Origin of the sequence: Sphingobium sp. AntQ-1 (genome assembly GCF_028538045.1) — a bacterium.
Lineage (GTDB): Bacteria > Pseudomonadota > Alphaproteobacteria > Sphingomonadales > Sphingomonadaceae > Sphingobium > Sphingobium cupriresistens.
Window position 1 is genome coordinate 169,556 of sequence record NZ_CP117158.1, and the last position, 908,684, is coordinate 1,078,239.

Annotated in this window: 876 protein-coding genes, 11 tRNA genes, 1 other RNA gene, 17 pseudogenes and 1 riboswitch (2 of these 906 running past the window's edge); of the genes and pseudogenes, 416 read left to right on the forward strand and 489 right to left on the reverse strand. The window is 63.6% G+C overall.

Annotated elements, in window-relative coordinates; genetic code table 11:
* The 4 genes from istB (sphantq_RS00840) to sphantq_RS00855 all read right to left on the reverse strand — a co-directional run.
* On the reverse strand, positions 1–225 hold the start of the coding sequence (istB, locus tag sphantq_RS00840; protein WP_272798407.1) for an IS21-like element helper ATPase IstB. It extends 504 nt beyond the left edge of the window; 225 of the gene's 729 nt are visible here — the first part of the coding sequence; the start codon lies at positions 223–225; the stop codon falls past the left edge of the window.
* On the reverse strand, positions 212–1,726 hold the full coding sequence (gene istA, locus sphantq_RS00845; RefSeq protein WP_125999130.1) for an IS21 family transposase: 1,515 nt from the start codon (positions 1,724–1,726) through the stop codon (positions 212–214). Before istA (sphantq_RS00845) ends, istB (sphantq_RS00840) begins: the two co-directional genes overlap by 14 nt.
* 80 nt (positions 1,727–1,806) lie before the next feature.
* Positions 1,807–2,796: a tyrosine-type recombinase/integrase gene (locus sphantq_RS00850; RefSeq protein ID WP_272799339.1), complete on the reverse strand. Its 990-nt coding sequence runs from the start codon at positions 2,794–2,796 to the stop codon at positions 1,807–1,809.
* A gap of 266 nt (positions 2,797–3,062) precedes the next feature.
* On the reverse strand, positions 3,063–4,055 hold the full coding sequence (locus tag sphantq_RS00855) for a DUF4062 domain-containing protein (RefSeq protein WP_272799340.1): 993 nt from the start codon (positions 4,053–4,055) through the stop codon (positions 3,063–3,065).
* A gap of 321 nt (positions 4,056–4,376) precedes the next feature.
* On the opposite strand from sphantq_RS00855, the gene sphantq_RS00860 reads away from it, so the two are divergent.
* Positions 4,377–4,964 (forward strand): recombinase family protein, encoded by a 588-nt coding sequence (locus sphantq_RS00860; protein ID WP_272799341.1) that lies wholly within the window; start codon positions 4,377–4,379, stop codon positions 4,962–4,964.
* A 486-nt stretch (positions 4,965–5,450) separates the two neighbouring features.
* Here the strand turns inward: sphantq_RS00860 and sphantq_RS00865 are convergent, their stop codons facing one another.
* Positions 5,451–5,846, reverse strand: coding sequence for a hypothetical protein (locus tag sphantq_RS00865; RefSeq protein ID WP_272799343.1), 396 nt, complete (start codon positions 5,844–5,846; stop codon positions 5,451–5,453).
* 97 nt (positions 5,847–5,943) lie between these two features.
* Between sphantq_RS00865 and sphantq_RS00870 the strand changes: the two genes are divergently transcribed.
* Positions 5,944–6,189 carry a helix-turn-helix domain-containing protein gene (locus tag sphantq_RS00870; protein ID WP_272799344.1) on the forward strand — a complete coding sequence of 82 codons (246 nt, stop codon included), beginning with the start codon at positions 5,944–5,946 and terminating at the stop codon, positions 6,187–6,189.
* A gap of 155 nt (positions 6,190–6,344) precedes the next feature.
* On the opposite strand, the gene sphantq_RS00875 is transcribed toward sphantq_RS00870, so the two are convergent.
* Both sphantq_RS00875 and sphantq_RS00880 read right to left on the reverse strand, forming a co-directional pair.
* A complete protein-coding gene (locus sphantq_RS00875) occupies positions 6,345–7,604 on the reverse strand; it encodes a site-specific integrase (protein WP_272799345.1) in 1,260 nt (419 codons plus the stop codon).
* Between the two features lie 44 nt (positions 7,605–7,648).
* On the reverse strand, positions 7,649–7,867 hold the full coding sequence (locus sphantq_RS00880; RefSeq protein WP_272799346.1) for a hypothetical protein: 219 nt from the start codon (positions 7,865–7,867) through the stop codon (positions 7,649–7,651).
* Positions 7,868–7,991: 124 nt separating this feature from the next.
* Between sphantq_RS00880 and sphantq_RS00885 the strand changes: the two genes are divergently transcribed.
* A protein-coding gene (locus sphantq_RS00885; protein ID WP_272799347.1) for an IS5 family transposase occupies positions 7,992–8,773 on the forward strand; the annotation gives its coding sequence in 2 pieces (ribosomal slippage) (positions 7,992–8,316 and positions 8,316–8,773; 783 coding nt in all).
* Between the two features lie 171 nt (positions 8,774–8,944).
* Here sphantq_RS00885 and sphantq_RS24350 read toward each other — a convergent pair.
* The 4 genes and pseudogenes from sphantq_RS24350 to sphantq_RS00900 all read right to left on the reverse strand — a co-directional run.
* Positions 8,945–9,079, reverse strand: a pseudogene (locus sphantq_RS24350) (DUF6538 domain-containing protein); the annotation flags it as partial.
* 81 nt (positions 9,080–9,160) lie between these two features.
* A tRNA-Ile gene (locus sphantq_RS00890) sits at positions 9,161–9,237 on the reverse strand.
* A gap of 24 nt (positions 9,238–9,261) precedes the next feature.
* Positions 9,262–10,299, reverse strand: coding sequence for a polysaccharide deacetylase family protein (locus sphantq_RS00895; protein WP_272799348.1), 1,038 nt, complete (start codon positions 10,297–10,299; stop codon positions 9,262–9,264).
* A 74-nt stretch (positions 10,300–10,373) separates the two neighbouring features.
* The gene (locus sphantq_RS00900; RefSeq protein WP_272800271.1) at positions 10,374–12,080 is read right to left on the reverse strand and encodes a sensor histidine kinase; all 1,707 of its coding nucleotides are present in this window, start codon (positions 12,078–12,080) and stop codon (positions 10,374–10,376) included.
* Between the two features lie 220 nt (positions 12,081–12,300).
* On the opposite strand from sphantq_RS00900, the gene sphantq_RS00905 reads away from it, so the two are divergent.
* Positions 12,301–12,774: an Lrp/AsnC family transcriptional regulator gene (locus tag sphantq_RS00905; protein ID WP_066602894.1), complete on the forward strand. Its 474-nt coding sequence runs from the start codon at positions 12,301–12,303 to the stop codon at positions 12,772–12,774.
* 28 nt (positions 12,775–12,802) lie between these two features.
* Here sphantq_RS00905 and sphantq_RS00910 read toward each other — a convergent pair whose 3' ends face one another.
* Positions 12,803–14,053 carry a hypothetical protein gene (locus sphantq_RS00910; protein WP_272799349.1) on the reverse strand — a complete coding sequence of 417 codons (1,251 nt, stop codon included), beginning with the start codon at positions 14,051–14,053 and terminating at the stop codon, positions 12,803–12,805.
* Positions 14,054–14,130: 77 nt separating this feature from the next.
* On the reverse strand, positions 14,131–15,405 hold the full coding sequence (locus sphantq_RS00915; protein ID WP_066605405.1) for a hypothetical protein: 1,275 nt from the start codon (positions 15,403–15,405) through the stop codon (positions 14,131–14,133).
* Between the two features lie 280 nt (positions 15,406–15,685).
* Between sphantq_RS00915 and gyrA the strand changes: the two genes are divergently transcribed.
* Both gyrA and sphantq_RS00925 read left to right on the forward strand, forming a co-directional pair.
* The gene (gene gyrA / locus sphantq_RS00920; RefSeq protein ID WP_066602901.1) at positions 15,686–18,364 is read left to right on the forward strand and encodes a DNA gyrase subunit A; all 2,679 of its coding nucleotides are present in this window, start codon (positions 15,686–15,688) and stop codon (positions 18,362–18,364) included.
* Positions 18,361–18,708: a DUF952 domain-containing protein gene (locus tag sphantq_RS00925; RefSeq protein WP_066602904.1), complete on the forward strand. Its 348-nt coding sequence runs from the start codon at positions 18,361–18,363 to the stop codon at positions 18,706–18,708. Before gyrA ends, sphantq_RS00925 begins: the two co-directional genes overlap by 4 nt.
* Before the next feature lie 18 nt (positions 18,709–18,726).
* Here sphantq_RS00925 and sphantq_RS00930 read toward each other — a convergent pair whose 3' ends face one another.
* Positions 18,727–19,845 carry a glycosyltransferase gene (locus sphantq_RS00930; RefSeq protein ID WP_443021565.1) on the reverse strand — a complete coding sequence of 373 codons (1,119 nt, stop codon included), beginning with the start codon at positions 19,843–19,845 and terminating at the stop codon, positions 18,727–18,729.
* A gap of 54 nt (positions 19,846–19,899) precedes the next feature.
* Between sphantq_RS00930 and sphantq_RS00935 the strand changes: the two genes are divergently transcribed.
* The 7 genes from sphantq_RS00935 to sphantq_RS00965 all read left to right on the forward strand — a co-directional run bounded on the left by sphantq_RS00935 (position 19,900) and on the right by sphantq_RS00965 (position 26,305).
* Positions 19,900–20,754, forward strand: a complete 855-nt coding sequence (locus sphantq_RS00935; protein ID WP_066602907.1) for a lysophospholipid acyltransferase family protein — start codon at positions 19,900–19,902, stop codon at positions 20,752–20,754.
* 32 nt (positions 20,755–20,786) lie between these two features.
* Entirely contained in the window at positions 20,787–21,431 is a 645-nt protein-coding gene (locus sphantq_RS00940; RefSeq protein WP_066602908.1) for a phosphoribosylanthranilate isomerase, read from the forward strand.
* Positions 21,432–21,530: 99 nt separating this feature from the next.
* Entirely contained in the window at positions 21,531–22,772 is a 1,242-nt protein-coding gene (gene trpB, locus sphantq_RS00945) for a tryptophan synthase subunit beta (RefSeq protein WP_272799350.1), read from the forward strand.
* 2 nt (positions 22,773–22,774) lie between these two features.
* The gene (gene trpA, locus sphantq_RS00950) at positions 22,775–23,584 is read left to right on the forward strand and encodes a tryptophan synthase subunit alpha (RefSeq protein WP_272799351.1); all 810 of its coding nucleotides are present in this window, start codon (positions 22,775–22,777) and stop codon (positions 23,582–23,584) included.
* Positions 23,581–24,429 (forward strand): acetyl-CoA carboxylase, carboxyltransferase subunit beta, encoded by an 849-nt coding sequence (accD, locus tag sphantq_RS00955; RefSeq protein ID WP_066602911.1) that lies wholly within the window; start codon positions 23,581–23,583, stop codon positions 24,427–24,429. The genes trpA and accD overlap by 4 nt, the downstream gene beginning before the upstream one ends.
* 34 nt (positions 24,430–24,463) lie before the next feature.
* Positions 24,464–25,798: a bifunctional folylpolyglutamate synthase/dihydrofolate synthase gene (locus tag sphantq_RS00960; RefSeq protein WP_272799352.1), complete on the forward strand. Its 1,335-nt coding sequence runs from the start codon at positions 24,464–24,466 to the stop codon at positions 25,796–25,798.
* Between the two features lie 66 nt (positions 25,799–25,864).
* Positions 25,865–26,305, forward strand: a complete 441-nt coding sequence (locus tag sphantq_RS00965; RefSeq protein WP_272799353.1) for a DUF6628 family protein — start codon at positions 25,865–25,867, stop codon at positions 26,303–26,305.
* On the opposite strand, the gene sphantq_RS00970 is transcribed toward sphantq_RS00965, so the two are convergent.
* The gene (locus sphantq_RS00970) at positions 26,290–27,618 is read right to left on the reverse strand and encodes an AmpG family muropeptide MFS transporter (RefSeq protein WP_272799354.1); all 1,329 of its coding nucleotides are present in this window, start codon (positions 27,616–27,618) and stop codon (positions 26,290–26,292) included. The genes sphantq_RS00965 and sphantq_RS00970 overlap by 16 nt on opposite strands.
* 81 nt (positions 27,619–27,699) lie before the next feature.
* Complete coding sequence (locus tag sphantq_RS00975) at positions 27,700–28,158, reverse strand: response regulator (protein WP_261934968.1); 459 nt, start codon at positions 28,156–28,158, stop codon at positions 27,700–27,702.
* Between the two features lie 492 nt (positions 28,159–28,650).
* Between sphantq_RS00975 and sphantq_RS00980 the strand changes: the two genes are divergently transcribed.
* Both sphantq_RS00980 and rsmD read left to right on the forward strand, forming a co-directional pair.
* Entirely contained in the window at positions 28,651–29,604 is a 954-nt protein-coding gene (locus sphantq_RS00980) for a pseudouridine synthase (RefSeq protein ID WP_336314456.1), read from the forward strand.
* Positions 29,601–30,140 (forward strand): 16S rRNA (guanine(966)-N(2))-methyltransferase RsmD, encoded by a 540-nt coding sequence (rsmD, locus tag sphantq_RS00985; protein ID WP_066602921.1) that lies wholly within the window; start codon positions 29,601–29,603, stop codon positions 30,138–30,140. The genes sphantq_RS00980 and rsmD overlap by 4 nt, the downstream gene beginning before the upstream one ends.
* A 69-nt stretch (positions 30,141–30,209) precedes the next feature.
* Here rsmD and sphantq_RS00990 read toward each other — a convergent pair whose 3' ends face one another.
* Positions 30,210–30,656 carry a globin domain-containing protein gene (locus sphantq_RS00990; RefSeq protein ID WP_066602923.1) on the reverse strand — a complete coding sequence of 149 codons (447 nt, stop codon included), beginning with the start codon at positions 30,654–30,656 and terminating at the stop codon, positions 30,210–30,212.
* Between the two features lie 108 nt (positions 30,657–30,764).
* Here sphantq_RS00990 and sphantq_RS00995 point away from each other — a divergent pair, with 108 nt between their 5' ends.
* Positions 30,765–31,241, forward strand: coding sequence for an RrF2 family transcriptional regulator (locus sphantq_RS00995; protein WP_272800273.1), 477 nt, complete (start codon positions 30,765–30,767; stop codon positions 31,239–31,241).
* Here sphantq_RS00995 and sphantq_RS01000 read toward each other — a convergent pair.
* Together sphantq_RS01000 and sphantq_RS01005 are read right to left on the reverse strand one after the other, a co-directional pair.
* Positions 31,201–31,722 (reverse strand): Fe-S oxidoreductase, encoded by a 522-nt coding sequence (locus sphantq_RS01000; RefSeq protein ID WP_272799356.1) that lies wholly within the window; start codon positions 31,720–31,722, stop codon positions 31,201–31,203. The genes sphantq_RS00995 and sphantq_RS01000 overlap by 41 nt on opposite strands.
* A 144-nt stretch (positions 31,723–31,866) precedes the next feature.
* Complete coding sequence (locus sphantq_RS01005) at positions 31,867–32,265, reverse strand: GFA family protein (protein ID WP_066602926.1); 399 nt, start codon at positions 32,263–32,265, stop codon at positions 31,867–31,869.
* 105 nt (positions 32,266–32,370) lie between these two features.
* Between sphantq_RS01005 and sphantq_RS01010 the strand changes: the two genes are divergently transcribed.
* Positions 32,371–34,647, forward strand: a complete 2,277-nt coding sequence (locus tag sphantq_RS01010) for an ATP-dependent helicase (protein ID WP_066602930.1) — start codon at positions 32,371–32,373, stop codon at positions 34,645–34,647.
* Here sphantq_RS01010 and sphantq_RS01015 read toward each other — a convergent pair.
* The 4 genes from sphantq_RS01015 to sphantq_RS01030 form a co-directional block, all read right to left on the reverse strand.
* Complete coding sequence (locus sphantq_RS01015; protein WP_129927007.1) at positions 34,635–35,156, reverse strand: GAF domain-containing protein; 522 nt, start codon at positions 35,154–35,156, stop codon at positions 34,635–34,637. The genes sphantq_RS01010 and sphantq_RS01015 overlap by 13 nt on opposite strands.
* Before the next feature lie 150 nt (positions 35,157–35,306).
* Positions 35,307–35,382, reverse strand: a tRNA-Ala gene (locus sphantq_RS01020).
* A 172-nt stretch (positions 35,383–35,554) separates the two neighbouring features.
* Positions 35,555–35,630, reverse strand: a tRNA-Ala gene (locus sphantq_RS01025).
* A gap of 87 nt (positions 35,631–35,717) precedes the next feature.
* Positions 35,718–36,050 (reverse strand): TIGR02300 family protein, encoded by a 333-nt coding sequence (locus sphantq_RS01030; RefSeq protein WP_272799357.1) that lies wholly within the window; start codon positions 36,048–36,050, stop codon positions 35,718–35,720.
* Positions 36,051–36,198: 148 nt separating this feature from the next.
* Between sphantq_RS01030 and aroA the strand changes: the two genes are divergently transcribed.
* From aroA to sphantq_RS01065, 7 genes are all read left to right on the forward strand, one after another.
* Positions 36,199–37,539, forward strand: coding sequence for a 3-phosphoshikimate 1-carboxyvinyltransferase (gene aroA, locus sphantq_RS01035; RefSeq protein WP_422932402.1), 1,341 nt, complete (start codon positions 36,199–36,201; stop codon positions 37,537–37,539).
* The gene (locus sphantq_RS01040; RefSeq protein ID WP_066602941.1) at positions 37,536–37,784 is read left to right on the forward strand and encodes a CBU_0592 family membrane protein; all 249 of its coding nucleotides are present in this window, start codon (positions 37,536–37,538) and stop codon (positions 37,782–37,784) included. The genes aroA and sphantq_RS01040 overlap by 4 nt, the downstream gene beginning before the upstream one ends.
* Entirely contained in the window at positions 37,781–38,416 is a 636-nt protein-coding gene (cmk, locus tag sphantq_RS01045; RefSeq protein WP_066602944.1) for a (d)CMP kinase, read from the forward strand. The genes sphantq_RS01040 and cmk overlap by 4 nt, the downstream gene beginning before the upstream one ends.
* A 169-nt stretch (positions 38,417–38,585) precedes the next feature.
* A complete protein-coding gene (gene rpsA, locus sphantq_RS01050) occupies positions 38,586–40,298 on the forward strand; it encodes a 30S ribosomal protein S1 (protein WP_066602946.1) in 1,713 nt (570 codons plus the stop codon).
* 178 nt (positions 40,299–40,476) lie between these two features.
* A complete protein-coding gene (locus tag sphantq_RS01055; RefSeq protein ID WP_066602948.1) occupies positions 40,477–40,767 on the forward strand; it encodes an integration host factor subunit beta in 291 nt (96 codons plus the stop codon).
* 79 nt (positions 40,768–40,846) lie between these two features.
* Positions 40,847–40,932, forward strand: a tRNA-Leu gene (locus tag sphantq_RS01060).
* Positions 40,933–40,999: 67 nt separating this feature from the next.
* Positions 41,000–42,784, forward strand: coding sequence for a cation:proton antiporter domain-containing protein (locus sphantq_RS01065; RefSeq protein WP_066602949.1), 1,785 nt, complete (start codon positions 41,000–41,002; stop codon positions 42,782–42,784).
* Here the strand turns inward: sphantq_RS01065 and sphantq_RS01070 are convergent.
* From sphantq_RS01070 to sphantq_RS01085, 4 genes are all read right to left on the reverse strand, one after another.
* A complete protein-coding gene (locus sphantq_RS01070) occupies positions 42,781–43,725 on the reverse strand; it encodes a glutaminase (protein WP_422932403.1) in 945 nt (314 codons plus the stop codon). The genes sphantq_RS01065 and sphantq_RS01070 overlap by 4 nt on opposite strands.
* A 63-nt stretch (positions 43,726–43,788) precedes the next feature.
* Complete coding sequence (locus sphantq_RS01075) at positions 43,789–44,643, reverse strand: hypothetical protein (protein ID WP_066602953.1); 855 nt, start codon at positions 44,641–44,643, stop codon at positions 43,789–43,791.
* A 186-nt stretch (positions 44,644–44,829) separates the two neighbouring features.
* Positions 44,830–47,484, reverse strand: a complete 2,655-nt coding sequence (alaS, locus tag sphantq_RS01080; protein ID WP_272799358.1) for an alanine--tRNA ligase — start codon at positions 47,482–47,484, stop codon at positions 44,830–44,832.
* Between the two features lie 139 nt (positions 47,485–47,623).
* Complete coding sequence (locus tag sphantq_RS01085; protein ID WP_066602573.1) at positions 47,624–47,842, reverse strand: hypothetical protein; 219 nt, start codon at positions 47,840–47,842, stop codon at positions 47,624–47,626.
* Positions 47,843–47,966: 124 nt separating this feature from the next.
* Here sphantq_RS01085 and sphantq_RS01090 point away from each other — a divergent pair.
* Positions 47,967–48,748, forward strand: a protein-coding gene (locus tag sphantq_RS01090) for an IS5 family transposase (protein ID WP_272799347.1) whose coding sequence is annotated in 2 segments (ribosomal slippage) — positions 47,967–48,291 and positions 48,291–48,748 — 783 coding nt in all. Because the reading frame shifts where the segments join, the coding sequence is not laid out codon by codon here.
* On the opposite strand, the gene sphantq_RS01095 is transcribed toward sphantq_RS01090, so the two are convergent.
* Positions 48,726–49,811 carry a phytanoyl-CoA dioxygenase family protein gene (locus sphantq_RS01095; RefSeq protein WP_272799359.1) on the reverse strand — a complete coding sequence of 362 codons (1,086 nt, stop codon included), beginning with the start codon at positions 49,809–49,811 and terminating at the stop codon, positions 48,726–48,728. The two genes, sphantq_RS01090 and sphantq_RS01095, sit on opposite strands and share 23 nt — an antisense overlap.
* A gap of 119 nt (positions 49,812–49,930) precedes the next feature.
* Here sphantq_RS01095 and sphantq_RS01100 point away from each other — a divergent pair.
* Positions 49,931–50,177, forward strand: a pseudogene (locus tag sphantq_RS01100) (transposase); the annotation flags it as partial.
* Between the two features lie 4 nt (positions 50,178–50,181).
* Here sphantq_RS01100 and sphantq_RS01105 read toward each other — a convergent pair.
* Positions 50,182–51,453 (reverse strand): M24 family metallopeptidase, encoded by a 1,272-nt coding sequence (locus sphantq_RS01105; protein WP_272799360.1) that lies wholly within the window; start codon positions 51,451–51,453, stop codon positions 50,182–50,184.
* 173 nt (positions 51,454–51,626) lie between these two features.
* Between sphantq_RS01105 and sphantq_RS01110 the strand changes: the two genes are divergently transcribed.
* Positions 51,627–52,673, forward strand: coding sequence for a glycosyltransferase family 61 protein (locus sphantq_RS01110; protein ID WP_066602961.1), 1,047 nt, complete (start codon positions 51,627–51,629; stop codon positions 52,671–52,673).
* A 2-nt stretch (positions 52,674–52,675) separates the two neighbouring features.
* Here the strand turns inward: sphantq_RS01110 and sphantq_RS01115 are convergent, their stop codons facing one another.
* Complete coding sequence (locus tag sphantq_RS01115) at positions 52,676–53,302, reverse strand: glutathione S-transferase family protein (protein WP_066605426.1); 627 nt, start codon at positions 53,300–53,302, stop codon at positions 52,676–52,678.
* 71 nt (positions 53,303–53,373) lie between these two features.
* Complete coding sequence (locus sphantq_RS01120) at positions 53,374–55,485, reverse strand: malate synthase G (protein WP_272800276.1); 2,112 nt, start codon at positions 55,483–55,485, stop codon at positions 53,374–53,376.
* Between the two features lie 133 nt (positions 55,486–55,618).
* Here sphantq_RS01120 and sphantq_RS01125 point away from each other — a divergent pair, with 133 nt between their 5' ends.
* Genes sphantq_RS01125 through sphantq_RS01135 form a run of 3 tightly spaced genes read left to right on the forward strand, consistent with a single transcriptional unit; the run spans position 55,619 to position 59,571 of the window.
* Positions 55,619–56,542, forward strand: coding sequence for a LysR family transcriptional regulator (locus sphantq_RS01125; RefSeq protein WP_272799361.1), 924 nt, complete (start codon positions 55,619–55,621; stop codon positions 56,540–56,542).
* An 11-nt stretch (positions 56,543–56,553) separates the two neighbouring features.
* Positions 56,554–58,821, forward strand: a complete 2,268-nt coding sequence (locus sphantq_RS01130; RefSeq protein ID WP_272799362.1) for an NADP-dependent malic enzyme — start codon at positions 56,554–56,556, stop codon at positions 58,819–58,821.
* Positions 58,822–58,860: 39 nt separating this feature from the next.
* Positions 58,861–59,571, forward strand: a complete 711-nt coding sequence (locus tag sphantq_RS01135; RefSeq protein WP_443021515.1) for a L,D-transpeptidase family protein — start codon at positions 58,861–58,863, stop codon at positions 59,569–59,571.
* Between the two features lie 6 nt (positions 59,572–59,577).
* On the opposite strand, the gene sphantq_RS01140 is transcribed toward sphantq_RS01135, so the two are convergent.
* A complete protein-coding gene (locus tag sphantq_RS01140; RefSeq protein ID WP_272799363.1) occupies positions 59,578–60,468 on the reverse strand; it encodes an EamA family transporter in 891 nt (296 codons plus the stop codon).
* 179 nt (positions 60,469–60,647) lie between these two features.
* Here sphantq_RS01140 and sphantq_RS01145 point away from each other — a divergent pair, with 179 nt between their 5' ends.
* From sphantq_RS01145 to sphantq_RS01155, 3 genes are all read left to right on the forward strand, one after another.
* The gene (locus sphantq_RS01145; protein WP_272799364.1) at positions 60,648–61,856 is read left to right on the forward strand and encodes an MFS transporter; all 1,209 of its coding nucleotides are present in this window, start codon (positions 60,648–60,650) and stop codon (positions 61,854–61,856) included.
* Between the two features lie 40 nt (positions 61,857–61,896).
* Positions 61,897–63,036 (forward strand): aspartyl/asparaginyl beta-hydroxylase domain-containing protein, encoded by a 1,140-nt coding sequence (locus sphantq_RS01150; protein WP_272799365.1) that lies wholly within the window; start codon positions 61,897–61,899, stop codon positions 63,034–63,036.
* A 99-nt stretch (positions 63,037–63,135) separates the two neighbouring features.
* A complete protein-coding gene (locus tag sphantq_RS01155; protein ID WP_272799366.1) occupies positions 63,136–63,750 on the forward strand; it encodes a YitT family protein in 615 nt (204 codons plus the stop codon).
* A 108-nt stretch (positions 63,751–63,858) separates the two neighbouring features.
* Here sphantq_RS01155 and sphantq_RS01160 read toward each other — a convergent pair whose 3' ends face one another.
* From sphantq_RS01160 to sphantq_RS01220, 13 genes are all read right to left on the reverse strand, one after another.
* Positions 63,859–64,392: a hypothetical protein gene (locus tag sphantq_RS01160; protein ID WP_272799367.1), complete on the reverse strand. Its 534-nt coding sequence runs from the start codon at positions 64,390–64,392 to the stop codon at positions 63,859–63,861.
* Complete coding sequence (gene hisI / locus sphantq_RS01165) at positions 64,379–64,774, reverse strand: phosphoribosyl-AMP cyclohydrolase (RefSeq protein ID WP_261934985.1); 396 nt, start codon at positions 64,772–64,774, stop codon at positions 64,379–64,381. The genes sphantq_RS01160 and hisI overlap by 14 nt, the downstream gene beginning before the upstream one ends.
* A 120-nt stretch (positions 64,775–64,894) precedes the next feature.
* Positions 64,895–64,971, reverse strand: a tRNA-His gene (locus sphantq_RS01170).
* A 93-nt stretch (positions 64,972–65,064) separates the two neighbouring features.
* Positions 65,065–65,631 carry a septal ring lytic transglycosylase RlpA family protein gene (locus sphantq_RS01175; RefSeq protein ID WP_272799368.1) on the reverse strand — a complete coding sequence of 189 codons (567 nt, stop codon included), beginning with the start codon at positions 65,629–65,631 and terminating at the stop codon, positions 65,065–65,067.
* A 220-nt stretch (positions 65,632–65,851) separates the two neighbouring features.
* Positions 65,852–66,124 carry an HU family DNA-binding protein gene (locus sphantq_RS01180; protein ID WP_024019962.1) on the reverse strand — a complete coding sequence of 91 codons (273 nt, stop codon included), beginning with the start codon at positions 66,122–66,124 and terminating at the stop codon, positions 65,852–65,854.
* 181 nt (positions 66,125–66,305) lie between these two features.
* Entirely contained in the window at positions 66,306–68,702 is a 2,397-nt protein-coding gene (lon, locus tag sphantq_RS01185; RefSeq protein WP_129926293.1) for an endopeptidase La, read from the reverse strand.
* A 136-nt stretch (positions 68,703–68,838) separates the two neighbouring features.
* Positions 68,839–69,162 (reverse strand): YbaB/EbfC family nucleoid-associated protein, encoded by a 324-nt coding sequence (locus tag sphantq_RS01190; protein ID WP_066602991.1) that lies wholly within the window; start codon positions 69,160–69,162, stop codon positions 68,839–68,841.
* Entirely contained in the window at positions 69,159–70,781 is a 1,623-nt protein-coding gene (locus sphantq_RS01195; protein ID WP_129926294.1) for a DNA polymerase III subunit gamma/tau, read from the reverse strand. Before sphantq_RS01195 ends, sphantq_RS01190 begins: the two co-directional genes overlap by 4 nt.
* Before the next feature lie 50 nt (positions 70,782–70,831).
* An RNA gene (gene ffs, locus sphantq_RS01200) (signal recognition particle sRNA small type) lies at positions 70,832–70,929 on the reverse strand.
* Positions 70,930–71,011: 82 nt separating this feature from the next.
* The gene (gene blaSGM / locus sphantq_RS01205; RefSeq protein WP_272799369.1) at positions 71,012–71,977 is read right to left on the reverse strand and encodes an SGM family class A beta-lactamase; all 966 of its coding nucleotides are present in this window, start codon (positions 71,975–71,977) and stop codon (positions 71,012–71,014) included.
* 2 nt (positions 71,978–71,979) lie between these two features.
* Positions 71,980–72,315 carry a 2Fe-2S iron-sulfur cluster-binding protein gene (locus sphantq_RS01210; protein ID WP_066603001.1) on the reverse strand — a complete coding sequence of 112 codons (336 nt, stop codon included), beginning with the start codon at positions 72,313–72,315 and terminating at the stop codon, positions 71,980–71,982.
* A 20-nt stretch (positions 72,316–72,335) separates the two neighbouring features.
* Positions 72,336–73,424 (reverse strand): cysteine desulfurase family protein, encoded by a 1,089-nt coding sequence (locus tag sphantq_RS01215; protein ID WP_272799370.1) that lies wholly within the window; start codon positions 73,422–73,424, stop codon positions 72,336–72,338.
* The gene (locus tag sphantq_RS01220) at positions 73,421–74,485 is read right to left on the reverse strand and encodes a cysteine desulfurase family protein (protein WP_272799371.1); all 1,065 of its coding nucleotides are present in this window, start codon (positions 74,483–74,485) and stop codon (positions 73,421–73,423) included. The genes sphantq_RS01215 and sphantq_RS01220 overlap by 4 nt, the downstream gene beginning before the upstream one ends.
* Positions 74,486–74,646: 161 nt before the next feature.
* Between sphantq_RS01220 and sphantq_RS01225 the strand changes: the two genes are divergently transcribed.
* Positions 74,647–75,303 carry an alpha/beta hydrolase gene (locus sphantq_RS01225; protein ID WP_066603011.1) on the forward strand — a complete coding sequence of 219 codons (657 nt, stop codon included), beginning with the start codon at positions 74,647–74,649 and terminating at the stop codon, positions 75,301–75,303.
* Positions 75,304–75,450: 147 nt separating this feature from the next.
* A complete protein-coding gene (locus sphantq_RS01230; protein WP_272799372.1) occupies positions 75,451–75,870 on the forward strand; it encodes a hypothetical protein in 420 nt (139 codons plus the stop codon).
* Between the two features lie 94 nt (positions 75,871–75,964).
* Here the strand turns inward: sphantq_RS01230 and sphantq_RS01235 are convergent, their stop codons facing one another.
* Complete coding sequence (locus tag sphantq_RS01235) at positions 75,965–76,411, reverse strand: hypothetical protein (RefSeq protein ID WP_272799373.1); 447 nt, start codon at positions 76,409–76,411, stop codon at positions 75,965–75,967.
* Between the two features lie 150 nt (positions 76,412–76,561).
* Between sphantq_RS01235 and sphantq_RS01240 the strand changes: the two genes are divergently transcribed.
* Positions 76,562–77,692: an HPP family protein gene (locus sphantq_RS01240; RefSeq protein WP_272799374.1), complete on the forward strand. Its 1,131-nt coding sequence runs from the start codon at positions 76,562–76,564 to the stop codon at positions 77,690–77,692.
* On the opposite strand, the gene sphantq_RS01245 is transcribed toward sphantq_RS01240, so the two are convergent.
* Entirely contained in the window at positions 77,652–77,843 is a 192-nt protein-coding gene (locus sphantq_RS01245; RefSeq protein ID WP_066603018.1) for a hypothetical protein, read from the reverse strand. The genes sphantq_RS01240 and sphantq_RS01245 overlap by 41 nt on opposite strands.
* Before the next feature lie 102 nt (positions 77,844–77,945).
* Between sphantq_RS01245 and rpiB the strand changes: the two genes are divergently transcribed.
* The 4 genes from rpiB to sphantq_RS01265 all read left to right on the forward strand — a co-directional run bounded on the left by rpiB (position 77,946) and on the right by sphantq_RS01265 (position 81,466).
* Positions 77,946–78,383, forward strand: a complete 438-nt coding sequence (gene rpiB / locus sphantq_RS01250; RefSeq protein WP_066603021.1) for a ribose 5-phosphate isomerase B — start codon at positions 77,946–77,948, stop codon at positions 78,381–78,383.
* Between the two features lie 12 nt (positions 78,384–78,395).
* Entirely contained in the window at positions 78,396–79,697 is a 1,302-nt protein-coding gene (glyA, locus tag sphantq_RS01255; RefSeq protein WP_272799375.1) for a serine hydroxymethyltransferase, read from the forward strand.
* Between the two features lie 118 nt (positions 79,698–79,815).
* Complete coding sequence (gene nrdR, locus sphantq_RS01260) at positions 79,816–80,277, forward strand: transcriptional regulator NrdR (RefSeq protein ID WP_056681966.1); 462 nt, start codon at positions 79,816–79,818, stop codon at positions 80,275–80,277.
* A gap of 118 nt (positions 80,278–80,395) precedes the next feature.
* The gene (locus sphantq_RS01265) at positions 80,396–81,466 is read left to right on the forward strand and encodes a TrmH family RNA methyltransferase (protein WP_129926301.1); all 1,071 of its coding nucleotides are present in this window, start codon (positions 80,396–80,398) and stop codon (positions 81,464–81,466) included.
* A gap of 20 nt (positions 81,467–81,486) precedes the next feature.
* Here the strand turns inward: sphantq_RS01265 and sphantq_RS01270 are convergent, their stop codons facing one another.
* On the reverse strand, positions 81,487–81,783 hold the full coding sequence (locus tag sphantq_RS01270; protein WP_066603025.1) for a chorismate mutase: 297 nt from the start codon (positions 81,781–81,783) through the stop codon (positions 81,487–81,489).
* Positions 81,784–81,973: 190 nt separating this feature from the next.
* Here sphantq_RS01270 and rpsD point away from each other — a divergent pair, with 190 nt between their 5' ends.
* Complete coding sequence (gene rpsD / locus sphantq_RS01275) at positions 81,974–82,588, forward strand: 30S ribosomal protein S4 (protein WP_066603027.1); 615 nt, start codon at positions 81,974–81,976, stop codon at positions 82,586–82,588.
* Positions 82,589–82,659: 71 nt separating this feature from the next.
* Here the strand turns inward: rpsD and sphantq_RS01280 are convergent, their stop codons facing one another.
* The gene (locus sphantq_RS01280) at positions 82,660–82,824 is read right to left on the reverse strand and encodes a hypothetical protein (protein ID WP_336314435.1); all 165 of its coding nucleotides are present in this window, start codon (positions 82,822–82,824) and stop codon (positions 82,660–82,662) included.
* A gap of 75 nt (positions 82,825–82,899) precedes the next feature.
* On the opposite strand from sphantq_RS01280, the gene sphantq_RS01285 reads away from it, so the two are divergent.
* Positions 82,900–84,588, forward strand: a complete 1,689-nt coding sequence (locus sphantq_RS01285) for a M28 family peptidase (RefSeq protein WP_272799376.1) — start codon at positions 82,900–82,902, stop codon at positions 84,586–84,588.
* Between the two features lie 11 nt (positions 84,589–84,599).
* Here the strand turns inward: sphantq_RS01285 and sphantq_RS01290 are convergent, their stop codons facing one another.
* The gene (locus sphantq_RS01290) at positions 84,600–85,052 is read right to left on the reverse strand and encodes a DUF6265 family protein (protein ID WP_066603033.1); all 453 of its coding nucleotides are present in this window, start codon (positions 85,050–85,052) and stop codon (positions 84,600–84,602) included.
* Positions 85,053–85,150: 98 nt separating this feature from the next.
* Here sphantq_RS01290 and sphantq_RS01295 point away from each other — a divergent pair, with 98 nt between their 5' ends.
* The 6 genes from sphantq_RS01295 (at position 85,151) to sphantq_RS01320 (ending at position 88,467) form a co-directional block, all read left to right on the forward strand.
* A complete protein-coding gene (locus tag sphantq_RS01295) occupies positions 85,151–86,137 on the forward strand; it encodes an agmatine deiminase family protein (protein ID WP_066603036.1) in 987 nt (328 codons plus the stop codon).
* A 17-nt stretch (positions 86,138–86,154) separates the two neighbouring features.
* Positions 86,155–87,003, forward strand: a complete 849-nt coding sequence (gene aguB / locus sphantq_RS01300) for an N-carbamoylputrescine amidase (RefSeq protein WP_272799377.1) — start codon at positions 86,155–86,157, stop codon at positions 87,001–87,003.
* On the forward strand, positions 87,004–87,216 hold the full coding sequence (locus sphantq_RS01305; protein WP_272799378.1) for a hypothetical protein: 213 nt from the start codon (positions 87,004–87,006) through the stop codon (positions 87,214–87,216).
* A gap of 17 nt (positions 87,217–87,233) precedes the next feature.
* Complete coding sequence (folK, locus tag sphantq_RS01310) at positions 87,234–87,704, forward strand: 2-amino-4-hydroxy-6-hydroxymethyldihydropteridine diphosphokinase (protein WP_244884362.1); 471 nt, start codon at positions 87,234–87,236, stop codon at positions 87,702–87,704.
* A 42-nt stretch (positions 87,705–87,746) separates the two neighbouring features.
* Positions 87,747–87,822 (forward strand) — tRNA-Lys (locus sphantq_RS01315).
* Between the two features lie 75 nt (positions 87,823–87,897).
* Entirely contained in the window at positions 87,898–88,467 is a 570-nt protein-coding gene (locus tag sphantq_RS01320) for an NUDIX domain-containing protein (protein ID WP_066603053.1), read from the forward strand.
* On the opposite strand, the gene glgX is transcribed toward sphantq_RS01320, so the two are convergent.
* The 6 genes from glgX to sphantq_RS01350 form a co-directional block, all read right to left on the reverse strand.
* The gene (glgX, locus tag sphantq_RS01325; RefSeq protein ID WP_244884363.1) at positions 88,448–90,319 is read right to left on the reverse strand and encodes a glycogen debranching protein GlgX; all 1,872 of its coding nucleotides are present in this window, start codon (positions 90,317–90,319) and stop codon (positions 88,448–88,450) included. The genes sphantq_RS01320 and glgX overlap by 20 nt on opposite strands.
* Positions 90,316–91,764, reverse strand: coding sequence for a glycogen synthase GlgA (gene glgA, locus sphantq_RS01330; protein WP_272800154.1), 1,449 nt, complete (start codon positions 91,762–91,764; stop codon positions 90,316–90,318). The genes glgX and glgA overlap by 4 nt, the downstream gene beginning before the upstream one ends.
* Positions 91,765–91,772: 8 nt before the next feature.
* On the reverse strand, positions 91,773–93,032 hold the full coding sequence (gene glgC / locus sphantq_RS01335; RefSeq protein WP_066603060.1) for a glucose-1-phosphate adenylyltransferase: 1,260 nt from the start codon (positions 93,030–93,032) through the stop codon (positions 91,773–91,775).
* 63 nt (positions 93,033–93,095) lie between these two features.
* Positions 93,096–95,258: a 1,4-alpha-glucan branching protein GlgB gene (glgB, locus tag sphantq_RS01340; protein ID WP_066603062.1), complete on the reverse strand. Its 2,163-nt coding sequence runs from the start codon at positions 95,256–95,258 to the stop codon at positions 93,096–93,098.
* An 18-nt stretch (positions 95,259–95,276) separates the two neighbouring features.
* Positions 95,277–97,745: a glycogen/starch/alpha-glucan phosphorylase gene (locus sphantq_RS01345; protein ID WP_272799379.1), complete on the reverse strand. Its 2,469-nt coding sequence runs from the start codon at positions 97,743–97,745 to the stop codon at positions 95,277–95,279.
* Between the two features lie 129 nt (positions 97,746–97,874).
* Complete coding sequence (locus sphantq_RS01350; RefSeq protein ID WP_066603064.1) at positions 97,875–99,065, reverse strand: serine hydrolase domain-containing protein; 1,191 nt, start codon at positions 99,063–99,065, stop codon at positions 97,875–97,877.
* A 132-nt stretch (positions 99,066–99,197) separates the two neighbouring features.
* Here sphantq_RS01350 and sphantq_RS01355 point away from each other — a divergent pair, with 132 nt between their 5' ends.
* From sphantq_RS01355 to sphantq_RS01375, 5 genes are all read left to right on the forward strand, one after another.
* Positions 99,198–99,710, forward strand: coding sequence for an RNA polymerase sigma factor (locus sphantq_RS01355; RefSeq protein ID WP_066603067.1), 513 nt, complete (start codon positions 99,198–99,200; stop codon positions 99,708–99,710).
* A 55-nt stretch (positions 99,711–99,765) separates the two neighbouring features.
* Positions 99,766–100,710: a FecR family protein gene (locus tag sphantq_RS01360; protein ID WP_272799380.1), complete on the forward strand. Its 945-nt coding sequence runs from the start codon at positions 99,766–99,768 to the stop codon at positions 100,708–100,710.
* Complete coding sequence (locus tag sphantq_RS01365) at positions 100,694–103,141, forward strand: TonB-dependent receptor domain-containing protein (RefSeq protein ID WP_272799381.1); 2,448 nt, start codon at positions 100,694–100,696, stop codon at positions 103,139–103,141. Before sphantq_RS01360 ends, sphantq_RS01365 begins: the two co-directional genes overlap by 17 nt.
* A 97-nt stretch (positions 103,142–103,238) precedes the next feature.
* The gene (locus tag sphantq_RS01370) at positions 103,239–106,454 is read left to right on the forward strand and encodes an autotransporter outer membrane beta-barrel domain-containing protein (protein ID WP_272799382.1); all 3,216 of its coding nucleotides are present in this window, start codon (positions 103,239–103,241) and stop codon (positions 106,452–106,454) included.
* Between the two features lie 231 nt (positions 106,455–106,685).
* On the forward strand, positions 106,686–107,387 hold the full coding sequence (locus sphantq_RS01375) for a hypothetical protein (RefSeq protein WP_272799383.1): 702 nt from the start codon (positions 106,686–106,688) through the stop codon (positions 107,385–107,387).
* A gap of 22 nt (positions 107,388–107,409) precedes the next feature.
* Here sphantq_RS01375 and gatB read toward each other — a convergent pair whose 3' ends face one another.
* From gatB to gatC, 4 genes are read right to left on the reverse strand one after another with little or no spacing between them, the layout of a single operon-like run.
* Positions 107,410–108,906, reverse strand: a complete 1,497-nt coding sequence (gatB, locus tag sphantq_RS01380; protein WP_272799384.1) for an Asp-tRNA(Asn)/Glu-tRNA(Gln) amidotransferase subunit GatB — start codon at positions 108,904–108,906, stop codon at positions 107,410–107,412.
* The gene (locus sphantq_RS01385) at positions 108,903–109,328 is read right to left on the reverse strand and encodes a hypothetical protein (protein WP_129926317.1); all 426 of its coding nucleotides are present in this window, start codon (positions 109,326–109,328) and stop codon (positions 108,903–108,905) included. The genes gatB and sphantq_RS01385 overlap by 4 nt, the downstream gene beginning before the upstream one ends.
* A gap of 41 nt (positions 109,329–109,369) precedes the next feature.
* Complete coding sequence (gene gatA / locus sphantq_RS01390; protein ID WP_272799385.1) at positions 109,370–110,854, reverse strand: Asp-tRNA(Asn)/Glu-tRNA(Gln) amidotransferase subunit GatA; 1,485 nt, start codon at positions 110,852–110,854, stop codon at positions 109,370–109,372.
* A 1-nt stretch (position 110,855) separates the two neighbouring features.
* On the reverse strand, positions 110,856–111,143 hold the full coding sequence (gatC, locus tag sphantq_RS01395) for an Asp-tRNA(Asn)/Glu-tRNA(Gln) amidotransferase subunit GatC (RefSeq protein WP_066603089.1): 288 nt from the start codon (positions 111,141–111,143) through the stop codon (positions 110,856–110,858).
* A 132-nt stretch (positions 111,144–111,275) separates the two neighbouring features.
* Between gatC and sphantq_RS01400 the strand changes: the two genes are divergently transcribed.
* Genes sphantq_RS01400 through sphantq_RS01410 form a run of 3 tightly spaced genes read left to right on the forward strand, consistent with a single transcriptional unit; the run spans position 111,276 to position 113,312 of the window.
* Positions 111,276–112,394: a DUF3089 domain-containing protein gene (locus sphantq_RS01400; protein WP_272799386.1), complete on the forward strand. Its 1,119-nt coding sequence runs from the start codon at positions 111,276–111,278 to the stop codon at positions 112,392–112,394.
* A gap of 32 nt (positions 112,395–112,426) precedes the next feature.
* Complete coding sequence (gene ruvX / locus sphantq_RS01405) at positions 112,427–112,900, forward strand: Holliday junction resolvase RuvX (RefSeq protein ID WP_066603098.1); 474 nt, start codon at positions 112,427–112,429, stop codon at positions 112,898–112,900.
* Between the two features lies 1 nt (position 112,901).
* Positions 112,902–113,312 carry a Rap1a/Tai family immunity protein gene (locus tag sphantq_RS01410; protein WP_272799387.1) on the forward strand — a complete coding sequence of 137 codons (411 nt, stop codon included), beginning with the start codon at positions 112,902–112,904 and terminating at the stop codon, positions 113,310–113,312.
* A gap of 66 nt (positions 113,313–113,378) precedes the next feature.
* Here the strand turns inward: sphantq_RS01410 and sphantq_RS01415 are convergent, their stop codons facing one another.
* Positions 113,379–113,762 carry a MerR family transcriptional regulator gene (locus sphantq_RS01415; protein ID WP_066603103.1) on the reverse strand — a complete coding sequence of 128 codons (384 nt, stop codon included), beginning with the start codon at positions 113,760–113,762 and terminating at the stop codon, positions 113,379–113,381.
* Positions 113,763–113,830: 68 nt separating this feature from the next.
* Between sphantq_RS01415 and sphantq_RS01420 the strand changes: the two genes are divergently transcribed.
* Positions 113,831–114,595 carry a glutaredoxin family protein gene (locus sphantq_RS01420; RefSeq protein ID WP_272799388.1) on the forward strand — a complete coding sequence of 255 codons (765 nt, stop codon included), beginning with the start codon at positions 113,831–113,833 and terminating at the stop codon, positions 114,593–114,595.
* 97 nt (positions 114,596–114,692) lie between these two features.
* Here sphantq_RS01420 and sphantq_RS01425 read toward each other — a convergent pair whose 3' ends face one another.
* From sphantq_RS01425 to serB, 3 genes are all read right to left on the reverse strand, one after another.
* Positions 114,693–116,183 carry a L,D-transpeptidase family protein gene (locus sphantq_RS01425; protein ID WP_443021546.1) on the reverse strand — a complete coding sequence of 497 codons (1,491 nt, stop codon included), beginning with the start codon at positions 116,181–116,183 and terminating at the stop codon, positions 114,693–114,695.
* 62 nt (positions 116,184–116,245) lie between these two features.
* Positions 116,246–116,497: a hypothetical protein gene (locus tag sphantq_RS01430; protein ID WP_272799389.1), complete on the reverse strand. Its 252-nt coding sequence runs from the start codon at positions 116,495–116,497 to the stop codon at positions 116,246–116,248.
* A gap of 198 nt (positions 116,498–116,695) precedes the next feature.
* On the reverse strand, positions 116,696–117,571 hold the full coding sequence (gene serB, locus sphantq_RS01435; RefSeq protein WP_272799390.1) for a phosphoserine phosphatase SerB: 876 nt from the start codon (positions 117,569–117,571) through the stop codon (positions 116,696–116,698).
* Here serB and miaA point away from each other — a divergent pair.
* The 8 genes from miaA (at position 117,570) to leuA (ending at position 125,839) form a co-directional block, all read left to right on the forward strand.
* Positions 117,570–118,514, forward strand: a complete 945-nt coding sequence (gene miaA, locus sphantq_RS01440; protein ID WP_272799391.1) for a tRNA (adenosine(37)-N6)-dimethylallyltransferase MiaA — start codon at positions 117,570–117,572, stop codon at positions 118,512–118,514. The two genes, serB and miaA, sit on opposite strands and share 2 nt — an antisense overlap.
* A 104-nt stretch (positions 118,515–118,618) precedes the next feature.
* On the forward strand, positions 118,619–120,370 hold the full coding sequence (locus sphantq_RS01445) for an acetolactate synthase 3 large subunit (RefSeq protein ID WP_129926325.1): 1,752 nt from the start codon (positions 118,619–118,621) through the stop codon (positions 120,368–120,370).
* Between the two features lie 10 nt (positions 120,371–120,380).
* Positions 120,381–120,740 carry a hypothetical protein gene (locus sphantq_RS01450; RefSeq protein WP_272799392.1) on the forward strand — a complete coding sequence of 120 codons (360 nt, stop codon included), beginning with the start codon at positions 120,381–120,383 and terminating at the stop codon, positions 120,738–120,740.
* Complete coding sequence (ilvN, locus tag sphantq_RS01455) at positions 120,740–121,255, forward strand: acetolactate synthase small subunit (protein WP_066603127.1); 516 nt, start codon at positions 120,740–120,742, stop codon at positions 121,253–121,255. Before sphantq_RS01450 ends, ilvN begins: the two co-directional genes overlap by 1 nt.
* A 184-nt stretch (positions 121,256–121,439) precedes the next feature.
* Entirely contained in the window at positions 121,440–122,459 is a 1,020-nt protein-coding gene (gene ilvC, locus sphantq_RS01460) for a ketol-acid reductoisomerase (RefSeq protein WP_066603130.1), read from the forward strand.
* 247 nt (positions 122,460–122,706) lie between these two features.
* Positions 122,707–123,330, forward strand: a complete 624-nt coding sequence (locus sphantq_RS01465) for a YceI family protein (protein WP_066603133.1) — start codon at positions 122,707–122,709, stop codon at positions 123,328–123,330.
* Positions 123,331–123,333: 3 nt separating this feature from the next.
* Positions 123,334–123,951 carry a YceI family protein gene (locus tag sphantq_RS01470; protein WP_272799393.1) on the forward strand — a complete coding sequence of 206 codons (618 nt, stop codon included), beginning with the start codon at positions 123,334–123,336 and terminating at the stop codon, positions 123,949–123,951.
* A 214-nt stretch (positions 123,952–124,165) separates the two neighbouring features.
* A complete protein-coding gene (gene leuA, locus sphantq_RS01475) occupies positions 124,166–125,839 on the forward strand; it encodes a 2-isopropylmalate synthase (RefSeq protein ID WP_066603135.1) in 1,674 nt (557 codons plus the stop codon).
* Positions 125,840–125,961: 122 nt separating this feature from the next.
* Here leuA and sphantq_RS01480 read toward each other — a convergent pair whose 3' ends face one another.
* Entirely contained in the window at positions 125,962–127,329 is a 1,368-nt protein-coding gene (locus sphantq_RS01480) for a M20/M25/M40 family metallo-hydrolase (protein WP_272799394.1), read from the reverse strand.
* A 187-nt stretch (positions 127,330–127,516) separates the two neighbouring features.
* On the opposite strand from sphantq_RS01480, the gene sphantq_RS01485 reads away from it, so the two are divergent.
* Positions 127,517–128,818 carry a dicarboxylate/amino acid:cation symporter gene (locus sphantq_RS01485; RefSeq protein WP_272799395.1) on the forward strand — a complete coding sequence of 434 codons (1,302 nt, stop codon included), beginning with the start codon at positions 127,517–127,519 and terminating at the stop codon, positions 128,816–128,818.
* A gap of 59 nt (positions 128,819–128,877) precedes the next feature.
* On the opposite strand, the gene sphantq_RS01490 is transcribed toward sphantq_RS01485, so the two are convergent.
* Positions 128,878–129,237, reverse strand: coding sequence for a hypothetical protein (locus sphantq_RS01490; protein WP_272799396.1), 360 nt, complete (start codon positions 129,235–129,237; stop codon positions 128,878–128,880).
* A gap of 18 nt (positions 129,238–129,255) precedes the next feature.
* Between sphantq_RS01490 and sphantq_RS01495 the strand changes: the two genes are divergently transcribed.
* Complete coding sequence (locus tag sphantq_RS01495) at positions 129,256–129,441, forward strand: helix-turn-helix domain-containing protein (RefSeq protein ID WP_272799397.1); 186 nt, start codon at positions 129,256–129,258, stop codon at positions 129,439–129,441.
* A gap of 272 nt (positions 129,442–129,713) precedes the next feature.
* The gene (gene trmFO, locus sphantq_RS01500; protein WP_272799398.1) at positions 129,714–131,057 is read left to right on the forward strand and encodes a methylenetetrahydrofolate--tRNA-(uracil(54)-C(5))-methyltransferase (FADH(2)-oxidizing) TrmFO; all 1,344 of its coding nucleotides are present in this window, start codon (positions 129,714–129,716) and stop codon (positions 131,055–131,057) included.
* 16 nt (positions 131,058–131,073) lie between these two features.
* On the opposite strand, the gene sphantq_RS01505 is transcribed toward trmFO, so the two are convergent.
* A complete protein-coding gene (locus sphantq_RS01505) occupies positions 131,074–131,538 on the reverse strand; it encodes an EF-hand domain-containing protein (protein WP_066603161.1) in 465 nt (154 codons plus the stop codon).
* A 43-nt stretch (positions 131,539–131,581) separates the two neighbouring features.
* Positions 131,582–132,244, reverse strand: a complete 663-nt coding sequence (locus sphantq_RS01510) for a hypothetical protein (RefSeq protein WP_066603164.1) — start codon at positions 132,242–132,244, stop codon at positions 131,582–131,584.
* 154 nt (positions 132,245–132,398) lie between these two features.
* Here sphantq_RS01510 and sphantq_RS01515 point away from each other — a divergent pair, with 154 nt between their 5' ends.
* Genes sphantq_RS01515 through sphantq_RS01525 form a run of 3 tightly spaced genes read left to right on the forward strand, consistent with a single transcriptional unit; the run spans position 132,399 to position 135,648 of the window.
* Entirely contained in the window at positions 132,399–134,393 is a 1,995-nt protein-coding gene (locus sphantq_RS01515) for a TadE/TadG family type IV pilus assembly protein (protein WP_272799399.1), read from the forward strand.
* Entirely contained in the window at positions 134,390–134,986 is a 597-nt protein-coding gene (locus tag sphantq_RS01520; RefSeq protein ID WP_272799400.1) for a TadE/TadG family type IV pilus assembly protein, read from the forward strand. Before sphantq_RS01515 ends, sphantq_RS01520 begins: the two co-directional genes overlap by 4 nt.
* Positions 134,983–135,648 (forward strand): TadE/TadG family type IV pilus assembly protein, encoded by a 666-nt coding sequence (locus sphantq_RS01525; protein ID WP_272799401.1) that lies wholly within the window; start codon positions 134,983–134,985, stop codon positions 135,646–135,648. The genes sphantq_RS01520 and sphantq_RS01525 overlap by 4 nt, the downstream gene beginning before the upstream one ends.
* A 36-nt stretch (positions 135,649–135,684) precedes the next feature.
* On the opposite strand, the gene sphantq_RS01530 is transcribed toward sphantq_RS01525, so the two are convergent.
* From sphantq_RS01530 to eno, 4 genes are all read right to left on the reverse strand, one after another.
* On the reverse strand, positions 135,685–137,055 hold the full coding sequence (locus sphantq_RS01530) for a pyruvate dehydrogenase complex E1 component subunit beta (protein ID WP_129926338.1): 1,371 nt from the start codon (positions 137,053–137,055) through the stop codon (positions 135,685–135,687).
* Positions 137,055–138,131, reverse strand: a complete 1,077-nt coding sequence (gene pdhA / locus sphantq_RS01535; protein ID WP_272799402.1) for a pyruvate dehydrogenase (acetyl-transferring) E1 component subunit alpha — start codon at positions 138,129–138,131, stop codon at positions 137,055–137,057. Before pdhA ends, sphantq_RS01530 begins: the two co-directional genes overlap by 1 nt.
* Before the next feature lie 234 nt (positions 138,132–138,365).
* On the reverse strand, positions 138,366–138,677 hold the full coding sequence (locus sphantq_RS01540) for an FtsB family cell division protein (RefSeq protein ID WP_066603187.1): 312 nt from the start codon (positions 138,675–138,677) through the stop codon (positions 138,366–138,368).
* Positions 138,678–138,754: 77 nt separating this feature from the next.
* Positions 138,755–140,029, reverse strand: a complete 1,275-nt coding sequence (gene eno, locus sphantq_RS01545) for a phosphopyruvate hydratase (RefSeq protein ID WP_066603191.1) — start codon at positions 140,027–140,029, stop codon at positions 138,755–138,757.
* A 229-nt stretch (positions 140,030–140,258) separates the two neighbouring features.
* Here eno and sphantq_RS01550 point away from each other — a divergent pair, with 229 nt between their 5' ends.
* From sphantq_RS01550 to sphantq_RS01570, 5 genes are all read left to right on the forward strand, one after another.
* Positions 140,259–140,888: a hypothetical protein gene (locus sphantq_RS01550; RefSeq protein WP_272799403.1), complete on the forward strand. Its 630-nt coding sequence runs from the start codon at positions 140,259–140,261 to the stop codon at positions 140,886–140,888.
* 57 nt (positions 140,889–140,945) lie between these two features.
* Positions 140,946–141,335 (forward strand): phage holin family protein, encoded by a 390-nt coding sequence (locus tag sphantq_RS01555; RefSeq protein WP_272799404.1) that lies wholly within the window; start codon positions 140,946–140,948, stop codon positions 141,333–141,335.
* Entirely contained in the window at positions 141,332–141,655 is a 324-nt protein-coding gene (locus sphantq_RS01560) for a hypothetical protein (protein ID WP_272799405.1), read from the forward strand. The genes sphantq_RS01555 and sphantq_RS01560 overlap by 4 nt, the downstream gene beginning before the upstream one ends.
* Complete coding sequence (locus sphantq_RS01565) at positions 141,648–142,223, forward strand: DUF883 family protein (RefSeq protein WP_066603200.1); 576 nt, start codon at positions 141,648–141,650, stop codon at positions 142,221–142,223. The genes sphantq_RS01560 and sphantq_RS01565 overlap by 8 nt, the downstream gene beginning before the upstream one ends.
* A 104-nt stretch (positions 142,224–142,327) precedes the next feature.
* Positions 142,328–142,549 carry a DUF4170 domain-containing protein gene (locus sphantq_RS01570; RefSeq protein ID WP_066603202.1) on the forward strand — a complete coding sequence of 74 codons (222 nt, stop codon included), beginning with the start codon at positions 142,328–142,330 and terminating at the stop codon, positions 142,547–142,549.
* A gap of 101 nt (positions 142,550–142,650) precedes the next feature.
* Here the strand turns inward: sphantq_RS01570 and sphantq_RS01575 are convergent, their stop codons facing one another.
* From sphantq_RS01575 to carA, 6 genes are all read right to left on the reverse strand, one after another.
* Complete coding sequence (locus sphantq_RS01575; protein WP_066603204.1) at positions 142,651–143,310, reverse strand: rhomboid family intramembrane serine protease; 660 nt, start codon at positions 143,308–143,310, stop codon at positions 142,651–142,653.
* 2 nt (positions 143,311–143,312) lie between these two features.
* Positions 143,313–143,789 (reverse strand): transcription elongation factor GreA, encoded by a 477-nt coding sequence (gene greA, locus sphantq_RS01580; protein WP_066603207.1) that lies wholly within the window; start codon positions 143,787–143,789, stop codon positions 143,313–143,315.
* A 78-nt stretch (positions 143,790–143,867) separates the two neighbouring features.
* Positions 143,868–147,203: a carbamoyl-phosphate synthase large subunit gene (carB, locus tag sphantq_RS01585; RefSeq protein WP_272799406.1), complete on the reverse strand. Its 3,336-nt coding sequence runs from the start codon at positions 147,201–147,203 to the stop codon at positions 143,868–143,870.
* A complete protein-coding gene (locus tag sphantq_RS01590; protein ID WP_272799407.1) occupies positions 147,203–147,619 on the reverse strand; it encodes a hypothetical protein in 417 nt (138 codons plus the stop codon). Before sphantq_RS01590 ends, carB begins: the two co-directional genes overlap by 1 nt.
* A gap of 118 nt (positions 147,620–147,737) precedes the next feature.
* A complete protein-coding gene (locus tag sphantq_RS01595) occupies positions 147,738–148,106 on the reverse strand; it encodes a ribonuclease E inhibitor RraB (protein ID WP_129926343.1) in 369 nt (122 codons plus the stop codon).
* Complete coding sequence (carA, locus tag sphantq_RS01600; protein ID WP_272799408.1) at positions 148,103–149,368, reverse strand: glutamine-hydrolyzing carbamoyl-phosphate synthase small subunit; 1,266 nt, start codon at positions 149,366–149,368, stop codon at positions 148,103–148,105. The genes sphantq_RS01595 and carA overlap by 4 nt, the downstream gene beginning before the upstream one ends.
* Before the next feature lie 154 nt (positions 149,369–149,522).
* Between carA and sphantq_RS01605 the strand changes: the two genes are divergently transcribed.
* From sphantq_RS01605 to sphantq_RS01645, 9 genes are all read left to right on the forward strand, one after another.
* The gene (locus sphantq_RS01605; protein ID WP_129926345.1) at positions 149,523–149,975 is read left to right on the forward strand and encodes a GatB/YqeY domain-containing protein; all 453 of its coding nucleotides are present in this window, start codon (positions 149,523–149,525) and stop codon (positions 149,973–149,975) included.
* Positions 149,976–150,038: 63 nt separating this feature from the next.
* Positions 150,039–150,422 (forward strand): endonuclease domain-containing protein, encoded by a 384-nt coding sequence (locus tag sphantq_RS01610; protein WP_272799409.1) that lies wholly within the window; start codon positions 150,039–150,041, stop codon positions 150,420–150,422.
* On the forward strand, positions 150,419–152,317 hold the full coding sequence (gene dnaG / locus sphantq_RS01615) for a DNA primase (protein ID WP_272799410.1): 1,899 nt from the start codon (positions 150,419–150,421) through the stop codon (positions 152,315–152,317). Before sphantq_RS01610 ends, dnaG begins: the two co-directional genes overlap by 4 nt.
* Before the next feature lie 41 nt (positions 152,318–152,358).
* Positions 152,359–154,413: an RNA polymerase sigma factor RpoD gene (gene rpoD / locus sphantq_RS01620; protein ID WP_066603225.1), complete on the forward strand. Its 2,055-nt coding sequence runs from the start codon at positions 152,359–152,361 to the stop codon at positions 154,411–154,413.
* Positions 154,414–154,627: 214 nt separating this feature from the next.
* The gene (locus sphantq_RS01625) at positions 154,628–155,308 is read left to right on the forward strand and encodes a DUF6975 family protein (protein WP_066603227.1); all 681 of its coding nucleotides are present in this window, start codon (positions 154,628–154,630) and stop codon (positions 155,306–155,308) included.
* 76 nt (positions 155,309–155,384) lie between these two features.
* Positions 155,385–156,230, forward strand: coding sequence for an AAA family ATPase (locus sphantq_RS01630; protein WP_066605446.1), 846 nt, complete (start codon positions 155,385–155,387; stop codon positions 156,228–156,230).
* A 41-nt stretch (positions 156,231–156,271) separates the two neighbouring features.
* Positions 156,272–156,685: a GFA family protein gene (locus sphantq_RS01635; protein ID WP_066603229.1), complete on the forward strand. Its 414-nt coding sequence runs from the start codon at positions 156,272–156,274 to the stop codon at positions 156,683–156,685.
* 119 nt (positions 156,686–156,804) lie between these two features.
* Complete coding sequence (locus sphantq_RS01640) at positions 156,805–157,854, forward strand: hypothetical protein (protein ID WP_272800156.1); 1,050 nt, start codon at positions 156,805–156,807, stop codon at positions 157,852–157,854.
* Between the two features lie 43 nt (positions 157,855–157,897).
* The gene (locus tag sphantq_RS01645) at positions 157,898–158,767 is read left to right on the forward strand and encodes a DUF817 domain-containing protein (protein ID WP_272799411.1); all 870 of its coding nucleotides are present in this window, start codon (positions 157,898–157,900) and stop codon (positions 158,765–158,767) included.
* Here the strand turns inward: sphantq_RS01645 and sphantq_RS01650 are convergent.
* On the reverse strand, positions 158,741–160,105 hold the full coding sequence (locus tag sphantq_RS01650; protein WP_201785495.1) for a methyl-accepting chemotaxis protein: 1,365 nt from the start codon (positions 160,103–160,105) through the stop codon (positions 158,741–158,743). The two genes, sphantq_RS01645 and sphantq_RS01650, sit on opposite strands and share 27 nt — an antisense overlap.
* Positions 160,106–160,248: 143 nt before the next feature.
* Between sphantq_RS01650 and sphantq_RS01655 the strand changes: the two genes are divergently transcribed.
* Together sphantq_RS01655 and sphantq_RS01660 are read left to right on the forward strand one after the other, a co-directional pair.
* The gene (locus sphantq_RS01655; RefSeq protein WP_066605447.1) at positions 160,249–161,424 is read left to right on the forward strand and encodes a vWA domain-containing protein; all 1,176 of its coding nucleotides are present in this window, start codon (positions 160,249–160,251) and stop codon (positions 161,422–161,424) included.
* A 125-nt stretch (positions 161,425–161,549) separates the two neighbouring features.
* Positions 161,550–162,518, forward strand: a complete 969-nt coding sequence (locus sphantq_RS01660; RefSeq protein WP_066603242.1) for a hypothetical protein — start codon at positions 161,550–161,552, stop codon at positions 162,516–162,518.
* A gap of 43 nt (positions 162,519–162,561) precedes the next feature.
* On the opposite strand, the gene sphantq_RS01665 is transcribed toward sphantq_RS01660, so the two are convergent.
* Positions 162,562–163,647, reverse strand: a complete 1,086-nt coding sequence (locus sphantq_RS01665) for an anhydro-N-acetylmuramic acid kinase (RefSeq protein WP_066603244.1) — start codon at positions 163,645–163,647, stop codon at positions 162,562–162,564.
* A gap of 55 nt (positions 163,648–163,702) precedes the next feature.
* On the opposite strand from sphantq_RS01665, the gene tyrS reads away from it, so the two are divergent.
* Both tyrS and sphantq_RS01675 read left to right on the forward strand, forming a co-directional pair.
* Positions 163,703–164,920 carry a tyrosine--tRNA ligase gene (gene tyrS / locus sphantq_RS01670; protein WP_272799412.1) on the forward strand — a complete coding sequence of 406 codons (1,218 nt, stop codon included), beginning with the start codon at positions 163,703–163,705 and terminating at the stop codon, positions 164,918–164,920.
* A gap of 124 nt (positions 164,921–165,044) precedes the next feature.
* Entirely contained in the window at positions 165,045–165,401 is a 357-nt protein-coding gene (locus sphantq_RS01675) for a PilZ domain-containing protein (protein ID WP_066603250.1), read from the forward strand.
* Here sphantq_RS01675 and sphantq_RS01680 read toward each other — a convergent pair.
* Positions 165,373–166,482, reverse strand: coding sequence for a mechanosensitive ion channel family protein (locus sphantq_RS01680; protein WP_272799414.1), 1,110 nt, complete (start codon positions 166,480–166,482; stop codon positions 165,373–165,375). The genes sphantq_RS01675 and sphantq_RS01680 overlap by 29 nt on opposite strands.
* A gap of 274 nt (positions 166,483–166,756) precedes the next feature.
* Here sphantq_RS01680 and sphantq_RS01685 point away from each other — a divergent pair, with 274 nt between their 5' ends.
* Positions 166,757–167,332 (forward strand): hypothetical protein, encoded by a 576-nt coding sequence (locus sphantq_RS01685; protein ID WP_272799415.1) that lies wholly within the window; start codon positions 166,757–166,759, stop codon positions 167,330–167,332.
* A 182-nt stretch (positions 167,333–167,514) separates the two neighbouring features.
* Here the strand turns inward: sphantq_RS01685 and recG are convergent, their stop codons facing one another.
* Positions 167,515–169,575: an ATP-dependent DNA helicase RecG gene (gene recG / locus sphantq_RS01690; protein ID WP_272799416.1), complete on the reverse strand. Its 2,061-nt coding sequence runs from the start codon at positions 169,573–169,575 to the stop codon at positions 167,515–167,517.
* 86 nt (positions 169,576–169,661) lie between these two features.
* Between recG and sphantq_RS01695 the strand changes: the two genes are divergently transcribed.
* The 3 genes from sphantq_RS01695 (at position 169,662) to sphantq_RS01705 (ending at position 174,259) form a co-directional block, all read left to right on the forward strand.
* Positions 169,662–169,928 carry an FAD assembly factor SdhE gene (locus tag sphantq_RS01695; RefSeq protein WP_066603273.1) on the forward strand — a complete coding sequence of 89 codons (267 nt, stop codon included), beginning with the start codon at positions 169,662–169,664 and terminating at the stop codon, positions 169,926–169,928.
* A gap of 128 nt (positions 169,929–170,056) precedes the next feature.
* Positions 170,057–173,530 (forward strand): transcription-repair coupling factor, encoded by a 3,474-nt coding sequence (gene mfd / locus sphantq_RS01700; RefSeq protein ID WP_272799417.1) that lies wholly within the window; start codon positions 170,057–170,059, stop codon positions 173,528–173,530.
* 333 nt (positions 173,531–173,863) lie between these two features.
* Complete coding sequence (locus sphantq_RS01705; RefSeq protein WP_129927643.1) at positions 173,864–174,259, forward strand: MAPEG family protein; 396 nt, start codon at positions 173,864–173,866, stop codon at positions 174,257–174,259.
* Here sphantq_RS01705 and sphantq_RS01710 read toward each other — a convergent pair.
* Positions 174,256–176,271, reverse strand: coding sequence for a putative bifunctional diguanylate cyclase/phosphodiesterase (locus tag sphantq_RS01710; RefSeq protein WP_272799418.1), 2,016 nt, complete (start codon positions 176,269–176,271; stop codon positions 174,256–174,258). The two genes, sphantq_RS01705 and sphantq_RS01710, sit on opposite strands and share 4 nt — an antisense overlap.
* A 130-nt stretch (positions 176,272–176,401) precedes the next feature.
* On the opposite strand from sphantq_RS01710, the gene moaA reads away from it, so the two are divergent.
* From moaA to sphantq_RS01730, 4 genes are all read left to right on the forward strand, one after another.
* Entirely contained in the window at positions 176,402–177,412 is a 1,011-nt protein-coding gene (gene moaA / locus sphantq_RS01715) for a GTP 3',8-cyclase MoaA (protein ID WP_272799419.1), read from the forward strand.
* Positions 177,409–178,185, forward strand: a complete 777-nt coding sequence (locus sphantq_RS01720) for an NAD kinase (protein ID WP_129927790.1) — start codon at positions 177,409–177,411, stop codon at positions 178,183–178,185. Before moaA ends, sphantq_RS01720 begins: the two co-directional genes overlap by 4 nt.
* A 76-nt stretch (positions 178,186–178,261) precedes the next feature.
* Positions 178,262–178,336, forward strand: a tRNA-Asn gene (locus tag sphantq_RS01725).
* A 191-nt stretch (positions 178,337–178,527) separates the two neighbouring features.
* Positions 178,528–178,602, forward strand: a tRNA-Asn gene (locus sphantq_RS01730).
* Here sphantq_RS01730 and sphantq_RS01735 read toward each other — a convergent pair.
* From sphantq_RS01735 to sphantq_RS01755, 5 genes are all read right to left on the reverse strand, one after another.
* On the reverse strand, positions 178,588–180,156 hold the full coding sequence (locus tag sphantq_RS01735) for a recombinase family protein (protein ID WP_082166248.1): 1,569 nt from the start codon (positions 180,154–180,156) through the stop codon (positions 178,588–178,590). The genes sphantq_RS01730 and sphantq_RS01735 overlap by 15 nt on opposite strands.
* A gap of 462 nt (positions 180,157–180,618) precedes the next feature.
* Positions 180,619–181,152 (reverse strand): lytic transglycosylase domain-containing protein, encoded by a 534-nt coding sequence (locus sphantq_RS01740; RefSeq protein ID WP_048577633.1) that lies wholly within the window; start codon positions 181,150–181,152, stop codon positions 180,619–180,621.
* Complete coding sequence (gene mobF / locus sphantq_RS01745) at positions 181,142–184,126, reverse strand: MobF family relaxase (RefSeq protein ID WP_272799420.1); 2,985 nt, start codon at positions 184,124–184,126, stop codon at positions 181,142–181,144. The genes sphantq_RS01740 and mobF overlap by 11 nt, the downstream gene beginning before the upstream one ends.
* Positions 184,123–186,168 (reverse strand): type IV secretion system DNA-binding domain-containing protein, encoded by a 2,046-nt coding sequence (locus sphantq_RS01750; RefSeq protein WP_272799421.1) that lies wholly within the window; start codon positions 186,166–186,168, stop codon positions 184,123–184,125. The genes mobF and sphantq_RS01750 overlap by 4 nt, the downstream gene beginning before the upstream one ends.
* Positions 186,165–186,467: a hypothetical protein gene (locus sphantq_RS01755; protein ID WP_272799423.1), complete on the reverse strand. Its 303-nt coding sequence runs from the start codon at positions 186,465–186,467 to the stop codon at positions 186,165–186,167. The genes sphantq_RS01750 and sphantq_RS01755 overlap by 4 nt, the downstream gene beginning before the upstream one ends.
* Before the next feature lie 466 nt (positions 186,468–186,933).
* On the opposite strand from sphantq_RS01755, the gene sphantq_RS01760 reads away from it, so the two are divergent.
* Positions 186,934–187,290: a hypothetical protein gene (locus sphantq_RS01760; RefSeq protein ID WP_272799424.1), complete on the forward strand. Its 357-nt coding sequence runs from the start codon at positions 186,934–186,936 to the stop codon at positions 187,288–187,290.
* Positions 187,291–187,441: 151 nt separating this feature from the next.
* Here the strand turns inward: sphantq_RS01760 and sphantq_RS01765 are convergent, their stop codons facing one another.
* The 7 genes from sphantq_RS01765 to sphantq_RS01795 all read right to left on the reverse strand — a co-directional run bounded on the left by sphantq_RS01765 (position 187,442) and on the right by sphantq_RS01795 (position 196,054).
* Positions 187,442–188,455, reverse strand: a complete 1,014-nt coding sequence (locus sphantq_RS01765) for a DUF2493 domain-containing protein (RefSeq protein ID WP_048577629.1) — start codon at positions 188,453–188,455, stop codon at positions 187,442–187,444.
* 80 nt (positions 188,456–188,535) lie between these two features.
* Entirely contained in the window at positions 188,536–189,027 is a 492-nt protein-coding gene (locus sphantq_RS01770; RefSeq protein ID WP_043149995.1) for a DUF736 domain-containing protein, read from the reverse strand.
* 741 nt (positions 189,028–189,768) lie between these two features.
* Entirely contained in the window at positions 189,769–191,046 is a 1,278-nt protein-coding gene (locus sphantq_RS01775; RefSeq protein WP_272799425.1) for a YiiX/YebB-like N1pC/P60 family cysteine hydrolase, read from the reverse strand.
* 9 nt (positions 191,047–191,055) lie between these two features.
* Entirely contained in the window at positions 191,056–191,856 is an 801-nt protein-coding gene (locus tag sphantq_RS01780) for a hypothetical protein (RefSeq protein WP_272799426.1), read from the reverse strand.
* Between the two features lie 66 nt (positions 191,857–191,922).
* Positions 191,923–194,247, reverse strand: coding sequence for a hypothetical protein (locus sphantq_RS01785; protein ID WP_272799427.1), 2,325 nt, complete (start codon positions 194,245–194,247; stop codon positions 191,923–191,925).
* Positions 194,244–195,758 (reverse strand): hypothetical protein, encoded by a 1,515-nt coding sequence (locus sphantq_RS01790; RefSeq protein ID WP_272799428.1) that lies wholly within the window; start codon positions 195,756–195,758, stop codon positions 194,244–194,246. Before sphantq_RS01790 ends, sphantq_RS01785 begins: the two co-directional genes overlap by 4 nt.
* 86 nt (positions 195,759–195,844) lie before the next feature.
* Positions 195,845–196,054, reverse strand: a complete 210-nt coding sequence (locus tag sphantq_RS01795; protein ID WP_043149874.1) for a DUF5818 domain-containing protein — start codon at positions 196,052–196,054, stop codon at positions 195,845–195,847.
* A gap of 163 nt (positions 196,055–196,217) precedes the next feature.
* Here sphantq_RS01795 and sphantq_RS01800 point away from each other — a divergent pair, with 163 nt between their 5' ends.
* On the forward strand, positions 196,218–196,607 hold the full coding sequence (locus tag sphantq_RS01800) for a hypothetical protein (protein WP_043149992.1): 390 nt from the start codon (positions 196,218–196,220) through the stop codon (positions 196,605–196,607).
* A gap of 248 nt (positions 196,608–196,855) precedes the next feature.
* Here the strand turns inward: sphantq_RS01800 and sphantq_RS01805 are convergent, their stop codons facing one another.
* From sphantq_RS01805 to sphantq_RS01990, 39 genes are all read right to left on the reverse strand, one after another.
* Complete coding sequence (locus sphantq_RS01805) at positions 196,856–197,290, reverse strand: hypothetical protein (protein ID WP_272799429.1); 435 nt, start codon at positions 197,288–197,290, stop codon at positions 196,856–196,858.
* 43 nt (positions 197,291–197,333) lie between these two features.
* Positions 197,334–197,984 (reverse strand): antitoxin of toxin-antitoxin stability system, encoded by a 651-nt coding sequence (locus sphantq_RS01810; protein WP_272799430.1) that lies wholly within the window; start codon positions 197,982–197,984, stop codon positions 197,334–197,336.
* A gap of 146 nt (positions 197,985–198,130) precedes the next feature.
* A complete protein-coding gene (locus sphantq_RS01815; RefSeq protein ID WP_272799431.1) occupies positions 198,131–198,679 on the reverse strand; it encodes a hypothetical protein in 549 nt (182 codons plus the stop codon).
* 343 nt (positions 198,680–199,022) lie between these two features.
* Positions 199,023–199,499 (reverse strand): hypothetical protein, encoded by a 477-nt coding sequence (locus sphantq_RS01820; RefSeq protein WP_272799432.1) that lies wholly within the window; start codon positions 199,497–199,499, stop codon positions 199,023–199,025.
* Positions 199,500–199,604: 105 nt separating this feature from the next.
* Entirely contained in the window at positions 199,605–199,793 is a 189-nt protein-coding gene (locus sphantq_RS01825) for a hypothetical protein (protein ID WP_043149990.1), read from the reverse strand.
* Positions 199,794–199,869: 76 nt separating this feature from the next.
* Positions 199,870–200,064, reverse strand: a complete 195-nt coding sequence (locus sphantq_RS01830) for a hypothetical protein (RefSeq protein ID WP_043149864.1) — start codon at positions 200,062–200,064, stop codon at positions 199,870–199,872.
* Positions 200,061–200,489 carry a hypothetical protein gene (locus sphantq_RS01835; RefSeq protein ID WP_048577618.1) on the reverse strand — a complete coding sequence of 143 codons (429 nt, stop codon included), beginning with the start codon at positions 200,487–200,489 and terminating at the stop codon, positions 200,061–200,063. Before sphantq_RS01835 ends, sphantq_RS01830 begins: the two co-directional genes overlap by 4 nt.
* Before the next feature lie 166 nt (positions 200,490–200,655).
* Positions 200,656–200,895, reverse strand: a complete 240-nt coding sequence (locus tag sphantq_RS01840; protein ID WP_272799433.1) for a hypothetical protein — start codon at positions 200,893–200,895, stop codon at positions 200,656–200,658.
* Between the two features lie 417 nt (positions 200,896–201,312).
* Positions 201,313–201,678, reverse strand: coding sequence for a DUF6283 family protein (locus tag sphantq_RS01845; RefSeq protein ID WP_272799434.1), 366 nt, complete (start codon positions 201,676–201,678; stop codon positions 201,313–201,315).
* Positions 201,675–201,968 carry a hypothetical protein gene (locus sphantq_RS01850; RefSeq protein ID WP_043149860.1) on the reverse strand — a complete coding sequence of 98 codons (294 nt, stop codon included), beginning with the start codon at positions 201,966–201,968 and terminating at the stop codon, positions 201,675–201,677. The genes sphantq_RS01845 and sphantq_RS01850 overlap by 4 nt, the downstream gene beginning before the upstream one ends.
* Before the next feature lie 2 nt (positions 201,969–201,970).
* Positions 201,971–202,507: a hypothetical protein gene (locus sphantq_RS01855; RefSeq protein ID WP_051519863.1), complete on the reverse strand. Its 537-nt coding sequence runs from the start codon at positions 202,505–202,507 to the stop codon at positions 201,971–201,973.
* 184 nt (positions 202,508–202,691) lie between these two features.
* Positions 202,692–204,794 carry an ATP-binding protein gene (locus sphantq_RS01860; RefSeq protein ID WP_272799435.1) on the reverse strand — a complete coding sequence of 701 codons (2,103 nt, stop codon included), beginning with the start codon at positions 204,792–204,794 and terminating at the stop codon, positions 202,692–202,694.
* 29 nt (positions 204,795–204,823) lie between these two features.
* Entirely contained in the window at positions 204,824–205,540 is a 717-nt protein-coding gene (locus tag sphantq_RS01865; RefSeq protein ID WP_272799436.1) for a methyltransferase type 11, read from the reverse strand.
* A complete protein-coding gene (locus sphantq_RS01870; RefSeq protein WP_272799437.1) occupies positions 205,537–207,024 on the reverse strand; it encodes a DUF3560 domain-containing protein in 1,488 nt (495 codons plus the stop codon). The genes sphantq_RS01865 and sphantq_RS01870 overlap by 4 nt, the downstream gene beginning before the upstream one ends.
* Positions 207,025–207,182: 158 nt before the next feature.
* Positions 207,183–207,728, reverse strand: coding sequence for a hypothetical protein (locus sphantq_RS01875; RefSeq protein WP_272799438.1), 546 nt, complete (start codon positions 207,726–207,728; stop codon positions 207,183–207,185).
* Positions 207,709–208,170, reverse strand: coding sequence for a hypothetical protein (locus sphantq_RS01880; protein ID WP_272799439.1), 462 nt, complete (start codon positions 208,168–208,170; stop codon positions 207,709–207,711). The genes sphantq_RS01875 and sphantq_RS01880 overlap by 20 nt, the downstream gene beginning before the upstream one ends.
* Before the next feature lie 12 nt (positions 208,171–208,182).
* Complete coding sequence (locus sphantq_RS01885; protein ID WP_272799440.1) at positions 208,183–208,830, reverse strand: hypothetical protein; 648 nt, start codon at positions 208,828–208,830, stop codon at positions 208,183–208,185.
* A 75-nt stretch (positions 208,831–208,905) separates the two neighbouring features.
* The gene (locus sphantq_RS01890) at positions 208,906–209,601 is read right to left on the reverse strand and encodes a DUF5983 family protein (RefSeq protein ID WP_272799441.1); all 696 of its coding nucleotides are present in this window, start codon (positions 209,599–209,601) and stop codon (positions 208,906–208,908) included.
* A gap of 59 nt (positions 209,602–209,660) precedes the next feature.
* Positions 209,661–214,814: a lactate dehydrogenase gene (locus sphantq_RS01895; RefSeq protein ID WP_272799442.1), complete on the reverse strand. Its 5,154-nt coding sequence runs from the start codon at positions 214,812–214,814 to the stop codon at positions 209,661–209,663.
* A gap of 240 nt (positions 214,815–215,054) precedes the next feature.
* Entirely contained in the window at positions 215,055–215,576 is a 522-nt protein-coding gene (locus tag sphantq_RS01900) for a hypothetical protein (protein ID WP_272799443.1), read from the reverse strand.
* Between the two features lie 19 nt (positions 215,577–215,595).
* Positions 215,596–215,877 (reverse strand): hypothetical protein, encoded by a 282-nt coding sequence (locus sphantq_RS01905; RefSeq protein WP_043152504.1) that lies wholly within the window; start codon positions 215,875–215,877, stop codon positions 215,596–215,598.
* Positions 215,874–216,092 (reverse strand): hypothetical protein, encoded by a 219-nt coding sequence (locus tag sphantq_RS01910; RefSeq protein ID WP_272799444.1) that lies wholly within the window; start codon positions 216,090–216,092, stop codon positions 215,874–215,876. The genes sphantq_RS01905 and sphantq_RS01910 overlap by 4 nt, the downstream gene beginning before the upstream one ends.
* Complete coding sequence (locus tag sphantq_RS01915; protein ID WP_272799445.1) at positions 216,085–216,444, reverse strand: hypothetical protein; 360 nt, start codon at positions 216,442–216,444, stop codon at positions 216,085–216,087. The genes sphantq_RS01910 and sphantq_RS01915 overlap by 8 nt, the downstream gene beginning before the upstream one ends.
* Before the next feature lie 626 nt (positions 216,445–217,070).
* Positions 217,071–218,309 carry a hypothetical protein gene (locus sphantq_RS01920; protein WP_272799446.1) on the reverse strand — a complete coding sequence of 413 codons (1,239 nt, stop codon included), beginning with the start codon at positions 218,307–218,309 and terminating at the stop codon, positions 217,071–217,073.
* Positions 218,310–218,333: 24 nt separating this feature from the next.
* The gene (locus sphantq_RS01925) at positions 218,334–219,206 is read right to left on the reverse strand and encodes a Mom family adenine methylcarbamoylation protein (protein ID WP_272799447.1); all 873 of its coding nucleotides are present in this window, start codon (positions 219,204–219,206) and stop codon (positions 218,334–218,336) included.
* A 61-nt stretch (positions 219,207–219,267) separates the two neighbouring features.
* Positions 219,268–219,660 (reverse strand): type II toxin-antitoxin system VapC family toxin, encoded by a 393-nt coding sequence (locus sphantq_RS01930; RefSeq protein ID WP_272799448.1) that lies wholly within the window; start codon positions 219,658–219,660, stop codon positions 219,268–219,270.
* Positions 219,657–219,899: an AbrB/MazE/SpoVT family DNA-binding domain-containing protein gene (locus sphantq_RS01935; RefSeq protein ID WP_043152496.1), complete on the reverse strand. Its 243-nt coding sequence runs from the start codon at positions 219,897–219,899 to the stop codon at positions 219,657–219,659. The genes sphantq_RS01930 and sphantq_RS01935 overlap by 4 nt, the downstream gene beginning before the upstream one ends.
* 122 nt (positions 219,900–220,021) lie before the next feature.
* On the reverse strand, positions 220,022–220,222 hold the full coding sequence (locus sphantq_RS01940) for a hypothetical protein (RefSeq protein ID WP_272799449.1): 201 nt from the start codon (positions 220,220–220,222) through the stop codon (positions 220,022–220,024).
* On the reverse strand, positions 220,219–220,494 hold the full coding sequence (locus tag sphantq_RS01945; protein WP_272799450.1) for a hypothetical protein: 276 nt from the start codon (positions 220,492–220,494) through the stop codon (positions 220,219–220,221). Before sphantq_RS01945 ends, sphantq_RS01940 begins: the two co-directional genes overlap by 4 nt.
* Before the next feature lie 124 nt (positions 220,495–220,618).
* The gene (locus sphantq_RS01950) at positions 220,619–221,377 is read right to left on the reverse strand and encodes a PRTRC system ThiF family protein (RefSeq protein ID WP_272800157.1); all 759 of its coding nucleotides are present in this window, start codon (positions 221,375–221,377) and stop codon (positions 220,619–220,621) included.
* Complete coding sequence (locus sphantq_RS01955) at positions 221,367–221,822, reverse strand: PRTRC system protein A (RefSeq protein WP_336314447.1); 456 nt, start codon at positions 221,820–221,822, stop codon at positions 221,367–221,369. Before sphantq_RS01955 ends, sphantq_RS01950 begins: the two co-directional genes overlap by 11 nt.
* Entirely contained in the window at positions 221,704–222,036 is a 333-nt protein-coding gene (locus sphantq_RS24355; protein ID WP_443021517.1) for a DUF2016 domain-containing protein, read from the reverse strand. The genes sphantq_RS01955 and sphantq_RS24355 overlap by 119 nt, the downstream gene beginning before the upstream one ends.
* Entirely contained in the window at positions 222,033–222,848 is an 816-nt protein-coding gene (locus sphantq_RS01960) for a PRTRC system protein B (protein WP_048578453.1), read from the reverse strand. Before sphantq_RS01960 ends, sphantq_RS24355 begins: the two co-directional genes overlap by 4 nt.
* Positions 222,849–222,855: 7 nt before the next feature.
* Positions 222,856–223,947: a hypothetical protein gene (locus tag sphantq_RS01965; RefSeq protein ID WP_272799451.1), complete on the reverse strand. Its 1,092-nt coding sequence runs from the start codon at positions 223,945–223,947 to the stop codon at positions 222,856–222,858.
* A 75-nt stretch (positions 223,948–224,022) separates the two neighbouring features.
* Positions 224,023–224,229, reverse strand: a complete 207-nt coding sequence (locus tag sphantq_RS01970; protein WP_272799452.1) for a PRTRC system protein C — start codon at positions 224,227–224,229, stop codon at positions 224,023–224,025.
* Between the two features lie 355 nt (positions 224,230–224,584).
* Positions 224,585–225,616, reverse strand: coding sequence for an IS110 family transposase (locus sphantq_RS01975; RefSeq protein ID WP_272798661.1), 1,032 nt, complete (start codon positions 225,614–225,616; stop codon positions 224,585–224,587).
* Positions 225,617–225,672: 56 nt separating this feature from the next.
* Positions 225,673–226,161, reverse strand: coding sequence for a PRTRC system protein E (locus sphantq_RS01980; protein WP_272799453.1), 489 nt, complete (start codon positions 226,159–226,161; stop codon positions 225,673–225,675).
* A 38-nt stretch (positions 226,162–226,199) separates the two neighbouring features.
* A complete protein-coding gene (locus sphantq_RS01985) occupies positions 226,200–227,837 on the reverse strand; it encodes a PRTRC system ParB family protein (protein ID WP_272799454.1) in 1,638 nt (545 codons plus the stop codon).
* 278 nt (positions 227,838–228,115) lie between these two features.
* Positions 228,116–228,322, reverse strand: coding sequence for a hypothetical protein (locus sphantq_RS01990; protein WP_043152484.1), 207 nt, complete (start codon positions 228,320–228,322; stop codon positions 228,116–228,118).
* 361 nt (positions 228,323–228,683) lie between these two features.
* On the opposite strand from sphantq_RS01990, the gene sphantq_RS01995 reads away from it, so the two are divergent.
* Both sphantq_RS01995 and sphantq_RS02000 read left to right on the forward strand, forming a co-directional pair.
* Complete coding sequence (locus sphantq_RS01995) at positions 228,684–229,439, forward strand: MucR family transcriptional regulator (protein ID WP_048578457.1); 756 nt, start codon at positions 228,684–228,686, stop codon at positions 229,437–229,439.
* Positions 229,440–229,884: 445 nt separating this feature from the next.
* Positions 229,885–232,779 carry an SEC-C metal-binding domain-containing protein gene (locus tag sphantq_RS02000; protein ID WP_272799455.1) on the forward strand — a complete coding sequence of 965 codons (2,895 nt, stop codon included), beginning with the start codon at positions 229,885–229,887 and terminating at the stop codon, positions 232,777–232,779.
* 47 nt (positions 232,780–232,826) lie between these two features.
* Here the strand turns inward: sphantq_RS02000 and sphantq_RS02005 are convergent, their stop codons facing one another.
* The 5 genes and pseudogenes from sphantq_RS02005 to sphantq_RS02020 form a co-directional block, all read right to left on the reverse strand.
* The gene (locus sphantq_RS02005; RefSeq protein ID WP_272799456.1) at positions 232,827–233,027 is read right to left on the reverse strand and encodes an SOS response-associated peptidase family protein; all 201 of its coding nucleotides are present in this window, start codon (positions 233,025–233,027) and stop codon (positions 232,827–232,829) included.
* Positions 233,028–233,143: 116 nt separating this feature from the next.
* On the reverse strand, positions 233,144–234,193 hold the full coding sequence (locus sphantq_RS02010; protein ID WP_272799457.1) for a hypothetical protein: 1,050 nt from the start codon (positions 234,191–234,193) through the stop codon (positions 233,144–233,146).
* A gap of 36 nt (positions 234,194–234,229) precedes the next feature.
* A pseudogene (locus sphantq_RS24360) lies at positions 234,230–234,346 on the reverse strand (hypothetical protein); the annotation flags it as partial.
* 33 nt (positions 234,347–234,379) lie between these two features.
* Positions 234,380–234,817: a hypothetical protein gene (locus sphantq_RS02015; protein WP_272799458.1), complete on the reverse strand. Its 438-nt coding sequence runs from the start codon at positions 234,815–234,817 to the stop codon at positions 234,380–234,382.
* A complete protein-coding gene (locus sphantq_RS02020) occupies positions 234,817–235,080 on the reverse strand; it encodes a type II toxin-antitoxin system Phd/YefM family antitoxin (protein ID WP_272799459.1) in 264 nt (87 codons plus the stop codon). Before sphantq_RS02020 ends, sphantq_RS02015 begins: the two co-directional genes overlap by 1 nt.
* Before the next feature lie 856 nt (positions 235,081–235,936).
* Here sphantq_RS02020 and sphantq_RS02025 point away from each other — a divergent pair.
* Together sphantq_RS02025 and sphantq_RS02030 are read left to right on the forward strand one after the other, a co-directional pair.
* Positions 235,937–236,608 carry a hypothetical protein gene (locus sphantq_RS02025; RefSeq protein WP_272799460.1) on the forward strand — a complete coding sequence of 224 codons (672 nt, stop codon included), beginning with the start codon at positions 235,937–235,939 and terminating at the stop codon, positions 236,606–236,608.
* A gap of 14 nt (positions 236,609–236,622) precedes the next feature.
* On the forward strand, positions 236,623–237,774 hold the full coding sequence (locus sphantq_RS02030; protein ID WP_272799461.1) for an XRE family transcriptional regulator: 1,152 nt from the start codon (positions 236,623–236,625) through the stop codon (positions 237,772–237,774).
* Between the two features lie 239 nt (positions 237,775–238,013).
* On the opposite strand, the gene sphantq_RS02035 is transcribed toward sphantq_RS02030, so the two are convergent.
* From sphantq_RS02035 to tnpA (sphantq_RS02050), 4 genes are all read right to left on the reverse strand, one after another.
* Positions 238,014–238,259: a hypothetical protein gene (locus sphantq_RS02035; RefSeq protein WP_272799462.1), complete on the reverse strand. Its 246-nt coding sequence runs from the start codon at positions 238,257–238,259 to the stop codon at positions 238,014–238,016.
* Positions 238,260–238,276: 17 nt separating this feature from the next.
* The gene (gene tnpC, locus sphantq_RS02040; protein ID WP_272799463.1) at positions 238,277–239,941 is read right to left on the reverse strand and encodes an IS66 family transposase; all 1,665 of its coding nucleotides are present in this window, start codon (positions 239,939–239,941) and stop codon (positions 238,277–238,279) included.
* 71 nt (positions 239,942–240,012) lie between these two features.
* Positions 240,013–240,354, reverse strand: coding sequence for an IS66 family insertion sequence element accessory protein TnpB (gene tnpB / locus sphantq_RS02045; protein WP_031286377.1), 342 nt, complete (start codon positions 240,352–240,354; stop codon positions 240,013–240,015).
* On the reverse strand, positions 240,351–240,698 hold the full coding sequence (tnpA, locus tag sphantq_RS02050) for an IS66-like element accessory protein TnpA (protein ID WP_043151652.1): 348 nt from the start codon (positions 240,696–240,698) through the stop codon (positions 240,351–240,353). Before tnpA (sphantq_RS02050) ends, tnpB (sphantq_RS02045) begins: the two co-directional genes overlap by 4 nt.
* Positions 240,699–240,812: 114 nt before the next feature.
* On the opposite strand from tnpA (sphantq_RS02050), the gene sphantq_RS02055 reads away from it, so the two are divergent.
* Both sphantq_RS02055 and sphantq_RS02060 read left to right on the forward strand, forming a co-directional pair.
* Complete coding sequence (locus sphantq_RS02055; RefSeq protein ID WP_272799464.1) at positions 240,813–241,808, forward strand: tetratricopeptide repeat protein; 996 nt, start codon at positions 240,813–240,815, stop codon at positions 241,806–241,808.
* A 13-nt stretch (positions 241,809–241,821) separates the two neighbouring features.
* Positions 241,822–244,302: an NACHT domain-containing protein gene (locus tag sphantq_RS02060; RefSeq protein ID WP_272799465.1), complete on the forward strand. Its 2,481-nt coding sequence runs from the start codon at positions 241,822–241,824 to the stop codon at positions 244,300–244,302.
* Positions 244,303–244,644: 342 nt separating this feature from the next.
* Here the strand turns inward: sphantq_RS02060 and sphantq_RS02065 are convergent, their stop codons facing one another.
* Both sphantq_RS02065 and sphantq_RS02070 read right to left on the reverse strand, forming a co-directional pair.
* A complete protein-coding gene (locus tag sphantq_RS02065; protein WP_048577929.1) occupies positions 244,645–245,574 on the reverse strand; it encodes a DUF7146 domain-containing protein in 930 nt (309 codons plus the stop codon).
* Positions 245,575–245,763: 189 nt separating this feature from the next.
* Complete coding sequence (locus sphantq_RS02070) at positions 245,764–246,399, reverse strand: hypothetical protein (RefSeq protein WP_082166283.1); 636 nt, start codon at positions 246,397–246,399, stop codon at positions 245,764–245,766.
* A 441-nt stretch (positions 246,400–246,840) separates the two neighbouring features.
* Between sphantq_RS02070 and sphantq_RS02075 the strand changes: the two genes are divergently transcribed.
* The 4 genes from sphantq_RS02075 (at position 246,841) to sphantq_RS02090 (ending at position 250,744) form a co-directional block, all read left to right on the forward strand.
* The gene (locus sphantq_RS02075; RefSeq protein ID WP_235209798.1) at positions 246,841–247,191 is read left to right on the forward strand and encodes a hypothetical protein; all 351 of its coding nucleotides are present in this window, start codon (positions 246,841–246,843) and stop codon (positions 247,189–247,191) included.
* Positions 247,192–247,467: 276 nt separating this feature from the next.
* The gene (locus sphantq_RS02080; protein WP_048577931.1) at positions 247,468–248,016 is read left to right on the forward strand and encodes an RNA polymerase sigma factor; all 549 of its coding nucleotides are present in this window, start codon (positions 247,468–247,470) and stop codon (positions 248,014–248,016) included.
* A complete protein-coding gene (locus sphantq_RS02085) occupies positions 248,009–249,073 on the forward strand; it encodes a FecR family protein (RefSeq protein WP_272799466.1) in 1,065 nt (354 codons plus the stop codon). Before sphantq_RS02080 ends, sphantq_RS02085 begins: the two co-directional genes overlap by 8 nt.
* Positions 249,074–249,217: 144 nt before the next feature.
* Positions 249,218–250,744, forward strand: a complete 1,527-nt coding sequence (locus sphantq_RS02090; RefSeq protein ID WP_272799467.1) for a TonB-dependent receptor — start codon at positions 249,218–249,220, stop codon at positions 250,742–250,744.
* Positions 250,745–250,813: 69 nt separating this feature from the next.
* Here sphantq_RS02090 and istB (sphantq_RS02095) read toward each other — a convergent pair whose 3' ends face one another.
* Complete coding sequence (istB, locus tag sphantq_RS02095) at positions 250,814–251,542, reverse strand: IS21-like element helper ATPase IstB (RefSeq protein WP_272798407.1); 729 nt, start codon at positions 251,540–251,542, stop codon at positions 250,814–250,816.
* Positions 251,529–253,043: an IS21 family transposase gene (gene istA, locus sphantq_RS02100; RefSeq protein ID WP_125999130.1), complete on the reverse strand. Its 1,515-nt coding sequence runs from the start codon at positions 253,041–253,043 to the stop codon at positions 251,529–251,531. Before istA (sphantq_RS02100) ends, istB (sphantq_RS02095) begins: the two co-directional genes overlap by 14 nt.
* A gap of 105 nt (positions 253,044–253,148) precedes the next feature.
* On the opposite strand from istA (sphantq_RS02100), the gene sphantq_RS02105 reads away from it, so the two are divergent.
* Together sphantq_RS02105 and sphantq_RS02110 are read left to right on the forward strand one after the other, a co-directional pair.
* The gene (locus sphantq_RS02105) at positions 253,149–254,306 is read left to right on the forward strand and encodes a TonB-dependent receptor domain-containing protein (RefSeq protein ID WP_272800159.1); all 1,158 of its coding nucleotides are present in this window, start codon (positions 253,149–253,151) and stop codon (positions 254,304–254,306) included.
* 39 nt (positions 254,307–254,345) lie between these two features.
* Entirely contained in the window at positions 254,346–256,445 is a 2,100-nt protein-coding gene (locus sphantq_RS02110) for an Atxe2 family lasso peptide isopeptidase (protein ID WP_272800160.1), read from the forward strand.
* Here sphantq_RS02110 and sphantq_RS02115 read toward each other — a convergent pair.
* The 6 genes from sphantq_RS02115 to sphantq_RS02135 form a co-directional block, all read right to left on the reverse strand.
* The gene (locus sphantq_RS02115) at positions 256,438–258,225 is read right to left on the reverse strand and encodes an asparagine synthase-related protein (protein ID WP_048577935.1); all 1,788 of its coding nucleotides are present in this window, start codon (positions 258,223–258,225) and stop codon (positions 256,438–256,440) included. The two genes, sphantq_RS02110 and sphantq_RS02115, sit on opposite strands and share 8 nt — an antisense overlap.
* Positions 258,225–258,899, reverse strand: a complete 675-nt coding sequence (locus sphantq_RS24365; protein WP_082166282.1) for a lasso peptide biosynthesis B2 protein — start codon at positions 258,897–258,899, stop codon at positions 258,225–258,227. The genes sphantq_RS02115 and sphantq_RS24365 overlap by 1 nt, the downstream gene beginning before the upstream one ends.
* A 51-nt stretch (positions 258,900–258,950) precedes the next feature.
* On the reverse strand, positions 258,951–259,091 hold the full coding sequence (locus tag sphantq_RS02120) for a benenodin family lasso peptide (protein WP_148564814.1): 141 nt from the start codon (positions 259,089–259,091) through the stop codon (positions 258,951–258,953).
* 179 nt (positions 259,092–259,270) lie between these two features.
* A complete protein-coding gene (locus tag sphantq_RS02125; protein WP_272799468.1) occupies positions 259,271–259,906 on the reverse strand; it encodes a GntR family transcriptional regulator in 636 nt (211 codons plus the stop codon).
* Positions 259,903–260,322, reverse strand: a complete 420-nt coding sequence (locus tag sphantq_RS02130) for a helix-turn-helix domain-containing protein (RefSeq protein WP_226870285.1) — start codon at positions 260,320–260,322, stop codon at positions 259,903–259,905. The genes sphantq_RS02125 and sphantq_RS02130 overlap by 4 nt, the downstream gene beginning before the upstream one ends.
* Before the next feature lie 112 nt (positions 260,323–260,434).
* The gene (locus sphantq_RS02135) at positions 260,435–260,884 is read right to left on the reverse strand and encodes a hypothetical protein (RefSeq protein WP_222887020.1); all 450 of its coding nucleotides are present in this window, start codon (positions 260,882–260,884) and stop codon (positions 260,435–260,437) included.
* Positions 260,885–261,252: 368 nt separating this feature from the next.
* Here sphantq_RS02135 and sphantq_RS02140 point away from each other — a divergent pair, with 368 nt between their 5' ends.
* The 17 genes from sphantq_RS02140 (at position 261,253) to sphantq_RS02220 (ending at position 275,969) form a co-directional block, all read left to right on the forward strand.
* The gene (locus sphantq_RS02140) at positions 261,253–261,546 is read left to right on the forward strand and encodes a hypothetical protein (protein ID WP_272799469.1); all 294 of its coding nucleotides are present in this window, start codon (positions 261,253–261,255) and stop codon (positions 261,544–261,546) included.
* On the forward strand, positions 261,530–262,294 hold the full coding sequence (locus sphantq_RS02145) for a DsbC family protein (protein WP_272799470.1): 765 nt from the start codon (positions 261,530–261,532) through the stop codon (positions 262,292–262,294). Before sphantq_RS02140 ends, sphantq_RS02145 begins: the two co-directional genes overlap by 17 nt.
* A gap of 187 nt (positions 262,295–262,481) precedes the next feature.
* Entirely contained in the window at positions 262,482–262,799 is a 318-nt protein-coding gene (locus sphantq_RS02150; RefSeq protein ID WP_048577939.1) for a hypothetical protein, read from the forward strand.
* Between the two features lie 107 nt (positions 262,800–262,906).
* Positions 262,907–263,173 carry a type IV conjugative transfer system protein TraL gene (locus tag sphantq_RS02155; protein ID WP_043152464.1) on the forward strand — a complete coding sequence of 89 codons (267 nt, stop codon included), beginning with the start codon at positions 262,907–262,909 and terminating at the stop codon, positions 263,171–263,173.
* A 41-nt stretch (positions 263,174–263,214) separates the two neighbouring features.
* Entirely contained in the window at positions 263,215–263,814 is a 600-nt protein-coding gene (locus sphantq_RS02160; protein WP_204369905.1) for a TraE/TraK family type IV conjugative transfer system protein, read from the forward strand.
* The gene (locus sphantq_RS02165; protein ID WP_051520068.1) at positions 263,804–264,592 is read left to right on the forward strand and encodes a type-F conjugative transfer system secretin TraK; all 789 of its coding nucleotides are present in this window, start codon (positions 263,804–263,806) and stop codon (positions 264,590–264,592) included. The genes sphantq_RS02160 and sphantq_RS02165 overlap by 11 nt, the downstream gene beginning before the upstream one ends.
* Entirely contained in the window at positions 264,589–265,893 is a 1,305-nt protein-coding gene (locus tag sphantq_RS02170; protein WP_272799471.1) for a TraB/VirB10 family protein, read from the forward strand. The genes sphantq_RS02165 and sphantq_RS02170 overlap by 4 nt, the downstream gene beginning before the upstream one ends.
* 35 nt (positions 265,894–265,928) lie before the next feature.
* Complete coding sequence (locus tag sphantq_RS02175; protein ID WP_272799472.1) at positions 265,929–266,561, forward strand: TraV family lipoprotein; 633 nt, start codon at positions 265,929–265,931, stop codon at positions 266,559–266,561.
* The gene (locus sphantq_RS02180) at positions 266,558–269,056 is read left to right on the forward strand and encodes a TraC family protein (RefSeq protein WP_272799473.1); all 2,499 of its coding nucleotides are present in this window, start codon (positions 266,558–266,560) and stop codon (positions 269,054–269,056) included. Before sphantq_RS02175 ends, sphantq_RS02180 begins: the two co-directional genes overlap by 4 nt.
* A gap of 5 nt (positions 269,057–269,061) precedes the next feature.
* The gene (locus sphantq_RS02185) at positions 269,062–269,388 is read left to right on the forward strand and encodes a hypothetical protein (protein WP_048577945.1); all 327 of its coding nucleotides are present in this window, start codon (positions 269,062–269,064) and stop codon (positions 269,386–269,388) included.
* A complete protein-coding gene (locus sphantq_RS02190) occupies positions 269,385–269,618 on the forward strand; it encodes a hypothetical protein (RefSeq protein WP_043152277.1) in 234 nt (77 codons plus the stop codon). Before sphantq_RS02185 ends, sphantq_RS02190 begins: the two co-directional genes overlap by 4 nt.
* On the forward strand, positions 269,608–270,297 hold the full coding sequence (locus tag sphantq_RS02195; protein WP_272799474.1) for a conjugal transfer protein TraW: 690 nt from the start codon (positions 269,608–269,610) through the stop codon (positions 270,295–270,297). The genes sphantq_RS02190 and sphantq_RS02195 overlap by 11 nt, the downstream gene beginning before the upstream one ends.
* Positions 270,294–271,310, forward strand: a complete 1,017-nt coding sequence (locus tag sphantq_RS02200; RefSeq protein WP_272799475.1) for a TraU family protein — start codon at positions 270,294–270,296, stop codon at positions 271,308–271,310. The genes sphantq_RS02195 and sphantq_RS02200 overlap by 4 nt, the downstream gene beginning before the upstream one ends.
* A gap of 251 nt (positions 271,311–271,561) precedes the next feature.
* Positions 271,562–273,418 (forward strand): hypothetical protein, encoded by a 1,857-nt coding sequence (locus sphantq_RS02205; RefSeq protein ID WP_272799476.1) that lies wholly within the window; start codon positions 271,562–271,564, stop codon positions 273,416–273,418.
* Positions 273,415–274,539, forward strand: coding sequence for a conjugal transfer protein TraN (gene traN, locus sphantq_RS02210; protein ID WP_272799477.1), 1,125 nt, complete (start codon positions 273,415–273,417; stop codon positions 274,537–274,539). The genes sphantq_RS02205 and traN overlap by 4 nt, the downstream gene beginning before the upstream one ends.
* A 115-nt stretch (positions 274,540–274,654) precedes the next feature.
* The gene (locus sphantq_RS02215; protein ID WP_272799478.1) at positions 274,655–275,392 is read left to right on the forward strand and encodes a type-F conjugative transfer system pilin assembly protein TrbC; all 738 of its coding nucleotides are present in this window, start codon (positions 274,655–274,657) and stop codon (positions 275,390–275,392) included.
* Positions 275,364–275,969 (forward strand): S26 family signal peptidase, encoded by a 606-nt coding sequence (locus sphantq_RS02220; protein WP_043152270.1) that lies wholly within the window; start codon positions 275,364–275,366, stop codon positions 275,967–275,969. The genes sphantq_RS02215 and sphantq_RS02220 overlap by 29 nt, the downstream gene beginning before the upstream one ends.
* A 101-nt stretch (positions 275,970–276,070) precedes the next feature.
* Here the strand turns inward: sphantq_RS02220 and sphantq_RS02225 are convergent, their stop codons facing one another.
* Together sphantq_RS02225 and sphantq_RS02230 are read right to left on the reverse strand one after the other, a co-directional pair.
* Positions 276,071–276,553, reverse strand: a complete 483-nt coding sequence (locus sphantq_RS02225; protein ID WP_272799479.1) for a GNAT family N-acetyltransferase — start codon at positions 276,551–276,553, stop codon at positions 276,071–276,073.
* Between the two features lie 54 nt (positions 276,554–276,607).
* The gene (locus sphantq_RS02230) at positions 276,608–276,910 is read right to left on the reverse strand and encodes a type II toxin-antitoxin system TacA family antitoxin (protein WP_272799480.1); all 303 of its coding nucleotides are present in this window, start codon (positions 276,908–276,910) and stop codon (positions 276,608–276,610) included.
* A 42-nt stretch (positions 276,911–276,952) separates the two neighbouring features.
* Between sphantq_RS02230 and sphantq_RS02235 the strand changes: the two genes are divergently transcribed.
* The 4 genes from sphantq_RS02235 to sphantq_RS02250 are packed head-to-tail and all read left to right on the forward strand — an operon-like array spanning position 276,953 to position 283,705.
* On the forward strand, positions 276,953–277,873 hold the full coding sequence (locus sphantq_RS02235; protein ID WP_443021547.1) for a conjugal transfer protein TraF: 921 nt from the start codon (positions 276,953–276,955) through the stop codon (positions 277,871–277,873).
* Positions 277,873–278,448 carry a hypothetical protein gene (locus sphantq_RS02240; protein WP_272799482.1) on the forward strand — a complete coding sequence of 192 codons (576 nt, stop codon included), beginning with the start codon at positions 277,873–277,875 and terminating at the stop codon, positions 278,446–278,448. The genes sphantq_RS02235 and sphantq_RS02240 overlap by 1 nt, the downstream gene beginning before the upstream one ends.
* A 53-nt stretch (positions 278,449–278,501) precedes the next feature.
* Positions 278,502–279,926 (forward strand): conjugal transfer protein TraH, encoded by a 1,425-nt coding sequence (locus sphantq_RS02245; RefSeq protein WP_048577505.1) that lies wholly within the window; start codon positions 278,502–278,504, stop codon positions 279,924–279,926.
* 11 nt (positions 279,927–279,937) lie between these two features.
* Positions 279,938–283,705 (forward strand): conjugal transfer protein TraG N-terminal domain-containing protein, encoded by a 3,768-nt coding sequence (locus tag sphantq_RS02250; protein ID WP_272799483.1) that lies wholly within the window; start codon positions 279,938–279,940, stop codon positions 283,703–283,705.
* Here sphantq_RS02250 and sphantq_RS02255 read toward each other — a convergent pair.
* From sphantq_RS02255 to sphantq_RS02265, 3 genes are all read right to left on the reverse strand, one after another.
* Positions 283,692–284,177 (reverse strand): hypothetical protein, encoded by a 486-nt coding sequence (locus sphantq_RS02255; protein WP_272799484.1) that lies wholly within the window; start codon positions 284,175–284,177, stop codon positions 283,692–283,694. The two genes, sphantq_RS02250 and sphantq_RS02255, sit on opposite strands and share 14 nt — an antisense overlap.
* A gap of 105 nt (positions 284,178–284,282) precedes the next feature.
* Positions 284,283–284,666 (reverse strand): type II toxin-antitoxin system VapC family toxin, encoded by a 384-nt coding sequence (locus tag sphantq_RS02260; protein WP_272799485.1) that lies wholly within the window; start codon positions 284,664–284,666, stop codon positions 284,283–284,285.
* The gene (locus sphantq_RS02265) at positions 284,663–284,920 is read right to left on the reverse strand and encodes a type II toxin-antitoxin system Phd/YefM family antitoxin (protein ID WP_043152258.1); all 258 of its coding nucleotides are present in this window, start codon (positions 284,918–284,920) and stop codon (positions 284,663–284,665) included. The genes sphantq_RS02260 and sphantq_RS02265 overlap by 4 nt, the downstream gene beginning before the upstream one ends.
* 549 nt (positions 284,921–285,469) lie before the next feature.
* Between sphantq_RS02265 and sphantq_RS02270 the strand changes: the two genes are divergently transcribed.
* From sphantq_RS02270 to sphantq_RS02285, 4 genes are all read left to right on the forward strand, one after another.
* A complete protein-coding gene (locus sphantq_RS02270; RefSeq protein ID WP_272799486.1) occupies positions 285,470–285,766 on the forward strand; it encodes a type II toxin-antitoxin system Phd/YefM family antitoxin in 297 nt (98 codons plus the stop codon).
* Entirely contained in the window at positions 285,763–286,215 is a 453-nt protein-coding gene (locus sphantq_RS02275; RefSeq protein WP_272799487.1) for a type II toxin-antitoxin system VapC family toxin, read from the forward strand. The genes sphantq_RS02270 and sphantq_RS02275 overlap by 4 nt, the downstream gene beginning before the upstream one ends.
* Positions 286,216–286,234: 19 nt before the next feature.
* A complete protein-coding gene (locus sphantq_RS02280) occupies positions 286,235–287,149 on the forward strand; it encodes a HEPN domain-containing protein (RefSeq protein ID WP_272799488.1) in 915 nt (304 codons plus the stop codon).
* 66 nt (positions 287,150–287,215) lie between these two features.
* Positions 287,216–287,599: a hypothetical protein gene (locus tag sphantq_RS02285; RefSeq protein WP_272799489.1), complete on the forward strand. Its 384-nt coding sequence runs from the start codon at positions 287,216–287,218 to the stop codon at positions 287,597–287,599.
* Between the two features lie 29 nt (positions 287,600–287,628).
* Here sphantq_RS02285 and sphantq_RS02290 read toward each other — a convergent pair whose 3' ends face one another.
* The 3 genes from sphantq_RS02290 to sphantq_RS02300 form a co-directional block, all read right to left on the reverse strand.
* The gene (locus sphantq_RS02290; protein WP_272799490.1) at positions 287,629–287,961 is read right to left on the reverse strand and encodes a helix-turn-helix domain-containing protein; all 333 of its coding nucleotides are present in this window, start codon (positions 287,959–287,961) and stop codon (positions 287,629–287,631) included.
* A gap of 520 nt (positions 287,962–288,481) precedes the next feature.
* Positions 288,482–288,817: a GFA family protein gene (locus sphantq_RS02295; RefSeq protein WP_272799491.1), complete on the reverse strand. Its 336-nt coding sequence runs from the start codon at positions 288,815–288,817 to the stop codon at positions 288,482–288,484.
* A gap of 174 nt (positions 288,818–288,991) precedes the next feature.
* Positions 288,992–289,573, reverse strand: a complete 582-nt coding sequence (locus sphantq_RS02300; protein WP_043152251.1) for an RNA polymerase sigma factor — start codon at positions 289,571–289,573, stop codon at positions 288,992–288,994.
* A 226-nt stretch (positions 289,574–289,799) separates the two neighbouring features.
* Here sphantq_RS02300 and sphantq_RS02305 point away from each other — a divergent pair, with 226 nt between their 5' ends.
* The 4 genes and pseudogenes from sphantq_RS02305 (at position 289,800) to sphantq_RS02320 (ending at position 293,216) form a co-directional block, all read left to right on the forward strand.
* On the forward strand, positions 289,800–290,180 hold the full coding sequence (locus sphantq_RS02305) for a transposase (protein WP_272799492.1): 381 nt from the start codon (positions 289,800–289,802) through the stop codon (positions 290,178–290,180).
* Positions 290,177–290,524 carry an IS66 family insertion sequence element accessory protein TnpB gene (gene tnpB, locus sphantq_RS02310; protein ID WP_272799493.1) on the forward strand — a complete coding sequence of 116 codons (348 nt, stop codon included), beginning with the start codon at positions 290,177–290,179 and terminating at the stop codon, positions 290,522–290,524. The genes sphantq_RS02305 and tnpB (sphantq_RS02310) overlap by 4 nt, the downstream gene beginning before the upstream one ends.
* A gap of 102 nt (positions 290,525–290,626) precedes the next feature.
* A pseudogene (gene tnpC, locus sphantq_RS02315) lies at positions 290,627–292,093 on the forward strand (IS66 family transposase); the annotation flags it as partial.
* Positions 292,094–292,172: 79 nt separating this feature from the next.
* Positions 292,173–293,216, forward strand: a complete 1,044-nt coding sequence (locus tag sphantq_RS02320) for an IS110-like element ISShsp1 family transposase (RefSeq protein WP_026150064.1) — start codon at positions 292,173–292,175, stop codon at positions 293,214–293,216.
* 420 nt (positions 293,217–293,636) lie between these two features.
* Here sphantq_RS02320 and sphantq_RS02325 read toward each other — a convergent pair whose 3' ends face one another.
* From sphantq_RS02325 to sphantq_RS02370, 10 genes are all read right to left on the reverse strand, one after another.
* The gene (locus sphantq_RS02325; RefSeq protein WP_070934710.1) at positions 293,637–293,978 is read right to left on the reverse strand and encodes a chaperone modulator CbpM; all 342 of its coding nucleotides are present in this window, start codon (positions 293,976–293,978) and stop codon (positions 293,637–293,639) included.
* Positions 293,975–294,874 carry a DnaJ C-terminal domain-containing protein gene (locus sphantq_RS02330; protein ID WP_272799494.1) on the reverse strand — a complete coding sequence of 300 codons (900 nt, stop codon included), beginning with the start codon at positions 294,872–294,874 and terminating at the stop codon, positions 293,975–293,977. The genes sphantq_RS02325 and sphantq_RS02330 overlap by 4 nt, the downstream gene beginning before the upstream one ends.
* Positions 294,875–294,971: 97 nt before the next feature.
* Complete coding sequence (locus tag sphantq_RS02335; RefSeq protein WP_070934712.1) at positions 294,972–295,538, reverse strand: HdeD family acid-resistance protein; 567 nt, start codon at positions 295,536–295,538, stop codon at positions 294,972–294,974.
* Between the two features lie 93 nt (positions 295,539–295,631).
* Positions 295,632–298,211, reverse strand: coding sequence for an ATP-dependent chaperone ClpB (clpB, locus tag sphantq_RS02340; RefSeq protein WP_272799495.1), 2,580 nt, complete (start codon positions 298,209–298,211; stop codon positions 295,632–295,634).
* Between the two features lie 577 nt (positions 298,212–298,788).
* A complete protein-coding gene (gene arsH, locus sphantq_RS02345) occupies positions 298,789–299,529 on the reverse strand; it encodes an arsenical resistance protein ArsH (RefSeq protein ID WP_070934714.1) in 741 nt (246 codons plus the stop codon).
* The gene (gene arsB, locus sphantq_RS02350; RefSeq protein ID WP_272799496.1) at positions 299,529–300,602 is read right to left on the reverse strand and encodes an ACR3 family arsenite efflux transporter; all 1,074 of its coding nucleotides are present in this window, start codon (positions 300,600–300,602) and stop codon (positions 299,529–299,531) included. The genes arsH and arsB overlap by 1 nt, the downstream gene beginning before the upstream one ends.
* The gene (gene arsC / locus sphantq_RS02355; RefSeq protein ID WP_272799497.1) at positions 300,599–301,030 is read right to left on the reverse strand and encodes an arsenate reductase (glutaredoxin); all 432 of its coding nucleotides are present in this window, start codon (positions 301,028–301,030) and stop codon (positions 300,599–300,601) included. Before arsC ends, arsB begins: the two co-directional genes overlap by 4 nt.
* A complete protein-coding gene (locus sphantq_RS02360; protein WP_043152291.1) occupies positions 301,030–301,557 on the reverse strand; it encodes an arsenate reductase ArsC in 528 nt (175 codons plus the stop codon). The genes arsC and sphantq_RS02360 overlap by 1 nt, the downstream gene beginning before the upstream one ends.
* Before the next feature lie 11 nt (positions 301,558–301,568).
* Positions 301,569–301,901 (reverse strand): ArsR/SmtB family transcription factor, encoded by a 333-nt coding sequence (locus tag sphantq_RS02365; RefSeq protein ID WP_272799498.1) that lies wholly within the window; start codon positions 301,899–301,901, stop codon positions 301,569–301,571.
* A gap of 246 nt (positions 301,902–302,147) precedes the next feature.
* Positions 302,148–302,726 (reverse strand): hypothetical protein, encoded by a 579-nt coding sequence (locus sphantq_RS02370; protein ID WP_272799499.1) that lies wholly within the window; start codon positions 302,724–302,726, stop codon positions 302,148–302,150.
* Positions 302,727–303,211: 485 nt separating this feature from the next.
* Here sphantq_RS02370 and sphantq_RS02375 point away from each other — a divergent pair, with 485 nt between their 5' ends.
* Together sphantq_RS02375 and sphantq_RS02380 are read left to right on the forward strand one after the other, a co-directional pair.
* Positions 303,212–303,592, forward strand: a complete 381-nt coding sequence (locus sphantq_RS02375) for a DUF5132 domain-containing protein (RefSeq protein ID WP_084653305.1) — start codon at positions 303,212–303,214, stop codon at positions 303,590–303,592.
* A complete protein-coding gene (locus sphantq_RS02380) occupies positions 303,570–304,070 on the forward strand; it encodes a hypothetical protein (RefSeq protein ID WP_272799500.1) in 501 nt (166 codons plus the stop codon). Before sphantq_RS02375 ends, sphantq_RS02380 begins: the two co-directional genes overlap by 23 nt.
* Here sphantq_RS02380 and sphantq_RS02385 read toward each other — a convergent pair.
* Positions 304,019–306,787: a cation-translocating P-type ATPase gene (locus sphantq_RS02385; protein ID WP_272799501.1), complete on the reverse strand. Its 2,769-nt coding sequence runs from the start codon at positions 306,785–306,787 to the stop codon at positions 304,019–304,021. The genes sphantq_RS02380 and sphantq_RS02385 overlap by 52 nt on opposite strands.
* A gap of 536 nt (positions 306,788–307,323) precedes the next feature.
* Between sphantq_RS02385 and sphantq_RS02390 the strand changes: the two genes are divergently transcribed.
* From sphantq_RS02390 to sphantq_RS02400, 3 genes are all read left to right on the forward strand, one after another.
* On the forward strand, positions 307,324–307,782 hold the full coding sequence (locus sphantq_RS02390) for a response regulator (RefSeq protein ID WP_333972256.1): 459 nt from the start codon (positions 307,324–307,326) through the stop codon (positions 307,780–307,782).
* Positions 307,739–308,497: a Crp/Fnr family transcriptional regulator gene (locus tag sphantq_RS02395; protein ID WP_048577524.1), complete on the forward strand. Its 759-nt coding sequence runs from the start codon at positions 307,739–307,741 to the stop codon at positions 308,495–308,497. Before sphantq_RS02390 ends, sphantq_RS02395 begins: the two co-directional genes overlap by 44 nt.
* Positions 308,498–308,659: 162 nt before the next feature.
* Positions 308,660–308,842, forward strand: a complete 183-nt coding sequence (locus sphantq_RS02400; protein ID WP_048577525.1) for a hypothetical protein — start codon at positions 308,660–308,662, stop codon at positions 308,840–308,842.
* Positions 308,843–309,092: 250 nt separating this feature from the next.
* Here sphantq_RS02400 and sphantq_RS02405 read toward each other — a convergent pair whose 3' ends face one another.
* From sphantq_RS02405 to sphantq_RS02415, 3 genes are all read right to left on the reverse strand, one after another.
* Positions 309,093–309,638 (reverse strand): potassium channel family protein, encoded by a 546-nt coding sequence (locus sphantq_RS02405; protein ID WP_336314436.1) that lies wholly within the window; start codon positions 309,636–309,638, stop codon positions 309,093–309,095.
* Positions 309,639–309,675: 37 nt separating this feature from the next.
* Positions 309,676–311,133, reverse strand: coding sequence for a CYTH and CHAD domain-containing protein (locus sphantq_RS02410; protein WP_272799502.1), 1,458 nt, complete (start codon positions 311,131–311,133; stop codon positions 309,676–309,678).
* 122 nt (positions 311,134–311,255) lie between these two features.
* Positions 311,256–312,398 (reverse strand): L,D-transpeptidase family protein, encoded by a 1,143-nt coding sequence (locus sphantq_RS02415; RefSeq protein WP_272799503.1) that lies wholly within the window; start codon positions 312,396–312,398, stop codon positions 311,256–311,258.
* Between the two features lie 207 nt (positions 312,399–312,605).
* Here sphantq_RS02415 and sphantq_RS02420 point away from each other — a divergent pair, with 207 nt between their 5' ends.
* Together sphantq_RS02420 and sphantq_RS02425 are read left to right on the forward strand one after the other, a co-directional pair.
* Positions 312,606–313,604, forward strand: coding sequence for a 1-phosphofructokinase family hexose kinase (locus tag sphantq_RS02420; protein WP_272799504.1), 999 nt, complete (start codon positions 312,606–312,608; stop codon positions 313,602–313,604).
* A 61-nt stretch (positions 313,605–313,665) separates the two neighbouring features.
* On the forward strand, positions 313,666–314,082 hold the full coding sequence (locus sphantq_RS02425) for a CBS domain-containing protein (RefSeq protein WP_084653313.1): 417 nt from the start codon (positions 313,666–313,668) through the stop codon (positions 314,080–314,082).
* A 155-nt stretch (positions 314,083–314,237) separates the two neighbouring features.
* Here the strand turns inward: sphantq_RS02425 and sphantq_RS02430 are convergent, their stop codons facing one another.
* The 4 genes from sphantq_RS02430 to sphantq_RS02445 form a co-directional block, all read right to left on the reverse strand.
* Entirely contained in the window at positions 314,238–314,471 is a 234-nt protein-coding gene (locus tag sphantq_RS02430) for a hypothetical protein (RefSeq protein WP_084653315.1), read from the reverse strand.
* A complete protein-coding gene (locus sphantq_RS02435) occupies positions 314,471–315,385 on the reverse strand; it encodes a class I fructose-bisphosphate aldolase (protein WP_272800162.1) in 915 nt (304 codons plus the stop codon). Before sphantq_RS02435 ends, sphantq_RS02430 begins: the two co-directional genes overlap by 1 nt.
* 149 nt (positions 315,386–315,534) lie before the next feature.
* Positions 315,535–315,867, reverse strand: a complete 333-nt coding sequence (locus sphantq_RS02440; RefSeq protein ID WP_070934728.1) for a hypothetical protein — start codon at positions 315,865–315,867, stop codon at positions 315,535–315,537.
* A gap of 118 nt (positions 315,868–315,985) precedes the next feature.
* Complete coding sequence (locus tag sphantq_RS02445; RefSeq protein WP_070934729.1) at positions 315,986–316,993, reverse strand: 2-hydroxyacid dehydrogenase; 1,008 nt, start codon at positions 316,991–316,993, stop codon at positions 315,986–315,988.
* A 142-nt stretch (positions 316,994–317,135) separates the two neighbouring features.
* Here sphantq_RS02445 and ppsA point away from each other — a divergent pair, with 142 nt between their 5' ends.
* Complete coding sequence (ppsA, locus tag sphantq_RS02450) at positions 317,136–319,553, forward strand: phosphoenolpyruvate synthase (RefSeq protein ID WP_272799505.1); 2,418 nt, start codon at positions 317,136–317,138, stop codon at positions 319,551–319,553.
* Positions 319,554–319,813: 260 nt separating this feature from the next.
* Positions 319,814–320,539, forward strand: a complete 726-nt coding sequence (locus sphantq_RS02455) for a DUF6629 family protein (protein ID WP_272799506.1) — start codon at positions 319,814–319,816, stop codon at positions 320,537–320,539.
* A gap of 285 nt (positions 320,540–320,824) precedes the next feature.
* On the opposite strand, the gene sphantq_RS02460 is transcribed toward sphantq_RS02455, so the two are convergent.
* Together sphantq_RS02460 and sphantq_RS02465 are read right to left on the reverse strand one after the other, a co-directional pair.
* Positions 320,825–322,216 (reverse strand): ATP-binding protein, encoded by a 1,392-nt coding sequence (locus sphantq_RS02460; protein WP_272799507.1) that lies wholly within the window; start codon positions 322,214–322,216, stop codon positions 320,825–320,827.
* Between the two features lie 4 nt (positions 322,217–322,220).
* Positions 322,221–322,937 carry a response regulator gene (locus sphantq_RS02465; protein WP_070934733.1) on the reverse strand — a complete coding sequence of 239 codons (717 nt, stop codon included), beginning with the start codon at positions 322,935–322,937 and terminating at the stop codon, positions 322,221–322,223.
* Between the two features lie 158 nt (positions 322,938–323,095).
* Between sphantq_RS02465 and sphantq_RS02470 the strand changes: the two genes are divergently transcribed.
* Genes sphantq_RS02470 through sphantq_RS02485 form a run of 4 tightly spaced genes read left to right on the forward strand, consistent with a single transcriptional unit; the run spans position 323,096 to position 325,745 of the window.
* On the forward strand, positions 323,096–323,506 hold the full coding sequence (locus tag sphantq_RS02470) for a hypothetical protein (RefSeq protein WP_272799508.1): 411 nt from the start codon (positions 323,096–323,098) through the stop codon (positions 323,504–323,506).
* A 56-nt stretch (positions 323,507–323,562) separates the two neighbouring features.
* Positions 323,563–324,000 (forward strand): EF-hand domain-containing protein, encoded by a 438-nt coding sequence (locus tag sphantq_RS02475; RefSeq protein ID WP_272799509.1) that lies wholly within the window; start codon positions 323,563–323,565, stop codon positions 323,998–324,000.
* Position 324,001: 1 nt separating this feature from the next.
* A complete protein-coding gene (locus tag sphantq_RS02480) occupies positions 324,002–324,811 on the forward strand; it encodes a sterol desaturase family protein (protein ID WP_272799510.1) in 810 nt (269 codons plus the stop codon).
* 10 nt (positions 324,812–324,821) lie between these two features.
* Positions 324,822–325,745 (forward strand): alpha/beta hydrolase family protein, encoded by a 924-nt coding sequence (locus tag sphantq_RS02485; RefSeq protein WP_272799511.1) that lies wholly within the window; start codon positions 324,822–324,824, stop codon positions 325,743–325,745.
* A 362-nt stretch (positions 325,746–326,107) separates the two neighbouring features.
* Here the strand turns inward: sphantq_RS02485 and trxC are convergent, their stop codons facing one another.
* On the reverse strand, positions 326,108–326,563 hold the full coding sequence (trxC, locus tag sphantq_RS02490) for a thioredoxin TrxC (protein ID WP_272799512.1): 456 nt from the start codon (positions 326,561–326,563) through the stop codon (positions 326,108–326,110).
* Positions 326,564–326,653: 90 nt separating this feature from the next.
* Here trxC and sphantq_RS02495 point away from each other — a divergent pair, with 90 nt between their 5' ends.
* Both sphantq_RS02495 and sphantq_RS02500 read left to right on the forward strand, forming a co-directional pair.
* A complete protein-coding gene (locus sphantq_RS02495) occupies positions 326,654–327,316 on the forward strand; it encodes a peroxiredoxin (protein WP_272799513.1) in 663 nt (220 codons plus the stop codon).
* Positions 327,313–327,684: an ArsR/SmtB family transcription factor gene (locus tag sphantq_RS02500; protein ID WP_254684500.1), complete on the forward strand. Its 372-nt coding sequence runs from the start codon at positions 327,313–327,315 to the stop codon at positions 327,682–327,684. The genes sphantq_RS02495 and sphantq_RS02500 overlap by 4 nt, the downstream gene beginning before the upstream one ends.
* On the opposite strand, the gene sphantq_RS02505 is transcribed toward sphantq_RS02500, so the two are convergent.
* Complete coding sequence (locus tag sphantq_RS02505; RefSeq protein WP_272799514.1) at positions 327,681–329,273, reverse strand: ATP-binding cassette domain-containing protein; 1,593 nt, start codon at positions 329,271–329,273, stop codon at positions 327,681–327,683. The two genes, sphantq_RS02500 and sphantq_RS02505, sit on opposite strands and share 4 nt — an antisense overlap.
* Positions 329,270–330,841 carry a thiol reductant ABC exporter subunit CydD gene (gene cydD, locus sphantq_RS02510; RefSeq protein ID WP_336314437.1) on the reverse strand — a complete coding sequence of 524 codons (1,572 nt, stop codon included), beginning with the start codon at positions 330,839–330,841 and terminating at the stop codon, positions 329,270–329,272. The genes sphantq_RS02505 and cydD overlap by 4 nt, the downstream gene beginning before the upstream one ends.
* 118 nt (positions 330,842–330,959) lie before the next feature.
* On the opposite strand from cydD, the gene sphantq_RS02515 reads away from it, so the two are divergent.
* Genes sphantq_RS02515 through sphantq_RS02530 form a run of 4 tightly spaced genes read left to right on the forward strand, consistent with a single transcriptional unit; the run spans position 330,960 to position 334,348 of the window.
* On the forward strand, positions 330,960–332,534 hold the full coding sequence (locus sphantq_RS02515) for a cytochrome ubiquinol oxidase subunit I (RefSeq protein ID WP_272800163.1): 1,575 nt from the start codon (positions 330,960–330,962) through the stop codon (positions 332,532–332,534).
* Between the two features lie 11 nt (positions 332,535–332,545).
* Positions 332,546–333,694: a cytochrome d ubiquinol oxidase subunit II gene (cydB, locus tag sphantq_RS02520; RefSeq protein WP_272799516.1), complete on the forward strand. Its 1,149-nt coding sequence runs from the start codon at positions 332,546–332,548 to the stop codon at positions 333,692–333,694.
* A 17-nt stretch (positions 333,695–333,711) separates the two neighbouring features.
* Positions 333,712–333,822: a cytochrome bd-I oxidase subunit CydX gene (gene cydX / locus sphantq_RS02525; RefSeq protein WP_043151041.1), complete on the forward strand. Its 111-nt coding sequence runs from the start codon at positions 333,712–333,714 to the stop codon at positions 333,820–333,822.
* 52 nt (positions 333,823–333,874) lie between these two features.
* Entirely contained in the window at positions 333,875–334,348 is a 474-nt protein-coding gene (locus tag sphantq_RS02530; protein WP_070934743.1) for a Dps family protein, read from the forward strand.
* Between the two features lie 307 nt (positions 334,349–334,655).
* On the opposite strand, the gene sphantq_RS02535 is transcribed toward sphantq_RS02530, so the two are convergent.
* From sphantq_RS02535 to sphantq_RS02560, 6 genes are all read right to left on the reverse strand, one after another.
* Positions 334,656–334,973 carry a hypothetical protein gene (locus sphantq_RS02535; RefSeq protein ID WP_272799518.1) on the reverse strand — a complete coding sequence of 106 codons (318 nt, stop codon included), beginning with the start codon at positions 334,971–334,973 and terminating at the stop codon, positions 334,656–334,658.
* Between the two features lie 40 nt (positions 334,974–335,013).
* On the reverse strand, positions 335,014–336,507 hold the full coding sequence (locus sphantq_RS02540) for a catalase (protein WP_272799519.1): 1,494 nt from the start codon (positions 336,505–336,507) through the stop codon (positions 335,014–335,016).
* Between the two features lie 350 nt (positions 336,508–336,857).
* A complete protein-coding gene (locus sphantq_RS02545; protein WP_043151046.1) occupies positions 336,858–337,181 on the reverse strand; it encodes an ArsR/SmtB family transcription factor in 324 nt (107 codons plus the stop codon).
* On the reverse strand, positions 337,178–340,396 hold the full coding sequence (locus sphantq_RS02550) for an efflux RND transporter permease subunit (protein WP_272799520.1): 3,219 nt from the start codon (positions 340,394–340,396) through the stop codon (positions 337,178–337,180). The genes sphantq_RS02545 and sphantq_RS02550 overlap by 4 nt, the downstream gene beginning before the upstream one ends.
* On the reverse strand, positions 340,393–341,415 hold the full coding sequence (locus tag sphantq_RS02555) for an efflux RND transporter periplasmic adaptor subunit (RefSeq protein ID WP_272800164.1): 1,023 nt from the start codon (positions 341,413–341,415) through the stop codon (positions 340,393–340,395). The genes sphantq_RS02550 and sphantq_RS02555 overlap by 4 nt, the downstream gene beginning before the upstream one ends.
* A gap of 26 nt (positions 341,416–341,441) precedes the next feature.
* A complete protein-coding gene (locus sphantq_RS02560; RefSeq protein ID WP_048576679.1) occupies positions 341,442–341,783 on the reverse strand; it encodes a rhodanese-like domain-containing protein in 342 nt (113 codons plus the stop codon).
* Between the two features lie 87 nt (positions 341,784–341,870).
* On the opposite strand from sphantq_RS02560, the gene sphantq_RS02565 reads away from it, so the two are divergent.
* The 11 genes from sphantq_RS02565 to sphantq_RS02615 all read left to right on the forward strand — a co-directional run bounded on the left by sphantq_RS02565 (position 341,871) and on the right by sphantq_RS02615 (position 349,268).
* Positions 341,871–343,151: an NAD(P)/FAD-dependent oxidoreductase gene (locus sphantq_RS02565; protein WP_272799521.1), complete on the forward strand. Its 1,281-nt coding sequence runs from the start codon at positions 341,871–341,873 to the stop codon at positions 343,149–343,151.
* 26 nt (positions 343,152–343,177) lie between these two features.
* A complete protein-coding gene (locus sphantq_RS02570; protein ID WP_169572564.1) occupies positions 343,178–343,381 on the forward strand; it encodes a YgaP family membrane protein in 204 nt (67 codons plus the stop codon).
* The gene (locus sphantq_RS02575) at positions 343,378–344,649 is read left to right on the forward strand and encodes a TolC family outer membrane protein (RefSeq protein ID WP_272799522.1); all 1,272 of its coding nucleotides are present in this window, start codon (positions 343,378–343,380) and stop codon (positions 344,647–344,649) included. Before sphantq_RS02570 ends, sphantq_RS02575 begins: the two co-directional genes overlap by 4 nt.
* A 17-nt stretch (positions 344,650–344,666) precedes the next feature.
* Positions 344,667–345,023 carry a carboxymuconolactone decarboxylase family protein gene (locus sphantq_RS02580; protein ID WP_169572560.1) on the forward strand — a complete coding sequence of 119 codons (357 nt, stop codon included), beginning with the start codon at positions 344,667–344,669 and terminating at the stop codon, positions 345,021–345,023.
* Positions 345,024–345,585: 562 nt separating this feature from the next.
* Positions 345,586–346,005, forward strand: coding sequence for a secondary thiamine-phosphate synthase enzyme YjbQ (locus sphantq_RS02585; protein WP_169572558.1), 420 nt, complete (start codon positions 345,586–345,588; stop codon positions 346,003–346,005).
* A gap of 25 nt (positions 346,006–346,030) precedes the next feature.
* On the forward strand, positions 346,031–346,522 hold the full coding sequence (locus sphantq_RS02590; RefSeq protein ID WP_272799523.1) for an NUDIX domain-containing protein: 492 nt from the start codon (positions 346,031–346,033) through the stop codon (positions 346,520–346,522).
* A gap of 398 nt (positions 346,523–346,920) precedes the next feature.
* Positions 346,921–347,505 carry a glycine zipper 2TM domain-containing protein gene (locus tag sphantq_RS02595; RefSeq protein ID WP_226869672.1) on the forward strand — a complete coding sequence of 195 codons (585 nt, stop codon included), beginning with the start codon at positions 346,921–346,923 and terminating at the stop codon, positions 347,503–347,505.
* 29 nt (positions 347,506–347,534) lie between these two features.
* A complete protein-coding gene (locus tag sphantq_RS02600; protein ID WP_272799524.1) occupies positions 347,535–347,999 on the forward strand; it encodes a hypothetical protein in 465 nt (154 codons plus the stop codon).
* Entirely contained in the window at positions 347,977–348,189 is a 213-nt protein-coding gene (locus sphantq_RS02605; RefSeq protein ID WP_272799525.1) for a hypothetical protein, read from the forward strand. The genes sphantq_RS02600 and sphantq_RS02605 overlap by 23 nt, the downstream gene beginning before the upstream one ends.
* Positions 348,190–348,432: 243 nt before the next feature.
* Positions 348,433–348,930, forward strand: coding sequence for a hypothetical protein (locus tag sphantq_RS02610; RefSeq protein ID WP_272799526.1), 498 nt, complete (start codon positions 348,433–348,435; stop codon positions 348,928–348,930).
* An 80-nt stretch (positions 348,931–349,010) separates the two neighbouring features.
* Positions 349,011–349,268, forward strand: a complete 258-nt coding sequence (locus sphantq_RS02615) for a hypothetical protein (RefSeq protein ID WP_148564732.1) — start codon at positions 349,011–349,013, stop codon at positions 349,266–349,268.
* Positions 349,269–349,284: 16 nt separating this feature from the next.
* Here the strand turns inward: sphantq_RS02615 and sphantq_RS02620 are convergent, their stop codons facing one another.
* Both sphantq_RS02620 and sphantq_RS02625 read right to left on the reverse strand, forming a co-directional pair.
* Positions 349,285–349,878, reverse strand: coding sequence for a sigma-70 family RNA polymerase sigma factor (locus sphantq_RS02620; RefSeq protein WP_048576643.1), 594 nt, complete (start codon positions 349,876–349,878; stop codon positions 349,285–349,287).
* Between the two features lie 81 nt (positions 349,879–349,959).
* Positions 349,960–350,145 (reverse strand): hypothetical protein, encoded by a 186-nt coding sequence (locus sphantq_RS02625; RefSeq protein WP_272799527.1) that lies wholly within the window; start codon positions 350,143–350,145, stop codon positions 349,960–349,962.
* Positions 350,146–350,522: 377 nt separating this feature from the next.
* Here sphantq_RS02625 and sphantq_RS02630 point away from each other — a divergent pair, with 377 nt between their 5' ends.
* Positions 350,523–352,820 carry an FAD-dependent oxidoreductase gene (locus tag sphantq_RS02630; RefSeq protein ID WP_272799528.1) on the forward strand — a complete coding sequence of 766 codons (2,298 nt, stop codon included), beginning with the start codon at positions 350,523–350,525 and terminating at the stop codon, positions 352,818–352,820.
* A 3-nt stretch (positions 352,821–352,823) separates the two neighbouring features.
* Here the strand turns inward: sphantq_RS02630 and sphantq_RS02635 are convergent, their stop codons facing one another.
* The 5 genes from sphantq_RS02635 to sphantq_RS02655 form a co-directional block, all read right to left on the reverse strand.
* A complete protein-coding gene (locus sphantq_RS02635; RefSeq protein WP_272799529.1) occupies positions 352,824–353,981 on the reverse strand; it encodes an MFS transporter in 1,158 nt (385 codons plus the stop codon).
* 143 nt (positions 353,982–354,124) lie between these two features.
* Positions 354,125–355,198, reverse strand: a complete 1,074-nt coding sequence (locus sphantq_RS02640; RefSeq protein ID WP_222885615.1) for a dihydroorotate dehydrogenase-like protein — start codon at positions 355,196–355,198, stop codon at positions 354,125–354,127.
* A gap of 82 nt (positions 355,199–355,280) precedes the next feature.
* Positions 355,281–358,916 carry a pyruvate:ferredoxin (flavodoxin) oxidoreductase gene (nifJ, locus tag sphantq_RS02645; RefSeq protein WP_272799530.1) on the reverse strand — a complete coding sequence of 1,212 codons (3,636 nt, stop codon included), beginning with the start codon at positions 358,914–358,916 and terminating at the stop codon, positions 355,281–355,283.
* An 11-nt stretch (positions 358,917–358,927) separates the two neighbouring features.
* A complete protein-coding gene (locus tag sphantq_RS02650; protein ID WP_272799531.1) occupies positions 358,928–360,556 on the reverse strand; it encodes an NAD(P)-binding protein in 1,629 nt (542 codons plus the stop codon).
* Between the two features lie 180 nt (positions 360,557–360,736).
* A complete protein-coding gene (locus sphantq_RS02655) occupies positions 360,737–361,108 on the reverse strand; it encodes a hypothetical protein (RefSeq protein WP_169572545.1) in 372 nt (123 codons plus the stop codon).
* A gap of 361 nt (positions 361,109–361,469) precedes the next feature.
* Between sphantq_RS02655 and sphantq_RS02660 the strand changes: the two genes are divergently transcribed.
* Positions 361,470–361,652, forward strand: coding sequence for a hypothetical protein (locus tag sphantq_RS02660; RefSeq protein ID WP_272799532.1), 183 nt, complete (start codon positions 361,470–361,472; stop codon positions 361,650–361,652).
* A 158-nt stretch (positions 361,653–361,810) separates the two neighbouring features.
* Here sphantq_RS02660 and sphantq_RS02665 read toward each other — a convergent pair whose 3' ends face one another.
* Positions 361,811–362,572, reverse strand: a complete 762-nt coding sequence (locus sphantq_RS02665; RefSeq protein ID WP_272799533.1) for an NRDE family protein — start codon at positions 362,570–362,572, stop codon at positions 361,811–361,813.
* Between the two features lie 458 nt (positions 362,573–363,030).
* On the opposite strand from sphantq_RS02665, the gene sphantq_RS02670 reads away from it, so the two are divergent.
* The 7 genes from sphantq_RS02670 (at position 363,031) to sphantq_RS02700 (ending at position 371,359) form a co-directional block, all read left to right on the forward strand.
* A complete protein-coding gene (locus tag sphantq_RS02670) occupies positions 363,031–363,762 on the forward strand; it encodes a cytochrome b/b6 domain-containing protein (protein ID WP_272799534.1) in 732 nt (243 codons plus the stop codon).
* A 119-nt stretch (positions 363,763–363,881) separates the two neighbouring features.
* Positions 363,882–364,559: a response regulator transcription factor gene (locus tag sphantq_RS02675; protein ID WP_070934765.1), complete on the forward strand. Its 678-nt coding sequence runs from the start codon at positions 363,882–363,884 to the stop codon at positions 364,557–364,559.
* Positions 364,556–365,572, forward strand: a complete 1,017-nt coding sequence (locus sphantq_RS02680) for a sensor histidine kinase (protein WP_272799535.1) — start codon at positions 364,556–364,558, stop codon at positions 365,570–365,572. Before sphantq_RS02675 ends, sphantq_RS02680 begins: the two co-directional genes overlap by 4 nt.
* Before the next feature lie 50 nt (positions 365,573–365,622).
* On the forward strand, positions 365,623–366,747 hold the full coding sequence (locus tag sphantq_RS02685) for an efflux RND transporter periplasmic adaptor subunit (RefSeq protein WP_272799536.1): 1,125 nt from the start codon (positions 365,623–365,625) through the stop codon (positions 366,745–366,747).
* Positions 366,748–366,754: 7 nt separating this feature from the next.
* Entirely contained in the window at positions 366,755–369,826 is a 3,072-nt protein-coding gene (locus sphantq_RS02690; protein ID WP_272799537.1) for an efflux RND transporter permease subunit, read from the forward strand.
* Entirely contained in the window at positions 369,819–370,118 is a 300-nt protein-coding gene (locus sphantq_RS02695; RefSeq protein ID WP_272799538.1) for a DUF3240 family protein, read from the forward strand. Before sphantq_RS02690 ends, sphantq_RS02695 begins: the two co-directional genes overlap by 8 nt.
* Positions 370,115–371,359 (forward strand): TolC family protein, encoded by a 1,245-nt coding sequence (locus sphantq_RS02700; protein ID WP_272799539.1) that lies wholly within the window; start codon positions 370,115–370,117, stop codon positions 371,357–371,359. Before sphantq_RS02695 ends, sphantq_RS02700 begins: the two co-directional genes overlap by 4 nt.
* A gap of 134 nt (positions 371,360–371,493) precedes the next feature.
* Here the strand turns inward: sphantq_RS02700 and sphantq_RS02705 are convergent, their stop codons facing one another.
* The 3 genes from sphantq_RS02705 to sphantq_RS02715 all read right to left on the reverse strand — a co-directional run bounded on the left by sphantq_RS02705 (position 371,494) and on the right by sphantq_RS02715 (position 375,022).
* On the reverse strand, positions 371,494–372,105 hold the full coding sequence (locus sphantq_RS02705; RefSeq protein WP_272799540.1) for a murein L,D-transpeptidase catalytic domain family protein: 612 nt from the start codon (positions 372,103–372,105) through the stop codon (positions 371,494–371,496).
* A 75-nt stretch (positions 372,106–372,180) separates the two neighbouring features.
* Positions 372,181–373,236, reverse strand: a complete 1,056-nt coding sequence (locus tag sphantq_RS02710; RefSeq protein WP_272799541.1) for a lysylphosphatidylglycerol synthase transmembrane domain-containing protein — start codon at positions 373,234–373,236, stop codon at positions 372,181–372,183.
* Complete coding sequence (locus sphantq_RS02715; RefSeq protein WP_272799542.1) at positions 373,220–375,022, reverse strand: PHA/PHB synthase family protein; 1,803 nt, start codon at positions 375,020–375,022, stop codon at positions 373,220–373,222. Before sphantq_RS02715 ends, sphantq_RS02710 begins: the two co-directional genes overlap by 17 nt.
* A 149-nt stretch (positions 375,023–375,171) precedes the next feature.
* On the opposite strand from sphantq_RS02715, the gene sphantq_RS02720 reads away from it, so the two are divergent.
* The 3 genes from sphantq_RS02720 to sphantq_RS02730 all read left to right on the forward strand — a co-directional run bounded on the left by sphantq_RS02720 (position 375,172) and on the right by sphantq_RS02730 (position 380,132).
* On the forward strand, positions 375,172–375,897 hold the full coding sequence (locus sphantq_RS02720; RefSeq protein ID WP_169572524.1) for a Bax inhibitor-1/YccA family protein: 726 nt from the start codon (positions 375,172–375,174) through the stop codon (positions 375,895–375,897).
* Positions 375,894–378,425, forward strand: coding sequence for a magnesium-translocating P-type ATPase (mgtA, locus tag sphantq_RS02725; protein WP_043151126.1), 2,532 nt, complete (start codon positions 375,894–375,896; stop codon positions 378,423–378,425). Before sphantq_RS02720 ends, mgtA begins: the two co-directional genes overlap by 4 nt.
* A gap of 192 nt (positions 378,426–378,617) precedes the next feature.
* Positions 378,618–380,132, forward strand: coding sequence for an acetyl-CoA hydrolase/transferase family protein (locus sphantq_RS02730; RefSeq protein WP_239659723.1), 1,515 nt, complete (start codon positions 378,618–378,620; stop codon positions 380,130–380,132).
* A 30-nt stretch (positions 380,133–380,162) separates the two neighbouring features.
* Here the strand turns inward: sphantq_RS02730 and sphantq_RS02735 are convergent, their stop codons facing one another.
* From sphantq_RS02735 to sphantq_RS02755, 5 genes are all read right to left on the reverse strand, one after another.
* Positions 380,163–381,764: an MBL fold metallo-hydrolase gene (locus tag sphantq_RS02735; RefSeq protein WP_272799543.1), complete on the reverse strand. Its 1,602-nt coding sequence runs from the start codon at positions 381,762–381,764 to the stop codon at positions 380,163–380,165.
* Between the two features lie 305 nt (positions 381,765–382,069).
* Entirely contained in the window at positions 382,070–382,720 is a 651-nt protein-coding gene (locus sphantq_RS02740) for a BON domain-containing protein (RefSeq protein ID WP_272799544.1), read from the reverse strand.
* Complete coding sequence (locus sphantq_RS02745; protein ID WP_272799545.1) at positions 382,692–383,447, reverse strand: sensor histidine kinase; 756 nt, start codon at positions 383,445–383,447, stop codon at positions 382,692–382,694. Before sphantq_RS02745 ends, sphantq_RS02740 begins: the two co-directional genes overlap by 29 nt.
* Positions 383,448–383,594: 147 nt before the next feature.
* On the reverse strand, positions 383,595–384,719 hold the full coding sequence (locus sphantq_RS02750) for a VIT1/CCC1 transporter family protein (RefSeq protein WP_272799546.1): 1,125 nt from the start codon (positions 384,717–384,719) through the stop codon (positions 383,595–383,597).
* A complete protein-coding gene (locus sphantq_RS02755; RefSeq protein ID WP_272799547.1) occupies positions 384,716–385,753 on the reverse strand; it encodes a zinc-dependent alcohol dehydrogenase family protein in 1,038 nt (345 codons plus the stop codon). The genes sphantq_RS02750 and sphantq_RS02755 overlap by 4 nt, the downstream gene beginning before the upstream one ends.
* 311 nt (positions 385,754–386,064) lie before the next feature.
* On the opposite strand from sphantq_RS02755, the pseudogene sphantq_RS02760 reads away from it, so the two are divergent.
* From sphantq_RS02760 to sphantq_RS02780, 5 genes and pseudogenes are all read left to right on the forward strand, one after another.
* A pseudogene (locus sphantq_RS02760) lies at positions 386,065–386,112 on the forward strand (hypothetical protein); the annotation flags it as partial.
* A gap of 70 nt (positions 386,113–386,182) precedes the next feature.
* A pseudogene (locus sphantq_RS02765) lies at positions 386,183–386,323 on the forward strand (BON domain-containing protein); the annotation flags it as partial.
* A 106-nt stretch (positions 386,324–386,429) separates the two neighbouring features.
* The gene (locus sphantq_RS02770; protein WP_272799548.1) at positions 386,430–386,609 is read left to right on the forward strand and encodes a BON domain-containing protein; all 180 of its coding nucleotides are present in this window, start codon (positions 386,430–386,432) and stop codon (positions 386,607–386,609) included.
* 345 nt (positions 386,610–386,954) lie between these two features.
* Positions 386,955–387,551 (forward strand): HdeD family acid-resistance protein, encoded by a 597-nt coding sequence (locus sphantq_RS02775; protein ID WP_272799549.1) that lies wholly within the window; start codon positions 386,955–386,957, stop codon positions 387,549–387,551.
* 45 nt (positions 387,552–387,596) lie between these two features.
* Complete coding sequence (locus tag sphantq_RS02780) at positions 387,597–389,333, forward strand: SulP family inorganic anion transporter (protein WP_272800165.1); 1,737 nt, start codon at positions 387,597–387,599, stop codon at positions 389,331–389,333.
* 551 nt (positions 389,334–389,884) lie between these two features.
* Here the strand turns inward: sphantq_RS02780 and sphantq_RS02785 are convergent.
* The gene (locus tag sphantq_RS02785; protein WP_272799550.1) at positions 389,885–390,100 is read right to left on the reverse strand and encodes a hypothetical protein; all 216 of its coding nucleotides are present in this window, start codon (positions 390,098–390,100) and stop codon (positions 389,885–389,887) included.
* A 147-nt stretch (positions 390,101–390,247) separates the two neighbouring features.
* Between sphantq_RS02785 and sphantq_RS02790 the strand changes: the two genes are divergently transcribed.
* The gene (locus sphantq_RS02790) at positions 390,248–391,249 is read left to right on the forward strand and encodes a zinc-dependent alcohol dehydrogenase family protein (RefSeq protein ID WP_272799551.1); all 1,002 of its coding nucleotides are present in this window, start codon (positions 390,248–390,250) and stop codon (positions 391,247–391,249) included.
* A 459-nt stretch (positions 391,250–391,708) separates the two neighbouring features.
* A complete protein-coding gene (locus sphantq_RS02795) occupies positions 391,709–392,266 on the forward strand; it encodes a nitroreductase family protein (protein ID WP_272799552.1) in 558 nt (185 codons plus the stop codon).
* A gap of 362 nt (positions 392,267–392,628) precedes the next feature.
* Here sphantq_RS02795 and sphantq_RS02800 read toward each other — a convergent pair whose 3' ends face one another.
* A complete protein-coding gene (locus sphantq_RS02800; RefSeq protein WP_272799553.1) occupies positions 392,629–394,965 on the reverse strand; it encodes a heavy metal translocating P-type ATPase in 2,337 nt (778 codons plus the stop codon).
* Positions 394,966–395,160: 195 nt separating this feature from the next.
* On the opposite strand from sphantq_RS02800, the gene sphantq_RS02805 reads away from it, so the two are divergent.
* Positions 395,161–395,481: a hypothetical protein gene (locus tag sphantq_RS02805; protein WP_272799554.1), complete on the forward strand. Its 321-nt coding sequence runs from the start codon at positions 395,161–395,163 to the stop codon at positions 395,479–395,481.
* 78 nt (positions 395,482–395,559) lie between these two features.
* Positions 395,560–395,754, forward strand: coding sequence for a DUF2933 domain-containing protein (locus sphantq_RS24370; protein WP_443021548.1), 195 nt, complete (start codon positions 395,560–395,562; stop codon positions 395,752–395,754).
* Between the two features lie 507 nt (positions 395,755–396,261).
* On the opposite strand, the gene sphantq_RS02810 is transcribed toward sphantq_RS24370, so the two are convergent.
* The 4 genes from sphantq_RS02810 to sphantq_RS02825 all read right to left on the reverse strand — a co-directional run bounded on the left by sphantq_RS02810 (position 396,262) and on the right by sphantq_RS02825 (position 407,304).
* Positions 396,262–404,577: a GH36-type glycosyl hydrolase domain-containing protein gene (locus sphantq_RS02810; protein WP_272799555.1), complete on the reverse strand. Its 8,316-nt coding sequence runs from the start codon at positions 404,575–404,577 to the stop codon at positions 396,262–396,264.
* Between the two features lie 143 nt (positions 404,578–404,720).
* Positions 404,721–405,734 carry a universal stress protein gene (locus sphantq_RS02815; RefSeq protein ID WP_272799556.1) on the reverse strand — a complete coding sequence of 338 codons (1,014 nt, stop codon included), beginning with the start codon at positions 405,732–405,734 and terminating at the stop codon, positions 404,721–404,723.
* 454 nt (positions 405,735–406,188) lie between these two features.
* A complete protein-coding gene (locus sphantq_RS02820) occupies positions 406,189–407,001 on the reverse strand; it encodes a universal stress protein (protein WP_272799557.1) in 813 nt (270 codons plus the stop codon).
* A gap of 168 nt (positions 407,002–407,169) precedes the next feature.
* Complete coding sequence (locus sphantq_RS02825) at positions 407,170–407,304, reverse strand: hypothetical protein (RefSeq protein ID WP_272481271.1); 135 nt, start codon at positions 407,302–407,304, stop codon at positions 407,170–407,172.
* On the opposite strand from sphantq_RS02825, the gene sphantq_RS02830 reads away from it, so the two are divergent.
* Complete coding sequence (locus tag sphantq_RS02830; protein ID WP_272799558.1) at positions 407,303–408,262, forward strand: L,D-transpeptidase; 960 nt, start codon at positions 407,303–407,305, stop codon at positions 408,260–408,262. The two genes, sphantq_RS02825 and sphantq_RS02830, sit on opposite strands and share 2 nt — an antisense overlap.
* A gap of 57 nt (positions 408,263–408,319) precedes the next feature.
* Here the strand turns inward: sphantq_RS02830 and sphantq_RS02835 are convergent, their stop codons facing one another.
* From sphantq_RS02835 to sphantq_RS02845, 3 genes are read right to left on the reverse strand one after another with little or no spacing between them, the layout of a single operon-like run.
* Positions 408,320–409,873: a bifunctional aminoglycoside phosphotransferase/ATP-binding protein gene (locus sphantq_RS02835; protein ID WP_272799559.1), complete on the reverse strand. Its 1,554-nt coding sequence runs from the start codon at positions 409,871–409,873 to the stop codon at positions 408,320–408,322.
* 4 nt (positions 409,874–409,877) lie between these two features.
* Positions 409,878–410,390 (reverse strand): Hsp20/alpha crystallin family protein, encoded by a 513-nt coding sequence (locus sphantq_RS02840; protein WP_082166107.1) that lies wholly within the window; start codon positions 410,388–410,390, stop codon positions 409,878–409,880.
* 56 nt (positions 410,391–410,446) lie between these two features.
* Entirely contained in the window at positions 410,447–410,686 is a 240-nt protein-coding gene (locus tag sphantq_RS02845) for a hypothetical protein (RefSeq protein ID WP_048576346.1), read from the reverse strand.
* 363 nt (positions 410,687–411,049) lie between these two features.
* On the opposite strand from sphantq_RS02845, the gene sphantq_RS02850 reads away from it, so the two are divergent.
* From sphantq_RS02850 to sphantq_RS02900, 11 genes are all read left to right on the forward strand, one after another.
* A complete protein-coding gene (locus sphantq_RS02850; RefSeq protein ID WP_272799560.1) occupies positions 411,050–411,703 on the forward strand; it encodes a BON domain-containing protein in 654 nt (217 codons plus the stop codon).
* Between the two features lie 295 nt (positions 411,704–411,998).
* Complete coding sequence (locus tag sphantq_RS02855; protein ID WP_272799561.1) at positions 411,999–412,250, forward strand: hypothetical protein; 252 nt, start codon at positions 411,999–412,001, stop codon at positions 412,248–412,250.
* A gap of 344 nt (positions 412,251–412,594) precedes the next feature.
* Positions 412,595–413,398, forward strand: a complete 804-nt coding sequence (locus tag sphantq_RS02860; protein ID WP_272799562.1) for a universal stress protein — start codon at positions 412,595–412,597, stop codon at positions 413,396–413,398.
* Between the two features lie 30 nt (positions 413,399–413,428).
* The gene (locus tag sphantq_RS02865) at positions 413,429–414,766 is read left to right on the forward strand and encodes an erythromycin esterase family protein (RefSeq protein ID WP_272799563.1); all 1,338 of its coding nucleotides are present in this window, start codon (positions 413,429–413,431) and stop codon (positions 414,764–414,766) included.
* Between the two features lie 2 nt (positions 414,767–414,768).
* A complete protein-coding gene (locus sphantq_RS02870) occupies positions 414,769–415,239 on the forward strand; it encodes a dienelactone hydrolase family protein (protein ID WP_272799564.1) in 471 nt (156 codons plus the stop codon).
* Between the two features lie 23 nt (positions 415,240–415,262).
* Complete coding sequence (locus tag sphantq_RS02875; RefSeq protein WP_272799565.1) at positions 415,263–415,421, forward strand: hypothetical protein; 159 nt, start codon at positions 415,263–415,265, stop codon at positions 415,419–415,421.
* Positions 415,422–415,423: 2 nt separating this feature from the next.
* Positions 415,424–415,858: a phosphoribosyltransferase gene (locus tag sphantq_RS02880; RefSeq protein WP_272799566.1), complete on the forward strand. Its 435-nt coding sequence runs from the start codon at positions 415,424–415,426 to the stop codon at positions 415,856–415,858.
* 300 nt (positions 415,859–416,158) lie between these two features.
* Positions 416,159–416,599: a host attachment family protein gene (locus sphantq_RS02885; protein WP_272799567.1), complete on the forward strand. Its 441-nt coding sequence runs from the start codon at positions 416,159–416,161 to the stop codon at positions 416,597–416,599.
* A 752-nt stretch (positions 416,600–417,351) separates the two neighbouring features.
* A complete protein-coding gene (locus sphantq_RS02890; RefSeq protein ID WP_272799568.1) occupies positions 417,352–419,226 on the forward strand; it encodes a PAS domain-containing sensor histidine kinase in 1,875 nt (624 codons plus the stop codon).
* Positions 419,223–419,846, forward strand: coding sequence for a response regulator transcription factor (locus sphantq_RS02895; protein WP_257538435.1), 624 nt, complete (start codon positions 419,223–419,225; stop codon positions 419,844–419,846). The genes sphantq_RS02890 and sphantq_RS02895 overlap by 4 nt, the downstream gene beginning before the upstream one ends.
* A gap of 136 nt (positions 419,847–419,982) precedes the next feature.
* Positions 419,983–420,351, forward strand: coding sequence for a response regulator transcription factor (locus tag sphantq_RS02900; protein ID WP_336314438.1), 369 nt, complete (start codon positions 419,983–419,985; stop codon positions 420,349–420,351).
* Positions 420,352–420,417: 66 nt separating this feature from the next.
* On the opposite strand, the gene sphantq_RS02905 is transcribed toward sphantq_RS02900, so the two are convergent.
* The gene (locus sphantq_RS02905; RefSeq protein ID WP_272799569.1) at positions 420,418–420,738 is read right to left on the reverse strand and encodes a response regulator; all 321 of its coding nucleotides are present in this window, start codon (positions 420,736–420,738) and stop codon (positions 420,418–420,420) included.
* 719 nt (positions 420,739–421,457) lie between these two features.
* On the opposite strand from sphantq_RS02905, the gene sphantq_RS02910 reads away from it, so the two are divergent.
* The 10 genes and pseudogenes from sphantq_RS02910 (at position 421,458) to sphantq_RS02955 (ending at position 430,799) form a co-directional block, all read left to right on the forward strand.
* Positions 421,458–423,218: a PHA/PHB synthase family protein gene (locus sphantq_RS02910; RefSeq protein WP_048576338.1), complete on the forward strand. Its 1,761-nt coding sequence runs from the start codon at positions 421,458–421,460 to the stop codon at positions 423,216–423,218.
* Positions 423,219–423,221: 3 nt separating this feature from the next.
* Complete coding sequence (locus sphantq_RS02915; protein ID WP_272799570.1) at positions 423,222–424,649, forward strand: bifunctional enoyl-CoA hydratase/phosphate acetyltransferase; 1,428 nt, start codon at positions 423,222–423,224, stop codon at positions 424,647–424,649.
* Positions 424,646–425,842: an acetate/propionate family kinase gene (locus sphantq_RS02920; protein WP_272799571.1), complete on the forward strand. Its 1,197-nt coding sequence runs from the start codon at positions 424,646–424,648 to the stop codon at positions 425,840–425,842. The genes sphantq_RS02915 and sphantq_RS02920 overlap by 4 nt, the downstream gene beginning before the upstream one ends.
* Positions 425,839–426,612: an enoyl-ACP reductase FabI gene (gene fabI, locus sphantq_RS02925; protein ID WP_169572476.1), complete on the forward strand. Its 774-nt coding sequence runs from the start codon at positions 425,839–425,841 to the stop codon at positions 426,610–426,612. Before sphantq_RS02920 ends, fabI begins: the two co-directional genes overlap by 4 nt.
* Positions 426,613–426,674: 62 nt before the next feature.
* Positions 426,675–426,797 (forward strand): annotated as a pseudogene (locus sphantq_RS02930) (phospholipase A); the annotation flags it as partial.
* The gene (locus sphantq_RS02935; protein ID WP_048576333.1) at positions 426,794–427,894 is read left to right on the forward strand and encodes an ABC transporter permease; all 1,101 of its coding nucleotides are present in this window, start codon (positions 426,794–426,796) and stop codon (positions 427,892–427,894) included. The pseudogene sphantq_RS02930 and the gene sphantq_RS02935, both read left to right, overlap by 4 nt.
* The gene (locus tag sphantq_RS02940; RefSeq protein ID WP_272799572.1) at positions 427,891–428,679 is read left to right on the forward strand and encodes an ABC transporter ATP-binding protein; all 789 of its coding nucleotides are present in this window, start codon (positions 427,891–427,893) and stop codon (positions 428,677–428,679) included. The genes sphantq_RS02935 and sphantq_RS02940 overlap by 4 nt, the downstream gene beginning before the upstream one ends.
* The gene (locus tag sphantq_RS02945; RefSeq protein ID WP_048576331.1) at positions 428,679–429,614 is read left to right on the forward strand and encodes an MlaD family protein; all 936 of its coding nucleotides are present in this window, start codon (positions 428,679–428,681) and stop codon (positions 429,612–429,614) included. The genes sphantq_RS02940 and sphantq_RS02945 overlap by 1 nt, the downstream gene beginning before the upstream one ends.
* Before the next feature lie 47 nt (positions 429,615–429,661).
* Positions 429,662–430,288 carry an ABC-type transport auxiliary lipoprotein family protein gene (locus sphantq_RS02950; protein WP_169572470.1) on the forward strand — a complete coding sequence of 209 codons (627 nt, stop codon included), beginning with the start codon at positions 429,662–429,664 and terminating at the stop codon, positions 430,286–430,288.
* Complete coding sequence (locus tag sphantq_RS02955) at positions 430,281–430,799, forward strand: GNAT family N-acetyltransferase (RefSeq protein WP_053085634.1); 519 nt, start codon at positions 430,281–430,283, stop codon at positions 430,797–430,799. The genes sphantq_RS02950 and sphantq_RS02955 overlap by 8 nt, the downstream gene beginning before the upstream one ends.
* Before the next feature lie 15 nt (positions 430,800–430,814).
* Here sphantq_RS02955 and sphantq_RS02960 read toward each other — a convergent pair whose 3' ends face one another.
* The 9 genes from sphantq_RS02960 to phbB (sphantq_RS03000) form a co-directional block, all read right to left on the reverse strand.
* The gene (locus sphantq_RS02960) at positions 430,815–431,579 is read right to left on the reverse strand and encodes an SDR family oxidoreductase (RefSeq protein WP_272799573.1); all 765 of its coding nucleotides are present in this window, start codon (positions 431,577–431,579) and stop codon (positions 430,815–430,817) included.
* A gap of 299 nt (positions 431,580–431,878) precedes the next feature.
* The gene (locus sphantq_RS02965; protein WP_272799574.1) at positions 431,879–432,502 is read right to left on the reverse strand and encodes a hypothetical protein; all 624 of its coding nucleotides are present in this window, start codon (positions 432,500–432,502) and stop codon (positions 431,879–431,881) included.
* Positions 432,499–432,699 (reverse strand): hypothetical protein, encoded by a 201-nt coding sequence (locus tag sphantq_RS02970; protein WP_272799575.1) that lies wholly within the window; start codon positions 432,697–432,699, stop codon positions 432,499–432,501. Before sphantq_RS02970 ends, sphantq_RS02965 begins: the two co-directional genes overlap by 4 nt.
* Positions 432,700–432,707: 8 nt before the next feature.
* The gene (locus tag sphantq_RS02975) at positions 432,708–433,832 is read right to left on the reverse strand and encodes an ABC transporter permease (RefSeq protein WP_272799576.1); all 1,125 of its coding nucleotides are present in this window, start codon (positions 433,830–433,832) and stop codon (positions 432,708–432,710) included.
* A 1-nt stretch (position 433,833) separates the two neighbouring features.
* Positions 433,834–436,590, reverse strand: a complete 2,757-nt coding sequence (gene rbbA, locus sphantq_RS02980) for a ribosome-associated ATPase/putative transporter RbbA (protein ID WP_272800167.1) — start codon at positions 436,588–436,590, stop codon at positions 433,834–433,836.
* A gap of 11 nt (positions 436,591–436,601) precedes the next feature.
* Positions 436,602–437,675, reverse strand: a complete 1,074-nt coding sequence (locus sphantq_RS02985; protein ID WP_272799577.1) for an HlyD family secretion protein — start codon at positions 437,673–437,675, stop codon at positions 436,602–436,604.
* Positions 437,672–439,069 (reverse strand): efflux transporter outer membrane subunit, encoded by a 1,398-nt coding sequence (locus sphantq_RS02990; protein ID WP_272799578.1) that lies wholly within the window; start codon positions 439,067–439,069, stop codon positions 437,672–437,674. The genes sphantq_RS02985 and sphantq_RS02990 overlap by 4 nt, the downstream gene beginning before the upstream one ends.
* A 165-nt stretch (positions 439,070–439,234) precedes the next feature.
* Positions 439,235–439,669 (reverse strand): hypothetical protein, encoded by a 435-nt coding sequence (locus sphantq_RS02995; RefSeq protein WP_272799579.1) that lies wholly within the window; start codon positions 439,667–439,669, stop codon positions 439,235–439,237.
* A 103-nt stretch (positions 439,670–439,772) separates the two neighbouring features.
* Positions 439,773–440,501: an acetoacetyl-CoA reductase gene (gene phbB / locus sphantq_RS03000; protein ID WP_272800168.1), complete on the reverse strand. Its 729-nt coding sequence runs from the start codon at positions 440,499–440,501 to the stop codon at positions 439,773–439,775.
* A gap of 130 nt (positions 440,502–440,631) precedes the next feature.
* On the opposite strand from phbB (sphantq_RS03000), the gene sphantq_RS03005 reads away from it, so the two are divergent.
* A complete protein-coding gene (locus sphantq_RS03005) occupies positions 440,632–441,357 on the forward strand; it encodes a TetR/AcrR family transcriptional regulator (protein WP_272799580.1) in 726 nt (241 codons plus the stop codon).
* Positions 441,358–441,507: 150 nt separating this feature from the next.
* Here sphantq_RS03005 and lptB read toward each other — a convergent pair whose 3' ends face one another.
* From lptB to sphantq_RS03025, 4 genes are all read right to left on the reverse strand, one after another.
* Positions 441,508–442,365, reverse strand: a complete 858-nt coding sequence (gene lptB / locus sphantq_RS03010; protein ID WP_272799581.1) for an LPS export ABC transporter ATP-binding protein — start codon at positions 442,363–442,365, stop codon at positions 441,508–441,510.
* Positions 442,366–442,445: 80 nt separating this feature from the next.
* The gene (locus tag sphantq_RS03015) at positions 442,446–443,630 is read right to left on the reverse strand and encodes an acetyl-CoA C-acyltransferase (RefSeq protein WP_048576321.1); all 1,185 of its coding nucleotides are present in this window, start codon (positions 443,628–443,630) and stop codon (positions 442,446–442,448) included.
* 25 nt (positions 443,631–443,655) lie between these two features.
* On the reverse strand, positions 443,656–444,378 hold the full coding sequence (gene phbB / locus sphantq_RS03020; RefSeq protein WP_043153860.1) for an acetoacetyl-CoA reductase: 723 nt from the start codon (positions 444,376–444,378) through the stop codon (positions 443,656–443,658).
* Between the two features lie 49 nt (positions 444,379–444,427).
* On the reverse strand, positions 444,428–445,168 hold the full coding sequence (locus tag sphantq_RS03025; RefSeq protein WP_048576320.1) for an SDR family NAD(P)-dependent oxidoreductase: 741 nt from the start codon (positions 445,166–445,168) through the stop codon (positions 444,428–444,430).
* Between the two features lie 517 nt (positions 445,169–445,685).
* On the opposite strand from sphantq_RS03025, the gene sphantq_RS03030 reads away from it, so the two are divergent.
* Both sphantq_RS03030 and sphantq_RS03035 read left to right on the forward strand, forming a co-directional pair.
* Complete coding sequence (locus tag sphantq_RS03030) at positions 445,686–445,946, forward strand: hypothetical protein (protein WP_048576319.1); 261 nt, start codon at positions 445,686–445,688, stop codon at positions 445,944–445,946.
* Entirely contained in the window at positions 445,943–447,157 is a 1,215-nt protein-coding gene (locus sphantq_RS03035) for a phospholipase A (RefSeq protein ID WP_043153833.1), read from the forward strand. Before sphantq_RS03030 ends, sphantq_RS03035 begins: the two co-directional genes overlap by 4 nt.
* Positions 447,158–447,895: 738 nt before the next feature.
* Here sphantq_RS03035 and sphantq_RS03040 read toward each other — a convergent pair.
* The gene (locus sphantq_RS03040; RefSeq protein WP_185703680.1) at positions 447,896–449,197 is read right to left on the reverse strand and encodes an IS701 family transposase; all 1,302 of its coding nucleotides are present in this window, start codon (positions 449,195–449,197) and stop codon (positions 447,896–447,898) included.
* Positions 449,198–449,287: 90 nt separating this feature from the next.
* Here sphantq_RS03040 and sphantq_RS03045 point away from each other — a divergent pair, with 90 nt between their 5' ends.
* Both sphantq_RS03045 and sphantq_RS03050 read left to right on the forward strand, forming a co-directional pair.
* Complete coding sequence (locus sphantq_RS03045; protein ID WP_048576315.1) at positions 449,288–449,713, forward strand: organic hydroperoxide resistance protein; 426 nt, start codon at positions 449,288–449,290, stop codon at positions 449,711–449,713.
* A complete protein-coding gene (locus tag sphantq_RS03050; protein WP_272481270.1) occupies positions 449,713–450,216 on the forward strand; it encodes a MarR family winged helix-turn-helix transcriptional regulator in 504 nt (167 codons plus the stop codon). The genes sphantq_RS03045 and sphantq_RS03050 overlap by 1 nt, the downstream gene beginning before the upstream one ends.
* A gap of 138 nt (positions 450,217–450,354) precedes the next feature.
* Here sphantq_RS03050 and sphantq_RS03055 read toward each other — a convergent pair whose 3' ends face one another.
* Positions 450,355–450,702 (reverse strand): hypothetical protein, encoded by a 348-nt coding sequence (locus tag sphantq_RS03055; RefSeq protein ID WP_148564709.1) that lies wholly within the window; start codon positions 450,700–450,702, stop codon positions 450,355–450,357.
* Positions 450,699–451,514, reverse strand: coding sequence for a universal stress protein (locus sphantq_RS03060; RefSeq protein WP_272800169.1), 816 nt, complete (start codon positions 451,512–451,514; stop codon positions 450,699–450,701). The genes sphantq_RS03055 and sphantq_RS03060 overlap by 4 nt, the downstream gene beginning before the upstream one ends.
* Before the next feature lie 527 nt (positions 451,515–452,041).
* Between sphantq_RS03060 and sphantq_RS03065 the strand changes: the two genes are divergently transcribed.
* The 6 genes from sphantq_RS03065 to sphantq_RS03090 all read left to right on the forward strand — a co-directional run bounded on the left by sphantq_RS03065 (position 452,042) and on the right by sphantq_RS03090 (position 455,518).
* Positions 452,042–452,404: a hypothetical protein gene (locus tag sphantq_RS03065; RefSeq protein WP_148564708.1), complete on the forward strand. Its 363-nt coding sequence runs from the start codon at positions 452,042–452,044 to the stop codon at positions 452,402–452,404.
* Between the two features lie 387 nt (positions 452,405–452,791).
* Complete coding sequence (locus sphantq_RS03070; RefSeq protein ID WP_152542854.1) at positions 452,792–453,424, forward strand: response regulator transcription factor; 633 nt, start codon at positions 452,792–452,794, stop codon at positions 453,422–453,424.
* A gap of 159 nt (positions 453,425–453,583) precedes the next feature.
* On the forward strand, positions 453,584–453,775 hold the full coding sequence (locus sphantq_RS03075) for a hypothetical protein (RefSeq protein WP_148564707.1): 192 nt from the start codon (positions 453,584–453,586) through the stop codon (positions 453,773–453,775).
* A gap of 87 nt (positions 453,776–453,862) precedes the next feature.
* On the forward strand, positions 453,863–454,111 hold the full coding sequence (locus sphantq_RS03080) for a YdcH family protein (protein WP_043153844.1): 249 nt from the start codon (positions 453,863–453,865) through the stop codon (positions 454,109–454,111).
* Complete coding sequence (locus sphantq_RS03085) at positions 454,111–454,446, forward strand: TraR/DksA family transcriptional regulator (RefSeq protein ID WP_272799582.1); 336 nt, start codon at positions 454,111–454,113, stop codon at positions 454,444–454,446. Before sphantq_RS03080 ends, sphantq_RS03085 begins: the two co-directional genes overlap by 1 nt.
* A gap of 10 nt (positions 454,447–454,456) precedes the next feature.
* Positions 454,457–455,518, forward strand: coding sequence for an AI-2E family transporter (locus sphantq_RS03090; protein ID WP_043153847.1), 1,062 nt, complete (start codon positions 454,457–454,459; stop codon positions 455,516–455,518).
* A 7-nt stretch (positions 455,519–455,525) separates the two neighbouring features.
* Here sphantq_RS03090 and sphantq_RS03095 read toward each other — a convergent pair whose 3' ends face one another.
* Positions 455,526–458,114, reverse strand: coding sequence for a cation-translocating P-type ATPase (locus sphantq_RS03095; protein WP_043153848.1), 2,589 nt, complete (start codon positions 458,112–458,114; stop codon positions 455,526–455,528).
* 277 nt (positions 458,115–458,391) lie between these two features.
* Here sphantq_RS03095 and sphantq_RS03100 point away from each other — a divergent pair, with 277 nt between their 5' ends.
* The gene (locus sphantq_RS03100) at positions 458,392–459,669 is read left to right on the forward strand and encodes an MgtC/SapB family protein (RefSeq protein ID WP_272799583.1); all 1,278 of its coding nucleotides are present in this window, start codon (positions 458,392–458,394) and stop codon (positions 459,667–459,669) included.
* A gap of 35 nt (positions 459,670–459,704) precedes the next feature.
* Here sphantq_RS03100 and sphantq_RS03105 read toward each other — a convergent pair.
* Positions 459,705–460,164 (reverse strand): annotated as a pseudogene (locus tag sphantq_RS03105) (RrF2 family transcriptional regulator).
* 112 nt (positions 460,165–460,276) lie between these two features.
* Here sphantq_RS03105 and sphantq_RS03115 point away from each other — a divergent pair.
* The 7 genes and pseudogenes from sphantq_RS03115 to sphantq_RS03145 all read left to right on the forward strand — a co-directional run.
* A pseudogene (locus tag sphantq_RS03115) lies at positions 460,277–460,625 on the forward strand (group III truncated hemoglobin); the annotation flags it as partial.
* Between the two features lie 184 nt (positions 460,626–460,809).
* Positions 460,810–461,253 (forward strand): globin domain-containing protein, encoded by a 444-nt coding sequence (locus sphantq_RS03120; protein ID WP_048576308.1) that lies wholly within the window; start codon positions 460,810–460,812, stop codon positions 461,251–461,253.
* 4 nt (positions 461,254–461,257) lie between these two features.
* Positions 461,258–461,575, forward strand: coding sequence for a DUF1971 domain-containing protein (locus tag sphantq_RS03125; protein ID WP_048576307.1), 318 nt, complete (start codon positions 461,258–461,260; stop codon positions 461,573–461,575).
* Positions 461,575–462,039 carry a hypothetical protein gene (locus sphantq_RS03130; RefSeq protein ID WP_272800170.1) on the forward strand — a complete coding sequence of 155 codons (465 nt, stop codon included), beginning with the start codon at positions 461,575–461,577 and terminating at the stop codon, positions 462,037–462,039. Before sphantq_RS03125 ends, sphantq_RS03130 begins: the two co-directional genes overlap by 1 nt.
* A 240-nt stretch (positions 462,040–462,279) precedes the next feature.
* Entirely contained in the window at positions 462,280–463,092 is an 813-nt protein-coding gene (locus sphantq_RS03135; protein WP_272799585.1) for a universal stress protein, read from the forward strand.
* Between the two features lie 652 nt (positions 463,093–463,744).
* On the forward strand, positions 463,745–464,404 hold the full coding sequence (locus tag sphantq_RS03140) for an OmpW/AlkL family protein (RefSeq protein ID WP_048576305.1): 660 nt from the start codon (positions 463,745–463,747) through the stop codon (positions 464,402–464,404).
* A gap of 45 nt (positions 464,405–464,449) precedes the next feature.
* Positions 464,450–464,929, forward strand: a complete 480-nt coding sequence (locus sphantq_RS03145; protein ID WP_272799586.1) for a hypothetical protein — start codon at positions 464,450–464,452, stop codon at positions 464,927–464,929.
* Between the two features lie 13 nt (positions 464,930–464,942).
* Here sphantq_RS03145 and sphantq_RS03150 read toward each other — a convergent pair whose 3' ends face one another.
* From sphantq_RS03150 to cydX (sphantq_RS03160), 3 genes are read right to left on the reverse strand one after another with little or no spacing between them, the layout of a single operon-like run.
* Positions 464,943–465,188 (reverse strand): helix-turn-helix domain-containing protein, encoded by a 246-nt coding sequence (locus sphantq_RS03150; RefSeq protein ID WP_336314448.1) that lies wholly within the window; start codon positions 465,186–465,188, stop codon positions 464,943–464,945.
* A 15-nt stretch (positions 465,189–465,203) separates the two neighbouring features.
* Complete coding sequence (locus tag sphantq_RS03155) at positions 465,204–465,698, reverse strand: Crp/Fnr family transcriptional regulator (RefSeq protein ID WP_272799587.1); 495 nt, start codon at positions 465,696–465,698, stop codon at positions 465,204–465,206.
* A 36-nt stretch (positions 465,699–465,734) separates the two neighbouring features.
* Positions 465,735–465,908 (reverse strand): cytochrome bd-I oxidase subunit CydX, encoded by a 174-nt coding sequence (cydX, locus tag sphantq_RS03160; RefSeq protein ID WP_419723216.1) that lies wholly within the window; start codon positions 465,906–465,908, stop codon positions 465,735–465,737.
* Positions 465,909–465,943: 35 nt separating this feature from the next.
* On the opposite strand from cydX (sphantq_RS03160), the gene sphantq_RS03165 reads away from it, so the two are divergent.
* The gene (locus tag sphantq_RS03165; RefSeq protein ID WP_272799588.1) at positions 465,944–466,297 is read left to right on the forward strand and encodes a hypothetical protein; all 354 of its coding nucleotides are present in this window, start codon (positions 465,944–465,946) and stop codon (positions 466,295–466,297) included.
* A gap of 169 nt (positions 466,298–466,466) precedes the next feature.
* Complete coding sequence (locus sphantq_RS03170; RefSeq protein WP_043155225.1) at positions 466,467–467,138, forward strand: NAD(P)H-dependent oxidoreductase; 672 nt, start codon at positions 466,467–466,469, stop codon at positions 467,136–467,138.
* Positions 467,139–467,186: 48 nt separating this feature from the next.
* On the opposite strand, the pseudogene sphantq_RS03175 reads toward sphantq_RS03170, so the two are convergent.
* A pseudogene (locus tag sphantq_RS03175) lies at positions 467,187–467,398 on the reverse strand (copper-binding protein); the annotation flags it as partial.
* 11 nt (positions 467,399–467,409) lie between these two features.
* Positions 467,410–469,011: a phosphoenolpyruvate carboxykinase gene (locus tag sphantq_RS03180; RefSeq protein WP_272799589.1), complete on the reverse strand. Its 1,602-nt coding sequence runs from the start codon at positions 469,009–469,011 to the stop codon at positions 467,410–467,412.
* Between the two features lie 116 nt (positions 469,012–469,127).
* On the opposite strand from sphantq_RS03180, the gene sphantq_RS03185 reads away from it, so the two are divergent.
* From sphantq_RS03185 to sphantq_RS03200, 4 genes are all read left to right on the forward strand, one after another.
* Positions 469,128–469,457 (forward strand): helix-turn-helix domain-containing protein, encoded by a 330-nt coding sequence (locus sphantq_RS03185; RefSeq protein WP_272799590.1) that lies wholly within the window; start codon positions 469,128–469,130, stop codon positions 469,455–469,457.
* 336 nt (positions 469,458–469,793) lie between these two features.
* Positions 469,794–470,102, forward strand: coding sequence for an alkylphosphonate utilization protein (locus sphantq_RS03190; RefSeq protein ID WP_272799591.1), 309 nt, complete (start codon positions 469,794–469,796; stop codon positions 470,100–470,102).
* Between the two features lie 53 nt (positions 470,103–470,155).
* Positions 470,156–471,802, forward strand: coding sequence for a Na+/H+ antiporter (locus tag sphantq_RS03195; protein WP_272799592.1), 1,647 nt, complete (start codon positions 470,156–470,158; stop codon positions 471,800–471,802).
* 78 nt (positions 471,803–471,880) lie between these two features.
* Positions 471,881–472,045, forward strand: a complete 165-nt coding sequence (locus sphantq_RS03200) for a DUF5818 domain-containing protein (protein WP_235955010.1) — start codon at positions 471,881–471,883, stop codon at positions 472,043–472,045.
* Between the two features lie 78 nt (positions 472,046–472,123).
* Here sphantq_RS03200 and sphantq_RS03205 read toward each other — a convergent pair whose 3' ends face one another.
* The 4 genes from sphantq_RS03205 to sphantq_RS03220 all read right to left on the reverse strand — a co-directional run bounded on the left by sphantq_RS03205 (position 472,124) and on the right by sphantq_RS03220 (position 475,853).
* Entirely contained in the window at positions 472,124–472,516 is a 393-nt protein-coding gene (locus sphantq_RS03205; RefSeq protein ID WP_272799593.1) for a transposase, read from the reverse strand.
* Between the two features lie 44 nt (positions 472,517–472,560).
* Positions 472,561–472,992, reverse strand: coding sequence for an IS200/IS605 family transposase (gene tnpA / locus sphantq_RS03210; RefSeq protein WP_272800172.1), 432 nt, complete (start codon positions 472,990–472,992; stop codon positions 472,561–472,563).
* Positions 472,993–473,098: 106 nt separating this feature from the next.
* Positions 473,099–473,434 carry a DUF167 domain-containing protein gene (locus sphantq_RS03215; protein WP_048576294.1) on the reverse strand — a complete coding sequence of 112 codons (336 nt, stop codon included), beginning with the start codon at positions 473,432–473,434 and terminating at the stop codon, positions 473,099–473,101.
* 157 nt (positions 473,435–473,591) lie between these two features.
* Entirely contained in the window at positions 473,592–475,853 is a 2,262-nt protein-coding gene (locus sphantq_RS03220) for an NADP-dependent malic enzyme (protein WP_272799594.1), read from the reverse strand.
* A 352-nt stretch (positions 475,854–476,205) separates the two neighbouring features.
* Between sphantq_RS03220 and sphantq_RS24375 the strand changes: the two genes are divergently transcribed.
* The 6 genes from sphantq_RS24375 (at position 476,206) to sphantq_RS03245 (ending at position 479,089) form a co-directional block, all read left to right on the forward strand.
* Positions 476,206–476,556 (forward strand): GNAT family N-acetyltransferase, encoded by a 351-nt coding sequence (locus tag sphantq_RS24375; RefSeq protein WP_419723171.1) that lies wholly within the window; start codon positions 476,206–476,208, stop codon positions 476,554–476,556.
* A complete protein-coding gene (locus sphantq_RS03225; protein ID WP_272799595.1) occupies positions 476,480–476,647 on the forward strand; it encodes a hypothetical protein in 168 nt (55 codons plus the stop codon). Before sphantq_RS24375 ends, sphantq_RS03225 begins: the two co-directional genes overlap by 77 nt.
* Before the next feature lie 64 nt (positions 476,648–476,711).
* Positions 476,712–477,965 carry an acetyl-CoA C-acetyltransferase gene (locus tag sphantq_RS03230; protein WP_272799596.1) on the forward strand — a complete coding sequence of 418 codons (1,254 nt, stop codon included), beginning with the start codon at positions 476,712–476,714 and terminating at the stop codon, positions 477,963–477,965.
* 38 nt (positions 477,966–478,003) lie between these two features.
* Positions 478,004–478,168, forward strand: coding sequence for a hypothetical protein (locus tag sphantq_RS03235; protein ID WP_158501009.1), 165 nt, complete (start codon positions 478,004–478,006; stop codon positions 478,166–478,168).
* Positions 478,169–478,235: 67 nt separating this feature from the next.
* The gene (locus sphantq_RS03240; protein ID WP_048577796.1) at positions 478,236–478,514 is read left to right on the forward strand and encodes a hypothetical protein; all 279 of its coding nucleotides are present in this window, start codon (positions 478,236–478,238) and stop codon (positions 478,512–478,514) included.
* 278 nt (positions 478,515–478,792) lie between these two features.
* Complete coding sequence (locus sphantq_RS03245) at positions 478,793–479,089, forward strand: hypothetical protein (protein ID WP_048577797.1); 297 nt, start codon at positions 478,793–478,795, stop codon at positions 479,087–479,089.
* A gap of 57 nt (positions 479,090–479,146) precedes the next feature.
* Here sphantq_RS03245 and sphantq_RS03250 read toward each other — a convergent pair whose 3' ends face one another.
* The 7 genes and pseudogenes from sphantq_RS03250 to bktB form a co-directional block, all read right to left on the reverse strand.
* Positions 479,147–480,046, reverse strand: a complete 900-nt coding sequence (locus sphantq_RS03250) for a spermidine synthase (RefSeq protein WP_272799597.1) — start codon at positions 480,044–480,046, stop codon at positions 479,147–479,149.
* A gap of 168 nt (positions 480,047–480,214) precedes the next feature.
* Positions 480,215–481,348, reverse strand: a complete 1,134-nt coding sequence (gene zapE, locus sphantq_RS03255; protein WP_048577798.1) for a cell division protein ZapE — start codon at positions 481,346–481,348, stop codon at positions 480,215–480,217.
* A 91-nt stretch (positions 481,349–481,439) separates the two neighbouring features.
* Positions 481,440–481,697 (reverse strand): hypothetical protein, encoded by a 258-nt coding sequence (locus sphantq_RS03260; RefSeq protein ID WP_048577799.1) that lies wholly within the window; start codon positions 481,695–481,697, stop codon positions 481,440–481,442.
* Positions 481,694–482,635, reverse strand: coding sequence for a spermidine synthase (locus tag sphantq_RS03265; protein ID WP_272799598.1), 942 nt, complete (start codon positions 482,633–482,635; stop codon positions 481,694–481,696). Before sphantq_RS03265 ends, sphantq_RS03260 begins: the two co-directional genes overlap by 4 nt.
* 68 nt (positions 482,636–482,703) lie before the next feature.
* Positions 482,704–482,832: pseudogene (locus tag sphantq_RS03270) on the reverse strand (acetyl-CoA C-acetyltransferase); the annotation flags it as partial.
* Between the two features lie 613 nt (positions 482,833–483,445).
* On the reverse strand, positions 483,446–484,393 hold the full coding sequence (locus sphantq_RS03275; protein WP_272799599.1) for a fused MFS/spermidine synthase: 948 nt from the start codon (positions 484,391–484,393) through the stop codon (positions 483,446–483,448).
* Positions 484,394–484,537: 144 nt separating this feature from the next.
* On the reverse strand, positions 484,538–485,686 hold the full coding sequence (gene bktB, locus sphantq_RS03280; RefSeq protein ID WP_272800173.1) for a beta-ketothiolase BktB: 1,149 nt from the start codon (positions 485,684–485,686) through the stop codon (positions 484,538–484,540).
* On the opposite strand from bktB, the gene sphantq_RS03285 reads away from it, so the two are divergent.
* A complete protein-coding gene (locus tag sphantq_RS03285) occupies positions 485,576–485,842 on the forward strand; it encodes a hypothetical protein (protein WP_272800279.1) in 267 nt (88 codons plus the stop codon). The genes bktB and sphantq_RS03285 overlap by 111 nt on opposite strands.
* A 121-nt stretch (positions 485,843–485,963) precedes the next feature.
* Entirely contained in the window at positions 485,964–486,182 is a 219-nt protein-coding gene (locus sphantq_RS03290; protein WP_048577802.1) for a hypothetical protein, read from the forward strand.
* Between the two features lie 38 nt (positions 486,183–486,220).
* Here sphantq_RS03290 and sphantq_RS03295 read toward each other — a convergent pair whose 3' ends face one another.
* From sphantq_RS03295 to sphantq_RS03335, 9 genes are all read right to left on the reverse strand, one after another.
* Entirely contained in the window at positions 486,221–486,517 is a 297-nt protein-coding gene (locus tag sphantq_RS03295) for a hypothetical protein (protein ID WP_048577803.1), read from the reverse strand.
* A gap of 141 nt (positions 486,518–486,658) precedes the next feature.
* Positions 486,659–487,156 carry a hypothetical protein gene (locus sphantq_RS03300; RefSeq protein WP_148564797.1) on the reverse strand — a complete coding sequence of 166 codons (498 nt, stop codon included), beginning with the start codon at positions 487,154–487,156 and terminating at the stop codon, positions 486,659–486,661.
* The gene (locus sphantq_RS03305) at positions 487,153–487,686 is read right to left on the reverse strand and encodes an NADH-quinone oxidoreductase subunit B family protein (RefSeq protein WP_048577805.1); all 534 of its coding nucleotides are present in this window, start codon (positions 487,684–487,686) and stop codon (positions 487,153–487,155) included. The genes sphantq_RS03300 and sphantq_RS03305 overlap by 4 nt, the downstream gene beginning before the upstream one ends.
* A gap of 9 nt (positions 487,687–487,695) precedes the next feature.
* Positions 487,696–489,210 (reverse strand): hydrogenase large subunit, encoded by a 1,515-nt coding sequence (locus tag sphantq_RS03310; protein WP_048577806.1) that lies wholly within the window; start codon positions 489,208–489,210, stop codon positions 487,696–487,698.
* Positions 489,211–489,223: 13 nt separating this feature from the next.
* Entirely contained in the window at positions 489,224–490,684 is a 1,461-nt protein-coding gene (locus tag sphantq_RS03315) for a hydrogenase 4 subunit F (protein ID WP_272799600.1), read from the reverse strand.
* Positions 490,681–491,343: a hydrogenase-4 component E gene (locus sphantq_RS03320; protein WP_272799601.1), complete on the reverse strand. Its 663-nt coding sequence runs from the start codon at positions 491,341–491,343 to the stop codon at positions 490,681–490,683. The genes sphantq_RS03315 and sphantq_RS03320 overlap by 4 nt, the downstream gene beginning before the upstream one ends.
* On the reverse strand, positions 491,343–492,305 hold the full coding sequence (locus tag sphantq_RS03325; protein WP_272799602.1) for a respiratory chain complex I subunit 1 family protein: 963 nt from the start codon (positions 492,303–492,305) through the stop codon (positions 491,343–491,345). Before sphantq_RS03325 ends, sphantq_RS03320 begins: the two co-directional genes overlap by 1 nt.
* Positions 492,302–494,317 carry a hydrogenase 4 subunit B gene (gene hyfB, locus sphantq_RS03330; RefSeq protein WP_272799603.1) on the reverse strand — a complete coding sequence of 672 codons (2,016 nt, stop codon included), beginning with the start codon at positions 494,315–494,317 and terminating at the stop codon, positions 492,302–492,304. Before hyfB ends, sphantq_RS03325 begins: the two co-directional genes overlap by 4 nt.
* Positions 494,318–494,327: 10 nt before the next feature.
* Positions 494,328–494,627: a helix-turn-helix domain-containing protein gene (locus tag sphantq_RS03335; protein ID WP_272799604.1), complete on the reverse strand. Its 300-nt coding sequence runs from the start codon at positions 494,625–494,627 to the stop codon at positions 494,328–494,330.
* A 134-nt stretch (positions 494,628–494,761) separates the two neighbouring features.
* Here sphantq_RS03335 and sphantq_RS03340 point away from each other — a divergent pair, with 134 nt between their 5' ends.
* The 3 genes from sphantq_RS03340 to sphantq_RS03350 all read left to right on the forward strand — a co-directional run bounded on the left by sphantq_RS03340 (position 494,762) and on the right by sphantq_RS03350 (position 496,373).
* A complete protein-coding gene (locus tag sphantq_RS03340; protein WP_048577809.1) occupies positions 494,762–495,130 on the forward strand; it encodes a DUF983 domain-containing protein in 369 nt (122 codons plus the stop codon).
* A gap of 147 nt (positions 495,131–495,277) precedes the next feature.
* The gene (locus sphantq_RS03345) at positions 495,278–495,889 is read left to right on the forward strand and encodes a YoaK family protein (RefSeq protein ID WP_272799605.1); all 612 of its coding nucleotides are present in this window, start codon (positions 495,278–495,280) and stop codon (positions 495,887–495,889) included.
* A gap of 46 nt (positions 495,890–495,935) precedes the next feature.
* The gene (locus sphantq_RS03350; RefSeq protein ID WP_048577825.1) at positions 495,936–496,373 is read left to right on the forward strand and encodes a DUF983 domain-containing protein; all 438 of its coding nucleotides are present in this window, start codon (positions 495,936–495,938) and stop codon (positions 496,371–496,373) included.
* A 1,461-nt stretch (positions 496,374–497,834) separates the two neighbouring features.
* Here the strand turns inward: sphantq_RS03350 and istB (sphantq_RS03355) are convergent.
* Both istB (sphantq_RS03355) and istA (sphantq_RS03360) read right to left on the reverse strand, forming a co-directional pair.
* The gene (istB, locus tag sphantq_RS03355) at positions 497,835–498,605 is read right to left on the reverse strand and encodes an IS21-like element helper ATPase IstB (protein ID WP_066704332.1); all 771 of its coding nucleotides are present in this window, start codon (positions 498,603–498,605) and stop codon (positions 497,835–497,837) included.
* Positions 498,595–500,121 carry an IS21 family transposase gene (istA, locus tag sphantq_RS03360; protein WP_066704330.1) on the reverse strand — a complete coding sequence of 509 codons (1,527 nt, stop codon included), beginning with the start codon at positions 500,119–500,121 and terminating at the stop codon, positions 498,595–498,597. The genes istB (sphantq_RS03355) and istA (sphantq_RS03360) overlap by 11 nt, the downstream gene beginning before the upstream one ends.
* On the opposite strand from istA (sphantq_RS03360), the gene sphantq_RS03365 reads away from it, so the two are divergent.
* Entirely contained in the window at positions 500,120–501,502 is a 1,383-nt protein-coding gene (locus sphantq_RS03365; RefSeq protein WP_272799606.1) for a DNA methyltransferase, read from the forward strand. The genes istA (sphantq_RS03360) and sphantq_RS03365 overlap by 2 nt on opposite strands.
* Positions 501,402–502,475: a type IIL restriction-modification enzyme MmeI gene (locus sphantq_RS03370; RefSeq protein ID WP_272799607.1), complete on the forward strand. Its 1,074-nt coding sequence runs from the start codon at positions 501,402–501,404 to the stop codon at positions 502,473–502,475. Before sphantq_RS03365 ends, sphantq_RS03370 begins: the two co-directional genes overlap by 101 nt.
* A gap of 65 nt (positions 502,476–502,540) precedes the next feature.
* Here the strand turns inward: sphantq_RS03370 and sphantq_RS03375 are convergent, their stop codons facing one another.
* The gene (locus tag sphantq_RS03375) at positions 502,541–504,112 is read right to left on the reverse strand and encodes a recombinase family protein (RefSeq protein WP_272799608.1); all 1,572 of its coding nucleotides are present in this window, start codon (positions 504,110–504,112) and stop codon (positions 502,541–502,543) included.
* A gap of 176 nt (positions 504,113–504,288) precedes the next feature.
* Between sphantq_RS03375 and sphantq_RS03380 the strand changes: the two genes are divergently transcribed.
* From sphantq_RS03380 to sphantq_RS03395, 4 genes are all read left to right on the forward strand, one after another.
* Entirely contained in the window at positions 504,289–504,930 is a 642-nt protein-coding gene (locus sphantq_RS03380; RefSeq protein WP_272799609.1) for a DUF433 domain-containing protein, read from the forward strand.
* A gap of 75 nt (positions 504,931–505,005) precedes the next feature.
* Entirely contained in the window at positions 505,006–505,821 is an 816-nt protein-coding gene (locus tag sphantq_RS03385; protein ID WP_272799610.1) for a GNAT family N-acetyltransferase, read from the forward strand.
* 130 nt (positions 505,822–505,951) lie between these two features.
* The gene (locus sphantq_RS03390) at positions 505,952–506,287 is read left to right on the forward strand and encodes a helix-turn-helix domain-containing protein (protein WP_272799611.1); all 336 of its coding nucleotides are present in this window, start codon (positions 505,952–505,954) and stop codon (positions 506,285–506,287) included.
* The gene (locus sphantq_RS03395) at positions 506,277–507,521 is read left to right on the forward strand and encodes a type II toxin-antitoxin system HipA family toxin (protein WP_272799612.1); all 1,245 of its coding nucleotides are present in this window, start codon (positions 506,277–506,279) and stop codon (positions 507,519–507,521) included. Before sphantq_RS03390 ends, sphantq_RS03395 begins: the two co-directional genes overlap by 11 nt.
* A 51-nt stretch (positions 507,522–507,572) precedes the next feature.
* On the opposite strand, the gene sphantq_RS03400 is transcribed toward sphantq_RS03395, so the two are convergent.
* The 3 genes from sphantq_RS03400 to sphantq_RS03410 all read right to left on the reverse strand — a co-directional run bounded on the left by sphantq_RS03400 (position 507,573) and on the right by sphantq_RS03410 (position 509,705).
* The gene (locus sphantq_RS03400; protein WP_272799613.1) at positions 507,573–508,103 is read right to left on the reverse strand and encodes a hypothetical protein; all 531 of its coding nucleotides are present in this window, start codon (positions 508,101–508,103) and stop codon (positions 507,573–507,575) included.
* Positions 508,096–508,386: a hypothetical protein gene (locus sphantq_RS03405; protein ID WP_272799614.1), complete on the reverse strand. Its 291-nt coding sequence runs from the start codon at positions 508,384–508,386 to the stop codon at positions 508,096–508,098. The genes sphantq_RS03400 and sphantq_RS03405 overlap by 8 nt, the downstream gene beginning before the upstream one ends.
* Before the next feature lie 737 nt (positions 508,387–509,123).
* Positions 509,124–509,705 carry a type IV toxin-antitoxin system AbiEi family antitoxin domain-containing protein gene (locus tag sphantq_RS03410; RefSeq protein WP_272799615.1) on the reverse strand — a complete coding sequence of 194 codons (582 nt, stop codon included), beginning with the start codon at positions 509,703–509,705 and terminating at the stop codon, positions 509,124–509,126.
* A 186-nt stretch (positions 509,706–509,891) separates the two neighbouring features.
* On the opposite strand from sphantq_RS03410, the gene istA (sphantq_RS03415) reads away from it, so the two are divergent.
* Positions 509,892–511,406 carry an IS21 family transposase gene (gene istA / locus sphantq_RS03415; protein WP_125999130.1) on the forward strand — a complete coding sequence of 505 codons (1,515 nt, stop codon included), beginning with the start codon at positions 509,892–509,894 and terminating at the stop codon, positions 511,404–511,406.
* A complete protein-coding gene (gene istB / locus sphantq_RS03420; protein ID WP_272798407.1) occupies positions 511,393–512,121 on the forward strand; it encodes an IS21-like element helper ATPase IstB in 729 nt (242 codons plus the stop codon). The genes istA (sphantq_RS03415) and istB (sphantq_RS03420) overlap by 14 nt, the downstream gene beginning before the upstream one ends.
* Positions 512,122–512,293: 172 nt before the next feature.
* Here the strand turns inward: istB (sphantq_RS03420) and sphantq_RS03425 are convergent.
* From sphantq_RS03425 to sphantq_RS03435, 3 genes and pseudogenes are all read right to left on the reverse strand, one after another.
* A pseudogene (locus sphantq_RS03425) lies at positions 512,294–512,575 on the reverse strand (IS21 family transposase); the annotation flags it as partial.
* 130 nt (positions 512,576–512,705) lie between these two features.
* Positions 512,706–513,296, reverse strand: a complete 591-nt coding sequence (locus sphantq_RS03430; protein WP_261935061.1) for an alpha-ketoglutarate-dependent dioxygenase AlkB — start codon at positions 513,294–513,296, stop codon at positions 512,706–512,708.
* A 6-nt stretch (positions 513,297–513,302) separates the two neighbouring features.
* Positions 513,303–513,836 carry an SOS response-associated peptidase family protein gene (locus sphantq_RS03435; RefSeq protein ID WP_272799616.1) on the reverse strand — a complete coding sequence of 178 codons (534 nt, stop codon included), beginning with the start codon at positions 513,834–513,836 and terminating at the stop codon, positions 513,303–513,305.
* Between the two features lie 45 nt (positions 513,837–513,881).
* On the opposite strand from sphantq_RS03435, the gene sphantq_RS03440 reads away from it, so the two are divergent.
* From sphantq_RS03440 to sphantq_RS03470, 7 genes are all read left to right on the forward strand, one after another.
* Positions 513,882–514,499, forward strand: a complete 618-nt coding sequence (locus tag sphantq_RS03440; RefSeq protein ID WP_261935063.1) for an SOS response-associated peptidase — start codon at positions 513,882–513,884, stop codon at positions 514,497–514,499.
* Entirely contained in the window at positions 514,496–514,921 is a 426-nt protein-coding gene (locus tag sphantq_RS03445) for a DUF1810 domain-containing protein (protein ID WP_272799617.1), read from the forward strand. Before sphantq_RS03440 ends, sphantq_RS03445 begins: the two co-directional genes overlap by 4 nt.
* 231 nt (positions 514,922–515,152) lie before the next feature.
* Positions 515,153–515,929, forward strand: a complete 777-nt coding sequence (locus sphantq_RS03450) for an ImuA family protein (RefSeq protein WP_272799618.1) — start codon at positions 515,153–515,155, stop codon at positions 515,927–515,929.
* Entirely contained in the window at positions 515,847–517,658 is a 1,812-nt protein-coding gene (locus sphantq_RS03455; RefSeq protein ID WP_336314439.1) for a DUF6504 family protein, read from the forward strand. Before sphantq_RS03450 ends, sphantq_RS03455 begins: the two co-directional genes overlap by 83 nt.
* Positions 517,658–520,930, forward strand: a complete 3,273-nt coding sequence (locus sphantq_RS03460) for an error-prone DNA polymerase (protein ID WP_272799619.1) — start codon at positions 517,658–517,660, stop codon at positions 520,928–520,930. Before sphantq_RS03455 ends, sphantq_RS03460 begins: the two co-directional genes overlap by 1 nt.
* Entirely contained in the window at positions 520,917–521,213 is a 297-nt protein-coding gene (locus sphantq_RS03465) for a hypothetical protein (RefSeq protein WP_261935067.1), read from the forward strand. Before sphantq_RS03460 ends, sphantq_RS03465 begins: the two co-directional genes overlap by 14 nt.
* 59 nt (positions 521,214–521,272) lie before the next feature.
* A complete protein-coding gene (locus sphantq_RS03470; RefSeq protein ID WP_261935068.1) occupies positions 521,273–521,536 on the forward strand; it encodes a DksA/TraR family C4-type zinc finger protein in 264 nt (87 codons plus the stop codon).
* 34 nt (positions 521,537–521,570) lie between these two features.
* Here the strand turns inward: sphantq_RS03470 and sphantq_RS03475 are convergent, their stop codons facing one another.
* Together sphantq_RS03475 and sphantq_RS03480 are read right to left on the reverse strand one after the other, a co-directional pair.
* Positions 521,571–522,032 (reverse strand): pyridoxamine 5'-phosphate oxidase family protein, encoded by a 462-nt coding sequence (locus tag sphantq_RS03475; RefSeq protein ID WP_272799620.1) that lies wholly within the window; start codon positions 522,030–522,032, stop codon positions 521,571–521,573.
* A gap of 77 nt (positions 522,033–522,109) precedes the next feature.
* A complete protein-coding gene (locus sphantq_RS03480; protein WP_261935070.1) occupies positions 522,110–522,316 on the reverse strand; it encodes a hypothetical protein in 207 nt (68 codons plus the stop codon).
* A gap of 149 nt (positions 522,317–522,465) precedes the next feature.
* Here sphantq_RS03480 and sphantq_RS03485 point away from each other — a divergent pair, with 149 nt between their 5' ends.
* Both sphantq_RS03485 and sphantq_RS03490 read left to right on the forward strand, forming a co-directional pair.
* A complete protein-coding gene (locus tag sphantq_RS03485) occupies positions 522,466–523,026 on the forward strand; it encodes a 3'-5' exonuclease (protein WP_261935071.1) in 561 nt (186 codons plus the stop codon).
* Positions 523,019–523,384: a hypothetical protein gene (locus sphantq_RS03490; protein WP_261935072.1), complete on the forward strand. Its 366-nt coding sequence runs from the start codon at positions 523,019–523,021 to the stop codon at positions 523,382–523,384. The genes sphantq_RS03485 and sphantq_RS03490 overlap by 8 nt, the downstream gene beginning before the upstream one ends.
* Positions 523,385–523,450: 66 nt before the next feature.
* On the opposite strand, the gene sphantq_RS03495 is transcribed toward sphantq_RS03490, so the two are convergent.
* Together sphantq_RS03495 and xth are read right to left on the reverse strand one after the other, a co-directional pair.
* Positions 523,451–523,951 carry a cupin gene (locus tag sphantq_RS03495; protein ID WP_272799621.1) on the reverse strand — a complete coding sequence of 167 codons (501 nt, stop codon included), beginning with the start codon at positions 523,949–523,951 and terminating at the stop codon, positions 523,451–523,453.
* Positions 523,951–524,760 (reverse strand): exodeoxyribonuclease III, encoded by an 810-nt coding sequence (xth, locus tag sphantq_RS03500; RefSeq protein WP_272799622.1) that lies wholly within the window; start codon positions 524,758–524,760, stop codon positions 523,951–523,953. The genes sphantq_RS03495 and xth overlap by 1 nt, the downstream gene beginning before the upstream one ends.
* A gap of 344 nt (positions 524,761–525,104) precedes the next feature.
* Here xth and sphantq_RS03505 point away from each other — a divergent pair, with 344 nt between their 5' ends.
* The 4 genes from sphantq_RS03505 to sphantq_RS03520 all read left to right on the forward strand — a co-directional run bounded on the left by sphantq_RS03505 (position 525,105) and on the right by sphantq_RS03520 (position 530,328).
* Entirely contained in the window at positions 525,105–525,830 is a 726-nt protein-coding gene (locus sphantq_RS03505; RefSeq protein WP_261935075.1) for a Crp/Fnr family transcriptional regulator, read from the forward strand.
* Between the two features lie 40 nt (positions 525,831–525,870).
* Complete coding sequence (locus tag sphantq_RS03510) at positions 525,871–526,038, forward strand: hypothetical protein (RefSeq protein ID WP_261935076.1); 168 nt, start codon at positions 525,871–525,873, stop codon at positions 526,036–526,038.
* A gap of 291 nt (positions 526,039–526,329) precedes the next feature.
* Positions 526,330–529,014, forward strand: coding sequence for a hybrid sensor histidine kinase/response regulator (locus sphantq_RS03515; RefSeq protein ID WP_272800175.1), 2,685 nt, complete (start codon positions 526,330–526,332; stop codon positions 529,012–529,014).
* 216 nt (positions 529,015–529,230) lie between these two features.
* The gene (locus tag sphantq_RS03520) at positions 529,231–530,328 is read left to right on the forward strand and encodes a PAS domain-containing protein (protein ID WP_261935077.1); all 1,098 of its coding nucleotides are present in this window, start codon (positions 529,231–529,233) and stop codon (positions 530,326–530,328) included.
* 13 nt (positions 530,329–530,341) lie between these two features.
* On the opposite strand, the gene sphantq_RS03525 is transcribed toward sphantq_RS03520, so the two are convergent.
* Positions 530,342–531,093, reverse strand: a protein-coding gene (locus sphantq_RS03525) for an IS5 family transposase (RefSeq protein WP_272798406.1) whose coding sequence is annotated in 2 segments (ribosomal slippage) — positions 530,342–530,772 and positions 530,772–531,093 — 753 coding nt in all. Because the reading frame shifts where the segments join, the coding sequence is not laid out codon by codon here.
* Positions 531,094–531,245: 152 nt separating this feature from the next.
* On the opposite strand from sphantq_RS03525, the gene sphantq_RS03530 reads away from it, so the two are divergent.
* The 5 genes from sphantq_RS03530 (at position 531,246) to sphantq_RS03550 (ending at position 538,763) form a co-directional block, all read left to right on the forward strand.
* A complete protein-coding gene (locus tag sphantq_RS03530; RefSeq protein WP_261936756.1) occupies positions 531,246–531,623 on the forward strand; it encodes a response regulator in 378 nt (125 codons plus the stop codon).
* A gap of 864 nt (positions 531,624–532,487) precedes the next feature.
* The gene (locus tag sphantq_RS03535; RefSeq protein ID WP_261935078.1) at positions 532,488–533,675 is read left to right on the forward strand and encodes a DUF2252 domain-containing protein; all 1,188 of its coding nucleotides are present in this window, start codon (positions 532,488–532,490) and stop codon (positions 533,673–533,675) included.
* Positions 533,676–533,835: 160 nt separating this feature from the next.
* On the forward strand, positions 533,836–534,432 hold the full coding sequence (locus tag sphantq_RS03540; protein WP_336314440.1) for a PRC-barrel domain-containing protein: 597 nt from the start codon (positions 533,836–533,838) through the stop codon (positions 534,430–534,432).
* Positions 534,429–537,560, forward strand: coding sequence for a DEAD/DEAH box helicase (locus sphantq_RS03545; protein WP_443021549.1), 3,132 nt, complete (start codon positions 534,429–534,431; stop codon positions 537,558–537,560). Before sphantq_RS03540 ends, sphantq_RS03545 begins: the two co-directional genes overlap by 4 nt.
* A gap of 120 nt (positions 537,561–537,680) precedes the next feature.
* Positions 537,681–538,763, forward strand: coding sequence for an extracellular catalytic domain type 1 short-chain-length polyhydroxyalkanoate depolymerase (locus tag sphantq_RS03550; RefSeq protein ID WP_261936758.1), 1,083 nt, complete (start codon positions 537,681–537,683; stop codon positions 538,761–538,763).
* Between the two features lie 49 nt (positions 538,764–538,812).
* On the opposite strand, the gene sphantq_RS03555 is transcribed toward sphantq_RS03550, so the two are convergent.
* The 12 genes from sphantq_RS03555 to sphantq_RS03610 all read right to left on the reverse strand — a co-directional run bounded on the left by sphantq_RS03555 (position 538,813) and on the right by sphantq_RS03610 (position 552,275).
* Positions 538,813–540,789 (reverse strand): hybrid sensor histidine kinase/response regulator, encoded by a 1,977-nt coding sequence (locus tag sphantq_RS03555; RefSeq protein ID WP_272799624.1) that lies wholly within the window; start codon positions 540,787–540,789, stop codon positions 538,813–538,815.
* Positions 540,789–541,427, reverse strand: coding sequence for a chemotaxis protein CheX (locus tag sphantq_RS03560; protein WP_272799625.1), 639 nt, complete (start codon positions 541,425–541,427; stop codon positions 540,789–540,791). Before sphantq_RS03560 ends, sphantq_RS03555 begins: the two co-directional genes overlap by 1 nt.
* On the reverse strand, positions 541,424–541,807 hold the full coding sequence (locus sphantq_RS03565; RefSeq protein ID WP_272799626.1) for a response regulator: 384 nt from the start codon (positions 541,805–541,807) through the stop codon (positions 541,424–541,426). The genes sphantq_RS03560 and sphantq_RS03565 overlap by 4 nt, the downstream gene beginning before the upstream one ends.
* 63 nt (positions 541,808–541,870) lie before the next feature.
* On the reverse strand, positions 541,871–542,131 hold the full coding sequence (locus sphantq_RS03570; protein WP_261935083.1) for a hypothetical protein: 261 nt from the start codon (positions 542,129–542,131) through the stop codon (positions 541,871–541,873).
* Positions 542,128–544,056: a chemotaxis protein CheA gene (locus tag sphantq_RS03575; protein WP_272799627.1), complete on the reverse strand. Its 1,929-nt coding sequence runs from the start codon at positions 544,054–544,056 to the stop codon at positions 542,128–542,130. The genes sphantq_RS03570 and sphantq_RS03575 overlap by 4 nt, the downstream gene beginning before the upstream one ends.
* Positions 544,056–544,910: a CheR family methyltransferase gene (locus sphantq_RS03580; RefSeq protein WP_261935085.1), complete on the reverse strand. Its 855-nt coding sequence runs from the start codon at positions 544,908–544,910 to the stop codon at positions 544,056–544,058. The genes sphantq_RS03575 and sphantq_RS03580 overlap by 1 nt, the downstream gene beginning before the upstream one ends.
* Positions 544,907–546,010 (reverse strand): chemotaxis-specific protein-glutamate methyltransferase CheB, encoded by a 1,104-nt coding sequence (gene cheB, locus sphantq_RS03585; RefSeq protein ID WP_261935086.1) that lies wholly within the window; start codon positions 546,008–546,010, stop codon positions 544,907–544,909. The genes sphantq_RS03580 and cheB overlap by 4 nt, the downstream gene beginning before the upstream one ends.
* Positions 546,007–547,395 (reverse strand): chemotaxis protein CheW, encoded by a 1,389-nt coding sequence (locus sphantq_RS03590; protein WP_261935087.1) that lies wholly within the window; start codon positions 547,393–547,395, stop codon positions 546,007–546,009. The genes cheB and sphantq_RS03590 overlap by 4 nt, the downstream gene beginning before the upstream one ends.
* A gap of 2 nt (positions 547,396–547,397) precedes the next feature.
* Entirely contained in the window at positions 547,398–549,197 is a 1,800-nt protein-coding gene (locus sphantq_RS03595; protein ID WP_272799628.1) for a methyl-accepting chemotaxis protein, read from the reverse strand.
* Positions 549,198–549,408: 211 nt separating this feature from the next.
* A complete protein-coding gene (locus tag sphantq_RS03600; RefSeq protein WP_272799629.1) occupies positions 549,409–550,497 on the reverse strand; it encodes a catalase family protein in 1,089 nt (362 codons plus the stop codon).
* A gap of 48 nt (positions 550,498–550,545) precedes the next feature.
* Positions 550,546–551,844: a PQQ-dependent sugar dehydrogenase gene (locus tag sphantq_RS03605; RefSeq protein WP_272799630.1), complete on the reverse strand. Its 1,299-nt coding sequence runs from the start codon at positions 551,842–551,844 to the stop codon at positions 550,546–550,548.
* Complete coding sequence (locus sphantq_RS03610; RefSeq protein ID WP_261935091.1) at positions 551,844–552,275, reverse strand: DUF2231 domain-containing protein; 432 nt, start codon at positions 552,273–552,275, stop codon at positions 551,844–551,846. Before sphantq_RS03610 ends, sphantq_RS03605 begins: the two co-directional genes overlap by 1 nt.
* A gap of 248 nt (positions 552,276–552,523) precedes the next feature.
* On the opposite strand from sphantq_RS03610, the gene sphantq_RS03615 reads away from it, so the two are divergent.
* Genes sphantq_RS03615 through sphantq_RS03625 form a run of 3 tightly spaced genes read left to right on the forward strand, consistent with a single transcriptional unit; the run spans position 552,524 to position 555,100 of the window.
* Positions 552,524–553,102, forward strand: a complete 579-nt coding sequence (locus sphantq_RS03615) for an SRPBCC family protein (protein ID WP_272799631.1) — start codon at positions 552,524–552,526, stop codon at positions 553,100–553,102.
* Positions 553,102–554,301 (forward strand): zinc-dependent alcohol dehydrogenase, encoded by a 1,200-nt coding sequence (locus sphantq_RS03620; RefSeq protein ID WP_272799632.1) that lies wholly within the window; start codon positions 553,102–553,104, stop codon positions 554,299–554,301. Before sphantq_RS03615 ends, sphantq_RS03620 begins: the two co-directional genes overlap by 1 nt.
* A gap of 10 nt (positions 554,302–554,311) precedes the next feature.
* On the forward strand, positions 554,312–555,100 hold the full coding sequence (locus sphantq_RS03625; RefSeq protein WP_261935094.1) for an SDR family NAD(P)-dependent oxidoreductase: 789 nt from the start codon (positions 554,312–554,314) through the stop codon (positions 555,098–555,100).
* Between the two features lie 436 nt (positions 555,101–555,536).
* On the opposite strand, the gene sphantq_RS03630 is transcribed toward sphantq_RS03625, so the two are convergent.
* The 3 genes from sphantq_RS03630 to sphantq_RS03640 are packed head-to-tail and all read right to left on the reverse strand — an operon-like array spanning position 555,537 to position 556,714.
* Positions 555,537–555,749 carry a hypothetical protein gene (locus sphantq_RS03630; protein WP_261935095.1) on the reverse strand — a complete coding sequence of 71 codons (213 nt, stop codon included), beginning with the start codon at positions 555,747–555,749 and terminating at the stop codon, positions 555,537–555,539.
* Between the two features lie 24 nt (positions 555,750–555,773).
* Positions 555,774–555,971, reverse strand: a complete 198-nt coding sequence (locus tag sphantq_RS03635) for a hypothetical protein (protein ID WP_261935096.1) — start codon at positions 555,969–555,971, stop codon at positions 555,774–555,776.
* Positions 555,968–556,714 (reverse strand): Crp/Fnr family transcriptional regulator, encoded by a 747-nt coding sequence (locus sphantq_RS03640; protein WP_261935097.1) that lies wholly within the window; start codon positions 556,712–556,714, stop codon positions 555,968–555,970. The genes sphantq_RS03635 and sphantq_RS03640 overlap by 4 nt, the downstream gene beginning before the upstream one ends.
* 279 nt (positions 556,715–556,993) lie before the next feature.
* Between sphantq_RS03640 and sphantq_RS03645 the strand changes: the two genes are divergently transcribed.
* The 8 genes from sphantq_RS03645 (at position 556,994) to sphantq_RS03680 (ending at position 565,537) form a co-directional block, all read left to right on the forward strand.
* Entirely contained in the window at positions 556,994–559,180 is a 2,187-nt protein-coding gene (locus sphantq_RS03645) for a catalase (RefSeq protein ID WP_272799633.1), read from the forward strand.
* Positions 559,181–559,256: 76 nt separating this feature from the next.
* Entirely contained in the window at positions 559,257–560,384 is a 1,128-nt protein-coding gene (locus tag sphantq_RS03650) for a glycosyltransferase (RefSeq protein ID WP_272799634.1), read from the forward strand.
* Positions 560,377–561,297: a glycosyltransferase gene (locus sphantq_RS03655; protein ID WP_272799635.1), complete on the forward strand. Its 921-nt coding sequence runs from the start codon at positions 560,377–560,379 to the stop codon at positions 561,295–561,297. Before sphantq_RS03650 ends, sphantq_RS03655 begins: the two co-directional genes overlap by 8 nt.
* On the forward strand, positions 561,294–562,337 hold the full coding sequence (locus sphantq_RS03660; protein ID WP_261935101.1) for a glycosyltransferase: 1,044 nt from the start codon (positions 561,294–561,296) through the stop codon (positions 562,335–562,337). Before sphantq_RS03655 ends, sphantq_RS03660 begins: the two co-directional genes overlap by 4 nt.
* Entirely contained in the window at positions 562,334–563,461 is a 1,128-nt protein-coding gene (locus sphantq_RS03665) for an acyl-CoA dehydrogenase family protein (protein ID WP_261935102.1), read from the forward strand. The genes sphantq_RS03660 and sphantq_RS03665 overlap by 4 nt, the downstream gene beginning before the upstream one ends.
* A complete protein-coding gene (locus tag sphantq_RS03670; protein ID WP_261935103.1) occupies positions 563,455–564,111 on the forward strand; it encodes a PIG-L deacetylase family protein in 657 nt (218 codons plus the stop codon). The genes sphantq_RS03665 and sphantq_RS03670 overlap by 7 nt, the downstream gene beginning before the upstream one ends.
* Positions 564,108–564,698 (forward strand): class I SAM-dependent DNA methyltransferase, encoded by a 591-nt coding sequence (locus sphantq_RS03675; protein WP_261935104.1) that lies wholly within the window; start codon positions 564,108–564,110, stop codon positions 564,696–564,698. The genes sphantq_RS03670 and sphantq_RS03675 overlap by 4 nt, the downstream gene beginning before the upstream one ends.
* Positions 564,695–565,537: a glycosyltransferase family 2 protein gene (locus sphantq_RS03680; RefSeq protein WP_272799636.1), complete on the forward strand. Its 843-nt coding sequence runs from the start codon at positions 564,695–564,697 to the stop codon at positions 565,535–565,537. Before sphantq_RS03675 ends, sphantq_RS03680 begins: the two co-directional genes overlap by 4 nt.
* Before the next feature lie 44 nt (positions 565,538–565,581).
* Here the strand turns inward: sphantq_RS03680 and sphantq_RS03685 are convergent, their stop codons facing one another.
* The gene (locus sphantq_RS03685; RefSeq protein WP_272799637.1) at positions 565,582–566,034 is read right to left on the reverse strand and encodes a PA2169 family four-helix-bundle protein; all 453 of its coding nucleotides are present in this window, start codon (positions 566,032–566,034) and stop codon (positions 565,582–565,584) included.
* Positions 566,035–566,084: 50 nt separating this feature from the next.
* On the opposite strand from sphantq_RS03685, the gene sphantq_RS03690 reads away from it, so the two are divergent.
* The 3 genes and pseudogenes from sphantq_RS03690 to sphantq_RS03700 all read left to right on the forward strand — a co-directional run.
* On the forward strand, positions 566,085–566,411 hold the full coding sequence (locus sphantq_RS03690; protein WP_261935107.1) for a hypothetical protein: 327 nt from the start codon (positions 566,085–566,087) through the stop codon (positions 566,409–566,411).
* Positions 566,412–566,853: 442 nt separating this feature from the next.
* Positions 566,854–566,991 (forward strand): annotated as a pseudogene (locus sphantq_RS03695) (hypothetical protein); the annotation flags it as partial.
* A 58-nt stretch (positions 566,992–567,049) separates the two neighbouring features.
* Positions 567,050–567,546 (forward strand): annotated as a pseudogene (locus tag sphantq_RS03700) (transposase); the annotation flags it as partial.
* A 295-nt stretch (positions 567,547–567,841) separates the two neighbouring features.
* Here sphantq_RS03700 and sphantq_RS03705 read toward each other — a convergent pair.
* Positions 567,842–568,623, reverse strand: a protein-coding gene (locus tag sphantq_RS03705; RefSeq protein WP_272799347.1) for an IS5 family transposase whose coding sequence is annotated in 2 segments (ribosomal slippage) — positions 567,842–568,299 and positions 568,299–568,623 — 783 coding nt in all. Because the reading frame shifts where the segments join, the coding sequence is not laid out codon by codon here.
* A gap of 376 nt (positions 568,624–568,999) precedes the next feature.
* Positions 569,000–570,025 (reverse strand): annotated as a pseudogene (locus sphantq_RS03710) (IS110 family transposase); the annotation flags it as partial.
* 78 nt (positions 570,026–570,103) lie between these two features.
* Here sphantq_RS03710 and sphantq_RS03715 point away from each other — a divergent pair.
* Positions 570,104–570,763: pseudogene (locus sphantq_RS03715) on the forward strand (IS3 family transposase); the annotation flags it as partial.
* A gap of 265 nt (positions 570,764–571,028) precedes the next feature.
* Here sphantq_RS03715 and sphantq_RS03720 read toward each other — a convergent pair.
* From sphantq_RS03720 to sphantq_RS03755, 8 genes are all read right to left on the reverse strand, one after another.
* Positions 571,029–573,119, reverse strand: coding sequence for an EAL domain-containing protein (locus tag sphantq_RS03720; RefSeq protein ID WP_261935115.1), 2,091 nt, complete (start codon positions 573,117–573,119; stop codon positions 571,029–571,031).
* A gap of 57 nt (positions 573,120–573,176) precedes the next feature.
* The gene (locus sphantq_RS03725; RefSeq protein WP_272799639.1) at positions 573,177–573,455 is read right to left on the reverse strand and encodes a hypothetical protein; all 279 of its coding nucleotides are present in this window, start codon (positions 573,453–573,455) and stop codon (positions 573,177–573,179) included.
* 15 nt (positions 573,456–573,470) lie between these two features.
* Positions 573,471–574,121 carry a TadE/TadG family type IV pilus assembly protein gene (locus sphantq_RS03730; RefSeq protein ID WP_272799640.1) on the reverse strand — a complete coding sequence of 217 codons (651 nt, stop codon included), beginning with the start codon at positions 574,119–574,121 and terminating at the stop codon, positions 573,471–573,473.
* Positions 574,118–574,735 carry a TadE/TadG family type IV pilus assembly protein gene (locus sphantq_RS03735; protein WP_272799641.1) on the reverse strand — a complete coding sequence of 206 codons (618 nt, stop codon included), beginning with the start codon at positions 574,733–574,735 and terminating at the stop codon, positions 574,118–574,120. The genes sphantq_RS03730 and sphantq_RS03735 overlap by 4 nt, the downstream gene beginning before the upstream one ends.
* Positions 574,732–576,711 (reverse strand): pilus assembly protein, encoded by a 1,980-nt coding sequence (locus sphantq_RS03740; protein ID WP_261935119.1) that lies wholly within the window; start codon positions 576,709–576,711, stop codon positions 574,732–574,734. Before sphantq_RS03740 ends, sphantq_RS03735 begins: the two co-directional genes overlap by 4 nt.
* 641 nt (positions 576,712–577,352) lie before the next feature.
* A complete protein-coding gene (gene istB / locus sphantq_RS03745; RefSeq protein WP_272798407.1) occupies positions 577,353–578,081 on the reverse strand; it encodes an IS21-like element helper ATPase IstB in 729 nt (242 codons plus the stop codon).
* Entirely contained in the window at positions 578,068–579,582 is a 1,515-nt protein-coding gene (istA, locus tag sphantq_RS03750) for an IS21 family transposase (RefSeq protein WP_125999130.1), read from the reverse strand. Before istA (sphantq_RS03750) ends, istB (sphantq_RS03745) begins: the two co-directional genes overlap by 14 nt.
* Positions 579,583–579,662: 80 nt before the next feature.
* Complete coding sequence (locus tag sphantq_RS03755) at positions 579,663–580,136, reverse strand: nucleotidyl transferase AbiEii/AbiGii toxin family protein (protein WP_272799642.1); 474 nt, start codon at positions 580,134–580,136, stop codon at positions 579,663–579,665.
* A 128-nt stretch (positions 580,137–580,264) separates the two neighbouring features.
* Here sphantq_RS03755 and sphantq_RS03760 point away from each other — a divergent pair, with 128 nt between their 5' ends.
* Positions 580,265–581,296, forward strand: coding sequence for an IS110 family transposase (locus sphantq_RS03760; RefSeq protein ID WP_272798661.1), 1,032 nt, complete (start codon positions 580,265–580,267; stop codon positions 581,294–581,296).
* A gap of 241 nt (positions 581,297–581,537) precedes the next feature.
* Here sphantq_RS03760 and sphantq_RS03765 read toward each other — a convergent pair whose 3' ends face one another.
* The 5 genes from sphantq_RS03765 to sphantq_RS03785 form a co-directional block, all read right to left on the reverse strand.
* The gene (locus tag sphantq_RS03765) at positions 581,538–582,044 is read right to left on the reverse strand and encodes a nucleotidyl transferase AbiEii/AbiGii toxin family protein (protein WP_272799643.1); all 507 of its coding nucleotides are present in this window, start codon (positions 582,042–582,044) and stop codon (positions 581,538–581,540) included.
* 2 nt (positions 582,045–582,046) lie between these two features.
* On the reverse strand, positions 582,047–582,631 hold the full coding sequence (locus tag sphantq_RS03770; protein ID WP_272799644.1) for a hypothetical protein: 585 nt from the start codon (positions 582,629–582,631) through the stop codon (positions 582,047–582,049).
* A 779-nt stretch (positions 582,632–583,410) separates the two neighbouring features.
* Positions 583,411–584,772, reverse strand: a complete 1,362-nt coding sequence (locus sphantq_RS03775) for an SPOR domain-containing protein (protein ID WP_272799645.1) — start codon at positions 584,770–584,772, stop codon at positions 583,411–583,413.
* A 19-nt stretch (positions 584,773–584,791) separates the two neighbouring features.
* A complete protein-coding gene (locus sphantq_RS03780; RefSeq protein WP_066603289.1) occupies positions 584,792–585,310 on the reverse strand; it encodes a hypothetical protein in 519 nt (172 codons plus the stop codon).
* Positions 585,311–585,323: 13 nt separating this feature from the next.
* Positions 585,324–586,043, reverse strand: a complete 720-nt coding sequence (locus tag sphantq_RS03785) for a ParA family protein (protein WP_129927476.1) — start codon at positions 586,041–586,043, stop codon at positions 585,324–585,326.
* Between the two features lie 201 nt (positions 586,044–586,244).
* Between sphantq_RS03785 and sphantq_RS03790 the strand changes: the two genes are divergently transcribed.
* A complete protein-coding gene (locus sphantq_RS03790; RefSeq protein WP_272800177.1) occupies positions 586,245–587,252 on the forward strand; it encodes an SPOR domain-containing protein in 1,008 nt (335 codons plus the stop codon).
* Between the two features lie 4 nt (positions 587,253–587,256).
* Here sphantq_RS03790 and gcvA read toward each other — a convergent pair whose 3' ends face one another.
* Positions 587,257–588,156, reverse strand: a complete 900-nt coding sequence (gene gcvA / locus sphantq_RS03795; protein WP_066603293.1) for a transcriptional regulator GcvA — start codon at positions 588,154–588,156, stop codon at positions 587,257–587,259.
* A gap of 87 nt (positions 588,157–588,243) precedes the next feature.
* On the opposite strand from gcvA, the gene sphantq_RS03800 reads away from it, so the two are divergent.
* Positions 588,244–589,272, forward strand: coding sequence for a DUF1338 domain-containing protein (locus tag sphantq_RS03800; protein WP_272799646.1), 1,029 nt, complete (start codon positions 588,244–588,246; stop codon positions 589,270–589,272).
* Positions 589,273–589,274: 2 nt separating this feature from the next.
* Positions 589,275–590,678, forward strand: a complete 1,404-nt coding sequence (gene astD / locus sphantq_RS03805) for a succinylglutamate-semialdehyde dehydrogenase (protein WP_129927479.1) — start codon at positions 589,275–589,277, stop codon at positions 590,676–590,678.
* 72 nt (positions 590,679–590,750) lie between these two features.
* Here astD (sphantq_RS03805) and sphantq_RS03810 read toward each other — a convergent pair whose 3' ends face one another.
* The 6 genes from sphantq_RS03810 to sphantq_RS03835 form a co-directional block, all read right to left on the reverse strand.
* Positions 590,751–590,903 carry a hypothetical protein gene (locus sphantq_RS03810; protein ID WP_169793934.1) on the reverse strand — a complete coding sequence of 51 codons (153 nt, stop codon included), beginning with the start codon at positions 590,901–590,903 and terminating at the stop codon, positions 590,751–590,753.
* 224 nt (positions 590,904–591,127) lie between these two features.
* Positions 591,128–591,508 (reverse strand): VOC family protein, encoded by a 381-nt coding sequence (locus tag sphantq_RS03815; RefSeq protein ID WP_066605457.1) that lies wholly within the window; start codon positions 591,506–591,508, stop codon positions 591,128–591,130.
* A 425-nt stretch (positions 591,509–591,933) separates the two neighbouring features.
* A complete protein-coding gene (locus sphantq_RS03820; protein ID WP_066603296.1) occupies positions 591,934–592,149 on the reverse strand; it encodes a DUF2093 domain-containing protein in 216 nt (71 codons plus the stop codon).
* An 11-nt stretch (positions 592,150–592,160) separates the two neighbouring features.
* Positions 592,161–593,564: an NAD(P)H-dependent flavin oxidoreductase gene (locus sphantq_RS03825; RefSeq protein WP_066605459.1), complete on the reverse strand. Its 1,404-nt coding sequence runs from the start codon at positions 593,562–593,564 to the stop codon at positions 592,161–592,163.
* Between the two features lie 91 nt (positions 593,565–593,655).
* On the reverse strand, positions 593,656–594,786 hold the full coding sequence (locus sphantq_RS03830; RefSeq protein ID WP_066603298.1) for a glycosyltransferase: 1,131 nt from the start codon (positions 594,784–594,786) through the stop codon (positions 593,656–593,658).
* Positions 594,779–595,648, reverse strand: coding sequence for an alpha/beta fold hydrolase (locus sphantq_RS03835; RefSeq protein WP_066603301.1), 870 nt, complete (start codon positions 595,646–595,648; stop codon positions 594,779–594,781). Before sphantq_RS03835 ends, sphantq_RS03830 begins: the two co-directional genes overlap by 8 nt.
* Positions 595,649–595,685: 37 nt before the next feature.
* On the opposite strand from sphantq_RS03835, the gene sphantq_RS03840 reads away from it, so the two are divergent.
* The 9 genes from sphantq_RS03840 to sphantq_RS03880 all read left to right on the forward strand — a co-directional run bounded on the left by sphantq_RS03840 (position 595,686) and on the right by sphantq_RS03880 (position 605,913).
* Entirely contained in the window at positions 595,686–597,083 is a 1,398-nt protein-coding gene (locus sphantq_RS03840; protein ID WP_272799647.1) for a protein adenylyltransferase SelO family protein, read from the forward strand.
* Between the two features lie 65 nt (positions 597,084–597,148).
* Positions 597,149–598,582 carry a succinylglutamate-semialdehyde dehydrogenase gene (gene astD, locus sphantq_RS03845; protein WP_272799648.1) on the forward strand — a complete coding sequence of 478 codons (1,434 nt, stop codon included), beginning with the start codon at positions 597,149–597,151 and terminating at the stop codon, positions 598,580–598,582.
* An 89-nt stretch (positions 598,583–598,671) separates the two neighbouring features.
* Positions 598,672–599,460 (forward strand): uroporphyrinogen-III C-methyltransferase, encoded by a 789-nt coding sequence (gene cobA / locus sphantq_RS03850; RefSeq protein WP_272799649.1) that lies wholly within the window; start codon positions 598,672–598,674, stop codon positions 599,458–599,460.
* Positions 599,457–599,753 carry a DUF2849 domain-containing protein gene (locus sphantq_RS03855; RefSeq protein ID WP_066603311.1) on the forward strand — a complete coding sequence of 99 codons (297 nt, stop codon included), beginning with the start codon at positions 599,457–599,459 and terminating at the stop codon, positions 599,751–599,753. Before cobA ends, sphantq_RS03855 begins: the two co-directional genes overlap by 4 nt.
* 3 nt (positions 599,754–599,756) lie before the next feature.
* Positions 599,757–601,388: a nitrite/sulfite reductase gene (locus sphantq_RS03860; protein ID WP_272799650.1), complete on the forward strand. Its 1,632-nt coding sequence runs from the start codon at positions 599,757–599,759 to the stop codon at positions 601,386–601,388.
* Positions 601,381–601,821 (forward strand): DUF934 domain-containing protein, encoded by a 441-nt coding sequence (locus sphantq_RS03865; protein ID WP_129927472.1) that lies wholly within the window; start codon positions 601,381–601,383, stop codon positions 601,819–601,821. Before sphantq_RS03860 ends, sphantq_RS03865 begins: the two co-directional genes overlap by 8 nt.
* Positions 601,814–602,599, forward strand: coding sequence for a phosphoadenylyl-sulfate reductase (locus sphantq_RS03870; RefSeq protein WP_066603319.1), 786 nt, complete (start codon positions 601,814–601,816; stop codon positions 602,597–602,599). The genes sphantq_RS03865 and sphantq_RS03870 overlap by 8 nt, the downstream gene beginning before the upstream one ends.
* 124 nt (positions 602,600–602,723) lie before the next feature.
* Entirely contained in the window at positions 602,724–604,022 is a 1,299-nt protein-coding gene (locus sphantq_RS03875) for a chloride channel protein (RefSeq protein ID WP_242496121.1), read from the forward strand.
* 97 nt (positions 604,023–604,119) lie between these two features.
* Positions 604,120–605,913: a DUF885 domain-containing protein gene (locus tag sphantq_RS03880; protein ID WP_272799651.1), complete on the forward strand. Its 1,794-nt coding sequence runs from the start codon at positions 604,120–604,122 to the stop codon at positions 605,911–605,913.
* A 54-nt stretch (positions 605,914–605,967) separates the two neighbouring features.
* Here the strand turns inward: sphantq_RS03880 and sphantq_RS03885 are convergent, their stop codons facing one another.
* A complete protein-coding gene (locus sphantq_RS03885; RefSeq protein WP_066603322.1) occupies positions 605,968–607,452 on the reverse strand; it encodes a replicative DNA helicase in 1,485 nt (494 codons plus the stop codon).
* Positions 607,453–607,566: 114 nt separating this feature from the next.
* Here sphantq_RS03885 and sphantq_RS03890 point away from each other — a divergent pair, with 114 nt between their 5' ends.
* The 7 genes from sphantq_RS03890 (at position 607,567) to sphantq_RS03920 (ending at position 616,669) form a co-directional block, all read left to right on the forward strand.
* Positions 607,567–608,049: a UPF0262 family protein gene (locus tag sphantq_RS03890; RefSeq protein WP_066603330.1), complete on the forward strand. Its 483-nt coding sequence runs from the start codon at positions 607,567–607,569 to the stop codon at positions 608,047–608,049.
* A gap of 28 nt (positions 608,050–608,077) precedes the next feature.
* Positions 608,078–608,746 (forward strand): GH25 family lysozyme, encoded by a 669-nt coding sequence (locus sphantq_RS03895; RefSeq protein ID WP_272800178.1) that lies wholly within the window; start codon positions 608,078–608,080, stop codon positions 608,744–608,746.
* Complete coding sequence (locus sphantq_RS03900; protein ID WP_066605471.1) at positions 608,746–609,204, forward strand: cytidine deaminase; 459 nt, start codon at positions 608,746–608,748, stop codon at positions 609,202–609,204. The genes sphantq_RS03895 and sphantq_RS03900 overlap by 1 nt, the downstream gene beginning before the upstream one ends.
* Positions 609,205–609,210: 6 nt before the next feature.
* Entirely contained in the window at positions 609,211–609,765 is a 555-nt protein-coding gene (dcd, locus tag sphantq_RS03905) for a dCTP deaminase (RefSeq protein WP_066603336.1), read from the forward strand.
* Between the two features lie 16 nt (positions 609,766–609,781).
* A complete protein-coding gene (locus tag sphantq_RS03910) occupies positions 609,782–610,534 on the forward strand; it encodes a metallophosphoesterase family protein (protein ID WP_272799652.1) in 753 nt (250 codons plus the stop codon).
* A 131-nt stretch (positions 610,535–610,665) separates the two neighbouring features.
* A complete protein-coding gene (locus sphantq_RS03915; RefSeq protein ID WP_272799653.1) occupies positions 610,666–613,512 on the forward strand; it encodes a TonB-dependent receptor plug domain-containing protein in 2,847 nt (948 codons plus the stop codon).
* A 1-nt stretch (position 613,513) separates the two neighbouring features.
* Positions 613,514–616,669 carry an amidohydrolase family protein gene (locus sphantq_RS03920; protein WP_272799654.1) on the forward strand — a complete coding sequence of 1,052 codons (3,156 nt, stop codon included), beginning with the start codon at positions 613,514–613,516 and terminating at the stop codon, positions 616,667–616,669.
* A 50-nt stretch (positions 616,670–616,719) separates the two neighbouring features.
* Here the strand turns inward: sphantq_RS03920 and sphantq_RS03925 are convergent, their stop codons facing one another.
* Entirely contained in the window at positions 616,720–617,412 is a 693-nt protein-coding gene (locus sphantq_RS03925) for an anti-sigma factor (protein WP_272799655.1), read from the reverse strand.
* Positions 617,409–617,897 carry an RNA polymerase sigma factor gene (locus sphantq_RS03930; protein WP_272799656.1) on the reverse strand — a complete coding sequence of 163 codons (489 nt, stop codon included), beginning with the start codon at positions 617,895–617,897 and terminating at the stop codon, positions 617,409–617,411. The genes sphantq_RS03925 and sphantq_RS03930 overlap by 4 nt, the downstream gene beginning before the upstream one ends.
* Positions 617,898–617,985: 88 nt before the next feature.
* Between sphantq_RS03930 and sphantq_RS03935 the strand changes: the two genes are divergently transcribed.
* Positions 617,986–619,269, forward strand: a complete 1,284-nt coding sequence (locus tag sphantq_RS03935) for a S8 family serine peptidase (RefSeq protein ID WP_129925979.1) — start codon at positions 617,986–617,988, stop codon at positions 619,267–619,269.
* Positions 619,270–619,373: 104 nt separating this feature from the next.
* Positions 619,374–620,075: a hypothetical protein gene (locus sphantq_RS03940; protein WP_272799657.1), complete on the forward strand. Its 702-nt coding sequence runs from the start codon at positions 619,374–619,376 to the stop codon at positions 620,073–620,075.
* 116 nt (positions 620,076–620,191) lie between these two features.
* Here the strand turns inward: sphantq_RS03940 and sphantq_RS03945 are convergent, their stop codons facing one another.
* The 3 genes from sphantq_RS03945 to sphantq_RS03955 form a co-directional block, all read right to left on the reverse strand.
* A complete protein-coding gene (locus sphantq_RS03945; RefSeq protein ID WP_066603356.1) occupies positions 620,192–620,884 on the reverse strand; it encodes a pentapeptide repeat-containing protein in 693 nt (230 codons plus the stop codon).
* Between the two features lie 153 nt (positions 620,885–621,037).
* A complete protein-coding gene (gene ctrA, locus sphantq_RS03950; protein WP_066603360.1) occupies positions 621,038–621,745 on the reverse strand; it encodes a response regulator transcription factor CtrA in 708 nt (235 codons plus the stop codon).
* Positions 621,746–622,049: 304 nt separating this feature from the next.
* Positions 622,050–622,943: a LysR family transcriptional regulator gene (locus sphantq_RS03955; RefSeq protein WP_066603363.1), complete on the reverse strand. Its 894-nt coding sequence runs from the start codon at positions 622,941–622,943 to the stop codon at positions 622,050–622,052.
* Positions 622,944–623,049: 106 nt separating this feature from the next.
* Here sphantq_RS03955 and sphantq_RS03960 point away from each other — a divergent pair, with 106 nt between their 5' ends.
* From sphantq_RS03960 to sphantq_RS03970, 3 genes are all read left to right on the forward strand, one after another.
* Complete coding sequence (locus sphantq_RS03960) at positions 623,050–623,769, forward strand: pirin family protein (RefSeq protein ID WP_272799658.1); 720 nt, start codon at positions 623,050–623,052, stop codon at positions 623,767–623,769.
* A gap of 105 nt (positions 623,770–623,874) precedes the next feature.
* Positions 623,875–624,474 carry an NAD(P)H:quinone oxidoreductase gene (gene wrbA / locus sphantq_RS03965; protein ID WP_066603370.1) on the forward strand — a complete coding sequence of 200 codons (600 nt, stop codon included), beginning with the start codon at positions 623,875–623,877 and terminating at the stop codon, positions 624,472–624,474.
* Positions 624,475–624,991: 517 nt separating this feature from the next.
* Complete coding sequence (locus sphantq_RS03970; RefSeq protein WP_066603373.1) at positions 624,992–625,228, forward strand: hypothetical protein; 237 nt, start codon at positions 624,992–624,994, stop codon at positions 625,226–625,228.
* Here sphantq_RS03970 and sphantq_RS03975 read toward each other — a convergent pair.
* Positions 625,225–626,184 carry an acyltransferase family protein gene (locus tag sphantq_RS03975; RefSeq protein WP_272799659.1) on the reverse strand — a complete coding sequence of 320 codons (960 nt, stop codon included), beginning with the start codon at positions 626,182–626,184 and terminating at the stop codon, positions 625,225–625,227. The genes sphantq_RS03970 and sphantq_RS03975 overlap by 4 nt on opposite strands.
* 74 nt (positions 626,185–626,258) lie before the next feature.
* Here sphantq_RS03975 and sphantq_RS03980 point away from each other — a divergent pair, with 74 nt between their 5' ends.
* Together sphantq_RS03980 and arfB are read left to right on the forward strand one after the other, a co-directional pair.
* Complete coding sequence (locus sphantq_RS03980) at positions 626,259–626,936, forward strand: RluA family pseudouridine synthase (RefSeq protein WP_066603378.1); 678 nt, start codon at positions 626,259–626,261, stop codon at positions 626,934–626,936.
* On the forward strand, positions 626,923–627,327 hold the full coding sequence (gene arfB, locus sphantq_RS03985) for an alternative ribosome rescue aminoacyl-tRNA hydrolase ArfB (RefSeq protein WP_066603380.1): 405 nt from the start codon (positions 626,923–626,925) through the stop codon (positions 627,325–627,327). The genes sphantq_RS03980 and arfB overlap by 14 nt, the downstream gene beginning before the upstream one ends.
* A gap of 57 nt (positions 627,328–627,384) precedes the next feature.
* Here arfB and sphantq_RS03990 read toward each other — a convergent pair whose 3' ends face one another.
* Positions 627,385–627,936, reverse strand: a complete 552-nt coding sequence (locus sphantq_RS03990) for a phosphatase PAP2 family protein (RefSeq protein WP_272799660.1) — start codon at positions 627,934–627,936, stop codon at positions 627,385–627,387.
* Positions 627,933–628,349: a hypothetical protein gene (locus tag sphantq_RS03995; RefSeq protein ID WP_272799661.1), complete on the reverse strand. Its 417-nt coding sequence runs from the start codon at positions 628,347–628,349 to the stop codon at positions 627,933–627,935. The genes sphantq_RS03990 and sphantq_RS03995 overlap by 4 nt, the downstream gene beginning before the upstream one ends.
* A gap of 173 nt (positions 628,350–628,522) precedes the next feature.
* On the opposite strand from sphantq_RS03995, the gene sphantq_RS04000 reads away from it, so the two are divergent.
* Both sphantq_RS04000 and sphantq_RS04005 read left to right on the forward strand, forming a co-directional pair.
* Positions 628,523–629,005 carry a GAF domain-containing protein gene (locus sphantq_RS04000; protein ID WP_066603389.1) on the forward strand — a complete coding sequence of 161 codons (483 nt, stop codon included), beginning with the start codon at positions 628,523–628,525 and terminating at the stop codon, positions 629,003–629,005.
* Between the two features lie 176 nt (positions 629,006–629,181).
* Complete coding sequence (locus sphantq_RS04005; RefSeq protein WP_272799662.1) at positions 629,182–630,276, forward strand: RcnB family protein; 1,095 nt, start codon at positions 629,182–629,184, stop codon at positions 630,274–630,276.
* Positions 630,277–630,643: 367 nt separating this feature from the next.
* Here sphantq_RS04005 and sphantq_RS04010 read toward each other — a convergent pair whose 3' ends face one another.
* On the reverse strand, positions 630,644–631,462 hold the full coding sequence (locus sphantq_RS04010) for an arginyltransferase (protein ID WP_066603396.1): 819 nt from the start codon (positions 631,460–631,462) through the stop codon (positions 630,644–630,646).
* Positions 631,463–631,574: 112 nt separating this feature from the next.
* The gene (locus sphantq_RS04015) at positions 631,575–632,822 is read right to left on the reverse strand and encodes a threonine ammonia-lyase (protein ID WP_066603399.1); all 1,248 of its coding nucleotides are present in this window, start codon (positions 632,820–632,822) and stop codon (positions 631,575–631,577) included.
* Positions 632,823–632,917: 95 nt separating this feature from the next.
* On the opposite strand from sphantq_RS04015, the gene sphantq_RS04020 reads away from it, so the two are divergent.
* Entirely contained in the window at positions 632,918–633,787 is an 870-nt protein-coding gene (locus tag sphantq_RS04020; protein ID WP_272799663.1) for an NAD(P)-dependent oxidoreductase, read from the forward strand.
* Positions 633,784–635,487: an amidohydrolase gene (locus sphantq_RS04025; protein WP_272799664.1), complete on the forward strand. Its 1,704-nt coding sequence runs from the start codon at positions 633,784–633,786 to the stop codon at positions 635,485–635,487. Before sphantq_RS04020 ends, sphantq_RS04025 begins: the two co-directional genes overlap by 4 nt.
* A 15-nt stretch (positions 635,488–635,502) precedes the next feature.
* On the opposite strand, the gene sphantq_RS04030 is transcribed toward sphantq_RS04025, so the two are convergent.
* From sphantq_RS04030 to sphantq_RS04100, 15 genes and pseudogenes are all read right to left on the reverse strand, one after another.
* Entirely contained in the window at positions 635,503–636,633 is a 1,131-nt protein-coding gene (locus sphantq_RS04030; RefSeq protein ID WP_066603407.1) for a glycosyltransferase, read from the reverse strand.
* 3 nt (positions 636,634–636,636) lie between these two features.
* Positions 636,637–637,986, reverse strand: a complete 1,350-nt coding sequence (locus tag sphantq_RS04035) for a sugar transferase (protein ID WP_066603409.1) — start codon at positions 637,984–637,986, stop codon at positions 636,637–636,639.
* A gap of 160 nt (positions 637,987–638,146) precedes the next feature.
* Entirely contained in the window at positions 638,147–640,042 is a 1,896-nt protein-coding gene (locus sphantq_RS04040; protein ID WP_272799665.1) for an XrtA/PEP-CTERM system amidotransferase, read from the reverse strand.
* A gap of 10 nt (positions 640,043–640,052) precedes the next feature.
* Positions 640,053–641,588, reverse strand: a complete 1,536-nt coding sequence (gene xrtA, locus sphantq_RS04045) for an exosortase A (RefSeq protein WP_129925970.1) — start codon at positions 641,586–641,588, stop codon at positions 640,053–640,055.
* Entirely contained in the window at positions 641,585–642,811 is a 1,227-nt protein-coding gene (locus sphantq_RS04050; RefSeq protein WP_066603420.1) for a TIGR03087 family PEP-CTERM/XrtA system glycosyltransferase, read from the reverse strand. Before sphantq_RS04050 ends, xrtA begins: the two co-directional genes overlap by 4 nt.
* Positions 642,808–643,881 carry a FemAB family XrtA/PEP-CTERM system-associated protein gene (locus sphantq_RS04055; protein ID WP_272799667.1) on the reverse strand — a complete coding sequence of 358 codons (1,074 nt, stop codon included), beginning with the start codon at positions 643,879–643,881 and terminating at the stop codon, positions 642,808–642,810. The genes sphantq_RS04050 and sphantq_RS04055 overlap by 4 nt, the downstream gene beginning before the upstream one ends.
* A 65-nt stretch (positions 643,882–643,946) precedes the next feature.
* Positions 643,947–645,017 carry a FemAB family XrtA/PEP-CTERM system-associated protein gene (locus sphantq_RS04060; protein WP_129925968.1) on the reverse strand — a complete coding sequence of 357 codons (1,071 nt, stop codon included), beginning with the start codon at positions 645,015–645,017 and terminating at the stop codon, positions 643,947–643,949.
* On the reverse strand, positions 645,014–645,859 hold the full coding sequence (locus tag sphantq_RS04065) for an XrtA system polysaccharide deacetylase (protein ID WP_066603433.1): 846 nt from the start codon (positions 645,857–645,859) through the stop codon (positions 645,014–645,016). Before sphantq_RS04065 ends, sphantq_RS04060 begins: the two co-directional genes overlap by 4 nt.
* 899 nt (positions 645,860–646,758) lie before the next feature.
* Positions 646,759–647,626: pseudogene (locus tag sphantq_RS04070) on the reverse strand (XrtA/PEP-CTERM system-associated ATPase); the annotation flags it as partial.
* Positions 647,627–647,649: 23 nt separating this feature from the next.
* Positions 647,650–649,251: a hypothetical protein gene (locus sphantq_RS04075; protein ID WP_272799668.1), complete on the reverse strand. Its 1,602-nt coding sequence runs from the start codon at positions 649,249–649,251 to the stop codon at positions 647,650–647,652.
* On the reverse strand, positions 649,248–650,183 hold the full coding sequence (locus sphantq_RS04080) for an AAA family ATPase (RefSeq protein WP_272799669.1): 936 nt from the start codon (positions 650,181–650,183) through the stop codon (positions 649,248–649,250). Before sphantq_RS04080 ends, sphantq_RS04075 begins: the two co-directional genes overlap by 4 nt.
* Before the next feature lie 14 nt (positions 650,184–650,197).
* A complete protein-coding gene (locus tag sphantq_RS04085; protein ID WP_272799670.1) occupies positions 650,198–651,718 on the reverse strand; it encodes an XrtA system polysaccharide chain length determinant in 1,521 nt (506 codons plus the stop codon).
* A gap of 2 nt (positions 651,719–651,720) precedes the next feature.
* Positions 651,721–652,365, reverse strand: coding sequence for an XrtA/PEP-CTERM system exopolysaccharide export protein (locus sphantq_RS04090; RefSeq protein ID WP_066603463.1), 645 nt, complete (start codon positions 652,363–652,365; stop codon positions 651,721–651,723).
* A gap of 132 nt (positions 652,366–652,497) precedes the next feature.
* On the reverse strand, positions 652,498–653,730 hold the full coding sequence (locus tag sphantq_RS04095) for a pyridoxal-dependent decarboxylase, exosortase A system-associated (protein WP_272799671.1): 1,233 nt from the start codon (positions 653,728–653,730) through the stop codon (positions 652,498–652,500).
* Complete coding sequence (locus sphantq_RS04100) at positions 653,727–655,238, reverse strand: acyl-CoA ligase (AMP-forming), exosortase A system-associated (protein WP_272799672.1); 1,512 nt, start codon at positions 655,236–655,238, stop codon at positions 653,727–653,729. Before sphantq_RS04100 ends, sphantq_RS04095 begins: the two co-directional genes overlap by 4 nt.
* Positions 655,239–655,337: 99 nt before the next feature.
* Between sphantq_RS04100 and sphantq_RS04105 the strand changes: the two genes are divergently transcribed.
* Together sphantq_RS04105 and sphantq_RS04110 are read left to right on the forward strand one after the other, a co-directional pair.
* The gene (locus sphantq_RS04105) at positions 655,338–656,342 is read left to right on the forward strand and encodes a GNAT family N-acetyltransferase (protein WP_129925963.1); all 1,005 of its coding nucleotides are present in this window, start codon (positions 655,338–655,340) and stop codon (positions 656,340–656,342) included.
* Positions 656,343–656,369: 27 nt separating this feature from the next.
* Positions 656,370–656,657: a phosphopantetheine-binding protein gene (locus tag sphantq_RS04110; RefSeq protein ID WP_066603469.1), complete on the forward strand. Its 288-nt coding sequence runs from the start codon at positions 656,370–656,372 to the stop codon at positions 656,655–656,657.
* A gap of 28 nt (positions 656,658–656,685) precedes the next feature.
* Here sphantq_RS04110 and trxB read toward each other — a convergent pair whose 3' ends face one another.
* A complete protein-coding gene (gene trxB / locus sphantq_RS04115) occupies positions 656,686–657,648 on the reverse strand; it encodes a thioredoxin-disulfide reductase (RefSeq protein WP_066603472.1) in 963 nt (320 codons plus the stop codon).
* 704 nt (positions 657,649–658,352) lie between these two features.
* On the opposite strand from trxB, the gene sphantq_RS04120 reads away from it, so the two are divergent.
* Positions 658,353–658,706, forward strand: coding sequence for a YbaN family protein (locus tag sphantq_RS04120; protein WP_066603475.1), 354 nt, complete (start codon positions 658,353–658,355; stop codon positions 658,704–658,706).
* Positions 658,707–658,808: 102 nt separating this feature from the next.
* Here the strand turns inward: sphantq_RS04120 and sphantq_RS04125 are convergent, their stop codons facing one another.
* A complete protein-coding gene (locus sphantq_RS04125; protein WP_066603480.1) occupies positions 658,809–660,032 on the reverse strand; it encodes a polyhydroxyalkanoate depolymerase in 1,224 nt (407 codons plus the stop codon).
* A 127-nt stretch (positions 660,033–660,159) separates the two neighbouring features.
* Between sphantq_RS04125 and sphantq_RS04130 the strand changes: the two genes are divergently transcribed.
* Together sphantq_RS04130 and sphantq_RS04135 are read left to right on the forward strand one after the other, a co-directional pair.
* Positions 660,160–660,816, forward strand: coding sequence for a glutathione S-transferase (locus sphantq_RS04130; RefSeq protein WP_272799673.1), 657 nt, complete (start codon positions 660,160–660,162; stop codon positions 660,814–660,816).
* Between the two features lie 44 nt (positions 660,817–660,860).
* Positions 660,861–662,507, forward strand: a complete 1,647-nt coding sequence (locus sphantq_RS04135; protein ID WP_272800179.1) for a M28 family metallopeptidase — start codon at positions 660,861–660,863, stop codon at positions 662,505–662,507.
* Between the two features lie 18 nt (positions 662,508–662,525).
* On the opposite strand, the gene sphantq_RS04140 is transcribed toward sphantq_RS04135, so the two are convergent.
* The 4 genes from sphantq_RS04140 to acnA form a co-directional block, all read right to left on the reverse strand.
* Entirely contained in the window at positions 662,526–663,875 is a 1,350-nt protein-coding gene (locus sphantq_RS04140) for a glycoside hydrolase family 27 protein (RefSeq protein WP_272799674.1), read from the reverse strand.
* Between the two features lie 52 nt (positions 663,876–663,927).
* Positions 663,928–664,629: a glutamine amidotransferase gene (locus tag sphantq_RS04145; RefSeq protein ID WP_066603482.1), complete on the reverse strand. Its 702-nt coding sequence runs from the start codon at positions 664,627–664,629 to the stop codon at positions 663,928–663,930.
* A gap of 253 nt (positions 664,630–664,882) precedes the next feature.
* A complete protein-coding gene (locus tag sphantq_RS04150; RefSeq protein WP_148648357.1) occupies positions 664,883–665,509 on the reverse strand; it encodes a hypothetical protein in 627 nt (208 codons plus the stop codon).
* A 153-nt stretch (positions 665,510–665,662) separates the two neighbouring features.
* On the reverse strand, positions 665,663–668,332 hold the full coding sequence (gene acnA, locus sphantq_RS04155; protein ID WP_272799675.1) for an aconitate hydratase AcnA: 2,670 nt from the start codon (positions 668,330–668,332) through the stop codon (positions 665,663–665,665).
* Positions 668,333–668,587: 255 nt separating this feature from the next.
* Here acnA and sphantq_RS04160 point away from each other — a divergent pair, with 255 nt between their 5' ends.
* The gene (locus tag sphantq_RS04160; protein ID WP_272799676.1) at positions 668,588–668,788 is read left to right on the forward strand and encodes a hypothetical protein; all 201 of its coding nucleotides are present in this window, start codon (positions 668,588–668,590) and stop codon (positions 668,786–668,788) included.
* A gap of 165 nt (positions 668,789–668,953) precedes the next feature.
* Here sphantq_RS04160 and sphantq_RS04165 read toward each other — a convergent pair whose 3' ends face one another.
* The 4 genes from sphantq_RS04165 to sphantq_RS04180 form a co-directional block, all read right to left on the reverse strand.
* A complete protein-coding gene (locus sphantq_RS04165; RefSeq protein WP_129925960.1) occupies positions 668,954–671,719 on the reverse strand; it encodes a bifunctional aconitate hydratase 2/2-methylisocitrate dehydratase in 2,766 nt (921 codons plus the stop codon).
* A 217-nt stretch (positions 671,720–671,936) separates the two neighbouring features.
* Entirely contained in the window at positions 671,937–673,694 is a 1,758-nt protein-coding gene (locus tag sphantq_RS04170) for a DUF885 domain-containing protein (protein WP_272799678.1), read from the reverse strand.
* A gap of 53 nt (positions 673,695–673,747) precedes the next feature.
* Positions 673,748–673,951, reverse strand: coding sequence for a DUF5818 domain-containing protein (locus sphantq_RS04175; protein WP_066603497.1), 204 nt, complete (start codon positions 673,949–673,951; stop codon positions 673,748–673,750).
* 4 nt (positions 673,952–673,955) lie between these two features.
* Positions 673,956–674,141: a DUF1328 domain-containing protein gene (locus tag sphantq_RS04180; RefSeq protein WP_066603588.1), complete on the reverse strand. Its 186-nt coding sequence runs from the start codon at positions 674,139–674,141 to the stop codon at positions 673,956–673,958.
* A 175-nt stretch (positions 674,142–674,316) separates the two neighbouring features.
* Between sphantq_RS04180 and sphantq_RS04185 the strand changes: the two genes are divergently transcribed.
* Positions 674,317–674,766 carry a ferritin-like domain-containing protein gene (locus sphantq_RS04185; protein WP_165363570.1) on the forward strand — a complete coding sequence of 150 codons (450 nt, stop codon included), beginning with the start codon at positions 674,317–674,319 and terminating at the stop codon, positions 674,764–674,766.
* Between the two features lie 4 nt (positions 674,767–674,770).
* Here sphantq_RS04185 and sphantq_RS04190 read toward each other — a convergent pair whose 3' ends face one another.
* Positions 674,771–675,769, reverse strand: a complete 999-nt coding sequence (locus sphantq_RS04190) for a 2-hydroxyacid dehydrogenase (protein ID WP_272799679.1) — start codon at positions 675,767–675,769, stop codon at positions 674,771–674,773.
* A 101-nt stretch (positions 675,770–675,870) separates the two neighbouring features.
* Between sphantq_RS04190 and sphantq_RS04195 the strand changes: the two genes are divergently transcribed.
* A complete protein-coding gene (locus tag sphantq_RS04195; protein ID WP_272799680.1) occupies positions 675,871–676,368 on the forward strand; it encodes an SH3 domain-containing protein in 498 nt (165 codons plus the stop codon).
* 510 nt (positions 676,369–676,878) lie between these two features.
* On the opposite strand, the gene sphantq_RS04200 is transcribed toward sphantq_RS04195, so the two are convergent.
* From sphantq_RS04200 to sphantq_RS04210, 3 genes are all read right to left on the reverse strand, one after another.
* Entirely contained in the window at positions 676,879–678,156 is a 1,278-nt protein-coding gene (locus sphantq_RS04200) for an amidohydrolase family protein (protein ID WP_272799682.1), read from the reverse strand.
* A gap of 140 nt (positions 678,157–678,296) precedes the next feature.
* On the reverse strand, positions 678,297–679,706 hold the full coding sequence (locus sphantq_RS04205) for an amidohydrolase (protein ID WP_272799683.1): 1,410 nt from the start codon (positions 679,704–679,706) through the stop codon (positions 678,297–678,299).
* Entirely contained in the window at positions 679,703–681,226 is a 1,524-nt protein-coding gene (locus sphantq_RS04210) for a peptide MFS transporter (protein ID WP_272799684.1), read from the reverse strand. Before sphantq_RS04210 ends, sphantq_RS04205 begins: the two co-directional genes overlap by 4 nt.
* Before the next feature lie 141 nt (positions 681,227–681,367).
* On the opposite strand from sphantq_RS04210, the gene sphantq_RS04215 reads away from it, so the two are divergent.
* Together sphantq_RS04215 and sphantq_RS04220 are read left to right on the forward strand one after the other, a co-directional pair.
* Positions 681,368–681,946 carry a nitroreductase family protein gene (locus sphantq_RS04215; RefSeq protein WP_066603598.1) on the forward strand — a complete coding sequence of 193 codons (579 nt, stop codon included), beginning with the start codon at positions 681,368–681,370 and terminating at the stop codon, positions 681,944–681,946.
* 72 nt (positions 681,947–682,018) lie between these two features.
* Positions 682,019–682,363 (forward strand): GntR family transcriptional regulator, encoded by a 345-nt coding sequence (locus sphantq_RS04220; RefSeq protein WP_129925954.1) that lies wholly within the window; start codon positions 682,019–682,021, stop codon positions 682,361–682,363.
* Between the two features lie 143 nt (positions 682,364–682,506).
* On the opposite strand, the gene sphantq_RS04225 is transcribed toward sphantq_RS04220, so the two are convergent.
* From sphantq_RS04225 to sphantq_RS04260, 8 genes are all read right to left on the reverse strand, one after another.
* A complete protein-coding gene (locus sphantq_RS04225) occupies positions 682,507–684,546 on the reverse strand; it encodes a tetratricopeptide repeat protein (RefSeq protein ID WP_272799685.1) in 2,040 nt (679 codons plus the stop codon).
* A 5-nt stretch (positions 684,547–684,551) separates the two neighbouring features.
* Positions 684,552–685,916, reverse strand: coding sequence for a PEP-CTERM-box response regulator transcription factor (gene prsR / locus sphantq_RS04230; protein WP_129925952.1), 1,365 nt, complete (start codon positions 685,914–685,916; stop codon positions 684,552–684,554).
* Complete coding sequence (prsK, locus tag sphantq_RS04235) at positions 685,916–687,988, reverse strand: XrtA/PEP-CTERM system histidine kinase PrsK (protein WP_129925951.1); 2,073 nt, start codon at positions 687,986–687,988, stop codon at positions 685,916–685,918. The genes prsR and prsK overlap by 1 nt, the downstream gene beginning before the upstream one ends.
* Positions 687,989–688,001: 13 nt before the next feature.
* On the reverse strand, positions 688,002–689,390 hold the full coding sequence (locus sphantq_RS04240; protein ID WP_066603619.1) for a TIGR03013 family XrtA/PEP-CTERM system glycosyltransferase: 1,389 nt from the start codon (positions 689,388–689,390) through the stop codon (positions 688,002–688,004).
* A gap of 240 nt (positions 689,391–689,630) precedes the next feature.
* Positions 689,631–689,894 carry a hypothetical protein gene (locus sphantq_RS04245; RefSeq protein ID WP_066603623.1) on the reverse strand — a complete coding sequence of 88 codons (264 nt, stop codon included), beginning with the start codon at positions 689,892–689,894 and terminating at the stop codon, positions 689,631–689,633.
* Positions 689,895–689,946: 52 nt separating this feature from the next.
* Positions 689,947–690,591 carry a sigma-70 family RNA polymerase sigma factor gene (locus sphantq_RS04250; RefSeq protein ID WP_066603625.1) on the reverse strand — a complete coding sequence of 215 codons (645 nt, stop codon included), beginning with the start codon at positions 690,589–690,591 and terminating at the stop codon, positions 689,947–689,949.
* Between the two features lie 117 nt (positions 690,592–690,708).
* Entirely contained in the window at positions 690,709–690,840 is a 132-nt protein-coding gene (locus tag sphantq_RS04255; RefSeq protein ID WP_066603629.1) for a regulator, read from the reverse strand.
* Positions 690,841–690,915: 75 nt separating this feature from the next.
* The gene (locus sphantq_RS04260) at positions 690,916–691,704 is read right to left on the reverse strand and encodes a response regulator (protein ID WP_066603631.1); all 789 of its coding nucleotides are present in this window, start codon (positions 691,702–691,704) and stop codon (positions 690,916–690,918) included.
* A 276-nt stretch (positions 691,705–691,980) separates the two neighbouring features.
* On the opposite strand from sphantq_RS04260, the gene sphantq_RS04265 reads away from it, so the two are divergent.
* Both sphantq_RS04265 and sphantq_RS04270 read left to right on the forward strand, forming a co-directional pair.
* Complete coding sequence (locus sphantq_RS04265; protein ID WP_066603633.1) at positions 691,981–692,235, forward strand: NepR family anti-sigma factor; 255 nt, start codon at positions 691,981–691,983, stop codon at positions 692,233–692,235.
* A 43-nt stretch (positions 692,236–692,278) separates the two neighbouring features.
* Positions 692,279–693,826, forward strand: coding sequence for a sensor histidine kinase (locus tag sphantq_RS04270; protein ID WP_242495960.1), 1,548 nt, complete (start codon positions 692,279–692,281; stop codon positions 693,824–693,826).
* 6 nt (positions 693,827–693,832) lie between these two features.
* Here sphantq_RS04270 and tgt read toward each other — a convergent pair whose 3' ends face one another.
* Entirely contained in the window at positions 693,833–694,963 is a 1,131-nt protein-coding gene (gene tgt, locus sphantq_RS04275) for a tRNA guanosine(34) transglycosylase Tgt (RefSeq protein ID WP_066603640.1), read from the reverse strand.
* Between the two features lie 79 nt (positions 694,964–695,042).
* On the reverse strand, positions 695,043–695,222 hold the full coding sequence (locus sphantq_RS04280) for a hypothetical protein (RefSeq protein WP_066603643.1): 180 nt from the start codon (positions 695,220–695,222) through the stop codon (positions 695,043–695,045).
* A gap of 238 nt (positions 695,223–695,460) precedes the next feature.
* Between sphantq_RS04280 and sphantq_RS04285 the strand changes: the two genes are divergently transcribed.
* Positions 695,461–696,429 (forward strand): crotonase/enoyl-CoA hydratase family protein, encoded by a 969-nt coding sequence (locus sphantq_RS04285; protein ID WP_272799686.1) that lies wholly within the window; start codon positions 695,461–695,463, stop codon positions 696,427–696,429.
* 22 nt (positions 696,430–696,451) lie between these two features.
* Here sphantq_RS04285 and sphantq_RS04290 read toward each other — a convergent pair whose 3' ends face one another.
* Both sphantq_RS04290 and sphantq_RS04295 read right to left on the reverse strand, forming a co-directional pair.
* A complete protein-coding gene (locus sphantq_RS04290) occupies positions 696,452–698,467 on the reverse strand; it encodes a putative bifunctional diguanylate cyclase/phosphodiesterase (RefSeq protein WP_082679070.1) in 2,016 nt (671 codons plus the stop codon).
* Between the two features lie 19 nt (positions 698,468–698,486).
* Positions 698,487–699,458, reverse strand: a complete 972-nt coding sequence (locus tag sphantq_RS04295; RefSeq protein WP_272799687.1) for a bifunctional helix-turn-helix transcriptional regulator/GNAT family N-acetyltransferase — start codon at positions 699,456–699,458, stop codon at positions 698,487–698,489.
* 61 nt (positions 699,459–699,519) lie between these two features.
* On the opposite strand from sphantq_RS04295, the gene sphantq_RS04300 reads away from it, so the two are divergent.
* A complete protein-coding gene (locus tag sphantq_RS04300; RefSeq protein ID WP_244884370.1) occupies positions 699,520–700,209 on the forward strand; it encodes a GNAT family N-acetyltransferase in 690 nt (229 codons plus the stop codon).
* 166 nt (positions 700,210–700,375) lie between these two features.
* On the opposite strand, the gene groL is transcribed toward sphantq_RS04300, so the two are convergent.
* The gene (gene groL, locus sphantq_RS04305) at positions 700,376–702,022 is read right to left on the reverse strand and encodes a chaperonin GroEL (protein ID WP_066603658.1); all 1,647 of its coding nucleotides are present in this window, start codon (positions 702,020–702,022) and stop codon (positions 700,376–700,378) included.
* 101 nt (positions 702,023–702,123) lie between these two features.
* Positions 702,124–702,411, reverse strand: coding sequence for a co-chaperone GroES (gene groES, locus sphantq_RS04310; protein ID WP_007704439.1), 288 nt, complete (start codon positions 702,409–702,411; stop codon positions 702,124–702,126).
* A 386-nt stretch (positions 702,412–702,797) separates the two neighbouring features.
* Here groES and sphantq_RS04315 point away from each other — a divergent pair, with 386 nt between their 5' ends.
* Positions 702,798–703,232 carry a universal stress protein gene (locus sphantq_RS04315; protein WP_066603660.1) on the forward strand — a complete coding sequence of 145 codons (435 nt, stop codon included), beginning with the start codon at positions 702,798–702,800 and terminating at the stop codon, positions 703,230–703,232.
* 86 nt (positions 703,233–703,318) lie between these two features.
* The gene (yghU, locus tag sphantq_RS04320; protein WP_272799688.1) at positions 703,319–704,188 is read left to right on the forward strand and encodes a glutathione-dependent disulfide-bond oxidoreductase; all 870 of its coding nucleotides are present in this window, start codon (positions 703,319–703,321) and stop codon (positions 704,186–704,188) included.
* Between the two features lie 102 nt (positions 704,189–704,290).
* Here yghU and ligA read toward each other — a convergent pair whose 3' ends face one another.
* From ligA to rimP, 17 genes are all read right to left on the reverse strand, one after another.
* The gene (gene ligA, locus sphantq_RS04325) at positions 704,291–706,408 is read right to left on the reverse strand and encodes an NAD-dependent DNA ligase LigA (protein WP_272799689.1); all 2,118 of its coding nucleotides are present in this window, start codon (positions 706,406–706,408) and stop codon (positions 704,291–704,293) included.
* 220 nt (positions 706,409–706,628) lie between these two features.
* Complete coding sequence (locus sphantq_RS04330; protein ID WP_066603669.1) at positions 706,629–707,003, reverse strand: putative quinol monooxygenase; 375 nt, start codon at positions 707,001–707,003, stop codon at positions 706,629–706,631.
* 78 nt (positions 707,004–707,081) lie between these two features.
* Positions 707,082–708,746: a DNA repair protein RecN gene (gene recN, locus sphantq_RS04335; protein ID WP_129925947.1), complete on the reverse strand. Its 1,665-nt coding sequence runs from the start codon at positions 708,744–708,746 to the stop codon at positions 707,082–707,084.
* A gap of 50 nt (positions 708,747–708,796) precedes the next feature.
* Positions 708,797–709,585, reverse strand: a complete 789-nt coding sequence (locus sphantq_RS04340) for an outer membrane protein assembly factor BamD (protein WP_066605512.1) — start codon at positions 709,583–709,585, stop codon at positions 708,797–708,799.
* A gap of 54 nt (positions 709,586–709,639) precedes the next feature.
* Complete coding sequence (locus tag sphantq_RS04345; protein ID WP_272799690.1) at positions 709,640–710,659, reverse strand: sensor histidine kinase; 1,020 nt, start codon at positions 710,657–710,659, stop codon at positions 709,640–709,642.
* Between the two features lie 162 nt (positions 710,660–710,821).
* Positions 710,822–713,158, reverse strand: coding sequence for a polyribonucleotide nucleotidyltransferase (pnp, locus tag sphantq_RS04350; RefSeq protein ID WP_129925945.1), 2,337 nt, complete (start codon positions 713,156–713,158; stop codon positions 710,822–710,824).
* Between the two features lie 176 nt (positions 713,159–713,334).
* Positions 713,335–713,604 carry a 30S ribosomal protein S15 gene (gene rpsO, locus sphantq_RS04355; RefSeq protein WP_056688046.1) on the reverse strand — a complete coding sequence of 90 codons (270 nt, stop codon included), beginning with the start codon at positions 713,602–713,604 and terminating at the stop codon, positions 713,335–713,337.
* Positions 713,605–714,642 (reverse strand): tRNA pseudouridine(55) synthase TruB, encoded by a 1,038-nt coding sequence (truB, locus tag sphantq_RS04360; protein ID WP_129925944.1) that lies wholly within the window; start codon positions 714,640–714,642, stop codon positions 713,605–713,607.
* Positions 714,643–714,673: 31 nt separating this feature from the next.
* Complete coding sequence (locus sphantq_RS04365; protein ID WP_066603681.1) at positions 714,674–715,252, reverse strand: thymidine kinase; 579 nt, start codon at positions 715,250–715,252, stop codon at positions 714,674–714,676.
* Between the two features lie 10 nt (positions 715,253–715,262).
* Positions 715,263–716,165, reverse strand: a complete 903-nt coding sequence (locus sphantq_RS04370) for an alpha/beta hydrolase family protein (protein WP_443021551.1) — start codon at positions 716,163–716,165, stop codon at positions 715,263–715,265.
* Entirely contained in the window at positions 716,165–716,551 is a 387-nt protein-coding gene (locus sphantq_RS04375; RefSeq protein ID WP_129925942.1) for a type II toxin-antitoxin system VapC family toxin, read from the reverse strand. The genes sphantq_RS04370 and sphantq_RS04375 overlap by 1 nt, the downstream gene beginning before the upstream one ends.
* Positions 716,548–716,859, reverse strand: a complete 312-nt coding sequence (locus tag sphantq_RS04380) for an AbrB/MazE/SpoVT family DNA-binding domain-containing protein (protein ID WP_272799692.1) — start codon at positions 716,857–716,859, stop codon at positions 716,548–716,550. Before sphantq_RS04380 ends, sphantq_RS04375 begins: the two co-directional genes overlap by 4 nt.
* A gap of 1 nt (position 716,860) precedes the next feature.
* Positions 716,861–717,259: a 30S ribosome-binding factor RbfA gene (gene rbfA / locus sphantq_RS04385; protein WP_066603693.1), complete on the reverse strand. Its 399-nt coding sequence runs from the start codon at positions 717,257–717,259 to the stop codon at positions 716,861–716,863.
* A 186-nt stretch (positions 717,260–717,445) separates the two neighbouring features.
* Entirely contained in the window at positions 717,446–720,025 is a 2,580-nt protein-coding gene (gene infB, locus sphantq_RS04390) for a translation initiation factor IF-2 (RefSeq protein ID WP_272799693.1), read from the reverse strand.
* 81 nt (positions 720,026–720,106) lie between these two features.
* Entirely contained in the window at positions 720,107–720,769 is a 663-nt protein-coding gene (locus tag sphantq_RS04395; protein WP_066603700.1) for a DUF448 domain-containing protein, read from the reverse strand.
* A gap of 216 nt (positions 720,770–720,985) precedes the next feature.
* Entirely contained in the window at positions 720,986–722,560 is a 1,575-nt protein-coding gene (gene nusA / locus sphantq_RS04400; RefSeq protein WP_066603703.1) for a transcription termination factor NusA, read from the reverse strand.
* A gap of 14 nt (positions 722,561–722,574) precedes the next feature.
* Positions 722,575–723,099: a ribosome maturation protein RimP gene (gene rimP, locus sphantq_RS04405; protein WP_066603706.1), complete on the reverse strand. Its 525-nt coding sequence runs from the start codon at positions 723,097–723,099 to the stop codon at positions 722,575–722,577.
* Between the two features lie 207 nt (positions 723,100–723,306).
* Between rimP and sphantq_RS04410 the strand changes: the two genes are divergently transcribed.
* A complete protein-coding gene (locus sphantq_RS04410) occupies positions 723,307–724,443 on the forward strand; it encodes a PQQ-dependent sugar dehydrogenase (protein WP_066603708.1) in 1,137 nt (378 codons plus the stop codon).
* 91 nt (positions 724,444–724,534) lie between these two features.
* Here the strand turns inward: sphantq_RS04410 and sphantq_RS04415 are convergent, their stop codons facing one another.
* The 3 genes from sphantq_RS04415 to tpiA form a co-directional block, all read right to left on the reverse strand.
* A complete protein-coding gene (locus sphantq_RS04415) occupies positions 724,535–726,166 on the reverse strand; it encodes a CTP synthase (protein WP_066603709.1) in 1,632 nt (543 codons plus the stop codon).
* Between the two features lie 89 nt (positions 726,167–726,255).
* Positions 726,256–726,636 carry a preprotein translocase subunit SecG gene (gene secG / locus sphantq_RS04420; RefSeq protein ID WP_066603713.1) on the reverse strand — a complete coding sequence of 127 codons (381 nt, stop codon included), beginning with the start codon at positions 726,634–726,636 and terminating at the stop codon, positions 726,256–726,258.
* Positions 726,637–726,866: 230 nt separating this feature from the next.
* Positions 726,867–727,628 (reverse strand): triose-phosphate isomerase, encoded by a 762-nt coding sequence (gene tpiA / locus sphantq_RS04425; RefSeq protein ID WP_066603715.1) that lies wholly within the window; start codon positions 727,626–727,628, stop codon positions 726,867–726,869.
* Positions 727,629–727,846: 218 nt separating this feature from the next.
* On the opposite strand from tpiA, the gene sphantq_RS04430 reads away from it, so the two are divergent.
* Positions 727,847–729,796 (forward strand): peptidylprolyl isomerase, encoded by a 1,950-nt coding sequence (locus tag sphantq_RS04430; RefSeq protein WP_272799694.1) that lies wholly within the window; start codon positions 727,847–727,849, stop codon positions 729,794–729,796.
* Between the two features lies 1 nt (position 729,797).
* Complete coding sequence (gene trpE / locus sphantq_RS04435; RefSeq protein WP_272799695.1) at positions 729,798–731,321, forward strand: anthranilate synthase component I; 1,524 nt, start codon at positions 729,798–729,800, stop codon at positions 731,319–731,321.
* Between the two features lie 3 nt (positions 731,322–731,324).
* On the opposite strand, the gene sphantq_RS04440 is transcribed toward trpE, so the two are convergent.
* The 3 genes from sphantq_RS04440 to sphantq_RS04450 form a co-directional block, all read right to left on the reverse strand.
* Positions 731,325–732,050 (reverse strand): extensin-like domain-containing protein, encoded by a 726-nt coding sequence (locus sphantq_RS04440; protein ID WP_272799696.1) that lies wholly within the window; start codon positions 732,048–732,050, stop codon positions 731,325–731,327.
* A gap of 3 nt (positions 732,051–732,053) precedes the next feature.
* Positions 732,054–732,839: an NUDIX hydrolase gene (locus sphantq_RS04445; RefSeq protein WP_066603729.1), complete on the reverse strand. Its 786-nt coding sequence runs from the start codon at positions 732,837–732,839 to the stop codon at positions 732,054–732,056.
* Between the two features lie 66 nt (positions 732,840–732,905).
* Positions 732,906–732,981: transfer RNA gene (locus sphantq_RS04450), tRNA-Ala, on the reverse strand.
* 237 nt (positions 732,982–733,218) lie between these two features.
* On the opposite strand from sphantq_RS04450, the gene sphantq_RS04455 reads away from it, so the two are divergent.
* Together sphantq_RS04455 and sphantq_RS04460 are read left to right on the forward strand one after the other, a co-directional pair.
* On the forward strand, positions 733,219–734,163 hold the full coding sequence (locus sphantq_RS04455; protein WP_272799697.1) for a DUF2171 domain-containing protein: 945 nt from the start codon (positions 733,219–733,221) through the stop codon (positions 734,161–734,163).
* A gap of 130 nt (positions 734,164–734,293) precedes the next feature.
* Positions 734,294–734,476 carry a hypothetical protein gene (locus sphantq_RS04460; protein WP_066603735.1) on the forward strand — a complete coding sequence of 61 codons (183 nt, stop codon included), beginning with the start codon at positions 734,294–734,296 and terminating at the stop codon, positions 734,474–734,476.
* Here the strand turns inward: sphantq_RS04460 and queA are convergent.
* From queA to sphantq_RS04485, 5 genes are all read right to left on the reverse strand, one after another.
* Positions 734,473–735,513 (reverse strand): tRNA preQ1(34) S-adenosylmethionine ribosyltransferase-isomerase QueA, encoded by a 1,041-nt coding sequence (gene queA, locus sphantq_RS04465; protein ID WP_129925931.1) that lies wholly within the window; start codon positions 735,511–735,513, stop codon positions 734,473–734,475. The genes sphantq_RS04460 and queA overlap by 4 nt on opposite strands.
* Positions 735,514–735,538: 25 nt before the next feature.
* The gene (locus sphantq_RS04470; protein ID WP_066603741.1) at positions 735,539–736,267 is read right to left on the reverse strand and encodes a peptidylprolyl isomerase; all 729 of its coding nucleotides are present in this window, start codon (positions 736,265–736,267) and stop codon (positions 735,539–735,541) included.
* Between the two features lie 99 nt (positions 736,268–736,366).
* On the reverse strand, positions 736,367–736,876 hold the full coding sequence (gene coaD / locus sphantq_RS04475; RefSeq protein ID WP_272799698.1) for a pantetheine-phosphate adenylyltransferase: 510 nt from the start codon (positions 736,874–736,876) through the stop codon (positions 736,367–736,369).
* A gap of 3 nt (positions 736,877–736,879) precedes the next feature.
* Positions 736,880–737,794, reverse strand: a complete 915-nt coding sequence (locus sphantq_RS04480; protein ID WP_129925930.1) for a polyprenyl synthetase family protein — start codon at positions 737,792–737,794, stop codon at positions 736,880–736,882.
* Between the two features lie 20 nt (positions 737,795–737,814).
* Positions 737,815–738,069: an exodeoxyribonuclease VII small subunit gene (locus sphantq_RS04485; protein WP_272799699.1), complete on the reverse strand. Its 255-nt coding sequence runs from the start codon at positions 738,067–738,069 to the stop codon at positions 737,815–737,817.
* Between the two features lie 202 nt (positions 738,070–738,271).
* Here sphantq_RS04485 and sphantq_RS04490 point away from each other — a divergent pair, with 202 nt between their 5' ends.
* Both sphantq_RS04490 and purL read left to right on the forward strand, forming a co-directional pair.
* Positions 738,272–738,652 carry a hypothetical protein gene (locus sphantq_RS04490; RefSeq protein WP_129925928.1) on the forward strand — a complete coding sequence of 127 codons (381 nt, stop codon included), beginning with the start codon at positions 738,272–738,274 and terminating at the stop codon, positions 738,650–738,652.
* Between the two features lie 301 nt (positions 738,653–738,953).
* Positions 738,954–741,131, forward strand: coding sequence for a phosphoribosylformylglycinamidine synthase subunit PurL (purL, locus tag sphantq_RS04495; RefSeq protein WP_272799700.1), 2,178 nt, complete (start codon positions 738,954–738,956; stop codon positions 741,129–741,131).
* Positions 741,132–741,270: 139 nt separating this feature from the next.
* Here the strand turns inward: purL and sphantq_RS04500 are convergent, their stop codons facing one another.
* Positions 741,271–742,053 (reverse strand): methyltransferase domain-containing protein, encoded by a 783-nt coding sequence (locus sphantq_RS04500; protein WP_272799701.1) that lies wholly within the window; start codon positions 742,051–742,053, stop codon positions 741,271–741,273.
* A gap of 60 nt (positions 742,054–742,113) precedes the next feature.
* Here sphantq_RS04500 and sphantq_RS04505 point away from each other — a divergent pair, with 60 nt between their 5' ends.
* The 3 genes from sphantq_RS04505 to bfr all read left to right on the forward strand — a co-directional run bounded on the left by sphantq_RS04505 (position 742,114) and on the right by bfr (position 744,214).
* Positions 742,114–743,355 (forward strand): DUF418 domain-containing protein, encoded by a 1,242-nt coding sequence (locus tag sphantq_RS04505; RefSeq protein WP_272799702.1) that lies wholly within the window; start codon positions 742,114–742,116, stop codon positions 743,353–743,355.
* Positions 743,356–743,415: 60 nt separating this feature from the next.
* Positions 743,416–743,586 carry a (2Fe-2S)-binding protein gene (locus tag sphantq_RS04510; protein ID WP_066603762.1) on the forward strand — a complete coding sequence of 57 codons (171 nt, stop codon included), beginning with the start codon at positions 743,416–743,418 and terminating at the stop codon, positions 743,584–743,586.
* A gap of 148 nt (positions 743,587–743,734) precedes the next feature.
* Entirely contained in the window at positions 743,735–744,214 is a 480-nt protein-coding gene (bfr, locus tag sphantq_RS04515; RefSeq protein WP_066603763.1) for a bacterioferritin, read from the forward strand.
* Between the two features lie 58 nt (positions 744,215–744,272).
* On the opposite strand, the gene sphantq_RS04520 is transcribed toward bfr, so the two are convergent.
* The gene (locus sphantq_RS04520) at positions 744,273–744,680 is read right to left on the reverse strand and encodes a (deoxy)nucleoside triphosphate pyrophosphohydrolase (RefSeq protein ID WP_272799703.1); all 408 of its coding nucleotides are present in this window, start codon (positions 744,678–744,680) and stop codon (positions 744,273–744,275) included.
* Between the two features lie 82 nt (positions 744,681–744,762).
* On the opposite strand from sphantq_RS04520, the gene sphantq_RS04525 reads away from it, so the two are divergent.
* Together sphantq_RS04525 and sphantq_RS04530 are read left to right on the forward strand one after the other, a co-directional pair.
* The gene (locus sphantq_RS04525) at positions 744,763–744,948 is read left to right on the forward strand and encodes a Flp family type IVb pilin (protein ID WP_066603770.1); all 186 of its coding nucleotides are present in this window, start codon (positions 744,763–744,765) and stop codon (positions 744,946–744,948) included.
* A gap of 139 nt (positions 744,949–745,087) precedes the next feature.
* On the forward strand, positions 745,088–745,249 hold the full coding sequence (locus tag sphantq_RS04530) for a Flp family type IVb pilin (protein WP_066603774.1): 162 nt from the start codon (positions 745,088–745,090) through the stop codon (positions 745,247–745,249).
* A gap of 91 nt (positions 745,250–745,340) precedes the next feature.
* On the opposite strand, the gene sphantq_RS04535 is transcribed toward sphantq_RS04530, so the two are convergent.
* From sphantq_RS04535 to sphantq_RS04555, 5 genes are all read right to left on the reverse strand, one after another.
* On the reverse strand, positions 745,341–746,822 hold the full coding sequence (locus sphantq_RS04535; protein ID WP_129925926.1) for a M48 family metalloprotease: 1,482 nt from the start codon (positions 746,820–746,822) through the stop codon (positions 745,341–745,343).
* A 106-nt stretch (positions 746,823–746,928) separates the two neighbouring features.
* A complete protein-coding gene (locus sphantq_RS04540; RefSeq protein ID WP_066603780.1) occupies positions 746,929–747,873 on the reverse strand; it encodes an acetyl-CoA carboxylase carboxyltransferase subunit alpha in 945 nt (314 codons plus the stop codon).
* A gap of 10 nt (positions 747,874–747,883) precedes the next feature.
* Complete coding sequence (locus sphantq_RS04545; RefSeq protein WP_408021495.1) at positions 747,884–748,831, reverse strand: tyrosine recombinase; 948 nt, start codon at positions 748,829–748,831, stop codon at positions 747,884–747,886.
* 2 nt (positions 748,832–748,833) lie between these two features.
* On the reverse strand, positions 748,834–750,669 hold the full coding sequence (locus tag sphantq_RS04550) for a hypothetical protein (protein ID WP_272799704.1): 1,836 nt from the start codon (positions 750,667–750,669) through the stop codon (positions 748,834–748,836).
* 5 nt (positions 750,670–750,674) lie between these two features.
* The gene (locus tag sphantq_RS04555; protein ID WP_066603784.1) at positions 750,675–750,863 is read right to left on the reverse strand and encodes a cbb3-type cytochrome oxidase assembly protein; all 189 of its coding nucleotides are present in this window, start codon (positions 750,861–750,863) and stop codon (positions 750,675–750,677) included.
* A 96-nt stretch (positions 750,864–750,959) separates the two neighbouring features.
* On the opposite strand from sphantq_RS04555, the gene sphantq_RS04560 reads away from it, so the two are divergent.
* Positions 750,960–751,508, forward strand: a complete 549-nt coding sequence (locus tag sphantq_RS04560) for a shikimate kinase (protein WP_066603787.1) — start codon at positions 750,960–750,962, stop codon at positions 751,506–751,508.
* Positions 751,499–752,608 (forward strand): 3-dehydroquinate synthase, encoded by a 1,110-nt coding sequence (gene aroB / locus sphantq_RS04565; protein WP_066603789.1) that lies wholly within the window; start codon positions 751,499–751,501, stop codon positions 752,606–752,608. Before sphantq_RS04560 ends, aroB begins: the two co-directional genes overlap by 10 nt.
* A 245-nt stretch (positions 752,609–752,853) precedes the next feature.
* Here the strand turns inward: aroB and rpmE are convergent, their stop codons facing one another.
* The 10 genes from rpmE to pyrH all read right to left on the reverse strand — a co-directional run bounded on the left by rpmE (position 752,854) and on the right by pyrH (position 762,243).
* The gene (rpmE, locus tag sphantq_RS04570) at positions 752,854–753,078 is read right to left on the reverse strand and encodes a 50S ribosomal protein L31 (protein ID WP_007709952.1); all 225 of its coding nucleotides are present in this window, start codon (positions 753,076–753,078) and stop codon (positions 752,854–752,856) included.
* A 132-nt stretch (positions 753,079–753,210) separates the two neighbouring features.
* The gene (gene fabZ / locus sphantq_RS04575; protein ID WP_066603792.1) at positions 753,211–753,687 is read right to left on the reverse strand and encodes a 3-hydroxyacyl-ACP dehydratase FabZ; all 477 of its coding nucleotides are present in this window, start codon (positions 753,685–753,687) and stop codon (positions 753,211–753,213) included.
* A gap of 5 nt (positions 753,688–753,692) precedes the next feature.
* The gene (locus sphantq_RS04580; protein WP_066603795.1) at positions 753,693–754,343 is read right to left on the reverse strand and encodes an OmpH family outer membrane protein; all 651 of its coding nucleotides are present in this window, start codon (positions 754,341–754,343) and stop codon (positions 753,693–753,695) included.
* The gene (gene bamA / locus sphantq_RS04585) at positions 754,343–757,015 is read right to left on the reverse strand and encodes an outer membrane protein assembly factor BamA (protein ID WP_272800180.1); all 2,673 of its coding nucleotides are present in this window, start codon (positions 757,013–757,015) and stop codon (positions 754,343–754,345) included. Before bamA ends, sphantq_RS04580 begins: the two co-directional genes overlap by 1 nt.
* A gap of 88 nt (positions 757,016–757,103) precedes the next feature.
* Positions 757,104–758,237, reverse strand: coding sequence for an RIP metalloprotease RseP (rseP, locus tag sphantq_RS04590; RefSeq protein WP_272799705.1), 1,134 nt, complete (start codon positions 758,235–758,237; stop codon positions 757,104–757,106).
* The gene (locus sphantq_RS04595; RefSeq protein ID WP_272799706.1) at positions 758,234–759,391 is read right to left on the reverse strand and encodes a 1-deoxy-D-xylulose-5-phosphate reductoisomerase; all 1,158 of its coding nucleotides are present in this window, start codon (positions 759,389–759,391) and stop codon (positions 758,234–758,236) included. The genes rseP and sphantq_RS04595 overlap by 4 nt, the downstream gene beginning before the upstream one ends.
* Positions 759,388–760,167, reverse strand: a complete 780-nt coding sequence (locus tag sphantq_RS04600; protein WP_272799707.1) for a phosphatidate cytidylyltransferase — start codon at positions 760,165–760,167, stop codon at positions 759,388–759,390. The genes sphantq_RS04595 and sphantq_RS04600 overlap by 4 nt, the downstream gene beginning before the upstream one ends.
* Before the next feature lie 6 nt (positions 760,168–760,173).
* Positions 760,174–760,914: an isoprenyl transferase gene (locus sphantq_RS04605; protein WP_272799708.1), complete on the reverse strand. Its 741-nt coding sequence runs from the start codon at positions 760,912–760,914 to the stop codon at positions 760,174–760,176.
* A 43-nt stretch (positions 760,915–760,957) separates the two neighbouring features.
* Positions 760,958–761,515 carry a ribosome recycling factor gene (gene frr / locus sphantq_RS04610; protein WP_066603815.1) on the reverse strand — a complete coding sequence of 186 codons (558 nt, stop codon included), beginning with the start codon at positions 761,513–761,515 and terminating at the stop codon, positions 760,958–760,960.
* A 2-nt stretch (positions 761,516–761,517) separates the two neighbouring features.
* On the reverse strand, positions 761,518–762,243 hold the full coding sequence (gene pyrH / locus sphantq_RS04615) for a UMP kinase (protein WP_066605519.1): 726 nt from the start codon (positions 762,241–762,243) through the stop codon (positions 761,518–761,520).
* A 273-nt stretch (positions 762,244–762,516) separates the two neighbouring features.
* Here pyrH and katG point away from each other — a divergent pair, with 273 nt between their 5' ends.
* A complete protein-coding gene (gene katG, locus sphantq_RS04620; protein WP_272799709.1) occupies positions 762,517–764,730 on the forward strand; it encodes a catalase/peroxidase HPI in 2,214 nt (737 codons plus the stop codon).
* Positions 764,731–764,967: 237 nt separating this feature from the next.
* Positions 764,968–765,330, forward strand: coding sequence for a c-type cytochrome (locus sphantq_RS04625; RefSeq protein WP_066603821.1), 363 nt, complete (start codon positions 764,968–764,970; stop codon positions 765,328–765,330).
* 70 nt (positions 765,331–765,400) lie between these two features.
* Here the strand turns inward: sphantq_RS04625 and tsf are convergent, their stop codons facing one another.
* Together tsf and rpsB are read right to left on the reverse strand one after the other, a co-directional pair.
* Complete coding sequence (gene tsf, locus sphantq_RS04630) at positions 765,401–766,333, reverse strand: translation elongation factor Ts (RefSeq protein WP_129927528.1); 933 nt, start codon at positions 766,331–766,333, stop codon at positions 765,401–765,403.
* A 98-nt stretch (positions 766,334–766,431) separates the two neighbouring features.
* On the reverse strand, positions 766,432–767,190 hold the full coding sequence (gene rpsB / locus sphantq_RS04635) for a 30S ribosomal protein S2 (protein ID WP_066603831.1): 759 nt from the start codon (positions 767,188–767,190) through the stop codon (positions 766,432–766,434).
* A gap of 257 nt (positions 767,191–767,447) precedes the next feature.
* Here rpsB and sphantq_RS04640 point away from each other — a divergent pair, with 257 nt between their 5' ends.
* Entirely contained in the window at positions 767,448–767,669 is a 222-nt protein-coding gene (locus sphantq_RS04640; protein WP_066605520.1) for a hypothetical protein, read from the forward strand.
* A 93-nt stretch (positions 767,670–767,762) separates the two neighbouring features.
* Here sphantq_RS04640 and sphantq_RS04645 read toward each other — a convergent pair whose 3' ends face one another.
* Both sphantq_RS04645 and sphantq_RS04650 read right to left on the reverse strand, forming a co-directional pair.
* Positions 767,763–768,500, reverse strand: coding sequence for a CDP-alcohol phosphatidyltransferase family protein (locus tag sphantq_RS04645; protein ID WP_066605522.1), 738 nt, complete (start codon positions 768,498–768,500; stop codon positions 767,763–767,765).
* Between the two features lie 53 nt (positions 768,501–768,553).
* Entirely contained in the window at positions 768,554–769,288 is a 735-nt protein-coding gene (locus tag sphantq_RS04650; RefSeq protein WP_066603833.1) for a phosphatidylserine decarboxylase, read from the reverse strand.
* Positions 769,289–769,448: 160 nt separating this feature from the next.
* Between sphantq_RS04650 and sphantq_RS04655 the strand changes: the two genes are divergently transcribed.
* Both sphantq_RS04655 and sphantq_RS04660 read left to right on the forward strand, forming a co-directional pair.
* Positions 769,449–770,669: an NADP-dependent isocitrate dehydrogenase gene (locus tag sphantq_RS04655; RefSeq protein WP_066603835.1), complete on the forward strand. Its 1,221-nt coding sequence runs from the start codon at positions 769,449–769,451 to the stop codon at positions 770,667–770,669.
* Positions 770,670–770,897: 228 nt separating this feature from the next.
* On the forward strand, positions 770,898–772,511 hold the full coding sequence (locus sphantq_RS04660) for a bifunctional GNAT family N-acetyltransferase/carbon-nitrogen hydrolase family protein (protein ID WP_272799710.1): 1,614 nt from the start codon (positions 770,898–770,900) through the stop codon (positions 772,509–772,511).
* A 12-nt stretch (positions 772,512–772,523) separates the two neighbouring features.
* On the opposite strand, the gene sphantq_RS04665 is transcribed toward sphantq_RS04660, so the two are convergent.
* The 7 genes from sphantq_RS04665 to glmU form a co-directional block, all read right to left on the reverse strand.
* On the reverse strand, positions 772,524–772,874 hold the full coding sequence (locus sphantq_RS04665; protein WP_129927527.1) for a toxin-antitoxin system HicB family antitoxin: 351 nt from the start codon (positions 772,872–772,874) through the stop codon (positions 772,524–772,526).
* Positions 772,867–773,115, reverse strand: coding sequence for a type II toxin-antitoxin system HicA family toxin (locus sphantq_RS04670; RefSeq protein WP_129927526.1), 249 nt, complete (start codon positions 773,113–773,115; stop codon positions 772,867–772,869). Before sphantq_RS04670 ends, sphantq_RS04665 begins: the two co-directional genes overlap by 8 nt.
* Before the next feature lie 45 nt (positions 773,116–773,160).
* A complete protein-coding gene (glmS, locus tag sphantq_RS04675; RefSeq protein ID WP_066603849.1) occupies positions 773,161–774,984 on the reverse strand; it encodes a glutamine--fructose-6-phosphate transaminase (isomerizing) in 1,824 nt (607 codons plus the stop codon).
* A gap of 15 nt (positions 774,985–774,999) precedes the next feature.
* Positions 775,000–775,380: a PIN domain-containing protein gene (locus tag sphantq_RS04680; protein ID WP_272799711.1), complete on the reverse strand. Its 381-nt coding sequence runs from the start codon at positions 775,378–775,380 to the stop codon at positions 775,000–775,002.
* A complete protein-coding gene (locus sphantq_RS04685; RefSeq protein ID WP_082679071.1) occupies positions 775,377–775,751 on the reverse strand; it encodes a ribbon-helix-helix domain-containing protein in 375 nt (124 codons plus the stop codon). Before sphantq_RS04685 ends, sphantq_RS04680 begins: the two co-directional genes overlap by 4 nt.
* Positions 775,752–775,781: 30 nt before the next feature.
* On the reverse strand, positions 775,782–776,672 hold the full coding sequence (locus tag sphantq_RS04690) for a metallophosphoesterase (RefSeq protein WP_272799712.1): 891 nt from the start codon (positions 776,670–776,672) through the stop codon (positions 775,782–775,784).
* A 96-nt stretch (positions 776,673–776,768) separates the two neighbouring features.
* Entirely contained in the window at positions 776,769–778,064 is a 1,296-nt protein-coding gene (gene glmU / locus sphantq_RS04695; protein WP_272800181.1) for a bifunctional UDP-N-acetylglucosamine diphosphorylase/glucosamine-1-phosphate N-acetyltransferase GlmU, read from the reverse strand.
* Between the two features lie 175 nt (positions 778,065–778,239).
* Here glmU and sphantq_RS04700 point away from each other — a divergent pair, with 175 nt between their 5' ends.
* Positions 778,240–778,908, forward strand: a complete 669-nt coding sequence (locus tag sphantq_RS04700) for an HAD family hydrolase (protein ID WP_272800182.1) — start codon at positions 778,240–778,242, stop codon at positions 778,906–778,908.
* A 10-nt stretch (positions 778,909–778,918) separates the two neighbouring features.
* Complete coding sequence (locus sphantq_RS04705) at positions 778,919–779,680, forward strand: enoyl-CoA hydratase/isomerase family protein (protein ID WP_066603877.1); 762 nt, start codon at positions 778,919–778,921, stop codon at positions 779,678–779,680.
* Between the two features lie 71 nt (positions 779,681–779,751).
* Here the strand turns inward: sphantq_RS04705 and sphantq_RS04710 are convergent, their stop codons facing one another.
* The 4 genes from sphantq_RS04710 to sphantq_RS04725 form a co-directional block, all read right to left on the reverse strand.
* A complete protein-coding gene (locus sphantq_RS04710) occupies positions 779,752–780,111 on the reverse strand; it encodes a UrcA family protein (RefSeq protein WP_066603884.1) in 360 nt (119 codons plus the stop codon).
* A 615-nt stretch (positions 780,112–780,726) separates the two neighbouring features.
* Complete coding sequence (locus sphantq_RS04715) at positions 780,727–781,542, reverse strand: phosphotransferase (protein ID WP_272799713.1); 816 nt, start codon at positions 781,540–781,542, stop codon at positions 780,727–780,729.
* An 82-nt stretch (positions 781,543–781,624) separates the two neighbouring features.
* Complete coding sequence (locus sphantq_RS04720; RefSeq protein ID WP_201785496.1) at positions 781,625–782,509, reverse strand: restriction endonuclease; 885 nt, start codon at positions 782,507–782,509, stop codon at positions 781,625–781,627.
* Between the two features lie 44 nt (positions 782,510–782,553).
* On the reverse strand, positions 782,554–782,757 hold the full coding sequence (locus sphantq_RS04725; protein ID WP_066603892.1) for a hypothetical protein: 204 nt from the start codon (positions 782,755–782,757) through the stop codon (positions 782,554–782,556).
* 161 nt (positions 782,758–782,918) lie between these two features.
* On the opposite strand from sphantq_RS04725, the gene uvrA reads away from it, so the two are divergent.
* Entirely contained in the window at positions 782,919–785,840 is a 2,922-nt protein-coding gene (gene uvrA / locus sphantq_RS04730) for an excinuclease ABC subunit UvrA (protein ID WP_272799714.1), read from the forward strand.
* Positions 785,837–786,031 (forward strand): hypothetical protein, encoded by a 195-nt coding sequence (locus sphantq_RS04735; protein WP_272799715.1) that lies wholly within the window; start codon positions 785,837–785,839, stop codon positions 786,029–786,031. The genes uvrA and sphantq_RS04735 overlap by 4 nt, the downstream gene beginning before the upstream one ends.
* Before the next feature lie 144 nt (positions 786,032–786,175).
* Here the strand turns inward: sphantq_RS04735 and sphantq_RS04740 are convergent, their stop codons facing one another.
* The gene (locus tag sphantq_RS04740; protein WP_272799716.1) at positions 786,176–786,784 is read right to left on the reverse strand and encodes a BRCT domain-containing protein; all 609 of its coding nucleotides are present in this window, start codon (positions 786,782–786,784) and stop codon (positions 786,176–786,178) included.
* Positions 786,785–786,923: 139 nt separating this feature from the next.
* On the opposite strand from sphantq_RS04740, the gene relB reads away from it, so the two are divergent.
* The 5 genes from relB (at position 786,924) to sphantq_RS04765 (ending at position 789,332) form a co-directional block, all read left to right on the forward strand.
* Positions 786,924–787,094 carry a type II toxin-antitoxin system RelB family antitoxin gene (gene relB / locus sphantq_RS04745; protein ID WP_272799717.1) on the forward strand — a complete coding sequence of 57 codons (171 nt, stop codon included), beginning with the start codon at positions 786,924–786,926 and terminating at the stop codon, positions 787,092–787,094.
* A complete protein-coding gene (locus sphantq_RS04750; RefSeq protein ID WP_272799718.1) occupies positions 787,091–787,369 on the forward strand; it encodes a type II toxin-antitoxin system RelE/ParE family toxin in 279 nt (92 codons plus the stop codon). The genes relB and sphantq_RS04750 overlap by 4 nt, the downstream gene beginning before the upstream one ends.
* Before the next feature lie 21 nt (positions 787,370–787,390).
* Positions 787,391–787,645: a hypothetical protein gene (locus sphantq_RS04755; protein WP_272799719.1), complete on the forward strand. Its 255-nt coding sequence runs from the start codon at positions 787,391–787,393 to the stop codon at positions 787,643–787,645.
* 88 nt (positions 787,646–787,733) lie between these two features.
* On the forward strand, positions 787,734–788,771 hold the full coding sequence (locus sphantq_RS04760; RefSeq protein ID WP_272799720.1) for a hypothetical protein: 1,038 nt from the start codon (positions 787,734–787,736) through the stop codon (positions 788,769–788,771).
* Positions 788,772–789,119: 348 nt separating this feature from the next.
* On the forward strand, positions 789,120–789,332 hold the full coding sequence (locus sphantq_RS04765) for a cold-shock protein (protein ID WP_066603914.1): 213 nt from the start codon (positions 789,120–789,122) through the stop codon (positions 789,330–789,332).
* Between the two features lie 35 nt (positions 789,333–789,367).
* On the opposite strand, the gene sphantq_RS04770 is transcribed toward sphantq_RS04765, so the two are convergent.
* A complete protein-coding gene (locus sphantq_RS04770; RefSeq protein WP_224548511.1) occupies positions 789,368–789,964 on the reverse strand; it encodes a hypothetical protein in 597 nt (198 codons plus the stop codon).
* Between the two features lie 122 nt (positions 789,965–790,086).
* Between sphantq_RS04770 and sphantq_RS04775 the strand changes: the two genes are divergently transcribed.
* Both sphantq_RS04775 and sphantq_RS04780 read left to right on the forward strand, forming a co-directional pair.
* Positions 790,087–790,299: a hypothetical protein gene (locus tag sphantq_RS04775; RefSeq protein WP_129927194.1), complete on the forward strand. Its 213-nt coding sequence runs from the start codon at positions 790,087–790,089 to the stop codon at positions 790,297–790,299.
* 179 nt (positions 790,300–790,478) lie between these two features.
* Positions 790,479–790,835 (forward strand): glycine zipper 2TM domain-containing protein, encoded by a 357-nt coding sequence (locus sphantq_RS04780; RefSeq protein ID WP_066603921.1) that lies wholly within the window; start codon positions 790,479–790,481, stop codon positions 790,833–790,835.
* A gap of 55 nt (positions 790,836–790,890) precedes the next feature.
* Here the strand turns inward: sphantq_RS04780 and sphantq_RS04785 are convergent, their stop codons facing one another.
* From sphantq_RS04785 to sphantq_RS04800, 4 genes are all read right to left on the reverse strand, one after another.
* Entirely contained in the window at positions 790,891–791,823 is a 933-nt protein-coding gene (locus sphantq_RS04785; RefSeq protein WP_129927195.1) for an electron transfer flavoprotein subunit alpha/FixB family protein, read from the reverse strand.
* Positions 791,820–792,569, reverse strand: a complete 750-nt coding sequence (locus sphantq_RS04790; RefSeq protein WP_066605528.1) for an electron transfer flavoprotein subunit beta/FixA family protein — start codon at positions 792,567–792,569, stop codon at positions 791,820–791,822. The genes sphantq_RS04785 and sphantq_RS04790 overlap by 4 nt, the downstream gene beginning before the upstream one ends.
* A 113-nt stretch (positions 792,570–792,682) precedes the next feature.
* The gene (gene sucC / locus sphantq_RS04795; RefSeq protein ID WP_066603925.1) at positions 792,683–793,882 is read right to left on the reverse strand and encodes an ADP-forming succinate--CoA ligase subunit beta; all 1,200 of its coding nucleotides are present in this window, start codon (positions 793,880–793,882) and stop codon (positions 792,683–792,685) included.
* A gap of 503 nt (positions 793,883–794,385) precedes the next feature.
* On the reverse strand, positions 794,386–794,559 hold the full coding sequence (locus tag sphantq_RS04800; RefSeq protein WP_165363643.1) for a hypothetical protein: 174 nt from the start codon (positions 794,557–794,559) through the stop codon (positions 794,386–794,388).
* Positions 794,560–794,944: 385 nt separating this feature from the next.
* Between sphantq_RS04800 and sphantq_RS04805 the strand changes: the two genes are divergently transcribed.
* The 5 genes from sphantq_RS04805 to sphantq_RS04825 all read left to right on the forward strand — a co-directional run bounded on the left by sphantq_RS04805 (position 794,945) and on the right by sphantq_RS04825 (position 800,555).
* Complete coding sequence (locus tag sphantq_RS04805) at positions 794,945–796,333, forward strand: glycosyl transferase family protein (protein WP_066603929.1); 1,389 nt, start codon at positions 794,945–794,947, stop codon at positions 796,331–796,333.
* Positions 796,334–796,638: 305 nt separating this feature from the next.
* A complete protein-coding gene (locus tag sphantq_RS04810; RefSeq protein WP_272799721.1) occupies positions 796,639–797,403 on the forward strand; it encodes a hypothetical protein in 765 nt (254 codons plus the stop codon).
* Positions 797,404–797,460: 57 nt separating this feature from the next.
* Complete coding sequence (locus sphantq_RS04815; RefSeq protein WP_066603935.1) at positions 797,461–798,375, forward strand: sulfite exporter TauE/SafE family protein; 915 nt, start codon at positions 797,461–797,463, stop codon at positions 798,373–798,375.
* Positions 798,375–799,136: a TIGR02186 family protein gene (locus sphantq_RS04820; RefSeq protein ID WP_244884381.1), complete on the forward strand. Its 762-nt coding sequence runs from the start codon at positions 798,375–798,377 to the stop codon at positions 799,134–799,136. Before sphantq_RS04815 ends, sphantq_RS04820 begins: the two co-directional genes overlap by 1 nt.
* A gap of 93 nt (positions 799,137–799,229) precedes the next feature.
* Positions 799,230–800,555, forward strand: coding sequence for a DUF3422 domain-containing protein (locus sphantq_RS04825; RefSeq protein ID WP_272799722.1), 1,326 nt, complete (start codon positions 799,230–799,232; stop codon positions 800,553–800,555).
* Positions 800,556–800,558: 3 nt separating this feature from the next.
* Here the strand turns inward: sphantq_RS04825 and sphantq_RS04830 are convergent, their stop codons facing one another.
* The 22 genes from sphantq_RS04830 to sphantq_RS04935 form a co-directional block, all read right to left on the reverse strand.
* Positions 800,559–803,885: a glycosyl hydrolase gene (locus tag sphantq_RS04830; protein ID WP_272799723.1), complete on the reverse strand. Its 3,327-nt coding sequence runs from the start codon at positions 803,883–803,885 to the stop codon at positions 800,559–800,561.
* Between the two features lie 18 nt (positions 803,886–803,903).
* Positions 803,904–804,824 carry an alpha/beta hydrolase gene (locus sphantq_RS04835; RefSeq protein WP_207212421.1) on the reverse strand — a complete coding sequence of 307 codons (921 nt, stop codon included), beginning with the start codon at positions 804,822–804,824 and terminating at the stop codon, positions 803,904–803,906.
* Positions 804,824–805,255, reverse strand: coding sequence for a hypothetical protein (locus sphantq_RS04840; RefSeq protein WP_066603941.1), 432 nt, complete (start codon positions 805,253–805,255; stop codon positions 804,824–804,826). Before sphantq_RS04840 ends, sphantq_RS04835 begins: the two co-directional genes overlap by 1 nt.
* Entirely contained in the window at positions 805,252–806,160 is a 909-nt protein-coding gene (locus sphantq_RS04845; RefSeq protein ID WP_272799724.1) for an alpha/beta hydrolase, read from the reverse strand. The genes sphantq_RS04840 and sphantq_RS04845 overlap by 4 nt, the downstream gene beginning before the upstream one ends.
* 12 nt (positions 806,161–806,172) lie before the next feature.
* The gene (locus sphantq_RS04850; protein ID WP_129927201.1) at positions 806,173–807,489 is read right to left on the reverse strand and encodes a family 1 glycosylhydrolase; all 1,317 of its coding nucleotides are present in this window, start codon (positions 807,487–807,489) and stop codon (positions 806,173–806,175) included.
* A 13-nt stretch (positions 807,490–807,502) separates the two neighbouring features.
* Positions 807,503–808,354, reverse strand: coding sequence for an alpha/beta hydrolase (locus tag sphantq_RS04855; protein ID WP_066603950.1), 852 nt, complete (start codon positions 808,352–808,354; stop codon positions 807,503–807,505).
* 68 nt (positions 808,355–808,422) lie between these two features.
* Positions 808,423–810,636, reverse strand: a complete 2,214-nt coding sequence (locus sphantq_RS04860; RefSeq protein WP_272799725.1) for a TonB-dependent receptor — start codon at positions 810,634–810,636, stop codon at positions 808,423–808,425.
* 38 nt (positions 810,637–810,674) lie between these two features.
* Positions 810,675–811,505, reverse strand: a complete 831-nt coding sequence (locus sphantq_RS04865; protein ID WP_066603956.1) for a fumarylacetoacetate hydrolase family protein — start codon at positions 811,503–811,505, stop codon at positions 810,675–810,677.
* On the reverse strand, positions 811,505–812,425 hold the full coding sequence (locus tag sphantq_RS04870) for a VOC family protein (RefSeq protein WP_066603958.1): 921 nt from the start codon (positions 812,423–812,425) through the stop codon (positions 811,505–811,507). Before sphantq_RS04870 ends, sphantq_RS04865 begins: the two co-directional genes overlap by 1 nt.
* The gene (locus sphantq_RS04875) at positions 812,422–812,853 is read right to left on the reverse strand and encodes a GlcG/HbpS family heme-binding protein (RefSeq protein WP_129927205.1); all 432 of its coding nucleotides are present in this window, start codon (positions 812,851–812,853) and stop codon (positions 812,422–812,424) included. Before sphantq_RS04875 ends, sphantq_RS04870 begins: the two co-directional genes overlap by 4 nt.
* Positions 812,850–814,349: a bifunctional 3-(3-hydroxy-phenyl)propionate/3-hydroxycinnamic acid hydroxylase gene (locus sphantq_RS04880; RefSeq protein WP_272799726.1), complete on the reverse strand. Its 1,500-nt coding sequence runs from the start codon at positions 814,347–814,349 to the stop codon at positions 812,850–812,852. The genes sphantq_RS04875 and sphantq_RS04880 overlap by 4 nt, the downstream gene beginning before the upstream one ends.
* 16 nt (positions 814,350–814,365) lie before the next feature.
* A complete protein-coding gene (locus tag sphantq_RS04885) occupies positions 814,366–815,601 on the reverse strand; it encodes an amidohydrolase family protein (RefSeq protein WP_129927207.1) in 1,236 nt (411 codons plus the stop codon).
* Between the two features lie 81 nt (positions 815,602–815,682).
* Complete coding sequence (locus sphantq_RS04890) at positions 815,683–816,579, reverse strand: LysR family transcriptional regulator (RefSeq protein ID WP_272799727.1); 897 nt, start codon at positions 816,577–816,579, stop codon at positions 815,683–815,685.
* A complete protein-coding gene (locus sphantq_RS04895; RefSeq protein WP_272799728.1) occupies positions 816,576–817,568 on the reverse strand; it encodes a threonine ammonia-lyase in 993 nt (330 codons plus the stop codon). The genes sphantq_RS04890 and sphantq_RS04895 overlap by 4 nt, the downstream gene beginning before the upstream one ends.
* A 744-nt stretch (positions 817,569–818,312) precedes the next feature.
* Positions 818,313–819,683: an IS1380 family transposase gene (locus sphantq_RS04900; protein ID WP_019052503.1), complete on the reverse strand. Its 1,371-nt coding sequence runs from the start codon at positions 819,681–819,683 to the stop codon at positions 818,313–818,315.
* 78 nt (positions 819,684–819,761) lie between these two features.
* Positions 819,762–820,028, reverse strand: a complete 267-nt coding sequence (locus sphantq_RS04905) for a hypothetical protein (protein ID WP_272799729.1) — start codon at positions 820,026–820,028, stop codon at positions 819,762–819,764.
* 215 nt (positions 820,029–820,243) lie between these two features.
* The gene (locus tag sphantq_RS04910; RefSeq protein WP_272799730.1) at positions 820,244–820,966 is read right to left on the reverse strand and encodes a MobA/MobL family protein; all 723 of its coding nucleotides are present in this window, start codon (positions 820,964–820,966) and stop codon (positions 820,244–820,246) included.
* A gap of 86 nt (positions 820,967–821,052) precedes the next feature.
* Positions 821,053–821,589, reverse strand: a complete 537-nt coding sequence (locus sphantq_RS04915) for a hypothetical protein (RefSeq protein WP_272799731.1) — start codon at positions 821,587–821,589, stop codon at positions 821,053–821,055.
* 90 nt (positions 821,590–821,679) lie between these two features.
* Positions 821,680–822,312 carry a hypothetical protein gene (locus sphantq_RS04920; protein WP_272799732.1) on the reverse strand — a complete coding sequence of 211 codons (633 nt, stop codon included), beginning with the start codon at positions 822,310–822,312 and terminating at the stop codon, positions 821,680–821,682.
* 89 nt (positions 822,313–822,401) lie between these two features.
* Positions 822,402–823,211, reverse strand: a complete 810-nt coding sequence (locus sphantq_RS04925; RefSeq protein ID WP_272799733.1) for a hypothetical protein — start codon at positions 823,209–823,211, stop codon at positions 822,402–822,404.
* 1,422 nt (positions 823,212–824,633) lie between these two features.
* Positions 824,634–827,630 (reverse strand): restriction endonuclease, encoded by a 2,997-nt coding sequence (locus tag sphantq_RS04930; RefSeq protein WP_272799734.1) that lies wholly within the window; start codon positions 827,628–827,630, stop codon positions 824,634–824,636.
* An 11-nt stretch (positions 827,631–827,641) separates the two neighbouring features.
* Positions 827,642–829,021: a site-specific DNA-methyltransferase gene (locus sphantq_RS04935; protein ID WP_272799735.1), complete on the reverse strand. Its 1,380-nt coding sequence runs from the start codon at positions 829,019–829,021 to the stop codon at positions 827,642–827,644.
* Positions 829,022–829,156: 135 nt separating this feature from the next.
* Here sphantq_RS04935 and sphantq_RS04940 point away from each other — a divergent pair, with 135 nt between their 5' ends.
* Together sphantq_RS04940 and sphantq_RS04945 are read left to right on the forward strand one after the other, a co-directional pair.
* A complete protein-coding gene (locus sphantq_RS04940) occupies positions 829,157–830,527 on the forward strand; it encodes an IS1380 family transposase (protein WP_019052503.1) in 1,371 nt (456 codons plus the stop codon).
* A gap of 247 nt (positions 830,528–830,774) precedes the next feature.
* Positions 830,775–831,599: an IS5 family transposase gene (locus sphantq_RS04945; RefSeq protein WP_272799736.1), complete on the forward strand. Its 825-nt coding sequence runs from the start codon at positions 830,775–830,777 to the stop codon at positions 831,597–831,599.
* Here the strand turns inward: sphantq_RS04945 and sphantq_RS04950 are convergent.
* From sphantq_RS04950 to sphantq_RS04965, 4 genes are read right to left on the reverse strand one after another with little or no spacing between them, the layout of a single operon-like run.
* On the reverse strand, positions 831,590–832,111 hold the full coding sequence (locus sphantq_RS04950) for a hypothetical protein (RefSeq protein ID WP_272799737.1): 522 nt from the start codon (positions 832,109–832,111) through the stop codon (positions 831,590–831,592). The genes sphantq_RS04945 and sphantq_RS04950 overlap by 10 nt on opposite strands.
* Positions 832,104–832,457 (reverse strand): hypothetical protein, encoded by a 354-nt coding sequence (locus sphantq_RS04955; RefSeq protein WP_272799738.1) that lies wholly within the window; start codon positions 832,455–832,457, stop codon positions 832,104–832,106. Before sphantq_RS04955 ends, sphantq_RS04950 begins: the two co-directional genes overlap by 8 nt.
* A 47-nt stretch (positions 832,458–832,504) precedes the next feature.
* Complete coding sequence (locus sphantq_RS04960) at positions 832,505–833,281, reverse strand: DUF4391 domain-containing protein (RefSeq protein WP_272799739.1); 777 nt, start codon at positions 833,279–833,281, stop codon at positions 832,505–832,507.
* A 24-nt stretch (positions 833,282–833,305) separates the two neighbouring features.
* On the reverse strand, positions 833,306–836,341 hold the full coding sequence (locus tag sphantq_RS04965) for a DEAD/DEAH box helicase (RefSeq protein ID WP_272799740.1): 3,036 nt from the start codon (positions 836,339–836,341) through the stop codon (positions 833,306–833,308).
* 440 nt (positions 836,342–836,781) lie between these two features.
* On the opposite strand from sphantq_RS04965, the gene sphantq_RS04970 reads away from it, so the two are divergent.
* Together sphantq_RS04970 and sphantq_RS04975 are read left to right on the forward strand one after the other, a co-directional pair.
* On the forward strand, positions 836,782–837,039 hold the full coding sequence (locus sphantq_RS04970) for a helix-turn-helix domain-containing protein (RefSeq protein ID WP_272799741.1): 258 nt from the start codon (positions 836,782–836,784) through the stop codon (positions 837,037–837,039).
* Positions 837,036–838,277, forward strand: coding sequence for a type II toxin-antitoxin system HipA family toxin (locus sphantq_RS04975; RefSeq protein WP_272799742.1), 1,242 nt, complete (start codon positions 837,036–837,038; stop codon positions 838,275–838,277). Before sphantq_RS04970 ends, sphantq_RS04975 begins: the two co-directional genes overlap by 4 nt.
* Before the next feature lie 97 nt (positions 838,278–838,374).
* Here sphantq_RS04975 and sphantq_RS04980 read toward each other — a convergent pair whose 3' ends face one another.
* Together sphantq_RS04980 and sphantq_RS04985 are read right to left on the reverse strand one after the other, a co-directional pair.
* On the reverse strand, positions 838,375–840,312 hold the full coding sequence (locus sphantq_RS04980; protein ID WP_272799743.1) for a site-specific integrase: 1,938 nt from the start codon (positions 840,310–840,312) through the stop codon (positions 838,375–838,377).
* 121 nt (positions 840,313–840,433) lie between these two features.
* Positions 840,434–840,508, reverse strand: a tRNA-Gln gene (locus sphantq_RS04985).
* A 122-nt stretch (positions 840,509–840,630) separates the two neighbouring features.
* Between sphantq_RS04985 and sphantq_RS04990 the strand changes: the two genes are divergently transcribed.
* Positions 840,631–841,146, forward strand: a complete 516-nt coding sequence (locus tag sphantq_RS04990) for a MarR family winged helix-turn-helix transcriptional regulator (RefSeq protein WP_066603974.1) — start codon at positions 840,631–840,633, stop codon at positions 841,144–841,146.
* Between the two features lie 70 nt (positions 841,147–841,216).
* Positions 841,217–841,531 (forward strand): hypothetical protein, encoded by a 315-nt coding sequence (locus sphantq_RS04995; RefSeq protein WP_066603975.1) that lies wholly within the window; start codon positions 841,217–841,219, stop codon positions 841,529–841,531.
* A gap of 77 nt (positions 841,532–841,608) precedes the next feature.
* Here sphantq_RS04995 and sphantq_RS05000 read toward each other — a convergent pair whose 3' ends face one another.
* Positions 841,609–842,187: a helix-turn-helix domain-containing protein gene (locus sphantq_RS05000; RefSeq protein WP_272799744.1), complete on the reverse strand. Its 579-nt coding sequence runs from the start codon at positions 842,185–842,187 to the stop codon at positions 841,609–841,611.
* A gap of 27 nt (positions 842,188–842,214) precedes the next feature.
* On the opposite strand from sphantq_RS05000, the gene sphantq_RS05005 reads away from it, so the two are divergent.
* Positions 842,215–843,114, forward strand: coding sequence for a DMT family transporter (locus sphantq_RS05005; protein WP_129927210.1), 900 nt, complete (start codon positions 842,215–842,217; stop codon positions 843,112–843,114).
* Here sphantq_RS05005 and sphantq_RS05010 read toward each other — a convergent pair.
* Positions 843,111–843,869: an enoyl-CoA hydratase gene (locus tag sphantq_RS05010; RefSeq protein WP_066603977.1), complete on the reverse strand. Its 759-nt coding sequence runs from the start codon at positions 843,867–843,869 to the stop codon at positions 843,111–843,113. The genes sphantq_RS05005 and sphantq_RS05010 overlap by 4 nt on opposite strands.
* Before the next feature lie 114 nt (positions 843,870–843,983).
* On the opposite strand from sphantq_RS05010, the gene sphantq_RS05015 reads away from it, so the two are divergent.
* From sphantq_RS05015 to sphantq_RS05075, 13 genes are all read left to right on the forward strand, one after another.
* On the forward strand, positions 843,984–844,973 hold the full coding sequence (locus sphantq_RS05015; RefSeq protein WP_272800183.1) for a bile acid:sodium symporter family protein: 990 nt from the start codon (positions 843,984–843,986) through the stop codon (positions 844,971–844,973).
* 79 nt (positions 844,974–845,052) lie between these two features.
* Entirely contained in the window at positions 845,053–846,216 is a 1,164-nt protein-coding gene (locus sphantq_RS05020) for an aromatic ring-hydroxylating oxygenase subunit alpha (protein WP_272799745.1), read from the forward strand.
* Positions 846,213–847,823 (forward strand): phytoene desaturase family protein, encoded by a 1,611-nt coding sequence (locus sphantq_RS05025; protein WP_272799746.1) that lies wholly within the window; start codon positions 846,213–846,215, stop codon positions 847,821–847,823. Before sphantq_RS05020 ends, sphantq_RS05025 begins: the two co-directional genes overlap by 4 nt.
* Before the next feature lie 53 nt (positions 847,824–847,876).
* Positions 847,877–848,872, forward strand: a complete 996-nt coding sequence (locus sphantq_RS05030; protein ID WP_272799747.1) for an aspartate carbamoyltransferase catalytic subunit — start codon at positions 847,877–847,879, stop codon at positions 848,870–848,872.
* A gap of 123 nt (positions 848,873–848,995) precedes the next feature.
* The gene (locus tag sphantq_RS05035) at positions 848,996–850,219 is read left to right on the forward strand and encodes a dihydroorotase (RefSeq protein WP_272799748.1); all 1,224 of its coding nucleotides are present in this window, start codon (positions 848,996–848,998) and stop codon (positions 850,217–850,219) included.
* Between the two features lie 63 nt (positions 850,220–850,282).
* On the forward strand, positions 850,283–851,200 hold the full coding sequence (locus sphantq_RS05040) for a YihY/virulence factor BrkB family protein (RefSeq protein ID WP_066603988.1): 918 nt from the start codon (positions 850,283–850,285) through the stop codon (positions 851,198–851,200).
* Positions 851,201–851,262: 62 nt separating this feature from the next.
* Positions 851,263–851,338: transfer RNA gene (locus sphantq_RS05045), tRNA-Trp, on the forward strand.
* Positions 851,339–851,566: 228 nt separating this feature from the next.
* A complete protein-coding gene (gene secE, locus sphantq_RS05050; protein ID WP_066603991.1) occupies positions 851,567–851,773 on the forward strand; it encodes a preprotein translocase subunit SecE in 207 nt (68 codons plus the stop codon).
* Positions 851,774–851,862: 89 nt separating this feature from the next.
* The gene (gene nusG, locus sphantq_RS05055; protein WP_066603996.1) at positions 851,863–852,399 is read left to right on the forward strand and encodes a transcription termination/antitermination protein NusG; all 537 of its coding nucleotides are present in this window, start codon (positions 851,863–851,865) and stop codon (positions 852,397–852,399) included.
* A 152-nt stretch (positions 852,400–852,551) separates the two neighbouring features.
* Complete coding sequence (rplK, locus tag sphantq_RS05060) at positions 852,552–852,983, forward strand: 50S ribosomal protein L11 (RefSeq protein ID WP_066603999.1); 432 nt, start codon at positions 852,552–852,554, stop codon at positions 852,981–852,983.
* A 4-nt stretch (positions 852,984–852,987) separates the two neighbouring features.
* Positions 852,988–853,686 (forward strand): 50S ribosomal protein L1, encoded by a 699-nt coding sequence (rplA, locus tag sphantq_RS05065; protein ID WP_066604003.1) that lies wholly within the window; start codon positions 852,988–852,990, stop codon positions 853,684–853,686.
* Between the two features lie 233 nt (positions 853,687–853,919).
* Positions 853,920–855,710: a DEAD/DEAH box helicase gene (locus sphantq_RS05070; protein WP_272799749.1), complete on the forward strand. Its 1,791-nt coding sequence runs from the start codon at positions 853,920–853,922 to the stop codon at positions 855,708–855,710.
* A gap of 52 nt (positions 855,711–855,762) precedes the next feature.
* Positions 855,763–857,301: a cryptochrome/photolyase family protein gene (locus sphantq_RS05075; protein WP_272799750.1), complete on the forward strand. Its 1,539-nt coding sequence runs from the start codon at positions 855,763–855,765 to the stop codon at positions 857,299–857,301.
* On the opposite strand, the gene ybaL is transcribed toward sphantq_RS05075, so the two are convergent.
* The 3 genes from ybaL to sphantq_RS05090 all read right to left on the reverse strand — a co-directional run bounded on the left by ybaL (position 857,298) and on the right by sphantq_RS05090 (position 859,579).
* Complete coding sequence (gene ybaL, locus sphantq_RS05080) at positions 857,298–858,935, reverse strand: YbaL family putative K(+) efflux transporter (protein WP_066604006.1); 1,638 nt, start codon at positions 858,933–858,935, stop codon at positions 857,298–857,300. The two genes, sphantq_RS05075 and ybaL, sit on opposite strands and share 4 nt — an antisense overlap.
* A 67-nt stretch (positions 858,936–859,002) precedes the next feature.
* Positions 859,003–859,128: a hypothetical protein gene (locus sphantq_RS05085; protein ID WP_269076436.1), complete on the reverse strand. Its 126-nt coding sequence runs from the start codon at positions 859,126–859,128 to the stop codon at positions 859,003–859,005.
* A 55-nt stretch (positions 859,129–859,183) separates the two neighbouring features.
* Positions 859,184–859,579: a hypothetical protein gene (locus sphantq_RS05090; protein WP_272799751.1), complete on the reverse strand. Its 396-nt coding sequence runs from the start codon at positions 859,577–859,579 to the stop codon at positions 859,184–859,186.
* A 191-nt stretch (positions 859,580–859,770) separates the two neighbouring features.
* Here sphantq_RS05090 and rplU point away from each other — a divergent pair, with 191 nt between their 5' ends.
* From rplU to sphantq_RS05105, 3 genes are all read left to right on the forward strand, one after another.
* Entirely contained in the window at positions 859,771–860,136 is a 366-nt protein-coding gene (rplU, locus tag sphantq_RS05095) for a 50S ribosomal protein L21 (RefSeq protein ID WP_066604011.1), read from the forward strand.
* Positions 860,137–860,170: 34 nt separating this feature from the next.
* Positions 860,171–860,440, forward strand: a complete 270-nt coding sequence (gene rpmA / locus sphantq_RS05100; RefSeq protein ID WP_066604014.1) for a 50S ribosomal protein L27 — start codon at positions 860,171–860,173, stop codon at positions 860,438–860,440.
* Positions 860,441–860,744: 304 nt separating this feature from the next.
* Positions 860,745–861,320: a GNAT family N-acetyltransferase gene (locus sphantq_RS05105; protein WP_129926784.1), complete on the forward strand. Its 576-nt coding sequence runs from the start codon at positions 860,745–860,747 to the stop codon at positions 861,318–861,320.
* A gap of 14 nt (positions 861,321–861,334) precedes the next feature.
* Here sphantq_RS05105 and sphantq_RS05110 read toward each other — a convergent pair whose 3' ends face one another.
* Positions 861,335–861,868: a GNAT family N-acetyltransferase gene (locus tag sphantq_RS05110; protein ID WP_272799752.1), complete on the reverse strand. Its 534-nt coding sequence runs from the start codon at positions 861,866–861,868 to the stop codon at positions 861,335–861,337.
* A gap of 31 nt (positions 861,869–861,899) precedes the next feature.
* On the reverse strand, positions 861,900–862,751 hold the full coding sequence (locus tag sphantq_RS05115) for a metal-dependent hydrolase (protein WP_272799753.1): 852 nt from the start codon (positions 862,749–862,751) through the stop codon (positions 861,900–861,902).
* 54 nt (positions 862,752–862,805) lie between these two features.
* Between sphantq_RS05115 and sphantq_RS05120 the strand changes: the two genes are divergently transcribed.
* The 4 genes from sphantq_RS05120 to sphantq_RS05135 all read left to right on the forward strand — a co-directional run bounded on the left by sphantq_RS05120 (position 862,806) and on the right by sphantq_RS05135 (position 866,702).
* A complete protein-coding gene (locus sphantq_RS05120) occupies positions 862,806–863,423 on the forward strand; it encodes a TetR/AcrR family transcriptional regulator (protein ID WP_066604035.1) in 618 nt (205 codons plus the stop codon).
* Between the two features lie 30 nt (positions 863,424–863,453).
* Positions 863,454–864,551, forward strand: coding sequence for a GTPase ObgE (gene obgE / locus sphantq_RS05125; RefSeq protein WP_066604038.1), 1,098 nt, complete (start codon positions 863,454–863,456; stop codon positions 864,549–864,551).
* Between the two features lie 100 nt (positions 864,552–864,651).
* Positions 864,652–865,779 (forward strand): glutamate 5-kinase, encoded by a 1,128-nt coding sequence (proB, locus tag sphantq_RS05130; protein ID WP_066604040.1) that lies wholly within the window; start codon positions 864,652–864,654, stop codon positions 865,777–865,779.
* A 26-nt stretch (positions 865,780–865,805) separates the two neighbouring features.
* Positions 865,806–866,702, forward strand: coding sequence for an NAD-dependent epimerase/dehydratase family protein (locus sphantq_RS05135; protein WP_129926825.1), 897 nt, complete (start codon positions 865,806–865,808; stop codon positions 866,700–866,702).
* An 11-nt stretch (positions 866,703–866,713) separates the two neighbouring features.
* Here the strand turns inward: sphantq_RS05135 and sphantq_RS05140 are convergent, their stop codons facing one another.
* Positions 866,714–867,232, reverse strand: a complete 519-nt coding sequence (locus tag sphantq_RS05140) for a CvpA family protein (protein WP_129926786.1) — start codon at positions 867,230–867,232, stop codon at positions 866,714–866,716.
* Positions 867,233–867,243: 11 nt separating this feature from the next.
* Positions 867,244–868,611 carry a DNA repair protein RadA gene (radA, locus tag sphantq_RS05145; RefSeq protein ID WP_272799754.1) on the reverse strand — a complete coding sequence of 456 codons (1,368 nt, stop codon included), beginning with the start codon at positions 868,609–868,611 and terminating at the stop codon, positions 867,244–867,246.
* 89 nt (positions 868,612–868,700) lie between these two features.
* Here radA and sphantq_RS05150 point away from each other — a divergent pair, with 89 nt between their 5' ends.
* The 3 genes from sphantq_RS05150 to sphantq_RS05160 all read left to right on the forward strand — a co-directional run bounded on the left by sphantq_RS05150 (position 868,701) and on the right by sphantq_RS05160 (position 872,311).
* Positions 868,701–869,399 (forward strand): endonuclease/exonuclease/phosphatase family protein, encoded by a 699-nt coding sequence (locus tag sphantq_RS05150; RefSeq protein ID WP_066605555.1) that lies wholly within the window; start codon positions 868,701–868,703, stop codon positions 869,397–869,399.
* A 66-nt stretch (positions 869,400–869,465) separates the two neighbouring features.
* A complete protein-coding gene (locus sphantq_RS05155; protein ID WP_272799755.1) occupies positions 869,466–871,802 on the forward strand; it encodes a patatin-like protein in 2,337 nt (778 codons plus the stop codon).
* Between the two features lie 29 nt (positions 871,803–871,831).
* Positions 871,832–872,311 carry a hypothetical protein gene (locus sphantq_RS05160; protein ID WP_272800184.1) on the forward strand — a complete coding sequence of 160 codons (480 nt, stop codon included), beginning with the start codon at positions 871,832–871,834 and terminating at the stop codon, positions 872,309–872,311.
* A gap of 4 nt (positions 872,312–872,315) precedes the next feature.
* Here sphantq_RS05160 and sphantq_RS05165 read toward each other — a convergent pair whose 3' ends face one another.
* Positions 872,316–872,606 (reverse strand): 4a-hydroxytetrahydrobiopterin dehydratase, encoded by a 291-nt coding sequence (locus tag sphantq_RS05165; protein WP_066604045.1) that lies wholly within the window; start codon positions 872,604–872,606, stop codon positions 872,316–872,318.
* A 57-nt stretch (positions 872,607–872,663) separates the two neighbouring features.
* Here sphantq_RS05165 and sphantq_RS05170 point away from each other — a divergent pair, with 57 nt between their 5' ends.
* From sphantq_RS05170 to sphantq_RS05200, 7 genes are all read left to right on the forward strand, one after another.
* On the forward strand, positions 872,664–873,071 hold the full coding sequence (locus tag sphantq_RS05170) for a metallopeptidase family protein (protein WP_066604047.1): 408 nt from the start codon (positions 872,664–872,666) through the stop codon (positions 873,069–873,071).
* Positions 873,068–873,667, forward strand: a complete 600-nt coding sequence (gene ccmA / locus sphantq_RS05175; RefSeq protein WP_066604050.1) for a heme ABC exporter ATP-binding protein CcmA — start codon at positions 873,068–873,070, stop codon at positions 873,665–873,667. The genes sphantq_RS05170 and ccmA overlap by 4 nt, the downstream gene beginning before the upstream one ends.
* On the forward strand, positions 873,664–874,311 hold the full coding sequence (locus sphantq_RS05180) for a heme exporter protein CcmB (protein ID WP_129926790.1): 648 nt from the start codon (positions 873,664–873,666) through the stop codon (positions 874,309–874,311). Before ccmA ends, sphantq_RS05180 begins: the two co-directional genes overlap by 4 nt.
* 100 nt (positions 874,312–874,411) lie before the next feature.
* Positions 874,412–874,636: a hypothetical protein gene (locus sphantq_RS05185; protein ID WP_066604055.1), complete on the forward strand. Its 225-nt coding sequence runs from the start codon at positions 874,412–874,414 to the stop codon at positions 874,634–874,636.
* A gap of 140 nt (positions 874,637–874,776) precedes the next feature.
* On the forward strand, positions 874,777–875,667 hold the full coding sequence (locus sphantq_RS05190; protein ID WP_272799756.1) for a DMT family transporter: 891 nt from the start codon (positions 874,777–874,779) through the stop codon (positions 875,665–875,667).
* Between the two features lie 81 nt (positions 875,668–875,748).
* Complete coding sequence (locus sphantq_RS05195) at positions 875,749–876,699, forward strand: cupin-like domain-containing protein (RefSeq protein ID WP_272799757.1); 951 nt, start codon at positions 875,749–875,751, stop codon at positions 876,697–876,699.
* 107 nt (positions 876,700–876,806) lie between these two features.
* Positions 876,807–877,346, forward strand: coding sequence for a hypothetical protein (locus tag sphantq_RS05200; protein ID WP_129926793.1), 540 nt, complete (start codon positions 876,807–876,809; stop codon positions 877,344–877,346).
* Positions 877,347–877,360: 14 nt separating this feature from the next.
* On the opposite strand, the gene sphantq_RS05205 is transcribed toward sphantq_RS05200, so the two are convergent.
* Positions 877,361–877,639, reverse strand: a complete 279-nt coding sequence (locus tag sphantq_RS05205; protein ID WP_066604061.1) for a chorismate mutase — start codon at positions 877,637–877,639, stop codon at positions 877,361–877,363.
* Between the two features lie 105 nt (positions 877,640–877,744).
* Here sphantq_RS05205 and sphantq_RS05210 point away from each other — a divergent pair, with 105 nt between their 5' ends.
* A complete protein-coding gene (locus tag sphantq_RS05210) occupies positions 877,745–878,773 on the forward strand; it encodes a polyprenyl synthetase family protein (RefSeq protein ID WP_066605565.1) in 1,029 nt (342 codons plus the stop codon).
* Between the two features lie 191 nt (positions 878,774–878,964).
* Positions 878,965–879,744: a TSUP family transporter gene (locus sphantq_RS05215; RefSeq protein ID WP_066604064.1), complete on the forward strand. Its 780-nt coding sequence runs from the start codon at positions 878,965–878,967 to the stop codon at positions 879,742–879,744.
* 21 nt (positions 879,745–879,765) lie between these two features.
* Here the strand turns inward: sphantq_RS05215 and sphantq_RS05220 are convergent, their stop codons facing one another.
* Positions 879,766–881,376, reverse strand: coding sequence for an ATP-binding protein (locus sphantq_RS05220; protein ID WP_129926795.1), 1,611 nt, complete (start codon positions 881,374–881,376; stop codon positions 879,766–879,768).
* Between the two features lie 161 nt (positions 881,377–881,537).
* Between sphantq_RS05220 and hrpB the strand changes: the two genes are divergently transcribed.
* The 5 genes from hrpB (at position 881,538) to sphantq_RS05245 (ending at position 888,191) form a co-directional block, all read left to right on the forward strand.
* Entirely contained in the window at positions 881,538–883,991 is a 2,454-nt protein-coding gene (hrpB, locus tag sphantq_RS05225; protein ID WP_272799758.1) for an ATP-dependent helicase HrpB, read from the forward strand.
* Between the two features lie 55 nt (positions 883,992–884,046).
* The gene (locus sphantq_RS05230) at positions 884,047–884,325 is read left to right on the forward strand and encodes an ETC complex I subunit (protein WP_066604070.1); all 279 of its coding nucleotides are present in this window, start codon (positions 884,047–884,049) and stop codon (positions 884,323–884,325) included.
* 120 nt (positions 884,326–884,445) lie between these two features.
* Entirely contained in the window at positions 884,446–884,688 is a 243-nt protein-coding gene (locus tag sphantq_RS05235; protein WP_066605577.1) for an acyl carrier protein, read from the forward strand.
* A 104-nt stretch (positions 884,689–884,792) separates the two neighbouring features.
* On the forward strand, positions 884,793–886,055 hold the full coding sequence (spt, locus tag sphantq_RS05240; protein ID WP_066604072.1) for a serine palmitoyltransferase: 1,263 nt from the start codon (positions 884,793–884,795) through the stop codon (positions 886,053–886,055).
* 117 nt (positions 886,056–886,172) lie between these two features.
* On the forward strand, positions 886,173–888,191 hold the full coding sequence (locus sphantq_RS05245; RefSeq protein ID WP_272799759.1) for an ATP-binding protein: 2,019 nt from the start codon (positions 886,173–886,175) through the stop codon (positions 888,189–888,191).
* Here sphantq_RS05245 and sphantq_RS05250 read toward each other — a convergent pair.
* The 18 genes from sphantq_RS05250 to murD all read right to left on the reverse strand — a co-directional run.
* On the reverse strand, positions 888,148–889,026 hold the full coding sequence (locus sphantq_RS05250; protein ID WP_066604078.1) for a hypothetical protein: 879 nt from the start codon (positions 889,024–889,026) through the stop codon (positions 888,148–888,150). The two genes, sphantq_RS05245 and sphantq_RS05250, sit on opposite strands and share 44 nt — an antisense overlap.
* 111 nt (positions 889,027–889,137) lie before the next feature.
* Positions 889,138–889,785 (reverse strand): DUF938 domain-containing protein, encoded by a 648-nt coding sequence (locus tag sphantq_RS05255; protein ID WP_066604081.1) that lies wholly within the window; start codon positions 889,783–889,785, stop codon positions 889,138–889,140.
* Positions 889,782–891,356, reverse strand: a complete 1,575-nt coding sequence (gene gcvPB, locus sphantq_RS05260) for an aminomethyl-transferring glycine dehydrogenase subunit GcvPB (RefSeq protein WP_272799760.1) — start codon at positions 891,354–891,356, stop codon at positions 889,782–889,784. Before gcvPB ends, sphantq_RS05255 begins: the two co-directional genes overlap by 4 nt.
* Positions 891,353–892,711: an aminomethyl-transferring glycine dehydrogenase subunit GcvPA gene (gene gcvPA / locus sphantq_RS05265; RefSeq protein ID WP_272799761.1), complete on the reverse strand. Its 1,359-nt coding sequence runs from the start codon at positions 892,709–892,711 to the stop codon at positions 891,353–891,355. Before gcvPA ends, gcvPB begins: the two co-directional genes overlap by 4 nt.
* 132 nt (positions 892,712–892,843) lie before the next feature.
* Positions 892,844–893,215: a glycine cleavage system protein GcvH gene (gcvH, locus tag sphantq_RS05270; protein WP_066604088.1), complete on the reverse strand. Its 372-nt coding sequence runs from the start codon at positions 893,213–893,215 to the stop codon at positions 892,844–892,846.
* A 24-nt stretch (positions 893,216–893,239) separates the two neighbouring features.
* Positions 893,240–894,391: a glycine cleavage system aminomethyltransferase GcvT gene (gcvT, locus tag sphantq_RS05275; protein ID WP_272799762.1), complete on the reverse strand. Its 1,152-nt coding sequence runs from the start codon at positions 894,389–894,391 to the stop codon at positions 893,240–893,242.
* A 178-nt stretch (positions 894,392–894,569) separates the two neighbouring features.
* Positions 894,570–894,669, reverse strand: a riboswitch (glycine riboswitch).
* Between the two features lie 53 nt (positions 894,670–894,722).
* The gene (locus sphantq_RS05280; protein WP_066604094.1) at positions 894,723–895,883 is read right to left on the reverse strand and encodes a deoxyguanosinetriphosphate triphosphohydrolase; all 1,161 of its coding nucleotides are present in this window, start codon (positions 895,881–895,883) and stop codon (positions 894,723–894,725) included.
* Positions 895,884–895,937: 54 nt separating this feature from the next.
* Positions 895,938–897,827 (reverse strand): tetratricopeptide repeat protein, encoded by a 1,890-nt coding sequence (locus tag sphantq_RS05285; RefSeq protein ID WP_129926804.1) that lies wholly within the window; start codon positions 897,825–897,827, stop codon positions 895,938–895,940.
* A 128-nt stretch (positions 897,828–897,955) separates the two neighbouring features.
* Positions 897,956–899,401, reverse strand: coding sequence for a cell division protein FtsZ (gene ftsZ, locus sphantq_RS05290; RefSeq protein WP_066604101.1), 1,446 nt, complete (start codon positions 899,399–899,401; stop codon positions 897,956–897,958).
* Positions 899,402–899,508: 107 nt separating this feature from the next.
* A complete protein-coding gene (gene ftsA, locus sphantq_RS05295) occupies positions 899,509–900,792 on the reverse strand; it encodes a cell division protein FtsA (protein ID WP_066604104.1) in 1,284 nt (427 codons plus the stop codon).
* Positions 900,793–900,797: 5 nt separating this feature from the next.
* Entirely contained in the window at positions 900,798–901,757 is a 960-nt protein-coding gene (locus tag sphantq_RS05300; protein WP_272799763.1) for a cell division protein FtsQ/DivIB, read from the reverse strand.
* A complete protein-coding gene (locus sphantq_RS05305; RefSeq protein ID WP_066604109.1) occupies positions 901,750–902,700 on the reverse strand; it encodes a D-alanine--D-alanine ligase in 951 nt (316 codons plus the stop codon). The genes sphantq_RS05300 and sphantq_RS05305 overlap by 8 nt, the downstream gene beginning before the upstream one ends.
* Complete coding sequence (gene murB, locus sphantq_RS05310; protein WP_272799764.1) at positions 902,697–903,611, reverse strand: UDP-N-acetylmuramate dehydrogenase; 915 nt, start codon at positions 903,609–903,611, stop codon at positions 902,697–902,699. The genes sphantq_RS05305 and murB overlap by 4 nt, the downstream gene beginning before the upstream one ends.
* Positions 903,593–903,790, reverse strand: coding sequence for a hypothetical protein (locus sphantq_RS05315; protein WP_129926806.1), 198 nt, complete (start codon positions 903,788–903,790; stop codon positions 903,593–903,595). Before sphantq_RS05315 ends, murB begins: the two co-directional genes overlap by 19 nt.
* On the reverse strand, positions 903,790–905,217 hold the full coding sequence (murC, locus tag sphantq_RS05320) for a UDP-N-acetylmuramate--L-alanine ligase (protein WP_129926807.1): 1,428 nt from the start codon (positions 905,215–905,217) through the stop codon (positions 903,790–903,792). Before murC ends, sphantq_RS05315 begins: the two co-directional genes overlap by 1 nt.
* 124 nt (positions 905,218–905,341) lie before the next feature.
* On the reverse strand, positions 905,342–906,523 hold the full coding sequence (murG, locus tag sphantq_RS05325) for an undecaprenyldiphospho-muramoylpentapeptide beta-N-acetylglucosaminyltransferase (RefSeq protein ID WP_272799765.1): 1,182 nt from the start codon (positions 906,521–906,523) through the stop codon (positions 905,342–905,344).
* Positions 906,520–907,722 (reverse strand): FtsW/RodA/SpoVE family cell cycle protein, encoded by a 1,203-nt coding sequence (locus tag sphantq_RS05330; RefSeq protein ID WP_272799766.1) that lies wholly within the window; start codon positions 907,720–907,722, stop codon positions 906,520–906,522. Before sphantq_RS05330 ends, murG begins: the two co-directional genes overlap by 4 nt.
* A gap of 47 nt (positions 907,723–907,769) precedes the next feature.
* Positions 907,770–908,684: the 3' portion of a UDP-N-acetylmuramoyl-L-alanine--D-glutamate ligase gene (gene murD / locus sphantq_RS05335; protein WP_272799767.1), read on the reverse strand. 417 nt of this gene lie beyond the right edge of the window; 915 of the gene's 1,332 nt are visible here — the last part of the coding sequence; its start codon lies beyond the right edge, outside the window; it ends in the stop codon at positions 907,770–907,772.

A 908,684-nucleotide genomic window follows, 5' to 3' on the forward strand; every position in this document is an offset into this window, starting at 1 on the left:
CCGGAAGGCATCGATGTCCTTTACGACTGGCAGCCTGGCAGCGGCCATCCGGTATCGGATCGACGCGGCATGACGATGCGTCGCCTCCGCTCGCAGGAGATCGGTCAGTATCTCCATGGTGGTGCGCTGGCGCTGAAGGCCGGTGGTGACGGCATCGTCGAACGCGCCCGCCATGCCCTTGAGTCCAAGCCCGCGCATGGCCTCGATCATATCATGCCGCTGCATCGAAGGTCCTCAGCTGGTCGTAACGGGCACAGTCGGCGATCGGGGGATGGCGCAGAGCGCTATCCTCGGAGGTGATGATCGTCAGAGGACGCGGCGGTTCCCGGCGTCGTGCCAGGATGTTGAGGATCAGGTCGTCGCTTGCCGTGCCCGTCGCCAGTGCCTCACGCACAGCGGCTTCGACAGGCTCCAGGCCATCGGTCAGTACGGCCGACAACACACGGACGAACCGGCGATCGGCATCGTCGCCATTACCCAGCTTGCGGCGCAGGCGGGCAAGCGCCGGTGGCAGATCCCAGTCCTGGAAGGGGGCACCGTTCCGCAGCGCGCCAGGCTTGCGGGCCAGCACTGGCAGATAATGCCAGGGGTCATAGATCGTGCGGTTGCGCCCAAAGTAGCGAGGATGTTCAGCGACAACCTCTTCGCCGCAGCGAACGACGATGCGATCGGCATAGGCGCGGACCTGCACCGTGCGTCGTGCCACCGTCGATAGCACCGAGTAGCGATTGCGGTCGAAGCTGATCAGGCAGGTGCCGGTCACAGCATGCTCGCTCTCATTGAAGCCGTCGAACGGTCCCAGCATCGGCTGCAGCGCAGATCGTTCGATCTCCAGCATCTGCGCCACGGTCAGCTCTCCCTGTTCGGGATGGGGCTGCCGTTCCGCCCAGCGCCGACACTCGGCCTCCAGCCAGCCATTGAGCTCTTCGAGACTGGCGAACCGCAACCGGGGCTGGAAGAAGCGACCCCGGATCGTCTGCACCTGGTTCTCGACCTGACCCTTCTCCCATCCCGCCGCAGGCGAGCAGGCCGTGGGCTCGACCATATAATGGTCGGTCATGATCAGGAACCGCCGGTTGAAGACGCGTTCCTTGCCGGTGAACACGCTCGTCACAGCCGTCTTCATATTATCGTAGATGCCGCGCCCTGGCACGCCGCCGAAGAAAGCAAAGCCGCGCGCATGCGCGTCGAACAGCATCTCCTGGCTCTCACGAGGATAAGCCCGGACATAGACCGCGCGTGAGGCACACAGTCGCATATGCGCGACCTTCACCCGCATCGGTGCCCCGGCGATCTCAACATCTTCATGGCTCCAGTCGAACTGGTAGGCCTCGCCTGGCCTGAACATCAGCGGGATGAAGGCCGTGACACCATCGCCGGCATCTTTGCGCCGCTCGATCTTCCAGCGCGTCGTATAGCGCCGCACCGCATCGTAAGAACCCTCAAAGCCTTCGCGCACCAGCAGGTCATGGATCCGCGTCATCCGCAGCCGGTCACGCCTGCCGCGCAGCTCGTTCTCTTCCAGCAGCGTGTTCAGGCGCTCCTGAAACGGACCGATCCTGGGCAGCGGCTGAACCTTGCGCTGATAATCAAAGGCGCCCTCCGGCGCTCGGACCGCTTTGCGGATGACCTTCCGCGACACATGCAGATCCCGTGCGATCGCCTTGATCGCCTTGCCTCCGGCATACTCGCGCCGGATCCGTAAAACTGTCTCCAAAACCAACATCCCGATCTCGCCGCCTGAAAATCCAGCCGGCTGCTTAAACCATCGAAATGAGGGGTCCCTTTTAGACGCCGATCACCCCGCTAACGGGGTCCTTTTTGCACGCCGATCCACATCGGAAGGCTTCCTGTGATCATTCGAATAATTCTGAGCACTTCGACGGCCTGATGACAGAGAGGGACGTCGTGCCCGAAGGCAGGATTGTCCTTGTCCTCGACGACAAGCTTCATCCGGCTCGCCGGGATACGCCAGATCGGTTGGTCTGGCGGTGTATCAGGATCGTCCCAATCTATTCCCTGAAACTCCGACCATGGTGCTGCCCTCAGGACGCCAACGCGAACCAAGGTCAGGCCCAAAAGCCGGGATGCCAGTTTCGTGAGAAGATTGGAGGTCGATCGATCGACACAGCGCTGGAACTCGATGATATCAGCGATTTCGGTCAGCGCGGGCTGACGTCGCCCCCGCCGCGCGGGCTTCAATGCGCTTTTGATCTCATCGATTTCCATGAGGATGGGAAGATCGACGAGCCTCTCCCCCTTTGCCCGTTTGAAGATGCTATGGACATAGCCGCGCACCCGCTTGGCGGTCTCGATCGATCCTCTTGCCTCGATCCTTCGCAGCGCGCGCAGGATCGCCTCGCTTTCTATGTCGCCGATTGGAATGCTTCCAAATTGCGGAAAGAGATCGCGTTCCAGCCGATTCTTGACACGCGTGTAATTCGAAAGCGACCAGGTCGGTTTCATGTCTGCGAGCCATTCGTTGCCGAGCTTGCGGAACGTCGCCTCCGATGCCGCCCGGCGCTGCATCTTCACCTTCTTCTTCTCGATGGCAGGGTTTTTGCCCTGCGCAAGAAGTTCAGCGGCCTTTGTCCGAGCCTCCCGCGCCGCGACCAAACCGAGGTCGGGAAACTTACCCAAGGTCAAAAGTCGCTCGCGCTCGCCGAAGCGATATTTAAAGCGCCACGACTTTCCTCCCGCCGGCGAGACGATCAGGAACAAGCCTTTCGAATCAAACAATTTATAATCCCGCGATGCGGGCTTGGCGTTTGCAATCTTATTATGTGTGAGTGCCATCGGAAAAATACCCCAAAAACGGAGCTCCGATACCCCCAAATCTACCCCTCGATTCGTGAACAGTTTCAAACTGCTACGAACTATTCTGAACGCTCATGGCTAGATAATCCTTTGTTTTACAAGGGATTATTGATAGCATGGAATAGTGCTGGATGGTAGTTTTGGTGGACCCGGCAGGAGAGGATTGCCACTCGCCAAACCCACTGAAATATAAGACTTTTACGAGTCGTCTGTAGCAGTTGAAATAGCCGAATGTTACAGTTAACTCAATCCTTTGATGCCGAAGTCGGTTCGGCTGCGAGGTTTTTTCTGTCAAGCCAAGCAGCGAAATCCAATCCCTTCTCTGTCATAGTATAAAATCTTGACCCGTTAGAACGGTGCTCAACCTGAACTAATCTATGAGTAACGAGTGGACCGTATACATGCTTCTCAAAAAACTTTGCACGATCTTTAGAGTATGAATATAATGTTGCGCCAGATATTAACATAGACGTATTCAATTTAAAAAGCTTCAATACGGTAGTTAAAAATTCTTTACCATTATTTGAAATCTCTGCTGGGAAATTTACTGGACAGTTAGCAAGAATTGACTGCACTTCCACGAAATCCGACGCGGATTTTCCAGGAATACCAGCATCATCCTCAATCATTCTGACTTCCAACAAATCGGATTTTAGCCGCTCATTCTCAGCGGTCAGGTCAGCTATGCGGTCTTGAAGTGAGGATGCTTCTGCAACTTTATCGCCTCTAACCCACCCGACCAAATCATTTCGATCCAGATAATCCAAAAGACTTTCATAAACATATGATTTTATATCATTTATATTCGTATATATAGAGCACATTTTCCCAAGGACTTTAGCTCTAAACGCCTTAAGCTTTTCTGGATTGTCTTTTTCTACAAACTGATACCCCGTATCCTTTAGCTTATTATCTATCGCTGCATCACTCATTACCAGTGCAAAGAACGGCTTTCCTGTAGACACCGCATAGTCATACTCCATTTCTGTGTAGCCAATTGAACTATCAGGCTCTAAAGAACCATACCTTGTCCCCAGTATAAGCATATAAACATCAGATTGATCTATCCATTTCTTGATAACATCAAGCTGACTTTTATCTCCAGCAGAAAACAATTCCATACCAGCGGGAATATGCCCAGCCTTTAGTATTGATGAGACAGCTATCTGCCGCTCTTCAAGCAAATCAGTAAACGTACTTGAAACGAATACTTGAAGCTTACGCCTATCCAATGCCATTAGAAAGCCATCCCTCTACACTCAAACGATACAACCCTTAATCCCTTCGACCCAAATTTTGCTAGAGATTTGCGAGAGGGCAACTCAGACAAGCGCGTGACCGATTTCCCCCATCGCGGGCATGGCCCCAGCCAACGCAGAGGGACGGCCTGCCCTACCCGGATCAAACGTGATGCAGCCCAGCCGATGCCCAGCCGCCACATCGTATCGCAATCGACCGTTTATGATACGCATTGATGGGCTGTATCATAAACTAGCTTGACCGGTCTTATGATACAGGTTTATTACTGATGCACCTATTCGATACGCGCGGAGGGCATCATGGCTAGGACGTTTGCATATTGCCGCGTCAGTACGGCGGACCAGACTACCAACAATCAGGTTGGAGAGATTGAGGGCGCGGGCTTCACGGTCGAGCCTAAGCGGATCATCACAGAGACGGTTTCGGGCTCCCTGCCTGCCATGGAGCGGAAGGGCTTTGCCAAACTACTGGACCGGCTAGAGGCTGGGGACATCCTTATAGTGACCAAGCTGGATCGGCTGGGCCGCAATGCCATGGATGTTCGGGCAACGGTCGAGAAGCTGGCCGCTGAGAGCATCAGGGTTCATTGCCTTGCCTTGGGCGGAGCGGACCTAACCAGCCCAGCCGGGAAGATGACCATGGGCGTTATCGCCGCCGTCGCTGAGTTTGAGCGGGACTTGCTGATAGAGCGGACGCAGGCAGGATTGAGCCGCGCCAAGGCTGAGGGCAAAGCACTGGGCAGGCCCATGGCACTAACCCCTACTCAACAAGCTGAGATTGCCGACAAGCGCAAGGCAGGCATCAGCATCCGGGCATTGGCTAAGGAATACGGCACCAGCATTGCGTCGATCCAACGGGCTGAGGCTCGATGTTTAGCAGGCGATTAATCACGCTCTCACTCCATAGTAATGTAGCCGCTTCAGATCAGTCTGCACGCCAATCTCATTGCAAACCGCAACTCCGAGCAACCAATCGAAGATTTCAAAATAAACCATTGAAATATGGCATTTTAAAATTCGGTACACTAGTGAGTACAGAAGCATTCCGCGTAAGCAGAAATACGGATGTACCAACAATGCCTTGGCCGCAATGCTGAAGCACGTCTGACAGTACGGATAACTGTGTGATGCCGCAGCCAGTGATGGTTAGCCGAAAGGCGGAGGGTGCTATGCTTCCAAGCATATGCAGGCATCAAGCGAGAGGTACCAAGTTACGCCCGATTCAAACTCAGGATCATGCAAGCTGGATGCCCTCCCCAATGCTCAGGAGCAGAAATAATCTATTTCTGTATCTATATGAGCGAGGGGAGCGAGGGAAACCAGTTACAACCCATTTAAATCTAGGATCATATATTATACATAATTATAATATAATTAGTTAATATTCATAAAATCTTCAATACTAATTGCAACGCCACCATCTACCAAGTTTCCAATTAAATTATTGATTGCGACATAGCGAATTGGCCTATCCAATTTATCTGCAACGATAGCATTTTTGATAAGAGCCTTAGTAACTTCATGCTTAGGAAATTTTCTTAAAAACGAAACACCGCTATCAAATATCTTATTCGCTTCATATTGTTCAGGCACGGATAAACTGTCCACACCGCCGCCCATGCCCACTGGCAGAGTGTAACGGCTAAGCTCAATTTTCTCCATCACGCTTGTCATTTTTGTGAGATGCATACCCAGCCGTATCTGTCTGATGGGGCCGCGAAGCAATACAGTCCCAATAACAATCATTCCGGTAAACATCAGCCAATTCATTTGCCCTAACTCCATACCAATCGCGCAAGGTATGAAGGAATTAAAATGGGTCGTAAATACCGTGGAGATAAATTAGCTCAGTCTCGATGGCTCTGCTGTGGTACGGATTGCAGCACATCAGGACACAGACGGACGACTGATCCGGCTAGGCGTTGCAATTCGAAATAAGCGCAAAGCGGCTGGCCTTTCGCAAGAGGCGTTGGCTGACGCTGCTGGCATTGATCGATCCCACATGGGCAAAATCGAGCGGGGCGAGCGCAATCTTACCCTACTGAACCTATGCCGAATAGCATCCGCCACCGGATTACGCCCTTCGGAGCTATTGAAGGACGCAGACCTGTAAAAAATTCGTGACGGCAAAGGAAAGAGTTGGACCGCGAGATATATCCGCCATTTTACGGCCCCAGCATAGGCCACAGGGGCGGGACAGCAATTCCTGATGGGGGGTTCGAGCAGCAAATCTTGATCGCCCTTGTACGGGGCTCCAGCGGCCCCAGATCACGCATGGCGACCAGTCCGCATGGGAGAAGGTATCCCAAGGCCCGGCACTTTGTAACGCAGGACTGCCTGCACCAGATTATGCAAACCGTACCCCAGTCCATAGCTTGCCGCGACACCTTGCGTTTTGTGCCCCATTAAGCGGTTTGCAAGCGGCTCCTCTATACTGGCCAGACGGCAGTAATCCTTGAATGTGTGCCGGAACGAATGGAACGTAATCCGCTTGTCGGTGATGCCGGTATCGCTATCCACATAGCGACCGTACCACTCGCCCCACTTGGCTGTTTGACGGCCATAAGCTCCAGCCCTCAATTCGGGGAACACGCGCCCTTTCTTGTCGCTTAGGCCCTCCACATATTTGAGGAAGCCTAGGCGTTCCAACTCTGGATGCAAGGGCACGAAGCGTTCGCTTTCAGCATTTTTAAGCCGGGTCACTTGTCCATTGTCGTCAGTATCGGCCACGAAATGCAGCCCCCAACATGACCGCATCTCGTTGTCAGCATCGGGATAGCTGACCTCCTTTATGTCTCCTACCCGGAGTTGCCCCAACTCCTCCATCCTCGCGCCGGTGAACAACGCCAGCACAGGAAGCCAATAAGCCGCCTCTCCCCGGCCCTGCTTTGGCCTAGCGCCGTCGGTAAAAACCGGGCTGCTAAAGAGCGACTGTAGATCGGCAAGGCCATAAGTCATGCGCTTATTAGCAGGCGCTTTTAGAACGATGCCCATTGCCGGATTGCTTTCGGCATAATCGTTCTCGACCGCCCATTGCAGCAAGGTCCGCAAATTGCCCAGTTTGACGTTTACATTCTGGGGCGTTTGCCCATCTGCCAACAAGCGATCCTTGAAAGCCAGAATGTCTTTTCGCGTAAATTGCTCGACAGACTTGCGGCCTATTCGCTCATGCAACCATTCCGCCACCCGCCTGTAGCTGTCTTTGGTTTTCGCTGCGGGAGAACGCTCAGCCGCCCATAGCTCGACTATGTCTTTGTCGAGATAGACCCCTCTACCGTCCGCAACCACCTTGTCGCCGCCGCAGTCAACGGCCTGACTCTCCTTCTTTGATCCACGTCCAGCGTTAGCCATCTGCGCATGAAGGCGACTAACAACCTGCTGATGATTGATTTCAGCCATTTCCCGGCGATGAGCGACCAACAACTGTACGGCTCTTGCAACATCAGCCTGCGACGCATCGACGGGCTTGCCAGCAGCTAGGGCATCCATGATCGGCTCTAATGCTTCAATCTCGCAATCTTGATCCAAGAGCGCTTGCCCTAGGCGGCGTGGACAAATTGGCGGGCGTGAGCTTATCGCGGCTGACGGGCGATCTCGACTGCGGCCTCGATCAGGTTTGCGGCAACTTCCTTGCCGAAGGTGTTGACGGTGATGTGACCGTCATCCAGTATGCTGATGTCGAAGAGTGTAGTTCCGTCGCTTGAGAGCACCTCCAGACGTATGCCGTCGAAGTTTACGTCGGTTGCCCACTGGTATTCCGCAGTGCGATCTTCGAGTTTCAGCGTTCCCATATAAATAGCTTATCGCCTACCGGTCCGGTTTGCTATCGATCCCGCGCTGTAGGTGTCGGCCATCAGCGAAGACGATTGACGTAGCGCAGGCGGATTGATTCAAGGCTGCTTTTTGGAGGCAGGCTTGAGCAGGGGCGATCTCACTGAATCAGAATGGCGCGTTCTGAAGGCCTTGTTGCCCATCGAGCCTGAAAACCGTGGTCGAGGCAGGCCGCCCGAACAGAACCGCTCCATCATCAATGGCATCCTCTGGCGACTTCGTTGCGGCGCTCCGTGGCGTGACGTGCCGCCTAAATATGGCAGTTGGAACACCATCTATCGACGATTCCGGCGGTGGAGCGAGGCCGGGGTCTGGGAGGCGGTCGCCGTGACGCTGGCCGAGATCATGGCGGACAGCGGCCACTACAGCATCGACAGCACCACCGTTCGCGCCCACGTCTCGGCAGCGGGCGGAAAAGGGGGACTCATCGACGCGCTCTTGGCCGCTCGCGGGGCGGGTTCACAAGTAAGCTTCACTGCTTGGCTGATGCCCTCGGACGACCACTCGCCTTCATCCTGACGGGCGGTGAAGTGGCGGATTGCAAGGCATATGATGCCTTGATCGGCCTGCCAGAACGCGCACCTGATGCACTGTTGGCCGACAAGGGCTACGATGCCGACGCAATCCGTGCCGACCTCGCCAAACGGCAGATAGAGCCCGTAATTCCGGGCCGCTCAAACCGCAGGGTGAAGATCGAGCATGACCGAACGCTCTACAAGCAGCGCAACCGCATCGAGCGTATGTTCGGGCACCTCAAAATCAACCGTGCCATCGCAACCCGCTACGACCAACTGGCCAATAGCTTCCTCGGCATGGTCCATCTCGCCACCGCCAGATACTGGCTCAAATTTGTCCACGCCGCCTAGCAAATCATTCTGTTCCTGCTCAGCTTCCCAGACGAGTCGCTCCCGCTCTAGCTGGGCTGGACTCTTAGCTACTAGCTGTAGGCCCGCCCCCCGATGCCGCGCAGGCATTTTCCGCGCACTGGAAAACAGAGCATCAGATTTAATGATTTCTGCCGGAATACGTCGCTTAGCTTCCTCCCGATCCTTAGTCCGTAGGGACAGCATGATTTCACGCTTGCCAAGGGCAGGACGCAAATGATCGGGTACAATACGCCGAAAATAATAAACGGAGCCACGCTTAGCGAGATAGGACATGGGCGTTTCCATAACTGTTACAGATGTAACAGACGCCTGTAAAAAGTCCTTATCTTTCAACGTTTTCCAAGCCTTTCAAGAGCTTAGGAACGATGGTGGGCCCGGCAGGACTTGAACCCGCAACCTATCCGTTATGAGCGGACAGCTCTAACCAATTGAGCTACAGGCCCCACCTGCGCTGCCGATAGGCAGCATCACGCCGCTTGGCAAGCCCGTCCGCGCATAGGGACTGCGGCAATGAATTGATCCAGGCTGGCGGCGGTAACGCCGCGGCGCTCCAGATGGGTCAGCACGCCGTCCCACCAGCGGTAAAAGGTCGTCCGATCGCCTTCAGTACGGACATAAGGCGTATGTCCAGGCTCCAGCGTGGGCGAATGGAAGCTGAAATTCAGCACGCGCACGCCTTCATCGATCAGCGCGTCGATCGCCGATATCGCCTCATGCAGCGGCACACCTTCAGGCGTCAGCGGGATGCGGCTGAGCATCCGGGCGCGCGACAGGGCTCCCGCCAGCGGCCCCATCGCCTGCGCCGCGCGATACAGGCGCTCGCCGCCGCCGCGCAGCAGCCCGGCAAAGGCCGTGGACAGCGGCAATTCGATCAGCGACCGGGTCGGTCCCGCCCAATAAGGATGTTGTGGCAGGCCATGGAAATCGGGGCCATGCTGGTGGCTATAGTCGAACCGGCTGCGGACCGAACTGTCGAGGCGAAAGCCCGCCTCCTCCAGCAAGCGTGCGCTGCTGGCGCCAACGCCATAGCGCCCGGCGCGATAGGCGATGGGGCGACGGCCGAACCGTTCCTCGATGCGCTGGCAGAGCGCCTCCAGCTTGGCGCGCTCGATCGCTTCGGGGAGGAAGCCGACATAGCTGTTGGCCGCGTTCACATCCTCCACATGGGGCGGATTGACCCAGGGGTGAAGGTGCGCGCCGATATCGGCCGCGCCATCATTAACCCATTGTCCCATCATTGCGGCCGCCGCATCGCTGTCGATCACTGGATAATCGGTGACATAGATAGGCTTGACCCCAGCGGCGGCGAAATAGGCCTGGCCGCGCGCCATGCCCGGCAGGGCCGTGACGCGATTGCTGGCGCGGCTGAACGGCGCATCCCAGTCAAACTCTTCCTCGGTATCGACGAACAGCATGAAACGGGCGCCGAAGGCGGGATCGAGGGCGATCATGTCCTGCGCCAGCGGCGGCCGGAGCAGATTGCCATCATGAAGTTGAGCAGTCATGTCGCATTTCTATCGCTCAATGGTTGCGATAGGGTTTCCCTGCCCCCTTCAGACTTGGCCTCATGCCTAGCCCTTCAGGCGTGATCGGCCAGACCGCTGGCGACCGCGACCGCGGGGATGGTCAGCAGCAGCCGTCCCGGCTCAATCGTCAGTCCGCCGCCGCACGTGGCGGCCAGGCCGCGGATCAGCCGCAGCGAAAAGCCCAGGCCCAGCAACGGACCATCGACCCAATCGCCGCTGGCGTCATAGCCCGGATCTAGCAGTTGCGCCTCGTCCATGCCGACCAGGGTGGAGGGGCGGTCGATCGCGAAGACAACCCGCCCGGCCGCGCCGTCCGGCTGAAACCAGCAGGCGCCAGTCACCGGTTCGGCGACCGGCGCGACCGAAATGGCGGTGCGCAGCAGATGCTGCACCATCCGTTCGCCCTGCACCGGATCGATCCGCACCTGCGGCAGGCCTGGTGCGATGGCGATGTCGATGCCGACGGCGCCCTGATCGGCAAAGCGCGTCGAGATCTGCGTCACCAACAGCGCCGGGTCGATAAGCTGGGGCATGGTCGCGCCGTCGCCGCGCGACACCTTGGCCGCCAGATCCAGATCGTCGAACGCCGCGAGCAGGTGGCGCGCATCAACCGCGATCTTGCCCGCCATGTCGCGATATTGGATGCCGGCCGCGCCGAACAATTCCTGTTCGATGATCTCGGCAAAGCCCAATATGGCGTTCAGGGGCGTGCGCAATTCATGGACCAATTGCCGCAACGAGTCGGCCGACAGTCCGGCAATGGCCATGGCTGCGGGCTTGGGTTCGCTGGCGACTTCATGCAGGAAAGGACGGCGCGCCTGTCCGCGATAGCCCTGGAAACGGCCTGAGCGGGTGTCGAAAAAGGGCGTTGCGGACAGACGCCACTCGCCCGCCATGGCCCCGCCGACGATAGTATAGCGCCCATTCTGGAAGCCGCTGCGGCGCGCGAAAGCGCCGGCGACATGGGCGTCGGGTCCGCTGCCGCCTTCGAGCGCGACATCGCCCAGCATCAGCCCGATCAACGCCGCGCGCGGTCCCTGATCGATCCACAGGATGATGCCCTCTGCATCGGTTTCGAACGTGAAGTCGCGGGGCGCGGCCTCTCTGTCGGGAAAAGCGTCGCCATTGGCGGCTTCGGGCGGCTTGCGCGCGCTTGTGAAGCGCGCAATCCGATCGACCAGGTTGCGGATCTGACCTTCGTCGCCCGGTTGCGGGCGAAGCGGCGTCACCTTCGCGGATGCCCTTGGCTCGACGGGCGAGGGATCAGGTTTCGCCAGCATCTCCGGCGTCAGGATCATGTCGCTGTCGCCGATCATGTCCTGACGCGCGGTGGACAGGACCAGATCATGCGCGCCGAAGGCTTCGAGCGCCTGCCGCGTTGCCGGACCGATATCGCGCCGACCGCGCAGCACGCCGCGCGCCGTGGGCGTCAGATGCGGCAGCAGGTCGATCCAGGCCGTTTCCAGCAACTGTGCTCGCGCCGTGGCGGCAGCGGCGATCGAGGGCCGATCATTGGCGAAGAAGGCGACCAGGCTGGGCGAGCGCAGGCGACCGCCCAATTCCACGACCGTCGCGATTCGTTGCGTTTCAGTCAGTTGCGGCCGTAGCGCGGACAGCCGGTCGAGCAGCGCGCCACGCGCCGACGCGGCCATGGCGGGCCGATCCGACCTATCGCGCTGGGCAAGGAGGTCGACACATTGGCGCCACAACGTCACCGCGCCCAGCCCGCTACGGTCCTGCGCCGCCAGCACTGTCTGCATGAGATCGTCGAAACGCACCAAAATCCCCAAATCATGCGGGTTATCAGCCTGTGCCCCGCAGCGCACGGATACGGCCCCGATCATCGATAGGCGCTCCACGCGGAAAGGAAAAGGCCCCGATGCCGCGAACGAAAGCGATCGTCGCATAGTGGGACAATTGCATTGCCCTGAAACATTATTATGATGGGTCGCATAAACAGGACAGGAAATAAGCGAAATAATGGCCGGCCCCAATATCGACGACATCGACATGCAGATTCTGGGCGAACTGCAACAGGACGGCAGGATGACCAATGTGGAATTGGCACGCAAAGTCGGCCTGACGGCGCCCCCCTGCCTGCGTCGCGTGCGCGCGCTGGAGGAAGCCGGCGCGATCAAATCCTACCATGCCGTCGTCGATCCGGCGATGCTTGGCTACACCATCACCGTGTTCGCCATGGTCAGCCTGAAAAGCCAGGCGGAGGCCGATCTGAAAGCGTTTCAGGACCATGTCGCATCGCTGCCCGAAGTGCGCGAATGTCACATGCTGAACGGCGAAATCGACTTCATCCTGAAAGTGGTGGCGCGCGACTTGCAAAGCTTCCAGCAGTTCCTGACGTCGAAATTGACGCCAGCGCCCAATGTGGTCAGCGTCAAGACGTCGCTCACCATCCGCACATCAAAGAACCAGCCCGGCGTCCCCCTGCCCGTCTGAACCCGGACGGCGCAGGGGGTCCGGCGCGTCAGCCGACCTTGCGATCCTGATGCTGCGCCCAGGCGGTCCAGAAACCCGCGATTGCGGTCCAGGGACCACTGACCCGCGCCAGGGTCGCCTGGGCGCTGGGCAGGTCGCCGGACCGGGCCAGCGCCACGCCCAGCCGCGCATTGGCGCGCCCTTCGTCGATCCCGCCCTTGCTCAGCGCCAGCCGATATTGTTCGACCGCCTGCGGGAATTGGCCTAGCGAGAAATAGCTGTCCGCGACGGCCAGCGCATCCTTGCCATTGCCTGCCACCGCCGCTTTTTTCGCAATTGCGGGCAGAGCGACGATTTCCTTCGTCGCCTTGGGTGTAACGCTCTTGAGCAACTGGCTGGTCACGCTCTGGGTCGGAGTCAACTTGCCCGCCTTGCGGCCGGATTCGATGATCGCCTTGGCTTCGGAATAATAGCCTGATTTCTCCGCCGCCTGCGCATAGGCCTGATAGTCGCGCTCGCTCGCCATCGCGCCATTGGCCGCCTGCAGACGGTAAAGATCGAGCTGCAGTTGCGGCTCCAGTTCAGCGGCCGATTGGTAATTAACCAGCGCGGATCGCCATTCTTCCTTGCCATCCCGCTGGTTCAGCCGGTCGCGATAGAGTTGCCCGACTTCAGTCCAGTCACCGGCCTGATAGGCCATGGAGATCGCCCGATCGATCCAAGCCAGCGGCACCGGCTGACCCGACGCTTTGTGGCGGGCTATGGCTTCCTGCACGAAGGGGCGGGCGTCCTTGGGCTTGTTGCGGCGCAAAGCGATATCGGCGCGCAACATGGTTGCGTCGATGCCGTCATACCCCAGCGTCTTGGCGTAATCGAGCTGCGCGGTGGCGTCCGTATAATTGCCGACCATGTAGGACAGATAGGCCGCTACATAGCGCAACCGCGGCGCTTCGCTGCGCGGCAGGGCCGCGGTCTTGAACAGGTCGGTCAGGGCGATACGTTCGGCCTGCACGTCGCGGCGTTGCGCAGCGAGTTGGAAGCGCATGCCTGCCGCCACATAAGATTCAAAATCATTGGTGGGGATGAGCGATGCGATGCGGGCGCTCGCCGTCGCCACATCACGCGCCTTGAGCGCCGCTTCGGCCGCTTGCGCGCCAGCGCGAAAACCGTCGGACATTTCGATCGGCGGGCCGACCACGGCCGGCGCTTTCTTCTTTGCTGCCACAGGCGTTGCGACGACCGCAATGGCGGCCGCCAGCGCCGCCAGCGGCAGGCGGGAAATCTTGATATCGATGCGCATGGGCCGCCCCGGCTCCCCCAAAAATATAGTCTTCAAAGCCCATGGGCGCGCGGCCAGCACGCGCCCATGGATAATCATCAGGCCCCCTTGGTGCCCAGATAGGCAAGCCACAGGCCAGCGACCTGCTTGCGCGAACCGGCCTGCACCGCTTCAAACGCGGCCTTGGCGCCAGCCGTGTCGCCGCCCAGCGTCTTGGCGATGCCAAGTCGCGAATTAATCTCGTCCGCTTCCACGCCGCCCTTCTGCTTGGCGAGTTCGAACATGGCCGCAGCCTTGGCGTAATCGCCATAGCCAAGATAAGCGTCGCCGGTGGCGGCTGCGATCTTGCCGTTGGCAGCCTTCTGCGCGTCGGCTTCGGCCGCACCCAGCGTGCTCTTGTCGCCTGCGATCTTCGGCACGGCGGTCTGATAGACGTCAGCGCCCTGGGTCGCGTTCAGCACGCCCTTGGACCGGCCAGCGTCAATGGCGGTCTTGACCTCGCCATAAATGCCGGTCTTCGAGGCCATTTCGGCATATTCGGTATAGTCGGCCGCAATGACCAGGCCGCCCGAAACCGACAGAAGACGCAGAACGTCAAGATTTTCGCGGTTCGAAATATTGGGGTTGGCGCGCTGGAACAGGCGCACCAGTGTCCGCAGATTCTGACCGCTCGGTTCAGCCTGATAGGCCATCTTCGCCCATTCGGTCACGTCCGGCAGCTTGGCCGCCTCGGCCCGGCTGACGCCGATCTGATACCATTGGGCCGGAACCTGCTGGCCCGCCGCCTTCATCGCATCAGCCGCGGCCTTCAGCGCCGTCAGACCCTGCTGATTGAAGCCGCGCGCCGGCTCGACCGAACCATTGCCGGTGCCCGCCTTGCCGAAATAGGCCTGGGCGATGGTGGGCTGCACCGATTCCGCTTTGTATCCGGCGGCAAGCGCCGCCTGGCCGCGCTGGATCGCCACGTCGTAATTCTTCGCGGCCATCGCCTGATCGGCGGCGATCGCATTGAACTGGCCTGCCTGTTCAGGCGGGGTCAGGCCGCTATCGAGCATCTGGTTGAGCGCTTCGCTCTGCAAGGCCGTGTCCTTGGCGGCGATCGAGGTGTTCAGCTTGATCGCGCCGATCTGATATTTGTCGTCATTCGACGTGGCCTTGCTGTCCGCTTCGGCCAGCGCGGCTTTGGCGCCCGCAAAATCCTGCGCTTCGGAAGCCTTTTGCGCGGTTTGCAGCGCCTTGATGACGTCAGGCGACACGTTGAGCTTCGGGCCGGCCTTCTTCTCTTCCTTCTTCGCGGCGAAGGCAGGCGCGCTGATCGCGCCACCGGTCATCGCCAAAGCCAGCGCGAGCGCCACCGGGGTAACAAAACGCATGATCATCATCTCCTCTTGCGCGCCTGATGGGGGAACAGCAGGCGACCTTTCGCGGTTGAGCGCCGATTAGGGGACGGCGCGTGAACGGCCATTGAACAAGCCGATATCGTCGGATTTTGCAACCGTTATACAGCCGCTTCGTTCCACTTGCGAACATATCGCCTCCCCATAACGCCTCGGCTACACATACCGGCGCGCAGGCTTGGCCAAGGGGTGACAGATTTGTTTCGCTCGGCTAGGGGTTGGGCAACAGAATCCATCCTGAAAAAAGAGAATCGCATTGACCGACGAGACTGTCCTCGCCGACCCTTCGGACATCAGCCCCATCTCCATCGTGGACGAGATGAAGGCCAGCTATCTCGACTATGCCATGTCCGTCATCGTGGCGCGCGCCCTGCCGGACGTGCGCGACGGTTTGAAGCCGGTCCATCGCCGCATTCTGTTCTCCGCCCAGGAATCGGGCTTCGTCTACAACCGCCCCTATCGCAAGTCTGCGCGCCTGGTCGGCGAGGTGATGGGTAAATATCACCCGCATGGCGACAGTTCGATCTACGACGCCTTGGCGCGCATGACTCAGGACTGGTCGATGCGGGTTCCGCTGATCGACGGTCAGGGGAATTTCGGTTCCATGGACCCCGATCCGCCAGCGGCCATGCGCTACACCGAAGCGCGCCTGGCGAAGGTCGCGACGGCGCTGCTGGACGATCTCGACAAGGACACGGTCGACTTCACGCCCAACTATGATGCATCGGAAAGCGAGCCGCAGGTTCTGCCCGCGCGCTTCCCCAACCTGCTGGTCAATGGCGCGGGTGGCATCGCGGTCGGCATGGCGACCAACATCCCGCCGCATAATCTGGGCGAAGTGCTGCGCGCCTGCCTCGCCTATATCGACAATCCCGGCATCACGACCGACGAACTGATCGCCATCGTCCCCGGTCCCGATTTCCCCACCGCGCCGCTGATCCTGGGCCAGTCGGGCGCGCGCAGCGCCTATCATACCGGCCGCGGCTCCATCATGATGCGCTCGCGCCATGTGGTCGAGGAAGGGCGCGGCGACCGCCAGTCGATCGTCCTGACCGCCATCCCCTATCAGGTCGGCAAGAACGGCCTGGTTGAAAAGATCGCCGAAGCCGCCAAGGACAAGCGGATCGAAGGCATCAGCGACATTCGCGACGAGTCCAGCCGTGAAGGCGTGCGGATCGTCATGGACCTGAAGCGCGACGCGACCCCCGAAGTCGTGCTGAACCAGTTGTGGCGCAACACGCCGGCCCAGTCGAGTTTCCCGGCCAACATGCTGGCGATCCGCGGCGGTCGCCCCGAATTGCTGGGCCTGCGTGAGATCATCGAAGCCTTCGTCAAGTTCCGCGAAGAGGTCATCACCCGCCGCACCAAGTTCGAACTGAACAAGGCGCGCGACCGGGCGCATATCTTGCTGGGCCTGGTCGTCGCGGTCAGCAATCTTGACGAAATGGTCAAGATCATCCGCGGATCGTCCAGCCCGGCCGAAGCCCGCGAAAGGCTACTGGCGCGCGAATGGCCGATCGGCGAGATCGCCCCCTATCTGCGCCTGGTCGAAGCGATCGAGACGGATGTCCATGGCGACATCTACAAGTTGAGCGACATTCAGGTCCGCGCGATCCTGGACCTGCGCCTGCATCGCCTGACCGCTCTGGGCCGCGACGAAATCGGCAAGGAACTGGCCGAACTGGCCGAGGCGATCGCCGAATATCTCGCCATATTGGGCGACCGGGTGAAACTCTATGCGGTGATGCGCGAAGAGTTGGAGGCGATCGAAAAGGAATTTGCGACCCCGCGCCTGTCGGAGATCACCGCCGCCGCCGACGGCATCGAGGACGAGGATCTGATCGAGCGCGAGGAGATGGTCGTCACCGTCACCGTGCAGGGCTATATCAAGCGCACCCCGCTCGAAAGCTTCCGCGCTCAGGCGCGCGGCGGCAAAGGCCGGTCCGGCATGGCGACCAAAGATGAGGACGCCGTCACCGAAATGTTCGTGACGTCGACCCATACGCCGGTGCTTTTCTTCTCAACCGCCGGCAAGGTCTATCGCATGAAGGTGTGGCGCTTGCCCGAAGGCGGCCCGGCGACGCGCGGTCGGCCGATGGTCAACCTGCTGCCGCTCGGCCCCGGCGAAACCATCCGCACCGTGCTGCCGCTGCCCGAAGACGAGGATAGCTGGAAGGATCTGCACGTCATGTTCGCGACAGCGAACGGGACAGTTCGACGCAACAGCATGGACGCCTTCGCCAATGTGCCAAGCAACGGCAAGCTGGCGATGCGCTTCGATGAGGGTAGCGAAGATCGCCTGATCGGCGTGGCGCTGCTGACCGAAGAGGATGACGTTCTGCTCGCTACCCGCCAGGGCAAGGCGATCCGCTTCGCCGCGACCGACGTGCGCGAATTCCAGAGCCGCACTTCCACCGGCGTGCGTGGCATGACGCTCAAAAATGATGACGAGGTGATCTCGTTGTCGATCCTGCATCGGTCCGGCGCGGAGCAGGAACAGCGCGAGGATTATCTGCGTTTCGCCCCGTGGAAGCCGGAAAAGGAGGGCGAAATGGCCGATCAGGCCATGTTCGTCCATATGCGGGAAAATGAGCAGTTCATTCTGACCGTCTGCGCCAATGGCTATGGCAAGCTGTCGTCCGCCTATGACTATCGCCGCACCGGGCGCGGTGGTCAGGGCATCACCAATATCGACAATATCGGCCGCAACGGCCCCGTGGTCGCCAGCTTCGCCGCTACCCAGGCCGATCAATTGATGCTGGTCACCGACCAGGCGAAGTTGATCCGTATGGGCCTCGACAGCCTGCGCGTCATCGGCCGCAATTCGGCGGGCGTCCGCCTGTTCGATGTGGCCAAGGACGAACATGTCGTGAGCGCCGCCAAGATCGAGGAAAGCGAGGAGGCCGAACCGACCGAGGCTACGCCGGTAGCATGAGCGACCTGTTCGCCTACAAGGTGCTGACGGCGGAGCAATATGAACAGTTCAAGGCCGACGGCGTGTTCAAAGGCGCGCCGATCGACCTGACGGACGGTTATATCCATATGTCGACCCGCGACCAGGCGGCCGAGACGGTGGCCAAGCATTTTGCCGGGCAGGACCGGCTGGTCATGCTGATGATCGATCTGGCGCCGTTCGGCGATACGATCAAATGGGAGGAATCGCGCGGCGGCGCGCTATTCCCCCATCTCTATGCCGACCTGCCGATCAGCGCGGTTGCGGGCAAGGTCGTGCTGCGCATCGGCGACGATGGGCGGCACCAGTTTCCGGCAGGATTTTGATCCGCCGGCATGTGTTGATCAGGGGACGCGCTGCATCCCCGTTACGCGGCCGCGACTGACCCGATAGTCCCAGCCGCCCCAGCGGATATGGTTGGACATGACGGCCATCGCCTGCACCGCCAGATGCGCCCATGTCACAGCGAAGGGCGCCACCATATCCCATAGCAGCGATCGCCGCGCCTTCACCGCCTGTTTCGGCTCCAGCACCGCGCCGATGATCGATCGCCGCACCAGCGCCCGGCTCCACGCAGCGCCATAGCCGATCGCGACCGCGATCCAGCCGCCCCAGCCCAGCGCCCAGGCCCAAGCGGCCGCCTGCACCGCGACCACGCCGGTTGCCAGGCCCCACATGCCGATGCTGTTGGTGGCGATATGACGGTACTGGCGAACGCCGAAATCCAGCAGGTCGGCGATGCGCCCTTCCAGCGGACTCGCCACCAGCAGGTCGCGCACCGGCCGCAGCCGCAATTGCGCGCGCCAGCCCGCCAGCCCGATCGTCATGTCGTCGGACAGGCGACCGGCCAGCGCCGCGCCCAGGTCCAGCCGATCCGCCACCGCCCGCGTCAAGGCCATGGCCCCGCCCCAGGGCATGGTCGCGCTGGCGAACCGCGGCAGCGTCGCCAACTGCAACTCGACCGCGCCGACCAAGGTCGCCACCGCTCCGCTTTCCGGCAGCAGCAGGCGATAGCCAGTGACGATGTCGGCTTTTCCCCGCACCAGCGGGAAAAGCAGCCGCGCGACCAGCCGCGTCGGCGGCTCGATATCGGCGTCGATGAAGACCAGGTAGCGATCGTCGGCACGCAACGCTCGCAGGGCCGCGCGCAACTTGTGGACCTTGCGTCCTTCATCCTGCGCCATCCCCGCTGCGACGAGTTGCACCCAGTCGCCCTCCCGCGCTCGCAATGCCTCGGCCGCCGGGCAGGCGCCCGACGTCGCCAGCAACAGGCGGAACGGCGCGCTTTGCGCCTTCAACCGCGCGATCAATTCATCGCCGCCATCCCAATCGTCACGGACGCTGAGGATCAGCACGACGCCATCGGGCGCTTCCTCTTTCCGGTCCTTGGGCAGGTTGCGCCCATAATTGACGACGCCCAACACAGTCAGCGCCTGTAACAAGAACCAGACCCACAACATCATCACAACGCCCACGCCTCTTTACCGTCATGCACGCTGCTGTATGACTCTTGGGCGATGCTCTCCAACCCCTTTCTCTTCATCGTGATGCGGTTGCTGCCCGCCCGCCTGGCCTCCTGGTTCGGGGGCTGGCTGTCGGCCCATGTCGCACGCCGCAATATGAAATTGCGCGACGCGCGCGCGCGCGCCAACCTCGCCCTTTTGCGCCCCGACCTACCCGATGCCGATCGGGAAGCCATATTGACACGCCGCTGGACGAATATCGGACGCACCATGGCCGAACTCGCCAATATCGATCGGCTGGTGAACGACGCTCATGTCACCGTAATCGACCGGGTCGGGTACCAGGCGGTTTTGGAAGGTCCCGGTCCCATGGTCGCCTTCACCTGCCATCTGGGCAATTGGGATCTGCTGGCCGCCTATATCAAATGGTCGACCGACCGACCCGGCCTTGGCGTCTATGAAGACCCCGAAGACCCCAGGATCGCCGCCCAACTCAAAAGGGCGCGCTCCAGCTATATGGGCGAAGCGATCGGCGGCGGCGGCGCGGCACGCGGCGTCCTTAAGCACCTGACCCAAAAGGACCGGGCGACCCTCTATATATTGGCCGACGAACGACGCGAGCGTCAGGTCTGGTTCCCCACCTTCGGCCGGTCGATCGAGCCGTCGGGCAACCTGTCGATCGCGCTGCGCCTGGCGCGCAAGGTCGGCGCGCGCTTCCTGCCCTTTTATCTGGTGCGCACAAAAGGCCCGCATTTTGCGCTGCATTGGCATCCGCCGCTCGATCCTCGCGACATGAGCGACGCGGATATCGTCGCGACGCTCGACCGTTTCCTGGGCGCAGCCTGCATCGCCCATGCCGACCAATGGCTGGCGCTGCATGATATGGACCTGACCGCGACCGCCATGTGACTTGCGCGCGCTTCCCCGCTAAAGCCCGCAGCATGTCCCGACTCGCGATCAAGATTTGTGGTCTGTCCACGCCCGAAACGGTGGGCGCGGCGGTCAGCGCCGGGGCGAGCCATATCGGGTTCGTCCATTTCGCCAAAAGCCCGCGCCATGTGGAGGCCGACCAGATTCGCGGCCTGGCCGCCCATGCCCCGGCCCATATCGAAAAGGTCGCGGTCGTCGTCGATCCGACCGACGAGATGCTGGGCGAATTGGTCGGCGCCGGCGCCCTCACCGCTCTGCAATTGCATGGCAAGGAAAGCCCGCAGCGCGTCGCCGCCATCCGCGCGCGGTTCGGCCTGCCGGTGTGGAAGGCGATCGCGGTAAAGACCCGCGCCGACATCGATAGCGCCAGCGCTTATGTGGGCGCGGCCGACCTGTTGCTGTTCGATGCCAAGACGCCCGACGGCGCGGCGCTGCCCGGTGGCATGGGGCTTCGCTTCGACTGGACGCTGCTGCGCGGGTTGGCCATCCCGGCGCCATGGGGGCTTTCAGGGGGGCTTTCGAGCGACAATGTCGTCGAGGCGATCTGCATCAGCGGCGCGCGCCTGATCGATATTTCGTCCGGCGTCGAGAGCGCGCCGGGCATCAAGAGTGTGGACAAGATCATGGCCTTCTGCAAAGCGGTGTCCGCATGTTGACGCAGACATCCCTCGTGATGCGCATTGGACAACGATGGCGCTGATCGCTTCCCTTTCATCGAAGCGAACGCCCTATTTTGTCCCGGAAAGACTGACACCATGACCGACACACTGAGCTTGCCCAACAGCCTGCGATCGCAGCCCGACGCCAGCGGCCATTTCGGCGCGTTCGGCGGCCGCTATGTCGCCGAAACGCTGATGCCGCTGATCCTGGAACTGGAGAAGGTCTATAAGGAGGCCAAGGCCGATCCCGCCTTCGACGCCGAGTTCGCCGAACTGATGCGATCCTATGTCGGCCGCCCCAACCCGCTTTATTATGCCGGGCGGCTGACCGAAGCGCTGCGCGCCAAGACTCCCGCAGGCAAGGGCGCGAAAATCTACCTGAAGCGCGAAGAGTTGAACCATACCGGCGCCCACAAGATCAACAATTGCATCGGCCAGGCGCTGCTCGCCCGCCGCATGGGCAAGAAGAAAGTCATCGCCGAAACCGGCGCAGGCCAGCATGGCGTCGCGACCGCGACCGTCGCCGCCCTGTTCGGCATGGAATGCAAGATCTTCATGGGCGCGAAGGATGTGGAGCGGCAGAAGCCCAACGTCTTCCGCATGAAGCTGCTGGGCGCGGAAGTCATCCCGGTTCATTCGGGGTCGTCCACGCTCAAGGATTCGATGAACGACGCCCTGCGCTACTGGGTGTCGAACGTGCATGATACTTTCTACATCATCGGCACGGCGGCCGGCCCGCACCCCTATCCCGAACTGGTCCGCGATTTCCAGTCGATCATCGGCAAGGAAACCCGTGCGCAGATCATGGAGGCTGAAGGTCGCCTGCCCGACATGCTCATCGCGCCGGTCGGTGGCGGCTCCAACGCCATCGGCCTGTTCCACCCCTTTCTGGACGACCCAGAAGTTGCGATGATCGGCGTGGAAGCGGCCGGCGAAGGGCTGGACGGGAAACACGCCGCCTCGCTGGCCGGCGGCGTGTCGGGCATCTTGCACGGCAACCGCACCTATCTGCTCCAGGACGAAGACGGCCAGATCACGGAAGCGCACAGCATTTCTGCTGGCCTAGACTATCCCGGCATCGGGCCGGAACATAGCTGGCTGCACGAGATCGGCCGGGTCCAATATATGCCGATCAAAGATGAAGAGGCGCTGACGAGCTTCCAGACGCTCAGCAAGCTGGAAGGAATCATCCCCGCGCTCGAATCCGCCCATGCGGTTGCCGCCGCCGAACAGATCGCACCGACGCTAAATGCCGACAAGATCATCGTCATCAACCTGTCGGGCCGGGGGGACAAGGATATCTTCACCGTCGCCGACGCGCTGGGAGTGGAGATGTGAATATGGACCGTCTGGCTTCCCGCTTCGCCGCTTGCAAGGCGCAGGGCCGCGCCGCGCTCATCACCTTCGTCACCGCTGGCGACCCTGATGTCGCATCGACCCCCGCCATCCTCGATGCGCTGGTCGCGGGCGGCGCAGACATCATCGAACTGGGGATGCCCTTCACCGATCCGATGGCTGATGGTCCGGCGATCGAACTGGCGAACCTGCGCAGCCTGGGGTCGGGCACGAAGACCAAGCATATCTTCGCCCTCACCGCCGATTTCCGCGCGCGTCATGCCGACACGCCGATCGTCCTGATGGGCTATGCCAATCCGATGCTGATCCGCGGCGCCGACTGGTTCGCCGATCAGTGCAAGGCGGCTGGCGTCGATGGCGTGATCTGCGTCGATATCCCGCCGGAGGAAGATGCCGAGATCGGCCCTGCCCTGCGCGCAGCCGGCGTTCACCTCATCCGCTTGGCTACCCCCACGACCGACGCGGCGCGTCTGCCCGCGGTGCTCGATGGCGCCAGCGGCTTCCTCTACCATGTCTCGGTCGCGGGCATCACCGGCAAGCAGTCGGCGGCGCAGGCCAATATCGAAATCGCCGTCGATAAGCTGAAGGCCGCCACCGACCTGCCGATCGCGGTCGGCTTTGGCGTACGCGGGCCGGAACAGGCTGCCGCCATCGGCCGGATCGCCGACGGCGTGGTCGTCGGCTCCGCCATCGTCGATATCATCGGGTCGCATGGCGACGCCGCCGCGCCCTTCGTCCAGGACTTCGTCGCTACGCTGCGCGACGCCCTTCATATTCGGGAGACCGCCGCATGAGCTGGATCAACCGCGTTCGCAACGCCCTGCCCTTCACCAAGAAGGAAACCACCGCCGAAACGCTGTGGCACAAATGCCCGTCCTGCAACGAGATGATCTTCATCAAGGAATGGGAAGAAAATCTGTCCGTATGCCCCCGCTGCGATCATCATGGCCGCATCGGCCCGTCGGAACGGTTCGAACATATATTGGACGCCGGCTTCATCCTGCTGCCGACGCCGCATGTGCAGGAAGACCCGCTTAAATTCCGGGATTCCAAACGCTATCCCGACCGGATCAAGGCTGCGCGCGCGGCGACCGGGGACCAGGACGCGCTCATCAACGCGCGCGGCGCGATCGACGATGTGCCGCTGGTGATGGGCGTGCAGAATTTCGCCTTCATGGGCGGCTCCATGGGCATGGGCGTGGGCGCGGCCTTCATCCAGGGCGTCAACGATGCGATCGCCCATAAATGCCCCTATGTCATCTTTACCGCCGCCGGCGGCGCGCGGATGCAGGAGGGTATTCTCTCCCTGATGCAGATGCCGCGCGCGACCGTGGCGATCCAGAAGCTGCACGCGGCTGGCCTGCCCTATATCGTCGTGCTGACCGATCCGACCACCGGCGGCGTGACGGCCAGCTACGCCATGCTGGGCGATATCCAGATTTCCGAACCCAATGCCCTGATCGGCTTCGCGGGCCAGCGCGTGATCGAAAGCACGATCCGCGAAAAGCTGCCCGAAGGCTTCCAGCGCGCCGAATATCTGCTGGACCACGGCATGATCGACATGGTCGTCCATCGCGGCGAACTGCGCGACACGCTGGCGCGGGTGATCGGCTATCTGACTCCTCGCGCGGCGGATTGAAGCAGCGCTCGCGCTAAAGGGGGACGGGCGCGCCATGGCCGACCATGCGGTTTCGGACGATGCACAAGTGCAAGCGCAACTCGACCGGCTCTGGTCGCTCTCGCCCGGCGCGGACATATTGGGGCTGGAACGCATCACCCGACTGCTGGAGCGGCTGGGCGATCCGCACCGCGCCCTGCCACCGATCTTCCATGTCGCGGGCACCAACGGCAAGGGATCGACCTGCGCCTTCCTGCGCGCGGCGATGGAAGCGGACGGCAAGACGGTCCATGTCTTCACCTCCCCGCATCTCGTGCGCTTCAACGAACGCATCCGCGTGTCGGGCCAGCTCATTTCCGACGCGCTGCTCGCGCGTTATCTTGAACGGGTTCTTGATATCGCGGAAGGCGTCAACGCCAGCTTCTTCGAGGTAACGACGGCCGCCGCCTTCCTGGCTTTCGCCGAACATCCTGCGGACGCCTGCATCATCGAAGTGGGCCTGGGCGGCCGGCTCGACGCGACCAATGTCATCGTCGACCCGGCGGTATGCGGCATCGCCCAGCTCGGCATCGACCATCAAGCGTTTCTGGGCGACACGCTGACGCAGATTGCCGCGGAAAAGGCCGGCATCGCCAAGGCCGGCGCAGCGCTGGTGACGCAGCGCTATGCCGAATCGCTCTTCCCGGTGATGATGGACGCCGCCGCCCGCGCGTCCACCCGCTGGATCGGACAGGGCGATGGCTGGGACGCGGCCATCTATCGCGACCGGATGCATTATCGCGACGAGCAGGGTCGGCTGGAAACGCCTATACCACGGCTGGCCGGCGCGCATCAGGTGCAGAATGCCGCGCTCGCCTTCGCCATGCTGCGCCATCAGGATGCTGTGCCCCTGTCCGAAGCGGCGCTGAAGGCCGCGCCGCTGTGGGCGCACTGGCCCGCGCGGTTGCAGCGGCTGGATCGGGGGCCGTTGCTGGACGCCCTGCCGCAGGATGCCACCGCCTGGCTCGATGGCGGGCATAATGCCGGCGCGGGCGAGGCGATCGGCGCCTTCTTCACCGCAGATCGGCTGGAGGGACACAAGCTCCAGCTCGTCATCGGCATGTTGGCGAACAAGGAAGTGGACGCCTTCCTCGCGCCCTTCGCAGGTAAGATCGCCCATATCCATGCCCTGCCGGTGCCGGGCCACGACCATCACCCGCCCGCCCGCTTCGCGGCCATCGCCGCCCAATGGGGCGTCGGTTGCACCGCCCATGACGATGCGCGCCAGGCGATCGACAGCATCGCCGCGACGTGCGGGGCCTCCGGCGATACCGCGCCCAAGCTGCTGATCGGCGGTTCGCTCTATCTGGCCGGGGAAATTTTGCGACTGAACGAGCAACTACCCGACTGATTATACTTGCGACTGACTCGCAATAGCGTAGAATGAGCCTCTGACCTATGCAGAAGGCGCGATTCTATGGCTTATGGAGAGACTTCCCCCCTCGACCTGCCCCGGCCCATTCCGGGCGGTTATGGCAATCGCCTCTTCCTGTTCGTGATGCGCCGGATGGCCACCGCTGGGGTCAATGACGCCCACGCCGCCAATGCGATGCTAGGCGCGTTCGGCCGGAGCTATCGCCGACCGCTGGTGCTGATGCGCGCGATGATGCTGGAACTGGCGCGGGCGTCGAGCCGCAAGATATTGGTCGCGCCCTGCTGCTGCGCGCGCATGACCGCCGACGAAGCGCTGATGATGCAGGCGACGGGCGACGCGCTGCGCGATCCCAACGCCGCCTATGAGCAGGTGAGCACCTTGCTGGGCAATGATCATGCGCTGGGCGCGCTGACCTGCCTGCAGGCGGTGGCGCAGGCGCATTGCGACCTGGGCCGGCCGCTGGACCTTTACGCGGCAGGCTGATCGCCGGGTTCGGTCGTAGCCGCGGTGCCCACGCTGGCGTCGATCAGGCCCGCGCGCATCATCAGCCAGAAGAGCAGGATGCCCGGCACGGCGAGCGCGGTCGTGAGCAGATAGAAATCGACATAGCCGAAGCGCTCGATCAAGCCGCCCGCCGTCGTGCCGGTCAGGAAACGCCCGACGATGCTGGCCGCCGCCGAGATCAGCGCATATTGCGCGGCGGTGAAGCGCAGGTCGCACAAGGCAGAGAAATAGGCGACGACCGTGACGCCGCCGATGCCGCTGGCGATATTTTCGAACCCGATCGCCCCGGCCATGCCCCAATTGCTCTTCCCCAACGCGGCCAGCGCGGCGAAGCTGAAATTGGACACGCCCATCAGGATAAGGCTGAACAGCACGGATCGCTTCATGCCCATGCGGGCATAGAGGATGCCGCCGATGAAGATGCCGATCAGATAGGCCCAGAAGCCGATGCCGACATCGTAGATGACGATCTCGTCATTGGTGTAGCCCATATCGTCGAACAAAAGCCGAAAGGTCAGGTTCGCCAGCGTGTCGCCGATCTTGTGCAGCAGGATGAAGAGCAGGACTAGGAGCGCGCCCTTGCGCCGGAAAAATTCGAGCAGCGGCCCGGTGATCGACGCCATCACCTCCCCCATGCCGCGCCGGACGACAGGATCGCGATGCCGTTCCGGTTCGCCGAAAATGAGGCCAGTCAGCATCGCTGGCAACGCAAAGGCGGCGCAGGCGAGATAGGCGCCTTGCCAGCCGACCCGAGCCGCGAGAATCAGCGCTAGAGAACCGGCCGCCACCGATCCGATGCGCCAGCCATATTGCGACATGCCCGATCCGACGCCCAGTTGTTCGGGCTTCAATGTTTCGATGCGGTAGGCGTCGATCACGATGTCATAGGTCGCGCCGGCCGCCCCGACCAGAATGGCGGCATAGGCGGTCTGCAACAGGCTGGATGTCGGATCGACCAGCGCCAGATTGGCGACCGCCGCCATGACCAGAGCGCCCGCCAGCAGCAGCCAGGACACGCGCTGCCCCAGCCGCCCGATGATCGGCAGCCGCACGCCATCGACCACCCAGGCCCATAGCCATTTGAGATTATAGACGAGGAACGCCAGGGTGAAGGCGGTAACGGCCTTCTTGTCGATGCCGTCCTGCGCCAGACGCGTGGTCAGCGTCGCGCCGATCATCGCATAAGGAAAGCCTGACGAGACGCCCAGGAAAAAGGCCGCCAGCGGCGCCTTTTCGACATAGGGTTTCACGGCGTCGAGCCAGCTGCTGCGGCCCTCTATGGCGTCGGTCATTTTGGCGTGCGTCCCCGGTGGCGTCGAATTGTGCGCCACCATATGGCCTGATCGCCGCCAGGCAAGCGTCCTGTGCGCCGATCAGCCCGCGGGCGCGAACAGGCTGAGCCCCGGCGGCAGCTTGGGCCGCCTTGCGCCGCGCAACTGCGCATCGACGACGCCGATCGCCGCGACCAGATCGCGCGGCGCATAGGGCTTGGCGAGGCAGCCCACCGCCAGAGCGCGCGCCTCCATCGGGCAGCGGGCGGTGACGAACAGGACCGGCAGGCCCAGCGCTCCAGCGTGACGGGCGACGTCGATGCCGGTCTTCTCGCCATGCAGGGCGACGTCTGCGATCACCAGGTCCACGCCGCCGCCGTCCATGACCCGCACCGCATGGTCATGATCGTCCACCGTCGCCGCTATCCGGTAGCCCGCCTGCTCCAGCGCATGTTCGTTATCGAAGGCGACCAGCGCCTCATCCTCCACCACCAGCACGGTGCGGATCGCCTTACGGCGCGACAGGTGCGCGCCTCCCTCTTTCACCAGCCCGAAAAACATTTGCCGATCCGCCCTGATTCCGCCATGCACCCGATGAAACGCCGCGCCCCCGCACCGGGTTGCCTGCTGGGAGGCATAGCCCCCTCGCCCAAGCGCCGGAGCGGCACATTTCAGCCTGTTGCTGGCTTTGCACCCATATGGGAAGTGCCAGTGCCCATGAAAAGGAACCCGCCCTTGGAACCGCCGAAAAAATCAGGACCGCCCCGCAGGGCAGGACCAGGCGGCCCGAAACGTCCCGCCGGCCCCGGCCGGAGCGGATCGGGCGGGCGTCCCGGCGCGCCCACTGGACGTGGCGCTGCGCCGCGTCAGGGGGATGGGCGACAGGATGACGGGCGGCGGAGCGAGAGCCGCCGGGGCGACGCCAAGCCGCGTTTTGAGAAGAAGGACGATAGCCGGACGGATCGGCCGAGCGGCGGCAGGACTCGCCCCGATCGGGCCAAGGCCGACGGCGCACCATCGCGCCCTGCACGCAGCGCGGGGCCACGCGACACCATCGACAAGCCGCGCTCCCCCCGCAACGAAGGCGAACGGACTGATCGTCCCCGGACGGATCGGGGTCGGCCTGATCGCGCCCGACCCGATCGCGCAGGGGGCGATGCGCCTCGCTTCGGCGCCGCCAAATCCTATCCGCCGCGCAAGCCGCGGGTCAAGGGCGCTGCGCCGGTCCATGCCGCCAATCCGCACCCGGCCCGCGCCGCTGCGGCGAGCGGCGGCAAGGGCGAGCCGCAGCGTATCGCCAAGCTGCTGGCCCGCGCCGGGGTCGCTTCCCGCCGGGAGATCGAGCGGATGATCGAGGAAGGGCGCGTTTCCAAGGACGGCGTGGTGATCGATACGCCCGCGACGCTGCTGACATCGCTGCATGGCGTGACCGTCGATGAGGTGGCGATCGCGGCGCCCGCGCCGATGCGCCTGTTCCTGTTCCACAAGCCGACCGGCTTCCTGACCACCGAGCGCGATCCGGCGGGGCGGCCGACCATCTATGACCGGCTGCCGCCGGACCTGCCACGGCTGATGCCGATCGGCCGGCTGGACATGAATACCGAAGGCCTGCTGCTGATGACCACCGATGGCGGTTTCAAGCGCGAGATGGAACTGCCCGCGACCGGCGTGCCGCGCACCTATCGCGCCCGCGCCTTTGGCGAGGTGAGCCAGCAGCAGTTGGAGGATCTGTTCGATGGGCTGGAGATTGACGGCATCCGCTATGGCGCGATCGAGGCCAATCTGGAGCGGCGCACCGGGCGCAACCAGTGGATCGAGATGACCCTGACCGAAGGCAAGAACCGGGAAGTGCGCCGCGTGCTCGAACATCTGGACCTGAAGGTCAACCGGCTGATCCGCACCAGCTATGGCCCTTTCTATCTGGGCGACCTGCCGGTCGGCGCGGTGGAGGAGGTGCGGCAGCATGATCTGGAACTGTTCCGCAAGAGCCTGAAGGACCTGAAATGAGGATCATTTCGGGCCAATGGCGCGGACGACCGCTGACCGCGCCCAAGGGCGACGCCACCCGGCCTACGGCGGACCGAACGCGCGAGGCGCTGTTTTCGATGCTGACCAGCCGGCTGGGATCGTTCGAGGGGCTGGCCGTGGGCGATTTCTTCGCCGGATCGGGTGCGCTGGGTTTTGAGGCGCTGTCGCGCGGCGCGGCCTCCTGCCTGTTCGTCGAGCAGGACAAGCCGGCGCTGGACGCGATCCGCGCCAATGGCGACCGGCTGGGCATCCGTCCCGACATCCGGCCGTCCAGCGTGTTGTCGCTGGGGTCGGCGGCCAAGCCGCTCGACCTCATCTTCATGGACCCGCCCTATGGCACCGGCGCAGGCCAGGTTGCGCTCGACAAGCTGGGACGGCTGGGCTGGACCAATGCCGCGAGCTGGATCAGCATCGAAACCGACAGGCGCGAGGATGTGGTCGTGAAGGGTTTTACCATCGACACGGTCCGCGATTGCGGCAAGGCGCGGATCACGCTGCTGCGGATGGACGACTGACGCGATCGTCCGACCGGTCAGGCTGTGAGCAGGCCTGACCACCCTTCTTTCGTTTCGAACGAAATGGGATCAGGCCGCCGCTGCATAGGCTTCGGCCTCCTGCGCGATCAATATGTCGGCCAGAAACTGATAGGCTTCGCCCCATGCCGCCAGCACCGCGTCGGTGGCGACCTGCTCGCCCAGCACGTCGCGGATGGCGGGAAGTAGCGCGGCCGCGACCTTGGGATAATGTTCGGGCTTCACGCCGGTATCGACATGACGCGCCACCATGCGCGCCACCGCGCCGCCCAGCACCTCCAGCCGGTCGATATTCTCCGCATAGCCCAGGATCGCCGCAGCCAGCCGCCTGGGCTGCTCGCCGCTATCCTGCGCCGCCTGATCGAACATCGCCTTCACTTCGGCATCCTGGAACAGGCGGGCATACATGGCGGTGGTGATCGCCACGCCGTGCTGGCGCAGCGCCGGGCCGGTGGATTTCACGATGGCGATGGTGTGCGGAGACAGCGAGTTGGACATCTGATTGACCTTTTCCTGAGTCGATAAGATGCATTTAATTTACGCCTTTAAAGGAGTAAATAGAATATATGTTTGAAGCGCGACCCCGCGCCGGTATCGGATGACGCCATGCAATTGACCCGTCACACCGACTATGCGCTGCGCGTGCTGATCCACCTCGCCGTCGCGCCGACGGGACGGGCGACGATTCCGGAGATCGCCGACGCCTATGGATTGTCGCGCAACCATCTGATGAAGGTGGTGCATCACCTGGCGCAGGGCGGTTTCATCGCCACCCAGCGCGGACGGGGCGGCGGCTTCGCCCTGGCGGACGCACCGGAAGCCATGAGCATCGGTGCGGTGGTCCGGCATAGCGAGCCGGACATGAAAATGGCGGACTGCGCAAACTGCGCGATCCGCCGGGCTTGTGGCCTGACCGCCATATTGGCGGAGGCCACCGGCGCGTTCATGGCCGTGCTCGATCGCTATAGCCTGGCCGATGCGGCGCGCGATCGGGGCGGGCTGGCGGAGTTGATCGCCGCCCTGCCCGCGCCGACGCCGGCGGTCAGCGACGCTTGCGCATCTTCCCGGCCTCGCCCGGATTGACGCAACTGTCCTGGACCGTGCGAGAGCAGCGCGGATAGTCCTTCGCCTCTGTCGGCGGCGGCGTCATGTTGCCGCCGACCGTCACCGGATTGGCGGAGGAGCCGACTGGGGCGGCCGGGTTATTGGGCACGCCCGCGGGCGCGGGGACCATGCCGGGGTCCGCCGGGACCGCGCCTGTCGGCTGGCCGGCATTGGGATCGCTTTGAGGCGGGGTCGCAGGCATGGCGGGGCTGGCCGGCGCGGCAGGCGCGGGCGGGGTCGACATGCCCGGATCGCCGGGCGTCGCGGGGGCTGCGGGCTCGGCGGGGGCGGACGGCGGCGTGGCCGTCGGATCGGCGGGTGCGGGCGCATCGGCGGGCGCTGGCGTCATGGCGTCACCGGGCGGTTGGCTGCTTGGCGCTGGCGTGTCCTGCGCGACGGCTATGCCGCCCAAAGTGGTGAAGCTCAGCATCGCGACGCCGGCCAGCATGATGGATTTCATCGGGATCATCCTTTCCTATATTCTTCGACCCGCAGGTCGCCCGCTTCTGAGACGGACAGCCGAAGAACCGGCTTTGGGACATCCCCGTTCCGCAGCCGCGACCAAATGTGGCCCAGGCGCGGCCAGATGAACCGAACGGGGGGGTTAGGGACCGTCGGGATAGCGATCATATTTCGGCAGTTCGTGCGCCGTCGCCATCCATGGCACGGCGTCGGCCATCTGGACATGCCCCTCCGGCGGCAGCGCCGCGGCATCGTCCAGCGTAGCACTCTGGATGTCGATCGCGCCGGGGAAGATGACCGGATTGGTATAGAACAGACCAGTGCCGCATGTGCCGCAGAAATGCCGGGTCGCATTGTCGGACGACTGGTAGCGGACGGGATCGCCGATGATCGTCACGGCGTCTTGCGGGAACAGCGCCCAGCCCACCATCGGCGCGCCGGCACTGGCGCGGCAGTCGCTGCAATGGCAGATGGCGCTATAGGCCGGTTCGCCGGTCGCTTCATAGCGTATCGCCCCACATTGGCATCGTCCCGTCACCATCCGCTTGCTCCCTTGCATGATTCGCCTTTTGTTCTCATAGAAGCCCAGTCACCGCAAGAGGCGCGCCCCTTGCCCCCGATCCACCCCATGCCTAGTTGTCCAGCCATGACAGTCCCTGCCCCCTCCCCCAATGATCCGCCCTATCTCGACGGGCTCAATCCGCCCCAGCGGGAGGCTGTGCTGACGACCGAGGGGCCGGTGCTGGTGCTGGCGGGTGCGGGCACCGGCAAGACGGCGGCGCTGACCGCCCGGCTGGCGCATCTGATCGGCACGCGGCGGGCCTGGCCGTCCGAGATCCTGGCCGTGACCTTCACCAACAAGGCCGCGCGCGAGATGCGGGCGCGCGTCGGGCGGATGATCGGCGATGCGGTGGAGGGGATGCCCTGGCTAGGCACTTTCCATGCGATCGCGGCGAAAATGCTGCGCCGTCATGCCGAACTGGTCGGGCTGCAATCCAATTTCACCATCCTCGATACCGACGATCAGTTGCGGCTGCTCAAGCAACTCATCCAGGCCGAGGGCGTCGATGAAAAGCGCTGGCCGGCGCGGCAACTGGCCGGGCTGATCGACCAGTGGAAGAATAAGGGCTGGACCCCGGAGGATGTCGGCGCGGGCGAGGCGGAAAGCTATGCCCATGGCAAGGGGCAGAAGCTCTATGCCGATTATCAGGCGCGCTTACGTCAAGTGAATGCCTGTGATTTCGGTGACTTGCTGCTGCATGTTCTGACGATATTGAAGAAGCATCGCGACGTGCTGGCGCAATATCAGGAGCGGTTCCGCTATATCATGGTGGACGAATATCAGGACACCAATAGCAGCCAGTATCTGTGGCTGCGGCTGCTGGCGCAGACGCGCAAAAATCTGTGCTGCGTGGGCGACGACGACCAGTCCATCTATTCATGGCGCGGCGCGGAAGTCGCCAATATCCTGCGGTTCGAAAAGGATTTTCCGGGCGCGACGATCATCCGGCTGGAGCAGAATTATCGCTCCACGCCGCACATATTGGGCGCGGCGTCCGGGGTGATCGCCGAAAATGGCAATCGCCTCGGCAAGACGCTGTGGACCGACATCGACGTGGGCGAAAAGGTGCAGGTCATCGGCGTGTGGGACGGGCCGGAGGAAGCGCGGCGGGTCGGCGACGAGATCGAAGCGGTCCAGCGGAGCGGCGGATCGCTGGACGAGGTCGCGATCCTGGTCCGCGCCCAGCACCAGACTCGCGAGTTCGAAGATCGCTTCATCCAGATCGGCCTGCCCTATCGCATTGTCGGCGGCTTCCGTTTCTACGAGCGGGCCGAAATCCGCGATGCGCTGGCCTATTTGCGGCTGGTCAACCAGCCCGCCGACGACCTGGCGTTCGAGCGGATCGTCAATGTGCCCAAGCGCGGGCTGGGCGACAAGGCGGTGGAGAAATTGCACCGACTGGCGCGGGCGGAGGGCATACCACTGGCGCTGGCGGCCGCGCGCATCCTCGACACCGACGAACTGACCCCGCAGGCGCGGCGATCGCTGGGCAGTTTCATCGGCGATCTGGCGCGCTGGCGCGACCGGGCGACGCAATTGCCCCATGCCGAACTGGCGCGGCAGATATTGGACGAGAGCGGCTACACCGCGATGCTACAGGCCGAACGTACGACCGAGAGCGCCGGGCGGCTGGAAAATCTGTCCGAACTGGCCCGTGCGATGGAGGAATATGAGACGCTGGGCGCGTTTCTGGAGCATGTCAGCCTCGTCATGGACAATGAGGCGCAGGCGGAGTCCGCCAAGATCACGATCATGACCATCCATGCCGCCAAGGGGCTGGAATATGACACCACATTCCTGGTGGGGTGGGAGGAAGGCGTCTTCCCGTCGCAGCGGGCGCTGGACGAAGGCGGGCTCAACAGTCTGGAGGAGGAACGGCGGCTCGCCTATGTCGCGATCACGCGCGCACGCAAGCGCTGCACCATCATCCATGCCGCCAATCGCCGCATCTATGGCCAGTGGACCAGCAGCATCCCGTCGCGCTTCGTGGGCGAATTGCCGCCCGAACATGTCGAATCGGAAAGCAGCATGAGCGGCGGCGCGTCGCTATGGCGCGCCAACTGGTCGGAACGCGACGACCCCTTCGCCAATGTCGCGCGGGGCAGCGGTCGGGGTCCGGGCTGGCAGCGCGCGCAGACGAGCGGCCAATTCAGCCGGGAGCCGGTGCGGATCGTGGAGGCGCGGTCATCCGCCGTATCTCTGGGCAACAAGGGTCGCGACGACATGCGCGTGGGCCTGCGCATATTTCACCAGAAATTCGGTTACGGCACCGTCGCGGAGATCGAGGGCAACAAGTTGGAGATCGATTTCGAGACGGCCGGGCGCAAGCGCGTGATGGACAGCTTCGTTCAGCCCGCCTGAGGGCGATGGACGTCTGTCGTGGCGGACCTCGTCGGGTGCGCCAGGATGCTGGCGGACAGGAGGGCGCTGACGTCGCGCGCGAAGCCTTCGATGACCGCGACCGTCGCGGGATCGCTGATCAGGCGCGGCATGGGATCGATCGCGCAGAGCGTGCCGTAGAAGCTGCCGTCCGCCAGGATGACCGGGAAGGACACATAGCTTTTGAAGCCGTAGAAGATCGGGACGGGATGCTTCTGCCACGCGATATCGGCATCGACATGGTCGATGACCACATAATTTTCGGTCTGGCGGATTTCCTTGCAGATCGTCATCTGCATATCCAGTTCCGCGCCAGGCTCCAGACCGAAGGCGATCTTGTCGAGCACCTGGCAGGCGATCCAGCGATCCTCGGTCACGCGCGCCACCGCCGCAAAGCCCATATGCGTCACATCGCATAGCTGCGTCAGGATGGCGCGAATCGCGTCGTCGTCGCCCTGTTCGGCGGCCTGGATGGCCAATTCGTCCTTCATGTCGCAGCGATGGCAGGAAAAATCCGCCTTGACGAGTCTCGCGCGCAATGAACGAGCAACATCGGGATATAGGAATGAGGGGACGCCCCTCGCTTGCGCTCAGGCATTTTTCGGGAAAATGTCCCCGGACATTGTCATGTTCCGAAAAATTGGTGGAGCCTAGCGGGATCGAACCGCTGACCTCCTGCATGCCATGCAGGCGCTCTCCCAGCTGAGCTAAGGCCCCATCATGCGCGGCCGGGCCGCAATCATATGGTCAGACCATGTCCGGCAATGCCGTCGGCCGTCTATATTTCCTGGCAAGTCGGCTGCGCCTCCCGGAGGATGGACGCCCCTCACTTGCGCTCAGGCATTTTTCGGGAAAATGTCCCCATGGGCATTTTCCTGTTCCGAAAAATTGGTGGAGCCTAGCGGGATCGAACCGCTGACCTCCTGCATGCCATGCAGGCGCTCTCCCAGCTGAGCTAAGGCCCCGTCACCAATGAAGCGCCGTTGGGTCCGGCACCTTGGAGGTCGCTGCCATTAGGTGGCGGCAATCCCATTGGCAAGAACAAATTTCAGTTAATTGTCGTCGCTATCGTCATCGGTCGCGGCATCGACGCCCAGATCATCGTCGCCGCCCAGATCGACATCATTGTCCGGCGAATCGCCGTCGTCATCGACGTCGATGTCCAGATCGTCGTCGGCCGTTTCCAGCTCGCCGTCGGCGGTCTCGATCACCTTCTTGGGCGCCGCTTCCTCATAAGGCAGCGGCTGCTTCGACTTCAGCACAGGCTCAGGTTCCCAGGCGCTGCCGCAATTGATGCAGGTTACCGGATCATCCTTGCCCAGGTCGTAGAAGCGAGTCGCGCATTTCGGGCAAGTCCGCTTCGTGCCCCATTCAGCCTTCACCATGTCCGGCCTGTTCCTTTATTCGATGCTCTAACAGATACTCACACGGCACAACGCTTGTTGCCCGCGAAACGTGGCGCGCCTTGCCATAGCAGGATCGCGCTGTCAAAAGCCGGGCGCATTTTTTCGGTTCCAGGATAATGGATACCCCGTGACCCATATAGACGACCAGCCCACCCCGATGACCTTCGCCGCCGCGCCGCCGCTGGCGGGCAGCGTGACCGTGCCGGGCGACAAGAGCATTTCCCACCGATCGCTGATGCTGTCGGCGCTGGCGATCGGGCATAGCCGGGTCGAAGGGCTGCTGGAAGGCGAAGATGTGCTGGCCACCGCCGCCGCGATGCGGGCGATGGGCGCGACCATCGAGCGTGATGCCGATGGCGTCTGGCATATCCATGGCGTGGGCGTTGGCGGGTTGCTCCAGCCGGAGACGGCGCTGGACATGGGCAATAGCGGCACCTCCACGCGCCTGTTGATGGGGCTACTGGCCAGCCATGACCTGACCGCGACCTTCGTGGGCGACGCATCGCTCAGCAAGCGCCCTATGGCGCGCGTGACCGGGCCATTGTCGCGCATGGGGGCGAGCTTCACGTCCGGCCCCGGCGACCGCCTGCCGCTGACGATGAAGGGGGCCTGCCCTGCCGTCCCTCTGGACTATCGGCTGCCCGTAGCTTCGGCGCAGGTCAAGTCGGCGATCCTGCTGGCCGGCCTCAACACGCCGGGCATCACCCGCGTCGTCGAGCCGATCCCGACCCGCGACCATAGCGAACGGATGCTCAAGGGTTTCGGCGCGGACCTGAACGTCGAGGTAGAAGCGGACGGCACGCGGATCATCACCCTGGTCGGCGAGGCGGAATTGCAGCCGCAGCAGATCGTCGTGCCGGGCGACCCCTCCTCCGCCGCCTTCCCGATGGTCGCCGCTTTGCTGGCGCCGGGATCGCGGGTGACGATCGCCAATGTGGGCCTCAATGCGACGCGCGCCGGCCTTATCGACCTGCTGCGCGAAATGGGCGGATCGATCGAGATCATCAATGCGCGCGAAGTCGGCGGCGAGCCGGTCGGCGACCTGATCGTCACCGCATCGACGCTCAAAGGCGTGGAGCCGGACCCGGCGCGCGCGCCCAGCATGATCGACGAATATCCGGTCGCTTTCATCGCCGCCGCCCTGGCGGAAGGGCGCAGCGTCTTCCGCGGGCTGGAGGAACTGCGAGTCAAGGAATCGGACCGCATCGCCACGATGGCGCAGGGGCTGCGCGCGATCGGCGTGCGCGTCGAGGAACTTGAGGACGGCATCGTCATCGAAGGCAGCGGCGGCGCGATGCTGACCGGCGGCGGACCGATCGCGACCCGGCTGGACCATCGCATCGCGATGAGCTTCGCGGTCGCGGGCCTCGTGTCGAAGGATGGCGTCACCATCGACGACATGCGGCCGGTGGCGACCAGCTTCCCGACCTTCGTGCCGCTGCTCAGGCAATTGGGAGTAATCGCATGACATTCGATCTGGCTAACGTCGTCGGGCTGATCGGCAGCGCGCTGATGGTCGTCGCCTATGCCTATAGCAATATGGCGCGCACCCTGAATTTCGTCATTTTCAACCTGATGAACCTGGCAGGCGCGCTGCTGCTTATCTGGTCGTTGACGGTGCATTTCAATCTGGCGTCGATGGCGCTCGAAGTGGTCTGGGCGGCGATCGCGCTGCTCGGACTGGGCAACGCGCTGAGGAAGAAACAGCCATGATCATCGCCGTCGACGGACCCGCTGCATCGGGCAAGGGCACCATCGCCAAAGCGCTGGGCCGCCATTATGGGTTGCCGGTGCTGGACACCGGCCTGCTGTATCGCGCGGTCGGCCTGTCGGTGCTGAAAGCCGGCGGCGATCCCGATCAGGAGACGGATGCGCTGGCTGCGGCCGGATTCGATGATGCGATTCTGGCCGATCCTGCGTTGCGGAGCGAAGCGGTCGGCTCCCTCGCCTCGCGCGTGTCCGTGCATCAGAGCGTGCGCGACGCGCTGGTCCAGCGGCAGCGCGATTTCGCCACCCAACCGGGCGGCGCCATCCTGGACGGGCGCGATATCGGCACGGTGATCGCGCCCGACGCCGACGCCAAGATCTTCGTGACGGCCAGCGTCCATGTGCGTGCAGAACGCCGGTTCAAGGACGCGCTCAGCCAGGGCGGGCACCCGGACATGGATAGCCTGATCGCCGACATCCAGGCCCGCGACACGCGCGACATGAGCCGCGACCATGCCCCACTTAAAGTCGCACAAGGCGCAGACTTGCTAGATACGAGCGATTTGACTATAGACGCGGCCGTCCAGCGGGCGATTGCGCTTGTGGACGCCCAGCTTGAAGGTCGCTCCAGAAGTTGACCCGTCAAGGCGCGCGGTTGTTCCGGGCGCCCTTTTCGCTTTTCAAGGCAGCGCGTTCACAATCCTCTAACGCGCGGGATATGTTCAGAATATTCGGTTCTGAACATGTTTTGGCCAAAGACCATCGGATACAACCGGTTGGCCAGCAATGACGAGTGAAGGACTAACCATGGCCTCTACGGCATTTCCCACGCGCGACGATTTCGCCGCGCTTCTCAATGATTCTCTCGGTGGTGAAGACGGCGGCTTTGAAGGCCGCGTCGTCAAGGGCACCGTTACCGCCATCGAAAACGACCTGGCCGTCATCGACGTAGGTCTGAAGTCCGAAGGCCGCGTGCCGCTGCGCGAATTCGCAGCGCCAGGCCAGAAGGCTGACCTGAAGGTCGGCGACGAAGTCGAAGTCTATGTCGACCGCGTCGAAAACGCCCATGGCGAAGCCATGCTGTCGCGTGACCGCGCCCGCCGCGAAGCCGCCTGGGACAAGCTGGAAGCCGAGTTCACCGAAAGCGCGCGCGTCGAAGGCGTCATCTTCGGCCGCGTCAAGGGCGGCTTCACCGTCGACCTGGACGGCGCCGTGGCGTTCCTGCCCGGTTCGCAGGTCGACATCCGCCCGGTGCGCGACGTCACCCCGCTGATGGACATTCCGCAGCCTTTCCAGATCCTCAAGATGGATCGCCGCCGCGGCAACATCGTCGTGTCGCGTCGCGCCATCCTGGAAGAAACCCGCGCTGAACAGCGCAGCGGCCTGATCCAGACCCTGGCCGAAGGCCAGATCATCGAAGGCGTCGTCAAGAACATCACCGACTATGGTGCGTTCGTTGACCTGGGCGGCATCGACGGCCTGCTGCACGTCACCGACCTGTCGTACAAGCGCATCAACCACCCCAATGAGATGATCAACATCGGCGACACCGTTCGCGTGCAGATCATCCGCATCAACCGCGACACGCAGCGCATCTCGCTCGGCATGAAGCAGTTGGAGAGTGATCCGTGGGAAGGCGCCGCCGCCAAATATCCGATCGGCGCCAAGCTGTCGGGCCGGGTCACGAACATCACCGAATATGGCGCGTTCGTCGAACTGGAGCCGGGCATCGAAGGCCTGGTCCATGTCAGCGAAATGTCCTGGACCAAGAAGAACGTCCACCCCGGCAAGATCGTGTCGACCAGCCAGGAAGTCGAAGTTCTGGTTCTGGAAGTCGATCCCGAAAAGCGCCGCATCAGCCTTGGCCTCAAGCAGGCCCAGAGCAATCCGTGGGACAGCTTCGCCGAACGTCACCCGATCGGTTCGACCGTCGAGGGCGAAGTCAAGAATGCGACCGAGTTCGGCCTGTTCATCGGCCTGGACGGCGACGTCGACGGCATGGTCCACATGTCCGACATCGCCTGGGGCATTTCGGGCGAAGACGCGCTGGCGCTGCACCGCAAGGGTGAGGCCGTTTCGGCCGTCGTTCTCGACATCGACGTCGAGAAGGAGCGCATCAGCCTGGGCATGAAGCAGCTTGAGCGTGGCGGCCCGGCCGCTGGCGGCACCGCTGCTGCGGCTGCCGGCCTCAACAAGAACGCGATCGTCACCGTGACCGTTCTGGAAGTCCGCGACGGCGGCCTGGAAGTCCAGGCTGGCGAAGACGGCGCAGCCGGCTTCATCAAGCGCAGCGACCTGGGTCGCGACCGCGACGAGCAGCGTTCGGAACGCTTCCAGATCGGCCAGAAGTTCGACGCCATGGTGACCGGTTTCGACCGCGCCAAGAAGCCGACCTTCTCGGTCAAGGCGATGCAGATCGCCGAAGAGAAGCAGGCAGTCGCACAATATGGTTCGTCCGACAGCGGCGCGTCGCTGGGCGACATCCTGGGCGAAGCGCTCAAGGCGAAGAGCGAAGGCTAAGCCTTCCTGTCCTTCGACAAATGAAAAGCCCGCCGGACCCATGTCCGGCGGGCTTTTTCATGTCCATGGTGCCATCGTCCTTTTGGAAACGTAACGATCTTGATGTTGCCCGATTGTCAACGCCTTGCGGAACCTCTATGCAGGACATGGGGCACGGCAGAGGGGCGCTGGAGAACCAATGATCCGTTCGGAACTGATCCAGAAGCTGGCCGAGGAAAATCCGGGGCTCAGCCTGCCGGAAGTGGAAAAGATCGTCGATCTCTTCTTCAGGGAAATTGTCGACCGGCTTTCCACCGGCGGCCGCGTGGAATTGCGCGGATTCGGTGCTTTCACCACGCGCGCACGCGACGCGCGCACCGGGCGCAACCCGCGCACCGGGGAACAGGTGCCGGTATCCGCCAAGCGGGTGCCCTATTTCAAGCCGGGCAAGGAAATGCGCGAACGGTTGAACGGCAAGGACGACGTCTGAGTCCATCCATCGTGTCGATCCATGGCTTGACCTGCCGCGCGCCAGCCGTCAGGGGAGACGCTGTCCAACGGCATTATGGGCGGACGTGGCGAAATCGGTAGACGCAGCGGACTTAAAATCCGCCTTCCCCTGGAAATGCGGGTTCAAGTCCCGCCGTCCGCACCATCCTCGATAATCGGTTTTTTCAACCAAAAGACTGGATATTGCGGCCCGCACCCGTAAGGATGGCGGCATGGCCGGTGCGATCAATCCCAATAGTTTCAGCGACTCTCTCGTCATCCTGGGGGCGGCGGGGCTCGTCATCCCCGGCTTCGCGCGATTGCGCATCAGCCCTGTCATCGGGTTCATCCTGGTCGGCCTGGCGGTCGGTCCGGCGGGGCTGGGATCGCTGGTCAGCCAATATCCCTGGCTCTACCATGTCACCATCTCGGACGGCGAGGCGATCGAGCCTTTCGCCGAACTGGGCGTCATATTATTGCTTTTCTCGATCGGCCTGGAACTGAGTTTCCGGCGATTATGGACGATGCGCGCGCAAGTGTTCGGCGTAGGCGCGACCGAACTGATCGGCGGGGCGCTTTTGATCGCGACCGGCCTCTATCTGCTGGGACAGCCGACCGCCGGCGCGATCGGCCTGGGCCTGGCGCTGGCGCTGTCGTCCACGGCGGTCGTGCTGCCGATGGTCGGTACGCAGAGCGCGGTCGGTCGCGCGGCCTTCTCCATGCTGCTGTTTGAAGATCTGGCGTTGGTCCCGATCATCTTCATGCTGGGCGCGCTCGCCCCATCCGTGGCCGCCAGCCCCGACGGCGCATGGAGCGAGATGGCCAATACGCTGATGAAGGGCGGCATCACCATCGCAGTGATGTTGGTGCTGGGCCGGTTGGTCCTGCCCCATATCTTCAGCCAGGCGGCGCGGACGAAAAGCCCGGAGGTGTTCCTGGCGGCCAGTCTGCTGGTCGTGATCGTCTCCAGCCTCGCCACCTCGATAGCGGGCCTCTCCCCGATCGTCGGCGCGCTGCTCGCCGGCATATTGATCGCCGAAACCGACTATCATAGCGAAGTCGAGGTGATGACCGCCCCCTTCAAGGGCCTGGCGCTGGGCGTGTTCCTGATTACCGTGGGCATGAGCCTGGACATCCGCGTCATCCTGGCCAACTGGCCCAGCCTGCTGCTCGCCGTGATGGGCGTGGTGCTGGCCAAGACGGTGGTGACATCGGCGCTGCTCTATCTGTCCGGCGTGCGCAAGGGCGTGGCGCTGGAGGTCGGGGTGCTGATGTCCAGCCCGTCGGAAACCACGCTGATCGTGTTGTCGACGGCCGCGGCGGCGCAATTGATCCTGCCGTCCACCGCCGCCTTCTGGCAGATCGTGACCGCCATCGGCCTGACCATCACGCCGCTGCTGGCGCGCATCGGTCATGACGTCGCCCGGCGGCTGGAAATGGCGATCGGCGAGGAGCGGATCGAGGCGACCGAGGATCATGTCGAGGCGGCGGCGGTCGTCATCGGCTTCGGCCGTGTGGGCCGCATGGTGTGCGACTTGCTCAAGGCGCACAAGCAGCGTTTCGTCGTGGTCGAATCCGACCCCGATGTGGTCGCGGAGGCGCGGCGGCTGGGCTATCCGATCCTGTTCGGCGACGTGGCGCGGGTGGAGATGCTCGACAGGCTGCGGCTGGGCCATGCCCGCGCGCTGATCCTGACGATGGACGATCCGGTCCTGTCGGTCCGCGTCACCAAGCGAGTGCGCGGATGGGTGCCCGACCTGCCGATCATCGCGCGCGCGCGCGACACCGATCATGCCGCACAACTCTACAAGGCCGGGGCGAGCGACGCGGTGCCCGAAACGCTGGAGAGTTCGCTGCAACTGGCCGAGACGGCGCTGGTTGACCTGGGCGTCGCCATGGGGCCGGTGATCGCATCGATCCACCAGACGCGCGAGGATCTGCGCGTCGGCATCAAGGAAGCGGCGCAGATGGAAACCGCGCCCAAGCTGCGGCGGCTGCGACCGGACGAGGTGGGCTAATCCCCCTCCTCCGGCGGGCTGAAGACCGACCAGCCGGTGCGCCGCGCCAAGAGTTCCAGCGCCTGGGTGCCAAGGCAGCTATTGCCGTTTTCGTTCAGGCCCGGCGACCAGACCGCGATCGATGCGCGGCCCGGCACGATGGCCAGAATACCGCCGCCCACGCCCGATTTTCCTGGGATGCCGACGCGGAAGGCGAAGTCGCCTGATGCGTCATAGTGGCCGCAGGTCAGCATCAGCGCGTTGATGCGCCGCGCGCGGCTGGGCGAAACCACCCTGCCCCCGTCCGGGTGTCGGCCGTCGAGCATCAGATAACGGCCCGCCAGCGCCAGTTGACGACAGCTCATCTCGATCGCGCATTGGTGGACATAGCTGCCGAGCACCAGATCGACAGGATGGCGGACATTGGAGAAGGCGCGCATATAATTGGCGAGCGCCATGTTGCGATAGCCGGTGGCGGTTTCGGACGCCGCGACATCCTCATTGATGGCGACGCTGTCGTCGCCGCTGAGATAACGCACGAAGCGCAGCATCTCGCCGATGGCGACGCGCGGCTGGTGCCCGCCCAGATTGACGTCGGACACGACGATGGCGCCGGCGTTGATGAAGGGATTGCGCGGGATGCCCTGCTCCCGTTCCAACTGGACGATGGAGTTGAAGGCGTTGCCAGACGGTTCCCGCCCGACCCGTTCCCAGAGCTGGTCGCCGACCTTGCCCAGCGCCAGGGTCAGGGCGAACACCTTAGACACCGACTGGATCGAAAAGCCGGTGTCGGCGTCGCCGCCCGTCAGCAAATCGCCATCCGCAGTGGCGATGGCGATCGCAAATCGGGCGGGATCGACCTTGGCCAGTTCGGGAATATAGTCAGCGACCTTGCCACGATCGGTCGCTTCACCCATCTGTGCGACGATATCTGCGATGATGGTCGAAAGCGCCGGCTTCATGCTTGTCCCCAGTCCAGCCGCAGCGCCTGCGGGCGTTGCGCGCCGGTCAGCCCTTAGCGATCGTCATTCGATCCAGATATCATCATTGCTGACATAAAGGATATTCTTGCCGCAAAAATTGATCGGCCGCGTCGTGCGGCCACCGCCGGCGAAGGTGACGCGAACGGTGTGGGTGCAGGTCGTGCCAGTGGAGAAATTCATCTGGCGGAACAGATTGGCGGCGAGCGGCCCGCTGGTGCGGAACCAGTTGGCGCTGGGCGTGCCCGAAGCGCCCATCATGGCGAATTCGACGATCGATTCGCTGCTGGCGTTGAACAGGCGGAAGGCGAGGTCAGCCTTGACCGCCGCGCTGCGCGCCGCATCGCGGCTCCCGGCCCGCTCTGCCGCGGCGCGGGCGCTGGCGCGGGCATCCCCGCCGGCGGGCATGGGGGCACTACCGGCCACCCGCGCCGACGCAGCGCGGGGCACCCGCGCCATGGACTGGCCGGTATAAGGCGTGCAACTGCCGGAGAAATTCGCCAGCGAGCCGGTGATGCGCAGGGTGCCGGTTTCACGGTTGAGCGACATGACCGGACTGAACAACCAACCGAAATAGACTTTGCCGGCGATCATCGACGGCGTCACTTCCAGCTTCTTGATTTCGTGCCAGCCGCGCTGGTCATCGTCACCCAACATCGCGTCGGGGATCAGCGCTTCGCCGCTATCGCCCGCGACCTTGATCCGAATGGCGTCGTCAAAGGGCACGCGACGGCTGTTGGACTGATTCTTCATCGTGCCGTCGGACTGTCGCACCTTAATCTGGGTGGTGACGAAGCGATCGCCCCGCCCACGGCAGAACAGATCGACGGTCGATACGGACGGCGCGGCTTGCAGCCCGATCGCGGCGACGATCGATGCGCTCAAGATGATGGCAACCACAATAATTCCCCCCCCAGACACAAACCCAGGCAGGGTTCATGCGACAGGTCAGGACAATGACAGAAAAAAGCGGACCGGCAAATAATTCAAGAGCATGAGGCCATGATATTCGGCGGCCTCACCCTTCATTTGATGTACGACGTCATTGGGATGACGAATTGGGATAAAGTCGCCACCGGCCCCGGATCAGGCCGGAACTTTGGCCAGCGCCGCCTTGACCGCATCGATCGCCGCCGCCGCCTTGTCCCCATCCGGGCCGCCGCCCTGTGCCATATCGGGACGGCCGCCGCCGCCCTTGCCGCCCAGCGCTTCGACGCCGACGCGGACGAGATCGACCGCGCTGATGCTGGCGGTCAGATCGTCGGTCACGCCGACCGCGATGGTGGCGCGGCCTTCGACGACTGCGACGATTGCGGATACGCCGCTACCCAAAGCCTTCTTGTTGCCGTCCACGATGCCGCGCAGTTCCTTGGGATCGAGGCCGTCGATGACCTGGCCCAGGAAGCTGACAGCACCGACCTGTTCGGGACCGGCCGGGGCTGCGCCCGATCCGCCGCCAAGGGCCAACGCCTTCTTCGCTTCGGCGAGGTCGCGTTCCAGCTTTCGGCTCTGTTCGACCAGCGCGGTGATGCGGGCCAGCACATCTTCGGGCGACGTCTTGAGCGCGGCGGCCGACTGGCGCAGCTTGTCGTCGCGATCGACCAGCCACAGGCGCGCGGCCTCGCCGGTCAGCGCCTCTATCCGGCGGACGCCGCTGGACACGGCGCTTTCCGACACGATCTTGAACAGGGCGATGTCGCCGGTCGCGCGGACATGGGTGCCGCCGCACAGTTCGACCGAATAATGATGCTCGTCCCCCTTGCCCATGGAAAGGACGCGGACTTCATCGCCATATTTTTCGCCGAACAGCGCCATCGCGCCCGCGCCGATCGCGTCGTCGGGCGTCATGAGGCGGGTCGTGACCTCCTCATTATGACGGATCTGCGCGTTCACATCCGCTTCGACCTTCGCAATCTGCGCATGGGTCAGGGCTTCGGGATGCGAGAAATCGAAGCGCAGGCGCTCGGCCGCGACCATGCTGCCCTTCTGCGTCACATGGCCGCCCAGTTCCTTGCGCAGGGCTGCGTGCAGCAAATGGGTGGCGCTATGGTTGGCACGGATGCGGTCGCGGCGTTCGACATCGACGGTCAACTGGACGGTGTCGCCCACCTTGACGCTGCCCGCGTTGATCGTCGCCTGATGGGCGTGGAGGCGGCCCAAGGGCTTGGACGTGTCGGCCACTTCGGCGGACAGACCGCCAAGCGAGGCGATCGTGCCCGCGTCGCCATTCTGGCCTCCGCTTTCGCCATAGAAGGGCGTCTGGTTGGTGATGATCGCGACAGTGTCGCCGACGGTGGCGCTATCCACGCGCACGCCGTCCTTGACGATGGCCTGCACTTCGCCTTCGCCCTGGGTGGAGGCGTAGCCGACGAACTCGGACGTGCCGAAAGTTTCGGCGATGTCGTACCAGATTTCGTCCGACGCCTTTTCCCCGGAGCCCTTCCAGGCGGCGCGGGCGGCGGCCTTCTGCTCCGCCATCGCGGCGTCGAAGCCGGCGCGATCGACCAAAAGCCCCTGAGTGCGGAGGGCATCCTCGGTCAGGTCATAGGGGAAGCCGTAGGTGTCGTAGAGCTTGAACGCGGTTTCGCCCGGCAACGTCGCGCCTTCGGCAAGGCCGGTGGTCGCTTCATCGAGCAGGCGCAGGCCGTTTTCCAGCGTCTTGCGGAAACGGGTTTCCTCGCGCAGCAGGGTTTCCTCGATCAGCGGCTGGGCGCGGACCAGTTCGGGATAGGCGCCGCCCATTTCCGACACGAGGCTGGAGACGAGGCGATACATGAGCGGGTCTTTCGCGCCGATGATGTGCGCATGGCGCATGGCGCGGCGCATGATGCGGCGCAGGACATAGCCGCGGCCTTCATTGGCGGGCAGCACGCCGTCCGCGATCAGGAAGCTGGTCGAGCGGAGATGATCGGCGATGACGCGGTGGCTGGCCTGAAATTCGCCATCCGTCGCGGTGCGGGTGATCGCGCCGGACTCCGCGATCAGCGCCTTGAACGTGTCCGTATCGTAATTGTTGTGCACGCCCTGCATGACGGCGGCGATGCGCTCCAGACCCATGCCGGTGTCGATCGACGGCTTGGGCAGTTCGCTGACGATCTCGTTGGCTTCCTGCTCATATTGCATGAAGACGAGGTTCCATATCTCGACGAAGCGGTCGCCATCTTCCTCCGGCGAACCGGGAGGGCCGCCCCAGATATGGTCGCCATGGTCGTAGAAGATTTCCGAGCAGGGACCACAGGGGCCGCTGTCACCCATCGCCCAGAAATTATCCTTTGTCGGGATGCGGATGATGCGATGGTCGGGCAGGCCGGCGATCTTCTTCCACAGGTCGAACGCCTCGTCGTCCGTGTGATAGACGGTCGCGGTCAGTCTGTCCGCGGGCAGGCCCCATTCCTTGGTCAGCAGGGTCCAGGCGTGGGTGATCGCCTGTTCCTTGAAATAGTCGCCGAAGCTGAAATTGCCCAGCATTTCGAAGAAGGTGTGATGGCGCGCGGTGTAGCCGACATTGTCGAGGTCGTTATGCTTGCCGCCTGCGCGGACCGACTTCTGGCTGGACGTCGCGGTCTTGTAGGGGCGGGTTTCAAGGCCCGTGAAGACATTTTTGAACGGCACCATGCCCGCATTGACAAACATCAAGGTCGGGTCGTTGTGCGGCACCAGCGGCGCGGACGGAACGATGGTGTGGCCGTTGGCCCCGAAATAGTCGAGGAAAGAGCGGCGAATGTCGTTGGTCGAGGTCATGGGGGCGATTTAGTGGGAAGCGGCCCGCCGCACAAGCGGGGGATTTCATCGCCCCGCCAACAGTTTTGCGACCTAGCCTCCTCTTGCCCTTCCACCCACCAACTGCCTAGGCGGCGTGGACAAATTGGCGGGCGTGAGCTTATCGCGGCTGACGGGCGATCTCGACTGCGGCCTCGATCAGGTTTGCGGCAACTTCCTTGCCGAAGGTGTTGACGGTGATGTGACCGTCATCCGGTATGCTGATGTCGAAGAGTGTAGTTCCGTCGCTTGAGAGCACCTCCAGACGTATGCCGTCGAAGTTTACGTCGGTTGCCCACTGGTATTCCGCAGTGCGATCTTCGAGTTTCAGCGTTCCCATATAAATAGCTTATCGCCTACCGGTCCGGTTTGCTATCGATCCCGCGCTGTAGGTGTCGGCCATCAGCGAAGACGATTGACGTAGCGCAGGCGGATTGATTCAAGGCTGCTTTTTGGAGGCAGGCTTGAGCAGGGGCGATCTCACTGAATCAGAATGGCGCGTTCTGAAGGCCTTGTTGCCCATCGAGCCTGAAAACCGTGGTCGAGGCAGGCCGCCCGAACAGAACCGCTCCATCATCAATGGCATCCTCTGGCGACTTCGTTGCGGCGCTCCGTGGCGTGACGTGCCGCCTAAATATGGCAGTTGGAACACCATCTATCGACGATTCCGGCGGTGGAGCGAGGCCGGGGTCTGGGAGGCGGTCGCCGTGACGCTGGCCGAGATCATGGCGGACAGCGGCCACTACAGCATCGACAGCACCACCGTTCGCGCCCACGTCTCGGCAGCGGGCGGAAAAGGGGGACTCATCGACGCGCTCTTGGCCGCTCGCGGGGCGGGTTCACAAGTAAGCTTCACTGCTTGGCTGATGCCCTCGGACGACCACTCGCCTTCATCCTGACGGGCGGTGAAGTGGCGGATTGCAAGGCATATGATGCCTTGATCGGCCTGCCAGAACGCGCACCTGATGCACTGTTGGCCGACAAGGGCTACGATGCCGACGCAATCCGTGCCGACCTCGCCAAACGGCAGATAGAGCCCGTAATTCCGGGCCGCTCAAACCGCAGGGTGAAGATCGAGCATGACCGAACGCTCTACAAGCAGCGCAACCGCATCGAGCGTATGTTCGGGCACCTCAAAATCAACCGTGCCATCGCAACCCGCTACGACCAACTGGCCAATAGCTTCCTCGGCATGGTCCATCTCGCCACCGCCAGATACTGGCTCAAATTTGTCCACGCCGCCTAAAGCCCCTGGCAAGACGACGCTTCCAGCTCAAAGCATCGGCCGGGACAGGAGCTGGCGGTTCCCGATTAACCGAACCGGCGACATCTCCCGACATGGTCGACGGGTCATCACCCTCTACACTTTCATTGTCGCCGCCAACATTTGCGGCGTCCATTTCGGCAAAATTATAGTGCTGGCTGCAATAACCCAGCCCTTTATGGAAGCGCACCTTCGCCAGATGCGGGTGAGTAGAGAAGAAATAGGGTTCGGTCGTCTGCGGACAAAAATGTCCGACCAAGCTTTGCCGCGTCAATTGCGGGTTGGTGATCGCCGAACCACCATGTGCAAGATCCGCATGCCAGACCAGAATATCGCCTTTTTTGGCCAGAAAACATTCAACGCCCTTGGCACTTTTCTGCGCGTTCTCTACCAGATGCGCGCCCCAAAGATTGTGCGTTTCCTGGCCATCTTCAGCCATGCTCCAATGTTTTCGATCGCCGCCGAAATTCCAGTCTGGCAAGCGATGCGAACCAGGCGCATAGAATAGTTCACCCGACCCCGGTTGAACGTCTTCCAGCGCGATCCAGCAGGCAGCCAGTTGCAGAGGCTGCTGCACGACGACATAGGCTGTGTCCTGATGCAGACCCTGCTGCGAACCCTGATCGAAACTCAGGCTCTGGAACAACAGCGGATCAGCGTCGAATATCAAACGAAGAAAATCGAACAATGCGGGAACATGAAATAAATCAAGCGCCTGCGGCAGCGCAACAAATGCATCCAGGACGCGTCCGCCCATGCGATCGGCGGGATGATCCAGACGCTTGGTGATATAATCCCGGTGACTTTGATAAATGATATCAGAGTTGCCATCGCGAAAGGACGTCTCGATGCGTTGCTGAAAAGCATCGACGAGTTCGTGCGAAGCCGCACCCTCCAAAATAATATAGCCGTCGGACGCGAATTTCTCGACCTGCGCCTTTTGTTGCAGGTTCAACCCTCGCGCCTGTATCTCTTGCTGCCAGTCCGATCGATCAATCCATAGACCGCCATATTTTGAATGAAACGACGGGACTTCTTCCTGCATAATCCACCATCCTAATCAAAGGCTAACAGCCCGATCCGAAAATTTCTGAATAATATTAGTATGTTGTGATTGGCTACGTTGACATTCGGCTCACGCCTCGTTGCGAAGAGATGGAGTGAATGGTGGCATGGACTGGTATTGCCCGGCGAGAGCATAGCCGGGCGGGATTGCGATATCCATCGGATACGAGAGATGCGGGGTGGGGGCTGGCAGCGCCATTTGCGCCTCCGGCAAGGCGTGGAGGTCGACCTCGATCGGCAGACATGCGCGAGGTTTTTGAACGCGATGCTCTACATCGCCGCAAACGGGTGCGCGTGGCGACTTTTGCCCAAATGCTTCCCACCAGTATCGACGGTTCGGCGCTACGTCCCTATCCAATCGGCTGCTCGATCGACACAGGCGGCCTCGAAAACCACGCCGGTCCCTGGGCCGTCATGTGGAAGCAATCCTCCATCCGCACGCCCATCACCCCCGGCAGATACAGGCCCGGCTCGTTGGAGAAGCACATGCCGATGTCCAGCTTCGTGGTTTCGCCGTGGACGAGGTTGACCGGCTCATGCCCTTCCATGCCGATGCCATGGCCGGTGCGGTGGGACAAGCCGGGGAGCGCGTAGTCGGGGCCGTAGCCCTGTGTCTCATACCAACCGCGCACTGCGTCATCGACCGATCCCGCCGGAACGCCGAGCTTCGCCGCCGCGAAGGCCATCGTCTGCCCCTCCGACACGTCGTTCCAGACCTTGCGCTGCTGGGCACTGGGGGCCGCGCCATAGACGAAAGTGCGGCTGATGTCGGACTGATAATCCTCGACCGTGCAGCCGCAATCCATCAGCACCACCTCCCCTGAGCGGACCGTCTGCGGCTTGCCCGATCCATGCGGATAGGCGGCCGCTTCACCGAGCAGGACGAGGTTGAATTCCACCTGCCCGCCCAGTTGCTTCGTCGCGGCGCTCATCAGCGCGCCGATGTCGGCGGGGGTCATGCCGGCCTTCACCTGCGGCCAGGTCCAGCGATAGGCGGCCATGGTGACGTCAGCGGCGGTCTGCATCAGTGCGACCTCGGCCTCCGTCTTGCGCATACGGATGGCGCGGGTGACAGGGTCTTTCACCAACGTCGCGGCGGGCAGCGCAGCCTTGACACCATCGACCGCGAAATAGCGGACCGTTTCCTCGATGCCAATGCGCCCCTTGGCCAGTCCCTTCACGGTCAGGTAATCGGCGATCGGCGCATAGGGGCTTTCGTGCTCCTGCCAGACGCGAACCTCCGCGCGGACGGAGAGCGATTCGTCGATAGAGGGTTTCTCGAAAAAGGGACAGACGACCAAAGGCGTACCGCTGGCCGGGATGACCAGCGCAGTCAGACGTTCCGACCGGCGCCAACGGATGCCGCTATAATAGATGAGGCTGGCGCCCGGCTCGACCAGCAGGGCGTCGATGCCGGCCGCCTGCATCATCTTCTGCGCGCGAGCAAGACGGTCCGCGCGCTCGGCCTTGCCGATCGGCGCAACACCGCCGGTCAGGGATTTGAGCGCTTCGCCCGCCTTATCCTGCGCAAAGAGGCGCGGGCTTATCAGCGATGTGGCGAGGCCGACGGCGGCGGTGCGCAGCAGGGTGCGGCGGTCTGGATGATAGGCGTTTCTGCTCATATTGTTTCCACGGCTACGTCGGCCAGATGGCTAACGCAGCCGGCGTGCGATCACAACAGCCGTCTCCCCTATCGGTGCGCAATCCACCGGGTCTGCACGCTGTCAAGCCTTGCCATCCTCCACTGGCCCTGCGAGGGCGTGTCTCAAACGGTAATATTCGGAGTCACGGCCGCATGGCAGAGCAGCTTTTTCTCAATTGGCCCAGCAACCGGCAAATTCCGCCCATGCCGATGCTGTGGAATGACGGACTGACTCATGCGATCGACCAAAATCATGCAGTGAAGCTGGACGCGCCGTCGGCAAGCATCTGGGCGTTCGAGGATGCGCAACTGATCGGCCCATGTATCCCGCCGGTCCTGCAAAGCCTGTCGGATGCCATGAAAAATGCGCTGTTTCCCGGCTATATCACCCGCAAATATGCCGACCAAAGCTATACGGGCCAGTTTCTGCAAGGCGGCGGAGAGCATAGGACGATCGACACCGCCTGGACGGTCTGGAACTATAATTGCGTCATTTACGGCCATTTCCTGCTGGAGGTGATGCCCCGCCTGCTGGTCATGCGCGCGGCGCACCGTGACAATCCATCGCTGGCCGCCATCCCGATCATCCTGCCCTCCAACGCGCCTTCCTATGCGCTCAAATGGATCAGCCTGCTGCTGCCCGACTTCCACGTCGAAACGAAGGCGCTACAGGATGTGCTGACCGTGCGCCGGCTGCTGATCCCCGGCTGGGGCAGTCGCTTCGTCTATTCCGATGTCGTCCAAGACGAACTGGAATTGCTGACGACGCCCTATCGCCAGGAAGGGATCCCTCGAAAGCGCATCTTCGTGGACCGGCGCGTCCAGTCCTATCGTATTCTGGCCAATAGCCAGGCGCTACAGGATATCGCGGCCAGTTACGGCTTTGAAAGTATCAGCCCGGAAAATCTGACGCTGGAACAGCAGATCGCGCTCTTCGCGTCGGCCGACGATGTGATCGGCGAATTTTCCAGTGCGCTGCACAACAGCATCTTTTCGCCCGCCGGATGCCGGGTGATGGCGATGAATTACATCACCGAATGCCAGTCGCGCATCGGCAATTTCCGCAAGCAGCGGGTCGGCTATATATTGCCGCGCGAAGGCCCGATCAGCTTCGATCCCAGCATAAAGGGCGAGCGCCATTTCGAAATAGATCCCGCCACCTTCGAGCGGAAACTGAATATCATGCTGAAGAGACAATAGGGTCAGGCATAGGCATAGGGGCCGCCGGCTGCCAGCGCGGCCGTGTAGGCAGGCCGCGCCTGCATGTCTTCCAGCCAGCGGATCAGATGCGGACGGCTGCTGTCAAGGCCGCCGCGTGCACGCGACGCTTCCAGCGGAAAGCTCATCATCATGTCGGCGGCGGTGAAGGCGTCGCCAGCGAAATAGGGACGGCTCGCCAGTTCCGTTTCGAGCCAGTCGAGATGATCGTCCAGCATCCTTTGCACCGTCGGTCGCGCAGGGCGGCCGAACAGGCCGAGCTTGCCGATGATGAGCAACGCCAGCAGCGGCGGCATCATCGATCCTTCGGCATAGTGCATATATTGGCGATAGCGGATCGCGCCGTCCGCATCGGCGGGCGGGCCGAAGCGGTTGCCGGCGCGGGCGACAAGATGCTCCATGATCGCGCCGGTTTCGATCAGGCGATGGCCGTCCACCTCCACTACCGGCGAACGGCCGAGCGGGTGGATGGCGCGCAGGCTTTCGGGCGCGCGCATCGTCTTGCGGTCGCGCTCGTAGCGGCGGACTTGATAGGGTTCGCCCAGCTCCTCCAGCAGCCAGAGGATGCGCTGCGATCGGCTGTTATTGAGGTGGTGGACGAGGATCGTCATGATGGCTCCCATGCTGCCCGCCGGTGAGGGCGTAACGCAGCATGGGAACCGCCACAACAGGTTTGGAAATGTTATGCGTCCTCCAGCGCCTCCGCCTTCTGTTCCGCGCGGAAGGCGTGGAGCAAAGGTTCGGTATAGCCGCTGGGCTGTTCGACACCCTCGAACACCAGCGCGCGGGCGGCCTGATAGGCCAGGCTTTCGGCTTCGCGGCCGCTCATCGGCTGATAGAGCGGATCGCCGGCGTTCTGGGCGTCGACCTTGGCGGCCATGCGTTGGAGCGCGGCATCGACCTGCTCCGCCGTGCAGACGCCGTGCAACAGCCAGTTGGCCATATGCTGCGAGGAAATGCGCAGCGTCGCGCGGTCCTCCATCAGGCCGATATCGTGGATATCGGGCACCTTGGAACAGCCGACGCCCTGATCGACCCAGCGGACGACATAGCCCAATATACCCTGCGCATTATTATCCAGTTCCTGCGCGATCTCCTCGTCCGAGAAGTTGCGGCCCACCGCGACGGGGATGGTCAGCAACTTGTCCAGCGGCGCGATCGCCTCCGCCTTGCGCTCCGCCTGGCGGGCGAAGACGTCGATGCGGTGATAATGGGTCGCGTGCAGCGTCGCTGCGGTCGGCGAGGGAACCCAGGCTGTGTTCGCGCCGCTCTTTGGGTGCGACGCCTTCTGCTCCAGCATGTCGGCCATGCGATCGGGCGCGGCCCACATGCCCTTGCCGATCTGCGCCCGGCCCGACAGACCACAGGCCAGGCCGATCTGGACGTTGCGATCTTCATAGGCGGCGATCCAGTCGCTCGTCTTCATCTCGCCCTTGCGGATCATCGGACCGGCCCGCATCGACGTGTGCATCTCGTCCCCCGTGCGATCGAGGAAGCCGGTGTTGATGAAGACGATGCGGCCGCGGACAGCCTCGATACAGGCGGCGAGATTGGCCGAGGTGCGGCGCTCCTCGTCCATGACGCCGACCTTGATGGTGTAGCGGGCCATGCCCAGCATATCCTCGATTCCGTCGAACAGGCGGTTGGTGAAAGCCGCTTCCTCCGGCCCGTGCATCTTGGGCTTGACGATATAGACGCTGCCGGCGCGGCTGTTGCCGCCGTCGCGCTTCAAATCGTGGAGCGCGATCAGGCTGGTGACGATGCCGTCCAATATGCCTTCGGGCGCTTCGTCGCCATCGGGCAGGCGGATCGCCGGGCTAGTCATCAGATGGCCGACATTGCGGACGAACAACAGGCTGCGCCCCGGCAGGGTGAAGCGGCCGCCGTCGGGCGCGGTATAGGCGCGGTCGGGGTTGAGCGCGCGGGTCATGGTCGCGCCGCCCTTCTCGAACGTCTCGGTCAGGTCGCCGCGCATCAGGCCCAGCCAGTTGGCATAGGCCGCGACCTTGTCCTGCGCATCGACGGCGGCGACGGAGTCTTCAAGGTCGCAGATCGCGGTCAGGGCGGATTCGAGGATGACGTCGGCTATGCCGGCCGGATCGGTCGCGCCGATCGGATGCGTGGCATCGAAGACGATTTCGATGTGCAGACCATTGTGGCGGAACAGGCGGCCCTTCTCGCTGGCGCCGACATATTGGGTCGGATCGCGCAGGATGATGGCGTCGCTGGACAGGTCGGCCCAGCTACCACTCGCCAGCGGGATCGCATCGTCCAGGAACGCCTTGGCCCAGGCGATGACCTGTGCGCCGCGCGCGGCGTCATAGCCCTTTCCTGCCGCCGCGCCCGGTATCGCATCGGTGCCGTAGAGCGCGTCATAGAGGCTGCCCCAGCGCGCATTGGCGGCGTTGAGCAGGAAGCGGGCATTGAGGATCGGGACGACCAGTTGCGGCCCCGCCAAACGCGCGACCTCGTCATCGACATGGTCGCTGCCGATCCGGAACGGTGCGGGTTCGGGGACCAGATAGCCGATCTCGCGCAGAAAGGCCTGATAGGCGCTGGCGTCATGCGGCTGGCCCCGGCGCTGGTCGTGCCAGTCGTCTATCTGCGCCTGCATCGTGTTGCGCTTGCGCAGCAGGGCGGCGTTGTCCGGCGCGAAACGGGCGAACAGGTCCGCCGTGCCCGCCCAGAAGGCGTCCGGCGCGATGCCGGCGCAGGGCAGCGCGCGGCTGTCAATGAAATCGGCCAATGGCTCGGCGACCTGAAGGCCGGCCTTGTCGATCATGCGGTCGGTCATCGTCTTCTCCTGCTCCATCCTTCGTCCTTCCCGCGCAGGCGGAAAGGACAACTGTTGCGATAGCGATAGCCGATTCCCATTATGCCGTGTATACGCTATTATACGAATACAGTCATTCCTGTGGTGAACGAATATGATGGATCCCGATCATGAACTGTTCGTATGCGTGGTGGACGAGGGCGGACTGGCGGCGGCTGGACGGCGGCTGCATGTCTCGCCCGCGATGATGTCCAAGCGGCTGGCGCGGCTGGAGGAGCGGCTGGGCGCCAAGCTGGTGCATCGCACTACGCGGCGGCTGGCGCTGACCCCGGCGGGCGAGCGGCTCCATGCCGACCTGCGCGGCATATTGGCGGCGCTGGACGAGGCGGAGCGGCGCGTGTCGGGCGCGTCGGCGGTGGCGAGCGGGCCGCTGCGCATCACCGCGCCGACATCCTTCGGGCGGATGCACCTGGCGCCCTATCTTCAGCGCTTCATCGACGCGCATCCCAGGGTGGAACTCAGCATCGACCTGTCGGATGATTTCAGCGACCTGATCGAAAGCCGCGCGGACCTGGCCATCCGCATCACGGCCGATCCGGGGGCCGCCCTGACCGCGCGCCAACTGGCGACCAATCGCCGCATCTTGTGCGCCGCGCCCGCCTATCTGGACCGGTTCGGCGTGCCGGAGACGATTGCGGATCTGAAAGGCCATCGCCTGCTGGCCGCAGACGGACAAATGCCTTGGCGGCTGGTCGGACCGAAGGGGCCAGTGGTGGTCGAGGAACACAGCCATGTGCGCACCAACAGCAGCGAACTGGTGCGCGAACTGGCGCTGGCGGGCGGCGGCATCGCGCTGCGATCGCTCTGGGATATCAGCGCGGCGCTGGCGCAGGGCGAACTGCGCCAGATCGTGCCGACGCATGAAGGGTCGAACGAGGTCGCACTGTTCGCGGTGCAATTACCGCAAGCCAATCCGCCGCGCGCCATCACTGCCTTCGTCGATTTTCTTGTCGGACTATACGCCCCCATCCCCCCTTGGGAGCTATCGGCGGTTGCCCTAGCGAAACGCAGTCACTAAGGCGCATTTCCATGGACGATAACACCCGCCGCGCCGCTCTCGACTATCATCGCTATCCCCAGCCCGGTAAGCTCCGCATAGAGCCGACCAAGCGCATGGTGAACCAGCGCGATCTGGCGCTGGCCTATTCGCCCGGCGTCGCCGCGCCCTGTGTGGAGATCGCCGCCGATCCCGACAAGGCGATGGACTATACCGCGCGCGGCAATCTGGTCGCCGTCATCTCCAACGGCACCGCCGTATTGGGTCTGGGCGCGATCGGCGCGCTGGCATCCAAGCCGGTGATGGAGGGCAAGGCCGTCCTGTTCAAGAAATTCGCCGATATCGACGTGTTCGACATCGAACTGGATACGACCGACCCGGACAAGTTCGTGGAGGCCGTGGCGCTGATGGAGCCGACCTTCGGCGGCATCAACCTGGAAGACATCAAGGCGCCCGAATGTTTCGCGATCGAAGCGCGGCTGAAGGAACGGATGAACATTCCGGTCTTTCATGACGATCAGCATGGCACCGCCATCGTCGTCGCCGCCGCCGTGCGCAACGCTCTGGTGCTGCAGGGCAAAACGCTGGCCGACGCAAAGCTGGTGACGTCGGGCGCGGGCGCGGCGGCTTTGGCCTGTGTCGACCTGCTGGTGTCGATGGGCCTGCCGATCGAAAACGTCACCATGACCGACAAGGATGGCGTGATCCATGCGGGGCGCGAAGGCATGTTGCCCAACATGGCGCGCTATGCCCGCACCACCAATGCGCGCACCCTGCCCGATGTGCTGCCGGGCGCGAACCTGTTCCTGGGGTTGTCGGCACCGGGGGTTTTGAAGCCCGAATGGTTGCCGCTGATGGCGCCCAATCCGCTGATCTTCGCGCTCGCCAATCCGGAGCCGGAAATCCGCCCGGAAGCCGCGCGCGAAGTGCGGCCGGACGCGATCATCGCCACCGGCCGGTCGGACTATCCCAACCAGGTCAACAACGTCCTGTGCTTCCCCTATATCTTCCGCGGCGCGCTGGATTGCGGCGCGACGCAGATCAACGAGGCGATGAAGGTCGCCGCGGCCGACGCCATCGCAAACCTCGCCCGGATGCCCGCCCATGACAGCGTCGCGCAAGCCTATGGCGGGCGCAGGCTGGTGTTCGGCGCCGACTATATCATCCCCACCCCCTTCGACCCGCGCCTGATCGGCGAGATAGCGGTCGCGGTGGCCCGCGCGGCGATGGAGAGCGGCGTCGCGAAGAAGACGCTGGACCTAGAGGATTACAAGCGCAGCCTGTCGCGCCAGAGCGCGCGGTCGGGCCAGTTGATGCTGCCGGTGTTCGAAGCCGCGCGCGGCACCGGATGCCGCATCGCCTATGGCGAGGGCGAGGACGATCGCGTGCTGCGCGCCATTCGCGACGCGCTGGACGAAGGCATCGTCCGCCCGACCATCGTCGCGCGCCGCCGCATCCTGGCGCAGAAGCTGCCCGAACTGGGGCTGAGCTTCGACCTGGACCGCGATGTCGAGGTGATCGATCCGGAAACCGACCATCTGGTGATGGGCGAACTGGTCGAGGCCTATCGCACGGTCGCGTCGCGCCGCGGCGTGCCGGCCGACGAAATATTGCGCCATGTCTATCGCCGCCCCACCATCACCGCCGCGATGCTGTTGCAGACCGGGCGGGTCGACGCCGCGCTGGTCGGCGGGCGGTCCGAATATTGGGGGCAGGTCGAACATGTGCTGCGCATCATCGACCGCACGCCCGGCCACAGCCGCGTCTATGCGTTGTCGGGCCTGATCCTGGACGCGGGCGCGCTGTTCATCACCGACACCCATATGGTGCCGGACCCGACGCCGGAACAGATCGCCGAAATGACGTTGCTGGCGGCGACGGAAATCCAGCATTTCGGGCTGACGCCGCGGGCGGCCCTGCTGTCCCACTCCAATTTCGGCGCGTCGCACACCGACAGCGCGCGCAAGATGCGCAAGGCGTTCAAGATCGTGCGCGACGCCGCGCCCGAACTGGCGGTGGATGGGGAAATGCATGCCGACGCGGCGCTCAGCCAGGCGTTGCGCGAACGGCTGATCCCCGATTCGCGGTTCGAGGGGCCGGCCAATTTGCTGGTCATGCCGAACCTCGACGCGGCGAACATCACGCTGACCGCGCTGTCGGCCTCCTCCAGTTCGCCCACGGTCGGGCCGATGCTGATGGGCCTGAGCAAGCCGATCCATGTGCTGACGCCCGGCGTCACCTCGCGCGGCATCCTGAACCTGACCGCGATCGCAGCGGCGGAAGTGGCGCGGGAAGGCTAGGATTAACCTTTGGCGCCTATGCTGGCCGGGCATGGAGGCATGAGGATAGAGATGGCGGGTTTCCTGAAACAGGTCGGGCCGAAGCTGGCGATCGGCGGGATAGTGGCGTTGACCGGCCTGGTTGTGTTCGCGTCGATCGATCGGCCGGCGCTGGAAGGCCATGCGTCGTCCGAAACGGCGGCCGCACCCGCCGCTACACCCTCCCCTCCCTCCGTCCCCGCCCCTGCCCCCGCCAAGCCGATCGAGCGGCGCAGCGACCAGGGCATGGCGGTCGATCCGGGCGCGTTGCGGGTCAAGCGCGTGCTCAAGATCGACGGGCCGTTCCGCCATGGCGACTATGCCTGGGACGAACAGGGCGCGCCGGCGACCGGCCCCGTCATCATCACCGTCGACCTGCGCGCGCAGACCCTGTCGGTGTTCCGCGCCGGCTATGAGATCGGCGCGGCGGTGATCCTCTACGGCGCGACCGACAAGCCCAGCCCCAAGGGCGCTTTCCCGATCATGGCGAAACATGCCGATTATTTTTCGCGCACCTATGACAATGCGCCCATGCCCTTCGCGCAGCGGCTGACCAGCGACGGCGTCTTCATCCACGGCAGCGACGTGCAATGGGGCCGCGGCACCCATGGCTGCATCGGCGTGCCCAAAGAGTTCGCCGAAAAGCTGTTCGGCGTAACGAAGCTGGGCGACATGGTGGTGATTACCGATGGCAAGATGCTGGACGTCAGCCAGGCGCAGGTGAGCGGTTAAACCCGCTTATTGCGGCGCGTCTTCGATGGCGGGCTTGTGTCCGACCGTCAGGGCGCTCCCGGCTGACGCCGCCATGATGCAGAGGATCGCGATCCACTGGAGCGGGGTCAACCGCTCGTCCAATATGATGAAGCCGGCCAGCGCCCCGACGGCCGGCGACGCGCTGACCAGCAGCCCGAAGACATGGGCGGGCAGGCGCCGCATAGCCTCCATCTCCAGCGAATAGGGCAAGGCGCTCGACAGGATGGCGATGACCAGCCCGACGAGCAGGACGCCGGGCGACAGCAGCGCCGCGCCTGCATGGGCGACGCCCAGCGGCAGGACGAGGATCGCCGCGGCCAGCATCCCCCAGGCGACGGCATCCCCGCCAACGACGCCCGACACCCGCTTGCCCGCCACGATATAGAGTGCCCAGCACAGGCCGGCCGCGCAGGCGAAGGCGACGCCGACCGGATCGAGCGGGGCGTCGCTGCGCAGCGGCAGCAACAGCAGCAGGCCGGCCACCGCCGCCGCCAGCCAGCAGAAATCGCGCGGCCGCCGCGCCCCGAACAGCACGACCGCCAGCGGCCCCACCACCTCGATCGCGATGGCCACACCCAGCGGTATGCGCTCGAACGCCAGATAGATGCACAGGTTCATCAGACCCAGCGTCGCGCCATAGCCGGCCAGCCACCAACCTGCGCCCACAGGCACGGACCACCGCCACGGCCTGCGCAACAGCCACAGCAAGACCGCCGCCAGACTGATGCGAAGCGCCGCGACGCCGGCCGCGCCGAGCAGCGGAAATATCGTCTTGGCGAAGGCCGCGCCGAAATTGACCGAGATGAGCGACGCGAGCACCGCCCCCGCCCCCAGCAGCGCCGCCCTGTCGCCGTCCTGTCCGTCATGTCTGTCCATGTACGGAGCCTATAGACGATCCATCGCGCCAGGCGAGCGGCTTGCGCACCGCCGCACCAATTGCGCCAACCGGCGACGCAGATGCAGAAAACTCATACGAATGCAGGGTTGACCAGCGCTGTCACTAGGCCCATTTGCGACGCTTCCGTACATTTTTGCATTGCAGCATGGAGCTTGCCATGGGCGCTTCCCAGACCGCGCTTCCCCATCAGACGCATCCCGCGCTTGTCCTGTTCGCCCTGGCGGTCGGCGCGTTCGCCATCGGCACCACCGAATTCGCGTCGATGAGCCTGCTGCCCTTCTTCGCCCGCGATCTGGGCATCGACCTGCCGACCGCCGGCCATGCGATCAGCGCCTATGCCCTGGGCGTGGTCGCGGGCGCGCCGGTGATCGCCGCCTTGGGCGCACGCCTGCCGCGGCGGACGCTGCTGATCGGCCTGATGGCGATGTTCGCGCTCGCCAACGGCTTGTCCGCCCTTTCGCCCAGCTATCATTGGATGCTGCTGTTCCGGTTCCTGAGCGGCGTGCCGCATGGCGCCTATTTCGGCGTCGCGGCGCTGGTCGCCGCCAATCTGGTGCCGATCGAACAGCGCACGCTGGCGATCGCCAAGGTCATGTCGGGCCTGACCGTGGCCACGGTGATCGGCGTGCCCGTCGCCAACTGGATGGGGCAAGTGCTGGGCTGGCGCTCCGGCTTTTTCGTCGTGGCGGCGCTGGCCGTGGCGACGGTGACTCTCGTGGCGCTCTACGCCCCGCGGGACGCTGGCGACACAAAAGCCAGCCCGATGCGCGAGTTGACGGCGCTGGCCAAGGGGCAGGTCTGGCTGACCCTGCTGACCGGCGCGATCGGCTTTGGCGGTCTGTTCGCCGTCTATACCTATGTCGCCTCGACCATGATGGAGGTCACCCATGTGTCGGAAAGCTACGTGCCGCTGATCCTGGCGATCTTCGGCATAGGCATGACATTGGGCAATCTGGTCGTCGCCTGGCTGGCGGACAAGGCGCGCAACCGCACCGTCATCGGCGTGTTGCTGTGGAGCGCCGCGTCACTGGCGCTGTTCCCGCTAATGGCCGGCAATATCTGGACGCTCAGCCTCAACATCTTCCTGATCGGCATCGGCGGGGGGCTGGGCACGCCGTTGCAGGCGCGGCTGATGGACGTGGCGGGCGAAGCGCAGACGCTGGCGGCGGCGTTGCACCATAGCGCCTTCAATATGGCCAATGCATTGGGACCGTGGCTGGGCGGCCTGTCGATCGCGGCAGGCTATGGCCTCGTTTCGACGGGCTGGATCGGCGCCGCGCTGGCGCTGGGCGGCCTCGCCGTCTTCCTGCTGGCGATCATGCTGGAACGGCGCGCACCGGGCCTGATCCCCGCCGCCGCCGAATAAGCCGCTTTCGCGCCGCATCGCCGCCGGATATGGCGGTGGCATGAATGATCCGGCGAGAGAGATAAGACTGCAGGAGGCGGCGGTGGCCGCCCTGCGCCGCGGCGATGCCGATGGCGCATTGGCGACGCTGCGCGAGATGGGCGATCCGCCCGCGATGCTGCTGGCGCAGGCGCATAGTCGCGCCGGAGATCTGGACGGCGAAGCGGCGGCGCTGCGGCGCATATTGGACGGCGATATGCGCAACCTGCCGGCGCTGCTCGCCATGGGGCGGAATGCGCTGCGGCGCGACGACGAGCGCGGATCGATAAGCTGGTTCCGCGCGGCGCTGGCGCAGGCGGCCGCAACCGGCGCGCCGCCGCAGCTCCAACCGCTGTTGCAACAGGCGCAGGCCAACGTCGCCCGGTCGAGCCAGCGGTTCGAGGATCATCTGACCGCCGCGATTGCCGACCTGCCGCCCCTGCCCCGCATCGCCCACGCCACCGACCTGCTGCTGGGCAAGCGCGACGTCTATCTACAACAACCCAGCATGTTCTATTTCCCCGGCCTGCCCCAGCGCGCCTTCTACGAACGGAAGGAGTTCGACTGGGTCGCGCCGATGGAGGCGATGACCGATGCGATCGTCGCGGAACTGCACGCCGTGCGCGCGCAAGAGGCGGATTTCGCCCCCTATGTGCAGACCGCCACCAACAGGCCTGCGCCCAACAATCCGCTGCGCGACGATCCCAGTTGGGGCGCGCTCTATTTCTGGCAGGGCGGCGCGCCGGTCGCGGAAAATGCGCCGCGCTGCCCCGCGGTGATGGAGGCACTGGCGCTGGCGCCCATGCCGGTGATCGCAGGCCGATCGCCGATGGCATTATGGTCGCTGCTCAAGCCCGGCACCCATATCCGGCCGCATCATGGCCTGCTCAACACCCGGCTGATCTGCCACCTGCCGCTGCTGACGCCACCCGATTGCACGCTGCGCGTCGGCGCGGAGACGCGCAACTGGCGCCAGGGCGAGATGCTGATCTTCGACGACAGCGTCGAGCATGAGGCGTGGAACCGCAGCGCCGACACCCGCGTCGTGTTGCTGTTCGAAGTGTGGCGGCCGGAGATCGACGCGGAAGAGCGCGAGGCGCTGACTCGGCTGTTCCAGGCGATCGACGCCTTTGGGCCGGCGCAGGTCGATACCGGCGGTTGAACGGGACGCGCCGTCCCGCTATCAGCGGCGCATAAGCACATATGACGCCGGAAAATGGGCAAGAGGATGGCCGGGCATGATCCCAGGAACCTTGCCCGCATGACCATCACTGCCCCTTCTCCCCGCCCCCACAGCCTGGCCGAGGACGGCTATGCCATCGCCATCGGCTGCGCCTTCATCGCGCTGGGGCTGATGATGCTGAAGGCCGCCAATCTGGTGACCGGCGGGATGGCGGGGATCGCGCTGCTGCTATCCTATCTGCTCCACCGGTCGCCCGCGCTCCTGTTCTTGCTCATCAACATTCCCTTCTTTCTCTTCGCGGGCCGGGCGATGGGGGTGGCGTTCGGGTTGAAGACGCTGTTCGCCAATGTCGCGATCATGGGCGTGGGGCTGGCCATGCCGGCGGCGCTGCACATCGCGCGAATCAGCCCCTTCTTCGCCGCCCTGTTCGGCGGGTCGATCATCGGCTTCGGCATATTGGCGATCGCCCGCCATGGCGCGGGCGTGGGCGGCGTCGGGGTCGTCGCGCTGATCCTGCAACGGTCGCGCGGCTGGAATGCGGGGCGGACGCAAATGCTGTGCGACATCGCGATCCTGCTGGCGTCCTTGCCGATCCTGAGCGTCGAGCGGTTCGGCCTGTCGATCCTGTCCGCCGCCGCCATCAATGCGGTGCTGATCGTCAACCACCGGCCGGGGCGTTATATCGGCCACTAGAGCGGTTCGCGGTCCGATTGCATCGGACCAGCCACTCCAGATTATTGGATTTACGCGATGTCCGAGTCATCAGATGATTCCATCGGATTAGAAATCGCTCCAAGGCCGCTAGCCCTCGCAGAGCGCCTTGCCGTCGCTGTCGCGGGCGCGCAGCGCGCTGGCGGCGTCATTGGCGATGCGGGGGAAGCTGACTCCCTCCAGCGTGCCGCGGCCCTCGCACAGGTCCGCACAGGCCATGTCGACCACGCCCGGTAGCGCCACCTGGTCGCCATCATATTGGGCGACCACGATGCAGCGGTCGCCGCCCTTGAAGCTGAGGATCAGCTTGTCGCCCGCGCGGCGTGCCGTACCCTGCCCGCGACAGCTCTGGTCCTCGCCGAAATTGGCCTGCAAGCCGAAGCGGAAGGCCGCATCCTTGGCCGGCATGACGCAGAGCAGATCGCGCCCGGCTTCATGGCTGCGCTGGTAGAGGCCGACGGGCGACGTCTTGCCCGTATCGGTGATCGCCCCGCTTTCGATAGCGGCCCGTTCCAGCCCGGACGCCGGCGCACCACCAGCATCCGATGCGGCGGCGTCGGCGGCCGTCGGCGCGCGCTGGCACGCCGCCAGCAGGAGAAGAAGCGCGAGGCTAGCCCGCGGCATCGATGGACGGATCAGCCGCAAGATCGACGGGCGTCAGGCCATCCGGCCCGACCCGACGGAAAAAGCAGGACCGCGCGCCGGTGTGGCAGGTCGGGCCGGCCGGGACCGCTTTCACCCAGACCGCGTCCTGATCGCAATCGATGCGGATGTCGCGCACCTCCAGCATATGGCCGGACGTCTCGCCCTTCTTCCACAGCGCCTGGCGGCTGCGCGACCAGAAATGGGCGAGGCCGGTTTCGACCGTCAGCGCCAGCGCCTGCGCATTCATATGCGCGACCATCAGCACTTCACCGTCGGCCGCGTCGGTCACGACAGCGGTGATCAGGGCATGATCGTCATATTTGGGATTAAGGGTCAACCCCTTGTCGCGCGCATCGGTCATGGGGGCGCTATAGAGCATCGCGCGGACAAGTGGGAACCGCTTTTGCGTATCCGATGATAGGAAAGGCATGACCGTCCCGGCGCGAGACGATCCCCTCGGATCAGGGGGAAAATCAGAAAATGGGGCGATCGACGGGATCCGAACCCGCGACCTCCGGTACCACAAACCGGCGCTCTAACCAACTGAGCTACGATCGCCACAGGGCCTTCCGGCCCGCGAGAGTTGGCCACATATGCGGCCCATTACCGGCCGTCAAGCGAACAAATGCCGCAGGCAATTTTTACCTGCCGTCAAAGGCCGACAGCGCGCAACTGCGCTCTCAAATTGACCAGCGTCCTCTCCGCAACCCTTGGCCGATCCGACGCGGGCTTCCCCTTGCGCAGCCGTTCCCTATCCTTTTCGGGTGGATCGACGAAGCGGACGCGCACAGCGGCATGGCCCTGGGCGCGGATGCCCAGTTGTTCGGCCGCGCCGCGCGACAGGTCGATCACCCGCCCGCGCCCGGCGAAGGGGCCGCGATCGTTGACGCGAACCAGGATGGTCCGGCCGGTATCGAGCGCGGTCACCTCGACATAGCTGGGCAGCGGCAGGCTGGTGTGCGCGGCGGTGATCCATTTGGCGCGGAATCGTTCGCCATTGGCGGTGCGATTGCCCGATTCCGAACCATACCAACTGGCGTAGCCCAGCATGTCATAGGTCGGTTCCGCCGCCGGGACATAGGTCGTGCCGCGCACCTTGTAGGGCGGGTCGATCCTGACCGGCGTATCGCGCACCGGCCGATAGTCGCCGCCGGCGCAGGCGGAGAGCATCGCAAGCCCGCAAATGATCCAGATATATCTGCCCGCGCGTCCCGTCATGCGGCCTTCCTATCGTCGGCAGACGAGCGGGTCGAGGCCGGGTGGGCAAAAAGAAAGGGACAAAAAGGCATGGCGCCTCTTCGTCCCTTCACCTTACGGCATCTTGCGTCGCGGAAGATCGCTTCCTGTCGCCGCATCACTCTCCTGAAAAACTTTCCGGCCGCGATGCCGGTAGGTCGTCAAACGGTGGGCGCCCGCCAGATGACAGGCGCCACGTCCGTTAGTTGACCGAATCCTTCAGGCCCTTGCCGGCCTTGAACTTCGGCTGCGCCGAAGCCTTGATGGTCATCGTCTCGCCGGTGCGCGGATTGCGGCCGGTCGAAGCCTTGCGCTGCGAAACCGAGAAAGTGCCGAAACCGACGAGGCGCACTTCGTCGCCCTTCTTCAGAGCGCCGGTGATGGCGTCGAACACGCCTTCCACAGCCTTCGTCGCGTCATTCTTGCTGAGGCCGCTGCTTTCAGCGACTGCGCTGATCAAATCCTGCTTGTTCATGCCTTGGGAACCCCCTTGTGCTGTTGGTTGATTAGGAATCGCGGCGTAGGCGGCGCAATAAGGCGCGGATTTCTGCGCCTGTCAAAGGGAAAGCGACAAAGCCCTCCGCTTCGATAGAAATTTGCGCCCACCTGCGCGAAATATGCCGAAACCGACGGCAAACCGCCGGTTTCGGATTGGCTTAGTGACGGAGCGCGGGATCGCTGTCGCGGCCGGGCGCATTGCTCGGCTGGGCGGCGAGGTCGTCCTCCTCGGTCCAGGCGATCGCTTCGGGAACCGATGCCAGCGCACGCGCCAGCACCTCATCCACATGGCTGACCGGCACGATTTCCAGCCCGTCGCGGATGTTGGCGGGAATTTCCGCTAGGTCTTTCTCGTTTTCCTGCGGGATCAGCACCGTCTTGATGCCGCCGCGCAGCGCGGCCAGCAGCTTCTCCTTGAGGCCACCGATCGGCAGCACGCGCCCGCGCAACGTCACCTCGCCGGTCATTGCTACGTCCTTGTGGACGGGAATCCCGGTCAGGGTAGATACGATGCAGGTCACCATGCCGATGCCGGCCGACGGACCATCTTTGGGCACTGCGCCTTCGGGCAGATGGATATGGATGTCCTTGCGGTTGAAAACGCTGGGCTTGATCCCATAGCCGGGTGAACGCGCCCGGACATAGGAAAAGGCCGCCTGGATCGATTCGTTCATGACCTCGCCCAGCTTGCCGGTGGTCTTGATCATGCCCTTGCCGGGCACTGTCACCGCCTCGATCGTCAGCAATTCGCCGCCCACCTCGGTCCAGGCCAAGCCCGTCACCGCGCCGATCTGATCCTCGTCCTCGCCCATGCCATGACGGAATTTCCGCACGCCGGCATAATCGGCCAGATTGTCGGGCGTGATGACGACCTTGTCATAAGCGCCCTCCAATATCTTGCGCAGCGCCTTGCGGGCGAGACGCGCAATTTCGCGCTCCAGCGTGCGGACGCCGGCTTCGCGGGTATAATAGCGGATGAGGTCGCGCACGGCGTCCTCCGTCACCACGAACTCGTCGCCCTTGAGGCCATGGGCGTCGATCTGCTTGGCGATCAGGTGACGCTGGGCGATCTCGACCTTTTCGTCCTCGGTATAGCCTTCCAGCCGGATGATCTCCATGCGGTCGAGCAGAGGCTGCGGCAAATTCAGCGAGTTGGCGGTCGTCACGAACATGATGTCCGAAAGATCGACGTCGATTTCCAGATAATGGTCCTGGAACTTGCTATTCTGTTCGGGGTCCAGCACTTCGAGCAGGGCAGAAGCCGGATCGCCGCGGAAATCCTGGCCCAGCTTGTCGATCTCGTCCAGCAGGAAGAGCGGGTTCATCGTCCCCGCTTTCTTGAGGTTGGTGACGATCTTGCCCGGCAGCGAGCCGATATAGGTGCGGCGGTGGCCGCGAATTTCGGCCTCGTCGCGCACGCCCCCCAGCGACTGGCGCACGAACTCGCGCCCCGTCGCCTTGGCGATCGAACGGCCGAGCGAGGTCTTGCCGACGCCCGGCGGACCGACGAGGCACAGGATCGGGCCTTTCAATTTATTGGTGCGCGCCTGCACGGCGAGATATTCGATGATCCGGTCCTTGACCTTCTCCAGCGCGAAATGATCCTCGTCGAGGATGTCCTGCGCCTTCTTAAGGTCGTTCTTGACCTTGCCCTTCTTGCCCCAGGGCAGCCCCAGCAGCACGTCGAGATAGTTGCGCACAACGGTCGCTTCGGCCGACATGGGCTGCATACCCTTGAGCTTCTTCAGTTCCGCCGTGGCCTTTGACCGCGCTTCCTTGCTCAGCTTGGTCTTGGCGATCTTCTCGGTCAGTTCAGCGAGTTCGTCGCCCTCCTCACCCTCGCCATTGCCCAGTTCGCGCTGGATCGCCTTTAGCTGCTCGTTGAGATAATATTCGCGCTGGGTCTTTTCCATCTGGCGCTTCACGCGGCCACGAATCTTCTTTTCGACCTGCAACACGCCCAGTTCGCCTTCCATGAAAGCGAAGACCATTTCGAGGCGCTTGACCGGATCCGCCTCGACCAGCAGCGACTGCTTGTCGGACACCTTGACGTTGATGTTCGCCGACACGGCGTCGGCCAGGCGACCGGCATCCTCGATCTCGCGCAGCTGCACCGGCGTCTCGGCCGGCAGCTTCTTGTTGAGCTTGGCGTAATTTTCAAACTGTTCGGCGACCGACCGCATCAGCGCGGAGGCTTCCGGCCCTTCCGCGACGATCTCTTCCACATCATCGACATTGGCGACGAGGTAGGTTTCGTGCGCCTCCATCGAATCCAGCTGGGCGCGGTGCTTGCCTTCCACCAGCACGCGGACCGTGCCGTCGGGCAGCTTGAGCAACTGGAGTACGACCGCGACGACGCCGGTGTCGTAGAGCGAATCACGACCCGGATCGTCCTCCGCCGGATCGAGCTGCGACACGAGGAAGATTTCCTTCGAACCTTCCATCGCCGCTTCGAGCGCAGCGACGCTCTTGTCACGACCGACGAAGAGCGGAACGATCATCTGCGGGAAGACGACGATGTCGCGCAGCGGCAGAAGGGGATATTGCACAGTCATTCAATCTCCGGGGCCGAAGGAAGCGGCCTCTCTACGGTTCATCGCCTTTATGGGGACGCCCGTCGCAGCAATCAATTGCGAGCTGTCATAATGACGAAGCGATGAACCGCAGGTGATCGATCCATCGCGTCCGGCATCAGAACGGCAGCTTGAAGCCGGGGGGCAGCGGCAGGCCGGCGGTCATTTTGCCCATTTCGGCATTGCTGATCTCGTCCGCCTTCTTGCGCGCATCATTGAACGCAGCGGTGACAAGGTCTTCCAATATCGGCTTTTCGGATGGAGCCATCAACGTGTCGTCGATCGACACGCCCAGGATGCGGCCCTTGGCCGACGCCCGCACCTTGACCAAGCCGCCACCGGCCGCGCCCTCGACCTCCAGCTTGTCGAGATTGTCCTGCGCACGCTGCAATTCCTCCTGAACACGGCTCGCCATGCCCAGTATTTCGTTCAAGTCCTTCATTGTCCTGCACTCCATTGTTCGGGCCGGTCGGTTTCGACCAACTCCGCTTCGGGGAAGGCGGCGATCGCCGCCTTGACCACCGGGGTTTCCAATATCTCGGCGCGCGCCGCAGCCTTGCCCGCCTGCTCCTGCTCCAACAGCGTCTGATCGCCGCCGCTCTCCGCCAGCGTCACGACCCATCGCGTTCCGGATGTCGCGGCGTTCAGCGCCTGCTCCAGGTCACGCTTGAAGTCGCCATGCGTCCAGGCATGGGTCAGGCGAAGGGCGATATCAGGCGGGCTAAGGGAGACGAGCGCGGCGCAATCATTGAGATGATTGGCCAGCAACGGCTTCTGCCGGTCGATCAGCGCGACGATTTCCTGCATCGTAGCGGGCAGCCGCGCGGCGGGCGCGGAGGACGGCGCGGCAGGCGTTCCACCGGAAGCAGGCGCAACCATGGCGGGCGCCCCCTCCCGCAGCATCCGCGCCAGTTCGCCCGGATCGGGCATGGTCGCGGCGTGCATGACGCGCAGCAGCGCCATTTCGCAGCTTTCGATCGGCAGGACGGCGCTGGCCACCTCGTCATGCCCCTTGAGCAGCAATTGCCACAGGCGATGCAGCGGCGCGAAGCCCAGTTGCGCAGCCCAATCGGCCAGCGCCTCCCGCTCTTCGGCCGACTGGCCGGGGCTGGCGATGTCGCGACCGGCCTTCGCCAGGGTCACGGCATGGACCAGCTCCATCAGGCCGCGCATCAGCGCGAGCGGCTCGACGCCCAGCGCATATTGGTCGCGCACCGCGCCCAGCAACGCGCCCGTATCGCCTTCCAGCAGCAGGCCCAGCAGCCGGCGCACCGATCCGCGGTCCGAAAGGCCCAGCATGTCGCGCACCTGCGCGGCGCTGACCATGGGATCGCCGTCCCCCATTTCCGCATGGGCGATCGCCTGGTCGAGGATCGACAGGCCGTCGCGCGCGGACCCTTCGGCCGCCTGCGCGATCAGCGCCAGCGCATCGGGTTCCGCCGCGACGCTTTCCGCCTCGACCACATGCGCGAAATGGCCCGCGAGCAATTCCGCCGGGATGCGGCGCAGGTCGAAGCGCTGGCAGCGCGACAGCACCGTCACCGGCACCTTGTTCACCTCGGTCGTGGCGAACAGGAATTTCACATGGGCGGGCGGCTCCTCCAGCGTCTTCAACAGCGCGTTGAAGGCGTTTTTGGAGAGCATATGGACTTCGTCGATGATGTAGATTTTGTAGCGCGCCGACACGGCGGCATAGCGCACCGCCTCGATAATCTCGCGCACATCGTCCACGCCGGTGTGGCTGGCGGCGTCCATTTCGACCACGTCGATATGCCGACCCTCGGCAATGGCGACGCAAGGTTCGCACACACCGCAGGGGTCGATGGTCGGCCCGCCCTGCCCGTCCGGGCCGATGCAATTCAACGCCTTGGCGATCAGCCGCGCGGTGGAGGTCTTCCCCACCCCGCGCACGCCGGTCATCAGGAAGGCGTGGGCCAGCCGGCCGCGCCTGATCGCATTGCCCAGCGTCTGGACCATCGCATCCTGCCCGATCAGTTCACGGAAACTGCGCGGTCGATATTTGCGCGCCAGGACGCGATAGGGCTGCGGGGAATCGGACATAGTCATCGTCTAGCCGTTCGGGTGGCTATTGTCGAAGCTGGATGAAGGTGGAGGGTGGGAGCCGGAACGACCCGTGACGAAATCACTGTGGCTGCTTCCGTCAGGACCTGACCAGGTTCGCGACGATCACGTCCGCCCGACTCCCGGCGCGGCATATGGCGAAAGGGGACCGGGATGGCAAGGGGGCTTAGGCTATACATGTTCCCGCCTTCGCGGGAACATGCCACATATTATTCCAGCCCGCTCTTCTGCGCCTTGCCCACGAAATCGAGCGCGGCGCGCGCGGTTTCGGCGATCGCGGCCTCGGCCTTCTTCGCGTCCACCGTTGGCCGGTCGAGATAGATGGCCAGGACATATTCGTCGCCATTGGGCGCCTTCACCAGCGCCACGTCATTATAGGCGGTGCCGCATGTCCCGGTCTTGCTGCCCGACGTCCAGCCTGCGGGCAGCCCCGCCTTGATCCGCTTGTCGCCGGTGCTGCTGGCGTTGAACCAGCTGCGCAGCTTGTCGACGCTGGTCGGCTTCATGTCGCGGAAGAACAGCCGGCCCATCAGTCCGGCCATGGCGGCCGGCGTGGTGGTGTCGCGCGGATCGCCCTCCGCATTTTCATTCAGCGTCGGTTCGGTGCGGTCGAGCCGGGTCACGGCGTCGCCATGGGCGCGCATGAAGGACGTCAGCCCCTCCGGCCCGCCCAGCATCGGCAGCAGCAGGTTGGCGGCGCTGTTGTCGCTCACCTCAACCGCGGCCTGGGCCAGTTCACCCATGCTCATGCGGCCGCGCTTCTTGTTCTTCTTCACCACCGGAGCGTAATCGAGGATGTCGTCGCCGCTGAAGGGGATTTCGCCTTCCAGCCCGAACTTGCCGCCTTCCGCGCCGATCAGCACGGCGGCGGCCAGCGGCGCCTTGAAGGTCGAGCACATGGCGAACCGCTCGTCGCGGTTGAAGCCCAGCAGCAGCGCGCCACTCCGATCGACCAGCGCGACGCCCAGCCGACCGCCCGTCTCCTTCTCGATCTCCGCCGGGTTGCGCACCGACGTCAGCGCCGATTGCGGCACCAGATAGCGCGGCGCAGGCGGCAACAGAGAATCGAGCCGTCCGGTCGGTTCGGGCGGCTTGGCGGACGTCGTCTTCTTATCAGCGGCGATCGAAGGCGCCGCCAGCAAGGCCAGCGTCGCCAGAGCAGTCAAATTCTTCACGGTCACATGCCCTGCATATTGTTGAATTCACCGGGAATACGGACCGTCAGCCGGTCCATCTTGTCGTCAATGATGATCTGGCAGGACAGGCGGCTGGTCCGGGTGGCGGCGGCGGCGAGGTCGAGCATATCCTCTTCATCCTCGCTGGCGCGCGGCAGGCGCGCGAAATCCTCTGCATCGACGACGACATGGCAGGTTGAACAGGCCATCTGCCCTTCGCATGTGCCCTCCAGCGGCTGACCTGCGGCCTGGGCGATATCGAGCAGCACCGATCCGGCGGGCGCGTCAACCTCCTGTCGTCTCTCGCCATCGGCGCTGATGAAGGTGACCCTGGTCATGCTAATGCGTGCGCTCCCTTTTACGGCGCCGCTTGTGCGGCTGCCGCCTCATTCAATGCTTCTGCCGCCCTCTCCAACTCTTCCCGGCTTGTGTAGCGGCCAAAGCCGATCCGCACCGATCCGCGCGCCTGGGCATCGGTCAGCCCCAGCGCGCGCAGGACATGGCTAGGCCGCCCGGACCCGCTTGCGCAAGCGCTACCGAGCGAAAAAGCAACATTGCGGCAATCCGACAACAGCCGCGCGCCATCTATGCCGTCGCGGCGCAGGTTCAGATTTCCGCGATAACGCGCCGTTTGCGACCCGTTGAGCGTCCAGTCCGCAAACAATGTGGCGGCCAGTGCGGCGAGGCTTTCCACATGGGCGCGGTCGCTGTCCGCCCGCTCGCGCATCAACCGCGCCGCAACGCCGAATCCGGCGCAGAGCGCAGGCGATAGCGTGCCGGACCGCAGCCCGCCTTCCTGTCCGCCGCCATGGATCAAGGACGTGGGCCGCACACCGTCGCGCAGCCAGAGCGCGCCCACGCCCTTGGGACCATGGATCTTGTGCGCGCTGATTGCGACCATATCGCAGACGGACGGGATCGGGATGCGGCCATAGCCCTGCACCGCATCGCACAGGAACAGCGCACCCGCGCGGTGCGCGAGGTCGGCGAGCGCGGCGACCGGCTGGATCACGCCGATCTCGTTATTGACCAGCATGGCGACAACGAGTGCGACACCTGGAACGATGACGCGGGCGGCGGCCTCCAGATCGACGATGCCGTCCGGCCCGACCGGCAGGACGGTCACATCCCGCCCGGTCCGGCGCATCGCCTCTGCCGTATCCAGCACCGCGGCATGTTCGGTCGCGATGGTGACCATGCCGCCCGGCGGCGCGCCCTGGATCGCGATGTTGAGCGCCTCGGTCGCGCCGGAGGTGAAGATCAATTGGCCGCCGGGCGGCAGCAGCCCGGCGATTGCGTTGCGGGCCGCCTCCACCTGCGCGGCAGCGGCGCGGCCCAATCGATGGGTGCTGTGCGGGTTGGCGAACTGGTCGCGCAGCAACGGCGCCATCGCGTCAAAGGCTTCGGGCGCGAGTGGGGTAGTCGCCTGATAATCCAGGTAAATCATTGACTTGCCCGTTCCGCCATACTTTTCCAGACTGCGATAAACCTGTCCATGTCGCTGTCGCATGTTTGCGGGCCGAAGCTGACGCGCACGACCTCCGCCGCGGCCGCCTCGTCCCAGCCCATCGCACCCAGCACATGGCTGGTCTTGAGCGAGCCGGACGAACAGGCGCTGCCTGCTGAGACGGAAATGCCGGCCAGGTCGAACTGGATCAACTGCGCACGGGCCGACAGGCCGGACATACGGTAGCTGGCAATGACGGGCAGGCGCGGCGCATCGGGCGCCACGATGATGCCGCCCGCCGCCTCTATCCCTGCGTCCAGCCGGGCGCGCAGGGCGGCTGCGCGGGGCAGCCAGTCCTCCCGCGCCTCCAGCGCCGCCGCCATGGCAAGGATGGCGGGCAGATTTTCGGTCCCGGCGCGATAGCCCTGTTCCTGCCCGCCGCTCGGCTCGATCAGCGCCAGGTCGCGGATCAGCAGCGCGCCGATGCCGGGCGGACCGCCGAATTTATGCGCGCTGATCGCGATCATGTCCGCGTCGGGCAGCGGCAGTTTGCCCGCGCTCTGGGCGCAATCGGCGAACAGGATCGCGCCGTCGCGATCAATCCGGTCGAGCGGCTGGATGACGCCGGTTTCATTGTTGACGTGCTGGATGGCGAGGAGTGTTCCTACCCTTGCTTGATCGTCATGCCCGCGAAGGCGGGAATGACGAAGAGAAAGGGCGAGACCAGTTGAAGTGACCGCCAGCCGATCCGCGCCCTTCGTCACGCGCAGCACCGCGTCATGTTCGACCGGCGATGTGACGACCCGCCCGGCCTTCGCGCGCAGCAGGCCGATGGCGATCGCCTCGCTCGCGCCGGAGGTGAAGATCACATGGCCATTCCAGCCCAGCGCCGCGGCGATGCGCGCACGCGCATCCTCCAGCTTGGCGCGGGCGGCGCGGCCGTCGGCATGGGGGCTGGACGGGTTGGCCCAGTTCGCCATCGCTTCCATCATCACGTCGCGCGCGGCGGGCAGCATCGGCGTGGTCGCGGCATGATCGAGATAAAGGCGGTCGGCGGCCAAGCGGCGTTACTCATTGATTGCGGAAATGGCGGCGGCTTCTATATAGGCGGTCTGCCGCGCAGCGCCAGCAATAGCATTTGCCTATGCGACTGTCTGTGCGATCCGCATCCATTCGCCGCCAGCCTATCCGGGCATGGTGGCCCAGAACGATAACAGGTGCCATGCCCGACGTCATTTTCCCCGGACCCGAAGGCCGCCTCGAAGGCCGCTTCAGCCCCCCGCCCCGCCCGCGCGCGCCGGTCGCCATGATCCTGCACCCCCATCCGCAGGCCGGCGGCACGATGAACGACCGCATCACCCAGGCGCTCTACAAGACCTTCGTGAAGCGCGGCTTCGCCGTGTTGCGCTTCAACTTCCGCGGCGTCGGCCGCAGCCAGGGCACATTCGACAATGGCATCGGCGAATTGTCCGACGCGGCGGCCGCGCTCGATTGGGTGCAGAGTTTTCATCCCGAAGCCCAGACCACCTGGATCGCGGGCATGTCATTCGGCGCATGGATCGGTATGCAATTGCTGATGCGCCGCCCGGAAATCCGCGGCTTCATCTCGGTCGCGCCGCCCGCCAACATGTACGATTTCTCCTTCCTCGCGCCCTGCCCCTCGTCGGGCATCATCGTGCAGGGCACGTCGGACGAAGTGGTGACCGCCAGCGCGGTGCAGAAGCTGGTCGACAAGCTGCGCACGCAAAAGGGCATCACCATCCATCATGACGAAATTCGCGGCGCGAACCATTTCTTCGAGCATGAGTTGGACCAGTTGATGAAGTCGGTCGACAATTATCTCGACATGCGCCTGTCCCCGGATTCCCCGATCCGCTGAGCGATCGGGAAGTCTACGAACGAGAAAGGCCGCCCGCGAGGCGGCCTTTTTTTGTGGAATGTGAGGCTGGGAGGGGTGGGAAGCGGAATGGCGGCTGATAGACGAATATCCAAAAATAGCGGACATGGCTTGTCCTCAGAGAGCATCTTGATATTTAATATCCAGATGGCGAGAGGGCTAAAAACTTTACTTCCGTTATTTGCAATATGTGCTTCGGCGTGCGTTCATACGGATTCATCTGTTCCAATCTATCGCTGTAATGCGATGAAAATCCGATCGGGTGATGAAATTGTTAGCGCTATAAAGGTAACTTCTACGGTGCATGGGGACATTGGCTCGTTTGAGCATTGCAATGGATTTTTTGGCATCGGGTTTGGTAATTATCTTCTTTCTCCAAAATTCGAAGAATTGCGCCTTTTTCTCGCTCGACAAGCCAACGGCGAGGCAATTGAAATCACTGTAACCGGCTTAATGAAATTTGAACTCCGCGATGACGCTAAATACCCAGGATCAGCTAATTTTATTTCTGTCGATAATTGGCAATTAAAAAAAATCGAAAATCCATAGTAGACAATTGAATTTATAGATTCAGCTCACATGGCATTGACAGATGAGCGTCCTAAATTGGTCGATTCCCGACCAACCGCTTTTACGCCCTCGCCTATATCTGGCGCTTGGCATCGAAGGACGCGACGATCTTGCAGCGGTAGGCGCGCACTTCGTCGATCAGGCCGGTGTGCAGTTCGGTGGAAAGGACCAGGGTCGACCGGTCCAGCCGTTCCAGCCGCCGCATGTCGCTGAGCAGGCCGCTGAACATCCCGCCGCCTTGCTGGACCAGGGTGATCGTCGCATCGTCCTGCGCCGCGATCTTGTTCCAGCCCTGGCCGCCTTCGCGCCACCGGCCAGCGGTGAAATCGATCACGATTTCCCGCACGGATCGGTCGTCGGCGGTACAGGACAGGCCGCGGATCTGCGCCGGAGCAGGCGGCACGGGCGAAACGGCCGGCGGCGGCGCTGGCGGCGCAGCATGGCCTGGGGCGGCAAGACTGGGGGTCGCAATCAGGCAGCCAAGCGCTGCCAGGATGGTCGAGGCCGATCGGTTGAGCATGACGTCGATCCTACCAGACATGCGGGGCGCAGGATACCGGCTAGCGCAAGCCGCGCCTGACGGCCGGGCGCGACCGTGCAAAGCCCCCTTTACCCCGCCCCATAATTTCCCGCTTGGCGCACCGTCCGGCCGGCGATAGCGATCCGCGCCATGTCCGACGCCCCGAAAAACGACGTTCGCCTGATCTGGAGCCGCTATTACAGCGCCTTCATCCCCGCCGGTCCGCCGGGACCGGGCTTCCTTGAGCGGCTAAAGGCGGCGAGTGGGGCGATCGGGGGGATCGCGGTGACCGGGCTGCTGTGCGGGCTGATGCTGGGCAATGGTCTGGCCCATCCGCTGCTGGTCGCACCGATGGGCGCGTCGGCGGTGCTGCTGTTCGCGGTTCCCGCCAGTCCGCTGGCCCAGCCCTGGCCGGTGCTGGGCGGCAACGTCATTTCCGCGCTGGTCGGTATCTTCGTGGCGAAGGCCGTTCCCGATCCCACCTTCGCCGCCGCGCTGGCGGTGGGCGCGGCGATCGCCATCATGTCGCTGCTCCGCTGCCTCCACCCGCCCGGCGGCGCGGTGGCGCTGTCCGCCGCGCTGGGCGTAAAGGGGGTGGCGAGCAGCTATCTGTTCGCGCTGGTGCCGGTGGGGGTGAACACCCTGCTGCTGCTGGTCGTGGCGGTCCTGTTCCATCGCATCGCCGGTCACAATTATCCCCATGTGCCGCCCAAAGCGCCCGCCCCGCACGGCACCGCCGATCCCGCGCCGCTGCTGCGCGCCGGTCCGAGCGCGCAGGACGTGGCCGACGCGGTGCAGGGCTATGGCGATGCGCTGGACGTGGACCAGGCGGACCTGCGCCAGTTGCTGGCGGACGCCGAACTGCGCGCGGCCGAACGGCTGCATGGCGCGGTGCCCTGCGCGCAGATCATGGCGCGCGACGTGATCCATGTGCCCGCCAGCCAGCCGCTGCGCCAGGTGCGTGCGCTGATGCTTATGCGTGGCCTGTTGTCGCTGCCGGTGCTGGACGATGCAGGGCGGGTGCAGGGAATCATCGGCGCGCTGGACCTGAGCCGAGAGGGTGAGCGCGCCGGCGACATCGCCCGCCGCGCGCTGCTGGTCCATGCCGACACGCCGGTCGCGCGGCTCATCGGCCCCCTGAGCAGCGGCGCGCGCCATGCCGCCATCGTCGTGGATGCCGACCAGAGATTACAAGGACTGGTGACGCAGACCGACCTGCTGGCGTCGCTGGCGCAGCGCTCTATTTCTGCTCCAGCGCCGACAGGTCCGGCCCCGGAATAGCGCTGATCGCGACGTTGCCGAACATGACAATCCCCGCAAGAATCATCAGGCCGCCGCGCTTGCGGTCGCCTTTCTTCACGATCGCGTAAACGCCGCCGCCCGTCAGCAACATGCCCGCGAGCATCAATATGGATAAAATCGTGCCAGCCATGGGCGTTGCCTTAAGCGCCAAGCTCGACGGTGGCAATTGCCGTCCTGTCCCCCTATGAGGCGCGCAGAACGAATCACCCCAGGAACGCAGGGGCCGCGCCTTATGAAAATCGCCATCGCTTCCGATCATGCCGCCACCGACCTGAAGGCGGAGCTTGCCCAATGGCTGCGCGACGAGGGCCATGCGGTCGCCGACCTTGGCCCCGCGACCGCCGATCGCGTCGATTATCCCGATTATGGTTACAAGCTCGCGACAGCGGTCGCGTCCGGCGCGGCGGAGCGCGGCATCGCGCTGTGCGGATCGGGCATCGGCATATCGATCGCGGTCAACCGCAACCCGGCCTGCCGCTGCGCGCTGGTGGGCGAGCCGCTGTCGGCCGCCCTGTCGCGCGAACATAATGACGCCAATGTCCTCGCCATGGGCGCCCGCCTGACCGGCGTGGACATGGCGAAAGCCTGCGTCACCGCCTTCCTCACCACTGATTTCGGCGGTGGCCGCCATGCCGGCCGCGTCGAAAAACTGTCCCAGCCCGCGCTCTGAAAGGAAGTTTCGATGAGCACAGACACCCTCGCCCCCGCCATCCGCCAGGACGGCTTCTTCAGCGAAGCCCTCGCCAGCGCGGACCCGGAAATCTTCGGCGCTTGTCGCAATGAGCTGAAGCGCCAGCAGGACAAGATCGAACTGATCGCGTCCGAGAACATCGTGTCGAAGGCGGTGCTGGAAGCGGCCGGTTCCATCTTCACCAACAAATATGCCGAAGGCTATCCGGGCAAGCGCTATTATGGCGGCTGCGAATATGCCGATGTGGTCGAGACGCTGGCGATCGAACGCGCGAAAGAGCTGTTCGGCGCCAACTTCGCCAACGTCCAGCCCAATAGCGGCAGCCAGATGAACCAGGCGGTGTTCCTGGCGCTGCTCCAGCCGGGCGACACCTTCATGGGCCTCGACCTGTCGTCGGGCGGCCATTTGACGCACGGGTCGCCGGTCAACATGTCGGGCAAGTGGTTCAAGCCGGTCGCCTATGGCGTGCGCGCGGACGATCATCTGATCGATATGAACGAGGTCGCCCGCATAGCGCGCGAATGCAAGCCAAAGCTCATCATCTGCGGCGGCACGGCCTATTCGCGCGTGTGGGACTTCAAGCGCTTCCGCGAAATCGCCGACGAGGTTGGCGCCTATCTGCTGGCCGACATGTCGCACTTCTCCGGCCTGGTCGCGGGCGGCGCGCATCCCTCGCCCGTCCCTTACGCCCATGTCACCACCACCACGACGCACAAGTCGCTGCGTGGCCCGCGTTCAGGCATCGTCCTGACCAATGACGAAGCGATCGCCAAGAAGATCAACAGCGCCATCTTCCCCGGTATGCAGGGCGGCCCGCTGATGCACATCATCGCGGCCAAGGCGGTGGCGTTCAAGGAAGCGCTGACGCCCGAATTCAAAGCCTATGCCCATCAGATCGTCGCCAACGCCCGCGCGCTGAGCGAGACGCTGGCCGATGCCGGCCTGTCGATCGTGTCGGGCGGCACCGACAATCATCTGATGCTGGTCGACCTGCGCGCCAAGAACACCACCGGCAAGGCCGCGGAAAAGGCGCTCGATCGCGCCTATATCACCTGCAACAAGAATAACGTCCCGTTCGACACGGCCAGCCCGTTCGTCACGTCGGGTGTCCGTTTGGGTACGCCAGCGGGCACGACGCGCGGCTTCCGCGAGGAAGAATTCCGCGAAATCGGCCGCCTGATCGCCGAGGTCGTGGAAGGCCTCAAGCGCAATGGCGACGAAGGCGATGGCCAGGTCGAGCAGCATGTGCGGGAAAAGGTGCTGGGCCTGACCGCGCGCTTCCCGATTTATTGACCCACACACCGTTCGCCCTGAGCGAAGTCGAAGGGCTTCACTGAACGAAGTGAAGTACCTTCGCTTCGCTCAGGCGACGGCTTCGACAGGCTCAGCCCGAACGGAGTGATATAACCCCATGCGCTGCCCTTTCTGCGCCCATGAAGACAGCCAGGTGAAGGACAGCCGGCCGACGGAAGATGGCAACGCCATCCGCCGCCGCCGCCAGTGCGAAGCCTGCGGCGCGCGCTTCACCACCTTCGAGCGCATCCAGTTGCGCGACATCTGGGTGGTGAAGAGCGAGGGGCGCAAGGAAGCGTTCGAGCGCGACAAGCTGGCCCGCTCCATCGGCATCGCCTGCCGCAAGCGGCCGATCGACCCTAGCCGCCTGGAAAAGCTGATCTCCGGCATCCAGCGCCAGTTGGAAACCAGCGGCGACAGCGAAGTCCCCGCCCGCGCGATCGGCGAAATGGTGATGGAAGGGCTCAAACGCCTCGACAGCGTCGCCTATATCCGCTTCGCCAGCGTCTATAAGGACTTCACCGACGCCAAGGATTTCGAGGAATTTGCAGGAACGGTGAAGGAAGTCGGGCGGGAGTGAGTTCTTACCTAATTCCTCTCCGTTCGGTTCGAACGAAGTCGAAGGCTTCTCTTCCCTCCGCCGTTCGTCCTGAGTAGCCATTGAGCGAAGTCGAAATGGCGTATCGAAGGACCATAGAATGACGTTCCATGCCTATATGTTGCGATGCGCAGACGGCAGCTATTATCTGGGGCATACAGATAATCTGGAGCAACGTGTCGCACAGCACCATTCAGGGGACATTCCTGGATATACGCAGAGCCGTCGCCCGGTCGCTCTGGTCTGGAGCCAGGATTTCGGCACACGAGACGAAGCGCTTTCCGCCGAACAACAAATTAAGGGCTGGTCGCGAAAAAAGAAGGAAGCGTTGATCGTCGGGGATTGGGACGCAATCCGACAGGCGGCGCGCAAATCCTTCGATACGGGGCTTCGACAAGCTCAGCCCCTACTCAGGATGAACGGAAATATGAACGAAGTTGCCCCCCTCCCCCCCGTCATCGTCCCCCCCGTCATCGTTCTGGTCCGCCCGCAACTGGGCGAGAATATCGGGAAGGCCGCGCGCGCGATGCTGAATTTCGGGCTGACCGACATGCGGCTGGTGACCCCGCGCGACGGCTGGCCCAATCCCGATGCCGGCCCGGCGGCGGCCGGCGCGGACTTCATCCTCGATAAGGCGCAGGTGTTCGAAACGCTGGCCGATGCGGTCGCGGACTGCGCGCATGTCTATGCCACCACGGTCCGCAAGCGCGGCGTGACCAAGCCGGTCGTGACACCGGAGGAGGCCGCGCGCGAAATCCATACAGCGCAGGGCCGCGCCGCCTATGTCTTCGGGCCGGAGCGGTCGGGACTGGAGACGGAGGATGTCGCGGTCGCGCGCAAGATCCTGACCGTGCCGATCAACCCGGAATTCGGGTCGCTCAATCTGGCGCAGGCGGTGATCCTGTGCGCCTATGAATGGTCGAAACAAGCCGATCTGGCACAGCCCACCATCACCGATCTGGGCGAACCTGCGCCACAGGCGGAACTGGAGGGCATGATCGAGCAGCTCGATGCGCTGCTGGTGAAGGTCGGCTATTTCTTCCCGCCCGACCGCGCCGGCGCGACCCGACTGACGCTGCGCAACCTGCTGACCAAGCCGGGCTGGAACCATCTGGAAGTGCGCACGCTGCGCGGTGTGCTATCGCATCTGAACCGGCCACGCGAACGCTGAATGCCCCCCTTCCGGGCAGTTTACCCCCGCGTCCGGTCAAACTCCGCCATTTCATAAGCGATAGACGCTTCGACCAGCTCTTCCCACATCCCCGCGATCAGGTCGCAGGGCACGCCCAAAGCCTCAGCCTCGGCGCAGGCATTGGCGATCACCTCCGCCTTGCGCGCTTCGTCGCGCACGGCGCTGCGGTTCGGCTTTATCCGGGCGGCGGCGCGCATATGGGCGAAGCGCTGGGCCAGCAGGGCGACGATCTGGCGATCGAGATTGTCGACGCCGGCGCGCACCTGCGCCATGGTGGAATAATGTTCGGGAGTCATGCCTGCGGAATTAAGCTGCCGCCGCCATCGTGTCGAGACTTGACTCGCCGGCCTCTTCTGGTCATAGGCGCGCCTTCGCAATTGGCTCCGCATCCCGGTGAAGCGGTGGCCCTGCCCCTGAGCGATCAAACGCAAAACGGACGTAGGCGATACCGGGAATCACGTTGTTAGCAATTACTAGGAATTATCTATGACGAAGCGCACCAGCGCCAAGTACAAGCTCGACCGTCGCATGGGCGAGAATATCTGGGGCCGCCCCAAGTCGCCTGTCAACAAGCGCGAATATGGTCCCGGTCAGCACGGCCAGCGCCGCAAGGGCAAGATGTCCGACTACGGCATCCAGCTGCGCGCCAAGCAGAAGCTCAAGGGCTATTATGGCGACATCACCGAGAAGCAGTTCAAGAAGAACTATTTCGAAGCCAGCCGCATGAAGGGCGACACCGGCCAGAACCTGATCGGCCTGCTGGAGCGTCGCCTGGACGCCGTCGTGTACCGCGCCAAGTTCGCGCCGACCATTTTCTCGGCCCGTCAGATCGTGTCCCACGGCCACATCTATGTGAACGGCGTGAAGTGCAACATCGCGTCGCGTCTGGTGAAGCCGGGCGATGAAATCACCCTGGGCAAGAAGGCGCAGGAAATGGCGCTGGTTCTGGAAGCGCAGAACCTGCCTGAGCGTGACATCCCCGACTATGTCGCCCCCGACGGCGCCGCCAAGGTCAGCTATGTCCGCGTGCCCACGCTGGACGAAGTGCCTTACCCGGTGAAGATGGAACCGAACCTAGTCGTCGAATTCTATTCGCGTTAATCGGTTTTCCGAGCATAGCTACAAAGAAGGGCGGCCCTGCAAAGGAGCCGCCCTTCTTCTTTGCCCTAACGCTACAAGGGAAAGGGTCGCCCCCGTTGCCCGTCATTTCCGGCCGCCAGCAGGGAGTCGGCGCTCTTCTGCAGCATGTCCGCGCGTGCGTCGCTGTCGACCAGGCTATGCTCCAATCCGTCATAGATGACGAGTTGGCTGCGCTTGCCGCGCCCTCCAGCTTGCATTGGCAACCACCTTGCTTGCCCTTCTTCCCGCGCGGTGGCATCACTTGATCATTCGTACAATAAAGGGTGACTTCCATGCGTAGCTCCATCGCGGCGATCGCCGCCGTTCTTGCCCTGTCGGCCTGCGCGACCGACGGCGCCGACACGCCGCCCACCGCGGCATCCGCCACGCCGCCTGCCGCAGCTACCGCAGAACCGTCGATCGATACGATGAAGCGACTGGTGCAAGAGCTGTCCTCCGACGCCTATGAGGGCCGCGCGCCAGGTTCGCCCGGCGAGGAGAAAACGCTGGCGCTGCTGGCCGCGGAATTCGGCAAGCTGGGCCTCAAGCCCGGCAACAAGGGCAGCTGGTTTCAGGACGTGCCGCTGGTCGAGATCAATGCGAAGAATGTCTCGCCGCTCAGCTTCACCGGGGGCAAGAGCGCCGTCACCGCCGCCTATGGCCCGGAAATGGTGATCGGCACCTATCGCACCACCCAGCCGAAGATCGCGATCAAGGACAGCCCGGTGGTGTTCGTGGGCTATGGCATCAACGCGCCCGAAAAGGGGTGGAACGACTATGCCGGGCAGGATGTGAAGGGCAAGACGGTCATCATCCTGGTCAATGATCCCGATTATGAGACGCCGGGGTTGTCCGGCCCGTTCAATGGCCGGGCGATGACCTATTATGGCCGCTGGACCTATAAATATGAGGAAGCCGCGCGGCAGGGCGCGGCCGCCGCGATCATCGTGCATGACACTGTGCCGGCCGCCTATGGCTGGAATGTCGTGCAATCGAGCTGGACCGGAGCGCAGCATGTCGCCGACAGCGCCAACGGCAATGCCGGACAGAGCCAGGCGATCGGCTGGATTCAGAAGGAAAAGGCCGCCGCCCTGTTCGCCAGCGCGGGCCTGAACCTGGACGCGCAGATGGCTGCGGCGAAAAAGCCGGGCTTCAAGGCGGTGGCGCTGACGGGCGTGAAGGCCAATGTGTCCTTCGACAACGACCTGCGCAAACATATGTCGAAAAATGTCGTGGCGTTGCTGCCGGGCAAGACGCGGCCGGACGAATATGTCCTCTACAGCGCGCATTGGGATCACCTCGGCCATTGCCAGGCGGCGCCCGACGGCGACGACATCTGCAATGGCGCGGTGGACAATGCCACCGGCACGGCGGCACTGGTGGCGCTGGCGCAGGCCAATGTGCAGGCCGGGCCGACCGACCGCAGCCAGGTGTTCCTGGCGGTGACGGCCGAGGAATCGGGGCTGCTGGGATCGGCATATTATGGCAACAATCCGGTCTTCCCCTTCGCCAAGACGGTGGGCGGCGTGAACATGGACGCCTTGAGCGTCGCGGGCCTCGCCAGGAATGTCGTGGTGATCGGCAAGGGCAAGTCGCAGCTTGACGCCTATCTGGACCGGGCGTTGAGCGCGCAAGGCCGGGTATCGACGCTGGAGCCTACCCCGGAAAAGGGCTTCTACTATCGTTCCGACCATTTCAGCTTCGCCAAGCACGGCTTGCCGATGCTCTATTTCGAGGGCGGCGAGGATCTGGTGAAGGGCGGCGCCGCTGCGGGATTGGCCGCGGCGGAGGATTATACCAAGAACCGCTATCATGGCCCCAAGGACGAATATGATCCCAATTGGGACTGGACCGGGGTGCTGGCGGACCTGAAGCTCTATTACAGCGTAGGTCGCGACCTGGCGACCACGACCGACTGGCCCAACTGGCTGGACGGCGACGAATTCCGCGCCATTCGCGACAAGGATCGCGCGGGTAAGTAGAGGGAAGCGACCTATTCCCCGGCCGGGGAATAGGTCCAATTCTGCGCCTGGCTGCCATCCATCCTGGCGGTTTCCGCCATCAGCAGCCGCCCCTCGCGCCAGTAGCGGATGCGCTGGGGATAATCATGGTTCGGGTTGGCGAAGCTTATATCCCGCACCCCTTCCGCGACGACCGGGAAGATCGTTGCTGGCCCGCCTTCGGGCGCACCGTGGAAAGCCAGCGATCCGTCGGCCGCGCGCACGATGCGCATGACCTCCCAAGAGCGCAGCGTTTCCCCGCGTCCTGTTCGCCCGACGCCGATCATCGTGCCGCCACGCGGCAGGGTCCACACCTCCTCGGTCCAGCGATCGTCTCTCTGTTGCAGCCATTCGCCGGTCAGCCAGTCGGGCAACTCACCCGAATTGCTAATGGTTGGCAGCACCAGCAGCAGCGCCGCGGCAAGGATCGAAACTTGTCTCTTCATGATCTTCGCCCTCTGTCCACACGCTATCTGGCACGCTATGGAGCGCGCGCAACCCCCGCTATCACGGATCGGCGCCCTGCCGAGCAAGGATAAACGCCATGACTTTCCGTATGCCCGCCGAATGGGCGCCGCATGACTGGACCTGGATCGGCTTTCCGACCAACCCCGCCGAATGGCCCGGCGCGTTCGAGGAGGCGCGCGAACAGATCGCCGCCTTCGCCAGCGCCCTCCATGCCGACGGCAAGGGCGAGGAGGTGCGCCTGGTCGTCGCCAATGAAGCCGACGCGATCGCCGCTCGCGCGTTGGTGGCGCCGGGCGTATCGGTCATCGTCCACAGGCTGGGCGACGTATGGCTGCGCGACACCGCGCCGATCGCGGTGCTGAACGGCGCAGGGAGTCGCGCACTGGTCGATTTCGGCTTCAACGGCTGGGGCGGCAAGTACCGGATGCCGGGCGACGAGGATATCGGCGCGCGGCTGGCTGCGACCACCGATATGCCCGTTTCCACCCAGCATTGGGTGTTCGAAGGCGGCGCGATCGACACTGACGGCACCGGCCTGTTCGTGACGACCGAACAATGCCTGCTGAACCCCAATCGCAACCCGGACCTGGACCGCGGCAAGATCGAGACGCTGCTTGCCGGCGCGCTGGGCCTGTCGGACATGCTGTGGCTGGGCGACGGTTTGCTGAACGATCATACCGACGGCCATGTCGACAATCTTGCCCGCTTCGTCGCGCCGGGCAAGCTGGCGCTGCCGATCGCGACGACCGACGACGATCCCAATGCGGCCCTCTATGCCGACGCCCGCGGCCGCGCGAAGGCGCATGGCGTCGACGTGGTGGACGTCCCCTCCCCCGGCCTGGTGCTGGTGGATGGGGAGGCGATCCCGGCCAGCTACATGAATTTCTATGTCGGCAACGCCGCCGTCATCGTGCCGATCTATGGCCAGCCCAATGATCAGGCTGCGCTCGATGCCTTCCGCCCTTTCTTTCCGGGCCGGGATATTGTCGGGCTGCGCAGTGACGCCATATTGTCCGGCGGCGGCAGCTTCCATTGTTGCAGCCAGCAAATGCCATCCGTCTGATAGATTCAGGGACAGACATGACCAAAGTGACCGTAGCCGCGCTGCAACTCAGCTTTTCCGACGATATGGGCGAGAATATCGCCAAGGTTGCGGACCATGTGCGCAAGGCCGCCAGCCGCGGCGCGAAGATCATCCTGCCGCCCGAACTGTTCGAAGGGCCGTATTTCTGCCGGGTTGAAGACGAAGCGCTGTTCGCCAGCGCCCAGCCGACCGACACCCATCCCGCGGTGCAGGAAATGCGCAAGCTGGCGAAGGAACTGGGCGTCTATATCCCCACCAGCTTTTTCGAGCGCGACGGCCATCATCATTACAACTCGCTCGCGATGATCGATGACGCGGGCGAGATTATGGGCGTCTATCGCAAGAGCCATATTCCCGACGGTCCGGGCTATGAGGAAAAATATTATTTCCGCCCCGGCAATACGGGGTTCAAGGTGTGGTCGACCAAATATGGCACCATCGGCGTCGGCATCTGCTGGGACCAATGGTATCCCGAAACCGCGCGCTGCATGGCGCTGATGGGGGCGGAGATGCTCTTCTACCCCACCGCGATCGGCTCCGAACCCTATGACACGGAATTGGACACCAGCCGCATGTGGCGGCGGGCGATGATCGGCCATGCGGTCAGCAACTGTATGCCGGTGATCGCCGCCAACCGGATCGGCGACGAGGACGGCCAGCTCTTCTACGGCCACAGCTTCATCACCGACGAATGGGGCGATTTCGCCGCCGAAGCCGATGCGAAGGACCAGGGCGCGCTGGTGGCGACGCTGGACCTGGCCAAGGCGCGCACCCACCGCGCCGGCATGGGCTTCTTCCGCGATCGGCGGCCCGACCTTTACGGTCGGATCGCGCAGGATATCTGAATGGATGCGATCGATCAGCCTGACGATCTCAGCCGGCCGCAAAAGCGGCTGCTGAAGCGCTTATATAATGGGCGGACCGTCCCGGTCATGGCGGACGATCGCCCCTTCCTCCGCTATAAGGATGCGGCGCTCTATCTGCTGTCCCTACCCATCGACGCGCGCGAGACCGCCTATACCCAGATGAAGGCGCAGGCCAGGGATGGCGTTCGATAGACGCGCGCCAACTCTATGTGCTGGCGCTGGGATCGAACCGGCCGCTGTCCGCCCGCCGCGCGCCCGCGCGGCTGCTGGCGGAGGCGATAGCGCTGATCGGCGAACAGGCGCGGGTGCTGCGCATCGCGCCCACGCTCTCCACCCCGCCGCTCGGCCCATCGGCCCGCCGCTTCGCCAATAGTGCGATTCTGGTCGAAAGCGCGCTGTCCCCGCCCGCGATGCTGGCAATGCTTCAGCGCATAGAAAACAGGCTGGGCCGCCGCCGCTATCGCCGCTGGGGCGCGCGCAGCCTCGATATCGACATCATCCTCTGGTCGGGCGGCCGATGGCGCAGCCGGACGCTGACCATACCCCATGCCGCCTATCGCACCCGCAGCTTCGTCCTGACCCCGCTGCTGGCGGTGGCACCGGACTGGCGCGACCCGCATCTGGCGATCACCGTCCGCCATCTTCATGCGCGACTGCAAAAAGCCGCGCCAAAGTGTTGACCATCCGCCCCGCCGCCTTTAGGGCAGCCTCCACCGCTTCGGGGGTCCATAGCTCAGTCGGTAGAGCAACTGACTTTTAATCAGTAGGTCGCTGGTTCGAACCCAGCTGGACTCACCATTTCCCGTGATGGGCGCATCTTCATTGGCGCCCTGCCGCCGCTGTATTAAGGCGAGGCGGAACCGGAGCGCGCCGATGACCATCATCCTTTCGACAACACCGATCTATCAGGGCTGGCTCAACCTGCTGCTGGTGGCGATGCGAGCACCCGATGGCGCGGCGTTCGATCGGCATGTCGTGGAGATGCGCCGCGCCGTCGCCATATTGCCCTATGATCCCGATCGCCGGGTCGCGCTGGTCGTGTCGATGCCGCGCACCCCGGTCATGCTGGCGGGATTGCCCGACATGCTGGAGCCGATCGCCGGCATATTGGAGGATGAACCCGCCAATTGCGCCCGGCGCGAGGCGCTGGAGGAAGCGGGCGTCCGGCTGGGCGATCTCTTTCATCTCGGACAAATCTGGAGCATTCCCAGCGTCGTGACCGAGAAGATCGACTATTATCTGGCCGAATATCGCGCGGAGGACCGTATCGCCGCGGGCGGCGGGCTGGCCGAGGAGCAGGAACATATCACCGTCCACGAACTGCCGCTGGACGATCTTTGGACGCGGTTCGCCGACAAGCGGATCGGCGACGGCAAACTGGCGATCACGCTGATGGCGTTGCGGCTGCGGCGACCGGACCTGTTCAGCGTGCCGGTCGCCTGATCGCCACCGCGCGCGCCGCCACTTCGACCGCATCATCGGGCAAATGGAAGCGGCAGGGTTGCGCGGCGCCATTGACGCAGATCGCGACCCCGCTCGCGCGATAGCGCAGCGTCAGGCGGCGGCGTGAGGGGTCTTCCCACTGGCCGACGGTCAGCGCCCGCCCATCTTCGTCCAGCCATTCGACGTCAGCGTCGGACAATAGCACCACGCCGCGCAGATCGGGCAGCTGCGCTCGCAGCGCCGCCAGCGCGAAGCTATGCGCCTCCAGATCGCGATTGCGCCCGTCCCAATCGATCCATCCGATCGCATTATCCTGCGCATAGGCGTTGTTGTTGCCGTGCTGGCTGCGGCCAAACTCGTCACCTGCGGTCAGCATGATCATACCGCGTGATGCGAACAAAGTGGACAGCAGCGCCTTGCCGTCGCGGATCCGCGCGGCCTGCACCGCCGGGTCGTCGCTCGGTCCCTCCACGCCATTATTCCAGCTGAAATTCTCGCCATGGCCATCGCGATTCTGCTCGCCATTGGCGTCGTTGCGCCGCTGTTCATAGGCGGTCAGGTCGGCCAGGGTGAAGCCGTCATGGGCCGCCAGGAAATTGACGCTGCGGGTCGCGCCATCGCTGAAAATGTCTGATGACCCAGCCAACCGCGTCGCGAATGCCCCCAGCGTTCCCCCATCGCCGCGCCAGAAACGACGCATGTCGTCGCGATAACGGTCATTCCATTCCAGCCACCCCTCGCCGAAATTACCCAGTTGATAGCCGCCCGGCCCGATGTCCCAGGGTTCGGCGATCATTATGCGGTCCGCCAGCAATGGATCTGCGCGCATCTCATCTAGCAGCGGAGCGTGGGGATCGAAGCCGTCCGCCATCCGCCCCAGCGCAGGGCCAAGGTCGAAACGGAAACCGTCGATCCCGGCCTGCGCCACGAAGTAGCGCAGCGAATCGAGGATCAGGCGGCGCGCAACCGGCGCGTTGCAGGCGATACTGTTACCCGTGCCGGTGTCGTTGACCAGCCGCCCATCGGCTTCATGGCGGAAATAACCGCGCGCATCCAGCCCGCGCAGCGACAGGGTCGGCCCTTGGCAGTCGCTTTCGCCGTCATGATTATAGACCATGTCGAGGATCACGCCGATCCCGGCCTGATGCAGCGCCGCCACGGCTCCACGCAACTCCGCCATGCCGCCCGGCGCCAACCGCGGATCGATCGCGAAATAGCTGACCGGATTATAGCCCCAGGCGTTGGTGAGGCCGAGCGGCCCCAGATGCCGCTCGTCGATCCAGGCATTGATCGGCATCAGCTCGATCGCCGACACATGCAGGCTTTGGAGATGCGCGATCACCGCCGGATGGGCGAGCGCGGCGATGGTGCCGCGCTGCGCTTCCGGCACATCGGGATGCAGCATGGTGAAGCCGCGCACCTGCACTTCGTAGATCAGCCCGCCTGACGCGAAGCGGGGCGGTTCCGGAGGCGGCGGCTCGACGGCCGCCGCCACGACGCCCTTGGGCACCAGCGGCGCGGTGTCGCCCCCCTGCCCACGCCGCGCGCCCAGCGCCGGATCATAATGGAACGCCCGGTCGATCGCCGGCGCATAGGGATCGAGCAGCAGCTTGTCGGGATCGAACCACAGGCCCGCGCCGGGATCATAGGGGCCATCGGCGCGCAAGCCATAGCGCGCGCCCGCGCCGACGCCTGCGGCCTCGCCATGCCAGCAGCCGTCCGCATCGCGCAGCATCGGCAGGCGGACCTCGCGATCGTCGCTATCGAACAGGCAAAGCCACAATTGGGCCGCGTCGGGGGACCAGACGCAAAAACGGGTGCCGCTTGGCCCCACCAACACGCCCGGCTTCACGCCGCCTCCGCCATCAGCGCACGATAAAGGTCGGCATATTTCGCCGCGCTATGGCACCAGGAGAAGTCGGCGCGCATTCCGGCGCGCTGCATCGCCTGCCACGCCAGCTTGTCGCCGTGCAGCTCGATCAGCCGGTTGATCGCGCCATGCAGCGCCAGCGGATCGGACGGCATGAAGACGATGCCCGTCGCCGCGCCTGCGCCCACCGCGGCCTCATTGGCGTCGATCACCGTGTCCGCCAGCCCACCGACCCGCGCCACCACCGGCACGCAGCCATAGCGTAGCGCATACAACTGGGTCAGGCCGCACGGTTCGAAGCGCGAGGGGATCAATATAGCGTCGCCACCCGCCTGCATCAGGTGCGACAGCGGCTCGTCATAGCCGATCTGCACGCCGATCCGCCCCCGATGCCGGTCCGCCGCGCCCAGCAGCGCGCCTTCCAGCGGATGATCGCCCGATCCCAGCACGGCCAGCTTGCCGCCCATCGCGACCAGATGTTCGGCCGCGTCGATCATCATGTCCATGCCCTTCTGCCATGTCAGGCGACTGACGATGATGCAGATCGGCGCGCCGTCATGGTCCAGCCCAAAGCGCCGTTCGAGCGCGCGGCGGTTCGCCGCCCGGCCGCCCAGTGCGCGCGCGCTGTACGGCTTGGCGATCAGGCCGTCGGTCGCCGGGTTCCAGATGTCGGTATCGACGCCATTCAATATGCCGTGCAGCCGGTCGACCCGGCCGTTGATCAGGCCATCCAGCCCCATGCCATGGACCGCGGACCGGATTTCCTGTGCATAGGTTGGGCTGACCGTGGTGATCGCGTCGGCCGAAACAAGGCCCGCTTTCAGATAGCCGGTGCCGCCATAATATTCGACGCCGTCCACGCCCCAGGCTTCGGGCGGCAGACCAAGGTCGGGGAAGATGCCCGCGCTATATCGCCCCTGAAAGGCCAAATTGTGGATCGTCACGACCTTGGGCACCTGCGCCGCCGGGCCGAAACGCATATAGGCGGCGGTCATCGCCGCCTGCCAGTCATGGACATGGACGATGTCGGGCCGCCAGCCCTTCACCCCGTCCGCCGCGATGTCCGCCCCTGCGCGCGACAGCGCGGCGAAGCGCCGCCAATTGTCGTTCCAGTCATTGCCGCCATGATCGCCATAGGGGCCACCTTCGCGCGCGAAAAAGTCCGGCGCGTCCAGCACCAGCAAATCCAAGCCATCGACCGTCGCGGCCAGCACGCTGGCGCGCGCGCCGAACAGGGCGTCGTAGCGGCGCACCGCCTTCGCCTTGCCCAGTCGCGCGATGACGGCGGGATAGCCGGGCACCAGCGTGCGCACCTGCACCCCCTGCCCCGCCAGCGCGCCGGGCAGCGCGCCCGCGACATCGGCCAGCCCCCCGGTCTTGATCAGCGGATAGATTTCGGATGCGACCGACAGCAGCTTGATCGTCATGGCGCGGGTCAGGCGACCAGCCGGTCGATCATCGGCTGCGTCACCAGGCATATGCCGCTGTCGGTGCGGCGGAAACGCTGCGCATCCTCTTCGGGATGTTCGCCGATGATGAGCCCCGGCGGGATGATGATCCCGGAGTCGAGCACGCATTTATGCAGCCGCGCCCCGCGCCCGATCTCGCAATCGGGCATGATGACGCTTTCCGTCACCGACGAGAAGCTGTGGGTGCGCACCCCCGAAAACAGCAGGCTGCGATGCAGCGAGGAGCCGGACACGATACACCCGCCCGCCACTAGCGAGGATGTGGCCGAACCCCGGCGACCATCTTCGTTATGGACGAACTTGGCCGGCGGCGTGACTTCCGAATAGGTCCAGAGCGGCCAGCTGCGATCATAGAGGTCCAGGCTGGGCACTACGTCGGTCAGGTCGACGCTCGCCTGCCAATAGGCGTCGATCGTGCCGACATCGCGCCAGTAAGGCTCCAGCTCGCTTTCGGCGCGGACGCAGCTGCTGGAGAAGCGATGCGCCACCGCTTTACCATGCTTGACGATATAGGGGATGATGTCGCCGCCGAAATCGCGCTTACTCTTTGGATCATCGGCGTCGCGGCGAAGCTGTTCGATCAGGAATTTGGTCTGGAAGACGTAGATGCCCATCGACGCCAGCGCCATGTCCGGCTGGCCGGGAATGCCCGGCGGGTTTTTGGGCTTTTCGATGAAGTCGGTGATGACGTCCTTCTCATCGACATGCATGACGCCAAAGCCGACCGCCTCCATCCGTGGCACCTCCAGGCATCCGACGGTGACGTCCGCGCCACTGTCGACATGCTGTTGCAGCATCAGCTCATAGTCCATCTTGTAGACATGGTCGCCGGCCAGCAGCACCATATATTCGGGCGCATAGCTTTCGATGATATCGATATTCTGGAACACCGCATCGGCGGTGCCTTCATACCACTGGCTTTCCGACACGCGCTGGCTGGCGGGCAAGATGTCGAAGCTTTCATTGCGTTCAGGGCGCAGGAAGTTCCAGCCGCGTTGCAGATGCCGGATCAGCGAATGGGCCTTATATTGGGTCGCAACGCCGATGCGGCGGATGCCGCTGTTGAGCGCATTGGACAAAGCGAAATCGATGATCCGCGCCTTGCCGCCGAAATGGACGGCGGGTTTCGCGCGCTTGTCGGTCAGTTCCGCCAACCGGCTGCCACGTCCACCGGCCAGCACATAGGCCATGGCGTCACGCGCGATCGGCTGATGTCTCGTCTGCATTAAGCCTCTCCTTGCGTTGCCCGCTATCGCCTGCACATGACTGCCTGCACGCGCCGTCCGTGTTCAATAATCCAATTCCAGCATCAAGGTTGCAAAGGGCGGGATGGTGATGTTCGCCCATCCTTCCTCGTCCGCCTGCACCTGTCCCATATTGCCCGCGCCGCCGCCGCCATAATCGGCCGCGTCGCTGTTCACTATTTCCCGCCAGCGCCCGCCCGACGGCAGGCGTATGCGATAGCCATGGCGGAGCATCGGGGTGAAATGGCTGATGATGACGATCGGCCGGACGCCGGGCGCGCGCCGTTGCCAGGCGAAGATCGAATCCGCCGCGCCATCCACCAGCACCCATTCGAACCCTTCCGGCTCACAATCGCGCTCATGCAGCGCCGGGCGGGAGCGGTAGAGATGGTTGAGATCGCTCACCAGCCGCTGCACGCCCAGATGCGGGCCATGGTCGAGCAGATCCCAGTCGAGCGGGCGCTCCTCGCTCCATTCGTCGCGCTGGGCGAATTCCTGCCCCATGAACAGCAGCTTCTTGCCGGGATAGCCCCACATAAAGCCATAATAGGCCCGCAGCGTCGCAAATTTCTGGGCATCGTCGCCCGGCATCTTGTGCAACAGCGAGGCCTTGCCATGCACCACCTCGTCATGGCTCAGCGCGAGCACGAAATTTTCGGTAAAGGCGTAGAGCAGACCGAAGGTGATATCGTCATGATGATGGGCGCGATGCACCGGGTCGCGCTGCAGATAGCGCAGCGTGTCATGCATGAAGCCCATATTCCATTTGAAGCCGAAGCCCAGCCCGCCGGTGTGGACAGGTTTCGACACGCCGGGCCAGCTGGTCGATTCCTCCGCAATGGTCACGATGCCGGGCTGCGCGCCATACAGCGCCTTGTTCATCTGCTGAAGGAAGGCCACCGCCTCCACATTTTCCCGGCCGCCATGGTCGTTGGGCACCCATTCGCCGGGCTTGCGCGAATAATCGAGGTAGAGCATCGAGGCGACCGCGTCGACGCGCAGGCCATCGACATGATAGCGTTCGGCCCAGAACAGCGCATTGTTGACCAGATATTGCGATACTTCGCGCCTGCCGAAATTATAGATGGCGGTGTTCCAGTCGGGGTGGAACCCCTTGCGCGGGTCGGCATGTTCGTAGAGCGCTGTCCCGTCGAAATGCGCCAGCCCATGTTCGTCGGTCGGGAAATGCGCCGGCACCCAGTCGAGAATGACGCCGACCCCCGCCCGATGCGCCCCGTCCACAAAGCGCGCGAACCCCGCCGGATCGCCGAACCGCGCAGTCGGCGCATACAGGCCCAGCGTCTGATATCCCCAACTGGGATCATAGGGATATTCGCTGATCGGCAGAAATTCGATATGGGTGAAGCCCATGCCGACGACATAGGGGATCAGGCGGTTGGCCAGTTCGTCCCAACTGAGAAAATCGCCCGCGTCGTCGCGCTGCCATGACCCGGCATGGACTTCGTAGATCGACACGGGCTGACGACGCGCGTCGGTGGTGCGCCAATGTTGGCGATGCCGGTCGTCGCCCCATTTGTGATCCAGCGGCGGCGCGACGATCGATGCGGTGGAGGGCCGCAATTCGCTCTGGAAGGCATAGGGATCGGCCTTGAGCGGCAGGCGCACGCCGTCCGCGCCGATGATTTCGAACTTGTACGCGCTGCCAGGCCCAACTTCGGGCAGGAAAATCTCCCACAGGCCCGCATCGACGCGACGACGCATCAGACCGCGCCGCCCATCCCAGCGGTTGAAGTCGCCCACCACCGACACGCGCCGCGCATTGGGCGCCCAGACCGCGAAATGCGTGCCCTCGACCCCCTCATGAGTCATGAAATGGGCGCCCAACTTGTCGAACAGGCGGCCGTGCGATCCTTGCGCCAGATAATGATCGTCCATCGGCCCCAGCACCGGCCCGAAGCCATAAGGATCGACCAACGCATAGCTGCCGCCATCCCCAAAGGTGGCGACATAGCGCAGCGGCTGGCGCTTGCGGATCGCGACCTTGCCGAAGAACAGCCCGTCGCCATGGACCTGCGCCAGATCGCCGACCGGTTTGCGGTCCAGCGTCTGCGCCGTCACGCTGACCGCTTCGGGCATCAAGACGCAGGCGGTGAAATCCTTGTTCGCCGGATGCACGCCAAGCGTGGCGAAGGGATCGTCGTCAAGGCCCGTGACCAGCCGGTCGATCTGTTCCGGCGTCAACGCCACCCTATCCCTCGCTTACGCTCATGACGTGATCTTCCAGATGTCGGCCGCATATTCGCGGATCGTGCGGTCGGACGAGAACCATCCCATGCGCGCGACATTGTGAATGGCCTTCTTCGCCCAGAGCGACTGGTCCATCCAGAGCGCATCGACCTGCCGCTGGGCCGCGGAATAGCTGTCGAAATCGGCCGCGACCATGAACCAGTCATGATCATATAATCCCTGCACCAACCCCTTGTAGCGGTCCGGGTCGTCGGGCGAAAAGACGCCGCTGGCGATCGCATCGAGCGCCTGCCCCAGTTCGCGGCTCTGACCGATCACATCGCGCGGGACATAGCCGCTGGCGCGCTGGTCGTTCACCTCCTGCGCCGTCAGGCCGAAGATGATGATATTATCCGCGCCCACATGATCGCGCATTTCGACATTGGCGCCGTCCAGCGTGCCGATGGTCAGCGCGCCATTGACCGCGAACTTCATGTTGCCGGTGCCGGACGCTTCCATGCCCGCAGTCGAAATCTGTTCGGAAAGGTCGGCGGCTGGGATCATCACCTCCGCCATGGACACATTATAATTGGGCACGAATTGCAGCTTGAGCAGCCCCTGGACCGCCGGGTCGTGATTAACCGCGCGGGCGACGTCACCCGCCAGTTTGATGATGAGCTTCGCATTATGATAGCTGGACGCCGCCTTGCCGCCAAACAGCTTGACCCGCGGCACCCAGTCCTTTTCCGGGTGCGACCGGATCTGGTCGTAGAGCGACACGGCTTCCACGATGTTGAGCAACTGCCGCTTATATTCGTGGATGCGCTTGATCTGGATGTCGAACAGGGCCGCAGGGTCGATCCGGGCGTTGAACCGCTTGCGCAGCAGGTCCGACAGGGCGGCCTTGTTGGCGCGCTTCACCGCCAGGAACTTCTCCTGGAACCCGCGGTCGTCGGCAAATCCGTCCAGATCGCGCAGCGCTTGCGCGTCGTCCAGGAAACGGTCGCCGATCGCCTCGCGGATGAGGCCGGTCAGACCTGGATTGCACTGCATCAGCCAGCGGCGGAAAGTGACGCCGTTGGTCTTGTTGTTGATCCGCGTGGGATAGAGTGTGTGCAGGTCGGCAAAGACCGTGACCTTCATCAGATCGGTATGCAGCGCCGACACGCCATTGACGCTGTGCGACCCGGCGAAGGCGAGGTTGCCCATGCGCACGCGCCGGTCGCCGCCTTCGTCGATCAGCGATATCGTGCCGATCGCATCGTCGGTGAACTGCCCGGATCGCCGGGCCTCCCCCAGCAGGCGGCTGTTGATCGCATAGACGATCTGCATGTGGCGGGGCAGTAATCGCTCGAACAGCGGCACCGGCCAGCTTTCCAGCGCTTCAGGCAGCAACGTATGGTTGGTGTAGCTGAAGGTGCGCCGGGTGATGTCCCACGCCTCGGCGAAATCGACGCCATGATCGTCCAGCAGGATGCGCATCAGCTCCGCCACCGCCACCGCGGGATGGGTGTCGTTGAGCTGAATCGCCGCCTTGTCCGGCAGGGTCAGGATGGTGCCGAAATATTGGATGTGCCGCCGGACGATGTCCTGCAACGACGCGGAGGAGAAGAAATATTCCTGCCGCAGCCGCAATTCCTGTCCTGCCGCGGAACTGTCGGCGGGATAAAGGACGCGGGTCAGCGATTCCGCCCGGTTGCTCTCGGCCAGAGCGCCCATATGGTCGCCGGCATTGAACTTGTCGAGCAGGATAGGATCGATAGGCTGCGCTTCCCAGAGGCGCAGCGTATTGATGCGCTTGCCGCGCCAGCCCGCGATCGGCGTGTCATAGGGGGTGGCGATGACGCGCTCGGCCGGCCGCCAGCGCATCTGGTGCGGCCCGGCATCCTCGCCCTCGGCCGGATCGACCCGTCCGCCAAAGCCGATCTCGTAACTCGCCTCGCGCCGCTCAAACTCCCACGGATTGCCGTGCGCCAGCCAGTTTTCTGGCAGTTCGACCTGCCAGCCGTCGCTGATCTCCTGCCGGAACATGCCGTTCACATAGCGGATGCCATAGCCATAGGCCGGCACGTCGACTGTCGCCATGCTTTCCATGAAGCAGGCCGCCAGCCGCCCCAGCCCGCCATTGCCCAGCGCCGCGTCCGGTTCCAGCGCGGCGATGATGTCGATATCGACCCCCAGAGAGGCAAGCGCCGCCTGCATGTCATCCAGCATTTCCATGTTGGACGCCGCATCGCGCATCAGCCGGCCGATCAGAAATTCCAGGGACAGATAATAAACCCGCCGTCCTTCTTCCTCATAGGTTTTCTGGGTCGAGGTGATCCAGGCGTCGATCACCCGATCACGGATCGCCAGGATGACGGCGTGGAGCCAGTCATGCGGCTTGGCCGCGGCAGCATTCTTGCCGATGCGATAGGTCAGGCGCTCGACAATTTCATGGGCCAGGACTTCCGGGTCCACCTGCCGCGGTGCGGGTATGGGAAGCTTGGTCTGGCCCTTGAGATTCACAGGCGCGGTCCCCCTTCGCTGAGTCGGACCCGATGATGACACAGCCCCCCGCGCCGCGCCATGCACATTTTTGCAGCGCAGCAAGAAATATCGGCTGTTTTCAGCCGTTTTCGCTGGAACCTTGCGCCGTTATCGCCGTAGAACCGCCCCTGCCACGCCGACGCGCAGTTCGGCGCGCACCGGATAGGTGCTGGATGGCAGATGCTGGGTCATGAAAATGCCGATCAGCCGTGCGAGGGGATCGATCCAGAAATAGGTCGAAAAGACGCCGCCCCAATAATATTCCTGGCTTTCCATGCCCATGGCGAAGCCCAGGCCAAAGCCGACGTCCTGATAATCCGCTTCGCTGAACATCGCGCTGGACATGGTGGACAGGTCGCCGCCGCCCGGCAACTGGTTGCTGCGCATCTGCTCCACCGTCTCCGCCGCCAGCAGCCGCACGCCGTCCAACTCGCCGCCGCGCAGCAACATGCGGGCGAAGCGATGATAGTCCGCCGCCGATGAGACCAGCCCGCCGCCGCCCGACAGGAAACGCCCCGTCCGCCGCCAGCCGCTGCGCGCGCCGATGTCCGCGATGGCAAGGCCGCCCGCCTCGTCCAGCCGCCAGGCGTCCGTCATACGGTCCGCCTTGTCATCGGGCAGGACGAAAGTCGTATCGACCATGGCCAGCGGATCGAAGATGCGGGTGCGGAACACCGTCTCCAGATCCATGCCCGACAGTCGCTCCACCACCACGCCCAGCACGTCGGTCGACACCGAATAATTCCAACGGTCGCCCGGCGAAAATTCCAGCGGCAGGGTGGAAAGGTCCGCGACGAACTGGTCGGAGGTCCGCTTCTGCTGGAACTCGTCCAGGCCCAGCTTGCGATAGCGCGCGTCGATCGGGGTCTGGCGTTGCAGGCCATAGGTGAGGCCCGACGTATGCCGCAGCAGGTCGATCATCAGCATCGCCCGTTTGGGCCTGGCGCGATTGGCCTGCCCCACGCGCAGGTCGGCAAATTCGGGGATGACGTCGGTGACGGGCGTATCGAGCGCGACCCTCCCGGACTCCACCAGCATCATGAAGGCCACGGACGTGACCGGCTTGGTCATCGACGCGATGCGGAACAGCGCGTCGTCGCGCAGCGGTTCGCCGGTCGCCCGCGCCGCGCCGCGCGTCACCGCCACCAGCGGCCGTTCGTCGCGCGACAACAGCAATTGCATGTGCGGCAGCTTGCCGGTCGCCAGATAGGTGCGGTCCAGAAAGCCGACCAGCGCCTCCAGCCTGTTGGCGTCCATCCCCGCGGCCTGACACGCCGCCCTGTCTACACCATCCGTCATGCCGATCCTCTTGTCGTGCCGGTCCGCGCTAACCCAGCGACGCCGACAGGTAAACAGCTTGGCCGTTGCCAAGACCCCACCCGCCCCTCTATGGCAACGCGCCAGAACCGCTTACACTGGACCACCACAGGCATGGCCACCGGCCTCTCCGCAATCTTCATGGCCAACCGCGCCGCCCTGCTCCGCTTTCTGCGCGCGCGTGGGGCGGGCGAAGATGCCGAGGATCTGTTGCAGGATATGTGGATGAAGCTGGAGGCCAAGGATCTTGGCCCGGTGTCCGATCCGCTGCCCTATCTCTATCGCATGGCCAATAATCTGATGCTGGACCGTTATCGCTCCGCCACCCGGCGCGAGCGGCGCGAACAGGATTGGGCGGAGGGCGCGGGCGGCGTGATGGCCGACCCGACCGAAGATATCGCCGTCGACGACCGCATGGTCCTCAACGAACAACTCGACCAGGCTCGCGCGGTGCTGCGCGACCTGGGGCCGCGGGTCGAAATGGTGTTCCGCCGCTTCCGGATCGAGGGAGTCGGCCAGCGCCTGATCGCCGACGAACTGGGGGTCAGCCTGACCACGGTGGAGAAGGACTTGCAAAAGGCCTATCGGGCGATGCTGACGCTCAAGCAGACACTGGATACGGAATGAGCAGGCTGGCGGCGTCTGCCCTAGTACGGGGCGCAAAAGAAACGGGGCTGGAGCCATGATGAACGAGGAAGCGCTGGGCTGGGTCGTCCGCACGCGCGATCCCGACTTTGCCGATTGGGACGGCTTCACCGCATGGCTGGAGGCTGATCCTGCCCATGCGTCGGCCTATGACGCGATGATGCTGGCCGACAGCGAGTTGGACAGCATCCTGCCGCCCGAACCCGTCGTAATGCCGGTCGCGGCCAACGATCCGGGCGTGCGCACGCGCCGCCCGCTGCGCTGGATCGGCGGCGGCGCGATTGCCGCCGCACTGGTTGCGACTGTCTCGATCGCGGTCCTCAATCGCAGCGATATCTACAGCGTCACCACCCGCCCCGGCGAAACCCGCGTGATCGCACTGGACGACGGCACCACCGTCGAACTGAATGGCGGCACGACGATGCGCTTTGACCGGAAGGACGCGCGCTTCGCCGCGCTCGATATGGGCGAGGCCGCCTTCACCGTGCGCCATGACGCCGCCAACCCGTTCCGCGTGACCGTGGGCGATACGGTGTTCGAAGATGCCGGCACGATATTCAACATCGTCCATACCGACGCCGCGACCCGCATCGGCGTGTCCGAAGGCAAAGTGATCTACAATCCGCAGGCCGAAGCGATCGCCCTGCCCGCCGGCCGCGCGCTGGCGGAAGATGCGCAGGGCCTGCGCGTCATGGACATCGCCCCCGCCGCGGTCGCCAGTTGGCGCCAGGGCCGGCTGGTCTATGCCAATGCCGCCGTGGGCGACATCAGCCAGGATATCGGCCGATCGCTGGGCGTCACGCTGACCGTGACGCCGGGCGCGCGGGCGATGCGCTTTACCGGCACGATCCGGCTGGACCGCGATCCGGCGCTGTTCTTTGCGCAGGCCGCGCCGCTGATGGGGCTGACCGCCGTGCGGCGGGGCGATGGCTGGCTCTTGCAGGAAGGGCCGACTAAGGAAGGGAATGGGCCGCAGAGCTGACCTCCTTATCGTCACCGCCCCCGCAATCGCGATCGTCTTAGCGACGGCAACGCCCGCATCCGGGGCGGAAAGACAGGCTATCAGCATCGCCCCCGGCAGGTTGGGCGAGGCGGCGATAGCGCTCGGCCGTCAAACCGGCGCCAGCATCGGCATGTCGGACCAGTCGCTGGCCGGCATCCGCACCCCCGCCGTGCAGGGCCGGATGAGCGCGGAAGCCGCGCTGAAACAGCTACTAAAGGGCAGCGGCGCGAAGGCGCAGCGGATTGGCGACAATGGCTGGCGCATCGTGCGCGCCCGCGTCGTGCGCCCCTCGCCATCCGCCGCGCCCGCCCCGATCCAGGCCGCCCCGGTCGCCGAACAGCCCGCCGCAGAAATCATCGTCACCGCCTCCAAGCGCGACACGCCCCTGCCCCGCTATGCCGGCATGGTGGAGGCGCTGGATGGCGGCCTGTTCAGCGCGGCGGAGGCGGCGGGCGGCACCGCCACTTTGCTGGCGCGCGTCGCGAGCCTGAGTTCCACCCATGCGGGCGCGGGCCGCAACAAGCTGTTCATCCGCGCCATCGCGGATTCGGGGGTCGCCGGACCGACCCAGGCGACCACCGGCCAGTATCTGGGCGACATGCGCCTGAACTATGCCGCGCCCGACCCGGACCTGAAGCTCTATGATGTCGGCCGGGTCGAGGTGCTGGAGGGGCCGCAGGGTACGCTCTATGGCGCGGGATCGTTGGGCGGCATCATCCGCGTCATGCCCAATGCGCCGAATCTCGCCGAATATGGCGGACAGATGTCGGCCGGCCTGTCCGCCACCCAGCATGGCGATCCGGGCGGCGACATCAGTGCGACGCTCAACCTGCCGATCGTGGCGGAGAAGCTGGCGCTGCGCGTCGTGGGCTATGGGGTGCAGGATGGCGGCTATATCGACGACGTCAATCGCGGCAAGGATGACGTCAACCGCACCCGGACCTATGGCGGCCGCGCCGCGTTGCGCTTTGCGCCCGACGCCGACTGGACCATCGACCTGAATGGCGTCTACCAGCATATAGACGGCGACGACGCCCAATATGCGACCCGGTCGGTCGGGCGTCTGCAACGCGCCTCCGCCGTCGCCCAGCCATATCAATCGGACTATCTGCTCGGCAACCTGCGGATCGAGAAACAGTGGGACAATCTCCGCTTCGTGTCGTCCACCGGCTATGTCCGCCATGTCCTGGCCGAAAGCTATGACGCGACCCAGCCGGGCGGGCCACCCGCCCTGTTCCGCCAGCGCAACAAGGTCGCCATCTTCACGACCGAAAACCGGCTGGTGCGTGACCTGGACAATGGGCTGGGCTGGATATTGGGCGCCTCCTATCTGCAAAGCATGTCCGACCTCAATCGATCGCTCACCTCCTTCGGCACCGCCGAGATGCAGCCCGTCATCATCCCCGGCGTCGCGATGTTCGGCCGCGGCATGGCCGCACCGGCGACCGGCGTGCGCAACATGGTCAAGGAAGCGACCCTGTTCGGCGAAGCCTCCTTCGAGCCGGTCAAGGGGCTGATCGCGACCTTTGGCGGGCGCCTGACCAACAGCCGCCTGTCGGGCGAGGCGCTCGATCCGGTCGCCGCGCTTTCCGACAGCGAACTGGCGCGGGCGGAGGCGCAGGCCGACCGCAGCGAAACGATCTTCCTGCCCTCGGCCTCGATTCTGACCGACGCCATCCCCGACGTGACGCTCTACGCCCGCTTTCAGCAGGGCTTTCGCCCCGGCGGCCTGGCCGTCGACGACCAGCGGGTGCGCCGATTCCAGAACGACCGCGTGTCCACCGTGGAGATCGGCGCGCGCAAGGGCGTGCCGGGCCGCGACCTCTTCGCCGCGAGCGCCAACATCGCCTATACCGACTGGCGCAACATCCAGGCCGACGTCACCGACCGCATCGGCCTGCCCACCACGGCCAATATCGGCGACGGGCGCATCTATACGGTCGAAGGGCGCATCGTCGTGCGGCCGACCCCGGCGATCACGCTCGACGGCAGCATCATCTATAATGACAGTCGCCTGACCCAGCCCAACGACTATATTCGCGCGCTATCCTATGACGGCCGGTCGCTGACCCTGCCCAATGTCGCCAATCTGGGCGGCCGGATCGCTGTCGATTATAATGCGCAAGTGGGCGACGCCATGCGCTTCCATCTGTCCGGTTCGGCCCGCTATGTCGGCAAGTCGCGGCTGGGTGTCGGCCCGATATTGGGTCAGACCCAGGGCGATTATGTGGACACCAGCCTGTCCGCCAGCCTGACGCGCGGTCCCGTGCAATATTCCCTGTCGCTGACCAACCTGCTCGATAGCAATGGCAATCGCTTTTCATTGGGCACGCCGTTCGACCTGCGCACTGACTATTATACGCCGCTGCGCCCGCGCACCATCCGTGTCGGGGTCGATTTCGCTTTCTGAACAACCATTCATCGCATCGCCTGACGGAAGCCACGGTCCGGCGTCGTCCCATGCGCACGCGCGCACTTGATACAGCGCGACACGCAGAGGAGACATCATGCGACATCTATTGGCCTGCACGGCGATCGCGCCCGTGCTCGTGGCCCTTACCGTGGCCGACGCGGCAGCAGAGACCACCATCAGCACCGCCACCACGACCGCCGTCAAGACCTCCACCATAGCCAGCGGCGCGGCCGACGACATCACCATCGGTTCGGCCGGCTCCATCACGCTCACCAGCGGCGCCGCCGTCACGGTCGACAGCGACAATGACGTGTCGAACACCGGCGCCATCACCATCAACGACGCCGATAATGTGACCGGCATCCTGATCGCGCCGGGAACGACCGGCAATATCACCAACAGCGGCACCATCACGCTGACGGAAGACTATAGCGCAGAGGATGAAGACGACGATGGCGATATCGACGGCGCGTTCGCCGAAGGCGCCAACAAGAAGGGCATCTGGATCCAGTCCGGCGCAGGCCATATCGGCGACATCGCCCATAGCGGGACAATCACGATCGAGGGCAACCAGTCGGCGGGCATCCGCCTGGACGGCGCACTGACGGGCGACCTGTCCACCAGCGGCGCCATTTCGGTCGTTGGCGACAACAGCCATGGCGTATTGGCCAATGACGTCACCGGCGACGTGACGTTGCGTGGATCGACGTCGGTGTTGGGCGCCAACAGCATCGGCGCGGCGCTGCTGGGCGATATCGACGGCGCGCTCAAGATCCAGGGCACGATCGTCAGCACCGGCTATCGCAGCACCACCCGGCCGACCGATACGGACGATCTGGACGCCGACGACCTGCTCCAGGGCGGATCGGCCGTGGTCATTGCCGGCAATGTCACCGGCGGCGTCATTTTCGACGTGCCGCCGACCGCCAGCGACGATGATGACGAGGACGATACCGACATCGATGATGACGGCCTGACCGACAGCACCGAAGGCGCCGCGTCCGTCGTCACCTATGGATCGGCCGCAGCGGTGCAGGTCGGCGCGGCCGACAGCCCCACGACGATCGGCGCGGTGGCGGCCGACAGTTCAGGCTATGGCCTGATCGTCAATGGCGCGATCGCCGGCTATGGCATCTATGACGGCGTAGACGCCAACGGCCTGGTCGTGGGCGGCCTGGGCGGCGACGTGACCATCGCCAAGGGCATTTTGGTCGATGGCACGGTCGCGGCGATATCCTATGACAGCAACGCCACCGCGCTGCGGCTCGGATCGGGCGCCAGCACCGGCACGATCGAGGTGAGCGGCGCGGTGGGCGCCACCGGATCGGCGCTGGAAAACACCAGCGCGCGCGGCATCGTGATCGACGCCGGCGCTTCGGTGGATGCGATCAAGGTCAGCGGTACGGTCGGCGCGAGCGCGTCGAGCGACGAGGATGGTACAGCCATCGCCATTCTCGATTCGTCCGGCACCCTATCCAGCCTCAGCAATACAGGCGCGATATCCGCCGACGGCGGCGCGACCAATATCGCGATCGATCTGAGCGCCAATGGCAGCGGCGTCACCGTGACTCAGGCGCTGGCCTCCTCCACCGCCACCGCCCCCAGCATCATCGGCGACATCCGCATGGGATCGGGTAACGACGTGCTGACCGTATCGGCCGGCGCGATCACCGGCGACCTCAGCCTGGGCGCGGGGAATGACAGCGTCTCGCTGTCGGGCACGTCCAGCCTGACCGGCGACATCGCCTTTGGCGCGGGCAATGCCAATCTGACGCTGGCGGACGCCGCCGCCGTCACCGGGGGCATCGATTTCGGCGGCGGCGCGGGCACGCTGACGCTGGGCGGCGCCTCGTCGCTGACGGGCGCGATCAGCAATGGGGGCAATATGGCGGCAGTGCTGAACGGCGGCACGCTGAACGCCACCAATAGCGGCGCCGTGGCGCTCGCTTCGCTCGCCGCCAGCGGCACCTCCACGATCGGCGTCACCATCGACGCCGCCACCGGCGTCAACACCGTCTATGACGTCGCCGGCGCGGCCAGCTTCGCCACCGGCTCGCAGGTGAAGGTCAACCTGACCCAGGTGGGCGGATCGGAAGGCGATTATGTCATCGTGCGCGCCGGATCGCTTACCGGATCGCCGACGCTCGGCGCCACCACGCTGCTGCCCTATATGTTCAAGGGCAGCGTCGCGGGCGACAGCACGGCTGGCACCGTCACATTGTCGATCGCGGCCAAGACAGTATCGGAACTGGGCCTGAGCGGATCGACCGCCAGCGCCTATTCGGCGATCTTCAACGCGCTGGACAATGACGCCGACGTGGCCGGCGCCTATCTGGCGGTGACCGACGGATCGACGCTGACCGCCAATCTGCGCCAGATGCTGCCCGACCATGCCGGCGGCACCTTCGAAGCCGTTACGTCGGGATCGCGCGCGACCGCCCGCATCCTGTCCGACCCCAATGGCATCTACCGCACCAAGGACGGCCGTCTGGGCTTCTGGCTGCAACAGGTCGCCTTTGGCAGCGCCAAAAGCGTGGGCAGCACCGCCTCCTACGACATCAACGGCTGGGGCGCGGGCGGCGGCCTGGAATATCTGAGCGACATTGGCGCGTTCGGCGGCTCGTTCGCCTATATCCATGGCAGCGACAGCAGCGGCAGTTCCAACAATGCGGTCGATTCCGACCAGTTCGAACTGGCGGCGCACTGGCGCGGCCAATGGGGTCCGCTGCTCAGCTTCGCCCGCCTGTCGGCCGCGCGCATCAAGTTCGACGGCAGCCGCCATTTCGAAAGCGGCGATGTCGTGCGCACGGCGAACGGCAACTGGAACGGCACGCTGCTGTCCGGCACGGCCGGGGCTTCCTATCAGTGGCAGATGGGCCGTTTCGGCCTGCGTCCCGCGGTCGGCATCGACTATTACCGGCTCAAGGAGAATGGCTATAGCGAAAGCGGCGGCGGCGATGCGTTCAACCTGACCGTGCTGGGCCGCACCAGCGACGAACTGACCGCCAACGGCACAGTGACCGCAGGCTACGACTTCGGCAGCCTCAACAAGGCGGATGGCTGGGTCCGGCTGGAACTGGAAGGCGGGCGTCGACAGATCGTGGGCGGGTCGCTGGGCGACACCAGCGCGTCCTTCAAGGATGGCGACCAGTTCACCCTGGTCGCCGAAGACCGCACCAATGGCTGGACCGGCCGCGCGCGCCTCTATGGCGGCACCGACACGTTCCGCGTGGGCGGTGAATTCGGCGCGGAAGAACAACAAAATCACGTCGCCATCTCATTTCGGGCGACGGTTAACTTCGTCCTGTGACGTCTTGAACAGGAAAGGACGGGCCACACCCCACAGACCCTCCCGGTCCGTCCCTTCCGCTCCGGCAATATCCCTCCCCAAGGGCGCCGGACATAAAAGAGGGGCGTCGCCGGTCCCCCCGGCGGCGCCCCTTTCTTATTGTTGTGTTTGGATGATTCAGTAGCTTTCACATCCGTCGCGCTGAACTATAAACCAACGGACTACCGAATTTTCCAAACAAGGGGGGCCAACATGCGTGCTTATTTTCTGGTCGCAACAACTATACTCTTGTCGGCTTGTGCTTCAACGCCAGCCCCCAACTATACGCCCATACGGACGCCAATCAGTTTTCCAAAACTTGGCGAAGAAACGCAAGTTTCGCTCGGTGAGGATATGCTCCGCCAAGGCTTCTACACTGAGGAAGATGGGATCGATTTTTCAACAGAAAATAATATCAAAGGCTATCGCCTGAGCAAAGGATTTTACCCGCAGATCGCCGAAGATAAGGACAATACCTATCATTCCTATCGCATGACCCAGAACCGGGAGGGTGCAGGATATCTGCCGCAGGCGCGCGATTTGCTGGGCCTGCCGTTGCCCTTTCCTCAGTCGATACGCGCTTCAAAGACCAAACAGGAAACCTGCATAATTACAGGTGGTCTCAATGGCCCGATGTGCGATACGGAACATGCTTTTCAAAGGACGCGACAGCCTGTCCTTTCCGATCGTGATTTGCAGCAAACCCTACTTTATAGCGGTCGTGTCGGTGATCGCATCAAGATTGGCTATCGGGAAAGTAGCGGTAGCATCGCACGGCCCGCTTTTTCCAACGAAGCCGAATATGATTTGTCAGCATCAACAGAGATTGCCTATCGCGGTGCACGCATAAAAGTCTTGGCGGCCGATAACCAAAAAATTCGATATGTGGTGCTGTCTAACTTCAACACGAATTAAAATGGCGGAAGAAGGTGCTGGCTTACGCCAGCGCCTTCTTCACCAGTTCGTTGACGACCTGCGGGTTCGCCTTGCCCTGCATTGCCTTCATCGTCTGGCCCACGAAGAAGCCGAACAAAGCCTCCTTGCCGCCGCGATACTGGTCGACCTTGTCGCCATTGTCGGCCAACACCTTGGCCACCGCCGCCTCGATCGCGCCAGTGTCGGACGTCTGCTTCAGCCGCTTTTCCTCGACGATCTTGCCGGGCTTATCGCCGGTTTCGAGCATGATCTCGAACACCTGTTTGGCGATCGTGCCGCTGATCGTGCCGTCCGCGACCAGCGCCAGCAGTTCCGCGCCGTCGGTCGGGCCGACCGGGCTGGTGTCCAACGTCTTGCCCAGGCGATTGAGCGCGCCATAGAGTTCTGACAATAGCCAGTTGGCCGACGCCTTGGCTACGTCGCTCTCGCCCTTGCCCTGGATGCGCGCGGCCTCGCTCACCAGCGTCTCGAACCAGCGCGCCGTGTCGGCGTCGGCGGTCAGCGTCGCGGCGTTATAGGCGGACAGGCCAAGCGCCTGCTCGTACCGCTTGCGCTTGACGTCGGGCAGTTCGGGCAGCGAGGCGCGGCACGCCTCCAGAAACGCATCGTCCAGTTCCAGCGGCAGCAGGTCAGGATCGGGGAAGTAGCGATAATCATGCGCATCCTCCTTCGACCGCATCGACCGCGTCTCGTTACGGTCCGGGTCGTAAAGCCGCGTTTCCTGCACGATCTTGCCGCCCGCTTCCAGCACGTCCACCTGGCGGTTCGCCTCATGCTCGACCACGGCCATCACGAAGCGCACCGAGTTGACGTTCTTCGTCTCCGTGCGGGTGCCAAATTCCTCGCCGGGCTTGCGCACGGACACGTTCACGTCGGCGCGCATCGACCCCTGGTCCATATTGCCGTCGCAGCTACCCACATAGCGCAGGATCGTCCGCAGCTTCGCCAGATACGCCCCGGCTTCGGCGGGTGAACGCATGTCGGGCTTCGACACGATTTCCATCAGCGCCACGCCCGACCGGTTGAGGTCGACATAGCTACTGGTGGGATGCTGGTCATGCATCAGCTTGCCGGCATCCTGCTCGACATGGATGCGCTCGACACCGATGACCTTGGTGCTGGTGTCGGGGTTCTTTTCGTCCAGCACGATCTCGACCTGCCCTTCGCCCACGATCGGGTGATAGAGCTGGCTGATCTGATAGCCCTGCGGCAGATCGGCGTAGAAATAATTCTTGCGGTCGAAGCGCGACCATTTGTTGATCTGCGCGTCGATCGCCATGCCGGTGCGCACCGCCTGGCGGATGCACTCCTGGTTGGGCACGGGCAACATGCCGGGCATGGCCGCATCGACCAGGCTGACCTGCGTGTTCGGTTCCGCTCCGAAGGCCGTGGCGGCGCCGGAGAAGAGCTTGGCGTTCGACGTCACCTGCGCATGGACTTCCAGGCCGATCACGACCTCCCACTCGCCGGTTGCGCCCTGGATGCGATAGCTGCTCATTTTTTCCGTCTGCTTCTGTTCCGGTGATTAATATAGTTGATGATCGTCAATACGGTGTTGCTCATCAGCAAAGCGCCGATCCAGCATTCGCTGAGAACCCGCAGGACGACCACCTCGAAACCCAATTCCCCGCCCGCACGGAAAGCGTAAAGGCCTGCGATCAGGGCGACAAGGGCGAACATCGCGCCCATGGTGAAATCGCCCCGCAGCATGACCGTGTTGCCGACGCACAATCCCAGGATGGAAATGGCGATCAAGATGAAGAAGCGGGCTAGGGTGGCATGATTGTAGGAATGATGGTCGATATTGGCCAGGGAATTGCCGACATAAGCGCTCAATATGGCACCGAACGCAAGATTGAGCGCATTATGCGCTTCCATGAGGACGATCGCGTTGCGTTCATAGAAACCGCCTGACTTCATCGTCTCGCCCCCATGCCATCATGTCTTGCGTCGCTCAGACCTTACCACCACTTGTCCGCCCGCGCGGTAAAGCCCGCCCGTTCCTCGATCGCCAGACCCGCGTTCAGAACCGTCTGCTCGTCCAGCGCCTTGCCGATGATCTGGAGGCCGATGGGCAAACCCTGGCTGTCCAGCCCGCCCGGCACCGCCATCGCCGGCAGTCCGGCCAGCGACGCCGGCACGGTGAAGACGTCGTTCAGATACATGGCCAGCGGATCGGCCTGCTTTTCGCCCAGCGCGAACGACGCGCTTGGCGCGGTCGGGGTCAGCAGCAGGTCGCATTGTTCGAACGCCAGCTCGAAATCGCGCGCGATCAGCGCCCGGACCTTCTGCGCTTGGGTATAATAGGCGTCGTAGAAGCCCGCCGACAGGACATAGGTGCCGATCATGATGCGGCGCTTGACCTCCGGCCCGAAACCGGCGGCGCGGGTGGCGGCATACATATCCTGCAAGCCTGCGCCATCGGGCAGGTCGCGCTGGCCATAGCGCACGCCATCATAGCGGGCGAGGTTGGACGAGGCTTCGGCAGGCGCGATGATATAATAGGTCGGCAGCGCATATTTGGTATGCGGCAGCGACACGTCGACCACCTTCGCGCCCGCATCCTTCAGCCAGGCGATGCCGCGATCCCACAGGGCGGAAATTTCCGCGTTCAGGCCATCAGGGCGATATTCCTTAGGAATACCGACCGTCTTGCCACGCAGGTCGCTCGACAATCCCGCTTCCCACTGGGGCACGGCCAGGTCGAGGCTGGTCGAATCCTTGGGATCGAAGCCTGCCATCGTCTCCAGCAGGATCGCATTGTCGCGCACCGTGCGCGCCATCGGCCCGGCCTGATCGAGCGAGGAGGCGAAGGCCACGATGCCCCAGCGCGAGCAGCGGCCATAGGTCGGCTTGATGCCCGAAATGCCGGTGAAGGCGGCGGGCTGACGGATCGATCCGCCGGTGTCGGTGCCGGTCGCCGCCGGACACAGCCGCGCGGCAATCGCCGAAGACGAACCGCCCGAAGACCCACCGGGCGCGAGGGCGGCATTGCCGCCGTCATTGCGTCGCCAGGGCGAGATCACATTGCCATAATAGCTCGTCTCGTTGGACGATCCCATCGCGAACTGGTCGAGGTTCAGCTTGCCCAGCATCCCCGCGCCCGCCGCCCACAGCTTGCCCGACACGGTCGATTCATAGGTCGGCACGAAGCCTTCCAGCATGTGGCTCGCGGCGGTGGTCTGCGTCCCTTCGGTGCAGAACAGATCCTTCATGCCGATCGGCACGCCGGCCAGCGCACCCAGCGTTTCGCCCGCGGCCTTCGCCTTGTCCGCGGCATCGGCGGCTTCCAGCGCCTTGTCCGGCGTTTCCACGATGAAGGCGTTCAGCGCCTTGGCGGCGGCGACATTGGCGTTGAAGCCTTCCGCCACTTCGCGGGCCGAAAAATCGCCCGCGCGGAAGCCGTCGCGAATTTCCGCGACCGTCAGATCAGTCAGATTGCTCATATTATTCGATCACCTTGGGCACCGCGAAAAAGCCATGTTCGGCCTGCGGCGCATTGGCCAGCACCTTGTCGCGCACATTGCCGTCGGTGACGACGTCCTGGCGCAGCCTTTGGTGGTTGGGGATGACGGCGGTCATCGGCTCTACGCCGGTGACGTCCACCTCGCCCAATTGCTCCACCCAGCCAAGGATGTTGTTGAGTTCGGGCACCATGGCTTCGGCTTCGGCGTCGGTCACCGAAATGCGCGAGAGGCTGGCGATCTTTTTCACGGTTTGAAGGTCTATCGACATGGGCCGCCGCTACCACCCGCGCCGGTCCGCTTCAAGCGCGTTTCGCAGGCTCCGCCCGCATGGCCGCTTTAGCGCCTCTTGCGCGCGCGTGCCCCATGCGCCAGACAAGGGCGACAATTTCGGAGAGCATGGGTGGCCCGCAAATTCCTCTATGTCATCGCGACCCTGGTCGTGCTGGTGATCGCCGCGCTGCTTGTTTACCGCATATGGGGGATGCAGATCATCCGCCTGGTGATGGTGCCGCGCGAAGCCTTTACCCAGCTCCAGCCGCTGCCCGCCAACGCCTATGACGGCGCCGATATGTGGCTGGCGCGGCCCGACATCGTGAAGGATAATGTCGCGCTCTGGACTCCCGCCGGGGTCACCACGCCCAAGACGAGCCAGAAGGCCACCATTTTCTTCATCCACCCGACCAGCTACATCACCACCTTTGGCGACGCGCACTGGAACGCCCGGATCGGCGACAAGGAAGCGGACGCCACCGCCCGCCGTTTCGTGATGGGGCAGGCCAGCGCCTTCAACGCCGCGGGCGCGGTCTGGGCGCCGCGCTATCGCCAGGCCAATTATGGCGCCTTCCTGACCGACAAGCCGGCCGGCGACCAGGCATTGGCCGCCGCCTATCGCGACGTGGCCCAGGCCTTCGCCGCCTTCCTGAAGGCCAATCCCACCGGCCCGCTGATCCTGGCCGGCCATAGCCAGGGGTCGCGCCACCTGCTGCAACTGCTGCGCGAACAGGTGGCGGGCAAGCCGGTCGCCGACCGCATCGCCGCCGTCTATGCCGTGGGTTGGCCAGTATCGGTGGAGGCGGATCTGCCCGCGCTCGGCCTGCCCGCCTGCGGCCGGCAGGACCAGGCGCATTGCATCGTCAGCTGGCAAAGCTATGCCGAACCGGCCGATCCCTCCGCCGTGGTCGAAAGCTTCGAACGCAAGACCGGCTATACCGGCAAGCCCCGCAAGGGCACGCACATGCTTTGCACCAACCCGATCACCGGCGCGTTCAACGGCGCGGCCCCGGCCAGCGCCAACAAGGGCACGCTCGACGCGCGCGAACAGGGCCAGCCGCCCAAGCTGCTCACCGGCATCGTCCCCGCGCGCTGCGACACCAGCGGCGTGCTGATGATCGGCGAGCCGGTCGACATGGGTCCGTTCACCCTGCCGGGCAACAATTACCACGTCTATGACTACAGCCTCTTCTGGGGCAATGTGCGCGAGGATGCGCAGAAACGACTGGCGGCTTTCACCGGCAAGTGACTCTTGTCTGAAGACGTGGCAGGGCGAACGCCATGACACTGGTTACAACGGATCGCGCGGCCTTCCGCGCGGCGCTGCCGCAGGGCGGACGGCTGATCGGCATGGATGTCGGCACGAAAACGATCGGGCTGGCGCTGTGTGACGCCGAATGGTCGATCGCCAGCCCCGCCTACACCGTCACGCGCGGCAAGTTCAGCAAGGACAAGATCGGCCTGGCCGCCTTCATGACGCAGCAGAATGTGAAGGGCATCGTCATCGGCCTGCCGCTGAACCTCGACGGCACCAATAGCCCGCGCAGCCAGTCGAGCCGCGCTTTTGCCCATAATGTCGCGGACCTGGGCTGCCCGGTGCTGCTGTGGGACGAACGCTGGTCGACCCAGGCCGTCACCCGCACCCTGCTGGAAGCCGACGCCAGCCGCGCCCGCCGCGACGAACTGGTCGACAAGCTCGCCGCCAGCTACATATTGCAGGGCGCGATCGACGGGCTGGTCGCGGGGATGGAGTGAGATGACCATGCAGCCCCAACATTGGCTCTACGCCGCTCTCTTGGCCACTGGCGCGGGCCTGCCGATCGCGGCGCAGGCCGGATTCTACAGCGGCGACGCCCTCTACGCCGTCTGCACCGCCGACAAGGAAGGCAAGGATTATTTCGAGAAAAGCTATGAATGCGTCGGCTATATCAGCGGCGCGGTCGATGCGTTCAACACGACGCGGGAGGCCAACAAACTGAAAAGCTGCATCCCCGGCGACGTGACGATCAACCAGTTGCGCGTAGCCACGGTCGATTATCTGGGCAAGAACCCGATCGACCGCCAGCAATCCGCCTCCTCCCAGGTCTTCGCCGCGATCCGCAAGGCCTGGCCCTGCGCAAGTGCGGCCAAGGCGCCGGCGAAGAAGAAGAGCCGCAAGAAGCGCTGAGGGCGGTTGGCAGAAGGGCGCGGCGCTTTTGGGTAGGTAGACTCTACTCCGCCTGTTATTCCACTCTCACCCCTCGAACGCCGCGATGATCGGGCACGGCCCTTCCTCGCTCGCATGACATTCCCGCGCCAACCGCTCCAGAGCGCTCCGCGCCGCCTGCAATTCGGCGATCTTAGCGTCCAGCGCCGCGATCCGATCCGCCGCCAGCGCCCGCGCCCGCGCCCGGTCCTGTCCGGCGTCCAGTTGCAGCAACTCGCCGATCTGCTCCAATGTGAAGCCTGCCCCCTGCGCCGAGCGGATGAAGCCCAGCCGCCGCGCATCACTGTCACCATAGCGGCGCACGCCCTCGCCCCGCTCTGGCGTGTCGAGCAGGCCGCGCCGCTGGTAATAGCGCACCGTCTCCACATGTACCCCGGCCGATCGGGCCAGTGTGGAAATCGTCATGCTCATCTCTTGACTCCGTACCATGGTACGGCCCCTATATGGGGCGCATCCGTCCCATGACCAAGGATGCCAAGATGACCAGCCCCGACCCCAAAACCGGCGAACGCAGCGCCAGCATTTATCGCATGGTGATGCCCGGCCACATCTGCCCCTATGGCGTCAAGGCGCGCTGGCTGCTTAAACGCCACGGCTATGATGTGGACGATCACTGGCTGAAGACCCGCGCGGAAACCGACGCATTCAAGGCGCAGTATGACGTCAAGACCACGCCGCAAATCGTCATCGACGGTCAGCGGATCGGCGGCTATGACAATCTGCGCCGCTATCTCGGCCTCAAGGTCAAAGACCCCAACGCGACCAGCTATGTGCCGGTGCTGGCGGTGTTCGCCGTGGCGGCGCTGCTTGCGCTGGCGGTCGACTGGCTGACGTTCCTGCCGCTCGTTTCCTTCATGACGCTGGAGCGGTTCGTCGCGATCGCGATGATCCTGCTCGCCATGCTGAAATTGCAGGATGTGGACCGGTTCGCGACCATGTTCCTGAACTACGACCTGCTCGCCCGCCGCCTGCCGCCCTATGGCCTCGTCTATCCCTTCCTGGAACTGGGCGCGGGCGTGCTGATGCTGACGCGGACGCTCGACTGGCTCTCGATCCCTGTCGCCCTGTTCATCGGCGGCATCGGCGCGGTATCGGTGTTCAAGGCGGTCTATGTCGAAAAGCGCGAGCTCAAATGCGCCTGCGTCGGCGGCGGCAGCAATGTCCCGCTGGGTTTTGTGTCCCTGACCGAGAATGTGATGATGGTCGCGATGGCCCTGTGGATGGTGGCGGGGATCGGACATTAAACCCGACGTCCGTTCGGGCTGAGCGAAGCGAAGTGACTTCGCTCCGCTCAGCCAAACCCTTCTACTTCGCTCAGGGCGAACGGTTTGAGTGATAGCCTCACTCCCCGTCCCGCCCATAAACATCCAGCAGGAACTGCACCCCCTGCGCGGTCGGCACCGCGGTCAGATAGGTCAGGAACACCGGCACCGGCTGGGGCAGCGGTTCATGCTGTTCGGGCGCATCGCTGTCGGTCGTCGGCGTCTTGCCAAAGAACCAGCGGCCCAATCGCTGCGCATCCTCCAGCCGGACGCAGCCATTGCTATAATGGCGATCCTTCTTGGCAAACAGGTCGCGCTGGGGCGTGTCGTGCAGATATATGCCCAGATCGTTGGGGAACATGAACTTGATCCGCCCCATGGCGTTGGTGCCGCCGGGCAACTGCCGCACGCGCACTTCGCTCTGTCCGGCCGCCACCGCCTCCCAGTCGATCGCGCTCTGCGCCAGCGGCGCAGGATTGGCGCTCCAGTCGGACAGCGCTTCATAACGCAGGCTTTTCAGCGACGCGCCGCTCAGGATCTTGGGCGCAACCTTGCGCTCCACCAGGTCGGACGGAATGTTCCAATAGGGGTTGAGCGTCGCATAACGGATCATCCCCGCCATCATCGGCGTCTGCGTTTCCTTCGTCCCGGCGACGACCTTCATCGTGCCGTCCAGCGCGCCCTTGCTATAATACCATAGCCGCGCCGATGCGGCGTCCACCACGACATGGCGGGTCCATGGGCCGGGCAGGACGCGCGCCCGTTCCAGATTGAGCGCCAGCAGCCGGTCGTAGCGGTCCGGCCCGTCGTTCAGCGCCGCAATCGTCATCGCGCCGGCGACGCCGTCGGGCTTGAGGCCATGGTCGGTCTGGAACGCCTTCACCTTCGCCGCCAGCGCCTTGTCATAGGCGACGCCGTCCGACAGGCCGATCCGATGGCGCAGCAGCGTGATTTCTGGCGCCTTGCCGCCGGGGCGCAGCTTGACGCCTTCGGGGATCTGCACCGCGGGCAGTCCGCCCCATGTGTCGAGATAATGCGCCCGCGCGCTGCGCAACCGCATATAGAGCGGACTCATCCACCCGGCGGTCTGGATATAGTCGGTGAGCGATGGGGCCAGCGATGCGGCGCGCACAATATCGGCCGGGCTGGGCGGTTTGGGTTCCGCCTCCTGATCGATATAGCGCATCTTCACGCCCCTGGCCGGGCGGCGCATGTCGGCGACCAGCGCGGCGAAGGCGCGCGACAGAGCGAGGTCGGCGCGGGCCAGCGCCTTGGTATTGCCCTCGGTGTCGGCCACGTCGATCAGGCGCTTGAGGTCGCGCGCGTCATAGTCGCGCGGGCTCAGGCCATCGGCCTCGCTATCCGCGATCAACGCCAGAAGCGCGTCGGCCTGCGGCCCGATGCGATCCTGTTCAACCCAGAGCGGCCAGAAACCGCGCGGGCTGTAGAAATCCCTGAGCTTGCCGCTGACGCCCGCGCGAATTTCGGCGGCGACGCTCGATTGGGCGGCCTTGTCGGCCGCGGCGCCCTGCGCCTGCACCCCGTGGGGAATTACGGCGGCGGCCAGCAGACAGGCAAGCAGCGAAAGCGAAGGGGCGCGACGAACTCGCCGCGCCCGAAAAGCCGCGTGGATCAGCCGCGTTCTCCCCGGCGGGTCGGCGGCGGCGGCGGCGGCGGGCAAGGCGGACCCTGGACGGCGTGGTAGATGCCATCGGCGGTATAATAGCCATCGACATAGCCGTCGCCATCGCGATCGGCCGCGACGGTGCCGGCGATGGCGCCGGGTCCGACCGGCGGCGCGGCCGTGACCGGCGCCTCATTCTTGGCGCAAGCGCTGAGCGCCAATAGCCCGCCAGCGGCCAAAGCCAGATATTTATAGTGCATAGAAACTCCCTGAACGCCTGGGCGGCAGGCCGCCTTGCGCCGTTAGACTCCTCGCCGCGACCCATGCGGCTCGATCCCAACGTGCGGGCACGGAATAAAATCCATTACTCGAACGAAATGACGATGAAGCGTGGCCGATCAGCGGCGAGCCGCCATAAGCAGACGAAGGTGTTCCCGCGTAGGCGGGAACACGCTGCCCTACTCAGCCCATTCCGCCGAGGGGATGCCCTGCGCATAGAGCAGCACCGACAGGTCGCCATGCACGATTTCGGCGGCGGCGGCGGCACGCGTCACCGGCTTGGCGCGATAGGCGACGCCCAGCCCCGCCCCCTGGATCATCGGAATGTCGTTGGCGCCATCCCCCACCGCCAGCGTCAGCGCCCGGTCGATCCCGCCCGCGATCGCCGCCTCCAGTTCCGTCCGCTTGCGCGCGGCGTCCACGATGGGCGTGGTCACGGTGCCCAGCAAGGCGCCGTCGGCGATCTCCAGCACATTGGCGACGTTCGCGTCGAAACCGATCTCGTCCGCCACCGGCCCGGTGAAGCGGGTGAAGCCGCCCGACACCAGCAAGGTCTTCGCGCCCCGCGCCTTCATCGTGCGGACCAGCGCCTTGGCCCCGCCCATGACGACCACGCGCTCTTCCCTGCACTGGTCGATGGCGCTGTCGGGCAGGCCCTTGAGCAGCGCGACCCGGCCATGCAACGCGCCCTCGAAATCCAGTTCGCCGCGCATCGCCCGCTCGGTGATTTCGGCGATCTGCGGCTTGATGCCCGCATAGTCGGCCAGTTCGTCGATGCACTCGACGGTGATCATGGTCGAATCCATGTCCGCGATCAGCAGCATCTTTGCGCGGCCCTCTACCGGCTGGACGATCACGTCCACCTTGTCGCCCACGCCGGTCAGCGCCGCGCGGGCCGCGACCGGATCGATCGTGAAGAAGAGATCGGCGGCCTTGCCCTCGTCCAGCCATGCGACATCGCCCGGTTCGCAGCCTGCATTGCGCAACCGATCAGCGGCGGCGGCAATATCCCCCTGCCCGATTCGATCACTTGCCACTAAGGTCGCGACGAACATGCACACTCCTGAACCATCTTCGAGCGAATCCCGCCCGCGCGTCGCGCTTATTGCCGGACCCACCGCCAGCGGCAAGAGCGCGCTGGCCATCGCGCTCGCCAAAGCCACCGGCGGCATCGTCATCAATGCCGACGCCAGCCAGGTCTATGCCGACCTCGCCATCCTGTCCGCCCGGCCGAGCGCGGCGGAAATGGGCGACGTCCCCCATCGCCTCTTCGGCCATATCGATGGCGTGGAGGCTTGCACCGCCCCGCGCTGGGCGGCCGAGGCGAAGGCGCAGATCGATGCGGCCCATGAGGCTGGCAAGCTGCCGGTGCTGGTCGGCGGCACCGGCCTCTATATCCGCACCCTGCTGGACGGGATCGCCCCGGTGCCGGAGATCGACCTCGACATCCGCGCCGCCGTGCGCGCCCTGCCGGTCGCCGACGCCCATGCCGCGCTAACCCGCGAAGACCCCGAAGCCGCCGCCCGCCTGGCCCCGGCCGATGCCACCCGCATCGCGCGCGCGCTGGAGGTGGTGCGCTCGACGGGCCGCCCGCTCAAGATATGGCAGCAGCATAAGGCAGGCGGCATCGCGGGCCGCATCACCCTGGCCCCCATGATCCTGCGCCCGCCGCGCGACTGGCTGGTCGACCGCTGCGACCGCCGTTTCGCGCAGATGGTCGAGGCTGGCGCGATCGCCGAAGTGGAGGCGCTGCTGACCCGCAACCTCCACCCCGACCTGCCGGTGATGCGCGCGATCGGCGTGCCGGAGATCGCCGCCTATCTGCGCGGAGACAGCGATCTGGACAGCTGTATCGCGAAGGCGACCCTGGCCACCCGCCAATATGCCAAGCGCCAATATACCTGGTTCACGAACCAGCCCCCGCCGACTTGGCCGCGCGAGGAACGAGAAATAGATGCCAAAATTACCGACGAATTAGTAATTAAATTACAACTATAGGGGTTGACCCGTCATTTTATGTCCACTAGAGGCAGCCTCCTTGCCATCGCAGGCGTGCTGTCGCAAAGGACGTCGCCCTGCACCTAGAACAGAAGGATTTTATCGTGGCCGAAAAGAGCGGCGCGGACATATTGGTTGAATGCCTGATCGATCTCGGTGTCGAGGTCGTGTTCGGCTATCCCGGCGGCGCGGTGCTGCCGATTTATGACGCGCTCTACAATCATCCCACGATCAAGCATGTGCTGGTCCGCCACGAACAGGGCGCGACCCACATGGCGGAGGGCTATGCCCGATCGACCGGCAAGCCCGGCGTCGTGCTGGTCACGTCCGGTCCCGGCGCGACCAATGCCGTCACCGGCATCACCGACGCGCTGATGGATTCGATCCCGATGGTCGTCATCACCGGCCAGGTGCCGACGCAACTGATTGGCACCGACGCCTTCCAGGAAGCCGACACGATCGGCATCACGCGCCACTGTTCCAAGCACAACTATCTGGTCAAGACGCCCGGCAAGCTGGCAGAAGTGATTCATGAGGCGTTCCATATCGCCACCACCGGCCGCCCCGGCCCGGTCGTCGTCGATATCCCCAAGAACGTCCAGATCGCGACCGCGCCTTATGCGAAGCCGCAACTGAAGGTCCATGCCAGCTACCGTCCGCAGACGAAGGCGGACGCGGCGGGAATCGACGCGGCGGTCGAAATGCTCGCCGCGGCCGAACGCCCGGTCTTCTACACCGGCGGCGGCGTCATCAACTCCGGCCCGCAGGCGAGCGCCTTGCTGCGCGAACTCGCCGCGCTGACCGGCGCGCCCGTCACATCGACGCTGATGGGCCTGGGCGCCTTTCCCGCGTCGTCCGAGCAATGGCTGGGGATGCTGGGGATGCACGGCACGTTCGAAGCCAATTGGGCGATGAACCAGGCCGACCTGATCCTGTGCATCGGCGCCCGGTTTGACGATCGCGTCACCGGCCGTCTGGACGCCTTTGCGCCGGGCAGCCGCAAGGTCCATATCGATATCGACCGCAGCTCGATCAACAAGATCGTCGATGTCGATGTTCCCATCGTCGCCGACATCGCCAGCGCGCTGGAAGACATGATCGCCCTGTGGAAGCAGCGCAATCACAGACAAGTCGATCTGACGCAATGGTGGTCGCGGATCGATGGCTGGCGTGCGAAGCGCAGCCTGGACTATGCCGAAAACGGCGTCGAGATCATGCCCCAGCGCGCGATCGCGAACCTCTATGCCGCGACGCAGGCGACCGGCAAGGACGTCATCATCACCACCGAAGTCGGCCAGCACCAAATGTGGGCGGCGCAGCATTTCGGCTTCGACGCGCCGAACAAGTGGCTGACGTCCGGCGGCCTTGGCACCATGGGCTATGGCTTCCCGGCCGCCATCGGCGCGCAGATGGGCAATCCCGACAGTATCACCATTTGCATCGCGGGCGACGCCTCGATTCAAATGAACATCCAGGAACTGGGCACGGCCAGCCAGTATCGCCTCCCGGTGAAAATCTTCATCCTGAACAATGAATATATGGGCATGGTTCGCCAGTGGCAGGAACTGACCTATGAAAGCCGTTACTCCAACAGCTATTCGGACAGCCTGCCCGATTTCGTGAAGCTGGGCGAAGCCTATGGCTGGACCGGCATCCGGATCGAGGGGCCGCAGGAGCTGGAGGCCGGCATCCGCCAGATGCTGGAAACCGACGGTCCGGTGATCGTCGATTGCCGCGTCGCGAAAATGTCCAACTGCTTCCCGATGATTCCGTCGGGCGCATCCCATACCGACATGCTGCTTGATCCCAACCAGATTGCCGGCGTGATGTCGGACGAGGCGAAGGCGCTGGTATGATGGCCGTCCTGTGACGCAGCATCTGAAGCTCCGCATCCATGTGACGGAGCCTTGGGATTTCGAACGGATCGCGGGCACGGCCGACATCGCCGGCTGGACCACCGATCATGCCGTCCCGGACAATGAGGAATGGGAAGTGCATCTGGACGAGGGGTTCGACTTTAACGGGCGGCATATCGGCACGCTGCTGGCCGGTCCCCGCTATGTGGGCGAACATCTGGTCCGCATGTTCGACGCGGTGACGGGCTTTCCCGTTCGCCTCGCCCATCGACAGGACGGCGGCTGGCACTATGCCTTCATCGCGATGATTTCGCAGCGCCATGACGATCATGATGGCGCGGCAGTTACGGATAACGGGACAAGCATCTGATGCATATCCAGGAAGAACTCAGCCAGCGGCACGTCCTGTCGCTGACCGTTTCGAACGAAGCGGGCATATTGGCGCGCATTGCGGGCCTGTTCACCGCGCGCGGCTATAATATCGACAGCCTGACCGTGGCGGACATCACGCAGGACCATGGCGTCAGCCGCATCACCATCGTCACCAACGGCCCGCCCAAGGTGATCGACCAGATCATCGCCCAGCTTGACCGGCTGGTGCCGGTGCACAAGGTCACCGACCTGACCGAAGCCGGTCCCTTCGTGGAGCGCGAACTGGCGTTGGTGAAGGTCGCGGGCGTGGGCGAGGACCGGATCGAGGCGCTGCGCCTGGCCGACGTGTTCCGCGCCAAGGTGGTCGATACGACGATCGAAAGCTTCATCTTCGAAATCACCGGCACGACCGAGAAGATCGATAATTTCGTCGGCCTGATGCGCCAGATCGGTTTGGTCGAAGTCGGCCGCACCGGCGTCGTCGGCCTGATCCGCGGCAAGGAAGCGAACTGAGGATTTGACCCCTCTCCCACGGGGGAGAGGGAGGGGCCCGCCGCGCAACGGTGGGAGGGTGAGGGCGACGCAAGCGCCAACACCCGGTGGTTCCCCCTCACCAACTTCGACTAGGGCCTGTCGGCCCAAGTCTTCGTATCCTCTCCCTCAAGGGAGAGGGTCAGGATATGAAAAGGGAAGAGACATGAAGGTTTATTACGATCACGACGCGGACATCGGCCTGATCAAGGGCAAGAAGGTCGCCATCCTGGGTTACGGTTCGCAGGGTCACGCCCATGCGCAGAATCTGCGCGACAGCGGCGTCGCCGAAGTCGCCATTGCGCTCCGCGCCGGTTCGCCGTCCGCCAAGAAGGCCGAAGGCGCAGGCTTCAAGGTTCTGCCCAACGCCGAAGCCGCCGCCTGGGCCGACGTGCTCATGATCCTGGCCCCCGACGAGCATCAGGCCGCCATCTATGCCGACGACATCCACGCCAACCTGCGCCCCGGCGCGGCGCTTGCCTTCGCCCATGGCCTCAACGTCCATTTCGGCCTGATCGAAACCCGCAAGGACGTGGACGTCATCATGATCGCGCCCAAGGGTCCGGGCCACACCGTGCGCTCCGAATATCAGCGCGGCGGCGGCGTTCCCTGCCTGATCGCCGTCCATCAGGACGCGACCGGCAATGCGCATGACATCGCCCTGTCCTACGCCAGCGGCGTCGGCGGCGGTCGCAGCGGCATCATCGAAACCAACTTCCGCGAAGAATGCGAAACCGACCTGTTCGGCGAACAGGCTGTCCTCTGCGGCGGCGCGACCGCGCTGGTCCAGGCCGGTTTCGAAACGCTGGTCGAAGCCGGCTACGCGCCGGAAATGGCCTATTTCGAGTGCCTGCACGAACTCAAGCTGATCGTCGACCTGATGTATGAGGGCGGCATCGCCAACATGCGCTATTCGATCTCGAACACCGCCGAATATGGCGATATCAAGACCGGCCCGCGCATCATCACCGAAGAAACGAAGAAGGAAATGAAGCGCGTGCTGGCCGACATCCAGTCGGGCCGCTTCGTCAAGGACTTCGTCCTCGATAACCGCGCTGGCCAGCCGGAACTCAAGGCCAGCCGCATCGCGGCCCAGCGCCACCCGATCGAGGAAACCGGCGCCAAGCTGCGCGCCATGATGCCCTGGATCGGCGCCAACAAGCTGGTGGACCAGGAAAAGAACTGACGGTCACAAAAACCGTTCGTCCTGAATAGCCATTGAGCGAAGTCGAAATGGCGTATCGAAGGATGCTTCGATACGAGGCTTCGACAAGCTCAGCCTCTACTCAGCACGAACGGCGTTGTGCTCAATTCTCCTGCTTCCATCTTGCGGCCGAAAAGGGAACGATCCGTTTCCGGTTACGGCTCTGGAACAATCGAGGGGCGTGGCTTATTCAAGCTGCGCCCCTTGATCGTTTTGGAGAGTCTGTCTCATGAAGAAGTTCCTCATCCCCGCCGCCGCCCTGATCGCTATTGCCGGCGGCACCGCACTCGTCGCCCAGATGCCAACCGCTGCGCCCGGCACCAAGGACGTCGCCAAGGTCACCGGCGGCGCCTATAAGGTCGATGGCGGCCATACGCAGGTCGTTTTCGCCTGGGACCATATGGGTTTCACCAATAATGCCGGCACGATCGCCGAACCGACCGGCACGCTGACGCTGGACAAGGCCAACCCGGCCGCATCCAAGGTATCGGTTGAATTCGCCGTCGCCAATCTGCGCACCGGCGTCGCGAAGCTGGACGAGCATCTGATGAAGGCCGATTTCTTCGATGCCGCCAAATTCCCCACCGCGACCTTCGTGTCCACCAGCGTCAAGCCCGAAGGCGCGAGCGGCGCCGAGATCACCGGCAACCTGACCATCAAGGGCGTGACCAAGCCCGTCACCCTCGACGCCGAATTTTACGGCGCTGGCGTGCAGCCGATGAGCAAGAAGGAAAATGTCGGCTTCGTCGCCACCGGTACGATCAAGCGCAGCGAATTCGGCATGGGCTATGGCGTGCCGGTCGTCGGCGACGCGATCGAGTTGAAGATCATCGCCGGCTTCGAAAAGCAATAAGCCGTGCGCCGTCCGGCACAAGCCGCGCTGCTCCTAAGCATCGTCGCGCTTGTGCCGGCGGCCGCCGCGCCGCCAGCCCTTTATGCACCCGGCCGCTATCAGGTCGATAGTGTGGCGACCAGGGTACATTTTCATGTGAAGGCGCTGGTCGGCGGCTATGAAGGCGACTTCGTCGCGCCCGAAGGCGCGGTGGTGATCGACCCTGCCCAGCCCGACCGCGCGACCGTCGACATCAGCTTCCCGGTCGAAAGGCTGACCACCGGCGACGCCTCCACCGACGCGATGCTGAAGGGCGACAGCTTCTTCGACATGGCGAAATTTCCCACCATCCGCTTTATCGCGCAAAATGCCCCGCTGGCGCGCAGCGATGCGCCCACGCCCATTGCCGGCGAACTGACAATGCACGGGCAGACCCGTCCCGTCACTCTCTCCGTCCGGCTGGTCGGCACGACCCTGAAAGAGGCGTCCGGCCCGGACGAAGCGCCGGGCCTGTCCACCATGCATTTCTCCGGCGCCATGACGGTCGAACGCAGCCAGTTCGGCATGGGCTTCGGCCGCCCCTTCGTATCCGACAAGGTAGACCTCAGCATCGACGCCATTTTCAGCCGCGCCCAATTATGAGCTTTACCCCTCCCCCACAAAAGGGGTAAGGGGACGCATCATGCAGAGCGTCAGCCTTCTTACCCTGCTACGACTTACACGCCCTTAGGCGTGGTTTTTATGCTGCCTTTCGACTATGGGCAGCACCGATCCGCCTAAGGGCCTTCATCGCAGTCAAGTCGTATACCGGAAAGCGCCGACCCGCGCGCCGCTGGCAAAGAAGTAGTTTGATCCCATGATGCTGACCGATCCCTCGCAGAAATACCGCGCCTTCCCGCAGGTGGACCTGCCCAATCGCCAATGGCCTGCGCAGGTCATCACCGCCCCGCCCCGCTGGCTGTCGACCGACATGCGCGACGGCAACCAGTCGCTGATCGACCCGATGAATGCGGAAAAGAAGCGCCGCTTCTTCGACCTGCTGCTCAAGGTCGGCGTCAAGGAGATCGAGATCGGCTTCCCCGCTGCGGGCGCGACCGAATTCGACTTTATTTCCGGGCTGGTCCGCGACGGCGCAATCCCCGACGACGTGATCGTGCAGGTGCTGACCCAGGCGCGCGCCGACCTGATCGCCACCACCTTCGAATCGCTGCGCGGCGCGCCCAAGGCGATCGTCCATGTCTACAACGCCGTGTCGCCCGCCTGGCGCAACATCGTGTTCCAGATGAGCCGGCCGGAGATCAAGGAGATCGCCGTCAACGCCGCCAAGCTGCTGCGCGACAATGCCGCCAAGCAGCCGGACACCGACTGGCATTTCGAATATTCGCCCGAAACCTTCTCCACCGCGGAGCTGGATTTCAGCCTGGAATGTTGCGAGGCGGTGATGGACATTCTTGCACCCACGCCCGATCGTCCGCTGATCCTGAACCTGCCCGCGACGGTCGAATGCGCGACGCCCAACATCTATGCCGACCAGATCGAATGGATGTGCCGCAACATCTCCAGGCGCGACAGCGTCGTCATCTCGCTGCATCCGCATAACGACCGCGGCACCGGCGTCGCGGCGGCGGAACTGGGCCTGATGGCCGGCGCGGATCGTGTCGAAGGCTGCCTGTTCGGCAATGGCGAGCGCACCGGCAATTGCGACATCGTGACCGTGGCGCTCAACATGTACACGCAGGGCATCAACCCGCTGCTGGACTTCAGCGACATTGACGAGGTCATCCAGACCGTCGAATATTGCAACCAGTTGCCCGTCCACCCGCGCCACCCCTATGCCGGCGAACTGGTGTTCACCGCCTTTTCCGGCAGCCATCAGGATGCGATCAAGAAGGGCTTCGCCGCGCAGGAAGCGCGCAACGACCTGATCTGGGACGTGCCCTATCTGCCAATCGACCCCAAGGATCTGGGCCGCGATTATGAAGCGGTGATCCGCGTCAATTCGCAATCGGGCAAGGGCGGCGTCGCCTGGGTGCTGCAACAGGACAAGGGCTATAAGATGCCCAAGCGGATGCAGGCCGAATTTTCCAAGGTCGTTCAGGCGATGGCCGACGAAAGCAGCCGCGAACTCAACGCCGCCGACATCTGGAGCGCGTTCCAGACCCATTACCGCCTGTCGGGGGATCAGGCCTATAGCCTGATCGACTATCATGAGAGCGGCGTGGCGGGCGACCGCATCTTCACCGGCAAGATCGTGCATGAAGGCGTGGAACGCTCCATTTCCGGGCGGGGCAACGGCCTGCTCTCTTCGGTGCTGGCCGCGCTGCGCGACGAGTTCGGCGTGCAGCTCGAAATCGCCGACTATAGCGAACATGCGATCGGCGCAGGCAGCGACGTGAACGCCGCCGCCTATGTCGAATGCCGCGCCCCCGACGGCCGCACCGTGTTCGGCGTCGGCACCGATGCGGATGTCGCGACGGCGTCGGTGCAGGCGGTGCTGTCGGCCGCCAACGGGATTGCGGTGCGGGGTTAAGCGCCTACCCGACACCTACCCCCGTTCGGTTCGAGCTTGTCGAGAACTGTTCTCGACGGACGCTTCTCGACTTCGCTCGAAGCTGCTCGAACCGAACGGGATAGAGAGGGTAAGCCCGTCCCCTACTTCGCCAGCCCGCGCACCACCGCGTCCCACTGCTCCAGCGATTCCCTAATCCCCGCCACCGGCACCCGTTCGTTCAACCCGTGGGCGAAGCCATCCTCCGCCTTCATGAACAGGCTGGACACGCCATAGCTCGGCACACCCAGCGCGCGAAAATAAAGGCTGTCGGTCGCCCCCGCCGACATGCCCGGCATCACCGCAATGTCGGGCGCCCGCGCCATCACCGCGTCGCGCACCACCTTCATCACGTCGGCGCGCAGGGGTGACGCATCGCTGGCCAGCGGATCGCCCAGCGTCTTCACACGCGCGCTCGGATCGGCCACCACCTTGACCAGTTGCGCCTTCACATCGTCGATCGCGACACCGGGGAAGATGCGGCAATTCACAACGACCTTCGCGCTCTGCGGCAGCGCATTGGGCGCATGACCCGCGCTCGCCATCGTCGCGACGCAGGTGGTGCGCACCTGCCCGACAAATTCCGGCCGGGTCGACAGCAGCTCCGCCGCCGCCGCATCGCCCGTATCGGCATAGCGCTTCATCGCCTGTCCCACGTCGCCGCCGATCCGGTCGGCGGACAGCGCCAGCGACGCCCTGGTCAGTGCGTTCCGCATCGGCGGGAACTGATAGGCCGCGATCGCGTCGATCGCCTTCGCCATCCGATAAATGGGATTGCCCGGCGTCGGGGCGCTCGAATGACCGCCCGCATCGGTGAAGGCGAATTCGAAATCCGCATAGCTCTTCTCGCCCGCCTGCAACTGGTACAGCACCGGCCTGCCCTCGTCGTTCAGCAGCCCGCCGCCGCCATCGCCGTTCAGCAGCAGTTCGATGTCCTTATATTGCCCCGCCAGCGCCTTGGTCGTCACCATGTCGGTTTCCTCGTCCCCCGACAAAAGCAGGATGACGGTGCGGCGCGGTTTCCAGCCTTCCTTCTTCAACTGCGCCATGGTCGCGACCATCATCGCGACGTCATATTTATTATCCTCCGCCCCGCGCCCGAAAATGTAGCCATTCTCCTCCACCGGCACGAACGGATCGCGGGTCCAGTCCGCCCGGTCCGCCGCGACCACATCCATATGGCCGATCAGCGCCATGGGCTTCAGCGTCGGGTCGCTCCCCTTTATCGTCGCGGCGAGGGTCGCCGTCTCGCCCATCGGCGTGATGACGATGTCCGTATCGGCAAAGCCCGCGGCCTTCAGCACCCCCGCATAATAGGCCGCCAGTTTGGGCACCTGCCCCTCGCCCTGCACCGTCTTGATCGCGACCGATCGCATCAAAATGGCCTTGGCCGCCCCGGCATCCGCCGCCGCCATCGCGCCCTGCGGCAGCGCCAGCAGCGCCAAAGCCGAACATGCGCCGCGCATCATCATAGTTTGCAACTCCCCGATGGATCGATATCGCCTGTCTGGCATAGCGGATCGGTCGCGCCAATGCGTTGATCCACCACAGCGGAAAGAGGGCCACCTTATCCCTGTTATACACACGTCAAGAATTGCTTGCGCGCAATCGGCCGACCGCCAACCGATATAGGCGGCCGGTCGCCCAGAGGAAACAGACATGGCCCTTCCTTATCGCAGTTTCGGATTTCAGGTTCTGGCCGGCATGGTCGTTGGCCTCTTGCTGGGCCTCGTCGCCCGCCAGATCGGCGCGGGGCCGGATGGCGACCTCAACTGGCTGGCCACCGCGCTCAAGACGGTCGGGTCGATCTTCGTCTCGCTCTTGAAGGCGATCGTGCCGCCTCTGGTCTTCGCCGCCATCGTCGCGTCGATCGCCAATCTGCGCGCGCTGGACAACGCCGCGCGGCTGGCCGGGCAGACCCTGCTCTGGTTCGCCATCACCGCGTTGATCGCCGTCGCGATCGGCATCGCCATCGGCGTCATCGTCCAGCCGGGCGCAGGCCTGCACGGCACGGCGCTCGCCATGGGCAAGAACGAGAATATGGGCGGCTGGCTCGATTTCCTCAAAGGGCTGGTTCCGGCCAACAGCCTGGCACTGTCGGGCAGCACCAAGATCACCGACGGCAGCGCCTCCACCAGCATCAGCTTCAACATCCTGCAACTGCTGGTCATTTCGATCGCGGTCGGCCTCGCCACCCTGAAGGTCGGGGAAAAGGCCGACCCCTTCCTCGGCTTCGTCCGTTCAGCTCTCGCGGTGGTGCGCGCGCTGCTCGGCTGGGTGATCCGCCTGACCCCGATCGGCTCGGCCGCGCTGATCGGCGCCGCCATCGCCACCTATGGCTGGAGCGCGCTGGCGCAACTCGGCGCCTTCACCGCCGCCATTTATCTGGGCCTCGCGCTGGTGCTGCTGCTCGTCTATCCGCTGCTGCTGGTCGCCAATGGCCTGAAGCCCGGCCCCTATTTCGCCAAGGCCTGGCCCGCGATCCAACTGGGTTTCGTGTCGCGCTCCTCGGTCGGCACCCTGCCCGTCACCGAAGCCGTGACCGAGCGCCTCGGCGTCGACAAGGGCTATGCCGCCTTCGCCATTCCGCTGGCCTCCACCACCAAGATGGACGGCTGCGCGTCGATCTATCCCGCGCTGGCGGCGATCTTCGTCGCGGGCTTTTACGGCATCCCGCTGCATTTCGTGGATTATGCGCTGATCGTGTTCGTGTCCGTCATCGGATCGGCCGCGACCGCCGGGCTGACCGGCGCGATCGTGATGCTGACGCTGACCCTCTCGACGCTGGGCCTGCCACTGGAGGGCGTGGGGCTATTGCTGGCGATCGACCCGATTCTGGATATGGGCCGCACCGCGGTCAACGTCGCGGGCCAGGTGCTGGTCGGCGTGATCGTGGCCAAGCGCGAGGGGATTTTGGACGAGGCGGCTTATTATGGGGATGGGGCGTTGGTGGGGGTTTGAAGACACCTGTCGCTATTTAGGCTCCGGGCGAGCGATCGCTCAAACGATCTCTCATTCATTTAACGATTTTCCGGCCGCATTGCCTCCAGCCACTCTTTTGGAGGCGAGTCGGTCGATGCTTGGCGATCTTCTTTTTCTTGGCCAAATGCAGTCATAACGAAGAAGTCACTTAGGCCGAAGTTCTTCCGGTCGGCGTATGGAAGGTTGTGCAGCAGAGCATATTTCTCAACCAAGGGTCGAAACTTACCGTACCACAAGAGCGCGGACGCTACGTTGACCGACGCACAGGAAAAGGCGTTTAAGCGGATGACGGCCGCATTGAAGGAGGCGTTACGATGAAGACTGAAGATTTCGACGGCATTATGGCGGGCCTCACCGATGCCATCGCCTAAGCCAAGGGCGATGGCGCGCGCGGGCATATTGTCGCTGGGCCGGATGTGAAGGCGATCCGTCAGGCTGCCAAGCTGACGCAAGGCGCCTTCGCCAAGGCCTATCGCATTCCGGTGGGCACTGTGCGGGATTGGGAGCAGAATCGCCTCCATCCGGACGCGCCCGCCCGCGTTCTTCTGTCGCTGATCGAGGCCGATCCGGTGGCGATCCAGTCCTTGCTGGACAAGGCATAAGGCCATCCCGCCGCAACCCAAAAGAACACCACTTCGCAAAACCCCTCCTATTGCGAAGTCCGCTCTGCCAACCCACACCCTCGCAAAAGCGAACCCTGCGACGGTGTGAACTTCGCAGTCTTCGCCAATCGCCCGCCGCGCCCAAAGCCCCTCACCGCGCCCTGTCCTACTCGCCCGCCATCGGCTATAGAACTTGCCCAAAGCGGCGATATGTCCCACGGACGCCCGCACCATCCGCATCCCCCAACACATGCCATAAAGTCATACGCATCATGTCCAATCATCAGGTCCATATCATCGGCGGCGGCCTCGCCGGAACGGAGGCTGCGTGGCAACTGGCGCAGGCCGGCATTCGCGTGCGCCTGTCGGAAATGCGCGGGAGCGGCGACATGACCCCCGCGCACCAGACCGAGGGGCTGGCCGAACTGGTCTGTTCCAACAGCTTTCGCTCCGACGATGCGGACAAAAATGCCGTGGGCCTGCTGCATCAGGAAATGCGGCGGCTGGACTCGCTCATCATGGCCAGCGCCGAACCGGCCAAGGTGCCCGCCGGCTCCGCGCTGGCGGTCGATCGCCATGTGTTTTCGGGCGCCGTCACCCGCGCGCTCGCCGATCATCCCAATGTGGAGATCGTGCGCGAACGGATCGACACGGTGCCGACCGAAGGCATGACCATCATCGCCACCGGCCCGCTGACCGCCCCCGCGCTCGCCACCAGCATCGGCCAGGCGGCGGGGATGGAGCATCTCGCCTTCTTCGACGCGATCGCGCCGGTGATCCATCATGACAGCATCGACATGGACCAGTGCTGGATGGCGAACCGCTGGGACAAGATCGGCCCCGGCGGCGGCGAGGGGAAGGACTATATCAACTGCCCGATGGACAAGGACCAGTATCAGGCCTTTGTCCAGGGGCTGCTCGACGGCGAAAAGACCGAGTTCAAGGAGTGGGAGGCCAGAACCCCCTATTTCGAGGGCTGTATGCCGATCGAGGTGATGGCTTCGCGCGGGCCGGAAACGCTGCGCCACGGCCCGATGAAGCCGATGGGGCTGGACAATCCGCGCACCGGTCGCTGGCCCTATGCGGTGGTGCAGTTGCGGCAGGACAATGCGTCCGGCACGCTCTGGAACATGGTCGGCTTCCAGACCAAGCTGAAACATGGCGCGCAGGTCGAGTTGTTCCGCACCATTCCCGGCCTTCAGAACGCCGAGTTCGCGCGGCTGGGCGGGTTGCATCGCAACACCTTCATCCAGAGCCCCAAGCTGCTCGACCCGACTTTGCGGCTGAAGAGCGCGCCGCATATCCGCTTTGCAGGCCAAATGACGGGCTGCGAAGGCTATGTGGAAAGCGCCGCGATCGGCCTGATCGCCGGGCGCTTCGCCGCGGCTGAACTGCTGGGCCGCGACCTGACCCCGCCGCCGGCCGACACGGCGCTGGGCGCGCTGCTCGGCCATGTGACCGGCAATGTGGTGAGCGCCGACTATCAGCCGATGAACGTCAATTTCGGCCTGTTCCCGCCCCTGGAAGAGATCAAGAAGAAGCAGCGCAAGGAAGCCTATACCGCCCGCGCCCGCGCCTCCTTCGGCGTGTGGATGGGGGAGATGGAGTTGGCCTGACCCCTTACGGATCGGCTCAGCACTTGCACTTTGCCTTCGCCGCCCGCTTGGGCGCGGTGGCGGCGAACTCCGCGGGGGTCAGCTTGCCGTCCTTGTCGGCATCCGCCGCGCCGAACCGGTCCGCCGTCGCCACCGCCCACTCCTCGAAGGACAACAGGTTGTCGCCATCCTTGTCCAGCGCCTTGAACGCCCTGGTCCGACTGCCCAGCATCTCGACCCGCGTGATGACGCCATCGCGGTTCCGGTCGTAGCGGGCGAAGCGCTTCTGCTCGCGGCTTTGCGGACTGGCCTCGCCGGGCATTGGCGGCGCATCGCCGACGGCATCGGGGTCGCCCTCCGGCAACGCTTCTATCTGCGGCGGTGGTGGCGGAGCGGAGGCAAGCTGGGGCACCGGCGCCGTATCCGCCCGTCCCTGCCACCAGAACAGGCCGCCCGCGACCAGCAGCAGCGCCGCCATGCCACCCGCCAGCAATCGCCCCATGCCGCCCTCCTCCGTCCGTGGAGGGCCAGCCTATCCCGACACGCTAGCGTCCGACAAGCGCGATCCGCAGCAACCGCCCTGCCAGCGCCCGCGGCATCCCCAGCGGCGCGCCCCGCCCCGCCAACACATCCTGCCGCGCCATAGTAAACGCGATCCGCAACGGCTTCCATCCCCGCGGCCAGCGCACGCCCTCAACCGACGGCAGTATTTCGACCGCCAAAGCCAGCGCCGCTTGCCCCAGCGCCTTGTCCCCGACATGCCCGGCCAGATCCCACAGCGCCCAAACCTGCCCCGCCGCCGCCAGCCAGTCCGGCGCATCGGCGGCATCAGCCAGCGCCCGGAACAATCCGCCGCCCCGCCCCAATGCATAATCGCGCAGGCCCTTCATATCGATGTCCGGTTCGACCAACAATATTTCCCAGCCGTCGATCACCCCCACCAGTCCCGGCGCTCCACAAGCCCCCGTCGCCCGCATCGCGTCCACCACAGGCTCGCCCTGCCCCTTAATGCCTGTGGAATCCTCGATGACGTCATTCCACCAGGCCAACCGCATCTGACCGATCATCGGCTCGCTGGTGGTGCGCGCGACCTTCGCCAGCCGCGCATCGAACGCCCAGAGCGCGCGATGCCGCGACGCTTGTGCGCCACCGGCATGGGCGGCGAGCAACAGGCCCAACGGCGGCACGGCGTCTTCGTCCAGGCTCATCGCGCGACTCCTGTCCTGACAGGGGATACGCAGGTTATCGGTCCTTTAACCATCTTCCTCATACACATTCTAACGAGTGCGCCTGCATAGGCGGAAAGGCTGCCCAACCCGGATGTGGGGGGTTCTTGGGCGCGACATGGGTGATTGCAGGCAAATGGGCAAGGTAAACCAGTATCGACACGGCTTCCTGAAGCGACTGGCGGGCAACCAGGCGGGCAACGTCATGGCGATGGTCGCCGCGGCGATCATCCCGCTCGCCGCGCTGATCGGCGGCGGGCTGGACATGAGCCGCGCCTATATGGCGCGCGCCCGGATGCAGCAGGCCTGCGATTCCGCCGCGCTGGCGGGCCGCCGCGCGATGACCGGGGCGACCATGTCCACGACCGATATCGCCGAAGCGCGCAAGTTTTTCGACTTCAACTTCCCGCAAAATACGTTCCAGGCCGCAACCTTCACCCCGGTCATCCGCAGCAAGCCGGGCGAAACCACCACGGTGCAGGTGACGGCGGAAACGACCATGCCGACCACGATCATGAAGATTTTCGGCTATCAGACCCTGCCGCTCGCCGTGACGTGCGAAAGCCGGTTCGACATCGGCAATACCGACGTCATGCTGGTGCTCGACACCACCGGCTCCATGTCCAGCAACATGACCGACACGGACGGCACCGTCATGACGCGGTTGGCCGCGCTCAAGCTGGCGGTGAAGGATTTCTACGACACGCTGGGCGCGGGGTCGGACACGACCGGACGTATCCGTTACGGCTTCATGCCGTACAGTTCGACCGTGAATGTGGGCTATTCGCTGCCGTCGAGCGCGCTTGTCGGCGGAACGACCGGCGAAACCTGGAACTACCAGACGCGGCGAGCCATTTATTATTATGAGACATCATCGACGCCGTCGACCTGCTACCGGCGATATGGCCTCAATAATTGTTATACGTCGTCCAGCAACGCTAACAATGCATCGACATCATCGACCTTGTCTGCTTCCGGGTGCACGAGTTGGAGCGGCAACTACGGATCTAGCCCTGCCACCACAGGCAGCGCGCCATCCAACACGACCACCACCACATACAGCTACGATAGCTTCAACGGTTCCACCAACACTCCTTCAGGCAACAACAACCGCAAATGTGTCCGGCGCGAAAACATCGTCGCCAAAACTTATGCGACGACATACACGGCCGGCTCAGACCGGACATTCTACCAATGGGAGTATGGCCAATATCCGCTGGACGTGTCGAACTATGTCACCGGGAATGCGACGACCAACCCAACTTCCGTGACTGGTGCCACCACCGACGGCAACAATACGACCGTGTCGGCGACCAACACATGGGCGGGCTGCATCGAGGAACGCGATACGGACAGCAGTATCACCGCGACGACATCAACGTCCTACATACCATCGGGCGCCTATGATCTGCAAATTGACACCGCGCCGACCAATAAGGCGACCAAATGGCGTCCGCATTGGCCTGACGTGGAATTCACCCGCGCCGGCCGCTGGCTGAATGATAATCGGGATTATGATTATCGATCTGGCTCTGGCGGCTGGAACGCGTGCCCCAGCAAGGCGCGCAAGCTGGCGAGCTATACCAGTCGTACGGCGACCCCGACGGGCATGACCAGCAGTTTCAATAGCTATGTCGATGGCCTGATCGCGGTCGGCGGCACCTATCATGACATCGGCATGATGTGGGGCGCGCGCTTCCTGTCTCCCAGCGGTATCTTCGCCAGCGAAAATGCCAACGCGCCCAACGGCTTCAACATTTCGCGTCATATCATCTTCATGACCGATGGCGACCTGACGGCTTATCAGTCCGTCTATGGCGCCTATGGCTATCAGGCGCTGGACGGGCGGGTCGCGGCCACGAGCACGGACGATACCGGGCTTAAGGCCATCCACAAGCGGCGGCTGGAAATGATGTGCAATGCCATCAAGGGCAAGGGCATCACCATCTGGGTCGTCGGGTTCAAGGACAAGCCACCAGCGGGCACGCTCGATTCGGCCATGCTCGATACCGAGTTACAGACATGCGCCAACAGCGGCAACCACTGGTTCATGGCCTATAATCCGTCCACGCTGCGCCAGAAGTTCAAGGATATCGCCAAGAATATCGGCGGATTGAGGCTTTCCCAATGATCGGCCGGGTCGCCCATGTCCTCGCCCGGCTGCGCGATCATGTGCGCGGCGCCACTTTGCTGGAATTCGGTCTTGTCGCGGGACCGCTGATCCTGTCAATCATGGCGATCGGCGATTTGGGCTATCAATCCTATCTGCGCGCGGTGACGCGCGGCGTACTGGAGAAGGCGGCCCGCGCCGCATCGGTTGGCACGCTCAACAGCACGCAGATCGAAACCTATATCGATGCCCAGATGGCGGCGATCAATTCGAAGAACGGCACAACCTCCACGATCAAGAAAAGCTATTATAATTTTTCACGCGTGGGAAAGCCGGAAAAGATCACCACCGATACCGCGCCGCTGGGCAGCTATAATGTGGGCGACTGCTATGAGGACGCCAATGGCAATGGCGCCTATGACGCGGCGGGCGGATCGACCGGCCTCGGCAGCGCCGACGACATCGTCTATTATGAAGTGACCGTGTCGATGCCGCGCCTGTTCCCGATGGCCAAGATGCTGGGCTGGAGCGCGACCCAGTCCGCCACCGCGACCACCATTGTCCGCAATCAGCCCTGGGCGAACCAGAGTAAACCGACGATCAAATGCACATGATGACCATGCCCCCGCGCCTTTCGGCGCTCACGCGCCGCCTGCGCCGCGACGATCGCGGCCTGGCGCTGATCGAATTCGCCTTCTCGCTGCCGGTGCTGGTCGTGCTGTGCATGTCGGGACTGGAATGCGCGAACCTGGCGCTGGCGCATATGCGCGTCAGCCAGGTGGCGATGCTGGTCGCAGACAACGCCGCCCGCGTGCGCACGTCTATCGACGAAGCGGACGTCAACGAAATCATGACCGGCGCCGAACTATCGACCAATAGCCTGGCGTTAAAGGCCAATGGCCGGATATTCCTGTCGGACCTGGAGCCGAACGGTCTCAGCGGATCGAACGAGGGACAATATATACGCTGGCAGCGCTGCTGGGGCAGCGGCAGCTTCACATCCAGCTATGGCGTCGCCAACAATGGCAAGACCGACGCCAGCATGAAATTTGGCATGGGACCGGGCACGACCGCCGACAAAAAGGTGAAGGCGGCCAGCAGCACCGCCGTCATGTTCGTGGAAGTGGCCTATAATTATCAGCCGCTGATCACCAACTCGATCTTCGGCGCGAAGGTGATCCGCTACACCAGCGCCTTCAATGTGCGCGAACGAACCGACCAGCAAATCAAGAATGCCGGCGGCCTGGCGACATCGGCCACCGCCGCCTGTAGCTGATAGAAAAAGGGCGGCCGTTAGAGCCGCCCTTCCGTCTTATTTGTAGCAGACCTTCTTGGCCGCCGCGACGACGCGGCTCGCATCGATCAGCGCGGCCTTTTCCAGGTTCGCCGCATAAGGCAGCGGCACATCTTCGTTGGTGACGCGCAGCACCGGGGCGTCGAGATCATCGAAGCCCTGCTCCATGACGACGGCGGCGATTTCCGACGCGATCGAGCAGGTCGGCCAGCCTTCTTCCACCACAACGAGGCGGTTGGTCTTCTTCAGGCTTTCCAGCACCGTCGCGGTGTCGAGCGGGCGCAGCGTGCGCAGGTCGATCACTTCGGCGTCGATGCCTTCGCCCGCCAGCGTCTCGGCGGCTTCGAGGGCCAGGCCTACTCCGATCGAATAGCTGACCAACGTCACGTCCTTGCCGGCGCGCATGATCCGCGCCTTGCCGATCGGCAGGACATAATCGTCCAGCTTGGGCACGTCGAAGCTGCGGCCGTAGAGAAGTTCATTCTCCAGGAAGACGACCGGGTCGGTCGATCGGATCGCGGCTTTCAGCAGGCCCTTGGCGTCGGCCGCGTCATAGGGAGCGATGACGATCAGGCCGGGAACGGCGGCATACCAAGGGCCGTAATTCTGGCTGTGCTGCGCGCCGACGCGGCTCGCCGCGCCATTGGGACCGCGGAACACGATCGGGCAGCGCATCTGGCCGCCGGACATGTAATTGGTCTTGGCGGCCGAGTTGATGATGTGGTCGATCGCCTGCATGGCAAAGTTGAACGTCATGAACTCCACGATCGGGCGCAGGCCGCCCATCGCCGCGCCCGTGCCGATGCCGGCAAAGCCATATTCGGTGATCGGCGTGTCGATCACGCGCTTGTCGCCGAACTCGTCCAGCAGACCCTGGGTCACCTTATAGGCGCCCTGATATTCCGCGACTTCCTCGCCCATCACGAAAACGCGCTCATCCTTCCGCATTTCCTCGGCCATGGCGTCGCGCAGCGCTTCGCGCACGGTCGTCTTGACGAACTCGGTGCCTTCCGGGATCGCGGGATCCTGGACCGAGGCCTTGACGTCACTCGCCAGCTTGGACGTGCCGCTTTCAGCCTTCTTGGGCGCTGACGCGGCTTCCGCCTTGGGCGCTTCGGCCTTGGGCGCCGGCGCAGCTTCTTCGCCGCCCTCGCCCGCCATCTCGGCGATGACGGTGCCCACCTTCACGCCTTCGGTGCCTTCGGCGATCATGATCTTGCCGATCTTGCCTTCATCCACGGCTTCGAATTCCATCGTCGCCTTGTCGGTCTCGATCTCGGCGAGGATGTCGCCGGACTTGACCTCATCGCCTTCCTTCACCAGCCACTTGGCCAGCGTGCCCTCTTCCATCGTCGGCGAGAGCGCCGGCATCTTGATTACGATACCCATTAATATTGCTCCACCAGCACGTCGGTATAGAGTTCGGACAGTTCAGGCTCTGGCGAAGTTTCCGCGAAGTCGGCCGCCTCGGCGACGGTCTTGCGGATATCCTGGTCGATGCCCTTGATGTCTTCCTCGCTGACGCCGGCCTCGATCAGATATTTCTTCACGCCTTCGATCGGATCGGACTTGTCGCGCATCGCCTGCACTTCCTCGCGCGACCGGTATTTGGCCGGGTCGGACATGGAGTGGCCGCGATAGCGGTAGGTCTTCATTTCCAGCAGGATCGGGCCATTGCCCTCCTGCACCCACTTGAGCGCTTCCTCGGTCGCGCCGCGCACGGCCAGCACGTCCATGCCGTTGACCTGAAGACCCGGAATGCGGAAGCTTTCGCCGCGACGATAGAGCTGGTCTTCGGCCGACGATCGATTGACGCTGGTGCCCATGGCATATTGGTTATTCTCGATCACGAAGATGATCGGGAGCTTCCACAGTTCGGCCATGTTGAAGGATTCATAGACCTGGCCCTGGTTGGCCGCGCCGTCGCCGAAATAGGCGACGCACACGCCGCCATCGCCATTATATTTATGCGCAAAGCCCAGGCCCGCGCCCAGCGACACCTGCGCGCCGACGATGCCATGGCCGCCGAAAAATTTATGTTCGACGCTGAACATGTGCATCGAACCGCCCTTGCCGCGCGAAATGCCGGCTTCGCGGCCGGTCAGTTCGGCCATGATGACATTGGGGTCGATACCATAGGCGAGCATGTGGCCATGGTCGCGATAGCCGGTGATGACACTGTCCTTGCCGGGCTTGAGCGCGGACTGAATGCCAACCGCGACCGCTTCCTGGCCGATATAGAGATGGCAGAAGCCGCCAATCAGGCCCAGGCCGTAAAGCTGGCCGGCCTTTTCCTCAAAGCGGCGGATGAGGACCATCTGCCGATAAAATTCCAGCAACTCTTCCTTGCTGGCCTTGTAATCGGTCGGGGTTTGCGGGCGAGGCCGATTGTGGTCCGCGCCGGCAGCGGGTGCAGCCGCTTTCGCCTTTGCAGTCGAAGCACGCGGCGTCGTTGGTTTCGCCAAGGCTCTTATCCTTTTGCGTGGGGGTAGGATGGAAGGAAGGCCGATATAGCGGCAGAGTTGCATATATTGCAACGGCGGACCCCGCGGAATCCGGGCATAACCAATAGCCGCGTCCGAAAATTGATGGCGGAAGGGAATAGGTGCGCGGGCGCTCTGGAAGGGCTTGCAGCAAAATTACCGAGACGGCATTTTTAGCGCAAAATCATTTCATAAGCCTGCGCATGATGTCTCAGCTCAATTTAGCGGCACGACCACTTCGTCATGATGGATCACGCCCAGTTGACGGCGGATCAGTTCGTCCGACAGGTCGGGATCGACCCGGCGCGGATTGAGCAGATCGACCCGGTTGCGCAGTTCGGCGCGCGCCTCCTGCACATGCTTCAATTCAGCCTTCGCCTCATGCAATTGACGCGAATAATCGCCCCAGGCGAGCACGCCATTGGAGCCCAGCACGACATAGCCCGCGAAGAACAGCAGCAGAAGCAGCGCGATCGCGGGGCCGATGGCCGACCAGAGGAGGAGACGAAGTTTAGCGATATGCGCCATGGACCAGAAGAATCACAGGAAAAGGCTGGCCGCAAGCAAAAAATGCGTCGTTTGCGGCCAGCCGAGTCTCCTGATGCTTAGCGGAAGATCGAACGCCCGGCATAAACGGCGATGTCGCCCAGTTCTTCCTCGATGCGGATGAGCTGGTTATATTTGGCGAGCCGGTCGGAACGCGCCAGCGAACCCGTCTTGATCTGCCCGCAATTGGTCGCGACGGCGAGGTCGGCGATGGTCGCGTCCTCGGTTTCGCCAGACCGGTGCGACATGACCGCGGTGTAGCGGGCGCGGTGCGCCATGTCGACGGCGGCCAATGTCTCGGTCAGCGTACCGATCTGGTTGACCTTGACCAGCAGTGAGTTGGCCAGCCCCTTGCCGATGCCCATCGACAGACGCGCCGGATTGGTGACGAACAGGTCGTCGCCGACGAGTTGCACCTTGTCCCCGATCAGGTCGGTCAGCGCCTTCCAACCTTCGAAATCATCTTCGCTCATGCCGTCCTCGATCGACTTGATCGGATAGTCGGCGCACAGCGCGGCGAGATAATCGGCCATTTCGACCGGTGAGAGCGACAGGCCTTCGCCCGAAATCTCATATTTGCCGCTCTTGAAGAATTCGGTCGCGGCGCAATCAAGCGCCAGCACGACGTCGTCGCCCGGCTTGTAACCCGCCTTTTCGACCGACAGCATGATGAAGTCGAGCGCGTCGCGGGTCGATGCGATGTTGGGGGCAAAGCCGCCCTCGTCGCCGACCGACGTCGCCAGCCCCTTGTCGTGCAGGCCCTTCTTGAGCGTATGGAAAATTTCGGATCCGATCCGCACGGCGTCGGCGATGCTTTCCGCGCCGACCGGCATGATCATGAATTCCTGAAAATCGATCGGGTTATCGGCATGTTCGCCGCCATTGATGATATTCATCATCGGCACCGGCAGCACATGTGAGGACACGCCACCGACATAGCGATAGAGCGGCAGACCGCGCGCATCGGCCGCAGCCTTCGCGGCGGCGAGCGACACGCCCAGGATCGCGTTGGCGCCGAGGCGCGACTTGTTTTCCGTGCCGTCCAGGGCGATCATCGCGGCATCGACTTCGCCCTGGTCTTCGGCGTCCAGGCCGATCAGTTCGCCGGCGATTTCGTCATTGACGGCGGCGACAGCCTGAAGGACGCCCTTGCCCAGATATTGGCTCATGTCGCCGTCGCGCTTTTCTACCGCTTCATAAGCGCCGGTGGAAGCGCCCGAAGGCACGGCGGCGCGGCCGAAGCTGCCGTCTTCCAGCATGACATCGACTTCGACGGTGGGATTGCCCCGGCTGTCGAAAATCTGGCGGGCGTGAATATCGAGAATGGCGGTCATGATCGCTCCTGCACTTAGCGTCGTAACGGGCGGCCGTTGGCCGGGAATGTGCGATCCGCTTAGCCAGCGCCTCCGCCAATGGCAATGCAGGGGCTTGCGCAGGCGCAAAAAATGCCGATGGTCGAAAATGTAACGGCAACGGAACTGTAGGCCGCCGCGATGCATTTGTTCGGTGACCCCACGGCCTTTCTGGGCCGCGATGCCGATTTGAAAGGGAGACTAGAGGACCATGGCCGACACACCGGGAACCCCGCCCATCAGGCGCGTGAAGAAGACGGCAGCCGTCAAGCCCGTCAAGGCGAAGCCCGCCAAGTCCGCTATCGCGACTCCCTCTGCCCCCGCGGTGAAGGCCGCGCCGGTCAAGAAGGCCGCCACGCGCAAGGCGCCTGCCGCCAAGACGCCGGGCAATGGCGCCGCCACCCATGGCTGGACCGCGCAGATCGCCCCGATCAAGGCTCAGGCTGAAAAAGCCGCCAAGGCTGCAGCGGACACGCTGAACGCAGTTGATTGGAAAGCCCATATCGACCCGATCAAGGAACAGGCGGGCAAAACCGCCAAGTCGGCTGCCGGCGTCGCCAAAGGGAAGACCGGCACCGCCATGCAAAGCCTGGCCAAGCTGATCGCTGACACGGCCGGCACCGTCGATTCCAAGCTCGGCCCGCAATATGGCGATTACGCCCGCCAGGCTGCGGAATCGGTCGCCGGCGCAGCCGACACGCTCGATGCCAAGGATGTCGACCAGTTGCTGGGCGAAGCGCGCGATTTCGTGCGCAAAAGCCCGGCGGTCGCGATCGGCGCGGCGGCGGTCGTCGGCTTCGTGCTGATGCGCCTGGCCAAGGGGTCGGACGACAAGGCCTGACACAGCCGCGTATTTCCTGACCGACGCACGATCCTGCACGGCGGGATGGAGGCCCAATTGATTGACGAGCCAGCGGATACGGCGGTGACGCCGCACACCGATGGGCAGCCCGACGGCGCGCCCGAAGAAAGCGTACGCGAAACCATCGCGCGCCTTTATGTCGACGCCCGCGCCTATGCCGCGGCTGAAGCAGACAAGCAGAAATTGCGGGCGGGCATCATTGGTACTGGCGTGCGCAACGCCGCCATCTTCGGCTTCGTGGGGCTCATGCTCGCCTTCGCCAGCATCGTCGCCCTGCTGGTGGGCCTGACCATTGGTCTGGCGCAGGTTATCGCGCCGATCTGGGCCACGCTGATCGTCGTGGGCTGCGCATTGATCCTGGTCGCGCTGCTGCTGCTCGCGGCCAAAAACTGTATCACGCGGATGAAGAAGGCGATCGCGCCATGAACCTGGAAGCCCGCTATCGCCAGGCCTGCCAGCGTGCGAACGCCGCGCGCGGCCGCCTGTCCATCACCGCGGAAGAAGCCAAGGCGCGTGTCGCGCCCGCCCGGCTCAAACAGGATGTGAAGGACAGGGCCAGCAATGCCGTGTTGAACGGCGTGGCCAATGCCGCCGCTCAGGCGCAACAGCGGCCCGTCGCGATCGCCGCAGCGGCCACCGCCTTCGGACTCTTTCTGGCGCGGCGTCCGCTGGCGGCACTTTTCCAGCGGCTGTACGTTCGCTTCCAAGACACCCAGGTAGACAATTCGGAGACTGACGATGGCTGATATCCGCGCTCAACTGACCCGCGTTCGCGAAGCAGCGAACGACGCCGCCACAACCGCCACCGACCGGATCAAGGACACCGGCGAAAAGGCGCGCGAAAGCGCGGGCGAACTGATCCAGACCAGCCGCGATAAAGCGAGCGAAGCCTATGGCGAAGCGCGCGACAAGACCCAGCGCGTCGCCACCCGCGCCAATGAGATCGTGCAGGAACATCCGATCGTCGCCGTGGCCGGCGCCGTCGCGGTCGGCGCGGTCGTCGCCTGGATGTTCCCCAAAAGCCGCGCCGCCATGAAGGCGCTGCCGGGCTTGGCCATGACCGCCGGCTCGCGCTTCCTGGAGGCCGCAGCCGTCGCACGCGCCGCCGCTGCCGAGGGCGCCGAAACGGTGAAGCAGGGCGCGACCCACGCGCTCCACGCCGCCGGCGATGTCGCCGCCGATGCGCGCGACAGCGTCGCGTCTGCCGACCTGTCGGCGAAAGCCTCAAGGCTGGCAGATGAGGTGACTACGCTGGTCGCGGCGAAAGTCGATGCATTGAGTGACGCGATCAAGGCGCGATTGCCCAAAAGCTAATCACGATTGCGGCGAACGCAATCGATCCGGCCTCTGCTCTTCTTGGCGTATCGCGGTGACGATGCTAAGGCATCGCGATACGCATAAGGAGAATAGATAACGCCATGAGCAAAATGCATCTGGTGATGGGGGGTCGCGTGACGAATCCGCAGACCCTTGAATTTCAGGACCTCAGCAAGGTCGATCTCGTCGGTGTGTTCCCTGACTATGCGTCCGCAGAAAAGGCTTGGCGCAGCGCGGCGCAGCGCACGGTCGATGATGCGGAAATGCGCTATGTCATCGTGCATCTGCACCGCCTGTTGGAACCGGAACTTCCGGCCGCCTGATCGCCCTCCGTTCGCTCTGAGCTTGTCGAAGGGCTTTTCTTTTCAGAAGGAAGAGCAGGGACTTCGACAGGCTCAGCCCAAACGGACAGATTTTTTTAACCTTAATGGAGCGCGCGCGGCTTCTTTCTGAAGCGCCAGCGCAGGAGGGGCCGGGTCAGCGCCAGCCCCACCAGAAAGCCGCCGATATGCGCGGCGATCGCGATCTGGCCAAGTTCGCTCATCCCCGCGCCGCTCGCCAGCCCAATCATCAACTGCACCGCGATCCACGCGCCCGCCAGCCACAGCACACGCACCAGATTGGACGATATCGGTCCGATGGCGCGCACCTGCTGCTGGCTGTAGAGCAACGCATAAGGCGCGATGATGGCGGAAATGGCGCCGCTGGCCCCGACCATCGGGTTCGTGGAACCCGGATCGATCGCCCATTGCGCCAGGCAGGCGCCATAGGCACCGACGACATAAAGGGCGAGCGTCCCGGCCCACCCTAGCACATGCTCCACCTGCCGCCCGCAGAAGAGCAGCATCAGCATGTTGAAGCCGATATGCAGCCAGCCGGCATGGATGAAGGTGCAACTGAGCGGCGTAAGCCAGGCGGGCGCCGCGGCCATGCCGTCAAGCAGCGCAGGATCGCCCAGGCGCGCAGGAATGAAGCCGCCGACGATCGCGGCGTTATCGACCTGCCCCGTCAGATAGAGCAGCAGGAAGGCGGCGACCGTAATCGCCCCAATCCCATTGGTCAGTCGGCCAGCCGGCAGCTTCACGGTCAGATGAAATCGATCTTGTCGACTTGGTAGAATTTGTCCCCGGACGGCACGGACACTTCCACGTCCTCGCCCACCGTGCGGCCGATCAGCGCGCGGCCCAGCGGGCTGTTATAACTGATCATGCCCTGCTTGGCGTCCGCTTCGGCCTGGCCGACAATCTGGTATTTCACCGGCTTGTCGTCTTCATCCAGCAACGTCACGGTCGCGCCGAACACGATCTTGTCGCCCGACAGGGTCGTCGGGTCAATCACCTGGGCGCGGGACAGCTTGTCCTCCAGATCGTTGATCGTCGCCTCGACCTGGCCCTGCCGCTCCTTGGCGGCGTGATATTCGGCGTTTTCGGACAGATCACCGTGCGCGCGCGCTTCTTCGATGGCGTCCACGATCAAAGGCCGCTCGGCCTTCAACTCGCGGAGCTGCGCGGTGAGCTTGTTATAGCCCATCTGCAGCATCGGCATCTTCTCGACGGTCGCCATTTGCAAATCCTTCGTCAAAACTTCCCTTTGGCGACCCGAACGTCGGGTCGCCCGCAGCATGCTTCCTTGTGCAGGGGATCAGGCTTGCGACAGGGGATAATAGGACTGGAGCGAGCGCACTTCAAGGGCATGACCCCGTAAAGCCTCGATCGCATCGGCCGCAGCGACGCTGGCGGCGGCCGTAGTGAAGCTGGCCACCTTGTGGCGCAGCGCGCTGATGCGGATTGCCTTGCTGTCTTTGAGCGACTGCCAGCCTTCGGTCGTGTTGAAAATGAGCTGCACGTCGCCATCGCTGATCTTGTCCACGATATGCGGGCGGCCTTCGGCGACCTTGTTGACCCGCTGAACGGCGATGCCCTGCTCTCCCAGATATTGGGCGGTGCCGCCGGTCGCGATCAGCCTGAACCCCATGTCCACCAGCTTGCGCGCGGCGGGCAGTATGACCGGCTTGTCGCTATCCTTGAGCGAGATGAACACCGTGCCCTCGGTCGGCAGCATGGTGCCCGCCCCAATTTGCGCCTTGGCAAAAGCGGTAGCAAAATTGCTATCAATTCCCATGACTTCGCCGGTGCTTTTCATTTCCGGTGAGAGAACCGGATCGACGCCGGGGAAGCGGCCGAAGGGGAATACCGCCTCCTTGACCGCCACATGGCTGATCGCGTTGCGGTCGATCTTCGGCAGATCCTTGATCTTCTCGCCGGCCATCACGCGCGAGGCGATCTTAGCGATGGGGGTACCGATCGCCTTGGCGACGAAGGGCACGGTCCGGCTGGCGCGCGGATTGACCTCGATCAGATAGACAATGCCGTCCTTCACCGCGAACTGGATGTTCATCAGGCCGCGCACCGACAGGGCATGGGCCAGCACTTCGGTCTGGCGCTCGATCTCTGCGATGATCCCGTCCGACAGGCTGTATGGCGGCAGCGAGCAGGCGCTGTCGCCCGAATGGACGCCCGCCTCCTCGATATGCTGCAACACGCCGGCCACGACCACATCGTCCCCATCACACAGCGCATCGACATCGACCTCGATCGCGTCGCGGAGATATTGGTCGATCAGCACCGGCGAGTCGCCCGACACCTTGACCGCGGTGGTGATATATTCCTCCAACTGCGCCTGTCCGTCGACAATCTCCATCGCCCGGCCGCCCAGCACATAGGACGGGCGCATCAGGACGGGATAGCCGATGCGGTTGGCGACCGCGATCGCTTCCTCGCGGCTGCGCGCGATGCCGTTGGCGGGCTGGCGCAGCTTGAGCTTGTCGATCAGCGCCGCGAAACGCTCGCGATCCTCGGCAAGGTCGATCGCGTCGGGGCTGGTGCCCAGGATCGGGATGCCCGCATCCTCCAGCGCCTGCGCCAGCTTGAGCGGCGTCTGGCCGCCAAACTGCACGATCACGCCTTTCAGTGTCCCGTTCGACATTTCGACGTTCAGGATTTCCAGCACATCCTCGGCCGTCAGCGGCTCGAAATAGAGGCGGTCAGACGTATCATAGTCCGTCGAAACCGTCTCAGGATTGCAGTTTATCATGATGGTTTCATAGCCGACTTCGCTCAGCGCGAAGCAGGCATGGACGCAGCAATAGTCGAACTCTATCCCTTGCCCGATCCGGTTCGGCCCGCCGCCCAGGATCACCACCTTCTCCCGGTCGGTAGGCGCGGATTCATTCTCGGCCTCGCCGAAGATCGGCGCTTCATAGGTCGAATACATATAGGGCGTCTTCGCCTCGAACTCGGCGGCGCAGGTGTCGATGCGCTTGAACACCGGGCGCACGCCCAGTTTGTGGCGCAGTTTGCGCACTTCATCCTCGGTCACACCGCCGGTCATCGCCTTGACCGCTTCATGGATCAGGCCCGAACCGCGCGCGATGCCATGCTCGTTACCTGCCAGATTGGCCGACTTGAGCGCCAGATAGGCCAGCCGCTTATCGGAAAAGCCCATGGCTTTGAGGCGCCGCATCCCGTCCGCATCGCGCGGCAGGCCGTTTTCCAGCACTTCGGCTTCGGCATCCACGATTTCCTTGATCCGTTCCAGGAACCAGGGATCGAACTTGGCGATATTGTGGATTTCCGCGACACTCAGCCCTTCGCGCAGCGCCTGCGCCGCGACCAGCAACCGGTCCGGCGTCGGCTGGGCGAGCGCGGCGACGATGTCGTCCTTGGGCGCGCCGACCAGATGATCGACGGTGTTGAAGCCGCTGAGGCCCGTTTCCAGCCCGCGCAATGCCTTCTGCATCGATTCATGGATGTTACGGCCGATCGCCATGACTTCGCCGACGGACTTCATCGCCGTGCCCAGCAGCGGCTCGGCGCCCTTGAACTTCTCGAACGCGAAGCGGGGGATCTTCGTCACGACATAGTCGATCGTCGGTTCGAACGACGCCGGGGTCGCGCCGGTGATGTCGTTGGTGATCTCGTCCAGCGTGTATCCCACCGCCAGCTTCGCCGCGACCTTGGCGATCGGGAAGCCCGTCGCCTTGGAGGCCAGCGCGGACGAGCGCGACACGCGCGGGTTCATCTCGATCACGACCAGACGGCCGTCCTTCGGATTGACCGCGAACTGTACGTTGGAACCACCTGTTTCGACGCCGATTTCCCGGAGTACCGAGATCGATGCATTGCGCATGATCTGATATTCCTTGTCGGTCAGCGTCAGCGCCGGGGCGACGGTGATAGAGTCGCCGGTATGGACGCCCATCGGATCGACATTCTCGATCGAACAGATGATGATGCAATTGTCGTTGCGATCCCGCACGACCTCCATCTCATATTCCTTCCAACCGAGAAGGGACTCCTCGATCAGCACCTCGGTCGTGGGCGACGCATCCAGTCCGCCGCGCACGATCGTCATGAACTCGTCGCGATTATAGGCGATGCCGCCGCCGGTGCCACCCATGGTGAAGCTGGGCCGGATGATCGACGGCAGGCCGGTGAATTCCAGCCCCTCCAGCGCCTCTTCCATCGTATGCGCGATCCGCGAGCGGGCCGATTCCAGGCCGATCTTGTCCATCGCGTCGCGGAACTTGATCCGGTCCTCCGCCTTGTCGATCGCTTCGGCATCCGCGCCGATCATCTGCACGCCGTACTTCTCCAGCGTGCCATCGTTGAACAGCGCCAGCGCCGTGTTCAGCGCCGTCTGCCCGCCCATCGTCGGCAGCACCGCGTCCGGCCGCTCCTTCTCGATGATCTTCGCCACAATGTCGGGCGTGATCGGCTCGACATAGGTAGCGTCGGCAAATTCCGGGTCGGTCATGATCGTGGCCGGGTTGGAATTGACCAGGATGATGCGATAGCCCTCTTCCTTGAGCGCCTTCACCGCCTGCGTGCCCGAATAATCGAACTCGCACGCCTGGCCGATGATGATCGGGCCAGCGCCGATGATGAGGATGGAGGAGATGTCGGTTCTTTTGGGCATTATTGGCTCGCCAAACTAAGATATGAAAAGTACGCAGCAATACAGGCCGCCACGGCAGCGATCAGAGCTGCTACCGCATTGACTGCATTCCAATTTAAGTCGGCAATTCGTTTCTTAAAACTGCGCTTTAACAAGCGCTTATTCGTTTGCCGCGCCGCCTCTTGCCCAGCTTTGCTGAAAGAAAAATACGCGCTTCCTTCATTTCGAAGGTGTCCCCATCCCTTTCTCTCCCATTCGATCGCGATTAAAATGATGTCACGACTGTGGTAGGAAGCACTATTGAGACCGAAAGACGAAGGAGCCGGAACATTCAGTAGATCAATTTCACGTCTTGATTCATTATAAGCAAATGAAACCGCTTCTACCAAAAAATGGTCCGCTTGACGCTGTAGTCTAGGTCTTAACAACTGGCTCACGTTGCTTCCCCCGATGCATCGATACGTTGAAAAGCAAAATAAATGCCACTAATTGTTAACGCGGCCCAACGATTGTTGCTGCAAAACGCTAACATGCGATTAGCCAAGGCATGTCCCATCAATGCACCGCCCCCGTCTGCGCCTCGCACCCCCAGCCGTCATATTCGACGCCGCAGAGGATTTCGATCTGGAGGCATTTGCGAGTCAGCGCGCGGATCGACTGCTCGTCGACGGGCTGCACGCATTCCAGGAACAGGTACAGGTCGCCCTCCTCATCCTCTTCCCGGTCGAGTTCGACAAAGCCGAACTGGCTGGCGATGGTGAGCAGCCGTTCGAAATCCTTTTCGCTGCCGCGGAAGGACACATCCACCGGCCGCGCGATCCGCGCTACGTCGCCATTGGCGGCGAGGTTGGCGAGCACGTCCTTGTCCGCCTCCCACTCGGCGGCGAGGCGGGCTTCATCGACGGGGGGGAGGTTGAGGCTCATGCCGCGACCGGACCTTTGAGGCCCGCCACGAACCGCTTGAACAGGTAGAAGCTGTCCTGCGGCCCCGGCGAGGCTTCGGGATGGTACTGCACCGAAAAAGCGTTCCTGTCGGTCAGTTCGATCCCGCAATTGCTGCCGTCGAACAGCGACACATGGGTCGCGCGGACATTGGCGGGCAGCGTGTCGGCATCGACCGCAAAGCCATGATTCATGGACGTGATCTCGACCAGCCCGTCGTCCAGCCGCTTGACCGGATGGTTCGCACCGCGATGACCCTGATGCATCTTGATCGTCTTGGCGCCCACGGCCAGACCCAGCAACTGATGGCCCAGGCAAATACCGAAGATCGGCACATTCTCGGTCAGCAGCGCGGCGATCACCGGCACGGCATAGGCGCCGGTCGCGGCCGGATCGCCAGGGCCGTTGGAGAGGAACACGCCATCGGGCTGCAAGTCCATCACCTGCTCGAACGTCGCGGTCGCGGGCAGCACGGTGACGCGGGCGCCGGCTTTCACCAGATTGCGGAAGATATTGTTCTTCGCGCCGTAATCGATCGCCACGACATGCGGGCGCGGCGCGGGCGTCGGCAGATCCTGTTCCGCGAACAGCAGCGGCTCGCCATCCTCGCCCACCGCGGGATAGCCCGCCGCGACCGTCTCCAGCGCATCGGTGGCGTCGACATCATAGCCCTTGCCCAGCGTCCAGCCGCCATCCTTCCACAGGCGCGTCTCCTTGCCCGTGACTTCGATGGCCAGATCCATGCCCTCCAGCCCCGGCCAGCCCGCCGCCTTGGCGGCCAGCGCGGCGATATCGAACTGGCCGTCGGGATCATGGGCGATCACGACATTGGGCGCGCCTTTGACGCGGATCAGGCGGGTCAGCGCGCGGGTATCGACACCGGCGAGGCCAATACGGCCATTGTCCGCCATCCACTGGTCAAAGGCCATGACATTGCGGAAATTGCTCGGCGCGGTCACGTCCTCGCGCACGATGCAGCCCAACGCGTAAGGATTGTCCGCCTCGACATCGTCCAGGTTGGTGCCGACGTTACCGATATGGGGAAAGGTGAAATTGATGATCTGCCCGGCATAGGACGGATCGGTCATGATCTCCTGATAGCCGGTGATCGACGTGTTGAAGCACAGTTCGCCCACAGCCTCGCCGATCGCGCCGAAGCCGCGCCCGAACACCGCGGACCCATCGGCGAAAACCACGACCCCTGTCGCTCCTTTAGGCACGGTAAGGGTTTTGGCGTCAGCCATGGCGGTCGGTCCTTTATGCTTTTGCGGGAACCCGTCTGATGCGGGTTAAACGGCCGGTCACCTATGCCCCCACGCCCGCAAGGTCAACGTCTGTTAAAAATCTCTTTTGGCGCTATATCTGCTCCTTTCCGCAAGCAACAGGATTAATGCGTCGATGATTCGCGATACCATCAAGAGCGCCCAGGTCACCGCCATGAAGGCCGGCGACAAGGACAGGCTGGCGGCCGTGCGCCTGATTCTGGCGAAGCTGAAGGACCGCGACATCGAACTGCGCACCGCCTCCACCATGCCGGACGACGACGCCATCGTGGTCGAAGTGCTGCAAAAGATGGTCAAGCAGCGCCGCGAATCGATCGAGATGTTCAGGAACGGCGGCCGCGACGAACTGGCGGCCAAAGAACAGGCGGAGCTGGAGGTGATCGAAGGCTTCCTGCCTGCGCAACTGAGCGAGGACGAGACGAAGGCGACGATCGAGAGGATCAAGACCGAGGTCGGCGCGGCAAGCGTGAAGGACATGGGCAAGGTGATGGCGGTGCTGAAGGAACGCCATGGCAGTGTGATCGACATGAGCAAGGCGAGTGGAATGGTAAAGGCGGCGCTGGGCTAAGCTATCATTGATAGTTCCCCTCCCGCTTGCGGGAGGGGTTAGGGGAGGGCATGTTCCACATCAATGGACAAAGGCTACGCCCGCCCCACCGCGAAAGCGCGCGCACTGCGTAATAATGCCACGGACGTCGAACGCGCCCTATGGCACGTCATCAGTGCCCGAAAAATCTCCGGCATCCGTTTCAACCGTCAGATTCCCATCGGCCAATTCATCTGCGATTTCGTGGCGCGATCCATCGGCCTGGTGATCGAAGTCGACGGCGGACAGCATAATGATGAGGTTGATGCGGAACGGACGCGCTACATCGAAGCACAGGGCTTTCGCATGATCCGTTTCTGGAACAATGATGTTCTGGGCAATATCGAAGGCGTGATTGAGGAAATCGAACGGGTGATTGCAAACATGCCCTCCCCCGACCCCTGCCGCAAGCGGGAGGGGAGAGATTGAGCCTTTCCCCCGCTTTCCTCGACGAACTGCGGATGCGCACGTCGCTGTCCACCCTGATCGGCCGCACGATCAAGGTCACCAAAGCGGGCCGCGAATACAAGGCTTGCTGCCCCTTCCATAATGAGAAGACGCCCAGCTTCACGATCAACGACGAGAAGGGCTTCTATCATTGCTTCGGCTGCGGCGCGCATGGCGATGCGATCCGCTGGATGACCGACCAGCGCGGCCTGCCCTTCATGGAGGCGGTCAAGGAACTGGCGCAGGCCGCCGGCATGGACGTCCCCGCCCCCGATCCGCGCGCCGCCAAGCGCGCCGAACAGGCCAAGGGCCTGCATGACGCCATGGCCGCCGCGCAGGGCTTTTTCGAGGAGCAACTGGGCGGCATCGACGGCGGTGAAGCCCGCGCCTATCTGCAAAAGCGCGGCATCAGCGATGCGACACGCCGGGCCTTCGGCTTCGGCTTCTCCCCTGACGGGCGCGGCCGTCTGAAGAGCGCGCTCAAGGATTTCGGCGAGCCGATGCTGGTTGAGGCCGGACTGCTGATCGATCCTGAAGCACTGGAGCAGGGCAACGCCAGGAAACGCGAAAGCTATGATCGCTTCCGCGGGCGCCTGATGCTACCCATCCGGGACATTCGTGGCCGCGTCATCGCCTTTGGCGGCCGCATATTGAGCGCGGGCGAGCCGAAATATCTGAATTCCCCCGACACGCCGCTGTTCGACAAGGGCCGCACCCTCTACAATATCGACCGCGCCTCCCCCGCCAGCCGCCAGACCGAACGGGTGATCGTGGTCGAAGGCTATATGGACGTGATCGCGCTTGCGCAGGCCGGCTTCGGTGATGCCGTCGCCCCGCTTGGCACCGCGCTGACCGAACATCAGATCGAGCGGCTGTGGAAAATGGTCGAAGTGCCGATCCTCTGCTTCGACGGCGATTCGGCGGGACAAAAGGCCGCGATCCGCGCCGCCACCCGCGCCCTGCCGCTGCTGCGCCCCGGCCATAGCCTCTGCTTTGCCACCCTGCCGCCGGGCAAAGACCCCGACGATCTGCTGCGCGAGAGCGGCCCGCAGGCTATGGAAGCGGTGCTCAAGGCGGCCGAACCGCTGATCGAACGGCTATGGAGCCATGAACTGAGCGCCATGCCGCTCGACACGCCCGAACAGAAGGCCGCGCTCAAGCAGCGGCTACGCGCCATAACGGATGCGATCGCCCATCCCGACGTCCGCGCCCATTATGCCCATGAATTTCGCGAACGCTATGACGCGCGCTTCTTCGCCCGGCGCGATAACACCCCGGCGCAAAGGCAGGCGCGCGGCGGCGGGGATGGCGGCCGCTGGCAACGTGACAAGCGCGGCAACTGGAAAGCGCCGATTCCCGCGGCCGGTTTTGAAGTCCGCGCGATCGGCGCCAATGGCCTGGAACAGCGACTGCTACGCGCCGTCCTGGCCAGTCTGCTGCGCCATCCCGAACAGATTCTGCCCCATCGCGAGATGCTGTCGGCGCTGCAAATCGCTGATTCGCTGCTGGCGCAATTGCTGGACGTGATGATCAGCACGTCCTTCCGCAAAGAAACAGTTGAAACACAGGCCCTCCTTACCATATTGGGGCAAGGTGAGTTGTATAATATGGCTAAGGGGATGCTCCGGGCCGATGCGTTCAAACTCACTCCCGACAGGACGACCACCGATCCTGATCGCGTCGCACGCGATCTTGAGGAGGCCGTTCGGGTAATGACGCAGGGACCAGAGCTTGAGCGGAATTTGGCCGTAGCGACCGAGCGGGTGAAGGCGGATGTGAGCGAAGAGAATTTGCTGGCGCAAAATCATGCGCTGGTTGCTCATCGCAACCATCTTCTCCGCTTGGCGGAACTCGGCCAGTCCGAAGACATTATTTGATGAGATCGTTCTTGCGAGAGCGGCGGAGTTAAGGCGAATAAATGGCGACCAAGGCGAACAGCAAGAGTGCGGCGGGTGCAGGCGATGGCGGGGATGAAGGCGGCGACGCCCCCCTGCTCGACCTCAACGAAGCCTCGGTCAAGAAGCTGATCGCGCGCGCGAAAAAGCGCGGCTACATCACCTATGACGAGTTGAACAACGCCTTGCCGCAGGACCAGATGTCCTCCGAGCAAATCGAGGACGTGATGTCCGCGCTGAACGACATGGGCGTCAACATTGTCGAAAATGAGGAAGCGAGCGAAGACGGCGACGAGCAGCGCGAGCGTGAGGATGCCGACGACGCCGAAGATGATTCGGGCGATGATGATGGCGGCCCGAAGCTCATCACCGAAAAGAAGAAGGAAACGGTCGATCGCACCGACGATCCCGTTCGCATGTATCTGCGCGAAATGGGCGCGGTGGAACTGCTCAGCCGTGAGGGCGAAATCGCCATCGCCAAGCGGATCGAGGCGGGCCGCGACACGATGATTCTGGGTCTGTGCGAAAGCCCGACGACCTTCAACGCGATCATCGAATGGTCGACCGCGCTCAACAATGGCGAAATGCAGCTGCGCGAGATTCTCGATCTCGACGCCATGCTGTCCAAGGACCCTGCCCCGGAAAGCCTGGAGGAAGGCGCCGAGGATGATGATGGCGAGATCAGCGAGAAGACCGCTGGCCCTAGCTTCAAGGAAGAAGAAGAGCCGGAGGAGGAATCCGCCGACGCCGACGAGGATGAGGACGGCGCCCCCCGCGCCCGCCGCGTCGAGGAAGAAGAGGAAGAGGACAACACCCTCTCCCTCGCCCAGATGGAAGAGACGCTCAAGCCGATGGCGCTTGAAAAGTTCGCGACCATCACCGAAATCTTCCGCGCCTTTTCCGCCGCTCAAGAAGCCCGCATGGTCGCGATGGCGGTTGGCGAAGTGCTGAGTCAGAAGGCCGAGGATGATTATCATGATTTGCGCGAGCAACTCACCGCGCAGGTCGAAAGCGTCCAGTTCCACCAGCAGAAGATCGAATATCTGGTCGATCAGCTCTATGCCTATAACCGGCGCCTGACCGCGCTGGGCGGGCAGATGCTGCGCTTGGCCGAACGCCATAAAGTCAGCCGCAAGGATTTCCTCGACCGCTATGTGAATCATGAGCTCGACGACGCCTGGCTCGACAAGGTGCAGGGCCTCGACAAGAAATGGGCCGCCTTCGCCGCCGCCGAAGGGCGGGCGGTCGATCGCATCCGCAATGAGGTGAGCGAAATCGCCCAGGCGACCGGCATGTCGCTCAGCGAGTTTCGCCGCATCGTCAACATGGTGCAAAAGGGCGAGCGCGAAGCGCGCATCGCCAAGAAGGAAATGGTCGAGGCGAACCTGCGCCTGGTCATCTCTATCGCTAAAAAATATACAAACCGCGGCCTGCAATTTCTTGATCTTATTCAGGAAGGCAATATCGGCCTGATGAAGGCGGTGGATAAGTTCGAATATCGCCGCGGCTACAAGTTCAGCACTTATGCCACCTGGTGGATCAGGCAGGCGATCACCCGTTCGATCGCGGATCAGGCGCGGACCATCCGTATCCCGGTCCATATGATCGAAACGATCAATAAGCTGGTCCGCACCAGCCGACAGTTCCTGCACGAGCAAGGCCGCGAACCTACCCCGGAAGAGATGGCCGAGCGCCTCTCCATGCCGCTCGAAAAGGTCCGCAAGGTGATGAAGATCGCCAAGGAGCCGATCTCCCTCGAAACGCCAATCGGCGACGAGGAGGACAGCCATCTGGGCGACTTCATCGAGGACAAGAATGCGATCATACCGGTGGACGCCGCGATCCAGGCGAATCTGAAGGAAACTGTCACCCGCGTCCTGGCGTCTCTCACCCCGCGTGAGGAGCGCGTGCTCCGGATGCGCTTTGGCATCGGCATGAACACCGACCACACGCTGGAGGAAGTCGGCCAGCAGTTCAGCGTCACCCGCGAACGTATTCGTCAGATCGAAGCGAAGGCGCTGCGCAAGCTCAAGCATCCGTCGCGCTCGCGCAAGATGCGGTCTTTCCTCGATCAGTAACGAAAGCATCGTTCGGAAAAGTGGAAACTGGTTTTCCGTAAAAACGATTCGGCGACAAAAACTAAATTGATCGGTAAATAGTAATTAACCATCGTTGACGAAAAAGGGCGGCTTTCACAGTCGCCCTTTCTGATTCCGTAAACCGGACGTTTACTCCGGCCTACTATGCCTTGGGATCGCAGCCTGCCGATGCGGGCGTAATAGGGATTTGGGCATGAGCGAAGCGGCACCGCGCTATCAATTTGGCGACATAGCGCGAATTTTGGAGGCGCTGGTCGCCGCCGATGGAACGGCCGCTCATGCCTATGCCAATCGCGCCGGCACCGGTGTAGCGCGCGACGCGCTGCTCTCGCTGTCCGACCTGGCCGACGCGACCTATTATCTCTGCATGCTCCACGGCCGTCATCCCGGCGTGATCGATCATGCCGCGACCCGTTCGGCCGACAATGCCGCACGCCAATGGCTGATCGAGACGGCAGACGCCTTCGCTCGCGAGCGCGCCTATCTCACCCAGGTCACGGTCGCCACCGGTCCCGCGCCCAGCACGGCAGGTCAGGCCGATTGTGAAACCGCCGTCAGCCAGCAGCGCCATGCGCTCGACATGCTGGCCCAGTCCGACCGCCGCGGTTGCGCCATGGGCGCTGCAATGGCTTTGGTGCTCGATTGGCGCGCGGTGCGCCAGGTCCTTGACATGGCGGCCCTGCGCGCAGGCCTGGAGCCCCATCCCTATGCCATGCCCGATCGTAACGCGACGCTGGATGTCGCCCGCGCGATCGGCGGCGACGATGGCATCGACCGCGCGATCCAGTTCGGCGCGCGCCAGTTGCTGAACCAGCATCGCGGTCTGTGGGATCTGCTTGCCGCCCGCGCCGACGTGCGCGCCCGACAGGCCTAATTTCCCCTTTTACGATTGCGCCTGCCCATCGCTTTGCCTAGTCCGGTTGTCATCGGCAACCGAATGGAATAGCAATATGCGCTTTGAAGGCACGCAGGATTATGTCGCCACCGACGACCTGAAGGTCGCGGTCAACGCCGCCGTGTTGCTACGTCGCCCCTTGTTGGTCAAAGGGGAGCCAGGCACCGGCAAGACCGTCCTGGCCCAGGAGATCGCCAAGGCGCTGGACGCGCCGTTGATCGAATGGAACGTCAAGTCCACGACCAAGGCGCATCAGGGCCTCTATGAATATGACGCCGTCGCCCGCCTGCGCGACGGCCAGTTGGGCGACGCGCGCGTCCACGACATCGCCAACTACATCCGAAAGGGCAAATTGTGGGAGGCCTTCACCTCGCCCAAGCTGCCCGTGCTGCTGATCGACGAGATCGACAAGGCCGACATCGAATTTCCCAACGATCTGTTGCAGGAACTCGATCGCATGGCCTTCCACGTCTATGAGACGGGCGAGACGATCGCCGCGGCCGATCGCCCGGTCGTCATCATTACGTCGAACAACGAGAAGGAGCTGCCCGACGCTTTCCTGCGCCGTTGTTTTTTCCATTATATCAAATTTCCGGACCGCGACACGCTGGCGCAAATCGTCGACGTCCATTTCCCCGGCATCCAGAAGATATTGGTCAGCAAGGCGATGGATATCTTCTACGATATCCGCGAGGTGCCGGGCCTCAAGAAGAAGCCCTCGACCTCCGAACTGCTCGACTGGCTCAAGCTGCTGCTGAACGAGGATATGCCGCTAGACGTTCTCCAGAACAGCGATCCGACCAAAGCGATCCCGCCGCTCCACGGCGCGCTGCTCAAAAATGAGCAGGACGTCATGATGTTCGAACGCCTCGCCTTCATGGCGCGCCGACAGGGGCGGTAACGCAGGATCACCGCCAACCTCCGTTGTGCTAAGGAATATCTATGTCCCACACCGCCGGATGCCTCTGCGGCGCCGTCCGCATCATCATCGACGCCGAACCAATCGCCGCGCGCATGTGCTGGTGCCGCCTGTGCCAATATCTGGGCGGCGGATCGGCGACCGTGAACGTCGGCTTCCCATCGGACAAGATGACGACCAGTGGCGACGTCCGCTGGCATGACAGCGTCGCCGACAGCGGCAACGCGATGAAGCGCGGCTTCTGTCCCACCTGCGGTACGCCACTGTTCAGCCTGGCCGAATCGCGCCCGCATCTTACCTTCATCCGCGCCGGCGCGCTCGACGATCCTTCGCTGATCGGGCCGCAGGCGGTGATCTGGACCGATGCCGCCCCTGGCTGGGCGCATCATGATCCCGACCTGCCCCATTATCCTGCGCAAATCCCGCCTGTGCCCTGAAACAGGCCCAGAGCGCCACGCGCGCAAAATAGACGCTTGCGCCCCCCGGTTTAGTCTGTAGCCTCTCCTTCATAGTTCAATGCCGCGCAAAGACGGTATCGACCTGGAGAGTGATGACAATGCCGAAGCGCACCAAAGGACTCATAGCCGCTATAGTCTCCGCGACAGCGTTGTGCCTTTCCATTCCGACTATCGCCCATGCCGCCGACGCCGAAGCCTGGACCCCGACCGAAAGCGCCATCCGCGCCGCCTCCGCCGGCATCGCCCTGCCCCATACCGTCGCCGGCCTCTCGCTCAGCAAGAGCGGCGAAGCGTCCAATGGCGGCCGCGCGGTCGACAATTATGCGCAATATCTGTCGGAGGATGGCGCCATCCAGGCGACCCTTTACGTCTATCTGCCAACCTATGCCGACGCCTCGCTGGCCGCTTATATGACTGACAAGGCGGTGATGGAGCGGTTCGGCGCGAAGACCCGCCGCACCGCCTATGCCAGCGCGCCCGTCGCCGGCCGGGCGGACGGCGCGATCCGCGCGGTCTATGACGATGCAGCCGACGGCGCGCTGACCACGGCCGCCGGGTTCGTCCATGCCGGGCGCTGGATCGTCAAGATCCGCGTGACTGGCCCGACCGAGCGTCGCGGCGAAGTGCTGGCCGGTCTAGACGGCATGCTGGCCAACCTGACGGTCGATGACCCGGCCAGCTTGCACGCCACCGCCCCCGCCAGCTTCTCCGCCTGTCCCGCCGCGCCGACCGCCGACGCCCGGCTGACTCCGGCCAAGCCAACCGAGGAAGCCGCGCCGCAGGATGTCCGCATCCCGCGCGATGGCAAGGATGCGCTCTGCATCCGCGGCACGGCCGCCACTGCCGACGGCCGCTACGACATGCTCCAGCAGGCCGGGCGCAGCGATAGCGCGATCATCGTGCCCGTCGATGATAGCGGCACCGTGCTGGCCTTCGATCCCGCCGCCAACGGCGCAGGCTACAAGCTATCGATTCACATGGTGGGCCAGACCGATATTTATGGCGTCTATGACAGGGTGCCCAGCCCGCATCAGATCGCCGCCATCATCGACGGCAAGGACACCCAGACCGCCGAGGCGCAAGCCGTCGCCACCTACGCCGCCAATGGCGAGGTGACGGTCAGCCGCCTGGCGCAGAAGGGGCGCTGAAGGCGCTTTCGATCTTGTCAAAATGCGGCTTTAACATGCCGGGATGAATCAGCCGACAGACGCGACCCGCTTCGCCCGTATCCGCGGCCGTCTGGAGGCGATCAGCATATCGGCCGGTCCAGCGGCATGGGCGTTCGAATTCCTTCTTTTCGGCTTCAAGCAGGGCTGGGCGTGCCTGTTCGGCGGCTTGATGCTGGCGCTCCTGCTGGCTACGCACCTTTTCTACCCGTCCGGCGCATTCCTCCATCGCTATGATTTCCTGACGTTGGCGGCGCTCTCCATTCAGGCCGCGATGCTGGGCTTCCGGCTCGAAAGCTGGGACGAGGCAAAGGTCATCTTCGCCTTCCACCTGATTGGCACGATCATGGAATTGTTCAAGACTCATGCCGGTTCGTGGATCTATCCGGAGGCCAGCCTGCTTCATGTCGGCCCGGTACCGCTCTTTTCAGGATTCATGTACGCGGCGGTGGGCAGCTATATCGCCCGTATCTGGCGCATTTTCGATTTCCGCTTCCTCCATTATCCCCCGGTCTGGGCAACGATGTTGTTGGCTGGCGCCATCTACGTCAATTTCTTCGCCCATCATTGGCTGCCCGATATCCGGCTCGCCCTGTTTGCAGCCGCCGTCCTGCTATTTGGCCGCACCTGGATCATCTTTACGCCCTGGCGCGCGCCGCGGCGGATGCCGCTACTTTTTGGCTTCTTCCTCGTCGCCCTGTTCATCTGGTTTGCGGAAAATATCGGCACTTTCGCCAACGCCTGGACCTATCCCGACCAGCGCCATGGCTGGCAGATGGTCAGCGTGGCCAAGCTGGGCAGTTGGTATATGCTCATCATCATCTCCTTCGTGCTGGTGTCGCGCATCCACAACGGCGGCGCGAAATCCTCAGATCAGATAGCCCACCTCATATAGTCCCCAGCGCCGCCCGCTGAACATCAGCGGCACGAACACGCTGCGCAGCGCGCGGTAGCGGCCTTCGCCCAGATCCTGCCGATAGGTGTAGAGGAAGAAGTCGCCCTCCTCCTGCAAGGCGCGACGGGTCTGGCTATCCATGAAAATCTGCCGGTTGCGGGCATTTTCCATGTTCCAGTCAGGGGCGCCTGGCCGCTGCGGCTGGCAGCGCGCGCTAATATGGGTAGGCAGATAGCCGTTCATGTCGAGCAGGCAGCAGCCCACGATCGCGTTGTCCTCGCTGGTGCGGCGATCCAGCACCGGCCGCAACATCCCGTCCGCGAAATTGGTGAAGCCGTTGAGATATTGGGTGGGCGCCGATCCTTCGATCGCGCGGTAATCAGTGTCGAACAGTTGCGACGGGCTGATCTCCCCCTTTTGCAACGCCTGTTCGATCAAGGCGCCGACCTCTTCCGCGCCATCCTCCGCCAAAGCGATATAGCGGCTGTTGCGTGTCTTCTGCGGCCCATGCGCGGCCGTGTTGAGCATGGCGTTGGCCATACCCTCCAGCCCTTCGAGTTGCTCGCGCGCGCTGTCGACCCGCGCCGCGCTGTCGCTGGCCGACCGGCTGAACGCCGCCAGCCCATGGCGTAGCGCATTGACGTCGCCATCGGCCGCGTCGGTGCAGGCGACGATAGCGCCCGACCGCTCGCCAAACTGGGTGACCAGCGAAGCGATCTCCGCCATGCCCAGGCGCAGTCGGTCGATATGCGCGCCCGCCCCCCGGCCGCGCACGATATTGGCCTCAACCCCGCCGATCAAGTGGCGCGCATCCCGGTCCAACTGGGTCAGTTTGTCGCCGGCCGACGCCGCTGACTCGCCCGCCTGCCCCGCCAGCCGCCTGATCTCGTCCGCGACCACGGCGAAGCCCTGAGTCGCCGCGCCTCCGCGCGCCGCCTCGATCGCGGCGTTAACCCCCAGCATCCGGGTCTGGCGCGCGATCGCGCCCAGTTCTTCCGAAATATCGCCCGCCGCCTCGATCACGGTAAGGAATTGGCGCAAATGCCCCTCCAGCCCGGTGACATGCTCCACCAACGCCGCCACCTCGCCCAGTGACAGGCCGATCACGTCATGCCCATCGGCGATGATCCGGCCGGCGCGTCGGGCGGTCAGGCTCAATTCCTGCGCCGCGGCGACGCTCTCATTCTGGCTCGCGGCCAGCGTTTCCATATTGGCCTGCAATTTCGCCAGATGCGCCGAATCGCCCTGGATACGGCGGTTCAACTCGCTCAAATATCCGGCCGTCTCGCTGCACTGCAATGCGATGTCGCCCGACCTTTCTCCAAGATCAGCCAACAAGTCCCTGTTTTCCAAGCGCGCCCCTGCTCATCTTTGTGCCGTGGATAGTGACGGATTAACCATGCGCTGCAACACTTAATATTCGAACAACTTTGCAGCGACGGCGGCTTGCATCGCTGCGCGCGGTGGACGACAAGCGATCCATGCTGCTCAATTTTCTAGACGCGCTCCGCGCCGCCGGCATCCAAGCCAGCATCAAGGAGCATCTGCTGCTGCTCGAAGCGCTCGAACGCGACGTCATCGCGCGGCGGCCGGAGGATTTCTATTATCTCGCCCGCGCCACTTATGTGAAGGACGAAGGGCTGCTCGACCGGTTCGACCAGGTGTTCGCCAAGGTCTTCAAGGGCGTGCTGGGCCAGGACGGGGTCGAGGCGGATATACCCGAAGATTGGCTACGCCTGGTCGCCGAGAAATTCCTCAGTCCTGAGGAAATGGAAAAGATCAAATCCCTGGGCGACTGGGACGAGATCATGAAGACGTTGAAAGAGCGGCTGGACGAACAGCAGGGCCGGCACCAGGGCGGCAGCAAGTGGATCGGCACTGGCGGCACCTCCCCCTTCGGCAATGGCGGCTACAACCCGGAAGGCGTGCGGATCGGCGGCGAATCCCGGCACAAGCGCGCGATCAAGGTGTGGGAAAAGCGGGACTTCGCCAATCTCGACAACGCCAAGCAATTGGGCACCCGCAATATCAAGGTCGCGCTACGCCGCTTGCGCCGCTTCGCGCGGGAAGGCGCGGCGGACGAACTGGATTTGGATGAAACCATCCGCGGCACCGCGCGGCAGGGCTGGCTCGACATTCGGATGCGGCCCGAACGGCATAATGCGGTCAAGCTGCTGCTCTTTCTGGACGTCGGCGGATCGATGGACCCGTTTGTGACGCTGTGCGAGGAGCTTTTCTCCGCCGCCACGGGTGAATTCAAGAATATGGAATTTTTCTATTTCCATAACTGCCTCTACGAAGGCGTGTGGAAAGATAATCGCCGCCGCTTTGCCGAGCGGATTTCGACTTGGGATATCCTCCACAAATATGGCCATGATTATAAGGTCATCTTCGTCGGCGACGCGGCGATGAGCCCTTATGAGATCGCCCAGCCCGGCGGATCTGTCGAACATATGAACCCGGAAGCCGGCGCGGTATGGCTTCATCGCGTCACCCACACCTATCCCGCCTGCGTGTGGCTCAACCCGGCGGCCGAAGCCCATTGGGGCTATAGCCAGTCGACGAAGATGATCCGTGAGTTGATGAACGATCGCATGTATCCGCTGACGATTCAGGGTATCGACGCGGCGATGCGCGAACTGACGCGCAAAAGATAGATTGATCCATTCTGGAATATGAAGATCAATAGCTGGTGGATCCGATGAAATCGGTTCAAACTCCCATTGTTAGTATATAAATAAAGGATCAGCCTTTTTCTGCCATAATAGGTGGGAGAAGACTCATGCGAGTACTACACATCATTTCTTCACTTGCACTTTCACTTCCAGTCCCGACATGGGCGCAGGCCAACGCCTGCAAGGCTCAGGAAGATGCCGTCAATGACGTCGCCCAGATATTTGCCAAGGATCAAAGCGACCTTAATGATCGATCGAACAGCATTCAGGGGGATGCGGGCAAGGCCGAACTGTCCGGCACCGTCGATATCAAGATGGTGGAGCAACGGTGGGTGTTCGACATTCCAACGGTTATAATGAAAACCAAAGCAATGGCGTTGGACATTCCGCAGGTCACCATGAACCTGCGAACGCTTTCGTGGGACAATCCAACTGTCGTCATGCGCGCGAAAAAGGTCGGCCAATATCCGGAATTCAAATGCAGCGGTGGCCTGATCCCCAAATGCACCGTCAAATGGAAGGACATCATCACCCATGTCCCCGTCACCGAAATGCGGCGACAGGAAATCAAGATGCACATCCCGGAAACCCGCATGGAGCGTACAGATTTCACGATGGACATTCCCGAAATTCATCCAGATCGCAAGGAATGGTTCGTGAAGATTCCCGAAGTCACGCTCCGTAACATCATAGTAGAAGCGGAAAAGCTGAAGGAGCGCGGAGACGCCTTGGGCGCTGACGCCATGGCGCTCGCCAATCGGCAAAAAGAGGTTGCGGCGGAACGCACGGCTGCCCTATTCCAATGTCATGTCGATAGCCTTCAGACCAAACGCTTGGAGGTCGCCAGTCAGTTCGACACAGTCCTGAACAGCATCGACAGCGCGATCGATACGATACGCAAAAATGGCGGCAATCCGAGCAAGATCGTGACCGACGCTGGAGGCCCTCCCTTCGACATGCTGGCCCAACGGCTGGACCTGATTGCAAAGCGCGACGCCGCGCTGGCCCAAATCGACAATGCGCTTGCGGCGATGCAGAAGGACGAAGTTCTCCAGATCGACAAAACGATCGCCTGATTTTCAATGACGACCTTGCCCGCCGTTCGGGCAAGGTCGCTTTTCATGCCGAAAACAACACTCCGCCCGTCATCGCCTCCGGCGCGCCGGTCGTCCCCGGAAAGCTGATCGGCAGCCCCTTCAGGCGCCGCACCGCCATATAGGCGAAACCCTGCGCCTCCAGCGCGTCGCCGTCCCATCCCAGCCCGTCGACCGATAGTATCGCCGCCCCGGTCCGCTCCGCCAGCATCGCCATCAGCGTCGCATTATGCCGTCCGCCACCCGCGACATGGATCGCCGCCGGCCGCTGTGGCAGATGATCGACCGCGCGCGCCACCGCCGCCGCGGTGAAGGCCGTCAGCGTCGCCGCGCCATCCTCCAATGATAATCCCCGCACCACATCAATGCTGAACTGCTCGCGATCGATGCTCTTGGGCGGCGGCGCGTCGAACCAGGGGTCGGCCATCATCGCCGCCAGCCGCGCGTCATCCGGCCGCCCCCGCGCGGCGCAGGCCCCGCCCGCATCATAAGCGGCATCGCCATGCGTCTGCATCCAATTGTCGATCAGCCCGCTCGCCATGCCGGTGTCGAATGCGATCAACGTCCCGTCCGACCCGATGAAGGTGATGTTCGCCACCCCGCCCAGGTTCAGCACCGCCGCTGGCTTGTCCAGCCCCGCCGCCAGCGCCCGGTGATAGACCGGCATCAGCGGCGCGCCCTGTCCGCCCGCGGCCACATCGGCGCTGCGCAGATCGGCGACCACCGCTATGCCGAACGCCCCCGCCAGCCCAGCGCCGTCGCCAATCTGCCACGTCCAGCCCCGGTCGGGCCGATGCGCGACGGTATGGCCGTGAAAGCCGATCACCGTCACATCCTCCGCTATATGCCCGCTGCGCCCCAGCAGGTCGGCGACCACCTGCACATGCCGCTCGGTCAGTTCCGCCTCGACCGACGCCAGCAGCGGTTCGAACCCCGGCTTCTCCATCGCCATCGCACGTCGACACGCTTCGGCTAGGCGCACGCGGAAGCCGTCATCATAAGCCATGGCGTGAAATTCGACCGCGTGGGCTTGCCCTTCGCCGTCCGTTTCGATCAGCGCCGCGTCGATTCCGTCGCGCGATGTGCCGGACATCAGGCCGATTGCTAGCATGATCGAAGACTCCGCCTCTTTAACAGTCGCAACCGCAATGCTACAGGCGCGCGCCATGAGCAACTATCAGTCCGATCTCCTGCGCCTGCTCGACACGCGCGGCTACATCCACCAGTTCACCGATGCGGGGGGGCTGGACGCCCTTGCTAAAAGCCAGGTGGTGCCCGGTTATATCGGCTTCGATCCGACTGCCCCGTCGCTCCATGTCGGCAGCCTGGTCCAGATCATGATGTTGCGCCGGATGCAGCAGGCCGGTCACAAGCCGATCGTTCTGATGGGCGGCGGCACAGGCAAGATCGGCGACCCCAGCTTCAAGGACGAAGCCCGCAAGCTGATGACCGGCGACACGATCTCGTCCAACATCGCCAGCATCAAGCGGGTGTTCGAACGCTTCCTGACCTTTGGTGACGGCCCGACAGACGCTGTGATGGTCGATAATGCCGACTGGCTCGACGCCCTGGAATATATCCCGTTCCTGCGCGACATCGGCCAGCATTTTTCGGTCAACCGGATGCTCAGCTTCGATTCGGTCAAGACACGGCTGGACCGCGAACAGTCGCTGTCCTTCCTCGAATTCAACTATATGATCCTGCAGGCCTACGACTTTCTGGAACTGTCGCGCCGCTCGGCCTGCCGTCTGCAGATGGGCGGCTCCGACCAGTGGGGCAATATCGTCAACGGCATCGAATTGTCGCGCCGGGTCGATGGCACGCAGGTCTTCGGCCTGACCAGTCCGCTCATCACCACGGCGGATGGCGGAAAGATGGGCAAGACCATGAACGGCGCGGTGTGGCTGAACGCCGACGCGCTGGCGCCCTATGATTATTGGCAATTCTGGCGCAACACGCAGGATGCCGATGTCGGCCGTTTCCTGGCGCTGTTCACCGACCTGCCGCTGGACGAGATCGCCCGGCTGGAGGCGCTGGAAGGAGCAGAAATCAACGAGGCGAAGAAGATCCTCGCCCATGCCGCGACCGCCATGGCCCACGGTGAGGAAGCTGCGACCGCGGCCGCCGAAACGGCGCGCAAAACTTTCGAGGAAGGCGCGTCGGACGCCAACCTGCCGACGGTCAGCCTCGGCGCGGAGAGCCTGACCATCGTGCAGGCGATAACCGGCCTGGGATTCGCCACCTCCAACAAGGAAGTGCGCCGCAAGCTGACCGAAGGCGCGATCCGGGTGAATGGCGATGTCGTCACCGACCCCGCTCTTACGCTCACGCCCGGTGACAGGCTGAGTTTCGGCGCGAAGAAACACGGGTTGGTCGTCGCGTAACAACAATGTGTTCCCGCGCAGGCGGGAGCACACATGATTTGGCCGAAGGTCAAAACAGCGTTAGCCCATCATTAACACTCCTTCCTATCAAATCGTCCATTTTCAACTGCTTAGGCTGCGGACCATGTCGTCTTCCGTCTTTGCCAATCTCGGCCATGTGCTGCGCTCGCGCGACCCTGCGGTCGATCAACGCCGTGCGCAGCGCGAACTGGTCGATATGGTCAGCCATGTGACGGCGCAGGGGCGCAGCCATGGCGTGCGGATCATCAACATCTCCGCGCTCGGCCTGATGTGCCGCAGCGACAGCCCCTTGTCGCAGGGCGAGCGGGTCAGCATCTGGTTGCCGATCCTCAAAGACTATCCTGCTGAGATACGCTGGGTCGAGGATGGTCGGGTCGGCATGGAATTTTACGAGCCGATTTCCCCCAAAATCTATGATGCGATGCTCTCGATCATCCCGCCGCGCCGGACGGCCTGGTAGCGGCTGCATCGAGGCTGGGGAAATCGGGCCGGGCAAAGCCCTCGCCCGCTTCCACCCGCTGACGCCCGCGCACCAGCGCTTCGGGCATGTCGGTGCGCAGGAATGTCAGCATCGCTTCCCGCACCTCGCAGCGCAGGTCGAACGCGATGCCCGCATTGCGCGCGCTCAGCAGCCCGCGCAGTTCCAGCGCGTCGGCGCGATGATCCGTCACCTGCAAGATTGCGACCCGCCCGTCCCAGCGCGCGTTCGCCTGCACCGCCTCCACGAACCGGGTGCGGATACGCTCGATATCGGCGGTCGGATCGACGTAGAGGAACACCGTGCCCAACAGGTCGGACGTCCTGGTGGTCCAGTTCTGGAACGGCTTTTCCAGGAAATAGGACACCGGCACCACCATCCGCCGGTCATCCCATATGCGCACCACGACATAGGTCAGCGTGATATCCTCGATCCGCCCCCATTCACCCTCAACGATCACCACATCGTCCAGCCGGATCGGCTCGGAAAAGGCCATCTGGATGCCCGCGATCAGATTTTTGAGCGCCGGTTGCGCCGCCGCACCCACCGCCAGGCCGACCAGCCCCGCCGACGCCGCCAGCGTCACGCCGATCGTCCGCACGCCGGGAATCGCCATCAGCATCATCGCGATCACCAGCACCGCGACGATACTCTGCGCGATACGATAGAGGATACGCACCCGCGTATGTCGCTTGCGCGCTTTGAGATTATCCTCAGCATTGATATCCGCGCCGCGCTCGATCATCACCCGCGTCGCACGCATCAGCCGCAGCAGCAGCCAGCCGACCAGCAGCGCAAACACCATCTTCGACCCGATCGACCAAAGCCCCTCGACCCGCCGCCCCATGTCGAGCGGCTGCAACCCCGCCCCCAGCGCCAGCAACACCACCAGCCACCGCGTCGGCTGGAAAATCGCGGGCAACAACACCGGATCCATCCGCCGCCGCACGACCCGCAGCGCGACCGCATAGAGCGCCCAGTGGATCAGGAACGCGGACACCACTGCGGCCAAAATCGAAAAAACGGCGGTCGATGTGATATGGGTCAAGCTGATGTCGGTCATGCGGGGCCAACGCGACGGCGTGAGGATTTGTTTCGCAGGTGCGGCATGCCCCATCCACCGTCATCCCCGCGCAGGCGGGGATCCATCTCCCCAGCTTGGTACTTGGCGCGAGATCAGGAGATGGATTCCCGCCTTCGCGGTAATGACGAGAAAGGGTGGGAAGCGGAAGGTCTGCTTTTAGCAAGATAATTGTCGATGGCTGACGTCGCACGCTGAAAATTATCCCGCAGATTATCAGGTTGCAGACGTTTTTTTCGCGTTGTAGGCACGCCGTATGAAGCAAGTAACGATGCTACTGGCTGCGGCTATTTCCTGCATTCTGGGAAGTTGTGACAATCCACAATATAGCCTTGTCGGCGATTGGGAGATCGCACCAGATAGCAAACTGGCAGAAGAACATATCATCCTATTTTTCAGGAAGGAGAATGGCACCTACTATCCCGCTACACTCTCCTATTCTCTTTCGCCAAGCGGGTTACTGAGCATCGAAAAAGGTCGAGATCATGCCGTTTGTTGTTTCGGAGGCATTGATAAACACTTTGCCGACCTTCGTCAGAAGACGCAACTTTCGAAGGAGAAGCAATTCCTTATCAGAAGGATGCTCGCGCGCCTTCGGCCACGAGTGCTGTCGTCAGATGTGCCGTTTGCGCTTCCGCAAGGTTGCAGCTTCACCTTCGATTCCCGATCATGGAATTCGGTTGGCTTCTCACGAGGAAAAGCTGCTGGGGCGTTCATATTCCAGCCAGATTGTGAAGGGTTGGGCGCAGACAAAGCTAAACACCTCCTTCGTTCTGTCGTTGCCGCATTGCCACCCGTTGAAGGTTCAATGGCCTTCCTCGAAGGACATTGAAGCCTCCAATCAAATGACATTAAAGCGTCAATTCCGTCCAGATTCGGTGTCCAGCATTCAGCTTGCCCCCTGAATAAGCGGCGGTTCATAGCCTGCCGTTGACAATGTCGGCTGGTGGGCAAAGAGCTTTACAATCTGAACGGCAAAAAGTGGTCGTTTCTCGACACCCACCCCGCTTCCAACTACCCCCCCCTGAGCAACCCCACAGCCGCATCCTTCTCGAACAGATAGAGGCACGTCCGCGCCGCCTGCCCCCGCGCGCTGTCCAGTCCGCCGTCCCGCTCGATCAGCAGATGCGCGTCGTCCCGCGCGCTATCCACCAGCGCCGCGACATGCTCCGGGGTCGCGACCTTCAACGCCGCTTCGCCCGACTGCCGCGTGCCCAGCACTTCGCCCGCGCCACGCAGTTCCAGGTCCGCCTCCGCGATCCGGAACCCGTCATTCGTCTCGCGCATCAGCGCCAGCCGAGCGCGCGACGTCTCGCCCAGCGCATTGCCGCGCAGCAGCAGGCAGGTCGACGGCTTGTCGCCGCGCCCCACGCGCCCGCGCAACTGGTGCAACTGGGCAAGGCCGAACCGATCCGCCCCCTCGATGATGATCAGGCTGCTATTGGGCACGTCCACGCCCACTTCGATCACCGTCGTCGCTACCAATATCTGCGTCCGATTGGCGGCGAAGGCCTCCATCGCCGCATCCTTGTCCGGCCCCTTCATCCGGCCATGGACCAGCCCCACCCGCGCGCCGAACCGCTCGCGCAGCGATTCCGCCCGCATTTCCGCCGCCGCCTGATCGCTCGTCTCGCTCTCCTCGACCAGTGGACACACCCAATAGGCCTGCCCCCCGCCCTCGACATGGCGAGCCAGCGCCTCCACCACCTCGTCCAGCCGCGTGGCGGCCATCACCAAAGTCTGAATCGGCTGGCGCCCCGGCGGCATCTCGTCCAGTCGGGAGACTTCCATCTCGCCATAATAGGTCAGCGTGAGCGTGCGCGGGATCGGCGTCGCCGTCATCACCAGCAGATGCGGCGATCGTTCCGCCTTGCTCGCCAGCATCATCCGCTGCGCCACGCCAAAGCGATGCTGCTCATCGATCACGGCGAGGCCAAGCGCCTTATACTGCACCGCCTCCTGAAAGATCGCGTGGGTGCCGACCAATATGTCGATGCTCCCGTCCGCCAGCCCCATCAACGTGGCTTCGCGCGCCTTGCCCTTGTCGCGCCCGGTCAGGATCGCGATTGCGATCGGCAGGCCCGACGCCATTTTCCGCAGCGTCTCATAATGTTGCCGCGCCAATATCTCGGTCGGCGCCAGCATCGCGCCCTGCATCCCGGCCTCGACTGCATTGAGCAGCGCCATCAGCGCCACCAAGGTCTTGCCCGATCCGACATCGCCCTGAAGCAGCCGCAGCATCGGCGTCGCCTGCGCCATGTCGCCCTCGATCTCGGCGGTTGCGCGCCGCTGCGCCCCGGTAGGCGCAAAGGGCAACTTCAACATATCCCGCAGCCGCCCATCCCCTTGGATTGGCACGCCCCGCCGCCGCCGCGACGATTGCCGCACCAGCATCAGCGCCAGTTGCCCGGCAAAAATCTCGTCATAGGCCAGCCGCGCGCGGGCCATGGCGTCCGCCGGATCGGCATGGACCCGCGCCAGCGCCTCGCGCCACGCCGGCCAATCCTTGCGCGCCAGCAGGCTCGGCTCGATCCATTCCGGCAACTCCGGCGCCCGCGTCAGCGCCTGCCCCACCAGATCGCGCATCCGGTTGTTGGTCAGCCCTTCGGACAGCCCATAGACCGGTTCGCGCGCCGAGAGCATATGCGCATCCTCAGGCGCCAGCACATCGGGATGAACGATCTGGAGCGTATCGCCATAGGCCTCCAGCTTGCCGGAGATATATTTCGGCTCGCCCAGCGGCAACAGCTTGCGCGGCCATCCGCTATTCTTCCCGAAATAGACCAGCGCGACATGATTGCCATAGCGATCGACCGCATCGACCCGGAACGGCGCACGTGCGCTGCCGCTGGCGCGATAATCGACCGGCGTCAGTTCGATCCCGACCACCCGCCCGGCGTCCGCCATGTCGAGCCGGTCGGTCAGGTGCCGATCGACCCAGCTGACCGGCAAGTGAAAGGCCACATCGACCGCGCGCGCCAGCCCCAGCCGCTCCAGCGGCCGGGCCAGAGCGGGGCCGATCCCCTTGAACAGGGATATTTCGGCAAAGAGCGGATTGAGAATATCGGGTCGCATGTCTATCTGGCTGCCTGTAGCTGAGCGGGGGCGGTCATACAAATCCCCGATCGGCCATTTTGCCATGCCCGCAAAAGGAACAAATTGTGAACGACGATCCCCTGATGCGCCGCCTGAAATTCCGCGCTTGGCACCGCGGCACACGCGAATCGGATTATGCGGTCGGCGGCTTCTTCGAACGCTATCACGCCGAATGGAACGCCGAGGAGATTGCCTGGTTCGAACGCTTCATGGACGAGCAGGATGCCGACATCATCGGATGGGCGCTGGGCACCATCCCGGTGCCGGACGAATGGAAAGGGCCGATGATGGACAAGTTCCTGAAGCTCGATTTCGTGAAAATCGAGAACTGACAAGTCCCCCTCCCGCTTGCGGGAGGGGTTAGGGGAGGGTCTGTCTCTTCCCATCCTTTACAAGCCCTCCCCCGACCCCTCCCGCAAGCGGGAGGGGAGCAATCGAGGAGAGGACCGGACAGCCAGATATGACCGATCTCCAGACCATCCTGAAGGCCACGGCGCCCCTCACCCTGTCGGGCGTTCCCGCGGGGTTCCAGCCCTGGCTGCTCGCCGACATCGCCCGCGCCGCGGGGGCTGCGGGCAATCGCGCGGTCTTCATCGCCTCCGACGAGCAGTTGATGCGCGCGGTCGCGGACACGGCGCATTATTTCGCGCCAGAGATCGAGATCATCGAAATTCCCGCCTGGGACTGCCTGCCCTACGACCGCGCCAGCCCCTCGCTGCGCGCCGCCTCCGCCCGCCTCGCCGGTCTCCATGCCCTGCAAGCCAGGCCCAAAGGCCCGCAACTGGTCCTCACCACGCTGGCCGCCATGACCCAGCGCACGCTCACCCCGTTCCGCGTTCGGCAGTTGGTCGCCAAACTTGCGCCCAAGGAACGGATTGCTATCCAGACGCTGGCGCAGATGCTCCAAGCGAACGGCTATGTCCGCACCGACACGGTCCACGACCGGGGCGAATTCGCCATTCGCGGCGGCATCGTCGATCTCTTCCCCGGTGGCGAGGACATGCCGCTGCGCCTCGATTTCTTCGGCGACGAGATCGAAACCGTCCGCCGTTTCGATCCCGCAGACCAGCGCACGATCGAAAATGTCGACGGCTTCACCCTTCTCCCCGCCTCCGAAGCGCTGCTGGACGAAGACACGATCAAGCGTTTCCGGAGCCGCTATCGCGAAACCTTCGGCGCGACTGCGACCGGCGACCCGCTCTATCAGGCGGTCAGCGACGGCCGCCGGCTCGCGGGCATGGAACATTGGCTGCCGCTGTTCGAGGAAAAGCTCGTCCCGCTCGCCGATCATCTGGGCGAGGACGCCGTTCTGATCCGCGACCCAGGCGTGGCCGGCGCAGCGGAAAACCGGTTCGAGGCGATCCGCGACTATCATGCCAACCGCGTCCAGGCGAAGTCCGCCGATCCCGGTTCCTACCGCCCGCTCAAACCTGAATTGCTTTACCTGAGCGCCGCCGAATGGGACGCGGCCGTCGCGACCAAGCCGATGCACGGCACCACGCCCTTCCGTGAACCGGAAAGCGCGACCGTACTCGATTTCGCCGTCGACGGCCCGCGTGATTTCGCCCCCGAACGCGCGCAGAACACGAACATCTACGAAGCCGTCGGCAAACATATCGCCGCCCTGCGCAAGACCAGGAAAAAGGTCATCATCGCCAGCTACTCGGTCGGCGCGCGCGAGCGTCTTTCGGGCCTGCTCGCCGACCATGACGTCACCCGCCTCGCCGCCGCCGACGGCTGGCAGGAGGCGCTGGGCACCGCCGCCAGTGGCAGCGTCACGCTCACCGTCCTGCCGCTTGACCACGGCTTCACCGCGCCCGACGTCGCCGTCCTCACCGAACAGGATATGCTCGGCGACCGCCTCGTCCGCCGCGCCAAGCGCAAGAAGAGCGCCGACGCCTTCCTTCAAGAACTGGCCACCCTCTCGCCCGGCGATCTCGTCGTCCACATGGACCACGGCATCGGCCGCTATGAAGGGCTGACCCAGATTCCGGTCAGCAAGGCGGCGCATGACTGCGTGGCGCTGACCTATGCAGGCGGCGACAAACTCTACGTCCCCGTCGAAAATCTCGAAGTCCTCTCCCGCTACGGCTCCGAAAACGAAGGCGTCAGCCTCGACAGACTGGGCGGCGAAGCGTGGCAGCGGCGCAAGGCCAAGATGAAGGAGCGCATCCGCGAAATCGCGGGTGAATTGCTCAAGACCGCGGCCGAACGCGCCCTGCGCGCCGCCACCGTGGCGGAACCGGATCAGGCGGGATACCCCGCCTTCGTCGATCGCTTCCCCTATCAGGAAACCGAAGATCAGGATCGCGCCATCAGCGACGTGGTGGAGGATCTGGGGTCGGGCAAGCCGATGGATCGCCTCGTCTGCGGCGACGTCGGCTTCGGCAAGACCGAGGTCGCGCTCCGCGCCGCCTTCGTCGCCGCGATGGCGGGGATGCAGGTCGTGGTCATCTGCCCCACCACGCTCCTTGCGCGCCAGCATCATATGCAGTTCGAGGAGCGTTTTCGCGGCTTCCCCGTCAATATCGGCCGCCTCTCCCGCCTCGTGCCGGACAAGGAGGCGAAGGCGACCAAGGCGGGCCTGGCCGACGGCACGGTCGACATCGTCGTGGGCACCCATGCGCTGCTGGCCAAGGGGCTGGAATTCAAGCGCCTCGGCCTCGTCATCGTGGATGAGGAACAGCGGTTCGGCGTCACCCACAAAGAACGGCTGAAGTCGCTCAAGACCGACGTCCATGTCCTGACCCTGACCGCCACGCCGATCCCGCGCACGCTGCAAATGGCCATGTCGGGCCTGCGCGAACTGTCCGTCATCCAGACCCCGCCGGTAGATCGCCTGGCGGTCCGCACCTACATCATGCCCTGGGACGGCGTCGTCATCCGCGAAGCGCTGCTGCGCGAACATTATCGCGGCGGCCAAAGCTTCTTCGTCGTGCCGCGCATCGCCGACCTGACCGAGATCGAGGAGTATCTCCGCAACGACGTGCCGGAGATCAAGGCCATCGTCGCCCATGGCCAGATGAGCGCCACCGAAGTGGAAGAGCGCATGTCCGCCTTCTACGACAAGCGCTACGACGTGCTGCTTTCCACGACGATCGTGGAATCCGGCCTCGATATCCCCAGCGCCAACACGCTCATTATCCACCGCGCCGACCGTTTCGGCCTGGCCCAGCTCTACCAGCTACGCGGCCGCGTGGGTCGCTCCAAGACACGCGCCTATGCCTATATGACGACCCCCGCCAACCGCATCATCACCGAAACGGCGGAAAAGCGATTGAAGGTCTTGTCGGACCTCGACACGCTGGGCGCCGGTTTCCAGCTCGCCTCCCACGATCTCGACATTCGCGGTGCGGGCAATCTGGTCGGTGACGAACAGTCGGGCCATATCAAGGAAGTCGGCTTCGAACTCTACCAGTCGATGCTGGAAGACGCGATCATGGACGCCAAGGCGGGCGGGGTCGGTATCGAAAAGCGCAGCGACAGCTTCTCCCCCCAGATCAGCGTCGACGCGCCCATCCTCATCCCCGACGATTATGTGCCTGACCTTGACCTCCGCATGGGCCTCTATCGCCGCATCAACGAGATCGAGGATCGCCAGGGCCTTGAATCCTTCGCGGCCGAACTGATCGACCGTTTCGGCAAGCTGCCGCTGCCCACGCAAAACCTGCTCAAGATCATCGAAATCAAGCAGAATTGCATGACCGCGAACATCTCGAAGATCGACATGGGCGCAAAGGGCGCGCTGGTCAGCTTCTTTGAGGACCGCTTCCCGAACCCCGCCGGGCTGGTCGCCTATGTCCAGCGCCTCGACGGCGTCGCCCGCCTGCGTCCCGACAGCAAGGTCGTGGTCAACCGCGCCTGGCCCGACCCGCAGGCCCGCCTGAACGGCGCGCTGCAATTGTCGAAGGGATTGGCCAAGGCGGCGGGGTAGAAGCGGGAGGGGAAAATCCCATCCCGCTTTCCTACGTCGCGCTTTTCTGGTCTATCCGCCGGATGGAACAGCCTCACGGAAGATCATCCGCAACCGTCACCGGTGACCCGGATGGCGCGCAACTGGCGCGTCGCTGTGACCCTGGTGGCGCGTCAAAGATACGTCGCTGTAACCTAAGGCGCACTTGGCCCACGCAAAAGCGCCAAATCCGGCCTGTAATTTTTGCGACGACGGTGTGAACTTCGCCGTGGCGCATCGCTGTGACCCAAGCGCGCTCTGTCCTACCTGATCCAGATGCGCTAAAATGATCTGACAAAAGGGGACAATATCATCATGCCCGTCGAAATCACGATCCTCGCCTGGTCCATGGTCCTGCTGCTGGTCCACATCTTCGCCGCGGCGCATGTGAAGACGAAGCAATATGGTCCCAAATGGAATATGGGCGCGCGCGACGAAAAACTGCCGCCGCTCCATCCCCTCGCCGGACGTCTCGTCCGCGCTGAGGCCAATTTCAAGGAAACCCTGCCCATCGCCATCGTCGCGCTGATCGGCGTGGTGGTGGCGGGCAAAACCAGCGAATGGACCGCCATGGGCGGCTGGATCTGGCTGGGCGCACGGGTCGTTTATCTGCCGCTATATGCGGCGGGCGTCCCGGTGGTCCGCACCATCATCTTCCTGGCCAGTCTGGCGGGCATCCTGATTACCCTCTGGCCGCTGTTACGCTTCTAACCCTTCAGCACCAGATTGATGAGGTCGGCGGACGACACCCCCGCCGACCGCAGGAAGCCCTGATAATAGTCGCACCCTTCACGGGCGAGCAGATCCAGTTGCTCCTCCGTCTCCACCCCTTCGGCGATGACCTTCAACCCCAGCGATTTGGCCATGTGGATGACCCCGCGCACGATGATCCGGTCCCGCGCCGTCCCGGCGATATCCTGCGCCAGCCCGCTGTCGATCTTCAGGAAATCGAGCGGCAGGCTCTTGAGATAGGCAAGACTGGAATAGCCCGTGCCGAAATCGTCGATCGCGACCGCCAACCCTTCGGTCCGCAGCGCGGTCAACAGCGCGGCGGCGGCGTCCACATCCTCGATCAACCCGCTCTCGGTGATCTCCACCGTCAGCCGGGACCGTGGAAAGCCGCTGCGATCGACCAGCCCCAGCAGGCCGGGCATGAAGCCGGGCTGGGCGATGTCCGCAGCCGTCACGTTGATGGACAGGCGCAGGTCGGACAAGGCCCGCGGCCAAGCCGCCGCCTGCCGCAGCGCCTCCGCCTGGATATGCGCCGACAGCGGCAACATATAGTCGGATCGTTCGGCGGTAGCGAACAATATGCCCGCCCCCAGCGGCCCATAATGGGGATGGTTCCACCGCGCCAGCGCCTCCACGCCGCTGATCTTGTCGCTATCGACCGGATATTGCGGTTGGAATACGATGCCGATCTCGCCCCGGTCCAGCGCCAGGCGCAGGTCCGTCTCCAGCCGGTCGGCGTCCACCTGACGGCTGTGCTTTTCCGCCGACAGAATGCGAATGCCCTCGCCGCCCGCCTGCCGCGCATCGGCCAGCGCCGTGCCCGCGCGGCGCAGCAACTGGGTCACGTCATCCTCGGCGCGCGCCTGCGCGATCCCGCACCGGGCGGTAAGGCGGATCAGATGATCGCCCGCGCTAAATGGCCGTCCGACCGCGCCAATCAACTGCCGCGCCAGGAAGGTCGCCCGGTCGCTGCCGGCCGCCTCACCGGTCAGCCCGATCAGAAATTCGGTGCCCGCGATGCGCGCGACCATTGCGCCGGGCGCGACATCGTCCACCATCCGCTCGATCCGTCGGGCGATCCGCCCCAGCAGCGCGTCGCCGACCACCTGGCCATAGGCGGCGTTCATGCGGTCGAATTGACTGATGGAGAGCAGCAATATGGTGGTGGCGAGGCCCGCCCGCCGGTCCAGCCAATCGAGCGCCGCCTGCCGCGATCGCAGCCCGGTCAGATGGTCGCGCGTCTCGCTTTCCCTGTCATGCCCGTCCGACAGCCATTCGACATCGGCAGCCAAGCCTCCGTCCGACAGCCGCAAATGATGCACCAGCCGCTGGCCGGGGCGGCCAGGCACACCATGCGCCAGCGCAGCGGGACGACCGGCGCGGATCATCGCCTTCAGTGCGACCAGCACCGCTCGCCGTTCCGACCGTGGCAATCGCCGCAGCAAGGCCGACGGGGCGATATGCGAATCGGCCAGGTCCAGATGCCGCGCCAGACTGTCGCTGAGCCGCAGCAGCGATCCGGCCCGCGCCAATTCCCAATAAAGCGCGTCGCCCCGCCTGATCCGCTGGGCGCGCTGGTTGTGGGCCACGCCGCCGCCCACACGCTCAACCAGCCGGTGCGCCGACGCCAGAGCGGCGTTGAGCGCCGCATCCGTCACCGGCCCCACCAGATAATGAGTCGCCCCCGCAGCCATCAACGCGGGCAATTGCCCCTGGTCCTGCGGATCGACCAGCACCAGCAATGCGCCGCCGCCCGCCTCCATCGGCGGCACCAGCGGCGACAGCAATCGCTGCGCCTGCCCGCCCGATCGCAGGTCGACCAGCGCGACCTGCGCCTCGCTATGCAAATAACGCTGTGGCGCGTCCTTGGCCCGCCGCGCGCCGATCGCGCGCCAGCCGATCCGTTGCGCGGCGTGGCACAGCCCGTCGCGATCGCCCGGCGACAGGATGAAAAGGCTGCGATGGCTGTCTGCGGTATGATCCCCGCTCACTTATATCTGTCCCCCGGCGCAGCGCATCGCTCCACCTTGTTGTCAGGCCTTAGCATCAAGCCGTTACCGACCTCTTGCGCCCCCCGCAACTTCGCTTGCGCAGGCCATGTCCATCGCCTAGCTAGTCGGCATGGCCATGGCCGATCCCTCACGCCCCCTAATGACCGACGGCCTAGGCCGCCGGATCAGCTATCTGCGCATTTCTGTGACCGATCGCTGCGACTTGCGCTGCCGCTATTGCATGGCGGAAAAGATGCAGTTCCTGCCCAAGAATCAGGTATTGACGCTGGAGGAGATCGCGCTGCTGGCCGATCTCTTCATCGCGCGCGGCATCCGCAAGATTCGCCTGACGGGTGGCGAGCCATTGGTCCGGCGCGATATCGGCGATCTGGTGCGCCGGATCGGACGGCGTATCGGCACGGGCCTGGATGAGTTGACCCTTACCACCAACGGCACGCGGCTGGTAGATCATGCGGAGATGCTGGCGGATGCGGGCGTGCGGCGGATCAATGTCAGCCTGGACAGCCGCGATCCCGAACGCTTCGCCCATGTCACCCGCGGCGGGAAGATTGATCAGGTCTTGGTCGGGCTGGACGCCGCGCGTGCCGCGGGGCTTGCGGTCAAGATCAACATGGTCGCGCTCAAGGGCGTCAATGACGATGAAATTCTGCCGATGCTGCGCTGGTGCGGCGAGCAGGGTTTCGACCTGACCCTGATCGAAACCATGCCGCTCGGCGATACCGGCGAGGATCGCACCGACCATTATCTGCCCCTGACACTGGTCGCCGAACGCATTCGCGCCGAACATGCGCTCACGCCCCTCTCCCACCGGACTGGCGGCCCTGCCCGCTATCATGCGGTCGAGGGGATGAGCATCAAACTGGGCGTCATCACCCCGCTCACCCAGAATTTCTGCGCCGACTGCAACCGTATCCGCATGACGTGCGAGGGCAAAATCTTCATGTGCCTGGGCCATGAAGACCATGTCGACTTCAAGGAGGCCCTGCGCGAAGGCGGCCTGCCCGCCGTTGAGCCGCTGATCGACCGGGCGTTGCGGTTGAAGCCGGCCGCCCACGATTTCCGCATCGGCGCAGGCGAAGGCGCCGCCACGCGGCGGCATATGAGCGTTACCGGCGGATGAGCAGCGAGCCGCGGCGCGCCCTGGTCGCGTCCCCCACCCAGGCCGCGCGGGCCGCGGAGGAGCGGCTGCGCGCCGCCTATGACTTCGTGGCCGTCGAGCAGGCCGACATGATCATCGCGTTGGGCGGCGACGGCTTCATGCTCCAGACGCTCCATTCGATGCTGGAAGGGCGGCGAATCGTACCGATCTTTGGCATGAACCTGGGCACTGTCGGTTTCCTGATGAACGAATGGCGACTGGAACGGCTCGACCAGCGGCTGGAGAAGGCCAAGAGCTTCAAGGTCAATCCGCTGCGCATGACCGTGGATACGATCGATGGCGAGCGTTTCTCCATCCCCGCCATCAACGAAGTCTCCCTGCTGCGCGAAACCCGCCAGACCGCCAAGCTGGAGGTGCAGGTGAACGGCCGCACCGTGTTGCCCGAACTGGTGTGCGATGGCGTGCTGGTAGCGACCCCGGCCGGCTCCACCGCCTATAATCTATCCGCCCACGGTCCCATCCTGCCGCTGGGGTCCGCGCTCGTAGCCCTGACCCCTATCAGTCCGTTCCGTCCCCGACGGTGGCGCGGGGCCATCCTGCCCGAAAACACGGTCATTCGTTTCATCGTGCTCGATCCCGTCAAACGCCCGGTCAGCGCCGTGGCCGACCAACGCGAAGTGCGCGACATCGCGCAGGTGGAGATCGGCATCGACCGCGCGACCCCGCTGACATTGTTGTTCGACCCCGAACATACGCTGGACGACCGCATCGCGGCTGAGCAATTCATCGCATAAATTTCCATCATTTGGCGCTTGCCATGGCGGGAAAGCCGCTGCTATAGGCGCGGCCTGCCCAGCGAAAGCGGGTTGCTCCCCGATAGCTCAGCGGTAGAGCATTCGACTGTTAATCGAATGGCCGTAGGTTCGAATCCTACTCGGGGAGCCACATTTGCCGGCCGACAGGACGGGCATTTTTTTTCAAAAGATAGCGTCGTTGCGCCAACCCGCAGGCTACCTGCCCTGTCGTAAATCTCTGACATGAATTGACCTGATTTTTCGGTTGTCAGCCGCGCGATGCTCTTGCCATTTCCATTTCGCCGATGCATAGGCGCGGCCTGCCCGGCGAAATCCGGTCGTTCCCCGATAGCTCAGCGGTAGAGCATTCGACTGTTAATCGAATGGCCGTAGGTTCGAATCCTACTCGGGGAGCCAACTTGAAACTCCAGAGCCACCCGACCCGGTCGGGGGCTCGGCGGGCGGGGCTCCAGACACAATTTTCTCAAGCATATCAAATGGTTCGCGGAAGGTGACCGTCAGCTGGCCGTTTGCCCACGTGCTGTTCAAAACCAACAGATTCAAAGCGATGTTTTTGCCGTTTTGTGACTGTAGGTTGAAGGTTGAGTGAGCCTTCCGAGCAAGATTCAGCAGCGCGATACCATCGTCGACGAAAGCGTCTTCCGCATTGTGGAGGGCATCTAGTCGCCGTAGACAGACCGCCCGCTCTTCGCGCCACGTCGCTGCCATTCGATCATGCATGTCGCTCGATATCCGACCGTCAAGATTATCGACATAAAGAGTGTCCAGGCGGTGCTGTAGCCGATCGGCGTCTGCCCGCAGTCGGGCAATCGCCTCAACCCGCTCCCGGCTCTTATCTGTATGAGATTCGCGAATAGCCCGCTCGATGAGCGAGAAGACCTCGTCATCCATGTGCAAACGGGCGAGTTGCTCCGAAAATGCCTTTGCTAAGGCTTCCTCTCGGACGTACTTCTCAGGGCATTTCTGCTTGAATCCGGAACAGTGGTAATAAATGTAGCGGCCACGCTGCATCTGAGCCACGACCGCACACCCACAGTGTCCGCACGTGATAAGGCCCGTGAACGCAAATCGTAATGGCTCGGCACGAACATTGCTCGCGCTGCGACCGTCCAGAACCTCCTGGACGTTCTCCCATGTCTCACGGGTTACGATCGGCTCATGGGTTCCCTGAAAAAGGCGTCCTGCCCACTCGAAAGCCCCTGCGTAGAGCCGGTTCCGAAGCATGTAGTGGATTGTGCTGATTCCAACCGGCCGTTGGCTGCGACGATAGCGGAGGCCGGCAGCTCTCGCTTTTTGTGTAACGTCCTTCAGAGCATAATCGCCAGTCTCGAACCATTCGAAGACGCGGGTTACGATGGGTGCGAGGTCGGGGTCAGGAACGATAATTTTCTTCCCAAGAGGCCCGACGACGTTGAGATACCCCAAAGGCGCCTGAGAGGGCCAGATGCCCTGCTTCGCCTTCTCCAGCATGCCCTTGCGGGCCTCTTCGGACAGATTGTCCACATAGTTCTTGGCCATGAGAACCTTGATCCCATGCATGAACTTTTCCGAAGAGCGCGAATCGCGAGAGAGGACCGTTCCTTCCTTGACCAGATGGAGCTCGATGTCGAACCCATCAAGCGTTACCCAGTCTTTGATGTTGCGATAGAGCCTGTCCGTCTTTTCCACCAGCAGATGTCGGACGCCTGGATGCCCGCGAAGATACTTGAGCATCGCCTCAAACTGAGTTCGACCCGTTTTTTTGGCGGTTTCAACGTCTACGTACTGCTCGACGATGAGGAGACCCATGCGCTCGGCGTATTCACGCACTAGAGCCACCTGGGCGTCGATCGAGAAGCCTTCCTTTTCCTGCTCAGCGGTAGATACGCGAGCATAGAGGACAGCCTTCTCGGTTCCGGCGGGGCGTCCCCGACCAGTTTGCTGCGCTTTGGGTTTACGTGGGCGTGCCATTTTCTCTGTCCTGAATCCTAACAAACGCCGTCCCATCCCCCCCCTTCCCTCCACTAAACGGCGAAGGACATAATTATGTGGGTGGCGATCGACGTGACTGTCTTCGCTTTTCATAATCGGATTTCCGAGACCGTCCACGGGGTTTGCCCCGAGGGTTCTTTTCCCGGATCGCTGCGGTCGGATCAACGGCGGACACCTCCCACTCGACGAGCATCCAGACATAATCGGCGAGATTGCCTAGCATGTTTCTGGCCCCGTTTTCGGAGACTTGCCGTTGCATTCTCTGCTCGAAGAGCGCCTGAGCATCGAGAACTAACTGCCGCGACAGCGCGCCTCTCCTGACCGTCCAACGGTCCTCTCTGCCGGACGGTTCATCCACGAAAGGCACGCGCGCCGTCTCGTCTACCTCATCGGAGACAGGTTTCGCCTCTCCATAGGTGGTGGAATCGAGCCTGGTCCGCCTCATTGCTTCACCGACGAGCGATCAGAGCCAAAGACGCGGCTACCGAAGCGATTCGCCAGATGGCGCGATACGGCGGCGGCATACCTTCGCTGTCGCCAAGCCGTTGGACTATGATAGACGCCGACCGCTTTCCAATAGTCGCGTGTTACGGACAGGCCTTTGAGGAATATCCATCTCGCCGCCTGCACGTTGAAGCATGGATCGCGAATCAGCCAAGCGCGCACGTCGGCGGGCGGGCGACCCACAGCATTAGCGAGCTTCGGCACCCAGAAGCTGTTGACCTGAAGTGGACCGAGGTCATGCGTGCCGTTGGTGTTGGCGATTTCGGCACCGATCCAGCCTGCCTCTTGGTCGCGCAGACCCCATAAGGTTTTTTCAAGCCAAGCACGGCCGCCTGATGCCTGCCGAATGCAGTCACCTATGCGAGCCTCGTGAATAGCCGCCGCCACAGGCCGCGCATTCGCGCCCGCTGGAGCAACAATCAGGATGAGCAGCGTCAGAAGCCGGCGGGTATGTCTGGCGTTAGCGATCATGGCCGGCGTCGTGATCCTGGGAGGGCGCGTGGGCAGATTCAGGAGCCGGTCGCGGCGCGGTCGTAGCGGACCGCCCGTCTTCGTGATCCTCTGCTTGGGCGGGACTTCGGTCGAGCAGCGAGACAATCCATCGATCCAGAATGGTCGCTGCGGACTGAGCACGGCTGGCGATGCGTTCGGCTATCCCCCTCGGACGAGAGATTTCCGAGGGTTCTCGTTGCGCCGCGGACCGATCCTCGCGGGCCTCGCGGGCCTCGCGATCGGTACGCTGCTCGGCTCGGAGCCGATCCCAGCGTTCCCCGTGGCGGGCCGTCCGGCCCCTGACGCTGTCCCGTTCGATCCGTCCCAGACCCTGGAGCGAAGAGGTCTTCTCGCCCGAGCGCTGTTTCAGCTTTTCGACCAGCCGCTTCCGGTCCTCTGTCCAAAGCTTCGCGCCGAACCTCGCGCGGGTGATGGCGGTGTAATAGTTCTGGCCAGTGACGAGCGGCGAATTCACCGGCGCAAGGACGTAGACCCGATCGTAGGTCTTGGACTGCGCGGAATAAACGGTTTCGCCGTAACCATGGTCCCAGTTCTTGTGCTGAGACAGATCGATCTCCTGGTTCCTGCCGTCTCGATCCCAGCGGATTGTCGCGAGGGTACCGTCGAGTCGCTCGACGGTGCCGCGCTCGGCATTTTTGAGATCCAGATGCTTGTTGACCAGACGCCACTGGATCCGATCGCCGGCGGCAAGAACGCGCGCTTCTTCCCTGAACACATTGATCTGGGAGGCCCGCCCTAGCCGGGGGTCCCAATGGATGCTTCGGCCATGCTCATCGACCAGATTGACTGTCTGGCGTCCGCGAGCATCCCGCCCGACCCCAATCACCTTGTATTCGGCATCCCGGGCGATCCCGAGCCCAACATTGTCGCGGGAGAACACCACGACCTGTCCTCGGGAATAGAAGCGCGCGAAATGCTTCTCCTGGTCGGACATGCCGGAGGGTGACAGGATTGAAAGCCGAGTCTCTTCGGCCGCGATGGCGTCCTCGGTTTTTAGAGCTTCGCGGACCTTGGTGTTGACGATCAGGCGGGTGGCATTCTCCAGCACCAGGATGTTGGTCTTCGCCCGTCCCTCGGGCGTCAGGCGCGTCCAATCAGCGACCAGAGACTCCGCAAGCTTCTCGCTGGTTTCGCCGCTAATGACCTTGTCCAGGGCCCCGATCGAACCGTCATAATTCTGGAGACGGGCCAGCCGGACGGCCTGCATGATCTTGTCGTCTTGCTGGCGGATTGGATCCTTCAGCTCCGCCCTGGGCATACCCAATCGCATCATCAGCCAGAAGGGTTTGCCCTGCTCGATTGCTCCTGTCTGACGGGTGTCACCGAGCAGGATGATACGCGCGCCGGTGGTCCGGCTGATCTCGAGTAGACGGATCGCCTGGCGGTTACCGAGCTGCCCGGCTTCGTCGATCAAGAGGACATGGCTGTCGTCGAGCCTCGCCCCGCCGGTGGCGAGCAGACTCGCCACCGTGCGCGATTCGATATTGGCTTTTTGACCCAATTCACCGGCAGCCGATGAGGTGGGAGCCAATGCTATCAGGGTGGCACTCTCCCCTACGGCTTCGCGTAATGCGCCGATGATGGTCGACTTTCCGGAGCCGGCCACACCGTGCACGGCAACAACCCGATGGTCGGTCGTGCCGATATGGAGAAGCGCCGTTCTCTGCTCTGACAAGAGATTGTGGGCAATCCCGGCGTCGCGGAGCGCCTCGACGGATGCGAGTGGCCGCGCGTCGTTTAGGGCGAGCGCCAGATGGTCCGACAATGCCATTTCCAGGCGGGCCGTCTTCCGTGTGGTTCGGCCGCGCGTGTGGATTTCGTCACCAGTGCGATGCCGGGTTTCCAGGAGCTTGGCCCGCGCCTGATGTTCCTCGACGACGGGTCGGATGTCCGAGAGGCGAACCTCCCCGACATGCGAGGCCAATGCGGTCTGCAACAGTCGCCCGAGATTGTTGACCGCTTCCTTGCCTTCAGACTGGCGAAGGCCGAAGAGCATTGCGCGTGCAGCGGTCGCGAGCTCGACTTCGATCTTCCGCTGGCCGGCTCGGTCGGCGCTCGCGCGAGTCTCATTCACCGCCTCGGCATGTTGGCCAAGTCGACCATCCCATCGCAGGTGCAGGTCTTCGAGCGACACCTTCTGCTTTGGACCGCGGGTAACGTAGAAGGCCTGCTGCCGCGCCGCCTGCCCGGTCAGACCATGTTCCTTCGCATGAGCTTCGATCTGCTCGGCGCGCTGGGACATCTCGGTGATCAGATCCCTGGGAACGCCCTTGATTTCGAAGAGGCCGCGCCGGGGATCGAACTCGACCTCATAACCAAGCTCCTTGAGAAGGTGCGCCAGTTCGTTCCGATAGACCTGTCCCGCTGCCATCTGCTCGGCGAACATGGCGCGCGTCTCGAGGCTGACCTTCTTTGCGCCATCACGTTCATCGGTGATGTTCATGACGACGACATGGGTGTGAAGATGAGGATCGAGCTCGCGCGACGCATGTTCCGTGAAACGAGCGTAGATCAGGCGCCCGGTCGTCTTCTCGACAACCTCTCTATCGACGCGATGCCGCATTGTGGCATGCTCTTCGAGGTAGGAGAGCGCGACCCCGACCGCCCGCTCATGCGCCTGTACGATACGATCATCGCCTGCCACGAGCGCCATGATCGAGACCGATTTCGGAGCGTTGACCGCGAAATCCCAGCCCGGATGATGCTGGATGTTGCCATCCTTGCGGCGACGGCCAAGCTGTTGATCACCAACCTTGCCGGCAAGAAGCTCCTTGAAAACGCCGGGATCGACCTTCCCTTCAAGGCCGAGTTCGGCGGCGATCTTGCCACCCCATTCGGAGTGCTCGTCGGCACCTTTGGTGTAATAGTCGCCGACGGTATAGTAGCGGGCGATGTTCGCGGGTTTCCCCTTCAGGCGGATGGGATTGATCATGCCGGCCTCGCTGTGTTGCGGGCGCCGTCATGGCGGCCGTGCTGGCTGAGGCGAAATCCCGCGGGCTTGCCGAACAGCTCAAGCGGGGGTGAAGTGGGTGCCGGTTCGTTGTCCCCGTTCGGATGGGACGGCGACATCGGACCAGCACTTGGGGCGCCATCCGATGTTCCTGTCTCTTCTGGTGGCGGAGGAAGTGGCAGCTCGGCCTCGTGCGCCTTTGGATCGGGCCGGCGTCGCTTCTGGGTGCCCGCCCTCGGCTTAGCCGGAGGCGGCGGCGTAACCGAAATAGGCGGCGCCGGTGGGACCGCGACCGCCAGCCGAATGGGCGGTGCTCCGCGCTCCTCGAACGCATCGGCGACAGAAGCGACCTTATGGTAGCTGTCCTCGAACCGGACCACCGGCAGGCTGCGTCCGAAGCGCAGATAGCCCACCAGATTGGGCAGGTTGGTGACCTCGGTGTGCATGACCAGGGGCCGCGTCACCTGCATGCGCGAGAGGTTCACACCGTCGCGCATGTCGTTCACGCCATAGGACATGCCTTCGTTTGCCTCGACCTGCTCGACCTGGCCGAGGTTCTCGCTGACATGCTTTGCGGTCGGGGTGTCGTTGGCTCTGAGCGCCACCCACGTCGAGCAGTAGCCGGTGATCGCTGCGGCGTCCTGGATGCCGTAAGTCGCCTCGAGCTGAGGGTAGCTCTGAAAACCGAGGATGCCGCAGCCGCCGTATTTCCGGGCGCGGGCAAGGAAGTCGCCGAGCGAGGGCAGACGCTGGAGCGTCGGCAACTCGTCGATGACGCAATAGAGGCGGCGGCTGCGATCGGCTGTCATACTCATGATCGCGCTGATCGCGATGTCGAGCCACACCGTGATCAGGGGGCGGAGCGAGGGAAGCTGGTCCGCCTTCACGGTGATGAAGAGCCAGCTGTCGTCCCTTTCGTTGGCAACCCAGTCGCGGATCGAGAAGCCGTCGGCGGTATCGTCGAGATAGGAGAAGCTGCGCATGACGGAGGCGAGCTCGGCCTGGATGCCGGCGCTGGTACGCTCGCCTTCGGTCGAGATGAACGCCGCCGCATCGGTGCCGGCGGCGAAAGCAGCGAGGTCCTTCAGCTTGGAGCGCAGCAGCGTGTCGAGCAGGATCGAGACGAGAGTCCGTTCCTGGCGCGCCAACTTCCGCAGGACGGCGACCAGAGTCCCGCGCGCGGCCTTTGCCCAGAAGGGATCGCCAGTCTTGTCCGGGATCGTGGACTCGGCGATCTGGTCGTAGTGATAGTCGCGAGGAACATCGACCCAGGGCGACCAGCAATCCGCCCGGGCGTCGAGCGGGTTCAACAGCACGTCGATACCGGGCCGGTAGAATTTCTCGACGAAGGTTCCGGCAGTGTCATAGACGATGGCGCGGCGCTTCCGCTTGCGGATGCCGTCGAGCATCTTGACGATGATGTTGGTCTTGCCGGTGCCCGGAGCGCCGCAGATGAGAATGTGCTCCGGTTCGAAGGCGTCGGGCACGTTGACGCCGCCGATTTCGAAGCTGCCCCTGGCGTAGCGCCAGAGCGCGCGGCGAACCTGCCGAACGGTTCCAAAGCGCGCGCCGCGCAGGAACTGGTTGGAGCCAAGCCCTCTCCCCGTTCGGGTGAAATAGAACCAGGCCCAGAAGAGCATGGCGAGGGCGAAAAGCCCGGAGAGCGCTGCACCGTGTAGCAGGTAGGTCTCGAAGGCAGCGAGCGTCTTGTGGGCAACACCGGAGTCGAGCAAGCCCTTCGGCGTCGTCCAATACTGCTTGCCCGCCGGAGTCTTGAAGAGGATCGGGGTCGCGTTGCCGGGAACAGTGTCCCCCATGAAGGCCGCCTGGCCGAGCTTCACCAGAACGAAGCGCTCATACTCTGAGGATTTCTCAAGCGCGTACCAGATGATCCCACCGATCCAGATGACCAGTCCTGCAAGGAAGGTCTGGTAGAAGACCTGGGTGGTCATCCGGACGTTGTGGACGATGGCTTGCCCGCCGCGGGTCCAGGAGCCCAGCGTGTCGTGGCGGAAGATGCTCATGGCCGGTCCTGCTCGGGATCGAGCAGCCCCCTTTCGCGGAGGAGCCGGCGCGCCTCGCCCAGTCCCTTCTGGAGGATGTCGGGCGACCGCTCGCCGACAGACGTGGCGAGGATGGCGAAGGCCTGGATGACCGTCGCATGGAGCTCATCGAAGCGGGCATGGTAGCCCGAAGGATCTGTGCCTTCGAAGCGTTCGAGGATGTCGCGACAATAGGTCGCGGCGCCGAGACCGGCATTGCGCGCCTGGATAGAAAGGCGCGCATAGAGGTCATCGTCGATGCGAATAGTGATGCGTGCCAAGCGGCGGACTCCTTGTCCGGCACGCCAGCAACGTGGTGAAGCGTCACCCTTATAGCCGATTTACGCCGTGATCTCAACAATTTATCGAAACTGCCGGTGGCAGCCAGTGAGTGCCAAGCGAGATCAATCGCTTAGGCCCGCATCATTCCGGGCCTGGCTGCCGGCGGCAGCCGATCAGTGCCCGATCGACAGCCGCTCTGTGCCCTCGGAAAATGGCGGAATTCCTGGCGATTCGCGCCCGCAGCACCCGTGCGTGGGGTGCATTACACCCGCCTCCGGCGTGCGTCCCTCGCCCGCAGCGCGCTTGCCCGCTGCGCCCGTCGATCCCGATCGGCGCGGGTCCTCCCGGCAGGGGAGCCGCGCTTGATCGACTGCGCTCTGTTGGCGGGAAGGCGTTGCAAGCGAAAGCTCCTTGATGAATAGTCGGGACTGGCGAGCAGACCTCCTTCCTAGAAGGAGTCCAAACATGCCCAAGATGACGGAACGGGAACGGCTCGCGAAGATCGAGGCCGACCAGCGCAACCTCGCGCAAGAAGCCGAGACGGTGCGGCGCGGATTGCGGGCGCATTATGGGAGGCTCGCGACCGAGCTTGCGGTTGAACGCTTGAGCGAGCGCGAGTTTCGCGATGTCCTCGGCCAAGCGATCAGGGTCGGCGGTGGTGCCGCGCTGGCAGCCTTGAAGGCGCTTCCCGCTGCGTCCGATGATCCGCCCGCACGGGGTTTGCCGGTCAAGACTGGTGCCGCCGCGCGGGGGAAGTCCGGCGCCACGCCGCCGCCCGGATCGGAGGCCGGAGGAGCGAGCCAGGCGACGGTGCAGCCTTAGCGGAAAGGGGAGCGACGTTGGCGGGCGGAACGCCCGGCAAAAGGAGCGACGCGGGGGAAACCGTTCGGGTTTCCCCCGCTCGTGCGACAAGCACGACAAGGGACCGGCTGCGGTGTGCCGCGCCGGTCCCTCTCGTTCGGTGTTCGTCCGATCAGGCCGCTATGACGCGGCGCTTGCGCTTGATCGGCACATCGGGTTCCTGATCGGTCCTCATGAAAACATGCGTGGGCACGCGGTGGCCCTTCTCCGGGTTGAGCAGGTCATAGAGGCTCGACTGGATGCCGGAACCTTCGCACAGCAGCGCCTCGACCGGCATAAGCTCGGCAATGTCGCGGTTGCGCTTGAAGCCCTTGCCCTTGCCGCGTCCATAGAGGCCGAACGCGATACAGACGGCACCGCGCTGCGCTGCCCATGCGGCGGCGGCGGCGTCCACACCGGCGCGCTGCCCGGTGGTGACAAGCACCATGTGCGGGATGCGCGCCCTGATCTGGTCGAGCCTGTTCCAGATGACGCGCCAGTCGTGCCAGTCCTGCGGGCCGGAAACGACGACGACGGGGCCTTGCGGGTCGTAGCGATCGCGCCGCCGCTCGGATCGTGCGCGCAGGAAGTCGAGCGCGGAAATCTGGCTGGCGGTGGTGACATGGGATGCGCGCGAGCCTTTGGCCGGAGACCAAGGGCGACCGGCATAGGCGCGAAACATGGCGGCGGCATAGTCGCGCATGGCTTCCATTGCCGCGCGCTGTTCGGCGACCGACTGGCATTCAAGCTGGGTGTCTTCCAATTCCTTGTTGAACACCTCGCCCGGTTCCAGACGGCGGGCCATGTCGCGGATCGTATCGGCCAGCCTGTCCTCCCGGCTTTCCAGCTTGTTCGCGACGAAGTGAAAGCTGTTGACGAAGCCCCATGCGAGTTCCGGCGCAAGCGGGTCCAATCGCGTATCGTCCAGCAGGTCGAAAATGGCGGCGATGATCCCGCCGCATTCCGCCTGCGCCGCGAGCGGGTTGGGCATGGTGTGTTCGGCGGGTTCCTCGCCCGCGTCGATAATGGTAAGAGGCAAGGGATCGCCGAACGACGCCACGAAATCGGGGGTTGCGGTGAGTTCGGCATAGAGTTCCGGCAGGTCGGCAAAGTTGCTAACGCTGCGCAAGGCCGTTGGCTTGCTCATGGGATGGACTCCTTTGGTCGGGTGACGGTTCAGGACCGGGGAAGCGTTCCAGCGCTCCCCCGGCCCGCCTTTAGTGCCGCTTAGAAGGGCACCTCATCGTCAAGGCCGCGTCCGCCTCCGGTATATTCGCCGCCTGCCCCTGCGGTGCTGCCGCCGGAGAAACCGCCACCTGACCGGCCTCCGAAACCGCCCTGTCGTTGTCCGCCATTGGAGCGCCCGCCGAAGCCGCCGCCCTGCGCCTCGCGCTCGCGTTCGCGCCGCCACTGGACATCGAAGCCGTTCGTTTCGTCCCCGAACAAGGCGATGGGGAGCGGCTCGCGGAAACTCGGATCGTCGACCATGCCGGACAGGAACACCTCGTCATTGGAGCGCATCTTGCGTTCCCAGACGACACCGATCTGGATTTCGTCGCCCGCGCGGTTCGTCTCGTAGATTTCATAGACGGGGGCGCTGTCGCTCTGTCGATCCTCGACACGGCGCATGATGAGGTAGGGAAAGCGCATCTCGCGAGTGGCGATCTTGCCGATAATGTCGCTGGCGCGCTCGTCGAATTTGAAGCTACCGATCTTCATGACTTCATCCTTTCTCTTGGGTGCGGTCCGTTTTTCTTTCCCGGCCGCATCCAAACCCTACTCCCTCCCCTCCATTACTTCCATGTTATTGATTTATTGACAGATTTTCATCGTGCCTGGTGAGCCCGAGCACAGACGGCCGCGTCAGCGGCCCACAAATGACGAAGACGCACCGGCCGCGCAGCAGTCGGTTCCGCTTGAATGGAAAGGGAGCGTGGGCCGGCTCGATCGTCATCGCACCCGGAGCCGCCCTCGCAGGTCCGAAGGCGCAGGGCGGGGCTCTTGTCCGCAAGAAGCACGGGAGGGGCTCTAGCGAAGCTTGGCGAAAAGGGGCCGGCGCTTCTGTTGAAAACAGACAAACATCGCCGGCCCCTTTTCGCCTAGCGTAGCTTTGTCCCGACGCAATTCTTGCGGACGAAACCCGTCCTGCAACGCACGGATCCTGCGAGGGCGGCGAAGGGGGCGATGCGGTCGGGCTGGCTCCACGATCCGCATCGCGCGACTAGCGCGATTCCTTAGGCGAAGCCTGCATTGCGGTCGTCGTGCGGCCGGACCCTTCGGTCGAGAGGGAAGCGCCTCACATGCCGCGCGCACCCGCGGAAGGGATCGTTACCGCGAAGCGGACAAGACCCCGCAAGGGGGCTTGGTCGGAGCGTAGCGGAGATAGAGCCCGGTGCCCGCCTCGGGCGGGCATCCGCCCACCCCGGCCACGACTGTCGGCCATTGCGAACCTCGCTGCGGTCATGTGATCGGTTCAAGGATTTCGCCACCGCCGCGTCGAATGCGCACACAATCGCTGCAAAGCCTGAGCGACGGCACCCCGGGCATTGCCTCGGCTGCGTTCACGAGGCGATAGTCGTCGGCCGGATCGCCGCATGCCGAACAGACATCCGGTGACCCCATACGCTGGATGGAGATGCGCGCGATGGCGCCAAGCCGGGGCTCCACGCGGTCCACGATCGAGAACCACAGATCCGAGTGCGGCGGAATGCGCTGCAAATGGCGAGCGGCTTCCTCGGGGTGGTGCCGCTTCAGCCAGGCGAGAGCAACGTCGCGCCGTGTCTGGTCGTTTACCACGAGCTGTTGGTAGAGCATTACGAGTTGCGCAGTGGTCTTCCGGCGGTTCGCCTCCAGAGCACGCTGGTAGTGAAGGAGATTGACGGCGAAGCGCAGGCCACCGGTGTGGAATTCCCGAACGGTGCTGATGCAATATTCGAGGAGGCCCTGATCGGGGTGAGGTCCGGCGCTCTCCTCCATATGGTCGAGATCGTAATGCCACGGGTTGATCGCGAAGTCGGCTCGCCAAAGGTCGAGATAGCCGCTCTCCCGATAGACACGGGCGATCTCCTCGTCCCATTCCGGATGGTCTTGCACAAGCTGGTCGAGGTCGCTGAAGTTCTCGACCGATGGATCGAGCCGCCGCGCGACGGTCAATATGCGGTTCTGGACCTCCTGCATGTCGGCGATCGGGTTCGGGCGCTTGGCCCACGCCGCCAGCTCGGCTGATGACACCACCTCGGTCATGACCGGAAGCTCGGCGAGAAGCGGACTGCGCCGGATCTGCTCGGGCGTGCAATAGTCGGCGTCGGCCACGAGGTGGATGCCCGCGCCGGCGAACGCCCGGACGACAAGGCGCGAGCAGAAGAGTTGCCGTGTCCTTGGCTTGGGACCGCTCAGGACCGATCGCACCGCTTCGCTCTTGGAGTAGCGTGTGCCGATTTCGGAGCGCGCGAAATCGATGATGATGCCAAGCTGAAGGTCGCTCGGGGGCAAGCGAAGGCGGAGTACGGTGACATGATCGTCCGGCCCGTAAAGCTCGCGCTGGATATTGTGCGCCTGCACGCCGTCATCGGTTGAGTCGACGATCGAGCCGTGCTGGACGCAGATCATGGCGTGAGATACCTGCCCCTTGGTGGCGAGGCGGATGGCCTTGCTCACCTTGCCGCGGGACGCGGTGAGGATGATGTCGCCCGGCATGAGCAGTTCGACCTTGATGCGGCGGGTCTGTTCGTCAGGCATGGGGCACCGTTAGCTGAGGTTGGTGGAGTCGAGCGTTCCCCGGATCCATAGCGTTGGCGGCGCTTCGGTATCGATATAGTTGCGGATCGCGCGCTCGGCGTCCGCGGGCGATCCGCCAACGCCGGCGCAGGACCATATGCGGTCGATATGGGAATGCTCCGCATGCACCCAATCGAGGATCGTGAAGGCGGCGTGGCCATCGACGGTGCGGCTCGGAAAGCTGGGGGAGATCCGTGCGCTGTCCAAGGTCGCGACGGTGAGGATCGATCCTTTAATGGGATTCCTCGCATCGAGCTTGTTGGCGGCGATCAGCGCGGTTCCCATGACGGGCAACAGCGTCATGAGGCCACTTCCGAGCGACACGCAATCGTCCGACCCGTCGCGCGCGATGGCCTCCCGGATCACCTTGGGCCACAGCCCCGAGATGTCGGCGAATTCCCCTTCGGCTATGGCAGCGCGGGCGAGACATCCGGCACGAGAGATGTGGCGCATGAGCGCAACGGCGATGGCGGCGCAGCGATCGAGCTGGGGCTCATGGAAGTCGGCGACGATGATGAATCCGTCCCCGAACTGGTGGGCGAAGAGGCGGTCGCCGTCATCGCAGTAGAGCCGGGTTCCGAGGCTGTAGATGCCCTCCATGAGCGCGCTCAGGCCCAACACGGCTTTGTGCCCACGCTCCCAGAGCGTGCTGAAGCCTTCAACGTCGATCCAGATCGACCAGCGTCTTCCATCTTCAATCGGCCGGGGTTCGACAGGCGCGCTTCGTTCGGTGGTCATCCGGCTCGTCCTGCCTTCTGCTGCGTGCTGCATATTGCGGTCTCCCATCGGGCATCTTGCGGCAAGGCCCTGCGGAGCGTGGCGCTCTCCTTGGGTGGCTTATGGGACAAGAGTGAGCCTTTGTCCGATCGAACGGTCGAGCCCTTCGCGAACCTCGGCGGCGACCGACCCGGCCAGCTCGTCGGGTGAGAGCCCGAGCAGGGCGACCACGCGCCGGCGCAGTTCGGGGATATATTTGCGGAACTGGCGTTCCTTGGGCCGGTCGGCCAAGGAATTCTCGATCGCATCGAGGCTCCAGAGGACGGTGATCCAGCACTCCATGAAGTCGACGGGCATGCCACTATAGTCACGCGCGATCATGAGCCGGGTGATCGCCGGCGTGCGGCCGCAGAAGAAGGCGACAAGGATACGGACGATGAAGCGCGGCCAGGATAGCGGGGCGCTCGAACCGTCGAGGCCGTGAGGGAGATCGGGACAGCGGGCCTTATAGAGGAGGAATAGGATCCAGAAGCGCAGTCGCAGGACATCACTCGGGCCGAGCGGTTCTTCGTCCCATTCGAGACCCTCGGCATAGCCGATAACGTGGCGCTCATAGAGGCGCCCGTCGATCGGGGCGGGATCATTCGGCTCCTCGTCCGGCTGGCGCGGCTGCTCAAGGTCGCCACCGTCGGCGCCATCATCGAGATCAGCGTCACCGCCCTCTTCCGCAAGCTCGTCATAGGCGGAATCATCGTCTTCGCCAGCGGTAGGAGCGGGAGTTCGGCCGGAGAGCAGATTGAGGAAATCGCGGATGCTGTCGCTGTAGGTCCCGGCGAGACTGTTCGCGCCAGCGGCGCCCGACCGCCCGCCGACAGGCCGCGCCTGCACGAATTCCTCATAGCTGAGCGCGACCGGGGGTTCGACCTCGCCATCGGCTTTGCGCGTCGGACTGCGTTTGGCCGCAATCCGAGGCGCATTGGTCGCTTGCTCGAAGTCGGCCCGGGCGAGGGTTTCGAAGGCCTGGTGCATCCAGAGATCGAAATCGGTTCCATCGGTGAACGGCGCGAGCGCGCGAGCGACAGCCCCGGTCGCCACTTCCCTGCGACGTCCGCGCAATGCGTTCCGGTGTGTGACGTGGGCAATGGTCGAGCTGAAGTCGCCAGAGACGAAGCGTGCGAAGCACAGCGTCCGTTGGAGCGCCGGATCGATTGGCACCGTGCGCGTGTCGCCGGAATGGTGGAAGGACGCGCCCGGGATGGACAGGAGCAGGTTTGCTCCATTGTCGAGGAGTTGGACCTCGCCTTCCTGCATCCCGCCGCGCGCCGGGCGCCAGATGAGAACATCATCGTCGAGATCGAAGCTGCCGGGCTGGCGCGCTTCGATTGCCTTAAGGGGAATGGGTGTCGATGGGGTGCGTGGCGGCAAATCGGCAAGCGCGATGACATCGCCGTCGAGCCAGCGATCGAGCCCGAGGGCTTCGCGTGCAGCCCCGCGCTGTAGCCTCCGATAGATGCAGGCCTCTGCATTGGAGCCGATGGCCCCTGCCCGCCCCAGCGCCGGGGTTGTGCAGTTCGCGCTTCCGAACAGGATATGGTCGTGACGCGCGGTGGAAGCGATGAGGATCTTGGCGTGGGTGAAGCGCCGGGTGGGCCAGCCAAGCTCGACGATACGGGGTTTGCTGGCGAACGGCGCGTCGGTCGGAAACTCGTGACTCGTGCTGTCGATCGGGAGGATGATCCGCTTGGGCGCGAGACGCCGGGAAAGATCGGCAAGGGCGGAAAGATCGTCGTCCCAATAGGGGCTGATCACCACCAGCGACTGAACCTTGTCGCCTCCGACGAACGAGACGAAGTGATCGCCGATTCCCGCTTCATCTGGGGCGTGGAGGAACGCGATCGCCGAACCGTCGTCCAGCTCCTGCAGGACCAAACCGGGCGGACCGTCGAGCCACGCCGCGCGCTCGCCCGCCCAGCGCAGGGCTTCTCGGGCAGGCGACGGTTCGGATGGCACGAGCGCGTTAAGATAGCGCCAGATGGATCGGACGATCTCGCGCTCGGGACCGTCCTCATCCTTGCACTCGATCTCGATCGAGACTTCGGCGTTTCCGGCAAGGCCCGCCGCGGTCAGGTTGGCGGAGCTGACGAAGGCGCGGGCGCTGTCACGGCCGATCTGAAGGATGATCTTGGGGTGGAAAATCCCGTCGGCGGCTGGCGGACTGTGGAGCGCATAGTCGCGCCCGAGCGCTGTCGGCAGGATCGATCCGTCCGAAAGGGCGAGTGACGCCATGCGTGCGTCGGTGATGAGGAGCAGGTTCGATGCGCCGCTCGCCATCAGCTGAGGCAGGAGGATTTGTTCGACAGCAGCGAACTCCACTGCGAAGCTCGTGGCGATCGCACTGTGAAAGGGACGGCCGAGGCGGCGGCCGAGACGATCCGGCAACCTCATCGGGAGGTCTCCAGCGCGTCGAGCCCGAGCGTGGTCAGCCCATCCTCGTCCAGGAGATGGATGTCCTCGAGAAACTGGATGGCGGGCGCAAGGCGGGGCGTGGTGGCGACCGGCTGATATCCGGCGAGGAAGAAGAGGCGTCCATCGCGCAGTTCGAACAGGAAGGTGTAGTCGCGCTGCCGGCGGAGCTTCTGCATGGCGACCCAGCTATGCCGGCGGACGACGCGGACGATCACATAGTCGGCGATCCGGTTGACGACACCGTCCGTCTCCCTGCTTTCGAGCCAGTCGAGTTCCGTGCGGAGCGATCGTGCAGGATCGCGGCCAGGCAAGCCGCGCGCTGCCGCATCGGCGAGATCGGGACGTGTCCGAAGCCGCTGGTGCAAGGCAGCCATCAGGGTGATGGCAGGAACAGCCTTGTCGGCCGGCGCGCCGCGGGCGCTCGTCAGGTCATCCCACATGGCCTGATATGGAAAGGTCCCCGGATCGAGGCTCAGGCGCAGGTCGCGCCAGCTCCCTGCGAACGCGTCCTCGTCATGCCCGGTCAAATGGGCGACCACCTCGGCGCGGATATCGGAGAGGGTTTGGCCCTGCCCGTCCGCGTTGATGATCGTGATTGCCCAGGCAAGCAGGGCGGCCGATGCCACCTGCATCAGATCCTGGCAATGATAGGCTTCCCAGTTGAGGCGCTGCGTCTCGAGAGGTTCGAGCAAAGGTGCCTGTGGCGGATTGAAGAGGTGCCAGCGGACATCCTCCGGTCCAGGCTGTTCCTCGATGGCGCGCGCGGTCTCCAGGATAAGGGTGAGCGTGGCGGCTCGGCTTGCCGCGCCCTGTGCGGGCGACGGCTCGCGTGCGAAGAGAAGGGCTTCGTAGAAGCTGCGCTCCTCGCTTTCCAACTGGATCTGGGAGGGCGCGATCGGTTCGAGACGATTGAGGTCGCGGATGCTGACGCGGGCATCTGCGATCTTCAGGCGCAGGAGCTTTGCGAGATCGGGTCCGATCGCGTCGGCGAACAGGCCGGCCGCGCGCCGGCCGAGATCGCGGGTGGCGACCTGTATCCCGTGGCGGTTCTCGGTGAAGAGGCCCAATTCGGCCATCTGGGTGTAGTAGGCGCCGCCGAAGACGCCGAGCGACTGGCGCAGATAGCGTTCCTGCGATGCGTCGGTGGAGGCCGCGGCGGCAAAGTCGATGACCCGTTCTTCCGCGGCCAACCGGCGGTTGGCCCAGTCGACGCCGCCCACGCCGGTTTCCCCTGCCCGCGCGGAGACCAGGGCATAGAGCGCTTCGGCGCGCCGCACCCAGGTGCGCCAGGCCTCGAAATCGCTGGTGGCGCCGCGGCGAGCATAGGTCTCGCTCACCCAGCAATAATAGCCGTAATAGCGCATCCGCAGGGTGACGTTGCTGATGCCGGGGAGGAGCGACTGGTAAAGCACAACCCCGCTGTTCTGCATTCCAAGCGGATCGAGGCCGCGTTTGTCGGCCCTTTCGGTCCATTGCGGCAATAGATACAAATCGCCCCCATATCGTCATGCACTGAGCAGAGTTACATGCCCGAGATATCCTCGGTAGAAATCAGCCTAAACCGAAAAACGCAATGCTAGTCGCTAGCAGGACCAATCCAGAGCAGTTCCAGCAGGCTCGGTCCGCGTTGCCAGGCTTCGATCTGGACATTCTGGTCCCGATGAGCATGCAAATCGTCACGCGTTTCGAGTCGCCAGACCAGGCCATCCGCGACTTCCAGCAGTGGCCCGCGATCACTCATTCGGACAATCCCGCGCAAACGCAGCGGGGGCTTGCTGTCGGTCACGACCGAGAACCTCCGATGTCCGCAAGCACGGCAATGTCATCGAAAGGGCAAGCGAGAAGGGTGAAGAAAATCGAAGGAGGCATGCGCTGACTCATGGCATAACCGGGACAGAGGTTGCAATCTTGTTCATTCTATGTTCCTTCGCCAGCTCAAGGAGCTAACCATGATCCGGGACTATCTCGCCGCATATGATTTCAACCTGCCGCTCGACGATGCAGCGGTGGATCCCGAACTGCTGCTGGTACGCCGCCGGCTGGCGAGCCTTGCCATGAGTGAGGGTCTTGATGGCGGCTATTATGAAGCGCAGGAACTGGCCGAGGCATTTCTCGATGCGGCGCGTGAAGCGAATGAAGAAATCGAGGATGGCGACAGCCCCGCGCGCCGGCGGCTGCGAAGCATCCTCGCGCGCGACCTCGATTATCAGCGGGAGCTATTCGAGGAAGTTTGCGGACTGCCGCTGGCCGACGCGGCCGCGCATCTTTGCTGGCTCACCGACCTCATGAAGCGGCGTGTCGACATGACGCGGCCGATTGCCGATATTCTCGGCCAGTAGCTCGAAAGTGCGGGAGGGGTAGGTCGTAGCCGGCTGACCTGCCTCTTTCCCGGCCCCAGCGCAACAGATCGGATATGGCGCGCTTCATGGCTCCCGATCAGTCCAGCCGGCGCTAGATATCCTTTGCGCTGTCAGCATGGATCGCAGCGAGACCTCGTGTATCGAGTTCCGCCTGAACGCAGCAGACAAGGTCGCGGAGGATACAGACTTTGGATTTCGAGCACAGTGCGCTGGCGTTCCCCTGCTTTTTATAGGCGGAGCAGGCGCTTTCCATCAGCACCATACGGTGTTTGATCCACCGTTGCAGCATGTCGAAGACATCGTGCGCAATGCGCAGCATTTCTACAACCGCTGGCGGTTCTGGCCGATGGAAGGATGGACGCCGGTCTCCCCAAAAGGGGCCGTTCATAGACGTAGAGATCGAACAGCGCCCGGCCATTCACAAGCTCATGACGCTCGTGGACCCGCGACCAGGGATGTGTCGTGTTGAGGTCGGTGTCCGCCCAATCGGGATCGTCACTGATCGCGAGGATATTGAGGGCCGTTCGGCCGGTCGTGAGATGAAAGCGTTCGGCGATCTCGATCGTGTAGCGGGACGCGACCCTTTCTCCCTGCGCGATCTGCTCGGCGACGTTTCGCAGCTGCCGGATATCATTGGCGGACGGTCGAACGGTTCCGGTCATTTGTCGGATCTCCTGTCGTGGGCGGTCGATGCGCCTGCATTGGCTATGCGGTGCGCACGAAGCGTTCGCCGGACGCGGTGAATCTGTAGCCATTGGCACTGATGCTTTGGTCGACCGCTTCGTCGGAACTGAGATATTCATACTCCGCGCGAAGACCGCGATAGAGCCAGCAGGCGAGGTCGCGGAGCGCTTCGGCGATGGCCCCCTCGGCATCGGCGGTCATGTCCTGGGAGATCCCGTCGCGCTCGACCGAAATCGCCATGCTGTGTTCGTGATAGTAGCGCCCGCGGTGAGAGACATCGGCGCTGAGCTGATAGAAGTTGCGGCTCTGCACGGCCCGCAGCGCATCGGCGATGCGGTGAAGCTCGGTGTCGAGGGGCGCGTGGTCCCGTATCCGACGGTGGGCGCTCTTCGCATAGGAGTAGAAGCCCTCGTAGCAGGCACCGTCGCCCTGGCTCCAGAAACCGGTGAAGTAAATGCGCGGCTCCCTGCGTGTCCCTCCGCCATGGAGGCGCACGATATTGGTCTTGAGGCTGACACCGAGAATGTCGCAGACCCGTTCGAAGTCATCGTATGTGAAGTCATGCCAGTCATAGTCAAGGCCGGTTTCCCGATACCAGCTGCGGGCGTTTGTCTTCGCGCGCTCGGACAGTTCTTCGAGCCGATAAGTCTCGATTTCCATGAGTTCGGGCATGGTCTGGGATCCTTGTGGGATGCGGCCGAGGCCACGGGAATCCGTTCGGCGGCCCGGCACCGTGGGCGTGGAGCGGTTGGTTTTTGAGGGAGCCCCCGTCCTTGTAGGCCGTTGTCAGCCGAGGCGGCCGGACGTCACGAAGGCTGTCATTCCTGATGGTTCGCGATGATCCGGCGTGCGAGCTGTTCGATCTCGTCCCGATCGGCGGTCGTCGTGCAATCGCCGGACAAAACTACGAGGTCGTCCAATGCCGCGCTGCCCTTGCTGATGAAAATCCGCCAGACATTGCGCCGGATTTCGCCCTGCTCGCGAGGTTTGGTGTCGGGGTGGAACATATCCGCCCACTGGCGCCGATCGGGATCATCGGACATGTCGGTCCAGTCACCGAGCATGGCCCAAACCGAATAGCCGTCGATCTGGGCATGGTGCTCGCGGGCTGCGCGGCGTTCGGCGTCCCTCTTGGGCTGCTCTCGCCTTGCCTTGGCCTCTGCCTGCTTCCATTGGACCGATGCAAGGCCGCATTCGAGGCCCTGAATGACGTCGGCCGCCACGGCTTCCTGCCTTCTGGGCAGGATATGATTATGTCGGGCGGTGTCGAGTTGGTCTGCGCCATATCGTGCGAGGTTGAGCAAGGCCTGCAATTCGGTCTTCGTCAGCGTGATCCGAAGTCCGCTCGCCATGGCATGGGTTTTCATGTCCGGCGTTCCTTGTCCCAGGGTTTGAGACCAGCGAGCGGCAGCTTGTGCTCGCGCGCGGTGTGGTGGTTGCTCTCGGAAAAGAACCCCCAATGGCCGGTCGACGAGTATCGTCGAAAGAGGAGTCTCTCGTCCTCCTCCGTTCTGATCCACATGCCCGGCTTTATCGGATATTGATCGGCACTATTCATTGGATTGCCTCGTGACGGTCGGTGATCGGGGGAAGCTTGCCGGCATCGCCGTCAGCTCCGCACGACAAGAACTTCTGCGGGTGCGATCCTCGACGACGGCGGGCATTACCCACAGGACCGTGTTGACGCGGGACCGGTCCGCGTTCCCGACTTCACTGATGGGAATTGCTTTCGTGTTGGGCCTGGTGGGCCTCCGGGTCACGGATCGGCGCGGGCGCGGCGGCGAGCGGCTGTCCGGCGTCGGGAGCGCAGGGCTTCCAGTCGCAGAGGGAATCGCTTTCGGCCTCGCAGGTCTGGCAGATCGTGGAATCATAGACGGCCGCGAGCACCCATTGTTGGGCTGCGCAGTCCCATTCGGCCGAAGCGTCGCGGATCAGTTCGTTGCTGCCACAGCGATCGCATTTTGGTTCGACGCGCGGTCGCGCTGCGAGCGCGTTCAGGGCTGACTGGTAGCGATCGGTGTCGATTGCCAGGCCGACCGCATTGACGGCGATTGCGCAACGTCTGCGTGCCTCCGCGGTGTCGAAGTCCGCGCCGGCGCCAGTCATGATCTCATGATAGCCGCGGGCAAGGGTTTTGGCATCGCCGAGCAGGATGTCGGCGATCGCCTGAAGATGGCTGATACGCATGTCGGGTCTCCGGCAGGGTATTGGAGGAATCCGGGATTTGGTGACGGTGTAAGAGAGCGGAGGTAGGCGACGAACCGGGCTGAGCTGCCCCATCGGAGATCGAGTTCAGGCGACGCGCAGGACCAGATCTTCGTCATTGGCCGGAAGCGCCTCCGTTACGCGGAACGGCTGGATGGGATTGCGGGTTCGGATGACGAACTGGTTGCGGCCGGTGGCGGTCCAGCGCTGGATCGCGCAGGCATATGCGTGCGGAAAGCCTGCCAAACGCGCCCTGAGCGGAGACAGAGGGGCCATGATATTCTCCATGTGGATTTGCGGTGCGGTAGCGCTGGCGTCCGCCGAGCGGGCGAGGCTGGTGCTGGAGCAGGCCCTATTTCGGTGGGCGATCCCCATCGTCGCGGACAATGGGAAGCCCGATGGTGTCGATGACGATACGTGCCGATCTGGTCCAACCGGCCTGATCAAGGATATCGGCGGCCTCGATCCTGGCGGCGTCCAGTTCTCGGTGGCTCGAAGCGAGCGCTATTCGCTTGAGCGCTCGAAGCGCCATGTTCATGTCGATCATGAGGACACCGCTTCGACGGTGATGCGGAACGCGGCGCCATCGTCCAGCACAAGGTAGATTTGCGTCCCAGTTTCTATGTCGCAACTGGCGATGCTGTCGATGTTCGCGCTGGTGCCGTGAACCTGCGAGATCACATGCGATGGCCGGTCTTCGGCGCAATCGCCGCTTTCGTCGCATTTGGCGATATGGGTTTCGATCAGTTCGCAGATCATCGCGGCGATGGTAGACGCGCGGGTCGGAATATCGCTCGGGCGCACAAGGTTATCGAACGCGTCGCGCAGGATCGGCGTCAGCGCGTCATTGATCTGGACAAGCAGGTTCGACCGGTCGGTCCCGCCCAACATGTTCAGCCATCGGTCGGGGATGAGATTGTTGACCGCATGGGTGGCGTCGTCGACCAGAGCATCAAATTGGTCATCGATCATGGGTGCGCTCCTGGAAGCGTTGCCCGGCCCGGCGCGGCGCCGGCTTGGTCAGACCGGGTGGGGAAAGGATTGTTTGCTGGCGTTGCGCGCGGGCGTGCTGTCATCCGCGAATTCGGTCCTGACCGATTGGGCGACGCATGCGTGGCGATCGCCTGATCTGTCGGGATCAGGGGCGGTTCTTCCATCTGGCGTGAAAGTAAACCCGCACCGGCAGGTCCCGTGCGGCCGCCCCTACTGCTTCTTCAAGCCCCACGCGCTCTTCGACCGGAATCTCGACCATGACGTTGGTGCCGCGAAGACCGGCGTCGGGCTCGATCGTGATCGGCGCTGTGTCGGTCCAGGCTTCGGGAGGTATCGTCGCGCTCCATCCGCGTTCGGTTTCATCGGGACCCGACCGAACGATCACATGGCGTCCCGCGAGGCTTGAAAGTGCTATCCTGTCACCATTTCCGGGATGCGACAGGGATCCGCGCCACCCGATCGCATCCAGTGCGAGCAAGTCTCGCGGACTCTCGATCCCCGAGCCATTGTCATAGACGGAGGGAATCGGACGCCCCTCATAGTCGAACGTCTCGACGTGGATCTCATATAGGCGTCGGCTTGCTGGGCGATGCGGAGCAGTTCGTCCAGAATGTCGGGGAGCGATCCTGAACGTCTGTCGACAGGTCCAACCCTGGACCGGCGGTCGGCAAGAGGGATCGTGGTGGAAAATGGCATGAGAACCTCCGGGTGGGCAGCGAACTCTTCGTCGCGACCACGCCCCGCCCCCTTCCCTCCACGGCGGTCTTCGATCGGTCACGGTGGATCAGTGGCCGAAACGGCGTCACCGCCGGTTCTTCACTTGGCCGCGGATGCGCTCGATCCACTTCTGCGGGTTGTTGTGATGGTCCAGGAACTCCTGCGACCATTGGAACACGGTTTCCGCATCCGGCTCGATCGTCTCGAGTGCGTCGCCATAATCGGGATGGTGCGCGCCCTTGGCGCAGTTTCGCATGAAGATGAGGGCGCCCGCGCACATGGCACGCGCATCGCTCCCGTCTCCGGGAATGGTCTTGTGGCAAGGCAGCGGCGGACCATCGAACTGGATCTGCTCCGTGAAGTCTTCGGCGCGATAGCCGCCAAGCCATCCGGCCGGATGGTTGCGGCGCCACGGGCATTCGTTGCAGGGCCGTTTGAGGACGGATTTCATGAACGGCCCTCCACCTCGGCCGAGCTGTCCTCGATCAGGATTCCCGGCGGGCTTTCGCCGGGGTCGAAGATCATGCGGAGACAATCGCCGATGTCGGGCTCTTTGCGAGTGCCGCAGAGGGATACGAACTCGGCAAGAAGCTCTTCGGCAAGGCGCGTCGGCTGTGCCTCGTCATGGATCTTGTGGTCGAGATGCGCCAAGGCATATGCCCTGTGGGCGTGATCCCATATGGCCTGCGGATCGAGAACCTCGACATAGAGCGTCACGCTGGCGCTGATCGTGTCCGCCATGGTCACGCTCCCGCCCGCAAGGTTTGCAGGGTCTCGTGCATCAGCCAATGCGTCGAGCCGCCGAGGATTTCGGTCTCGGTGACGACGAAATAGCCGCCACCGAATCCACCCGGTCTGTCCTGGTCGGTCACCAGCGCCCATTCGAAGCCGAAAGGCAGCGCCGACTTGCAGACTCTCTGGATCAGGGATGCGAGTGCCGAAATATCGACCTCGTGACCATGAATGTAAGCGACCTGTCCTTCGCCGCCGGGGTCGGCGCTTACAGTGAGGTCTGCGTCGAAACAGGGAAAATCGGGATCGGACCAGAGACCAAGGAATGTCGCGAAAGGATCGTCTTCGTCGGCCTGCGGTGGGAAGGTCGCCCTGAACAGGCCGCTGCGAGATGCATAGCAGGTTTTCGCGGCCTCAAGCTCCTCCTGCGGAATGCTGGCGAACCCGGCAGATATCTCCGCGGTGGTGGCGAAGCATTCTTCGAGCAACGCGGCCTCTTCGGGCGTGACCGGCACATTGAACGCCGTTTCCAGATAAGTGTTGGCCATCTTGTGTCTCCCTGATGGCGATGTCGTGAAGTGCGAATGGGCCGCTCGCGAGACCGGCGATGGCAGGAGTCATGGGCACCGCCGCCTGAGCAGCGCTGACGGTTCGCGAGCGGTCGCTTTCGCAGCGGATATTAGTCGATTTTGCCCTGCTCGATCGTGAGCAGATTGGCGTGGAGCAAGCGGTTCAGGCGGTGGTGATCGCCGGCGCCATGTCCTTGTCCGCGAAGGCAGCGTCCACCTGGTAATTCACCGCGCGCACAGCGATCGCGCGGTCCTTCGGAATCAGCCAGGAAACATGCTCGCGCATTGCCTCGCGAACCCGCTCTATGATCGCGGCGTCCTCGCCGAGCAGTAGCAGATTGGCGGTAAAGCGTGCCTGCATATCGAACGCCGCCTGCTGGGTATGATAGCTGTCGGCATCACTGTCTTCATCTGGATAGAAACAGGCGCGTTCCAGCAGGGAAGCAAGTTCGCCGGGCGTGATCGCGCAGTCGGTGCTGAGCAGGATGCCGACCTTTTCGAGATCGGTCCAGCAATCGCCGGGAACGATCAGAAGGTCGGCGGGCAGCGCGATGACTTCGGCGGGGGCATCGGAAACAGTCGTTTCCTGGACGGCAAGTTCGAGCGCGATTCCATCGACGCGTCCGGAGACGAGGTTCGGTGGTAGCTGTGTGTCGGCGGCATAGTCGAAGACATCGCCCTCGCCTCGTTCGATCCGGAAGGAATAGCCGAGCGCGCGCGGCAAGGCATCATACCAGCCGTAACCCGTAAAATCGCCGACCGGGTGGACCGGCGTCGCGCCGAGCGGCCGGCCCGAAGCGATGGCTCGGCCAACGCATTGTTCGATATGGGGCTGGTCCGTTGGCATCAGGATCATCGGCTCGCCGGCCACCCTGTCGCCGAGTAGAACACTGTCCGTCTCCGCGGTGCGCGGCGTCCATGCGTTGAGCCAGGGCGCAGCTTCGGGCAAGGTCACGCCCAGCGCCATCGCCCGCAGCCAATCGGCGTGGGAGAGCCGGTGGTGGCCTTCGCGGGCAATCGTGCGGAAGATCGCCGCCTCGCAGGCGTCACGCAGCGCATCGAGGGCGGCGTTTTGCACCATTTCCTTGCGCGCGGGGAGCACGAGCTGGAGCTGGGGCGCATCGACGATGTCAACCTTGGCATACCAGCCGCGACCGCCGTCGGCGTCATGGATATGCGGCAGGCGGCAAGGCACGGTCAGACCGTGGAAGTTGATCCGGACCTTTTCGCGGTTCAGATGATATTCGTCGACGAAGATGCCGATGCGGTAGCCCTTCCATTCCTCGACGCGTTTCGCTTCCCGCAGGAAGCTCTCCTGGGACTGCCTGTGGTCGCCGAACCAGATTGGCACTGGGTAGAAGCGCGCGACGTCCTTCACCGCCTGTTCGAGCGCGCTTGCCCAGCTTTCCGGCAAGTCGATCTCGATTTCGGTGCCCTGGCCGAGGGAGGAGGGGATAAGATCGAGGAGCTTGCCGCTTTCCCATGCGTCGGGCGTGATGGTCACCTGCCAGGCCGCACCCAGTTCGGCCGCGTGGGAACGCACGGTGACGTGGCGGCCCGCCAGACTGAACACGCCCATGCCGGCCGGATCCTCCGAGCGGGCAATGTCCTCGTTCCACCCGGAATCGCCGAGCGTGAGGAACTTGGCCGGTTCGGCAATGCCGCGCCCGTCGTCGCGTATGCGGAGCACCGGACGGTCGTTCTTCTCGATCCTGGCAATATCGATACGGGTCGCGCCGGCGCGCCTGCTGTTCTGGATTGCCTCGGCCAGACAGTCGGACACGCTTCCATTGAAGAAACGTCCAATTTTGGTGATCAGGGACTGACCGACTGTGGTCTTGATCGTGGTAGGAAAGGTCATGAAGGCCTCCGGATTTGCAGCGACATCCTCGTCGCAACCATCCCCGGCTTTCTCCCCTCCGGTCTCGTCCGCTTGCTCGCGGGAATGGCCAGGCTCCTGTCGAAACAAGGGATGGCACGGGTCAGACCAGTCGACATGACGGATGATCCAGTCGGGAACGAAATCCCAGTCGAAGCATCCGAGATACCCGTCGGCGACGCTGGCCCAAGCCGCGTCAACGGCATCGGTCCAGCCGATGACGGTCATGCGCAGGGCGGCGGTGCCGATAGCGTTGCAGGATTCACGGATGAGCAACGCGCGTTCGATGTCGGCCGGATTGGTGACAGGATGGTCTCGCAGGGACAGCACCGCTTCCCAGAGGCAGGCCGCGGTTTCGAGCGCGAAGGCGCAATTGGAGTCCTGCATGATGCAAGTCCTTTCGCTTGGGGAAAAGATCAGGCGGCGATCTGGTCGGAGCCTGGGCCAGCAAGATCCACGGTCGAGATTGCGCTGGGTGCGATCGGCGACGGTTCAAAAGACCACCGCTTTCGTCCCGATTCCGTCGGATGCGGGTCGGAGCGAATGCGGATGATCTTGGTCCGCACCTTCGCGGTGGCGAACGTGTCATCGGGCAGGTGCTCGAGCGTCTCCATGTCGTCGGTCTGAAAGGTGATCGGCACGAGTGCGACCAGCGTCGGTGCCTCGCCATGTCCGTTGGGGCCCAACAGGTCGCGAGCCGCCGCGATATGCTTGCGCACGTCGCGGAACGGCGGGTTCATGATGACACGGGGAAACTGGACCTTCCCACGCACGTCGACGGCATATTCGAGGAAACAGCGGTTGATCACGGTCCCGAACCGGTGGAGCTGTGCCGCAAGCTTGATATGGCGCTCGACCTGGACAAGTTCGTAGCGGCTGTGCCCGCTTTCGATCAGGGCCCGCGAGAGATTACCGGTCCCTGCGCTCGGCTCGAGGGTCAGATAGTCGCCGACTTCGCCAAGATAGCGCACCATGCGCGCCGCGACATCCGGCGGCGTCACATGGCATTCGGTGGCACTATCGACGGCGATGATCTCGGGCGCTCGCGCGATCTCAACATTTGCGAAACCGGGCCGCGACTTCACCGTGATCCGCATCGGCCTGGCGGGCCGCGTGTAAACGCCCGGTTTCATGCCGCCGCCTCCTCCTCGCCGGCCGCCTGGCGCGCGGCTGCTTCGAGGGCGTCGAGGTCCATCGGCAGCGGCTTGCTCGGCTTGTCGGTGATGACAAGAAGCGCGTCGGGCTTGTAGAACTCGGCGCCGATCGTCGAAATACGGATGCGGGCGACCGGCTCGCCGGAGCGCACGCGTTCCTGTCTTTGCCATTCCATCCGCACACGGCGGCCGTCGGCGGCGATCTCGATCGTCTTGAAAGGGGCGTAATCCCCCTTCGAATTGGCCGAATAGGTGGTCTGGGTCGTCGAATAGATCGAGTTGGGCTTGGCCGCGCTGTGCTTGCCCTTGCAGGCCGCGACCATATGCAGGTTCCATATCGTCTGCAGCTGCTCGGCCTGTTCCTCTGACGGATTGATCAGCGGCACGGCGTCGGGTTTGGCCGAGACACGGCGCGCCGTCCTGGCGGGCACGGTGTAGCCGCTGGCCTGCATGAGATCGCGCCAGCCATCCTCGCTCAAGGCGAGCGAGGCTTCCGGGGCGATGTGGGCGGGAAGCAGAACCGGGCTTTCCAGCCGGAAAACCCCTGCATGGGGCACGGTGCATTTCGGGACTTCGGCGCCCTGCTCGCGTGCGAACGCCTGGATGATGACCGGGGTCAGCTCGCCGTCATAGTGCGGGACGTCGCCGAGCATGGAACGCTCGAACGCCAGCCGGTTCAGAACATGCTCGATCCATCGGCGACGGACCGGGCCATTGACCGCGAGGGTTGCCCCCTCGATGCACGATTGGCGGGCGTCCGCCGGCGTGATCTCGCCTTTGTCGACCTTGTAGTAGAGGTCGTAATTCGACCATGTCTTGCGCGTTTCCACGTTGCCGAGCGCGTGGCGAATTTGTTCGTCGGTCGTGAAGAGATCCCAGATCGCCAGCGCCGCATGCGCCGTATTGATACCCCGTTGCAGGTCCCGAAGCTCGGCCAGCAGCGCCTTGATCCGGTTGGCACGGGTGCGCGGATCGCTCTTCATATTGGCGAAGCGCTCGACACCGGTGGCGCGGTAGAGCCAGTAAGTCGCGGCCTTCTCGGCGTCGCTCGAGGCGCTCATGGCCGAATGCATGCGCTCTTGCGTCTTGCGCGCGCCGCGCTCGCTATGATGACCGACAAGGATGGGCTGGCCCATATGGAAGGCCTGCGAGAGCTCGTCGGCACGGCGGGCGAAGGCATTGGCTTCGGCGTGGCGTTTGTGCGCGAGGCCGTCGAGACGTTCGGCCTTGATCGCGGCGCGTTCGGCGAGCGTCATCTCTTCGGCTTCGATCTCGCCCGCCAGTTCGACGGCAAGATCCTCGCGCTGCGGCGTCCATTTGGGAGCAACGAAAAGCTCCTGCTTCGGGGCCCATTGGAAGCCAGCCTCCTTGACCCGTGCATAGGTCTCGGCGTCGAGACGAGACGACGCATAGAGGCGGATCTTGTTGTCCTCGGGGCTATATGTTGCGGTGAAGCTGGTCATTGATCGTCCTTTCAAGGGGCGCGGCGGTCATGTGCCGGGGGCAAATCGGTGCATCACGCCGATGGGGGATCGGCGCGGCTGATGGCTTGAGGGTCTGAGCGATCGCCTGGCGGCGAGCCGGCGAACTGGTCGGGCGGGAACCCGAACTTCAGGCAGGGCTAGGAAAGCCGAAGCGTCTTTTCGTCCGGAGTTTCGATATGGACATAGCGCTTGCCGCCGCTGCGGCGTTTGCGAATGCGGCCGTCCAAGAACGCATCGGCCCATCGCCTTGCTTCGGCGGCGCGGGCGCCGTCGGCGCATTCGTCCGCCTGCTCGAAGAGCGTATAGGCAAGGGCATATTGCTCCCGCTCCGGGAGGGCGAGCAGCGCCGAAGCGATCGGCAACGCGCTTTCGTAGAATTCGAGAACATGACGGCCACCGCCATGGTGGATCAGGATTGCAAGTCGGCCTCTGCTCCCGGTGCCCGTCGGTCGGGCAATCCGCACATCATGGGAGGCATAGGTGACCGAGACGCGTGAGGCTTCGAATTCACCGCGATGAAAGACGCGGTCGTCGCGGCTGGGAAGCGGATGGGCGAGGATTTCATAGCCGTCGAACCTTTCGACCCTGCGGATCAAATTGTTTCCGATAACGGTCATGACATGGATTCTCCGGTTCGGGGTGAGGGAAGTTGGGCGCCCGGCGTCACGCGGCGCGGCGGCCATCGGCGTCGCGAAGTCCGAGATCGAAGGCGGTGAGGATGTCGAAATCGGGTTCGAGACGGTCGAAAGCGTCCGTAAGATCGTCAATATTGATCCAGGTGAACGCATCACCGGGGTCATCATCGAGCTGGAACACGATGGGCAGCGAGCCTGCGGTCATCTCGGGGAAATTGGCTCGGATGATCAGTGTCTCGATCCGGCGCGCGAGGAGACCGATGCGGGGAGCAAGCCCGCCTCGCTCGGCATGTTCCATCGCAAAATAGCGCACCGGCGCCAGCAGCGGGGCAATGCGAACGCATGGGACGCGCCCGACGCTTTTCGGGCCGGCAACGGTACCGGTAAGCGCCCGGCGTTCGGCGGATACCGTGTCGGCGGGCACCAGCGCGCGATAGACATAGTGAGGCAGCGTCCCCGCAATGCGGGAACGGGCGACGATGATGTCCATGGTGGATCTCCTTCAGGCGACCAGCAGCGTTGCCGCAGCGTCGGAGCGGGGAAGATGCAGTTCGCGGCGGATGCGCGCCGCAAATCGCACCGGCTGGACCAGCTCGTCGACCGATGCCCAGTTGTTGCGATCGCCGACATAGTCCTTGGGGCCGGCAACCTTGCGGAACATCACTTCGCGGCTGAAACCCATCGCGCCGAGGCTGAGCTGCACGTAGATGCTCACGCCGTGGAGGATCACTTCACCGCTTACGGCGATGCCCCCACGGTTCGAACGAATATCGTAACTGTCTTCAGCGAGGCCGAGCGCGTCGGCCAGCGCGCGCAATGCCTTGCGACCGTCGCTGTGGAACAGCTTCTTCGCGGGTTCGTCATAGGCGACGCCCTTGTGGGCCAGCGCGATCAGTGCGGGCTTGCGCCGAATATCGGCGATGGCGTCGATGCAGGCACGTCGAAGTTCGACATCGGAGTCCTCGATCTCCGAGGCGATGGTGCCGAGGTGGCGTGCGAGCAGGATGACGGCCGGATCGCTGTCTTGCGGTCGCCCGGCGTTGCGGGAGTCCTCGATCGCGGCATTGAGCGCGTAGAGGGCGGTTGCCAGGGTAGGAAGCGCCGAAGGGTCGAGCGCCTGCTGGTGCCGAAAGGCCAGGTCATAGGACATGGGGATTTCTCCTGGGGTCCGGACGCATCTTCACGCCCGCCCAAATCCCCTCCCCCCTTCCCTCCCGTCAGGTGGTCACCACTCGAAATGTGGCAGCCGGTCGGTCGCGGCGGCATCGCGATCCAGGATCAGGTAGTCGCAACCCTTTTCTTGCGCGAATGTCAGCGTATCGGTGAGGTCGGCCGGAATCGCGGATGGGTCGCCGAACGAGGACGCAATGGTGCATATAAGCCAGCCATAATGCGTATCGGCGATGCTCAAGGGACGGTCGGACGGTTCGCGTGTCATCCACTCGTCGATCATCACGGTCGTCGGCCATGAAACATGGCGCGATGACAAGGCGAGATAGTTTCCGATCTCAAGGCGCTCGCGATCATAACCGACTTCCGGTTCGATCCACTCCATGCGGCTGAGGAGCTGGTCTTCGGGGTGAAGATTGAAATAGTCGCGCACCACAGCGGGATCATCGACGCGGTCGGGATCACGGCTGTCGTTGATCTCACCCCATCGCGATCGACAGAAGACCGCCACCTGTTCCACCAGCCCCTTGTGGCTGACGGCGGCGGCGACATTGGTCCCGTGACCATGGCTGATTATGGCGAGATGGACAGGAAGGCCCCAGGGAATTGGCATCTGGTTGATCCGTCCCATGGCGGCGTCGAGATCGGCAATGGTGTCGGCAATGTCACCGGATGCCCCGGCATGGGGTGCCAGGGCGGTCTTGGCGCGCGCCAGCAGCGCGAGATGCGCGGATCGCGTGTGATCAGCCATAGGATATCCTTTCACATATGGATTCTGGCGAGGACTTAGGTCACGCTCCATCGGTGCCCTCAGGCGGCAGAGACAGCCGGGTCGGGCAGCAGGTCGCCTTGGGTGCCCTCGGCCAAGGGCGCGTTATCGTTGCCTGGTTCGAACTCGCCCTTGGTGTTTGCCAGCTCGGCTTCGAGGTCAGCGAGTTCCCGAAGTTTGTCTTCGAGCAATTCAGTGTCAGAGAATTCCTGACCCAGGCGCGCCTCGAACGCCGGGAGGCGCCGTTCATCGGCTTCGAGGTTTGCCCTCAGTTTGGCGAGGTCGGCGTCGAGATTGCGAATGGAAGAATCGATCCGGCCAACCACGGTGCTCGACCGCGTTTTGTCGGTGACTTCGAATCCGCGATGTTCGCCGTGGTGCTGAATGGCGATCGTGGTGCAGATACACCGATCCCCGTCGTCATCTCTGGCCTCATAGCCCGAAATCTCCAGGTCGATGCCGTTGAAGCTTCCGAGCATCTGGCGCGTGGGAATGCCGCTCGCTCGCATCTCGTGAGCCTGTCGGAGGATCTTTTCCCCGGCGGCCTTGCGGTCGGCGATGATCGTGCCGTCGGAAGCGAAGATGATCTCGTCGTCATCGGTGGGAATACGTTGATCAATGTCGGATTCCAGCCAGGCGATCTGCCGGCGGCAGGTCTCGATATCATCTGTCGTTCGCCTGATCGTCCTGCGGATATTGAACTGGTCGTCGATATGCGCATCGCGCAGGCGCAGGAGTCTTGCCACCTCGGCGTCGAGACCAGCTTTCTTCATCAGGCGGTCGTCACCGGATGCGAGCGCCTTTGCCAGGGCGAACTGATTGACGTTGGAACCGACGTCCTCGATCCGCCGGATGGAGCGGTCGCCCGACATGGCCATGTTGATGAAGCGCGCCTTGCGCTCGAGCATTTGCCAGTTGGTGGCATCCATCGAGCCGCTGGTGGCGTAGCCGTAGAGCTCGATTTCGTCGTTCTGGTTCCCCTGGCGCTCGATCCGGCCTTCGCGCTGCTCGATATCGGAGGGGAGCCAGGGGACATCCAGATGATGCATCGCGATCAGGCGTTGTTGCGCGTTTACCCCGGTGCCCATCATGCTGGTCGAGCCGACGACGAAACCCTTTCGTCCCTGGTTGAGGTCGTTGAACAGGCGCTGCTTCGCACTGTTCTTCTTGTAGTGCTGGATGAACGCGATCTGGTCCGCGGGCACGCCCATTGCGACAAGTCGATCGCGGATCCAGACATAGGCGGAAAAGCCCCGCGTCTCGAGCGCGGCCTCGGTGCCGAGGTCGGAGAAGATCATCTGTACGGCGCCGGGCAGCGGGTAGGGTTTGCCGGTTTCGGGGTCCGTGTAGCGATAGGCGCGCGTCTCGTGCCAGATACGGTATGCGTTCTCGATCAGGAGATTGAGCTTGTTGCCCTCCTCGTTCCCCATCATGGGGTCGACGAAGCGGAGATCGATCGCGGAGTGCCTGCCGTCGGTGATCACCGACAAGAGGATGTCGTCGCCCTTCTGTGGCCGTCCGCTGCGGTTCTCGATGGCCTTGATGCGTCCGGCCAGCACCCTCTGATAGGCTTTGAAGGGCGCGCCCGACTTGGCGACGATGATCTTCCGCTTCCCGCCCTTGATGGTGGGCAGCCGGACATATTGGCGCAGATCGTCCTTCAGCACGACGTCGGCCACGCTGCGGTACATCGCCATCAGGTCGGCGACGTTCACGAACTCGCAGAAGCGGGTGACCGGCTTGTAGCTGCCGCTCGGCTGCAGCTCGAGTTCGGTGCGCGTGTCGCCGAAGTTCGCCGCCCAGGCGTCGAACTCGTGCAAGCCCTTCGCGGTGAGCTCGTCGGGCTGCATGAAGCGCTGCAGCGTATACATCTCGCCGAGGGTGTTGGTGATCGGCGTTCCAGACGAGAGGATCAGCTCGCGTCCGGGATTGATCCCGGCCAGATAGCGGCTCTTCACATAAAGGTCCCAGGCGCGCTGCGAACCCGCCGGATCTACCCCTTTGAGGTCGCCCAGATTTGTCGCGAAGGTCAGCTTGCGGAATTGCTGGGCTTCGTCGACGAGGATCTGGTCGATACCGATCTCGCCGATATGCACGAGGTCGTCCTTGCGGGCCTGCAGATTTTCGAGTCTGTTCTTCAGCCCTTCCTTCAGGCGCTCCACGCGCTTGCGGGAGACACGATCCTCGTTGTCGATGCCCGTGATCAGCACCTCGTAACTGGCGAGCTGGTCTTCGATCAGCTGCTTCTCGAATGCGGCGGGCGTCGGGATGAACTTGAAGGCATCATGCGTGATGATGATCGCGTCCCAGCTGCCGGTTGCCGCGCGCGCCAGGAATCGCTGACGCTTCTCGCGCACGAAGTTCGTATCGTCGGCAACGAGGATCCGTGCCGTGGGATAGAGCATCAGGAACTCGCGCGCGATCTGGGCCAGGCAGTGATTGGGCACCGCGATCATCGGTTTGTTCACGAGACCTAGCCGGCGCTGCTCCATCACGGCGGCGCACAGGCTGAAGGTTTTTCCTGCGCCGACCGAATGGGCGACATAGGTCGAGCCGGCGGCTAGGATACGCCAGATGACGCGCTTCTGGTGATCGCGCATCCTGATCGCCGTCGATGCGCCCGGCAGATGCAGATGCTTGCCGTTGAATGCGCGGGGTACGAGGTTGTTGTAGGCATCGTTGTAGATCCGCACGAGCCGGTCGGCGCGATCGCTTTCCTGCCAGACCCAGGTCTCGAAGGTCGACTTGATCGCCGCCAGCTTCTCCTTTGCGGCTTCGGTGTCGGTCGTGTTGAGTTCCCGGCGCTCCGAACCGTCCGCCTCCCGGTGGATGTCGTAGATCTTGGGTATGTGGGAATTGAGCGCGTCTTCGAGCAGGTCGGCCGCGCTGCGGCGCGCAGTGCCCCAGGTCGAGGTTGAACTGACGTGTCCGAGGAACGGGGCCTTGTCCACCGTCCAGCTCGCGAGCGCCACGGTATGACGGATCCGGGTCTGGACCTCCATGGCTTCGGCGACGAACGCTTCGATGACGTCCACCGGAATCCAGGGCGCCCCGAGACGCGCCGTGATCTCGCTCGGTTTGAGATCGACGGGCTGGACGGCTTCGAGAGCGGTTGCGGTCGCATTGAACCGCGGATCGGTTTCGGCCTTCGCGCGCGCGAGGGCCAGCTTGGTGCGGACAGGCCCCGAAAGGGCTTCGTCGGCCGGAACCCAATTGTCGAAATGGGGCGTGCTGCGGACGGGGTCGAGATAGACATCACCGGCAAGGTCGGCGAGCGCTTCGACTTCGGTGATCCCGAGCAACCCGGCGATCAGCGGAATGTCGACGCGGCCGCGATCATGGAGCGACAGCGCCAGGGCATCCTGGGCCGATTGGATCTCCTGGACAACCGGCGGCTTGACGACGCGTTCGGTGAAGATGGGACCCGGCGTGCCGGCGTCATCCGCCTCGTCATAATTCTCGATCGAGGCTACCAGCCATACGTCGGGGTCATCGAGGAAGGGCTGAAGATTCGGGCGGCGCGGATATTCCTTCTCGGCGCCGGTTTCCGGATCGATGCGGATGCTGGTGATGGTCCGGTTGATCGGCCCATGCTTCTTGATGAAGTGCCTGTAGTGGCTGAGCAGCTTTTCTTGGCAGTCGGCGTAGGGCCGGTCATTGAGCTGGGCGCGCAGGATCGCGCGGACCGTATCCCGGATGGGGATCAGCCCCCTGACGATGTTGGCATGCTTGGCGAACATGCCCGACCCGCCGCGCCCGTTTTTCACCTCGACCGCGGTCGGAAGTCCGTTGACGATCTGTCGCAGAATGCCGTCCGAAGCGAGATAGCTGCCTTCCTTGAAGTCCGCTTCGTCGGCGGCGGTGCCGACGTCGAGGTCGAAGGTGACGTCGAACTTGTCGCGCAGTGACGTGGTGCGCTCGACGGGGCGATAGATGCCTGCCTGTCTTGATGCGATCGCCGACAAGGTGGACGAGAGCGCGTCCCTCAGGTCGACCCCGGGCTCGGCCGCGCAGGAATATTCCATGCCGTACTGGCCGCTTTGCCATTGGTGGACGCCGAGAACATGGTCGGGATTGTCGAGGAAATAGCTGTTGATCCGGAGCGACCCGAACCCTTCGTCGCTGTCGGGAACCTCGGCCAGTTCGATCCAGTTTCGCATGGCGAACGGAGTATCGGGCGCGCGCTTCTGGAAGAGCAGGATATCGACGACGACGTCGGTGCCGGCCTCCTCCCTCATGGCCTTGCTCGGCAGGCGCACCGCGCCGAGGAAATCGGCGATGGAATCTATATGGAGCCGCGCTTTCGGGTCGCTTTTGTCGAGGGAATATCGCGACGTCACGAACATCGCGATGCCGCCTGGCCGGACGTGTTCGAGCGATTTCGCGATGAAGAAGTCGTGGAGCGACAGACCCAGGCGGCCGAGTTGCGTCTTATTGTGGATAGAGAGGTTCGAGAAAGGCGGATTGCCGATCGCCAGGTCGAAATCGCCGGGCAGCGATGCCTTGTCGAAGTCGATGCAGCGGATGACCTGGTTGGGATAGAGCGCGCTGGCGACGCGGGCGGTGACGGGGTCATTCTCGATGCCGACGAACACCGTACCATCGGAGAGATCGGGCGGCCGAAGCCCCATGAACAGGCCGCTTCCGCATCCCGGCTCAAGGATATGCCCCCCGCTGAAGCCGAGGATCCGGGTGGCGTCCCACATGGCCCGGACGATGTACTCGGGCGTGTAGTGGGCATATTGCGTAGCGCGCTTGAGCGACTGGAGCTCGCGGTCGGTGGTTTCGGTGATCAGGCTCTTTCCGAGGTCTTCCCAGCCCTCCCGAAATGTCTCCGAGCGATCCGCGAAGATGCTGTTCGCAAGCTCGGAAGCGCCGAACCCGATGAACCTGGCGATGCGCTCCTGTTCGGCCGGTGTCGCCGGTCTTTGCTCTTGATCCAGGAGGTTCAGAAGCTTGATCGCCTCGACATTGTCCCGTGCGCGGCCCTTCCAGGATGGCGCCAAGTCCCGCCCCGCAGCGAGCGAGAAGTCGAAGGACGCAACTGGCGATGCGGCAGCGGTGAGGGAGATCGCGGCCGATGGAAGGAGCGCCGTTTCCCGAATGTCGCGGGCAATGGCCTCGCTGGCGGACGCAACGATCTGGTCGAAGTCGAGGCTCAGCTGGAGAGCCAGCGCGGATGCACTGTTTCGCATGGGGTGCTTCCTTTCGGTGATTTCGAGGGTGCCGCACGGCGTCTCGGGTTCGTGCCGGACACCGGGCAGCGATGTGGTCGGAAGGGTAAAGAGGCGGATTTGCGCGCGCCCGGATTCCAGCGGCCGGCAAAGAACTGCCCTCGCCAGACGTGCGTCGGACGATCGCTATCGAAGGCGCGCCGTCGTTCCAGAGGCCACGGTCGCAAGAACCAGGATCATGGCCATCTCCGATTTGGAGTGTCAGTGGCTTGAGAGCAGAAGGTCCAAGGCTCGCCCGAACACCTCATCGCCGGCGTCGTTGACGACGACAGCGTCGGGATTGGTGGCGCGCACTGCGCGCTCGATGGTCGCAAGCGGCCGCTTCCGCAGCGGATATTGCAGGATCTGATCATTCTCGATCGTGACCAGATTGGTGCGCAGCAAGCGCTTCAGCCGACGGCCCTCGACGGCGCGCGAAAGAAGGTCGCTTATCTCGGCCTCGAGATCATGATCGAAGGTCATGTCGCCGAAAGAGCGCGGTGACCGGTTGGCCTTGAGCCAGGCGTCGACTTCGCCTTCGGTCCATCGGCCGACCTGATGATAGAAATCAGCGCCGCCGGTTCCCTGGTTTCGGGCGTGAAAGGCCAGCTCGCCGTCGATCCAGATCTCAGCGGTGTAAGCAGCCGTTTCTTGCGACAGCGCGGCGCTATATTGGATGTGCTTTAGCTCGATTTTCATGGGGAAGCTCCAGACCGCTCCAGCAAACGGAGCGCCCCTCCCCATCCTCCTCCCCTCCTTTCGGTCAGTGCGGACCGTCCTGCGCTCCGAGGGGCCTGTATTCCGCGTCATAGGAACAGCTCTTCTCGAACTCCGGATCGTCCGTTTCATCGACCAGAAAACCGGTGATCTCCTCGGCAGGCTCTGCGTCGAGCACTGCGGCAGCATTGGGAAGCAGGCGGACAGGGAATATCCCCGTCCCGACAATTCCTTCGGCTTGCCGCATTGCGTCGGTGTGATCCTCCGCCGTTACCGCGACCTTGACCCTGATCGTCGCATAGACATGGACATGATGAAGCTTGCTCATTCGTCGATCTCCTCGACGCTGCTTTCACCATCGACGTCGAACGGGCCGGTGTCGGTGTCGATCGGCTCGTGGTCGGAACTGTAAACGTCGATCTGCTCGATTGTCGGGGACAGCCATTCGACGAAACGGTCGGCGCGACCCTGCGCCTGGGCGGCGCCTTCCGCATCGACGATCACGGAGATGAACGCCTTCACGTCGACCTGGTATCTAGGCATCGTTCGTCTCCCTTCCCTTGCCCCAGCGCTGGACGGTCTCGGTCTCGACCTGTTCGACCTGCACGATCCGGCCCCGGTTCATCGCCGCGTCGACGGGCGCGCAAAGCACGAAGTCGACTTCGAAGGCGCGTTCGGGGTCGTACCAGGGACCGAAACCCGGCTCCGTCTGTCCGGGAAGAGGCTCCTGGCGACGCAAGGCCTTGCGCGTCTCGCGTTCGATCGCGGCGAGGTCGGCTTCGACCCTGGGATTGATGGCGTCGCCGATGACGTTCACCTTGGCGGTGATCTCGACCAGCTCGGTGTGGAGATGGCTGGATCGTATGACGACGAGCACCTTGCGTTGTATTGTCATGATGATTCCTTTCTGAGAGCGACGTGTCGGCGGGATCGCCTTCGACGATGAGGGGCGGCAGGCAAAAATCGGCAGCGTCGAACCAGGCGATGATCGCTTCGAGCGAGCCGAGCTTTTCGGCAGTTCCCCGGTTCAACACGACGTAGCCGCCTTCGTCGGCCGGATAGGAAGCCGGCTCGCCCTCGCCGGTGAAGACGACGCGTTCGGGATTCCACTCGCCGGGATAGCCGTCGCACGAGCGGATAAAAGGCAGGTTCAGCTCGATGCATCGCGCTTCGAGGTCCTCGAATTGTCCACCCACGACGCCGTGAGCATAGAGGTCGAGTGGCTGGCCGGGCATGCGATGGGACGGATCGAAGGGTTCGCCATCCCACTCGACCGACAGCCGCTCGGCGAGGATGATGTCCGCCAACTCGTCATAGGCGGCTGCGGAGAGCGTTCCACCCAATCGGATGGACGCGGGTACTCGATTGGCCATGATAACCTCCGTAGGTTTGCTCCCGCCTGACACGGGGGCTGGATCGGACTGCTTTGGATTTCGATGTGCTCGGAGCAGCGGCTGGGCATGGCCAGCACAGCTGCGTCTGAGCGTCAGCGATCAAATGGCTAGCTGGCACCGGATCGGATCATCCCAGGCGAAGCGCAGCGGCATATTGGCGTAGCAGGTCGGCCATCGCGCTTCGGGCATGGCCCTTATTGCCGATGACGATCTCGGGCTGGAGTTCCCGGCCGAGCGCGGTGCGGTAACCGAGCGCCAATTGACCGTTTGCGTCCTCGACGACGATGCGGTGGCCACGAGGCTCCGCTGGGCCACCGTAACGCGCGGTGAAATCCCCGAGGCGCCCCGAAAGGCCAGCGGCCATCTTGCTCCAGCGGATGTGTCCGGCGGCAAATTGGTCGCCGGGCGCGCGGCCGCGCGCGAGCCAATGGCGGAACTGCGCGCGCTGCTGGAGCACTGAATTGCGCGTCCGTTCCATTGTTCGGGCGAGAGGCAGCATATCGGCATCAGCGTCGATGCGGCCGAGTTCCGCGTCGTCGGCAACGACCAGAATATCGGTATAGTCGCCTTGGCGCAGGAACTGGCGAAGCGCAGCACCATCGCCAGGTGCCGGGCCCGTCGATGTCCATAGCGGGCGGAGCCCGGATTCGGCGTTGACCACAAAAAGGGCCGCGGCTTCGTATCCGGGCCGTTGGTGCAGCATCGCGAGGATACCGATAGCCCCTGCCGTGATTTCGGATTCGCCGAGCAGAAGCAGACGCCGATGCCATGAAACGGGTGGAGGAACGTCGCTCGGGCTTGGCCATTGACTGGGAAGCGGGCGTGCGGCTCGCGGGGTATCCGCGCGAATGGGCTCGGACGGAGTGGCCGCGAAGGACCGTCGGGCGACGTCGAAGACGTCGTTGGGTTGGCCGCCGCCATCCAGAAAGCCCTGATGGTAAGCGGGTCGGCGAACATCCGGTTGGTCCGGACGGGGCGACGACGGCGGCCGCGCCACCCATCCGGCGCGCGCGGCATAGCGGCCATCGGCATACGCAACGGCGGCGTCCCAGTCATAGCCATGAATGTTGCGAGCATGGAGAATGGCGACATGGCGACTGTCTGTGCTGCCCTGCGCGATCTGACGTTCGACAAAGGCGAAGTTCGCAGCCCTACGCTGCTGCTCAGTCTCCAGTCGGATAGTCTCGTGGAGCGGACCAAGCATCTGGACGCGCTCGCGGGTCCGCGCCATGCGGACGTCCAGCGGCGCGTCGTGCGGAAGATCGGGAAAGCATCTCCAGGCATCGGCTATCGCTCGAGCGTGGTGGGCCGGACGGCCGCGCGCTATCCAGCATCCCGCGTCGGCGGGATCGAAGATGTCGATCATGTCGGGAGTCCTTTGCGCGGCTGTTCAAGCTGCGAACTGAAGCAGCGGCAACGCGGTGACATCGCCTTGCGTCGCGGCGCGATCGAGTACCGGGTAAGGCAGGATCGGGACCTTTCGGGCCGCGATCCGGGCTGCCTTCGTGAGAGGAAAAAGAAAGGTATGGCAGCCGGGGTGGCGCCGCCTGCGCAGGAACCCTGTTCGTTCAAGGTCGGCGAGCCAATCCGCGCGGTTCTCGCCGAAGTGCGGAGGCCTCGCCCCCGCTTCGAGAAGCGCGTCCATCGCATAGCGCTGGCCGCACTCGGCGTTGCGTATCTTGGATATGGCGCGCGAGGAGTTCGGCTGGCCGTCAGGCAGGATCAAGTCGGTGCGCGGGCTCGATCTCCCAGAATATTGGCTCCCGGCCGCGCAATATACGAGGCCGATATGCCCGGGCAGGACCAGTCGGCCATCGGCGTCGACGCGTCGCACGGGATCCGCGTAGGAGATGACCGAGAGGATTTCAGGCTTCTCGCGCCGCAGGAGCCGGAATGCTCGGGCGATCATGAAAGTCTCGGCGTTGCCGCCTTGGGAATCGTCGATGACGAGACGCCCGAGATCGCAAGCCGTCCGTGGATCGGTGAGACCCGCGCTCTTGGGCACGCTGGCGTTGTTGACCGGGTGCGAGAAGACGCACACTCCGACCAGCTCGGAACGACCGCCCTTGCCATTTGCGAAGAGGCCCACCGAAAGGCGCGCGACAGGCATAGAGGCCGTATAGTGATGCGCCTGCACGAAGGGCGCCGCCTGGCGTTTGGTGCTGATGACATCGACGGCGAGGTGCTTGGGATCGATTTCCGTGGCGTTCGGGATCCAGCGGCAGCGTCGATCGCGCCAGCGCTGGGTGCGGGTGGTGAGCATGGCAATCTCCTTGTGGATTGCCTTCCGCCCTCTTCCTCCCCTCCCTCTGCTCTTCGGCGGCTCAGTCTTCCCAATTCTCGAAAGAAAGCCCCTCGACGCGGGAGAACTCGCGGATATTGCGGGTGATCACGGTGAACCCGCGCGCAAGCGCCTGGCCCGCGATCAGGGTATCGAGCGGCCCGATGGGTTTACCTATGCGGGCCAGGTTCGTTCGAACCTCTCCGGCCGTTCGGCTATCTGCGCGCGCGAAGTCCACGACCTCGAACCGCAAGGCACCGATCCGATCCAGATTCTCCTTGACCCGCGCGCTGTTGAACGCGCCGAAATAGAGTTCGTGCATGACGATCGACGACACGACGCAATCGAGCGTGCTGTGCCGCTCGAGATTCTTCCAGATCTGCTTATTCCCCTTGAACAGCGCGATGATTGTGTTGGCATCGAGCGAAAACGTCATGCGTCAGGGTCCATGGCGTCGCGAATTTCGAACTTCTGCGGCTCGTTGACCGCGGCCTCAAAATCTTCGTCCACCGGACCAACCAGCGCCTTGAGCCAGTTCCAGTCGGACGAGATCGGTTCGAGGATGACGGCATCTCCTTCGCGTCGAATGCGAACCTGATCTCCCTCGAAGCGAAACTCCTTGGGTAAACGCACGGCCTGGGAGCGGCCGGTCTTGAATATCTTGGCGATTTCCATGTTCGCCTCCTATGCCTGTGGTAGGTATCAAAGATATATATCACGGTGCGGGGCGTACCGGAAGCGCCAACATGCCATTCTCCGCCCGGTGTTCCGTCCACAGAAGCGTGAAGCAGCGGCGGTCAGGGTTTCTTGGCCATTGGGCCGCAGCCCTCATCGCTGTGTGAGGGTTGAGTCGGAGGCGGTCGATTACTCGCCGAGCCTTTCAGCAGCGCATGAATCAGCCGCTCTTCTTTTTTGCTGATCCGGTGACGCCGGCGATCGCGCTCGATTTGCTGTTGCACGGCGTCGGCGCTGTAGCCGGTTGGGGAATTCTCGGTCATGCCGGTATCTCCGACCAGCCGCCAGCAGCGCTGATCCAGACCATGCCTAATGCTCCCGGCCGGGCCTCTTGCCCATCGATGGTCCGGGTGCCGGGATCACGCACGATCACGCCGCCGCTGTCATTGACGCGCAGCGGCGCCCTGCCGCCGAGCACGATCCAGTCGCCACGGCCGCCAGGCAAATGAACCATGTCGCCTGGCTCGACCTCGGCAGCCAGTTCGCGACCGATCGTGTAATGGAGCGTCCAGCCATTGCCGGTAATGTGTGTCATACACATCCTCCTTCCAAAAGCTCGTTGAGGTCCACAGTGCGTCGCGACCGCGGGATGGGGAAATCCGGATCGAGGACATAGGAAATGTCTTTGCCTGCGAAGGCGGGTGGTCAGGCGCGCTGCTTCAGTCGCTTCGCGGCAGCGGGATCGGGACGGCTTGCCCGCTGGCGAGGTTGAGGAAGGCGCCAGCGTGGCCGATGGAGCCGCGCCCGAGGAGATCGAACAAAAGCGCGAGAGCGTGGCTCGCCAGGACGCGGTTGACGAACAGCGATTGACGCTCGAGCGCCTCGGCAACCGAGCAGGAAGGGGCATTGTCGTCGGCCAAGCTTTCGTCTGCGAGTTCCGGGAAATATTCGAGCACGGTCGGAAGACGTCGGACGGCCTTGTCATTGGCACGGCCCGGGCAGCCGATAAGATATTGTCCGTCGGTCGCGCGATTTCCGAGATCCATCCAGTAACTGGGCATGGATTTCCTCGCGCCAAGCGCCGAACCAATCGTGCGACGGGCCGAGGCGGTGTCGACGCAGGTGATGAGCATGTCGGCGTCTTCCACACCGATCGCGCCGGGTGCGCGACCATGAACCGCCTCCCAGGAGAGCCCGTGCGCGAGGTTGATCCTTTCCGTCAGTGTGCGCGCCTTCGAATTCCCTAGATCGCACCGGTAGAAGGGCTGGCGGCCGAGATTGGCTTCGCTGACGGTATCATCGTCGACCACGGTGACATGGAGCGATCGGGAGGAGATCGCCCGCAGTGCCGTGTCCAGTGAGGCGAGACCCATCAACATCTGAGCGCCGTTCCCTCCGCAGCCGGCGAGCAGTATCCTTATGGTGCGATTGTCGAAGGCGGCGGGAAGATAGTGGCGGTCCTTGTGGTCAGGCTGCATCATCATCTCCTGAGAAAGGACTGCGCGGGACAGCCAGGAACAAGCCGTTGGCGCAGAGGCGCAACGCCATTTCCAGACCGTCCGCGTGGTCGAGCCGGCCGATCACGATCGCTATCTTCGTGGCATCGGCGTCGTCGGCATCGTCGGTGGCGCTGAAGAATGCACGACCGGATCCGTGGCTGTGAATGTCGCAGACGACATGCCAATCAGGCGCCAGGACAGGCGTGCGGTACACGAGGCGCGAAGGCGTTGCCTCGTCGATGGCGGGGAAATGCAACGAGAAGGCCTTGGTCGCCTCGTTCCAGAGCACGAACCCGGCGCCCTCGTTAGGCAAGGCCGCATAGAAATGCTCGAGAATGGACACAAGATGCTCGCGCGGGATCAGGCCGCACCGCAGATCGGCCCTTGGCTCGCCGGCACTGCCATAGGGGAGATAAGGGGAGATAAGCGGAGATCGGCGGCGTTAGAGAAACATCGAGCGCGAGCCAGGCCCGGCGCAGGATGAGCATGACACCGTCGTTCCCGATGGCGAGACCGTGGCCGGTGCGTGCGGCGCGAAGCGCATCGAGGGCGGGCGATCGCCCGCGGGGCGGAACCGGGTAGCAGGGTACAGCGGAGAGCACTGCGGCGGCTGTCGGATCATCGGCCAGCAGGGTCATCGCCGCGCGCTCGCAATAAGCTTCCCGACCGTCATCGGCTCGGCCGAAGCTGCCCGCGAGGTTTGCCGGCCGCGGAAGGGCCTGAGACGGCGGACTGGAAAGCGGACCGCACGTCGCGCGGCGAGATCGTCCCAGAGCCTGACAAGTCCCCCCTTGCCGGTGACGGTCAGTTCCTGGCCCGTATTGGGGTGCGTCGACCAGGAGTCGAATACCGCGCGCTCGAATTCCGGGATGGACGCGATCGTCGGCGATTTCGGCTGCGGGATGTTCCCCCAGCAAAGCCGCCCGTCGACGTAGACATTGAGGACCGGCGAGTGCAGCAGCTCGGTGTCGGCGGTGGGGCGCTCGTCTGTCGGAAGAGCATAGACGCCAAGACCGGATCGGGTGGCGACAAACAGATGCGCCGGGTACGGGACCGGCAGGATCGTTCGCTCGGACAGGGTCTTGAGGCCGGCGGGCGGGCTCGACAGGGCGAAATAGGCTGAGCGCACCTGTGCCGGAATCCACCATGCGAGCATGTCGGGATGGGCAACCAGCACGTTGGCTGGCAGTATCTCGGGCAGGACGGTCCGACCAAGCGCCTCGGTCCATTGCCGCAAGTGCGCGCGCGTCAGCGGAGCTCCCGCGCCGATCGACGGCTGGCCTTCATCATCGTGCCCTACCGCGTGAATGCTGGCAAAGGCCGGCGCATCCCGTCGGGTCGCACCGTAGGAATTGATGTTGCGGGGCGCGTCGCGCCTGTAGAGCAGGATGGCGTTGGTCAGCACCACGCCGCCACCGCTCGCTTCGAAATGGGTGCTATGGTCGGGCATGTCGGCCTCACAGATTGGTGGGATCCAGTTGGATCAGATGCTGGGCGGCGAGCAGGAATTGCGCGCCAAGCCGCAATGAGGTGAGCCAGTCGTCGATCCGACCCGCTTCCGGCAGCGGGCAGAGTCCCGCGATGTCCATGAAGCCCATTTCCATGCCGTGGCGGCCGACATCGTCGAGTTGGGGCGCGAACTGCTCTGTGGGCACGAGCGTCAGCGGCGGCAATGACGAGCATTCCTCGAAGCCGGGGACGTATTGGTAGATGAGATCGATGTCGAAGTGCCAGGCATTGCGTTCCGGTTGCAGCCGCTTCAAGGCGCGCCGCGCATGGTGGAGGCTCCGCAGCTTCTGTTGCAGGCCGGTAGGGAGTTGCGCCGGTGGTGCGGCGTTCGCCGTGATCATCCAATCGGGGCGGCGGGCGTTCATCGTGGACGGCAGTGCCTGCTCCTCGAGGTCGGCCTCGTCCGCGCCATGGTAGTAGATCAGGGATTGACGGGCGCCTTCGTCTTCCGTCTCTCCGTCCCAATAGTACATGGCGATTTGGTCGAAGAGGTCCTGGTAGCCGAAGACCGGAAGCACGCAGCCCAGGCTTTGCTCGAGCGCATGATAGGCAGCGGCGCGCCAGGAGATCGACGCATCGCTGGTCTCGATCCACCCGAGGTCCATCTGCCCCATGCTGTCGCAGACGATGGCGATCGCCGGCGGGTCGCCGTCCTCGCCCTTCAGGACGGTCATCCGGAAGTCAGCGAGGTCGACCGGCGCGAGGATTTCAAGCACCGCTGCACCGAAGACCTGTTCGATGCGGCGACGGGCCTGCGCGCGGGTATATTGCCTCGCCGACGTTTCCCGTGCCGCGACCCAGCCGCCGATCAGCTTGTGATGCGGTCCCAGCGGATGGTCGAAGAGGGCGGGAATATCGTCGGAGAGCGCGACGGATCGTCCCGCGAGATCAGCCGAGGGGCGGGAGGCTGAGGCCCGGAGGGGGTTCGAGCGGCCCGGCGGCTTCGCTCGAGTGGTTGTCCGGGTCGAGGAGAAGCCGAGCGTGGAGGGCCTGGACGTGCGTGCTGCAGGCAGGCGGGGTGAAGTCGGTCGTGTCGCCATCGTCGGACTCGATCCAATGGAGGAGCGTTTTGCGGGGTGCTGCCGGGATGGCCGCGCGCTTGCCGTGGGGCATGATCAGCCCTTGGTGCCGACCGCGCGGCGATATTCGGTGACGTGGGCAGTGCCCGATACGCCGGCATCCGCGATCTCGGCGTTGAGGATCGCCGGATAGAGTGTGGCATGATAGGCGCGCAGGCCTTCCGGGTCGTTCGCGAGGTGCGGCGGGACCGGAAGGTCGATGCCGTCATATCTATATGTGCGGGTGAGATGATTGATCTGCATGGTTAGTCTCTCGGGCTTGTGATCGTGGAGCAGGCTGAGCGAAGTCCGTCAGAAGAGGCTGGCGGGTCGTCTAATCGCCCCTTTGTCAAGCCAGCCAAATCAAATCGTTTATAACTGAAGCCATGCGTATGCCGGGTACAGGGTCGTCTACGCGGTCGACGCAAGTTGATCGCCGCAGGATGTGTTCCGTAGGCAAGATCTTCCTATGTTCGTGACGCAATCTGCTCACGAGGGCAGTTGCTTCCCGCTTCGCGGAATGATCTCAGCCGCGTCCCGGCAGGGACGGCTCGGCGCGTCCTCAAAGGACGCTATCAGTGAAACGTTAGATGTGCTGGTGAAGGTGTGCCGATGTAGATCAAGTAGGCACGGCGGCTCCAGCATTGGGATCAAACAGCTCGCCCGACTTCAACATCGCATGCATGATGACTGCCAGTTTGCGCGCGAGGGCGACGGCGGCTCGTTTGAAACCGAGCCGTTCCTTCAGCGCCAGAGCCCAGGTGCGCAAGGTGTTCGTCTCCGTCGACCTGTTCAAAATGACCGAAGCCGCCTCGTACAACAAGGTGCGTAACTTTGCGTCGCCGCGACGCGAGATGTGGCCTTCATAGTCAACCTCTCCCGACTGATATCGCTTCGGGGTTAGACCGACCCAGGCGCCTACAGCGCGCGAGTTCTTGAAGTTGATCGGATCCTCTACGGCTGCTGCAAAGGCCGTGGCGGTGACCGTTCCCACACCAGGCACTGAAGTGAGCAGGCGGCAGCGTTGATCCGTGCCCGCCATCGCGACCAGCTGCTTGGTCAACTCCGCAACGCGAAGCCGAATATCGCCCCAAGCTTTAAGGAGCGGTAGAATGATGCGCGACAAATCGTCTTCGGCTTCCAGAAGCGTCAGAACGTTGCGCTCAAAGACGCTGCCGGCGCCTTTGGGTACGACCAGCCCGAACGTCTTCATCAGCCCGCGTATCTGGTTCGACATCTGCACTCGCATCTTCATAAGTTGGCGGCGGGCGGCAATCAGCGTCCTCATCAACATGCTGTCGAAGCCTTTGACGCGAACCTCCCGATAAAAACCGACCTCAGCCAAGTGCGCCAGACCGTCAGCGTCGTTCGCATCGGTCTTGTTGGCAGCCATATCCAGAGCAGCCTTGGCATGGCGCGCGTCTATGCAGATCGCTGGCAAGCCTTCCGCTATGAGCGCATGGTAGAACCAGACTGACAACGGTCCGGTCTCAAATACCACACGCTTTGCATTCGGCGCGCGCTTGCGAATAATTTCTGCGAGCAACTTTGGGTCGGATGCACACTTGCCACGCCAAACGCGCTTGCCATCCTGACGAACCGATATCGAAGTATCTTTTAAGGAGACGTCGAGTCCTATATGCTGATCCACGGTTGTCCTCCATTTGATGCTGGGCCCGGTCCAAAATCGTGAGCCCGTTCTTCATCTTATCGGGGGGCAACCAACCTTCCACTAATCTCGTGCACATGGCCCGTGGCCGGCGCTCCCGCGATTACGTCATGTTCGTCCGGCTTTGCGTTGGCCGGCGGACTGTTCGGGGCCGGAGGTTTCGTGGCGACGGCGTGCGCGGTCGACCTGGGCGGCGGCGGCGCGGTCTTCGCCTTCGCGGCTTCCGCGGCGGCGGCCTTCGCGTCTTCGGCCACCTGCCGTTGCTCGGCGAGTTGGTCGGCGAGCGTCTTGCGCGAAGCGATGAGCTGCCCGAGCGCGCCGTCCGGCCCCTTGGCGAGTTCCGCATCGATCTCGGCAGCGCTCGCCGTGATCGAGATCGGCCGGGTTTCGCCGGATTCGAGCTTGGAACCCGGGCCTTCCGCTTTGCGGGGAATGACGGTCAGGGTGACGGTGTCGTCGGGGCCGGCGATGAGGTCGAAGCCGAGCGAGTAGCGGGTGAGCAGCGGGAGCAGGCTTGCAATCAGCATGGTGGTCAGTCCTTGTCCTGGAAGAGCGTGGGAGCGGGTCAGGCAGCGATTTCGGGGATCGGCGCTTGGGCCGGCGGGACGGCACGGATCGGAGGCGGGCCATATTGGCCGTCGAGCGTCATGGCGCTCGGCAGACGGCCGGCCCAATCGAACCCGGTTCGGTTGAGCATGCCCGCGATGAGGTCGACCCTCTTGGAGGTGAGGAGCCTGGCGAAGGCCTTCTCGCCAATATGAGCGACCAGACCGCATTCCTGGGCGATGAATTTGAGCTCGTCCTTGGTGTAGCGTTCGAGGAACGCCTGATCGACCTGCCAGCTGTCGCGCAGGTCGACCTCGAAGACCCTTGCGAGGTCGGCGACATGCCCGAAGGCGAGAACATCCTTGGCGTAGGCCGCGCCGATGATTGAAAGCACGACTTCCGCCTGGCGGTCGGGCAGCGCCTGGATCGCGGTGATCTTGGCGCCATAGTCAAGGTCCGGGAAGGAGGCGCCGACCAGCAAGCCGGCGCGCGAGGTCAGGGTCTCGGCCTTGATCTGCGAGAGCGTCCCGGACATCGCGGCGACGAGGATCGTCGTGTGGGCGCGGCCAGAATTGCCGGCAAGCGCACGCGCGAGCGCGGTTCGCCATGTCGCCTCGCGCAGGTCGGTGGTGCGTCGCGCGATCGATTGGGCCGTGACGGTCTGCTTGTGCGCGGTCGACGTGCTGCTCGCGGAAGGGACCGAGGGCGAACGGGCGAATGCGCGCGTCTCGTTCCCGCCGGAGGATCGGGCATCGTCGGCTGACAGTTGCCGGGAGTCCCCCGCCGATGCGGTTTCGTCGACGGACGGCTCCTGTTCGTCATCATCAGCGTTATCGTGAGCAGGCGGAGCCGCGGCCCTTGCCGCCTTCTCGGCGCGTTCCTGCTCCTCGAAACGGATCATTTCGGCGGTTTGGGTCTTCAACTCGAAGCATGTCGGATTGGTGCAGTGCCCGTCGTCGACATGGGTTTCGAAGAGGACGCGCTGCGCACCCGAGTTGAACGGGCAGGTGGTGCATTCGGTCTTATCGAAGCAGGCGTTGCCAAGGTTCTGCGTGACGCGCATGAGCAGTTCGCGCGTCTTGGCGACGTCGAGGCCGGCGCTCAGGATCGTTTCGAGGGCCTTGTCCTGCTTGTCGCCGGGCACGGCCGCGAGCAGCTCGGCATGCCCGATCTTGATCCGGCGTTCATCGAGTGCGAGCTTGACGGAGTCGTTGAGCTCGGCGAGCGCCAGGCGGCGATCGAGCTTGGCCCGGGACCAACCGAGCCGTCCTGCGGCTTCGGCACGGTCGCCCTGGCACGCTGCGAGGTAGCGGACGGCGGCATCCGCCTGCTCGGTTTCCGAAGGGTCGTCACGGTCGTCATTCTCGGCGATCGCGGCTTCGAGTGCTTCCTGATCGGTCATTTCGCGGATGACGACAGGAACGTGACCGTCAGGACCATAGGCTTCCAGCGCGGCCCGGTAGCGGCGCTCGCCGGCGACGATGGAGAAGACGTCGCCCTTCGGACGAAGCAGGATGGGCTGGAGCACGCCACGCAGCCGGATCGAGGCTACGAGATCATCATGCTTTTTCTGGTCGAAATAGCGGCGGGGGTTATCCCCCTTTACGATCCTGGAGAGTCGCAGCGTGGTGGGATAGGTCGGTTGCGGTACGTCCATGGCTGATCTCCTCGTGGATGTGACAGGCCCCGTCGTGCCGGGCCGTGTGTGCGGCTGCTGCGGGTCGAGCTGTCGATGGCGAAGTCGCGCGATCGATATCGGTCAGGTCACCGAATTGGTGGGGATGACGGCAACCTCGGTCGGATCACCATTACCCCTCCCCCTTCCCTCCCGTGGCCGGAGGGCCCGGTGGAGGGGCAGTCGTTTTCGAATGGGTTGAGCTTTCCCACGCCGAGCGTTGAGAAATCTCGCACGGTGCGCGTCACTTGCGCCGTTGGTTATCGCGTGATCACGCGGCGGGTGAGGTCGGGGATGCGAACATTGTCATAGGGACTGCTGACCGACATCTCGAGCGCGTCACGCTGCGCGCGATACCAGTCGGTGGCCTCGACCTTGTAGGTCTCGGTTGCATAGGGCTCACCGCCGCTTGAGAATTCGATCTCGACGGTGAAGCTGTGGAGCTCGATGTGCGAAGATGCGTGCATGGTGACTTCCTTTCGAAACGAAAAGGGCGGCTCCGACCAAGGTCGAAGCCGCCGAGCATGAGCGGGGTTGAAACTGGAGGGGCCGCCGCCGTGGTCCGCAGCTGATCGAGTGCGATCTTGCCGAATGAGTTCGGAAATACATGCGAGCGGGATTTGCCCGTCGATGGCTATTTACGCGGGAACCGATCCGCCATGGGCCTTCTCCAGGACGATACTGCGCGGCCCAATAACCACGCCAACCATGACCGCCCTCCTCCCCTCCCTTTTTGACTCGCGCGATGAATTTCGGCACTTGTCGTTTACGCTTGCGCAAGTGAGCCCGGTTCAAGACCGCTATTTCCAGCCAGAAGAAGGACGTTGCATGGCCGAGACCGAAGAAGCGGGCGTCATGTCTTTGACCGTGACGCTACTCAGCGCTTATTTTGCGAACAACACCGTCCCAAGCAGCGAACTGCCTGCACTCGTCGAGGGCACACGACGGGCCTTGCTGGGCGGCGCACCAGTCGCTGCCTCGGCGCCCGAAGTGAAGACCGAGGAAGACGGGGTCGAAGTCCCCGCTCCCGCATCCGATTTCAGGCCGGCCGTGACGGTGGAGGAAAGCCTTGCCTCGCCCGACCAGATCCTGAGCCTGATCGACGGGAAGCCATACAAGGCGCTCAAGCGTCATCTCTCGACGCATGGACTGACGCCGGCCGAATATCGCGCGCGCTATGGCCTGTCCACGGACTATCCGATGGTCGCGCCGGGCTATTCCGCAGCGCGGCGCGAAGTCGCGATGCGGCTTGGATTGGGTGGAAAGCGCAAGGGCGTGTCGCCGCCTCCAGCGCCCGAACCCGAAGTTGCGCCGGCAAGTGTCGTAGAAGCGGCAGCGCCGGTTGCTGTCGAGGTTCCTCCGGCAAAATCCGAACCCGTTCGGCGCGCTCGTGGAAAGGCTGCGCGGGCGGAAGCTGCGACGGTCGCGCCCAAGAACGCCAAGCGTAAGGCGGCGAGTCGCGACGCCAAGCCCATTGCGGCCAAGGCCGCACCGAAGCCCAGACGGAGCCGGGCACCGAAGGCCGTCGACGCTGCAGCGACGCTACCGGATACAGCGCCCGTCGAGGCGCCTGCGGCCGGCTAGTGGTGAAAATCTTACGCTTGACACCCAAGCCGTCTCCGTCCGCTGTCGCCAACAAGGGCGACACTCAACGGTCCGAAGCGGATCCCTGGAACTTGCCTTCCGTTCATCGGCTGTCGCAGCGGAGCGACCGACCGGCCTTGGGACTTTCGCGAATGTTGGCTTCAGCGATACAGATCCAAGTAAGCTGCCGTTTACAGCTCAGAAACGGTCGACAGTCAGAGGGCCGCAACGCGCTCCATCCCGGTCGTAGCTGTAGAAATGAGCCACTCCCGAAACCTGCCGCTACCGGAGGTCTGGCGCGCGTCAGTCGGAAGGGTCTGGTCTGGGCTGGACAAGATCGCAGTTCGATAACAAAATATCGAGAGACGACATTGTCATGCGGTTGTGACACGAGCAGAATCTTCGGCTACTCTCCAAAGACCATCTGTTCGATCGCGAGGTTTGCTTGGCCAAAGACGCAGACGCCGCGAATTCCAGCGGCGAATTTTCCTCAGTTGATGGCTCTGCGGTCATTGATGAAAAGCAGCTGATTCGGATCGAGGCCGTTCATCGCGGCTTCCTTTACCAGCACCTGTACAACGCGATGTGCCTGCTCTTAGCTGGAGCCGCCCGCGTTCAACAAATCGTCGTCGAAGGCGACGAGGATGTTGAGGTCGTGCTGCGCGATCGGCGGATATATGTTCAGATAAAGACGCGTGTTGGAAAGCTCGCTGCGGGTGACATTTCCGGCGCGCTGGAGCGATTTAACGACATTCGGGCAAAACACGTCAACGGCGACCGCCCTGGTGTTCCGAGCTTTGTGATCGCTTCGAATGCTGCGCCGAATGGTCCGCTGGAAAAGCAGCTAGCATCCGCCGATTGGCCGAAGGACGTCGAACTGCATTGGTCAGACGGCCCCGAACCGAAGGAAGCGTGCCTGCCTCGCCCGCCACGCGATCTCGCTGATGCCGTCTCGAAATGCTCTGAGCTTGCGGGTCGGCTTCCGTTTGCTCTGCTCCGGCCTGAAACGTTGACATGGAAACTCGCCAGTCAGGTTATGTTGGCATCGGCGGGATCTCCACCGCGGAAGGGCCACAGCTTCTCATCAGCTGAGCTCCCTGAGCTCTTCGAGCAGCTGATCGTCCAGATGCAAGAGCTGCCTGCGCCACCTTCGGTGTATCGCGCGCAGATTAACGAGCCGGCGTTGCTGGCAGAACAGCCTGTCCGGATCATCGTGGGGCTTTCGGGAGCCGGCAAGACCGCCTGGGTTGCGGAGGCGGCGCAACATACAGCCCTGCCCGTCACATATATCGACGTCGTAGAGATGCCCGGCCCCGCGCTTGCCTCTTCCATTGCACGCCAGGTCGCAGGCAGGATGTACGGGCGCTCGACGGGTAAGCTCGGCGAAATTCTGCTGCCGGGCGCAAGTGGCCTCGATATGCTGGGGACCCTAAGCGTCACGCTCGGCAAAGAGGGCCTGCATGCCGACGTTGTCATCGACAATGCTCACCGCATCCCGGCAACAGACATTCAGGCCATCGTCAGTCGCGCGCCTAACTTGCGCCTGCTCCTCCTTTGCCAGCCGGGCTTGGATGTTACGGCGCTCGAGGCGCGGTTCGCTTTCCAGGCGGAGGTGCTCAGCGGGTGGGATGAAGATACGATTGCAGCCGCGACGCATGATGCGGGCTGCGTGGCGAACTTTGCAGACTGCCAACGCCTCTCGCGTTTGACCGGCGGCCTACCCTTCTATGTGCTCAACGCAGCTACCGTCGCCGCGCGTGACTATGACGGATCGATAGAAAGCTTCTGCGAGGATGTGGAAGCTCAGACCCACATTGTCGAGACGGCGCAGGAGATCATTCTGCGGAGATCCTTCGAAGGCTTTTCGACCGAAGTGCGGGAAAGCGTTGCCGTGCTCAGTGTCGCCGATGTTGCCCTCTCCAAGGATGAGGCAACCAAGCTGTTGCAGGGTGCTTGCGGTCTCGACATGAAAGGAGCGGCCGCGCGCCTGCGCTCTCTGCCCTCGACCGGCGCGCTCGAACTGTTCGGCATGACGGGGCTCAAGATACACGATGCGGTGCGGATGCTTGGCAGGGCAGAGCTCACCACGCGCGGACCTGACCTTGAAAAAAAGGCTCGAGAGGTGCTTCGCGGCATCATAATGCGCTCGATCCGTGAGGACTGGAGCATTGGGAAGCTCAACCTTCTCATTCGTCTTTTCGGCCAGCTGGGCGACGCGATGATCCTTGTCCAGTTCGCGACCGACGAGCTTTTCCACGAAATGGGCGTCTGGCCTGAAATCGAACCTTATCTTCTGGCGATCGCAGCTGACGAGGCAGCTGATGCTGAAGTCCGGCTCTGGGCGCTCGATGGCTTGGTGTTCAATGACCTACGAACCGGGCAAACCGAGACAGGCGAAATCCGTATCGATGCGATGAAGGCCCTTCTCGACCAACATGATCTTGGTGAGGACGAATGGCTTGCTTGGGGCATGAAGCGCATGCTGCTCAAGTCGATGGTCGGGGACGCCGAAGGGGTCGACGAGATGCTGGAACTCGTCAAAGAGCGCGTCCCAGCCAAGGCCGAGCATATGCGCGTCTTCCGGTACAACCGCGCGCTTGCCTTTTTCAAGCTGGGGGACAACACGACGGCGATCGCCGAAGCGGGCGAGTTGGTAGAAGAATATTATGAGGCTCTCGGCCTGACGCCTGACGATGTCATGGGCCGCAACCCTCCCCAACTCCGGCCCCTTCTGCCAAAAGGACGAGATAATACCGACCAGCTGAAACATCTCGCGGACACGCTCGACCTCCTCGCCCAGGCGGCCGGTAGGAAGAGCCAGCGCTCCACGATGGCGCGTATCCACGCGATGAAATTCTACGAACTCGCACAGGCATACTCATCGTTCGTCCGCGTCGGTATGGACCTGGTCGATGAGCTTGTTTGGGTGAATGACTTCGAGTCCGCTCGCTATACAATTGAGCGCAACATCTTCCCGGTCATCCAGGCGATCGGCCTTACTTCCGATGTGCTTGAGCTCCGGGCGCTCTACGCGGTGGTTCTCGCCTATTGCGGCGATCATCAGGCGGCAGCGAATGAGGTGCGGCGCCTTGGTCCCTATGAGCAGGCGATGGCTCCCGGGCACCGTGCGGCGTTCCAAGATCAGAAGCAGATCATCGAAGACGTACGACGCAATGGCGGTCCGTCTCAACGTGGTGTGGATATACCCGCCCCGCTCCAAGCCCTTTTCGACCAGCGGAGTGGTGTGAGGCCATCCATAGAACCCCGCAAAAAAGTCGGGCGGAACGAACGCTGCCCGTGCGGCTCAGGGCTGAAATACAAGCGATGCCACGGCCGCTAGGAATCAGATCAAAGCAGGTTGCACCTCGAGTGGCGGATAAACCTGCGTCACATGACTCGCAAGACTTCGCTCGCCGGCACGCTCGGGTCGAGCCAATCGGCCCAGCGATCACGAGAAAGCGGTATAATCTGCCGCTTGTGATAGGGCTTGATGTCGTCGCCCGGGGCCATCGTGAGCATCGTGAAGGCCTTACCTTCATCCGTTTTTCGCCAGATCCCGGCGATGCAGAACCACTTACGGCCTTTCATCTTGAAGGGATTGTGGGGCGGGTTCGTCTCCCCGCAATTGTCAAGAACAGGCGAAGGGAGGGCGCTGGTCCCGATGGGCCCGAGGAATTGAGAGCCGACAGATGACGGCTGTCGGCTTAGATCGTGCCTGCGGCCCGACCACCCCTGGCGACGACGGACGCGGTGACGGTAGCGATCGGCTGCCCCAGAGCGCGCGTAATCGCCGGCCGCCGCTGATAGACGCTGCGGGCCGCGTCATGGCTAATGAGGCCACGCCGGTCGGATTCGGCAAGGGCCTCCCACCAGACGGGCGAGATGTAGCTGTTCTCGAGATATTCGAGCGCGAGCCGCGTGGCTGCTGCCGCCTTGAGCTGGTCGTCCAGTGCGTCAAAGGATTGCACGAACCGCGCGGCGGGGCCGTCCTCGTCGCCGGTCCACCCGAAGACGATGACCGATTGCCCGGCAAAGGAGGTAATGTTGAGCGTCACATGCTCGAACGCCTGCGTCCCATGGGCGATGCGTTGGAGGAGCGTGCCCGTGAGGTCATTGTCCGGAAGGAAGGTGCCGCAGCAAGCGACGGGGAGCAGCCCGTCGAAGCGGGTCCAGGAATACGAATAGCCGGTAAAGTCCTGCGCCGCGAGCCGCGCTTCATAGGCTTCCTTGCGTGCATGGGTCGCCGCTGCGGACCGGCGTGCGCTGTGCTGCACATTGCGCGCCATGTTCTGCGCTAGCTCGTGATCCTCGACGGGCGAACCTTCATCGAGCCGGAAGAGGATGTCGGAGGCGGCAAGCTGCGCCCGCTTGGAATAAGCCTCGAAACACACGGCACGATAGGAGAAGAGCAGAGCCTCGGCCTCGCCGATAGCGCAGTCCTTGCCTTCGATCGGCAGGAAGAGATCGCGGTCGTGCTCCGCGCAGAAGCCGGGGAAGACCGAGGCCTGGCCGATGCCGACAAGGCGCGGTACGAGCCTGCCGCGATTCTTTACCATCTCGGGCATGGTGGTGGTCAGCGAGTAGACCCGGCTGTCGCGCGCGATCGCCTCGAGGCCGCCGCTCTTCTGGACGGTATGGGCCCTGACAATCTGGCCGCCGCAGGGCTGGCCTGCGGCATTAGCATGGGAGCAGTAGCGGCGCTGCAGCTCCTTGATGTAATGGGCAGCCGCCTGATGGATATTGAAGGGCGGCATATGCTCACGCCCGTCATGACAGGCCTTAAACTTCTTCTCCGACCCGCACCAGCAGCGATCGTTTCGGCCGATCCTCTTGGGCCGGTAGACGGTGGGTGGCCGGTTGAGGGGCTGGGTCAGCGAGGAATGGGGCAGCGGTGTTCGGTCTGTCATGGCGATCGTCTTCGTCTGGTGGTCCGCCGGCCGTCACGAGGTGCGCTTGACCTGGCCGGCGCGGCCCGCGTCAAAGGCCGCGAGCCACTTGGTGCGCACGAGATCGTAGAGGCTGGCCGGCAGCATGCCGTAGGCGACATTGCCGTCCTTGTCTCCGGGCACGGGCCGCAGGTCGGGGCCCGGCCACTGGAAGCGGTTGGCCTCGGTGAGGACAATCCAGGAACGCGCGTCATCGAGCCCGAGACGCGCTTTGGTACGGATCGGGATCTCCACTGCGAAGCGGTCGTCAACCGGAGGGGTGTGCGTAATCGGCAGTGCGGTCACGAATTGCTGGCCATCCTTGGTCGCCGTTGTGAGCAGGACGGCGCACGGCCGATCCTTACTGCCGTCTTCGACGCCAGCCTTGGCTTCATGGCTCCAGAGAAACGAGTAACGAATTACGAGACCGGGTACCGGGACTGGAAGCGGCATCAGTGATCCCGGGTCTCATCATCGAACTGGGCGGCCTCGGAGGGGATGCGCGCGGCGGCAATGGCGGCGCGGTCCTCGTCGGTGAAATCGCTGAGCGTTAGGATCTCGCGATCGCGGCTCTTGAGCCGCCGATATTCGGCGTGCGACATGAGGACCAGGCTATCATGGCCATGATGAGTGATGGTGAGGGGGGCTTCGAGCGCTTGGCGGCTGATGCGGCCGAATGACTTCGAGGCCTCGACGGAACTGACAGAATGGGTCATGGCGATTCTCCTATCCGGAAAGTACGGAGTTTCCGGATAAATTTCAAGTCGCGCCATGCGATCACCTCGCGCGAGGCGAGCCGGCGGGCGCGTGGCGCCCACCGGCCCTGCCATCAGAGACTTTGAGGGTCGCGAGCAGGTCGAAGCCGAGGTTCGAGGTCAATCCACTCCGGAACGGCTCCACCGCGGCGTTCACGCCGTCGGCGCCGAAGCCCATGCCAACGACGGTGCACGCGGGAGAATACCGAGCGGGTCGCGGCCCGCATCCACTCGCCCCAGTTTGGTCCCTTAATTGTCGCGCGAACCCATAATGCGCCGTACCCATTCCGCATAGCCTTCGAACCGGCGGTCGATGAGGATGTAGAGGTGCTGATATTTTCGTGATCGACGGAGAGCAGGACCGTCACGTTGGAGCGATCCTGCCTCAGAACGCCGGCAACCGAACAGAGTCGGTGCTCTTTGGCCTAGCCATCGACGGCAGCTTCTCGACGCAACCCGCCCACCGCATGCTTTGAAGCGAACTAGCACCTAAGGAACCTCTGATTAAGTCCCTTTCGCGAGAATCACGCCGTTGTTTTGACTCACGATTTTTGGCGGTTTTTGGACTTAATCAGAGGTCCCCTAAATAGTTCCGGCACATTGCAATAGGCTGACGGGGGGCATTTAAAGAGGCTGGCGCGCCCATTGGATTGAAAGTTGGGCGATACGTGGGTGCATTTACGAGTGGACCCGAAGGCGCCGCCCGATGATGTGGAAATGAGACGCAGCCTCTGCTCGCATATCATATTTGAGAATTTACTTGACGTGAGATCGATAAATCGGTAATCCACTTGCAGAACATTTTGAGGCGCAAGGCATGGCTATTTTTCAGGACCAACTGGACGAGGCCTTCCCGCCCAACACGGATGCCGCACTCGTTCGAATCGTATCGCAGGCAATTATCCTTGCGAGTGACGTAATGGATCACGAGTCCTTTCTCGCATCTCTGATCGGCGGCGACATCCGTGGCCATATCCGCCGCGCCGCCGTCCTCTTCAGTGTCCATGAAGGCTGTCAGGTCGGCAATCTCCCCTTTGCCTCCGAAATGACCAGAATGCCGCTTGGCGGCGGTCACTGGGTTGAGTTGCGCTCCGGAGCTTACCGCGCTCATATCTGCCGCACCGACAACCCTATCGCGTTTCCGGACGAGACGCCGACGCGTCAAGACCAGCGCTTGAGCAACCAGCCGGACTTGTTCATGCGAGATCCGGTCGTGGTTCCAATTCGCCCTGATCTGACTCCCGAGATGTATGCCTGGCTCACATTTGGCGCGACTGGTCGCCTGCTGACGCATCTTTGCTGGGGCATGCCGGAAGCTGGTCGCAACTCTTGGCTTGCGCGTACGAACATCATCAACCGGCTGGGATCGGCGATCGAAACAGTAGCGTCGGAAACTCCGACACCCGCAGTTGTTCTGCGTTTTCGCGATCATATCGAGGAAGCGCTGCGGAAGGACGATGCAGAGTCGGATTCCGATCACAGCGCCTGATTATTGGTGACGACATGAGCAATGATCGAGATGCTCCTGCCTCGGCAGGAGCCAAGCCGATTCCTGAACGGATCAGGGAAGCCCGAGAAGCGCGTGGTCTTTCCGGGGAAAATCTTGCGGAGATCATAGGCGTCAGCCGACAGGCGGTTGCCCAGTTCGAAACCGGGCAGTCCTCGCCAGGCGGCGAGACCATGAGCAGGATCATCGCGGAAACCGGGCAGCCGATTTCCTTTTTCACCAGCATGCCGGTTCGACCGGGCGAACCACGTTCACCATTTTTCCGAAGCCTGAAACGCATGGAGCAGCAACACCGTCGCCGGATCGTCCGGCGGATGCAGTGGGCCGGGGACATCGGTATGCTGCTGGAGCGTTTCATCGACTTGCCAGCGGTGAACTTCCCCGAGTTCGAGTTTGACGCGGATAACGGCGATGAAGATGACATCGAGCGTGCCGCCGAGAAATTGCGCGATCATTGGGGACTGGGCCGGGGACCAATTCGCAGCCTGGGAGCGGTCATGGAAGCGAATGGGATTCTGCTCGTTCGTGAACCTGTCCGCTGTCAGGATATGGATGCTGTTAGCTGTTGGATCGGTGGTCGCGCGATTGTCCTCCTATCCAAGGAGATAACTAGCGGGCCACGTGATCTGTTTAACCTCGCTCATGAACTAGGCCACCTCGTTCTCCATCCGGATGTCGAGGTAAACGGCACGAACCTGGATATGATCGAAAAGCAGGCGAACCGGTTCGCGAGCGCGTTCTTGCTTCCACGCGAGTCTTTCAGCCAGGAAGTGCTCGGCAGTTCCCTCGCTTTCTTCAAATCTCTCAAAGCACGGTGGGGTGTGGCCATTGCGGCGATGGCTTACCGAAGCCGGGATCTCGGAATACTATCCGAGAACCAGTTCTCTTACCTGTTTCGTCAAATGAATGCTCAGCGCATTCGAAAAGTTGAGCCGCTGGATGATGCCTTCCCGGTTAATCAGCCGGGTGTTCTTGCGGAAGGCCTGCGCATGTTGGTAGAGCATGGCGTGCATACACGTGCCCAGATCGAAGCCTCTCTCGGTCTCAATTTGCGAGATGTCGAAGCGATCGCCGGCCTCTCCGAAGGCTACCTCGATCAGAGGGTCGTGCCGATCCGCTTTCGACAACCGATCTCGGACGAGGGTTAGATCATTGAATAATGAACTGACTAACCGCCCAAGAAGATCGACATGGCCATTGCCGAATGATGCACGGAAGTAGAGTCTACTGCGCGCCTATCGGTGCGACGGTTTTGCAGTAGATCTCGGAGGAATACGAACATCATCACAAACCGCTTCGATGAACATGACAGGCAGTTGAAACGCGGACTGTGTACGCATCCGGTGAGGACCGCAGCTACTGACGGTTCGCTGCAGGATTTGGCATCTTACTTGCCGAGGAAGGCCTCGACGCCTTCTTGAGCGAGCACATCGCGGAATGCAGCATCGGCATCGCGGTCGGTGGGGAATAGATTGTCCCAGACCGTCGAGGTGCCGTGCTCGTTGACGACCTCGAGGGACCAACCGCGTTCGGTGGCGATCCGCACGATGTTGATGGTCAGCCGTACGCCCACCTGTTCGATGGACCGGCAAAGAGAGGATTCAATGAGTTCGGGTTGCGGGCCAAATTCCATGCCGTGATGCTATGAGATCACGGCTCCAGCTTCAACGCTGTTGGTTTCCAATTCCATGGGAGTAGATCGCCAAGCCGATTAGCCGGATGACCGGCGATGCGGGCGAGGACGTCAGCGAGCCAAGTCTGGGGATCGACGTCGTTGAGGCGACAGCTCTGAATGAGTGAAAACATGATGGCGGCGCGCTGACCGCCGCGATCGGAGCCGCAAAATAGCCATGCTTTCCGCCCGAGTGGCACACAGCGCAGCGCCCGTTCCGCTGCGTTGTTCGTGAGGCATACCCTCCCATCGATGAGGAAGCGGGTGAAGGCGTCCCAGCGCCGGAGCATATAGTTGATGGCCTTGGCGAGATCATGGTTACGCGACAGCTTGGCGAGTTGGGCGTTCAACCAGTCGTGCAGTTCGGCGATCAGCGGCGCGCTCAACTCCTGACGGGCGGCAAGCCGCTCCGCTGGTGTCTTGCTGTTGATACCGCGCTCAACGTCGAACAGGGCGTCCAGCTTCTGCACCGCCTCCAGCGCAATCGGATAGATGGGGCCAGTCCGCTCGCCGCGGCTCTTCTTGCGCGCTGCGCCCTCGACGTCGGCGAGTTCGAAGAACTTCCTGCGTGCATGGGCAAAGCATCCTGCCTCCAGGATGAGACCAGGCTGGCGGTCGGGAGCGTACAGCTCGAAATAGCCCGCATAAGCATCTGCCTGCAGAATCCCGGACCAGGACGCGAGATGCGCCTGGGGATGTTCGCCGCGCCGGTCGCGCGAATAATAGAAAACGACCGCTGGCGGATCGGCGCCGCCAAACGGGCGGTCGTCCCGGACATAATCCCATAATCGACCGGTATCAGTCTTGCCCTTGGCCATGACCGGCACGGTAGTGTCGTCGCCATGTACGCGTTCGGCGGCAAAGACATGGGCCTCAATCAGCCGGAAGATCGGCATCAAGGCGAAGGAAGCCGCGCCGACCTGGTCAGCGAGCGTGGAAACGCTCAGCGGCACGCCTTCACGGGTGAAACGCTCGGCCTGGCGGTTGAGAGGCTGGTGCTGCCCATACTTCTCGAACAGCAGCATGGCGAGGAAGCTTGGGCCCGCCCAGCCACGCGGCACGACATGGAATGGCGCGGGCGGCTGCGTGATCTTCTCGCAATCTCGGCAGGAGAACTTCTCGCGCACGGTCTGGATGACCTTCCAGGCGCGCGGGATCACCTCTAGCGTCTCGGTCACATCCTCGCCCAGCTTCGACAGGCGCATGCCGCCACAGGCCGGACAGGAACAGGGCGCCGGAACGACGACGCGGTCGCGGGGCAAATGGTTGGGGAACGGCTTTCTGACCGGCCTCTTGCGCTCGAAGGCGGTGACGTTCGTGGCCTTTGTCGCGGCGGTCTCGGCGGCCAGATCGTCTTCGGCGGCGTCGGCCTCCAAATCTTCGAGCTCAAACTCCATCTGCGCAAGAAGCCGGCGGGTGCGTTCGGCGCTGGGGCCGTATTGCTCGCGCCTGAGCTTGGCGATCTGCAACTTGTAGTGCGAGATCAATGCCTCGGTGGCGCTCTCCCGGGCACGGGCATTGGCCAGTTCGGCCTCGGCGGTGGTAGCGCGCTGTTCGGCCGCATCGGCGCGTTGCGTGCTGAGCCGGACCAGCGCCTTGAGCACTTCAATGTCGTCAGGCAGGGGCGAAACGGCGGCGTCCACAACCAGGATGGAATCACAGAAAACCGCCTGGTTAAAGCGGAAAATGCGGCCTCGACGAAGAAAATCCGCGCCTATCCCGCGCTCTGCGGGCGCCAGCTATATTGCGGGTTCCGCCAGTCCACGCCGTCGAGCAAACAGGCCAGCTGTGAGCTCGTCAGCGAGACTACGCCGTCCTTCGCGGAGGGCCAAATAAACTTCCCCCGTTCCAACCGCTTCGAATAAAGCGACATCCCGAGACCGTCGTGCCAGATTATCTTCACCAGCGACCCGTTACGCCCGCGAAAGACCCAAAGATCGCCGGCAAATGGGTCTCGCGAAAAACTCTGCTGTACCATCGCCGCGAGGCTCTGCATGCCGCGACGCATATCGGTATGGCCCATTGCGATCCACACCCGTGCGCCTGCTGGGATCATCGCAAGGCCTTCAGCGCCGCCGACACCAATGCAGGTGATGCCGCAGCTGATACGTTCACGCGTCCCTTGGCGCCGAGATCGATGATGATCACCGGCATCCCGGCCTGTTGCCCGCCTTGCTGGGTGCCATCGTCTACCACCGCCTCGGCGAACTCGGTCAGGGCGGGCGGTTGTCGCAGCTTGCTGCGCCATGTGTAGATCCGCGCCGTGGAAATGTCGTGCCGTCGCGCCACGGCCGAAACGCTGGATCCCGGCGCAAAGGCTTCCGCCAAAATCTGCAGCCGTTCCTCGTCGCTCCAACGCCGCCGCCGTTCCGGCCCGGTCATTACCGTTATGTGCCCCATGAACCGCTCCTAAGCCTACTCTCGAGAGCATTCTTAAGAGCAGTCCACTACCTCACGACAAGGCGGGCGCCGCCGGATGGATACCGGACTGTCGCGCAAGGGGACCGAACACGGATGGGGATTGGATTTCAGATCATAGACGGTGTTGGCCGCTTCTCAGTCGATTGCCTTTTCCATCAGGCGGAAAAGCGGCTGGACGATGTGCTTGATCAGCACAGCGCCGGGATGCTCTCTGATCCGGCCTACATCGCCGAACTCAAAGCGATCATTACGGATAGTCCCGAATATATCGACGGCCACGCTCATTTGGGCCATGCCTTGCTCGCATCGGGGAAGACCAGAGCCGCCTTGTCCTCCTATGAGTTCGGCATCGCGCTCGGTGAAACCGCCATTCCCGTAGATTTTTCCGGCACCCTCTCCTGGTACGAATTGGACAACCGGCCTTTCCTTCGCGCGCTGCATGGTGCGGCGCTGGCGCAGTTGCGCCTAAAGAAGCGCAAAGCGGGCATTTCCCTGATGGAGCGCATGCTGTCGCTCAACCCGGATGATAATCAGAGCGTCCGTTACCTGCTGGGATCGGAATATATGCGGAACCGCGAACCGGAAAAGGCCAGCTTCCTGTTGGAAAGCTGGGCCGAACACTATCCGCCCTGCGCGTATGATTTAGGTCTGTTGCGCTTCAAGCAGAACAAATTTGTTGCAGCCGCCACACAGTTGCGCCGGGCGTTCACCGCAAATTTCTACATCGCCGAAATCCTGTGCGGACATCCCGATCCTGCGCCGCTGTCGATATGGCACGACTCCAATTACGCCATGCCTGAACTCGCCCGTCACTATGCCCAGGATTACGGAAAACTCTGGCATGACACCTGCGATGCGCTGCCGTTTCTGCACTGGCTTTACCATCATCCGAAAGTGTTGCTCGAAAGGGCCGATGTCCTGGACTGCCGAGAGCAGTTGGAGTGGGAGCACAGCGTGGAACGGCGACAGAAAATTCTGTACCGTGAGCAGGAATTTCTGGCGCAGATCGACGACCGAATTTCGGAAGAGATTGTCACCCTGCGTTCCGCGCGCGATGGTCGGCCTGTTTATCCATGGTGGCGATTGTGAGCGAGGCGCTGCGATGAGCACAACGCAAAAGGGAAATGCATTTCGCGATGCCGTTGCCCAACTCCTTCGTGCGGCGGGCTTTTCTCACACTGAGACCGAAGTCCAACTCGGCTACAAGAATGCCGATGTATCTGCGGTCTGGCTGCGCGACGAGGTGGCGGGCGAACAACGCTACGCCTTCGAGACGAAGGCCTATTCCGGCAGCCTGAAGCTTAGTGAATGCAGCAAGTTTGCCAATGACTATGGCCCGCTGATCTCGAACGACACGATGAATCAGGCCTGGCTCGTCTCCGAAGGTCCGATCACGCCGGAAGGCCGGAAGGCCGCGCAGAGCCAACGCGGACTTCAGGCGATGACGTTCGCTGAACTACAACGGCGTCTGATGCGACTCGACCCTTATCTCAAGGCCCTTGTCGAGGCACACGAGCGCAGCCGGCTCGACAAATATTACGTCCCGCCGGAGACCACCATCGGTGATGATCTGGCCGCCTACGTCGAGGCATGGCAGGCTGAGCAGGACGCGCCGCCGCTTTTCGTCCTTGGCCCTTATGGCAAAGGCAAATCGACCTTCGCCAACCATCTGGCTGCAAATATGGCCACGCGCGCGCTGGAAGACCCCACAGCGCGTGTGCCCATATTGGTACGCCTCGGCGAGATCGCGGATGAGCAATCCCTAGAGGGCCTACTGGGCAAGGTATTCGCCAGCCAGCATCGCGTCCCTGGCTATCATTTCGACACCTTTGCCGCTCTCAATCGCAACGGCCGTTTTCTCGTCATTTACGATGGCTTTGACGAGATGAAGCATGGTCTGACGCCATCGAAGTTTCAGACTGTCCTCGCCGAACTCATGAAGCTGGATCAGGGCGACGCCCGCATACTCGTACTCGGCCGCGACACCGCCTTTCATGACGATGTGGAATTCAAGGCCGTCATAGATGGCGTCCAGACCACTCCAGCCGGCCGATCACTCCCAACGCCGGGACGGCGGGCCTATCGGCATGTAGAGATTCGCGGCTTCACACCCGCTGAAGCTCGGTCTTATGTCGAGCGATACTTCCCGATCCGAGCGGCGGAGGAACAGGATGGCCCCGCGACCGATCCCAAATGGGTCGAGCAACGCGTGGCCGAACTGGTCTCAGGCCGATTTGACCAGCTTCTAGAGCGGCCTGTTCATGCACAGATGTTGTGCGAGATCGCAGCGCACCCCGACCAGCTCCGCACAGATATGTCGGTATATGAGCTGTTTGACAGCTTTGTGCATTACCTCCTCTTGCGCGAACTGGAGAAGCGCGGACGTGACAAAGATTTTCCTATCAAGGTCAGGCGCCGGTTCAACGCGAGCCTTGCTTGGTGGCTGTGGGAACGCGGAGGAGCATCGACGACGACCCTGAACGACATCCCCCAATCCCTATGCGACGAAGCGGCTCGCGACATCAGCCATTCTCTTCAGAAGGAGGAGATGCGTCGAGAACTAATCCAGGGCTGCCTGATCGAGAAAGGCGCGCAAACAATCTATTTCCACCGCTCGATTCAGGAGTTTCTGGCAGCCGAGCATCTTATCGAAACCGACCTTCTCCAGCGCGGCGGCTATGGCGCCAACTGGCTCCAGACTTTGACTTCCGCAATGACGCCTGAAGTTATCGAGTTCGTCGTGGCCGGTGCGAATGTGAATTTAGAACGGCGAGAACGCGCGCTGAAATGGTTCGATGCTTTATCCAGCGCTCGCGCATATCGCGTGCCGCTCGCCGGTTTCGATCTGTTTATTCAACTGGCGAAAGCAGTTGATGGGACGTTGCCAGCGGTTCCCGATTCTCCCTGGCTGGTCTGGTTAGCATTCTTCATGCGGACAGGCTCGAAGGATTTCGCTCATCGGGGACGGAACACCTTCCCAGTCCTCGCGGACATGCTCTTTGCCGCGCGCAACGCCGATCGCGAAGTTCAGGCAGCCATTCTCTATGCGCTGTCACGCATATTATTTCATTCGCGTAGGGGGCAGGACGGGAACGTAGCCCTGACAGCTTCCGCCCATCTCCCTGTCGAGCAGCTCAAAGCTCTTGTTGCTGAAGCGGCCGCCAAAAAGTCCGAGCGGCAAATCGTCCGCTATAATGAGGATTATCTCCTGTGGAGCCTTTTGAGGTCTTGGCGGGTGGAGCGCAACGACGCCGATGTGCTGACGCTGACGATCGACGTTGGACGGATGCACAATGATGCCATGGGCGTCATGCCCGATGGTTTCGACGGTGATGTCGATAATCCTCAGCAAACGGTTTCCTTGACCGTCCAATCGCTTTACGTCGCACTCAGCAACCGTAAGCCGCCAGTAAGCGAACGCGACATCGACGCGATACGCCCCTTCTTCAACGATGCAAAACTGCGAGCGGCATTCTCACCGGTGGAGATCATCCATCGGCAGACGGTGCCTGTTCTCGAGACTGCGCCACCGGTGCGGGTTGCAAAACCTAAGCTCGGCCTTCGCACTGCACAGCGCGAATAACGATCCTCCGCTACCTACCGCCAAACGAATCCTCAACTGGCACGCTAGAGACCGCTATCCTCGATTGACTTTCCGGAAGCAGTCAGCCTTCAATCGGCCAGTCTTGGGGCATCCCAGAATGGCATAGCGGACCGGCCGCACCTGGGAACGGAAACTCGGCGGCTGAACGGCCGGCAAGGGTCGGACCCGGAAGCCGACACCGACACATTCGAATGTCCGCTGTCCCGTTTTCGTGTCCCGTAACCTGCCGACCGGAGTGTCCAACGAAGCGGTCAGACCGTTCACCACCATTCATTGTCGTTCCCCCATGCCTGGCGGGGTGCCAAGCGTCAGATTTGACCACTAGCTCGCCAGCCTCTTCATTCGCTCCCCTCCCAATCGCAGCACGTCGTTCCAGTCCTTGAAGCCCATCGGCGGGTATTCGGTCTCGATGAGGCGTCCGGGCATCACGTAGGCCTCGATCGCGCTCGCGGCGCCGATCTCGCCCGCTATGTCATTGTCTGGGAAGAGGACGAGCCGCCTCACGTAATCGGGTATCGCAACCTGGTGCAGACGGTCGCTGCCTAGCGTCGCCCATACCGGAATGCCGAACAGGATCATCGCCGAGAGCGCGGTCTCGATGCCCTCGGCAAGACCAAGAACGAATGTCGCTGGAGCGAGCATCACGGCGGCGCGATCGGGCCGCCCGAGCATCATCCTTGGATCGGACAGGTCGCGGGCGCGGCGTGCGTCATCGCGGTCGAAGAAGGTCCGCTGGATCGCCACGAAGCGCCCTTCGGGGTGGAAACCGCCGTCGTGCAGCGCCGCGATCATTGCGGGACGGAAATCCACCGCCTCGGCTTGGCCGAGAGGTGTGCGGGGATGGAAACGGAGCGCGCGCGGCAGAATGGCAATGCGACGGCGCCGTAAGTATAGTTCGGCCGGCGTCCCGCTGAGCGGCCGAGCATCGTCCCAAACGCGTTGCGCACGCTGGCGCCGCCACAAATCCTTTCCTATGGCTGAGGACGCCTTTGCGGCTTTCTCGACATGGTGAAGGGCATTTTCGTCGAGGCGCAGGATCTCGTGGATGACGTCACGCGTGTCGCAACCGGCGAAGCATTTGAAGAGCAGCGCATGGTCCCCGACCCGCACCGAGAGGCTCGGAGCCCGGTCCGCGTGCGCGGGGCACAGGCACATGGCCCCACCGGGCTTCCATGTGCCGCCCAGCCGTTTAACGATGTCGGAACCGATCGCCTCTAATTCCGGGCTTCGGTTGTTGCTGGTGCGTGCCATGGGGATATCCGAGCGATTGGCCCAGCCGCTCTCGGTCCCTGAGCGAAGTCTTAACGACGGCTTGGACGGACAGGCGGTTCAGGCAAGTGCTGGCGATCGCAGGGCTGAAGCAGCCTTGAAATCATCCGGCAACCCTGCTCTCCCTCCCCTCCCGAACGGCGCTCGCGCCGCTATCCCATCAACGCTCCGTCAATGAGCCTCGGCCCCCGGAGCCGATACTGGTATCCACAGGTAGCGAAACCTGCCGGCCATGACGCCTAGATCAGAATAGTCCCGCCAGGCGAGCGGGTACCGGCCAGTCAGCTGCAGAGGGACATCTCGTCCCCTGATCGTTCCGGCGCCGGCGCTGGCGCCCCATTGGAGTGTCCCGGCGAGCTCCTTCGCCTCCGCAATATCGAAGGCCGCATCGACCGTATCGGTGCGCCGGCGGGGTTGCCAATAGGCAGGGTCGTTTGAAACGACCAGAACGGCAGCGCCGTGGTTTGTTCGGCGAACAAAGGCCTCCATTCGCGCGACATCCTTGCAGACATCATGGCGCCGAATGTCATGGGCGCTCTGCTGGCGGAGTGTAAATCGCTCTCCGTCAACCTCGGCAACAAGCCCCTTGCAGAGATATTTCAACTCCAGAGCAAAGGGTCGCTCCCCAAGGAGGAGGACATCGATCGCTCCGCGCAGGTCACCGCCAAGCGGATATTCCAATCGGATCTGCTTGTGTGGTTGGCGCAAGCGCAGCTCCATGGCGAGTTCATGCTGGAGATCGGCCTCCGAACAGAAGACCGGACGCCGCCTGGCCATTTCGGACATGATCTGGTCGATCTCGATCAAGGTAAGCTCCATAACCACATCGAGCGCGGCATCTATACCGAGCACCGTTAAGCGAGCGTAGCACGGCGAGGAATCACCATCTGGCGCAGACAGGACAAAGTGAGCCGCATGCGCGAACGGTCCAACGGCGATTGTCGCGCATGCGTTTGGCTGATGCAATGCATTGCTTCATGAACGCCCCACTCGAACTCAGAGCCCGATTTAGCGGCCCCCACATAATCATCCAGAATGGATCAATGCAGTCCGGAAGTCATTTACGGGCAAGAACTTACAATATGGCGCGTGGAGACATGAGATTCTTTCTCGCCTGAGAAAGGAGCGTGTCATGCCCATTCGCCCTAAGATGATTCCCGTCGGTTCCCGCCCGTCCGACAAGTCGGATCGGGAGCAGCTGAAATGATGGAGGGTTCGCGCATCACAGCCACCGTAAACAGGTGCAGCATGGTCGATTTTGCAGAACAGGTGCAGCGGTTGCGAGCAGATGAGTTCGGCCGGGACTTATTTACGATTCCCGCATTCGAGATGCTCCTCGATCTCTATACCTGCAGGAGTCGCCAGCCGCGTTCGCTGACCGCTCTAACAGCAGCATCGAGCGCATCGGAACGGAATTCGCAACGGATCGTCCACCGACTGGCTCAACGCGGGCTGGTCAAACTCCGACGCGATCCGAACGATGGCCGAAGGATCCTTGTCGAGCTGGAGCCGGCGGCGAGAGAATTGCTCGACCGCTTCTTTGACCGGTTGGTCGAACTCGTCGCGGTTCCGCCGGCGCGCAAGCAGAACGAGGGCTGATGAGGCGATGCAGATGGGAAAATGGGAGTTCCCTTCTTGTAGCGCCTTGCAACCATCTGGAAATCGTTGCAGAGTTTTCGCGCAGCGCGGGAAACGGCTGGGGACCGCCTGCAGGATAAACCTTCCAGGCATGGCAACGTGTCCATCCATGACGGTTGGGCGCACGCATTGGACGCTATTGCCCGCCACCCTTGGGTGGTCCTGTCATGCTGCCTTCGCTACTTTTCTGGCGTCGCCCTTTGGCGCGCTTCGCCCTCCAAACGTGCGCGTAGACCAATGTTTCGCGGCAACGGGGATGATGGCATCTGCGCGCGTGCGTCTGCACGCTATGAAGATCGCCAGTTCGAAGCCGTTTATCGAAGGGAGGCGCCGAAGCTGCTTTCCTTTCTCAAGCGGCGCATCTGGCTCGAGGAGGACAGGCATGATCTGGTGCAGGAGGCTTTCACGAGGCTGGTCGCTTCGCGATCCACCGCCGCCTTGAGCAATCCCGGGGCTTATTTGCAGGGCATTGTTCGACATCTCCTGGCCGATCGCGTGCGCGCCTGGACCAAGGCACAATCCTTCGATCCCGTGGTATATTCGGCCGGCGAGGAGATTGCCGGGCCGGACGCCATCGCGGAAATGAACGAGATGCGGCACCGCTATCGACTGGCTGTCGAGCGCCTCCCGCCAAGGACGAAAGAGGTATTTTTGTTACATCGCGCTGAAGAACTCGGGTATAGGCAGATAGCCGAACAACTCGATATCAGTATCCGGACCGTGGAGTGGCATGTGGCGGAGGCCATTGTGCGCATTGGCAAGATTATCGGAAATGCCCATGGCTGAAGATGAGATGCCGGAGGCTATGCCGAGGATGGACCAGCAGATGCGTGAGGCATCCCTGTGGTTCGCCAGGATGCGGGGTCCTGATGCCGAGGAGTGGCGCGCCCAGTTCGAGCAGTGGCTCGCCCTCGGGGCATCGCATCGAGGCGCATACAACGAAGCCGGCGAGATATTCGCATTGGGGCGCTTCATGGCGGCTCAGGACGAAGAGCAAACCGGTGAAGCCAACGACAATGAAGAGAGCGGACGCGCTTCGAAATGGGTGGCAATCGCAGCCAGTCTCCTCCTGACCGTCGGTATCGGAGGATGGATCGCAAAGGTGGAGTTACCAGGCGCTGGAGACGCTCCGGTTCAGGTGGCACAGCCCAAGGTTGATCAAGCGGTCGAGCGCCAGCACTATGCGACGCTGAACGGTTCCCGAAGGACGGTGCGGCTCGCAGATGGTTCGTCGGTCGATCTCGATCCCAACAGTGAACTCCTCACGAGCTTCAGCACTGGTCGGCGCGAGTTGAAGCTCGAACGTGGTCGTGCCCGCTTTGATGTTGCGCATGAGACGCGCCCCTTTGTCGTCCTAGCTGGTGGAGGAAGCGTGACTGCACGCGGGACGATCTTCGACGTCAGTCTAGATCGCTATGAGCGCGTAACCGTTAGGCTGCTGCGCGGTGCAGTCGACGTCGAACGCCCCAGCACTATCAAGGGAACGACCGGCCGGACAGCCGTGGCGCGTCTTGAACCGGGCGAGACCCTCAGCTTCGCGGCTATCACGCCGACCGTGCTTCGATCCGCGCCGGGAAGAGCCGAGCTTCAGCCTATAGCCCCGCTACCGGCCATCTCGGCCGTGCGTGAGTATGAGCGCACGCCCCTCGCTGCGGTCGTGGCCGAAGCCAACATGGATTCTACAACCGCTATCCGTCTGGGCGATCCGAGTATCGGGACGTTGCGAGTTAGCGGCCGATTCCGGGTAAATGATGCCGATCAGGTCGCCGACCGACTTGCCACTCTGTTCGATCTTGAAGTCGAAAGGACCAAACCGGACGAGATCACGCTCCGGAAGCGATAACCGAAAACATTTTTGTCCCTTACCCCGTAGGTTGCAGTTTTGTTGCGATGCTCCCTGAAAATCTCGCCAAATTGTCGGGAGTTTCGAAGGGGGCAAAAGATGGTTCGAATGGGGTCTCGGTTTCGGTGTGCGCTCCTTGGCGCGGTGGCGATCGGTACGCTCGTGCCGGTCGCCCCCGCCCTTGCCGCGGCGGAGCGTCGCATCGAGTACAACATCGAGGTCGAGAACCTGGGCGAAGCCCTGAAGACAGTCAGCCGCCTGTCGGGGAAGGAGATCATCTTCAACTCCGAAGCGGTGCTCGGAAAGGCAGCTCCCAGACTGCATGGAACCTTCAGCGCTGACGAGGCGGTTCGAGCGCTCCTGGAAGGAACGGGGCTGACAGCTCAGTTCCGAAAGGATGTCATCATCATCCGGGGGCGATCGGATCCGTCGGGCCAAATAGCTGAAGGTCCGACAGAAACGTCCGATATTATCGTCACTGGATCACGAATCCGAGGTGGAGAAGCAACATCCCCGGTAATCAGCGCCACGCGCTCCGATATAGAGCAGCGAGGATTTTCTGATCTCGGAGCATTTGCACGTGTTTTGCCACAAAATTTTGGTGGGGGCCAGAATCCGGGGGTATTTTCAGGTGGTGGCCAGGGGGGCAGCACCAATCTGAACTCATCATCGAACCTCAACCTGCGTGGCCTCGGCCCCGATGCGACGCTCACGCTCTTGAACGGGCATCGAGTAGCTTATGACGGCGTCACTCAAGGCGTCGATATCTCGGCAATCCCTGTTGCCGCGATTGAGAAACTCGAAATAGTCCCTGATGGCTCGTCAGCACTCTATGGTTCAGATGCGGTTGGAGGCGTTGCTAACATCATTCTCCGCAGAAGATTCAATGGGCTGACGACATCTGCGCGCGTCGGCACCACGACAGACGGCGGCGGAACCCAACAACAGTATAATGCCGTTTCGGGCACGAACTGGCGTGGAGGAGGTATTCTCGCAATAGTCGATTATCAGCGTTCGACCGCAATCACCGCGCGCCAGCGATCCTTTGTCACCGGACTTGACGACTCAGCCACACTTGTCCCTGGCCAAAAGCAAATCAGCGGCGTTGTCTCCGGGTTCAACCAACTGCTCGACGGCGTTCGCTTTAACTTTGATGGACAGTATAGTCGCCGGTCATCGTCTATCACGTTACCTTATTCTTTGAACCTCAACGCTCTAACCAGTGGCAGTGTCGTTAACAGCAAAGCCGAGACGTTTAGCCTAAACCCATCACTCAACGTCGTGCTTCCAAAGGGATGGGAACTGACGGTCAATGGCGGCTATGGCGAAAGCACAACGAATGCCCCAGGATCCGTTTATCAGCGTGGCGTGCTCACCACTCGACGAGAAGTGCGATACCGCAATACCATCGCAGACGTCGAAGCGTTCGCCGAGGGCCCGTTGGCTCGACTGCCCGGCGGAATCGCTCGCCTAGTCGTCGGCGGCGGATTTCGAGAGACCGGACTCAAAGCCAATAGCAGCCAGACTGAGGGAACCACGACCAGACCGATTTTCGATTTCGATTGTCAATCGGCGTGCAAACGGGACCCCTTATCGGCGCGCAAAAGGGACCCCCTGTCAGGATGGCGGAGCGTTGATGTGACGGGCTTCCTTGCGCTGCGCGCGGCGTAGGGAGGGCGTAGCCCGACCGGAGGCGCGCGCAGCGCAAAACATCTTCTAATTGATCGGTGCTGGGGGGGATCAGCTGCGGTTTTTGAAGCGCCAGCTGTCATTGCCGGTCTCGACGATGTCGCAATGATGGGTGACGCGGTCGAGGAGCGCGGTGGTCATCTTGGGATCGCCGAACACGGTGGGCCACTCGCCAAAGGCGAGGTTGGTGGTGATGATGACGCTGGTCTGCTCATAGAGTTTGCTGATCAGGTGGAACAGCAGCTGGCCGCCTGATCGGGCGAACGGCAGATAGCCCAGTTCATCGAGCACGATCAGATCGAGGCGGGATAGCTGGGCGGCGAGAGCGCCACTCTTGCCGATCCTGGCCTCCTCTTCGAGGCGGGTCACCAGATCGACCGTGTTGAAGTAGCGGCCTCGGGCGCCGGAGCGCACTACATTGGCGGTGATGGCGATGGCCAGATGGGTCTTTCCTGTGCCTGTGCCGCCGACCAGGACGATATTGCGCCGTGCGGGCAGGAACGCGCCGCTGTGCAATGAACGCACAAGCCCCTCGTTGATCGGGGTACCCTCGAACCGGAAGGCATCGATGTCCTTTACGACTGGCAGCCTGGCAGCGGCCATCCGGTATCGGATCGACGCGGCATGACGATGCGTCGCCTCCGCTCGCAGGAGATCGGTCAGTATCTCCATGGTGGTGCGCTGGCGCTGAAGGCCGGTGGTGACGGCATCGTCGAACGCGCCCGCCATGCCCTTGAGTCCAAGCCCGCGCATGGCCTCGATCATATCATGCCGCTGCATCGAAGGTCCTCAGCTGGTCGTAACGGGCACAGTCGGCGATCGGGGGATGGCGCAGAGCGCTATCCTCGGAGGTGATGATCGTCAGAGGACGCGGCGGTTCCCGGCGTCGTGCCAGGATGTTGAGGATCAGGTCGTCGCTTGCCGTGCCCGTCGCCAGTGCCTCACGCACAGCGGCTTCGACAGGCTCCAGGCCATCGGTCAGTACGGCCGACAACACACGGACGAACCGGCGATCGGCATCGTCGCCATTACCCAGCTTGCGGCGCAGGCGGGCAAGCGCCGGTGGCAGATCCCAGTCCTGGAAGGGGGCACCGTTCCGCAGCGCGCCAGGCTTGCGGGCCAGCACTGGCAGATAATGCCAGGGGTCATAGATCGTGCGGTTGCGCCCAAAGTAGCGAGGATGTTCAGCGACAACCTCTTCGCCGCAGCGAACGACGATGCGATCGGCATAGGCGCGGACCTGCACCGTGCGTCGTGCCACCGTCGATAGCACCGAGTAGCGATTGCGGTCGAAGCTGATCAGGCAGGTGCCGGTCACAGCATGCTCGCTCTCATTGAAGCCGTCGAACGGTCCCAGCATCGGCTGCAGCGCAGATCGTTCGATCTCCAGCATCTGCGCCACGGTCAGCTCTCCCTGTTCGGGATGGGGCTGCCGTTCCGCCCAGCGCCGACACTCGGCCTCCAGCCAGCCATTGAGCTCTTCGAGACTGGCGAACCGCAACCGGGGCTGGAAGAAGCGACCCCGGATCGTCTGCACCTGGTTCTCGACCTGACCCTTCTCCCATCCCGCCGCAGGCGAGCAGGCCGTGGGCTCGACCATATAATGGTCGGTCATGATCAGGAACCGCCGGTTGAAGACGCGTTCCTTGCCGGTGAACACGCTCGTCACAGCCGTCTTCATATTATCGTAGATGCCGCGCCCTGGCACGCCGCCGAAGAAAGCAAAGCCGCGCGCATGCGCGTCGAACAGCATCTCCTGGCTCTCACGAGGATAAGCCCGGACATAGACCGCGCGTGAGGCACACAGTCGCATATGCGCGACCTTCACCCGCATCGGTGCCCCGGCGATCTCAACATCTTCATGGCTCCAGTCGAACTGGTAGGCCTCGCCTGGCCTGAACATCAGCGGGATGAAGGCCGTGACACCATCGCCGGCATCTTTGCGCCGCTCGATCTTCCAGCGCGTCGTATAGCGCCGCACCGCATCGTAAGAACCCTCAAAGCCTTCGCGCACCAGCAGGTCATGGATCCGCGTCATCCGCAGCCGGTCACGCCTGCCGCGCAGCTCGTTCTCTTCCAGCAGCGTGTTCAGGCGCTCCTGAAACGGACCGATCCTGGGCAGCGGCTGAACCTTGCGCTGATAATCAAAGGCGCCCTCCGGCGCTCGGACCGCTTTGCGGATGACCTTCCGCGACACATGCAGATCCCGTGCGATCGCCTTGATCGCCTTGCCTCCGGCATACTCGCGCCGGATCCGTAAAACTGTCTCCAAAACCAACATCCCGATCTCGCCGCCTGAAAATCCAGCCGGCTGCTTAAACCATCGAAATGAGGGGTCCCTTTTAGACGCCGATCACCCCGCTAACGGGGTCCTTTTTGCACGCCGATCCACAATTTCGATCGAAAGCACAAAGTTTCCTTTGCATTCGGTGAGCTTTCTTTGCCGTGGGTCGGGCCAGACAACGCCCTCTCATTCATATCGCAGTTCAAAACGACGGTGGCAGTCCGCTACGAGAACTATCAATCGGTCGGCGATTTCGTCGCCCCACGTCTTGGGGCAATCTACGTTCCGTTCCCCGGGGTCACCGCCAAATTCAACTGGGGCAAGTCGTTCAAGGCACCAACGCTCTACAGCCAATATCGCGGATATCAGGCGACGTTGCTACCGGCGGGCTATTTCGGCCCTGGTCCAACAACAGACGGTGCCACAATTCTGTACACGGGAGGGGCCAACTCAAGCCTGAGGCCCGAGCAGTCCGAGAGCTGGACCGCTACGCTTGCGTTCGCGCCGAGTGCCATACCGAAGCTCAGGCTAGAGGCCAGCTACTATCACATTAACTACAAAGATCGCGTCGGTACGCCGATAACGTCTCTCTACGGCGCCCTTACAAATCCGATTTACAGCCACCTCGTGAACGCAAACCCATCGGCCGCCCAGATAGACGCCCTCACGCGAGGAGCACTGTTTGGTCTAGAGAATTTCACGGGCGCGCCCTACGATCCCACGTCCGTCTATGCGATTGTCGAGAATGTTTCCCAAAACACCGCCCGTCAGAAGATCAGCGGCTTCGATCTGTCCGCGGCATATGAGCTCACGCTGACAGACCGAGATATTCTGAACGTTTCAGCATCCGCCACATATATTAAAAGCAAACGCCAGTTACTCGTCGGCACGCCTTTCGCAGATGCTGCCGGGACGATCTTCAATCCGCCTCACTGGCGAGCACAGGGGGGCGCGAACTGGCAACACGACCAACTGACTCTATCCGGCTTTGCAAACTATGTCGGCGGCACTCTCGACAACCGACTCACTCCCCTCGTGGACGTGGGATCTTTTCTGAGCGTTGATTTCACCGCTCAGTGGCGAAGCCCAACAAGATCCGGCCCCTTCCAAGGGATTGACGTCATTTTTTCGGTGGGCAACGCGTTTAACGAACGACCAGCTTCAACCCGCACGACAAGCACGAGCGATCCGTCTTTCGATACCACGAACTACCCTGCAAATGGTCGGACGGTCAGCATCATGCTCCGGAAAGCGTGGTGAGCTGTGCCTTCCAAAATATCGGCCCTCGCCTTGGCGGCGATGTCTCTTACCTTGGCTCAGTCATCTGACACGGCGCGCGCGGCTGCACCTTGTGCCGATGTCGTTCCGCCAACGGGTGCCGTGAGTGTCTCCGCCAAGAGAGAGGTGCGCCCTGAAGACCTATTGGGGCTTCGCGATATCGGCCCCTACGAGGCCATAGGCCCGCTTTTCACCATCTCACCAGATGGCAGTTCGGTAGTCCTGCAACTAAGGAAAGCAGACGCCGGATCGAACAGTTACTGTCAGGCGATCATGATCGTTCCCTTGTCCGGCGCGCGCCCAATTGTTGTGGACCAGGGAGGCGACCTGATCCGTGCGGAGATCGTCGGGGTCGCCGATCTGACCGTCGGCAGTGGGATCTCTGAAATCATTACACCCTTATGGTCTGCAGATGGCCAATGGGTTGCGTTCCTTAAGAAGGAAGACGGTCGAGTGCAGGTCTGGAAAGCCCGGTCTGATGGCACTGGCAGCGAGCCACTGACCAAGAGCCAGTCGGACGTCGTTCGCTTCGCGCTGACGCCTGATGGCGGTTCGCTCGTGTTCGTCACTCAGCCGGAAATCGCGCGTCAGAGAATTGCCGTCCAGCGAGAAGGTCTTGGCGGGTTCCACTATGATGACCGCTTCATCCCGATTGCAGACAGCAAGCCTCAGCTGCCTGGAACATTGACAGAGAGCGTAGAAGCACTCGACTTGGCGACAGGGTCAATCCGTCCGGCCACGGACCCCGAACGCGCATTGCTGTCGCTACCATCGTTGATGCGGCCCAAGTCAGCTGGATACATCCCGATCGATCGACGCAGCCGCCAAGCGTGGGTCGAAGCGGCAGGCGGCAATTTCGCGACGCCGGATACAACCGTCAGATATCAATCTTCAACCGGGGCTGTCATCCCCTGCGCGAATGCGCTTTGCTCTCAAGCCCGCGCGCCGGCCTGGCTGACGGGCAATGGAAGCCGGGTCATTTTCCTCCGTCGAGAAGGCTGGGCGAATGGGACAACTGGAATATACGAATGGGTTCCCGGGCAAAGCGCGCCGAAGCGCATATTGCAGACCACTGACTATCTTGCAGATTGCCGCCCAATAGCCGATGCGCTGCTCTGCCTACGAGAGGCGGCTACCGAACCGCGACGCCTCGTTCGAATCGATCTTCAGACGCGCAAGGTGACGACGATCTTCGACCCAAATCCCGAATGGGCCAAGTTGTCATTCGGCCGAGTCAGGCGCATGAACGTGCGTAACGATTTCGGTTTGGAGAGCACTGCCGATCTGGTCTACCCTGCCCAATATCGGGCGGGACAGCGATACCCAGCGATCGTGGTGCAATATGTGTCGAGGGGCCATTTGCGCGGGGGCGTTGGCGATGAATACCCGATCCTAGCTCTCGCGGCCAAAGGATATGCGGTTCTCAGTGTCAACCGCCCTCCTCATCTTGGGCTTCTCGCGGGGGCCGGCAACCTGATCGCGGCCGAGCGGACCAATTTGCAAAACTGGGCGAACCGGAAGAGCATTCTTTCCTCGATAGAGACGCCTCTCCGGGAACTGATAGCGGAGGGTCTGATCGATCCGAAGAAAATCGGGATCACGGGCCTGAGCGACGGGGCGACTACCGTGCAATATGCGATGCTCCATAGCTCGATGTTTGCAGCGGCGATCATGAGCGGCTGTTGCTGGGAGCGAAATCAGGGTGCTTTGCTTGGCCCTCAGATAGATCGCACCTTCAGCCAGGTCGGATATCCCAACCTGCTCGCCTCGGCGCCTGAATTCTGGCGTCAAATTTCCATTGTGGAGAATGCGCAGGCCATTGGCATACCTCTCCTGCTTCAGGCGGCCGACAGCGAATATTTGAGCGCGCTTGAGGCCTATACGGCCTTGCGTCAGGCGCACAAGCCGGTCGACCTTTTTGTTTTTCCGAACGAATTCCACAACAAGTGGCAGCCGGCACATCGATTGGCAATATATCGGCGAACGCTCAGATGGTTTGACTTCTGGCTAAAGGGTGAGGTTCCAAGCGGCGGCGAGGATGCAAAAGAGGTTCAATTTTGGAGGGACCTTCGCGCAGGTCAGCTTGGAGCGGAACAAGGCCCGCTGGGGAGTGTCAATTGAGCGCCGGGCCGGTCAGTATTGGTGCGCCCGCATCCCTGGTCAACCAGCCGTCGATCCACGCCTCGGTATCCAGCAGAAGGAGGAGACGCACATAGGTCGCGTCTCTGCCCAGTCGTTCAGGCGCCAGTGCAGCATCGACGGCTGCGATATCGACGATCCCGTTGCTGGCCAGCCTGCCGGTCAACAGCCGATCCCTCACCAACTCCATATTCGACCGGAGGATCTGGATTGCGAAGGCATCGGGACCGCCTTTGGTCTGGCGGCGCAAAATGTTCGTGGGTATGCGCGATTCAAAGCCACGACGGGCGGCGGAGCGGTCTATCCCACCCTCACAAGCAACCCAGGTCGGGATGCGCAACGTCGCTTCGACGACCGGCTGCGACAGCAGCGGAGCGACCGAGGTGAAGGGAAGGCCTCGATCATAGCCGTGAAGATATTGCTGCGCACGAGTGATCATGGCGATGTGTCCAGCCTTGCCGGGAAGCGCATCAGGCGGGGCTGCGAGCCAGGGATGATCGGGACGCTTGCCTCTCAGCTCTGCGAGGCAATCAGCGTGAAGGAAAGACCCATCGTTTCGCCATTCGTACTTCCTGCACCTCCGGCTCAAGAAACGAAGCGCATGTCCAGCTACTTCCAAAAGGCTGGTCTCGGTTATCCTTGCGATGTCACGGATCGTATCGAACAGCCCCGACGATATCCCTTCGGCCAGAAAGCGGTCGATGACCGGCCGGACCGAATGGGTCAGATAAAAGATGTTGTCTCCCCCAGCCCCGGTCAGAAACAGGTCCGCTCCTATGTGATCGGCATGTCTGATTATCGCCGCATCAAAGGCGATCATCGGTGTTCTTGCACCGGGTCTGGGCAAGTGCGCCACGGCAGATGTCAGCACGTCCGCGTCTTCAAGGCAATAGTGGAAGCAGGAAAGACGGAGAGACAGGCTCTTACAGAGCTCGCGAGCGTAATCGGTCTCGTCGCCGCGTGGGTCGGCGGTGGCCATTGTGACGCATTCGCGGTCAATTTTCGGGTCCAAGCAACTCGCGACAATCGAAGAGTCGAGCCCTCCGGACACGGCTAGCAGGACCTTTGAGAAGCTCGACGACCAACCACGAGTACACTGCTCGACGGCGCGCCGAAGCCGATCAATATGTGGCTGAGAATCTTCCTTTCCACCCCGATCGACAAACTGCCATGGCGACCAGCAACTGGTCTGCCCGCATCCGTTCGCATCGACCCGCGCCACTGAGCCAGCGAGAAGATCGGCAACACCCCCCAAACCGGTTCGCACCTGCGCGAGATCATCCGCGTAGAGCAGGTTCGCCACGCCGTCCCAGTCGATCGACGGACGGACCAGCGTAAAGCCAAAAAGCGTCTGCGGGTCCGAGGCGAATGCGACAAGCTGCTCGTGAACCGTGTAGCAGCAAGGCAGTAGGCCGGAGGGGTCTCGCATGACAATGACCGCATCGCCATCCGTCCATATGGCGAGATATGCGCCCCAGAAGCGGGCGAGCAGGGTTCTCATCGGATCGGCCAGGATGGAGGCACCCAAAGACGGCTCTAATTTATCAAGGGACGGCCCTGAGCCGAAGCGATGAAACAAGTCACCTACGATTATGACGCGACCGCGGTCGATTTTGATCGGTGCCCGTCCGCCCGAAGTCAGGCTGGCGACATTAGACCCGCCGCGCTGCACGTGCATGCCTAGCCGCGCCGCAACGTCCTCGACCATCCCTTTGTCAAGAACTCCGGCTCGGGCAACCAATATGAGATACTGCAACGCCATCAGGCTGCAAATATCGGCGTGAAGCAGCGAACCCGTTCCAACGTATCGTTGAGAACGAGACCGCTAGATTGAACCCATGCGTGCGCCGAGAATGGATCCAGAGTCACCCCGATTACGAGGGTAGCCCTCACGCCACTTGCCTTACACATCCGCGTGAAAGCAATTGATCGAGGCAGACATTGGTCCCGCTGCCTAAATATCCCGGCGGTAGCCCGAAATGCCGTCGCGATGCGTGTCAACCGTGCATCGGCTGCCTCGCTCCTATCAGGAAGCTGAGAAGGTGTTGGTCCCAGAAGATCGGCAAGGACCTCTACCATAGGTCGCGTGCGAATGCCCAGCCAGGCCTTTAGCTGATAGACTGCAGCGCGAGCAGCATCGACCCGATGACGTCGCATTGGTTCGAGCGCGATGAGTTCAGAGCTAGCTGGTACAATCGTGGAGGGACGGCGACCGCCACGTGGTGCTGTGCAATCGGTCACCACGACACCCGTTGATCTCAGGCGCCCGAGGTCGAGTTGATCTCGTTCTTCTGCAGGCTCGCAATTCCACAGTCTGAGAAATGCCGAGCCAACTTCCTCGGGAAGCATGAAATACCTATCGGCCTGAGTATCCAAGAGAATAATGCGCCCCGTGCAACTGCAGCAATAGATGTTCTCTCGGATTGTGAAGTCCATGTGCCTTCTCCGGTAGCGGACGCACACTGTGGGGCGTGCGTCCGCATCGTTTCAGTCGTCGGCGATTCCGGGGCCGGTCAGATCCCGACCGTTCTGGTTATCGAAGATGACCGACTGGCCGCCCTTGGTGGCTTCGGTCGCGACGCCGAGATCGATCAGCGCATCGATGTTGTGATCGTCATTCCGTTCCATGACACACTCCTCATCAACTGCCGCGTTAATGGCGGCAATTTAAAGTAGTGCCATTCTGAACTCACGTGGTGCGAATATATCGCGACAGGTTGGCGCGATATTCTGCGGTAGACGGCGGAGAGGTCGTTCGCGACCAGCGGCCACTGGGACTCCTTTATTAAATGACTGAATTTATTTAGTTATTCTGATGCCTGCCCCATTTGGATAATATGCTGTTGACGGCATATTTTCCTCAAGTGGTAGGCTTCTATTCTCCTTCGCAAAGCTTTTTGAAAATCCGCGACTTGAGGGCGCGTGAGAGTCGAAAGTTCCCTTTCGGCAATCTTCGGTTCGACGGCATCTGCAATTCTCGCGTAGTGGAGTCGTTCGTTCAATCGACGGACATGGATTGATGCTTGGTTATTTCCTCCTGCATCAGCCAGTGATGTAAAGATTTCCATTGTTCGCGACGCGAAAGCCACCGCGGAGGAATCCTCGACCATGTTGGAATATTGCTGAAGGGCACGTCGCAGCGCAGGTTCTCTCAGACCCGAGATACACGCCATTATCAGCTGCATATGCCACTCGAGGAGCTCAATGAGCTCGGCTGGCTCGATGATCGGAACCAAGAATCCCCCATCTGCATGGTGCATGAAAATCCCCTCGCCGACGAGGATAAAGGCAGCCTCGCGAACGGGGGTCTTGCTTGAGTGATGCCGGTTGGCGAGGTCTTGGATGTCGATCCGTTTGCCCGGAACGAACTGACCGGCCAGGTAGTCGGCCTTCAGCCCAAGATATACACGCTCCTGCAATGGAGGGTCCATTGCCGACATCATAGCCCCGCTCCTGCCGGGACCGGAGGACTCGCCCACGCCGGGGTGAGAGCCTGGGTCAGGTGATCCAAATTTCGCTGCGCAATCATCTCGATGCACATGCGCTCAAGATCGCTGAGGTCTCCCGTTGCCAACTGCCGTGGAAAGCACATCTTCTGCCCCGCGAAGAGCAGAGGAATGAGGATGTGGCCGGTCGAGAGCCCCAGTTTGTAGGCGCAGACAAGATGATCATCGAGCCGCGAACGGGGATTGCCGGCTTCGATTTCACGAAGCCAACGCACACCCATGCCGAGCTCGCGCGCCAGATCGCGCTGCGTCAGGCGCCGTTTCTTCCGTGCCTCTTCAATTTGCCGCCCCGATTGCACCTTCACATACAGGATCGGACTTTCAGCAACGGAAGTCGCTATCAAATGCGACATATCCGCGTCTCCTTACGGGAGATTCCGCCCGCCAAGGCATTTCCGTAAGGTCGAACGCTAAGGTGTACTTACCACTAGTGTCAATATGGAACCTCGGCCAACTTGTCGGGATTTATCCAGCAAGATCATGGGTATCCCGGATAGCAGGCGTTCTGGCTCCCGATTGTAGAGCGCGATCAAACGCGCGCAACAGCGCCGACTGGTCGGCCGTGGTGATCTGCCGGAGCGCCAGGATGTAGATCATGCCGAGGGTCGGCGCCCGGCCTTCCGCCATGTGACCCTGGACGCGTTCGGTAATGCTTGTGGCGATATTCCAGAGCTGGTGCGACGCCCCGACATGATGCTCCTCACTTCCACCAAAGCCGGCGAGTTCCGGCTCCTTCAGTTGGTCGGCAATTATGCTGGGTGGTAGGGTATTCAGATGTTCGATCGCCACGTGAAGCGTGGTTCCCCAGGCGATCAGCGAGCGCGTAACGCGAATCAGATGGCAGTGGGAATCGATCAGGACGTCAAGGCCTGCGGATGAAAGCCGGAGTTTGAAGCTGCGTCGTGCTCGACCCATTGCCTGTCTCTCCTGCCTGACTAGTGCGCCGGCACCCGTTCGCGAACCCGAACAGGTGCTTTTGCAAGACGAACGGAGGCAAAAGCGGCATTATAGTGCCGCTTTACGCCAAATCTGATCGTCTCGACATTCCTCGACTTCATTCGATCCGTTCTGCTCTATCTCTTCTTTGTTGCGCCGCTTCGGCACTTCAGTGCCCTGCCTATTGCGGCAGTCGTTCGAGACCGCCATTGCTGTGAACGCACCGGATTGGGGGAGGTCTAGAACCTAACTCCAGCTCCACCGTCCGAACCATCCAAACCCCAGACCCGAGCGCCTTGCGGCGCCATGAGGAGACGCGTGCCATGGACTTTCCATGCTCCCCGCCCATGCTTGCAGCAGCCCTTCTGCATGTCATCGGCGCCAATCCCGCCAGCGGCCAGAGCTATCGTCCCGACGCGGAAGCCTATCCTTGCGCCCGTACTGCCCAACTCGCGGTCGTCCAGGGCGAGACCGGCTTTTCGATCCGCGAAAAGACCGACTCTGTCCCGCCTCCCCCTGCGGCGACACCGGCGCCTCTGTCGGCGGCGATCAAGCTCGGAAACTCGCTCACTCTCGACAGGCGAATTTTCGCGCGCACCTCCCTCGTTCGTCCGGAGTCCTCCGATGTCCCGCAGCGGTAAACTGATCCTGGCTGCGCTACTTTGCGCGTCGGCTCCCGCCTATGCGCAAGAGAACAGCGCCGAGCCGCTCACGGCGGCCGCCGCGGAGGCTCAGCGTCAATTGCGCCAAACCTTCACCAATCTGACCTTCGAGGACTTCGGTCCGGCGCCTGTCAGTGGTCCGATATATCAGGCTATTGCCGGTGGACGAGTCATCTATTTCGCGCCGGAGAGCCAGCATCTGCTATTTGCGGCGATCTACGACAAGAACGGGGTCAACCTGACAGCGCTGGCGCAGGATGCGAGCGCCAGGAAGCGCCTCAGCGCGATCAATCCCGCAGAGGCCCTTGTGATAGGGCCTGCAGGCGCGCCCAAGGTCATCGAGTTCACCGATCCCGACTGTCCCTTTTGCCAAGCGCTCGAACGCTTCTGGCTGGCCAAGGAAGCCGAGGGGAAACCAGTCCAGCGCCTCGTCTACTTCGTGAGCGGTATTCACCCGCAGGCGGCAGCGAAAGCCGAGCATATCCTCTGTTCCCCGGACAGCCAAGCGGCCTTCAAATCCGTCTACTCCGGTGCTCAGCCCGCCACGCTGCACAAATGCCGTCCCGGCGCCGAGAAGGTCGCCCGCGACGCCGAAACCGTCCGCAGGATGGGCGTCTCAGGCACGCCGACGCTCTTCGTCAACGGCAAACTCGTTTCGGGCTTCCAGCAGGCCGAACTCGAAGCGTTCCTCGAGACCGAAAGCCGGAAACCCAAGCCCAGTCCCTGAAGGGTCGGCCCGAATGACTTTGGCGGATCTCGCACGTGCGCGGCGAATGCCGCGCTGGCGAGGACCGGGATGCCGGCGGCAGCGCGCCTCCAGGGGCCGTCCAGCGAAGCCGCCGGCCGGACACGACCACCGATCGGTACCGGCAAGCATGATCTGGACGGCTCTGGTGACCACAAGGAGACTGAACATGTTGACTTTGCTTCGGGGAAGGACGTTCCGCACGATCGACGCGGCCGTCCTTTTCCTTCTGGCCGCGATCGCCGGCACGAGCGTCGCCCACGCCTTCCAGGCGCCGGCCGCCGGCGACCTTGGTTACGACATTTACGACATTGTCGTGAACCAGGGCGTGAAGGGACCGCTCGGCTTCGTGGGCGGCGTTGCCGCCTTCCTGTTCGGCGTCTCGCGGCTCTTTTCGAACATCATGATCGGCATCCCGACGATCGTGGCGGCGGTCTGCCTCATCAAGGCGGATTCGATCCTCCAGACCTTCGGCATGCTGATCTGAAGACAGGTCGGGTGGCCGGTCCGCCGGCGCCCGTCCACCGCAACGGAAGGTGATGGTCGCCTTCCGAAGACCACGCTCAGCAGCGTGGTGAAGCAAGGGAGAAGGGCGTGGACGAACGACTTCCGCAGTTCCTGCACCGGCCGGTCCAGATCCTCTGGTTCGACAGTCAGGAGTTCATCGTCGTGATGAGCGTGATCTTCGTCGCGGTCATCGTCGGCGGAATCATCGGCTGGTCGCTCATCGGCGCTCTTCTCCTCTTCATTCCCTGGAAGCGGACCAAGCCGCGCGGCTTCATCCCGCACCTGGCCTGGCGATGGGGCCTTGCCCGCTTCCGCAACTATCCGGGTCCGACCCAGACCCGCTTCTTCGAGTAGGCGAGATGGCACATCCATTCCGACGCAAGGCAGCGGCCGACATGATCGGCGACACGCGCCCGAGCTGGCACCTGCATCGCTATCTGCAGGGATCAGCCAACCTGTTCGAGGAGAACCGGCTGCTCAAGGTGGCGATCGCCGGCTTGTTCGGCATCACCGCGGTGCTCGGCACGCTCATCTACACCTCGAACCAGAACACGCGCACCGTGATCGTGCCCTTCGGCGCAGACGGCGACCTCTATGTGACGGGGAACAAACCGTCGGAGAGCTATCTCCGCTCGATCACGTTCAACATCGTGGGTCTCGCCGGCACCTATTCCGCTTATTCGGCGGACCGGCAGTTCCAGGAACTGCTGCGAATCGCGCATCCCAGCGCGTATAATGGCCTGCGCGACAGTCTGAACCGGCTGCTCGATGAGCTCGGCAACAATCCCACGCTCTCGATCGCGACCTATATCCGCGGCGACCAGCCCGTCACATGGACGGGCAGCGAAATCCTCGTGCCCGTCGAAAAGGTCCGTGTGATCGGCGGCGTCATCCGCAAGTTCCGCGGCAATCTGCGCATTCGCTACGCGCTCGAGAACGGCCGCTTCTGGCTGACCGCCCTCCAAGAGGAGAATTTCAGTGCCGATGTCCGGTAACCGCGCGAGGCTCGCTTGCCTCGCGGGGGCGTTCGTCGCGTCCCTTCCCGCTTGCGTTCCCGCATTCGCCCAGTCGATCGCGGCACTGCCCGATCAGACGAGCCGCATCCGGCTCTCCAATCGCGACGTCAATCATGTCGTGTGCATCGGCGGCGACATCGAGGACGTCAAATTCTCGGCCGAGAAGGGCCTCGCGGTCGAACGCGGTGGATCTGACGCATGGATCAAGTTCCTCGTCCTCGAAACCGAAGATCCGGGCGCGGCGCCAGGCGACATGAAGACGCGCACCTACGTGACGACACCGTCCGAATTCTTCGTCTCGTGCAACGGCGCAATCTATCCGCTCTACACCGAGCCCGCCGACATTCCGGCCCAGACCGTGACGCTGGTCCCCGGCGGGGCACAGCGCGCGCGCGCCAATGATGCGCTTCTGGGTCCGTTAGTGGAGGAAGAGCGGGCTGTCGGGATTGCGCTTGCGATCCTGCAGGACCGGGTGCCCGCGTCGTTCTCCGAGGTGGCACCGTCCCACGACAGGCTCACCCTTGCCGACCTTCCCACGGCGTCGCTCAGCGAACGGCGGCGTCTCGAAGTCGAGGGCGCCGGGCTTTCGGTCAGTGAATATCTGGTCCGCACCAGCGTCGCGATCACGCTCGATGAACGCGACTTCCTCGATACAGCGCTTGGGGCCGACATCTTTGCCATCACGATCGACCGACTGACGCTGGGTCCCAATGAGACAGCTCGGCTGATCGTCGTTCGCCGGAGTGTCCAGCCATGACAGCGCCCGAAGAGAAACCTCAGGGAGAGGCTGGCCCGTCGGCCCGTCAGGGTGGCGACGCCGACGAGACGGCGAATACCGCGCGCCCGGCTCTGCTCGATCTGCCGGCGCAGTGGTCGAAGCTCAGTTCCAACCAGAAGTTACGCGCCAAGCAACTGGGGGTCGTATCGACGATCGCACTGCTTGGCCTCGGTCTCTACACGGCGAGCACCAGCGGCCAGAAGGAGGCGCCCAAGGCGCCCCAGGCCTCCAATCTCGACATGGGCGCGGGCCTTCGCGGCGACAGCCTCGAGGTGAAGCTGCGCGGCGATCTCCAGAAGATCCTCGACGGACAGACGCTGCTCGGAGACCGGGTGACTGCCATCGAGGAAGGCAAGGTGGTCCCGGGCGCCGCCGACACCGGCCACGCCCAAAGCGCGAGCGGCGACGGAGACCTTCCGCCTGCCCTACCCGGCGAGGCCCCCGCCTACCCGCCCGCTCCTCCCGACGCCAGGGGCGCAGCCGACGAAATCCCTGCGCCGCCTACTGCTCCGGCGGCACCACCCGCGCCGCCCGCGCCGCCCACGGAACGGCAGGTTGGCGCGATCGGCGCGGCGACCGCCACGCAAGCGGCGGAGGGAGGCGCGGGCGGCGGGGCCGCGTCAAAAAAAGCGAAGCGGACGATCTATTTGCCACCTGGTTTCATGAAGGCGCGGCTGCTGACCGGTATCGACGCGCTGGCAAGCCGGGACGCGACCAGTAATCCCGAGCCGATCATCGCCCGGGTCCAGGCGCCCGCCGTGCTTCCGAATGAGGTGAAGGCCAATCTCGCCGGCTGCTTCGTCATCGGCAACGCGACCGGCAGCCTCGCCAAGGAGCGGGTCGAGATCCAGCTCGTCTCGATCTCGTGCGTCGATTTCGAGAGCCACGCGGTGGTCGACCAGGCGATCAAGGGCTTCTTCGTCGATGCCGATGGAAAGAAGGGGCTGTCCGGGAAGGTCGTGACCCGCGCCGGCGCGACGCTCGCGCGCTCGTTCATCGCCGGGACGATCGCCGGCATTTCGCAGTCGGTCGAAGGTACGATCGGGAGCCTCTCGACCTCGGCGCTTGGCAGCGTGCGCAGTCTCGACGCGGGCGATGCCGTCAAGTCGGGCGTTGCCGGCGGGCTCTCCAAATCGTCGGACAAGCTCACCGATTTTTATCTCGATCTCGCCCGCCAGGCCGGCCCGGTGGTCGAAGTCGGCGCGGCCAAGGATGTCGTGGTCGTCATCCAGGAAGGCCTCGCCCTCGAGATCAAGCCGTCGGTCGGAGCCAAATTCTGATGCGACGCTCCCCCCATCTTACAGGAGGTTCCGCCATGCTCTTGCTGGCCCACCAGTCTCTCCATCGGTCTCTGCTCTCGCTCAGCCTGCTCGCGGGCTTGAGCGGATGCGCGACGGTCGGCTCGATGATGTCGCCCTATTCGGAGAAGTTCGACTGCAAGAACAGCGACCACGGCCAATGCATCCATCCCGATCGGGCCTATGCGGATGCGGTTGCCGGCGTCACCTCGAAGTCGGACCCCAAGGTTACCAATGACCGTGCCATGCTGCGCGGGCAGGACGCCGACCGAGCAGGCTCCCGATCGCCGGGAGGAAGCGCGGGCAACGCCTATGGCAGCTATCGCGACAGTGTTTATCGTGAACTGAAAGGCCTGATCGAAGCACCGGTCACGCCGATGCTCAAGCCCGCGCAGACCGTCCGGACGCTGATCCTTCCCTATGCCGATCGGCAGCGCCCGGATCGGCTCTACATGCCACGCTATGTTTATTCGGTGGTCGACAAGCCGGTCTGGGTCGTGGGCGGCGCACTTGTCGCCGCCCCGGATCGTGCGGCTCAGGCACCGATCCTCGGCCAGGTGCGCGATATCGCCGCACCCGATGGCGAGCCCGCACCGGCAGGGACGACTCCACCCGCACCGGCCATCGTGCCGCCGGCGCCGCAGCCATGAGTGGCCTGACTTTTAGCCGGCTGCGCAATGCCGTGCGGCGCGACAGCTTCTCCGACTATCTGCCGCTTGTGGCCTGGAAGGAGGAAACCGATGCGTTTCTCTGTATCGACGACACCTGGGGCCATGCCTGGGAGCTGGTGCCCACCGCCTATATGTTCGCGCATGTCCAGAGTGCGCTGCAGGGGTTGCTCAATATCCACTTCCCCGACGGGACAGTCCTGCAGCTCCATACCTTCGCGGATCCGCTGATCGACGACGCCCTCGACGCGTTTCTCGATCTGAAGACCCGCGACGATCCGCTCATTCAGGCCTCCGCGCGTCACACCCACGCGTATCTCAGCGAAGGGCGTCATGGCCTGAAGGCCCTGCACGGCATCCCGGTCCGCAATTTCCGCACGCTGCTGTCGATCAAGACACGCCGGCCGCTGGGCGAGGATCTGCGTCGGCAGGTCGAGGAACAATTGTCAAAGCTCGGCATCCGCCGGCTCCCGCCAGAGGAGATGGTCGCCTTCTACCGGCGCGTCTTCAACGGCGTCGCGACGCAGGCCCCTGGCGTCTTCGCCGACGGCACAGCGACAGGCGCGCCGCCGATCGCCAAGCAGATCATCGATGCAGGCCCCGATCTCGTGTTCGAGGGCGCGGAGGTTTTCCTCGGCAACCAGGTTGCACGCTGCCTGACGCCCAAGGCGCCAGCCCGGCGCATCACCGCGGAGCGCGCCAACCGTCTGATGGGCGGTATGCGAGGCGCCTCAGAGGATAGCGACCAGATCGGCGGCCCCTTCCTCTATACGCTCAATATCCTGTTCGATCATTCGCAGTTCGAGATCCACAAGCGGGCGCAGATCCTCTCGGCGCAAAAGGCCGCGGGCAGTTTCGCCGTCGAGGTCGGCAAGCAGATCGAGGAGATCGGCTGGATCCTCGACGAGGCGGGGAACAGCAAGTTCGTCCGGGTCATTCCCACCATCTGGGTGTTCGGTCGCGACCGTGCCCATGCCCGCGATCTCGCCGCGCGCGCCAAGCGACTGTGGGAGGGCGAGCCCCTGCCCTTCTCGATGCAGGAGGAGAGCTATCTCAACCCGACCCTGCTGGTGATGAGCCTGCCGTTCGGGCTCTATCCCGACCGCGCGACGCTGCGCCTGCTCGAGCGCGACTTCCGCATGCCCGTCAAAGCGGCGGTAATGCTGGCGCCGATCCAGACCGACTTTCGCGGCGGCGGGCGTCCGGCGCTTCTCTACACGGGGCGCAAGGGCCAGCTTGTCACGCTCGATCTTTTCGACCCCAGGATCAACAACTACAATTTCATCGTCTCGGCGGAGAGCGGCGCGGGCAAAAGCTTCCTGCTCAACAATCTCTGCCAGCAATATTATGCCTGCGGCGCGCTCATCCGTATCATCGATATCGGCGGCAGCTACCGGAAACTCTGCACGCTCTGCTCGGGCCGCTATATCGACATCGGCGAAGAGCATCTGGTGCTCAACCCCTTCGACATGGGGCTGGCGCTCGACGGCGACGACAAGCAGTCGGCCATCACCATGGCGGTCGCCATCGTCGCCGAGATGGCCAACGCCTCGACGCGCAAGGGCGTCACCACCTCGGAATGGAACCTCCTCAAGTCCGCCGTTCAATGGACGATCGACACAGGGAGGGCCGATCATGGCATTGATGCCGTGCGCGAGTGGCTCGGCACCTATCCCTCACTCGTCGAGACCGATCTCGACCGCGTCGATCACCTCGTGCCGACGTCACGCGAGCTGGCTTTCAATCTGCGGGATTTCGGCTCGGGCGGCGCCTATGGCCATTATTTCAACGGGCCGTCGACCCTCGACATCCGCAATGACGAATTCGTGGTGCTCGAGCTCGAGCGCCTCAAAGCGATGCCCGACCTCTTCAACGTCATCGTCATGGTGGTGGTGAACGCGGTCACGCAGGAACTCTACCTGTCCGCGCGCGACCGTCCCCGCTTCGTGCTATGCGACGAAGCCGCGCAGTTCATGACCCGGACTGACGGGCAGGATCTCTCGCGCCTCGCCGAGGCATTCGGCCAGGGCTATCGGCGCGCGCGCAAATATCGCGGTTCGTTCGGCATCGTGCTGCAGTCGATGAACGACCTGACGCTGTTCGGCGGGACGGGTCAGGTCATCCTCGAAAATGCCGCGACGCGGTTCCTGCTTCAGGGCTCGACCTATGATCGGGCGGTTGACAACAAGATCCTCGACTATTCGGGGTTCGTCCTCGATCTCCTGAAGTCGGTCCGCAACTCGAAGCCCAACTACAGCGAGGTGTTCATCGACTCGCCCCTGGGTCTTGGCATCGCCCGGCTCGTGGTCGATCCCTTCTCCTACTGGATCAACACGTCCGCGCCCGACGAGGTGGCTGCGTTCGAGGCGCTGATGCGCCAGGGCCTCTCCCCGCTCGAAGCCGTGTGCCGCCTGGCCGGTGTCGACCCCTCGGAAATCCTGGGTACGCCGGCCGTGTCCGGCCTCGTGGGGGTATGAGGGTCATGGGACGCCATACTCCGCACCCCGATCAATTGCCGCTCAATTGGTCCGACAACGAAGCCATCGAGATAATTGTCGAGCAGCGCCTCGCCGAACGGTTCGAAGCGGAATCCTTCCAGTGGCGCTTCCGGCTCGTGATGATCGAGACGGCGATGATGGGTCTGCTGGTGCTCGTCGCCGGGCTGTTGCTCAAGCAGCCGACGATGATGGTGCTCCGCGCTTCGCTCATCATTGCCGCGTCGTGCCTGGCGACCGGTCTCCTTTTGCTCAGCCTGTCGGCGGGCACCGCGAGGGTCATGAGCCGCCTGCGCAGGAGAAGGGGCAAATGAACGGCCTTACCTCTTCCGCGCCATCACAATCGGCGATCCGGCTCACCGTCAGCGGCTTCCTGCTCTTGGCTGTCCAGAGCACGATGCTGCTCGTGTCGCCGTCGCTCGGCGGCGATGCCGGCACGCTGATCTGGATTCTGACGCCGCTCGCATTTTCCGCCTTCGTCGCGGCCCTCATCGGCATTCCCGAGCCTCCCGAGAGGCATTGGAGGCAGCGCCATGGCCGCTGATCCGCTCCGCCGTGTTCGTCGCGGTCCTCTTCTTGTGCTCGTCACGGGCAGCATGCTGGCCGTCGCGGCAACGCTGCCTGCGGCCGCGCCGATCGCGGGCAGCGCCCAATCGCGCAGCACGATCGGGCGAACCTGGCCGATCGCGGAGCCCGACGCGCTCGCCGAGATCGAGGCCAAGGTCGCGACTCTGCCCAGCGACATGAGCAAGGCGTTCGGCCCGCGCGACAAATGGAGCGCTCTGAAGGCGGCGCCGCTCGGCGTCGCCGGCGCCGATCGCGTGCGCAGCGTCGTCCCCTTCTACACGCTCGACTTCGACATCACGCTCCCGGGCGGCAAGACGCTCTACCCGAAGGGCTTCGCCTTCAACCCGCTGACCTATGTGAAGCTGCCGCAGCGCCTTGTCGTCGTGCATCGCCAAGACCTTGGCTGGGCGCTCCGTAGTGCCCGAGCGAGCGACTTCATCCTGCTCGCCGCGCTTGGGGCACAGAATGGCGACGCGATCGATCTGAGCGAAAAGACCGGCCGCTCGATCTACATTCTCGAGGAGCGGGTCAAGCAGCGTCTGGGACTCACCGTGGCTCCGGTCATCGTCGAGCAGTCCGGCACGCGCCTCGTCCTCACCGAGTATGGGCCCAAGAGCCGGGCTGCCGCGACCGCGGCGAAAGGAGCGACGCGATGATCGGGCGTCTTCCCGTCTTCGTCGCGGGCCTCGTCATCGGGTTGCTGATGACGCTCGCCTGGCCGAGTCAGGCCCATGCCTCCAAATGCGAGGCCGGCACGGTCTTCAACCCCATCACCAAGGTGCGCTGGACCTGCATCTTTCCGATCACGGTCGGCGGCATCCGGGTGGGGAGTTTCGACAAGCTCGACAAGGCGCTTGACGCACAATCCTCGTCCAAGCCTCTGTGCGCCTGCCGCAAGGGTCTCCAGTTCTGGTTCGGTGTCAAGGTCTCCTATTGGTCGCCGAACCGGATGGTCGACATCGTGACCGAACCCGGCTGCATGATGGCGCTTGGCGCCGATCTCCTGCCGACCGGCGGCAAGCTGCAAGGCAGCCAGTCGTCGATTTCGGACGGGACAAACACCCGCAAGATGTTCGCGCAGATGCACTATTACATCTCGCCGGTCTGGGCGATGCTCGACATGTTCACCGACCTGCCGTGCCTCGAGAATGACGGCTTCGACGTCGCCATGATCACCGAGGTTCTGCCGACCTGGCAGTCGGGCACGCTCGGCGCGATCATCCAGCCCGAAGGCATTCTTTTCGGCAATCCCGCCGCCGGTCTCGCCTGCATGGGCGACAGCGCCGCGGCAGCGGCGGGCAAGGTGATCGACCCCTTGTTCTGGTGCATGGGCTCTTGGGGCGCGACCTATCCGATCGCCGGCGACATCCATTTCGACGACAGCGTCGAGGCCTGGGCGGGGCTCGCGGCGCGCGGGGTCTTCATGATGGGTCGGCTGGGCGCGCTCACCATCAGTTCGGCGGACGGCTGCTCCTTCATCCCCCAGCCCGTGTGGACCAAGTCCCGCTACAAGCTCCAGATCGTGGAGCCGGTGAAGGGCGGCAAGTGCGTCAATATCGGCAGGCCCGGCGCGCTCTGGTCTTCAGCCAAGCACGCGCCGGGCAAGGACAACGCCCAGTTCATGCTCTTCGAAAAGGTGATCTGCTGCGCCGGGATACCCGTGCCATGAACAGGTCGCTTCCGCCGTGTTCCGCGCGAGACAGCCGTCCATTCCGGAGGTCTGTTCGCCAAGGCCCCTACGGCCGATGGCTTCCGTGCGGAACCGGAGCGGCGTCGCCATGCCCCCCTGGCGGCGCCGCTCCACCCCCGGCCAGCGCGGCCGCAACACTCCCCCGATGGGATTGGCGCTTCCTCTCCGCCTGTTCCGTCCTAGCGACCGCGCTGGCCATCCCGCTCACCGCGCCCGCGGCGGCGCAGACGATGGAAGAGCGCGCCCGGGCCGCAGCCGAAGCGTCGCGCGCAAAGAGCGGCGATAGCGACGCGCTTCAGCAAAATTATGTGACGCCGGGCCTGGCCGGGCAGCAGATTTCGACGGTCGACAACAGTCGCACGTTCGCACCGAACATCGCCTGCCAGAAAACCGCGACGATGCTGGAGGTGCTGGTGCAACCGGCAGGGACTGGCGATCTCGGCAAGGTCACGATCGCCCGCGACACCGATCTCGACGGAACGGTCGACAGCACGGCGAACCTTCCCGTTCCGGTATCGGGCATTTGCGCGAACGGGATCGTCTCCTGCCAGCCCGGCACCTGGAATGGGTGCAGCTTCTTCCGCTGGGATGTCGACGGGGGGCGAGCGCTCAAGCTGACCTCGGTCGACATGCCCAAGCTCGCCGGATGCTATTGCCTCAACAATAGCTGCGGCACCAACCTCGCCTGGGGCAATATGGCCTCGGTGCTGCGCGACCTTGGCGGCGGGATGATTGGCGCGCTCACCACCGCCGACCCGCGCTACGGCGTTGCCGAGGCTGTGATCGACGGCCCCTCCATCCGCTATGTGGGCGCCAGGTCGACCGCCTGCTCCGCCAATCCCGACCTTCCCCAGACCGCCTATCGCGCCAATCCCGCGACGATCGCGTCGGACGCCTATGCCGCATCCACCGGCAATATCGTGTTCCAGGCGCTCAAGGGGTCAGCGATCGGCGCCGGCACGGCGCTTGCATTTAGCCATTGCTCGATCGAGCGGCGGGTGACCGTATTGAAGCCCCGCGCCGAGGATATCATCAGCCGAACCTCGGGCGGCTACTCGACGGTACAAAACGGCTCCTCGTTCGACTTCCTGATGGGCTCACCGGCGGACAACAGCCTCGGCGGCGGAAGCTGCACGCTCATCGACTTCCGCATGACTCTGCATGTGAACGACCCGGACCGCATCGTCGGCGCGCGGCTTGCTCAGTTCTTCGCCGACGATTGGGCGCAGGTGCGGATCGATGGGCAGTTCATCGGCTCGGGCCCCTCCGCTTGGACTAGCCTTGGCCTTCCTCCGGGCAAATGCGAACTCAAGAAAACCTTCTACGCCTATCCGAACCTCGATCTGCGGCCTTATCTTACCGCAGGCGATCATGAGATCTGGCTGCGCGTCGCGGTCGCGGAGGGCGGCGAAGGCTTCGCGCAGGTCCATGTCGACGTCGACAACAGCTGCAAGACGCTGGAGCAGGTCGTCGATGGTTGCGGCGCGATCGCTTCCGATCCGCAATGCAAACTCGACAGCGAGCTGGTCGATGGTGTCCAGACCTGGATCAACGGCGTCGTGACCGGGCTACGCCCCCTCCCCCAGACCCGTATATTGGGCGGGCCGAGCTGCCCGACACAACTCACGCGCGACTTCTTCCTGAAGGACCGCACCTATCGCTGCGCGGTCGATGACATCGCGAAGCCCGACACGAGCCGCGGCGCCTATATCGTCGACCATTCGACCGAGACGATGCTGGCCGACCGGACGCGCCAGAGCGACGGAAGCTATGCGACATCGACGCGCGCCTTCAGCCTTCCCGACCGGGGCTCGGTCGCGGCCTGCGAGCCCGTGTGCAAGACCCGCGCGGCCAAGGCCAACAGCGAGGCGGCGCCCGATGGCGTCGTGGGTGCGAAACAGAATGTGCCGACCGGCTACGACACCTTCTTCCACGCCTGCACTGCGGACAATCAATGCCCGGCAGGCCCCGGTGAGGAGGTCGTCTCCGCCTGCGGTTGCCTCGACGATTTTCCCGAAGCGGTCGTGATGATGCAGACCGTGCGCCTCGCCGGCGCCGACATGGTCTGCACGGGGAGCGTGCAATGAACGGCCTCCCGACAACGAGATATTGGTATCTCGATCCGCGCGGCGCCGCGCTCGCGCTGGTGCTCGGCATTGGTTTCGTTCTCGTCTGCCCCAGTGCCGCCAGGGCGCAGCAGATCTGCGCGGCGGATCTCAACAATAACGGCGATGCGGCCGATGAAGGTGAGCAGGCGAGCTGCCGTTCCACCACCAGCGGCGCTTGGGCTTGCCCGATCCAGGAAGTCGCCTGCGTCGCGGATGCGATGGGCCAATATAGCTGCCCGGTCGGCCCGCAATATGCTTGCCTCGTAAAGACTGAGGGTGGCGCGCCGGCCTGCTCGCCCAATCAGTGTGCCGATCTCGCGACCAATCCCATCGTGGATGAGCCGCCGATGGACGATCCAGGCACCGCGCCGGACGGCGGCGTCGATGCCGACGGCAATTGCCTGGGAAAGATCGAGATATTCTCGGGACGCGGAGTGCGGTGCCGGCCCGCCGGGCTTTCGACCACCTTCGCGAACTGCTGCAAGGACAAGGGCAAGATCGTGATGGACGGGATGGGTTCTTCCATCTCGTCGATCGGTACCAAGATCGCGGTCGCGAAGGGCGTGTTCACGGGCATGAAGGCTGCCTATGTCGCCTTCAAGGCCGGTGCGACCGCGAGCCAGGCCGCGAGTGCCGGCGCCAACGCCCTGATCGTCGGCCTCGACCCCACCTCGATCGCCGTCAGCCTGGCGATCAACTTCATGATGGAGTTCCTGTTTTCCGGCTGCGACAGCCAAGACATGGAGACGGCGATGCTGCGCTCGTCAGGCATGTGCCACGAGATCGGCAGCTACTGCACCTCGAGCTTCCTTGGCGTCTGCCTGCAGAAGGCCCGTGGCCATTGCTGCTTCAACACCAAGCTCGGCCGAATCATCCAGGAACAGGGCCGTCCCCAGCTCAAGGCCTTCAACGGCAACCTGTGGGGCACGGCCAAGAAGCCGATGTGCCGCGGGTTCACGCCGGAGGAGTTCCAGGCGCTCGATTTCAGCAAGATGGATCTCTCCGAATATTATGCGGACATCGAAGCCCGCGCCCAATCCGAAATCCAAATCGACATGGGGGAGCGCATCGATGCGTATCTCAAAGCGGTCAATCCATAGCGCCTGCATGGGCCTGCTGTTGGGCGTGGCGACGGCCGCGCTCGCGCAGGGCTTCGCGAGTGACGCCCCTCGCGGCGCTGCGAGGCAGTCCGCCGCGGACCAAGGCCAAGCGAGCATGAACCGGCTGGAGCACGCGGTCTCCCGCGGCAAGAACGATGCGGCGCAACTTCCCGATCCCAGGCTTCCGCGGACCGACGATCCCGCCGACCGAAGGCGCGCGTTCGACGGCCTGCAAAAGCGACTTACCGAGCCGGACATGGAAGCACGCGCTCGCGCAGCGCAGGCGCGCGGCGAGGCAAGTCTCACGGCCGAGCGTGAGCGGCAGGCCAAGGCTCTGCGTCGGGCGCTCGGGCTAGAGCCGGCGGAAGAGCTGGCGCTCGCCAAAGCTGCGCCGCCGGTGGCCGCAGCGGGATGGGTGCCGGTCCTGTTTGTGTCCTCGTCCATGCCGATTTCGACACTGCGCAATTATGCCGTCCAGCTCGAAAAGGTTCGAGGCGTCATGGCATTCCGCGGGGTGCCCGGCGGTCTCATGAAGATGGGCCCGATGGCGAAGCTGACGGCGCAAATCCTTAGGCTTGACCCGGGTTGCGAGGGCCCGAACTGCGTGATGCGCGACGTGCAGCTCATCATCGATCCGATCGTGTTTCGCCAACATGGGATCGCCCAGGTTCCGGCGCTCGCGATGATCCCGGGCGATCCGACCCAGGCCTATTGCGAGCGCGACGAGGAAAGCCCCCGCGCGACCCATGTCGTCTTCGGCGACAGCGCGCTTTCGGGAATGTTCGAAGAATATGCCCGTCTCGGGGGGAAGGAGGAGGTGAGCCATGCTCAGGCTCTTGCTCGCGCTCGCTAGGGCGATCGCCGGCCTGTGGCCGCGTCTGCGCCGATTGCCGCGCAAAGCGGCGGTGGCGCTGGGCGCACCCGGCCCTGACGCACCGGCGCGACCCGAACGCCTGTGGCTGGCAATGCTGGTCGTCCTGCCCCCTGCGCTGTTCGCGGCGCTCGTCGTCCCGCAGGTCACTCTGGTCATGTCGCCATCGATCGAGGCTTTCGCGGTGCACAAGAGCCCAGGGCCGATTGCACGCGGCGACTATGTCATGTTCACGCTTCATCACCCGATCGCCGGGCCAAAGCCGGTGTCCGTCACCAAGCATGCACTCTGCATGGCCGGCGACCGGCTGACGATGTTCGAGACCCCCTCGCCCCTCATCCCTCGTAGCAGAGACGGTCATTATTATTGCAACGGCGTGCTCCTGGGCGTGAGCCTTCCGCAAGCCCATAACGGGATGAAGCTCGAGCATATGAGCTGGAGCGGAATCATTCCGCCCGGCATGGTCTATGTGGGTTCGACGCATCCGCGCGGATTCGACAGCCGTTATTTCGGACTCTTACCGATCGCGCGTCTCACCCGCATGGAGCGCATCCTGTGACCGCGCGCGATCAACGGACGCTCGCCGAGCACATCCCGCAGCGGAGTGACTCTGGCGATCTTCAGGAGGCTGTGATCGCCCATACGCAATGCGGGGTGTCGTCAGTCTTGCAAGGCCCGGACGGCCTCGATGGGCATCAGGAGAACGCGCTCTCCCAACGGCGAGGCGATGAAGCCATGCCGTTCGTAAAAGCCCACGGCATCGTCGTCGATCGCGTGTACGATGACGGCGCGAACGCCGGCGATCTCCGAGGCGGCCGCGCAGCGGCGGAGCGCGTCGGCGAGCAGATCGGGACCCAAGCCAAGCCCCTGGAAGGCGGAATCGACGGCCAGCCTTGCGATGAGAAGGAGAGGCACCTTGTCCGGCATGCCCTTTCGCAGCTTTGCCGTGGGCAGCGCCGCACGCTCCTCCATCGCGGTCGTGATCGTATAATAGCCCACAACTTGACTGGGCCGGTCAGCACCGCACACGACGTAGGTGCGGGCCGAAGCGCCTTCACTGGCGAGCGCGCGCTCGTTGAGCCAAAGATCGAGCGAGGCATGCCGTCCATTGCGGAACGCATCGACATCATGGTCGGAGTTCAATCGCTCAGGCGGCGTAACACGGCGCGTGGACATGGAAATGAGCGACGCGTCCGATCATCGATTCCAGAGCGGTTCGCGCTTCATCAGCTTTTCAAGGCTAGGCGACGGCACGGCCGGCGCATCGAGAAGGCTAAGAAACTGCTCATGCTGCTCGGCATCCAGAAAGAAGGTTCGCTGATCGAGGATGGCGGCCTCGGCTTCCCGCCGCGCGCTCGCAAGCATGAACTCGGACAGTTTCTGGCCTCGCAGAGAAGCGGCGCGGCTGAGCATCGCCTTGAGCTCGGCTGCAGCCCTGATCTGGATGACATCGTCCTTACGCGCAGAGGCGCTTCGGTTGGAACGGGCGTGCTGTGCCATATCGCTAAACTCCTTGCCGGCATTTGGCGATTTGCCACGACAATGTCAATACATTTGTACTTCCCTCTTCATCGGCTTGTCGTCGTGGGCTTGGCCGGGGCAGCCTTCTTCGCCGTTCCCCAATCAGTCAGTGCGCAAGGCGCGAGCCCGACTGCCGTGGCGTCCAAGCAGGGCTATTGGTGGTATCAGGCGCCGCCTGCGCCTCCCGAAAAGCCGGATGAAGCGGATGTGCTGGTGAAGCCGGTCATCCCGCCCATGGCGGAGCTGGCCACCTGGACGCCGCCGAAGATTCGCAAGCTCATCGAGCAGCAGCGGGACTATGCAGCAACGGTGCTGACGGTCGATGCCGTCGCGGATTTCTGGCGGCTTCAGGATTTTGCGCGGCGCAAGGCAAGAGCGTTCGCCGGCGTCACCCAGATCGCGATGCTGCAATATCCCGAACTCAACTCGAAGTCCGCAAATCCGATGGTGGGCGACGCGCGCTCCGAGCTGACCGCAGAGAAGGACGCCACTCGCCGGTCCTATCTGCGCGCGCATGCCGGCGAGTTCGCACTCGTCATGTTCTCACGTTCGACCTGCGGCTATTGCCGTGTCCAGTGGCCGATCATCCAGCGCTTCCAGGAAGAGATGGGCTGGCAGGTCACGCCCATGGATCTGGACAAGCGGCCCGACCTGAGGGAGCGGTTTGGAGTCGAGATCACACCGACGACGATGGTCATTCGCCGAGGAAGTCAGCAGCGCATGATCATCGCCTCGGGCGTCGAGGCTTATCCCAACCTCGCGCAGATGGCTTATCAAGCGGTCCGCCTGCTGCGTGGCGACATCCGGCCGGAACAGTTCATGACCGGTCCGGGGGAGGATGCGGGCTTCTTCGATGCGCTTGGCAACGGCCCGGTATCAGCGACCGATCCGCGAGCGCTCGGCGGCGATCTCGTGAAAACCTCCAGCGAGCCGAGGCCATAATGCGCGGTCTCATCCTCCTCGGCATCCCGGGCCTCGTCATCGGCATGGGCTCGGCATCCGCGCAGACCGTCAGCCGCGAGGACGCGATGCGAGCGGCGATCCACCCGGTCGGCGATGCGAAGACCCTGCAGGCTTGGCTCTCGCGCGTTCCTGTCACGCATGACTTTCCAGATGACTTCACGACAACGCTACGCGGACATGGCGCCGCCTTCATCATCGAGATGACGACAAGCCCCGGCTGCATACCGTGCGGCGACCTCTGGACAAAGCTGGCCGCGCTGGGCGCGCGCTATGGTTGGCAGGTACACACCATCGGCAGTCAGGAGGCGATGATCCGGTCGGGACGCCTCGGTTTGCCCTGGGTCGGGCATCCGGTCGCCTGGGTGCGGCCGATGGCGGACGATGCGCGTGTCGTGCCGGTGGCGATCGGCACCGACCATTCGCCCAATCTGGCTCGCAATCTCTATCTGGCCGCGAAGATGCTGACGGGGGTGAGGCCCGACGTCGGCGTCCGGGCTATGTCCAAGTTCACCGGCATCGTGGGGCTGTCGGCGAAGCGTGCAGGAAGGCGCTGAGCAATGGCGGCCTCGGTCCTTCCTTCGTCATCCCCAATCGTCCGGAGTCCGCCATGTTCGCTTGCCACCGCGCCATCGTCCGTTCGCTGATCGCCCTTGCCCTCGCGACGATCGTTGCCGCAGCTCCCGCTCACGCGCAGAGCTGGGCCGAGAGCTGGTTCGACAATGTGACCTATACGTCGCCGGGCAGCTTCCAGGACCAGACGCGGGGTTACGTCACGGCCGGTGGCATGTCGGGCCGCGTCGATGTCCACAACGACTATCTCATGTCGGTCAGCCTGCCCAAGGTCCGCGCCGGCTGCGGCGGGATCGACATGTTCCTTGGCGGTATGTCGTTCCTCGATCCGGACTATCTCGTCCAGAAGCTCGAAAGCATTCTCCAGGCAGCTCCCGCAGTCGCGTTCCAGTATCTCCTCGAGACGCTCGACGAGAAGATGGGGAACATCATCTCGAAGATGGAAGCGGCGACCAATTTCCTGAACTCGATCCAGGTCAACGATTGCCGGCTCGCCAACCGCATGGTGCAGATTGCCAAGGGCGACGACAATATGTCTGGGATCATTGAGGAGATGACCGGCTATCGCTCGGTCAAGCAAGGGTTCGCCAAGAGCTACCAGCAGAGCCGCGAGAAGATCGAGGCCAACAACAACAATCCCACCGAGGATTTGAAGGACGCGCTCGCCAACTGCCCGGCAGAGGTGACGGACATTTTCCGCACCGGCTCGCTTCTCGCCCACGCAGCGCAGCGGGTCGGCGCCGGCGACTGGGCGAGCGTGATGCGTGCCCGGGTCGGCGACGTGTACATGCGCTGGGACGATGGCGACCGAGTGCCGCTCTTCACGGCCATCCCCCAATGCCCCGCGCAGGACACGGAAAGCGCGCAGGATTTCCTGACGGGAGGCGTCCAGCGCCGCACGCTCAATTTCCCGCCCACTGGCGCCGACTGCGCGCAGGACGGCAGCGGACGCGGTGCGCTCGTCCTGGCGCGCGAGCGCATGCAGTCGATCGCCACCAAGATCCGCACGCGCGCTGCGCTGGCGGCCGAGGAACGGCAGTTCGTGGCCAATGTCCGGACGCTTCCCGTCTATCGCATGCTCGAATGGGGTGTGCGCCAGGGCGTCGTCGACTCGGTGATCGCCGACACGGACGAACTGGTCGCGCTCACCCTCGCCTACCAGATGCTCAACGATCTCACCCGCACCATCGACTTCACGGTGACCAATGCAGAGCGAGGAGCCACGGTGGCGGGGTCGGCCGACAGCAACAACGCCAATGTCTGCCAGACGCGGATATTGTCCAAGGGAATCGAGCAGCTACGGGATTTGAGAGACGAGGTGCTGCGCCAACGCGCGCAGATGCGCCAGAGCTATATGGCGGCCCTCAACCAGACCAACCTCTCCGCCAACTATGCCGGGCTCCTGCGCGAGCGCGATCGGGACGCCCGTGACGCCGCCGGCGCCGCGGCCCGCAACCAGTAGGATCGTCTGTCATGCGCCGGCTTCCAAGGCTTCTTGCCGCCCTTCCCGCCCTGTTCCTCGCTTCCCCCGCCCTGGCGGTCGACACGAGCTTCCACACCTATGACGGCTTTGCCGAGACGGTCGAGGCTTTCCGGCTGGTGTCGATGATCTTCGGCGATCCGCGTTACGAGACGCTGGTGATGATCGTCGCGACGGTCGGGATCGGCCTCGGCGCGATCATCGCCAGCGTGCGCGGGACTGGCATGGGGCTGGTCGCCTTTGGCTTCCAGATCCTCATCGGCGTCGGCCTGTTCGTCGGACTCGTCGCCACGACGGGAACGGTCCATGTCTACGACCGGGTGCGCAACGCCTATCAGCCGGTCGGCGGCGTTCCCAACCTGCTCGTGCTCGTCGCCGGCGCGACCAACATGATCGAGCGCGCGATGGTTGAGACGATAGACGACAACACGCTCGATCCCAATGCCAAGATCGAGTTCGGGGCCGGCGGGCACAGCTTCGACTTGTTCCTGAACGCCGTTTCGCCGCGCGGGCCAATGACCGACGTCTTCCTGGACGCGACAATCAAAGACTATGTCCGGCAATGCTATCCGGTGGCACGGGTTTCGGCTGCCTATGGCGTGGACGATGACCAACTCTTCCGGACTTCAACCGACTTGCCGGCTTCCTTCGCGGCGATGGCAGGCCCCGCTACCTTCTCAACGGTCTATACCGAAGCCGACAAGGGCGGCACGACGGTCAGTTGCAGCGATGCCTGGACGTATATTTCGGATCGCCTGTCCGACCCGGTCCTGTTCGACGGCTATACGAAGCAAATTTGCGCGCGAACCGGCTATGACACGGACAATGTCCAGCAGATGACACGATGCCGGCAACAGGTCGGAGAGATGGGCCAGATGATGCTCGGCCGGCCGCTGAGTGCGCAGGCCTTCCTGACGCACATTCTGCTCGGCAACACGGTGGGCGACGTGCTGTTCGAGGATTCACCGGCGAGTGCGGCGAGAGTCATGGCCAATCGGGCAGTCATCTCCAACGGCCTCGCGACCATGTCGGTGGCGAACGAATGGATGCCGACGATCCGCGCCACCGTGTTCGGCATCATGCTGTTCATGATCCCGATCGCGCTCCTGTTCATCCTGACGCCGATCAATCTGCGGGTCGCGAGCTTTGCGCTCGGCATGTTCGTCTTTGTGGCGCTCTGGGGCGTTATCGATGCGGGCATCTATCAGCTCACGCTCGGTCGCGCGACGGCGACGCTCGCGGAGTTGCGCTCGAACGCGCTTGCGGCCAACGCTTGGCTGCTCGCGCCTTCGGCGGCGATGAAGGCGCTGGCGATCTTCGGCAGCTTTCGCACGGCCGCGGCCGGCCTAGCCGGCGCGTTCGTCTTTACCGTGTTCCGCTTCAGCGGCAATGTGTTCACCTCCTTCACGTCGGGCTCCCTCGGCGTGGCGAGCCAAGGCACGGCCGCCGCCGCGCCCATGGGTACGGCCGAGGGACAAGCGTCTGCGCTGGAAGCGCAGGCCTCGGCATTGGGCACCCGCTCCCGCGCCGCTGCGTCATCGAGCTTCGGCGATTTCGGGGAACGATCGACCTTCGGCGCCAACCGCGTCTTCGGTGAGGCAGGTCATATCCTTGGCCAGCGACCCGGCACCCCGGGCGGGACGGCGATGGCGCTTGGCGGCATCGAGGGCTCTCGTCAGCTTGGCAGCCTTGCGCCGGCGTTGGCTGGCCGGGATCTCGCCGACCCGGCGGTTGCGCGCGCCGTTCAGGCCAATGCCGCGACCACTGCGATCCACCAATTTGCCGAGAAGGATGCGCTCAGGAGCCTCGGGACGGGCTATTTCGGCCAGGGTGAGGCCGGCGAGAGGACGTTCGCGGCCTTCAGCCAGAACCTGGTGCAATGGCGCGCGTTCGGCGACAGCCGAGCTTACGGCATGATGATGCAGGCGGCCACGCGCCATTTTGAGCGGGCCGGCTATTCGGCGAGCGATGCCGAGCTCAAAGCCTCGGGCGTGATCGGAGAGGCCCAGGCCGATCCGACTTTAGCCAAGCTGATCGCCAACACCTTCGACCAGGAGCAGATGCTGAGGAACGACCTCACGTCGGCGCAGATCCAGGTCGGTGCGATGGAAGGGCGCCGCGACTATGCCGGCGATAATGTCGCGGGCGTCGAGCGCACCAATGTCGCGACCGAGCAGGGCTGGCGCAGCGGCAGCAATCACGGCCAGCGAGAGGCGGCTTCGATGCTCGGTCTCTCCGTCGATGAGACGGCGCGCCGGGTCGGGTTCATCAATGCGCTGTCTGGCGAGGCGAGAAGCACCGCCGTTACGCAGCTCGGGCGCGCGACGGGAAGGAACGAGGCGCAGGTCATGGCGGCCCTTGAGCGCTACAATATGGCGGTGCAGGTCGGGACCGCTGATGGCGCCACTGCCGAAGCGGGCCGCGAGGGCACCAGTGTCTACGGACGGACGGCCGAGGCGGCTGGGTACGACTTTGCCGAGCGCTCCGGCAAGCTCGATGCGCAGCGGGAAGTCGGAACCGCAGGCACGCGCGGCGCGGCGCGGATCGGCGAGCAGCGGCGTCAGGCGGAAAATTTCGGCTTTGCCGAGGGCGCGGAGGCAGCCGGCGTATCGACGCGCGAGGCAGCGCGGCTCGACAGCTTCATCCAGGCATTGAGCCGCACCGCAGGCAACCAGATCGACATGGCCGAAGGTGGCGCTGGCGGTATCGCCGATCGCGCTCGGAACGAGCGCTTGACCTCGATCGTCGACCGGGAGCGGCTGACCCGGATGCAAGGCCTGCTCGCCGAAAACGGCATCAAGCTGTCGAAGCGGCAGATAGCGATGGACCAGAATGGCGATCTCAGCCTCAACCTTACTCCCGAGACGGCGGCTGCCATGTCGAAGGCTGGCCTCATCAACGAGAGCCAGCTCGGCGCGATCGCGAATGGCGGGCATGCCCGCTTCAGCTTCGCGCACAACGATCTCCTCGTCTCCAGCGGAACGGATTTCAGCCGGTCGGCGCGCAGCGACACCAGCACGCGGTTCGAAGCCGGCAAGCAAGCCGGACCGGATACGATCGAGCATTTCATGGGCGGCGGCGCCGAAGGCCAGGCCATGCTCTCCAACTGGCTGCGCGGCGGGTTCGAGATGGACCGCAAGGGCGAATGGCGGCTGAAGCCGCAGGTCGCCGACACGCTCCAGCGCGATGTTCAGGCGATCATGGCGCAAACCGGCTGGCAGAGATCGCTGTCACGATTGGCCCAGGATCAGACAACGATGGGAACCAACCTTGGCATCGACGTTGGCCGGGACATCAGTGTTTCCGATACTGAAACGACTGGCGGTCGTGCCAGCAGTCCGGGCCGGGGTCGGCGGGCGCCACCGGGGCCTGTCGAGAAGACAGACCGCGCCACGGTGGGACGTTTCGGTGCGAGGGTAGGCTTTGAAAGCCACGATACAGGCAGCACCAGCGAAAGCGCACAATCAAGTTTGGACATCGTCAATTATGATGTGCGGGAGTCGATTGCTGCCGCTGAGCGTGCCGCAGCGCGCTCGAGCGATCCCGCAGCCACCTTCTCCCGTGAGCTATCTAATCGTGTCTTGGGGAGCGAAGGCATGCGCAATCGCTACCTTCAGGATGCGGACAACGGGCGCGCCACATTCGATATAACCGGGCCGCTGACCTCGCTCGAGCAAAACTCTGTTCTCGCGAAAGGGAGCTTCTCGACCGATATCCAAGGTAGTCCCGGCGACAGCGACAGCACATTCAAGAAGCGTTGAATTTCCCGGTGTGAGGATTGATGTGCCCCGGGTTAGTTGGATTTAAGGGATTGCCGATCCAGAGAGGCCCAGACCGCGGGTCCGCTGGGTCGAACCCGGCGCGCCATCTTTTCGCCCAACGATCATGTTCTTCAAGAGCGCGCCTTCTGTAGAGGGCCTCTTCTTCCTCTTCGTCTGACAGTGGCGTTCCGTCGCCGGGCTGCACAAAACCGTCGAGACGCTCCCGAACATAGCCGACGCCCAGCACCATGAGCGCCGTCATCGGGAAGAACAGGATATCCAGATAACCGGCGAGCGCACTACCGTAGAGGGCTTCGAGCGAGGAAACTCGTGTCGCCACCGCCATGCCCAGCCACCAGATCGGAATGGAAGTCCACCAAAGCTTCGCGTACCACGGCCGCCAGATCCAGGCCGCCAGTCTCGGCTGGTCACTGACGCTACGCGGCTCCTGATCGTCGATGGCAGCTTCCACCGGGAATATCCCTTCCACTGCCCCATATCACTGATCGGGCCAGATTTCCACGGTCTACATAGTCGTCTCAAGGCGAGATTCGGGCGGCGCGTGACCTTTCGCCGACTATATTGCGCTCTCAACATCGGTCTTGGTGAAGTCGTCCCCTACGAAGAGGAGAGGACATCCATGCTCCCTGGCGACTTCGTAGGCGAAGCAGTCGCCAAAGTTGAGGCCGGCTGCATGAACGCCCTTTCCCCACTTGGAATAGGCCGAGGCAACGCGGTGCGCAGCGGCTGGGGTCACACTCACGATATCGAAGCCAAGCCCGTCGATTAGGCTCACCATTTCCTCAGCGACGTTCCGTCGGGCCGAGACGATCAGAGTTTCAGCCACGGTTCCGGCGGAGATGATCAATTCATCCGCAGCCTCGATCGCATCGCTACAGGTAGCCGCATGCGGTTCATCAAGGACGATCGCCATCAGTGCAGACGTATCGACCGCGATCACGCGGGCAAACCATCGTCGCCATAGAGGAAATCCTGGCTATGCGCGGCGTCAGGACCGGTGGTTGCCTTCGCTGCTCCAGCTATCCGAGCGGCGTCGAGGAGCTTGCGGCGCGCCGTTCCATCGCTCGCCGGACGGACGGGGACTAACCTCACTGCCGGTTGTCCATGTCGCGTCAGGACAATCTCGTCTCCCGCTTCGGCCCGCCGCACCAACTCGGTCAGCTGCGCCTTGGCGTCGCTCACAGAGACTCGCATGTTGAACTCCCACTGGCCGTCGGCTACATGAACTTTTTTGGACTATTGAATGGTCCATGTCAAGATATTTGCTCAATGCCGTGGCCACGTCAGGGCATAGCTCCCTAGTCAGCGGGTACCCTGCGACTATCTGGATCAAGGTTCGTCATGTGGGCGGCCGCGCAGCAGAATGCGCCATAATCGGGCAAGCGGATGACGTTCCGGTCCGCAACGGACCCGAATGTGAAGGCTGGCAGGTGGCGGGTCTGAAGACAAATCGCCTTGAGTATCGGATCGGGAGGCAAGGCTGTTGCGCCTGGGTGAGGGCAAATCGCCTTCGCGGAACAGCGAGCCTTGGTACGAATCGTTCTTCGTGGACATCGCCGGAGTATAGTGGATGGATGTGCCGATAGAACACCTCCGCAGACCGACGCTCCCTGGCTGACATGGGAGGTCCACGGGCGGAGCCTTGCACTTAGCCATATCAGCCGTTTGCTCGCGAAGGGGCGATTGGTCTTGCGATAGCGGCTGGGGCAGTCTATATCTGACTAGCTGGTCAGGAGATAACCAATGGGCACGGCAGTTGGCAAGACGGAAGGTGAGAAATCCGGTCCCCGCAGTACGTGGAAACTCGAAGATGCCAAGGCCCGCTTCAGCGAAGTCGTCAGGCGTGCCCAGAGCGAGGGACCGCAGCGGGTCACGGTCCGCGGCCGGGAGGCCGTAGTGGTGATGAGCGTGGACGAACTCGACCGGCTTCTGCCCAGGGATGCGGGCAAGCCTGCGTTCGTTCCGTTCCTCGAGAGCCTCGGACTCGACGGCCTCAACCTTGAGCGCGAGATCGACCGCGGGCGGGACGTCGCCTTGTGAAAGGCTGGCTGCTGGACACGCATATCGTATCTGCGTTGGCCAGCCCGAACGGTGCGCCAAGCGTCAAGGCATGGGCGACAGCGCAACCCGAGCACCGGATGTTCCTGAGCGTCCTGGCGCTCGCGGAATTCGATAAAGGCATCCACAATCTCGAGCCGGAACATCCGGATCGTTCGCGCTATATAGCGGCCCGCGACGCCCTCGCTGAACGCTTCAGCGACCGGCTCCTCTCCGTTCACGACGCCATCGTCTATCGCTGGGGCGCAATTTCGGGTGAGGTGAAGCGGCGGACGGGGCAGTCCCCACCGGTGATCGACACGCTGCTCGCGGCAACCGCGATCGAGCACGACCTCTTCCTCGTGACGCGAAACACCAAGGATACTCGCCACAGCGGCGCCGTGATCTTCAATCCGTGGGAAGACGAACCATCGCGCTTCCCTCTCACCTGACCCGAATGACGATGAGACGATGAAAACCGAACTCGACCATCTTCCGGTAAACAAGCGGCGCGAACTCGATCGGGTCATCCGGATCCTCTTCGAGGAGTTCGAGGACGCGCTTGGCCAGCCGACGGGGCCGCGCAAGCTTGGCCGCATCCTCAAGATCATCCTCTACGGCTCCTATGCGACCGGAGGGTGGGTGCATGAGCCGCATACCGAGAGGGGCTATCGATCGGATTTCGACCTGCTCATCATCGTCAACCAGAAGGAGCTGACGGACAGAGCCGAATATTGGGAGAAAGCGGAAGAACGCCTCGACCGGGAAACCATGATCCTCAACCGCCTGCGCACGCCGGTCAATTTCATCGTTCACACGCTGCAGGAAGTGAACGATGGACTGGCTCATGGCCGCTATTTCTTTATGGACATCGCGCGCGATGGCATTGCGCTGTATCAAGTCGACAACAGCGAACTGCACGAGCCCAAGCCCAAGACCCCGCAGCAAGCCTATGACATGGCGAAGGGTTATTTCGACCAGTGGTTCGGCCTCGCAATATCGTCACGGTTGGGCTTTCAGTTCTTCTACGACAACAAGCAATTTCCCGACGCAGCCTATAATCTTCAACAGGCGTGCGAACGCCTCTATTACTGCGTTCTTCTCGTCTACACCTTCTACACGCCCTATAGTCACAATATCAAATTCCTTCGGACGCGCGCTGAAGCGATTTCTGCGCGCCTCGTCGAGGCCTGGCCAAGGGAGACCCGCAAGCAGGAAGCGCACTTCAACAAGCTCAAGGATGCCTATGTGAAGGCCAGGCATTCCGAGCATTTCAAGATGACGGAGGAGGAATTCGCGTACCTCGCCGAGCGCGTCGAGGTGCTTGGCACGGTCGTCAACGAACTCTGCCAGGAGAGGCTGTCAGAGCTGAGCGCGCAGCTTTAAAGCATCAGAAGCGCCTCCTCGAGCCGAGGAGACCGATGCTTCCAACTCTGCGGGTGGGAGGACTTAATGCCCGAAGAGAAAGTGCCTGACGAAGCAATGCGCAGGGTCGCTTTGGCGCTCGTGGAGCATTGTGTCCGCAATACCCGGCTGGAAGAAATCCATGCCGGCACCGTGCCGGACAGTGTCATCGGTGACTATAGCGATGTGAAGGTGGTCACGCCCTATGGCGAGATCCCCTGGAGCCAAGCTTCTCGAATTTCCGATGCCGAGATGAAGGCGTTGATGATCGACATCGTCAACAAGGTCTACACGTTCCTCACGCATCTTGAAGATGTGGTGGTTCTGCGGGATTCTGCGCGCTGGAATCGGCCTGAGCATGACCCTGCCCTGCTCGCCTTCGCCAATCGCCGTGCGGCTTCTCGAGGAGCGGAAGGCGAAAGGAAGGACTGAGAGATCAGCCTTGCCCGCGCTATGAAAGCTCAGCACGTGCAAATCTGACGGCGCCATTTTGCAGGCGTTATGCCGGATGCCTTGGCAAACGCTTTGGTGAAGTGGGCCTGGTCGGAGAATCCGCACTCGAGAGCGACTTGCACCAGCGGTAGCGCGGTATCGGCCAAGAGGCGCTTTGCGCGCACGATGCGCTGCTGAACGAACCAGGCATAGGGTGCGATTCCAACCGTGTTCGTGAAAGCTCGCACAAAATAGCAGAGCGACAATCGGCACAGAGACGCGATTTCGGAGATCGAGATTGCGTTGCTGAGATTACACCGCATCGTGCGCATGGCCAGACTGACCCGCCAGGGGGCGAGCATCGGCCGACTGCTCGTCTCTCTTCTGTGCCCCCCGAAACCCCTCTGCCGTCCGACCGACACAGATTGTGTTTTAGTCTGCGCCAACCGCGCGCACGACGTCGCGCTCGCGCCTACACTTCCAAAAGCCGCCATGGCGACCCCCAACGGGTTGCGAGGCAGATTGCTTGCGCCGGGGACCTCAGCGCCCTGCCTCATCGGCCACCACCAGGAGACGCTAGGGCGCAAGCCGAGGCGCGTTCGAAGGAGGAAGCCCTACTATTCCCAATGGGGGGACACATTGGCGATCCAAAATGCGCCCCACTTTTTTGTCCGAGTTCAGCGCCGGGCCTCCCGTAGCCATCCGGTGAAGACCGCAGGCCGCCACCGAATGGCGGCTTCAGCGGACGCCCAGAGGAGCAATGATGTCGTGGGGACCGGAAAATCTGCTTTCTGGCGCGGAAGGCAGGTTAACGGCCAGCGATCCGCCTTATGACGATATGGCCAAAATCATCACTATTGCGGCTTTGAGAGTCGCTATACCTCACCAACTCGCGCCGTCGATGAACCGGCGGGGCAGCCCATTCCACAACGCCGGGTCAAATAGTCTGAGATTGATGCCCATCCGGTCGTACGTCGGATCGTGAGGGCTCCAGTGGGTGGTGACCCCACATGTCGCGCAATGCCACAACGTCAGGGTGGCGTCGCCCTGTACATAGCCTACGCCCATGCCCGCGACTTTCACTTGGCTGGGCGAGCGGTAGGTCCACAGTGCTCCGGTTCGCCGGCAGATCGAGCAATTGCACTCACCGGCATCGACAGGATCAACCTCAATCGCAACGCGGATTGTCCCGCAGTGGCAGCTTCCCTCATGCTTCATGCCAGCATCTCCTGCACTCAACCGGACAAGCCTTGGTTTGTTAGATCTGCAACAAATACGATGCCAAGGGAACGCCATACCAGGTTAAACCGGTACGGTAATGTCGTCCCCGTGCAACCGTTCGGTGGCACGGACGTGGGCCTCGACTAGCCTTTCGAGCGGCATCAGCGCCAGTCAGACCGGCCGCTTGGGACGACGTAAGACCTTCCTCAGATATATCTCCGCTCGAGTGAGCTCCTTTTGAACCGTGCGCTTGTGCAACCCGAACTCGGCGGCAATCTCGCTTTGCGATTTCTCGTCGCGCCACTTGGCCAGGAATATTGCCTGCCGCCGAGGCGGGAGGGTATGAAGCGCCTGCAAAGCTCGCGTCATTTCGTCCGTGGCCAAGGTGGCGGCTTCCTGACTCGGCGCATTGTCCGGAATATCGAGAAGCCCAGCATCCTCCATGTTGATCGCGCGCCAGTCGCTCCGCCTCCTGTTCTTTGCGAGATTGATGGCCATCCGGTAGAGGTAGAAGCGTGGGTTATGGAGATCGCCGATAGACGGGTCCGCCCTCAGCTTGACATAGACGTCGTGGAGCGCCTCAGCGGCAGCCTCGGAGGAACGCAGATGCGCCGAGAGGCGCATTTGCAGCGCCCCATATTCAATCTCAAGAAGGGCAAGAAGTTGCTCAACCGGGCTCTGGTTGGTCGCTTGGAACGAAGCGTCGAATTCGCTCGCCTGCGCAGGCTGGAGTGGTTCCGAGTCGTCAATCATTGCCTTCCAGACTTTAGCAGGGATCGGTTCGCCAATTCCGACGTGAACTCGTTGTTTGCTCTCACCGCAGCTGACCGAGTTCGGTGCGGAGTAAGCGGGGCCTGAGGGCCGCCTTGCGCGGTGCCCATTCGCGAGGATGATTGCCGCTTTTTGAGCGAGGTGGCAGGTGTCGGACGAGATTGAGGATTCAGCAAGCGAACGGGCGAGTAGTCATATGAGTAATCGTATGAGTAGTCGGATCGAGGTCGTTAGCCGGGTGTCGGGCCGTCGGCGCTGGACGGTGGACCAGAAGGTGGCGGTATTGCGGGATGCATTCGGGTCCGACGGTTGCGTGCGGACGGCCTGTGAGCGCCACGATGTTGGCAGCGGTTCGATCTACACATGGCGACGGCAGGCGATGTCTGGTGAGCTTGCCGGGGTTCGCAAGCTGCCCGAGCCAGCCTTCGCTGAGGTCCGGATCAGCGAGCCGCCAGCGTTGCCCGCTCCCATTGCACCGCTCGTCCCTGGCTTGATCGGGATCGAGCTGCCATCGGGCATCAAGGTGACGGTGGACGCTGCAGTTGACGTCGATGTCCTGTCGCGGGTGATCGGCGCGCTGGCACGATGATCCCGCTGCCACCGTCTACACGGATCTTCCTGGCCTGCGGCGCGACCGACATGCGTAAGGGCTTAGACGGCCTGGCGGTGATGACTCAGCAGGTTCTGGAGCAGAGCCCCCATTCCGGTGCGCTGTTTGCCTTTCGGGGCAAGCGCGGCGATCTGGTGAAGTTGCTCTGGTTTGATGGCCAGGGCATGTGCCTGTTCTCGAAGCGGATGGACCGGGGGCGCTTCGTATGGCCGTCCACCAAGACCGGGTCAGTGATGATGACGGCGGCGCAGCTTTCAATGCTATTGGAAGGCATCGACTGGCGGCGACCTGAACGCACTTTTACCCCTTCATTGGCGGGGTAAAACGCCCATTATCTGGCGCTTTTATTAGCATTGCGACCACCGGTCTGCTATATAATCGTGGTGTCGGACGCAGGCCTTTCCACCCCCGATAAGGACGCTCGGATCGCCGAGCTCGAAGCCGCATTGTCGGCTGCCCACGCCGATATTTCCGCCCGCGATGTCCTGATCGATACGCTGCGCGTGCAGATTGCTCGCCTTAAGCGGATGCAGTTCGGCAAGTCGTCCGAGAAGCTCGATACCCAGATCGCCCAGCTTGAGCTGGCGCTCGAAGAACTGGAGGGCGAGGCCATCGTCGCCGCCGCGCGTCGAGGCGATCCGGCAGCCGTCGATCGGGCATCACCGGTTCGCGCGCTGCCCGCCCATCTGCCGCGCGAGGAACAGCGGATCGAGCCTGAGCAGGGCAACTGCACCTGTCCCGACTGCGGCGGCGCGCTGCGGCCCCTGGGGCAGGACAGCGATGAGATGCTCGATGCCGTGCCGGTGCAGTGGCGCGTCGTTCGGACCATCCGCCCCAAGTATAGCTGCCGATCCTGCGAGAAGATCGTGCAGGCACCCGCGCCGGTAAAGGCGATAGCGCGGGGCAAGGCGACCTTTGGCACCCTGGCCCATGTCGTCGTCTCCAAGTTCGACCATCATCTGCCGCTCTACCGCCAAGCCGAGATCATGGCGGCGCAGGGTGTCGACATCGACCGCTCGACGCTGGCAGGCTGGGTTGGCCAGACATCTGTCCTGCTCGATCCGATCATCAGCCGTATCCGCGAAGTTGGACTGGCAGCCTCGAAGATCCATACCGACGATACGCCGGTCCCCATGCTTGATCCTGGACGTGGCAAGACGGCGACCGGCAGGCTCTGGACCTATGTCGTGGATGATCGCGGCTCCGGCGCCACAACCCCGCCGCTGGTCTGGTATGAGTTCACCACCGACCGGACCGGCGCACATCCTCAGCGCCAACTCGCCAGCTTCACCGGCTATCTGCAGGCGGATGGCTATGCCGGCTATGACAAGCTCTACGACACCAACCGTGTCACCGAGGTCGCCTGCTGGGCGCATTTCCGGCGCAAGATCTTCGACATTCACGCGAGCAAGCCGACCCCGCTCACCACCGATCTGCTGGAACGTATCGGTCAGTTCTATGAGATCGAGGCAGAGGTTCGCGGCCATCAGTCCGATATCCGACGACAAAGCCGCCAGGACCGAACCCAGCCATTAATCGACGATCTGCGCCTGGCGCTCGACGATGCAACGCGCCGTCTCTCGCCCAAGTCCGAGATGGCAAAGGCGATCGCCTATGGCCGCAAACGCTGGGTCGCTCTGACGCGCTTCCTCGACGATGGACGTCTGGAGATCGACAACAACATTGCGGAGCGCGCCATGCGCTGCGTGGCCCTGGGCCGCAAAAACTGGTTGTTCGCAGGCTCAAAAGCAGGCGGCAATCGGGCCGCTGCCATCTACTCGGTCATCGAGACTGCCAAGCTCAATGGCCTCGAACCGCAGGCCTACATCGCCGATGTCATAGCCAAGATCGCTGGCGATTGGCCTGCCGCTCGCTGGGATGAACTCATGCCTTGTTGGGGTGGACGGCTCCCAACGGCATCGCAATGTGCCAGAGTGAGTGCGTTGCAAGACTCAATCAAGGGAGCCGCCCGTGGAGCAAATTACCCGCATAGGCATGGATACGTCAAAGAACGTTTTTCAACTGCATGGCGTCGATGCAGCGGAGAAGCCAGTGCTGCGCAAGAAGTTGACGCGCCGAGAGATGATTCGGTTTTTCGAAAAGCTGCCACCCACCCTCGTCGCTATCGAGGCATGCGGCAGTTCACATCATTGGGCTCGTCTTCTCGGATCGCTCGGGCATGATGTAAGGTTGATCGCGCCGCAATTAGCGAAGCCCTACGTCAAGCGCGGCAAGAACGACGCTGCGGATGCCGAAGCTCTCTGCGAAGCGGTGAGCCGCCCAACAATGCGCTTCGTTCCGGTAAAGACTGCAGAACAACAGGCCGCGCTCATGTTGGTCGGGGTGCGCGAAAGGCTTATTCAGAAGCGCACCCAGCTCGTCAACGCTATACGAGGGTATGGCGCGGAGTTCGGCATCACCGCGGCGACGGGTGCATGTCGCGTCGTACCGCTTCTCGAGTGCATCGCGGAAGATGAAACGATACCCGAATTGGCGCGCGAACTTTTTGCGCTGCAGGGAAAGGAATATGCGCAGCTCCAGTGCGAGATCGAACGGATCGACGCGAAGCTGATGGAATGGCATCGCAACGACGAATGTAGTCAGCGACTGGCCAAAATTCCCGGCGTTGGGCCTATCGGCGCGACCTTGCTCATGATGAAAACGCCCGATCCGCATCTATTCAAATCCGGTCGGGATTTTGCGGCATGGATGGGCCTGACCCCCAAAGATCACTCGACCGCCGGCAAGACAAGACACGGCGTTATCACTCGCGCTGGTGATGAGCTTCTCAGAAGCACGCTCGTGGTCGGAGCCACCGCAGTCGTTCAGCACGCCCGCAATGGGCGAGGCAGGAATCTAACACCGTGGCTTATCGGCTTGATTGCACGAAAATCGCCTAAGCTCGTTGCGGTTGCCGTTGCTAACAAAGCCGCACGTGTCGCGTGGAAACTCATGGTGAGCGGCGAGCGATACCAGTGCGTCGCGCCGCCCGCGCTAACTGCGGTAGCAGCATAAGAATTAGCCAGGGACGATGAGCAAAATATCAATGCTATCGTACTGAGCTGATCCGTGATCTTGCATGAAGAGAGCAGATGGTGCGATCGATCGATCCGAGGCGTGTGACACTCCGTCAGTTCCAATGGCCATCACAGGCCGCTGCCTTGTTGGGAACACACACCGCGGAAACCATCTTGGCCAGCGGTCACGTGCGACCGCACCGAAAGGCCGGACATATGGAAGCAAGCGATCCGATCAAATTTTCCGTTCAGCCCTTGCAAGAGGGAGCCGTCCACATATGGAACTGGCAGCCAGATAATCAGGCAATCGCCGAAGCCGCCTGAACTGCGGTCCTCAGGCCACGCTTACGGTGCGGATAGAAGCTGTGGCGCAGATGTTGTGAGGAGCTAGGCCCTTTCACCAAGACTCATGGCCCGGTTACGACCTGCGCCGCGGAGCCAGAATCGGACCGGGTTTGCGGCCTCGCGATCGCCGGATATCCCGGCGCCGCGCGGCCTGCGCTTCCGTTCGCATCTGTGCGAGCACCTGGCGAAGGCCATGCAGTTGATCCACGAGGTGGAGCACGATGTCGACGCCTTCGTCGTTCACGCCGAAGTCTCGCTTCAGATCATGTATGAGGCGCGCGCGGGCCGCGTCCATGTCGGTCAGGACGATGGTCGTGGATCTGCGCTCGCCAAGGAGCCATTCGCGATCGATCCACTGCTCGAGCGAGCGGAGTTCGATCCCCGAGTGGGATAGAAATTCGTCCAGGTCTATCATCGCGAGGCCTCACGAGGATTGAAATTCTTGCCGGCTTCCCAGGTCGAAACGAATTGTATGAGTTCCGGATCGGCCGGCTTGGGCAGCACGATCCCAAGCTTCACGAATTGATCGCCACGACCGCCGCCCAGCCGAGGGGCACCCTTGCCTTTGAGGCGCAGCGTGCTGCCACTGTTCGAATTGGCCGGCACGGTCATCGTCACATCACCGGTTGGCGTGGGAACGCGGATCTTGCCGCCGAGGACGGCTTCCCTCAGCGAGATCGGAACGTCGATCGTGATGTCGTCGCCATTGCGGAGGAAGCGTGGGTCGGATCGAACCTCGATCTCGATATATGCGTCTCCTGGGCCGCCCTTGCCGGCGCCAGGTGCGCCCTTGCCCTTGAGGCGCAGCGATTGACCATCAACGACGCCCGCCGGGATCGTCACGTCGAGCGTGCCGCCCGCTGGCAGGGTTATCCGCTGTGAACCGCCGGTGATCGACTCCACGAAGCTGACCGAAAGGCGATAGTGCAGGTCCTGCCCGCGGCGATTGGCGCGCGCCTGTGCGCTGCGACGGAAGAGTTCGGCGAACGGATCGTCGCCTGCGGCAAAATCCGCAAAGCCGGCGTTACTCGAATAATGGCCTGGGTCCGACCCGGCATAGTCACGATAATATTGCTGTTGGGGCCGCTCTGCGCCGGTCTCGTCGATCTCGCCCGTGTCGTAACGCCTGCGTTTCTCCGGGTTGCTCAGCAGATCGTAGGCGCCTGCGACTTGCTTGAACTTGTCCTCGGCCGACTTGTCGCCAGGGTTGAGGTCCGGATGGAGCTTCTTCGCGAGCTTGCGATACGCTTTCTGGATATCGTCCCCGCTCGCGGACGCGGCGACGCCGAGAACTTCATATGGATTGCTCACCTGCTACGCCTCCTGGTCGCGCTGAGGATCGGCGCGAACCCTTCCGCAGCATTCGCCGTCAGCCTCGGTGTATCCATCTCCTGGCCGCATCCCCTCGTCACGCGGACTTCAGCCGCCTCAGGCCAAAGGCAAGTGAGATAAGGAAAACACCGCGGAAGAGAAAGCTGAAGCCGATGATCGCCGCCACGAAGGCAAGCCCTGCCAGCGGGCCGCTGATCACCAGATAGGTACCCAGCCCGATATCGACGACGCCGAGCAACAGCCTCCATCCCTTGTCATGCGTACCTTTCAGTCCATAGAAAAGCTGGGAAACTCCTGAGACGAACAGCCACAGCCCGATCGCCCAAGCGAGCGATGCGGCACCCTGGAATGGATCGAACAGCACGAAGAGGCCAGCGAGTACCGCCACGACGCCGAGGAGCAACTCCAGCACCTTCGATCGGGTGGAAAAGGCTGACAGTCCAGCGACTATCGCGATGACGCCATAGGCAAGCAATATCGCTCCGAAGATCACGCCGGCGGCAAAGCCCGTCGCGAGCGGGTTCAGGAAAGCCAGGATCCCGCCCAGGATCAGGAGCACGCCATAGGTCAGAACCCATCCCCAACCGGTGGATGCCGGAAACGGCGAACCCCAGACCCCCTTATTTGCTTCGTGCGCGCTCATAAGCTTTCTCCCTAATTCGTTCGGGCAATCCTTCGTCAACTGCTGCTGTCGCCCAATTCAGTCCCACGTTATTCCAGGCGGCCATCGTAACTCTTAGCCTATCTTCAGCACGAGTGCTCCGTCACCCTCATCGATATGGACGGTCGATCCGTCGCGGATCTCGCCCTGGAGGATCAAGTCGGCGAGCGGATCCTGGAGAAAGCGTTGCACCGCGCGTTTCAATGGCCGCGCGCCGTAGACCGGATCATAGCCGGCGCGGCCGAGCCAGGCGCGGGCCGCATCGGTGAGGTCGAGCGTGATCTTGCGGTCCTGGAGCAGCTTGCCGACGCGGGCGACCTGAATATCGACGATGGGCGCCATATGGTCGGCGCCGAGCCTGTGGAACAGAATAATCTCGTCGAGGCGGTTGAGGAATTCCGGTCGGAAATGGCCGCGGACGATTTCCATCACCTGGTCCTCGACCTTCTCGACCGATTCGTCGTCGGCGAGGCCCGCAATATACTGGCTGCCCAGATTGCTGGTCAGCACGATGATGGTGTTGGTGAAGTCGACCGTGCGGCCCTGGCCGTCGGTCAGCCGCCCGTCGTCGAGCACCTGCAGGAGAATGTTGAACACGTCGCCATGCGCCTTCTCGACCTCGTCGAAGAGGACGACCTGATAGGGGCGGCGGCGAACCGCTTCGGTCAGCACGCCGCCCTCTTCATAGCCGACGTAGCCCGGAGGGGCGCCGATCAGCCTGGCGACCGAGTGTTTCTCCATGAACTCGCTCATATCGATGCGAACCATCGCGTTGTCGTCGTCGAACAGGAAGCCGGCGAGCGCCTTGGTGAGCTCGGTCTTGCCGACGCCTGTGGGCCCTAGGAACAGGAATGAGCCCAGGGGCCGATTGGGGTCCTGCAGACCGGCACGCGCGCGGCGCACGGCGGTCGACACGGCGCGGACCGCATCGGCCTGGCCGATGACGCGCTTGCCGATCGTCTCTTCCATGGCGAGCAGCTTCTCGCGTTCGCCGGTCATCATTCGCTCGACCGGAATGCCGGTCCAGCGCGCGACGACGCCGGCGATGTCCTCCGCTGTCACCTCCTCGCGCAGCATTGCGCCTTCGGCTGCGCCCGCCGCATCGGCCAGCTGCTTTTCGAGCGTGGGAATGGTGCCGTATTGCAGTTCGCCTGCCTTGGCGAGGTCGCCCGAGCGCTGCGCCTGGTCGAGCTCGATGCGTGCAGCGTCGAGCTGTTCCTTGATACGGCTCTCACCCGCGATCTTTTCCTTCTCGGCCTGCCAGCGCGAGGTGAGTTCAGCCGATTGCTGCTCGAGATTGGCGAGATCCTGCTCCAGCGTCTCCAGTCGGTCCTTCGACGCCTTGTCGGTCTCCTTTTTCAGCGCCTCCCGCTCGATCTTGAGCTGGATGATGCGCCGATCGAGATTCTCGATCTCCTCGGGCTTGGATTCGACTTCCATACGCAGGCGCGAGGCCGCCTCATCCATGAGATCGATCGCCTTGTCCGGCAGGAAGCGGTCGGTGATGTAGCGGTGGGACAAGGTCGCCGCCGAGACCAGCGCGCCATCGGTGATGCGCACGCCATGGTGCAGCTCATATTTTTCCTTCAGGCCGCGCAGGATCGAGATGGTATCTTCGACCGTGGGCTCACCGACGAAGACGGGCTGGAAGCGCCGCTGGAGGGCTGGATCCTTCTCGACATGCTTGCGATATTCATCGAGCGTGGTCGCGCCGATGCAATGGAGTTCGCCGCGCGCGAGCGCGGGCTTGAGCAGGTTGGATGCGTCCATCGCGCCTTCGCCCTTGCCGGCGCCGATTAGCGTATGCATCTCGTCGATGAACAGGACGATATGGCCCTCGGCGGCCTTCACCTCATCGAGCACACCCTTCAGCCGCTCCTCGAACTCGCCGCGATATTTGGCCCCGGCGATCAGGCTGCCCATGTCGAGCGCCATCAGCGCGCGGTCCTTGAGCGTATCGGGCACGTCGCCATTGGCGATGCGCAGGGCGAGCCCTTCGGCGATCGCGGTCTTGCCGACGCCGGGTTCGCCGATGAGGACGGGATTGTTCTTCGTGCGCCTGGCAAGGATCTGGATGGTGCGACGGATCTCCTCATCGCGGCCGATGACCGGATCGAGCTTGCCTTCGCGGGCCGCTTCGGTGAGGTCGCGTGCGAACTTCTTGAGCGCGTCGTAGCGATCCTCGGCCGAGGCCGTGTCCGCGGTCTTTCCCTTGCGCAGCGCGCTGATCGCCGCATTCAGCGCTTCTGCCTTCAAGCCCGCTGAGGCCAGGGACTTGCCGGCCGCGGTGTTTGAGGCCAGCGCTAGCGCAAGAAGCAGCCGCTCGACGGTGACATAGCTGTCGCCCGCCTTCTGCGCGACCTGCTCGGCCTGATCGAGCACCCGCACAGCATCATTATCGAGGCTCGGGGCCGATTGCGCGCCGCTGCCTGAAACCGATGGCACCTTGGCGAGCGCGGCGTCGGTCTGCCGCGTCGCCACGGCGGGATCGCCGCCTGCCGCGCGGATGAGGCCGCTTGCCATGCCCTGCTCATCCTCGAGCAAAGCTTTCAGAAGATGTTCCGGGCTTATCCGCTGATGGCTCATGCGGATCGCGACGGTTTGCGCGCTCTGGAGGAAGCCCTTGGCGCGATCGGTGAATTTTTCGAGATTCATTGATTCCTCGTTTTTCCGTTTGGCGTGAGTACCGATCGCGTCTCACCCCATTGTCGGTTCGACGTCGCACGTGATGGCCAAGGGTTATCGAACCGATTCCAACACGGCCGATGAAGGCCCTATCGATTGGTTCGGCAAAGTCGGAGATTTCTTGGCATAGCGTGTTCCCCCTCTCTCGTTCGCTCAGAATTCTTGGCGCTTATCTTTCAAGCCGAAGCCCAGAAATATACGGGATGTTCCGATGGGCGCGGAATTCAGCCAAGTCCGGACCGGCGATGTTCATGGCTATCTGCCGATCGGCTGCGCCGGACATGGCTGGAGAGAAGAGCGCTTGTGCTGCCCACCTCTGGCGAAATGGCTGCGACACGGCCGTGCCTCCTTTCTATGTCGCTCCTTTCCCATTGATGCGGACGCGCCGCAGGTGAAACCGGCCCGGCCCGGCCCGATCTGATCGTCGTTCCGATTATGGCGACTCGCAGCATCGCCCGGGGGGACGGGGGGCAAATTCAGCGTCCGGCTGGCGGGAATAGAACAGCCATAAGGCGCCAGACCCGGCGTTCTGGCCCAATTGCGGGCCTCACGCTATCGATCGTGACGTCAGGTCGTTCGCGGCATCGCGCTTGGCGGTCTCGGACTTGCGCTCAGAATATCGATCGACAAGCTGCTCGGCATGGCCTCGGATCAGAATGGTGAACCGGATCAACTCTTCCATCACGTCGACAATGCGGTCGTAGTAGCTGGAGCGTCTCAAGCGGCCTGCCTCATCGAACTCCTTGAATGCCATTGCGATGCTCGATTGGTTCGGGATCGTGAACATCCTCATCCAGCGGCCGAGCAGACGCAACGTGTTGACCGCGTTGAAAGACTGCGAGCCGCCTGAGACCTGCATCACCGCGAGCGTCCTTCCCTGGGTCGGGCGCATACCGCCAAACTCCAGCGGCAGATGGTCGATCTGCGCCTTCATGATGCCAGTGATCTGGCCATGACGCTCGGGACTGCACCACACCATGCCCTCGGACCAGAGCGCGTGCTGACGAAGTTCATGGACCGCCGGATGGTCGTCCCCCCTGATCTGATCCGGCAGCGGCAGGTCGCTCGGATCGAAGATCCGCACCTCGGCGCCGAACAGGATCAACAGGCGCGCCGCCTCCTCGACCGCGAGTCGACTGAATGATCGCTCCCGCAGGGATCCGTAAAGCAGCAAGATGCGGGGCGGATGTTCGAGCGAACCGAGGCCGACGGCGGGACTAGGTCTAACGAGCGACCGATCGAGCGCCGGCAGGTCATCAGGGTCGGCAAGGGAACGAAGGCGCGACATCAGGCTACCCGACGCTCATACCAAGGGCGTGTCGCCTTCACGATTCTGACCACGGACAGCATGACCGGAACTTCGACCAGCACGCCGACGACGGTAGCAAGCGCTGCGCCGGAGTTGAGACCGAACAGACTGATCGCGGCAGCGACCGCCAGCTCGAAGAAGTTGGACGCGCCGATCAATGCGGCGGGGGCGGCAACGCACCATGCCACGCCGAACCGACGGCTCAACCAATAGGCGAGCCCTGCGTTGAAATAGACCTGGATGAGAATCGGCACGGCGATCAGCGCGATCACCAGCGGATGGGCTATGATCGCCTGCCCCTGGAATCCGAACAGCAGCACCAGAGTCGTCAGCAACGCGACCAAAGATACTGGGCCAAGACGGCTGAGCAGCCGGTCAAGCGCGGGCTGTCCGCCCGACGAGAGCACGGCACCCCGAATGACCTGCGCGACGATCACCGGCACGACGATGTAGAGTAGGACCGAGATCAGCAGCGTGTCCCAGGGTACGGTGATCGATGCGACGCCGAGGAGAAGGCCGACCAGCGGGGCGAACGCGAACACCATGATGGTGTCGTTGAGCGCGACCTGGCTCAGCGTGTAGGTCGGGTCACCATCGCAGAGATTGGACCAGACGAACACCATCGCCGTGCAGGGCGCTGCGGCAAGCAGGATCAGTCCGGCGATATAGGAGCTGATCTCAGCCTCCGGCAACAGCGGCCGAAACAGCCAGCCCAGGAACAGGGTGCCGAGCAGCGCCATCGAGAAGGGCTTTACCGCCCAGTTGATGAACAGCGTTATGCCGATTCCCTTCCAATGCTGCCTGACCGAACCAAGCGCGCCAAGATCGATCTTGAGCAGCATCGGGACGATCATCAGCCAGATCAGAACCGCAACGATGAGGTTGACCCGCGCAACCTCGGTCGACGCAATCACGCCGAACAGGCCGGGCAGTGCATAGCCGAGTGCGATGCCGACGATGATGCAAAGCGCTACCCAGACGCTGAGATAGCGTTCGAATGTGCTGATCGCCGACCTGGCCGGCGCCAACGTTCCAGCAGTGGTGGCGTTCATGATGCGACCCGCTGGCCGCGGTCATCGACAATGCGTTCGCCATCTTCCTTCGCGAAGGCGCCACGCTGATCGCTCGGCAGCAGATCGAGCACGTCCTCGGAAGGGCGGCAGAGCTTGACGCCGAGCGGTGACACTACGATCGGGCGGTTGATCAAGATTGAATGCGCCATCATCGCATCGACAAGCTGCCCATCACTCAGCGACGGGTTATCGAGCCCCAACTCAGCGAAAGGCGTGCCCTTCTCGCGCAGCAAAGAGCGCGTGGTAATACCCATGCGCTCGATCAGCCACATAAGCATCGACCGCGACGGAGGAGTCTTCAGATAGTCGATCACATGCGGTTCGATTCCAGCATTGCGGATCATCGCCAGCGTGTTGCGGGAGGTGCCGCAATCGGGATTGTTGTAGATTATGATATCGACCGGCATCAGGCTGCGTCCCCGCGACGGCTGCTCGCGCCTTCGCCATGCCCGATCTCACGGACACGGGCCCGCAAAGCCATGGCGTCGAGCCTGTCGAAGGGCAACGCCGCGAAGAGCTTGATGCGGTTCTCAAGATAGCGCAGCGCTGTCACGAACGCGCGCTCCCGCTCGATCTGCGAACCCTGGACGTGGCTTGGATCCTCGATCCCCCAATGGGCGGTGACAGGATGACCCGGCCAGATCGGGCAGACCTCGCCCGCCGCGTCGTCGCAGACGGTGAACACGAAATCCATCACGGGCGCGCCAGGCACGGCGAACTCGTCCCAGCTCTTCGAACGGAGACCTTCTGTAGGATATTCAATCCGCTCGAGCAGAGCGAGCGCGTCAGGGTTGATCGCGCCCTTGGGGTAGCTCCCGGCCGAAAAGGCACGGAAGCGACCGCCGCCCAGCTTGGTGAGGGCGCTCTCCGCAAGAATCGAGCGGGCCGAGTTACCGGTGCACAGGAAGAGGACGTTGAAGATGCGGTCGGACATGGCAGACTCCATCAGCAGCAGGGGGCGAGTTCGGCGATCAATGGCGCGCACAGCGCCGCGTTGCCGCCACAGCAATCCTTCACGAGAAACAGGGTCAGCGTCTTCGCCTGGTCCAGCTCGGCGCGATAGTTGATGACCCGGCTGCGCCGCTCGGATCGGATCAATCCGGCTCGTGAGAGCGTGGCCAGGTGAACCGACATGGTGTTCTGGGGAACGCCCAGCGCCTTGGCGATCTCGCCGGCAGCGAGCCCGTCGGGCTCATGCCGGACCAGAAGCCGGAAGGCGTCGAGGCGGGTGCCCTGCGCGAGAGCGCCTAAAGTGGCGATGGCCGAATCATTATCCATATATCTACATTAACGGATATATGGATGATGATCAACGACGACATTCACAGCGATTTACATGCTTTTCCAACATCCCCAGCCGGATCGCGGCCCAGCCGGGAGAGCCGTTCGGGTCGCTCAAGCGGCGCGAATCTCTTCAGCAGCGGCCTTCCCGACGGTACGGTCGTCCGCAACCGTCGGGAAGGAGACCTTCTTTAGGATCGGTCGCCGCGACGTCCAGCCTCTTGAGGACGCGTTCCCGGCGCCTCAGAGCGGCGGACGGCAGCCTCTTGCCTGGTGGATGCCGCGCAGGAAGCCCCGTCGCGCAAAACCCGCATCGATCGCGGTGTTGAGGCGACGCTGCGCCGGCGCCGCGCCGGTCGCCTCCCGCACCAGTCCCCGGAAGGGAATGAGCGAGTTCACCACCATCTGGCCGCCGGCCTCTGCAAGTTTTCCGGCGCTGTTCTCTTGCTGTTTCGCACCGACAATGAAGTCCGGTCCAAGCACCGCGCTCAGTTCGGTTACCGCACGGGCCAGTTCGGTGCAGGCTCTAAGGCCGTCGAGGCTGTAGGGGTTCTCGCTCGCTCTTTCCAACACCGGCGGAATATTGGTCGCGGCCACACCGACGTCGCGAACCGGCTGGGTCACGATCTCGCCCGCCCTCCTGCCCGTCTGGTCTATCTTGCTTTCCGGCTGCGCGACGGGTGGCGCGGCTGCGCCGGTCTTGGGCGGCGGGCTATGGGGAATGCAGCCGGCCAGCAGAAGCGAAGCGATCAGCAGGGCGCAGAGCGGAACCCCGGCGGCTGCCGTCGACTTGCGTGGGCAGTAAGTGGGCAAGACCGTCATATCCGAAATATAGGGTTTTAGATGCGTCAGGCAGGTCCCTCTGTAAGGAATTCCCCTAAGTCCCAAGCGATGGGAGATTTCTGCCCACGATGAGGACCGGGCCATCGGTCCTTGCCAGAACCACTTCGTGCAGGACATCATGTGGCGTTGGACGCTGCCCTCGGCAGCGCCTTCCTGCCGCGGCTGGCCACCGGCTTTGCTGCATCGGGATCATCGGCTATTCCGAGTTCCTCCTATATGTGCGGTACGGTTGACCAGATCGTTGGGCTTGCTGCCGGTCCCCAAGCGCTTCCACCGCGGCAAGGAACCTTCCGCGTCGGCACGGCACCTGGGCTTCTGGCTGAAGGACGACCGCTGCGACAAGATTGTCGCTTCGCATCCAGTGGAAGGACTATGAGGGACGGTGATCGCCGGGACCTACGTATGTATACGAATTCGTCCGGTTAAGAGCATGAGGCAGGCTCGGATCAGCCACAGATTTTCATATGGCTCGTGCAGAGTCGGCTCAAGCCGAGCGAAAGGCACGGCTCGATTTGCCATGGCGGCAGGAAAATACGGGAACGATCATGCGCGGCAGCTTCTTCTGGGGAATGGTGGTCGGAGCGGGTGGCACCCTGGTGGCGTCGATCCCGTGGGAAACGACGAGGCCTGCGGCCAAACGGGCGCTGCGGGCCGGTCTTGCCGGCTATGCAGCAGTTCGCGGCGCGGCCGCGCGTTTCGCTGAAGATGTCGAGGACCTGGTCGCCGAGGTCGCCCATGAGATGAAGCAAACACCGGCGCCAGAGGCCGCTTCCGCAACCGCGGCCACGCAAGGAGCAGCCAGCCAGGAGAAGGACGCCGTCGATGGATCGCAGTCCAAAAGCTGAAACGACGCGTGGTCATCTCAAGCACCGTATGCCCGGACGCGTCCGGATCGTGCTCGATCGTCCCCTGCCCCACAGCACGCGGCTTGAGTCGCTTGCTACGGCATTGGCCGCGATTCCGGGCATAGACTCCGCCGAGATCAGGCCGACAAGCGGCAGCATCGTTATCAGACACCGAGGCGATTTTGATGAGTTGCGGGAGTCGATCGCCAGAGAAGGCATCCAGATTGCTTCGTCCATCACGCATCTTCAGCCGATCGATCCGATGGGCGCCGCCGCACAGAAGCTTGGCACGGTCGACGGAGCGATAGCGCGCCTGACGGACGGCCGTGCGGATCTGTGGAGCCTGGCTTTCGCGGGGCTCGTGGCCGGGGGTGTGATCCAGCTCGCAAGAGGCAGGGTTGCCGGACCGGCGCTGACCCTCCTCGGTCAGGCCGCCACCCTGACGATGGCCCGGCCACTGCGAACATTCATTCGCTGAGTCCGTCGCAGTTCGCCGACGCCGAAAGAGGTCGCCGCCAGCCCGGCGGAGAGCGCCAGGTCGCCCGGACCGGGCACACCCAGCCCGAGCAGCGTTCGCAGTGGTCGGATCAGGAAAGGCGCGGCAAGCAGTCCGCAAGCCGCTGCCAATGCGCCGCCAAGCCGTGTCTCCGATACCACTCGACCTGCGACCGATCCGGGCGTCCGGTCACGCAGCCCCCAGGCGTGGGCAAACTGCGCCAGCGACAATGTTATGAAGGTCGCCGCGCGTGCCTGTGGTCCGGCGCCCTTGCGCGCCAACAGGATGAGATGGGCGGCCAACGCCGACGCAGCGAGGTGCGCGCCGTCGAAGCCGAGGTCCCGAAGCTCGTTGTGGCCGAACAGCGGCGCATCCGCAGCGCGCGGGGGGCGTGTCATCACGTCGCCGCGCGGCTCGGCCATCGCCAGCCCCAGACCTGGCATGATGTCCGTCACCAGATTGAGCCAGAACAACTCCATCGGCGTTTCGAGCCCGCCCCGGCCATGCAGGGTTTCGCCGAGCATGAGGAGCACCTCCGACAGGTTCGTCGACAGGAAATAGCGGGTGGCCGCGCCGATGCTGTCATCGGTCGCGCGCCCGCGGGCGATCGCCCGTGCCAACGCCCGTAAATCATCGTCGGCGATCACGATGTCCGCCACCTCGCGCGCGACATCGGTTCCCTGCCTTCCCATGGCAACGCCTACCGCAGCAGCCCTGAGCGCGGGACCGTCGTTGACGCCATCCCCGATCATCGCCACGCGCCGGCCCGCGCCCTGAAGCGCGCGGACGATGCGCAGCTTGTCACCAGGGCTGACACGGGCGAAGACCGACGTCCGGAGCGCCAAAGCGCCAAGCGCCTGATCGTCGAGATCCGCAAGGTTCGCGCCGTCCACGACGGGGATGATGCCGGTCCGTGACACGGCGACCGCTTCGGCGACCGAAAGCGCGGTGGCCGGCTGGTCTCCGGTGATAATGATCGTTCGAATGCCGGCGCGGTGAAAGATCTCGACCGCTTCCTGCGCCTCCGCGCGAACAGGGTCAGCGAGCGCCACGAGGCCCAGCCAGACGAGGCCGTCCGGCAATCCGTCGCGAAGATCACCTTCCTTCCTCGCAACGCCGAGCACCCGCAAGCCTTCCCGGGCAAGCGTCTCATTGGTGGCAAGGATCCGGCGACGCCGTTCCTCGTCGAGCGGCCGAAGCCCATCCTCCGTCAGTTCGTGGGCGGCAAGCGCGAGCAATTCGTCCGGCGCGCCCTTGACCGCGACATAATCCGCGCCGTTGAGGCGATGCGCCGTCGCCATCCATCGATGCGCCTGATCCCGGCTCTGCAGGCGCACTATCGGCGACTGTTGTTGGACGGCATCGGGGTCGATGCCGGTGTCACTGCAAAAGCGAAGAAGCGCCAGTTCGGTGGAGGATCCCGTCTGCATTGCCAGATTTGCCTCATTGCACAGCGCCAAGGCTTCGGCGATGGCCCGCAGCAGGTCTGGGGCTAGGCCATCGCTATGCCCGTCCGCCGAAGTCCGCCGAACCTCTTCTCCGATGGCGACCCCCACGACCGCCATCCTGTTCTCGGTCAGGGTGCCGGTCTTGTCGAGGCAGATGGTGTCGATGGTGCCCAGGGCCTCGACCGCGGGCAGCGCCCGAACAAAAGCCTGCTCGCGCTCCATCGCCCTTGCGCCCAGCGCAAGTGTCGTGGTCGCGATGGCCGGAAGACCCTCGGGAATGGCAGCGACGGCGAGCGCGACCGCGCTTCGCGCCATGGCCAGCAGTGGCTCGCCGCGCAGTAGCCCGACCAGGAACACAACGCTCGATGCGCCGACGCAGAGCAATGCGAGACGGCCGCTGAGGGACGAGAGCTCCTCCTCGATGACGGGTCGGGGCGGACGCGCAAGATCGATCAAGGCGCGGGTTCGTGCGGCCTCCGTGCCGCTGCCTGTACGAAAGACGACTGCGCGCCCGTCTCCACCGCTGACGATCGTTCCATCGTGGACGATATTGTGCCGGTCGGCGACTGCGACCGGCGCCTGGTCCAGCACCTTGGCGTGCTTTCGAACTGGCAGGCTCTCGCCCGTCAGCGTCGATTCATCCACCGTCAGATCCCGGCATTCGAGAATTCGGGCATCGGCGGGCACGAACTGGCCCGGCGCGAGGACGAGGATATCGCCGGGCACGATCGTCGCGGCGAGCACCTCAAGGCGATTGCCGTCACGCTGGACCTCCGCCATATGCTCCGTCGGCCGCGACAGGCGGCGGATAAGGCGCTCCGTGGCATTTTCCGAAGAGAAGCCGATGGCGGCGTTGGCGAGTACGACGCCGATCGTCAAAGCGGCGTCCAGCAGGCCACCGGTGGCGAAGGAAAGAACCGCCGATCCGAACAGCAGCGCCACCGGCAAGCCCGTGAACTGCGCCGCGACCATATCCCGCTGCGAGCGGCCGAGCGGCGGCGGAGTCCGGTTCGGCCCGTAGACGGCGAGCCGGCGGCGCGCCTCGTTCGCAGAAAGACCGTCCGCCCCGCTACGCAACAGCTCGAGGATATCCTCGCCCCGCGAACGGAAAATGGCGTCACTCTCCAATGGCGGTTCGTCCAAAAGCCTCGGTCGCCGCGGACCGGAGCGGGAAAGCCGGTCATCTGGCTGGGCGGCCGCCTCGATCGGCGTCGATTCCTCCAACCAGGAGACGATGGCGGCAATGGTCACCGCGGGATCATGTTCGACAAGCATGCTGCCCAAGAAGGCATTGCCCTTCCCTACACGGCAACCGCGAGCCACCAATCTGCTTCGGAAACGCCGTAACGCGTCATCGGCAGGCCATGGAGAAAACCGCAATCGCGTCCGACCCGGAATGTGATGATGTATCGAAATCGCCACTGGTATTCGCGATCCTTTCATTCTTCCGGACGCTGCCCGGGAAGCATGACCAATCATATGTCCGCAGGCGTTACATCATCGAGAGACCGCAGCAGATTGGTATGTTCCCTCAACGTCGTCGCTTTGCGAGCCAGAGCTCACTGGTCCGCAGCCCCCGGGACCGCGCGGCAGAGTGGCGTGAGCAGATCGCCGCGGTCACATCCCCGGGGACGTGACCGCGGCACAAATTCCGACACAAGCGAGGTGGTCGCGGGCCATCACGAACTGAGCGTCTTGCGCCTCTCCGAAGTGGTGCGCGGGACTGATGACGCCCCATCCGGGGCTTTACGTAACGCACCGCGCAGTAGTGCCCGGTATCGGGAGCGATGCAATATCTCCTCTCCGAACGGAACGACATGACATACCGAAACACTGTTTCGGATTCAGGACAGCCGAAGATCCTGCTTGCAGAGGACGATCCCGCGGTCAGGCGATCGCTTCAGCTGGCCTTGCAGGCGCGGGGCTATGACGTCAGGGCGCACGCGACCGGAAAGACGCTGCTCGACGATCCGTTTTGCACAAGCGCTGCCTGCCTGGTGGCAGACTATCGGCTCGACGAACTCGACGGCTTCGAGATTTTGTCGCGCCTGCGTTCGCGGGATTGGAATGGACCCGCCATACTGATTACCGCCTACGCCGCCCCAGGCCTTCAGGAGCGAGCTGCCAGCCTCGGCTTTGGGGCGGTGATCGAGAAGCCGTTCCGCGAAGGAGCCGTCGGTGACACTATCGACCGTCTCTTGCATGCGCACCGTCAGTCAGGCGGAGCGCGTCACGATGGTCAGTGAAAGGGAGCCAATCACCAACCGCCTTTTGCTCTCGCTGCCTCCGGCAACGCTCGCACGGCTGACACCCGAGATGGAGCTTATTCGGACGGAGTCGGGGGCCGTCATCGATCATGTTAATGGGTTGATCCAGCATCTCTATTTCGTAAACCGGGGCATCATCTCGATGGTCAAGGTGATGCGCGACGGCCGTTCCGTCGAAGTGGGCGCGATCGGCCTCGAGGGCATCACCGATTCCAACGCGCTGTTCGGCGTCGATGTGGCGATCACCGAGACGATGGTGCAGGTGCCGGGCAGCGCGCTCAAGATCAGCCGAACTTTCCTTTCGCGCGAGCTCGAGCGGGATCGCGATCTGAGGCGGATGATGGAGCGGTACTGGCGCTTCGCCTTTGGCCAGCTCGCACAGACTGCGGCTTGTAACCGACTGCATACGCTCGAGGAGCGCTGCTGTCGTTGGCTGCTGACGAGCCATGACAGCGCGCTTGCCGACAGCTTTCCGCTCACGCACGAGTTCCTCGCGACGATGCTTGGAACAACCCGCTCCAGCGTCTCGCTGACCGCCAAGGTGCTCCATAGGGCGGGATACATCGACTATGTGCGTGGGATCATTACGATCGTCGACCGGGCGGGTCTCGAGGAGACCTCATGCGAATGCTACGCCGAGACCACCGCAGAGATGAATCGATTGTTCGGTCCGGAAACGCAGCCGAGCGGCTGATTTTTCGGGAAAGGTTCGGAAACGCTCATGCTATGTTCGACATCGAACAGACGCGTGCGCGAACGGTCATCACTCTGTGCATTCCGACACGCTGAGTCGATAGGATAGCCGCCAGCGGCGCTCCGCTCACCCGTAGGCAGGTCGCTAGCGGGAGCGTTACAAATGGCGCGTGAGGGCGGGAACGGTCGGAGCGACTTCGAGAAGCAATCCTGGGCGCACAACCAGAATATCCTGCGCTTCCAGTCCCTTCTCCATAATGCCACCCATCTCGACAGGCATGATGAGATCCGCAAACTCCTTCGCGATGAGGAAGAGAAGCTGCGGTCGCTTGAGAAAGATGGGTGACTGCAAGAGGGGCAACGCGCAATGCCCAACGTCTGGGAGATAGCAGCGCCGAGCCTGACGATGTTCATCGCTTCGACGCGGTCCATTTCGGCGTCAATGAAGATTTTCCGGAACCGGTCGCGATCCAGTCTGGGCGACGTTCTGGATGCGGATCTGGCAGGAAGGATGACGGCCCGCTGGCGCCATGATGATGATGAGCGCCGACTTTGCGTCCTTTCGATCAGGCGCGACCACGAATGACTGTCCAAGGCTATTCTGCCCGATCATGCTCGAACCCTCGTTCAAGCAGCTTCAAACGATCAACGATGGAAAAGAAGAAGGCGGTGGACCAGCCGATCAGAATAATTCCGCTGGCGCCCTCGATCGCGCCCAGGATGCGACTGCCCGGGGGAAGAACCAGATCTCCGTAGCCTATTGTCACATAGGTCGAGGTGGAGAAGTAAAGCGCCTGCTCGAAATCAGGAAAAGCGTTGAGCCACCGGTATACGCCCGCCCAGATCCAGATCTCGACCGAATGCAGCGCAAAGAGGCCGAACGCCGCTAAAAGGATCGCCGCTGTGTTGAACATCGCCGCCAGCATTCGGCTCGATGCGTGACGGTGTCGGCGCAGAATTGCAAGCAAGGCCCCAAGCCCCACGAGGTGCACCAGCACCGTCAGGGCGACGACCGCTGTTGCGATACCCAGTTGCGTGGACAATGTCATGGCAGTCGGATTGGCATGGACGGCCCGTCCCGCCCAGGACAATCCATTCGATGGAGGCACGTTGGTCGGCGTAAGCCGGGCTTGCACCGGCATCCGTTTCTACGCCAGCGATGAGAGCCGGAACTATCGGTCATCGCCAGAACCGCTTCGTGTCGATCAGCGCGTCATGCGCGACCGCCGCAGCCTTCAACAGCGCCTTCTTCCGGGCGTTGACCAACAACATTGACGCATCGTGATCGTCAACGATTCCTAGCGTTTCCAGCAGGCGCGGCGCCGTCGCCAGGTCGTTGAGCAGACCGAGCTGGTCCTGAAGTTCTTCCAGCGCCACGAGGAATCGCTCGTACCGCCGCCTCTCGTGCTTGCGCTCGAACAAGGTGGCGAAGAACTCGGCACCATAGCGCAATTTCTTGACGTTCTTGCGGACCCGGTGCCGGGCGGCATCGGCCGCATGAGCGAGATCACCTCCCCCCTTCTTCACTTTGCGGCGAAAGCGGCCGAGCGCGGCGACCGCGAATTCTCGCGCCGGCTGATGGCGATCCGCCTCGGTGGCGGACACATGTAGCCAGTCGCCGTTCACAGTCCACTCCGCAAGATCGAGCATCAGCTTCCGCGCGCGCGATGACGCCAATGCATCCGCGACCTCGCCATAGGCCGCTTGGCGCGCCGCCTCGATGCGATCGTATAGTGGACCCGATCGGGCGCGTTCGAGCAACACATCAAGGTTGCGGGCGTCGCCAAGCTTCGAAGCGACCCACCGCAGCTCCTCGCCCAGCTTCACTTTCATGTCTCCGCCGATCAGCGGTTTGAAGATTGAGAAGCTTGATCGCAGGCGGCGCAACGCCACGCGCGCCTGATGCAGCGCCTCGGTGTCCCCGCCCGTCAGCAGCGGCGTCTCGTTCAGCCGGAACTGCCGCACGCAGCTCTGGACAATATGCTGGAACGCCTGGGCCGCCGTCATGTCGCTGGTTAGCGCTATCGGCTCGGCCTTGACCATCGTCGTGACCGGTCCGGTGAGCCGGTAGCCCCGCTCGGCCTTGGTCTGTACACTGAGCCGGACGGGCGCAACCTCATCGATGCGCCGGGCAAGCGTGAACAATGCGGCCGGATCGCCGGCCTTCAACTCCAGCTCGATCTCGCAGATCGGCGATGTTCGGTCCCCCGCCGCCGCCTCGCCGCGGTCCAGAACCACTTCGATCGTCGCGCCCTCCTGCCTCAGTATCCACGTGCGCCGCGCGATCCGCACCTCGAAGACCGAACCGACGCTATCGACCGCGCCGCCGATCATGGCCCGGACCGGCGTCGTATCATCGAGGATTGGCTTGTCGTCCTTGACGGCGCGTTCCCATTCGGAGCGCACGAACAGGCCCGCGGCACTGGCGCCATCCGCCTTCACGGTCTGCGTGCGCTTCCTGCCCGAACGGCGGATGCGAAGCGAAAACCCCTTCTTCGCCAGAGCATGATCCGGAGTGTCGAAATAGACCGACCCTTGCTCGATCTTTTCAGGATTGGCCGGCAGCAAAGCGGAAGCTTCGAACGCATCGGCGGCGTCCGGCGTCAGTTCGAGCTTCAGTTCGATTTCGTCCGCCATGCATGCCTTCTCTCACCGTTTCGTGATGTCATCTAGGAGCCGTCTGAACGCCAAGCCGCCTCGCGCAGATTCGGCCGATGGGCGTGGTCGATGTTCCCGCTGGGTACCGCAATTTGCAAAGGTCATCGGGGACAATTCTCCTCGCCCGGCACCGGCATGCCGCGGTCCCGATGGTAAACGTCGGGAAAATAGCGGATACCGCCTTCGCCGTCCGGTTCGGCCGTGAAATAGGCGACATAGACGGGAACCGGAGCAGCCATCGGTACGGTAGCCGTCCGCCCTGCCGCGACCATGGCATCCGTGCGCGCCCGGTCCCAGCCCGGCTCGGTCGCAAGAAGCGCCGTGGCGAGGCCGAGCGCGTCCCCGACCCGGACGCAGCCATGGCTGAAGGCGCGTACATCCTGCTCGAACAGACCCTTGCTCGGTGTGTCGTGAAGATAGACGCTGTAAGGATTGGGCATGACGAGTTTCATCCGCCCGAGTGCATTGGTTGCGCCCGGGCGCTGTCGATACCGGCCACCCTGCACGACATAGCCCTTGCGCGCCGCCTCGGCAGGACGGTTGCGCACCAGGGCGCCGACGCTTTCCGCGACGATGCTCGACGGAATCTCCCACCAGGGGTTGAACGTCACACCTGTCACTGTTGCGGCGAATACCGGTGTCGGCGAGCCGGTCTTGCCGACGATTACCGCCCAGCGGCCGATTTGCTTCTGGCTGTCCCACAGCGTCGCTTCGAAGGCCGCGGTGTTAACCAGCAGGTAGCGGGCTCCGAGCACGCGCGGCATCCAGCGCCAACGATCGAGATTGGCGGCGATTGTCGCGCGCCGCGCAGGATCCTGCTCGTGCGAATAGGCTTCGCGAAGCGAATAATAAAAGGGATGCGAGGCGCGCGCCGTGCCGAACAGCCGGTCGAGGTCGTCTCGCGCCAACGACGCCGCCACCGCAGCAGCCGGTTCGGCCCCAAGCGGCTCCCCCGCGATGCGCCAACCGGTGCGCAGGGACGCATTGCAGCAACCCGTCCGGTGAGCCTGCAACAGCCGGATCGCTGCCGCCGTCGCCACCGTATCAAGGCGCACCTCTTCACCGGCCGCAATCGCCGCGCGGACCACGTGCGCTTCCTTGCTGACGGGCGCGAGGCCGTCGTCGGCAGCTGCGTCGAGCCATTCGACGAGGCGTTCGGCCTGCGCCTTGTGCCAATGCGGCGGGTTGGGGACGGATGCCGCGGGCAGGAAGCAGGCAAAGGCGAGAAGCAGGAATTTCTTCATGGCTTTTCCTGTCGAAAGCCGGGGCGTGACAACATAGGGAACAATACGGAGCCGTGTCCGCACCGAAGCCCACTCGATAGCTGCACAGGGGTATGGCGGTGACAGAGCCGTCGCGGTGGCCATGGCAGTCAAGCGAGCCGAACTGCGGAGCATCTCGGGACATATACTTATTCCGACGTCAAGGCTCGCGATGATAACCTCCCGGACATGAAGAGAATTGCGACCCTTACGATGAACCCGGCCATAGATGTGGCCTATGAGGCGGACCGCGTCTTTCACACTCACAAGATCCGGGCCCGCCAGGAACATTATGACCCGGGCGGCGGCGGCATCAATGTGGCGCGTGTCATTGCCCGGCTGGGTGGCACCGCGCGCGCGCACTATCTCGCGGGCGGCGCCACCGGCGCTACGCTCGATAGTCTTCTCGATCTTCACCAGATGGTTCGCTCCCGCATCCCGATCCAAGGCAACACCCGCATAAGCACGGCGGTCTATGAGCGGGAAACAGGCAAGGAATTCCGGTTCGTGCCGCACGGCCCCGTCGTCACCGAGCAGGAATGGCAGGCATGCCTCGACCATCTCGACGGCATCGAATGTGATTATTTGGTCGCGAGCGGATCGCTGCCGCCGGGCGTGCCCGACGATTTCTACAGCCGCCTGCAGGCGAAGACGCGAACTCGCGGGATCGAACTCATTCTTGACAGTTCAGGTGCTGCGCTTCAGCAGGGCCTCGCAGCTGGCGGCATATTGCTAGTCAAGCCAAGTCTGGGCGAGCTTCGGCAACTTATCGGCCGTCCATTGGCGGGCCGCCACGAAATCGCGGCGGCTGCCTTGGACATCGTCAACAAGGATCAGGCCAAATATGTGGCTGTGACGATGGGCCGTGAAGGCGCCCTCCTCGCCCAGCGTTCCGGCGTCCTGTGGCTGCCCGCGGTGCCCGTTGAAGCGAAGAGCGCCGTCGGCGCCGGCGATAGCTTCCTGGCGGCAATGACATTCGCGCTGGCTTGCGACCGGAATCCGATCGACGCCTTTCGATATGGAATCGCGGCAGGTGCGGCCGCCGTCCTGACGCCTGGCACCGATCTTTGCCATCGGGATGAGGTGGAGCGGCTGTACCTCATTGTCGATCCGGGCGAAACGCCGGCGCAAGCTTCGACCAATACGGCAGCGCCTGGCAGGCGCATAGCGGAGCCACATCGCGCGTGAGGGACAAACGCCCTGCCTTGCTGCAACGGCAGGCAAATGATCGAGCGGACGGAGAGAGAAGATGAAAGCAAGCGACGTTATGAGCCTCGGAGCGGCGACGATCACACATGATGCTTCGCTTGCACAGGCGATACGAACCATGGCCAACCACCACATCAGCGCCCTGCCCGTGGTCGATCGCGACGGGCATCTCCAGGGCATTATCTCCGAGGGGGATTTCTTCCGGCGTGACGAGCAGCCGACTCGGCTGACCGCGCTCTTCGGCGCAGATGCCAACGCGCGCGTGAACGCGCTCGAAGCCCGGACCGTTGGCGAGATTATGTCGCGCGACCCGATCACGATCGGATCCGATGCATCCATGGAGGAAGCGATCGAGCTCATGGAAGGCCATGCTGTCAAACGGCTTCCCGTGGTAACGGACGGCCGGGTTGTCGGCCTGATCAGCCGTGCCGACGTGCTGCATGCCTTGGTCGCATAAGCAAAGCCCTCCAGCTCGCAAATTCCTGCCCCGTGCATCCGCTCCAACCCAAATCCTCTTGGCGCAGTGCTCAGGCCTCGGGCTGACACACTGAACGGCAGATCATGCCGTTGCCTTTCGGCGGACGGCCGGCGACCGCCCGGCGCGAAATGCCTTTACGCCGGATCGTTCTCTCGGCCCGGATAATCCTGGTCGGGAACGTCTGGAATGATCTCCGGCGGCTCGGAAAAAGGATTTTCCGCCGGACCGGGCCCAGGCGGGGCCTCCGGTGGCGACTGGGGTTCAATGGTATCTGGCGGCGGGAATTCTGGTTGGGTTGCCATGCTGTTTCTCCTCATTTCGATCTTTGCCCGCAACTCCGGATTGGGGTCAGAAATGCCGAGCGCCATCAGCCTGTGCCGGAATAGATTCGTACGACCTCGTTCAGCATCGCCAGAGCCTCGGAGCGGGGCCGCTGGAAGCTGTTGCGGCCGATGATCGAGCCGCTGCCGCCACCATCGCGTATGGCGCGGGCGTCCTGATACAGCGACTCTGCGTCCTTGGCCGCGCCTCCCGAGAAGATCACGAGGCGACGCCCGGCGAAAGCGGCCTGGACGACGTGCCTTATCCTCTCGACCGGGTCGGACCATTGCCGGTCGGCATAAGCCGGCCTGGCGGCGTCCTGTTCGATATGCTCGCTGGGCAGCTTCACCTTCACGATATGAGCGCCCAGCTCGACAGCGATGTGCGCGGCATAGGCGATGATATCGAGCGCGGTCTCGCCCTGTTCGGAAATCAGCCCGCCACGCGGATAGGACCAGACAAGCAAAGGAAGGCCGGCGGCGCGAGCCTCCTGGCCCACGATGCGCAACTCCTCGACCTGGCCGATAAAGGCATCCGAACCGGGGTAGAGCGTGAATCCTACCGCCGCGCAGTTGAGGCGCACAGCGTCGTCCACGGTCGCGACGACCGCTTGATCCTTGATCACCGTGAGGCTGTTGGCGGCGTTCAGCTTGAGGACCGTGGGGATCTGTCCGGCGAACGAGTCAGCCCCGGCCGCGAGCAAGCCGGCCGGTGCTGCGAAGGCAGACAGGCCCGCATCGATCGCGAGCCGAAAATGGTAGTGGGGATCGTAGGCGGCTGGATTGGCGGCAAAGCTTCGCGCTGGGCCGTGCTCGATCCCCTGGTCGACGGGGAGGATGATCAGACGGCCGCTGCCGCCAACCCGGCCATGCATAAGAATGCGCGCTAGGTTCATCTTGATCTCGGCCGACTCTCCTTCGTAGTGCGCGAGAATCTTGTGGACCGTGTCGGAAATATGCATCCGCACAGGGTGTTCACGCTGAATATCCGGCTCGGGGAGGTCGTCGCCGTCTTGCGTGTCCGTGACACTGGCTGTGATCACCGCACCCTCCAGCGCCGGCCGCCGGCGTCCGTCCTGGCGCTCTCGTGATCTGCGTACGGCGCGGTCACCTACGGGGTCGCGCGGCTGACGACGTTGGCGGTCCCGTCCGGCAGGACCTGGATGAGGTGCGCGACGCCGTCCTCGCATTGAGCGCGCCACATCGGCGCCTTCTCGCCAGCCGCGGTCTGCTCGGCTCCGGTCACGCTCTGGCACGGCAGACCCGCGTCCCGGATCGCGCGGAAGAAGACCGCATTTCGCTGACGTTCGGGTAGAGCCACGACCTCTGCGACATAATTGGTCACATTTCCGGCCGCTTCCGTCGGCTCTGTTACATTTTTTTCGGCCGCGTCGCAGGCACAGAGCGCGAGGAGCGCCATGCTTGTCAGGATCGTGCGCATCATGCTTCTCCGTTGTTGGCAGCAGGATGATCGTTCGCCAGCCGTGCGCCTATGCGTAAATGACCGGATCGGAACATCGCGCAGGTTACGGCTTCGGCGAGTGTCGCGGGACAGATCGATATCAGCTGCGAACCGGCGCAATCTGGTGCGCAGCGACGCCTGTCCCCTCGAAGCTGGAAAGGTTCTCAATCGTCGCCGCCGCAATCGCGGTCAGGGCCTCGCCCGTGAAGAAGCCCTGGTGCCCGGTGACGAGAACGTTGGGGAACGTCAGAAGGCGCGCGAAGACATCGTCCTGGATCACGTCTTGCGACAGGTTCTCGAAGAAGAGCCCATCCTCCTCCTCATAGACATCGAGCCCAAGATAGCCGATCGCCCCCGTCTTCAACCCATCGATCATCGCCTGCGTATCGATGACCCCGCCCCGGCTTGTGTTGATCAGCATGACGCCGCGCTTCATCCGGGCGACGGCGCGGCTATCGATGATATGCCGGGTTTCCGGCAGGAGCGGACAGTGCAGCGTGATGATGTCGGATGCAGCCAGCAACGCATCCAGCCCCACATAAATGCCGCCCATGGCGACAATTTCGGCGTTCGCGGTGGGGTCACAGGCGAGAATATGGCAACCGAAACCGTGGAGAATGCGCGCTACCGCTGCCCCGATTTTTCCGGTTCCGACGATGCCGACCGTCCGCCCGTTCAGGTCGAACCCCAGCAGTCCTTCGAGCGAGAAATTGCCTTCGCGCACGCGAGCGTAGGCCTTGTGGATCTTGCGGTCGAGGGACAGGATGAGGGCGAGCGTATGTTCCGCGATCGCTTGGGGCGAATAGGCCGGAACCCTTGCGACCGGGAGTTTCAGCGCATCTGCGGCGAGAAGATCGACATTGTTGAATCCCGCGCTGCGCAGCACGACGAGCTTAATACCGAGCACGGCGAGGCGTTCCAGCACCAGGCGATCAAGGCAATCATTCACGAAGACGCAGACGGCGCCGGATCCGGCGGCAAGCGGCGCGGTCTCGACGCTGAGCCGCGCTTCCAGGAAAGCGAACTCGTGCGGAAAGCCGGCCGCAGCGTTGCTGGCCTCGAGGAACTGCCGGTCATAGGGCTTGGTGCTGAAAACGGCCACCCGCATCGCTTCACTCCCTGACTAACGCAAGGACCCGCCCCGGGATCATGCCGGATTTCAGAGCGGCAGCCACTACGTATCATCCCCGACAGACAAGCCACCATGGGCGAACATATCGTCCTCCATCTCTACAGAGGTGGACCAGACAATGACCGAAAGCCCGATACTTTGGTTCGACAAAATCGGAATCGGCGATATCGCGTCGGTAGGCGGCAAGAATGCCTCGCTCGGTGAAATGGTGCGTACGCTTTCGGGCAAGGGCGTGCGTGTTCCCAATGGCTTCGCCACGAGCGCCGGCGCTTATAGAAGCTTCATTGCGGCCAACGGGATAGAAGCCGCGATCCGGGCGCAGCTTGCCACCTATGAGGAAGGCAAGGCGACGCTCCAGGAAGCCGGCCATGCGATCCGGTCTCTGTTCCTTGACAGCGAGGTTCCCCCTGCCCTCGCCGATGCCGTCCGGGCGGCCTATGACGAACTCAAGAACAGGGCTGGCGCCTCCAATCTCGCCGTGGCGGTACGCAGCAGCGCAACGGCGGAGGATCTGCCGGACGCCAGCTTCGCCGGTCAGCAGGAGACCTTCCTCAACGTGCGGGGCCACCGCGCCCTGCTCGATGCTTGCCGTCGCTGTTTTGCATCGCTCTTCACCGACCGGGCGATCAGCTACCGCCAGACCAAGGGGTTTGACCATTTCGATGTCGCACTGTCGATCGGCGTCCAGCAGATGGTGCGATCCGATCTTGCCGGATCGGGCGTGATGTTCTCGATCGACACCGAAAGCGGCTTCCCTAACGTGGCGGTGATCAGCGCCGCCTGGGGCCTGGGCGAAACGGTCGTGCAGGGCAGCGTCGACCCGGACAAATATCTTGTCTTCAAGCCGCTGCTCGAACAGGCGAACGCGCGTCCCGTGATCGAGAAAAGTCTCGGCAAGAAGGCGCTGAAGATGCGCTATGCCGAAGGAGGCAGCAAGCGCACCCGGATCGTGGAGACCAGCCCCGCCGAACGCGAAGCCTTCGTGCTCGATGACGACGACATCCTCGAGCTTGGTAGATGGGCCGTCATCGTCGAGGCCCATTACGGCCGACCGATGGACATGGAATGGGCCAAGGACGGCGAGAGCGGCCTGCTCTATCTGGTCCAGGCACGTCCGGAGACCGTCCAGGCCGGGCTAAGCCGCTCGTCCTTCCAGCGCTATCAGCTCAAGACCAAGGGCGGCACTCCGCTGGTGACCGGCGCCGCCATCGGCAGCGCGATCGCATCGGGGCAGGCCTGCGTGATCCGCAACGCCGCCGACATCGGCCAGTTTCGCGACGGCGCGATCCTCGTCACCGGCACGACCGATCCCGACTGGGTGCCGATCATGAAGCGCGCGGCGGGGATCATCACCGACCATGGCGGCGCCACCAGCCATGCCGCGATCGTCAGCCGCGAACTGGGCGTTCCCGCGGTCGTGGGGACCGGGAACGCCACGACGGTCCTCGGTCACGAGCCGGATATCACGCTCTGCTGCGCGGAGGGCGACGTCGGCAGCGTCTATGACGGTCTTCTCGCCTTCGACCGGGAAGAGATCGATCTGGGCGCCATCCCCAAAACCCGGACGGACGTGATGGTCAATATCGCCAATCCGGCCGCCGCCTTCCAGTGGTGGCGCCTTCCGGCCAAGGGCGTCGGTCTTGCCCGCATGGAGTTCATCATCAACGCGCTGATCAAGGCGCATCCGATGGCCCTGCTTCATCCCGAGCGGGTTAGCGCCGAGGACAACCGCCTGATCCGCGACCTGACTCGAGGCCATGCCAGTCCGGCGGATTATTTCGTGGAGATCCTGTCGCGCGGGATCGCCAAGCTGGCGGCGCCCTATCATCCGTATCCGACAATCGTACGTCTGAGCGATTTCAAGACCAACGAATATTCCCACCTGCTGGGAGGGCGCGCGTTCGAGCCGGAGGAGGAAAATCCGATGCTCGGATTTCGCGGAGCGTCGCGCTATTATGACGAGCGGTATCGCGAGGGCTTCGCGCTCGAATGCCGGGCGCTCAAGCGCGTGCGCGAGACGCTCGGCTTCACAAATGTGATCATCATGGTCCCCTTCTGCCGCACGCCGGCCGAAGCCGACCGGGTGCTCGCGGTGATGGCGGAGAACGGCCTGCGCCGCGGCGACAGCGGGCTGCAAGTCTACATGATGTGCGAGATCCCTTCGAACGTGATCCTGGCGGAGGAGTTCGCCAGCCGTTTCGACGGCTTCTCGATCGGATCGAACGACCTCACCCAGCTCGTGCTTGGCGTCGATCGCGATTCCGATCTGCTCGCGGCGCTGTTCGACGAGCGCGACGAGGCGGTCAAGCGCATGGTCTCCGAAGCGATCCGCAAGGCGCATGCCGCCGGCATCAAGATCGGCATCTGCGGCCAGGCACCCAGCAACTATCCCGATTTCGCGGCATTCCTGGTGAACGAGCGCATCGATTCGATCTCGCTCAATCCCGACAGCTTCGTTCGGACGATGGCCCATATCAGTCAGGCGGAGCAGTCCCCTCATGCAGAGCCGACGCCGGCTCCCGTACTGGCCGCGTGAACGAAATGAATCGCCGCGCCCGCGTGGCTATCTCCATTTATGTCCGTATCCTTGATAAACCAGATGCGATGGCGCCGGTCGCAGTCATTATTCGCCAAGATTAGCGCCCTGTTGTCTGTCAGGTGCGACGCTCCGCCCGAATGGGGCCCGGGACCCGATCGCGGAGCCGAATAGATAAATCCTGCCCGCGGCCTTTCACGCTGCGAATGACGCAGGAAGCGCTTGTCAGGGGTCCGCGCCCCTTTTCGGGGAATGACCACATGTGCTTTTCAGCCAGTTCCAGCTTTATCGCCAGCGCCGTGATTGGATCGATCGGCGTGGCGACATTGCGGCATGTCCGCGAGCCGCGCGCCCTCCTGTTCGCTTCCGTGCCGATGCTGTTCGCGGTTCACCAATTCTCCGAAGGGTTCGTCTGGCTCGGCCTTGATGGGCATATCGGCAAGCTTGCGCTTGATCATGTCGCCTTCCTGTTCATGCTCTATGCGCAGGGGATACTGCCCCTGCTGATGCCGGCCGCTGTCGTGTTGATGGAGCCACCCGGCTGGCGCAGAAAGGCCATTCTCGGCCTGACCGCCGTCGGCGCGCTCGTATGTGCGTGGGATGTTTACGGGTTGATATTCTTTCCGAGCCAGGTCTTTGTCGAGCAGAACTCGATCGCCTACCGCAATCCGCTGACCGGCGATTTCTGGATATCCTGCCTGTATATTATAGCGACGTGCGGCGCTCTGCTGCTGTCCACCCATCGCGTCGTCAAAGCCTACGGCGTGGTGAACATCATTGCGCTGACGGTCGCGGAGATCGTCAAAGAATACGCATTTGCTTCTGTCTGGTGTTTTTACGCCGCGATCATGAGCGTGATGATCTATTGGCAATTCAGGCGTCTGAACATTGATATCGAGACGCCCAACGGCACTTCGCCAAACCTCAGGCCGTTCCTTCTCGCCTGGTTACGTCCGGGCAGGTCAGCTCTTGTGGGGGCGGATTGAACACCCGAGGCTGGTTGATTGGGAGCTCTGCAATCGACCCTCTGGCCTCGCCCTTATCGCCGCCCTGAGGAACCGGGCAACGTTTAGAACACCGGCTCAGGGGAAGCGTCTACCTCTGACGTCCGCGCCTGGAGCAAGCCGTCAAAAATTGCCGGTGCGTGCCGTCAGCCAAGGCGCGAAATACTTGATCGAGATTATCCGCATGAATGACCCACGATGCATGGGAATTTCTAGCTGAAGTTGCGTTGTGCGCGCATGCCGCGCGGCGGCGGGGCATCCGCCCCGTCACCCCGCCCGGACTTTTGATGATCGGGTGGAGCGCGAAATGTTCGGGTTGTCTCGTGGGAAAGTCGCTGTAGCGACAAAGCCGCCTTTGGGCTGGTTCGCAAAGCGGATGGTGGCACCTTCGCGATCGGCCAATGCGCGGACGATTGCGAGGCCAAGCCCGGCGCCCCCGGTCTCACGGTTGCGCGAAGGGTCGAGCCGCCCGAACGGCTCGCCCAGCCGCTGCAGCGTCTCGGGCGGAACGCCGGGTCCGTCATCGGCGACCGAAATCGTGACTGTCTGATCATCTGCGCTTGCCTCGATCGACACATGGCCACCATGGCGCACGCCGTTGTCGATCAGATTGGCGAGCATGCGGCGAAGCGAGATCGGCGTCGCTTCGATCGCGAGATCGGGAGGTATGGCGCCGAGCGTGACGGCATCGCCCATGTCGACGCGCAGCGCAACGATCGCGGCGAGTTCTGTCGCCAGATCGATGCGTTGGGGCTGCGGTGTCGCTCGGCCATCCCGCTTCGCGAGCAGCAGCGTGTCGTCGAGCAGCGCCGCCATTTCGTCGAGATCGGCGGCGGCCTTCGCACGCTGCTCGCTGTCGTCGATAAACTCGGCGCGCAGCCGCAGCCGGGTCAGATAGGTACGCATGTCGTGCGCGATTCCCGCCAGCATGCGCGTGCGCTCCGCCATCAGCCCACCGATCCTGGCCTTCATCTCGTTGAAGGCGGCCGAGAGATCGCGCATCTCGCGCGATCCGGCGACGGGGAGGTCGGGCGTGTCGAGATCGGACGTAAAGCGGCGGACGCCTGCCGATAGCCGGACCAGCGGCCGTGTCGTCTGGCGGACCGCGAGCGCCAGTACGCCAAGCACCAGCAGTCCGCCGACGGCGCCGAGGAACGCGCGCTGGCGCAGATAGGCCCGCACCACCATCGAGGGCCGACTGTCGACCACAAGCAGATCGCCACCGCGCATCGGCACGGTAAGCGTGATCGGCGCGAAGAAGCGGCTGGTCCAGGGGCGTGTCCCCGCCATGCGGCCAAGCAGCGGCCGTCGTCCGGTAAGGCCGATATCACGGCCGGGCAGCGCCGCTGCATAGTCGACGCGCAGACGATCCAGCCCCTCGCGCTGCGTGGCTGGCGCCGGCGGCGGCTCGCGCAGAATCCGCACGGTATAGAGCGAGCCATTGAACATCGTGACGAGCGATGCGCGGCGGGCCGGCGGTGCGGCCTCCAGCGTGTCGACCATCGTCCGCGCCTCGGTCGGCAGCGGCAGATTATAGGGGCGCTGATCGTCCCCGCGCGAGGGGAGCGCCATCACCACCCAGATCAGCATCTGGAGCAGCACGAAGCCGCCGAGCAGGATCGCGGTGATGCGCAGCGAGAGGTTGGACCCGATCGTCATCGGCTCAGCCCCTGGCGACCGTGGGCGTGAAGATATAGCCGCCGCCACGCACGGTCTTGATCAGCGCCTCGCCGGTCGGATGCCCGGCGAGCTTGCGGCGCAGGCGGCTGAGCTGGACGTCGACCGCCCGGTCATAAGGGCCGGCGCTGCGCCCGCGCGTCCAGTCGAGCAACTGGTCGCGGTTGAGCACGCGCTGCGCGTGGGTGACGAGGCTCAGCAGCAGGTCATATTCGCCGCCGGTCAGATCAATCAGGCTGCCGTCGGGATCGGTGAGCGCGCGCGAACCCGCGTCGAGCACCCAACCCCCAAAGGCGTAGCGTTCCGACGGCAATACCGGCGCGACCCGATGCGCCTCCCGCGTGCGTCGCAGGATAGCCCGCACGCGGGCCACAAGCTCGCGCGGATTGAATGGCTTGGGCAGATAGTCGTCGGCGCCGATCTCGAGCCCGACGATGCGATCGACGTCGTCGCCCTTGGCGGTGACCATCAGTACCGGGACATCCCCGCGGGCGCGCAGTCGCCGGCACAGCGACAGGCCATCCTCGCCCGGCAGCATGATATCGAGGATCGCGAGATCGACTCGCTGGCGCTCGATCAACCGGTCGAATTCCACCGCGGTGCGGCACCCGATCGCCTCGAAACCTTCGCGCACAAGCAGCCCGGTCACCAAGGACCGGATCTCGTTGTCGTCCTCGACGACGGCAATGAAACTTGTCTCCATGAAGTGTTTGTGCCGCTTTGCGATGAAGGAGGGAATAAGCGTGCGGCAGTGCGTTACAATTCGTCACCGTCCGTTACCGTGGTGCGGCACCAGGCTTACGCAACGCGCCCATACCGATTCAAGGCGGCCAGACCGTCGGACAATCAAGGAGCGTATCCATGTACAAGCAACTCTTCCTGATCGCGGCCGCGACGGCAGCGGTCGCCAGCGCCACCGTCGCCACGTCTGCGGAAGCCCGCCAGCGCGGTCGCGTCGTGAGCGTCCAGGGCTCGGGCGGCCGCGGCTATATCAAGCAGCGCTCGGTCTCGCGCCAGCCGGGCAGCACCTCGATCAACCGCAGCCTTCAGACCAACAATGGGCGCGGCTACAACAGCAACCGCAGCGCCAACTGGGGCGACGGCAGCTATAATGGCGGCCGCACGACCACGCTCAACGACGGCACGAGCTTCGGCCGCAGCACGACCGCGACCAACAATGGCGACGGCACCGCGAGCTATGCTTCGACCCGCACCCGCCGCGACGGCACCAGCACCTCGGTGTCGGGCACGGTCAATCGCGATCCCTATTGATTGCCCCCGGCCGCGCTCGTCCCCCGGGCGCGGCCACCCCGTCGAAGGAATTCCCGATGACCCGATTTCTCATTCTGCTCGCCGCGGCCGCTGCCGTCGCCACGCCCGCCTGCGCCCAGCGCTTCGGGGGCGGCGACGGCGCCGCGGCGTTCGACAAGGCCGACGCCAATCATGACGGCATCATCACCCGCGCCGAATTCTCCGCTGCGCGCACTGCTCGTTTCGACACGATGGACCGCAACCATGACGGCGCGATCAGCAAGGCCGATTTCGCACGCCTCGCCAAATTCCGCCCGCAGGCGGTGGACCGCCTGGAGGCCATGATCGCGCAGGCCGACGCCAATCGGGACGGCCGGCTGACCAGAGCCGAGATGGCATCGGCTCCGACACCCATCTTCGAGCGTGCCGATAGCAACAATGATGGCGCTATCGACAGCGCAGAGCTCGCTGCAGCCCGCACCGCCATGGCCCAGATGCAGGACGGAGCGAACTGACATGAGCCCCGAGCGCTCGCCCGTCTGGTTGGCAATGATGCTGGCGCTGGTGCTGGCCGAGGTGGCCTGGCGCATACGCAAGGGGCATGGCTATGATGCCCGCACGGCGCTCACGACGCTCGGTATCGTTGCCGGCAACATCCCGTTTGCCGCGCTCAACGCGCTGCTGCTGGGCGGGCTATTCACGGCGGCGTGGACGATCGCGCCAATCCGCTTGCCGTTCAACGACTGGCGAACGTGGGCGGCGGGCTTCCTCGCGGTCGAATTCGCCTATTACTGGTTTCACCGCGCCAGCCACCGCGTGCGCTGGCTGTGGGCGTCGCATTCGGTGCATCATTCGGCCACGCAGATGACCCTGCTGTCGTCCTTACGGCTCGGCTGGACCAATCTATTCTCGGCCGGCTGGATCTTCTATGTCCCGCTGGTGTTCGCCGGGTTCGATCCGCGGCTGGTGTTCGGGCTACTCGCGCTCAACCTGCGCTACCAGTTCTTCCTGCACACCGAAGCGGTGGGCAGGCTCGGCCCGATGGAATGGATTTTCAACACGCCCGCCCACCACCGGCTGCACCATGCGTCGAACCCTGCCTATATCGACCGCAACTATGGCGGCGTGCTGATCGTCTTCGACCGTCTGTTCGGGACATTGGCGACCGAACGGCCCGATGAGCCGATCCGCTACGGCCTGGCCCATCGCGAGGCGACGGCCAATCCGATCCAGCTGGCGCTGCGCGAGTGGAGCTACATCGCCCGGGACGCCGCCGTGGCCAGGGGACCGCGTCAGCTAGCGCGCGCCCTGTTCGGCGCGCCCTGAGGAAAAGCTCATGAAGATCATTCTGATCCTGATAGCCGCACTGAGCCTCACCCCATCGTCAGCCGCCTGGGCGACAACGTCGCCCGGCCCCGTGTGCGAGGCCAGCTGGGTGGATAGCGCCCGCACCCGCACGGTGCCCGTCCGCATCCGCATGCCGGAAGGGTCGGGCAAGGTGCCCGTCATCCTGTTCAGCCATGGCCTCGGCGGCTCGGTGGATTCGGGCATGCTCTGGGCGCAGGCTTGGGCCAGCGCCGGATTTGCGGTCGTCAACCTCCAGCACCCCGGCAGCGACCGGAGCATCCTGCGCGGCGGCGCGGTGCGTGGCGCGATGTCGCCGCAACAGCTCGTTTCCCGCATTACGGATGTCCACTTCGTCATCGACGAACTCGGCCGCAAGGGGCGCGAGGGTGCGTGCGATCTCAGCCGCCTCGACCTCTCGCGGATCGGCATGTCGGGCCACAGTTTCGGCGCGCATACCACCCAGGCGGTCGCAGGCCAGCATTTCCCGATGGCTGGCAGCGATGGCTTCACGGACACTCGCGTGAAGGCAGCGATCGCCTTCAGTCCTTCGCCTCCGTTCCGGGGTTCGGCGGAAGCGGCGTTCGCCGACGTGTATAATCCCTTCTTCTCGATCACCGGAACGGACGACAGCGTTCCACTGACCCCGCAGATCAGGCCCGCTGACCGCGAGCGCCCGTATCGCGCCATGCCGCCCGGCGGCAAATATCTGCTGGTGCTCGACGGCGCCACCCACATGGACTTCAACGGCTGGGGTGATGGCCGTCCCGCACCTAACGCCCATATCCAGGCGGTGGTCATCGACGCGACGATCGCCTTCTGGCGCTGGACCTTGCTGGGCGATGAAGCGGCGAAGCGCCAGCTCGACGCGGATGACGTGGGCTTGGTCGCCGGCGATCGGCTTGAACATCGCTGAACCTCGACCCAGTTTCGGGGATTGGAGCACCCATGAAGCTCAAGCGGTCGGCTTCGCCGAGACTCAAGCGCTATGCCGACGAGATCGACCGCGTGCAGCGCGACCTCTACGGGGAGGACTAGGCAAGCCGGGAAGCCGGGAAGCCGACGGAGTCCGCCCTCGGCCAGGCCGATCCAGACAGCGCAATGCCAGTCCGCTGTTATGGATCGGTTGACGCTGTCAGAACAGGAGTGCCGCTTCGGTCCGATCTTCACGCCAAGCCTTCGACGGGGTATCATGAGTGACCCTGCCAAAGGCCAACCTTTTCAGGCAATTTTTGCTGAACCTCCCGCACGCTAGCCTTCGGTCGCCAATTCCACCGCTCAGGAAGATGGGCGATTAGGATCTGCCCAGGCAATGATGGACTGACGATCCATTGCACCCGCCGTGCGCTTGATTTCGTGACCATTGGCAAAGAGGATCATCGTCGGAATGGAGCGGATGGCGAATCGCGCGGCAACGGCCTCCTCTGCCTGGGTATCAATCCTGAGCAACCGCATGCCGGGCTCGAGTTCCCGGGCAGCGGCGGCAAAGGCGGGCGCCATCGCGCGGCAAGGCCCGCACCAGGGCGCCCAGAAATCAACCAGCACCGGCAATGAGCCGGCTTCGACGTGGCGCGCAAACGCGTGCGAGTCCGCGACGATCGGCTCACCCCGAAAGAGCGGCTGCTTGCAGCGGCCGCACTGCGGATGTTGGTCAAGTCTTCGCACCGGAACCCGATTAACCGAAACGCATCGCGGACACACCACAAGGGCCGGATCGGACTGGATTGCTGTCATGCGGCTTTACTCCGGCCATTTAGTTGATTACATGACTTATGTAATCAAGAGATCACGATTGCCAAGATGGCTATGGAACGGAAGACGTGAATGAACGATGCGATGGCCACCGCCCAGACGCCAGATATCCTGCAGATCGGAGACCCGGCACCCAATTTCCAGGCGCGCAGCACGATGGGCACGGTCAGCCTGTCGGATTTCCGGGGTCGCTGGCTGATACTGTTCTCGCATCCGGCGGATTTCACGCCGGTGTGTACGAGCGAGTTCGTCGCGCTCTCACGGGCGTCAGAGCGGTTCCAGGCGCTCGGTTGCAAGCTGCTCGCGGTGTCTGTCGATAGCCTCTACGCGCATCTGGGCTGGATCAGGGCGATTCGCGATGCTTTCGACGTGACGGTCGCCTTTCCGATCGTCGAGGATCCCTCGCTGATCATCGGCCGGGCCTATGGCATGATCTCGGACCGTTCCCCCGACGCAGCGACGATGCGCTCGACCTATTTCATCGATCCCGATGGCATCATCCGGGCGATGATCTGCTATCCCGCGACGGTCGGTCGGTCGGTCGATGAGATGCTGCGCGTGCTTGCCGCGTTGCAGCGGGTCGATGCCGACAATGTAGTGACGCCCGAAGGCTGGCGTCCGGGCGACGATGTGCTTTTGCCGCCCCATGCCGATCAGGCCGCGCTTCTCGCCGGCGCAGCCGATCCGCTCTGGTTTCACAGGTCTCGTCCCGATCGGAAGGACGCATCGACGTGACGGCCAAACCCTTGTCGGAAATCGAGCTGGAGACAGTTGCCGAGGTGATGCGCGTCCTGGGCCACGAAACACGGCTAAGGCTGATCGATGCGTTGCGCATACGGGGTGAGCAATCGGTAGGCGAACTCGAAGCATTGACCGGGATTGGCCAGCCCGGTCTCTCACAGCAGCTGGCGATCCTGCGCAAGGCGGAGCTCGTCAGGACGCGCCGCGCCGCAAAACAGGTCTATTACGACCTCGCGCCAACGGCACTGGCCGGCACGGCCGCCTTCATGGCAGATCTGGCCGGGATGAAGACCTCGGGAGCCGAACCCATCAAGGCCATCCCCGCGCGCGGTTCGGCGGCCACGTTCGCGAAGATCCTTTAATCGGGCAGCTCCAGGAAGCGATACGCAAGTGGCAGCATCGCGGAACGGTGGGTGACCAGGACCAGTCCGGTTCCAGTATCCCGCAGCCAGGAATCCAGGTTGCCGCAGAGCACCGCCTCCGTGGCAGGATCAAGCCCCTCGCTCGGCTCGTCGAGGAGCAGCCAGGGTCGCCCAGCCAGCAGTGCGCGCGCCAGGGACAGCCGTTTGCGCTGTCCTCCCGACAGGCGGGCGCCGCCATCGCCAATCCAGGTCAACAGTCTCTCGGGCATGACGCGAACGTCATCTGCCAGACAGGCTATGCCGAGCGCGTGCCAGAGGGCCTCGTCTTCGAGGCCAGGCCGCGCCAGCCTCAAATTGTCGGCAATGGTGCCGGCGATCATTCCCCCATCCTGCGGCGAGAGCGCGAACAGGCGCCGTCGCGCTTCGGGCGGACATTCGGCAAGTGGCCGCTGATCGATCAGCAAGCTATGGCCACATGTGGTGCGCCAGCCGGCGAGACACTCTAGCAGACTGGTCTTGCCCGCACCGGACCGGCCCGTGATCGCGAGCCGGTCACCCTTTGCAAGCATGACCGAGCGCGGATCGTCGCCGAGCGCAATGCTCTCACCGATCAAAGCGACAGGCGCCGCCGTGGGCCCAGGAATAGCGGCGAGTTGCGCCAGCCGCTCCAGACCTGCCGCGACGACGGCGTCGCGGCCGAGGGACCTGATCGTGGCGCCGAGCGCTTCGAGCGCCCCTGCGGCCGCGAGGGCGGCAAGCAGGGTGAGGGGAAGGCTTGCCCGCGACAGGGCAATCATCGTCGCAATGGCGAGGCCGCCCAGCGCGGTCACCCCCGCGCCGAGCAGCGCCTCATTCCGGGCGAAGCCGACACGGGCGTCATCGAGCCGGGCGGCCTGCCGCGCCAGCAGCGCCTCGATCGAGGGAGCAAATCCATAGGCAGCGATCTCGGGCGACGCCGCTGCATATTCGACGAATTCCTGCTTGAGCCGTGCGATCTGCTCCTGGATGTCGAGCGCCCGGCGCGGCAGCACACGCCGGGCGAACGATCGCGCGGCCAGGACTCCCGCAGCCATGATGACGAACAATGCAAGAAAGGCGCGCGGTCCGGCGGGCACCGCCAGCGCCAGCGCCGTGGCTGCGCCAAACATCCCGGCGAAATAGGCTGGCGCGCGTACGAATCGATCCTCGAGCGCGTCAACGTCCTGCTGCAGCAACGCGCCAGTCTCGCCCGCCGAGCGGGTGTGTTCTGGCGACGGCGCGTTGATCAGGCGCCCGAACAGTCGGGCCCGGAGGGCAGCAAGAGCGAACAGTGCAGCCTTGTGCCCATAGAGTCTTTCGCCGTAGCGCGTGACGGTCCGTACGATCGCGAGCAGGCGGATCGCGGCGCCGGGGATCAGATAGTTGAACGCCTGGATCGCGGCTATTCCCGCCGCCCCAGCAAGGGCCGCGGCGGTGATGAACCAGCCCGCGAGTCCAAGCAGCGAGATCCCCGCCATCGCGGCAGCCGCCGCGCACCACAGCGCGACGCCGCTCGCGCGCCGCTGTGGCTGGGACACATCGGCCAGCAGCGCCGCCAGTTCGCGATTCATGAGAGCACCACGCGATGATCGGCCAATGCAGCGATCGCGGCGCTATGGGTGACGAGGAAAACCGTGCGCCCCCTGCCCGCCTCGACTATGTGCCGGGCCAGTTCCATCGCGGAGCCTTCGTCGAGATCGGCGGTGGGTTCATCGAGGAGCCACAGCGGGGCGTCGCGGAGCAGCGCCCGCGCGATACCGACGCGCCGGCGCTCGCCGCCCGAGAGGCCCGATCCGCGTGGGTCGATGAGGGTTGCAAGGCCCGCCCCTCGGGTCTGCACGACCTCGGTCAGTCCCGCGCGCCGCGCGACATCCTCGACCTCCGCGTCGCTCGCATGGGGACGCGCCAGGCGGATATTGTCGGCCAGGCTTCCCAGCACGAGCGCCGTCGCCTGACCGGCCCAACTGACCTCCCCGCGCAGCGCCTCCGGCGAGAGTGGGCGTCCGTCGAGAAGGATATCGCCCGCGACCACCGGCGCCAGCCCCAACAGCGCGTGGAGCAGGCTCGACTTGCCCGTTCCGGTCGTACCCGAGAGCGCCGTCACGCAGCCGGCGGCGATGTGCATCGAGATCGGTCCCACTCTTCGTTCGCCATAATCTATAACGACTGACTCGAACCGGATGGCAGGCGGAGCCGCCAGCATATGGACCGGCGACGTGGCGACCACCGGCGCCGGAGTCAGGGCGGCCAGACGCTCGAGCGCCGCTTCACCGACCTGCTTGTCGTGATAGGCTGCGGCCAGGCGGCGCATCGGCAGATAGAATTCAGGCGCAAGGATGAGGACATAGAGGGCGCGGCTCAGGTCGAGCGTCTCGGGCACGGGAAAGGGCAGCAGCCCGAGCAGGTTGAAACCGCAATAGACCGCGACCATTGCAACGGACAGCGCGGCAAAGAACTCGATGATCGCCCCGGAGAGAAAGGCGATGCGCAGAACCGCGACGGTGCGCCGGGCGACCTCCTGTGTCGCCTCGGCAAGCTGGCGCGTAATCCGATCCTGCGCGCCAAAGCCAAGGATCAAGGGGAGCGCCCTGATGCGATCGATAAACAGTCCCGAGAGCCGCCCCAGTACGTCGAGCTGCCGAGCGGCTGCCCGGCTCGCCACGGATCCCGCCAGCGCCATGCCCAGGGCAAAGGGGATCAGCGTCGCCAGGAGAATGGCCGCTGCAATCCAACTCGCCAGCGCTGCGGATGCCGCGATCAGCAAGGGCGTCGCCACCGCCGCAAAACGCAACGGTAAGAAGCGCGCATGATAGCCGTCAATGTCCTCTATCCGGTCGATAGCATCGGCGACCTGCTCCCCGAGCATCCGTCGCGAGCCGGCAGCAGCGCGCAGCACCGCGCCGAATGCAGGCGATCGCCATGCGCGCTTTGCACGAGCCGCGTCCCAGTGCCCCTGAGAGAAGGCCGTTATCTGGAGAGCTGCGCGCGTTGCGGCAGCGGCGGCGAGCAGGAGGAGCGCGACTACGTAATGTTCACGATTTCCGGCCCGCGTCGAAATGGCGATAGCGACTGCTGCGGCCACACAGACGGCCAACACTCCGTCCACCAGCCATAACAGGGAAGCGCGCCTCATTCGCATCAGTTTCGCACCAAAGGGTGCTTGTTCATATACATACTTACGCCTAATGACTAATCAATATCGCGACTGACTCGGTGGGCAGGATGCCGCAACCGACCGCACAGGAGTTCCGCCAATGGTGGATATGGCAGTAATCGAGCTTTCGCGCCTGCAGTTTGCGCTGACCGCGCTCTATCACTTCCTGTTCGTGCCGCTGACGCTCGGCTTGTCCTTCATACTGGTGATCATGGAGAGCATCTATGTGATGACCGGCCGGCCAATCTGGCGGACGGTCACTCGTTTCTGGGCCAAGCTGTTCGGGATCAACTTCGTACTCGGCGTCGCCACGGGCCTCACCATGGAATTCGAGTTCGGCACCAATTGGTCCTATTTCTCCCATTATGTCGGCGATATCTTTGGTGCGCCGCTGGCGATCGAAGGCCTAATGGCCTTCTTCCTCGAAGCCACCTTTGTGGGCCTGATGTTCTTCGGCTGGGACAAGCTGTCGAAGCGCCAGCACCTCTTCACCACGTTCATGGTGGCGCTCGGATCGAATCTTTCCGCGCTGTGGATCCTGATCGCCAATGGCTGGATGCAGCATCCCGTCGGCTCGCGCTTCAACCCGGACACGATGCGCATGGAAGTGACCGACTTCATGGCGGTGCTGTTCAATCCGGTGGCGCAGGCGAAGTTCGTTCACACGGTAAGCGCCGGCTATGTAACGGCGTCGGTCTTCGTGCTCGGGGTTTCGGCCTGGTATCTGCTGAAAGGCAAATGGGTGGCGGTCGCCAAGCGCTCGTTCACGGTCGCCGCCGCCTTTGGTCTTGCGTCTTCACTCTCGGTGGTCGTGCTCGGCGATGAGTCTGGCTACGCACTTACGGACAACCAGAAGATGAAATTGGCCTCGCTGGAGGCCATGTGGCACACCGAACCCGCGCCTGCCGGCATCGCCATCTTCGGCATACCCAGCCTCGAAGGGCGCGACACACGCTATGAGATCAAGATCCCCTATGTGCTGGGCCTGATCTCGACGCGCAGCCTGACCGGCCAGGTTGAGGGTATCACGGAACTTGTCGCCAAGGCGCAGGGTCGGATCGAAAATGGCATCCAGGCCTATGATGCGGTCGAGAAGCTGAAGGTCGATCGCACCGACATGGTCGCGCGCGAACAGTTCGAGCGGCACAAGCTCGATCTCGGCTATGCCATGCTGCTCAAGCGCTTCGTTGCTGATCCACGGACTGCCACGCCTGACCAGATCGTCCAGGCTGCATGGTCCACGGTCCCCAACGTGCCGGTCATGTTCTGGGTGTTCCGGGTGATGGCGGGCCTTGGCTTCTTCTTCATCGGCTTTTTCCTGTTGGCCTTCTACTTCTCGACCGTCCGCCGTTTCGATGCGCGCTGGTTCCTGCGCGCCGCCGTCTGGATCATCCCGCTCCCCTGGCTCGCCGCGGAGTTCGGCTGGGTGCTCGCCGAGATCGGGCGACAGCCCTGGGCGATCGAGGGCGTGCTGCCGACGTTCCTGGGCGCCTCCAGCCTCACGGTCGCCCAGCTCTGGACGACGATCATCGGCTTCACATTGCTCTATGGCACGCTGGCGGTGATCGAGGTCCGGCTGATGCTGGCGGCGATTCGCAAGGGGCCGCTGGAACACATCGATGAGCCGTCGGATGCTGCTGTAGCGGGGCACGGCTACACGCCGCTGCCCGCCGAATAAGGAGAGCGATCATGGCACCTCCCATCGACTATGAGACGCTTCGCCTGATCTGGTGGGGCCTGATGGGCATATTGCTCATCGGGTTCGCGCTGACCGACGGGTTCGATCTCGGTGTCGCCGCCTTGCTGCCTTTCGTCGCGAAGACCGACGCCGAGCGGCGCATGGTCATCAATTCCATCGGCGCGACCTGGGAGGGCAACCAGGTCTGGTTCATCCTGGGCGGCGGCGCGATCTTCGCGGCCTGGCCGTTCGTCTATGCGGTGAGCTTCTCCGGCTTCTACCTCGCCATGTTCCTGGTGCTCGCCGCGCTGATCCTGCGTCCCGTCGGCTTCAAATACCGCTCCAAGAAACCCGACGCGGCGTGGCGCGGTCGCTGGGACTGGGCCTTGTTCGTCGGCGGGTTCGTGCCGGCGCTGGTGTTCGGCGTGGCCGTCGGCAATGTGCTGACCGGCATTCCCTTCCGCCTGGATGGCGACCTGCGCGCCTTCTACGAAGGCAGCCTGCTCGGCCTGTTCCATCCCTTCTCTTTGCTGGCGGGCCTGCTGTCGGTCGCGATGCTGGTGCTGCACGGCGCAAGCTGGCTGGCGATCAAGATCGAACGGGGCGCGGTGCACGATCGCGCAAAGCGTTTCGGGCAGATCGCGGCTATTCTTTCCGTCCTGCTCTTCGCCATCGGCGGCCTGATCGTGGCACGCGGTGGCATGGGGTTCCGCATGACAGGCGCAGTCGATCCGATGGGGCCGTCCAATCCGCATCTGATGGCGATGATTGCCGCGCCCGGCGCATGGATGAGCAATTATGCGCTTCATCCCTGGATGCTGGTGGCGCCGGTGTTCGGATTTGCCGGGCCGCTGATTGCCCTGGCTGGAATCCGGACCGGCCGCGAAGTCCTGGCTTTCGGCGGCTCGTCGCTCGGCACGCTTGGCATCATCGCGACGGTCGGCTTGTCGATGTTCCCCTTCATCCTGCCCAGCTCGATCGACCCGGCCTCCAGCCTGACCGTCTGGAACGCGTCCTCCAGCCATGTGACCCTGTTCATCATGCTGCTGGTGACGCTGGTCTTCCTGCCGATCGTGCTGCTCTACACCGCCTGGGTCTACAAGATACTGTTCGGGCGGATCACGCTCAAGGACGTTGGCACCAACCCGGACTTCTATTGATCTCGAGGAAATGAACCATGTGGTATTTCAGCTGGATATTGGGTCTCGGCCTGGCCGTCGCCTTCGGCGTCCTGAACGGGCTCTGGCATGAATTTCATACCGACCCCGACGAAGACATGACGGCGTAACGCGCGAGCAAGAAACACGAACAGCATTTCCAGCGAAGATCGGAAGATAGTCATGAGCCTCAACATCGGCATCAGTGATACGGATCGTGCAGCGATCAGCGACGGCCTCAGCCACCTGCTCGCGGACACCTATACGCTGTACCTGACCACGCATAATTTCCACTGGAACGTCACCGGGCCGATGTTCAACAGCCTGCACGCGATGTTCATGGCGCAATATACCGAATTGTGGAACGCGGTGGACCCGATCGCCGAGCGCATCCGGTCACTGGGTCATCCCGCCCCGGGCTCCTACGGCCAATATGCCAAGCTGAGTTCGCTTCCCGACGCTCCGGCGACGCCCCCCAAGGCGCTCGAGATGGTTGCCATCCTGGCGCAAGGCCATGAAGCGACGGCGCGAACCGCGCGGAGCCTCTATCCTGTCGTCGAGGCTGCCAGCGACGAACCGACGGGCGACCTCCTGACCCAGCGGATCGGCGTGCATGAGCAGGCGGCCTGGATGTTGCGCGCCCTGCTCGAAGATTGAGGGTAGGGTCTCGTAACAGATCCTGCATCTGCCTATCCCAGAGTCAGCAGCAAGCTGGCCGCCGCGATCCAAATTCCGACGGGCTCCGTCCCATCGGCTGATCGACATGCTTCATTTGATCTCGTCACGGAGAAATTCCGGGGCGAATATGGCAGGTCTCGGAAAAGAAAGTAGCGGTGAGCGACCGCGACGACGGCGCAGGGTGAGCAACGCAGGTTCGGGCTACATGTGAGCGCGGCGTGTCCTGCAGCGCTCGACATTGCGCTTCGCGATGCCCGCGAACGGCTTTCGAGGATTGCCCCCACTTCTATGTGGATGTGATGACCGAACTGGCGAAGCCATGTTGCTTGGTCGGACCGACATGCTCCACGTCGATGCCGGCGATGAGATGATCGAGCGCCAGCAGAATACGCCGCAACAGGTCACTCTCGTCACCGGGCATCCCTTCTTCCAGGGCGACGCTATTTTCGCTCGCGTCATATTCCCACCGCTTGAGCAGTTCGATCTTCTCTTCCCGAGAAAGACCCTCATGCAAGAGAAGTTCTTCGGGGTCCGCAAAGATCGATCCCGGATCGAGGAGCGCCTGGGCCATATCCACAGACGCGGGTCCTGTCGTGCTCACCATGATATTGCCTCCCTGCCCGGTGTTGCGCTGATAGCTGCGATCAGCCTTCGCCCATGCCTTCCGCTGGCTTCGGCGCACCGCCGCCGCGGACAGTTTCCTCGATCCGGCGGCCGACATCGGCATCTATGCTCTTCCAATATTCGAACGCCCGCTCGAGAACCGGCGAGCGAACGCCGCCGAGCAGACTGCCTGCGACCTGATCGACCAGCTTCGTCCGCTGCCCGTCATTGAACACGTCGCGAACCATGATCCCGGGTTGCGTGAAGTCATCGTCCTCGGCGCGCAGCGTATAGGCGCTGCGAACCATTGGGCCATCGGCCTCCCAGCCGTCCACGACGGGCCCTGTTTCGTCCGCCCAGCTTCTGCCCCCGCTGTTGGGCGCGTACACCGGAGCGCTACCGCTGTGATGATAGGCCATGTGGCCGTCGAACATGTAGGTGTTAACCGCTACCTTCGGCTGGTTGACCGGCAGCTGGTGAAAGTTGGTGCCGATGCGGTTACGCTGCGCGTCGTTGTAGGCGAACGCCCGGCCGAGCAGCATCTTGTCGGGCGACAGGCCGATGCCCGGCACCGTGTTTCCTGGTGAGAACGCCGCCTGCTCGATCTGGGCGAAGAAATTCTCCGGATTGCGATTGAGCGTCATCGTGCCCACCGGGATTAGCGGATAATCCGCATGCGACCAGGTCTTGGTCAGATCGAACGGGTTGATCCGGTAGGCGCTGGCATCTGCATAGGGCATGACCTGGACCGAGAGCGACCAACTGGGATGCTCGCCGCGCGCGATAGCTTCAAACAGGTCGCGACGATGGAAATCCGCATCGGCGCCCGCCATCGTCGCGGCTTCGGCATTGGTAAAGAAGGCCATGCCCTGATTGGTGTGAAAGTGATATTTCACCCAGAATCTCTCGCCTTCGGCGTTGATCCACATATAAGTGTGGGAGCCGTAGCCGTTCATGTTGCGCCAGGTGCGGGGCAGACCGCGTTCGCCCATGAGATAGGTCACCTGATGGGCGGATTCCGGATTACTGGTCCAGAAGTCCCACTGCATATGATTGTCGCGCAGACCCGAATCCGGCAAACGCTTCTGACTGCGGATGAAGTGCGGAAATTTCATTGCATCGCGAATGAAGAATATCGGCGTGTTGTTGCCGACCAGATCGTAATTGCCTTCGTCGGTGTAGAATTTAAGCGAGAAGCCACGCACGTCGCGCCAAGTGTCGGGACTGCCGGCCTCGCCGGCAACGGTAGAAAAGCGCGCGAGCATGTCAGTAGTCGTGCCCGGCTGGAACAGGGCAGCCTTGGTATAGGCGGAAACGTCCTTGGTCGTTTGGAATATGCCGAAAGCGCCCGAACCTTTGGCATGCGGTTGCCGTTCGGGGACCTTTTCGCGGTTGAAGTGCGCCATTTGCTCGAGAAAATGAACGTCCTGAAGCAGGATCGGGCCGTCCGGACCAACCGTCAGCGAGTTGCGATCGCTCAGCGCCGGAGCGCCAGTGCTCATCGTGGACCCGCGTTCATCTTCCCGGTCGGTCATTGCACTTCTCCAGCAGAAATCGGTGTTTCCTGTCTCGGCGCTATCCTCCTTTGCTGATATCCGTAGAGGCCCTTATGCTGAAGAAGCGGCGGTCACTGGCAGCCAGAACTCGTCTAGAAATAGGCGCGTTTCGCTACGTCGAGTGGAGCAGGATAGTGCTACACGGACATGTGCTGATGCTCGCGTGAATTCTGTATGATCATGACGTTGGGCGAGTCACTTCGTGCATGACGACATCGATAGCATGCAATAGCTCGGTTCCAATTGCATCGCGACGGCGCGGGACAGGTCGGTGCCGGATTCCATGGGTAGCACTTTCAGGAACACCACGGCGGCCGCCTATCCATTTCTCATATATGCTCTTCCGTTCGCCCGAAACGGCTGCACAGGAATTCCATCAGCGCATCCACATGGGGGTTTGCCATGCTATAGTAGATCGTGGTCGCTTCACGGCGGGTTTGCACCAGGCCGCCCTCACGCATCTTGCTGAGATGCTGGGAAACGCTGGATTGGGACAGGTCGCACAATCCCACCAGTTCGCCCACCGAAGCTTCGCCCTCGCGCAGGCGGCACAGCAGCAGCAGCCTTTGCTCATTGGCCACCAGCTTGAGCAGGTCGGCGACTTCCGTCGCACGCTCGCAGAGCATTTCGGCGGCAGCACTCCAGGCCATCATCGTGTCGCGCTTTTCCCATCATCCCGCAGCACGACATAGATCGCCGGGATGACGAGAACGGTGAGCAGGGTCGATGAAGCAAGGCCGAAAAGCAACGAGATTGCAAGACCCTGGAAGATTGGGTCGGTGAGGATCACGGCCGCGCCGATCATCGCCGCCCCGGCCGTCAGCACGATCGGCTTGAACCGGATCGCGCCCGCCTCGATCAGCACGTCGCGCAGCGGCTTGCCGGGTGTCGCGGTGTGGCGGATGAAATCGACCAGCAGGATCGAGTTGCGCACGATGATGCCGGCGAGCGCGATGAAGCCGATCATCGACGTCGCGGTGAAGGGCGCCGCGAACAGCATATGCCCGATGACGATGCCGACCAATGTCAGCGGGACCGGCGTCAGGATCACCAGGGGCAGCTTGAAATTGCGGAACTGCGCCACGACCAGGATGTAGATGCCGAGCAGCGCGACCATGAACGCTGCCCCCATGTCACGGAAAGTGACCCAGGTGATTTCCCACTCGCCGTCCCACAGCAGCGAAGTCACGGATTCATCCTCGGGCTGGCCGTTGAGGCGTATGATCGGTTTGGCGAGGCCCTTAGCCGCCCAGTCATAGGCGTCGACCGCCTTGTCGACAGCGAGCATGCCGTAAATCGGCGCCTCATATTCGCCGGCGAGCTCGGCCGTGACCATGTCGGCGAAGCGGCCATCGCGCCGGAAGATCGCGCGGCTGCCCTGTTCGTTGCGCGCGTCCACGACCGCGCCCAGCTCGATCAGCGCACCGTTGGGTGCTGCCGCGACCGGCGTGCTGGCCAGCGTCTGCGACCATGCCTGTGTCGACTGCGGCAGGGCGATGGTGATCGGCAAAGGCGTGCGGCCTTGTCCGCGCGGCGCATAGCCGATCGTCTGGCTGCCCATCAGGGCGCCGATGCTATCGGCGACCTGGCGCTCGGAGAGCCCATAATAATCGATGCGGTCGCGCTGCGGGATCAGGCGCAATTTGGGCCGAGGCTGGCCGAAGCTGTTATCCACATCGACGACATAGGGGACAGAGCGGAAGATCCTTTCCAGTTCGGTCGCGGTGCGCTGCCGGGTCTGTGCATCGGGGCCATAGATCTCAGCCAGCAGGGTCGCGAGCACGGGCGGCCCTGGCGGCGTCTCGACAACCTTGACCGACGCCCCGTCGGGCAGTTTCAGCGCCTTGAGCTTCTGGCGCAGAACAAGGGCGATCTGGTGGCTTGACCGGTCGCGCTCGCCCTTGGGCAACAAGGCGACCATCACATCGCCCATCTCCGGCCTGTTGCGCAGGAAATAGTGGCGGACCAAGCCGTTGAAGTTGAACGGCGCGGAGGTTCCGACATAGGCTTCCATCGCGGTCGCCTCGGGAAGACGACGCGCCACGGTCGCCACATCCTCAAGTGTGCGGCCGGTCGCCTCAAGGCTCGTACCTTCGGGCATGTCGACCACCACCTGCAATTCCGACTTGTTGTCGAAGGGCAGCAGCTTCACGGTGACGGCCTTGAAATAGAACATCGAGCAGGCGATCAGCGTGGCGATGCCGACCGCGATCAGGAAATTGCGCGCCGAGGCACGGCTGTCGATCACGCGGTGGGCAACGCGGGCATAGAGCCTACCGAGCTTTCCGCCGCTATCGTCATGCGCATGGCCGACATGTGCCGTTCCGTCCGCCAGCGCCTTGCGGGCGAAGCGGATCATCAGCCAGGGCGCGATCACGACCGCAACAAAAAAGGAAAAGACCATCGCCGCCGAGGCGTTGACCGGGATCGGCGCCATGTAGGGGCCCATGAGGCCGGAGACGAACAGCATCGGCAGCAAGGCGGCGACCACGGTGAGGGTTGCCACCACGGTCGGATTGCCAACCTCGGCGACAGCCTCGATCGCAGCCTGCGTCCGGGTTCGATCGTCCGGCATCGCCCAATGGCGGGCAATATTCTCGATCATGACGATGGCGTCGTCGACCAGGATGCCGATCGAGAAGATCAGCGCGAAAAGGCTGACCCGGTTGATCGTGTAGCCCATGAGGTTTGAGGCGAACATCGTGAGCAGGATCGTGGTGGGGATGACGACGGCGGTCACGCCGGCCTCGCGCCAGCCAATGGCAAAGCCGATCAGGATGACGATGGAGATGGTCGCCAGCGCCAGATGGAACAGCAGCTCATTGGCCTTCTCGTTCGCGGTCGCGCCATAGTTGCGGGTGACGGCGACATCGACGCCTTCAGGGATGAGCTTGCCCTTGAGACTTGCGATCCTGGACAGCACGGCGTCGGAGACGACAACCGCATTGGCGCCCGACCGCTTGGCGATGGCGATGCTGACGGCGGGCGCGCTCGACCATCGGTCGCCTGCTCGCGCCCAGCGCCACGCGCGGGACTGGTCCTCGCGCGGTCCCTGGCTGACGGCGGCGACGTCGCGCAGATAGACCGGCGCTCCGCGCGCGGAGCGGACGGTGAGCATGCCCACTTCCTGCGCCGAGGACAAAGTGCGGCCGGCCGTGACCGATACCGCCTTGCCCCCTTCGCGAATGCTGCCAACTGGGAAGCTGCGATTGGCTTGTCCGGCCGCTTCGATGACGCTGCCGAGCGGCACGCCATATTGGTTGAGCTTGGCTGGATCGGGAGCGATCCGGATCTCGTCGGGACGACCGCCGGTCAGGAACGTGAGGCCGACATTGTCGACCTTGGCGATCTCGGTGCGCAGCTTGGTGGCGAGATCATAGAGTGCCTGATCGCCCCATTGCCCGGCGGCGCCAGGCTTGGGCGTGAGCGTCAGCACGATTGCCGGAACGTCGTTGATTCCGCGCACCGTGACCTTGGGGTCGGGAATGCCCACCGGGATTCGATCCCAATTGGCGCGCAGCTTCTCGTCGATGCGGGTCGCGGCGTCCTCTGGGTCCGATCCTACCAGGAAGCGCGCCGTCACCATGACGCCGTCATCTTCGGCCTGGGTATAGACATGCTCAACGCCATCTACGCTCTTGACGATGGTCTCGAGGGGGATGCCGACCAGTTCGACGGCGTCGGCAGCGGCGAGGCCAGGCGCCATCACCTGGATGTCGACCATCGGCACGCTGATCTGCGGCTCCTCCTCGCGGGGAATCGAGAAGATGGCGAGCAGCCCGACCGCGATCGCCGCCATCAGAAATAGCGGCGTCAGCGGCGACATGATGGTGGCGCGGGTCAGGCGACCGGAGATGCCGAGGTTCATTTGCGCGCGCCCGCCAGGAAGAGCGTGTCCCCAGCCGCGGCGCCGCTCAGTATCTCGATCCGGTCGGGGTCGGCGGTGGGCGCAACCTGCACGGGCACGGCGCTCACCCGGCGGTCGGCCGTCACGACATCGACCTGGTCGATACCGTAGCGGGTCGAGACGAAGCGGCGCGGCACGACCAGGGCACGGCGGCGGCCCACTTCGATCGATACGCCGACGCGGCGTCCCACGAGCTGCGTCGAAAGGCCGGGCACGGTCGCATCGACCCGTACCCGACCCCCGGTGACAGCGGGATAAACCTGCGTCACTCGGCCCTGACGCGACCCCTCGGGCAGATCGCCTTCAGCCACCAGGATTTGCGCGCCGTTGCGCACCTGCCCGGCAAGCGATTCCGGCAGCTCGAGCCGCAGCAGCGGCGGACCGGCGGTGATCGTCGCCACCGACATGCCCGGCGCGACGACCGATCCGGCCGGGATGTCGGCACGCAGCACCCGGCCGGTGGCCGGTGCAAGGATCGCGCCTTGCCCGGCGACGCTGGCGCTTGCGCCTTGCTGCGCGCGTGCGGCTGCGACCTGGGCGTCAGCGGCGCGCGATAGGGCGACCGCCTGGTCAAGGCGCGCCTTGGCATAAACCTTGTTGCTGTAGAGATCCTGGACGCGGGCGAGGTCGCCGCGCGCGCGCACCGCCTCGGCCTGCGCGGCGGCGATCTGCGCGCCATAAGCGCTAGTCTCATAGCCCAGGCGGGCATCGACGATCATGCCGATGCGCTGGCCTTTTTCGACCATATCGCCTTCGCGGACCGAAAGACTGACAAGTGTCCCGGATATCCGGGCGAGCGCCTCGGCGGAATCGCGCGTTGTGATCTCGGCGCCGACCGCCTTCATGTCGGCGATATCGCTTGCCGCAAGCTTCAGCGACTCACCGGCGGGGAGCGTCGCGGAGGCTTGCTCGGCTTCTTCCTTGCCGCCGCAGGAAGCCAAGGCGAGCGATGCGCTCGCAAGCCAGACCCAGTTTGTCATCCTGCGCATCCCCCACCCTTTCGCTCTTATTTGCCGCTGACGATCGGCAGACCGGCGTTTTTCCAAGCGCCGATGCCGCCGCCCAGATGCGTGTCAATCGCCGTCTGCGCCTGCGCGCAACGGTCCAGCGCCATGCCGGAGCGTTTGCCACCCGCACATTGAAGCACGACCGTTCGCCCGGCTGCATCCGGAACATTACGCGGTGAAAAGGTCGACAAAGGGATGTTCACTGCGCCAGCGATGTGGCCCGCTGCGAATTCGTCCGGCTCGCGCACATCGATGAGCAGCGCGGAACCGTCCGCGAGCATGCTCTTGAGTTCCAGGGGCTGCAACTCACGATGCGATTTTGACTTTCCGAAACCAAACATGAGATTCTCCATCAATTTGCTTATTGCATATATCGTGTAATCATTATATTCCGTCAAGCCAGTTCTTGAGAGGTGCGAGAGGAAGTCATGGACAAGCCGAAGATCGTGGTGCTGGGCGCCGGGCTGGGCGGCACCATCGCCGCCTATGAAATCAACGCGGCAGTAAAGGCGCGCGCCGAGGTGATGATGGTATCCGACTCGGAAACGTACTCTTTCGTGCCTTCCAACCCATGGGTCGCGGTCCGCTGGCGCGAGCCCGAGGCGATTCAGGTACACCTTCCGCCCATCTTCGCGAAGAAAAAGATCGGCTTCACGGCGGTCGGCGCAAAGCATCTCCATGCTTCGGAAAAGCGGCTGGAGCTCAATGACGGCACCTTAATCAATTACGATTATCTTGTAATTGCAACCGGGCCTGATTTAGCGTTCGACGAAATCGAAGGGCTCGGGCCGCATGGCGGTCACACCGTTTCGATCTGCCAGACTGCCCATGCTTCCGCCGCGGCAGAAGCCTTCGATCGCTTCGTCGAAAATCCTGGGCCGATCGTGGTCGGCGCCGTTCAGGGCGCCTCCTGCTATGGTCCGGCCTATGAGTTCGCGCTGATCCTCGACACGGAACTGCGCCGCCGCAAGATCCGCGACAAGGTGCCGATGACCTTCGTCACCGCCGAGCCCTATATCGGCCATCTCGGCCTCGATGGGGTCGGTGACACCAAGTCACTGCTCGAAAGCGTCATGCGCGAGCGGCACATCAAATGGATCACCAATGCGCGCGTCGCCAAGGTCGACGCCGGCATGATGCATGTCGAGGAAATCGCCGAGGGCGGCGCGGTCGCCAAGACCCACGATCTGCCCTTCGCCTTCTCGATGATGCTGCCCGCATTCCGTGGCGTACCCGCCGTCCGCGACATTGCCGGGCTCACCAATCCGCGCGGGTTCATCCTGGTCGACAAGCATCAGCGCAACCCGGCCTTTCCCGAAATCTTCGCGCTCGGCGTCTGCGTGGCCATCCCGCCCACGGGCCCGACCCCGGTCCCGGTCGGGGTGCCGAAGACCGGCTTCATGATCGAGAGCATGGTCACCGCGATCGCCGCGAACCTCGCCATGATCCTGGACGGCAAGGAACCGACCGCCGAGGCGAGCTGGAACGCCGTCTGCCTGGCCGATTTCGGCGATGGCGGCGTCGCTTTCGTGGCGCAGCCGCAGATTCCGCCGCGCAACGTCAACTGGGCGGCGAGCGGCAAATGGGTCCACCTCGCCAAGATCGGCTTCGAGAAATATTTCCTGCGCAAGGTGCGCAAGGGCGAGAGCGAGCCCTTCTACGAGAAGTTGGCGCTCCAGGTCATGGGCATCCGCAAGCTGCGGACGTGATCTCACTTCAGGAAGGGAATCCGACAATGACTCTCGATCGCGCCGTCATGATATTTGCAGGCTGTGTCGTCCTTCTGGGCATCGTTCTGGCCTATCTGGTTCATCCCTGGTGGATCGCGCTGACCGCTTTTGCCGGCCTCAACATGATCCAGGCTGGCTTCACTGGTTTCTGCCCCGCCGCGACCGTCTTCAAGGCGATGGGCGTCCGACCGGGGACCGCCTTCAAATGAACCGATCCCGCCGGGTCTCTCGCCTGACGCTGTGGTTTGCCGCTTCGCTGCTGGCGAACACGGCGGCCAACGCCACGACGCTTGATGAAGCGATTGCGGCGGCGATGCGCCATGCCCCCGAGATCGTGGTCGCGGATGCGGAGACCGACGCGGCCAAGGCGCGTCTCGATCAGGCGCGGTCGGGACAGCTTCCGACCGCAACGCTGAGCGGGACGATCGGTTATGGTCGCCTCGATCCCCAGAGCTTTTTTGGGCTGGGCGCCGCCAATGTAACCCCGCGCGCGGCCCAGGTGACGGTCGAGCAGCCGCTCTTCACCGGCGGACGGGTCGGCGCGGGCATCGATCGGGCGCGCGCAGGGATTGCAGGCGCCGAGGCCGGGCAAAGCGGCGCGCGCGCGCAACTCGCCACGGCGGTGACCCAGGCTTATGGCGACGTCCTGACAGCGGCGCACATGCTGGCTCTTTATGAGCGGCTGCTCGCCGAGACGACCGAGATCGAGCGCCAGGCGCGACTGCGCTATCGAGCCGGTGAAAGTCCCAGCACGGACGTCGCGCAGGCTGGTGCGCGCTTGGCCGAAGCGCGCGCGGGTCTGGCCCGGGCGCAGGGCATGCAGGTCTCGGCTCGCGCGCATTTCACCAACCTGACCGGCCTTGAGCCCATCGATTTGCAGCCCTTGCCCGCCAATCCGCCGCTGCCCGCGACGCTCGACGAGGCGATGGAGGAGGCGATGCGCAGCAACCCCCTGGTCGTCCAGGCCCAGGCCCGCCTGCGCGCGGCGCAGGCGGCGTCCCGTGGCGCGCGCGCCGAACGATTGCCCACTGTCGGGGCTTTTGCCGAAGCCGGAACGGTGCGCGACCAGTTTTTTCCCGATTATCGCGCGGACAGCGCGACCGTCGGTGTCCGGGCTCGCTGGGAACTGTTCAATGGCGGTCGCGTGTCGGGCAAGGTTGCCGAAGCGAGCAGCGAAGTCCGCGCCGCCGACGCGCGGATGCGCGCCGCCAGCATGCAGGTCGAGGAGCAGGTCATATCGGCCTTCCAGGAGGTGCGGACGGCGCAACTCGTCGAGCAGGCCGCGACCGAACAGGCCGCCTCGGCCGCGCAGGCGCTCGAGAGCGTCCGTCACGAGGTGCGGGTGGGTATGAAGCCGCAACTCGATCTGCTCGACGCCGAGCGCGAAGCGATTGCCGCCGAAGCGGGGGCCACCCGCGCTCGCACCGACCGAATCGTCGCAGCCTATCGGGTTGCAGCGCTGCTCGGACGCCTTTGAAGCCTGGAGGAAAGAAAATGCACAAGGACTGGCCAGCTATGGCCTCGGAATTGACCGGGGCGATCAAGGAAGTGCGCCTGGGCACTCCAGAGGTAATGAAGGCCTTCTCGGCGATGGCGCGCGCCGCGACCGAAGCGGGTGCTCTCGACACCAAGACCAAGGAATTGATCGCGCTCGCCATCTCGGTTGCGATCCGCTGCGACGGATGCGTCGCCTTCCACTCGCAGGCGGCCGTAAAGAATGGCGCCACGCGCCAGGAGATCATGGAGGTGATGGGCATGGCGCTCTACATGGGTGCAGGTCCGAGCCTGATGTACGCGGCGCAAGCGGTGGAGGCCTTCGACCAGTTCGCGGATAAGGCACCGGGCTCATAGTGTCCATCGGGCGACCTTCCCGTCCCTCCTTACGCGTTAGAGGTCAGCTGCCGCCATCTGGCCGCTTGGACATCATACTGCGAACGAAGCTGCGCCTTCGGTCGATTCTTCGGAGCAATGCATCAACGGGGACGCGCCCGAGTCGCCTTATCGAGCTGGACCAACAGCGCCTGTTCTTCGATCCAATTCGATCCGTGATCGATCGGTTCATGCCAGCCCTATCGATCCACGCGCTTCGGCGCGGGCTTCCCGGCGATCCTGCTTCAGCATCCGCTATATCCTGCTGGAGCAAGCCCCGGACCAATGCCCGCGCATGATCCATCCTGGCGAGACGTCTCACAGCCTATGGACTATTTTGGGAACACGAATGCACGAACGCGGCGGGCTCGGATCGACCACCTGCTGCTGAACCTATCGGTCGCCGCCCACCTAGCTGACGCGCAGGGTGGATCGTGCCGTACATGGCTGGGGAAGATGTGCAGGCACCCGCCGGTCCGTCGAATTTGCCCTACAGCCGCATCAAGGGGGTGCGTATGCACGGCTGCGGTGCCAATGTCGGCCCGTGAAGCAGGTCGCGACCATTCTCGAATTCTCGACGCGGCGGCAGGGGCTCGTCGAGATCACACGGCACGTAACCGACTGGGTCGCTGAAGCGGGATTTCGGCAGGGGCTGCTCACCCTGTTCTGCCGCCACACCTCGGCATCGCTGCTGATCCAGGAAAATGCGGCGCCCGAGGTACGCGTCGATCTCGAGGCCTATTTCGCGCGGATCGCACCGGAAGATCCGTCAGCATATGTGCATGACGATGAAGGTTTGGACGACATGCCAGCGCACCTGCGGACTGCGTTGACGCAGGTGCAGCTTTCCATCCCGCTGATCGATGGGCGCCTGGCGCTCGGCACATGGCAGGGCATCTATCTGTTTGAACACCGGCGACGGCCACATCGCCGCACCGTCGCGGTGCATCTGCTTGGCGCATGAGCGCAGTCGTCCGAGAGGCAGCGTCATGGCACCGATGAGCGCGGGAGTTCTGCTGTACAGGCGCCGCGGTGCGGAGGTTGAGGTTCTGCTTGTCCATCCAGGCGGGCCTTTCTGGCGTAACAAGGATGCTGGGTCATGGCAGATTCCCAAGGGCTTGATCGAGCCGGGCGAGGAAGCATCCGCTGCGGCACGGCGCGAGGTCGAGGAGGAACTCGGCATCCGCCTTACCGGCGAGCTCCATCGGCTTGGACAGCTGAGGCAGGCGGGAGGCAAATCTGTCGAGGCGTTCGCTCTTGAGCAGCAGGTCGATATCGACGCCGTGGAGAGCAATCTGTTCGAAATGGAATGGCCGCCGCGATCCGGCAAGATGCAGTTGTTTCCGGAAATCGATGAAGCGCGCTGGTTCGCTCTCTCCAGCGCCTCGCCCAGCATGCTCATAAGCCAGCGTCCGCTGCTCGATTGGCTCGCAGATTATCTGCGGAACGACGATAGTTCGGCTTCGCCGTTGGAACGGTGACCGGCGCCGTCTGGAATAGCCGGCGACAGCGGGAAATGATTGAACGAGGACCGTTCCCGTGGCTCAGCAGCCCTGCCGACAAGTCGTCACTCGCATCGATGATACGCTAACGAGAGAGGCTGGAGGTGGCGGCCGCGCGCTCGGGTGGGGACTGCACTAAGGCAGCAGGTGGCCGGGGGAGACGATGGTATCCGGACCGAAAAATCTATAGAGGATTCCAGCCATTTGACATTGATATCCACGCGACGATGCGTTCTGTGGCGCGGCACCCCGACTGGCTGCCTTCCGCTTTGGTCAAACCTGCCAAGTCCTGATCGTTCGGTAATGTTGCGTATACTGGGGCGGCATGGCGCCCTGTAATCGTTCGGTGAAGATCCCGCCCGAACGAGGAGAATGTCATGTCCCCGGTTCCTCTCATGAACGAGAGCCCCACCCGATCCGACGCGGCAATAATCAATTGTCCGGGAAGCGCATCAAGGGCGCGCGGATGGAAAATCGCACTCTCCGCGCTTGCACTCGCCGCCCTCCCCCTGGTTTGCGGATCTGCGCTCGCACAGAGCGCTGTCGATCAGCGGCGATGGACGGACGCCCAGGAACGCTATCGCGCGGAGGTCGCCCGCTACGAGGCGGAGCGCGATCGTTATGAAGCCGTCGTGCGCGCCGATCATCCTGACACGACCGGTCGGCGCGGCAGCGATCCCTACACGACGGAGTATGACGCGGCCCGTTACTACCGGGACGATCCCCGTTATGGTGAGCGGCGCCTGTCCGACCGCGACGAGGTTTATCGTGGATCCGATGGACGCTATTACTGCAAGCGGAGTGACGGGACGACCGGTCTCATCATCGGAGCCGCGAGCGGCGGGATTCTCGGCAACATCATCGACGGCGGTCGCCATCGTACCGCCGGTACGCTGATCGGCGGCGCGCTGGGCGCGCTTGCCGGCCGATCGATCGAGCAAAACGACATCCGCTGCCGGTAAAACGCCCTGTCCACGGGAAGCATGAAGTCGTGACCGTGGACAAGCCGCATCGACTATCTCGCAACCCTGACGCCGTCCAGAATGGCAAGTTAGAGGCCATCATCGTGACCCACAACACTCGCGCTCGTGCCGGATGTTCCGCCTATAGCCGCCTCTGGCTTCGCTCCGCGCTGATACTCGCTGCTTCCCTCTCTCCGGCGATTTCTCCGGCCCAGGCCGCTGCTGCGGAGAACGACATTTCGCAGCGTCGGGCATTGTGCACCCGCTCGATTGCGCTCTCCGGCTTCGATCAAGTCATGGACGCCAACATCCGCGAAGCGGTCGAAGACTCCTTCCGGACGCTGTCCGCCGCCTTCCCCGACGACACAGATACAATCTCCGCCTATCGCGACTCATTGGGAGAGGCGATGGTGGCCGCGAAGGCCCCCCGTCCTTTCAAGGCTTCGCGAGAGTTGCGCGGCGGCCTTCACAGTGGAAGAGTTGACGGGAATTAACGCCTTCTATGAGAGCAGTGCCGGTCGCGCCTGGCTCGAAAAGGGCCGCACGCTCATGGTTCCGGCACTTGAGAAGGCGGTGAGCGATGTCACTCCCGAGATCATTGTCGATGCACAAAGACGATTCTGCGCCCGCTTGGGTGGGTGCAAGAAGGAGCCGGCGGCATCCTCTGCCCATCCGACATTGTGAGAACGTTCGGCGATCCCGCTGGGAGCGTCTCGCGAAACTGGCCGGATGTCGAATGGTGGCGTGCCGAATCGGGTCCGAACCACCCTGAAAAGATCGAGCCCTGCGGAAAAGCACGTAGAGACCTGGACGTGCAAAGCTTGCTAGTCAAAGATCAATCAGAAGCGATGATGAAGATCCGGATCGTACAATTTGTGCAGATGCTCGGATGGTCGGTGGCGCAACGGTGGAAATGCGCCAGGCGCGATGCAGGATCCGGGGTTTCGCCTGCCGCCCACGACCGGGCGATATCGTATCGATTTTGATATCAAGCGGGAGATGAAGATGGCCTCGCCAGTCGATGAGTTCGTCCGTGTTGGCCAGCTGAACTTCCAGCTTGGCCTTGTCCTGACGGATATCGCGCGTGCTGCCTGGGAACGCTTTGTCCAGATCAGCGAAAAGATTAGCATCGAATGTTCCACGGAATCGGATGCGGTGATGCAGCGACTTTTCCAGCCCAATGCCGAAAGTCAGACAGATGTTCGCGGCGGTCAATGGGATGATATCGTCGCCGATGTGGAGGAATGGCGGCTGGAGACGATGGAGCGGAGCAGGACGGCCTGCGAGGACTGGCGGCGGGCTTGGCTCAATGGGGCAACGGGTGAGTCGCTGCTCCCAGCCGCTTCGACGGTCTTATGTCCTTGGCCCGTCGCCCTTACGGACCAGGCTGATATAGGTCAGACAAGGTCAGCTGGCGATACCTGAGAAGAAACCCGCTCGACTCTTCGCGGGCCATGCTGGTCGCAGGGACCAGCGGCGCTCACCTCGTCGCCCAGACGCCCGGGATGGCTTTTCCGAAGGAACCTGCCGGAGCGAACGCAGCCATCCAGACAGTAGAGATCGACTCGAGCGTTTCGGTCGATGGCGTGACTGACGAGAAGGAGGAGATCGAACGCCGTCAGGTGCGCATTCTCAACCGACAGGGTGCGGCGATGCTCGCTGCAGAGAAGCAACGTGCGGATGCCATTCAGCGCAACTATCGCAACTATGATGAGGCTATGGTCGCCGCGTACGTTGACATCCACCGGAAGGCGACTTGGTGACCAAGCGCCTCCATGCTCAAGCCGCCCGGCAGAACGATATCTTGTTCGGCAATCGCCTCGCATCGGGAGGGCTGACAAAGCCGCGATGAATATAGGGGGGTGAAGATTTCTGGAGTTGGGATCGATGCGTCCCGCCAAGATAGGCGAGCATGGCAATCCGTGCCCTGTGAACCCGGCTTTTCAGAACTGCCAGTGATACGCCGCATTGTTCGGCAGCGTCCTCATAGGCGAGTTGGTCCTCGACCACGGCAAGCAGCGCCTGCCGGTTGGATTCGGAGAGCGCTGCCAGAGCCTGGCCGAACTCCTCGCGCAGAAGGCCAATCTCCTGATCCGGTGGCGAAACCGGCAAGCTATGCATCGCGAGATCGTTCCAATCGACCTTCCTGCGCTCGCGCCGCACATGTGAGAGGAAGAGGTTGCGCAGGATCGTGAAGGTCCATGCCTTGAAGTTGCTTCCGGTTTCGAAGCGCTCGCGCGCTTTCCATGCTCGCGACAATGCCTCCTGCACCAGATCCTCGGCTCCGTCGGCGCCATTGGTGAGCCGTCGCGCATAACGGGTGAGCGCTGGTAGTGATGCCCGTGTCGCACAGTCGAATTCTCCTGGAGTCATGGATTCGCTCTACCTTTGGAGTTGCTTGCGACATCATTCTTTGTGTCGACGACATTGGTTATCGACGGCCGATTGACGACCTCACCGTCCACGACGACGCGGCCACACGCGCACTGGCGGCACATAAAAGGCGACGAGGCAGGTCAACGCCAGGAACACAAGGGCTATGGCCATGGCCACGACCCAGAAGCGGGGATCTTCTTTCGACACGAACCAGCCCGCGATCAGCGCGGGTATGATCAGCAGCAACCTGGCGACCCAAGCCATATTTCCATCCTGACATCATCCACCAGGACACTGCATCCCAGCTATTGTTGAAGGTGGGCACCGGCACAGGGCAGGTGATCCGCGATTTCGAACAAGAAGTTAGCCCGGGCATGATGGTGCGGGCATACGTAAGTTTACGAAACCGCGACGGCGGCTCGGCCCTTGGTCGTTGCCGCAGATGACAATGATTCACGCATGACCATCCGTTCCCCCAACGCTTCCAACCGCCCCTCGCCGGAAATCTAAGGACTTTTGCGCATTGCCCGCAGACCTTCGATCTCCTTCTTACGCTCCTGGGCTGCCGCAAAGAACCGGCCGGCGATGTCCGCACATGAACCGACTCGAAACTGGGAGCAGCTGTGAAGACAGAGACCGCGATGGCCGACAACACCGCCGGCAGCGTACCCCGACACATTGACTTTCTCATCGTCGGCGGTGGCGTCGCGAGCGCGATCGCAGCCGAGACGCTGCGCGCCGAGGGTGCGAGCGGCGCTGTTCTCATACTATCGGCGGACGAATTACCGCCCTATCATCGCCCGCCTTTGTCCAAGCAGTTGCTGCCCGAACGTGAAGACGAGGAACGGATCTTCGTCCATCCGAAAGGTTTCTACGACGAGCGTGATATCGAACTGCGGCTCAACAGCCCGGTGGTCGGCGTGGACACCGTCAGCCAGATCGTGCGGACCGCGGCAGGTGAAAGAATCGCCTATGGCAAGCTTCTGATCGCCACGGGAGCGACGCCGAAGTCTCTCGGTGTTCCGGGAGAGGCGCTCGCGGGCGTTCACACGCTAAGGACCAAGGCCGACACCGATGTTATCCGCGAAGCCGCCGGGACGGCAAAGCGCGCGGTCGTCATCGGCGCCAGCTTTCTCGGTATGGAGATTGCCATGTCGCTGGTGGCTCGCGGGCTCGACGTCACCGTCCTCGAGCGCGGAAGCGTGCTCCTTCCCCATCTCGAGGCGTCGGACCTTTCGGCCCATTTCGAACGCCGTGCGCAGAGCCAGGGCGCTACGGTGCTGCTGAACGACACCGCGATCGCGTTCCACGGGAGCACGACGATCGAGGAAATCGAAACGAGCGCCGGTCGACGGATAGCCTGTGATCTGGTCGTGGTCAGTATCGGCGTTTCGCCCACCAGCGGCTTTTTGGAAGGCAGCGGGATCGCGCTGGAAGACGGCTATGTCGCCATCGACGCGCTGCTGCGCACAAGCGTGCCCAATGTCTTCGCGGCAGGCGACGTCACGAGCTTCTACGATCCGGTCTTCGCGCGCCGGCGCCATATCGAGCATTGGGACAATGCCATAAAGCAAGCCCGCCTCGCCGCGCGAAACATGCTGGGCCGACGCCTGAGATATGACGAAGTCTCCTATTTCTTCTGCGAGGTCGGCGACATCGGCTTCAACGTGCTGGGCGCCACCGAGGAAGCCGACGAATGGATTACCCGGGGCTCGCTGGACGACTGCTCATTCGCGATGTTCTATCTCAAGGGCGATGTGCCGCGCGCGCTGTTCTCGACCGGACGACCCGCCGACGAGACACGTGTTGCCGAAGGGCTCATCCGTTATCGGGTCAACCTTGGCTCGGTGAAGGAGCGCTTGCGGGAGGCCGACTTCGCGCTCGAACAGATCCCGACGCAGACCGCGCTGATCCTGCAGGGCGGCGGCGCGCTGGGCGCGTTCGAATGCGGGGTCGTGAAGGCCTTGGAGGAAGAGCAGCTTTTCCCGGACATAGTCGCAGGTGTTTCGATCGGCGCGTTCAATGGCGCCGTCATTGCCAGCAATCCCCGGCAGGCGACGCAGGCCCTGGAAGCCTTCTGGAACGAACTGGCCGTGCTGACCTCGGCGCTCTCGCCCGCTATTTTCCGGCAGACGGTGGCCGCGGCCCAGATCCTGACGTGCGGTGTGCCGAATTTCTTCAGGGCAAGGTGGCTGCCGCCGTTCACCCCGCTGGAATGGCCCGTGGCCTGGACAAGCTATTATGACACGACGCCCATGCGCCAGCTGATCGCGAAACATGTCGACTTCGCCGCGCTCAAGACGAGCCCGGTGCGCCTGCTGATCAGCGCCGTCAACGTGGCGACCGCAGAACTCGAGGTCTTCGACAGCTATGTCGATGACCTCACGCCGGACCATATCGTGGCGAGCGGCAGCTTGCCGCCAGGCTTCCCGTGGACGGTGATCGACGGCAAGGCCTATTGGGATGGCGGCATTATCAGCAACTCGCCGCTCGATCTCGTCGTCGACCGCTGCGGCCCGGACGGCAAGCGGGTCTTCATCGTCGACCTTTATTCGGGACAGCGGGCGCTTCCCTCCAACATGATCGAGGTTCTGGCCCGGCGCGATGAGATCGTTTATTCCGAGCGGGTGCGGAGCGATCTGCACTACCGGGAGACGGTCGACAGCTATCGCAGGCTCATTGACCATGTTCTCAGCTATGTCGATCCTGCCAGCGCGGCCCGGGTCAAGCATCTGCCCGATTATATCCAGCTCATGGGGGACGGCGCGCCGACGAGGATCACCCGGTTCGTGCGGACCGGCCAATCGGACGAGCATTCCTCGGGCGACTATGATTTTTCGGATGTGGCGATCGAGGCCAGCCGGTCCGAAGGCTATGCGGTCGCAAAAGGAATACTCGGCCAGGCGCGCGCGCCTTCCGCGGATCCCGCACGGCCATGATGGCTACATGGACCCCACCGCGTTCTTGCCGATCCGCCAGCGCCACAGGAGGAGTGTGATCAGCGCGATCGCAGCGAAACAGGAGCCGGCGGCAAATGTTAGTTTTGGCCCGTATCCGTCCCAGAGGCCACCCGCGACGACGCTCGCGACCAGCATGGCGATCCCCTGAGCAAAGCTGAAGATGCCGAAGCCCGTCCCGCGCAACCGCGCAGGCGCCGTATCGGCCACGAGGCTGGCGAAGAGCCCCTGGGTCAGCCCCATGTGCAGGCCCCAGAACAGCACGCCCAGCATGACGCCGGCGACCGTCGTGCCGAAGGCGAGAATGAGATCGGCGCTAATCAGGCAGGCAATGCCCATCGAGAGAAGACCTGTCCGGCCGATGCGGTCGGACAGCACGCCCGCCGGATATGCCGAGCCGGCGTAGACGATGTTCATCACCACCATCACGCTCGGGACAAAGGCAAGCGGCAGGCCCGTATGCTGGGCGCGCAGGACGAGAAAGGCCTCGGAAAACCGTGCGAAGGTGAAGATGATCGCGATGCCCGTCGCCATCCAGAAGGCGACCGGCATGAGACCGGCATCCGACAGCCGGAGTCTCTCCTTCTCCTCGGCATGGTGTTGCGGCGGCTCGCGGACGCCGAAGATCATGATCCCGAGCGAGGCAAGAGCCGGGACTACGGCGATCCAGAATACCAGGCGGATATTGTCGGAGCTGAGCGCCATGAGCGCGATTGCGGCAAGCGGGCCGACGACGGCGCCCACCGTATCGAGCGATTGACGCAGGCCAAAGCTCGCGCCGCGCAGGTCAGGCGGCGCAATGTCGGCGATGAGGGCGTCGCGGGGCGCGTCGCGCACGCCCTTGCCGATCCGGTCGATAAAGCGCGCCGCGACCACCCAGCCGATCGTCGCGGCGAGCGGGAAAACGGGCTTGGTCAGGGCGGCGAGACCGTAACCCACCGTCGTCAGCAGCTTGCGCCGGCCGAGCCAGTCCGACAGCCCGCCTGAAAAAAGCTTGGTCACATTGGCGATGGCTTCCGCGATGCCCTCGATCAAGCCGAGTGTCAGCGCGGACGCACCAAGCGTGGTCACAAGAAAGACCGGCAGCAACGCGTGGATCATCTCCGAAGAAATATCCATGAACATGCTGACGAAACCCAGCATCCAGACACCCGACGGCATCGCGCGTGACAGGGCGCGGGCGGGAGGCGATTCAGCCACGATGGGGAGGGACGCCGGCAAAACCGGTTGGGAGTGATCGCGCCGCCTGGGCCACGAGGCGTCCCGCGCTCATTCCGGTGCGCGTTTCAACCATCGCGGCGGACCGGGTGACCATGAAGGATGTGGATATAGTTGGCGCGCTCGAACGCCGCTGGATCCTTGAGGTGCCGCTGGCTCATTCTGCCGCGCACATCGGCCAGCGAGGCGACACCTCGCGCGGCAAGCAGCGTGGTCAGTCCCTCGATCAATGTCTTCATGTGCGGGATGCCATGCCGCAGCAGCGCCGAGGTCGTCATCACGGTATCGGCGCCCGCCAGCAGATATTTCAGCACATCGCCCGGCGCCTCGACGCCGGTGCTTGCGCCAAGCGAGGCCCCTACCCGCCCGTGTAGCACCGCGATCCACAGCAGCGGCAACCGCATCTCCGCCGGCGTGCTGAGCTCGAGGTCCAGTTTCAGTTCAAGCGTAACAAGATCGATGTCGGGCTGGTAGAAGCGGTTGAACAGCACCAGAGCGTCCGCGCCCTCGCCGGCGAGGGCGTGCGCCATCGCCGCCATGCCGCTGAAATAGGGGCTGAGCTTGACCGCGACGGGAATGGCGACGACAGCCTTCACGGCTTTCAGGGTGTCGATATAGCGCTGCTCGACCGCGCGGCCGTCCGCTGTCGGGTCGGCCGCGATAAAGTAGATATTGAGTTCGATCGCATCGGCTCCGGCCTGTTCAAGATCGCGGGCGTATTCGGCCCAGACTTCGCCGGACACGCAGTTCAGGCTGGCGATCACCGGTATTGCGACGGCCTGCTTCGCGCGTCGGACGATATCGAGATAGCGCTCTGGTCCAAAGCCGTACCCGCCATAGAGCGGGAAATAGCTCTGGGCCTCGGCCGAACCGGTCGCTGCAAGTTGGCCCTGCCGCTCGAGCGCGTGGCGCTCGGCGTCGATCTCCTCCTCGAAGATCGAGGGAAGCACCACGGCACCCGCGCCATGGTCCTCCAGCGCCCGCAGCGTCTTGATTTCCCCGTTCTGCGGCGCTGCCGAGGCGATCAGCGGGTTGTTCAGGCGCAATCCCATATAGTGGGTGGTCAGGTCCATGCGCCGCTCCCGGTCAAAGGCGCGAGATGCGAGCCTGCCCGGCACGAACCGTTCCACGACCGGCCCCATGCGGCCACGCCAGAGCGATGTTGCCCCTTGGCGCGCGCGAGACGCGTGCGCGCGAACGAACGGTTGCAGGCGACGGGCCGCGTCATCCCGCCTCGCCCGAATGGTCGCGCCTGGCTGGCGCGACAGCCGGTCGCCTGGCCTCGCGTGTTTCGGGATGGAAGCCATCGCCACCGCGGCTCGCAAGCGCCTCGTATTGGCGATATTTTTCGTCGGCGACCTGCTGTGCCTGGGCGAGCAGCGCCGCGGCTACGGCCGGATCGCTCTGGGCGAGCGCGCGATAGCGCAACTCGTTATAGGCATAGTCCTTGAACGCTATCGTCGGCCGCGGTGAATCGAGCAGGAACGGCCTTTCACCGATCGCGCGCATCGCCGGGTTGAAACGGAACAGCGGCCAGTAGCCGCTGGCGGTCGCCAGATCCTGCTGCTTCATGCCATGGCGGAGGTCGAAGCCGTGCGCGATGCAATGGCTATAGGCAATGATCAGCGACGGACCCGCATAAGCCTCGGCTTCCCGCATTGCGAGCAGCGTATGCTGGGGGTTGGCCCCCATCGCAACCTGGGCGACATAGACGTCGCCATAGGCGATCGCCTGCAGCGCGAGATCCTTGCGCGCCGCCCGCTTGCCCGCGGACGCGAATTTGGCGACGGCGCCGAGTGGGGTCGCCTTGGAGGCCTGGCCGCCGGTGTTGGAGTAGACTTCGGTGTCGAGCACGAGGATATTGACGTCGCGTCCGCTCGCCAGGACGTGGTCGAGGCCGCCGTAGCCGATGTCGTAGGCCCAGCCGTCACCGCCGACGATCCAGACGCTCCGCCTGACGAGATGATCGACGACCGAAAGAAGATCACGGGCCCGCTCGTCATCCAGCGCGGCAAGCTTTTGTTTCAGGGCATCGACACGGGCGCGCTGGGCGCGCAGGTCCGACTCGCGCTCCTGCGGCGCGTCGAGGATCGCCCGGGCGACCTCCTCGCCCAGGCTCGCGGCCAGGTCGAGCAGCAACGTCCTTGCCAGATCGAGGTGCTTGTCCGCCGCAAGGCGGAAGCCCAGCCCGAACTCCGCATTGTCCTCGAACAGCGAATTCGACCAGGCGGGGCCGCGGCCGGAGGCATCCTTCGTCCAGGGCGTGACCGGAAGATTGCCGCCGTAGATCGACGAGCAGCCGGTCGCGTTGGCGATCTGCAACCGATCGCCAAACAGCTGCGACAGGAGCTTGAGATAGGGCGTCTCGCCGCAGCCGGCGCAGGCGCCCGGGAATTCGAACAGCGGCTCGAGGAACTGCACGCCGCGCACATTGGCGAAATCGACGCGCGCGCGATCGTTGACCGGCAGCGTTTCGAAGAAGGCGATGCTGGCCTTCCCCGTCTCAAGGATCGGCGCCTTGTCCGCAAGGTTGATCGCCTTCCTGCCCGGTTCGCGCGAACTGTGCGCGGGACAGACCTCGACACAGATGCCGCAACCGGTGCAGTCCTCCAGATAGACCTCCAGCGCGAAGCGAACCTCAGGGTTCCCGCGGGAGTTGACCGGCGCGTGCTTGAACCCTTCCGGCGCGCCGTCGCAGGCATCCTGTGTGAAATATTTCGAACGGATGACGCTATGCGGGCAGGCAAAACCACATTGGCCGCACTGGATGCAGACGTCCGGATCCCAGAGCGCGACGCTCTCCGAGACGTTCCGCTTCTCGAACGCCGCGGTTCCCGAAGGATAGGTTCCATCGATCGGCAGTTGGCTGACGCGGAGATCGTCGCCGCGACCACGCATCATGCTGGCAGTCACTTCCTGGACGAACGCCGGCGCGCGCGACGGCACCGTTGGCGGTCGTTCGAACAGGCTCGTCACGGTGGACGGCACCGCCACCTCGAACAGATTGGCCAGCGCATGGTCGACTGCCGCGAAATTCGCGCGCACCACGCCCGCGCCCTTGATCCCGTAGCTCGCCTCGATCGCGTGCTTGATCCGCCCGATCGCCTCGTCGCGCGGCAGCACGCCCGAAATGGCGAAGAAGCAGGTCTGCAGCACGGTGTTGATCCGCTCGTCCAGGCCCGCCTCGCGCGCGACCCGGGAGGCGTCGATCACGAAGAAGCGCAGCTTTTTGTCGACGATCTGGCGCTGGAGCGAGCGCGGCAGATGATGCCAGACGGCCTCCTGCCCATGCGGCGTGTTGAGCAGGAATGTCCCGCCATCGACCGCCAGCCGCAGCACATCGAGGCGGTCGAGAAGGCCATACTGGTGACAGGCTATGAAGTTGGCCGATTCGATCAGATAGCTCGATCCGATCGGATGCTTTCCGAACCGCAGGTGCGAGATCGTCTGCGCGCCCGACTTGTGCGAGTCATAGACGAAATAGCCCTGAGCATAGCTGTTGGCATCCTCGGCGAGGATCTTGACGCTGTCCTTGTTGGCGCCGACCGTGCCATCGGCGCCGAGCCCGAAGAACAGGGCCCGCACGACATCCTCGCGCTCGAGCGAGAAATCCTGATCGACCGGAAGACTGGTCTGTGCGACGTCGTCCTCGATGCCGACGGTGAAGCCGTGCTTGGGGTTGGCGCTTTTCAGTTCGTCGAACACCGCCTTCGCTTGCGCCGGGCTGAAGTTCTTCGATCCCAGACCATAGCGTCCGCCGATCACCCGCGGCATGGCCGCGCGCGTACCGCTTGCCACCGCCTGGGCCAGCGTCGCGACGACGTCCTGGTAGAGCGGCTCGCCCGATGCGCCCGGTTCCTTGGTCTGCTCGATCACCGCAATCGCACAGCAGGTCTCGGGCAGGGCCTGCAGGAACTGCTCGGTCGCGAAGGGGCGGTAGAGCCGCACCTGCAACACGCCGACGGACTCGCCCTGCGCTCCGAGGAACGCCGCCGTCTCGCATGCGGTCGCCACGCCGGAGCCCATCAAGACGATCACGCGCTCGGCGTCGCTCGGCCCGGTATATTCGAACAGATGGTAGGCGCGGCCGGTCAGCGCGGCGAAGCGATCCATCGTCGCCTGCACGATCGCGGGCAGGCGGGCGTAATAGGGGTTCACCGTCTCGCGCGCCTGGAAGAAGGTGTCCGGATTATGCGCCGTGCCGCGCACCACGGGATGCTCGGGTGTCAGCGCCCGGGCCCGGTGCGCGCGAACGAGATCCTGGTCGATCATCGCGCGGATCTGGATATCCGAGAGCAGGCTGATCTTGTTGAGCTCGTGCGAGGTTCGAAAGCCGTCGAAGAAGTGCAGGAACGGTATGCGGGCCTCGAGCGTCGCCGCCTGCGCGATCAACGCTGCGTCATGGGCCTCCTGCACCGAGGCGGACGACAGCAGGGCAAAGCCGGTCGTCCGCACCGCCATGACATCGGAATGATCGCCGAAGATCGAAAGGGCCTGCGTCGCGATCGCCCGGGCGGCGACATGGAACACGGTCGAGGTCAGCTCGCCGGCGATCTTGAACATGTTGGGCAGCATCAGCAGCAACCCCTGCGATGCCGTGAAAGTCGTCGTGAGCGCACCGGACTGCAGCGCACCATGGACGGCACCGGCAGCGCCGCCTTCGCTCTGCATTTCCTGCACGACCGGCACATTGCCCCAGATGTTGGTCAGTCCCCGCGCCGACCATTCATCGGCCAGTTCGGCCATCGTCGAGGATGGCGTGATCGGGTAGATCGCGCACACCTCGTTGATCCGATAGGCGACATGGGCAACCGCGGTGTTGCCGTCCATGATCTCGGTGCGGGGCATATCGGGCTGCATCACACCTTCCGTCAGCTCGCCGCGACTTCGGGGATCATTTCGATCGCATGGCAGGGGCAGGCCTCGTAACAGACACCGCATCCGGTGCAGCGATCGTAAAGCAATTGGTAGCGCAGCCCGGGACCGAGTTTTTCGATCGCCTGCTCGGGGCAGGCCGCATAGCATTGGTCGCACTCGAAACAATTGCCGCACGACAGGCAACGCTGGGCCTCGTAGCGGGCGTCCGCTTCGCCCAGTCCGGCCACCACCTCCTCGAATCCGGCGGACCGCGTCGCTGCCGGCAATGCGGCCTGCGCGCGCTGCTCGGCGTCGCTGTAGATCGGCAGATGCAGCATCTCGAAGCCGACGACGGGGCGCGGCTGTGCGGGCCGCGCGTCCTCGCCGCGCAGCCAGCCGTCGATGGCGCGCGCCGCCTTCTTGCCGTGCCCGACGGCGGCGGTGACGGTGCGCTCGCTCGGCACCATGTCGCCGCCCGCGAAGATGCCAGGATGGCCGGTCATCATGTTCGGGGCGACGACGACGGTGCCGTCCGCCGCTACCTCGATACCGGGGATCTTCGCGAGGAAACCACTTTCGGCCTGCTGCCCCAGCGCCAGCACGAGCGTGTCCGCCGTCAGCGTTTCGATTTCGCCGGTACCGCGTGGCGTGCCGTCGGCCCCCAGCTCCATGACCTCGACCGTCAGGCTCGGGCCGGCGATGTCCCTGATGCTGGTCAGCCACCGGATCTTCACGCCCTCCTCGAGCGCCTCCTCGGCCTCGAAGGCGTGGGCCGCCATATGCGCCCGGTCGCGATGATAGATGATCAGCGCTTCGTCGGCGCCCAGGCGCCTGGCGGTACGGGCGGCATCCATCGCCGTGTTGCCGCCGCCATAGATGGCCACCCGCCGCCCCAGTTTTGGGTGCTCGCCGGCCCCGACCCCGCGGAGCAGGCTGACCGCGTCGAGGACATGCGCGGCGTCGCGCGCGGGAATGTCGACATGCCTGGAGGCATGCGCTCCAATCGCGACGAACGCGGCGTCGAAGCCGCCGGCATCCTTCTCCGCGAGCAGATCCTCGACCTTGTGATCGAGGACGATGCTGACGCCCATCGCCTCGATCCGCTGCACCTCGCGCATCAGCTCCTCGCGCGGCAGCCGGTAGGCCGGGATGCCGAAATGCATCATCCCGCCCGGCAACGGGCCAGCATCCCGGATTTCCACCGTGTGACCCAGCCGCGCCAGATGATAGGCGGCGGAAAGACCGCTCGGTCCCGCTCCGACGATCAGCACGCGCTTGCCGGAGGGAGTTGCCTCGACAGGCAGACGCCAGCCTTCGCGGGCCGCCTCGTCGCCAAGGAAGCGCTCCACCGCGTGGATCGAGACAGCGCTGTCGATGTCCTTGCGATTACAGCTCGCTTCGCACGGATGATAGCAGACCCGCCCGTGAATGGCCGGCAAGGGATTATCCTGCACCAGCGTCAGCCAGGCCTCACGGTAGCGACCCGCCCGGGCATGGGCGAGCCAGGCCTGGATGTCCTCGCCTGCCGGGCACGCATGATTGCAAGGCGGTAGAAGATCAAGATAGAGCGGATGGCGCCTGCGCACCGGACCAGTTCCCGGCTGGGCAACCAGATCGATGAGGGGTGTGAAATCGCTCATCATCGCGGTCCTGCCGGGCATATCGGCCGAGCCATCAGCTTCGCGCGGTGGCCCCTTTGTCCGAGAAGACGCTCATTGGACGATGACACGATACCGGCCGCTGGACAGCTGGGCAGACACATGGTGCGCATCGCATCATGTGAGCGTGAATCTGCTGCCTGACGACCGGCGGGAGCCACGCCGTCAGGCGGCAGGCTGCGTGTTGGCCGACGCCGCGTTCCTGGCCGCGCCGGCGAGCAGCTTCGCGGGATTCCAGGCATCAGCCATGGAGCGCTGCCAAGCTTCCCACGCGCTGGCGAGCGTCCGGGTCGTTCGCTCCCGGCTCTTGTTCACGGAGGCAAGAACGCCTTCGCCGAGATTGCCCGGAGCGATCAGCGAAAAAGGCAAAAATCCGGCCTTGCCATTGGTCTCAGCCGGTTTGCCGACATGCGTGAACGCCTTCCCCGCAAGATCCATCCAATCTTCTCCGGCCTGGCGGGCTGTCTCGACCATGCTTGTCGCGAGGCGGACATTAGCCTCGGAAGTCGCGGTCAGTTGATCGAGGGGATAGGTCATCGAGTCTTCTCCTGCGGTGCGAATTCAAGGGGAAGCATGCGTTGTGGCGAAACGCAGAACCGACATGCATTGGGAATGCTACGTAGGCCGGTTTGGGAAGTTTGCCGACAGCGGCACGGGCTGCGGGACGCGCGGCGGTAACACTATCGGCTGCCTGCGTGAACGCCGAACGCGAGAGAGCGAATCTCCGCACAAAGCAACGCCCGTTGAGATTTTGCACCGATGTGGATGTGAAAGTACGCGGAAATGGAGTCCGAAATGCGAACTCTCGGCATATGTGAGCGCCCATTGGGTCGGGCCATGCTATGCTCTGTCAGACGACTCGGACAGGTCCGGGCAGCGTTCCGAAGGAACAGCGGCCATGAAGGAATTTGTTACCCAGACCAATATCGAGCGGTTCGAGAATCTGCTCGCGAGCGAAACCGACGCCTGCAAGGCGACGACTCTTCGCGGACTGCTGGCAGTCGAAAAGGCGAAGGCTGTCGCGGCCCGGCGGAGCGAGCCGGGAGACATTCGAGTGATACCGGCGGTCCCCGTAGTCTGAATCCTATCGAAAGCTTCACCTCCCGCGAGGTGCGGCGTGTGGGGCGACTGGGGGCGCGGCCGCTGGACCGGCGATGGTTGGAGCATGTCCGCGAATGTCCTGCGCGAGCCTCCGGGGCTGATGCGATCCTCCATCCAGCCGCGGCGCACGTCGGAGCCTCAACGCGGCCACGAGAATGGGATGGCCGTTTCACCCTCCCTGTCTCCACTCGCGCCGAAACGACGCTCGAAGATGATGCCGCGCCCGACACCATCAATCGCGACGACGGTGCTGCACCGCGTCCCGTAAACCGGATCGCGGATAAAAATCGGCGAAAGAGGTGGCTCCTGCACCACGTCAGATGGGCCGACCGGCCAATCGGACGGTTCCGTAAGGGTCTCTTCCATTAGTCCGTCCAGAAGACTCTCGGGGTGCTGCGCGCCGGCGCCGATCCAGTCGCGAAGAACGGCCTTGAGGCGAACAGTCTTGGGCCAGGGCTCGTCCAGCCCGCCGTTGGACAGACCATAGACCTGCGGCGGCAGGATGTGCCGCGTGGGACCGGGCCTGTTGGACCAGAATTCGGCCTGGCCGGGCTGGACCACGATGAGGTTGAACGGATTGAAATCCACGAGGTCCGCGTCGGCTGGTTCGGCATATCGCCCCTCCCCCGCCAACAGATCCTTCAATAGAAGGCCGCGGGACGGTCGGCCTGGCTCCGACGGCCCGAAGCCTCGCAGGTTCGTGACCACGGCAAACCGTCCCTGCTCCGAGGCGCCGAGCCATGTGCCGCCGGATAGCAGATCCCTGCCCGCAAGCACATGATCGGGCTCGTCCCATCTTTGTAACGGTTCTGCAGGGCGCGCGTGAAACTCGTCACGGTTGCCGGCAACGATGAGGCGCCAATTTGGGTGCGCACGCCACGCCAACGCTAAGACGCACATAGGCGCTCGCCGATGGCCGTCGGATCAATCGAAACGCTGTTCAACGGGATGGCGTTCCGTTTCCGATACGCAAGAGCGAGCGGTCTCGGGATTTTAAGTTGCCGCTCGCCGTTTCGGCCGACAACCTGATCAGGCCCGGCAACACCTATCATCATCTGTTTCCTCCCGTTTGTCGCCATAGCGGTTTTGCAGGGCTGTTACGCGTGTGCCGCCCACAATGCGCGCTGCCGATGTGCGGCGAATAGAGCTGCTCGCCGGGCAACGCGTCATTGCTTGCCCAAACGAAGCGTATCGTGCTCGGGGACCGTCAGAACGGCCGCTCAGCATCATCGCTGATAGCTTCAGCCGCCGCGAGTGTCTTCGCGCACGTACAGCGGACGCCCACTAAGGGATCATTGTCGCGGCCGTCAGGCTGTCGTCAGTAAGCGACCCTATGCGATTGGGCAAAGGAGATGTCGATGCTCGTGGCAAACCCCGCTGGTGGCAATACATTCAAGGTCTGGGACGCGCCGCTCAGGCTGTTTCACTGGCTGCTCGTCGCTGCGATAACAGCGGCCTTCCTATCCTCGGAAGGTGACAGTCCGATCGCCGCCTGGCACATGGCGGCCGGCTGGGTCGCGGCCGTGCTCCTTGCGTTTCGTCTGATCTGGGGATTTGTCGGAGGCGAGCATGCGCGGTTCGTGAATTTCATCCGGCCTTCGGGTATCGTGGCGCATATCCGTGGCCTCGTGACCGGCCATCCGGAGCGCACGATCGGGCATAATCCGCTTGGCGCGCTTGCTGTGCTTGCCCTGTTCGCGGCGGTCGGCGCAGTCCTGTGGACCGGCATCCAGGTCGATACTGGCAAGGCGGATGAGGACATCCACGAAGCGCTCGCCTACGGCATGCTGGCGCTGGTCGGCATCCATGTCGCCGCCGTTCTCGTGATGTCGCTGGTCACTCGCGACAACCTCGCCAGAGCAATGGTCACGGGTCGCAAGCGCACCGCACTCTACCCGGGCGCGCGGGATGCGCGGGTCCCGGGTTTCATGGCGGTCGTGCTGGGCGGCGTGGTCGTCATCGCGGCGGTGTTCGGCATCACGCGGTTCGATCCCGCCGCCTTCAGCCCGCAGGCGCATGGCGAGGCGGGAGACGGCCAGGGCGGCGAGTACACAGCCGCCGGGCACGGCGAAAATCCTGACGGGGATTGAGCGTAGCTCCCGGCGCGGTTTGACCCGGACTGCCGCAACCTCCATGTCGCTCGTGCCAATATACGCAAAGAACAGGGGCAGAAGCCCTGGAACGGGCTATATTGGAGAGGTCCATTTTTATGCGTGTCCTTGTAGTCGAAGACAATGACCGGCTGGCGAAGCTGGTCGCGGACGGCCTCCAGCGCCGGGGCTTTTCGTGCGACGTCGCCAGCTGTCTGGCGAGCGCGGACAGCGCGATGGACGGCGCGGCCTATGACGCCATCGTCCTCGACCTGGGCCTGCCCGACGGTGACGGGATCGACTGGCTGGCCGCGCGGCGGCGATATCGGCAGGTCCCGCCCGCGATCGTCCAGACCGCGCGCGGCGCGCTGGAGGACCGGGTAACGGGACTTGACGCCGGCGCCGACGATTATGTCGTCAAGCCCGTGGAGATCGACGAACTGGCCGCACGCCTTCGCGCATTGCTTCGCCGCCCTGGCCCGCGCACCCAGACCGTGCTGCAAGTCGGGCCGCTACTGTTCGACACCGCTGGGCGGACGGCGCGCCATGACGGCAGGGAGATTGACCTGTCCCGCCGCGAGGCCGACCTGCTGGAACTGCTGATGCGGCGCGCGGGCGCGGTCGTTCGCCGGGAGGCCATCGAGGACGCGCTCTATAATTTCAACGAACCCGTCACGCCCAATGCGGTGGAAGCGGCGATATCGCGGCTGCGGCGCAAGCTCGAAGATGCCGGCGCGGGTGGAAACCTCCATACCATCCGGGGCGTGGGCTATATGTTGCGGGACAATGGCGCATGACCTATCGGCGGTCCGTTTCCCGACGGCTGGTGCGTGGCCTGGGCTTGGTCGGGCTGGTCGGCACGGTCCTGCTGCTTGCGGCCGTCGCCTTCTTCTATCGGCTGTCGTTCGCAGACCTTGCCGCAGGCGAAGCGACGTCCCGCGCACTCAACGAGATGCTGGATCATGTCGCCCTGCCGGTGGTTATCCTGATGGCGCCGGTCGCGTTCGTCGGTCTCCGGGTCATCAGACAGGCCTTCACCCCGCTGGCAGAGGCGGCGGCGGAGATCGAGGCGGCACGCGGGCATGAGCGCGGCTTCCGGATCGATACCTCGCGAATGCCCTCCGAGGCGTTGCCGTTCACCGATGCGGTCAACGATCTGCTCACCCGGCTCGACGATGCGGCAATGCGTCAGGAGGCCTTCGCCGCCGACGTCGCGCACGAACTGCGCACGCCGCTCGCCGTGCTGTCGCTTGAACTCGACCGGCTCGATCACGCCGAGGCAGGCCGTCTCAAGGGAGATGTCGCGGCCATGCGCCGGCTGATCGACCAACTCATGCTGCTCGCCCAGATCGACGCCGCCACGGCGGCCCAACTGGTGCCGGAAGCCGTTTCGCTGACGGATGTGGCGACCGACGTCGTCAGTTTCATGGCCCCGGGGATCATCGCGACGGGCAAGACCATCGCCCTCGAAACTGGAGAGCAATCACCGGCCGTGCGTGGACGGCGCGAGGCGATCGCGGCGGCGCTGCGCAATCTCATTGAGAATGCTGTGCGCGTGACGCCCGCCGGCGGGGCTGTCCATGTCAGCGTCGGTCCCGGAGCGGCGATCGGTGTTCGAGACGATGGGCCGGGCCTTTCGCCCGATCGCCTGGGCGATCTTGTGCGGCGCCACAGCCGCGCCGATCATGCGAGCAAGGACGGCGCGGGGCTGGGCCTCGCGATCGTCGACCGGATCATGGCGGCGCACGGCGGGATGCTTGCGACCGATTCGGACAGGCGCGAGTTGTCGCTGCGCTTTCCCGGCGCCTGACGTTCCGCTCCCGTCAGGGAGTCGTCAGCATCGTCCGCTAGGCGAAAGCCATGTTGAACCGCAGCTTCATCCTTGCCGGCGTCGCCGTGATCGCGCTGACGCTTGCCGGCCTGTGGTGGTTGACCACCCGTGCCGACACGGCGCCGCCCGCCGCTCAGTCCAGCCCCCCTGTGGACTCTGTGAGCGCGGCGCCGGGCCATCTACGCGTCGAGGCCGGGCAGGCGGCGCAACTCGGTATCCGCCTTGCACCCGCCGTTGCGGCGAGCGAAGCGCCGCTCGCGATCGTGCCCGCCCTGATCCAGCCGCCCGCCAATGCGCGCGTGGCTGTGGCCGCAACCTTTCCGGGCGTGGTGATGCGCACCCTGGTCGTCGAAGGCGACACGGTGCGGCGCGGACAGCCACTTGCGGTGATTTCGAGCCGCGAGGTGCTGATGATGGGCGCGGACCTGACGCGCGCGAACGCACGGCTGGGGGTCGCTCGATCGAATGCCGCTCGTCTCTCGCAACTCAGTCGTGAGGGCATCATTGCCGGCGCCCGTGCCGACGAGGCCAGTGCGATCGCCGTGGAAACGAGCGCCGATGTTTCGGAGAAGGCGCGTATCCTGCACATGGTCAACGGCCATGGTGCAAGCGGCAGCTACACGCTGACGGCGCCGATCGCCGGCCGCATCACCACGGCCAGGATCCAGACCGGAAATTCGGTAGACGGCACGAGCGCGCCTTATGTGATCGATGCAGCGAACCGCTACGAAGTGCTTGGCCAGCTGCCCGAGCGGCTGGTTGGGCTGGTCCGTCCGGGCATGTTGGTGCGGATCGATCCGAACATACAGGGCCGCGTCACGGCGGTGGGGTCGACCATCGATCCTGCAACACGCTCGGCCAGTGTGAAGGCCGAGATCGCCGCCGGTCCAGGCATCGTGGCGGGGCGGGCGACCAATCTGCTGATTTCCGGCCCTGCTCCCGCGGGCGCGGTCGGCGTGCCTGCTGCCGCCGTCGCAACGATGAACGGCCGGACTGTCGTCTTCGTCGCCATCAAGGGTGGCTTTGCGGTGCGCGACGTGAAGAGCGGCGGGGCGAATGGAAGCCAGGCCATCCTGCTGTCTGGCGTGAAGCCCGGCGAGCAGGTCGTCATCGCCGGCACGAGCGCGCTCAAAGCGCTCGCCTTGTCGCGGTAACCGGCCAATGCTGCGCTCACTGGTCGCCGCGGCTCTATCCTATCGCGTGCTCGTGCTGGCTCTCGCGCTGACGGTTGCGGGCCTCGGTGCATGGGCCTTCGTGAACCTGCCGGTCGATGCCTATCCCAATATCGCTCAGACGCAGGTCAAGATGATCCTGAAGGCGCCAGGGATGACGCCCGAGGAGGTGGAGAGCCGCGTCATCACGCCGATCGAGATGGAGATGCTGGGCATTCCCAACCAGGCGATCCTGCGCTCCACCGCCAAATATGCCATTGCCGACATCACCATCGACTTCACCGACGGCGCGGACATCTACTGGGCCCGTCAGCAGGTTGCCGAGCGCCTGTCGGGCGTGATGGCCGATCTGCCCGCGTCGGTCAGCGGCGGCCTCGCGCCGATTTCGACGCCGCTGTCCGACGTTTACATGTTCACGATCGAAGGGCCGCTCTCGCTCCAGCAGAAGCGCGAACTGCTCGACTGGACGATCCGGCCCGCGCTCAGGACCGTGCCCGGCGTGGCTGACGTGAACGCCTTGGGCGGTTTCGTGCGGACGTTCGAGGTCAGGCCCGATCTGGTGGCGCTTGCCGGCACGGGACTGTCGACCGCAGACATCAGCGCTGCGATCGAAAGCGGCAACCGCAACGACGGTGCCGGCCGCCTGACAAGCGGAGAAGAATCGCTGATCGTCCGCGCGGTCGGCGCGATCCGCACGGTGGAGGATCTCCAGTCGCTGGTGATCGCCAGTCGCGATGGCCACATCGTCCAGTTGGGCGATGTCGCGACGATCGGGATCGGCAGCCTCACCCGTTACGGCGCCGTCAGCAAGAACGGCAAGGCCGAGGCGGTCGAGGGGCTGGTAATCGCCTTGCGCGGCGCCGATGCGCGGCAAGTGGTCGACGGTGTGCGCGCCAGGCTCGCCGAGGTCGAAAAGACGCTGCCCGCCGACACGCATGTCAACGTCTTCTACGATCGTTCCGATCTGATTGAACGCGCCATCGGCACGGTCGAGGAAGCCCTGCTTGAGGCGACGATCCTCGTGGTCGTGCTGCTCATCCTGTTCCTGGGCGACTGGCGGGCGGCGGCGATCGTCGCCGCGACCCTGCCGATGGCGGCCCTCATCACCTTCCTGTTCATGCGCGGTATGGGGTTGTCGGCGAACCTGATGAGCCTGGGCGGCCTCGCCATCGCCATCGGCATGCTGGTCGACGGCACGGTGGTGGTGGTCGAGAATATCGTCGAGCGGCTCGGGCGGGCTCATGATGACGACCATCCGCGCCTCAATCATGTCTTCCAGGCGACCAACGAGGTCGTCGTTCCTGTGTCGGCGGGCATCGTCATCATCGCGCTCGTCTTCCTGCCCTTGCTTGCGCTCCAGGGATTGGAGGGCAAGCTGTTCGCGCCCGTCGCGCTAACCATCGTCTTCGCGCTGGCTGGCTCGCTGTTGCTGGCGCTGACGCTGGTTCCGGTGCTGTCCTCCTTCGGCCTGAAGAGCGGCCACCACGGCGATCCCTGGATCATGCGCCGGATCTCGCCGCGTTACCGCGCGCTGCTGGACGCGGCATTCGCCCGCAAGCGACTGGTCTATAGTCTGGCGGCGGCGGGGCTGGTGATCGCCGGTATCGCTTATGGTGCGGTCGGCAAGACCTTCATGCCGACCATGGACGAGGGCTCGGTGATCGTGCAGCTCACCAAGCTCCCGTCGATCAGCCTCGACCAATCGGTCAAGGGCGACATGGCGGCGCAGCGCGCGTTGCTGACGGTGCCCGAGGTCGGCGACGTGATCGCCCGCGTCGGCGCCGACGAGATCGGCCTCGATCCGATGGGGCCGAATGAGACCGACAGCTTCGTGCGCTTGAAACCGCAGTCGGAATGGCGCGGCGACAAGGACTTCGTCGTCGGCGAGATGCGCAAGGCTATGGAAGGCCTGCCCGGCATCCAGCCCAGCTTCACCCAGCCGATCGAGATGCGCGTGTCCGAGATGCTGACCGGCGCGCGCGGCGATCTCGCGGTCAAGATTTTCGGGCCGGACCTCGCGACGCTCGCTGACCTCGCCGGTCAGGTCCAGCGCACCCTTTCCAGCATAAGCGGGGCGTCGGAAGTGCTGACCGTCGCCAACGACAGTGTCGATTATCTCCAGCTCGACATCGATCGCGCGGCGGCCGGGCGTTTCGGCATGCCGGTGGACCGGATGCAGGATGCACTGCGCGCCCAGGTCGAGGGCATTCACGCGGGCATTGTCGCGGAAGGTCAGAAGCGCGTTCCGATCATGATCCGCGGCGACGAAAGCCTGCGCTCGGACCCAACGCGCTTCGCCGACCTGCAATTGCGCACGCCCGGGGGCATTCTCGCCCGCGTCAGCGACATGGCGCGGGTCGAGCGGACCCAGGGGCCGGTGAAGCTCGACCATGAGAACGGCTCGCGCTTCGCGCTGGTGCAGGCGTTCGTCTCGGGCCGCGACCTGGTGGGTTATGTCGACGAAGCCAGGGCGGCGGTGGCGGTAAAGGTCAAGCTGCCGGCTGGATATCGCATCGTCTGGGGCGGCCAGTTCGAGAACCAGCAGCGCGCCTCGGCCCGGCTGATGCTCGTCATCCCGGTGGCGCTGCTGCTGATCTTCTTCGTGCTGCTAGCGACGCTCCGGTCGCTGCGCGCCTCGATCGTCATCCTGCTCAACATCCCTTTCGCGATGGTGGGCGGCATCGTCTCGCTCTGGGCGTCGGGGGAATATCTCTCGGTGCCGGCCTCGGTCGGGTTCATCGCGCTGCTGGGGATAGCGGTGCTGAACGGTCTCGTGCTGGTCGCCTATTTCCGGCAGCTTCGCACCGAAGGGCGCAGCATGACAGAATCCGTCCGTCTGGGCGCGGAGCGCAGGTTGCGCCCGGTGCTGATGACGGCGAGCATCACCGCCTTCGGCCTCGTCCCGCTGCTGTTCGCCAGCGGCCCAGGCTCGGAAATCCAGCGCCCGCTCGCCATCGTCGTCATCGGCGGGCTCATCACCTCGACGCTGCTGACGCTGGTCCTCCTGCCCATCCTGTTCGAGCGCTTTGGTGAAAGTGCCAGGGAAACCGAAAATGCCTGACCTACTCCTGACCTTTCACTGCGCGACCCGCGATGTCGAAACCGTCGTGGCGGCGATCCGCGCGGCATCACAGGCGCCGATCCACATCCACGATATCGCGGTGCGCGGCCGGGATTTCAGCGACGCACGCACCGCCGAGCGCGTGACGGGCAATCTTGATCGAAGTGCGATCGAGCTGATCGTAGCGGACGATGCGATGACCGAACTGGTTCGAGCCGTGGCCGAATCCAGGCGCGACCTGCCGGTTCGCTGGCGCGCCGTTGCGGTCGTGGCGCGGGGCAGGCTCGCATGAGGCCGTCCATTGCCGTCCTCGCCATGCTCTCGCTGCTGGTGCCCGGCATGCTCCATGCCCAGCGCGCAGACCTCCCGCCGGTCGAGAAGGTCAACGAAGCGCTCGACAACCATCCGACCGTCATGGCCGCCGCCGCCAGGGTCGAAGCCGCCCGTGCGCGCGGGGGCATGCTGCGCAAGGGCGCCCATGAATCGGTTATCGCGGGCAGCTATATTCGCCGCAGCGTTGACCGCGAAGGCGGCTATGACGAGTTCGATGCGACCCTCTCCCGTCCCTTCCGTCTTCCCGGCAAGGCGGCGCTCGACCGCGAGTCAGGCGCGCTGGGAGTCGAGGTTGCGGAGAACCAGATGGAGGATGCGCGCCATCAGGCGGCGTTGGTCCTGACCGGGCTCTGGCATGACTGGCTGACCGCCGGCAGCCATTATCGCAACGACCTCGACACGGTGCGCTCGCTGGAAGCGGCCCTGACCGCCTTGCGTCGCCGCGTCCAGCTACGAGATGCCTCGGCGCTCGATCTCGACCAGGCTTCCGCCGCACTGGCGCAGGCGCAGGCCCAGGCCGCTGCATCTCTCTCCGCACGCGAGCAGGCGCGCGTGATCCTGGTCGCGACTTTTCCAGAGATACCGCTTCCTCCCGAGCCAGCCGAACTCGCCTTGCCCGAACTGCCGCCACAGAAACTCGAAACCATGCGGACGCTGGTGATGGAGCGCAGTCACGAGATCCGCGCCGCCGACCGCGAGGCGCAGCGGTTGGCCGTCGTTGCGCGACGGGTTCGAGCGGATCGGATCGCCGATCCCTCTTTCGGTGTCCGCCTGTTCAGTGAGCGTAGCGGCATGGAGCGGGGCGCGGGCGTGGTGGCGTCCATCCCGCTGGGAGGCGGCTACCGCCGGGCAGCCGCCTCCCAGGCGTCGGCGGAGGCAAACGCCGCCCGTCTCGAACTCGCCAATATCCAGCGATCGGTCGCGGCTATCGCCGACGCCGACCTGTCGAATGCGCGCACCCGGCTGGAAGCGTGGCGAAGCGCGCAGGCATCGGCGCAGAGCGCTTCCGACGCCGCCGGGCGGACGGAGCGCGGCTATCAACTGGGCCAAATCGATCTGGTCGACCTGCTCTATGCCCGCCGCCAGGCGAACGACGCTCGCCAATCCGAGATCGATGCGCGATCGGAAGCCTCGCGGGCGCTGCTGAAATTGCAGATCGATTCCCATAGCATCTGGGTTCCCGATGGCGACCATGATTGAGAACGGCTTTGTGCACGGGCGCGAAGCCAGGCCCTCTGGTTCAGCTTCTTGGCGGCACAAGAGATGAAATGTGCAGGGAAGCCGAGTCCGGACCTCACCGACGGCGGCGTACCGCGAACGCCTTGATCGCTTGACTAAAGCTTGGCCGCGTAGATCATTCGGCCCGGGCCGAGCCGGCCGAGAATTTGGGCTATATCGGCCTGTGCAACAGCAAAGCACCCCTGGCTTCGCCCGAGCTTGCCGGTGGCGCGAACGATGTCATCCGATACGTAGGATGCCGCATGGATGACAATGGCGCGCGCCTCGGCGTTGCTGTTCTCAGGGTCAAGGCCGATCAGGCGCTGCGAGCGACCATGCTTGCCTGAATAGCCGTTGCCGACCAGATAAGCGCCCGCTGAAGACGCCGCCGAGCCCGGTGAATTCGAGAAGCGCTCGACCCAGCCGCTATGATCCGGATCGGACCCGCGCCCGTGCGCGACCAGCAGACTTTGGCTTCGCCCGCTCATCACATCGACGATGTGGAACCGGGGAATGCGCGACGCCTGGCTGAAATCCACGATACCGATCACGTCGCGATGCTTTATCGTCGCGTGGTGGCGGTCCAGCGCACTCAATGCGCGTTGAAGCAAGGCCGGGCGCGGAAGAGCTGGTCCGGGCAGGGCGGCAAGCCCGTTCGTCTGCTGTAACATGCCCAAAGCAGCGGCACCGCCACCCAGAAGCAGGTGGCGCCTGGAAATGAATGTCACGCTTGTCTTGAACCACTATCTGTTTGCTGATCAAGACCATGATAAGCATCATATGAGCCACTTCACAGATAAGTACTAAACCTTACGAGAATCGGGAAGATTGCCGGGCGGGCTGGTTCGAGACGATCGCCGAGACCGATGCGGACGCCGCCTGAGTACCGAGCGCATCATCATAAGACCGGGCAGAAGCGGCAGCCACAATGTCAGGATCCTCAGCAGCATGGTGGCGGCAAAGGCATTCTCGATCGGCACACCCAGGAAACCAAGCGTTGCGGTCGACGTCGCCTCGAAGCTGCCGAGACCCAGCGGGATCGGGCCCAGCGTCACGACGATCGACGCCATGATCAGCGCAATGAACGCAGTTCCGAAACCGGCGGGTCCTCCCAGCGCGTCAAGACAGGCCCAGAGCGTCGCGGCGTCGGCAAGGAAGACCAATGCATTGAAGCCCGTGACGCGAAGCAAAAGCGGGCGATCACCGATCAGATGGGCCGGGGCCTGACCGACGATCTCCAACAGGTTACGGACCACGCCCACCCGTTCGAGCCGGGGCGACAAGGGCTGGCTGCCGCGATGTCTGAGCCAGAGCGCGAGCGACGGAATGGCGAGCGCCACCAGCAGAAATGTGGTGACCATACCGGCCATCAGCGGCGTCGCCTTGTCGTGGAGCCATAACAGGACCAGCATGGCGACCGCGAAGAAGGCGAAGGCGGCGTAATATCCTGTCATCGAGACAAGCAGCGCCGCCACGGCCGTCCCGCGCGGCACGCGCAACCGCACGAGTTGGTCGACGAGGAGGACATTGCCCCCCATTCCCGCGCTTGGCACCGCCTGGTCCGCGAACAATTTGGTGAGCGCGATGGGCATCAACCAGGAAAGCGGCCGCGAGGCGCCGGCGCTGCGCAGCACCGCCGCCCAGCCAGCCGCCACGCTGGCATAGGTCGAAAGCTGGAACAGGACGGCAAGAGCCAACCAGAAGAGATTGGCGCGAGCGACCAGCCGGCCGAAATTCTCGATCTCGCCGAAATGCAGCACCGCTCCGACCAGCGCCGCCACAAGGATGATGCCGAGAAACCAGGACCGCCATGCGCCCGACGGCTTTGTGGCGGTCGCCTCGTCAGCTTTCGAGGACATAGCTGCCCGGCGCGTTCCCGAGCGTTCCAGCGTTCACGCCAGAACCGCCGAGCGGCGGCGGTACGCCTGGAGGGCTTGAATGCAAATCGAGCCAGGCGGCCCATGCCGGCCACCACGAACCAGCTTCTGACGATGTCCGGGCCATCCAGGTTTCAGGATCGACGCCGTCCGCGTCTGCCGGTCGTGCGAGCAACCGATAGAATCGATCCGGATGGCCGGGTTCGGATACAATTCCGTCGTCATGGCCGCCGGTGGTGAGCAGAAATGTCACCTCCGTGCCCATCAGCCGATGGATCTTGTAGACGGAGCGCCAGGGCGCGACATAGTCGCTTTCGGCGCCGACCGCGAAAACCGGTACATGGATATTTTCGAGGGGGATCGGTCGACCATCGACCTCATACCGTCCCTCGGCCAAATCGTTAGCAAGAGCCAGGGAGTGAAGATACTGGCTATGCGCTGCAAATGGCAGGCGCGTGGCGTCGCTGTGCCAGGCTTGCAGGTCGCTCATCGGGCCGCGTGCGCCCATGAGATAGTCGCGGACAAAATAGGGCCAGACAAGTTCGTTCGAGCGCAGCGCCTGGAAAGCGCCGCTCATTTGCGCGCTGTCGAGATAACCCCGTGCGCGCGCCATCGTCTCAAGAAAATCGAGCTGCGCCGCGTCGATGAACAGGCCGACCTCGCCCGGTTCGCTGAAATCGGTTTGCGCGGCGAACAGCGTCATCGACGCAAAACGATCATCGCCATCGCGCGCCATCGCCGCCGCCGCGATCGCGAGCAAGGTTCCCCCGAGACAGTAACCCGTAGCGTGAACTCTGTTCCCGCCGGTGATCGCGGTGATCGCGTCAAGCGACGCCATGATACCCAGCCGACGATAATCCTCCAGGTCGAGCGCGCGACCGCCTTCGCCGACATTGCGCCACGAAATCATGAACACCGTATGCCCCTGCCCCACGAGCCAGCGCACCAGCGAATTCTCAAGCGACAGGTCGAGAACATAATATTTGAGGATCCATGCCGGAACGATCAGCAACGGTTCCGGACGGACGGCCTGCGTTGTCGGCGCATATTGGATGAGCTCGATCAGATCGTTCCGATAAACTACCTTGCCCGGCGTGATCGCCACGTCGGCGCCAGGACGATAGCATTCGGCGCCGGCCGGCCGCTCTCCCGCAAGCGAGCGGAGCCAGTCCTCGATCAGGGTTGCCACACCATCGACCAGGCATTTGCCCTGGGTTTCGATGATGCGGTGCTGGAGGACCGGATTGGTGGCGACAAAGTTCGAGGGCGCCAGCATGTCGAGTATCCGGTGGATCGAAAAGCGCATGATTGCCCGATGCTGCGCTGTAACCCCAAGAATATCGCACGCCGCCTCATCCCACCACCTCTCGCTGTGCAAAAAGGACTGACGTATCAGATCGAAAGGCCATGCCTCCCAGGAAGGATCGTCGAAGCGGTGTTCCCGCGTTGGAGGGCCGGCTTGGGGCTTGGGTGCGCCTGCGGACGCAGCAGTCCGCCACTCACCACCGGCGAGCGACATAAATTCGCGGACGGTCTCGGCAACAATATGCATTTGGCTACCTGGAAATAAGGCGAGATGCGTCGCCCAGTCTGCGAAGGCCTCACCGAGCGACGACGGCGCCAGCCCGCCTGTAAGGGTTGCAACGGCCGCTCTCGTGGGGCGAAGGAACAGTTCGGCCCATCCGTCATATGGACCACCAGCACATTTTGTTGCCATTCCGTCGGGCGTCGATAGCGAAACCACTGCCTGCTCCTCGTTGCCTGTCACTTGGCTCATAGGGACTTCGGCAGCGCCACGAATTAGGTAAGCCTACGGACCCGGGCCGCCCGTCAGCTTACGTAGCTTTGCGGATTGGTCGCAGCGACGTGCCGACACAGGGTAGAAGTGTAGCTTTTACCCAAGGCGAGGACCGGCGTATGCTCCATCGAAGCAACGAATTTGAGTGGCCGGCATCCGGCAATGCGAACGGCGGGTATCGTGGGCTGGGCGCCTATATGAGCGCGGTCTATCTCCACATGGCCGGCGGCGTGATCCTATCGGCAGCGTTCGCCCTTCTGGCCTCCTACAGCCGATCGCTCGCGGACGCCCTGTTCACTGCCGACGGGCTCACCATCATTGGATGGATCGTGACGCTGGCGCCCCTGGGACTGGTGATCCTGCTCGGCGCACGGGTCGATCGGCTGTCTGCCTCGACGGCCAGCGCGATCTTCATCCTTTACACCGCGCTCGTCGGATTGTCGCTTGGCAGCTTGCTGCTCACCTACAGCAGCGACAGCGTCGGCTACACCTTCGTTTCCGCTGCGGCCGGATTTGCCGTGCTCGCTCTGGTGGGCACTGTCACGCACAAGGATCTGTCGGGCCTGGGCGCCTTCTTCACGATCGCGCTCGTCGGGCTCATCGTGACGATGCTGCTTAATCTGTTCGTGCGCTCAGGCACTGTCGATCTGCTCACCTCGGGCGTCGGCATCCTGCTGTTCGCAGGGCTCACCGCATTCGATGCACAGCGGCTGAAGCGTCAATATGAGGAGGGCGCCGCGGATGGGCGCAATGGCGCTGCGGTGCTGGGTGCGCTGACGCTCTACCTCGATTTCCTGAACCTGTTCCTGTCGTTGCTGCGGTTCAGCGGACGGGAGCGGTGGTGACCGAGCCGCAGGCGTTCTGGCAAGCCACGCCCGACGATTCTCTCCGCACGCTCGCCGCGACCTGCGACGGGCTGTCGTCGAATGAGGCTGCCGCGCGTCTCGACCGTGACGGGCCGAACGAGATCTCCGCGGCGAAGCAGCGGCATCTCCTGCTCGACCTCCTGCGCCGCCTCGGCAATCCGCTGATCGCTATCCTGCTCGTGGCCGCCGGCATAGCCGGGGCCACCGGCGACATGGCGAGCTTTGCTATCATTTTCCTCGTCGTCGTGCTGTCTACCACCCTCGATCTCGTCCAGGAGCACAGGGCCGAAGCGACGGCGGAAGCGCTCAAGCGGGCGATCGCCCTTCATGCGACCGTGCTGCGCGACGGCAAGCCGATCGAGTTGCCCGTGCGCGAGTTGGTGGCCGGCGATATCGTCATGCTTGCGGCGGGCGATCTCGTCCCCGCCGATGGCGTCGTCCTGGCGGCGAACGGCGCGCAGGTGAACGAGGCGCTGCTGACCGGCGAACCCTATCCGGTCGAAAAGCAGATCGAGCCCGTCATGGTCGCCGAGACGCCGGCCGACGCGCGCAACGCGCTGTTCCACGGGACATCGCTCATTGGCGGCACGGCGACAATGCTCGTCGTCCAGACCGGTTTGCGCACGCGCTTCGGCGCGATCGCGCGTTCGCTCGCCGGCAAACAGCCGACGACTGCTTTCGAGCATGGCATCCACAAGCTCGGCGTGCTGATCGTCAGGCTCACGATCTTCCTCGTGCTGTTCGTGCTGCTCGCCCATCTCGCGCTCGGGCGGCCGCCGCTGCAATCCTTCCTGTTCGCGATGGCGCTCGCGGTGGGCCTGACACCCGAGCTTTTGCCGATGATCATGACCGTCGCGCTCGGGCGCGGCGCTCAGCGGATGGCGAAAGCCAAAGTCGTGGTGAAGCGGCTATCCGCGATCCACGACCTCGGCCAGATGGATATATTGTGCACCGACAAGACCGGCACGCTCACCGAGGCGCGGATCACACTCGTCGGCCACCCGGGCATCGACGGCGAGGATGACGAGCGGGTGGCGGAGTTGGCGGCGGTCAACGCCCGCTTCGAGACCGGCCTGAAAAGTCCGCTCGACCAGGCGTTGCTGCTCCACATGACCGGCCGCTCGCTCGAGGGCTGGCGCAAGCTGGATGAACGGCCGTTCGATTTCGAGCGGCGGCGCGTCGCGGTGCTTGCCGAGCAGGGAAGCGAGCGGATCGAGATCGTCAAGGGCGCGCCCGAGACGCTGCTCGCCTTGTGCACAAGAGCGCAGGACCGATCGGGAGAGTTCGTGCCGCTCGACGATGCGCTGCGCGCCCGTCTGTGCGCGCTGCGCGACGATCGCGCGGCGCAGGGGCTGAGATTGCTCGCGATCGCATGGAAACCGGCGGCCGGGCAAGAGCGAATCGACGCCCGGGGAGAGGACGAGCTGGTGTTCGCGGGCTATTGCGTGTTCGTCGACCCGCCCAAACCGAGCGCCACGTCCGCAGTCGCCCGGCTCGAAGCGGCGGGCATTCGCATCAAGGTGATTTCGGGCGATGCGGCGCCCGTGATCCAGCATCTCGTGGCGGCGCTCGCCCTGCCGGTCGAAGGTATTTTGACCGGCGAAGAGATCGCGAAGCTGAATGATCCAGCACTAGCTGCCCGGGTGGAACAGGTCGACCTTTTCGCTCGGGTCACGCCCGACCAGAAGACGCGGATCGTCCGCGCTCTCCGTGCACGCGGTCACACGGTGGGCTTCATCGGCGACGGCATCAACGACGCGCCGGCGATCCGCGCCGCCGATGTCGGCCTGTCTGTCGACGGCGCCACCGATGTGGCCCGCGAGGCGGCCGACATGATCCTGCTCGCGCCCGATCTCGGCGTGCTCGCCGATGGTGTCGCGGAGGGGCGACGGACCTATGCCAACATCATGAAATATGTCCGGATGGGAACGAGTTCCAACTTCGGCAACATGCTGACCATGGCGATCGCGTCGCTGTTCCTGCCGTTCCTGCCGCTCACGCCGGTGCAGGTGCTGCTCAACAACCTTCTCTACGACCTTTCCGAGATCGGCATCCCGTTCGACACCGCGGACAGCGGCGATCTGGCGCGTCCGCAGGGATGGGACATAAGGGGGCTCGTACGCTTCACCGCGATCATGGGACCGCTTTCCTCGCTCTTCGACTTCGCGACTTTCGCGCTTCTGCTCGGCGTCTTCCACGTCGGCATCCCGGAGTTTCGCACGGCCTGGTTCATGGAATCGATGATGACGCAGATCCTCGTCGTGTTCGTGATCCGTACATCCCGCCCGGCCTGGTCGAGCCGGCCTCACATCGTGCTGACGGTCACCGCGCTGGCCGGCCTGGCGGCAGCGCTGCTGCTGCCGCTGCTGCCTTCGGCCGGTCTGCTCGGCTTCGCGATACCGGGTGCAACCATATTCGGCGCCATCGCGCTGTTGGTGGCCGGCTATCTGGCAAGCGCGGAGTTCCTCAAGCGGTTCGCATTGCGGCCAGCGAGGTCCGCGCGTTGATGACGAGGCCGCCGTGGCTGCATGACCGCGACCCTCGATCTTATCGGGATGGTTTGAAATGCCGGCAATTGGCATCGCGGCGGAGCGATAGGCCGGGGCCGTAAGCGCCCATGCGGACGCACGGCGCTGGCGCACGGGCCCGGTATCATGAATGCTTGCAGGCAGTTTGAACACGATCGGAGATTCGGGACGGTGAAGGAACGACGTATTGGTTACGAAGCGCTGCGGTCGAAGCTGATGAGCGCGCAGGATGCCGCCCGGTTGATCGCACCCGGCACCACAGTGGGCATGAGCGGCTTTACTGGTTCGGGCTATCCCAAGGCGGTCCCGCTCGCCCTTGCCGAGCGGATCGAGGCCGAGCATGCCGCAGGCAACCCCTTCTCGCTCCGCGTCTGGACCGGCGCGTCGACAGGTCCGGAACTCGACGGTGCGCTCGCCAAGGCTGATGGCATCGAATTCCGCCTGCCCTACAACTCCGACCCGATCGCCCGCGACAAGATCAACCGCGGCGAGATGGAATATTTCGACATGCATCTGAGCCAGGTCGCGCCGATGGCGTGGCAGGGCTTCCTGGGTCCGCTGGACACGGCGCTAGTGGAGATCAGTGGCATCCGGCCGGACGGCTCGCTGATCCCCTCGTCGTCGGTCGGCAACAACAAGACGTGGCTGGACAGGGCGAGCCAGGTCATCCTCGAGGTGAACAGCTGGCAGAACCCGGCGCTCGAGGGCATGCACGACATCTATTATGGCACCGCCCTGCCCCCGCACCGCGTGCCGATCCCGCTCGTGCGGCCGGACGACAGGATCGGCGAGACCGGATTCCGGTGCGACCCCGCCAAGATCATCGCCATCGTCGAAACGGACGCGCCCGACCGCAATCTGCCGTTCAAAGCGCCCGACGAGGACGCGCTGACCATAGCCGGTCACCTGCTGGATTTCTTCCGCCATGAGGTCGCACAGGGCCGATTGCCCGCGTCCCTGCTGCCGATCCAGTCGGGGGTAGGCAACATCGCCAACGCCGTGCTGACCGGCCTTGTCGACAGCCCTTTCGAGGACATGACCGCCTATACCGAGGTGATCCAGGACGGGATGCTGGACCTGCTTGCCGCCGGCAAGCTGCGGATGGCATCCGCGACGGCCTTCTCGCTCAGTCCCGAGGCCGCCGCCGGGCTCAATGCCGACATGGAGCGTTTTCGGGGCAAGATGGTGCTGCGTCCGCAGGAGATCAGCAACCATCCCGAGCTGATCCGGCGGCTGGGCTGCATTGCGATGAACGGGCTGATCGAAGCCGACATCTACGGCAACGTCAATTCCACCCATGTCATGGGCTCGCGCATCCAGAACGGCATCGGCGGATCGGGCGATTTCGCCCGCAACGCCTATGTGTCGATCTTCATGACGCCCTCGCTCGCCAAGGGTGGCGCGATTTCCGCCATCGTGCCGCAAGTGAGCCATGTCGACCACATCAACCAGGACGTCCAGATTCTCGTGACCGAGCAGGGCCTGGCCGACTTGCGCGGTCTCTCGCCCAAGCAGCGCGCGCGACTGATCATCGAGAAATGCGCGCATCCTCGCTACAAGCCTGCGCTGTCCGACTATTTCGAGCGGGCCTTGCGGTCATCCTACGGCAAGCACTCTCCGTCCCTGTTGGCCGAAGCCCTGTCATGGCACCAGCGCTTCGTGGAGACAGGCACGATGATGGCCTGAGCCAGCGCGAGTCCCTCGGATCATCGTCTCTCAATGCCGCCGGGCGGCGCGCTTGTCCCGGACCTTCTTGTAGCTCTCCAGAACAGCCCGCATATCGTCGAGCGCCTGCTGACGGATCCTGGCATCCTGTATTTCCGCCAGTTCGCGTTTCAGGCCGGCGGCGAAATCAGCGTAGCTGTTCTGCCAGTCGCGACCCACGGCCTGCTGAAGCTCCGGGTCTCCGGTCTTGATCCGGGCTGCGGGCGTGCCGACGGGCAACCGGAACACTTCGCCCATCTCCGGCACGACGATGGAAGCGCTCAATTCGCGGGCCTGGGTGATGCGACGCAACGTCTCGATCGCCGTCGCTTCCCCATGCGAGAGGAAGAGACTGCCCCCGACAGGACGCCGCGCCTCCATCCACGCCAGCAGATCGTCCTGATCGGCGTGCGCCGAATAGGTGTCGATGTGCCGAATCTGGGCGCGCACGACGATGTCCTCACCCGAAATGCGCACGCGCTCGGCGCCGTCGAGAATGATCCGGCCCAGCGAACCCTCCGCCTGGAAGCCGACGAACAGTAGCGTGGATTCGCGTCGGAAGAGATTGTGCTTGAGATGGTGCCGGATGCGGCCGCCTTCACACATGCCCGATGCCGCCATGATAATGGCGCCCGACAAGCTGTTCAGCCGGATCGATTCCGCGACATCATCGACGAAATGAAAAGCCGCGTGACCAAAGACATTCTCGCCCTCCATATCCTCAAGCGACCCGGCATATTTGGCGAACACGCTGGTCGCGCGATTGGCCAAAGGGGAATCGACGAAGACGGGGGTGGATGGAATGCGGTTGGCGTCGACCAGCGCGGCGATATCCAGCAGCAGTTCCTGCGTGCGCTCGAGCGCAAACACCGGAATGATGAGATTACCACCGCGCGCCAGCGCGCCCTTGATTTCGGCTTCCAGCAAGGTTCGGCGCTCGCCGATGGCGAGATGGTCGCGCTTGCGGTCGCCGTAGGTGGATTCGCAGATGACATGATCGAATCCCGAGGGACCCTCGGGATTGCGTTGAAACGCCTTATGCTCGGGACCAAGGTCACCGGAACACAGGACATGCGTCCCACCGACATCGAGCTCAACCGACGCCGAGCCCAGGATGTGCCCGGCGTTCCAAAGGCGCGCTCTGAACCCGGGGACGGGCTCAAACCATGTCTCGAGCTCAACGGGCCGGGTCTGCCGCCACGCGGCCATCGCGTCCTGCTCGGTGTAGATCGGCAGGATCTCTGGCTGGTCCGCACGATCCTTGCGTCGATTGCGTCGGGTTGCGTCGCTCTCCTGGATGCGCCCCGCGTCGGCCAGCATGAACTCGAGCAGATCCGCCGTTGGCGCCGTGCACCAGATCTCGCCCGTGAAGCCTTCGGCCACGAGCCTGGGCAATAGTCCGCTATGATCGATATGGGCGTGGGTCAGGATGACCGCGTCGACCTCCTCCGCGTCGAACGGGAAGGCACTCCGGTTGAGCGCTTCGAGCGTACGGGAACCCTGGAAGAGCCCGCAATCGACAAGCAACCATTTCCCGTCACGGCAGAATTCCATGCATGAGCCAGTGACAGTACGGGCTGCTCCGTGGAAGGCGAGTGTGAGGTCGTCAGTCATGAAGTATCAGATCATTGTCCTGGATCGGCTGGGGACAGGTCGTTTCTCCCACTCGAACTTGCCCATGTCCATTGTTTCGGCGGAGAGTGTCCGACGCGTTGCAAGCGAAGCAACCCAAGCAGGACTTGCCGCCACGAAAACAGTATTTGGGACGATATTCTGGGCGGCATTCATCCGGACGTTGGCTGAGCAGCCTATCGGCGCGGATGGCGCCGCGATCAACGAAGCTTCAAATTCAGAAGAGATGGCGCGGATGCGGCCGCCGGAAATCGTCGGCAGCCGCTCCGCCATTCGCCAGACGAAGGTCAGACGACGACGATATTATCCTCGACCTTGGTCACGCCGGGAGCGGCCCATGCAGCGCGCTCGGCGATCTGCCGCTCGTTCCACGCCCTGACCTTGCCGCCCAGCGTCACCTTGCCGCCATCGGTGAACACGGTGACCGAAGCGGCGTCGAGATCGGCGTTGCGCTTGATCGCCGCCACGATCCGATCCTTGACGTCGCCGGAGGTCGGCAGCGTGTGCAGTTCGATCAAGTTGCTGACGCCGATGACGCCGTTGACCTTGCCGGCGACCTTTCTGGCCTCATCACTCTGATAATACCAGTCGACCGTGCCGCTCAGCGTCACCCAGCCATGCTCGACCTTCACCGCGATCTTGTCGTCGGGGATCGAGACGTTCCAGGAGAACAAGTCGAGGATGCGCTTGGCGATTTCATGATCGGCCGTCTTCGGATCGGAGGCGAAGCGCACCTTGATCTCCTCGGCGAGCGCCTTGACCCCAGCAACGCGCCGGGTTGCCTTCTCCGCCGCCATCTTCTGCGGATAGCTTTTGACGAATCCGGAAAGTGTGACGACGCCGTCCGTCACGGCCACGCCGATATCGGCGTGGTCGATGCTCGGCTCCCACGCCAGCTCATCGAGAACGTCACGCTGTAATTGACTGTCGCTTTTCATGTCTGATCTCCTTGCGGGTCATTCTATTCCACCGGGCGGGGGCCGTCGCGGCGGTCTCAGCGCCGGCGACCTTGAGGACCAGCGGCAAGTTCAGGGAAGCGACGGAGCCGCGGTTCTCGCTGCTCCGGAAACGCAGGCGGCCATGGGCGTTCTCGACGAAATGCCGGACGCGGTCGAGGCCGAAGCCGTTCACGGAGGGCTGTTCGAATCGATGCAGCGCCGCGTGGAGTTCGGCGGCGCTCATGCCGCGGCCATTATCGGCGACGATGAGCCGGACGCGGCCTCCGAGCCGTCTGGTCCGGATCCGGATGACGCCCGGTCTCACCAATGCCGCGCAGGCGTTGGAGACCAGCTCCAGGATCACGGCGTCCAGATCGGCGGGATCGAGCTTCACGGGCAGTGAGCCGACGGCCGGTTCGAACCGGATTTCGACGTGCCGACCGGCGCGCGCGCGCATCAGCGACCCGAGACCGGCGAGATGCTCGTTGAGGTCGAAGCGCGTCGCGGCGCCTCCCGATCGGCCTTGCCCGAGCATCGCGCTGGTAAGTCGTCCCCCGCGCCACGCGGCGTCCTCGATCGCGTCGAGCAGCAATGTCCGCCGATCGCCCGTCGGCCTGTCGTCCAGCATGTGCCGCGCGGAGGCCACGACGCCGAAGAGGTTGCGCAGATCGTGAATAGTCTCACGCGTGGATATATCCGGATCCTGGTGAAGTGAGACACTGTGCATGGCGCCCTCCGTTGACGCAATTCTTGTCCCTCTCAGGAAGCGCCCGGAGAATCGGGAATGTTACTTAGGGGTCGATCCCCCGTGCTCGCGTCCTTCCATATTGATGTTTCACGCCGCGGGCTCTTGGCGACGGCTTCATCGTGGCCGTCAGCCGAGCGACACGCCGACCATTGCCCCGGCACCGTAGGTGACTGCGGCAGCGGCAATCCCGATGACGAGTTGGCGCGCCGCCGAGAACAGCGCGGAACGGCCGGTGAAAAGGCTCGTGCCGGCGCCGATCAGCGCGAGGGCAAGGCCACTGGCGGCCAGGCTGGCGATCAGCGCCGGTCGCCCCGAGAGCAGCAGGAATGGCGCGACCGGGATGATCGCGCCGGTCGCAAAGAGCAGGAACGACCATGTCGCGGCCGTCCAGGCGGACCCGCCGAGCTGATCCGGATCGATCCCGAGCTCCTCGCGCGCCAGCGTGTCGAGCGCGGTTCCTTCATTGCTCAGCAGCCGCTCCGCCAGTGCGCGCGCCTGTGGTTCGGCGATGCCTTTGGCCTGATAGATCAGGACAAGCTCCTCCTTCTCTTCCCCGGGAACCTCGCGCAACTCTTCGGCTTCGGTCGCGATCTGGCTCTGGTAGAGTTCGCGCGAGCTTGTGACCGACAGCCATTCGCCCATCGCCATCGAGCAAGCGCCCGCGACAAGACCGGCAAGCCCCGTGAGCAACAGCGTATTGTCCGCCGCGGCGGCGCCGGCCACACCCATCACCAGGCTGAGATTGGAGACGAGGCCGTCATTGGCTCCGAGCACGGCGGCGCGCAATGTGTTGCCACCGCCGCGGTGGCGTCCCTCGAGGAGCGCGATCGTCGGTCCGGAAAGACCTCCTTTGCCGGCGGCGGCCCGCATCAGCGCGGCATGCGATCGCTCGTCGCCCGGAAGCCCGGCGGCCCTCGCCTCGGGCTGTGCGTCATAGGCCGTGCTGCCGCGCATCTCGCTGGCCGCGATCGCCGGCAGAACGAAAGCCGGTCCGAATCGCTTCGCCAGCCAGGAGAGGATGCGTGCGCTTGCGGAGGGAGCAGGCGAAAAATGGCCGCCGCCGGCTTCGATCCGCTTGCGCCAGAACTCGCCATGGGCCTGCTCGACCGCGGCGAGCCGGTGGAACACCTCGGCCAGCTTTGGATCGGTCTCGCTCTCGGCCAGCGCCGCATAGACCGCCGCGCCGTCGACCTCGCCCTGGAGATTGGAGCGATAGCGCGGCAGAGGGTCAGGGTCGGTCCCGGTCGTCAAGCTTCTATGATCACTTTCAGTGCCTGGGTCGTAGCGGCGCGGCCGAACGTATCATAGGCGTCGAGAATGTCCGCCAGCGCGAAACGGTGCGTGATCAGCAGCTTGGGATCGATCTTCTTAGATTGAACCGTCTTGAGCAGCATCGGCGTCGTCGCGGTGTCGACCAGCCGCGTCGTGATCGAGATGTTGTGCGACCAGAGCCGCTCCAGATGGAGGTCGACCTTGGAGCCGTGGACGCCGATATTGGCGATCACGCCGCCCGGGGCGACGATGTCCTGGCACAGCACGAAGGTGGCGGGAATGCCCACAGCCTCGATCGCGGCGTCGACGCCGCGTCCCTCGGTCAGCACCTTCACCGCGTCAGCCGCTTTCCCGTCGGCGCTGTTGACGACGTGCGTCGCGCCGAAACGGCGGGCGACTTCCAGCCGGTTGTCGTCGAGATCGATCATAATGATCTGGGCAGGAGAATAGAATTGCGCGGTCAGCAACGTCGCGAGCCCGATCGGCCCCGCGCCGACGATGGCGACGCTGCTCCCGGGCGCGACCTTGCCGTTGAGCACGCCGCACTCGAAGCCGGTCGGCAAGATGTCGCTCAGCATCACCAGGGCCTCCTCGTCGGCGCCCTCGGGGATCGGGTAGAGGCTGGTGTCAGCATGGGGGATGCGGACATATTCGGCCTGGGTGCCGTCGATCTCATTGCCGAGGATCCAGCCTCCCGTCGTGCAATGCGAATACATGCCGCGACGGCAATAGTCGCACCGGCCGCAGGCAGTGACGCACGAGATGAGCACGCGGTCGCCCGGCTTGAAGACGGTGACGCCCGCGCCGATCGCCTCGACCACGCCCACGCCTTCATGACCGAGGATGCGGCCCGGGGCGCAGGTCGCGACGTCGCCCTTCAGGATATGCAAGTCCGTCCCGCAGATCGTCGTCCGCGTGATGCGAACGACCGCGTCGCCGGCGTCGCGGATTTCGGGCTTGGGCCGGTCCTCGAGCGCCTTGGCGCCTGGACCCTGATAAACGAGCGCTTTCATGCACAAACCTTTCTGTAGCCGAATGTCGGACATGCGCCTTGGCGCGTCCCTTCAGGACCGGTGATGAAGACCAGCGATGTGAACCCGGACTCGCGCCGAACCTATCCGTAGATTAACGGAAGGATCGAATCCTGTCGGCGTCTTGTGACCTCTGACGGGTTTCAGCTGTCCCGTGGGGCTGGCTAGAGATAAGTCTCTGGCGCTGGAATGTCCCGATAACGGAACGCGATATCCAGAAGCGCCGAGAGACTTGTGACGCTCAAACGAGCGTCACCGCCGCCCATATCGGTGTCACAGCGAACGCTGGCGTCGTGACGCTCACGGGTCATGTCGAAAGCTTTGCGGAAAAGCAGGCAGCCGAAACCGCGGCGCGCAGGGTGAAGGGCGTCAAGACAGTGGCCGAGGAGATCGAGATCCGGCTCCCTTTCGATGACCGACATTTCGGCTGCCGCGATCGGTCGTCTCGCCTGGGACGTTTCCGTTCCGCTCGACTCCATCAAGGTAAAGGTCGAAAAGGGGTGGATCACCCTGACCGGCGAGGTCGACTGGCACTATCAGAAGGACAGTGCCGAACAGGATGTCCGACGGCTGCTCGGCGTGATCGACGTGTCCAACCAGATCACGATCAAGCGCCGGGTCGACGTCTCGAATATCAGCGACGACATCATGCACGATCATGCACGCGCTTCATCGTTCGTGGTTCTTCGACCCGAAGACTATCACGGTCAGCGCGCAGGAGGGGAATGTCGTGCTCTCCGGAACGGTTCACTCGCCGCACGACAGGCGGGTTGCCGCGGCAACGGCATGGGCCGCACCGGGGGTCACCGATGTGCGGAATGACATCATCATCTCGTGAACGCGGTGACGGGCTCTGGTAAACGACGATATTGTTGCTGCGCTGGTTGATAAGGCGCGCGTCGCCGTTCATGATACCGGGACGGCCGAGGACGAGATCCCGCTGCCTGCCAGCTACGCTGTGGCTGGCCGCAAATGGCTGTAGGCCATGGGTCGGATATGCTTACCGGGTGTGACTTCTGGCGGCTCCTGCGACAGCACGAGAACGTTGTTTGAATGTTGCGCTGAACTGAACCGTTGGGGGGCGCGGCGCCAATCCGTAGATAAACGGAGTGTGCTGGAGATCGCCGGAGCCTAGCAAGCAGTCGTTGGGCGTTGGACCGTAGAGGCATAGGAGGCGAACATCATGATCTACACGCAAGGATCGCGCTTCGGCGACGGCCCGGCTTCGCTCGAGCAGCGCGGCGCATGGCGCTGGTTCGCGGCGCTCGGCATCGCGCTTGTTCTGTTGGGGGCCATTGCGTCCGCAAACCTGTTCATCACGACCGTTGCAGCGACTTTTTACGTCGGGGCCGTCATGCTCGTCGCTGGCGCGTTCCAGATCATCCATGCCTTCGGCGTCAGAAAATGGACGCGGTTCACATTCTGGCTTCTCAGCGGATTACTTTATCTTGCGGCCGCTGCCGCGATGTTCCTCGATCCCCTGTTCGCGGCCACCCTGCTGACCCTGTTCCTCGGCGTCTCGCTCGGACTCTCCGGCGTTCTGCGTCTCTTCATCGCGCTTACAACGCGCACGCCGCCCCGTTGGGGATGGATGGCCGTCTCGGCCGTTGCGAGCATTGCCGTCGCGCTGGTGATTGCACTCGGCTGGCCGGTCAATTCGATCTGGGTTCTCGGGCTGGTGCTGTCGATAGACCTGCTGTTCCAGGGGGTCGCCCTCCTCCTGATCGGTCTGTCCCTGCGTAACGCCACGTTCTGCATGCGCGCTTCGGGCTGGCGCTAGAGCGCAATGGGCAATCGGCTCGATCCGAGGGCACGACCGCTCATGATGCGTGAGCCAGGCTTCGCAGAGCTGTTCACGCCCAAGCTCTTCACGGTGCTGCGCGAAGGCTATGGTTTTTCCGCGCTCAAGGCCGACGCCGTGGCCGCGCTGACGGTCGCGGTCGTCGCCCTGCCGCTTTCGATGGCGATCGCGATCGCCTCGGGCGTGACGCCGGATCGGGGTCTTCATACCGCGATCGTCGGTGGCTTCCTCGTCTCGGCGCTGGGCGGCAGCCGGTTCCAGATCGGCGGGCCGGCCGGCGCGTTCATCGTGCTGGTGGCTGCGACGGTCACGCAGCACGGGTTTGACGGGCTGATCCTTGCCACGCTGCTGTCCGGCCTGATCCTGCTCGCCATGGGCCTTCTGCGGCTGGGCACTTTCATCAAATATATCCCGTACCCGGTCACCGTCGGCTTCACCGCAGGCATCGCCGTCATCATCTTCGCCAGCCAGTTCAAGGAACTGCTGGGGCTGACCCTAATCGGCAAGGAGCCCGGAGCGATCATCCCCAAGGTCGCGGCGCTGGAGGGCGCATGGACGACGATCAGCCTGCCCGCGGTCGCAATCTCGCTGCTGTCGATCATGATCATCGTCGCGGTCCGCCGGCTTCGTCCGCACTGGCCGGCGTTTCTGATCGCCGTCTGCGTGGGATCGATCACCACCTGGATGATCGGGCTCCCCATCGAGACGATCGGCACGCGCTTTGGCGGCATTCCCCAGCTGCTCCCGTCACCCCAGCTGCCGGCCCTTTCGCTCACCAAAATCGGCGCCGTATTGCCCGCCGCCCTCTCCTTCGCACTGCTCGGCGGCATCGAAAGCCTCCTGTCAGCCGTGGTTGCCGACAGCATGACCGGGCGGCGGCACCGCTCCAATTCGGAGCTCGTCGGCCAGGGCATCGCCAATATCGGCTCCGCGCTGTTCGGCGGCTTCTGCGTGACCGGCACGATCGCGCGCACCGCGACCAACGTGCGCGCCGGCGCCCATGGCCCGGTAGCCGGTATGCTGCACGCCGCTTTCCTGCTGCTCTTCATCCTGCTCGCGGCGCCACTGCTGAGCTATGTCCCGCTCGCCACGCTTGCCGCGGTCCTCGTCGTGGTCGCCTGGAACATGATCGAGAAACAGGAGATCGCCACGCTGTTTCGCGCTTCGCGCGGCGACGCTGTGGTGCTGCTCGCGACACTGCTGCTCGTCATCTTCCGCGATCTCACGGAAGGCATTCTGGTCGGCTTCGGCATCGGGACGCTGCTCTTCCTCCATCGCATGGCGCAGGCCGTGGAGATCGAGCGTCCCCAGCCCCTGATAGAGACGGACTTGGCCGACCGCGGTGAGGAGGGCCGGACGCCCTATGATGTCGCCCTGGCGACAAATCCCGATGTCATCGTCTATCGGATCTCTGGCGCCTTCTTCTTTGGCGCTGCGGCGAGTGTCGCGGCGGCGCTTGATCGGATCGGCGAGCATCCGAAGGCCTATGTGATCGATTTTTCCGCTGTGCCGCTGCTCGACTCGACCGCCGCGGCGACGATCGAGGGTTTCGTGCGCAAGGCGCACCGCAAGGGCGCAATCGTCTATATCGCCGGCGCCCGGCCCGCCGTTCGCCGGACGCTTCTGACCCACGGCGCCCGCCCTCCCCACGCCCGGTACAGGAAGACACTCTCAGGAGCAGTGGAAGCGGCGCATGCCGATATCGAGGGTACTCGACTCCCGGAAGCCGGCGGGATGGGGTCCGAGCTGGCGGAGCCCTGATCGACGACCGCCGTCGGGTGTACCGGTAGGATCGAAACGCGCTTGGCCTCGATAAGGTCGCATGTGACGCCGCCGAGCAGAACTTCGCGGAAGCGCGAACGCGCATAGGCGCCGATCGCAAGCAGATCCGCCTTGGCCGTGACCGCGACACGTTGGAGCACGTCGGAAACGGACCGTCTCCGGGCATCCGGGCATGAATCTCGACGACGAATCCATGATGCGCCAGGTGACCCGCGATATCAATCGATGGTGGTGCCCGGCTCGGCAAGCGCGATGAGCGTGCCCGGCGCGCGACGCCTCCGGCGAAGCGTTTAAGCCGAGAATTGCGTGCCGCACCGGTGCCGGCATCCAGCCTGTCGGATGAAGGGCGTGGGTGCGCCCGAACCCCAGCAATGTCGCCATCGCGACGTGACGGCGCAACCTTTTGTCGGTCCATTAGGGACTGGGGCCGATCGACACGAGGTTAGCGTAGCGGCCCTGGATATTGGCCAGACTCGGAAGGGCCGCTGGTTCGTCACAGAGTCCCTGCACATCGACCGGAATGGTCGCCCTCACCGTCCGTTCTCGAACTTCGTCGAGATGGTGTACATGTCTGCTTCGCGCACCGGCTCAGGCCAGCAATATCCTACCGGATCGAAGGCGGCGATAAGCATTTGCCGCTTGGTGGGCATTGTCAGTCCGAGATGAGTGCCATGCAGTTCGGCAAGGGCAATTGCATCATGGATCGCGAGAACCGACTGCTCGCCGCCCTCGATGATCGCAAGCATATCCTTCCGCATACCGGCCTCTCACGCAGGGTCGATATAGGCAGGGTATGCCGCGTCGAATGCGCGACCGAATTGGGTAAGTCTACTTAGGGCGGTACCCGGCAAAGTGTGCGAGACTGACCGTACTGCCAATGATAGGATCATGACATGGGCCAGATGCGCGCCATGCAACTCGACGGACCCGGCAAGCCGTTGCGCATGGTCGCGCGGCCGTTGCCCGTTGCCGGCCCGGCGGAGCTCCTGATCAAGGTGGCGGCCTGTGGTGTCTGCCGCACCGACCTCCATGTGCTCGACGGTGAAATTCCCGCCCATTACCCAATCATCCCGGGTCATGAGATTGTTGGCCGGGTGCTTGCCGTGGGCGAAGAAGCCGCAGGTTTCGCGATCGGGCAACGCGTTGGCGTTCCGTGGCTCGGCCACACCTGCGGCGTCTGCAGCTTTTGCAGGAGCGGTCACGAAAATCTCTGCGATCAGCCGGAGTTTACGGGCTGTACCCGCGACGGCGGCTATGCCAGCCATGTCGTGGCGGACGCACGCTATTGTTTTGCGCTACCCGATCGCTTCACCGATGCGGAAGCTGCCCCCCTGTTGTGTGCTGGCCTCATCGGCTGGCGCGGGCTGCGTCTCGCCGGCGACGGGCGGCGGATCGGGCTGTACGGTTTTGGCGCGGCCGCGCACATCCTCACCCAGGTCGCGACATGCCAGGGACGTGAGGTCTATGCCTTCACCAAGCCAGGCGACGAAGACGGACAGGCCTTCGCGCGGTCGCTCGGCTGCGTCTGGGCCGGGTCGTCCGAGGCGGCGCCTCCAGTTCAGCTCGATGCCGCGCTGATCTTTGCGCCCGTAGGCGCGCTGGTGCCAGCCGCGCTGAAGGTCGTTCGCAAGGGTGGACGTGTCGTCTGCGCGGGAATTCACATGAGCGACATCCCTGCCTTCCCCTATGCCGATCTCTGGGGTGAGCGTGCGATCCTTTCGGTCGCCAATCTGACGCGTCAGGACGGGATCTCCTTCTTTGAGATGATCGAAAAGACGGGGATCAGGACCGTGACCGAACGCTTTACGCTGGAGCATGCGAACGAGGCATTGCAACGGTTGCGCGAGGGTCAGTTGACTGGCGCCGCCGTGATCTGTCCCCATCCGGAGACATAGGCGGGCCATCAGAGACACCATGCTCCCCGTGAATGATGGCGGACGGGACGGGCGCGGGCCAGACAAGCATCTCGTTCGGCGGACTCCTGAACAACGACGTCTCCCGCGCCGTCGGTGAACCGTCGTGTCCCGATTAAGCCCGATAACTGAGCGTGAACCAGCGTCACTCAGCCCTTTCTGAGCTGAACCTTGTTGCGCGCCATCGTTCAAGCCTCCGGAATGGGTCATTTGTTCCCATTTCGTATCAACAAATCGGCTGACGATGGTGCCTAATCAGGAAAGTGAATGTTACAGCCAGCCCGGTCTTTCGGGTGCCTCAGGCACTCCGTTATTATACGGATTGGAACCGCTGCATTTCCGATCGACTCTGAACCGACCAAAAAGCCGCGGGGACGATTGCCCACCGGCGCCAGCGGCATCGGACGAAACCAAGCCTCGATCTATTGCGGAGTGCAGCACATGGACCTGACTGAAGCGATCTACGGACGCCGTGCAACACGCGCCTATACGGCGACTCCTGTTTCAAAAGATGTACTGGAAAGCTTGATCGACGCCGCCATTCAGGCCCCGAGCGCCGTCAACGAACAGCCTTGGGATTTCACCATTGTCCAGAACATCGCGCTGCTCGATCGGATTTCGGCAGCCGCCAAAGCGTATATGGTAGAGACGATGCCACGCGGATCTTTTCCGGAACATCTGCACAAGACTCTTGAAAGTCCAGATTTTCACATTTTTTATCATGCGCCGGTCCTCATCACTATCTCAGCACGCGCCGGAGGATGGGCGATCGAAAATGCCACCCTGGCGGCCGAGAATCTGATGCTGGCGGCGCACGGACAGGGCCTGGGATCCTGCTGGATCGGCTTTGCCCAACGCTGGCTCGAGACTGCGGACGGCAAGCATGCGCTGGGCGTTCCTGACGATTTCGTGCCGGTTGCCCCGATAATCATCGGCCATTCCGCCGCGCCCGCCGGCCTCGTCCCCCGCCAACCACCGCAGTCGCGGTGGATCGATTGAACGCCCGCCTTCCGGCGGGCGAACCGCCGCAAGGAAGCTGCGCCTGATACCTTTGGGGAAGATTTGGCGGGTTCAACCGGTCGTCGCTCGAACGACCTGTCCATCCGCGTGCGTAATCGCCAGTCCTGTTGGCTCTCCAGTTCCAGGAAATGGTAAGGCGCACGTCTGCGGGCGATTTCGATCTCCTTTGTCGAAAAACAGAGATCGCGTGCATTGGCGATGAACCGCTGCCGGTTCGCGTCGGCGTTGGATAGTCGCGGTACCCGCTGTCCCGTCGCGGTGCAGCGGGTGCGAGCCGATCATCTCGTAATAGCGGATCATCCGCTGCGAGACCCCCCTCACCTTCCAGGCCTCGCCTATGTTCATAGCCGCTGCCGGTTGAGCCGAAGCGCGTTGGTCACTACGCTGACCGACGAGAGCGCCATGGCGGCCGCCGCGATCATCGGCGACAGCAGGATACCGAAGAGCGGATAGAGCAGCCCCGCCGCGACCGGTATCCCCGCTGCATTGTAGATGAACGCGAAGACGAGATTCTGGCGGATATTGGACATGGTCGCCTGGCTGAGCCGACGCGCACGCACGATCCCCATCAGGTCGCCCTTGAGGAGCGTGATGCCCGCGCTCTCGATCGCCACGTCGGTGCCCGACGCCATCGCGATCCCCACCTCGGCGGCAGCGAGCGCGGGCGCATCGTTGACGCCATCGCCGGCCATCGCGACCGTGCGGCCTTCGTGCTTCAGGCGCGCCACCACCGCGCTCTTGCGGTCGGGGAGCACATCGGCCTCGACCTCGTCGATGCCGAGCGCCCGCGCCACGGCTTCGGCCGTCGTGCGATTGTCGCCGGTCAGCATGACGACGCGGATCCCCTCGGCCCGCAAGGCGCTGAGCGCCTCGGGCGTCGTCGTCTTGATCGGGTCGGCAATCGCCAGCACACCGGCGACAATGCCGTCGAGACCCGCGAAGATGGCCGTAGCGCCTTCACGCCGCAAGGCGTCAGCCTGTGCGGCCAGCGGCGCGGTATCGACGCCATGTTCTTTCAGAAAGGCGGCATTGCCCAACAGCACACGCCTGCCCTCGACGGTGCCGAGCGCGCCCTTGCCGGTTGGGGAGTCGAAGTCGGCCACCTCGGGAATGACGATCGGGCGACTGACTGCAGCCTCGACGATGGCGCGCGCCAGCGGATGCTCGGACGCACGCTCCACACCAGCGGCCAGCCGCAGTAACTCGTCCTCCCCAACGCCCTCGGCAGCTATGACCTTCGTTACCGAGGGATGCCCCTCGGTTAGCGTTCCGGTCTTGTCGACGACCAGCGTGTCGACCTTTTCCATCCGTTCGAGCGCCTCGGCATTCTTGATCAGCACGCCGAGACCCGCGCCGCGACCGACGCCGACCATGATCGACATCGGCGTTGCGAGGCCCAGCGCGCATGGGCAGGCGATGATGAGCACCGCCACAGCCGCGACCAGACCATAGGCAAAGCGCGGCTCCGGTCCCCAGATTGCCCAGCCGGCGAAGGCGAGCACCGCGATCGCCAGCACCGCAGGCACGAACCAGCCGGCAACTTGATCGGCCATGCGCTGGATCGGCGCGCGCGAGCGCTGTGCCGCGGCGACCATCTGGACGATCCGCGCCAGCATCGTGTCGCGCCCTACCTTGTCGGCCCGGATGATGAGAGCCCCAGTCTGGTTGAGCGTGCCGCCGATCACCTTGTCACCAATGACCTTTGTTACGGGCATCGACTCACCGGTGACCATCGACTCGTCGAGCGAGGAACGACCATCCTCGACCACGCCATCTACCGGGACCTTTTCCCCAGGCCGCACGCGCAGCCGATCGCCAACGGAAATCTGGTCGACGCCGACCTCTTCGTCACTGCCGTTTGCGGCGATGCGTCGCGCAGTCTTGGGCGTAAGATTGAGCAGAGCCTTGATCGCGCCTGATGTGCGCTCGCGAGCGCGCAGCTCGAGCACCTGCCCGAGCAGCACCAGCACGGTGATGACCGCGGCCGCCTCGAAATAGATGGCGACCGTCCCGTCCGGCGATCGAAACGCCGATGGAAAGGCGCCGGGCGCGAGCGTTGCGACAATGCTGTAGGTCCAGGCGATCCCCGTCCCCATCGCGATCAGGGTGAACATGTTGAGTTTGCGGGTCCGAAGCGACGTCCAGCCGCGCTCGAAGAACGGCCAGCCGGCCCACAGCACCACCGGGGTCGCCAGCACGAGCTGGATCCATGCCGAGATCCGCATCGGCACCAGATGATGCAGCGCCGGCAAGACATGGCCGCCCATCTCGAGGACGAACACCGGCGACGTCAGCATAAGAGCAAACCAGAAGCGCCGCGTCATGTTGGCGAGTTCGGGACTCGGTCCAGCATCCGCCGTTACCAAAGCTGGCTCGAGCGTCATCCCGCAGATCGGACAATTGCCAGGATGATCCTGCCGCATTTCCGGGTGCATCGGGCATGTCCAGATCGTACTCGGCGCGGCATCGTGAGCGGTGGACGTTGCCTGGGCCGCATAATGGTCGGGATCGGCCACGAACTTGCTTCGGCAAGTCGCGCTACAGAAGTGCCAGATCTTGCCAGCATGATCGGCGTGGTGGGCGATCTTTTCCGGATCGACCGTCATCCCGCAGATTGGGTCTTTAGGCAGTGCATGATCCGCCTGCGATTGCCCATGACTATGAAGGTCGTGCTGCATCAATCTGCTCCTGTGGCAACGCCGCTGCATATGAGGTTTGATACTATGTCAGGGTCAAGAGCTGCTGGCGGTCGGCATCCGGTCGACGACAAGGCCATAACAAACGGAAGAGTCCACCGGTCTCCGTTACATTACCTATAGAAGTGCGCGGGACGGCGGGAGACCATGCGGACAACTCCTCGAAGGATCCGTTCCATGCCATCCAGCCTCAAGATCCTGTCTCTCTGTGCGGCATTGATCAGTATGCCGGCTCTCGCCCAGACCGATCCCCATGCCGGACATCATCCTCCAGTCGTGCCGCCTGCAACGGCGCTGACCGCCGACCGGACCAAGACCGATCCGGACTGTCCGATGATGCGGGTGCAAGGGACATCCGGCGGCACGATGCCCTCGACTCCGCCGCAGGGAGGCTCCGAGAAGATGCACGGTGGCAGAATGATGATGGACAAGTGCATGGAGGGAGGACATCGACCCGCCAAGGGTACGGCAACACCTCCGACGCCTCCGTCCGAATAGCGATCCGAGCCAGAATGTATATTCGACCGCGTCAACCAGGAGGTCCACGACATGGGCGGTTACCGGCACTTCAGGTTAATGCTCCTGCTAGCCATTGGTTCGGCCGTCCTCTTCTATTTCGGTCGGGAGCATTGGGAACACACCTTCGGCTTCCTGCCCTATGCGCTGTTCCTTGCCTGTCCGCTGATGCACCTGTTCATGCACCATAACCGTCATCACCGACACAGTGCAGGATCAGTAGCCGAGGCTGGGTTTCCTCCACACCGTCCATAGAAGATAGCCCGCTGTCAGCTGGATCCGTTAACTTGCATCTCTCCGGAGCGCTCGGCAGGCCGCGTGAAGGCATGTCTGCAGAGACTAGGATGCGATGTTGGGCCGGCCTTTGAAACACTTCCCCTGGAAATAGGCGCCTTCGGGCTGAACCCAAACGCCCGTCAGGCGATGACGAGGTCGAGGAGCGTTCGTACAGGGGATTTCCCGAAATGCTACGCGCGGAAGACCAGGCGGTCAGATATGTCTGATACGCCTTGCATTTCGAATATGACGCACTGATAAGCAGCGCAATGGATTCCGGGAATGTCCTCCTGCTTGCGGCGGCGGACCATGATCACATAGCCAGTGTTGCGCTGATCTGCACTGCGTGAATGATCGAATATCCCTCTCCAACATTCGATATGCAGGGAACTATGCTATTCCCGCGCTGGAAGAGCCGGGATTATTGCCTCATCTAGTGCTCAAGAGCTGCGCAGGGCGCGCCAGCAACCGTCGCCTCCTGTGGAATTAGGACGCCAAGGCAATGCGGCGAGCCAGAAGACACCGAACTTCGCGCGTCTCGCCTTCAGAGGGAAAGGGGATTCCGTCCCCGGGGCATTCTGCGCCATCGACCGTGATGCGCGCGTCGCCTGAAGCAAGCCCATCTGGGTTTTCGACCCGGATATGCAGACTTCCCGCCGCCCTGGTGATCGTTGCCTCGAAGAATTTCCACCCCGCAGGCAGGCACGGCGCGAGATGCAGTCTGCCTTCCACCAGCCGCAGCCCCAATATGTCCTCGACCGCCAGTCGCCATGTCCAGCCGGCCGCGCCCGTATACCAGCTCCAGCCGCCGCGGCCGACATGCGGCGGCGTCCCGGCCACATCCGCCGCCAGCACATAAGGCTCGGTTCGATAACGCGCGATGTCTTCGGCCGAGCAGGTCTGGTTGATGGGGTTGATGCGCTCGAAGACCCGCATCGCGCCCTCGGCATCGCCAAGCCGGGCAAATGCGATGCCGAGCCAGGCGGCGGCATGCGTGTACTGACCGCCATTTTCCCGGATGCCGGGTGGATAGGCCTTGATGTAGCCGGGGTCGCGTGGCGTGGCGTCGAAGGGGGGCGAGAGAAGTCGGACCAGCCGATCGTCGTCACGGACCAGATGCTGCAGGGCCGCAGCCATGGCGCGCGCCATCCGCTCTGGACTGCCGGCGCCCGACAGCACTGCCCAGGATTGAGCGATCGAGTCGATCCGGCACTCGCTGTCCGCAGCCGAGCCCCAGGCCCGACCGTCGTCGTCGAAGGCCCGCAGGTACCATTCGCCATCCCAGGCGGATTGCTCGGCCGCCTTGGCAAGCGCCGTCGCGCGGGGCTTCCAGCGCTCGGCCAGATCGTTGCGCTGCAGCCGGCCGCAAAGGCCAACGAACCCATCGATCGTGGCGATCAGGAACCATGCGAGCCAGACGCTTTCACCGCGCCCCTGCTCGCCCACCCGGTTCATACCGTCATTCCAGTCGCCGGTGCCCATCAGCGGCAGCCCATGGGCCCCGAGGCGGTGACCGCATTGGAGCGCACGCTCGCAATGCTCGAACATGGATCGGTGTTCATCCGCGATGTCAAACCTCGCGTAGCGGTCGGCCTCGTCCCCGGCCAGCGGGGGACCGCGCAGGAACGGCACCTCTTCCGCAAGAATGCCGACATCGCCCGTAGCCTCCACATAGGCGGCAGTGACAAAAGGCAGCCAGAGCAGGTCGTCTGAGCAATGCGTCCGGACACCCCGGTCCAGCGGCGGATGCCACCAGTGGAGAACGTCGCCCTGCTCGAACTGGTGAGCAGCGGCCGCGAGAATGTGCCGTCGCGCCAGATCGGGATCGGCATGCAGCAAGGCGAGCACGTCCTGTAGCTGGTCGCGATAACCGAAGGCGCCGCCGGCCTGATAGAAACCCGCACGGGCCCGCAGACGCGCACTGATTGTCTGGTAGGGGAGCCATCTGTTGACGAGCATGTCGAACGCAGGATCCGGCGTCTTCACCTTGACGGCGCCCAGACGCCTGTCCCAATCATCCTGGCATTGCTGGAAGGCGCGCTCCACCTCAGCGTTATCCTGCCACCGCAGCACCAGCGTTCGGGCGTGGGCACGGTGATCCCCCTGCCCCAGTACGAATACGACCTCGGCGGCTTGCCCGGCGGCGATATCCAGATGGACCTGCAAGGCGCTGCAGCAATCCGCGCCGACTGACTGCTGCCGACCGCCCAGATCCCAGTTCAGCAGCGCTTCGGGCCGGCGTGGATTGCCATCGCGTCCCATGAAGTCCCGTCGCGATGTCGTCAGGCTGTGCGGTGGCCGGCTGCATGAAAGGAAAGCCGTCCGCTCTCCGAATTCTTCGTTCCACGGGTTGTTCGCCATCAGTGCATGGACTTCGGCATCATAATGCGCGGTCCGCAGCGGGGCCGGTTCGCCGTGAACCGCGCCCAGCAGCCATTCGGCATAATAGGTCGCCGTGATCCGGCGGGCATGGGACAACAGGTTGCGAAGCCGTAGCCGGACGATCTTGACTGGATCGTCGACGGGGACGAACACCTGAAGTTCCTGTTCGAGGCCTTCGCTGCTGCTCTCCCAGCTCGTATAGCCCGCGCCATGTCGGATGCGGCAGGCGGTTCCGGCCCCGGCGGGCTGCGGCGTCGGGGTCCACAGATGCGCGTTTTCCTCGTCACGCAGATACAGGATCTCGGTCTGCGGATCCCGAACGGGATCGTTGCTCCATGGGGTCAGACGGTTTTCGCCGCTGTTGATCGCCCAGGTGAAACCGAGACCGGCCTCGGTGACGATGGTGCCAAAGCCGTCATTGGCGAGGACGTTCGACCAGGGCGCGGGGGTGGTCTCACCCGGCGCGAGGTGGATCACATAGGCCTCGCCTTCCGGCGTGAACCCGCCGCGACCATTGTCGAACGCCAGCTCCTTGAGCGGGAGCAAGCCCAAACCGGCGCTTGGCGACGCCCCGGTGCTGCCGACCGGCTCGAAGCGCGGGCTCCGAAGCTGGGGAAATTCGGCGCGCGCGAGTTGGTCGCCGAGCGCACCCGCCGCTTCGTCGAGCACGATCCGCGCAGCGCGTTCCAGAAATTGGGCGCGATCAGTGTCGCCGTGCCCGATCCCCACGAGGTGGATTCCGCCATTTTGCCCGAGCTGCTCCTGCACGCCCGCCTCGCGGAGGAGCTCGATCAACCGCTCGCGCACCGGCTCAAGATAGCCCGCTGCCCCTTCGTGCATCATCACGAGATCGATCGCGATGCCCCGCCTCCGCCACAGCTGCTGGGCTGCCGCGAGAAACCGTAGCAGGGCGGTTCGCTGGCCGTCGCCTGCGCGCACCAGCAGAATGGGATGATCGCCCGATATTCCAAGCGCCCAGAGATCGCCTCTGCCATGATGGTCGGCGACAAGCGCATTCTGCATGCCGGGAGATGACTGAACGGGCTGGAGCAACGCGGACAGCAACATCTGCGCGTCCCGCACGCGGTCGGGGCCAAGTCCGAGTTGATGCATCTCACGCGCCGCATCCGCCACGGCGTCATTCATGGCCCATTCGAGTGCCGTCAAAGTCGCATAGCGCTCGGCGATCTCCAGAGCGGATTCCCGTGAGCCCGCTACGATCGTGACGAAGGCGAGTTCGCGTCTCCCGTGCGGCGGAAGCTCCAGCTCGGCGCGCATCGCCAGGATCGGATCGAGGGTCCAGCCGGTCGTGCCGCCCAGTTCATCGGATTGCATCGCGGCGGGGTCCGCCTGATTACCGTGGCGCGCCAAGAAGGCCGCGCGGTCGGTTTCGACGCCCCGCGGCGTGAAACCCTTGTCGTCGGCGATCACCCGGTGAAGCAGTACGGGCGGGCGGTCGCCCGCATCGCGTGGTCGGCGCGTGAACAGCAGGCCGTTCGCACCCGGAAGCAGCTCGCTGCCGACGAAGAGCTTGCTGAACGCCGGGTGGCGCGCGCCGTCGAGCGGCGGCGCGAGCATGACCTCGGCATAGCTCGTGAAGTCGAGTGTTCGCGGCCGGTCGCTCTCGTTGACGACGGTGACCCGGCGGATCTCCAGATCGTCCCCGTGCGGGATGCCGACAGCCATAGTCAGAGCGATGTCGTGATCCCGACGATGATATTCGACCTGGTGCGCCTGAAAGAGTATGCGCGCCTCGGTCGCCGGCGCGCGCACCGGCTCCGGCGTCGCCGACCAGAGCGCGCCGGTGTCCCGATCGCGGACATAGATCCAGAGCCCGGCGTCGCCAGGGATCCGATCGGGGCGGGTGAGCGCATAACGCTGCCAGTAGAGCCCCCCTCCCCCATTCGCCGCCAGTCGACTGGTCAGACGGCCATTGCCGATCGCATGCAGCGCAGTGGAACCGCCGATGGAGCCAGGGTTCCAAGGCTGGAGACGGGGGATCGCGCCTTCGGCGACCGGTTGCAGCTCGCGGAGTTCGATGCGCGAAATCTCGGGCGGGAGTTCCCAGGGAATGCGTTCGTTGAGGAGGAGGTCGATCGTGCGGATATGGGGGTCGGCGTGGAACCAGCGGACGAACATATCGCCGCACAGCGCATTGCCGAGAGCGGCCATACTCATTCCGTGATGGTGCGCCATATAGGATCGGACGATCGCGAAGCGCTCTCCCTCCGGCACCCGCTCGGGTGTGAAGTCGGCGGCCTCATAGAAGCCGTATCGCCCGAGCATGCCCAGCCCCGCGAGATCACGAAGGTTACGGACTGCCAAGACCGTTCGCGCAGCGAGTGCGAGCACAGTCGCATAGGGGGCCACCACCAGATCGCGCGCAAGCCCACGGCGCAAGCCCAGCCCCGGGACGCCGAACGCATGGTAGCGATACACGCGATCGGAACCCATCGAGGCGAAGGAGGATTCGGATATGCCCCAGGGGATGCCATGCTTGGCCGCGTAGGCATGCTGAAGATCGACGGCGGTCCGGTCGCTTTGGCCGAGAAGTGTTGCGGGATCGCTGCGCAGGAACAGGTTTGGCATGAGATATTCGAACATCGAGCCGTTCCACGAGACCAGCGACAGGCCCGAGGCCTTCTTCGTGATCGGGCGACCGAGGAAGAACCAATGCTCGGGAGGCACATCGCCCTTGGCGATGGCAAAGAAGCTCGCGAGCCTCGCCTCGCTCGCCAGCAGGTCATAATGGTGCTGATCGATGCGGTCGGCGGTGACATTGTAGCCGATATGGAACAGCCGGCTGCTCATATCGAACAGCAAGGCGAAATCCATGCCATGGGCCCAGGCGCCCGCTCGCCGGGCGAGGCCATCCAACTGGTCGCGCATGGTCTTGTGGGCATCCGCAGCGCGGGCGAGAGCCGAACCGAGCTCTTCCGCCCAGCTCCTTGCTTCGGAAGGATCGAGGGAGCCGCCGAATGCGTCCAGCAGCGCGCTTGCCTCCTCGCACGCGGCCTTGACTTCGGCAGGCATGCGCTCGCCCGCGAGCATGGGGCCGATCCGGGCGGCGATGTCGGCGCAATCGGCGGGCGGGCGCGTCAGCAACGGCAGCCACGGGAGGAACATCTGCACGTCGCGGCGCATGCTGCGCAGATGATGATCGACCCGCTCGAGCCACAGCTGAACATCGCGGATCACGTTCGTCGGGAGTGTCCCCGCATTGGCGATGCCTTTGCGGATCCTTTCCTGCAGCTCGGGGCAGTCCCGATCGCAGAGCGCGTCCAGCCGGTCGCCCCAGCAGGCGCTGTCGTCCCGCGCCGCAGTTGCGGCGTCCCGCATCGCCGCAACAAGAGTACGACAGGCATGATCCGGGTCGGCGCGATCGGCCGCAAGCGCGCCGGCAAGCAGATCGAGGGTGTCGTCGAGACCGGACCATAATGCAGGGGAAAGCACGGGGGCTCGAACAGCATCGCGGCACGCCTCGTTCACGACGACAAGACTGACGGCCAGATTGCCGCTGTCGACCGTGGAGACGTAGCGCGGCTCGAGCGGCTGCAATGTACGGGTATCATACCAGTTGAGCATATGTCCCCGGTAGCGATCGAGCCGGTCGAGCGCGTCCAGCGCATTACGCAGTCGCATCTCGAGATCGGTCACGCCGATATGCCCCAGCTTCCATGCCGTCAGCGTGGAGAGCAGCATCATGCCGACATTGGTCGGCGACGTCCGATGGGCGATCTCCTCCTCGGGCGGCTCCTGGTAATTGTCGGGCGGCAGCCAGTTGTCCTCCGGCCTCACGAAGGTTTCGAAGAACAGCCATGTCCGCCGTGCGATGCTGCGCAGGAACAGTCGGTCCTCGGCGCCCAGCGTCTCGACCGAGGAGCGGCGCGGACGGCTTATCCGGTATGCGATTTCAGGCGCCAGCACCCACAGCATCAGTAGCGGCGCGGCGGGCAGGAGGGCCGTGGCATGTGCCAGCACCAGCCCCGAGCCGACTGCAAGCGCGAATGCAGGCGACACCCACATCTCGCGCCAGGCCGCCCGCCGCGGATCGAGCGCGGCAAAATGCGCTGTCGTATGCGCGGCCGACGTCCACTCCAGCAGTCCACGCCCGGTGCCTAGCCGCCAGAGCGTGATCAGTATCGCATTGAGCGCGATGGCGGCATCGCTGATCAGGAAGGCGATCGACAGCGCCCATCGTCCAAGTTCATCGCCCAGCCGTCGCAGGACACCCTGAAGAACGCCGCGCCGGCGGCCGCGCGCGAGACCGGTGACGACGTCGGTGAACAGATAGGCTGCTGGCGCGACGATGGCGAGCGATGTCCATATCCAGGGATTGCCGCCCAGGATGAACCATCCGCCAAGCAACAGGGCGACAAGGCTGGGCGGTACGAGGCTGCGGCGAAGGTTGTCGAAGATCTTGAGCCGGTCGAACCAGGTGAGACGGTTGTGGAGGCGCGTTCCGGCACGGCCGGGGACCAGCGGAAGCAGCCAGGGCAACAGCTGCCAATCGCCGCGCACCCAGCGGTGCCAGCGCCGGCGATAATCGAGATAGCCGGAAGGAAAGCCCTCATAGACGATGATGTCGCTGGCGAGCGCCGCGCGACCATGAAGTCCCTCGAACAGGTCATGGCTGAGCAGGTTGTTCTCGGGAATTCGCCCTTCGACGCTGCGCTCGAAGGCGGCGACTTCATAGATGCCTTTACCGACAAAGATGCCTGAGCCGAACAGGTCCTGGTAGACGTCGGATACGGCGCGTGAATAGATGTCGATCGCGGTGTCGCCGCCGAAATAACGCGTGAACAGCGATCGTCCGCTGGTCTCGGGTGCGATCTCGACCCGCGGCTGGAGGATCGTGTAGCCGCTTGCCACCCGCCCGGTGCGCGGATCGAAACGAGCCTTGTTGAGCGGATGGGCGAGCGTCGCCACCATCCGATTGACTACGCCCGTCGGCAGGCGGGTATCGGCGTCCGCGGTCACGACGAACCGAACCTCGCGAAGTGCTTCGATGCGGCCGGCGGTGCGTGAAAAAGGGCTGAGGTCGCCGCGCAGGATATAGCCGTTGAATTGCTCCAGCTTTCCGCGCTTGCGTTCCCATCCCATCCAGACCGACTGGGCGGGATTATAGAGACGCGGCCGGTGCAGCATATGGAAGGGGCCGCTGCCCGCGCTGCCATAGGTGTCGTTGAGGCGCTTCACGCCATTTTCCAGCGCGGCCTCGACATCCACATCACCAGGATGGCTGTCGCTGTCGGCATCGGCATGGTCGCTCAACAGAACGAACTGCAGCCCTGGATCGGGATTGCCGAGATAGTGGCCTTCCAGCCGCTGGAGGAGCGCCGCCACGTCCGCCGGATGCGCGACAAGCACCGGCATCACGACCGCTGTCCGGCAATCGTCGGCGATCCCCTTCTCGAAATCGAGCTTTGGGAGCACGCGTGGCGACACGAGCAGTGTCGCGACCCAGTTGACGAACGTGACGCTCAGGATGGTAGCCGGCAGCGTGGTGAGCGCGATGCCCAGCAGCCACCCAATTGCGGTCGCCTCGACCAGCGCAAGGTAGAGTGCCGGAACGACAAAGCTGACGAATCCGGCCAGGAACAGCGCCGCCGTATAAAGCGCGGCGGGATAACGCAGGAGCCTGCGGCCGATCGATTCCAGCGCCAACGGCCGCACGTCGATCGCATCCTCGAACGCCGGCCGGCCCTCGCCGACCAGCCAGTAGCCAACATGATCGGCCGGCACATCGTCATTGGCCCGGCATTGAACGAGCAGGCGTTCGGCGACATCCAACTCTGGCAGGCCGCCATGGTCCGACAACTGCTCGATAGCGTGCCGGTAACGGTCGCGCGTGTCGAAATCCATGCGCGGATAGACCTTGGCAGGGTCGAGCCGCAGGATCGCCTCGACGCGGCTTGTCCGGTCGAAAAAGTCCTTCCACTGGATCGTCGAGATCACCGCGAGGTTTGCGATCGCGCGCGAGACGCATTCGGTGTCGTCCGCTGCGGCGGATTTGGCGGCATCGGGCCCCACCTCGAACGGCGGCGCCACATCCGGGAATATGCGTCCGAAGCCTGTTACCAGAAGCTCGAGGCAGGCCAGGCGAAGCATGGCCGGAAATGCCCAGAGCTCGGCAATGCTCAGAGGCTCTTCATCCTGATAGCGTTCGATGAACGGAATCGCGGTATTGAGAGATATCTGCAGATGCGACGCGTGGAGCAGCCCATGGGCCAGGGCATAGATGCGAGGCAGGCCCTTCGCCGCTTCACCCGCGAGGCCGGGCAGGCGCCGGTAGAACGGGGCCGGCATATCCTCCTTGATCTGAAGGATTGCGCGTTGAACGTGATAATCGTTGTCGAGCAGCCATTCGGCCGCCGAGCTGCTTTGCGGCTCCGCGGCGCCAGCGGCGATCCGGGCCATACTCAGCCATGCACGCAATGCCGGCAACTGCGACCAGGTTGTCAGCGGTGCCGCTCTGCGGGCCAAGCCCACAAGACGGTGACGGCGCGCAAGCTCGTGCGCAGCGGCGACTATCGGGTCCGCATCCTCGACATCCGCCATTCTCAGACCGGACCTACGGCCGGGAGGCGCGCATTCTGGACATTCGTCAGCACCATCGGCTCCACTGCAGTCACGGATGGACGAACGATCAGCATCGGCACGGGCGAATGGGTCATGAGGTAGGCGGCGACGCTGCCATAGGGAACATCCATGTGATGGCGGCCGCCATGGCCGCGCGCCGACAGCACGACGAGGTCGGCCGCTTCGGCGCGGATCAACCCGGCCAGAGCAGCGCGAACATCCTCGCTGCGCATCGAGATCGCCCGAACTGTCAGCCCCATGGCCGCCACATATGTCCGAACATGGTCGAGATAGGCGCGCGCCGTCGCTTCATTTCGTTCGACAACATGCCGTTGGAGTTCGAGATCGCGAGGCTCGAGCGGCCTGGTTTCAGTGAGTTCCGGCGTCGGGACGACGTGCGCGAGGATCAGTTCCGCTTGCGCCGATTTCGCAAGCCGGGCCGCGAGCGGGATGACGCTTTCGGCCCAGGTCGATCCATCCACGGGCACAAGGATGCGCCGATAGCTCGGCGCCGGCGCGACGGAGGCCGCGATCGGGACCAGCAGGATCGAACCGGGCGCCCGCTCGAGAACATTATGGGCCGTGCCGCCAATGCCTTTCTGGCTTGCGCCATTCTCGCCCTGAGTGCCAAGTACGAGAAGGCAATCGGGCTGTCCGCAGGTGAATCGGCAGATTTCCTCGGCAGTTGCACCTTCTGCAAGTTTGATCTCGGCGATGGTAGTCGAGGGCTCGGGAGCGGCTGCCAGTTTCCCCAGAGTGCGTCTCGCCTCGTGCCGGCGAAGATCCCATTCGATCGGGTCAGGCCGCATCTCCTTTGCCGGCTGGCCTTCCAGCACCTGCAGCAGCGTTACCGGAACCTCGAGCGCCTGGGCGATCGCAAATGCATGGGAAACGACGCCGGCCGCGTGCTCGGATCGATCCAGGCACGCGACGACGTGACAGGTTCCCGCTTGCGTGTCGGCGCGGCCTGGGAAGAGTGCGTTCGATGTCGACATATTCCGGCCTCCTGTTGTCTTACGCGGCATTTTTCCGTGCGCCCTAACACAGGGCCACCACGCCCAGCGCCAGGCGTTCGAGGACAAGCCCGAAGCTCGTTGCGACGCCGCAATTTCTGATGGCGGCCACGGTGACCGATCCGGAAGAGACTCGAAATAAGTGTATCTACGGAGTCATGGCGCGTGCCGTCCGCCTCGAACAGCACGACTCGCCAGTCCCGATGAGGCGTGAAAGCTATCTGTCCAACAGCCACTCCTGATCGAAGGACCCAAGGACGGCCAACGGCTCAATCCGCGCAAGCGGCTTTCCTGGATCGCGGGTCAACAATGCTGCCGAAAATCCGATTCTCAGTTCGTATGCCGCACACGTCCGCTCAGCATCCCGTCAATAGAATTGGATCATGTGCGGAGCGCCTGCTGTGCTTGGGCGCCACCGGATATTCTCACGGAGCGGCTAATGCGCCAGCAGCAGCGGAACGGACGTGTCGGACAGGAGGTCGCGGGTCACCCCGCCGAGCACCGTCTCACGCAGCCGAGAGTGCCCGTAGGCTCCCATAACGAGAGAAGATGCCGCCAGTTCTCCCGCTGCGTCCAAAAGCGTCTGCGCGATCGTGCGCGCCTCTTGGGGCCATTCGTGCAACTGAGAACCTATGCCATGCCGGGCGAGATATCGGCTCGCGTCCATCGGTGGAAAATCGTTGTTATCGCTTGAGATGTTGACGATGTGGACTTCGCTCGCCACCCGCAGGAAGGAAAGCGTCAGACGCAGGCTGTGCGCGGCTTCGATCGATCCGTTCCAGGCCATGACGACCGGCCCGCTGGCGTTGAAGCTGGTCGTGCCCGGGGGCACGACCAGCACCGGCGCGCGCGCGTGAATGGCCACGTCGGCGACGATCGGCAGAGGCTCCGGCGTGTCATCCTGCCCCTTGTACTGGCGGCTCAAGATCAGGACGTCGGCCAGGCGCCCGCGGCTCACCAGCGCATCGGCGGCATTTCCATCGGCATGCTCCCAATCCCAGGAGATATCCTCGCTTTTCAGTCGCTGCTCGATGCGTTCTCGCTCCTCATCGTCGCGCGCCTGAAGGGCCTCAAGCAGTTGCGAAGAGGCATAAAGGCCGCCGAAGGGGTCGCCGACGACATAGCTGTTGAACGGAGTGACCTGGACGCAGGTGATATGTGACTGGTGGGCGCGCGCAAGGTCCAGCGCCACGGCAAGCCGCTCCGTCTGTCCGTGATCGTCATGGATATGCAGAAGTATCGATTTCACCACGCCCTCCTCGTTTTCGCTACGATCCCGTTTAAAATCGCACGCTAGAGGTTAGGGCGGCGCGGATAACTAGGGGATAATACCAATCCCGGGACGGTGCCGATCACATCATTCTCGCGTGCGACGGGTCCAGATACGGATCGTTGTCCGCAGGATCGACATGACAGATTATCGAGGATCAAATGCGATGCGTTCGGCCGGCACATACGCCTCAGCTACGCGAACCATGCCGTGTTTGAGCTTGGCGATATATCCGATTTCGCGAACCTCGACGCGTTTGGGTCGCAGCATAGGGATGGCCATGATGTCGGCATTGCTCCTTGGCATGCTGTCCGTGCCGCTGTCCGCGCAGCAACCGACGCTGGATACGAGTTCGGTCCTTGAGACGGTCGAGCGGCTAAAGCCGGGGGAATATATCTGGGCGCCTGATATTGCTCCCGCCGGCCCCGTGCTGATCATCATCAGCCTCGCCAACCAGCGGGCCGTCACCTACCGAAACGGCGTGCCGATCGGCGTCTCCACGGTCTCGACTGGAAAGCCCGGACATGAGACACCAACGGGGCTGTTCACGATCCTGCAAAAGCATGTCGACCACAAGTCCAACCTCTACGACGATGCGCCGATGCCCTATATGCAGCGCCTGACTTGGGGCGGCGTAGCTCTGCACGGCGGCAATCTACCTGGCTATCCCGCGTCGCATGGCTGCATCCGCCTGCCGCTGGGCTTCGCCAGGCTTCTCTATGGCGTCACCCGCCTCGGCTTGACCGTCGTCATCACGAAAGAGGCGGCAGTGCCGCGTGTCGCCCCGGTACCCGATCCCATGCGGCCGACCGCCTCCGACATCGATGACGCTCCACCTTCCGGGCCGTTCACATGGCGTCCCGAACTGTCGCCCTCGGGACCTGTATCCATCGTGATCAGCACCGCGGACCGACGAATGATCGTGCTCCGCAACGGCCGCCAGATCGGATCCGCACCCATAGCACCCGACACCGCCGTCGACCGAACGACGGCTTATACGCTGCGCGCTATCGATGAAACCGGATATCACTGGCTGCACATCCCGTTGTCCGGCGAGGCATCGCCGGCGCAGCAGACGGCGCCATCCGAGGATCGGAACCGATTGCGCGTCGCCGAGGAATTCCGGCGTTCCATCGCAGCGATCCTGACCGAGGGCGCAACGGTGCTGGTTACCAACGACAGTCTCGCAAGGAGTGAAACGGGCCGGCGGCTCACAGTCATAACCGGCGAAGACGAATAACGGCGCGGACAAAGGCTGCGGCCAAAGTGCCTACCGGCATGATGTGAGGCGTTTCCATCAACAGAGTCCCAGTTTGGCGCGCCCCACCGCTGCCACCTCGTCCAGCGATCCGTCCGCCTGGACCCTATGCCACGAGCCGAGATCGCCGATTTCCAGCTGGGATTGGGCCTGCGCGACTGCGACATCGGCATCCGACGCGTCGGGGCCGCGCGTCCCGACCCGGCTGAGCCGCGCGGTTGCCGCCACTTCTAACCAGAGACCATCGAAGGGAACACCCGACTGCCGCCCGACCGCCTCGATCCTCTCGCGCTCGACACGCTGCGCGAACACCGCATCGGCCACGACGGATTGACCGAGCGCAAGCGCCGATGCGGCCATCCTGTCAGTTGTCTCATAGACCCGGGCGGCGGCCTGCGCCGAATAGCTGCCGCGGGGAAGCCTTGCCTCGGGAGACAGCCCCGCGAGGCGCTTGCGCAGTACATCGTTCCGAAGGATCCTGGCACCGGGCGCGCGTCCGATCGCGCCGCCGAGCCGACGTGCGAGACTGGACTTGCCGGTTCCCGAGAGTCCGCCGATCGCTACCAGCCGCGGGGGAGCGGGCACCAGCATGGCGAGCGCAAGTTCGAGATAGGATCGCGCATTCTGCGCGAGCGCCCTGTCTTCAGGAGCACGCAGGCTCTGCGCTGCCAGCACATGCGCGCGGATCGCGGCGCGAACCGACAGGAACAAGGGCAGCAGCCCGATCCCGCTCTCATCCGCCGGCGACAGATCGAGATAGCGGTTGAAGACGATGTTCGCCTCGGTGCGGAGGTTGCGATGCCAGAGATCCATCAGGAGAAAGGCGAGATCGTAGAGGACATCGATCGTGGCCAGTTCGACGCTGAATTCCAGGCAGTCGAACAAGGTCGGCTCGCCGTCGATCAGCGCGATGTTGGCGAGATGGAGATCGCCATGACCATGTCTAACCCGGCCTTCCCGCGCTCGGGCATCGAGCAGCGGTGCCATATCATCGGTCATCTGGAGCAGGCTGTCGCCGAGATGCTTCGCCTTGTCCGGGTCGAGGATATCGGGAAAGGCCCCCATGCTGGCAATATTGCCGTCTATGACGCGGCGGAACGATATCGCACCCGCGTGAGCCCGATCAGCCTCCGCTGCCGAGTGAAAAGCGCCTATGTGGTCCGCCAGCCGCATCAGCAGGCGCTCATCGAGCTGGCCGTGATCGGCGATATGGATGAGCAGCGCATCATCGGGGAAGCGTCGCATCTCGAGCAGCCAGTCGACCACGTCACCGGCGCCGTCGATCGCCAGTCGACCGCCGGCTTCCCGCGTGATCGGATGAAGCGCGAGATATAGATCGGGCGCGGTTCGGCGGTTGAGGCGAAGCTCCGCCTCGAGCGCGGCATGGCGCTTGTCGAAGGTCGAGAAATCAAGATAGCCGAACCGGACCGCGCGCTTGAGCTTCCAGGCGCGGTCGCCGACAAGGAAAATACTGGCGCAGTGGGTATCGATGCGCGTGGGGCGCGTTCGCTCGAAGGCGTGACCCTGGTCGAGGAAGGCGACGACATCGGCTTGGTCGTCCGGCGTGCCGGGGCCAGGCGATGTCGTCGCCATTGGCTCAGACCTTCTCGATCGCGATCTTGCGCGTGCGTGCCGCCACATTCTCGTCCTTGGCCAGCGTCACTGTCAGGACTCCGTCCTTGAACTGCGCCTTGATACCCTCGGCATCGACATCGGCGGGAAGCGAAATCTGGCGCCGGAAGGAACCATAGCGGCGCTCGTTGAGCAGGAAGCCCTTCTCCTTGCGCTCTTCCTCTTCCTTCTTTTCGCCCGAGATGCTGAGCACGCCATCGGCGACGTTGATCTCCACATCCTTTTCATCGAGCCCGGGAAGCTCCGCGGTAAGACGATAGGCCTTCTCGTCATCGACCAGCTCAAGCGCCGGCACGATTGCCACGGCGCCGCGCGGAGCGAAGTGGAAAAGGCTGCGGCTGGAGCTGCCGAAATCGTCGAACAGGCGGTCGATCTCCGATCGCAGCCAGCCGACCGGCTCGCTGATCTGGGTTGCGAGATCGCGCAACGATGACGCCGGACGCGTTTTGGTCACTGGAACATTGGTCACACCGTTCATCTTGCTTCTCCTAAGGTTAAAGATGGTCGATCCCGTGACGAGGGAAAGACCTTTCGTCAGGCGAACAGGGCATGTTCGCTTTCAGCCTCGATCGGTTCGGGAACCACGAGCTGGTCATGCTCGTCGTGATGGTGCGGATGCGGCATATGTGGCCAAAGTGTCTCCACGCCCACATTCCACCAACTCGTGTAGAGCGTCAGCGGCAACTGCCACAGGCGTTGGGCGGCAAGCATCGCCGCTGCTGCGTCTGGACCACCGGACGGCCAGCTCGCCCGGATGGTGCTCTTGTCACTCATGATGACCTCCTTCGCCGAGTCTTGTTGAGGATAAAGGCGGTCCATCGGCGCCTATATTGGGGAGTTTACCTAGCCGACCATCTTCGGGCGCCGTCCTGCGGCCGCACTCGGCTGAAATTTGTCGCTTGGCCAAGGAGTCGAGCCCCGGCCTGCAGGGATGATGGCATACCCTGGTCCCTCCGGGACAATACGGATTCTGTGGCAGCGCCAGGCAACAGACAAGGGACGTTGCAGGGATTCCCCGATGCGCGGTCAATCCATTGGCGACCCTGCGATGAACTTGCCGATGGTCCCCGGCTTATGGCCGTCGATGAGCTGCCGACCCACCTGGGACGGTTATTTTACGAGCCAAGGAGAGCTGAGATGAAGAGCGACAGTCAATTGCAGCGTGACGTGATGGCGGAGCTGGAGTGGGAGCCGAGCGTCGATCATGCGGATATCGGGGTGGCGGTGACCGACGGCGTGGTGACGCTGTCGGGTTTCGTGAAGAGCTATGCCGAGAAGCTGGCGGCGGAAAAGGCGGCACGGCGCGTGGCTGGCGTGAAGGCGCTCGCCGAGGAGATCAAGGTGCGCTTCGCCTCCGATCCGAAGACGGCCGATCATGAAATCGCCAAGCGCATCCTCGACATGTTCTCCTGGAACGTCTCGATCCCCGACGACAAGATCGCGGTGAAGGTCGAGCATGGCTGGGTGACGCTGAGCGGCACGGTCGACTGGCACTACCAGAGCGACGAGGCCCGGAAGGTCGCGGGCAAGGTCAACGGCGTCGTCGGCGTCGGCAATCTGATCGAGGTGCGCAAGCTGCCGACGTCGGGCGATATCAAGGACCGGATCATGGCGGCGTTCAAGCGCAATGCCGATCTCGATGCGGCATCGGTGACGGTGTTCACCGATGGCGGCAAGGTCACGCTGGGCGGCAAGGTCAAGGCGTGGAACGAGCGCCAGATCGCCGAGCGTGCGGCTTGGGCCGCTCCCTGCGTCACCACGGTCGACGACAATATCATCGTCGCTTTCTGACCTTCGCAGCGAGCACACGAGCAGACGGCCGTCGGGATATCCCGGCGGCCAGCTTCGATAATCGCTCAAGATGAACGTGAAGTCCGCGCCTGTCCGTTCCTGGCGATCCTTCCTCTTTGCATTTTATGCAGGAAGCCCGGCCGGCGAGCACATCGACCCGGTTACATTATCTGTGGGTTGGCATTCGATTTCTATGTCGCCTACCGGCGACCGACGCATGTGGGCTAGACTTTGAGGTGCCCGCCGTCGAGGACGCTCGCGTGGCTATCGATACCAACGGCTCGCCTCAGACGGTATGAACAAAACCGGCGTGGAACTGGCCAAGATCCACAGGCCAGAAGTAGCCACTCCGAGCGCGCGCCACCAGGACTGCGGACAATCAAGCGAGAAGCTCCTTGGGCATCACGCGCCGATTCGACAGCGATTAGAGCCGCTGACTGGCTATTCGGTCTGGGAGTTCTATTACCGGGAATGCGCCATGATCGTGGATGCCCGCGCATCGATTTGGGGATGGACTTGCCGTGTGCTGAAGACCGCCGACAAATGAGGTAGGGGGTCAGCCCCAGTCGCCATCGACACCATGATCTGGCTCGCAACCACGCCGCACAGCATGATTATACCAATCCGCAAACGGTTGGCGCCGTCGGGCAGGTTTCGGCGTGTTTGGATGGACCGGTTCATCAGGGACTCCTGGGTTTAATCTTTGTCCGGGGTCTGGCCGGAGAACGTCGGAGTCGTACGCAACGAACGACCTGTTCGGCATCCGGAAGTCTACGCAGTGGCGCACCGCGAACTCTTCCTCCGTATCCTCACGTAATGATTGTCGCGAACGTGACCGCCATTGTTCGGCTACGACTCCGCCTCGATGGCGGGCATGCGCTGGAGATTCATATGAAGAATGTTCTGCTGTTGATTCACGATGACGCCGGTGAAGAGGCTCGCTTCCAGGCCGCGCTCGATCTTGTCCGCGCGACCAACGGGCATCTCACATGTCTCGACATTGTCCAGGCGCCAATCCTGGTCGGCGCAGACTATATGATGGCCGATGCCGAAGTCGCCCTGCTCGCCGACGCGCGCAACCGGGAAGCGGTTAATCGCGACCGGATCGAGGCGCGCCTTTCAGTCGAGGACATCGCATGGGACTGGGCTGACGCGACCGGCGACATTGCCGGTCTGCTGGAAGCCGAGACGGGGCTCGCCGACATCATCGTGCTCAACACTATGTTCGCCGATCATGAGCCTCCCGACATGCGGGCGATCGTTTCCGACGTCGTTATGCGCGCCGGAAAGCCAATCCTCGCGGTTCCACAACAGTTTCGCAGCCTCGATGCCAATGGACAGGCGCTGGTCGCCTGGAACGGTGCTCCCGCTGTCGCCGAGACGCTTCGCGCGGTCACGCCGCTCCTCGCCCTCACGAAAGGCGTGACGATCGTGGAGATCGGCAAGACCGATGGACCGCCTGCGGAAGAGGCCGCCGCCTATCTCTCACGCCATGGCATCCATGCCCGCATCGACCGTGATGTTCCGCTGGAATGGACGGTGGCGGATGCGCTTCTCACCGCCTGTCGGGACCGGCAACCAGCCTACTGCATTATCGGCGCCTATGGCCATTCACGCCTGCGCGAGCGGCTGATCGGCGGCGTGACCCGGCGGATGCTCGCCGAGAGTCCGGTGCCGCTCCTTCTTGGGCATTGACAGTGGGCCAGACCTGACAAGGAGATCCGCATGCCGAACGCAGCGCTACACGACCGTATCGGCCGGGAGGCACCGGCGGCGCTGATCGAAGCGCTGCGCCGCCACGCCGAACCGCTGCCGTCGCCCGAGCAGATCGACGAGTTCGGCAGCTTCTTCGATCGCTTCGGCGATGCGCGGATCGTCCTGTTGGGCGAGGCGACCCACGGCACGTCGGAATTCTATCGTGCGCGAGCAGCAATCACCCGCCGCCTGGTCGAGCGTCACGGATTTACCGTCGTGGCAGTCGAAGCCGACTGGCCGGACGCCGCGCAGATCGACGATTATGTCCGGCATCAAGCACCGCGCCCCCTACGCGGCGACAGCGTCGTGCGCTTTCCGACCTGGATGTGGCGCAATGTCGAGGTGCTGGAATTTGCCGACTGGATGCGGGGGCATAATGCATCGCTTGACGAAGATTGCCGCGCGTCATTCCATGGTCTGGATGTCTACAGCCTCAGCGAGTCGATCCACGCAGTGCTCGCCTATCTCGACACGGTCGATCCAGAGGCCGCCGGGAATGCGCGCCGGCGCTATGGGTGCCTGACACCATGGCAGGATGAACCGGCGCATTATGGCCGCGCCGTCGTTCATGGCGGCCGCGCGAGTTGCGAAGATCGCGCGGTCGCACAGCTTCATGAACTGCTGACCCATCGGCTCGCATATCTGCACGGAGACGGCGAAGCCTGGTTCGACGCCGTCCAGAACGCGCGCATCGTGCGCGCCGCCGAGCGCTATTATCGCGCCATGTACCGCAGTTCGACCGAGAGCTGGAACCTGCGTGACCGGCATATGTTCGAAACGTTGCAGGCGCTGCTCGCCCATCGCGGCGATGGTGCCAAGGCTGTCGTCTGGGCGCATAACAGCCATGTCGGCAACGCCGCCGCGACCGCGATGGGCTGGCAGGGCGAATTAAACATCGGCGAGCTGTGCCGCATGGCCTATGGCGAGGAAGCGGTGTCGATCGGCTTTGGCACCGATACCGGTACGGTCGCCGCCGCCAGCGACTGGGGCGCCGACATGCAGATAAAGACCGTGCGGCCGGCACGTGCCGACAGCTACGAGCATGCGTTTCGGTCCACGGGACTGGCGCGGGCGCTGACCGATTGGCGGAGGAAGCCCAATCTCGCCGGGCTGCTGCGCGAGCCCCTGCTCGAGCGCGCCATAGGCGTCGTGTACCGCCCGGAAACCGAGCGCCTCAGCCATTATTTCGAGGCGGTCCTGGCTGAGCAGTTCGATGCCTGGGTCTGGTTTGAGCAAACGACCGCGGTGACCCCGCTGGGACATGAGCATCCCCATGGCGCGCCCGAAACCTGGCCCTTCGGACTGTGACGATGATCGCCCTCGCCGCCCACGATCCGGTTCCCGTCACCGTTCAGCCCGATGGGCTCAAGGGGCTGCTGGGCGTGCCCGTCGCTGCCAAGGGGATCGTCATCTTCGCCCATGGCAGCGGCAGCGGACGGCTCAGCCCGCGTAACACTCATGTCGCGCAAGGCTTACGCGACGCGGGGCTTGGGACATTGCTGATTGATCTGCTGACTCCGGCCGAGGAGCAGGACCGCGTCAATGTGTTCGACATTCCGTTATTGGCGTCCCGGCTGAAGGCCGCCACCGGGTGGGTGAGATTGCTGCCAGGAATGGCGCCGCTGCCGGTGGGCTATTTCGGCGCGAGCACGGGCGCGGGCGCGGCTCTGCTGGGCGCGTCCGGCCCCGACGCACGCATTGCGGCCATTGTCTCGCGCGTGGCCGGCCGGATCTGGCGGGTTCGGCCGCGCTCGCGCATGTCCGCGCGCCAACGCTGCTGATCGTGGGCAGCCGGGACCTGCCGGTGATCGAGCTGAACCGGATCGCGCAACGCCATCTTCATGCCGAGAACGAGCTGCTGATCGTACCGGGAGCGACGCACCTGTTCGAAGAGCCAGGCACGCTCGACGCAGTGATCGACCACGCCGCGCGATGGTTCCGGCAACATTTCCAGGAGGCTTGACCATGGCCGGCCATAAACCTGAGTTTCACGACAGGCGCGAGGCCGGCCGGAGACTGGCGATCGTGCTCGCCCCCTTGGCGGGGGCGCATCCACTGGTGCTGGCGCTGCCCCGCGGCGGCGTGCCGGTCGCGTTCGAGGTGGCCAAGGCGCTTGATGCGGAACTGGACCTACTGTTCGTCCGCAAGATCGGCGCGCCGGGCTATGAGGAGTTGGGCATCGGCGCGGTCGTCGATGGTGCCGAACCGCAGCTCGTGCTCAACGAGGACATCGTCCGCCAGCTGGCGCCCAGCCCCGACTATATCAGGGCCGAGATGCGGCGGCAGCTCGCGGAAATCGAGCGACGGCGCTCATCCTATGTCGGCGGTCGCGTCCCGGTGGAGGTGACGAGCCGCACGGTCATCGTGATCGACGATGGGATCGCGACCGGGGCACGGTGAAGGCTGCCCTCAAAGGACTGCGCAAGAATCGGCCGGCACGCCTTGTCCTTGGCATACCGGTCGCGCCCAGCGACAGCATCGCCGAGATTTCGCCAGAGTGCGATGACATCGTCTGTCTGGCACAGCCCGATCCTTTCTACGCCGTTGGAACACACTATGCCGTGTTCGATCAGACGACGGACGAGGAGGTGGTCCGGCTGGTTCGAGAGGCGACACCTTTCGGTCACTCGCACGGCTCGCCCGGGCGTCCGACCGCCATGCGAGGCGCACGGGGTCCGGCCCCAGGATAAGGAAGAGACGATGCTTATTCCCCACGATACGACGATTCTGGTTGTCGATGGCGGCCATGTGCAGGTGCTTCGCAATCGCGGCACCGACGCCGCGCCCGAACTGGAGCTTCTGCACGAGCGGGCGATGAAGAATCCGCCGAGCCGCGCGATGGCCACGGACGCTCCGGGGCGCAGCTTCGGCAGCGCGGTGCCGACGCGCAGCGCCTATGCCGATGCCGACTATCACCAGCGCCGGGAAGACCGTTTCGGACAGGAGGCGTTGCAGGCGGTGGCATCGCTGGGCAGGCAGGGCAGGCCGCTGATCCTCATCGCGCCGCCGCGCATGCTGGGCGTGCTTCGCAGCGACCTCGACCCGACTATGCAGGGTCATATTCTGGCGGAAATTGCCAAGGACTTCGCCCAGCGTCACGCCACCGACATCCTGAAACTGCTCCGATCGCATCAGATCTGAAAGGCTGCCACCAGACCTTATGGCGGCCACAGCGTCCAGGGTCGATGCAGCGGCTTGATACGGAAGGTTTTAACGATGCGCCGGCGATCATCTTCGTTGCCAATATCGGTTCTGCGGACGGACAGTCATTCGGGAAACGACACGGTCGTATCTTGTGGACAAGCAGGGGCGATCGGCATAGCCTTTCCTCGCCCGTCCGATCTTGATCGTGAAGAGGGGTCCGCATCGCGCGGCAAACATGGGTTCTCGGCTTCGGTCGGGCGGCCTGCGGAATACAAAACCTTCGGGAAATACGCCGGGCGCGTTTTCCTATGTTTGCGCGCGATCAACCGTCCCGACTGGCGGGACGCGCGGCAGGCACGGGACGGCCAATGACGTATGCCTCATGACCCGCGATGCCTCTTGGCTTGCTCACGCATCGACCGATGCGTTGGCGCCCACTGTTGGCAGGATTGCACTCGGCTGCGAACCCGAACGATGCCTGGCATCGCGGATGTTTTGATGCTTTTCCAAGGCAAGGTTGCCAGATAAAGGTCTCAAAGTGAGACGGAACCTGCGAGGGTCTTGGGCCGATTCGAGGCTTTTAGAAGGACGGCAGTGGAGTTGCGAAGACGGGCTACGATCTCATTCCAAAAAGTCCTTCTGTTCTATCGAGTAGCATTTTCTGATGTAGTCAACTGACGAGTTCCGACGCTCGGAATATAATCAAGGTGCAACCAGAGAGGATGGATCAAAGCCAGACGGGATTCCATATGGAAAGTGACGCGCAGGATAGCTCAACACGGCAGGCCCGCTGGGGCTATGCGATTGGTATCGTGGCCGTTCTCCTCGCCGTACCCGCCGATCTTGCTCTCCGCGCGTGGGGCGTCAACCACAGCCCCTATCTGCTGCTCATCCTTTCGATCATCGTTGCAGCCGCGCTGGGTGGAACGGGCGCCGCAACGGGCGCGGCTATTCTCGCTATTCTGGTCGGGGCCTTGTTTGCCCTATTGCGCCCATTGCCTGGTCTTGAACCCTTCGATCTGCTGCTTTCGCTGCTGGTGGCCGCAGGCATCGCCCTGCTCGACGCTCGCAACGCGTCCTTGCGACGGCGGCGTGCAGCCTGGGACAGGAGACGCCAGAACCAGCTCTCGGAGATCGCCGACGAACTTAACCTGCTGATCGACGGAGCACAGGGTTATGCAATCTACATGCTCGATCCCGAAGGCCGCGTCACGATCTGGAACGACGGCGCCGAGCGGCTGAAGGGCTGGAGAGAGCAAGAGGTCGTCGGCCAATATTGCTCGATCTTCTACCCGGCGGACGCCGTCCAGGCCGGCAAGCCCGAAGCCGACCTCAAACGCGCGCGCGACGAGGGCAAATTCGAGGAGGAAGACTGGCGGCTCAGGAAGGATGGTTCCGAGTTCCTCGCGCATGTTTCGATCACTGCGCTGCGTGATGAAAGCGGAGCCTTGCGCGGCTTCGGCAAGGTGGTCCGCGATGCAACGGGGGAGCGCGCCGCCGAGAGTGCGCACAAAGCCAGCGCCAGCCATCTCCGCTCGATCCTCTCGACGGTCCCCGATGCGATGATCGTGATCGACGAACACGGCATCATCCTCTCGTTCAGCGCCGCGGCCGAACGGCTGTTCGGCTTTTCAGAGGCTGAGATTCGCGGATCGAACCTGAGCCTGCTCATGCCGTCGCCCGATCGTGAACGCCATGACAGCTATCTCGAACGCTATCTTGCAACCGGCGAGCGAAGGATCATCGGGATCGGGCGCGTCGTCATCGGCGCGCGGCGTGATGGTTCGACCTTCCCGATGGAACTATCTGTGGGCGAAGCCATTGGCGAGACCCAGCGCGTCTTCACCGGCTTCATCCGGGACCTGACCGAACGCCAGGAGACCCAGGAGCGCCTCGATGAACTGCAGTCCAAGCTGATTCATGTCGCCCGGGTGAGCGCGATGGGCACGATGGCCTCGACGCTCGCCCACGAGCTCAACCAGCCGATCACCGCCGTCGCCAACTATGTGGAGGCGGTGCGCGACCTGCTCGCCGAAGCCAATCCCGAGGATCTGCCGATGATCCGCGAAGCCCTGGATGATTCGGTTCGAGAGGCTCTGCGCGCCGGACAGATCGTACGGCGGCTGCGCGACTTCGTTGCGCGCGGGGAGGTTGAGAAGACCGTCGAGAATCTTCCCACCCTCATTGGCGAGGCGGCGGCGCTCGGGCTGATGGGCGCTAGGGAGAAGGGTATCGACGCCCAGTTCGATCTCGCTCCCGACGCTTCGAAAGTGCTTCTCGACAAGGTGCAGATCCAGCAGGTGCTAATCAATCTCCTTCGCAATGCGGTGGAGGCCATGGCGGAATCGTCCGAACGGCATCTGTGGATTGCATCCCGCCGTGACAAAGCTGGCTTCATTCGGCTAACTATTGCTGATTCTGGCCCGGGCGTTTCGCCTGAAGTCGCGGAACAGCTCTTCACCGCCTTCGTCAGCACGAAGAGCGAGGGCATGGGTCTGGGGCTCTCGATCTGCCGCACCATCGTCGAGGCGAACGGCGGTCGGATATGGCTGGAGCCACGTCCCGGCGGCGGGGCTCAGTTTCATTTCACGCTCGTCGAAGCCGAGCCGGAGACTATCGAATGACCGAAAGACGTATGATCCATATCGTCGATGATGAGGAGGCGATCCGGCGATCAGCCGGATTCATGTTGAAAACATCGGGTTTCACGGTGGCGAGCTACGCGTCCGGAGTCGCCTTCCTGCGCGAGGTGCGGCACGCCGAGCCCGGCTGCATCCTTCTCGATGTCCGCATGCCCGAGATGGACGGACTGGAGGTGCAGCAGGCGCTTCTCGAGCGCGGCGTCGCCATGCCCGTCATCATCTTGACCGGGCACGGCGATATCTCGATTGCGGTGCGGGCCATGAAGGCAGGCGCAGTCGAGTTCATCGAGAAGCCTTTCGAAAAGGCCGTGCTACTGGATGCTATCGCCGCCGCCTTCGAACGGCTCGACGACAGCGACAAACGGGCGACAAGGGCGGCCGACGCGGCCGTGATGATCTCCGCGCTGACCGGACGCGAACAGGACGTGCTCAAGGGACTGGCCGAAGGTTTACCCAACAAGACAATCGCCTATGATCTCGGCATATCGCCCCGGACCGTCGAGGTGCATCGCGCCAATCTGATGACGAAACTGGGGGTCCGTAGCCTGTCCGATGCGCTGCGTATCGCATTCGCCGCCAATCTCGGCGACGACCGCTCATAGGACCTCTACGTAGCGACTTGCCGCGATTTTCCTGCGATTCCTTGCATCCGGTCGACGTTAGGAACCGGATCAATGCGAGACGATCATGAATGGCACTGTTGCACCTCTCCCGGTGGAGCGCCCTAAGATTTTACTGGTGGAGGACGAGCCGGCCGTCCGCCGCTCTCTCCAGCTTCTCCTTCACGCCCGAGGCTATGACATCCGCTCTTACGCATCGAGCACGGCCATGTTTGCCGATCCGCTTGTGAACGACGCGATCTGCCTGGTGACCGACTATCGCATGCCCGAAATGGACGGTCTGGATGTCTTGCAATCGCTTCGTGCGCGCGGATGGCGGGGACCGGCCATCCTCGTCACCGCCTATGGCTCGCCAGATCTTGTCGAGCGGGCGATGAAGGAGGGCTTCAGCATCGTCATCGAGAAACCGTTGCGCGAGCATGCGCTCGCTGACGCTGTCGCGCGATTGACGGCCCCGCCCCGCGCCTCCCCTGCCCCATCTTCGTGAGCGGCGAAGCGGCGTTGGCCGCTGCAGCGCGTGCATGGGAGCGCGTACCCCTGCCTATTGCTGCGTCTAACCGAGACCCAGAGGCAGGACTCCATCGACAAGGCCAAGCAGCACATGGTGCGCGAACGGCTTGTGGAGAATATGCGCGTAGCCCGCACCGCGTGCGCAGAGTTCGGTCTCCGCGGAATGATCGGCTGTGGTTAGAATGGCCGGGCGCTGCCAGCCCGCCGCCCGGAGCTGACGCAGAAGGTCGATTCCATCCACATGAACGGGCCGATGCTCGGCGATCAGACAAGCTGCCTCCTCTCTCATCGGATCTGCCAGGATGCGGGTCTCCTCTGCATAGGCTTTCACGCTATAGCCGCGAGCCATAAACAACAGGTGCAACGCGCGCCTCAATCCGGTGTCGCTCTCGACAAGGAGGATCACAGCGTGAGGAATCTGCGGGTCGGTGGGCCTATGTGTCACTCGTGCCAAACAAACCAAGGACTGCCGGAATCGTCCGGTCGATTCGGTCTAACGGCAACGTCGCCGCTCTGAACTACGTAGATTTCCCAAGTGACGGATAGCGCCACTGCTGATTTCCCCTCCGAGGGGAGCGATCTCAATCCATCCGCGACCGATCCTGCGAACCCCCTGGCGACAGCGGCAAGAAGCGCGCTCTGGATGACCGTACGGAGAGCATTTGTCCGGTCGCGATCTGGTGCCGCACTATAGGGTCACAATGTAAGGACGGCTGGGCAAGACCGTCTGCTTCTGCTCGATCATTGGGTTTACCAAGATCAATTCCGCCGTGTCGCACCTATGTCATCCATGAAGGCAAGCTGCTTTTCAGGGGACGCGCGCGGCGATGGATCGCTGACGAAAATGTTCGGGAGCAACCGACGGACTTGCGCTGCATCTAACCTTTGCAGTACCGTTTATTGCCGTTGCGAAGGTGCGATTCTTTTCCAAGGCACGGATCAAGCCCTGGCCCAAAATACCTGAGAATACAGGCGAAAGTGATAGCAATGGAATGCCGCGGGACATGCGGCATGGGGCATTTACGTAATGCGCTTGCGCGTGTTCAGCCGCAGTAGAGACAGGATTTTTTCAGGAGCTCCAAGATGGCAGCAGCGCATTCACGTCAGGACGCGTCCGATCCGCTCGACGGCATTGCCGAAACCCTGGACCGGGCCGCGATCGCGGGCATCGCACAGATCACCCACGGCCTGTCGCCCGCAACGATCTTCCAAGCCTTTTCGGACTGGGGCATGCATCTTGCCGGCTCGCCGGGCAAGCAGTTGCAGCTGGCGGCCAAGACGACACGCAAATTCATGCGGCTCGGCGAATATGCGGTGCGCAGCATCGGTGACCACGACGCCGCTCCCGCAATCGAGCCGCTGCCGCAGGATCGTCGCTTCGTCGATCCGGCCTGGAAGGAAGCGCCTTTCAGTCTGATCGCGCAGGCTTTCCTTCTCAACCAGCAATGGTGGCACGCGGCCACGACCGGCGTGGTGGGCGTCACGAGGCATCATGAAGACATGGTCGCCTTCGGGACGCGGCAGATCCTCGACACGATGGCGCCGACCAATTTCGTCGCGACCAATCCCGTCCTCCAGAAGCGGATATTCGAGACCGGCGGGCAATGCCTTGTCGAGGGTGCCAGGCTGCTGCTGGAGGACATGCAGCGCACGATGCGCGGCGAGCCGCCGGCGGGGACCGAAGCGTTCGAGGTCGGGAAGGACGTCGCCGCCACGCCCGGCAAGGTCGTCTACCGAAACGAGCTGATCGAGCTGATCCAATATGCGCCGACCACGGACACCGTGCGGCCGGAACCCATTCTGATCGTGCCGGCCTGGATCATGAAATATTATATTCTCGACCTGTCGCCGGAGAACTCGCTGGTCCGCTGGCTGACCGGGCAGGGCTATACGGTCTTCATCATCTCCTGGCACAATCCCGTCAGCGCGGACCGCGACCTCGACATGGAGGCCTATCGGCGCCTGGGCCCGATGGCGGCGCTCGACGCGGTGACAGCGATCACCGGGGCGCCGGCCGTTCACGCCGTCGGCTATTGCATCGGCGGCACGCTGCTGTCCATCGCGGCGGCGGCGATGGCGCGCGACGGGGATGAACGGCTCGCCACCATCACCCTGTTCGCCGCGCAGACCGAATTTAGCGAGCCGGGCGAACTTGGCCTGTTCATCGACGAGGCGCAGCTCAACGTGCTAGAGAACATGATGTGGAGCCGCGGCTATCTTGACGGGGCTCAGATGGGCGGCGCCTTCCAGATCCTGCGCTCCAACGACCTCGTCTGGTCGCGGATCCTTAACACCTACCTGATGGGCGAGCGCGAACCCATGTCGGACCTGATGGCTTGGAACGCCGACGGGACGCGGATGCCCTATGCCATGCACAGCCAGTATCTGCGCCGCCTGTTCCTGGACGATGATCTTGCCGAGGGGCGCTACAAGGTCGATGGCCGCACGATCAGCTTGGGCGCGCTGCGCAAGCCGATGTTCGTAGTGGGCACCGAGCGCGACCATGTCGCGCCCTGGCGGTCGGTCCACAAAATCCACATGCTCAGCAATGCCGAAATCTGCTTCGTTCTGACCAGCGGCGGGCACAATGCGGGGATCGTTTCCGAGCCCGGGCACAAGGGGCGGCGCTATCATATCCTGACCCGCGAGACGGACGGCGCCGCGCTCGATCCGGACGACTGGATGGCGCATGCGCCGGTGCGCGACGGGTCCTGGTGGGTCGCCTGGGAAGAGTGGCTGCGCGCGCGTTCGGGCGAGCCGGCCGCCCCGCCGCCGCTGGGCGCGCCGGACAAGGACTATCCGGTGATCGAGAACGCCCCCGGCCGCTATGTGCTGGAGCATTGAGGGATGGCCGTCCCGGAAATGATCGAAAACCGCACCTTCGACGAGATCGCCGTCGGCGATACGGCGAGCATCACGCGCACGCTGCGGGAAGAGGATATCCAGCTCTTCGCGCTCGTCTCGGGCGACGTGAACCCGGCCCATCTCGACGCCGATTATGCGGCGACCGACCTGTTCCACCGCGTGATCGCCCACGGCATGTGGGGCGGCGGCCTGATTTCGGCCGTGCTCGGCACCGAGCTGCCGGGACCGGGCGCAATCTACCTCAGCCAGTCTTTGCGCTTCACCCGGCCGGTGGGCCTGGGCGACGCCATCACAACCTCAGTGACCGTGACCGAAAAACGATCCGAGCATCATGTGCTTTTGCTCGATTGTCGCTGCGTCAACCAGAATGGCGACGAGGTCATTACGGGCCAGGCCGAGGTCAGGGCGCCGACCGAGAAGATCCGCCTTCCACGGATAGCGCTTCCCGACGTTCGCATCTCCGACCATGACGGCTATCGCAAGCTGATCGAACGGACGAGGGCGGACGCAGCGCCGCCGACCGCTGTCGCCCACCCCTGCAGCGCCGCGGCGATCACCGCGGCGGTCGACGCCGCCGAAGCCGGTCTGATCCTGCCGATTCTGGTCGGGCCGGAAGCGCGAATCCGCGCGGCGGCGGAAGAAGCGGGGAAGGATATCTCCGCTTATCGCATCGTCCCCGCCGCGCACAGCCATGCCGCGGCGACCGCCGCGGTGGCGCTTGTCCGTTCGGGCGAAGCGAAGCTGCTCATGAAGGGATCGCTTCACACCGACGAACTGATGAGCGCGGTGGTCTCCTCCTCGACTGGCCTGCGGACGGAGCGGCGCATCAGCCACGCCTATTTGATGGACGTGCCCGACCACCCGACGCCGCTCATCATCACCGACGCCGCGATCAACATCGAGCCGAGCCTTGAGGAAAAGGCGGACATCATCCGCAATGCGATCGACCTCGCCCATGTGATCGGGATCGAAAGTCCCAAGGTCGCGATCCTGTCGGCGGTGGAGACGGTCAATCCGTCGATGCGATCGACGCTCGACGCCGCCGCGCTCTGCAAGATGGCCGATCGCGGTCAGATTTCAGGCGGCGTGCTCGATGGCCCGCTGGCGTTCGACAATGCGATCAGCGAGGCGGCGGCCAAGGAAAAGGGGATCGTCTCGCCCGTGGCGGGCAAGGCCGAGATCCTGGTCGTCCCGAATCTGGAGGCCGGAAACATGCTCGCCAAGCAGCTCACCTTTCTGGGCGGTGCGGACGCGGCGGGCGTCGTCCTGGGCGCCCGGGTACCGATCGTGCTCACCAGCCGCGCCGACTCCGCGCGAACACGCCTGGCTTCCTGCGCCGTGGCCGTGCTGCTGGCGCGCGCCGCCACCAAGGCTTCGCCGGGCCTGCCCGAAGGCAAGGCTCTGACATGAGCCGCGCCGTCGTCAGCCTCAATTCCGGCTCGTCGAGCATCAAGTTCGCGCTGTTCACGCTGGGGCCGGACGGCCCTCAGCATGCCGCCGCCGGCAAGTTGGAGGGGATCGGCACCGCGCCGCACCTCGTCGCGCGCGATAAGGACGGAACTATCCTGATCGACCGGAACTGGGACGATGGCAGCGGGCTCGGCCACGAGACCCTGCTGCATGACCTGTTCGCGTGGGCGGGGGATCATCTGCCAGATCACGACATCGTTGCTGTCGGGCATCGCGTTGTCCATGGCGGGACAAAGTTCTTCCACCCTCTGGTCGTCGACGACGCCCTGCTTGCCGGGCTGGAAGCGCTATGTCCGCTCGCGCCGCTCCATCAGCCCCACAATCTCGCCGCGATCCGGGCCATTCGCTCGCTCGCGCCCGATCTGCCGCAGGTCGCCTGCTTCGACACCGCCTTCCATCATGAGCTGCCCGAGGTCGCCACCCGCTTCGGGCTGCCGCGCGCGCTGCACGACAAGGGTATCCGGCGCTACGGGTTTCATGGCCTGTCCTATGAATATATCGCCCGCGCGCTCGGGGAGGCCGATCCGGGGCTCGCCTCGGGTCGCGTGATCGCCGCCCATCTCGGCAATGGTGCCAGTCTCTGCGCGATGCAGAACGGCCGCAGTGTCGATACCACGATGGGCTTCACCGCGCTGGATGGGCTGATCATGGGCACACGGTGCGGCGCGATCGACCCCGGAGTTGTGATTCATCTACAGACCCAGGAGGGCATGAGCGCGGCTGAGGTAGAGACGCTGCTCTACAAGCAGGCCGGACTGCTCGGCGTATCCGGCATCTCCAGCGATATGCGCGCACTCCATGACAGCGACGATCCGCGCGCTGCCGAGGCGATCGATCTCTTCATCTGGCGGGCAGCGCGCGAGGCGTCGGCCCTCATATCGTCGCTCGGCGGCGTCGATGCGCTGATTTTCACCGCGGGTATCGGCGAAAATGATCCCGTCATCCGCGCAGCGATCTGCGCGCGACTGGCCTGGCTGGGCATCGTCATCGACCCATTCGCCAATGCGCGCAACGCCCCCATCATCAGCGCGGAGGACAGCCGAGTTGCCGTTCGTGTCATTCCCACGGACGAGGAGCGTATGATCGCCATTCACACACTCGCCGCGCTGACCCCGGCAGGAGGACAATCATGAAACCGCTGGTCGATCTTGCCGGCAAGCGCGGGCTCGTCGTTGGCATTGCGAATGAACACAGCATCGCGGCCGGCTGTGCCGAGGCGTTCGCGCGTTGCGGGGCACGGCTCGCCGCCACCTATCTCAACGCCAAGACGGAACAGTATGTGGCGCCGGTCGCGGAACGGCTGGGGGTCGAATGGACCGCGCCTTGCGATGTCCGCGTTCCCGGCGAGCTGGAGGCGCTGTTCAACGAGGTGAACACGAAATGGGGCGGCCTCGATTTCCTGCTCCATTCGATCGCCTTCGCGCCGCGGGAGGATCTTCATGGCCGCGTCGTCGATTCCTCTGCGGAAGGCTTCGCAATCGCCATGGATGTTTCCTGCCACAGCTTCCTACGCATGGCGCGACTGGCCGAACCGCTGATGCCCGACGGAGGCTGCCTGCTGTGCGTAACCTTCTACGGATCGGACCGGGTGGTCGAGCACTATAATCTGATGGGGCCGGTAAAAGCGGCTCTGGAAAGCGCGACCCGTTATGTCGCCGCCGAACTGGGGTCCAAGGGCATCCGCGCCCATGCGATTTCCCCGGGTCCGATCGCGACGCGGGCGGCGAGCGGCATCGAACGCTTCGATGAACTGATCGAGCGCGCCGCGGCGGCCGTCCCGGAAGGCCGGCTCGTCGATGTCGACGATGTCGGCGCGCTGGCGGCGTTCCTGGTCAGCGATGCTGCCAAGCGGATCACCGGCACGGTCATCCCGGTCGATAGCGGCCTGCACCTGCTCGCATGACGGGTTTCAACCGGCAGCACGCGGATTCCCTTGCCGACGCCGCGGCCGTCTGCTTGAATTGCATGCTCGGCGACGGACCGGAAGTCTATCCCTTCGGCCAGAGCTTCGCCGGCTATGGCGAGAACCTGCTCGACCATAACCGGCGAACGACGCGCCTGCGCATCGGTGTGGCGCTCGTCCGGTGACCGAGGCCGACTGGCGCCTCGACGACACCGATGTCCCGACGCTTCACCCCAGCGGTGACTGGACGGCGCTTGATCTGGGCGACGCTGCCGATCGCCTGGCCACGAAATTCGGGAGCGCGCAGCGCCTCGACGTCTCCGAACTGGGGCGAGTGGATACCGCCGGTGCGCTGGCGCTGCTCCGGTCCATGACAAACGGCGGCGATGTCGACTGCGGCCCGAGAGAGGATCTGCGGCGGTTGATCGACCTCGTGCGACCTGCCCTCGAGAAGGAAGCCCCGACGAAACAGGGCCTCAAGGGGTGGACAGGCTTTTTCGACCGGTTCGGCCGCCAGGTCGTCCAGTTCGGCGGCGACGCCTACGACATGCTCGAATTCGCCGGCCGGCTGGTTGTGGCGCTCGGCCGGACGGTCGTGCACCCGCGCCGTCTGCGTCTGACGCCGCTGGTCGCGATGATGCAGGACGCGGGGGTCAACGCGCTCCCGATCGTGTTCGTGATGACCTTTTTCATCGGGGCGGTGATCGCGCTCGTCGGCACCAACCTGCTGACGACGCTTGGTGTCGAGGTGTTCACGGTTCAGCTTGTCGGCGTGGCAATCCTGCGCGAGTTCGGCGTGGTCATCGCCGCGATCCTGCTGTCGGGCCGCTCCGCATCATCTTTCGCCGCGCAGATCGGCTCGATGCGGATGAACCAGGAAACCGATGCGATGCAGGTGATGGGCGTCGACCGCTTCGACGCCCTTGTCATTCCACGGGTTCTGGCAGCGCTGCTGATGATGCCGCTGATGACCTTTTGCGCGGATATCGGTGGCATCGCCGGCGGCCTGCTGGTCAGCTGGGCCACGATCGACATCAGCCCGGTCTTCTTCATCCAGCGCACGCTCGAGACGGTGAGCATAACGCATTTCTGGATCGGGATGAGCAAGGCGCCGTTCCTGGCGCTGGTGATCGCCTCGGCGGGTTGTCGGCATGGCCTGATGGTCGGCGGCGATGTCCAGAGCCTCGGGCGCAACGTCACCTCGGCGGTGGTCCAGTCGGTCTTCATGGTCATCATGTTCGATGCGATCTTCGCGGTGCTCTTCATGGTGTTGGACCTGTGAGCGCTCCATCGACCACCGACGCCGTCGATGCTCCGATCCGTGTCCGCGGCCTCAGGACCGCATTTGGCGAAAAGGTCATTCACGACAATCTCGATCTCGAGGTCCGGCACGGCGAAATACTCGGCGTCGTAGGGGGATCGGGCTCCGGCAAGTCAGTCCTGCTCAACACCATACTCGGATTGAAACGGCCCGATGGCGGGACCGTCGAAATCTTCGGACGGAACATCGACGATGCGGACGCGCAGGCCGATATCGAACGGCGGATCGGCGTGATGTTCCAGCAGGGCGCTTTGTTCTCCTTCCTGACCGTGCAGGAAAATGTCGAGACGCCGCTCCTCGAGCATGCGCATCTTTCCAAGGGCTTCGTGCGTGATCTCGCGCGATTGAAGATCAAGCTTGCCGGCCTGCCCGATAATGCCGGCATCCTGAAACCGTCTGAACTTTCAGGAGGCATGCGCAAACGCGCGGGCGTCGCGCGTGCGATCGCGCTCGACCCCGACATATTGTTCCTCGACGAGCCGACAGCCGGTCTCGATCCGATCGCGGCGGGAGAGTTCGACGACCTCGTCAAGACACTGCGCGATGCGCTCGGTCTCACAGTCTTTATGATCACCCACGATCTCGACACGCTCTATGCCATCTGCGACCGGGTCGCCGTCGTCGCCGACAGGAAGATCGTCGCGGTCGCGCCGGTCGCCGAGCTTGAGCAATCGGACCATCCTTGGATCAAAAGCTATTTCCTGGGGCCGCGCGGCCGTGCCGCCAAGAAGCAGAAAGAAGGCTGATGGAACGCCACGCCAATTATGCCCTGGTGGGCGCCGTCTCGATCGTGCTGCTCATCGCGACGCTCGTATTCGTGGTGTGGCTGGGCGGCTCGCAGTTCAGACGGGAGCACGATCCCTATCAGATCGTCTTTCATGGTCCCGTGCGGGGGCTGAGCGTGGGGGCGGAGGTCCAGTTCAACGGCATCAAGGTCGGTCAGATCCAGCGGATCAGGCTCGACGAGCGCGATCCCAACCGTGTGGTCACCGATATCGAGGTCAACCGCGGGACGCCCGTGCGCGTGGATTCGATGGCGTCGACCGAAACGCAGGGCATTTCGGGGGTCAGCATCGTCCAGATCAGCGCCGGGACCGCGATCAAGCCGCTTCTACGGAAGGTCGATCATAGCAAGCGCCCGGTCATTCCGAGCAAGCCCAATGCGCTCTCGTCGCTGCTGCAGGGAGGAGGGCAGATGGTCGCGAGCGCGACCGAAGCCCTGACCCGCGTGAACAAGCTGCTCTCCGATCGCAACATTGCCGATGTCGGCGCGGCCATCCACGACATCAGGACGACGACTGGGGAGCTTGCGGCGAACCGGACCATGATCGCCAACGCCGCCTCGGCGCTGACCAAGCTCGACCGCGCCGCCACCGATATTCAGGGAGCGGCGGCATCCGTCCGTCACATCGCCGATGGCGACGGCAAACGCGCTTTTGCAGACATCTCCGGGGCGGCTGGCGAACTCAAGGTCGCGGTTCACGAGGCCCGCGGCGTCATCGCGAAGCTCGATACCCAGAGCGGCGACATCGGCACGACCACTCTCCCCAACATCAACGCCACGATGCGCAGCCTGCAGGAGACGGCCGAATCCCTGGACGGGCTCATCCGTCAGATCCGGCAAAATCCCCGTCAGGCATTGGGCAAGGACAGTGGCAAGGAACTGGAGCTACCGCGATGAGGCATTCCCCTGGATATCGGACATCCGCGACCCTGATGGGAGCGCTGTTGCTGGCCGGCTGCGGGAGCCTGTTGGGGGGTGGCAAGCGTGATGATCTCTTCCGTTTCGGCGTGATCGAGCGGACGAACGACACCGCCCCGCAGGCGGCGGTCGCCCGCCGGCCGCTTTCGCTGTTGCGGCTTCGCTTCGCACCGGAAATCGAGGGCGATCGCATCCTCACCACGCGCGGCGCGCAGGCGCTCTATATCAAGGACGCCCGCTGGGTCGCATCGGTCCCCGATCTTTTCACGCAGGCGCTGACGCGGCAGTTCGGTGCGCGCGCGCCCGACCTCCGCCTCGCTTCGCCCCGAAGCGCGACGGGAGCCTCGCAGGCCCTGCAGGTCACCATCGACAGGTTTGAGGCGCGCTACACGCCGGAAGCCGATGGCAAGACCCCGCCCACCGTCGTCATCGCCGGGGAGGTGACCCTGTTTGGTGCCGATGACAGACAGCCGGTCGCGTCGCGCCGTTTCTCGGTCGAGGAACCAGCGCTTGCGAACAGCACGAGCGGGATCGTGCCGGCTTTCGACCGGGCGGTGACCCGTTATGCGGCACAACTCGTCGACTGGACGGCGCAAACCAGCCGCAGCGCGTCCTCCAATCCACCATCCGGAAAAGGCCAGAAAGATGAATGACAAGACCGTGGAACTCGTGACGCGGAGCGGGCTTCGCCTTTGCGTGCGGCAGGCGGGCTCGACGGACGGGCCGATCCTGACGCACTTGTTCCACCATGTGAGCCATGAGGATCTGCGCTTCCGGTTCCTGTCGGGATTGAACGAAATCGGTCCAGAGCAACTGCGCGCGCTGACCCCGATAGATGACGGCAACGCGGTAAGCTTCCTCGCATTCGATGCCGAGAGCGGTGTCGCCGTCGCAAGCGCGATGCTCGTCTCCGATGCAGCGGGCGAGCGGGGCGAGGTGGCGATCTCCGTTGACGCCGACTATCGGCACCGAGGCGTCGGATGGACTCTCCTCTCCTTCGTGGCCGATCGGGCCGAAGCCCGGGGTCTTTCGAAAATCGAGTCGATCGAGAGCCGCGCCAATGTCGCCGCGATCGAACTCGAACGCGACATGGGCTTCTCGGTCGAGGAATATCCTGGAGACTCGACCCTGGTGCTGGTCAGCAAAACTCTACGCGCCGGTTGAACCCGGTGTCGGCGCTCAACCCTTCAGCGCTGCGGCGATCGCGTCCTTCAGGGGCGTGGTCGGCCGGCCGATCAGCCTGCCAAGGTCATGGCTGTCGTCGAACAGGGCGCCCTGGCCCGCCGCCGCGTCCGATTGGGCGAGCATCGCAGCGACCGCCTCCGGCAGTCCGGCTCCGACCAGCGCCGCCTTGTAGTCAGCTTCGCTCAGGTTCTGGAAGGTGATCGTCTTGCCTGTCTGACGAGAGAGTTCGTCCGCGAATTCGGCGAGCGTATAGGCCTCATCGCCCGCCAGTTCGTAGACGCGTCCAGCCTGATCCTCCGGCGCGACGAGCACGGCCGCGGTTGCGTTGGCGAAGTCAGCGCGGGTCGCCGAGGCGATGCGGGCGACTCCGGCGGAGCCTATCATGACGCCATGCTGGAGAGCGGCGGGTATCGAGGCGGTGTAGTTCTCGGTGTACCAGCTATTTCGCAGCAACACGGTCGGCAGTGCGCTTTCGCGGAGGAGCGCCTCGGTCTGGCGATGCTCCTCGGCAAGGCCGAGCGGTGACGTATCCGCGTGCAGCGCGCTGGTATAGGCGATGAGCTTCACGCCGGCCGTCTTCGCGGCATCGATCACCGCCTTATGTTGCGGTACGCGGTGCCCGACCTCGTTTCCCGAAATGAGCAGCAGCTTGTCTACGCCCGCGAGAGCCGGGCCGAGGGTCTCCGGCCGGTTATAATCGGCTTCGCGCACGACGACCCCCTTCGCAGCGAGGTCGGACGCCTTGTCGACGTCACGCACCAGGCCGCGATCTCGCCAGCCGGCACCGTCCTGAGCAGTGCTGCGATGACGAGCCGTCCGAGTTGTCCTGTCGCTCCGGTGATTGCGAGCATGGTTCTTCCTCTTCTTTGCTTGGAGGGCGTTCCGATCGTCTCGCCTTTGGCGTCCATCGAGTCGTTGGGCTCGGGCAATGTCAGCGAGTGGATCGTCGGCATACATAATATGCGATCGAATCGATCCAATCTAATCTCTGATCGCGCGACGGCGTTTTCTGCCCCAGCCCTGGGAGCTGGGCGGCAACGCCTCCGATGAGATCGACTCTACTTGCGCTGTGCGGACGGCGCCAACGCCCGCAACCCACTGATCAGCGTGTCGAGCCGCTGTTCGGCTTCGCCTTGATCAGCCTCGGGATAGGCCGTCGCGACGCGAGCGCCCCAACAGCCTAAATCGACCGTCGTGAGGCTGAATTCAAAGGGAACGCCTTCGCGGCTGCCGCGGAACCGTCCGCGCCAGACGGCATCCTTTGGCATGTCGGGAAGAACGACCGGCCTCTCGGACAGCGGCGTGCTTTCATCGAAATAGCTGCGCGCAAGCCACTTCATGATCGTATAATGCTCCTTCGCCGACATTTGCTCGATATGAACCAGCGAGATGCGGGCAACGATCGTCGAACCGTGCACTGGCGAACGATATTCGACGGAAACATACTGGCCGCTGGGATCATATCCCTGCTCGGCTACGCGGGTGAATCCGGCGAGCATATGGGGAAAGCGCGCACCGCTTCCCACATGCACCAAGGTCCCGTCGGAATCGAGGCGGAAGCCCGCCGGGGCGGTCGCTTCGGCGGCAGCGGGCGCCGACTGGGCGGCGGTGTGAATAGAAAGCCCAAGAAGAACACTCAGAACGAGCGGCGCAAGACGCCTGAGACGCGTCTTCCTTTTCATTCGGGAAGCTTCGCCATGATGATGGAGGCGATCGCCATCACCAGACCGGCCGTCAATCCATACAGGAAAATGACGTCGATCGACTGACGAATTCTGTCCAGGGCGTGCATGGAGATTCTCCCCTTTGTGGTGAGAAAAGTTTCGCGCAGCCGCGCTGTTGGGCATATTGGTAGTGTTACTGAGGCGGCCATCACCATGTGCCTGCTTATGCCATCGTTCCGATCGTCCGGCGGAACCGCGCGAGCGCGATCAGGAAAAACACTGCACCGATCACGGCGATGGCAAGGAACTGGGGCCAGACCACGTCGAAGCTCGCTCCCCGGTAGAGAATCGCCTGCGCCATTCTCACAAAATGGGTGGTGGGCGCGGCGAGCATCACCGTTTGCACGAACTCGGGCATGCTCTCGCGCGGGGTCATACCGCCGGACAACAGCTGGAGCGGCAGCAGCACGAGCATCAGCAACAGACCGAACTGCGGCATCGAGCGCGCGATCGTGCCCATGAAGATGCCGATCGACGTGGTGGCGAACAAATGCAGCGCCGCACCCGTCAGGAACAGCGGGATCGATCCCTCGATCGGCACCTTCAATATTCCTTCGACCACCACCAGCAGCGCGAAGGCGCAGGCGAGCAGGACGACCAGCCCCATCGCCCAGACCTTGCTCGCCATGATCTCGAACGGCGTGATCGGCATCACCAGCAGATGCTCGATCGTGCCATGCTCGCGCTCGCGGATCAGCGCGGCGCCGGTCAACACGATCGAGAGCATGGTGACGTTGTTGATGATCTCCATCACCGACCCGAACCAGCTTTGCGCGAGCGTCGGGTTGAAGCGGGCCCGCAGGGCGAGATCGGCGGGCGGCGCGGCCGTGGCCCGCGTTCCCTTCATGAACTCCGACACCTCCCCCTGGACGATCTGCTGGATATATCCGCCGCCGGTGAAAGCCTGGCTCATGCGCGTGGCGTCAATGTTGAGCTGGACGGTCGGTTGCCGGCCGGCGAGCACGTCGCGCTGGAAATCGGGCGGCAGGTCCAGCGCGAAGGTGTAGCGGCCGGCATCCATCGCCGGATCGACCTCACCCAAAGCGAGCAGCGCCGGCTGTTTGAAATGGGGTGGATAAAATGCCCCGGTGATCCGGCTGGAGAGCGGGGACTGATCCTCGTCGACGATCGCGATCGGCGCCTTGTTCAGCGTCTCGGGCATGGCGGAGGCCGCCACATAGATACCAAGCGAGAAGGCGTAGACAATCAGCACCAGCATCATCGGATCGCGCCACAGGCTGCGCAGCTCCTTGACGCCCAAACGCAGGATATTGCCGGCGTGCTGCATCTCAGTACTCCTGCTTCTTGAGAAGCGCGACGGACAGCGCGAGCAGGACCGGCACGGCCGCCGCCAACGCCAGAAGCGGCTGAGCCAGATCGCCGAAGCCCAGCCCCTTCGAGAAGACACCTCGGCAGATCGTCACAAAATGGGTGGTGGGGAAGATGCGCCCGACGAACGCGCCGACGCCCTCCAGCGACGATACCGGGTTGATCAGTCCGGAAAACTGCACCGCCGGCAGGATCGTGCCGATCGCGGTGGCGAACAAGGCAGCGATCTGGCTGCGCATGAAGATGGAGAAGAGCAGCCCGATTGCCGTCGCCGACAAAGCGTAGAGCAGCGCCCCGACGGTCATCGCCAGCACGTTGCCGGTAATCGGCACGCGGAAGACAAATAGTGCCAGCAAGACCAGCAGCACATAGTTCAGCATGGCGAGCGCGACATAGGGCAACTGCTTGCCCAGCAGGAACTCGATTCGCGTGATAGGTGTAACGTAGAAGTTGATGATCGAGCCCAGCTCCTTCTCACGCACGACGCTCAAGGCGGTCAGCATCGCGGGAAACAGCAGCAGCAGGACGGGAATGACCGCTGGCGCGATCGCCACCAGGCTCTTGACGTCGGGATTATAGCGATAGCGGGTCTCGATGGTGACGAGGCCGGCCGCGGGCCGCGCGCCGAGTTCCTGCACCGCCATGTCGCCCAGCCATTGCGCGTGCATCGCCTGGATATAGCCCTGCACGGTCTCGGCGCGCTGCGGCATCGCGCCGTCGATCCAGACGCCGATCTGCACCGGCGTGCCACGCCTCAGATCGCGGGCGAAGCCCGGCGGAATCTCGATCGCGACGCTAAGCTCGCCGTCGCGCATCCGACGGTCGAGCTGCGCATAGTCGGTGATCTGGGGGCGCTCGACAAAGTAGCGCGAGCCGGCGAGATTGAGCGCATAGTTCTGGCTGGTGGTGGTGCCGTCGCGATCGAGGATCGCAAAGGGCAGATCCTCCACATCCATGCTGATCCCATACCCCATGATGAACATGAGCAGCACGCTGCCCAAAAGGGCGAGCGTCGCGCGGATCGGATCGCGACGCAGCTCCAGCGCCTCGCGCCGGGAATAGCTCATCATGCGTCGGCGGCTGAAGGTGCGGGAAAAGGACGAACCGGACTCGGCCTTTGTCTCGGTGGCTGACGCCGCTGCGCGCCCTCCCGGCTCCGCCCTTTCGTCTCCGCCCGCCGCCTCTTCCAGATAGCTGATGAATGCTTGCTCGAGGGTCTTGCTGCCACGCTTCTCGACGATTTTCGCCGGCGTATCGCTGACGAGCACTTTGCCGGCATGCATCAGCGAGATGCGGTCGCAACGCTCGGCCTCGTTCATGAAATGGGTAGATATGAAGATCGTCACCTTGTCGTTGCGCGACAGGTCGATCATCATCTGCCAGAACTGATCGCGCGCGATCGGATCGACGCCGGATGTCGGCTCGTCGAGGATCAGCATCTCGGGCTTGTGGATCATCGCCACCGCCAGGCTGAGCCGCTGGCGCTGGCCGAGCGGCAGCGCGTCGGGCAGCGCGTCCATGATGTCGGTCAAGCCGAAGCGTCCGGCGATCTCCTCGACCCGGCCGGGAACTTCAGCGGCGGGCACATGGAACAGCTGCGCGTGCAGCTCGAGGTTCTGGCGGATGTTGAGTTCGGAATAGAGCGAGAACGCCTGGGACATGTAGCCGACGCGGCGGCGAGTCGCCATGTCGTCATTCTCGACCTCGCGCCCGAATAGCCAGGCCTGGCCCTCGCTCGCCTTGAGCAGGCCGGTCAGCATCTTCATCGTCGTCGACTTGCCGCAGCCGTTCGAACCCAGGAAGCCGAAGATCTCGCCGCGCTCGATCCGGAAGTCGACATGATCGACCGCCGTGAAGTCGCCGAACCGCATCGTCAGCCCCTTGGCCTCGATGGCGACCTCGGCATCGCTCCCGTCGCGGCGTGGAGGGATCGTCACGGACTTGTGGCCACGCCGACGCTCTTCGGGCAGCAATGCGATGAAGGCCTGCTCCAGCCCATCCGTGCCGGTGCGCTCGTAGAAGTCCGCCGGCGTCCCGGTCGCGAGGATCTGCCCCGCATCCATCGCCACCAGCCAGTCGAACCGCGCCGCCTCCTCCATATACGCGGTGGCGACAAGCACGCTCATTCCCGGCCGGTCGGCGCGGATGCGGTCGATCAGATCCCAGAACTGGACGCGCGACAGCGGATCGACGCCGGTGGTGGGCTCGTCGAGCAGCAGGAAATCGGGGTCGTGAATCAAGGCGCAGCACAGCCCGAGCTTCTGCTTCATGCCGCCCGAAAGCTTGCCCGCGGGACGTTTCCGGAATGGCGCGAGCCCGGTGCTCTCGGTGAGCTGGGCGATGCGCCGCTCGCGCTCCGGTGCATCCTGCCCGAACAGGCGCGCGAAAAACTCCAGATTCTCGTCGACGGACAAGGTCGGATAGAGATTCTTGCCAAGGCCCTGTGGCATATAGGCGATGCGCGGGCAGACCGCTTCACGATGCGCGCGGCCGGCCATATCGCCGCCAAGCACCTCGACGGTGCCCTCCTGAATCACGCGCGCGCCGGCAATCAGCGAGAACAGGGCGGACTTGCCGACGCCGTCGGGGCCGATCAGCGCGACCATGCGTCCGGCCGGGATTTCCAGGTCGATGCCGTCGAGCGCCCGGGTCTTGCCATAGTGCAGGCTGACACCCGAAAGGCGTGCCGCCAACGGAGGCGAGGCGCCCTCCGACATGCCGGGCGCGGTCATCGCGACACGTTGACGGACAGCTTCGCCGGCCATTCGGTTCCGCGGTCGGTGCGGACATAGGCCATGCCGGGAAGCCCGGTCTTGACCTGGGTGATGTGGCGCTCGAGCAGGGCGGGATCGATCCGCGCCTTGACGCGGAACATCAGCTTCTGCCGCTCGCTCTCCGTCTCCACCGTCTTGGGTGTGAACTGCGCGACGTCGGCCACGAAGCTGACCTTGGCCGGGATCACAAGGTCCGGCGCGGCGTCCAGCACGATCCGCACGTCGCTCCCCAGCGCCACGCGTCCCGCCACCGTCTCGGGCAGGAAAAAGGTCATGTAGACGTCGCCCAGGTTGACGAGGTTGAGCACCCGCCCGCCGCCGGCGACGACCTCGCCCGGCTGCGCCACGCGATACTGAACCCTTCCGCCCACCGGAGCGCGCAGGTCGCTGTCGCGGATATCGGCCTCGATCCGCTCGATCGTCGCGCGGACGGCATCGACGTTCGAGCGCGCGCCGATCACCTGGCTGCGCGCGGTGCCGATGGCCGCATCGACCGCGGCCAGCTGCGCGCGCGCCGCCTCGACGGCAGCCGTCGCGCCTTCGACCTGCGCCTGATCGTCGTCGCGCTCCTGAACCGCGGTCGCACCCTCGCGCGCCAGCGTCTCGGAACGCGCCAACCGTTTGCGCGCGGCATTGAGCTCCGCCTCACGCTGGCGCACGCCGGCAAGCGCGGCCGCGCGCTCGCTCTGACGTTGCGATACCTGGCTTTGCGCGGTCAGGATCGAATTTTGGGCCTGGGCGAGCTGAGCCTGCGCCTCGGAGCGCTGGGCGTTGAGGACGTCGACGTCCATATGCGCGACGACCTGGCCCGCCTTCACGAAGTCGCCCTCATCGGCGACGATGTCGCGGATTCGCCCGGGGGTCTTCGCCGAGATGTCGATCTCGATCGCCTCGATCCGGCCATTGCCGCCAATGATGCCGTCTGGAAGGTCAGCGGGCTTGAGCAGCAGCCAGAGGATGATGGCCACGGCAACAATGGCCATGGCGATGCCGCCCCTGATGATCCACTTCTTCTGGGGCATCGTCATTGCACTGGATTCCTGGTTTCAGCTGCGTTGATGTCGAAGGCTGGATTCTGGATGAAGCCCCCGCCCAGCGCCGCATAGAGGGCGACGGCGCTCCCGAGATGGGCGCGCCGCATCTGGACGAGCGTCTGCTCGGTATCGAACAGGTCGCGCTGCGCATCGAGGACTTCGAGATAGGCCGAGCGCCCGTTGTCGAAGCGCAGCAGGGCGAGCCGCGCGCGTTCCTGGAGCGCCGCGAGCATGGTGCGCGTCGTCTCGATCTGGAGGCCGAGTTGCCGGCGCCGGACCAGCGCGTCGGAGACATCGCGGAACGCCGCCTGCACCGTCCGCTCATAGTCGGCGACGGCGATCACTTGACGGGCTTTTGCCACGTCGAGATTGGCCGCGAGGCGTCCGGCATTGAACAAGGGCAGGCTCAAGGTCGGCGTGAAGTTCCAGGAGAGGCTTCCATCCTTGAACAGACCGTCCAGTTCGCTGCTCGCGGTCCCGAAGGCGCCGGTCAGGCTGATATTGGGAAAGAAGGAGGCGCGGGCAGCGCCGATATTCGCATCGGCGGCGCGCAGGGCATATTCCGCCGCCACGATATCGGGCCGGTTGACGAGAAGCTCCGACGGCAGGCCCGGCGGAAGCACGATCTTCGGCGCGGCCTCGACAAGGCCGAGCGGCCCGGACGGTATGTCGACCGGACGCCCGACCAGCAGTGCCAGCGCGTTGCGATTGACCTCGCGATCCTGATCGAGCGCCTGCAGTGCCGTCTGCGCCTGCGCCAGCAGGGTCTGCGCCTGCGTCATCTCGAGCTTGGAGCCCGAGCCCACCTCATAACGCCGCCGCAGGATCCGAAGCGCCTCCTCGCGCGTCGTGATCGTCCGGCTCGCCAGCGCGACGCGTTCCTCATATTCGCGCTCGAGCAGATAGCCATTGGCGACCTGGGCGATGAGATCGGTCGCGACCGCGCGCCGCGCTTCTTCCGTCGCCAGATATTGCGCGCGCGCCGCCGCGTTGAGATTGCGCAGCCGGCCCCAGAAGTCGATCTCCCAGCCGGCGCTGAGCTGCGCATAGACCTGGTTGCCGGTGACCGCCCGGCCCGTCACCGACAGATTGGCGGGGGTTCGTCCCCGCGTTCCGGTCGCCACGGCATCGAGCTCGGGGTAGAGCGCCGATCCCTGGATCCGCCACGCCGCCCGCGCCTCCGCGACGCGCCCGGACGCAATCCGGATATCGCGGTTGTTCTCCAGCGCCGCAGCGATCAGCGCGCGAAGCTGCTTCTCGCGAAAGAAATCATACCAGCCGATGTGGGCGATGGACGACGAGTCGGACGCCGATGCGGCATAGGTTTGCGGAACGGGCTGCGATGGCCGGACATGCGCCGGCGCGAACGAGCATCCGGCCAGAAGCATGGACGCAGCAAGACAGGCTGCGCTTATCGCTGGCCGTCGGTATCCGCCCGCTGTGATCCCTGAAACGGCCATATCGTCGCGCACTGCCCCTGGTTCGGTCTTCAAATAGGCGGCTCCCGTCCGGAGGGCCGGGCGGGAGCCTTTGTTCGCCGTGAGTTGCGACCCTCAGGCTGTCGCGAAAGCTTTTGCAGGTGCCGGTGCCGCAGGCGCCTTCGCCTTCTCGGGCTCGGCCACAGATAGCTGCTTGGTCAGGGGCTGGAACCACGTCCGGAAGGTATCGGACAGCTCCTGCTGGTTGGTCGTCTGCGAGAGCAGGTCTTTCCAGCTACCCTGCCATTCGTCGACCGCCGCCTTGATCTTGCTCACCGAGGCCTCCCGGCTCTTTTCCACCTCGCCAAACAGGCTCGTGACCGCTTCGGACTTGAAGCTGGGAACGGTTCCCGGCTTCAGCTCTTTCAGCTGATCGACGAAGAGGGTCGCCGCCTTGCTGCCGATCTGCGCATACTCCTCGCCGCCGCTCCGGGCGATCTCGGCGAACTTGAGGACAAGCTCGCCATTGGCCTTGGCAAGGGCGGTAATCTGATCGAGGGGATAGCTCATGGGTCAGGTCCATTCGAGAATCGAGGTGGGGGAGAAACAGTTTCCGTTGCGATGCTGCGCTGCGATATGAGGCATTATCCTTACGAATGATCGCAGACGAGGCTCAGCCATTGGCGATATATTGCCCTCCGTTGATGGTGAGCACCGAGCCCGTGCAGAAAGCCGCCTTTGGCGAGGCGAGATAGGAGACGGCCTGCGCGACCTCGTCGGGATCGCCGAGACGTCCGACGGGGATTCCGGCGATGATCCCGGCGCGCACCTCCTCCTTGACGGCGGCGACCATGTCGGTGTCAACATAACCGGGGCAGACGGCGTTGACCGTGATGCCACGCGCAGCATTTTCCTGAGCCAACGCCTTCGTGAAGCCGATCACGCCCGCCTTCGCCGCGGAATAGTTGACCTGCCCGACCTGGCCCTTCTGCCCATTGATCGACGAGATGTTGATGATCCGGCCGAAGCGCCGCTCGCGCATGCCCTCGATGATTGCGCGGGTCATGGTGAACATCGAGTCGAGGTTGGTCGCCAGCACGGACCGCCAATTGTCCCAGCTCATCTTGTGGAAGACCCCGTCGCGGGTGATGCCCGCATTGTTGATGAGGATGGACACGGGCCCAAGCCGTTCTTCGACCTGGGCCACGCCGTCCCGGCAGGCCGCCTCGTCCGCAACGTCCCATTGGAACACCGGTATGCCGGTGTCCTGCTTGAACCGGGCGGCGGCGGCGTCATTGCCATGATAGACGGCCGCCACCTCATGGCCTTCGGCCTTCAGCGATCGGGCGATGGCCGCGCCGATCCCGCGCGTGCCACCGGTTACGAGTGCGATATCCGTCATGATCGTCCGGGTCCGTTCCTGTTTCAGATGCGCCGCGAGGTTTCCCCACAGCTCCTCCCCGGGGCAATGCGTATGTATACTTAGCGGTTTTGTTATCGCCTCCTGGCGATACCGGATCAAGTCAAAATTCATGCAAGACCTGGATAATCGGGTTAGAGACGGTTTTATGACACGAGCAACATCAACCGGAAGCGTCAGGCGCCTGCCGCCGCGTGACCCCAAAGGAGGCCGGCCAACGCAGGAAGTCGCGGCCCGACTGGGCGTTCATATTCTTGATGTGGCACTCGAGCAGTTCGTCGCCCATGGCGTGGAAGGCGCGAGCATGGAGGGGATCGCGATCGCCGCTAGCGTCTCGAAGCGCACGCTCTATTCCCGGTTCGGGTCGAAAACGGCGCTGCTTTTTGCTGCCATCGAACATGGGACGGCGCATCATCTCAGGCCAATCGCCGCGAATATTCCGGCCGGCTCGGCGCAGGACAAACTTCTCCATGTCAGCAGGAAAATGCTCGATGCATCGCTCAAGCGCGAAGTCATAGGCCTGGAGTCACTTGTCAGCTGGATTGCCGACCATAGATCGGAGGTCAGCCAGATCACGCCTTCGATGGGCGCGAAGGCGGGGATTGCGTTGATCCAGTCCATCCTCGAACAAGCCTGCGATGGCGACGAAAAGCGCGCGTATGATCTGCCGTTCCTCGCGACCTTCCTCTTCGATGCGTTGGTCACCTGCCCGCGGACGCGCATTCTCCTGCGGCACGAACTGGAAAACACATCCCGCGCCAAAGCCGACTATCTCAAGCGCACCATGAATCTCATCGCGCGCGGAATGCCCTTCCTGGACGAAGACTGCTCCGGTTAACTCCATGTTCGATCCTGTTGGATACGGACTCCGACCGCAAGTCTGGCGTCATGCCGTCGCCCCGATGCATGAACACGAGCAGGCCGCCGTCGAGGCTGGCCCGGTGCTGAGCGGCGGCAACGGAGCGGCCATGATCGACCAAAGGACAGGTCACTGCTCATAGTTCTCGCCAAGGTAGAGTCTGCGCACATCGGGATTGTGAAGCACGGCGTCGGGCGCCCCCTCGAACAGCACCCTCCCCTCATGGATGACATAGGCCCGATCGACCAGTTCGAGCATCTCGTGGACATTATGGTCGGTTATTAGGACGCCGACCCGATGCTGCTTGAGGTCGCGCACCATCAGCTTGATATCGACGATCGACAAGGGGTCGATGCCGGTAAAGGGCTCGTCCAGCAACATGATCGCCGGCTGTGCAGCCATCGCACGAGCAATCTCGGTGCGGCGGCGTTCTCCGCCTGACAAAGCCGGAGCCGGCGTATCGCGGACATGGGCAATACTGAACTCGGCGAGCAGTTCATCAAGGCGCGCCGCGATCACCGCGGGATCGTCCGTGCGGCACTCGAGCACCGCGGTGATGTTTTCCGCAACCGTCATTCCCCGAAAGACCGATGGCTCCTGCGGAAGATAGCCCAGACCCCGTGCCGCGCGCCTGTCCATCGGAAGCGCCGTGACATCCGTTCCGCCAAGCAGGATCGTGCCGGCATCGACGCTCGTCAAGCCGACGATCGCATAGAAGCAAATCGTCTTTCCGGCGCCGTTGGGACCAAGCAGCCCCACGATTTCGCCCGGTTTGACGTTGAGCGAAACGCCGTGGAGAACCTTTCGGGCGCCGAATGATTTTTCGATCCCGACAATCGAGAGTCCTTGGGCCGTACCGTCGGAGCTCTGCAATTCGCCTAGTCGACCGGTCACCGGACCGCCATCCGTATGAACAGACGTGCCGCTATCCACGGCTCTCCGGTTCCCCTGCGAGAGTGGGTTTTCCAGAAAGCTCGCGATGAGCATGGGCACGCGACACCTTATCGGTTGCGTTCGGACCGGAGCGGCGTCGACGGAAGATCGATCGCCGCCCCAAGCCTCTTCGCTCAGGAGACGGCTTCAAGAGCCAGGGCAACGCCCTGCCCGCCCCCGATGCAAAGCGTGACAAGCCCGCGCCTGAGCCCGTCGCGCCGCATCGACTCGAGCAGCCGCGTCGTCAGCACCGCGCCCGTCGCGCCGATCGGATGGCCATGGGCGATCGCCCCGCCTTCGACATTGACGATGTCCTCCGGCAGCCCGAGTTCCCGTACGACGGCGATGGCGATCGCGGCAAAGGCTTCGTTGATCTCGACCCGTTCGAGATCCGACACCGACCAGCCCGCACGGGTGAGCGCCTGGCGCACGGCCGGGACCGGCCCCAGCCCGAACAGTCCGGGCTCCACCGCACCCACGCCGAAAGCGACCAGCCGACCGACCGGAGCTACGCCGTGCTGGCTGGCCCAGTCCTCGCTCGCCACGATCATCGCCGCCGCGCCGGTATTGAGGCCGGGCGCATTGCCTGCCGTGATTGTTCCTTCCGGACGAAAGGCCGGCTTGAGGTGGGCGAGGCTTTCGAGCGTCGCATCCGGTCGGTTCTGCTCGTCCCGCGAAAAGCTGGTCGGCCCCTTTCGTCCCGGAATTTCGACCGCCACGATCTCGCTGTCGAACTTGCCGGCCGCCTGGGCCGTACTGAACCGCTGTTGCGAGCGCACTGCCCAACTGTCCTGGGCGTCGCGCGAGATCTGAAATTTCGTGACGAGGTCCTCGGTCACCCAGCCCGAATGCTGATCGACGAACGCGTCGTTGAGACCGTCATGGAGCATGCTGTCGAAAAGCTTGCCGTCGCCCATGCGATAACCCCAGCGGCCCTTCTCGATAAGGTAGGGCGCCTGGTCCATATTCTCCATCCCGCCCGCGACAGCGGCATTCGTCAGGCCCAGCATGATCTCCTGCGCGGCAGTGGCGATCGCCTGGGCTCCGGAGCCGCAGACCCGGTTGACGGTCATCGCCGGCACAGTGTCAGGGATTCCGCCACCGATCGCCGCCTGCCGCGCCGGGTTCATCTTCGCTCCGGCCTGCACCACCTGGCCCATGACGACCGTATCGATCGCGTCGCCGGTTACGCCGGCGCGCTTGAGCGTCTCGGCAATGGCGATACTGCCGAGTCTCGGCGCGGCCATGTCCTTGAGGCTGCCGCCATAGCTTCCGATCGCGGTTCGCACGGGTGCGCAAAGAACAACATTCTTGGTCATGATCTTCTCCTTCCATTCGGCCGCTTCAGGCCATGTATTTGCCGCCGTTGATCGAAAGCGTGGCGCCGGTGACAAAGCCGGCTTCGTCCTCGACAAGGAAGAGGACGCCGCGCGCGATCTCATCGGGCGTGCCGAGACGGCCCACGGGAACGGCGCCAAGAACAGCCTTCATCGCCTCCGCCGATACCGCGGCGACCATGGCGGTGTCGGTATAGCCCGGCGCTATCGCATTGACCGTGACGTTGCGCGCCGCGCCCTCGAGCGCGAGCGCCTTGGTGAAGCCGATCACGCCCGCCTTGGCGGCGGCATAGTTGGTCTGGCCGAACTGCCCCGACAGCGCGTTGACCGAACTCACATTGACGATCCGGCCGAAGCGCCGCTCACGCATGCCCTCGATCACCGCGCGGCACATGTTGAAGCAGCCGCCGAGGTCGACGTCGATCACGCTGCGCCATTGCTCCTCGCTCATCTTGTGGAGCGTGCCGTCGCGGGTGATGCCGGCATTGTTGACGAGGATGTCGACCGGCCCGACCTCCGCCACGACCTTGGCGACGCTCGCCTGGCTCGCGGCAAAATCGCCCACGTTCCAGCCATAGACCGGAATGCCCGTCTCGTCGTGAAACGCCTGGGCTTCGGCCTCGTTGCCGAAATAATTGGCGACGACGGTGTAGCCATGCGCCTTGAGGAGTCGTGCGGTCGCGGCGCCGATACCGCTCACGCCGCCGGTGATAAGCGCTATACGGGACATGAGAAATTCCTTGCTGCTGGTGCTGATGAAAAGGGAGTGGGCGACGCGGTCACTGCGCGAGATAGCCGCCATCGACGGGATAGTAGCCGCCGGTCATGAACGAGGCGCGATCGGACAGCAGAAAGGCGACAAGCGCCGCCACCTCCTCGGGCCGGCCGAGCCGGCCAATGGGATGCTGATCGATCAGCGCGGGCGACGGTTCGCCCTGCGCCCGGATCAGCGGCGTATCGATGACCGCTGGCCCCACCGCGTTGATGCGAATGCCCTTGCGGGCATAGTCGACGGCTGCGGTCCGGGTCATGCCGACCACGGCGTGCTTGGCAGCCGCGTAAGCGATGGTGCCGGGCAGGCCGAGCATGCCGCAGATCGAACTCATGTTGACGATCGCACCGCCGCCCGAAACCAGCATCGCCGGGATCTGATAGCGCATGCCGTAGAACACGCCGTCCATGTCGACGCTGAGCACGCGCCGCCATTCGGCAAGATCATATTCACCGGCCGGAGCGGAGGCGCCGCCGACGCCGGCATTGTTCACGGCAAGATCGAGCCGGCCGAAGGTCTTCACCGCGAAAGCCACCATCGCCTCGACATCCGCGGCATTCGCCACGTCCGTCCGAAGCGGAAAGGCCCTGCCGTCATCGATCTGGGCAGCGAGAGCGTGTACACGGTCGATATCGAGATCGGCGAGCACGAGCCGGGCGCCGGAGGCGGCCAACTCACGGGAGATGGCCTCGCCCAGCCCGCTGGCGGCTCCGGTCACGATCGCGACCTTGTCATTGAAGTCGAACATCCGGTTCTCCAGAGCGCACGAAAGCCGCCGCCCAAAACGGGCGTCGCCAAGCCGATCCGGCACCTCTCCCTGGCGTTTTGGATTCCCGATCACCACGGGATATGCGGTTCATGTGCATCGCCGGAGCACCACCCCGCCATCGGGAACTATACTTATGCGTTTCGTATCGACGCTAATTCGTTCCTCTTTCCATCCGGGAAAGCGTGAGGAATGGACGACGGCTGGAGCGGCAGGATCGTCACAAATCGGATGGCGGAGGACATATTCTGTGTCGGGCCAGGCGCAAATATACTGATGGCCGGGGTTGCGCCTTATCTCTCCCCTGCAGTACCGTTCTGTGAAATTGGCGACTCTCGGAAAGACATGCGTGGTGGTAAGATGAGAGTAGCCGCTTGATAACGATGGTATAATCGGAGGCGGTTTCAGGGGAGGATGCTGAGTCAGGCTACGTCATCGCGTAGTGCGTGTTCCTCGCTGTCAGGCGATGGAAGGGCATGTCCGATTGGAGATGAGGAACATGGACACATCCGCCGCCACTTCGCCACCAGACCCGTTGGAAGACGTTGCAGAGACATTCATTCGCGCCGCGGTTACCCGGCTCGCCTCGGCTTTTCCGCCCGCAATGCTCCTCCAGGTCTTCTCCGACCGGACATTTCACCTCGCCCTCCCGCCGGGCAAGCGACCGCGGCGCAACGCCAGGATCGCGCGCGAACATACGCGGCTGTTCGATTATCCGGTCCGTGGTGCAGGCGACAGCGGTTGGCACCTGCGCGCATGACGATCCGTCCGCACTTCTGGTTCATGGCTGGCGCATCGATTCTCCTCGCGCCGACGGCCCATGCCGCCTCGCCGGTCGAGATCCTGATCGGCGACGCCGGCCAGCGCGACCAGGACGGCGCCATTCTGGTCGATCTGCGATTGCTCAACGGGGACCGCGATCCGCAAACGGTATCCTTGCCCGACCGAATCGAGGCACGGATCGGGGCTGCCGGATCTGTCCGGACCGTATGGCTCGAACGCGCCGCGAATGTCCCGGCCAGCCTGACCGTGCCGCCTGGCGGGTTCATGCGCGCTCGCTATTGCTTTCGCGCGCCTTCCGACCTGACGCTGGATGGCGCGACGCTTTCCATTCCGGCGTGGCGTTCGCAGCAGATCACTGTTGCTTTGCGGTCGGCGACGCAAGTGGCGCAAGCCATATCCGCACCGCAGGCGCCTTCCGAGCCGGAGCGGGAAGCGGCGCCGCCGCCCGCCGACCGTTCGGCTGGCAATGCCTTTCTCGTCAATCTCTCGGCCTATGAGCCGATCTACGCCGTCTACGGGCCTGGCACCAACAGTGAGGCAAGGATCCAGATCAGCTTCAAATACCAGCTGTTCGGATCGAGACGGGCTGATGGGCTGCCGGGGTCCTGGCGTGATGGGCTTCACTTCGCCTATAGCCAGCGTATGTTCTGGGACCTGGGCGGGAACTCCTCGCCGTTCCGCAATGTCGATTATCAGCCCGAACTCTTCTATCTGACCCCTTCCGCCACTTTGTCGAACGGCATCTCGGTGAGCGCGCAGGGCGGTATCCGGCATGAATCGAACGGGCGCGACGGCGCGGCGTCGCGCAGCATCAACAGCGTCTATGTCGCGCCGATGGCGGCGATCCCGCTCGGCGGAGACTATCGCCTCTCGGTCGCACCACGTCTGGCGCTTTTCGTCGGCGACAAGTCGGACAATCCCGATATCCGCCGATACCGCGGCATCACGGGGCTATTCGTGGAGATCGGGGAGGATGAAGGACTGCGCCTCTCCACCTCCACCCGGTTCAACTTTTCGAGCGGCAAGGGCGCGCTCAGTGCCGATCTCTCCTATCCGCTGCCTCGTCTGCTGGGGGGTGGTCCGGACCTTTATCTGTTCGGACAGAGTTTCGTTGGCTATGGCGAGAACCTGCTCGACTATGATCGGCGCATGACGCGGTTCAGAATAGGCGTCGCGCTCGTGCGATAACGGAGATCGAGACCGGGATCGAGACGGCGATTCCGGACGAAACCTGCATCCCCCCACTCGACGACACTCTTCATAGGCCAAGCAGACAATAGCTGGCATATGAGTGCGGGTCCGGCAAGGGTCGGACCGGCGGGCCGCGTCGACTCTGCCGATCTGCGGCATTGAGTAGGAATGGAGAAAATCGGTCGTACCTCGCGTCGCTTCGGGGTCGGCCTCGCTGGACTTTGGCTGGGCTGGACCTTGGCCGCCTCCCCTTCTTGCCGCTGACCCCGTACCTGAACCGGCCATCTTCACGCGATTCCATCCTGGAATAAGAGAAATATATTGTTTGAAATTATATCGTGTGCAATTGAATGATCCGCGCCCGCCGAGTCGGATACGCGGGAACGGATCGTGGCGGCTCGTGAGCGATAATCACGGGACGTGGCTGCGATCGAACGAGAAGGAGACCATTCCATCCCCGGAGTTGCCCAGCTTATGTGCCGCGGAGAACATCCTTCCCGACTGTGAAACGATCCTGATCGGCAATATTAGCGACGCCTGCGAACGCTTGACACGATCGAACGTGAAATACTGCTTCGTCATAGGCGTGGCCACCCTGTCTGGCACACGCACGGCTCGAGGATATCGAGGACGACGGTTCCGAGGACAATGGAACGCGGCATGTGCACAACATTTCAACTGGAGGACTAGCACTACTTTGGCAGATTTTACGTAACTGGGTCCCCGAGGGATTTGTCACAGTGGGGGCATCGGGTTCGCGGTGGTTGCATGAAGAGGTCGAGAATTGCCTGCCTGATGGCTGGCATGGTCGGCTTCGGCGGCGGTCCACCGACTCTTTTTTTTCCGTCCCGCTGCCGTGAGGCGGCGGGATTGGAGGAAGGCGAAGGCGATCATCGCCATCAGGCAATGTCGGTGCAGCCCTGTCCATGATCTGCCCTCGAAGTGATCAAGGCCAAGCTCTTCCTTGAGTTGCTGGTGGGCCTGCTCGCAAATCCACCTCGCCTTGATCGCCGTGGCCAGCATTTTGAGTGTGGCGTCAGCGGGCAAGTTCGACAGGTAGTATTTTTGCTCACCGGTTGTGCGCCTTTCGCCGACCAGCCAGACTTCCTGTTCCCCGGGCATGGCCTGGACACGGCCGTCGCTCATGCGATGCCGGTGACCATCTGCGACCCGAACACGGCGAGCCGCAAATTGACAGGTCAGCTTTCCTTTGGTTCCACGCCGCCAACTGACCTTTCGCCACTTTGCATCGGCCAACATCAATTCGGAAGAGATGGCAACATCGTCCGGTACGTGGTATTTGCGTCGCCTTCCGGTCGCAGCTTCCGGGAAAATCAGTCCAATATCAGCCCGATACACATTCTGGCGTCGTGATATGCCGACGGCCCACAACAAGTTGCGCTTGCTCAAAGCTTCGCGGAATTGCCCACTCGATCCATAACCCGCATCGGCAAGCACACAGCCAAAGCGGGCACCAGAGGCGATAACGCGATCAATTTCCTCAATGGCGATCTCAGGCTTGGTCAGCGCGACTTGCCGCTCGGCAGGGACCCGGACACGTTTCATGCGCTCGGCATCACCAGTCCAACTCTCCGGCAAAAAGAGGCGCAAGCCTACCATGACCGGCACTTCACGCGACGCCAGCGTCACAGAAACAAGAGACTGACAGTTGGATGTCTTGCCAAGCGAAGAGGCGTATTGCGGGGCCACGCCGACCGAATGACTGCCTTTCTTCGGCAGAGATGTATCGTCGATAACCAGATATCCGGCTTCGTCCCCCACCAGACGATCGGCTTCCTTCAGGAGGACAGCCTCAAGGGGAGCGCTTTCCCATACACCGTCAGCAACGAAATGGTGGAGTTGGTCATAGCCGAACTCGCGATTACGAGCTGCCATCGGTTGAACACTCTTGCGGTCCCCGGGGCCAATCAGACCCGCAACGTACGCAGGGCAAAGACGCATCCGGGTCTTGTGTCGCAACGCCGCCAGGAACGGTGCCAGCCAGACCTCCAGATCGTCGCGCCAATCTTCCACCATCACCAGCCTCCCATGAGCTGGCATCCTATGAATCAGGGAAATTGCCCCTTGGGAATCGAAAAATCAGATTTCTGCCAAAGTAGTGCTAGCATGAACACACTTTATACGACGAAAGTCAAAGCCGTGGGCGGCCGTGCGGGCACGGTTCGCAGCGATGACGGACTGCTCGAACTTTCCCTGGCCCTGCCGACGGGGCTGGGAGGCAAGGGCGGAGCCACCAATCCGGAGCAGCTGTTCGCGGCCGGCTATGCCGCCTGTTTCGAGAATGCGGCCATTCACGTCGCGCGGAGCAAGAAGCTCGCTATTGCCGATGATGATCTTGAAGTGGTCGCCACGGTCAGCCTTCTGCCCAACGGCAGCGGCGGTTTCAAATTGGCCGCCGCTCTCGACGTTTCGATCGCGGGCCTGGAGCAGGCCGCCGCCGAAGAGCTGATCGCAGCCGCGCATGCCGTCTGCCCTTACTCGAACGCAGTCCGGGGTAATGTGGACGTTGCGATAAGCGTGAGCACGCGCTGATGGCGAAGCGGGAAGCGGACGCCGACGAGATCTCGGCGGAAACGGTAATGAAGGAGGACGATCCCCTGCGACTGGACCGTCAGGTCTGCTTCCCGCTTTATGCCGCATCGAACCTTTTGACCCGGCTTTATTGTCCGGTTCTGTCAAAGATCGGTCTCACCTATCCTCAGTATCTTGTCATGCTGGTGCTCTGGGAGTCTGAGCCCCGCACCGTCGGCGAGCTTGGCGCTACGCTGCATCTGGACAGCGGAACGCTCACGCCGCTCCTGAAACGGATGGAGGCTGCCGGACTTCTCACGCGTCGACGGGATCTCGCCGACGAGCGCCGCGTAATCGTTGCGCTGACCGAGGCCGGGCGCCGCCTGCGGGTGCCGGCGAGCAGCGTGCCCGCAACTCTGGGCGAAGGCCTTGACCTTTCTCCAGAGGCGATCGTCTCGTTGCGGGATGCGGTGCAGAATTTGGTGGCGGTGCTTACGAAACGACCGCGGCACAAAGGAACATAAGCCATGTTGACCGTCCATCATCTCGGTATATCTCAATCGGAGCGGCGGATTGTGGCGCGGGCTGCCCGCCGGACCGCTCAGCCTTGCCTCAACCCGCCGCGTTCCGCATCAGCTTGCCACTTGAGGCATTGATCAGTGCTATCTTGCTGTCTTCGTTTCAGCACAGCTGGCCTCCTCCAGTGCCCTCCACTTTGCGTAGTTGCTTTCATCCTGGGCCTGCAGATAGGCTGCGGCCGCCAACCCGGCCTGTAGGCACCGATCCGCCGCGCTGGCCCCTTCCGTGTTTATCTCATATTGGGTCACCGCCGCCGCGGCCGCCCTTCTGTTGGTGTCATTGCTGCGTGGATCCACCATCTTGTTACAGCTTGCGAGGCCGAGTGTGACCAGGACCAGCACGATCTTTTGCGACGTCACGATCACTTGCGCTGATCGCGCGTTTGCTTTTGGAGCCAGCGACCGCCCGCCTCCTATGTCGACAGCGGTCAATGGGACAGCATTGTGCATCTTACGGGATCCAGCAACAGATCGGCGGTCACGCCACCAAACGCCCATTCCCGGAGCCGGCCGTGCCCATATGCTCCGGCGACAACGACATCGGCGTGCTGAGCGCGAGCGACCGCCGCAAGGGCAGCCACATCATCGCCGGTCGACGGCGCCACCAGCGTCTCCGCCAGAATACCGTGTCTTTTGAGCCATGCGGCCACATCGGTCAGCCGCCGACCGGCCGCAGCTTCGTCCTCCTCCCTAGCGACCTCGACAACAGTCACATGGCCGGCCATTTCCAGTAGCGGCAATGCATCAAGTGCGGCACGCCGGGCTTCACGGCTGTCCTTCCAGGCCACCAGCACCTGCTCCGGTCGCAGCCCCTTAGCGTGCGTAGGAACGACAATTACCGGTCGCCCGGTCTGCATCACCAGATCGCCGATATTTGCGCGTCGTGTATCGGGAAGCAGCGAGCCGCCACGATCCGGTGCGGTCAGGATGACATCGACGCCGCGTGCCTCGCGTGCGAAATAGTCCGCAAGCGGCGTGGCCATCTCCACGCAGCGCCATTCAATATCCGCGACTCGACCGTCCAGCAGAGTTCGAAACTCTGCCTGGGCCTCCTTGGCTTCGCTTTCAATTTCGACACGATCCAGTTCGATCGCTTCACCGGAAACATAAGCGCCAGCAAATGCCGTCGCCATCAACGGCTGGCACGCGGCAATTCCGATGACGCCAGCCTGCGATCGTTCGGCCAGGTCGGCAGCAACATTGAGCAGCGCGGCATTGGACCGGCCGAGCTCCAGATGCACCATCAAAGTTGCGTAACTCACTGGCGGGCCTCCTACGATGTGTCACGTTGCCGGGACGAATTCCCAAGGTATCGACAGAAGATATCCGTAGGCTATGCGACATTGCTTCCCTATCGGGTCATCTACTTACAGGCGCGACGATGAGCGCTCTCGTCGCGTGGATCGCTCAGTAGGTTTGGCACCTGGACGGGCCTTACGGTCCCGCTCGACGCCACCGGAAACAGGCTCTCGCGCCGCGGCGGAAATCGAGACGACCTCGAATGTTGCGTGTCCATTCGGCGGCGATGCGGGTGGATATTTCTCATGCGTGCATGATACGATTCCAGGCGCTACCGGCCATTCCGACAACGCCGTTCGCGCCCGCTGTGCCCTCTCACGCGCGCGCGAACGTCTATTGGTCGAGACTATCGCGCGATCGTTATGCTATGGCGAGGTCACCAAATGCGGGATGTGTCCAGCATTGGATTTCCTCATCGCAATATCTTCAGGTTCGTTCTTGCAACGACCTGAGACGGTGAATAGCCAGTGGCATGATGCAGATTCGCAAAACCTTGACGCTCCGCCATTCAGGCGGCGGAAACGCGCCGGAAGATGAGGGAGAGAGCGTCTTCGCCCACGCGATCACCCATCAGCTGTGTGTGCGGGCAAGCTACAATCGTGGGCTGGTGATCCTTGCGCCGCACATCCTCTACACGCGGCACGGCGACCGGTTCGCGGATGCTGTGGTTATCGAGCGCAATGGCGCCAGGTCCACCGAAACGAAACTGGGCACCTTCAAGCTTTCGGGTCTTCGCGGTGCGGTCATCACCTCAGAGCCGTTCAATCCGTTCGATGGCTATGGTGCAGGTGATGACCGTTATACCGAGACTATCATCGCCCGCATCGATTCCTGACCATGTTGGTGGATACCAAGGTCTGAGGGCGGTCGAAGGACCTGCCGGCGGGATCGCCTGCCCATGATTCCGCCGAGGGTTTCGGGCGCTTCATCGCCAGAAATCAGGCACCGCCGTCTCGCGCCAACTTTGCAAGGGTCTGAAGGCCTCGACGCAGCGATCCGGAAGGCTCTGCGATGATGTCCTCAAGCAGAATGAAACCGGCAGCGTTGCCGTGGACCCGGCAGCAACGAGCATTGCCATTGCCTTGCGGCTCTATATTTCCCCTGCCAGGACCGTGCCTCGCTTGGCCGAGCCCACGCGCAATCTCCCGGGGAGAGTCCGTAGCATTGCGTATGACATGCCCACCGCCCCCTTCGTAGGTTGCACGAGTGGAAAGGCGGGACGGTGAAGGATTTATCGGCGGCTGCGGGAACTCCCGCAGTCTACTGTATCGGCAACGAGCTGCGCCCTGAACTGATGTCAGCGCTGAGTGGTGTCGCTTCGCGTTGCTTTGCGACGCTTCACGACTTTCTTGTGGCTTCGACGCGGCTGGCGCCGGGTATCGTCCTGTTCGACGCCGACAGTGTTCAGGATGACGTGTCGGATGCCATCGCCACCCTTCGCAAGCGTGGATCGGTGCAAGCTGTGTTGCTCGCGAAGGCAGCGCCGGACTTCGCATTTGGCGTTGCCGCTATTCGGGCCGGCGCTGTCGACATCCTTGAAAAGCCGCTGTCCGAGCAGCGTCTTCTGGATGCCATCCAGCTGGCGACCAGCAAATGCGGACACCTTCACCGGCCGCCCGATGCCAGGGACATCGATCGGCTGACGGCACGTGAGCGCGAAGTCGTGGCCTGGCTCCTGCACGGGCTTACCAACAAGGAAATCGGTCGGGAGCTGGGAATCAGCCACAGGACAGTGGAAATCCATCGCGCGAGGCTGATGCGGAAGCTCGCGGTGCCGAGCCTTCCCGCGTTGATCGACATTGCCCTTGCACAGCGCGACAAGCTGCCCGATGTCGGAGCCGCGCAACCCTCGTAAACGTCCCGTGTGTCGGTCCTTGCCCCAGCGGCAGAATGCTGACTCGGCGTAGAAGCCTTCCTCCCGCAGACGCACCAATCGATCCAACTGGTGCGGAGATTCACGTAGCGACATCTACCCCGTCAGGCGGCACCTTCTCATGGAAGGAGGCCTGCCATCATGGATGATCCCGACATTTCCTACCTGCTAAGCCGCTGCCGTTCACACCGGACATTGGCCCGTATCACCAGCTGTGCTGAAGCCCGTTGCATTCATCAGCAGTTCGTCAGCAGTTACCAACGGCGGTTGCTTGCCCTGCGACGCGCGCGCGCATCGGCAACTCCGATGTATCAGGAGCGGCTGGCCGCATGATGCCCGCCCGCTCGATGCGCTGGCGCCGCCGTGTACGAGCGGTAACTACACACCTGTCCCCAACGACAAACTTCGATCGGAGAAAAGATGAGTGAACTTGGCCACGATCTGCACGCGCTGTTTCCCGCGCAGCGCGAGATCCTTCACGCGCTGAAGCTGGAGAGCGCGCATTACCGCGACCTGGCCGACCGCCATCATAAGTTGGCCCAGCAGATATACCGGATCGAGGCGGGACTTGATGCCGCTTCCGATGACCGACTCGAAGACCTGAAAAAGCAGCGCCTGAGCCTGCTCGATGAGGTCGCAGCGATGATTGCGGAAAGGCAGGATGCGTGATGGATTTCGACCTTATGCGCCAGCGTCTCACCGATCGCCTCTCCGAACTGAACGCCCAAGTCGAGCGCATCGAGGAGGAGCAGGGCCAACCTCTCGACGCCGATTTCGAACAACAGGCGATAGCCCGCCAGGATGATGAAGCACTGGATGCTGTCGAGCGCTCGACGTTGGCCGAAATCGCCCTCACGCGACAGGCGCTCGCAAGACTGGATTCGGACACCTATGGCCTGTGCACCACGTGCGGGGAGCCGATAGCGCCGGCACGGCTCGAGGCGCTGCCCGCCGCCGCACATTGCATCCGATGTGCAAGCGCGGCGGAGCACGACAGGGCCTGATGGACCGCGTATGCGCCGCATCGAGGACACGAGCTTTGCTGTACTCATCCTGGCCGTGTCGATGGCCTTCGCGTGGATCGTGCAACCGCTGTTCGGCGCCATTCTCTGGGGCGTCATCGCATCGATCCTCTTCGCGCCTCTCAACGATCGCCTGCTGCGTGCGATGCCGACGCGGAACAACCTTGCCGCTCTGCTGACGCTGCTCGTGATCATGGCGATGGTAATCCTCCCCGCCATCCTGCTTTCTGCGTTCCTGCTTCAGGAGGTGGCGGGCGTCTACGCGCGAATGCAAAGCGGCGAGGCTGATCCCGGCACCTACTTCCTCCGGTTCCAGGCACATCTGCCGCAATGGCTGAAGTCGCTGCTGACAGGGTTGGGCCTGAGCGATTTCGATTCCGTCCGGACCAAATTGACCGCCGGGATCGCCGCTAGCTTCCAGACCCTGACGGCGCGAGCATTCAGCATCGGCCAGAGCGCCTTCGGCTTCGTCGTCGCCCTGGGCGTCATGCTCTACCTGACTTTCTTTCTTTTGCGCGACGGCAAGCAGGTGGCTGCCCGGGTGGAAACGGCCATTCCGCTGGATCCGGACCAGCGCGCCGCCCTGCTGGTGAAATTCGCCGCCGTTATTCGGGCGACGATCAAGGGCAGCCTCGTGGTTGCGGTCATCCAGGGCGCCATCGGCGGGATCGTCTTCTGGGCGCTGGGCATCCATAGCGCGTTGCTCTGGGGCGTGCTGATGGCATTTCTGTCGCTTCTGCCGGCGATCGGGACAGGCATCGTCTGGGCGCCGGTCGCCGTCTATCTGCTCGTAACCGGCGCGGTCTGGGAAGGCGTCATTTTGATCCTGTGCGGCCTGTTCGTGATCGGCCTCGTGGACAATCTCCTGCGCCCGATCCTGGTGGGTCGGGACGCGCGCATGCCCGATTATGTCGTCCTGATCTCCACCCTCGGCGGTCTGCAAGTACTCGGCTTCAACGGGCTCGTGATCGGTCCGGTGGCGGCGGCTTTGTTCATCGCTGCATGGGATATATTTGCACGCTCGCGATTCCAGCCTCAATCGGATGCATCATAGGCACGTGTCACGTTCGCGGCTGCCGTGCAAAGCTTGACGCCCACCGCAACTCGACCATCTTGCTCGCCTCAAGCAGGATCAGGAGCAGCGCTGCTGACCCCATGGTGATCGCGAGGTCGGGGCCATGGAGCGGACCGAATTTAAGCAGGCTACGAAGTGCGGGAACGGTCATGATGATGGCCGCGACCGCAACCACCGCGCCCAGGACGTAGCGCAGGGCCGCATTGCCCCGGACCAGCGCGTGAAGGAGCGATGTGTCGAACGAGCGATTGACTAGGATCAGCACCAGGATCACGCCGATGAGCGAAAAGAAGGTCAACGCGCGCGCATCGGCTTCCGGCATGCCGGAATAGCTCGATGCCAGAAATATCCCGGCGAGCAGCACAAAGCCCAGCCCGCCCTGGAACACGCTCCAGCCGATCATGCGCAGCGAGAAGAGCCGTTCCTCGGGGTGGCGCGGCTTACGGTTCATGAGATCCTGCTCCTCGCGCTCGGCTTCGAAGACGAGCGCGCAGACAGGATCGATGATCATCTCGAGCAACGCGATATGGATCGGCCCGAACAGGATGGGCAGGCCGAAGGCAAGCGGCAGCAGCGCGAGGCCTGCGATCGGCACATGGACGGCAAAGATGAAGGCCATCGCCTTGCGGATATTGTCGTAGATGCGCCTCCCGAGCCGCACCGCCTTCACGATCGACCCGAAATCATCGTCGAGCAGGACGATCGCCGAGGCTTCCCGGGCGACATCGGTGCCGCGCTTACCCATGGCGATGCCGATATGCGCGGCCTTGAGCGACGGTGCGTCATTCACCCCGTCTCCGGTCATGGCGACGATTTCGCCATCCGCTTTGTATGCCGCCACGATCCGCAGCTTCTGCTCCGGCATGATCCGCGCGAAGACTGTCACCGTCTTCAGCCGTTCTGCAAGCGCCGCGTCGTCCAGGGCAGCGAGCTCGGTCCCGGTCAGCACATCGCCGTCCATGATTCCGGCCTGCGTCGCTATCGCTCGCGCGGTGGCAGCGTAGTCGCCCGTGATCATCACGACCCTGATCCCGGCGCTACGGCATTCGGCCACGGCGGCCGGCACACTGGCGCGCAGGGGATCGGCAAGGCCGATCAGACCGATCAGGGCAAAATCATGCTCCTGCTGGGATTCCGGCAAGCTGTCGCCCGGGCCAGTCGATGCCGTCGCGACACCCAGCACGCGCATGCCCCTTAGAGCCATGGTATCGACGGCAGCCTTCAGGCGCGCGCGCTCATCCGGCGACAGATGACAGAGCGCAGCGATGGCCTCCGGCGCGCCCTTGGCCGCCACCGTGCAGGCCGCCTCGGGGTCGGGCGCTTGCCAGACGTTCGACATCGCCAGCAATTCAGGCCGCAGTCCATAGCTGTGGGCCAAACTGAGCTTGGCACGGCGTTCTGCAAGGTCCGGGATGCCCGCGCCTGCCTGGTGAAAGGCGACCTCCATCGGATCGACCGGCACCGGGGCGCTGGCCAGGATACTGGTATCCAGGAGTTCGTGAAACCGGGTCGAAGGCTCGGTCACGCCGTCGACCGTCGCCGTCTCGCCCGACGCCAGCCACAGCTCCGTCACGGCCATCCGGTTCTCGGTGAGAGTTCCGGTTTTGTCGGTGCATAATATTGTCGCGGAACCGAGCGTCTCAATGGCGGCCGCCCGGCGCGTGAGGACGCCGGCTTGGGCAATGCGCCATGCCCCCATCGCGAGGAAGATCGTGAGGACCACCGGGAACTCCTCCGGCAGCATGGACATGCCGATCGCGATTCCCGCGAGCATAGCGTCGATCCATCCTCCGCGCAGGAGCCCGAAGAGCAGGACGACAAGGAGGGCGACGAAGCCGCCTCCGATCGCGCAGAGCCGGACGATCCGGGCGGTTTCCCGGCGTAGGCGCGGCGGCTCGGCATCGAGCGTCGAGAGCGACTGGCCGATCTTGCCGATCTCGCTGCGCGGGCCGGTCGCGATCGCCAGCGCCAGCCCCGAGCCGCGGGTGATGAGCGAGCCCGAATAGACAAGCGGCTGGTCCTCCCCGCCCGGCCGTCGCCGCAACGATTCCTCGCCCTGAAGCACCGCCTGCTTGCGGACAGGTACGGACTCACCGGTAAGCAGCGATTCATCGGCCTGAAGATCGTCCGCCGCGATCAGCATCGCGTCGGCGGCGACCCTGTCCCCCTGCTCCAGGACGAGCAGGTCGCCATCGACCACCTCGCGCCCGGCAATGCGGATGCGGGTCCCGTCGCGGATCACCAGCGCACGCGGCGCCGACAGGTCGCGCAGCGCCTCTAGGACATGCTCGGTGCGGCTTTCCTGGATGACCGTGATGCCGATCGAAAAGGTCGCGAAGCCAAGGAGGATGAGCGCTTCGCCAAGGTCACCCAGCAGCATATAGGCGACGCCGCCCGCAAGCAGCAGCGCCAGCATCGGCTCCCGGACCACTTCAGCGAGAATGTGCGGCACCGTGCGCCGCCCTGCTCTAGGCAGTTCGTTCGGTCCCTGGGCATCAAGGCGTCGCCGGGCCTCCGCTGCGGTCAGCCCGGACCGGGATGGCGCGGTAGGTCGCTGGTCAGTGGCGATCGGCATCCATTCTCTTCCTGTTCGAAGTGAGCGACGTGCTGCGTCGCCGGCCTGCTTCAAGATCATTCTGGTGCAAGCCGACTACCGGCACATTACGGGTACTTACGGATTCCTCTGATCGTCATTCCTGTTATCCTATTATGCTCGCCAAGATTGGCGCCGTGAGCCTTGGCCGCTACCCGCAGCCAATAGATATTCGCATTTGGATTGGGTCATACGGTCGCATCAAGGCCATTGGACGACCTTGCATTCAGAACCGAGGACATAAGTGACGGCGTTTGAGATGGATTTTGCGATAGCCGGAGGCGTTGCTACCATAGTCGGCATCGCGCTAGCGCTGGCCCTTGGCCTTCTCATCGGCGTCCAGCGTGGCTGGACCTTGCGCCATGAACCGGCCGGCTCCCGCTTCGCGGGCATCCGGACCTTTGGACTTCTGGGGCTGGCCGGAGGTGTCGCGGGCGCGCTTCGGCCGATCGAGCCAGGGGTGGCGATCATCCTCATGGCTGCTGCGGCCATGTTGGTTCTGATGGGATATGCGCAAGCGGCCTGGCGGGGCGGCCCGATCAGCGGCACGGCGAGCCTTGCCGGGCTGCTGACGCTTGGCTGCGGATTCCTGGCAACCACCCGGGAGGAACGCCTCGCCACGATCATCGCCGTGGTAATGACGCTGGTGCTTGCGCTCCGATCGCAGCTTCACGGCTGGATCGGGCGGTTGAGCGAGGTCGAGGTAAGCGCCATCGCCCGATTCGCACTGATCTCGCTCGCCATCCTGCCACTCCTCCCCGATCGCCCTTGCGGTCCCTATGATGCCTGGAATCCGCGGCAACTGTGGATGGTGGTCGTCCTTGTTTCGGGCTTTTCCTTCGCCGGCTATATGGCCAGCAAGCGCCTGGGCGCATCGCGCGGGACGCTCGCGACGGCCGCTGCCGGCGCCATGGTTTCATCCACGGCGGTAACCGCCGCCTTGGCGACCCGGCTGCGCGACGATGCGGAAAATGGGCCCATTCTGATTGCAGGGATCACCACCGCCTCCGTGGTCATGCTGGTGCGCGTGCTGGTGTTGGTGGGCGCGCTGGCGCCGTTTGCGCTGCCGGCGCTGGCGCTGCTGGTCGCGCCGGCGGTGGTGGTCAGTGCCCTCGCCACGGCCTGGCAGCTCCGGGCTGCAGCGCTACTGCCCTCATCGTCCAGCCGGGAAGTTCTTGTTCGTAACCCGTTCAACCTTGCGCCGGCGCTCGGCCTCATGGCGCTGGTGATGCTTCTGTCGCTGGCCTCGCGCTGGGTGCTCGATCGGTTTGGCGATGCCGGCCTTGCCACGGTTCTGGCCCTGTCGGGGATGGCGGATGTCGATTCCGCTATCATCACGATGGGGGGGTTGCCAAAGGGCGTGCTGGACGGCCAAGCGGCGGGCCTTGTTCTGACCGCCCCGGTCATGCTCAACACCCTCGTCAAGGCCGGGGCCACGATCAGCCTGGCCGGAAGGCATCGGGGCAGGTCCGCCGCCCTGGCCCTGATCGCGAGCGTCGCAGCGAGCCTACTGATGCTGCCCATCCTCTTGCACTGACCGATCGGGGGCGTCCGGCCACCCCGACTTCGCGGTCAGGAAATCGCCAAGGGCCGTTGCACCGACCCCAGCATTGGAGAGGTGATCGGAGCATTCGTCAGCGATGACGGCGCCTGGCGGGACAGGTCCGCCAACGAATAGCCGTCAAGCACGGCAAGAAATGCGCCCAGGGCTTCGCCGAGCGCGCCCTGCAGGCCGCAGCGATGCGTGATGACGCACGAAGCACAATCGACAAGGTCGAAGTCCCCTTCCATCTCCCGTACGACAGCGCCGATATTGATGGCGTCGGGCGGCCGGCAAAGGCGCATGCCGCCGTGGCAGCCGCGCGCTCTGGACATAGCCCGCCTTGCCCAACTCGTGGACGACCTTCATCAGATGGTTCTTGGAAATCGCATGCGCGGTGGCGATCTCGGCGATCGCGCAAACACGTTCGGGACGCTCGGCGAGATACAGCAGCACCCGGAGCGCATAGTCGGTGTAACGGGTCAATCGCATGCCGCCAGATATGGGAGAAAGCCGGTCCAAGCACTATAAGTATATATCCCAAATGCATGTTTCTCTGTGCCCCGATAGATGCATCTCCAATACATGATTGGAGGACGAGACGGTGGCGCAGCGTACCGATATCGACGAAATTGGGCTGCGGCAGTTGGTCGACGCTTTCTATGCCCGGGTGCGGGCCGATAAGCTGATCGGCCCACTCTTCAACGGCGCGATCGACGACTGGCTAGGCGATCTGACAAGGCTTGCCGACTTCTGGGGGGCAGCCGGTGCCGGCGCACGCACGCTATCGCGCGCAGATCACGCCGGCCATGTTCGACCGTTGGCTCGCCTTGTGGGCGGAAACCACGAACGCGCTGATGACGCCCGAAGCGGCGCATATGTTGCAAGGCAAGGCCGCCCGCATTGCCGAAAGCTTGAGCCTCGCCCTGTTCTTCAAGCCATCGCCTTCCCCGACCGGCCGCAGGCCGGCCCGATCTCCAGGAGTATCGTCATGTCCGTGCTTCCCGTGGAGACGCAGCCCGCCCCCTATCCCGCGCATGCCAAAGACATACGCCTCGCGGCCTGATTTCCCGGTTCGACCGCAGCGAGGGGCATGCGGACGATCCCACCACAACGCCCCAATCTGGAGAAGATCTCATGGCACGCACGATGTCGGCTGAAACGATGGCTATCGTCAAATCCACCGCACCCGCGCTTCAGCAGCACGGCTTGGCGATCACGACACGAATGTATGAACGCCTGTTTGTTGATCCCGAGATAAAGGCATTGTTCAATCAGGCCGCGCAACGGTCGGGCGAGCAGCCGAAACGCCTAGCCGACGCCATCCTCGCTTTTGCCAAGAATGTCGACAAGCTCGACGTCCTGACTTCCGCGATCGAGCGCATCGCGAGCCGGCATGTCGAGACGCATATCAAGCCTGCGCATTACCCGGCCGTCGCCGATGCCCTGCTGCCGGCGATCAAGGACGTGCTGGGCAACGCGGTAGATGAAAAGGTACTCGCGGCCTGGGGTGAAGCCTATTGGTTTCTTGCCGACGTGCTGATCGCGCGTGAGGCGGCGCTCTACGCCGAGGCGGCCTGATCCGATGGAACTGGCTCCCGCAGCGGTCACTTTGCCCGATGGGATTGCCGCCTATCGACGTACCGCCGAGTTTACGTCGGAGACGATCCCGGCGGCCCTGCTGCGGGACCACAGCACCAAGCCTGGTACATGGGGACTCATCCACGTGACCGAAGGCGCGTTGCGCTATAGGGTGACCGATCCCCGCCGGCAGCCGGGTGAACGGCTTTTGGCCTCTGGCGGGCCGCCCGGTGTCGTCGAGCCGACAATCCTTCACCATGTACTCCCGGTTGGCCCGGTTCGCTTTTATGTCGAATTCCGGCGCGCGGCGGACGCGTCGTGATCGACGATCTCGCCCTCGCGCGGACTCTGCATGTGGCAGCTGTCGTCCTTTGGATCGGTGGCGTCGCCTTCGTCACGACGGTGCTCATGCCAGCCATCCGGCGACGCTATCCACCTGGCGAGCGGCTCGCGACCTTCCATGCTTTCGAGGGGCGGTTCGCGGCGCAGGCTCGACTGTGGGTGCTGCTCGCCGGGTTAAGTGGCGGCTGGATGGTCGGGCGCGGCGGCATGCTCGAAAGGTTCGCCGACCTGCATTTCTGGTGGATGCACGCGATGCTGCTGCTCTGGATCGGCTTCGCTGCCATGCTCTTTGTAGCCGAGCCGTTGGTCGCTCACCGGCGCCTGGCGGATCCGGTGACGCCGGCGGCCGTCTTCGATCGCATGCAACGGATGCATAATGCTGTGCTGGTCCTGTCACTCCTGACGGTCATGGCTGCCGTCGCGGGAAGCCATGGCCTCATCTGAGCAACGCTGAACTCGCAAACTATCGGAGGCCGTCGGCCGGCCGGCGGCCAGTCCCCGGGGGTACGCCACCGACAATGCCACCATCCATTTGGTTTGCCGCAACGCGAAGCCGCTTTGCCGCCACAGGTTGCTGAGCGAACAGCCATCCAGTGATCGCTGCAGTCACCATGTGACTGTCTCGCATCAGTATAGTCCCGCATATTCTGAGCCGTGGGTCGCAAATAGAGTCCCTCCATCAATATGGAGGCGACGATGAAGAACATTCTTTTGCTGGTTCACGCCGACGATGGGCAGGAAGCCAGGCTGCAGACGGCGCTCGACCTGACACGTGCCCTTGATGGGCATCTGACCTGTATCGACGTCACGCAATCGCCGGTGGTCGCGGGCGACCTCTATGCCGGCTTTGGTGAAGCCGTGATGCTGACCGACGAGCGGGAGAACGAGGCAAAGAACAGGGCTGCGCTGACGGAGCGCCTCTCGCATGAAGACGTTCGCTGGGACTGGATCGACGCGACCGGCGATATCGCCAGTTGTGTCCTCGAGGCGGCGACGCTCGCGGATCTGATCGTGCTCAATCGGACGCTCGACGCCTATCCCCTTCCCGATATGCGCACGATCGCCAGCCGGATCGTGATGCACGCGCACAAGCCCATCATTGCTGTTCCTGAGAAGCTGGAACGGTTCAACGCGGCCGGTCGCGCGCTCATCGCCTGGGATGGTCAGGCGTCTGCGGCAGACACGATGCGCGCCTGCGTGCCCCTTCTTCAGCTCGCATCCGACGTCCATATTTTCATGGCCCGTGACGGCGCCGAAAAGACCGAACCGACCGAAGCCGCCGAATATCTGTCACGCCATGGCGTGCACGCGAGCGTGAAGATCGTCGACGACGGACTTCACGCGCCGGACGCGTTGATCGCCGAGGAAGCGGCTCTTTGGCACGCCGACTATGTGCTGATGGGCGCCTATAGTCACGGCCGACTGTTGGAAGCGTTTGGCGGCGTCACGAAGCGGATGCTCACCAAGAGCAAGCTGCCGCTGGTGCTCGGGCACTGAAGGGGCCGTGTGCGTAAGTGCGACGGTCGACTGCCGTCATCCAGAGGTTCGCGCCGCCGTGGCCATGGAAGCAGTCACAAATTACACTCTGACTCCTTGAAGGGCATATCAGCCCCTCAGTGAATAATTTGACCACGATCAAAGAGAGAAGCGCTACCCTCGCCTAACACCATACCGGACGCGGGCTATCTCCTCCCCGCCCGCGAACGGAACTCGCCCCCTCCGGGCAACCGGGTGGGGCGTCCTTTCGTACGTATCGCGGAAACGAAGCTCAAACCTCCGCATCCCCTTGAAGTACTCCTGTTCGGTCGAGCCAGATCACGGCACGGCCCTCGCAAGCCAACGGTCTTCGACGGGGCGAGTTCATGCTGCAACGCGGCTCGGTATTGTTCGAGAACGGCCGCGACACCACCACTTGAGAGATACTATCAGGCGCGCTTCGAACAGTGCGCCAGAGAGCGGAGCGGATCCACGGCAATCTGCGCGACATCTATCGCGCCAATGCGCATAATTTCCGCCTCTGTAGTCCGACGAAACCAATGCGACCGGGTCTATTGGAACCAAATCAGATCGCGCACATATGTTTGCGCTCGGTCAAAGTTCGAAGTCGGCAAGTCTCCTAATCCATATCTAACACGGCATGGAGATAGGCATGAAAAGGATAGTCCTTGTATCGATTGGCGCAGTTGTTGCCGCGCTCGCGGTCCCGGCCCATGCCGAAGAAGCAGACAAGCGTTGGATCATCCGTGCCCGTGCGATCCGGGTGACGCCGACCGAGGAGACCGGCCCGATCCTTCCGAGTTTTCCGACCGCCCATACGGCGGTGACAAACAGTTATGCGCCGGAAGTGGACTTCACCTATATGGCGACCAGGCACATCGGCGCCGAACTGATCCTGGCCACGACGAAGCATCACATCGAAGGACGCGGCGCGCTTGACGGACTCGGCAAGGCAGGACGAACCTGGGTGCTTCCGCCAACGCTCACGCTTCAATATCATTTTGCCCCCAACGCACATATCCGGCCCTATGTCGGCGCGGGCGTCAACTACACGATCTTCTATTCGGAAAAGGCCAGCAATGCGCTCCAGTCGGCGATTGGTGACACGAAGCTGAAACTGAAGGACAGCTTCGGCTATGCCCTGCAGGCCGGCGTCGATATCGACATTACCCCTCGCATTTTCCTCAATATTGACCTCAAATATATCGACATCGATACCACGGCCCGTCTGACGACGGGCAGTCTGATCAACCGCGAGCGTGTCCACCTTGACCCTCTGGTGCCTGGTATCGGCATCGGCATGCGGTTCTGAGCGATGCAAGCCGCCACGAACCTGGTCCCACCGATGGGTTGGTACATGATCGACGAGATCGACCTGATCGCGCTGCTTATCGACCACGCCGAGCTTGCCTGTCTTTGCGACATGCTGGAATCGGTTGCGGACGCTCTGCCGACCCTTCCGGAAGAAGATGACGCGGCTTGGGTTTGCCGTGAGCTTGAGAACCGGCTTCCCACCCATGAAGCTCGAGAGCGCAGGTTCTTGGAAACCGTTTTCGCCCCACGGGCGATGCCGAACGGCGAAGCGGTCCTTGATCGTATCCGCTGCCGCAGCGCGTCACAGGTTGTGCAAGCGCAGGACCTCGTCGCGGCTCTCCAGCCTGGCGCCTCTCCACTGCCGGCAACAACATTGGGATATATGCTTCGCTGCTTCTTCGAAGCGTGCCGGGCCGATATGGCGTTCGAGGAGTTGGCGATCCTCGGGCTCGCGGAGCAGCGTCTTACGCCCGCAGCGCGAACATTATTGCGCGACAGCCTCGACCGGCGCTGTCGCGCCTAGCGGCCACGATCATTCAGGCAGCGTCGGCCATTCGCCTGAGCGCGTCGCGCTTGAGTATCGTCACCGCGCGACCGCCCGGCAGGGCAATCACGCCGGCCATCTTGAGCTTGGTCATTTGCCGGCTGACCGTTTCGATGGTGAGGCCCAGCACATCGGCGATTGCGCCTCGGGAAAGAGGAAGATCGAAGGTTACCGGTCCATTGGCGCTGGCGCTATAGCCCCCGATCCTCTCGAAAGTTTGGAGCAGAAAGTCTGCGATCCACTCGCTGGCACTTTAACGACCGAGTAGAAGCATGCGCTTGCGCGCATCGCTCAGCGTATCGAAGGTACGGCGCAGGAGAGCCTGGGTCATCCCGTTTCGCGTCGACAGAAACCCTTCGAAATCGGACTTACGAAAGGTGCAGATTTCCGCGTCTCCCAACGCCGTCACTGTGAATTCGAAGCTGCCCACGAAGGGCTGTCCCACGAAGTCCGACGGATAGAGTAAGCCGACAATCTGTTCGCGGCCGTCGGCGGTCAACGCGCTGACTTTCAGGATTCCCGAAAGGACGTTCGCGCAACCGCGGCTCTCCTCTCCTGCCCAGGCGATCGATTCGCCGCGACGTAAACGGCGGCGCCGGCCAAGCTTGTGCAGCATGATGAGGTCTTCACCCGCAAGCGTTCCGCACAAAGAGTCCCGGCGAACCGCGCAATCCATACAAACCGATGTCGGAAACCTCTCCTCACCATCGGGCCAATCCAAGGTTGTGCGGCTACCGAGCATCTTCATCCCCACTCACGCATCTACGCCGGCGGAGTCCAGAGTTCAGGCCGGCAACGGTTTCGGAAGCTCAGTTTCGTCCGGCACCGTCGCCCCATTGGGCAAGTGGACCTCGTGCCAGGTGCCGTTGAGGATACTGAAGCCGACCGCGAGGCCGAGCCCGAGAACCCAAGCGAAATACCATGTGGCGATGTGCCTGCTATCAGTAGTAATCCGGATGCGTGGAAACGACCCCGGTCGTCAGACGGCCCCACATGATCTTGTGGGCCCAGGCGGTGCCGCAGGACGCCGTTCTGCTCGCCGAGACGATCGGGGACAACCTACCGCTGGCCCTCGAGGCCGTGACCGATGCCGAGCTATGGGCCGTGTTGCATGTCGCCGTGATCGATGATCGGCTGGTAGCACTTCTGGATGGCCTCAACGCTGGGTCGGTGAGAATGACATCGGATTTTCGGGTGGGGAGCGTCGGCGCCTCTCACTGGGTCGCACCTATCTTACTCCTGCGCACGGGCTCCTACTCGATAACCTCAGAAGGCCTGAATTATGAAAGCGGGTTTGGTGGTCGAACGGCTGGACAGGGACCTGAATGTATAACCGGCAGCGTCTGATTCTCGTCAGCCACCGCCTGTCCCGCGCAAGCGATCGGGCGATCGAAGCCATCCACATTCTGGCGGGACAGCAACTGGCCGCTTCGTCAGTGATGTCCATCGTTGCGTAATTTCCCCAAGGGCGAGCCATCGTGCGGTAGGGTAGCATTGCAGCTGAAGGAGTCGTTCGATGGCTGACGCGGCAAAGGGGCATGCCCGACATGTGGCGATCCTCATCCATCCCGATCCACAGAGCTTCAATGCCGCCATCGCACACGCCTATTGCGAGACAGTTCGGGAATGCGGGCAAGAGGCAATCCTGCGTGATCTCTATGCGATGAAGTTCGATCCGGTACTCAAGAACGAAGAACGGCCCGACAGGCGTGGTTTCGAGATCGCGCCTGACGTGCGTGCCGAACTCGAAGCCATCGAAGGTTGTGATGTTGTGGCGCTCATCTATCCGATCTGGTTCGGTCTGCCGCCGGCCATGATGAAAGGCTACGTCGATCGCGTGATCGGCGCGGGCGTCACGCCGCATCAAGTCCAGGATGGCGCAGGACGAGGCCCGTTGACCGCAGGCCATATGATCACGATCACGACATCGGGCGCCCGCGACGCATGGCTGGACGAACAAGGGCAGTTGGACTCGCTGCGGGAATTATCGAGCCGATATCTCTTCCGGGCCTTTTCGATGAAATCGGCTGACTATCTTCACATCGGCAGTATCGTCGAAGGCCTGCCCACACGCTTCATCGACGAGCATCTTTCCGATGTCCGTGAGCGGGCGCGCAAGATCTGCGCGAGGCTTGCCGTGGAACAATATGGCGCTGCGGCTCCGCCTTCGATCTCGGACGGAAGTTGAACGACACCATCCTGGTGCGCGATTAGAGTGGGTCGAGCCTTCATGGCGATGATCGCGATGCCCGGTCACCAACTCGAAGAAGTGATCATGGGTGCGGATCGGGTGCCCCATCATGCGGTCTTCGATGAGATTTGCGGCACCCGCTCGCCTTCGATGAACGGGATTGGCTCGTGCACGTCCGACATTTTCTCACCGTCGATCGGCCACATAGACCGCTCCATGTTGCCGGTGAGGTGGATGTCGATGCTCCGCGATGGTGCCGATGACGACATCATGCCTGATTGAGAACCCGCGGCCCCGCAGCAAGCACCGCCGCATCGACTTTGTCCTCGAACTGCCTGAAGTTCTCAGCGAACTGCATCGCAAGGTTCAAAGCAGCCTGATCATAGGCATCCTTGTCTGCCCAGGTCCCGCGCGGCTCGAGAATATCACCGCTGATCCCCGGCGCTGTCACAGGAACCTCGAACCCGAATGTCGTATCCCTGGTGAAGATGATCCCTTCGAAACTGCCATTAAGTGCGGCGTTCAGCAGAGCGCGGGTAACCTTGATCGGCATGCGCTTACCGACGCCGTATTTGCCGCCCGTCCAGCCGGTGTTGACCAGCCAGCAGGTAACCCTGCCCCTGGCGATCCGCTCTTTCAGCAGATTGCCGTAGACGCTCGGGTGACGCGGCATGAACGGCGCGCCGAAGCAGGTCGAGAAGGTCGCCGTCGGCTCTGTTACGCCAATCTCCGTGCCGGCGACACGCGCAGTATAGCCCGAGAGGAAATGGTACATCGCCTGTTCTGGCGTGAGCTTCGCAATCGGCGGCAGCACGCCATAGGCATCGGCAGTCAGGAAAATGATGTTCTTCGGCACCGGCCCCAGATTATCGACGCTCGCATTGGGGATGAAGTCGATCGGGTAGGAACCGCGGCTGTTCTCGGCCAGGCTGTTGTCGTCGAGATCGATCTCGCGCGTCTCCCGGTCGATCACCACATTCTCCAGCACCGTGCCAAAGCGCTTGGTGGTCGCATGGATCTCTGGTTCGGCCTCGGCCGACAGGTTGATCATCTTGGCGTAGCAGCCGCCTTCGAAATTGAAGACCGCCGTGTCTGACCAGCCATGCTCGTCATCGCCGATCAGCGTCCGGCTGGCATCGGCCGAGAGCGTGGTCTTCCCAGTGCCGGAGAGGCCGAAGAAGACCGCCGTGTCACCCTTGGGGCCAATATTGGCCGAGCAGTGCATCGGCATGATGCCCTTGGCCGGCAGCAGATAGTTGAGGATCGAGAACACCGACTTTTTCATCTCGCCGGCATAGGCCGTGCCGCCGATGAGGATCAGCTTCTCGGTGAAGTTGACCGCGATCACCGTCTCCGAGCGGCAGCCATGACGGGCCGGGTCTGCCGGGAAGCTCGGCAGGTCGATGATCGTGTACTCCGCGATAAACCCTTCAAGCTCCGTTGGGCTTGGACGAACGAGCAGGGTCTTGACGAACAGGCTATGCCAGGCGAGCTCGGTATAGATCCGCACATTGACGCGATGATCAGCCTGTGACCCGCCGAAAAGATCCTGGACGAAGACCGTCTTCTTCGCGCCCAGCGCGGCAAGAAAATCCTCTTTCAGTGCCGCGAAATGCTCGGGCGTCATGGGCACGTTCGTCGGGCCCCACCAGACCGTATTTTCGGTCTCGGCGTCCTTGACGATGAACTTGTCCCTGGCCGAGCGGCCGGTGTGCTTGCCGGTCGCGACGACCAGGGCACCGTCCCTCGACATCACCCCTTCCCCGCGCTGGATCGCCTTTTCCACCAGTTCGGCCGTCCCGAGATTGCGATGGAGCTGCGTCCCGTCCTTGACCGCATGGTCCGGGTTCTGGATCGGGAAAGCCGTCATTTTTGCATCTCCTAAGCTTCATCGTTACATGCCGAACAGTGGCGCATTCGCCATATCATACCATATAGCTGATTGTTAAGATTGCTATTTGATGTCTTATCCATCATGAGAGGGCTATGATCACGTCACAGCAGATGCGCGCCGCGCGCGCCCTTCTCGGCATCGACCAGCGCCAGCTTGCCGAGCTGGCGAAACTGTCGCTGCCGACCATCCAGCGCATGGAAGCATCGGACGGCCAGGTACGAGGCGTAGTGGATACGCTGGTCAAGGTGATCTCAGCGCTCGAGAGCGCGGGTATCGAACTGATCGGGGAAAATGCACCGAGCATCGGCATCGGCCGCGGGGTGCGGTTGAGGGAGTCGCTGAACAAACGCGCGTCCACACGCGTGCCATCGATGCTGTTCGACCAGATCGAAGCGCCGGTGGGCAATGGCCACGTTGCATGACACACCAAGGACAGCCGGCGGGCCGCTGCTGACACCTGTATCGAGCGATCAATACCAACCTGTTCGTCTGGGATGGATGTGACGGGCCTTACGGCTGTCCGAGCCGGGGCAGTGTGACAGCTCGCCCGTCAAACTGGCGCACGACCTGCCCGAACCGTCAGATCATGGGTTCGGATCCGAGCTCCGCCCAAGCCTGCAAGCCCCATGAGGGCGTATCTGCAACCGTGCGATCCGCACAGAATTGTTTTCCGAAGCGCGGCACATCGCGGCGCCCATCGTGAATGTGAAGAGCGCGCCGTCACACGGCCCAACCGACCCTCGCGGGAGAATGCCACGATGACCGATACGAACGACGACTATGTGTATGACGAAGCAACAGGGGAATGGATCAGCGCTGCGGAAGCGGCCACCAAGAACGCAGCAGAGGAAACGGTTGAGGTGCGGGATTCGGTCGGCAATCTCCTGGCCGATGGCGACAGCGTGACCTTGATAAAGGATCTCACGGTCAAGGGCGCCAACCAGACTTTGCGGCGCGGCACGGTGATCAAATCGATCCGGTTGACCTGCGATGCCCAGGAGATCGACTGCCGCTACGAAGGGATTAAGGGCCTGGTGCTCCGCGCGGAGTTCGTCAGGAAGCGCTGAGCGCATCAAGACGAAAGAAAGGACCCTATTTCAATACGCGAAGAGGAAGACTGTTGGAAACCATCACGATCGTCCTGCTCCTCCTGCTCGCCGTCATCCTGAGCGGCATTCTTTCCCGTATGGTGCCCCTGCCGCTCCCGCGCCCACTGTTCCAGATAGCGCTCGGGGCGCTGATCGGGCTCGGCGCCGATTGGCGGGTCGCGCTGGATCCGGAGATATTCTTCCTCCTCTTCCTGCCGCCTTTGCTCTTCCTCGACGGTTGGCGGATCCCGCGCGAGGAACTGTTCAAGGACGGCAAGACCGTCGTCGAACTGGCCCTCGGCCTGGTGATAGTCACGGTGATGGGCATGGGCCTCTTCATCCACTGGATGATCCCGACCGTGCCGCTCGCCGTGGCCTTCGCCCTGGCAGCAGTCCTCTCGCCGACCGATCCCATCGCCGTATCCGCCATCGCCCAGCGCGCGCCGATTCCCAAGCGGATGATGCATATATTGGAAGGCGAATCGCTGCTGAACGATGCCTCGGGTCTCGTTTGCCTGCGTTTTGCGATTGCGGCAGCGCTGACCGGCGCCTTCTCGGTCCATGAGGCGGCGCTGAGCTTCCTCTGGGTGGCCCTTGGCGGCATCGCCGTCGGCGCCGGCCTTACCTGGTCCGTGTCGCGCATGAAAAGCTGGGTCTCTCGCCACTATGGCGAAGAAGGCGGCGCCCAGATCCTGATCAGCCTGCTCATCCCCTTCGGCTCCTATCTGGTCGCCGAGCATCTGCACTGCTCGGGCATCCTCGCCGCCGTCGCGGCTGGCCTCACCATGGGTTTCGTCGAAACGAGCGGAGAGCTTCTGGCGACCACCCGGATCCGGCGGAGCACGGTGTGGGACGTCATTCAATTCACGGCGAACGGGGTCATCTTCGTCCTGCTCGGCGAGCAGTTGCCCGCCATCCTCGCCGTCGCTGCAGAAACCGTTCGCATGACCGGGCATCAAGAGCCGTGGTGGCTGGCGATCTATGTCATCGCCATCAACCTTGGGCTCGCGGCCTTGCGCTTCCTGTGGGTCTGGCTCTCCTTCCGCCTGACCCTCTTTCGTCGGGGTGATTGGCGCTCGACGCCCAATTGGCGGATCGTTGCCGCGATGTCGTTCGCCGGTGTGCGCGGCGCCATCACCCTGGCGGGTGTCCTGACCCTTCCGCTTGCGCTGAACGATGGTTCGCCGTTTCCGGCAAGGGATCTCGCGATCTTCCTTGCGATGGGCGTCATCATCGTTTCGTTGATCGCTGCCAGTTTCGCCCTGCCCTGGCTGCTCACCGGACTGGAGATGCCGGCGGAACATGATCATCAGGCAGAGGAAGACGCCGCCCGGATCAAGGCGGCCGAGGCAGCGATCGCCGAGATCGAGAAAGTCCAGCACGGCCTTGCGGTAGGAAAGAGCGATGCGGATATCTATGTCGCCGCCGCCGCCCGTATCATGGATATTTACCGGCATAGAATCGAGAGCCAGACCAGAAATGCTGAAGGCAACGCTCTGGGGCGGCAATCCGAAGCGATTGAAAGGAACCTCCGCCTGGCTGCGCTCAAGGCCGAGCGAACCCAGATCTTCCGAATGGTTCGCAAGCGCGAACTGGGCAGCGAACCTGCGCGCAGGCTCATCCGGGAGATCGACCTCATGGAAGCGCGCTATGCCGTCGCGAGCCAGGCAGGCGCGTAAATCATGTGGAATGGAACAATGAGAAAGATCGGCAAGCTGTGTCGCCTGAAAGGCCAACTCATCCGCTGCGGCCGCGGAATGTGTCTGCGACACGAGGCCGATGGAGCTTTATGGCCGCTCAATATGGAGGACAATGTTCCCGAATTGCTGGGTCGGCCTGTCTGCGTGGAGGGTATCCTGTCGGCGACCGAAACCCTGGACGTCTACTGGATTGGGGAATTGGCGGGGTCTGACCCCACCTGACGGCCCACAATTCAGGCGGTTTAGAAACTCGCGATGAAGCCGCGCGGGAGAACGACATTCAAGGCGCAGAAGGCCGTGTCAGCTTGCTCCGGCCAGCTTCCCAGCACCAAAGGCGTTCACGGCGTGCAGGATGTTGAAGGCGAGGACCGATAGCGCCGCTTCCGCCTTCACCTTCCTTAGCCCTCGGGTCAGGAACCTGCCGCCGCCGGACATTCCTTTGATCGTCCCGAACGGATGCTCGACGGTGTATCGTCTGATCCTCATCAGACCCGAATCGGCATTAATTCGCCTTTCCAGCTGATCGAGGGCTCCTTGGTCGATCAGCCGATGGATGGTCTGCTGGGCGCCGGGCGTGCATTGCGCTTCAGCCGACAGTCCTTGCAGGCGGACGTTCGATAGCGGATCGCACGGTTGCGCGCATGCGCGCCCGAGGGGCGCAGGTCTTGGCCGGCCGGACAGGGATCGTGTCACTCTCCTCGTTGTGGTGAAACTGCGTCGGTCGAAAGTGCTCGCTGTCATCGCCCCTCGCTTGACGGGCGCGGACACCATGGCTGGAAGCTCAATTTGTGGAGATGCTTGTCCAGATAACGGCTGATGACGTCATCGGTGATGTTGCCGGATGTGGTGGAGAAGTATCCGCGCTGCCAGAAGCGTTGGCCCCAATAGCGCTTGCGGATGTTCTCGAACTCCTGCTGTATCTTGCGTGAGGATCGCCCCTTGCCGCGGCGCACGAAGTTGCTGACCGAGACGTGGGGCGGGATTTCGACAAACATATGGACATGATCACGCGACACGACACCGTTGACGATCGTCACGCCCTTCTCGTCGCAGACCTGCCGGATGATCTCACGAACCCGCAGCCGGACTTCGCCATGCAGCACCTTGAACCGATATTTCGGTGCCCAGACGTGATGGTAGCGATGGTGAAATGTGACAACCGGTCGAATAGCCCATAGCTGGTATCCTCGGGAAAGTGAGACTTCACGCCCTCCAGGCGGTCTCACTTTCCGAGGATGCCAGCAAACCAGGCGACGATCGCAAGCGCGCCAAGCCTCAGAGCAGATCCAGCTGCTGGATAACAGCGGGGAGCCGCGTCGGCGCTTCGATCCTCAGTTGCTTGTTGACGTTCATACGCCCGAAAACGACCGTGATGGCAGATACAGGCACGCCGAATTCGCCAGCGAGAAACCGCACCATATGGTCTGTTGCCCGTCCAAGCTTCGGCGCTGCCGTGACACTGACCTTCAACTGATGGCCTTTGATCTTGCCGATGACGTCGCCACGCGCGCTGGGTTTGCCCAGGATGTTGAGGACGAGCGTCGTGTCTTCCCACCAGTAAAAGCCGTTGGCCGGTCTTTCTGCGGGCGGCTGGGGCGCTGGTTTTTTCATGGCTCACACATTGAGCGTGACATGGTCTGAAACCTCTCAACGCCGCGGGTTGATGCTACAAAGCAGTATACACATGTTTGATGCATGAGAGAAAAGGTATAAATTATCTCCGGCGCCGCCTTTCGGCCGAAGTACGTATGTCGAATGAGGGTGCTTTTCAGACGCTTAGGGTGCCCGCCAGCACCGCCATCGTCACCAAGTCGGCAGCGGTGGACGTCATCGCCGCGACTTGAACCGGCTTTTCCATGCCCACCAGGAAGGGACCAAGAACGGCGACGCCGCCAAGTTCCCGAACAAGATTGGCCGAAATATTGGCAGACTGTAACCCGGGCATGATCAGGACGTTCGCCGGCCCGGTCAGGCGGCTGAACGGATAATGGCGTTTGAGCGCACTGTTGAGCGCCACGTCCGGCGACATCTCGCCCTCATATTCAAAGTCGACCTTGCGAGTATCGAGCAAGGCAACGGCATCACGCGAGGGCTTGAGCCACTCGCCTGGCGGATTGCCGAAATTTGAATAGGAAAGGAAAGCAACCCTCGGCGCGTGGCCCATGCGACGGGCAATGGAGGCCATCTGCTCGGCGATATCGGCGAGGTCCGAGGGCGCTGGCCGCTCGTTCACGGTCGTATCGGCCACAAACACCGTGCTGCTGCGCCCGACGATGATGTGGAAGCCGAAGGGAAGGCGACCCTTTTGCGAATCGAGCACCAGTTTGACCTGCTCGAGCGTCTGACCGAACGGACGTGTCACCCCGGTGATCATGGCTTCCCCGTGTCCCATGTCGAGGAGCAGGGCACCGAACACGTTCCGATCCTGGTTCACCATCCGCAAACAATCGCGGTAGAGATACCCCTGCCGTTGCAAGCGCTCGTAGAGCCGGTCGGCCATATCCGGGATGAGGGGGGATATCCGCGCATTGTGGATTTCAAACCCTTCGGCCTCGGCACCTAGCGCTTTCAAACCTTCAGTGACGCGCTCGGTGTGACCGACCAGAATTGGGCTGCCATAGCCTTCTTCCCGATAGGCGATCGCGGCGCGCAAAACGGTTTCCTGTTCGGCCTCGGCGAAAATCATTCGTTTTGGCCGCGCGCGCGCACCGTCGTAGGCCGACGCAAGCACCGCTGTGGTAGGATTGAGCCGCGCCCTGAGCGCGCTGCGATAGGCTGCCTCATCGGCGATGGGCAACCGCGCCACGCCGGTCGTCATGGCAGCGCGGGCCACGGCCATCGGCACGGTTTCGATCAGACGCGGATCGAAGGGGGCCGGAATGATGTAATCCGGGCCGAAGCGGCTCGCCTTTCCACCGTAAGCGGCCGCGACTTCCTCCGGAACGCGCTGCCGGGCCAGTTCGGCGATCGCGTGGGCTGCGGCGACCTTCATTTCCTCATTGACGGTCGTTGCCCTGACGTCGAGCGCACCGCGGAAGATGTAGGGGAAGCCAAGGACATTGTTGATCTGATTGGCGTAGTCGGACCTGCCGGTCGCGACGATCGCATCGGGCCGGATCGCTTTGACGACCTCCGGCTGGATCTCGGGATTGGGATTCGCCAGCGCGAAGATAATCGGCTTGGGCGCCATCGAGTCTACCATCTCGGCTGAAACAGCGCCTTCGACAGACAATCCCAGAAAGACATCGGCACCACGCATTGCGTCAGCGAGCGTTCGCGCCTCGGTATCCACCGCATGGGCCGACTTCCACTGGTTGATGCCCTCGGTCCGGCCTTGATAGATTACGCCCTTGGAGTCGCACAGGATGACCTGGTTGCCCGGAATGCCGATCGACTTTGCAAGAGCGGTACAGGCGATCGCCGCCGCGCCCGCGCCGTTCACGACCATCCTGACATCTTTCATCTCTCGGCCGGTGAGGTACAGCGCGTTGATCAAGCCTGCGGCCATGATCACGGCGGTGCCATGCTGGTCGTCATGGAAGACCGGGATGTTCATCCGATCGCGCAGCGCCTGTTCGATGATGAAGCACTCGGGCGCCTTGATATCTTCCAGATTGATGCCACCGAAGGAGGGCTCCATCAAGGCAACGGCGGCGATGAATGCCTCCGGGTCTTCAGTGTCCAACTCCAAATCGATCGAATCGACGTCGGCGAAGCGTTTGAACAGGACCGCCTTGCCTTCCATCACCGGCTTTGACGCCAGCGCCCCAAGATTGCCCAGCCCCAGGATCGCTGTGCCATTGGTGATCACCGCGACCAGATTGCCTTTGATCGTATAGTCGTAGGCGCGCGCTGGATCGGCGGCGATGGCGTGAACCGGGACGGCCACACCCGGCGAATAGGCGAGCGACAGGTCACGCTGCGTGGCCATCGGCTTGGACGCGAGGATCTCGATCTTGCCTGGCCGGCCTTCGGAATGAAACAGCAAGGCTTCCCGGTCCGAAGACCGAAGTTCGTCTGGCACGGGCATTGGAATATCCGATTCATCAATTACTTGCGGCGCGGGGTGCCACGAGGAAGGGGCTGGGCGATCTGCAGTCGCGCATTAATGATGTCTCATACATCAAAATGCATCTTTAACGGTGGATAACGATGCGCTATATATGATCCTTTAGAAAAGGTGCCGCAAGGTTTTTCCGCCAAGATGGTTTCGAGAGGTCGCACGATGGAAGGCACATGCCGAAGGGGAGCGCTGGTGTCATTCCCCTGCGGCACAGTCGCTCGCAGCCGGTCAAAGCTGCCGTGATCGCGTACCAGTGGTGGCACGGCATGGGTGGGTTCGCGAGCCGCGACACGACAGCGAAGAACGCGGATCAACCCTGATGGCGTCGGTACTGCAAATACGTCGCCTCGGTTCTGCCGAGGTCAAAGCCGCTGTTGCATTGTGGTGGGTGACCGACCTGCTCAAGCCTTGGAACGATCCAAAAGCCGATGCCGAACGGGCCCTCGCGACGCCGACCTCGACTATTTTGGCGGGCTTCTTGAGCGACCAGCTCGTCGCTACGGGAGTGGTCGGTTCCGACGGCCACAGGGGGTGGGTTTACTATCTCGCCGTGTCTCCTGGCCGCCAACGCTGTGGCTTTGGTCGGCAGATGAATGGCTGCCTGCGAGGCATGGATCGAGGACCTGGGCATCGCGAAGATCCAGCTCACGGTCCGCTCCGAGGACCATGACATTGCGAAGTTCTACCGGCGGATCGGCTACGACGTGGGCGAACAAATTTTCTTCTCGAAACGCCTTGGCCAGGACGATCCGGAAGAATGAAGCCCCGCACACGATCACGACCGGCAACCTAGCCGAGCACAACACAATGAGCAGGAATCAGACTATGGGTATCGCCTACATCATCGACACAGTCCGCACACCACGCGGGATCGGCAAGCCCGGCAAAGGCGCCCTGGCGCACCTTCATCCGCAGCATCTCGGCGCGACCGTCTTGAAGGCTCTGGCGGAACGCAACGATCTCGCGACATCCGAAGTCGACGACGTCATCTTTTCGACAAGTACCCAGAAGGGCAAGCAGGGAAGCGACATCGGCCGCATGTCCGCATTGCTGGCAAATTATGACCCCAGGTCGAGTGGCATGACCCTCGACCGGTTCTGCGGCGGCGGGATCACCAGCGTCAATCTGGCTGCGGGCCAGATCATGTCGAGCCTGGCCGACTGCGTGGTCGCGGGCGGCGTCGAGATGATGTCATACCATGCCCAACTCGCCGCCGAGGACGTCGCGAACGGCGTGAAGGCGCTGGGTGTCGGGACAGGAAATCCGGCGCTGCAGGCAATCCATCCCCAATCTCACCAAGGGGTGTGCGCCGACGCCATTGCAGCGATGGAGGGCATCTCGCGAGAGACCGTCGATGCGCTTGGGCTCGAAAGCCAGCGCCGCGCCGATATCGCCATCCGGGAAGGTCGCTTCGCTCGAAGCCTTGTCCCCGTGTTGAACGAGGACGGCAGCATCGCGCTTGACCGCGACGAGTTTCCACGGCCTGAAACGACTGCCGCCATTCTGGCAAATCTGAAACCGAGTTTCGACGGCATTGCCGACCATGCCCCGTATGAGGACGGTGTCACCTTCCGGCAGATGATCAACCAGAAATATCCTGGCCTAAAGTGGCAGGGCATTCACCATGCCGGCAACAGCTCCGGTGTCGTCGATGGCGCCTCGGCCATTCTCCTGGCCTCCCCCGACTATGCCGCTCGCAACGGCTGGAAACCCCGCGCCCGGGTGGTGATGGCCGCTAATATGGGGGACTGCCCCACTCTCATGCTGAACGCTCCGGTCCCGGCCGCCAGGCGCGTTCTCGAAAAGGCTCGGCTGCGGATCGAGGACATCGATCTTTGGGAGATCAATGAAGCCTTCGCCGTGGTCGCTGAAAAATTCATGCGCGATCTCGGGCTGGATCGCGACAAGGTGAACGTGAACGGCGGCGCCTGCGCGCTCGGTCATCCGATCGGAGCGACAGGCCCCATGCTGATTGGCACGCTTCTCGACGAGCTCGAGCGACGGGATCTCAAGCGCGGTCTGGTCACAATGTGCGCCGCGGGGGGAATGGCGCCAGCAATCATCATCGAGCGGATCTGACACCAGACCGCGACGACCTCTGAGCCATGGAAGTCTAAATGATTATATTCGTCATTATCGTGATCAGTGTGATCCTTATGGCCATTTTCATGGCGACCACCATCATGGGGGGCCGCTTCCATGACGAGCAAAAGGCAATACGGGAGCGGGCTGAAGAAGCGGAGCGTCTGAAGATGTCCAACGACCTGGACAAGAAACCATGATGTTGGCCGCGCTGGCCGCTCCATCGAAGGGCGCTATCGCGCCTGAGCGTGGGCGTGGGCGTGCCAGATGAGTCATCCGCGCCTTGTCAGTATTCCAACCGCTGATCATCATGATGCGCTCGGCTTTGCGTTGAGCCTCGAAATGGTTCGGGCGGCACTTTGCATGAAGACGGGTGAGCGATTGCGGCTCCACCTGTCCGACGAAGTGCTGATCTGGGGTCCGCGCGATGCACTGACCTATAGCCGCCGCGAGCGCAGCGGCCAGGTTGTTTCCATCGCACTCGACGGCGGATGCGCCCGCAGGGCGTTCGCGCAGCTTGTCCAAGATGGAGGAGAACAGCATTGAGCAGCGGTGAGGACGATAGTCCCGGCTCGGCCGATGGCCCGAAGGCGGACGCGCACGGAGGCTTGTCATCGCCTGGTCCCGCTGCGCCGCATCCGCCGGCCGGGGCCCGCCGATTGGCGACGCTGCCCCTTGTCAGCAGTGGCATCGGGTCTGCGGCAATCGTAGCGGCTCTGCTTTACGCCGGCCTTCGGAAAAAGGGACCGCCGGGCTCGAAATAGCCGAGCCCTGTCGCCGATCGGCACGCGGCGGTCGGCACATTCTTATTGAAACGGATGACTATGAACACGGCACAGCTTTTTGCAGACGACGATGAGTTTCTCGAATGGACCAAGGATCATCCGGAAGCCTATGTCATCAATTTCCGGGCCAATCGCAGCGCCGACTATATCGTGTTGCACCGCGCGAGCTGCCGCACGATCGCCGTCAGTACCCAGGCATCCGGGTCGCTCACGGCGGGCGCCTACCGTAAGGCTGGTAGCCCCGACCCGAAGGTCTTCGATTCCTGGATCCCGAAGAACATCGCTGGTGGTCAGTGCGTTTCAGATGAGTGCATTATCTGTAAGCCGCGAAAATAGCGCCTGCGCCCTCGCGCTGCCGCCCCGTGTCGCCGGCGATATGGGGACAGCATTGAGCTAATGCTTCCTGGCGATTTTCAGTTGTCGAAATATACGTTTCCCCACCGCCGGAAGAAATCGGGCGCAGCTTTGTCTGAACAGAGGGATCACCTCCTCCATCTGCGTTTTCGTCAGGATAAGACCTGAGCCTTTTCGGGCTATCACCGTCTGGTTGGCACTTCCGATCGAAGGCACCAAAATCAACTTTCCCGAAAAGATGTCTTTGACAAGCGCGGCATGACGAAAATGCCCGGGATCGTCACCCCATAGATTGACGACCAACAGGCCATCGGGTGCCAACCGCTCAAAGCAGTGCCGATAAAATTCAGGACTACATAACTGAGGCGGCTGCCCGCGCGCGTCAAAGCCATCGACCAGCAGCACGTCGGGCCGGCTCGGCGACGCGTGGACATGGGTCGCCCCATCGCCACACAGGATGCGGAAGCGCTCGCTTTCGGCCGGAATGGAGAAGTGGTCGCGCAACGCGATCACGTCTGCGTCCAGTTCCACCACCGTGATATCCGCGCCGGGCAGAACGTGGTGGCAAAACTTGGCAAGGGATCCACCACCGAGCCCGATCATTTCGATGACACACGGTGCCGGATTGAAGAAGAGAAATCCCATCATCGCCTTGGTGTAATCGATCGATAGCTTCAACGGGTTGGCAACGCTCATCCCGCTCTGCACGCGTCCCCAATCGAAATGCAGCGAGCGGTAGTCGCCGATCTCCGACACAAAGGGCTTGCCCGAAGACGGGTCACCGATCGTAGCGCGACCTGGCCAGGCTCCCAGCCGCTGCAGTGTCTGAATATGCGAGGCCAGATTGACGTCTGCAATCCAATCCGACGCGTCATGGCGCAGGGCAGACCAGCCACTGAACAGCTTGCCTGCGACACCCGGAGTCTCAGCGTCCGACAAGACCGAGCCCCTCTACAACCAGCGGACCGCTGGACCGGCGGATGGACGTGGCCATGTGACGCAACCCGGCTGGCGCTTTTTCGGCGATCGTCGCGTGACAGCGGCCTTGCTGCCCAATGCGGGAGCACATCGTCTCATTGAGAGTAAGGCGCCTTCGGACGATGACGCTCACGCCGAGGTCGACTCGTGCCCGAGGCGGTACGACGCGCCATGGCCACTCTGGAGGTAGTCCGCCGATGCCATTTCGTTGAGCCGCGAGATGGTGCGCTCGAACTCGAATGCGTCATCCGTGTCGGCATAAAGATGCTTGGGTTCTGCGTCAGCCGCAGCCAGAAGCTTGACGCCGTGTTCATAAAGGGTGTCGATCAGGATCTTGAACCGGGCGGCTTCCGACCGCCGATCGGCTCCCAATACCGGTATCCCGACCAGGATGAGGGTATGATAGCGGCGGGCAAGCGCGAGATAGTCCGGCACGCCCCGCGCTTCGCCGCACAGACGGCGAAACGAGAACACCGCCACACCTTTCAACGATTTTGGCACGAACATCGTGCGTCCGCCCTGCACAGCCAGATCTTCGGCAGGGACATGTTCTCGGTCTTCCACCGGAAAGTCGGTCAATCGGAAGAAGGCGCGGCTCAGCGCTTCAGTCGAGGGCGAACCATTGGGCGCATACCATGTCTGGAAACCACCCAGTCGCTGCAGGCGATAGTCGGTCGGACCGTCCAGCGTCAGGACGTCGAGCCGGTCCTTGAGCATTGCGATGAAGGGGAGAAAGTGCTCACGGTTGAGGCCATTTTTGTAGAGGTCGTCCGGCGCGCGATTGGACGTCGCGACGACAGTGACGTCGCGGGACATCAAACGCATGAACAACCGTGACAAGATCATTGCATCGGCGGAGTTGGTGACGATCATCTCGTCGAACGCGAGTAGCCTGGCCTCTTGCGCGATTGCGTCTGCCACCGGGATTATGGGATCAGCCACCTCACGCGAGCGTTCAACGCGCAGGCGATCGTGGACGTCCTGCATGAACGCGTGAAAATGGACGCGACGCTTTTCCCGGATCGGGATGACGTCGTAAACCATGTCCATCATCATGGACTTGCCGCGTCCGACCCCGCCCCACAGATACACGCCGCGAACCACCACCGGCTTGCGCTTGACGAACCGCGACAAGAGCGACGGCCGACCTGCTTCATGGTCGAATGCCGATACGAGTTCACCGAGTCTCTCGGCAACACGCCGCTGGGCCGCATCAGGGCTCAGCTCGCCCCTCGCGATTGCGGCATCGTACCGAACAATCATTGCATTATCGACCAACTTTCAATGCTCCATAAATCTTCAAAGCCTGCGCCGTCGCTCGGTGCGGCGGCGCCTCCGCATCGAGACGCTGACATTATATGTGGACGATCGATCCCCTCGCGACGCGGCGGAACCCGGTTCGTTCGCGAAACTCCTGCGCAGCGGTTCTGCGCCACATCCGTGCGCCGCCATTGAGGCACGCCTGATATCCAAGGCTCGCGCGCTCGACGCCTGCGGCGGCAATTGCGGCCCGCCATGCGCGGTCATCGGTGACCGGGCCTTCCAGCGAGAAGGTAGCTTGAGCGGCATCAAAAACGATAAGGAGGAACGGGGTTTCGGGCGGCTCGATCATCGGCGGCTCACATAGTGGCAGGACGACACACCGGGGAGGGGCCGCGCCCGCGCTTTGCGACAGGCTTGTCGATCAAGGTCGACTTGGGTCGCAATCCTACGGCCGACCGCAGACAAGAACCCATCGTGATGCGGTGCAAGAGCCGCCAGGGCCGTTTCCAACTGGTTCGGCGACAGATCGAGGCTGCCATCCTTGCGAGCAATCGCGGCGCGGTTGCCGCCGCCTTCGGTCTCCACCACGATGGCGTTACCGAAGAAAACTCGACGGATGCGATCGGAATAGACCTCATGGTCGCCCCAAAGGTTGGCGATCAATATGCCCGCGGGCGCCATCCGGTCGTAGCAGGCGCGGTAAAAGTCCTGCGAGCATAATTGGGGCGGCTGGCCGTCTCTGTCGAACCCATCGATGAGAATAACCTCTGGGCTTCCCGCCGCCCGCGCCACGAAGTCGGCGCCGTCAGCACAATCGACACGAAAGCGCGGTCCATCAGGAGGTATGAGAAACGCATCCCGAAGGGCGATAACATCGGCATCGATCTCGGCGACGGCGATGTGGGCGCTCGGTATTTTGTGGTAGCAATATTTGGCCAGTGAGCCGCCGCCGAGACCGATCATTTCGATCGACCGAGGCGCGGGGTTGAAGATGAGGAAGCCCATCATCATTCGCGTGTAATCGAACTGCAGCTCGAGCGGATCGTTCAGGCTCATGCCGCTCTGAATGCTCGACCAGTCGAAATGCAAGGATCGAACATCGCCGGTCTGACAGACATAGGGGCTCCCGGGCCTGGTCGGTAGAGAAGTAACGGGGCGGGGCCAAAACCCCAGTCTCTGCAGCATGCTGATGCTGTCAGGATCGAGCCCAAAGTCGCCCGCAAGCGCCTCAGCGTCGCGATGCGCCCATACCAACTCATCCATCATCGCGCGCTGCGGCTCGGTCATAGAAGCTGCAGGGCAATCGTCGTGGCCTCGCCGCCGCCGGTGCACAGGTTTGCGCCGCGCTTGCGATCACCACGGCGCTCGAGCGCTGCTTTCACGGCGACGACTCCGAGCTGCGTCGATGTCGCCCCGGATAGAGCACCCTGAAACGGGCCCATGGGGGTACGAGCATAGCTGGCGATAACGACGGGATCGGTCATTGGTTGTCCTTGTTTGCGCCAAACTGACACCCTTGCGGCTATCGGCATGGTGCCGTCCGCGATGCGCTTACGCTTGTGCGGAGTTTCAAAATGTCGCTTGCCGAAGACCGAGGCAGGGCTCGGCGGCAACGATGAATGCCGGTGTCTTTCTGAGCCGCCGCCTTCCGTACCTCTTGCATGATGTTTAGTATATCAATATACAGAGTTATAGCATGGAAACGATGTATGGGATAGCAGGTGTCTATCACAGAATTTTGCCGGCTTTGGTTTGGGAATGGAGCGATCCCTGCGAACGGGGGAGCAAGCTACGTTAGGTGCTTGCCGTTGTGGCCATGCCTGAGGCCAGCCGCGACGGCGGGAGATATGCGGCACGAGCTGTTCGATGTGTCCCGCCGGCCCGCTCGCGGCTTGAACGGTGGCTGCAGCTGCTTCGCGCATTGGCCGATTCAGGTTTTCGGACTGGCAGGTTTCCGGCGCGCGCTCTGCGATAGCCGCCGCTCATGACGCAGCATCCGATCGCTCGCTTTGCGCGCGCGACACGCGATGTGCAGCGGAAAGCCAGAATGTTTCTACACACCCTGAATAGCATTGCCCCCGAAAATTCCGGCTCCTTCTACCCCTTTCCGCCACCGGGTCGGGATGAACCCATCACTTGGCAGATGCGCTTTGCCAGCGCTTCAAACGGAACGGAATGAAGCTGTGCCAGTCGGCGGGCGGTTGTTCGAAGCCTGTCTGGCGCCGCCGGAAATTGTGCGGCCTTGCGGGCAAAGACCGCTCTGTTCGCGCGGCATTCGGTCGGCACCGCGAGGACATTTTTCCCGAAGCTTCGACGGACAAGAGCAATGGGCCAGTGATAACGGGCCTCCTGATCCTCGCAGAGATTGACCACGAGCAGCCCGCCAGGCTTCAGTCGATTGTAGCAGTCGTCATAGAAGCGTGCCGAGCAGAGTTGGGGCGGCTGTCCGTCCCCGTCGAAGCCATCGACAAGGATGACGTCAGGCCGTGATGGATCGCTGCGGACATGATCTGCCCCATCGGCACACACTACCCTGAACCGATCATCGTCATCGGGAATCTCGAAGCTAGCCCTCAGCCCGATGACATCGGGATCGATTTCGATGGCGGTAATCCGGCTCTCCGGCAGTCGAGAATAGCAATATTTCGCCAGGGAACCACCGCCGAGCCCGATCATCTCGATCTCGGTGGGCGCCTCGTTGAAGAGGAGAAATCCCATCATCATTTGGGTATAGTCGAAGATCAGCCTTGAGGGATCGCTGATCCGCATCCCGCTCTGGACGATGGTCCAGTTGAACAACAGGGTGCGCATATCTCCCAGGTCAAAGATCAGCGGCCCATTCGATCCGATCGGCGCTGCCAAAGCGATGTTTATTTCGGAGGGGGGTTGTTCATAGCCTTCGTCATCGAACGCCGCATAGAGATCGTCCTCATGTCCACCCCCACCGCAGTCGAAGTCCGCGATGGCGTCGAGGACGCGCACGACGTCGTCGTTGTAGACGTCCGTCCGATCGAGGTCGAAATCCTGATCGGAACGGTCAGGCACGCCCTTTCTCCGCCAGCCGGCTCGCCAACACGCGACGGTTGTGCAAATGAGATAGCATCGGCCTTCGTAAGAACGACCACTGGCGTGCAACCACGGTCAGGGATGCAATCGGAGCAGCATTTCTCATTGTCACGGCCGGATAGCTCAACTCGAAACACGCTCGATGATCAGCGCTATCCCCTGCCCGCCACCGATGCACATCGTGATCAGCGCATAGCGGCCTGCCATGCGCTGCAACTCGTACATCGCCTTGATCGTGATGATCGCGCCCGTCGCGCCGATCGGATGGCCGAGGCCGATTCCGCTGCCGTTGGGATTGACCTTGTCAGGCGGGAAGTCGAGGAGCTTGGCCACCGCGCAGGCCTGGGCCGCAAAGGCCTCGTTGGCTTCGATCACATCGATGTCGTCAAGCGTGAGCCCTGCCCGCCGCAACGCGATCGGCACCGCCTCCACCGGCCCGAGCCCCATGACATCAGGCGCGACACCGGCATGACCCCAGCCGACGATACGCGCCATCGGCACAAGGCCGCGACGCCTGGCTTCGTCTCCGGATGCCAGGACGAGCGCCGCGCCACCGTCGTTCAATCCGCTGGCGTTACCTGCCGTTACGGTGCCCTTCTCCTTGCGGAAGACGGGCGCCAACGCGGCCAGACCAGCCGCATCCACGTCGGAGCGCAAATGCTCATCGCGGTCGAACGACTTGACGGTCCCGCGCGATTTGATCTGCACGGGCACGATCTGGCTGTCGAACCGCCCCTCGCTTTGCGCCTGCGCCGCACGCCGATGGCTCTCGACCGCGAGCGCGTCCTGCATCTCCCGCGTGATATCATGCCGCTCGGCGATGTTCTCCGCCGTGACCCCCATATGCCCGGCGCCGAAAGGATCGGTCAGTGCCGCGGCCATCGCATCGACCATCGCCTCATCGCCCATACGCCGTCCCCAGCGCAGGCCTTTGACGACATGGGGCGACTGGCTCATGCTCTCGACGCCGCCCGCGACCGCGATCTCGCACTCCGAGAGGGCGATCATCTGCGCGGCCGAAATAATGGCCTGGACGCTGGATCCGCACAGACGATTGAGTGTCAGGGCCGGCACGCGATCCGGGATACCCGCCGCCATCGCCGCCACGCGCGAGACATACATATCGGCAGGTTCGCTCTGGATAACCTGGCCAAGCACGACATGCTGGATATCATCAGGCTGGAGCGCTGCGCGCCTGATCGCCTCGGCAATGACGATGCGGCCAAGCTCAGCCGGAGCGACGGTTTTCAGGCTTCCACCGAAATCGCCTATGGCGGTGCGTGCCCCCGAAAGAATGACGACGTCCTGCAAGTTTGTACCTTTCCGAATTTCCATCGCCTCATTTTCGCGCTCAAATGGCGAGGCAAACGACAAATCACATCAAACATGATGTATGAAACATCATATCTGATTATTATCAAGGCATAAGCCATGTGTATATACGCGTCTTTGATCACTATATTGCCTCGAAGGTTTCCAGCGGTGCCGGATGCCCTCTTCTCCAGTTCCCGCGCTGGCGGCTGGACAATCATCGACGAGAGATTGCCAATTGCCCCCCGCTGACATCTACTATCAACGTGCCATCGCCGAACGCGCGGCCGCCGCGATCGAAGCCCTACCCTTGCGCAGGCAGCAGCTTGAGCGAAGTGCGCAGCGGTGGGAGGAGATGGCACGACAGGCCGAGGATACCGGGCGCAGGGCCGAGATCAATGAAGCCGAGAAGCGTGCGAAGTCGGTGCCATATTACGCACAACGCGACAGAAACTGAGGCCGTGCTGCCCTCGAGAAATGAGCGCGATAATCCGATCAGACCGGCCGTCTGAGCGGTTGCCCATTCGCGGCTCTGGCCGCTTCTTCGAGGGCGAAACCAATCTCGAACATCAATTCGGCGGCTTCGCCGGCTGTCAGATGTAGCCGGACCGTGCTCGTCCCAACGCGCGCTTCCAGTAGGAGCATGCGGGCGTCGTCGCCCTCTCTATTCGGTAGCGCCCGCACGCGCACCTGCCGGACCGGTGCGTTCTTTTCCGGATCAGAGTCGAACCGAAGCGACAGGCGCCCTGCTTGGCCCTTGTCTTTCGGCAGTCCGCCGGTTTCACCTGTCATCGCCTATCCATCAATCAGGGGGTTGGTCACGGAATCGCTTTTGGTCGATTCAGCCGATAATCATATTTCACACATGGACTATAGATCAATACAACTACATTTTGATGTACTGAACATCACACGATATCGGGAAGTCGATGCCTAAAGCGCCTGACGAGCCGCAAACCCGACCGCACCGAATCCGGCAACTCCAATGCTCATCAGCGCAGGCCATCCGACTGCCGCTATAACCGGCCATCCAAGAAGGTCGGCTGCAGCCACTACGATATGGGGCGGCGCCACGAGCGTGAGCACGGCCATGGCGATCGCGGCCAACCAGACGCGAACGAGCAGTTCGCGGGTCACCGCATTCGGCGCAGCGGGGTTCATACCATGCGATATTTGTCGAATGCGGGCGGCGGTCCGTGCCATGACCCGCCGACTTGTCAGAGCCACGTTCATCGCCAGGAGAAGACAGGCCCATGACAAGAGCGGAGAGACGTCGACATGGTCTGCGCGATCGACGAGCATCGGCCCTGTCAGATCGTATCGCGACAACAGGGCAAAGCCCAAAACGGCAAGGATCCCCATCGCAAACTGCTGGAGTGCGGCAACGACACCGGCGTGAAAGAGCCATAGCGTCGGCACGCGCATCGTCACCTGGACGGGACCTTCCGGTTCGACTGCTCCATCAGCGCGATGAGGCCTTTCAAGAGCATGACCGGCGAAGGCGGGCAGCCTGGGATGTGCAGATCGACGGGTACTACCGCCGATACGCCGCCCAGGACGGCGTAGCTGCCGGCGAAACAGCCTCCATCGGCCGCGCAATCTCCGGCGGCAACGACCCATTTGGGCGCAGGGGTCGCGTTGTAGGTCCGCTCCAGCGCCTCACGCATATTCTTCGTCACGGGCCCCGTCACCAGCAGCACATCGGCGTGACGCGGCGAGGCGACGAAGCGCAGGCCGAAGCGCTCGATGTCGTAGAATGCATTGCCCAGCGCATGGATTTCGAGCTCGCAACCGTTGCAGGAACCGGCATCGATCTCGCGGATCGAGAGGCTGCGACCGAGCTTCTGCCGGGCGACGCCCCCCAACCGACCAGCAATATCCGCGATCATCGACAGATCCGGGTCGGGCCGCGGCTCGGTGAGCGGCGGTCGGATCAGGCTTTCGAACAGGAGCTTGCGCATGGGCGGAGCCTATAAGTCATGCCCCGAATAGGAGCAGTTGAACGATTTGTTGCAGAGCGGGAAATCCGCGACGATGTTGCCCTCGATCACGGCTTCGAGCAGCGGCCACTGGAACCAGGACGGGTCGCGCAGATGGCAGCGCTCGACAGTACCGTCCGGACCGAGCCGGAGCCAGCACAGGATATCGCCGCGAAAGCCCTCAACCAGTGCGAGGCCCTCACATGTTTGCTTCGCCTTGGGGAGCGCGACCGCGATGTCGCCGGGCGGCATGCCCTCAATGATCTGGTCGATCAGGCCGAGGCTCTGTTCCACTTCGCGGATGCGCACCCAGACTCGCGCATTGACGTCGCCTTCAGCCAAGATCGGTACGTCGAACCGAAGCCGGTCATAGGGCGCATAGGCAAGGTCATAGCGTGCATCGAAGACACGTCCAGACGCCCTGCCGACATATCCGCCGGCGCCATATTGGCGCGTGAGGACATGGGAAAGCGTGCCGGTGCCGACGGTGCGATCCTGCAGCGATGCGGTTTCGTCGTACAGGTCGACCAGCGGCGGGAAGGCTTTGCGGATCATCGCCACAAGCGCGCTTATGCCGTCCTGACCGGGGCAATCGAGGTCGACGGTCACACCACCGGGAACGACCCGGTCCATCATCAGCCGATGGCCGAAGCATAGATCGGCCTGGCGCAGCACGCGTTCGCGCAGCACTGCGGTGTGGGCATGCATCAACGCGAAGGACGCGTCGTTGCAGACCGCACCGATGTCGCCCAGATGGTTCGCGATCCGTTCCAGCTCGGCCATCAGCGCCCGCAGCCAGTGCGCCCGACCAGGGATTTCGATCCCGAGCGCGGTTTCGGCCGCACGGGCGAATGCGATGGAACAGGCCACGGTGCTGTCGCCCGACAGTCGCGCCGCGAACCGCGCCGCGCGGTCCGGCGCCGCGCCCGCCATCTGCGCTTCCACCCCCTTGTGCGCGTAGCCGAGCCGTTCCTCGAGCCGCACGACGGCTTCGCCGTTCGCGGTGAACCGGAAATGACCGGGTTCGATGATGCCGGCATGGACGGGGCCAACGGGGATCTGGTGCAGACCCTCGCCCTCGGCGGTAAGGAAGGCATAGGCTTCCCCTTCGCCGCTCGCTGCGGACCGCGCGCCGAGCGGATGGTGGACGGACCAACGGCCATGATCGAGCCAGGGACGATCATCGGGCGCGCCCACGGGCTCGAACCCGAACAGGTCCCGGATCGTGCGCTCGAGCCGATGTGCGGGCGCATGATGCCGGGCGACCGAGGGAAACCGCCCCTCCTGGCAGGCAAGGCTTGCGACCGCCAACTGACCACGCTCCGCATCGAGCACCGCCATATGGACCGTGCCTTCATCGCCCCACAGCCCCGACAGCGTCCAGCGTCCCTCGGCAAGCTGCTCGATCAGCATCGACCATGTGTCGGCATCGACCGGTATCCGCGGCCAAAGCTTGTGAGGATGCAGCGGAACCGCGCCGGAAAGCGTTTCGATCAAACTCGGCATGGTTGTTCCCCGGTCAATGGAGCAGCCTCGCGACATGCTGGAACCAGGCGACCAGCGGCGGCGGCAGGTAAATCCCCGCGATCAGCACCAGCATGAGATGGGTCGCCAAGGGAAGATAGGACGCCTTGACCGGCTCGCTATGTCCGCTGGGTTCGCCGAACGCGACGCCCTGAAGCCGCAGCATGAGCGCGCCGAACGCGAACAGCAGGCCGATCACCAGCGGGATCGCGAGCAGGGGCTGGCGCGCAAAGGTGGAACTGACCACCAGAAACGCGCTCATGAAGATGCCGAACGGTGGCATGCCGGCGATCGCGACGACGCCAGCGACCAGCCCCCAGCCGAGCAACGGGTGGGAGACGGTAAGGCCGCGAAGATCTGCGAGCTTCTGCGTGCCCTTGGCCTGCGCGATATGACCGACGGCGAAGAAGATCGCGGACTTGGTGAGGCTGTGCATCGTCATGTGGAGCAGCCCGGCGAAATTCGCGAGCGGGCCGCCGATGCCGAACGCGAAGGCGATGATGCCCATATGTTCGATCGAGGAGTAGGCGAACAGCCGTTTGATGTCCCGCCGACGGTACAGCATGAAGCCGGCAAAAATCAGCGACACCAGTCCCATCGTCGCCATCAGCGGACCCGGCGCAATCGCGCCCGGATTCGCGGCGAGCAGCAGCTTGAAGCGCAGCACGGCGTGGAGCGCGACATTGAGCAGCAGACCCGACAGCACCGCCGAGATCGGGGTCGGACCTTCGGCATGGGCATCGGGAAGCCAGGCGTGGAGCGGCGCCAGACCCACCTTGGTGCCATAGCCGAGCAGCAGGAATACGAAGGCGAGATTGAGCAATGCCGGATCGAGCGCGGCGGCATGGCCGATCAGCACGGTCCAAATCATGCCGTCGGGGCCTTCGCCCACCACCGGGCGCGCCGCCATATAGACCAGGATCGTGCCGAACAGCGCGAGCGCGATGCCGACGCTGCCGAGAATGAAATATTTCCAGGCCGCCTCCAGCGCTTCATGAGTTTGATAGATGCCGACCATCAGCACGGTCGTGAGCGTCGCCAGCTCGATCGCGACCCACATCAGCCCGATATTGTTCGCCAGAAGCGCCAGATTCATGGCGAACAGCAGGATCTGATACATGGCATGGTAGAAGCGCAGCTGGACCGTCGTCAGGCGTCCGATCTCCAGTTCATGGGCGATATAGCTCGCGCTGAACACGCTGGTGGTGAAACCGACCAAGGTATTGAGCACGATGAAGACGATGTTGAGGTCATCGACCAGCAGATAGGATCCAGGCGCCGGCTTGTGGATGAACAGGGACAGCGCCGCGAGCAGCGTCAGAAAAGCCGAACCCGCGTTGAGCCGGGCGGACAGCCTGTACCCCGGCAGGCACAGCAGCAACAGCGACGTCGCGAAGGGTATCGCGAGGATCAGTGCGACATTGTTCGCCGCGATCCAGTCAATCACTTCGCTCATCCGCGCCTCTCCCGGAGATCATCGAGCGCCTGGAGATCGACCGTGTCGAAGCACTCGCGGATGCGGAACAGGAAGATGCCGATGACGATGAACGCGACGAGAACGGAGAAGGCGACGCTGATCTCGACGACGAAGGGCATGCCCTTGGCGCCGGTGGCGGCGAGGATCAGCCCATTCTCGAGCGACATGAAGCCGACCACCTGGCTGACGGCGTTGCGCCTGGTCACCATCATCAGCAGGCCGAGCAACACCACCGACAGCGCGAAGGCGAGATCCTCGCGTGCGAGCGTGCCGGCATCCGCGGTGACGCGCAGCACGACGACGATCGACAGGGCGACGAGCGCGAGGCCCGCCAACATGGTCGTGCCGACATTGAGCGCTGTTTCGACCTCGCGGTGGATACCGAGCCGCCGGATCATACGATGCAGCGCCACCGGGATGACGATCGCCTTGACGATGAGCGCGATCGCCGCCGTCAGATAGAGGTGCGGCGCACCCTGCACATAAGCTTGCCACGATACCGACAAGGCCAGCACCACGGCTTGGAAGGCGAAGACGTTGAGCAGTGCCGACAGGCGATCCTGATAGAGCAGCAGCAGGCTGACCAGCACCAGGCTGCCCGCAAGGAAATGGGCGATATCGAAGGCGAACTTGTCCATCAGAGGCTCCGCGACACGAAGCGCAGGAGCGTGCCCAGGAACCCCAGCATCAGCGCGGCTCCGAGAAGATCCGGAACCCGGAACACCCGCATCTTGGCGATCATGGTCTCGAATAGCGCGAGCATAATGGCGGCCACACCCAGCTTGGCCGCATAGACGACAACGCCGATCAGATGGACACGGAGCGGCGCGCCAGCCGGGGCGAGCCCCCATGGCACGAAGATGCAGGCGATGAGCGATGCGTAGAGCAGAAGCTTGATCGAGGAGGCCAACTCGATCAGCGCGAGGTGCCGTCCGGAATATTCCAACACCATCGCTTCATGCACCATGGTGAGCTCGAGATGCGTCGCCGGATTGTCGACGGGAATGCGGCCGTTTTCGGCGATCGCGACAATGATGAGCGCGATCAGCGCCATGCCGAGCGAAACGCGCAGACCCACACCCGCCAGCATCACATTGGCCACGGTTGAAAGCTGGGTCGAGCCGGCGACCAGAGCGATCGTGAACACGATCATGATCAGTGCCGGCTCGGCCAGCGTCGCGATCATAGCCTCGCGGCTCGATCCGATCCCGCCGAAGCTGGTGCCGACATCCATGCCGGCGAGCGCGAGAAAGAAGCGCGCACTTCCAAGCAGCGCGATGATGACGATAAGGTCCGCCGACCAGCTGAACAGCAGCCCGGTCGCGAAGGTCGGTACCAGGGCCGCCGCCACCCAGGTCGCGGCGAAGACGATATAGGGCACGATCCGGAACAGCCAGGACGCGCTCTCGGCGATGACGGCTTCCTTGCGGACCAGCCGGATCAGGTCGCGATAGGGCTGCAGCAACGGCGGTCCCTGCCGGCGCAGCAGCCGCGCCTTCACTTTGCGCACCAACCCGGTCAGGAGCGGCGCCAACACCAGCACCAGCACCATCTGCGAGATCTGGATCGACAAACCGTCGATCAGCGACATGTCGATCATGGCCATGATGCGATGATCAGCAGGAGGAGGACAAGGGCGCCGAAGACGAGACTGAGATAGCGGCGGATGGTGAGGAACTGCAGATGGTTCAATCGTTCGGCGAGAACGTTGACCAGGCCCACGACGGGATCATAGACCAGCTCCCAGGCCAGATCGTGCAGCGTGACGGTCATGCGCGCGGGGCGACCATCTCCCGGCGCCGGCATGTCGACACGCTCGGTCGCGCGGAAGGCGAAACCGCCGAACACGCGCCGCACGGGCTGGGCGAAGCTGTTGGCCGTATATTGGGTCGCCGGGCTGCTGTTGGGGAATCCGCAATCCCATGCCGGAGCCCTGCGCACCCTGTTCGAAGCGACGCGATGGATCACAAAGGCTGCCAGCGACGCTGAGACGGTGATGAACAGGAAAACCAGCAGGCCGTTATAGGAACTGCGGCTCTCGGCGATCGGCACGATCGAAAGCCAGGCAATATGGGTCTGGACCGGCATCCGCGTGTCCGTAAGCCCATCCACGACAGGCGCGAGCGCATCGATGATGAGTGCCGGGAAAACCCCGGTGAACAGGCATAGCAGAGCCAGGATCGCCATCGCTGTGATCGACAAGCGGTCGACCTCGTGCGCCTTTGTTGCCGCCTCGCTACGCGGCCGGCCGAGGAAGGTGATACCGAACGCGCGGACGAAACAGGCCGCGGCCAGCGCCGCGGCCAACGCAAGCAGGGCGCCGACCACCGGGACCAACAACTTCAGCGCCCATTGCGGAAGGTCGGGACTAAGCAGGATGGCTTGCAGCATCAGCCATTCCGACGCGAAGCCGTTGAGCGGTGGCAGCGCCGAGATCGCGGCGGCGCCGACAAGGAAGAGCAGGCCCGTCGCCGGCATCCGGTTCAACAAACCGCCGAGCATCTCCATTCTCCGCTCGCCGGTCGCCGTAAGGACCGCACCGGCGCCGAAGAAGAGCAGGCTCTTGAACAGTGCGTGGTTGAGGACATGGAAGAGAGCGGCAGTCATCGCGAGCGCGGCCGCCGCCTTCATGCCATTGCCCTCGAACGCAAGCGCGAGTCCGAGCCCGACGAATATCAAGCCGATATTCTCGATCGTGCTGTAGGCCAGGACGCGTTTGATGTCGTTCTGCATGAGCGCGTAGAGAACGCCGAGCGCCGCCGTGCCGGCGCCAGCGATGAGCACCGGAACACCCCACCACCAGGCCGGCGGCCCGAGCAGATCGAACACGATCCGGATGAAGCCGTAGACCGCGACCTTGGTCATGACGCCGCTCATCAAGGCCGAGACATGGCTGGGCGCCGCCGGATGGGCGAGCGGCAGCCAGACATGCAGCGGCACGAGTCCGGCCTTGGAACCGGTCCCGAGCAGGGCAAGGGTGAGCACCAGCCCCGTAAGGTCGCCAGATGGTCCGCGCGCGCGCATCGTCGCGAAGGCATATCCGCCCTCGGGGCCTGCCAGGAGACCGAAGGCAAGCAGGAGCGCGAACGTCCCGGCGCTCGCCATGACGAGATAGACATAGCCTGCCCTGCGATTGTCGTCGTCGCGATGGTGGGTCATGACCAGTGCCCAGGACGCGAGCGACATGAATTCCCAGGACAACAGAAAGGTGAAGGCGTCATCGGCGAGCAGCACCAGGTTCATGCCGGCGAGGAACGCCGGAAAAAAGGGCAGCACACGCCGGGGCTCGCTTTCGTGGCGGCCATAGCCAAGGCCGTAAAGGCTGGCGGCCGCGCCGCCGAGGTTGATCACGAGAACGAAGAATGCACTGAGCGCGTCGAGGCGGAAATTTGCGCCGATCCACGGCAGGCCCAATGGCAGGACCGCTATCGAGTCGATCGCAGGGCTCGCCAGGAGGTGGACCAGCGCGACTGCTACGGCCAAACCGCAGGTGGCAATGCTGACACCATATACAGCCCGCCGCGCCAGTGCAGATCGCCTGATCACCACGCCCAAGCCGACAGTGCAGAGCAGAACCGCAACGTGCCACAGCAGCAGGATGATCGGCGCCATTCCCACGCCCCTATGCCAACCGTGATCCAATCGGGACGGATGGCCCGGAGCCACCGGTCCCGGCGAGTGCCTTGAACCGAACGCCACGACCTCCGCCCTGGCTGACTGCTCCCTCCGCGATAAATTCGATGTCGGCCCTGTCGAACGCCGCGATCAGCTTCATCAGCGATTCCACATTGCCGCGGATGATGTCCTTGCTGGACTCCATCCGCTGGATCGTGGGCATCGACAATCCGGACAACCCGGCCAGCTCGCGCTGGTCGATCCCGAGCAGGGCGCGGGCCCCTCGCAACTGGGCAGCTCCGATCATACGCAAGCCTCCCGCCAAGCCTTCAACGATAGGATATCAGGTTTGCTTTAGCAATGATAACATGCCAAGATATGATATTGATGTTTTATATATCTGTTGTGATGCAACCTTCAACCCGGGACGCAGGTCCGTAGATGGTCGAGCCCACACCGCTTCTGTCCGCTTCGCGCGGATTGTGTCCTCGCTGCGGGGCGAGGGGTTTATTCGCTGGCTGGGTGCGCTTCGCGCCGGGCTGTTCGGCTTGCGGCCTCGATTACGCCAGGTTCAATGTCGGTGACGGCCCCGCGGCCTTGTTGGTCATGATCGTCGGGGGCATCGTCGTCACGCTGGCGATCACCACTGAACTCAGTGCGCACCCCCCATTCTGGGTGCACATCATTTTGTGGGTGCCGTTGACGATCGTCCTCGTCATCGGCGCGCTTCGGCTTGCGAAAGGGCTTCTGCTCGCCTTCGAATACCGCCACACTAAAGAGAAAACCCCTCCCGATGGCCCGGCGCAGTGAGCATCTCAGCGCACACCGGCGTTGGGGCTGGATGCGCAAGAGCGTGACCCGCGCAATCCAATCGTGGCCGTTCGGCATGCCCTGCCCCTATGGTACAATCCGGCAATGACTCGGAGTGACAAGCACCTCGGGATCCTGGCCATCTGCTTGTCGGCGCTGGCGGGGTTTGTCGATGCCGTGGGCTTCATTCATCTGGGCGGATTTTTTCTCTTTTCGGTGAGCGCCAACACCACCCTCCTGGGGATCGGGTTGGCCGAGGGGTCGGCGCGGGCGGCGGTCGCGGCGGGCTTGATCGGAACCTTCGTGCTCGGTGTGATGGCTGGTTCGATCGTGCTGCATCGTGCCCGGCACCATCCTCGCGCAGCGGTTCTCGTGCTGGTCTGCATGCTGTTGCTTATAGCCGCGAGCCTGAGCGCTTTCGGCGTGGCGCATGGTCCGATCGTCGCGATGGCATTGGCCATGGGAGCCGCGAACTCGGTTTTCGAGCGTGACGATGAGGCAGGCAGCGGGCTGATGTCATTTACCGCGCCGCTGGTGAAGCTGGGCGAGAAAATTGCCGGCATGGACGAGGGCAATGGCCATGGCTGGGGCCATTACCTCCTCCTGTGGCTGGGCTTTGTGCTGGGCGCAGGAATTTACCAGATGGTAGCGCTCGGCACGGTCTGGATCGCCGCGGGCGCCGCAGCACTCCTTGCCTTCGCAGCAACAAAAATCGAGAAAGGCGGCGCAGCTTCGCTTCCCGGGATGTTCGATGCCTGACTTCACCGTGTATCCATTCGATCGTCCCGCATCCATGCCTGATCCCATGCCCCCGCGCGAAGCCGGCACGATTGGCGGCGAAATCGTTCTGCCTTCATCGGGTTGGGCAGCGGTGCTGCGCGGCGCGCGCAATCGCTGCCCAAGATGCCAGCAGGCCAAGCTGTTCGCGCGCTTCCTCAAGCCTGTTCCGCACTGCCCGGCCTGCGGCCAGAACTGGACGCACCAGCGTGCTGATGATTTTCCGGCCTATGTGTCGATCCTGCTCACCGGTCACTTGATGGCCCCGATCATCATCACGCTGGTCCGGGATTTTGATCTGTCCACGGCTGCTCTTGTCGCGATCATCATGCCGCTGGCGATGATATTGATGATCGGCCTTCTCCAGCCCGCCAAGGGAGCGATCATCGCTCTTCAATGGTGGCTCGGTATGCACGGGTTCGAACGGGAACGGCCGGTGCCGCCGGGTGGAGAGGCCGTGCCGTGAACCCGGAGTTCCGTGCGCTCATGGCGTCGGACAAACGATGCGGTCGCGTTTTGGCAAGAATGCGTACTTGCGATGCCGTGGAACGACCCTGCGGCGGATGCGAAAAACACCCTTGAAGGACCGTCGTTCACCATCCTTGAACTAGGTGTCCTGCAACGGGAACCACACGACCGAATCCACTTGAGCGAGATAACCGTTGTCGAGCAGTCTCGTGGGGCGCCGTCCACTGAGATCCAACGATCGTGCTTCACGTCGGGAACACACGAAGCGGATACCGCCCCTCTGGCTTTGAAGCTGTTGGCGTGCTGCCAGTTCTGTCCAAATACGCTCATTTTGCCGTAAGCGGCACTTCAGTGCCCTACCCTTGCGCCGCGAATCAGGGTGATGCATCACAGTGCTGGACGAAACGTAAAGACTGGATGTGCCACAGGCCCTTCGGGTTTCTGAACTGCCAGTCTTGTCGAAAGGCCAAGGCGCCAAGCCTATCAGGGCTCGCCGCCTGCTCTGTGAAAATGTTGATATGGTCGACGAGCGAGGAGTGGTCCGCGGCTCAAGGGCGGATGTGTCAGAGAATTATGAAGTACCGCATCCTTACGAGACAGTCATCCTATATGGCTTATGGCTTGCAGCGCGATAGCGGCCATGGCCGACCTTCACGAGCAGTCTTTCGTCGCACATGCGAGAAAGATAGCAGCGGGGGATACCGATATCTATGAGATCCTTCGTCCTCACTTCGCCTCGGTCTCGTGCGAAGGCTACAGCGCGCTCTCTCAATGACAGCTTCGGACCTCCCGCCAGCCTAACGCGCTCTGCGCGATCACGATCGCGCTTTCGTATGCCATATGTTGGTTCTCGTGGGGAAGCGAGGGGCGCATCTGCAGCAAATTCGCGGGATGAATCGTGATGCTGAAATGAAGGGCTTCTCGCTAAAGCACGGTATCGTGATATGGATTGTTTGGCTTGCTCCGATACGAATAGCAAAATTGTTTTAGACGTATCCTGAAATGGGAGCCACACTCTTTCAGGGTGGTTTTTTGCGTGTGATTTCAATGCCTTAGCGTATGAAAGCACCAAAGATACAAAGCCCCATTTCCCGCAAGCTACTGAATTTGCATTCTTTTTTGTTCATATCCAAACTGGTGTGGCCAAATGGGATGTGAACAATTTTGCGATGCACAGATGGAGCTTTGAGGACACGGCTTTCCGCCTTTCCCGACCCATGCCGGTCGCTCAGTCACAGATTTTTTGTTCCCAGGTGCTGACAGTCCGCTATCCCGACAGGTGTCGACCAGAATACGCCGTTCCAGTCCGCGCTGGGTATGTTGAAGCTGTCGGTTGGGCGGCGCGACAACGGCGGGTCGCAATGCTGTTGATTTCCACTGAGAGTTGACCCGGGATTTTCATCGAGAAGTGACCCGGTTGGAAGGTATGTCCCGCTATGCGGGTGGTGGGTCAAGCGGGTTATTTTTCCTTTCGTGATTTGGGGTCCGCGGCGCTGGCCCTGAACCGAAAGCTGTCATTGCCGGTCTCGAGGATGTGACAGTGGTGGGTGAGCCGGTCCAGCAGAGCCGTTGTCATCTTGGCATCACCGAACACGCCAGCCCATTCGCTGAAGCTGAGGTTGGTGGTGATGACGACGCTGGTGCGCTCGTAAAGCTTGCTCAGCAGGTGGAACAGCAGCGCGCCGCCTGACGGGCTGAACGGCAAGTATCCGAGCTCGTCGAGGATGACGAGGTCGAGGCGCAGGAGCCGTTCGGACAGTTGGCCTGCCTTGTTCATGGCCTTTTCCTGTTCCAGCGCGTTGACCAGGTCGACGGTGGCGAAGAAGCGGACCTTCTTGCGGTGATGCTCGACCGCCTGGACGCCAAGTGCGGTGGCGACGTGCGTCTTGCCGGTGCCGGGGCCACCGATCAGGACGACGTTATGGGCGCCATCGATAAACTCGCCGCGATGCAACTGGCGGACCATGGCTTCGTTGACCTCGCTGGAAGCGAAGTCGAAGCCGGCCAGGTCCTTGTAGGCCGGGAACCGGGCCGCCTTGATCTGGTAGGCGATGGACCGAACCTCGCGCTCGGCCATCTCGGCCTTGAGCAACTGGGAGAGGATGGGGATGGCCGCATCGAAGGCGGGTGCCCCCTGCTCGATGAGGTCAGCGACGGCCTGGGCCATGCCGTACATCTTGAGGGAGCGCAGCATGACCATGACGGCGGCGCTGGCGGGATCATGACGCATGACGCAGATCCTTCCCGCGCAGCGTATCATAGCGCGCGACATTGGCCTTCGGCTCCCGGCGCAGGCTCAACGCCTGTGGGGTATCGATGGCGGCGATGCTGGTTGGCTTGCCGTCGAGCAGCCGGTGGAGGATGTTGAGGATATGGGTCTTGGTCGGCACGCCAGCTTCCAGCGCCAGTTCGACGGAACAGAGCACCGCCTGCTCATCATGTTGCAGGACCAGCGCGAGGATCTCCACCATCTCCCGGTCACCGCCGGGGCGCTTGAGCAGGAAGCCCTGCAACTGCCGGAAGGCCTCGGGCATCTCGGCAAAGGGCGCGCCGTTGCGCAGGGCGCCAGGCTTGCGCTGGATCACCGCCAGGTAATGCCGCCAGTCATAGATGGTCCGCCCTGGCTGGTCATGGGACCGCTCGATGATCCGGCCATGCTCGCACAGGACCTGGCCCTCGGCGGCGATGACGAGCCGGTCAGGGTAGACCCGCAGGCTCACCGGCCGGTTGGCGAAAGAGGCTGGCACGCTGTAGCGATTGCGCTCGAAGGAGACCAGGCAGGTCGGCGATACCCGCTTGGTGTGCTCGACGAAGCCATCGAAGGGCCGGCCCAGCGGCATCAGACTGGCGACCTCTTCGGCATGCACATCGGCGATGGTGCCGGGCAGGACGCCATGCTGGATCTGACCCCATTGCGCGATGCACTGCTCCTCGAGCCAGACGTTGAGCGCATCGATGTCGGGGAAGCTGGGCATGGGTTGCCACAGCCGGCGCCGTGCATCCTGCACGTTCTTCTCGACCTGTCCCTTCTCCCAACCGGAAGCCGGGTTACAGAACTCGGGCTCGAACAGGTAATGACTGGCCATCGCGGCAAAGCGCGCGTTGACCTGCCGAGCCTTGCCCGTGCCGATCCGATCAACCGCGGTCTTCATGTTGTCGAAAATCCCGCGCTGCGGCACGCCGCCCAGCACCCGGAAGGCCTGGGTCAGAGCGTCGAACAGCATCTCGTGAGTCTGGAGCAGATAAGCTCGGACGGTGAAGGCGCGGCTGTGTGACAGCTTGGTGTGCGCCACCTGCAGCTTGGTCTGCTTGCCGCCCAGCAAGGCCCAGTCCTCGCTCCAGTCGAACTGGAACGCCTCGCCCGGCGCAAAGACCAGCGGCACGAACGTGCCGCGACCACTGGTCTGCTGCTCGCGCTGACGATCGGCCTTCCAGGTCCGCACGAAGGCCGCAACGCGCCCGTATGAGCCGTTATAGCCCAGGACCACGAGATCGGCGTGCATCTGCTTCGCCGTGCGCCGCTGCTTGCGCGACTTGCCAGCCTCGATCCGCAGCCAGCCTGACAGCTTCTCCGCATACGGGTCCAGCTTGCTCGGCCGCTCGGGAACCTTGAACTGCGGCTCTACCGTGTCCGCCCGCAGGTACTTGCGGATCGTGTTGCGCGACAAACCAGTGCGCCGCTCGATCTCCCGGATCGGAACCTGCTGCCGGAAATGCCAGCGCCGGATTACACTCAATAACGCCATGTCGATCACTCCTGAATCCTCCGACCAATCAGCCAGAGGGAAGTCAAAACATGGGTCACTTCTCAGTGGAAACTTATGCCCCTCCCGGGTCAACTCTCAGTGGAAATCAACAGCAATCGCACAACTGGTGCTGTGGATCGGCTATCTGCAATGGCATTTCCGGGTAAACGGCGCGGATCGCGCTCCACCCGAGCCCATCTTGCGCGATGTACGTACCATCCAGAATCGGGATGCGTTGGTCGCCTGGGATGCGCGCGTGCCAGAGGTTGATGCGGACGGCCAGCCTGTCACCCGCTGGGACGGTGAGGCGATGCGCCCCCATCCCGTCACCGGCCGCCCGATACCTGACGAGACGGCACGCGTTCCGGTCTATCGCTACGAAGGCGTACGCGCTGCGGTCTGGCCGCGTGCAGACTTCATCATCGGCAATCCGCCTTTCATCGGCGGCAAGGATGTGCGCGAGCGGTTGGGCGACGGCTATTTCGAAGCTCTGTTCGCCACGACCGACGTCCCGGAGAGCGCGGATTTCGTGATGCATTGGTGGGACCGCGCTGCCTCTGCGGTCCGCAGCGGCGCAACGCGGCGCTTCGGCTTCGTCACTACCAATTCAATCACGCAGGTGTTCAGCCGCCGCGTCATTACAAAGCATCTGGACGCCAAGGACCGGCTGAGCCTGATCTTTGCAATCCCCAATCACCCCTGGGTGGACGAGAAGGACGGCGCCGCCGTCCGCATCGCGATGACGGTCGCTGCGTCGGGCAAGCTGGCCGGCCAGCACTGGACGGTCGTCGATGAGCGCGGCGCGCCCGATCACATCACTTTTACCGAGCGTGCTGGCCAGATCGGCAGCGACCTGCGGATCGGGGCGGATGTGACGGCGGCGGTGGCGCTCAAGGCAAACCACGGCCTATGTTCGCCGGGAGTAAAGCTGCATGGCGATGGCTTCATCCTGACCGCCGCAGAGGTTGAAAAAATCTCACCTAATTCACTGAAAATACTTGATTATATTGCAGTTTCTGCGCTATATAATAGCCAGCAGCCAGCAGCCAGCAGCCAGCAGCCAGCAGCCAGCAGCCAGCAGCCAGCAGCCAGCAGCCAGCAGCCAGCAGCCAGCAGCCAGCAGCCAGCAGCCAGCAGCCAGCAGCCAGCAGCCAGCAGCCAGCAGCCAGCAGCCAGCAGCCAGCAGCCAGCAGCTCTCGATCCGCAGCGGAACATCGGACGAGGAAGAAGTCGTATTCGCCTATCGCAACGGCCGCGATCTCGCGGCGCGGCCACGCGGCGTGTTCATCATCGATCTGTTCGGCCTATCCGAAGCGCAAGTGCGGGAGCGCCATCCCGCTATCTATCAGCACCTTACCAATGCCGTTCGCCCGCAACGTGAGGGCCAAGCTGCCAAGAGCAAGACTGTAGATGCTCAGCAATATGCCCGAACTTGGTGGCTGTTCGGCAAACCTCGCACCGAACTTCGCAAGGCCCTGAAGGGGCTTACCCGTTATATCGCTACGGTCGAGACGGCGAAGCACCGCGTTTTTCAGTTTCTGCCGATGTCAATCGTGCCGGACAATATGCTGATCTGTATTGCTTCGGACGATGCCTTCAACCTTGGCGTGTTGTCGAGCCGTTTCCACGTACCTTGGGCGACTGCATCGGGCGGCCGGATGGGAATGGGTGATGATCCCCGCTACAGCAAATCCCGTTGTTTCGACCCTTTCCCCTTCCCTGCCGACGTATCTGAACCTCTCAAGCATCGTCTCCGTATCGAAGCCGAAGCACTCGACACCCTGCGCAAGCGCGTGCTCGCTGAGCAAGACGACCTGACGCTCACCAAGCTCTACAATGTACTCGAAACGCTGCGGTCCGGCCGTACGCTTACTGCACCCGAGCGTGATCTGCACGATCGCGGGCTCGTCACCCTCCTGCGCGAGCGGCACGACACGATCGACGCGCTGGTCGCTGAGGCCTATGGTTGGCCCGTCGATCTGGTAGACGAAGAAATCCTGCTCCGTCTGGTTGCGCTCAACGCGGCGCGCGCAGCGGAAGAGACACGAGGTCTCATCCGCTGGTTGCGACCGTCATTTCAGGCGCCCGATTATCACGCACCGATCGCGGAGAGGCTCGATCTGGGCGAGGCGCTGGTTGCCCTGCCCGACAATGTTATCCCTTGGCCCAGTTCGCTGCCCGAGCAGGTCAGCGCCGTCCAGTCTGTATTGGCTCGCGCCGCCGCACCACTCACACCGCAGGACGTCGCCCGATCTTTCCGGGGCAAGCGCGCTGTATCAGTGCGGCCAGTGCTGGAGGCGCTCGCCGGAATCGGTATGGCACGACGGTTGGGCAATGGCCGCTACGCCGCATAGCGATCACGGCGACAAGCAATTGAACCGCTGACCTATGTCACCAAATTTGCCAGTGGCTGCAGACATCACGCCGCCAAACGCTGGGTTTCGGGAAGACGACGGCAAGCTTGATACGATGCGGATTCAGTCAAATTGCCATCCTCCTCCGCCGTCCGCACCCGTTCTATTGCATTGTATCGAGCGATGAGGAGGCGAACGTCCGGCGTTGCCCGGACGAACAATTCCGAAAGCAACGGCCCGATGGAGGCAGCGTCCTCCCGCGCCGCCAGATGCCCCGCGAAGATATGGAAAGGCGGATTGAAGGCGCCCGTCAGTTCACCATTCGCCCACGAACACCGCTGAAAAACCAGGCCCAGCATCTGCCGCTTCATTTCATCGGGAAGGCCGGGCAGCCGCAGGTGCAAGCTCCGCCCCATATCCAACATAGCCAGACCGGCATCAAGCAAGGCCCCTGGCATGCCGGCCATTGCGCTCGGATGGTGCAAGGAGGCCACATTGGTTCCAGCCTCGTTATTTTCCAGACAACCCGGCTCTACTGCATTGCGGATATCCTGGAACTGATCCCTCCCGCATCGAAGTTTTCTGAGCAGACCCAGGAAATGCTCCTCGAGCGCCTCCTGCCGGACGAAACGCTCGGGACACCGGCCGCGAAAACCGGAGCAACGATAGTAGATATATTTGCCCTTTTGAATCTGGGCGACGAGCGCGCAGCCGCAATGCCCGCACTTGATGAGGCCGGTAAACGGGAAGAAACGCGGCTTGGCGCAGATGTTGGCGCTGCTCCGCTCGTCAAGCGTCTGCTGGACCGCGTCCCAGATGTCGGTGGACACAAGGGGTTCGTGCACCCCGGCATAAAGCTCGCCTCGCCATTCAAAGGTGCCCGCGTAGAGCCGATTGCGCAGAATACCATGAACAGTGCTGACGCTGACCGGCCCGCCGCTCCGACGGTACCTCATTCCGGCGTTCCGGGCCATCCCCGTCACTTCCTTCAAGGAATAGAGGCCTGTTGCGTACCAATCGAACAGGCGTATCACTATCGGCCCCGCCTCGGGATCAACGGCGATGACGTTCTTGCTCTGCCCGTCCCTGACGTTGCGATAGCCGATCGGCGCGCAACTCGGCCAATGACCCTGCTGCGCCTTCTCGATCATCCCTTTGCGCGTTTCCTCGGAAAGATTGTCGATATAAGCCTTGGCCATCAGCACCTTGATGCCGTGGACGAACTTCTCCGACGATCGGCAGCCCTCAGACATCACGACATTCTCTTTGACGAAATGGACCTCAACGCCGAGGTCATCGATCGTCGCCCAGTCCTTCAGATTGCGGTAGAGCCGGTCGGTCTTCTCGACGAGAATGATCCGAACCTCCGGATGCCGGCACAAATAGCGCAACATGTTGCCGAAGGCGGTCCGGGCGCTTTTCCTGGCGGTTTCCACGTCGACATGGCTTGATACGATGGCGATGCCGTTCAATGTCGCATAATCTTCCAGCAGCTTGACCTGAGCGGGAATCGAATAGCCTTCACGCTCCTGCTCCGGCGTGGAAACCCGTGCGTACAGGACCGCCTCGCGGACCTTGAGACGATCAATATTCTTACGGTGTTTATAACGGCTAACTGCACTTCTCGGCCTCGCCAATCCATTGCTCCTGTTGAGATTCTTTCCGTCGGAAGAGGCCTCTTGAGCAACAATGGTTAATACGAGACCGAAACGATTCTAAAAAACTTACCTCCTCACCTCTGAGCCTCCCTGGAGAAGACCTTCTTTACGTCCGGAAGGAAAACGATTATATCTTCTCCTAACGGAGATAATTTATGAATGCGCCGACGCGAGCATTCACCCCTGCTGAGGCAGCTGTCGTCGGCGGACTGGAACTCAAGGCTGTCAACAATGCCATCGACAAACGCATTGTCGAGGTGCCGGTCCGCGCATCCAAGCGGCGCGAGCTGACCGCGGAGAATGTGCTGCAGCTCAAGCTGTGGCACGAAATCGGCCCGATCCTGTCGCAGGAGCGCCGCCAGCGTCTTTTCGGCCTGATCCGCGAAAACCCTGCGGCTCGCACCATCAGGGCAGACAATCTGGTGATTGTCGACGTCGCAGAGGCACGCAAGCAAGTCAACCAACGTACGAAGGATCTTGCCGAGGCCGAAGCCATGGTCGTCAAATCCCGCGATGTCATGGGTGCTGAGCCGGTATTCAAAGGCACGCGCATTCCAGTCCGGCTGGTCGCCACCATGCGAGCCCAGGGCGCAGATGACGGTGAGATCCTGTCAGGCTACCCCAAGCTGACTGCGCGCCAGCTCGAGTTGGCCGAGATCTGGGCTGCAGCCCATCCGCGCCGTGGCCGGCCAAAGTCGCTTGCTGATCGAGGGTTGAAAGCGAAGGCATCGCGCCGGACCAAGCTCGGCAGCGATCCTTTGGCGAAATCCAGCGAAACGTCGCTTCCGCCCGTATGAGATTCTTGATCGACGAGTGCCTGCACACTTCGCTGGTCGAAGTGGCGCAGGTCCTGCATGGAACAGGACAGGAATATGGATGATCGCCCGCATTCCCTACCAATTGTTGTCGTCGATCCCGACGAACATGCCTTGCTTAAGGCAACAGCAGAGTGCGCCGATGTCAATCTCGGTAACTTCATCCGCTGCAAGGTGATCGAGGCGACGGAAACACAGTTACTCGAACGGCGGCTCGTCAACATCCCCGCCGAGCACTGGGATAGGATCGAGAGGTGGTTCGAAACTCCGCCCAGGGACATTCCCGCGCTTCGCCGTTCTTCGGCGATCCCTCCGGTACCATCGCCCCGACCACTCACCAACGATGACAACAGATATGCGTTCGACTGCCAGCGCGAGCCTTTGAACCGCTGGTTCTGGGATCATGCATGGCAGGACCAGGAAACCGACATAGCGCGGACCCATGTGGCAGCCGATCCGGCCACCGGCAACATTATTGGCTTTGCCAGCCTTTCAGCGGCGGAAATCAAACGCGAGCCCCCGCCGTCCGACGGGATTGAGCCACAGATCTGGCTCACCGCCCTGCCTGCTGTCCTACTCGGCCGCCTCGCCATCAACCAACGCTATCAGGGCCTCGGTCACGCCCGATCGTTGATGCGTTTTGCACTCGCCAGCGCGGTAAGTTTCTCTAGCAACATCGGCTGTTTTTGCATGCTGACACATCCCCTTGATGACCAGGTTCGCACCTTCCTCCGCACATTTGGTTTCGAGGAAATTCCCGGTGATCCAGCCGGCGGCATGGCGATCCGTATCATCGATCTGGAGCATAATGGAGTGGGCAGCCCCTCAACGGTTCGTCATAATAACGCCTTCAATGAGACAGCGATTTTATAGAATGCCGAGCTTGGAATTGATCTGCTCTCACGAAGGCGAACGGCGCTGGATCGGTGGCTCACTGTCGATAACTTGATATTTGGAAACTTCCTGTTACATTATCTAGTGATAACGGAAAGCGAAGTTTCCAATGCCGACACCCCATCAACCCTCGATCGCCGTCCGCCGCGCATTACGCAAGCTTGGGCAGGATATCCTCGACGCTCGAAAGCGCCGGGGATTGCCGGCCGAGGTGGTGGCCGAGCGTGCCTTTACCACACGCCCGACCCTGCGACGAATTGAGGCCGGTGACCATACCGTCGGCATGGGCATCTACGCCGCGGTGCTACAGGCACTGGGCCTGCTCGATGGACTGACGCAGATAGCCGATCCTTCCGCCGACACCGTGGGCCTCGCTCTATCCGCCGAGGCTTTACCTGAACGCGCCCGACTGCGCCGGCGGAAAGGGCCAAGCGATGCCGGATGACGTTGAGGTCCATATCGATCTGGATGGCGAGACACGGCGTGTTGGCACGCTCTATGCCCCTCGTCGCGGCCCCCGCGCGCCGGTTACGTTCGAATATCATGATAGCTGGCTGGCCGAGACGAACCGCTTCTCTCTCGAGCCAGCGTTAAGGCTCGATCGCGGCACCTTTGCACCGAATGAGGGGCTGTTCGGGTCGATTGGCGATTCCGCGCCCGACACCTGGGGACGCCGCCTCATGCAGCGTGCCGAGCGGCGTCGTGCCCAGATCGAAGGACGAGCGGTTCGCGCACTCAGCGAACTCGACTATCTGCTTGGCGTGTCGGACATTGCCCGGCTAGGCGCATTACGGTTCAAGCGGATTAGCGAAGACACATTCCAGGCTCAGACCGATGCGGGCGTGCCCGGATTGATTGAGCTTGGCCGACTGCTTGCCGTGACCGAACGCATCCTGCGCGATGAGGAAACCGACGAGGATCTACAGCTCATATTCGCCCCCGGTTCGTCACTGGGCGGTGCGCGCCCCAAGGCATCGGTCATCGACCAGCATGGCAATCTGGCGATCGCCAAATTCTCCAAGGAGACCGACGACTATCGTATCGAGCTCTGGGAAGCGGTCGCCATGCAACTGGCCAAGGCGGCTGGGATTGTCGTGCCCGTGACCGAGTTGCTTCAGGTTGCCGACAAGCCTGTCCTTTTATCGCGCCGGTTCGATCGCGACGGCGCGCAGCGCATCCCCTTTCTGTCCGCGCTCTCGATGATGGGCCTCAAGGATGGACAGCATGGCAGCTATCCCGAACTGGTCGATGCCCTCACCCAGTTCGGCGCCAGAGCCAGCGATGATGCAGCGGAGCTGTTCCGCCGCATGGTGCTGAATATCCTCATCTCGAATGTCGATGACCATCTGCGCAATCACGGCTTCCTCTGGCGGGACAAAGCAGGCTGGACGCTCTCGCCAATCTACGACCTCAACCCCGTACCTGCGGACGTGAAACCGCGCATACTCACGACTAATATCGATCTGGATGAGGCCACGTGCGATATCGAACTGGCGCTCTCTGTTGCGGGATATTTCGGGCTCACCGCGAAGGAGGCAAAGGCCATCATCGCCCAGGTTGGCGTAGCCGTCTCCGCATGGCGGGATGTCGCGCGGCGAAACGGAGCGAAAGCCTCGGAGATCGATCGTATGGCCAGCGCCTTCGAACATAAGGATCTCGAGCAGGCTCGACATTTCTGACCCCCGGAGCAGACAAGCCAACCAATGACGGAAAAATCCGGCTGACGGGCCTCACTCGCCCCATTCAATCCTGATCTGCGCCTGCAGGACACGTGCTGCACGCGCGATGTGTTTCAAGGAAGTCCGGCGGCAGGACTTCTGAAAGAAGCGCCCCGTCCCTGCCCGCCTGTCAAGTTCAACGAAGGAAATGCACATCTCCTTCGATCGACGGCGGATCGCATCAAGCGCCGGATCATCGAACAACGCCAGTCGCGGCTTTCGTCGTTCGGCACCGATATGGCATGCCTTGCTCTTGATCTGAGACAACCGCAATCCGGGAAAGAGCACGGTCAATTCCTTGTCGGCCACGCTTTCGCGATAGGCCTTACGAAGCCGCGCCACCTCCACATTCGTCCAGACATGGCGCCGTGACACGATGCCGAGCACCCGTACGCGATGCTTTATTGCCGACAGCGTCCGGCCTGATAGGCGCTTCTCCAGCGCCCGGTAGTCAGGATAGATATCGCGCAGCAGTTCATCCTCCGCCGCAGACCACTTTGTACACGCCCTGCCCTTATCCAGATCATTTCGAGGTCTACTCATTGGACCAGGAGATCGCCGGACGACCGCCGAGGATTGTCATCGCCCTCTGCAGGGCCCGCCAATCCAGGTGGTGGGGCGAAACAAAGTACCGGGTCCGGCCGACAAATACATCCAGATCAGTCATCGAAAGGCGACATTCGAACGCCCGTTTCCGAACGCTGTCGACGAGCGGCATCCCCGTCAGCTTGGGAGCGCGCCGTGGACGACGATATCCCATGTGGAAAGCTTTCTTCCATATCTGCGACCGGGTTTTGCCCAGGAACATTTCGAGAAGTTCCGTCATAGGCACGCCAGCAACATAGGGCTTTCGCAAGCGGACCGCCTCATCGCCAATCCATATCTTACGCGGAGGTATCAGGCCTAATTGACGGGCCTTGTGAACCACGGCCGTAGGTGTCCTACGTGGCAAGGCGAGACACGCGGCCTTCCTGTTGGGGAAAGTCTGGTGCAGATCGGCTATCTCGTCCGCCGTCCAGACCGGATCCCCCGCGATGGTACACCCCGTCTTTTCGATATGACGAAGCAATGCCATCCGCCCACGCTCGCCGCGGCTCTGCCCGTATGAAGGAATCATGGTGCGTCCCAGGAGGTTTCTGCTGCGGGTAGAATAGGGATAATCTATGCGTCCTCGTGACATCGCAGCCGACGGGCGATGTGGCTGGGGAAAAGCCCCCTCATTCCCACCCGGCATCCGGCACACATGCGCTTCATTTGGCACAAAAAGGGCAGAAATCAGCACATTCGGCACTTCAGTGCCCTACCCCTTGCGCGGCGAATCACCTTGCTGCATCAGGATATTGGACCAGACGAAAAGGCTGGATGTGCAACAGGCCAATCCGGGTTCTGAACTGCCAGTCCAATCAGAAGGCCAGGGCTTCAAGCATATGATGGCTTGCTGCCTGCTCTTTGAACATGTGGACAAGATCGCCGAGCAATGCGTGCGATCCACGGCTCGGAAGCGGATGTGCCACAGGTTCCAATGAGGAGTTCTGAACTGCCGCTTCCATGCTCAACGGGTGGTTAGGTTGCTACCCGGTAACGGCCATGGCCGACCTTCAGGAGCAGCCCTTCATCGCACATGCGGGAGAGGTAGCAGCGAGGGATACCAACGTCCGTGAGATCCTTGGTTCTCACTTCGCCCCGCTCTCGTACAAGGACGACGGCGCGTTCCCTCAAGGATAGTTTCGGAGCAACTGCTGATTTGATACGTTCCTTCCGATCACGATCACGCTTGCGGACCCCATGCGTGGGTTCCCGTGGAAATGACAGAGGTGCGTCTGTGGCGAACTCATGGGACAACACTGCCGGCTTGAGCAAGGAATTTCTTGCTAACGCACGGTATCGTGATATAGTTTTTCTTGCTTCCTCGGATGCGAATATTAAAATTGTTTTAGACGTATCCTGAAATGGGAGCCAAATTGTACGCTGCGATTTTTCGGCCTCTTTTGGCTGATTTTCACGCATCGCAAAATCAGACATTTTATCAAGCATTCCAAAGGGTTCGTTGAACTCTACTCTTAGCATTCCGCCGGCCCAGACAGTGTTCGATACTAACAGTTTTAAAAGTGCATTTTGGGTGCCTGGAGACTGTTTATTGAACATTTTATGCGCGTTCCGGCCAAGCTCCAGAAGCGCGATACCGTCATCGACAATGAGGTCCTCGGTGCTGTGGAGACTGTGGATCGGCGTGCAAAAAGGACCCCGTTAGCGGGGTGATCGGCGTCTAAAAGGGACCCCTCATTTCGATGGTTTAAGCAGCCGGCTGGATTTTCAGGCGGCGAGATCGGGATGTTGGTTTTGGAGACAGTTTTACGGATCCGGCGCGAGTATGCCGGAGGCAAGGCGATCAAGGCGATCGCACGGGATCTGCATGTGTCGCGGAAGGTCATCCGCAAAGCGGTCCGAGCGCCGGAGGGCGCCTTTGATTATCAGCGCAAGGTTCAGCCGCTGCCCAGGATCGGTCCGTTTCAGGAGCGCCTGAACACGCTGCTGGAAGAGAACGAGCTGCGCGGCAGGCGTGACCGGCTGCGGATGACGCGGATCCATGACCTGCTGGTGCGCGAAGGCTTTGAGGGTTCTTACGATGCGGTGCGGCGCTATACGACGCGCTGGAAGATCGAGCGGCGCAAAGATGCCGGCGATGGTGTCACGGCCTTCATCCCGCTGATGTTCAGGCCAGGCGAGGCCTACCAGTTCGACTGGAGCCATGAAGATGTTGAGATCGCCGGGGCACCGATGCGGGTGAAGGTCGCGCATATGCGACTGTGTGCCTCACGCGCGGTCTATGTCCGGGCTTATCCTCGTGAGAGCCAGGAGATGCTGTTCGACGCGCATGCGCGCGGCTTTGCTTTCTTCGGCGGCGTGCCAGGGCGCGGCATCTACGATAATATGAAGACGGCTGTGACGAGCGTGTTCACCGGCAAGGAACGCGTCTTCAACCGGCGGTTCCTGATCATGACCGACCATTATATGGTCGAGCCCACGGCCTGCTCGCCTGCGGCGGGATGGGAGAAGGGTCAGGTCGAGAACCAGGTGCAGACGATCCGGGGTCGCTTCTTCCAGCCCCGGTTGCGGTTCGCCAGTCTCGAAGAGCTCAATGGCTGGCTGGAGGCCGAGTGTCGGCGCTGGGCGGAACGGCAGCCCCATCCCGAACAGGGAGAGCTGACCGTGGCGCAGATGCTGGAGATCGAACGATCTGCGCTGCAGCCGATGCTGGGACCGTTCGACGGCTTCAATGAGAGCGAGCATGCTGTGACCGGCACCTGCCTGATCAGCTTCGACCGCAATCGCTACTCGGTGCTATCGACGGTGGCACGACGCACGGTGCAGGTCCGCGCCTATGCCGATCGCATCGTCGTTCGCTGCGGCGAAGAGGTTGTCGCTGAACATCCTCGCTACTTTGGGCGCAACCGCACGATCTATGACCCCTGGCATTATCTGCCAGTGCTGGCCCGCAAGCCTGGCGCGCTGCGGAACGGTGCCCCCTTCCAGGACTGGGATCTGCCACCGGCGCTTGCCCGCCTGCGCCGCAAGCTGGGTAATGGCGACGATGCCGATCGCCGGTTCGTCCGTGTGTTGTCGGCCGTACTGACCGATGGCCTGGAGCCTGTCGAAGCCGCTGTGCGTGAGGCACTGGCGACGGGCACGGCAAGCGACGACCTGATCCTCAACATCCTGGCACGACGCCGGGAACCGCCGCGTCCTCTGACGATCATCACCTCCGAGGATAGCGCTCTGCGCCATCCCCCGATCGCCGACTGTGCCCGTTACGACCAGCTGAGGACCTTCGATGCAGCGGCATGATATGATCGAGGCCATGCGCGGGCTTGGACTCAAGGGCATGGCGGGCGCGTTCGACGATGCCGTCACCACCGGCCTTCAGCGCCAGCGCACCACCATGGAGATACTGACCGATCTCCTGCGAGCGGAGGCGACGCATCGTCATGCCGCGTCGATCCGATACCGGATGGCCGCTGCCAGGCTGCCAGTCGTAAAGGACATCGATGCCTTCCGGTTCGAGGGTACCCCGATCAACGAGGGGCTTGTGCGTTCATTGCACAGCGGCGCGTTCCTGCCCGCACGGCGCAATATCGTCCTGGTCGGCGGCACAGGCACAGGAAAGACCCATCTGGCCATCGCCATCACCGCCAATGTAGTGCGCTCCGGCGCCCGAGGCCGCTACTTCAACACGGTCGATCTGGTGACCCGCCTCGAAGAGGAGGCCAGGATCGGCAAGAGTGGCGCTCTCGCCGCCCAGCTATCCCGCCTCGATCTGATCGTGCTCGATGAACTGGGCTATCTGCCGTTCGCCCGATCAGGCGGCCAGCTGCTGTTCCACCTGATCAGCAAACTCTATGAGCAGACCAGCGTCATCATCACCACCAACCTCGCCTTTGGCGAGTGGCCCACCGTGTTCGGCGATCCCAAGATGACCACCGCGCTCCTCGACCGCGTCACCCATCATTGCGACATCGTCGAGACCGGCAATGACAGCTGGCGCTTCAAAAACCGCAGCTGATCCCCCCCAGCACCGATCAATTAGAAGATGTTTTGCGCTGCGCGCGCCTCCGGTCGGGCTACGCCCTCCCTACGCCGCGCGCAGCGCAAGGAAGCCCGTCACATCAACGCTCCGCCATCCTGACAGGGGGTCCCTTTTGCGCGCCGATAAGGGGTCCCGTTTGCACGCCGATTGACACCTCGTAGCCCAGCATAACCAGATCTGCATGTAGCTGCTTGGCTGTTCGCTTCTGCTTGCGCGACTTGCCGGATTCCACCCGTAGCCACGTCGTCAATTTTTCGGCAAACTGATCAAGCTTGCTCGGCCGTTTGGGAACCTTGAACGTCGGCTCCACCGCGTCATCGCGCAGATATTTGCGGATCGTGTTGCGCGATAATCCAGTCCGTCGCCTGATCTCGCGAATGGGAATGCCTTGCCGAAAATGCCAGCGGCGGATCACACTGAGTAAGTCCATGTCGATCACTCCGATGCCTCCTGACTGTCAGCCAGGGGCGAGGAAAACATGGGTCAATTCTCAGTGAAAACTTATAACCCTCCCGGGTCACTTCTCAGTGCAACTCAACACCGATAGAGGCTTTATCGGCTCATTTCAGCGCCAGGCTCCGAAATGTTATCGACCATCGGGTTTCGGCCATCTCAACGATGCTATGTTCCCAAGCGTGCCGCGCCGCTCCGGAGAGATGATAGATGGTCCGCGGCGCCAACGACGCATTGGAACGCTTGAAAGCACCATCCGCCCGTCGGCGAAACCGCATCGTCGCAGGCATTCCAAGCGAAATGCCCACGACATGCTCGAACACCGGCCTGTCCTTGTGCCAGCCAATGCCGGCGCCGGGATCATAGCGGATCAACAAAGCTTGCACGAGTTCCCCCGGCGCGAGCCCTGCGAACGCCTCGGCGCGCGCTTTGATCGGCAACAACCAGTCCGGTATCGGATCGGCAGGCGCGAAGCGGCCATTTTCGAAATCATAGCTCCAGCCATAGCTATGGGTGAGCCGCTTTCCCGTCCATTGCTGGAAACGGAAGGGCGAAAGGTCCGTATGGTCGATGCGCGCGATCAGCGCGCGTTCCTCGGCAACGGATAGGAAGGCGTCGGCGCTGGCGAAGCCCGGCAGCACAGCCGCGCCGAACAACTCGGCCTGATCATTACCGGAAAAGAGTGGAAGCATCGACATGATGGATCAGAGCGCCAGAGACGTTTGCACCGGCTTGGGATTGATCTCTTCGATCAGGAAACTGCGGGCAGGCGGCGTTTGCAGCAAATCGATCTCGGGAACCGTGAAATCCAGCCATTGCATGACCTGCCGGCGATGAATGATGGCGCCCTGCCGTTCCTGATAGCGCATCACTTCCGGGTTCGCGTCCACCGTGATGACGCGGTAGCTGAGCGGCCACTCGCCGATCGCCGGCTCCCATATGCCGGCGAGATAGAAGAAATTGCCGCCGTCGAGCGTCACGCGAAACCGGCGCTCGTCGTTGCGGATATGGAATTCCGAAGCCGGGATCAGGCAACGCTGGGCAGGAAAGCGCCGTCCTTCCGCGCGCGCGAAACGATAAGAAACTCCATCGGCGAACTGGGGGTTTGAACCCCATGTCGCCTCCACCATCTCGATTTCGCTTGGATCCTCGGGGTTTCGCCGGATGATGGCCCGGCGATCGTCGAGCGGCGCCTCGGTATCAAAGGGGGTGGCTTTCGAGTCCATGAAAAGGAACATACAAGGAACAAGCGTTTCGGACAAGGGCGGACAAGGACCACCAACATGTGTAACGACTATCGCCTGCTCATAGATATCGCATCGATCGTCGAAGACTTTGCGGATCTCAAGATTAAGATCAAGATGCCGGAAGGAGCGCCCAACGTCGCCGCGCGCGAGGATGTGAAGATCACCGACATGGGCCCCATCGTCCGGTCGGTCGAGGGGGAGCGCGGAATAGGGGAACTCGTCAGTCGGCGCTGGAGCTGGCCCGGCCAGAACGGCCGCCCGGTCTATAATTTCCGCTCCGAGGGTCGAACCTTTGCCTCGCATCGCTGCCTCATCCTCGCCGACGGCTTCTATGAGTTCACCGATCCCGCCGATCCCAAGCAGAAGCGGCTGGATAAATGGCTGTTCACGATGAAGGATCATGACTGGTTCTGCATCGCGGGCATCTGGCGCGCCGACGCGGCCGGCGAGGCCTTCACGATGCTGACGATGGATGCGGGTCCCGACGTCTCGCCCTATCATCATCGGCAGATCATCCCCCTGCGACGGGATCAATGGGCTGACTGGCTCGACCCTGCGGTGCCGGCCAAAGATATTCTGCATTGGCTGCCCAAGGGCAGCCTTCCCGTCACACAGGTGCATGGCGCGCCGCCCGCACAGGCATCGCTGCTATGACTGGCCAAAAGGAAGGCCTCGACCGTTTCGTTGCGGCCCAGGAAGAGGTCTATCCCCGAGCCCTCGCCGAATTGCGCGCCGGGTCGAAGCGATCGCATTGGATGTGGTTCATCTTTCCACAGCTCAAGGCGCTTGGCCGCAGTCCGATTGCTCAATTTTACGGCATCGTCTCGCTCGGCGAAGCACGGGCCTATGACGCTCACCCGGTGCTCGGTGCGCGCTATCGCGCCTGCGTGGAGGCGCTGCAGGGGCTGTCGACCAGAGATCCCGTGGCGGTGATGGGGTTGGTGGACGCCATGAAGTTGCGCTCCTCTCTGACGCTGTTCGAGCAGGCTCGCCCTAGCCCGCTTTTGGCTGCCGCGATCGAGCGATGGTATGACGGCGAGCGCGACGACGCTACGCTAAGGCTCCTCGAGCAGTAATGCTGAAGCCATTCCAGGTCGAACAGCAAGAAGGCCTCGCCGGTTCAAACCGACAAGGCCTCTATGGGAGCCGGCGCGACGAACGGGGGGCGTCGCGTCCAGCATCGGCTAAACCCGTTGGACAGCGGCTGGTTCCACCGCTTTTGTTCGCTTACCAAAATAGCCCGGGCCCCACTTGACCCCAAGCGATGAGAGGTGGAACATAAAGGGAACATTTGAGTCGTGCCCTTCATGTCTATCGCCCTGCCCTCCGCTACGCCGTCATCCCAGGCCGACCTGTCCGCGCTGCGCGCGGATCTGGTGCGGGCGCGGGCTGCGCGTGGGCCTGCGCTGGACTTTGGTCTGCCTCAAATAGACGCACGACTCGCCGATGGCGGACTTGACGGTACCGGTCTCCATGAGATCGCCGCTGCCTCGGCAACATTGAGCGATGACGCGGCCGCCACCCTTTTCGCGGCCGGCATAGCGGCACGCTTTGCCGCCAAGGCGACGAGCGACGTCTTCTGGGCCATGACGGCGTTCGATCTCTATGCGCCGGGTCTCGAGCAAGTGGGGCTTGATCCCGGCCAGATCCTCTATGCGCAAGGCCACAAGGACAGCGTGGTGCTGGCGATGGCCGAAGATGCTCTGCGTTATGGCGCCATGGCCTGCGTGATCGCGGAGGTGAAGGCCGCCGACATGACCGCGACGCGCCGGCTGCAGCTCGCCGCTTCCGACGGACAGACACCGATGCTGCTCTATCGGCGGCATCGATCGCGCGACCGCTGTCCGCTCTCCCTGCCCTCCTCGGCCATGACGCGCTGGCGGATCGGCTGCCTCGCGTCCGAGCGCCTGTCTTGGCCCGGGGTTGGGCGGCCGCGCTGGCAGGTCGAGCTTGTCCGGCAGCGGAACGGCGATCCCTTTTCTCTCGAGCTGGAGGCCTGCGATGCAAAGGGTCGCCTCGCTCTTCCTGCCGCAATTGCCGATCGAGCGATTGCGCGGGAACGAGCGGCCAGCAACGCTGCCTGAGGCGCCGCCGGCGAACGCGCTGCGCTTTCCAGAGCCGATCGACGATGATCCGGGCGCCTGCTCCGTCCCGCGCGGTGGCGGCTGGCGCCCCGGCGCGCGCAGGGCGCGGGACGGCGCGCTGGGACGTCGGCCATCGCGGTCCGACATGGAGGCCTTGCCGGCCCATCAAAGGCCGACAATGCGCGAGATGGGCAGGCGCAGTGAGCATGCAGAACATCCCTTCAAAGCGATGCGATCAGACGACGGGCACAGCGGCACGCTGGCCGCTGCGCCGAGTTGGGCGGCATGGTGGGGCACGCCGACCGTGCTCGTCACCCGGAGCGGTCAGAAAGATATCATCACGGCCGCCTCCCCGCGCGCGCTCGAACTTGGCCTGCTGCCCGGCATGGCTGCCGCTCATGCCCGTGCGCTGGTTGCCGATCTCGACGTCCGCGACGCCGAGCCGGACGCCGATCGCGTCTGGCTCGACCGGCTTGCCCTTCACGCGGCGCGGCAATGGACGCCGACGGCGAGCGTATCGGGGCTCGACGGGCTGTGGTTCGATCTCAGCGGCACGACGCACCTGTTCGGGGGCGAAGATCATTTCTGCCGGCGGCTGCTCGCTTTCTTGAAGCGCCTGGGTTTCACGGCCCGGATCGCGGTTGCTGGGACGCCCGGCGCCGCGCATGCGCTGGCGCGGTTCGGCGGCCGCCCGATAACCTTGCTGGCGCCCGGCGAAGAGGCCCAGGCGATCGCCGACCTTCCGCTCGCCGCGCTCCGGCTCGAACCCGAAGCCCTGGTCGCGGCGGCCCGTTTCGGGTTGGAGCGCATCGCCGATCTCTATCCCATGCCGCGCGGCCCGCTCGCGCGCCGGCTTGGTCTTGCGACGGTCGATCGCCTCGACCAGGCAAGAGGCAGTCTCGCCGAGCCAATCGTCCCGGTCGTGCCCGCCGAGGCGCCGCGGGTGACACGCCATCTGCTCGAACCTATCGGCACGCCCGAAAGCATCGCCCAGGTGATCACCGACCTTGTCGACGATCTCGTGGTCCTGCTCCGCACGCGCGGGCTTGGCGCACGTGCGGTTCTGCTCATCGCCAACCGGGTCGACGGCGAAGCGCAACGCCTTGGCATCGGCGCCTCCCGGGCGACGCGCGACGAGCGGTATTTGAAGCGCATGTTCGCGCTTAAGATCAGCGAACTCGACCCCGGCCTTGGCATCGAGGCGATGCACCTTGCCGTTCCCTATCATGAGCCGCTCGGCGCCCAGGCCGCGGGCGCGCTTCTCGAGAGCTCGGGCAAGACCCGCGACATAGCGCCGCTCGTCGACCAGCTCGGCACGCGCGCGGGCGTGTCGGCGCTGTTCCGCCTCTCATCGCGCGAGAGCGACGTGCCCGAACGGGCGATGCGGCGCGTGTCGCCGCTCGCCACGCCCACCGGATGGCCGGGCTGGAAACGCCCGGTGCGGTTGCTCAAGCGCCCCGAGCCGCTTGCCAATGTCGTTGCGCTCCTGCCCGATCATCCGCCGCGCCGCTTTGTCTGGCGCGGTCAAAGCTACCGCGTTGTCGCCGGCGACGGGCCCGAGCGCATCCATGGCGAGTGGTGGCGATCGCCTCAGGAAATGTGGGCGGTGCGCGATTATTTTCGGGTGGAGGCGGAAGGCGGCGCGCGCTTCTGGCTGTTTCGCCGCGGCGACGGCGTCGAGGCTGAGACCGGCGACCTCAGCTGGTATATGCACGGAATGTTCGGCTGATGGCAGCGCCGCAAACGTCCTATGTCGAACTTCAGGTGACGAGCCATTTCTCGTTCCTGCGCGGCGCGTCCTCGCCCGAGGAGCTGTTCGCCGCCGCGGCGCTTCGTGGACATTCCGCGATGGGCCTGGCGGATTGGGGAACGGTCGCGGGCGTCGTGCGCGGATGGGATGGCCAGAAGGCGACCGGGGTCCGGATGATCGCGGGGAGCCGGGTCGATCTGGTCGATGGTCGCGCGCTGCTCCTCTATCCTCGATCGCGCCCGGCCTGGTCGCGGCTGACGCGGCTCCTCTCGATCGGCAAGAAACGCGGCGGCAAGGGCAAATGCCTGCTCGAATGGGCGGACGTCGCTGCCCATTCTGAAGATATGGTCGGCATCCTGGTACCCGATATGCCCGGCGACATCACGGGCAGCCATCTTCGCGACCTGTGCGATATATTCGGGCCGCGTGGCTTTTGCGCGCTGTCGCTGCGCCGTCGTCCGGACGATGCCGAGAGGCTGCACCGGCTCGATGTCCTTGCGCGCGTAAGCGGCGTACGGTCGGTTGCGACCGGCGACATCCTCTATCACAGCGCCGAACGACGTCCGCTGCAGGACGTGATGAGCGCGATCCGCGAGAAGTGCACCATCGACGAGCTGGGTTTCCGCCGCGAGCGGTTCATGGATCGTGACTTGAAATCGCCCGCGGAGATGGAACGCCGTTTCGCCGCTTTCCCCGACGCGATCGCAGCCAGCGCCGCCATCGCTGCGCAATGCACCTTCGATCTTGGCGAAATCCAATATCAATATCCCTATGAGGAGGTGATGGAAGGGCGAACCGCCCAGCAGGCTCTCGCTGCGCTTACGAGACAGGCGGCCGAGGTCAAATTCCCCGACGGCGTCCCCAAGCGCTATCGCGACCAGATCGACCATGAGCTCGGCCTCATCGAACGGCTCGGCTATGCGCCCTATTTCCTGACGGTCAATGCGATCGTCGCCGAGAGCCGGCGACGCGGTATCCTGTGCCAGGGGCGTGGATCGGCTGCCAATAGTTGCGTGTGCTATCTGCTGGGCGTCACGTCGATCGATCCGATCCAGCATGAGCTGCTGTTCGAACGGTTCGTCTCGGGCGAGCGGCGCGAACCGCCCGATATCGACGTCGATTTCGAGCATGAGCGCCGCGAGGAGATCATCCAGTGGATTTACGAGACCTATGGTCGCGACCACTCGGCCCTGACCGCCGTCGTCACCCGCTATCGCACGCGCGGCGCCGTCGCCGAGGTCGGCAAGGCGCTCGGGCTCCCGCGCGACTTGACCAAGATGCTGACGGGTCTGGTCTGGGGTTGGAGCATGGATGGCATTCCGCAAGAGCAGATCGAGAGCCTCAATCTCAACGCCGAGGATCATCGCCTGAAGCTCACCCTGGACCTGGCGCGCCAGCTGATCGGCACGCCACGCCATCTCTCGCAGCATCCCGGCGGCTTCGTACTGACGCAGAATCGGCTCGACGATCTCGTGCCGATCGAGCCCGCGCGGATGGAAGACCGGCAAATCATCGAATGGGACAAGGACGATATCGACGCCTTGAAGTTCATGAAGGTCGATGTGCTGGGGCTTGGCATGCTCGGCTGCATGAACCGCGCGTTCAACCTTCTGGAACAGGACAAGGGCATCCGCGTCACGATGGCGGATCTCCAGGACGATGACCCCGACGTTTACGCCATGATCCAGAAGGCCGACACGCTCGGCACCTTCCAGATCGAGAGCCGCGCGCAGATGTCGATGCTGCCGCGCATGAAGCCGCGGGAATTTTACGATCTCGTGATCGAAGTCGCGATCGTGCGCCCCGGGCCGATCCAGGGCGACATGGTCCATCCCTATCTTCGCCGGCGCGAGGGGAAGGAAAATCCCGAATATCCCAAGCCGGAACTGCGCGCCGTGCTCGAAAAGACATTGGGCGTGCCGCTGTTCCAGGAGCAGGCGATGAAGGTCGCGATCGTGGGCGCGGGGTTCAGCCCGCAGGAGGCCGACCAGCTTCGCCGCGCCATGGCAACTTTCAAGCTCACCGGCGGCGTCAGCCACTTCTACGACAAGCTCGTGGGCGGAATGGTCGCGCGCGGCTATCCCAAGGACTTTGCCGAGCGCACGTTCAAGCAGATCGAGGGGTTTGGCTCCTACGGCTTTCCCGAAAGCCACGCGGCCTCCTTCGCCAAGATCGCTTACGCGTCCTGCTGGATGAAACATCATCATCCCGACGTCTTCTGCGCTGCGCTTCTGAACGCCCAGCCCATGGGCTTCTATGCGCCCGCGCAGATCGTGCGCGATGCGCGCAACCATGGCGTCGAAGTCAGGCCCGTCTCGATCAATCACAGCCATTGGGACTGCTCGCTCGAGGAGACTAGAGGCCGATACAAGGCGGTCCGTCTCGGCCTCCGGCAGGTGCGCGGCCTTGCCAACATCCATGGCGCGGCGATCGTCGCGGCGCGCGGCCCCGCTCCCTATGAGAGCATCGAGGAGGTGTGGCGCCGGGCCGGCGTGCCGCGCGCCGCGATCGAGCGGCTGGCCGAGGCCGATGCTTTCCAATGCCTTGCCGATGACCGGCGCCAGGGGCTTTGGAAGGTCAAAGGCCTGGGCGAAGCGCCGCTGCCGCTGTTCGCGGCGGCCGACGCGCGGGAGCAAGGCTTCTCGCCCGAAGGCCTGGAACCGGACGTGACGCTTGCCAAGATGACGGCGGGCCGTGAGGTGGTCGAGGATTATCGGGCGTTGCAGCTCTCGCTGCGCGGCCATCCGCTGCAATTCCTGCGCGCCCGACTGGACGAGATGCGTATCGTCAGATGCGCGGATCTTACGACCGTGCGCGAAGGCCGCAATGTCGAGGTCGCCGGCGTGATCCTTGTCCGCCAGCGGCCGGGCTCGGCCAAGGGCGTTCTGTTCGTAACGATCGAGGATGAGACGGGGGTGGCGCAAGGCATCCTCTGGCCTGACCGCTTCGAGATCTACCGCCGCCAGGTCATGTCCGCCTCGATGATCGCGATGCGGGGGCGCCTCCAGAAGGAAGGCGAGGTCATCCATATCATCTGCGACCGCATCACCGATCATGACGATATGCTGCGCTCCATCGGACGCATGGATTTCAGCGTCATGCCGGGACGCGGCGATGGTGCGACCCATGGGGGCGGACCCGACCCGCGCGATCCGGGCATACCGCGCGGCCGAACATTGGCGTCGGCGCCATTCGGTACGGCCGCCGAACGAGAAGAGATCGTGCGTATCCGCAGCCATGACTTCCATTGACGCGAACGCGCGGACCGGCGGCACGGTCGAACGCGCACTTAACGTGCTGCGCGAGGCGGCGGCGGACAAGCGCAAGGCGCAGACGCGCGGCGTCGCCCTTGCCCTGTGGGTACTGCGCGGCCTTTGCGCCGACGAATGGCTGGTGACATTCTGGGAATGTGCGGGATCGGACGACGAGATCGGCCGAAGCCAGGGATTGCATGCCTCCTATAACGGGATCGTGCGCCAGCTCAGGACCAATGGTGGCATGGCAGGAGTGCCCCGCCCTGACGGCACCCGATGAAATGAGAGTGCCCGCGCCCTATATCGGCGGTGAGCAGGAGTTTCGCGAGAGTTGCAAACATGGCCAATGGCTGGGCGCCCGATGGCGCGGTTCAGGATCAGATCGACGACAGCGTGAAGGACGCTCTGGCGAGCGCACGAGCGCGCCTGCCCTCGGGGCCGGGCCTCGTGGATTGCGAGGATTGTGGCGAGCCCATTCCGCAAGCCCGACGCCGCGCCCTGCCTGGCGCACGTACCTGCGTTGCTTGTCAGGAAGGACGCGACAAACGCCCCACCTATTCGGGCATCAATCGCCGCGGCAGCAAGGACAGCCAGTTACGGTAATGGCCCGCAACGGGTCCGTGGCACCGTCAGATGATCAGGGTCCGCCGACGAACGCGCTGCGGTCGATCAGGACTTCGCCTTCCTCCTCGCCGTCCCAATAATGTGCGCTGGTGGCGTGGACCTTGATCAGCACGAGACCTGGCGTATCGGCGCCCTGCTTGAACCAGCGATCAAGATCCTTGGTCCAGTGCGCCTCGAAGCTGGCCTTGTCGCGGATCAGCTCCGCCTGCCCTTCGATGGCGATGAAGAAGGGCCGAAGCCCCAGCATGCCGGCTTTTCCCTGAAAACTCAGGCCGACCTTGGGGTCGCTGGCGATGTCCGCAACCATCTGGGTATCGTCGGTCGTGAAGAACCAGCTATCGCCGTCATAGTCGACGTCGCGATTATTGCTCATCGGCCGCGACCCGATGGTGCCGCCCGGACTGTGGGTCGAGAGCATTGCGAAGTCGATATCCTTCATCTTCTCGGCGAGGTCTCTTACTGTTCTTTCTGACATATCGTGCTCCTCGAAACTAAGGTTGTTGAAATCGGTCGGTGCGCCCGCTGCCGATCTTCGTCACTATGAATGCTGATCTAGCTTCCAGGCTCGACATTGGTCTCGGCCGCAAGACCATTCTCGTTTTCGTCATCGGCGGGATTGCCTTCCGCCTCGATCTCCTTGTCCAACTCTTCCAGTTCGAGGTCACTCGGGACGGGCGAGCCTTTTTCCGGCTCGGGCGGATTTCCCTCGTCCTGCTCGGGCGCGGGAAACGGGCGGTCATTTTCGTCTTCGGGGGCCATGACAGTCTCCTTCAGCTGCCCAACGCGCCATGTCGTCATCGGCTTCGTCCCAACGTAAATTCATTGGAATCTCCCCACGCCGCGCTTCTGCCCGGCGAACCCGATCCGCGGCTCCGGAACGTGCTGGCCCGCGCAGTGGTTTTGAGACGATGATCGTCTTTCTAGACCTCGAAGCCTCGTCGCTTGGCAAACACAGCTATCCGATCGAGGTCGCCTGGGTGTTCGAAGACGGGCGCACCACGTCCTATCTCATCAAACCGGCCGCAGGCTGGACCGACTGGGACGAAAGCGCGCAAGCGATCCACGGCATCGAACGGGAGACACTCCTCGCCGAAGGCACGAGCCACGGGGTGGTCGCCCAGCAGATGCTCGTCGCGCTCAGCGGTCACGCGCTCTACGCGAGTGCACCGTCCTGGGATGGCAAATGGCTGAGCGCATTGCTGCGAGCCGCAGGCCTGCCGCGCCACGCACTACGGCTTCAGGATAGCGACGACCTGCTCCATGAGACCGCGCGTGAAATCCTTGCTCCTCACCGTCCCGGCGCGGCCATCGAACGCGAAGTCGCGAACATTCTGGCATTGACCGAGGTGCGCGACGATCATGTGCCAGCACACCGGGCCCTGCCGGATGCCGTGGCTGAACGGGATCGCTGGCTCGCGGTTCGCGCAGCCGCTCAGGCTTCTCTCGCTTCGAGAATTCCGCATGGCTGATCCGGCCAGACGCGTTGGCCACCATCCCGTTACGCCGGACGGGCGCTATTTCGTCGTGCGCGGACGGCTCTGGCGCATGTCCAACCCGGATCTCGGCGAGGACAGGCGCGCGACCTTCGTCCGCGCCCTCATGGCGGCACGGCGAAAGGTGGGCGCTGCCAAGCGCTCGGGGGACGAAGAGGCGGGAGATGCCGCGCACGCTGCAGTGGATGAGGCAAAACGGGCGCTAGGCGAGCGAGGACCGGTCTGGTGGACGGATGGCGCGCCCGACCTCAATCGTCATATGGCCCGAACGACGCCCTATGCGCATTGGTATGCCGCTCTCGACGGCGATCAGGGCGAACCGGAACGAGATTGATCGGCGCCTGTCTCCCTATCCTCCAGACCTACCTCCCCACAGGGTCATTGAAGTCGATTGTCCGGATCAGCACGGCCAGGCGGTTGTCATCGGCCCCTCCCCACCCCCAATCGGATCGCGCTCGGGGACCTTCAGCGTTGCAATGCGGCGTCTCGCTGCATTGTCCGGAGCCGAGCGACAAATGTCCCAGTCCTCCCCGTCGGGATAGGCGCCGACCACGAGGAAGTCCTTGCTCTGACTGATGCGGCGGTGACCGGTACCGACCGGAAGGAGCAGCACATCTCCCGCGGTTACTTCGACCGTCCGGCCGCCAGGCCCTCCCAACTCGAGGGTCGCATTCCCCGCGGCGACTCCGAGCGCCTCATGCGACGTCGAATGATAATGGTGATAGCCGAAGATCGTATCGCGCCATTTGGGCGGCCAGCCATTGAGGGCAAACCGGTCCTCGAACGCCTTGGCGATCGTCTCGCACGGCCCGTTCTCGACGCCACGATAGAGGATGACCGGAAGGCGGGCATTGTTGGGCACCCAGTCATTCTCGGCAAGCAGGAAGGTCGCGATCTCCATTATGCATCTCCCTTGGGCCTGCGTGTCCGCTTTGGCCTGTCGGCAAGCTCGATCCAGACGGGCGCGTGATCGCTGGTCTTCTGCCAAGCACGCGGACGCCGATCGACTTCGGCTGCCACCAGTCGCGCCGCCGCCGGCTTGTTGAGCAGGATATGATCGATCCGCAGGCCCGCATCGCGCTGAAAGGAATCCCGCCAATATTTCCAGAAGCTGTAGATCGGCTCGCCGGGATGCAGCGCGCGCAGCGCGTCAGTCCAGCCTTGCTCCAAGAGGCGCGCATAGGCGGCTCTGACCTCCGGCGCGAACAAGGCATCGTCGCGCCAGCGCCCGGGCGCATAGACATCGAGATCGGTCGGCATGACATTGAAGTCGCCGGCGATGACGACCGGCGCATCTAATCCGACCAACTCGGAGAGATGGTCGTGCAACCGATCGAACCAGCGAAGCTTGTAATCGAACTTGGGCCCGGGACGCGGATTGCCGTTAGGGAGGTACAGGCCTGCGATCAGCACGCCATTGACCGCCGCCTCGATGTAGCGGCTATGGCTGTCGTCGGGATCGCCCGGAAGAGCCGGGCGGGTCTCATGAATCTCACCGACACGGCTCAGGATCGCGACGCCGTTCCAGCTCTTCTGCCCGTGCCATATTGCTTCATAGCCAAGGTCCCGGATCGCCCTCTCCGGAAATCGTTCGTCGGGCGCTTTCAGCTCCTGGAGGCAGACTATATCCGGTTGCGCCAGTTCGAGCCATCGCAGCAGCACCGGAAGCCGCCCGTTGACCCCGTTCACATTAAAGGTCGCGATCTTCACGAGACGGGCGCGGTTGGGATTACCCAGCACAAACCGAGCGAAGGCTGCGCCGTCGCGCGCCTTTGCGATTCCGACCTGTGTACAAAGGTCGCCGCCGTCCTACCGCACCGACGGTTCGGGCTTCCACCATCCGAAGTGACACTCTTCATGGCGAGGAAAAGTGCAAGAGAGCATAACTCGTTCCGGCCGCTCGAAGATACGGGCCGCAACGATACCTTTTGCCGGACCGTGATACGGTTCGTAGATGGTGCCGGATAACCTGCGGCGTCGGAGATAAACGTCCTTGCTGCGGGCAACCAGACCCCTATGAATTGCGTGCTACGCCGTTTTCTTGGGGGGCGCTAATGACGTTCGATAAGTTTCTTCTCGGTCGCCGCCGCAATCAGCTGACAGACGCGGATCTCGCTGCCCTGGAGCAGGCGGCAGGTCCAATGAGCGCGCTTTCTCCTCGTCATATGCTGATACGCGAGGGCGATCCGGTATCTATGAGCACCTACCTCGTCGATGGCTTTATGTGTCGCTACAAGGACGACCGTGAGGGGTACAGGCAGTTGATCGCCGTTCATGTGCCGGGCGACTTTGTCGACCTCCATGCTTATCCGCTCAAACGCCTGGATCATGATGTCGCGACCATGACCGCCTGCACCATCGCCCAGGTACCCCACAACAGACTAGACGAAATCATGGCGGAGCGACCCGGCATGGCGAAATTGCTATGGTTCAGCACCTTGTTGGACGCGGCGATGCACCGCGAGTGGATATTTCGGCTCGGCCGCCTCGATGCGATCCAGCGGCTTGGCCATTTCTTCTGCGAAATCGAGATGAAGCTGCGCGCCGTTGGGATGAGTGATGGCAGGCAATTCCACCTTCCCGTGACCCAAGCTGATCTCGGCGAAGCCTGCGGTCTGACTTCCGTCCACGTCAACCGCATGCTGAGGGAATTGCGCGAGCGCGACCTGCTGACGGTGCGAGCCCATCAAGTGACTTTTATTGACCCACCCGCGCTCTATCGGCTCACCGAATTCAACGCCGACTATCTTTTCATCGATGATTCTTTGACGGAACACTGATGGGTCCGTGTCGTTCGCTCCTTATCAGGTGGAGATCGACATGACCCAGCAGCCTTATTCTGACGCCGGAAAAGCCGTAGCGGAAAAAGGGCAGGTCCTGCTGGACGGGCCCGACGGGATTGCCATCGCCCTAACCCCGGACGCTGCGGAAATCACGGCGCGGGAATTATTACGCGCCGCAATGGAGGCGCGCTCACAGGTCGAATAAGCGGCCAATGGTCTTCCCAGCCCGGCGGCAATAGCGTTGCGTCGGATCAGGTCGATCCGACAGACCTCAAGCGTCCAGTGTCCCATCGGCAGGAACCTAAGGCGCCTGAAGTCATTACCGCTTAGCTGCAGTCTTGTGACAAGCAGTAGGGGGAATATGACAGGCTGCCTCACCGACATTTTTCCTGGCGAGTCCAAGATGAGCGCCTTCATGCGTGCGCATGATTGGGAAGCCACGCGATTAGGACCGCCAGATCAATGGCCAGACGGACTGAAGGCGTCGCTCCGGCTCATGCTTCTGTCGCGTTTCGACATGTGGCTCGGCTGGGGAGAGGACCTCACTTTCTTCTATAATGACGCCTATATTCCAACGCTCGGTTCCAAGCATCCGACCGCGCTCGGCCAGCCCATGTCGCAGGTTTGGAAGGAAGTGTTCGAGGACGTCAAAGACCGCATATTCTCCGTCATGAACGATGGCGTCGCGACCTGGGACGAGCAGTTACTGCTGCTCCTCGAGCGCAACGGCTATCTGGAGGAAACCTACCACACATTCTCCTATAGCCCGTTGATCGGCAGCGCCGGCGCTGTCGAGGGACTGATGTGCGTTGTCAGCGAGGAAACCGACAGGGTCATCAGCGAACGACGGATCAAACAGCTGAATGATCTGGCCGCGGCGTTGCTCAAGGCGCAACGCCGATCGGATGTGACGCAAGCAGTTCATGATGTTTTTGCTCACGATGGCCGGGACTTTCCGTTCGCCGATCTGACCTTATTCGAATTGACCGACAGACCTTATCCCGGGTCCGACGACACAGCGTTTTGGCCCGTTGCCGACATTGAAAGAGGCGAGAAGCAAAAGGTGATCGCCTTTGAAAACTTGAAGCCTGATTTGCCGACCGGACCATGGCAGATCCCCCCACGCGAAGCTTTGATGCTTGCGGTCGAGCAGCCAGGGGAGCCAGAAGCCATCGGTGCCCTGGTGCTTGGCCTCAATCCCTACCGCATCCTCGACGATGTCACCCGGGATTTTGCGAGCTTGATCGCCGTTCAGATCGCAGGCGCGCTGGCCACGATCGACGCGCTCTCGGCGCAACGGCGCGATCGCGATCGCCTCTGGTCGCTGAGCCAGGACCTCATGCTGGTTTGCGATTTTGACGGCATCATCCGATCGGTCAACCCCTCGGCCACCCGGCTCCTGGGTTGGCAGGAAGACGAGATGATCGGCCACGTGCTGGCCGAGTTTGTCCATCCCGAAGATCTGCCCAGCACGGCGGCCGAGGTTGAGAAGCTGGCGCAAGGCATCACCACCCTGTCCTTCGAGAACCGCTATCGCTGTCGGGACGGCAACTATCGATTGCTCGACTGGAATGCGGTGCCGGATTCAGGCCGGATCCACGCGGTCGCGCGCGACATCACCCGGGAACGCCAGCTTGCCCGCGACCGGGAACGAATCTGGGCGATCTCCCCGATCGTCAAGGTCGTGACGACGACCGAAGGCATCATCAACGCCGTCAATCCGTCCTGGACGAAGGTGCTTGGATGGACCGAGGCCGATACGGTCGGCCGCAATATTCTGGAATATGTTGCCGAGGAGCAGGACGCCGCGAAGAGAAGATTGGGAAGGCTTGCCCAACCCGACGCAAAGGTCGTCGAATCACAAAGCGTTTTTCGGGCGCGGGACGGTAGCGAACATCGCTTCGCATGGACCACGGTGCCTGAGGGTGGGATGCTCTATTTGTTCGGACGCGATATCACGACCGAGACCGAAGCGGCCGAGGCGCTGGCCTCTGCCGAAGAGGCCTTGCGCCAGAGTCAGAAGATGGAAGCGGTCGGGCAGCTGACCGGCGGCATCGCGCATGACTTCAACAATCTGCTGGCGGGAATCCTTGGCAATCTCGAACTGCTGGAACTGCGCATTTCGCAGGGCCGACTGGAGGCGCTAAGCCGCCACCTTGAGACGGCACAAGGTGCGGCAAAACGGGCCGCTGCCCTGACGCAGCGGCTGCTCGCTTTTTCGCGGCGGCAGACGCTCGATCCCACGCCCGTCAATATCAATCAGCTGGTCGCAGGGCTGGAGGATCTGCTGCGCCGTACCGTGGGCCCATCGGCGGAGATCGAGGTAGTCGGGTCCGGCGGGCTGTGGACGACATTGGTCGATCGCTATCAGCTCGAAAATGCTCTTCTCAATCTGTGCATAAACGCCCGGGACGCCATGCCGGACGGTGGCCGGCTGACGATCGAAACGGCCAACAAATGGCTCGATGAACGTATGGCGCGCGATCGCGAACTGCCGCCCGGCCAATATGTGTCGTTGTGCGTAAGCGACACCGGAACGGGCATGACGCCTGAGGTGATCGCTCGCGCTTTCGATCCCTTCTTCACGACCAAGCCCCTCGGCGAAGGTACGGGCCTGGGCCTTTCGATGATCTATGGGTTCGTGCGCCAGTCCGGGGGACAGGTCCGGATCTATTCCGAGGTCGGCGCCGGCACGACCATGTGCCTCTATCTGCCCCGCTATATGGGCGCTGTCACAGAAACGCCGGAGCCGGAGCCGACGCAAATTGAACTTGGCGGCCATGGCGAAACGGTGCTCGTGATCGACGACGAGGCCTCGGTTCGCTCGCTCATCGTCGATGTCCTTACCGACGGAGGTTATCATGTCATCGAAGCGGCGGACGGCCCCAGTGGGCTCAAGGTGCTGCAATCCGACCTGCGGATCGATCTTCTGATCACCGACGTCGGATTGCCTGGCGGAATGAACGGTCGCCAGGTCGCCGACGCCGGCCGGGTGCACCGTCCCAGACTGAAGATATTGTTCATCACGGGCTATGCCGAAAATGCCGTGGTCGGCAATGGCCTCTTGGGTCAGGACATGCATGTCATCACCAAGCCCTTTGGCATTGAAGCGATCGCGAACAAGGTTCGCGATCTGATCGATGAAGGCGACAAGTCGGCAGGCTCGGGCGGGGAAGCATAACGAGCAGCGCAACTAGAGCGCCTGTGAAGCGCCAAATGGCAAGGCTGTGCCATCTGTCAATCATCGATGAAAGGCAGCGCTGCGCCGGGTTCAGGTGATGGCGATACTTCACCCGATTAGGATGTTTTGGCTGCAAGCCGAAACGATAGGAACGTTCGGGAAAAACCTAGGTTACTCTTTTAGCAGCGCGGCCTTTTGTCGCAGGAAGGAGATGGGGTGGAGCAGCGCGACGACTGGCATTTGACCGAGGCGATCAAGCATGACCTGGGCCGGGGCGACCCTTTCGCAGCCGCCGTTCGCGCTACGCGCATGCCGATGGTCATCACCGATCCCGCACAGGCCGATAATCCCATCATCTTCTGCAATAAGGCGTTTCAGGCCCTGACCGGCTACGAACGGGAAGAAATCGTCGGCCGCAATTGCCGTTTTCTCCAAGGGCCAGGTACGGACCGACAGTCTGTCGCACGAATAAAAAGCGCAATTGACCAGGGCGCCAATATCGAGATCGACCTCCTGAATTATCGCAAGGACGGCTCGACCTTCTGGAACGCTTTGTACCTTAGCCCGGTGCGCGACGATGCCGGGAATATCCAGTTTTTCTTCGCCTCCCAGCTCGATGTTTCCGCGCGTGTCGACGCGCAGACGGAAATTCACCGGCGGCATGACGAGATCGAACGGGAGGTCGAACGCCGAACGGCAGAGCTCAATGAAGCGCTCGAAGCCAAGACGCTCTTGCTGCATGAGGTCGATCATCGCGTGAAGAATAACCTCACCATGATCGGCTCCCTGCTGCGTTTGCAGGCCCGCACCATCAACGATCCGACGATTACGGCGAAGATCGAGGCGATGCTCGAGCGGATCGATGCTCTCGCTACCGTACACCGCCGCCTCTATCAGTCGGACGATGTGTCGAAATTCGACGTCGGCGCCTTCACCGAGAACCTGGTCGCGGACGTAGTCGGTTCAAGCGGCCGCGATGACATCAGGACCGCAACGGACATAGAACCGATCGAAATCCCATCAGGCAATGCGGCGGCGCTTGGTCTTGTCCTCAACGAGATTGTGACGAATGCGATCAAGCACGGTTTTGCCGATGGAAGGCCGGGAACGCTCAGCATATCGGCGCGAAAATCCGAGGGTGAGGCGATCATCATTATTGAGGATGACGGGCCGGGCATGTCTGCCGTGGGCACCGTCGATGGCTTGGGCCAAGTCCTGATAAAGCGTCTTTCGCGGCAAGTGGGGGCTCGTGCCGAGTGGATATCGGCCAATCCGGGAACGCAAGTGCGCATCATTTTTCCCGTGGAGAACTAAGTCCTGTGGACATTTATCGCATGGCGATCTTCAAAGCTGCGAGGTTGATCATAGCTCGGTAGCTTTGATCGGTTTTCTCGTATCGGGTGGCGATCCGCCGGAATGTTTTGAGGCTGCAGAAGAAGTTCTCGACGAGGTGCCTCCAGCGATAAGCGTGAAAGTCGCATTCGATCTTTTGCTTTCGGTTCGATTTGGGAGGGATCACCGCTACAGCGCCTCGTTCGTTCAACTCGGTTCGCAACCAGTCTGCGTCGAAAGCCTTGTCTCCGAGGAACATATCGAATTCGACGTCCTGGATTAGCGGTTTCACTCCGACGAGGTCGTGGCTCTGGCCAGGCACCAGTACGAAACGGGCTAGGTTTCCCAGCGCATCTACCAACGCCACGATCTTTGTGGTCAGCCCTCCGCGCGACCGTCCGATCGCCTGACGATGAGTCCCCCCCTTGCGCCGGTGCCCTGCTGATGGACCCGGACGATCGTGCCGTCGATCATGGCATATTCAAAGTCGCGGTCGCCGGATAGCTGCTCAAATAGAAGGTCGAAGATCCCTTTCACCGCCCATCTGCGGAAGCGACGGAAATTGGAGTTCCAGTTGCCGAAGCTCTCCGGCAAGTCCCGCCACGGCGCTCCTGTCGCAGCGATCCATAAGACCGCATCGACAAATCTCCGATTGTCTGCGGCAGAACGGCCTCGGTCCCCGATTTTACCGGGAAGCGCAGGACGAACCCGTTCCCACTGCTCGTCGCTTATTCCGTGTCGATCCAAAATGACGCTCCCTTCGCCAGTCTTGAATCCGATCCACGCGAAAAAGGGAATCCCCTAAATGTCCACAGGCCTTAATCTTGCATCGTCCCCAACCGCCGCTTTCCGTCCTGATCGTCGAGGACGAAGCCCTGCTCGCCATGGATATCGAGGCGATGATCGAAGATGTCGGGCATCATGTCGTCGCGGAAGCGGCGTCGCTGTTTGACGTCCAGGCGCTGTCCGATACGCTTGCCCCGCACCTCGCCTTCGTGGACGTCCAGCTTGCCAGACAAACCAGCGGCCTCGACGTGGCCCGGCTGATTACGAGGCGGTGGCCTGAAACCTTCATCATTTTCGTCACCGCCAATCCCAAAAAGATCCCCGATGACTTCGCGGGTGGACATGGCGTCATCCCAAAGCCCTTTTCCCGAAGCGGGCTGCAGTCGGCATTGCGCTATATCGAGGAGGGCGTATGCGACCCTCCGCCCACCTCGCCGCAACCTTCGAGCTTTCTCGCGTCAACAGCCTTTGCAGCGAGATGGGCCACTTGACAGGCTGGGTTCAACGTCTTCGAACACAGGTTGCGGGTGATCAGCCGGCGGAGCATGCTCGCGTTCCAACCACGAAATAGATCCATGTTAAGCTTGATATAGTCGGTTTGAAACTTGGCTAGAAGGCCCAGCCCCGCATAGCCGGCGCCGAAATCGTCAACGGCTGTGCCGAACCCCATCTTGATAGGAATCAACGACGGACTGCACATGATCAGTATCGGTGATCTGCTCGTTCTCGTTAGATTCGAAAAATGGCCGATTGGCGGGAAAGTCTGCTTCCTTGGCCGTCTTCAAGGTCAACTGGATGCACGCAAAAGACGAATAAACGGCATCAGGCAGGATATTAATCGACAGCCGCGAATCGGTCTCTAGAATTCGACAGCGACTGCGCCCTTGATCGCGGCGACGCGGCACTTCTGATCGAAGGCGTAACGGTTCTTAGACATGACCCCCGCGAGAATTTCGCCAGCAATTGCGCTTATGCTGCCGTACGAGGGATTCAAGGGCGAGCGGACGTCCCGATTGGATATCGAATATCGGCTGATATGGCGGGCTTGGGTGGCGGCACCGCATTAGTCGACATGGGGCATTGCGCGAACACTGTCGTAGACCAAACAATGACGATCGCGCTAAAAATCAATAATGTTACTTTGATATTGAAATTATTTTCTGTCGAAACGAAGAGTGCTGCAAGATGCGCATTTTTTCATTTGAAATAACTGATTTTGAAAAAATCGTCGTGAAACTTTTATTCCTCAACTAAATTTGTTCGGAATTGACCAATCAGCGCTTAGGCGATGAGCCATTTTCCTCTTTCGGCGCGTTTCTCTGCCATATTCTGGCAATGGAACAGCAATGAACCGGATGAGCGACAACCGTCTGCGCGAACTCGAACAAAGCCGTGCGCTGAAGATGGCGCGGTCTACCCACGCCTATGTGCGCGGCAACACCGCCAAATTCTACGACTGGCTGGCGGAGGCCGGCTTGGCCCGGCATCTGCCCGAAGGACCCGCGATCTGGATTTGCGGAGATTGTCATCTCGGCAATCTGGGACCCGTGGGCAATGCCGGTGGCAAGGTCGATATCCAGATCCGCGACCTCGATCAAAGCGTGATCGGCAATCCGGCGCATGATCTCATCCGGCTCGGCCTCAGCCTGGCGACGGCTGCACGCGGATCAGACCTTCCTGGCGTCACGACAGCGCGGATGATTGAGGAGATGGTGGAAGGCTATTCCCACGCAATGGCCGACCGGGACGACGATCGCGCGCTTGAGCCCAATGTCGTGCGCGCGGTACGCCGACGGGCGTTGGGACGCCGCTGGCGCCATCTCGCCGATGAGCGGCTCGACGATGTGGAACCGAGGCTTCCGTTGGGCAAGAAGTTTTGGAAGTTGGATGATGATGAGCAGTCGGCGCTCGAGGCGCTGTTCGAATCGTCTGCGGTGACGGCCATGATCCTTTCGCTCAGCGGACGCGACGCGGACGATCGCGCGCGCCTGGTCGATGCTGCCTATTGGAAAAAGGGTTGCAGCTCGCTCGGAAACCTTCGCTACGCGGCGCTGCTTGCGATCGGCGGCACGAAAAAGTCGCCTGCGGAATATGCCTTGATCGATCTGAAGGAAGCGGTCGCCGCCATTGCGCCGTCGAGCGATGCCAAGGCCATGCCGTCCGACCATGCGGCGCGGGTGGTCGCAGGCGCGCAGGCGCTCGCGCCCAACCTTGGCGAGCGCATGCTGGCCACGCAGGTGCTCGACCGGCCGATGGTGCTGCGCGAACTGATGCCGCAGGATCTCAAGCTGGAGATCGACCAGTTTTCGAGCGGCGAAGCGACCCGTGCTGCGCGCTATCTCGCCTATATCGTCGGCGTCGCGCATGCCCGCCAGATGGATCGTAGCGATCGCGCGCACTGGTCCAAGGCCATCGCCCAGCGCTCGAGCGCGGAGATCGACGCGCCCACCTGGCTTTGGGACAGCGTCGTCCATCTGACCGCCAGCCACGAGGCCGGCTATCTGGAACATTGTCGTCGTTACGCGCTCGCTCAGGCGGCCTGAACCCGAACGGGCGCCCCAGCCGCGCGAAACGGTGCGTCACCGGTAAATCATATTGACGCGGATCAGTTTGGAAAAATTTCCGGTGCCGATCACGAGCGTCAGAGCTTTTCTTCCCACCTGGGACCGCATCGGGCCACATGGCACCACGAAAGGACGCGCCTTGAACGAACTTGCCGGATGGATCGCGCCCGCCGCAACGATGATCGCTGCGATGATGACCGCCGCCAATCTGGGCGCCAGAATTACCGGATGGGGCTTTGTCGTCTTCACCTTAGGGTCAATCTGCTGGACGCTTGTCGGCATCGGTTCGAGTCAGACCAACCTCATCACGGCCAACGGCTTTCTGACTTTCGTCAACCTCGTCGGCATCTGGCGGTGGCTCGGACGGCAGCGCGCTTATGAGGATGGCGGCAAATCGGCGGAGGTCAAGAGCCGCAAATCGTCGGTCCCGACCCTGTTCACGGCGACCGGGATTGCGGGCCTGCCCGTCGTCGATGCCGACGGCACAGCCATGGGCAAGGCGGTCGAAGCGCTGATCGAATGCCGTTCCGGCGAGGTGAGTTACATCGTGGTTGCGACAGCCAAGACCGGTGCGCTTGGAGAAGATCTGCGCGCCGTCCCGCGCGACGCGATCCGTTTCAGCTGCGACGCGATCAGGGTCGACTTGAACGCCATCGCCTTCGCGGCGCTTGCACCGCTGGAAAGCGGAGATTGGCCCGACGCCGTCCCGCCGCGAGCGACGGGGCGCGCCGCATGAACCTCGCCTTCACCGCGATGCAGATCGCCCGGACCCTCGCCGAGGACGACATCCTTTTCCTCGCCGATGACGAGCAACAGGCCGAAGCGCTCACCGCTGCTGTGCGCTGCCTCCGGCCCGAAAACCCCGTCATTCATGTCGCATCGAGCGATGCTCTCCCCGGTGACCCCGTTCCCGCCTCCCCCGCCAATGCCGGCAGGCGAGCGGCGGCGTTGCGCGCGTTGCGGCTTACGCAGCAGGACAAGGAACGGCGCCCGGTCGCCTGCATATTGAGCGGCGAGGCGGCAGCGCGTCGCTATGCCGCGCCCCAGGCGTTCGATCGTGCGCCGCCGACGGTGCGCGTTGGCGATCCTGTCGACACGGAAGCCTTCAGGGCCGCGCTGGTCGATCTCGGCTATTTCGCCGACGATCGTGTCGACGAACCAGGCGAAATGGCGATCCGGGGCGATGTTATCGACCTATTCCCTGCGGATGCCGGCCTGCCGGCGCGTATCGACCTGCTGGACGGTAAGGTCAGCGCGGTTCGCGCCTATGATCCGGTGACCCAGCGAACGATCGCGGAGATGGAGGCGCTCGAGATCGGGCGCGCCGCCGAGCCGCCTGTCTGGGAGGCCGTCACGATCCTGGATCATCTGACGCCGGGCGTGCTTGCCCAATCGGACAAGGCGGATCGGCGGCGGCAAAGGTTCATCCAGCTCGCTACCGATGCGGTGGCACGCAACGGCAAGACGATCGACGCGATGGATGACGCGGACTGGTCACGCGCCTGCAAATCCTGGCGCAGCATGTCCTTTGACGATGCGATCAAGGCGGTTCCGCGTTTTGCGCAAGCAGCCTCGCCGCTCACCGCGTTGGCCCGCTTCGCCAAGCCGCTCCTGGCCGAAGGGCGCGCATTGCTGCTCGCGGGCAGTCGGCGCGATCTGCGCTTCCTGCGCACGCGGGTCGGCAAACGCCTCGCGCTCGACCTTTCCGAAGTCACCGACTGGACCAGTATCGAAGACCTGAAAGCCGGAAGCGGCGCGAGTATCACGATGCCGGTCGATGCCGGATTCGTCGACGAACAGCTGATCCTAATCGCCGCTGCGGATCTGATTGGCAGCCGCGCCGTCATGGACGACGACGCCATCGCGACCGCCAATCCCTGGGCGAGCAGCGGCGCGGAGATTCGCGTCGGCGACGTCGTGGTGCATGAGGATCATGGCGTGGGGCGCGTGCTCGGGCTCGCACCCGCCCCGACCCAGGGCAAAGCGGACAATGGCGCGGAGATGATCGCGCTGGAATATGCCGGCGGCGCGCGCCGGCTGGTCACGATCGACGATGCCGAAAAGATTTGGCGCTATGGTGCGGATGCCAACGCCGTGACGTTCGACAGGCTCGACGGCGCATCCTGGCTCAAGCGGCGGGGCGCGATCGACGCAGCCATCGCGGAAAGCGCCAAGGCCCTCGCAGCGCTGGCGGAGGCGCGTGCGAGCCTCACCGCACCGATCATGGCGCCCGATCCGGCAGTCTATGAACGCTTTGCGAACGGCTTCCCCTTCAACGAAACGGCGGACCAGGCGCGCGCCATCGCGGCCGTCCGCGACGACCTGACAAGCGGGAAGCCGATGGATCGCCTGGTCGTGGGCGACGTGGGCTACGGAAAGACGGAGGTCGCGCTGCGCGCCGCAGCCCTGGCCGCGCTCGCCGGCTATCAGGTGGTGATCGCCGCGCCCACCACGGTGCTCGTTCGCCAGCATATCGAAAATTTCCAGCGGCGGTTCGAAGGATCGGGCATTCAGGTCGCGGGCCTGTCGCGCCTGTCCAGCGCGGCGGAAAAGAAGGCCGTCAAAGCGGGGCTTGCCGACGGGTCTGTGCACATCGTGATCGGCACCGGCGCGGTCATGGCCAAGGGCGTGACCTATACGAAGCTCGGCCTAGTCGTGGTCGACGAGGAGCAGCGCTTCGGCGCCGCCGACAAGGTGAAGCTGCGCGGCGCGGGCGATGTGCATCTGCTGACGCTCAGCGCAACGCCAATCCCGCGCACCTTGCAGATGGCGCTTATCGGCTTGCAGCAGATATCGGTCATCGCCACGCCGCCCGCCCGCCGCCAGCCGATCCGTACCAGCCTCGACCAATATGAGGACGGGCGCATCCGCACCGCATTGCTCCGCGAAAAAGGGCGCGGCGGGCAAAGCTTCGTAGTGGTGCCGCGTATCGAGGATATGGCGACACTGTCCGAAAAGCTCCGTCGCGTCGTACCCGACCTCGCTCTGGTCGAGGCCCATGGCAAGATGCCGGCGACGGAGATCGACGCGGTCATGGTCGGGTTCGGGCAGGGACAGGGCGACATATTGCTGGCGACGAACATCATCGAAGCCGGACTGGACGTGCCGCGCGCCAATACGATGATCGTCTGGCGCGCCGACCGCTTCGGCCTTGCGCAATTGCACCAGCTGCGCGGCCGGGTGGGCCGCGGCAATCGGCGCGGACAGGTGATCCTTCTGACTCAAAGCGAGGAGGCGATCAGTGAGCGGACATTGAAGCGACTTCGTACCTTGGCGACGTTCGATCGTCTGGGTGCGGGGTTCGACATCAGTGCGCAGGACCTCGACATGCGCGGCGCGGGCGACCTGCTGGGCGAAAACCAGGCAGGACATATCAAACTCATCGGCATCGACCTCTATCAGCATTTGCTCGGCGCCGCGCTGCGCCAGGCGCGCGGTGAGGCGGTGGAGCGCTGGACGCCGGACCTTCATCTCGGCTCCGGCGGTGGCTTGCCGCAGGGCTGGATTCCCGAAGCAGATGTTAGGCTCGCACTCTATGTCCGTCTGTCGCGCATCATGGACGATGACGGAATGGATGCCTTCGAGGACGAATTGATCGACAGGTTCGGCCCTCTCCCCCAGGAGGCCGCCATGCTGCTGATGCGGGCCCGGATTCGCGTGGCGGCACGCACCCTGTCTATCGCGCGGATCGATGCCGGTCCCGCCGCCATCGCGCTTACCCTTCGCTGCGATCGAACGGGAGATCTGAGAGCATTGGGCCTGGTCGAGAAGAACGGCCGCCTGCTGCTGCAGCAGCCGACGCAGGACGACGAGCGCATCCCGCGCGTGCAATCCTTGCTGGACGCGCTTGCAATGATGGCCTGATCGGTGAACAGCGCGCCACTTGATCCCGATCAAGACGATTCATTGTGCAGTGCAGCAACGAATCCGAGCGATGAGGCGTTCCCTGTTTGCAATGGCTTCCGCCTGCGCTGGAGGCACAAAATGGCCCATTTGAGTAAGACGATCGCGCAATTGGCGAAACTAAGGTCCAAGAACCTCCCCAACATGATGCCAGGACGGCAGGACCGGCTGACCGATCTCACCGACTTCGGCAGCAACCCGGGCGCGTTGCACGCGCGCATATATGTCCCGGAGCATCTCGCGCGGGACCCGGCGCTGGTCGTGGTGCTTCACGGATGCACCCAGGACGCTGCCGGCTATGACCATGGGTCGGGTTGGTCGCACGTGGCCGACGATCACGGGTTCGCGTTGCTGTTCCCCGAACAGACGCGTGCCAACAATCCCAACTTGTGCTTCAATTGGTTCTCGTCGGCCGATGCACGGCGCGATGGGGGCGAGGCATCCTCGATCCGGCACATGGTCGCCGCGATGACCGCCCGGCACGACATTGATCCCTCGCGCGTGTTCGTGACCGGCCTTTCGGCCGGTGGCGCCATGGCCTCGATCATGCTGGCTGGCTATCCCGAAGTCTTTGCCGGCGGCGCGATCATTGCGGGCCTTCCCTTCGGCGCGGCCCATTCGATCCCTGATGCGTTCGCGCGCATGCGTGGGGCGGGCTACCCGGCCGACGCACGCCTTGCGACGCTGGTACGCGATGCGTCGGCCCACGACGGACCTTGGCCGATAGTATCGGTGTGGCAGGGCGGCGCCGACAAGACGGTCGATCCGTCGAACGCGGGGCGGATCGTCGCTCAGTGGCGCGGCATCCACGGTGTTGCCGATCAGCCCGCGACGCGCGAAGTTGTCGACGGATACGCACGAGATTGCTGGACGGATCCGACGGGACGACGCGTCATCGAATCCTACACGATCAGTGGCATGGGGCACGGCACACCACTCAAGACCGACGGGCCGGACGCTTGCGGCGTGAGCGGACCTTATATGCTGGACGTCGGCATTTCATCGACACGTCACATAGCCCGCAGTTGGGGGTTATTGCAGGCTGAGCAGCCCATGCATCGGCAGGAGCATCGCATGGAAGCAGCACCGGAGCCGGCGCGCGCCAAAGCAGGCGTCGGCGCGATCATCGAAGACGCCCTGCGTTCAGCTGGCCTGATGCGTTAAAACATTTGATCGGAAGTTCAGCTTGGCCACGAGTTCCGAACCGCTTGTTTCAGTGGCCATCAAGAAGGTCTCGCACCTTCGACGCCAGCGTCGTGTAAGTGAAGGGTTTCGTGAGCAGGTCAACGCCGGCCTCCAGCCGGCCGTCGCGCGTGATCGCGTCGCGCGTATATCCCGACGTGTAAAGGACGCCCAACCCGGGCTGCAATGCCTTGGCGGCGTCGGCAAGTTGGCTTCCCGACATTTTCGGCATCACGATGTCCGTCAGAAGCAGAGCAATGACGGGATCGGCGCGTTCGAGCAGTTTGAGCGCGGTTGAACCGTCATGCGCCTCTATGACGCGATAGCCCAGTTCCCTCAATATTCCGACGGTGTAGGCGCGGACATCGTCATCATCTTCCACCACCAGGATGGATTCGTGACCTCCCGCCTGTTCGTCTACAGGCACGACATCGGCGGCGAGGGCTGCGCTGTGACCCAGGTAGCGCTGAAGAAACAGCGTGATCGTCGTACCGCACCCAGGGGTGGACAGTATCTGGATATGACCGCCGGATTGCTTGACGAAGCCATAGACCATCGAGAGGCCGAGGCCCGTGCCCTTGCCCACTTCCTTCGTCGTGAAAAAGGGATCGAATACCTTCTCCACCGTCTCCGGCGACATGCCGATACCGTCGTCAACGACGCTGATCGCGACATAGTCGCCCGCGGGGGCATCGGGCACGGCGTTGGCGTCTAGCGTGACGTTCCTCGCTTCGATCGTCAGCGCACCGCCATCGGGCATGGCATCGCGCGCATTGACCGCCAGATTAAGAATGACATTCTCCAACTGATTGGGATCGGCCTCGACGGTCCAGAGGTCAGCTGTCGGCACGATCTGGATCGCGATCGATTCCGAGATGGAGCGCGTCAGCAGATCCGCCATGCCCGTCAGCAGCCGCTCGATGTCGATCGACTTGGGATCGAGCGGCTGGCGACGGGAGAAGGCGAGGAGACGCTGCACGAGCGCAGCGGCGCGGTCCGCGCCCTTCAGCGCGTTTTCGAGTGCACGCTTGGCGCGAGGATCGGCGCCCGGATCAAACCGGCGGATAACTGTGTCGATATTGCCGATGATGATCGTCAGCAGATTGTTGAAATCATGCGCGATGCCGCCAGTGAGATTGCCGACCGCTTCCATCTTCTGCGCCTGGCGCAGCGCATCCTCGACCGCTTGCCGCTCCGCCACCGCCTGCTCAACCCGCATCTCGAGCGTTTCGTTGAGGTCGCGGAGCGCAGCCTCCTGCGCCTTCGTGGCAGTCACGTCATAAATGACGCCAATCAGGCGGTAACCGCCGTTATCCTTGTCGCGCACTATCTCGCCGCGCCGGGCGATCCACCTTTCCTCGCCATCGTCGCTTCGGACGACGCAGAAACTGCCGTCCAGCGTTTCCGGTGGTCCGCCGCAATGTGCTTCGGGGATGAGGTCGGGCTCGTCCTTGTTCTTGAGGACTGAATTGATCGTTCGCACCGGCAGCGTGGTGGCGGGGTGAAGGCCGAGCAGCCGGCAAAATTCGCCCGACACCGTCGCGGTCGCATAGCCGTCGGAATATTCGAAAGTACCGACACCCCCGGCGGATTGTGCGATGCGCAGCCGCTCCTCGGTGCGCTTGCGTTCGGTCACATCTACCAGCAGCCCGGTGAAACGGACGGGCACATCCTGATCGTCGAAATGCGCCTGGCCCCGGCCGTGCATCCACAGCGTCTCGCCATTTGGCGCGACCACACGGAATTCTTTCGAAAACCGTTCCGCGCCAGCGGTCATGCCGGTTACCGCGATCTTGATCCGCGCCTGATCCTCGGGGTGGATCGCCTTGAAGAAGAGGCGCGTGGGCAAGACACGCTGCGCGTCCGCGGGATCGAGGCCGTAAAGCTCGGCAAAGCGCCCGTCGATGCGCAGTTCGCCGGCGACGACGTCCCAGTCCCAAGTGCCGCTCGCTCCTGCGGCTGCGAGGATCGCGCGGACATCGTCTCCTGCATCCGCCCCGGCAAGCATCAGTCCGTGTCACCCACGATATTGGCGATGAACTCTGCAAGCAGTTCCTTCAGGACGCCGAGCGACGGCAAGTCCATGATCATCGCGATATAACCGCGTATGTCATGCTTGCGGACGGCAAAATCGATATAGAGAAACAGGACCAGCCCTTCAGAAGGTCCGTCTTCGTTGACCTCGAACAGCATGGCGCCCGAACCGCGAAGGACTTCCGGTATGGTCATCGTCAGCGACCGCTTGAGCATGTTGGCCATGGTCGCAAGGCAGCTGTTGAGGATGATGTTGCCGGTCTCCGCCAGCGCTTCATGCTCGAGGTCGACGACTTCCTGCGCGGTCAGCTCGCCGCCCGTAACCGCCCGCACCAGCTCCAGGCTGTTGGTTTCGGGAAAGATGAGCAAGGCGCGGCCGGAGAAGGGGCCGGAGAAATCCTGCCGAACCGCGACCAGCTCGGATGTCTCGCGTTCGCTGATCAGCCGGGCCGCGCGGCGCTGGCTCACGACTTCGATCGAGGGCACGGACAGCAGGACTTGATCGCCGATCATCTTGCGCAGGCTGGATGCCGCGCGGCTGACGCCGATATTGACGATCTCGGTCAACGCGTCGCGCTCGAGATCGTCGAGCGAGATGCTTTCAGCGGTCATGCTTTCGACGATCGCAGGCGCAGCGCGGCGCCGGACAGAAAGCCCTGCAACCCTTCGCTGGTGACCGGCTTCGCCACGAAAGTCGCGCTAGCCGCGCGCGCGCGGGCGATGATCTCATCCTGGATGTTGGCGGTGATGAGCGCGATCGGCATGTCCGGTCGCGTCTCGCGCAATTCTTCGGTCAGTTCGAGGCCGTCCTTGTCCACCATATTGAAGTCGATGAGGCAGATATCCACCGGCTTGTCCGCGATCACGGCCAGGGCTTCGGCGGCGCTCGATGCTTCCAGTTTCTGCCATTCCGGCTGAAGCTCGGCCAGCGCCTTGCCCGCCACGATCCGGGCGAGTTTGCTGTCATCGACGATCAGGACGGTAACGGACATGGCAACTCCAAAAGGGCGCAGAGCGGAACAGCGCAAGAGTCGCGCCGAGCGTAACGCATGCTGTTAGACCAACTCTTTGCCGCCGTCACTGATCGAGAGCAGGGGGAAGACGAAGCTGGCCTGAAATGGATCGGAGGGCGATCCAACGGTAGGCGGCGCCAAGGCGCGCAATATCTGCACGCTGGCGCTGTGCAGGCGGGTCGCCCTGGAAAGATCGACGGTCGCGTCCGGCATGCGCTGCAACGCGCTTAGCAAAGGCTCGGCATCCTCGACCGGGCTGTTGCCCTCGATATGGATCGTCATGCCATCGACCCGCACGCTCATCCCACGACCTCCGCCATGTTGAGTACCAGCAGCACGGCGCCGTCGCCCATCGTCGTCGTTCCGCCCACCAGCGGCATACCCGCCAGCAAACCCGACGGCGGCCGGACCATGGCATCCAGCCGCTCGTGAAAGCCGTCGACGCGCAGCGCGACAGGATCGCCGCTCGCACGCGTCACCAGCAGTTTGACCGGCGACGCGCCGCTATCCGTGCCGCCCAGCATTTCGGCAAGGCTGAGGACGGGGACGGTACGGTTCCGCAGGACGCAGGCCATGCCGGTGCCTACCGGCACAAGCCGGTCGCCGCCGACCCGGACGGTCTCGGCGATTTGGTCGAACGGCACGGCATAGCGGTCGTTTGCCACATCGATGACCAGCAACCGGGTGGTGATCGCGTTGGCCGGGAGCCGCAAGGTGAAGCGCGTTCCCCGGCCGACCACACTGTCGATCTCGATCCGGCCGCGCAACCGGTCGATGGCAACCTGTACCGCGTCCATGCCCACGCCCCGTCCCGAGACGGCGCTGACAGTCTGCGCGGTCGAGAAGCCCGGAGCAAAGATCAGCGCCAGCGTGCCGGCGTCGGAAAGAGCTTCGCCGACTTCGGCCGTGATGAGGCCGCGGACCACGGCGGTAGTGCGAATCCGGTCGCGATCGATCCCGGCGCCGTCGTCGGAGAGCGTTACGACGATGTCCTCCGCCTCCCGCCCGATGGCGAGGGTCAGGCTGCCGGTCGGTGTCTTGCCGGCATGCATGCGTGCGGCCGCATCCTCGATCCCATGGTCGATCGCGTTGCGCACCAGATGCAGCAGCGGTTCAAACAGGCCATCGGCGATCTGCTTGTCGACCTCCGTCTGCTCGCCGGTCATGGCGAAGTGGATATCCTTGTCCAAGCTCGCCGCGATCTCGCGGACCAGACGGGGCAGCCGGCGCAGTGCGGGCGCCAGCGAGACCAGCCGAACGGCCGAGACGGCGCGCGACGCCGCGCCGACCGCACGCTCCAAGTCCGCCTGGGCCGCGCGGATGCCGAGCGCGAGCGGCGCGTCGATGGCGTCGGCCCGTTCGGCGAGAATGGCTAGGGCATTGGTCGCAACCACGAGTTCGCCGACCGTGTCCGCCAGCGCATCGACCCTGTGGGCGTCCACGCGAACTATCGTGCCAGCGGCCTGGGTGTCCGGTTCCGCTGCGGGTTCGACCGTGCCAGCGCCGTCTTCGCGACCGACCTCCAACGGCGTTAGTGTGAACTGGTCCGGTACGAGCCGGAAGAAGGGACGCAGAGTATCGGCCGTCGCGCTGCTGAGACCTTCTATCGCGATGATGCACGAGAAAGCCTCGAACGCGTCGGCGGTCGGCCATTTTTCCGTAGCCGGCAGTATGTCGATCGCTACTAAGCCGGGCAGGGTCGCGACCAGCGCCAGGGGGTCTTCACCGCGGAAGAAAGCGTCGCTGTCCGGCGCATAGCGAAAGGCGACCAAGGGGGTCTGGCTATTTTGGATCACCGCCCGATGACGGTTGATGAGAGCAGCGAGCCAGCCCCTGCCAGACTCGGCGCGGACCTCCAAGCCGTCTGAGGTCAACAACCGCTCCGCCAGGGTAGAGGCGTCGGGGCCCAGCGTGCCATCCCGTTCCAGTGCGTCTATCCAACGATCGACCTGGTCAATCATCCCGACCAGCGAGGCTAAATCTACAGCCGTCAGCCTGGTCTCACCCTTGCGCGCGAGGGAGAGCCTGTCCTCGGCTGCATGGAGCAGCCGCTCGGCGGGTGCCATGTCGAACAGGCCGACCGAGCCCTTGAGCGTATGGACGGCGCGAAAGGCCGCATCGATCGCCCCCTCCTCCCCCGGTTTGCCGTGCAACAGCGCAAAGGCGGCATTGGCATGGGCGACCAGGTCACGCCCTTCGATCAGAAATTGTTCGAGCAGTTCGTCCATCACGCCCGACGATAGACGATTGCGTCGCTCAGGCGAACCAGATCGAAACGATCGCTGATCCGCGCCATCGACTCGCTATGGCCCAGGCACAGATACCCGCCCGGCACGAGCCGGTCGTGCAGATTGTCGGCCGCGATCAACCGCGATGCGTCATCGAAATAGATCAGCAGGTTGCGGCAGAAGATGACGTCGAACCGACCAAGGTCCGCCAGCGACGCGGCGTCGAACAGATTGGCGGCGGTGAAGCGCACCGATTCGCGCAGGTCGTCGATGATCTTGCGGCGATGGCCATGCTCAGGCTCGAAATAGGCGGTGAGCAGCTTTTCGGGTAGACGTTGCAGGGCGCGGGCGGCGAAGCGTCCGGCCAGCGCGGCTTCAACCGCCTTTGTGTCGATATCCGATCCCACTATCTCGACATTATAGGCATCGACCAGCGGCCAGTTCTCCAGCAACCACAGTGCGATCGAATAGGCCTCGTCTCCGGTCGAGCAGGGCACCGACCATATCCGGATCAGGTCGCCCGGCCGCTTGGTCGTGATGATGGCCGGCAATATCTCGTTGGCGAGGGCGGCGAACTGATGCTCCTCGCGATAGAAATAGGTCTCGTTGATGGTGAAGGCGTTGGTCAGTAGCTGGCGTTCCTTGGGATCGCTCCCCAAGAGCAGCAGATAGGCCCTGGTGTCCCTGCAGCCCGTCTTGCCGATCCGCTCGGCGATCCGCCGTTCGATATAATAGCGTTTGCCCTCGCCGAAGGTCATGCCGGTCCAGCGATAGATCCACGCCGTGACCTTCTGCAGTTCCCCGGGCGAGATCGAGATGTCCGGCGCCTCGGCCGGTCGGGTGATATCGCTCACCGGCCCACGAGCATGTTCAGTCTGGCCGCGATGGCGTCGAGCGGTTCGATATGATCCGCCCCGCCCGCCGCGACGAGCGCGCCCGGCATGCCCCAGACCACGGCCGTCTCCTCGGCTTCGGCGATCGTGCGGCCGCCCTTGCGTGCCAGTTCGGCCATCTCTCGCGCTCCGTCATTGCCCATGCCCGTCATCAACACCCCAATGAGGCGTTCGGGGCCGAGATATTGCATCGCGCTCTCAACTAGCCGGTCGACGCTCGGATGCCAGTGCAGTTCGGACGCGCTCGGGGCGGCCAGCGCGATCAGCGATGCGCCGCGTCGGCTGATCAGCAGGTCTGCGTCCCCGCGGCCGATATAGGCGTGACCCGGCCGCAGCGGCTCGGATTTGGTGACTTCGATGACCGTGAGCGCGCAGAAGCGGTCGAGGCGGCGGGCGAGCGCGCCCGTGAAGCTTTTGGGCATATGCTGCGCGATCACGACGGGCCAGGGAAAGTCCGCGGGAATGCCGGCCAGGACGACGTCGAGCGCGGCGGGTCCTCCTGTCGAGGTGCCGATGAGCACGAGCCCATCGGCGCTTGATCGTTCGGGCAGCGGCTTGATGGGGCGGGGCTTGGCGGCAGGAACCGCGCCGGTCCGTGGCTTGGACTTCGGTTGCACAAGGGCCGATCGCAGCCGCACCCGATCCGTCAGACGGGTCGTCCGCGAGATTTTCGCCTGCGCTGCCGATCGCACCTTCTCGATAAGCAGTTCCGTGACGCCCTCGATCTCGATCGAGATCGGCCCACGCGGCTTGCCGATGAAATCGATCGCGCCGAGCGCCATCGCCTCCAGCGTCTCGTCGGCGCCCTCCGCGGTCAGTGCCGAAATCATCACCACCGGCGTCGGCCGCTCCACCATGATCCGGTCGAGGCATTGGAGGCCGTCCATGCCGGGCATATGGATGTCAAGCGTGACGACGTCAGGCTTGAACCGGTGGAGCAGATCGATCGCTTCTTCGCCGTTTTTGGCAACATCGATGTCGAAACCGCCCGCGCCGCTGAATATATCTAGCAGCAGTCGCCGCATTAGCGGCGAATCATCGACGATAAGTAGCCGCGTCACGAAGGCGTGGCCGGTGCCGCTTCGTTGAAGTTGGCGAGCAATGCCCGCTCGGTTCGGTCGAGCAGTTCCTGCGGGCTGACGATCAGGACGATGCGCTCATCCTCCAATGTCGCCACCCGATCGAAGACTTGCGTGTCTTCGCTACCCATATTCGGTGCAGGGCCGAGTGCGGCGACCGAGATAGTGCGGACCTCGCTCACGGCATCCACCACGAAACCCGCCGCCAGTTCGCCGATCCGCACGACGATCACGCGGCGGCGCGCACCCTGCGCCGGCGTACCGTCGAAGCGCATCGTCTGGTCGATCACTGGAATGACCGAATTGCGCAATGTCATGACGCCCTGAACGAAGGCCGGCGCCTTGGGGAGGCGAGTGAGCTTGGGCGGAAGCGCTGCGACTTCGATCACTGTGCCGATCGGCAAGCCGAACGCGCTTTGGCCGATGCGGAAGATCAGAAACTGTTCCTGTGCGTCGCCGCTCTTGCTCTTGGTCATTCCGTCCTCGGTCGATGCGGTCTCCAGCAGGCGCGCGGTGATGTCGTCGCGGATAAGATGCTCGGGTGCGAGCACCGACACCAAGCGGTCGCCGCGCTCGAGCCGGCATATCGCCTGGATGCGCGCCTCCGCCCCCCCGCGTGCGAGAACCGGCGGCACCGCGTCGATCTGGCTTTCGGCGACGCGGATGACCCCGCGCATCGCATCGACCACCAGACCGACCCGGTGCGCGCCGATCCGAACGACGACGATCCGCGCACGCGCGCCTTGTTCCTTTTGCGGCAAAGCGAGCAAGGCGCGCAGCGACAAGAGCGGCAGCAGAACATCGCGGACGGCGATCGATCCGAGCGCGACGCTGTCAGCGTGCGGCAGAGTGGCGATGCTGTCGGGCAGCGGCACGATTTCCTGAACGGCGCCGATCGGCAGTGCGAATTCCTGGCCGCCGACCAGGAAAGAGACCAGCAGCACCGCCGATTCGGCAGGGATTGCCGTTTCGCTTTCCACGGCGGTGATCCGCGCTCGGGGCTTGGTGGTCGCCGAGAAGTCGCTGTTCGCAAGTTCCTCGACATCCACCCTGCGGACATGCCGGTCGCTGGTGAGCGCCGATATCGCATTCACCGCCAAGGCCATGGGATTGGCGGTATCCAACAGGATCACACGCCGTTCGTCCTCCACCGGCCGCCCGCTTAGCCGGGCGAAGGACAGCACCGGCAACACCGTGCCCCGGAAATTTCCGAGACCCATCAGGCTGGCCGGCGCATGCGGCACGCGAGTCAGGCGGGGCACGCGTCCCACTTCGCGCACCAGCGACGCGGCGACGCCGAAATGATCCTCGCCGCAGCGGAAGCCCAGAAGTCTTTCTTCATCGACGTTGGTGACGGCACTCGCCATGGTCAGGCCGACTTCGTCACCAGCGCGCCGGCGAGCGAAGCGATCTCCTCGATCGCCGCGGCGAGCATCTCGGCGCCCTGCGATTGCTGACGGGCGGCCGCCGACGCTTCACGCGCCGCCTCCGCGGCCAGCTCGGCGGCGGTCGCGATCTGTTCGGTGCCGCTCTTTACTTCGCGCACCGAGCGCAAAATCGCATCGACATCTTGCGAGATGCCCATGCTGTCGAGTTGGGACTGGTCGAGATCCGCCGAGATCTGATTGAAGCGGTCGATCATGGCCCGGGCGCGTACGACTTCTCCCTCCGCAGCACCTACGATCTGGTCAAGGTCGCGGCGCACGGCCGCCATCTGGTCCTGGATCGCCCGCACCGTGTCCTTGGCCCGTTCGGCATTGAGAGCGGATTCCCGCGACAATTTGCGGATGTCGGCTGCGACCGTGGAGAAGCCCGATCCGGCTTCCCCGGCACGCGTGGCTTCGACCGAGCCGCTGACGGCCAGCATGTTCGTCTGCACGGCGATCAGGGCGAGCGCGTCGGTAATCTTCTCCACCCTGCGTCCGGTATCTCCCAACTTGGCGAGCAGCACGAGCACGTTCCGTGTCTCGCCGACCGAGCCGTCGACCCCTGCGGCGAGCGTTTCGACCGTCTTACGGCTGATCGTCACCTTGGCTACAAGTGCGCTTAGCCGCTCGGCGGATGTAGCCGCACGGCCTTGCGCGAGGGTGGCGGCGGTCTCGATCTGGCCCATGGCGCTGTTGGCTTCAATGGTCGCCGCAGACTGGATCTCAGCGCCACGCCCGATCTGCTCGATCGCGACCAGGATCTGGCCCGACGCGCCCGACAGCTCCTGAACGGTCGCGGACAGCTCTTCGGCGGCAGCGGCCACCTCGTGGGCAGCCGAACTCGTGTCCCCCGACCCGCGTAGATGCTGCGTCAGCCGCCCCAGCGATTCCGACGTCTGCTGGCTCTGGTCGAGCGAAATGCTCTGTTGTTCGATCGCCTGCTGCGCCTCGGCCGCGGCCGCCGACTGCTCTTCGGCGGCGCTCGCTACCTGCTCGGCCCCACGCTCGGCCTCACGCGCCGCGATGTCCATTTCCGTCGCCGCGGACAATATGTCCTGCGCGCCAGCGGCGACTAGTGCCAATTCTGCACGCGCGTCCTCCAGCTGACCGACCACTTCGCGACCGGCCTTTGCCTCGGCATCAGCTGTGGCAGCGGCACTCCGCACGCGCTCTGCGATGAGGCGGATTTCGCCGGCGATGTTCACTGCAAGCGTCTGTATATCGCCGGCGCTCGCCTCGGAGCTTTCCGCCAGTGCCCTCACCTCGTCGGCGACGACCGCAAAACCCGTGCCGCTGTCGCCCGCGCGCGCGGCCTCGATGGTGGCGTTGAGCGCGAGGAGACTTGTCTGGTCGGATATGTCAGCGACCGTCTGGCCGATATCGCCGATGCTGGCGGCAGCGGCTTCCAGCGATCCGATCGTCTCGACCGTGCTGAGTTGGCGCCGGGCGTTGAGTTCGATGGCGGCGACCGCCATCTCAATCTGCGCGCTGGCGTCGCCGAAGGCGGTCTGGACGCCTTCCGCTCTGCGCTGTGACGCCTCGGCACGTTCGCGCGCGGACTCGAAGGCTTTGCCGAGCGCACCGACCGATCCCAAGGACTCCTGCGCCGCGCCTGCCGCTTCCTCGGCACCGCTTGCGATGCGCGTCATCGACTGCTGCAATTCCGTCGAGGCCGAGGACGCCTCGGCAAGGCCGCTCGCCAACTCTTCGGTCGCCTGGTCGATCCGTTCGACGACCGTCACCGCACGCTCGGCAGAAGCGCGACGGACTGGCGTCCGCCTTGTGGTTGCCGCCGGTGCTTCCGGCGGGGACCCCTCATCGCCAACGGCTGGTCTTTTGCGCGTCCCGAGCGTCGACTTCTTTACCAGTGCCATCAACTATGTCTCGCGCTTCATGATCGCACTGGTCATAGGCCAGGCGATCTTACTGCGCCAGCAGGCTTGGCAAGATTTGCTAGACGGAAGGTTCTGGCACCGGCTCGTGCATGGGACAGCCGTTAAGCGATCCGCGAAACTGGGAAGATGCCGCATAGGCAGGCTTGCGCGCGCGCATGATATTACCCAGCGGCCGATGGTCGGCGATGCCGTGCCAAGGGCTGAAAGACGTGCCGTCGTCCATCTTTGCCGCGCGGTCTTCCGACCAGCTGGTCTGGGCCGGGATGGTGATGATGGCGACAGGAACATAGGGATTATCGTCTTCCGGCCATGCGACGGACGCGTCCTCGACGGGATTGGCTTCCAGATCGCGGCAGAGCTGGACCCGTAATTCCCATTGCCCGCCTTGCGTCGCCAGGACCTTGGCGACTTCCTCGCGAAGGGCATTTTCGCGGCCGTCTATCGCGATTTCGGTATCCGACAGCGCGTTGAAGTTGGCCGACAGAGGCACGACGGCAACCTTGGCGATGTGGGCACCGTAGCGGATGGGCGCCTGGCTGAAATAGCGCTCGCCCAGCGGATGGCTGTTAGGGTAACCGCCCAGCGACTTCAGGAGCGCACTTTCGCCTCCGACCGCTTCGAGCGCTTTCTCCGTCACGCGGAACACCGCCGAGATCGCCTTCTTGGCCCATTCGATCCGGTCGGTCGTTTTGGCCAGCAGCTTCAGATTCTTGAGGAAATCTTTCGCCGTTGGTGCGGGAAATCTGGCGCCGTTCGCCATCACGAAATCCTGCGTGCTGTCGCCCTCGCTGCCAGGCAGCCGCTCGCCGTCTACGCCCAGCACCTTGATGGCGAGGCCGCGCGCCAAGGATATCGAATCCGGCAGGATGTCGCCTGCGTTGGTCGATATTCGCGCCAGGACCGGATAGCGCCGCGGCGTCAGGAAAAGGCCCTGCGCCAGTTCGGTCGGTAAGTCGCTCAGCACTTCCATCTCGCCTTCCAGCAACGCATGACTTTTGGCATGCACGCTGCGATAGGCGTGCCCCGTATCGGCATGCACAGTCTCGATAACCGAGCGGAAGGTCTCGATCAGTTCGGCTTGGGTCTCCGCCTCGTCGGGCAGGATGGTTTCGACATCGGCGCTGTAGAAAATGGCGGGACTTGGCATCGATATGTCCTTTTGAACGGCAGGATTTGGATGAGGGTGGGTCAGCAGTCAGCGCGCGGTCACCCGCCACACTACATTGCCCAGATCGTCTGCGATCAGGAGCGCACCGGCACGGTCGACGGCGAGCCCGACGGGCCGCCCTAACGCCTTGCCGTCAGCCGCGACAAAACCGGTGACTACATCACGCGCCTTGCCGCTGGGCCGGGCTCCCGCGAATGGCACCCAAACGACCTTGTAGCCGTTAAGATTGCCCCGGTTCCAGCTGCCATGCTCGCCGACGAATGCGCCGCCGCGATAACCAGCAGGCAGGCCCGAGCCGGTGTAGAAGGCCATGCCAAGGGGCGCTACATGCGAACCCAGGCTATAATCGGGCATGATCGCGCGGGCGACCTTGTCCGGCCGCCGGGGCATGACGCGCGGATCGACGTTGCGGCCCCAATAGCTCCACGGCCAACCGTAGAAGCCGCCGGGGCGGACCGAGGTCATATAGTCGGGCACTAGGTCCGGTCCCAGTTCGTCGCGCTCGTTGACGACCGTCCATAGCTGCCCGCTGACCGGATTGAAGGAGAGGCCATTGGGATTGCGCAGGCCTGTGGCATAGTCGCGGTGGGCGCCGGTCGCGCGATCGACCTCCCAGATGCGGGCACGATCCTTTTCGGCCTCCATGCCCGCTTCGGTGATGTTGCTGTTCGAGCCGATGCCGACATAGAGCTTCGTTCCGTCGGGGCTGGCGACGAGGCTCTTGGTCCAGTGATGGTTGATGGGGCCGCCGGGCAGTTCGGTCAGGACCGTGCCCGGTGCGGTGATCCTGATCTGGCCGGTCACATAGGGAAAGCGCAGTATCGCATCGGTGTTGGCGACATAGAGATCGCCGCCAACCAAGGCCACGCCGAAGGGCGATGTGAGCTTGTCGATAAGCACGGTTCGCGTCTCCACGCGCCCATCACCATCGGCGTCGCGCAGCAACGTGATCTGATCGGCGCCGGTGACCTTGCTGTGCCCGAAGCTCTGGATGATACCGACGAGGATGTCCTTTGGCCTGCTGACCGGTTCGCTCGGCGCCTTGGGCTCAACGGCCAGCACATCGCCATTGGGCAGCACGTACAGCGCGCGCACATTCTTGAAGCCGGTCGCAAAGGCCGAGATTTTCAGCCCGTCTGCGACCTGCGGTACCCTGCTGCCCCAAGGTTCGGGGCTGGCGACGTGCATCGGCGGAACCAGATACTGCTGTTGTGAAGGCAGTTTGGGATTGGGGCCAACCTGATCGGAGGCGGAACCGCCGCCGCCGCAGGACGACAGCGCGAGGGCGGACACTGCCATCAAGGTGGTGCGTATGAATGGAGACATCACAGGCCCTCCCGCCGCGCTTCAAGCGAATAGCCCATCCAGCTCGTCACCAGCGCCAGCCCCGAGACAATCGCGGACAGGATCAGGCCTGTCGGCATTACCGACGTCCATCCGTCACGGCTGTGGATGAAGACGTTGAACAGCGCGAGGATCATCATCAGCAACACGCCGACGCTGTGCGGCCACGATCGGCTGCGTGTCCCCTTGTAGAGCAGCGCATCCACGATCCCCGCGATGGCGGCCAAAACGCCGATCAGCAGCCCGCCGGTGATCAGCCACACCGCGAAATTGGCCCACTGCATTTGCGCGCTGTTGGCATAGGCGATGTCCGCCACGAATGCCGCGGTGAAGAAGGCGAGCGGATAGGCGGAAAGGATGCCGTGAACGGGGTGAGCCCGGACACAACGCACATTGGTGGGCGCGGTTGCCATGGATGCCTCTTGGATGGAGATGCACGCAATACGCGCGAATCGGACACTGCGTTCCGCCGCATCGTGCCAACTGTAGGCGGAGACATAGCGGTCTAACTTCTATCAAGCAGATTTCACCTCGCATGATGGGACCAACGGGCCAGGTCGGCGTTGTGCAGCATATCCTGCATTCAAATGAGGATCGTTGGCGGCCAAAGCCGCTTGGCGCGGCGGCCTTCACCGTTCGTCCAAAAAATCGGAGACAGCGCATGCCCCTTGCAACAGACGACGCGCCTTTGGAAACCGCCAAGACCAGGGAAGGCCAGCGCGACGCCGCTGCCCAAGTCCATGCGCCCGAAGGGGACAGCACGATCATCGGACGGTCGGTCACGATCAACCGGCAGCGCGCCGAGTTGTTCGCCTATTGGCGCGACCTCACCAACCTCCCCGCTTTCATGGACAATGTCGAACGGATCGACACGCTGTCGCCCACGCGCAGCCGTTGGGTGGTCAAGGCCCCGGGCGGAAAGACGGTGGAGTGGGACGCGACCATTACCGACGAACGGGACGGCGAATTCATCGCCTGGGCATCGGACGACGGCGCGAACGTGCCCAATAGCGGTCGGATCGAGTTTCGCGATGCCGGGGACCGTGGCACGGTCGTCACCGCCATCATCGCCTATGATCCGCCGGCCGGCATCATCGGCCAAGTGATCGCCAAGCTGTTCCAGCGCGAACCGGCGATCCAGGCGCGGCGCGACCTGCGCCGCTTCAAGCAATTGATGGAAACAGGCGAGGTCGCGACCGCGGCCTGGACCCAGAAACAGCTCGACGAGGAGAAGGCCTGATGCGCGCGCTCACATGGCACGGCAAGCATGACGTGCGCGTAGATACGGTCGACGATCCCGAGATCCTCAATCCGCGCGATGCGATCATCAAGGTCACCTCCACCGCAATATGCGGTTCCGATCTGCATCTCTATGACGGCTATATCCCGACCATGCAGGCGGGCGATATTCTCGGCCATGAATTCATGGGCGAAGTGGTCGAAACCGGCCCTAGATCAACCCTGCAAAAGGGCCAGCGGGTCGTGGTGCCGTTCACCATCGCCTGCGGCAGCTGCTACCATTGCGGCAAGCATCAATATTCCGCCTGCGACAATGGCAACCCCGCCGACAATCAGGACATCGGCCAGGAAATGTACGGCCAGCCCATGTCGGGCCTGTTCGGCTACAGCCATCTGACGGGCGGCTATGCCGGCGGTCAGGCCGAATATGTGCGAGTGCCCTTCAGCGATGTTGGCCCGATCGTCGTGCCGGACGAACTTACCGACGATGAGGTGCTATTCCTCTCCGACATCCTTCCCACGGGCTGGCAGGCGGCGGAAAATGCCGACATCGAGCCGGGGGATACGGTCGCGGTCTGGGGTTGCGGCCCGGTCGGGCTGTTCGCGGTCCAGTCGGCTTTCCTCATGGGCGCGCAGCGCGTCATCGCCATCGATCATTTCCCGCATCGTCTGGAACTGGCGAAGAAGTTCGGCGCCGAGACGATCAACTTCGAGGAATCCAAGAGCTATGAGGCGCTGATGGAGATGACCGGCGGCATCGGCCCTGATGCCGTCATCGACGCTGTCGGATTGGAGGCGCACGGCTTCTTCGTCGACAATGTGGTCGACCAGATCAAGGCGTCGCTGTTCCTGGGCACCGACCGCACCCATTCGATCCGTCAGGCGATTCACGCCTGTCGCAAGGGCGGGCGCGTCTCGATGCCAGCAGTCTATGGCGGCTTCGTCGACAAATTCCCGCTGGGCGCTTTCATGGAAAAGGGCCTGACCCTCAAGACCGGCCAGACCAGCGTGCAGCATTATATGCCTGCCCTCCTCAATGCGATCGTCGAGAAGAAGATCGATACGACCTTCCTCATCTCGCACCGCATGGCGCTGGAGGATGCGCCCGAAGGCTACAAGATGTTCCACGACAACCAGAACGAAGTGACGAAGATCGTGCTCAAGCCCGATTTCGGATCCGCTGCCATTGCCGCGGAATAGGAGAAATATCATGGCCAATAAATTCGCGATCATCACCGGCGCCTCGACGGGCATCGGCTTCGAACTTGCCTCCATCGCTGCCGAAAATGGCTACGACTTGCTGGTCGTTGCCGACGAGCCGCTGATCGATGCCGCCGCAGAGGATTTCAAGCGTCACGGCGTTCAAGTCACCTCCGTCGAAGCGGACCTGGCAACGCTGCAAGGCGTCGACCAGCTGCTGTCCGCGACCAATGGGCGGCAAATCGATCTGCTCTGCGCCAATGCCGGGCGCGGCCTTGGCCATGGATTCCTTGACCAGGAGGTGGCCGACTGGCGCCGCGTCATCGACACCAATATCACGGGCACGCTCTATCTACTTCAGAAGGTGCTGAAGGACATGGTGGCCCGCGATGCCGGAAAGATACTCATCACCGGATCGATCGCCGGCTTCATTCCGGGCAGTTTTCAGGCGGTCTACAACGGCTCCAAGGCATTCGTGGACAGCTTCGCCGATGCGATCCGCAATGAGATCAAGGATAGCAAAGGGGTCACGATCACGACGCTGATGCCCGGCCCGGTCGAGACCGAATTCTTTGATCGCGCCGATATGCTCGACACCAGCGTCGGCGCATCGGAGACAAAGAGCGATCCGGCTGACGTCGCGCGCGACGGCTGGGATGCCTTGATGAAGGGCGAGGCGCATATCGTGTCCGGATGGAAGAACAAAGTGCAAGCGGCCCTGGCGCATGTCACGCCTGCCGCAGTCCTGGCGGAGCAGCATCGCAAAATGGCCGAGCCCGGTTCCGCCAGCGAGGATTGATCAAGCCACCAAGCTTCGCGGTCTCAGTTCGTGAAGCGAAGTTGGCGTCGATGGCGATGTCACGGCCCTACTGCGTCAGGGCCAGATAAGAGCCATCGCTTGGGGCTTTTCTTTCTCCACCTGACAGGCTTGAACTGCAGGGCCATGTTGCCACGCTCCTCCGTGGCATCGACGGCGTAGGCCCGCTCCTAGAGCAAATATTTGACCCTCAGCGCGCGGCTGATGGCTTAGCGAGACTGGACGATCTGTCGCCAGATCATGGGTCGATCGGTAGGTGCCGTGATGTCGATGCCAAACAGTTGCGGCAGTATCTGGCGTTCTCCCAAGCAGTCGGAAGCTGCCCACTGCCTTGCAGAGTATTTTAGGGCTGGCCCAGCGGTGTTAGCATGGCGTCACGTTCTTACTGATCGGCTGAGCTGGCACGAGACGCTTGGCATTAAAAGCCGTCTTCGCCCTTATGGTCGCCATGGCCCGTCGCGCGAGACGTTGCGCGATCCTGATCCGCGCGCCATTGTGCCTCGTCTATCACCGCCCGCTCCTTGCCGCTTGGTGGCGATGCGGGCGATACCGGCGCGGCACGTTCGTGGACTCCCTGCCCGGCTGGTCGCTGATCCGCGTCGGGGTGTTGGCCCGGGCGATTTTCTTCCATGACAATCTCCTTGCGCGGTAGGCCTTACTCTCGCGAGATCTGACGGCTCTCCTCGCCGGCCAGCTTGGCGGCTTCGACGAGACGTTTGCCCGTTTCGAGCGCGGCCGAGGCCGTCATGGTGACGGCGATGCCATCAGGTCCGTCCAGCAGGACCAGGCCTTCCTCCACGCTGGCCCGCCCTGCTTCTGTCTGCGTCCCAACGGGAATGAATTTAGCGATCATGAAAGAGCTCTTTTCTGTTGGGATATGGCGAGATCGCCGTCGATATAGAGATAGTCTGGATCGAACTGTCCGCGGCGGGCCAGGCCGGGAACATCCTGTATCTCGACCAGAGCAGAGCGGAAAACGCAAAGGCCGTCCTCCCGAAGTTGCCGCAGCACGCGGTTGGTATGGACATTGGTGATGCCACACACTTCGGATAAATCTGTCTGCGTCAGCCCCAGAGCGAAACGCCGTCCATCACTTAGCCCTGCAGATTGCATACGCACGTTTGTTTCGCTCAAAAAATGCGCGACCCGTCCGACCGCGTCCAGTCGCCCCAGCCGAAAGAGCCAGGCCCGGTGCATAGCCGCGTCGAGCAAGGTCGAGAACCAGAGCTTTCGGGACAGCGCCGGCATAGTCTCCAAGATGGTATCGAGAGTTCGATGTGGCACGATCGCGAAGGTGGCTGCTGTAAGGGTCGCGACGTCATGATCGAGTATCTTGAGCGGATAGGCGTGGAGATCGACGAAATCGCCGGGTACATGGATCGCGACTAGCTGCCGATGGCCCTCGCGGTCGTCCAGATACCGGCACATAAAGCCTTCCACTAGCAGATTGCTATGCGACAAGGCTTCTCCAGCATGCACTATGGTCATGCGTGCATCGACCGTTCGTACTTCCGATATAGCGCCTTCCAGCGCGACGCGTTCTTCACGGTCCAAATGAACACCGGCGCGGCCGCGCAAGAATCTTTCTGTAAACACGGGCGCGGTCTCACTCGTCGAACGGGTCGGATAGCGGGCTAGCCGTCATATGGCCAACGGCTCATCGGCCTGCTGTATCCGACAGACCCGAACAAATCGTCATGACGCAGATTAACATGCGCCATTCCACCGCAACTTGCCGGCTGGTCGGTTGTTCTCTCCACATCCTCTCGGATCAAATCCGCGCAATTTTTGCGCTGGAGGCTCGATCCATATCTTCGCCGACTTCACCTGCGCGTCCGGCGTGGTTTGCGCAGCCCCGAAACCTAAGGATCATTTATGTCAAAGCCTTCAAAATCCGCTTCTGCGCCCGGCAAAATCTCCGGCGAAACGCCCACAAAGGCGCCGCCTGCCGCTCCGGCCGATGCCATTTCGGATAGTTTTGCAGAGCCGCAGGGAACGGGAGGCGAGACTCATCAGACCGCCGGCGGCGACGTGGCTGTGCTGACGACCGCGCAGGGCATCCCCGTCGCCGACGACCAGAATATGCTGAAGCAAGGTTCGCGCGGCCCGACACTGCTGGAAGATTTGCATTTCCGCGAGAAGATTTTCCATTTCGACCATGAGCGCATTCCCGAGCGCGTCGTCCACGCCCGCGGCTACGGTGCCCATGGCTATTTCGAACTGACTGAATCGCTGAGCGACGTGACCCGCGCCGACGTGCTGCAGCGCGTGGGCGAGCGCGTGCCTGCTTTCGTGCGCTTCTCGACCGTGGCGGGATCGAAAGGCTCGGCCGACCTGGCGCGCGACGTGCGCGGTTTCGCGGTGAAGCTTTATACCCAGGAGGGCAATTGGGATATCGTTGGCAACAACATCCCCGTCTTCTTCATCCAGGACGCGATCAAGTTTCCCGACCTGATCCATGCCGCAAAGCCCGAGCCCGATCGCGATTTCCCGCAGGCGCAGACGGCGCACGATAATTTCTGGGACTTCATCAGCCTGACCCCGGAATCCATGCACATGGTCATGTGGATCATGTCCGACCGGACAATCCCCCGCTCACTGCGGACGATCGAGGGCTTTGGCGTCCACACGTTCCGGCTCGTCAATGCGGAGGGAAAATCGACCTTCGTAAAATTCCACTGGAAGCCCAAGCAGGGCCTGCAATCGGTCGCGTGGAACGAGGCGGTCAAGATCAACGGTGCCGATCCCGACTTTCATCGCCGCGATCTGTGGGACGCGATGAACGCAGGCGATTTTCCCGAGTGGGAGCTGGGCGTACAGCTGTTCGACGATGATTTCGCCGACAGTTTCGATTTCGACGTGCTGGATGCGACGAAGTTGATCCCCGAGGAGCTGGTGCCGGTCCGCATCGTCGGCCGCCTCGTCCTGGATCGCGTCGTCGACAATTTCTTCGCGGAGACCGAGCAGGTCGCCTTCATGACCCATAATGTCCCGCCGGGCGTCGATTTCTCCAACGATCCGCTGCTGCAGGGCCGCAACTTCTCCTATCTCGATACGCAATTGAAGCGCCTTGGCGGCCCCAACTTCACGCATATCCCGATCAATGCGCCCAAGTGCCCAATGGCCCATTTCCAGCAGGACGGACATATGGCGATGCGTAACCCCGTCGGGCGTGCGAACTACGAGCCCAATAGCTGGGGCGCCGCGCAGGGCGGCCCGCGCGAGGACCCGGTGCGCGGCTTTACAAGCTTTGCCGAAGCCGCCGATGGACCCAGGCAGCGGGTCCGATCGGAGAGCTTCGCCGACCATTACAGCCAGGCGCGGCAATTCTTCACCAGCCAGACGCCGATTGAGCAGAAGCATATCGGCGACGCGTTGGTATTCGAACTGAGCAAAGTGGAGCGGCCTGACATCCGCTCGCGCATCGTGTCGCACCTTCTTAACATCGACGAGACGCTGGCGGCGACGGTCGCGGACGGCCTTGGCCTTGCACTGCCAAAAGCGGCGCAGGCCGCGCGGCCAACGATCATGGACCTGCCGCCTTCCGATGCGCTCAGCATCGTCAGGAACGGGCCGGACAGCTTCAAGGGCCGCAAGCTCGGCATTTTGCTGACGGACGGCGCGGATGCCGCGATCTTCAATGCGCTCGTCAAAGCGGTGGAGAAAGAAGCGGCCGTCTATGAGGTGATAGCGCCCAAAATCAGCGGCGTGACACTGTCGGACGGCACGACGGTGGGGGCGAAGCAGAAAATCGATGGCGGGCCGTCGGTGCTGTACGACGCTATCGCCGTCGTCGCGTCGAAGGATGGCGCAGCGCTGCTGGCCATCGATGCGGCGGCCAAGGATTTCGTGACCGACGCCTTCACCCATTGCAAGTTCATCGCCCTGACCGCGGAGGCGCATCTGTTGTTCGAAAAGGCGGGCATCGCCGACGACATGGATGATGCCTGTCTGCCGCTCGGCGCGGTCAAGGATGCGGCGAACTTCCTTGCCGCCTGCCGCGCGCTGCGCCATTGGCCCAGGGAACTCGGCGTCGATCTCGATGCGCAGCCTGCCGCCTGACGTCGTGCACGGATCCAGACAAATCGGGGATGGCCTTGGGCCATCCCCCGTTTCGCCCATTCGCGCGCCCCGCTGCATGCGGATAGGCATCATCGCACATTTGAAGCATCCCATTGCCGAACCTTTTGCTGGCGGTCTCGAGATGCATACCCATTTGCTAGCCCGATCCCTGCGCAAGCGCGGTCATCGCGTGACGGTATTCGCCTCTTCCCGGTCCGACCCGGCAATCGGCGTGGAAGCGATCTGCGCGGAAACGGCGATGATGGCGGTCGGCACGACGGAAGCGATCGATGTCGCCTTCTTCCGGGAGCATCATGCCTATCTCAGCCTGATGACCGACCTGCGGCATCGCGACTTCGATATCATCCACAATAATTCGCTTCACTATCTGCCCGTGGCCTTGGCCGACAGCCTGCCGATGCCGATGGTCACGACGCTGCATACGCCGCCTTTTTGTTGGCTTGAGAGCGGCCTGCGCCTGTGCGCGGCCCGCAACAATGCGGTGGTGGCGGTATCCCAGTCGGTCGCGACGCTATGGAACCATGTGACGCCCACGGATGCCGTCATATTGAACGGGATCGATCTCGCCAAATTCGCTTTCCGCGATCGTGCCGACCCGCAAGGCTATCTGGTCTGGTACGGCCGCATCGTTCCGGAAAAAGGCCTGCATCTGGCGATCGAGGCGGCGCGACGCATCGGCCTCCCGCTCCGGATCGCGGGGCCGATCCTGGACGAGGATTATTACAACACCTCGATCGCGCCAGCCCTGGGCACCGACGCGGTGCATGTCGGGCATCTGGCCCATGAGGATCTTGCCAAGCTGGTCGGCGGAGCGCGAGCATTTCTCTGCACGCCGATGTGGGACGAGCCCTATGGCCTGGTCGTGGCCGAAGCCCTGGCCTGCGGGGTGCCGGTGGCAGCGTTCGCGCGGGGCGCCATTCCCGAAATTCTCGACGCCCGATGCGGCGTTCTGGCGGTGCCGGATGACTTCGTCTCGCTCGCGGAAGCCGGATTGGCGGCATTGGCGCTCGATCGACGGGATTGCCGCCGACGGGCGGAAACATTGTGCGACGCCGAACGCATGGTCGACAGCTACGAAGCTCTCTACCGGCGGCAAATCGGCCGCGCGGAGCAACACACCGTCTCGAGACCAATTGCCATGCCTTTGCATCTGGGCGCTGAACGGGCCGCGTTGCATGGTTGACCTATGCGTCTGCGTACCGGCGCGCAACGAGGCGAACCGGCTGCCCATATTGTTTGGCGCGCTGGCGGCACAGACATGGCCGGGTGTCATTCCCATTTCCCTGGCCATCAACAACACGACGGACGACAGCCTTCTCGTCATTGACTTGGAGAAACGACGTCATGCCCGCCGGCTGGACATCAGGGTTGTGCAGGCGGAATTTCCGCCCGCGCAGGCGCATGCCGGATCAGCACGCAAGCTCGCTATGGATGCCGGTTTAGCCATAGCGCCCGCCGATCCAGGTGCAATCCTTGTTAGCACGGATGCGGATGCGCGGCCGCCGATCGAATGGCTGGCGAGGATCGTCGCCGCCTTTGATCGTGGAGCCGATCTGATCGGTGGACGGATCGAGGTCGATCCGAATGAGCCTCTTCCCGCATCCGTATGGCGTTTGCGGACTGCGTGGGATCGCTACTGGGAGACTGTCAGAGCGATCGAAGACAATATCGACCCGTTGCCCTGGGATCCGGCGCCCCGCCATGGCGATCATACCGGCGCCTCACTCGCGATGCGGGCTGGCCTTTATCGCGCCTGTGGCGGTGTGCCACCTTTGCCGACGGGCGAGGATCGCGCTCTGGTGACGGCGGCGCTCAAGACGGGCGCCCGGCTCGCCCATCCTGCCGATGTCTGGACATTCGTATCGCCCCGGCGGGACGGACGCGCGCAGGGGGGCATGGCCGACGCCATGCATCAGATGTTCGAAAGCGCCGAAACGGGATCGCCGCCGATTGCCCCCGCCCTCGATCATTGGCGCGGCCGCGCGGCCTGGCGCAAGCGTTTGCGCGGGCGACCCGACGGCGACGCCCTGATCGCCCGGCGCGAACCGCTCCTTCCGCCCATGCCGCACGATATGGTGTTGGAGCTTTCCGCATGACGCGGCGGCCGATCGGTTATTATGTCCATCATCATGGTGCGGGTCACCTGGCGCGGGCGAACGCTATCGCGGCGGCGAGCGACTGGCCGGTCGTCCTGCTGGGTACCGGCATTGGCGACAGGGGGATCGACCTTAGCGACGATCGGCTGATACCGGGAGGGTTCGACGGGCTGGACGGCGCCGGTGACCGGCCAGAAGCGCTCCATTATGCTCCGCTCGATCATGAAGGCATACGATCACGAATCGCAAAGGTGAGCGAGTGGATCGCCGTCGCCCGGCCTGCGCTCATGGTGGTGGACGTCTCGGTCGAGATCGCGATGCTCGCGCGGTTGGCATCGGTGCCCGTCGTCTATGTCCGGTTGAACGGCGATCGGAGCGATCCGCCGCATGCCCAAGCCTTCGCCAGCGCCCATGCGCTGCTGGCGCCCTTTCACGAGACGTTCGAACGGTCTGAAACGCCCGATTGGGTGCGCGCGAAGACGCGCTATCTGCCGGGCATCACGCCTGTCCCTTTCAAAGCTGGCGTCGAAGCGGACAGGATATTGATTGTTGTAGGGCGTGGCGGCGTTCCGGGTAATAGCGCGTGGATCGCCGATGCAGCGCGTGCCTGTCCCCACAAGTCCTGGCGGGTGATCGGTCCGGTGACGCCGCCAGCCCGTTGCCCGTCCAACCTGATCTTCGCGGGATGGGTTGACGATCCGGCGAGCGAGATCGCGCGCGCCGCCTGCGTCATAGGCGCGGCGGGCGATGGACTGGTCGGCGCGGTGCTGGCGGCTGATCGGTCCTTCATCTGCCTGCCTGAAGACCGGCCCTTCGGCGAGCAGTTTGCAACGGCCCAAGCACTCGAAAGACTGGGTGCTGCGATTGTACTCAAGCAGTCGCCACAGCCGGTGGAGTGGCCGGATCTCATCGAACGAGAGGCGGCCATACCATCGGACGTGCGTCGGCGCCTGCATGATCCTTTGGGCGCCAAGGCGGCAGCGGTCTGGCTGGCGGCCCTGGCAGGGCGCTACATCGGCGAAAGGGCCGACGCCGCATGATCTCTTCGCCGCATCTGAAGGCCGCCCCGGACGGCCCGGCCGCCCGCGCCGCCGCCATCGCGCCCCGCCTTGCGGAACTGGGCGCCCGCTATGACGCCGCGCCCGTCTTTCCGGCCGACAGCATGCAATGCCTGGCTGCAGCCGGACTGCACCGCAGCTTCGCGCCCAATGCAAGCGGTGGCGCCGCCTATGCGGACGCTGTCGCCCGCGCACTCTGCCTGATGACTGTTCTGCGGATCGTGGGCCGTGCGGACCTCAGCGTAGGGCGACTGTACGAAGGCCATGTCAATGCGCTTGCCCTGTTCGACTGGTTCGGTTCGGTTGACCAACAGACCTCGCTCGGGCGTGCACTGGACCGCGGCGCTTTCTATGGCGTCTGGGCGACCGAGCCTGCCCCCGGCGTGCGGCTGCGGGAGCTGGACGGCCAGCAACTGCTCGAAGGCGCCAAATCTTTCGCGACCGGCGCCGGGGGTCTCGCCCATGCGATTGTCACGGCCCAGCCCCAACAGGGCCAGCGACGACTGGTGATCGTTCCGGCCAACGATCCCGCTCGCACCGACCTGTCCCACTGGCGGGTCCGGGGCATGCGCGCGACCGGAAGCGGCACCTATGACCTTACCCGCCTGCCTGTCCGGGCGGCGGACTGCCTGGGCCTGCCGGGCGATTATGACCTGGAGCCGCGTTTCACCACCGGTGCCTGGCGGTTCACGGCAGTCCAGTTGGGCGGGGTCGAGGCACTGCTCACGGAAACGCGCCTCGCCATGTCCGATGCCGCCCGGAGCGATCCGCTGCAACGCGCAAAATTCGCCGATGCGGTGGCGGCGACGCGCACCGCCTATCTCTGGGTCCGCGAATGCGCGTTGCGGGCGGCGCGTGAAGATGCCGATGGTCCGGCCTTTGCCCGGATGACCCGCGGCATCGTCGAGCGTGCCGCGCTCGACGTCATGGAACTCGCCGCGCGCATTATTGGCACGCGCAGCGCCATGGATGGGCAGCGCGTCGACAAGATCATCCGGGATTTGAGTCTCTATCTCCGGCAGGGCGGCCCCGATCATGCGCGGGACGAAGCGGCGCTGGCATGGCTCGACCATGACGCCTGGGGCGCGGACGATGCTTTATGGTGAGGATCGCCCGACAGCCACTGCGCTGGCTCGTGCTCGCGCCGCATCCTGACGACGAGACGCTGGGCGCGGGCGCGCTGATCGCGCAGACCGCTAAGGCGCGCCTGTTCGCCGGCCTTGTCTATCTGACGGACGGGTCCGGATCGCATGCCGACCTGAGCGTCGCGCTGGTGCATCGGCGCAAGCGTGAAGGGGCGGCCGCGCTCCAGCGCCTGACGGGCACGCGCGCTCAGCCGCCGATCCACCTGGGGTGGAAGGACGCCGCACCCGCCCAGCCGGGCAGCCGGGAATTTGATCGCGCAGCGCGCGCGCTGGCCGCCATTTGCCGCCGCCGCCGGGTCGATGCTCTGGCGGTCACAGCCCTGCACGAACCGCATTGCGACCATGAAGCGGCCGCGCGCCTCGCCTATGCCGTCCGGGACATCGTCGGACGCCCCCTTCTGATCGCCGAATATCTGGTCTGGGCCGAAGCGCCCGCCGCGCCGGCATGCCTTGCCATTCGCACAGCGCCGATGCTGATTGGCCAAAGGCGCCATGCCCTGGATGCCCATCGCAGCCAGCTGACCGCCGCGCACGGTCCCGGTTTTCGCTTGCCGTCGGAGCGTCGCCGCATGCCCGCCAGCGATGTGCTTTATCTGAGGAGGTCGATGTGACGCGACATGAGGCGAGCCTGGATGCAGACTATTTCGAAGGGATGTTCCGGGGAACCGACGATCCGTGGGATCTGGAGAGCAGCGACTACGAACGAGAAAAATATGCGCACACATTGCTGGCGCTCGGCTCCCGTCACTATGAACTGGGCTTCGAAGTCGGATGCGCCAAAGGCGTGCTGACACGGGGACTGGCCGAGCATTGCCGGGCGCTGCTGGCGATCGACATTAGCGAAACGGCGTTGAAGGCGGCTCGCGAACGGTGCGAGACGTTCGATCAGATATCCTTTGCTCGCATGGCTTTCCCAGACGAGGCGCCGCTCGGCAGCGCGTTCGACCTCATCATCCTGTCCGAAGTGGTATATTATTGGGATGATGGTGACATAGGCCGAGCGGCGGAATGGATCGACACGCATCTTGCCGAGGGCGGCGACTTGCTGCTGGTCCATTGGACCGGGGAGACAGACTATCCCCAGGGCGGGGACGAGGCCGTGGCGAAAATGCGCGATGCCCTTGACGCGCCCCTCCTGGTCGTCGCGGCGGAACGACGCGACCGTTATCGCCTCGATCTTTGGCGGCACGCGTCATGAGCCTCAGCGTGCTGACCATCGTCAAGGATCGGTCGGGCCATCTGGCGCAGTTGGTCGAAGGTCTCGGGCGAAGCCAGGTCCCGCCGCGGGAGCTGATCATCGTCGATATGGGCAGCCGCGTTCCTGTCGTTGTAGAAAGCATGCATTTCCCAGTTCATATTCTGCGGCTGACGCAGGCCGGCCTGCCCCTTGCGGCGGCACGTAACGCGGCGGCGCGATCAGCAAGCGGCGATACGCTGCTGTTTCTCGATGTAGACTGCATCCCGATGCATCGGTTGATAGATACCATCGCAGCGCTTGCCCTCGATAAGGACGCGCTGATTTGCGCCGAAGTCCTGTATCTTGGCCCCGACGATGCGCGCAAGGACTGGGATGAGGGCGACCTGATGGCACGGGCAACGGGCCACCCGGTCCGTCAATTTCCCGCGCGCGGATTTCGCGTGGAGGAGAATGCCGGGCTTTTCTGGTCGCTGGTCTTTGCCATCCGCCGTTCGCGCTTTTCTGCTCTAGGCGGTTTTGACGAAGCTTTTACTGGCTATGGCGCCGAAGACACGGATTTTGGTTTCCGCGCAAAACAGGCCGGCCTGCCACTGCTGTTCATGGGTGGCGCCGGCGCCTTCCACCAACATCATGATAGTTTCGATCCGCCGGTGCAGCATCTGGCGGACATCGTCCGGAACGCTCGCCTGTTTTACCAGCGCTGGAAAGTCTGGCCCATGGAGGGCTGGCTTGCGGCTTTTAAGGAGATGGGCCTCATTGCCCGTGCGGGCGACAGGATCACGCTGTTGCGTCAGCCCACTATTGACGAAGTCGCCCAGGCGCGCGTCCGGCCCGACTGATAAGGGTCCGTCGAAAAACGGCGGGGTTCCCCCGCCGCTGATCGTCAGCCTTCCATCGAGTGCTTGATGTCCCGCATCTCGTCATGGCCGGCCTTGACCGACGTATAGCAGGTTTCAATGAGGTCGCGCACGGCAGGCGACAGTTCCATGTCGCCCAAGGCATCCTCGAACTTGGCTTTGATATGGTCTTCGCCCGCTTCCACCTCATTGATGATTGCCTTGTCGTCGCTGCCCGTTACCGCGGACTTCAAGTTGAGGAACACCCTATGGGCGCCTGCCAGCACGGTGCCGTCGTCCTCCGGGTCGCCGCCTAGAGCCGTTACCTCCTGCTGCAGACGAGATGCGATCTCGCGGCGCTCACCAGCACGGCTGGTGAACAGCGCACCGAAACGGCTGTTCTCGCTGTCCTTGGCCGCCTCGGTATAGCCGTCCACGCTGTCTAGCGTGGTAGCGATCAGGCCGTTGAGCGTGGATATATCGTGACTGGTCTCGGACATGCTGTTTCCTGTCGTAGATAAAAGGAATGCCGCCGCAGGGACACGGCCACATGGTCCAACAACGATGGGCAGCAGCGAAAGTCGCAAGAAAATTGCCGCGATTGATCTTCATTAACTTGATTTTCTCTCAGTCGGGCGGGGCCTGGATATCTGGCTCACCAGACACAGTGGGCAAACCCCATCGAAACGTGCACGTCGAAAACCACAGCAACACGGGCATGATCGTCGGCATTGTCCTAGCGCTGGCTGCGGTTGCCGTCGCACTGCTTTTCGTAACCGGCTTTTGGAGCGCGGACGTCAAGGGCGGCGCTTTGCCAAAGGTCGATGTGAAGGCTGAAGGCGGCGCACTTCCCGATGTCGATCTAAACTCCAAATAAGTCGTCTTGGGGACAAAAAATACCACGATCGACGTACCCAAAGTTAAAAATGAAAAGAAAAAAATCGACGTCCCTACCGTTGGGTTATTGCGGACGGCACGAAATAACTATGGATCATTTTTAACTTACAGACCTCACGTGGTGGCGAGGCCTGTATCCATTATCCTACTGATGTTTTGCTAAATTAAGACGCTTATAAGCAGCGAAACAAGAGATATGAATTACTAGATTTTTATTTCTGCAGCCTTTGCTATGGTTTTGTGTGGAGTTCGGTTCAGCTCCATATGCCGGGGTTGACCCTCTATCGGTTCAGGAGCGAATTTTCTGAAGCAAGTCTCATGAACAGGTTGCACAAGCGCAACTGTATATGCATTTGCGACGTTTCGAAGGGAGCGGGGCACCCCTTTCCGATGGCTTGGCCATCCTATGACACAGGATCAAAGTGGCTGAATTCGAAAAGGTCGATCTGACAAATTGCGATCGCGAACCCATTCATCTCCTCGGCGCCATCCAGACACCTGGATTCCTGATTGCGGTCAGCACCGACTGGATCATCGCCAGAGTATCGAAAAACATTGACCTGCCCCCCGAGAGTTCCCTCATTCTAATGTAGAGTCTGCCGACAGAGGAGCAGACGTATGAGGAAGAGCCGTTTTACCGAAGCGCAGATTATCGGGATGATCAAGGAACAGGAGGCCGGGCTGCCGACGGTCGAGATTTGCCGGAAGCACGGGCTGAGCACGGCGACGTTTTACAAGTTGAAGGGCAAGTATGGCGGCATGGAGGTGTCCGATGCCCGCCGACTGCGTCAGCTTGAGGACGAGAACGGCAAGCTGAAACGCTTGCTGGCGGACAGTATGCTTGACAACGTCATCCTGAAGGACCTGCTGGGAAAAGCCTGACGACGCCAAGCCAGCGGCGTGACGCTGTGCTCAAAGTGCTGGGATGTTTTCAGATCTCCCAGCGCCGGGCCTGCGTGCTGATTGGTGTCGATCCCAAGACGGTCCGGCGCGAACGCCCGCCAGACCATGGTGCCATCCGTGTTGCCATGCGTGAGGTCGCGGGCAAGCGCCGCCGCTTTGGCTATCGCCGCATCGGCGTCATGCTCGAACGCCAGGGGCTGATCATGAATCATATGTGGACGACCCCCACTTACAAGAACCCTGAACAGATATTTTGAACGGATCGCTTGCGATCATATGTCCGGCCTCGGTGTGCGGTCGCACATGACCGCGGGCCAAGATGGTTTCCGCCACGCGAGTTCCAAACACAATCGCGACCTGTGAAGGCCAGTGATTCATGCGGAGTGTCACGCGTTTCGGATCGATCGATCACACCATCTGCTCGTTCTCTTGCAAGTTCCAGCCCCAACTCAGCACGGTAGCGTTAGCTGTACTCCCCGTGCAGCGATGAGCTCTATGCCGCGACCCCTAGGCGGCGTGGACAAATTTGAGCCAGTATCTGGCGGTGGCGAGATGGACCATGCCGAGGAAGCTATTGGCCAGTTGGTCGTAGCGGGTTGCGATGGCACGGTTGATTTTGAGGTGCCCGAACATACGCTCGATGCGGTTGCGCTGCTTGTAGAGCGTTCGGTCATGCTCGATCTTCACCCTGCGGTTTGAGCGGCCCGGAATTACGGGCTCTATCTGCCGTTTGGCGAGGTCGGCACGGATTGCGTCGGCATCGTAGCCCTTGTCGGCCAACAGTGCATCAGGTGCGCGTTCTGGCAGGCCGATCAAGGCATCATATGCCTTGCAATCCGCCACTTCACCGCCCGTCAGGATGAAGGCGAGTGGTCGTCCGAGGGCATCAGCCAAGCAGTGAAGCTTACTTGTGAACCCGCCCCGCGAGCGGCCAAGAGCGCGTCGATGAGTCCCCCTTTTCCGCCCGCTGCCGAGACGTGGGCGCGAACGGTGGTGCTGTCGATGCTGTAGTGGCCGCTGTCCGCCATGATCTCGGCCAGCGTCACGGCGACCGCCTCCCAGACCCCGGCCTCGCTCCACCGCCGGAATCGTCGATAGATGGTGTTCCAACTGCCATATTTAGGCGGCACGTCACGCCACGGAGCGCCGCAACGAAGTCGCCAGAGGATGCCATTGATGATGGAGCGGTTCTGTTCGGGCGGCCTGCCTCGACCACGGTTTTCAGGCTCGATGGGCAACAAGGCCTTCAGAACGCGCCATTCTGATTCAGTGAGATCGCCCCTGCTCAAGCCTGCCTCCAAAAAGCAGCCTTGAATCAATCCGCCTGCGCTACGTCAATCGTCTTCGCTGATGGCCGACACCTACAGCGCGGGATCGATAGCAAACCGGACCGGTAGGCGATAAGCTATTTATATGGGAACGCTGAAACTCGAAGATCGCACTGCGGAATACCAGTGGGCAACCGACGTAAACTTCGACGGCATACGTCTGGAGGTGCTCTCAAGCGACGGAACTACACTCTTCGACATCAGCATACTGGATGACGGTCACATCACCGTCAACACCTTCGGCAAGGAAGTTGCCGCAAACCTGATCGAGGCCGCAGTCGAGATCGCCCGTCAGCCGCGATAAGCTCACGCCCGCCAATTTGTCCACGCCGCCTAGTGCAGGCACTGCAGATCGGGATTTGTAGGGTTCGCCTGTCATCATCATTTTCCAGGCAATACGGGCGACCTTGTTCGCCAGCGCCACAGCGACAAGCTTGGGCGGCTTGCGCTTGAGCAACTCCATGAGCCAGGAAGATGCATTTTTACTTCGCCCCATCCGCACCTGTCGGAGGAGAGCGGTTGCACCCTGTATCAAGGTACTTCGCAAGGCCTCGTCACCGGCGCGGGTGATGACGCCAAGTCTGGTCTTCCCGGCTGTCGAATGATCTCTGGGTGTCAGGCCAAGCCACGCGGCAAAATCGCGGCCAGATCCAAACAGTTCAGGCGCCGGCGTCTTCATCATCAAAAGCGAAGCTCCGATTGGACCAACGCCCGGTATTTGCGCAAGGCGACGACTGCATTCGTCAGCACGGTGCCATGTCATCAGCCGGCTCTCAACCCTTTCGATTTCCTTCTGTAACTGCGCATATTCGTGGGCGTGAAGTGCGAACAGATCGCGCGCCATTTCCGGCAGCGTCTCATCCGTCGCGATCCGGTCGAGCAATGGCGTGATATGCCGCATCCCTTTGGCAGCCGTCAGTCCCAATTCGGCCGCGTAACCACGGATCGCATTGGTCAGCTGCGTGCGATTGCGAACCAAGCGGTCCCGCGTACCGACCAACATCAGTGCCGCTTGCTGCTCGGCAGTCTTCACCGGCACGCAGCGCATCGTCGGGCGGCTCATCGCTTCGCACAACGCCTCGGCATCGGCGGCGTCATTCTTGCCACGCTTTACATATGGTTTCACATATTGCGGCGGCAGCATCTTCACCTCATGCCCCAACGATTGCAGCTCCCGCGCCCAGTGATGCGAGCCGCCGCACGCTTCGATTGCCACTACCGTCGGCGGCAGTTTACCGAAAAACTCGACCATCTCTTTGCGCCGAAGCTTCTTGCGCAATACCGGCTCCTCGGCCGCATTCACGCCATGCAGCTGAAAGACATGCTTTGACGTATCCATTCCAACTCGGATAAACTGTTCCACGGACGGCCTCCTCGGTTGAGATCTACAACGACCTCATTCTGGCACACTTTGATGCCGTTCGGGGGTCGTCCACCCCAACACAAGAAGCTCTATCGGATTTACAGGGAGGAAGGTCTATCGGTTCGTCGCCGTCGGGGTCGGAAACGGGCGCGTGGTAGTCGCACCCCCATGCCCGTGCCGTTGATCCCGGGCGCACGCTGGTCGATGGATTTTGTGTCGGACACCTTCGGTGCGTCGCGCAAATTCCGGATATTGGCCATCAATGACGATTGCTGCCGGGAGAACCTGTGCCTGGTCGGCGATACCAGCATCTCGGGTGCCCGAGTGGCGCGTGAACTTGATACGCTGGTGCGCCTCTATGGCAAACCGGCTTGCATTGTCAGCGATAACGGAACCGAGTTCACCAGTCGGGCGATCCTGGAATGGGCTGGCAAGAACAAGGTCGAGTGGCATTACATCGATCCGGGCAAGCCCCAGCAGAATGGGTTCATCGAGTCCTTTAACGGATCGCTGCGCGATGAACTGCTCAACGAGGAGTTGTTCGACAGCCTGGCCGATGCCCGCCGGAAGCTGGCCATCTGGCGCTATGATTACAACAATGTCCGGCCCCACTCGTCGTTGGGAAATCGAACGCCTGCACAAGCGCGTCGGGCGTTCGAGCAGGACGAGAGCATCACGCCCGACGCGCTTGTGCAGGCGCAGGGGCCATCGTATTTAACCGCAAGACTCTCGTTATGATCGAGGGACTGACGGGGGGCAGGTCAGTGCAAGCATCGTCACATGGCATCGTCAAAGCACCAGCGTCCTCCATCCTGATCAGGAGGTGCAGACTCACGGCTACACTTTACGTCCGCAAGGTGGGGCCGCCGCCCCACTTACCCAGCCTTTGCTCCTTAAGTGCAGACCTTCCTCTTTTCCGGCAGCCGCAGCCCAAAGCCTCCGTTGAGTGAATTTTCAAAGGAAAGTGGCCACGCGCAAGAAGATAAAGGCTGCAGACAACTCGCTATCGTCTATTTAGAGTTCTTGGGTCAAGCCGCACCTTATCAGCATATAAGTCACTGCTGTCTTTAGAGAGGTATTCGGGAACGAACGCTTTAAACGAGGCCTTGGACTTGGAGAGTAATATTTCCTCAATGTCGATAGGCTCCATGAATTTTAAGCCAGCCCGTCCATCTTTGATCCAGCGTACATCCGCATCGAGAGGTTCTAAAAGACCAATCTCTAGCGATACCACTTCGCCGATCTGCAATGGCAGGCTGGTTTCCACCATGGCCCCAGTACATGAGATATTACGCAGCCGAACTGCTTCGCTTGTAGCACGCGCCGTTATTTGCCCCGCTCGTATAAGGCGACGGCGCTCGGCCCGATCATTGCGGTGACCGCTGGCGGCAGAGCCATTACCTTGAGCGCGGTTCATCGCAGAGTAGGCGTCCATCGGACGACCATATATATAGCCTTGGATTAGCGTGCATCCCAGTTCGCGGACGAGGGCCAGCTGATCCTCGGTTTCCACCCCTTCTGCCGTTGTAATCATGCCAAGATCATTAGCCAGGCCGACAATGGCCTTAATGATAGGAATATTGTTGCTTCCCCGGAGGGTTGCCCCCTTGATGAAAGATTGATCAATCTTGATTTTGTCAAAGGGGATCGTCTTAAGGTACCCAAGGCTGGAATAGCCTGTGCCAAAATCATCCAGCGCAATCTTGACGCCTAGCCCTTTCAAGGTCGCGATGGCAGCGCGCGTTTTCGCGGTGTCGTTGAGTAATGCGCCTTCCGTAATTTCAAGCTCCAGCCTGTCTGCGGGCAAGCCTGCATAAGCCAGCGCGCTGGTCACCAATGTCGGGAGTGCCTGACTTGAAAATTGAACGGGAGAAATATTGACAGCAACGCTTACCGAACTGGGCCATTTCGCGGCTTCGATGCAAGCGGTGCGCAATACCCATTCGCCTAACTCATTAATGAGGCCGGATTCTTCGGCGATCGGAATAAATACCGCAGGAGACATGACCCCGCGCACGGAGTGGGTCCAGCGAACCAGCGCCTCGAACCCCACCAAAGCATTAGATTGTGTATCAATTACAGGCTGATAAGCGAGATGAAACTCGCCTCTTTCCAAAGCCCTTTGCATGTCCTCTTCGATCTGCTGCCGCAGCAGCGCCTGCTCGTGCATTTCCGAAGCAAAAAACCGATAGGTGCCTTTACCCGCCGCTTTTGCGGCATAAAGAGCAAGGTCTGCATCTCGGATCAAATCAATAGCAGACCGGTGGTCGTAATCTGAGGTAGCAATCCCGATAGAGGTGCCGATCGTGATCAACTGTGTTTTGATGATGTAGGGTTGGGACAGGGTGTAAATGATATCTGCCGCGATAGTCGAAAGAATATCTTCTTCGCAGATATCGGCAAATACTAACTGAAACTCGTCGCCGCCAAGACGACCGACTTGCCCTCTTCCAGCGACGGTATTTACCAAACGCTCTGAAACGGCCTTCAGCAATTGGTCACCCATGAGGTGGCCGAATGTGTCGTTGACGAGTTTGAACCGGTCGAGATCCAATATCATCGTGGCACATCGTTGTTTGCGATGAGCGCACGAGACGAGGCTATTTTCCAGCGCCTGCCGCATCGTCTCCCGGTTCGCAAGACTGGTGAGGGAATCGAAGCGGGCCAGTTGCAGAAGTTTGATTTCGGAATTCTTCTGATCGGTGAGATCGACCGCAAAGCCGACAAACCCACAATATCGACCAGCTTCGTCATGATAGGGTCCGCCGGTGAGCGACCACCAAAGATCGTCGTCCCCCTTAGCCTTCAGGACCAGCCCGTCGAACGGGATGCGAGATGCGATATAGAAGCTGAGGCTTCGCTCCGACGCTTCCTCCGCGAGACTGATGTCGCTATCAACCAGATCAGACAGGTTAGCCGGATAGACGCCAAAAGTTGCCATGGTGCTACTTATCTTCGCGCTGAGATAGGAAAGAGAGCCGTCTCTATGCGTCGCCCAGAACCACCCTTTGCCCTTTTCTTCATATTTGGCGAGCAAGCGCGCCGCCTGGCTTTCCGCCAGCCCGGCGTCTCCAGCGCCGATGAAACGGCTCAAGCGCACGCGCACGCTCCCTGATCAGGAGTGCGCCAACGGCCACGAAAGAATGCCCGCTTAGCCATCCGGCTGAAACCGATTGTCGATCACCTTACCGCCCAAGGCGTCAGCGCGGGGAATCGGATTGGATGGCGGGAGTACGGAAAAGGTCACACGGGGACTCGTATCGGCGTTGTACGATGCACCGGACTCGTTGATAGCTGATGAAGGAGACTGAGCCGCGGCAGTATTGGCAACTAAGGCTGGCGACGTGGCTTGCCCTGTGCTGGTCGACTGGTCGACCGCTGCGATGATTAGCACACCCACCCCCAATGCCACATAGATGAACTTATCCATGGTTTCGCCTATCTTTCAGCATGTCGATGGAACGACATTTTCGTTGTTGTATATGCCGTTTGAGCCACCGCCATAATCTCTCTGATCGCGCACGGTCATGGCAGCGACGGCGGTGATTTGATTCTGTGGAATGAAGAGACGCGCTATAAGAGGCTGATAGTCGTAGGCTATCTCTACGAACATAAGCGCGCCATCATCAGGCGCAGTTGCGGTTTGCCCACCCACGGTGATCCCGGTCAGGTTGCTATCGCCGGACCGCCCATAGGAAGATGGCCAATTTTTGCTGCCGCGGCACCGTTGCCACCTGATCCGATATCGGTTGGTCGGGTTAGGATTGGCCACGGGTTCGATGCTGCTCAGGATGACCCGGCCTTTGCCGTAAAGATCAAGACGGCCGCTCTGAAGGTTTGCGCCGGTCAGAAGATCGTTGATCTGCGCCTCAGTGATCTGCTTGTTTGCGAGAACAGTGCCGGTGCCGATGCGGGCCGCATTATCCGCCACGTGCAATGCAAGCTGGCTGATCCGCATCTTAGTGGTGACGAAATTTGTAAGTTCCGCTCCGGTAAAAGCGATAGCCGTCATCAGCGGCAAGGCGAGGCCGAACTCCACTACGGCAACAGCCTTGGATTCACGCGCGAGGCGCCTGAAGAGCGCAGCGATATTCATGCGCAATGCCCCACAATCGGGCTTCCATATGCGCCTTGCTCTCCGAACGGCTGGTTTTCCAGCACTGTCCGGGCTTCAACGGTCACATTCTCCGAAAGTCCTACCAGCTTCGCGATCGGCAAGAGACGCGGATAGGTCATCGTCACGGTATAGACCACATCATCTTTGGCCCCGCCCTGCCCGTTGTCGCCCCCATCTCGATCCCAAACCGTGTTGCGATTGTTGTCCTGGAAGGGTTCATCATTGTCGCAGAGCCCGTTAGCATTAATGTCCTGAAACGCTTCGGCTGTCGCCTGTGCTGCCTTGGTAAAGTCGCGGAAGTAGCGACGCGTAAAGGTAACGGTCGAATTAGCGGCCAGAAGCTGGACCCGTTCACGCACGGCCGCGTCCAGAAGCTGCTGCTGAACGTCTACTTTTCCGCTTTCAAGCGTGGCGTCCCGCGCGCTTTTCTGCACAGTGCCCTGCAACACGGACTGCACGTACAAGCTGTGCCCAAGGTCCATGAAGCCGAGCAACGTTGTCACGAATACGGTAGCAATCAGGCCGAACTCGACGATCGTGGCGCCCGCCTCTTCTTTAATCAATCTGCAACCATGGCCTTGAAGAGCGATCATTTCGTCAGCCTCAACTGAGATATTTCATCCGCAATCTGCTGAAAGTTGGAAATTAGCGTGGCGCTGTTAGCAGCTACATAGAAACGGTTTGGCGACGCACAGGACTGAAGCAACGCCTGTGCCCCGGAACTGACACCCGACCCGAAGGAGATTACCCACAAGGTGATATTCTTCGATTTGATAGCCGAGCACAGAGCCTTGGTGCGTTCGTTGACAACAGAGGTGAGGACATTGGAACTCGGCCCTGCATTGCTACGCGTCTGTCGCCTGTCCCACCAGCCAATTCCATGGGCGGTATAGCCTTGATTACTCGTAACCGTGTCGCCGTCGGTCATAAATACCAGATGGCGTTCGATCTCACCGCCGGTGGGTGTGAACGCATTTTCCGATTCGAACAGACCGGTCGGGGACATAAGCCGCGCCCCCCAAAGTAGGCCAATATCATGGTAGGTGTTGCCGTTCGGGTATAGCGTGTTCACGTAGGATTCGAACGCGTTAGCGGAGGAATAGACCTTGAGCTTCGATGCCGACGTGGGACAGGCGTAGGTGTAGTTTCGACTAAGGTCCGAACTCGTCTTGACCTTTGCAGTCGTCCAATTGCCGGCGCTATCATAGCGGCCCCATACAAGATCCGGCAGGAGCGGACGCCATTTGCTGGCATCCGACCCATTAGGGACAAGATCAATGTTCATATCGAGGGCGCCGGCGGGGATCGGGCTGAACTCGCCGGTCGGATCGTCATCGCTGTTCTGATATGTCTGGCGTTCCTCGATGCAGCCGTCCCAACCGATCGTAGCAGTCTGGCCGAATGCGCCAACAGGCGCTGTAATGCCGGTGCTCCAGCTACTTCCTCCAGCTTTTAGGCCGGACACGTTGAACGTCAGTTGATCATATTCATATTCCTTGAAGCCGGTGGTATCGGTACGTTGATAATTTCGCTTCAAATAGCCGCTGATATAGCGCCGCTGTAACTGGCACTTCCCGCTGACCATCACGCCTTGATAGTTGTAATAGCGGCCATCCTGATTGGTGGACCAGCTGACCACCCGGCTGGCACCGCTCCCGCTTACGCTTTCATTGTAGGGCGCGCTTTCAGTCCCGGTCATTTCGGTTGAATCGGCTGGTATTTTTCCCGCGCAGCTCGTACCACTGGCGCTTCCGAAATTCTCCCAAGCGCTCCAGTTCATGTTGTAAGGGATTTGTTCTGCAGAAACGACTTCAGCCTTGCCCTCCTTATAGCCGTCTACATCAACCCCTCCCGCCATCTTCGCCTTGCGCGACTGATAGAGCGCGCTATCGACCATCCAGTCGTTGCGCAGCAGGCGTCCGACATTCACGTTCGACGAATAAGGGACGAAGCCGAAGCGCAATTGCACGTCATTGTTGCGGCTGCCGGTCGGATTACTCCCACAGTCAGCGGAGGTATCGACCTTCGCCAAGGCTTCATAGAAGCATTTGACCGCCTTTTTCAGGCCATTGATCTTGGTGTCGCTGTCGCCTGCATTGATCGATGCCATCGACCCCGTCGTGTCGAGAACGAACATCACATCCGTGTTGGGTATACGCATTTCCGCGTCGCATGTGACCGCAATCGTTTTGGTGGATTGACCGAATATCACCATAATCGTCATCGGGATGGTGACTGAAGCTGTACCCGTCACCTTGCCCTGATTTTCGATGAAGTTTTTGGACAGGGTGCTCGACCCGTAGGAGCCTGGCACGTAGTTGATGTTGAAGATGCCTTCGGCCGTGGTGCGCGCCTTGTCGCCATTAGCGTTCCAAGCACCGCCAGCCATCTGCTTGCGCCCCGCCAGCGCTCCCGCGTCGCAGGCGTGCTGAAGCCGCGTTTTGACGAGATATATGCGCGCCATATCGACGCCCCCGCCAATAAAGCCCAGCAAGGGAATAAATCCAGCAGCGACCATCACGAGAACGTTGCCCGCTTCGTTTTCGCGCAAGCGTTTAAGAAAACCCATGAATGCCCTCCAGAAGATGCATCCATAACGGATCAAGGTTTAGATAGAATTAAGTCTATGACTTTTTTGTTTAATCCAGGTTAGCGCCTTCTGCTGGAAAGGCCTCAATCTCACAGCGCATCTATCTCAACCAAGTTTTTTGTTACGTTATCGAAGCAAATTGCTAGGCTAATTGTCTTGGTGGAACCGGCACGGTTGCGCCATTGTGGAATGAAGATTGATTTGATGTCCGCTATCGCCATCTCGGCGCTCTAAAGCTGACTGACCATAAAGTCCCATCTGCGGACGAATGAATGGTCGAACAATCCGGAGGCGCAAATCGTTCTCCAGTCGGGCGGTCTGATCTAGCCAATCACACCAGCGGTTCGCTTGAGCTCCGCAATCTTTTCCGAGCAAACTTGGCGCACAACACCACCCAGCGCCTCGATCCGGCTCGCAAGCCATTCCAATTCTTCAGCCGAGATTGTCAATCGGCGTGCAAACGGGACCCCTTATCGGCGCGCAAAAGGGACCCCCTGTCAGGATGGCGGAGCGTTGATGTGACGGGCTTCCTTGCGCTGCGCGCGGCGTAGGGAGGGCGTAGCCCGACCGGAGGCGCGCGCAGCGCAAAACATCTTCTAATTGATCGGTGCTGGGGGGGATCAGCTGCGGTTTTTGAAGCGCCAGCTGTCATTGCCGGTCTCGACGATGTCGCAATGATGGGTGACGCGGTCGAGGAGCGCGGTGGTCATCTTGGGATCGCCGAACACGGTGGGCCACTCGCCAAAGGCGAGGTTGGTGGTGATGATGACGCTGGTCTGCTCATAGAGTTTGCTGATCAGGTGGAACAGCAGCTGGCCGCCTGATCGGGCGAACGGCAGATAGCCCAGTTCATCGAGCACGATCAGATCGAGGCGGGATAGCTGGGCGGCGAGAGCGCCACTCTTGCCGATCCTGGCCTCCTCTTCGAGGCGGGTCACCAGATCGACCGTGTTGAAGTAGCGGCCTCGGGCGCCGGAGCGCACTACATTGGCGGTGATGGCGATGGCCAGATGGGTCTTTCCTGTGCCTGTGCCGCCGACCAGGACGATATTGCGCCGTGCGGGCAGGAACGCGCCGCTGTGCAATGAACGCACAAGCCCCTCGTTGATCGGGGTACCCTCGAACCGGAAGGCATCGATGTCCTTTACGACTGGCAGCCTGGCAGCGGCCATCCGGTATCGGATCGACGCGGCATGACGATGCGTCGCCTCCGCTCGCAGGAGATCGGTCAGTATCTCCATGGTGGTGCGCTGGCGCTGAAGGCCGGTGGTGACGGCATCGTCGAACGCGCCCGCCATGCCCTTGAGTCCAAGCCCGCGCATGGCCTCGATCATATCATGCCGCTGCATCGAAGGTCCTCAGCTGGTCGTAACGGGCACAGTCGGCGATCGGGGGATGGCGCAGAGCGCTATCCTCGGAGGTGATGATCGTCAGAGGACGCGGCGGTTCCCGGCGTCGTGCCAGGATGTTGAGGATCAGGTCGTCGCTTGCCGTGCCCGTCGCCAGTGCCTCACGCACAGCGGCTTCGACAGGCTCCAGGCCATCGGTCAGTACGGCCGACAACACACGGACGAACCGGCGATCGGCATCGTCGCCATTACCCAGCTTGCGGCGCAGGCGGGCAAGCGCCGGTGGCAGATCCCAGTCCTGGAAGGGGGCACCGTTCCGCAGCGCGCCAGGCTTGCGGGCCAGCACTGGCAGATAATGCCAGGGGTCATAGATCGTGCGGTTGCGCCCAAAGTAGCGAGGATGTTCAGCGACAACCTCTTCGCCGCAGCGAACGACGATGCGATCGGCATAGGCGCGGACCTGCACCGTGCGTCGTGCCACCGTCGATAGCACCGAGTAGCGATTGCGGTCGAAGCTGATCAGGCAGGTGCCGGTCACAGCATGCTCGCTCTCATTGAAGCCGTCGAACGGTCCCAGCATCGGCTGCAGCGCAGATCGTTCGATCTCCAGCATCTGCGCCACGGTCAGCTCTCCCTGTTCGGGATGGGGCTGCCGTTCCGCCCAGCGCCGACACTCGGCCTCCAGCCAGCCATTGAGCTCTTCGAGACTGGCGAACCGCAACCGGGGCTGGAAGAAGCGACCCCGGATCGTCTGCACCTGGTTCTCGACCTGACCCTTCTCCCATCCCGCCGCAGGCGAGCAGGCCGTGGGCTCGACCATATAATGGTCGGTCATGATCAGGAACCGCCGGTTGAAGACGCGTTCCTTGCCGGTGAACACGCTCGTCACAGCCGTCTTCATATTATCGTAGATGCCGCGCCCTGGCACGCCGCCGAAGAAAGCAAAGCCGCGCGCATGCGCGTCGAACAGCATCTCCTGGCTCTCACGAGGATAAGCCCGGACATAGACCGCGCGTGAGGCACACAGTCGCATATGCGCGACCTTCACCCGCATCGGTGCCCCGGCGATCTCAACATCTTCATGGCTCCAGTCGAACTGGTAGGCCTCGCCTGGCCTGAACATCAGCGGGATGAAGGCCGTGACACCATCGCCGGCATCTTTGCGCCGCTCGATCTTCCAGCGCGTCGTATAGCGCCGCACCGCATCGTAAGAACCCTCAAAGCCTTCGCGCACCAGCAGGTCATGGATCCGCGTCATCCGCAGCCGGTCACGCCTGCCGCGCAGCTCGTTCTCTTCCAGCAGCGTGTTCAGGCGCTCCTGAAACGGACCGATCCTGGGCAGCGGCTGAACCTTGCGCTGATAATCAAAGGCGCCCTCCGGCGCTCGGACCGCTTTGCGGATGACCTTCCGCGACACATGCAGATCCCGTGCGATCGCCTTGATCGCCTTGCCTCCGGCATACTCGCGCCGGATCCGTAAAACTGTCTCCAAAACCAACATCCCGATCTCGCCGCCTGAAAATCCAGCCGGCTGCTTAAACCATCGAAATGAGGGGTCCCTTTTAGACGCCGATCACCCCGCTAACGGGGTCCTTTTTGCACGCCGATCCACACTGTAAAGCTTGGCTGCTCACGATAATAGAGCGCATGCGTGCTCCGATAAGCCTTGGCGAAAAGCTCCCGGGTAGCAGCATCTTCAAGGAGAAATGCCGGGTTACGGCTCAGAATTTTCTCATCGGCGGCGGGGAAGCGGGCGTCCTTGTGCGCAAGATAAGGATCGCTACCGATAAAGGCCTGCACATCAGCATCGTCCAGCAGGCAATAGACATCATAATAATGGCGCAAAAAATTCTGCGGCATTGCCCCGATATCACGATATCTGCGGAATTTGGTTGAGATGGTCTGGAGCTTCTCGACCAGCGTGTAGCCCGGCTCATAGCAGGCCACATCGATCGCCCGGTTATCCCTAAGGTCAGGAAGATCACTGGCGACCGCGATATCATAAGCCCAGGAGGAAATCAGGCAGGGACGATTGGGCGCCACCTGGTCGAACATGACGTAATCGCGGGAGCGCCGGCCACGGGCCATGTGCACGAGATTAGTGGAAGGTTGGTTGCCCCCCGATAAGATGAAGAACGGGCTCACGATTTTGGACCGGGCCCAGCATCAAATGGAGGACAACCGTGGATCAGCATATAGGACTCGACGTCTCCTTAAAAGATACTTCGATATCGGTTCGTCAGGATGGCAAGCGCGTTTGGCGTGGCAAGTGTGCATCCGACCCAAAGTTGCTCGCAGAAATTATTCGCAAGCGCGCGCCGAATGCAAAGCGTGTGGTATTTGAGACCGGACCGTTGTCAGTCTGGTTCTACCATGCGCTCATAGCGGAAGGCTTGCCAGCGATCTGCATAGACGCGCGCCATGCCAAGGCTGCTCTGGATATGGCTGCCAACAAGACCGATGCGAACGACGCTGACGGTCTGGCGCACTTGGCTGAGGTCGGTTTTTATCGGGAGGTTCGCGTCAAAGGCTTCGACAGCATGTTGATGAGGACGCTGATTGCCGCCCGCCGCCAACTTATGAAGATGCGAGTGCAGATGTCGAACCAGATACGCGGGCTGATGAAGACGTTCGGGCTGGTCGTACCCAAAGGCGCCGGCAGCGTCTTTGAGCGCAACGTTCTGACGCTTCTGGAAGCCGAAGACGATTTGTCGCGCATCATTCTACCGCTCCTTAAAGCTTGGGGCGATATTCGGCTTCGCGTTGCGGAGTTGACCAAGCAGCTGGTCGCGATGGCGGGCACGGATCAACGCTGCCGCCTGCTCACTTCAGTGCCTGGTGTGGGAACGGTCACCGCCACGGCCTTTGCAGCAGCCGTAGAGGATCCGATCAACTTCAAGAACTCGCGCGCTGTAGGCGCCTGGGTCGGTCTAACCCCGAAGCGATATCAGTCGGGAGAGGTTGACTATGAAGGCCACATCTCGCGTCGCGGCGACGCAAAGTTACGCACCTTGTTGTACGAGGCGGCTTCGGTCATTTTGAACAGGTCGACGGAGACGAACACCTTGCGCACCTGGGCTCTGGCGCTGAAGGAACGGCTCGGTTTCAAACGAGCCGCCGTCGCCCTCGCGCGCAAACTGGCAGTCATCATGCATGCGATGTTGAAGTCGGGCGAGCTGTTTGATCCCAATGCTGGAGCCGCCGTGCCTACTTGATCTACATCGGCACACCTTCACCAGCACATCTAACGTTTCACTGATAGCGTCCTTTGAGGACGCGCCGAGCCGTCCCTGCCGGGACGCGGCTGAGATCATTCCGCGAAGCGGGAAGCAACTGCCCTCGTGAGCAGATTGCGTCACGAACATAGGAAGATCTTGCCTACGGAACACATCCTGCGGCGATCAACTTGCGTCGACCGCGTAGACGACCCTGTACCCGGCATACGCATGGCTTCAGTTATAAACGATTTGATTTGGCTGGCTTGACAAAGGGGCGATTAGACGACCCCGCTTCCAACAGAATGCCGGCCTTTACGCCATCCGGTAGCGGGTTGATCTCCCGGTAGAGCATCCGGATGCCAGCGCTCCGCATCCGTTCGTCATCGAAATTACGATCACGCTCAACGGCCTGAAAGCCACTTATGGCCAGACGCCCCGGCAAACCGTCATAGAACGCACGACGAGCATCGATATGCGCTGGCTTGTTCTGGTTCTTCCCGAACGGCAGGTCATGCTCCGGGTGAATGAGAATATCGATGTCCTCTGAAAAGCGGTGGATCAGCCGATATCCTTTGGAAAGCGATGTTCCGCCCTTGAGCTCGAACCGAAAGCCCAATTGTTGCAGGCCCCACAGGCCATGCATGATCCAATAGTCCTTTTCCACCAGTCCCGGATCAATCGCGTGGGCGCGAGCGGTCACGGCGACAAGATCCGCAAAGTCCGGCATTTCGTGGAGCAGTGCCATGCCTACCGCGTCGCATCCTGCAATAGCGGCCCCAACAACCGCTCGGCGCGCGCAGACCCAAAATCGCGCACAGCCCGTGCGAGCTTCTGCCGGTCCATCGCCCGTGCGCGCTCCAAGGCCCTGGGCAGAACCTCAGTGGCGTCTTCAGGCAGACGATCGAGATTGTGCAGCAGATCGACCAGCAGGATTTCCTGAGTCAGTTGCGACGGCACATGGGCACGCATGCGGAAATCATAGAGACGTCCGTCCAGCTTGAAGCGTCCATGGCGCTTATGATTGTAAACCACGGGTTCGTTATGGAGCTGAGTAGTTCCAACGCCCAGGCCGTTATAGGCGTTCGGGGACACCATCAAAAAGCGGTCATCGCCCAAAAAGCTTTCGACAAGCTTTTCAGGCTTGGCCGGCGCCGAGCCGAAACGCGTCCTGCGCGGTACCATGTACAAGCCGTTGGCTACCTTTTCGAGACGCCCTTCGTCCAGCAGTTGCCGCACATGCCGGTCGACAGCGTTCGACCAGCGCGCCAACTCCTTGCGCCGGTACACCTGACCGGGGCGCAATCGCCGCTTGAACTCTGCCAAAGCCGTCATGGCTACCTCCTGCCATCCCAGATAGAGGCAATGCCGCTGGAATACAATTTTCTTATTAAAAATTCATGCACATCGGAACATCCGCAATATGGTGCTCCCTGCTTCGATTGGAAATTGCGGGCGCTGGATCACCGGCACCGAACACAACTCAAATGCATCAAATTGGGCACAAAAGGACCGAATTCTGCACAATCGGCACTTCAGTGCCCTACCCCTTGCGCCGCGAATCGCGCTGCTGCATGACGGTGTTGGATCAGATGAAGAGACCGGATGTGCCACAGACCCCTCGGGGATTCTGAACTGCCGGTCCAGTCAGATGATCCAGGTTTCGAGCGCATCCGGGCTCGCAATCTGCTCTTTGAATATGTGAACGAGGTGAACGAGCGAGGCGTGCTGCCTGCGGTTCGGGAACGGATGTGTCACAAGCTCCACCAGGGGCCTGAACTGCCGCTTTTCCGCCAAGAGCTGGACATACCTCAGTAGAGCTTTACCGGATAGACCAAAGTGATACGCTCACTACCCGCGATAAATTTGAAACAGAAATCCAATTTTTAGGACGCTTCATTCATAAATGCGGCGCGATAGCGCGCGACCAATTGACGAGTTTCTACCGTTGGAAACCTGAAATAGTTCGAAATGCATAGCGCCAGGGGAGCCATTTTGCCAACATCTTCAGCATCTTGATGCCGGTTCGATCCGTGATCGATTCGCCGCTCAAGAAAAAGCGCGCGAAGCCGTTGGGCTTCGCGCGCTCAGGGTCACGCTTGGGGGAGGAAGGTTCAGCGCGATGCGTATTGGCGGCCCTTGGCGGCGACGGCCCAGCGCGGCGGCGTCGCGCCAGGCGCGCCTTCGCGCACGAAGCACTGGCCGCTCCGCGCGCGGATCATCCGGCACGCCGTCATCGCGTCCGCCCGGCTGCCAAAGCCGCTGATGGCGAGCCGGTGATAGGTTTTGCCCTTGACCGTCGCCTGGCTGGTGAGCACCGGGAAGGCCGCCAGCGCGCCGCTGCGCCCGGCCATGCTCATCCATTTTTCCTTGGCGATCGCGGCATTGTCATACGCGCCCAGTTGCACCACCCAATTGCTGGCGCCGTTGGCGACCGGCTTGATGAACGCGGCCTGCTGCATCCGCGCGACCGGCGCGGCGGCGACGGCCGGCTGCCCCTTGGCGACGCGGCTCTTGGACAGAACCGGCTTGGCGTTGCCATCCTCGATGATGAAGTCGCGGACGGCGACGCGCGCAGGCGCGCGTTCGGCCCGCATGACGGGCGCGGAGACGACCACCGGCTGCGGCGCCGACGCGGCTTCCGCCACCTGCACCGGCGCTTCGGGCGGGGATTCCGGCAAGGGCGCTATGTCCGGCGCAGTCTGCGCCATTTCGATTGGCGCGGCGGCGGCGGCAGGCGCAAGCGCCAGGGCGACGGGCTGACCGGCATCGCCCTGATCGATCGTCACGCCCATCAGCGCGGCGACGCGCATCGGCGCTAAAGACGGCTCGGCGATCTGCGCCCAGTCGGAAATGCGCTTGTTCGCAGCCAGCGGCTCCAGATCCATGCCGACGATCATGCGCGCATCCTTCCAGCGACCGGCCAGCGCATAGGCATAGGCCAGGTTCTGGCGCGTGCGCGCGGTGGCGGATGGGTCATGGATCGCTTCGGACAAGATACGGACGCCTTCGGCCGTATCGCCCGTCATCGCCATCGCCAGACCATAGTCGCCGGCCGGCACGGTGCCGGCATTGGCGACCAACAAACTGCGCGCGCTGTCGGCACGGCCCTGCGCCACCTGCACCAGCGCCAGGCTGACGATCGTGCTGGCGTCGCTATTGCCCAGCGTCATCGCATCGCTCAACGCCGTCTCGGCCGATGCGAAGCGTCCGGCCAGCACATAGGCGCGGCCCAAAATCTGGCGATAGGCGGCATTTTGCGGCTGCAGCTGAACCACCGCTTCAGCGGCTTCCACAGCCTTGACGGCGTTACGGTCGGCCAGCGCCTTTTCGGCGACGATGGCGAGCTTGCCCGGATTGCCCTTCTGCTGAACGGCTGAAGCCGACGGGCGGAAAGCCGCGCCGGTGCAACCCACCATGGTCGTGGCGACGAGTAAGGAAGACAGCGCCGCCTTTCCGAATGTCGTGCGTTTCATAAAATTACCCACCCTTCATTCACTGGCCGTCGCGCATGTGCGGCAGCTGCTGAGTCAGCCGGTCGATTTCCGGCAGGTTATTGAGAAGATCGTCCAGCGCCTGCGTCACGATTTGTTGGGCCGACCGGCCCGTGATCGCGCAGGCCAGCCGCAGTTTGAGATGCCGTTCGGCGTCGAGGCGCAGCGTAAAAGCGGCCTTGCGGTTGCGGGCGACGGCCTGAACCGGAGTCGCCTTCGCGGCCAGCCGCTTGGCCAAAACCTTGCGTTCCGTCACCACCGGCGGGACGGGAACGATCGGCGTCATCGGCGTCAGGCCGATCGGCGCGGCCGGCTCCTCGATCGGTGCGTGCACTGGCTCGACATCGAATCCCATGTCGTTCCAGCCCAGATCGTCCTGTTGCCCAAAGTCTTCTTGCTGCAACGCCGCGCTCGACGCACGGCCAAAGCCCAGCATCGGACGACGCATCGCAGGCTGGGCCGCGCCCTTGCGGGCCAGCAGGCCCGATGTCAGCGAAGCGAGCGGCTTGGGTTCGGCCATGGTCCTTGCTCCCTTACTGGCCGATCACGCGGCGGCCGAAGCCCCCGCTGGATGGACGGCTGGCGATCGTGCCGACGCTGCCCTGGGGCACGGAAAAGACCGTGCGGCGGAAATTCTTCTCCAGCCGGTCCGATACATAGGACCAGAGCGCCTCGACCTCGGCGGCGGAGCGACCCTTGGGATCGACCTCCATAACGGTGCGGCCATCGATCATCGATGCGGCGAAATCGGTGCGGTGATGCAGCGTCACCGGCGCGACCGTACCGTGCTGCGAAAGGGCGACGGCGGCTTCCGACGTGATGCGCGCCTTGGGCGTCGCGGCGTTGACGACGAAGATCAACGGCTTGCCGGCGCGTTCGCAAAGATCGACCGTGGCGCCCACGGCGCGCAGGTCATGCGGGCTGGGCCGGGTCGGCACGACGATCAGTTCCGCGACCGAAATGACGCTCTGGATCGCCATGGTGATAGCGGGCGGCGTATCGATGACGGCCAGCTTGAAGCCCTGCTGGCGCAATATCTCAAGGTCGGCGGCCAGGCGCGCGACGGTGGTCTGGGCGAAAGCGGGAAATTCCGCCTCGCGCTCGTTCCACCAATCGGCCAGCGACCCTTGCGGATCAATGTCGATCAGCACGACCGGGCCGGCGCCGGCACGTTGCGCCTGCACAGCCAGATGGCCCGACAAGGTGGTCTTGCCCGATCCGCCCTTTTGCGACGCCATTGCCAATATCCGCACGCACACCCCCCAGAAAATCCAGTTCCGGGTCGGATTGCCACGAGTGGCGCTAAAATTTGGTTAACTGCCCGCGAAACTTGATGACCCTGCGACGCCATGGTTAAGCTACTGTCCAGCATCTTGCCGTTGCGCTAACAAGACTTTAACCTTGTTTGGCCAATGCAGTTGCCCATGACGATTTTCGCACTGGAGCCTGCGCATATGAAGCATATCTGGGGAACGGCGGCGCTGGTCGCGATGCTGGGCGTCGCACTGCCTGCGCTGGCGGATGTAAAAACCGGCGTCGACGCCTGGCAGCAGGGCGATTACGCCAAGGCGATCGCCGAATGGCGGCCCCTGGCGCAATCGGGCGATCCCGATGCGCAATTCAATCTGGCCCAGGCCTATAAGCTGGGCCGCGGCGTGCAGCCCGACCTCAACAGCGCGATCGACTGGTATCGCAAGGCGGCGGCGCAGGGGCATTTGCGCGCCGAAGACAATCTGGGCCTGCTGATGTTCCAGCAGGGCGACCGCAGCGGCGCCATGCCCTATCTGCAACGCGCATCCATGCGCGGCGAACCGCGCGCGCAATATATCGTGGGCACCGCCCTGTTCAACGGCGACACGCTGGCCAAGGATTGGGTGCGGGCCTATGCGTTGATGACCCGCGCCTCCGCGTCGGGCCTGCCGCAGGCATCGACCAGCCTGGAGCAGATGGACAAATATATCCCCGAAGACCAGCGCAAGCAGGGCCTGGCCCTCGCCGCCAGCCTGGAAAAGGGCGACAAGAGCGTGACGCTGGCGCAAGCGGCTCCGCCACCGCCGCGCAGCAGCCAATCGGCTGTTCGCACGACGCAATTGCCGCGCTCTACGCCCAGCCAACCGACACCGGCGCTCGCTCCGCCCAGGCCCACTAGCCAGCAGGTCGCCGTCGCCAAGCCGAAGCCCGCGCCTGCGACCACGCGGCCTGCCGCGACGGCCCCAGCTCCCGCCGCTTCGGGCGGCTGGCGCGTCCAACTCGGCGCGTTCAGCGAGGAAGGCCGCGCTCGCACATTGTGGAGCCAACTCAGCGGCAAGGTGAAAGGCCTGTCCGCCTATCAGCCCTATTTGGTGAAGGCCGGCGCGGTGACCCGGCTCCAGGCCGGACCGCTCGCCAGCAGCAACGACGCCGCGCGCCTGTGCGGGGCGATCAAGGCCGCCGGCGGAGACTGTATGCCAAAGAAGATGTAAGGGTTCAGGCTCCCCGCGCCTGCTCCATCATCCAGTCCCGGAACTGGCCCAGCGCGCCCGTTCCCAACGCCCCGGTCGGATAGACCAGATAATAGGCCTGCTCGCTCGACAGCGGCCGGGCGAAGGGGATCACCAGCGTGCCTGCCTCCAGTTCCGGCTGGATCAGGAAACTGGGGATCAGCGCCACACCGCCGCCAGCCGCGCAGGCCTGCGCCAGCATCAGGAAATGCTCATAGGCTGGTCCCGGCGCCAACGCCGACGCATCCACCCCGGCGGCCGTCAGCCAGCGCCTCCAGGCATCGCGCCGCGAGATCTGGCTGAGTAGCGGCGCGTGTAACAGGTCCGCCGGTTCGCATAAGGGGTGCGCGGCGAGCCAGGCCGGCGCGCAGACCGGCACCGCCTCCTCCCGGAACAGAAAGTCCATGGCGACGCCGGGCCAGTCCGCTGCGACACCGAAATGGACAGCTGCATCGAACTCCTCATGCCCGAAGTCGAAAGGTTGCGAGCGGGCGGCGAAGTCGATCACCAGATCCGGGTGGCGCGCCGTCAGTTGCGGCAGGCGCGGCGCGAGCCAGCGCATTCCGAAGCTGGGCAGCGTTGCGACCCGCAGCGCGGTCTGCGACGGCCGCGCCGAGGCCCGCGCCGTCGCGCGGCGGATGGCGTCGAGCGCAGGCAGCACGTCGTCGGCATAGGCCCGCCCCCCTTCGTTCAGCCGCACCCGCCGCCCGATCCGGTCGAACAGGGGTGTCTGAAGCCAGTCCTCCAACTGCGCAATCTGGCGGCTGACCGCGCTCTGGGTCAGCCCGATTTCCTCGCCCGCCCGCGAAAAGCCCCCATGGCGCACCGCCGCCTCGAAAGCGGTCAGGGCCTGCATCGGCGGCAGATGTTTGCGCGATCCATTCATTCCAAATTCGCATCAACAGATGACAGGTCGCCATTTTGAAAATCCTGCCTATCTTGGCATAAGGGCGTTGTCATCCCGGAGCAATTCATGTCGATTGAGAATATGGGCAGCATAGAAGCATTGGTCGTTGCGAGCCTGGGCGCAGACGCGGGCCGCCAGACGCTGGACAGGCTGGCGATCGAACCTGCGCTGCTGGCGCAGCACGGCGACACCGTCTCGCGCGCCGCCTTCGCCATGGCGTTGAACGTCGCCCTGTTCGCCGACCTGTTGCGCCGGGTGCCGAGCGGCGACGCCTATGTCACCGACACAGTGGCGCGCGGCGGCAAGGTCATATTCGACCACGGCGCGCTCCGCTCGATCCGCTTCCCCAATGGCCCGACCGGCGCCCTGCCCGGCGGCGAGGATGCCTTCACCCGCATCTTCCTTCCCTTAGGCTATACAATGGCGGCCATCTATCCGCTCGACCGGCTGAAGATGACGGGCCGCGCCTACCGCCATAGCGACTTCCCCGAAGCGATCCCGCAATTCTTCCTGTCCGAACTGCATGTCGATCGGTTCGACGCGGAATTTGCCGAGGCCGCCGGCCGCGTCTTCGGCACATCGCGCGATCCGCTGGACGATCAGGCGAAGGACGTGCTTGCGCGCTATGAAGGCGATTCACCTGTCCAACTCGTTGACGCAATCGCCGCGCTGCCGGTGATCCTCTCCGCCTTCGACCGTCAGCATGAAGCGCCCGTTTTCGCCGATTATCAGCTATTGCTGTCCCGCTCCAACGAGGGTGCCTGGATCGCGACAGAGGGCAATGGATTCAACCATGCGACCGACCGGGTGGCCGATGTCGCCGCCCTCGCCGAACGGCTCAAGGGGGAGGATCGGCCGATGAAGGCGAAGCTGGAAGTCTCCGCAACCGGCCGTGTGCGCCAGACCGCCTTCCGCGCCGACAGCGTGGAACGGCTCTTTGCCGACGGAGAATTGCGGCAGGTGCCCGGCTCCTTCTACGAATTCATCAGCCGCGATATCGATCCCGCGACGGGCAGGCTCGACCTCGCCTTCGACACCGGCAATGCGACCGGTATCTTCGCCATGACGAGCGCGCAAGAAAGCGCAGTACGGTGAGCCTGATGCTCCAGTCCTTCGATCCGGCGTCACGCGAACTGGTCTGGGAAGGCCCGGCCGCAAACGCCGACGATTGCCACCGCGCCATCGCCACCGCCCATGCCGCCCTGCCCGGCTGGCGCGCCCTGCCAGTGGACGATCGCATCGCCATCGCCCGCCGCTATGCGCAGATATTGGCGGAACGGCGCGCGACGCTGGCCGAACTCATCGCCCGCGAAACGGGCAAATTGCTCTGGGAAAGCGACGCCGAAATCGGGTCGATGATCGCCAAGGTCGATGTGTCGATCAAGGCCCATGCCGAGCGCACCGGCGAGCGCGCCGCCGACATGCCCTTCGGCCGCGCCGTGCTGCGCCATCGCGGTCATGGCGTGATGGCGGTGCTTGGCCCCTATAATTTCCCCGGCCACCTGCCCAATGGCCATATCGTCCCCGCCCTGATCGCGGGCAATGCGGTGGTTTTCAAGCCTTCGGAGATCACCCCGGCCACCGGCGCCGCCATGGCCGATGCCTGGGCGGCGGCGGGACTGCCCGATGGGCTGTTGACCGTGGTCCAGGGCGGCCGCGCCACCGGCGAGGCGCTGGTCGCGGGCGACATCGACGGGCTGCTGTTCACCGGATCGGCGGGCGCAGGCGCGGCGCTGCGCCGCGCGCTGGTCGATCGCCCCCATGTCGTCATGGCGCTGGAATTGGGGGGCAATAATCCGCTGATCGCCTGGGACAGCCCGGAAGCGGCCGCTTCGATCATCATCAATTCCGCCTTCATCACCACCGGCCAGCGCTGTTCCTGCGCCCGTCGGCTGATCCTGCCGGAAGGCGCGACCGGCGACGCGATCGTGGAGGCTACCGCCGCGCTCGCCGCACAACTCCCGATCGCCGCGTGGAATGAGCCGGGCGACGCTTTCATGGGGCCATTGGTGTCGGACCAGGCCGCCGCCGCATCGCACCGCGCCGTCAGCGACCTGATCGCGCGCGGCGCGCGGGTGATCCGCCCCTTTGGCGGGGTGCAAGGCCGCAGCGCCGCCTTCGTCACGCCCGCCCTGCTCGACCTCACTGGCGTCGATGCGCCCGATGCGGAGATTTTCGCGCCCGTCCTCACGGTTATTCGCGTGCCCGATTTCAACGCCGCGATCGCCGCCGCCAACGCGACCAGCTTCGGCCTGTCCGCTGGCCTCATCTCGCAGGACGAGGCGCTATGGCAGCGCGTGGTCGAGGAAAGCCGCGCCGGCGTGGTGAACCGCAACCGGCCGACCACGGGCGCGGCAGGCAACATGCCGTTTGGCGGCCTGGGCGCATCGGGCAATCACCGCCCCAGTGCCTATTATGCCGCGGACTATTGCGCCTATCCCATCGCCAGTTTCGAAGCCGACGGCGTGATGGCGGTGCCGGTCAACGGCTTGAGCGGCTGAGACGGTCGCCCGCACCGTCGGTCAAACGGCGCGGGCGGCTGAGTGGATAGAGTTTCCCGAACGGACCTGGATTCAAAGCCCTAGTCGCGCCCAGAAATCATCGGGGGCGATCGCTCCACCCGCAGACTTGCGCTCGACGCGGGTCCAGGACGAATGGGGCAGATAGACATGGCTGTCCGTCTGGGCGCGATGGGGTTGGCGGGAGCGTATTGTTTTGCGAGTCATCGTCTTCTCCTCCAAGCAAGGGAACACGAAACCTGGCGTCGTCGCTTCGGCACCGTGCGCTTTAGCCGTTGGTGACGCGGAGCAAGCTGACATCCTTCAAAAGCCGCGGAGCATGATGCCCGCCACTCTATCTATCGATCTGATTGAGAAAGTCGATATAGCTTTGCTTGGGGGGCGGCCAGTCTTGTTTGGCCATCCAATCGCAAACCAATCGAAGCGGCGGATCAGCCTATGCGATGCAACCCGCACAATTTGTTGCCCGCCGGATCGCGCAGATAGGCGAGATACAGCTTGCCGAAGCCGCCTTCGCGCACGCCGGGCGGATCTTCACAGGTCGCGCCGCCCGCTGCCACACCTGCTGCGTGCCAAGCGTCCGCCTGTTCGGGCGAGGCCATGGTGAAACCGATCGTCCCGCCATTTGCATGACAGGCCGACGCACCGTCGATCGGCTTGGTCACCAGAAACAAGGCATTGTCATGCATGTAGATGGCCCGGCCCATGTCGTCGAAAAACCCAGGCTTCGCACCGATCGCACCGAATATGGCGTCATAGAAGGCCTTGGACGCCTCCATATCGTTGGCACCCACCATGATGTGGCTGAACATCATCATCTCCAATTATGCAGAACTACAGGATGCATGGACGCAACATGGCAGCACCCATAGACGTGGCACGGGGCGCTCAATCCAGACAATGACCCCGACGAAAGCGCGGTCAGGCGGGAGATCCCGCCGCAGGAATCAGAAGATCGTGCTGTAGAGGAACCAGCCCACGATCAGCAGGCTCGACACGATGCAAATACGATCACCAAAGACGTCGATACGAGACATCAGAAAAACATCCTTCCACATGTAGCGCTCTACGTCGCCTCTGAGAAAAGATTACATCAGTTTTCACCGTATCGGAATAGCAAAGTTGCGACCAATCACCTTATTGAGACGCTGAACCGATGTTCAGCACCTCTTGAAAGCGATTTAGGCCAGCCCACCCCGTCTGGCGGACAGGTTGGCGTCGCTTTAACGGCCGTTATTTATCGGAAATCCGGCCCGCGATGCAGCAGGAAGGACCGAGTCGCTTCCTCCGGCCCACGATAGGCTTCCTGAAACTCGGCGCTCCAATATTTCAGGTCTTCCAGATCGATTCGCGCGCCGGATACGGCGCACAGCACGAACTGCCCCGGTTGCACGATATCGAAATGCGGCGTGTCATAGCGCAGCACCGCCAGACCCTGAATATCCCCGATCATCGCCGACGCCGTCAATCGCCGGTCAGGATACGGTCGACCAGTTGCTTTACGGTCGGCACGAACCCGTTGGAGTAGAAAGGATCCTGCTTGAACTTATAGGCGCCATGGCCCGCAAAGATCAGATTCTGATCGAGGTCGCCGCCATGCACCGCTTCCTGCAACGCCTTCTGGATGCAGAAGCTGCGCGGGTCGGCCAAGCGTCCGGTGGAGTTGGTTTCGCTGTCCATCCAGGACGAGAAGGAACATTGGCTGAGGCAGCCCATGCAGTCCGTCTGGTCCTTGCGGATGACGCCCTTTTCCTCTTCGCCCACGAACACCAGCGTATTGTCGGGCGTCTTGAGCGCGGCGGTGAAGCCCTGCCCCACCCATTCGCGCGCGCGGGTCAGATCACCCAGCGTGACCCAGAAATTCTTGCCTTTCACGCCCACGTCGAGCTGGTGGGTATGGTCGCCCGCCTGTTCGGTGCTGAACGGTATCTGCCGTTCCGAGCGCGCCTCAAGCTGGCGCAGGAACGGATTGCGCACCGCCGAGCTGTAGAAGCCGGTCGGCGAGAATTTATGGAGCAGGACATCGCCGGGATTGAGCTGGGTCAACCGATCCTTCCACTCCTGCGGGATCGGGCTTTCCTGCGTCAGCAGCGGCCGGGTGCCGAACTGGAAGGCGATCGCGCCTAGTTCGGGATTGTCGATCCAGTCGTTCCAGTCCTTGAGCGCCCACACGCCGCCCGCCATCACGATCGGCACATCGTCCGAAATGCCGCCTTCGCGCATCGTATCGCGCAGCGCCTTGACGCGGGGATAGGGGTCCTGGGGCACCTTGGGGTCTTCGGCATTGGACAGGCCATTATGGCCGCCCGCCAGCCAGGGGTCTTCATAGACCACCGCCGCCAACCATTCCGACGCCTTCGAATAGGCCCGCTTCCACAGCGCGCGAAAGGCGCGGCCGGAGGATACGATGGGCAGATAGCTGACATTGTAGGAGGCCGCGATCTCCGACAGCTTATAGGGCATACCCGCGCCGCAGGTGACGCCCGCCACCATGCCCTTGGTCTTTTCCAGCACGCCGTGCAGGATGCGCTGAGCGCCGCCCATTTCCCACAGCACGTTGATGTTGATCGCGCCCTTGCCGCCCGCAATCTCATAGGCGCGCTTCACCTGTTCGACTGCGCCGTCGATGGCGTAGGCGACCAGTTCCTCATGGCGATCGCGGCGGGTACGGCCGTGGTAGATTTGGGGGATGACGTTGCCGAAACTGTCATAGCTGTCGGCATTGACCGCCGACACCGTGCCGATGCCGCCTGCGGCCGCCCAGGCGCCCGAACTGGCATGGTTGGACACGGCAACGCCCTTGCCGCCTTCGACCAGCGGCCAGACTTCACGGCCACCATAGACGATGGGCTTCAACCCCTTGAACAACGACATCTCCCGCAAAAACGGCCCGGCCCCCTCGACCGGGTAAAAGCGACCCTATAGCAGCTTTGGCTGTCTATGACGAATTTGGCGCGCCCTAGCGCAAAATCATGGGGCTGGCCAGTGCCTCGCCATAAAGGCGTGCATAAGCGTTTACCATGTCGCCTTCGGCATAATCGCGCGTCGCGCGGGCGCGGTTGGCAGCGCCCAGCCGGGCGCGCAGATCAGCGTCGCCAGCCAGCGTCGCCAGCGCGTCCGACAACCCTTGCTCATCCGCCACCACGAAAGCCCGATTTTCCGGCGCGACCATGTTGGCGACGTCGCCGACATCCATGGACGCCGCGGGCACGCCGGCCGCCATCGCCTCCACCAGCGATATCGGGAATTGCTCGCTGTCGGAGGATAAAGCGAAGATATCGAACAGGCCGACGAAGCGCCAGGGGCGGTCCATGAAGCCAGCCATATGGATATCGTCCAGACCGAGCGCAGCCGCCTGCGCCAGGATCGCGTCGCGCTCCGGCCCCTCGCCCACCACAACCAGTTGCAGCCGATCCCTGTGCGCCGCGACGGCGCGGACCAGGCGCGGGATGTTCTTGACCGGCCGCAACCCCGCCAGCGTGCCGACCAGCAGTTTGCCCGGCGTGCGGACGAGGCCGGGAATGGCGTCCGCCGCGGGCGGCGCGGCATAGCGGGCGACATCGATGCCGTTGCGGATCAGATGCACTTTGCCTGCCGGTTGCTTCCATACCGACCGCGCAATGGTTTCCAGCCGTACCGACGGCACCACCATCGCATGTGCGCGTTGCAGTCCGAGCCGACGGAAGAGGTTGCGTTTGACTTTCAACCCATCGGTTTCGTCGGCGTTGAAGCCGTCCTCATGATGGATGAGCGGCGGCAGGCCGGCCGAAGCCCCGGCCAGCCGATGCGCCATGACCGCGTCCATCGATCCCCAATTATAGGTCAGGACCAGGTCGAACCGCTTGAGGAAGGCGGTGATAACCTTGTACCGGGCAAGCCCCGGCTTGCCCGCGAAAGACGGCCCGTCGGGAAAATCGACGTCGAGCCCCGAATCGATCGCGTCGCGCGCGCCCATGGCGGCGGGGTCGGCGCTGACGATGCTATGGCGCGCCTTGTCGCCCCAGATGTTCATCAGCCGCACCGCGCGCGCTTCTTTGCCGCCCAAGGTGAAGCTGCCATGGACGTGGAGAATATGCGGCCGCTCAATCATGGAGGACGCGGTCCAGCAACCGGTCGATCGCGGCGACGCTTTCCGGCTCGTCCAGCGCAGGGGCATGGCCGACGCCAGGCACCGTCGCCAGTTCGACGCTGTCGCCGATCCCGTCCGCCATGCGCTGCGCCGTGGCGGCGGACAGCAGGTCGGATCGCTCGCCGCGCAGCAACAGGGTCGGGACGCCCTGGAACGCCTGCATCACCGGCCACATGTCGACGCCCGCCTCACTGCCCATGGCGCGGATCGGTTCGGCGATCTTCATATCATAGTCCAGCACGACGCGCCCGCCGCTGTTCAGGCGATAGAGGCGCTTAGCCATGGCAAGCCATTGTTCCAGGTCATAGCCGGGATAAACGTCGCCATTGGCCTCGGCTAGGGCGCGGGCGGCATGGACCCAGGTCGGGTGCGATTGGCCCACCCCGACATAGGATCGGATGCGCGCCAGCCCGCCTTCGTCCAGCACTGGTCCCACATCATTGAGCAGCGCGCCCGCCAGCCATTCCTTGTGCGTGGCGGCTATCAACATGGTGATGACGCCGCCCAGCGATGTGCCGACCGCCACGAAACGGGTGATGGCCAAGTCGGCCAGCAAGCGACTGATATCCTGCAAATAGGTCAGCGGGACATAGGTCATCGCATCCTTGGCATAGGCGCTTTCGGCGCGGCCGCGCATGTCGGGGCAGATCAGCCGCCATTCGCCCGCCAGGCGCCCGGCCAGCGGTTCGAAATCACGGGCGTTGCGGGTCAGCCCCGGCAGGCAAAGCAAGGGCGGGCGGCCGTCATCGCCGCCGTGATAATCCCGATAATGGAGTCGCAGCCCGTCGGGCGACCACCAATATCCATCGTTATAGCCGCTCAAGCTTGATCCTTCTGGTGACCTTCCCCCATATCGCCTTATGAACCAGACGCTGCAAGCCGCCATTTATCGCCCCGCCACCGAAATCGACGCGCTGATGCCCGACATCGCCGATCCGGTCGCGGCGGCGGACTTTCCACAGACGATCCTGCGCTACCGCAACGACAGGGCCGCCGCCTTCGTGGGGCTGGACGGGTTGAGCGACGCGGAATGGGTTGCGCATTTCGGCCGTTTTGAGCCGCTGGAAGGCGGCCTGCCGCGCCCGCTGGCGCTGCGCTACCATGGCCATCAGTTCCGCCATTATAATCCCGATATCGGCGACGGCCGCGGTTTCCTGTTCGCCCAGTTGCGCGACGATGCCGGCCGTTTGTTGGACCTGGGCACCAAGGGAACGGGCCAGACACCTTATAGCCGCTTTGGCGACGGCCGCCTGACCCTGAAGGGCGGCGTGCGCGAGATATTGGCGACCGAGATGCTGGAGGCGCTGGGCGTCACCACGTCCAAGACTTTTTCCATCATCGAGACGGGCGAGGCGCTGGAGCGCAACGACGAACCCTCCCCCACCCGCGGCGCGGCGATGGTGCGCCTGAGCCATTCGCATATCCGCATCGGATCGTTTCAGCGCGCCGCATTTCACGACGACAAGGCGCTGCTGGCGAAGCTGACCGACTATGCCCTCACTCGCCTCTATGGCGAGGAACCGGGCGACAATCCGCCGGCGCAATTGCTGGGTCTGGTGGTCGAACGCGCCGCCGACCTCGCCGCCAGCTACATGGTCGCAGGCTTCGTCCATGGCGTGCTCAACAGCGACAATATCAACATCACCGGCGAGAGTTTCGATTATGGACCGTGGCGCTTCACCCCGTTGTGGGACGCCAATTTCACCGCCGCCTATTTCGACCATCAGGGGCTTTACGCCTTCGGGCGGCAGGCCGAAGCGATCCATTGGGACGTCGCGCAACTGGCGGTGTCGCTTCGACCGCTGGTGGAGGCGCCGGCGCTGATCGCGCAACTGGAGCGGTTCCCGGCACTTTATGGCGACGCGATGCAACGGCGTTTTTGCTGGCGGCTGGGCGTTGAGGGAGCAGAGCCGGGCGCGATGATCGAGGCGGCCGTGCGCGGCATGGTGACGACCGGTATGCCGATCGACCGCTTCTTTCACGACTGCCGCGGCGGCATGGCGCGCGACGCCGCATCCTATGGCGATGCCGCCTGGGCGCCGTTTCGCGAGGCGATTACGGGCTTGGCCGCCATCCCCGGCGCGAAGGCGCATCCCTATTGGTCGGACGAGGTGCCCTGCTCCATGCATATCGAGGAGGTTGAGGCCATCTGGAGCGCCATCGACAAGGATGACGACTGGACGCCGCTCCACGCCAAAGTCGCGGCGATCCGGCGGATGGGTGAGGCGCTTGGGAAGCCGCCCGGCCCCACGGCCTAAGTACGACGAGTCGAGAGTGCATCCCTCTTCTTTCCTTAACCAATTTCCGTCATAGCTCTCTCCAAATGGTCGCGCCGCTTACATCCCATGAACCCGCCACCGGCGCTCTGCTCTGGCAGGGTGAGACGGGCGATGTCGATGCCGAGGTTTCCCGCGCCCGCGCCGCCTGGCCGAAATGGGCGGCGCAACCCATCGCCTATCGCATCGAAACGCTGCGGCGCTTCGTCAATGTCGTGCGTCGCAACGAAGACGCCCTGGCCGACCTGATCGCGCGCGAAACCGGCAAGCCGTTATGGGACGCCCGCAACGAAGTGCATGCGGTGATGGGCAAGGTCGATGTCAGCGTCGCCGCCTACTCCGAACGCACCGGCCAGCGTCGGCTGGAAGCGGCGCTGGGCGCGCGCCAGTCGGTGCGGCACAAGCCCCATGGCGTCATGGCGGTGCTTGGTCCCTATAATTTCCCCGCGCATTTGCCCAACGGCCATATCATTCCCGCGCTGCTGGCGGGCAATGCCGTGGTGTTCAAGCCGTCGGAAAAGACGCCGGCGGTGGGCGAGATGATGGTCAAGCTCTATCATGAGGCAGGCGTGCCGGTGGATGCGATCCGACTGCTGCTCGGCGGGCCAGACGTGGGCAAGGCGCTCGGCGCCCATCCCGATGTTGGTGGCATCCTCTTCACGGGATCGGCCCAGACCGGCATCGCGATCAACCGCCAATATGCCGCGCAGCCGTCCAAGATATTGGCGCTGGAAATGGGCGGCAATAACCCGATCATCGTGTGGGACACGCCAGAAATCAACGCCGCCGCGACGCTGGTGGTCCAATCGGCTTTCATGAGCAGCGGCCAGCGCTGCACCGCCGCCAGCCGCCTGATCGTGCGCGACAGCATCGCCGACCGGCTGATCGCGGAAGTCAAGAAGCTGGCCGACCGGCTGATCGTCGATCATCCCCATGCCGACCCCAAGCCCTATATGGGTCCGGTGATCGACAATCCGACCGCCGACGGGCTGACGGAGAGTTTCCTTTACCTGATGAGCAATGGTGGCCGACCGATCAAGCATATGGTCCGGCCGCACAAGGGCTTGCCCTTCCTCAGCCCGGCGATCATCGATGTGACCGCGATGAAGGAGCGGCCCGACGTGGAATTGTTCGGCCCGTTGCTCCAGGTCATCCGCGTTGCTGACTTTGGCGATGCGATCGCGGAGGCCAACAACACCCGCTATGGCCTCTCCGCATCGCTGATCGGCGGGTCGCCCGAACAATATAATCAGTTCTGGGCCAATATCCGCGCGGGCGTGGTCAACTGGAACCGGCCGACCAATGGCGCCTCTTCCTCGGCGCCCTTCGGCGGCACTGGCATATCGGGCAACCACCGCCCCAGCGCCTATTACGCCGCCGATTATTGCGCCTATCCGGTGGTGTCGGCGGAAATCGAAACGCCCCGCGCCTCGATCGGCGTAGGCCTCAAGGACATCGACGTCAGCGTGATGGGCGATTGAGCCGCCCAATATTTCCCCAAAACATTTCCTAGTCCCCGCCATACCCATTCTGAATTGAACTTTGGCTGCGCCTTCGCCATCTGGCCACTATGGCTGATAAAGCATCTTCGACAGTGCAGTTGGTAGGCGCAGGACCGGGCGACCCGGATCTGTTGACCATCAAGGCCGCGCGCCTGATCGCGCAGGCGGACGTCATCGTGCATGACGGGTTGGTGTCGGACGCGATATTGGCGCTCGCTTCCCCCCATGCCGAACTGATTTCCGTCGCCAAGCAACGCAGCCGCCATTCAATGCCGCAGGAGGCGATCAACGCCCTGCTGGTCGATCTGGCGCGCGAAGGCCGCGACGTCGTGCGGTTGAAGGGTGGCGATCCGTTCATCTTTGGTCGCGGCGGCGAGGAGGTCGATGCCTGCCGCGCCGCTGGCGTGTCGGTAGAAGTCGTAGCCGGCATCAGCGCTGCGATCGGCAGCGCTGCGATGGCGCAATTGCCGCTCACCCACCGCGAAGCGTCCAGCGCGGTCAGCTTCGTCGCGGGCCAGTGCAAGGGGCTGACAGACCAGGACTGGTCGGGCCTGGCGGGTCGGGGCCGCACGCTCGTCATCTACATGGGCGTCGCGACCGCAGGCGAAATCGCCGACAAGTTGATGGCGGATGGCGTGTCCCCTGCGATCCCCGTCGCGGTGCTGGAAAATGGCACGCGCGCCGACATGCGGACGCTGCGCACCCTGCTCGCCGATCTGGGTGACATGGTGGCGCGCGAGAATGTGGTTAGCCCGGCCCTGATCGTGGTCGGCGACGTCGCGACCCATGCGCTGGCGCGCGACGTGCTGGCGAATTGGGCCGCAATAGGGGAGAATATTTCGGAGATGCGTTCGTGAAGATATTGACCGGCAACGATCTTGTGAGCGGCGACGTCATCTGGTGGGCAGGCGACGGCTGGTCGCGCCAGGTCGGCGACAGCGCCGATGTGGGCGAGCGCGGCGACGACCTTGCCCGCACGGAGGAAGCCGCGCTGCGCGTGGTCGGCGCTTATGTGATCGACGCGACCGTTTCTGACGATGGCGTGCGCCCGGCCCATATCAAGGACCGTATCCGCGCGCTCGGCCCCACCGTGCGCCCCGACCTGACGCTGAAACCGAACGACGCCGATGCCGGCAACTGGGTGATCTGAACCATGTATCGCTACGACAGCTATGACCAGTCCATCGTCGACGCCCGCGTCGAGGAATTTCGCGACCAGGTGCAGCGCCGCCTGACCGGCGCGCTGACTGAGGATCAGTTCAAGCCGCTGCGGCTGATGAACGGCCTTTATCTGCAACTCCACGCCTACATGCTGCGCGTCGCCATTCCCTATGGCACGCTGTCGGGCAAGCAGATGCGCAAGCTGGGCGAGATCGCGGCCAAATATGATCGCGGCTACGGCCACTTCACCACGCGCCAGAATCTACAATATAACTGGATCAAGCTGGCCGATGCGCCCGACATCCTGGCCGAACTGGCGACGGTGGAGATGCACGCCATCCAGACCAGCGGCAATTGCATCCGCAACATCAGTTCGGACCAATATGCCGGCGTCAGCGCCGACGAAGTGGCGGACCCCCGCCCCTGGGCCGAATTGCTGCGCCAGTGGTCCAGCTTCCACCCCGAATTCACGTACCTGCCGCGCAAGTTCAAGATTTGCGTGATCGCCAGCGACGATGATCGCGCGGCGATGCGCCTCCACGATATCGGCCTGAAGCTGATGTCGAAGGAGGGAAAGATCGGCGCCGAAGTCTATGCCGGTGGCGGCATGGGCCGCACGCCGATGGTTGCGCCGCTGATCCGCGATTTCGTGCAGGAAGAGGAGATTGTCTCCTATCTGGAAGCCTGCCTGCGCGTCTATAATCGCCACGGCCGCCGCGACAACAAGTATAAGGCGCGGATCAAGATCCTGGTCCATGAGATCGGCGTCGAAGAATATAAGCGCCAGGTCGAGGAAGAGTTCGCCCATATGCGGACCCTTGGCCTCAACCCGCCGGTCGAGGAACTGAACCGCATCCGCGCCTTCTTCGCGCCACCCGCCTATGAAACGGGCCTGTCTGACGCAATGGACCGCAGCGATCCGGCTTTCGCTTTGTGGGTCGATCGTCAGGTCGCCGCGCACAAGGCGCCTGGCTATGCCATCGTCAATATCAGCCTGAAGCCGCTGACCGGCATCCCCGGTGACGCATCGGCCGAGCAGATCGAACTGGTCGCGACCCTGGCCGAGCGCTATTCGCTCGACGAGCTGCGCGTCACCCATGCGCAGAACCTGGTTCTGCCTCATGTTAGGAAGGTGGACCTCTACGCCATCTGGCGGGAACTGGAGGAAGCGGGTCTGGCCGAAGCGAACCTGGACCTCATTACCGACATCATCGCCTGCCCTGGCCTGGACTATTGCGCGCTCGCCAATGCCCGTTCGATCCCGCTGGCGCAGAAGATCGCGCATCGTTTCGCCGCGGCCGAGCGTCAGGCGGAACTGGGCGAGTTGAAGCTCAAGATTTCGGGCTGCATCAACGCCTGCGGCCACCATCATGCCGGCCACATCGGCATCCTTGGCGTCGACCGTAAGGGCGTGGAGAATTTCCAGCTGTCGCTGGGCGGATCGGGCGCGGAGGACGCCAGCCTTGGCCAGATAACCGGCCCCGGTTTCTCGGAGGATGGCGTGGTCGACGCGATCGAAAAGGTCACCGACCTCTATCTTGCGCAGCGGGAAAGCGGAGAACGCTTCCTCGATACCTATCGCCGTCTCGGCATGAAGCCCTTCAAGGAGGCGATCTATGGTTGAGTTCCTGTCCTTCCGCAACGGCGAAGCCACGCAGGAACCCGCGGTGACGGTCGAAGCCTTCACCGGCCAGACCAACTCAACCGCCGTTCGCATCGAGGCGGGCGAGGATGCGCGCGAATTGCTGCCGCATCTTGACCGGCTGTCGCTGGTCGAGGTGAATTTCCCCGCTTATGGCGACGGACGCGGCTATTCGGCGGCGCGCATCCTGCGGGAATCGGGCTATCAGGGCGAATTGCGCGCCGTGGGCGACGTGCTGGTCGACCAGATCGTCGCCCTGCGTCGCTGCGGTTTCGACAGTTTTCATCCCGCCAAGCCGCTGGACGACGCCGCCGTCGACCGCGCGCTCAATCGCTATGCCGACGTCTATCAAAAGGCGATCGACGGCCGCATCCCGGTTTGGGCGAAGCGGCACCCGGAGACGACCAATGGCTGAACCTGCCCGTCAGATCGACCTGATCGACGCCCGCCCCGCCTTTACTCAGACACAGGCCGACGCGCTCAACGCGCGGTTCGAGGGCGTCGATACGATCACCATGCTCAAGACCGTGTTTGCAGAAGGGCTGGCCGGCAATGTCGCCGTCGTCTCCTCCTTTGGCACGGAAAGCGCGGTGCTGCTCGATCTGGTAGCGAAGGCCGATCCGACCGTCCCGGTGATCTTCGTCGATACGCTCAAGATGTTCGCCGAAACGCTGCACTATCGCGACACGCTCATCAAACGCTTCGGCTTCACCGACAGCCGCACGGTCGCCCCCATCGCCGACGTCATCGCGAAGAAGGACGAGACGGGCCTGCGCTGGTCCTACGACCCGGACGGCTGCTGCGAAATCCGCAAGGTCGAACCGATGAAGCGCGCAAAGGAGGGTTTGGACGCCTGGATTTCGGGCCGAAAGGCGTTCCAGTCGGTCACGCGCCAGAACCTGCCCCGGTTCGAGGTGGAGGATGGCCGACTGAAACTGAACCCGCTGGGCGACTGGAACAAGGTCGAGCTGGAGGCCTATTTCGAGGCCGAAAATCTGCCCCGCCATCCGCTGGAATCGCAAGGCTATCTGTCGATCGGCTGTGAACCCTGCACGTCGAAGGTGATGCCGGGCGAAGACCCGCGCGCAGGCCGCTGGCGCGGTTGGGACAAGGTGGAATGCGGCATCCATTCGCCGGTCACGCCCATCCCCGTCATCGATCCCGAAGATTCGGCCAACCAGCCGGTCTTCTGATCGACCCGAAGGCCCGAAAAAACGGCCTTTCAGGGTTTCGTCCCTTGCCCTACCCCGCTATGGGTCGCCCTTCCCGGCCTGATCGGTCGCAGCACGGGCGGATTATCGACATGGCGCAACCAATATGATCGGACAGCTTCGCCTGTTCCGGCGCCGGGTGCGCGTGATGATGCGCCGCCATGGCCCCGAAGCGCTGATCTGGCGGCGGCGTATCGCCATATTGGCCGGCGCAGTGCTGGTCGGCCTGACGGCGCTGCTGTTCGCTGAACTGGCCGACCATGCCGGTGCGCTGTTCCGGCGCATGATCGCCTGGTGCTGGTGGCTTCCGCTGGTCGTGACGCCCCTGGGGTTCGCCGCCTTCGCCTGGATCACGATGACGATCGCCCCCGCCGCCAAGGGATCGGGCATCCCGCAAGTGATCGCCGCGGCGCGCAATCCCGATGCAGGGATGCAGCAACTGGTGTCCGCCCGAACCGCCTTCGTCAAATTCTGGCTGACCATCGGCACCTTGTTGTTCGGCGCGTCGGTGGGCCGCGAAGGTCCGACGGTCCAGATCGCCGCCAGCATCATGGGATATATGCACCGCTTCATGCGCATCCCGCTGCGCGCGTCCGTGTTCATCGCAGGCGGCGCGGCGGGCGTGGCGGCGGCGTTCAACACGCCGCTCGCCGGCGTCGCCTTCGCTATCGAAGAATTGGCCGCCGCCTATGAGCAGCGCATGACCTTGCTGGTGATGGCCGCGGTGCTGATCGCGGGCATGGTGAGCCTGGGGCTGGCTGGCGACTATGTCTATTTCGGGGAGATGCGGCAGACGTTGAGCGTCCATGACGCGCTGATCGCCGCACCCGTTGCGGGCTTTCTTGGCGGGATCGCCGGCGGCCTGTTTTCCCGGCTGATGCTGGCGACCGGTTCTACCGCATGGAAGCCGATGCGGTGGTTGCGGGATCGGCCGGTTCGTCTTGCCTTGCTGTGCGGAGGCGCGGTGGCGGTCATGGGCGTCACCACCGGACTGACCTGGGGCACCGGTTACGAAACGGCACAGTCCGTCATCACCGGGCAGGACGTGCCGATCTGGTTCGGCGCGGCGAAATTCGTATCGACGCTGGCGACCGCCATGTCCGGTCTGCCCGGCGGCATCTTCGCCCCCTCGCTGTCGGTCGGCGCGGGCATTGGCGACATGTTGCGCAGTTTGTTTCCCAGCTATCCGCAAGGCGCGGTGGTGCTGCTCGGCATGGTCGCCTATTTCACCGGCGTCGTCCGCGCGCCGCTGACCGCCGTCATCATCATTTCCGAAACCACCGCCAGCCGCGGATTGATGATGCCGCTGCTCGCGGCGGCTTTGGTCGCCGACTTTTCTGCCCAGTTAGTTAGCAAGGAACGTCTCTACCACGGCCTTGCCAAGCGCTTTACCCTGCCTGGCTGAATCTGTCCCGCCTGCGTAACAAAGTTACAAGAGGCTGGACGAACAGCGCCAGTCGCGCGATACCCGCGCGCCATAGTCAGATAGCAGGGAGCGCCCCATGGACCGTCGTCAATTCCTCGCCACCACCGGCGCCCTGGCGCTCGCCACCGCTGCCCCGCGCGCTTTGGCGCAGGGTAACGACGATGCGCGCCTGTCCGCCGCCTTCGCCGCCATTTTCGAGCGGCAATTGGATCTGTCGCCCAGCTTCGTCACCAGCCTGGGTCTGGACAAGGGCGCTCGCGCCGGAGCAAAGAGCCAGCTTGACGACAATAGCAAGTCGGCGATGCTGAAAAAGCTGGCCGCAACCCAGGCCGCGATCAAGGAACTGGACAGTTATAAGACCGCCAGCCTGTCCGATGCCCAGCGGCTGAACCTTGACGTCATCCTCTATGCGCTGGACCAGCAGACCGTGGCCCCGGCCAAATTCGGCCTTAACAGCGCGGTGCGCCCCTATCGCATCTTCCAGCAGGGCGGCAGCTATTTCTCAACGCCCGATTTCCTGAACACCGCCCACACCATCAACGCGGCCGCCGATGGCGATGCCTATGTCGCGCGGCTGGAGGCCTTCGCCCGCAACCTGCGCACCGACACCGCGCTTCAGCGGGACGAGGCGGCGCGCGGCTATCTGGCGCCGGGCTGGTCGCTGGACCTGACGCTGGGACAGATGAAGACGCTGCGAGCGCAACCCGCCGCCGCAAGCTCCATGGTACAGTCGCTGGTCAAGCGCGCCGCGGCCAAGGGCATCGTTGGCGATTGGCAGGCGCATGCGGCAGCGGTGGTGGAAAAATCCATCTATCCCGCACTGGACGAACAGATCGCGGCAATTGAGTCGTTGAAAGGCGAGACGGCGGCGGGCGATGGCGTATGGCGCACCCCGCGCGGCGACGAAATCTACGCCGCCGCGCTCAAAAGCGCGACCACGACCGACCTGTCCGCCGACCAGATTCACGCCATGGGGCTGGAACAGGTGGCTGACATCAGCGCGCAGCTCGACGCCATTCTGAAGGGTGCGGGCTATGCCAAAGGCATGATCGGCGAGCGACTGGCCGCCCTCAATGCCGAACCGTCGCAGCTTTACGCCGACAGCGCCGAAGGACGCCTGGCGTTGCTGGCCCAGCTTAACCGCGATGTCGATGCGATGAAGGCCAAGCTTCCTAATGCCTTCGCTACCATTCCTGACACCGCATTGGAAATTCGCGCAGTGCCGGTCGAGATTCAGGACGGCGCGTCGAACGGCTATTATAACCGCGCGGCGCTCGACGGGTCGCGCCCGGCTATCTATTTCATCAATCTCAAAGATGTTGGCGACTGGCCGAAATATGGCCTGCCGGCGCTGACCTATCATGAGGGCATGCCGGGCCATCACCTCCAAATCTCGACCGCGCAGACGGCGAGCGACATTCCGATGCTGCGCAAGACCGCCTTCATGAGCGCCTATAGCGAAGGCTGGGCGCTTTATGCCGAGCAACTGGCCGACGAGCTGGGCGGCTATGCGACGCCGCTCGACCGGGCTGGCTATCTCCAGTCCTTCCTCTTCCGCGCGGCGCGGCTGGTGGTCGATACGGGCATCCATGCGAAGAAGTGGAGCCGCGAGCAGGCGACCGATTATATGGTGGAGAAAACCGGCTTCGCCCGGCCGCGTTGCCAGCGGGAGGTCGAGCGCTACTGTACCCAGCCTGGCCAGGCGACCAGCTACAAGGTTGGCCATGGCGTCTGGACCAAGGCCCGTGCCGATGCCCAGGCCGCGCAGGGCAAGGCGTTCGATCTCAAGCAGTTCCACGCCATCCTTGAGGAAGGCGCGATGCCGCTGTCGATGCTGGAGAAACGGGTCGCTGCGCGGGCGAAGGGCTAGGCGCCCATGCCCCCGTTCGTTTCAGACGACACGAACGGGGGCTGATCGGCCAGGTTATTCGTAGTTCAAATCCTGATAGCTATCGTCCGCAATGTCGGAGAATCGCGTGATCTTCGCGTCGAACTTCATGCGGATGCGGCCGGTGGAGCCGTGACGCTGCTTGGCGATGATCACCTCGGCCAGGCCGTAGATCCGCTCCATATTTTCCTTCCACGTGGCGTAAGCCGCCTCATCGTCGGGCTTGGGTTCCTTGGCCGCTTCGTAATAATCCTCACGGAACACGAACCAGACCATGTCCGCATCCTGCTCGATCGAGCCGGATTCGCGCAGGTCGGAGAGCTGCGGCCGCTTGTCTTCGCGCTGCTCGACCGCACGGCTGAGCTGCGACAGCGCCAGCACCGGAACATGCAATTCCTTCGCCAGCGTCTTTAACCCGCGAGAAATTTCAGAAATCTCGTTAACGCGATTTTCGTTGCCGCGGCCAGTGCCCTGCAATAGCTGAAGATAATCCACGACGATGAAGCCGATATCGTGGCGGCGCTTCAACCGGCGCGCGCGGGTGCGCAGCGCGGCGATGGTCAGGCCCGGCGTATCGTCGATGAACAGCGGCAATTCCTGCAACTCTCGCGCCGCGCGCGACAGATTCTGGAAGTCCGCCCGGCTGATCTTGCCCATGCGCAGCGCTTCGCCGCTGATGCCCGACTGTTCGGCCAGAACGCGGGTCGCCAACTGGTCGGCCGACATTTCGAGACTGAAGAAGGCGGTCTTGGCGCCCATATTCTTTTCCGCCGGGATGCCGTCGGCATTGTCGCGCAGCCAGCGCGACGCCGCATTATAGGCGATGTTCGTCGCCAGCGACGTCTTTCCCATGCCCGGCCGACCGGCCAGGATCATCAAGTCCGAATTGTGCAGGCCGCCGATCTTGGCGTTCAGGCTGTTGATCCCGGTCGTGATCCCCGACACATGACCGCCGCTGTTGAGCGCACGCTCCGCCACCTGCACCGCCGCGGTGGAGGCCATGAGGAAGCTCTTGACCGAACCGCCCTCGCCCTCGCCCTCCGACACTTTGTAGAGCGCGACTTCGGCCGCCTCTATCTGCTCGCGCGGATTGACGGCCTCGCTGGTGTCCAACGCATTTTCAACCAGTTCGCGGCCGACATTGACCAGTTCGCGCAGCAGCGCCAGGTCATAGATCTGGGTGGCGAAGTCGCGCGCGCCGATCAGCGCCGCGCCATTGCCGGTCAGTTGCGCCAGATAGGCCGCCCCGCCCAGCTCCTTCAAGGCTGGATCCATATCCAGCATGGGCTTGAGCGTGACCGGATTGGCGATCATGTCCTTGTCCAGCAAGCGCATGATCGCGTCGTAGATACGGCCGTGCAGCGGCTCGAAAAAATGTTCGGCCTTAATCTTGAGCTGGACATCCTCGGCAATGCGGTTGTCGATCATGATCGCGCCCAGCAGCGCGGCTTCGGCCTCCACATTGCGCGGCAATTCGGTGCCGGGATTTTCGGCGGGGTTGATTTTCAGCAGTTCGACCATGGCCTCTCTTTCCTCTGCGCGCGCGCACGGCGCAAGGGCCAAGGCGGAAACCATCTGTGGATAAGTCGCGCTTGCTTTTCGCCGCGCGCCGCCGCACTGACTATCCGCTTCACCATGGCCGATCCGCGCATCATAGACATCCAGCTGGACCAGCGCACGATCCTGTGGCGCAACGCCGACGTGGAGCAGGAACGGCGCATCGCGATCTTCGACCTGCTGGAGGATAATCACTTCGCGCCGCAGCGGGTCCATGCCGACGGCTATGCCGGTCCTTACAAGGTCGTGCTGCGGGTCGAGGATGGTCGGCTGGTGATCGAGATCAACCGGGAGGATGATGCCCCGCTGGAGGCGATCATTCTGGGCCTGGGCCGCTTCCGTCGCCCGATCCGCGAATATTTCGCCATTTGCGACAGCTATTATCAGGCGATCAGCAACGCTTCCCCGCAACAGATCGAGACGGTGGACATGGCCCGCCGCGGCATCCACAATGATGCGGCGGAGGTGCTGAAAGAACGGCTGGAGGGCAAGATCGAGGTCGATTTCGATACCGCGCGCCGGCTGTTCACGCTCATCTGCGTGCTGCATATCAAGGGGTAGGACGATCAGGGTTGTAACTTTGGGGGGCCTGCTGGTCCGCATTGCCGCGGGACTGGCGGTGGTCGCGGCGCTGGCGCTGGGGCTGTTTCTCTATGCGCGCGGCTGGGCGCCCAGCCGCGACCAATATCCCGTCCAAGGCGTCAGCATCAGCGCCGACAATGGTCCGGTCGACTGGGGCACGCTGGCGGCGCAGGGCGCGGACTTCGCCTATATCCGCGCCGCCGACGCCGCCGACCGGCGCGACCCGGCCTTCGCCGCCAACTGGCGCGCGGCGCGGGCTGCGGGCCTGCGCTATGGCGCGCTGCTGGAGTTCACCCCCTGCCGCCTCGCGATGGATCAGGCGACCCGCTATATGACCACCGTGCCACGCGACAATGCCGCGCTGCCGCCTGTCATCCGCCTCGCCTTCTCCCCCGCCTGCACGGCGCGGCCGAACCGCGACCTGCTGCTGTCCGAACTTAATACGCTGGTCAACCTGGTCGAGGGTCATGCCGGCAAGACGGTGCTGCTCAATGTGACCGAAGATTTCGACAAGGCCTATGACGTCGGGTCAGGCATCAACCGGACCTTGTGGCTGGACGGCAATTTCTTCCCGCCCGATTATGCGACCAAACCCTGGGTGATGTGGACAGCCAGCGACATGCGGCATATCGACGGCGTTGATGGTCCGGTTCGATGGAATGTGGTGGCGCCCTGATGCACGATGAACAGCGAGTTGGACAGTTGATCGAGGCCGCGCGGAATGCGATGGCCAACGCCCATGCGCCCTATAGCCGCTTTGCCGTGGGCGCGGCGGTGCGGCTGACCGACGGCAGCATCGTCACCGGCTGCAATTTCGAAAATGCCAGCTACGGCCTGTCGCTGTGCGCCGAAACGGTCGCGCTGGCCACCGTCAATGCCCAAGGTCGTTTCGCTGACGTAACGGAAATCGCCGTGGTCGGAGGCGCGATGGATGGTGCGCAGGAGGTGCTCGTCACCCCCTGTGGCCGGTGCCGCCAGATCATGAACGAGGCCGAACAGTTGGCTGGCCGCACGCTCGCTATCTATTGCGCCACGCCCAGCGGCGACCGCGTCATCGACCTCACGGTCGCCCAACTCCTTCCCCATGCCTTTGGTCCGGCGGACCTGGGCATCGGCCCTCAGAAAAAGAGCTGACACGACATGGCCATTCTTTCCGACAAATGGATTCGCGAACAGGCGCTGAAAACCAACATGATCGAGCCGTTCGTGGAGAGCCAGCGGCGCGAAGGCTGCATCAGCTACGGCCTGTCCTCCTACGGCTATGACGCGCGGGTGGCGGACGAATTCAAGATCTTCACCAATGTCGACAGCACGATCGTCGATCCCAAGGATTTCGATCCGAAGAATTTCGTCGATCGCCAGACCGACTGCTGCATCATCCCGCCCAACAGCTTTGCGCTGGCCCGCACAGTCGAATATTTCCGCGTGCCGCGCGACGTGCTGGTCATTTGCCTCGGCAAATCCACTTATGCGCGGTGCGGCATCATCGTGAACGTGACCCCGCTGGAGCCGGGCTGGGAAGGGCATGTGACGCTGGAATTTTCCAACACCACGCCGCTGCCCGCGAAAATCTACGCCAATGAGGGCGCCTGTCAGTTCCTCTTCCTCCAAGGCAACGAACCGTGCGAGGTCAGTTATGCCGACCGCGCGGGCAAATATATGGGGCAGCAGGGCGTGACATTGCCCCGCCTGTAATGCGACACTCTTCGCCATGAACTTCTGGCGCAGGGTAAAGCGCGGCGCGCCGCCGCCCGACATTGGCGACCGGCGCGTCTATGCGATCGGCGACGTGCATGGCTGCGCCGACCTGCTCGACGCGCTGCTGGCGATGATCGCGCAGGACGACAAGGACCGTGCGCGCAAGCCGATCAGCCTGATCCTGCTGGGCGACCTGGTCGATCGCGGACCGCAATCCTGCGCGGTGGTGGAAACGGTGATGGCGCTGGCGGCGTCGGGCGGCGACGTGCGCTGCCTCAAGGGCAATCATGAGGAAGCCTTCGTGCTCGCCGCACGTGGCGACCTGCGCGCCCTGCCCCTGTTCCGCCGCATGGAGGGCGAGGCGACGCTGGCCAGCTATGGCCTGGAGCCCGCCCTGTTCCGCGTCATGACCGATGCCGAACTTGTGGACTGGATGGAAAGCCATGTCCCGCGCGCCCATGTCGATTTTTTGGACGCCCTGCCCGACAGCATCGCGATGGGCGATTATCTGTTCGTCCATGCCGGCATCCGTCCCGGCGTGCCGATCGGGAACCAAAGTCCAGCCGATCTGCGTTGGATCAGGCAGGAATTTCTGGCGCATCGCGGCCGCCATCCCAGCATGATCGTTCATGGCCACAGCATCAGCGAGGATGTGGACGAACAGGCCAGCCGGATCGGGATCGACACTGGCGCATTCCTGTCCGGCCGCTTGACCGCGTTGGGGCTGGAGGGAACGAGCCGATGGACGCTCCAGACCAAGCCGTGATTTGCGCCCTGTCAGCGGCAATTCTGGACAAGCGTCACATTTCTTGAAAATTCGATAGCGGGACAGCCGACATTCTTCGTTGGAAGGGGGTGGAACGGCAGGGGATGCCGCTACATTCAGGGGAACAGACAATGCATATTCGCCATGCCGTGGCGGGGGTCGCCCTCGCCATCTGCCTCGTCTCGCCTACGCAACTTCTGGCCGCAGCCACGCCGAACGCCACGCTGACCCAGCGCCATAAATTCGACATCCATGTCCAGCCGCTCAGCAGCGCGCTGCGCGAATTGTCGGTGCAGTCGGGCGTGCGCATCCTCTTCCCCTATGACGAGGTCGCCGCGATCCGCAGCCGCCGCATCCAGGGCTGGCTGTCCACCCAGGATGCGCTCGCCCGCTTGCTCGCTGGCACGGATCTCACCTCCAGCCCCGCCGGCGAAGGCGTGATCGCGCTCGCCGCCCCCCCCAATCGCAGCGCCGCGCGCCGCAGCCCGCTGGCGCTGCAATATGCCCAGGCCAGCCTGCCGGGCGCGGGCACACAGGCGATGGCCATGGCCCCCGCCCCCGAACCGGCCGAGGACGCGACGCCGATCATCGTCACCGGCACCCGCACGACCAACCGCACCGTCGCCGAAAGCCTGGCACCGATCGACGTGCTGGGCGAAAAGGATCTGGAATCGAGCGGCAAGCAGTCTGTGCGCGACTTGCTCGGCACGCTCGTCCCATCCATCAACGTGTCGAACAATGGCGCGGGCGCCAGTTGGGCGGTGCGCACCCTGTCGCTGCGCGGCTTGGGCGGCGACCAGTTGCTGGTGCTGGTCAACGGCAAGCGACGGCATAATTCCGCCACGCTGTTCATCAACGGATCGGTCCAGAACGGCCAGTCTCCGCCCGATCTCGACCTTATCCCCGGCAACGCGATCCAGCGGATCGAAGTGCTGCGCGACGGCGCATCTGCGCAATATGGGTCCGACGCGATCGCCGGCGTCGTCAACGTCATCCTGAAGAACGACACGGCCGGCGGCGCGGCGCTGACCCTGGGCAGCACAGCCGACAATGGCGGCGAACAGGGCCGGTGGCAGATCGACAACGGCTTTTCGATCGGACCGGACGGCGGCTATATCCATCTTGCGGCGGACGGCGTCTTGCAGGCGGGAACGCTGGTCAAAGGCTCGGCGATCGGCGGCACCTATTATCCCACCGGCGATCCGCGCAACGCCAATCCCGATCTTGATCGTTATCGCGGCAAGGCCGGCCAGCCGGAGGTGATCGGCGGCAATGTCAGCTATGACGCCATGCTGCCGGTGGGGGACAGCCTGGAAGCCTATAGCTTCGGCACATATTCCAAGCGCCACGCCGCGGGCTGGCTGACCTACCGCACGCCCGCCGCGCTCAACAACATCATCGAAATCTATCCCGAAGGCTATATTCCGCGCATCCATGTCTATGACGAGGATTTCCAATATGCCCTCGGCCTGCGCGGCGAAATAGGCGGCGGCGTGCATTTCGACATCAGTTCCACCTATTCGCAGGACGAGGTCAAATATAAGCAGACCACATCGCTCAACCCTTCGATGGGTACGGCCAGCCCGACGACCTTCTATCTTGGCAAGATTCGGTTCGACGAATGGACCAATAATCTAGACCTCTCGAAAGAGTTTGATGTCGGCCTGGCCGGCCCGCTATCGCTGGCGGTGGGCGCAGAATATAAGAAAAACAAATTCATGATCGGGGCCGGCGACCCTGAATCCTATATCAACGGCAATTATGTGTCGCCGCCCGGCTCCTGGCTCGCGGGACAGCAGCGCACCGGCGTCGGCGCGCAAGGCGTGACCGGTTTCGTTCCCGAAGGCGCGGGAAGTTGGAGCCGCAGCAATTGGAGCGCCTATGCCAATGTGGAAGGCAAGATCGTCGAGGGCCTTGAGTTCGGCCTCGCCGGCCGCCACGAAGATTATACGGATTTCGGCACCACCAATACAGGCAAGGCTTCGCTCCGCATCGAACCGATGCGCGGCTTCGCCATTCGCGGCACCGCCAGCACAGGTTTCCGCGCACCGACGCTGCAACAGCAACATTATGCATCGTCATCGACAATCGGCGTGATTCAGAATGGCGTCAGCGTCCTGTTGCCGGTTCAGGCGCTGCCGGTCGAGGGCGCGGCGGCCAGGGCGCTGGGCGCCGTGCCGCTCAAGGCCGAAAAGTCCGTCAACTTCTCGGCCGGCATCGTGCTCACGCCTGCGCCGAACCTCAACCTCACCGTCGATGCCTATCAGATCAAGATCAAGGACCGCATCCTGCTGAGCGAGACGCTCAGCGGCCCGACCGTCATCAGCGCGCTGGAGGCAGCAGGCATTTACGGGATCGCCGGCGGACTGATCTTCTCCAACGCCGCCGACACCCGGACCCGCGGTTTCGACATCGTCGGCACCTATCGCGCGGGTCTGGGCGACATGGGTCTGGCCACGATCAGCCTTTCGGCCAATTTCAACAAAACCATCTTCACCCATATCGACCCGGTGCCGGGGCCGATCGCAGCATCGGGCCTGGCGCTGATCGGCCGCACGAAGCAGGGTGACCTTACCGAAGGCACGCCGCGCGACAAGTTCATCGCCAACGTCCTTTGGGAAAAGGATGATTTCAACATGAACCTGCGCGCCACGCGCTTCGGCAAGATCGTCCAGCGCGCAAACGCCACAGCCTTTCACACCGCCGACTTCACGGCCTGCGCGGTCAATGTCGTGAGCGACGTGTGCTTCCGCGATTATGTCGATGAAGAGCTGAAGCCCAAAGTCATCGTCGATCTCGAAATCGGCTATAAATTGACCAAGGGGGTCAAGCTCTCGGTCGGCGCGAACAACCTGCTCAACACCTACCCGAACAAGTTGAAGCCGGTAAACCAGTTCGTCGGCTTCCTTTACAATGCCTACGCACCCTACGGCATCAGCGGCGGCTTCTATTATGGCCGGTTGAACCTGGAGTTCTGACATGACGAAGACAGCAGGATTGAACCGGCGCGAGGCGATGGCGGCGGGCGGGATCGGTTTGCTCGCGGCGGGCGGCGCGGGGTCGTTAGCGCAATCGGGGGCGGCGCAAAGCCCCGGCGCCCCCGCCGCCGGCAAGGAGACCTTGGTGACGGTGCAGGACTGCACCAACGTCGCACTGGCGCTGTCGCCCGACGGCAAGCGCATCGCCTTCGACCTGCTGGGGATATTGTGGTCCCTGCCGGTCGGCGGGGGACCGTTGAAGCGGCTCTCCGGCGATTTCGACGATCTGGCCCAGCCGGACTGGTCGCCCGACGGCAGCCGCATCGCCTTCCAATCCTATCGCACCGGCCATTTCCACATCTGGTCGGTCGCGGCGGACGGCGGCGACATGCGCCAGCATACGGACGGGCTGCTGGATGATCGCGAGCCGCGCTGGTCGCCCGACGGCAAGACGATCGCCTTTTCCAGCGACCGGGCGGACGGTCGCTACGCCATCTACCTGCTCGACGTGGCGAGCGGCCAGGTCACGCCATTGTCGAAGGGCACGACCAACGACAGCGAACCCGCCTGGTCGCCCGACGGTAAGCGCGTCGCCTATGTCGCGGGCGGCACGAAGCTGGTCGCGGTCGATATCGCCAGCGGGGCGGTGACGGACGTGGCGTCGGTGACGCCATCTGCGGACCGATTCAACCCGTCGGCTATCATGGCCCCGGCTTTCGCGCCTGACGGTCGCATCGCCTATACCCGCGTCCAGCCCGGATCAATGACGCTGGTCATGGACGGCAAGGATATCGTCGCGGGCGAGGATCTTTATCCGTTCCGCCCCGCCTTCACCAGGGACGGCGCGATCCTTTACGGGTCCGATGGGAAGCTGCGCAGCCTGAAGCGCGGCAAGGCGAGCGTCATCCCCTTTGAGACGCAAGTCCCGGTCACCACCCCTAACTATCGCAAGAAAACGCGCGACTTCACCTCCACCGCGCCAAAGCCCGTGGTCGGCATCGCCGCGCCCATGCTCTCGCCCGACGGCCGGACCATCGTCTTCGCCGCGCTCAACGACCTCTATCTGATGCCCGTTGGCGGCGCACCCAAGAGGATCGTCGGCGACGGCTTCCATAAATGCGATCCCGCCTGGTCGCCCGATGGCAAGAACATCGCCTATTCCTCCGACCGCGGCGGCACGCTCGACCTGTGGTTGCATGACGTCGCCACTGGCAAGGAACGCCAACTCACCAACATTCCCGACAAGGCGGTCGCCTGGGGCAGTTGGTCGCAGGATGGCAAGATGATCGCCTTTCTCGACCAGGATGGCGCGCTCCATACCGTCGATGTGGCGAGCGGCGCGGTGACCAAGCGGTTCGACGCGCTCTGGGAGCCGGGCCGTCCCAGCTTTGGCCCTGATGGCAAGACCATCGCCTATGCCGCCTTCAAGCCCGTCACCGGCCGCTATCGCGAGGGCGCCAGCCAGATACTGACCGTCGATCTCACCACCGGCAAGGGCACCTATCGCCCGGTATCTGAAGGCAAGTCGCTCGGCACGCGCGGGCATGACGGCCCGATCTGGTCGCCCGATGGCAAGAGCATGGCCTTCGTCTTCGCCAGCACCTTGTGGGTTGCGCCAGTCGCGCCCGACGGCAGCTTTACCGCCGCGCCCACGCAAATCACCACCGAAGTCACCGACGCGCCCAGTTGGAGCGGCGACGGCAGCAAGCTTCTTTATCTCAGCAACGGCAAGCTGCGCATCGTGGCCGCCACCGGCGGCGCGGCGCAGACCGTCCCCTGCCGCCTTAGCTGGGCCAATGCCAAGCCTTCCGGTCGCACAGTCATACGGGCTGGCAAGGTGTGGGATACCCTCTCGACCGAGTACAAGACGCAGGTCGACGTCGTACTGGACGGCAATGTCATCAGCGCCGTCACGCCGCGCGGGGCCAGCGCGTCCGACGCCAACGCGAAGATTATCGACGCGCCCGACCTTACCCTGATGCCGGGCCTGATCGACATGCACACCCATCGGCAGATGGCGGGCTATGGCTATGGCGACCGTATGGGGCGGCTGTGGCTGGCGATGGGCGTGACGGCGACCCGGTCGCCCGGCTGCCCCGCCTATCATATGGTGGAGGACCGGGAGTCGATCCAGAGCGGCAAGCGCATCGCCGCGCGTCACTATGCCACTGGCGAAGCGATCGACGGCGGCCGCATCTTCTATAATTTCATGCGGCCGGTCACCGAAAAGGGCCAGATGGCGCTCGAGCTGGAGCGCGCCCAGGCGCTGGATTATGACATGGTGAAAACCTATGTCCGCCTGCGCCACGACACGCAGAAGGAAGTGGTCGACGCCTCCCACAAAATGGGGATGCACCTGTCGTCCCACTATCATTATCCTGCGCTCCACAGCGGCATGGATTGCATGGAGCATACCGGCGCGACCAACCGCTATGGCTATTCGCGCACCATCACGTCGCTCGGCGGCGGCTATCATGACGTCAACGACCTGTTCGCCGCTGCCAAGGCGGGGCGCACGCCGACCCTGTTCGCGGCCACGTCCCTGCTGGGGCTGGACGACGGCTTTACCCGTGATCCGCGGATCACGACGCTTTATCCGCAATGGGAATATGACAAGTTGCTGGCGCGGGTGAAGGCGATGTCGGGCGACGGCGGCAAGCCGATGCTCGCGTCGCTGGAACGGCAGGTTGCGCAGATCAAGATGACGCTGGCGGCGGGATGGCATCCCTTCTCCGGCACCGACGCGCCGATCGACCTGACCGCGATCAGCCTGCACCTCAACCTGCGCGGCATGGTGAAGTTCGGCATCTCCCCCTATGAGGCGCTGATGATGACGACCCGCTGGTCCGGCGAATTTCTGGGCGAGCCGGTCGGCCGGATCGAGCGCGGGATGCTGGCCGACCTGATCCTGGTGGACGGCGATCCGCTGAAAGACGTCGCGGCCGTCGCCAATGTGAAACAGGTGATCGCCAACGGCGTAGTCCATACGCCCGAAGCGCTGATGGCGCCCTTCGTCGACGCCAAGCCACAGGCGGCGGCGAGCAAGATGCTGCCGATGCTGGCGGACGCCCATCAACATTATTGGTGGCATGACGCCGACTATGTCGAAAGCAGCCGTGCGGCGTGTTGCGCGGGCCATGCGGTGGCGCACGCCTAGATTGGAGAGCTAAGGGCTCCCGCGCAGGTGGCGCGGGAGCCCTGATAATTCTACCGCCACCCCTTCGCCTGCGCCGCCTTCTCTCCAGCGGCATCCGCTGGCGCGCCGTCGATCAGCGCGTCCACCGTCGCCATGACCCGCGCGTCGACGGAGGAGGCTTGTCGATAGGCAGTCTGAGAACCCGCGCCGGGCAAAGCCTGCTGCACCTGCCAGCCTTCCTCCTCGCGGCAGGCTACGCCCGCAATGGGGCCATCGAAGCTGCGGCACCAGCCGCCGCCCTGACGCTGGAAGGTCAGGCCGATGCGGATCGCGCCATCCACCCCCTGCGCGGATGCGAGTTGCGTATCGAGCGCGGTCGCCAGCGCGCCCCGCGCCACCATCACGCCATCCCGCATTCCGATCGATCCCAGTCCCGTGCCCGACATACGGCCGAGACCCAATCCCAGCACCAGACTGGCGGCGATCGCCCCGCCCATCGCCCAATTCCGCCAGCGGGACGCCGGTCGCGCCAGCGGCGTCACCTTCGCGCTCTCCTCCAGCAAGGCGCGCAAGCGGTCGGGCACCGGCTCCTGCGCCACCGGCGCATAATGGCCCGCCAGCCGCGCGCGCAGCGAGCGATGCTGCGCCAGCCGCGCCGCCAGCGCCGGATCGGCGGCCACCGCCCGCTCGACCCTGCGCCGATTGACTTCGTCCAGTTCGCCATCGACCAGTGCGATCAGCATGGCTTCGTCTATGTCCGTCATGCTGCCTCTCCCATCAGTTCCAATAATGCGCCGCGCCCGCGCACCAGCCGGGACGTCAATGTCCCCATCGGCACGCCCAGCACCGCCGCCGCTTCCTTGTAGGACAGGCCCTCGACCAGCACGAGCGCGATCGCCTCGCGCTGTTCCTGCGGCAAGGCCTGCATCGCGCGGTCGACGTCGGACAGCATCATATGCGCCTCCACATCGCGGTCGCCGGCATGGCCGACATGCGCGCCAGCCTCTTCAGGGGCGAAGGTCTTGGCGGCGCGCTGGCGCGCGCGCGCCTCGTCGATCCAAAGGTTGCGCATGATCCGATACATCCAGCTGTCCAGACGGGTGCCGGGCTGCCACTGGTCGCGGGCCTTCAGGCCGCGCTCCAGCGCCGCCTGGCACAGATCGTCGCCATCGGCGCGGTCCCGCGACAGGCTGGCGGCAAAACGCCGCAGCCGGGGCAGGATCGCAAGCAGGTCGCGTTCGAACGACATCAGCACTCCGTCGCTTGTTCGAAGGATGAAACGCGCCAGCCCATCCGTTTCATCCCGCAGACAGAAGACGGATGGACATTTTTTCGCAATGGTTGATTTTGCAGACGAGAGGATCGGTGAGACGGACATGAAACTGACGCACCCCTGGATGATCGCGGGGATGATGCTGATCGCGCCATCCGCCACCCAGGCGCAGTTGCTGCCCGGCGGCGGCGGCGGGCTGGGCGCGGTGGGTCAAGCGGTGCCTGACATCATGGACCAGCTTGGCGGCGCGGTCGATGCGGCCGACCTCGACCGCTTGTCGCCCGCCCGCCTCGCCGACCGGCTGGCGGCGGCGCGCGCCACGCGCGTCACCGATTTGCTGCGTCGCCATGGCGACCGGATCGAGCTGGACGACCGGCGCGAACCGGCGCGGCGAGGGGTCATCCTCCTCACTGGCGCGGACGAAGGCGCCCTCGATGCCTTACGCGCGGCGGGCTACGGCGTGGACGGCGAGAGCGTGGAGGGCATCGACCTGGCCGTCGCCCGCCTGACCCCGCCCAGAGGCCGCAGCCTGGCCAGGGCGCTGCGCGACGCGCGCCGGATCGCCCCGCGGGCGCAGGCCAGTGCGGATAATCTCTATTTTCCGAGCGGCAACGCATGGTTCCTCGCCAGCGCCGCGCTGGCGGGCGGCGGCCGGGTCGATGGGCGGCTCGCTGGGCTGATCGACGGCGGCGTAGCGCAGCATCCCGCGCTTAGCGGGCCGATCGAACAACGCGGCTTCGCGCAGGGCGCGCCGCGCGCCAGCGCCCATGGCACCGCTGTCGCCTCGCTTATCAGTGGCGAGGGGGTGGTGCGGGGCGGAGCGCCCGGCGCATCGCTGCTGGTCGCGGACGTCTATGGCGACGATCCGGCCGGGGGCGGCGCCTTCGCCATCGTCCGCGCACTGGGATGGATGGCGGCGCGTGGGGTGCGCGTCGTCACCGTCAGCCTGGTCGGCCCGGCCAATCCGCTGCTCGATGGCGCGATCCGCCTGGCGCGGGACAAGGGCGTGATCCTGGTCGCGGCGGTCGGCAATGACGGCCCGGCCGCCCCGCCCGCCTATCCCGCATCCTATCCCGGCGTCGTCGCTGTGACCGGGATCGACGGGCGTGGGCGGCCCTTGCCCGAAGCCGGCCGCGCGCTCCATGTCGATTTCGCCGCGCCCGGCGCGGACATGCAGGCGGCGACGACACAGGGCGGCAAGGGGGCGGTGCGCGGCACCAGCTTCGCCGCGCCGCTGGTCGCGGGTCGGTTGCTGATGCGTGGCGACATCGCCGCGCTGCGCGCCGAAGCGACCCCGCCCACTAAAGGCAAGACGCCGGTCATCTGCGGTACTTGTAGAAATAATTAATAATTTTCAGTGACTTGAAATTTTTCCTGGGCCGTCGGGATTAAAGCGGGCGTCCCTCCCGTTCTCCTTTCATCGCATCGATATGCACATGAAGGAGACGAGTGATGAAAGCCAAGTTCCTGATCGCGACCGCCTGCCTCGCCGCCCTGACCGCGACGCCCGCCTCGGCCCAGCTTCTGGGCGGCGGCGGTGGCCTGGGCGGATCGCTGGGCGGCGCTTTGGGCGGCGCAGGCGGCGGCCTTGGCGGATCGCTGGGCAGCACGCTTGACGGCGCAGGCAGCCTCGACCGTAGCGTCGATCTCGATAATGGCCGCGTCGAGGCCAGCGGATCAAGCCGCAGCCGCGCCGATGGTTCGGCCACCGGATCGGCGACTAGCAAGGGCAAGACCCGCAGCGGCAGCGCATCGGGTTCTGCCGGTGGATCGGCCAGCGGCGGCCTGGCGATCGACACGCTCGGCGCCAGCGACGCACGTAACGCCGTCGGCGCCGTGCGGAATCGGGCCGGGGAGACGGCCGGCAGCGTGCGGGATCGGGCGACCGATACCGCCACCGCCGCGCGGGACCGCGCCGCTACGACCGTCGCCAACAGCCGCGATCGAGCCGGCGCGGCGCTCAACGCAACCCGCGACCGCGCATCGGGCGTGGCGAGCGGCGCAGGATCGGCGGCCGGCAACGCCGCGGGCCAGGGGACGGGCGCGCTCGACAATGCCGCGTCGATTGATGCCAGTGGCCAGCTTTCGGGTGAGGCCAGCGGCCAGGGCTCGACAAGTCGCAACACCCCTACCCCCAATCAGGCGGACGATTGACCCCGCACGGGGCGTGATACGGACGGCGGTCAAGTTCCACGCCGCCGCCCGACGCCCCACCGCCTGACGAACGGGCCGGCAGCCTTTGAGGCCGCTGGCCCGTTCAACTTCGCCGATCAGCGCACGTTCAAGCCCAATTCGCCCAGCAATTGCCCCGCCTGCTCGCGAGAAATCGTCGCGCCGCGGAACAGCCCGGCATTGACCAGCCGCAATCCGCCGATATCCGCCTCGCGCAAGTCCGCGCCATCGAACCGGCACCCGTCCAGCGCCGCGTCGCGCAGGCTGCATCCGTCGAACAAGGTGCCGCGAAAATCGCATTTGGCGAGGTCCGCCTGGCTGAAATCGACTGCGGTCAGCACCTGCTTGCGAAAGGAAAAGCCCGGCAGCCGCGCGTTGACCAACAGCGTTTCGGCAAATTGCACGTCCAGCGCGCTCGCGTCGGACAAGTCCGCGCCGGTCAGTTTGCACCGTTCGAATTTGGCGCCAAACAGCTTGGCGCGGCGCAGCACGCCGTTATTGAGGTCGCAAGCAAGAAACTCCGCCTCGCGCAGGTCCGCGCCAGCGAGCTGCACGAATCCGCCGCGGCACGACTGCCACCGCGTTCCATCCAGCTTCGCGTCGGTGAAATCGGTGCGGCGGACCTGACAGCGTTCGAATATCCAGCGCGACAGGTCCAGCCCCGACAGGTCGGCCTCGTCCAGGTCGCAATCGATCAGATGCGCCGGCAAGCCTTTTTTGGCCAGCGGCGCGATGTCGCCCCTGCCCAGCGTCTGTTCACTCAGGGATCGATCGGCAAACAGGTCATCCATGCTCCCGCCTTAACGCCAACCTTGCCGATGATCCACGGTCGAAAGGGAAAAGGCGATCAAAAAGAGAACATCGTCCGTCAAGCCGACCCGAAACGGAAAAGGCCGGCACCCTGTCGGACCCCGGCCTTTCCACCCCCGTTAACCAGTCTGGGATCAGGCGACCTTGGCCTGCTCCTCCACGATCTCGTCAGGATCGCGCAACACATAGCCGCGACCCCAGACCGTTTCGATATAATTGTCGCCGCTACAGGCCAGAGCAAGCTTCTTGCGCAACTTGCAAATGAAGACGTCTATGATCTTGAGTTCAGGTTCGTCCATGCCGCCATAAAGGTGGTTCAGGAACATTTCCTTTGTCAGCGTCGTGCCCTTGCGGAGCGAGAGCAGCTCCAGCATGGCATATTCCTTACCGGTCAGGTGGACGCGGTTGCCGTCCACTTCCACCGTCTTGGCGTCCAGATTCACCGCCAGCTTGCCGGTGCGGATGACCGACTGGCTATGCCCCTTGGACCGGCGCACGACGGCGTGGATGCGGGCGATCAGCTCTTCGCGATGGAAGGGCTTGGTCACATAATCGTCGGCGCCAAAGCCGAAGGAGCGGACCTTGCTGTCCATCTCCGATATGCCCGACAGGATCAGCACCGGGGTCTGCACCTTGGCCGCCCGCAGCTTTTTCAGCACGTCATAGCCGTGCATGTCAGGCAGGTTCAGGTCCAGGCAGATGATGTCGTAATCATAGAGCTTGCCCAGATCGAGGCCTTCTTCGCCCAGATCGGTCGTGTAGACGTTGAAGCCTTCGGTCGTGAGCATAAGCTCGATCGCCTTGGCGGTGGTCGGTTCGTCCTCAATCAGCAGCACGCGCATGTGAAGCCCCTTGTTGTCACCTCGGCCAATCCCGCCGATGGATCGCAGTCCCGTTCACCCCACCAGAACGGCTTCTGCTCCAAATCATTAACCAAAAAACTTCTGAAGGACAAAGGTTAATTTTTCGCTAACCGGCAGGAATCCGCGAGTCGCATCAAAACGAATCTATTTACAAAGAGTTGAGGGCGAAACGGTCCGCCCGGAGTCAATATGGATTCACCTGCGAAACGACGCTCTCATGCGCCCAAACGTCCATCATCCTGAACCGAGGACGGAAATTTTTCGCTAACCTTAATATTGCGGGTTAACAGCCGTGATGCGTCGTCAGATAGTCCAGCAACGCTTCGACCCGCGCGGGGCGCAGGCGCGACGGCGGCGTGACGAGATGCAGGCCGAAGGGTGCGGGCCGCCAATCGACCAATATTTCCTCTACCTCTCCCTTCGCCAGCGCGTCGCCGATGATGAAGTCGGGTAGCCGGGCGATGCCCACCCCCATGCGCAGCGCGGGCAGCATCGCCTCCCCACTGTTCACGGTGATGCGGCTGCGCACTTGCACCACCACATTTTGCTGCCCCGGCCCGGCAAAGCGCCACACATCAGGCGCCGCGACGTTGGAGTAGCAGAGGCAGTCATGGGTCCCCAGGTCGGCTGGATGTTGCGGCCGCCCCCGTTCGTCCAGATAGGCGGGCGACGCGATGGTATAGAGCGTCACGTCCGCCAGCCGCCGCGCGCGCAGCGAACTGTCGGGCATGTCGGCGATGCGGATGGTCGCGTCCAGCCCCATGTCGACGATGTCGATCTGCGCATCGGACAGATGCAGGTCGACATCGACCATGGGATGCTCCTTGGTGAATTGCGCCACCAGCGGCGCGACGCGCAGCAGGCCGAAGGTCATCGGCGCGCCCAGTCGCACCACGCCGGACAGTTCCGCGGTTTCATCGCGCGCCGCTTCCTCCGCCGCCTGCCCCTCCGCCAGGATGCGATGGGCATGGTCGGCCAGCCGCTTGCCGCTTTCGGTCAGCGCCAGACGGCGGCTGGTGCGGTTGAACAGGCTGGTGTCCAGATGCTCTTCCAGCCGCGTCACCGCCTTGGACACGGTCGCCTTCGACACGCTCAGCGCCTTGGCCGCATCGGTGAAGCTGCGATGTTCAACCACCGCGGCGAACATGGCCCAGGCCTCGAAGTCAGGTAGTCGCATCAGGAAACAATCCGTTTCAAAGCTGCCGATTTAAGAAACGATCCTGATAGCTAGATTGTCGGAAAGCAAGCGGAAGCCTCCGCCTCCGCAACGAAAGGCACTTTATATGACCACGACAACAACGAGCCGCATCGAGCGTCGCCCGTTCGCGTCGCTCGGCCATGCCGACCATGGCTGGCTGAACGCGCGCCATCATTTTTCCTTCGGCGACTATCATGCCGACGACCGTATGCACTGGGGCGCCATCCGGGTGTGGAACGATGACGAAATCGGCCCCCGTTCCGGCTTTCCGCCGCATCCGCACGCCGACATGGAAATCATCACCTATGTCCGCACTGGCGCGATCACGCACAAGGACAGCCTGGGCAACCAGGGTCGCACGGAGGCTGGCGACGTGCAGGTCATGTCGGCGGGCACCGGCATTCGCCATGCCGAATATAATCTGGAGGATGAAACCACCACCCTGTTCCAGATCTGGGTCATTCCCCGCGCCCGTGGCGGGCAGCCCAGTTGGGGCGCCAAGCCTTTTCCGAAGGGCGATCGCTCCGGCAAGCTGGCGGTCCTGGCCAGCGGCTATGACGACGACAAGGAAGCGTTGCGCATCCGCGCCGACGCCCGCCTGTTGGGCGGCACGGTCCGGGCGGGCGAGAGCGTGACTTATGACAGTGCGGACGGCCGCCACCTCTATCTGGTCCCGGCGACGGGCCGGATCGAGATTGACGGCCAGCCCTTCGAGGCCCGCGACGGCGCGGCGATCCTGGGCGGCGCGCCGATCACCATCACGGCGATCGAAGACGCTGAAATCGTTTTGGTGGACAGCATCTGACCCCTTCGGCCCGTCCATTATCCTCCCCCCTCGGATGGGCCGGGCCGCCTGCATCCCCTCATGCAGGCGGCCACCCTTTTCCTCACCCTTTCAAGGAGATACATCATGGCTAAGATATTGGTTCTCTACTATTCCTCCTACGGTCATATCGAGACGATGGCGAAAGCCATAGCGGAAGGCGCAACCGCCGCCGGCGCGCAGGTCGACATCAAGCGCGTACCCGAAACCGCCCCGCTCGAAGTCGCCCAGAACGCGCATTTCAAGCTGGATCAGGCCGCACCGATCGCGACCGTCGCGGAATTGGCCGATTATGACGCGATCATCGTGGGCACCGGCACCCGCTTTGGCCGCATGTCCAGCCAGATGGCGGCCTTCCTTGACCAGGCCGGCGGCCTGTGGGCGCGCGGCGCATTGAATGGCAAGGTCGGCGGCGCCTTTACCTCGACCGCCAGCCAGCATGGCGGGCAGGAAACCACCCTCTTTTCGATTATCACCAACCTGCTGCATTTCGGCATGACCATCGTCGGCCTGGACTATGGCTTCCAGGGCCAGATGGGCGTGGACAAGGTGCGCGGCGGATCGCCCTATGGCGCGACCACGCTGGCCGACAGCGACGGCAGCCGCCAGCCGTCGGAAGAGGAACTGGACGGCGCCCGCTATCAGGGCCGTCGGATCGCCGAAACCGCAATCAAGCTGCACGGCTGATCGCCTTTCGCGCCGTCTAACGAAAGTCGAGTGGAAAGAATCTTGGGTGATATCAGGGCTTGAAACGGCCGTAAGGGGCTGGCGCATCGGCACTATGCGCCAGCCCTTGTTCGTTGATGCTGGCGAGGGGCGACGCCATTTCGAGAATAGGCGAGTTTCGCGCCAATCCTCTTCATCCAGCCTCGCCAGTCGTCCGACAAGCGCGTAACGACACCGGCCTGGACGCTTAACGCGGCGCCAACCCTTTTCATTGACGGCATTGCAGGCCCGATGACGGATAAGAACGGGGGGACCGGAGAATTATTAAATGGCCAGCACAATCAATGCGACGGGCGCGAGCACAGCGTGGGGACAAATCAAGAAGACGCTGGATACGGTCGTCAGTCCCGTGACACCGACGCCAGCGACAATAACTGCCCCCAGCGATCCAGTTACATCGACGCCGCAACCCGTTGTTGCGACCCCTACGGCATCCGAACCGCTGACCTATAGCGCGCCGTCCTCCGGCCCACGCCAGGTGACCGCCGCGACAGCCGCTCCCACCCCAGACGCGACCCTGACCGATCGACTGAGCGACGCGGGCTATTACGCATCCCCCCAAGCCGCCGCTGTCGCCGATCCGGTCGCCACCGCGCAGGCATCAAAGGAGGACAAGGCGTCGCTGACTCAGGCGCAACTCATCGCCCAGGCCGCCTATGCCATTGTTGCCCGCGCAGGGGCTGACGATCGCATGTCTTTGATTCAGGACGGCTAATTCAACCAGCGGCTGGCCGCTGGCGACAGGCGGATCAGCCGGGCGATCGCGAACGGGATCAACAGCGCCGCCAGCAATAGCCACGGCTTGCCCATATAGGGGGAGAGATAATGGATGATGGCGACATGGGCGTACATGATGACCAGCGACGCCCGCCCCACCGCCGCGACTGGTCCGGCAAAGGGCGCTACCAGCGCAGACAGGCGGAACAGCAATAGGGATGTGGCGATGGCCGATGCGATCGACAGCAAGGGCCAGCCATAATCTGCGGCCTTCATGTTGAGCGTCGGCATGACCCCCGCCAGCCCGACCAAGGCCAGCGCACTCAGCGGGGCGACCATCCAGCCCCGCCACCGCACCCGCGGCCAGAGCGCCCCCACCCACAGCAGCACGAAGGCCATCGGCACGCTCAGCAGACCCAGCGGCGATGCCTGCGTCCACCAGCCCAGCGCATAGGCCAGGACCAGCATCGGCGGCAGAAGCATCGCCCAGCGCCGGTCCAGCACATCGGGCCAGCGGCGGAGCGCGACATTGAACAGGATGCGCGCCATCATTAGGCAGGGCACGAACCAAAAGATGGTGTAAGGCCCGCGCAACCAGAAGCCGCCCAGCAGGATCGGTGCGAGATCATCCGGCCATTGATGGAAGATGGGCCGACCGCCCTTCAGCGGTTCGATGATCTGATCCATCAGGATCAACAGCGCCAGGAAGAGAAGATAGGGCCGCATCTGACCGACCAGTTGCCGCCGCGTGAACGCGCCGACATCCTGGGGCCGCGACAGCATCCCGGACAGCAGGAAGAAGAGCGGCATATGGAAACTATATAGGGCGTCGCGAAGCGGCCCGCGGGTCCAGACATGGCCGACCACCACAGCCCATATGCCCAATCCGCGCGCGACATCGACCCAGTCCAGCCGAAATTGCGCCTGACGCCGATCATGCCCCCTGTATTCCATCGCCTCCACCGCCTATAGGAAGCCGCGCGCGCGTCAATTCCCCACCCCTTATTGTCCCGATCGGAAACTCCTCCTTGGCCCTGCTTACCGACCATGTGCTGTTCATTGATGGCGAAGCCCTCATCCTCGACAAGCCCGCGGGCCTGCCGGTCGATGCGCCGCGCGACGGCTCCATGGCGCTCGAAAATCACCTCGCCTCGCTGACCTTCGGTTTCCAGCGCTGGCCGCTGCCGGTACACCGGCTGGATCGCGACACCAGCGGTTGCCTGCTGCTGGCCCGCAACCCCAAGGCGCATAAGCGCTTCGCCGCCGCGTTCGAGGCCGGGACGGTGGTCAAACGCTATGTCGCGGTGATCGAAGGCGTGCCGACAGAGGATGAAGGCACGATCGAACTGGCGCTCAGCAAGATCAGTTCCGCGGCGGAAGGATGGCGCATGATCCCGGCCAAGGCGGGGAAGAACGCCATCACCCACTGGCGCAAGGTCGCGGAAAAGGACGGCCGGTCGCTGATCGCCTTCTCCCCCCAGACCGGGCGCACCCACCAGATCCGCGTCCATGCGCTGCATGGCCTGGGCTTCGGCATCGTGGGCGATCCGGTCTATGGTGACGGGGAAGGAGCCATGCTGTTGCACAGTCGTTTCCTGAGTATGCCGCGCGGCGACAAGCCCGCGGCGGAGGCGAGCGCCGCCCTGCCTGCGACCTTCGCGGCGGCAGGCTTTGGCCAGGATTTGCTGGACGATGCCGGACTTTGACATTCCCGATGATGCGCTGGAGGAGCGCTTCATCACCGGCGGCGGGCCGGGCGGGCAGAATGTCAACAAGGTGGCTACGACCGTCCAGTTGCGCGTGGACCTGTTCAAGCTGGCCCTGCCGCCCTACGCCTATCGCAAGCTCAAGGAACTGGCCGGATCGCGCCTGACATCCGGCAATGAGATCGTGATCCAGGCGTCCCGCTTTCGCACGCAGGAGGCGAACCGGCAGGACGCGCGCGATCGCCTGAGCGCCATGATCGCCAAGGCCCATGTCCGCGATGCCCGCCGCATCGCCACCAAACCGGGCAAGGCGGCCAAGGCCCGGCGCACCGACGCCAAAAAAGCGCGCGGCACGATCAAGCAGGGGCGTGGAAAGGTTCAACTGGACTGAGAAATAACGTCCGATCGTAGGACGGGATCGAGCCAGTTCCCGATACCGCTTTGGTGCTCAGGCTGGTTCGGGTTGCAGGATGGCCGGCACGACAACGGATTGCTCTTCAACCGCACCTCTAGTCAATCGCTTGGCAAGCGCCAGGGAGGCCCATGCAATCAGGACGCCGACCGGCAGATCGATCAGATAATGCCAGCGCGTCGCGACCGCAGTCACCATGATGAAGAATGTCAGGAAAGCATAAAGCGGTAGCAATATGCGGCCATGCTGCCACGCGAAGCCAAGGAAGAGGCAGGCTGCGGCCGTATGCAAGGACGGCATTGCCGCAAGCCCGACGGTGAAGGCGACCCCGCCATTTCGTTGCAGCCAGGCCGGCCCCTCTGCCACTGAACGCTGGTAGAAATCGAACATGCTGGTTTGCCCGGACGTGACCATCGGATTCAATCCCTGTTCGTAGATAAAGGGACCAACCGCCGGCGCGACCAAATAGGCCAAGGTGCCAATCACTTGCAACAAAAGGGCGGCAATAACCAATTGGGAAAAGACCGTCGGCGTCCGCACTGCATGATAGCAAAAACTGCAATAGAACATTGCAATATAGCCGATCATGTAAAAATTAGCTTCATAGGTATGATCGACACCATCATTCGGCGGATCATCATGCACAAATCGACGACCGGACGTAAATACTGATCGATCGACCAATATAATTCATCATAAACATATGGATTTATGTGTGGGATCCATAATTTTATATTGAAATGTGCGAACAGCACAACGACATAACAGGGTAAGGCGATCAGGAATGTCCGGGCAAGCGCCTTTTTCTGGCCAAAATAGGCAAATGCTCCCCAAATTCCCACGCCGATCAGTGGATAAAGGTAATGGACCCCGACATAGGCCGCGCGTTCGCCGGCTGGAAATATGATGGGTAGTTGATGCCATACCGAAAATAGCAGCATCGTTGCCAACATGGCCAAGGAAATGCCGATCTCCGGCAGTATTTTCTTTCTGTTGGTCATGGATGTCGTCTCCGCGAATGCGGGAACTGCTAACTAAACAAGGTTACCAACGGATAAAGACGCGCATCCTTTTGGGTTGGTTTTGATATTTGAGGGCGATCCACCTTCAAGCGGCGCCGAATGTCAGGATCGGGCCACTAGGCGACCGCCCAAACTGATATTAAGGACGCGGTATGTACGACTTCGCCCCCTCCACCGCCGACAAGCCCACCCTCTACGCCGACCTGCTTTCGGCTGCCGATGCGCTGACAGCATCGGAGCCGGACCCGGTCGCCAACATGGCGAACCTGTCCGCCCTGCTCTGGCAGTTCCTGCCCGATCTCAACTGGGCGGGCTTTTATCGCATGGTGGAGGAAGAACTGGTCCTTGGCCCGTTCCAAGGCAAGCCCGCCTGTATCCGCATCCCGGTCGGCCGCGGCGTATGCGGGGCGGCGGCGGCGGCCCGCGAAACGCAATTGGTGGAGGATGTCCACGCCTTTCCCGGTCATATCGCCTGCGACGCCGCCAGCGCATCCGAAATCGTGGTTCCGGTGCTGCACGACGGACGACTGATCGGCGTGATCGATCTCGACAGTCCGCTGCTCGCCCGGTTCGACTCGGATGATGCCAGGGGGCTGGAGGCGCTGGCGGCGCGGATCGCGGCGCGTATTTCCTGATCGGTTAACCCTGTTTCTTTACGGCGTGTCTTGGCATCGCCCCTTTCCGCCCCGTTTCGGGACAGGATTTGACGGCCTGGATCATGGATAGCCGCGGATCGCCATGCTAAACGAAGCGTTAGCATTTTTGGGCTGCGCATCCGGTTGGCGCGCCATGAAAACAGGGAGTGTTAACCATGCGGACTCCAACCCTATTGCTTCTGGGGGCGAGCATTGCGCTGGCTGGCGTCGCCACACCGGCGATCGCGGGCGGCGCGAACGGACCACGCCCCGGCGGGTCGATGCCGCACCCCGGCCCCCGGCCCGGCGGTATGCACATGCCGCGTCCCGGCGGCGGCTGGAACGGAAACTGGAACAAGGGCGCGCATCGCTGGGGACCGCGCCATAACGGCCGCTGGTTCGCCGGCTGGCGCGCGCCGGGCGGGTGGGGCGGTTATCGGCGCCCGGTCTATGGCTATGTCCTGCCGCAATATTGGACCAGCCCCAATTATTATATCGCCAATTATGGCGCCTATGGCCTGCCCGCGCCAGCCTATGGCTATGGTTGGTCGCGCTATTATGACGATGCAGTGATGACCGACCGTTATGGTCGGGTCTACGACCATCGCAGCGACATCGACTGGGATCGGTACGAAGGCGGCTATGGTCCCGATGGCGATGACGCCTATTATGACGAACCGCGCCGCGACAATGGCGTGGGCGGCGCCGCGATCGGCGCGGTCGTGGGAGGCGTAGCGGGCAACCGCATCGCCGGACGCGGCAATCGCACCGCGGGCACGCTGATCGGCGCCGGCGTCGGCGCCGTGGCGGGCCTGGCGATCGACAAGGCGGAAGACGGACCGCGCCGCAACGCGCCGCCCCCGCCGCGTCGTCCGGGCGTGGGCTATGACGATGGCTATGGCTACGCCGACGACAGCGTCACCACCCAGAACGATTATGAAGGCCGCTGGACCGGCACCTGGACCACGGATGACGGGCGGCAGGTGAGCGGCACCTATGACGGCCGGTTCGAGGGCGAAGTGCGCGGCGCTGGCGTCGACTATGACGCGCCGCCTTATGCCGGGGCGTCGCATTGGTCGGCGGGTCCGGGCCCGGTGGTGCAGCAGGGCGGCGGCTATATCGCGGGTGGCTATTATTATCCTGCACCGGTGGTGACGACCGTCACGATACAGCCCGCCCAGACGACAACGACTACGACGACCACCTACGTCACCGAAACGGTTCGCCAGCCGGTACGCCGCAGGGCCGTTCGAAGCTGCCGCTGCAAATAAGCGCTGGTCAGGCGAGTCACGACGCCGGACCAGCGCTGGATCGGGGTCGGGCCGCACAGGCCCGACCCCTTTTTTGCCGATCGAATTTCGGAGAACTGAAGGTGCCGCCCGGTAGTGGTCGGCCCAGATGAAAGTCCTGCCCGACGCATCGCGCCAGACACGCCAGGGTCCGCTGCATGTCATCAGGATCTAAACCTCGACCAGCCCGCGCGTTGGCGTTTGGCGCGGCACCGTTCTGTTTTACCTAGCGCAGCAATGGCGGCAAAATCGGTTCGAAGACCGACAAGACAAAAGCGCATCAGGTTGCAGCAACCGAAACGGATGGCACAACCATCATTGAACGATCGACCTTCGCCGATCTGGCTGTCTATTTGCGGTACATGCCCACCAGTTCGACGGGAAGCGGCGGTTCGTCACGCTGTTGCGCGCCGCGAATGGCCTGCGCCTGCTCGTGCGGGTCGAACCGGACCCAGCCGCTGCGGCTGAGCTTTTCCAGCGGGCGATAGCGGATCTTATATTGCATCCGCTGCGACCCATCGACCCAATAGCCCAGATAGACATAGGGCAGCCCGGCGCTCGCCGCGCGGGTGATGTGATCCAGGATGATATAATTGCCCAGGCCCGGCCGATGCTCCAGCGTGGTGTCGAAGAAGCTGTAGATCATCGACAGGCCATCGCCCTGCCGATCGGTCAGGCAGGCGCCGATCAGCTTGCCGGGGCGGCCATCGACGCCCGGTTCGCGATATTCGATGATATAGCTGTCGACCGGGGTCTGTTCGACCATGTCGGAGAAGTCCATCTCGTCCATCTCGGTCATACCGCCGCCGGGATGACGATCGACCAGATAGCGCTGGAGCAGGGCGAACTGTTCCTCGGTGGACCAGGGCTTACAGGCCGTGACGATCAGGTCGCTGTTGCGACGGATCAGCTTGCGCTGGGTCGCATTGGGCTGAAATTCGTTGGCGCAGACGCGCACCGACACGCAGGCGGAACAATCCGCGCAGCTTGGCCGATAGGCGACATTCTGGCTGCGACGAAAGCCGATTCGGCCCAGCGCGTCGTTCAGCTCCGTCGCATTCTCGCCATTCAGTTCGGTAAACACCTTCCGCTCGCTCTTGCCCGGCAGATACGGGCAAGGGCTGGGATTGGTGACAAAGAAACGAGGGAAACGGAAGGCGGCGGTCACGCTCCAGGCTTCCTTTCATGGCGGCGGACATCAGTCATGTTTTCGACTATGCCGTCCCGATGTTCCTCTGAAAAGGGCGTTTACCACGAAAAATCGTGGTCCGCTCCCGCCGTTACGCAACCTCGATCGGCGCGACCTCATAACCGGCCTCGCCCAGCGCCGCGATCAACCGTTGCAGATGGCCGCGGTCGCGCGTTTCACACTCGACGTCCAGGGTCAATCCTTTGGCCGGAAGGTTGGTGAAGATACGCTGATGCGCCAGTTCCAGGATATTCACCGCTTCCTGATCGAAGATGCGGGCGACATGGAACAGCGCGCCGGGGCGATCCTGCAGAATGATCCGCAGGCGCGCCAGACGGCCCGACCGGGCGAGGTCGCGCAGCAGTACATTGGCGAGAAGGCGGGTGTCGATATTGCCGCCGGTCAGCACCAGCCCGACATTGCGCCCGGCGAATTTCTCCCGATAGGTCAACAGCGCGGCGAGTCCCGCGGCGCCCGCGCCCTCCACCACGGTCTTTTCGATCTGCAGCAACAGGCTCAACGCCTCTTCCAGCCGTCGTTCGCTGACCAGCAGCACGTCGTCGGCCAGCCGCTCCACGAAGCGGCGAGTCAGCTCGCCGGGCTGCTTGACGGCGATGCCCTCAGCCAGCGTATCGCCATCGCAGGCCAGGTCCGCGCCCTTGATGAAGTCGTACATCGACGGATACAGTTCCGCCTGCACGCCATAAAGCTGGATATCCGGCTTCATCGCCCGCGCCGCGGTGCCCATGCCCGAAAACAGGCCGCCGCCGCCGATCGGGATGATCAGCGTGTCGATCTCCGGCGCATCTTCCAGCATTTCCAGCGCGACCGTGCCCTGCCCGGCCATGATGTCGGGTTCGTCGAAGGGATGAACGAAGGTCAGGCCCTGTTCCTCCTCCATCAGCCGCGCATGGGCGTAAGCGTCGTCGAATTTCTCGCCATATTGCACCACGGTCGCGCCATGGCCCTGCGTCTGCGTGATCTTCACCGTGGGCGTGGTGGTGGGCATGACGATGGTGACGGGCACGCCCAGCCGCTTGCCATGATAGGCCAGACCCTGTGCATGATTGCCCGCGGATGCCGCGATCACGCCCTTGGCTTTGGCTGCGTCATCCAGCTGGATCAGGCGATTGAGCGCGCCGCGTTCCTTATAGGCGGCGGTGAACTGGAGATTTTCGAACTTCAGATAGACGTTGCAGCCCAGCATGTTCGACAGCGTCTGGCTGATCAAAGTCGGCGTCTTGACAATCGAACCCGCAATCCGGGTGCGGGCGGCAAGGATGTCATCGACGGTGATGGGCAGCGGCAGGGCGCTTTCGATCTTGGCGAGCGTGTTCATGTGCGGGCACCTAAACGAAAATTGCGGGCGAAGAAACTGGCACTGTCGGAAAACTGGCCCTATGGCGGGAACCACGCACTAAATGTACGAGGCATATGGCTAATATCGCGTTTATCGGCCTGGGCGTCATGGGCAGCCCGGTTGCAGGGCACCTGGCCAAGGCGGGGCACAGCCTGACCGTTTACAATCGCTCCATCGGCAAGGCGAAGAGCTGGGCGGAAGCCTATGGCGGCGCCGTCGCGATCAGCCCGGCCAAGGCGGCGGAGGATGCGGACATCGTCATCAGTTGCGTCGGCAATGACGATGACCTGTCGCAGATCACGCTGGGACGCGAAGGCGCTTTCCGATCGATGAAGGAAGGCAGCCTGTTCATCGACCATACCACCGTGTCGGCACGGATCGCGCGGCAGCTGTTCGTTGAGGGCGAGAGCCGCGGCATCCATAGCGTCGACGCGCCGGTGTCGGGCGGTCAGGCGGGAGCCGAGAATGGGCGGCTGTCAATCATGTGCGGCGGCAGCGAACCGGCGGTGGCGGCGGCGAAGCTGGTGATGCAGGCCTATGCCGCGCGGATCGTGCATGTCGGCGGCGCAGGCGCGGGCCAGACGACCAAGATGGTGAACCAGATTTGCATCGGCGGCGTGTTGCAGGGCCTGTCCGAAGCGCTGCGCTTCGCCCAGGCGGCCGAACTTGACCTGGACAGGGTGTTCGAGGCGATTTCCGGCGGCGCGGCGCAAAGCTGGCAGATGGACAATCGGTGGAAGACGATGGCGCAGGACAGTTTTGATTTCGGCTTTGCGGTGGATTGGATGCGCAAGGATCTGGGCCTGGCGCTGGAGGAAGCGCGAGCCAACGGCGCCACATTGCCAGTGACCGCGATGGTCGATCAATTCTACGCCGACGTGCAGGCTATGGGCGGCAACCGTCAGGACACCAGCGCGCTGGTGCGCCGGATCACCCGCGCATGAAACCCCTCTATATCGCGACCATTGCTGCGCTCGCCCTGCCCCTCCCCGCTTACGCCTCTGGCGTGATCGACAATGTCAACGGCATCGCGCTGGACCCCAGCGGCAAGGTCGTGCGCTTTGGCGCGCTGCTGATCGACGATGACGGCAAGGTCGAAAAGCTGCTGCCGGGCCGTTATCAGGAGCCCAAATATGAGCGGCCCAAAAAGCCGAAAAAGGGGCAGCCCTGGCCTGAACCGCCCAAAGGGCTGGCGTTCAAGCTGGATGCGGGCGGCAAGACGCTGATCCCCGGCCTGATCGACGCGCATGGCCATGTCATGGGCTATGGCCTGTCGCTTATCACGCTCGACCTGTCGGACACGCGATCGTTGGCAGAAGCGCAGGCGAAGATTAGCGCCTATGCGCAGGCCAATGAGGGCCGCAAATGGATCATCGGCACCGGCTGGAACCAGGAACAATGGGGCCTCGGCCGCTTCCCCACCGCCGCCGAACTGGACGCGGCGGTTGGTGACATTCCAGTGTGGCTGGAACGGATCGACGGCCATGCCGGCTGGGCCAACAGCGCGGCGATCCGCGCGGCGGGCATCACGCCTGCGACCAAGGCGCCGATGGGCGGCCGGATCGAGATGGCGGGCGGCAAGCCGGCCGGCGTCTTCGTCGACAAGGCGATGGACCTGATCCAGAAAGTTACCCCGCCGCCCGCACCCAAGGACCGCGACATAGCGCTGGAAAAGGCGCAGCGCGCGCTGCTGGCCGTGGGCATCACCGGCATTGCCGACATGGGCACCAGCATAGAGGATTGGCAGGCTTTCCGCCGCTCGGCCGATCGCGGCGCGCTGCGCGTGCGGATCATGTCCTATGCCTATGGCATCGACAATATGGTGCTGATCGCCGGGCCGGAGCCGACGCCCTGGCTCTATGACGACCATCTGCGCATGGGCGGCGTGAAGCTATTGCTCGACGGCGCGCTTGGGTCGCGCGGGGCATGGCTGCGCGCCGATTATGCCGATGCGCCGGGTCAGCGCGGCTTGCCGATGATCCCCGACACGCAGTTGCGCAACTTCATGAGCCGCGCGGCGATGGATAATTTCCAGGTCGCCGTCCACGCCATCGGCGACGCGGCCAATCATGAATTGCTGAACGCGATCGAGGAACTGAACGACACCTATAAGGGCGACCGGCGCTGGCGCGTGGAACATGCGCAGATCGTTAGCCCTAGCGACCTGACCCGCTTCGGGCCGCTAGGCGCTATCGCGTCGATGCAGCCGGTCCATGAAGCGTCGGACTGGCGGATGGCGACGGCGCGGCTGGGCGAAGCCCGGCTGAACGGCGCCTATGCGTGGAAGACGATGCTGGACAACAAGGTGCCACTGGCCTTCGGATCCGACGTGCCGGTGGAAAGCCCCAACCCCTTTGCGGGCATCGCCGTGGCCATGAGCCGCGAGGATGGCAAGGGCGAACCCGTGGGCGGCTGGAGGCCCGATCAGCGCGTCAGCTTTGAAGCCGCGCTGGATGGTTTCACGCGCCAGGCCGCCTATGCCGGTTTCGCCGACAAAAAGTTCGGCAGCCTGGTTCCGGGCCAGCGCGCCGATTTCCTGCTGATCGACCGCGACATTTCGGCGGCACGTCCGGCCGACATCCGCCAGACCCAGGTGCTGGAAACCTGGATCGGCGGCAAGCGGGTCTATGTGAAGGGGCAGTAGCGCAGCGCGGCCGATTTAGCGCGACTGGGCGGGGTTCCAGACGGTGACGGTGCGCCCCGTCATCGCCTTGGCGACGCCCTGAAGGGTCGCGGCATAGGCGATCAGCACATCGACCAGCGCGGCGACAGGACCGCTCTTCGCCCGCACGCCGATCCACAGCAGCAGCGCCACGCCCAGCGCACCCGCCAGATAGAGCGCCGGCGACACCCGCATCGCCAGCGCGCCCGCAGCGAGTCCGCCGACCAGAATGAACAGCCCGCCGAACCAGCGGACGATCTTGCGCGACGCATATTTGAACCGGTCCAGGGCGCCCAAACGCCGCAACTGCGGCCGCAAATGAACATGGGTATGCCAGGCGCGCGCCGCGATCCGGACCTTACGCCGATATTCGTCTTTGCGAGCTGTCACCAGCCGTTCGCGCGCGATCACATCCTTCGCCTTGATGAGGCGCTTGCCCGCGAACAGGACCGCCATGGACACGGTCAAATCGTCCAGCACGCTGTCGGGGAAATCGGGATAGAGGCTGCGCCGGATCGAGAAGATGGAGCCATCGGCGCCCAACACATTGCCGGTGCGCGATTCCTCATCCTTCAACCGTTCCTCGATCCGCCAGTAGAGCGACCCGACCGAGGCGGTCGCGCTATCCTCCGCGCCAATATAGTGGAGCGACCCCAGCACGCCGCCGACCTGACTGTCGGCATAGCGGGCGAGCAGGCGCTCCACCGCTTCCCCGTCCAACAGCACATTGGCGTCGGTGAAGATCAGTATCTCGCCTCGCGCGCGGACGGCCAGTTGCTTCATGCCATGCGCCTTGCCGCTGCGCCCCGGCCCACGGATGAGCGTCACCAGATCGCCTTGCGCGGCGATCAGGTCGCCGGTGCCGTCGGACGAACCATCATCGAAGGCGAGGATTTCAAGGGTGGGATGAAGCTGCTTGAGCATCGCCAGATTGGCAAGCTTCTCCGGCATCGCCGCCGCCTCATTATAAGCGCAGAACAGCAGGGAGGCGCTGGGGGATGGGCTATCGACCGGCGTTTCCGCTACGGTCGGTAGCGCGCGCAGGATCAGCGGGTAGACAAGAAACGGCCACGCCACCGCGAGCAGGCAGAGCAGAAGGACAACGCCAAGGATCAGGTCGGTCGCCATCGCTCAATAGGCCTTGTGATGGACCAGCACGCCCAGCGTCGCGAAGATGATCCGCAGATCGCGCCAGACCGACCAGTCGCTGACATATTCGAGGTCCGACTGAAGCCGGTCGATCAGATCCTGATGATGATCGGTGGAACCGCGATGGCCGCGCACCTGCGCCAGGCCGGTCATGCCCGGCTTGATGCAATGCCGTTCCCAATAGCGGGCATCGACCTCCCAATAGAGGCTGTCGCCGGCCTTGGCGGCGGCGGCGTGGGGACGCGGGCCGACGATGCTCATGTCGCCCTTCAACACGTTGAACAATTGCGGCAGTTCATCGATGCTGGTCTTGCGCAGGAAGGCGCCGACCTTCGTCACCCGATCGTCGTCGCGCCGGGTCAGGGTCGCCGCCTTGTGGTCGCTCGCCTCCGCCCGCATCGAGCGGAACTTGTAGATGGCGAAGGGCCGGGCGTCCTTGCCGATGCGCGGCTGGCGGAACAGCGCGGGGCCGGGGCTGGTCAGCCGCACCGCCAGCGTCGCCGCGATCAGGATCGGCGACAGCAGGATGGTCGCGACCGCGGCGACGATCAGGTCGAACAGCCGTTTGATCAGCCGATCGCGGAAATGGAGCGGACCGCCGGCGACGATAATGGTGGGCTGACCATCCAGTTCATCGATCCGCGCCGGGGCGAAGCGCAGCAGTTCTGGGACGACGATCTCTCCCCGCGCCGACAAGGACTTGAGCGCCGCCGACCAGTCCGCCATCCGATCGAGCGGACAGGCGACGATCACCCGCTCCGCCATGCCGACCGCCGCCGCCAGCCGTGCCGCCATGTCGGCGTCATGCCGTTCGGGATGGAGGTTGGCGGCATCGGCGTCGATCAGGTCCATATGCGGCCCGGTTTCGATCGCCACGCCGTCCAGAATGACCGCGGTCAGATGCGGCACATCGCCCAATACCCGCACCGCGAGTCGCACGACCGCCAGCCGCACCAGCGTCACCGCGATGGCGCTGAGCGTAAGGCCGGTAATGAAGGTCAGACGCGACAATTGCTCGGCGATCTTGCCCAGATAGACGATCAGCAGCATCAGCAGCGCCGCCTGCGCCAGCGCCCACAGCGCCCGCACGATCCCCCGCCGCACCCGGTCCAGCGTATTGATGCCATAGGCGCCACCCTGCACCGCCAGCAGCGCATAGAGCGGCGCGACCATGGCGAACATGACGAGGCCATGGGGTTTCCCCGGCTCGCCCCAGAGCGCGCCCAGCACGAACCAGTTGGCGGCCAGGAAGGCGCAGAACAGCCCCGCCATGTCGCCAGCCAGACACAGCGCATAAAGCCGCAGCCGCACGATTTCCTTCGAGACTGTCACCGATGCGCCCTGATTATCGCCATGCGTTCCGTTGGCACCGGCGCGCGCGGGTTGCAAGAGGTTCGCGTTCCCCCACCCGTTCGCTTCGAGCGCGGTCAAGAAGCTCCCAACGCTGTGCCCGCGTTTCTCGACCGTGCTCGCAACGAACGGATCTGGGTGGTTAGACCGCGAACAACCGCGTCAGCGCCTTGTCCAGCATCAGCAACTGCCACAACAGCCGGCCATGATCCGACACGCCCGATCGATGGTCCGCCGCGACCTTCGCCAGTATCCTGGTGTCGAACCAGCCGGTCCTGGCCAGCGCGGAGCCGCCCGCGATCGCGGTTGCCTCGCCCGCCAGAGCGCCCCGGAACCAGGCGCTGATCGGCGTCACGAAGCCCATTTTCTGGCGATAGAGAATGTCCTGCGGCAGGAACGGCTCCATCGCCTTCTTCATCAGATATTTGCCGCTATTGCCGCGGATGCGCTGCGCCACCGGCAGGCGGGCGGCGAATTCGACCAGGCGATGATCCAGCAGAGGCTCGCGCGCTTCCAGGCTGACGGCCATGCTCATCCGGTCGGTCTTGGTCAGGATGTCACCGGGCAGCCAGATGCGGATGTCGGCATATTGCGCCCGGTCGAGAGGATCGCGCGCGGGCGCATCCTCCATCGCCTTGATATAACGGTCCTCGGCGCGATAGGCGCCCAGCCGGCCCTTCATCTCCTGGCTGAACAATCGCTGGCGCAGCGCGTGCGGCGTGACGCCTACCGACGCGGCATAGGCTTCCCCGCCCTCCCCCGCCAGTTCCAGGAAGGTCGATTTCGCGCGCAGCGCGCGCGGCGCCCAATCAGCCTTGGGATAATATTTACCGAGCGTCCCAAACAGCGGCTGGCGCACCGACGCCGGAATCAGGCTGCGGAAACGCTCGCCCTGCATCTGGAAGCGATGGCGGCGATAGCCCGCAAAGGCCTCGTCCGCGCCGTCGCCCGACAGCGCAACCGTCACCTGCTCGCGCGCCAGTTCGCACACGCGGAAGGTCGGCAGGGCGGATGCATCGGCGAAAGGCTCGTCGAAATGAAAGGCCAGCCGGTCGATCAACCCATAATCGTCGGGCGACACGATCCGGCTGCGATGGTCGGTGGCGAAGCGGCGCGCAATGCGATCCGCATAGGCCGTCTCGTCCAGCGCGGCGACGTCGAAACCAATGGTGCAGGTCTTGACCGCCTGGGACGAGGCTTCGGCCATCAGCGCGACGACGCTGCTGCTGTCGACCCCGCCCGACAGAAAAGCGCCCAGCGGCACGTCGGCGACCATGCGCGAACGCACAGCCTGGCGCATCAGCGCGACCAGTTCTTCTTCCAGCGCTTGCGGTGACGCCTTGGTCCGGTCGGCGAAGCTGATATCCCAATAGCGTTGGGGTTGCGGCAAGGGGCGACCGCGCACCAGCCGCAGCGTCTCGCCCGCGCCGAGCTTGCGCACGCCCGCCACCAGGCAGGCATCGTCGGGGACATAGCCATAGGCCAAATAATCCTCGACCGCCGACAAATCCGGCGCGCGGCGCAGCAGGGGGTGCGCCAGCAGGCTCTTCAATTCCGACCCGAAGATCAGGCTGCCATCGGACAGCAACGCATAATGGAGCGGCTTGACCCCCAGCCTGTCGCGCACCAGCCACAGCGCCTGCGCCCGCGCATCGAACAGGGCGAAGGCGAACATGCCGTTGAAGCGCTGCACGCACTCCTCGCCCCATTGGCGATAACCATGCAGGATGACTTCGGTGTCGCTATGCGTGCGGAACACATGGCCCTTCGCCTGCAATTCTGCGCGTACCTCGGCGAAGTTATAGATTTCGCCGTTGAAGACGACGGTGAGGCTCTCATCCTCGGTCAGCATCGGCTGAGCGCCGGCTTCCAGGTCGATGATCGACAGGCGTAGATGGCCGAGCCCCACGCCCGGCGCAGTCCAGATGCCGCTGCCGTCCGGCCCGCGATGCGGCATGACGTCCAGCATCGCGCGCACCCGCGCAGGGTCCACGGGCTTGGCCGTTTCGAGATGGAAAATGCCTGCTATGCCGCACATGCGAACTTCCCTAGCGGATGCCGACGCTGCGGTCAGCCAAAACCCGCACATCACCCAAATCGGTCAGGAACGCCGCGATCGCCGAGTCGGATGGGCGCCCTTCGGCGTCTTCCGCCGACACCAACAGGGCGACGGCACGCTGATCCTGCCCCAGCAGCCGGGCCTTCATCGTCGCCAGCTTGACCGCAGGCTTGCTGCCCGACAATGCGCCGCCGCCTATGCCGTAAAAGCTCACGACGTGGCGCACCACCGGGCCAGGCGCGGTGATCTGCTCGCCCCGGCCATAAGCGGGCGCGCGGGCCGGCGACGACCAGACCCATTCGCTGTCGGGATCGGCCGCCCCCTGGCCGAAGCCCACCAGTTCGCGCCCCTCTTCCTGTCGCGCAAAGGCGGCGATGGCGAGGTCCACGACTTGCCCTCGTCCGTTGCGGTAGCGGCCGATGACGAAATGATCCGCGCCATCGAAACGCGGCGTCCACGGATAGGCATGGCGCGCGTCGGTCCGGGTCCAGCCCTCCACCATGGGCAGGGTCAGTGCAAGCGGCAGCGGATCGGCGGTCGCGGCGGTCGTGGCGAGCCACAGGGGCGCCGCGACGATCACCGCCAGCGCACCTCCGGCAATTGTGCCGGTGCGCGGCGACGCACGCACCGCGCCTTGCAGGGCGCGCGGATCGAACCAGGGATCGCCCGGCTTGCGATCGAAGAAGGGCCAGGCGGTGGCCATGACGATCGCCATCACGATCGCAAAAAAGACCCAGCCATAGACGACATGGTCGAACCCGACGGCGGCATCGACGGTGGTGAGATGCGCGACCAATATGGTGGCGAAGGCGCGCACGCCATTGGCCAGCACCGACAGGCTGAGCGCTCCGACGATGAACACCGCGCGCCGCGACCAGCTTTTGAAACAGACATTGCAGACCAATACGCCATAGGCGGTCATGGCGATCAGGAATTTCGCGCCCGAACAGGCCTCGGCCACTTCGAAATAGCCGGTCGGCGTCGTAATGAAGATGCCCTCCATATGCGCCGGCACGCCAGACAGGTCGAGCAGCAGCATGGCGAGACGCGCCGTTACCAGTTGCAGCGGCGGCACGATCTCCTCACCAAAGGGCACCATGAAAAAGGCGTAGAAAAGCGGGAAGAGCAGCGCCCGCGCCACCGCCGGGCCGAGCAGCGCGATGGTCGCACCCTGCAACATCATAATCAGTGCGCCGTGGCGCACCATCGCCACGCCCGCCGCTGCGCCCAGCAGCCAGGCCAGCGCGCCCGCCCCCAGCCAGACCAGCCCCGGCGTCCAGGCGACCGGCTCCAGTTGCCGCAATCCGGGCAGGCGCTGCTGCACCAGCCAGGCGATGAGGAAGGGGATGAAGAGGCAGTGGCCGAAGGTGGAGGCGTTCCACCAGATCGACACCATGCCCCGGACATCGGCGAAGAACAGCGCGATGATCGCAAAAGCGACGACGCCCAGCGCGATCAGATGACCGCGCCAGCCGGTCAGGTCTGTGAGCGGCATCCGGTCCATGGAGATCGCCCGTTCGTTCACGCCGCGCACGCGCTCTGGGCGGGCGATCCCAGCAGCAGGTCGGGCAGCGCCGCCAACGTAGCGGACCAGCGATAGCGTTCCTCCGTCCGCTTGCGCCCGGCGAGGCCCAGTCGCTGCGCACGCGCAGAGTCCGCCAGCAGCGCGACGATCTTCGCCGCTTCTTCCGCCGGATTGGCGGCGACCAGAAAATGGACGTCGTCGCTGGCGTCGATTCCTTCGGCCGCCTGCGGCGAGGCGACGACTGGCCTCGCCATCGCCATCGCCTCCAGCACCTTGTTCTGGATGCCGCGCGCGATCCGCAGCGGCGCGACGACGACATCCGCCGCCGCCAGCCAGCCACGCACATCGGGCACTCCGCCGGTCACGATCACGCCGGGCAAGTCGGCCAACGCCTCCACCGCCTTGGCCGGATTGCGCCCGACAATGGCGAAGCGGGCATCGGGATGAACGATGCGAATGGCGGGCAAACTCTGGCGCGCGAAACTCTCGACCGCCTCGACATTGGGGCGATAATCCATCTGCCCGGTGAAGACGAGCAGCGGCCCCTCCCCGCGATCGACGGCAGGAAAATCCGCCGCCGGATCGAAATAGTCCAGCGCCACGCCATTCTCGATTGCGACCACGCGGTTGGCGTCCAGGCCGCAAGCGTCGCGGAACAGGGCGGCCTCCGCTTCACTGACAAAGCTGCTGATGTCGGCGCGCGCCGCCGTCCGCCGTTCGAAGTCGAGCAACACTCGGCCCTCGCGCCGGTTGATCCAGCCCATCGGTCCCGCCCCTTCTGCGCCATAGGTCGCATATTTGGCGGAATCGAAATCGACGAAATCCATCAGGAAACGCACGTCAGCGGGCAGCACGGGCACGAAATGCGCCATCTGCGCCGAATAGGCGACGACGGCGCGGATCGGTCGCTGCGCCAGCGTCTGCGCCACCCAGCGATGCAGGCCGGGATGATCGAACAGCGACACGAGGAGCGACTGGCGTTTGGCCAGACCCGTCAGCCCGGCGACCAGTTTCGACCGGTCGCGCATCAGCACGCACTGGCTGACCGCGACCTGCGCCATGTCGCTTGCAAAACCCATGTCGCGATCATCGTCGGCAAAGCAGCCGACATGGACGGGCGCGATTTGCGCCAACCGCTGGAGCAGGTGATAGGAGCGGATCTTGTCGCCCCGGTCCGGTGGAAAGGGGATGCGGTGGCAGAGGAAAAGTATCTCGCCGGTCATCCCAGCCCTCGCGCAATATGCGGCCCGATCAGGTTGGCGATCGATTCGGGCAGTTTCTTCCAATATTCGACCTTGCGCCGATATTGCGGAGACAGCGGATTGACGTCGCGCGTCTCCTTACCCGGCGCGGTGCGCAGATGATAGCCGAGCGGTTCGCCCTCGAACCCCCAGGTCTTCTTCCAGGCGGCGGGGCCGGTGCCGACCTTCGACCGGCCGAAATCGAAGACGGCGCAGCCCCGCTCGCGTGCGGCCCGCATCAAACTGAAATAGAGAAATTCGTTGGATCGCATCGCGCGTGCGCCTTCGCCCGCGCCATGCCAATAGGGCATACAGGCGCCGCGATGATAGAAGCTGATGACCGCCGACAGCGGCACGCCATCCTTTGAAACCAGAGCGATGTCGGCGTCGTCGCCGAACCGGTCCATGATCTGGTCGAACAAGGTGCGCGGGAAGACCGGCGTGCCCAGATTATGAACGCTATGGGCGTAGAGCCGGTAATGGATGTCGCGCATCCGCTTGTCGCGCCCCGTCTCGAATTGCAGGTCGTTCGCCATCCCCTTGCGGATTTCCGCCCGGTGGCGCTTGGGGACGGCCTTCAGTTCCGCCTCGTCATCGGCCGCGAGCGCACGCGAGAAGCCCAGATAGGCGTCCGCCTTCTCCTGCCAAATCGGACCGCCGGGCGCTTCCCCGCCGCGCAATTCCAGCGTGTCGCAGCCCAGTTGTTCCGCCAGGGTCCAGGCGGCGTCGGCCAGCGCCGGCCCGGCCTTGCGATGGCTGGCCAATATGCCGCCATCGACGGCAAAGCCACTCCCCACCAGCGCACGTCCAAACAAGATCGAACGGATATAGGTCAGCGGCAACAGGCCGACGATCGCCCCGTCGATCTGGCGCGCGACCAGCATCTTGGCCTTTTGCCCGGTGCCTGCTTCGACCCCCATGATCCAGCCAGGCCGATGGAAGGGGGTCGAAGCCGGCTGGGCGCAGACCCAGGCGTCGATCCCGGCGACGGTCACGGCATCGGACAGGCGCGCTTCATCGACGATGACCCCCAGACCGGTGATTGCATTCATGGACGTCATTCCCTCGTCACCCCCGCCCGAACCTAGCGGTCAGGATTGAATATTTTGTATGCGTATCAACCAAGGCCGCGCGATATCATCGGCCCCAGCAGATTGGCGACGGGCAGCGGCAGACGCTTCCACAGGTTGATCCGCCGTTGATATTTGGCGCTGGTCGGATTGACGTCGCGCCTGGCGCCATCCGCCGACCAGCCATGATAGACGCGCGGGACAGGATCGAAGCCGAAGCTCTTCTTCCACGCCGCCTGCCCGCTGCCAACCTTGGAGCGGCCGAAATCGAACTGGCTCATGCCACGCGCCCGGCCATGCCCCATCAGCCGATAATACATGAGTTCGTTGGAGCGCAGCCGCCGCGCATCGGCGACGCCGCCGCCCCAATAGGGCATCACCCGCCCCTGATGATAAAGCGTCAGCACCGCGGACACAGGCCGATCACCTTCGCGCACCACCAAAATGTCGGCATCCTCGCCAAACTGTTGCAACACCGAGTGAAACAGCTGTTTGGGGAAGACAGGCGTGCCCAGATTGCGAACGCTGGCCGCATAAACGCGATAATGGTCGCGCCGCAGACGATCGCTGCGCCCGGTTTCGACATTGAGCGACGAATTGGCGAGCGCCTTGCGCAGTTCGGCGCGATGCTTGCGCGGGATGGCGCGCAGGTCCGCTTCGTCATCTGCGGCCAGCGGCCGGACAAAGCCGACATATTCGCCTTCGCGCCGCTGCCAGTCGCCGCCCGGCGCAGGCCCGCCGCGCAATTCCAGCGGCGGACCGCCTCTGTCGCCCGCCAGCCCCTGGGCCGCAACGGCGAGCGCTGCTGTCGCCCGGTCATCCGCAACCAGCAATCCGCCATCGACCGCAAAAGCCGACGACACCAGCGCATCACCGAACAACCGGCTCTTTACATGGTGCAGAGGCAACAAGCCCCGAATTTGGCCAGAGGGCGCGAAGGCGGCGAGCAGCAGCGCGCGGTGCCCCATCGCCTGCGTGATCGCGCGCAGCCAAGCGGTGCGATGAAAGGGCGTGCCGTCGGAATGGGCCATGACGAAAGCGTCGGCAGCCTGCGCCTGAGTGGGATCGTCAACGTCCAGCATCGTGACGCCCAAGCCGGCGAGATTGCCGACCATCATGACGCGCGCGCCGCTTCCGCGTCCGCCAGCGCATCGACGCGAGTCCAGGCGAAATCGCGGGTCAGGCGACGCAGTTTGGCCGCCATCACCGACAGGTTGCTGTAATGACGTAGGCGCGACCGCAGCGGCGCGCCCGAAACGCGCGGTTGGTCCGGGTCGATTTCCCAGGGATGGAAATAGATGATCGCGGGGCGGCCAGCCTGGTCATTGACCTGCCGGATCGCCCAGCGCGAAAAGGCGTATGGCAGCAGGCGGAAAAAGCCCCCACCCCCCGCCGCCAATGTGCGCTTGCCCCATTTGGCGGTGGTGACGGGCAATTCGACCAGATCCGATCCCGCCACCGGCTTCCAGGCGAAGCGCGGCGAATCGGGCCAGCCATAATGGTCGTGTCGGATCGGCGCGACGCTGGAGGAATAGCGATAGCCTTCCTCCGCCAGGATCATATGCGCCCAGGGCGTGCGCGGATCGATGGAGAAGCTGGGCGCGCGATAGCCGGTGACCGCCTGCCCGCTCGCATCCTCCAATATGGCGCGCGACTTGCGCAGGTCGGCGCGAAATTCTTCCGGGGTGAAGGTGAAAACGCGGGCATGGTCGTACCCATGGCTGGCGACTTCATGGCCGGCATCCGCAATGCGCCGCATGAGCGCAGGATAGCGCTCCGCCACCCAGCCCAGGGTGAAGAAGGTCGCTTTGACGTCGGCCTGCGCGAACAGGTCCAGCACGGCGTCGCTATTGGCTTCGACCCGATGGGTCAGGCCGTCCCAGTCGGCACGCTTGAGCGTGCGCTCGAACGCGCCGACCTGGAACCAATCCTCGACATCGACAGACAGGGCGTTCTGCATGATTGTCTAACCTTATCCGTCATATAGGCGTCAGGCAGCGACGCCTGCCTGCACATCCGCCATCCGCTCCTCACGCTCCACCCAGTCCACCAGCAGGGTCAGCACGCGGCGCAGGGCCGTATCCTGCTCCTCGGCGCGGAACTCCAGCGCCGACAGCCGTTCCTCGATCAGGGTGAAACAGCCCTTGAGCGCTTCCGGATCGATTTCCGCCTGTACCGGCTGGCCAAAGGGAATGTGCGACTGCACCGCCCGCAGCGACGCGATCTCGGCGCGCAGCGCCTCGATCTCACCCAGCATGTCGGCGCGCAGAACCTCGATATCGACGGCATCCACCGTGGCCAACGCTTCTGCCGCCGGTTCGACAAAGGATTCGGGTCCGGCTTCAACCGACTCGGCTTCGACCAACGATTCGACGTCATCGAAAGCCTCGACCGCGACCGACGGTTCGGCCTCCACGACGCTGTCGGTTTCGTCCTGCTCCAGCGCGAACGGCGCCGCAACATCGGCAACCTCCGGCTCGGCTTCATCTTCGACGGGGTCAAGCTCGGCTTCCGGTTCGACCACAGACTCCACCGCTTGCGGCGGCGCAAAGGCGGCGAAGGCCGGGCGGGCGAACGGCGCTGCGACGCTGGGCGTCACAGGCTCTTCGACCGCATAATCGTCTTCCGGTTCGACCAGATCGAAGGCGGCCGCGGCGACCGGTTCGATCTCGGCCGTCGTCCTGTCCGGCCGCGCCCAGGCGGCATCCAGTTCGATAGTGTCTTCTTCGGCCAGCTCATCGGCAACCTGATCCTCGGCCGGATGGTAGCTAAAGGGTGGCGGGGCGGGCTGATCCTCGATCTGTTCCTCCTCGACGCTCTCCTCCGCGACCGCCAGTTCGACCGACTCCTGTTCGACCGCTTCCGGTTCCTCGGCGACATCGAGCAGCGACGGCGCAACCGGCGCCGGCGCGATATCGACGTCCAGGCCCATATCCGCCACGACGGCGTCCACGACCTCCTCGTCGATGACGTGCAATTGTTCGATCGCGCCCAGCAGCAGCACCCGGCTGGCCAACGCGTTCAGGCGACGGGGCACGCCATTCGTCGCCGCATAGAGACCGGAAAAGGCACCCGGCGTGAAGGCCGGATCGCCGCTCCAGCCCGCGATCGCCAGGCGATGAAGGATATAGGGTTCGACTTCATTGGCCATCATCGGTTCCAGATGATGGGTCGCGATCACCCGCTGGCGCAACTGCTCCAGTTCGGGCGACTGGAGAAGGTCGCGAAACTCCGGTTGACCCAGCAGGAATATCTGGAGCAAGGACTGCCCCCCCAACTGGAAGTTGGACAGCATCCGCAATTCCTCGATCGCGGAAACGGGCAGGTTCTGCGCCTCGTCCACGATCAGCAGGCTGCGTCGCCCGGCGCGCGCCTGGGCATGAAGCATGGCTTCGACCTGTTGCAGGATCGCCGCCTTGGACAGGCCGTCGGTGGACAGGCCGAAACTCTGCGCGGCGAGGCGCAGCATGTCGTCGCCCTCCACCTGGGTCGACACGATCTTGACCGCGGTCAGCCGCGCCGGATCGATCGTCTGCATCAGATGGCCGACCAGCGTCGTCTTGCCCGCGCCGATATCGCCGGTGATGACGATGAAACCTTCACCCTGCGCCAGGCCATAGCCCAGATAGGACAGCGCCTTGCGATGAGTCGCGCTTTCGAAATAATAATGCGGGTCCGGCGTCAGCTGGAACGGACGGCCCTGCAATCCGTAGAATTGATCGTACATCTCTTCGTCTCCAAGGCGACCGGTTAGAAGCTGTAGCGCAGGCCGACCTGCCCCATCGCGCTGATGATGGTGTCCAGATCATCCGCCTGCACCCCGTCCAGGCCAAGCGAGGCGGAGGCGGACAGGCGGCGAGACAACCCCTTGTAATAGCTGGCAAACGACCCGTAGTTCAGCACATCAGGCCGATCGCCGCTGGCGTCGAAATAATTAACGTAGCCAACCAGATCGATGCTGTCGCGATCGTTGAACATATAGCTGACCGACCCGTTGCCATACCAGTTTTCGTCCCGCGATCCGCGGATCAACACGGTCTGGCCGTTGGGCGTGATGAACTTGCGCTGCGAATAGCCCGCGCCAACGCCCCAGCCCCACGGCCCGCGCCGCAGCGAATATTGCGTCGATACGCCGCGATAGCGGAAATTGGCGTCGGTGATGCCCGACAAGGCATCGTTGAAGCACTGGCCACCGCCCGTGGTGGAGAAGGCGCAGCCGGTGATGTCTCCGGTGAACGGATTGCGCGCGACGTCGAAATTGCTGCCCGACAGGGCCGCCACGTCGGCGGTGATCATGCGCCCGAAACTGTCTATCCCGTCGAAGACGATGATGGCCACATGGCTGTCGCGGCCCTGCCACAGGAAGCTGCCCTGATAGGTCATGCCGCCATAGCGTTCGCCGACCCGCGCCTGGAGCGTCGTGCGACGGCTGGGCCGCCACAAGACGCCCGCGTCCCAGATGATGTCGTCGAAATTATAGACCAGTGCGCGCGGCGAGCTTTTGTCGGTGACATAGCGGCCGTTGCGGATCAGCGGCACGCCGGCCGCATCCAGTTCGGGCGAGCGCTGGCTGATCTCGATCTTTTCATAGCCGATGCCGCCGACGGCCGCGAGCGTGGGCGTGAGTGGCACGGTCGCATCGACCCGGCCCCACAGGTCCTCAAACCGCTGGTCAAGCTGGCTGGCGTCCTCGCGGTCATAGCCGCCGCTGGCGGTCAGGCCGACGCCCGGCAGCACCGTGTCCGGCGAAAAACCTATCGATCCGTTGAGGCTGTGGGTCCAGCTATCCGCGAAGGAGCCGCCGGCCTGTCCCTGAACGCTGTTCTGGCCGACGCTGTCATCGACCCGCGCATAGCCCAGGCGATAGCCGGCGTTAATATTGAAGTCGCCAAGCTGCGTCGTATAGGACGGCCCGACATAGCCGGACCAGACCTGGCTGGTATAAGTGTCCCGTTGCGTCGACGCGCCCGACAGGCCGTCGGTGCGGACCCGCGTGGCGAGGCCGCCTGCCTGGATGCCCAAACCGCGCGCGACATTGATGGTCGCATGACCAAAACCGCTCAGCACATCCTGATCGACTGCCTGGCTGCTCCAGCCGAAGCTGTGATTATATTGCAGATCGACCGCCGCCTCGACGCGCCTGTTCTGCACCTCGGCGGTCAGGCCCGCGGTGACATTGGTGTAGGTCAGCACGTCGCCGCCGCCCTTGAGCGGTCCCATCACGACCTGATCGACCCCGATATAGGGAACGACATCGACGCGCTTGTCATCGGGCGACGATTGGGCATGGGCGGGCATTGCAGCGGCCAGCGCGACGCAGGAAGCGCCTGCGATCCAGAGCCGAACGATCATGACTGGGATTCCCCCTTGGCGTAATAGCTGCCGAAACGGCGGCCGCCACTGTTGAAGCGGACGGCATTGAGCAAGAGCTGCACCTGCGCGCCGCCCTTCAACAGGCCCGCAGCGTCGCGCACCGCGCTTTCGGGCGTCTTGTCGGCGCGCACGACCAGCAGCGCGATGGCGGCATGGCTGGCGAGCACGGCGGCGGGCGATGCCGCCAGCAGCGGCGGCGAATCGAAGATCACGATGCGGTCGGGCCGGCCATCGGTCAGCCGCTTGAGCAGTTGTTCGGTCCGGGCCGAGGCGAGATATTCGGTGTCGTTGTTGCTGCGCTGCCCGGCGGGCAGCACGGCAAGCGAGGGAATGTCGGTGCGGATCACGCAATCTTCGATCGCAACCATCGGGTCAGCGAGCGCGTCCATCAGGCCGGGGCCGGCCTCCAGCCCCAGTTGCGCCGGGATGCCGGGCTTGCCGAAATCGGCGTCGACCAGCAGGATTTCACGATCCTTCTCCGCCGCCAGGCTGAGCGCCAGGTTGATCGCGCAGAAGGTCTTGCCCTCCCCGCTATGAGCGGAGCAGACGAGGATGCGGTTGCCGCGCGGGTTATTGCGCAGTTGCGACAGCAGGTCGCGCTTGAGCAGGCGGAACTCCTCGCTCATCGTCGTGACCGCACTGTCGGGGCGCAGGAAACCGTCCTCCGCCAGCTTGATCCGGTCAATCGCCTGCACCGGCCCGGTCCAGGCCGGGGCACGGAAGGTCGGCGCGCCGGGAGCATCGGTCACGAAGGCCGCAGGCGTCGGACCGGCGACAGGCGCCAGCGGCAGGTCAGCGGGCACATCGACCGCAGGCGCGGCGCGGCCACGCAGCGCAGCATTAAAGTCGTAAATCTCGGTGGCCCGCTCGATCAGAGATCCCCGGCCCTTGATGGAGCTGTGCTGATTCATGTTCCCTGGCTCCTTCACGCCATACCGCGCTGGACGAATTCGACGACGACCAGCAGCAAGCAGACGGCCACCAGCCCCCCGCTCGCACCGGCGAACCATTTCATGCGTTGCCGATCGACCGCGACCTGCGCCGCGCCGACCGTCTGGCTGATCGATCCGGCGACCGGCAGGCCAAGCGCCTTTTCCAGCCGCGCGGCGGTCGGGAATGCGCCCTTGAGCTGGCCGAGCGCGAAGGCGACCCCGATGCCCGCGCCGATGCCCAGGATCAGCACGCCCAGCAACAGCAGCGGCCGGTTGGGCGCCGACGGCGCGGTCGGGGTGCTGGGCGGCTGGATGACGCGGAACTGGACGGCGCCGGTTTCGGTCTTCACTTCGCCGCGCAGCCGGATTTCCTCACGGTCGCTCATCAACTTGTCATATTGGGTCTTGAGCGCGGTATAGTCACTGTCGAGCTTTTCCTGCTCGGACGCGACTTCGGGTTCATCGACCTGTTTCGACATCATGGTGTTGAGGTCGTTCTGCAACTGCGCCTTGCGCGTGCTGAGCGCCTGCACCGTGGCGGCGCGTTCGGCCTGCATCGACTTGATCGACACATAGGCCGGATTGGGGGTGCCGCCCCCGCCGCTCGCACTACCGCCGCCCGACTTGCGCAGGGCGTCAACCTCCCGTTGGGCCGCGACCACGTCAGGATGGCTGGCGGTCCAGCCGCGCGCGCGCATCGCCGCCAGGTTGGACTGCGCCTGCGCCAGCGGCGTCGCGCCGCCCGACGCGCCAACGCCCGGCAGGGTGGCCGGCGTGCCGGCCAACTGGCCGTTCATCGCACTGAGCGCGCTCTGCGCCTGCACCAGCTGCGAATCGATATTGTTGATCTCCATCCGCGCCGCGTCCATCCGCTGGCTGATCGATCCCGCACCGGGCAGCAGCCCGACATAGCGCTGGGCGAATGCGACGCGACGCTGGTCGGCCGCTTCCAACTGCTTGCCGCGCGTCGCGATCTGCTGGTCCAGGAAGGCCAGGCTCTGCTTGGTCTGGTTGCGGTCGCCCGACAAATTCTGTTCCTGGAAAATGTCGATCAACTTCTGCACGATCTGCTGCGCGATGCGCGCATTTGCGCCATCGGACAGGCTCGAATCAGCCGAAATGGCGCTGATGTCGATCATGCTGGGGTCAGCCTGCGCCATCACCGTGATATTTTCGCGCAGGGTGGTGATCTTGGCGGCGATGTCGCGCGGGCCGGACACCGATTGGGACAGGTCGGTGTCGCGCACCACCTTTTCCAGATTTTCGGCGCTGGCCAGCGTGCTGCGCACCCGGTCCAGATCCTGCTGCGACTGGACCTGCGTGATACCCACCGTGTCCTGGAGCAACGATTGGGTGTTCACATAGACCCGCGCCTTGGACTGGTAGCTGTTGGGAATGAGCGCGACGCCCAGCCATCCCAGCATACACAGGCCCCAGGCGACGCCAAGCGCCACCCAGCGGCGGCTCCATATGCCATGGAGCAGGACGAGCAATTCATCGTAGAGGCCGGCCATGGTCAGAACATGCTTTCAGGAATGATGATGACATCGCCGGGCGCCAGCATGACATTGGCCTTGGTGTCGCCCTTCTTCAAAAGATCGCCCAGGCGGACCTGATATTCCTTCTGCTTGCCCGTATTCTTGTCGAACCGAACCAGTCGCGCGCGGTTGCCCGCCGCATATTCGGACAGGCCTCCGACAGAAATCATCGCGTCGAGCAGGGTCATGTTCGCGCGATAGGGGATGGACGCGGGTTTTTCCGTCGCGCCCACGATCCGCACCTGCTGGCTGAATGTGCCACTGAAATTGTTGACGATCACCGACACCAGCGGATTTTCGATATATTGGGTCAGCGCCAGCTTGATATCATCGGACAGCATCTTGGGCGTCTTGCCCACCGCGGGCATGTCCGTGATCAGCGGCGTGGTGATGCGACCGTCTGGACGCACCTGCACCTTTGCGCCCAGTTCGGGATTGCGCCACACGAAGATGGTGAGGTCATCAAGCGGGCCGATGATATATTCTTCACCCGGCCCTTCCTGCGTCGACACGAAAGATGCGGGCGGCAATTGCGGCCCGGACGGCGCGGAGGCGCAGCCCGACAAGGCGATAACGGGTAGTGATACGCCGATCAAAAGCCTGGAAACCGACACAAAACGCATAATCTCACCTCTTTGTGCGGCCATGCGCCGGCGGCCGCCAAAGAGGGCAAGGCAACCGGTCAGCACATGGCTTCGGGCCTCTTCTTGCCGGGAAAGGGTAAAGATACCGTTAGGAGTTAAGTCCCAAGCTAATCAGCCAAGTAAAAGTTCGCGAGGACTTGGGTGGCCAAGAAATGCGGCAGGACTTGCCGACGCGCCATAAGCCCCGGCCAGGAAGATGGCTATCAGGTCGCCTTCCCTGACCGGCGGCAGCGCCACCTTGTCGCCCAGCCGGTCGATCGGGGTGCACAGGCACCCCACCACCGTCACCGGCTCCGTCGCCGGGGCCGCGCCAAAGCGATTGGCGACCGCGATCGGATAGTTGCGCCGCACGACCGTCCCGAAATTGCCGCTGGCGGCGAGTTGGTGATGCAGGCCGCCATCGACCACGACGAAGGTTTCGCCCTGGCTGACCTTCACGTCTATCACACGGGTGAGGTATATGCCCGCCTCCCCCACCAGCCAGCGACCCAGTTCTATCGCGAAGGCGCTGCCCTGCAAAATGTCCGGCAAATTCTCCAACGCGCTGTCCAAAGCTACGCCAATCGGGCGAATATCGAGCCGCTCATCACCGGGGAAATAGGCAAGGCCAAAGCCCCCGCCCAGATTGACCAGCGGCGGCGATGCGCCGACATCGTCCGACAGCCGCGCCGCCAGCGCGATGGTCGCCGCCTGGGTTTCGATGATCGCCAGCGGATCGAGATTCTGGCTGCCGGCGAAAATATGCCAGCCCCGCCAATCCGCGCCCGCGTCGATCATCGCCCGCGCCAGCGCCGCGGCCCGGTCGGCATCGACGCCGAACGGCTTGGCCCCGCCGCCCATCCGCATCCCCGATCCTTTGAGGTCGAAGTCCGGGTTCACCCGCACCGCCAGGCGCGGCGCCTTGCCCAGTTTGTCCGCCACGGCCAGCGCGCGGCGGCCCTCCCCCTCCGACTCCAAATTGATGGTCACGCCCGCGAAGATCGCGGCTTCCAGTTCGTCGTTGCGCTTGCCCGGTCCTGCAAAACTGATCCGATCTGGCGCCATTCCGGCGGCCAGCGCCATCTCCAGTTCGCCGCCCGACGCGATGTCGAATCCGTCCACCTGGGTTCCCATCCGCGCCAGTAGCGGCGCATAGGGGTTGGCCTTGATCGCATAATGCAAGTGCAGCACTTCGGGCATGGCGGCGCGAAAGCGACGGACCTGCGCTTCGACGATATCCATGTCATAGACGAAGAGCGGCGTGTCGCCCGCCTCGTCCACCAGGCTCGCCGCGCCGCAACCGCCGACGATCAACATGCCTTCTTCCTGCGCGAACCAGGCGGGTATCGGTCCCATCGGCTTCATGCGCCATGCGCCTTGGCCAGCGCGACCCGATCGATCTTGCCGTTGGGGTTACGGGGGAAATCTGGGCGCACGACGATATCCTTGGGCTGCATGAAATTGGGCAGTTCGCTCTTGAGATGCGCGGCGACGGCGTGCGCAACCGCAGCGTCACCCGCGCGGATCAGCAGCCGCACCGCCTGCCCCAGCCGCTCATCCTTTATCCCCAGCGCCACCGCTTCGGCGACGCCGGACACGCCGACGGCGGCCTCCTCTATCTCGGTCGGGCTGATCCGGTTGCCCGCCGATTTGATCATCGCATCGTCGCGGCCGACAAAATAGAGCAGGCCATCGGCATCCCGGCGCACCGTGTCGCCAGACCAGACCGCCATCCCGCCATAGACCGATGTCGCGGGCGCGGGTTTGAACCGCTCGGCGGTCCGCGCCGGATCGCCCCAATAGCCCTGCGCCACCAGCGGGCCGCAATGAACCAGTTCGCCCGGCTCTTCATCGTTGGTGATGCCGCCGTCCGTGCGGACCACCAATATCTCGGCGAAGGGGATGGCCCGGCCCATCGAAGCGGGATGACTGTCCACCAAGGCGGGCGGCAGATAGGTGGAGCGAAACGCTTCGGTCAGACCGTACATCGGATAGAGGTCGGCCTGGGGGAACAGCGCGCGCAGCTTCGCCACCAGCGGGCGGGTCAGGGCGCCGCCGCTGTTGGTCAGACGACGAAGCTTGGCCGCCACCGCCTCCGGCCAGTCCAGTTCGGTCAGTTGCACCCAAAGCGGCGGCACGCCGGCCAGCGTCGTGATGTCGCGTCGGTCGACCAGCTTCATCACGTCGCGCGGCGTCAGATAGTCGAGTGGATAGACGCAGCCGCCGGCATACCAGGTGGAAAGCAACTGATTTTGGCCATAGTCGAAGCTGAACGGCAGGACGCAGGCAGTACGATCCGCCTGCGTCAGTTGGAGATAATCGGCCACCGCCAACGCGCCCAGCCACAGATTGGCGTGGCTGAGCATCACCCCCTTGGGCCGTCCGGTCGAACCGCTGGTGTAGAGGATCGTCGCCAGACCATCGGGCGCTGCCGCAGACGGGCCGATCGCCTGGCCACCGCTCATCGCGCAGGCGGCGTCATCCTCGCGGTGCAGTTGGCAACCGGCCGGGACTTCATCGGGCGACAGACTGTCGAGTCGCGCCGCGGTCCCGATCAGCAGCAGCGCGCCGCTGTCGGCCAATATGTGTGCGACCTGGGCATGTTTGAGCAGCGGGTTGACCGGCACATGGACCAGGCCCGCGCGCGGCGCGGCCAGCGGCATCAGAGCGGCGACCGGCCCCTTGGCGATCCAACTGGCGACTCGCGCGCCCTTTTCCAGCCCAAATCCCGCCAGCCAGCCCGCCAGTCGTCCCAGCGTCTCTTCCAGTTCGGCATAGTTGTAGCTGCCTGAACGGCCGTCCAGCGCGGCTCGCGCCGGATCGCCGCGCAGCAGCAGATGGTCGATCGGCCGCACCTGAGCGCGATCGATCATCGGGCTATCCGTGGGCAAAGGCGGGCTTAACTCCATTTCCAGACTTTTCTCCTATGCCGCACGTTGGTTTTGGATCGCGGTTGGGGCGGAGATAGTCGGTTGCTGGCGCCAAGGGAATATCAGATGCTCGATGAAGCGCGGCAGGCTTTGGCCGGCCGGCTCGACCGCGCGCCTGGATTGGCCCTGTTCGACCGGATCGACTGGTTCGCGGCTCTGCACGATCGCTGCTTCCCTGACCAGCCCGTCCGTATCGTGCAAGCGCAGGAGGGCGATGCGCAGGCCTGGCTGTTCCTGCTCGCCCCCGCCCCCCGCCGCGCCAGCGCGCTCGCAAACTGGTACAGCTTTGCCTGGGCGCCCGTCTTCATCGGCGAACCCGATGCTGCGACCCGGCAGCGGCTGCTCGAAAGCCTGGCCCGGCATTTGCTGGCGACCAGCGCGCAGATCGATCTTTATCCGCTGGAGGATGCCGCGCCGCTGCTGGCCGCGTTGCGGCGCGCCGGCTGGTTCGCGGTGCGGCGGACGATGGGGGGCCGCCACCTGTTGCAAGTCGAAGGGCGCAGCTTCGCCGATTATTGGGCGTCGCGGCCGGGACGGCTGCGCAATCTGGTCAAGCGCAAGGGGCGCGGCGATCCTTTCGCATTGTCGATCGCCACGCGGCTGACCGACGGTCTGTGGCGGGACTATGTCGATGTGCATGACCGCAGCTGGAAGGTGGCGGAACCCGGCCTCGACTTCCTGCGCGACCTGGCCGAGCGGGAAAGCGCGGCAGGGACGTTGCGGCTGGGTTTCGCGCGCCTGGACGGGCGCGCGGTGGCGGCGCAGCTTTGGACGGTCGAGGATGGTATCGCCCTGATCCACAAGTTGAGCCATGACAGCGCCCATGACCATGGTTCCCCCGGCACATTGTTGAGCCATATGATGTTCAGACAGGCGATCGACCATGATCGCGTGCGCATGATCGACTATGGCACCGGCGACAATGGCTACAAGACCGACTGGATGGACAGGCGCGTTCCGCTCCACCGGATCGACGCCTTCAACGCGCGTTTCGCCTCTGCCTGGCTGCCTGCGGCAAGGACCGCCATTTCCGCGCTTGTCGGTTAGTCTTTAAGCCCCTATTTAGCGCGCATCATGCGGGCGCAAAATTCTCAGCCGGTCGACCGGACTCTCGATGTGGACAGCCTGATGCGGGCGCTGCTGCGCGACGTGCTCAGCCTGCCGCAAACCCAGGTCGATAGCTTCGACGCGGACACCCCCCTGTTCGGCGCGCTGCCGGAACTGGATTCGATGGCGGTCGCGGGCCTGCTGACCGAGATCGAGGACCGCTTCGACATCCTGATAGAGGATGACGATATCGACGGCGACACGTTCGAGACATTCGGGTCGCTCGTCGCCTTTGCGCAGGGCAAGCTGGCCTAGCCCACACCGTCCCGCCTGCGGCGGAGGCTTACGCCTCCACCAGTTCCTCGAAATCCTGTTCCGCCAGGAATTTCTCGACGTCGAGCGCGGCCATGCAGCCCATGCCCGCCGCGGTCACGGCCTGGCGATAGATTTTGTCGGTGACGTCGCCCGCCGCGAACACGCCCGGAATCGCCGTGCGAGTCGTGCCCTTTTCCACCAGCAAATAGCCCTCGTCGGTCGGCAGCTTGCCGGTGAACAATTCGGTAGCGGGATGATGGCCGATCGCGACGAAACCGCCATCGGTCGGCTCATGCGACTTTTCGCCGGTCACCGTGTCAATCAGATCGACGCCGATCAGACCTTCGGGCGTCCCGCCGCCGACGAAGCGATCGACAGCCTTGTTCCACAGCACCTTGATGTTCGGATGGGCGTGCAGCCGCTGTTGCAGGATCTTTTCCGCGCGCAGCGAATCGCGACGGTGGATCAAGGTGACGTCATGGCTGTGATTGGTGAGGTAGAGCGCTTCTTCGACCGCGGTGTTGCCGCCGCCGATCACAACCACCTTCTTGCCGCGATAGAAGAAGCCGTCACAGGTGGCGCAGGCCGACACGCCCTTGCCCTGCAAATGCTCCTCGCCCTCCACGCCGAGCCATTTGGCCTGCGCGCCGGTGCAGATGACCAGCGTGTCGGCGACATAGAGGGTGCCGCCATCGCCGCGCAGGCGGAAGGGGCGTTCGGACAGATCGACGTCGACAATCTGGTCGTACATCATCTGCGCGCCGACATGCTCGGCCTGCGCCTGCATCTGCTCCATCAGCCACGGTCCCTGGATCACATCCTTGAAGCCGGGGTAATTTTCGACGTCGGTGGTGATGGTCAATTGCCCGCCGGGCTGCATCCCCTGCACCACGATCGGCGCCAGGCCCGCGCGCGCGCCGTAAATGGCGGCGGACAGGCCCGCGGGGCCGGAACCGAGGATCAACATGCGGGTGCTGTGGGTGGCGGTCATATCAGGCTTTCAACTGCGATTCGGGTGGGCGACAGAGATAGGCGGCGAGCGCCGGGGTGCAAGCGAAGGATTTGCTTGGGGGCGTGGAAGCGGCGCTGTGGCGGGGCGTTCGGCAAGCGACGGGCCGAAGTTCACACCATTGTCGGGCTTTGCGGGGCGATAATGTATGCGAAGCCACCGGGACGCTCCTGCGAAGTAACGTCGCGGTCACGCCAGGGTCGCAGCGGTGTGACACTGAGGTCATGGCGAACCGGCACCCAGGCGACGATGACGCGACACCCACGCGGCGGGAACGCACCACCAGCGCAGCGGCGATGCAACGGTTCGTTCGACGGGGTGGGGTGGCAAGGAGAGGGAATGGCTGAACGATTGGCTCCATCCGACAGGATAGATCAGAAGAAATCCTACATTGGAAGGGGCCGGTGCGGAAAGCCGCCTGTATTGAAACCACCAGAAGCGGACTGCTCTCCCTCCCGCAAGCGGCAGGAGAATGGCAAGCCCCCCCTTGTCGGTCATAACTGACAGCATTATTTCAATCGACGGCGAGATACGCTGCGGCGCTGCCCGTGCAGCGACCAGTAAAAATGCGAAAGCTGAGACGTTCCCAACCATTCCATTCCTCATCCATCTTGCCATCTCACCGCGCAGCTGCGAAGCAATAGCAGCGCAGGCGCGCTCATAGCCTCCGCCCCGATTGGAGCATCATGCGGCGCCATCTTTACCTCATCGCAGGGTTTCTCTCGATCGGCCTCGGCACGATCGGCGCCTTCCTGCCGCTGTTGCCGACCGTTCCTTTCATGATCCTCTCGGCCTTCTGCTTCGCCCGGTCCAGCCCGCGACTGGAGGCGAAATTGCTCGACCACAGGCATTTCGGCCCGCATATCCGCCGCTGGCGGGAACGCGGCGCGATCAGCCGCCGGGGCAAGAAGGCGGCGCTGGCCGCCTTCGCCTTCAGCGTTGCGCTGGCGCTGATCTTTTCCCCCTTCCCCTGGTTCCTCATCCCCGTCGTCGCCGCGCTGATCGGCGGCAGTTGGATCTGGACCCGGCCGGAGGGTTAAAGGGGGGCGGCCATGGGCCAGGCGGCGGACCATCGCGCGGAACGCAGCATCATCGCCGTCACCCCCCTTGTCCGCTTGAACGATCCCGGCGACGACCCGTCGTCAGTTCATCGCCAAAATCATGTTCCGCACCTGCGGATAGACCTGCTTTTCCCATTTGCTGCCTGAAAATACGCCATAATGGCCCACGCCGGGCTGGAGATGGTGGCGCTTCAAATGCGGGCGCAGGCCGGTGCACAGGCCATGGGCGGCGGATGTCTGGCCCACGGCGCACACATCGTCCTTCTCGCCCTCTACCGTCAGCAACGCGGTATGGCGGATCGCGCCGGGATTGACCGGGCGCCCATGCACGGTCAACGCGCCCTTCGACAGCAAGGTCCGCTGGAACACCTGGTCGACTGTTTCCAGGTAGAATTCCTTGGTCATGTCCAGGACCGCGAAATATTCCTCGTAGAAAGTCTTGATCCTGTCCGCCTCGACCGTCTTGCCGTCGGCCAGCAGCTGGTACAGTTCGCGATGCTGCGATCCATGCCGCTCCATGTTCATGGACATGAAGGCCGACAGTTGCAGGAAGCCCGGATAGACCTCCCGCCCGCGCCCGGCATAGCGGAACGGCACGACGGAGATCAGATTCTCCTCAAACCATTCGATCGGCTTTTCATTGGCCAGGTCGTTGACGACGGTCGGCGCCGCATTGGGATCGATCGGCCCGCCCATCAGCGTCATCGATCGCGGCGTCGCCTGGTCCTTGTCCTCCGACATCAGCGCCACGGCGGCCAGCGCCGGCACGCAGGGCTGGCACACCGACACCATATGCGCGCCGGGGCCGATCTGCTGGAAGAAGCGGATCACATAGTCGACATAGTCATCGAAGCCAAAACGTCCGGCTTCCAGCGGCACGTCGCGCGCATTCTTCCAGTCGGTGATGTACACGTCATGGTCGCGCAGCAATGTTGCGACCGTGCTGCGCAGCAAGGTCGAAAAATGGCCCGACATCGGCGCCACGACCAGCACCTTGGGTTGCGCCGCCTCCACATCATCCTTGACGAAGTGCAACAGGTCGCCAAACGGCAGGTCGAGCGTGATTTCCTCGCGCACCGACACTTCCGCATTGCCGCTGGTGACGGTGTGAATGTCATAGGCGGGACGCTTGTGCGTCAGCTTCGCGCCCTGGAACACGTCCATCAGCGCAAACATACGGCGCGGCATCGCCCAATCCGCCATCGGCCCCAATTTGTCGCGAACACCAAGTGCGATCTGCGCCCCGAAACGCGCTGGCGCCAGCATGTCGTTCCAGGCCTGATAACCACTGTAAAGCATACGCATGATGAAGGTTGAGCCTTGTCCTGTGTGCGCGAACCGAATCGGTATTTCGATGAAACGCTATACATGCTTTTTATGTTGCGCCGCATCATCATAAATGTGAGGCTGACCGTAAGCAGGAGGGTATGCCATGGCGATCGCGGAACTCACTCTTTCCAGCAAGAATTATTCCTCCTGGTCGTTACGCGGCTGGCTCTTGTGCCGACTCGCGGGGTTGCGGGTGGTGGAAAAGACGATCGCGCTCGATGATCCCGAAAATCGCGCCGAACTGCTGCTCCTGTCTCCTTCGGTGCTGGTGCCCCGCCTGACGCATGAGAACGCCAGCGTGTGGGACACGCTGGCGATCGCGGAATATCTGCACGAACTCTATCCCAATGTCGGCATGTATCCGGCCGATCGCATCGCCCGCGCTCATTGCCGGTCGGTGTCGGGGGAAATCCATTCGGGCTTCGCCAATCTGCGTTCCGCCCTGCCGATGAATTTGAAGGTGCGCCACGCGCGCTTCCCAATCTTTTCCGGGGCCAAGCCCGATATCGACCGGATTGAAACGATCTGGGCCGAATGTCTGGGCAGCTACGGCGGTCCCTGGCTGTTCGGCGAGGAGCCGACCGTCGCCGACGCCATGTTCGCGCCGGTGGCCCAGCGCTTCCTGACCTATGCCGTCCCGCTGTCCGCCACATCCGCCGCCTATTGCCAGACGATCAACAGTTGGCCGCTGATGCGCGAATGGATCGAGGATGCGCGCAACGAACCGGAAGAGATGGCCGAACTCGAAATCGAGTTCTGAACGCCCTTTCGCCCATCGTCGCAGCGGTTTAGACCGGCGGGATGATGACACGCATCCTCGCTTTGGCCCTCGGCCTGACCGCCGCCCTGCCCCTCCACGCCCAGACCGACCCCAAGCAGTTGGAACGATCGGTTCGCACGCTGGCGTCCGACCTGTTCCAGGGCCGTGCGCCCGGCACCGTGGGGGAGGAACGGACGATCGGCTATATCGTCGCCCGCTTTGAACAATTGGGTCTGGAGCCCGGCGGCCCGGACGGCCAGTGGGTGCAGACTGTACCGTTGCTCCACACCCGCCTCGGCCAGGCGGAAACGCTGTCGATCGCGCAAAATGGCGCGTCCACGCCCTGGAGCTTCGGCAAGCAGATCTATCTCTCCACCCTGCAACCCAAGGACAATGTCGCGATCGCCAAGGCGCCCTTGGTGTTCGTGGGCTATGGCGTCTCCGCCCCCGAACGCGGCTGGGACGATTTCAAGGGCCTGGACCTGAAGGGCAAGATTGCCGTCTTCCTCATCAACGACCCGGATTTCGAGGCGGCCAAGAGCGAAGACCCGTTCGGCAAGTTCGGCGGCAAGACGATGACCTATTATGGCCGCTGGACCTACAAATTCGAAGAAGCCGCCCGCCACGGCGCGGTCGGCGCGCTGATCGTCCATGACACGCCGGGTGCGGGCTATGGCTGGAACGTCGTCACCAGCCCGGCTGGCGAGAATTACGATCTGGTCCGCGCGCCCGACAAGCTGACCAGCCTCCAGGTGCAAGGCTGGGTCGAGGGCGAGGCCGCGAGCAAGCTGTTCGCCGGCGCAGGCCTCGATCTCGCCGCGCTGCGCAAACAGGCGCGATCGGCCAAATTCAAGCCGGTCGCGTTGAAGGGCGCGACCTTCTCCGCCGCCTTCCCGGTGACCCAGGAAGTGGTGCAGAGCGCGAACGTCCTCGCCCGCATCCCCGGCGCCAAACGCCCTGACGAAACCGTCATGTACGGCGCCCATTGGGACGCCTATGGCGAGGGCGCGCCGGACGCGCAGGGCCGCATCTATCGTGCTGGAGCCAATGACGACGCGCTCGGCATGGCCGGCCTGTTCGAAATCGCCCGCGCGTTCAAGGCGGCGCCTGCACCCGACCGCTCGGTCGTCTTCGCCGCCTGGACCGCCGAGGAACGCGGGCTGCTGGGATCCGAACATTATGCCCAGAACCCCGTCTATCCGATCGACAAGACCGTCGCCAACCTCACCATCGACGTGCTCCAGACCGCCGGCAAGGCGAAGGATGTGATCCTGATCGGCAAGGGCCAGAACAGCCTGGAAGACGATCTGGCGACGTTCGCGGCAAAGCAGGGCCGCGTCATCACACAGGAAAGCCTGCCCGAACGCGGCCTTTTCTACCGCGCCGACCATTTCTCCATGGCCAAGCGTGGCGTGCCTGTCCTGCTGATGATGGGCCTGGCGGGCGCATCCGACCTGGTCGAGGGCGGCCGCCCCGCGGGCCAGGCCTGGATCGACGCCTATACCGGCACATGCTATCACCAGGCCTGTGACGCCTGGGGGCCGGACTGGCGAATGGAGGGGGCGGCGCAGGATATCGACCTGATGCGCGACATCGGTCGTGACCTGGCGAACTCGACCCGCTGGCCGGAATGGAAGGCCGGTTCTGAGTTCAAGACCATCCGCGACAAAAGCGCCTCGGCGCGCAAGTAAAACAACGAAAGTAGGTCATTAACTCAACCGATAGAGCCCCGCCCCGTGCGGCGGCAGCATCGCGCTTACCCGCTCCCTCTGCTGCGCCAGCGCCTTGCCCGCCCACAAATCGCGCACCGCGACCGGCCCGCTAATTCCCAGATCGCGCAGCCCGATCCCGACCTCGCGCGCCTTGTCGCCGGTATTGAACAGTGCGACATAGCGGCCCTTGCCACCCTGCGCGATCGCCGACCAGACGCGCACGCCATCCGCCACGAAATGCGGGCAATTGCCTTCGCTTGCCTGATTGACCGCCAGCACCTCTTCATTAGTCAGCAGCGCCAGCGTCGGCGCATCCAGATGCCGCAAATCGCCCCCCATGATGAGCGGCGACCGCGCGATCGCCCATAGCGTCATCAACGTCTGCTGCTCATCGGGGGTGAAGCGCGTATCCCGCTCCCCCAGCGCCAGCCGCCCCAGCGGTAGCATGTCGGCGTCGGGCCATGACCCCGGCCCGCGCCAGGGCGTCCAATTCTCCAGCCGTGTGAACTGCGCCTCCAGCATCGCCCAATCATCCCAGAAATCGTCGGAGATGCGCCACATCTGCGCATATTTGCGGACATGATCGCCGCGGATCACCGGCGTTTCACCTGGCGACAGGCTCAACATGATCGGCCACCCCGTCGCCATGATCGCCTTGTGCGCCGCTTCGATCTCCGGCGCATGGGCGTCATAGGGCCGGCTCATATCGTCCATCTTGACGAAATCCACGCCCCAGTCGGCATAGAGGCGAAAGATACTGTCATAATAGGCCTGCGCGCCCGGCCGCGTCATGTCGACGCCATACATATCGGGGTTCCAGGAACAGATGCTTGCTATGTCGGCCACATCCCTCGCGCGATAGCGCGTCCCCAGAATCGGCAGGTTCGCGTCCACCGCCGCCCGCGGGATGCCCCGCATCACATGGATGCCGAACTTTAGGCCAAGCGCATGGACCGCCTTGGCCAGCGGCGCAAAGCCCTTGCCGCCCGCGCTCGACGGAAACCGATTTGGCGCCGGGATCATCCGGCCATAAGCGTCCATCGCCGGCTTGGGCGCGGCATTATAAGTATAGCTCGACGCTTCCGGCTCATACCATTGGATATCGACGGTGAAGATATCATAGCCGAACGGCAGCAGCTTTTCCGCCATGATGGCGGCCGTCTCGCGCGCTTGGCGCTCGGTGATAGTCGTGGCGAAGCTGTTCCAGCTATTCCATCCCATCGGCGGCCGGGGCGCCAGCACCGCCTTGCCCGGCTCGGCAGCATTCGCCGCCCGCGCGACGCTAACCGCCGCCATCCCCGCCATGCCGGCCGCGAACAGATCGCGGCGGCTCGTTTCCACTGTCATCCTCTTCATTTGTAGGAGTTAATAGAAAGGCCGCGGCAAGATCAAGCCGCAACTAAAGTCTCGTTCCCGCCAGCCATTCGCCGATCATTGCCCTGCCCGCGGCTACCGCGATCGGGCCATGCAGGTCGTGATCCTCCCGCAACGCGATACCGCATTGCTGCGCCACGTCCAAGTCGGCCCAAAAATGGGTCAGCCAATCCTCGAACCGCGGGTCTTCGCCCATCTCCGCATGAAATTGCAGCGCCAGCAGATTGGACCCGCGCCGGAACGCCTGATGCGCATATTTGGGCGTTGATGCCAGCAAATCGACATTGTCGGGCAGATCGAACGTGTCGCTGTGCCAATGCAACACCGGCACATCGATCAAATGGCGCAGCGGCGACGCCATGCCCGCCCCGTTCACGCTGACCGGCGCAAAGCCCAATTCCATATGCCCGCCGGGATAAACAGGCGCGCCCAGCGCCGCCGCAATCATCTGACTGCCCAGACACACGCCCAGCGTCGGCCGATCGGCCGCCAGCCGCGACGCCAGCTTCTCGATCTGCGTCGATATCCAGGGGTGGATGTCCGTTTCATACACGCCCATCGGCCCGCCCATCATGATCAGCAAGTCGGGATCGCACAGGTCCACGCCCGCGAAATCGGGGCTGGCGACATCGATCCGGTCGATATGATAGCCGGCCGCCTCGATCGGCTGCAAATAGCCTGCGGCGCCTTCGCGCGGCACGTGTCGGACGATCAATGCTCTTTTCATTATCCCTTGTGCTAACCAGCATCGGCGCGCGACGCCAGCCCAGCCTTTCTTGGGCGTGGAAAATTGCGGCTATCGGCTTGGCCGCGCGCAGCAGCCGTGATTTAACCAATCAGTTCGCCGAATCCGTGCTCCGACGGGGAGCCGTCCGCCGTCGATGCGCCCATAGACGCAGTAAATGCTTTCATCGGCGCATCGGACGAGCTTTGGTCGGTCGGGCGGCAATCCGCGTCAGTGGCGACTTGGCTTCACTTAATTAGCCCGGCGGCCTTTTGCGAAAATCAAGCAATGCTTCCGCCAGATAGCCGCGCAACACGGCGCGATCTATTTTTAAGCGGGTATTTTCTCCCCCCGCCAGGCAGGAAGAAAGCGCCGGCATAGCCTGACCATAAGCAAGGCGTTCCTCCCCGCTTCCCGCCTTGCTGCGCATCAGCGTATCGATCGCCGGCGCGTTGCGCGCGACGGCGCAATCCGCATAGGCTTGATAGGCGCTGGTCCCTTCCGCCACGACAGGCGCAGGCGCGTCCGGGCGGGCGGGTTCCACTGGCGGCGTTGCAAAGCGGTTAAGATAAAGCTGTTCGGCCAACGCGCCGCGCATCCAATTGCCCTTCATGCGCAGCTTTCCGTGCCTCAGACATCCCTTACGACTTTTAGCGATAGCGTTGAAACGGGCTGTTTCTTCCCGCGTTCCTGGGCGCGTCGCCAGTGCATCCGCCGCCGTCCGCGGCGACCCGCGCACCACGCACCGCGCAAAATCGATCATGCTATCTTCGGCGGCGTCACGGCCATATGCGCCGAAATCCCTCGCCGCCGGCGCATCGGCCTCCTGCGCCTGCACGTTCGTCCCCGCCAGCAACATGACAATTGCGATGCTCATCTTCACGCGCCATCTCCTTCGGGTCAGCCTGATGGCTTTCAGACGGTCATGACAAAATTATGATTGGTCGGGTGCCGGCGGCGCTTTTACCCTGAACGCATGAACAAAGGGCTTTTCCCTCCAGAGAATACCCTTTGTTCAGGTCATCGGCGCAACCGATCAAGCCGCCAGCTTGCGCAGCACATATTGCAGGATGCCGCCGTTCAGGAAATATTCCAGCTCGTTGATCGTGTCGATCCGGCACAGCGCCGTGAAGGTGAAGGTCGATCCGTCGGCCCGCTTCACGATCACGTCCACATCCTGCCGGGGCTTCAAACCCGCGACATTCTGGATCGTGAATGTCTCGTCGCCGGTAAAACCATGCGTGTCCTTGCTCTCGCCATCCTTGAACTGGAGCGGCAGCACGCCCATGCCGACCAGGTTGGAGCGGTGAATACGCTCGAAACTCTCGACGATGACCGATCGGACGCCCAGCAGGTTGGTGCCCTTGGCCGCCCAGTCGCGCGACGATCCCGTGCCATATTCCTTGCCGCCGATCACCACCAGCGGCGTGCCGTCGGCCTTGTGCTTCATGGCCGAGTCATAGATCGGCATGGTTTCGCCGTCATAGCGGGTCATACCGCCTTCCACCCCGTCCAGCATCAGATTCTTGATGCGGATATTGGCGAAGGTGCCGCGCATCATCACTTCATGATGGCCACGACGCGAACCATAGCTGTTATAGTCGGCCTGCGCGACCTGATGCTCGCTCAGCCATTGGCCCGCGGGCGAGGACGCCTTGATCGACCCGGCCGGCGAAATATGGTCGGTCGTGATCGAATCGCCGAAGATCGCCAGCGGCCTGGCCTCGATGATGTCGGTGACCGGCGCCGGGGTCATGCTCAGCCCCTCGAAATAGGGTGGGTTGGCGACATAGGTGGAACCCGCACGCCAGCTGTAGGTGTCCGACCCCGTCACGTCGATCGCCTGCCAATGCGCGTCGCCCTTATAGACATTGGCGTAGCGCGCCTGAAACATGGCGCGATCCATGCACCCGGCCATGGTCGTGGCGACTTCGTCATTGGTCGGCCAGATATCTTTGAGATAGACGTCGTCACCCGTCGTGCTGACGCCGATCGGCGTGGTGATGAAGTCTTCGATCACCGTGCCTTTGAGCGCATAGGCGACGACCAGCGGCGGGCTGGCCAGGAAGTTCGCGCGCACGTCAGGCGACACACGGCCTTCGAAGTTGCGGTTTCCGGAAATGACGGCGGCGGCGACCAGGCCATTGTCGTTAATCGCCGCGCTGATCGCGGGCGCCAGCGGGCCGGAGTTGCCGATGCAGGTGGTGCAGCCATAGCCGACCAGGTTGAAGCCGATCGCGTCCAGATGTTCCTGAAGCCCCGCCTTGTTGAAATAGTCGGTGACGACCTGGCTGCCGGGCGCCAGCGACGTCTTGACCCAGGGCTTGGGCTTGAGGCCCAGTTCGTTCGCCTTCTTGGCGACCAGGCCGGCCGCGACCATGACGCTGGGGTTCGACGTGTTGGTGCAACTGGTGATCGCGGCGATGGTGACGTCGCCGTCGCCAATGTCGAAATCCTCGCCCGCTACGGTCACGCGCTGCTGCGCCTTCTTGTAGGTATTGACCAGATCCGCGTTGAACACGTCATCGACGTCCGGCAGGGCGACGCGGTCCTGCGGGCGCTTGGGACCGGCCAGGCTGGGGACGACGGTGGACAGGTCCAGTTCCAGCGTGTCGGTGAAGACCGGCTCGATCGCGGGGTCGATCCAGAAGCCCTGTTCCTTGGCATAGGCTTCGACCAGCGCGATATTGTCGTCGGTGCGGCCCGTCAGGCGCATATAGTCCAGCGTCTTGTCATCGATGCCGAAGAAGCCGCAGGTTGCGCCATATTCGGGCGCCATATTGGCCAGCGTCGCACGGTCGGCCAGCGACAGGGTGGCGAGACCGGGACCGAAATATTCGACGAAGCGCCCCACCACGCCGCGCGCGCGCAGCATCTGGGTGCAGGTCAGCACGAGGTCGGTCGCGGTGACGCCTTCCGTCAGATTGCCGGTGAACTTGAAGCCGACGACTTCGGGGATCAACATGGAAACCGGCTGGCCCAGCATCGCCGCTTCCGCCTCGATCCCGCCCACGCCCCAACCCAGCACGCCCAGGCCGTTGACCATCGTGGTATGGCTGTCGGTGCCCACGCAGGTGTCGGGATAGGCGACGGTGGTCCCGTCCGTATCCACCGATGACCACACCGCCTGCGCGATATTCTCCAGATTGACCTGATGGCAGATGCCGGTGCCCGGCGGCACGGCGTAGAAATTGGCCAGGGACTTGCTGCCCCATTTCAGGAAGTCGTAGCGTTCCATATTACGCTGATATTCGATTTCCACATTCTGTTCGAACGCCTTGGGCGTGCCGAACTCGTCGACCATGACGCTGTGGTCGATGACAAGGTGGACGGGCACCTGCGGGTTGATCTTGGTCGCGTCGGCGCCCAGCGCGTTCATCGCGTCGCGCATCGCGGCCAGATCGACCACGCAGGGCACGCCGGTGAAATCCTGCAACAGCACGCGCGCGGGACGATACTGGATTTCGCGCTGCGCCTTGCCCCGGTCCTGCTGCCAATCGACGATCGCCTGGATGTCTTCCACCGTCACCGTCACGCCATCTTCAAAACGGAGCAGATTTTCCAGAAGCACCTTCATCGAAAAGGGCAAATGCGACACGTCGCCCAGCTTCGCCGCGGCCTTCTTCAACGAATAATAGGCAATGTCCGTGCCGCCCACGTTCAACATGTCGCGCGTGCCCAGAGTGTCCTGTCCGATGGCGGTCATAAGATGTGCGTCTCCTCGCATGGCCTCGGCCAGAGGATGGCGCGTTTCCACCAGAAGCTCGCAGAACGGCGATCATAAACCGCACGGCAAGGTGGCAGGGATGCGCCCCAACCCATGGTCGAAGCCGGTATGTCCCGATGCTGCAGCGCCATAACATTTGCCGGGTTCAAGTCAAATGGCACACAGACTGAACCCCTTATGTAGGGATATGTTTCGCACATTGAAGCGTTGGTGGCGCAGAAAGGGGAAACAGTCATGGAAGCACATCTTTCGCCCGTCGAAACCAGGATATCTGCTATCAATCCGCAATATCGTGAGGGACGGGCAATCCTCTGCCCCGACTGCGGCGGCAACCAGTGGATCGTGGGCCGGGTGGTGGCGGAATGCGCGCGGTGCGAAACGCCGCTGCCGCTCGCCGCATCGCAACATCGCGGGTGGATGGGCGGCAGGTCCTGAGGCTGGGTCAGACCGACCATACCCATTCAACCCCTCTCCGTTCGTTTCGAACGAATCCGGTCTTACGTTCTAAGAACTGCCATAAACGGCAATGCCGCCGCCGCGTTTCCCAATGGGACGAACGCGGCGACGGCATTATTTACAAAAGGACAATAGTCCCCTGGATCAGTGCGCCACAGACGGCGCGAACTTGGTCAGGTCGATGCCGACGACCGCGCTCTTATATTCGTCCATATTGGGCGTGCGGCCCAGTATGGTCGACAGCACCACGACCGGGGTCGACGCCAGCAGCGATTCCCCCTTCTTCTCGTCCGTATCCTCCACGACACGGCCCTGGAACAAGCGGGTCGAGGTGGCGAGGACGGTGTCCCCCTTGGCGGCCTTTTCCTGATTGCCCATGCACAGGTTGCAGCCGGGACGCTCCAGATACAGCATATTCTCGTAACTGGTGCGGGCCACATTCTTGGGCGCCACGTCGTCAAACTCGAACCCGGCATATTTCTTCAGCACGTCCCAATCGCCCTCGGCCTTCAGCTCGTCGACGATATTATAGGTCGGCGGGGCGACGACCAGCGGCGCCTTGAACTCGACCTTGCCTTCGCTCGCCTCGATATTCTTGAGCATCTGGGCTAGTATCTTCATGTCGCCCTTGTGCACCATGCACGACCCGATGAAGCCCAGATCGACTTTCTTTGTGCCGCCATAGTAGGAAACAGGCCGGATGGTGTCGTGGGTGTAGCGCTTGGACACGTCGGCATTGTTGACGTCCGGGTCGGCGATCATCGGCTCGTCGATCAGGTCGAGATCGACCACGATTTCGGCGAAATATTTGGCGTTGGCGTCCGGCGTCAGCGCGGGCTTTTCGCCCGAACGGATTTCCGCGATGCGCTTGTCCGCCAGGGCGATCAGGCCGCGCAACGTGCCGGCGGCATTTTCCATGCCCTTGTCGATCATGATCTGGATGCGCGACTTGGCGATTTCCAGCGACTCGATCAGCGTTGCGTCTTCCGAAATGCAGATCGACGCCTTGGCCTTCATCTCGGCCGTCCAGTCGGTGAAGGTGAAGGCCTGATCCGCCAGCAGCGTGCCGATATGCACTTCGATGATGCGGCCCTGGAACACATTTTCGCCGCCGGACTGCGCCAGCATCTGCGCCTGGGTCGCGTGGACGACGTCACGGAAATCCATATAGGGCTGCATCTTGCCCTTGAACGTGACTTTCACCGATTGCGGGATCGGCATGGTCGCCTCGCCCGTGGCCAGCGCCAATGCAACCGTGCCGGAGTCCGCGCCGAACGCCACGCCCTTCGACATGCGGGTGTGGCTGTCGCCGCCGATGATGATCGCCCAATCGTCCACGGTGATGTCGTTCAGGACCTTGTGGATCACGTCCGTCATCGCATGATAGACGCCCTTGGGGTCGCGCGCGGTGATGAGGCCAAAATTGTTCATGAAGGACATCAGCTTGGGGATGTTGGCCTGCGCCTTCTTGTCCCACACCGATGCCGTATGACAGCCCGACTGATAGGCGCCATCGACCAGCGGCGAAATGACGGTCGCCGCCATCGCTTCCAGTTCCTGCGCGGTCATCAGGCCGGTCGTGTCCTGCGACCCCACGATGTTCACCTTCACGCGCACGTCCGACCCCGCGTGCAGCACCTTGCCGGGCGTCACGCCGACGGCGTTGCGGTTGAAAATCTTCTCTACGGCGGTCAGGCCCTGACCCTCGACCGTGATTTCCTTGTTCGGCGCGAACACCAGCGGCGCTTCCACGCCCAGCGTTTCGGCGGCGAACGTCTGGAGCTTCTTGCCGAACACGATGGCGTAGCTGCTGCCCGCCTTCATGAATTCCATCTTCTGCGGCGTGAAGGCGGCGGCGACATCGACCAGTTCGTTGCCGGCCTCGTCCGTCAGCTTCTTGTTCTTCACGTCGATCTTGAGCACGGTGCCGGTCGCGACCGAGAATTTCTCCTCCAGCACCGGATTGCCGTCATTGTTCAGGATCGGCTTGCCATCCGGGCCGGTCATCTTGACCCAGTTTTTCAGGTTGATGCCGATGCCGCCGGTCACGTCCACGGTGGTCGCGAAGATCGGCGAAATGCCGTTGGTGCCGCCGACGACCGGGGCGTAGTTGACGAAGGGCACATAGGGGCTGGACTGTTTGCCGGTCCACAGCGCCACATTGTTGACGCCCGACATGCGCGACGAACCTACGCCCATCGTGCCCTTTTCTGCGATCAGCATCACGCGCTTGTCCGGGTGCTGCGCCTTCAACGCCACGATTTCCTGCTGCGCCTGCGGCGTCATCATGCACAGGCCGTGCAGTTCGCGGTCGGAGCGCGAATGCGCCTGGTTGCCCGGCGAGAGGAGGTCGGTGGAAATATCGCCTTCGCCCGCAATATAGGTGACGACCTCGATCTCGTCCTCGACCTCCGGCAGCTTGGTGAAGAACTCCGCCCTGGCGTAGCTTTCCAGCACGCCCGTCGCCACGGCGTTACCCGCCGCATGGGCGTCACGCAGGCGGAACATGTCGGCATCGTAGAGGAAGAACTGGGTCTTGAGGACGTCGCCGGCCTGACCTGCAAGCTTGGCGTCATCGCCCAGCGCGATGTCCAGCAGCACGGCGATCGAAGGGCCGCCCTTCATGTGGCTGAGCAGTTCGAACGCGAAGGCCACCGTGATTTCCGGGACGATCGCCTGACCCTGGATGATCTGCTTCAGGAACGCCGCCTTGACCGCCGCAGCGCTCGTGGTGCCGGGCAGCGTGTTGTAGATGAAGAATTTCAGCGCGTCGGCGCGATGTTCGCTGCCCGCATCCCGGATCAGGGTGATGATCTCAGCGACCAGTGCACCATCGTCGATCGGCTTGGGCGCGAGTCCCTGAGTCTTTCGGCTGTCGATTTCGGCCAGATAATCCAGGTAAATGCTCATCTCGTTCCCAACGTCATAAAGTGTACGGACTCGACGCGCAGCGCCACTTGCCGATCTTTATGCCCGGTCTGGGAGCTGACGCGGTTCCGGTACGGCAAGAGACGCGCATTGGCAAGTCGCGGCGGCGCAGCAAAATGATGCCGCCATCTATACCAATCGGCCGGAAACTGCGACTTTTGCTATTACTCTGAGTAAAGAATGGACTTAAGGATGATGGCTATCCCTTGGCCTTCTCCGCCGCGATCCAACTGTCCATCTGGCTGTCCAGCACGGTCAGCGGTACGGCTCCCTGCGCCAGCACCGCGTCATGGAATCGGCGCAGGTCGAATTTCGGCCCCAGCGTCGCCTCCGCCTTTGCGCGCAACGCCCGGATCTTGATCTCCCCCAGCTTATAGCCCAGCGCCTGACCCGGCCAGCTGATATAGCGGTTCACTTCCGCATCGATATTCGCGTCGGACAGCGCGCTGTTGGTCTTCATGAAGGCGACCGCCCTGCCCTTGTCCCATCCCTTGGCATGGATGCCGGTGTCCACCACCAGTCGGCAGGCGCGCCACATTTCGTAGGACAGCCGCCCCATCATCTTTTCGGGCGTGTCGTACAGCCCCATCTCCTCCCCCAGATATTCGGTATAGAGCGCCCAGCCCTCAACATAGGCGGTGAACCCCGCCAGATATTTGCGGAACGGCGGCAGCGGCAATTCCTGTTGCAGCGCGATCTGGTTATGGTGGCCCGGCACCGCTTCATGCGCGGTCAGCGCGGGCAACTCCCAATAAGGCCGCTGGTCGAGCTTGGAGCTATTGACGAAATAGGTGCCGGATATCCCGCTTTCCGGCGCGCCGGGCATATAATAGGCCGTCGTCGTTCCCTCCGCCTCGGCCGCCGGGATAGCTTTCAGGCCATAGGGAAGTCGCGGCAGCGTGCCGAAATAGCGCGGCAGCAGGCCGTCGATCGCCTTGGCCTGCCGCGCCGCGACGCGCAGCAATTCCTCCGGCGTTTTCGCATAATAGCTGGGGTCGGTGCGCAGATGCGCGATATAGGCCGCGCGGCTGGGATAGCCGGCCTTGGCCGCTATGGCGTCCATCCGCTTGCCGATACGGGCGACCTCTTCCAAGCCGATCGTGTGAATCTGGCCGGGCGTCAGGTCCGTGGTGGTATGCGCCTTGACCCGGCTGGCATACCAGGCCGCCCCGCCCGGCAGCGACGACGCGCTGTCGCTCTTGCGGCAATGGGGCAGATAGTCCGCCACGAACAGGTCGTGCCATTTGCGATATTCGGGCGTCAGCACGTCGCGGATCAGCATAACGGCGCGTGCCTGCATAGCGCTCCAGTCGGCATCGCTGATATCGCGCGGTCTGGCGCGCGCGAACGGTTCGTAGAAGCGCGTCTCTTCCGGCTTGCCCGCCACAATGCCGCTGATCGTCCCCGCATAATTTTGCAGCACCGAACAGGGCTGGACATAACCGCTCTTGATCGCCTGCCGCGTGATCGCCAGCGCGTCGCCATTCTGCCGGGGGTAAAGCGCCAGCCGCGTCAGATAGCTGTCATAATCGGCGCGATTATAGAAAGGCAGTCCGTCCGCCATGCCGGAAAAGCCCTGATGCCAGCCATAATAGGTGGTGAAGAGCATCAACCGCTCGGCGGGATGCGCGTCGCCATCAATATCGTCGCGCAACATCCACAACAGCACATCGCGATTCACCCGGTCCGCCGGGTCGAGCACATCGGCCGACAGCGTCTGCAATCGGGCGGCAAACCCCCGCTCCGCCTTGATCTGCGCATCCCGCGCGCCCAGCGATATGTCATAGATGCGGTCGTCATAATCGCGCACGCCCCGCGCTGTGGCCTCGACCGGATGGGTCGAAAGATACCAGGACCAATGGTCATCTATGACCTTGGCCAATTGTTCATGGGGCGTTTGCGCCTGCGCCAGCACTGGGGCGGCGACGGCGAGCATCAGGGATAGAATCTTGCGCATGGAGGCAATGGTTCGCGCGTCCGCGCGCTTTTGGCAAGGGGGAGAGCCAGCGTTCAGGCGGCCGCTACGCCCTCCGCCTCGACAATGCCGTCTCCGGCATAATAGCCCTGCACCCGCACCCGTTTTTCGACATGATCGACGGGCACGCGCAGCAGGACCAGGCGATAACTGCCGCCCAGATCGCGCTGGAGCAGAAAGCCGGCCTCATCGCGCAGCAATCTACCGGTTTCATCCACTCCAGCACCAATCTCCGTCATCGCATCAATCTATCGCGTCCTTAATGCCCTTGCCAGCCAATAGTCCCAGCACGAGGAACAGCACAAATACGGCGATCGCGATGAAGAACAATATCTTGGCGATGCCGACGAACGTGCCGGCCGCGCCGCCAAAGCCGAGCAGGGCCAGCACGGCGGCGATGACAAGGGAGATGATGGCCAGCTTGAGCATGGGACGTCCTTTCGTTTCGTATCCGGTCTATGCCAGCATCAACCGACGGAGACGATGCTTGTTCCGCTCCACCGCAACTATGGATAACGCAGGATTAAGGTTTATTGTCAGATGGTTGAATGAACAATCGCGCCCGATCGGCCGTTCTTCCCCCGCCGCATCAAAGGAGAAGGCGATGTCGAACAATCATGCCATCAGCAAGCTGGACGACCTGATAACGACGCTGATCGATAGCGTGAAAGGCTATGAACATAGCGCGGACAAGGTGAAGTCGGAGGCGTTTCAGACCCTCTTTCGCGATCTGGCGGCCGAACGCGCCAAGGCGATCGACCTGCTACAGGCGCGCAGCCGTTCTCTGGGCGGGAAGCCCAACGAGTTCGGCTCCGTGGCGGGCACAGTGCACCGCCGGATGGAGGACATCTTCGTAGCGCTGGGCGGCGGCGACAAGGCCGTCATTCAGGCGATCGATCGTGGCGAGGATTATCTGCGCGAAGAATTTGAGCGCGTGCTCAAGGACGAGGCGATCGACGCGGACACGCAGGATGTGGTGCGCCGGGCCCATGAATCGGTGGCGCATGGCCAAGTCGTGGTGAACGGTTTGAAGGACCAGCTCGCCACCGCTTAAACGATCAGACCCAGCCTTCCAGCACCTGGTTCGGCGGTCGATGGCCATCGACCCAGGTGCGGATGTTGGCGATCACTCGCGCGCCGGTTGCGTCGCGCCCCTCGAACGTCGCGGACCCCATATGCGGCAGCAGCACGACGTTGGCCAGCGCCAGCAGCCGCGGATCGACCGCCGGTTCATGGGTATAGACGTCAAAGCCCGCACCGGCGATCCGCCCGTCGTCCAGCGCCGCGATCAGCGCCTGTTCGTCGGTGATCTCCGCCCGCGATGTGTTGATGAGATAGGCGTGCGGCGGCATCAGCCCGATCCGCCGCGCGTCGATCACCCCGCGGCTGTCGGCGTTGAGCGGGCAATGGATCGATATTATGTCGCTCGCCCTCAGCAGCGCATCCAGATCGCCATGCCATTCCGCCTCCAGTTCCTGCTCCACTTCGAAGGGCAGGCGATGCCGGTTATGATAGGCGATCGAAAGGCCGAAGGCGCGAGCGCGACGCGCGACGGCGCGGCCGATCCGCCCCATGCCGATAATGCCCAGTTTCTTGCCGCCGATCCGGTGCCCCAACATCCCCGACGGGCTCCAGCCGCGCCATTCGCCGGTGCGGACCAGCTTCTCGCCCTCGGCCAGGCGGCGCGGCACCGACAGGATCAGCGCCATCGTCATGTCGGCCGTATCTTCGGTCAGCACGCCGGGCGTGTTGGTCACGATGATCCCCTTCGCCCGCGCGGCCGACAGGTCGATATGATCCACCCCGCTGCCGAAACTGGCGATCAGTTGCAGCCGCTCCGGCGCGGTCGCCAGCAGCCCGGCGTCGATCTGGTCGCTGATGCACGGCACCAGCACGTCGCACTGGGCCATGGCGCGGGCGAGATCGGTGCGGCTCATCGCGACATCGCCGACATTGAAGCTGGCGTCGAACAATTCGGCCATGCGCGCCTCCACATTGGGCGGCAGGCGGCGCGTGACGATGACGCGCGGCTTTGCGGGACGCTGCTTCTTGGCCATGGCAAAGCCGCTATGCCCGCCCGCGCCGCCGGTCAAGCGGATATGGCGACTGGCGACATCAACGCTTGTCGGGGCGGGCCAGTCGGGCGTATGGGAAGGCCATGGGTGACTATGGGTTCGGGTCTGGAATGAAGCGTCTTTTGCTGGGCGCGGGCGTGGTCGCGTCCTTGATGGCGGCGGGCGCCGTATGGGCCGGGCCGGGCAAGCCGGTCCCCTATTGGGCGTCGCTGTCGCAGGACGAAGCGCGGATGCGCGTCGGGCCGAGCCTGGACTACCCGTCCAACTGGATCTACCGCCGCCGCGACCTGCCGGTGAAGGTGGTGCAAGTGCTGGGCCTGTGGCGCAAGGTGGAAGACCCCGACGGCGCGCAGGGCTGGATGCATGTCCGCCTGCTGAGCGATACGCCGACCGCGATCGTCCGGTCCGAAGTCGCGCCGCTGCGCGAATCGCCGCGCGATGGCGCGCGGGCGCTGTTCCGGGCGGAACGCGGCGTGGTCGGGCGGCTGGGCGATTGTTCGGGCGGCTGGTGCAATTTCGACGCCAAGGGCCAGCGCGGCTATGTGAAGGCCAGCGACGTGTGGGGCGCTACCGGTAGCTAGGGTCCAGCCCTGGACATGCGCTTGGCGGTGTGATTTTCCGGGCTTTCGGATGGGACCTGCTCGCTTCGATCTTTTCGATTTCAACGGACTGGTCGCGGAACTTCTCTAACCTCCCGCATATCGCGCATGAGAGTCACGCTTGGCGCCGGATCGACGCAGCCGCGCGACTGCGTGGACAGCGGATTGGCGGCAAAGGGTGGTTTGCGGAAGGTCGGCTTTGTAAAAGCTATCGTCTCAAACAGACATGATGACCTGAAATATCTATCACTATGTGATCCAAGTTGGCGCTGCGTATGTGGTTTCCCAATGGCTGTCGTGAGCAAATATTCGCTCTCGTCATGCTGGAGCTTAATCAGGCATCCCGCGCCCTTCGATGCGCGAAAAAAAGCGCCCCCCCCCCGATCAAGCCTGTCCTGGGCCTGTCGAAGGGTCCGCGGTGAAGCTATAGAGCGGCTCGCGCCGACAACCGCAACATCAGGCCCAAAGGCGAAGGAGGCCGAAGCCCCCCCCTCACCATTCATACGCCTTGGGCAGCGCCCCTTCGCCCGGCGTCGCGTAGCGGTCGCGCAGCTTGGTCTGGCGGTTTTCCAGCGGCTGCTGCACGCCGTCGATCCAGACCGCGACCGGGGCCGACGTCATTTCCAGCGGGTCGCCGTCCCAGATCACCACGTCGCCCGCCTTGCCGGCCTTCAGCGACCCGATCCGGTCGCCCAGCCCCATCGCTTCGGCCGGGGCCGATGTGATGGTGCGCAGCGCCTGCCCCCAGCTCAGCCCGGTCCCGCCCGGAACCTTCAGCAGCGCCACCATATTGCCCGCCTGCTGCGTCGCCGCCCGCAATTGCAGCGCATCGTCGCCGGTCAGCATTCCCATCGACACGGACACGCCCGCCTTCACGAGACGGCCGACATTGCTCTGGGTCGCGGCCAGCTTCTCGAAGCTCGACGGCAGGTCTTCCAGACCCGCGGTGATGACCGGCACCTTGGCCGCCGCGATCTGCGGCGCGACCATCCAGCCTTCAGTCGCCCCGGCCAGGATCAGCTTCAGTGCCGGGAAATCCTGCCGCAGGGCCAGCACCGCCAATATGTCGCGTGCGCTTTCGGCATGGACCATCAGCGGCATCGCCCCGCTGACGACCGGCACCAACGCCTGCGCATCGACGCGGTTGAGCAGCGCGTCCTTCGATCGGCCGTCATAGCTGGCGGGCGCCTTCGCATAATCCTGCGCTTGCGTAAGCATCATCTTGAAGGTCAGGATCATCGCCGCGCGGCTGCCGCCCGCCTCCTCGACGCCCGCTTCGCCCATTTCGACATATTGGAAGGCGCGTGGCCGGGTGATCGGGCTCATGTCCGCGCCCAGATCGATCACCGCGCCCTGCCCGGCGAAGATGTTCGTGCCGGTCGCGGGTGCGACGACGGCGCGGGTGACGCCCGCGGTGCGGCTGATCGCGATCGGGTTGGCGAGCGGGTTGATGACCGGCGCGACGTCGATCGCGGCGGAGAAGGGCGAGCGGGCGCTGGTGTCGTTGGTTTCCTTGACCGCCGGCACTTCGGCCAGGCCGACGCGGGAAAAGCCCGACATGATGCCGGGCGTCACCCATTTGCCGCCGGCGTCGATCGTCTTGACGCCCGCCGGCGCTACCACGCCTGCGCCAGCCGCGACGACCTTGCCCGCGCTGATGACCACAGTGCCGTTCTTGATCGGCTCCGATCCATCGCCAATGGCCAGCGTCGCGCCGGTGATGGCGATGGATTGGGCCAGGGCAGGAGTGGTCGTGGCGGCGAGCAACATGGCCCCCAGGACCGTTCGGGCTGAGCCAGTCGACGCCCCCTTCTGGCTTTTCAACAAGCAAGATGGAGAGCCCTTCGACATTCGAACGAGACCAGTGGCTCGTTCGAACAGGGCGAACGGCGTTCTATTGGTGGGATAGTTCATTTCACGTCTCCCGCGCCGATCTGGCCCAGTTCGAAATCGACCACCGGCCGCAGCTTGGGATTGGCGCTGTCGTACAGCAGCGCGCCGTCGATCCATACTTTTTCCGGCCGCGTATAGGTGCTGAACGGGTTCCCATTCCACAGCACGACATCGGCCATCTTGCCCACTTTCAGGCTGCCGGTCTGCTGATCGATGCCCATGGCGCGCGCCGGGTTGATGGCGAGCCAGGTCCAGGCGACCTCGTCCGAAATGTCGATCCCCATGCGGCGGCCCGCGCCCAGCGCCTTGGCCGCTTCCTGGTTCAGCCGCTGGATGCCATCCTGATCGTCGCTATGGACGATGGCGCAGGCCCCCGCCCGATGCACCAGCGGAACATTCTCCTTGATGCCGTCATAGGCTTCCATTTTGAAGCCATACCAGTCGCCCCACAAAGCCGCGCAAATGCCATTGTCGCGCAGCAGGTCGGCGATTTTATACGCCTCGACCGCATGGTGGAAGGCGGCGACCTTATAACCGAACTCCTTGCTCATATCGATGACATTGGCCATCTCGTCCGCGCGGTAGCAATGGTTGTGGACCATGATCTTGCCTTCCAGCACATCGGCCAGCGTTTCCATGCCTAGGTCGCGGGTCTGGTCCTTTCCGGCGGCGCGCTTCTTCTGATATTCGCGCGCCTTGATCCAGGTCTGGCGATTGACCGCCATATTGCCCATGCGGGTGGAAGGTTCGCGGCCCTTGCTGCCATAGACGCGCTTGGGATTTTCGCCGCAGGCCATTTTCAGGCCCTGCGGCGCGCCGGGGAATTTCATCCCCTGCATGGTGCGGGCGGGCACGTTCTTCAGCGTCACGCTGCGCCCGCCGAACAGATTGGCCGAACCGGGCAGGATTTGCAGCGAGGTCACGCCGCCATTGGCGAGCGCGCGGGAAAAGCCCGCATCCTGCGGCCAGATGCTATGTTCGGCCCAGACATGCGGCGTCACCGCGGATGTCGCCTCATTGCCGTCGCTATTGGCCTCCACGCCGGGCGAAGGATAGTCGCCCAGATGGCTGTGGATATCGATCACGCCCGGCGTCACATATTTGCCGGCGCCGTCGAACACGGCGATGTCGGCGGGGATCGGCGTGTCCGGGCCGCCGATCGCCGTCACCTTGCCTTCGGACAGGAAGATCACGCCATTGTCGATGCGGCCGCCCTCCCCGTCGAAGATGGTTGCGCCCCGGATCGCCGTGGGACGGCCCGGATAGGCTTTGTAGGTCGATGGATAGGGATTGTCCGGCTCGGCGGACGATCCCTGATTCTGGCCCTGCGATATAGGCGCTTCGCTTTTGTCCTTGCGCGCGACGGCGGGTCCGGCGACCCCCGCCAGCAGCGCCGCGATCAGCAGCGCGCGTCCATATGCCTTCATGCCTTTTCCTCCGCGCCAATCAGGTCGAGATGCATCAACCGCTTGATATAAGGCGACACGAGTAGCACCAGTCCGCCCACCACGATCGCGAACCAGCCGATGCGGCTATACACGTCCAGCACCTGGGTCACATCGCCCGCCTCCCCGCTGCCGGTGGCGCGGGCGATCAGGCCGGCGATGAAATTGCCCGCCGCCATGGCCAGGAACCATGTGCCCATGACCAGCCCCACCATGTTCGACACCGACAATCGCGTCATCGCGGACAGTCCGACCGGCGAGAAGCAGAGTTCCGCCATGGTGTGGAGCAGGTAAATCAGGAAGACGAAGATCACCGGGGTCAGATTTTCCCCCGCCATCGCTGCGCCTGCGACCAGCACCAGGAACCCCGCGCCGCACAGCACCAGACCGATACCGAACTTGGCGGGCGAGGATGGCTCCAGCCGCCGTTTGTCGAGGAAGGTCCACAGGACGGCGAACAACGGCGCGAGCAGGATGATGAAGACCGAATTGACCGACTGGAACAGCGACGCAGGCACCTCCCAGCCCAACATAGCACGGTCGACATTGCGGTCGGTGAAGATATTGAGCGACGACCCGGTCTGTTCGAACAGCCCCCAGAAGAGCGGATTGAGCGCGATCAGGAACAACGCGGCGAACATCCGGTCGCGATCGATCTTCCCCAATGTCCCGACCGTGCGCCACACTATATAGACCACCGTCAGCGCCGCAAAGCCGAGCAGCGCATAGCCCAGCAGTTCGGCATAGCGGATCACCAGCCAGATCGCGGCGACGCCCAGCGCGGCGGCCAGGTAGATGGTCCATTCCTGGCTAAGCCCGGTCGCGGTCCGAGCGCGCAACTGTTGCGGAGCGGGCGGCTCGCCCTTGCCCAGCAGCCAGGGTTTGAGCCAAACGAACATGACCAGACCGGCCAGCATCCCGACGCCCGCCGCGCCGAAGCCCCAGCTCCAGCCCCATAATTCGCCAAGCAGACCGCAGACGATCGGGCCGAGCATCCCGCCCATGTTGATGCCCATGTAGAAGATGGAGAAGGCCGGATCGCGGCGATGATCGTCGCGGGCGTAGAGTTCGCCCACCAGCACCGAGATATTGGCTTTCAGGAATCCAGTGCCCACGATGATGGAGGCGAGCGCGAAGTAGAAGCCGTTGAGGAACAGCGGGTCTTGGCCCCCCGGCCCTTCGGTGATGGCGATCAGGAAATGGCCGATGGCGATGAACACGCCGCCGACCAGCACCGCCTTGCGCGGCCCCAGATAGCGGTCGGACAGATAGCCGCCGATGACCGGCGTGATGTAAACAAGCGAGGTATAGGCGCCGTAGAGGAGATAGGCCTTGTCCTCGCCGAAGAGGAAATGTTTGGTCAGGTAGAAGATGAGGATGGCGCGCATCCCGTAATAGGAGAAACGCTCCCACATTTCCGCGAAGAAGAGCAGGTACAGCCCGCGCGGATGGCCGAGCCAGGTCTTGCCCGCCTCGACCGCATTCATGTCCGAAGTCGCCATTCGGCACCCTTTGCATATCTTGTGTCCGGCCCGCCGATCGGCGGCCGCTTATGGCGCGCAGCCTAGAACCTATGGGTTCCTCCTGTCAAAAGGGCCTGCCGCCCTTGCGCCCAGCCGAGTGACGCGCCATCTGTCGGCGCGATGTTCAACGACCTTTCCTCCCCGCTCGCCCTCCTCCAGACCCGTCGTTCCGGCAAGCCGCGCGACCTGATCGCGCCCGGCCCCGACGACGCGCAACTACGCCGGATATTGGAGGTCGCGCTGCGCACCCCCGACCATGGCAAGCTGGCGCCCTGGCGCTTCGTGATCGTGCGGCAGGATCAGCGCCCAGCGCTCGCCGATCTGCTGGAGACCGCCTATCGCGCCGAAAAGTCCGATGCCGGCCGGCTGGAGATAGAGGCGATGCACCAGTTCGCGCATCAGGCCCCGACTCTGGTGGTCGCCCTGTCCGTGCCGGTGGCGGGCAGCAAGATCCCAGTCTGGGAACAACAATTGTCCGTCGGCGCGGCGATCATGAACCTGCTGCACGCCACCCATGCGCTGGGCTTTGCCGGCGGCTGGCTGACCGGATGGCCGAGCTATAATGCGGATGTGCGCGCCGCCTTTGGCGGACCGGGCGAATCGATCGCCGGATTCGTTTTCATCGGTACTCCGGCCAAGGCCCAGGAAGAACGCCCACGGCCAGAATATGACGCGATTGTTTCTACCTGGGACAGATAATTGCGAGCGCAAAGCTTTGCGGGGCGAGCATGTCAATTGACCCGCATGGCTGTATTATGGCACTGATGCACTATGGCCGACGAATCCAAACCCGTCTATCTCCGCCTGCGTGAGATCATCGCCGCCTCCATTCTGGATGGGGAATTTTCCGACGGCGACCTGCTGCCATCGGTGCGCGCTTTCGCCGCGACGCAGGGGGCCAACCCGCTGACCGTGGCCAAGGCCTATCAAAGCTTTCAGGATGACGGGCTGGTGGTGGTGAAGCGCGGCGTCGGCATGTTCGTCGCCGACGGCGCGACCCGCCGCCTGCGCGAAGCCGAACGCGAACGCTTCCTCGACAGCGTCTGGCCCCCGGTCGCGGCGCAGATCAAGCGTCTGGGCATCCGGCTGGACGATCTGGATCTGGCGAAGGCGTAAATAAGCCTACATCCGTTCGCCCTGAGCCTGTCGAAGTCTGTCCTGAGCGCCTGCCGCAGGCGGGCAGTCGAAGGGGCTATTCCTGTCTTTCGACGGTGAAGAAAAACGGGGCTTCGACAGGCTCAACCCGAACGGATATTCTTCTACAGCGCGGCCAGCGCGTCCAACGCATCCTGCCTCCCCGCAAAGCCCCGCTTCGCCGCCGCCCGGCCCAGCGCCAGCTTCGCTTCCCCCTTGCGCCCCGCAGCGGCATAAGCCTGCCCCAAATGCATCTGGAGCGCAGGCGCCTGCGGCGCCAGCGCCACCGCCTTTTCCAGCAGGTCGATCACCACCGGCCCCTTCTCGCCGGTCTTCATCAGCACCCAGCCGAACATGTCGGCGGTCAGCGGATTGCCCGGCATCAACCGATAGCCATGCGCCGCATAGGCGCGCGCACTCGCGCGATCGCCGCTTTCCAGCGCCGCGCGGGCCAGGTCCGCCATCAACACCGCGTCATTCTCGCCGACCTGCGCCTGCACCGCGCGCAACATCCGCAGCGCGCCACGCCAATCCTGCGCCTGCATCGCGATGCCCGCGGCCAGGCGCTGCGCCTCCACATCATTGGGATTTTGCGTCAGGAACAGCTGCACGATCCGCCCGGCGCGCGCCGGGTTGCCGACCCGCCCCCACGCCGCCGCCAGCCGCAGCGCGACGGCGCGGTCGAAGCGGATATTGGCCGCCGCCTCATAAGCGCGCACCGCCTCCTGCGGAGCACCGTCCGCGCCCAGCGTATCACCCAGGATCAGCCAGGCGTCGGGCGCGCCGGGATTGGCCCGGCTCAGCAGGCGCGCCCGCGCCACCGCGTCACCCGTCCGCCCGGTGCTGAGCAGCGCGCGGATATAGGGCACGTTATCGCGCGCTGTGGCGGCGCTGCCGGGCGCAGGCCCCTTCGCCAGTTCGCCATCCGCTGCGCTGGCGAAGACGTCCGCCGACGCCCGCACCGGCCAGTTGGCCCGCGCCAGCATGTCGTCCGCCATCGCTCGGTTGCCCAACGCTTCCTGCGCGCGCGCGGCGAGCGTCAGCACATAGGGATCGGCGTCGCGCTGCGCCACCATCGGGGCCAGGGTGGAGGCGGCGGACGCAAAGTCGCCATTACTATAATAAGCCCGCGCCAGCAGCGTGCGCGCGCTGCGATTGTCCGGCTGCGCCACGACCAGCGGGCCAAGCGCATCGGCAGCCAGGACCGGATTGCCATCCTGCAATTGCAGCACGCCACGCAGCAGCCGGGTCGCCGGTTCGCCGTCCAGCCGCCCCTGCGTTCGCCCCAGTAGCGTGCGCGCGAGATCGCCCTCCCCTGCCCGTGCCGCCATCACCGCTTGCATCATCCAGGCGCGCGGATTGGACGGATCGATCGCAATCAGGCGACGGGTCAGGCTCAGCATCGCACTCGCCTGCCCGGCATCCGCCAGCGTCGCGGCATATTGCTCCAGCGTCAATACCGAATCGGGATTGGCGGCCAGCGCCCGTTCGAACCAGGGTAGCGATGCAGTCAGGCCATATTGCGCGCGGACCAATTCGCCGCGCAGCGTCAGCGCCTTCGCATCGGACGGAGCCAGCGCCACCGCCCGGTCGGCCGCGGCGATCGCGCCGGCCTGATCCCCGGACAGGATGCGCAAACGGCCCAGTTCGACCCAATTGTCGGGATCGCGGGGCGCAGCCGCCAGCGCTTGCTCCAGCGCCACGCGCGCGCCGCCCAAATCCCCCTGCGCCAATGCGGCGCGCGCCACGACCCGCGCGGCCGGCACGGCGGATGCGACCGGCAGATCCGCCGCCCGCGCTTCCCGCCGCGCGCCGTCCAGATCGCCTTGCAGCAACAGGGCCTGCGCCATCACTGCGCGCGTCTGCCCCGGCGGCGCCCCCAGTGCGCAGGCGCGTTGCACCGCCGCCTGCGCGCCCACGCCGTCGCCCAGTTCGGCGAGCGTCCGTGCCTGCGCCTCATGGGCCGCAGCGGAACGCGGATTGCCCTTGATCGCGTTCATCAACTCGATCCGCGCGGTGCGCGCGTCGCCCTTGTCGAGTGCGGCCAGACCGCGCGTCAGGGCGGCGCTGCCGTCGCGCTCACGCGCGCGCCATTGCCAAAGGCCTGCGCCTGCAAGCAGCAGCAGGACCAACAGGGCCAGGATGATCAGGCGGGACCGGCGCATCGCGATTAGCCCTGGATCTGATATTGTTTGAGCAGATCGTACAGCGTCGGGCGGCTGATCCCCAGCATCTTGGCTGCGCCGGAGATATTGCCGTCGGTCCGCGCAATGGCGCGGCGGATGGCGCGACGATCGGCCATTTCGCGCGCCGCCTTCAGGTTGACGAGGTCGCCGCCCTCGGCGCGCTCGTCGTCCAGATCGAGGTCGGCGGCGGTTATCAGCTTCCCGTCGGCCATGATGACCGCGCGCTTGATGCGATTTTCCAGCTCGCGCACATTGCCCGGCCACCCCCAGGCGTCGAGCGCCGCCAGCGCATCGGGGGCCAGCCCCTTGACCTGCGGGTTCATGTCGCGCGCGAAGCGGGTGAGAAAATGGCGGGCCAGCAAGGCGGGGTCGCCCGCCCGGTCCTTGAGCGCGGGGATGCGCACTACGATCTCGGCCAGGCGATAGAATAAATCCTCGCGGAACGTACCCGCCGCAATCATCTGCTCCAGATTCTGGTGGGTCGCGCACACGATCCGGGTATCGACCGCGATCGGCTGGCGTCCGCCGATCCGTTCGATCACCCGCTCCTGCAGGAAGCGCAGCAGCTTGACCTGCAACGCCAACGGAATGTCGCCCACTTCGTCCAGAAACAATGTCCCGCCCTGCGCCTGCTCGATCTTGCCGGGCGTCGTCTTGATCGCGCCGGTGAACGCGCCCTTCTCATGGCCGAACAGTTCGGATTCGAGCAACGTCTCCGGGATCGCCGCGCAATTGATCGCCACGAACGCCCCGCCACGGCGCGGACTGGCGTCATGCAACCCCTGCGCCAGCAATTCCTTGCCGGTCCCGCTCGCGCCCAGCAACAGCACCGACACCTCCGCCGCCGCCACCCGCTCGATCGTGCGGGCCACCTTCATCATCTCCGGCGCGCCCGAAATGAGGCGGCCCAGCACCCGACCATCCTCCGGCGCGGTTTCGGCCAGCCGGGCATTTTCCCGCTCCAGCGCATGGACGTGGAAGGCGCGGCGGACGATCAGGCCCAGTTCGTCGATATCGACCGGCTTCTGGTAAAAGTCGTAAGCGCCGCCGGAAATCGCATCCAGTGCGCTTTCGCGCGCGCCATGGCCGGACGCGACGATGATCTTCGTGTCCGGCTTGATCTTGAGCATCTCCGCCAGCGTCGCAAAGCCTTCGCTGGTGCCGTCCGGGTCTGGCGGCAGGCCCAGGTCCAGCGTGACGACATCGGGCGTTTCCGCCCGGAGCATCTCGATCGCTTCCTGCCGATCACCGGCGATGAACAGCTGATAATCCTCATAGGCCCAGCGGAGTTGGCGCTGAAGGCCCGGATCATCCTCCACAATCAGCAATTTGGGACGGGTGTCGCTCATCAGGCGGCCTTTTCTTGTCTGTCTGTTCGGGGCGCCAGCGGCAGGCGAAGCGTGAAACGGCTGCCCGCGCCGGGCTTGCTCTCCACCTCGATCCGCCCGCCCATGGCCAGCGCCAGGGATCGCGCCTCGAACGCGCCTAGGCCAAAGCCCGCCGCCTTGCTGGAGGAAAAGGGCTTGAACAGGTCGCGGCGGACATATTCGGCGCTCATGCCCTTGCCCCGATCGACGATCTCGACCACCGCCTCGCCGCCATCGGCGGACAGGCGCAACTCGACGGGGCTGTCGGGCGCGCTGGCGTCGATCGCATTTTGCAGCAGGTGGGTGATGATCTGCTCGACCCGCGCCGGATCGGCCAGCGCCAGCGGCGCATCGCCCGCGACATGCACGGGATGCAGGCGCGCGCGGGCGCGGGCGACCTGCTGCAACAGGTCGATCAGCGCCATCGGCCGCGGCTCTTCGGCCCGGCCCTTATTATGCTGCGACAGGCGGGCGAGCATGTCGTTCATCTTGCCCACCGATTCCTTGAGCGTCAGCACCATGTCGGCGCGAAATTCCGGGTTGTCGGCATGGCGTTCGGCATTGCGCGACAATAGCGACAACTGGCTGACCAGATTCTTGACGTCATGGATGATGAAGGCGAAGCGACGGTTGAATTCCTCGAACCGCTGCGCGTCGTCCAGCGCCTGCTGGCCCTGCGCCTCGCTGATATGGGTCGCGGCCTGCCGCCCGGCGGCGCGCAGCATGTCGAAATCCTCCCAGTCCAGCCGCCGGTCGATCGGCGGGCGCGCCAGCAGCAGCGCGCCGATCAGCCGGCCATAATGGATCAACGGCACCAGCGCCCAGGCGCGGCGATCCTGCGTCATCCAGCCAGGCAATATCAGCGCGCCGTCGCCGCTCTTCAGCCGCGCCAGATCGACGATCCAGCCGCTCTTCTCGATTTGCACCACCGTGGCCGGCGCGACCGCATCGACTTGCGCCAGGTCGCCGGTCCAGTTCCAATGCGTCTCGAACGATAGGGCGTCCCGCTCGTCGCGCAGCATCAGGATAGCGGCAGGCGAATCGGTGATGTCCGCCATCGCCTTGGCCACCCGCCCGCCCAGCGGCGCGGCATCCTCGCCGGGGCGGCCGATCGTGTCGCCAAAGCGCATCCATTCGGTGCGATAATCATAGCGATGCTGGAAGAAATGCTTGGCGACCTGCACCTTCCACAGCGCGCGGACCTGTGGCGATGGCAGCAGCACCAGCGCGGTGACCGCGGCGAAGAATACCGCGGCGATCTCCACCACCCGCGCATAGGGGCCGGCGATCAACTCGATCAGCACGGCGGCGGCGGTCAGCACAACGACATAGAGGCCGACCGCGACGATAGAGAGCGACTGGAAAGTGATGGCCCGCGACAATTGCAGCCGCCCCGCCATACCCTTGCGCATACCCACCGCGATCACCGGCGCCAGCAGCGCCATCAGAAGGCCGCGCAATGCGTAGAGTTCGCTCACCCGATGCGGCGCGAAATAGCAGATCACATAGAGGTTCAGATCATAGGTCCACATCGCCGCCAGCGCGCCGAGCAGCAGCGCCACCCCGCCCCGCTCACGCGATGGCCAGGCGGTGTAAAGCTGATGCACCAGCAGCAGGCTGCCGATCGCGGTCATCATCCGCAGAATCAGCGAGCAGGTGACGAGCGCGTGATGCAGGTCGCTGGCCGGCGACAATTGCCGCCAGGCGAGGTCGGTGAAGGTCTGGAGCAGGATCAACCCCGCGACCGCGGCATAGACGGCGCTGATGGCGACGGCCGGCGCGGCGCGGCCCACTGGCCCGCGCCGCAGCATGACGAACATCGCCAGCAGCCATGCGGCATTGCGGATGCTTTCGCCGATCCCCGACAGCGGCTTGGACACGCCGCCGAACGACACATAGAGCGCCCAGCAGGATGTCAGCAGCAACGCGGCCGACAGCAGGCGCGGTTCGGGCGCCTCGTCGCGGCGGCGCAACAGGAAAATCCCCAGCGCGGCGAACAACACGGCCGCCAGCGCATGGCCCCAATCGCCGACAAATTGCAGGAGCGCGCCCATCGCCGCTATCGCCTCAGCGCGCGCCGTCGGGCCACAGCACGACCCGCAACGTCTGGATCAGGATCAGCAGGTCCAGGAAGGGCGTGTAATTTTTGGCGTAATAGAGATCATATTCCAGCTTGTGCCGGCTGTCCTCGATCGACGCGCCATAGGGATAGTTGATCTGCGCCCAGCCGGTGATGCCGGGCTTCACCATATGCCGTTCGGCATAATAGCGCAGATGCTGTTCCAGATCCTCGACGAACTGGCGCCGTTCGGGACGGGGGCCGACAAAGCTCATCTCGCCTTTGAGCACCGTCCAGGTCTGCGGCAGTTCATCAATGCGCAGCTTGCGCAGCCAATAGCCCAGCCGCGTGATGCGCGGATCGTCCTTTTCCGCCCACACCGCCTGGCCGTTGACTTCCGCGTCCAGCCGCATCGTGCGCAGTTTTACGATCCAGAATTCCTGGCCGAACAGGCCGACGCGCTGCTGGCGGTAGAAAGCCGGCCCCTTGCTATCCAACTTCACCAGGATTGCGGCGAGCAGGATGATCGGGCCGGTCAGCGTCAGCAGGATCAGGCTGGCGATGATATCGAACAACCGCTTGGCGATGCTCGACAGGCGGCGGCCGGCGGAAAAGCCGTCGGAAAAGATCAGCCAACTGGGATTGACGCTGGCCAGGTCGACCCGCCCCGTCTCCCGCTCAAGAAAGCTCGACAGGTCGTTGACATGTACCCCGGTCGTCTTGATCCGCAACAGGTCGGACATGGGAATGGCGTTACGCCGTTCCTCCAGCGCCAGCACGACTTCGCTGGCGTTCAGCCGCACGACGAAATCGGACAGGTTGAAAATAGCGTCGCGGTTGATCGCTTCGGGGATCACCTGCGGCCCGTCATTCATGGCGATGAAACCCACCACCAGGAAACCCGCTCCGCGCTTCTGCTCCAATTCCTTGATCCGGTTGGCGCGGTTGCCCGCGCCCAGCACGACCAGCCGCCGCTTGAACGCCTCGCCGCCCAGCATCGACCCCAGCAACAGCCGAACCGCGACCAACAAGGCCATGGCCAGGCCCATGGCGTAGAGCGAGTTGGACCGCCACAGCGTCATGCCGGGCATCAAGAAATAGATCACCGACAGGAAAATGACGCCCAGCGACACCGCGACCAGCAGCCGCGCGAAGGCGAACCGGATCGATTGCAGCGCTTCGACACCATAGACGCCGACCGCGATCATCCCGGTCTGAATCGCGAAGGCGAAGCTCAGCAACGGCCCGATCCGCGTCATCACATGATCGACGTCCATACCGATCTGACGCGCGCGCAATATCCATCCGCCCTCTGCCGCGCACAGCAACAGCACAAAATCGAGCAGCCCCAGCAACAGCACCGCATGCGGCACATAATGTTTGAACAGCCTGATCATCGTCGCGCATATCCTGCTGGCCGCCGCGATGGCGCGCCTTTTCGGGAGCGAATTTCCTTACGATGCCTGTAAGATAATCCGACAGTGGGCGCACCCTGCCTCAAAATGGCAAAGAAATACTGAATCGCGCACGCAGTCGTAGCCGATCAACGCGGGTGAAGCCGCGGAACGCTGTCGCTAGATAAAGTGGTTATACAAGACCCGTCGAAGATCATGGACGGACCGGATCGCAGGCCAAAGCTAATTTCCGTCGCGCAGCGTGTCCGCCGCATTCTTGGCGGCATCACCCACGACGCGCGCGGCATCGTCCACTGATCCAGCGGCCTGGGTCACCTTGTCGGCCTGGCGGTCGCCGCGCCGTTCGTTCGTCATGTAGAAAAAGCCGATGGCCAGGATCAGCGCCAACGCCACCAGAGCAAACACCACGCTGCTCCCGCCTGATCTTTCGACAGTCGTTATCGGCGGTGGCCGGTCTTCCTCCCGGCCGGAGGGCATGTCACCCATGATCCGTCTCCTATGTTCAGGAAGAACGGACGGGACGACAGGATCGTTCCGGTCATTTATGCCCGTCATGGTTCGGGCGACCGCGGCTCAGGCGATCGACATCCTCCATGATCTCGTCGAGCACGGCGGTTTCGGTCGTTTCCTGTGTCCGGCGAGAAGGCAGGTCGCCGCTTTCCAATATTTGTTCCAGCGCAGCACGGCCGCGCGCGACGCGGCTCTTGATCGTACCGACCGCCACACCGCAGATTTCTGCGGCTTCTTCATAGGCGAATCCGCCCGCCCCGACCAGGATCAGCGCTTCGCGCTGCGGCTGGGGCAGTTGCAGCAGGGCGCGCTGCATGTCGGATAATTCGACATGCTTGTCCTGACCGGCCGGCGCCGCCAGAATGCGATCGGCGGTCAGATCGTCCCAATCGCCGCGGAAGCGCGAACGGCGCATCTGCGAGAGATAATGGTTGCGCAATATGATGAAGGTCCAGGCGCGCATATTCGTGCCGGCCTGGAAGCGATTGCGCGCCGCCCAAGCCTTCAACAGCGTTTCCTGCACTAGGTCGTCGGCTAGATCGCGATTGCCCGACAGCGACCGGCCAAACGCGCGAAGATGCGGAATGACGGCCGCCAATTCTCGCTTGAAATCCGAATCGGACAGCGCGGCGCGCTCCTCGATCCCGCTGATTTCGCCAACGTCATCATCCATGGGAACAACCCCCGTGCCCGAAACCGCACTCGCCGCATGAACCGACGTCGTCAAAGCCATATATATATCCGTACCCTAAACCGATCACCGCCAAAGACCAACCTTCCGCATACCGCCCTATCGCCAGATCACCAGCAGCATGGCGACAACTGCCAACGCCAGCGAAATGGCGAGCACATAACGCACCACATGGGGCGTGGCGCCAGCGCGCGCATCATCGGTGGCGATATGCTGTTCCTGCTCGACCATGACGGATCTCCCGATCGTTACGCATCATTAACGCAGCGCACCGATCGGGGTTCCGTGACTTTCTGGTCACCGCCTTCAGGCGGGGGCAGTCGCCTCGTCAAAGAACAGAGCCTGCGAAATCGCAGCCTTGACCGTCGATCGCTGGAACGGCTTGGTGATGAGGAAGGTTGGTTCGGGCCGCTCGCCGGTCAGCAGCCGTTCGGGGAAGGCGGTGATGAAGATCACCGGCACCGAAAATTCGGCCAATATGTCTTTGACCGCATCGATGCCGCTGCTGTCGTCGGCCAATTGGATGTCGGCCAGCACCAGGCCGGGACGATCGGCCAGCGCTTCGCGCACCGCATCCTCGCGCGTCACCGCTATCGCGGTCACATCATGGCCCAGATCGCGGACGATGGTTTCGATATCCATCGCGATGATCGGCTCATCCTCGATGATCAGCACCTTGGCGCGGGTCTGCGCCTCGATCTCGCTCAACGCTTCCTCGACCAGCGCCTCCACATCGCTGCTGTCCATATCGATCAGATAGGATACGTCATCGACGGTGAAGCCTTCGAGCGCGGTCAGCAACAGCGCCTGGCGCGGCAGGGGCGTCAGTCGGGCCAGGCGCGCCTGGGCGATCGCCTCGCGACCGCTCCCGCTCACCGGCACATCTTCCAGATGGGCGGACGACCAGATGGCGTGAAAAGTCTTGTAAAGGCCAAGACGCGGATCGACGTCGCTGGGGAATTCTTCCGGCGCGGCGACGATCGCTTCCAGCGCGGCGCGGACATAGGCGTCGCCGTGATTCTGGCTGCCGGTCAACGCCCGCGCATAGCGCCGCAGAAACGGAAGGTGGGGGTGTAGTTGCTGTCCAAGCGACATCGTCAAGTCTTCTCCCTGCCCGTCAGGGCCACATTGTCCCGAAGCATGGGAACATGGTGGAAGGATGGAATGTCCATGTCAGGATGACAACCCCCCGCCGCCCCATCGCCGTGCAAAGTTGCGCAGCGTAAAAAATGCTTCGATGGGCGGAACCATCGACAACCGGATTTGTTTCGCACCCACATGGTTTTTTAGACGATATCGTGAATTTCCCATGAATTGCATGATTGTGCGAATTGACGTCATGAGGCAAACCCGCGAAACGGGCGTGCCGACATGGCGGAAATGGCTGTAGAGGGGCTGATTTTGGTTTCTTCAACGACGGAGCGGGGCGTGGCCGATGACGACAAAAGTGCCGACGCCGCAACCCGGAAAGCAAAGATGACGGGTTCCGCCGCTAAGCAGAAAAATCCGCCGCCCGCGGACAAGGAGGACGCGCATGTCTCCCAGGCTCTGCGCACCGTGTACCAGCGCGCCGTGGATGAGGATATTCCGTCCGAAATGCTGGACCTGCTGAGCAAATTGGACTGACGCACAGATGATCGGGGGCAGCCTTCCTCCGGCAGCCCGCTCCATGGTTGAGCCTCTGCTGCAATTTCTCCGCTCGACCGGCGTCAAGATGTTCCTCATCCTGACGTTGGCCCTGTTGCCGCTGGGCCTGATCGCGCTTGTCGCATCGCTTCAGGCCATCCGCACCGCCGACCTGGAAAAGGAAGCGTTGCTGCGCGTCGCGGTGACGCAAAGCGCGCGCAAGCTGACGGCCGATCTGCAATCGGACCGCACCGCGCTCGAACTCGTCGTCAACGCCCTGGCCAATAATGCCGCGGACAAAGGCATGTGCCGGCGTCTCGCCTTCTTCCTGACGTCCCATGATGCCGAAGGCGGCCATTTCTATATCTACGATCGCGCGGGCAACCGCTTGTGCAATTCGCCCGAACCCGAACCGGCCGGCATAGCGCCCGCCGATCGCTTCGCCCGGCCGATGGCGCAATTGCTGCCGACCCATCTGGTCAGCCGCGTGCGCAGCGGCAACGGCCGACTGGTCGCGCTGTCTTATTATTCGCGCGGGCATCTCGAAAGCATCGCCGATCCCGCCACTGCGCTGCAAAACCGCATGCTCAGCCTGCGCCAGGGCGCCAGGCAATTGATCGTCAGCCGTCCGGGCGCCGACATAGACGGCCATAGCAACAGCCTGTCCGCCCGGCTCGACCCGCCCGACATATTGCTGACCATGACGGTGCGCGAACCGCCCGCCACGCTGGCGCGGATGCTCTCTCTGTTCCTGCCAATGGTGATGTGGTTCGCCGCTGCGGCGATCGGCTGGTTCGTGGTCAACCGCCTGCTCATTCGCCCGCTGGTGCTCTTGCGCCGGGTGGTGGCGGACTATCAGCCGGGCGAAGTGCTGCAACCCTTGCAGCGCATCCGCACGCCTGCGCAGGAGATCGTGGCGCTCGGCGAAACCTTCCATGAAATCAGCATGGACGTCGCCACCCATGAGGCGGAGATTTCCGAAAGCCTGGAAACCCAGCGCAAGTTGACCCGCGAAGTCCATCACCGCGTCAAGAACAACCTCCAGATCATCGCCAGCCTCATCAACTTGCACGCGCGATCCGCCCATGACGCCGAAGCGGTCGAGGCCTATGCTTCGATCCAGCGCCGGGTCGACGCGCTGTCGGTCGTTCACCGCAATCATTTTGCGGAGTTGGAGGAAAATCGCGGCGTCGGCGTCCGCCCGCTCATCAGCGAATTGTCGGCCAGCCTGCGCGGCACCGCGCCTGCCGCCGCGCGCCGCTTCGCGATCCAGATCGACAGTGACAATCTACACATCAGCCAGGATGTGGCCGTGCCGATCGCCTTCCTGTTGACCGAACTGGTCGAACTGGCAATGATGCTTGCGCCTCAATCGAAGATGCAGATCGCTGTGCAAGTGGAGCAGGACCGCGACGATCGCGCCCGACTGATGGTGCGATCGCCGGGTCTGAAGGCGTCCGAAGCGATGGCCAGCCGGCTGGACGAACGCTATGGCCGCGTCCTGACCGGCCTGTCGCGCCAGCTGCGCGCGCCGCTGGATTATGACGGCGAAGCGGGAAGCTACGCCATCACCATCACCGTCATGCCCTGATTCCGCTCAGACCCGCTGGTAATCGCGGCGAAAATCGGCGGTGAAGCGGGACAGCGTGCCGGCCGCGATGTTGTCGCGCAGCCCTTGCATCAATTCCTGGTAGAAATGAATATTATGCTGGGTCATCAACATCGCCCCCAGCATCTCGCCCGCTTTCACCAAATGATGCAGGTAGGCGCGGCTCCAGGTCGCACACACCGGACAGCCGCACCGCGGATCGATCGGCCCTATATCCTCGTTGAATTTGGCGTTGCGGATGTTGAGCGGCCCGGCCCAGGTGAAAGCCTGACCGTTGCGGCCCGATCGCGTCGGCAGCACGCAATCGAACATGTCGATGCCGCGCTCCACCGCGCCGACGATGTCGTCGGGCTTGCCCACCCCCATCAGGTAGCGCGGCTTGTCCTGCGGCAGCATGGCGGGGGCGAAATCGAGCGTGGCGAACATCGCCTCCTGCCCCTCGCCCACCGCCAGCCCGCCCACGGCATAGCCGTCGAAACCGATCTCGATGAGCTTTTCGGCCGAAATACGGCGCAGTCCCTCGTCTAGCGATCCCTGCTGGATGCCAAACAACGCGGCCCGCTCGGCATGGTCGCCGCCCGCGTCGAAGCCTTCGCGCGACCGCTTGGCCCAGCGCATCGACCGCTCCATCGATCGGCCCGCCTCGTCATGGGTGCACCCATTCTTCGTACATTCGTCGAACGCCATGACGATGTCGCTGTCCAGCAACCGCTGGATTTCCATCGATCGCTCCGGCGTCAGCATATGCTTCGACCCATCGATATGGCTGGAAAAGGCGACCCCCTCTTCGCTCATCTTGGTCAATGCGGACAGGCTCATCACCTGATAGCCGCCGCTGTCGGTCAAGATTGGCCGGTCCCAGCCCATGAAGCCATGCAGCCCGCCCAGCCGCGCCATGCGCTCGGCGCCGGGACGCAGCATCAGATGATAGGTGTTGCCCAGGATGATGTCCGCGCCGGTCGCGCGTACCTCGGCCGGGCGCATCGCCTTAACGGTCGCGGCGGTGCCCACGGGCATGAAGGCGGGGGTGCGGATTTCGCCGCGGCGCATCTGGATCGCGCCGGTCCGGGCCTTGCCGTCGGTGGCGCTGATGGCGAAAGAAAAACGAGGCTTGGTCATCGCCGCGCCTTAAGAGCGAACGGCCGCGCGCACAAGGATCGGTGCAGGAATCGGTGCCGGGATCGGCGATCCAGCCGGATCAGCCCGCCTTGCGGACCCCGTCGAACAGCGCCATCGCGTCAATGTTGAAGCCTTCGACTCGCCGATAGGGACCGATGAAGCGCAGGCAGTCTGCCGACAGGCGCAATGGCCATGGCGTACCGTCCGCATCATGCAGGGCCAGTGTGACGCAAGGGGTGGCTGGACGCGCGCTGTTCATACCCATCAGGCTAATTAACAAAGGTTAACAAAGCCCTGATCGTCCAATCTTGCTGCTGGTCGGCAAGGGCTTTTGTGGCATTCGCGCCACATCGACGTCAGTTCCCGGCGGTTTGGGGCGACCTCCTTGCAACAGTTAGGGGCAAAAATGGTTAACGCACTGTCAATGAATGACCGCCCGATTGCATGGTGCCGTCCAGCCTGATCTTTTCATGCAATATAGAAAAACGGGGTCGCAGATGATTGATTCAGGACGGTTTAATCCCACCAGAGACGAAGCTGAACATGCGTCGGACGACTATGTTTCAGACAGTGGCGACCATCCGCCGCTCGCCGCTACGGAAAGTGCGCTCGACGCCGCATTCCGCCAGTCCACCCTGTTCGATCTGGGGCAGATCGACGTGCGCTGGGACGCGGACCTTGCGACACTTTGGGCGTTCATGACGCCGCTTGAACGGCCCAACAGCAATATGGGCCTGATTCGCGACACCATGGCCTGGCAACGCGAAAGCCGCCGCGTATTCGGCGGCGCGGACGGCCGCGGCCAGGACGGCCCGCTTAAATTCATGGTGCTGGGTTCGCGCTTTCCCGGCGTTTTCAACCTGGGCGGCGATCTGGAGATGTTCGCCGAATGCATCCAGCGCCGCGATCGGGAGACGCTGCTGAAATATGGCGTCGCCAGCTGCGAGATCGTCGATCGCATCTGGCATTGCAACGACATGAACATCATCAATATCGGCCTGGCCCAGGGCGATGCGCTGGGTGGCGGGCTGGAAGCGCTGATGTGTTTCGACGTCATCATCGCCGAACGACAGGCGCGCTTCGGCCTGCCCGAAGTGCTGTTCGGCCTGTTCCCCGGCATGGGCGCCTATTCGATTCTCTCACGCCGGGTCGGCCCGGTGCTGGCGCGGCAGATGCTGACCGAGGGTCATATCTATACCGCCGACGAAATGTGCGAGATGGGCATCGTGACGCAGGTGGTCGATACCGGCGAAGGCGAAGCGGCGACCGCCCAGTGGATCAAGGACCATAGCGCCCATCATGCCGGTTATGTCGGCATCAACCGGGCGGGCCGCCGGGTCAATCCGATGACGCTGGAGGAATTGATCGACATCGTCGAAACCTGGACCGACACCGCGCTGGCGTTGTCGGACCGCGACTTGCGGATGATGCGCCGGCTTGCCGCAGCGCAAACGCGGTTGCGCTGATGGGATGACGCACGCCGCGCGTTCAGGCGCGGCGTCGGCGCGGCACCGGATCGGGTCGTTCGCTGCCGTCCAGCGGACCGGCCGCGATCAGTTCGACTATCCGCTCGCGCGGCACCGGGCGACTGAACAAATAGCCCTGGACATTGGTGAAGCCCGCTTCGCGCGCGTGCGCCAGCTGGTCGGGCGTCTCGATCCCTTCGGCGACCGTGTCCATGCTGAGGTCGCGGGCCAGATTGCCGATCGCGCGTACGATGGCGCGATCCTCGGCATTGGCGCTCACCCCTGCCATGAAACTCTGGTCGATCTTCAGCGTGTCGAACCGGTAGGAGCGCAAATAGGACAGCGCGCTGTAGCCGGTGCCGAAATCGTCCAGCGCCAGCCGCAACCCGATCCGCTGCAATTCGCGCAGGATCGCATTGGTCTGCCCGCTATTGTCGAGGAAGATCGATTCGGTGACCTCCAACTCCAGCCTGCGCGCCGGCAGCCCCGTCTCCAGCAGCGCCGCGATGACATTGCCGGGTAGTTCGGAACATTTGAGCGAGGCCGGCGAGATATTGATCGCGATGCGGACGTCGCCCGGCCAGGACACCGCCGCGGCGCAGGCGTTGCGCAACACCCATCCGGTCATCGCCTCGATCATGCCCATGCCCTCGGCGATCGGGATGAATTCGGATGGCGGGATCGGCCCCAGCACCGGATGGTCCCAGCGCAGCAACGCTTCGCAGGCGTCGATATGCCCGCCGTCCAGATTGACGATCGGCTGGAACAGCAGCTTCAATTCGCCGCCGTCCAGCGCCCGCCGCAGACCCGTCTCGATCTCGTGAACGCGGTTGAACCGCTCCTTCAGCGACCAGTTGAAGCTGGCGGCGCGATTGCGCCCCTCCCGCTTGGCTTCATACAGCGCCAGGTCGGCATGTTGCATCAATTCGTCCATGTCGCGCCCGTCCTGCGGCGCGACGGCGTAACCGATGGAGGCGGTGACGGAGAGGTGATTGTCGCTCAGGTCGAAACCATGGGCGAAATAGGATATGATCTCCTGCGCCAGCGCCGCTGCGGTCACCCGGTCCATGTCCGGGCAGATGACCACGAATTCGTCGCCGCCGAACCGGGCGATCCGCCCGCGGTCCTGCACCACGTCATTCAGGCGTTCCGCAACGCAACGCAATAGCTGGTCGCCCACCATATGGCCCAGCGAATCGTTGATTTCCTTAAATCGGTCGACATCCATCCACAGAATGGTCACGGCGTCGTTCCGCTTTTGGTTGGTGTCGAATATATCGCGCAGGCGCATCTGCATCGCCATGCGGTTTTCCAGGCCGGTCAGGCTGTCGAACCGCGCCAATCGCTCGAACTTGTCAGCCAGCAAAGACTTGTCGCGCTTGCCGACCAGCGCCTGAACGACGATACGGTGGATAGTGGAGCTGATTTCGGCCAGGCCCAGCACCATCATCACCATAGCCACCGACAATACGCGATAGCCGGTCGATCCTTCCAGCCACAGCCCCGTCGCGGTCGGCAACAGAGTCAGGCACACCTGTCCAATGGCGATCTGGACGCGCCCCGCATTGCGACCGGAAATGCCGCCTGCATAGCCGGTCGCCATCGACACGCTCAACATATGGGTCACTGGATCAGGCGATCCGATCAGCGTGACGAAGGCCATTAAACCCAGCAACCCGGCATAGCCCCAGGCGCCCAGTTCATAGGCCAGTTCCCAGTTGCGCGATGCAACCGCAGCGCCGCGCACCAACTGGCGATGGAAGAATACGGCGGATACGACCCGCAGCGTCGCCACCAGGCACAGGACGGAAACGACCATCTGGATCGGCCCCGGCGCCGACAATGTGCTGATGACGATGCCGACAGCGACGCCGGTGACCGCGCCGATGGTCAGCGATGTGGGCGACGCATAAAGCGATTCGACCAGGCTCCGCCGCACCTCGGCGTCCTGCCCCGGTTCCTGCGCCCTGCGCCGTTCCAGCAATGTTTTCAGCAGGCGCAAATGGCGGGTCTCCGGTTCCCGCCCCCGTGATCGCATTTCTTCCTTTATTTTTCGGTTAATGCAGCGCCAATATCCAGCGTTCACCCGTCATTTCGGCACCGAAAAGACTATGCGCCTCGCGCTCCACCAATTGAAAGCCTGCCGATTCATACAGGCGGCGGGCTTGGGTGAGAATATTCTGCGTCCACAACATCATCTGCCGATAGCCCGCATCGCGGGCGAAGCCGACGCACTGATCGATCAGCGCCCGGCCGATGCCCAGGCCGCGGGCGACGCGCTCGACATGCAACAAGCGCAATTGCCCGACATCCTCGCCGACGTCGGCCAGCAACACCGCGCCCAGCATCGCGCCGTCGCGCTCGGCGATCCAGGCCTGCTCCCGCCCCGGCTTGAAATCGCGCAGGAAGGCGGTGGTGATTTCCCCCTGCATCACCTCCATCGCCCGCCCCCAGCCATATTCCGCTTCATATAGTCGTGCCTGGCGCGACGCGACCAGCGCCAGGTCGCCAATGCGGAAGGGACGGATCGACCAGCCGCCGGACGCCTCCTCACTCGCCATCGGATCGCCCAGCAGCGCGCGAACCTGACCCAAGGCCGCCACCAGGTCGTCCTGCTGCCCCCGGTCCAGTTCGACGATCCGCGCGGCGGTGTCGGCGCGTGTCCGCGCATCGATCGCCGCAAAGGCCGCTCGCCCTTGCGCGGTCAGCGCGATCGGCCGCTGCCGCGCGTCGCTCCCTCGCCCCCGCGCGATCCATCCGCGCTTTTCGAAGCCGGCGATGATCCGACTGGCGTGGCCGGCGTCCAGTCCCATACGCTCGCGCAGGCTGCTGGCCAGTACGCCCGCTTGCCCCTGAGCGATCTCGTAAAGCAGCCTTGCCGCCGTCACGCCCATGCCGCTGTCCATATAGCTGGGCTGCAACACGCCCGCGAACCGGGTGTGAAAACGGTTGAAGGCGCGCAGCGCCGCCACGGTTTCAGGCGCGGGGCGTGTGGGGGAGATATCGGCGGGGGTGCGATCATCGGTCATTGCGACACAGGCTAAGCCATGATAGTTGACAACGTCAACTAATAATCGAAAGTCTCCACTGGTGTCCAACTCCCTGTCTCACCCGCTCGATCATCCCGTCTGGCACAGCCTGTCGACCGGCTGGTCCGCGCTGGCGCAGGGCGACGCCCGCGCCCGCCGGATCGACCCGCTCTATGGCCCTTTCGGTGCGGCAGCGGACGACAGCGCGGCCAGCAGGGCGGCGCTTGCGACGCTCGCGCCGGAGGGCGGCGAACTCTGGCTGGTCGGCCCCGATGCGGTGACCCCGCCGCCGGGCGTCGCCGTGCAACGCACTGCAAAGCTGGCGCAAATGGTCGCCACCTCGATCACGTCCTCCTCGTCCGCCCCGCCCGCCTGGGTGACATTGGACGAAAGCAATGCCGCGGATATGCGCGCCCTCGCCCTGCTCACCAGGCCGGGACCGTTCGCGCCCCTGACGCACAGGCTGGGCCGCTTCATCGGCGTGCACGACAAGGGCCAACTGATCGCGATGGCCGGCGAGCGGATGGCGCTGCCGGGCTTCACCGAAGTCAGCGGGGTCTGCACCCATCCCGACTGGCGCGGCCGCGGGCTGGCCGGCGCGCTGATGCGGATCGTCGCCCAGGCGATGCTGGACCGGGGCGAAACCCCCTTCCTCCACGCCTATGCCGCGCACGACCGCACGATCGCGCTCTACCGCACGCTGGGGTTCGAAGTGCGGGCGGAACTGCCGATGATGGTGGTGACGCGATAACGGCGGGCAGCGGATCGGATCGCAGGCGATCCCGTCAAGGTCGCCATCCAAAAGACAAGGGCCGGTGGATCGCTCCACCAGCCCCTTCTTTTGCGTCAGGAAAGCCGGAAACTTCGTTCCCGCGATCGAACCGCAGGCGAGGCAAGCCCCGCCTGCGACGATCGCTTTAGAAGTCCATGCCGCCCATGCCGCCCATGCCACCGCCGGGCATACCCATCGGCGCCTTGTCGTCGGCGGGCAGTTCGGACACGGCGGCTTCCGTCGTGATGAGCAGGCCGGCGACCGAGGCAGCGTTCTGCAGCGCGGTGCGGACGACCTTGGTGGGGTCGATCACGCCGGCCGCGACCAGGTTTTCATACACGTCGGTCGATGCATTGAAGCCGAACGAGGTGTCGTCCTGGTCAAGCAGCTTGCCCGACACGACGGCGCCGTCATGGCCCGCATTGCTGGCGATCTGGCGCACCAGAGCGGTGAGCGACTTGCGGACGATGTCGATGCCGCGGGTCTGGTCGTCATTGACGCCCGTCAGGCCATTGAGCGCCTTGGTCGCGTACAGCAGAGCCGTACCGCCACCGGGGACGATGCCTTCTTCGACAGCGGCGCGGGTTGCATGGAGAGCGTCGTCGACGCGATCCTTGCGCTCCTTGACTTCGACTTCCGTCGCGCCGCCGACCTTGATGACGGCCACGCCGCCAGCCAGCTTGGCCAGACGCTCCTGCAGCTTTTCACGGTCATAGTCCGAGCTGGTGTGCTCGATCTGCTGACGGATCTGCTCGGTGCGGCCCTTGATCGAGTCATGGTCGCCAGCGCCATCGACGATGACGGTGTTGTCCTTGTCGATGGTGACGCGCTTGGCGGTGCCCAGCATACCCAGCGTGACGGACTCAAGCTTGATGCCCAGATCTTCGGAGATCACTTCGCCCTTGGTCAGGACGGCGATGTCTTCCAGCATAGCCTTGCGGCGGTCGCCGAAGCCAGGCGCCTTGACCGCAGCGACCTTCAGGCCACCGCGCAGCTTGTTGACGACCAGGGTCGCCAGCGCTTCGCCTTCGATGTCTTCTGCGATGATCAGAAGCGGACGGCCCGACTGAACGACGGCTTCCAGGATGGGAAGGATCGACTGCAGGTTCGACAACTTCTTTTCGTGGATCAGGATGTACGGGTCAGCCAGTTCAACCGACATCTTTTCCGGGTTGGTGATGAAGTAGGGCGACAGGTAGCCGCGGTCGAACTGCATACCTTCAACGACATCCAGCTCGAAGTCGAGACCCTTGGCCTCTTCCACGGTGATGACGCCTTCCTTGCCGACCTTTTCCATCGCTTCGGCGATCTTCTCGCCGACTTCACGATCGCCATTGGCGGAGATGATGCCGACCTGGGCGACTTCGGCCGAACCCGAAACCGGCTTCGAACGCGCCTTGATGTCCTCGACGACCTTGATGACGGCAAGGTCGATGCCGCGCTTCAGGTCCATCGGGTTCATGCCGGCGGCAACCGACTTCATGCCCTCGCGCACGATGGCCTGGGCCAGCACGGTCGCGGTGGTGGTGCCGTCACCGGCGATGTCGTTGGTCTTCGAAGCGACTTCGCGGACCATCTGGGCGCCCATATTTTCGAACTTGTCCTTCAGTTCGATTTCCTTGGCGACGCTGACGCCGTCCTTGGTGATGCGGGGCGCGCCGAAGCTCTTGTCGATGACGACGTTGCGGCCCTTCGGCCCCAGGGTCACCTTGACCGCGTCGGCCAGAATGTCGACGCCGCGCAGGATGCGCTCACGAGCGTCACGCGAAAACTTTACGTCCTTCGCTGCCATGATCTTTCACCTTCTTTAAGAATTGCAAAATTTGCGAAGTTCACACCGTTACAGGGCATGAATTTCCGCCGAAAAATGGAATGACTGTCCGGTTCGCCGCTTTACGCGACGACGCCCAGAATGTCCGATTCCTTCATGATCAGCAGGTCTTCACCGTCGACCTTGACTTCGGTGCCCGACCATTTGCCGAACAGCACGCGATCGCCGGCCTTGACGTCCAGCGGGGTCACCTTGCCGTCTTCGGCCTTGCTGCCGGTGCCGACGGATACGATCTCGCCTTCCTGCGGCTTTTCCTTGGCGGTGTCGGGGATGATGATGCCGCCGGCGGTCTTCGCTTCCGCTTCGATGCGGCGGACGAGAACACGGTCGTGCAACGGACGAAATGCCATGTTGATTGCCTTTCCCTAGCTTTGGGAGGGGGCGGCGCACAGGATCGGAGGACGATCTCCCCCGCAAAAGCCCTGTCCGCTTGTCCGTCTCCCGATGAACTTGTCGTTGTTAGCACTCGTTGATCAAGAGTGCCAGCGGCATCCATATGGAAAAGTCGTTCCGCTGGTCAAGAGTTGCCGCGCGAAATTTTTCCGGCTTCTCAAATCATGGCCAACGGCGCTTTATGGCAGATAGGGTGCGCCCCACCGACCGTCATCCCCAACGCGACGGATTGCGCGGATATTGCGGCTGTTCCTCCTTCATGTCGTTTCGGGAATCTTTGATGACAGGCGCATCGTCCGCGCGGGTCGCCGGTTGAAAGCGGCATAAGCAAAAGGAGACGAGGATGCCCTACGCCACGATCATCGCCGCAATCGATGTCCACGATCCCGATCTGGCCCGCGCCGCCATCGCCGGCGCGGCCGAGGTCGCGGGAACGGATGGCGCTGTCCATATCCTTTACGTCCGCTATTATCTGCCGACCCGCTATTCCGAATTGTTGGCCAGCGATTTCGACGAGCGGGAGGAGGAAGACGCCCTGTCCGACATGCAGGCATGGGCGGCAGCGGCCGGACTGGACCCCGTCCGCACGCAGATATTCACCCGCCGCGGCCGGGTGCGGGACGAAGTGATTATCGAAGCGGAACGACGCAAGGCGGACCTGATCGTCCTTGCCTCGCACCAGCCGTCCCTCTCATCGCGCCTGCTCGGCTCCAACGCATCGGCCATCGTGCATCAGTCGCCGGTCAGCGTGCTGGTCGTGAGGACCGATGCGAAATAATCGTGGATAGTTAAGAGGCGGTTGGTTGCGGGCGGCGGGGCCGCTTCCTACCTGCGGAAGATATCCCCTTATCGGAGCCAGCCCGCATGACCGAGACATATACCCCGCCCCGTGTCTGGACCTGGGACAAGGACAATGGCGGCCCCTTCGCTTCCATCAACCGCCCTATCGCGGGCGCGACCCATGACAAGGCGCTGCCGGTCGGCCAGCATCCCCTCCAACTCTATTCACTCGCCACCCCCAATGGGCAGAAGGTGACGATCCTGCTGGAGGAGTTGCTGGCAGCGGGCGTCAACGACGCGGAATATGACGCCTGGCTGATCCGCATCGGCGATGGCGACCAGTTCGGCAGCGACTTCGTCGCCATCAACCCCAACAGCAAAATCCCCGCGCTGCTGGACCATAGCGTATCGCCGCCGCAGCGGATTTTCGAATCCGGGTCGATCCTGCTCTATCTGGCCGAGAAATTCGGCAAGTTCCTGCCCACCGATCCGGCGGCAAGGACCGAGGCGCTTAACTGGCTTTTCTGGCAGATGGGCGCCGGCCCGCTGCTGGGCGGCGGCTTTGGCCATTTCTTCGCCTATGCGCCGGAAAAGTACGAATATCCGATCAATCGTTATACGATGGAGGTGAAGCGGCAGTTGGACGTGCTCGACATGCGACTGGCTGAGCATGAATATATAGCGGGCGCCAACTATAGCATCGCCGACATCGCGATCTGGCCCTGGTATGGCGGACTGGTGCTGGGCCGCGCCTATGATGCGGCGGAATTTCTCGACGTGGCCAGCTATAAGAATGTCCTGCGCTGGGCGCAGCAGATCGACGCTCGCCCCGCGGTGCAACGCGGCCGCATGGTCAACAAGGTGAACGGGCCGCTGGAGGAGCAATTGCACGAACGCCATGACGCGGGCGATTTCGCCACGAAGACCCAGGATAATGTTGAAGGCGCAGCCTGACGCTGGTTCGACCTACGACCGGATGACGTTGCATTCCCCTCCCCTTCATTGGGGGAACGTCATCCCGCTCTGACGTCCCTCGCGAAGGGGACGGCGTGATGGCTAACCCGCCGCGCGCACGATCGCCGCCCATTCGGCCTCGCTAATAACCTTGATCTCCAGCGCGGCCGCCTGTTTCAGCTTCGACCCCGCCCCCGGTCCCGCGACCACCAGGTCGGTCTTAGCGCTGACCGATCCCGCCGCCTTCGCGCCGAGCCGCTCGGCCTGCGCCTTGGCCTCGTCGCGGCTCATGGTTTCCAGTTTGCCGGTGAAGACGACGATCTTGCCGGTCACTGCGCTGGCGGTGGTTTCCACGATATAGTCGGGCGGCGATACTTCGCGCAACAGATCATCCCACGCCTCGACATTATGCGATTCGTGGAAGAAATCGGCGATCGCATGGCCCACCGCCGCGCCGACATTCTCCACGCCGATATGTTCGGCGATCGCCTTGTCGCGCTTGGCCTGCGTCTCTGTCGGGTCAGCCGCCTCGCGCAGCGCGATGATTTCTTCCGCCAGCGTGCGCACGCCCGGCAATGTGGTGTAGCGCTTGAGCAAATCGCGCGCCGTCACCGCGCCGACATGGCGGATGCCCAGGCCAAAGAGCAGGCGCGCCGCGTCCGGCTGGCGCTTCGCCTCGATCGCGGCGAGCAGATTGTCGACCGACTTTTCCTTCCACCCTTCCCGGCCGAGCAGGTCGGGCCGATGCTTTTTGAGCCGGAAGATGTCCGCCGGTTCGGCGATCCAGCCCAGGTCGAGAAACTCCTGGATGGACTTCTCTCCCAGCCCCTCAATGTCCAGCGCCCCGCGGCTGACGAAATGACGCAGCCGCTCGAACCGCTGCGCCGGACAGATCAGCCCGCCGGTGCAGCGATAATCGACTTCTTCCTCCTCCCGCACGGCTTCGGAGCCGCAGACAGGACAATGGGTCGGAAAGGGAAACGGATCGCGCGCCTCTTCACGCGACAGATTCTCGACCACCTGCGGGATGACGTCGCCCGCGCGCTGCACCACGATGCGGTCACCGGGGCGGACGCCGAGGCGGGCGATCTCATCGGCATTGTGGAGCGTCACGTTGGACACGACCACGCCGCCCACGGTGACGGGGGTCAGACGACCGACCGGGGTCAGCTTGCCGGTGCGCCCGACCTGGATGTCGATCGCCTCCAGCGTCGTCTGCGCCCGTTCGGCAGGAAATTTATGCGCGATGGCCCAGCGCGGCGCCTTGGCCACGAAGCCCAGCCGCTGTTGCCAGTCGAGCCGGTCGACCTTGTAGACCACGCCGTCGATATCAAAGGGCAGTTCGGCGCGCGCCGCCTCGATCCCGCGATAATGGGCGATCAGCGCGTCCAGCCTGTCGACGCAGGCCAGCATGTCCGACACCGGCAGGCCCCATCCCGCGATCGCCTGCATCACGCCCGATTGCGTGTCGGCGGGCACATCGCTGTGCGCGCCCCAGCCATGGGCCAGGAAGCGCAGCGGACGGGCGGCGGTGACGGCCGCGTCCTTCTGACGCAGCGATCCGGCGGCGGCGTTGCGCGGATTGGCGAATTGCCGCGCCTTGTCCGGGTCGTCGGCCTCAGCCAGCAGACGCTGATTGAGCGTCACGAAATCGTCCTTGGCCATATAGACCTCGCCCCGCACCTCGAACAGGTCGGGGATGTTTGGGCCGCTCAGCATCTGCGGAATGTCGGCGATGGTGCGGACATTGGCGGTCACATCCTCTCCCGTCGCGCCGTCGCCGCGTGTCGCCGCCAGCACCAGTTCGCCCTTCTCATAACGTAGCGAGCAGGAAAGCCCGTCAATCTTCGGCTCGGCGGTGAGCGCCAGCGGCGCGTCGTCCGGCAGCGCCAGAAAACGCCGCACGCGGATCAGGAACTCGCTGATATCCTCATCGGAAAAGCCATTATCGAGGCTCATCATGCGGACGGCGTGGGGCACTTTTTTGAGAGCCGATGTCACCGCGGCCCCGACCTGCGCATTGGGCGAATCGGCTCGGATGAGTTGCGGAAAGGCGGCCTCCAGCGCTTCATTCTCGCGGATCAGCGCGTCGTAGGCCGCATCGCTGATCTCCGGCGCGTCCTGGTCATGATAGAGGCGGTTATGCTTCGCCACTTCGCGCGCCAGGCGCATCAGGCGGTTGGCGGCTTCGGCTTCGGTGAGGGTTGTGGGGTCGGTCATAGGGATGCCTTACCGCCTCTCTTGCGCCCGTGAAAGCGTGCTGCGCTCATGGGCTCGCGCGGAGCCACGGAGACGCGAAGGGTCTGAAGGAAAGGATGCTGCTTTTCCCTTCGCGCGTACAGAAGCAGAGGATGCCGAGTTGGTCGAGGACTGCTTTGCGGTCTGAAAGATAGGCCGAAGGCCGCTCAAAAATCTGCGCGTCTCCGCGTGAACATATCGTTCAAATCCCCGCCACCGGCACCGTCTCGAACCGCTGGCCGAAGCCCGCGATGATCGGCCGCGCCTTCGCGATGGCGGTCTGGACCGCGGGCAGCTTGAGCGAGGCGGCGTGGCTTTCGCGGCTGTCCCAGACTTCGGTGATCCAGATCGCGTCCGGGTTCTCGCTGTCCAGCGCGATGATATAGGACAGGCAACCGGGCATCGCGCCGGTCGCGTCCCGCAGATAGCCGACCAGTTCGTCGCGCTTGCCCGGCAGGCTCAGCATCTGGCCGATCAGGCCGTATCGGGGCTTGGCCTCCTGCGCGGCGGCGGGGATGGCGCTGGCGGCAATGGCGGCAGCGGCGAGGCCCAACATGTCTCTGCGGTTATGGGTCATGCTATTTACCGTCTCCGTTCGCTTCGAGGGTGGTGTCAAGCCTCCACAAACCGTAGCCCCTAGGCGGGAACACAAGCGTCAAACCCGCTCCAGCAACCGTTCCGCCTGCGCGCGCGCCTCCGCCGTGATTTCCGCGCCTGACAGCATCCGCGCGATTTCCTCGCGGCGTTCCGCATCGTCCAGCGCATGAACGCCGGTGCGCGTGACGGTGCCGTCACTGGACTTGGCGATCAGCAGATGGCCCGCGCCCCGCGCCGCGACCTGCGGGCTGTGGGTGACGACGAGGATCTGGTTGCTCTGCGCCAGCCGCGACAGCCGCTCACCGATCGCGTCGGCCACCGCGCCGCCCACGCCCCGGTCGATCTCGTCGAAGATCAGCGTATCCGCCCCGCCGCGCTCGGCCAGCGCGACCTTCAGCGCCAGGATGAAGCGCGACAATTCACCGCCCGATGCGATCTTGGCCAGCGGCGCGAAGGGCGCGCCGGGGTTCGTCGAGATTTCGAACTCGACCCGGTCCATCCCCTGCGGACTCCACTGACCCTCGTCCAGTTGCGCCACCACGGTGCGGAACCGGGCGGCGTCCAGTTTCAGCGGCGCAAGTTCGGCAGCGACCGCCGCATCCAGACGCCCGGCAGCCATCTGCCGTTCACCCGACAGCGCCTGCGCTGCGGCGCGATAGGCGGCGGCCTTCCCCGCGACATCCTTTTCCAGCGCCGCGATATGCGCCTCGCCGCCCTCGATCGCGGCCAGCTTCGCATCCATCTCGTCGCGCAGCGCCGCCAGATCGTCCGGCTGCACCTGATGCTTGCGCGCCAGACCGCGCAGGTCGAACAGACGGGTTTCGATCATGTCGAGGCGCGCGGGATCGAAGCTCAGCGCCTCGACCGCTTCGGCCAGCCGGTCTTCGGCCTCGCCCGCCTCGACCACAGCGCGGTCTAACGCCTCCAACACCGCGGCCAGCAGCGGCTCTTCCGACGCGATCCGGTCCAGCCGCCGCGCCGCCTGTCGCAATTGGGCCAGCCCGCCATCCGATCCGGCCAGGCAATCGCCGACGGCGCTCAGGTCGTCGGTCAGGCGCGCGCCCTTCTGCATGGTCGCGCGTTCTTCCGCCAGCGTCGCCTCCTCACCCGGTTCGGGCGCGAACTTGCGCAATTCTTCGACCGCATGGGTCAGGTAATCACGGTCGCGCGCGGCATTGTCCACAGCGGCATGCGCCTCCGCCAGCGCCTTGGCCGCGGTGCGCCAGCCGGCATGGGCAGACGCCACCGCTCCGGCCTCGCAGCGGCCATAGCTGTCTAGCAGCGCGCGATGGCCGCGCGGGTTGAGCAGGCCGCGATCGTCATGCTGGCCGTGGATTTCGACCAGCGATCCGCCCAGGTCGCGCAGCAGCGCCGCCGAACAGGGCTGATCGTTGACGAAGGCGCGACTGCCTCCATCGGCCTTCACCAAGCGGCGGATCAGCAGCGGCTCGCCCGGTTCAATCTCGATGCCATTGTTCGCGAGCAGCAGCGCAACGCGGGTGGCGGCGGCCGGCGGTTCGAAGGTGGCGACGACACTCGCCTGCGCCTCACCATTGCGCACCAGACCGCTGTCGGCGCGCGCGCCCAGCGCCAGGCCGAGCGAATCCAGCAGGATCGACTTGCCCGCCCCCGTCTCCCCGGTCAGCACGGAAAGGCCCGCGCCGAACTCCAAGTCCAGCGCCTCGATCAGCACGACATTGCGGATGGCGAGCGAGATCAGCATGGCGCGCTTCTACCTGTCACCGCACAAAAGGGGAACAGGCAAAAAGGCCGTCAGGCCTTGCCGCCATGTTCCTGCATCAGCTTGTAGCTGCGTTCATACCATTTGGTGCCGGGATAGTTGCGGCCCAGCACGGCGGCGGCCTTCTGCGCTTCGGCGGGGATGCCGAGCGAGAGATAGGATTCGACCAGCCGCTCCAGCGCTTCGGGCGTGTGGGTGGTGGTCTGGTACTTGTCGACCACCGAACGAAAACGCAACGTGGCCGCCAGCCACTGGCCGCGCCGCTGGTAGAAACGGCCGACTTCCATTTCCTTGCCGGCCAGATGATCGTTGACCAGATCGACCTTCAACCGCGCGTCGGCGGCGTAGCGGGTGTCGGGATAGCGGCGGATCAGTTCGCCCAGCGCATCCAATCCTTGCTGCGTGATCTTCTGGTCGCGGGTGACGTCGGCGATCTGCTCATAATAGCAGAGCGCGATCAGATAATAGGCGTAGGGCGCGTCTTTATTGCCGGTATGGATCGACAGGAAACGCTGCGACGCCGAAATGGATTCGGCATAATCGCGATTCATATAATAGCTGAACGCCGACATGAGCTGCGCCCGGCGCGCCCAGGGCGAATAGGGATGCTGGCGTTCCACCTCGTCGAACAGAGCGGCGGCAAGCTTATACTGGCCGCGGTCCAGCCGGTCCTTCCCGCTATTATACAGGGTCGATACGTCGCGCGCGACATATTGGGTGTCGGCCTTGTTCTTCGACGTGGAGCAGCCGGTGAGGACAGGCGAGGCGATCAGGACCAGGGCGGTGGCCGCGCCAATGCGCGTCAGGGTTTTCGTCAGCATGGGCGGGTCATAGCCGAGGGACACGCCGCCGCCAAGCGGCAGAATGCGCGTCATTCAACAGGATGCGCGCGCAGGCAGGTCGAGCCTTGCGACGGCTCCGCCCTGCGGCGCCGCTGTCAGCGCGAAATGGCCGCCTAACTGCGCCGCCAGCGCATGGGCGATACGCAGGCCCAGGGATTCGCTCTTGTCTGTCGGGGAATCGGTTGCGATGCCCTGCCCGTCATCGGCGACCTGCAAGGCCAGCGCGCCATTATTGGACTCCAACGTCACCGCAATGGCGCCGCCGCGATCGGGCAGGCCATGTTCGATCGCATTGCTGACCGATTCCGCCACCACCAAGGCCAGAGGCACGGTGATGTTGGGATCGATCCGCAATCCGTCCGGCGCCGTCACGATCACCTGAATGTCGGTTCGCCCGCTGGCATCGACTATGTCGGTAGTCAGGGCGTTCAGGAAAGCACGCATATCCTGTCCGACGCCCGATGGATCGTAGAGCGCCCGGCTGATCCGGCCGATCAGCGACAGCCGGGCGGAGGCGTCATCCAACGCCCGGCGCGCGACGTCATGATCGACATGGCGGCGCTGGAGCGAGAGCATCGCAGCGACCACCTGCAAATTATTGGACACGCGATGCTGGAGTTCGTGGAACAGTAGTTCGCGATTTTCGGCAAGAGCGCGGCTGCGCTCCCGCTCCACCGCCAGGTTGAAATTCGCGCGCTGCATGAAATGAATCAGGATGATGTCGACTGCGACCACCCCGGTATAAAAAAGCATTGCGACCGCGACCGCAGGATTGAAGGCGAAACTGCCGTTGGGCGGGATGAAGACATACCAGGATGTGACCCCGCACAGCACAGCCGCGAACACGCCCGGCCGCACGCCGAACAGGAAGGACGACAGGATGACGGCGGGAAAAAAAGTAAGGAAGGGATAGCCGACCGGCAGCAGCGGCTCCGCGGCGATCCGCAACAACAGGCCTGCAGCGCAGAAAAAAAACGTCAATATATAGGCATAGACCGGCCGATCGAGGACGAGCGGCAGGCGTTCCACGAACCGCTCATTGCTCCGCTGCATGATGTTCCCCAACAGTTCGTCGTTACAGTATCAGAACCTTATGCCAGCGCATTGATCGAAGTTAGTCAATTGCTCCTTCATGACAAAAACGAGGCGCCCGGAGAATTGGGCGCCCCGTTTCATTTGGCGGTCATGGCGGATCGTGGCGATCCGCCATGATATTTAGTCTTGGGTCAGGAAGTCGGGCAGACCGCCCGGCGCCGGGCCGTCATCATTGCCGCCTTCGCTGCGGTCACGACGGGGACCACGGTCACCGCCGTCGCGGCGCGGGCCACGACCGCGATCGCCACGGCCTTCGCCGCCTTCGCGACGCGGGCCACGATCGCCACCGCCATCACGACGCGGACCGCGATCGCTGCGCGGTTCGCGCGGTTCGCGGGCGGGACGGGTGTCCTCCAGTTCCGCGCCGGTTTCCTGATCGACGACGCGCATCGACAGGCGAACCTTGCCGCGCGGGTCGATTTCGAGAACCTTGACCTTCACTTCCTGGCCTTCCGACACGACGTCGGTCGGCTTTTCAACGCGCTCATTCTTCATTTCGGACACATGGACGAGACCGTCCTTGCCACCCATGAAGTTCACGAAGGCGCCGAAATCAACGATGTTAACGACCTTGCCGTCATAGATTTTGCCGACTTCCGCTTCCTGCGTGATGCCGAGGATCCACTTGCGGGCCGCTTCGATCTGCGCGGGGTCGGACGAGCTGATCTTGATCAGGCCTTCATCGTCGATGTCCACCTTCGCGCCGGTTTCGGCGACGATTTCGCGGATGACCTTGCCGCCGGTGCCGATGACTTCGCGGATCTTCGACTTGTCGATCTGCAACGTCTCGATGCGCGGGGCGTGCGCCGACAATTCGGTGCGGGTCGAGGACAGCGCCTTGCTCATTTCGCCAAGGATATGCGCACGGCCTTCCTTCGCCTGCGTCAGCGCGGCTTCAAAAATTTCGCGCGTAATGCCCGCAATCTTGATGTCCATCTGCATCGTGGTGATGCCCGCTTCGGTGCCGGCAACTTTGAAGTCCATGTCGCCGAGGTGATCTTCGTCACCCAAAATGTCGGACAGGACGGCGAAATCCTTGCCTTCCAGGATCAGGCCCATGGCGATGCCGGACACGGGGCGCTTCAACGGCACACCGGCGTCCATCATCGAGAGCGAACCGCCGCAGACGGTGGCCATCGAGGAAGACCCGTTCGATTCGGTGATGTCCGACAGAACGCGGATCGTGTAGGGGAACTCGTCCTTGCTCGGCAACACGGGGTGCAGCGCACGCCATGCCAGCTTGCCATGGCCCACTTCACGACGACCCGGCGCGCCGAAGCGGCCGACTTCACCGACCGAATAGGGCGGGAAGTTATAGTGCAGCATGAAGTTTTCATAATGCAGGCCGGTCAGACCGTCGATCATCTGCTCGGCGTCCTTGGTGCCCAACGTGGTGGTGCAGATGGACTGCGTTTCACCGCGCGTGAACAGCGCCGAACCATGGGTGCGGGGCAGGAAGCCGACCATCGCTTCGATCGGACGGATCTGCGTGGTGGTGCGACCGTCGATGCGCTTGCCGTCCTTGAGGATGGCGCCGCGCACGATTTCCGCTTCCAGCTTCTTGGTCAGCTTGATGCCGGCCATGACGGTCTGGGCGTCCAGGCCTTCGGCGGTAAAGCTGGCCTTCGCCTTGGCGCGGGCTTCGTTCAGCGCGTTCGAACGGGCCGACTTGTCGGTCAGCTTGTAGGCGGCGGTGATGTCCTTGCCGATCAGCTTCTTCAGCTTCTTCTTCAGGTCGTCCAGATTGTCGCCCTTGGCCACTTCCCAGGGATCCTTGGCGGCCTTTTCAGCCAAGTCGATGATCGCATTGGCGATCTTCTTGCTCGCTTCATGGGCGAACAGGACCGCGCCCAGCATGATCTCTTCCGACAGTTCCTTCGCTTCGGATTCGACCATCATCACCGCGTTGCCGGTGGCGGCCACAACCAGATCGAGTTCGCCGGTCTTCACTTCGTCCAGCGACGGGTTGAGCTGATATTCGCCATCCTTGTAGCCCACGCGCGCAGCGCCGATCGGACCCATGAACGGCACACCCGACAGGGTCAGCGCGGCCGAAGCGGCGATCATTGCCACGATGTCCGGCTCGCTTTCGCCATCGAACGAAAGAACCTGCGCAATCACGTTGATTTCGTTATAGAAACCTTCGGGGAACAGCGGACGGATCGGGCGGTCGATCAGGCGGGAAACCAGCGTTTCCTTTTCCGTCGCGCCACGCTCACGCTTGAAGAAGCCGCCGGGGATGCGGCCGGCGGCCGAATATTTTTCCTGATAGTGAACGGTCAGCGGGAAGAAATCCTGGCCTTCCTTCACGCTCTTTGCGGCGGTCACGGCGCACAGCACCACGGTTTCGCCATAGGTCGCCAGCACGGCGGCGTCAGCCTGGCGCGCGATACGGCCGGTTTCGAGGGTCAGCGTCTTGCCGGCCAGCTCGATAGATACTTTCTTGACGTCGAACATAGTTTTTTCCTTCGCCCGCGTCGGCCCTATTGCCGGGCGGGGCCTGTGTTGCGAGCTAACCGGCCCGCAGCGGTGTCGGGGCATCATCTGGCCCCTGATATGCAACAGGGCGCCGAATTGCGCCCCATTCCAGAATCGGAAACGGCCCCGAATGGGGCCGTCCCTTTGTAGCAGGCTTACTTGCGCAGGCCCAGCTTACCGATCAGGTCGACATAGCGCGCCTGATCCTTCTTCTTGAGATAGTCCAGCAGCGAACGACGCTTGTTGACCATCATCAGCAGACCACGACGGCTATGATTGTCCTTGTGGTGACCCTTGAAATGCTCGGTCAGGTTGGTGATCCGCTCGGTCAGGATCGAAACCTGAACCTCTGGCGAACCCGTATCACCCTCAGCGCGGGCATATTCCTTGATCAGCGCTTCCTTGCGCTCGGCAGTAATCGTCATCTAATCGTCTTCCCTCGACATCAGGTTGAAACCGCGCACCACGACGATCTGATGATCGTCCGACCGCACCAGCGCCACGGGGATATCGCCCAATGTCGCCAGATACTGGCCGTCGGTGGCGGCGATCCCGGTCAGTATCTTCCCCTGGCGGAGAGCGATGGCCTGATCGGGAGAGACGGGGAGAGCCGGGATGTCGTCCAGCCCCGCCGTCAGCGGCAGCATAAGCCCACCGATGCCGCCGCCCCTAGCAGCTTGGTCCAATTTGTCCAGCGAAATTGCGGATTCGAGGGTGAACGGCCCTGCCTTCACCCGGCGCAGCATGGTGACATGGCCGACCGTTCCCAACGCCAGCGCGATGTCGCGGGCCAGGGAGCGGATGTAAGTGCCCTTGGAGACGTGGGCGCGAAGGGTGATCTCTGAAACCCTCTCCCCATGGGGGAGAGGATATGAAGGCTTGGCAGCTTGCTGCCTGGCCGAAGTTGGAGCGGGGCCTGCCTCTCGCTCCCCCGCTCCAAGCTGCGCTAGCCCGCCCTGCGGACAAACTCCGCTATCCTCTGCCCCCTGGGACGAGGATATATGCAGCCCATGGATCGTCACTGACCGCCGCTTCATCTCGACCTCTTCCCCTTTGCGGGCGAGGTCGTAGGCGCGCTGGCCGTCGATCAGGATCGCGCTATAGGCCGGCGGCGCTTGCTCGATCGGTCCGGTGAAGCGCGGCAGGACCGCCTGCACCTGCGCCAGCGTCGGGCGCACGTCGCTCTGCGCGATTCCCTTTCCCTCCAGGTCCAGCGTGTCGGTCTGAACACCGAAAGCGACCGTAAAATCGTAAATCTTGTCGCTGTCGAGCATCCGGCCCGCCAGCTTGGTCGCTTCCCCGATCGCAATCGGCAGCACCCCGGTCGCCAGCGGATCGAGCGTGCCGCCATGGCCGACCTTCCACTTGCCCGCCTCGCTGATCCGCAGCGCGCGCTTGACCGCGCTGACCGCCTGGGTCGAACCCAGGCCATGGGGTTTGTCGAGGATGATCCAACCGTGCATGGCGCGCGTGTATAGCGCGTCGCCACCGCTGTCAGCCCCGCATCTGCTCCACGAAATGCCGGCGGCACAGCGCGACATAGCGGTCATTGCCGCCAATCTGCGTCTGCGCGCCTTGCTGGATCGGCCGTCCGCCCGCATCGACGCGCAGGTTCATGGTCGCCTTGCGCCCGCAATCGCACACCGTCTTGATCTCGGTCAGCGTGTCGGCCAGCCCCAATAGCGCCGCGCTGCCGGCGAAAAGCTGGCCCTGAAAATCGGTGCGAATGCCGTAGCAGAGGACCGGGATGCCCAGCCGGTCGCAGACCGCGCCGAGTTGCCACACCTGCGCCTCGGTCAGGAACTGCGCTTCGTCCAGCAGCACGCAGGACAGCGGCGTCGCCTCATGCTGGACCGCGATGGCGGCGAAGATGTCGACCTGCGGATCGAACAGATGCGCCTGCGCGTCCAGCCCGATGCGCGACACGATCCGCCCCCGGCCGTAGCGATCGTCCAGCGCGGCGGTCCAGAGCATGGTTTCCATGCCGCGCTCGCGATAGTTGAAGTCGGATTGCAGCAGGGTGGTCGATTTCCCCGCATTCATCGAGCTATAATAGAAATAGAGCTTCGCCATCCCCGCCGGATTAGCGGATCGTCGGCGCGACGCCAGCCAGGAAACGCACCAGTGCGTCAGCCAATGCAATGCGGCTGTCGGAAAAACTGTGATCGGTCGGCCAGACCATCAAACGCGCGGATGGATTGGCCCCCTGCGCATCGGCCGCCGCCTTGCGCGCCATGGCGCCGATCCCCTTTTCCGCGCCCAACAGCGTCAGCGGACGGCGGCCATAGCCGGCCAGGCGACGGCCCAGGTCGAACTTCTGCCCGTCAGCCCTGATCTCGCCGGTCAGCCCCTCATAGGTCGCGCCATGGAGTGGCGGCAGGTCGCTCGCCACTTCGGCCTTCCATCCCGCCTCGCCTTCCGGCGTGGCCAGCGCCGCCACGGTTTGCGCCGGATCCCAGGGATCGATCAGGAACAGCCCCGCCACGCGCGGGTCGGCGGCGGCGGCATCGGCGGCCATGAAGCCGCCCATGCTATGCCCGGCCACCACGATCGCGCTGGTGTCGATGCGATATCTGGCCACGACCGAGGGCTGCTGCAGATATTGCAACGCGGTGAAAGCGTCGTCGGACGCATTGGCGAAGGAGAAGGCGCCGGGGCTGCCCCAACTGCCGCGATAATGGAGCGTCAGCACATTCCATCCGGCCCGGCGCACGGCCTGGGCCAGGTCCAGATTCTGCTCGTTACCGGGAAAGCCGTGCAGCAACAGCAATGTCGGATGGATGCCCGCACCGGCGGCGGTATAGAGCACCGCGTTCATCGCCCCGTCCTCCGCCGGAATGACGAAAGCGCTCATTCCCGCGGGATAGGCCGCGTCCGGCCTGGGATCGGCAATGACCGCGGGATGGATCGCCGGTTCCTTGGCGAAGGCGGGCGAGGACGCCGCTGCCACGCCACAAGACAATAAGCAGGCCAATATCACGCGCATCATTTCAAAACCTCGATTGGCAGAGGAGAATCGCCAAGCTTTCTGAGCATTTCGCGATCGAACGTGACGAAGCTGTCGGCGCGAATCGAAGCGACAATATGCAGCGCGTCAGCGATGTCGCCGCCATGCCGATAGCGTTCAATCGCCCATTGGACCGCACCGCCCTCTTCGACGGAGACATTGGGCAAATCCACTATATCCATCAGCGTATCGGCAACGACCGATCGCGAGAGCTGATAACGGCTGGATAGCAGCCACGCGGTTTCAAGCAACACTGTCAGAGGCACATATGCGCCATTCGCCAGAACCGAATCCGCAACGCCCGCCTGGTCGTCGTCATCTCGGACCATCGCTCTGGCAAGAATATTGGTATCGACGGCTTTCACCAGTCGCCCTGCTCCCCGCTTTTAGCCCAATGCTCTGCGATGGTCAGATTCATGTCTTCTATGCTGACGGGCGGCCCTTTGTAATCGATCCGAGCCGTGATGCGCGCCATGATCTCTTCAAAACTGCGGCCGGACTTTTTATGCTGGGGTTTCAGCAGCACGCCGCCGCCCATGAGGACGACATCCAGCACCTGGCCCGGCGCAAGACCGAGTTTGTCGCGCACATCCTTGGGGATGACGACCTGGCCTTTGGCCGACAGGGTGGTCTTGGCGTTCATGACGGTAAGATGCGTCTTACCGTGCGCCAAGTCAATCCTCGCCCTCGTCCTTCACCAGATCCTGCGCCACCTTGGGCTGGCGCAGCAGCTTGTCGATATGGCTGCCTTCATCAAAGCTGTCGTCCGCGAGGAATTTCAGCTTGGCGGCATATTTGAGCGTCATGCGGTTCGCGACTGCGCGCTGTATATAGGCGGTATTGGTGCGTAACGCCTTGAGCACCGCGTCCTCATCCTGCCCCAGCAGCGACTTGATGAAGATGGTGGCGTGGCGCAGGTCGGGCGACATGCGCACTTCGGTCACGCTCACGACATGCTTGGCCAGCACGTCGTCATGCACGTCGCCGCGCTGGAGAATATCGGAAAGGATATGACGCACCTGTTCGCCCACACGGAGCAGGCGGACGGATGGGCCTTCGGGTTGTTGGGCCATAGCCTATATCTCCCCCCTCCTTTTCAAGTCTTAGGAGGGGCACGTAACCCTCATAAGAGGGTCGGGGGTGGATGCGATCGCTGGCAATCGCCAGCAACCTGCTGTGACAGGTCGTCGAAGCGCGCTTTGCTCACGACCCACCACAACCCCTCCCTCGAAAGGGAGGGGCTTTTGCATTTGCCGTTATTACAGCGTACGCTGACGTTCTTCGACCTCGAACAATTCCAGCGTGTCGCCGGGCTTGATGTCGTTGGTATCCTGCAGGACCGCGCCGCATTCCATGCCTGCGCGGACTTCGGACACATCATCCTTGAACCGGCGCAGCGAGTGGATGACCGTCTTGGACACGATGACGTCCGACCGGGTAAGGCGCGCATTGAGCCCCTTGCGGATGATGCCGTCCAGGACGAGCAGACCAGCCGCCTTGTCCTTCTTGCCGGCCGGGAACACCTGCAGCACTTCGGCCCGACCCACGATCGTTTCGATGCGTTCGGGGGCGAGTTGACCCGCCATTTCGTTACGCACTTCTTCAAGCAGGTCGTAGATCACGTCATAATAGCGCAGCGAGATTTTCTCACGCACGGCCAGCGGACGCGCCTTGGCGTTGGGACGGACGTTGAAGCCGATCAGCGGCGCGCGGCTGGCGGCCGCCAGCGTCACGTCGCTTTCGGTGATCGCACCCACGCCGGAGCTGAGAATACGCACCTTGATCTCGTCGGTCGAAATACGGTTGAGCGCAGTGACGATCGCTTCGACCGAACCCTGCACATCGCCCCGGATCACGACCGGATATTCGATCATGGTGGTGTTGAGCGCAGAGAACATGCTCTCGAAGTTGGTGGGCACCGACGCCGTCCGCTTGAGCGTGATCTGCTCCTGACGATAGGCCGCGACTTCGCGGGCGCGCGCTTCATTCTCCACGACGGTGAGCTGATCGCCCGCCTTGGGAACGCCGGACAGGCCCAGCACCTCGACCGGGGCTGAGGGACCAGCCGACTTCACCTGCTGCCCCTTGTCGTTGATCAGCGCGCGAACCTTGCCGCTTTCCGCGCCGATGACGAAGGTGTCGCCGACCTTGAGCGTGCCCTTGCGCACCAGCACGGTGGCGACCGCGCCACGGCCCTTGTCGAGTTGCGCCTCGATCACATTGCCTTCGGCGGCGCGATCGGGGTTGGCGGTCAGTTCCATGACTTCGGCCTGGAGCAGGATCTTCTCGATCAGTTGGTCGAGGCCGGTCTTCTTGAGCGCCGAAACCTCCACGTCCTGCACGTCGCCGCCCATATCCTCGACCACGATCTCCTCGCTCAGCAGGCGCTCGCGCACCTTTTGCGGGTTCGCATCGGGCTTGTCGCACTTGTTGATCGCCACGATCATCGGCACGCCGGCCGCCTTGGTATGGTTGATCGCCTCGATCGTCTGCGGCATCAGCCCGTCGTCGGCCGCCACCACCAGGATGACGATGTCGGTGACGTTGGCGCCGCGGGCGCGCATTTCCGAGAAGGCTTCATGGCCCGGCGTGTCGAGGAAGGTGATGACGTTGCCACCCTTGGTCGTCACCTGATAAGCGCCGATATGCTGGGTGATGCCGCCGCTTTCGCCCGCGACCACGTCGGTCCCGCGCAAGGCGTCGAGCAGCGAGGTCTTGCCGTGATCGACATGGCCCATGATGGTGACGACCGGCGCGCGGACTTTCAGCGTTTCAGGTGCATCATCATCACCGGCGATGCCGATTTCGACGTCGGCGTCGGACACGCGCTGGATGCGGTGGCCAAATTCTTCGACCAGCAGTTCCGCCGTATCCTGATCGATCGGCTGGTTGAGCGTAACCGCCTGTCCCATCTTGAACAGCGACTTGACCAGGTCCGCGCCCTTTTCGGCCATGCGGTTGGCCAATTCCTGCACGGTGATGATTTCAGGGACCACGACATCGCGGACCTGCTTGTCACGGGTCTTGGAGCCGCCCGCATAATGGGCGCGACGCTCCTTTTCACGCGCGCGCTTGAGCGCGGCGAGGCTGCGGGCGCGGGCGCTGTCGTCGTCGGCCAGCGCCTTGGTGACGGTCAGCTTGCCAGCCTGGCGACGATTATCCTCGCCCTTCTTCGCGCGTTCCGGCTTGGCAGGCTCCGGGCGCTTGATCGGCGACACCGGAGTAAAGCGGCGCGGGGGCGGCGGAGCGGCGGCTGCCGCGCTGGCAGCGGGCTGCTCCTCTTCGACGGGCGCGGCCTTCGCCTGAGTCGGCGGCGCGGGCGCATCGACTTCGGCGACAGGTTCCGGCGTCGCCTGTTCGACGGGCGCAGACGGCGCATCGGCCGTTTCGGCGACGGTGCGATTTTCCTCGGCGCGACGCTTCTGTTCCTCAATGGCGGCCAGGCGTGCGGCGTCTTCCCGACGGCGCGCATCCTCCAGCGCGGTCATGCGGGCTTCTTCGGCCTCGCGCAGCAGCTTGGCCTGCAATTCCTGACGCGACATCAGGCTTTGCGGCGGCGCCTGACGCACAGGCGCCGGCTGCGGCGCGCGGGTCTGCTGCGGCGCGGGCGCGGCGGGGCGCGGCGCGGCCGGCGCCGGGTCGGCCTGGGGCGCAGCCGCAGGGGCTGCACCGGTCGTCTCACCCGGCTTGCCCAGGACGCGGCGCCGCTTCACTTCAACCACGACCGTATTTTTGCGGCCATGGCTGAACTGCTGCTGCACCTGGCCGGATTCCACGGTCCGCTTGATGCCCAGTGGCTTGCGGCCCAGAACCGGCTTGTCTTCCTTGCTGTCACTCATACGACTGAACTTAACCCTTCACTTCCGCTCCGACCGGAAAGGCCCGTCGGCGCCCTTAACAAATTCACATCCGAATTTAACCTAAGCGACCACGCCTGGCACATCGGCGGAGTCAGGCTCCCCATGCACAGGCGCCCCGTTAGCGCAACCCAGATAGCTTTCCAAGCGGCCGATGGCGCCGCGCAGACGCGATGCCGCACGCGAGTCGGTCACCGCGATATGGACGACATTGTCGCGCCCCATTGCCATAGATAGGGCGTCCCGGTCCACAGGCAAGACGATGCCCGCCAAATCCGTGCCTTCGGCTTCCTGTCCGACGCGCAGCGCCTGGTCCAGTTTGCGATTGCCATCGGCCGCCGCATCGGCGGCGTGGAGAAGCAACCGCACCTGGCCCTTGCGGCAGGCGACGTCAATCTTTTCCGAACCCGTCAGCAGCATCGACGCGCGCGCTTCCAGCCCCAGCCGGTCGAGCAGCGTCTTGCGCAGCCCGGATTCGATCATGGCCGGCAGGTCGTCGGGAATCTGGAGATCGCTATCCTTAAACGCGCGGGCCAGCGCGCCTTTGAGCTTGCCCTTGGCCAGCGCGGTTTCCAGTTCGGCGCGCGATACGCCGATCCAGGCGCCCCGACCCGGCGCCTTGGCGCGGATGTCGGGCAGCACCTGACCCTCCGGCCCCACCGCCAGACGAACCAGCGTTTCGGGGTCGGCGCGGTCGCCGGTCAATATGCATTTGCGTTCGGTCATGCGCGCCCCTCCGCCAAAACGGATGAAAGGGCAAGTCCGACGCTGTCGAGAAGCGCTATTCTCTCATCGGGGAGTGTCCGCAACATGGGCGTCCTCCCTTGCTAGAGAAGCGGAACGGACAGCCGCCGGCCCTTCCGGCCGCTCAATGAGCGACCGGGTGGCGTCGGCGATGATCGCGTGGCCGGCCGGGCGGGTGTCGATAAAAGACATGAAGGCTCAGGCTTCCTCGTCTTCGAACCAATGGGCGCGGGCGGCCATGATGATCTCATTGCCCTGCTCGTCCGACAGGCCATAGGCCGCCAATATGCCGCCCTTGTCCTCGGCGCCGCTATCCGATTTGCGGCGACGCTGGTCGACGCGCTTCTTCTGCACCAGTTCGTCGGTGGCCAGGTCGGCCAGGTCGTCGAGCGTCTTGACGCCCGCCTTGCCCAGCGTGACCAGCATGGCTTCGGTCAGATGCGGCATCTCGGCCAGCGCGTCCTCGACGCCCAGATTGGTGCGTTCCTCGCGGGCAGCGGCCTCGCGGCGCTCCAGCGCTTCAAGCGCGCGGTTCTGCAACTCGGCGGCCAGCTCGTCGTCAAAGCCTTCGATCGCCGCCAGTTCGTCGATCTCGACATAGGCGACCTCTTCCAGCTCGCCAAAGCCTTCGGCGACCAGCAACTGCGACAGCGTCTCGTCCACGTCCAGTTCGTTCTGGAACAGTTCGGAGCGGCTGACGAATTCCTTCTGGCGCTTCTCGCTGGCGTCGGCTTCGGTCATGATGTCGATCGCCTTGCCGGTCAGCTGGCTGGCGAGGCGGACATTCTGGCCGCGACGGCCGATGGCGAGCGACAACTGATCGTCGGGGACGACGACTTCGATACGCTCTTCTTCTTCATCGATGACGACGCGGCTGACCTGGGCCGGCTGCAACGCATTGACGACGAAGGTCGCGGTATCTTCCGACCAGGGGATGATGTCGATCTTTTCGCCCTGCATTTCCTGCACGACGGCCTGCACGCGGCTGCCCTTCATGCCGACGCAGGCGCCGACCGGGTCGATGCTCGAATCGCGGCTGATGACGCCGATCTTGGCGCGGCTGCCCGGATCGCGGGCGGCGGCCATGATGGTGATGACGCCGTCGTAGATTTCCGGCACTTCCTGCGCGAACAGCTTCTTCATGAATTCAGGATGCGCGCGGCTCAGGAAAATCTGCGGCCCGCGATTTTCGCGGCGCACGTTCAGCACGACCGAACGGATGCGATCGCCGACGCGAACGACTTCGCGCGGAATCTGCTGGTCACGGCGGATCACGCCTTCGGCGCGGCCCAGATTGACGACGACATGGCCGAATTCGACCGACTTGACGACGCCGGTGATGATCTCACCCACGCGGTCCTTGAACTCTTCATGCTGGCGCTCACGCTCGGCGTCGCGGACCTTCTGGAAGATAACCTGCTTGGCCGACTGGGCGTCGATGCGGCCCAGGTCGATCGCGGGCAGCGGATCGACGATGAAGTCGCCGATCACGGCATCCTTTTTCAGCTTTTGCCCGGCCTTCAAATCGACCTGCTTGAAATAATCCTCGACCAGTTCGACCACCTCGACGACGCGCCACAGGCGCAGGTCGCCGGTTTCCGGGTCCAGCTTGGCACGGATGTCGTTTTCGGCGCCATAGCGCGCGCGGGCGGCGCGCTGGATCGCGTCTTCCATCGCTTCGATGACGATCGCCTTGTCGATCATCTTTTCGGATGCGACGCTGTTGGCGATCGCGATCAGTTCGGCCCGATTGGCGGAAATGGCGTTGGCCATGGCTTTATGAACCCTTATTCTTCGGTTTCAAAATCATCCGCCCCATCGGAGGAAAGCGGCATTGTAGCAGAAAGGAGCGCGTCGGTCAGCAGCAGCTTCGCGTCGCTGACCAGCGCGAAAGGAATGACGACGTCGCCACTCTTCGCGTCGGTAAACAGGATATTGTCGCCTTCGACCCCGTTCAGGACACCACGGAAACTCTTGCGCCCATCGACGATTTCCGTCGCGGTGATCTTGGCTTCATGGCCGGCCCATTCGATAAAGTCGTGCAACCGGGTCAACGGCCGGTCGATGCCCGGCGAGCTGACTTCCAGCCGATAAGCTTCCTCGATCGGATCGGCCTCGTCCATCACGTCGGAAATACGGCGCGAAATGGCAGCACAATCCTCGATGACCAATTGCTTGGTCTTGGGGTCTTCGGCCATGATCTGCAACGTATGCTCGTCGCCCGACCCGAACAGCTTGATCCGCACGAGATCGAAGCCCAGGGCCTTCACCTCCGGTTCGATCAGCGCAGTCAATAGGGCGATGTCCGCCATGCAATCTCCAGAAACTCTATGCGCGCTTCCCCATGTCGCAGACCTAGAAGCGCCGCAAGCGTTTCGCTTGCGACCCTGACATGTGTAACGATGTAAGGAAGCAAGAGCGATATAGGCGTAGCAGGGGAAATCTGCAACATTATTCGTTGTCGCTCATTCTAGCAGCCAAGATACACGCTTCGACCGCCCGAACCGCCGGAGACACTGATGCGCCACCCGATCGCCTTCGCCCTGCCCCTCATCCTGATCGCCTGTTCGGGCGAAGGAGCCAGCAGCCAGACGACCGCCACGGCGGACAAGCCCTTCAGGACCTCCGTCATCGCCGATTTCGATTCGCCCTGGGCCATGACCTTCCTGCCCGACGGCCGCGCCCTGGTGACGGAGAAGAAGGGCGAGATGATCCTGTTCGATCCCAAGAACGGCACCAAAATCCCGATCGCTGGCATCCCTAAAGTGGACAGCGCAGGCCAAGGCGCATTGATGGACGTAGCGCCCTCACCGACCTTCGCCAAAGACAAGGCTGTTTATTTCAGCTTCTCCGAAGAGCGCGACGGGGTGAAGGGCGTGGCGTTGGCGAAGGGCATTTTCGCGCAAGCCAGCGACGGCGCGACGAAGCTGGACGGCGTAACCGTCCTCTTCCGTGCCAGCCCCTATGTCGATGGCAACGGCCACTATTCCGGCCGCATCGCTTTCTCGCCGGACGGAAAATATCTTTTCTTCACCAATGGCGAGCGGCAGAAATTCGATCCCGCGCAAGACCCCAAGGCAACGCTGGGCAAAGTCCTGCGCCTGAACCTCGACGGCACGCCCGCGGCGAATAATCCCCTCGCGGCCCAGGGCTTCAACCCGGCCATCTGGTCCTACGGCCATCGCAACCTGCTGGGCCTCGCCTTCGACAAGGACGGCCGCTTGTGGGAACAGGAAATGGGGCCGAAGGGCGGCGACGAAGTGAACCTCATAAAGCCCGGCCTCAACTATGGCTATCCCAAGGCGTCGAACGGCAGCCATTATGACGGCCGCGACATTCCCGACCATGCGCCGGGCGACGGGTATGAAGCCCCGAAAGTCAGTTGGAACCCCGTTATCTCGCCCGGCGGCCTGCTCTATTATTCGGGCGACCTCTTCCCGCAATGGCAGGGATCGCTGTTCATCGGCGGCCTGTCGAGCCAGAGCCTGGTCCGGGTGAAGCTGGACGGCGACAAGGCGCAAAAGGCCGACCAGTGGGATATGGGCGCCCGCATCCGCGAGGTGGAGCAAGGGCCTGATGGCGCGCTCTGGCTGCTGGAGGATGGCGGCGACGGATCGCAGGGCCGGATGCTGAAACTGACGCCGGCGGCATTTTGATTTGGACCATTTGATAGTCCATCCCGTCACTTGATGGGGGTGAACAGGATGAAGATTTCCGTATCCGACGCCACTCCGGCCCCGCCTTTGTTTACACCAACCGGCTCTGCTTGACCGCCGCTTCGATGAAGCTGGCGAAGAGGGGATGCGGGTCGAACGGCTTGGACTTCAATTCCGGGTGGAACTGCACGCCCACGAACCAGGGATGGTCGGGCCGCTCGACGATTTCGGGCAGCGTGCCGTCGGGCGACATGCCGGAAAAGATCAGGCCGCCCTTTTCCAACGGTTCGCGATAGCCGGCATTGACCTCATAGCGATGGCGGTGCCGCTCGCTAATGTCGTTGGCGCCGTATATGCCCGCCACAACGCTATTGCCGGTCAGCTTAGCCGGATAGGCGCCCAGCCGCATCGTGCCGCCCAGGTCGGTGTCGGCGGTGCGCTTCTGCAGGCCTTCGGTGCTCATCCATTCGGTGATGAGGCCGACGACCGGCTCGGATGTATCGCCAAATTCGGTAGTGGAGGCCGCCGCAATGCCCGCGGTGTTCCGCGCGCCCTCTATGCAGGCCATCTGCATCCCCAGGCAAATGCCGAAGAAGGGCACATTGCGTTCGCGCGCGAATTTGACGCTGGCGATCTTGCCTTCCGACCCGCGCACGCCAAAGCCGCCCGGCACCAGGATGCCGTGCATCGGCTCCAGGCTCGCGACGATGTCGTCGCCCTTCTCGAACAGTTCAGCGTCGATCCACTTGACCTTCACCTTCACCCGGTTGGCCAGGCCGCCATGGTTGAGCGCTTCATAGAGCGACTTATAGGCGTCTAGCAGGCCGACATATTTGCCAACCACGCCGATCGTCACTTCGCCTTCGGGGTTCTGCTGGCGATCCATGATGTCGTCCCAGCGGGCCATCTGGGGCGTGGGCGCATCCTTGATGCCAAAGGCGCGCAGCACTTCCGCGTCCAGCCCTTCGGCATGATATTGATGCGGCACGGCGTAGATGCTGCTGGCGTCGAGCGCGGGAATGACCGCTTCGGGACGCACGTTGCAGAACAGCGCAATCTTCTGGCGCTCGCTGTCAGGCAGCGGATGCTCGCAACGGCACAGAAGGATGTCGGGCTGGATGCCCAGCGAGGTCAGGTCGCGCACGCTGCGCTGGGTCGGCTTGGTCTTCAACTCGCCCGCGGCCGCAATGTACGGCACCAGCGTCACATGGACGAAGATCGACTGGCCGCGATCCAGGTCGTTATGGAGCTGGCGAATCGCTTCCATGAAGGGCAGCGATTCGATGTCGCCCACCGTGCCGCCAATCTCGCACAGCACGAAATCGATATCGTCGGTGTCGGCCAGCGCGAACGCCTTGATCTCGTCGGTCACGTGCGGAATGACCTGCACCGTCGCGCCCAGATAATCGCCGCGCCGCTCGCGCTGGATAATCGTCTGGTACACGCGGCCCTGCGTCACATTGTCGCTCTGGCGCGCGGAAACGCCGGTAAAGCGCTCATAATGGCCAAGGTCCAGGTCGGTTTCCGCCCCGTCGTCGGTCACATAGACTTCGCCATGCTGATACGGGCTCATCGTGCCCGGATCGACGTTGAGATAGGGGTCGAATTTCCGGATTCGCACACGGAAACCTCGCGCCTGCAGCAGCGCTGCAAGCGAAGCGGCCATCAGGCCCTTGCCAAGCGAGGAGACCACGCCGCCGGTGATGAAAATATACCGCGTCATGGGAGGAGAGGCTTAGCCTTTCGGAACAACAAAGGGCAAGCGCGCGAATCCACGCACGCTAAAAAAAGATCGAAAGATCGGTGAAAGGTTTAGTTGGCGAGCGGAACCGCGCCATTGGCCGCCGGAGTCGAGGACGCCGCATTGCTGGCGACGCCCGCCAGCGGATCGGCGTTACCGGCGGGGGCCGGGGCGTTCTGCGTCGCCGGAGCCTGCTTGACCAGCGATGTGTCGATGTCGCTGGGCGCATGACGCACCGATGCGATCACCGCCATGACGATCGACAGGGTAACGAAGATCGTCGCCAGCACCGTGGTCGACCGGGTCAGGAAATCCGCCGCGCCGCGCGCCGACATCAGGCCCGCCGGGCTGCCGCCTACGCCAAGGCCCCCGCCTTCCGACTTCTGCATCAGGATGACGGCGACCAACAGGGCCGCGATGATGGCCTGCACGACGAGAAGGAAGGTGAACATGCGACGGGGTGTCCGGTACTATAGGATGCGTTGGCGCGCACATAGCGACGAAGCGTCGTGGGGGCAACCTATGAGGGGTGCGACCTTCGTCCTCTTCCACGAAACCCTTTCACCGATCGCCCTGAGCGAAGTCGAAGGGCACGACTGAGCGGAGCGAAGTCACTTCGCTCCGCTCAGTAAAAGGCTTCGACTTCACCCAGACCGAATGGAAAAAATCGCTGGGCCTTCGCTCAAGCCGCCACGGCCAAATTGCCGTCCGCCGCCGCCACGATCGGGGCGAATTTCGCCGCGGTCAGGCTAGCGCCTCCCACCAGCCCGCCGTCTACATCGGCGATTCCCAGCAGTTCGGCGGCATTCTCGCCGTTCATCGACCCGCCGTAAAGTATGCGCATCGCACCCGCTTCGCCGCCGATGCGGCTGGCCAAAGCGGCGCGCAGCGCGGCGTGCATGGTGGCGACCGCCTCCATCGTCGGGATGCGCCCGGTGCCGATCGCCCAAATGGGTTCATAAGCGACCGCCAGCCAATCGGCCGAGGCGCCGTCCGGCAAGGATGCCAGCAATTGCGCCGAAACCACCGCTTCCGCATCGCCCGCATCGCGCACGTCCAGGCTTTCGCCCACGCACAATATGACGTTCAATCCGGCTGCCCTGGCCGCCATCGCCTTGGCCGCGACATCCGCGTCGCTTTCACCCTGGTCCTGCCGCCGCTCGCTATGGCCCACGATGGTCCAGCTGGCGCCGGCCTCGGCCAGCATCGCCGCCGACAGGCAGCCGGTATGCGCGCCGTTGCCCTGCATGTGGCAATCCTGCGCGCCGATGAAGGCCCCGCCCTTCTGCCCGTCGGCCGCCGCGATCAACGTCGCGGGCAGGCACAGGCCCACTTCCACATCGCCATGATCGGCCGCCAGCGCGCCGATCGCCGCTACCTCGCCCAATTGCGCCATCAGGCCGTTCATCTTCCAGTTGCCGACAACCAGCTTGCGCCTGTCCATCAATCTTGGTCCCTTGTGATTATTGCCGCACGATGCGCCCGGCCGATCCCCGACGGTCTTTCAGGCCAAAGGCCTTTCAGACCGCGCCTCCTTGGATCGTCCCGGCACAGGGATAAGGCGATGAACGGCGCTCGCGCATTTGTCCAGTCCAAGCCTTGCCGCCGCGCGCATCCGCGCCTAAAGCGGGCCGCCATAACGCCCGTAGTTCTGGAACCCCCATGCTTTCTGTCTTTCGCAGCTTCATCCGATCCAAATTCGGCGCGCTTTTCGCCATCCTTTTCCTGGGGGTGATCGCTGCGGCCTTCATCCTGGGGGACGTCACCAGCGGCAATTACGGCAGCCCGCTGGGGGGCGGCGCGACTGCGGCCAAGGCGGACGGCTACAAGCTCACGGAAACGGAATTGCAGGATCGGGTGCAGCGCGTGTTCGAAAATGCGCGCCGCACCAATCCCGGCCTCCAGATCGGCGATTTCTTCGAGCAGGGCGGCGCGCGCCAAGTGTTCGACCAGTTGGTGGCGTCCCTGACGCTCAAGGCGTTCGCCGACGATCAGGGCGTGCATATCTCCAAGCGGCTGGTCGACGCGCAGATCGCGCAAATCCCCGCCTTTCAGGACGCCGCCGGCAATTTCAGCAACGACAATTTCCGCGCCCTTCTGGTGCGCGAACGGCTGACCGAACAGGCGCTGCGGGATGACATCAGCCGCGAAATCCTCCAACGCCACCTGCTCGCCCCGGTGGGCCTGGGCGTGAAGCTGACCGACAGCATGGTCCTGCCCTACGCCTCGCTGCTGCTCGAAGCGCGTCAGGGCACGGTCGCGGCGATCCCGGCGGTCGCCTTCCTCGACGACAAGAATCCGACCGACGCGCAACTGGCCGACTATTACAAGAAGAACGCCAGCCGCTTCACCATCCCCGAACAGCGTCGCATCCGCTACGCCGTGGTCGATGCCGAGCGTTTCGCCCAGGCGGCCCAGCCGACCGAGGCTGAGATCAGCGCCAGCTACAACCAGAACAAGGCCGCCTACGCCGCCAGGCAAAGCCGCAGCGTCGAGCAGCTCGTGCTGCCGACCCAGGCGGGCGCCAAGGCGATCGCCGATCAGGTGAAGGGCGGCAAGTCGCTCGCCGCCGCAGCCCAGGGCGCTGGCCTCGCCGTATCGACCCTGGCCGACCAGAGCCGCGAAGCGCTGACCGCCACGGCGGGCAAGGGCGTCGCCGACGCCGTGTTCGCGGGCAAGCAGGGCGACCTGATCGGCCCGGTGCGCGGATCGCTCGGCTGGCTGCTGCTGCGCGTCACCGCGACGAAGGAAACTCCCGCCCGGCCGCTGGACGCGGTGCGCGGCGAGATCGTCACGGCGCTGCGCGCGCAGAAGGAAAAGCAGCTCTTGTCCGACTTCACCGGCAAGATCGAGGATGCGATCGCCAATGGCGACAGCTTCGAGGAAGTGGCGAAGGATAATGGCCTGAAGCTGGAAACCAGCCCGCCCCTGCTGGCTACCGGCAAGCAGGTGAAGGACCAGGCCTATGCCGCCCCGGCCGACATCCAGCCGCTGCTCGCCCCCGTCTTCGCGATGAGCGCGGACGACGATGCGCAGTTGATCCCGATCACCGCGGACAAGCGTTATGCGCTCGCCGCGCCGGGCGAGATCACCACCGCCGCGCCGCCGCCACTGGCCGAAGTCAAGCAACTGGTGCTCGCGCAATATAAGCTGAATGCCGGCAACCTGAAGGCGAAGGCGCTGGCCGAGCAGATCCAGGCGAAGGTCGCCAAGGGCGCAAAGCTGGCCGACGCCATCGCCCAGGCCGGCGTCAAGCTGCCCGCGCCGCAGATGCTGGGTGGCCGCCGCGCCGACATCATGCGCGGCGAGCAGCGTCCCCCGGCCGAAGTCGCCATCCTCTTTGCGATGGCGGCGAACACGGTCAAGACGCTGCCGATCGGCCAGGATCGCGGCTATTTCGTCGTCCAGCTAAACAAGATCGAGCGCGGCGACGCCAAGAACCAGCCTGCCTTGCTGAACCAGGTCCGCACCCAGCTCGCCGATGTGGTCGGCCAGGAATATGGGCAGCAATTCGAACGCGCGATCGAAAAGGAACTGGGCGTCACCCGCAACGCCAAGGCGGTGGAGCAGGTCCGCAGCGCACTCGCCGCCACCAATAGCGGCGAGCAGTAAGATGGCGGCGATCGGCGGGACGGCAGACGGCGTAGAGACTGCGCGCGCGGCGCTTTTGCGCGGCGAATCGGCGCTGGTGTGGCGGCGGCAGATCGCCGACACCGACACGCCCATCTCCGCCGCGCTCAAACTGTTCGAGCCCGATCGCGGCGATTATCTACTGGAATCGGTGGAGGGCGGCGCGGTGCGAGGCCGCCACAGCCTGATCGGCCTCGCCCCCGACCTCGTCTTCCGCGCCAACGGTCAAAATGCCGAAATCAACCGCCAATGGGCGACCGATCGCGACGCCTTCGTCCCCGAAAGCGCCGGCGCGCTCGATGCCTTGCGCGCGTTGGTGGCCGAATGTCGCGCCGCGATGGATCCCGCCCTGCCCGCCGCGCTCGCCTGCCTTGTCGGCTATTTCGGTTATGAGACGGTCGGGCTGGTCGAAAAACTGCCCCGCCCCGCCGCCAATCCCATCGGCGTGCCCGATATGCTGTTCGTGCGCCCGACCGTGATCCTCGTCTTCGACCGGCTCGCCGACGCCCTCTATCTGGTCGCCCCGGTGTGGAAGGGCAGCTTTACCGACGCGGATCGGGCTATCGAGGAAGCGCTGGAGCGGATCGACGCCACCGCCGCCCGCCTCGCCGCGCCCCTGCCCGCGCTCCCCGCCCCGGCAAATATCGCCGATGTCACGGTCACCCCGGTATTGGAGCCGGGCCGCTATGCGCAGATGGTCGACAAGGCGAAGGACTATATCGTCGCGGGCGACATCTTCCAGGTGGTGATCGCCCAGCGTTTCACCAGCCCCTTCACCTTGCCCCCGATCGCCCTTTATCGCGCGCTGCGGCGGATCAACCCATCGCCCTTCCTCTATTATCTCGACCTGCCCGGCTTCGCGCTGATCGGCTCTTCACCCGAAATCCTGGTCCGCGCCCGCGACGGCGAAGTCACGATCCGCCCGATCGCCGGCACCCGTCCCCGCGGCAAGAACGCCGTGGAGGACGCCGCCAATCGCGAAAGCCTGCTCGCCGATCCCAAGGAACGGGCCGAGCATCTGATGCTGCTGGACCTGGGCCGCAACGATGTCGGCCGTGTGGCGACCGCGGGCAGCGTCACCGTGACCGACAGCTATAGCGTCGAATTTTACAGCCACGTCATGCACATCGTCTCGAACGTCGTGGGCCGTCTGTCCCCTGAGAAAGACGCGATCGACGCCCTGTTCGCGGGCTTCCCGGCCGGCACCGTATCGGGCGCGCCCAAGGTCCGCGCCTGCGAAATCATCGCCGAACTGGAGCCGGAAACGCGCGGCGCTTACGCCGGCGGGGTCGGCTATTTCGGCCCGGACGGCAATATGGACAGTTGCATCGTGCTGCGCACCGCGGTCCTCAAGGACGGCGTCATGCATGTCCAGGCGGGCGCCGGCATTGTCGCCGATTCGACCGCCGAATACGAACAGCGCGAATGCGAAGCCAAGAGCGGCGCCTTGCTGGCCGCCGCGCGCGAGGCGGTGACGCTGGCGCGGGAAGCCGGCTTCGGCCAGTAAAGGTCAGCGGCACGCCCGTCCGCCCATCGCGCCCCGTTCCGCCTGGTCCAGATGGAAATGGTCGCGATGCGCGGCGTTATAGTCGGGCGACAGCACGGTCGAGAACAGCCCGCACGCCCCGTCCCGCACCGCGCGCAGAAATTCCGCGTCCTTCTCCGTTCCCTTCCAATCGTTCAGCACGCTGACCTGCCTCCCGTCCTTCAACACGAAGGCGGCGACGTCGATCGCGTCGGCGGTGGCATGTTCGCTATAATCGCCCCGGCTGCGGCCATAGATGCGCCGACAGCTATAGCTGCCGAAATGGCGGATGCTGCGCACCGGCGCGCCATAGATGCGCTGCGCGGCCGGCTGCACCACCTGCCATTCCCACAGTTTGAGCGCGGCCGCCACCGGGCAGGAGGGCGCCACCGCGGCCGGCGCCAGGGCGATCGCATCACCGTCAGGTCGCAACCGCACCGCATCGGCATAGCGACACTGGTCCGCCCCGCCCGGCTCCATTGCGACATAATCCACCCCGGCCCGGTCGAGCAGCGCCCGGCATTGCGCACGGTCGCCGGTCAGCACCGCCAGCTTGCGGCCGGTGAACAAGCCGATCGGCTGCCCCAGGTCCAGACCGGTCCAGGGCAGATCCTGCGGCCTTTGCCGCAACCAGGCATAGCCGAGGAAGATCAGGGTCAAAAAGCCGCCCAGCAGGACAAGGCGGCGCAGGGTCAGGTGAAGTCGGCGCATGTCTTAAACACGCCGGACTTGCCGCATCGGTTCCGATGTGATCGGATAACCCAGATGGGTCGGGATGCAGAGATGGGTTTCGCCGTCGCGCTGCTCCCGCCATGGCCGCACCTTCTCCACAGGATAGGCCAGCGCATGGGCGACCAGGGCGTCAAGATTCGCGTGCAGCGCCAGCCGCTCCAGATTGCGGCGAGTGGGAAAGATCACCTGTGCCTCACCCGCATCCGCCTTCGCCAGCGTATCCGCCGCGCTGCTCCAGAACAGGCGCACATTCTCGGTCGTATCGACGCTCGCCACCTGCCCTTCGGGCGCGCGCGCCAGATAGAATCGCGTGTCGAACACCCGCCGCGCCCGCTCGAACGGCGCGGGGTGCCAGCGCGCAAAGGGCGTCAGCGCGTCGAGCGCTATGCCCAGCCCCAACCGCGCCAGCATCGCGCCCATCGTCCGCCCGTCATGCAACCCATCGCGCAGCCGCAGGACGACAGCCGCGTCCACCGCACCCGTCAAGCCGATCCCCAGCCCGCTTTCCTCGATCGTCTCGCGAATGGCGGCGATCCGCCCGGCCGCCTCGTCCGGGTCCAGCCCATGGTCGATTACGTGCGCCAGCGCATGATCGCCCTCGTCCACCGCGCCGCCAGGAAAGACCAGCGCGCCTGCGGCAAAGGCCATGGTCGACGCGCGCTCCACCATCAGCAATTCCGGGGGGCCATCATGCCGGTCGCGCACGATGACAACCGTGGCGGCGGGGCGGCCCATATCCGTTTCACGGGCATCTGTTTCAATTGTCATGGAAACCGCTCTACGCATGTCATGCGCCAGCGGTAAAGTCCTTGCGGTTCAACCCTGGAAAGGGGTTGGTGGAGCCTAGCGGGATCGAACCGCTGACCTCGTCATTGCGAACGACGCGCTCTCCCAGCTGAGCTAAGGCCCCCGAAGGAGCGCTGCCTATAAGCGAGCGATTTAGCCCATGCAACCGTCTTTTGCACAAAAATGCTTATGTGCGGCCGCTCTGGATCAAGCCGTTCGGAAAGGGAGCGATTTGCGCGCGACAGAGCGCCCGACAGGCAGGACATTACCCCTGCGTAACGCCCGGAACGATGCCCCTTTCCACTCATTGACCTCCCGTGGACGCCGCGCAGGTGTCGCTCACAACAGAAGGAGAAGGACAATGGGTTACCAAGGCGGACGCCGCTATGGTGGCGATGATCGATATGGCAGCAACTGGGATCGCGGCGGCGACCGCTATCGCCGGTCAGGCGATTATGGACCCGACGATCGCGGCTATCGCTACGGGACACGCGGCCAGTTCGGCGGTCCCGACCATCGCCGCCCGCCCAGCGATTATCATTTCGAAGATCGCGGTTTCTTCGACCGCGCCGGGGATGAGGTCCGCAGCTGGTTCGGCGATGAGGAAGCCGAGCGTCGGCGCGAATATGACGAATATTATAACCGCCCCTATGGCGACCCGCGCGACCAGTCGAGCCGCATGGGCTATGCATCGGCCTCCCGCAGTGATTATCTGCCGAACCGCGGCTTCACCCCCTATAGCGGCGAACGCAGCGGCTATGGCAGTGAAGACCATGGCGATCGCGTCTATGGCTATGGCCCGCAGCAGGATTATGGCGCGCATCATGACAGCAATTACCAGGCCTGGCGCCAGCAGCGCGTGGATGAACTGGACCGCGACTATGCCGAATATCAGCGCGAACATCGCGACCGCTTCAACAGCGAATTCGGCACTTGGCGCAACCGCCGCGGCGAACAGCGCCAGGCGATACAGCAGGTGCGCGAACATCATGAGGTGGTCGGCAGCGACGGCGAGCATGTCGGCACCGTCGACAAGCTGCGCGGCGACCGCATCATCCTGACCAAGAGCGACAGCGATGCCGGCGGCGTTCACCATTCTATCCCGTCAAGCTGGATCAAATCGGTCGACGCGACCAAGGTGACGTTGGAAAAGACCGCCGAGCAAGCGCAGGACGCTTGGCGCACCGAACGCGAGCAGAACGCCTTGTTCGGCGGTCGCGACCGCGATCAGGGGGGCTGGACCGGCGAAGGCGCCGCAAGCAGCACCTCCGGCAGCAGCAGCTATAGCGGCATCCGCTATCGCTAATCCCGCTGGTTGAAAACGTAAAAGGCCCGGTTACCGCGCCGGGCCTTTTTCATGGGCGCAATTGACCCGGCGCCACGGAACTTCGGTCGCCCCTGCGCGCTGAGGAAAGACAATAGTGTAAGGAGTCCCCATGAAGAATCTCATCGGCACCACCATCGGCGCCGCGATCGACCGCAAGGATGGCGACAGCGGCGTCAAGGGCGCGATATTGGGCTATGCCGCATCGGGCGCTGCGAAAACTCTCGGCAAGCTCGGCCTGTTGGCCGCGATCGGTTATGGCGCCGTCAATCTCGTCCGCAGGCGCAACGCCTAAACGCTGCGCTGCGGCAACAGCAGCGAGCTATCCCCATAGGAATAGAAGCGGTAGCCCGTCTCGATCGCATGACCGTAGACGGCCCGCATCCGATCCGTCCCCATCAATGCACTGACCAGCATGAACAGCGTCGATTTGGGCAGATGGAAATTGGTCATCAGTCCGTCAACCGCCTTGAAGCGGTAGCCGGGCGTGATGAAAATGCGCGTTTCGTCGGCGAAGGGTCGGATCAGCCCATCTTTGTCGACGGCGCTTTCCAGCAACCGCAGCGATGTTGTGCCGACCGCGATCAGCCGCCCGCCCGCCGCTCGCGCCGCATTCAGCCGGTCAACCGTCGCCGCGTCGATCCGCCCCCATTCGGCGTGCATCCGATGGTCGTCGGTATCGTCCGCCTTTACCGGCAGGAACGTGCCGGCCCCGACATGCAGCGTCAGCGTCTCGGTCGTGATGCCCGCCTGGTCCAGCGCCGCCATCAAGTCGGGCGTAAAGTGCAGCGCCGCGGTGGGCGCGGCGACCGCCCCATCCTTCCGCGCGAACATGGTCTGGTAATCGCTCCGGTCGCGTTCGTCGGTCGGACGCTTGCTGGCGATATAGGGTGGCAGCGGCATCCGCCCCGCCCGCTCCAGCAAAATCTCGACCGGCTCGTCGCCCTCGAAGTCGAGCGTCACGCCGCCATCCTCGTCGCGCGGCCCGGCGATCGCCGTCACGCCCGCCCCGAAATCGATCCGGTCGCCCGCCCGCACCCGCTTTGCGTTGCGCAGAAAGGCCTGCCATTGCCGCAATCCCTGCCTTTTGTGCAGCGTCGCGCCGATCCGCGCCTCGCCGCGCATCCCTTCCAGCTGGGCGGGAATAACTTTGGTGTCGTTGAACACCAGCACGTCGCCCGCGCGCAGCAGGCCGGGCAGGTCGCGCACGACATGGTCTTCCATCGCGCCATTGCCCGGCGCCAGCAACAGGCGCGCGCTATCGCGCGGCGACGCGGGCCGCAGCGCGATATTTTCGGGCGGCAGGTCGAAATCGAACAGCTCTACGCGCATGGCTTCATTCGGCGCGAACGCCGCCTTACTGGCCAGGCGTAGCGGGCAGGATCGATGGCGCGGCGGGCGCTGGCGCCACCGGGGCGGTCACCGGCGGCTTGCCGTCGCTCTCGATCGACGCTTGCAGGATCACGGTGGGGTTGGCCGGCGGCTCGCCCTGCGCGATCGCGTCGACATATTGGATGCCCTCGATCACGCGGCCGAAGACGGTATATTTCTTGTCCAGTTGCATCCGCGGCAGCAGTACGATGAAGAATTGGCTGTTGGCGCTGTCCTCGCTCTGGGCGCGCGCCATCGACACGGTGCCGCGCAGATGCGGCATCGGGTTGAACTCGGCCTTCAGGTCCGGCAGCGTCGATCCGCCCGTGCCGTCGCCCTTGGGATCGCCCCCCTGCGCCATGAAGCCGGGGATGACGCGATGGAATTTCAGACCGTTATAAAAGCCCTGGCGCGTCAATTCCTTGATCCGTTCGACATGGGTCGGCGCGATGTCGGGGCGCAATTGAATGCGCACGCGGCCGCCGCTCGACAAGTCCAGATCCCAGATATTCTGGGGATCGGCCGGCACGGTGGCGGGCGGCAGCTGGGGCTTTAGGTTCGTATCCAGCGACTTGGCGTTTTCCTGCGCGCGCGCGGCGGCTTCCGCCTTCTTCACATCCTCGCCGCCACCACCGCCGCCCTGGGCATAGGCCAGGCCGGACGCGGTAAGGGCGACGCCGATCGCAACGGTCTTGAGCGCGCAGGTGAAACGCATGGGGTAGGACTTCCTTGATCTCTTAGGCCGACGGGGCAAGCCGCCCTGATAGCGCGCTGATCGCGATTGGCAACTGAACGCAGGCTGAAAGAGGATAACTCAGCTGCCCTTGCGCCCGATCTTCTCGACCCGCGCGACCACCTCGTCGCGCACGGTCGGGCTGACGAATTTATGGATCGGCCCGCCATAAAGCGCGATTTCCTTGACCAGTCGCGACGCGATCGGCTGCAACGACACGTCCGCCATCAGGAAGACGGTTTCGATCCGGCCGTTGATCTGCTGGTTCATGCCCGCCATCTGATATTCATATTCGAAGTCGGCAACGGCCCGCAGGCCGCGAATGATGACGCTGGCGTTCTGCGATTCGGCAAAATCCATCAGCAGCGAATTGAACCCGGTCACGACGATCTCCGTGTCGATGCCCGCGCATTCGCGCCGCACCATCTCCAGCCGTTCCGCATCTGAGAACATGGGCGATTTAGCGATGTTGGTGGTGACGCCGATCACCAGCTTGTCGACCAGCTTCGCGCCGCGCCGGATGATGTCCATATGGCCGAGCGTGATCGGGTCGAACGTGCCCGGATAGACGCCGATACGCTGCTTGCTCATGATTTAGCGGTCCCTCTCCACGATATAGTCGGCAATGGCGCGCAGCAGGTCGGCCTCCGCGCCAGACCCGCGCAGATGCGCCTTGGCCTGTTCGACCAGCATATGCGCCTGTTCGCGCGCGCGCTCCACGCCCAGCAGCGACACGAACGTCTCCTTGCCCGCCGCCGCATCCTTGCCCAGCGCCTTGCCCGCCAGCGCCGCGTCGCCCTCGACGTCCAGCAGGTCGTCGGCGATCTGGAAGGCCAGGCCGATGTCGCGGGCGTAGCCGTGCAGCCCGGTGCGCGCCTCATGCGGCAACCGCGCCATGATCGCGGCGGCCTCCACGCAGAAAGCGATCAGCGCCCCGGTCTTGAGATTTTGGAGCCGCGTGACGGTCGCCAGGTCGAAGCGGGTTTTTTCCGCCTCCAGGTCCATCATCTGTCCGCCCGCCATGCCGGCCGGGCCGCTCGATAAGGCCAAGGCCCGCACCAGGTCGATCCGCACGAACGGATCGGGATGCGTCTGCTCGTCAGCCAATATCTCGAACGCCAGGTCGTGCAGGCAATCGCCCGCCAGTATCGCGGTTGCTTCGTCATACGCCTTGTGCACCGTCGGCTTGCCGCGGCGCATATCGTCATTGTCCATCGCCGGCAGGTCGTCGTGGATCAGCGAATAGACATGGATGCACTCGATCGCGAGGCCGACGCGCAGGGCCGAATCGCGCGAGATGTTGAACAGGTCGCACGCCGCCTGCACCAGCAGCGGGCGCAATCGCTTGCCACCGCCGATCGCCGCATGGCGCATCGCGTCATAGAGGCGCGCGCGGGCGTCGTCGGGCACCGCGAGCAGCCGGTCGAAAGCGGCATCGATGTCCTGCGCGACGCTGGCCGCGCGGCTGGCGACCAGCGATGCTGCGGAGGCGCTCCGTCCCTCGTTCATGCCGCCCCCATTCATGAAGGTCAGTCCGCGCCGAAGGGTTGCGCGCCGGTCACCGCGCCATGGGTGTCGACCGTCAGCTTGGCGATCCGCGCTTCGGCCACTTGCAATCGCTCGGCGCAGCGCTTGCGCAGTTCCTCGCCCTGGGCATAAAGCGAGATCGACTCGTCCAGCGGCACGTCGCCGCTTTCCAGCCGACGGACGATCGTTTCGAGCGCGCGCAGCGCATCCTCGAAAGACAAGGTTGCGGTATCGGGGGTGGAATTATCCTCAGCCATGCCCCTGCATTGGCGGCCGCCACCGCCCCGGTCAAGCCCGCGTCGGCCATTTAAAGGCGGTCAGGGGCGCGACCCGCCCGCAATTCGCCATTCATCCTCATATCGTCATCCTATCGTCATGACGTCATTTCACGGCGCATGGCGGGAACATCGCAGTTTTGCGTTGACGCACCATGTTGCACATGCACATAAAAGGATCGCTATGAAATATTATCTCCCCCTTATCGCCGTCGCCAGCGTGGCTTTGCTGTCGGCCTGTAACAAGAATGACGAACCCGAAGTCGTGGGCGGCCCTGCCGATCCCATGGCGGCCGAACTCGCTAACGCCGCGCCGGTCGAGCTGCCGCCCTCGGTCAAGGCCAACAAGCAGTTCCGCTGCAAGGACAACAGCCTGATCTTCGTCGATTTCATGACCGACGACAAAACGGCGAACCTGCGCACCGAAAAGGGTGGATCGCCGACCAAGCTGGTCGCAGCGGAAGCGGGCCAGCCCTACACGGCCGATGGCTTCGAAGTCAGCGGCCAGGGCGACGCCGTGACCATCACCGTGCCTGGCAAGGGCGCCCAGGCCTGCCACGTCTAAAACCGGGCACGCCTTTTTCTGTCTTCACCAAGGCCGGACCTCCCCTAAGGTCCGGCCTTTTTCTTTTGGAGTGAGTGGCGGGTTTGCGACCATTGCGTTCGCAATCCGACCTTCCCTCCCCCTTTCTCGCCCCAATCATTGCAAGCCGTCACCCTCTCGCTTCTCTGCGCCTCGGCGCGAAAAATCACATCAGCCGAAACGCGCCACCTCCCATCCCCCGCTCCCGCCCGATCGACGCATCGCCACCAATCCACGCACGCCGCCATTGTGATTCCTCCACGCCCCCGCTATGGGCGCGCACATGTCCAGCACCGCCACCCAGATCACCCCGGAAGTCGTCGCCGAGCATGGCCTCAGCCCGGAAGAATATGACCGCGTCCTGAGCGCCCTCGGCCGCGAGCCTAACCTGACGGAACTGGGCATATTCTCGGTCATGTGGTCGGAACATTGCTCGTATAAATCCTCCAAGATCCATCTGATGAAGCTGCCGACCACCGGCCCGCAGGTGATTTGCGGCCCCGGCGAAAATGCCGGCGTGGTCGACATCGGTGACGGACAGGCGGCGATCTTCAAGATGGAGAGCCACAACCATCCCAGCTATATCGAACCCTATCAGGGCGCGGCGACGGGCGTCGGCGGCATCCTGCGCGACGTCTTCACCATGGGCGCGCGTCCGGTCGCGAACATGAACGCGCTGCGCTTCGGCCGGCCCGACCATCCCAAGATGCGCCACCTGATCAGCGGCGTGGTGCGCGGCATCGGCGGCTATGGCAATTGCGTCGGCGTGCCGACCGTGGGCGGAGAGGTGAATTTCCACCCCGCCTATGACGGCAACATCCTGGTCAATGCGATGACCGTGGGCGTCGCGGATACCGACAAGATTTTCTACAGCGCCGCGTCCGGCATCGGCAACCCGATCGTCTATGTGGGGTCGAAGACCGGCCGCGACGGCATCCACGGCGCGACGATGGCGAGCGCGGACTTCGGCGACGACGCCGACGCCAAGCGCCCCACCGTGCAGGTCGGCGACCCTTTCACCGAAAAGCTGCTGATCGAAGCCTGTCTGGAACTTATGGCGTCCGACGCGATCGTCGCCATTCAGGATATGGGCGCAGCCGGCCTCACCTCCTCCAGCGTCGAAATGGCCTCGAAGGGCGGCGTGGGCATCCAGCTCAACATGGACGATGTGCCGCAGCGCGAAACCGGCATGACCACCTATGAAATGATGCTCTCCGAAAGCCAAGAGCGCATGTTGATGGTCTTGAAGCCCGGCCGCGAGGCTTTCGCCGAAGCGATCTTCCAGAAGTGGGAACTGGACTTCGCCGTCATCGGTCATGTCACCGACACCGGCCGCATGGTGCTGATCCACAAGGGCGAGACAGTGTGCGACATCCCGCTCGCCCCGCTGGCCGACGATGCGCCGCTCTACGACCGTCCCTCCATGCCGAAGGACGACTATAAGATCTGGTCGAAGGTCGAACCGCTGGGCGAGATCGCCGAAAGCGCCGACATCGGCGCGGACCTTGTGAAGCTGATGGGCAGCCCCGACATCGCCAGCCGCCGCTGGATCTGGGAACAATATGATCACATGGTCGGCGCCGACACCGTCCAGCGCCCCGGTGGCGACGCCGCGGTCGTGCGCGTCCACGGATCGAACAAGGGCATCGCGATCAGCACCGACTGCACGCCGCGCTATTGCTATGCCGACCCCTATGAAGGCGGCAAGCAGGCGATCGCCGAATGTTATCGCAACCTGTCCGCCGTCGGCGCGATGCCGCTCGCGGTCACGAACTGCCTCAACTTCGCCAACCCGCAACGCCCCGAAATCATGGCGCAGCTGACCGGCTGCCTGGAGGGCATGGGCGACGCCTGCCGCGCGCTCGACTTCCCGATCGTGAGCGGCAACGTCTCGCTCTATAATGAGAGCAAGGCGACCGGCGGCGGGAGCGCGATCCTGCCGACCCCGGCGATCGGCGGCATCGGCCTGCTGGCCGACGTCGATATGATGGCGACCGTGGCTTTCAAAAATGCAGGCGACGCGATCTGGCTGATCGGCGAAGAAGGCGCGCATCTGGGCCAGACCATCTGGCTGCGCGAGATCGCCGGTCGCGAAGCAGGCGACGCGCCCAAGGTCGATCTGGCCGCCGAACGCGCCCGCGCCGACACCGTGCGCGCGCTGGTCGCCAGCGGCACGGTCAATGCCGTGCATGACATCAGCGACGGCGGCCTGCTGGTCACCATCGCGGAAATGGCGCTGGCCGGCAAAATGGGCGCGACGCTCGACATCGCCCTCACCACCGCATCCGCTTTTGGCGAAGATCAGGGCCGCTATCTCGTCACGGCCCCCGCAAGCGTCGAGATTGCAGGCGCGTCAAAGATCGGCACGACCGGCGGCGCCAGCATCGCCGGCGTGTCACTCGACGCGCTACGCACCGCCCATGAAGGCTTCTTCCCAGCCCTGATGGACAGCGAACTCTAATCGCCCAAACTCGCAAAGCCCCGTCGTCCTCGCGCAGGCGGGGCTTCACTTCTCCTCCTGCGACTGGATCGCATGAAGGCGCCATGGATTGCCGCCGTCGCGGGAATGACGAGTGAGGGTAAGCCCTGTCCCCGCAGCGCTATGCCCCAGCCCGCGTCACCCGCGCGAACAGCACCTGATAGCCATCACCACCGCCCCTCTCTTCAAACGCTGCCATGACCCGGCGCAGGTCGCGCGGGGTCAGCGGCTTGCGCCCTTCGCTCGGCACCACCGCGCCGATCCCCTTGAGGTGCGCGATCAGCCCGCGCGCGCCGCCGCACGCCAGCGTATAATGTTCGTCAAAGGCGAAGGCGTCGTCATGCCCCACGAGCAGCCCGCGCAGATCATCGAGCGACGGATAGCCCGGCACCCCCGCCACCAGCCCGCACGCATCATGCGCCGCGCGCCAGCGGGCGAAGCTCCCCTGCCCCATGGTCGAAAAGATCAGGCTCCCGTCCGGCCGCAACAACCGCGCCAGCCGCGCGATCGCGCCGCCCAGATCGTCAAACCACTGAAAGGCCAGGCTGGACAGGATCAGGTCGAACCATGGCCCCTCGAACGGAGGCGCTTCCCCGTCCATCGTCATGAACCGCCCCGCGACCAACCCGTGCGACGCCGCCTGCTCCAACATGCCCGGCGATATGTCGGTCGCCACCAGTTCCGCGCCGGGCCAGCGCGCCTGAATGGCGCGCGTCAGGAATCCGGTGCCGCACCCGATCTCCAGGATGCGCCCCACCCCATCGGGCTTCTGCCGCTGGGCGAGGTCGGCGACCAGGCTCGCGGCCAGCCGCTGCGGCCCGGCATAGGCGTCATAATGCGCCGCCGCCGCGCCGAATGCGTCGCTTATTCGTTGTTTGCGCCATTGCCTGGAGCGGTCGTTCATGGCTAGGCGCATGACAGAGCTTCGACTGGCTGACCAGTCCTTTCAAGGAACCGCCGCTTCATGACCGCCTTCGCCCGCAACCCCGCCATGGACGTGCTGCGCGGTTGCGCCGTGCTGGGTATCTTGTGGATGAACATCACCGCCTTCGCCCTGCCGCAAAACGCTTATTTCAATCTGGCGGTGGCGGGACCGCCCTCCGCTGCGGACATCGCCGCCTGGGCGATCAGCCTGATCCTGGTGGACGGCAAGATGCGCGGTCTGTTCGCCCTGCTGTTCGGCGCGTCGATGCTGCTGCTGATCGACCGGGAGGAGATGGCGGGGCGCGACGGCCGCCGGGCGCAGATCATCCGCGCGGGATGGCTGTTCGTCCTGGGCTGCGCGCATTTCTTTCTGCTGTGGTGGGGCGACATCCTGCGCGTCTACGCGCTGGTCAGCCTGCTCGCGCTGCTGTTCGTGGGCCTGGAACCCTTCGCCCTTGTCAAGCGCGCCCTGCTCTTCTTCCTGCTCCAGTTCCTGCTGGTCGCCAGCTTCATCGCCAGCCTCTACGCCTGGAGCCATGCCGCCGCAGCCCCCGACGCAGGCGCATCCCTGCGCGATGGCTATGCCGCCTTCATGGCCGCCCTGGCCAATCCCGCCAGCCCCGGCACATTGGCGGAAATCGCTACCTATCGCGGCGGCTTTGCCGGCATCCTCCAGCATAAACTGGCCGGCCTGCCGGGCGACTGGCTCTGGGGTTTCCTCTTCACCGCCTTCGAAACCATGGGCTTCATGCTGCTGGGGATGGCGATGCTCAAGGGTGGCTTCCTCACCGGTCGCTGGGACGCGGAGCAATATCGCCGCACCGCACGCCATTGTTTCCTGATCGGCCTGCCGCCCATGGCCGCGCTGACGCTCTGGGTGGCCTGGAGCGGCTTTGCCCCCCTGCCTGGCTATGGCGTCGCGCTCGCTTGGTCGCTGCCCTTCCGTATTCCGCTGACGGTTGGCTGGGCCGCGCTCATCCTCTGGCTGCTCGCCCGCCATCGCAGCCATTGGCTGGTCGATCGCCTGGCCGCCGCCGGACGGCTGACGCTCAGCAACTATCTCGCCACCAGCCTCGTCATGACCGCGCTCTTCTACGGTTGGGGCCTTGGCCTCTTCGCACGGGTGCCGCCGGCGGCGCTCCCCCTGTTCGTGCTGGGCGGCTGGACACTGATGCTCGCCTGGTCGAAACCCTATGCGGCGCGATTCGCCCTGGGTCCGGCCGAATGGCTATGGCGCAGCCTGATCCGCGGCCAACCGCAAAAGATTCGCAAAAGCGACTGATTACTATTGCGACCCATTATCAGACACGCTATCCCTGTTTCCAACAGGAGAGTGTCTTCGATGGTCGTCTGCGTGTGTAATGCGATTCGTGAAAAGGACTTGCGGGAAGCCGCGCGCAACGGGGCGGACACGCCCTGCAGCGCCTATGCCCAATATGGTCGCCGCCCCAAATGCGGCCAGTGCGTCTCCTTCGCCCGCACCATCATCGCGGCCGAACGCGCCTCGGCCTGACAGGATTGCGAATCAGCCTCAGTCGGCAATCGCGATCTCCACGCAATAGCGCACGGAAAAAGCCGGGATTCCCAAGGGTTTTCAGCTTAACAGCGCGTCTCCGAAACGATATATGGGCCGGCGTCCCCCATTGCCGGAGTAAAGCGCCATGAAAGGCGACGCCAAGGTCATCGAATATCTGAACGAGGTGCTCAAGAATGAGCTGACCGCGATCAACCAATATTTTCTCCACTATCGTATGCTCAACCATTGGGGCATCGAGAAGCTGGCCAAGTTTGAATATGAGGAATCCATCGATGAGATGAAGCACGCCGATAAGGTGGCGGAGCGCATCCTCTTCCTTGACGGCCTGCCCAATTTTCAGCTGCTCGGCCGCCTCAAGATCGGCGAAACGGTCGAGGAAATCCTCAAGGCCGACCTTGAACTGGAATATGAGGCGCTGCCGGTGCTGCGCGACGCGATAGCCTATTGCGAATCGATCCGCGACTTCGTCAGCCGCGACCTGTTCCAATATATCCTCGAAAGCGAGGAAGAGCATGTCGACACGCTGGAAACCCAGTTCGAAATGATCGAACGCATGGGCATCCAGAATTATGTCCAGCTCCAGAGCAAGGCGAAAGAGGACTGATCGTCCCGATCCCTATCGAATTTGAAAGGGGCGTCCTGCACGGTGCGCCCCTTTTGCGTCATAGCAGCGCTTCGAGCAGCCCGATCAACGGCAAGTCCGCAGGCGGCATGTCCAGCGCATACATCTGCGCCGGCTTCAACCATTGCAGCGCCGTCGCATGGCGCGCCTCCGGCATCCCCTTCCACTTGCGGCAGACATAGAGCAGCAGCAGCAGATGCTTCTCGCCCAGCGCCTCGCTGGCGAAAGTCGCAGGGGCCAGACAGCTGCTATGCGTCTCTATCCCCAACTCTTCTTCCAACTCGCGCACCAGCGCCGCTTCGGGCGTTTCGCCCGGCTCCATCTTGCCGCCCGGAAATTCCCACAGGTCCGCCATCGCCTTGCCGGGCGGGCGCTGCTGCAACAGCACCCGGCCATCGGCATCGACCAACGCTACGGCCACCACCAGCAAGGGAGAAAAAGAAGGCATATCGGTCCTGTCGGGAGGGCTTTGTTAACCGTGGTTCCTTTACACGTGGATTGGGGACTGTCTGTAGCGAAACGGGGATATTATGCGCGCGCTTGTCGAAATCATTGCCCGATTGAGGCTGATCCGATGCGAACGCGCCGCCACGGCCGTCGAATATGGCCTTATCATCGCCATGGTCGTTCTGGCCATGATTGCGGCCCTCAACAACGTCGCGACCAAGACCACGGGCATGTGGAACAACGTCGCGACGGAAGTAACGAAGCATTAACCATCAATATTTGACAGCCGCGACATCGCATTAAGAGTTTTTCAACCGGCTTTGTCTAATTCAATCCTTGCTGACCACAAATATCCATACGGGGCGGCCGGGTAGTTAAACGCTGAAATCTATTTCAAGGAGACGTCACATGCAGTTCATGCGTAAGATGCTGAAGAACGAAAAGGGTGCCACCGCGATCGAATACGGCCTGATCGCCGCTCTGATCGCCGTCGCCGCCATCGGCGCGATGACCAGCCTGGGCACCAAGCTGGGTTCGACCTTCAACAACGTGTCGGGCAATCTGAAGTAAGCCCAGACGCTTGTCGAAACAGGGGGCGGCGGAAGCAATTCCGCCGCCCCTTTTCGTATGTGCGTAAGAATGCGTCTTTCGACAAAGACTCTTACCAAGTGACGATCTTCACCCGCTGCCCAGCCCGCAATGTGGCATTCGCGGCCAGTGCGTTCATGGTCAGGAACCGATCGAGCTGATAATCCGAATAGGCCATGCGCTTGGCCATGGATTGCACGGTGTCGCCCGCCTTGACGGTGATGACATCGACGCGGCGCGGCTTGATCCCCGCTGCTTCCTGCGCGCTCAGCCGCTGGACCGACTGCACCATCGCGGTGAAAGGCCCAAGCCCCTGCCCCGCGGGCGTCAGCAGCAGGAAATGATAGGCCTTCCCGCCGCCAAAATCATAAGCAAACACGGTCGCATCGACCTGACTCTGCTGGCTGGTCGCGCGCACGGTGCGCCAGGCGGCCGGGATGCCGTTGATGGTGGTGCGCCGAACCTCGCCCGCGGGCACGCCACCGCCCTCGCCGCCGCCCAGCTTGGCGAACACGCCGTCGATATAGGCGGCCAGATTGCCCGAATAGGGGGCCGCGCCAAATTGCGCCTGTCCGCCCGATCCGGTGATCGACACCGCATCCGCGCCATTTTCCATGCCGAACCCGCTCGGCGCGGCGAAACTCAGCCGCAGGTCGGGATGGCGGAAGCGATTGCCATCGATCACCCCCTGTTTGGGATCGTCGCCATACAGTACGCCGTCCACCGCATTGAGGAAGGCGTCGCGGTTGCGCACCTTGCTGGTCGCGCGAGTCGCGGCGGCGGCATTGGCCGCCCGTTGCACGCGCGACGCGGGATCGGGGTGGGTGCTCGCCCATTCCGGCATCGACCGTGCGCTGCCCGCCACCCGCGCGTCCAGGCTGCTCTGCGCCGCCAGCGACGCCAGCATCCCCGACAGCGCGCGCGGATCATAGCCGCCGCTCGCCAGGTAACGGATGCCCAGATCGTCGGCCTCATATTCCTGGCTGCGTGAAAATTTGAGCGTCAGTAACTGGCTGCCAGTGCCGATCCCCTTCTGGATCAGCCCAGCAAAGCCCGAATCGCCCAAAAACGCTCCCGCCAATGCGCCCAGCAACGCGCCGCCGATCGCATTACGCGTCGCCGCCTTCTGCCTGCGCTGCCCATGCTGGGCCGCGACATGGCCGACTTCATGGCCCAGCACGCCGGCCAGTTCGGCCTCGTCGTTCATCAGCGCCATCAACTGCCGGGTCACATAGACATAGCCGCCGGGGATCGCGAAGGCGTTGTTCACCGGCGAATTGAGCAAGGTGACGGTGAAGTCGCCCTGCGCGTTGGACAGGCCGGACTGCACGGCGATGCGACGCCCGACGCCCTCCACATATCTGGCCTGTGGCCCCACATAGGCGCCGCCAAATTCCTTCAGCAATTCGGGGTGCTGCTTCGCGCCGCTCGCCTTTTCCTGCGCGCTTATCGACGACACGGTGCGAATCGCGCGCTGCTGCCCGATCACAGCCGGTGCGCTTGCCGCGATCGCCAGCACGGCCGCCGCGCCGCCCAGCTTCATCTTCCAGTTCATAAACCCTCACCCATTGCCGTTACCCCCACGTAACGAACAATCATGGCGAGGCGTTCCCGGAAAAGCGAGCGACACAACCGTCCAATCGCCCGTCATGGCGAAAGCCTTACGCCCCGATGGCGAGGAACTTGTCCGCCCGGTCGGTGCGCAGCGCGTCCGCGCCCAGCCCGTCGAGCGACGCCAGTTCCGCGTCGATCGCCGCGCCCAGATTGGCGATCGCCGTCACCGGATCGCGATGCGCGCCGCCCACCGGCTCCGGCACGATCCGGTCGATCACGCCCAGGCCTTTCAAATGCTGCGCCGTCACCTGCATCGCCGTCGCCGCGTCGCTCGCCTTGTCGGCGGTGCGCCACAGGATCGACGCGCAGCCTTCGGGCGAAATCACCGAATAGATGGCATGTTCGAACATCAGCACGCGGTTCGCCGCCGCCAGCGCGATCGCGCCGCCGGAGCCACCCTCGCCCACCACGGCGGCGATCATCGGCACGCCCAGTTTCAGGCAGGCTTCGGTCGACCGGGCGATGGCCTCGGCCTGCCCGCGCTCTTCCGCCTGCACGCCAGGAAATGCCCCCGACGTATCGACCAGCGACACGACCGGCAGGCCGAACCGGTCGGCCAGTTCCATCAGGCGGATCGCCTTGCGATAGCCCTCCGGCTTGGCCATGCCGAAATTGTGGCGCACACGGCTGGCGGTATCGTCGCCCTTTTCATGGCCGATCACCATGACCTTGCGCTCGCCCAGCATCGCGAAGCCGCCTATGATCGCCTGATCGTCGGCAAAGGCGCGGTCGCCCGCCAGCGGCATGAAATTGTCGAACATGCCCGCGACATAGTCCTTGAAGTGCGGGCGTTCGGCGTGCCGCGCCACCTGCGTCTTCTGCCACGGCGTCAACTTGGCATAAGTGTCCGACAACAGTTTGGCCGCGCGGCTTTCCAGCGTCGCGATCTCGCCGTCGATGTTGATGTCCCCCACGCTGGCGGTGGCGCGCAGCTCGACGATGCGCGCTTCCAGCTCCGCGATCGGCTTTTCGAATTCCAGAAAGCTTACCATGGCCGGAGCGTTAAGGCGCTGGCGCGTCGCCGTCAACGCGGGGATGCGGGAAGTTCGCGCTCATTCCCGCCAGCGGGTGGCGGCTGTTGACCAGTTCGACCAGCCGCCGGCTGTCGACATGGGTATAGATTTGCGTGGTGCCGATATCGGCATGGCCCAGCATCATCTGCAACGCGCGCAAATCGGCCCCGCCTTCCAGCAAATGGGTGGCGAACGCATGGCGCAGCACATGCGGGCTGACCCGTTCCGGCGCGATGCCGCTGGCCGCTGCCAGCGCCTTGACCAACTGATAGAGGCGAATACGACTCAAATGGCTCTTCCCCGACGGGAACAGCCACGCGCTATCTGCCGGCACATGCGGAAGCCAGGCGGTGACGGCGGCCCGCGCCCGGTCGGAAATCGGCACCAGCCGCTCGCGCGCGCCCTTGCCCTTCAGGATCAGGAACGGCCGGTCCGCCGCCAGCGCCCGGCGCGGCAGCGACATCAGTTCCGTCGCGCGCAGCCCCGACCCGTAAAGCAGCTCGATTAGCGCCGCGAGCCGCAGGTCCGCCGCCGCAGGATGCGCGACGTCCAGCCGCTCGGCGATATGGGCGAAGAAACGATCGACCTCCGCCACCGACAATATCTTGGGCAGCGCCCGGCGCGTCGTCGGCCGCGGCAGCGCGGCGGACGGATTGTCGCCACGCAGCCCCTCCTCCTCCAGAAAGGCGTAGAAAGCCCGCAGCGCCGACGCCTTGCGCGCCACCGATGAAGCGGCGAGGTCGGCCCAGGCCGCCGCCAGCGTCCCCAGCCCATCCTTGTCCGCCCCGGCCAGCCCGCCCAGCAGATCGCCCGCGCCCGTCAAATCGGCGCGATAGGCGAGCAAAGTATTGCGCGACGCGCCCCGCTCCGCCGCCATCATCTCCAGGAAGCGATCGATCAGGATGGCGTCATCCTGTCCCACGTCATCCTGTCCCATATTCAGGTGCGACTGATCGCCTCGGCCGCGATCATCCGCGCTTCGGGGTCCAGCCCGACGCGATGCAACGCCGCCACGACATGATAGAGATGCCCGGCCGGCAGGCGGCTCCAGTCATTACCCTGCATACCGACCGCCGCCAGCAACGCCACGGTGCCCTTCTCGCCCCGCTGCGCCGCCGCGCCGATCGCGCGCGCCCAACGGCTGTTCGCGCCCAGCGCAAAGCCGTTATCCTGCGCCAGCGACGCGGCATCCTCACCCGACAGACGCGACAGGCCGGCCAGCGCCGCGATCAGCATCCGGCCCTTCTCCACGCCGACGTCGCCGACATAGCCCGACACCCGGCTGCTGTTGATATCCACCACCGGGCTGGGCGCGCCGACCGCCAGCAAGGCCCAGAATTGCGACGCGCCCGCGCCGTCCAACTGGCCGATCGCCCGCGCCCAGCGCGCGGCGTTGCGGTCGTATCCGGCCGCGAGCATCGCCGCGACCAGATTGGCCGCATCCTGCGCATCGGCCTGCGCCACCGGCAGCGCCGCTGCGGCCCGCGCCGTCGCGACCAGCCCCAGATAATCGGGCTTCGCGCCATCGCGCCACCATGACCGCATCGCGCCGATCCGGTCGCCCACGGTCGATCCGGCATGGGCGGCGCGCAGCGTCTCGATCCGGTCCGCCAGGTCGCCGGGCGCATCGCCGTCAGTGCCCATCTGGCCATAGAAGCCGACCAGCGCCGCGCTGGACAGCACGCCCAGCCGCGCGGCGATGTCCACGCCCGGCCGCCGCTTGACCGCGCTCAACGCCGGCGCGCGCGCTTCCCACGCGCGGACATGCGATCCGACCGTGCCATATAATGCGTCAGGTATCTCGACGTTCAGCGCCGTCGCCAGCCCGAATCGCCACGCCGTCAGCCGATCAACCCCGTCCCATTCGATCTTCACCGACCGGCGCGCATTGAATCCGGTGCCGACCACCTTCTCGGCCAGTCGATAATCGATGCCGCGCACGACCCCGCGCCGCTGCGCCTGGTTCAGCGCGCCGCTCGACGTCCCCTGGTCGCCCGACAGCGCCGGGCAGATCGCCCGCGTCATGTCCCAACCCGGTTCCTTGGTGAACCGCAGGGCGCCTGGCGACAGCGGGCACAGGCCCGCCGGATCGGCCGTCGCCAGATAGGTCTGCATCGCGATCGCATAGAGGCGCGGCGAATAACGGTCAGGATCGACGCTCTGCACCATCAGCCGGGCATTGTCCGCCTCGCCCATGCGCAGCAGCAGCCAGGCACGCTCCGCCGTCCAGTCCGCCCCGTCAATGTCGCGCGGCGTATCGACCGCGCTGAGCAACGCCCGGCGCAGCAGGATGGAGGCCCAGCGCGACACGATCGGCGCATGCGTCTGCTTCATCAGCGTGGCCAGATATTTGCCCGATTCGCCGCCGAATGCGTCCGGCTCGAACCCGCGCGTCTGCGGCGTCAGTGGCCCGATCCGGTCCAGCGACCGGCGCGCCGTGTCGGGCAGGTCATATTTCGCCTTCTGCGCCGCCAGTTCTTCGGGCGTCATTTCGGCCTCGGCGGCGTTCTGCGCCGCGTCCGCCAACGACAGGTCGGGCGGGGTCGCCGGGTTGAGCGGCTGCACCATGGGGGCCGCGGGGGGGGCCGCGGGCGCGCCCGACACCGCCGGCGCACCGGGCGTCGGCCGCACCGGCGGCGGCGCCGGGGCTTCGGGCGCATCGCCGAAACCGGGCGGCAGCAGCGATTCGGGCGCCTGCTGCGCGACGACAGGCAGCGTCAGGGCCAGCGCGAAGCTGCCCAACGCCCATTTCGCATTACCGCGCGGCCAGCGCATCCGCCTTACTGGCCCAGCTTCTCGGCGGGGATGACCTTCTCGACGCGCTGCTGCGGCTGCTCGCCCCCGCGCGACCAGAAAAAGGCCAACAGGGCGATGACCAGCACGACCAGCGCGATGGGGATGATCGGCAGGCTGGAGCCACGACGACGATTGCCGCCCTCAAAACTGCTGAAGTTGCGATTATTCTTCATAGGTCCTTGGCTATGGCTGGCCGGGCGTTGAAGGCCGGGCGACAAAGAAAGATGCGATTTGCCTCTGTGACGGCTGGCTGTATAGCCCCGCAAGCCATGCAGCGAAACAGCAAAATCCCGCAGAGCCAGGCCCGGCGCGGTCCCATCGTCCTGGTGGGCATGATGGGCGTGGGCAAATCCACGGTCGGCCGCCGCCTTGCCGCGCGTCTGGGCCTCCACTTCGTCGATGCGGACGAGGAGATTGAGAAGGCCGCCGGCATGACCGTGGCGGAGATTTTCGAACGCTATGGCGAATCCTATTTCCGCGACGGCGAACGCCGCGTCATCGCCCGGCTAATGGACGGCGCGCCCAAGGTGATCGCGACGGGCGGCGGCGCCTTCATGCAGGATGAGACGCGCCGCCTGATCCTGGAAGCCGCCACCGCCATCTGGCTGGACGCCGACATCGACATATTGGTCGATCGCGTCGCCCGCCGCGAAAGCCGCCCGCTGCTCAAGAATCGCGACCCGCGGGTCGTGCTGACGGAGCTGGCCGCGGTCCGCAACCCCGTCTACGCGCTCGCGCCCATTCATGTGAAAAGCATCGCCGCCCCGCATGAAGTCGCCGTCGAACGCATCATGGAGCAATTGACCGCATGGCATTAGTCCGCGTCGCGCTGGGTGCGCGCAGCTATGATATCCTGATCGAACAGGGCGCGCTCGACCGCGCCGGCGATACGCTCGCCCCCTATGCGCGCAAGGGCCGGCTGGTCGTCGTCACCGACGCCAATGTCGCGGCCGCGCAACTGCCGCGCCTCGACGCCAGCCTGCACGCCGCAAACATCGCGGTCGAACCGATCATTTTGCCGCCGGGCGAACAGACCAAGAGCTGGCGCCATCTGGAGCAACTGCTCGACGCGCTGCTGGCCCTGGAGATCGAACGCGGCGACCATATCGTGGCGCTGGGCGGCGGCGTGATCGGCGACCTGGTCGGCTTCGCCGCCTCGATCCTCAAGCGCGGCTGCCACTTCATCCAGGTGCCCACTACCCTGCTGGCCCAGGTCGATTCGTCGGTCGGCGGCAAAACGGCGATCAATGCGAAGGCCGGCAAGAATCTGATCGGCAGCTTCTACCAGCCAGCCCTGGTCCTCATCGATCCCTCGACGCTCGACAGCCTGCCCCCCCGTGAAACCCGCGCGGGCTATGCCGAAGTCGTCAAATATGGCCTGATCGACGATCCTGAGTTCTTCGACTGGTGCGCCGCCAACGCCCAGGCGCTGCTGGCCGGCGACCCCGACGCCCGCACCATCGCGATTCAGCGCAGCGTGCAGGCCAAGGCCGCGATCGTCGCCGATGACGAGCGCGAAACATCGGGCCGCCGCGCCCTGCTCAATCTCGGCCACACCTTCGGCCATGCGCTGGAGGCCGACACCGGCTTTTCTGACACGCTGCTCCATGGCGAGGGCGTCGCCGCCGGCATGGCGCTCGCCTTCCGCTACTCCGCGCGCCTTGGCCTTTGTGCGCAGGCGGATGCCGACCGCGTCACCGCGCATCTCAAAGCCGTCGGCCTCCCCCATGACCTCGCTACCGCCCATGTGCGCGCGGGCGGCGCGGCACTGGTCGGCCATATGCTGCATGACAAGAAAATGGCCGCCGGCACCCTCCCCTTCCTCCTCGCGCGCGGCATCGGCCAGACCTTCCTGTCGAAGGATGTGGCGCTGGACGATGTGGCCGCGTTCCTGGACGCGGATCGCACGGCGGCCTGAGACAAGATTTCAGCCACGGCCCCGCCAGCAACATCGCTGACATTTCCCTGCATCATTCTACGCCCAGAAGCCTCCTCGTCAGCGGCGCCCTACACAGATCCCCCTTCTGTCGCCGCTGATCCTCCCCTGAACCTCGGCCTCCAGCTTTTTGCTGGAGGCCCTTTTTTCCCGCCCCCCCCCCGGAAAATACAGGCACAAAAAAGGGCGCCTCGCGGGCGCCCTTTCGTTCAACCATCGAAGGCCGATTATTTCTTCAGCGTCAGACCGCCGAAACGCTTGTTGAAGCGCGCCACCTGGCCACCGGTGTCGAGCTGGCGGTTGCCGCCGGTCCAGGCCGGATGCGACTTGGGATCGATGTCGAGCGCCATCGTGTCGCCTTCCTTGCCCCAGGTGGAGCGCGTCTGGAAGGTGGTGCCGTCGGTCATCTGGACGGTGATCAGATGGTAGTCGGGGTGGGTATCGGCCTTCATGGCATATGCTCCGTAATGTGCCGGTTCCGACCGGCTGTGGATGCGTGTAAAATAGCGAAGGCGCGCCGTTAGCGGGTTCGGCGCGCCTTGGCAAGAACAAAGCCCCGGCGCGAACCGGGGCGCTGGGCATAATCAATCCTTGGGCGGATCGCTGATCATCGCAACGAAATTGGCTTCCGCCGCCAGCTTGCCCTCGATCATCGCCTTGCCGCTGAACTTGCAGATCGCGCCGCGATTCTGCGTCACTTCCACATGCAGGTCGAGCAGGCAGCCCGGCTCCACTGGCGTGCGGAACTTCGCGCCGTCGATGCTCATGAAATAGACGAGCTTGCCCGAATCGGCCAGGTTCATCGATTCCACCGCCAGCACGCCCGCCGCCTGCGCCATCGCTTCCACGATCAGCACGCCGGGCATGATCGGCCGGGTGGGGAAATGCCCCTGGAAAAACGGCTCGTTCACCGACACCGCCTTGATCGCGTGGATCGACTGGCTGGGCACCAGCGTCACCACCCGATCGATCAGCAGCATCGGATACCGATGCGGCAGCGCGGCCATGACCCGACGGACATCCATCGGGCCACGCGCGGTCGTTTCAACCTCTCCCGTCATTTTTATCAGCGCGACTTGGGCGCCTGCGCCGGGGTCGCCGGAGCGGGAGCCGCCTGGCCCTGACGGCCACCGGGCTGCCAGCCGGCGGGCGGGGTGATCGACGCGCTGGGGACCAGGGCGTTCAGTTCGGTGGTGACGGCAGGAGTGATGTCCGCGCCCGCGCCGAAGCTTTCGGTCGCGGCCTTCTTGAACACGATTTCCGACTTGGTCTTGGCGGTCGCGGCCTTCAGCGCGTCGTCCAGCTTGGCGACGATCTGTTCCTCGACATAGGCGCGGGCCAGGCTGATCGGCTGGCTCATGCGCTGCAATTCGGCCTGGCCGGCCTGCTGGGCCTGCTGATATTGCTGATACTGGGTTTCGATCGCGGGGGTCGGCTTGTTCGCGGCGGCCTTCAGCGCGGCCTGCAGGGCATCACCCTTGGTCTTCAGGTCCGTTTCGATCGCGGTGCGGCGCGTGTTCAGCGCGTCGATCTGCGGCTTGTAGGTGGTCTGCATCTGGCTGATCGCGGTGGTGAAGGCCGTGCTCTTGGCGACGGCTTCCTCCAGGTCGACCACGGCCAGGCCCTGCTTGGTCTGGGCGACGGCCGGAACGGCGGTCATGGCGATGGCGGTCATGGGCGCGAAAACGAGCGCTGCGGCCTTGAAAATCGTCTGCATCAGAATTGAGTCCCTACGTTGAAGGTGATGAGCTTGTTGTCGTCCCCTGGTTCTTTCAACAGGGCCTTGGCGATGTCGATGCGGAACGGGCCGAAGGGCGAGTTCCAGTTGACGCCAAAGCCCACCGACAGACGCGGCTTGAGCGTGTCGCCGAGATATTCTTCCACGAAATTGCCGCCGGAGAAGCTGTAGTTGGTCGGGCAAGTCGGCGCATAGGGCGTGCCCCCGGCCTTGACCGTGGTCGTTCCCGCTGCGCCGGTTCCGGGTGCGCAATAGCCGGCAAAGTCGATCGTGCCGGGATTCTTCAATCCGGCGACGGCGCCTGCATCCATGAAGATCGAAGGCCGCAGACCCATTTCGCGCGCGCCCGACCCCAACGGAATTTCGATTTCGGCGCGGGCGAGATAATAGATCTTGCCGCCCAATGCGTCGTCGGAAACATTGTTGTTGCCGTTGCTCTTGACGTAGCCGGTGGTAGTCCCGGCTTCGTTGGTTTCGGCCGTCAGATAATAGCGCTTCACGCGTGGGCCGACGCCGCGAATGTCGAAACCGCGGAACTGGGGTTCGCCCAGGAAGAAGCGGTCGGTCAGGCGGATCTTGTCGACCAACTGCCCCGTCGAATCGCGTCGTTCCCCTTCCAGGCTGTGGATGTAACCACCCTCGCCCGACAGCGAGAAGATGAAGCCGCTACCCAAGGGCACATATTTGGACGCGGACAAACGGGTGCGGACATATTTCACGCTGCCGCCCAGACCCGCGAAATCCTGGCTCAGCGTGACATTCTGGCCGCGCGTCGGACGGATGCGGTTATCGCGCGTGTCGTAGATCAGCGAATAGCCGAGCGAAGATGTCGTGCGCTTGCCGATCGCGTCGCACAGATAGCGGCCCGCCAGCAGCGGATCGCACTCGGTCGTGCCATCGCCGTCCGTATCGGAATAATAAGTATCCTTGTCGAGCGTCACATCGTCGAAATTGAGGCTGTAGCGCAGCGCCAGCGACATATATTCGGTAATCGGCACGCCCGCGCGCAACTGGAAGCCGGTGGTGGTCTGTTCGTAGGTCGTGTCGCGATCGTTATTGGTCAGATAGCGGAAGCTGTTCAGGTCGCGACGATAGATGTCGCCGCCCAGCGCGATATTCTTGTCCATGAAATAGGGTTCGGTGAACCCGACCTCGACCGACTTGCTATAGGCCGAATAATTGACCGAGGTGCGCAGTTCCTGGCCCTTGCCGCGGAAGTTGCGCTGGGTGATCGACGCCGACACGATGAAGCGTTCCAGCGACGAGAAACCCGCCGACAGCGACAATTCGCCGGTCGATTTTTCCTGCACATTGGTTTCCAGGATGATGCGGTCGGGCGCGGAACCGGGCTTCTGCTCGACGTCCAGCTTCTCCTGGAAGAAGCCAAGCGAATTGATCCGGTCCTTCGACCGCTTCACCAGGAAGCTGTTGAAGGCGTCGCCTTCGGCCAAACGGAACTCGCGGCGCACGACCTTGTCCTGCGTCAGCGTATTGCCGTTGATGTCGACCCGCTCGACATAGACGCGCGGGGCGTTGGCGATGCGGAAGTTGATCCCCATCGTCAGCGATTCCTTCTCGCGGTTGAAATCGGGCGACACGTCCGCAAAGGCATAGCCGAACAGGCCGGCCGTCTCGCTCAGCGTATCGACCGTATCCTCGACCTGCTTGGCGTTGTACCAGTCGCCCTTCTTCATCGGCAGGCGCTTGGTCAGCAGGTCGCCCGACAGGTCGCGAATGTCGGATTCGACCTTCACGTCGCCGAATTTGTAGCGGTCGCCTTCTTCCACCACATAGGTGATGATGAAGTCCTGCTTGTCCGGCGTCAGTTCCGCCACGGCGGAAATCACGCGGAAATCGGCATAGCCTTCGGTCAGGTAGAATTGGCGCAGCTTCTGCTGGTCATAAGCCAGGCGATCGGGATCATAGCTGGTGCCCGACGAAAACAGGCGGAACCAGCGCGACTGCTTGGTCACCATCTGACTGCGTAGTTCGCCGTCCTTGAACTTGTCGTTGCCGATAATGTTGATCTGGCGGACCTTGGACTTGGGCCCTTCCGAAATCTCGAACACGATGTCGACGCGATTCTGGTCCAGTTGGACCATTTTCGGCTCGATCGTCGCAGCGAAGCGGCCCTGGCGGCGATACAGCTCGACGATGCGGGCCACGTCGGCGCGCACCTTGGACCGGGTATAGATCTGGCGCGGGGCGAGTTTGATTTCCGGCCGGATCTTGTCTTCCTTCAGGCGCTTATTACCTTCCAGGACGATACGGTTGATGACCGGGTTTTCCTTCACCTCGACGGTGAGGTTGCCATTGTCGTTGCGGATCTGGACGTCGGCGAACAGCTCCGTCTCGTACAGGTCGCGCAGGCCCTGATCCAGGCTTTCCTGGCTGTAGGGCTGGCCGATGCGAAGCTTGGTGTAGGACAGGACCGTGTCCGGCTCCAGCCGCTGCGTGCCGGTGACGGTGATCGCGCGGATCGTGCCCTGCGGCGCGGCCACGACCGGGGCCGGGGTGGATGCCGGCGCCGCCAGCGGGGCGGCGGGCGCGGACGCCTGCTGCGCCATCGCGGGGACTGCGGGCAGTCCTGCGATCATGGTCGTCGCCAACAGGGCGGCCACGACCGGGCGCTGCCTCAAGCTGCTCTTCATCGCTGTCACCCGCTTCACCTCAAAATTCCGATACAATGTTTCCGCCGACACAGACGACGCCAAACCGGGCTTCCCTGCCCGATGCGCGTCAACCGATCAAGCCGGACAGGCTCTTCCAAAGCCCGAAAGACGACAAATCGTTGAAAGTCACCAGCAGCATCATCGCCATCAGTACCGCCAGACCGGACCGATAGGCCCATTCCTGCGCCTGCGCGCTGACCGGGCGCCGCTGCACCGCCTCGATCCCGTAAAAGAGCAGATGCCCGCCATCCAGCATGGGAATTGGCAAGAGGTTGATGAACCCCAAGTTAATCGAAATGAGCGCAGCGAAGAAGATGAAGCTTTCGATGCCCAGCGTCGCCGCCTGCCCGGAAACCTGCGCGATCTTCAATGGCCCGCCCAGTTCCTTGACCGAACGGCCGCCGGTGAAGATCTGGCCCATCGTCTCGACCATCGTCCGCACGATCTGTCCGGTGCGCTCGACCGCGACGACGGGCGCGCGCAGCAGACTTACCGGCTCGATCACCGGATCGCCGGGCGCCAGACCCAAACGGCCGATCTGAAATTTGTTGCCGAAACCGTCATCCTCTGTGACGCTGCCGATCTTGCCGTCGCGCGCGAAGGTCTTGCCGTCGCGCTCGATCACCATCGCCACCGGCTCGCCGGGGCGAATCTGCGCATAGAGGCGGATATCGTCGAAGGTCGCCATGTCACGGCCGCCCAGCGACACGATGCGGTCGCCCGCCTTGATGCCCGCCGCCGCCGCCGCGCTACCCGGCTGCACCATGCCCGCCACCGCCGGCGTCCGGCTTTCGCCATGGACGAAGGCGAAGGTCGCCAGAATTAGGATCGCGAACAGGAAATTGATCGCCGGCCCGGCCGCGACGATCGCGGCGCGCTGCCACAGCGGCTTGGCGGGAAAGCTTTCCGCCCGGTCCTTGGCCGACATTTCCAGCCAGGCCGGATCGGTCATGCTCGCCGCGTTCATGTCGCCCTTGAAGCGGACATAGCCGCCCAATGGCAACGCCGCGACGCGCCAGCGCGTGCCGCGCTTGTCGACCCAGGCGAACAGCTCCGGCCCGAAGCCGATCGAGAACGCCTCCGCCTTCACCCCGCACCAGCGGCCGACCAGATAATGGCCCAGCTCATGGACGAAGACGAGCGGTCCGATGACCGCCACAAAGGCGAGTGCGGTCAGCAGGAAACCAGGATTGTGGATCAAGCCGTCAATCTTTCCATCACTAGGCCCGCCTCCATGCGCGCCCGGCCGTCAGCCGCCAGCACATCATCGATAACGGAAGGGCTGGCCGCGCTATAACGGTTCAACACATCCTCTACAATCATGGCGATATCAAGGAAGCCGATCCGCCCCGCCAGGAAAGCGGCGACCGCCACTTCATTGGCCGCGTTCAAAATCGCGGGCATCGCGCCGCCCGCTTCGGCCGCCTGCCGCGCCAGGCGCAGCGCCGGAAAGCGTTCCATATCAGGTGCTTCGAAATCGAGCCTGCCAATGCGTGCGAGATCCAGCGGCTGGCATGGCGTCGCGATCCGCTGCGGCCAGGCCAGCGCATGGGCGATCGGAATCCGCATGTCGGGCGACCCCAACTGCGCCAGCGTCGACCGGTCGCGATATTCGACCATCGAGTGAATCACCGATTGCGGGTGAACCAATATCTCGATCCGGTCGAGGCCGACAGGAAACAGATGCGCCGCCTCGATCAGTTCCAGTCCCTTGTTCATCATCGTCGCGCTGTCGACGCTGATCTTCGCGCCCATCGACCAATTGGGATGCGCCACCGCCTGCGCCGGAGTGATGTCGGCCATCTCCGCCCGGCTGCGGGTACGGAACGGCCCGCCGCTCGCGGTCAGGGTGATCCTTGCGACATCGTCCAAGCTACTGCCGGCAAGGCACTGGAAAATCGCATTATGCTCGCTGTCCACCGGCAGCAATGTGGCGCCAGATGCGGCCGCGGCCTCCATCATCAGCGCGCCCGCCGACACCAGCGACTCCTTGTTGGCCAGCGCCACCGTGCGCCCGGCCTTCAGCGCCGCCATGGTCGGCCGCAAGCCCGCACAGCCCATAATCGCCGCCATGGTCCAGTCCGCGTCCATCGCCGCCGCCTCGACCAGCGCTTCCTCGCCTGCCGCTGCCTCGACACCCGACCCGGCCAGCGCCGCCTTGAGCGCCCCATGCAGCCGCGCCTGCCCGATCACGGCGACCTGCGCGCCCGTCTCGCGCGCCAGGGCCGCCAAACTGTCCACATCGCTGTTCGCGGTCAGCGCGACGACCTTATAATCGTCGGGCGCGCGCCGGATCAGGTCCAGCGTCGACAAGCCGACCGACCCGGTCGCGCCGAATATCGAAACCCGCTTCATCCGCCCTGCACCAGCAGGATATAGAGCAAGGCCGCCAGCGGCGCGGCGGTCGCCACCCCGTCCAGCCGGTCCATCACCCCGCCATGGCCGGGCAACAACGTGCCGCTATCCTTCACCCCCGCCTTGCGCTTCATCCCGCTTTCCAGCAGGTCGCCCAGTTGCGCCGCCACCGCCAGCACGCCGCTCGCCGCGGCCAGCTGGATCGGCAGGTCGGCGAAGCGATGCAGCAGGAACCCCAGCACCAGCACCGCCAGCACGCCGCCCGCCAGCCCCGCCCAGGTCTTGGACGGGCTGACCCGTGGCGCGAGCTTCGGCCCGCCGATCGACCGGCCGGCGAAATAGGCGCCGATGTCCGTCGCCCACACCAGCCCCAGCGTCCAGAAGGCCAGCAACAGCCCATAGGCATAGGGCGCCTGCCCGCGCAGGAACAGCAACGCCACGATCGGCAGGCAGACATAGGGGATGCCCAGCGCCAGCTTCAGGCTGCGGCTGGTGAACAGGATGAAGAAGAATGCCGCCGCGCCTGCGATCAGCACCGGCCAATCGATTCCGGCCGCATAGGGGCATAGCAAGGCCAGCGGGATCGACACGGCGAACATCGCCGCCTTGCGCTGCTCCGGGGTCGCCCCGGTCAGGTCGCCCCATTCGCCCTGCATCAGCACGCCCGCCACCACCAGCAGCGTCCAGAAGATCAGGCCGCCCGACAGCAACGCGCCCAGCGCCACCGCGATCAGCGCGACGCCCACGATGCTGCGGGTCCGCAATTCGCTACTCATGTCAGATCACAATCCGCCGAACCGGCGGTCCCTCAATCGGAAAGCATCCAGCGCCTGGGCCAATGCCCGGCCGTCGAAATCGGGCCACAGCATGTCGGTGAAATACAGCTCGGCATAGGCCGCCTGCCACAGCATGAAATTGCTCAGCCGCTGCTCGCCCGATGTGCGGATCATCAGGTCCAGCGGCGGCAGGTCGGCGGTATAGAGCGCGCGATCGATATCCGCCGCGCCAATCGCATCGGCCGCAATCTCGCCCGCCGCCGCCCGCGCCGCCAGCGCCTGCACCGCCTGCACCATCTCGTCCTGCGCGCCATAGTTGAGCGCGATTGCGACGATCGGCCCGCTATTGCCCGCCGTCCGCGCCATCGCGCTTTCGATCAGTTCGACTAGCGACGGCTCCAGCGCGCGATAATCGCCGATGACCCGCAACCGCACGCCATGCCCATGCATTTCGTCGATATCGGACTGGATGAAATGGCGCAGCAGGCCCATCAGGTCCGCTACCTCGCTCGCCGGCCGTTTCCAGTTTTCGGAGGAAAAGGCATAGAGCGTCAGGCATTCCAGCCCCAGTTCCTGCGCCGCCCGCGCCACCTTGCGCACCGCTTCCACGCCGGCGCGATGCCCGGCCACGCGCGGCAGCAGCCGTTTCTTGGCCCAGCGTCCATTGCCGTCCATGATAATCGCGACATGACGCGCGCCATGGGCAGGCGCGACGCTGGTCAGATCGGGCTTGGCTTGTGTGGCCATCAGGAAGACATGCGTGCTTTGGCCGCGAAAGGAAAGCCCCGGCTTACTGGCCGAGGATTTCCTTTTCCTTCGACGTCGCCAGCGCATCGATATCCGCGATCGTGGAATCGGTCATCTTCTGGACTTCGGTTTCCAGGCGCTTGCGCTCGTCCTCGCTGATTTCGCCCTTCTTCTCGTCGGTCTTCAGGCTGTCCATGCCGTCGCGGCGGACGTTGCGCACCGCAATGCGCGCGCCTTCGGCATATTTGCTGGCCAGCTTGGCCAGTTCCTTGCGACGCTCTTCCGTCAGGTCTGGAATCGGCAGGCGCAGCGTCTGGCCATCCACGATGGGGTTCAGGCCCAGGCCAGCCGATCGGATCGCCTTGTCACACGGCCCGACATTGGTCTTGTCCCATACCTGCACCGACAACATTCGCGGTTCGGGCGCGGAGACGGTCGCGACCTGATTGAGCGGCATGTTCGCGCCATAGACGGTGACCATCACCGGATCGAGCAACTGGACGTTGGCGCGGCCGGTGCGCAGACCGGTCAGGTCGCCGCGCAGCGCTTCGATCGCGCCGGCCATGCGGCGCTCAAGGTCGGATTTGTCATATTGGGCCATGATTAGCTCTCCTGATTCTGGACGATCGTCGCGACACCCTGCCCGGCCAGCACCGTGGCCAGATTACCGGTTTCGCGGATGTTGAACACGACGATGGGAATGTCATTTTCGCGGCACAGGGCGATGGCGCTCGCGTCCATCACCTTGAGATTGTCGTTCAATACCTGATCGAAGCTGATGCTGTCGTAACGGATCGCATCGGCGACCTTCTTGGGATCGGCATTATACACGCCATCGACGCTGGTGCCCTTGAACAGCGCGTCGCAATTCATTTCGGCCGCGCGCAGCGCTGCGGTCGTGTCGGTGGTGAAATAGGGGCTGCCGGTGCCGGCCGCGAAGATCACGATCCGGCCTTTCTCCATATGCCGCTCCGCCTTGCGCCTTATATAGGGTTCGCATACCGACGCCATCGGAATCGCCGACTGGACTCGCGTGTCGTAACCCAGCTTCTCCAGACCATTCTGCACGGCCAGCGCGTTCATGACGGTGGCCAACATGCCCATATAATCGGCGCTCGCCCGGTCGAAACCGGCGGCCGCGCCCGCCAGACCGCGGAAGATGTTCCCGCCGCCGACGACGACGCAAATTTCGAAACCGGCATCCTTGGCCGCCGCGATCTCGCCCGCGACACGGGCCACGGTTTCCGGCTCGATGCCGAACTGCCCCTGCCCCATCAGCACTTCGCCGGACAATTTCAACAGGATACGCTTGTAGGCGGGCCGGGTCATGAGCGGTCTGATATCCTTTTGCGATTGGCGGAAAGCGGCGCGGACCTTAGTCGCGCGCAACCGCAATGCCAAGCGGCGTTTGCGCCGATCCGCCGCCCTGCGCGCAAAAGGCGCAATCGCCCGGACATGATGGGGACATGCTCATTGCGTGGCCGTTCCGATTGATCGCAGCACTCAATCATTGTGACCTGATCAATCAATTGTCCGTCTTTCCCACCAGCCCCTATCCGCCTGCAACGGCACTCACGCCTGCATGAACAGGGAAACGATGACATGCGTCGAACATCCACATCCATATTGGCGCTGCTGTGCGCCGCCACTTTGACGCCCGCGCTGGCGCAGGAACCCGCGCTTCCCACCGAACCAGCCGCGACCACGTCACCGCGCTGGTGGCCCAATGTGCTAGACCTGACCGCCCTGCGCCAGCATGAGGCGCAATCCAACCCTTATGGCGCGGACTATGACTATGCCAAGGAATTCGCCTCGCTCGATCTCGACGCTGTAAAGGCCGACATCCGCAGGGTGCTGACCACGTCGCAACCCTGGTGGCCGGCCGACTATGGCCATTATGGCCCCTTCTTCATCCGCATGGCCTGGCACAGCGCGGGCACCTATCGCGTGGGCGACGGGCGTGGCGGGTCCGATGGCGGCGAACAGCGGTTCGAACCGCTCAACAGCTGGCCCGACAATGTCAGCCTGGACAAGGCGCGCCGCCTCGTCTGGCCGATAAAGCAGAAATATGGACGCAAACTCAGCTGGGGCGACCTCATGGTCTTGTCCGGCAATGTCGCGCTGGAGGATATGGGCTTCAAGACCGTTGGCTTTGCGGGCGGTCGCGTCGATGCCTGGCAACCGGACGTCATGTTCTGGGGACCGGAAAAGAAGATGATGGGCACCGACCGCTCCAACCCGGACGGCTCGCTCAAACGGTCGCTGGCCGCCACCACCATGGGCCTCATCTATGTCAATCCCGAAGGACCGGGCGGCAATCATGATCCCATCGGCGCCGCGGCCGACATCCGCCGCGCCTTCGGCCAGATGGCGATGGATGACGAAGAAACCCTCGCCCTGATCGCGGGTGGCCACACCTTTGGCAAGGCCCATGGCGCGCGCAAGCCCGAAGACTGTCTCGGCAAGGAACCCGCGGCGCTCGGCGTCGAAAATCAGGGGCTGGGCTGGCACAATAAATGCGGCAAGGGCCATGCGGAAGACACGCTGACATCCGGCCTGGAAGGCGCCTGGTCGGCCACGCCGACACTGTTCACCACCCAATATATCGATAATCTGCTGAACTTCGACTGGGTCAAGACCAAAAGCCCGGCCGGCGCGACCCAGTGGATTCCAACCGATCCCAACGCCGCCGCCCTGGTGCCCGACGCGCATCTCAAGGACAAGCGCCACGCGCCGATCATGTTCACCACGGACATCGCGCTCAAGGAAGACCCCGGCTTCCGCAAGGTGCTGGAAAGCTGGCAGAAGAATCCCGACCTGTTCGGCAAGGCTTTCGCCCGCGCCTGGTTCAAGCTGACCCATCGCGATCTGGGGCCGCAGGCGCGCTATCTGGGTAAGGACGTCCCCACCGAAACCTATAGCTGGCAGGACCCGCTGCCCAAATCCACAATCGCGCCGATCGGCGATGCGGACCAGGCAAAGCTCAAGGCGATGGTGCTGGCGTCGGGCCTGACGACGCCTGAATTGGTGCGGACCGCCTGGGCCTCGGCCGCGACCTTCCGCAGCACCGACATGCGCGGTGGCGCGAACGGCGCCCGTCTCCGCCTCGATCCGCAACGCAATTGGGCGGTCAACAACCCGGCGGAACTGGCCAAGGTGCTCACCAAACTAACGGCGGTGCAAAAGGACTTCGCCAAGTCGGGCCGGCAGGTGTCGATGGCCGACCTCATCATCCTGTCGGGCAATGCCGCGATCGAACAAGCGGCAGCCCGCGCGGGCCATCAGGTGCGCGTGCCCTTCACCCCCGGCCGGGTCGATGCGGCGCAGGCCCAGACCGATGTCGCCTCCTTCGCCTATCTCGAACCCAAGGCGGACGGCTTCCGCAACTTCTACACGCCAAAGGCGGAAGTGGGACCGGCTGAAGCGCTGGTGGACAAGGCGGATGCCCTCAATCTGACCGTGCCGGAAATGACCGTGCTGGTGGGCGGGATGCGCGCGCTGGGCGCCAATGCGGGCGCCTCGAACGCGGGTATCTTCACCAGCCGCCCCGGCACGCTCAGCAACGACTTCTTCGTCAACTTGCTGTCGATGGACACGGTGTGGGAGAAGTCGGCGGCGAACCTGGCCCTGTATGAGGGCAAGGATCGCGCAACGGGCGCGGCCCGCTGGACGGCGACCCCTGTCGACCTGGTCTTCGGGTCGAACTCCGAACTGCGCGCCGTGGCCGAAGTCTACGCCTCCAGCGACGCCCAGCAGAAGTTCGTCGACGATTTTGTCGCCGCCTGGGTCAAGGTGATGAACGCAGACCACTTCTAGAGTATGACGCCTTTAGTCCGTTCGTTCTGAGTAGCCATTGAGCGAAGTCGACATGGCGTATCGAAGGATCGCGCGCTGCGCATAATGCCTCGATACGGGTCTTCGGCAAGCTCAACCCCTAATCAGCACGAACCGGATGGATCACCTCATTATCATCACGCTCTAAGCCTCTGGCGGGGCGGCGGCCGGGCCTGTGGTCCGACCGCCGCCCGCACCTTCTATCACGGATTCCCGACCATGATGCTTCGCTATCCCGGCGCCCTCGCCCTTTGCATCGTCCTGCTTGGCGTCACGCAGCCGACTTTCGCCCAGCCGCCTGCCGATTTCGCTATCTGCGCCGCCTGCCATGCGACGCAGCCGGACAAATCCAGCTTCGGTCCCAATCTGCGCGGCGTCATGGGACGCAAGGCGGCCTCGCTGCCCGGCTACGCCTATAGCGACGCGCTGAAAGCGTCGGGCGTCACCTGGAACGCCCGGACGCTCGACACATGGCTCACCGGCCCGCAGGCGATGGTCAAGGGCACTCGAATGCCCTTTGCCGGGCTGCCCGATCCCGCCCGGCGGCAACGGCTGATCGCCTATCTCGCCACCCTGCGATAATCCGGCCCATCAACAAAAAAAGGGCGCCCCGCAGGACGCCCCTTCCTTTGACCTATGGTCTGTCTCGCGATCAGACGCCGGCGGCCGCCGCGACTTCCGCTGCGAAATCGCTGACTTCCTTCTCGATGCCTTCGCCGAGCTGGAAGCGCACGTAGCTCTTGAGCGCGATCGACTTGCCGGCTTCCTTGGCGGCTGCGGCGATCACGTCCTGCACCGGGGTCTTGCCGTCCATCACGAACGCCTGCGTCAGCAGCGCGCTGTCCTTGCGGAACTTCTCGACCGGGCCGTTGATGATCTTGGCGGCGATCTCTTCGGACTTGCCGGCGATCTTGTCGGCATTTTTTTCACGCGCGATCGCGGCTTCGCGTTCGATGATCGCCGGATCGATGTCGTCGGCCGACAGGGCCAGCGGGAACGCGGCGGCGATGTGCATGGCCAACTGCTTGCCCAGCGGCTCCAGCACATCGGCAGGCGCATCGCCTTCCAGCGCGACCAGCACGCCGATCTTGCCCAGGCCCGGCGCCGCGGCGTTGTGGACATAGGAGACGACGACGCCCTGGCTCACTTCGACCTGCGCGACGCGGCGGACATTCTGGTTCTCGCCGATGGTGGCGATGTTGGCGACCAGCTTTTCAGCGACGGTGCCGCCCGACGGATAGGCTGCGGCGGCCAGCGCTTCGGCATCGGTCGCGCCGTTTTCCAGCGCGATCGCCGACACGGTGCGCACGAAATCCTGGAACTGGTCGTTCTTGGCGACGAAGTCGGTTTCGCTGTTCACTTCGACGGCGACGCCCTTGGTGCCCGAAACGGCGACGCCGACCAGGCCTTCGGCGGCAGTGCGGCTCGACTTCTTCTGCGCGGCGGCCAGGCCCTTGGCGCGCAGCCAGTCGGTCGCCGCTTCGATGTCGCCACCGGCTTCGGTCAGCGCCTTCTTGCAATCCATCATGCCCGCGCCCGAACGGTCGCGCAGTTCCTTGACGGCGGCAGCGGTAATCTCGGCCATGTTTCGGCTCCTAAAGTTCGATGTTTCAAATATGCGGGAGGGCGCGTCTCCACAAAGAGCGCGCCCTACCCTGTCATTCTTGCAGTCGTGCGACGCGCTTAGGCTTCAGCGACGACTTCTTCGGCCATCGGCTCGTCCATGGCGCCCATGTCCACGCCCGAAGCCTGCTGCGCGCCACGGTTGCCCTTGGTGGCGGCGGCGGCGATGGCGTCGCAATAGAGGCGGATGGCGCGGCTGGCGTCATCGTTGGCGGGCACCGGGAAGGCGATGCCGTCGGGCGAGACGTTCGAATCGAGGATCGCAACGACCGGGATACCCAGCGTGTTGGCTTCCTTGATCGCCAGTTCTTCCTTGTTCGCGTCGATCACGAACATGACATCGGGGATGCCGTTCATGTCGCGGATGCCGCCCAGCGACATTTCCAGCTTCTCGCGCTCGCGAGTCATCTGGAGCACTTCCTTCTTGGTGAAGCCGTGGGTATCGCCCGACAGCTTTTCCTCAAGGGTCTTGAGACGCTTGATCGAACCCGAAATCGTCTTCCAGTTGGTGAGCATCCCGCCCAGCCAGCGATGGTTGACGAAATGCTGGCCCGACTTGCGCGCGGCGTCTGCGATCGGATCCTGCGCCTGGCGCTTGGTGCCCACGAACAGCACCTTGCCGCCGGCGGCGACGGTGCCCGATACGAAGTCGAGCGCGCGGCCGAACAGCGGAACGGTCTGCGACAGGTCAAGGATGTGGATGCCGTTGCGCTCGCCGAAGATATACGGCTTCATGCGCGGGTTCCAGCGATGGGTCTGGTGGCCGAAATGGGCGCCAGCCTCGATCAATTGGTGCATGGTGACGACAGGGGCCGCCATAATAGTTTCTCCTTCCGGTTTGACCTCTGGGAATCAGGAACACGGGGAACAGCCTGAAAGGCGTCTCCGGCACCGGATATGTCGATTCCCATGTGGAATGGTCGCGCCTTTAGACGCGGAAAAAAGCAATTGCAAGGGTTGACGACGCCCCGCAAATGGAACATAAGAAGAACATACGGAACAAATAGGGTTAACGCCCGTTAGAACCGTCATAATGGGACATGCCGTGCAAATGGCAAGATGGAAAGTGATGGATGATGTTCACTCTAATTGCAGCGACCCTGTTCTCCGCCGCCTTCCTTCTGGCCATGGGCACCATCATGTGGATGTTCGCCCATTATCATGACAAGATGGTGGCCGCGCTCCAGTTCGAGCCAATCCCTCATAATCCGCCGGTCTATCATCTGCGCATCCGCCGCCCCCGCGCCGCGCAGCCGACACGCCGAACCGCGCTGCCGCTTGGCGCCATGGCCGCCTGAATAGCCGGACGCATTTCCAGGCACATCCCAAATGCGTTCGGATGAGCCTGTCGAAACCTCTTTCTGCTGCAAGACGCGGTGCCTCGCCACATTTCATGCTGTCGGCGGGACGGCCTTGGCGCTCTCCCGCTGCCGCTTCACCTTGGCATAGGATATGATCCCGAACGGGATCAGCGCGACATAGACGCCGCAGACCAGCAGCAAGGTTAGCCAGGGATCGGTCACCAGCAGCGCCGCCAGCAATCCGGCAAAGGCGATGACCTCCAGCCGGATGCGTTTGCGCAGCCGCAGCGCCGACCAGCTATAGGTCGCGATGTTGGAGATCATCAGGAAGGCGATGAACGCCGCCCAGGGTGCGACCAGATACCAGGCGCGGAAAATTTCCTGCCCCGTCACCAGCCACAGATAAAGCGGCACGAAGGCCAGCCCCGCTCCCGCCGGCGCCGGCACCCCGGTCAGGAAGCCCGCCGACTTGTGCGGCTGCTCGTCCGCATCGATGGCGGCATTGAACCGCGCCAGCCGCAACGCGCAGGACAGCGCATGGGCCAAAGCGAAGATCCAGCCGAATTTCGGCATGGCATAGAGCGACCAGAGATAGAGGATCAGCGCCGGCGCAACGCCGAACGCGATCGAATCGGACAGCGAATCCAGTTCCGCGCCAAACCGGCTCTCGCCGCGCAACATGCGCGCGATCCGCCCATCCAACCCGTCGAGCACGCCTGCAAACAGGATGGACAGCACCGCCCGCTCCCACTCGCCCGAAATCCCGTAGCGCACCCCTGTCAGGCCGAAGCACAGCGCCATCGCCGTGACCGCATTGGGCGCCAGCATCCGCAAGGTGATGCCCCGGCGCAACCCGCGCGGCACGGCGCGCCGCTGGCGGCTCATTGCTGGATGCCTGCAATAACGCGCGCGTCGCCCATCTGACCCAGGATCGTCTCGCCCGCGACCGTGCGCTGGCCCAGGATCACGCGCGGCGCCGCGCCGGCGGGCAGATACACATCGACCCGGCTGCCAAAGCGGATAAGGCCGATGCGCTGCCCCGCCGCGACCATGTCGCCGGGCTTCACGAACGGCACGATCCGCCGCGCGACCAGTCCCGCAATCTGGGTGAAGCCGATGCGCACGCCGTCATGCCGTTCGACCAATATATGCTGGCGCTCATTATCTTCGCTCGCCTTGTCGAGGTCCGCGTTCAGGAACTTGCCCGAAATATAGACGACAGACTTGATCGTCCCGCCAATGGGCGTGCGATTGATATGGACGTCGAACACGCTCATGAAGATCGACACGCGGATCATCGGCTGGTCGCCCAGCCCGTTAGGCCCCGCCATTTCGCGCGGCGGCGGCACCCGCTGGATCAACGTCACAAGGCCATCGGCAGGCGCGATGATCGCTCCTTCGTCCTGCGGCACGGCGCGGACGGGATCGCGGAAGAAGGCGAAGACCCAGATCGTCACGATCAGCATCAGCCAGCCGACAATCTCCCATCCCAGCAGGAACAGGACGCCGGTGATCGCGACCGCGATCAGGCCGAATTTCATGCCCTCCGGGTGGACCGAAGGAAAGCGCCATTTGACATTGCCGCCCGCGGCAATCGTAATCTCATCATTGTCCATGGCCACCGTCTTTAGGGAGAGAGCGTCCCCCTGACAACGACCGATCCCGGCCAAGGCTCCCCATGGGGCAGATTCATGGCCGCCAATGGTTGAACATTGCCGCCGCTTTGCCTAGGGCGTCCCCATATTCCACCCAGCAGCAAGAAGGCGAACAGGCGCTATGGCCAAGATCAAGGTGAAAAACCCCGTCGTTGAAATTGACGGCGACGAAATGACCCGGATCATCTGGGAATGGATTCGCGAGCGCCTGATCCTCCCCTATCTCGACATCGACCTGAAATATTACGACCTGTCCGTCCAGAAGCGTGACGAAACCAACGACCAGATCACGATCGATTCCGCCAACGCGATCAAGCAATATGGCGTCGGCGTGAAGTGCGCCACCATCACCCCCGACGAGCAGCGGGTCGAGGAATTCAACCTCAAATCGATGTGGAAGTCGCCCAACGGCACCATCCGCAACATCCTGGGCGGCGTCGTATTCCGCGAACCCATTGTCATCCGCAACGTCCCCCGCTTGGTCCCCGGCTGGACCGACCCGATCGTCGTGGGCCGCCATGCGTTCGGCGACCAGTATAAGGCGACCGACTTCCTGGTCCCCGGCCCCGGCAAGCTGCGCCTGGTGTGGGACGGCGAAGATGGTCAGAAGATCGACAAGGAAGTCTTCGATTTCCCGTCCGCCGGCGTCGCCATGGGCATGTATAATCTCGACCAGTCGATCATCGATTTCGCCAAGGCGAGCATGAACTATGCGCTCGACCGCAAATGGCCGCTCTATCTGTCGACCAAGAACACGATCCTCAAGGCCTATGACGGCCGCTTCAAGGATCTGTTCCAGCAGGTGTTCGACGAAGAATTCGCCGACCAGTTCAAGGCGGCGGGCATCGTCTACGAACATCGCCTGATCGACGACATGGTCGCCTCCGCGCTCAAGTGGAGCGGCAAGTTCGTCTGGGCCTGCAAGAATTATGACGGCGACGTCCAGTCGGACACCGTCGCGCAGGGCTTCGGCTCGCTCGGCCTGATGACCTCGGTCCTGCTCTCGCCCGACGGCAAGACGGTCGAAGCGGAAGCCGCCCACGGCACCGTTACCCGCCACTATCGTCAGCACCAGCAGGGGAAGGCGACCTCGACCAACCCGATTGCCTCGATCTTCGCCTGGACGCAGGGCCTCGCCTTCCGCGGCAAGTTCGACGGCACGCCCGAAGTCACCAAATTCGCCGAAACCCTGGAACGCGTCTGCATCAAGACCGTCGAAGACGGCGCGATGACCAAGGATCTGGCGCTGCTGATCGGCCCGGACCAGGCCTGGATGACCACGGAACAGTTCTTCGAACAGATCCGCGTCAATCTGGAAAAGGAAATGGGTAGCTGGGCCTAAAAGCCGGGAACTGATCCGCCTCTCCGCGGTTCAGTACGGAAACGGAACGAGGCGGCGCCGGACACCCGGCGCCGCCTTTTTCTTTGGCGACTCATTCACCAAAGCCGTTCGTCCTGAGGTGCCACTGAGCGAAGTCGAAGTGGCGTATCGAAGGACATTCGCGCAAACGACCCGTCGATACGAGTCATCGATAATCTCAGTCCCTATCGGGGCGAACGGAGGCAAGCCATGACGACAGCAACCCGCAAACGCCTGGAGGTCCGCACGGCCGTCCCGACCGACGTGCGCGCGATCATTCGGCTGATCGCCCGCGTCTATCCGGGAATGCCCAATTATTCCCCCGCCACCGTCCGGGGCCAGATCAACAATTTCCCCGACGGCTGTTTCGTCGCGCTCTACGACAATAAGGTCGTGGGCTATTGCGCAACCATGCGCGTCAGCAAGGGCATGGCCTTTGCCCATCATGACTGGGAAGAGATCACCGCCAACGGCTTCGGCACCCGCCACAGCGCGGCGGGCGAATGGCTCTACGGCTATGAAATGGCGGTCGATCCCAAACTGCGCGGCCTGCGCATCGGCCAGCGCCTCTATGACGAGCGCAAGGAACTGGCCGAACATCTCGACCTGCACGGCATCGTCATCGCCGGCCGCATGCCCGGCTATCTGCGCACCAAGCGCAAGGTGGAGGGGCCGAAGGATTATCTGGACAAGGTCGTCCAGGGCAAGATCCGCGACCAGGTCGTCAGCTTCCAGCTCAAGAACCAGTTCGAACCGCTCGGCGTCCTCGAAAACTATCTGCCCGAAGACAAGCAGTCGGACGGCCATGCCGCCCATCTGGTCTGGCGCAATCCCTATGTCGACCCCGACGAAGCGCCCGAAATGCGCGTGCCGCGCGGGGTCGAAAGCGTCCGCCTCGCCACCTGCCAGCTTCAGGCGCGCGCGGTGCAGGATTTCGACGAATTTATCCGCAACATCGAATATTTCGTCGACGTCGCGGCCGATTATCGCTCCGACTTCATCGTCTTTCCCGAACTCTTCACCCTGCCGCTGCTCTCGTTCGAAACCAAAAAGCTCAACCCGATGGAGGCGATCGACAAGCTCACCGGCTACACCCCGCGCCTGACGAAGGAACTGACGCGGATGGCGCTGGAATATAATATCAACATCATCGGCGGCTCCCACCCGACCCGCGCCGACGATGGCGACATCCAGAATATCGCCTATGTCGCGCTGCGCGACGGATCGGTCCATACCCAGGAAAAAATCCACCCGACCCCGAACGAAGCCTTCTGGTGGAACATCAAGGGCGGCGATTCGCTGGACGTGCTCCAGACCGACTGCGGCCCGATCGGCGTCCTCATCTGCTACGACAGCGAATTTCCCGAACTCGCCCGCCGCCTGGTCGATCAGGGCGCGCGCATCATCTTCGTCCCCTTCTGCACCGACTCGCGCCTGGGCTATATGCGCGTGCGCTATTGCGCGCAGGCGCGTGCGATCGAGAACCAATGCTATGTCGTCATGTCCGGCAATGTCGGCAATCTGCCGAACGTCGATAATATGGACATCCAATATGCCCAAAGCGCCATCCTGACCCCCTGCGACCTGCCCTTCGCCCGCGATGGCATCGCGGCGGAATCAACGGAAAATGTGGAAACACTCACCATGGCGGACGTCAACCTGGCTGACCTCAGCTGGGCGCGCGCCGAAGGCACCGTCCGCAACCTGCGCGACCGTCGCTTCGACCTTTATCATATCGAATGGGACAGCAACCCCGACCACAGCCACGCCCCCAGCGGCGGCCCCGTGCCAGCCGGCGGGCATAATTCGCCGGGCGGCGGGTGAGGGCCTGGCGGCTTACCCCGCCCGGCCGATACTCTCGGCCAGCACATTGGCGACATAGGCGTTCAACGAAACGCCCTCACGCGCCGCCACGAATTTCAGCTTTTCATGCAGCGATCGTGGCACGCGCTGCCGCCATTGGCCCAGCGCGGCCGGGCCGGGAACCTGACGCCCCAGCGCCTCTGCTGCGGCGTGCCATTCGGCAATCGCCGCCGCCGCATCCGCCAGCGCAGCCTCCGGCGTCTCGCCATCACCCATGCAACCGGGCAGCGCTGGAACGGTCGCCAGCCAGCCGCCGCCATCCGCATCCGACAATGGTTCGACCATGATCGCATAATCGGCCTGCTGCGCCTTTGCTTTAGTCATGCTTTCCATCCTTCACAAATGCCATCAGCTTACGAATATAGACCGGTTTGATCGGGCGCTTGGCCGGAATGGTCAGGATCGTATCACTGCCCGGCACCGCCACTTTCCAATGCGACCCACCTCCTGTCGGCGGCAGGCACGTCCAACCCAGTCGCGCGCACAGCGTCTGAATATCCGATACCGTCCAATCCCCGGCGGGATTGTGCGCCATCCGGTCCACCAGCTTGTCCGCCTTGGTCATTTATGATGATACCGCATATGGTGTCATATTACAAGAATAGTCGGTTTACTCCACCGTCACCGACTTCGCCAGATTGCGCGGCTGATCCACATCCGTCCCCTTCGCCACCGCCACATGATAGGCCAGCAACTGCACCGGCACCGCATAGACCAGCGGCGCGATCAGCGGATGCACCTTGGGCATCTCGATCGTCGCCATGCAGCCATCGCCCGCCGCCGCGATCCCTTCCGCGTCGGAAATCAGCACCACCTTGCCGCCGCGCGCCTGCACTTCCTGCATATTGCTGACGGTCTTCTCGAACAAAGGCCCGCTCGGCGCGATCACGATCACCGGCACCAGTTCGTCGATCAGCGCGATCGGCCCATGCTTCATCTCGCCCGCGGCATAGCCCTCGGCATGGATATAGCTGATTTCCTTGAGCTTCAGCGCCCCTTCCAGTGCCATCGGATAATCCGGCCCGCGCCCCAGATACAGCACGTCGCGCGCTGGCGCGATCAGGTGCGCCATCGCCTCGATCTGCCCGTCGCGGCTCAGCGCCTCGTTGAGCGCGGCCGGCGCTTCCGACAAATGCCAGACGATCTCGGCCTCTTCTTCCGTCGTCAGCTTCCCCTTGGCCCGCGCCAGATTGGCCGCCAGCGCCGCCAGCACCGCCAACTGGCACGTAAACGCCTTGGTCGACGCCACGCCGATTTCCGGCCCGGCATGGGTCGGCAGCAACAGGTCCGCTTCCCGCGCCATCGAACTGGTCGGCACATTCACCACCACCGCGATGATCTGCCCCTCCGCCTTGGCGTGGCGCAACGCCGCCAGCGTATCGGCCGTCTCGCCCGACTGGCTGATGAACAGCGCCAGCCCGCCCGCCTCCAGCACCGGGTCGCGATAGCGAAACTCGCTCGCCACATCGATGTCGACCGGCACGCGGGCGAATTTCTCGAACCAATATTTCGCCACCAGCCCGGCATAATAGCTCGTGCCGCATGCGACGATGGTGATCCGCTTCACCGCGCCCAGGTCGAACTCCATGTCCGGCATGGCGATCTCATTCTCCATCCGGCGCAGATAGGAGCGCAGCGTCTGGGCGACGACCACCGGCTGCTCGTAAATCTCCTTCTGCATGAAGTGGCGATGATTGCCCTTGTCGATCATCGCGCCGGACACGCCGGAAATCGTCACCGGCCGCTCGACCGGCTGGTTGTCCTTGTCGAAGATTTCGGCCCCGTCGGCGGTAATGACGACCCAGTCGCCCTCTTCCAGATAGGCGATGCGCTGCGTCAGCGGCGCCAGCGCCAGCGCGTCCGACCCCAGATAGGTTTCCCCATCGCCATAGCCCACGACCAAAGGCGACCCCAGCCGCGCCCCGATCAGCATGTCGGGATGGCTGCGGAACGCGATCGCCAGCGCGAACGCGCCATGCAGCCGTGGCAATATCTGCGCTACCGCCTCTCGCGGCGACGCGCCCTGCTCCACCAGTTCGCTCACCAGATGGGCGACGACCTCGGTATCGGTCTGGCTGTCGAAATGCCGCCCCCGCGCCATCAATTCCGCGCGCAGCGGCTTGAAATTCTCGATGATGCCATTGTGGACCAGCGCCACTTCGCTGGTCGCATGGGGATGCGCGTTGCTGGTGGTCGGCGCGCCATGCGTCGCCCAGCGCGTATGCGCGATGCCGGTGGTGCCGGGCAGCGGCTCGTCGCGCAATTCGCGCACCAAATTCGCCAACTTGCCCTCGGCCCGCCGCCGCTCGATCGCGCCGTCATGGATGGTGGCCACCCCCGCGCTGTCATAGCCGCGATATTCCAGCCGCTTCAAACCGTCGACCAGCCGTTCCGCCACGTCGTCCTTGCCGATGATGCCGATGATGCCGCACATGTGCCGGAAAGCCTTTCAGAGTGTATAGGGAACGCGGATGCCCGGCATCTCTGCCGGGAAATCCTTTGTATTTCGTGTCACCAGCACGCGGCCGCGCAATTGCGCCGTGGCCAGGATGATGGCGTCTGGCGACTTGAGCCGTGCCCGTTCACGGCGCAACGCCGCCGCCCGACGCGATATCTCGTCATCGATTTCGTCTAGGCCGAACTGCCCCAGAAACATCAACACGTCGCGGACAGCCGATTCATTGCCTTTCGACAATATCTCTATCCACGCCATGCGACTGATCCACATGCGCGCGCCGCTGTCCGCTATGCGGAAAATTTCGCGATGCGCCAGCTCATGATTCAATAAGGCGTCGATGACGATATTGGCATCGAGACTATAGCCGCTCATGCGCCATTCTTCTTGCCCTTTTCTGGCGCCTTCGTCCCGGCCGCCTTTTTCGTCAGCGCCAGATAATGCGCCCGCTCCTTGTCATCCTCTTGCGTGAAATATTCGGGCGACGCGGCGCGAACTTCATCATAATCATCATCCCACGGGCGGGTCCATTCCGCCCGCCGCGCCCGATCATATTCATCGGGATCGACCGACACCCCATGCCGCGCCCACGCGCCGAAACCCTGCTCCAGCCAATCTTTCGATGTTTGCGGACGGTAGGCGGAAACCGCCTCCCGCAACACCGCCGCGCGCGACTTGCCCTGCTCGCGCGCGATCTGGTCGAGCCATTTGACATCTTCGTCGGGAATATCGGCCAGGAAACGCATGATGCCATGATATCATATCATGATATCAAGTCAATCGCCTCGCAGGGGCTTGATAGTCACCAGCCAGATATCAGGCGGCGCCAGCATCCGCACCGGCGCGCTGCTCGTCCCCACCCCGCCCGACACGATCATCGTCCGCTTGCCCTCGCGATATCGGCCGCACGCATAGCGCGTCCCATATTTCGACGGTACATAGACGATGCCGAAAAACGGCAGGGCAATCTGCCCGCAATGGCTATGGCCGACAAGCGTCAGCGACACCCGGTCGGGCAGTCGCGGGAACACGTCCGGCCCATGCGACAATATCACCGGCGCGCCGCCCACCCGATCCATCGCCGCCAGCGTGCCGGGCATGTCGATCTTGCGGGTGTAAATATCCTTCAACCCGCCGATCGCCAAAGGCCCGCGCCGCGCCGCGCCATCCTGCAACAGAGTGACGCCGATCCCCGCAAACGCCGCCCGCCAGTCCGGCCCGCTCAACGCCCGGCGATTCAACTTGCTGCGGCTGTCATGATTGCCCAGCACCGCCACCACGCCCAACGGCGCGCGCAACCCCGCAAAGGGCGCAATGCTCGCCCGCGCATCATAGCTGCCCCACCCCTTGTCATCGCCGATATAATCGCCGCCCAGCAGGATCAGGTCGGGCTTCAACCCATTGATCTGCGCCACGATCCGCGCCAGCCGATCCCGGCTGCCGTCCGGCCCCGACAAATGCGTGTCGGTCAGCAGCGCGACGGTGACGGGCGTGCGCGGCGCGGCGGCGGGAAAGGGCAACGCCACCTCCGCCCGCCGCACGATCGGCATGGCGCTGGCGTTCAGGAACAGCCAAAAAGCGAAAATGGCGATACCAAGTGAAAGGACGAGCAGAATGATGAGCAGGGCGCGAAGGCGATGCCGCGCCGTAACGCCAGCCGCCCTCACCCTTTCCACCGCCTGCGGCGGCAGGCCCCTTCCCTCTCCCGACGGGAGAGGGAAAGAGGCGCGAATGCGCCGATAAGGGTGAAGGTGAAGCGCCGCTTATGCTTTTGCATTCTTCCGCGCCATCATCCGCTCCCGAAAGCGCTTGGCCCATCCCGCCTTGCCGACCTGCGCGGGCCGCACCAGGCACAGCGCATCGGCCTCCACCGGCTTCGTCACCACGCTGCCGGCCGCTACGATCGCGCCCGCGCCGATGGTCGCCGGGGCCACCAGCGCGCTGTTGGACCCGATGAACGCTCCCGCGCCGATCTGCGTCTTATATTTGAAGAAGCCGTCATAATTGCAGGTGATCGTACCCGCCCCGATATTGGCGCCCGCCCCCACGCTGGCGTCGCCGATATAGGACAGGTGGTTGACCTTCGCCCCCTCGTCCAGCCGCGCCTTCTTGATCTCGACGAAATTGCCGACCTTGGCGTTGGGGCCGATATCCGCCCCCGGCCGCAACCGCGCATAGGGGCCGATCGCCGCGCCGCTTGCCACGCTCGCGCCTTCCAGATGGGAAAAGGCGTGGATCACGACATCGTCCGCCACGGTCACGCCCGGCCCGAACACGACATTCGGCTCCACCACCACGTCCCGGCCCAGCACGGTATCATGGGCGAAGAACACCGTTTCCGGCGCCACCAGCGTCACGCCATCGCGCATCGCCTCGTTCCGCCGCCGCGCCTGCCACATCGCCTCCACGCCCGCCAGTTCGATCCGGCTGTTCACGCCCGCCACTTCCCAGGCGTCAGTCTCGATCACCGCGCTTGTCCCACCGGGCAGCATGACGATGTCGGGCAGATAATATTCGCCCGCGGCATTCTGGTTGCCGATCTGGTCGAGCAGCACGAACAGGTCGGTCGATCGCACCGCCATCAACCCGCTATTGCACAAGGTAACGGCGCGTTCGGCTTCGCTTGCATCCTTAAATTCCACCATCTTCTCGATGATGCCCTGCCCATCGGCGATGATCCGGCCGTATGCGGCGGCGTCATCGGGGCGAAAGCCCAGCACGACAGCGCGCGGCTCGTCGCCCCGGCTCAGCCGATCGAGCATCGCGCGCATCGTGCCCGCGCTCACCAGCGGCACGTCGCCATAAAGGATCAGCACGTCGCCCGCGAATCCCGCCAGCGCATCATGCGCCTGGGCGACGGCATGGCCCGTGCCCAGTTGCTGCGCCTGCACCGCGACGATCGCGCCGGTGCCGGCCACCGCCTGCTCGACCTGTTCGCGCCCCGCGCCGACCACCACGACCTGCCGCTGTGGCGACAATGCGCCCGCGCTCGCCAGCAGGTGCAGCAGCATCGGCCGCCCGGCCACGGGGTGCAACACCTTGTGCAGGCTGGATTTCATCCGCGTCCCCTGCCCCGCGGCAAGGATGATGACGGCGAGCGGGCGCGAAGACGAGTCGGGTACAGTCACGATGAAAGCGTCCCTGGCAGGAGGAGGAATCTTGCCGCTCTCTGCCATGTTTGCCTTGCCATTGCCACCGCGCACGCGGCATGGCGGCGGCATGACCAGCCCCCCCATCGATCCCATCCCCTTCGACATCGTCGGCTTCGACCTCGACGGCACCCTGATCGACACCAGCGGCGATCTCGCCGCCGCGGTCAATTACGCCATCGGCACGATCGACCGCCCGCCCTTTCCGGCCGCCGCGATCCACCCCTTTGTGGGCAAGGGCGCAAAGGTTATGCTGGCCAGGGCGCTAGACGCATCGGGCGGCTACACCGCGGACATGCTAGATGCCCTCCTGCCGATCCTGCTCGACTATTATGAGCAGAATCTCGCCATCCACTCGGCCCCCTATCCCGGCCTGCTGGACGCGATGGATGCGCTGGCGGAGGCCGGCGTCACGCTCGCCATCTGCACCAACAAGGCGGAACGCTTCACCATCCCGCTGATGCGCCAGCTCGGCCTGTCGGACCGCTTCGCCGCGATCGTGGGCGGCGATACGGTCGGCGTCGCCAAGCCCGACCCGGCCCCGATCCGCGAAATGATCGCCCGCGCGGGCGGCGGCCGCGCCATCTTCATCGGCGACACGATCAACGACATAGCGGGCGCACGCAATGCCGGCATCGCCAATGTCGCGGTCGGCTTCGGCTTCCTCGACGGCCCTGTAGACAATCTCGACGCCGACGCCGTCATCCACCATTATGACGAACTGGTCCCTCTGCTCCGGCGCTGGCCGGCATGACGCGCCTGTCATGACCCTGCGCCTGGAGCATGACGGTCCCGTCGCCCGGCTGCTGATCGATCGGCCCGACCGTCGCAACGCCATGACCCAGGCGATGTGGGAAGCCCTACCCGCCCTCGTCGGCCAGGCGATGGCCGATGACGCCATCCGCGTCCTCATCCTCGCCTCCGCCGCCCCCGGCCTCTTCTGCGCTGGCGCGGACATCAACGAATTTGCGACCTGCTCTGCGCAAGAAGACTGGCGCGTCGCCAACCAGGCCGCGATCCGCGCCAGCCAATATGCCCTCGCCCATGCGCCAAAGCCCGTGATCGCCGCGATCGACGGCGATGGCGTCGGCGGCGGCTGCGGCCTCGCCATCGCCTGCGACCTGCGCATCGCAGCGCCCACAGCCCGCCTCGGCATTACGCCAGCGAAACTCGGCATCGTCTATTCGCTGTTCGACACCAAATTGCTGGTCGACCTGGTCGGCCCCGCCCGCGCGAAGCGCATCCTCTACACCGGCGCGCTCCACAGCGCCGACGAAGCCCTGTCCATCGGCCTGATCGAGGAGATCGCGCCCGATCCGCTCGCCGCGGCGCAAGCCCTCGCACGCACCATCGCCGCCAACGCCCGGCACAGCGTCCAGTCCTCCAAGGCGATCGTCCGCCGCATCCTCGACGGACAAGCGGACGACGACGCGACGACGCTGGCGCTGTTCCGCGACGCCTTCACCCTGCCCGACTTCGCCGAAGGCGTCGCCGCCTTCCGCGCCAAGCGCCGCCCGGATTTCTGAATCGCTTTTACCGTCGCCCAACGCAAAAAGGCCCGGCGCGAACCGGGCCTTCTGCATGGCGGGCGGGACGATCAGTTGCCCACGACCGGCCGCATCTCCTTGCCCGCATCCGCCCCACCCGCATCGGCATAACGCTCGCCGGTTTCAGCGCGGGCGATGGCGGCGCTGACGGGGGCCTGGACCTGCGCCACCGCCTTGACCTTGCACGCTTGCGCGGCGGCCAGGTCCATCGAGGAGCACACGCGGCTGGCGGCGCGGGCGATACGGCTGCGGAGCTGCTGCTGGTGCGCCGGCTGGGTCAGGTCCAGGTCGCCATGATAGACGGCGCTGGTGCGGCCATTGGAGACGAAGTCTTCGGCGGATGCGGCGCCGGCGCTGGCCAGCAGGGCAAGGGACGCAACGGCGGCGGCGAATTTGGGTGCTACGAACATGGGCTTATCTCCTCAAAATCTGTTGTGACCGGCGCACCGCTGCAAAGGGGGGCTGTGCGGGGCGCCGGGTGCGAACGGGGGGAGCCAGAGGGTCTTTTTGGGGTCGGCATCCTGCCCCGTTCGCCTCATCTTGTTACCCTTGCCGCGTGCGCCGCGCCCGCCCGCTTCGACCGATGGCGATCCGCATCGGCCAACGACAGGATCGGCGACCAAGGACAGAGGAAAGCGGACGAACGGCGCGACGAACGACATCCGCGCCCATGCGAACGACATGCGCGCGCCATATTGCCGTAAGGGAAAGACGAATCGCCCAGCCGCCAGCGCCAGACGCGAAAACGCCCCCGGCGCAAGGGAAGGCCGGGGGCGTATCCAGATGCTGTCGGGCACCGGATCGGGGATAAAGCTATATGGCGGAGACGACGCCATCGGCGCTGAACCGTCGCTTAACGGGGCTGATGGCGCCGCGCTCTGCCGATGCCCCACCATAGCAGGTGAACGCGCCCGATCTGCCCCGCTTCGATGATCCGCCCATGCGCAGCGCCCGGCGGCATCCGCGCCGGACCAACGGCCCTCAGCGCGCCACGAACGACATGGCGGGCCTCGCCAAGCCAGCATTCACTGGTCGATCGCGGGCAATCCTGCGGCGGCCAGCGCCTCGTCCAGATAGAGCGCAAAGGCGTCGTTTCGCGCCGGCAGCCGCTGCCGCAACCAGGCCAGCGCCACCAGCGGTCGCCACGCCGCCAGCGCCTCCGGCTCCATGTCCGTCACCGCCCGATAGCGGCTGATATACTGGGCCGCCGCCTGATCCCGTATCTTTTCCTCCCACCATCCCCCCGTCTGGCCGGGACCAAAGCGCATCAGCATCTCGGTCCGCACCACGTCCGTCGGCGCTGCGGCGCGCGCCGCCCGCGACCAGTCGATCACCGCCAGTCCGTCGGGCGTCACGATCAGATTGGCCGGGTGCAGATCGCCATGGGACAGCGCGTCTCCCTCGATCAGTTGGTCCAGCCGCTCGATCGCGGCGGCGCGCAGCCTCTCGCCCACTGGCGCCACCTCGATATCCTCGGCCAATATCGCCTTGCGGCTGCGCAGCATCGGCAAGCGCTGCGCCTGGATATGCTGCTGCAACCGCGCCATCTGCGCCAGCGCCCAGCGCCAACGCCACGGTTTCTGGCGCAAATGGACCAGCAGGTCCGCCCCCGCCATCTCGCCATAGACGATCCCGCGCCGACCGCCCGCTTCCTTCAACCCCAGCGCCGGCGCCACCGGCAAGTCAGTCGCCTGGATCGCCTGCATCATCGCATATTCGCGCTCGACAATGCCGGGGTCGATACCCGCATGAAACAGCTTGAGCACTCGCCCCCCGTCCAGCCGGAACACCTCGGCGCTCTGCCCGGCGGCGATGAAATGGGACGGATCGGGCAGGCTCATGGGCGCAACCTCTGCCCTAGCGCGGCCGGATTGGCCAGTGGGTTTGCGGTGGACGGGAACGCGTCAGGCCGCCTTGCGCGTTTCAAATTTCCGCAAAAAAGTCACTGACGATATCGACTTCCTCATGGATCACCTGCCGCACCCGCACGCCCAGCCCCCGCTCTTTCAGCAACTGGCACAGCGCTTCCCCATCGATCAGGTCGATGGCCGGCGCGCCGTCGCGTGTAGCCTCCTTGCGCGCATCGGTGGTGAAAGTGCCGGTGGTGATGATCAACCCCTTATCCGCCCGCCCCTGCATCGCCCCGCGAAAATCGCGTACAGTGGGGGAAGACACCGATCCGGCATAGCGCTTGCACTGGAACAGCACCTGAAAACTGATGAGGTTCATGCGCAGCACGCCCGCCCCGTCAATGCCGCCATCGCCCGACTTGCCCGTCACCTCGACCCGCACGAAACCGCTTTCGCGCAGCAACCGCTGCGTAAGCCGTTCGAACGCGTCAGGCGGCATGGTGCGAAGCACTTTCAGCAGCGCATCGGACCATTCTGCCTCTTCTTCCTCGGTTGGCTGATCATGCAGGATGATTTCTTCGTTTCGGGTCGGCGTCGCTGCGTCATCGCCCATGGCCGCCGCCTCTTTGGCCTTCCGGCGCGCGGCCAGTGCAATTTGATGCACATTATAGGCATCGGCCACCATCCGCCGAACCTTCTCGTCTGGCATCGACACGGCTTGCCGCCCGTCGTCGGTCAACACCCACATGCCGCGCTTGGGATTATCGACCAACCCCGGATATTTAAGGTAACTGCGCGCCCACGACATGCGGTCGGGCACCACTGCCGCGCCGGAGGTCGGATAGGTCACGTCCATCTGCTGCGGCGTCATCCCCAGCATCTCGATCAGCGCTTCCTCTATCTCCTCGTTCGTCGCCGATCCGCCATGGCTGTCCAGCACCTTAAGTATGGGCAGCATGAAATCTTCGTGACGGGGGATGGAAAGAGGTGAAGTTTGATCGGTCATAACAAACGCCCCTGCTTGCCGGTATCCGCAAACGCTTTGATCTGCGCGTCGGACTGGCCACCGCTTGGCGACTTGAACAGGATATTATAATGAACTTGGGAATGGAACGGAGGGTCCGGGCAGACGAGATCGATGCCTTCACTGGCCACATACGCGCGTACCACGTCCAGATTATTGCCATAATAGAGTTTGTTGCTCATTGGTCCCCCGCTGCTGCCAACCCTAGTTGCGACCGCCATGCCGTGCCAAGCAAAACTTGCCTTTCCGGCCACCTTCCCCTGCCGCTGCCCAATCCCTATCTTCGCCCGCAAGGGCGCACCAGCGCTTGCCCAATTAGAACAAATCTGGAACAACACGCCCCATGAGCCTCACCCACATCTCCGTCCGCGGCGCGCGCGAACATAATCTCAAGGGCGTCGACGTAGACCTGCCCCGCGACAGCCTCATCGTCATCACCGGCCTGTCCGGCTCCGGCAAATCCAGCCTCGCCTTCGACACCATCTATGCGGAGGGGCAGCGGCGCTATGTGGAATCGCTCTCCGCCTATGCACGCCAGTTTCTGGAGATGATGCAGAAGCCCGATGTCGAGCATATCGAGGGCCTCAGCCCCGCGATCAGCATCGAGCAGAAGACGACTAGCCGCAACCCGCGCTCCACCGTCGCCACGGTCACGGAAATCTACGACTATATGCGCCTTCTCTGGGCGCGCGTCGGCATCCCCTACAGCCCCGCGACCGGCCTCCCCATCAGCGCGCAGACGGTGTCGCAGATGGTGGACCGCGTCGCCCTCCTGCCCGAAGGCACCCGCTTCTACCTGCTCGCCCCGGTCGTACGCGGGCGCAAGGGCGAATATCGCAAGGAACTCGCCGAATGGCAGAAGGCGGGCTACACCCGCGTCCGCATCGACGGCGAAATGATGCTGATCGAGGATGCGCCCGCCCTCGACAAGAAATACAAGCATGACATCGAAGTCGTGGTCGATCGCCTGGCCGTGGAACCCGACATGGGCACGCGGCTGGCCGACAGTTTTGAGCAGGCCCTCAAACTCGCCGATGGCCTCGCCTTCGTGGACTTGGCCGACGGCGTCGTGCCGGGCCGCGAAAACGAAGTACAGTCCGCCGACAAGAAGATGAAGGGCGCGGGCATCCCCGCCAACCGCATCGTCTTCTCCGAAAAATTCGCCTGCCCGGTCAGCGGCTTCACCATCCCCGACATCGAACCGCGCCTATTCTCCTTCAACGCGCCCATGGGCGCCTGCCCGGCCTGCGACGGCCTGGGCGAACGGCAGGAATTCGACCCCGAACTGGTGGTCCCCAACGAAGCGCTCTCGATCAAGAAGGGCGCCGTCGTCCCCTGGGCCAAATCCAACCCGCCCAGCCCCTATTATATGCAGGTGCTCGGCTCCCTCGCCAAGGAATTCGGCTTCTCGCTCGACACCCCCTGGACCGACCTGCCCGGCGAGGTGAAGCTCATCATCCTTCACGGCACCGGCGGCAAGCCCGTCACCTTGCGCTTCATCGACGGCAAGAAGAGCTATGAGGTCAAGAAGGCGTTCGAGGGCGTCATCGGCAACCTCAACCGTCGCCTGCTCCAGACCGAAAGCGCCTGGATGCGCGAGGAACTGAGCAAGTACCAGACCGCCATGCCCTGCGAAACCTGCCACGGCGCCCGCCTGAAACCCGAAGCGCTGGCCGTCAAGATCGCGGGCGAGGATATTTCCGTCTCCACCCGCCGCTCGGTGGTGGACGCGCTCGCCTTCTTCACCACCCTGCCCGATCATCTGAACGACCAGCAGCAGCAGATCGCCCGCGCCATCCTCAAGGAAATCGTCGAGCGCCTCGGCTTCCTCAACAATGTCGGCCTCGATTACCTCAACCTCGACCGCACCAGCGGCACCCTGTCCGGCGGAGAATCCCAGCGCATCCGCCTCGCCAGCCAGATCGGCAGCGGCCTGTCGGGCGTCCTCTACGTCCTCGACGAACCCTCGATCGGCCTGCACCAGCGCGACAATGACCGGCTGCTCGTTACCCTCAAACGCCTGCGCGACCTCGGCAACAGCGTCATCGTCGTGGAGCATGACGAGGATGCGATCCGCCACGCCGACTATATCGTGGACATGGGTCCGGGCGCAGGCGTCCATGGCGGCCAGATCGTGGCGCAGGGCACGCTGGCCGAAATCCTGGCGCACAAGGACAGCGTCACCGCGGACTATCTCAACGGCACCCGCCGCATCGAAGTCCCCGCCAAGCGCCGCAAGGGCTCAGGCAAGAAACTCACCGTCCACAACGCCCGCGCCAACAACCTGACCGGCGTCACCGCGTCGATCCCGCTCGGCACCTTCACCTGCATCACCGGCGTCAGCGGATCAGGCAAGTCCAGCTTCACCATAGATACCCTCTATGCGGCATCGGCCCGCGCCCTCAACGGCGCCCGCATCGTCGCCGGCCCGCATGACAAGATCACCGGCCTCGACCATTGCGACAAGGTGATCGACATCGACCAGTCGCCCATCGGCCGCACCCCGCGGTCCAACCCGGCCACCTATACCGGCGCCTTCACCAACATCCGCGACTGGTTCGCGGGCCTGCCCGAAAGCCAGGCGCGGGGCTACAAGCCCGGCCGCTTCAGCTTCAACGTCAAGGGCGGCCGCTGCGAAGCCTGCCAGGGCGACGGCGTGCTCAAGATCGAGATGCACTTCCTCCCCGACGTCTATGTCACCTGCGGCGTCTGCCACGGCGCGCGCTACAATCGCGAGACGCTGGAGGTGAAGTTCAAGGGGATGAGCATCGCCGACATACTCGACATGACGGTCGAGGATGCGGTCGAATTTTTCAAGGCCGTGCCCCCGATCCGCGACAAGATGGCGATGCTCGCCGAAGTGGGCCTGGGCTATGTCAAGGTCGGCCAGCAGGCCACGACCCTGTCCGGCGGCGAAGCCCAGCGCGTCAAACTCGCCAAGGAACTGTCGCGTCGCGCCACCGGCAACACCCTCTATATCCTGGACGAACCCACGACGGGCCTGCATTTCGAGGATGTCCGCAAACTGCTCGAAGTCCTTCACGCGCTGGTCGACCAGGGCAACAGCGTGGTCGTGATCGAGCATAATCTGGACGTCATCAAGACCGCCGATTACATAATCGATCTCGGTCCCGAGGGTGGGGTAAAAGGGGGAGAGATCGTTGCTGTCGGCACGCCAGAACAGGTCGTCAAGGAACCGCGCAGTTTCACCGGCCATTACCTTGCCCCCCTTTTGGCCCAGCCAAAGACCGAGGCCGCAGAATGACTGGATCCTCGACATTTGATCGCGCCGAGACCGTCCGGGGGACGGTCGAACGCGATCAACCGGAAGGCGGCGTCAAAGGCGGCGAAGTGGTCGCCGAAGGCACGCCGGAGAAGGTAGTGAATGAGGCGCGGTCATTTACGGGGCATTATCTCGCGCCGCTGCTGGGGCTAGAGAGTGTGGCGGCGGAGTGACGATTTGGTAAAGTCAGATTTAGGGTCAGCGACAAGAGGTTCACGTTAAATTGCTTGATCGTCCGTATGATTCGGCCTTTATCAGTATGTTTTTGGAGTACGCGACCGATATTTGAACCAAATTATGCACGATCCGACCCTATGTTATAGATGGCCCGCCCAATGCTCTTCCGACACGATAGAGATCGGCACTCCATCTTCGCGCATATCAACCGCCTTAAGTATCTTGTTCCCGAACGATGAATGCTTCCATGATTCGGTCGCATACATGCCGATCACTAAAACATTCGTCTTTTGCGTCAGGCTCCCCACAGCACCGCCCCTGGCTTCAACCGCCATTTCACAATTCTTTCGTCCACCAAAATTAAATGTACCGGTAAAGCAATACCGATAGCCGGAGAAAGCTAGAACTGGCGCAGGCTTACAAAGTGGCAATGAGGTGGATTTCAGAACCTCACCAAGTTCGAAATCCCGACTCGAAAAGCTGTTCAGCGTATCCAGCAGATCACTGCATTCATCCTCATCAACAACGCCGTCAGCCAAAACCCCGTTGATACGGTTGTATAGTTTGCGAATGAGCGGCTGATCGCTGATCGTCATATTGGCAGCCAGCCACTTCTGCAAAAACTCAACTTCTGCCTGATTGATTTTCCCATCGGCAGCGATGCCACGTGCTAAACCAACCAACTCGTCAATCTGACGCGACGTAATGCGGTCTTGGCCCAGTACATTATGGAGTCGCTCTTCTGACATTGCCGTCTCCCTCACCGCCCATAATTGCGACCAAGGCGTTTTCGGTCAACTTCAGATTTTGGTCCATATTGGAGCCTTATCAGGTCATAGTTGCGTCGATGGGATTGGCGGGAATTTGTCCATCTGATACATTCCACCCATGACCAAACTCACCCCCATCGAGTCCGAATTTGCGACGACCGAGGAGGCTGAAGCCCATGACGCATGGGTACAGGCCAAGGTCGAACGTGCCCTCGCTTCCACCAACCCGCGCATCCCCCATGACGCAGTCATGGCCAAGGCGCAGGCGGTTCTCGACAAATATCGATGACCTTACCGGTCGTCTGGGATGACGAGGCGGAAGCGGACCTGCTCACCATCCTCGACTATATTGGGAGGCGCAACAAACCGGCGGCCGATCATCTCTATGCCGCCATCCGGCATACGGCCGACAATCTGCCCAATCATCCCTATGCGCATCGCCCCGGCCGCAGGCCCGGCACGCGCGAGGCCGTGGTCCATCCCAACTATATAATCATCTATCGCGTCGCCGCCGAAGTCATAGAGATATTGACGCTGGTCCATGCCCGCCAACAATATCCCTGAAGATATCCGGGCGACCTACGCATGATCGACGTCATCCTTTTCTTTACTTGTCTGCTCTTGCCGTTCGTCGCCATGCCCCTCCTCTGGCGGCGCATGAAGCGCGTCCGCAACGAAACCTATCAACACAGGAAGCAGGAACGGCGCGCCCAGCCATGGGAAGAATCTCTTGGCTCGGACGGCGAAGTCCGGCTCGCCCGATCCGGCAGCCCGAATGACGATCTCATCGACCTTGGCAGCAAGGCGCGCGAAACCCGCTGGCCGATCGACAATCCCTGACCTTCCCTAAAAATCCTATTCCGCTGTCCTACACGCCCCTTTTCTGTCCATCCTCCCGGCAAACCCCTCAGCCGGAGGCACGCGACCCATGTCCTATCACGACCCCATCCTCCCCACCCCCGCCCCCGCGCCGCAAAGCCGCGTCGATGGCTGGAGCCCCGCGCGCCAGCGCCGCTTTCTCGAAGTCCTCGCCGCGACCGGCGTCATCCGCCTCGCCTGCGAAGCCGTGTTCATCACCACCCGCTCCGCCTACACGCTGCGCATCCGGCGCGACGGCGCGGCCTTTCGCCTGGGCTGGGACGCGGCGATCCTGATCGCCCGCGCGCGGCTGGCCGATACCTTGCTCGCCCGCGCCATCATGGGGACGGAGGAAACCATCCGCCGCGATCCCGATAATTATGAAATCACCCGCCACCGCCACGACAACCGGCTCGCCATGTCGATGCTCGCCCGGCTCGATCGCATGGCCGATTGCCCGGCCGAAGGGTCCGACGCCGCGCTCGCCCGCGTCGTCGCGCAGGATTTCACCGCCTATTGCGACATGCTCTGCCCGGAAGCCGACGCCCAGGCCGAAGCCGACCGTCTCGGCCTGCCCCGTACCGGCGCGGAACCGGCCGCACGAACCATGGACGACGCCACCCTCTATGACGGCTCCATGCCCGATACGCCCGCCCCGGTCGACGCGGAAACACCCCTCTCCTCCGGCGCATCGGCAGCCCTCTTCGTCGCCGCGCGCATGGCGCTGCACAAACCGCAAAACCCGCACTTTTCCGTCGATGATGAACGGTGTGAACTTCGCCCTCCCCCGCCCCCAAATCTTACCGATCTCCCGCCGGACGAAGCCGCCCATCGGCTGCGCGGCCTCTGGTGGGACGACCGGCTGGACCGCTGGCGCACCGATTTCCCGCCCCCGCCCGACTTTGACGGCAACGCCAGCGACAGCATCTACGACGTCGATAATTATGAGCGCGACCTGACGGAGGCGGAGGAAGAGGCGATCGCCGCCCAGCAGGAGGCCGAACGCCGCCCCTATGAACAGGCCGCCGCCCTCGCCCGCGACGATTTCTTCGGCTTCGTCCTGGCGCAGGACGCGGGACGCGCGGCGGTGACGGCCGGGGCGGGATGATGGCGGGATGTGCATCATGCCATCAAGGTTGCCTGTGAAAGCGGGAGCGCCCCTCCCTCCGTTCGCCCTGAGCCTGTCGAAGCCTGTCCTGAGCGACTGCCGCAGGCAGGCAGTCGAAGGGGGCCTTTCTTCCTGCGGGGGGACAGGTGCGACAGTGGCCGCCTATCCGCCATCGGGTTCACGCCCCACCCCTATTTGCTATTTGCCCCCCCATGCCCTATGTGGGGGATGCTACAGTCGCAAATCGACGGTTCTCGGCGCTTTGCGGCACCTGTTTCCTTCTTTCCCTGCCCCTTTAGCGATCCGGTGCGTCCACACGGGCCGCGCCGCACGAAAGAAGGAACTACCATGAGCATCGTCGGAACCGTCAAATTCTTCAACGCCGACAAGGGCTATGGCTTCATCGCTCCCGATGACGGCAGCCCGGACGCGTTCGTCCACATCACCGCCGTCGAGCGCGCTGGCCTGGCCACGCTGCGCGAAAAGGACCGCGTCTCCTACGATCTGGAGCAGGACCGTCGTGGCAAGATGGCCGCTGTGAACCTGCAGCACGCCGAATAATCGGGGATGGCGGGCGCTCCGGCGCCCGCCTTCTTTTACGGCTGCTGGTCCATATAGACCGAGCCGACCAGCAAGATCGCGATCAGCGCGACCAGCAGCGCGCCGTTGATCCAGCGATGGCGCACGAACAGCAGGGCGATCAGCGCCCCGAACAGCCCCAGCAGCGCCAGCCCCATCCAGTAATCGGCATCTGCGCTCAGGGCCGGCCCGGTCGATGGCCGATAGATTTCCAGCGCGATCTGGCCGATGATGCTGCCGATATTGGCGCACAGCACGCCGCCGATCACCAGCCTTTTGTGCCGGTCGTACCAATGATCGAAATCGGGCCATTCCTCCGGTTCGTCGGGAAAGATCAGGGTCGCGGCCAGATAATAGACCCCGACCAGCGCCAGCACCGCCGTCAGCGTCAGATAATTGGCGTCCATCTGCGCCCGCGCCTCGTATGCCGTCAGCCAGAAGCTGGTCAGGTCGAGCAGCACGAACAGCCCCAGAAGCGGCGTCAGCCAGCCGATCCGCACCGCCCTGGCGCCCCGCTTGAGCTTGAGCGCCCTGGAAAAACCGCCCAGCACCTCGCTGATCGCCAGGCCCAGCAACAGCCCGAAGGCCGCGAACACCAGATCGAATCCCGACATTCGGCTCCCCCGACGCACCGTCCGTCGCAAGCCTAGCAAAAGCGACCGTCCAGGCAATGCGGCTTGGAACCCCCGGCCCCGCCGCCGGTTATCCCCCCGAACCCGCAACCATGGAGCATAACATGATCCGCACCCTGATCTTCGGCGCTATCGCCGGCTATGTCGGCAAGAAACTCTACGACGAAGGCAAGCTGACCGAATTCAAGAACGACCTGGTCACCCGCTACAACGACGCCAAGACGAGCCTGGCCGACCAGAGCGCGACGACGGACACCGCGGTCAGCGCCCCGCTGGTCACCTCGACCGGCGCGATCAACCGTCCGCTGCCCAACTAACCCCCTTCCCATCCGGCGGCCCAGTCCCCCCGCTCGCCGCCGGTCACCGCCCGCTCGCCACCGCTCCCCCTCTCGCGGTCGCAGCGGGCGGTTTTCTTTTGACCGCACTCGTCACCGCCACGCAACCATGGCTGCTGCGCCGGGTTGTTGAGGGCATAAGGGTAATAAGGAGAGACGCCATGAAGAAACCCATCCTCGCCGCCGCCATGCTGGCCATGCTGCCATTGGGCGCCTGTACGTCGGACAATTATGGCGGCGGTTACGGCTATGACCGTCCTGGCGACCGCCGCGGCCCGCCGCGCCACAACCGTCGTCCGATCCGCGACAACGACCAGATTTACCGCGACCGCGATGGCCGCTATTATTGCAAGCGCGACGACGGCACCACCGGCACCATTGTCGGCGCCATTGCCGGCGGCGTGCTGGGCAATGTCATTGCGCCCGGCGGATCAAAAACGCTGGGCACGATCCTTGGCGGCGCAGGCGGTGCTCTGGCTGGCCGGGCCATCGACAAGAACGACATCAACTGCGAATGACATGAAAAAGGGCGCGGATATTACCCCGCGCCCTTTCCTACATCGTCACGCTGGCTTACAGCTTGCCGGTAAGCTCCGGTACGACCTTGAACAGATCACCCACCAGACCGATATCGGCGACTTGGAAGATCGGCGCATCCTCATCCTTGTTGATGGCGATGATGGTCTTGCTGTCCTTCATGCCGGCCAGATGCTGGATCGCACCCGAAATGCCGACGGCGACATAGACTTCCGGCGCGACGATCTTGCCGGTCTGGCCGACCTGATAGTCGTTGGGGACATAGCCCGCATCGACCGCCGCGCGGCTCGCACCGACCGCAGCGCCCAACTTGTCGGCGAGCGGGAAGATCACCTCTTCAAATGTCGGCCCATCCTTGAGCGCACGACCACCCGACACGATGATCTTGGCGCTGGTCAGTTCGGGACGTTCCAGCTTGGCGATCTCGGCGCCGACGAAGGACGACAGTCCCTTGTCCCCGGTCGAAGCGACCGCTTCCACCGTGCCGCTGCCGCCGTCACGCTCCGCCTTTTCGAAAGCCGTGCCGCGAACGGTGATTACCTTTTTGGCGTCCTTGCTCTTGACGGTGGCAATAGCGTTACCGGCATAGATCGGGCGGGTAAACGTGTCTTCGCTCTCGACCGACAGGATATCGCTGATCTGCATGACATCGAGCAGCGCGGCGACGCGCGGCGCGATATTCTTGCCGTTGCTGGTGGCCGGCGCGACGAAGGCGTCGTGATGGCCCATCAGTTCGACGATCAGCGGCGCCACATTCTCCGCCAGCGCATGAGCGAAAGCAGCATCATCGGCGACATGGACCTTGCCCACGCCCGCAATCTTCGCGGCGGCGGCGGCGACGCCATCGACGCCTTGGCCGGCGACCAGCAAATGCACTTCGCCCAGCTTGACGGCGGCGGTGATGGCGGAAAGGGTCGCGTCCTTGACGGCGCCGCCCTCATGTTCAACCCAAACAAGTGTCTTGCTCATGCGGCGACTCCCAGAGCTTTCAGCTTTGCGACCAGTTCATCGACATCGGCGACCTTGACGCCGGCGGTGCGCTTGGGCGGTTCGACCACCTTGAGCGTTTCCAGCCGGGCGCTGATGTCCACGCCGTAATCGGCGGGGGTCTTCTGCGCCAGGGGCTTGGACTTGGCCTTCATGATGTTGGGCAGCGACGCATAGCGCGGCTCGTTAAGGCGCAGGTCGGTGGTGATGATCGCCGGCGTCGACAGCTTCACCGTCTCCAGCCCGCCATCGACTTCGCGGGTGACCGAAACGCTGCCATCGGCAACTTCGACCTTCGACGCGAACGTGCCCTGGGGCAGGCCCAGCAGGGCGGCCAGCATCTGGCCGGTCTGGTTGCTGTCGTCGTCGATCGCCTGCTTGCCCAGGATGATGAGGCCAGCGCCTTCCTCTTCCTGCACCTTGGCGAGCAGCTTGGCCACGCCCAGCGGTTCGACCTCATCGTCGGTCTGGATCAGGATCGCCCGATCCGCACCCATGGCCAGCGAGGTCCGCAGCGTTTCCTGCGCCTTGGCGACGCCGATCGACACTGCGATCACTTCGGTCGCCACGCCCTTTTCCTTCAGCCGAATGGCTTCCTCGATCGCGATCTCGTCGAACGGGTTCATGCTCATCTTGACGTTCGCCAGATCGACGCCCGTTCCGTCCGCCTTCACACGCGGCTTCACATTATAGTCAATGACCCGCTTCACGGGCACAAGGATCTTCATTTTCAACATCCTCCGGTTTCACGCCATCGCCCGCCAACGCGGACAAGGACGTGGGCGGCCCGTTCCCGGACCACCCACGCCCCATGGCGTATCTTGTTAGGTGGGGTCGTGCCTCAGGCTGCTTTCCTCACTTCCGCCACGATCTTCTTGGCCGCATCCCCCAGGTCGTCCGCAGGGACGATCGCCAGGCCCGACGCGGCCAATATGTCCTTGCCCTGCTGGACGTTGGTGCCTTCCAGGCGCACAACCAGCGGGACCGACAGATTCACTTCCTTCGCCGCCGCGACGATGCCGTCGGCGATGATGTCGCACTTCATGATGCCGCCGAAGATATTGACCAGAATGCCCTTCACAGCCGGGTCCTTCAGGATGATCTTAAAGGCCGCGGTCACCTTCTCGGTCGTGGCGCCGCCGCCTACATCCAGGAAGTTGGCGGGGAATTCGCCGTTCAGCTTAATGATGTCCATCGTCGCCATGGCCAGGCCCGCGCCGTTGACCATGCAGCCGATGTTACCGTCCAGCTTGATGTAGGCGAGGTCGTACTTGGATGCTTCGACTTCGGCCGCATCTTCCTCGGTCAGGTCGCGCAGTTCGGCGATGTCCTTGTGACGGAACATGGCATTGCCGTCGAAAGCGACCTTGGCGTCCAACACCAGCAGATTGCCCTGCTCGGTCAGCGCGAGCGGATTGATTTCGATCTGCTCCGCATCGGTGTCCTCAAAAGCGGCGTAAAGCGACGAAGCAACCTTGGCCGCCTGCTTGGCGAGGTCGCCGGTCAGGCCCAGTGCGGCGGCGATCGACCGGCCATGATGGGCCTGGAAGCCAGTTGCGGGATCGACCGAGAAGCTGTGGATTTTTTCAGGCGTCGAGTGGGCGACTTCCTCGATGTCCATGCCGCCTTCGGTGGACACGACGAACGCAATCTTGCTGCTGCCGCGATCGACCAGAAGGGCCAGATAGAATTCCTTGGCGATGTCGGCGCCGTCGGTGATGTAGAGGCGGTTGACCTGCTTGCCCGCATCGCCGGTCTGGATCGTGACCAGCGTGTTGCCCAGCATGTCGGTCGAATGCGCCTTCACTTCGTCCAGGTTGAAGGCGAGGCGCACGCCGCCCTTCGCTTCCGGGGCCAGTTCCTTGAACTTGCCCTTGCCACGGCCACCGGCGTGGATCTGCGACTTCACGACATAAAGCGGTCCGGGCAGCTTCTTGGCGGCTTCGACCGCTTCCTCGACCGAGAAAGCGGCATAACCGGCAGCGATCGGCGCGCCATATTTCGCGAGGAGTTCCTTCGCTTGATATTCATGAATATTCATAAGGGCTGCCCTTTTCGCTGAAATCTGATGTCAGCGGCTAAGCACAGCCCCAGACGAGGCGCTAGAAAATTTCGCAAAACGACTTTGCAAAATTGCAAAGCGCGCAGAGCCAATCATCCCTCTTACGGCCGATACGGTTAAAATGCGCTGGCAGGCAACACTGGGCTGGCAACCGCCAAAATCTCAGGATCCTGTAACGCCCCCACGTTGCGCAACAGTTGATCGACAGAGATTTTACCGCTGTGAGACTTGCGGAGCGACGCGAGCGACCGGGGCTTTTGCAATTGGGTCAGGCTCACTCATCCCGTCATCCATTCCGCCATGCATTACGCCATTTGTGAGGAGAGCCCTGCCTCTTCCAGCCCGGCGCGCAACTGTGATTCGGGAGAGAGGGGCGGCACAGGCGGACAAAGGGAGAGTCGCAGCTGACGGCAAGGCGCCGCTGGGTTAAAACCATCTTTTGTCGTTCGATAGGCTGATCCAGCGGCATTGACCCGGTCGGATCAATGCGCGCGAATGATCAACCGTTCATTTTCCCGACGATAGGCGTCAATCCGGTCCGTATAGCTTCGGGCAAGGCTTTGATAAGCGTCTCGCCCTTTGTCCGATCGGCTGGATTGTGCGCGTATCAGCGACATCTGCTGCCGGTGCAGCAGGTAATTGACGTCCATCTCCATATTCACCCTCCTCCCGTAAAAGTTAGAAGAGATTGGTCGATTGGCCAAGACTGCCTAAGACTCGCAAAATCAACGCCTGCAAACTAGCACTGAGATTACCCATTGGCGACCCCGCTTATCGCGCCGCCAAGGCGACCGGGCGCTATCCAGCGCAAAACCGCACATTCCAAGGTGACAAGATCGTCCGTCAGAAAACGCGCGAGGCGGATCGTGACGGACGATCCATGCCGATCTATTCCCTTGCCGATGTCTGCGAAGGTACAACTGTGCTGCTGGGTCAACATTTCGAAGGACTTGTGCGAAAAAATGCAAAAGACTTGGAACGATGTGACGCAAATGGCATCCTCTCTCGCCTAGGGGGATTGGGGGTCAAGTCTTGGGAGACATGTTGGCCGCAGGCCTTGTGGCCCTGCACCACGAAGTCCTGCTTTTTGCTGTCGTCGGACTGGCGATCGGCGGCCTGGACGATTTCCTGGTCGACCTCCTCTTCATAGCCCGTCGGTGTTGGCGCAATGTCGCCATTTATGCGCGCCATCCGCGTATGACTACGGCAACCTTGCCCGCTTCATTCCGGCCGGGTTGCATCGCCATATTCATTCCCGCCTGGCGGGAATCGGATGTGATCGGGCCGATGCTACGCCATGCGCTGGCGTGCTGGCCGAACGACAATTATCGGATTTTCGTCGGCCTCTATTCCAATGACCCCGAAACAATCGAGATAGTCGCGCCTATCGCCGCCGGGGAACCGCGCATCATCGTAGGAATCAACCCCAGGCCAGGTCCGAGCACCAAGGCGGACTGCCTTAATGTCCTGTGGCAGGCGATGCTGGCGGAAGAAGCGCGCATCGGCAAAGCTTTCAAGGCGGTCGTGCTGCACGATGCCGAAGATGTGGTTCATGCCGACGAGATCCGACTGTTCGACTTCATGATCGATCGCTTCGCCCTAGTCCAGTTGCCCGTGCTGCCCCTGCCCGGTCGAGGGACGTGGTTCGCGCGCGCGATCGCCAATCATTATGGCGATGAATTTGCGGAAAACCATGGGAAAGCTCTGACAGTACGCGAAGCATTGGGCGCGTCGATCCCATCAGCGGGGGTGGCGTGCGCCTTCGAACGGGCGATTCTCGGCCGCCTGTTCGACACCGCTCATGGGGGACCTTTCGATCCGTCATCGCTGACGGAGGATTATGAAGCGGGTCTGCGGATCGCCAATATGGGCGGGCGCGGCGTGTTCGTGCGTATGCGCGACCGTACCGGGGCGCTGGTCGCGACCCGCGAATATTTCCCGGACAGCATTCACGCCGCCGTCCGGCAAAAGGCGCGCTGGATAGTGGGCATATCCTTGGCCGGTTGGGACCGCATGGGCTGGCATGGCGGTGTTGCCGAATGGTGGATGCGCATCCGCGACCGGCGCGCCACCATGGCGGCGCTTGTGCTCTTCGCCGCCTATATGGCGCTGATCCTCTGGGGCCTGATCGCCGTTCTGGGCGCGCTTGCGCCACTATCCACGACCCCGCTGCCGCCCCTCATCACAGCCTTGCTATGGTTCAACCTGGGGTTGATGGGGTGGAGAGCGGTCATGCGCGCCCTGTTTGTCGGCCGGGCCTATGGCTGGCGCCAGGGATTGATGGCGATCCCGCGCACCTTCGTCGCCAACTATATCGCCATATTGGCGGCTCGGCGCGCGGTCTTTCTTTATGGCAAATCGTTGCTGGGCCAGCCACTTAGCTGGGACAAGACGCAGCATTGTTTCCCCGACCTGAAGACCGATCCATGAGCCGTGTCGCAAACGGCCGCCCGTTGCGTTTCTCCGCCATCATGATGCTGGGTTGGGTGGCTATCCGCCTAGTGGGCCAGGAAGCCGTAACGCCACCGGTGCAACGGCCATATGCAGATACTCCCTCCAAACCCTCGCCCTTATTGCCACAAGCCCTGTTGGCATCCAGCGCCGTGGCGACCCTGCCACGGTGGGAAAGGCTTACAACCCAGCCTCCGCCCTACATCGCCGCGCGGATGAAAATAACACAATGCGCGCCACCGCCGCCACGACCATCCACTAATGGCGCCATCCCGGTCGATCTGATGGATTTCATTACCTTCAGCGTAGCGTTCTCCAACCGCCATTATGCCAGCGATCCCGACTATATGGATCTTTTTCAGGCGCCGACGGCCATCCCCTCTCCGCTTATGGCCCAGCAGACGACGCCGGATCGATGGCGGGCCGCCGCATGGCTGCTGTGGCGCCCCGGCAGCGCGCGGCCAAGCGGGACCGTGCCGACTGGCCAACTCGGCGGCTCGCAGGCGGGACTTCGCGTGGATTATGATCTGACGCCTGGCACCGCGAGCAGGACCACCGCCTATGGCCGCCTTACCAGCGCCTTCCAGCGCCCCGCGGCGCCCGAAGGCGCGGTCGGATTGTCGATCCAGCCGATGCGCGCGATCCCGATCAGCGTCGCGGTCGAACGGCGCATCGCATTGGGCGACGGCGCACGCAACGCCAATGCTATAATGGTGGCGGGCGGGTTTGGCCCGGCGGCTATCGGGTCAGCCGTCTTGGCGGAGGGCTATAGCCAAGCCGGCATCGTCGGATTCAGCCGCGGAGATGCTTTCATCGACGGCAAATTCTCGCTCTCCACCCCACTTGCGCAATCGCCCTTCCGCGTCGGGGTGGCCCTGTCTGGCGGCGCGCAACCGGGCGCCAGCAGGCTGGATATCGGCCCAGAAATGCAGTTCCGCCTACCCTTGCCACAGGTCGCCGCCCGGATCGGCATCGAATGGCGTGAACGGATCGCGGGAGACGCCCGGCCTGGATCGGGCCTTGCCATCACCCTCGCGGCCGATTTTTAGTCGCCTGGCGCCATCGCCGCTTTATATCCATGCCGGTTGGCGTTACCCCCAACGGGCATGGATCTCTACCTGCCCATAGCCAATCTATCGGTGAACGCGCTTGTCATCATCGGCCTCGGCGGTGTCGTCGGGCTGCTGTCCGGCATGTTCGGCGTGGGCGGCGGATTTCTGACGACGCCGCTGCTGATCTTCTACGGCATTCCACCCACGGTCGCCGCCGCGTCCGCCGCTTCGCAGGTGACGGGCGCCAGCGTTTCGGGCGTGTTCACCCATATGGCGCGCGGCACCGTCGATTTCCGTATGGGCGGCGTGCTGATCGCGGGCGGCGTGATGGGGGCCGGCATGGGCGTCTTCATCTTCCGCCTGCTCCAATATCTGGGGCAGATCGATACGGTCATCGGCATCCTCTATGTGCTGATGCTGGGCGGCATCGGCGCGCTGATGGCCAAGGAATCGATCCAGGCGCTGGTGGCGCTGAAAACGGGCAAGCGCCCTCCCGCCCGCAAGCGGCGGCATCATCCGCTGGTCGCCGCGCTGCCGATGCGCTGGCGTTTCTATCGCTCCGGCCTATATATCTCGCCGCTGGCGCCCCTGTTGCTGGGCATGGCGACGGGCATCTTGACGATGTTGCTGGGCGTGGGCGGCGGTTTCATCCTGGTGCCCGCCATGCTTTATTTGCTGGGCATGGCGACTCAATCGGTGGTCGGCACATCGCTGTTCCAGATATTGTTCGTCACCATGGCGACGACGATGATGCACGCGATGACGACCAAGGCGGTGGACCTGGTGCTGGCGCTGCTGCTGCTGATCGGCAGCGTCGTCGGCGCGCAGGTCGGCACCCGCCTTTCCATGTCGATCCGACCTGAATATCTGCGCATACTGCTGGCCACGATAGTGTTGTTCGTCGCGGCGCGGATGGCGCTGGGACTGGGATTTCGTCCCGACGAAATCTACACGATCGAGGTGCGCTGATGCCGCGCTGGCGCGCCTTGCTCGCCCTGCCCGCGGCGCTGGCGCTGATGGGGGCGAACGAGCCGCAACTGGTGCCGGACGTGTCGCAGCGCGAAGTCGTCATCCAGTACAGCTTCACCGGCGCCGACCTGTTGCTGTTCGGCGCGATCGTCTATCCCGACGGGCGACGCCCCGACAAGCCGGCCGACATCGTCGTCGTGCTCAAGGGACCGGAACAGTCGATCACCATGCGCGAAAAGCAGAAGGTGGCCGGCATCTGGGTCAATGCCGACACCGCGCGTTTCCGCTCCGCCCCCAGCTTCTACGCCATGGCATCGTCGCGCCCCATCGGCCGGATCGTCGATGAACGTACCGCCGCCATCTACGAACTGGGCGTCGACAAGCTGCAACTCTCGCCCTCCTCGCTCAACGAAAGCGCGGAATTGTCGCGCTTTCAATCCGGCTTGGTCGATTTGCGGGCGCGGTCCGGCCTGTTCGTGGAGCGGCCTGGCATCGTCGAGATCACGGACGGCGTCCTGTACCGCGCGCGCCTGCCGCTGTCGGCGCGCGTCATCGTGGGCGATTACACCGCCGAAACCTTCTTGGTGCAGGACGGGCGGGTGGTCGCCGCCGCGGTGCGCGACATCACCGTGCGCAAATCCGGCTTCGAACAGTTCATGGCCAGCGCGGCCGAACATTGGTCCTTCGTCTATGGCCTGGTCGCGATCGCCATGGCCGTGGGCATGGGTTGGGCGGCTGGCGCCATCGCCCGCCGCATCTGAATGGGCCAATCCTCATTCTTTGGATCAAGCCAATTGCCCAAGCCCCAATAGTCCGACTAAAACGGCGCAAAATGGGTCGAAGGGGACGGGGCGATGACGGACACAGCCAAGCAGGCGGGCGATGGCCCTTTTCCCAACCTGGTGCAGCGCAGCCACGCCCTGCGCGCCTCGCTTTCGCGCGAAATGCACATTCGCAAAATGCCGCGGCTCGATACGCCCATGCGCGCCGTGCAGTTCATGATGATCGTCAATGAGCAGGAAGCGCACGACAGCGTCGCCGCGCTGTGCGCCATCGTGCCCGATGATGGCCCCTCCCCTGATGCCAGCGACCGCTTCTTCGCGTGCCGCGTCGGTGCGCTCGGCTTTTCCTGGGAACGGCACAGCGAGTTCATCACCTACAGCTTCATCGCAGATGGCTATGGCGAGCCGTTCGACCTTTCGCCCTTCCTGCCCGTGTCGCACTGGATAGATCGACTGCCAGGCCAGGTTATCCGATCGACCCAGATCGCCTTGACGAAGAATGAGCCATCCAACGCGACGATCGCCACCTATTTCGCGTCCGACGACCTCATCATCTCCGACGTCGCCCAATGCCGGGCGCGCGTCTGGGGCGATTTCCGTTTGCACGACAATGGCTTTGGCCGTTTGCTCATCCAGGATCGCGGGCTGGAAGGGGCGGAAGCATCGCTGCTGGTGCAACGATTGCAGGAATTGGGCAATTATCGGAAGATCGCTTTGCTCGGTCTGCCCGAAGCGCAACGGGCGACTCCCATCCTTGCGACGCTGGAGCAGCGCCTGACCGATGTGACCGCCTGTGTCGCAGAACCGCAGGCGGATGCCGACGCTGTTTTGGAAGACCTGTCATCACTCAGCGCTGAACTGGCGCAGATTGTCGCGCGGACCCGTTACCGCATGAGCGCAACCCATGCCTATGCGGAACTATGCTTCGACCGCATCCGCCGTCTGGATGTCGCGCCGGTGCGCGGCTATCGCTCGCTCGACGATTTTACCGAGCGGCGGTTGCTGCCGGCGATGCGGACTTGCGACGCTTTCGGTCGCCGGCTGGAGGACCTGTCGCAGCGCACCGCCTGGACCAGCGCGATGCTGCGCACGCGGGTCGACACTGCGCTGGCGCGCCGCAATCGCGACCTGCTGGCGTCAATGGACCGGCGTACCGGACTGCAACTGCGCCTCCAGCATACGGTCGAGGGGCTGTCGGTCGTGGCGATCAGCTATTATGCGCTGGGTCTTTGGCATCACATCAAGGAAGCGATCGAGCATCAGGGCGCGCATCTGCCCGGCTGGATCGACCTGGCCCTGATCCCCGCGATCATCGCGGTGGTTTTCCTGGGCCTGCGCCAGATCAAGAAGGTAAAGCGCCCGCCATCCTTGCGGGACGGCGACACGCTCGATCATTAGGACTTATTCCGCCAGCAACCGCACCGGGCCGATCAGGCCGGACGGCCGCAGCGGGGCGTCGGGCTTGTAAGTCGGGGCGGCGGTGAAAGTGATTTTTTCCGCACCGGGCTGCTGGTCGCCGATCAGGCGATTGACCCACAGGTTCGCGACCTTGACCTCCAACTGGTTAGCCCCCGGCTTCACCAGTTTGCCGATGTCGAGCTGATAGGGCGCGAACCAGGTGGTGCCGGCCAGTTGGCCGTTGACGCGCACCTCGGCCAGATCGCCGATCTTGCCCAGGTCGATCCACAGCGGCGCGCCGGACTTCACGCCCTTGGGCAACGCAAAGCGCGTAGCGTAGGTCGCGATGCCGGAGAAATAGCGCACGCCCTTGTCGACGTTGCTTTCCAGCGGAGTGAGGGTGGGCATGGCGATGCTTTCAGGCGCGCCACGGCCGCGTTGGAAGCGGACGGTCCAGGGGTTGGTCAACCTCGCGACGGAATGGGCCGGCTTGGCCGAGATGGTGGCGGATAGCGCCGCAGCAGGTTTGCGGAACAGGATGAAGAAGGCATCCTCAGCGCCGACGTCAAGCGGGATCACCGTGTCGCCCCCTTCGATGCGGTAAGAAAGGGGCGCGGCCGTGCCGTCAAGCGCACGCCAGATTTCGGGCTGCCTGCCGGTCGCACGGAAGCGCGCCTCGATCCGGCCAGCCTTGTCGGTGCGGTTATTGACGAAGTAGAGGTCGCCATCCGTCAGCTTGCGGTGGACGAAGCGATAATCGGCGTCCTGTGCGCCCTGCCCGATTCGGAAGTCCGGGCCGACGCCGATGCTGACGAGTGCGGCTTCAGCGTCGCGGCTGGCGATCACCCTCCCCTTGCCGATCGGTGCGCCGCTCCACAGGCGGGTGACGAGCGCCTTGAACGCGACGGCATCGTCCGCCAGGCCCGGCGCGCGTTCAGGCGCCATGCCGATCACGGTCGCGCCGCCCTCCACCAGCGCGGCGATCCTTCGCAAGGTCGCCAGCGTCATCACCCGGCTGGCGCCCCCCAGATAGAGGGCGCGATAACGGGCGTTGCCCGCCGCCAGATCGCCATTGGCCACGCTCATGCGATTGGCGATGATGTCGGCATTGACGAAATCATAGGCATAGCGGATCGGCAGATCGGCCGGCACGCCATGTTCGAACAAGGACGTGATCGGCGTATCTTCGCCATAGAAATAGGCGAGATCGGCCTGATCGCGACCCTGCTGAAGCAGGTAACCGGTGCGCGCCATATAGTCCACCCATGGCCTGGCCATCTCCGCCCAGCTTTCATGCCGGTTGAAATATTGGCCGAAAATCATGAGGCTGAGGCCCGGCGCCTTGTCATCGACCGGCTGATGGACCGAAGTATGGACGATCGGCCGGTTGACCCCCGACGCAAATTCCAGGTCAATGACCCGCTTCAGGTCCGACGGCGCAAACGCCCAAGGCGCGAAGGCCGATGTCATGGACTCCGCCGACACGACATTCTGGCCATAGATATGAGCGACCGACGCCGCCCCCTTCATGTCGCCGATCAGCGTGGGACGCGCCGTGCCGCCGCGGTTGAAGGTCCACATCGCCGCCATCGGCACATCGGTATGCGACCGCATGGCCAAGTCATCGCCCAGCACAGGGCGACCATTTTCCAGCGCTTCGCCATAGACGGTCAGGCCATTTTCATGCGCGACCTTGGCCACTGTGCCATAATGGGCGTCGGCCAGCAGGTCCGCCAGCGTCTGGCGATAATCATGGAGGAAGGCGTCGCTCCGCGCGGCCGATCCCACGATCGCGCCGGTCAGCGTCGGCAGGAAAGGCGTAGGGTCATAACCGCGCCGGGCTTGGAACTCCTCCACAATGCGCGGGGTCCAGTTCGACGCGCCGACCTCGATACTGTCGGTCAGCAGCGCGCTTATGCCCTTCTTACCGATCCAATCCGCGCCCACCGTATCGCGATACATGCCGAGATAGGTTTCGAGATAGCGGCGCACCGCCGCCGCGTCATATTTGTCGACCTCCAGCCCCGTGGCTTCGGGGGTGGCGGGATGGTTCATTTTGCCGGTCAGCGAGTAACCCATGCGGATGATGCGCCAGTCGCGCCCCTTGGGTGCGGTCCAATCGAGCGTGCCATCAGGACGCAGCCGGTCGGTCAAGTCGATCACCTTGGCGGGGTCGATGGCAGGCGCGTCAGGCGCGGGAACGTCGCTCAGCGCATTATAGTCGGCGACGATCGCATAACCGGCCTTGGCCTCATAATGATCGATCTTGGCTTCGGCCGAGAGGCGCAAATCGCCTATGCCCAGCGTCAGACTGGCGGGACGACCGAAGACGTCCATCATGACAGCGCCGGGGGCACCGTCGCCCAACCCCGGCGACTTGGGCGCGTCGTTTGGAGAAAGGACGAGGCGGAAGCGCTGGGCGGTGACGGGCGCAAAGCCGATCGTCGCCGACACTTCGGTCAGCGAAAAACGGCCGACCGGCCGCCAGCCCTGCGCCGTTTCCACTTCCAGCGTCGGGCGGTAGAACGGGTCGCCGAAGGGCGGCCGGGCATGGGGCACGAACAGGCTGGCCGACCGGATCGTCACCGGCTTGCCATAATCGAGGATCACCGCGCCGGGATGGGTGGCGTCGCCCTTGGCGATCTGCGCCACGGTTTCCATATCATTGTCGAGCAGCGGCGCAGGGGCGAGCGCCGTTCCGTCCGCTTGCGTCATGCGCGGCCGCGGCAGGGCAATTAGCTTGATAGGATAGGCTAGAATAGGGGCGTCGCCATAGAAGGTAGGAAGCGCGGCCGCGCCCTCGCCAGCTGCGAGCGGATCGCTGAATTTCGCGCTCTGGAATGCGCCGGTGATGGAGGGCGGCATGGGCAGCGCGCCTTTCACCCGCTGGCCGCCACGCAGGTCCGTCTCGCTCCAGACCAGCTTCTTCATCGCGTCCTGCGGCTTAACCCAGGGACCGCCCGTCTCGCTCCAGCCCGGCGACGCGGCAATGGCGAATTCCAGCCCCTTGGCATCGGCGGTGTGGACGGCGTGGCGAAAAGCATCCTTCCAGCCGTCGGTCATATAGATCAACCGTTCCGGCACGATCTGCGGCGTCATCAGGCTGGCGTCGAAATTCTGGACCCCGCCAATCCCCATGCGCGCCATCCAGTCGAGATCCTTGTCGATCCCGTCCTTGGTCACATTGCCGTTCATCCAGTGCCACCAGACGCGCGGGCGGGCCGACTGCGGCGGATTGCGAAATCCTTCCGCCAATTCGTCAGCCCAGAGCGGCGCCGCGAAGGAGGCGCAGGCCAGCAGAGCGACGGGGCGAAGGCTTTTACGAATCATGAGCAATCCTTGAGAAAATCAGCGCGCGCCGAGCAGGCCGCGCATGTCCATCCAGGCGAGAAATTCGGGCAAGAGCATCGCCGTGGTCGTCCCCGGCCGCCCCCCGCCAAAGCCATGATCGCCCCGTTCATAGGCATGGAGTTCGACCGGACGCTTCGCCTTGCGCCAGGCTTCGACTATGCCGAAGCCCTGCTTGGCGAAAAGACCGTCATCCATGGCGATGGCGTTGAACATGGGCGGCGCATCGGCGGGCACCGCGATGTCGAGCATCGGGCCATAAATATAGCCGATGAAGGCCGGGCGCTGTTCAGACCGGCCCTCCAACGCGGCGTTCAGCGTCGTCATCGCGCCGGCCGAAAAGCCGATCATGCCGATACGCGCGGGATCGATATGCCAGCTTGCGGCGCGGCTGCGAACGATGGCGAGGGCCTGAAGCGCATCCTGCGTGGCGCGGGGTTCCTTCACCTTCGCGCTCGGTTCGCCCTTCGCGGCCGCGCCGAAACGCGCGCCCATGACGCCCAGAAATGCCTTGTCGTCGCGCGGCGTCTCGTTGAGGCGATATTTCAGCACGAAGGCTGCGACGCCATGATCGGCCAGCCAGCGCGCGACGTCGCTCCCTTCCCCTGTCATCGACAACGACAGGAAAGCGCCGCCCGGCGCCACGAGCACCGCCGCGCCAGTCGCTTTGGCAGGATCGGGCAGATAGGGCGTGATGGTCGGCCGCACGACATTGCGGACCATGATATTGTCGATGCTGTTCGCCCCGATCTGAACCTCCATGCTCGACCATTGTTCGTCGCTGCCGGCCTTGGGCGCGGGTTGATCGGGATAGAGCGCGATCGCGCCCTCCTGCCCCTGCGGCGGGACCGTTTCCATGCGCACATCCTGAGCCAGAGCGGGCGTGACGAGCACCAACGCCAGAGTCATCATCGAACGGATCACCGGGTCATCCTCTTGAGGGCTAGAATGGTTATGAGAGCGCCTAGCGATCCGCCGTAAAGCAACTTAATCGCCAGCGCCTGCCCCCATGCGACAGGCGACTGGGCGACGGCGCCGGTCGCCCAGGCGAGCAGGCCACCTAGCACCGCACCGCCGATCGCAAAGCCGAACGCGCGCAGGATGATCGTGCGGGTCGACACGCGCCGCCCCAGCCGCGTGCGGGCGATCAGTGAGGGGACGAGCGCGCTCATCAGCGCAACGGCAATGCTCTGCGGCACGAAATCAAGGCCCAGTGCGTCGGGCGCGCCCCAGGTGAGCGGGCGCGCAACCATCCCGAAAATGCCGAGGAAGAAGGCCAGGCTGAGGGTCGCGTTGATCGCAAAGCCGATGCCGGCCTGCCGCGCGATCGGCAAGGCCGGCGCGGCGCTCATTGCGCGACCTTCGCGTTCAGCAGCCCGCGCATGTCCAGCCAGGCCTGGAACTGGGGCAGCACGCCCATGCTCGTCGTGCCCGGCTTGCCCGTGCCAAAGCCGTGATCGCCACGCTCATAGGCATGGAGTTCGACCGGCACATGGGCGCGGCGCCAGCTTTCGATCAGGGCATAGGAGGGATTGGGGAAGAGGCTGTCGTCATTGGCGATGGCGGCGAACATCGGTGGCGCATCGGCCGGCACGACGCGGGCCAGCATCGGACCGTAAACATAACCGATGAAGGACGGGCGATCGCTCCCCTTCCCTTCCAACGCCGCGTTGAGCGTGGTCATGGCGCCGGCGGAGAAGCCGATCATGCCAACCCGCTGCGGATCGACACCCCATTTGTCGGCATTGGCGCGCACCAGCTTGATCGCCGCCAGAGCGTCGAGAGTTGCGCGCGGTTCGGTGATTCCCGGCGCGGCAGTCGGATCGCGCAGCGACTCCGCCATGCGCCTGCCCATATAGGCGGACGCTTCGCCGATGTCGGCGGGGGTCTGGTTCAGCCGATATTTCAGGACGAAGGCGGCGATGCCGTGATCGGCGAGCCAGCGCGCGACGCTCCAGCCCTCATGATCCATCGCCAGCAACATGAACGCGCCGCCCGGCGCGACGATCACCGCAGCTCCGGTCGCCTTCGCGGGATCGGGCAGGACAGGCGTGATGGTCGGCACGGTGACATTGCGCACCGCCAGATCCTTCCCGAAACGCACCCAATTTTCGGTCGATCCCTTGGGTGCCTTCATGTCCGGATAGAGCGGAATGGCGTTCGGATCGGCGGGGGCTTCTGCGGGAACCGGCGTCGGCATCTGGGCGATGGCGGGAACCGCGAGCACAAGGGCGACAGCGGCGACGAAACGCTTCATGTCTTTCTCTCCTTACAACGCATTGCGGCTGGCGATCGCGCCATAGACGGCGGCGCTTGGTTTGGCGGTGCGGGCGAAGGTGACGGGGTCGACGCTGTGCAGGCCGAACTTCACCTTATAGCCAAATATCCATTCGAAATTGTCGAGCAGCGACCAGTGGCAATAGCCCAGCACAGGCACGCCGTCGTCCATCACCTGCTTGAGGTCCGCGAGCGCTGCGGGGATGAATGTGGCGCGGATGGTGTCGTCGGTCGTGCCGACGCCATGTTCCGACACCAGGATCGGCACGCCTGTCGCTTCATGGGCGTAGCGGACCGCGCCCGCGAGCGAAGGCGCCCAGACTTCGGTGCCAGACCAATTGACGATCGAACCGGCGGGCGTTGGCAGACGACCCTTGTCGCCCCAGAGCGCGCGCTCGTAATTCTGGACGCCCATGAAGTCGTCGGCCTTGGCGATGTCCAGCCAGTTGCCGTACAATTCCTTCCGCATGCGGTCGCGGATCGAATTGTTGCCCACCGCTTGATCGTCCATGATCGCGAGGGAAAAGCCGACCGGCAGGTCGGGACGGACCGCCTTGATCGCCGCTTTGGCCGCCTTGTGCGCGGCCTCCAGACCAGTTTGCAACGCGGGAAGATCTTCCACCCCCGCGACATTGGCGGCGACGAATTTCGGGACGCCCAGGCGCTTGGCCGCGGTTTCCAGCGTCAATTTCTGGATGTCCCACACCTGCGGCGGCAGCATCGGCTTCAGCAGCAGCAGGATATTGGGTTCGTTGAAGGTGATGGCGCTGGCGATCCCCTTGCCCAGCGCGCGCATCGCCTTGTCGCAATAGCGAGCGAACAATTGCGCGCTTTCCGGATTGGTCCAGCCGCCCTGGGCGCTGAACCAGCGCGGCGCGGTGAAGTGGCTGAAGGTTACGATCGGGGCCAGGCCGCGCTGGATGCAGCCGTCTATGATCGCCTTGTAATGATCCAGCATCGCCTGGGAAAAGAGACCCTTTTCCGGCTCGATCCGCGCCCATTCGATACCGAAGCGATAGGCATTGAGGCCCATGTCCTTGACCAGATCGAGATCGGCTTCCCACAGGTCGAAGCTGTTGCACGCATCGCGGGAGGGTTCGGCGAAGACGGTGGGCTGTTGGTTTTCGACAAACCAGAGATCGCTGGCGACGTTGTTGCCCTCGATCTGATGCGGCGCGGTGGCGACGCCCCAGTAGAAGCCCTTGGGGAAGCCGGGGCTGATGACAGCCTTGCGCGCGGCGATGGCGGGAGCGGCCATCATAGCCCCGGTCGCGATTCCGGTCGCGAGCAACGTCCTGCGATCGAGCATCTGTTTCTCCTGATTATGATTGGGTGGTTTCGCGCACGAAGGCGCAGATTTCTTGCGACAGCCGCCGGTCGGCGGTGCCCAGATGCATGGACATGCTGTAATGATTATGGCCCGAATGAATAAAAGCGCGCGGCATCGCACCATGGCGGGCAAACCGATCCTGCATTAATCCCAGAAACTCCGCCTGAAAACGCGGCGGGTCGAACTCGGCGCAGGCGAGCATCAGCGGCAATGGCGTGGCGGCGACCGCCTCCATCGGCATTCGGTCGGGATAGAGCGCCGGGTCGCCATAATAGAGCATGTCGCGCGCATCGAGCGGCGTGTAGCCGTAGAGGCCGGACAGCAGGATGGCGGCGCGGATGTCGCCCGCGCCAGCCAGTTTCAGATAGCCCGCCACATGGACTGATCCGGCAGACGTGCCCATCAGCACGATTCGATCCGGGTCGCCGCCATGCTGCGCAGCATGATCCTTGATCCAGGCGGCGACCGCGGCGACATCCTCCGCCCCGGCGGGCCAGACATGATCGGGCGCCAGGCGATAATTGATAACGACGCCAAGAAACCCCGCCTGCGCCGCCATGCGGCCGACATTAGCGTTGGGCCAAGCATCGACCCCGCCTTTATCGCCCTTCAGGAACCCGCCGCCATGCACGAACACGAGGACAGGCGCGAGGCCGTCACCCTGCGGCCGATAGATGTCGAGGCGGTGGCGTTCATGCGGGCCATAAACGACGTCCGCCGCCGCCATCGGCCGCTGCGCCAGCAGCGCCAACTGTTCGGCGTCGAAGAGCGCGCGGCATTGCGCAAGGACGGCCGGGCCAAGGTCCGTCCCCATGGCCGCTATGGATTGCCTGACTGGATTCATCTCCGCACCCTAACCACCTCGGCCACCAGCGAAAGGGGCATGGCGGCGAACCGCCATGCCCCTTTCGATCAGAATTTCGCGTCGAGTTGCAGGCCGACCTGGCGGAAGGACTGCGGACCATAAATGGCGCCGACGCCCGAACCGAAATTGCTCTGGAGCAGAGAGGGTTCGTGGACGTTGAACAGGTTGCGCACGAACACGCCCGCCGAATAGCGTTCATCCTCGCTGCGCACGCCCAGGCGACCGCCAACCGTCCAGTGCGGACGGAAGGTTTCTTCGCTGCGCGAAGTATTCTGGTAACGGACCCGCGATTTCCAGATTGTGTCCGCCGCCAGGAAGCCGTTCAGACCAGCCGTCAGCGGCTGTTCATATTCACCCGACAGGGTGAATTTATAGCGTGGCGAATAGGCCAGTTGGCTGCCGCCAATGTCGGTGCTGTCATTGCCGATGAAGCCGCCCGGATAGGTCGCCTTGGTATAGATGAAGCCGGTGTTCATCGACAGCCGATCGGAAATCTGCCCGAACAGATTGACTTCCGCGCCGCGCGTCTTGACCCCGTCGATGTTCGTCTGGGCACAGACAAGCTGGGCGGTGGTGGGGTTGACGGTACATTCCTGCGCCTGGAAATTCTTGATCTTGCTGTAGAAGACGCTGACGTCGAGCACCGCGCCGCCGAACAGCGTGGCCTTCATCCCCGCTTCGTAGGACATGGGGATTTCCGGCTGCACGACATAGGGCAGCAACGGCGCGGTCGGCACCGCGATCTGACCGCCCTTGAAGCCGCGCGATGCGGTGACATAGGCCATCAGCGACCGGTCGATGTCATATTGAATGCCGGCGCGCCAGGATATCTTGTCGACATTGAGGATCTGGAAGCTTTCCGCGCCGGTTCCCGCGTCGGTCCGGTCGAGCGACAGGCGCCCGGCGGTGTAGCGTCCGCCCAGGATCAGGCGCAGCTTGTCAGTGGCGTGCAACGTGCCCTGACCGAAGATCGCCAGCGATTCATCCGTGATTTCGTTCAGGGCGCCGGGCGAATCCACCGGACGTATGACGAAGCCATTGGGCAGCGTCACCGAAATGGTGAAGCGTTCGGGCTGCTGCACCGTCTTCTGGTTTGAATAGAAGGCGCCGACCGTATATTCGAAGACCGAATTGCTGGGCGACGACGCGCGGAATTCCTGCGTGAACAGGCGGATGTCGGTGCCTGTCGGGCCGCTTATGAGTTCCGACGCCAGCGGATCGGCGCGATAGATGTTGCCCAGCGTATTGCTGCTTTCCGTCTTGCGATAGGCAGTGATGGACGTCAGCGTCAGCGGACCGGCATCATAATCGACCTGCGCCGATCCACCCCATGCCTTGACCTTGCTGCTGAATTCATCCCCGACGCAGAAGGTCTGGTTGCCCTCGCCCGGCGTGATGCCGCAGCTGTTGAGCAGCGCGGTGTTGGCAGCGGTGTTCGACAGGAAGGTGAAGAAGTCGCCGCCATTGTCCGCCGACCCCTTCGACCAGTCGCCGATCAGGTTGACGGTCAGGTCTTCGCTCGCATTCCACAGGAACCGGCCACGCACGGCGTAGCGATTGACGTCGTTCCAGTCGCCGGTGACGGCATTACGGTTCACGCCCTGCCGCGTGTTGCTCATACCCGACACGCGCAGCGCGCTGGTGGAGCTGAACGGCACGTTGATGACGCCCTGAACGACCTGCTGGCCATATTTGGACCCCACGGTCCCGGCATCGGACAATTCGGTGCGCACGCGCCCGCTAAATTCGTTAGGGTCAGGCGCGTTGGTGGTGATGTTGATGACGCCGGCCGATGTGGTCAGGCCGAACAAGGTGCCTTGCGGCCCCTTGAGCACTTCGATCCGCGACACGTCGAACAGGTCGGAGATATTGGCGTTGCCCTGGCTCACCTGGTCGACGACGACACCTACGGATGCGACAGCGCCGGGCGAGAAGCTTTGCGTACCGATGCCGCGGATCGATCCGCCGCCGCCGGTATTCTGCGACGGGGCCGACTGGATTTCCAGCGAGGGGGCGACGCGGTTGAGGTCGTTCAGATTATTGACCTGCTGGCGCTCCAGCTGCTTCTGGCTGGCGACGGTGATCGAAATCGGCACCTCCGTCACCTTTTCCTGTCGGCGCTGTGCGGTCACGATGATGTCGGACATGGCCGATTCCGCCGGCTCCTGTGGCGTAGCGGCATCCTGGGCAAAGGCGGGTGCGGCGATGGCGAACGTGCTGACGCTCGCCATGGCCAGAATGGGCTTGTGGAATATGCGCATGGTGTCTCCTCCCCTTCTTATCATTGGATAATATAGGCTTATTGTTCGTCGATGATGCGGTTGGCGAGCGTGCCGATGGCGCCGATGGTGACCTCGACCTTGTCGCCCGCGTGCATATAGAGCGGCGGGGTGCGCTTATCGCCGACGCCGCCGGGCGTACCGGTGGCGATGACGTCGCCCGGCGCCAGCGGCGTGAAGGCACTGATATATTCGATGACCGTGGGGATATCCCAAATCATGTCGGCGATCGGCTGGTCCTGCACCATGTCGCCATTGAGGCAGGTCTGGACGCGCAGCGCGCCCAGATCATCAATCTCGTCCACCGTCACCAGCGCGGGGCCAAAGCCGCCGGTGCCGGGAAAAGTCTTGCCCGGCGTGAACTGGATATTGTGGCGCTGCCAGTCGCGCGCCGATCCGTCGTTGAAGACGGCATAGCCAGCGACATGGCTCAACGCATCGGTGGCGGCAACCTTGTGGCACGGCTTGCCGATGACGATCGCCAGTTCGCCTTCATAATCAAAGCGGGTCGTCACGGCGGGCTTCACCATCGGCTGGCCATCGGCGACCAGGCTGTCGGCATAGCGCACAAAGATGGCGGGATGCGCCTTCTGCTCCCGGCCGGTTTCCTTGACATGCTCGGCATAGTTCAGCCCGACGCACAGTATCTTGGCGGGATCGGGGATAACCGGCAGCAACACAATGTCGGCGGCGGCATAGGTCGCGCCGTCAGCCAGCGTCGCCAAGCTGCCGTCGGTCAGCGCGGCCTTCAGGCTGGGCGTCGCGCCGGTCGCCAGTTCGATGATCGTTGCGCCGTCCTGGCGGCCGAAGCTGGGGGTGCCGTCGGGGCGGCGGAAACTGACATAGCGCATTAGTGATTTTCCTCTGTCAGGACGTCGATCGGGTGGGCCAGGGATTGGGGCTGCCAGTCGCGGCGATGGCGGAATTTTTCTTCGGCAGCGCGCAGCCCGTCGAAATTCTTGTCGGACATGCCCCACTGGTCGATCCGCTTTTCGGGCCAGGTCCAGTCTTCCGGCGCGCCGGGCCGATAGTCGTCGGGCACCTTGTTCACGGCGGTCGAAAATTCGATCACCGGGCCGAAGGGGGCGATGAAATAGGCGAAGACATTGGCGCCGGGGCCATGACGGCCCGGTCCCCAGGCCGGCGCCATATCCTGATCGCGCAGGCGACCGATGCCGCGCATCACCGCGTCCAGATCCTCCATCTCGAAGGCGATATGGTTGAGGCTGGAAATCCCCGCGCGGGCGAAGGCGGTGCTATGATGCGAGTCATTGCAGCGCACGAACACCATGCCCTTGGTCCGGTCCGACACGCGGAAGCCCAATGCGTCCTCGGCCAGATGGCCGGTCATTTCCGCGTCGGCGGAATTGAACACCACATGGGTCAGCTTGACCGGCAGGTCCGCGCCCTCGATCGGTTCGACCTCCTGCGCGTCGACCAGGAAGCGCAGCAATTCGCCTTCGGCCAGTTCCACGATGATGCCATGGCCGCCGCCCAAGTCTTCTGAGACGACAGGCATTGCGGGGAGACCCGCAATGGTGACGCTGCGCTTCAATTGCTCCAGCCGGTCGGACGTGCAGACGAAGGTGGTCGACCGGACATAGGCGTCAGCCGACTCCTCGAACGCGACGAGATAGGGGAAAGTCCCTGATCCGCGCAGATAATGGATGTCGCCAACCACCTTCGCCGGGGCCATGCCCCAGATGTCGGTCATAAAGGTGGCGGCGTCCGCCGCGCCCGGCATCGCCAGTTCGATGCTGCGAAGTCTCATGATTGCACTCCATGGGAAAGTCCGGCGGCCAGGATGCCGGCAATGGCGCAGGCTTCGTCGCAGTCGCCGGTGTCGCCGCTGATCCCGACGGCGCCCATAACCGCGCCTTCCAAATCGCGGATCAGGACGCCGCCGGGGGACAAAGCGAGTTGGCCGCTAGTGACGGCCACCACACTCTGGAAGAAACCGGGGTTGGCGGCGGCGCGGGTTGCAATGACCCGCGTATCCGCCCCCATACCCAGTGCGCCCGTGGCTTTGGCCTTGGCGATATCGAAACGGAACAGGCTGGCGCCATCCTCCCGCGCGAAGGCGACGGGATGCGCGCCGGCATCGAGCAGGACGACGGCCAGCGGCTGCGCACCTTGCGCCCGGCCATGGCCCAGTGCGGCGTCGATGATGCGACGCGCCTGATCCAGAGAAAGGGTCATGCGGCGATCTCCTGACGGAAGGCGCCGGCGACCAGCGCATCGCGCCGGGCGATCAGGTCGCCCCCCTTGCCGGTGCCGAAAACATAATGGTCGGGCCGGACCAACACGGCATCGGCCTTCCGATCGGCCAGCCAGGCGGAGATCGCGCCGCCATCGGCCAGTTGCGTGAGGTCTACGACCGTGACGTCACCGCTCTCCACCATGGCGCGGGTGAAGAGACGCCAGCCGCTGCCGGTGACGTCGTCCAGCAGGCGATCCCCCACGCGGGGCTGGATGAAACGCTCACCCGCGCCCGGCGTGCCGGCCGCGACGATGCCCGTCGCGATGGCGGGGATCAGGTCGGCGGCGGTGCCATGCTGCGCGCCCTTGGCGGCTTCGCGCATCTGCGCGTCGCGCTCGGCGGCCGCTTGCGGGTCCAGCATACAGATATAGCGCCCCGCGGCGACAGCGGCGGTGATGACCGCACGGACATGGGGATCGCGTTCGGGCTGATAGCTGTCGAGCAGCGCGTCGGGCGCCGCGCCCTTCACCACCATCTCCAGCTTCCAGGCCAGGTTGGCGACGTCGCGCAGGCCGTGGCACATGCCTTGCCCGAAAAAGGGCGGCGTCTGATGCGCGGCATCGCCGGCCAGGAAGACGCCGCCCGTCCGCCATCGCTCGGCGATCAAACCATGGAAGCGATAGGTCGCCGCGCGCACGATCCTGTGCGAAACCCCGGAGAGATAGGGTTCGACAAGGGCTGCAACCGAATCCGGCTCCATCATCGCCTGGTCGTCTTCGCCGGGCAGCAGCATGAACTCCCAGCGGCGGTGATTGCCGCGCCCCGGCACGATCGTCGCCGGGCGCTTGGGATCGCAGATCATCACCGACAGCTTTTGCAGGTCGGCGGCGTCGGGGAAGCCCCACAGGTCGGGGAAGCGCACCGGCCCATCGACTTCGGCATCGACCACCAACCAGGGCTCTTCAAAATCCAGATCGTCCAGCTTTATGTCGAGCGCCTTGCGCACCGCGCTGCGCGATCCGTCGCAGGCGATGACGTAGCGAGCCTGCTCTGTCCGACCTTCGGAAAGCCGCAGCGTGACGCCGTTTTCGTTCTCCTCCAGCCCTTCAAATGAGACGCCGAGTTGGACAGTTATATTAGGGTAATCGGTCAGCGCCTCGCGGAGATGATCCTCCAGTTCGGGCTGGTAGAAGAAATAGTCGTTGGACCAGCTAAACGGCCGCGCCCGCCCGACCGTGCCCATGTAGCGGATGACGCCATGGTCGGCGCCGACATGCAGATGCCCTTCGGTGTCGCGCATGTCGCCCGCCACCCGGTCGATCACGCCAGCCGACTGGAACAGGCGCATCATTTCGTGATCCAGATGGACCGCGCGCGGCAGAGGATAGAGGTTCGCCTCCTGCTCGATCACCAGGATCGACAGGCCGGATTTCCCAAGGAGATTGGCCGCAAAGGCCCCCACCGGCCCGCAGCCGATGATTGCAACGTCGAACATGGCGGCATCTTTCCGGTCAGGCGGTCACGGGCTGCGCTGCGGGGGATTTATGCATCCGCCCGCCCAGCATGATCATCTTGATATTATGGGCGTCCTGCAGGATGCGGACGTCCTGGGTCGGGTCGCCGTCGACCAGCAGCAGGTCGGCGAGATAGCCGGTCTTCACCTGTCCAACTCGTTGTCCCATCAGCTGTCCGCCCAACATGGTCGCGGCGTTCAGCGCCTCGGCCGGGGTGAAGCCATAATGGGTCACGAAATGCTCCAGGTCGCGGGCGTTGCGACCATGGGGATTGAAGGGGAAGCCATAATCGCCACCGGGCAGGATACGCACGCCGCGCGCCTTGAGCTTGGGGACGAGCGCCTTTTCCAGTTCCAAACGCTCGGCGGCGCTGGCTTTCATGGAAGACATGTCGATATGGGGCGGCGGCGACGCTTCCAGCGCGGCGACCGAGACGCCGGGGCCGGGGGCGTAGAAGATGTCGTCCTTCTTCGCGGCCATCGCGTCGATCGCCGCATCGTTGGCGAAGGAGCAATGATAAAGGATGCGCGCCCCCGCTTCGAGCGCCAGTTCGATCGCACGGGGCGAATAGGCATGGGTCGCGATCCACAGGCCCGCTTCCCTGGCCGCTTCGCCCGCCGCCAGCATTTCCGCGTCAGTGTAGAGGACGTCGCCCGACGATCCGGGCTTGAGCGCGTCTTCGCCGGAGATGACCAGCTTGAGCGACTTCACGCCTTCCGCCGCGCAATAGGCGACGAAGGCGCGCATGGCGTCAGGGCCGCGACCGTTGAACACGTCGCCGGTTTCCACCCCCTCCTCGCCTTCGGGGCTACGCTCCAGCGTCGAGGGGATCAGGCGCGGACCGGGGGTTTCGCCGGCGTCGATCGCGCGGACGAGTTCGGGTTCGATCTGGTCGCCAAGCGCGCCTGCGGAATAGAGGCTGGTGAAACCATGGTCGAGCAGCACGCGGGCATTGCGCCAGGCGGCGACCTTCAATTCTTCGGGCGGCAGGATGAACTGGTGATAGATTTTCTCGACCGAGCTGCCCCAGGTCAGATGGGCGTGGGAATCGACCATGCCGGGCATCAGCGTGCCGCCCTGGCCATCGATCACGCTGTCGGCCTCGACCGCAGCGATAGCAGCGGCGTCATGCAGGACGGCTGCGATCCTGTCGTCTTCAACGACCACCGCTCCGGCGACCGGGGCGCTGCCCGTCCCGTCGAAAATTGCGATGTTGCGGATGATGTGCCGCACGATGGTCCCTCCCGAAAGCTCTTGCTGGAACAGCTTATGCGCCGGCAAAGCCCCAAAGAAAAATAATGATTTTTTCGAACATCATAGTCTGGAGCTATGGATAAGCACATCCAGCAAGGCCTCGCCTAGTCGCGACAGCCGCCCGCCCGCCAGCATCCGCACACCGATACTGCGCGGAAAGGCAGCTTCTGCGATCGTGATGGCGCGTAGCACGCCGATCGACAGTTCCGCCGATGCGACCTGCATCGGCAAGATGGTGACGCGCTGGCTGCCCCGCACTATCGCCTTGGTCGTGAGCAGGGAATCGCAGCGAATGATGTCCTGCGGCACCGGAATGTCGGCGGCCATGAACAGCGCATCGACCTGACGGCGGAAGGCGCCGCGGGCTTCGGGCAAGACCCAGCGCATCAGTGCGGTGTCACGCAGCGACAGGCTGGCGGGTAGATGGTCGTTCTGCTTGCCCACGATCAGCGCGAAGGGATCGCGGGAAAAGGTGCGCTCCTCGATACCCTCCGGCGGTTCGTCAATGCCGGTGGTGACGAAGACCATTTCGATGTCGCCACGATGGAGCATGGCAGCCAGGTCATGGTCGGGCCGTTCGACAACATGCAGCGCGAACCGACCGATCCGCGCTTCCAGCCGCCGCACCGCATCGGGCAACAAACTGACCAATGCGCCGGGCGTACCGCCAACGCGCAGCGGGCCGGTGATGCCGCGGCTGGCGAGTTGCACTTCCGCCTGCACGTCCGACAGAAGGCTGTCCATCGCTTCGGCGCGGCGGAGCAGCGCCTGCCCTTCAGGCGTGAGCAGGATGCCGCTGCGCGAGCGTTCGAACAGCGAGACGCCCAGCGATTGTTCCAATTGCGCGATGGCGTTCGACACGGATGGTTGCGAAATGTTGAGCGCGCGCGCGCCGCCGCTGATGCTGTTGGCGCGGCACACCGCCAGGAAGGTGCGGATGGCGCGCGGATCGATCATGCGGCGGCCCCGCCGACAATGGCGGCATAGGCGGCCGGATCGACATTGCTGCCCGACAGGACAACGACGCTGGCATCGCCGCAGGGCGGAGCTAGGCCGTTCAGCACCGCCGCCAGCGCGACCGCCCCGCCCGGCTCCACGACCAGCTTGAGCGTGGAGAAGGCGAAGCGCATCGCGTCGCGCACCTGATCGTCGCTGACGACGAGGCCGCCCGACAGCAGCGCCTGGTTGATCGGGAAGGTCATCGCGCCGGGACTGGGCGCCATCAGCGCGTCGCAGATGCTGCGCGCATCCGGCGCGATGTTCTCGCGGACACCGCTGGCGAGCGAGCGGGCGGTATCGTCGAACCCGGCGGGTTCGACGGCGTAAAGGGCGATTTCAGGCGCGCGCGCTTTAACTGCCGTGGCGATCCCGGCCGTCAGACCGCCGCCGCCACAACAGACCAGGATTTGGCCGATGATGGCGCCTGCTTCCGCGGCTTGGTCGAGGATTTCGAGCCCCGCCGTCCCCTGCCCCGCGATGACGAAGGGGTCATCGAAGGATGGCACCAATGTCGCGCCCCGGCTGTGCGCCAGCGCGGTGGCGATTTCCTCCCGGCTTTCGCTATGGCGGTCATAGGTGACGATCTCCGCCCCCAGCGCGCGGGTGTTGGCCAGTTTGATCGCGGGCGCATCGGACGGCATCACGATGGTCGCCGGCAGGGCGAGCAACTGCGCCGCGGCGGCCACGCCCTGAGCATGATTGCCCGACGACCAGGCGACGACGCCCGCCGACCGCTGCTGCGCATCGAGGCGTGCGAGGCGGTTATATGCGCCACGGAACTTGAACGATCCTGTGTGTTGCGCTCCTTCGAACTTGATGAGGACGCGGCGGCCCAATCGATCGTTAAGCGCGTGATTTTCCAAGAGGGGCGTGCGCACCGCCGCCGGGGCGATGATCCGGGCGGCGTCGATGATGTCGTGGATCATAATGGCGGGCTTTTGGTCCATACGCTGCTCCTGCTTTGGCCGCGCGCAGAGGTAAGCCGAGACGCGGGCATTTCGCCTTTCACGCGAAATCTCTATTCGTCCGGGGCCCGTCCGAAAACCAGGGATTGTCGAAGCGTAAGAGAAAACTGGCTGGGGCGGCAGGACACGAGCCACCTTGCTCCCCAGACACTTTCATAGATAAGTTATTGAAAAAACTTCATCCGTTTGCCCGTTCCAGACGTTTTTGACACAGGATGGGTCACAGAACAAGTCACATAGGTCACACCCCTGTGACCCATCGATATGCCGTGCTGAATTCGAGTCGATCGGCAATCATTTCTCGCCGGTGTAGACGATACTTTCCATTTTTCGGCAGTCCGGCACGCAAAGCCCGGCAATCAACATTTCGTATCAAATTCGCCGGCAAGTACCCGATCGACGAATTGCAATCGCTTTTCAATCGACCATGGCACTGGGTTATCAATCCACCATCCTGCATCCGTGATCGCCACCATCCTTGCGGCCGCCTCAAGGCCGCGCGGCGTTACTTCCTCAACCGCGAGATTTGGCCCCCGGATCAGATACCTAATGCTATCCGATCGCTTAGCCCGGATTATTCGTGACGTTGTTCGCTTCGGCGGTCCGCGTTTTTCGGTGCCAGCCTGTATGTGATCAGGACGAGGGATTTCGCTGCGTCTATTTCACCGCGGATATTTGATAGGCTTGCGAGTTGGAGGGAGCGGTTCTGGCGTGCGGCCGGGGCGGCTATGTCGGGGCAGGCCTGAAGGCGGCCGCAATGGCCCGGAAGGTGCTGGCCTCGGGACAGGCTGACGCGAAGGCGATGCGGATGCGGGTTGCGGTTTCGATCACGCGGGCGGCGACCTTGAGGAGCCGCAGGCGCAGCGTGGCGAACTCGGCGGCGGCGAGCGCGCTTGTCTTGGGTATCGCCTGCTGGATGCGCCACATCAGCCAATAGGCGGCGGTATGCAGGATCAGCCGCATCTGGTTTGCGTTGGCCGATCGGCATGAAGTTCGATCGCTGCTGAGCTGGCTCTTGTGCCGCTTGATCAGGTTTTCGGCCTGACCACGGGCGCAGTAAAGGCTGTCGTAGATGTGCTCGGCCGAGCCTTCTGCCAGGGAAGTGACGACGTAGCGGATGTCCATGCCCAAGGTGCTGGCTTCGATCCGGGCGACGACGCGGCGCTGACACTTCCAGCTTTTCGCCCCATAGCGGATTTCGGCATAGCTGCGCAGCACCACCCGGTTTTCCTCGGCACGCTGGACGGCACAGGCATCGGCGGCGGCCACGATGTCGGGATTGGCACGCAGGGCGGCGTTGGTGGGAAGGCCGAAGACATAGTCGATGCCATGTGCCTCGCAGAAGGCCATGACCTCGGGCCTGCCATAATGCCCGTCGCCACGGACGGTGATGTGCGTAGCGGGCCAATGCTGGCGGATATGCCGCACGAGGCGCCGGATGTGCCCGGCGGCCTCCGCACCCGAGGGCGTCTTGCCGGTGCGCAGCAGCATGGCGACGGGGCGGCCCGTCGCCGTATCGTACACGTGGATCGGCAGAAAGCATCGCTCGCCATGGTGACCGTTCCAGAACGAAAGTTGCTGGTAGCCGTGCACGACGTCGCAGGTGTCATCGATATCCAGCGTCACCGCTTTGGGCGGTTTGGAATAGCTGGCGCAGTAGATGCCGACCATCGCAATCATCATCCGTGCCAGTTCGCGCGTGGTCGGGGCGTTCTCCCACCGGCTCATCGTCGGCTGGCTCGCCAGACCGACCCCTGCCTCCGGCGACTTACCCAGCGCCAGGCGAAACCCCGGATCGTCACGCAGGGCGTCGAGGTCGTCGGCGTCCTCGTAGCCGCAGGCGATCGCCAGAACCCGCGCCCGCAGGATATCATCCACTCTATGGATCACCCGCGCAGGGTCGCGCGGGTCGGCGATGCAGGCGGCAAGGCGCTTGCAGATACCCATCTCCCGCTCGGCCTGGGCCAGCAGCACTACACCACCGTCCGAAGTCAGTCGCCCTCCGTCGAAGGCGCCCGTCACCTTCTTGCGCAACACCGCTGGAAACGAAATCACCGCCGCGCTATCGTGGCTCTCGGCGGGTGTGGCCTGTGGCATTTTTTGCCTCGCTGCAGGTTGGTCTAGACATCCAATTTCCTACAGCAAGCCAAAGGCTTACGCCACTCCCGCCAACCCTCAAAGCCCCACCGCTGAATAAGACAGGTTAGCTGTCGCATAGCCAATCTGCTTATCCGTGCCCCTCAACGTCGGCAGAGGTATACCCACCAGTTTTTCCGCTGCGAGATTGAGAGTTTCGCGTCCCTCGAGCTTGTAACATTCTTTACAAATTTTGGAGGCCAACCACAGGGCATATTTTTCGACTTTTTCATGAGAATTTTCGGCTATTCTAATGCTATCTTGATGGCCGCATACATGACTTATATCTCGCACCACAGAAACCATCAAATTCTCCAATCTTGATTCCCAACGTCTTCGCACTGCAAGAAATATTACTTACTTTTTACTTAATAATAGCGCCGGAGAGAGGCAATGCCATGAATTTGATGGTCTTATGCGCCTACCCGACTTGATCAGTCTGGAGCGTTTCGATGGCAGTCCCTCGACATGGCAAGTATGCTAGATCGAGGGACTTTAAATTCAGGGACTTTAAATTCAGGTTATCGAATGCGTGACGGCCAGTAGTCGTTTAGACAGAAGCCCGCATGCGCAAGGTCGCGCATGCCAGAGCACCGCCGCCGCCAAGCAAACTCCATCCGCCTCTGCTGCGCCCAATTGCAAATCCAGTTGGGGTGACGCCGTCCATGGCGCTTGTCATGGCGCCAGTAGCGGGCCGTCACGATGGCATGCATATGGGGCTTAACGATCCACTCGCCATCGTCGCCTTCGATAGAATGGATCGCCCAGGCCACTGCGGCCCCCCGTTGCACCAACTGGCTGTGCAAAAACCCTTCCGTCAGCCAGCGCCAATTTTCCGGACGCACATCGAGCGGGATTTCCAACACGACGTGCCATGCCGCCACGGCGCTGCGATCGCCTGTCGCGACAGTGACTGCATCCGCCTCCGCCCAAATTCTATACGGATCGCTTGCCGCCCAGACCGGCGCGCTCGCCGGTAGTAGAAGACCAGACCCCTTTAGTTCGAACCGCCGCTCGGAAAAAAGGGCGGGCATGGGGCCGAATCTGTCAACGGGATCACTGTGGCGCCAGATATATGCAACATTGGCGACTGCGGATTTATAGGCTGGTACGCGCCCGTAATATTGCCACTCCTCGCTGATGGGCCGCACTTTGAAGTACGGCCATTCGATCTGGGATATGCTGCGGGGACGAACGACGACTTCCTGGCGAGCGTGACGGAGCTGGTCCTGAGTAATAAACATATTTGTCTCCTGGAAACGCCGACGCCGCCCACGTGGGGCGGCGTCGGAGAGCGTCATGGTGATGCGGATTAGGGCTAGGTGACGGTTCAGCTGGTGACGCTGATCGCCTCCAGCGGAATGGCTTCAGTGATAGGCCGGTTTTGCGGTACCAAGCTATTGCCGGCCAATTCCAGGCCATGCATTTCTTTAGCCTTTGCGCGCCAGCGGTCCCATGCGATCCTCTCGCCCCGGGCAAGTAAGTGGCGCGGCGGCAGTTTGTCGCTGACCAATTGATTTCGCTCGTCGAAGCGCCAGCGCAGGCCACCTTGCAGCAATTCGACTGGCGCCTTCTCGTTTGCCTTATAGAGCTGACATCCCGGCATCCATTCAACACAGTGCGACTTATGCACCACCAGCGATACCAGGCATGGCTCCTGAGAATTTAGTTCAGCGAAAGTCAAATGCAGCATGTCATGCTGCGTGTCTGTGGCAAGCTGGGTCAAATGCAAGATATCTTGGAAGTCGCGAGGACCACTGGTGCAAAAGCACATGGTGTGTCGAGTCGGCTCATATGGCGGATAGCCCATCAAAGTTCGCAATGCGAAAACCCACGCCTGACTGCGCGCAAAATAGGGATGTGTCATTCAAATACTCCAACATTAAGGTGACGGCCTATTGGCCGGGGATTTTCAATTTTCCGCTCTTTCACGGATCCCAATTTCACCAATTTCCACTTAGGCCTTACCCGGCCCGTTCTTCACCGACTGGATGCTGCAGCGACGATGCATCCAGTCGCGTGTCGCCTGTTCTGCTGCCATGCCAGGCGCCTTTCCCTGCCGGACAAATGCTAGCCAAGTGCCAAGCGCTTCGGCCCTTAAGTCAGCACGCAAGGTATCGAGCTGCCCCTTGCCCCAACACTCAAGCAATACGTCTGGAGCCATGCTGGGCGCCGTACGGACCTCATCTGCAATACCGGGCTCAACGGCGGCGCTGCGATCAATCGCCAGGTCCACGACATTGTTGCGGAGCGCTCGCGATAGCCGAAGCATGAAGTGCTGCGCAATCGTCGGATCTGCATGGGCAGCTGCATTGATTAAGGCTGGAACGATCCGATTATCAATGTTCCAGCCAATAACCGTATTTGCCATCGGCAGTCGGTCTGATAGCCAGAGCAGGAGGTTCTGCTCTTTCTCTCCAGCCTTTAGAGCGGCGCTCTCGGCGCTGAACCGCCAACGGGCGCCATCATAGGTGGCGATGAGCAAACCAGCTCCGATGAGATAAACTTCCGGCGCATTGCTGCCAGCGGCCTGCGGCACGATGATGGTGGCAGCGGCTACAGATACGAAGGTAACATTCTTGTCAGTCATGAATATGTCCTGCTTCAGGCACACGCACTTGCTTTCGGAAGCGACCGAACTGAAATAAGTGTGCGAATGGGTTCCGGTGGGACTTGCGGTTAGCGGCTGGAAAACGCCGCCTCGTCCTGCTCGCGCTTCAGCCGCAATTCGGCGTCAGCAAGGGCGGCAGCCGCTCGCAATGCAGGTGCGCGTGAGCGCGCCCATTTCGCGGGTCGGCATGTTGCGAACGGCAGCAAATGTCGCAGCCCCGGTTCGCCTTCTATCCAGGCAGCCAAATCAGCGAGCGGCAACACCAATTGTCGCTCATGTCCTTCCCGCCATGCGGCGGCATGCAGGTGCAGAATATACGTCGCGATGACGTCCTCCTGCACATAGGCCTTGATCGCTGCCAAATTCCCCAATTTCCATAGGCCGGCAACATCGCCGCCAGTGACGGACGTCTTCACTGGGATGTCGAGCGCCCCACACAGTTCAGCCAGAGACGTGCCCCGGCCACCGCCGAACGCGTCCATCAGATCGAGATGAGCGACATCGAAGCGACCAGACTCGGACTGGCGCGCGATATTGCGCAGGTCAAATAGGCCGTTACGTTGCGCCTGAAGGCGCAGGACAGCATTGTCGAAATTCCGCCCATTCAATGAGACACCCATGCCGCCGGAGGGTAGCAGGCTATCAATCTTGCGATAGAACTCGGCCTCACGTCCTTCGCGGCATAATAATGTGTCGAATTTGAAGCTGTAGCCCACTGGCGACCATTCGGCGGTCAGGAAGGCCCCCGCCACTGGTCGGTGCCGTGGCCAAGGCGGGAAGCTGCCATCCGGCATTTCCTCATCGACGATCGTCTCTAAATCATACACGCATACATATTCGTAAGGGTACTTAAGTGGTGGGCGCTGCGATGATCGCATGGCGTTTCTCCATGGGGACGCGCCGCCGGCCGGCGGTCACGAACCGGAGCCGCTGAGGCGGCATAATGCTATTTTTCCCCAACGGTATCCGGTCATGAAAATTGATGCTGAAAGATGTCTACACACCGGTTCAATTAGCTGAGCGCGCAGTGCGCCTTTCGGGCGCGCTTCAGAGCCGCCCGGAGCGGGCCATAAATTTGCGCCGCCCGAAGGGCTGGCAAGGCCCAAGGTCCATCGGGATGGACCGCCCAAAGCCGGATTGCCGGCAATGCCCGCGGCCGCTGGCACAATCGGCCCACAGGTGCCGACACACGAAGCGACGCTTTGCTAAGATTACGCACCGCGTAACCTTAGCGGTATTGCGCCTCAACGTTAACGAGTGTGCTTTGCCACACGTTAGCGGTATTGCGCCTAAAATTTCTGGCCGTTCATGGCGGCTCTGGCTCCGCAAATGGCACAGATTGCCATTTTTTGCGGTTTTCCATTTTCCGTATAAATAAAAGTTGCTCCAAATTTTCGCGATTTTCATCTCTTTTTGGGATGAAAGTGATTTATGGGGAAAGCCTAATTTGCTTTTCCGTATAAATCACTTTCATTCTTTCCGCATAAATCGGCTTTATCTTTTCAATTTTGTAATCAATTGAATTACATGAATTTTTATGTGCCCGAGGCGCTTCCCGTAAAATCGAGCGGCTTCCGAAATTTCCTCTGCAATGTACCTTTGCTTATCACGCGGACCGGTTTTTCCCGATAATTCCGGAAAAATTGGGAGACGCGGCTTTTTGGCTGTTTTGTTATGGATTTTGCCAATTTCGGCTGAGGTGACGCGAACGGCGTCTTAGAGATGAAAGTCAATTATCGGGAAACCGCTTTGCACGCTTTCCGGCTATAAAAGTGATTTTTCCGGAAAGGCTGTTTACGCTTTTCCGTATAATTCGCGTTCATCGTTTCCCTATAAATCCCTTTCATCTTATGAATTTTATAACATATTGATTTATATATATTTTATTTGACGCGCAGAGTTTCCCGATAAATCAACCATTTCGCGATGGATCTACGGCCACGCCCGAATGCGAACCACATAGGCGAGCAGTTCCGATAATTTGCGAGAAGATCGTCTCCGGCTTTAGTTTGGCGGATTAGAAGCGATTTTCTCTCGCGTTGGCCCCATGTGGCAAAACAAATGGCGTCAAGATGAGAGTGGACAATCGGGAAGCCCCCTTTTGCATGGCTTCCGACGGTTAAAGCGATTTATCCGGAAAACAGAAACGCCTTTCTGACGCAAATCGCTGTAAGAAAGTGATTTATCCGGAAAACTCGTCACCGCATTGGCCATCTTTCCGCATAAAGGCGATATATCGGGAAACGACTGAAAGAGGCCCGCGATCCGTACGATGCCGACCGCGGTCTCCGACAAACAAGCTATGCCTGCGTGAGTATCCCCTCCAAATTCGTGGCGGTCACGAACGGGACATCCAGCGCTTTGAAATGCGCCTTCCCGCAGGCGATCTGTGCCTTCTCAGATTCACGCAGCGTATTCAGGTCGCCCTTGCTCTCGCTGACCAGATAGACATCTTCGCGTCCATCGTGCTGGCGGACAATGGCCCAGTCTGGATTATACGTACCCAACGGCGTCATGACCTTGAAAGTCGAGGGCAGCTTGGCGAATACCTTGATGGAACCGCTGATGTCGAGTGCCTTGGCCAGTTCCGCCTCAATATTTGAGTCAGTGACGATGTGGTCGAGCGGTGCGTGCTCAACAGACACAAGCCTATCAACCGGCACATCATCCTCCGCCACGAACAGGTCCTGCGCCCACCATGCGTCCAGCGGCTTATAGACGATACCATCCGTCATCATCAGGCGTTTCCCGGCCTGGATGATCGCGGTTACGGCATCAACGAAAGCAGACGGGTTCACCGCTGCATCCGACAGTCGGCCTGACTGGACAAGGATGTCGGCCAGCACCTTCCGGGGCAGTTCCGTGCGGTTCTGCAGTTCGCCCAGCAAGTCCGGCACCTCCAGTCGCGTAGCCGCAAGGCGCTGCGGCTGCGATGTGCTGACCTTCTCCGGCGTCACGCCTTCTCGGCCGATCAGCATCTCGGCCAGTTCGAAAGTCACTCGCGCCTCGCCCGGACGCGGCATATCCCGCAGCGCCTTGGCGCATCGTGCCACCAACGCGGCATCGTCGAAATCGAGGCGATAGGTTGTCTTCTGGCTTATCCGGTTCCAGAGTTGCTGGAAATCATGCCCCTCCAGCACCTTCAGGTTCAGCTTCACCTGCCGCTTGTCGCGGGCATCGCTGACCGGCACCTTGCGCGCCAGACGATGCAGCATATCGCGTATCAGCTTGACGGCCTGCTCAGGCAAGTCAACCGGCAGCGGCACGGCGTTCTGGGCAAGCGCGGTTCGCAACTCCGGCTTCGCATTGCCCTTATCGTCGATCAACCCAGCCGAAGCGAGACCATCGAAGACGGCGCGGCTTTCCTTAACCGACACGACGGCGGTTTCACCATTCGGCAAGGAATAGGTAAGCCCAGCGAAAAGATCGACGGTGACGATCCCCAGCTTGATGTCGAGTGCCTGCTCCATTTCGGACTGCAAGCCTTCGGCGAACTGCTTGTAGCCCTCTTGCGCGATGACGGTAAGGACGTTCAGTCCCTCGTCGCGGCGACGCTGGCCGGTCTGATCGACACACAGACGCAGACCTCGCCCGATGGACTGACGGCGGCGCGTCTCGCTGGCCATTTCGCGCAGCGAACATATCTGGAAGACGTTCGGGTTATCCCAGCCTTCGCGCAGCGCGGAGTGAGAGAAGAGGAAGCGCAGCGGCTCCGCTTCTTTCAGAAGCTCCTCCTTCTTCCGCATGATAAGGTCAAACGCGCGCTCGGCATCTTCACGGCTCTTCGCGTTGGAGAATTCACCCTCCTTGTTCAGCGCCGGCTCAGTGTAGCGGCCTTTCTTATCCTGCGAAAAATAGCCGTCATGCGCGCTACTCGCGTCCGCTGGGATATCGGCAAAAAGAGACTGGAAGCGCGGCTGCACGGCCAGCTTGGCATACTCCTCTTCAAACATGATCGCGAGCGGGCCGGGCTGGGCAGTCCCGCCCTTATCATACAGGCGATAGTCCGCAACCTTGTCGATGAAGAACAGGCTGAGCGTCTTGATCCCCAGCGGCCGATTGCGCTGTTCCTTGCGGAAGTGGTGCTCGATCGTCTGGCGCACCATCGCGCGGGAGAGTGACGTCGCGTCCACATCGCCCCAGCTGTCGTTGATCCCGAGCGCCTTCACACCGTCGCCGGGGACGATCAGTTGCATTGTGCCGGCGCCGCGCATTTTCTCGATATTGCCGATGCGGTAGCCGGCATAGACCGTCCGCCCGCCCGATGCGTCCTCCAACATATCGTTATCGGCGACCCACACCGTCTGGCGGGACACACCACCCTTCATCTGCTTGGCGATCTCGATCTGGGCGCGCGGGAAATGCCCCTTGCAGGCCTCCACCTCCAGCAGCTTCACATAGGGGCTGTTGTCGGCGTCCTGGATCTGGGCGCCGTCGACCTCGATCGACTTCACCAGACCACGGTCGTGCGCGTCGAAGGCGTCGAGGCGATAGACGGGGTGGAATTTGGCCACATGCGTCGCCGAATAGCGGATCGTCGCTAGCGGCTGCATCGCGCGCATGATCTGACGACCGGCGCCATTGGGATTCGCATCGACCGACTGCGGTTCATCCACGATGATGATCGGCCGGGTGGACCGGACCCATTCCACACCGGGTATGTCGCGGGTCTGTTCGCGGGCCTGCTGGAACACAGCCGCCTTGCTGCCCAGCGACTGCACGGTGGCGATCATCACGCGGATCGACGAGGAGGAGGCGAAGTCGATGATCCGCGACAGATCGCCGCTGTCATAGACGAAACTCTCGAACGGCACGCCGTCATAGATCTGGCGGAAATGGTCGCGGGTCTGCTCGATCGTCTTCTTCACGCCTTCGCGGATGGCGACCGAGGGCACAACGATGACGAACTTGGTGAAGCCGTAGCGCCGGTTCAGCTCGAAGATGGTGCGCAGGTACACATAGGTCTTGCCCGTGCCGGTCTCCATCTCCACGGTGAAGTCCATGCCATAGTCGCCCCCGGCATCCTTCTTGCCCTTTGCGGCGACATTCAGCTCCGGGGACGCAGGCAGCGCGTGGCGGTTCTGCACGATGTGCAGGTTCTCCAGCACCACCTCGTCCAGCAGGTCGGAGCGGTTCGCATAGCCCAGCAGCTTTTCGTTATATTCCAGCTCGCCTGCAATCTGACGCGGGGCGATGGTGAAGAGCGACTGGCGCTCCTCCTGCCCGGCGAACAGATCGACCACGGCGCCTATCGCGGCGACCTGGTGCGGCAGTTCGGCTTCAAAGACGAATTTCATCAGCTGCCCGATCAGATGCTGGCGATCTTGGCGATGCGATCGCCCAGACGCTGGCGCAGGATGGCGGCAAGGTTCGCCTTGGTCGCCGCGCGATTGCCGTTGGCGCCGAGTCCGGTGTCTTTAAAATAGACCGTGGTCTGCACCGGATCGAGCGCATCGACCCAATCCGCCATACCCTGACCCAGCGCCTCGGTATCGTCGGCACCGACATCGCCAAGACACACGATCAGCGTCCCGCCGCCTAACGCGTGAACAGTCTGGCCGGCAATGCTGCGCTTCTCTTCCGGCAGCGTGAGATCGATGCCAGTCTTGAGCAGCAGTTCAACCAGCAGATCGTCCTGGGTTCGACCGGGCAGCACATTATCGACCGCGTCGAGGATGCTGGCTTCCAGATCGTCGGCATCCGGCTGCCATGGCTTTAGGTTTGAAGTGGCCAGCTTGTAGGCGCGAAAACCTGTGTCGACGTTGGCATTCGGATGCTCTTCTCTGATCTTTGTACCCGCACGGCGCAGACGCTCTTTCGTCAATTCGGCGATATTGCGGGGCTTATTGATAGAATCCAGAAAGACGGCTGCCGTCTTTTGATCTGGATCGCCATCATCAAGTGGTTCAGGCAATTGCACAGCAATATGTCGAAGTTTCGATCCAGTCGCAGCATTTCGGGCCATAACAGCATGACCGGTGGTGCCCGAACCGGCAAAAAAGTCCATCACGATATCCGTGTCGCTTGCGCTTTGTTCTATCAGCCGAGTGATTAAATCGACCGGTTTGGGAAAATCGAAAACACGCTTATCAAACAGCTTAGCGATGTCGGCAGTACCGTGACGGGTAAATAGACCTTCCCCAAAAATACTTCCGACTCCTGTGTAGTCAGATGTAAGCTCAGACAGAAACGCTTTACGCCGAGGACGGCCTTTCGAATCCGCTGGCCACAAAATACGACTTTCTGCAATTAGCTTCGCCATAGAGTTCCGGTCGTATCGCCACCCAAGTTCAGGGCAGCCATAGTCAATTCCAGTCGCAGGATCGATTAGAGGATAATGAAGATTTGGACGCCGATCAGCTGTCGCGAGTCCCACCATGTTCGCACTTACCCACGGCCCTCGTTCATCTTCGTCATTGTTTGAATATTGATCGATTTTCCGTTCTTCACCCCGGAAAGAACCACCATACACCAAAATAAATTCATGATCGTTTGACACACCCTTTTCCGGGCGATTGTCCTTATTTTGCCGACTCTTCCAGATCAAAGTAGATACATTATTACTTTCTCCAAAAATTTCTTGGAGAATTTTCTGGAGAGACGACACTTCACCATCATCAATACTAATGGCGATGACACCATCATCACTGAGAAATTCCTTGGCCAGCGCAAGCCTTGGGTAGATCATGTTCAGCCAGTTGGTATGAAAGCGCCCAGCCTGTCTTATTCAGCGGTGGGGCTTTGAGGGTTGGCGGGAGTGGCGTAAGCCTTTGGCTTGCTGTAGGAAATTGGATGTCTAGACCAACCTGCAGCGAGGCAAAAAATGCCACAGGCCACACCCGCCGAGAGCCACGATAGCGCGGCGGTGATTTCGTTTCCAGCGGTGTTGCGCAAGAAGGTGACGGGCGCCTTCGACGGAGGGCGACTGACTTCGGACGGTGGTGTAGTGCTGCTGGCCCAGGCCGAGCGGGAGATGGGTATCTGCAAGCGCCTTGCCGCCTGCATCGCCGACCCGCGCGACCCTGCGCGGGTGATCCATAGAGTGGATGATATCCTGCGGGCGCGGGTTCTGGCGATCGCCTGCGGCTACGAGGACGCCGACGACCTCGACGCCCTGCGTGACGATCCGGGGTTTCGCCTGGCGCTGGGTAAGTCGCCGGAGGCAGGGGTCGGTCTGGCGAGCCAGCCGACGATGAGCCGGTGGGAGAACGCCCCGACCACGCGCGAACTGGCACGGATGATGATTGCGATGGTCGGCATCTACTGCGCCAGCTATTCCAAACCGCCCAAAGCGGTGACGCTGGATATCGATGACACCTGCGACGTCGTGCACGGCTACCAGCAACTTTCGTTCTGGAACGGTCACCATGGCGAGCGATGCTTTCTGCCGATCCACGTGTACGATACGGCGACGGGCCGCCCCGTCGCCATGCTGCTGCGCACCGGCAAGACGCCCTCGGGTGCGGAGGCCGCCGGGCACATCCGGCGCCTCGTGCGGCATATCCGCCAGCATTGGCCCGCTACGCACATCACCGTCCGTGGCGACGGGCATTATGGCAGGCCCGAGGTCATGGCCTTCTGCGAGGCACATGGCATCGACTATGTCTTCGGCCTTCCCACCAACGCCGCCCTGCGTGCCAATCCCGACATCGTGGCCGCCGCCGATGCCTGTGCCGTCCAGCGTGCCGAGGAAAACCGGGTGGTGCTGCGCAGCTATGCCGAAATCCGCTATGGGGCGAAAAGCTGGAAGTGTCAGCGCCGCGTCGTCGCCCGGATCGAAGCCAGCACCTTGGGCATGGACATCCGCTACGTCGTCACTTCCCTGGCAGAAGGCTCGGCCGAGCACATCTACGACAGCCTTTACTGCGCCCGTGGTCAGGCCGAAAACCTGATCAAGCGGCACAAGAGCCAGCTCAGCAGCGATCGAACTTCATGCCGATCGGCCAACGCAAACCAGATGCGGCTGATCCTGCATACCGCCGCCTATTGGCTGATGTGGCGCATCCAGCAGGCGATACCCAAGACAAGCGCGCTCGCCGCCGCCGAGTTCGCCACGCTGCGCCTGCGGCTCCTCAAGGTCGCCGCCCGCGTGATCGAAACCGCAACCCGCATCCGCATCGCCTTCGCGTCAGCCTGTCCCGAGGCCAGCACCTTCCGGGCCATTGCGGCCGCCTTCAGGCCTGCCCCGACATAGCCGCCCCGGCCGCACGCCAGAACCGCTCCCTCCAACTCGCAAGCCTATCAAATATCCGCGGTGAAATAGACGCAGCGAAATCCCTCGTCCTGATCACATACAGGCTGGCACCGAAAAACGCGGACCGCCGAAGCGAACAACGTCACGAATAATCCGGGCCAGATATCTCCCGATCACTCGTAAGAGGCTGTTTGGAAAATCGGCTGAAGGGGTTGCGTCGGGGCTATCCGTCTGATTCAGGCTCTGGATGTGGACCCAGCAGAGCCGAGGGCGAATTGCCCGGATTGCCAAGAAGACGAAACGCTACCCCAGTGACCTGACCGATGAGGAATGGGGTCGCCTGTCACCGTTGATGCCCCAGCCGGGGCGTCGGGGCCGCCCCCGCGAGGTGGATTTCCGCGAGGTGATCAACGCGGTCCGCTACCTTGTTCGATCGGGCTGTGGCTGGCGCATGCTGCCAATCCATTTCGGGGCGTGGCAGACGGTCTATGGCTGGTTTCGCGAACTGGCGCGCAGGTTCCTGTTCCAGACGATCCATGACATTGAGTTGATGCTGGATCGTGAGCGCCAGGGGCGGGAGGCCAGTCCGAGCGCTGCGGTGATCGACAGCCAGTCGGTCAAGGCACCATCGGCGGAAAAGCGCGGTTTTGACGCCGGAAAGAAGGTGGTCGGGCGCAAGCGACATATCGCCGTCGATACCGATGGCCGGTTGCTGATGGTCAACCTCACCACGGCAGACATTTCTGACAGTGCGGGCGCCCAGACCATCCTCGACGGCATCCGCAAGCGATGGCCTTGGGTCAAACATCTCTTCGCCGATGGCGCCTATGACCGTCTCAAACTCATGGACAAGGCCAGCTATCTGGATTTCGTCATCGAGGTCATCCGCCGAAGCGATCAGCAGAAAGGCTTCAAGGTGCTGCCCCGGCGATGGGTCGTCGAGCGGACCTTTGGCTGGATGATCCGCTGGCGCCGATTGGTTCGCGACTACGAGAAGCGCATCGACGTATCACACGCCATGATCCTCGTCGCCATGGGCGGCAATCTCCTACGACGAAACGCTCATCCCTGATTTTCCAAACGGACTCTAAGAATCTCGCCATCACCTCCAGATTGACCAGTCAAATTCAGATAATTACCAAGTGAGCTCTTGTAATTATCTGGATAAACAAAATCATTACCGGTATTATAGGGCGGATCGATATAAATGAGCTTTATTCTACCAGCGTACGACCGACGTAGGACTTTTAAAACTTCCAGATTGTCGCCTTCGACGAAAATATTCTGCGTCTCGTCCCAGTTGACGCTCTCCTTTTCCGACGGAAGAAGTGTCCCTAAACTCGGCGTCAGCGCAAAGGCGCGGGCACGCCGTTTGCCTTTCCAATTCAAACCGTAGCGTTCTTCGCTTTCCTCAAGCGCTTCGCCAAGTAACTCACGCAAAACATCAAAATCGACTTTTCCATCGGTGACGACTTCAGGAAACAGAGTTCGCAGCGCAGCGACATTGGCTGCCACAAGATTGCCGCTGCCCGCTGCTTCGTCATCACGGACAATCAGGGGGATCGGATCGTTAGGGCTAGTCACTCGACTTTTTCTCCATTTTCTGCAGCCACTGCCGCAGGCAGGCATGTTTCACATTCAATCGTCCATCAGGGAGGACGACGCCTTCATCCACTAGCCGTTTCAAAGCAGCCTGCCGTTTGCTCCCCTTACGGGGCAGCCCACGGCCGATGTCAGCCATGACGCTGGCGATAAGCGGGATGCGCTCAGAGGGAAAGCCAAGGGAGAGATTTTGTGCGACTGGCTCTGCTAAAATCTTCTTTTGCTTGAGCTTTCGACCAGGCTTCTTCGGTTTCTTCTTACTCTTTGGAGCGTTACCCGCTGGGGGCTGATCTGGTGATGGAAAATCCTGGGCATCGGACCAGCGCATGCCATATCCGATGACTGTGCTTCCGCCATGATACCCCCCGGTCCCCATCAGAAAGCCCCCAACTCTCCTACGATCACTTCCAGCTGATCCTTGAACACTCGCACCTGATTGCCAAGTACAACCTGCTCCGCCAGCCGCTTTTCCCGCCTCGCGGCCGTACGGACGGCCAGCCATTCTGCCTCTGTCGCCCTGTATCGCGCCAGCGTCTCCCGGCGCGCCTCAGCCGTCGCTGCATCCGGCGCGAGCTGAAACGGCGCGTTCACGATCCCGGCGATGGCCAATGCCTCCGCCCGCTCAACCAGCGCGCCATAGACTGCGCCAAGTCCAGTCTGCGGCAAGCCCGGCAATGGAAGGCTGGCAAGGAACGCCACCGACGCTGCACCCTCAGCATCCACAAGATCCGGCGCGACCACCAGACGCTCGACGACCATCTGGTCCGCGATCCGCTCTGCCCGGCGCAATGGCGCAAGGCTCAACCTGGTTCCCGCGTTTTCCGGCAGCGCTGTCGCGAGGATGATGGGCACTGGAATGGCGCGATGGATCATGGTCAGCAGCCGCTGGGTTGGCTCGATCCGTGCCGTCATCGCCAGCAGCTGAATAGCCGGCACGGGCCGCTCTTCGTCGATGCCAGCCGCAATGCCCACCGTGGCCGGAGACAGTGTCGCCCACCAGTCCAGCCGCTCGATCACGCTGTCGATCAGCTTGCGATCGGCGCTATTGGCCGCGCCATGCTGCGCCAGAACGTCTTTGGGCAGACGGCGCGCCGGGGCGTTCATCGGCGGCAAGGCCAGCGCCGCGCGGATATCGGCGGGCGTGATCGTCATGCCCACGCCCTCATGCCGCCATCCTCATGCAGGGGGCAGGATCGCCAGCCAGCAGACGACCTCCCAATCATCAAGCCCGCTCTCGCCGCCCGATCCCTCAATGCCGCCGGTGGTGAACAGGCTCTCGACCGCGCGCTCCTCCGCTTTGCCGGTCACGCCCCGGATGGCCGTTGCAAGCAGCGCCTGCCATGTTTCCATCGCGTCGCCACCGCGCGTTTCGGCATCGAACCGCGCCCAGGCTTCGGCCTGTCGGTCCGCCGATGTGGCGGCGGCAAGGCGCAGCAGGTCCAGCATCCGCTTGGGCTGGCTGTGCGGCAGGATGATCCGCCCCTCTTCACCATTGGCATCCATGCCGACATAGATCAGCGCCTGGGGGAAGAGCGGATCGCCCTTGGCAATCGAGCGCTCTGCCGCCGGGGTGGCGGCACGCAGGACGAACAGCGCACCGGGCGGAAAATCGTCGCTGGCGAAGATGGGAGAGTAGGTGCCGATCAGTTGCCTGCCCAGCGCCGCACGCTCGTCCGGCGACAGGCGCCCCAGATCGAGCCGCAGGTCGTTCAACGTCAGGTCAGTGATGGACACGCCGGAGGACAAATCCTCCAGATCGACTACCCGCGACTGCAAGGTTTCGAGCTGCTGGCGGCGATATTCCAGATCGTTCATCTGGTTGCCCGCCTGCGCCTCGATCAGGTTTTCCTCGCCGGTCGCGGACACGTCCAGCAGCATCATCTTGCCGGACACGCTGCGCTCCAGGCCGATGTAGCTGTCCAGATCCATGTTCGGCCAGAAATTGACCAGCCGGATGACAGCATTGGGAGAGCCCAGGCGATCAACCCGCCCGAAGCGCTGAACGATGCGGACCGGGTTCCAGTGAATGTCGTAATTCACGACGCAATCGCAGTCCTGCAGGTTTTGGCCTTCGGATATGCAGTCGGTGGCGATGATGAGGTCGATCTCTTCCTCGCCCGCCAGCGACTCTGGCCGCGATCGCGCGCCGGGCGCGAAGGCAGTCAGGATAGAGCTGAGGTCCGCTGTCAGTTTGGGATGGGTCGTCCGGTTGCGGCCTGATCCCGTCACCAGTGCCATGCGGTGCGGATAGTGTTCGCGGATCGCGTCATAGAGATAAGCCGCTGTCTCGGCGAAGGCAGTGAACACCAGCAGCTTGACGTTGCCGGGGTTGAACGGGTCGGCCAGCTTGTCGGCGATCAGCTTCTTCAGGTCGGCCAGCTTTGCGTCCCGTTCCGGCGTGACGCTTTGGGCTTGCATGTGTAGGCGCGCCAGCCGGTCGCGATCCTCGGCCAGATCCTGGCGCCAGCGAACACGGTCCGCGTCGCTCAACAATACGCGGACGCTACGACCGACGCCAAGCTGGTCGAAGGCGGGATCGTCATCGTCCACATCGTCGATCATGGGCGCGGCCACGCTGTCGTCATGCGCGTCGATCCGGGCGATCAGCGTCTCGACCGCCTCCAACTGGCGGCCGATGGTCAGGGCGAAAGCGTGGACAGAGCTTTCCATGCGCTTGAGCAGGTTGACCCGCAGCAGTGCGATCAGGCTTTCTTCGCGGTCCAGCTGGCGGAACACGCTGGCGCCGCCGCCTGCGCCTGCCACATCCTGATTATAGCGACGCTCGTATGCCGCCCGGCGATCATCCAGAACATAACGAAGCGGCGCGAAAGCCGCGAGTTTCAGCCGCCGGATTTCATTGTTCACCTCGACGATCGGCGGGAAAGTGCCGGTCAGATCGACGTCGGACTTGATGTTGGCCGGAGCCAGTTTTTCCGGGAATGTGCCGGTCTCGGCGGTTCCGTAATAGCGTTCGATATGCTTTCGACTGCGGGCGATGGTCAGCAGATCCAGCAGACGAAAATAGTCGAAACCCAGCATCTCCAGCAGCTTTGCCGGGGTCCGCGAGCCTTCCGGCAGTTGCTGCCAGCGGTTGAACTGGCCCTGCGCGATGCGGATAGTCCCAGCGATGCTGGCAATCCCGTGGCCAGCCAGCGCCTGATCGTGACCTTCGGTGGCGAAAGCGATCTGGTTCTTCAGATCGTTGAGCCGATTGTTCACCGGCGTTGCGGACAGCATCAGCACACGGGTTTTCACGCCGGCCTTCACGACGGCGTTCAGCAGCTTATCGTATCTGCTTTCCCGCTCGCCCTTGCCAGCGGGGCGGTTCCGGAAATTGTGGCTCTCATCGATGACGACCAGATCATAGTTGGCCCAGTTGATGTGGCCCAGATCAATATCGCCTGACTGCCCGCCTTCGCGCGACAGGTCGGTATGGTTCAACACGTCGAAGGCGAAGCGGTCGGCGGCGAGCATGTTGCGGACATCATTGCGGGTCCACAACGTCCAGTTTTCGCGAAGGCGTTTCGGAGCAAGAACCAACACGCGGGCGTTGCGCAGTTCAAAATATTTGATGACAGCCAGCGCTTCGAAGGTCTTACCCAAGCCAACGCTGTCGGCGATGATGCACCCCCCAAAGCGCTGCAACTTGTCGATGGCGCCAATGACGCCGTCCTTCTGGAAGCGGTATAGCTTCGACCAGACCTGGGTTTCACGGATCCCGGTTGCCGAATCGACGATACGCGACTCGTCCGTGCCGGCCTCCATCTCCGCAAAGAGCTGGTGGAGCGCCTGTGTGTAGACCGCGGCGGGAGCATGATCGGCGGCGGCCGCCGAGACTGCCTCGGTCAATGCGGAGACCGCTGGTCCGTTCGCATCGGCGGCGTTCCATTCTGTCTCGAACCACTGGCCGACCATGGCCAGTTCCGCGTCATTCTCTGTCTGCTGGACAAAACCCAGGCGCGACTGCGGCGCGATACCCAGACCGCCGGTCGTCAGGCCGCAATTACCGATGACGGCACCGCGTGGAGAGAGGAGCACAGATTGGGAAGGTGGTAAGCGCGTCTGCCTGATGTCCGCCGCCGCAATCACCTGGGCTAGCGCTGTGGAGAGGGCGCGGCCCCGGAGACGGTTGCGGCGAAAGCGGTCTGCATCGTCACCAGCAAACATCTCTTCGGCCGTCGCGCCCAACAGAACCCTGCCAAGGCCCTTCACCCCGGCCTCAAGCACAGAATGGGCACCAAACAACGAAACCTGATCGGTGAGAACGTCTAGCGCCTCGCCCTTGAATCCTTTGAGAATATCGAAGGCTCGTTCACCTCCACTATTTGGGACAAGCCGCAACTATTTTGCCTCCGCCTTCATATCTCTTGCCGTCTTATTCAAAGTTGCAATCACTTCAACCGGGCTCACGTCACATGGCGCGGGCGTTATCGAATGTCGGCATAGCAAAGGCGCTTGCGAGAGCGAGCGCCCTTCGAAGAATATCTGGGACACCTCATGATAGGCCACTTCAGAGTTGCCAGATATTTTCGGCCAAATATGGACAATTGGTTGATTAAAGTCGTTCTATCGGCCATATGTGGACAATGCTTGAAACGCCAATCGAATTAGCCGCAGCTATCGGTCGCCGCGTCAAAACGCGAAGGTTGGACATGGGCTTCACCCAGGTGGATGCTGCGGCACGCGCCGGCATTTCGTATCGCACTTGGCGTCGCCTTGAAACCGAAGGCAAGGCCTCGATCGAAGATCTTGTTCGCGCGGCGGTAGCGCTGCGTTGCGAACAAGATCTTTCCGGGCTCTTTCCCGCGCCACCCGCGACGTCAATGGACGCACTGCTTCGTCAGCAAAAGGCCGCCGAAGCAAGGCGGTCGAAGGCCCGCCTTCGCGCTACTGCGGCTAAACCGTCATGAAACTTTCGCCCGGCACCCCCCTTGAAGTCGGTCTGATGATCGATGAACGGAAGGCGCCCAGTCCCGTGGCCCGCCTTGCCATGGCAGGTGGCTTGGCCCAGATTGAATGGTCAGCGGCCGTCATCGAACATGATCGTCGAATCGATCCGCTGCTATACCCGCCTGAACCAGGCCTGCATGCAGCGCGTAGTCGCAACTTCGAAGGTCTGCACGGCTTCTTGTCAGATAGCCTGCCTGACGCATGGGGACGCTTGTTGATGAAGCGCCGCCTGGAAAAGCAGGGCATCCGTACCGACACGCTAAATGTCGTCGACCAGCTTGCTCTCGTCGGCCAAAGCGGTCGTGGCGCGCTGGTATACCAACCGGCGACGACACCGGAGGACGATGTAGGTATGATTGACCTCGACGCGCTCGCTGAGGAGTCGCGGATTTTGCTGCTCGGTGACCAGGTCGGACAGATTGATGCGCTTGCCCGCTTAGGCGGAGCATCAGGCGGCGCTCGTCCCAAGGTCCACCTTGGTATCGCGCCAGACGGGAAACTAAACGCTGATGGCAGCCCAGGTTATGAAGACTGGATCGTAAAATTTCGCGCCACTGTCGATCCCCTAGACATTGGCCCAGTAGAAGAGGCTTATGCCCAACTGGCGCGAACTGCGGGGATCAATATGGCCGCGTCTCGCATACTGCCCGCAAAGGAAACTCCAGGCTATTTTGCAACCCGCAGGTTCGATCGACCTGAGTCCCGGCAGCGGCTCCACATGATTTCACTCGCCGGGGCACTGGAAGCACGCGCCGACATGCCTAGCATCGATTATGACACTTTCCTCCGCGCCACTATGGCCATCACCCGCCATGCAGCCGATGTGGAAGAGGCCTTCCGTCGCATGGTTTTCAATATTCTTGCGCACAACCGCGACGATCACACACGTCAACACAGCTTCCTGCAGAACGAAGCCGGAGAATGGCGGCTGGCCCCCGCCTATGACCTGACTTTTTCGGCTGGTCCCGGCGGCGAACATTACATGGCGATAGAAGGCGAAGGGCGCGAACCAACCCGTGCGCAGGTGATGACGTTGGGGCGAAGGCACGGACTTTCCGATCGAACCATAACAGAAATCATCGACAGCGTACGCGCCGCACTCGCCGACTGGGTCCGGATCGCGACGGAGACTGGAGCGACGGTTTCCGTGACCGAGATCGCGGAGCATCATGCCAGCGTGGCACGCGCGTTTCATTAAGGTGACTGCGGCGCCCAAACCGGCCTCACCGCATCGCCGCCACGCCATTCGAGGCGATGGAGGGAAAGCGGGCGCCCGGTTAAGCGCCCGCCCGCAATCAGGTCAGCTTGATCGGCATGGGCTTTAGATGAGCGGTCACCCGCGGCATCGTGTTCACCACATCCCGCATGATCCTTAGCGGCGTCCGCTTTGTATAGGTGCGAGCCGTTTCGCTGCTCAGGATGGTGTGGCCCAACAGATCGGCACGGCGCTCTTCGGAAATGTCATGCTCGGCCAGCACAGTTGCGACATAGTGCCGCATCGAATGCATATCCTTGCCATCCGGCACCAGCCCGGCACGCATAAATGCACGCCACCATTTCTTGTAGAAAGCATCGCCATAGCTGGACCCACTGGCAGCCAGTTCCGGGAATAAGGCAGCTACCCCGGTCTGGCGGCGGTGCTCGACAAAATCGAGAAACCCGAGACGTAACACTTCATCAGCCAGCGGCACGTCACGGACGGATGAAGCTGTCTTCACGCGCCCGGTTTCGGTTTCGCGGATCCGTAATACCCACACATCGTCGATCATCGCGATATCATCGACGATGGCCTTGGCGACCTCTTCACGCCGCGCGCCGGTATAAGCCAGCAGGATTGGCACCCAATAAGCGCTGTCGTGCCAGACATGAAGCCCTGGCTTTATGCGCCGGGTTCTGGATTCGCTGCCTGACCAGACAGCCCCTTGAAACAGCGCTTCCAGTTCACTCGCAGTGAAGGCCGGGCGCTTGTCGCGTTTGACACGACTGTCAGCCTCGACAAAGGCACCCCATTCGATGACAGGCGGGTTAGCCATACGTCTGCCCGCCCAATCGAAAATCAGCTTTAAGAACCGCATATGACGATTGGTGGTGGCCAGGCTGAGGCCCGTTCCTCGATTCGATTCGATGATCTCCTCCAAAGTCATTCCCGCATGCGCAGGTGTCTTGTGGTGGTTCGGCGGCAGGCAACGCAGCGTCCGGAACAACTCGGCCACCATATTTTCATCGATCGCCGCAATCGCCACATCCTGCCCGAAGAATTTCGCGGCGAGGAAGATCGCGGAGTCGAACTGGGACCGCGTTTTGTCGGTCCAGCGCGATGTAGCGAAGCCTTGATCAAATTTGGGATTAGCAGCGAGAAAGGCCTTGGCAGCAACAGTGATCGTCATCCCGCCAGCTGTTGCAGTTGCATCAGTCGGGGGCGGAATAGTTGCAACGACCGACGCGTCCGCTTGTGACATCGCTAGTCCTGCATCCCTATGCACATGCCCTGCAGCACTATAACGATATTCATGCGTGTCGGTGGGCATCGCCCCTGGCATGCCCGTTGGCATTTCAAGCGATGCCAGCAGCTGGTCAAGATCATCAGCGGGTGCCAGCATTTGCTTCTCAGCTTCGCGCAGAGCCAGCAGTGTTCCGAGCATCATCTGCCGCCGGGCCAGCACGATGTTGGCGGGCGTTGCGTAAATATTCCGTTCGGTCAGAGCCTTCCTTGCCCCGTCGTCCGTAGCTGCCGCTACCAATGCGCTATTGCTCAGAATTTCCTGAATGCGCTGAAGCTGATCCCAATCCAGATGGGGCATGCCCTCAACGAAGCGACTAGAGAAATGGCCATGGGAACCGAACGACGGGCCGATGCCGTTAGTGAAGATGTCGCGGGCAACATAATCAAGGCCACGCAGCGTGCGCAGATGCTCCAGCGTGGCGTCCTCGGCATCGTCATGACCGTTTGCCTGCTCATTGGCATGAAGCGTTTCCAGCCCGTCGCGCACCTTGAGCGCGGTTGCACGCAGGATCGATGCCTTGTCCGCTTCGCCGATGCCGTCCTGTTCGTTCACGATATTGTGCCACCGGTCTTTCAAAATGCGGTCCATCAATGCCGCCCGCTCCCGCGCGACTGAGCGAACCGCCGTCTTTAGCGACAGGCGTATGAGGAAAACCTTTCCATCCAGTGAGAAAGAGGCGCGATAGTAGAATTGCCCGTCGCGGCGGACGAGATTGGGATGATGTTTCAAGGCTAGTGCCCTTTTACAGTCCCATGACACGCAATGGGTCACAGGATAGGTCACACTCACGGCGGATGCCGAAAGCGGAACGGGGGCAGATTACGCCTTTTCAATCGCTTACAAAGGAAACTGGCTGGGGCGGCAGGATTCGAACCTGCGAATGGCGGCATCAAAAGCCGCTGCCTTACCACTTGGCGACGCCCCAGCAGGGCCGATCTTGTCGGCGCGGACCGCCATATAACGTGTCATCGGCGAAAGGAAAGCCTAGTCATGATAGTTTCGTGACGCCAATATGCACTTTGTCACTTTGCCGGATCATAGCCCTTCATGTCGGTTTCCAGTTCCCCCGCCTCGCCCGCGCCAATCTCGCCCGCGTCACCCCTCTTCCTGCGCGAGGATGAGATCAGGCGTGGGATCGAGATGCTCTATTTCGGTTATTCCGCCCTCACTCGGTCGATCGACGAGAGCCTGTCGGCGCAAGGGCTGGGCCGGGCGCATCATCGCGCGCTCTATTTCATCTCGCGCCAGCCGGACCTGACGGTCAAGGATTTGCTGCGGTTGCTGGCGATCACCAAGCAATCCTTGGGTCGGGTGCTGAGCGACCTGGTGGAGCGCGGTTATATCGAAACGCGAGCGGGGGCCAGCGACCGCAGGCAGAAGCTATTGCGACTCAGCTCGTCGGGCAAGGCGCTGGAGGCGGAGCTGTTCCGCGCGCTGCGCGAGAAGATGGCGACCGCCTATGCCCAGGCCGGACAGGGATCGGTCACCGGATTCTGGCGTGTGCTGGAAGGGTTGATCCCCGAAGCCGACCGATCGATGGTGTTCGGTCTGCGCGGCGGATAAGCACCGGCCAAGAAACCTTCTGCCGCCTCCTGCGCTTATCTTGCTCCTTTTAATGGCTAGAGGAGCCACGATGCGTACTTCCCTTATCGCCGCAGCCGCGCTGCTGACCGTCGCCGGCCTGTCCGCCTGCTCGGAAAAGGCGCAGGATAATCTGGACAATGCCGGATCGGCGATCGGCAGCGACGTGAGCAATGCGGTCGATAGTGCCGGCGCCAAAATCGACAATGGCCTGGACGATGCCGGCCGCGCGATCGACGAAGGTACGGACAAGATCGGCGAAGCGACCGACAAGGCCGCGGCCGACGCCAAGCGCGAGGCGGGCGAAGCGAAGCGCGACGTTGGCGCATCGCTGGAAGAGGCGGGCAGCGACCTGCGCAACGAGTGAGGGTGGACGAGGGATTAGGCCACGCGGCAGGACTGGGTTCCGGCCTGCGCGGAAACAGGTCCTGAACAGCCTTACCGTTAAAACACCACGTTGCGGACAAACCGCACCGGCCCTGCTTCGCGATTCGCGAAGAGATAGGGCCTGTCGCTAGTGAAGATGAGGAAGTCGCCGGTCGCCACCCGCTGGGGATCGGCGCCTTTCCGTTCGACGGTCAGCACCCCTTCCATGACATAGAGCATCTCATGCCAGTCGGCCGCGTCCGCTTCAGCGGGATAGGTTTCGCCCGCGGCCAGCGACCAGGTCCATAGCTCCGCTTCCCGCGCGGCGGGAACGGTGCCGAGCAGGGTGGCGCGGCTGTCGGGATTTCGGCCGCGCCAGGCCAGGCTGTCGATCCGGCTGTTATCGCGCATGTCGGGCGGGCGGACGAGGCGCGAAAAACTGACGCCGAGCGCCTGGGCCAGCCGGTCTAGCGTCGACAGGCTGACATTCGCCTCCCCGCTTTCGATGCCGGAGATCATGCGGCGGCTGACGCCGGCCTGCGCCGCCAACCCATCCTGGCTGAAGCCGCGTTCGGCACGCAGCGCGCGGACATTGCCCGCGACATGGGCGAGGACGTCCGGGCGTTGATCCTGCGCTGACGCGTCTTGACTGTGCAATATAGTGCTCATAGGGCGATGTGCATTATGTTGCACAATGACGCATCCGACAAGCCCGCCCAGAATCGCCTGATGATCGGTCGCCCCGAACTCGCGCTGATCGGGGTGACGATCCTGTGGGGCGCCACTTTCCTGGTCGTGCATCATGCGATGCGCGAAACCGGGCCGCTATTCTTCGTCGGCCTGCGCTTTGCGACCGCGGCGCTGCTGACGCTGCCGCTCGCGCTGCCGGTGCTGCGCGGGCTGACGCGGCGCGAGTTGGTGGCGGGACTGGTGATCGGGCTGGGCATTTTCGTGGGCTATTCGCTCCAGACCTGGGGCTTGCAGACGATCAGCAGCAGCACGTCGGCGTTCATCACCGCCGCCTATGTGCCGCTGGTGCCGATTTTGCAGTGGGTGATCCTGCGGCGGCGGCCCCGGCTGGCGAGTTGGGCGGGGGTCGCGCTGGCCTTTGTCGGGCTGTTGTTGATCGCGGCGCCCAGAGACGGGCTGGCGCTGGGAACCGGCGAGTTGCTGACGCTGCTCAGTACGGTGGCGATCGCGCTGGAGATCATCTTCATCAGCCTGTGGGCCGGTAAGGTGGATGTCGCGCGGGTGACTGTGGTGCAACTGGCGGTGACAGCGCTGCTCGCCTTCGCCTGCATGGGACCGGCGGGCGAGAGCGTGCCGCCCTTTTCCTGGACGGTTGTGCTGAGCGCCTGCGGCCTGGGCGCGATGACGGCGCTGATCCAGTTGGTGATGAACTGGGCGCAGCGCACCGTGTCGCCGACGCGGGCGACGTTGATCTACGCCGGCGAGCCGGTCTGGGCCGGGATCATCGGCCGGATCGCGGGCGAACGGATGCCGCCGACGGCGCTGGTCGGCGGCCTGCTGATCGTGGCGGCGGTGGTAGTGAGCGAGATACGCTACGGACGGAAGGTCGATTAGCTATGCTTGAACACCGGCGCGCGTTTTTCGAAGAAGGCGGCGAAGGCTTCCTGGGCTTCGGGCGAAGCCAGGGTTTCGCGGAACAGCCGCGCTTCCTCCTCGATCCGGGCATTGAGCGCGGCGGGATCGCCCTTCATCAGCCTGCGGGTGGCGGCCAGCGCCTGCGGCGGCTTGGCCATCAGCGCCGCCACCTTGGCGCGGGCATGGTCGAGCAGGCGATCGGCCGGGACAATCGCGGTTATAAGGCCTGAACGGTCGGCCCCGTCGGCGTCCATCGGTTCACCCAGCAGCAACATCGCCGCCGCCTTGGCATGACCCATCATCGCAGGCGCGAGCAGGCTGGAGCCGGCTTCGGGGACGATGCCCAGATTGACGAAGGGCATGACGAAGCGCGCGTCGGGCGCGGCATAGATGAGGTCGCAGTGAAAAAGCATCGTCGTGCCGACGCCCACGGCCAGCCCCTGCACCGCGGCGACCAGCGGCTTGTCGAAAGCGGCGATGGCGCGGATGAAGTCGAAGGCGGCGGCGCCGCCCTCCGGCCCGGCGGTGAAATCCTTCAGGTCGTTGCCCGCGCAAAAGGCTTCGCCCCGGCCCGCGATCAGCACGGCGCCGATATCAGCGCGCGCCGATGCGTCGGCCAAGGCCGCGGTCATGGCGCGATACATGGTCGCGGTCAGCGCATTCTTCTTTTCCGGTCGGTCGATCTGGATTTCGATCACGCCCGCCTTTTCCACGATTGCGATATGGTCGCTCATGGTCAGCCCCTCCCTATTTCGCCTGACTTGTCCTGGCCCAAGGCGAAGTTGTTGGCGCATCCCATGGCCTGCGTCTATCCCCCCGCTCATCCCGTCGCCTGACCGAAGTTGATGATGAACCGCCTGCGCCAAGCCCTGGACCCGTTTCTGCTGTTGCTGCTGGCGACCGTCGCACTAGCGTCCCTATTGCCGGCGCGGGGGGATGGCGCGCGGATCGCCAGCATCGTCGCGGATGCCGGGATCGTGCTGCTTTTTTTCCTGCATGGCGCAAAATTGTCGCGCGAGGCGATCTGGAGCGGGGCCAAGGCTTGGAAATTGCACCTGGCGACGTTGGCGACGACCTTTATCGCTTTCCCGTTGCTGGGGCTGTTGATCGGCCGATTCGGCTTCGTACCGCAGGATATGCGGGCGGGATTGCTGTTCCTGGCGCTGCTGCCATCGACGGTGCAATCGGCCATCGCCTTCACCGCGATCGCGCGGGGCAATGTCGCGGCGGCAGTAGTCAGCGCCTCCTTCTCCAATTTGCTGGGCATTTTCCTGACGCCGCTGTTGGTCGCGCTGCTGATGCAAGGGGACGGTAGCGGCAGCCTGATCTCCCTGTCCTCGATCGAAGGGATCGTGCTGCAATTGTTGCTGCCCTTCGTCATCGGGCATCTGCTGCGGCCGTGGATCGGCGGGTTCGTGACGCGGCGCAAGGCTATGCTGGGGCGAGTCGATCGGGGATCGATATTGCTGGTGGTCTATGCCGCCTTTTCCGCGGCTGTGGTCAAGGGGCTGTGGTCCAGGGTGTCGAGCACTTCATTGCTGATATTGGTGGGGCTGTGCATCGCCATGTTGGTCGTGGTGCTGCTGTTCACGCTGGCGCTGGGGCGGATGCTGGGCCTGACGCGGGAAGATGCGATCGTTCTGCAATTTTGCGGGTCCAAGAAGAGCCTGGCGTCGGGCGTGCCGATGGCGGGCGTCTTGTTCCCGGCGGCGGCGGTGGGGCCGATCCTGCTGCCGATCATGGTCTTCCATCAGATCCAGCTGATGGCCTGCGCCATGCTGGCGCGACGGTACGGGGCGCAGGCGAACGCGAAAAGCGACGGCGAGTTGGACAGTTGATTCGATTTGGGATGGCGTTTGGCGCGGTTACATTATACAATCGTAAAATTGTGAATTGACGCTAGGGAATCCTGACAAGGTGGCGGGGCAGATCGACAGGATAGTGGACCCGGATGCCGGGTGGAGCCTGCCCGCATGGACCTATAGCGATCCTGAATTTTTCGCGGTCGAGGTGGAGCGGATCTTCCGCCCGGCCTGGCAGATCGTCTGCCACCGGAGCGACATTCCCACCCCCGGCGATTTCCACACGCTCGATATGATCGACGAGAGCGTGATCGTGATCCGCGGCGACGATGGGGCCGTGCGCGCCTTCACCAATGTCTGCCGCCATCGCGGGGCGCGGATCGTGAACGGCTCCAGCGGATGCGCGAAGAAGTTGGTCTGCCCCTATCATGGCTGGACCTATGAGACGGACGGGCGGCTGACCGGCGTGCCGATGAAGGCCAGCTATGGCGCGGGGTTCGCGATGGCGGACCATGGGCTGGCGGCAGTCGAGGTGGAGTGCTGGCAGGGCTTCCTGTTCGTGCGGCTGGCGAATGATGGCGGGCCGTCGGTGGCGCAGATGATGGCGCCTTATATGGAGGAGATCGCCGCCTATCGGTTCGAGGATATGCGGGCGCTGGGGCGGGTGACGTTGCGGCCGCGATCGGTGAACTGGAAGAATATCGGCGACAATTATTCGGACGGGCTGCATATTGCGGTCGCGCATCCGGGCCTCAAGCGGCTGATGGGCGATGGCTATGGCGTGGAAGCGTCGCGCCATGTCGACAAGATGTGGGGGCCGATAGTGGACCGGCCGTCGGCCAACCTGACCGAGCGCGCCTATCAGCATTTCCTGCCCCATGTGCCGCATCTGGCGCCCGGACGGCAAAGGCTGTGGACCTATTATAAGCTATGGCCCAATTTCGCGTTCGACATCTATCCCGACCAGGTGGATTTCATGGCCTGGCTGCCGGTGTCGCCGACGCAGACGCTGATCCGGGAGATCAGCTATGCGCTGCCCGATGATCGGCGCGATATGAACGCGGCGCGCTATCTCAACTGGCGGATCAACCGGCAGGTCAATGCCGAGGATACGGACCTGGTCGCGCGGGTGCAGGCTGGGATGGCGTCGGCCAGCTTCACCGTCGGGCCATTGAGCGAGCAGGAAGTGGCGTTGCGGCATTTTTGCGGGCGGGTGCGCGATGTGATCCCGCAGGCGCGGCTGCACCGCGCACCGGGGATGGGGTGGAGCAAGGCATGACGAAATCCTACGACGCCGTCATTATCGGGGGCGGGCATAATGGGCTGGTCTGCGCCTTCTATCTGGCGCGGGCGGGCTATAAGGTCCGCATATTGGAGCGGCGCGCTGTCGTGGGCGGGGCGGCGGTGACGGAGGAATTTCATCCCGGCTTCCGCAATTCCACCGCCAGCTATACGGTCAGCCTGCTCAATCCCAAGGTCATCCGCGACATGCAACTGGCGGATCACGGCTATCGCGTGATCGAGCGGCCGATCAGCAATTTCCTGCCCCAGCCCGATGGCGGTTATTTGAAGCTGGGCGGTGGGCTGGAGCGGACGCAGGCGGAGTTCGCCAAGTTCAGCGCGCCGGATGCGGCCGCCCTGCCCGCTTATTATGACGCGCTGGAGGTGGTGGCCGATGTGCTGCGCGACCTGGTGCTGAAAAGCCCGCCCAATGTCGGCGATGGGCTGACCATGATCGTCGAGGCGCTGAAGCAGGGTCGGCGGGTCGCGGGGTTGGGGCTGGAACAGCAGCGCGATGTGCTGGACCTGTTCATCAAGTCGGCGCGCAGCTTCCTCGACGGCTGGTTCGAGAGCGACGCGGTGAAGGCGGCGTTCGGCTTCGATGCGGTGGTCGGCAATTACGCCAGCCCCGATACGCCGGGCAGCGCCTATGTCCTGTTGCACCATGTGTTCGGCGAGGTGAACGGCAAGAAGGGCGCCTGGGGTCATGCGGTCGGCGGCATGGGCGCGATCACGCAGATCATAGCCAAGGTCGTGACCGCCATGGGCGTGGAGATCAGCCTGGAGGCGCCGGTCGAGATGGTGCTGGTGGATGGCGCGCGCGCGGTCGGTGTGCGGCTGGAGAGCGGCGAAGAGGTGATCGGCGGCGCGGTGATCGCCAATGTCGGGCCGAAACTGCTCTATGAGCGGATGATCCGGCCAAGCGACCTGCCGGCCGATTTTACGAAGCGGATCAAGGCGTTCAAGGCGGGATCGGGGACGTTCCGCATGAATGTGGCGCTGGACGCCCTGCCCGACTTCATCTGCCTGCCAGGCGTGGGGGAGCATCACCAGTCGGGGATCATCATCGCGCCGACGCTGGACTATATGGACCGCGCCTTCATGGACGCCAAGCGCTACGGCTGGTCGAAGGCGCCGATCGTGGAGATGCTGATCCCGTCTATCATCGACGATACACTCGCGCCGGAGGGGTGTCATGTGGCGAGCCTGTTCTGCCAGCAATTCGCGCCGGAACTGCCGGATGGGCGTTCGTGGGACGACGAGCGGGAGGCGGCGGCGGATGCTATTATCGCGACGGTGGAGGCGGCCGCGCCAGGCTTCGCCAGAAGCGTGATCGCGCGACAGATCCATTCGCCACTCGACCTGGAGCGCAAATTCGGGCTGGTCGGCGGCGACATCATGCATGGCAATCTGACGCTGGACCAGATGTGGGCGGCGCGGCCGGTGCTGGGTCATGGGGCGTATCGCGGGCCGGTGAAGGGGCTGTATATGTGCGGCGCGGGGACGCATCCGGGCGGCGGCGTGACCGGCGCGCCGGGGCATAATGCAGCGCGCGCGGTGTTGCGGGACGGGACGCTCATCGGGAAATGGCGCGGCCGGGCATAAGCGCGCCATCGACGCCTTGCCCTCCCCGGCCTGCTTCCCTAAAGCACCGGTTCATGCCCGACATCTTCATACCCGACGCCACCCCCGACCTGACAGGCCGGGCGTTGTTTCCGCACAAGCATCTTCTGTCGATCGCGGACCTGAAACCCTGGGAAATCCGCTTCCTGCTGGATGAGGCGGAGCATTGGGCGCAGACGAACAAGGGCCAGGCGCGCAAGCATGACGGACGGCTGGCGGGGATGACGCAGATCAACGCCTTTTTCGAGAATAGCACGCGCACATTGTTGTCGTTCGAAATTGCGGGAAAGCGGCTGGGCGCGGATGTCGTCAACATGGCGGCGGCCACGTCGAGCGTGAAGAAGGGCGAGACGCTGATCGACACGGCGATGACGCTGAACGCCATGGCGGCCGATGTGATCGTGATCCGCCATGCGAGTTCGGGCGCGGTGCGGTTGATTGCGGACAAGGTGGATTGTCCGGTGCTGAACGCCGGCGATGGATGGCACCAGCATCCCACGCAAGCGCTGCTCGACGCGCTGACGATCCGGCGGCGCAAGGGCGGGTTCGAGGGGCTGGTGGTCGCGATCTGCGGCGATGTGCTGCATAGCCGGGTGGCGCGGTCGAACATGCTGTGCCTGGCAGCGCTGGGCGCGCAGGTGCGGGCGGTGGCGCCGCCGACGCTGTTGCCGCCGGAGGTGGAGTTGCTGGGGGCGACGCCCTTTACGCGGATGGACGAGGGGCTGGACGGGGCCGACGTGGTGATGATGCTGCGGTTGCAGAATGAGCGGATGGACGGGGCGTTCATCCCCTCTCCGCGCGAATATCATGCGCTGTACGGGCTGACGCCGGAGCGGCTGGCGCTGGCCAAATCCGACGCGCTGGTGATGCATCCGGGGCCGATGAACCGGGGCGTGGAGATCAGCAGTTCGGTGGCCGACGATCCCGATCGGTCGGCGATCACCGAACAGGTTGCGATGGGCGTGGCAGTGCGCATGGCGTGCCTAGACGTGCTGACCCGCAGGGCGCGGGGTGTGGAGGGATGGGCATGAGCCTGTTTCCAGCATCCGTTCAGGCTGAACCTGTTGAAGCCCTGCTCTTCTCATGCGCGCAACGGTCAAAGGAAGGAATGGCCCGTCGACAGGCTCAGGGCGAACGGATTGGGAGCATAGCCCATGACTAAGATCGCCATCATCAACGGCAAGCTGGCCGATCCCGCGGGTGACGCGCTGACGCCCGGCGTCGTGTTGATCGAGGGCGACCGGATCGTCGGGGCGGGCGATGTCGCGGTGCCGGACGACGCGCAGCGGGTCGATGCGCAGGGGCTGGTGGTCGCGCCGGGCCTGATCGATCTGGGCGTGTTCGCCACCGACAAGCCGGCCTTTCATTTCGGCGGGATCACGCGCGCGGCGCTGATGCCAGACCAGCGCGCGCCGCTGGACGAGGTGGGCCTCATTCGCGAAGCGACGCGGGCGGGCAAGCCCGATTTTTGGGTCCATCCGATCGCGGCGGCGACGCGCGGGTTGCAGGGCGCCGAAATGGCCGAAATGGGCCTGATGCAGATGGCGGGCGCGAAGGCGGTCGGCACGGGCCGCCAGTGGATCGCCGATTCAGGCGTGATGCTGCGCGTGCTCTCCTACGCCAGCGGCCTGGGACTGACCGTCATCGCCCATGCCGAAGATGGCGGGCTGACGGCAAAGGCGGTGGCGACCAGCGGCGAGACGGCGACGCGGCTGGGCCTGCCCCACGCGCCAGCCTGCGCCGAAGCGATGGGAATCGCGCGCGACATCATGCTGGCGCGCGAAGCGGGCGCAGCGATCCATTTCCGGCTGGTGACGACCAAGGCGGGCTTCGATTGCATCCGCGCCGCCAAGGCGGAGGGGCTGAGGGTCACCTGCGGCATCAGCCCGGCCTATCTCTATCTCAACGACCAGGCGGTGACAGATTTCCGGACCTTTGCGCGACTTTCCCCGCCGCTGCGGGATGAGAGCGACCGGCAGGCCTGCCTTGCAGCGGTGGCCGACGGGACGGTGGACGTCATCACATCCAGCCACGACCCGCGCGGGCCGGAGGACAAGCGCCTGCCCTTCGCCGACGCCTCGCCCGGCATGGCGGGGGCGGAGACGCTGCTGGCGCTGTCGCTCAACCTGGTGCGCGACGGGCAGGTGACGATCAACCGGCTGATGACATTGCTGTCGGCCAATCCGGCGACGATTTTGGGCGTCGATGCGGGCGGCTTTGCGGCCGGAAGCGCGGCGGACCTGATCTTCGTCGATCCCGATGCGCCGTGGATCGTCGATTCGGCCAGGATGGCGGCGGCGGCGGGCAACACGCCGTTCGACCGCCTGCCTGTCCAGGGCCGCGCGCGGCGGATCATGAAGGGCGGCTTTTTCCTTTAGCCCAGTTGAGGGAACCACCCTCCCCCTCACGCGCTTGCCTTTCAAGACCAGCAGGGGACACGGATGACGCAGAGAGTGGCGCAGCAGGTGCATGTGGATGCGCCGTGGAAGATACCGCCGCGGGCGTGGTGGGAAATATTGAAGCGCGTTTATACCGCGTTGTCGGCCAACCATATCGGTCTGCTGGCGGCGGGCGTCGCCTATTACGCTTTTCTGTCGATCGCGCCCCTGCTGGCGGCGGTGGTGCTCACATACGGCCTGGTCGGCGATCCCGCAATCGTCAGTCGGCATATGCAAGCCATCATCACCGTGGTGCCGGCCGATGCCGCCGGGCTGATCAACGACCAGTTGCTGGGCGTCGTTAGTACCCGAAAACCCGCCATCGGGTTCGGGCTGTTGCTGGCGCTGGCGATCGCCGTCTATGGCGCGACGCGGGCGGCGTCGGCGATCATGGAGGCGCTCAACATCGTCTATGGGCAGAAGGAAGGGCGCAACATCTTCCGCTTCTATCGCACGTCGATGGGGATCACCTTTTCCGCCGTGCTGGTCGTGGTGGCGGGTGTGTTCACGGCGACGATCATCGGCCTGTTGCAGGATTTCCTGACCAATTGGGGACCGGGCGTGCTGTTTGCCATCAAGGCGACGACATGGGTATGCGCGGGTTTGCTGGCCAGCGTCATCTTCGGACTGATCTACCGCTTCGGCCCCAACCGACGCCATGCGCAATGGCAGTGGCTGACCGTCGGCTCTGTGTCGGCGACGCTATTCTGGCTGGTCGCGACGCTCGGCGTGTCCTTCTACGTGTCCACCTTCGGCAATTACAACAAGACCTACGGGTCGCTGGGCGCGGTGGTGGTGCTGCAATTATGGCTCTTCGTATCGGCCTATATCGTGTTGCTGGGCGCGCAGATCAACGCGGAAGCCGAACGCCAGACCAGCGCCGACACCAGCGTCGCGCCGCAAGACGCAAAAGCGGCATAATCGCGCTTGCCCTCCTGTCCTCCCCACGCTAAAGCGCCCTCCTTCGCTGGCTAGGCCAGTGCAGGAGTGTAGCTCAGTTGGTAGAGCGTCGGTCTCCAAAACCGAATGCCGTGGGTTCGAGTCCCTCCACTCCTGCCAAGCGAACTGGCCGCGAAACCTTGAAAATTCAGGGGTTCGCGGCTAAGTGCGCTTGGCGATTTCGAGGCGGGCGGAACGTCCGCCGGTTAAGAAATCGTGGCCGTAAAGGCCGGCGAATTTGGTCGCGGAGCATGTGGCCGCACCCCCGGACGCCAGACAGGGCGGGATCGGGAGGGCGGACTGTTGCTTCGCGAATTGGTGTTGGTTCGAGACGTGCAGAGGCAGGCGATGGCGAAGGTTTCCCCCGGCGAATTCGTCAATCAGGTGCAGACCGAGGCGAAGAAGATCGTGTGGCCCACCGGCCGCGAAACCATGATGACTGGCGTGATGGTCGTCATCATGACGACGCTGCTGGGCCTGTTCTTCTTCGGCATCGACACTTTTTTCGGCGCGATCGTCCAGTGGTTGCTGGGCGTCGCGGCAGGCCGGGCCTGAGTTTTTCGCGATTTCCAAGGAAGTCGAACTGGTTTTTTGGTTGCCGCGATTTCCAGGGAAATCGCTAGGCGGGAGTTTGAAGAGGTAACATGGCGCGCTGGTACATCATCCACGCCTATTCGGGCTTCGAAAACAAGGTCAAGGAATCGATCCTGTCCGAAGCCGAGCGCATGGGCCTCTCTCAACTGGTCGAGCAGGTGGAAGTGCCTGTCGAGACGGTGACCGAGGTCAAGCGCGGAAAGAAGGTCCAGGTCGAACGCAAGTTCATGCCCGGCTATGTCCTCGCCAAGCTGGCGATGAACGACGACATCTATCACCTGGTCAAGAACACGCCCAAGGTGACGGGCTTCCTGGGTTCGATGGGCAAGCCGCAGGCGATCAGCGAAACCGAAGCCGCCCGCTATTTCGGCGCCCGCAAGGAAGCCGAAGCCGCGCCCAAGCACAAGGTCAGCGTCGATTACGAAATCGGCGACAGCGTCAAGGTGCTGGACGGTCCCTTCGCCAGCTTCAACGGCGTGGTCGAGGAACTGGATTTCGAGAAGAACCGGGTCAAGGTGTCGGTGTCGATCTTCGGTCGCGCCACCCCGGTCGAGCTGGATTTCGAGCAGGTCGAACTGTCGAAGTAAGAATTTGGCGGCCTTGCTCCGGCAGGGACGCGAACAGAAATTTCCGGGCGACCGGAAATGTTGTGCGGGAGGAGGCTTCGGCCCCCGGTTGAACCGCTAAACTTGAACCGGGCGCGCCTTTCGGGGTGCGTCCAGCAACAGAGTGAGTGACAATGGCCAAGAAGATTACGGGCTATATCAAGCTCCAGGTGCCCGCTGGAGCCGCCAACCCCTCGCCGCCGATCGGTCCGGCGCTGGGTCAGCGCGGTGTGAACATCATGGAATTCTGCAAGGCGTTCAACGCCTCGACGGACAAGATGGAAAAGGGCACCCCGCTGCCGACCATCATCACCGTCTATGCGGACCGCAGCTTCACCTTCACGACGAAGCAGCCGCCGGCCACCTACCTGATCAAGAAGGCGATCAACCTGAAGTCGGGTTCCAAGGAACCGGGCAAGATCGTCGCCGGCAAGATCACGCGCGCCCAGCTCGCTGAAATCGCGCAGGCCAAGATGGTCGATCTGAACGCGAACGACATCGACGCTGCAACGAAGATCATCGAAGGCTCCGCTCGCGCGATGGGCCTCGACGTGGTGGAGGGCTAAGACCATGGCAAAGCTGACCAAGAAGGCGAAGGCTCTGGCCACCGCAGTTGACCGTGAAAAGCTGCATGGCGTCGATGAAGCGCTGGGCCTGATCAAGACCCACGCGACAGCCAAGTTCGACGAATCGGTCGAAATCGCGATCAACCTGGGCGTCGACCCGCGTCACGCCGACCAGATGGTCCGTGGCGTCGTCACCCTGCCCGCCGGCACCGGCAAGGACGTTCGCGTCGCCGTGTTCGCCCGCAACGACAAGGCCCAGCAGGCGCTCGACGCCGGCGCCGACATCGTGGGCGCCGAAGACCTGCTGGAATCGATCCAGGCCGGCAACATCGATTTCCAGCGCGTCATCGCGACGCCGGACATGATGGGCCTGGTCGGTCGCCTGGGTAAGGTGCTTGGCCCCAAGGGCCTGATGCCGAACCCGAAGCTGGGCACCGTGACGCCGAACGTCGCCGAAGCCGTGAAGGCCGCCAAGGGTGGCCAGATCGAATTCCGCGTCGAAAAGGCCGGCATCATCCATGCGGGCCTGGGCAAGTCGAGCTTCACCGCCGAAGATCTTCGCAAGAATTTCGACGCTTTCGTCGATGCGATCGTCAAGGCCAAGCCGTCGGGTTCGAAGGGCAAATATGTTCGCAAGATCGCCCTGTCGTCCTCGATGGGTCCGGGCGTGAAGGTCGATGTGGCGGAAGTCGCCTCGGTCTGATTTTTACGCTATATAGTTAAGGCAAGCCTCCTTCCGCGGGAATGCGGGAAGGAGGCTTTCTTATTTGGGGAAGCCGTCAATCGGCGCTTCCCCAACGGAGGTTGGTTTCCAACCTAGAATCGGGGTGTGTGACCTTGCACCCCGGACATCCGTATTGCGGATGGAAGGCACAGGTCTTGTTGTATCCGTCGGAAGAAGGCGGGTCGCTTTTTATCCGATGGAAAAACAAGAATATGGCATTTGATACTCTCCACCCCCTGCTCGCCCAGGCGCTGACCACCAAGGGCTATGAAGCGCTGACCCCGGTTCAGGCCGAAGTCACGCAGGACGAAGCGGTCGGCCGCGACCTGATCGTGTCGGCGCAGACCGGTTCGGGCAAGACCGTCGCCTTTGGTCTGGCCATGGCGAACGAATTGCTGGGCGACGCCGATCGCCTGCCCCCGCCCGCCTGGCCGCTGGCGCTGGTGATCGCGCCGACGCGCGAACTGGCGTTGCAGGTCAGCCGCGAGCTGGAATGGCTCTATGCCGGCGCCCGCGCCCGCATTGCCACCTGCGTCGGCGGTATGGACGCCGCCAAGGAACGCCGCGCCCTGGCGCAGGGCGCGCATATCGTGGTCGGCACGCCTGGCCGCCTGCGCGACCATCTGGAGCGCGGCGCGCTCGACCTGTCGGCGCTCAAGACCGCGGTGCTGGACGAAGCCGACGAGATGCTCGACATGGGTTTCCGCGAGGATCTGGAAGGCATTCTCGACGCCACGCCCGATGGCCGCCGCACCTTGCTGTTTTCGGCGACCATGCCCAAGCCGATCGTGGCGCTGGCCCGCCGTTACCAGAAGGACGCATTCCAGATCACCTCGGCCGCCGGTGAACGCGGCCATGGCGACATCAGCTATCAGGCGATGACCGTGGCCCCCGCCGACATCGAAAATGCGGTGGTGAACCTGCTGCGCTATCATGAGGCGGAGACGGCGATCCTGTTCTGCGCCACGCGCGACAATGTCCGCCACCTGCACGCCAGCCTGACCGAGCGCGGCTTCGCCGTGGTGGCGCTGTCGGGCGAGCATAGCCAGAATGAACGCAACCATGCATTGCAGGCGCTGCGCGACAAGCGGGCGCGGGTGTGCGTGGCGACCGACGTCGCCGCACGCGGCATCGATCTGCCCTCGCTGACCTTGGTGGTGCATGTCGAGCTGCCGCGCGACGCCGAGACGATGCAGCATCGGTCGGGCCGCACCGGCCGCGCGGGCAAGAAGGGGACGGCCGTGCTGATCGTGCCCTATCCGCGTCGCCGCCGCGTCGAATCGATGCTGAAGGGCGCGAAAATCCCGGTCGAATGGACGACCGCGCCGAGCAAGGAAGCCATCGCCCAGCAGGATGCCGAACGTCTGCGCGCGCAGTTGCTGGCCCCGGTGGAACTGGACGAGTCAGACTGGGCGCTGGGCACCGAGCTGCTGGAAGCCAAGAGCGCCAAGGAAATCGCCGCGATGCTGGTGAAGAGCGCCCGATCCGCCATGCCCGCGCCCGAAGAGCTGCTGGACGCCAGCGAAGCGCCGGCGCGCCGGGACGGACCGCGTCCGGGCTTTGAGAACACCCAGTGGTTCCGCATGAACATCGGCCGGAACCAGAATGCCGATCCGCGCTGGATCCTGCCGCTGATCTGCCGTCGTGGCCATGTGTCGCGCGGCGATATCGGCGCGATCCGCATCACCACCAGCGAAACGATGTTCGAAATCCCCAAGGCGATTTCGGCCAAATTCCTGGCGGCCGTCCGCCGTTCCGGCGAGGCGGGTGACGAAGGCGCGGACGTGATGTTCGATCCCGTCGACGGCGCCCCACGCCAAGAAGCGCGGGAAAACCGCCGCCAACTGCGCCCGTCCAACGACGCACGGCCCAACCGCAGCGGTCCCCCCCGTGGCGGTCCGGGCGCCGGTTCGCGCGGCGGCGCTGCCCCGCACAGCCCGCGCCCGTTCAAGGGCGCCGGCGCCGGTGGCCCGCGCAAGGGGCCGCCGCGTAGTCGCGGCTGACATCCTTTCGGACAGCTAGGCACTTTCGGGGCCGTCAGTCATTCCCATGGGCATGACTGACGGCCCTGTTCTTATTGCCATATTGGGCGACCAGCTCGCCCCCGACATCGCCGCGCTACGAGATGCGGACAAGGCGCGCAGCGTCGTGCTGATGATGGAGGTGGCGGACGAAACCACCTATGTCCGCCATCACAAGGCCAAGATCGCCTTCATCCTGTCCGCCATGCGGCATCATGCCGATCGGTTGCGGGCGTTGGGATGGACGGTTGATTATGTAAAGCTAGACGATACCGCCAATAGCGGCAGCTTCACCGGCGAAGTCGCACGGGCCGTTGAACGCCACAAACCAGTCGCCATCCATGTCACCGAGGCCGGGGAATGGCGGGTGCAGGCGATGCTCGACGGCTGGGCGCTCCGCTTTGGCCTGCCGGTCACGGTGCATGAAGATGATCGCTTCCTCTGTTCCCATGGCGCGTTCGACACATGGGCGGCGGCGCGCACCCGGTTGCGGATGGAATATTTCTATCGCGACATGCGGCGCAAGACTGGCCTGCTGATGACGGCGGAAGGGAAGCCCGAAGGCGGCGAATGGAATTATGACGCGGACAATCGCAAGCCCCCGCCGCAGCGCGACCTGCTGATGCCGCAGCCGATCCGCTTTCGTCCCGATGCGATCACGCGCGATGTGCTGGGAATCGTCGCGGATCGCTTCGCCGATCATATCGGCAGCCTAGACCATTTCCATTTCGCGGTGACGCATGAGGACGCGATGCGGCAACAGCGGCGCTTCCTGGATGAGGCGCTGCCGCATTTTGGCGACTATCAGGACGCGATGCTGACCGATGAGCCGTTCCTGTGGCACGCGATCCTGTCGCCCTATATCAATGTCGGATTGCTCGATCCGCTGGCGCTGTGCCGCGCGGTCGAAGCGCGCTATCGGGCGGGCAAGGCGCCGCTCAATTGCGCCGAGGGATTCATCCGCCAGATCATCGGCTGGCGCGAATATGTGCGCGGCGTCTATTGGCATGAGGGACCGGACTATGCGCGGCGCAACGCGCTGGGCGCCACACGGCCCCTGCCCGGCTTCTACTGGACCGGCGAGACGGACATGCACTGCATGGCACAGGCGATCGGACAGACGATCGACCATGCCTATGCCCATCATATCCAGCGGCTGATGATCACCGGCAATTTCGCGCTGCTGGCGGGGATCGACCCGCATCAGGTGCATGTCTGGTATCTGGAAGTCTATGCCGACGCCTATGAATGGGTCGAGCTGCCCAATACGATCGGCATGAGCCAGTTTGCCGACGGCGGCCTGCTGGGATCGAAGCCCTATGCGGCGGGCGGCGCGTATATCAACAGGATGTCGGATTATTGCGGCACATGCCGCTATGACGTGAAGCAGCGGATTGGCGAAGATGCCTGTCCGTTCAATGCGCTCTACTGGGATTTCCTGGCGCGTAACGAGAGTGCGCTGGGACGCAATGTCCGGCTCGCCATGCCATACCGCAACTGGGCGCGGATGGACGAGCAGGTCCGCGCCGCCACGCGGGCGCAGGCGGCGCGGTTCCTGGCTTCACTGGATTAGGCCGCGCCGCACAGCGCCAGCATCCGGTTGGCCAGTTCACGTTCGCCCATCACGACATGGGGGACGCCCAGCCCCTGAAGATAGTCGACCTCCGCATCGCTGTGCGCGCGGGCGACGACATCCAGATCAGGATTGAGGTGGCGGGCATGTTCGTGGATCGCCCCGCCCTCAAAGCCTTCGGGCACCGCGATCAGCAGGCGGCGCGCCTTGGTCACGCCGGCGGCGTTGAGATGGCGGTCCTCCAGCGCATTGCCGCGCACGACGGACAGGCCGGCCTCCTGCGCCTCATCCGCCTTCTCCGGGTCATCCTCTATCACGATGAAGGGGATGTCGCGCCGGGTGAGGCCAAGCGCGATCAGCTTGCCCACACGGCCATAGCCGATGAGTATGATATGGCCGACCGCGGGCCGGGCCGCAGCGACCCGTGCGGCTTCATCGTCCACCTCCTCCTGCTTGCGGTCGCGCACGACCAGCGAGAAGAGGATGGGATTGAGGAAGATCGACACGATCGCGCCGGCCAGGATCAGGTCGCGCGCGTCGGCCGGGAGGACGCCAAGCCCGGTGCCGAGCGAGGCGAGGATGAAGGAAAATTCGCCGATCTGCGCCAGGCTGACCGCGATGGTGAGCGCTGTGTCGTTGGGATAGCGGAACAGGCGGACGATGGCATAGGCGGCGATCGATTTGCCCACGACGATGATCGCGACGGTGGCCAGCAGCGGCAGCGGCTGTTCCCACAGGACGGCGGGATTGAACAACATGCCCACCGACACGAAGAACAGCACGGCGAAGGCGTCGCGCAGGGGGAGCGTTTCCTCCGTCGCGCGGCGGCTCAGGGGCGTTTCGCCCAGGATCATGCCGGCGAAGAAGGCGCCCAGCGCGAACGACACGTCGAACGCATAGGCCGCGCCGAACGCCACGCCCAGCGCGATCGCCAGGACCGCGAGGCGGAACAGTTCGCGCGATCCGGTGTGGACGACCCAGTGCAGCGCCCAGGGGATGACGCGGCGGCCCACCACCAGCATCAGCGCGACGAAGCCCGCGACCTTGAGCAGGGTGCCGACCAGCGGCGCGATCAATGCCCCCGCGCCCCCGCCCGCGTCGGCGCTGTTGATGACGTTGGCGAGCGCGGGCAGCAGGACGAGCGCCAGGACCATCACCAGATCCTCCACGATCAGCCAGCCGACCGCGACGCGGCCGCGCCGCGTTTCGACCAGGTCGCCGCCCTGGAGGGCGCGCAGCAGGACGACGGTGCTGGCGACCGAGAGCGCAAGGCCAAAGACGATCCCACCCATCAGCGGCCAGCCCATGAGGTGAGAGAGGCCCATGCCGAGCAGGGTGGCCACCGCGATCTGCACCAGCGCGCCGGGCACCGCGATATTCTTGACCGAAAGAAGATCCTTGAGCGAAAAATGCAGGCCGACGCCGAACATCAGCAGGATGACGCCGATTTCGGCCAGTTCGTTGGCGAGGCCCGCATCGGCGACGAAGCCGGGGGTGAAGGGGCCGACCATGATGCCGGCGACGAGGTAGCCGACCAGCGGCGAGAGTTTGAGGCGATGGGCGATAGCGCCCATGATGAAGGCGACGACGAGACCGGCGACGATAGTGCCGATCAGGGGCGTGTGATGGGGCATGGGTGGCTTTCGATATGCGGCTGCCGACGGCGCGCTATGGGCCGCGCCGTCGTACAGTCTAACATTATTATTCTAGGACGGTCATCATCACCGCGGACAGACCTGCGGCGGCGACGGCCAGACCGGACATGACGGCGGGCATGAACCACCAGGGCGGGCGGCGACGGGTGCGCCGTGCTTTCCTGCGAGCCATGGGATGCTCCTTCTTCCGACGAATGCCCGCAAGGTGCGGGCGAAGACGCGAATCGTCAGGAAGCGGCAGGCGGCGCACGGGCGCGACGGGTGCGCGCCGGGGCGAAGGAACGGGGATTTTGGGAAGGACGAGCGGCGGAAGCGATCCGCCTAACGTGAAGGCCGGCCAGCAGGATGATCGCGAGGGCGAGAGCGAGAATCAGGGGCGGCGCGCCGTCGCCATCGGGGCGCGGCGCAGCGACTAACTGCGCGGCGGCCTGGGCGCGCGCCTTGAGCACGACGTCAGTGGTGGCGGGATTGAAAGCCGATCCCGTGGCGCGGCTGAGCGGTGGCCCCAGCGGCGCCAGCGCGGACAATAAAGTCACCAGAATCAGCGTCCACAAGGCGATCAGGACAGTCAGGCGCAGGATCGCGACCTTCCCATTCCATCCCTGCCCCATGGCGTGCCGCATATATAGTCGCTATCCCTTGTTCGCCGCCAAGATAGGCCTGGTGACGCGGTAAAACCACCCCCATCCTGCGCCGCCATCGGTTGACAGGTGCGAGTCATTCCACTAACGGGCCACATTCCCGCGCGGGTCGGCTAAGGCGTCATGTCTTTGGTGAGCTGCGTAAAGCAGATTTGAACGAGAAGAGACAAGCCATGTTCGCTATCGTGCGCACAGGCGGCAAGCAGTATCGCGTCGCCGCCGGAGACAAGATCGTCGTTGAAAAGATGGCTGGCGAAGCCGGCGACCAGGTGACGCTGGGCGATGTCCTGCTGGCCGGCGAAGGCGGCGACCTGAAGGACGTAGCCAAGTTGACCGTTGCGGCGGAAATCATCGCGCAGGCGAAGGGCGAGAAGGTCATCGTCTTCAAGAAGCGTCGCCGTCACAATTATCGCCGCAAGAACGGCCATCGCCAGAATCACACGATCCTGCGCATCCTGTCGATCGGCGGCGAAAGCAAGAAGGCCGACAAGGCCGCCGCCAAGACCCAAGACGCAGCGCCGGCTGCTGCCGAAGCCTGATCGCTTCCGGCCAGATATTCCAGGAGTTTAGACAATGGCACATAAAAAAGCTGGCGGTTCGTCGCGCAACGGTCGCGATTCTGAGTCGAAGCGCCTTGGCGTGAAGAAGTTCGGCGGTCAGGAAGTGATCGGCGGCAACATCATCATTCGCCAGCGCGGCACGCGCGTCTATCCGGGCCGCAATGTCGGCATCGGCAAGGACCACACGCTGTTCGCGCTGAACGAAGGCCGCGTGGTATTCCACACCGGCAAGCTTGGCCGCAAATATGTGTCGGTCGATGCACTGGCCCAGGCGGCCGAATAACGGACGATCGATGACGGATCGTCCCCCGCAATAGGGGCGATCCTCCCGGTAGGGCTTTGACAGCAACTGCCGGTTTTCGAGGGAAACAAGGGGCGCTCCTTTCATGGGAGCGCCCCTTTTCCGTTGCCCGTTCCTTGCCGGAACGATGCTGACAGACAAGGGTGCATTTCTCTTCCGATTTCCCTCAAGCCTCTGGAACTCCACGTCTTCTCGCGCGTCTTGCGGGCGGGGATTCATCCAGAACCGCGCGTCGCGAAGTCGTCATGATTGGCGGCTAAGGGCGCAGACAAGAGGAGAGACGAGAATGTTTGCCCGTACCCCCCGCCTGCTCCTGCGTCCGGGCTGGATGGAAGATGCCGCCACGCTGGCCCAGACGATCAACGACCCGGCGATTCTGCGCAACCTGTCGCGCGCGCCCAGCCCCTATGGACTGGACGACGCGCAGGCGTTTCTGGCCCTGCCGCAGCATCCGCACCTGCCGCGCCTGCTGGCCTTCACCCGCACCCAGGGCGCGCCGCGCCTGGTCGGCGGATGCGGCGTGCATCTGGACGAGGATGGCGCGCCGGAACTGGGCTATTGGATCGCCCGTCCCTATTGGGGCCTGGGCTTTGCCACCGAGGCCGCCCGCGCCGTGCTGGGCATGGCGCGCGCCAACGGCGTCCGCGCCATCCGCGCCAGCCATTTCGCCGACAATCGCGCGTCGGGCAACGTCCTGCGCAAGCTGGGCTTCCGCTTCACCGGGCAGACCGCGCGGCGCTACAGCCTGGGCCGCGACGCTATGGTCGATTGCCTGTTGTTCGAGGAAGGCGATGCGGGGCGGCAGGATAATGACCCGGCCATGGACCTGTACCGCGATGCAGTGGTGCCGATGGCGGCCTGATTGGGCGCCTCCCTTTATAGGGGATTCGCTTTAGGTCGATCGAACAGCCGCGTCGGCTTCCCGCCCAGTTCGGTGTCGGTCAGCATCTGGAAACCCAGTTTCTCGGCGACCTTGATCGAGGCCATATTGCCGGGATCGATGATGCAGCGGATAGACGGCGCTTCCAGATTGGCGTCGCTCCAGGCGAGGATCGCCTGCATCGCTTCGGTGGCGATCCCCCTGCCCCAGGCTGGCGGACCGAGCACCCAGCCGGCTTCCGGCACGCCCTCCAGTTCGGCAAGGCCCCTTTCGGCGTTCAGCAGGCCCGCTTCCCCCAGGAAGGCGCCGCTGTCGCGCTCCTCGATCACCCACATGCCATAGCCGAGCAGCGACCACATGCCGGCATAGCGCAGGATGCGGAACCAGACCGCCTGGCTGTCGAGCGGGACGCCGCCAATGTGGCGCACGACGGCCGGGTCGGCCCAGAGCGCGCGGCAGGCGTCATAATCCTCGACCCTGTGGGGGCGGAGGATCAGGCGGGTGGCTTCGAGTGTGGGGGCATCGGTCATGCGCCGATAAGAGCCCCCTGCCCGCGTCCGGTCAAGCGGTCGAAGGCAATGCGCCGTCCGGCTGCGCATTGGCGTAGGGGCTGTCGGCGAGAGCGATGAGCGCGCGGTCGTCGATCGCCCACGGATGGAAGCCGGGCAGGAAATAGCCCAGCCACGGCCGCACGACCCGGCGCACGATACCGGGCCGCACCAGCGCATAGCGCAGCAGCCCGCCCCAGGCGCGTCGCCCGGTAATGCCGTCCTGCCGCAACAGGTCCATCATCCCGCGAGCGCGGTGGTGGAGGAAATGCCTGGTCACGACCAGCATCATCGCCGTCTTGACCCACCAGCGTTTGACGCGGCTCCAGTCGCGCGTGGCATGGACCCAGGTGTCGTGCGCCACGCCCTTATGCTCGATCTCCTCGATCGCGTGCCAGCGCCACAGCGCCGCGCTCTCCGGGTCGGCGCCGTCGAGATGGCGCGGGTCGCGAAGCAGTTCATGGGCGAGGATGGCGGTGAAATGCTCCAGCGCCATGGTCGCGGCCAGGCTGGCGATCGGCGGGCGCTGTTTGGCCAAGTCCAGCACCATCGTCACATCGGCGTCGAGGCGGGATACGTCATAGCCATGGTCGGTCACCTGCCGGTTGAAGGCGATATGTTCGCGGCTGTGGACGACTTCCTGCTTGGTGAAGGCGGCGATCTCGCCCGCCAGCCTGTCGGGCACGCCGTCGCGGAAAGCGCGGACGCTCTCGATGAAAAAGGCTTCGCCGCGCGGGAAGGTGATCGACAGCGCATTGAAGAAAGCCGTGGCGATCGGGTCGCCGTTCAGCCAATGTCGCGCTGTTGCACGGTCTCGCCCGAAACGGCGGTCGCGCGGCGTGATGGTGAGGTCGGTCGGGGTCATGGGGATGTCTCCGGTCGTTACTTACATTGATGTAAATAAGAGTTGCTTACAATCATGTCAATAAAACGCGCGCGCCTCAGCCCGGATGAAAGCCGCCTCATCGCCGTGGAGGCGGCCCGCGACCTGCTGATCGAGGCGGGTCCGCAGGCGGTGACGCTGAAGGCCGTGGCGGGGCGGGTCGGACGGACGCACGCCAATCTGCTGCACCATTTCGGATCGGCGGCGGGATTGCAGAAGGCGCTGGCGGCGCATCTGGCCGACACGATCACCGCCAAGATCGGCGAGGCGGTGGACGCGGCGCGGCGCGGCGAGGTCAGCCCGCGCACGATCGTCGACATGACCTTCGATGCGTTCGATCGGGAAGGCGCAGGCGCGCTGGCGAGCTGGATGCTGGCGTCAGGCAATGAGGATGCGTTGGACCCGGTGGTGGAGGCGATCCACCGGCTGGTCGACAAGCTGGCGGCGAGCGCGCTGACCCCGCATCTGGCCGAACTGATCCGGGACAATACGCTGATGCTGGTGCTGCTGGCGCTGGGCGATTCGCAGCTGGGCGGCGCGATGGCCGCCGCGCTTGCCCTGCCGCGCGAAAAAGCGCGCGAAATCGCCACGCGCAGCCTGACTTTCGCGCTGATGCAGGAGGCTGCTGCCATAGCGGCGCAGGCCAAGGTTTAACTTTTCCCCTTTTGCGGTTATGGGCCGCCCATGCATTTTCTCGATCAAGCCAAAATCTATATCAAATCCGGCTGGGGCGGCCCCGGCGCGGTCAGTTTTCGCCGCGAAAAATATGAGGAATATGGCGGTCCCGACGGCGGCAATGGCGGCAAGGGCGGCGACATCATCTTCGAAGCGGTGCAGGGCCTCAATACCCTGATCGACTTCCGCTATACCCAGCATTTCAAGGCGCAGCGCGGCACGCCCGGCATGGGCAAGAACCGCTATGGCGCAGGCGGCAAGGATCTGATCATCAAGGTGCCGGTCGGCACCCAGATATTGTCCGACCCCAAGCCGATCGAAGGCAGCGAGGACGAGGACGGCAATTGCGACTATGAGGACCAGGACGTCCTGGCCGACTTCACCGAGGTCGGGCAGCGCGTCACCTTCCTGCGTGGCGGCGACGGCGGCCGGGGCAACATGTCCTACAAGACCAGCACCAATCGCGCGCCGCGCCAGCATGGCACGGGCTGGCCGGGGCAGGAAATGTGGGTGTGGCTGCGGCTGAAGCTGCTGGCCGATGTCGGGCTGGTGGGGATGCCGAATGCGGGCAAGTCTACGCTCATCAATCAGGTGACCAACACCAAGGCGAAGGTCGGCGCCTATGCTTTCACCACCACCAAGCCGCAACTGGGCGTGGTGTTGCACCGCGACCGCGAGTTCGTGCTGGCGGATATTCCCGGCCTGATCGCCGGCGCAGCCGAGGGCGTGGGCATCGGCGATCGCTTCCTGGGGCATATCGAGCGGTGCCGCGTGCTGCTGCACCTGATCGACGCGACCACCGACGATCCGATCGAGGCCTTTCATATCGTCACCGAGGAATTGGCCGCTTATGGCGAGGGGCTGGACGAGAAGCCGCAGATCGTCGTGCTCAACAAGGGCGACCTGCTGGGGCAGGAGCTGATGGAGGATATTGCCGGCCAACTGCGTGACGAGGCGGGCGTCGAGGACGTGTTCATCATCTCCGGCGCGACCGGCGAGGGCGTGGGCGCGCTGCTCGACGCGGTGCTGCTGGTAATGGACGAGGATGCGCGCGACGCGGAAAGCGAGGGCGCGGACGAGGGCGACGGGACATGGTCGCCGATCTGACGGCGCCATAGCCCTACCTCCTTTTGGTTCGAGCCTGTCGAGAACCATGCGCGAGGGTTCTCGACAAGCTCGAACCGAACGGATGTTGTTTTAGACCGCCATGAACGCCTTCTCCGGTTTCCCCCCTGCCCTCGTCCGCCGCCTGGTCGTCAAGATCGGCTCCGCGCTACTCGTCGATCCGGCGGGCGCGGTGCGGGTGGACTGGCTGCGCACGCTGGTCGCCGATGTCGCGGTGCGTCGCGCGGCGGGGCAGCAGGTCATCATCGTGTCGTCGGGCGCGATCGCGCTGGGCGCGCGGCGGCTGAAGCTGCCCAAGGGCGGGCGCGGGTCGTTGGAGGATGCGCAGGCCGCGGCGGCGACGGGGCAGATCGCCCTCTCGCAATGCTGGGCCAGCCTGCTCGACGAAAAGGGCATCACCGCAGCCCAAATGCTGGTGACGCTGGACGACCTGGAAAATCGCCGCCGATACCTGAATGCATCAGCCACGCTGGAACGGCTGATGGCGCTCAATGTCGTGCCGGTGGTCAATGAGAATGACAGCGTGGCGACGGCCGAAATCCGCTTCGGCGACAATGACCGGCTGGCGGCGCGCATCGGACAGGCGGCACGGGCTGACGCGGTTGTGCTGCTTTCCGATGTTGATGGGCTTTACACCGCCAACCCGCACGCCGATGCCAGCGCCATGCTGATAGAGACGATAGAGACGATCGACGCGCGGATCGCGGCTATGGCCGACGACGGGTCGGCGTCCGGCATGGGGTCGGGCGGCATGGTGTCGAAAATCCAGGCGGCGCGGATCGCGACCGGCGCGGGCGCGCATCTGGCGATCATTTCGGGCAAGGTCGACGCGCCGCTGTCGCATTGGGCAGGTGGCGGCAAAGGGTCGATCTTCCTGGCCGCCCAAGGAAAAGGCGCGCGCAAGGGCTGGCTGGCCGGTCGGTTGACCACGCGCGGGCGGATCATCGTCGATGCAGGCGCGGAAAAGGCGTTGGACAAGGGCAACAGCCTGCTGCCCGCTGGCGTCGCCAGTGTCGAAGGCGTATTCGATCGCGGCGACGTGGTCGACATCGTCGCGCAGGACGGCCGGGTGATCGCGCGCGGGCTGATCGAATATGACAGCGAGGCCGCCGTGAAGATCGCGGGCAAGCGCAGCGAGGATATCGCTGCGCTGCTGGGTGAAATGCCGCGATCGGTGCTGGTCCATCGCGACCATATGGCGATGGTCTGAGAGACATGCAGCAGATGCGGATCGCCATGACGGGCGCGACGGGGTTCGTCGGCGCCGAGACTTTGGAGCAGGCGTTGGCGGACGGACTGCGCGTCAATGCGCTGACCCGCCGGGCGCAGCCGCCGCGCGCGAAGCTGAAATGGGTGCATGGGTCGCTGGACGATGCCGCCGCGCTCGATGCGCTGGTGCGCGACGCCGATGCGGTGATCCATATCGCAGGCGTGGTGAACGCGCCCGACCGCGAGGGTTTTGAGGCGGGCAATGCGCGCGGCACGATGGCGGTGGTCGATGCGATGCGGAAACGCGGGATCAAGAGGCTGATCCATGTGTCATCGCTGGCGGCGCGCGAGCCGGGCCTGTCCGACTATGGATGGTCCAAGGAACTGGCCGAGAAGCATGTGAAGGCGAGCGGGCTGGATTGGACGATCGTCCGCCCGCCAGCGATTTACGGGCCGGGCGACAAGGAAATGCTGGAGCTTTTCCGCATGGCCAAGCGCGGCATCATGCTGCTGCCGCCGGGCGGGCGCTTGTCGGTGATCCATGTGCGCGATCTGGCGGCGCTGTTGCTGGCGTTGACGCAGGAGCGCGAGAACAGCCTGACGCGCACTTATGAGGTGGATGACGGCACGCCGGGCGGCTGGGATCATCAGGATTTCGGGGCCGCGATCGGCCAGGCTGTAGGGCGGACGGTGCGGACCTTCGCCACGCCGGGATGGCTGCTGAACATCGCGGCGCGGACCGACCGGATGGTGCGCGGTAAAAAGGCCAAGCTGACGCCGGATCGGGTCGATTATTTCTGCCATCCCGACTGGGTCGTCGCCAAGCGCAAGCAGCCGCCCAAGCGGCTATGGTTGCCGCAAGTGAAGACGCAGGATGGGTTGACGGCGACGGTGGCGGCCTATCGGGAGAAGGGGTGGCTGTAACCGAACGGAGGTTACTGGTTTTCCATCGCAGGCTTCTTCGCCCGCTGTTCCGCCAGAAATTCGCTGATCGCCTGGCCGCTGGCGTTGAGCAGCGGGTAGGTGCGGGCGTCCGACAGCCAGTCGGGGCGGCGCGCGCCGCTGCCGTAGAATGTGTCATAGACCAGGCTGAAGGCGAGAAAGAGCAGGGTCGCGCCGATCAGCCCTTTGACCGCGCCGAAGCCGCCGCCCAGCACCCGGTCGACCGGTCCCAGCACCGATTGGCGGGTTCGGCGGCCGATGGCGTGGGCGATCATCTTGCCCGCGCCGAAAGTGACGCCGAACACCAGCACCAGCGCCAGGATCGCCGCCCCGCTGGGGGCGCCAACAAAGGGCGTCAGCACTTCGGCGACGGAGGCGTGGAACAGGCGGATGCAGAAGATCGCCAGCACCCAGGCGATGAGCGAGAGGGTTTCCAGCACGAAACCACGCATGAGGCCCAGCACGGCGCAACCCCCGATGGCGAGCAGGACGGATATGTCGATGGCGTTCATTGCCAGCGTGGCTATCCGCGTCCCAGCATCTGGTCAACAAGCTGCGCGAGGGTACGGAAACCACTGACCGCGATTCCCTTCACCCCGTCGGCCGCGGCGGCGGGGAGGAAAGCGCGGTTGAAGCCGAGCTTGGCCGCTTCGCGCAGCCGCAGCGGGGCATGGGCGACAGGGCGGATTTCGCTCGATAGCGCAATCTCGCCGAACAGGATAACGTCCGACGGCAACGGCTTTTCCGACAGGGCCGACACCAGAGCGGCGGCGACGGCCAAGTCCGCGGCGGGATCGGACAGGCGATAGCCGCCCGCGACGTTCAGATAGACTTCGCAGGTCGAGAAGCTGAGGCCGCAGCGCGCCTCCAGCACGGCCAGCACCATGGCCAGCCGCCCGCTGTCCCAGCCGACCACCGCACGCCGGGGCGTGGCGCCGCTCGACAGGCGCACGACCAGCGCCTGGATTTCGACCAGCACCGGCCGCGTCCCTTCCAGCGCGGGAAAGACGGTCGCGCCCGTCACCGTCTCGTCGCGCTGGGTCAGGAACAGGGCCGAGGGGTTGGCGACTTCCTCCAGCCCCTCGGCCACCATGGCGAAGACGCCAATCTCGTCCGTGCCGCCGAAGCGGTTCTTGATCGCGCGCAGGATGCGATATTGGTGACTGCGCTCCCCTTCGAACGCCAGCACGGTGTCGACCATATGTTCCAGTACGCGCGGGCCGGCGATGCTGCCATCCTTGGTCACATGGCCAACCAGGATCAGCGCGGTGCCGCGCTGCTTGGCGAATTTGATGAGTTCCTGGGACGAGGCCCGGACCTGGCTGACGGTGCCCGGCGCGCCCTCGATCAGGTCGCTATGCATGGTCTGGATCGAATCGATCACCAGCAGGGCGGGCGGCGGCCCTTCGCTCAGGGTCGTCAGGATGTCGCGCACCGACGTCGCGCTGGCGAGCATGACCGGCGCATTGCCCAGGCCCAGTCGCTGCGCGCGCAAGCGGACCTGGTCGGTCGCTTCCTCGCCGCTGATATAGGCCACCGATAGACCGCGCGCGGCGACCCGCGCCGCTGCCTGCAACAGCAGGGTCGATTTGCCGATGCCCGGATCACCGCCGATCAGCGTCGCGGAGCCCGCGACGATACCGCCGCCCAGCGCCCGGTCGAACTCCGCGATGCCGGTGCTGGTGCGCGGCGGCAGTTCGACCTTGCTGTCGAGGCCGATCAGCGCGATCGCGCGGCCGCCATTTTGCAGATCGTGGCGCGAGGAGAAGACGGTTTCGGCCGCTTCCTCGACGATGCTGTTCCACTCGCCGCAATCCTCGCACTGGCCCTGCCAGCGGGCCGCGACGGCGCCGCATTGCTGACAGACGAATTTGCGCTTTGCCTTAGCCATGGTCACGATATGGCGGGCAAGTGCGAACAATGCAAGAACATCGATCGCGCCGCTGGAAACATCCGGCGCGCTGGCGCATTGTTACGGCCATGAAAACTATTCGCGTCGCGAGCTATAATATCCGCAAGGCCATCGGCACCGACCGGCGGCGGATGCCCGAACGGGTGCTGGAGGTGCTGGCGGAAGTCGACGCCGATATTATCGCTTTGCAGGAGGCCGACCGGCGTTTCGGCGTGCGGTCGGCGGCGATCCCGCCACGGCTGATGGACAGCCAGAGCGACTATAAAGCGGTGCCGCTGGACGTGCAGGCCGATTCGATGGGCTGGCACGGCAATGCGCTGTTGGTGCGCAAGAGCGCCGAACTGGGCGCGCATGACGTGCTGCACCTGCCCTATCTGGAGCCGCGCGGCGCGACCATGGCGGAGGTGACGACGGGCGGCGCGAGCGTGCGCGTGTTCGGGATGCATCTCGACCTGTCGGGACTGTGGCGACGCAAGCAGGCCGCCGCGGTGATCCATGCCGCGGCTCAGGGCGCGGCGATGCCCACGGTGCTGATGGGCGACTTGAATGAATGGAGCGCGGGGCGTGGCTGCCTGGCCGACTTTGCGCGGCACTATAGTTTCGCGCCCTGCGGCCGGAGCTTCCATGCGCGGCGGCCGGTGGCGCGGCTCGACCGGATCATGCATTGCGGCAAGCTGACGCTCAAGGATTGCGGCGTCCATGAAAGCGGTGCGGCGAGGAAGGCGTCGGACCATCTGCCGATCTGGGCGGAGTTTTCGGTTGGGTAGCCGCTGCCTCCGTTGTTTTGACTTGTCAGTCTCGACAAGTCCCCCGCCCTCTGCGACGTTCCCCCCATGAAGGAGCGGGAATTGCGCTTGGCGCTGGTCTGCTACGGCGGCATCAGCCTGGCGATCTACATGCATGGCATCACCAAGGAGGTGTGGCATCTGGCGCGCGCCAGCCGCGCCTTTCATGAGGGCGCGCCGGGCGACGGCGGCGGCAGCGAGGCGGTCTATGCCCAGGCGCTGGCGGCGATGGAGGCGGCCAGCGGCGTGCGGCTGCGCGTGATGCCGGACATCATCGCGGGCGCCAGCGCGGGCGGGATCAACGGCATCTTCCTGGCGCAGGCGATCGAGACGGGCCAGTCGCTGGAGCCGCTGACACGCATGTGGCTGGACAATGCCGATGTCGACCGGCTGCTGGACCCCGACGCGCGCCCGGCCCGCGCCATGACCAAATTCTGGGCGACGCCCCTGGTCTGGATGGCGGCGCGGCGGCCAGGCGATGCGGTGGAGCGCACCGTGGCCCCGGACACGCGCGAAGAAGTGCGGATGAAACTCTCCCGCTTCATCCGGTCGCGCTGGTTCGAGCCACCCTTTGGCGGGGAGATATTCTCCACCATGTTGGTCGACGCCTTTGACGCGATGGCGGCGACCGGCAATGGTCCGCCGCTGCTACCCGACGGGCATCCGCTGGACCTGTTCGTCACCGTCACCGATTTCGAGGGGCATCCGCAAAGCCTGAACCTCAACAGCCCGCCGCAGGTGATCGAGACCGAGCATCGGCTGTCGATCGGCTTCAAGGCGCGCGGACGCGGGGAGCGACCGTTCGCCGATCCGGCCGAACTGGTGTTCGCGGCGCGCGCGACCGCCAGCTTCCCCGGCGCCTTCCCGCCCTTCACCGTGCGCGAACTGGACCGGGTGTTGAAGCGCCGCCATCGCGCCTGGCCGACGCGCGACGCCTTTCTGGGCCGCGCCCTGCCCCGCCATGCGGCGCGCGGTACGGCCGAGGACGCGGTGCTGATCGACGGATCGGTGCTGGCCAACGCCCCCTTCGCGCAGGCGATCGGTGCGTTGCGCAACCGGCCCTCGCGCCGTGAAGTCGACCGACGCTTCGTCTATATCGATCCCAAGCCGGGGCACCGATCCATCCGCTTGAACAAGGAAGGCGAGCAGCAGGAGGCGCCGACCGGGGCGGACACGCCCCTGCCCGGCTTCTTCCGCACCATTTTCGGCGCGCTGTCGGACATTCCGCGCGAACAGCCGATCCGCGACAATCTGGAGGCTATCGACCGGCACAGCACGCGCATCCGGCGGATGCGGCGGATATTGGACGCGCTGCGTCCCGGCATCGAGGCGGAGGTGGAGAGCGCGATCGGCAAGATGCTGTTCCTGGACCGGCCGACGCCCACGCGCCTGTCCGCCTGGCGCGCCAAGGCGCAGCAGCGGGCGGCGAGCGCGGCGGGCTTCGCCTATCCGGCCTATGGGCACCTGAAATTGTCGGGCATTGTCGAATCGCTCTGCGCGCTGCTGTTCCGCCTGAGCGGCGAAGACAGCGCCATGATGCGCGAAAGCTATCGCCAGGCGATCTGGGCCGATATCCGCAAGGATGGCGCCGACCAGTTGAGCGCTGAGAGCGGTTCGGCCTCCGCCCCGGTCGCCTTCTTCCGCGCCCACGACCTGGCCTTTCGCATCCGCCGCCTGCGCTATCTGGCGCGGCGACTGGCCGACACGCTGGAACTGGACGCGCAGGCCGACGATCCTGCGGTGCAGGGGATGCACGACGCCATCTATGGCGCGCTGACGCTCTATGCCGAATGCGAGGATAGCGACTTTCATGGCCCCGACGTCGCCGCGGCGGCCAAGGCGGTGTCGACCGATGCCGCCGCCGCGCTGGCGGCGGTGGCACAGGCGTGGGGGTTGAAGGCGCGGGACGAGGCGGCCGACCAGATGCTGGCGGACGCCTTCGCGGCGCTGCCCAAGACGGGGCGGCGGACGATGCTGCTCGCCTATCTGGGCTTTCCCTTCACCGACATCGCCACCCTACCGTTGCTCCAGGGTGACACTCTGGATGAATATGATCCGGTGAAAGTCGACCGGATTTCGCCGGAAGATTGTGGCGCGATACGCGGCGGTGGCGCGGCCGCCACACTCAAGGGCATTGAATTCAACAACTTCGGCGCGTTCTTTAGCAGGGTCTATCGCGAGAATGACTATCTGTGGGGCCGATTGCACGGCGCCGAGCGGCTTCTGGACATCGTGATTTCGGCAATGCCCGCAGCAACCCGCCTTTCGCCCGACGCTCTGGCCGACTATAGGCGGGCCGCGTTTCTGGCGATCCTGGACGAAGAAGAGTCGCGGCTGCCCCATGTAGCCGATTTGATCGCCAGCTTGCGGGAGGAGATCGGGTGAGCGGGCGTTTGGGTCTGGTTCCTGTGGTGCTGATGCTGGCCTTGGTCGCCGGTTGTCGCGGCTCGTCCGCCGACAATGCGCAGGCCGACAATCGCTCGTCGCAGCCAGTCGCCACCGTCGCCTCGATCGAACCAGAAGCCGCCCCCCTGCAGCCCCCCGTCGAACCCGTCATCGCGCCGGTGAAGGCGTTACCGGTCGTAACCGTGCGCGCGCAACCGGCGCCGCGCAACGCGCTGGACCTGCCGCCGTCCGACGATGGCGGGTCGGCGCTGCCCTTTCCGCAGGAAGTCACCAGCTTCATGGTGGGCCGCGACGGATGTGACCATTTTCGTGGCGAAGAACCCCATGACGCCGAACGGCGCGCCTATATCGCCGAAAATATCGCCGAATTGTGCAGCGGCACCGACGCGAAGCTGGCGATGCTGCGGCGGCGCTATGCGGGCGATCGGTCTGTGACGGCGGCCTTGCGGGGTTATGAGGACCGGATCGAGGGCGTCTCCAACTACTGAATGCTCAATCCGCCAGCGCGTCGATCGCATGGGCGAGGTCGATGTCGCGTTGTGACAGGCCGCCCGCGTCATGGGTGGTGAGAAGAATGTCCACCCTGTTATAGACATTCGACCATTCGGGATGATGATCCGCCTTTTCGGCCAGTATCGCGACCCGCGTCATGAAGCCGAAGGCGCCGACGAAATCGGTGAAGGTGAAGCGGCGCGATATGCCTTCCGGCTCCGCCACGCTGGTCCATTGCGGCAGGTCGGCCAGCGCGACGGCGCGATCCTCTTCGCTCAGTTTGCCAATCATGTCCCTATCCTCATGAAATGCCTTGGGGCCTGAAATGCCTTGGGTTATGTGGCAGGCATGTCGCACCCCGGTCAACCGCTCCGCTTCGCCCCGACCCCCCAGGAGATCGAGACGCTCGCGCTGGAGGCGCTCAGTCGCCTGCCCGACCCGTTCAACGCGCATCTGTCCGATGTCGTGCTGTTCGTGGAGGAGTTCGCGCCAGCCGACATCTTGAAGGAAATGGAGATTGACGACCCGTTCGGCCTGACCGGCCTGTATAGCGGCCGTCCGGTGGGCCAGGAGGCGCAGACCGGGGACGTGCCCCCGACCGTACATCTGTTCCGCCGCCCGCTGCTCGACGAATGGGTCGAAACCGGCGTGCCGCTCGACGCGCTCATCACCCATGTTGTGGTGCATGAGATCGGCCATCATTTCGGCCTGTCCGACATCGATATGCATGTGCTGGAGGATATGGTCGCCTCATGAGCGGGGCGGCGCTGCGCCTGCACGGGCTGGCCTGTTTGCGCGGGGGGCGGATGCTGTTCCGGGACGTTGATTTGTCGCTGACGGCGGGGGGCGGCGCGTTGCTGACCGGTCCCAATGGCGTGGGCAAGTCCAGCCTGTTGCGAGTCATCGCCGGGCTGCTGCCGGCCTTTGCAGGCACGGTGGAGCGAACCGGCGGGATCGCGCTGACCGACGAGCGTCTGGCGCTGGACGCCGACCTGCCGTTGCGCCCAGCGCTCGATTTCTGGGCTAGGCTGGATCGGGCCGACGGCCAGGCGGTGGCGGCGGCGCTGGACGCGATGGCGCTGACAGCGCTGGCCGAGGTGCCGGTGCGGATGCTGTCGACCGGGCAGCGCAAGCGTGCGATGCTGGCGCGGGTGATCGCCAGCGGGGCGGCGATCTGGCTGCTGGACGAGCCGGGCAACGGGCTGGACACGGCGTCCACGGCGTTGCTGGGCGCGGCGGTGGCGACGCATCTGGCGGCGGGCGGGATCGTGGTCGCAGCCTCCCACCAGCCGCTGCCGATCGACGCGCCGGTGCTGATCGTGCTCGGCGACTATCAGGCGGAGCCGGCATGAGGCTGCTCTGGCTGCTCGCCGCGCGGGATTTGCGCCAGGCCTGGGCGTCGGCGGGGCTGTGGCTGCCGGTCGCGTTCCTGCTGCTGGTCGCCAGCCTCTACCCCTTTGCGGTCGGGCCGGATGCCGCGCTGCTGGGGCGCACCGGCGGCGGAATGCTGTGGATCGCCGCGCTGCTCGCCAGCCTGTTGCCGGTCGACCGGCTGGTCGCGCCGGACCGGGACAGCGGCGTGCTGGACCAGATCGCGCTGCGCGGCATCGGCGAGGAAATGGTGGTGATCGCCCGGCTGGCGGCGCATTGGCTGGGCTTCGGCCCGCCGCTGATGCTCGCTACCCTGCCCGCCGCGACGCTGCTGAAGCTGGACGGGGCGACGATCATGCAACTGGAGATCGGGCTTTTGATCGGCACGCCCGCGCTGGCGGCGCTGGGGCTGCTGGTGGCGACGCTGACCGCCGGGCTGCGATCGAGCGGCGCGCTCGCGGGATTGCTGGCGCTGCCGCTGGCGGTGCCGCTGCTGATTTTTGGCGCGGGGACGCTGGGCGATGGCAGCGGCGCAGCGCTGAAGTTCCTGGGCGCGGCGTCGCTGCTGATGGTGGCGATCACGCCCTTCGCTGGCGGGGCGGCGATCCGGGCGGGGCGGGAATAGGCATTTCGCGACGTGACTCCCGTTCATTGACGAACGGCGGCGAATCTGGCAATTTCCCTTACGGCAGCCGAGAGAACATCGGCGCCAGGAGAGGATGCTCATGAACCGAATTCAGACGAATTCCGGCAATATCTTTCATGCGCTGCTGATGCGATGCCTGGCTGACCGGCATCAGCCGACTGACGAGGAGATCGACCTTGTCGCGGGCAAGATATGGCATGAGAGCCGCGGATCGGCGACCGGCCAGCCCTGGCTGGACGTAGCGCGCGGCAGCGATGCGCACCGGCAGATGATCCAGGCGGCGACGATGGCGCTTACCCCCTAAGCGCGAGAGACGGTGCCGCTGCGATAGCCAAGGCGGGTCACCTGCCCAATCGCCATTTGCAGGGATGAGAGGGCGAGCCTCTGTCCCCTCCTCCTTTGCGCCTGCTCGACATCGCCCTGCCCTTGCGCCAAAGGCGGCGGATGTTCGGTATCGTCGCATCCATCCTGTTCGTCCTGATCTGGTCAACCGGCTTCATCGTCGCGCGGGCGGTGGTGCCGCATGGCGCGCCGGAACTGATCCTGGCGGTGCGCCTGACCGCAACGACGCTATTGCTGGGCGGGGCGGCTCTTTACGCGCGGCAGGCGTGGCCAAGGGGCAAGCGGCTGGGACTGCATCTGGCGGCGGGGGCGATGCTGCACGGCCTGTACCTGACCGTCAGTTGGTGGGCGGTCGGCCGCGGGATGCCGGCCGGGATCATGTCGCTGCTCGGCGCGACCCAGCCTTTGATGGTGGCGGTGGCGAGCGTCGCGCTGATGGGAGAGCGGTTGCCGGGGCGCAACTGGGTCGGGCTGGCGATCGCAATCGGCGGGGTTGTGTGCGTGCTGCTGCCTGCGCTGGAGCGCAGCAGCGCGGGGGCGACCGGGCTGGTCCCGGTGGTGGCGGGGGTGATCGCGGTGATCGCCATGACCGGCGGGACGCTGATCCAGCGCGGCCAGATTGCGGGCGACCCGATCCTGATGTCCGGCGCGGTGCAGAATTTGGGCGGGGCGATGGTGGCGATCGCCGCGACGCTGATCGTGGGCGAATGGCGCTGGGACAATGATCCTATGTTGTGGATCGGCCTTGGCTGGTCGGTGCTGGGGCTGTCGGCGGCGGGGCTGTCGCTGCTGGTGTGGCTGGTGCGGCATCAGGGGCCGACGCGCATGTCGATGCTGTTGCTGCTGGTGCCGCCGCTGGCCGCGATCGAAGCGTGGCTGCTGTTTGGCGAGCGGCTGGGGCCGGTGCAGATCGTGGGTTTCGCGCTGGCGCTGGGCGGCGTATTGCTGGGCCGGTCGCAGGGCAGGAAGGCCGAGTTGGTCGAGCCGGCCTGAACGGCGCGGTCTTGGAATAGCCCGTCACGCAACCGTCATTTTCTGCAACATCGCTGTCATGAGCGCGCGATAAGGGGTGGCATGAGCAAGCGCCCGCCTTCCCTTCCCGCCCAGGCCCATGACATGCGGATGCAGATGGCGCTGCGACAGATTGATTTCGGCGCAGCGCCGCGCCTGGCTGCACCAGCGCCCGCCCTCAAGCCGCAGGCTGCCGAAGATAGGCTGGCGCTGAAGCGGCGCGACTGGCTGCTGTCGGTGCAGGAGCGGCAGCGGGCGCTGTCCCCCTATGCTTCGGGCCTGTTGACCGCCGAAAATCTGTCGGGCGAGGATTTCCTGCACAGCTTCTACGCGCCGGGACGGCCAGTGCTGATCAAGGGCGCCATGGCGGATTGGCCGGCGCTGGAGCGGTGGACGCCTGATTATCTGGCCGAAACGATCGGCGACGCCGAGATCGAATATCAGGGCGGGCGATCACGTGCGCAGGATTATGAGCTGAAGAAGGATCGGCACCGCAAGCGCGCGCCCTTCCGCCAGTTCATCGCCCTGGCGCGGGCGGGCGGCAACGATGCCTATCTGACCGCGTCGAACAGCGCCGCCAATGCGCCGGCGCTGGCGCCGCTGGCGGCGGACCTGGGGCATCTGGACGCCTATCTGACGCGCGCGCCGGGGATGGTCTGGATCGGCGGCGAAGGCACGTTCACGCCGCTGCACTTCGACCTGACCAACAATCTGCTGGCGCAGGTGACGGGGACCAAGCGCGTGATCCTGATCCCGCCGTCGCAGACGCAGCGGCTGGCGCACACGTCGCATGTGTTCAGCGATGTACGCGATATTACCGATCCCGCGCGGTTGGCGCTCTACCAGCAGGCGCAGGACGTGCTGCGCTATGAGGTGCTGCTGACGCCGGGCGACCTGCTGTTCGTGCCCATAGGCTGGTGGCATCAGGTGCGGTCGGAGAGTTTCGCGACTATGCTGACCTATACCGGCTTCCATTGGGACAATGGCGGGCATGAGAGCTATCCGGCTGGGTAGTCGCCCAATGGCCCGACCTCATTCTTCCCACCGAAACGGACCGGGTTGCGTCTTCGCCCAAAGGCTCCATCACCTATGCTTCCGCTGTCGAAACGACAGGGGGAACGATGATGTTCGCGATTCGCTTAATGGCCATTGCTTGTTGCGTAACGCTGCCTGGATGTGCCGGTCTTGTGACGGCGTGGAAAAGTGATCCGTTACAGGTCTATGCTATGGAGAATCCGGCCGTTTACACAATGACCGGCGATCGCCGGACGGCCGTGTTGATGGACACGAATACGGCAAGGCGCTTCTGCGCGGAATCTCTGCCGGATGCCGCGGTCGCTTATGGCGCGACATCCACTGCCGGACTCACAGCGAAGGGAATAGACGCAAAATTCTCCGACGCCGTGACCGCCACTTTGCTCCAGACGTTTCAGCGAACACAGGATGCTGAAATCTATCGTCAGATGGGTTGGAATAGCTGCCTGGCCTGGGCGCAGGGCGCGATCACATCCGAGCAATATCATGCGCTTTTGCAGCTGATGGTCACAGGCGGTCTGGATACCATGAAAAAACGCGCGGAACCTGCCCCAATAGCGGCGCCAGCGCCATCTCCGGCGGCCGCAGGCGCCGGGCCAGTCAAAGCCCCGGTCGGCAGAGACTGACCGCCAGTAAAGCCCTACCCCTCGCGCAATTGTTCGTGGTGGCGGATCACCTCGTCGATGATGAAGCGCAGGAATTTTTCGGTGAAGTCGGGATCGAGCTTCGCATCCTGCGCCAACTGGCGCAGGCGGGCGATCTGGCGCTCTTCTCGGCCAGGATCAGCGGGGGGCAGATCGTGAGTCGCCTTATGCTCGCCGACCGCCTGGGTGACCTTGAACCGTTCGGCCAGCATGAACACCAGCGCCGCGTCGATATTGTCGATGCTTTCGCGATAGCGGTTCAAAGTCTCGTCCACGTGGGGCCTCCGGTTCCAGATGGCGCGCTTTTTGCCGCATCCGGCGCGTCGCGCAAGCTATTCCCGCTTGCCTTTCACATTTTGCATCGCCACATGGGCGCGGTCATGACAGCACCCGCCCCCGGTAACGTCCACCCGATCGGCCGCGCCAACAGCGCCCCCTCGCTCGCCCCCATCATGGCGCTCGTCGCCGACGGCATGAACCAGGTCAATGCCGTGATCCTGGACCGGATGCAGTCGCGCATCCCGCTGATCCCGGAATTGGCCGGCCACCTGATCGCGGGCGGCGGCAAGCGATTGCGGCCGATGCTGACCTTGGCCTGCGCCGACCTGGTCGGCTATGCCGGGTCGCGCCATTACAAATTGTCCGCCGCGGTCGAGTTCATCCACACCGCCACGCTGTTGCACGACGATGTCGTCGACGGATCGGGGCTTCGGCGGGGGCGCAAGACCGCGAACATCATCTGGGGCAACAGCGCCAGCGTGCTGGTGGGCGACTTCCTCTTCTCCCGTTCCTTCGAGTTGATGGTGGAAGCCGAGTCGCTCAAGGTGCTCAAGATCCTGGCCAATGCGTCGGCGGTGATCGCGGAGGGCGAGGTCAACCAGTTGACCGCGCAGCGCAAGATCGACACCAGCGAAGAACAATATCTGGACATTATCGGCGCCAAGACCGCCGCCCTGTTCGCCGCCGCCTGTCGCATTTCCGCCGTTGTCGCCGACCGCGACGAGGCGGAGGAGCAGGCGCTGGACGTTTATGGCCGCAATCTGGGCATCGCATTCCAGTTGATCGACGATGCGATCGATTATGAATCGGACGGCGCGACCATGGGCAAGGATGCGGGCGACGATTTCCGCGACGGCAAGGTGACGTTGCCGGTGATCCTGGCATATGCGCGTGGGGATGAGGCGGATCGCGCTTTCTGGAAGGCGGCGATCGCGGGTCACAAGATCAGCGACGAAGACCTGGCCCATGCAACCGGCCTGCTCCGCCAGACCGGGGCGATCGCCGACACGCTGGCGCGCGCGCGCCATTATGGCCAGCGGGCGATTGACGCGCTGGGGCGCTTCGAGGCCGGCAAGGCCAAAGCGGCCCTTACCGAAGCGGTGGAGTTCGCTATAGCGCGCGCCTATTGAGGGAATAAGCGGGTTTGCTCGTTTCCTGTCGCGATACTGACTTTAATGGTCCGTTCGTCCTGAGTAGCCACTGAGCGAAGTCGAAGTGGCGTATCGAAGGATTGAGCTTGGCGCGGATGCTTCGATATGGGGCTTCGACTTCGCTCAGCCCCTACTCAGCACGAACGGGAGCATAATAAGGCTTCCTGGTCTTGATCCTGTCCCCCGAAACCATCGCCTTCCTCATGGCCGCAGCAACGATGGCCGGGTGCATCGACGCGATGGCGGGCGGCGGCGGGCTGATTACTCTGCCCGCGCTGATGGCCGCTGGCATACCGCCGGTGCAGGCGGTGGCGACCAACAAGCTGCAAAGCTGTTTCGGCACCTTTGGCGCGTGCGTCGCCTATGCGCGGCGCGGGCATATGGACCTTAAAACCTACAAGGGGCCGATCATCGCCGCCTTTGTCGGGTCGGTGGCCGGAGCATGGCTGTTGCAGCGGGTCGATCCGTCGATCCTGGCCGGGCTGATGCCCGCGCTGCTGGTCGCGATGGCCGCCTATTTCACCTTCTCGCCCAAGCTGGGCGACGCCGATCGCCATGCGCGGGTCGGCATGGCGGGCCTGACGGGCCTTGTCGGCGTAGTGGGCTTCTATGACGGCTTTTTCGGGCCGGGCGCGGGCGCCTTCTACACCACCATCTTGCTGGCGCTCGGCGGCCTGTCGATCCTACGCGCGACGGCCCAGACTAAGGCCGCCAATTTCGCGAGCAATGTCGCGGGCCTGCTGACCATGGTCGCGGGTGGCCATGTGATCTGGGTCGCGGGCCTGTGTATGGCGGTGGGCAGCCTGTTCGGCGGGCAGATCGGGTCGCATCTGGCGATGCGGTTCGGGTCGCGGCTGATCAAGCCGCTGCTGATCATCATGTCGCTGGCGCTGACCGCCAAGATGCTGCTGGACCCGCAGAACCCGATCCATATCTATCTGTTCGGATGATGCTCCGGCCGTATCTTTTGCCTATTCCGCCTGCAACAGCGTCGCGACGCGGCGGTGCAGTTCATCCATAGCGAAGGGCTTGGTCAGCACTTCCATGCCATGTTCGATATGACCATGGTTCAGCACGGCGTTTTCGGCATAGCCGGTGACGAACAATATCCGAAGATCAGGACGCAGCGTGCGGGCGGCGTCGGCGACCTGGCGACCGTTCAGCCCACCGGGCAGGCCGACATCGGTGATGAGCAGGTCGATCCGGCCGCGTGATTCCAGGATGCGCAGGCCCGATGGTCCGTCCGCCGCCTCCAGGCAGGCATAGCCCAGATCCTGCAGCGCATCGACGATCAGCATCCGCACCGACGGTTCATCGTCGATCACCAGCACCGTCTCGCCCGCCTCCGCCTCGACAACCGGCTCGGCGATGTCGGGCGAATCCACATCCTCCTCGCCGCGATGGCGGGGCAGGTAGATGCAGACCATCGTGCCATCGCCGGGTTCGGAATAGATGCGGACATGGCCGTTGCTCTGCCGCGCGAAGCCATACACCATGGAGAGGCCAAGACCCGTCCCCTGGCCGATCGGCTTGGTGGTGAAAAAGGGGTCGAACACCCGGTCTAGGATCGCCTTGTCGATGCCGGTCCCGGTATCGCTGGTGCAAATGGTGACATATTGGCCCTGCGTCAGGCCATGATCGCGTGCGGTGCGATCGTCCAGCCAGCGATTGCCCGTCTCGATCGTGATCTTGCCCCCGGCGGGCATCGCGTCGCGCGCGTTGATGCAGAGGTTGAGCAGCGCATTTTCCAGCTGGTTGGCGTCAACCAGGGCGGGCCACAGGCCAGAGGCGGCGATCGTCTGCACCTCTATCTGCGGGCCGACGGTACGGCGGACCAGTTCGGAAAAATCGCCCAGCAGCCGATTGACGACGGTGGGCTTGGGGCTGAGCGTCTGGCGGCGGGAGAAAGCGAGCAGGCGATGGGTGAGCGCGGCGGCGCGGCGGGTCGCGCCCTGCCCGGCGGTCAGATATTTGTCGATATCCCCCGTGCGGCCCTGCGCCAGCCGGACGCCGATCATTTCGAACGCGCCGGAAATGCCGGCCAGAAGATTGTTGAAATCATGGGCCAGACCGCCGGTCAACTGGCCGACCGCCTCCATTTTCTGCGCCTGGCGCAGCGCGCCTTCCGCTTCCTCCTGCTCCGCCAGCGCTTGCGCGATGCGGGCTTCGAGCGTGTCGTTAAGGTCGCGCAGCGCTTTTTGCGCCTTCACTTGCGCGCTGATATCCTTGAACAGCACCGCGACCTGCCGGTTTTCAAACGGGCCTACGCGGAAGGAGGAGACGTCGAGATAATGGCCTGTCTTTTCCAGTTCGCGCTGGAAACGGATCGGCTTGCCCGTGCGAAGCACGCTACCGTATAATTCGACCCAGCCGTCCGCTTCGTCCGGCACCATTTCGCGCAGCTTTTGCCCCACGACATTGGGAATGCCGGCATTACGTTCATAGGCGGCGTTCGCCTCGACATGGATATAGTCGCTCAAGGGACCATGGGGACCATCGAAAAATTCGATGATGCAGAAGCCGTCCTCCATCGTTTCGAACAGGATGCGATAGCGTTCCGCGTCCCCGATCAGGCTGTCCATTCCCTTTATCGTCCCTTCGTATGCGCGGCATTCCTGTTCGCGACCGACGAACATGGATCAACAGCTTTGGCCGCGGAACGTGTCGCAAGGCAACTGTTTCCACGATGGCTCGCATTTTGCGCGACTTGCGGTTTGTGGCAATCAGCGCGAGAGGAGGCGCGATGAGCGACCTGCCGATCCACGATGTGCTGCCCGACCTGCTCGCCGCGTTGCGGACGGGCGTCAATGCCGTGCTGGTGGCGCCGCCGGGCGCGGGCAAGACGACGGCGGTCGCGCCGGCGTTGCTGGACGAGCCATGGTGCACCGGACAGGTGTTGCTGCTGTCGCCGCGCAGGCTGGCGGCGCGGGCGGCCGCGGAGCGGATCGCCGAGATGCTAGGCGAGCAGCCGGGCGACACGGTCGGCTATGCGACGAGGATGGACAGCAAGGTGTCGGCGCGCACGCGGCTGCTGGTGCTGACCGAGGGTATTTTCGTGCGGCGGATACAGGATGATCCGGAACTGGCGGGCGTGTCTGCGGTGCTGTTCGACGAAGTGCATGAGCGAAGCCTGGACAGCGATTTCGGCCTGGCTTTGGCGCTGGACGCGCAGGGGGCTTTGCGGCCGGATTTGCGGATCGTGCCGATGTCGGCGACATTGGATGGGGCGCGCTTTGCGGCGCTGCTGGATGGCGCGCCGGTGATCGAGAGCAAGGGGCGTATCCAGCCGCTGGAAATGCGCCATATCGGGCGCGCGGCGGAAAAGAAGATCGAGGATGAGATGGCGGTTGCGATCCGCCGGGCTTTGGCGGAGGAGGCCGAGGGCGACCTGCTGGCCTTCCTGCCTGGCGTGCGGGAGATCGAGCGGACGGCGGAACGGATCGAGGGCATCGCCGAGGTGCATATGCTGCATGGGTCGCTCGATCCCGGCGCGCAGCGGGCGGCGATCCGGCCGTCCCGCTCCGGCGCGCGAAAGGTCATTCTTGCAACCAGCATCGCCGAAACCAGCCTGACCATCGACGGGGTGCGGATCGTGGTGGACAGCGGGCTGGCGCGGCGGCCGCGTTACGACCGGGCGGCGGGCGTGACGCGGCTGGTGACCGAACGGGCGAGCCAGGCGTCAGCGACCCAGCGCGCGGGTCGCGCGGCGCGGCAGCGGCCCGGCGTCGCCTATCGCCTGTGGGAGGGGGCGGCGAGCGCGGGGATGCCGCCTTTCGACCCGCCGGAGATTTTGGAAAGCGACCTGTCGAGCCTGTTGCTCGATTGCGCGCTATGGGGCGTGAGCGATCCGGGCGCGCTGCGCTGGCTCGATCCGCCGCCGGCCGCAGCGGTAGAGGAAGCGCGCAGGCGGCTGACCGTGCTGGAGGCGCTGGACGAGGACGGACGCATCACGCCGCATGGCAAAGCGCTGGCGAGGCTGCCTCTGTCCCCGCGCATCGCGCACATGCTGATGCGCGCGGGCGAGATGGGGCTGGCGGAGGTAGCGGCCGACGTCGCCGTGCTGCTGGGCGAGCGCGGCGTTGGCGGGCAAGACACGGACCTGACGTTGCGGCGGCAGCGCTGGCGGCGCGAGAGCGGCAAGCGGGCCGACGCGGCGCGGGGGTTGGCGCGGCGCTGGGCGAAGCTGGTGAAGCGTGGGCCGGGCGATGGCGGCGGCGATCATGCGATCGGCCTGTGCCTCGCCCTTGCCTTCCCCGATCGCGTCGCCAAGCGCCGCTCCGCCGATGGCGCGAACTGGGCGAGCGTGGGTGGGCGCGGCTTCCGGCTCGATCCGCTGTCGCCGCTGGCGCGCGAGGACTGGCTGGCGGTCGGCGAAGTGCAGGGCAGCGCGGCGGGCGCGCGGATATTGTCCGCTGCGCCGATCGGTGAGGCAGACGTGATCGCTCTGTTCGGCGCGCATATCACCGAGTACCGCACCGTGAAATTCCGCCCGGCCAATGGCGGGATCGAAGCGTTGCGCGAGCGGCGGCTGGGCGCGGTGCGGCTGTCGTCAGGGTCCGATGACCGCCCCGATCCGGATGCCGTGGTCGCGGCGCTGGTCGATGGCGTGCGGCAGAGCGGGATAGACCTGCTCCCCTGGTCGGAGGCGGCCCAGTCATTGCGGATGCGGGACGGCTTTGCCGGGATCGAAGCGCTGTCCGATACGGCCTTGATCGCGACGCTGGATGATTGGTTGCCGCCACTCCTGATGGGCAAGCGGCGATTGTCGGACATCAACCGGTCCCTATTGTCAGGCGTGCTGGAGGGTTTGATCGGCTGGGATGGCAAGAGCGAGCTCGACCGGCTTGCGCCGGCCGACTTCCGCTCACCAGCAGGTAGCCATCATGCGATCGACTATGCGGCCGAGGGTGGGCCACGAGTGGAATTGCGCGTGCAGGCGCTGTTTGGCCTTGGAGAACATCCCACTGTGGGCAGCCAGCGCATTCCGCTCGTCCTGTCGCTGACTTCGCCGGCCGGACGACCGATCCAGACGACGCGCGACCTGCCCGGCTTCTGGGCGGGCAATTGGCGCGACGTGGCCAAGGAAATGCGCGGCCGATATCCGCGCCATCCCTGGCCCGACGATCCGGCCGGAGCCAGCGCTACATTGCGCACCAAAAACGCCGATGTCAGAGGACATGGCGCCCGGAAGTCTTGACTTAGCGGCAACCACTGGTGCAACGCAGCATGACGAATTACCGGAGTCTTTCGCGATGAGCGCGCGCATTTACCAGATCCAGAAGAACGCCCTCCAGTCCGGCAAGGCGCTGACCCATAAATGGGTGCTGGAATATGCGCCCGCCGAAGCCAAGCAGGCCGATCCGCTGACTGGCTGGGCCGGTTCGGGCGACACCAGGCAGCAGTTGAAGCTGAGCTTTCCGTCGCAGGAAGCCGCGATCGCCTATGCGGACAAGGAAGGCGTCGCCTACACCGTGATCGCGACGCCGCCCAAGACGCTGAAATTACAGGCCTACGCCGACAATTTCCGGTAAATAGCCGTTTTAGCCCATTCATATTCGGGCGTGATGCTGCCCGATTGACGCCTTATTCGCTTGCCATAGGGCTGGACGGAGCGGCAAATGCCGCGCTTTGACGGAAAGATTTTCACGATAATGACGGATCGCAACGCAATTTTCGACAGCATCGCGACGCAGGTCGCGCCCTTCAACAAGAAGGGTGTCGAACTGACCGAAGCCACCACCTTTGCCGGCGACCTGGAATGGGACAGCCTGACGGTGATGGATTTCGTCGCGGCGATCGAGGATGCGTTCGACATCATCATCACCATGAACATGCAGGCCGAAATCGAAACCGTCGGCCAGTTGGTGGACGCAGTCGCCAAGCTGAAGGGCTAAGCCCCCTCCCTGTCCCCGTTCGGTTCGAGCCTGTCGAGAACGATGCGCTTGGTTCTCGACAGGCTCGAACCGAACGGAGGTTTAGAACCGAACGGATTTTATATATGACCGACGCCGCCGCCACCGCAAACGATGCGCACACCCCGGCCGAAACGCCTGCCGCGCGCGACCTGTTTTCCAAGTTCGATCCCTTGATCGCCGAGCGCGAGGCGCTGCTGGCGACGGGCGTGCGTGATCCTTTCGCGATCGTGATGGACGAGGTGAAGTCGCCGACCCAGGCCGTCATCAAGGGCAAGGACACGATCCTGCTCGGCACCTATAATTATATGGGCATGACGTTCGACCCCGATGTGGTCGCAGCTGGCAAGAAGGCGCTGGACGAGTTCGGCGCCGGCACCACCGGCAGCCGCGTGCTGAACGGCACCTATCAGGGCCATGCCGAAGTCGAAACCGCGCTGCGCGAATTTTACGGGACCAGCGGCGCGATGGTCTTTTCGACCGGCTATCAGGCCAATCTGGGCGTCATTTCGACGCTGGCGGGCAAGGGCGACTATGTCATTCTGGACGCCGACAGCCATGCGTCCATCTATGACGGTTGTTTCCTGGGCGACGCGGAAATCGTCCGTTTCCGCCACAACAGCGTCGAGGATCTGGCCAAGCGCCTGGCTCGCCTGCCCGCCGACGCGCTGAAACTGGTGGTGCTGGAAGGCGTCTATTCGATGCTGGGCGATGTCGCCCCCCTGCCCGAAATGGTCGCGGCCGTGCGACAGCATTCCAATTGCATGATTCTGGTGGACGAGGCCCATGGCATGGGCTTTTTTGGGCAGAACGGCCGGGGCGTCTATGAGGAGCAGGGCGTCGAGGCCGATGTTGATTTCGTGGTCGGCACCTTCTCCAAGTCGGTCGGCACCGTCGGTGGCTTCTGCGTCTCCAACCATCCCAAGTTCGAGATTTTGCGGCTCGTCTGCCGCCCCTATGTCTTTACCGCGTCGCTGCCGCCCAGCGTCGTCGCCACTGCGGCGACCAGCATCCGCAAGCTCATGCACGCGGGCGAAAAACGCGCCCATCTGTGGAAGAACAGCCAGCGCCTGCACAAGGGGCTGACCGACCTCGGCTTTACCCTCGGCACGAAGACGCCGCAGTCGGCGATCATCGCCGTGATCCTGACCGACCAGACTCAGGCGGTAGCGATGTGGCAGACGCTGCTGGAACTGGGCCTTTACGTCAACATGGCGCGCCCGCCCGCGACCCCGGCCGGCACCTTCCTGCTGCGCTGTTCGCTGTGCGCCGAACATAGCGACGAACAGGTCGAGCAGATCATCGGCATGTTCGAAGCCGCAGGCAGGGCGACCGGCGCGATCACTTAATCGCGCGCTGTACGAAACGCCCAACCGATCGCTTCGTGCGACCGAATGAGAATATGCCGTGGAACTTTTGATTGATGATGTTTCGCGGTTAAGCTTGTTGGTCTAGTGTAACGGTCCATGGCCGACAGCGACCATCAGTTTGCAAGGGACCAGGACGGGTGGGCCAGAGGCTGGCGCGCGCTGACACGGCGCGTGCTGCCGCTGCTGCTCGCCGCCTTGTTGATCGGATCGCTGGGCGCGCTGCTTTATAGCGCCAGCGATGCGTCGCGCGAACATGCCCAGGCGCTGGCCGAACAGCAGAGCAGTTTCGAGGTGATCGCGCTGGCGCGCGGCTTTGAGGCGCGCATGGCCCGCGCCGAAGTCACGCTGGCGCGCTATGTCATCAGCCTGGAGCCCGATACCGGGCGGCTGTTCCAGGACCAGTGGCGCGGCGCGGCCAGCCAGTTGAAGGCGCTCAGCTACGCCACGCGCCGGTCGGGCTGGCAGCATGGCAATGTCGAAGCGCTGCACTATGCCTTCATCCAGCGCGGCAAGACGCTGAGCGAAATCGGCCTGCGCACCACATACGACCAGAAGATGGCGGCGCTGGGCCGTTTTCATCAGGCGGGCAAGACCCAGGATCTGCGGCGCATCACCGCGCTGCTGGACCTGGTCATCAAGGCGGAGAATGACCGGCTGCGCGAACGCAGCCTGGCGGTGACGCTGGCGGGCGACCGCAGCGAATGGGTGGGCAAGACGTCGCGGCTCGTGGGGCTGGCGATGCTGGTGTGCATATTGTTTGGCGTCTGGTTCGCCAACACGGCCTTTCGCGAACGGCGCACGGCGCGGCGGCTGGCGGAGGCGGAAACAGAGCGGGCGGACCGGCTGGAGGCGGCGGTCGCGGCGCGCACGGCCGAACTATCCTATGCCTATGAGCAATTGAAGCTGGAATCGGCGGACCGGGCGGCGGCCGAACATGATCTGCGCCAGATGCAGAAGATGGATGCGGTCGGCCAGTTGACCGGCGGCATCGCCCATGATTTCAACAATATGCTGGCCGTCGTGGTCGGCGGGCTGGAACTGGCCAAGCGCAAATTCCGGTTGAAGCCCGAAGAAGCCAGCAGGCATCTGGACAATGCGATGGAAGGCGCCAATCGCGCGTCTGCGCTGACGCGCCGGTTGCTGGCCTTCGCCCGGTCCGAACCGCTGCTGCCCAGCGCCGTCGATCCCGATGCGCTGCTGTCGGGCATGGCCGACCTGATCGACCGCACGATCGGCGACCAGATCACCGTCCGCTTCGCCCAGGGCGCGAGCGGCTGGTGCATCTTCGTCGACCAGCATCAGATGGAAAATGCGATCCTGAACCTGTGCGTCAATGCGCGCGACGCGATGGACGGACGTGGCCAGTTGACGCTGGCGACCGGCCAGACGGCGTTGGCGGCGCGCGAGATTGGCGAATGCGCGGCAGGCGACTATGTCACCGTGACCGTCACCGACGATGGCTGCGGCATGACGCCGGACGTGCTGGCGCGTGTGTTCGAACCCTTTTTCACCACCAAGCCGGTCGGCAAGGGTACGGGCCTGGGCCTCAGCCAGATTTTCGGCTTCGTGCGTCAGTGCCGGGGCGAGGTCCGCATCGAATCGCAGCCGGGCCAGGGCAGCAGCGTGCATCTCTACCTGCCGCGGTCCATCGTCGCCGGAGAAGTCGCCAATGGGGAGGTCAGCTTGGCGCGGGCGCCGGTGGAACAGCCCCCGACCCGCATTTTGGTGGTGGAGGACGATCCCCGCGTGTTGAACCAGACGATGGCGGCGCTCAGCGAACTGGGCCATCTGCCGATCGCCTGCGACCATCCGGCCAAGGCGGCCAAATTGCTGGCCAATAATAGTGATGTCGGCCTGATCATCAGCGACGTGTTGATGCCCGACATGACCGGGCCGGAAATGGTGAAGGCGCTGCCGGCCCGCTTCCGCCATCTGCCGGTGCTGTTCGTCACCGGATATGCCGGCGACGCCAATGACAGCGCCGATTTCGAGGGGCATGAGGTGCTGCGCAAACCCTATACGCTGATGGCGCTGGGGCAGGCGTTGACCCATACGCTCAGCAGTCAGGCCCTCAGCGAATCGCGCCACCCCGGAACAGCCGCGGCAGCAGAATGACAGCGCCGAGCAGCGGCCAGCGCCGCTGCCAGGGCTTGATCGCGATCTGCGTGCCCGCGTGGCGATTGATCTTCCAAGCCAGATAATCGATGCCGCCGGCATAGGTGAAGCTGGCCTTGGCCAGACGGATTACCGACAGGCGCTTGCCGCGCCGCTGGAGGCTGCGCCAGTGCGCGGGCGTATCAGCTGGCGAGGATGGCAGGCCATCGGCGAGCGCGGCGTCGCCAACGCGGCGATAGCGATCGGGATCGGCATCGACGATCGAGAGGGAGCGGCCCGTCTTTTCGGCGCGCAGTTCGGCGTTATAGGTCAGGGTGAAGCCGGTGCGCCATAAGGCGAGCGCATCGCCCTGCCCCTCCGCCATCGGCCGCGCCAGCGACAGCAATGTCGGCGCGGCCTGCGCGACGGCGGCGATCGCGCGCTGGCGGGCGAGGTCGTCGGCGGCCCAGAGCAGGCGCGAGGGCTGGGCGAAGCGCGCCCAGACCGAGACATTGTCGGCCTCCATGCTGTTCAACCGAGCGAAGTCGGCTTCGGACAGCACGGCATATTTGGCGATCAGCCCCTGATGTTCGAACGGGAAGACATTGGGCGGGATCATGCGGTTGGCGCGCGCCAGCCAGCTTTTGCCATAGGCGGCGGGATAGTCCGACACGATCAGGTAGAAATCGAGCATCAGCCCGTCGAGATTCTTCTCCCGCAGGCAGGAGCCGTAGAAGAGAACCGCGCGGGCCGCCTGCGGATATTTGGCTGCCAGTGCGCCCGCCATGGCGGCGGCGCGGGGATCGGCCGGAGCGCTGAGTTCGGCGGTGACGAGGGGGAGGAGTTGGCTGGGCATTGGAGCGTGCAAAAGAGGCTGAACCTATCGTCCGTTCGGGCTGAGCCTGTCGAAGCCTTACCCTGCTTGAAAGGAGTACGGCCCTTCGACAAGCTCAGGGCGAACGGATATTTAGAGCCATCCCTTACGAAAGAGCAATGACAGGTTATTCGCGGGCATGTCGATCAAGCGATCGAAGCGCAAACCCTGTACGTCCGCTGCCGTAACCACCTCCTCCAGCCGGCGCAGTCCCCAGCGCGGATCGCGTGCCTTGAGCGAAGCGTCGAAGGCGAGGTTGGATGGCGCAGTATCTACGCCATCGCAAATATAGGGGCCGTAGAGATAAAGCAGGCCGCCGGGCGGCAGCGCCTGCCCTGCGCCCTTTAGCAGCCCTAATGTCGCGGCCCACGGGCTGATATGCGTCATGTTGATGCAGAGGATGGCGTCGGCCTGTGCGATCGGCCAGTCGCCCGCAGCGTCCAGCAGGATCGGCGGGTGGAGATTAAGCAGGTCCGCTTCGGCGCGCCAGGCCGCGATCGACGCCAGCGCAGCGGGATCGGGATCGCTCGGCTGCCAGTCGAGCGAGGGGAAAGCGACAGCGAAGTGGACAGCATGTTCGCCGCTCCCGCTCGCCACCTCCAGCACCAGGCCGGAAGACGGGAGCTGGTCGCGCAAGACCGCGACGATGGCGTCGCGGTTGCGCTCGGTCGCGGGCGCGTAGCGTTTATCCGCGACGGCGGGGCCGGAACCGGGTTCCCACGGCTCCGGCCTGTCGATCATTCGGCAGCGACCGCCAGCGCAGGGTCGGTCCAGGTGAGGACCGGCTTGCGCGCCGCGAGGGTTTCGTCGAGGCGCCGGCGCGGCGCGTGATAGGGCGCGCCCTTGAGCGCTTCGTCCCCCGCCTTGGCGCGTTCGGCCAGACTGCGCAGCGCCAAGATGAACTGGTCCAGCGCCGCCTTGCTTTCGGTTTCGGTCGGTTCGACCAGCATCGCGCCATGGACGACCAGCGGGAAATACATGGTCATCGGGTGGAAGCCTTCGTCGATCAGCCCCTTGGCGATGTCGAGCGTGGCGAAGCCCTCGGCCAGCCCCTTGTCGCTGAACAGCGCCTCATGCATACACGGGCCGCTGTCGCCGAAGGGCGCGTCCAGCACATCGTCCAGGCTGCGCAATATATAGTTGGCGTTGAGGACGGCGTCCTCCGCCACCTGGCGCAGTCCGTCCGCGCCGTGGGACAGGATATAAGCCAGCGCGCGGGTGAACATGCCCATCTGCCCATGGAAGGCCGACATGCGGCCGAAGCTCTGCGGCATCTCCTCGCCGACATTCTCCTCCTCGATCAGGTGGATGCTGCCGTCCGCCATGCGCGCGGTATAGGGGAGCGGGCCGAAGGGCGAGAGCGCTTCGGACAGCACCACCGGGCCGGAGCCGGGGCCGCCGCCGCCATGGGGGGTGGAGAAGGTCTTGTGCAGGTTGATGTGCATCGCGTCGACGCCCAGGTCGCCGGGGCGGACCCGGCCGACGATGGCGTTGAAGTTCGCGCCGTCGCAATAGACGAAAGCGCCGGCGGCATGGACCGCGTCGGAAATCGTCTTCATGTCGCGTTCAAACAGGCCGCAGGTGTTTGGATTAGTGATCATCACCGCTGCGACGTCGGGGCCGAGGCGGGCCTTGAGCGCTTCCAGGTCCACGCGGCCTTCGGGGGTCGCGGGGATGTCCTCCACCTTGTATCCGCAGAAGGCGGCGGTGGCGGGGTTGGTGCCATGGGCGCTTTCGGGGACCAGAACAACCTGACGCGCATCGCCGCGCGCTTCCAGCGCGGCGCGGATGCACAGCAAGCCGCACAATTCGCCATGGGCGCCCGCCTTGGGCGTCATGGCGACGCCATGCATCCCGGTCAGTTCGATCAGCCAGAAAGCCAGTTGGTTGATGACACCCAGCGCGCCCTGCACCGTCGATTGGGGCTGCAACGGATGGACGTCGGCAAAGCCGGGCATCCGCGCGACCTTTTCATTCAGGCGCGGATTATGCTTCATCGTGCAGCTGCCGAGCGGGAACAGGCCCAGGTCGATGGCGTAATTCTGGCGGCTGAGGCGCGTATAATGGCGCACCGTTTCCTGCTCCGACAGGCCCGGCAAGCCGATGGCGTCGGTGCGGGCGAGTTTGCCGAGGCGGCTGGCGACGCTGGGTGCTGGCGCGAAATCGACGCCGGTCGTAGCGGTCGAGCCGATCTCGAAGATCAGCGCCTCTTCCAGCATCAGCGCGCGATTGCCGGTGGCGGTTGCGGGGGCCATATGGGCTTCCTTGACGGGGGTGGGCGCGGTGGGGCGACCTTCCTTGAGCATCGTCATGCCAGTTCCTCCTCCAGCGCTGCGGCAAGGCTTTCGATATCCTCCGCCGTGACGGTCTCCGTGACGGCGACGACAAGGCCGTTGCCGATCGCAGGCGTCTGCGGGAAGAGGCGGCCGAGCGAGACCCCGGCCAGCACGCACTTGTCGGCCAGGGTGCGCACGACGTCGCGTGCGTCTTTCGACAAGATCAGGGTAAATTCGTTGAAGAAGCTGTCGTTCAGCAGCGTGACGCCCGGCACCTTGGCCAGGCGATCGGCGGCTTGGCAAGCAAGGCCATGGTTCAGCGTCGCGAGTTCGCGCAGGCCGCGTTCGCCCAGCAAGGTCATATGGATACTGAAGGCCAGCGCACAAAGCCCTGAATTGGTGCAGATGTTCGACGTCGCCTTCTCCCGCCGGATATGCTGTTCGCGGGTCGAAAGGGTCAGCACGAAACCGCGCTTGCCCGCCGCGTCCACCGTCTCGCCGCACAGGCGGCCCGGCATCTGCCGGACATATTTCTGCTTACAGGCGAACAGGCCCAGATAGGGGCCGCCAAATTGCAGGCCGACGCCGATCGACTGGCCTTCGCCCACGACGATGTCCGCGCCCATGGCGCCCGGCGCCCGACAAGCGCCCAGCGCGACCGGCTCCGTCACCACAGCAACCAGCAGCGCGCCCGCCGCATGGGCGGCGTCGGCGAGCGGGGTCAGGTCGGCGATGCGGCCGAGAATGTCGGGATATTGGACGACGACGCAGGACGTATCCTTGTCGATGCCCGCGATCAGCGCGTCGATGTCAGTCGCGGCGTCCAGCGTGGGCGCTTCATGGGCCAGCGCGTCGCCGGTGAATTTCGCCATCGTTTTGGCGACCGAAACATAATGGGGGTGCAGGCCCGACGACAGGATCGCCTTGCCCCGCTTGGTGATGCGCCGCGCCATGCCGATCGCTTCCCAGCAGGCGGTGGAGCCGTCATACATGGAGGCGTTCGCCACGTCGCAGCCCAGCAGGCGCGCCACTTGCGTCTGGAATTCGAAGAGCACCTGCAACGTGCCCTGCGCGATTTCGGGCTGATAGGGGGTGTAGGCGGTCAGAAACTCGCCGCGCTGAATCAGATGATCGACGCTGGCGGGGACATGATGCTTGTAGGCTCCTGCCCCCAGGAAGAAGGGCGCCTCCCCCGCCGACAGATTCTTGCGCGCGAGCGCCGCCATATGGCGCTCGACCGCCAGTTCGCTGGCATGATCGGGCAGGCCGGCGATGGCGCCGGTCAGCCGGGCTTCGGCGGGCACATCCACGAACAGATCGTCGATGGACGCCGCGCCGATGACGGACAGCATGTCCGCGCGGTCAGTGTCGGTTAGGGGTAGGTAACGCATATCATACAACTCCCCCCTCGCCCCATCATCTCCCTTCCCGCTTGCGGGAGGGGCCGGGGGAGGGTCTGTTACGGAGATGACGCCACACGCCCTCCCCTAACCCCTCCCACAAACGGGAGGGGAGCTATCAGGTCAAAGTGCCGCCACGAACTTCTTGTAGACGGCCTCGGTCATCAGGCCTTCCAGTTCGCTGGCGTCGGTGATGCGCAGCTTGAAGAACCAGCCATCCTCTTCGGCATCGCTGTTCACCAACGCGGGTTCATCCTCCAGCGCGGCGTTGGATTCGACCACTTCGCCCGAAATCGGCGCATAGACGTCGGACGCGGCCTTGACCGATTCCACGACGGCGGCGTCGTCGCCCTTGTCGAAGGTCGCGCCTTCGACGGGCAGTTCGACGAACACGATGTCGCCCAACTGCTCCTGCGCATAATCGGTGATGCCGACGGTGGCGATTTCGCCCTCGACATCGATCCATTCATGCTCTTCGGTGAAATAACGGCTCATTATGCTTCTCCCCTCGGAAAAGGATTAAACTTTGCGGCGGTAACGATGCGGAACGAACGGCATCGGCGCAACCGCCGCGGCGATGCGCTTGCCGCGCACTTCGATCTCCAGTTTTTCGCCGATCACGGCATGGGGCAGGCTGACCCAGCCCATGGCGATCGGCGCGGCGACGGACGGCGCGAAGCCGCCGGAGGTGACTTCGCCCACCAGCACGTCGCCAGCGTAGATTTGCGCGCCTTCGCGGGCCGGCAGGCGGCCTTCGATGGTCAGGCCCACCCGCTTGGCGCCAGGGCCGTCGGCCAGTTCCTTCAGCACGCGGGCATGGCCGATAAAGCCCCCCTCCTCGCGGCGGCGCTTCTGAATCGCGAAGCCCAGGTCCGCGCCGATGGTGCTGACCGCGGGCGACAGGTCATGGCCGTAGAGCGGCAGGCCGGCTTCCAGCCGCAGCGAATCGCGCGCGCCCAGGCCGATCGGCTTGACCTGCGGCAGCGCGCACAGCGCGTCGGCGAGCAGGGTGACATCGTCGGCGGGGACGCTGATCTCGAACCCGTCCTCGCCGGTATAGCCCGACCGGCTGATCCACAGCGGGATGCCGCGCCAGGTGAAAGGTCCGGACTGCATGAACAACAGATCGGCGGTTTCGGGGATGAGCGTGGCGAGCGCCTCGCCCGCTTCCGGCCCCTGGAGCGCCAGCAGCGCCTGGTCGGCCATGTGGTTCATGACGACCGCGTCGGGCAAATGTTCGATCATCCAGCCGATATCGTCATATTTGGTCGCGCCGTTGACAACCATATAGATGGCCGCGCCGTCGAACGCCTCATCCCCCAGGCGCGACACCATGAGATCGTCGAGGATGCCGCCCTCCTGATCGAGCAGCATCGAATAGCGCTGGCGAAAGGGCTTCAGCCCCTTGATATCGCTGGGCAACAGATATTCCAGCGCGTCATCGACGCCGTTGCCGGAAAAGCTGAGCTGGCCCATATGGCTGACGTCGAACAGGCCGGCATGTTCGCGAGTCCAGGCATGTTCCGCCATGATGCCTTCATATTGGATCGGCATGTGATAGCCAGCGAAGCCGACCATCCGCGCGCCACGGGCACGGTGCCAGGCATCGAGCGGCAAGGCCTCCAGCGGCAGTTCCTCTGCGATTGTGGCGATATCGTCATTGCCGGACATGAAGCGTCCTTTCCGTGCGGGGTTGATGGCGACCGATGCAAAGGCCCGGAGTCGGACCTGTCCTATCTGCCACCCCCTCTGTCACGGAACCTGAGAGCTTTGACCAGCGGCCTTGCGGCCACATGGCTTACCCCTTCGGTGGGACAGTCATGCGACTGTCCGCTTTCCAGAGTGCCTTGCGCGCGATGCGGTCCTTTGACCTGAGAGATTCCGGGGCGGTTGCTCCTTCGGTGACGGGGTGGCCTCCAAGGCTTCCCATACTCTCCCGCATCATGCCCAACGGACGAATCCGCCGGAGACGCTCTTGCATTGCGGCAAACGCATGGGCGCGTCAATCGGCCAGCGCCATCGCCCCATAGATTTCCGCATGGCGCTTTTCGGCATAGCGATCGGTCATGCCGGCGATGAAGTCTGCGATATGGCGGCTGCGGGTGGGCTCCTCATCGACGCAATCGTCGCGCCATTCGGGCGGCATCAGCGCGGGGTCTTGCCTGTAGGCGCGGAACAGGTCGGTGACGATGATGCGCGCCCGGTCGGCGGCGGCGAGCTGTTCGGGATGGTGATAGAGAGTCGCGTACATGAAACGCTTGAGGTCGCGCTCCTGCGCCGCAAGGTCCGGCGAGAAAGCGACCAGGGTGCGGCCGAGCGCGCGGACATCCTCGACCGTCTCCACGCCCGATGCGGCGATGTTGGCGCGGGTCGATTCGATCAGGTCGGTGGCCATCACGCCGATCTGCTCGCGCACCAGCTCGCGCAGCAGCCGGTCCTCCGCCACGTCGGGATAGCGTGCGCGCACCCGGTCCCAGCAGCCGCGCACGAACGGCACTTCCATCAACTGGTCAAGCGTCAGCAACCCGGCGCGCAAACCATCGTCGATATCATGATTATCATAGGCGATGTCGTCGGAAATCGCCGCCAGCTGCGCCTCCAGCGAGGCGTGGCTGGTCAGGTCGAGCGGGAAGAGCGCGTCCAGTTCCCGCATCGCCCAGCCGGGCTTAGCGATCGGGCCATTATGCTTGGCCAGCCCTTCCAGCATTTCCCAGCTGAGGTTGAGGCCGGCAAAGCGCGGATATGGGCTTTCCAGCAGCATCAGCGTGCGCAGCGTATGGGCGTTGTGGTCGAAGCCGCCATGATCGTCGAGCGCGACCTCCAGCGCATCTTCACCGGCATGACCGAAGGGCGGATGACCGATGTCGTGGGCGAGGCACAGCGCTTCGGTCAGATCCTCGTTCAGCCCCAAAGTGCGCGCGGTGGTGCGGCCGATCTGGGCAACCTCCAGACTGTGGGTCAGGCGGACGCGGAAATGATCGCCGTCAGGCGAGACGAACACCTGCGTTTTGTGGCGCAGGCGACGGAAGGCGATCGAATGAATGATGCGATCGCGGTCGCGCTGGAAGACGTCGCGCGGTCCGCGCATCTCGCCGCCCGCTTCGGGATGGAGGCGGCCGCGGCTGGCGGCGGGATGGCAGGCATAGGGGGCGAGGATCGTCATGACGGCCCTCTTAGAGCCTTCTCCAGTTAGCCGAAACAGCCGACTGCAAAATGCTTATTCGCCCCCAAGCTTCTCCACGACCTCCCCTGCTTCGCTTTTCCAGGCGAAGGCGTCGGCGCCGTCGGCCTTCAGACTGGCCTCCAGTTCCTTGGCGCGGGCGAAGCTGGCGAAGGGGCCAACCAGCAGACGATTCGTCCGCCCCCATCCGGCGCTCCAGCCGTCCTGTCGGGACAGAATCGTATATTTTTTGCGCAGATTGTTCATGGTGAAGCCCAGCGCCGACTTGCTCTGCCCCACTCCGACCTGCAGCCAGTTACGCGAGGGATTGTCGGCCAGGCGCTTCTTCTCCTCGGCGTCCTTCTTCGCCTTGGCGTCGACGTCCGCCTTGGCCTTCGCGGCCGCCTCCTTCTTCGCCTTGTCGGCGGCGGCCTTGGCCGTGGCCTGTCGCTCGGCGCGGCGGGCAGCCTGGATCGCGGCGATTTCGCTGAGGTCGACAGCGGCGACGCTCGACTGACGCTCGGCTTCGGGCACATCGATCGCGCGGATGATGTCCGCCAGCGTGCGGGTGGCTTCCGGGTCTGGTTGAGGCGCCGAGGGCGGCGGCGCGGCGGGGAGCGCCTGCACCATAGCGGCAGGAGGCGCGGCGGCAGGCGCACTCGACACGGCAGTTGCGGACGGAACCGATGCCTGGGCCAGCGCGATCGCGTTGAGTTGCGACCCGGCGTTGGCGGGCGGCGGCGCGCGATCGATCGAATCGAAGCCCGGTGCGGGCGGTCCCTGAACGGTGGCGTTGGGCGTAGCGGGCGATGCGGATGCCTGACGAACAGGCGCCGGTTCGGGTGGGGCGGCTACGGACGAAGGGGGCAAAGGCTGCACGACCGGGGACGGTGGCGGCGCGCTGGGTTGCTGCCGCGCAGGGGGCGGGGTCGGCGTGGGTTCCGGCGCGGACTGGATCACCTTGGGCGGCGTCGTCTGGGCCTGGGCCAACCGCGGCTGGGCAGGACGACGGGACGCCGCAAGCCCTTCGGCGCGGGCAAGGCGGGCGGCTTCGCGCTGCTGGCGGCGCTGTTCGGACCGGCTGAGCGGCTTGGTCTTGGCCGGAGTGGCGGAGGCGACGGCGACCGGCGCTGCGGCGACGGCGATGCCGGGCGCAGGCGGGGTCGGCGTGATCGCGGCGATGCTGGCGCCGATCTGCGCCGGGAAATGGCCGAAATGCACCGCCGCGGCCTTTTGCGCGGCGGTCAGATAGGGCATTTTCTGCATATAAGGCGTGATGGCGGCGGCGAGTTGCGCGGGCATGGTCTGTTCCGCCACCTTCTTCGCATCGGCCTGCTTATTGTTCATCGCAAGGATGAACGCGCGGTAACGCCAGGCGGCGCGGTCGCTCTTGTAGAGCAGCGGTTCGAGGATCTTGTCGGACGCGGCCACCTGCCCCGCGATGCCGAGCGAGGCGGCGTAGCGGCGCACCGTTTCGTCATCATTGGGGGTGCGTGCAAGCGCGGCCTGATAGTCGCGCTGAGCGCCGGCCTGATCGCCGGTCATATCACGCGCCAGGCCGCGGTCGGACAGGATCGTGGCGTCGGGATAGCCCAGCCGCCCGGCCTGGTCGAACAGGCGCAGCGCTTCGGCCGGGTTTTGCAGCTTGAGCATCACCCGCCCCAGTCCGGCCTTGATCCGGCCATTGCCGCTTTCGATCGCGTCGGCACGGGCGAAGAAGCCGGTGGCCGCGCGCGGATCGTCCAGCGCCAGCGCCGCCTCCCCCGCGCCGATCAGCGCGACCACGTCGCGCGGGTTGGACGCGAGGCGCGCCAGATTGCTGTTGAGGTCGGCGGCGCCAAGCGGGCGGACCAGTTGCGATTGGTCCAGCTGCGCGTGCGCAGGGGCCGCGAGCAGCAGCGCGCCCGGCAGCCAAAGACCGAGAATCCATGGAGAAGTGCGTGTCACATCCGCGCCTTAGCCCATCCCAGGATGAATGGGAAATTAGCCCTACGAAAAAGCGCGCCGGGTCGCCCCAGACGACCGACAGCGCGCTTTTATCCTAGCCGCGACACAAGTCGCGCGCCCGTTCCGCCTTACTGGTTGTTCTGGCGATTGAGGAAGCGGGGGATGTCCACGCCCGGCGCGCCGTCGTCCGCAGCGCCCGGCGCCTTGTCCGTGCCGCGGGTCAGGCCCGCCATCCGCTCGAACAAGGTGCCGCCGGTAGCGACGCGCGGTGCGGGCGCGGCGGGGGCAGCCGGTTCGGCGCTGTCTGCGCCCAGGATCAGTTCGTCTTCCGCCGGATCTTCATCGGAAAAGACCGCCGCCGGTTTAGGGGGGGCGAAGGCTGCGGGTGCGGCAACCGGCTGTGCCGGCGCCGGCGCGGCTGGCACGTCCAGTTCCAGCGTTTCGGGCTGCGGCGCAGGCGCCGGGGCGGGCGTCGGCGCAGGAGCTGCGACAGGCGCGGGTTGTTGCGCGACGGGCGCGGGCTTGGGCGCTGCGGCTTGCGGCACGGACACGGCGGGACGGTTGGCGAAGCTGAAGGGCTGAGTCAGCGGCGCGGCATGGTTGCCGATGTCATTGTCGATGCCGGTAGCGACCACCGACACGCGGATCTTGCCGTTGAGATTGTCGTTGAAGGCGCTGCCCCAGATGATGTTCGCGTCCGGGTCCACCAGTTCGCGGATATGGTTGGCGGCTTCGTCCACTTCCATCAGGCGCATGTCCTCGCCACCGACGATCGAGACGATCACACCCTTCGCGCCGCGCATCGACACGCCGTCGAGCAGCGGGTTGGCGATCGCCTTTTCCGCGGCCTGGAGCGCCCGGCCGTCGCCTTCGGCTTCGCCGGTGCCCATCATCGCCTTGCCCATTTCACCCATGACCGAACGGACGTCGGCAAAATCCAAGTTGATGAGGCCGGGCATGACCATCAGGTCGGTGATGCCGCGCACGCCCTGCTGCAGCACTTCGTCCGCCATCTGGAACGCTTCCTTGAAGGTCGTGTTCGGGTTGGCGATCAGAAAGAGATTCTGGTTGGGAATGACAATCAGCGTGTCCACATGCTTTTGCAGCTCGTCGATGCCGCTTTCCGCAGACTTCATGCGGCGATTGCCTTCGAAGGTGAAGGGCTTGGTCACGACGCCAACGGTCAGGATCCCGCGTTCGCGGGCCGCCTTGGCGATGACCGGCGCTGCACCTGTGCCGGTGCCGCCGCCCATGCCGGCGGCGATGAAGCACATATGCGCGCCTTCCAGCGCCTGTTCGACCGACGCGATGGTTTCCTCCGCCGCCGCCTTGCCGATTTCAGGGCGCGAACCAGCGCCCAGTCCTTCGGTGATTTGCGGGCCTAGCTGGATGCGGCGTTCGGCCGGCGATGCATTGAGCGCCTGCGCATCGGTGTTGGCCACGATGAAGTCCACACCCTCGACATGGGCGGCGATCATGTTCGCGATGGCATTGCCGCCCGCGCCGCCGACGCCGATCACCGCGATCCGCGGCTTCAGTTCGTCCACATGCGGTGGGCTGATTTCAATGCTCATAAATAGTGCTCCCTCAGCTTCCTCGTCAGGAAGCAACGCCGTCATTAAATGTTAACACCAGAAAATAGGGGATTTCACCACCTAATTTCGTCTTCGTCCAATTTCGTTCAATAGTTTGTCTTCATCGCACGCATCATGCGTTGCCACCAGAGCGGGGCGCCCAGACGATGCACGGTTTGTGGCGCAGGCGCCATCGCGCGGAGATCAACCGGGTTGGAAGCGCCGTAAAGCGCCAGGCCCGCCAAGGTGGCGAAGGCCGGCCCACTATGCGCTTCGGGCATGGCGGACAAGCCCCTGGGTCGTCCGATCCGCACGGCGCGGCCCAAAGCGCCCTGCGCATAATCGGCAATGCCCTTCATTTCCGCACCGCCGCCGGTCAGCACGACCTGCCGCCCGGTCGAGTTGAAGCCCATGCCAGCGAGCGCGGCGTTCACTTCGGTCATGATCTGGTTCAGTCGTTCGCAGATGACGCCGACCAGCGCGGCGCGGGTGATCTTGCCCCCTTCCGCGTTCGGCCCTGCGGCCTGTCCCGGCACCGCCATTTCGCCATGGGGCGGAGCGATCTCGATCATCTCGCGAAAGTCGCGAGGATTTTGCATGGCCGAGCCATAGAAGCATTTGATCCGCTCCGCCTGGCTGCGGCGGATGCCGAAGGAGGAGGCGATATCGTCGGTGATGTCCGACGCGCCCAGCGGGATCGAGTGCAGGCCGACCAGCATCCCGCCCGCATAGAGCGAGACGTTGGTGACCCCCGCCCCAATCTCCACCAGCGCGACGCCAAGGTCGCGTTCCTCTTCCGACAGACAGGCAAGGCCCGTCGCGATCGGCGCGGCGACGATCGAATTGACGTTGAGATAAGCGCCACGCACGCACAGGTCGAGATTGGCGAGCGGCGCGCCGTCGGCCAGCACAACATGAATATCCACGCCCAGAAGGTCGGCGTGCATCCCCAGCGGCTTCTTCACCGGCACCTTGCCATTGATGGTGAAGCAGGTGGGCTGGGCATGGAGGACGATGCGGCCGTCGGGGTCGATGCCCTGCTGGCCCGTGGTCAGGAGATCGTCGATATCGGGCTGCTCGATGCGGTATCCGCCCATATCGCGCTCGACTGTGACGACGTCGCTGACCAGGCTGCCGCCCGAAAAGCTGACCCAGACATCCTCGATATTGGTGCCCGCGACCCGCTCCGCCTGCTCGATCGTTTCGCGCACGGCCAGTTCGGTGCGCTCCATGTCGGCGATGAACCCGCGCCGCACCCCCCGGCTTTCGCGCTGGCCGGTGCCCAGTATCGCCAGTTCGCCCGTGTCGGTCCGCCCCGCGATCAACGCGGACACCTTCCACGATCCGATGTCGATCGCGGTGATGAGCTTTTCGACCTTGGGCTGCGCCATGGGACTTAGCCTTCCTCGCCCGGCGTCGCGGCGGCGACATCCTTGGCCGCGCCATCCTTCGTGGCGTCATCCATCGGCTTTTCCTCCACCTGGCCCTGCGGCAGGCGCAGGACGAAGCGATCGGGATCGCGCATGTCGAATTTGACGATGCCGCGACCCAGCAGGCGATTGACGCCATCCATCCGTGCGAAATTCACCAATGCGCCCGCCGAATCCTTGTCGCCCTCCGGCAGGGAGAGCGTCTCACCCGACTGAAAGCGCAGATCCCAGCGCCGGTTCCCGACCCAGGTCGCGCCGGCCAGCATCGGCTTCAAGGCCGGGGCGTTTTCCATCAGCCGGTTGAGGCCCGCCGTCTGGCGATTGGCGTTGGGGCCGACGACCAGCGGCAGGTCGGGCATCGCGCTGGCGGACACCGACTGCAACACCACGCCCGACACGTCGATCAGGTGCAACTGGCCGCCATGCTGCCACACCGCGACAGGATCACGCTCGACGATGTCGACCACCAGCGTATCGGGCAGGCGGCGGGAAATGCGCGCATCCTTGACCCAGCCGAGCTTGAGCATCTCGCTGCGCACCCTGGGCAGGTCGAGCGAGAGCATGGAGCGATCCACCTGCCCCAGCGCGATATTATAGACGGACAGTTCGTCCATCCGTTCAACGCCGCGCACTTCGACCTTGTCGACTTCGAAGCCCGCGCGCGCCGCGATGTCCGCCGCCTGCTGCCGCGCCATGCCGGGCAGGCCCATGAAGATGGCGATAGCGATGACAAACGCGCCGAAGATGCCGACGATCGCCCAACTGGCCATGCGTTGCAGCGTGGCTTCGCTGACCGGGAGCATCTCGACCAGCCGGTCCAGGCCGCTCTGGCGCTTCAAGGTCCGGCCGCGACCGCCGTTCGTGGCCCTGCCCTTTGCGCTGCTCAGTCGCGCGGTGCCGCCGCGCCTGATCCGTGCTTCAGCCATCTGTGCTTCCCCCGGCGCGGTTCAGCGCCTCCTCGACAATAGTCTCTACCAGCGTGGCATAGTCAATGCCCAGCTTCGCCGCCTGTTCGGGGACCAGACTCAAGGGCGTCATGCCCGGCTGGGTATTGACTTCCAGCAGGAACAGCCCTTCGATCCCCTGCGTGTCGTCCCAGCGGAAATCGGCGCGCGACGCGCCCTGGCAGCCCAGCAGCTGGTGGGCGCGCAGCGCGATCGCCTTGCAGGCTTCGGTGATTTCGGGCGGCAGGTCAGCGGGGCAGACATGTTCGGTCATGCCGTCGGTATATTTGGCGTCGAAATCGTAGAAGCCGCTCTTGGGGCGCAGTTCGGTGACGAGCAAAGCCTCGTCGCCCAGCACGGCGGTCGTCAGTTCGCGGCCGCGAATATAGGGTTCGGCCAGCAGTTCGGGGAAATCCTGCCACGGGCCGACGCTGTCGCGGGCGATGGGGTTGCCATAATTGCCCTCCGCCGTGACGATGGCGACGCCGACCGAGCTGCCTTCATTGACAGGTTTCAGCACATAGGGGCGCGGCAACGGATCGGCGGCGAAGAGGCTTTCGCTTTCCACGATCTGGCCGCCGGGCATGGGGATGCCGTGGGGCACGAGCGCCTGCTTGGTCAATTGCTTGTCGATCGCGATCACCGAGGTGGCGAGGCCGCTATGGGTGTAGGTGAGGCCCATCAGGTCCATCATGCCCTGCACCGTGCCGTCTTCGCCCGGAACGCCATGCAGCGCGTTGAAGATCACGTCCGCCCTGGTCTCCGCCAGGCGGGCGGCGACGTTGCGGTCCATGTCGATGCGGGTGACTTTGTGGCCGCGCGATTCCAGCGCCTTGGCGACGCCCTCGCCCGACGACAGCGAGACGGGGCGTTCCGCCGACCAGCCGCCCATGAGGACGGCGACATGCCAGGGACCACGGGTCACTTCACGATCCCGACGCGCTGAATTTCCCATTCCAATTCTATTCCACTTTTGTCTTTGACCCGGCGGCGGACTTCTTCGCCCAGCGCTTCGATATCAGCGCTGCTGGCGTCGCCGCTGTTGAGCAGGAAATTGGTGTGCTTCTCGCTGACCTGCGCGCCGCCCAAAGCCAAACCGCGACAGCCTGCTTCGTCCACTAACTGCCAGGCCTTGTGCCCGTCGGGGTTCTTGAAGGTCGAGCCGCCCGTCTTGCTGCGCAGCGGCTGGCTGTCCTCGCGCGCGGCGGCGATGCGGTCCATTTCCGCCTGGATCGCAGCGGGTTCGCCGGGTTCGCCACGGAAGGTCGCGGACACCACGATCGCGCCGTCGGTCAGGTTGGAATGACGGTAGGTATAGGCAAGGTCACGGTTCAGGAGCGTCACCTGTTCGCCCGACCGCAGCACGACCTCGCACGACAGCAATATGTCGCGCGTCTCGCGGCCATAGGCACCGCCGTTCATGCGCACGAATCCGCCGACCGTGCCGGGGATGGAACGCAGAAACTCCAGGCCCGCTATGCCCGCGTCGCGCGCGGTCGAGGAGACGAGGATGCCTGACGCGCCGCCGCCGCAGGTCAGCGTGGTTTCATCCAGCGCCACGACCTTGGCGAAGGGCTTGCCCAGCCGCACGACCACACCCGGCACGCCGCCATCGCGCACGATGAGGTTGGAGCCGAGGCCCAGCGCCATCACTGGCACGTCCGGGCCGAGCATGGCGAGGAAGTCGGACAGGTCGTCCGCATCCTTCGGTTCGAACAGCCATTGCGCCGCGCCGCCCGCCTTGAACCAGACGAGCGGGGCCAGCGGGGCGTCGGCCTTCAGCGTGCCACGAACAGGCGGCAGGGCGATAGTCGCGCTCAACCGCGCATACCCCACAGGTTCATCCAGTTCTTCATGGCCTTGAGGCCCGCTTCATTGGCCTGGGTCGCGGCCATGCTGGATTCGACTTGGCGTTGCGCGGCCTCCACCATGTCGCGCGCGGCCTCCACACCCTGCATCTGGGCGTCGATCATGCGCTTCTGCATTTCCAGGCCGACGGCGAACAGTTCGAACATCAGGCGGTTTCCTTGACCTTCGCGGAGACGGCGGCGGCCAATCCCGCCGCCCATTTGGTGATGTCGCCTGCGCCCAGGCAGATGACCATGTCGTCGGGCTGGATATCGGCCGCGACCAGCGACGCCAGTTCATCCGCATCGGCGACGGTCGTGGCATGGCGATGGCCGCGGCGCTTGAGGCCCGCGACCAGCGCGGCGCTGTCCACATCGTCGATCGGCTGCTCGCCCGCGGTATAGACGGGGGCGGCATAGACGATGTCGGCGTCGTTGAAGGCCTGCTGAAATTCATCCATCAGGTCGCGCAGGCGGGTGAAGCGGTGCGGCTGGACCACGGCGATGACGCGGCCTTTCGCGCCTTCTCGCGCGGCGGCGAGGACCGCCTTGATCTCGACCGGGTGGTGGCCATAATCGTCGATCACGGTGGCGGCGCCCCCCGCAAGCGTGATGGCGCCGACATTGGTGAAGCGGCGCTTGACCCCGCCGAACTTGGAAAAGCCGGTCTGGATCGTCGCGTCGTCAATGCCCATGTGCAGCGCGACGCCGATCGCCGCCATGGCGTTCAGCACATTATGGCGGCCGGGCATCGGCATTTCGATACCCTCGATCTTGCGCGTCGATCCGTCGCGCTCGCGCACCTGAATGTCGAAGCGGTTGCCGCCGGGGAAGCTGACGACATTGTCGCCGCGAATGTCGGCCTGGGCGGAAAAGCCATAGGTCACGATCCGCCGGTCCTGCACGCGCGGCAGGATCGCCTGCACTTCGGGATGGTCGAGACACAGCAGGGCCGCGCCGTAGAAGGGGACGTTGCCGACGAACTCGACAAAGGCGTCCTTCACCCGGTCGAAGCTGCCATAATGGTCGAGATGTTCGGGATCGATATTGGTGACGACCGCGATCGTGCCGTCCAGGCGCAGGAAGCTGCCGTCGCTTTCGTCGGCCTCGACCACCATCCAGTCGCTATTGCCGAGGCGCGCGTTGGAGCCATAGCTGTTGATGATGCCGCCGTTGATGACGGTGGGATCGACGCCGCCCGCGTCCAGCAGCGCCGCCACCATCGACGTCGTCGTGGTCTTGCCATGGGTGCCCGCCACCGCGACGGTGGATTTGAGGCGCATCAGTTCGGCCAGCATTTCGGCGCGGCGGATGACGGGGACGCGATTTTCCAGCGCCAGCTCGACCTCCGGATTGCCGCGCTTGATCGCGGTGGAGGTGACGACCACAGCGGCGTCGCCCAGATTTTCCGCCTTATGGCCGATCATCACACGGATGCCCTTGGCCCGCAGCCCCTCGACCACATAGCCTTCGGCCACGTCCGACCCCTGAACGTCATAACCCAGATTATGCATCACTTCGGCGATGCCGGACATGCCGATGCCGCCAATGCCGATGAAATGGATCGTACCGATGTCCGTGCCGACACCCTTCATTTATTCTCTTCCTCGTAAAAAGATCCGTTCGGGCTGAGCCTGTCGAAGCCCAGTCCTTTCTTCAAAGGAGAAGTGCAGCCCTTCGACAAGCTCAGGGCGAACGGAGGTAGGGCGACTACAATATTCACGCCGGGACACCCTGCAAATTGAGCGTAGTGGGCGTCGGCCCGACCCGCACCGGATCGTTCAAGATCGGCGCAGTGCCGATGCTTTCGAGCAGGTCGGCCATGTCGCGCGCCGCATGGGGGCGGCCGCAGCCGCGCGCGCGCTTGGCCGCGTTCAGCAGCGCGCCGGGTTCCAGCGCCATTTTCTGCATCTGCTTGGCCAGTTCGACCGCGGTGAAGCGGGCCTGCGGTATCGTGCGCGCGCCGCCCGCCTCGGTCATTTCCCTGGCATTGGCGGTCTGGTGATCGTCCATCGCGCTGGGCAGCGGGATCAGGATCGCCGGACGCCCGGCGCAGGTGAGTTCGGCCAGCGTCGAGGCACCCGCGCGCGCGATCACCAGATGCGACCAGCCCAGCTTTTCGGGCACGTCGTTGAAATAGGTGGCGAGGTCGGCGGGAATTTCCATCTCCGCATAGGTCTTGCGCACGCGATCGATATCCTCGGCGCGGCATTGCTGCGTCACCTGCAGGCGGCGGCGCAGCGCGACCGGCAGCATCGACAGGCCTTCGGGCACCACGCTGGAGAGGATGGAGGCGCCCTGGCTGCCGCCGATCACCAGCACGCGGAAAACGCTTTCGTCGGTCAGCGCGGGGAAATCCTCCTCGCGCAACTGCTTCACTTCCTCGCGCACCGGATTGCCGATCAGGTGGACCTTGCCAGCATAGCCGTCCTTGAGCCGTTCGACATTCGGATAGGCGGTCGCGATGGCGTCGACGCGGCCGGCCAGCAGGCGGTTGACCCGGCCCAGAACCGCATTCTGCTCATGGATGGCAGTCGGAATGCCGTCCGCCAATGCGCCCAGCAAAGCGGGCATGGCGGGATAGCCGCCAAAGCCGACGACGGCGGTGGGGCGGAAGGTTTCGTTCAAACGGCGGGCCATGGCGCGGCCTGCCAGGATCGCCTTCAGGGCGCCCGGCCAGCTCGACGGATTCTTGGTCATGCGTCCCGCGGGCATGACATGGACCTGCGCCCGATTGTCCGGCGCGTGATCGAAAATGCCGGGGATTTTCGCGCCGCGCTCATCGGTGACGAGCGCGACATGATGGCCCCGCGCCATCAGCTCTTCGGCGACGGCGTGCGCTGGAATCATATGGCCCCCCGTCCCGCCGGCGGCGAGGACGAAGTGACGGGAAATGCTCATCGACCACTCCATTTGACGACGGTATGCCGGCCCATGAAGGGATTGCGCCGGGTAAAGGCGAGCAGCAGGCCGACCCCGATGCAGAGCGCCAGCATAGAGGAGCCGCCATAGCTGATAAAGGGCAGCGTCATACCCTTTGACGGAAATATCTGCGCATTGACGCCCATATTGATGATCGCCTGCAACCCGAACTGGGTGGTGAGACCCGCAGCGGCGAGGATGGTGAACACATCATCCTCGTCCAGCAGGCGCAACAGCACGCGCACCACGATGGCGAGATAGACGCAGGCGATGGCGATGCAGGCGAGCAGGCCGAACTCTTCGCCGATGACCGAGAAGATGTAATCGGTATGCGCTTCGGGCAGGCGGAACTTGTTCTGGCCCCCGCCCGGCCCGACACCGGTGAAGCCGCCATGGGAAATGGTGCGGAAGGCAAGATCGGTCTGGTCCGGGCCGGCGTCGAGCTGGACGCCGATGCCCAGGAAGTCGTTCACGCGCTGGCGGCCATTTTCATAGAACATATAGACTGCGATCAACCCGACCAGCGCCACCCCGCCCATTGCGCCGATGAAGCGCATCGACACGCCGGACAGCAGCAGCAACACGCCAAGGCAGGCGGCGAAGATGACGGTCTGGCCAAAGTCGGGCTGGCGCATCAGGATGATGGCGATGAGGCCAGTGACGCAGAAGCTCAAGGGCACGACCGGCAGGCTCATATCCTTGGTCCGCAGCGACAGCAGCCAGGCCAGCGCCACGACGAAGACCGGTTTCAGAAACTCCGACGGCTGGAAGCGGAAGCCGGGCAGGTCGATCCAGCGCTTGGCGCCGTTCACGGTCGATCCCAGGAGCGGCACGAACAGCAGCATGATGAAGAAGAAGGCGCAGCCGAATATCGCCAGCCGCCGCGCCTGCGGCCGGGGCAGCATGGAGATGACCAGCATGATCGGCAGGCCGATGAAGACCCACATCAATTGACGGTAGAAATAGATCAGCGGATTGACCGCCACCGACGCCGTCGACCGGTCGATCGCAGCGACGGGGGAGGCTGCGGCGACCGCGACCAGACCGATCGCCATCAAGGTGACGATCAGCGACAGGAGAACACGGTCGATCTCCCAGAACCAGATGGCGAGCGCCGTCCGTTCGCGCGGCACGGTGCGGGTGCGGAAACCCTTCACCAGTTCGCCAGCCTTGAACATCCGTGTCGTCCCTTCCCTGCCCATTGCGTCGCCCCCCGGCTTAGTGATTATTCCAGCGCCGCGACAGCGGCGGCGAAGGCATCGCCGCGCGCTTCGAAATCGCGAAACTGGTCGAAACTGGCGCAGGCGGGCGACAACAGCACGACGTCACCCGGCTGCGCGATGCGCGCGGCGCGGCGGACGGCGGCGCTTAACATTTCACTGTCGTCCACCGCCATAGCGGGGCGCAGCAGATCGGCGAACATATGCCCCGCTTCGCCGATGGTGTAGGCGTGGGCGACATTGGCGAAATGGGGGACGCATTCGTCCAGATTGTCGGACTTGGCGACGCCGCCCAATATCCAGTGGATGCGCGGCTTGCCATCCTTTGCGGGCCATGCCGCGAGCGCCGGGGCGGTGGAGGCGGCGTTGGTCGCCTTGCTGTCGTTGACGTACAGGACGCCATTGTGGGTGCCGACCGCCTGCATCCGGTGGGGGAGGCTGGCATAGCTGGCAAGGGCGTTGGCGATGGTAGGTTCGTCGATGCCCAGCGCTTTTGCGACAGCGATCGCGACAGCAGCATTTTGAGCGTTGTGCGGCCCTTGCAGGGCGGGCCAGGTCAGTTGGGTGGCAGGGTCGATATCGGCCGCATGGACGATATGCCATTTGGGCTTATCACCTCGACGACGCCATTCCTTCTCAGCGATTTCACGCGTCGATGCATCGTCTGCGGCAAAAACAGCGTCGTATTCTGCCGACTGCATCGCAAACAGCCGTGCCTTCGATGCGACATAGCCTTCGAAGCCATCGTACCGATCAAGATGGTCGGGCGTGATGTTGAGTAGCACCGCGACGTCGCAGTCCAGACTGTGGGTCAGGTCGATCTGGTAGCTGGACAGTTCCAGCACATAGATTCCGACGCCGTGCAGGTTCGGCTCCAGCGGCGGCTGGCTCAGGATCGGCAGGCCGATATTGCCGCCCAT

Excerpts from the sequence above, each read along its gene's own strand:
- sphantq_RS03690 (WP_261935107.1), top strand. The coding sequence starts at position 566,085 with ATGGTCCAACAACGATGGGCAGCAGCGAAAGTCGCAAGAAAATTGCCG.
- sphantq_RS02910 (WP_048576338.1), top strand. The coding sequence starts at position 421,458 with ATGGCAGCAGCGCATTCACGTCAGGACGCGTCCGATCCGCTCGACGGC.
- sphantq_RS03325 (WP_272799602.1), bottom strand. The coding sequence starts at position 492,305 with ATGATCGACATGTCGCTGATCGACGGTTTGTCGATCCAGATCTCGCAG.
- sphantq_RS03935 (WP_129925979.1), top strand. The coding sequence starts at position 617,986 with ATGGTTGATTTTGCAGACGAGAGGATCGGTGAGACGGACATGAAACTG.
- sphantq_RS01680 (WP_272799414.1), bottom strand. The coding sequence starts at position 166,482 with ATGACCGACATCAGCTTGACCCATATCACATCGACCGCCGTTTTTTCG.
- sphantq_RS04880 (WP_272799726.1), bottom strand. The coding sequence starts at position 814,349 with ATGTTCGACGTTGCAATCATCGGCTGCGGGCCGGTGGGGGCCTTTGCG.
- sphantq_RS04770 (WP_224548511.1), bottom strand. The coding sequence starts at position 789,964 with ATGTCGGGATTCGATCTGGTGTTCGCGGCCTTCGGGCTGTTGCTGGGC.
- sphantq_RS04525 (WP_066603770.1), top strand. The coding sequence starts at position 744,763 with ATGCGCGCGCTTGTCGAAATCATTGCCCGATTGAGGCTGATCCGATGC.
- sphantq_RS04920 (WP_272799732.1), bottom strand. The coding sequence starts at position 822,312 with ATGACTGACAAGAATGTTACCTTCGTATCTGTAGCCGCTGCCACCATC.
- sphantq_RS04075 (WP_272799668.1), bottom strand. The coding sequence starts at position 649,251 with ATGATCGTTCGGCTCTGGATCGCAGGCGCTTCCTGCGTCGCGCTGGCC.
- sphantq_RS01245 (WP_066603018.1), bottom strand. The coding sequence starts at position 77,843 with ATGGCTGGCACGATTTTATCCATATTGATGCTCGCGGGCATGTTGCTG.
- sphantq_RS02590 (WP_272799523.1), top strand. The coding sequence starts at position 346,031 with ATGGCACCGATGAGCGCGGGAGTTCTGCTGTACAGGCGCCGCGGTGCG.
- sphantq_RS00925 (WP_066602904.1), top strand. The coding sequence starts at position 18,361 with ATGAGCGACCTGTTCGCCTACAAGGTGCTGACGGCGGAGCAATATGAA.
- sphantq_RS04210 (WP_272799684.1), bottom strand. The coding sequence starts at position 681,226 with ATGGCGACTTCGGACATGAATGCGGTCGAGGCGGGCAAGACCTGGCTC.
- sphantq_RS01560 (WP_272799405.1), top strand. The coding sequence starts at position 141,332 with ATGAACCTGGAAGCCCGCTATCGCCAGGCCTGCCAGCGTGCGAACGCC.
- sphantq_RS03865 (WP_129927472.1), top strand. The coding sequence starts at position 601,381 with ATGGTTGAGTTCCTGTCCTTCCGCAACGGCGAAGCCACGCAGGAACCC.
- rbbA (WP_272800167.1), bottom strand. The coding sequence starts at position 436,590 with ATGTCGGAGGGCGCCTCGCCTCCGTTGGCGGCACGCCTTTCGGGTGTC.
- sphantq_RS01160 (WP_272799367.1), bottom strand. The coding sequence starts at position 64,392 with ATGCCGCGGGCTAGCCTCGCGCTTCTTCTCCTGCTGGCGGCGTGCCAG.
- sphantq_RS04030 (WP_066603407.1), bottom strand. The coding sequence starts at position 636,633 with ATGGCGACCGACCTGATCCTTGGCGTTGTCCTTCTGCTCTGCCTGCTC.
- sphantq_RS02300 (WP_043152251.1), bottom strand. The coding sequence starts at position 289,573 with ATGATTGACGACTCGGAACCACTCCAGCCTGCGCAGGCGAGCGAATTC.
- sphantq_RS02975 (WP_272799576.1), bottom strand. The coding sequence starts at position 433,832 with ATGCAGCACGCCGGCAATATCCTGCGTTTGGGCGTCAAGGAGCTGCGC.
- trpA (WP_272799351.1), top strand. The coding sequence starts at position 22,775 with ATGGACCGTCTGGCTTCCCGCTTCGCCGCTTGCAAGGCGCAGGGCCGC.
- sphantq_RS03535 (WP_261935078.1), top strand. The coding sequence starts at position 532,488 with ATGAGCGACAACCGTCTGCGCGAACTCGAACAAAGCCGTGCGCTGAAG.
- sphantq_RS04640 (WP_066605520.1), top strand. The coding sequence starts at position 767,448 with ATGTTCACTCTAATTGCAGCGACCCTGTTCTCCGCCGCCTTCCTTCTG.
- sphantq_RS04905 (WP_272799729.1), bottom strand. The coding sequence starts at position 820,028 with ATGGTTTCTGTGGTGCGAGATATAAGTCATGTATGCGGCCATCAAGAT.
- ftsA (WP_066604104.1), bottom strand. The coding sequence starts at position 900,792 with ATGGCGCAGCCCAAGGTCGAAAAGCTCATCACCGCGATCGACATCGGA.
- sphantq_RS04825 (WP_272799722.1), top strand. The coding sequence starts at position 799,230 with ATGACGGACACAGCCAAGCAGGCGGGCGATGGCCCTTTTCCCAACCTG.
- sphantq_RS02035 (WP_272799462.1), bottom strand. The coding sequence starts at position 238,259 with ATGGAATTTGGCCCGCAACCCGAACTCATTGAATCCTCTCTTTGCCGG.
- rplK (WP_066603999.1), top strand. The coding sequence starts at position 852,552 with ATGGCCAAGAAGATTACGGGCTATATCAAGCTCCAGGTGCCCGCTGGA.
- sphantq_RS02990 (WP_272799578.1), bottom strand. The coding sequence starts at position 439,069 with ATGCTTCTGGCCGGATGCTCGTTCGCGCCGGCGCATGTCCGGCCATCG.
- sphantq_RS04750 (WP_272799718.1), top strand. The coding sequence starts at position 787,091 with ATGACCTTACCGGTCGTCTGGGATGACGAGGCGGAAGCGGACCTGCTC.
- sphantq_RS05200 (WP_129926793.1), top strand. The coding sequence starts at position 876,807 with ATGATGTTCGCGATTCGCTTAATGGCCATTGCTTGTTGCGTAACGCTG.
- sphantq_RS02410 (WP_272799502.1), bottom strand. The coding sequence starts at position 311,133 with ATGGCGGACGAAATCGAACTGAAGCTCGAACTGACGCCGGACGCCGCC.
- queA (WP_129925931.1), bottom strand. The coding sequence starts at position 735,513 with ATGCGCGTAGAGCTGTTCGATTTCGACCTGCCGCCCGAAAATATCGCG.
- sphantq_RS02920 (WP_272799571.1), top strand. The coding sequence starts at position 424,646 with ATGAGCCGCGCCGTCGTCAGCCTCAATTCCGGCTCGTCGAGCATCAAG.
- sphantq_RS02785 (WP_272799550.1), bottom strand. The coding sequence starts at position 390,100 with ATGCTTGCGATCATCGAGGGCGGCGAGCAGTCGGTTCTCGCGATCCAT.
- sphantq_RS03645 (WP_272799633.1), top strand. The coding sequence starts at position 556,994 with ATGTCAAAGCCTTCAAAATCCGCTTCTGCGCCCGGCAAAATCTCCGGC.
- sphantq_RS01810 (WP_272799430.1), bottom strand. The coding sequence starts at position 197,984 with ATGCCCGAACTCATGGAAATCGAGACTTATCGGCTCGAAGAACTGTCC.
- sphantq_RS02390 (WP_333972256.1), top strand. The coding sequence starts at position 307,324 with ATGCAATATCTCCTCTCCGAACGGAACGACATGACATACCGAAACACT.
- sphantq_RS04395 (WP_066603700.1), bottom strand. The coding sequence starts at position 720,769 with ATGACCGAACGCAAATGCATATTGACCGGCGACCGCGCCGACCCCGAA.
- sphantq_RS04285 (WP_272799686.1), top strand. The coding sequence starts at position 695,461 with ATGATTGATTCAGGACGGTTTAATCCCACCAGAGACGAAGCTGAACAT.
- sphantq_RS05150 (WP_066605555.1), top strand. The coding sequence starts at position 868,701 with ATGAAAACTATTCGCGTCGCGAGCTATAATATCCGCAAGGCCATCGGC.
- sphantq_RS01815 (WP_272799431.1), bottom strand. The coding sequence starts at position 198,679 with ATGAAAACCCATGCCATGGCGAGCGGACTTCGGATCACGCTGACGAAG.
- sphantq_RS05105 (WP_129926784.1), top strand. The coding sequence starts at position 860,745 with ATGTTTGCCCGTACCCCCCGCCTGCTCCTGCGTCCGGGCTGGATGGAA.
- sphantq_RS05330 (WP_272799766.1), bottom strand. The coding sequence starts at position 907,722 with ATGTTCAAGGCTGGCGAACTGGTGAAGGGTTTCCGCACCCGCACCGTG.
- sphantq_RS03945 (WP_066603356.1), bottom strand. The coding sequence starts at position 620,884 with ATGGATGACCTGTTTGCCGATCGATCCCTGAGTGAACAGACGCTGGGC.
- sphantq_RS05015 (WP_272800183.1), top strand. The coding sequence starts at position 843,984 with ATGAACCGCCTGCGCCAAGCCCTGGACCCGTTTCTGCTGTTGCTGCTG.
- sphantq_RS02020 (WP_272799459.1), bottom strand. The coding sequence starts at position 235,080 with ATGACCCATTCTGTCAGTTCCGTCGAGGCCTCGAAGTCATTCGGCCGC.
- sphantq_RS04500 (WP_272799701.1), bottom strand. The coding sequence starts at position 742,053 with ATGAACGACCGCTCCAGGCAATGGCGCAAACAACGAATAAGCGACGCA.
- sphantq_RS03165 (WP_272799588.1), top strand. The coding sequence starts at position 465,944 with ATGATCTTGTGGGCCCAGGCGGTGCCGCAGGACGCCGTTCTGCTCGCC.
- sphantq_RS02080 (WP_048577931.1), top strand. The coding sequence starts at position 247,468 with ATGTTTCGCGGCAACGGGGATGATGGCATCTGCGCGCGTGCGTCTGCA.
- sphantq_RS01675 (WP_066603250.1), top strand. The coding sequence starts at position 165,045 with ATGTCGTCTTCCGTCTTTGCCAATCTCGGCCATGTGCTGCGCTCGCGC.
- sphantq_RS04440 (WP_272799696.1), bottom strand. The coding sequence starts at position 732,050 with ATGCGCCGACTTCACCTGACCCTGCGCCGCCTTGTCCTGCTGGGCGGC.
- sphantq_RS02435 (WP_272800162.1), bottom strand. The coding sequence starts at position 315,385 with ATGCATATTTCCGACACGGTCCACAAGATTCTCGCGCACTACGAAGGA.
- sphantq_RS04735 (WP_272799715.1), top strand. The coding sequence starts at position 785,837 with ATGACTGGATCCTCGACATTTGATCGCGCCGAGACCGTCCGGGGGACG.
- sphantq_RS05115 (WP_272799753.1), bottom strand. The coding sequence starts at position 862,751 with ATGACCCCGACCGACCTCACCATCACGCCGCGCGACCGCCGTTTCGGG.
- sphantq_RS04970 (WP_272799741.1), top strand. The coding sequence starts at position 836,782 with ATGGGCTTCACCCAGGTGGATGCTGCGGCACGCGCCGGCATTTCGTAT.
- sphantq_RS02465 (WP_070934733.1), bottom strand. The coding sequence starts at position 322,937 with ATGGAGACAAGTTTCATTGCCGTCGTCGAGGACGACAACGAGATCCGG.
- nusA (WP_066603703.1), bottom strand. The coding sequence starts at position 722,560 with ATGGCCAACGCCATTTCCGCCAATCGGGCCGAACTGATCGCGATCGCC.
- sphantq_RS04015 (WP_066603399.1), bottom strand. The coding sequence starts at position 632,822 with ATGAACACGCTCGCCAAGATCGAAAGCGCCCTGCCGCTGCCCATCACC.
- ligA (WP_272799689.1), bottom strand. The coding sequence starts at position 706,408 with ATGACCGACCCCACAACCCTCACCGAAGCCGAAGCCGCCAACCGCCTG.
- phbB (WP_272800168.1), bottom strand. The coding sequence starts at position 440,501 with ATGACGGATATCGCACTCGTAACCGGTGGCACGCGCGGGATCGGCGCG.
- sphantq_RS02250 (WP_272799483.1), top strand. The coding sequence starts at position 279,938 with ATGCGCCGGCTTCCAAGGCTTCTTGCCGCCCTTCCCGCCCTGTTCCTC.
- sphantq_RS02055 (WP_272799464.1), top strand. The coding sequence starts at position 240,813 with ATGGGGATTGGATTTCAGATCATAGACGGTGTTGGCCGCTTCTCAGTC.
- sphantq_RS03400 (WP_272799613.1), bottom strand. The coding sequence starts at position 508,103 with ATGAGTAGACCTCGAAATGATCTGGATAAGGGCAGGGCGTGTACAAAG.
- sphantq_RS04370 (WP_443021551.1), bottom strand. The coding sequence starts at position 716,165 with ATGCGCGTGATATTGGCCTGCTTATTGTCTTGTGGCGTGGCAGCGGCG.
- sphantq_RS04085 (WP_272799670.1), bottom strand. The coding sequence starts at position 651,718 with ATGGCCGGCCTCTACGATGAATTGCTCGTCCTGCTCCATGGCATATGG.
- sphantq_RS02175 (WP_272799472.1), top strand. The coding sequence starts at position 265,929 with ATGCTCTTGCTGGCCCACCAGTCTCTCCATCGGTCTCTGCTCTCGCTC.
- sphantq_RS02380 (WP_272799500.1), top strand. The coding sequence starts at position 303,570 with ATGGATCGCAGTCCAAAAGCTGAAACGACGCGTGGTCATCTCAAGCAC.
- sphantq_RS01180 (WP_024019962.1), bottom strand. The coding sequence starts at position 66,124 with ATGAACAAGCAGGATTTGATCAGCGCAGTCGCTGAAAGCAGCGGCCTC.
- sphantq_RS04140 (WP_272799674.1), bottom strand. The coding sequence starts at position 663,875 with ATGACAGTGGAAACGAGCCGCCGCGATCTGTTCGCGGCCGGCATGGCG.
- sphantq_RS04265 (WP_066603633.1), top strand. The coding sequence starts at position 691,981 with ATGGCGGAAATGGCTGTAGAGGGGCTGATTTTGGTTTCTTCAACGACG.
- sphantq_RS00865 (WP_272799343.1), bottom strand. The coding sequence starts at position 5,846 with ATGAATTGGCTGATGTTTACCGGAATGATTGTTATTGGGACTGTATTG.
- sphantq_RS01525 (WP_272799401.1), top strand. The coding sequence starts at position 134,983 with ATGATGACCATGCCCCCGCGCCTTTCGGCGCTCACGCGCCGCCTGCGC.
- sphantq_RS01735 (WP_082166248.1), bottom strand. The coding sequence starts at position 180,156 with ATGGCACGCCCACGTAAACCCAAAGCGCAGCAAACTGGTCGGGGACGC.
- sphantq_RS04175 (WP_066603497.1), bottom strand. The coding sequence starts at position 673,951 with ATGACGGAGATTGGTGCTGGAGTGGATGAAACCGGTAGATTGCTGCGC.
- sphantq_RS03140 (WP_048576305.1), top strand. The coding sequence starts at position 463,745 with ATGAAAAGGATAGTCCTTGTATCGATTGGCGCAGTTGTTGCCGCGCTC.
- fabZ (WP_066603792.1), bottom strand. The coding sequence starts at position 753,687 with ATGACGGGAGAGGTTGAAACGACCGCGCGTGGCCCGATGGATGTCCGT.
- sphantq_RS02690 (WP_272799537.1), top strand. The coding sequence starts at position 366,755 with ATGCTGCGCTCACTGGTCGCCGCGGCTCTATCCTATCGCGTGCTCGTG.
- sphantq_RS04975 (WP_272799742.1), top strand. The coding sequence starts at position 837,036 with ATGAAACTTTCGCCCGGCACCCCCCTTGAAGTCGGTCTGATGATCGAT.
- sphantq_RS03285 (WP_272800279.1), top strand. The coding sequence starts at position 485,576 with ATGCTGGATATCATCAGGCTGGAGCGCTGCGCGCCTGATCGCCTCGGC.
- sphantq_RS04050 (WP_066603420.1), bottom strand. The coding sequence starts at position 642,811 with ATGACCGGCGAGATACTTTTCCTCTGCCACCGCATCCCCTTTCCACCG.
- frr (WP_066603815.1), bottom strand. The coding sequence starts at position 761,515 with ATGGCCCAATATGACAAATCCGACCTTGAGCGCCGCATGGCCGGCGCG.
- sphantq_RS02865 (WP_272799563.1), top strand. The coding sequence starts at position 413,429 with ATGCCGAACGCAGCGCTACACGACCGTATCGGCCGGGAGGCACCGGCG.
- sphantq_RS03885 (WP_066603322.1), bottom strand. The coding sequence starts at position 607,452 with ATGGTCGAACTGCTGAAAATCAACCCCGCCGAAAATCCCGGCACCGAA.
- sphantq_RS03735 (WP_272799641.1), bottom strand. The coding sequence starts at position 574,735 with ATGATCGCTCTTCAAGGCCATGGTTGCAGATTGATTAAAGAAGAGGCG.
- sphantq_RS03155 (WP_272799587.1), bottom strand. The coding sequence starts at position 465,698 with ATGAAGATGCTCGGTAGCCGCACAACCTTGGATTGGCCCGATGGTGAG.
- sphantq_RS03470 (WP_261935068.1), top strand. The coding sequence starts at position 521,273 with ATGGCCAATGGCTGGGCGCCCGATGGCGCGGTTCAGGATCAGATCGAC.
- sphantq_RS04855 (WP_066603950.1), bottom strand. The coding sequence starts at position 808,354 with ATGAATCCAGTCAGGCAATCCATAGCGGCCATGGGGACGGACCTTGGC.
- sphantq_RS01140 (WP_272799363.1), bottom strand. The coding sequence starts at position 60,468 with ATGGACAGACATGACGGACAGGACGGCGACAGGGCGGCGCTGCTGGGG.
- sphantq_RS03940 (WP_272799657.1), top strand. The coding sequence starts at position 619,374 with ATGAAAGCCAAGTTCCTGATCGCGACCGCCTGCCTCGCCGCCCTGACC.
- sphantq_RS02400 (WP_048577525.1), top strand. The coding sequence starts at position 308,660 with ATGGCGCGTGAGGGCGGGAACGGTCGGAGCGACTTCGAGAAGCAATCC.
- sphantq_RS01215 (WP_272799370.1), bottom strand. The coding sequence starts at position 73,424 with ATGATTTACCTGGATTATCAGGCGACTACCCCACTCGCGCCCGAAGCC.
- sphantq_RS01430 (WP_272799389.1), bottom strand. The coding sequence starts at position 116,497 with ATGCACTATAAATATCTGGCTTTGGCCGCTGGCGGGCTATTGGCGCTC.
- sphantq_RS03925 (WP_272799655.1), bottom strand. The coding sequence starts at position 617,412 with ATGACGGACATAGACGAAGCCATGCTGATCGCACTGGTCGATGGCGAA.
- wrbA (WP_066603370.1), top strand. The coding sequence starts at position 623,875 with ATGGCTAAGATATTGGTTCTCTACTATTCCTCCTACGGTCATATCGAG.
- sphantq_RS05195 (WP_272799757.1), top strand. The coding sequence starts at position 875,749 with ATGAGCAAGCGCCCGCCTTCCCTTCCCGCCCAGGCCCATGACATGCGG.
- sphantq_RS01015 (WP_129927007.1), bottom strand. The coding sequence starts at position 35,156 with ATGAAGGACGAATTGGCCATCCAGGCCGCCGAACAGGGCGACGACGAC.
- glyA (WP_272799375.1), top strand. The coding sequence starts at position 78,396 with ATGAGCACAGACACCCTCGCCCCCGCCATCCGCCAGGACGGCTTCTTC.
- sphantq_RS02140 (WP_272799469.1), top strand. The coding sequence starts at position 261,253 with ATGCTTGCAGCAGCCCTTCTGCATGTCATCGGCGCCAATCCCGCCAGC.
- trxC (WP_272799512.1), bottom strand. The coding sequence starts at position 326,563 with ATGACAGCAATCCAGTCCGATCCGGCCCTTGTGGTGTGTCCGCGATGC.
- sphantq_RS01145 (WP_272799364.1), top strand. The coding sequence starts at position 60,648 with ATGGGCGCTTCCCAGACCGCGCTTCCCCATCAGACGCATCCCGCGCTT.
- sphantq_RS01465 (WP_066603133.1), top strand. The coding sequence starts at position 122,707 with ATGAAGAAGTTCCTCATCCCCGCCGCCGCCCTGATCGCTATTGCCGGC.
- sphantq_RS04260 (WP_066603631.1), bottom strand. The coding sequence starts at position 691,704 with ATGTCGCTTGGACAGCAACTACACCCCCACCTTCCGTTTCTGCGGCGC.
- sphantq_RS24355 (WP_443021517.1), bottom strand. The coding sequence starts at position 222,036 with ATGACCCTGCTGGCCGATGATCCGACAGCCGCCGCAGTGCTCTCCGCT.
- sphantq_RS05190 (WP_272799756.1), top strand. The coding sequence starts at position 874,777 with ATGTTCGGTATCGTCGCATCCATCCTGTTCGTCCTGATCTGGTCAACC.
- sphantq_RS02580 (WP_169572560.1), top strand. The coding sequence starts at position 344,667 with ATGCACAAGGACTGGCCAGCTATGGCCTCGGAATTGACCGGGGCGATC.
- sphantq_RS01990 (WP_043152484.1), bottom strand. The coding sequence starts at position 228,322 with ATGCACGCATCTTCGCACATCGAGCTCCACAGCTTCACCGTCGAGATC.
- sphantq_RS04560 (WP_066603787.1), top strand. The coding sequence starts at position 750,960 with ATGCAGCGAAACAGCAAAATCCCGCAGAGCCAGGCCCGGCGCGGTCCC.
- nrdR (WP_056681966.1), top strand. The coding sequence starts at position 79,816 with ATGCGCTGCCCTTTCTGCGCCCATGAAGACAGCCAGGTGAAGGACAGC.
- sphantq_RS01870 (WP_272799437.1), bottom strand. The coding sequence starts at position 207,024 with ATGACCAGCTTCACCGCAACATATAGCCCCGAGGACAACAAGATCCGC.
- leuA (WP_066603135.1), top strand. The coding sequence starts at position 124,166 with ATGATGCTGACCGATCCCTCGCAGAAATACCGCGCCTTCCCGCAGGTG.
- sphantq_RS02810 (WP_272799555.1), bottom strand. The coding sequence starts at position 404,577 with ATGGCCCGGATCGCCGCTGGCGCCGCGGAGCCGCAAAGCAGCTCGGCG.
- sphantq_RS03395 (WP_272799612.1), top strand. The coding sequence starts at position 506,277 with ATGCCGGATGACGTTGAGGTCCATATCGATCTGGATGGCGAGACACGG.
- traN (WP_272799477.1), top strand. The coding sequence starts at position 273,415 with ATGAACGGCCTCCCGACAACGAGATATTGGTATCTCGATCCGCGCGGC.
- aroB (WP_066603789.1), top strand. The coding sequence starts at position 751,499 with ATGGCATTAGTCCGCGTCGCGCTGGGTGCGCGCAGCTATGATATCCTG.
- sphantq_RS00930 (WP_443021565.1), bottom strand. The coding sequence starts at position 19,845 with ATGATGTTGTGGGTCTGGTTCTTGTTACAGGCGCTGACTGTGTTGGGC.
- sphantq_RS01120 (WP_272800276.1), bottom strand. The coding sequence starts at position 55,485 with ATGACCGACCGCATGATCGACAAGGCCGGCCTTCAGGTCGCCGAGCCA.
- astD (WP_272799648.1), top strand. The coding sequence starts at position 597,149 with ATGGTCGCGCCGCTTACATCCCATGAACCCGCCACCGGCGCTCTGCTC.
- sphantq_RS03145 (WP_272799586.1), top strand. The coding sequence starts at position 464,450 with ATGATCGACGAGATCGACCTGATCGCGCTGCTTATCGACCACGCCGAG.
- sphantq_RS04200 (WP_272799682.1), bottom strand. The coding sequence starts at position 678,156 with ATGTTGCTCGCCGCCACGACCACTCCTGCCCTGGCCCAATCCATCGCC.
- sphantq_RS01760 (WP_272799424.1), top strand. The coding sequence starts at position 186,934 with ATGCCCAAGATGACGGAACGGGAACGGCTCGCGAAGATCGAGGCCGAC.
- sphantq_RS02360 (WP_043152291.1), bottom strand. The coding sequence starts at position 301,557 with ATGTCCGACCGCATCTTCAACGTCCTCTTCCTGTGCACCGGTAACTCG.
- sphantq_RS03740 (WP_261935119.1), bottom strand. The coding sequence starts at position 576,711 with ATGGGTTTTCTTAAACGCTTGCGCGAAAACGAAGCGGGCAACGTTCTC.
- sphantq_RS03260 (WP_048577799.1), bottom strand. The coding sequence starts at position 481,697 with ATGATCGAGCCGCCCGAAACCCCGTTCCTCCTTATCGTTTTTGATGCC.
- sphantq_RS03480 (WP_261935070.1), bottom strand. The coding sequence starts at position 522,316 with ATGGCCCCCGAAGACGAAAATGACCGCCCGTTTCCCGCGCCCGAGCAG.
- gatB (WP_272799384.1), bottom strand. The coding sequence starts at position 108,906 with ATGAGCAGCTATCGCATCCAGGGCGCAACCGGCGAGTGGGAGGTCGTG.
- sphantq_RS03545 (WP_443021549.1), top strand. The coding sequence starts at position 534,429 with ATGAACCTCGCCTTCACCGCGATGCAGATCGCCCGGACCCTCGCCGAG.
- sphantq_RS02535 (WP_272799518.1), bottom strand. The coding sequence starts at position 334,973 with ATGGTGAGCACGACAGGACCCGCGTCTGTGGATATGGCCCAGGCGCTC.
- sphantq_RS04960 (WP_272799739.1), bottom strand. The coding sequence starts at position 833,281 with ATGACGATCACGCCCGCCGATATCCGCGCGGCGCTGGCCTTGCCGCCG.
- rplU (WP_066604011.1), top strand. The coding sequence starts at position 859,771 with ATGTTCGCTATCGTGCGCACAGGCGGCAAGCAGTATCGCGTCGCCGCC.
- sphantq_RS05035 (WP_272799748.1), top strand. The coding sequence starts at position 848,996 with ATGACTAAGATCGCCATCATCAACGGCAAGCTGGCCGATCCCGCGGGT.
- sphantq_RS02845 (WP_048576346.1), bottom strand. The coding sequence starts at position 410,686 with ATGAGTGACAAGAGCACCATCCGGGCGAGCTGGCCGTCCGGTGGTCCA.
- sphantq_RS05140 (WP_129926786.1), bottom strand. The coding sequence starts at position 867,232 with ATGAACGCCATCGACATATCCGTCCTGCTCGCCATCGGGGGTTGCGCC.
- sphantq_RS02420 (WP_272799504.1), top strand. The coding sequence starts at position 312,606 with ATGAAGAGAATTGCGACCCTTACGATGAACCCGGCCATAGATGTGGCC.
- sphantq_RS01875 (WP_272799438.1), bottom strand. The coding sequence starts at position 207,728 with ATGGCCGCCGCGCCGCGTGACGCCGGGCGCCCAACTTCCCTCACCCCG.
- sphantq_RS02170 (WP_272799471.1), top strand. The coding sequence starts at position 264,589 with ATGACAGCGCCCGAAGAGAAACCTCAGGGAGAGGCTGGCCCGTCGGCC.
- tpiA (WP_066603715.1), bottom strand. The coding sequence starts at position 727,628 with ATGGACAGGCGCAAGCTGGTTGTCGGCAACTGGAAGATGAACGGCCTG.
- arsB (WP_272799496.1), bottom strand. The coding sequence starts at position 300,602 with ATGAACGCCACCACTGCTGGAACGTTGGCGCCGGCCAGGTCGGCGATC.
- sphantq_RS05030 (WP_272799747.1), top strand. The coding sequence starts at position 847,877 with ATGCCCGACATCTTCATACCCGACGCCACCCCCGACCTGACAGGCCGG.
- sphantq_RS00850 (WP_272799339.1), bottom strand. The coding sequence starts at position 2,796 with ATGGCACTCACACATAATAAGATTGCAAACGCCAAGCCCGCATCGCGG.
- sphantq_RS04280 (WP_066603643.1), bottom strand. The coding sequence starts at position 695,222 with ATGAACAGCGCGCGTCCAGCCACCCCTTGCGTCACACTGGCCCTGCAT.
- sphantq_RS04255 (WP_066603629.1), bottom strand. The coding sequence starts at position 690,840 with ATGGTCGAGCAGGAACAGCATATCGCCACCGATGATGCGCGCGCTGGC.
- rpsD (WP_066603027.1), top strand. The coding sequence starts at position 81,974 with ATGACGAAGCGCACCAGCGCCAAGTACAAGCTCGACCGTCGCATGGGC.
- sphantq_RS01845 (WP_272799434.1), bottom strand. The coding sequence starts at position 201,678 with ATGAAATCCGTCCTCAAACGGCCCTGCAACGAATGCCCGTGGCGCCGC.
- sphantq_RS02430 (WP_084653315.1), bottom strand. The coding sequence starts at position 314,471 with ATGGCGCTCGGCATTTCTGACCCCAATCCGGAGTTGCGGGCAAAGATC.
- sphantq_RS01930 (WP_272799448.1), bottom strand. The coding sequence starts at position 219,660 with ATGACGTTTTCGCTCGATGCCAACACAATCATCGCGCTGTTCAAGGGG.
- sphantq_RS02460 (WP_272799507.1), bottom strand. The coding sequence starts at position 322,216 with ATGACGATCGGGTCCAACCTCTCGCTGCGCATCACCGCGATCCTGCTC.
- sphantq_RS04100 (WP_272799672.1), bottom strand. The coding sequence starts at position 655,238 with ATGATCGATCGCGCTCAGGTGCGGCCGATCGACCATCTGCTGCTGCGC.
- sphantq_RS03600 (WP_272799629.1), bottom strand. The coding sequence starts at position 550,497 with ATGCCAAGTCCCGCCATTTTCTACAGCGCCGATGTCGAAACCATCCTG.
- sphantq_RS01965 (WP_272799451.1), bottom strand. The coding sequence starts at position 223,947 with ATGGCGACACGACCGACTTCACCCCGCCTGCCTGCAGCACGCACGTCC.
- sphantq_RS02370 (WP_272799499.1), bottom strand. The coding sequence starts at position 302,726 with ATGACGGTCTTGCCCACTTACTGCCCACGCAAGTCGACGGCAGCCGCC.
- sphantq_RS04685 (WP_082679071.1), bottom strand. The coding sequence starts at position 775,751 with ATGCGTTTCCTGGCCGATATTCCCGACGAAGATGTCAAATGGCTCGAC.
- sphantq_RS03890 (WP_066603330.1), top strand. The coding sequence starts at position 607,567 with ATGGCCGATCCGCGCATCATAGACATCCAGCTGGACCAGCGCACGATC.
- sphantq_RS04430 (WP_272799694.1), top strand. The coding sequence starts at position 727,847 with ATGCTTTCTGTCTTTCGCAGCTTCATCCGATCCAAATTCGGCGCGCTT.
- sphantq_RS04655 (WP_066603835.1), top strand. The coding sequence starts at position 769,449 with ATGGCCAAGATCAAGGTGAAAAACCCCGTCGTTGAAATTGACGGCGAC.
- sphantq_RS02700 (WP_272799539.1), top strand. The coding sequence starts at position 370,115 with ATGAGGCCGTCCATTGCCGTCCTCGCCATGCTCTCGCTGCTGGTGCCC.
- sphantq_RS03220 (WP_272799594.1), bottom strand. The coding sequence starts at position 475,853 with ATGCCCGTGCCAGACGAACTTCGGTCTTCGGACCGGGAAGCCTTGCTG.
- sphantq_RS02795 (WP_272799552.1), top strand. The coding sequence starts at position 391,709 with ATGGACCTGACTGAAGCGATCTACGGACGCCGTGCAACACGCGCCTAT.
- sphantq_RS00965 (WP_272799353.1), top strand. The coding sequence starts at position 25,865 with ATGGCTTATGGAGAGACTTCCCCCCTCGACCTGCCCCGGCCCATTCCG.
- sphantq_RS01515 (WP_272799399.1), top strand. The coding sequence starts at position 132,399 with ATGGGCAAGGTAAACCAGTATCGACACGGCTTCCTGAAGCGACTGGCG.
- sphantq_RS04145 (WP_066603482.1), bottom strand. The coding sequence starts at position 664,629 with ATGAAAAGAGCATTGATCGTCCGACACGTGCCGCGCGAAGGCGCCGCA.
- sphantq_RS02495 (WP_272799513.1), top strand. The coding sequence starts at position 326,654 with ATGAACGATGCGATGGCCACCGCCCAGACGCCAGATATCCTGCAGATC.
- sphantq_RS02265 (WP_043152258.1), bottom strand. The coding sequence starts at position 284,920 with ATGCGAGTCTCTGTGAGCGACGCCAAGGCGCAGCTGACCGAGTTGGTG.
- aguB (WP_272799377.1), top strand. The coding sequence starts at position 86,155 with ATGACCAAAGTGACCGTAGCCGCGCTGCAACTCAGCTTTTCCGACGAT.
- sphantq_RS04460 (WP_066603735.1), top strand. The coding sequence starts at position 734,294 with ATGAAGAATCTCATCGGCACCACCATCGGCGCCGCGATCGACCGCAAG.
- sphantq_RS01900 (WP_272799443.1), bottom strand. The coding sequence starts at position 215,576 with ATGGGGAGGGGCGCTCCGTTTGCTGGAGCGGTCTGGAGCTTCCCCATG.
- sphantq_RS01505 (WP_066603161.1), bottom strand. The coding sequence starts at position 131,538 with ATGGGGCGATTGCTGGCGGGTGGCATGGCGGCGCTGCTGCTGGTCGCG.
- sphantq_RS02130 (WP_226870285.1), bottom strand. The coding sequence starts at position 260,322 with ATGTCGCATTTGATAGCGACTTCCGTTGCTGAAAGTCCGATCCTGTAT.
- sphantq_RS00975 (WP_261934968.1), bottom strand. The coding sequence starts at position 28,158 with ATGTTTTTCGGGCTGGTGAAAGAGGGAGGCGCGCACCTGTCGCGCCGT.
- arsC (WP_272799497.1), bottom strand. The coding sequence starts at position 301,030 with ATGCCGGTCGATATCATAATCTACAACAATCCCGATTGCGGCACCTCC.
- sphantq_RS01510 (WP_066603164.1), bottom strand. The coding sequence starts at position 132,244 with ATGAGCCTGGACGAAGACGCCGTGCCGCCGTTGGGCCTGTTGCTCGCC.
- sphantq_RS01720 (WP_129927790.1), top strand. The coding sequence starts at position 177,409 with ATGAGCAGCGAGCCGCGGCGCGCCCTGGTCGCGTCCCCCACCCAGGCC.
- istA (WP_125999130.1), top strand. The coding sequence starts at position 509,892 with ATGTTGGTTTTGGAGACAGTTTTACGGATCCGGCGCGAGTATGCCGGA.
- sphantq_RS01640 (WP_272800156.1), top strand. The coding sequence starts at position 156,805 with ATGCCGAAGCGCACCAAAGGACTCATAGCCGCTATAGTCTCCGCGACA.
- sphantq_RS03445 (WP_272799617.1), top strand. The coding sequence starts at position 514,496 with ATGACTGGCCAAAAGGAAGGCCTCGACCGTTTCGTTGCGGCCCAGGAA.
- sphantq_RS02335 (WP_070934712.1), bottom strand. The coding sequence starts at position 295,538 with ATGAGCGCGCACGAAGCAAATAAGGGGGTCTGGGGTTCGCCGTTTCCG.
- sphantq_RS01385 (WP_129926317.1), bottom strand. The coding sequence starts at position 109,328 with ATGAAGTCAGGCGGTTTCTATGAACGCAACGCGATCGTCCTCATGGAA.
- sphantq_RS01940 (WP_272799449.1), bottom strand. The coding sequence starts at position 220,222 with ATGACCGAGAATTCCCCAACCGGCTACAGCGCCGACGCCGTGCAACAG.
- sphantq_RS00935 (WP_066602907.1), top strand. The coding sequence starts at position 19,900 with ATGCTCTCCAACCCCTTTCTCTTCATCGTGATGCGGTTGCTGCCCGCC.
- sphantq_RS01365 (WP_272799381.1), top strand. The coding sequence starts at position 100,694 with ATGGGCCGCAGAGCTGACCTCCTTATCGTCACCGCCCCCGCAATCGCG.
- sphantq_RS04790 (WP_066605528.1), bottom strand. The coding sequence starts at position 792,569 with ATGAAGATCCTTGTGCCCGTGAAGCGGGTCATTGACTATAATGTGAAG.
- sphantq_RS02635 (WP_272799529.1), bottom strand. The coding sequence starts at position 353,981 with ATGCTGGGTTTCGTCAGCATGTTCATGGATATTTCTTCGGAGATGATC.
- sphantq_RS04625 (WP_066603821.1), top strand. The coding sequence starts at position 764,968 with ATGATGCTTCGCTATCCCGGCGCCCTCGCCCTTTGCATCGTCCTGCTT.
- spt (WP_066604072.1), top strand. The coding sequence starts at position 884,793 with ATGACCGACGCCGCCGCCACCGCAAACGATGCGCACACCCCGGCCGAA.
- sphantq_RS02015 (WP_272799458.1), bottom strand. The coding sequence starts at position 234,817 with ATGCCGCTTCCAGTCCCGGTACCCGGTCTCGTAATTCGTTACTCGTTT.
- mobF (WP_272799420.1), bottom strand. The coding sequence starts at position 184,126 with ATGATCAATCCCATCCGCCTGAAGGGGAAACCCGCGAACATCGCCCGC.
- sphantq_RS05090 (WP_272799751.1), bottom strand. The coding sequence starts at position 859,579 with ATGCGGCACGCCATGGGGCAGGGATGGAATGGGAAGGTCGCGATCCTG.
- sphantq_RS01110 (WP_066602961.1), top strand. The coding sequence starts at position 51,627 with ATGGCAGAGCAGCTTTTTCTCAATTGGCCCAGCAACCGGCAAATTCCG.
- sphantq_RS02160 (WP_204369905.1), top strand. The coding sequence starts at position 263,215 with ATGATCGGCGACACGCGCCCGAGCTGGCACCTGCATCGCTATCTGCAG.
- istA (WP_066704330.1), bottom strand. The coding sequence starts at position 500,121 with ATGGCGTTATTGAGTGTAATCCGGCGCTGGCATTTCCGGCAGCAGGTT.
- sphantq_RS02540 (WP_272799519.1), bottom strand. The coding sequence starts at position 336,507 with ATGACCGACCGGGAAGATGAACGCGGGTCCACGATGAGCACTGGCGCT.
- sphantq_RS04955 (WP_272799738.1), bottom strand. The coding sequence starts at position 832,457 with ATGCGCTGGTCCGATGCCCAGGATTTTCCATCACCAGATCAGCCCCCA.
- sphantq_RS04195 (WP_272799680.1), top strand. The coding sequence starts at position 675,871 with ATGGGTGACTATGGGTTCGGGTCTGGAATGAAGCGTCTTTTGCTGGGC.
- murG (WP_272799765.1), bottom strand. The coding sequence starts at position 906,523 with ATGAGCATTTCCCGTCACTTCGTCCTCGCCGCCGGCGGGACGGGGGGC.
- sphantq_RS02555 (WP_272800164.1), bottom strand. The coding sequence starts at position 341,415 with ATGACAAACTGGGTCTGGCTTGCGAGCGCATCGCTCGCCTTGGCTTCC.
- relB (WP_272799717.1), top strand. The coding sequence starts at position 786,924 with ATGACCAAACTCACCCCCATCGAGTCCGAATTTGCGACGACCGAGGAG.
- sphantq_RS03510 (WP_261935076.1), top strand. The coding sequence starts at position 525,871 with ATGACCCAGCAGCCTTATTCTGACGCCGGAAAAGCCGTAGCGGAAAAA.
- sphantq_RS01190 (WP_066602991.1), bottom strand. The coding sequence starts at position 69,162 with ATGAAGGACTTGAACGAAATACTGGGCATGGCGAGCCGTGTTCAGGAG.
- sphantq_RS01305 (WP_272799378.1), top strand. The coding sequence starts at position 87,004 with ATGGATGCGATCGATCAGCCTGACGATCTCAGCCGGCCGCAAAAGCGG.
- bamA (WP_272800180.1), bottom strand. The coding sequence starts at position 757,015 with ATGAAGAGCAGCTTGAGGCAGCGCCCGGTCGTGGCCGCCCTGTTGGCG.
- sphantq_RS00860 (WP_272799341.1), top strand. The coding sequence starts at position 4,377 with ATGGCTAGGACGTTTGCATATTGCCGCGTCAGTACGGCGGACCAGACT.
- sphantq_RS03435 (WP_272799616.1), bottom strand. The coding sequence starts at position 513,836 with ATGTTCCTTTTCATGGACTCGAAAGCCACCCCCTTTGATACCGAGGCG.
- arfB (WP_066603380.1), top strand. The coding sequence starts at position 626,923 with ATGCCGGACTTTGACATTCCCGATGATGCGCTGGAGGAGCGCTTCATC.
- sphantq_RS02840 (WP_082166107.1), bottom strand. The coding sequence starts at position 410,390 with ATGAACGGTGTGACCAATGTTCCAGTGACCAAAACGCGTCCGGCGTCA.
- sphantq_RS04110 (WP_066603469.1), top strand. The coding sequence starts at position 656,370 with ATGCGGGCGCAAAATTCTCAGCCGGTCGACCGGACTCTCGATGTGGAC.
- sphantq_RS02945 (WP_048576331.1), top strand. The coding sequence starts at position 428,679 with ATGGAACGCCACGCCAATTATGCCCTGGTGGGCGCCGTCTCGATCGTG.
- sphantq_RS01860 (WP_272799435.1), bottom strand. The coding sequence starts at position 204,794 with ATGCAGGACTCCAATTGCGCCTTCGCGCTCGAAACCGCGGCCTGCCTC.
- sphantq_RS01280 (WP_336314435.1), bottom strand. The coding sequence starts at position 82,824 with ATGCAAGCTGGAGGGCGCGGCAAGCGCAGCCAACTCGTCATCTATGAC.
- sphantq_RS03380 (WP_272799609.1), top strand. The coding sequence starts at position 504,289 with ATGAATGCGCCGACGCGAGCATTCACCCCTGCTGAGGCAGCTGTCGTC.
- sphantq_RS01095 (WP_272799359.1), bottom strand. The coding sequence starts at position 49,811 with ATGCAGGAAGAAGTCCCGTCGTTTCATTCAAAATATGGCGGTCTATGG.
- sphantq_RS01565 (WP_066603200.1), top strand. The coding sequence starts at position 141,648 with ATGGCTGATATCCGCGCTCAACTGACCCGCGTTCGCGAAGCAGCGAAC.
- sphantq_RS03630 (WP_261935095.1), bottom strand. The coding sequence starts at position 555,749 with ATGGAAGAAAATCGCCCGGGCCAACACCCCGACGCGGATCAGCGACCA.
- trpE (WP_272799695.1), top strand. The coding sequence starts at position 729,798 with ATGGCGGCGATCGGCGGGACGGCAGACGGCGTAGAGACTGCGCGCGCG.
- rpmE (WP_007709952.1), bottom strand. The coding sequence starts at position 753,078 with ATGAAGGCCGATACCCACCCCGACTACCATCTGATCACCGTCCAGATG.
- sphantq_RS02860 (WP_272799562.1), top strand. The coding sequence starts at position 412,595 with ATGAAGAATGTTCTGCTGTTGATTCACGATGACGCCGGTGAAGAGGCT.
- sphantq_RS04065 (WP_066603433.1), bottom strand. The coding sequence starts at position 645,859 with ATGCAGAACGCCCTGTCTGTCGATGTCGAGGATTGGTTCCAGGTCGGC.
- tnpB (WP_031286377.1), bottom strand. The coding sequence starts at position 240,354 with ATGATCCCAGCAGGCGCACGGGTGTGGATCGCAATGGGCCATACCGAT.
- sphantq_RS04580 (WP_066603795.1), bottom strand. The coding sequence starts at position 754,343 with ATGCAGACGATTTTCAAGGCCGCAGCGCTCGTTTTCGCGCCCATGACC.
- secG (WP_066603713.1), bottom strand. The coding sequence starts at position 726,636 with ATGTTCACCTTCCTTCTCGTCGTGCAGGCCATCATCGCGGCCCTGTTG.
- sphantq_RS05220 (WP_129926795.1), bottom strand. The coding sequence starts at position 881,376 with ATGGACAGCCTGATCGGGGACGCGGAACGCTATCGCATCCTGTTCGAA.
- sphantq_RS01980 (WP_272799453.1), bottom strand. The coding sequence starts at position 226,161 with ATGCTGATTGCAAGCCTGCTCCCGCTGCTCACCCGCTACTCGCTCGGC.
- purL (WP_272799700.1), top strand. The coding sequence starts at position 738,954 with ATGTCCAGCACCGCCACCCAGATCACCCCGGAAGTCGTCGCCGAGCAT.
- sphantq_RS04915 (WP_272799731.1), bottom strand. The coding sequence starts at position 821,589 with ATGACACATCCCTATTTTGCGCGCAGTCAGGCGTGGGTTTTCGCATTG.
- sphantq_RS04040 (WP_272799665.1), bottom strand. The coding sequence starts at position 640,042 with ATGTGCGGCATAGCAGGCATTTTCCATCTCGAAACGGCCAAGCCCGTG.
- sphantq_RS01420 (WP_272799388.1), top strand. The coding sequence starts at position 113,831 with ATGACCAGCCCCGACCCCAAAACCGGCGAACGCAGCGCCAGCATTTAT.
- sphantq_RS05040 (WP_066603988.1), top strand. The coding sequence starts at position 850,283 with ATGACGCAGAGAGTGGCGCAGCAGGTGCATGTGGATGCGCCGTGGAAG.
- sphantq_RS02570 (WP_169572564.1), top strand. The coding sequence starts at position 343,178 with ATGACTCTCGATCGCGCCGTCATGATATTTGCAGGCTGTGTCGTCCTT.
- sphantq_RS04345 (WP_272799690.1), bottom strand. The coding sequence starts at position 710,659 with ATGCAGCGGAGCAATGAGCGGTTCGTGGAACGCCTGCCGCTCGTCCTC.
- sphantq_RS01295 (WP_066603036.1), top strand. The coding sequence starts at position 85,151 with ATGACTTTCCGTATGCCCGCCGAATGGGCGCCGCATGACTGGACCTGG.
- sphantq_RS02220 (WP_043152270.1), top strand. The coding sequence starts at position 275,364 with ATGCTCAGGCTCTTGCTCGCGCTCGCTAGGGCGATCGCCGGCCTGTGG.
- sphantq_RS02565 (WP_272799521.1), top strand. The coding sequence starts at position 341,871 with ATGGACAAGCCGAAGATCGTGGTGCTGGGCGCCGGGCTGGGCGGCACC.
- sphantq_RS04215 (WP_066603598.1), top strand. The coding sequence starts at position 681,368 with ATGTTCAACGACCTTTCCTCCCCGCTCGCCCTCCTCCAGACCCGTCGT.
- sphantq_RS02065 (WP_048577929.1), bottom strand. The coding sequence starts at position 245,574 with ATGGCACGCACCAGCAACAACCGAAGCCCGGAATTAGAGGCGATCGGT.
- sphantq_RS01630 (WP_066605446.1), top strand. The coding sequence starts at position 155,385 with ATGCGCTTTGAAGGCACGCAGGATTATGTCGCCACCGACGACCTGAAG.
- sphantq_RS02455 (WP_272799506.1), top strand. The coding sequence starts at position 319,814 with ATGTGCTTTTCAGCCAGTTCCAGCTTTATCGCCAGCGCCGTGATTGGA.
- sphantq_RS01780 (WP_272799426.1), bottom strand. The coding sequence starts at position 191,856 with ATGCAGCACGCAGCAGAAGGCAGGACGAGCCGGATGACCACCGAACGA.
- sphantq_RS03555 (WP_272799624.1), bottom strand. The coding sequence starts at position 540,789 with ATGCTTGCCGGGGCGGATGCAGGAGACGATGTCCGCGCGATCCTCGCA.
- sphantq_RS02085 (WP_272799466.1), top strand. The coding sequence starts at position 248,009 with ATGGCTGAAGATGAGATGCCGGAGGCTATGCCGAGGATGGACCAGCAG.
- clpB (WP_272799495.1), bottom strand. The coding sequence starts at position 298,211 with ATGAATCTCGAAAAATTCACCGATCGCGCCAAGGGCTTCCTCCAGAGC.
- sphantq_RS01920 (WP_272799446.1), bottom strand. The coding sequence starts at position 218,309 with ATGATCGACATCTTCGATCCCGCCGACGCGGGATGCTGGATAGCGCGC.
- rpmA (WP_066604014.1), top strand. The coding sequence starts at position 860,171 with ATGGCACATAAAAAAGCTGGCGGTTCGTCGCGCAACGGTCGCGATTCT.
- sphantq_RS03085 (WP_272799582.1), top strand. The coding sequence starts at position 454,111 with ATGGATTTCGACCTTATGCGCCAGCGTCTCACCGATCGCCTCTCCGAA.
- sphantq_RS04455 (WP_272799697.1), top strand. The coding sequence starts at position 733,219 with ATGGGTTACCAAGGCGGACGCCGCTATGGTGGCGATGATCGATATGGC.
- sphantq_RS00910 (WP_272799349.1), bottom strand. The coding sequence starts at position 14,053 with ATGCGCATCGATATCAAGATTTCCCGCCTGCCGCTGGCGGCGCTGGCG.
- sphantq_RS04715 (WP_272799713.1), bottom strand. The coding sequence starts at position 781,542 with ATGAGCCTGCCCGATCCGTCCCATTTCATCGCCGCCGGGCAGAGCGCC.
- sphantq_RS04530 (WP_066603774.1), top strand. The coding sequence starts at position 745,088 with ATGCAGTTCATGCGTAAGATGCTGAAGAACGAAAAGGGTGCCACCGCG.
- eno (WP_066603191.1), bottom strand. The coding sequence starts at position 140,029 with ATGACCGCCATTCTCGATATTCACGCCCGCCAGATTTTCGACAGCCGG.
- nifJ (WP_272799530.1), bottom strand. The coding sequence starts at position 358,916 with ATGCAGCCCGATATGCCCCGCACCGAGATCATGGACGGCAACACCGCG.
- sphantq_RS04595 (WP_272799706.1), bottom strand. The coding sequence starts at position 759,391 with ATGAAGCGGGTTTCGATATTCGGCGCGACCGGGTCGGTCGGCTTGTCG.
- ruvX (WP_066603098.1), top strand. The coding sequence starts at position 112,427 with ATGACACTGGTTACAACGGATCGCGCGGCCTTCCGCGCGGCGCTGCCG.
- sphantq_RS02625 (WP_272799527.1), bottom strand. The coding sequence starts at position 350,145 with ATGGCTTGGGTCGCCAGGTTGCTGCTGATCATACCCGCGCTGATCGCG.
- sphantq_RS03770 (WP_272799644.1), bottom strand. The coding sequence starts at position 582,631 with ATGACGGCTTTGGCAGAGTTCAAGCGGCGATTGCGCCCCGGTCAGGTG.
- sphantq_RS03755 (WP_272799642.1), bottom strand. The coding sequence starts at position 580,136 with ATGTTCGACCAGGTGGCGCCCAATCGTCCCTGCCTGATTTCCTCCTGG.
- sphantq_RS04535 (WP_129925926.1), bottom strand. The coding sequence starts at position 746,822 with ATGAACTGGAAGATGAAGCTGGGCGGCGCGGCGGCCGTGCTGGCGATC.
- alaS (WP_272799358.1), bottom strand. The coding sequence starts at position 47,484 with ATGACCTCGACCAACGACATTCGCCGCTCTTTCCTCGACTATTTCGGG.
- glgC (WP_066603060.1), bottom strand. The coding sequence starts at position 93,032 with ATGCAGACGAGACATCAGCCGATCGCGCGTGACGCCATGGCCTATGTG.
- rpsO (WP_056688046.1), bottom strand. The coding sequence starts at position 713,604 with ATGACGATTACTGCCGAGCGCAAGGAAGCGCTGATCAAGGAATATGCC.
- ftsZ (WP_066604101.1), bottom strand. The coding sequence starts at position 899,401 with ATGAGCATTGAAATCAGCCCACCGCATGTGGACGAACTGAAGCCGCGG.
- sphantq_RS00900 (WP_272800271.1), bottom strand. The coding sequence starts at position 12,080 with ATGCAGACAGTGCTGGCGGCGCAGGACCGTAGCGGGCTGGGCGCGGTG.
- gcvA (WP_066603293.1), bottom strand. The coding sequence starts at position 588,156 with ATGAATGGATCGCGCAAACATCTGCCGCCGATGCAGGCCCTGACCGCT.
- sphantq_RS02545 (WP_043151046.1), bottom strand. The coding sequence starts at position 337,181 with ATGATGGCCTGGAGTGCTGCCGCCGAAATGCTCTGCGAGCGTGCGACG.
- sphantq_RS02415 (WP_272799503.1), bottom strand. The coding sequence starts at position 312,398 with ATGAAGAAATTCCTGCTTCTCGCCTTTGCCTGCTTCCTGCCCGCGGCA.
- sphantq_RS03035 (WP_043153833.1), top strand. The coding sequence starts at position 445,943 with ATGACGATCCGTCCGCACTTCTGGTTCATGGCTGGCGCATCGATTCTC.
- sphantq_RS03215 (WP_048576294.1), bottom strand. The coding sequence starts at position 473,434 with ATGAAAAAACCAGCGCCCCAGCCGCCCGCAGAAAGACCGGCCAACGGC.
- hrpB (WP_272799758.1), top strand. The coding sequence starts at position 881,538 with ATGAGCGACCTGCCGATCCACGATGTGCTGCCCGACCTGCTCGCCGCG.
- sphantq_RS04995 (WP_066603975.1), top strand. The coding sequence starts at position 841,217 with ATGCGTACTTCCCTTATCGCCGCAGCCGCGCTGCTGACCGTCGCCGGC.
- sphantq_RS01660 (WP_066603242.1), top strand. The coding sequence starts at position 161,550 with ATGCGAGTACTACACATCATTTCTTCACTTGCACTTTCACTTCCAGTC.
- sphantq_RS02560 (WP_048576679.1), bottom strand. The coding sequence starts at position 341,783 with ATGTTTGGTTTCGGAAAGTCAAAATCGCATCGTGAGTTGCAGCCCCTG.
- sphantq_RS24365 (WP_082166282.1), bottom strand. The coding sequence starts at position 258,899 with ATGGACTTCACAATCCGAGAGAACATCTATTGCTGCAGTTGCACGGGG.
- cydB (WP_272799516.1), top strand. The coding sequence starts at position 332,546 with ATGGCACCTCCCATCGACTATGAGACGCTTCGCCTGATCTGGTGGGGC.
- sphantq_RS03460 (WP_272799619.1), top strand. The coding sequence starts at position 517,658 with ATGGCAGCGCCGCAAACGTCCTATGTCGAACTTCAGGTGACGAGCCAT.
- sphantq_RS01235 (WP_272799373.1), bottom strand. The coding sequence starts at position 76,411 with ATGCTCAACCGATCGGCCTCGACCATCCTGGCAGCGCTTGGCTGCCTG.
- sphantq_RS03615 (WP_272799631.1), top strand. The coding sequence starts at position 552,524 with ATGCCCCTTGCAACAGACGACGCGCCTTTGGAAACCGCCAAGACCAGG.
- coaD (WP_272799698.1), bottom strand. The coding sequence starts at position 736,876 with ATGAGCAAGCAGCGTATCGGCGTCTATCCGGGCACGTTCGACCCGATC.
- sphantq_RS04270 (WP_242495960.1), top strand. The coding sequence starts at position 692,279 with ATGGTTGAGCCTCTGCTGCAATTTCTCCGCTCGACCGGCGTCAAGATG.
- sphantq_RS05165 (WP_066604045.1), bottom strand. The coding sequence starts at position 872,606 with ATGATTGGCAAACTGAGCGAAGAGGATCGCGCCGTCGCGCTGGCCGAC.
- sphantq_RS04870 (WP_066603958.1), bottom strand. The coding sequence starts at position 812,425 with ATGAGACTTCGCAGCATCGAACTGGCGATGCCGGGCGCGGCGGACGCC.
- sphantq_RS01910 (WP_272799444.1), bottom strand. The coding sequence starts at position 216,092 with ATGCCTAGATACCAGGTCGACGTGAAGGCGTTCATCTCCGTGATCGTC.
- sphantq_RS04860 (WP_272799725.1), bottom strand. The coding sequence starts at position 810,636 with ATGCGCATATTCCACAAGCCCATTCTGGCCATGGCGAGCGTCAGCACG.
- sphantq_RS01085 (WP_066602573.1), bottom strand. The coding sequence starts at position 47,842 with ATGGGAACGCTGAAACTCGAAGATCGCACTGCGGAATACCAGTGGGCA.
- sphantq_RS03860 (WP_272799650.1), top strand. The coding sequence starts at position 599,757 with ATGTATCGCTACGACAGCTATGACCAGTCCATCGTCGACGCCCGCGTC.
- sphantq_RS03185 (WP_272799590.1), top strand. The coding sequence starts at position 469,128 with ATGATCACGTCACAGCAGATGCGCGCCGCGCGCGCCCTTCTCGGCATC.
- rpoD (WP_066603225.1), top strand. The coding sequence starts at position 152,359 with ATGGCGACCAAGGCGAACAGCAAGAGTGCGGCGGGTGCAGGCGATGGC.
- sphantq_RS02695 (WP_272799538.1), top strand. The coding sequence starts at position 369,819 with ATGCCTGACCTACTCCTGACCTTTCACTGCGCGACCCGCGATGTCGAA.
- sphantq_RS02855 (WP_272799561.1), top strand. The coding sequence starts at position 411,999 with ATGAACAAAACCGGCGTGGAACTGGCCAAGATCCACAGGCCAGAAGTA.
- gcvPB (WP_272799760.1), bottom strand. The coding sequence starts at position 891,356 with ATGACGATGCTCAAGGAAGGTCGCCCCACCGCGCCCACCCCCGTCAAG.
- ilvN (WP_066603127.1), top strand. The coding sequence starts at position 120,740 with ATGCATATCCAGGAAGAACTCAGCCAGCGGCACGTCCTGTCGCTGACC.
- gcvH (WP_066604088.1), bottom strand. The coding sequence starts at position 893,215 with ATGAGCCGTTATTTCACCGAAGAGCATGAATGGATCGATGTCGAGGGC.
- nusG (WP_066603996.1), top strand. The coding sequence starts at position 851,863 with ATGGCGCGCTGGTACATCATCCACGCCTATTCGGGCTTCGAAAACAAG.
- sphantq_RS05180 (WP_129926790.1), top strand. The coding sequence starts at position 873,664 with ATGAGGCTGCTCTGGCTGCTCGCCGCGCGGGATTTGCGCCAGGCCTGG.
- hisI (WP_261934985.1), bottom strand. The coding sequence starts at position 64,774 with ATGACCGATGCGCGCGACAAGGGGTTGACCCTTAATCCCAAATATGAC.
- sphantq_RS03620 (WP_272799632.1), top strand. The coding sequence starts at position 553,102 with ATGCGCGCGCTCACATGGCACGGCAAGCATGACGTGCGCGTAGATACG.
- sphantq_RS02505 (WP_272799514.1), bottom strand. The coding sequence starts at position 329,273 with ATGAATCGCGAACTGGCGGCGCTGCTGGCCGATGTGTCCCAGCCACAG.
- ccmA (WP_066604050.1), top strand. The coding sequence starts at position 873,068 with ATGAGCGGGGCGGCGCTGCGCCTGCACGGGCTGGCCTGTTTGCGCGGG.
- sphantq_RS03810 (WP_169793934.1), bottom strand. The coding sequence starts at position 590,903 with ATGACTCGCAAAACAATACGCTCCCGCCAACCCCATCGCGCCCAGACG.
- groES (WP_007704439.1), bottom strand. The coding sequence starts at position 702,411 with ATGGCATTTCGTCCGTTGCACGACCGTGTTCTCGTCCGCCGCATCGAA.
- sphantq_RS04165 (WP_129925960.1), bottom strand. The coding sequence starts at position 671,719 with ATGAGCATTTACCTGGATTATCTGGCCGAAATCGACAGCCGAAAGACT.
- sphantq_RS01665 (WP_066603244.1), bottom strand. The coding sequence starts at position 163,647 with ATGCTAGCAATCGGCCTGATGTCCGGCACATCGCGCGACGGAATCGAC.
- sphantq_RS05255 (WP_066604081.1), bottom strand. The coding sequence starts at position 889,785 with ATGATCGACAGGCCGGAGCCGTGGGAACCCGGTTCCGGCCCCGCCGTC.
- serB (WP_272799390.1), bottom strand. The coding sequence starts at position 117,571 with ATGTTCGTCGCGACCTTAGTGGCAAGTGATCGAATCGGGCAGGGGGAT.
- sphantq_RS04295 (WP_272799687.1), bottom strand. The coding sequence starts at position 699,458 with ATGACCGATGATCGCACCCCCGCCGATATCTCCCCCACACGCCCCGCG.
- sphantq_RS00960 (WP_272799352.1), top strand. The coding sequence starts at position 24,464 with ATGGCCGACCATGCGGTTTCGGACGATGCACAAGTGCAAGCGCAACTC.
- sphantq_RS01765 (WP_048577629.1), bottom strand. The coding sequence starts at position 188,455 with ATGAGCAAGCCAACGGCCTTGCGCAGCGTTAGCAACTTTGCCGACCTG.
- rbfA (WP_066603693.1), bottom strand. The coding sequence starts at position 717,259 with ATGGCCCAACAACCCGAAGGCCCATCCGTCCGCCTGCTCCGTGTGGGC.
- sphantq_RS01115 (WP_066605426.1), bottom strand. The coding sequence starts at position 53,302 with ATGACGATCCTCGTCCACCACCTCAATAACAGCCGATCGCAGCGCATC.
- sphantq_RS03680 (WP_272799636.1), top strand. The coding sequence starts at position 564,695 with ATGAGCCTCAGCGTGCTGACCATCGTCAAGGATCGGTCGGGCCATCTG.
- sphantq_RS01270 (WP_066603025.1), bottom strand. The coding sequence starts at position 81,783 with ATGACTCCCGAACATTATTCCACCATGGCGCAGGTGCGCGCCGGCGTC.
- sphantq_RS02755 (WP_272799547.1), bottom strand. The coding sequence starts at position 385,753 with ATGAAAGCGCTCGTTTATCAGGGTCCAGGCGCCAAGGCGCTCGAGGAC.
- sphantq_RS02200 (WP_272799475.1), top strand. The coding sequence starts at position 270,294 with ATGATCGGGCGTCTTCCCGTCTTCGTCGCGGGCCTCGTCATCGGGTTG.
- sphantq_RS04925 (WP_272799733.1), bottom strand. The coding sequence starts at position 823,211 with ATGCGATCATCGCAGCGCCCACCACTTAAGTACCCTTACGAATATGTA.
- sphantq_RS04710 (WP_066603884.1), bottom strand. The coding sequence starts at position 780,111 with ATGTTCGTAGCACCCAAATTCGCCGCCGCCGTTGCGTCCCTTGCCCTG.
- sphantq_RS01865 (WP_272799436.1), bottom strand. The coding sequence starts at position 205,540 with ATGAAACCGGGCGTTTACACGCGGCCCGCCAGGCCGATGCGGATCACG.
- sphantq_RS04850 (WP_129927201.1), bottom strand. The coding sequence starts at position 807,489 with ATGCTCGATCGCAGGACGTTGCTCGCGACCGGAATCGCGACCGGGGCT.
- sphantq_RS00880 (WP_272799346.1), bottom strand. The coding sequence starts at position 7,867 with ATGGGAACGCTGAAACTCGAAGATCGCACTGCGGAATACCAGTGGGCA.
- sphantq_RS03775 (WP_272799645.1), bottom strand. The coding sequence starts at position 584,772 with ATGAAACGCACGACATTCGGAAAGGCGGCGCTGTCTTCCTTACTCGTC.
- sphantq_RS05135 (WP_129926825.1), top strand. The coding sequence starts at position 865,806 with ATGACGGGCGCGACGGGGTTCGTCGGCGCCGAGACTTTGGAGCAGGCG.
- sphantq_RS01595 (WP_129926343.1), bottom strand. The coding sequence starts at position 148,106 with ATGAGCCTCAACCTCCCCCCCGTCGATGAAGCCCGCCTCGCCGCCGAG.
- sphantq_RS01360 (WP_272799380.1), top strand. The coding sequence starts at position 99,766 with ATGATGAACGAGGAAGCGCTGGGCTGGGTCGTCCGCACGCGCGATCCC.
- sphantq_RS03930 (WP_272799656.1), bottom strand. The coding sequence starts at position 617,897 with ATGTCGTTCGAACGCGACCTGCTTGCGATCCTGCCCCGGCTGCGGCGT.
- istB (WP_272798407.1), bottom strand. The coding sequence starts at position 578,081 with ATGCAGCGGCATGATATGATCGAGGCCATGCGCGGGCTTGGACTCAAG.
- sphantq_RS03120 (WP_048576308.1), top strand. The coding sequence starts at position 460,810 with ATGGCACGCACGATGTCGGCTGAAACGATGGCTATCGTCAAATCCACC.
- recN (WP_129925947.1), bottom strand. The coding sequence starts at position 708,746 with ATGCTGATCTCGCTCGCCATCCGCAATGTCGTGCTGATCGAGGCGCTG.
- sphantq_RS04240 (WP_066603619.1), bottom strand. The coding sequence starts at position 689,390 with ATGATCAGGCTGTTCAAACATTATGTGCCGCATGCGGTGCTGTTGCTG.
- sphantq_RS04725 (WP_066603892.1), bottom strand. The coding sequence starts at position 782,757 with ATGAGCAACAAACTCTATTATGGCAATAATCTGGACGTGGTACGCGCG.
- sphantq_RS05250 (WP_066604078.1), bottom strand. The coding sequence starts at position 889,026 with ATGCCCAGCCAACTCCTCCCCCTCGTCACCGCCGAACTCAGCGCTCCG.
- sphantq_RS02190 (WP_043152277.1), top strand. The coding sequence starts at position 269,385 with ATGAACGGCCTTACCTCTTCCGCGCCATCACAATCGGCGATCCGGCTC.
- glmU (WP_272800181.1), bottom strand. The coding sequence starts at position 778,064 with ATGAAATCCAGCCTGCACAAGGTGTTGCACCCCGTGGCCGGGCGGCCG.
- sphantq_RS01950 (WP_272800157.1), bottom strand. The coding sequence starts at position 221,377 with ATGCAGCCTGACCACAAGGACCGCCACTATCTTCCCGCCGCCTTCGAC.
- sphantq_RS01960 (WP_048578453.1), bottom strand. The coding sequence starts at position 222,848 with ATGCCCGACCATAGCACCCATTTCGAAGCGAGCGGTGGCGGCGTGGTG.
- murC (WP_129926807.1), bottom strand. The coding sequence starts at position 905,217 with ATGAAGGGTGTCGGCACGGACATCGGTACGATCCATTTCATCGGCATT.
- sphantq_RS03960 (WP_272799658.1), top strand. The coding sequence starts at position 623,050 with ATGACCACGACAACAACGAGCCGCATCGAGCGTCGCCCGTTCGCGTCG.
- sphantq_RS03040 (WP_185703680.1), bottom strand. The coding sequence starts at position 449,197 with ATGGTGGAAGATTGGCGCGACGATCTGGAGGTCTGGCTGGCACCGTTC.
- sphantq_RS04840 (WP_066603941.1), bottom strand. The coding sequence starts at position 805,255 with ATGAGCGCCGCGCCGGCCTTGCCGATCGCGCGGCAGGCCGGCATCGGC.
- sphantq_RS04760 (WP_272799720.1), top strand. The coding sequence starts at position 787,734 with ATGTCCTATCACGACCCCATCCTCCCCACCCCCGCCCCCGCGCCGCAA.
- rimP (WP_066603706.1), bottom strand. The coding sequence starts at position 723,099 with ATGGCGGACATCGCCCTATTGACTGCGCTGATCGAACCGGAGGTGAAG.
- sphantq_RS02615 (WP_148564732.1), top strand. The coding sequence starts at position 349,011 with ATGGCTTTTCCGAAGGAACCTGCCGGAGCGAACGCAGCCATCCAGACA.
- prsK (WP_129925951.1), bottom strand. The coding sequence starts at position 687,988 with ATGGGCGCGCTCCTGCAATTTGTCGGCGATTGGGGCCATGCGCTGGCG.
- cmk (WP_066602944.1), top strand. The coding sequence starts at position 37,781 with ATGATCATCGCCGTCGACGGACCCGCTGCATCGGGCAAGGGCACCATC.
- sphantq_RS04680 (WP_272799711.1), bottom strand. The coding sequence starts at position 775,380 with ATGAGCGGCTATAGTCTCGATGCCAATATCGTCATCGACGCCTTATTG.
- sphantq_RS02670 (WP_272799534.1), top strand. The coding sequence starts at position 363,031 with ATGCTCGTGGCAAACCCCGCTGGTGGCAATACATTCAAGGTCTGGGAC.
- cydD (WP_336314437.1), bottom strand. The coding sequence starts at position 330,841 with ATGCGAATGAGGCGCGCTTCCCTGTTATGGCTGGTGGACGGAGTGTTG.
- sphantq_RS03560 (WP_272799625.1), bottom strand. The coding sequence starts at position 541,427 with ATGACCGCTGAAAGCATCTCGCTCGACGATCTCGAGCGCGACGCGTTG.
- sphantq_RS03575 (WP_272799627.1), bottom strand. The coding sequence starts at position 544,056 with ATGGACGAACTGCTCGAACAATTTCTGATCGAAGGGCGTGACCTGGTC.
- sphantq_RS03830 (WP_066603298.1), bottom strand. The coding sequence starts at position 594,786 with ATGATTGAGCGGCCGCATATTCTCCACGTCCATGGCAGCTTCACCTTG.
- radA (WP_272799754.1), bottom strand. The coding sequence starts at position 868,611 with ATGGCTAAGGCAAAGCGCAAATTCGTCTGTCAGCAATGCGGCGCCGTC.
- sphantq_RS04170 (WP_272799678.1), bottom strand. The coding sequence starts at position 673,694 with ATGCGCAAGATTCTATCCCTGATGCTCGCCGTCGCCGCCCCAGTGCTG.
- sphantq_RS03410 (WP_272799615.1), bottom strand. The coding sequence starts at position 509,705 with ATGTTCAATAAACAGTCTCCAGGCACCCAAAATGCACTTTTAAAACTG.
- sphantq_RS03340 (WP_048577809.1), top strand. The coding sequence starts at position 494,762 with ATGGTCGAGCCCACACCGCTTCTGTCCGCTTCGCGCGGATTGTGTCCT.
- trmFO (WP_272799398.1), top strand. The coding sequence starts at position 129,714 with ATGTCCAATCATCAGGTCCATATCATCGGCGGCGGCCTCGCCGGAACG.
- groL (WP_066603658.1), bottom strand. The coding sequence starts at position 702,022 with ATGGCAGCGAAGGACGTAAAGTTTTCGCGTGACGCTCGTGAGCGCATC.
- sphantq_RS01770 (WP_043149995.1), bottom strand. The coding sequence starts at position 189,027 with ATGAAGATCGGTAGCTTCAAATTCGACGAGCGCGCCAGCGACATTATC.
- sphantq_RS24370 (WP_443021548.1), top strand. The coding sequence starts at position 395,560 with ATGCTCCTGCTAGCCATTGGTTCGGCCGTCCTCTTCTATTTCGGTCGG.
- sphantq_RS03050 (WP_272481270.1), top strand. The coding sequence starts at position 449,713 with ATGGCGAAGCGGGAAGCGGACGCCGACGAGATCTCGGCGGAAACGGTA.
- sphantq_RS02195 (WP_272799474.1), top strand. The coding sequence starts at position 269,608 with ATGGCCGCTGATCCGCTCCGCCGTGTTCGTCGCGGTCCTCTTCTTGTG.
- sphantq_RS02305 (WP_272799492.1), top strand. The coding sequence starts at position 289,800 with ATGAGTAGTCGGATCGAGGTCGTTAGCCGGGTGTCGGGCCGTCGGCGC.
- sphantq_RS03080 (WP_043153844.1), top strand. The coding sequence starts at position 453,863 with ATGAGTGAACTTGGCCACGATCTGCACGCGCTGTTTCCCGCGCAGCGC.
- sphantq_RS01070 (WP_422932403.1), bottom strand. The coding sequence starts at position 43,725 with ATGAAGCCGGCGCTTTCGACCATCATCGCAGATATCGTCGCACAGATG.
- carA (WP_272799408.1), bottom strand. The coding sequence starts at position 149,368 with ATGGCTGACGCCAAAACCCTTACCGTGCCTAAAGGAGCGACAGGGGTC.
- sphantq_RS04910 (WP_272799730.1), bottom strand. The coding sequence starts at position 820,966 with ATGTTTATTACTCAGGACCAGCTCCGTCACGCTCGCCAGGAAGTCGTC.
- lptB (WP_272799581.1), bottom strand. The coding sequence starts at position 442,365 with ATGCTCATCGCGAGCTTTCTGGAAAACCCACTCTCGCAGGGGAACCGG.
- sphantq_RS02780 (WP_272800165.1), top strand. The coding sequence starts at position 387,597 with ATGCGTGAGCCAGGCTTCGCAGAGCTGTTCACGCCCAAGCTCTTCACG.
- sphantq_RS02800 (WP_272799553.1), bottom strand. The coding sequence starts at position 394,965 with ATGCAGCACGACCTTCATAGTCATGGGCAATCGCAGGCGGATCATGCA.
- sphantq_RS05245 (WP_272799759.1), top strand. The coding sequence starts at position 886,173 with ATGGCCGACAGCGACCATCAGTTTGCAAGGGACCAGGACGGGTGGGCC.
- sphantq_RS04930 (WP_272799734.1), bottom strand. The coding sequence starts at position 827,630 with ATGAAATTCGTCTTTGAAGCCGAACTGCCGCACCAGGTCGCCGCGATA.
- sphantq_RS04875 (WP_129927205.1), bottom strand. The coding sequence starts at position 812,853 with ATGACCCTTTCTCTGGATCAGGCGCGTCGCATCATCGACGCCGCACTG.
- sphantq_RS01285 (WP_272799376.1), top strand. The coding sequence starts at position 82,900 with ATGCGTAGCTCCATCGCGGCGATCGCCGCCGTTCTTGCCCTGTCGGCC.
- sphantq_RS03190 (WP_272799591.1), top strand. The coding sequence starts at position 469,794 with ATGACCGATACGAACGACGACTATGTGTATGACGAAGCAACAGGGGAA.
- sphantq_RS01740 (WP_048577633.1), bottom strand. The coding sequence starts at position 181,152 with ATGATCGCTAACGCCAGACATACCCGCCGGCTTCTGACGCTGCTCATC.
- sphantq_RS02025 (WP_272799460.1), top strand. The coding sequence starts at position 235,937 with ATGGCTATTTTTCAGGACCAACTGGACGAGGCCTTCCCGCCCAACACG.
- sphantq_RS02985 (WP_272799577.1), bottom strand. The coding sequence starts at position 437,675 with ATGACGATGCCCCAGAAGAAGTGGATCATCAGGGGCGGCATCGCCATG.
- sphantq_RS05005 (WP_129927210.1), top strand. The coding sequence starts at position 842,215 with ATGTTGCACAATGACGCATCCGACAAGCCCGCCCAGAATCGCCTGATG.
- sphantq_RS02280 (WP_272799488.1), top strand. The coding sequence starts at position 286,235 with ATGAAAACCGAACTCGACCATCTTCCGGTAAACAAGCGGCGCGAACTC.
- sphantq_RS04080 (WP_272799669.1), bottom strand. The coding sequence starts at position 650,183 with ATGAATCAGCACAGCTCCATCAAGGGCCGGGGATCTCTGATCGAGCGG.
- sphantq_RS01375 (WP_272799383.1), top strand. The coding sequence starts at position 106,686 with ATGCGTGCTTATTTTCTGGTCGCAACAACTATACTCTTGTCGGCTTGT.
- sphantq_RS03320 (WP_272799601.1), bottom strand. The coding sequence starts at position 491,343 with ATGGACAAGTTCGCCTTCGATATCGCCCATTTCCTTGCGGGCAGCCTG.
- sphantq_RS04780 (WP_066603921.1), top strand. The coding sequence starts at position 790,479 with ATGAAGAAACCCATCCTCGCCGCCGCCATGCTGGCCATGCTGCCATTG.
- sphantq_RS04720 (WP_201785496.1), bottom strand. The coding sequence starts at position 782,509 with ATGCTGCCCATACTTAAGGTGCTGGACAGCCATGGCGGATCGGCGACG.
- sphantq_RS05155 (WP_272799755.1), top strand. The coding sequence starts at position 869,466 with ATGAAGGAGCGGGAATTGCGCTTGGCGCTGGTCTGCTACGGCGGCATC.
- sphantq_RS02365 (WP_272799498.1), bottom strand. The coding sequence starts at position 301,901 with ATGGATAATGATTCGGCCATCGCCACTTTAGGCGCTCTCGCGCAGGGC.
- sphantq_RS03440 (WP_261935063.1), top strand. The coding sequence starts at position 513,882 with ATGTGTAACGACTATCGCCTGCTCATAGATATCGCATCGATCGTCGAA.
- ppsA (WP_272799505.1), top strand. The coding sequence starts at position 317,136 with ATGACCGAAAGCCCGATACTTTGGTTCGACAAAATCGGAATCGGCGAT.
- sphantq_RS01905 (WP_043152504.1), bottom strand. The coding sequence starts at position 215,877 with ATGAGCAAGCTTCATCATGTCCATGTCTATGCGACGATCAGGGTCAAG.
- sphantq_RS02885 (WP_272799567.1), top strand. The coding sequence starts at position 416,159 with ATGCTTATTCCCCACGATACGACGATTCTGGTTGTCGATGGCGGCCAT.
- sphantq_RS02675 (WP_070934765.1), top strand. The coding sequence starts at position 363,882 with ATGCGTGTCCTTGTAGTCGAAGACAATGACCGGCTGGCGAAGCTGGTC.
- sphantq_RS03295 (WP_048577803.1), bottom strand. The coding sequence starts at position 486,517 with ATGACAGGTGAAACCGGCGGACTGCCGAAAGACAAGGGCCAAGCAGGG.
- sphantq_RS04135 (WP_272800179.1), top strand. The coding sequence starts at position 660,861 with ATGACACGCATCCTCGCTTTGGCCCTCGGCCTGACCGCCGCCCTGCCC.
- sphantq_RS01355 (WP_066603067.1), top strand. The coding sequence starts at position 99,198 with ATGGCCACCGGCCTCTCCGCAATCTTCATGGCCAACCGCGCCGCCCTG.
- sphantq_RS03665 (WP_261935102.1), top strand. The coding sequence starts at position 562,334 with ATGATCTCTTCGCCGCATCTGAAGGCCGCCCCGGACGGCCCGGCCGCC.
- sphantq_RS05210 (WP_066605565.1), top strand. The coding sequence starts at position 877,745 with ATGACAGCACCCGCCCCCGGTAACGTCCACCCGATCGGCCGCGCCAAC.
- sphantq_RS02475 (WP_272799509.1), top strand. The coding sequence starts at position 323,563 with ATGACCCGATTTCTCATTCTGCTCGCCGCGGCCGCTGCCGTCGCCACG.
- sphantq_RS04250 (WP_066603625.1), bottom strand. The coding sequence starts at position 690,591 with ATGGATGATGACGTTGGCGAAATCAGCGGGATCGAGGAGCGCGCCGCG.
- sphantq_RS01415 (WP_066603103.1), bottom strand. The coding sequence starts at position 113,762 with ATGAGCATGACGATTTCCACACTGGCCCGATCGGCCGGGGTACATGTG.
- sphantq_RS01850 (WP_043149860.1), bottom strand. The coding sequence starts at position 201,968 with ATGGCGGACACGATCAGCGCCAGCGTGACGCTCTATGTCGAGGTTCTC.
- sphantq_RS02115 (WP_048577935.1), bottom strand. The coding sequence starts at position 258,225 with ATGGCGTTGCAGTATCTCATATTGGTTGCCCGAGCCGGAGTTCTTGAC.
- sphantq_RS01970 (WP_272799452.1), bottom strand. The coding sequence starts at position 224,229 with ATGCAGATCAATCATCTCACCCGCACATATAGATATGACGGCATCGAC.
- sphantq_RS02825 (WP_272481271.1), bottom strand. The coding sequence starts at position 407,304 with ATGGCCATCCCTATGCTGCGACCCAAACGCGTCGAGGTTCGCGAAATC.
- sphantq_RS05230 (WP_066604070.1), top strand. The coding sequence starts at position 884,047 with ATGAGCGCGCGCATTTACCAGATCCAGAAGAACGCCCTCCAGTCCGGC.
- sphantq_RS03075 (WP_148564707.1), top strand. The coding sequence starts at position 453,584 with ATGGATGATCCCGACATTTCCTACCTGCTAAGCCGCTGCCGTTCACAC.
- sphantq_RS05120 (WP_066604035.1), top strand. The coding sequence starts at position 862,806 with ATGTCAATAAAACGCGCGCGCCTCAGCCCGGATGAAAGCCGCCTCATC.
- sphantq_RS04935 (WP_272799735.1), bottom strand. The coding sequence starts at position 829,021 with ATGATCTACCCAAGGCTTGCGCTGGCCAAGGAATTTCTCAGTGATGAT.
- rplA (WP_066604003.1), top strand. The coding sequence starts at position 852,988 with ATGGCAAAGCTGACCAAGAAGGCGAAGGCTCTGGCCACCGCAGTTGAC.
- sphantq_RS03870 (WP_066603319.1), top strand. The coding sequence starts at position 601,814 with ATGGCTGAACCTGCCCGTCAGATCGACCTGATCGACGCCCGCCCCGCC.
- sphantq_RS01885 (WP_272799440.1), bottom strand. The coding sequence starts at position 208,830 with ATGTCCTATGACCTGGCCTTTCGGCACCAGCAGGCGCTCGACCCTTCG.
- glgA (WP_272800154.1), bottom strand. The coding sequence starts at position 91,764 with ATGACGATCAAGCTGCTGTCGGTCGCATCCGAAATCTATCCGCTGATC.
- sphantq_RS02375 (WP_084653305.1), top strand. The coding sequence starts at position 303,212 with ATGGCTCGTGCAGAGTCGGCTCAAGCCGAGCGAAAGGCACGGCTCGAT.
- sphantq_RS01895 (WP_272799442.1), bottom strand. The coding sequence starts at position 214,814 with ATGCGAAACAGTGCATCCGCGCTGGCTCTCCAGCTGAGCCTCGACTTC.
- sphantq_RS02880 (WP_272799566.1), top strand. The coding sequence starts at position 415,424 with ATGGCCGGCCATAAACCTGAGTTTCACGACAGGCGCGAGGCCGGCCGG.
- sphantq_RS02215 (WP_272799478.1), top strand. The coding sequence starts at position 274,655 with ATGAACCGGCTGGAGCACGCGGTCTCCCGCGGCAAGAACGATGCGGCG.
- sphantq_RS03550 (WP_261936758.1), top strand. The coding sequence starts at position 537,681 with ATGGCCCATTTGAGTAAGACGATCGCGCAATTGGCGAAACTAAGGTCC.
- sphantq_RS03530 (WP_261936756.1), top strand. The coding sequence starts at position 531,246 with ATGATCGAAGATGTCGGGCATCATGTCGTCGCGGAAGCGGCGTCGCTG.
- sphantq_RS02660 (WP_272799532.1), top strand. The coding sequence starts at position 361,470 with ATGAAGGAATTTGTTACCCAGACCAATATCGAGCGGTTCGAGAATCTG.
- sphantq_RS03125 (WP_048576307.1), top strand. The coding sequence starts at position 461,258 with ATGGAACTGGCTCCCGCAGCGGTCACTTTGCCCGATGGGATTGCCGCC.
- sphantq_RS01225 (WP_066603011.1), top strand. The coding sequence starts at position 74,647 with ATGCCCGACGTCATTTTCCCCGGACCCGAAGGCCGCCTCGAAGGCCGC.
- sphantq_RS02790 (WP_272799551.1), top strand. The coding sequence starts at position 390,248 with ATGGGCCAGATGCGCGCCATGCAACTCGACGGACCCGGCAAGCCGTTG.
- sphantq_RS03030 (WP_048576319.1), top strand. The coding sequence starts at position 445,686 with ATGGACACATCCGCCGCCACTTCGCCACCAGACCCGTTGGAAGACGTT.
- sphantq_RS03485 (WP_261935071.1), top strand. The coding sequence starts at position 522,466 with ATGATCGTCTTTCTAGACCTCGAAGCCTCGTCGCTTGGCAAACACAGC.
- sphantq_RS01240 (WP_272799374.1), top strand. The coding sequence starts at position 76,562 with ATGTCCGACGCCCCGAAAAACGACGTTCGCCTGATCTGGAGCCGCTAT.
- sphantq_RS01985 (WP_272799454.1), bottom strand. The coding sequence starts at position 227,837 with ATGGACGTACCGCAACCGACCTATCCCACCACGCTGCGACTCTCCAGG.
- sphantq_RS02685 (WP_272799536.1), top strand. The coding sequence starts at position 365,623 with ATGTTGAACCGCAGCTTCATCCTTGCCGGCGTCGCCGTGATCGCGCTG.
- yghU (WP_272799688.1), top strand. The coding sequence starts at position 703,319 with ATGACCGAGACATATACCCCGCCCCGTGTCTGGACCTGGGACAAGGAC.
- sphantq_RS01010 (WP_066602930.1), top strand. The coding sequence starts at position 32,371 with ATGACAGTCCCTGCCCCCTCCCCCAATGATCCGCCCTATCTCGACGGG.
- sphantq_RS04865 (WP_066603956.1), bottom strand. The coding sequence starts at position 811,505 with ATGCGCTATGTCAGTTTCCGCCGCCCCGACGGCACCCCCAGCTTCGGC.
- sphantq_RS03365 (WP_272799606.1), top strand. The coding sequence starts at position 500,120 with ATGTCGATCACTCCTGAATCCTCCGACCAATCAGCCAGAGGGAAGTCA.
- sphantq_RS01705 (WP_129927643.1), top strand. The coding sequence starts at position 173,864 with ATGCCCGTCGAAATCACGATCCTCGCCTGGTCCATGGTCCTGCTGCTG.
- sphantq_RS01105 (WP_272799360.1), bottom strand. The coding sequence starts at position 51,453 with ATGAGCAGAAACGCCTATCATCCAGACCGCCGCACCCTGCTGCGCACC.
- sphantq_RS04490 (WP_129925928.1), top strand. The coding sequence starts at position 738,272 with ATGAAATATTATCTCCCCCTTATCGCCGTCGCCAGCGTGGCTTTGCTG.
- sphantq_RS03815 (WP_066605457.1), bottom strand. The coding sequence starts at position 591,508 with ATGTTCAGCCACATCATGGTGGGTGCCAACGATATGGAGGCGTCCAAG.
- sphantq_RS01830 (WP_043149864.1), bottom strand. The coding sequence starts at position 200,064 with ATGATCGACATGAACATGGCGCTTCGAGCGCTCAAGCGAATAGCGCTC.
- sphantq_RS03660 (WP_261935101.1), top strand. The coding sequence starts at position 561,294 with ATGACGCGGCGGCCGATCGGTTATTATGTCCATCATCATGGTGCGGGT.
- sphantq_RS01210 (WP_066603001.1), bottom strand. The coding sequence starts at position 72,315 with ATGACCAGGGTCACCTTCATCAGCGCCGATGGCGAGAGACGACAGGAG.
- sphantq_RS01645 (WP_272799411.1), top strand. The coding sequence starts at position 157,898 with ATGAATCAGCCGACAGACGCGACCCGCTTCGCCCGTATCCGCGGCCGT.
- cobA (WP_272799649.1), top strand. The coding sequence starts at position 598,672 with ATGGCTGATAAAGCATCTTCGACAGTGCAGTTGGTAGGCGCAGGACCG.
- sphantq_RS02290 (WP_272799490.1), bottom strand. The coding sequence starts at position 287,961 with ATGCTCGCCCCCTGGCGGGTCAGTCTGGCCATGCGCACGATGCGGTGT.
- sphantq_RS04365 (WP_066603681.1), bottom strand. The coding sequence starts at position 715,252 with ATGGCGAAGCTCTATTTCTATTATAGCTCGATGAATGCGGGGAAATCG.
- sphantq_RS03225 (WP_272799595.1), top strand. The coding sequence starts at position 476,480 with ATGGCTGCCTGCGAGGCATGGATCGAGGACCTGGGCATCGCGAAGATC.
- sphantq_RS04670 (WP_129927526.1), bottom strand. The coding sequence starts at position 773,115 with ATGACCAAGGCGGACAAGCTGGTGGACCGGATGGCGCACAATCCCGCC.
- sphantq_RS01055 (WP_066602948.1), top strand. The coding sequence starts at position 40,477 with ATGATCCGTTCGGAACTGATCCAGAAGCTGGCCGAGGAAAATCCGGGG.
- sphantq_RS00895 (WP_272799348.1), bottom strand. The coding sequence starts at position 10,299 with ATGACTGCTCAACTTCATGATGGCAATCTGCTCCGGCCGCCGCTGGCG.
- sphantq_RS02145 (WP_272799470.1), top strand. The coding sequence starts at position 261,530 with ATGTCCCGCAGCGGTAAACTGATCCTGGCTGCGCTACTTTGCGCGTCG.
- sphantq_RS04445 (WP_066603729.1), bottom strand. The coding sequence starts at position 732,839 with ATGACAATTGAAACAGATGCCCGTGAAACGGATATGGGCCGCCCCGCC.
- sphantq_RS01065 (WP_066602949.1), top strand. The coding sequence starts at position 41,000 with ATGGCCGGTGCGATCAATCCCAATAGTTTCAGCGACTCTCTCGTCATC.
- sphantq_RS02135 (WP_222887020.1), bottom strand. The coding sequence starts at position 260,884 with ATGGGTCGAGCACGACGCAGCTTCAAACTCCGGCTTTCATCCGCAGGC.
- sphantq_RS02395 (WP_048577524.1), top strand. The coding sequence starts at position 307,739 with ATGCGCACCGTCAGTCAGGCGGAGCGCGTCACGATGGTCAGTGAAAGG.
- sphantq_RS01835 (WP_048577618.1), bottom strand. The coding sequence starts at position 200,489 with ATGATCGATGACCAATTTGATGCTCTGGTCGACGACGCCACCCATGCG.
- sphantq_RS01610 (WP_272799409.1), top strand. The coding sequence starts at position 150,039 with ATGGACAAAGGCTACGCCCGCCCCACCGCGAAAGCGCGCGCACTGCGT.
- sphantq_RS03730 (WP_272799640.1), bottom strand. The coding sequence starts at position 574,121 with ATGAATATCGCTGCGCTCTTCAGGCGCCTCGCGCGTGAATCCAAGGCT.
- sphantq_RS04510 (WP_066603762.1), top strand. The coding sequence starts at position 743,416 with ATGGTCGTCTGCGTGTGTAATGCGATTCGTGAAAAGGACTTGCGGGAA.
- sphantq_RS05085 (WP_269076436.1), bottom strand. The coding sequence starts at position 859,128 with ATGGCTCGCAGGAAAGCACGGCGCACCCGTCGCCGCCCGCCCTGGTGG.
- sphantq_RS01350 (WP_066603064.1), bottom strand. The coding sequence starts at position 99,065 with ATGACGGATGGTGTAGACAGGGCGGCGTGTCAGGCCGCGGGGATGGAC.
- zapE (WP_048577798.1), bottom strand. The coding sequence starts at position 481,348 with ATGATTGTTCGGTACGATGCCGCAATCGCGAGGGGCGAGCTGAGCCCT.
- sphantq_RS02165 (WP_051520068.1), top strand. The coding sequence starts at position 263,804 with ATGTCCGGTAACCGCGCGAGGCTCGCTTGCCTCGCGGGGGCGTTCGTC.
- sphantq_RS05300 (WP_272799763.1), bottom strand. The coding sequence starts at position 901,757 with ATGGCTGAAGCACGGATCAGGCGCGGCGGCACCGCGCGACTGAGCAGC.
- sphantq_RS02870 (WP_272799564.1), top strand. The coding sequence starts at position 414,769 with ATGATCGCCCTCGCCGCCCACGATCCGGTTCCCGTCACCGTTCAGCCC.
- sphantq_RS04660 (WP_272799710.1), top strand. The coding sequence starts at position 770,898 with ATGACGACAGCAACCCGCAAACGCCTGGAGGTCCGCACGGCCGTCCCG.
- sphantq_RS04990 (WP_066603974.1), top strand. The coding sequence starts at position 840,631 with ATGTCGGTTTCCAGTTCCCCCGCCTCGCCCGCGCCAATCTCGCCCGCG.
- bfr (WP_066603763.1), top strand. The coding sequence starts at position 743,735 with ATGAAAGGCGACGCCAAGGTCATCGAATATCTGAACGAGGTGCTCAAG.
- sphantq_RS03230 (WP_272799596.1), top strand. The coding sequence starts at position 476,712 with ATGGGTATCGCCTACATCATCGACACAGTCCGCACACCACGCGGGATC.
- sphantq_RS01175 (WP_272799368.1), bottom strand. The coding sequence starts at position 65,631 with ATGACGGGACGCGCGGGCAGATATATCTGGATCATTTGCGGGCTTGCG.
- miaA (WP_272799391.1), top strand. The coding sequence starts at position 117,570 with ATGCACACTCCTGAACCATCTTCGAGCGAATCCCGCCCGCGCGTCGCG.
- sphantq_RS03590 (WP_261935087.1), bottom strand. The coding sequence starts at position 547,395 with ATGGCGAGTGCCGTCACCAACGTCGATGAAGAAAGACTTCTGGGCTTC.
- sphantq_RS04555 (WP_066603784.1), bottom strand. The coding sequence starts at position 750,863 with ATGAAGAATAATCGCAACTTCAGCAGTTTTGAGGGCGGCAATCGTCGT.
- lon (WP_129926293.1), bottom strand. The coding sequence starts at position 68,702 with ATGACTGTGCAATATCCCCTTCTGCCGCTGCGCGACATCGTCGTCTTC.
- sphantq_RS04815 (WP_066603935.1), top strand. The coding sequence starts at position 797,461 with ATGGATCTCTACCTGCCCATAGCCAATCTATCGGTGAACGCGCTTGTC.
- sphantq_RS01750 (WP_272799421.1), bottom strand. The coding sequence starts at position 186,168 with ATGAGCATCTTCCGCCACGACACGCTGGGCTCCTGGACCCGCGGCGGG.
- sphantq_RS05170 (WP_066604047.1), top strand. The coding sequence starts at position 872,664 with ATGTCGCACCCCGGTCAACCGCTCCGCTTCGCCCCGACCCCCCAGGAG.
- sphantq_RS01135 (WP_443021515.1), top strand. The coding sequence starts at position 58,861 with ATGAGGATAGAGATGGCGGGTTTCCTGAAACAGGTCGGGCCGAAGCTG.
- sphantq_RS02270 (WP_272799486.1), top strand. The coding sequence starts at position 285,470 with ATGGGCACGGCAGTTGGCAAGACGGAAGGTGAGAAATCCGGTCCCCGC.
- sphantq_RS01485 (WP_272799395.1), top strand. The coding sequence starts at position 127,517 with ATGGCCCTTCCTTATCGCAGTTTCGGATTTCAGGTTCTGGCCGGCATG.
- moaA (WP_272799419.1), top strand. The coding sequence starts at position 176,402 with ATGGCCATGGCCGATCCCTCACGCCCCCTAATGACCGACGGCCTAGGC.
- sphantq_RS03505 (WP_261935075.1), top strand. The coding sequence starts at position 525,105 with ATGACGTTCGATAAGTTTCTTCTCGGTCGCCGCCGCAATCAGCTGACA.
- sphantq_RS01540 (WP_066603187.1), bottom strand. The coding sequence starts at position 138,677 with ATGGCGCATATCGCTAAACTTCGTCTCCTCCTCTGGTCGGCCATCGGC.
- sphantq_RS04900 (WP_019052503.1), bottom strand. The coding sequence starts at position 819,683 with ATGCCACAGGCCACACCCGCCGAGAGCCACGATAGCGCGGCGGTGATT.
- sphantq_RS03450 (WP_272799618.1), top strand. The coding sequence starts at position 515,153 with ATGTCTATCGCCCTGCCCTCCGCTACGCCGTCATCCCAGGCCGACCTG.
- sphantq_RS02915 (WP_272799570.1), top strand. The coding sequence starts at position 423,222 with ATGGCCGTCCCGGAAATGATCGAAAACCGCACCTTCGACGAGATCGCC.
- sphantq_RS01480 (WP_272799394.1), bottom strand. The coding sequence starts at position 127,329 with ATGATGATGCGCGGCGCATGTTCGGCTTTGGCGCTGCTGGCGCTGCCG.
- sphantq_RS04005 (WP_272799662.1), top strand. The coding sequence starts at position 629,182 with ATGCGGACTCCAACCCTATTGCTTCTGGGGGCGAGCATTGCGCTGGCT.
- sphantq_RS01290 (WP_066603033.1), bottom strand. The coding sequence starts at position 85,052 with ATGAAGAGACAAGTTTCGATCCTTGCCGCGGCGCTGCTGCTGGTGCTG.
- sphantq_RS04775 (WP_129927194.1), top strand. The coding sequence starts at position 790,087 with ATGATCCGCACCCTGATCTTCGGCGCTATCGCCGGCTATGTCGGCAAG.
- sphantq_RS02010 (WP_272799457.1), bottom strand. The coding sequence starts at position 234,193 with ATGCCGCCCTTCAATATCCATCAGGCGGCTGCCCATTACATCAAGGAG.
- recG (WP_272799416.1), bottom strand. The coding sequence starts at position 169,575 with ATGCGACCCGATATTCTCAATCCGCTCTTTGCCGAAATATCCCTGTTC.
- sphantq_RS04125 (WP_066603480.1), bottom strand. The coding sequence starts at position 660,032 with ATGCGTATGCTTTACAGTGGTTATCAGGCCTGGAACGACATGCTGGCG.
- tgt (WP_066603640.1), bottom strand. The coding sequence starts at position 694,963 with ATGACCAAGCCTCGTTTTTCTTTCGCCATCAGCGCCACCGACGGCAAG.
- sphantq_RS02850 (WP_272799560.1), top strand. The coding sequence starts at position 411,050 with ATGAAGAGCGACAGTCAATTGCAGCGTGACGTGATGGCGGAGCTGGAG.
- sphantq_RS04895 (WP_272799728.1), bottom strand. The coding sequence starts at position 817,568 with ATGGACCAAAAGCCCGCCATTATGATCCACGACATCATCGACGCCGCC.
- ilvC (WP_066603130.1), top strand. The coding sequence starts at position 121,440 with ATGAAGGTTTATTACGATCACGACGCGGACATCGGCCTGATCAAGGGC.
- sphantq_RS04810 (WP_272799721.1), top strand. The coding sequence starts at position 796,639 with ATGGATTTCATTACCTTCAGCGTAGCGTTCTCCAACCGCCATTATGCC.
- sphantq_RS01785 (WP_272799427.1), bottom strand. The coding sequence starts at position 194,247 with ATGAGGTTGCCGGATCGTCTCGGCCGCCGCCTCGGCCGTCCCTTTCAC.
- sphantq_RS02650 (WP_272799531.1), bottom strand. The coding sequence starts at position 360,556 with ATGATGAGCGATTTCACACCCCTCATCGATCTGGTTGCCCAGCCGGGA.
- sphantq_RS03405 (WP_272799614.1), bottom strand. The coding sequence starts at position 508,386 with ATGACGGAACTTCTCGAAATGTTCCTGGGCAAAACCCGGTCGCAGATA.
- sphantq_RS04160 (WP_272799676.1), top strand. The coding sequence starts at position 668,588 with ATGGAAGCACATCTTTCGCCCGTCGAAACCAGGATATCTGCTATCAAT.
- sphantq_RS04470 (WP_066603741.1), bottom strand. The coding sequence starts at position 736,267 with ATGCGTTTCACCTGCGCGCTCAAGACCGTTGCGATCGGCGTCGCCCTT.
- sphantq_RS02640 (WP_222885615.1), bottom strand. The coding sequence starts at position 355,198 with ATGGGGCCGGTCGTGGAACGGTTCGTGCCGGGCAGGCTCGCATCTCGC.
- sphantq_RS04550 (WP_272799704.1), bottom strand. The coding sequence starts at position 750,669 with ATGCGCTGGCCGCGCGGTAATGCGAAATGGGCGTTGGGCAGCTTCGCG.
- sphantq_RS04505 (WP_272799702.1), top strand. The coding sequence starts at position 742,114 with ATGACCGCCTTCGCCCGCAACCCCGCCATGGACGTGCTGCGCGGTTGC.
- sphantq_RS03900 (WP_066605471.1), top strand. The coding sequence starts at position 608,746 with ATGCACGATGAACAGCGAGTTGGACAGTTGATCGAGGCCGCGCGGAAT.
- gcvT (WP_272799762.1), bottom strand. The coding sequence starts at position 894,391 with ATGTCCGGCAATGACGATATCGCCACAATCGCAGAGGAACTGCCGCTG.
- sphantq_RS01685 (WP_272799415.1), top strand. The coding sequence starts at position 166,757 with ATGAAGCAAGTAACGATGCTACTGGCTGCGGCTATTTCCTGCATTCTG.
- sphantq_RS01995 (WP_048578457.1), top strand. The coding sequence starts at position 228,684 with ATGGCCGAGACCGAAGAAGCGGGCGTCATGTCTTTGACCGTGACGCTA.
- sphantq_RS01265 (WP_129926301.1), top strand. The coding sequence starts at position 80,396 with ATGACGTTCCATGCCTATATGTTGCGATGCGCAGACGGCAGCTATTAT.
- sphantq_RS02180 (WP_272799473.1), top strand. The coding sequence starts at position 266,558 with ATGAGTGGCCTGACTTTTAGCCGGCTGCGCAATGCCGTGCGGCGCGAC.
- sphantq_RS02530 (WP_070934743.1), top strand. The coding sequence starts at position 333,875 with ATGAGCCTCAACATCGGCATCAGTGATACGGATCGTGCAGCGATCAGC.
- sphantq_RS05235 (WP_066605577.1), top strand. The coding sequence starts at position 884,446 with ATGACGGATCGCAACGCAATTTTCGACAGCATCGCGACGCAGGTCGCG.
- sphantq_RS03315 (WP_272799600.1), bottom strand. The coding sequence starts at position 490,684 with ATGAGCGAAGTGATTGACTGGATCGCGGCGAACAATGTCGCACTGATC.
- gatC (WP_066603089.1), bottom strand. The coding sequence starts at position 111,143 with ATGTCGATAGACCTTCAAACCGTGAAAAAGATCGCCAGCCTCTCGCGC.
- sphantq_RS02895 (WP_257538435.1), top strand. The coding sequence starts at position 419,223 with ATGACCGAAAGACGTATGATCCATATCGTCGATGATGAGGAGGCGATC.
- sphantq_RS03975 (WP_272799659.1), bottom strand. The coding sequence starts at position 626,184 with ATGGAATACAGGGGGCATGATCGGCGTCAGGCGCAATTTCGGCTGGAC.
- sphantq_RS01625 (WP_066603227.1), top strand. The coding sequence starts at position 154,628 with ATGAGCGAAGCGGCACCGCGCTATCAATTTGGCGACATAGCGCGAATT.
- sphantq_RS00995 (WP_272800273.1), top strand. The coding sequence starts at position 30,765 with ATGCAATTGACCCGTCACACCGACTATGCGCTGCGCGTGCTGATCCAC.
- sphantq_RS02830 (WP_272799558.1), top strand. The coding sequence starts at position 407,303 with ATGATGTCGGCATTGCTCCTTGGCATGCTGTCCGTGCCGCTGTCCGCG.
- sphantq_RS04605 (WP_272799708.1), bottom strand. The coding sequence starts at position 760,914 with ATGGCCACACAAGCCAAGCCCGATCTGACCAGCGTCGCGCCTGCCCAT.
- sphantq_RS04410 (WP_066603708.1), top strand. The coding sequence starts at position 723,307 with ATGCGCCACCCGATCGCCTTCGCCCTGCCCCTCATCCTGATCGCCTGT.
- sphantq_RS04130 (WP_272799673.1), top strand. The coding sequence starts at position 660,160 with ATGGCGATCGCGGAACTCACTCTTTCCAGCAAGAATTATTCCTCCTGG.
- sphantq_RS03455 (WP_336314439.1), top strand. The coding sequence starts at position 515,847 with ATGCAAAGGGTCGCCTCGCTCTTCCTGCCGCAATTGCCGATCGAGCGA.
- sphantq_RS03465 (WP_261935067.1), top strand. The coding sequence starts at position 520,917 with ATGACTTCCATTGACGCGAACGCGCGGACCGGCGGCACGGTCGAACGC.
- sphantq_RS04190 (WP_272799679.1), bottom strand. The coding sequence starts at position 675,769 with ATGGCCAAGAAGCAGCGTCCCGCAAAGCCGCGCGTCATCGTCACGCGC.
- tnpA (WP_043151652.1), bottom strand. The coding sequence starts at position 240,698 with ATGGGGCACATAACGGTAATGACCGGGCCGGAACGGCGGCGGCGTTGG.
- sphantq_RS02630 (WP_272799528.1), top strand. The coding sequence starts at position 350,523 with ATGGCCGACAACACCGCCGGCAGCGTACCCCGACACATTGACTTTCTC.
- sphantq_RS02550 (WP_272799520.1), bottom strand. The coding sequence starts at position 340,396 with ATGAACCTCGGCATCTCCGGTCGCCTGACCCGCGCCACCATCATGTCG.
- sphantq_RS03200 (WP_235955010.1), top strand. The coding sequence starts at position 471,881 with ATGTGTCTGCGACACGAGGCCGATGGAGCTTTATGGCCGCTCAATATG.
- sphantq_RS01320 (WP_066603053.1), top strand. The coding sequence starts at position 87,898 with ATGACCATCATCCTTTCGACAACACCGATCTATCAGGGCTGGCTCAAC.
- sphantq_RS05075 (WP_272799750.1), top strand. The coding sequence starts at position 855,763 with ATGACTGACGGCCCTGTTCTTATTGCCATATTGGGCGACCAGCTCGCC.
- sphantq_RS03635 (WP_261935096.1), bottom strand. The coding sequence starts at position 555,971 with ATGATCGCTAAATTCATTCCCGTTGGGACGCAGACAGAAGCAGGGCGG.
- sphantq_RS02965 (WP_272799574.1), bottom strand. The coding sequence starts at position 432,502 with ATGAAAAGGAAGACGCGTCTCAGGCGTCTTGCGCCGCTCGTTCTGAGT.
- sphantq_RS04705 (WP_066603877.1), top strand. The coding sequence starts at position 778,919 with ATGACCCTGCGCCTGGAGCATGACGGTCCCGTCGCCCGGCTGCTGATC.
- sphantq_RS04055 (WP_272799667.1), bottom strand. The coding sequence starts at position 643,881 with ATGAATGCAATCACCGGTCTGGGGGTCATCGTCGATGAAGCGCGCCTG.
- sphantq_RS02995 (WP_272799579.1), bottom strand. The coding sequence starts at position 439,669 with ATGAGCTATCCCCTCGATCAGATTACCGCCCTTGCCAAGGCCAATGGC.
- sphantq_RS01030 (WP_272799357.1), bottom strand. The coding sequence starts at position 36,050 with ATGGTGAAGGCTGAATGGGGCACGAAGCGGACTTGCCCGAAATGCGCG.
- sphantq_RS04545 (WP_408021495.1), bottom strand. The coding sequence starts at position 748,831 with ATGGGACAGGATGACGTGGGACAGGATGACGCCATCCTGATCGATCGC.
- sphantq_RS00970 (WP_272799354.1), bottom strand. The coding sequence starts at position 27,618 with ATGACCGACGCCATAGAGGGCCGCAGCAGCTGGCTCGACGCCGTGAAA.
- sphantq_RS02815 (WP_272799556.1), bottom strand. The coding sequence starts at position 405,734 with ATGTCGACATCGAACGCACTCTTCCCAGGCCGCGCCGACACGCAAGCG.
- sphantq_RS02480 (WP_272799510.1), top strand. The coding sequence starts at position 324,002 with ATGAGCCCCGAGCGCTCGCCCGTCTGGTTGGCAATGATGCTGGCGCTG.
- sphantq_RS02205 (WP_272799476.1), top strand. The coding sequence starts at position 271,562 with ATGGAAGAGCGCGCCCGGGCCGCAGCCGAAGCGTCGCGCGCAAAGAGC.
- sphantq_RS02770 (WP_272799548.1), top strand. The coding sequence starts at position 386,430 with ATGCACGCGCTTCATCGTTCGTGGTTCTTCGACCCGAAGACTATCACG.
- phbB (WP_043153860.1), bottom strand. The coding sequence starts at position 444,378 with ATGTCCCGTATAGCGCTTATCACCGGCGGCGTGAGCGGTATCGGCGCC.
- rpsA (WP_066602946.1), top strand. The coding sequence starts at position 38,586 with ATGGCCTCTACGGCATTTCCCACGCGCGACGATTTCGCCGCGCTTCTC.
- istA (WP_125999130.1), bottom strand. The coding sequence starts at position 579,582 with ATGTTGGTTTTGGAGACAGTTTTACGGATCCGGCGCGAGTATGCCGGA.
- gcvPA (WP_272799761.1), bottom strand. The coding sequence starts at position 892,711 with ATGCGTTACCTACCCCTAACCGACACTGACCGCGCGGACATGCTGTCC.
- sphantq_RS00905 (WP_066602894.1), top strand. The coding sequence starts at position 12,301 with ATGGCCGGCCCCAATATCGACGACATCGACATGCAGATTCTGGGCGAA.
- dcd (WP_066603336.1), top strand. The coding sequence starts at position 609,211 with ATGGCCATTCTTTCCGACAAATGGATTCGCGAACAGGCGCTGAAAACC.
- sphantq_RS03015 (WP_048576321.1), bottom strand. The coding sequence starts at position 443,630 with ATGACCAAGAATGTTGTTCTTTGCGCACCCGTGCGAACCGCGATCGGA.
- pyrH (WP_066605519.1), bottom strand. The coding sequence starts at position 762,243 with ATGACCCGGCCCGCCTACAAGCGTATCCTGTTGAAATTGTCCGGCGAA.
- sphantq_RS03990 (WP_272799660.1), bottom strand. The coding sequence starts at position 627,936 with ATGATCGGCTATATTGCAATGTTCTATTGCAGTTTTTGCTATCATGCA.
- sphantq_RS04225 (WP_272799685.1), bottom strand. The coding sequence starts at position 684,546 with ATGCGCCGGTCCCGCCTGATCATCCTGGCCCTGTTGGTCCTGCTGCTG.
- sphantq_RS03625 (WP_261935094.1), top strand. The coding sequence starts at position 554,312 with ATGGCCAATAAATTCGCGATCATCACCGGCGCCTCGACGGGCATCGGC.
- sphantq_RS04945 (WP_272799736.1), top strand. The coding sequence starts at position 830,775 with ATGTGGACCCAGCAGAGCCGAGGGCGAATTGCCCGGATTGCCAAGAAG.
- sphantq_RS02710 (WP_272799541.1), bottom strand. The coding sequence starts at position 373,236 with ATGTCCTCGAAAGCTGACGAGGCGACCGCCACAAAGCCGTCGGGCGCA.
- sphantq_RS02240 (WP_272799482.1), top strand. The coding sequence starts at position 277,873 with ATGCGCGGTCTCATCCTCCTCGGCATCCCGGGCCTCGTCATCGGCATG.
- obgE (WP_066604038.1), top strand. The coding sequence starts at position 863,454 with ATGCATTTTCTCGATCAAGCCAAAATCTATATCAAATCCGGCTGGGGC.
- sphantq_RS01915 (WP_272799445.1), bottom strand. The coding sequence starts at position 216,444 with ATGACAATACAACGCAAGGTGCTCGTCGTCATACGATCCAGCCATCTC.
- sphantq_RS01005 (WP_066602926.1), bottom strand. The coding sequence starts at position 32,265 with ATGGTGACGGGACGATGCCAATGTGGGGCGATACGCTATGAAGCGACC.
- istB (WP_272798407.1), top strand. The coding sequence starts at position 511,393 with ATGCAGCGGCATGATATGATCGAGGCCATGCGCGGGCTTGGACTCAAG.
- sphantq_RS03910 (WP_272799652.1), top strand. The coding sequence starts at position 609,782 with ATGAACTTCTGGCGCAGGGTAAAGCGCGGCGCGCCGCCGCCCGACATT.
- sphantq_RS01150 (WP_272799365.1), top strand. The coding sequence starts at position 61,897 with ATGAATGATCCGGCGAGAGAGATAAGACTGCAGGAGGCGGCGGTGGCC.
- sphantq_RS03100 (WP_272799583.1), top strand. The coding sequence starts at position 458,392 with ATGGATTTTGCGATAGCCGGAGGCGTTGCTACCATAGTCGGCATCGCG.
- sphantq_RS03350 (WP_048577825.1), top strand. The coding sequence starts at position 495,936 with ATGCCCCCGCGCGAAGCCGGCACGATTGGCGGCGAAATCGTTCTGCCT.
- sphantq_RS04185 (WP_165363570.1), top strand. The coding sequence starts at position 674,317 with ATGTCGAACAATCATGCCATCAGCAAGCTGGACGACCTGATAACGACG.
- sphantq_RS05070 (WP_272799749.1), top strand. The coding sequence starts at position 853,920 with ATGGCATTTGATACTCTCCACCCCCTGCTCGCCCAGGCGCTGACCACC.
- sphantq_RS01655 (WP_066605447.1), top strand. The coding sequence starts at position 160,249 with ATGCTGCTCAATTTTCTAGACGCGCTCCGCGCCGCCGGCATCCAAGCC.
- sphantq_RS03875 (WP_242496121.1), top strand. The coding sequence starts at position 602,724 with ATGATCGGACAGCTTCGCCTGTTCCGGCGCCGGGTGCGCGTGATGATG.
- mfd (WP_272799417.1), top strand. The coding sequence starts at position 170,057 with ATGACCGATCTCCAGACCATCCTGAAGGCCACGGCGCCCCTCACCCTG.
- sphantq_RS04180 (WP_066603588.1), bottom strand. The coding sequence starts at position 674,141 with ATGCTCAAGCTGGCCATCATCTCCCTTGTCATCGCCGCCGTGCTGGCC.
- istB (WP_066704332.1), bottom strand. The coding sequence starts at position 498,605 with ATGCGTCATGATCCCGCCAGCGCCGCCGTCATGGTCATGCTGCGCTCC.
- sphantq_RS02445 (WP_070934729.1), bottom strand. The coding sequence starts at position 316,993 with ATGCGGGTGGCCGTTTTCAGCACCAAGCCCTATGACCGGCAGTTCCTC.
- fabI (WP_169572476.1), top strand. The coding sequence starts at position 425,839 with ATGAAACCGCTGGTCGATCTTGCCGGCAAGCGCGGGCTCGTCGTTGGC.
- sphantq_RS01550 (WP_272799403.1), top strand. The coding sequence starts at position 140,259 with ATGGCCGACACACCGGGAACCCCGCCCATCAGGCGCGTGAAGAAGACG.
- sphantq_RS01125 (WP_272799361.1), top strand. The coding sequence starts at position 55,619 with ATGATGGATCCCGATCATGAACTGTTCGTATGCGTGGTGGACGAGGGC.
- sphantq_RS02740 (WP_272799544.1), bottom strand. The coding sequence starts at position 382,720 with ATGAAAAGCGACAGTCAATTACAGCGTGACGTTCTCGATGAGCTGGCG.
- sphantq_RS02230 (WP_272799480.1), bottom strand. The coding sequence starts at position 276,910 with ATGGCACAGCACGCCCGTTCCAACCGAAGCGCCTCTGCGCGTAAGGAC.
- sphantq_RS00915 (WP_066605405.1), bottom strand. The coding sequence starts at position 15,405 with ATGCGTTTTGTTACCCCGGTGGCGCTCGCGCTGGCTTTGGCGATGACC.
- sphantq_RS02835 (WP_272799559.1), bottom strand. The coding sequence starts at position 409,873 with ATGGCGACGACATCGCCTGGCCCCGGCACGCCGGACGACCAAGCCGAT.
- sphantq_RS04650 (WP_066603833.1), bottom strand. The coding sequence starts at position 769,288 with ATGGACAATGATGAGATTACGATTGCCGCGGGCGGCAATGTCAAATGG.
- sphantq_RS01820 (WP_272799432.1), bottom strand. The coding sequence starts at position 199,499 with ATGCGTATCAGCCATCTTCAGGCGATCGCCGACATCCTGCTCGGCGAT.
- sphantq_RS05315 (WP_129926806.1), bottom strand. The coding sequence starts at position 903,790 with ATGTTCGAACTGTTCGCCGTCGGCCTGGAAATGCAGAAGCGCATGATC.
- sphantq_RS01040 (WP_066602941.1), top strand. The coding sequence starts at position 37,536 with ATGACATTCGATCTGGCTAACGTCGTCGGGCTGATCGGCAGCGCGCTG.
- katG (WP_272799709.1), top strand. The coding sequence starts at position 762,517 with ATGCGTCGAACATCCACATCCATATTGGCGCTGCTGTGCGCCGCCACT.
- sphantq_RS03685 (WP_272799637.1), bottom strand. The coding sequence starts at position 566,034 with ATGTCCGAGACCAGTCACGATATATCCACGCTCAACGGCCTGATCGCT.
- sphantq_RS04340 (WP_066605512.1), bottom strand. The coding sequence starts at position 709,585 with ATGCTGACGAAAACCCTGACGCGCATTGGCGCGGCCACCGCCCTGGTC.
- rpsB (WP_066603831.1), bottom strand. The coding sequence starts at position 767,190 with ATGGCGGCCCCTGTCGTCACCATGCACCAATTGATCGAGGCTGGCGCC.
- sphantq_RS02325 (WP_070934710.1), bottom strand. The coding sequence starts at position 293,978 with ATGATAGACCTGGACGAATTTCTATCCCACTCGGGGATCGAACTCCGC.
- sphantq_RS04645 (WP_066605522.1), bottom strand. The coding sequence starts at position 768,500 with ATGCTGGCGCCCAATGCGGTCACGGCGATGGCGCTGTGCTTCGGCCTG.
- sphantq_RS03305 (WP_048577805.1), bottom strand. The coding sequence starts at position 487,686 with ATGCGCAAGCTCCTGTTCGAAAGCCTGATCCGACCGCCGCTCACCGAG.
- acnA (WP_272799675.1), bottom strand. The coding sequence starts at position 668,332 with ATGACCGCCATCGGACAGGACACTCTGGGCACGCGCGACATGTTGAAC.
- sphantq_RS04095 (WP_272799671.1), bottom strand. The coding sequence starts at position 653,730 with ATGAAGCCGATGGGACCGATACCCGCCTGGTTCGCGCAGGAAGAAGGC.
- sphantq_RS03800 (WP_272799646.1), top strand. The coding sequence starts at position 588,244 with ATGTCGATTGAGAATATGGGCAGCATAGAAGCATTGGTCGTTGCGAGC.
- sphantq_RS03840 (WP_272799647.1), top strand. The coding sequence starts at position 595,686 with ATGAACCAGACGCTGCAAGCCGCCATTTATCGCCCCGCCACCGAAATC.
- sphantq_RS01370 (WP_272799382.1), top strand. The coding sequence starts at position 103,239 with ATGCGACATCTATTGGCCTGCACGGCGATCGCGCCCGTGCTCGTGGCC.
- sphantq_RS03265 (WP_272799598.1), bottom strand. The coding sequence starts at position 482,635 with ATGACCGAGCCGCAGCGCGCGATGATGGATGAGTTGGTATGGGCGCAT.
- sphantq_RS03065 (WP_148564708.1), top strand. The coding sequence starts at position 452,042 with ATGATGCAGATTCGCAAAACCTTGACGCTCCGCCATTCAGGCGGCGGA.
- sphantq_RS02775 (WP_272799549.1), top strand. The coding sequence starts at position 386,955 with ATGATCTACACGCAAGGATCGCGCTTCGGCGACGGCCCGGCTTCGCTC.
- sphantq_RS02125 (WP_272799468.1), bottom strand. The coding sequence starts at position 259,906 with ATGATGTCGGCAATGGACCCTCCATTGCAGGAGCGTGTATATCTTGGG.
- sphantq_RS04220 (WP_129925954.1), top strand. The coding sequence starts at position 682,019 with ATGGCCGACGAATCCAAACCCGTCTATCTCCGCCTGCGTGAGATCATC.
- sphantq_RS02720 (WP_169572524.1), top strand. The coding sequence starts at position 375,172 with ATGCTCCATCGAAGCAACGAATTTGAGTGGCCGGCATCCGGCAATGCG.
- sphantq_RS03570 (WP_261935083.1), bottom strand. The coding sequence starts at position 542,131 with ATGAGCGTGCGGGTCGATGGCATGACGATCCATATCGAGGGCAACAGC.
- sphantq_RS02120 (WP_148564814.1), bottom strand. The coding sequence starts at position 259,091 with ATGGAACGGAATGACGATCACAACATCGATGCGCTGATCGATCTCGGC.
- carB (WP_272799406.1), bottom strand. The coding sequence starts at position 147,203 with ATGCCCAAAAGAACCGACATCTCCTCCATCCTCATCATCGGCGCTGGC.
- sphantq_RS01530 (WP_129926338.1), bottom strand. The coding sequence starts at position 137,055 with ATGGGTATCGTAATCAAGATGCCGGCGCTCTCGCCGACGATGGAAGAG.
- infB (WP_272799693.1), bottom strand. The coding sequence starts at position 720,025 with ATGAGTGACAGCAAGGAAGACAAGCCGGTTCTGGGCCGCAAGCCACTG.
- cydX (WP_043151041.1), top strand. The coding sequence starts at position 333,712 with ATGTGGTATTTCAGCTGGATATTGGGTCTCGGCCTGGCCGTCGCCTTC.
- sphantq_RS05280 (WP_066604094.1), bottom strand. The coding sequence starts at position 895,883 with ATGACGATCCTCGCCCCCTATGCCTGCCATCCCGCCGCCAGCCGCGGC.
- sphantq_RS03610 (WP_261935091.1), bottom strand. The coding sequence starts at position 552,275 with ATGGCAACCGCGCCCACCAATGTGCGTTGTGTCCGGGCTCACCCCGTT.
- proB (WP_066604040.1), top strand. The coding sequence starts at position 864,652 with ATGAACGCCTTCTCCGGTTTCCCCCCTGCCCTCGTCCGCCGCCTGGTC.
- truB (WP_129925944.1), bottom strand. The coding sequence starts at position 714,642 with ATGCACGGTTGGATCATCCTCGACAAACCCCATGGCCTGGGTTCGACC.
- sphantq_RS03430 (WP_261935061.1), bottom strand. The coding sequence starts at position 513,296 with ATGTCGATGCTTCCACTCTTTTCCGGTAATGATCAGGCCGAGTTGTTC.
- sphantq_RS04245 (WP_066603623.1), bottom strand. The coding sequence starts at position 689,894 with ATGGGTGACATGCCCTCCGGCCGGGAGGAAGACCGGCCACCGCCGATA.
- sphantq_RS00940 (WP_066602908.1), top strand. The coding sequence starts at position 20,787 with ATGTCCCGACTCGCGATCAAGATTTGTGGTCTGTCCACGCCCGAAACG.
- sphantq_RS03920 (WP_272799654.1), top strand. The coding sequence starts at position 613,514 with ATGACGAAGACAGCAGGATTGAACCGGCGCGAGGCGATGGCGGCGGGC.
- sphantq_RS02890 (WP_272799568.1), top strand. The coding sequence starts at position 417,352 with ATGGAAAGTGACGCGCAGGATAGCTCAACACGGCAGGCCCGCTGGGGC.
- sphantq_RS01635 (WP_066603229.1), top strand. The coding sequence starts at position 156,272 with ATGTCCCACACCGCCGGATGCCTCTGCGGCGCCGTCCGCATCATCATC.
- sphantq_RS04485 (WP_272799699.1), bottom strand. The coding sequence starts at position 738,069 with ATGGCTGAGGATAATTCCACCCCCGATACCGCAACCTTGTCTTTCGAG.
- secE (WP_066603991.1), top strand. The coding sequence starts at position 851,567 with ATGGCGAAGGTTTCCCCCGGCGAATTCGTCAATCAGGTGCAGACCGAG.
- sphantq_RS03025 (WP_048576320.1), bottom strand. The coding sequence starts at position 445,168 with ATGTTCGACTTCAATGACAAGGTCGCGATCGTGACCGGAGCCGCCAGC.
- sphantq_RS00855 (WP_272799340.1), bottom strand. The coding sequence starts at position 4,055 with ATGGCATTGGATAGGCGTAAGCTTCAAGTATTCGTTTCAAGTACGTTT.
- sphantq_RS02970 (WP_272799575.1), bottom strand. The coding sequence starts at position 432,699 with ATGGTGATGGCCGCCTCAGTAACACTACCAATATGCCCAACAGCGCGG.
- uvrA (WP_272799714.1), top strand. The coding sequence starts at position 782,919 with ATGAGCCTCACCCACATCTCCGTCCGCGGCGCGCGCGAACATAATCTC.
- sphantq_RS02235 (WP_443021547.1), top strand. The coding sequence starts at position 276,953 with ATGTCAATACATTTGTACTTCCCTCTTCATCGGCTTGTCGTCGTGGGC.
- gatA (WP_272799385.1), bottom strand. The coding sequence starts at position 110,854 with ATGAGCAATCTGACTGATCTGACGGTCGCGGAAATTCGCGACGGCTTC.
- sphantq_RS04755 (WP_272799719.1), top strand. The coding sequence starts at position 787,391 with ATGATCGACGTCATCCTTTTCTTTACTTGTCTGCTCTTGCCGTTCGTC.
- istB (WP_272798407.1), bottom strand. The coding sequence starts at position 251,542 with ATGCAGCGGCATGATATGATCGAGGCCATGCGCGGGCTTGGACTCAAG.
- sphantq_RS02735 (WP_272799543.1), bottom strand. The coding sequence starts at position 381,764 with ATGACTGACGACCTCACACTCGCCTTCCACGGAGCAGCCCGTACTGTC.
- sphantq_RS04520 (WP_272799703.1), bottom strand. The coding sequence starts at position 744,680 with ATGCCTTCTTTTTCTCCCTTGCTGGTGGTGGCCGTAGCGTTGGTCGAT.
- sphantq_RS04540 (WP_066603780.1), bottom strand. The coding sequence starts at position 747,873 with ATGGTAAGCTTTCTGGAATTCGAAAAGCCGATCGCGGAGCTGGAAGCG.
- sphantq_RS03095 (WP_043153848.1), bottom strand. The coding sequence starts at position 458,114 with ATGCCGATCGCCACTGACCAGCGACCTACCGCGCCATCCCGGTCCGGG.
- pnp (WP_129925945.1), bottom strand. The coding sequence starts at position 713,158 with ATGTTCGACGTCAAGAAAGTATCTATCGAGCTGGCCGGCAAGACGCTG.
- sphantq_RS04890 (WP_272799727.1), bottom strand. The coding sequence starts at position 816,579 with ATGATCGATCCGCGCGCCATCCGCACCTTCCTGGCGGTGTGCCGCGCC.
- sphantq_RS03335 (WP_272799604.1), bottom strand. The coding sequence starts at position 494,627 with ATGATCGGAGCTGCCCAGTTGCGAGGGGCCCGCGCCCTGCTCGGGATC.
- sphantq_RS03790 (WP_272800177.1), top strand. The coding sequence starts at position 586,245 with ATGAAGCATATCTGGGGAACGGCGGCGCTGGTCGCGATGCTGGGCGTC.
- sphantq_RS02075 (WP_235209798.1), top strand. The coding sequence starts at position 246,841 with ATGGTCGATTTTGCAGAACAGGTGCAGCGGTTGCGAGCAGATGAGTTC.
- istA (WP_125999130.1), bottom strand. The coding sequence starts at position 253,043 with ATGTTGGTTTTGGAGACAGTTTTACGGATCCGGCGCGAGTATGCCGGA.
- ctrA (WP_066603360.1), bottom strand. The coding sequence starts at position 621,745 with ATGCGCGTGCTGCTGATTGAGGACGAACCGACCACCGCCAAGGCGATC.
- sphantq_RS03240 (WP_048577796.1), top strand. The coding sequence starts at position 478,236 with ATGAGTCATCCGCGCCTTGTCAGTATTCCAACCGCTGATCATCATGAT.
- sphantq_RS04480 (WP_129925930.1), bottom strand. The coding sequence starts at position 737,794 with ATGAACGAGGGACGGAGCGCCTCCGCAGCATCGCTGGTCGCCAGCCGC.
- tnpB (WP_272799493.1), top strand. The coding sequence starts at position 290,177 with ATGATCCCGCTGCCACCGTCTACACGGATCTTCCTGGCCTGCGGCGCG.
- sphantq_RS01935 (WP_043152496.1), bottom strand. The coding sequence starts at position 219,899 with ATGGAAATCGCCAAGATATTCAAGACCGGCCGCTCCCAGGCCGTGCGT.
- prsR (WP_129925952.1), bottom strand. The coding sequence starts at position 685,916 with ATGAGCGACACCCGTCCCAAATTGCTGATTGTGGAGGATGATCCGGGC.
- sphantq_RS04120 (WP_066603475.1), top strand. The coding sequence starts at position 658,353 with ATGCGGCGCCATCTTTACCTCATCGCAGGGTTTCTCTCGATCGGCCTC.
- sphantq_RS02805 (WP_272799554.1), top strand. The coding sequence starts at position 395,161 with ATGCCATCCAGCCTCAAGATCCTGTCTCTCTGTGCGGCATTGATCAGT.
- sphantq_RS03245 (WP_048577797.1), top strand. The coding sequence starts at position 478,793 with ATGAACACGGCACAGCTTTTTGCAGACGACGATGAGTTTCTCGAATGG.
- sphantq_RS04785 (WP_129927195.1), bottom strand. The coding sequence starts at position 791,823 with ATGAGCAAGACACTTGTTTGGGTTGAACATGAGGGCGGCGCCGTCAAG.
- sphantq_RS03475 (WP_272799620.1), bottom strand. The coding sequence starts at position 522,032 with ATGTCAGAAAGAACAGTAAGAGACCTCGCCGAGAAGATGAAGGATATC.
- sphantq_RS03780 (WP_066603289.1), bottom strand. The coding sequence starts at position 585,310 with ATGGCCGAACCCAAGCCGCTCGCTTCGCTGACATCGGGCCTGCTGGCC.
- sphantq_RS01000 (WP_272799356.1), bottom strand. The coding sequence starts at position 31,722 with ATGAAATCCATCATGCTGGCCGGCGTCGCGATGCTGAGCTTCACCACT.
- sphantq_RS05185 (WP_066604055.1), top strand. The coding sequence starts at position 874,412 with ATGAACCGAATTCAGACGAATTCCGGCAATATCTTTCATGCGCTGCTG.
- sphantq_RS03995 (WP_272799661.1), bottom strand. The coding sequence starts at position 628,349 with ATGACCAACAGAAAGAAAATACTGCCGGAGATCGGCATTTCCTTGGCC.
- sphantq_RS05025 (WP_272799746.1), top strand. The coding sequence starts at position 846,213 with ATGACGAAATCCTACGACGCCGTCATTATCGGGGGCGGGCATAATGGG.
- sphantq_RS02610 (WP_272799526.1), top strand. The coding sequence starts at position 348,433 with ATGCAGGATCCGGGGTTTCGCCTGCCGCCCACGACCGGGCGATATCGT.
- sphantq_RS03180 (WP_272799589.1), bottom strand. The coding sequence starts at position 469,011 with ATGACGGCTTTCCCGATCCAGAACCCGGACCATGCGGTCAAGGACGGG.
- glmS (WP_066603849.1), bottom strand. The coding sequence starts at position 774,984 with ATGTGCGGCATCATCGGCATCATCGGCAAGGACGACGTGGCGGAACGG.
- sphantq_RS02665 (WP_272799533.1), bottom strand. The coding sequence starts at position 362,572 with ATGTGCGTCTTAGCGTTGGCGTGGCGTGCGCACCCAAATTGGCGCCTC.
- sphantq_RS04600 (WP_272799707.1), bottom strand. The coding sequence starts at position 760,167 with ATGAGTAGCGAATTGCGGACCCGCAGCATCGTGGGCGTCGCGCTGATC.
- sphantq_RS02295 (WP_272799491.1), bottom strand. The coding sequence starts at position 288,817 with ATGAAGCATGAGGGAAGCTGCCACTGCGGGACAATCCGCGTTGCGATT.
- sphantq_RS04765 (WP_066603914.1), top strand. The coding sequence starts at position 789,120 with ATGAGCATCGTCGGAACCGTCAAATTCTTCAACGCCGACAAGGGCTAT.
- sphantq_RS03565 (WP_272799626.1), bottom strand. The coding sequence starts at position 541,807 with ATGTCCGTTACCGTCCTGATCGTCGATGACAGCAAACTCGCCCGGATC.
- sphantq_RS03135 (WP_272799585.1), top strand. The coding sequence starts at position 462,280 with ATGGAGGCGACGATGAAGAACATTCTTTTGCTGGTTCACGCCGACGAT.
- sphantq_RS03725 (WP_272799639.1), bottom strand. The coding sequence starts at position 573,455 with ATGGATAAGTTCATCTATGTGGCATTGGGGGTGGGTGTGCTAATCATC.
- sphantq_RS01925 (WP_272799447.1), bottom strand. The coding sequence starts at position 219,206 with ATGCTCACCACCCGCACCCAGCGCTGGCGCGATCGACGCTGCCGCTGG.
- arsH (WP_070934714.1), bottom strand. The coding sequence starts at position 299,529 with ATGTCGCGCCTTCGTTCCCTTGCCGACCCTGATGACCTGCCGGCGCTC.
- sphantq_RS03765 (WP_272799643.1), bottom strand. The coding sequence starts at position 582,044 with ATGGCACTGCTCCACGAAATGCCGGACTTTGCGGATCTTGTCGCCGTG.
- sphantq_RS01805 (WP_272799429.1), bottom strand. The coding sequence starts at position 197,290 with ATGACCGGAACCGTTCGACCGTCCGCCAATGATATCCGGCAGCTGCGA.
- sphantq_RS03880 (WP_272799651.1), top strand. The coding sequence starts at position 604,120 with ATGGACCGTCGTCAATTCCTCGCCACCACCGGCGCCCTGGCGCTCGCC.
- sphantq_RS03515 (WP_272800175.1), top strand. The coding sequence starts at position 526,330 with ATGCTTCTGTCGCGTTTCGACATGTGGCTCGGCTGGGGAGAGGACCTC.
- sphantq_RS00990 (WP_066602923.1), bottom strand. The coding sequence starts at position 30,656 with ATGTCCAACTCGCTGTCTCCGCACACCATCGCCATCGTGAAATCCACC.
- sphantq_RS01130 (WP_272799362.1), top strand. The coding sequence starts at position 56,554 with ATGGACGATAACACCCGCCGCGCCGCTCTCGACTATCATCGCTATCCC.
- sphantq_RS04800 (WP_165363643.1), bottom strand. The coding sequence starts at position 794,559 with ATGGAGATGGACGTCAATTACCTGCTGCACCGGCAGCAGATGTCGCTG.
- sphantq_RS05110 (WP_272799752.1), bottom strand. The coding sequence starts at position 861,868 with ATGACCGATGCCCCCACACTCGAAGCCACCCGCCTGATCCTCCGCCCC.
- sphantq_RS01490 (WP_272799396.1), bottom strand. The coding sequence starts at position 129,237 with ATGCCCGCGCGCGCCATCGCCCTTGGCTTAGGCGATGGCATCGGTGAG.
- sphantq_RS02655 (WP_169572545.1), bottom strand. The coding sequence starts at position 361,108 with ATGACCTATCCCCTCGATCAACTGACCGCGACTTCCGAGGCTAATGTC.
- sphantq_RS02745 (WP_272799545.1), bottom strand. The coding sequence starts at position 383,447 with ATGCACAGTGTCTCACTTCACCAGGATCCGGATATATCCACGCGTGAG.
- sphantq_RS01855 (WP_051519863.1), bottom strand. The coding sequence starts at position 202,507 with ATGGCCAACACTTATCTGGAAACGGCGTTCAATGTGCCGGTCACGCCC.
- sphantq_RS03955 (WP_066603363.1), bottom strand. The coding sequence starts at position 622,943 with ATGCGACTACCTGACTTCGAGGCCTGGGCCATGTTCGCCGCGGTGGTT.
- sphantq_RS02185 (WP_048577945.1), top strand. The coding sequence starts at position 269,062 with ATGGGACGCCATACTCCGCACCCCGATCAATTGCCGCTCAATTGGTCC.
- sphantq_RS04740 (WP_272799716.1), bottom strand. The coding sequence starts at position 786,784 with ATGTCAGAAGAGCGACTCCATAATGTACTGGGCCAAGACCGCATTACG.
- sphantq_RS02405 (WP_336314436.1), bottom strand. The coding sequence starts at position 309,638 with ATGCCGGTGCAAGCCCGGCTTACGCCGACCAACGTGCCTCCATCGAAT.
- sphantq_RS04025 (WP_272799664.1), top strand. The coding sequence starts at position 633,784 with ATGAAACCCCTCTATATCGCGACCATTGCTGCGCTCGCCCTGCCCCTC.
- trxB (WP_066603472.1), bottom strand. The coding sequence starts at position 657,648 with ATGACCGCCACCCACAGCACCCGCATGTTGATCCTCGGTTCCGGCCCC.
- sphantq_RS02425 (WP_084653313.1), top strand. The coding sequence starts at position 313,666 with ATGAAAGCAAGCGACGTTATGAGCCTCGGAGCGGCGACGATCACACAT.
- sphantq_RS04205 (WP_272799683.1), bottom strand. The coding sequence starts at position 679,706 with ATGAAGGCATATGGACGCGCGCTGCTGATCGCGGCGCTGCTGGCGGGG.
- sphantq_RS02030 (WP_272799461.1), top strand. The coding sequence starts at position 236,623 with ATGAGCAATGATCGAGATGCTCCTGCCTCGGCAGGAGCCAAGCCGATT.
- sphantq_RS03390 (WP_272799611.1), top strand. The coding sequence starts at position 505,952 with ATGCCGACACCCCATCAACCCTCGATCGCCGTCCGCCGCGCATTACGC.
- sphantq_RS04060 (WP_129925968.1), bottom strand. The coding sequence starts at position 645,017 with ATGATGGTCGGCAATCTCGCCGGCTTGGGCGTCACGATGCTGGACGTT.
- sphantq_RS04665 (WP_129927527.1), bottom strand. The coding sequence starts at position 772,874 with ATGACTAAAGCAAAGGCGCAGCAGGCCGATTATGCGATCATGGTCGAA.
- sphantq_RS02595 (WP_226869672.1), top strand. The coding sequence starts at position 346,921 with ATGTCCCCGGTTCCTCTCATGAACGAGAGCCCCACCCGATCCGACGCG.
- sphantq_RS03235 (WP_158501009.1), top strand. The coding sequence starts at position 478,004 with ATGATTATATTCGTCATTATCGTGATCAGTGTGATCCTTATGGCCATT.
- sphantq_RS02110 (WP_272800160.1), top strand. The coding sequence starts at position 254,346 with ATGTCTCTTACCTTGGCTCAGTCATCTGACACGGCGCGCGCGGCTGCA.
- sphantq_RS01570 (WP_066603202.1), top strand. The coding sequence starts at position 142,328 with ATGAGCAAAATGCATCTGGTGATGGGGGGTCGCGTGACGAATCCGCAG.
- sphantq_RS04845 (WP_272799724.1), bottom strand. The coding sequence starts at position 806,160 with ATGAAGCGTTTCGTCGCCGCTGTCGCCCTTGTGCTCGCGGTTCCCGCC.
- sphantq_RS01880 (WP_272799439.1), bottom strand. The coding sequence starts at position 208,170 with ATGGACATCATCGTCGCCCGTTCCCGCATTGCGGGGACGCTGCCTCAC.
- sphantq_RS03650 (WP_272799634.1), top strand. The coding sequence starts at position 559,257 with ATGCGGATAGGCATCATCGCACATTTGAAGCATCCCATTGCCGAACCT.
- sphantq_RS04330 (WP_066603669.1), bottom strand. The coding sequence starts at position 707,003 with ATGACCCATAACCGCAGAGACATGTTGGGCCTCGCCGCTGCCGCCATT.
- sphantq_RS02245 (WP_048577505.1), top strand. The coding sequence starts at position 278,502 with ATGTTCGCTTGCCACCGCGCCATCGTCCGTTCGCTGATCGCCCTTGCC.
- sphantq_RS02470 (WP_272799508.1), top strand. The coding sequence starts at position 323,096 with ATGTACAAGCAACTCTTCCTGATCGCGGCCGCGACGGCAGCGGTCGCC.
- sphantq_RS04090 (WP_066603463.1), bottom strand. The coding sequence starts at position 652,365 with ATGCGTTTTGTGTCGGTTTCCAGGCTTTTGATCGGCGTATCACTACCC.
- sphantq_RS03385 (WP_272799610.1), top strand. The coding sequence starts at position 505,006 with ATGGATGATCGCCCGCATTCCCTACCAATTGTTGTCGTCGATCCCGAC.
- sphantq_RS24375 (WP_419723171.1), top strand. The coding sequence starts at position 476,206 with ATGGCGTCGGTACTGCAAATACGTCGCCTCGGTTCTGCCGAGGTCAAA.
- sphantq_RS02060 (WP_272799465.1), top strand. The coding sequence starts at position 241,822 with ATGAGCACAACGCAAAAGGGAAATGCATTTCGCGATGCCGTTGCCCAA.
- sphantq_RS04940 (WP_019052503.1), top strand. The coding sequence starts at position 829,157 with ATGCCACAGGCCACACCCGCCGAGAGCCACGATAGCGCGGCGGTGATT.
- sphantq_RS02440 (WP_070934728.1), bottom strand. The coding sequence starts at position 315,867 with ATGATGCGCACGATCCTGACAAGCATGGCGCTCCTCGCGCTCTGTGCC.
- trpB (WP_272799350.1), top strand. The coding sequence starts at position 21,531 with ATGACCGACACACTGAGCTTGCCCAACAGCCTGCGATCGCAGCCCGAC.
- sphantq_RS02005 (WP_272799456.1), bottom strand. The coding sequence starts at position 233,027 with ATGAAAGGCCGTAAGTGGTTCTGCATCGCCGGGATCTGGCGAAAAACG.
- sphantq_RS03495 (WP_272799621.1), bottom strand. The coding sequence starts at position 523,951 with ATGGAGATCGCGACCTTCCTGCTTGCCGAGAATGACTGGGTGCCCAAC.
- sphantq_RS03060 (WP_272800169.1), bottom strand. The coding sequence starts at position 451,514 with ATGGTGCATCTGGAGCTCGGCCGGTCCAATGCCGCGCTGCTCAATGTT.
- accD (WP_066602911.1), top strand. The coding sequence starts at position 23,581 with ATGAGCTGGATCAACCGCGTTCGCAACGCCCTGCCCTTCACCAAGAAG.
- sphantq_RS01945 (WP_272799450.1), bottom strand. The coding sequence starts at position 220,494 with ATGACACACATTACCGGCAATGGCTGGACGCTCCATTACACGATCGGT.
- sphantq_RS04415 (WP_066603709.1), bottom strand. The coding sequence starts at position 726,166 with ATGACGCGGTATATTTTCATCACCGGCGGCGTGGTCTCCTCGCTTGGC.
- sphantq_RS03915 (WP_272799653.1), top strand. The coding sequence starts at position 610,666 with ATGCATATTCGCCATGCCGTGGCGGGGGTCGCCCTCGCCATCTGCCTC.
- sphantq_RS01775 (WP_272799425.1), bottom strand. The coding sequence starts at position 191,046 with ATGCCTGACGAACAGACCCGCCGCATCAAGGTCGAACTGCTCATGCCG.
- sphantq_RS04000 (WP_066603389.1), top strand. The coding sequence starts at position 628,523 with ATGTACGACTTCGCCCCCTCCACCGCCGACAAGCCCACCCTCTACGCC.
- sphantq_RS02680 (WP_272799535.1), top strand. The coding sequence starts at position 364,556 with ATGACCTATCGGCGGTCCGTTTCCCGACGGCTGGTGCGTGGCCTGGGC.
- sphantq_RS01410 (WP_272799387.1), top strand. The coding sequence starts at position 112,902 with ATGACCATGCAGCCCCAACATTGGCTCTACGCCGCTCTCTTGGCCACT.
- sphantq_RS03005 (WP_272799580.1), top strand. The coding sequence starts at position 440,632 with ATGCAAGACCTGGATAATCGGGTTAGAGACGGTTTTATGACACGAGCA.
- sphantq_RS02955 (WP_053085634.1), top strand. The coding sequence starts at position 430,281 with ATGAATGACAAGACCGTGGAACTCGTGACGCGGAGCGGGCTTCGCCTT.
- sphantq_RS01800 (WP_043149992.1), top strand. The coding sequence starts at position 196,218 with ATGATCCGGGACTATCTCGCCGCATATGATTTCAACCTGCCGCTCGAC.
- sphantq_RS04805 (WP_066603929.1), top strand. The coding sequence starts at position 794,945 with ATGTTGGCCGCAGGCCTTGTGGCCCTGCACCACGAAGTCCTGCTTTTT.
- sphantq_RS04820 (WP_244884381.1), top strand. The coding sequence starts at position 798,375 with ATGCCGCGCTGGCGCGCCTTGCTCGCCCTGCCCGCGGCGCTGGCGCTG.
- sphantq_RS03490 (WP_261935072.1), top strand. The coding sequence starts at position 523,019 with ATGGCTGATCCGGCCAGACGCGTTGGCCACCATCCCGTTACGCCGGAC.
- sphantq_RS05010 (WP_066603977.1), bottom strand. The coding sequence starts at position 843,869 with ATGAGCGACCATATCGCAATCGTGGAAAAGGCGGGCGTGATCGAAATC.
- greA (WP_066603207.1), bottom strand. The coding sequence starts at position 143,789 with ATGGCGACCGTCGAGAAGATGCCGATGCTGCAGATGGGCTATAACAAG.
- sphantq_RS02620 (WP_048576643.1), bottom strand. The coding sequence starts at position 349,878 with ATGACTCCAGGAGAATTCGACTGTGCGACACGGGCATCACTACCAGCG.
- sphantq_RS04830 (WP_272799723.1), bottom strand. The coding sequence starts at position 803,885 with ATGATTCGTAAAAGCCTTCGCCCCGTCGCTCTGCTGGCCTGCGCCTCC.
- ybaL (WP_066604006.1), bottom strand. The coding sequence starts at position 858,935 with ATGCCCCATCACACGCCCCTGATCGGCACTATCGTCGCCGGTCTCGTC.
- sucC (WP_066603925.1), bottom strand. The coding sequence starts at position 793,882 with ATGAATATTCATGAATATCAAGCGAAGGAACTCCTCGCGAAATATGGC.
- rsmD (WP_066602921.1), top strand. The coding sequence starts at position 29,601 with ATGAGGATCATTTCGGGCCAATGGCGCGGACGACCGCTGACCGCGCCC.
- sphantq_RS03655 (WP_272799635.1), top strand. The coding sequence starts at position 560,377 with ATGGTTGACCTATGCGTCTGCGTACCGGCGCGCAACGAGGCGAACCGG.
- sphantq_RS04290 (WP_082679070.1), bottom strand. The coding sequence starts at position 698,467 with ATGCGATCACGGGGGCGGGAACCGGAGACCCGCCATTTGCGCCTGCTG.
- rpiB (WP_066603021.1), top strand. The coding sequence starts at position 77,946 with ATGAAAATCGCCATCGCTTCCGATCATGCCGCCACCGACCTGAAGGCG.
- sphantq_RS02285 (WP_272799489.1), top strand. The coding sequence starts at position 287,216 with ATGCCCGAAGAGAAAGTGCCTGACGAAGCAATGCGCAGGGTCGCTTTG.
- sphantq_RS03310 (WP_048577806.1), bottom strand. The coding sequence starts at position 489,210 with ATGCCGAGTTTGATCGAAACGCTTTCCGGCGCGGTTCCGCTGCATCCT.
- sphantq_RS03170 (WP_043155225.1), top strand. The coding sequence starts at position 466,467 with ATGGCTGACGCGGCAAAGGGGCATGCCCGACATGTGGCGATCCTCATC.
- sphantq_RS03670 (WP_261935103.1), top strand. The coding sequence starts at position 563,455 with ATGGTGAGGATCGCCCGACAGCCACTGCGCTGGCTCGTGCTCGCGCCG.
- sphantq_RS02485 (WP_272799511.1), top strand. The coding sequence starts at position 324,822 with ATGAAGATCATTCTGATCCTGATAGCCGCACTGAGCCTCACCCCATCG.
- sphantq_RS03605 (WP_272799630.1), bottom strand. The coding sequence starts at position 551,844 with ATGTCTCCATTCATACGCACCACCTTGATGGCAGTGTCCGCCCTCGCG.
- sphantq_RS03045 (WP_048576315.1), top strand. The coding sequence starts at position 449,288 with ATGAACACACTTTATACGACGAAAGTCAAAGCCGTGGGCGGCCGTGCG.
- sphantq_RS01520 (WP_272799400.1), top strand. The coding sequence starts at position 134,390 with ATGATCGGCCGGGTCGCCCATGTCCTCGCCCGGCTGCGCGATCATGTG.
- tsf (WP_129927528.1), bottom strand. The coding sequence starts at position 766,333 with ATGGCCGAGATTACCGCTGCCGCCGTCAAGGAACTGCGCGACCGTTCG.
- sphantq_RS01155 (WP_272799366.1), top strand. The coding sequence starts at position 63,136 with ATGACCATCACTGCCCCTTCTCCCCGCCCCCACAGCCTGGCCGAGGAC.
- sphantq_RS04315 (WP_066603660.1), top strand. The coding sequence starts at position 702,798 with ATGCCCTACGCCACGATCATCGCCGCAATCGATGTCCACGATCCCGAT.
- sphantq_RS01890 (WP_272799441.1), bottom strand. The coding sequence starts at position 209,601 with ATGGCTGATCACACGCGATCCGCGCATCTCGCGCTGCTGGCGCGCGCC.
- sphantq_RS02575 (WP_272799522.1), top strand. The coding sequence starts at position 343,378 with ATGAACCGATCCCGCCGGGTCTCTCGCCTGACGCTGTGGTTTGCCGCT.
- hyfB (WP_272799603.1), bottom strand. The coding sequence starts at position 494,317 with ATGGCGCCGATCATCCTGCTGCTGTGGCACGTTGCGGTTCTGCTCTGC.
- sphantq_RS03820 (WP_066603296.1), bottom strand. The coding sequence starts at position 592,149 with ATGATCGGGGATATTCAGGGTCTGGCGGTGCTGCGCTATGACACGCCG.
- sphantq_RS01825 (WP_043149990.1), bottom strand. The coding sequence starts at position 199,793 with ATGGCCCCTCTGTCTCCGCTCAGGGCGCGTTTGGCAGGCTTTCCGCAC.
- sphantq_RS01195 (WP_129926294.1), bottom strand. The coding sequence starts at position 70,781 with ATGTCCGATTCCCCGCAGCCCTATCGCGTCCTGGCGCGCAAATATCGA.
- sphantq_RS02150 (WP_048577939.1), top strand. The coding sequence starts at position 262,482 with ATGTTGACTTTGCTTCGGGGAAGGACGTTCCGCACGATCGACGCGGCC.
- sphantq_RS03090 (WP_043153847.1), top strand. The coding sequence starts at position 454,457 with ATGCGCCGCATCGAGGACACGAGCTTTGCTGTACTCATCCTGGCCGTG.
- sphantq_RS04020 (WP_272799663.1), top strand. The coding sequence starts at position 632,918 with ATGGCTAATATCGCGTTTATCGGCCTGGGCGTCATGGGCAGCCCGGTT.
- sphantq_RS01605 (WP_129926345.1), top strand. The coding sequence starts at position 149,523 with ATGATTCGCGATACCATCAAGAGCGCCCAGGTCACCGCCATGAAGGCC.
- tyrS (WP_272799412.1), top strand. The coding sequence starts at position 163,703 with ATGAGCAACTATCAGTCCGATCTCCTGCGCCTGCTCGACACGCGCGGC.
- istA (WP_125999130.1), bottom strand. The coding sequence starts at position 1,726 with ATGTTGGTTTTGGAGACAGTTTTACGGATCCGGCGCGAGTATGCCGGA.